The sequence below is a fragment of the Streptomyces sp. NBC_00523 genome (assembly GCF_036346615.1).
GTDB lineage: Bacteria > Actinomycetota > Actinomycetes > Streptomycetales > Streptomycetaceae > Streptomyces.
This window is the reverse complement of sequence record NZ_CP107836.1, coordinates 1197397-2108971: the sequence shown is the minus strand read 5'-3', so window position 1 is coordinate 2108971 and position 911575 is coordinate 1197397. Positions and strand designations below refer to the sequence as shown.

Annotated in this window: 823 protein-coding genes, 9 tRNA genes, 3 rRNA genes, 7 pseudogenes and 3 riboswitches (2 of these 845 running past the window's edge); of the genes and pseudogenes, 534 read left to right on the top strand and 308 right to left on the bottom strand. The window is 72.4% G+C overall.

Annotated features, from left to right (window positions below):
• The 7 genes from OHS17_RS09485 to OHS17_RS09455 form a co-directional block, all read right to left on the bottom strand.
• Window positions 1-364, bottom strand: the start of a protein-coding gene (locus OHS17_RS09485; RefSeq protein ID WP_330315201.1) for a hypothetical protein. It extends 539 nt beyond the left edge of the window; the window shows 364 of its 903 coding nt (coding positions 1-364); the start codon lies at window positions 362-364; its stop codon lies beyond the left edge, outside the window.
• Entirely contained in the window at window positions 315-1283 is a 969-nt protein-coding gene (gene efeU / locus OHS17_RS09480) for an iron uptake transporter permease EfeU (RefSeq protein WP_330311806.1), read from the bottom strand. Before efeU ends, OHS17_RS09485 begins: the two co-directional genes overlap by 50 nt.
• Window positions 1284-1313: 30 nt before the next feature.
• Window positions 1314-2579 (bottom strand): iron uptake transporter deferrochelatase/peroxidase subunit, encoded by a 1266-nt coding sequence (gene efeB / locus OHS17_RS09475; RefSeq protein WP_330311805.1) that lies wholly within the window; start codon window positions 2577-2579, stop codon window positions 1314-1316.
• Window positions 2580-2600: 21 nt separating this feature from the next.
• Window positions 2601-3737: an iron uptake system protein EfeO gene (gene efeO, locus OHS17_RS09470; protein WP_330311804.1), complete on the bottom strand. Its 1137-nt coding sequence runs from the start codon at window positions 3735-3737 to the stop codon at window positions 2601-2603.
• 191 nt (window positions 3738-3928) lie between these two features.
• The gene (locus tag OHS17_RS09465) at window positions 3929-4768 is read right to left on the bottom strand and encodes a heme ABC transporter ATP-binding protein (protein WP_330311803.1); all 840 of its coding nucleotides are present in this window, start codon (window positions 4766-4768) and stop codon (window positions 3929-3931) included.
• A complete protein-coding gene (locus OHS17_RS09460) occupies window positions 4765-5844 on the bottom strand; it encodes a FecCD family ABC transporter permease (protein WP_443066164.1) in 1080 nt (359 codons plus the stop codon). The genes OHS17_RS09465 and OHS17_RS09460 overlap by 4 nt, the downstream gene beginning before the upstream one ends.
• 14 nt (window positions 5845-5858) lie before the next feature.
• On the bottom strand, window positions 5859-6929 hold the full coding sequence (locus OHS17_RS09455) for a heme/hemin ABC transporter substrate-binding protein (protein WP_330311801.1): 1071 nt from the start codon (window positions 6927-6929) through the stop codon (window positions 5859-5861).
• Between the two features lie 146 nt (window positions 6930-7075).
• Here OHS17_RS09455 and OHS17_RS09450 point away from each other — a divergent pair, with 146 nt between their 5' ends.
• The 3 genes from OHS17_RS09450 to OHS17_RS09440 all read left to right on the top strand — a co-directional run bounded on the left by OHS17_RS09450 (window position 7076) and on the right by OHS17_RS09440 (window position 10857).
• Window positions 7076-8488, top strand: coding sequence for an HtaA domain-containing protein (locus tag OHS17_RS09450; RefSeq protein ID WP_330311800.1), 1413 nt, complete (start codon window positions 7076-7078; stop codon window positions 8486-8488).
• Window positions 8489-8554: 66 nt separating this feature from the next.
• The gene (locus OHS17_RS09445) at window positions 8555-10111 is read left to right on the top strand and encodes an HtaA domain-containing protein (protein WP_330311799.1); all 1557 of its coding nucleotides are present in this window, start codon (window positions 8555-8557) and stop codon (window positions 10109-10111) included.
• Between the two features lie 74 nt (window positions 10112-10185).
• A complete protein-coding gene (locus OHS17_RS09440; RefSeq protein ID WP_330311798.1) occupies window positions 10186-10857 on the top strand; it encodes a PhzF family phenazine biosynthesis protein in 672 nt (223 codons plus the stop codon).
• A gap of 7 nt (window positions 10858-10864) precedes the next feature.
• Here OHS17_RS09440 and OHS17_RS09435 read toward each other — a convergent pair whose 3' ends face one another.
• Together OHS17_RS09435 and OHS17_RS09430 are read right to left on the bottom strand one after the other, a co-directional pair.
• Window positions 10865-11527 (bottom strand): biliverdin-producing heme oxygenase, encoded by a 663-nt coding sequence (locus OHS17_RS09435; protein WP_330311797.1) that lies wholly within the window; start codon window positions 11525-11527, stop codon window positions 10865-10867.
• A 198-nt stretch (window positions 11528-11725) separates the two neighbouring features.
• Window positions 11726-12445 (bottom strand): TetR/AcrR family transcriptional regulator, encoded by a 720-nt coding sequence (locus OHS17_RS09430; protein ID WP_330311796.1) that lies wholly within the window; start codon window positions 12443-12445, stop codon window positions 11726-11728.
• 144 nt (window positions 12446-12589) lie between these two features.
• Here OHS17_RS09430 and OHS17_RS09425 point away from each other — a divergent pair, with 144 nt between their 5' ends.
• On the top strand, window positions 12590-13477 hold the full coding sequence (locus tag OHS17_RS09425) for an NAD(P)H-binding protein (RefSeq protein ID WP_330315200.1): 888 nt from the start codon (window positions 12590-12592) through the stop codon (window positions 13475-13477).
• On the opposite strand, the gene map is transcribed toward OHS17_RS09425, so the two are convergent.
• Complete coding sequence (gene map, locus OHS17_RS09420) at window positions 13464-14321, bottom strand: type I methionyl aminopeptidase (protein WP_330311795.1); 858 nt, start codon at window positions 14319-14321, stop codon at window positions 13464-13466. The genes OHS17_RS09425 and map overlap by 14 nt on opposite strands.
• A gap of 58 nt (window positions 14322-14379) precedes the next feature.
• On the opposite strand from map, the gene OHS17_RS09415 reads away from it, so the two are divergent.
• The gene (locus OHS17_RS09415) at window positions 14380-14616 is read left to right on the top strand and encodes a hypothetical protein (protein WP_202541393.1); all 237 of its coding nucleotides are present in this window, start codon (window positions 14380-14382) and stop codon (window positions 14614-14616) included.
• 46 nt (window positions 14617-14662) lie between these two features.
• Here the strand turns inward: OHS17_RS09415 and OHS17_RS09410 are convergent, their stop codons facing one another.
• Complete coding sequence (locus OHS17_RS09410; protein ID WP_330311794.1) at window positions 14663-15973, bottom strand: MFS transporter; 1311 nt, start codon at window positions 15971-15973, stop codon at window positions 14663-14665.
• 102 nt (window positions 15974-16075) lie between these two features.
• Window positions 16076-16681, bottom strand: a complete 606-nt coding sequence (locus OHS17_RS09405; RefSeq protein ID WP_330311793.1) for a hypothetical protein — start codon at window positions 16679-16681, stop codon at window positions 16076-16078.
• 120 nt (window positions 16682-16801) lie between these two features.
• On the opposite strand from OHS17_RS09405, the gene npdG reads away from it, so the two are divergent.
• Together npdG and OHS17_RS09395 are read left to right on the top strand one after the other, a co-directional pair.
• Window positions 16802-17512, top strand: a complete 711-nt coding sequence (gene npdG / locus OHS17_RS09400; protein WP_330311792.1) for an NADPH-dependent F420 reductase — start codon at window positions 16802-16804, stop codon at window positions 17510-17512.
• Between the two features lie 73 nt (window positions 17513-17585).
• Window positions 17586-17768 carry a hypothetical protein gene (locus OHS17_RS09395; protein WP_073863347.1) on the top strand — a complete coding sequence of 61 codons (183 nt, stop codon included), beginning with the start codon at window positions 17586-17588 and terminating at the stop codon, window positions 17766-17768.
• Between the two features lie 15 nt (window positions 17769-17783).
• Here the strand turns inward: OHS17_RS09395 and OHS17_RS09390 are convergent, their stop codons facing one another.
• Together OHS17_RS09390 and OHS17_RS09385 are read right to left on the bottom strand one after the other, a co-directional pair.
• Window positions 17784-18365 (bottom strand): GNAT family N-acetyltransferase, encoded by a 582-nt coding sequence (locus OHS17_RS09390; protein ID WP_330311791.1) that lies wholly within the window; start codon window positions 18363-18365, stop codon window positions 17784-17786.
• 58 nt (window positions 18366-18423) lie between these two features.
• On the bottom strand, window positions 18424-19212 hold the full coding sequence (locus tag OHS17_RS09385) for a site-2 protease family protein (RefSeq protein ID WP_330311790.1): 789 nt from the start codon (window positions 19210-19212) through the stop codon (window positions 18424-18426).
• A gap of 58 nt (window positions 19213-19270) precedes the next feature.
• On the opposite strand from OHS17_RS09385, the gene OHS17_RS09380 reads away from it, so the two are divergent.
• Window positions 19271-19657, top strand: coding sequence for a signal peptidase I (locus OHS17_RS09380; RefSeq protein ID WP_330311789.1), 387 nt, complete (start codon window positions 19271-19273; stop codon window positions 19655-19657).
• Window positions 19658-19773: 116 nt separating this feature from the next.
• Window positions 19774-23097, top strand: coding sequence for a BTAD domain-containing putative transcriptional regulator (locus OHS17_RS09375; RefSeq protein ID WP_330311788.1), 3324 nt, complete (start codon window positions 19774-19776; stop codon window positions 23095-23097).
• A gap of 2 nt (window positions 23098-23099) precedes the next feature.
• On the opposite strand, the gene OHS17_RS09370 is transcribed toward OHS17_RS09375, so the two are convergent.
• The 3 genes from OHS17_RS09370 to panB form a co-directional block, all read right to left on the bottom strand.
• Entirely contained in the window at window positions 23100-23957 is an 858-nt protein-coding gene (locus OHS17_RS09370; protein ID WP_073965440.1) for an ABC transporter permease, read from the bottom strand.
• Window positions 23954-24964 (bottom strand): ATP-binding cassette domain-containing protein, encoded by a 1011-nt coding sequence (locus OHS17_RS09365; RefSeq protein WP_330311787.1) that lies wholly within the window; start codon window positions 24962-24964, stop codon window positions 23954-23956. The genes OHS17_RS09370 and OHS17_RS09365 overlap by 4 nt, the downstream gene beginning before the upstream one ends.
• A gap of 149 nt (window positions 24965-25113) precedes the next feature.
• Window positions 25114-25998: a 3-methyl-2-oxobutanoate hydroxymethyltransferase gene (panB, locus tag OHS17_RS09360; protein WP_018103482.1), complete on the bottom strand. Its 885-nt coding sequence runs from the start codon at window positions 25996-25998 to the stop codon at window positions 25114-25116.
• 180 nt (window positions 25999-26178) lie between these two features.
• Between panB and OHS17_RS09355 the strand changes: the two genes are divergently transcribed.
• The 4 genes from OHS17_RS09355 (at window position 26179) to OHS17_RS09340 (ending at window position 31218) form a co-directional block, all read left to right on the top strand.
• On the top strand, window positions 26179-27783 hold the full coding sequence (locus OHS17_RS09355) for an MFS transporter (RefSeq protein WP_330311786.1): 1605 nt from the start codon (window positions 26179-26181) through the stop codon (window positions 27781-27783).
• 126 nt (window positions 27784-27909) lie between these two features.
• Window positions 27910-28572, top strand: a complete 663-nt coding sequence (locus tag OHS17_RS09350) for a TetR/AcrR family transcriptional regulator (RefSeq protein ID WP_330311785.1) — start codon at window positions 27910-27912, stop codon at window positions 28570-28572.
• A 166-nt stretch (window positions 28573-28738) separates the two neighbouring features.
• Window positions 28739-29767 (top strand): endonuclease/exonuclease/phosphatase family protein, encoded by a 1029-nt coding sequence (locus tag OHS17_RS09345; RefSeq protein ID WP_330311784.1) that lies wholly within the window; start codon window positions 28739-28741, stop codon window positions 29765-29767.
• A 230-nt stretch (window positions 29768-29997) separates the two neighbouring features.
• Entirely contained in the window at window positions 29998-31218 is a 1221-nt protein-coding gene (locus tag OHS17_RS09340; RefSeq protein WP_330311783.1) for an MFS transporter, read from the top strand.
• Between the two features lie 90 nt (window positions 31219-31308).
• On the opposite strand, the gene OHS17_RS09335 is transcribed toward OHS17_RS09340, so the two are convergent.
• Window positions 31309-33063 carry an NAD+ synthase gene (locus OHS17_RS09335; RefSeq protein ID WP_330311782.1) on the bottom strand — a complete coding sequence of 585 codons (1755 nt, stop codon included), beginning with the start codon at window positions 33061-33063 and terminating at the stop codon, window positions 31309-31311.
• A gap of 132 nt (window positions 33064-33195) precedes the next feature.
• Between OHS17_RS09335 and OHS17_RS09330 the strand changes: the two genes are divergently transcribed.
• From OHS17_RS09330 to OHS17_RS09320, 3 genes are all read left to right on the top strand, one after another.
• On the top strand, window positions 33196-33645 hold the full coding sequence (locus OHS17_RS09330) for an ATP-binding protein (RefSeq protein ID WP_330311781.1): 450 nt from the start codon (window positions 33196-33198) through the stop codon (window positions 33643-33645).
• Window positions 33646-33780: 135 nt separating this feature from the next.
• Window positions 33781-34134, top strand: a complete 354-nt coding sequence (locus OHS17_RS09325) for a PRC-barrel domain-containing protein (protein ID WP_330311780.1) — start codon at window positions 33781-33783, stop codon at window positions 34132-34134.
• Between the two features lie 116 nt (window positions 34135-34250).
• Window positions 34251-36149 carry a hypothetical protein gene (locus tag OHS17_RS09320; RefSeq protein WP_330311779.1) on the top strand — a complete coding sequence of 633 codons (1899 nt, stop codon included), beginning with the start codon at window positions 34251-34253 and terminating at the stop codon, window positions 36147-36149.
• Between the two features lie 3 nt (window positions 36150-36152).
• Here the strand turns inward: OHS17_RS09320 and OHS17_RS09315 are convergent, their stop codons facing one another.
• The 3 genes from OHS17_RS09315 to OHS17_RS09305 all read right to left on the bottom strand — a co-directional run bounded on the left by OHS17_RS09315 (window position 36153) and on the right by OHS17_RS09305 (window position 37829).
• Window positions 36153-36629, bottom strand: coding sequence for an ATP-binding protein (locus OHS17_RS09315; protein WP_330311778.1), 477 nt, complete (start codon window positions 36627-36629; stop codon window positions 36153-36155).
• 86 nt (window positions 36630-36715) lie between these two features.
• Window positions 36716-37042 carry an STAS domain-containing protein gene (locus OHS17_RS09310; RefSeq protein ID WP_330311777.1) on the bottom strand — a complete coding sequence of 109 codons (327 nt, stop codon included), beginning with the start codon at window positions 37040-37042 and terminating at the stop codon, window positions 36716-36718.
• Window positions 37043-37142: 100 nt separating this feature from the next.
• A complete protein-coding gene (locus OHS17_RS09305) occupies window positions 37143-37829 on the bottom strand; it encodes a DUF3105 domain-containing protein (RefSeq protein WP_330311776.1) in 687 nt (228 codons plus the stop codon).
• Window positions 37830-38050: 221 nt separating this feature from the next.
• Between OHS17_RS09305 and glnA (OHS17_RS09300) the strand changes: the two genes are divergently transcribed.
• The 3 genes from glnA (OHS17_RS09300) (at window position 38051) to OHS17_RS09290 (ending at window position 41109) form a co-directional block, all read left to right on the top strand.
• Entirely contained in the window at window positions 38051-39412 is a 1362-nt protein-coding gene (glnA, locus tag OHS17_RS09300) for a type I glutamate--ammonia ligase (protein ID WP_018518530.1), read from the top strand.
• Window positions 39413-39504: 92 nt separating this feature from the next.
• On the top strand, window positions 39505-40494 hold the full coding sequence (locus OHS17_RS09295) for a CehA/McbA family metallohydrolase (RefSeq protein WP_330311775.1): 990 nt from the start codon (window positions 39505-39507) through the stop codon (window positions 40492-40494).
• A gap of 75 nt (window positions 40495-40569) precedes the next feature.
• Window positions 40570-41109 carry an AAA family ATPase gene (locus tag OHS17_RS09290; RefSeq protein WP_330311774.1) on the top strand — a complete coding sequence of 180 codons (540 nt, stop codon included), beginning with the start codon at window positions 40570-40572 and terminating at the stop codon, window positions 41107-41109.
• Window positions 41110-41146: 37 nt separating this feature from the next.
• Here OHS17_RS09290 and OHS17_RS09285 read toward each other — a convergent pair whose 3' ends face one another.
• Window positions 41147-41572: a contact-dependent growth inhibition system immunity protein gene (locus OHS17_RS09285; protein ID WP_330311773.1), complete on the bottom strand. Its 426-nt coding sequence runs from the start codon at window positions 41570-41572 to the stop codon at window positions 41147-41149.
• Between the two features lie 111 nt (window positions 41573-41683).
• Between OHS17_RS09285 and OHS17_RS09280 the strand changes: the two genes are divergently transcribed.
• From OHS17_RS09280 to OHS17_RS09255, 6 genes and pseudogenes are all read left to right on the top strand, one after another.
• Window positions 41684-42142: a tetratricopeptide repeat protein gene (locus tag OHS17_RS09280; protein WP_330311772.1), complete on the top strand. Its 459-nt coding sequence runs from the start codon at window positions 41684-41686 to the stop codon at window positions 42140-42142.
• Window positions 42088-42474 carry a hypothetical protein gene (locus tag OHS17_RS09275; RefSeq protein ID WP_383165743.1) on the top strand — a complete coding sequence of 129 codons (387 nt, stop codon included), beginning with the start codon at window positions 42088-42090 and terminating at the stop codon, window positions 42472-42474. The genes OHS17_RS09280 and OHS17_RS09275 overlap by 55 nt, the downstream gene beginning before the upstream one ends.
• Window positions 42475-42487: 13 nt before the next feature.
• Window positions 42488-43218, top strand: a pseudogene (locus OHS17_RS09270) (Type 1 glutamine amidotransferase-like domain-containing protein).
• A gap of 65 nt (window positions 43219-43283) precedes the next feature.
• A complete protein-coding gene (locus OHS17_RS09265) occupies window positions 43284-43520 on the top strand; it encodes a hypothetical protein (protein WP_330311770.1) in 237 nt (78 codons plus the stop codon).
• A gap of 154 nt (window positions 43521-43674) precedes the next feature.
• Entirely contained in the window at window positions 43675-44481 is an 807-nt protein-coding gene (locus OHS17_RS09260; protein WP_330311769.1) for a putative protein N(5)-glutamine methyltransferase, read from the top strand.
• Between the two features lie 47 nt (window positions 44482-44528).
• Window positions 44529-47519: a bifunctional [glutamine synthetase] adenylyltransferase/[glutamine synthetase]-adenylyl-L-tyrosine phosphorylase gene (locus OHS17_RS09255; protein ID WP_330311768.1), complete on the top strand. Its 2991-nt coding sequence runs from the start codon at window positions 44529-44531 to the stop codon at window positions 47517-47519.
• An 8-nt stretch (window positions 47520-47527) separates the two neighbouring features.
• Here OHS17_RS09255 and OHS17_RS09250 read toward each other — a convergent pair whose 3' ends face one another.
• Together OHS17_RS09250 and OHS17_RS09245 are read right to left on the bottom strand one after the other, a co-directional pair.
• Window positions 47528-48433, bottom strand: a complete 906-nt coding sequence (locus tag OHS17_RS09250; protein WP_330315199.1) for a phosphatase PAP2 family protein — start codon at window positions 48431-48433, stop codon at window positions 47528-47530.
• Between the two features lie 162 nt (window positions 48434-48595).
• The gene (locus OHS17_RS09245; protein ID WP_018103504.1) at window positions 48596-49660 is read right to left on the bottom strand and encodes a LacI family DNA-binding transcriptional regulator; all 1065 of its coding nucleotides are present in this window, start codon (window positions 49658-49660) and stop codon (window positions 48596-48598) included.
• 371 nt (window positions 49661-50031) lie between these two features.
• Here OHS17_RS09245 and OHS17_RS09240 point away from each other — a divergent pair, with 371 nt between their 5' ends.
• The 5 genes from OHS17_RS09240 (at window position 50032) to OHS17_RS09220 (ending at window position 56054) form a co-directional block, all read left to right on the top strand.
• The gene (locus tag OHS17_RS09240) at window positions 50032-51306 is read left to right on the top strand and encodes an extracellular solute-binding protein (protein WP_018103505.1); all 1275 of its coding nucleotides are present in this window, start codon (window positions 50032-50034) and stop codon (window positions 51304-51306) included.
• Window positions 51307-51327: 21 nt separating this feature from the next.
• Window positions 51328-52344, top strand: a complete 1017-nt coding sequence (locus tag OHS17_RS09235) for a carbohydrate ABC transporter permease (RefSeq protein WP_330311767.1) — start codon at window positions 51328-51330, stop codon at window positions 52342-52344.
• Window positions 52341-53228 (top strand): sugar ABC transporter permease, encoded by an 888-nt coding sequence (locus OHS17_RS09230; protein WP_161210121.1) that lies wholly within the window; start codon window positions 52341-52343, stop codon window positions 53226-53228. Before OHS17_RS09235 ends, OHS17_RS09230 begins: the two co-directional genes overlap by 4 nt.
• 94 nt (window positions 53229-53322) lie before the next feature.
• Window positions 53323-54999, top strand: coding sequence for a glycoside hydrolase family 13 protein (locus OHS17_RS09225; protein WP_330311766.1), 1677 nt, complete (start codon window positions 53323-53325; stop codon window positions 54997-54999).
• Window positions 54984-56054, top strand: a complete 1071-nt coding sequence (locus OHS17_RS09220; RefSeq protein WP_330311765.1) for a LacI family DNA-binding transcriptional regulator — start codon at window positions 54984-54986, stop codon at window positions 56052-56054. Before OHS17_RS09225 ends, OHS17_RS09220 begins: the two co-directional genes overlap by 16 nt.
• 69 nt (window positions 56055-56123) lie before the next feature.
• Here the strand turns inward: OHS17_RS09220 and OHS17_RS09215 are convergent, their stop codons facing one another.
• Entirely contained in the window at window positions 56124-56951 is an 828-nt protein-coding gene (locus OHS17_RS09215; RefSeq protein WP_443066163.1) for a hypothetical protein, read from the bottom strand.
• Window positions 56952-57518: 567 nt separating this feature from the next.
• Between OHS17_RS09215 and OHS17_RS09210 the strand changes: the two genes are divergently transcribed.
• The 4 genes from OHS17_RS09210 to OHS17_RS09195 all read left to right on the top strand — a co-directional run bounded on the left by OHS17_RS09210 (window position 57519) and on the right by OHS17_RS09195 (window position 67209).
• The gene (locus OHS17_RS09210) at window positions 57519-59234 is read left to right on the top strand and encodes a carbohydrate-binding module family 20 domain-containing protein (RefSeq protein WP_330311763.1); all 1716 of its coding nucleotides are present in this window, start codon (window positions 57519-57521) and stop codon (window positions 59232-59234) included.
• Window positions 59235-59319: 85 nt separating this feature from the next.
• A complete protein-coding gene (pulA, locus tag OHS17_RS09205) occupies window positions 59320-64644 on the top strand; it encodes a pullulanase-type alpha-1,6-glucosidase (RefSeq protein ID WP_330311762.1) in 5325 nt (1774 codons plus the stop codon).
• Between the two features lie 97 nt (window positions 64645-64741).
• The gene (locus OHS17_RS09200; protein ID WP_330311761.1) at window positions 64742-66778 is read left to right on the top strand and encodes an ATP-binding protein; all 2037 of its coding nucleotides are present in this window, start codon (window positions 64742-64744) and stop codon (window positions 66776-66778) included.
• Window positions 66779-66858: 80 nt separating this feature from the next.
• Window positions 66859-67209 carry a 5-carboxymethyl-2-hydroxymuconate Delta-isomerase gene (locus tag OHS17_RS09195; protein WP_330311760.1) on the top strand — a complete coding sequence of 117 codons (351 nt, stop codon included), beginning with the start codon at window positions 66859-66861 and terminating at the stop codon, window positions 67207-67209.
• 4 nt (window positions 67210-67213) lie between these two features.
• Here OHS17_RS09195 and OHS17_RS09190 read toward each other — a convergent pair whose 3' ends face one another.
• The 5 genes from OHS17_RS09190 to OHS17_RS09170 all read right to left on the bottom strand — a co-directional run bounded on the left by OHS17_RS09190 (window position 67214) and on the right by OHS17_RS09170 (window position 72585).
• The gene (locus OHS17_RS09190; RefSeq protein ID WP_330311759.1) at window positions 67214-67936 is read right to left on the bottom strand and encodes a TetR/AcrR family transcriptional regulator; all 723 of its coding nucleotides are present in this window, start codon (window positions 67934-67936) and stop codon (window positions 67214-67216) included.
• Window positions 67937-67970: 34 nt separating this feature from the next.
• On the bottom strand, window positions 67971-69062 hold the full coding sequence (locus tag OHS17_RS09185) for a PDR/VanB family oxidoreductase (RefSeq protein ID WP_330311758.1): 1092 nt from the start codon (window positions 69060-69062) through the stop codon (window positions 67971-67973).
• Window positions 69063-69064: 2 nt separating this feature from the next.
• Window positions 69065-69970, bottom strand: a complete 906-nt coding sequence (locus OHS17_RS09180; protein ID WP_020207441.1) for a metal-dependent hydrolase — start codon at window positions 69968-69970, stop codon at window positions 69065-69067.
• A gap of 79 nt (window positions 69971-70049) precedes the next feature.
• The gene (locus OHS17_RS09175; RefSeq protein ID WP_330311757.1) at window positions 70050-71972 is read right to left on the bottom strand and encodes a hypothetical protein; all 1923 of its coding nucleotides are present in this window, start codon (window positions 71970-71972) and stop codon (window positions 70050-70052) included.
• 67 nt (window positions 71973-72039) lie between these two features.
• On the bottom strand, window positions 72040-72585 hold the full coding sequence (locus OHS17_RS09170; protein WP_330311756.1) for a carboxymuconolactone decarboxylase family protein: 546 nt from the start codon (window positions 72583-72585) through the stop codon (window positions 72040-72042).
• Window positions 72586-72657: 72 nt separating this feature from the next.
• Here OHS17_RS09170 and OHS17_RS09165 point away from each other — a divergent pair, with 72 nt between their 5' ends.
• A complete protein-coding gene (locus tag OHS17_RS09165; RefSeq protein WP_330311755.1) occupies window positions 72658-73161 on the top strand; it encodes a MarR family winged helix-turn-helix transcriptional regulator in 504 nt (167 codons plus the stop codon).
• Between the two features lie 146 nt (window positions 73162-73307).
• Complete coding sequence (locus tag OHS17_RS09160) at window positions 73308-74966, top strand: alpha-L-fucosidase (RefSeq protein ID WP_330311754.1); 1659 nt, start codon at window positions 73308-73310, stop codon at window positions 74964-74966.
• Here the strand turns inward: OHS17_RS09160 and OHS17_RS09155 are convergent.
• Complete coding sequence (locus tag OHS17_RS09155) at window positions 74963-75610, bottom strand: LuxR C-terminal-related transcriptional regulator (protein ID WP_132902110.1); 648 nt, start codon at window positions 75608-75610, stop codon at window positions 74963-74965. The genes OHS17_RS09160 and OHS17_RS09155 overlap by 4 nt on opposite strands.
• On the bottom strand, window positions 75595-76863 hold the full coding sequence (locus OHS17_RS09150) for a sensor histidine kinase (protein WP_330311753.1): 1269 nt from the start codon (window positions 76861-76863) through the stop codon (window positions 75595-75597). Before OHS17_RS09150 ends, OHS17_RS09155 begins: the two co-directional genes overlap by 16 nt.
• Before the next feature lie 239 nt (window positions 76864-77102).
• Here OHS17_RS09150 and OHS17_RS09145 point away from each other — a divergent pair, with 239 nt between their 5' ends.
• Entirely contained in the window at window positions 77103-79235 is a 2133-nt protein-coding gene (locus tag OHS17_RS09145; RefSeq protein ID WP_330311752.1) for an MMPL family transporter, read from the top strand.
• A gap of 73 nt (window positions 79236-79308) precedes the next feature.
• On the opposite strand, the gene OHS17_RS09140 is transcribed toward OHS17_RS09145, so the two are convergent.
• From OHS17_RS09140 to OHS17_RS09125, 4 genes are all read right to left on the bottom strand, one after another.
• Window positions 79309-79899, bottom strand: a complete 591-nt coding sequence (locus OHS17_RS09140; RefSeq protein ID WP_330311751.1) for a winged helix-turn-helix domain-containing protein — start codon at window positions 79897-79899, stop codon at window positions 79309-79311.
• A gap of 311 nt (window positions 79900-80210) precedes the next feature.
• Entirely contained in the window at window positions 80211-81122 is a 912-nt protein-coding gene (locus OHS17_RS09135) for a DUF6891 domain-containing protein (protein ID WP_330311750.1), read from the bottom strand.
• Window positions 81123-81205: 83 nt separating this feature from the next.
• Entirely contained in the window at window positions 81206-82240 is a 1035-nt protein-coding gene (gene glnII / locus OHS17_RS09130) for a glutamine synthetase (RefSeq protein WP_073863302.1), read from the bottom strand.
• 126 nt (window positions 82241-82366) lie between these two features.
• Complete coding sequence (locus OHS17_RS09125) at window positions 82367-82789, bottom strand: hypothetical protein (RefSeq protein WP_330311749.1); 423 nt, start codon at window positions 82787-82789, stop codon at window positions 82367-82369.
• Between the two features lie 120 nt (window positions 82790-82909).
• On the opposite strand from OHS17_RS09125, the gene OHS17_RS09120 reads away from it, so the two are divergent.
• On the top strand, window positions 82910-83713 hold the full coding sequence (locus OHS17_RS09120; RefSeq protein ID WP_330311748.1) for a helix-turn-helix domain-containing protein: 804 nt from the start codon (window positions 82910-82912) through the stop codon (window positions 83711-83713).
• Window positions 83714-83787: 74 nt separating this feature from the next.
• Entirely contained in the window at window positions 83788-84699 is a 912-nt protein-coding gene (locus OHS17_RS09115) for a Gfo/Idh/MocA family protein (RefSeq protein ID WP_018103532.1), read from the top strand.
• 39 nt (window positions 84700-84738) lie between these two features.
• On the opposite strand, the gene OHS17_RS09110 is transcribed toward OHS17_RS09115, so the two are convergent.
• The gene (locus tag OHS17_RS09110) at window positions 84739-85107 is read right to left on the bottom strand and encodes an arsenate reductase family protein (protein WP_330311747.1); all 369 of its coding nucleotides are present in this window, start codon (window positions 85105-85107) and stop codon (window positions 84739-84741) included.
• Window positions 85108-85249: 142 nt separating this feature from the next.
• Between OHS17_RS09110 and OHS17_RS09105 the strand changes: the two genes are divergently transcribed.
• Window positions 85250-85531 carry a hypothetical protein gene (locus OHS17_RS09105; RefSeq protein WP_018103536.1) on the top strand — a complete coding sequence of 94 codons (282 nt, stop codon included), beginning with the start codon at window positions 85250-85252 and terminating at the stop codon, window positions 85529-85531.
• Between the two features lie 47 nt (window positions 85532-85578).
• Here the strand turns inward: OHS17_RS09105 and OHS17_RS09100 are convergent, their stop codons facing one another.
• Together OHS17_RS09100 and OHS17_RS09095 are read right to left on the bottom strand one after the other, a co-directional pair.
• Window positions 85579-86016 (bottom strand): hypothetical protein, encoded by a 438-nt coding sequence (locus OHS17_RS09100; RefSeq protein WP_330311746.1) that lies wholly within the window; start codon window positions 86014-86016, stop codon window positions 85579-85581.
• Between the two features lie 62 nt (window positions 86017-86078).
• A complete protein-coding gene (locus OHS17_RS09095) occupies window positions 86079-86453 on the bottom strand; it encodes a VOC family protein (RefSeq protein WP_330311745.1) in 375 nt (124 codons plus the stop codon).
• A 310-nt stretch (window positions 86454-86763) separates the two neighbouring features.
• On the opposite strand from OHS17_RS09095, the gene OHS17_RS09090 reads away from it, so the two are divergent.
• Window positions 86764-88281, top strand: coding sequence for a SulP family inorganic anion transporter (locus tag OHS17_RS09090; protein ID WP_330311744.1), 1518 nt, complete (start codon window positions 86764-86766; stop codon window positions 88279-88281).
• Window positions 88282-88341: 60 nt separating this feature from the next.
• Window positions 88342-89007 carry a nitroreductase gene (locus tag OHS17_RS09085; protein ID WP_330311743.1) on the top strand — a complete coding sequence of 222 codons (666 nt, stop codon included), beginning with the start codon at window positions 88342-88344 and terminating at the stop codon, window positions 89005-89007.
• 78 nt (window positions 89008-89085) lie between these two features.
• Here OHS17_RS09085 and OHS17_RS09080 read toward each other — a convergent pair whose 3' ends face one another.
• Entirely contained in the window at window positions 89086-89688 is a 603-nt protein-coding gene (locus OHS17_RS09080) for a TetR/AcrR family transcriptional regulator (RefSeq protein WP_330311742.1), read from the bottom strand.
• 139 nt (window positions 89689-89827) lie between these two features.
• Here OHS17_RS09080 and OHS17_RS09075 point away from each other — a divergent pair, with 139 nt between their 5' ends.
• Together OHS17_RS09075 and OHS17_RS09070 are read left to right on the top strand one after the other, a co-directional pair.
• Window positions 89828-90433, top strand: a complete 606-nt coding sequence (locus OHS17_RS09075) for an ArsR/SmtB family transcription factor (protein WP_330311741.1) — start codon at window positions 89828-89830, stop codon at window positions 90431-90433.
• Entirely contained in the window at window positions 90430-91734 is a 1305-nt protein-coding gene (locus OHS17_RS09070; RefSeq protein ID WP_330311740.1) for an MFS transporter, read from the top strand. Before OHS17_RS09075 ends, OHS17_RS09070 begins: the two co-directional genes overlap by 4 nt.
• Window positions 91735-91763: 29 nt before the next feature.
• Here the strand turns inward: OHS17_RS09070 and glnA (OHS17_RS09065) are convergent, their stop codons facing one another.
• The gene (gene glnA / locus OHS17_RS09065; protein WP_330311739.1) at window positions 91764-93173 is read right to left on the bottom strand and encodes a type I glutamate--ammonia ligase; all 1410 of its coding nucleotides are present in this window, start codon (window positions 93171-93173) and stop codon (window positions 91764-91766) included.
• A gap of 297 nt (window positions 93174-93470) precedes the next feature.
• Here glnA (OHS17_RS09065) and OHS17_RS09060 point away from each other — a divergent pair, with 297 nt between their 5' ends.
• Window positions 93471-93938 (top strand): RDD family protein, encoded by a 468-nt coding sequence (locus OHS17_RS09060; RefSeq protein ID WP_330311738.1) that lies wholly within the window; start codon window positions 93471-93473, stop codon window positions 93936-93938.
• A gap of 63 nt (window positions 93939-94001) precedes the next feature.
• Here OHS17_RS09060 and OHS17_RS09055 read toward each other — a convergent pair whose 3' ends face one another.
• From OHS17_RS09055 to lipB, 4 genes are all read right to left on the bottom strand, one after another.
• A complete protein-coding gene (locus OHS17_RS09055; protein ID WP_018103545.1) occupies window positions 94002-94709 on the bottom strand; it encodes a DUF4191 domain-containing protein in 708 nt (235 codons plus the stop codon).
• Between the two features lie 10 nt (window positions 94710-94719).
• Window positions 94720-94935, bottom strand: coding sequence for an SCO2195 family GlnR-regulated protein (locus OHS17_RS09050; protein WP_018103546.1), 216 nt, complete (start codon window positions 94933-94935; stop codon window positions 94720-94722).
• A gap of 240 nt (window positions 94936-95175) precedes the next feature.
• A complete protein-coding gene (gene lipA, locus OHS17_RS09045; protein WP_330315198.1) occupies window positions 95176-96111 on the bottom strand; it encodes a lipoyl synthase in 936 nt (311 codons plus the stop codon).
• 159 nt (window positions 96112-96270) lie between these two features.
• Entirely contained in the window at window positions 96271-97083 is an 813-nt protein-coding gene (gene lipB / locus OHS17_RS09040) for a lipoyl(octanoyl) transferase LipB (protein WP_330311737.1), read from the bottom strand.
• A 260-nt stretch (window positions 97084-97343) separates the two neighbouring features.
• Here lipB and OHS17_RS09035 point away from each other — a divergent pair, with 260 nt between their 5' ends.
• Window positions 97344-98927, top strand: coding sequence for a regulator (locus tag OHS17_RS09035; RefSeq protein WP_330311736.1), 1584 nt, complete (start codon window positions 97344-97346; stop codon window positions 98925-98927).
• 12 nt (window positions 98928-98939) lie between these two features.
• Here OHS17_RS09035 and OHS17_RS09030 read toward each other — a convergent pair whose 3' ends face one another.
• Together OHS17_RS09030 and OHS17_RS09025 are read right to left on the bottom strand one after the other, a co-directional pair.
• A complete protein-coding gene (locus OHS17_RS09030; protein WP_330311735.1) occupies window positions 98940-100283 on the bottom strand; it encodes an NAD(P)/FAD-dependent oxidoreductase in 1344 nt (447 codons plus the stop codon).
• Between the two features lie 182 nt (window positions 100284-100465).
• The gene (locus OHS17_RS09025; protein WP_330311734.1) at window positions 100466-101365 is read right to left on the bottom strand and encodes a TIGR01777 family oxidoreductase; all 900 of its coding nucleotides are present in this window, start codon (window positions 101363-101365) and stop codon (window positions 100466-100468) included.
• A 56-nt stretch (window positions 101366-101421) separates the two neighbouring features.
• Between OHS17_RS09025 and OHS17_RS09020 the strand changes: the two genes are divergently transcribed.
• Window positions 101422-101949, top strand: coding sequence for a GNAT family N-acetyltransferase (locus OHS17_RS09020; protein ID WP_330311733.1), 528 nt, complete (start codon window positions 101422-101424; stop codon window positions 101947-101949).
• Here OHS17_RS09020 and OHS17_RS09015 read toward each other — a convergent pair.
• The 7 genes from OHS17_RS09015 to OHS17_RS08985 all read right to left on the bottom strand — a co-directional run bounded on the left by OHS17_RS09015 (window position 101939) and on the right by OHS17_RS08985 (window position 112303).
• The gene (locus OHS17_RS09015) at window positions 101939-102463 is read right to left on the bottom strand and encodes a DUF4240 domain-containing protein (protein ID WP_330315197.1); all 525 of its coding nucleotides are present in this window, start codon (window positions 102461-102463) and stop codon (window positions 101939-101941) included. The genes OHS17_RS09020 and OHS17_RS09015 overlap by 11 nt on opposite strands.
• 61 nt (window positions 102464-102524) lie before the next feature.
• A complete protein-coding gene (locus tag OHS17_RS09010) occupies window positions 102525-103505 on the bottom strand; it encodes a helix-turn-helix transcriptional regulator (RefSeq protein ID WP_330311732.1) in 981 nt (326 codons plus the stop codon).
• Window positions 103506-103596: 91 nt separating this feature from the next.
• A complete protein-coding gene (gene aceE / locus OHS17_RS09005; RefSeq protein ID WP_330311731.1) occupies window positions 103597-106266 on the bottom strand; it encodes a pyruvate dehydrogenase (acetyl-transferring), homodimeric type in 2670 nt (889 codons plus the stop codon).
• A gap of 255 nt (window positions 106267-106521) precedes the next feature.
• Entirely contained in the window at window positions 106522-107145 is a 624-nt protein-coding gene (locus OHS17_RS09000) for a GntR family transcriptional regulator (protein WP_330311730.1), read from the bottom strand.
• A 131-nt stretch (window positions 107146-107276) separates the two neighbouring features.
• A complete protein-coding gene (gene sucB / locus OHS17_RS08995; RefSeq protein WP_330311729.1) occupies window positions 107277-109043 on the bottom strand; it encodes a 2-oxoglutarate dehydrogenase, E2 component, dihydrolipoamide succinyltransferase in 1767 nt (588 codons plus the stop codon).
• A 61-nt stretch (window positions 109044-109104) separates the two neighbouring features.
• Window positions 109105-110493 carry a dihydrolipoyl dehydrogenase gene (gene lpdA, locus OHS17_RS08990; protein ID WP_330311728.1) on the bottom strand — a complete coding sequence of 463 codons (1389 nt, stop codon included), beginning with the start codon at window positions 110491-110493 and terminating at the stop codon, window positions 109105-109107.
• A 256-nt stretch (window positions 110494-110749) separates the two neighbouring features.
• Complete coding sequence (locus OHS17_RS08985; RefSeq protein ID WP_018103559.1) at window positions 110750-112303, bottom strand: leucyl aminopeptidase; 1554 nt, start codon at window positions 112301-112303, stop codon at window positions 110750-110752.
• Between the two features lie 219 nt (window positions 112304-112522).
• Here OHS17_RS08985 and OHS17_RS08980 point away from each other — a divergent pair, with 219 nt between their 5' ends.
• On the top strand, window positions 112523-113380 hold the full coding sequence (locus OHS17_RS08980; protein ID WP_330311727.1) for an endo alpha-1,4 polygalactosaminidase: 858 nt from the start codon (window positions 112523-112525) through the stop codon (window positions 113378-113380).
• A 9-nt stretch (window positions 113381-113389) separates the two neighbouring features.
• On the opposite strand, the gene OHS17_RS08975 is transcribed toward OHS17_RS08980, so the two are convergent.
• Window positions 113390-114169 carry an adenosylcobinamide-GDP ribazoletransferase gene (locus tag OHS17_RS08975; RefSeq protein ID WP_330311726.1) on the bottom strand — a complete coding sequence of 260 codons (780 nt, stop codon included), beginning with the start codon at window positions 114167-114169 and terminating at the stop codon, window positions 113390-113392.
• An 87-nt stretch (window positions 114170-114256) separates the two neighbouring features.
• Here OHS17_RS08975 and OHS17_RS08970 point away from each other — a divergent pair, with 87 nt between their 5' ends.
• Window positions 114257-115018, top strand: coding sequence for a hypothetical protein (locus tag OHS17_RS08970; protein WP_330311725.1), 762 nt, complete (start codon window positions 114257-114259; stop codon window positions 115016-115018).
• Here OHS17_RS08970 and OHS17_RS08965 read toward each other — a convergent pair.
• The 4 genes from OHS17_RS08965 to OHS17_RS08950 form a co-directional block, all read right to left on the bottom strand.
• Window positions 114961-115686, bottom strand: a complete 726-nt coding sequence (locus OHS17_RS08965) for a hypothetical protein (RefSeq protein ID WP_330311724.1) — start codon at window positions 115684-115686, stop codon at window positions 114961-114963. The genes OHS17_RS08970 and OHS17_RS08965 overlap by 58 nt on opposite strands.
• Window positions 115683-117494, bottom strand: coding sequence for a phosphatidylglycerol lysyltransferase domain-containing protein (locus OHS17_RS08960; protein ID WP_330315196.1), 1812 nt, complete (start codon window positions 117492-117494; stop codon window positions 115683-115685). Before OHS17_RS08960 ends, OHS17_RS08965 begins: the two co-directional genes overlap by 4 nt.
• Window positions 117495-117591: 97 nt before the next feature.
• Window positions 117592-118680: a nicotinate-nucleotide--dimethylbenzimidazole phosphoribosyltransferase gene (locus OHS17_RS08955; protein ID WP_330311723.1), complete on the bottom strand. Its 1089-nt coding sequence runs from the start codon at window positions 118678-118680 to the stop codon at window positions 117592-117594.
• A gap of 127 nt (window positions 118681-118807) precedes the next feature.
• Window positions 118808-120013, bottom strand: coding sequence for a bifunctional adenosylcobinamide kinase/adenosylcobinamide-phosphate guanylyltransferase (locus OHS17_RS08950; protein ID WP_330311722.1), 1206 nt, complete (start codon window positions 120011-120013; stop codon window positions 118808-118810).
• 107 nt (window positions 120014-120120) lie between these two features.
• Here OHS17_RS08950 and OHS17_RS08945 point away from each other — a divergent pair, with 107 nt between their 5' ends.
• Window positions 120121-120333 (top strand): hypothetical protein, encoded by a 213-nt coding sequence (locus tag OHS17_RS08945; protein WP_073863269.1) that lies wholly within the window; start codon window positions 120121-120123, stop codon window positions 120331-120333.
• 64 nt (window positions 120334-120397) lie between these two features.
• Here OHS17_RS08945 and OHS17_RS08940 read toward each other — a convergent pair whose 3' ends face one another.
• From OHS17_RS08940 to OHS17_RS08930, 3 genes are all read right to left on the bottom strand, one after another.
• On the bottom strand, window positions 120398-121489 hold the full coding sequence (locus OHS17_RS08940; protein WP_026171582.1) for a S1C family serine protease: 1092 nt from the start codon (window positions 121487-121489) through the stop codon (window positions 120398-120400).
• Between the two features lie 91 nt (window positions 121490-121580).
• Complete coding sequence (locus tag OHS17_RS08935; protein ID WP_199780884.1) at window positions 121581-122315, bottom strand: class I SAM-dependent methyltransferase; 735 nt, start codon at window positions 122313-122315, stop codon at window positions 121581-121583.
• A gap of 107 nt (window positions 122316-122422) precedes the next feature.
• Window positions 122423-123022, bottom strand: a complete 600-nt coding sequence (locus OHS17_RS08930) for a DUF3043 domain-containing protein (protein WP_020207443.1) — start codon at window positions 123020-123022, stop codon at window positions 122423-122425.
• 273 nt (window positions 123023-123295) lie between these two features.
• Between OHS17_RS08930 and OHS17_RS08925 the strand changes: the two genes are divergently transcribed.
• The 5 genes from OHS17_RS08925 to OHS17_RS08905 all read left to right on the top strand — a co-directional run bounded on the left by OHS17_RS08925 (window position 123296) and on the right by OHS17_RS08905 (window position 129781).
• Entirely contained in the window at window positions 123296-124072 is a 777-nt protein-coding gene (locus OHS17_RS08925; RefSeq protein WP_026171584.1) for a PspA/IM30 family protein, read from the top strand.
• A gap of 9 nt (window positions 124073-124081) precedes the next feature.
• On the top strand, window positions 124082-124360 hold the full coding sequence (gene pspAA, locus OHS17_RS08920) for a PspA-associated protein PspAA (protein ID WP_018103572.1): 279 nt from the start codon (window positions 124082-124084) through the stop codon (window positions 124358-124360).
• 136 nt (window positions 124361-124496) lie between these two features.
• A complete protein-coding gene (locus tag OHS17_RS08915; RefSeq protein WP_330311721.1) occupies window positions 124497-125765 on the top strand; it encodes a sensor histidine kinase in 1269 nt (422 codons plus the stop codon).
• Window positions 125762-126457: a response regulator transcription factor gene (locus OHS17_RS08910; RefSeq protein WP_330311720.1), complete on the top strand. Its 696-nt coding sequence runs from the start codon at window positions 125762-125764 to the stop codon at window positions 126455-126457. The genes OHS17_RS08915 and OHS17_RS08910 overlap by 4 nt, the downstream gene beginning before the upstream one ends.
• A gap of 174 nt (window positions 126458-126631) precedes the next feature.
• Entirely contained in the window at window positions 126632-129781 is a 3150-nt protein-coding gene (locus OHS17_RS08905) for an efflux RND transporter permease subunit (protein WP_330311719.1), read from the top strand.
• 74 nt (window positions 129782-129855) lie between these two features.
• Here OHS17_RS08905 and OHS17_RS08900 read toward each other — a convergent pair whose 3' ends face one another.
• From OHS17_RS08900 to OHS17_RS08890, 3 genes are all read right to left on the bottom strand, one after another.
• Complete coding sequence (locus OHS17_RS08900; protein ID WP_330311718.1) at window positions 129856-134889, bottom strand: tetratricopeptide repeat protein; 5034 nt, start codon at window positions 134887-134889, stop codon at window positions 129856-129858.
• Window positions 134890-135056: 167 nt separating this feature from the next.
• Entirely contained in the window at window positions 135057-135251 is a 195-nt protein-coding gene (locus OHS17_RS08895; RefSeq protein ID WP_330311717.1) for a DUF397 domain-containing protein, read from the bottom strand.
• Window positions 135248-136075 carry a helix-turn-helix domain-containing protein gene (locus OHS17_RS08890; protein ID WP_330311716.1) on the bottom strand — a complete coding sequence of 276 codons (828 nt, stop codon included), beginning with the start codon at window positions 136073-136075 and terminating at the stop codon, window positions 135248-135250. The genes OHS17_RS08895 and OHS17_RS08890 overlap by 4 nt, the downstream gene beginning before the upstream one ends.
• A 150-nt stretch (window positions 136076-136225) precedes the next feature.
• On the opposite strand from OHS17_RS08890, the gene OHS17_RS08885 reads away from it, so the two are divergent.
• Window positions 136226-136594, top strand: coding sequence for a hypothetical protein (locus OHS17_RS08885; RefSeq protein WP_330311715.1), 369 nt, complete (start codon window positions 136226-136228; stop codon window positions 136592-136594).
• On the opposite strand, the gene OHS17_RS08880 is transcribed toward OHS17_RS08885, so the two are convergent.
• The 4 genes from OHS17_RS08880 to nadA form a co-directional block, all read right to left on the bottom strand.
• The gene (locus OHS17_RS08880) at window positions 136524-137219 is read right to left on the bottom strand and encodes a CHAT domain-containing protein (RefSeq protein WP_330311714.1); all 696 of its coding nucleotides are present in this window, start codon (window positions 137217-137219) and stop codon (window positions 136524-136526) included. The two genes, OHS17_RS08885 and OHS17_RS08880, sit on opposite strands and share 71 nt — an antisense overlap.
• Window positions 137216-142222, bottom strand: a complete 5007-nt coding sequence (locus OHS17_RS08875; protein WP_330311713.1) for a tetratricopeptide repeat protein — start codon at window positions 142220-142222, stop codon at window positions 137216-137218. Before OHS17_RS08875 ends, OHS17_RS08880 begins: the two co-directional genes overlap by 4 nt.
• A 2-nt stretch (window positions 142223-142224) precedes the next feature.
• The gene (locus tag OHS17_RS08870; RefSeq protein ID WP_330311712.1) at window positions 142225-143628 is read right to left on the bottom strand and encodes an esterase/lipase family protein; all 1404 of its coding nucleotides are present in this window, start codon (window positions 143626-143628) and stop codon (window positions 142225-142227) included.
• Window positions 143629-143746: 118 nt separating this feature from the next.
• The gene (gene nadA / locus OHS17_RS08865; protein ID WP_330311711.1) at window positions 143747-144943 is read right to left on the bottom strand and encodes a quinolinate synthase NadA; all 1197 of its coding nucleotides are present in this window, start codon (window positions 144941-144943) and stop codon (window positions 143747-143749) included.
• Between the two features lie 234 nt (window positions 144944-145177).
• On the opposite strand from nadA, the gene OHS17_RS08860 reads away from it, so the two are divergent.
• Complete coding sequence (locus OHS17_RS08860) at window positions 145178-145534, top strand: iron-sulfur cluster assembly accessory protein (RefSeq protein ID WP_018103583.1); 357 nt, start codon at window positions 145178-145180, stop codon at window positions 145532-145534.
• 72 nt (window positions 145535-145606) lie between these two features.
• On the opposite strand, the gene OHS17_RS08855 is transcribed toward OHS17_RS08860, so the two are convergent.
• Complete coding sequence (locus OHS17_RS08855) at window positions 145607-147022, bottom strand: hypothetical protein (protein ID WP_330311710.1); 1416 nt, start codon at window positions 147020-147022, stop codon at window positions 145607-145609.
• Between the two features lie 114 nt (window positions 147023-147136).
• Window positions 147137-147331: a hypothetical protein gene (locus OHS17_RS08850; RefSeq protein WP_330311709.1), complete on the bottom strand. Its 195-nt coding sequence runs from the start codon at window positions 147329-147331 to the stop codon at window positions 147137-147139.
• Window positions 147332-147488: 157 nt separating this feature from the next.
• Here OHS17_RS08850 and OHS17_RS08845 point away from each other — a divergent pair, with 157 nt between their 5' ends.
• Window positions 147489-148463 carry a carbohydrate kinase family protein gene (locus tag OHS17_RS08845; protein ID WP_018104383.1) on the top strand — a complete coding sequence of 325 codons (975 nt, stop codon included), beginning with the start codon at window positions 147489-147491 and terminating at the stop codon, window positions 148461-148463.
• A gap of 8 nt (window positions 148464-148471) precedes the next feature.
• On the opposite strand, the gene OHS17_RS08840 is transcribed toward OHS17_RS08845, so the two are convergent.
• Window positions 148472-149854 carry a cysteine desulfurase/sulfurtransferase TusA family protein gene (locus OHS17_RS08840; RefSeq protein ID WP_330311708.1) on the bottom strand — a complete coding sequence of 461 codons (1383 nt, stop codon included), beginning with the start codon at window positions 149852-149854 and terminating at the stop codon, window positions 148472-148474.
• Between the two features lie 260 nt (window positions 149855-150114).
• Here OHS17_RS08840 and ctaC point away from each other — a divergent pair, with 260 nt between their 5' ends.
• The 4 genes from ctaC to OHS17_RS08820 all read left to right on the top strand — a co-directional run bounded on the left by ctaC (window position 150115) and on the right by OHS17_RS08820 (window position 154587).
• Complete coding sequence (ctaC, locus tag OHS17_RS08835) at window positions 150115-151077, top strand: aa3-type cytochrome oxidase subunit II (RefSeq protein ID WP_018104385.1); 963 nt, start codon at window positions 150115-150117, stop codon at window positions 151075-151077.
• A complete protein-coding gene (ctaD, locus tag OHS17_RS08830) occupies window positions 151074-152810 on the top strand; it encodes an aa3-type cytochrome oxidase subunit I (RefSeq protein ID WP_330311707.1) in 1737 nt (578 codons plus the stop codon). The genes ctaC and ctaD overlap by 4 nt, the downstream gene beginning before the upstream one ends.
• On the top strand, window positions 152807-153205 hold the full coding sequence (locus tag OHS17_RS08825; protein ID WP_161211143.1) for a cytochrome c oxidase subunit 4: 399 nt from the start codon (window positions 152807-152809) through the stop codon (window positions 153203-153205). The genes ctaD and OHS17_RS08825 overlap by 4 nt, the downstream gene beginning before the upstream one ends.
• A 125-nt stretch (window positions 153206-153330) precedes the next feature.
• Entirely contained in the window at window positions 153331-154587 is a 1257-nt protein-coding gene (locus OHS17_RS08820; RefSeq protein WP_330311706.1) for a L,D-transpeptidase, read from the top strand.
• Between the two features lie 23 nt (window positions 154588-154610).
• On the opposite strand, the gene OHS17_RS08815 is transcribed toward OHS17_RS08820, so the two are convergent.
• Window positions 154611-155012, bottom strand: coding sequence for a hypothetical protein (locus OHS17_RS08815; protein ID WP_018104389.1), 402 nt, complete (start codon window positions 155010-155012; stop codon window positions 154611-154613).
• 202 nt (window positions 155013-155214) lie between these two features.
• Here OHS17_RS08815 and ctaE point away from each other — a divergent pair, with 202 nt between their 5' ends.
• From ctaE to OHS17_RS08785, 6 genes are all read left to right on the top strand, one after another.
• Window positions 155215-155835 (top strand): aa3-type cytochrome oxidase subunit III, encoded by a 621-nt coding sequence (gene ctaE / locus OHS17_RS08810; RefSeq protein WP_026171689.1) that lies wholly within the window; start codon window positions 155215-155217, stop codon window positions 155833-155835.
• Window positions 155836-155897: 62 nt separating this feature from the next.
• Window positions 155898-156707, top strand: a complete 810-nt coding sequence (gene qcrC, locus OHS17_RS08805; RefSeq protein WP_026171690.1) for a cytochrome bc1 complex diheme cytochrome c subunit — start codon at window positions 155898-155900, stop codon at window positions 156705-156707.
• A complete protein-coding gene (gene qcrA, locus OHS17_RS08800) occupies window positions 156704-157759 on the top strand; it encodes a cytochrome bc1 complex Rieske iron-sulfur subunit (protein WP_330311705.1) in 1056 nt (351 codons plus the stop codon). Before qcrC ends, qcrA begins: the two co-directional genes overlap by 4 nt.
• Window positions 157756-159402, top strand: coding sequence for a cytochrome bc1 complex cytochrome b subunit (gene qcrB / locus OHS17_RS08795; RefSeq protein ID WP_330311704.1), 1647 nt, complete (start codon window positions 157756-157758; stop codon window positions 159400-159402). Before qcrA ends, qcrB begins: the two co-directional genes overlap by 4 nt.
• Window positions 159403-159524: 122 nt before the next feature.
• Window positions 159525-160589 (top strand): anthranilate phosphoribosyltransferase, encoded by a 1065-nt coding sequence (gene trpD, locus OHS17_RS08790; protein WP_330311703.1) that lies wholly within the window; start codon window positions 159525-159527, stop codon window positions 160587-160589.
• Between the two features lie 82 nt (window positions 160590-160671).
• Window positions 160672-160789, top strand: a riboswitch (SAM riboswitch).
• Between the two features lie 174 nt (window positions 160790-160963).
• Window positions 160964-162340, top strand: a complete 1377-nt coding sequence (locus OHS17_RS08785; protein WP_330311702.1) for an aminotransferase class V-fold PLP-dependent enzyme — start codon at window positions 160964-160966, stop codon at window positions 162338-162340.
• A 54-nt stretch (window positions 162341-162394) separates the two neighbouring features.
• Here the strand turns inward: OHS17_RS08785 and OHS17_RS08780 are convergent, their stop codons facing one another.
• Together OHS17_RS08780 and OHS17_RS08775 are read right to left on the bottom strand one after the other, a co-directional pair.
• Window positions 162395-162676 (bottom strand): Lrp/AsnC family transcriptional regulator, encoded by a 282-nt coding sequence (locus OHS17_RS08780; protein WP_018104396.1) that lies wholly within the window; start codon window positions 162674-162676, stop codon window positions 162395-162397.
• Entirely contained in the window at window positions 162673-163419 is a 747-nt protein-coding gene (locus tag OHS17_RS08775) for a rhomboid family intramembrane serine protease (protein WP_330311701.1), read from the bottom strand. Before OHS17_RS08775 ends, OHS17_RS08780 begins: the two co-directional genes overlap by 4 nt.
• 159 nt (window positions 163420-163578) lie before the next feature.
• Between OHS17_RS08775 and OHS17_RS08770 the strand changes: the two genes are divergently transcribed.
• The 5 genes from OHS17_RS08770 (at window position 163579) to OHS17_RS08750 (ending at window position 169071) form a co-directional block, all read left to right on the top strand.
• Window positions 163579-163821: a hypothetical protein gene (locus OHS17_RS08770; protein WP_018104398.1), complete on the top strand. Its 243-nt coding sequence runs from the start codon at window positions 163579-163581 to the stop codon at window positions 163819-163821.
• Between the two features lie 38 nt (window positions 163822-163859).
• Entirely contained in the window at window positions 163860-165221 is a 1362-nt protein-coding gene (locus tag OHS17_RS08765; RefSeq protein ID WP_330315195.1) for an NYN domain-containing protein, read from the top strand.
• Window positions 165222-165506: 285 nt separating this feature from the next.
• Window positions 165507-166532: a C40 family peptidase gene (locus tag OHS17_RS08760; RefSeq protein WP_330311700.1), complete on the top strand. Its 1026-nt coding sequence runs from the start codon at window positions 165507-165509 to the stop codon at window positions 166530-166532.
• 237 nt (window positions 166533-166769) lie between these two features.
• Window positions 166770-167801, top strand: coding sequence for a C40 family peptidase (locus OHS17_RS08755; protein WP_330311699.1), 1032 nt, complete (start codon window positions 166770-166772; stop codon window positions 167799-167801).
• Between the two features lie 40 nt (window positions 167802-167841).
• Window positions 167842-169071, top strand: coding sequence for a hypothetical protein (locus OHS17_RS08750; protein WP_443066126.1), 1230 nt, complete (start codon window positions 167842-167844; stop codon window positions 169069-169071).
• On the opposite strand, the gene OHS17_RS08745 is transcribed toward OHS17_RS08750, so the two are convergent.
• Window positions 169028-170293 (bottom strand): glycosyltransferase family 87 protein, encoded by a 1266-nt coding sequence (locus tag OHS17_RS08745; protein WP_330311697.1) that lies wholly within the window; start codon window positions 170291-170293, stop codon window positions 169028-169030. The genes OHS17_RS08750 and OHS17_RS08745 overlap by 44 nt on opposite strands.
• A 108-nt stretch (window positions 170294-170401) precedes the next feature.
• On the opposite strand from OHS17_RS08745, the gene OHS17_RS08740 reads away from it, so the two are divergent.
• The gene (locus OHS17_RS08740) at window positions 170402-171544 is read left to right on the top strand and encodes a glycosyltransferase family 4 protein (RefSeq protein ID WP_330311696.1); all 1143 of its coding nucleotides are present in this window, start codon (window positions 170402-170404) and stop codon (window positions 171542-171544) included.
• A 57-nt stretch (window positions 171545-171601) separates the two neighbouring features.
• On the opposite strand, the gene OHS17_RS08735 is transcribed toward OHS17_RS08740, so the two are convergent.
• Entirely contained in the window at window positions 171602-173398 is a 1797-nt protein-coding gene (locus OHS17_RS08735) for an AMP-dependent synthetase/ligase (protein ID WP_330311695.1), read from the bottom strand.
• 265 nt (window positions 173399-173663) lie between these two features.
• On the opposite strand from OHS17_RS08735, the gene OHS17_RS08730 reads away from it, so the two are divergent.
• From OHS17_RS08730 to OHS17_RS08705, 6 genes are all read left to right on the top strand, one after another.
• Window positions 173664-174443 (top strand): metallophosphoesterase family protein, encoded by a 780-nt coding sequence (locus OHS17_RS08730; protein WP_330311694.1) that lies wholly within the window; start codon window positions 173664-173666, stop codon window positions 174441-174443.
• Window positions 174444-174542: 99 nt separating this feature from the next.
• Entirely contained in the window at window positions 174543-174992 is a 450-nt protein-coding gene (locus OHS17_RS08725; protein WP_330311693.1) for an SRPBCC family protein, read from the top strand.
• 4 nt (window positions 174993-174996) lie between these two features.
• Window positions 174997-176205, top strand: a complete 1209-nt coding sequence (locus OHS17_RS08720) for an ArsA family ATPase (RefSeq protein WP_330311692.1) — start codon at window positions 174997-174999, stop codon at window positions 176203-176205.
• 84 nt (window positions 176206-176289) lie between these two features.
• Window positions 176290-176748, top strand: a complete 459-nt coding sequence (locus tag OHS17_RS08715) for a DUF5304 domain-containing protein (RefSeq protein ID WP_018104409.1) — start codon at window positions 176290-176292, stop codon at window positions 176746-176748.
• Between the two features lie 74 nt (window positions 176749-176822).
• Window positions 176823-177764 carry an ROK family glucokinase gene (locus OHS17_RS08710; RefSeq protein ID WP_018104410.1) on the top strand — a complete coding sequence of 314 codons (942 nt, stop codon included), beginning with the start codon at window positions 176823-176825 and terminating at the stop codon, window positions 177762-177764.
• 78 nt (window positions 177765-177842) lie between these two features.
• A complete protein-coding gene (locus OHS17_RS08705; protein ID WP_330311691.1) occupies window positions 177843-178601 on the top strand; it encodes an endonuclease/exonuclease/phosphatase family protein in 759 nt (252 codons plus the stop codon).
• A gap of 194 nt (window positions 178602-178795) precedes the next feature.
• On the opposite strand, the gene OHS17_RS08700 is transcribed toward OHS17_RS08705, so the two are convergent.
• Together OHS17_RS08700 and OHS17_RS08695 are read right to left on the bottom strand one after the other, a co-directional pair.
• Entirely contained in the window at window positions 178796-179452 is a 657-nt protein-coding gene (locus OHS17_RS08700; RefSeq protein WP_330311690.1) for a hypothetical protein, read from the bottom strand.
• Window positions 179445-180227 (bottom strand): alpha/beta hydrolase, encoded by a 783-nt coding sequence (locus OHS17_RS08695; protein WP_330315194.1) that lies wholly within the window; start codon window positions 180225-180227, stop codon window positions 179445-179447. The genes OHS17_RS08700 and OHS17_RS08695 overlap by 8 nt, the downstream gene beginning before the upstream one ends.
• 251 nt (window positions 180228-180478) lie before the next feature.
• Between OHS17_RS08695 and OHS17_RS08690 the strand changes: the two genes are divergently transcribed.
• The 4 genes from OHS17_RS08690 to OHS17_RS08675 all read left to right on the top strand — a co-directional run bounded on the left by OHS17_RS08690 (window position 180479) and on the right by OHS17_RS08675 (window position 184250).
• The gene (locus tag OHS17_RS08690; protein WP_018104414.1) at window positions 180479-181204 is read left to right on the top strand and encodes a lysophospholipid acyltransferase family protein; all 726 of its coding nucleotides are present in this window, start codon (window positions 180479-180481) and stop codon (window positions 181202-181204) included.
• Between the two features lie 39 nt (window positions 181205-181243).
• On the top strand, window positions 181244-182476 hold the full coding sequence (macS, locus tag OHS17_RS08685) for a MacS family sensor histidine kinase (protein WP_330311689.1): 1233 nt from the start codon (window positions 181244-181246) through the stop codon (window positions 182474-182476).
• Window positions 182473-183165 carry a response regulator transcription factor gene (locus tag OHS17_RS08680; protein WP_330311688.1) on the top strand — a complete coding sequence of 231 codons (693 nt, stop codon included), beginning with the start codon at window positions 182473-182475 and terminating at the stop codon, window positions 183163-183165. Before macS ends, OHS17_RS08680 begins: the two co-directional genes overlap by 4 nt.
• An 80-nt stretch (window positions 183166-183245) precedes the next feature.
• Entirely contained in the window at window positions 183246-184250 is a 1005-nt protein-coding gene (locus OHS17_RS08675) for a 2-hydroxyacid dehydrogenase (protein ID WP_330311687.1), read from the top strand.
• 24 nt (window positions 184251-184274) lie between these two features.
• On the opposite strand, the gene OHS17_RS08670 is transcribed toward OHS17_RS08675, so the two are convergent.
• From OHS17_RS08670 to OHS17_RS08665, 3 genes are all read right to left on the bottom strand, one after another.
• Window positions 184275-186143: an anthranilate synthase family protein gene (locus OHS17_RS08670; protein WP_330311686.1), complete on the bottom strand. Its 1869-nt coding sequence runs from the start codon at window positions 186141-186143 to the stop codon at window positions 184275-184277.
• Window positions 186144-186240: 97 nt separating this feature from the next.
• Window positions 186241-186297 carry a trp operon leader peptide gene (locus tag OHS17_RS33875; protein WP_073968448.1) on the bottom strand — a complete coding sequence of 19 codons (57 nt, stop codon included), beginning with the start codon at window positions 186295-186297 and terminating at the stop codon, window positions 186241-186243.
• A 93-nt stretch (window positions 186298-186390) separates the two neighbouring features.
• Complete coding sequence (locus OHS17_RS08665; protein ID WP_330311685.1) at window positions 186391-189108, bottom strand: N-acetylmuramoyl-L-alanine amidase; 2718 nt, start codon at window positions 189106-189108, stop codon at window positions 186391-186393.
• Between the two features lie 231 nt (window positions 189109-189339).
• On the opposite strand from OHS17_RS08665, the gene OHS17_RS08660 reads away from it, so the two are divergent.
• Window positions 189340-190686 (top strand): class II 3-deoxy-7-phosphoheptulonate synthase, encoded by a 1347-nt coding sequence (locus tag OHS17_RS08660; RefSeq protein ID WP_330315193.1) that lies wholly within the window; start codon window positions 189340-189342, stop codon window positions 190684-190686.
• 170 nt (window positions 190687-190856) lie between these two features.
• Complete coding sequence (locus tag OHS17_RS08655; protein ID WP_330311684.1) at window positions 190857-191099, top strand: (2Fe-2S)-binding protein; 243 nt, start codon at window positions 190857-190859, stop codon at window positions 191097-191099.
• A gap of 6 nt (window positions 191100-191105) precedes the next feature.
• On the opposite strand, the gene bfr is transcribed toward OHS17_RS08655, so the two are convergent.
• A complete protein-coding gene (gene bfr, locus OHS17_RS08650) occupies window positions 191106-191585 on the bottom strand; it encodes a bacterioferritin (RefSeq protein ID WP_018104422.1) in 480 nt (159 codons plus the stop codon).
• Between the two features lie 154 nt (window positions 191586-191739).
• Here bfr and OHS17_RS08645 point away from each other — a divergent pair, with 154 nt between their 5' ends.
• Window positions 191740-192372, top strand: a complete 633-nt coding sequence (locus tag OHS17_RS08645) for a sulfite oxidase-like oxidoreductase (RefSeq protein WP_073864589.1) — start codon at window positions 191740-191742, stop codon at window positions 192370-192372.
• Window positions 192373-192394: 22 nt separating this feature from the next.
• On the opposite strand, the gene OHS17_RS08640 is transcribed toward OHS17_RS08645, so the two are convergent.
• From OHS17_RS08640 to thiO, 5 genes are all read right to left on the bottom strand, one after another.
• Window positions 192395-193252, bottom strand: coding sequence for a deoxyribonuclease IV (locus tag OHS17_RS08640; RefSeq protein ID WP_330311683.1), 858 nt, complete (start codon window positions 193250-193252; stop codon window positions 192395-192397).
• 8 nt (window positions 193253-193260) lie between these two features.
• Window positions 193261-195180: a Stk1 family PASTA domain-containing Ser/Thr kinase gene (gene pknB / locus OHS17_RS08635; RefSeq protein ID WP_330315192.1), complete on the bottom strand. Its 1920-nt coding sequence runs from the start codon at window positions 195178-195180 to the stop codon at window positions 193261-193263.
• Between the two features lie 88 nt (window positions 195181-195268).
• Complete coding sequence (locus OHS17_RS08630; RefSeq protein WP_161207232.1) at window positions 195269-196063, bottom strand: thiazole synthase; 795 nt, start codon at window positions 196061-196063, stop codon at window positions 195269-195271.
• A 2-nt stretch (window positions 196064-196065) separates the two neighbouring features.
• Window positions 196066-196284 (bottom strand): sulfur carrier protein ThiS, encoded by a 219-nt coding sequence (gene thiS, locus OHS17_RS08625; RefSeq protein WP_018104427.1) that lies wholly within the window; start codon window positions 196282-196284, stop codon window positions 196066-196068.
• Window positions 196281-197456, bottom strand: coding sequence for a glycine oxidase ThiO (thiO, locus tag OHS17_RS08620; RefSeq protein WP_018104428.1), 1176 nt, complete (start codon window positions 197454-197456; stop codon window positions 196281-196283). The genes thiS and thiO overlap by 4 nt, the downstream gene beginning before the upstream one ends.
• Window positions 197454-197566: riboswitch (TPP riboswitch) on the bottom strand. Its footprint overlaps the gene before it by 3 nt.
• Window positions 197567-197662: 96 nt before the next feature.
• Between thiO and OHS17_RS08615 the strand changes: the two genes are divergently transcribed.
• The 5 genes from OHS17_RS08615 (at window position 197663) to OHS17_RS08595 (ending at window position 202055) form a co-directional block, all read left to right on the top strand.
• The gene (locus OHS17_RS08615) at window positions 197663-198895 is read left to right on the top strand and encodes an NAD(P)/FAD-dependent oxidoreductase (RefSeq protein ID WP_330311682.1); all 1233 of its coding nucleotides are present in this window, start codon (window positions 197663-197665) and stop codon (window positions 198893-198895) included.
• Window positions 198896-198959: 64 nt separating this feature from the next.
• On the top strand, window positions 198960-199325 hold the full coding sequence (locus OHS17_RS08610) for an Rv2175c family DNA-binding protein (protein ID WP_018104430.1): 366 nt from the start codon (window positions 198960-198962) through the stop codon (window positions 199323-199325).
• Window positions 199326-199423: 98 nt separating this feature from the next.
• A complete protein-coding gene (thiE, locus tag OHS17_RS08605; protein ID WP_330311681.1) occupies window positions 199424-200077 on the top strand; it encodes a thiamine phosphate synthase in 654 nt (217 codons plus the stop codon).
• 140 nt (window positions 200078-200217) lie between these two features.
• The gene (gene metF, locus OHS17_RS08600) at window positions 200218-201135 is read left to right on the top strand and encodes a methylenetetrahydrofolate reductase [NAD(P)H] (protein ID WP_330311680.1); all 918 of its coding nucleotides are present in this window, start codon (window positions 200218-200220) and stop codon (window positions 201133-201135) included.
• A 50-nt stretch (window positions 201136-201185) separates the two neighbouring features.
• Entirely contained in the window at window positions 201186-202055 is an 870-nt protein-coding gene (locus OHS17_RS08595; RefSeq protein ID WP_330311679.1) for a hypothetical protein, read from the top strand.
• A gap of 13 nt (window positions 202056-202068) precedes the next feature.
• On the opposite strand, the gene OHS17_RS08590 is transcribed toward OHS17_RS08595, so the two are convergent.
• The 5 genes from OHS17_RS08590 to OHS17_RS08570 form a co-directional block, all read right to left on the bottom strand.
• Complete coding sequence (locus OHS17_RS08590; RefSeq protein WP_330311678.1) at window positions 202069-203580, bottom strand: phytoene desaturase family protein; 1512 nt, start codon at window positions 203578-203580, stop codon at window positions 202069-202071.
• A gap of 37 nt (window positions 203581-203617) precedes the next feature.
• Window positions 203618-204247, bottom strand: coding sequence for a DUF4126 domain-containing protein (locus OHS17_RS08585; protein ID WP_330311677.1), 630 nt, complete (start codon window positions 204245-204247; stop codon window positions 203618-203620).
• Between the two features lie 348 nt (window positions 204248-204595).
• The gene (locus tag OHS17_RS08580) at window positions 204596-205207 is read right to left on the bottom strand and encodes a TetR/AcrR family transcriptional regulator (protein ID WP_073864598.1); all 612 of its coding nucleotides are present in this window, start codon (window positions 205205-205207) and stop codon (window positions 204596-204598) included.
• Window positions 205208-205236: 29 nt separating this feature from the next.
• The gene (locus tag OHS17_RS08575; RefSeq protein ID WP_330311676.1) at window positions 205237-207324 is read right to left on the bottom strand and encodes a YhgE/Pip domain-containing protein; all 2088 of its coding nucleotides are present in this window, start codon (window positions 207322-207324) and stop codon (window positions 205237-205239) included.
• A complete protein-coding gene (locus OHS17_RS08570) occupies window positions 207296-208063 on the bottom strand; it encodes an ATP-binding cassette domain-containing protein (RefSeq protein WP_330311675.1) in 768 nt (255 codons plus the stop codon). Before OHS17_RS08570 ends, OHS17_RS08575 begins: the two co-directional genes overlap by 29 nt.
• Before the next feature lie 166 nt (window positions 208064-208229).
• Here OHS17_RS08570 and OHS17_RS08565 point away from each other — a divergent pair, with 166 nt between their 5' ends.
• The 3 genes from OHS17_RS08565 to OHS17_RS08555 all read left to right on the top strand — a co-directional run bounded on the left by OHS17_RS08565 (window position 208230) and on the right by OHS17_RS08555 (window position 210294).
• Window positions 208230-208757 (top strand): SAV_6107 family HEPN domain-containing protein, encoded by a 528-nt coding sequence (locus tag OHS17_RS08565; RefSeq protein ID WP_330311674.1) that lies wholly within the window; start codon window positions 208230-208232, stop codon window positions 208755-208757.
• A 97-nt stretch (window positions 208758-208854) separates the two neighbouring features.
• Window positions 208855-209613: a class I SAM-dependent methyltransferase gene (locus OHS17_RS08560; protein WP_330311673.1), complete on the top strand. Its 759-nt coding sequence runs from the start codon at window positions 208855-208857 to the stop codon at window positions 209611-209613.
• A 282-nt stretch (window positions 209614-209895) separates the two neighbouring features.
• Window positions 209896-210294 carry a DUF3040 domain-containing protein gene (locus tag OHS17_RS08555; RefSeq protein WP_018104441.1) on the top strand — a complete coding sequence of 133 codons (399 nt, stop codon included), beginning with the start codon at window positions 209896-209898 and terminating at the stop codon, window positions 210292-210294.
• 159 nt (window positions 210295-210453) lie between these two features.
• Here OHS17_RS08555 and OHS17_RS08550 read toward each other — a convergent pair whose 3' ends face one another.
• The 4 genes from OHS17_RS08550 to OHS17_RS08535 all read right to left on the bottom strand — a co-directional run bounded on the left by OHS17_RS08550 (window position 210454) and on the right by OHS17_RS08535 (window position 216088).
• The gene (locus OHS17_RS08550; RefSeq protein WP_330311672.1) at window positions 210454-212868 is read right to left on the bottom strand and encodes a transglutaminase TgpA family protein; all 2415 of its coding nucleotides are present in this window, start codon (window positions 212866-212868) and stop codon (window positions 210454-210456) included.
• A gap of 10 nt (window positions 212869-212878) precedes the next feature.
• A complete protein-coding gene (locus OHS17_RS08545) occupies window positions 212879-214249 on the bottom strand; it encodes a DUF58 domain-containing protein (protein WP_330311671.1) in 1371 nt (456 codons plus the stop codon).
• Complete coding sequence (locus OHS17_RS08540; protein WP_330311670.1) at window positions 214249-215298, bottom strand: AAA family ATPase; 1050 nt, start codon at window positions 215296-215298, stop codon at window positions 214249-214251. The genes OHS17_RS08545 and OHS17_RS08540 overlap by 1 nt, the downstream gene beginning before the upstream one ends.
• Window positions 215299-215557: 259 nt before the next feature.
• Window positions 215558-216088 carry a beta-class carbonic anhydrase gene (locus OHS17_RS08535; protein WP_018104445.1) on the bottom strand — a complete coding sequence of 177 codons (531 nt, stop codon included), beginning with the start codon at window positions 216086-216088 and terminating at the stop codon, window positions 215558-215560.
• Between the two features lie 377 nt (window positions 216089-216465).
• On the opposite strand from OHS17_RS08535, the gene rsmH reads away from it, so the two are divergent.
• The 16 genes from rsmH to OHS17_RS08455 all read left to right on the top strand — a co-directional run bounded on the left by rsmH (window position 216466) and on the right by OHS17_RS08455 (window position 234209).
• Window positions 216466-217431, top strand: a complete 966-nt coding sequence (gene rsmH / locus OHS17_RS08530) for a 16S rRNA (cytosine(1402)-N(4))-methyltransferase RsmH (RefSeq protein WP_018104446.1) — start codon at window positions 216466-216468, stop codon at window positions 217429-217431.
• Between the two features lie 94 nt (window positions 217432-217525).
• A complete protein-coding gene (locus OHS17_RS08525; RefSeq protein ID WP_330315191.1) occupies window positions 217526-217999 on the top strand; it encodes an FtsB family cell division protein in 474 nt (157 codons plus the stop codon).
• A 4-nt stretch (window positions 218000-218003) separates the two neighbouring features.
• Window positions 218004-219983, top strand: a complete 1980-nt coding sequence (locus OHS17_RS08520; RefSeq protein WP_330311669.1) for a peptidoglycan D,D-transpeptidase FtsI family protein — start codon at window positions 218004-218006, stop codon at window positions 219981-219983.
• Window positions 219984-220000: 17 nt separating this feature from the next.
• Window positions 220001-221719, top strand: a complete 1719-nt coding sequence (locus tag OHS17_RS08515) for a UDP-N-acetylmuramoyl-L-alanyl-D-glutamate--2,6-diaminopimelate ligase (RefSeq protein ID WP_330311668.1) — start codon at window positions 220001-220003, stop codon at window positions 221717-221719.
• A 4-nt stretch (window positions 221720-221723) separates the two neighbouring features.
• Window positions 221724-223130, top strand: a complete 1407-nt coding sequence (locus OHS17_RS08510) for a UDP-N-acetylmuramoyl-tripeptide--D-alanyl-D-alanine ligase (protein WP_161212482.1) — start codon at window positions 221724-221726, stop codon at window positions 223128-223130.
• Entirely contained in the window at window positions 223127-224197 is a 1071-nt protein-coding gene (gene mraY, locus OHS17_RS08505; RefSeq protein ID WP_018104451.1) for a phospho-N-acetylmuramoyl-pentapeptide-transferase, read from the top strand. The genes OHS17_RS08510 and mraY overlap by 4 nt, the downstream gene beginning before the upstream one ends.
• Window positions 224194-225621 (top strand): UDP-N-acetylmuramoyl-L-alanine--D-glutamate ligase, encoded by a 1428-nt coding sequence (murD, locus tag OHS17_RS08500; RefSeq protein WP_330315190.1) that lies wholly within the window; start codon window positions 224194-224196, stop codon window positions 225619-225621. The genes mraY and murD overlap by 4 nt, the downstream gene beginning before the upstream one ends.
• 49 nt (window positions 225622-225670) lie before the next feature.
• Window positions 225671-227005: a putative lipid II flippase FtsW gene (gene ftsW, locus OHS17_RS08495; RefSeq protein WP_330311667.1), complete on the top strand. Its 1335-nt coding sequence runs from the start codon at window positions 225671-225673 to the stop codon at window positions 227003-227005.
• A 6-nt stretch (window positions 227006-227011) separates the two neighbouring features.
• Window positions 227012-228106, top strand: a complete 1095-nt coding sequence (gene murG / locus OHS17_RS08490) for an undecaprenyldiphospho-muramoylpentapeptide beta-N-acetylglucosaminyltransferase (protein ID WP_018104454.1) — start codon at window positions 227012-227014, stop codon at window positions 228104-228106.
• Window positions 228107-228157: 51 nt separating this feature from the next.
• Window positions 228158-228952, top strand: a complete 795-nt coding sequence (locus tag OHS17_RS08485; protein ID WP_330311666.1) for a cell division protein FtsQ/DivIB — start codon at window positions 228158-228160, stop codon at window positions 228950-228952.
• 276 nt (window positions 228953-229228) lie between these two features.
• Window positions 229229-230452, top strand: coding sequence for a cell division protein FtsZ (gene ftsZ / locus OHS17_RS08480; protein ID WP_018104456.1), 1224 nt, complete (start codon window positions 229229-229231; stop codon window positions 230450-230452).
• A complete protein-coding gene (gene pgeF / locus OHS17_RS08475; protein ID WP_443066125.1) occupies window positions 230449-231207 on the top strand; it encodes a peptidoglycan editing factor PgeF in 759 nt (252 codons plus the stop codon). Before ftsZ ends, pgeF begins: the two co-directional genes overlap by 4 nt.
• 6 nt (window positions 231208-231213) lie before the next feature.
• On the top strand, window positions 231214-231933 hold the full coding sequence (locus tag OHS17_RS08470) for a YggS family pyridoxal phosphate-dependent enzyme (protein WP_161211267.1): 720 nt from the start codon (window positions 231214-231216) through the stop codon (window positions 231931-231933).
• Window positions 231934-232057: 124 nt separating this feature from the next.
• Window positions 232058-232675 carry a cell division protein SepF gene (locus OHS17_RS08465; RefSeq protein WP_018104459.1) on the top strand — a complete coding sequence of 206 codons (618 nt, stop codon included), beginning with the start codon at window positions 232058-232060 and terminating at the stop codon, window positions 232673-232675.
• A 72-nt stretch (window positions 232676-232747) separates the two neighbouring features.
• Window positions 232748-233032, top strand: a complete 285-nt coding sequence (locus tag OHS17_RS08460; RefSeq protein WP_018104460.1) for a YggT family protein — start codon at window positions 232748-232750, stop codon at window positions 233030-233032.
• 49 nt (window positions 233033-233081) lie between these two features.
• Window positions 233082-234209 carry a DivIVA domain-containing protein gene (locus OHS17_RS08455; RefSeq protein WP_018104461.1) on the top strand — a complete coding sequence of 376 codons (1128 nt, stop codon included), beginning with the start codon at window positions 233082-233084 and terminating at the stop codon, window positions 234207-234209.
• 247 nt (window positions 234210-234456) lie between these two features.
• Here the strand turns inward: OHS17_RS08455 and ileS are convergent, their stop codons facing one another.
• Entirely contained in the window at window positions 234457-237600 is a 3144-nt protein-coding gene (gene ileS / locus OHS17_RS08450) for an isoleucine--tRNA ligase (RefSeq protein ID WP_330311664.1), read from the bottom strand.
• Between the two features lie 550 nt (window positions 237601-238150).
• Between ileS and OHS17_RS08445 the strand changes: the two genes are divergently transcribed.
• The 5 genes from OHS17_RS08445 to OHS17_RS08425 all read left to right on the top strand — a co-directional run bounded on the left by OHS17_RS08445 (window position 238151) and on the right by OHS17_RS08425 (window position 242677).
• A complete protein-coding gene (locus OHS17_RS08445) occupies window positions 238151-238792 on the top strand; it encodes a TraR/DksA family transcriptional regulator (protein WP_018104463.1) in 642 nt (213 codons plus the stop codon).
• A gap of 57 nt (window positions 238793-238849) precedes the next feature.
• On the top strand, window positions 238850-239503 hold the full coding sequence (gene lspA / locus OHS17_RS08440) for a signal peptidase II (protein ID WP_330311663.1): 654 nt from the start codon (window positions 238850-238852) through the stop codon (window positions 239501-239503).
• Between the two features lie 63 nt (window positions 239504-239566).
• Entirely contained in the window at window positions 239567-240508 is a 942-nt protein-coding gene (locus tag OHS17_RS08435) for an RluA family pseudouridine synthase (protein WP_161207763.1), read from the top strand.
• Entirely contained in the window at window positions 240505-240981 is a 477-nt protein-coding gene (locus OHS17_RS08430) for a GNAT family N-acetyltransferase (RefSeq protein ID WP_330311662.1), read from the top strand. The genes OHS17_RS08435 and OHS17_RS08430 overlap by 4 nt, the downstream gene beginning before the upstream one ends.
• Before the next feature lie 109 nt (window positions 240982-241090).
• The gene (locus tag OHS17_RS08425; RefSeq protein ID WP_330311661.1) at window positions 241091-242677 is read left to right on the top strand and encodes a Na+/H+ antiporter; all 1587 of its coding nucleotides are present in this window, start codon (window positions 241091-241093) and stop codon (window positions 242675-242677) included.
• Window positions 242678-242679: 2 nt separating this feature from the next.
• On the opposite strand, the gene OHS17_RS08420 is transcribed toward OHS17_RS08425, so the two are convergent.
• Window positions 242680-243810, bottom strand: coding sequence for a mechanosensitive ion channel family protein (locus tag OHS17_RS08420; RefSeq protein WP_330311660.1), 1131 nt, complete (start codon window positions 243808-243810; stop codon window positions 242680-242682).
• A gap of 37 nt (window positions 243811-243847) precedes the next feature.
• Here OHS17_RS08420 and OHS17_RS08415 point away from each other — a divergent pair, with 37 nt between their 5' ends.
• A complete protein-coding gene (locus OHS17_RS08415) occupies window positions 243848-244426 on the top strand; it encodes a dienelactone hydrolase family protein (protein WP_330311659.1) in 579 nt (192 codons plus the stop codon).
• Between the two features lie 51 nt (window positions 244427-244477).
• Here OHS17_RS08415 and OHS17_RS08410 read toward each other — a convergent pair whose 3' ends face one another.
• From OHS17_RS08410 to OHS17_RS08400, 3 genes are read right to left on the bottom strand one after another with little or no spacing between them, the layout of a single operon-like run.
• The gene (locus OHS17_RS08410) at window positions 244478-245302 is read right to left on the bottom strand and encodes a thioredoxin domain-containing protein (protein WP_330311658.1); all 825 of its coding nucleotides are present in this window, start codon (window positions 245300-245302) and stop codon (window positions 244478-244480) included.
• Window positions 245303-245351: 49 nt separating this feature from the next.
• Window positions 245352-246068 carry a hypothetical protein gene (locus OHS17_RS08405; RefSeq protein ID WP_330311657.1) on the bottom strand — a complete coding sequence of 239 codons (717 nt, stop codon included), beginning with the start codon at window positions 246066-246068 and terminating at the stop codon, window positions 245352-245354.
• 58 nt (window positions 246069-246126) lie between these two features.
• The gene (locus OHS17_RS08400) at window positions 246127-247452 is read right to left on the bottom strand and encodes a DUF2252 domain-containing protein (RefSeq protein WP_330311656.1); all 1326 of its coding nucleotides are present in this window, start codon (window positions 247450-247452) and stop codon (window positions 246127-246129) included.
• Window positions 247453-247653: 201 nt separating this feature from the next.
• Between OHS17_RS08400 and dnaE the strand changes: the two genes are divergently transcribed.
• Complete coding sequence (gene dnaE, locus OHS17_RS08395; protein ID WP_330311655.1) at window positions 247654-251190, top strand: DNA polymerase III subunit alpha; 3537 nt, start codon at window positions 247654-247656, stop codon at window positions 251188-251190.
• Between the two features lie 77 nt (window positions 251191-251267).
• On the opposite strand, the gene OHS17_RS08390 is transcribed toward dnaE, so the two are convergent.
• Window positions 251268-251447: a hypothetical protein gene (locus OHS17_RS08390; protein WP_330311654.1), complete on the bottom strand. Its 180-nt coding sequence runs from the start codon at window positions 251445-251447 to the stop codon at window positions 251268-251270.
• Window positions 251448-251669: 222 nt separating this feature from the next.
• Between OHS17_RS08390 and OHS17_RS08385 the strand changes: the two genes are divergently transcribed.
• The 4 genes from OHS17_RS08385 to OHS17_RS08370 all read left to right on the top strand — a co-directional run bounded on the left by OHS17_RS08385 (window position 251670) and on the right by OHS17_RS08370 (window position 255648).
• Window positions 251670-252980, top strand: a complete 1311-nt coding sequence (locus OHS17_RS08385; protein WP_330311653.1) for an NYN domain-containing protein — start codon at window positions 251670-251672, stop codon at window positions 252978-252980.
• A 154-nt stretch (window positions 252981-253134) separates the two neighbouring features.
• Window positions 253135-254109, top strand: coding sequence for an ABC transporter ATP-binding protein (locus OHS17_RS08380; protein WP_330315189.1), 975 nt, complete (start codon window positions 253135-253137; stop codon window positions 254107-254109).
• Window positions 254106-254891, top strand: a complete 786-nt coding sequence (locus tag OHS17_RS08375; protein ID WP_018104477.1) for an ABC transporter permease — start codon at window positions 254106-254108, stop codon at window positions 254889-254891. The genes OHS17_RS08380 and OHS17_RS08375 overlap by 4 nt, the downstream gene beginning before the upstream one ends.
• A 34-nt stretch (window positions 254892-254925) precedes the next feature.
• Complete coding sequence (locus OHS17_RS08370) at window positions 254926-255648, top strand: ABC transporter permease (protein WP_330311652.1); 723 nt, start codon at window positions 254926-254928, stop codon at window positions 255646-255648.
• A gap of 144 nt (window positions 255649-255792) precedes the next feature.
• Here the strand turns inward: OHS17_RS08370 and ybaK are convergent, their stop codons facing one another.
• The 4 genes from ybaK to OHS17_RS08350 form a co-directional block, all read right to left on the bottom strand.
• Window positions 255793-256293: a Cys-tRNA(Pro) deacylase gene (ybaK, locus tag OHS17_RS08365; RefSeq protein WP_330311651.1), complete on the bottom strand. Its 501-nt coding sequence runs from the start codon at window positions 256291-256293 to the stop codon at window positions 255793-255795.
• Between the two features lie 4 nt (window positions 256294-256297).
• The gene (locus OHS17_RS08360; protein ID WP_330311650.1) at window positions 256298-257041 is read right to left on the bottom strand and encodes an LON peptidase substrate-binding domain-containing protein; all 744 of its coding nucleotides are present in this window, start codon (window positions 257039-257041) and stop codon (window positions 256298-256300) included.
• Between the two features lie 5 nt (window positions 257042-257046).
• On the bottom strand, window positions 257047-258087 hold the full coding sequence (locus OHS17_RS08355; RefSeq protein ID WP_330311649.1) for a hypothetical protein: 1041 nt from the start codon (window positions 258085-258087) through the stop codon (window positions 257047-257049).
• A gap of 214 nt (window positions 258088-258301) precedes the next feature.
• Window positions 258302-259903 carry an oxidoreductase gene (locus OHS17_RS08350; protein WP_161212643.1) on the bottom strand — a complete coding sequence of 534 codons (1602 nt, stop codon included), beginning with the start codon at window positions 259901-259903 and terminating at the stop codon, window positions 258302-258304.
• A 146-nt stretch (window positions 259904-260049) separates the two neighbouring features.
• Between OHS17_RS08350 and hisD the strand changes: the two genes are divergently transcribed.
• The 12 genes from hisD (at window position 260050) to OHS17_RS08290 (ending at window position 271996) form a co-directional block, all read left to right on the top strand.
• Window positions 260050-261372, top strand: a complete 1323-nt coding sequence (gene hisD / locus OHS17_RS08345) for a histidinol dehydrogenase (protein ID WP_330311648.1) — start codon at window positions 260050-260052, stop codon at window positions 261370-261372.
• Window positions 261369-262505: a histidinol-phosphate transaminase gene (locus OHS17_RS08340; protein ID WP_330311647.1), complete on the top strand. Its 1137-nt coding sequence runs from the start codon at window positions 261369-261371 to the stop codon at window positions 262503-262505. Before hisD ends, OHS17_RS08340 begins: the two co-directional genes overlap by 4 nt.
• The gene (gene hisB, locus OHS17_RS08335; RefSeq protein ID WP_037786278.1) at window positions 262502-263098 is read left to right on the top strand and encodes an imidazoleglycerol-phosphate dehydratase HisB; all 597 of its coding nucleotides are present in this window, start codon (window positions 262502-262504) and stop codon (window positions 263096-263098) included. Before OHS17_RS08340 ends, hisB begins: the two co-directional genes overlap by 4 nt.
• Complete coding sequence (locus OHS17_RS08330; RefSeq protein ID WP_018104487.1) at window positions 263095-263262, top strand: hypothetical protein; 168 nt, start codon at window positions 263095-263097, stop codon at window positions 263260-263262. The genes hisB and OHS17_RS08330 overlap by 4 nt, the downstream gene beginning before the upstream one ends.
• 17 nt (window positions 263263-263279) lie before the next feature.
• A complete protein-coding gene (hisH, locus tag OHS17_RS08325; RefSeq protein ID WP_330311646.1) occupies window positions 263280-263921 on the top strand; it encodes an imidazole glycerol phosphate synthase subunit HisH in 642 nt (213 codons plus the stop codon).
• On the top strand, window positions 263921-264646 hold the full coding sequence (gene priA / locus OHS17_RS08320; protein WP_073968223.1) for a bifunctional 1-(5-phosphoribosyl)-5-((5-phosphoribosylamino)methylideneamino)imidazole-4-carboxamide isomerase/phosphoribosylanthranilate isomerase PriA: 726 nt from the start codon (window positions 263921-263923) through the stop codon (window positions 264644-264646). Before hisH ends, priA begins: the two co-directional genes overlap by 1 nt.
• Window positions 264643-265047 (top strand): RidA family protein, encoded by a 405-nt coding sequence (locus OHS17_RS08315; protein ID WP_018104490.1) that lies wholly within the window; start codon window positions 264643-264645, stop codon window positions 265045-265047. Before priA ends, OHS17_RS08315 begins: the two co-directional genes overlap by 4 nt.
• Complete coding sequence (gene hisF / locus OHS17_RS08310) at window positions 265044-265799, top strand: imidazole glycerol phosphate synthase subunit HisF (RefSeq protein WP_073968225.1); 756 nt, start codon at window positions 265044-265046, stop codon at window positions 265797-265799. Before OHS17_RS08315 ends, hisF begins: the two co-directional genes overlap by 4 nt.
• A 127-nt stretch (window positions 265800-265926) precedes the next feature.
• A complete protein-coding gene (locus OHS17_RS08305) occupies window positions 265927-268581 on the top strand; it encodes a helix-turn-helix transcriptional regulator (protein WP_383166568.1) in 2655 nt (884 codons plus the stop codon).
• Window positions 268582-268757: 176 nt separating this feature from the next.
• A complete protein-coding gene (locus tag OHS17_RS08300) occupies window positions 268758-270044 on the top strand; it encodes a PucR family transcriptional regulator (RefSeq protein WP_330311644.1) in 1287 nt (428 codons plus the stop codon).
• Window positions 270045-270135: 91 nt separating this feature from the next.
• Window positions 270136-270723: an ArsR/SmtB family transcription factor gene (locus tag OHS17_RS08295; protein ID WP_330311643.1), complete on the top strand. Its 588-nt coding sequence runs from the start codon at window positions 270136-270138 to the stop codon at window positions 270721-270723.
• A gap of 25 nt (window positions 270724-270748) precedes the next feature.
• Window positions 270749-271996, top strand: coding sequence for an MFS transporter (locus OHS17_RS08290; protein ID WP_330311642.1), 1248 nt, complete (start codon window positions 270749-270751; stop codon window positions 271994-271996).
• 31 nt (window positions 271997-272027) lie between these two features.
• Here OHS17_RS08290 and OHS17_RS08285 read toward each other — a convergent pair whose 3' ends face one another.
• Window positions 272028-272660 (bottom strand): TIGR03085 family metal-binding protein, encoded by a 633-nt coding sequence (locus OHS17_RS08285; protein ID WP_018104496.1) that lies wholly within the window; start codon window positions 272658-272660, stop codon window positions 272028-272030.
• A gap of 85 nt (window positions 272661-272745) precedes the next feature.
• Here OHS17_RS08285 and hisI point away from each other — a divergent pair, with 85 nt between their 5' ends.
• The 11 genes from hisI (at window position 272746) to lgt (ending at window position 281583) form a co-directional block, all read left to right on the top strand.
• On the top strand, window positions 272746-273129 hold the full coding sequence (gene hisI, locus OHS17_RS08280) for a phosphoribosyl-AMP cyclohydrolase (RefSeq protein ID WP_328899720.1): 384 nt from the start codon (window positions 272746-272748) through the stop codon (window positions 273127-273129).
• Window positions 273130-273140: 11 nt separating this feature from the next.
• Window positions 273141-274628 carry an anthranilate synthase component I gene (locus tag OHS17_RS08275; RefSeq protein ID WP_161211440.1) on the top strand — a complete coding sequence of 496 codons (1488 nt, stop codon included), beginning with the start codon at window positions 273141-273143 and terminating at the stop codon, window positions 274626-274628.
• A 61-nt stretch (window positions 274629-274689) separates the two neighbouring features.
• On the top strand, window positions 274690-275346 hold the full coding sequence (locus OHS17_RS08270; protein ID WP_330311641.1) for a TIGR02234 family membrane protein: 657 nt from the start codon (window positions 274690-274692) through the stop codon (window positions 275344-275346).
• A 122-nt stretch (window positions 275347-275468) separates the two neighbouring features.
• Window positions 275469-275717: an HGxxPAAW family protein gene (locus OHS17_RS08265; RefSeq protein ID WP_018104500.1), complete on the top strand. Its 249-nt coding sequence runs from the start codon at window positions 275469-275471 to the stop codon at window positions 275715-275717.
• Between the two features lie 77 nt (window positions 275718-275794).
• On the top strand, window positions 275795-276292 hold the full coding sequence (locus tag OHS17_RS08260) for a DUF2752 domain-containing protein (RefSeq protein WP_443066124.1): 498 nt from the start codon (window positions 275795-275797) through the stop codon (window positions 276290-276292).
• Window positions 276293-276416: 124 nt separating this feature from the next.
• Window positions 276417-277226 carry an indole-3-glycerol phosphate synthase TrpC gene (trpC, locus tag OHS17_RS08255; RefSeq protein ID WP_136204577.1) on the top strand — a complete coding sequence of 270 codons (810 nt, stop codon included), beginning with the start codon at window positions 276417-276419 and terminating at the stop codon, window positions 277224-277226.
• A gap of 7 nt (window positions 277227-277233) precedes the next feature.
• Complete coding sequence (gene trpM, locus OHS17_RS33870) at window positions 277234-277401, top strand: tryptophan biosynthesis modulator TrpM (RefSeq protein WP_443053274.1); 168 nt, start codon at window positions 277234-277236, stop codon at window positions 277399-277401.
• Between the two features lie 118 nt (window positions 277402-277519).
• On the top strand, window positions 277520-278806 hold the full coding sequence (gene trpB / locus OHS17_RS08250) for a tryptophan synthase subunit beta (RefSeq protein ID WP_330311640.1): 1287 nt from the start codon (window positions 277520-277522) through the stop codon (window positions 278804-278806).
• On the top strand, window positions 278803-279615 hold the full coding sequence (gene trpA / locus OHS17_RS08245) for a tryptophan synthase subunit alpha (RefSeq protein ID WP_330311639.1): 813 nt from the start codon (window positions 278803-278805) through the stop codon (window positions 279613-279615). The genes trpB and trpA overlap by 4 nt, the downstream gene beginning before the upstream one ends.
• 75 nt (window positions 279616-279690) lie before the next feature.
• The gene (locus OHS17_RS08240; RefSeq protein ID WP_330311638.1) at window positions 279691-280509 is read left to right on the top strand and encodes a thioredoxin domain-containing protein; all 819 of its coding nucleotides are present in this window, start codon (window positions 279691-279693) and stop codon (window positions 280507-280509) included.
• Window positions 280510-280626: 117 nt separating this feature from the next.
• Complete coding sequence (gene lgt / locus OHS17_RS08235; RefSeq protein ID WP_330311637.1) at window positions 280627-281583, top strand: prolipoprotein diacylglyceryl transferase; 957 nt, start codon at window positions 280627-280629, stop codon at window positions 281581-281583.
• Window positions 281584-281738: 155 nt separating this feature from the next.
• On the opposite strand, the gene OHS17_RS08230 is transcribed toward lgt, so the two are convergent.
• From OHS17_RS08230 to OHS17_RS08200, 7 genes are read right to left on the bottom strand one after another with little or no spacing between them, the layout of a single operon-like run.
• Window positions 281739-282551: an HpcH/HpaI aldolase/citrate lyase family protein gene (locus OHS17_RS08230; RefSeq protein WP_330311636.1), complete on the bottom strand. Its 813-nt coding sequence runs from the start codon at window positions 282549-282551 to the stop codon at window positions 281739-281741.
• Window positions 282548-283747, bottom strand: a complete 1200-nt coding sequence (locus OHS17_RS08225) for a CaiB/BaiF CoA transferase family protein (protein WP_330311635.1) — start codon at window positions 283745-283747, stop codon at window positions 282548-282550. The genes OHS17_RS08230 and OHS17_RS08225 overlap by 4 nt, the downstream gene beginning before the upstream one ends.
• On the bottom strand, window positions 283744-284628 hold the full coding sequence (rbsK, locus tag OHS17_RS08220; RefSeq protein WP_330311634.1) for a ribokinase: 885 nt from the start codon (window positions 284626-284628) through the stop codon (window positions 283744-283746). The genes OHS17_RS08225 and rbsK overlap by 4 nt, the downstream gene beginning before the upstream one ends.
• Entirely contained in the window at window positions 284625-286004 is a 1380-nt protein-coding gene (locus OHS17_RS08215) for an ADP-ribosylglycohydrolase family protein (protein WP_330311633.1), read from the bottom strand. The genes rbsK and OHS17_RS08215 overlap by 4 nt, the downstream gene beginning before the upstream one ends.
• The gene (locus OHS17_RS08210; protein ID WP_330311632.1) at window positions 286001-287221 is read right to left on the bottom strand and encodes an ADP-ribosylglycohydrolase family protein; all 1221 of its coding nucleotides are present in this window, start codon (window positions 287219-287221) and stop codon (window positions 286001-286003) included. Before OHS17_RS08210 ends, OHS17_RS08215 begins: the two co-directional genes overlap by 4 nt.
• Window positions 287130-288341 carry an ADP-ribosylglycohydrolase family protein gene (locus OHS17_RS08205; protein ID WP_330311631.1) on the bottom strand — a complete coding sequence of 404 codons (1212 nt, stop codon included), beginning with the start codon at window positions 288339-288341 and terminating at the stop codon, window positions 287130-287132. The genes OHS17_RS08210 and OHS17_RS08205 overlap by 92 nt, the downstream gene beginning before the upstream one ends.
• Window positions 288338-289429, bottom strand: a complete 1092-nt coding sequence (locus OHS17_RS08200; RefSeq protein WP_330311630.1) for an ADP-ribosylglycohydrolase family protein — start codon at window positions 289427-289429, stop codon at window positions 288338-288340. The genes OHS17_RS08205 and OHS17_RS08200 overlap by 4 nt, the downstream gene beginning before the upstream one ends.
• A gap of 281 nt (window positions 289430-289710) precedes the next feature.
• Here OHS17_RS08200 and OHS17_RS08195 point away from each other — a divergent pair, with 281 nt between their 5' ends.
• The 3 genes from OHS17_RS08195 to OHS17_RS08185 all read left to right on the top strand — a co-directional run bounded on the left by OHS17_RS08195 (window position 289711) and on the right by OHS17_RS08185 (window position 296869).
• Complete coding sequence (locus OHS17_RS08195; protein WP_330311629.1) at window positions 289711-290445, top strand: VIT1/CCC1 transporter family protein; 735 nt, start codon at window positions 289711-289713, stop codon at window positions 290443-290445.
• Between the two features lie 411 nt (window positions 290446-290856).
• Window positions 290857-295416, top strand: a complete 4560-nt coding sequence (gene gltB, locus OHS17_RS08190; protein WP_330311628.1) for a glutamate synthase large subunit — start codon at window positions 290857-290859, stop codon at window positions 295414-295416.
• A complete protein-coding gene (locus OHS17_RS08185; protein WP_073968249.1) occupies window positions 295409-296869 on the top strand; it encodes a glutamate synthase subunit beta in 1461 nt (486 codons plus the stop codon). Before gltB ends, OHS17_RS08185 begins: the two co-directional genes overlap by 8 nt.
• Window positions 296870-296978: 109 nt before the next feature.
• Here the strand turns inward: OHS17_RS08185 and OHS17_RS08180 are convergent, their stop codons facing one another.
• Window positions 296979-298199, bottom strand: a complete 1221-nt coding sequence (locus OHS17_RS08180; RefSeq protein WP_330311627.1) for an SLC13 family permease — start codon at window positions 298197-298199, stop codon at window positions 296979-296981.
• A gap of 64 nt (window positions 298200-298263) precedes the next feature.
• Between OHS17_RS08180 and OHS17_RS08175 the strand changes: the two genes are divergently transcribed.
• From OHS17_RS08175 to OHS17_RS08165, 3 genes are all read left to right on the top strand, one after another.
• Window positions 298264-298749 (top strand): pyridoxamine 5'-phosphate oxidase family protein, encoded by a 486-nt coding sequence (locus tag OHS17_RS08175; protein ID WP_018104518.1) that lies wholly within the window; start codon window positions 298264-298266, stop codon window positions 298747-298749.
• Window positions 298750-298955: 206 nt separating this feature from the next.
• Window positions 298956-299159, top strand: coding sequence for a cold-shock protein (locus tag OHS17_RS08170; protein ID WP_018104519.1), 204 nt, complete (start codon window positions 298956-298958; stop codon window positions 299157-299159).
• A gap of 88 nt (window positions 299160-299247) precedes the next feature.
• Window positions 299248-300786 carry a DEAD/DEAH box helicase gene (locus OHS17_RS08165; protein WP_330311626.1) on the top strand — a complete coding sequence of 513 codons (1539 nt, stop codon included), beginning with the start codon at window positions 299248-299250 and terminating at the stop codon, window positions 300784-300786.
• Between the two features lie 121 nt (window positions 300787-300907).
• Here the strand turns inward: OHS17_RS08165 and OHS17_RS08160 are convergent, their stop codons facing one another.
• Together OHS17_RS08160 and OHS17_RS08155 are read right to left on the bottom strand one after the other, a co-directional pair.
• Entirely contained in the window at window positions 300908-301792 is an 885-nt protein-coding gene (locus OHS17_RS08160) for a hypothetical protein (RefSeq protein WP_330311625.1), read from the bottom strand.
• A gap of 70 nt (window positions 301793-301862) precedes the next feature.
• Window positions 301863-303644, bottom strand: a complete 1782-nt coding sequence (locus tag OHS17_RS08155; protein ID WP_330311624.1) for a glycoside hydrolase family 35 protein — start codon at window positions 303642-303644, stop codon at window positions 301863-301865.
• A gap of 124 nt (window positions 303645-303768) precedes the next feature.
• On the opposite strand from OHS17_RS08155, the gene OHS17_RS08150 reads away from it, so the two are divergent.
• Both OHS17_RS08150 and OHS17_RS08145 read left to right on the top strand, forming a co-directional pair.
• A complete protein-coding gene (locus OHS17_RS08150; protein WP_330311623.1) occupies window positions 303769-304647 on the top strand; it encodes a helix-turn-helix domain-containing protein in 879 nt (292 codons plus the stop codon).
• A 19-nt stretch (window positions 304648-304666) separates the two neighbouring features.
• On the top strand, window positions 304667-305005 hold the full coding sequence (locus tag OHS17_RS08145) for a chorismate mutase (protein WP_330311622.1): 339 nt from the start codon (window positions 304667-304669) through the stop codon (window positions 305003-305005).
• Between the two features lie 40 nt (window positions 305006-305045).
• Here OHS17_RS08145 and OHS17_RS08140 read toward each other — a convergent pair whose 3' ends face one another.
• Window positions 305046-306473 (bottom strand): MFS transporter, encoded by a 1428-nt coding sequence (locus OHS17_RS08140; protein WP_330311621.1) that lies wholly within the window; start codon window positions 306471-306473, stop codon window positions 305046-305048.
• Window positions 306474-306817: 344 nt separating this feature from the next.
• Here OHS17_RS08140 and OHS17_RS08135 point away from each other — a divergent pair, with 344 nt between their 5' ends.
• The 11 genes from OHS17_RS08135 (at window position 306818) to OHS17_RS08085 (ending at window position 317085) form a co-directional block, all read left to right on the top strand.
• Window positions 306818-308302 (top strand): aldehyde dehydrogenase, encoded by a 1485-nt coding sequence (locus OHS17_RS08135; RefSeq protein ID WP_330311620.1) that lies wholly within the window; start codon window positions 306818-306820, stop codon window positions 308300-308302.
• A 38-nt stretch (window positions 308303-308340) separates the two neighbouring features.
• The gene (locus OHS17_RS08130) at window positions 308341-309288 is read left to right on the top strand and encodes a VOC family protein (protein WP_330311619.1); all 948 of its coding nucleotides are present in this window, start codon (window positions 308341-308343) and stop codon (window positions 309286-309288) included.
• Window positions 309285-310124, top strand: coding sequence for an aspartate dehydrogenase domain-containing protein (locus OHS17_RS08125; protein ID WP_330311618.1), 840 nt, complete (start codon window positions 309285-309287; stop codon window positions 310122-310124). Before OHS17_RS08130 ends, OHS17_RS08125 begins: the two co-directional genes overlap by 4 nt.
• Window positions 310121-310924, top strand: coding sequence for an alpha/beta fold hydrolase (locus tag OHS17_RS08120; RefSeq protein WP_330311617.1), 804 nt, complete (start codon window positions 310121-310123; stop codon window positions 310922-310924). Before OHS17_RS08125 ends, OHS17_RS08120 begins: the two co-directional genes overlap by 4 nt.
• A 40-nt stretch (window positions 310925-310964) precedes the next feature.
• Window positions 310965-311486, top strand: a complete 522-nt coding sequence (locus OHS17_RS08115) for a cupin domain-containing protein (protein ID WP_018104530.1) — start codon at window positions 310965-310967, stop codon at window positions 311484-311486.
• The gene (locus tag OHS17_RS08110) at window positions 311486-312244 is read left to right on the top strand and encodes an SDR family oxidoreductase (RefSeq protein WP_330311616.1); all 759 of its coding nucleotides are present in this window, start codon (window positions 311486-311488) and stop codon (window positions 312242-312244) included. Before OHS17_RS08115 ends, OHS17_RS08110 begins: the two co-directional genes overlap by 1 nt.
• 89 nt (window positions 312245-312333) lie before the next feature.
• Window positions 312334-313128, top strand: coding sequence for an SDR family oxidoreductase (locus OHS17_RS08105; protein WP_330311615.1), 795 nt, complete (start codon window positions 312334-312336; stop codon window positions 313126-313128).
• A 34-nt stretch (window positions 313129-313162) separates the two neighbouring features.
• Window positions 313163-314839 (top strand): thiamine pyrophosphate-binding protein, encoded by a 1677-nt coding sequence (locus OHS17_RS08100; RefSeq protein ID WP_330311614.1) that lies wholly within the window; start codon window positions 313163-313165, stop codon window positions 314837-314839.
• On the top strand, window positions 314836-315792 hold the full coding sequence (locus OHS17_RS08095; RefSeq protein ID WP_330311613.1) for a PDR/VanB family oxidoreductase: 957 nt from the start codon (window positions 314836-314838) through the stop codon (window positions 315790-315792). The genes OHS17_RS08100 and OHS17_RS08095 overlap by 4 nt, the downstream gene beginning before the upstream one ends.
• Before the next feature lie 20 nt (window positions 315793-315812).
• The gene (locus OHS17_RS08090; protein WP_018104535.1) at window positions 315813-316034 is read left to right on the top strand and encodes a recombinase-like helix-turn-helix domain-containing protein; all 222 of its coding nucleotides are present in this window, start codon (window positions 315813-315815) and stop codon (window positions 316032-316034) included.
• 7 nt (window positions 316035-316041) lie between these two features.
• A complete protein-coding gene (locus OHS17_RS08085; RefSeq protein WP_330311612.1) occupies window positions 316042-317085 on the top strand; it encodes an aromatic ring-hydroxylating dioxygenase subunit alpha in 1044 nt (347 codons plus the stop codon).
• A gap of 86 nt (window positions 317086-317171) precedes the next feature.
• On the opposite strand, the gene OHS17_RS08080 is transcribed toward OHS17_RS08085, so the two are convergent.
• Complete coding sequence (locus OHS17_RS08080; RefSeq protein ID WP_330315187.1) at window positions 317172-317684, bottom strand: MarR family winged helix-turn-helix transcriptional regulator; 513 nt, start codon at window positions 317682-317684, stop codon at window positions 317172-317174.
• A gap of 127 nt (window positions 317685-317811) precedes the next feature.
• Between OHS17_RS08080 and pepN the strand changes: the two genes are divergently transcribed.
• From pepN to OHS17_RS08065, 3 genes are all read left to right on the top strand, one after another.
• The gene (gene pepN / locus OHS17_RS08075; RefSeq protein WP_330311611.1) at window positions 317812-320313 is read left to right on the top strand and encodes an aminopeptidase N; all 2502 of its coding nucleotides are present in this window, start codon (window positions 317812-317814) and stop codon (window positions 320311-320313) included.
• Window positions 320314-320710: 397 nt separating this feature from the next.
• On the top strand, window positions 320711-322114 hold the full coding sequence (locus OHS17_RS08070; RefSeq protein ID WP_330311610.1) for a pyridoxal phosphate-dependent decarboxylase family protein: 1404 nt from the start codon (window positions 320711-320713) through the stop codon (window positions 322112-322114).
• The gene (locus OHS17_RS08065) at window positions 322111-323514 is read left to right on the top strand and encodes a lysine N(6)-hydroxylase/L-ornithine N(5)-oxygenase family protein (protein WP_330311609.1); all 1404 of its coding nucleotides are present in this window, start codon (window positions 322111-322113) and stop codon (window positions 323512-323514) included. Before OHS17_RS08070 ends, OHS17_RS08065 begins: the two co-directional genes overlap by 4 nt.
• 71 nt (window positions 323515-323585) lie before the next feature.
• Here OHS17_RS08065 and OHS17_RS08060 read toward each other — a convergent pair whose 3' ends face one another.
• Complete coding sequence (locus OHS17_RS08060) at window positions 323586-325397, bottom strand: bifunctional metallophosphatase/5'-nucleotidase (RefSeq protein WP_330315186.1); 1812 nt, start codon at window positions 325395-325397, stop codon at window positions 323586-323588.
• Window positions 325398-325589: 192 nt separating this feature from the next.
• Between OHS17_RS08060 and OHS17_RS08055 the strand changes: the two genes are divergently transcribed.
• Complete coding sequence (locus OHS17_RS08055) at window positions 325590-326291, top strand: SIMPL domain-containing protein (RefSeq protein ID WP_330311608.1); 702 nt, start codon at window positions 325590-325592, stop codon at window positions 326289-326291.
• 146 nt (window positions 326292-326437) lie between these two features.
• The gene (gene pyk / locus OHS17_RS08050; protein WP_330311607.1) at window positions 326438-327871 is read left to right on the top strand and encodes a pyruvate kinase; all 1434 of its coding nucleotides are present in this window, start codon (window positions 326438-326440) and stop codon (window positions 327869-327871) included.
• A 7-nt stretch (window positions 327872-327878) separates the two neighbouring features.
• Here the strand turns inward: pyk and OHS17_RS08045 are convergent, their stop codons facing one another.
• On the bottom strand, window positions 327879-328661 hold the full coding sequence (locus OHS17_RS08045) for a transcriptional regulator (protein ID WP_330311606.1): 783 nt from the start codon (window positions 328659-328661) through the stop codon (window positions 327879-327881).
• A gap of 109 nt (window positions 328662-328770) precedes the next feature.
• Window positions 328771-328845 (bottom strand) — tRNA-Leu (locus OHS17_RS08040).
• Between the two features lie 98 nt (window positions 328846-328943).
• Between OHS17_RS08040 and OHS17_RS08035 the strand changes: the two genes are divergently transcribed.
• Window positions 328944-329594: an ANTAR domain-containing response regulator gene (locus OHS17_RS08035; protein WP_018104545.1), complete on the top strand. Its 651-nt coding sequence runs from the start codon at window positions 328944-328946 to the stop codon at window positions 329592-329594.
• Window positions 329595-329659: 65 nt separating this feature from the next.
• Here OHS17_RS08035 and OHS17_RS08030 read toward each other — a convergent pair whose 3' ends face one another.
• From OHS17_RS08030 to OHS17_RS08000, 7 genes are all read right to left on the bottom strand, one after another.
• Window positions 329660-330376 carry an ABC transporter ATP-binding protein gene (locus tag OHS17_RS08030; protein WP_330311605.1) on the bottom strand — a complete coding sequence of 239 codons (717 nt, stop codon included), beginning with the start codon at window positions 330374-330376 and terminating at the stop codon, window positions 329660-329662.
• Window positions 330373-331251, bottom strand: a complete 879-nt coding sequence (locus OHS17_RS08025; protein ID WP_330311604.1) for an ABC transporter ATP-binding protein — start codon at window positions 331249-331251, stop codon at window positions 330373-330375. Before OHS17_RS08025 ends, OHS17_RS08030 begins: the two co-directional genes overlap by 4 nt.
• Before the next feature lie 4 nt (window positions 331252-331255).
• Complete coding sequence (locus OHS17_RS08020) at window positions 331256-333034, bottom strand: branched-chain amino acid ABC transporter permease (protein ID WP_330311603.1); 1779 nt, start codon at window positions 333032-333034, stop codon at window positions 331256-331258.
• Between the two features lie 5 nt (window positions 333035-333039).
• On the bottom strand, window positions 333040-333969 hold the full coding sequence (locus tag OHS17_RS08015; protein ID WP_330311602.1) for a branched-chain amino acid ABC transporter permease: 930 nt from the start codon (window positions 333967-333969) through the stop codon (window positions 333040-333042).
• 96 nt (window positions 333970-334065) lie between these two features.
• A complete protein-coding gene (locus OHS17_RS08010) occupies window positions 334066-335283 on the bottom strand; it encodes a branched-chain amino acid ABC transporter substrate-binding protein (protein WP_330315185.1) in 1218 nt (405 codons plus the stop codon).
• A 648-nt stretch (window positions 335284-335931) separates the two neighbouring features.
• Window positions 335932-336402, bottom strand: coding sequence for a PaaI family thioesterase (locus OHS17_RS08005; RefSeq protein ID WP_018104551.1), 471 nt, complete (start codon window positions 336400-336402; stop codon window positions 335932-335934).
• A 66-nt stretch (window positions 336403-336468) separates the two neighbouring features.
• A complete protein-coding gene (locus OHS17_RS08000) occupies window positions 336469-338742 on the bottom strand; it encodes an FdhF/YdeP family oxidoreductase (protein ID WP_330311601.1) in 2274 nt (757 codons plus the stop codon).
• Between the two features lie 170 nt (window positions 338743-338912).
• Between OHS17_RS08000 and polA the strand changes: the two genes are divergently transcribed.
• Complete coding sequence (gene polA / locus OHS17_RS07995; RefSeq protein ID WP_330311600.1) at window positions 338913-341624, top strand: DNA polymerase I; 2712 nt, start codon at window positions 338913-338915, stop codon at window positions 341622-341624.
• Window positions 341625-341774: 150 nt separating this feature from the next.
• On the opposite strand, the gene OHS17_RS07990 is transcribed toward polA, so the two are convergent.
• Complete coding sequence (locus OHS17_RS07990) at window positions 341775-342647, bottom strand: DUF4184 family protein (RefSeq protein WP_330311599.1); 873 nt, start codon at window positions 342645-342647, stop codon at window positions 341775-341777.
• 223 nt (window positions 342648-342870) lie between these two features.
• Between OHS17_RS07990 and OHS17_RS07985 the strand changes: the two genes are divergently transcribed.
• Window positions 342871-344586 (top strand): lytic transglycosylase domain-containing protein, encoded by a 1716-nt coding sequence (locus tag OHS17_RS07985; RefSeq protein ID WP_330311598.1) that lies wholly within the window; start codon window positions 342871-342873, stop codon window positions 344584-344586.
• Window positions 344587-344631: 45 nt separating this feature from the next.
• Here the strand turns inward: OHS17_RS07985 and hrpB are convergent, their stop codons facing one another.
• Window positions 344632-347136: an ATP-dependent helicase HrpB gene (hrpB, locus tag OHS17_RS07980; protein ID WP_330311597.1), complete on the bottom strand. Its 2505-nt coding sequence runs from the start codon at window positions 347134-347136 to the stop codon at window positions 344632-344634.
• 265 nt (window positions 347137-347401) lie between these two features.
• On the bottom strand, window positions 347402-348214 hold the full coding sequence (locus tag OHS17_RS07975; RefSeq protein WP_330311596.1) for a class I SAM-dependent methyltransferase: 813 nt from the start codon (window positions 348212-348214) through the stop codon (window positions 347402-347404).
• Window positions 348215-348610: 396 nt separating this feature from the next.
• Between OHS17_RS07975 and rpsA the strand changes: the two genes are divergently transcribed.
• The 5 genes from rpsA (at window position 348611) to OHS17_RS07950 (ending at window position 353435) form a co-directional block, all read left to right on the top strand.
• Complete coding sequence (gene rpsA / locus OHS17_RS07970; protein ID WP_018104558.1) at window positions 348611-350122, top strand: 30S ribosomal protein S1; 1512 nt, start codon at window positions 348611-348613, stop codon at window positions 350120-350122.
• Between the two features lie 168 nt (window positions 350123-350290).
• Complete coding sequence (locus OHS17_RS07965) at window positions 350291-351229, top strand: PAC2 family protein (protein WP_330311595.1); 939 nt, start codon at window positions 350291-350293, stop codon at window positions 351227-351229.
• Between the two features lie 77 nt (window positions 351230-351306).
• Entirely contained in the window at window positions 351307-351912 is a 606-nt protein-coding gene (gene coaE, locus OHS17_RS07960; RefSeq protein WP_330311594.1) for a dephospho-CoA kinase, read from the top strand.
• Window positions 351913-351997: 85 nt separating this feature from the next.
• A complete protein-coding gene (locus OHS17_RS07955; RefSeq protein ID WP_018104561.1) occupies window positions 351998-352360 on the top strand; it encodes a tetratricopeptide repeat protein in 363 nt (120 codons plus the stop codon).
• A 121-nt stretch (window positions 352361-352481) separates the two neighbouring features.
• Window positions 352482-353435, top strand: a complete 954-nt coding sequence (locus OHS17_RS07950) for an IS481 family transposase (RefSeq protein ID WP_330311593.1) — start codon at window positions 352482-352484, stop codon at window positions 353433-353435.
• Here the strand turns inward: OHS17_RS07950 and OHS17_RS07945 are convergent.
• Window positions 353432-353722 carry a DUF6343 family protein gene (locus OHS17_RS07945; RefSeq protein ID WP_330311592.1) on the bottom strand — a complete coding sequence of 97 codons (291 nt, stop codon included), beginning with the start codon at window positions 353720-353722 and terminating at the stop codon, window positions 353432-353434. The two genes, OHS17_RS07950 and OHS17_RS07945, sit on opposite strands and share 4 nt — an antisense overlap.
• Window positions 353723-353742: 20 nt before the next feature.
• Here OHS17_RS07945 and OHS17_RS07940 point away from each other — a divergent pair, with 20 nt between their 5' ends.
• Window positions 353743-354912 carry an ADP-ribosylglycohydrolase family protein gene (locus OHS17_RS07940; RefSeq protein WP_443066123.1) on the top strand — a complete coding sequence of 390 codons (1170 nt, stop codon included), beginning with the start codon at window positions 353743-353745 and terminating at the stop codon, window positions 354910-354912.
• 1 nt (window position 354913) lies between these two features.
• Here OHS17_RS07940 and OHS17_RS07935 read toward each other — a convergent pair whose 3' ends face one another.
• From OHS17_RS07935 to OHS17_RS07925, 3 genes are read right to left on the bottom strand one after another with little or no spacing between them, the layout of a single operon-like run.
• Window positions 354914-355993, bottom strand: coding sequence for a tyrosine-protein phosphatase (locus tag OHS17_RS07935; RefSeq protein ID WP_330311590.1), 1080 nt, complete (start codon window positions 355991-355993; stop codon window positions 354914-354916).
• A 38-nt stretch (window positions 355994-356031) separates the two neighbouring features.
• A complete protein-coding gene (locus tag OHS17_RS07930) occupies window positions 356032-358023 on the bottom strand; it encodes a hypothetical protein (RefSeq protein WP_330311589.1) in 1992 nt (663 codons plus the stop codon).
• A 3-nt stretch (window positions 358024-358026) separates the two neighbouring features.
• Window positions 358027-358929 (bottom strand): SGNH/GDSL hydrolase family protein, encoded by a 903-nt coding sequence (locus tag OHS17_RS07925; protein ID WP_330311588.1) that lies wholly within the window; start codon window positions 358927-358929, stop codon window positions 358027-358029.
• 112 nt (window positions 358930-359041) lie between these two features.
• Here OHS17_RS07925 and OHS17_RS07920 point away from each other — a divergent pair, with 112 nt between their 5' ends.
• Complete coding sequence (locus OHS17_RS07920; protein WP_443066122.1) at window positions 359042-360316, top strand: PucR family transcriptional regulator; 1275 nt, start codon at window positions 359042-359044, stop codon at window positions 360314-360316.
• A 40-nt stretch (window positions 360317-360356) separates the two neighbouring features.
• On the top strand, window positions 360357-361046 hold the full coding sequence (locus OHS17_RS07915; RefSeq protein WP_330311587.1) for a class I SAM-dependent methyltransferase: 690 nt from the start codon (window positions 360357-360359) through the stop codon (window positions 361044-361046).
• Between the two features lie 15 nt (window positions 361047-361061).
• On the opposite strand, the gene OHS17_RS07910 is transcribed toward OHS17_RS07915, so the two are convergent.
• Window positions 361062-361409, bottom strand: a complete 348-nt coding sequence (locus OHS17_RS07910; RefSeq protein WP_330311586.1) for a hypothetical protein — start codon at window positions 361407-361409, stop codon at window positions 361062-361064.
• Window positions 361410-361647: 238 nt separating this feature from the next.
• Between OHS17_RS07910 and OHS17_RS07905 the strand changes: the two genes are divergently transcribed.
• The 3 genes from OHS17_RS07905 to OHS17_RS07895 all read left to right on the top strand — a co-directional run bounded on the left by OHS17_RS07905 (window position 361648) and on the right by OHS17_RS07895 (window position 367035).
• The gene (locus OHS17_RS07905) at window positions 361648-362652 is read left to right on the top strand and encodes a slipin family protein (protein WP_330315183.1); all 1005 of its coding nucleotides are present in this window, start codon (window positions 361648-361650) and stop codon (window positions 362650-362652) included.
• A gap of 175 nt (window positions 362653-362827) precedes the next feature.
• Window positions 362828-365707 (top strand): DEAD/DEAH box helicase, encoded by a 2880-nt coding sequence (locus OHS17_RS07900; RefSeq protein ID WP_330311585.1) that lies wholly within the window; start codon window positions 362828-362830, stop codon window positions 365705-365707.
• Window positions 365704-367035: an SWIM zinc finger family protein gene (locus OHS17_RS07895; RefSeq protein ID WP_330311584.1), complete on the top strand. Its 1332-nt coding sequence runs from the start codon at window positions 365704-365706 to the stop codon at window positions 367033-367035. The genes OHS17_RS07900 and OHS17_RS07895 overlap by 4 nt, the downstream gene beginning before the upstream one ends.
• Window positions 367036-367047: 12 nt before the next feature.
• Here OHS17_RS07895 and OHS17_RS07890 read toward each other — a convergent pair whose 3' ends face one another.
• Complete coding sequence (locus OHS17_RS07890) at window positions 367048-367638, bottom strand: TetR/AcrR family transcriptional regulator (protein WP_330311583.1); 591 nt, start codon at window positions 367636-367638, stop codon at window positions 367048-367050.
• Between the two features lie 117 nt (window positions 367639-367755).
• Here OHS17_RS07890 and OHS17_RS07885 point away from each other — a divergent pair, with 117 nt between their 5' ends.
• Window positions 367756-368265: an HXXEE domain-containing protein gene (locus OHS17_RS07885; protein WP_330315182.1), complete on the top strand. Its 510-nt coding sequence runs from the start codon at window positions 367756-367758 to the stop codon at window positions 368263-368265.
• Window positions 368266-368310: 45 nt separating this feature from the next.
• Here the strand turns inward: OHS17_RS07885 and OHS17_RS07880 are convergent, their stop codons facing one another.
• Window positions 368311-368841 carry a DUF3574 domain-containing protein gene (locus OHS17_RS07880; protein WP_330311582.1) on the bottom strand — a complete coding sequence of 177 codons (531 nt, stop codon included), beginning with the start codon at window positions 368839-368841 and terminating at the stop codon, window positions 368311-368313.
• A gap of 204 nt (window positions 368842-369045) precedes the next feature.
• Here OHS17_RS07880 and OHS17_RS07875 point away from each other — a divergent pair, with 204 nt between their 5' ends.
• Window positions 369046-369777: a DUF7873 family protein gene (locus OHS17_RS07875; protein WP_018104576.1), complete on the top strand. Its 732-nt coding sequence runs from the start codon at window positions 369046-369048 to the stop codon at window positions 369775-369777.
• 358 nt (window positions 369778-370135) lie between these two features.
• Here OHS17_RS07875 and OHS17_RS07870 read toward each other — a convergent pair whose 3' ends face one another.
• A complete protein-coding gene (locus OHS17_RS07870) occupies window positions 370136-371347 on the bottom strand; it encodes a pyridoxal phosphate-dependent aminotransferase (RefSeq protein ID WP_330311581.1) in 1212 nt (403 codons plus the stop codon).
• Between the two features lie 85 nt (window positions 371348-371432).
• On the opposite strand from OHS17_RS07870, the gene OHS17_RS07865 reads away from it, so the two are divergent.
• Together OHS17_RS07865 and OHS17_RS07860 are read left to right on the top strand one after the other, a co-directional pair.
• Entirely contained in the window at window positions 371433-372098 is a 666-nt protein-coding gene (locus tag OHS17_RS07865; protein WP_330311580.1) for a winged helix-turn-helix transcriptional regulator, read from the top strand.
• Between the two features lie 107 nt (window positions 372099-372205).
• Window positions 372206-372694, top strand: coding sequence for a cupin domain-containing protein (locus OHS17_RS07860; RefSeq protein WP_330311579.1), 489 nt, complete (start codon window positions 372206-372208; stop codon window positions 372692-372694).
• A gap of 28 nt (window positions 372695-372722) precedes the next feature.
• Here OHS17_RS07860 and OHS17_RS07855 read toward each other — a convergent pair whose 3' ends face one another.
• Window positions 372723-373088: a nuclear transport factor 2 family protein gene (locus OHS17_RS07855; protein ID WP_330311578.1), complete on the bottom strand. Its 366-nt coding sequence runs from the start codon at window positions 373086-373088 to the stop codon at window positions 372723-372725.
• Window positions 373089-373172: 84 nt separating this feature from the next.
• On the opposite strand from OHS17_RS07855, the gene OHS17_RS07850 reads away from it, so the two are divergent.
• Window positions 373173-373811 carry a uridine kinase gene (locus OHS17_RS07850; protein WP_330311577.1) on the top strand — a complete coding sequence of 213 codons (639 nt, stop codon included), beginning with the start codon at window positions 373173-373175 and terminating at the stop codon, window positions 373809-373811.
• A 79-nt stretch (window positions 373812-373890) separates the two neighbouring features.
• Here OHS17_RS07850 and OHS17_RS07845 read toward each other — a convergent pair whose 3' ends face one another.
• Together OHS17_RS07845 and OHS17_RS07840 are read right to left on the bottom strand one after the other, a co-directional pair.
• A complete protein-coding gene (locus OHS17_RS07845) occupies window positions 373891-374793 on the bottom strand; it encodes a carbohydrate kinase family protein (protein WP_330311576.1) in 903 nt (300 codons plus the stop codon).
• Window positions 374790-375731, bottom strand: a complete 942-nt coding sequence (locus tag OHS17_RS07840) for a pseudouridine-5'-phosphate glycosidase (protein WP_330311575.1) — start codon at window positions 375729-375731, stop codon at window positions 374790-374792. Before OHS17_RS07840 ends, OHS17_RS07845 begins: the two co-directional genes overlap by 4 nt.
• A gap of 116 nt (window positions 375732-375847) precedes the next feature.
• On the opposite strand from OHS17_RS07840, the gene OHS17_RS07835 reads away from it, so the two are divergent.
• Window positions 375848-376669 carry a class I SAM-dependent methyltransferase gene (locus OHS17_RS07835; RefSeq protein WP_330311574.1) on the top strand — a complete coding sequence of 274 codons (822 nt, stop codon included), beginning with the start codon at window positions 375848-375850 and terminating at the stop codon, window positions 376667-376669.
• A 9-nt stretch (window positions 376670-376678) separates the two neighbouring features.
• Here the strand turns inward: OHS17_RS07835 and OHS17_RS07830 are convergent, their stop codons facing one another.
• Window positions 376679-377221 (bottom strand): methylated-DNA--[protein]-cysteine S-methyltransferase, encoded by a 543-nt coding sequence (locus OHS17_RS07830; protein ID WP_330311573.1) that lies wholly within the window; start codon window positions 377219-377221, stop codon window positions 376679-376681.
• Between the two features lie 44 nt (window positions 377222-377265).
• Window positions 377266-378204 carry a glycerophosphodiester phosphodiesterase gene (locus OHS17_RS07825; RefSeq protein WP_330311572.1) on the bottom strand — a complete coding sequence of 313 codons (939 nt, stop codon included), beginning with the start codon at window positions 378202-378204 and terminating at the stop codon, window positions 377266-377268.
• A gap of 222 nt (window positions 378205-378426) precedes the next feature.
• Here OHS17_RS07825 and OHS17_RS07820 point away from each other — a divergent pair, with 222 nt between their 5' ends.
• The 5 genes from OHS17_RS07820 (at window position 378427) to OHS17_RS07800 (ending at window position 385548) form a co-directional block, all read left to right on the top strand.
• Window positions 378427-379305: an MHYT domain-containing protein gene (locus tag OHS17_RS07820; RefSeq protein WP_330311571.1), complete on the top strand. Its 879-nt coding sequence runs from the start codon at window positions 378427-378429 to the stop codon at window positions 379303-379305.
• A gap of 39 nt (window positions 379306-379344) precedes the next feature.
• Window positions 379345-381504 carry an excinuclease ABC subunit UvrB gene (gene uvrB, locus OHS17_RS07815; protein WP_330311570.1) on the top strand — a complete coding sequence of 720 codons (2160 nt, stop codon included), beginning with the start codon at window positions 379345-379347 and terminating at the stop codon, window positions 381502-381504.
• A gap of 138 nt (window positions 381505-381642) precedes the next feature.
• Window positions 381643-382221 carry a TerD family protein gene (locus tag OHS17_RS07810; protein ID WP_026171720.1) on the top strand — a complete coding sequence of 193 codons (579 nt, stop codon included), beginning with the start codon at window positions 381643-381645 and terminating at the stop codon, window positions 382219-382221.
• Window positions 382222-382342: 121 nt separating this feature from the next.
• Entirely contained in the window at window positions 382343-384298 is a 1956-nt protein-coding gene (locus tag OHS17_RS07805; RefSeq protein WP_330311569.1) for a TerD family protein, read from the top strand.
• 266 nt (window positions 384299-384564) lie between these two features.
• A complete protein-coding gene (locus tag OHS17_RS07800; RefSeq protein WP_018104592.1) occupies window positions 384565-385548 on the top strand; it encodes a TerC family protein in 984 nt (327 codons plus the stop codon).
• Window positions 385549-385578: 30 nt separating this feature from the next.
• Here the strand turns inward: OHS17_RS07800 and OHS17_RS07795 are convergent, their stop codons facing one another.
• Together OHS17_RS07795 and OHS17_RS07790 are read right to left on the bottom strand one after the other, a co-directional pair.
• Window positions 385579-386235, bottom strand: coding sequence for an MBL fold metallo-hydrolase (locus OHS17_RS07795; RefSeq protein ID WP_018104593.1), 657 nt, complete (start codon window positions 386233-386235; stop codon window positions 385579-385581).
• 10 nt (window positions 386236-386245) lie between these two features.
• Entirely contained in the window at window positions 386246-386935 is a 690-nt protein-coding gene (locus tag OHS17_RS07790) for a maleylpyruvate isomerase family mycothiol-dependent enzyme (RefSeq protein ID WP_330311568.1), read from the bottom strand.
• Window positions 386936-387111: 176 nt separating this feature from the next.
• On the opposite strand from OHS17_RS07790, the gene uvrA reads away from it, so the two are divergent.
• Complete coding sequence (gene uvrA, locus OHS17_RS07785; protein WP_330311567.1) at window positions 387112-390135, top strand: excinuclease ABC subunit UvrA; 3024 nt, start codon at window positions 387112-387114, stop codon at window positions 390133-390135.
• Window positions 390136-390380: 245 nt separating this feature from the next.
• On the top strand, window positions 390381-390809 hold the full coding sequence (locus OHS17_RS07780) for a Rieske (2Fe-2S) protein (RefSeq protein WP_330311566.1): 429 nt from the start codon (window positions 390381-390383) through the stop codon (window positions 390807-390809).
• Window positions 390810-390825: 16 nt separating this feature from the next.
• Here OHS17_RS07780 and OHS17_RS07775 read toward each other — a convergent pair whose 3' ends face one another.
• On the bottom strand, window positions 390826-391752 hold the full coding sequence (locus OHS17_RS07775) for a hypothetical protein (RefSeq protein WP_330311565.1): 927 nt from the start codon (window positions 391750-391752) through the stop codon (window positions 390826-390828).
• 227 nt (window positions 391753-391979) lie between these two features.
• On the opposite strand from OHS17_RS07775, the gene OHS17_RS07770 reads away from it, so the two are divergent.
• The 12 genes from OHS17_RS07770 (at window position 391980) to pgi (ending at window position 404596) form a co-directional block, all read left to right on the top strand.
• Entirely contained in the window at window positions 391980-392636 is a 657-nt protein-coding gene (locus OHS17_RS07770; RefSeq protein WP_330311564.1) for a papain-like cysteine protease family protein, read from the top strand.
• A gap of 4 nt (window positions 392637-392640) precedes the next feature.
• Complete coding sequence (locus tag OHS17_RS07765; protein ID WP_330311563.1) at window positions 392641-393495, top strand: hypothetical protein; 855 nt, start codon at window positions 392641-392643, stop codon at window positions 393493-393495.
• A 119-nt stretch (window positions 393496-393614) separates the two neighbouring features.
• Window positions 393615-395651, top strand: a complete 2037-nt coding sequence (uvrC, locus tag OHS17_RS07760; RefSeq protein ID WP_330311562.1) for an excinuclease ABC subunit UvrC — start codon at window positions 393615-393617, stop codon at window positions 395649-395651.
• Complete coding sequence (gene rapZ / locus OHS17_RS07755) at window positions 395648-396613, top strand: RNase adapter RapZ (protein WP_026171721.1); 966 nt, start codon at window positions 395648-395650, stop codon at window positions 396611-396613. Before uvrC ends, rapZ begins: the two co-directional genes overlap by 4 nt.
• Window positions 396610-397644: a gluconeogenesis factor YvcK family protein gene (locus OHS17_RS07750; protein ID WP_073864694.1), complete on the top strand. Its 1035-nt coding sequence runs from the start codon at window positions 396610-396612 to the stop codon at window positions 397642-397644. Before rapZ ends, OHS17_RS07750 begins: the two co-directional genes overlap by 4 nt.
• The gene (whiA, locus tag OHS17_RS07745) at window positions 397635-398624 is read left to right on the top strand and encodes a DNA-binding protein WhiA (protein WP_018104603.1); all 990 of its coding nucleotides are present in this window, start codon (window positions 397635-397637) and stop codon (window positions 398622-398624) included. Before OHS17_RS07750 ends, whiA begins: the two co-directional genes overlap by 10 nt.
• Window positions 398625-398883: 259 nt before the next feature.
• The gene (gene gap / locus OHS17_RS07740; RefSeq protein WP_018104604.1) at window positions 398884-399894 is read left to right on the top strand and encodes a type I glyceraldehyde-3-phosphate dehydrogenase; all 1011 of its coding nucleotides are present in this window, start codon (window positions 398884-398886) and stop codon (window positions 399892-399894) included.
• Window positions 399895-400005: 111 nt separating this feature from the next.
• Window positions 400006-401217 (top strand): phosphoglycerate kinase, encoded by a 1212-nt coding sequence (locus tag OHS17_RS07735; protein WP_330311561.1) that lies wholly within the window; start codon window positions 400006-400008, stop codon window positions 401215-401217.
• A 6-nt stretch (window positions 401218-401223) separates the two neighbouring features.
• The gene (tpiA, locus tag OHS17_RS07730; protein ID WP_330311560.1) at window positions 401224-402000 is read left to right on the top strand and encodes a triose-phosphate isomerase; all 777 of its coding nucleotides are present in this window, start codon (window positions 401224-401226) and stop codon (window positions 401998-402000) included.
• Between the two features lie 110 nt (window positions 402001-402110).
• Window positions 402111-402347: a preprotein translocase subunit SecG gene (gene secG / locus OHS17_RS07725; RefSeq protein ID WP_161207408.1), complete on the top strand. Its 237-nt coding sequence runs from the start codon at window positions 402111-402113 to the stop codon at window positions 402345-402347.
• A 109-nt stretch (window positions 402348-402456) separates the two neighbouring features.
• Window positions 402457-402792, top strand: a complete 336-nt coding sequence (locus tag OHS17_RS07720) for an RNA polymerase-binding protein RbpA (protein WP_073864697.1) — start codon at window positions 402457-402459, stop codon at window positions 402790-402792.
• A gap of 151 nt (window positions 402793-402943) precedes the next feature.
• Window positions 402944-404596, top strand: coding sequence for a glucose-6-phosphate isomerase (gene pgi, locus OHS17_RS07715; RefSeq protein ID WP_161207409.1), 1653 nt, complete (start codon window positions 402944-402946; stop codon window positions 404594-404596).
• 38 nt (window positions 404597-404634) lie between these two features.
• On the opposite strand, the gene OHS17_RS07710 is transcribed toward pgi, so the two are convergent.
• The 6 genes from OHS17_RS07710 to tkt form a co-directional block, all read right to left on the bottom strand.
• Window positions 404635-404991 carry a VOC family protein gene (locus OHS17_RS07710; RefSeq protein WP_330311559.1) on the bottom strand — a complete coding sequence of 119 codons (357 nt, stop codon included), beginning with the start codon at window positions 404989-404991 and terminating at the stop codon, window positions 404635-404637.
• 86 nt (window positions 404992-405077) lie between these two features.
• Window positions 405078-405863, bottom strand: coding sequence for a 6-phosphogluconolactonase (pgl, locus tag OHS17_RS07705; protein ID WP_018104611.1), 786 nt, complete (start codon window positions 405861-405863; stop codon window positions 405078-405080).
• Window positions 405860-406882, bottom strand: coding sequence for a glucose-6-phosphate dehydrogenase assembly protein OpcA (gene opcA, locus OHS17_RS07700; protein WP_330311558.1), 1023 nt, complete (start codon window positions 406880-406882; stop codon window positions 405860-405862). Before opcA ends, pgl begins: the two co-directional genes overlap by 4 nt.
• On the bottom strand, window positions 406879-408411 hold the full coding sequence (zwf, locus tag OHS17_RS07695; RefSeq protein ID WP_330311557.1) for a glucose-6-phosphate dehydrogenase: 1533 nt from the start codon (window positions 408409-408411) through the stop codon (window positions 406879-406881). The genes opcA and zwf overlap by 4 nt, the downstream gene beginning before the upstream one ends.
• A 5-nt stretch (window positions 408412-408416) precedes the next feature.
• Entirely contained in the window at window positions 408417-409535 is a 1119-nt protein-coding gene (gene tal, locus OHS17_RS07690; protein WP_330311556.1) for a transaldolase, read from the bottom strand.
• A gap of 34 nt (window positions 409536-409569) precedes the next feature.
• Window positions 409570-411657 carry a transketolase gene (tkt, locus tag OHS17_RS07685; RefSeq protein WP_330311555.1) on the bottom strand — a complete coding sequence of 696 codons (2088 nt, stop codon included), beginning with the start codon at window positions 411655-411657 and terminating at the stop codon, window positions 409570-409572.
• 435 nt (window positions 411658-412092) lie between these two features.
• On the opposite strand from tkt, the gene OHS17_RS07680 reads away from it, so the two are divergent.
• Together OHS17_RS07680 and OHS17_RS07675 are read left to right on the top strand one after the other, a co-directional pair.
• The gene (locus tag OHS17_RS07680) at window positions 412093-413046 is read left to right on the top strand and encodes a heme o synthase (protein ID WP_330311554.1); all 954 of its coding nucleotides are present in this window, start codon (window positions 412093-412095) and stop codon (window positions 413044-413046) included.
• A gap of 92 nt (window positions 413047-413138) precedes the next feature.
• Complete coding sequence (locus tag OHS17_RS07675; RefSeq protein ID WP_073864701.1) at window positions 413139-413501, top strand: hypothetical protein; 363 nt, start codon at window positions 413139-413141, stop codon at window positions 413499-413501.
• Between the two features lie 86 nt (window positions 413502-413587).
• On the opposite strand, the gene OHS17_RS07670 is transcribed toward OHS17_RS07675, so the two are convergent.
• From OHS17_RS07670 to OHS17_RS07660, 3 genes are all read right to left on the bottom strand, one after another.
• Window positions 413588-414601 (bottom strand): COX15/CtaA family protein, encoded by a 1014-nt coding sequence (locus tag OHS17_RS07670; RefSeq protein WP_330311553.1) that lies wholly within the window; start codon window positions 414599-414601, stop codon window positions 413588-413590.
• A gap of 99 nt (window positions 414602-414700) precedes the next feature.
• Window positions 414701-415468 carry an ABC transporter permease gene (locus tag OHS17_RS07665; protein ID WP_073864703.1) on the bottom strand — a complete coding sequence of 256 codons (768 nt, stop codon included), beginning with the start codon at window positions 415466-415468 and terminating at the stop codon, window positions 414701-414703.
• Window positions 415465-416397 carry an ABC transporter ATP-binding protein gene (locus OHS17_RS07660; protein WP_330311552.1) on the bottom strand — a complete coding sequence of 311 codons (933 nt, stop codon included), beginning with the start codon at window positions 416395-416397 and terminating at the stop codon, window positions 415465-415467. Before OHS17_RS07660 ends, OHS17_RS07665 begins: the two co-directional genes overlap by 4 nt.
• A gap of 136 nt (window positions 416398-416533) precedes the next feature.
• On the opposite strand from OHS17_RS07660, the gene OHS17_RS07655 reads away from it, so the two are divergent.
• The 9 genes from OHS17_RS07655 to OHS17_RS07615 all read left to right on the top strand — a co-directional run bounded on the left by OHS17_RS07655 (window position 416534) and on the right by OHS17_RS07615 (window position 423549).
• Entirely contained in the window at window positions 416534-417274 is a 741-nt protein-coding gene (locus tag OHS17_RS07655) for a helix-turn-helix transcriptional regulator (protein ID WP_330311551.1), read from the top strand.
• Window positions 417271-418692, top strand: a complete 1422-nt coding sequence (sufB, locus tag OHS17_RS07650) for a Fe-S cluster assembly protein SufB (protein ID WP_018104622.1) — start codon at window positions 417271-417273, stop codon at window positions 418690-418692. Before OHS17_RS07655 ends, sufB begins: the two co-directional genes overlap by 4 nt.
• A 57-nt stretch (window positions 418693-418749) precedes the next feature.
• Window positions 418750-419931 (top strand): Fe-S cluster assembly protein SufD, encoded by a 1182-nt coding sequence (gene sufD / locus OHS17_RS07645; protein WP_330311550.1) that lies wholly within the window; start codon window positions 418750-418752, stop codon window positions 419929-419931.
• Complete coding sequence (locus OHS17_RS07640) at window positions 419931-420248, top strand: bifunctional 3-phenylpropionate/cinnamic acid dioxygenase ferredoxin subunit (protein ID WP_018555702.1); 318 nt, start codon at window positions 419931-419933, stop codon at window positions 420246-420248. The genes sufD and OHS17_RS07640 overlap by 1 nt, the downstream gene beginning before the upstream one ends.
• Window positions 420249-420255: 7 nt before the next feature.
• Complete coding sequence (gene sufC, locus OHS17_RS07635; RefSeq protein ID WP_018104625.1) at window positions 420256-421020, top strand: Fe-S cluster assembly ATPase SufC; 765 nt, start codon at window positions 420256-420258, stop codon at window positions 421018-421020.
• Window positions 421017-422273 carry a cysteine desulfurase gene (locus OHS17_RS07630; RefSeq protein ID WP_330311549.1) on the top strand — a complete coding sequence of 419 codons (1257 nt, stop codon included), beginning with the start codon at window positions 421017-421019 and terminating at the stop codon, window positions 422271-422273. The genes sufC and OHS17_RS07630 overlap by 4 nt, the downstream gene beginning before the upstream one ends.
• Window positions 422274-422294: 21 nt before the next feature.
• Window positions 422295-422750: a Fe-S cluster assembly sulfur transfer protein SufU gene (sufU, locus tag OHS17_RS07625; protein WP_018104627.1), complete on the top strand. Its 456-nt coding sequence runs from the start codon at window positions 422295-422297 to the stop codon at window positions 422748-422750.
• The gene (locus OHS17_RS07620; RefSeq protein ID WP_018104628.1) at window positions 422747-423085 is read left to right on the top strand and encodes a metal-sulfur cluster assembly factor; all 339 of its coding nucleotides are present in this window, start codon (window positions 422747-422749) and stop codon (window positions 423083-423085) included. Before sufU ends, OHS17_RS07620 begins: the two co-directional genes overlap by 4 nt.
• Before the next feature lie 98 nt (window positions 423086-423183).
• Window positions 423184-423549: a VOC family protein gene (locus tag OHS17_RS07615; protein ID WP_330311548.1), complete on the top strand. Its 366-nt coding sequence runs from the start codon at window positions 423184-423186 to the stop codon at window positions 423547-423549.
• Here OHS17_RS07615 and OHS17_RS07610 read toward each other — a convergent pair.
• Complete coding sequence (locus OHS17_RS07610; RefSeq protein ID WP_443053224.1) at window positions 423546-424565, bottom strand: hypothetical protein; 1020 nt, start codon at window positions 424563-424565, stop codon at window positions 423546-423548. The two genes, OHS17_RS07615 and OHS17_RS07610, sit on opposite strands and share 4 nt — an antisense overlap.
• A gap of 123 nt (window positions 424566-424688) precedes the next feature.
• Here OHS17_RS07610 and OHS17_RS07605 point away from each other — a divergent pair, with 123 nt between their 5' ends.
• From OHS17_RS07605 to dapD, 5 genes and pseudogenes are all read left to right on the top strand, one after another.
• On the top strand, window positions 424689-425009 hold the full coding sequence (locus OHS17_RS07605; RefSeq protein WP_018104631.1) for a DMT family transporter: 321 nt from the start codon (window positions 424689-424691) through the stop codon (window positions 425007-425009).
• Window positions 425009-425545, top strand: coding sequence for a TetR/AcrR family transcriptional regulator (locus OHS17_RS07600; RefSeq protein WP_330311546.1), 537 nt, complete (start codon window positions 425009-425011; stop codon window positions 425543-425545). Before OHS17_RS07605 ends, OHS17_RS07600 begins: the two co-directional genes overlap by 1 nt.
• 158 nt (window positions 425546-425703) lie before the next feature.
• Complete coding sequence (locus tag OHS17_RS07595) at window positions 425704-427332, top strand: transposase (protein ID WP_330311545.1); 1629 nt, start codon at window positions 425704-425706, stop codon at window positions 427330-427332.
• Window positions 427332-427808, top strand: a pseudogene (locus OHS17_RS07590) (MFS transporter); the annotation flags it as partial. The gene OHS17_RS07595 and the pseudogene OHS17_RS07590, both read left to right, overlap by 1 nt.
• Before the next feature lie 10 nt (window positions 427809-427818).
• Complete coding sequence (dapD, locus tag OHS17_RS07585; RefSeq protein ID WP_330311544.1) at window positions 427819-428808, top strand: 2,3,4,5-tetrahydropyridine-2,6-dicarboxylate N-succinyltransferase; 990 nt, start codon at window positions 427819-427821, stop codon at window positions 428806-428808.
• Here the strand turns inward: dapD and dapA are convergent.
• Both dapA and OHS17_RS07575 read right to left on the bottom strand, forming a co-directional pair.
• Window positions 428805-429698 carry a 4-hydroxy-tetrahydrodipicolinate synthase gene (gene dapA, locus OHS17_RS07580; RefSeq protein ID WP_330311543.1) on the bottom strand — a complete coding sequence of 298 codons (894 nt, stop codon included), beginning with the start codon at window positions 429696-429698 and terminating at the stop codon, window positions 428805-428807. The two genes, dapD and dapA, sit on opposite strands and share 4 nt — an antisense overlap.
• Window positions 429699-429811: 113 nt before the next feature.
• Window positions 429812-430255, bottom strand: a complete 444-nt coding sequence (locus tag OHS17_RS07575; RefSeq protein WP_330311542.1) for a GNAT family N-acetyltransferase — start codon at window positions 430253-430255, stop codon at window positions 429812-429814.
• A 218-nt stretch (window positions 430256-430473) separates the two neighbouring features.
• Here OHS17_RS07575 and OHS17_RS07570 point away from each other — a divergent pair, with 218 nt between their 5' ends.
• The 3 genes from OHS17_RS07570 (at window position 430474) to OHS17_RS07560 (ending at window position 434064) form a co-directional block, all read left to right on the top strand.
• The gene (locus tag OHS17_RS07570; RefSeq protein ID WP_330311541.1) at window positions 430474-431997 is read left to right on the top strand and encodes a hypothetical protein; all 1524 of its coding nucleotides are present in this window, start codon (window positions 430474-430476) and stop codon (window positions 431995-431997) included.
• 145 nt (window positions 431998-432142) lie between these two features.
• A complete protein-coding gene (locus tag OHS17_RS07565; protein WP_330315181.1) occupies window positions 432143-433621 on the top strand; it encodes an alkaline phosphatase PhoX in 1479 nt (492 codons plus the stop codon).
• Window positions 433622-433833: 212 nt separating this feature from the next.
• Window positions 433834-434064, top strand: coding sequence for a CarD family transcriptional regulator (locus OHS17_RS07560; protein ID WP_018104640.1), 231 nt, complete (start codon window positions 433834-433836; stop codon window positions 434062-434064).
• A gap of 71 nt (window positions 434065-434135) precedes the next feature.
• On the opposite strand, the gene OHS17_RS07555 is transcribed toward OHS17_RS07560, so the two are convergent.
• The 3 genes from OHS17_RS07555 to OHS17_RS07545 form a co-directional block, all read right to left on the bottom strand.
• On the bottom strand, window positions 434136-435329 hold the full coding sequence (locus OHS17_RS07555) for a TerD family protein (protein WP_330311540.1): 1194 nt from the start codon (window positions 435327-435329) through the stop codon (window positions 434136-434138).
• Window positions 435330-435430: 101 nt separating this feature from the next.
• A complete protein-coding gene (locus OHS17_RS07550; RefSeq protein ID WP_330311539.1) occupies window positions 435431-435649 on the bottom strand; it encodes a hypothetical protein in 219 nt (72 codons plus the stop codon).
• A gap of 51 nt (window positions 435650-435700) precedes the next feature.
• Window positions 435701-436516 carry an NAD-dependent epimerase/dehydratase family protein gene (locus OHS17_RS07545; protein ID WP_330311538.1) on the bottom strand — a complete coding sequence of 272 codons (816 nt, stop codon included), beginning with the start codon at window positions 436514-436516 and terminating at the stop codon, window positions 435701-435703.
• Window positions 436517-436713: 197 nt separating this feature from the next.
• On the opposite strand from OHS17_RS07545, the gene OHS17_RS07540 reads away from it, so the two are divergent.
• Window positions 436714-437658 (top strand): 5-dehydro-4-deoxyglucarate dehydratase, encoded by a 945-nt coding sequence (locus OHS17_RS07540; protein WP_330311537.1) that lies wholly within the window; start codon window positions 436714-436716, stop codon window positions 437656-437658.
• On the top strand, window positions 437655-438836 hold the full coding sequence (locus tag OHS17_RS07535) for a hypothetical protein (protein ID WP_330311536.1): 1182 nt from the start codon (window positions 437655-437657) through the stop codon (window positions 438834-438836). The genes OHS17_RS07540 and OHS17_RS07535 overlap by 4 nt, the downstream gene beginning before the upstream one ends.
• On the opposite strand, the gene OHS17_RS07530 is transcribed toward OHS17_RS07535, so the two are convergent.
• Window positions 438822-440036 carry an MFS transporter gene (locus tag OHS17_RS07530; RefSeq protein WP_330315180.1) on the bottom strand — a complete coding sequence of 405 codons (1215 nt, stop codon included), beginning with the start codon at window positions 440034-440036 and terminating at the stop codon, window positions 438822-438824. The genes OHS17_RS07535 and OHS17_RS07530 overlap by 15 nt on opposite strands.
• A gap of 265 nt (window positions 440037-440301) precedes the next feature.
• Here OHS17_RS07530 and OHS17_RS07525 point away from each other — a divergent pair, with 265 nt between their 5' ends.
• The 12 genes from OHS17_RS07525 (at window position 440302) to OHS17_RS07470 (ending at window position 454064) form a co-directional block, all read left to right on the top strand.
• Window positions 440302-440958 carry a GntR family transcriptional regulator gene (locus tag OHS17_RS07525; protein WP_136319019.1) on the top strand — a complete coding sequence of 219 codons (657 nt, stop codon included), beginning with the start codon at window positions 440302-440304 and terminating at the stop codon, window positions 440956-440958.
• Window positions 440959-440987: 29 nt separating this feature from the next.
• Window positions 440988-441890, top strand: a complete 903-nt coding sequence (locus OHS17_RS07520; RefSeq protein WP_164629758.1) for a dihydrodipicolinate synthase family protein — start codon at window positions 440988-440990, stop codon at window positions 441888-441890.
• Window positions 441887-443614, top strand: coding sequence for an L-arabinonate dehydratase (gene araD / locus OHS17_RS07515; protein WP_330311535.1), 1728 nt, complete (start codon window positions 441887-441889; stop codon window positions 443612-443614). Before OHS17_RS07520 ends, araD begins: the two co-directional genes overlap by 4 nt.
• A gap of 158 nt (window positions 443615-443772) precedes the next feature.
• Window positions 443773-444702, top strand: a complete 930-nt coding sequence (locus tag OHS17_RS07510; protein WP_330311534.1) for a carbohydrate ABC transporter permease — start codon at window positions 443773-443775, stop codon at window positions 444700-444702.
• A complete protein-coding gene (locus OHS17_RS07505) occupies window positions 444699-445616 on the top strand; it encodes a carbohydrate ABC transporter permease (RefSeq protein WP_330311533.1) in 918 nt (305 codons plus the stop codon). Before OHS17_RS07510 ends, OHS17_RS07505 begins: the two co-directional genes overlap by 4 nt.
• 5 nt (window positions 445617-445621) lie before the next feature.
• On the top strand, window positions 445622-446800 hold the full coding sequence (locus OHS17_RS07500; protein ID WP_330311532.1) for a Gfo/Idh/MocA family protein: 1179 nt from the start codon (window positions 445622-445624) through the stop codon (window positions 446798-446800).
• Window positions 446797-447624 carry a PmoA family protein gene (locus OHS17_RS07495; protein WP_330311531.1) on the top strand — a complete coding sequence of 276 codons (828 nt, stop codon included), beginning with the start codon at window positions 446797-446799 and terminating at the stop codon, window positions 447622-447624. The genes OHS17_RS07500 and OHS17_RS07495 overlap by 4 nt, the downstream gene beginning before the upstream one ends.
• Entirely contained in the window at window positions 447621-449162 is a 1542-nt protein-coding gene (locus OHS17_RS07490) for a glycoside hydrolase family 43 protein (RefSeq protein WP_330311530.1), read from the top strand. The genes OHS17_RS07495 and OHS17_RS07490 overlap by 4 nt, the downstream gene beginning before the upstream one ends.
• An 82-nt stretch (window positions 449163-449244) precedes the next feature.
• Entirely contained in the window at window positions 449245-450579 is a 1335-nt protein-coding gene (locus OHS17_RS07485; RefSeq protein WP_330311529.1) for an ABC transporter substrate-binding protein, read from the top strand.
• Window positions 450580-450691: 112 nt separating this feature from the next.
• Window positions 450692-451513, top strand: coding sequence for a rhamnogalacturonan acetylesterase (locus OHS17_RS07480; RefSeq protein WP_330311528.1), 822 nt, complete (start codon window positions 450692-450694; stop codon window positions 451511-451513).
• A 62-nt stretch (window positions 451514-451575) separates the two neighbouring features.
• Window positions 451576-452910 (top strand): pectate lyase family protein, encoded by a 1335-nt coding sequence (locus OHS17_RS07475; protein ID WP_330311527.1) that lies wholly within the window; start codon window positions 451576-451578, stop codon window positions 452908-452910.
• A 68-nt stretch (window positions 452911-452978) separates the two neighbouring features.
• Window positions 452979-454064: a pectinesterase family protein gene (locus tag OHS17_RS07470; RefSeq protein ID WP_330311526.1), complete on the top strand. Its 1086-nt coding sequence runs from the start codon at window positions 452979-452981 to the stop codon at window positions 454062-454064.
• A gap of 3 nt (window positions 454065-454067) precedes the next feature.
• Here the strand turns inward: OHS17_RS07470 and OHS17_RS07465 are convergent, their stop codons facing one another.
• The 7 genes from OHS17_RS07465 to OHS17_RS07435 all read right to left on the bottom strand — a co-directional run bounded on the left by OHS17_RS07465 (window position 454068) and on the right by OHS17_RS07435 (window position 460726).
• Window positions 454068-454778, bottom strand: a complete 711-nt coding sequence (locus tag OHS17_RS07465) for a hypothetical protein (RefSeq protein ID WP_330311525.1) — start codon at window positions 454776-454778, stop codon at window positions 454068-454070.
• Complete coding sequence (locus tag OHS17_RS07460) at window positions 454775-455344, bottom strand: SigE family RNA polymerase sigma factor (RefSeq protein ID WP_330311524.1); 570 nt, start codon at window positions 455342-455344, stop codon at window positions 454775-454777. Before OHS17_RS07460 ends, OHS17_RS07465 begins: the two co-directional genes overlap by 4 nt.
• A gap of 97 nt (window positions 455345-455441) precedes the next feature.
• Window positions 455442-456887, bottom strand: a complete 1446-nt coding sequence (locus tag OHS17_RS07455) for a peptidoglycan D,D-transpeptidase FtsI family protein (RefSeq protein WP_330311523.1) — start codon at window positions 456885-456887, stop codon at window positions 455442-455444.
• A gap of 100 nt (window positions 456888-456987) precedes the next feature.
• Entirely contained in the window at window positions 456988-457647 is a 660-nt protein-coding gene (locus tag OHS17_RS07450) for a response regulator transcription factor (protein ID WP_330311522.1), read from the bottom strand.
• Entirely contained in the window at window positions 457644-458906 is a 1263-nt protein-coding gene (locus OHS17_RS07445; RefSeq protein ID WP_330311521.1) for a sensor histidine kinase, read from the bottom strand. Before OHS17_RS07445 ends, OHS17_RS07450 begins: the two co-directional genes overlap by 4 nt.
• Window positions 458903-459868 (bottom strand): hypothetical protein, encoded by a 966-nt coding sequence (locus OHS17_RS07440; protein ID WP_330311520.1) that lies wholly within the window; start codon window positions 459866-459868, stop codon window positions 458903-458905. The genes OHS17_RS07445 and OHS17_RS07440 overlap by 4 nt, the downstream gene beginning before the upstream one ends.
• 87 nt (window positions 459869-459955) lie before the next feature.
• A complete protein-coding gene (locus OHS17_RS07435; protein ID WP_161207045.1) occupies window positions 459956-460726 on the bottom strand; it encodes an IclR family transcriptional regulator in 771 nt (256 codons plus the stop codon).
• Window positions 460727-460893: 167 nt separating this feature from the next.
• On the opposite strand from OHS17_RS07435, the gene OHS17_RS07430 reads away from it, so the two are divergent.
• The 6 genes from OHS17_RS07430 to OHS17_RS07405 all read left to right on the top strand — a co-directional run bounded on the left by OHS17_RS07430 (window position 460894) and on the right by OHS17_RS07405 (window position 466434).
• Window positions 460894-462414 (top strand): aldehyde dehydrogenase (NADP(+)), encoded by a 1521-nt coding sequence (locus OHS17_RS07430; protein ID WP_330311519.1) that lies wholly within the window; start codon window positions 460894-460896, stop codon window positions 462412-462414.
• A complete protein-coding gene (locus tag OHS17_RS07425; protein ID WP_330311518.1) occupies window positions 462411-463016 on the top strand; it encodes a DUF1349 domain-containing protein in 606 nt (201 codons plus the stop codon). Before OHS17_RS07430 ends, OHS17_RS07425 begins: the two co-directional genes overlap by 4 nt.
• Before the next feature lie 114 nt (window positions 463017-463130).
• The gene (locus tag OHS17_RS07420) at window positions 463131-463859 is read left to right on the top strand and encodes a hypothetical protein (RefSeq protein WP_330311517.1); all 729 of its coding nucleotides are present in this window, start codon (window positions 463131-463133) and stop codon (window positions 463857-463859) included.
• A gap of 37 nt (window positions 463860-463896) precedes the next feature.
• Window positions 463897-464385 (top strand): GNAT family N-acetyltransferase, encoded by a 489-nt coding sequence (locus tag OHS17_RS07415; protein ID WP_330311516.1) that lies wholly within the window; start codon window positions 463897-463899, stop codon window positions 464383-464385.
• A 113-nt stretch (window positions 464386-464498) separates the two neighbouring features.
• Entirely contained in the window at window positions 464499-465218 is a 720-nt protein-coding gene (locus tag OHS17_RS07410) for a DsbA family oxidoreductase (protein WP_330311515.1), read from the top strand.
• A 154-nt stretch (window positions 465219-465372) separates the two neighbouring features.
• Window positions 465373-466434, top strand: coding sequence for an aminotransferase class V-fold PLP-dependent enzyme (locus OHS17_RS07405; protein WP_330311514.1), 1062 nt, complete (start codon window positions 465373-465375; stop codon window positions 466432-466434).
• A 22-nt stretch (window positions 466435-466456) separates the two neighbouring features.
• Here OHS17_RS07405 and OHS17_RS07400 read toward each other — a convergent pair.
• The 7 genes and pseudogenes from OHS17_RS07400 to OHS17_RS07370 all read right to left on the bottom strand — a co-directional run.
• A pseudogene (locus OHS17_RS07400) lies at window positions 466457-466717 on the bottom strand (substrate-binding domain-containing protein); the annotation flags it as partial.
• Window positions 466718-466727: 10 nt separating this feature from the next.
• On the bottom strand, window positions 466728-467738 hold the full coding sequence (locus OHS17_RS07395; protein WP_330311513.1) for a VOC family protein: 1011 nt from the start codon (window positions 467736-467738) through the stop codon (window positions 466728-466730).
• A gap of 99 nt (window positions 467739-467837) precedes the next feature.
• Entirely contained in the window at window positions 467838-468731 is an 894-nt protein-coding gene (gene thpD, locus OHS17_RS07390) for an ectoine hydroxylase (protein WP_018104672.1), read from the bottom strand.
• A 5-nt stretch (window positions 468732-468736) separates the two neighbouring features.
• Complete coding sequence (locus OHS17_RS07385; RefSeq protein WP_018104673.1) at window positions 468737-469135, bottom strand: ectoine synthase; 399 nt, start codon at window positions 469133-469135, stop codon at window positions 468737-468739.
• Between the two features lie 51 nt (window positions 469136-469186).
• The gene (gene ectB / locus OHS17_RS07380) at window positions 469187-470449 is read right to left on the bottom strand and encodes a diaminobutyrate--2-oxoglutarate transaminase (protein WP_018104674.1); all 1263 of its coding nucleotides are present in this window, start codon (window positions 470447-470449) and stop codon (window positions 469187-469189) included.
• Window positions 470450-470525: 76 nt separating this feature from the next.
• Window positions 470526-471056, bottom strand: a complete 531-nt coding sequence (ectA, locus tag OHS17_RS07375; protein WP_202534490.1) for a diaminobutyrate acetyltransferase — start codon at window positions 471054-471056, stop codon at window positions 470526-470528.
• A gap of 318 nt (window positions 471057-471374) precedes the next feature.
• Entirely contained in the window at window positions 471375-472481 is a 1107-nt protein-coding gene (locus tag OHS17_RS07370) for a pyridoxal-phosphate-dependent aminotransferase family protein (RefSeq protein WP_330311512.1), read from the bottom strand.
• 133 nt (window positions 472482-472614) lie between these two features.
• Between OHS17_RS07370 and OHS17_RS07365 the strand changes: the two genes are divergently transcribed.
• Both OHS17_RS07365 and OHS17_RS07360 read left to right on the top strand, forming a co-directional pair.
• Window positions 472615-473715, top strand: a complete 1101-nt coding sequence (locus OHS17_RS07365; RefSeq protein WP_330311511.1) for an amidohydrolase family protein — start codon at window positions 472615-472617, stop codon at window positions 473713-473715.
• 324 nt (window positions 473716-474039) lie between these two features.
• Window positions 474040-475167 (top strand): SCO1860 family LAETG-anchored protein, encoded by a 1128-nt coding sequence (locus tag OHS17_RS07360; RefSeq protein WP_330311510.1) that lies wholly within the window; start codon window positions 474040-474042, stop codon window positions 475165-475167.
• A gap of 105 nt (window positions 475168-475272) precedes the next feature.
• Here OHS17_RS07360 and cobC read toward each other — a convergent pair.
• Window positions 475273-476882 (bottom strand): annotated as a pseudogene (cobC, locus tag OHS17_RS07355) (Rv2231c family pyridoxal phosphate-dependent protein CobC).
• Window positions 476883-476888: 6 nt separating this feature from the next.
• Between cobC and OHS17_RS07350 the strand changes: the two are divergent.
• The gene (locus tag OHS17_RS07350) at window positions 476889-477611 is read left to right on the top strand and encodes a ZIP family metal transporter (RefSeq protein ID WP_164634389.1); all 723 of its coding nucleotides are present in this window, start codon (window positions 476889-476891) and stop codon (window positions 477609-477611) included.
• 5 nt (window positions 477612-477616) lie between these two features.
• Here OHS17_RS07350 and OHS17_RS07345 read toward each other — a convergent pair whose 3' ends face one another.
• The 7 genes from OHS17_RS07345 to OHS17_RS07315 all read right to left on the bottom strand — a co-directional run bounded on the left by OHS17_RS07345 (window position 477617) and on the right by OHS17_RS07315 (window position 486143).
• Window positions 477617-479059, bottom strand: coding sequence for a cobyrinate a,c-diamide synthase (locus OHS17_RS07345; RefSeq protein ID WP_330311509.1), 1443 nt, complete (start codon window positions 479057-479059; stop codon window positions 477617-477619).
• Window positions 479053-479652, bottom strand: a complete 600-nt coding sequence (gene cobO, locus OHS17_RS07340; protein WP_330311508.1) for a cob(I)yrinic acid a,c-diamide adenosyltransferase — start codon at window positions 479650-479652, stop codon at window positions 479053-479055. Before cobO ends, OHS17_RS07345 begins: the two co-directional genes overlap by 7 nt.
• Window positions 479652-481673 (bottom strand): putative cobaltochelatase, encoded by a 2022-nt coding sequence (locus OHS17_RS07335; protein WP_330311507.1) that lies wholly within the window; start codon window positions 481671-481673, stop codon window positions 479652-479654. Before OHS17_RS07335 ends, cobO begins: the two co-directional genes overlap by 1 nt.
• A complete protein-coding gene (locus OHS17_RS07330) occupies window positions 481670-483223 on the bottom strand; it encodes a cobyric acid synthase (RefSeq protein ID WP_330311506.1) in 1554 nt (517 codons plus the stop codon). Before OHS17_RS07330 ends, OHS17_RS07335 begins: the two co-directional genes overlap by 4 nt.
• Window positions 483220-484212, bottom strand: a complete 993-nt coding sequence (locus tag OHS17_RS07325; protein ID WP_330311505.1) for a cobalamin biosynthesis protein — start codon at window positions 484210-484212, stop codon at window positions 483220-483222. Before OHS17_RS07325 ends, OHS17_RS07330 begins: the two co-directional genes overlap by 4 nt.
• A gap of 123 nt (window positions 484213-484335) precedes the next feature.
• Window positions 484336-484463: riboswitch (cobalamin riboswitch) on the bottom strand.
• Window positions 484464-484610: 147 nt separating this feature from the next.
• Window positions 484611-484844: a hypothetical protein gene (locus OHS17_RS07320; RefSeq protein ID WP_330311504.1), complete on the bottom strand. Its 234-nt coding sequence runs from the start codon at window positions 484842-484844 to the stop codon at window positions 484611-484613.
• A gap of 33 nt (window positions 484845-484877) precedes the next feature.
• Complete coding sequence (locus OHS17_RS07315; protein WP_330311503.1) at window positions 484878-486143, bottom strand: inorganic phosphate transporter; 1266 nt, start codon at window positions 486141-486143, stop codon at window positions 484878-484880.
• Between the two features lie 132 nt (window positions 486144-486275).
• Between OHS17_RS07315 and OHS17_RS07310 the strand changes: the two genes are divergently transcribed.
• The 3 genes from OHS17_RS07310 (at window position 486276) to OHS17_RS07300 (ending at window position 489612) form a co-directional block, all read left to right on the top strand.
• Entirely contained in the window at window positions 486276-486935 is a 660-nt protein-coding gene (locus tag OHS17_RS07310) for a class II aldolase/adducin family protein (RefSeq protein WP_330311502.1), read from the top strand.
• Window positions 486936-486995: 60 nt separating this feature from the next.
• Window positions 486996-488123 carry an alpha/beta hydrolase gene (locus OHS17_RS07305; protein WP_330311501.1) on the top strand — a complete coding sequence of 376 codons (1128 nt, stop codon included), beginning with the start codon at window positions 486996-486998 and terminating at the stop codon, window positions 488121-488123.
• Window positions 488124-488307: 184 nt separating this feature from the next.
• The gene (locus OHS17_RS07300; RefSeq protein WP_330315179.1) at window positions 488308-489612 is read left to right on the top strand and encodes a hypothetical protein; all 1305 of its coding nucleotides are present in this window, start codon (window positions 488308-488310) and stop codon (window positions 489610-489612) included.
• A gap of 169 nt (window positions 489613-489781) precedes the next feature.
• On the opposite strand, the gene OHS17_RS07295 is transcribed toward OHS17_RS07300, so the two are convergent.
• Both OHS17_RS07295 and ypfJ read right to left on the bottom strand, forming a co-directional pair.
• Window positions 489782-490189 carry a VOC family protein gene (locus tag OHS17_RS07295; RefSeq protein WP_330311500.1) on the bottom strand — a complete coding sequence of 136 codons (408 nt, stop codon included), beginning with the start codon at window positions 490187-490189 and terminating at the stop codon, window positions 489782-489784.
• Window positions 490190-490257: 68 nt separating this feature from the next.
• On the bottom strand, window positions 490258-491145 hold the full coding sequence (ypfJ, locus tag OHS17_RS07290) for a KPN_02809 family neutral zinc metallopeptidase (protein WP_330311499.1): 888 nt from the start codon (window positions 491143-491145) through the stop codon (window positions 490258-490260).
• 245 nt (window positions 491146-491390) lie between these two features.
• Between ypfJ and OHS17_RS07285 the strand changes: the two genes are divergently transcribed.
• The 3 genes from OHS17_RS07285 (at window position 491391) to OHS17_RS07275 (ending at window position 494474) form a co-directional block, all read left to right on the top strand.
• Entirely contained in the window at window positions 491391-492989 is a 1599-nt protein-coding gene (locus OHS17_RS07285; RefSeq protein WP_018104696.1) for an ABC-F family ATP-binding cassette domain-containing protein, read from the top strand.
• A 320-nt stretch (window positions 492990-493309) separates the two neighbouring features.
• Window positions 493310-493531 (top strand): helix-turn-helix domain-containing protein, encoded by a 222-nt coding sequence (locus OHS17_RS07280; RefSeq protein WP_007263382.1) that lies wholly within the window; start codon window positions 493310-493312, stop codon window positions 493529-493531.
• A 151-nt stretch (window positions 493532-493682) separates the two neighbouring features.
• Complete coding sequence (locus OHS17_RS07275) at window positions 493683-494474, top strand: enoyl-CoA hydratase/isomerase family protein (RefSeq protein WP_073864760.1); 792 nt, start codon at window positions 493683-493685, stop codon at window positions 494472-494474.
• A gap of 59 nt (window positions 494475-494533) precedes the next feature.
• Here the strand turns inward: OHS17_RS07275 and OHS17_RS07270 are convergent, their stop codons facing one another.
• Window positions 494534-495232 (bottom strand): hypothetical protein, encoded by a 699-nt coding sequence (locus tag OHS17_RS07270; protein WP_330311498.1) that lies wholly within the window; start codon window positions 495230-495232, stop codon window positions 494534-494536.
• 93 nt (window positions 495233-495325) lie between these two features.
• On the opposite strand from OHS17_RS07270, the gene OHS17_RS07265 reads away from it, so the two are divergent.
• From OHS17_RS07265 to amaP, 5 genes are read left to right on the top strand one after another with little or no spacing between them, the layout of a single operon-like run.
• Complete coding sequence (locus OHS17_RS07265) at window positions 495326-495808, top strand: Asp23/Gls24 family envelope stress response protein (protein ID WP_018104699.1); 483 nt, start codon at window positions 495326-495328, stop codon at window positions 495806-495808.
• Between the two features lie 33 nt (window positions 495809-495841).
• A complete protein-coding gene (locus OHS17_RS07260) occupies window positions 495842-496033 on the top strand; it encodes a hypothetical protein (RefSeq protein ID WP_018104700.1) in 192 nt (63 codons plus the stop codon).
• Complete coding sequence (locus OHS17_RS07255) at window positions 496030-496392, top strand: Asp23/Gls24 family envelope stress response protein (protein ID WP_383168406.1); 363 nt, start codon at window positions 496030-496032, stop codon at window positions 496390-496392. Before OHS17_RS07260 ends, OHS17_RS07255 begins: the two co-directional genes overlap by 4 nt.
• Window positions 496389-497075: a DUF6286 domain-containing protein gene (locus OHS17_RS07250; protein ID WP_330311497.1), complete on the top strand. Its 687-nt coding sequence runs from the start codon at window positions 496389-496391 to the stop codon at window positions 497073-497075. The genes OHS17_RS07255 and OHS17_RS07250 overlap by 4 nt, the downstream gene beginning before the upstream one ends.
• Complete coding sequence (gene amaP, locus OHS17_RS07245) at window positions 497072-497659, top strand: alkaline shock response membrane anchor protein AmaP (RefSeq protein ID WP_018104703.1); 588 nt, start codon at window positions 497072-497074, stop codon at window positions 497657-497659. The genes OHS17_RS07250 and amaP overlap by 4 nt, the downstream gene beginning before the upstream one ends.
• A gap of 229 nt (window positions 497660-497888) precedes the next feature.
• Here the strand turns inward: amaP and OHS17_RS07240 are convergent, their stop codons facing one another.
• From OHS17_RS07240 to OHS17_RS07220, 5 genes are all read right to left on the bottom strand, one after another.
• Window positions 497889-498644 carry an SDR family oxidoreductase gene (locus tag OHS17_RS07240; protein WP_330311496.1) on the bottom strand — a complete coding sequence of 252 codons (756 nt, stop codon included), beginning with the start codon at window positions 498642-498644 and terminating at the stop codon, window positions 497889-497891.
• A gap of 4 nt (window positions 498645-498648) precedes the next feature.
• A complete protein-coding gene (locus OHS17_RS07235; protein WP_330311495.1) occupies window positions 498649-500475 on the bottom strand; it encodes a glycoside hydrolase family 15 protein in 1827 nt (608 codons plus the stop codon).
• A gap of 62 nt (window positions 500476-500537) precedes the next feature.
• Complete coding sequence (locus OHS17_RS07230; RefSeq protein WP_161210313.1) at window positions 500538-501353, bottom strand: SURF1 family cytochrome oxidase biogenesis protein; 816 nt, start codon at window positions 501351-501353, stop codon at window positions 500538-500540.
• Between the two features lie 71 nt (window positions 501354-501424).
• Window positions 501425-501658, bottom strand: a complete 234-nt coding sequence (locus OHS17_RS07225; RefSeq protein ID WP_026171732.1) for a hypothetical protein — start codon at window positions 501656-501658, stop codon at window positions 501425-501427.
• 63 nt (window positions 501659-501721) lie between these two features.
• Window positions 501722-502729 carry a DEDDh family exonuclease gene (locus tag OHS17_RS07220; RefSeq protein ID WP_330311494.1) on the bottom strand — a complete coding sequence of 336 codons (1008 nt, stop codon included), beginning with the start codon at window positions 502727-502729 and terminating at the stop codon, window positions 501722-501724.
• Between the two features lie 81 nt (window positions 502730-502810).
• Here OHS17_RS07220 and OHS17_RS07215 point away from each other — a divergent pair, with 81 nt between their 5' ends.
• Window positions 502811-503524 (top strand): VIT1/CCC1 transporter family protein, encoded by a 714-nt coding sequence (locus OHS17_RS07215; protein WP_330311493.1) that lies wholly within the window; start codon window positions 502811-502813, stop codon window positions 503522-503524.
• Here OHS17_RS07215 and OHS17_RS07210 read toward each other — a convergent pair.
• Complete coding sequence (locus OHS17_RS07210) at window positions 503521-506646, bottom strand: NACHT domain-containing protein (RefSeq protein WP_330311492.1); 3126 nt, start codon at window positions 506644-506646, stop codon at window positions 503521-503523. The two genes, OHS17_RS07215 and OHS17_RS07210, sit on opposite strands and share 4 nt — an antisense overlap.
• 146 nt (window positions 506647-506792) lie before the next feature.
• Between OHS17_RS07210 and OHS17_RS07205 the strand changes: the two genes are divergently transcribed.
• The 3 genes from OHS17_RS07205 to OHS17_RS07195 are packed head-to-tail and all read left to right on the top strand — an operon-like array spanning window position 506793 to window position 509407.
• Window positions 506793-507686, top strand: a complete 894-nt coding sequence (locus tag OHS17_RS07205; protein WP_330311491.1) for a sterol desaturase family protein — start codon at window positions 506793-506795, stop codon at window positions 507684-507686.
• The gene (locus tag OHS17_RS07200) at window positions 507683-508342 is read left to right on the top strand and encodes a lysoplasmalogenase (protein WP_330311490.1); all 660 of its coding nucleotides are present in this window, start codon (window positions 507683-507685) and stop codon (window positions 508340-508342) included. The genes OHS17_RS07205 and OHS17_RS07200 overlap by 4 nt, the downstream gene beginning before the upstream one ends.
• 21 nt (window positions 508343-508363) lie before the next feature.
• On the top strand, window positions 508364-509407 hold the full coding sequence (locus OHS17_RS07195) for a zinc-dependent alcohol dehydrogenase family protein (RefSeq protein ID WP_073864767.1): 1044 nt from the start codon (window positions 508364-508366) through the stop codon (window positions 509405-509407).
• Window positions 509408-509463: 56 nt separating this feature from the next.
• On the opposite strand, the gene OHS17_RS07190 is transcribed toward OHS17_RS07195, so the two are convergent.
• A complete protein-coding gene (locus OHS17_RS07190; protein WP_330311489.1) occupies window positions 509464-511002 on the bottom strand; it encodes a S8 family peptidase in 1539 nt (512 codons plus the stop codon).
• Between the two features lie 290 nt (window positions 511003-511292).
• Between OHS17_RS07190 and OHS17_RS07185 the strand changes: the two genes are divergently transcribed.
• The 3 genes from OHS17_RS07185 to moaA all read left to right on the top strand — a co-directional run bounded on the left by OHS17_RS07185 (window position 511293) and on the right by moaA (window position 514443).
• Window positions 511293-511658 (top strand): DUF485 domain-containing protein, encoded by a 366-nt coding sequence (locus tag OHS17_RS07185; protein ID WP_161208957.1) that lies wholly within the window; start codon window positions 511293-511295, stop codon window positions 511656-511658.
• Window positions 511655-513292, top strand: a complete 1638-nt coding sequence (locus tag OHS17_RS07180; protein WP_164629751.1) for a solute symporter family protein — start codon at window positions 511655-511657, stop codon at window positions 513290-513292. Before OHS17_RS07185 ends, OHS17_RS07180 begins: the two co-directional genes overlap by 4 nt.
• Before the next feature lie 161 nt (window positions 513293-513453).
• Window positions 513454-514443, top strand: a complete 990-nt coding sequence (moaA, locus tag OHS17_RS07175; RefSeq protein ID WP_330311488.1) for a GTP 3',8-cyclase MoaA — start codon at window positions 513454-513456, stop codon at window positions 514441-514443.
• Between the two features lie 10 nt (window positions 514444-514453).
• Here moaA and OHS17_RS07170 read toward each other — a convergent pair whose 3' ends face one another.
• Both OHS17_RS07170 and OHS17_RS07165 read right to left on the bottom strand, forming a co-directional pair.
• Window positions 514454-514693 (bottom strand): hypothetical protein, encoded by a 240-nt coding sequence (locus tag OHS17_RS07170; RefSeq protein WP_018104718.1) that lies wholly within the window; start codon window positions 514691-514693, stop codon window positions 514454-514456.
• A gap of 209 nt (window positions 514694-514902) precedes the next feature.
• Complete coding sequence (locus OHS17_RS07165; RefSeq protein WP_073864772.1) at window positions 514903-515271, bottom strand: DUF3099 domain-containing protein; 369 nt, start codon at window positions 515269-515271, stop codon at window positions 514903-514905.
• 198 nt (window positions 515272-515469) lie between these two features.
• Between OHS17_RS07165 and OHS17_RS07160 the strand changes: the two genes are divergently transcribed.
• Window positions 515470-515745 carry a GlsB/YeaQ/YmgE family stress response membrane protein gene (locus OHS17_RS07160; RefSeq protein ID WP_018104720.1) on the top strand — a complete coding sequence of 92 codons (276 nt, stop codon included), beginning with the start codon at window positions 515470-515472 and terminating at the stop codon, window positions 515743-515745.
• 84 nt (window positions 515746-515829) lie between these two features.
• Here OHS17_RS07160 and tyrS read toward each other — a convergent pair whose 3' ends face one another.
• Genes tyrS through OHS17_RS07145 form a run of 3 tightly spaced genes read right to left on the bottom strand, consistent with a single transcriptional unit; the run spans window position 515830 to window position 520063 of the window.
• Window positions 515830-517098 carry a tyrosine--tRNA ligase gene (tyrS, locus tag OHS17_RS07155; protein WP_330311487.1) on the bottom strand — a complete coding sequence of 423 codons (1269 nt, stop codon included), beginning with the start codon at window positions 517096-517098 and terminating at the stop codon, window positions 515830-515832.
• A 50-nt stretch (window positions 517099-517148) separates the two neighbouring features.
• Window positions 517149-518543 (bottom strand): metallopeptidase TldD-related protein, encoded by a 1395-nt coding sequence (locus OHS17_RS07150; RefSeq protein ID WP_330311486.1) that lies wholly within the window; start codon window positions 518541-518543, stop codon window positions 517149-517151.
• Window positions 518540-520063 (bottom strand): TldD/PmbA family protein, encoded by a 1524-nt coding sequence (locus OHS17_RS07145; protein ID WP_330311485.1) that lies wholly within the window; start codon window positions 520061-520063, stop codon window positions 518540-518542. The genes OHS17_RS07150 and OHS17_RS07145 overlap by 4 nt, the downstream gene beginning before the upstream one ends.
• 222 nt (window positions 520064-520285) lie before the next feature.
• Between OHS17_RS07145 and fabG the strand changes: the two genes are divergently transcribed.
• From fabG to OHS17_RS07130, 3 genes are all read left to right on the top strand, one after another.
• Window positions 520286-521005 carry a 3-oxoacyl-[acyl-carrier-protein] reductase gene (fabG, locus tag OHS17_RS07140; protein ID WP_018104724.1) on the top strand — a complete coding sequence of 240 codons (720 nt, stop codon included), beginning with the start codon at window positions 520286-520288 and terminating at the stop codon, window positions 521003-521005.
• Between the two features lie 5 nt (window positions 521006-521010).
• Complete coding sequence (gene fabI / locus OHS17_RS07135; RefSeq protein WP_330311484.1) at window positions 521011-521778, top strand: enoyl-ACP reductase FabI; 768 nt, start codon at window positions 521011-521013, stop codon at window positions 521776-521778.
• 172 nt (window positions 521779-521950) lie between these two features.
• A complete protein-coding gene (locus OHS17_RS07130; RefSeq protein ID WP_330311483.1) occupies window positions 521951-522331 on the top strand; it encodes a hypothetical protein in 381 nt (126 codons plus the stop codon).
• Here the strand turns inward: OHS17_RS07130 and OHS17_RS07125 are convergent.
• Window positions 522328-523002, bottom strand: coding sequence for a FadR/GntR family transcriptional regulator (locus OHS17_RS07125; RefSeq protein ID WP_018104727.1), 675 nt, complete (start codon window positions 523000-523002; stop codon window positions 522328-522330). The genes OHS17_RS07130 and OHS17_RS07125 overlap by 4 nt on opposite strands.
• Before the next feature lie 100 nt (window positions 523003-523102).
• Here OHS17_RS07125 and OHS17_RS07120 point away from each other — a divergent pair, with 100 nt between their 5' ends.
• The 4 genes from OHS17_RS07120 to OHS17_RS07105 all read left to right on the top strand — a co-directional run bounded on the left by OHS17_RS07120 (window position 523103) and on the right by OHS17_RS07105 (window position 525465).
• Window positions 523103-524392 carry a CynX/NimT family MFS transporter gene (locus OHS17_RS07120; RefSeq protein WP_330311482.1) on the top strand — a complete coding sequence of 430 codons (1290 nt, stop codon included), beginning with the start codon at window positions 523103-523105 and terminating at the stop codon, window positions 524390-524392.
• 26 nt (window positions 524393-524418) lie between these two features.
• Window positions 524419-524529 carry an SGM_5486 family transporter-associated protein gene (locus OHS17_RS07115; RefSeq protein ID WP_330315178.1) on the top strand — a complete coding sequence of 37 codons (111 nt, stop codon included), beginning with the start codon at window positions 524419-524421 and terminating at the stop codon, window positions 524527-524529.
• Window positions 524530-524674: 145 nt separating this feature from the next.
• Window positions 524675-524875 (top strand): hypothetical protein, encoded by a 201-nt coding sequence (locus OHS17_RS07110; protein ID WP_330311481.1) that lies wholly within the window; start codon window positions 524675-524677, stop codon window positions 524873-524875.
• Window positions 524876-524946: 71 nt separating this feature from the next.
• On the top strand, window positions 524947-525465 hold the full coding sequence (locus tag OHS17_RS07105) for a SixA phosphatase family protein (RefSeq protein ID WP_330311480.1): 519 nt from the start codon (window positions 524947-524949) through the stop codon (window positions 525463-525465).
• A 79-nt stretch (window positions 525466-525544) separates the two neighbouring features.
• Here OHS17_RS07105 and serB read toward each other — a convergent pair whose 3' ends face one another.
• A complete protein-coding gene (serB, locus tag OHS17_RS07100; RefSeq protein ID WP_026171734.1) occupies window positions 525545-526801 on the bottom strand; it encodes a phosphoserine phosphatase SerB in 1257 nt (418 codons plus the stop codon).
• Between the two features lie 228 nt (window positions 526802-527029).
• On the opposite strand from serB, the gene OHS17_RS07095 reads away from it, so the two are divergent.
• Entirely contained in the window at window positions 527030-529585 is a 2556-nt protein-coding gene (locus OHS17_RS07095; protein ID WP_330311479.1) for an ABC transporter ATP-binding protein/permease, read from the top strand.
• Window positions 529586-529670: 85 nt separating this feature from the next.
• Here OHS17_RS07095 and OHS17_RS07090 read toward each other — a convergent pair whose 3' ends face one another.
• Complete coding sequence (locus tag OHS17_RS07090; RefSeq protein ID WP_330311478.1) at window positions 529671-530414, bottom strand: transglycosylase SLT domain-containing protein; 744 nt, start codon at window positions 530412-530414, stop codon at window positions 529671-529673.
• Between the two features lie 440 nt (window positions 530415-530854).
• Between OHS17_RS07090 and OHS17_RS07085 the strand changes: the two genes are divergently transcribed.
• On the top strand, window positions 530855-532000 hold the full coding sequence (locus tag OHS17_RS07085; protein WP_330311477.1) for a GAF domain-containing sensor histidine kinase: 1146 nt from the start codon (window positions 530855-530857) through the stop codon (window positions 531998-532000).
• On the top strand, window positions 531993-532637 hold the full coding sequence (locus tag OHS17_RS07080) for a response regulator (protein ID WP_018104736.1): 645 nt from the start codon (window positions 531993-531995) through the stop codon (window positions 532635-532637). The genes OHS17_RS07085 and OHS17_RS07080 overlap by 8 nt, the downstream gene beginning before the upstream one ends.
• Window positions 532638-532765: 128 nt before the next feature.
• Here the strand turns inward: OHS17_RS07080 and OHS17_RS07075 are convergent, their stop codons facing one another.
• Window positions 532766-533545: a hypothetical protein gene (locus OHS17_RS07075; RefSeq protein ID WP_330311476.1), complete on the bottom strand. Its 780-nt coding sequence runs from the start codon at window positions 533543-533545 to the stop codon at window positions 532766-532768.
• A 154-nt stretch (window positions 533546-533699) separates the two neighbouring features.
• Between OHS17_RS07075 and OHS17_RS07070 the strand changes: the two genes are divergently transcribed.
• From OHS17_RS07070 to OHS17_RS07050, 5 genes are all read left to right on the top strand, one after another.
• A complete protein-coding gene (locus OHS17_RS07070) occupies window positions 533700-534497 on the top strand; it encodes an ABC transporter ATP-binding protein (protein ID WP_018104738.1) in 798 nt (265 codons plus the stop codon).
• 51 nt (window positions 534498-534548) lie between these two features.
• Window positions 534549-535376 carry a hypothetical protein gene (locus tag OHS17_RS07065; protein WP_330311475.1) on the top strand — a complete coding sequence of 276 codons (828 nt, stop codon included), beginning with the start codon at window positions 534549-534551 and terminating at the stop codon, window positions 535374-535376.
• 59 nt (window positions 535377-535435) lie between these two features.
• Window positions 535436-535867 (top strand): NfeD family protein, encoded by a 432-nt coding sequence (locus tag OHS17_RS07060; RefSeq protein WP_018104740.1) that lies wholly within the window; start codon window positions 535436-535438, stop codon window positions 535865-535867.
• A gap of 74 nt (window positions 535868-535941) precedes the next feature.
• Complete coding sequence (locus OHS17_RS07055) at window positions 535942-536871, top strand: SPFH domain-containing protein (RefSeq protein WP_018104741.1); 930 nt, start codon at window positions 535942-535944, stop codon at window positions 536869-536871.
• 62 nt (window positions 536872-536933) lie between these two features.
• Window positions 536934-537701: a sulfite exporter TauE/SafE family protein gene (locus tag OHS17_RS07050; RefSeq protein WP_330311474.1), complete on the top strand. Its 768-nt coding sequence runs from the start codon at window positions 536934-536936 to the stop codon at window positions 537699-537701.
• Window positions 537702-537763: 62 nt separating this feature from the next.
• On the opposite strand, the gene OHS17_RS07045 is transcribed toward OHS17_RS07050, so the two are convergent.
• From OHS17_RS07045 to OHS17_RS07035, 3 genes are all read right to left on the bottom strand, one after another.
• Window positions 537764-538270, bottom strand: coding sequence for an HNH endonuclease (locus OHS17_RS07045; RefSeq protein ID WP_330311473.1), 507 nt, complete (start codon window positions 538268-538270; stop codon window positions 537764-537766).
• 149 nt (window positions 538271-538419) lie between these two features.
• On the bottom strand, window positions 538420-538959 hold the full coding sequence (locus OHS17_RS07040) for a YbhB/YbcL family Raf kinase inhibitor-like protein (protein WP_330311472.1): 540 nt from the start codon (window positions 538957-538959) through the stop codon (window positions 538420-538422).
• Window positions 538960-539002: 43 nt separating this feature from the next.
• Window positions 539003-539788 (bottom strand): sporulation protein, encoded by a 786-nt coding sequence (locus OHS17_RS07035; RefSeq protein ID WP_164629738.1) that lies wholly within the window; start codon window positions 539786-539788, stop codon window positions 539003-539005.
• Between the two features lie 73 nt (window positions 539789-539861).
• On the opposite strand from OHS17_RS07035, the gene OHS17_RS07030 reads away from it, so the two are divergent.
• The 6 genes and pseudogenes from OHS17_RS07030 to OHS17_RS07005 all read left to right on the top strand — a co-directional run bounded on the left by OHS17_RS07030 (window position 539862) and on the right by OHS17_RS07005 (window position 548435).
• Window positions 539862-540503, top strand: a complete 642-nt coding sequence (locus OHS17_RS07030; protein WP_330311471.1) for a DNA-3-methyladenine glycosylase — start codon at window positions 539862-539864, stop codon at window positions 540501-540503.
• A 579-nt stretch (window positions 540504-541082) separates the two neighbouring features.
• A 16S ribosomal RNA gene (locus tag OHS17_RS07025) occupies window positions 541083-542608 on the top strand.
• A 304-nt stretch (window positions 542609-542912) separates the two neighbouring features.
• Window positions 542913-546038, top strand: a 23S ribosomal RNA gene (locus OHS17_RS07020).
• Between the two features lie 136 nt (window positions 546039-546174).
• A 5S ribosomal RNA gene (rrf, locus tag OHS17_RS07015) occupies window positions 546175-546291 on the top strand.
• Together the 16S, 23S and 5S rRNA genes form the textbook arrangement of a ribosomal RNA operon.
• A gap of 383 nt (window positions 546292-546674) precedes the next feature.
• A pseudogene (locus tag OHS17_RS07010) lies at window positions 546675-547220 on the top strand (tetratricopeptide repeat protein); the annotation flags it as partial.
• A gap of 522 nt (window positions 547221-547742) precedes the next feature.
• Window positions 547743-548435 carry a tetratricopeptide repeat protein gene (locus tag OHS17_RS07005; RefSeq protein ID WP_199780888.1) on the top strand — a complete coding sequence of 231 codons (693 nt, stop codon included), beginning with the start codon at window positions 547743-547745 and terminating at the stop codon, window positions 548433-548435.
• Between the two features lie 50 nt (window positions 548436-548485).
• Here the strand turns inward: OHS17_RS07005 and OHS17_RS07000 are convergent, their stop codons facing one another.
• On the bottom strand, window positions 548486-549766 hold the full coding sequence (locus OHS17_RS07000) for a DUF1015 domain-containing protein (protein ID WP_330311470.1): 1281 nt from the start codon (window positions 549764-549766) through the stop codon (window positions 548486-548488).
• Window positions 549767-549837: 71 nt separating this feature from the next.
• Here OHS17_RS07000 and OHS17_RS06995 point away from each other — a divergent pair, with 71 nt between their 5' ends.
• From OHS17_RS06995 to OHS17_RS06980, 4 genes are all read left to right on the top strand, one after another.
• Entirely contained in the window at window positions 549838-550866 is a 1029-nt protein-coding gene (locus tag OHS17_RS06995) for an HAD-IIA family hydrolase (RefSeq protein ID WP_330311469.1), read from the top strand.
• 150 nt (window positions 550867-551016) lie between these two features.
• Window positions 551017-551976, top strand: a complete 960-nt coding sequence (locus OHS17_RS06990) for a FecCD family ABC transporter permease (RefSeq protein ID WP_330315177.1) — start codon at window positions 551017-551019, stop codon at window positions 551974-551976.
• A complete protein-coding gene (locus OHS17_RS06985; protein WP_330311468.1) occupies window positions 551973-553046 on the top strand; it encodes a FecCD family ABC transporter permease in 1074 nt (357 codons plus the stop codon). Before OHS17_RS06990 ends, OHS17_RS06985 begins: the two co-directional genes overlap by 4 nt.
• Before the next feature lie 68 nt (window positions 553047-553114).
• Entirely contained in the window at window positions 553115-553948 is an 834-nt protein-coding gene (locus tag OHS17_RS06980; protein ID WP_330311467.1) for an ABC transporter ATP-binding protein, read from the top strand.
• A 71-nt stretch (window positions 553949-554019) separates the two neighbouring features.
• Here OHS17_RS06980 and OHS17_RS06975 read toward each other — a convergent pair whose 3' ends face one another.
• Window positions 554020-554367 carry an SCP2 sterol-binding domain-containing protein gene (locus tag OHS17_RS06975; RefSeq protein ID WP_330315176.1) on the bottom strand — a complete coding sequence of 116 codons (348 nt, stop codon included), beginning with the start codon at window positions 554365-554367 and terminating at the stop codon, window positions 554020-554022.
• Window positions 554368-554421: 54 nt separating this feature from the next.
• Between OHS17_RS06975 and OHS17_RS06970 the strand changes: the two genes are divergently transcribed.
• The 6 genes from OHS17_RS06970 to OHS17_RS06945 all read left to right on the top strand — a co-directional run bounded on the left by OHS17_RS06970 (window position 554422) and on the right by OHS17_RS06945 (window position 560457).
• A complete protein-coding gene (locus tag OHS17_RS06970; protein WP_330315175.1) occupies window positions 554422-554694 on the top strand; it encodes a hypothetical protein in 273 nt (90 codons plus the stop codon).
• Between the two features lie 7 nt (window positions 554695-554701).
• Window positions 554702-555517 carry a TlyA family RNA methyltransferase gene (locus tag OHS17_RS06965; RefSeq protein WP_330311466.1) on the top strand — a complete coding sequence of 272 codons (816 nt, stop codon included), beginning with the start codon at window positions 554702-554704 and terminating at the stop codon, window positions 555515-555517.
• The gene (locus OHS17_RS06960) at window positions 555514-556419 is read left to right on the top strand and encodes an NAD kinase (protein WP_330311465.1); all 906 of its coding nucleotides are present in this window, start codon (window positions 555514-555516) and stop codon (window positions 556417-556419) included. Before OHS17_RS06965 ends, OHS17_RS06960 begins: the two co-directional genes overlap by 4 nt.
• 41 nt (window positions 556420-556460) lie before the next feature.
• A complete protein-coding gene (gene recN, locus OHS17_RS06955; RefSeq protein ID WP_330311464.1) occupies window positions 556461-558206 on the top strand; it encodes a DNA repair protein RecN in 1746 nt (581 codons plus the stop codon).
• Window positions 558207-558413: 207 nt separating this feature from the next.
• Window positions 558414-559487 carry a glycosyltransferase family 4 protein gene (locus OHS17_RS06950; RefSeq protein WP_330311463.1) on the top strand — a complete coding sequence of 358 codons (1074 nt, stop codon included), beginning with the start codon at window positions 558414-558416 and terminating at the stop codon, window positions 559485-559487.
• Window positions 559488-559557: 70 nt separating this feature from the next.
• The gene (locus OHS17_RS06945) at window positions 559558-560457 is read left to right on the top strand and encodes a sulfurtransferase (RefSeq protein WP_330311462.1); all 900 of its coding nucleotides are present in this window, start codon (window positions 559558-559560) and stop codon (window positions 560455-560457) included.
• A gap of 71 nt (window positions 560458-560528) precedes the next feature.
• On the opposite strand, the gene OHS17_RS06940 is transcribed toward OHS17_RS06945, so the two are convergent.
• Window positions 560529-562331, bottom strand: a complete 1803-nt coding sequence (locus OHS17_RS06940; protein WP_026171587.1) for a glycoside hydrolase family 15 protein — start codon at window positions 562329-562331, stop codon at window positions 560529-560531.
• Window positions 562332-562733: 402 nt separating this feature from the next.
• Here OHS17_RS06940 and OHS17_RS06935 point away from each other — a divergent pair, with 402 nt between their 5' ends.
• The 14 genes from OHS17_RS06935 to OHS17_RS06870 all read left to right on the top strand — a co-directional run bounded on the left by OHS17_RS06935 (window position 562734) and on the right by OHS17_RS06870 (window position 577987).
• Window positions 562734-564404, top strand: coding sequence for a CTP synthase (locus OHS17_RS06935; RefSeq protein ID WP_161211022.1), 1671 nt, complete (start codon window positions 562734-562736; stop codon window positions 564402-564404).
• A 90-nt stretch (window positions 564405-564494) separates the two neighbouring features.
• Window positions 564495-565121: an NUDIX hydrolase gene (locus OHS17_RS06930; protein ID WP_330311461.1), complete on the top strand. Its 627-nt coding sequence runs from the start codon at window positions 564495-564497 to the stop codon at window positions 565119-565121.
• 204 nt (window positions 565122-565325) lie between these two features.
• Complete coding sequence (locus tag OHS17_RS06925; protein WP_330311460.1) at window positions 565326-567389, top strand: tetratricopeptide repeat protein; 2064 nt, start codon at window positions 565326-565328, stop codon at window positions 567387-567389.
• Window positions 567390-567531: 142 nt separating this feature from the next.
• Window positions 567532-568647, top strand: coding sequence for an alanine dehydrogenase (gene ald / locus OHS17_RS06920; RefSeq protein ID WP_330315174.1), 1116 nt, complete (start codon window positions 567532-567534; stop codon window positions 568645-568647).
• A 368-nt stretch (window positions 568648-569015) separates the two neighbouring features.
• On the top strand, window positions 569016-570134 hold the full coding sequence (locus OHS17_RS06915) for a ParA family protein (protein ID WP_330311459.1): 1119 nt from the start codon (window positions 569016-569018) through the stop codon (window positions 570132-570134).
• Window positions 570131-570718 (top strand): hypothetical protein, encoded by a 588-nt coding sequence (locus OHS17_RS06910; protein WP_330315173.1) that lies wholly within the window; start codon window positions 570131-570133, stop codon window positions 570716-570718. Before OHS17_RS06915 ends, OHS17_RS06910 begins: the two co-directional genes overlap by 4 nt.
• 94 nt (window positions 570719-570812) lie before the next feature.
• Window positions 570813-571796 (top strand): segregation and condensation protein A, encoded by a 984-nt coding sequence (locus OHS17_RS06905; RefSeq protein ID WP_330311458.1) that lies wholly within the window; start codon window positions 570813-570815, stop codon window positions 571794-571796.
• Window positions 571793-572443, top strand: a complete 651-nt coding sequence (scpB, locus tag OHS17_RS06900; RefSeq protein WP_330311457.1) for an SMC-Scp complex subunit ScpB — start codon at window positions 571793-571795, stop codon at window positions 572441-572443. The genes OHS17_RS06905 and scpB overlap by 4 nt, the downstream gene beginning before the upstream one ends.
• The gene (locus OHS17_RS06895; protein WP_330311456.1) at window positions 572443-573603 is read left to right on the top strand and encodes a pseudouridine synthase; all 1161 of its coding nucleotides are present in this window, start codon (window positions 572443-572445) and stop codon (window positions 573601-573603) included. The genes scpB and OHS17_RS06895 overlap by 1 nt, the downstream gene beginning before the upstream one ends.
• 127 nt (window positions 573604-573730) lie before the next feature.
• Window positions 573731-574381, top strand: a complete 651-nt coding sequence (gene pnuC, locus OHS17_RS06890) for a nicotinamide riboside transporter PnuC (protein WP_330311455.1) — start codon at window positions 573731-573733, stop codon at window positions 574379-574381.
• Window positions 574378-575457, top strand: a complete 1080-nt coding sequence (locus OHS17_RS06885; protein ID WP_330311454.1) for an AAA family ATPase — start codon at window positions 574378-574380, stop codon at window positions 575455-575457. Before pnuC ends, OHS17_RS06885 begins: the two co-directional genes overlap by 4 nt.
• The gene (locus OHS17_RS06880) at window positions 575454-576188 is read left to right on the top strand and encodes an NUDIX hydrolase (protein ID WP_330311453.1); all 735 of its coding nucleotides are present in this window, start codon (window positions 575454-575456) and stop codon (window positions 576186-576188) included. Before OHS17_RS06885 ends, OHS17_RS06880 begins: the two co-directional genes overlap by 4 nt.
• Complete coding sequence (locus OHS17_RS06875; protein ID WP_330311452.1) at window positions 576185-577201, top strand: ADP-ribosylglycohydrolase family protein; 1017 nt, start codon at window positions 576185-576187, stop codon at window positions 577199-577201. The genes OHS17_RS06880 and OHS17_RS06875 overlap by 4 nt, the downstream gene beginning before the upstream one ends.
• 3 nt (window positions 577202-577204) lie before the next feature.
• The gene (locus OHS17_RS06870) at window positions 577205-577987 is read left to right on the top strand and encodes a nucleotidyltransferase domain-containing protein (RefSeq protein WP_330311451.1); all 783 of its coding nucleotides are present in this window, start codon (window positions 577205-577207) and stop codon (window positions 577985-577987) included.
• Here the strand turns inward: OHS17_RS06870 and OHS17_RS06865 are convergent.
• A complete protein-coding gene (locus OHS17_RS06865; protein ID WP_330311450.1) occupies window positions 577976-578677 on the bottom strand; it encodes a nucleotidyltransferase domain-containing protein in 702 nt (233 codons plus the stop codon). The genes OHS17_RS06870 and OHS17_RS06865 overlap by 12 nt on opposite strands.
• 129 nt (window positions 578678-578806) lie before the next feature.
• Here OHS17_RS06865 and aroH point away from each other — a divergent pair, with 129 nt between their 5' ends.
• From aroH to der, 5 genes are all read left to right on the top strand, one after another.
• A complete protein-coding gene (gene aroH / locus OHS17_RS06860) occupies window positions 578807-579169 on the top strand; it encodes a chorismate mutase (protein ID WP_330311449.1) in 363 nt (120 codons plus the stop codon).
• Window positions 579166-580251 carry a prephenate dehydrogenase gene (locus OHS17_RS06855; protein WP_330311448.1) on the top strand — a complete coding sequence of 362 codons (1086 nt, stop codon included), beginning with the start codon at window positions 579166-579168 and terminating at the stop codon, window positions 580249-580251. The genes aroH and OHS17_RS06855 overlap by 4 nt, the downstream gene beginning before the upstream one ends.
• A 124-nt stretch (window positions 580252-580375) precedes the next feature.
• Entirely contained in the window at window positions 580376-581092 is a 717-nt protein-coding gene (gene cmk, locus OHS17_RS06850; RefSeq protein WP_161210296.1) for a (d)CMP kinase, read from the top strand.
• Window positions 581089-581751, top strand: coding sequence for a lysophospholipid acyltransferase family protein (locus OHS17_RS06845; protein ID WP_328899499.1), 663 nt, complete (start codon window positions 581089-581091; stop codon window positions 581749-581751). The genes cmk and OHS17_RS06845 overlap by 4 nt, the downstream gene beginning before the upstream one ends.
• A 64-nt stretch (window positions 581752-581815) precedes the next feature.
• A complete protein-coding gene (gene der / locus OHS17_RS06840; RefSeq protein ID WP_018103619.1) occupies window positions 581816-583285 on the top strand; it encodes a ribosome biogenesis GTPase Der in 1470 nt (489 codons plus the stop codon).
• 72 nt (window positions 583286-583357) lie between these two features.
• On the opposite strand, the gene OHS17_RS06835 is transcribed toward der, so the two are convergent.
• Together OHS17_RS06835 and OHS17_RS06830 are read right to left on the bottom strand one after the other, a co-directional pair.
• Entirely contained in the window at window positions 583358-583681 is a 324-nt protein-coding gene (locus OHS17_RS06835; protein WP_164628072.1) for a hypothetical protein, read from the bottom strand.
• A 152-nt stretch (window positions 583682-583833) separates the two neighbouring features.
• Window positions 583834-584616: a hypothetical protein gene (locus OHS17_RS06830; protein WP_330311447.1), complete on the bottom strand. Its 783-nt coding sequence runs from the start codon at window positions 584614-584616 to the stop codon at window positions 583834-583836.
• Window positions 584617-585238: 622 nt separating this feature from the next.
• Here OHS17_RS06830 and OHS17_RS06825 point away from each other — a divergent pair.
• The gene (locus OHS17_RS06825; protein WP_018103622.1) at window positions 585239-585454 is read left to right on the top strand and encodes an I78 family peptidase inhibitor; all 216 of its coding nucleotides are present in this window, start codon (window positions 585239-585241) and stop codon (window positions 585452-585454) included.
• Between the two features lie 75 nt (window positions 585455-585529).
• Here the strand turns inward: OHS17_RS06825 and OHS17_RS06820 are convergent, their stop codons facing one another.
• A complete protein-coding gene (locus tag OHS17_RS06820) occupies window positions 585530-586543 on the bottom strand; it encodes a phosphatase PAP2 family protein (RefSeq protein ID WP_330311446.1) in 1014 nt (337 codons plus the stop codon).
• 466 nt (window positions 586544-587009) lie between these two features.
• On the opposite strand from OHS17_RS06820, the gene OHS17_RS06815 reads away from it, so the two are divergent.
• On the top strand, window positions 587010-588734 hold the full coding sequence (locus OHS17_RS06815) for an MFS transporter (protein WP_330311445.1): 1725 nt from the start codon (window positions 587010-587012) through the stop codon (window positions 588732-588734).
• Window positions 588735-588774: 40 nt separating this feature from the next.
• Window positions 588775-589986: an acyl-CoA dehydrogenase family protein gene (locus OHS17_RS06810; protein WP_330311444.1), complete on the top strand. Its 1212-nt coding sequence runs from the start codon at window positions 588775-588777 to the stop codon at window positions 589984-589986.
• A gap of 15 nt (window positions 589987-590001) precedes the next feature.
• Here OHS17_RS06810 and OHS17_RS06805 read toward each other — a convergent pair whose 3' ends face one another.
• Window positions 590002-590445 (bottom strand): cell division protein SepF, encoded by a 444-nt coding sequence (locus OHS17_RS06805; RefSeq protein ID WP_073968076.1) that lies wholly within the window; start codon window positions 590443-590445, stop codon window positions 590002-590004.
• Window positions 590446-590750: 305 nt separating this feature from the next.
• Between OHS17_RS06805 and OHS17_RS06800 the strand changes: the two genes are divergently transcribed.
• The 5 genes from OHS17_RS06800 (at window position 590751) to OHS17_RS06780 (ending at window position 596196) form a co-directional block, all read left to right on the top strand.
• On the top strand, window positions 590751-591980 hold the full coding sequence (locus tag OHS17_RS06800; protein ID WP_330311443.1) for a DUF5685 family protein: 1230 nt from the start codon (window positions 590751-590753) through the stop codon (window positions 591978-591980).
• Window positions 591981-592416: 436 nt separating this feature from the next.
• Entirely contained in the window at window positions 592417-593391 is a 975-nt protein-coding gene (locus OHS17_RS06795; RefSeq protein WP_330311442.1) for an LLM class flavin-dependent oxidoreductase, read from the top strand.
• Window positions 593388-594302: an LLM class flavin-dependent oxidoreductase gene (locus OHS17_RS06790; RefSeq protein WP_330311441.1), complete on the top strand. Its 915-nt coding sequence runs from the start codon at window positions 593388-593390 to the stop codon at window positions 594300-594302. The genes OHS17_RS06795 and OHS17_RS06790 overlap by 4 nt, the downstream gene beginning before the upstream one ends.
• A gap of 5 nt (window positions 594303-594307) precedes the next feature.
• Window positions 594308-595108, top strand: a complete 801-nt coding sequence (locus OHS17_RS06785; protein WP_330311440.1) for a DUF1684 domain-containing protein — start codon at window positions 594308-594310, stop codon at window positions 595106-595108.
• A 188-nt stretch (window positions 595109-595296) separates the two neighbouring features.
• Complete coding sequence (locus tag OHS17_RS06780) at window positions 595297-596196, top strand: S1 family peptidase (protein WP_330311439.1); 900 nt, start codon at window positions 595297-595299, stop codon at window positions 596194-596196.
• A 63-nt stretch (window positions 596197-596259) separates the two neighbouring features.
• Here the strand turns inward: OHS17_RS06780 and OHS17_RS06775 are convergent, their stop codons facing one another.
• From OHS17_RS06775 to OHS17_RS06765, 3 genes are all read right to left on the bottom strand, one after another.
• Window positions 596260-596745, bottom strand: a complete 486-nt coding sequence (locus tag OHS17_RS06775) for a phospholipase (RefSeq protein WP_330311438.1) — start codon at window positions 596743-596745, stop codon at window positions 596260-596262.
• Between the two features lie 137 nt (window positions 596746-596882).
• Window positions 596883-597434 (bottom strand): hypothetical protein, encoded by a 552-nt coding sequence (locus tag OHS17_RS06770; protein ID WP_330311437.1) that lies wholly within the window; start codon window positions 597432-597434, stop codon window positions 596883-596885.
• An 11-nt stretch (window positions 597435-597445) separates the two neighbouring features.
• The gene (locus OHS17_RS06765) at window positions 597446-598471 is read right to left on the bottom strand and encodes a DUF3533 domain-containing protein (protein ID WP_330311436.1); all 1026 of its coding nucleotides are present in this window, start codon (window positions 598469-598471) and stop codon (window positions 597446-597448) included.
• Window positions 598472-598600: 129 nt separating this feature from the next.
• On the opposite strand from OHS17_RS06765, the gene OHS17_RS06760 reads away from it, so the two are divergent.
• From OHS17_RS06760 to OHS17_RS06745, 4 genes are all read left to right on the top strand, one after another.
• A complete protein-coding gene (locus tag OHS17_RS06760) occupies window positions 598601-602110 on the top strand; it encodes a DNA polymerase III subunit alpha (RefSeq protein ID WP_330311435.1) in 3510 nt (1169 codons plus the stop codon).
• Complete coding sequence (locus tag OHS17_RS06755) at window positions 602107-603138, top strand: DNA polymerase Y family protein (protein WP_330311434.1); 1032 nt, start codon at window positions 602107-602109, stop codon at window positions 603136-603138. Before OHS17_RS06760 ends, OHS17_RS06755 begins: the two co-directional genes overlap by 4 nt.
• 209 nt (window positions 603139-603347) lie before the next feature.
• Window positions 603348-604241, top strand: a complete 894-nt coding sequence (locus OHS17_RS06750; RefSeq protein ID WP_330311433.1) for an esterase/lipase family protein — start codon at window positions 603348-603350, stop codon at window positions 604239-604241.
• 86 nt (window positions 604242-604327) lie between these two features.
• Complete coding sequence (locus OHS17_RS06745; protein WP_330311432.1) at window positions 604328-605419, top strand: methyltransferase domain-containing protein; 1092 nt, start codon at window positions 604328-604330, stop codon at window positions 605417-605419.
• 17 nt (window positions 605420-605436) lie between these two features.
• Here the strand turns inward: OHS17_RS06745 and OHS17_RS06740 are convergent, their stop codons facing one another.
• Window positions 605437-605934, bottom strand: coding sequence for a DUF402 domain-containing protein (locus tag OHS17_RS06740; protein ID WP_330311431.1), 498 nt, complete (start codon window positions 605932-605934; stop codon window positions 605437-605439).
• Window positions 605915-606835: a GNAT family N-acetyltransferase gene (locus OHS17_RS06735; RefSeq protein WP_330311430.1), complete on the bottom strand. Its 921-nt coding sequence runs from the start codon at window positions 606833-606835 to the stop codon at window positions 605915-605917. Before OHS17_RS06735 ends, OHS17_RS06740 begins: the two co-directional genes overlap by 20 nt.
• Window positions 606836-606904: 69 nt before the next feature.
• Here OHS17_RS06735 and OHS17_RS06730 point away from each other — a divergent pair, with 69 nt between their 5' ends.
• From OHS17_RS06730 to OHS17_RS06715, 4 genes are all read left to right on the top strand, one after another.
• On the top strand, window positions 606905-607279 hold the full coding sequence (locus OHS17_RS06730; RefSeq protein ID WP_330311429.1) for a GntR family transcriptional regulator: 375 nt from the start codon (window positions 606905-606907) through the stop codon (window positions 607277-607279).
• Between the two features lie 144 nt (window positions 607280-607423).
• Entirely contained in the window at window positions 607424-608206 is a 783-nt protein-coding gene (locus OHS17_RS06725) for an SGNH/GDSL hydrolase family protein (RefSeq protein ID WP_330315172.1), read from the top strand.
• A 184-nt stretch (window positions 608207-608390) separates the two neighbouring features.
• Window positions 608391-608654 carry a hypothetical protein gene (locus OHS17_RS06720; RefSeq protein ID WP_026171590.1) on the top strand — a complete coding sequence of 88 codons (264 nt, stop codon included), beginning with the start codon at window positions 608391-608393 and terminating at the stop codon, window positions 608652-608654.
• Window positions 608655-608820: 166 nt separating this feature from the next.
• Window positions 608821-609477, top strand: a complete 657-nt coding sequence (locus tag OHS17_RS06715) for a TetR/AcrR family transcriptional regulator (protein ID WP_330311428.1) — start codon at window positions 608821-608823, stop codon at window positions 609475-609477.
• Here OHS17_RS06715 and OHS17_RS06710 read toward each other — a convergent pair.
• The 3 genes from OHS17_RS06710 to hmgA all read right to left on the bottom strand — a co-directional run bounded on the left by OHS17_RS06710 (window position 609438) and on the right by hmgA (window position 612952).
• Window positions 609438-610727, bottom strand: coding sequence for a type ISP restriction/modification enzyme (locus tag OHS17_RS06710; protein WP_443066121.1), 1290 nt, complete (start codon window positions 610725-610727; stop codon window positions 609438-609440). The two genes, OHS17_RS06715 and OHS17_RS06710, sit on opposite strands and share 40 nt — an antisense overlap.
• Before the next feature lie 66 nt (window positions 610728-610793).
• Complete coding sequence (locus OHS17_RS06705; protein ID WP_330311426.1) at window positions 610794-611594, bottom strand: GntR family transcriptional regulator; 801 nt, start codon at window positions 611592-611594, stop codon at window positions 610794-610796.
• Window positions 611595-611623: 29 nt separating this feature from the next.
• Entirely contained in the window at window positions 611624-612952 is a 1329-nt protein-coding gene (gene hmgA / locus OHS17_RS06700) for a homogentisate 1,2-dioxygenase (protein ID WP_330311425.1), read from the bottom strand.
• A gap of 119 nt (window positions 612953-613071) precedes the next feature.
• Here hmgA and OHS17_RS06695 point away from each other — a divergent pair, with 119 nt between their 5' ends.
• The 7 genes from OHS17_RS06695 to OHS17_RS06665 all read left to right on the top strand — a co-directional run bounded on the left by OHS17_RS06695 (window position 613072) and on the right by OHS17_RS06665 (window position 622119).
• Window positions 613072-615225 carry a right-handed parallel beta-helix repeat-containing protein gene (locus OHS17_RS06695; RefSeq protein WP_330311424.1) on the top strand — a complete coding sequence of 718 codons (2154 nt, stop codon included), beginning with the start codon at window positions 613072-613074 and terminating at the stop codon, window positions 615223-615225.
• Window positions 615222-616034, top strand: a complete 813-nt coding sequence (locus OHS17_RS06690; RefSeq protein WP_330311423.1) for a hypothetical protein — start codon at window positions 615222-615224, stop codon at window positions 616032-616034. Before OHS17_RS06695 ends, OHS17_RS06690 begins: the two co-directional genes overlap by 4 nt.
• Window positions 616031-617341 (top strand): hypothetical protein, encoded by a 1311-nt coding sequence (locus OHS17_RS06685; protein ID WP_330311422.1) that lies wholly within the window; start codon window positions 616031-616033, stop codon window positions 617339-617341. The genes OHS17_RS06690 and OHS17_RS06685 overlap by 4 nt, the downstream gene beginning before the upstream one ends.
• A gap of 40 nt (window positions 617342-617381) precedes the next feature.
• The gene (locus OHS17_RS06680; RefSeq protein ID WP_330311421.1) at window positions 617382-617999 is read left to right on the top strand and encodes a TetR/AcrR family transcriptional regulator; all 618 of its coding nucleotides are present in this window, start codon (window positions 617382-617384) and stop codon (window positions 617997-617999) included.
• A gap of 138 nt (window positions 618000-618137) precedes the next feature.
• Window positions 618138-619496 (top strand): ABC transporter ATP-binding protein, encoded by a 1359-nt coding sequence (locus OHS17_RS06675; RefSeq protein ID WP_330311420.1) that lies wholly within the window; start codon window positions 618138-618140, stop codon window positions 619494-619496.
• 105 nt (window positions 619497-619601) lie between these two features.
• The gene (locus tag OHS17_RS06670; RefSeq protein WP_330311419.1) at window positions 619602-620996 is read left to right on the top strand and encodes an aldehyde dehydrogenase family protein; all 1395 of its coding nucleotides are present in this window, start codon (window positions 619602-619604) and stop codon (window positions 620994-620996) included.
• Window positions 620997-621039: 43 nt separating this feature from the next.
• Window positions 621040-622119 carry a Zn-dependent alcohol dehydrogenase gene (locus OHS17_RS06665; protein WP_330311418.1) on the top strand — a complete coding sequence of 360 codons (1080 nt, stop codon included), beginning with the start codon at window positions 621040-621042 and terminating at the stop codon, window positions 622117-622119.
• A gap of 67 nt (window positions 622120-622186) precedes the next feature.
• Here OHS17_RS06665 and OHS17_RS06660 read toward each other — a convergent pair whose 3' ends face one another.
• Together OHS17_RS06660 and OHS17_RS06655 are read right to left on the bottom strand one after the other, a co-directional pair.
• Window positions 622187-623170 (bottom strand): DMT family transporter, encoded by a 984-nt coding sequence (locus OHS17_RS06660; RefSeq protein ID WP_330311417.1) that lies wholly within the window; start codon window positions 623168-623170, stop codon window positions 622187-622189.
• 44 nt (window positions 623171-623214) lie between these two features.
• Complete coding sequence (locus OHS17_RS06655; RefSeq protein WP_147973191.1) at window positions 623215-623862, bottom strand: TetR/AcrR family transcriptional regulator; 648 nt, start codon at window positions 623860-623862, stop codon at window positions 623215-623217.
• Window positions 623863-623927: 65 nt separating this feature from the next.
• On the opposite strand from OHS17_RS06655, the gene OHS17_RS06650 reads away from it, so the two are divergent.
• From OHS17_RS06650 to OHS17_RS06640, 3 genes are all read left to right on the top strand, one after another.
• Window positions 623928-625079: an acyl-CoA dehydrogenase family protein gene (locus tag OHS17_RS06650; RefSeq protein WP_330311416.1), complete on the top strand. Its 1152-nt coding sequence runs from the start codon at window positions 623928-623930 to the stop codon at window positions 625077-625079.
• A gap of 59 nt (window positions 625080-625138) precedes the next feature.
• Window positions 625139-625429 carry a YiaA/YiaB family inner membrane protein gene (locus tag OHS17_RS06645; protein ID WP_198957074.1) on the top strand — a complete coding sequence of 97 codons (291 nt, stop codon included), beginning with the start codon at window positions 625139-625141 and terminating at the stop codon, window positions 625427-625429.
• A gap of 85 nt (window positions 625430-625514) precedes the next feature.
• Window positions 625515-626138 carry a TetR/AcrR family transcriptional regulator gene (locus OHS17_RS06640; protein WP_164398472.1) on the top strand — a complete coding sequence of 208 codons (624 nt, stop codon included), beginning with the start codon at window positions 625515-625517 and terminating at the stop codon, window positions 626136-626138.
• A gap of 68 nt (window positions 626139-626206) precedes the next feature.
• On the opposite strand, the gene OHS17_RS06635 is transcribed toward OHS17_RS06640, so the two are convergent.
• Window positions 626207-626668 (bottom strand): MaoC family dehydratase, encoded by a 462-nt coding sequence (locus tag OHS17_RS06635; protein ID WP_018103661.1) that lies wholly within the window; start codon window positions 626666-626668, stop codon window positions 626207-626209.
• Between the two features lie 288 nt (window positions 626669-626956).
• Here OHS17_RS06635 and soxR point away from each other — a divergent pair, with 288 nt between their 5' ends.
• Window positions 626957-627466 carry a redox-sensitive transcriptional activator SoxR gene (gene soxR / locus OHS17_RS06630; RefSeq protein ID WP_164629203.1) on the top strand — a complete coding sequence of 170 codons (510 nt, stop codon included), beginning with the start codon at window positions 626957-626959 and terminating at the stop codon, window positions 627464-627466.
• Between the two features lie 47 nt (window positions 627467-627513).
• Here the strand turns inward: soxR and OHS17_RS06625 are convergent, their stop codons facing one another.
• Window positions 627514-628125: a hypothetical protein gene (locus OHS17_RS06625; RefSeq protein ID WP_018103663.1), complete on the bottom strand. Its 612-nt coding sequence runs from the start codon at window positions 628123-628125 to the stop codon at window positions 627514-627516.
• A 229-nt stretch (window positions 628126-628354) separates the two neighbouring features.
• Here OHS17_RS06625 and OHS17_RS06620 point away from each other — a divergent pair, with 229 nt between their 5' ends.
• Window positions 628355-631192, top strand: a complete 2838-nt coding sequence (locus OHS17_RS06620) for a penicillin acylase family protein (protein WP_330311415.1) — start codon at window positions 628355-628357, stop codon at window positions 631190-631192.
• Between the two features lie 42 nt (window positions 631193-631234).
• On the opposite strand, the gene OHS17_RS06615 is transcribed toward OHS17_RS06620, so the two are convergent.
• A complete protein-coding gene (locus OHS17_RS06615) occupies window positions 631235-632521 on the bottom strand; it encodes an exo-beta-N-acetylmuramidase NamZ family protein (protein WP_330311414.1) in 1287 nt (428 codons plus the stop codon).
• Window positions 632522-632722: 201 nt separating this feature from the next.
• On the opposite strand from OHS17_RS06615, the gene OHS17_RS06610 reads away from it, so the two are divergent.
• From OHS17_RS06610 to OHS17_RS06600, 3 genes are read left to right on the top strand one after another with little or no spacing between them, the layout of a single operon-like run.
• Window positions 632723-633487: an SDR family oxidoreductase gene (locus OHS17_RS06610; RefSeq protein ID WP_330311413.1), complete on the top strand. Its 765-nt coding sequence runs from the start codon at window positions 632723-632725 to the stop codon at window positions 633485-633487.
• Window positions 633484-635142 (top strand): AMP-binding protein, encoded by a 1659-nt coding sequence (locus tag OHS17_RS06605; RefSeq protein WP_330311412.1) that lies wholly within the window; start codon window positions 633484-633486, stop codon window positions 635140-635142. Before OHS17_RS06610 ends, OHS17_RS06605 begins: the two co-directional genes overlap by 4 nt.
• Before the next feature lie 39 nt (window positions 635143-635181).
• Window positions 635182-635775, top strand: coding sequence for a TetR/AcrR family transcriptional regulator (locus tag OHS17_RS06600; protein WP_018103668.1), 594 nt, complete (start codon window positions 635182-635184; stop codon window positions 635773-635775).
• Here the strand turns inward: OHS17_RS06600 and OHS17_RS06595 are convergent.
• Window positions 635765-636652 (bottom strand): LysR family transcriptional regulator, encoded by an 888-nt coding sequence (locus tag OHS17_RS06595; RefSeq protein WP_330311411.1) that lies wholly within the window; start codon window positions 636650-636652, stop codon window positions 635765-635767. The genes OHS17_RS06600 and OHS17_RS06595 overlap by 11 nt on opposite strands.
• 93 nt (window positions 636653-636745) lie before the next feature.
• On the opposite strand from OHS17_RS06595, the gene OHS17_RS06590 reads away from it, so the two are divergent.
• Complete coding sequence (locus OHS17_RS06590; protein ID WP_018103670.1) at window positions 636746-636910, top strand: hypothetical protein; 165 nt, start codon at window positions 636746-636748, stop codon at window positions 636908-636910.
• A gap of 4 nt (window positions 636911-636914) precedes the next feature.
• Here OHS17_RS06590 and OHS17_RS06585 read toward each other — a convergent pair whose 3' ends face one another.
• Window positions 636915-638129, bottom strand: coding sequence for an acyl-CoA dehydrogenase family protein (locus OHS17_RS06585; RefSeq protein WP_330311410.1), 1215 nt, complete (start codon window positions 638127-638129; stop codon window positions 636915-636917).
• A gap of 7 nt (window positions 638130-638136) precedes the next feature.
• Window positions 638137-639159: a phosphotransferase family protein gene (locus OHS17_RS06580; RefSeq protein ID WP_161207189.1), complete on the bottom strand. Its 1023-nt coding sequence runs from the start codon at window positions 639157-639159 to the stop codon at window positions 638137-638139.
• A 153-nt stretch (window positions 639160-639312) separates the two neighbouring features.
• On the opposite strand from OHS17_RS06580, the gene OHS17_RS06575 reads away from it, so the two are divergent.
• Both OHS17_RS06575 and OHS17_RS06570 read left to right on the top strand, forming a co-directional pair.
• Window positions 639313-640602 carry a glucarate dehydratase family protein gene (locus OHS17_RS06575; RefSeq protein ID WP_330311409.1) on the top strand — a complete coding sequence of 430 codons (1290 nt, stop codon included), beginning with the start codon at window positions 639313-639315 and terminating at the stop codon, window positions 640600-640602.
• 47 nt (window positions 640603-640649) lie between these two features.
• Entirely contained in the window at window positions 640650-641594 is a 945-nt protein-coding gene (locus tag OHS17_RS06570) for an NADP-dependent oxidoreductase (RefSeq protein ID WP_330311408.1), read from the top strand.
• A gap of 11 nt (window positions 641595-641605) precedes the next feature.
• Here the strand turns inward: OHS17_RS06570 and OHS17_RS06565 are convergent, their stop codons facing one another.
• The 4 genes from OHS17_RS06565 to OHS17_RS06550 form a co-directional block, all read right to left on the bottom strand.
• Entirely contained in the window at window positions 641606-641917 is a 312-nt protein-coding gene (locus tag OHS17_RS06565; protein ID WP_330311407.1) for a DUF202 domain-containing protein, read from the bottom strand.
• The gene (locus tag OHS17_RS06560) at window positions 641914-642309 is read right to left on the bottom strand and encodes a YidH family protein (protein WP_018103676.1); all 396 of its coding nucleotides are present in this window, start codon (window positions 642307-642309) and stop codon (window positions 641914-641916) included. Before OHS17_RS06560 ends, OHS17_RS06565 begins: the two co-directional genes overlap by 4 nt.
• 204 nt (window positions 642310-642513) lie before the next feature.
• Window positions 642514-643032 carry an NUDIX domain-containing protein gene (locus tag OHS17_RS06555; protein ID WP_020207447.1) on the bottom strand — a complete coding sequence of 173 codons (519 nt, stop codon included), beginning with the start codon at window positions 643030-643032 and terminating at the stop codon, window positions 642514-642516.
• A 67-nt stretch (window positions 643033-643099) separates the two neighbouring features.
• Window positions 643100-643990, bottom strand: coding sequence for a DMT family transporter (locus tag OHS17_RS06550; protein WP_330315171.1), 891 nt, complete (start codon window positions 643988-643990; stop codon window positions 643100-643102).
• 182 nt (window positions 643991-644172) lie between these two features.
• Here OHS17_RS06550 and OHS17_RS06545 point away from each other — a divergent pair, with 182 nt between their 5' ends.
• Entirely contained in the window at window positions 644173-645828 is a 1656-nt protein-coding gene (locus OHS17_RS06545) for an FAD-binding dehydrogenase (protein ID WP_330311406.1), read from the top strand.
• Window positions 645829-645915: 87 nt separating this feature from the next.
• Window positions 645916-647157 (top strand): FUSC family protein, encoded by a 1242-nt coding sequence (locus OHS17_RS06540; protein WP_330311405.1) that lies wholly within the window; start codon window positions 645916-645918, stop codon window positions 647155-647157.
• Here the strand turns inward: OHS17_RS06540 and OHS17_RS06535 are convergent.
• A complete protein-coding gene (locus OHS17_RS06535) occupies window positions 647154-647591 on the bottom strand; it encodes an ASCH domain-containing protein (RefSeq protein ID WP_330311404.1) in 438 nt (145 codons plus the stop codon). The genes OHS17_RS06540 and OHS17_RS06535 overlap by 4 nt on opposite strands.
• Before the next feature lie 112 nt (window positions 647592-647703).
• On the opposite strand from OHS17_RS06535, the gene OHS17_RS06530 reads away from it, so the two are divergent.
• Both OHS17_RS06530 and OHS17_RS06525 read left to right on the top strand, forming a co-directional pair.
• Complete coding sequence (locus tag OHS17_RS06530; protein WP_330311403.1) at window positions 647704-648471, top strand: molybdopterin-dependent oxidoreductase; 768 nt, start codon at window positions 647704-647706, stop codon at window positions 648469-648471.
• The gene (locus OHS17_RS06525) at window positions 648413-649096 is read left to right on the top strand and encodes a cytochrome b/b6 domain-containing protein (RefSeq protein WP_330311402.1); all 684 of its coding nucleotides are present in this window, start codon (window positions 648413-648415) and stop codon (window positions 649094-649096) included. The genes OHS17_RS06530 and OHS17_RS06525 overlap by 59 nt, the downstream gene beginning before the upstream one ends.
• Here the strand turns inward: OHS17_RS06525 and OHS17_RS06520 are convergent.
• Both OHS17_RS06520 and OHS17_RS06515 read right to left on the bottom strand, forming a co-directional pair.
• The gene (locus OHS17_RS06520; RefSeq protein WP_161207200.1) at window positions 649082-650479 is read right to left on the bottom strand and encodes a GntP family permease; all 1398 of its coding nucleotides are present in this window, start codon (window positions 650477-650479) and stop codon (window positions 649082-649084) included. The two genes, OHS17_RS06525 and OHS17_RS06520, sit on opposite strands and share 15 nt — an antisense overlap.
• An 11-nt stretch (window positions 650480-650490) precedes the next feature.
• Window positions 650491-651000, bottom strand: coding sequence for a gluconokinase (locus OHS17_RS06515; RefSeq protein ID WP_073968014.1), 510 nt, complete (start codon window positions 650998-651000; stop codon window positions 650491-650493).
• A gap of 142 nt (window positions 651001-651142) precedes the next feature.
• On the opposite strand from OHS17_RS06515, the gene OHS17_RS06510 reads away from it, so the two are divergent.
• The 3 genes from OHS17_RS06510 (at window position 651143) to OHS17_RS06500 (ending at window position 653664) form a co-directional block, all read left to right on the top strand.
• The gene (locus OHS17_RS06510) at window positions 651143-651844 is read left to right on the top strand and encodes a FadR/GntR family transcriptional regulator (RefSeq protein WP_330311401.1); all 702 of its coding nucleotides are present in this window, start codon (window positions 651143-651145) and stop codon (window positions 651842-651844) included.
• 105 nt (window positions 651845-651949) lie between these two features.
• Complete coding sequence (locus OHS17_RS06505; protein WP_330311400.1) at window positions 651950-653035, top strand: S-(hydroxymethyl)mycothiol dehydrogenase; 1086 nt, start codon at window positions 651950-651952, stop codon at window positions 653033-653035.
• On the top strand, window positions 653035-653664 hold the full coding sequence (locus OHS17_RS06500) for an MBL fold metallo-hydrolase (RefSeq protein ID WP_330311399.1): 630 nt from the start codon (window positions 653035-653037) through the stop codon (window positions 653662-653664). Before OHS17_RS06505 ends, OHS17_RS06500 begins: the two co-directional genes overlap by 1 nt.
• 4 nt (window positions 653665-653668) lie before the next feature.
• Here the strand turns inward: OHS17_RS06500 and OHS17_RS06495 are convergent, their stop codons facing one another.
• Entirely contained in the window at window positions 653669-654604 is a 936-nt protein-coding gene (locus tag OHS17_RS06495; RefSeq protein ID WP_330311398.1) for a pseudouridine synthase, read from the bottom strand.
• A 145-nt stretch (window positions 654605-654749) separates the two neighbouring features.
• Here OHS17_RS06495 and OHS17_RS06490 point away from each other — a divergent pair, with 145 nt between their 5' ends.
• Together OHS17_RS06490 and OHS17_RS06485 are read left to right on the top strand one after the other, a co-directional pair.
• Window positions 654750-655337: a flavoprotein gene (locus OHS17_RS06490; RefSeq protein ID WP_330311397.1), complete on the top strand. Its 588-nt coding sequence runs from the start codon at window positions 654750-654752 to the stop codon at window positions 655335-655337.
• Window positions 655334-655768: an NUDIX hydrolase gene (locus OHS17_RS06485; RefSeq protein WP_330311396.1), complete on the top strand. Its 435-nt coding sequence runs from the start codon at window positions 655334-655336 to the stop codon at window positions 655766-655768. The genes OHS17_RS06490 and OHS17_RS06485 overlap by 4 nt, the downstream gene beginning before the upstream one ends.
• A 27-nt stretch (window positions 655769-655795) precedes the next feature.
• Here OHS17_RS06485 and OHS17_RS06480 read toward each other — a convergent pair whose 3' ends face one another.
• The 3 genes from OHS17_RS06480 to OHS17_RS06470 all read right to left on the bottom strand — a co-directional run bounded on the left by OHS17_RS06480 (window position 655796) and on the right by OHS17_RS06470 (window position 661079).
• Entirely contained in the window at window positions 655796-656950 is a 1155-nt protein-coding gene (locus OHS17_RS06480; protein WP_330311395.1) for a hypothetical protein, read from the bottom strand.
• Between the two features lie 29 nt (window positions 656951-656979).
• A complete protein-coding gene (locus tag OHS17_RS06475) occupies window positions 656980-658044 on the bottom strand; it encodes a hypothetical protein (RefSeq protein ID WP_330311394.1) in 1065 nt (354 codons plus the stop codon).
• Between the two features lie 149 nt (window positions 658045-658193).
• On the bottom strand, window positions 658194-661079 hold the full coding sequence (locus OHS17_RS06470) for a glycoside hydrolase family 2 TIM barrel-domain containing protein (protein WP_330311393.1): 2886 nt from the start codon (window positions 661077-661079) through the stop codon (window positions 658194-658196).
• A 262-nt stretch (window positions 661080-661341) separates the two neighbouring features.
• Between OHS17_RS06470 and OHS17_RS06465 the strand changes: the two genes are divergently transcribed.
• The 8 genes from OHS17_RS06465 to OHS17_RS06430 are packed head-to-tail and all read left to right on the top strand — an operon-like array spanning window position 661342 to window position 674508.
• A complete protein-coding gene (locus OHS17_RS06465; protein WP_330311392.1) occupies window positions 661342-663165 on the top strand; it encodes a hypothetical protein in 1824 nt (607 codons plus the stop codon).
• A 28-nt stretch (window positions 663166-663193) separates the two neighbouring features.
• The gene (locus tag OHS17_RS06460) at window positions 663194-664375 is read left to right on the top strand and encodes a hypothetical protein (protein WP_330311391.1); all 1182 of its coding nucleotides are present in this window, start codon (window positions 663194-663196) and stop codon (window positions 664373-664375) included.
• Entirely contained in the window at window positions 664372-667002 is a 2631-nt protein-coding gene (locus tag OHS17_RS06455; protein WP_330311390.1) for a hypothetical protein, read from the top strand. The genes OHS17_RS06460 and OHS17_RS06455 overlap by 4 nt, the downstream gene beginning before the upstream one ends.
• Window positions 666999-668324, top strand: coding sequence for a hypothetical protein (locus OHS17_RS06450; RefSeq protein ID WP_330311389.1), 1326 nt, complete (start codon window positions 666999-667001; stop codon window positions 668322-668324). The genes OHS17_RS06455 and OHS17_RS06450 overlap by 4 nt, the downstream gene beginning before the upstream one ends.
• Entirely contained in the window at window positions 668321-669877 is a 1557-nt protein-coding gene (locus OHS17_RS06445) for a vWA domain-containing protein (RefSeq protein WP_330311388.1), read from the top strand. Before OHS17_RS06450 ends, OHS17_RS06445 begins: the two co-directional genes overlap by 4 nt.
• The gene (locus tag OHS17_RS06440; RefSeq protein ID WP_330311387.1) at window positions 669874-670533 is read left to right on the top strand and encodes a 4Fe-4S single cluster domain-containing protein; all 660 of its coding nucleotides are present in this window, start codon (window positions 669874-669876) and stop codon (window positions 670531-670533) included. The genes OHS17_RS06445 and OHS17_RS06440 overlap by 4 nt, the downstream gene beginning before the upstream one ends.
• Window positions 670523-671911: a hypothetical protein gene (locus tag OHS17_RS06435; RefSeq protein ID WP_330311386.1), complete on the top strand. Its 1389-nt coding sequence runs from the start codon at window positions 670523-670525 to the stop codon at window positions 671909-671911. The genes OHS17_RS06440 and OHS17_RS06435 overlap by 11 nt, the downstream gene beginning before the upstream one ends.
• Window positions 671908-674508, top strand: coding sequence for an AAA family ATPase (locus tag OHS17_RS06430; protein ID WP_330311385.1), 2601 nt, complete (start codon window positions 671908-671910; stop codon window positions 674506-674508). The genes OHS17_RS06435 and OHS17_RS06430 overlap by 4 nt, the downstream gene beginning before the upstream one ends.
• 17 nt (window positions 674509-674525) lie before the next feature.
• On the opposite strand, the gene OHS17_RS06425 is transcribed toward OHS17_RS06430, so the two are convergent.
• On the bottom strand, window positions 674526-675518 hold the full coding sequence (locus OHS17_RS06425) for a hypothetical protein (RefSeq protein WP_330311384.1): 993 nt from the start codon (window positions 675516-675518) through the stop codon (window positions 674526-674528).
• A 120-nt stretch (window positions 675519-675638) separates the two neighbouring features.
• On the opposite strand from OHS17_RS06425, the gene OHS17_RS06420 reads away from it, so the two are divergent.
• On the top strand, window positions 675639-675959 hold the full coding sequence (locus tag OHS17_RS06420; protein WP_018103703.1) for a CU044_2847 family protein: 321 nt from the start codon (window positions 675639-675641) through the stop codon (window positions 675957-675959).
• A 6-nt stretch (window positions 675960-675965) separates the two neighbouring features.
• Window positions 675966-680378, top strand: a complete 4413-nt coding sequence (locus OHS17_RS06415) for a tetratricopeptide repeat protein (RefSeq protein ID WP_330311383.1) — start codon at window positions 675966-675968, stop codon at window positions 680376-680378.
• Between the two features lie 19 nt (window positions 680379-680397).
• On the opposite strand, the gene OHS17_RS06410 is transcribed toward OHS17_RS06415, so the two are convergent.
• Window positions 680398-680485 (bottom strand) — tRNA-Leu (locus OHS17_RS06410).
• Window positions 680486-680643: 158 nt separating this feature from the next.
• On the opposite strand from OHS17_RS06410, the gene OHS17_RS06405 reads away from it, so the two are divergent.
• The 3 genes from OHS17_RS06405 to OHS17_RS06395 all read left to right on the top strand — a co-directional run bounded on the left by OHS17_RS06405 (window position 680644) and on the right by OHS17_RS06395 (window position 683250).
• A complete protein-coding gene (locus OHS17_RS06405) occupies window positions 680644-681978 on the top strand; it encodes a M20/M25/M40 family metallo-hydrolase (protein ID WP_018103705.1) in 1335 nt (444 codons plus the stop codon).
• Window positions 681979-682122: 144 nt separating this feature from the next.
• Window positions 682123-682356: a chaplin ChpH gene (chpH, locus tag OHS17_RS06400; RefSeq protein WP_018103706.1), complete on the top strand. Its 234-nt coding sequence runs from the start codon at window positions 682123-682125 to the stop codon at window positions 682354-682356.
• A 135-nt stretch (window positions 682357-682491) separates the two neighbouring features.
• Window positions 682492-683250, top strand: a complete 759-nt coding sequence (locus OHS17_RS06395) for a chaplin (RefSeq protein WP_330311382.1) — start codon at window positions 682492-682494, stop codon at window positions 683248-683250.
• Window positions 683251-683350: 100 nt separating this feature from the next.
• Here the strand turns inward: OHS17_RS06395 and OHS17_RS06390 are convergent, their stop codons facing one another.
• Window positions 683351-683539, bottom strand: coding sequence for a DUF5703 family protein (locus tag OHS17_RS06390; protein ID WP_018103708.1), 189 nt, complete (start codon window positions 683537-683539; stop codon window positions 683351-683353).
• 47 nt (window positions 683540-683586) lie between these two features.
• On the opposite strand from OHS17_RS06390, the gene OHS17_RS06385 reads away from it, so the two are divergent.
• Window positions 683587-684246, top strand: a complete 660-nt coding sequence (locus tag OHS17_RS06385) for a hypothetical protein (protein ID WP_018103709.1) — start codon at window positions 683587-683589, stop codon at window positions 684244-684246.
• An 85-nt stretch (window positions 684247-684331) separates the two neighbouring features.
• On the opposite strand, the gene OHS17_RS06380 is transcribed toward OHS17_RS06385, so the two are convergent.
• Both OHS17_RS06380 and OHS17_RS06375 read right to left on the bottom strand, forming a co-directional pair.
• Window positions 684332-686557 (bottom strand): helix-hairpin-helix domain-containing protein, encoded by a 2226-nt coding sequence (locus tag OHS17_RS06380; protein WP_330311381.1) that lies wholly within the window; start codon window positions 686555-686557, stop codon window positions 684332-684334.
• A complete protein-coding gene (locus OHS17_RS06375; protein WP_073864461.1) occupies window positions 686554-687537 on the bottom strand; it encodes an aldo/keto reductase in 984 nt (327 codons plus the stop codon). The genes OHS17_RS06380 and OHS17_RS06375 overlap by 4 nt, the downstream gene beginning before the upstream one ends.
• A 106-nt stretch (window positions 687538-687643) precedes the next feature.
• On the opposite strand from OHS17_RS06375, the gene OHS17_RS06370 reads away from it, so the two are divergent.
• Window positions 687644-688693, top strand: coding sequence for an LLM class F420-dependent oxidoreductase (locus tag OHS17_RS06370; protein ID WP_018103712.1), 1050 nt, complete (start codon window positions 687644-687646; stop codon window positions 688691-688693).
• 238 nt (window positions 688694-688931) lie between these two features.
• Window positions 688932-689720 (top strand): ferritin-like domain-containing protein, encoded by a 789-nt coding sequence (locus OHS17_RS06365; RefSeq protein ID WP_161207838.1) that lies wholly within the window; start codon window positions 688932-688934, stop codon window positions 689718-689720.
• A gap of 15 nt (window positions 689721-689735) precedes the next feature.
• Here the strand turns inward: OHS17_RS06365 and corA are convergent, their stop codons facing one another.
• Window positions 689736-690731, bottom strand: a complete 996-nt coding sequence (gene corA, locus OHS17_RS06360) for a magnesium/cobalt transporter CorA (RefSeq protein ID WP_330311380.1) — start codon at window positions 690729-690731, stop codon at window positions 689736-689738.
• A gap of 74 nt (window positions 690732-690805) precedes the next feature.
• Between corA and OHS17_RS06355 the strand changes: the two genes are divergently transcribed.
• From OHS17_RS06355 to OHS17_RS06335, 5 genes are all read left to right on the top strand, one after another.
• Window positions 690806-691504, top strand: coding sequence for a histidine phosphatase family protein (locus OHS17_RS06355; protein ID WP_330311379.1), 699 nt, complete (start codon window positions 690806-690808; stop codon window positions 691502-691504).
• Between the two features lie 93 nt (window positions 691505-691597).
• Entirely contained in the window at window positions 691598-692188 is a 591-nt protein-coding gene (locus tag OHS17_RS06350) for a DUF3090 domain-containing protein (RefSeq protein WP_020207450.1), read from the top strand.
• A complete protein-coding gene (locus OHS17_RS06345; RefSeq protein WP_330311378.1) occupies window positions 692152-692991 on the top strand; it encodes an SCO1664 family protein in 840 nt (279 codons plus the stop codon). The genes OHS17_RS06350 and OHS17_RS06345 overlap by 37 nt, the downstream gene beginning before the upstream one ends.
• A gap of 110 nt (window positions 692992-693101) precedes the next feature.
• A complete protein-coding gene (gene mshC / locus OHS17_RS06340; RefSeq protein ID WP_330311377.1) occupies window positions 693102-694331 on the top strand; it encodes a cysteine--1-D-myo-inosityl 2-amino-2-deoxy-alpha-D-glucopyranoside ligase in 1230 nt (409 codons plus the stop codon).
• Window positions 694332-694453: 122 nt separating this feature from the next.
• A complete protein-coding gene (locus OHS17_RS06335; protein WP_330311376.1) occupies window positions 694454-697504 on the top strand; it encodes an NPCBM/NEW2 domain-containing protein in 3051 nt (1016 codons plus the stop codon).
• Window positions 697505-697564: 60 nt separating this feature from the next.
• Here the strand turns inward: OHS17_RS06335 and OHS17_RS06330 are convergent, their stop codons facing one another.
• On the bottom strand, window positions 697565-698743 hold the full coding sequence (locus OHS17_RS06330) for a PAC2 family protein (protein WP_330311375.1): 1179 nt from the start codon (window positions 698741-698743) through the stop codon (window positions 697565-697567).
• A 232-nt stretch (window positions 698744-698975) separates the two neighbouring features.
• Here OHS17_RS06330 and OHS17_RS06325 point away from each other — a divergent pair, with 232 nt between their 5' ends.
• The 5 genes from OHS17_RS06325 to OHS17_RS06305 all read left to right on the top strand — a co-directional run bounded on the left by OHS17_RS06325 (window position 698976) and on the right by OHS17_RS06305 (window position 704765).
• The gene (locus OHS17_RS06325) at window positions 698976-700313 is read left to right on the top strand and encodes an L-fuconate dehydratase (RefSeq protein ID WP_330311374.1); all 1338 of its coding nucleotides are present in this window, start codon (window positions 698976-698978) and stop codon (window positions 700311-700313) included.
• Window positions 700310-701089, top strand: coding sequence for an SDR family NAD(P)-dependent oxidoreductase (locus OHS17_RS06320; protein ID WP_330311373.1), 780 nt, complete (start codon window positions 700310-700312; stop codon window positions 701087-701089). Before OHS17_RS06325 ends, OHS17_RS06320 begins: the two co-directional genes overlap by 4 nt.
• A 63-nt stretch (window positions 701090-701152) precedes the next feature.
• Window positions 701153-702193 carry a sugar ABC transporter substrate-binding protein gene (locus OHS17_RS06315; RefSeq protein WP_330311372.1) on the top strand — a complete coding sequence of 347 codons (1041 nt, stop codon included), beginning with the start codon at window positions 701153-701155 and terminating at the stop codon, window positions 702191-702193.
• A gap of 2 nt (window positions 702194-702195) precedes the next feature.
• Window positions 702196-703716, top strand: coding sequence for a sugar ABC transporter ATP-binding protein (locus OHS17_RS06310; RefSeq protein WP_330311371.1), 1521 nt, complete (start codon window positions 702196-702198; stop codon window positions 703714-703716).
• The gene (locus OHS17_RS06305; RefSeq protein WP_164630467.1) at window positions 703713-704765 is read left to right on the top strand and encodes an ABC transporter permease; all 1053 of its coding nucleotides are present in this window, start codon (window positions 703713-703715) and stop codon (window positions 704763-704765) included. Before OHS17_RS06310 ends, OHS17_RS06305 begins: the two co-directional genes overlap by 4 nt.
• A gap of 86 nt (window positions 704766-704851) precedes the next feature.
• Here OHS17_RS06305 and OHS17_RS06300 read toward each other — a convergent pair whose 3' ends face one another.
• The 5 genes from OHS17_RS06300 to OHS17_RS06280 form a co-directional block, all read right to left on the bottom strand.
• Complete coding sequence (locus OHS17_RS06300; RefSeq protein ID WP_018103726.1) at window positions 704852-705523, bottom strand: FadR/GntR family transcriptional regulator; 672 nt, start codon at window positions 705521-705523, stop codon at window positions 704852-704854.
• Window positions 705524-705633: 110 nt separating this feature from the next.
• The gene (locus OHS17_RS06295) at window positions 705634-707247 is read right to left on the bottom strand and encodes a glycerol-3-phosphate dehydrogenase/oxidase (protein ID WP_330311370.1); all 1614 of its coding nucleotides are present in this window, start codon (window positions 707245-707247) and stop codon (window positions 705634-705636) included.
• A 5-nt stretch (window positions 707248-707252) separates the two neighbouring features.
• A complete protein-coding gene (gene glpK, locus OHS17_RS06290; protein ID WP_330311369.1) occupies window positions 707253-708794 on the bottom strand; it encodes a glycerol kinase GlpK in 1542 nt (513 codons plus the stop codon).
• A gap of 42 nt (window positions 708795-708836) precedes the next feature.
• Window positions 708837-709628 carry an MIP/aquaporin family protein gene (locus OHS17_RS06285; protein WP_330311368.1) on the bottom strand — a complete coding sequence of 264 codons (792 nt, stop codon included), beginning with the start codon at window positions 709626-709628 and terminating at the stop codon, window positions 708837-708839.
• Window positions 709629-709867: 239 nt separating this feature from the next.
• Entirely contained in the window at window positions 709868-710632 is a 765-nt protein-coding gene (locus tag OHS17_RS06280; RefSeq protein ID WP_330315170.1) for an IclR family transcriptional regulator, read from the bottom strand.
• Window positions 710633-710870: 238 nt separating this feature from the next.
• Between OHS17_RS06280 and metH the strand changes: the two genes are divergently transcribed.
• The 3 genes from metH (at window position 710871) to OHS17_RS06265 (ending at window position 716951) form a co-directional block, all read left to right on the top strand.
• Window positions 710871-714383 carry a methionine synthase gene (metH, locus tag OHS17_RS06275; RefSeq protein WP_330311367.1) on the top strand — a complete coding sequence of 1171 codons (3513 nt, stop codon included), beginning with the start codon at window positions 710871-710873 and terminating at the stop codon, window positions 714381-714383.
• 119 nt (window positions 714384-714502) lie between these two features.
• Window positions 714503-715195, top strand: a complete 693-nt coding sequence (locus tag OHS17_RS06270) for an HAD family hydrolase (protein ID WP_330311366.1) — start codon at window positions 714503-714505, stop codon at window positions 715193-715195.
• 157 nt (window positions 715196-715352) lie between these two features.
• Window positions 715353-716951 carry an ABC transporter substrate-binding protein gene (locus OHS17_RS06265; protein ID WP_330311365.1) on the top strand — a complete coding sequence of 533 codons (1599 nt, stop codon included), beginning with the start codon at window positions 715353-715355 and terminating at the stop codon, window positions 716949-716951.
• Window positions 716952-716973: 22 nt separating this feature from the next.
• Here OHS17_RS06265 and OHS17_RS06260 read toward each other — a convergent pair whose 3' ends face one another.
• Both OHS17_RS06260 and OHS17_RS06255 read right to left on the bottom strand, forming a co-directional pair.
• A complete protein-coding gene (locus OHS17_RS06260; protein ID WP_018103734.1) occupies window positions 716974-717645 on the bottom strand; it encodes a response regulator in 672 nt (223 codons plus the stop codon).
• Window positions 717646-717654: 9 nt separating this feature from the next.
• On the bottom strand, window positions 717655-718500 hold the full coding sequence (locus OHS17_RS06255; RefSeq protein ID WP_330315169.1) for a RecB family exonuclease: 846 nt from the start codon (window positions 718498-718500) through the stop codon (window positions 717655-717657).
• A 183-nt stretch (window positions 718501-718683) separates the two neighbouring features.
• Between OHS17_RS06255 and OHS17_RS06250 the strand changes: the two genes are divergently transcribed.
• From OHS17_RS06250 to OHS17_RS06240, 3 genes are all read left to right on the top strand, one after another.
• Window positions 718684-719934 (top strand): site-2 protease family protein, encoded by a 1251-nt coding sequence (locus tag OHS17_RS06250; protein ID WP_330315168.1) that lies wholly within the window; start codon window positions 718684-718686, stop codon window positions 719932-719934.
• A gap of 72 nt (window positions 719935-720006) precedes the next feature.
• Window positions 720007-720912, top strand: a complete 906-nt coding sequence (locus OHS17_RS06245) for a tRNA (adenine-N1)-methyltransferase (RefSeq protein WP_018103737.1) — start codon at window positions 720007-720009, stop codon at window positions 720910-720912.
• A gap of 199 nt (window positions 720913-721111) precedes the next feature.
• Window positions 721112-721702, top strand: coding sequence for a hypothetical protein (locus OHS17_RS06240; RefSeq protein WP_330311364.1), 591 nt, complete (start codon window positions 721112-721114; stop codon window positions 721700-721702).
• Between the two features lie 35 nt (window positions 721703-721737).
• On the opposite strand, the gene OHS17_RS06235 is transcribed toward OHS17_RS06240, so the two are convergent.
• Window positions 721738-722049: a ferredoxin gene (locus OHS17_RS06235; protein WP_161212208.1), complete on the bottom strand. Its 312-nt coding sequence runs from the start codon at window positions 722047-722049 to the stop codon at window positions 721738-721740.
• Between the two features lie 242 nt (window positions 722050-722291).
• Between OHS17_RS06235 and arc the strand changes: the two genes are divergently transcribed.
• From arc to prcA, 6 genes and pseudogenes are all read left to right on the top strand, one after another.
• Window positions 722292-724058: a proteasome ATPase gene (gene arc / locus OHS17_RS06230; protein ID WP_073864561.1), complete on the top strand. Its 1767-nt coding sequence runs from the start codon at window positions 722292-722294 to the stop codon at window positions 724056-724058.
• Window positions 724059-724299: 241 nt separating this feature from the next.
• Window positions 724300-725811, top strand: coding sequence for a depupylase/deamidase Dop (gene dop / locus OHS17_RS06225; protein ID WP_330311363.1), 1512 nt, complete (start codon window positions 724300-724302; stop codon window positions 725809-725811).
• A 130-nt stretch (window positions 725812-725941) separates the two neighbouring features.
• Window positions 725942-726160, top strand: coding sequence for a ubiquitin-like protein Pup (locus OHS17_RS06220; protein ID WP_018103742.1), 219 nt, complete (start codon window positions 725942-725944; stop codon window positions 726158-726160).
• Window positions 726161-726266: 106 nt separating this feature from the next.
• Window positions 726267-726411, top strand: a pseudogene (locus OHS17_RS33865) (endonuclease VII domain-containing protein); the annotation flags it as partial.
• Window positions 726363-727211, top strand: a complete 849-nt coding sequence (prcB, locus tag OHS17_RS06215; protein WP_330311362.1) for a proteasome subunit beta — start codon at window positions 726363-726365, stop codon at window positions 727209-727211. The pseudogene OHS17_RS33865 and the gene prcB, both read left to right, overlap by 49 nt.
• Window positions 727212-727274: 63 nt before the next feature.
• Window positions 727275-728117: a proteasome subunit alpha gene (prcA, locus tag OHS17_RS06210; protein WP_330311361.1), complete on the top strand. Its 843-nt coding sequence runs from the start codon at window positions 727275-727277 to the stop codon at window positions 728115-728117.
• Window positions 728118-728167: 50 nt separating this feature from the next.
• Here the strand turns inward: prcA and OHS17_RS06205 are convergent, their stop codons facing one another.
• Window positions 728168-729193: a LacI family DNA-binding transcriptional regulator gene (locus tag OHS17_RS06205; RefSeq protein WP_330311360.1), complete on the bottom strand. Its 1026-nt coding sequence runs from the start codon at window positions 729191-729193 to the stop codon at window positions 728168-728170.
• Between the two features lie 131 nt (window positions 729194-729324).
• Between OHS17_RS06205 and OHS17_RS06200 the strand changes: the two genes are divergently transcribed.
• From OHS17_RS06200 to OHS17_RS06145, 12 genes are all read left to right on the top strand, one after another.
• Window positions 729325-730584 (top strand): MFS transporter, encoded by a 1260-nt coding sequence (locus tag OHS17_RS06200; RefSeq protein WP_330311359.1) that lies wholly within the window; start codon window positions 729325-729327, stop codon window positions 730582-730584.
• A gap of 9 nt (window positions 730585-730593) precedes the next feature.
• Window positions 730594-731955, top strand: a complete 1362-nt coding sequence (gene pafA, locus OHS17_RS06195) for a Pup--protein ligase (RefSeq protein ID WP_026171599.1) — start codon at window positions 730594-730596, stop codon at window positions 731953-731955.
• A gap of 142 nt (window positions 731956-732097) precedes the next feature.
• Complete coding sequence (locus OHS17_RS06190; RefSeq protein WP_018103748.1) at window positions 732098-733060, top strand: FKBP-type peptidyl-prolyl cis-trans isomerase; 963 nt, start codon at window positions 732098-732100, stop codon at window positions 733058-733060.
• A 43-nt stretch (window positions 733061-733103) separates the two neighbouring features.
• Entirely contained in the window at window positions 733104-733478 is a 375-nt protein-coding gene (locus OHS17_RS06185; protein WP_330311358.1) for an FKBP-type peptidyl-prolyl cis-trans isomerase, read from the top strand.
• Between the two features lie 149 nt (window positions 733479-733627).
• On the top strand, window positions 733628-734581 hold the full coding sequence (locus OHS17_RS06180) for a helix-turn-helix transcriptional regulator (RefSeq protein ID WP_018103750.1): 954 nt from the start codon (window positions 733628-733630) through the stop codon (window positions 734579-734581).
• 14 nt (window positions 734582-734595) lie between these two features.
• Window positions 734596-735552 (top strand): helix-turn-helix transcriptional regulator, encoded by a 957-nt coding sequence (locus tag OHS17_RS06175; protein ID WP_018103751.1) that lies wholly within the window; start codon window positions 734596-734598, stop codon window positions 735550-735552.
• Between the two features lie 16 nt (window positions 735553-735568).
• A complete protein-coding gene (locus OHS17_RS06170) occupies window positions 735569-735847 on the top strand; it encodes a hypothetical protein (protein ID WP_018103752.1) in 279 nt (92 codons plus the stop codon).
• 14 nt (window positions 735848-735861) lie between these two features.
• Window positions 735862-736059 (top strand): hypothetical protein, encoded by a 198-nt coding sequence (locus tag OHS17_RS06165; protein ID WP_073864441.1) that lies wholly within the window; start codon window positions 735862-735864, stop codon window positions 736057-736059.
• Between the two features lie 219 nt (window positions 736060-736278).
• Complete coding sequence (gene tatA, locus OHS17_RS06160) at window positions 736279-736566, top strand: Sec-independent protein translocase subunit TatA (RefSeq protein WP_026171600.1); 288 nt, start codon at window positions 736279-736281, stop codon at window positions 736564-736566.
• A 51-nt stretch (window positions 736567-736617) separates the two neighbouring features.
• Window positions 736618-737568, top strand: coding sequence for a twin-arginine translocase subunit TatC (gene tatC / locus OHS17_RS06155; RefSeq protein ID WP_330311357.1), 951 nt, complete (start codon window positions 736618-736620; stop codon window positions 737566-737568).
• A 17-nt stretch (window positions 737569-737585) separates the two neighbouring features.
• Window positions 737586-738491: a diacylglycerol kinase gene (locus tag OHS17_RS06150; RefSeq protein WP_330311356.1), complete on the top strand. Its 906-nt coding sequence runs from the start codon at window positions 737586-737588 to the stop codon at window positions 738489-738491.
• 44 nt (window positions 738492-738535) lie between these two features.
• Window positions 738536-741370 (top strand): DEAD/DEAH box helicase, encoded by a 2835-nt coding sequence (locus OHS17_RS06145; protein WP_330311355.1) that lies wholly within the window; start codon window positions 738536-738538, stop codon window positions 741368-741370.
• A 98-nt stretch (window positions 741371-741468) separates the two neighbouring features.
• Here OHS17_RS06145 and OHS17_RS06140 read toward each other — a convergent pair whose 3' ends face one another.
• The 3 genes from OHS17_RS06140 to OHS17_RS06130 all read right to left on the bottom strand — a co-directional run bounded on the left by OHS17_RS06140 (window position 741469) and on the right by OHS17_RS06130 (window position 744407).
• Window positions 741469-741915 carry an SPW repeat protein gene (locus tag OHS17_RS06140; protein ID WP_198957071.1) on the bottom strand — a complete coding sequence of 149 codons (447 nt, stop codon included), beginning with the start codon at window positions 741913-741915 and terminating at the stop codon, window positions 741469-741471.
• Between the two features lie 183 nt (window positions 741916-742098).
• On the bottom strand, window positions 742099-742746 hold the full coding sequence (locus tag OHS17_RS06135) for a fasciclin domain-containing protein (protein WP_330311354.1): 648 nt from the start codon (window positions 742744-742746) through the stop codon (window positions 742099-742101).
• Between the two features lie 110 nt (window positions 742747-742856).
• Window positions 742857-744407 (bottom strand): molybdopterin-dependent oxidoreductase, encoded by a 1551-nt coding sequence (locus OHS17_RS06130; RefSeq protein ID WP_330315167.1) that lies wholly within the window; start codon window positions 744405-744407, stop codon window positions 742857-742859.
• 228 nt (window positions 744408-744635) lie between these two features.
• Between OHS17_RS06130 and OHS17_RS06125 the strand changes: the two genes are divergently transcribed.
• The 5 genes from OHS17_RS06125 to OHS17_RS06105 are packed head-to-tail and all read left to right on the top strand — an operon-like array spanning window position 744636 to window position 750037.
• Entirely contained in the window at window positions 744636-745910 is a 1275-nt protein-coding gene (locus OHS17_RS06125; protein WP_330311353.1) for an NAD(P)/FAD-dependent oxidoreductase, read from the top strand.
• A complete protein-coding gene (locus tag OHS17_RS06120; RefSeq protein ID WP_330311352.1) occupies window positions 745907-746629 on the top strand; it encodes a DUF1365 domain-containing protein in 723 nt (240 codons plus the stop codon). Before OHS17_RS06125 ends, OHS17_RS06120 begins: the two co-directional genes overlap by 4 nt.
• The gene (locus tag OHS17_RS06115; protein ID WP_330311351.1) at window positions 746626-747909 is read left to right on the top strand and encodes a cyclopropane-fatty-acyl-phospholipid synthase family protein; all 1284 of its coding nucleotides are present in this window, start codon (window positions 746626-746628) and stop codon (window positions 747907-747909) included. Before OHS17_RS06120 ends, OHS17_RS06115 begins: the two co-directional genes overlap by 4 nt.
• Entirely contained in the window at window positions 747906-749237 is a 1332-nt protein-coding gene (locus OHS17_RS06110; protein ID WP_330311350.1) for a cyclopropane-fatty-acyl-phospholipid synthase family protein, read from the top strand. Before OHS17_RS06115 ends, OHS17_RS06110 begins: the two co-directional genes overlap by 4 nt.
• On the top strand, window positions 749234-750037 hold the full coding sequence (locus OHS17_RS06105) for a DUF1295 domain-containing protein (RefSeq protein WP_330311349.1): 804 nt from the start codon (window positions 749234-749236) through the stop codon (window positions 750035-750037). Before OHS17_RS06110 ends, OHS17_RS06105 begins: the two co-directional genes overlap by 4 nt.
• A 48-nt stretch (window positions 750038-750085) precedes the next feature.
• Here OHS17_RS06105 and OHS17_RS06100 read toward each other — a convergent pair whose 3' ends face one another.
• Window positions 750086-750847 (bottom strand): anti-sigma factor, encoded by a 762-nt coding sequence (locus OHS17_RS06100; RefSeq protein ID WP_330311348.1) that lies wholly within the window; start codon window positions 750845-750847, stop codon window positions 750086-750088.
• Window positions 750844-751428, bottom strand: a complete 585-nt coding sequence (locus OHS17_RS06095; protein ID WP_026171604.1) for a sigma-70 family RNA polymerase sigma factor — start codon at window positions 751426-751428, stop codon at window positions 750844-750846. Before OHS17_RS06095 ends, OHS17_RS06100 begins: the two co-directional genes overlap by 4 nt.
• Before the next feature lie 219 nt (window positions 751429-751647).
• Between OHS17_RS06095 and OHS17_RS06090 the strand changes: the two genes are divergently transcribed.
• The 3 genes from OHS17_RS06090 to OHS17_RS06080 all read left to right on the top strand — a co-directional run bounded on the left by OHS17_RS06090 (window position 751648) and on the right by OHS17_RS06080 (window position 754265).
• Window positions 751648-752283 carry a PadR family transcriptional regulator gene (locus tag OHS17_RS06090; RefSeq protein ID WP_330311347.1) on the top strand — a complete coding sequence of 212 codons (636 nt, stop codon included), beginning with the start codon at window positions 751648-751650 and terminating at the stop codon, window positions 752281-752283.
• Between the two features lie 195 nt (window positions 752284-752478).
• Window positions 752479-753489, top strand: coding sequence for an ATP-binding cassette domain-containing protein (locus OHS17_RS06085; protein ID WP_330311346.1), 1011 nt, complete (start codon window positions 752479-752481; stop codon window positions 753487-753489).
• Entirely contained in the window at window positions 753486-754265 is a 780-nt protein-coding gene (locus OHS17_RS06080) for an ABC transporter permease (RefSeq protein WP_330311345.1), read from the top strand. Before OHS17_RS06085 ends, OHS17_RS06080 begins: the two co-directional genes overlap by 4 nt.
• A gap of 55 nt (window positions 754266-754320) precedes the next feature.
• Here the strand turns inward: OHS17_RS06080 and OHS17_RS06075 are convergent, their stop codons facing one another.
• Together OHS17_RS06075 and OHS17_RS06070 are read right to left on the bottom strand one after the other, a co-directional pair.
• Window positions 754321-755163 (bottom strand): siderophore-interacting protein, encoded by an 843-nt coding sequence (locus OHS17_RS06075; RefSeq protein ID WP_330311344.1) that lies wholly within the window; start codon window positions 755161-755163, stop codon window positions 754321-754323.
• An 89-nt stretch (window positions 755164-755252) separates the two neighbouring features.
• Complete coding sequence (locus OHS17_RS06070) at window positions 755253-756161, bottom strand: 5'-3' exonuclease (RefSeq protein ID WP_330315166.1); 909 nt, start codon at window positions 756159-756161, stop codon at window positions 755253-755255.
• 320 nt (window positions 756162-756481) lie between these two features.
• On the opposite strand from OHS17_RS06070, the gene OHS17_RS06065 reads away from it, so the two are divergent.
• From OHS17_RS06065 to OHS17_RS06050, 4 genes are all read left to right on the top strand, one after another.
• A complete protein-coding gene (locus tag OHS17_RS06065; RefSeq protein ID WP_330311343.1) occupies window positions 756482-757546 on the top strand; it encodes a quaternary amine ABC transporter ATP-binding protein in 1065 nt (354 codons plus the stop codon).
• Entirely contained in the window at window positions 757539-760172 is a 2634-nt protein-coding gene (locus OHS17_RS06060; protein ID WP_330311342.1) for an ABC transporter permease/substrate binding protein, read from the top strand. Before OHS17_RS06065 ends, OHS17_RS06060 begins: the two co-directional genes overlap by 8 nt.
• A 173-nt stretch (window positions 760173-760345) precedes the next feature.
• Window positions 760346-760891: a helix-turn-helix domain-containing protein gene (locus OHS17_RS06055; RefSeq protein WP_330311341.1), complete on the top strand. Its 546-nt coding sequence runs from the start codon at window positions 760346-760348 to the stop codon at window positions 760889-760891.
• Between the two features lie 8 nt (window positions 760892-760899).
• On the top strand, window positions 760900-761607 hold the full coding sequence (locus tag OHS17_RS06050; protein WP_330311340.1) for a helical backbone metal receptor: 708 nt from the start codon (window positions 760900-760902) through the stop codon (window positions 761605-761607).
• Here the strand turns inward: OHS17_RS06050 and OHS17_RS06045 are convergent.
• The gene (locus tag OHS17_RS06045; RefSeq protein ID WP_330311339.1) at window positions 761546-762694 is read right to left on the bottom strand and encodes a TDT family transporter; all 1149 of its coding nucleotides are present in this window, start codon (window positions 762692-762694) and stop codon (window positions 761546-761548) included. The genes OHS17_RS06050 and OHS17_RS06045 overlap by 62 nt on opposite strands.
• Window positions 762695-762764: 70 nt before the next feature.
• Between OHS17_RS06045 and OHS17_RS06040 the strand changes: the two genes are divergently transcribed.
• From OHS17_RS06040 to OHS17_RS06030, 3 genes are all read left to right on the top strand, one after another.
• Window positions 762765-763703: a LysR family transcriptional regulator gene (locus OHS17_RS06040; protein WP_018103778.1), complete on the top strand. Its 939-nt coding sequence runs from the start codon at window positions 762765-762767 to the stop codon at window positions 763701-763703.
• A gap of 84 nt (window positions 763704-763787) precedes the next feature.
• The gene (locus tag OHS17_RS06035) at window positions 763788-764288 is read left to right on the top strand and encodes a GNAT family N-acetyltransferase (RefSeq protein ID WP_330311338.1); all 501 of its coding nucleotides are present in this window, start codon (window positions 763788-763790) and stop codon (window positions 764286-764288) included.
• On the top strand, window positions 764285-765244 hold the full coding sequence (locus OHS17_RS06030) for an aminoglycoside phosphotransferase family protein (protein ID WP_330311337.1): 960 nt from the start codon (window positions 764285-764287) through the stop codon (window positions 765242-765244). Before OHS17_RS06035 ends, OHS17_RS06030 begins: the two co-directional genes overlap by 4 nt.
• On the opposite strand, the gene OHS17_RS06025 is transcribed toward OHS17_RS06030, so the two are convergent.
• Window positions 765241-765924: a gamma-glutamyl-gamma-aminobutyrate hydrolase family protein gene (locus OHS17_RS06025; RefSeq protein WP_330311336.1), complete on the bottom strand. Its 684-nt coding sequence runs from the start codon at window positions 765922-765924 to the stop codon at window positions 765241-765243. The two genes, OHS17_RS06030 and OHS17_RS06025, sit on opposite strands and share 4 nt — an antisense overlap.
• Window positions 765925-766034: 110 nt before the next feature.
• Here OHS17_RS06025 and OHS17_RS06020 point away from each other — a divergent pair, with 110 nt between their 5' ends.
• The 4 genes from OHS17_RS06020 to OHS17_RS06005 are packed head-to-tail and all read left to right on the top strand — an operon-like array spanning window position 766035 to window position 770607.
• Window positions 766035-767402 carry a glutamine synthetase family protein gene (locus OHS17_RS06020; RefSeq protein ID WP_330311335.1) on the top strand — a complete coding sequence of 456 codons (1368 nt, stop codon included), beginning with the start codon at window positions 766035-766037 and terminating at the stop codon, window positions 767400-767402.
• A 39-nt stretch (window positions 767403-767441) separates the two neighbouring features.
• Entirely contained in the window at window positions 767442-768806 is a 1365-nt protein-coding gene (locus tag OHS17_RS06015) for an aldehyde dehydrogenase family protein (RefSeq protein WP_330311334.1), read from the top strand.
• A gap of 5 nt (window positions 768807-768811) precedes the next feature.
• Window positions 768812-769600, top strand: coding sequence for a 3-oxoacyl-ACP reductase (locus tag OHS17_RS06010; protein WP_330311333.1), 789 nt, complete (start codon window positions 768812-768814; stop codon window positions 769598-769600).
• A gap of 44 nt (window positions 769601-769644) precedes the next feature.
• Entirely contained in the window at window positions 769645-770607 is a 963-nt protein-coding gene (locus OHS17_RS06005) for a DUF2510 domain-containing protein (RefSeq protein ID WP_330311332.1), read from the top strand.
• A 28-nt stretch (window positions 770608-770635) separates the two neighbouring features.
• On the opposite strand, the gene OHS17_RS06000 is transcribed toward OHS17_RS06005, so the two are convergent.
• Window positions 770636-771838 (bottom strand): amino acid deaminase/aldolase, encoded by a 1203-nt coding sequence (locus tag OHS17_RS06000; protein ID WP_330311331.1) that lies wholly within the window; start codon window positions 771836-771838, stop codon window positions 770636-770638.
• A gap of 315 nt (window positions 771839-772153) precedes the next feature.
• On the opposite strand from OHS17_RS06000, the gene OHS17_RS05995 reads away from it, so the two are divergent.
• The 4 genes from OHS17_RS05995 to OHS17_RS05980 all read left to right on the top strand — a co-directional run bounded on the left by OHS17_RS05995 (window position 772154) and on the right by OHS17_RS05980 (window position 775780).
• Window positions 772154-772891 carry a hypothetical protein gene (locus OHS17_RS05995; protein ID WP_330315165.1) on the top strand — a complete coding sequence of 246 codons (738 nt, stop codon included), beginning with the start codon at window positions 772154-772156 and terminating at the stop codon, window positions 772889-772891.
• A 104-nt stretch (window positions 772892-772995) separates the two neighbouring features.
• A complete protein-coding gene (gene mycP, locus OHS17_RS05990) occupies window positions 772996-774225 on the top strand; it encodes a type VII secretion-associated serine protease mycosin (RefSeq protein ID WP_330315164.1) in 1230 nt (409 codons plus the stop codon).
• A gap of 34 nt (window positions 774226-774259) precedes the next feature.
• Entirely contained in the window at window positions 774260-774988 is a 729-nt protein-coding gene (locus OHS17_RS05985) for an SseB family protein (protein WP_330311330.1), read from the top strand.
• Window positions 774989-775072: 84 nt separating this feature from the next.
• The gene (locus OHS17_RS05980) at window positions 775073-775780 is read left to right on the top strand and encodes an MIP family channel protein (RefSeq protein ID WP_161207382.1); all 708 of its coding nucleotides are present in this window, start codon (window positions 775073-775075) and stop codon (window positions 775778-775780) included.
• A gap of 86 nt (window positions 775781-775866) precedes the next feature.
• On the opposite strand, the gene OHS17_RS05975 is transcribed toward OHS17_RS05980, so the two are convergent.
• Window positions 775867-776229 (bottom strand): DUF1844 domain-containing protein, encoded by a 363-nt coding sequence (locus OHS17_RS05975; RefSeq protein ID WP_330311329.1) that lies wholly within the window; start codon window positions 776227-776229, stop codon window positions 775867-775869.
• Window positions 776230-776570: 341 nt separating this feature from the next.
• Here OHS17_RS05975 and infC point away from each other — a divergent pair, with 341 nt between their 5' ends.
• The 9 genes from infC (at window position 776571) to OHS17_RS05930 (ending at window position 786313) form a co-directional block, all read left to right on the top strand.
• On the top strand, window positions 776571-777284 hold the full coding sequence (gene infC, locus OHS17_RS05970; RefSeq protein WP_078498719.1) for a translation initiation factor IF-3: 714 nt from the start codon (window positions 776571-776573) through the stop codon (window positions 777282-777284).
• Between the two features lie 120 nt (window positions 777285-777404).
• Window positions 777405-777599, top strand: coding sequence for a 50S ribosomal protein L35 (gene rpmI, locus OHS17_RS05965; protein ID WP_018103793.1), 195 nt, complete (start codon window positions 777405-777407; stop codon window positions 777597-777599).
• Window positions 777600-777706: 107 nt separating this feature from the next.
• Window positions 777707-778090, top strand: coding sequence for a 50S ribosomal protein L20 (gene rplT, locus OHS17_RS05960; protein WP_018103794.1), 384 nt, complete (start codon window positions 777707-777709; stop codon window positions 778088-778090).
• 113 nt (window positions 778091-778203) lie between these two features.
• Complete coding sequence (locus OHS17_RS05955) at window positions 778204-779046, top strand: TrmH family RNA methyltransferase (RefSeq protein WP_018103795.1); 843 nt, start codon at window positions 778204-778206, stop codon at window positions 779044-779046.
• Between the two features lie 117 nt (window positions 779047-779163).
• The gene (locus tag OHS17_RS05950) at window positions 779164-780276 is read left to right on the top strand and encodes a sensor histidine kinase (RefSeq protein WP_383165914.1); all 1113 of its coding nucleotides are present in this window, start codon (window positions 779164-779166) and stop codon (window positions 780274-780276) included.
• A gap of 155 nt (window positions 780277-780431) precedes the next feature.
• Window positions 780432-781559, top strand: a complete 1128-nt coding sequence (pheS, locus tag OHS17_RS05945) for a phenylalanine--tRNA ligase subunit alpha (RefSeq protein WP_330311327.1) — start codon at window positions 780432-780434, stop codon at window positions 781557-781559.
• Complete coding sequence (gene pheT, locus OHS17_RS05940; protein ID WP_330311326.1) at window positions 781559-784069, top strand: phenylalanine--tRNA ligase subunit beta; 2511 nt, start codon at window positions 781559-781561, stop codon at window positions 784067-784069. Before pheS ends, pheT begins: the two co-directional genes overlap by 1 nt.
• Before the next feature lie 310 nt (window positions 784070-784379).
• Window positions 784380-785732, top strand: coding sequence for a transcriptional regulator (locus OHS17_RS05935; protein WP_330311325.1), 1353 nt, complete (start codon window positions 784380-784382; stop codon window positions 785730-785732).
• 50 nt (window positions 785733-785782) lie between these two features.
• Window positions 785783-786313, top strand: coding sequence for an NUDIX domain-containing protein (locus tag OHS17_RS05930; protein ID WP_330311324.1), 531 nt, complete (start codon window positions 785783-785785; stop codon window positions 786311-786313).
• A 56-nt stretch (window positions 786314-786369) separates the two neighbouring features.
• Here the strand turns inward: OHS17_RS05930 and OHS17_RS05925 are convergent, their stop codons facing one another.
• Window positions 786370-787230 carry a 3-hydroxybutyryl-CoA dehydrogenase gene (locus tag OHS17_RS05925; RefSeq protein ID WP_073967866.1) on the bottom strand — a complete coding sequence of 287 codons (861 nt, stop codon included), beginning with the start codon at window positions 787228-787230 and terminating at the stop codon, window positions 786370-786372.
• Window positions 787231-787438: 208 nt separating this feature from the next.
• Here OHS17_RS05925 and OHS17_RS05920 point away from each other — a divergent pair, with 208 nt between their 5' ends.
• Entirely contained in the window at window positions 787439-788716 is a 1278-nt protein-coding gene (locus OHS17_RS05920) for a glycoside hydrolase family 10 protein (RefSeq protein ID WP_443066120.1), read from the top strand.
• Between the two features lie 3 nt (window positions 788717-788719).
• Here OHS17_RS05920 and OHS17_RS05915 read toward each other — a convergent pair whose 3' ends face one another.
• Together OHS17_RS05915 and OHS17_RS05910 are read right to left on the bottom strand one after the other, a co-directional pair.
• Window positions 788720-788935, bottom strand: a complete 216-nt coding sequence (locus OHS17_RS05915; protein WP_330311322.1) for a DUF1918 domain-containing protein — start codon at window positions 788933-788935, stop codon at window positions 788720-788722.
• A 50-nt stretch (window positions 788936-788985) separates the two neighbouring features.
• The gene (locus tag OHS17_RS05910; protein WP_330311321.1) at window positions 788986-789942 is read right to left on the bottom strand and encodes a DMT family transporter; all 957 of its coding nucleotides are present in this window, start codon (window positions 789940-789942) and stop codon (window positions 788986-788988) included.
• On the opposite strand from OHS17_RS05910, the gene OHS17_RS05905 reads away from it, so the two are divergent.
• Both OHS17_RS05905 and OHS17_RS05900 read left to right on the top strand, forming a co-directional pair.
• Complete coding sequence (locus tag OHS17_RS05905; RefSeq protein WP_330311320.1) at window positions 789941-791410, top strand: aminotransferase-like domain-containing protein; 1470 nt, start codon at window positions 789941-789943, stop codon at window positions 791408-791410. The genes OHS17_RS05910 and OHS17_RS05905 overlap by 2 nt on opposite strands.
• A 54-nt stretch (window positions 791411-791464) precedes the next feature.
• A complete protein-coding gene (locus OHS17_RS05900; protein WP_202542230.1) occupies window positions 791465-792028 on the top strand; it encodes a histidine phosphatase family protein in 564 nt (187 codons plus the stop codon).
• Here OHS17_RS05900 and OHS17_RS05895 read toward each other — a convergent pair.
• The 5 genes and pseudogenes from OHS17_RS05895 to OHS17_RS05875 form a co-directional block, all read right to left on the bottom strand.
• Window positions 791988-794238 (bottom strand): annotated as a pseudogene (locus tag OHS17_RS05895) (MMPL family transporter). The gene OHS17_RS05900 and the pseudogene OHS17_RS05895 overlap by 41 nt on opposite strands.
• A 77-nt stretch (window positions 794239-794315) precedes the next feature.
• Window positions 794316-795071 (bottom strand): Clp protease N-terminal domain-containing protein, encoded by a 756-nt coding sequence (locus OHS17_RS05890; protein ID WP_330311319.1) that lies wholly within the window; start codon window positions 795069-795071, stop codon window positions 794316-794318.
• Window positions 795072-795200: 129 nt separating this feature from the next.
• The gene (locus tag OHS17_RS05885) at window positions 795201-795698 is read right to left on the bottom strand and encodes a peptidylprolyl isomerase (RefSeq protein ID WP_018103809.1); all 498 of its coding nucleotides are present in this window, start codon (window positions 795696-795698) and stop codon (window positions 795201-795203) included.
• Window positions 795695-796258, bottom strand: coding sequence for a DinB family protein (locus tag OHS17_RS05880; RefSeq protein ID WP_330311318.1), 564 nt, complete (start codon window positions 796256-796258; stop codon window positions 795695-795697). The genes OHS17_RS05885 and OHS17_RS05880 overlap by 4 nt, the downstream gene beginning before the upstream one ends.
• Window positions 796259-796297: 39 nt before the next feature.
• Window positions 796298-797104, bottom strand: a complete 807-nt coding sequence (locus OHS17_RS05875) for a LysR family transcriptional regulator substrate-binding protein (RefSeq protein WP_330311317.1) — start codon at window positions 797102-797104, stop codon at window positions 796298-796300.
• Between the two features lie 58 nt (window positions 797105-797162).
• Between OHS17_RS05875 and OHS17_RS05870 the strand changes: the two genes are divergently transcribed.
• Window positions 797163-797567, top strand: a complete 405-nt coding sequence (locus tag OHS17_RS05870) for a DUF5997 family protein (protein ID WP_330311316.1) — start codon at window positions 797163-797165, stop codon at window positions 797565-797567.
• Window positions 797568-797633: 66 nt separating this feature from the next.
• Here OHS17_RS05870 and OHS17_RS05865 read toward each other — a convergent pair whose 3' ends face one another.
• From OHS17_RS05865 to OHS17_RS05850, 4 genes are all read right to left on the bottom strand, one after another.
• The gene (locus OHS17_RS05865) at window positions 797634-799121 is read right to left on the bottom strand and encodes an FG-GAP and VCBS repeat-containing protein (protein WP_330311315.1); all 1488 of its coding nucleotides are present in this window, start codon (window positions 799119-799121) and stop codon (window positions 797634-797636) included.
• 164 nt (window positions 799122-799285) lie between these two features.
• Complete coding sequence (gene gap, locus OHS17_RS05860; RefSeq protein ID WP_330311314.1) at window positions 799286-800284, bottom strand: type I glyceraldehyde-3-phosphate dehydrogenase; 999 nt, start codon at window positions 800282-800284, stop codon at window positions 799286-799288.
• 141 nt (window positions 800285-800425) lie between these two features.
• A complete protein-coding gene (locus tag OHS17_RS05855; RefSeq protein WP_330311313.1) occupies window positions 800426-801394 on the bottom strand; it encodes a GlxA family transcriptional regulator in 969 nt (322 codons plus the stop codon).
• A 31-nt stretch (window positions 801395-801425) separates the two neighbouring features.
• Window positions 801426-801860 (bottom strand): VOC family protein, encoded by a 435-nt coding sequence (locus OHS17_RS05850; RefSeq protein ID WP_330311312.1) that lies wholly within the window; start codon window positions 801858-801860, stop codon window positions 801426-801428.
• A 99-nt stretch (window positions 801861-801959) separates the two neighbouring features.
• On the opposite strand from OHS17_RS05850, the gene argC reads away from it, so the two are divergent.
• From argC to OHS17_RS05825, 5 genes are read left to right on the top strand one after another with little or no spacing between them, the layout of a single operon-like run.
• Window positions 801960-802988: an N-acetyl-gamma-glutamyl-phosphate reductase gene (argC, locus tag OHS17_RS05845; RefSeq protein WP_330311311.1), complete on the top strand. Its 1029-nt coding sequence runs from the start codon at window positions 801960-801962 to the stop codon at window positions 802986-802988.
• Window positions 802985-804139, top strand: a complete 1155-nt coding sequence (gene argJ, locus OHS17_RS05840) for a bifunctional glutamate N-acetyltransferase/amino-acid acetyltransferase ArgJ (protein ID WP_330311310.1) — start codon at window positions 802985-802987, stop codon at window positions 804137-804139. The genes argC and argJ overlap by 4 nt, the downstream gene beginning before the upstream one ends.
• Entirely contained in the window at window positions 804136-805038 is a 903-nt protein-coding gene (gene argB / locus OHS17_RS05835) for an acetylglutamate kinase (RefSeq protein WP_073967851.1), read from the top strand. The genes argJ and argB overlap by 4 nt, the downstream gene beginning before the upstream one ends.
• Window positions 805035-806246, top strand: coding sequence for an acetylornithine transaminase (locus tag OHS17_RS05830; protein ID WP_330311309.1), 1212 nt, complete (start codon window positions 805035-805037; stop codon window positions 806244-806246). Before argB ends, OHS17_RS05830 begins: the two co-directional genes overlap by 4 nt.
• Window positions 806247-806256: 10 nt before the next feature.
• The gene (locus OHS17_RS05825) at window positions 806257-806793 is read left to right on the top strand and encodes an arginine repressor (protein WP_018103822.1); all 537 of its coding nucleotides are present in this window, start codon (window positions 806257-806259) and stop codon (window positions 806791-806793) included.
• 10 nt (window positions 806794-806803) lie between these two features.
• On the opposite strand, the gene OHS17_RS05820 is transcribed toward OHS17_RS05825, so the two are convergent.
• Window positions 806804-807511: a L,D-transpeptidase family protein gene (locus OHS17_RS05820; RefSeq protein ID WP_026171614.1), complete on the bottom strand. Its 708-nt coding sequence runs from the start codon at window positions 807509-807511 to the stop codon at window positions 806804-806806.
• 49 nt (window positions 807512-807560) lie between these two features.
• Window positions 807561-808805 carry a hypothetical protein gene (locus OHS17_RS05815; protein WP_330311308.1) on the bottom strand — a complete coding sequence of 415 codons (1245 nt, stop codon included), beginning with the start codon at window positions 808803-808805 and terminating at the stop codon, window positions 807561-807563.
• A 130-nt stretch (window positions 808806-808935) separates the two neighbouring features.
• On the opposite strand from OHS17_RS05815, the gene argH reads away from it, so the two are divergent.
• From argH to OHS17_RS05795, 4 genes are all read left to right on the top strand, one after another.
• Window positions 808936-810369, top strand: a complete 1434-nt coding sequence (gene argH, locus OHS17_RS05810) for an argininosuccinate lyase (protein WP_330311307.1) — start codon at window positions 808936-808938, stop codon at window positions 810367-810369.
• A gap of 65 nt (window positions 810370-810434) precedes the next feature.
• On the top strand, window positions 810435-811406 hold the full coding sequence (locus OHS17_RS05805) for an aldo/keto reductase (protein WP_330311306.1): 972 nt from the start codon (window positions 810435-810437) through the stop codon (window positions 811404-811406).
• Between the two features lie 66 nt (window positions 811407-811472).
• Window positions 811473-812024, top strand: coding sequence for a TetR/AcrR family transcriptional regulator (locus OHS17_RS05800; RefSeq protein WP_026171615.1), 552 nt, complete (start codon window positions 811473-811475; stop codon window positions 812022-812024).
• Window positions 812021-813565, top strand: a complete 1545-nt coding sequence (locus OHS17_RS05795) for an MFS transporter (RefSeq protein WP_330311305.1) — start codon at window positions 812021-812023, stop codon at window positions 813563-813565. Before OHS17_RS05800 ends, OHS17_RS05795 begins: the two co-directional genes overlap by 4 nt.
• Window positions 813566-813624: 59 nt before the next feature.
• Here OHS17_RS05795 and OHS17_RS05790 read toward each other — a convergent pair whose 3' ends face one another.
• Window positions 813625-814296 (bottom strand): lysophospholipid acyltransferase family protein, encoded by a 672-nt coding sequence (locus tag OHS17_RS05790; RefSeq protein ID WP_026171616.1) that lies wholly within the window; start codon window positions 814294-814296, stop codon window positions 813625-813627.
• Window positions 814297-814530: 234 nt separating this feature from the next.
• Between OHS17_RS05790 and OHS17_RS05785 the strand changes: the two genes are divergently transcribed.
• Both OHS17_RS05785 and OHS17_RS05780 read left to right on the top strand, forming a co-directional pair.
• Complete coding sequence (locus OHS17_RS05785; RefSeq protein ID WP_330311304.1) at window positions 814531-815706, top strand: glycerophosphodiester phosphodiesterase; 1176 nt, start codon at window positions 814531-814533, stop codon at window positions 815704-815706.
• A 204-nt stretch (window positions 815707-815910) separates the two neighbouring features.
• Window positions 815911-816417 (top strand): GNAT family N-acetyltransferase, encoded by a 507-nt coding sequence (locus OHS17_RS05780; protein ID WP_018103831.1) that lies wholly within the window; start codon window positions 815911-815913, stop codon window positions 816415-816417.
• A gap of 25 nt (window positions 816418-816442) precedes the next feature.
• Here OHS17_RS05780 and OHS17_RS05775 read toward each other — a convergent pair whose 3' ends face one another.
• Window positions 816443-816877, bottom strand: coding sequence for a hypothetical protein (locus tag OHS17_RS05775; RefSeq protein ID WP_330311303.1), 435 nt, complete (start codon window positions 816875-816877; stop codon window positions 816443-816445).
• A 2-nt stretch (window positions 816878-816879) separates the two neighbouring features.
• On the bottom strand, window positions 816880-817239 hold the full coding sequence (locus OHS17_RS05770; RefSeq protein ID WP_018103833.1) for a hypothetical protein: 360 nt from the start codon (window positions 817237-817239) through the stop codon (window positions 816880-816882).
• 551 nt (window positions 817240-817790) lie between these two features.
• Between OHS17_RS05770 and OHS17_RS05765 the strand changes: the two genes are divergently transcribed.
• The 8 genes from OHS17_RS05765 (at window position 817791) to OHS17_RS05730 (ending at window position 828503) form a co-directional block, all read left to right on the top strand.
• Window positions 817791-818840 (top strand): methionine ABC transporter ATP-binding protein, encoded by a 1050-nt coding sequence (locus OHS17_RS05765; RefSeq protein WP_330311302.1) that lies wholly within the window; start codon window positions 817791-817793, stop codon window positions 818838-818840.
• Window positions 818837-819505 carry a methionine ABC transporter permease gene (locus OHS17_RS05760; protein WP_330311301.1) on the top strand — a complete coding sequence of 223 codons (669 nt, stop codon included), beginning with the start codon at window positions 818837-818839 and terminating at the stop codon, window positions 819503-819505. The genes OHS17_RS05765 and OHS17_RS05760 overlap by 4 nt, the downstream gene beginning before the upstream one ends.
• Before the next feature lie 74 nt (window positions 819506-819579).
• Window positions 819580-820428: a MetQ/NlpA family ABC transporter substrate-binding protein gene (locus OHS17_RS05755; protein WP_330311300.1), complete on the top strand. Its 849-nt coding sequence runs from the start codon at window positions 819580-819582 to the stop codon at window positions 820426-820428.
• 102 nt (window positions 820429-820530) lie between these two features.
• Complete coding sequence (locus tag OHS17_RS05750) at window positions 820531-821217, top strand: GNAT family N-acetyltransferase (protein WP_330311299.1); 687 nt, start codon at window positions 820531-820533, stop codon at window positions 821215-821217.
• A 108-nt stretch (window positions 821218-821325) separates the two neighbouring features.
• The gene (gene cbiE, locus OHS17_RS05745) at window positions 821326-822564 is read left to right on the top strand and encodes a precorrin-6y C5,15-methyltransferase (decarboxylating) subunit CbiE (protein WP_330311298.1); all 1239 of its coding nucleotides are present in this window, start codon (window positions 821326-821328) and stop codon (window positions 822562-822564) included.
• A gap of 331 nt (window positions 822565-822895) precedes the next feature.
• Window positions 822896-826111 carry a nicotinate-nucleotide--dimethylbenzimidazole phosphoribosyltransferase gene (gene cobT, locus OHS17_RS05740; protein WP_330311297.1) on the top strand — a complete coding sequence of 1072 codons (3216 nt, stop codon included), beginning with the start codon at window positions 822896-822898 and terminating at the stop codon, window positions 826109-826111.
• A gap of 342 nt (window positions 826112-826453) precedes the next feature.
• Complete coding sequence (cobA, locus tag OHS17_RS05735; protein ID WP_330311296.1) at window positions 826454-827692, top strand: uroporphyrinogen-III C-methyltransferase; 1239 nt, start codon at window positions 826454-826456, stop codon at window positions 827690-827692.
• The gene (locus OHS17_RS05730) at window positions 827685-828503 is read left to right on the top strand and encodes a TrmH family RNA methyltransferase (RefSeq protein WP_330311295.1); all 819 of its coding nucleotides are present in this window, start codon (window positions 827685-827687) and stop codon (window positions 828501-828503) included. Before cobA ends, OHS17_RS05730 begins: the two co-directional genes overlap by 8 nt.
• 1 nt (window position 828504) lies before the next feature.
• Here OHS17_RS05730 and OHS17_RS05725 read toward each other — a convergent pair whose 3' ends face one another.
• The gene (locus OHS17_RS05725) at window positions 828505-829788 is read right to left on the bottom strand and encodes a serine/threonine-protein kinase (RefSeq protein ID WP_330311294.1); all 1284 of its coding nucleotides are present in this window, start codon (window positions 829786-829788) and stop codon (window positions 828505-828507) included.
• A 205-nt stretch (window positions 829789-829993) separates the two neighbouring features.
• Here OHS17_RS05725 and OHS17_RS05720 point away from each other — a divergent pair, with 205 nt between their 5' ends.
• The 4 genes from OHS17_RS05720 to OHS17_RS05705 all read left to right on the top strand — a co-directional run bounded on the left by OHS17_RS05720 (window position 829994) and on the right by OHS17_RS05705 (window position 832183).
• Window positions 829994-830254, top strand: a complete 261-nt coding sequence (locus tag OHS17_RS05720; protein WP_161207865.1) for a hypothetical protein — start codon at window positions 829994-829996, stop codon at window positions 830252-830254.
• A gap of 186 nt (window positions 830255-830440) precedes the next feature.
• Window positions 830441-830632, top strand: a complete 192-nt coding sequence (locus OHS17_RS05715) for a hypothetical protein (RefSeq protein WP_026171618.1) — start codon at window positions 830441-830443, stop codon at window positions 830630-830632.
• Between the two features lie 238 nt (window positions 830633-830870).
• Window positions 830871-831836: a phosphotransferase enzyme family protein gene (locus OHS17_RS05710; RefSeq protein WP_330311293.1), complete on the top strand. Its 966-nt coding sequence runs from the start codon at window positions 830871-830873 to the stop codon at window positions 831834-831836.
• Between the two features lie 68 nt (window positions 831837-831904).
• A complete protein-coding gene (locus OHS17_RS05705; protein ID WP_026171619.1) occupies window positions 831905-832183 on the top strand; it encodes a TFIIB-type zinc ribbon-containing protein in 279 nt (92 codons plus the stop codon).
• A 50-nt stretch (window positions 832184-832233) separates the two neighbouring features.
• Here OHS17_RS05705 and OHS17_RS05700 read toward each other — a convergent pair.
• The 5 genes from OHS17_RS05700 to OHS17_RS05680 all read right to left on the bottom strand — a co-directional run bounded on the left by OHS17_RS05700 (window position 832234) and on the right by OHS17_RS05680 (window position 832676).
• Window positions 832234-832305: transfer RNA gene (locus OHS17_RS05700), tRNA-Val, on the bottom strand.
• A 22-nt stretch (window positions 832306-832327) separates the two neighbouring features.
• Window positions 832328-832399 (bottom strand) — tRNA-Val (locus OHS17_RS05695).
• Between the two features lie 20 nt (window positions 832400-832419).
• Window positions 832420-832491: transfer RNA gene (locus OHS17_RS05690), tRNA-Val, on the bottom strand.
• Between the two features lies 1 nt (window position 832492).
• Window positions 832493-832566: transfer RNA gene (locus OHS17_RS05685), tRNA-Cys, on the bottom strand.
• A 37-nt stretch (window positions 832567-832603) separates the two neighbouring features.
• Window positions 832604-832676: transfer RNA gene (locus OHS17_RS05680), tRNA-Gly, on the bottom strand.
• 163 nt (window positions 832677-832839) lie between these two features.
• On the opposite strand from OHS17_RS05680, the gene OHS17_RS05675 reads away from it, so the two are divergent.
• The 3 genes from OHS17_RS05675 to OHS17_RS05665 all read left to right on the top strand — a co-directional run bounded on the left by OHS17_RS05675 (window position 832840) and on the right by OHS17_RS05665 (window position 835596).
• Window positions 832840-833877 (top strand): chorismate-binding protein, encoded by a 1038-nt coding sequence (locus tag OHS17_RS05675; RefSeq protein WP_330315163.1) that lies wholly within the window; start codon window positions 832840-832842, stop codon window positions 833875-833877.
• Window positions 833874-834695, top strand: a complete 822-nt coding sequence (locus tag OHS17_RS05670; RefSeq protein ID WP_330311292.1) for an aminotransferase class IV — start codon at window positions 833874-833876, stop codon at window positions 834693-834695. Before OHS17_RS05675 ends, OHS17_RS05670 begins: the two co-directional genes overlap by 4 nt.
• A 64-nt stretch (window positions 834696-834759) precedes the next feature.
• Entirely contained in the window at window positions 834760-835596 is an 837-nt protein-coding gene (locus OHS17_RS05665; RefSeq protein WP_330311291.1) for a GNAT family N-acetyltransferase, read from the top strand.
• 11 nt (window positions 835597-835607) lie between these two features.
• Here OHS17_RS05665 and OHS17_RS05660 read toward each other — a convergent pair whose 3' ends face one another.
• Window positions 835608-836123 carry a DsbA family protein gene (locus OHS17_RS05660; protein WP_330311290.1) on the bottom strand — a complete coding sequence of 172 codons (516 nt, stop codon included), beginning with the start codon at window positions 836121-836123 and terminating at the stop codon, window positions 835608-835610.
• Between the two features lie 158 nt (window positions 836124-836281).
• Here OHS17_RS05660 and OHS17_RS05655 point away from each other — a divergent pair, with 158 nt between their 5' ends.
• The 3 genes from OHS17_RS05655 (at window position 836282) to OHS17_RS05645 (ending at window position 838256) form a co-directional block, all read left to right on the top strand.
• Window positions 836282-836743 carry a hypothetical protein gene (locus OHS17_RS05655; RefSeq protein ID WP_330311289.1) on the top strand — a complete coding sequence of 154 codons (462 nt, stop codon included), beginning with the start codon at window positions 836282-836284 and terminating at the stop codon, window positions 836741-836743.
• Window positions 836744-836983: 240 nt separating this feature from the next.
• Window positions 836984-837955 (top strand): acetylxylan esterase, encoded by a 972-nt coding sequence (locus tag OHS17_RS05650; RefSeq protein ID WP_330311288.1) that lies wholly within the window; start codon window positions 836984-836986, stop codon window positions 837953-837955.
• Window positions 837956-838100: 145 nt separating this feature from the next.
• Window positions 838101-838256, top strand: coding sequence for a hypothetical protein (locus OHS17_RS05645; protein WP_202542324.1), 156 nt, complete (start codon window positions 838101-838103; stop codon window positions 838254-838256).
• A 4-nt stretch (window positions 838257-838260) separates the two neighbouring features.
• Here OHS17_RS05645 and OHS17_RS05640 read toward each other — a convergent pair whose 3' ends face one another.
• A complete protein-coding gene (locus OHS17_RS05640; protein ID WP_073864370.1) occupies window positions 838261-838836 on the bottom strand; it encodes a CGNR zinc finger domain-containing protein in 576 nt (191 codons plus the stop codon).
• 193 nt (window positions 838837-839029) lie between these two features.
• On the bottom strand, window positions 839030-839443 hold the full coding sequence (locus OHS17_RS05635) for an SsgA family sporulation/cell division regulator (RefSeq protein WP_003959770.1): 414 nt from the start codon (window positions 839441-839443) through the stop codon (window positions 839030-839032).
• Window positions 839444-839633: 190 nt separating this feature from the next.
• On the opposite strand from OHS17_RS05635, the gene OHS17_RS05630 reads away from it, so the two are divergent.
• Together OHS17_RS05630 and OHS17_RS05625 are read left to right on the top strand one after the other, a co-directional pair.
• Entirely contained in the window at window positions 839634-840125 is a 492-nt protein-coding gene (locus OHS17_RS05630) for a TIGR02611 family protein (protein WP_073864368.1), read from the top strand.
• Window positions 840126-840191: 66 nt separating this feature from the next.
• Window positions 840192-840263: transfer RNA gene (locus tag OHS17_RS05625), tRNA-Val, on the top strand.
• A 62-nt stretch (window positions 840264-840325) separates the two neighbouring features.
• On the opposite strand, the gene OHS17_RS05620 is transcribed toward OHS17_RS05625, so the two are convergent.
• Window positions 840326-842833 carry an SCO7613 C-terminal domain-containing membrane protein gene (locus OHS17_RS05620; protein ID WP_330311287.1) on the bottom strand — a complete coding sequence of 836 codons (2508 nt, stop codon included), beginning with the start codon at window positions 842831-842833 and terminating at the stop codon, window positions 840326-840328.
• A 47-nt stretch (window positions 842834-842880) separates the two neighbouring features.
• On the opposite strand from OHS17_RS05620, the gene OHS17_RS05615 reads away from it, so the two are divergent.
• Together OHS17_RS05615 and OHS17_RS05610 are read left to right on the top strand one after the other, a co-directional pair.
• Entirely contained in the window at window positions 842881-843327 is a 447-nt protein-coding gene (locus OHS17_RS05615) for an SRPBCC family protein (protein ID WP_330311286.1), read from the top strand.
• 39 nt (window positions 843328-843366) lie between these two features.
• Window positions 843367-843438, top strand: a tRNA-Val gene (locus OHS17_RS05610).
• A 68-nt stretch (window positions 843439-843506) separates the two neighbouring features.
• On the opposite strand, the gene OHS17_RS05605 is transcribed toward OHS17_RS05610, so the two are convergent.
• Window positions 843507-844232, bottom strand: a complete 726-nt coding sequence (locus OHS17_RS05605) for a 3'-5' exonuclease (RefSeq protein ID WP_330311285.1) — start codon at window positions 844230-844232, stop codon at window positions 843507-843509.
• A gap of 189 nt (window positions 844233-844421) precedes the next feature.
• Here OHS17_RS05605 and OHS17_RS05600 point away from each other — a divergent pair, with 189 nt between their 5' ends.
• The 3 genes from OHS17_RS05600 (at window position 844422) to thrS (ending at window position 848244) form a co-directional block, all read left to right on the top strand.
• Window positions 844422-844988 carry a DUF4365 domain-containing protein gene (locus OHS17_RS05600; protein ID WP_330311284.1) on the top strand — a complete coding sequence of 189 codons (567 nt, stop codon included), beginning with the start codon at window positions 844422-844424 and terminating at the stop codon, window positions 844986-844988.
• Window positions 844988-846175, top strand: a complete 1188-nt coding sequence (locus OHS17_RS05595) for a hypothetical protein (RefSeq protein ID WP_330311283.1) — start codon at window positions 844988-844990, stop codon at window positions 846173-846175. Before OHS17_RS05600 ends, OHS17_RS05595 begins: the two co-directional genes overlap by 1 nt.
• A gap of 92 nt (window positions 846176-846267) precedes the next feature.
• Entirely contained in the window at window positions 846268-848244 is a 1977-nt protein-coding gene (gene thrS / locus OHS17_RS05590) for a threonine--tRNA ligase (RefSeq protein WP_330311282.1), read from the top strand.
• 30 nt (window positions 848245-848274) lie between these two features.
• Here thrS and OHS17_RS05585 read toward each other — a convergent pair whose 3' ends face one another.
• A complete protein-coding gene (locus tag OHS17_RS05585) occupies window positions 848275-848958 on the bottom strand; it encodes a potassium channel family protein (RefSeq protein WP_330311281.1) in 684 nt (227 codons plus the stop codon).
• A gap of 66 nt (window positions 848959-849024) precedes the next feature.
• On the opposite strand from OHS17_RS05585, the gene OHS17_RS05580 reads away from it, so the two are divergent.
• Complete coding sequence (locus OHS17_RS05580; RefSeq protein ID WP_161209369.1) at window positions 849025-849585, top strand: HIT family protein; 561 nt, start codon at window positions 849025-849027, stop codon at window positions 849583-849585.
• A gap of 62 nt (window positions 849586-849647) precedes the next feature.
• On the opposite strand, the gene OHS17_RS05575 is transcribed toward OHS17_RS05580, so the two are convergent.
• Window positions 849648-851318 (bottom strand): hypothetical protein, encoded by a 1671-nt coding sequence (locus OHS17_RS05575; RefSeq protein ID WP_330311280.1) that lies wholly within the window; start codon window positions 851316-851318, stop codon window positions 849648-849650.
• A 155-nt stretch (window positions 851319-851473) separates the two neighbouring features.
• On the bottom strand, window positions 851474-853684 hold the full coding sequence (locus tag OHS17_RS05570) for an elongation factor G-like protein EF-G2 (RefSeq protein ID WP_330311279.1): 2211 nt from the start codon (window positions 853682-853684) through the stop codon (window positions 851474-851476).
• Between the two features lie 387 nt (window positions 853685-854071).
• Between OHS17_RS05570 and pgsA the strand changes: the two genes are divergently transcribed.
• From pgsA to OHS17_RS05495, 15 genes are all read left to right on the top strand, one after another.
• Window positions 854072-854722 carry a phosphatidylinositol phosphate synthase gene (gene pgsA, locus OHS17_RS05565; RefSeq protein WP_161209363.1) on the top strand — a complete coding sequence of 217 codons (651 nt, stop codon included), beginning with the start codon at window positions 854072-854074 and terminating at the stop codon, window positions 854720-854722.
• Window positions 854719-855666 carry a phosphatidylinositol mannoside acyltransferase gene (locus tag OHS17_RS05560; protein WP_161209361.1) on the top strand — a complete coding sequence of 316 codons (948 nt, stop codon included), beginning with the start codon at window positions 854719-854721 and terminating at the stop codon, window positions 855664-855666. Before pgsA ends, OHS17_RS05560 begins: the two co-directional genes overlap by 4 nt.
• Complete coding sequence (locus OHS17_RS05555) at window positions 855663-856823, top strand: glycosyltransferase family 4 protein (protein ID WP_018103868.1); 1161 nt, start codon at window positions 855663-855665, stop codon at window positions 856821-856823. Before OHS17_RS05560 ends, OHS17_RS05555 begins: the two co-directional genes overlap by 4 nt.
• A 37-nt stretch (window positions 856824-856860) precedes the next feature.
• A complete protein-coding gene (locus OHS17_RS05550; RefSeq protein WP_330311278.1) occupies window positions 856861-857409 on the top strand; it encodes a hypothetical protein in 549 nt (182 codons plus the stop codon).
• A gap of 150 nt (window positions 857410-857559) precedes the next feature.
• Complete coding sequence (gene pdxS / locus OHS17_RS05545; RefSeq protein ID WP_018103870.1) at window positions 857560-858480, top strand: pyridoxal 5'-phosphate synthase lyase subunit PdxS; 921 nt, start codon at window positions 857560-857562, stop codon at window positions 858478-858480.
• Window positions 858481-858486: 6 nt separating this feature from the next.
• Window positions 858487-859080 (top strand): pyridoxal 5'-phosphate synthase glutaminase subunit PdxT, encoded by a 594-nt coding sequence (pdxT, locus tag OHS17_RS05540; RefSeq protein WP_018103871.1) that lies wholly within the window; start codon window positions 858487-858489, stop codon window positions 859078-859080.
• A 61-nt stretch (window positions 859081-859141) separates the two neighbouring features.
• Window positions 859142-859894, top strand: a complete 753-nt coding sequence (locus OHS17_RS05535; protein WP_026171624.1) for a YebC/PmpR family DNA-binding transcriptional regulator — start codon at window positions 859142-859144, stop codon at window positions 859892-859894.
• Window positions 859895-860026: 132 nt separating this feature from the next.
• Complete coding sequence (ruvC, locus tag OHS17_RS05530; RefSeq protein WP_330315162.1) at window positions 860027-860596, top strand: crossover junction endodeoxyribonuclease RuvC; 570 nt, start codon at window positions 860027-860029, stop codon at window positions 860594-860596.
• Window positions 860593-861219 (top strand): Holliday junction branch migration protein RuvA, encoded by a 627-nt coding sequence (gene ruvA / locus OHS17_RS05525; RefSeq protein ID WP_330311277.1) that lies wholly within the window; start codon window positions 860593-860595, stop codon window positions 861217-861219. The genes ruvC and ruvA overlap by 4 nt, the downstream gene beginning before the upstream one ends.
• 77 nt (window positions 861220-861296) lie before the next feature.
• Complete coding sequence (gene ruvB, locus OHS17_RS05520; protein WP_073864353.1) at window positions 861297-862370, top strand: Holliday junction branch migration DNA helicase RuvB; 1074 nt, start codon at window positions 861297-861299, stop codon at window positions 862368-862370.
• A gap of 165 nt (window positions 862371-862535) precedes the next feature.
• The gene (gene yajC, locus OHS17_RS05515) at window positions 862536-863003 is read left to right on the top strand and encodes a preprotein translocase subunit YajC (RefSeq protein ID WP_330311276.1); all 468 of its coding nucleotides are present in this window, start codon (window positions 862536-862538) and stop codon (window positions 863001-863003) included.
• A 148-nt stretch (window positions 863004-863151) separates the two neighbouring features.
• A complete protein-coding gene (secD, locus tag OHS17_RS05510; protein WP_161212543.1) occupies window positions 863152-864906 on the top strand; it encodes a protein translocase subunit SecD in 1755 nt (584 codons plus the stop codon).
• Window position 864907: 1 nt separating this feature from the next.
• On the top strand, window positions 864908-866002 hold the full coding sequence (gene secF, locus OHS17_RS05505; RefSeq protein ID WP_018103878.1) for a protein translocase subunit SecF: 1095 nt from the start codon (window positions 864908-864910) through the stop codon (window positions 866000-866002).
• Entirely contained in the window at window positions 866002-866553 is a 552-nt protein-coding gene (locus OHS17_RS05500; RefSeq protein ID WP_073864348.1) for an adenine phosphoribosyltransferase, read from the top strand. Before secF ends, OHS17_RS05500 begins: the two co-directional genes overlap by 1 nt.
• A 150-nt stretch (window positions 866554-866703) precedes the next feature.
• Window positions 866704-869262: a RelA/SpoT family protein gene (locus OHS17_RS05495; protein WP_018103880.1), complete on the top strand. Its 2559-nt coding sequence runs from the start codon at window positions 866704-866706 to the stop codon at window positions 869260-869262.
• A 69-nt stretch (window positions 869263-869331) separates the two neighbouring features.
• Here OHS17_RS05495 and OHS17_RS05490 read toward each other — a convergent pair whose 3' ends face one another.
• Together OHS17_RS05490 and OHS17_RS05485 are read right to left on the bottom strand one after the other, a co-directional pair.
• Entirely contained in the window at window positions 869332-870561 is a 1230-nt protein-coding gene (locus OHS17_RS05490) for a DUF349 domain-containing protein (protein WP_330311275.1), read from the bottom strand.
• A gap of 173 nt (window positions 870562-870734) precedes the next feature.
• On the bottom strand, window positions 870735-871529 hold the full coding sequence (locus OHS17_RS05485) for a peptidylprolyl isomerase (protein ID WP_330311274.1): 795 nt from the start codon (window positions 871527-871529) through the stop codon (window positions 870735-870737).
• Window positions 871530-871678: 149 nt separating this feature from the next.
• Here OHS17_RS05485 and OHS17_RS05480 point away from each other — a divergent pair, with 149 nt between their 5' ends.
• From OHS17_RS05480 to OHS17_RS05465, 4 genes are all read left to right on the top strand, one after another.
• Window positions 871679-872374: an MBL fold metallo-hydrolase gene (locus OHS17_RS05480; protein ID WP_073864344.1), complete on the top strand. Its 696-nt coding sequence runs from the start codon at window positions 871679-871681 to the stop codon at window positions 872372-872374.
• Between the two features lie 11 nt (window positions 872375-872385).
• The gene (hisS, locus tag OHS17_RS05475) at window positions 872386-873648 is read left to right on the top strand and encodes a histidine--tRNA ligase (protein ID WP_330311273.1); all 1263 of its coding nucleotides are present in this window, start codon (window positions 872386-872388) and stop codon (window positions 873646-873648) included.
• A gap of 276 nt (window positions 873649-873924) precedes the next feature.
• Window positions 873925-874560, top strand: coding sequence for a vitamin K epoxide reductase family protein (locus tag OHS17_RS05470; RefSeq protein ID WP_073864340.1), 636 nt, complete (start codon window positions 873925-873927; stop codon window positions 874558-874560).
• Between the two features lie 71 nt (window positions 874561-874631).
• Window positions 874632-876008 carry a replication-associated recombination protein A gene (locus OHS17_RS05465; protein WP_330311272.1) on the top strand — a complete coding sequence of 459 codons (1377 nt, stop codon included), beginning with the start codon at window positions 874632-874634 and terminating at the stop codon, window positions 876006-876008.
• Window positions 876009-876039: 31 nt separating this feature from the next.
• Here the strand turns inward: OHS17_RS05465 and OHS17_RS05460 are convergent, their stop codons facing one another.
• On the bottom strand, window positions 876040-876741 hold the full coding sequence (locus OHS17_RS05460) for a DUF2470 domain-containing protein (protein WP_330311271.1): 702 nt from the start codon (window positions 876739-876741) through the stop codon (window positions 876040-876042).
• A gap of 188 nt (window positions 876742-876929) precedes the next feature.
• On the opposite strand from OHS17_RS05460, the gene rpsD reads away from it, so the two are divergent.
• Window positions 876930-877544 carry a 30S ribosomal protein S4 gene (gene rpsD, locus OHS17_RS05455; RefSeq protein ID WP_018103888.1) on the top strand — a complete coding sequence of 205 codons (615 nt, stop codon included), beginning with the start codon at window positions 876930-876932 and terminating at the stop codon, window positions 877542-877544.
• Here the strand turns inward: rpsD and OHS17_RS05450 are convergent.
• Window positions 877532-879676, bottom strand: coding sequence for an ATP-binding protein (locus OHS17_RS05450; RefSeq protein ID WP_330311270.1), 2145 nt, complete (start codon window positions 879674-879676; stop codon window positions 877532-877534). The genes rpsD and OHS17_RS05450 overlap by 13 nt on opposite strands.
• A gap of 217 nt (window positions 879677-879893) precedes the next feature.
• Here OHS17_RS05450 and OHS17_RS05445 point away from each other — a divergent pair, with 217 nt between their 5' ends.
• From OHS17_RS05445 to nusB, 14 genes are all read left to right on the top strand, one after another.
• Window positions 879894-880334 (top strand): DUF948 domain-containing protein, encoded by a 441-nt coding sequence (locus OHS17_RS05445; RefSeq protein WP_161207126.1) that lies wholly within the window; start codon window positions 879894-879896, stop codon window positions 880332-880334.
• 7 nt (window positions 880335-880341) lie between these two features.
• Window positions 880342-880689: a DUF6167 family protein gene (locus OHS17_RS05440; RefSeq protein ID WP_018103890.1), complete on the top strand. Its 348-nt coding sequence runs from the start codon at window positions 880342-880344 to the stop codon at window positions 880687-880689.
• Window positions 880689-883358 (top strand): alanine--tRNA ligase, encoded by a 2670-nt coding sequence (alaS, locus tag OHS17_RS05435; RefSeq protein ID WP_330311269.1) that lies wholly within the window; start codon window positions 880689-880691, stop codon window positions 883356-883358. Before OHS17_RS05440 ends, alaS begins: the two co-directional genes overlap by 1 nt.
• A gap of 8 nt (window positions 883359-883366) precedes the next feature.
• Entirely contained in the window at window positions 883367-883840 is a 474-nt protein-coding gene (gene ruvX, locus OHS17_RS05430) for a Holliday junction resolvase RuvX (protein WP_330311268.1), read from the top strand.
• Between the two features lie 95 nt (window positions 883841-883935).
• A complete protein-coding gene (gene mltG, locus OHS17_RS05425) occupies window positions 883936-885717 on the top strand; it encodes an endolytic transglycosylase MltG (protein WP_330311267.1) in 1782 nt (593 codons plus the stop codon).
• Complete coding sequence (locus OHS17_RS05420; RefSeq protein ID WP_330311266.1) at window positions 885704-886540, top strand: shikimate dehydrogenase; 837 nt, start codon at window positions 885704-885706, stop codon at window positions 886538-886540. Before mltG ends, OHS17_RS05420 begins: the two co-directional genes overlap by 14 nt.
• 145 nt (window positions 886541-886685) lie before the next feature.
• Entirely contained in the window at window positions 886686-887870 is a 1185-nt protein-coding gene (aroC, locus tag OHS17_RS05415; RefSeq protein WP_330311265.1) for a chorismate synthase, read from the top strand.
• Window positions 887867-888409 carry a shikimate kinase gene (locus OHS17_RS05410; protein ID WP_330311264.1) on the top strand — a complete coding sequence of 181 codons (543 nt, stop codon included), beginning with the start codon at window positions 887867-887869 and terminating at the stop codon, window positions 888407-888409. Before aroC ends, OHS17_RS05410 begins: the two co-directional genes overlap by 4 nt.
• Window positions 888406-889500, top strand: a complete 1095-nt coding sequence (gene aroB / locus OHS17_RS05405) for a 3-dehydroquinate synthase (protein WP_018103897.1) — start codon at window positions 888406-888408, stop codon at window positions 889498-889500. The genes OHS17_RS05410 and aroB overlap by 4 nt, the downstream gene beginning before the upstream one ends.
• Complete coding sequence (gene aroQ, locus OHS17_RS05400) at window positions 889497-889937, top strand: type II 3-dehydroquinate dehydratase (protein ID WP_018524238.1); 441 nt, start codon at window positions 889497-889499, stop codon at window positions 889935-889937. The genes aroB and aroQ overlap by 4 nt, the downstream gene beginning before the upstream one ends.
• Window positions 889938-890062: 125 nt before the next feature.
• Entirely contained in the window at window positions 890063-890917 is an 855-nt protein-coding gene (locus OHS17_RS05395) for a Pro-rich N-terminal domain-containing protein (RefSeq protein ID WP_330311263.1), read from the top strand.
• Window positions 890918-891007: 90 nt separating this feature from the next.
• Complete coding sequence (locus OHS17_RS05390) at window positions 891008-892114, top strand: aminopeptidase P family protein (protein WP_073864332.1); 1107 nt, start codon at window positions 891008-891010, stop codon at window positions 892112-892114.
• 51 nt (window positions 892115-892165) lie between these two features.
• Entirely contained in the window at window positions 892166-892732 is a 567-nt protein-coding gene (gene efp / locus OHS17_RS05385) for an elongation factor P (RefSeq protein ID WP_018103901.1), read from the top strand.
• Between the two features lie 2 nt (window positions 892733-892734).
• Window positions 892735-893166 carry a transcription antitermination factor NusB gene (gene nusB, locus OHS17_RS05380; RefSeq protein ID WP_018103902.1) on the top strand — a complete coding sequence of 144 codons (432 nt, stop codon included), beginning with the start codon at window positions 892735-892737 and terminating at the stop codon, window positions 893164-893166.
• Window positions 893167-893343: 177 nt separating this feature from the next.
• Here the strand turns inward: nusB and bldD are convergent, their stop codons facing one another.
• Window positions 893344-893844 (bottom strand): transcriptional regulator BldD, encoded by a 501-nt coding sequence (bldD, locus tag OHS17_RS05375; RefSeq protein ID WP_018103903.1) that lies wholly within the window; start codon window positions 893842-893844, stop codon window positions 893344-893346.
• Window positions 893845-894065: 221 nt separating this feature from the next.
• Between bldD and pyrR the strand changes: the two genes are divergently transcribed.
• The 14 genes from pyrR to OHS17_RS05305 all read left to right on the top strand — a co-directional run bounded on the left by pyrR (window position 894066) and on the right by OHS17_RS05305 (window position 910647).
• The gene (gene pyrR / locus OHS17_RS05370; protein WP_330311262.1) at window positions 894066-894650 is read left to right on the top strand and encodes a bifunctional pyr operon transcriptional regulator/uracil phosphoribosyltransferase PyrR; all 585 of its coding nucleotides are present in this window, start codon (window positions 894066-894068) and stop codon (window positions 894648-894650) included.
• 86 nt (window positions 894651-894736) lie between these two features.
• Window positions 894737-895720, top strand: a complete 984-nt coding sequence (locus OHS17_RS05365; RefSeq protein WP_330315161.1) for an aspartate carbamoyltransferase catalytic subunit — start codon at window positions 894737-894739, stop codon at window positions 895718-895720.
• 2 nt (window positions 895721-895722) lie between these two features.
• Entirely contained in the window at window positions 895723-897009 is a 1287-nt protein-coding gene (locus OHS17_RS05360) for a dihydroorotase (protein ID WP_161211725.1), read from the top strand.
• Complete coding sequence (locus OHS17_RS05355) at window positions 897006-897581, top strand: PH-like domain-containing protein (RefSeq protein WP_330311261.1); 576 nt, start codon at window positions 897006-897008, stop codon at window positions 897579-897581. Before OHS17_RS05360 ends, OHS17_RS05355 begins: the two co-directional genes overlap by 4 nt.
• Window positions 897578-898717, top strand: a complete 1140-nt coding sequence (carA, locus tag OHS17_RS05350; RefSeq protein ID WP_330311260.1) for a glutamine-hydrolyzing carbamoyl-phosphate synthase small subunit — start codon at window positions 897578-897580, stop codon at window positions 898715-898717. Before OHS17_RS05355 ends, carA begins: the two co-directional genes overlap by 4 nt.
• The gene (gene carB / locus OHS17_RS05345; protein WP_073864329.1) at window positions 898710-902018 is read left to right on the top strand and encodes a carbamoyl-phosphate synthase large subunit; all 3309 of its coding nucleotides are present in this window, start codon (window positions 898710-898712) and stop codon (window positions 902016-902018) included. Before carA ends, carB begins: the two co-directional genes overlap by 8 nt.
• A gap of 55 nt (window positions 902019-902073) precedes the next feature.
• Complete coding sequence (locus OHS17_RS05340) at window positions 902074-903183, top strand: quinone-dependent dihydroorotate dehydrogenase (protein ID WP_330311259.1); 1110 nt, start codon at window positions 902074-902076, stop codon at window positions 903181-903183.
• On the top strand, window positions 903180-904019 hold the full coding sequence (pyrF, locus tag OHS17_RS05335; RefSeq protein WP_330311258.1) for an orotidine-5'-phosphate decarboxylase: 840 nt from the start codon (window positions 903180-903182) through the stop codon (window positions 904017-904019). Before OHS17_RS05340 ends, pyrF begins: the two co-directional genes overlap by 4 nt.
• A 245-nt stretch (window positions 904020-904264) precedes the next feature.
• Window positions 904265-904588 (top strand): integration host factor, encoded by a 324-nt coding sequence (locus OHS17_RS05330; RefSeq protein ID WP_018103912.1) that lies wholly within the window; start codon window positions 904265-904267, stop codon window positions 904586-904588.
• 38 nt (window positions 904589-904626) lie between these two features.
• On the top strand, window positions 904627-905244 hold the full coding sequence (gene gmk, locus OHS17_RS05325) for a guanylate kinase (protein ID WP_026171628.1): 618 nt from the start codon (window positions 904627-904629) through the stop codon (window positions 905242-905244).
• A gap of 82 nt (window positions 905245-905326) precedes the next feature.
• On the top strand, window positions 905327-905599 hold the full coding sequence (gene rpoZ, locus OHS17_RS05320; RefSeq protein ID WP_003970369.1) for a DNA-directed RNA polymerase subunit omega: 273 nt from the start codon (window positions 905327-905329) through the stop codon (window positions 905597-905599).
• 134 nt (window positions 905600-905733) lie between these two features.
• Window positions 905734-906936, top strand: a complete 1203-nt coding sequence (coaBC, locus tag OHS17_RS05315; protein WP_330311257.1) for a bifunctional phosphopantothenoylcysteine decarboxylase/phosphopantothenate--cysteine ligase CoaBC — start codon at window positions 905734-905736, stop codon at window positions 906934-906936.
• 239 nt (window positions 906937-907175) lie between these two features.
• Entirely contained in the window at window positions 907176-908384 is a 1209-nt protein-coding gene (gene metK / locus OHS17_RS05310; RefSeq protein WP_018103916.1) for a methionine adenosyltransferase, read from the top strand.
• A 127-nt stretch (window positions 908385-908511) separates the two neighbouring features.
• The gene (locus OHS17_RS05305; RefSeq protein ID WP_330311256.1) at window positions 908512-910647 is read left to right on the top strand and encodes a primosomal protein N'; all 2136 of its coding nucleotides are present in this window, start codon (window positions 908512-908514) and stop codon (window positions 910645-910647) included.
• 106 nt (window positions 910648-910753) lie between these two features.
• Here the strand turns inward: OHS17_RS05305 and OHS17_RS05300 are convergent, their stop codons facing one another.
• On the bottom strand, window positions 910754-911230 hold the full coding sequence (locus OHS17_RS05300) for a hypothetical protein (RefSeq protein WP_161211039.1): 477 nt from the start codon (window positions 911228-911230) through the stop codon (window positions 910754-910756).
• A 243-nt stretch (window positions 911231-911473) separates the two neighbouring features.
• On the opposite strand from OHS17_RS05300, the gene fmt reads away from it, so the two are divergent.
• A protein-coding gene (gene fmt / locus OHS17_RS05295) for a methionyl-tRNA formyltransferase (RefSeq protein WP_330311255.1) crosses the window boundary here: on the top strand, window positions 911474-911575 show its beginning. 831 nt of this gene lie beyond the right edge of the window; 102 of the gene's 933 nt are visible here — the first part of the coding sequence; its start codon is at window positions 911474-911476; the stop codon falls past the right edge of the window.

Below are 911575 nucleotides of genomic sequence, written 5' to 3'. Positions count from 1 at the left end.
CGGGGCCGGTCCTCGTGAACGCCAGCAGCCAGCGGCTGTTCCTCCCGCCCTCGTCCGTGTCTCGGTTGGAGTCCGTGTCGGCGAGGAACCAGCGCGGCCAGCCCGCCTTCTCGGGGATGACGAAACGGGCGTCGGTCAGCTTCAGCGGCTGGTGCCGGGAGTTGCCGGTGGGCGCTATCCGGTGCCGGGCCTTCAACCCCGCCTGGTTGACGGCGCCGAGCGAGCCCGTCACCACGTCCGCGTCCAGCGCCGGGTCGTACGCCTTGTCGGCGGCGTTGTACGCGGCGGTGAACTCCTTCAGCGCCCGGGCGGCCTCAGCCCTCGTCGCCGCCGGTACGGCTGCCCGCTCCCCGTGCACCGTCACGCACCCGCTCGCCGTCAGGCTCAGCACCGTCGCCACCGCGAGGCCCGTCGCCCGCCGCACCGGCCCCAGACTTCTCATCCGCTGCTTTCCGCGCCTTCTGATCCGTCGCCACTGACCGTCCGAACCCTACCGGGGACAGGAACAGCGCGAGGGTCGGGACCAGATACAGCACCCAGACGGTGAGTTGGAGGACGGTGGGGTCCGGCTGGAAGTTGAACGTGCCCTTCAGCAGCGTCCCGTACCAGCTGTCCGGCGGGATCGTGGCGCTGATGTCGAACGCCCGGTTCTGCAGACCGCCCAGGAACTCCGCCTCCTGGAGGTCGTGCACGCCGTACGCCAGCACACCCGCGGCGACGACCACCAGCATCCCGCCGGTCCAGGTGAAGAACTTCGCCAGGTTGATCTTCAGCGCGCCCCGGTAGAACAGCCACCCCAGCACCACCGCCGTGGCGATGCCGAGCACCGCGCCGATCATCGGATGCCAGCCGTCGTCCGCCGCGTGCACCGCACGCCACACGAACAGCGAGGTCTCCAGGCCCTCCCGGCCGACCGCCAGGAGCGCGGTCGCGACGAGCGCGCCGGTGCCCATGGCGAGCGCGGCGTCCAGCTTGCCGTGCAGCTCCGCCTTGAGGTGGCGGGCGGTCCGCCGCATCCAGAACACCATCCACGTCACCAGGCCCACCGAGACGATGGACAGCGAACCGCCCAGCGCCTCCTGCGCCTTGAACGTCATCTCCTGCGAGCCGAACTCCAGACCGGCGCCGAAGCCCAGGCTGACGACGATCGCGATCGACACACCGATCCAGATCGGCAGCAGCTTGTCGCGGTTGCCGGTCTTCACCAGATACGCGATGAGGATGCAGACGACCAGGCTGGCCTCAAGGCCCTCACGCAGCCCGATCAGGAAGTTGCTGAACACGTCTCGGTTCCCTTTCCGCTTCGAGTCCCGTTACGAGAACAGCGCCCGGCCCCACCAGTCGTCCTTGTCGCGGACGCCCGGCGGGACGGCGAAATGCGCCGAACCCACGTGCTGGATGTACTCGTTGAGTGCGTCGTGTGCCGCCAGGCGCCGTTGCAGAGGAACGAACGCCTTGCGGGTGTCGCGTTGATAGGCCAGGAAGAACAGCCCCGCGTCGAGCCGGCCGAGGCCGTCGGTGCCGTCCGTGAAGGAGTAGCCCCGGCGCAGGATCGTCGCCCCGCCGTTGCTGTCCGGGTGGGCGAGGCGCACATGCGCGGTCGGCAGCATCGCCTTCAGGAACGGCTCGTCGCGCTCCTTGGACCTGCCGACCGGCGCGCCCTCGCCCTTGTCGCGGCCGAAGACGTCCTCCTGCTCCTGGAGCGAGGTGCGGTCCCAGGTCTCGATGTGCATCCGGATGCGCCGGGCCACCAGGTACGAGCCGCCGGTCATCCAGCCGGGCCCGTCCCCCTCCCCGGCCCACACGTGCTTGCCGAGGGCGGCCGTGTCGGTGCCGGAGATGTTCCGGGTGCCGTCCTTGAAGCCGAGCATGTTGCGCGGGGTCTGGGCGTCCGGCGTGGTCGAGGACGTCTTGCCGAAGCCCAGCTGCGACCAGCGGATCGCGGCGCGGCCCATGCCGATCCTGGCGAGGTTGCGGATGGCGTGAACGGCCACCTGCGGGTCGTCCGCGCACGCCTGGACGCACAGGTCGCCGCCGCTGCGGGCCTTGTCGAGGTTGTCACCGGGGAACTTCGGCAGGTCCACCAGCGCCTCGGGCCGCCGCCCTTCGAGACCGAACCGGTTCTTCGCGAACAGCGAGGGCCCGAAGCCGATGGTCAGCGTCAGCCGGGACGGCTTCAGCCCCAGCGCCTCGCCCGTGTCGTCCGGCGGCGCCTCGGGCAGACCCCCGTACGCCCCGTCGCCGACCGCGTGCCCGGCGGTCATCCGCTCGGCCGCCCGGGTCCACTCCTTGAGCAGCGCGACCAGTTCGGCCCGGTCCTTCGTCGTGACGTCGAACGCGGCGAAGTGCAGCCGGTCCTGGACCGCGGTGGCGATCCCGGCCTGGTGCGCGCCGTGGAAGGGCACCGCGGCGCCGCTGTCCGCGGCCGTCGCCGGGTCGTCGTCACCGGAGCGGGCCGCGGCGACGGCCACTCCGGCCGCGGCGGCGCCGAGCGCGAGCCCCGCACCGCCCCAGCCCAGCAGGGCGCGGCGCGACGGGGCGGTGCCGCCGGCGGGTGTCTCGCGGGTCTCGTCGCTCATCCCGAGCCTCTTTCCGGCCGGTTACTTCGTGACCGCGGCGGCCAGCTTGGACAGCGGCTCCGCCAGCGCGTTGACCGCGTCCGACAGCTCCTTGCGGTCCGCCTTGCCGACCTTCTCGTAGGAGGTGAAGTCGTACGAGGAGGGGTCCTCGCGGTACTGCTCAAGCAGTTTGTTCAGCTCGGCGAACCGCTTGTCCAGGGTGGTGGTGAGCGCGGCGTCGTTCTTCGACGCGATCGGCTTCAGGAGGTTGTAGGACTGCTCGGCGCCCTCGACGTTGGCCTTGAAGTCGACCAGGTCGGTGTGGCTGTAGCGCTCCTCCTCACCGGTGACCTTGCCGGTGGCGACCTCGTCGAGGAGTTCCTTGGCGCCGTTGGCCATCGAGGTCGGGGTGATGTCGGCGGTGCCGACGCGCTTCTGCCAGTCGGTCAGGTCCTTGTAGAGGACCGGCGCGAGGGCCTTCTCCTCGGCGCCGAGCTTCTTGTCCTGCCACAGCGCCTTCTCCAGGCGGTGCCAGCCGGTCCACTTCTGGCCGTCCTCGAGGCCGTCCGCCCGCACGTCTACCTTCGGGTCGATGTCGCCGAAGGACTCCGCGACCGGCTCGGTGCGCTCCCAGCCGATACGGGAGTTGGCGTACGCCTTCTTCGCGGCCTCGATGTCCCCGGCGGCGACGGCGTCGGTGAAGACCTTGACCTTCGGCAGGGTCTCGTCGGCCTGCGCCTGCACATAGGTGCGGTACGCGGCGACGGCCGTGTCCATCTCGGGGCTCCGCTTGGCCGCCTTGCCGCCGCTGACCTCGATCTTCTGCCGGATGCCGTGGCCCTTCATGCCGGGCTTGCAGGCGATCTCGTACGAACCGGCCTTGATCTCGGCGGTGATGGTGGCCTTGGTGCCGGGGCCGATGTTCTCGCGCTCGGCGACGATGCGATCGTCCGGGAAGAGGACGTAGACCTCGGTGACCTTGGAGCCCTTGTTCTGCACGGCCAGCTCGATGTGGCCGGCCGGGAGCTCCTTCTTCGAGACCTCGCAGGAGTCGTCCTTGGCGACGACCTGGACGGCTCCGTCGCCCTTGCCGTCGCTCTTCTCGGCGCAGCCCGTGACGGCGGTCAGAGCGGCCGCGGTGGCGGCGGCAGTGACGACGGAGAAACGAACGGCTCGCATGCGGGCTCCACTTGAGAATGAAGAAAGAAGACGGGAAGGGTCGGACAAAGGTGGGTGAGGCGGACCTAACTTAGTCGAGGCTTACCTGTGCGTTACCCGCCCGCGCAGTGATTCAGGTCTCACTGCGCGGGCCCGGAAACGGACGGGTCACGTCCGACCCTTGAACGTACCCCGTACAGGTAATGCACAGGTCAAGAGGCGCGGTCGGGGACCACCAGCGGCACCCCGGTCCGCGGGTGCGGGAACACCTCGACCGGCTGCCGGTAGACCCGGCCCAGCAGCTCGCCGGAGAACACCTCGCCCGGCGGGCCCGCCACCGCGATGCGTCCCTCGTGCAGCACGGCCGCCCGGTCCGCGTAGGCGGCGGCGAGCCCCAGGTCGTGCAGGACGACCACCACCGCGTCCCCGGCGGCGGCCCGCTCCCGGCAGATCCGCAGCACCAGCTCCTGGTGGCGCAGGTCCAGCGCGGCCGTCGGCTCGTCGAGCAGCAGCAACGGGGCCCGCTGCGCCAGGACCCGGGCCAGCGCCACCCGCGCCCGCTCGCCGCCCGACAGCGCGGAGAAGGGGCGCCCGGCGAACCCGGTGACCTCGGTGGCCGCCATCGCCTCCGCGACCGCCGGATCGTCCTCGTCGGCCCGGTCCGTCCCGGCCCAGGGTGCCCGGCCCATCCGGACGACCTCCTCCACCGGGAACGGGAAGGCGAGGGCCGCGGTCTGCGGCAGGACCGCCCGGCGCAGGGCCAGTTCGGGTGCGGACCAGTCGGTGACCGGGCGCCCGTCGATGCGCACGGTCCCGCTCTCGGCGGGCAGGTCGGCGGCGAGCGCGGCGAGCAGCGTGGACTTCCCGGCCCCGTTCGGGCCGACGAGGGCCAGCACCTCGCCCGCGTACGCCGTCAGGTCGATCGAGTCCAGCACTTGCCGGCCGCCGAGCCGGACCCGCAGGGCCGTCACCTCGGCGGACGGTTTCCCGGCGGGCACGGGCACCGGCAGCCGCCGGGTGTGCGGGGCGAACAGGTTCCGGAGGGTCTTCATGCCCAGCCACCCTGCTTGCGACGGGTCCTGCGCAGCAGCCAGAAGAAGAACGGGCTGCCGAAGAGCGCGGTCAGCACCCCGAGCGGCAGCTCCGCCGGGTCCGCGACGGTCCTGGCCGCGAGATCGCCCGCGACCAGCACCAGCGCGCCGCCGAGGGCGCTGCCCGGCACCAGGAAGCGGTGCCCGGGCCCGTTCGCCATGCGCAGCAGGTGCGGGACGAGCAGCCCGACGAACGAGATGATCCCCGCGACCGCCACGGCCGCCGCCGTCAGCAGCGCCACGACCAGCACGAGTACCAGCCGCAGCCGCTCCACGTCCACGCCCAGGTGCCGGGCGGGCCGTTCGCCGAGCGCGAGGAGGTCCAGCTTCCGCGCGTAGAACGGGGCGATCAGCAGCCCCAGCGCCGCGCACGGCAGGACGGCCAGCACTTTGGGCCAGGTCGCCTGGGCCAGCGAGCCGAGCTGCCAGAAGGTGATCTGGGTGATCTGCGCGTTGTCCGCGAAGAAGATGAACAGGCCGATGAGCGCGCCCGCGAAGGCGTTGACCGCGATGCCGGTGAGAATCAGCGTCACCACCTCGGTCCGCCCGCCCGACCGCGACAGCGCGTAGACGAGGAGCACGGTCAGCAGACCGGCGGCGAACGCGCAGACGGTGATCGTCCAGTTGCCGAAGAAGCTCAGTCCGAGCGCGATCGAGGCGACCGCGCCGACCGCCGCACCGGCCGAGATCCCGATGACGCCGGGCTCGGCGAGCGGATTGCCGAACACGCCCTGCATCAGGGCGCCCGCGCAGCCCAGCGATGCGCCGACGAGCAGGGCGAGGACGACCCTCGGCAGCCGTACGTTCCACAGGACGCTCTCGCCGACCCGGTCCAGGGCGTGCCCGCCCAGCCCGATCCGGTGCTGCACGGAGGCCAGCACGTCACCGAGCGGAATGCTGTACGCGCCGAGTCCGGCGGACAGCAGGCAGCCCACGACCAGGGCGGCGACGAGTCCGGCGGTGAGCGTGAAAGCGGTGGAGCGCCGGGCCCGGGGCAGGGCCGCTGGAGCCTCGGGCCCGGCAGCCTTGGTGGGGATCTGGCAGGAGGCGGTCACTGGTCCGCACCGCTCTCCGGGTAGAGCTGCTCGACCAGTTCGCTGAGGACGCGGTCGGTGCGCGGGCCGTAGTTCAGCAGCACCCCGTCGTCGATCGACACGATCCGCCGGTCCATCCCGGCCGGGGTCTCCGCGACGCCCGGGATCTTCACCAGGCCGTCGATCCCGCCGACCGATTCGAGCCCCTTCGTCATGACGAGGATCGCGTCGGGGGCGGCCTTGGCCAGGGCCTCGCTGGTGATGGCGGTGAAGTCCTTCTTCAGCCCGGACGCCTTGCCCGCGTCCACCGCGCCCGCCGCCTCCAGCAGCGAACTCGCCCCGGAGTCCCGGCCGCCCAGCAGATAGACGGACGCGGAGCCGCGCAGATAGAGGAAGGCGACGCGCGGCTTCTCGTTCCCGTCGGCGGGTGCGGGCACCGACTCGCGTACGGCGTCGATCCGGTCCTGCGTCCGCTTCTTCAGCGTCTCCCCGGCCTTCGGCACGCCGAGCGCGGCGGCCACGGTCCCGATCCGGCGGCCCACGTCGGACAGGTCCTTCGCGGGCTCGACCACCACGAGCGGAATCCCGGCGTCGCGGATCTGACCGATCGCCTCCGCCGGGCCGGTCGTGGTGTCCGCGAGGACCACGGTCGGCTTCAACGACAGCACGCTCTCCGCCGAGACGTCGTGGGCCCGGGTCACCACGGGCAGCTTCTCGGCCTGTTCGAAGGTGGCGGTGATGTCACGGGCCACGACCCGCTTGCCGAGCCCGAGCGTGAACACGATCTCGTTCAGGCTGCCGGTGAGCGGCACGATCCGGTCCGCCGAGGTGATGGTGGTCCGCTTGCCGTCCGCGGAGTCCACGGTGACCGGGAGCTCCGGCGCGGCGGTGCCGGTGAGCGGTTCGATCAGGTCCGCGTCCGCCGCCGAGGAGGCCCCGGAGGCGGCGGACTTCGCCGCGGGCGCGTCCGTACCGCCGCAGCCGGCCAGAAGGACGGCCGAGGCGAGCGCGAGGGCGGTCGCCAGGGTGCTGCGCGTACGCCGCCGTGCGCCACGGCCCAGTGGGGCGAAGTCCTGCGGGAAGCGCACGGGGCACCGTCCTGTCGTTCTACGGCTCGTACTAAGGCGAGCAGTTGGTGGTGATCTCTGAGGAATGTGACGGAAGGGGGTACCGGCACAGGATGTTCACACCTTAGGTTAGCCTTACCTTCGTTACTAGCCCTTGGAGGGGTTCCATGCCACCGTTCAGACCTGCCCACGCTCTCGCCGTCGCGCTGCTCGCGGTCCTGCTGGGTGCTCTGCTCCCGGCCACCGCCGCGCAAGCGGCGAGCCGCACGGTGCAGGGCGGACGGCTGGACTGGGGCATCAAGTCCTCGTTCCGGAGCTATGTCACCGGGCCGATCGCCCAGGGGAGTTGGGGGCTGACCGGCGGAGCCGCCACGGTCGGCGGCAGCCAGTTCCGCTTCCACTCCGCGACCGGCTCCTACGACCCGGCGACCGGCGCCTTCAGGGCCGGCTTCTCGGGCGGCGTCCGCTTCACCGGCCACAAGAAGTCCGACGGCTCCTACGAGCTGGACCTCTCCATCAGCCGCCCCACCGTCCGCATCCAGGGCGGCAGCGGCACCCTGTACGCGGACATGACCAGCAAGGAGCGCGGCAGCGGGCGCGTCACCACCGCCGCCCAGGTCCCGCTGGCCACGCTGGGCCTGTCCGGGATCGATATGCGGGGCGGTACCACCCCCGTCGCCCTGACCAACATCCCGGCCACGCTCACCGCGCAGGGCGCCAAGTCCTTCGCCGGCTACTACACGGCCGGCACGCCCCTGGACCCGGTCGGCCTCTCCGTGGACACCAAGGGCCCGGCCGCGCAGCCCTCCAAGTCCCCGGCGTGGCCGGACAAGAGCGCAGAGCCGAAGAAGAAGTCCACGGCGGGCCGCTTCGAGGACGCCGCCGTCGACTGGGGCGTGCGCCGCACCTTCCGCGAGTACGTCACCGGCTCGATCGGCCAGGGCAAGTGGACCCTCGCCGACGGTGCCCAGGACGGCGGCGCGCTCTTCCGCTTCCCGAAGGGCAAGGGCACGTACGACCCCGAGGGGCAGACCCTGACGGCCGCCTTCGCGGGCAGCGTCCGCTTCACCGCGCACGACGGCCTCGACCTCAAGCTGTCCCGGTTCGCGGTCGCCGTGAAGTCCGGCAAGGGCACGCTGAGCGCCGACGTCCTGAGCGACGGCAAGGCCGCGGAGTCCGTCCCGCTCGTCACCTTCGCGGCCAAGGACTTCGCCCCGGAGAAGGGCCTCGCGGTCCTCACCGAGGCCCCCGCCACCCTGACCGCCGACGGCGCGAAGGTCTTCGGTTCGCTCTACAAGGCGGGCACCGCGATGGACCCGGTCTCGCTCGCCGTGGCCACCGACGCGAAGGCCCAACTCCCCGCCCTGCCCGACCTGGGCAGCGACGCGTCCGCCTCGCCCGAGCCGACCGGCAGCCCGGCGGCGAAGACGGCCACCGTCCCCACGGCCGCCGCGAAGGACGACGACTCCCGCACCGGGCTCTACCTGACCCTCGGCGGCGCCGGACTGCTCGCCGCGGCGGCGGTCACCGTGCTGGTGTTCGTACGCCGCAACCGGGCGACGCCGGACGCCTCCTCCTGACCCCCCCGCACCACCCGTCCCCCCATCACCCCGTACACCCTGTTCATCTCTGAGGAGACCCCGACCATGGCAGCCACCCGCCGCCCCATAACCCTCGCCGCAGCCGTCGCCACCGCTGCCACCCTCGGCGCCGCACTCGCCCTCCCGGCCCTCGCCGCCGACCGGACCACGCCGAACGCCGCGGGCGCCGCGCCGACCATCGAGCTGAAGGACGGCACGCTGGACTGGGGCTTCAAGGAGTCCTTCCGCCGGTACATCGGCGGCGCCGGCAAGATCACCGTCAAGGACGGGGCGAAGCAGGCCGAGAACAACGGTGTCTTCACGTTCGTCAACGGCAAGGGCACCTACAACACCGGCACCCACGCCACCGACACCGCGTTCGAGGGCGGCGTCAACTTCTCCGCGCACGGCGGCGTCCTGGACATCACGCTCTCCGACGTCAAGGTCTCCACCGCCGGCACGGGCGGCGCGATCACCGCCGACGTGGCCACCCCGCAGGGCACCCAGAACGACGTCGCCGTCGCGGCCCTCGACCTCTCGGCGGTGAAGCCGGGCCAGGGCACGGGCGGCGCGATGGTCTTCAAGGACATCCCGGCCACGCTGACCAAGGCCGGCTCCGAGGCGTTCAACGGGCAGTACAAGGAGGGCGAGGTGCTGGACCCGGCCACGCTCACTGTCACGGCGGCCGCGGCCCCGACCGAGAAGCCCACCGAGAAGCCGACGGACAAGCCGACCGAGAAGCCCACGGAAAAGCCCACCGAGAAGCCGACCGAGAAGCCCACCACCAAGCCCACCGAGCCGACCGGCAAGCCCAGCCCCACGGCCACCGCCACCGACAAGCCGGCCGCCGAGTCCGGCGACATCGTGGACGGCACCCTGGACTGGGGCGTGCGCGCGTCCTTCCGCTCCTACGTCACCGGCCCCATCGCCAAGGGCAAGGTCGAGACGACGTCCGGCGCCAAGGCCACCGCGGGCGGCTACCGCTTCCCCGACGCCACCGGCACCTACGACGCCGCCGGGCAGAAGCTCAAGGCCACGTTCGGCGGGAAGGTCCGCTTCCTCGGCCACGAGGAGGACGGCGCCTACACCCTCGACCTGTCGCTGTCCCACCTGAAGGTCCAGGTCTCCGGCTCCAAGGGCACGCTCCTCGCCGACGTCTCCTCCAAGGACCGCGCGACCAAGAAGGTGTCCACGTACACCGGTCTGGCCGTCGCCGACCTGAAGCTGCCCGCGGGCAAGCTGGCCGCCAAGGACGGCGTCGTGACCCTCTCCGGCGTCCCGGCGACCCTCACCTCCGACGGCGCCACCAAGGCGTTCGGCGGGATGTACCAGGCGGGCGAGGCGCTCGACGCGCTGACCGTCGCGGTCTCCCTCGACAAGGACGCCACGCTCCCGACCGGCTCCACCACGGGCGGCTCCACGACCGGCGGCTCCACCACCGGCGGCGGCAGCGCAGGCGGTTCGGGCTCCGTCGGCGGCGCCGGTACGGTCGGCGGCTCGGGCGCCCTCGCCTCCACCGGCTCCGACGTGCCCACGGGCTCGCTGCTCGCCGCCTCGGGCCTGATCGTGGCGGCCGGCGCCGGAGCGGTCGTCGTGGCCCGCCGTCGCCGTACCACCGCCTGACCCACCGCACGACACCGCCCGGGTACCGGCCCTCTCGTTGGGGCGGGTGCCCGGGCGGGTGCTTGAATGCGGGCGTGAACGACTACGACGTACCCGCCGGCACCGACATCCTCCGCGTGTTCTGCGGACCGGACGGCCGGCACGGCAACGCCCTCGGTGTCGTACGCGACGGGAGCCGCATCCCCGACCGCGCGGACCGGCAGGAGCTCGCCGGGAAGCTCGGCTTCAGCGAGACCGTGTTCGTGGACGACCCCGAGCGCGGCCGGCTCGACATCTACACCCCGGGGCTGCGGCTGCCGTTCGCCGGGCACCCCGTCGTCGGCGCCGCCTGGCTGCTCGACCTGGAGGTCCTGGAGCTGGAGGTGGGCGACGTGTTCGCCCGCCACGACGGGGAGTTCTGCTGGATCACCGCCCGCCCGGAGTGGGCGCCGCCGCGCACCCTGACGCAGTACGCCTCGGCCGCCGAGGTCGACGCGCTCCCGGCACCGCCGCCCGGCGAGGGCTGGCTCTACGCCTGGGCGTGGGAGGAGGAGGCGGCGGGGCGCGTACGGGCACGGGCCTTTCCGCGCAGGGACGATGGCATCGTGGAGGACGAAGCGACGGGAGCCGCGGCCCTGTTGCTGAGCGCGCACCTCGGGCGCGCGCTCAACATCACACAGGGCCGCGGCTCCCAGATCCTCACGGCTCCCGCGCCGGACGGCACGGTGGAGATCGGCGGCAGGGTGGTCCTGGCCCACCACGGGTGAAGCGGGGTCAGGCGGCGCGGAACTCCTCGCCCAGCTCCCGGAACACGGCGGTGTTCAGCGCGAACGCGCGCTTGCACTCGTCCACGATCCGCCGCTTCTCCAGGTCGTCCGCGTTCACCGCGTCCAGCAGCTCGCGGTAACCCCGCTTGAAGGCGGCCGGGTTGGGGATCTCCTCGAAGACATAGAACCGCACCCCGTCGCCCTTGCGCGCGAAGCCCCAGGTCTTCTCCGCCTTGTCCCGGATGATCTGACCGCCCGACAGGTCTCCCAGGTAGCGCGTGTAGTGGTGCGCGATGTAACCGGCGGGCCAGGTCCGGGCGCACTCGGCGACCCGCTCGGCGTAAGCGGCGGTGGCCGGCAGCGGCGCCAGGCCCTCGCGCCAGCCGGCGCCCCGCAGATGGGCCAGGTCGCGCTCCAGCTCGGCGGTGCGCATCAGCTCGGGCTGTATGAACGGCCCCGCCACGGGGTCCGAGGCGAGCGCCCCGGCGCCCTCCTCCAGCGCGCGGTACACGAACCACAGCTGCTCGGTGTAGCGCGTGTACGCGTCGACGCCGAGGCGCCCGCCGAGCAGGTCGCCCATGAACGTCGAGGTCTCCGCCTCGGTGTGCTGCTCGTGGGACGCGATGCGGATCAGCGTCGAGAAGGGCGGGGCGGTGACGGTTGCGTCCAAGGTGGGCCTCCGGGGCCGAGGGGGACGGGAAGTCCAGACAGAGACGGAAATATCGGCCCGCCGCGACTGTCCGCCGGTGACGGGCCCGATACGCCGATCCTCCTACTTAGGCAAACCTAAGTCAACTCCTTGCCGACGTCTTGTCGGTAACTGTGGGTGCGCCCGGGTGTGCCGTCGGTCCGGTGGCTGCGTGCCCGGTCAGGCGGTCTCGTCGGGTGCGGCCGAGATGCGGTCGAGCAGTTCCGTGAGCAGGGCGCGCTCGCCGGCGGTCAGCGCTTCGGTGCGGGGGAGGAGGGCGTGCAGGGCCACGGCGGCCGCGGCGGGGCCGGGGGCCGGGGAGGCGGGGGCCTCGGTGGTGATCGCCGTGATCACCGCTTCTCGTGCCAGGTGGGACACCGTCATGTCCCGCTGTTCCTCGGGGGTGGCGATGAGGGAGAGGGTGGTGCCGCCGCCCACGGCCTGCACCAGGTGGGTGGCGCGCCTTTCGTCGACCCGCAGGCGGCCGGCCTCGGCGATCCGGTGGATGTGGGTCGCGAGCAGTTCCAGCGCGGCGCGGGACGCGGGCGAGGGGGTGCCGGGGCTGGGCTGGGCGTACATCAGGGTGTACAGCGCCGGGTTGGCGAGGCCGAACTCCGTGTTGAAGTCCCAGCCGGTGCGCAGGTCCTGTACCGGATCGTCGGTGAGCTCCAGGGACGCCTTGCTGCCGACGTGGGCGGCGAAGCCATGGGCGGCCACGGCGTCGAGCAGTCCCTGCTTGTCGCCGAACAGCCGGTAGATCGTGGGTGCCTGGACGCCGGCCGCGGCGCTCACCGCACGCGTCGACACCGCCTCGCGCCCTTCCTTGGCGAGCAGTCGGGTGGCGGCTTCGATGATCCGGCGGCGGTTGCTGTCGGCGGGGGCGAGGTGCTCGGTCTCCATGGTTTCCGATGATAACGGGATGATGTTAGCGGTTTGCGCTATCGTCGATAACGTGCCATCGTTAACGGTGGAAACGATGAGTCGGTGGGCACCTGCCGACGTGCCGTGTCCTTGTCCACAGCCCTGCTCGCTTCGGAGGCTCCCGTGATCGTCATCACCGCTCCCACCGGCCGGATCGGCCGACAGGTTCTCGACACACTGCTCGACAGCGGTGAGAAGGTCCGGGTGGTCGTCCGCGATCCCGCCCGGCTCACTCCGCGGGCGCGCGAGCGCGCCGAGATCGTCCAGGGCTCGCACCGCGAACCAAAGGTGCTGAACGAGGCGTTCGAGGGCGCCGACAGCGTCCTGTGGCTGGTCCCGCCGAACGCGGCCGCCGGCGACATCAGGGAGCACTACCTCGGCTTCACCCGCCCGGCCTGCGAGGCGATCGAAGCCCGTGGCGTCCGCCGCGTCGTCGGGATCAGCAGCCTGGGCCGCGGCTACGGCGCGGACGCGGGACAACTGTCGGCCGCGTTCGCGATGGACGAGATGATCGAGCGCACCGGAGTCGCCTACCGGGCCCTGGCCATGCCGTTCTTCATGGAGAACCTGCTCCATCAGGTGCAGGCGCTGCGGGCACGGGGCGAACTCTCGCTCCCGGTCGCCCCGGACCGGGCGCTGCCGCTCGTCGCCACGCGCGACATCGCCGCCGTGGCCGTCCGCCTGCTGGCCGACGACTCCTGGTCGGGGCAGGACGTCGTCCCGGTGATCGGGCCCGACTCGCTGACCCCGGAGGACATGGCCCGGGTCCTTTCGGAGGTCCTGGAGCGCCCGGTCCGCTTCGAGCGGCCCGACGGCGAGGAGTACAAGGCGACGCTGACGCGGTACGGGATGCACGAAGCCTGGGCGCAGGGCCTGCTCGACATGGCCGCCGCCCAGGACGACGGCATCTACGGGCCCGAGTGGCAGGCCCTGACCGCCCCGGCGCCCACCGGCTTCCGCCAGTGGTGCCGGGAGGTGCTCATACCTGCCGCGGAGGCTACGGCAGCGTGAGGATGTCCGCGCCGGTCTCCGTCACCACGAGCGTGTGCTCGAACTGAGCGGTGCGCTTGCGGTCCTTCGTCACCACGGTCCAGCCGTCGTCCCACATGTCGTAGTCGTGGCTGCCGAGGGTCAGCATCGGCTCGATGGTGAACGTCATGCCGGGCTGCATCACGGTCGTCGCGTGCGGGCTGTCGTAGTGCGGCACGATGAGCCCTGAGTGGAACGAGGTGTTGATCCCGTGTCCGGTGAAGTCCCGGACCACGCCGTACCCGAAGCGCTTCGCGTACGACTCGATGACCCGCCCGATGACGTTGATCTGGCGCCCCGGCCGCACGGCCTTGATCGCCCGCCGCAGCGACTCCTCGGTGCGCTCGACCAGCAGCCGCGACTCCTCGTCCACGTCGCCGCAGAGGTACGTCGCGTTGTTGTCGCCGTGCACCCCGTTGATGTACGCGGTCACGTCGAGGTTCACGATGTCGCCGTCGCGCAGCACGGTGGAGTCCGGGATGCCGTGGCAGATCACCTCGTTGAGCGAGGTGCACAGCGACTTGGGGAAGCCGCGGTAGCCAAGCGTCGACGGGTACGCCCCGTGGTCGCACATGAACTCGTGGGCGACACGGTCGAGTTCGTCCGTCGTGACACCCGGGGCGATGTGCTTGGCGGCCTCCGCCATCGCCTGCGCGGCGATGCGTCCCGCGACGCGCATGCGCTCGATGGTGTCGGTGTCCTGCACCTCCGGCCCTGTGTACGGCGTCGGAGCCGGCTTGCCCACATACTCGGGGCGCCGGATGTTTCCGGGCACGGAACGGACGGGAGTGATCTCCCCTGGTACGAGCAGCGACTGGCCAGACATGCCAGCGAGTCTAACCAGCGTGTCCGGGGCACCATGGCACAGAGGAAAGGAACCGATGATGGCCCTGTTCAAGAAGCGCACGGTCGGCAAGCCTGGCGAGTGGTTCTACTGCCTGGAGCACAAGAAGGTCGAGGAGGGCCCCGAGTGCCCGGCCAAGGACCGCTTCGGCCCGTACGCCTCCCGGCAGGAGGCGCAGCACGCGATGGAGACCGCCCAGGAACGGAACCTGGAGTGGGACACGGACCCGAAGTGGCACGACCGCAAGGGCCCGGACGAGGACGGGACGGCGGGCTGACCGGGGCGCGGGGCCCGCAGCGGTTCTCCGGCGGCCGGCCCCGGCCTCAGGCCGCCGGTTCCACGTCCAGGCCCTCCGCGCGCTGGGCACGCCTGCGCAGCGCGTCCTCGTCCGTCTCCGAGTCGTACGTGAGGAGCTTCGGGAGCGCCGCCGCGAGCAGCGCCACCGAGGCGACGCAGGCCACGCCGCCGGTCCAGATCGCGGGCCGGGTCCCCGTCCACCCCGCCATGCCACCGGCCCGGACCTGGCCGAGCTGCGGCCCGACGCTGTACGAGAGCACCTCGATGCCCGCGAGGCGGCCGCGCAGCTCCTCCGGGATGGTCTGGTTCCAGATGGTCGACCGGCCGAGCCCGCTGAGCATGTCGCCCGCCCCGGCGAACCCGAGGCACACCAGCACCAGCCACACGTTGCCGGACCAGCCCGCCGCCGCGATCGAGAACCCCCAGACGGCGGCACCGCACACGACGAACAGCCCGTGCCGGCGCACCCGTGAGGTCCAGCCGCTGGTCAGGCCGAGCAGCAGCGAACCGACCGAGCCCGCCGCGTACATCAGGCCGAGCGACCAGTCGGCGTCCAGCTCGTCCGCGAGGAACGGGAAGATCGTGTTGGGGAACGCGAAGAACATCGCGGCCATGTCGATCGCGTACGTCCCCAGCAGCACGGGGCGGCTCCAGGCGTACCTGGCCCCCTCCACGATGCCGCGCAGCGACGGCTTCCGCCCCTTGTCGGCGGGCGGCGCGGGGGAGAGCCTGCGGCACATCAGCACCGAGGCGGCGAAGGTGACCACGGTGATGGAGTAGGCGGTGGCGTGTCCGGCGTAGGCCACCACCAGACCGGCCAGCGACGGGCCCATGATCGCCCCGGCCTGCCAGCGCAGCGAGTTCAGCGCGGCGGCCGCCGGGAGCTGGTCGTGCGGCACGATCCGGGCCATCAGCGAGTCGAGCGCGGGCCGCTGGAGCCCGGCGAGCGCGGAGACCCCGCCCGCCACCACGTAGAGCGGCCACAGCATCGGGTCGGGCAGGGCCGCGTTCACCAGCAGGACCACCGCGAGCAGCCCGAGCCCGGCCTCGGTGGCCAGGATGATCTTCCGCCGGTCGGCGGCGTCGGCGAGGGCACCCCCGTACAGCCCGCATATGACGAGCGGCACCAGCTCCACCGCGCCCATCGCGCCGACGGCGAGCGGGGAGCCGGTCAGGTCCTTGATCTGGAGCGGCAGCGCGATGAGCGCCATGGAGCTGCCGAAGAAGGTGACGATGCCCTGCACCCACAGCAACCGGAAGTCGGCCGATGACCGCCAGGGCGAGAGGTCGGGAAGCAGAGCGGCCAGCCTGGCGGCGAGGGAGGTGCGAGAGGTCACGAGGAGACATGGTCTGTCGTGATAAGTGGGGGATGCAAATGGATTACGCGGGGGCGCCGCGCCCGGCCGCGGGCGGCGCCCCGGACCGGCGCGGGCGCGCCGCTACCAGCGCGGCGGCGGGGGAGCCGTCAGCTGGTCGGCCAGCCGGGACAGGCGGTCGCGGAACGTCCGCCGCCCGCCGCGCGGCACCGGCGCCCCGTTCTCCCCGGCGGCGGCGCTGACCAGGTGCTGGACGGTGTCCAGGTCCACGTCGTCGCCGTCCGTCACGGACAGCGCCTCATGGGCGAGCCCGCGCACCTGCGGATCGCCGTTGTCCAGCGAGAGCACCGTCGCCCCGGCCCGCCGGGCGTCGTGCACCCGCTCCAGCAGCCCCTCGCCGGGCCGGTCCGGCGTCACCACGAGCAGCGTCTCGCCGCGCCCGGCCGCCTCGATCCGGCCGAGGCCGACCGCGAGGTGCGCCGGGTCGCCGGGCTCCACGCGGTGGCGCACCAGGGTGGGGCGGAGCTCGGGCAGCCCGGACCAGGTGGACTCGTCCACCAGATGGGCGGCGAGGTGCCAGGGCTCGTACACCTCGGTCCCCACCAGCAGCAGCCCGCCGCCGTGCGGGACCACGGAGGAGCGGAGCGCCCCGGCGAACCGCCGGGCGGCGGCGGGCCACTGGGTCCTGGCGAGCACTTCACGCAGCAGCGCCACACGTACGGCATCCATGGCCCGGCATCCTGCACCATGCGGGGGCCCCGGCACCGGCGAAAGGCCCAAGCACCATCCGTACGGGTGGTGGCCCGGGTCCACGGGCTCCGCCCCGTACCTGGCAGTAGTGTCGGGGCCATGACTACGAATGACAGCGGCAGCGCGCCCAAGCCCCCCGCCAAGGACCCCTGGGACCTGCCGGACGTGTCCGGCCTGACCGTCGGCGTGCTCGGCGGCACCGGACCGCAGGGCCGCGGCCTCGCGTACCGCTTCGCGCGCGCCGGACAGCAGGTGATCATCGGCTCCCGCGCCGCGGACCGCGCGGAGGCGGCGGCCGGGGAGCTGGGGAACGGCGTGCGCGGCGCGGACAACGCGACCTGCGCGCGGGAGAGCGACGTGGTGATCGTGGCGGTGCCGTGGGACGGGCACGCCAAGACGCTGGAGTCGCTGCGCGAGGAGCTGGCCGGGAAGATCGTCGTCGACTGCGTCAACCCGCTCGGCTTCGACAAGAAGGGCGCTTACGCGCTGAAGCCGGAGGAGGGCAGCGCCGCCGAACAGGCCGCCGCCCTGCTGCCGGACTCCCGCGTCACGGCCGCCTTCCACCACCTCTCGGCGGTCCTCCTCCAGGACGAGTCCATCGACGAGATCGACACCGACGTCCTGGTGCTGGGCGAGGCCCGCGCCGACACGGACATCGTCCAGGCCCTGGCCGGCCGCATCGCGGGCATGCGCGGCATCTTCGCGGGCCGCCTGCGCAACGCCCACCAGGTCGAGTCGCTGGTCGCCAACCTCATCTCGGTCAACCGCCGCTACAAGGCCCACGCCGGACTCCGCACGACGGACGTCTGAGGCGGGCCCGGAACGGCCGGGGGCATGGGGGACACTGGACGGGACCGCGCATCACCCCCGACAGGAGCCACCCATGCCCCGCCTCGCCCTCTACGCCCTCGTCGTCTGCGTCCTGGCCCTCGCCGCGGCCGTGACGGCCTTCGTCCAGGGCAGCGTGCTCATCGGCATCGTCTGGGTCCTGCTGGTCGGCCTCTCCTCGAACATGGCCTGGTACTACCTGCGCCGCCGCCGCGCGGAGGCCGCGTCCGCGGAGTAGCCCGGTCCGCCGGGCTCAGCTGTCCCGGATCAGGGCGTGCAGATGCATGTCGTGGCGTCCGTCGTCGTGCACGGCGGCGCTGCGCTTGACGCCCTCCGGGGCGTGGCCGCACCTCGTGGCGACCGCGCAGGAGGCGGCGTTCCGCGTCGAGTGCTCCAGCTCCAGGCGCCAGAAGCCGGCCTCCAGCGCCCAGGCACTGAGCGCCGCGAGCGCGCCGGAGGCCACCCCGGCCCCGCGCGCGGCGGGCAGCACCCAGTAGGCGGCCTCGGCGGTCCCGTCGTCCAGGTCCATGTCGCGCAGGGCGATCCGCCCGAGCGCCGTGCCGCTGTCGTCGGCGACGGCCCAGTGACCGCCCCGCTCCCGCCGCCAGTCCTCCCCGTAGCCGTCGAACCACTCCAGGACCTGATCCTCGGACGCGGGCCGGCGCGTGTGCCAGCGCCGGAGCTCGCCGTCCCGGTAGGCGCCGAAGAACACCGACACGTCGGCGCGCTCCCAAGGCCGCAGCGACAGCCCGCCCGGCGTACGGAGTACCGGTTGCCGCGACCCGGCGAGCGAGCCGGGGACGAGGGCGGGCGGTGTCGACAGGGCGCGGTCCATGGCCCAGGGTCGCCCGCCGACGGGCACCGGCGTCAAGGCCGCCGGAAGCCCGGCCGCCTCATCCGCTCACCGCGCACCGCGGGTCCGCCTCCTGCCAGAAGCGGTAGGCGTCCAGGCCGCAGTCGCTCCACCAGCCTCGTACCCCCAGGCCCCGCAGCAGCGCGTACACCGCGTCGAAGAAGGCCCGGTTCAGCTCGGGCACCCACAGCAGGGCGAAGACCGCGATCAGGCCGAAGGGGGCGAACGGCTCGACCGCGCGACGGGCCGAGCGCGAGAGCCACGGCTCGATGACCCCGTAGCCGTCCAGCCCCGGCACGGGCAGGAAGTTCAGGACGGCGGCCGTCACCTGGAGCAGCGCCAGGAACGCCAGCGCGTTCCGGAAGGCGGGCGGCACCCCGTCCAGGCCGTCCAGCCAGAACGGCGCGGTGCACACCACCGCGAACAGGACGTTGGTCAGCGGCCCGGCCGCCGAGATCAGGCTGTGCCGCCACCGGCCCCGGATCCGGCCCCGCTCGATGAACACCGCACCACCGGGCAGCCCGATCCCGCCCATGATGACGAACAGCACCGGCAGCACGATGCTCAGCAGCGCGTGCGTGTACTTCAGCGGATTCAGCGTCAGATAGCCCTTGGCCCCGATCGAGATGTCCCCGCTGTGCAGCGCGGTCCTCGCGTGCGCGTACTCGTGCAGACACAGCGACACGACCCACGCCCCGGTCACGAACAGGAACGTCGCGAACCCCGGCTGCGCCGCGAAGTCCGTCCACACCCCCCACCCGGCCACGGCCGTCACGGCGGCGATCCCGAGAAAGACCGGACTGATCCGCTGCTGCGCTGCGCTTGCCATGGGACCCGAGCGTAGCCGTCCACGGCCGGCCCGAAAGCCCCTGCTAGCGTCCCCCCACGTGAACGACAACGTATACGTGGGCAACGCCGGCAAGGATGCCGCGCTCGACCGGGGATGGATCCTCGGGCACTTCAAGGACGCGGGCGATCCCCGGCACAGCGAGGACGTCGAGATCAAGTGGGGCGTCCACCCGGTGGGGGACGAGCGGGCGCAGTGGGTGCGCGGCGAGAGCCGGACCGCGCTGCTCGTGCTCATCAGCGGGCGGTTCCGGGTGGAGCTGCCCGGGCGCAGCGTGCTCCTGGAGGAGCAGGGCGACTACGTGGTGTGGGGCGTCGGCGTCGACCACTCCTGGATCGCCGAGGAGGAGTCCGTGGTGCTGACCGTCCGCTGGCCGTCCGTGCCCGGTTACGCGGTCGGGCCGAAGGAGCAGGCCCCCGAGGGCTGACGGCGACACGGCGGAAACGGTTCGCTTCCCGCCCCCGGACCGGAAAGGGTGGGGCCATGACGAGCAGGGGCGGGGCGGCTGTGCGGGCACCGGGGCCGGTCGCGGAGAATGGGCGCGTGCGCTACGGCATCCTCGGTACGACCCAGGCCCTCCGCGACGACGGCACGGCCCTCTCCGTCGGCGGGGCGAGGCTGCGCGCGCTGCTCACCGTGCTCGCGCTGCGGCCCGGCCGCACCGTCCCGGTCGCCGTGCTCGTGGACGAGGTGTGGGACGGCGAACCGCCCGCCGACGCGGCCGGCGCCCTCCAGGCGCTGGTGGGGCGGCTGCGGCGGGCCATCGGGCACGACGCCGTCGCCTCGGCGGAGAGCGGCTACCGGCTGGCCGCCGAACCGGAGGCCGTCGACCTCTTCCGCTTCGAACGGCTCGCGGGCGAAGGCGCGCGGGCCCTCGCGGAGGGCGACCCGGCCCGGGCGGCGGCCCTCCTGAGCGACGCCCTCACCCTCTGGCGGGGCCCCGCCCTCGCCGACCTCCCCGACCGGCACGCCGCCGCCGCGCGCTGGACCGCCCGCCGGCTCGACGCCCGCCGGGACCGGCTCGCCGCGGAGCTGGCGCTCGGCCGGGCCGCCGAGGTGCTGCCGGAGCTGACCGCGCTCTGCGGTGAACACCCCCTGGACGAACCCCTCCAGGCGCTCCGCCTGCGCGCCCTGCGCGACGCCGGGCGCACCGCCCAGGCCCTCGCCGCGTACGACGAGGTCCGCACCCTCCTCGCCGACCGCCTCGGCACCGACCCGGGCCCCGAGCTGACCGCCCTGTACGCAGAGCTGCTGCGGCAGGAGCCCCCGGCCCCCGCGAAGGCCCCCGCCGCCCCCCTGGGCAACCTCCGGGCCCGGCTCACCAGCTTCGTCGGCCGGGAGCGGGAGATGGAGGCCCTGCGCGGCGACCTCTCCCGGGGCCGCCTTGTCACCCTGCTCGGCCCCGGCGGCGCCGGGAAGACCCGGCTCTCGCAGGAGGTCGCGGACACCGTCGACGCCGGTACCTGGCCGGACGGCGTCTGGCTCGCCGAACTGGCCCCCGTGGACGACCCGGAGGCCGTGCCGGAGGCGGTGCTCGCCGCGCTCGGGGCCCGGGAGACCGTGCTGAGCGGGGCCGGCTCCGGGGAGCTGCGGGCCGCCGAACGGGCCTCCGGCGAGGAGCGCGCGGCCGGTGAGTCGCTGGCCCGGCTCACCGAGTACTGCTCCCGCCGCCGCATGCTGCTCCTCCTCGACAACTGCGAGCACGTCATCGAGGCCGCCGCCGCCCTCGCCGATCATCTGCTGGCCCACTGCCCCCGGCTCACCGTCCTCGCGACCAGCCGGGAACCCCTCGGCGTGCCGGGCGAGGCGGTCCGGCCGGTCGATCCGCTGCCGGACCCGACCGCGCTGCGGCTGCTCGCGGAGCGCGGCGCCGCCGCCCGCCCCGGCTTCCGGGTGGACGCGGACGAGGCGACGGCGGCGGCCACCGCCGAGATCTGCCGCCGCCTGGACGGCCTGCCGCTCGCCATCGAGCTCGCCGCGGCCCGGCTGCGGATGCTCACGCCGCAGCAGATCGCGGACCGGCTGGACGACCGCTTCCGCCTGCTGACCAGCGGCAGCCGGACCGTGCTGCCCCGCCAGCAGACGCTGCGCGCGGTCGTGGACTGGTCCTGGGAGCTGCTGGACGACGACGAGCGCGTCGTCCTGCGCCGCCTCTCCGTCTTCGCGGGCGGCTGCACCCTGGAGGCCGCCGAGGCCGTCTGCGCCGACACGGCCGGCCGCTCCGGCGAGGTGGCCCTCCTCCTCGGCTCGCTCGTGGACAAGTCGCTCGTGGTCGCCGCCCCGGCGGACGACGGCCGGATGCGCTACCGGCTCCTTGAGACCGTCGGCGAGTACGCGGCGGAGCGCCTGGAGGAGTCGGGGGAGCGGGACGCGGTCGAGCACCGGCACCTCGTGTTCTACCGCGAGCTGGCCCGTACGACGGACCCGCTGCTGCGCGGCTCCGGACAACTCGCCGCCATCGGCCTCCTGCAACGCGAGTACGAGAACCTGCGCATCGCCCTGCGCCACGCCGTCGCCGCCCGCGACGAGCAGGAGGCGCTGTGCATGGTGCTGTCCCTGTCCTGGTACTGGCAGATCCGCAACCTGCGCGGCGACGCCCTGCACTGGGCCGACGCGGCCGCCGCCCTCGGCCCCGACCCGTTCGCGGAGCCCGTACGGCTCGCGCCCTCCATCCACGAGCGCTGCACGGACGCGCCCCCGCCCATGCGCCAGGAGCTGCTGGAGGAGGCGCGGCGGCAGGTGACCCTGGTCCAGCTGGTCAGCATGGACCACGCGATGGACGAGTGGACGAACGAGGCCAGCATGGCCCGGCTGCGGGCCATCGTCGCGACCTACCGGGCGGGCCAGCCGCAGACCTGCCGCAGCCCCGCCTCGCTCTGGTTCTACGCCGTGATGCTCACCGGCGGCGTCTCCGACCTGCGCCACCTGCTGGACGAAACGGTGCGCGGCGCGCGGGAGTTCGGTTACGAGTGGGAGCTGGCCGCCGCCCTCCAGATGCGGGCCAATGTGCTGGCCAACCGCCCGGACTGGGCCGGTGAGGCCCACCGGGACGCCGATGAGAGCCTGGCGATCTTCAGCCGGCTCGGCGACGACTGGGGGATGGCCGAGGCGCTCTCCTCACGCGGCGAGGCGGGTGAGAAGCAGGGCGCGTACGCGCGGGCCGCCGAGGACTTCCAGGCCGCCATCCGCTCGGCCGAACGACTGGGCGCCCTGGCCCAGGTCTCCGTGCTCCGCATCCGCCACGCCGCCGTGCTCACCGAGCTCGGCCGGGGCGAGGAGGGCGAGGCGCGCATGCGCGAGGTGCTGGCCGACGAACGCCAGACCGGGCACGAGGCCCGCCCGGCGGCCCGGCTGTTCCTGGCGATGTGGCTGGGCCGGTGCGGCCGGACCGCCGAGGCGCGCGAGCAGTTCAGCTGCCTCCAGGAGGAGTTCGCGTCCGAGACCATGGCGGTGTTCGAGGGCTTCGTCCTCGGCGGCCTGGCCTGGCTGGACAACCAGGACGGCGAGTACGCCCGCGCCCTGGAGCAGAGCCGGCGGTCCCTCAAGGGCGTACGGGACCCGCTGACGCAGATGGTCGCGCCGCAGATGGCGGTGATCAATCTGGTCATCGTGGCCTGGGCGCTCGGCGGGCTGGGCGGCGAGGAGCGGGCCCTCGTCGCGGCGCGGCTGCTGGGCGCCGGCCGGGCGCACCTGCCCAAGGGGCACTTCATGAACGCGATGGAACGCGAGAACCTGGCCCGCGCCGAGGATCTGGTCCGCAGCCGCCTCGCGGACGCCGCCTACGAGGCCGCGTACGCCGAGGGCGGCGGCCTCTCCCTGGAGGAGGCCGCCGCCCTCGTGGACGCGGATCCCGAGCCGAACCCGTGACGTCAGGACTTCTTGCGGAACTTGGAGACGGCGAGCGGAGCCACGGCCGCCGTGATGACCACGGCCCAGCCGAGCGTCAGCCAGACCGAGTGGCCGAGTGAGGTGCCCATCATGAGGCCGCGCGCCGCGTCCGCCAGATTCGACAGCGGGTTGTAGTCGGTGAAGGTCTGGAGCCAGCCCGGCATCGTCGTGGGCGGGGCGAAGATCGAGGAACCGAACTGGAGCGGCATCATGACCAGCATCCCCATTCCCTGAACCGCCTGGGACGTCTTCATGGCCAGGCCGAGCAGGATGAAGATCCACATGATCGCGGCGCCGAACGCGGCCGACAGGCCGATCGCCGCGATGAGGCCGAGCACCGACCCGTGGAGCTGCATGCCGAGGGCGAAGCCCATGCCCAGCAGGATGAGCGTGGCGACCATCATCCGGCCGAGCTCGACCACGATCTTGGCGACGAGCACCGAGGAGCGCGCGATCGGCATCGTACGGAAGCGGTCCATGACCCCCTTGCGGAAGTCGTCGTTGACACCGCTGCCGACGGCCATGGCGATGTTCATGCCCATCATCGCCATCAGGCCGGGGATCAGGTAGTTCAGGTACTCCTGCCGGCCGCCGCCCATGCTGCCGCCGACCGAGCCGCCGAAGACGTACACGAACAGCAGCACGAAGATGACGGGCATCAGCAGCGCGTCGAACATCGACTCCGGATCCTTCTTGATCTGGAGCAGGTTGCGCCGGACCAGGGCCCCGATGTGGCGCAGGTTGTTCCGCAGTCCGATGCCGCCCTCGTCGTGGAGCTTGGCGGCCGGTGCGGAGACGGGCGTGTCGGTGGGGGTGGGCGTCAGAGTCGTCGTGCTCATGCAGCGACCTCCTCGGGAATCGTGTCGGTGACGGTGGCCTTGTCGCCGGTGATGGCGAGGAACACCTCGTCCAGGCTGGGCAGCGCGGTGGCGACGTGGGCCAGCGAGAAGCCCCGGGTGCCGAGCAGGCCGATGACGGCGGTGAGCTGCTCGTCGCTGAGGATCGGTACGTAGAGCAGGCCCTCGTCCGGGACGGCCTGCGCGCCCGCGACGCCGTCGAGACCGGTCTCCCGCAGCGCCTGGGCCATCGGGGCCAGCTCGGCCGGGTCCGAGGGGCGGATCTGCAGGGTGCGGCCGCCGACCTTGGCCTTGAGCTCGTTCACCCCGCCGCGGGCGATGATCTTGCCCTTGTCGATGACCGTCAGCTCGTTGGCCAGCTGCTCGGCCTCTTCCATGTACTGGGTGGTGAGGAGCACGGTCGCCCCCTCCGCGACCATGCGCTGCACCTCGTCCCAGACCTCGTTGCGGGTCCGGGGGTCGAGCCCCGTCGTGGGCTCGTCCAAGTAGAGGACGGCCGGGCTGCCGATCATGGAGGCGGCCAGGTCGAGCCGGCGGCGCATCCCGCCGGAGTACTCCATCGCGGCCTTCTTCGCCGCGTCGGTGAGCGAGAAGCGCTCCAGCAGCTCGTCGGCCCGGGCCCGCGCCTTCTTGCGGGGCAGGTCGAGCAGCCGCCCGATCATGTAGAGGTTCTCCCAGCCGGAGAGCTTCTCGTCGACCGAGGCGTACTGCCCGGTGAGGCCGATGGTGCGGCGCAGGGCGCGGGGCTGCTTCACCACGTCGAAGCCGGCGACGACCGCGGTCCCGGCGTCGGGTGTGATGAGCGTGGAGAGGCAGCGTACGAGGGTGGTCTTGCCGGCGCCGTTGGGGCCGAGCACGCCGAGGACGGTGCCCTCGCGCACATCGAGGTCCACGCCGTCCAGGGCCTTGGTCTCGCCGTAGTGCTTGACCAGCCCCCGCACCTCTACGGCGTTCCCGCCGTGCTTGGGGTTCTTGTCGATTCGCGTCATGCCGACTATCAGACCAGCCGCCACCGACAGGCCGCCGACAGCCGGCCGACAGCCCGCTCGGCTCCACCGACAACGGCCGACAGCCCGCCGATGGGGGAAGTCGGCGGGCTGTCGTCGTTACCGGTGGTGGTCGTTTGGGGCTTGGGGCCTCAGTGGAAGGTGTGCTCCGGGGCCGGGAACGTGCCGCCGACGACCTCCTCCGCGTACGCCTTCGCGGCGTCGCCGAGGATCTGCCGCAGGTCGGCGTACTGCTTGGTGAAGCGCGGCACCTTGCCGCCGGTCAGCCCGACCATGTCGGTGTAGACCAGCACCTGCGCGTCGGTCTCCGGACCGGCGCCGATCCCGATGGTCGGGATGTGCAGGGTGCGGGTGACCTCGGCGGCCAGCTCGGCCGGTACGAGCTCCAGGACGACGGCGAACGCGCCCGCGTCCTGCACGGCCTTGGCGTCGCGCAGCATCTGCTGGGCGGCCTCCTCGCCCCGGCCCTGCACCCGGTAGCCCATCGCGTTGACGGACTGCGGGGTCAGGCCGATGTGGGCCATGACCGGGATTCCGGCGTCGACCAGCAGCTTGATCTGCTCGTGGCTGCGCTCGCCGCCCTCCAGCTTGACCGCGCCGACGCCGGACTCCTTGATGAGCCGGGTGGCGTTGCGCAGGGCCTGGACCGGGCTCTCCTGGTACGCCCCGAAGGGGAGGTCCGCGACGATCAGGGCGCGCTTGGTGCCCCGGACGACAGCGGCGGACAGGATGGCGATCTCGTCCATCGTGACGGGCACGGTGGTCTCGTAGCCGAGGTGACAGTTGCCCATGGAGTCGCCGACGAGCATGACCGGGATGCCGGCCTCGTCGAAGACGGACGCGGTCATCGCGTCGTAGGCGGTGAGCATGGGCCACTTCTCGCCGCGCGCGGTGGCGGCGGCGATGTCGTGGACGGTGACCCGGCGGTTGCTCTTGCCCCCGTACAGCGCCTTGCTGCTGTCGGAGGGGGTGCCCGCGGGGTTGGCGGACTGGTTCTGCGCAGCCTGAAGCGACATGGCAGGTGGCTCCTTCGTCATCTCGAGGCGCCCTGACGGCGTCCCCGGACCGCTTCCATGGTGGCATCCCGGAGCCGGTCGCGGGAAGTGGGCCGCGCGGCCGGGCCCTCGGGCTTGTCCTCGGTAAAGAATTTACAATACGAGACGGTCTCGTATCGCAATGCGTTTAGGCTGCTCCTCATGTCCACACCCTCCGGCGCTCCCGCCGTGTCCCAGATACCGGAGGCGGTCCACCGCCGCCGCTGGGCGATTCTCGTGGTCCTGATGTTCAGCCTGCTCATCGTGGTGCTGGACAACTCGATCCTGAACGTCGCCGTCAAGACGATCGCCTCCCCTTCGCCCACGGGCATCGGCGCCACCCAGAGCGAGCTGGAGTGGGCGATCAACTCCTACACGCTCGTCTTCGCCGGCCTGCTCTTCACGGCCGGTCTGCTGGGCGACCGCCTCGGCCGCAAGAAGGTCCTGCTCTTCGGCATCACCCTCTTCGGCATCGGCTCCGCCCTCGCCGCCATGTCCGGCTCGCCCGGCCAGCTCATCACCTGGCGCGCCCTGATGGGCTTCGGCGCCGCCTTCGTCATGCCGGCCACGCTCGCCGTCCTGATGAACGTCTTCGAGCGCGACGAGCAGCCCAAGGCGATCGGCATCTGGGCCGGCAGCGTCGGCCTCGGCATCGCGATCGGCCCGATCACCGGCGGCCTGCTCCTCGAACACTTCTGGTGGGGCTCGATCTTCCTGGTCAACGTCCCCGTGGTGATCATCGCCCTGGTCGCTATGGTCCTGCTGGTGCCGGACTCGAAGGACCCGAAGCCGGGCCGGCTCGACCCGCTCGGCGTGGTGCTCTCCATCATCGGCCTGGTGCTGCTCGTGTACGGCATCATCCGGGGCGGCGAGCTCGCCGACTTCACCGATGTCACCGTCCTCCTCCCGGTCATCGGCGGCCTCGCCGTCCTGGTGGTCTTCGTCCTCCACGAGAAGCGCAGCGCCAGCCCGGCGATCGACGTCTCGTACTTCAAGAAGCCCGCGTTCTCCGCCGCCGTCGCCGCGATCGCGCTGATCTTCTTCGCGCTGATGGGCGTCACCTTCTTCTCCGCCTTCTACATGCAGAGCGTGCGTGGCTACAGCGCCCTCCAGTCCGGGCTGCTGATCCTGCCGCTGGCCGTGGCCCAGATGCTCTTCGCGCCCCGCGCCCGGATCGTCGTCGCCCGCTTCGGCGCCCGCGCCGTCTGCACGGCGGGCATGCTGGCCGTCGCCGTCGGCCTGGCCGCGTTCGCGCTCTTCGACGCCGACACGCCCGTCTGGCTGATGTGCGTCGTCTTCTTCGTCCAGGGCACCGGCATGGCCCACGTCATGCCGCCGGTCACCGTCGCCGTGATGCAGGCCCTGCCGCGCGAGAAGGCCGGCTCGGGATCGGCCGTCAACAACACGTTCCGCCAGGTCGGCGGCGCGCTCGGGATCGCCGTGCTCGGCTCGGTGCTGTCCACCGTCTACCGGGGCGACATCGAGAACCACCTCGGCGCGCTGCCCTCCGGGGCCCGGGACGCGGCGGGGGAGTCCATCGAGGCCACGCTCGCCATCGCGGAGAAGCTGGGCCCCAAGGGCGCCCCGCTGGTCACCGCCGCGCACGACGCCTTCATGAGCGCCATGCACGTCACGGCCCTCGGCTCGGCCGCCGTCGCCCTCGTCGGCACGGTCGTCGTCGCGCTGTGGCTGCCGGGCCGCGAGCCGGCCGCGCCCCAGGCCGTACGCGAGGAGGAGCGCCCCGCTCCGGCGGGCGCCGAGCGATGACGTTCCCGGCGGCGTCCGGTTGAACCTTCCGGGTGAACCGGGCCGTGTCCCGCGGCCCGGTTCACCCATAGGCGCCGGCCCTCTTCCGCGTCGGCGAGAATCGGGGGCGGCGAAAGGTGGTTTCACGTGCAGGCTCAGGCATCGGACGAGCGGTCCGGCGAGGTCCCCGGCCCCCCGGGACCCGGGGACGACTCCGAGCCGCGCCGGGGCCGGCCGCGCAGTGCCGCGGCCGAGGCGGCCATCCTGGACGCCGTCGTGGAGCTGCTGGAGGCCGGTGAACCTCTTGCCGCGCTCTCCATCGAGCGCATCGCCCGCACCGCCGGGGTGGGCAAGGCCACCATCTACCGGCGCTGGGCGGGCAAGGAGGAGCTCTTCGTCGACGTGCTCCGCGCCATCGAGCCCCCGGAACCCGAGGTCTCCGGCACCGGCGGCCTCGGCGACCTCCGCGTCCTGCTGGAGTCCATGCGCAAACGCGGCCTCGCGCAGCGCTCCTCCGTGCTGCTGCACAACGTGTTCGCGCAGATGAAGAGCCACCCCAAGCTCTGGCACGAGTACCAGTGCACCGTGATCGCCCCCCGCCGCCTCGCCATGGTCGCCGCCGTGCGGCGCGCCGTCGAGGCGGGCGAGCTGCGGGACGACACGGACGTGGAGCTGATGGACGACCTCTTCCTGGGCCCCATGCTCGTACGCACCATCCACCGGCCCGACGCGCCGCTGCCCGAGGATCTCGCCGACCGCATCATCGCCCTGGTGATGGAGGGCCTGGCGCCCCGGCGCGGACGGATGTGATCGTTACGTCACAGAGCACCGCGATTCCCCGCTCCTGAGGAACTGCCGGAGCCGCCTTCCACGTCCTCGTGGCAGTACGACCGCCACGGGCGGCATGAAAGGCATCGCGCATCCCCTAGGGTCGGGGGCGCGGCGATGTGTACGGCAAGGCAGTGAGGACAGCGCGATGGTGCAGGCGTACAGGGCGGACACCGGGAACGGCGTGGGACCGCAGCGCTCCGGCTCCCGCTTCCGGGACCTGCGCGACAGACTGGCCCGGACCTTCCGGGACCCCGGGGTCTGGCGGCGTGGAATCGTGCTGGCCTGCTGGGCGGTCCTGCTCACCCTCGTGATGGCCTTCCACTCGCAGATCCCGAACACCATCGGCAACCTGGGCAGCCTCAGCGAGACGTTCCTGCCGTGGTTCGGTGTGCTGATCCCGCTGCTGCTGGTCCTGGGCCTGGTGCGCCGCTCGGCGACCGCCGTGGTGGCGCTGGTGCTGCCCGTCGTGGTCTGGCTCAACATGTTCGGCGGCCTGTTCACGGACAAGTCCGGCGCCGGCGGCGACCTGACCGTCGCCACGCACAACGTCAACGCGGACAACCCCGACCCGGCCGCCACGGCCGACCAGGTCGCGGGCTCCGGCGCGGATGTCGTCGCCCTCCAGGAGCTGCCCGCGGGCAAGGTGGCGGCGTACGAGAAGGCGCTCGAAGGCCGCTTCCGGTACCACTCGGTGCAGGGCACCGTGGGCCTCTGGAGCAAGTACCCGCTGAGCGACACCCGCCCGGTGGACCTCAAGATGGGCTGGGTCCGCGCGATGCGCACCACGGTCGCGACGCCCGAGGGCCCCCTCGCGGTCTACGTGGCGCACCTGCCGTCCGTACGCGTCAAGCTCCACGCCGGCTTCACCGCCAACCAGCGCGACCAGAGCGCCGACGCCCTCGGCAAGGCCATCTCCCGCGAACCGCTCGCCCGCGTCGCCCTGCTCGGCGACCTCAACGGGACGATGAACGACCGCGCGCTCAAGGCGGTCACCTCGCAGATGCGCTCCACGCAGGGCGCGGCGGGCGACGGCTTCGGCTTCAGCTGGCCCGCGAAGTTCCCGATGGCCCGGATCGACCAGATCATGGTCAAGGGCGTCGAGCCGATGTCCTCCTGGACCCTCCCGGCCACCGGCAGCGACCACCTCCCGATCGCCGCCCGCGTCAAACTCTGACGCAACGAGCCGTTTACCGGCTGGTGCCACTTCTCTGCGACACTTTGTTCCGTACGGGAACAAGGTCGCCGGCGACGAGGCCGGTCCGCCGCCGTGCGCCCCGCCGACCGGCGGACCGCGCGGGCGTGCGTACGACCACGTCCCCTCCCGCCCTCTCCGCGTGTCCGCGGGCCCCGACCGGGTCGCGCCGGGCTGCGGCGGGGGCCCCTGAAGCGGAAAGGTCTCTCCTCATGCCCCTGGCCCTGCTCGCGCTGGCCGTGAGCGCCTTCGGCATCGGCACCACCGAGTTCGTGATGATGGGCCTGCTGCCCGACGTCGCGGACGACCTCGGCACCTCCGTCCCCACCGCGGGCTACCTCGTGTCGGCGTACGCGATCGGCGTGGTGATCGGCGCCCCGCTGCTCACCGCCGTCGGCTCCCGCGTCCCGCGCAAGCGGATGCTGCTGCTCCTGATGGCCCTGTTCACCATCGGCAACCTCGCCTCCGCGCTCGCCCCAGGCTTCGGCTGGCTGATCGCGGGCCGCCTGCTGGCCGGTCTGCCGCACGGCGCGTTCTTCGGCGTCGGGGCCGTCGTCGCCTCCCGCCTCGTGCCCGAGGGGCGCCGGGCGCGGGCCGTCGCGACGATGTTCCTCGGCCTGACGGTCGCCAACATCGTCGGCGTGCCGGCCGCCACCCTGCTCGGCCAGCACCTCGGCTGGCGGGCCACCTTCCTGGTCGTCGCGGCCATCGGCGTCTGCGCGATGGCGGCCCTCGCCCGGCTGGTCCCGCAGATCCCCGTCGAGGCCCGGCAGAACGTGCGCCACGAGCTGCGGGCGCTCGGCAACCGACAGGTCCTGCTCGGCCTCCTGACCGCGGTCTTCGGCTTCGCCGGGGTGTTCGCCGTCTACTCCTACCTCTCCGCGATGACCACGAAGGCCATGGGCTTCGGCGAATCCGCCGTGACGCCGGTGCTCGCGCTCTTCGGCATCGGCATGACCCTCGGCGCGCTGGCCGCCGGCCCGCTCACGGACCGGGCCCTGCGCCCGACGCTGTACGGGTCCCTGGGCGCCCTCGCCGTCGTCCTGGCGGTCTTCCCGCTGGCGGCCCAGGTCAAGTGGGCGGCCCTGCTGATGGTGGTGCTGCTGGGCGCGGTGGGCTTCATGACGACCACGCCGCTCCAGATGCTGGTCATGAACAAGGCCAAGGACGCCCCCACCCTTGCCTCCGCCTCCAACCACTCCGCCTTCAACCTGGCCAACGCGGGCGGCGCGTGGCTCGGCGGCACGGCGATCGCGGCGGGCTGGGGCTGGACGTCCCCCGCGCTGGTGGGCGCGGTGCCGGCCCTGGCGGGCCTGGCGATCGCGGTCACGGCGGGCGCGTTGGACCGAGAGGGCGGCGCGTCGAAGGTGGTGGCGAAATCAGCCCGTCCGGCGCTTGAGGACAGGACCCCGGCCGGGACGGGCCGCAACTGACCAGCGGCGACCGGCCAAAAACAAGCCCGTCCGGCGCTTGAGGACAACCTCCAGCCCCGGACGGGCTCACGTATCGGAGAACCGCGGGCTTCAGACCGCCTCGCGCCACCGATTCGTGATCGGCAGCCGCCGGTCCTTCCCGAACCCCTTCGGTGAGATCTTCGTCCCCGGCGGATACTGCCGCCGCTTGTACTCCGCCGTATCCACCATCCGCAGCGTCTTCGCCACCAGCGCCCGGTCGAACCCGGCCGCGACGATCGCTTCGAGCCCCTGGTCCCGGTCCACGTACAGCTCGAGGATGCGGTCGAGCACGTCGTAGTCCGGCAGCGAATCCGTGTCCACCTGCCCCGGTCGCAGCTCCGCGCTCGGCGGCTTCGTGATGGACGCCTCCGGGATCGGCGGGGTCTGCCCGCGCTCCTCGGCGGCCCGGTTGCGCCACTTCGCCAGCCGGAACACCGACGTCTTGTACACGTCCTTGATCGGCCCGTACGCCCCGACGGAGTCCCCGTACAGCGTGGAGTACCCGACGGCCAGCTCCGACTTGTTGCCGGGGGCCAGCACGATCTGGCCCTCCTGGTTGGAGATGGCCATCAGCATCGTGCCGCGCAGCCGCGACTGGAGGTTCTCCTCCGCGAGCCCGGTGAGCCCCAGCGAACCCATGTACGCGTCGAACATCGGCTCGATCGGCACGGTCCGGAAGTTGAGCCCGGTGCGCCGCGCCAGCTCGGCCGCGTCGCCCTTGGAGTGGTCCGAGGAGTACTTGGACGGCATCGACACCCCGTACACCTGCTGCGCACCGAGCGCGTCGCAGGCGATCGCGGCGACGAGCGCCGAGTCGATCCCGCCGGAGAGCCCGATGAGCACGCTGCTGAAGCCGTTCTTCGCGGCATAGGCCCGCAGGCCCACCACGAGGGCCGTGTACAGCTCCTCGTCGTCGTCCAGCCGGTCCGCGTAACCCCCCGCCAGCTCCGCCTCGTACGGCGGCAGCGGCTCCTCGGAGAGGACCACGTGGTCGATCCGCAGCCCATCGGCGACCACGCCGGACGGCGCCTCGGCCGGGGCGGCGGGCAGGTCGAGGTCCAGGATCACGCTGCCCTCGGCGAACTGCGGGGCGCGGGCGATGACCTCGCCCTCCCGGTCGACCACGATCGAGTCGCCGTCGAAGACCAGCTCGTCCTGGCCGCCGATCATCGCGAGGTACGCGGTCGTGCAGCCGGCCTCACGGGCCCGCTTGCGGACCAGTTCCAGCCGGGTGTCGTCCTTGTCCCGCTCGTACGGCGAGGCGTTGACCGACAGCAGCAGCCCGGCCCCGGCGGCGCGCGCGGCCGGGACGCGGCCGCCGTCCTGCCACAGGTCCTCGCAGATCGCGAGGGCGACGTCGACGCCGTGCACCCGTACGACCGGCATCGAGTCGCCCGGCACGAAGTACCGGAACTCGTCGAAGACGCCGTAGTTCGGCAGGTGGTGCTTGGCGAAGTTCAGCGCGATCCCGCCGCGGTGCAGCACCGCGGCGGCGTTGCGCGGGGACCCGGCCGGCTGGCCGTAGCGCTCCGCCGCGAACTCCGAGCGGTCGAGATAGCCGACGAGGACCGGGATCTCCCCGAAGCCCTCCGCGTCGAGGCGGGCGGCGAGCGCGCGCAGCGCGGCACGCGACGCCTCGACGAAGGACGACCGCAGGGCCAGGTCCTCGACGGGGTAGCCGGTCAGCACCATCTCGGGGAACGCCACGAAGTGGGCGCCCTGTTCGGCGGAGTGCCGGGTCCAGTGGACGATCGCCTCGGTGTTGCCGGCGAGGTCGCCGACGGTCGAGTCGATCTGATTCAGTGCGAGGCGTAGTTGAGGCACGCGCCCCACTCTAATCGTCTGACTGACGCGATGCCCTGCCGGGTCGCGCGGCGACACCCGCCCGGGCCGGACGGCCGCCCCCTCCGCACGAGGGTGTGTGAAGGCCGGCCGACCGGGCACGTGAGGGGAGCGATGCATGATGACCTGAGTGCCGCGGAATTCGGAGAAGGCCCGCAAGGCGTGCCGGACGAGTTCGCGATCTCCCTTGTCCCGGAAAGCGCCGCCGCGGCGCGCGACGCGGTCACCGAACTGCTGACGACGCAATTCTGTGCACTGGTCGGTGCGGAAATGACCGCCGATGTCGTCGTCGCCGACGCCCTGCTGGTCACATCGGAACTGGTGACCAATGCCGTGGTGCACGCAGGGGGCGTCACCGGATTTGCGGCCGAACTCACCGGTGACGGCCTCCGGATCACCGTGTCCGATGCGAGCCCCGACCTGCCCGTCGTCGAAGCGGGCCGCGCCGCCGGCTGGGTGAGCGGCGGCTACGGCTGGACCCTGGTGTGCCGGCTCGCCGAGCGGGTGGCGATCGACGTGGGCCCCCGCGGCAAGTCCATCACGGCTCTGGTCACCCTGGCCTGATCGTCGGCCCGGACTTTCTCCCGCCCGGCGTGAAAGAATTCCTGAATTTCCCGGACGGCGATGTGTGGGGGCCGAATCGCCGGGCACGCGATGGGCCGAGAGAGAACGACGGAAATTTTATTGGGAGGGTTTTTCGTGAGTGACAACATGTGGGGTTACGAGCCGACTTCCGGTTACATCGCCGGTGCCGACCTGACCGGATACAAGGTCGAGGCGACGGACGGCAGCATCGGCAAGGTCGACAAGCACTCGGACGAAGTGGGCTCCGCCTACCTGGTCGTCGACACCGGGGTGTGGATCTTCGGCAAGCACGTCCTGCTGCCCGCCGGAACGGTGAGCGGCGTCGACGCCGAGGCGCGGAAGATCTTCGTCGACCTCACCAAGGACCAGATCAAGGACTCCCCGGAGTTCGACAAGGACAAGCACATCGGCGACGCCGACTACCACGAGCAGATCAGCGGCTACTACCGGAGCCACCGGCGCCCGTGACCGGTGCCGCAGCGCGGTGGAAGGGCCCCAGGAGAAGATCCTGGGGCCCTTCGCGCGTGTGGCGCTCACCCGTTCGGTGGGCGTGTCCGTCGGCGGACGGGCTCGTTCTGTGAGGTATGAGCGAGCGAGATGAGCCGGCCCTGCCGCGTGCCGCCGACCGACGGGGACCGACGCCGTCGGCGGACCGCATACCCCTGGACCGGGTCGAAGCGGTGCTCATCGAGCACTATCCGCGGCTGGTACGGCTCGCCTACCTCACCCTCCCGGGTGACCGGGGCCGCCACCGCCGTGTCCTCGACGCGCACCGCATCGTGCAACGAGCGCTGCCGCGCCTGGCCCGCACCGTCCGCGTGGATCCCGAGGCGGACGTCTACGCCTGGCTGCGCACCCGTATCGTCCGCGCGGCACTCTCGGCCGGGACGCTGCGCGGCGTACCGGCCGTCGTCGGTCTCCGCCTCTTCCCGCGCGCCGGCGGGGTGGCCGAACTCGAACTGGACCGCAGCCTGTCGGCGATGACCCCGCCCGCGCGGGCGGCCTACGCCCTGTTCGTCCTGGAGGGGCTGCCCGACGCCGAGGTCGCCCGGATGACCGACGACCCGGAGGCCGTCCGGAGCGCACACGCCCTGCGCGAACGGCTCGGCGCCGACGGAGAACGCGCGCTCACCTCGACCGAGTTCGACCCCTGCGTGGTGCAGACGACCCCGGACGACCTCCTGCGCCGGCGCCGCAACCACCGCCTGACGGCAGCCGCCTGCGGCCTCGCGGCACTCGCCGGATGCGTCGTGCTGACTGCGCAGCTGATGCGCCCCGCCACCACCGCCCTCGCAGACCCGGCGGCCGGGCCCGGGGCCGCCTCCGCCGCGCTCGACCCCCGGCACCTGGTCCGTACCGACCCGGAGAGCTGGGCGGACACCTCCCGCGTCGACCTCACGGCCTGGCCCGCCCGGGGAAGCCTGGCCGGCGACGAGGGGCTGCTCTCCCGGGCCCTGGGGGTGTGGAGCCACCCCGCCCCGTCCGTGCGGCGCTCGGTCGCTCCGGGTGCGACGGACGAAGGACCGGCCCGCTCGCCCCAGCTGCTCTACGCGGGGGAGCTGGAGGGCCGCAGGATCGTCCTGCTCCACGACGGCCGGCGCACCGTCCGCTACACCGAGCCCGTACGGAGCGGCACCGGGGGAGCGACACTGGACATCGCCCGCGCGGACGGCTCCGGCGTCACCGACGCCTCGGCGCTCGTCCTCGTACGCGGGTCCTCCTCGGCGCGCTATCTGCTCGCCCCGTGGATCTCCGAGTCCGGCGTCCGCGATCTGCGCGCACCCGACCGCTTCCCCGAGCCGCTGCGGACCGACGGGGGAGTGACCCCGGCCGTCCCCCTTCCCCCGGACAAGGGCTGCGGTGCCTGGCCCGCCCTGCAGCTCCGCTCGTCGTCCAGGATCGTGGAGAACCACCGCTTCCTGCTCACCGACCTGGGCGGGATGGCCCCCGCGCACCTCACCTACCAGCCTCTGCCGGGGAGCGGGAAGAAGACCCGCGCCGCCGCCCGCCCGGTCGAAGCCACCGGCCGCGACGCCCTGCTGGCGTGGTCCGGGACCTCCTGCACACTGCCGGGACTGGACGCCGGAGTGCGCGCCGTGAACAGCTGGGACTTCGCCGGCCAGCGGCTGCCCGGTGGCGGCGGCGGTACGTGGAGCTGCGTGCGGGCCGACACCTGGCAGGGCCCGGGCCAGGTCGTCCTCGGGATGCGGCCCGATACCGGCCGGCAGCTGCTCCGCGCGGGGGCCGAGCGCAACACCGCGGCCTGCTCCCGCTTCGGACAGCATGTGGTGGCCTCGGTGATCTACCACGACAAGGACGGGAACCGCTACCTGCTCGCCGCCGGATCGCGAGGTGTCACGCGGCTCACCGCGGCGGGGGAGACCGCTGCCGGTACCACCCTCGCCGTGCGGAACCCCACGAGCACCGCCGTGGAGGCCCGTACGCGCACGGGCCAGGTGCTCAGGCCGCCGGGGACCGGCTGAGGGTCACCAGGCGGTGTGACCGTGCGGGCTCCGGTCGGGCGCGTCCTGGAGGGCGACCCCGACGCTCAGCCGCTTGCCGACCGGCTCACGGCGGACCTCGAAGCTCTGGCAGACCATGAGGACCAGCTCCAGGCCGTGGCTGCCGATGCGCGTGGGATCGGAGGGGGAGGCGGTGGGGAACGCGGCGCCGGAATCCCACATGGCGATGTTCAGCGTCTCACCATCGGATTCGAGGTCCAGGAGACAGGGTCCCGGCGCGTACTTGCAGACGTTGGTGGCCAGCTCGCTGACCACCAGCTGGGCGACGTCGACGGCCCGTTCGGACACCTCCCACGCGTGCAGCACCCTGCCCTCGTGGACGAAGTCCCGTACGAATGCCCGGGCGCGGGCGATCTCGGTGGACGTCATCTCGTACGCGGCGCTGCCGCGCACGACCTCCGGCCCGACCCGCCGTCCCGGTGCGACGCCGTTGTGAGCCACGCGCTGTTCCATGCATCCCCCGTCCGGCCGGCTGCCCTTCGCAGCTCTTGGCCCGACTACCCCGGGAGGCCGGTTCCACGCAGCTGTCAGGCCGCCGGGCCGGACCGGGCCGCCTCGACGGTGGCGTACAGGTTGAGGAAGGTGTCGGCACCGACCACCTGGAGGAGGCGCCGGACCGTCGGCGAGGGGGCGGCGATCCTCAGGTCGCCCCGGTCGTGCAGGGTGAACACGAGGCGGAGGAAGGAGGAGTCCGCGAAGGAGATGCCGGCGGCGTCGAGGACGAGCGCGCCGTGCTCGGCGAGCGCGGAATCGGCCCGCTCCTGGAGTGCGGGCAGCGCTTCGATGTCCACGTCCCCGTGCGGGGCGATGACCGGCACGGAGGAGGGCGCGTCGTGGGCGTCTTGGGGCGTCATGGGGAGATCTTCGCAGCCCGCCGGCGCTCCTGGCGGATCGACCCCCGCGAGTGCCACCAGGGCCTGGCCGGCGGCCCGGTCCGGCCGCCGGCGCCCCGGATCACTCCCCGTCGCGGCCGCCCGTGCAGGCAGCGCCCGGCTCAGGGGTCTGCGGCCCCTGCACGTAGTGCGCGAAGAACTGCGCCACGCGCGGGTCGTCCGCCCCGTCCACGGCGACCTGCTTGCCCCAGGCGGTCAGCATGATGGCCCCGGCCTGGTCCTTGTAGGGGCTCATGAGCGAGTACGGCGTCTTGGAGACCCGGTCGGCGAGCTTCGCCACGTCGGCGGCGGGGGCGTCGTCGGTGTACGTCACCCAGACCGAACCGTGCTCCAGGGCGTGCACGGCGTTCATGTCGGGGATGGACTTCTTGTAGACCTCGCCGTCGCAGTTCATCCAGACCGGGTCGTGGTCCCCGCCGACCGGCGGCTTCATGGGGTAGTCGACGGCGTCGGTCACATGGTTGCGGGTGAGCTTCTTCGCGTCCCAGGACTTCTCGCCCTCGATCGGCCCGGTGGCCAGGTTCTCGTCCTTCTCGCCGGCGGAGGGCGTACCGCCCTTCCCGTCGGCGGTCATCGAACTGTCCGAGCCGTCGGAGTCCGACTTGTCGAGGATCGTGTACGAACCGAAGGCGACGAGCCCGGCGACGACGACGGCGCTGAGGCTCACGGCCAGGATCCGGTTGCGCCTGTCCCGCGCGCGGTCGGCGTTGCGCATCTGCTCTATGCGGGCCCTGCGGTCGTAGCTCATGTCGTGTGGTCCTTCTGCGAAGGGGGACGGGGACCGGCCTGAGCGGTGTTGTGGGGCGGTTGCCGCCCGTGCACACCACGGGCGCCGATCGTAGTGGGTGGCCGCGTGCTCCATGTCACGTCGGGTGCGTAATCTGGGGGAAATCCGGGGTCGTGATACTGGAGTCTCTCCCCAGCCCCGGGAGGTGGAGCACGGACCGTCTGAACTGCAAGGATGTGGCTATGGACAAGCAGCAGGAATTCGTCCTCAGGACCCTTGAGGAGCGCGACATCCGGTTCGTACGGCTCTGGTTCACCGATGTCCTCGGATATCTGAAGTCCGTGGCGGTCGCCCCGGCCGAGCTGGAGCAGGCGTTTGACGAGGGCATCGGCTTCGACGGCTCCGCGATCGAGGGCTTCGCGCGCGTATACGAGTCGGACATGATCGCCAAGCCGGACCCCGGGACGTTCCAGATCCTGCCGTGGCGCGCGGAGGCCCCGGGCACGGCCCGGATGTTCTGCGACATCCTCATGCCGGACGGCTCACCGTCCTTCGCGGACCCGCGCTTCGTGCTCAAGCGCATCCTGGCCAAGACCTCGGACCTGGGCTTCACCTTCTACACCCACCCGGAGATCGAGTTCTTCCTCCTGAAGGACAAGCCGGTCGACGGCACCCGGCCCACCCCGGCCGACAGCTCCGGCTACTTCGACCACACCCCGCAGAACGTCGGCATGGACTTCCGCCGCCAGGCGATCACGATGCTCGAATCCATGGGCATCTCGGTCGAGTTCAGCCACCACGAGGGCGCGCCGGGCCAGCAGGAGATCGACCTGCGGTACGCGGACGCGCTGTCGACGGCGGACAACATCATGACGTTCCGCCTGGTCATGAAGCAGGTGGCGCTGGAGCAGGGCGTGCAGGCGACGTTCATGCCGAAGCCGTTCTCGGAGTACCCCGGCTCGGGCATGCACACCCACCTCTCCCTCTTCGAGGGCGACCGCAACGCGTTCTACGAGTCCGGCGCGGAGTACCAGCTGTCGAAGGTCGGCCGCTCCTTCATCGCGGGCCTGCTGCGCCACGCGGCGGAGATCTCCGCCGTCACCAACCAGTGGGTCAACTCCTACAAGCGCATCTGGGGCGGCTCCTCCCGCGCCGCGGGCGCCGGCGGCGAGGCCCCCTCGTACATCTGCTGGGGCCACAACAACCGCTCCGCGCTGATCCGCGTCCCGATGTACAAGCCCGGCAAGACCGGCTCGGCCCGCGTCGAGGTCCGCTCCATCGACTCCGGCGCCAACCCGTACCTGACGTACGCGGTCCTCCTCGCCGCCGGCCTCAAGGGCATCGAAGAGGGCTACGAACTCCCGGCCGGCGCCGACGACGACGTCTGGGCCCTCTCCGACGCGGAACGCCGCGCGATGGGCATCGAACCGCTCCCGCAGAACCTGGGCGAGGCGATCTCCCTGATGGAGAAGAGCGAACTGGTCGCGGAGACCCTGGGCGAGCACGTCTTCGACTTCTTCCTCCGCAACAAGAAGCGGGAGTGGGAGGAGTACCGCAGCGAGGTCACGGCGTTCGAGCTGAAGAACCTGCTGCCGGTGTTGTAGGCGCGGCTGCTTGAACAGCGCAACGCGGGCGGGGCACCTGGCACGGTGCCCCGCCCGCGTGTTGGGCCGCCGATCGTCGGAGGAGGGGGCGCATGCCGAGTTCGGACTTTCCGCCGGTGCGGGCGGTGGGGCGCGGGGCGGCCTGGTACCGGGGGGACTGTCACGTCCACTCGGTCCACTCGGACGGCGAGCTCACCCCGGAGGAGCTGACCGCCAGGGCGCGCGCCATGAGGCTCGACTTCATCGCGACGACGGAGCACAACGCGGCTGCGAAGCCGGGCGCCTGGGGTCATCTGGCCGCCGATGACTTCCTGATCCTGCTGGGCGAGGAGGTCACCACGAAGACCGGGCACTGGCTCGCCCTGGGTCTCGCCCCGGGCGAGGTGGTCGACTGGAACCACCAGGCGGGAGACGGACTGCTGGGCCCGTGCCTGGACCAGGTCCATCGCACAGGGGGCGTGTGCGTGGCCGCCCACCCGCATGCGCCGTACCCGTCGGGCGATTTCATGTTCCCGTTCCCCGGCTTCGACGTGGTGGAGGTCTGGAACGGCCTGTGGACCTCGGACCGCCCCTGGAACGCCGACAACGAGGCGGCCCTGACCGAGTGGGGGCGGACCCTGGCAGCGGACATCCGCACGGGCTCGTGGCGTCCGGCGATGGGCAACAGCGACACCCACTTGGAGGGGCAGATCGGTATCCCTCACACCGTGGTCTTCGCCGAAGAACTGAGCACGGCAGCAGTCCTGACCGGAATCCGCACCGGCCGCAGCTGGATCGCCGAAGCGGCGGACGTGGACGGGTCGTTCACCGCCCACGTCGATGATCGCGTCGCCGGACTGGGAGAGCGCCTCGCCACTCACGGCGGGCAGGTGGAGGTCCGCGCGGCCGTACGAGGTGTGCCGACGGGGATCGTCAGCTTCCACACGGACCGGGGCAAGGTCCACCAAGCGCTGCTGCCCGACGACGGCGCGGGTGCGGTGCGGTGGCACACGACGGCGGAACAGTCGGCGTTCGTCCGCATCGAGGTCCGCCACCCCAACGGACACGTCGCCGCACTCACCAATCCGATCATCCTGGCCTGACGGGGCCCGGACCGCAGACCGGACGTTCACGGCGGCGAGCAGCCGGTCACGCGCGTAGAGGTCTACGATGCCGGGATGCGCGCAGTCATCCGCGGGGGCGCTCAGGCCCTCCTGGTCAACGGCACCGTCGGTGTAGGAAAGACCAGTGTTGCCGAGGCAGTGGGCGACCTTCTTGCCGACGCCGGAGTCTCTCACGCGGTGCTCGACCTCGACTGGCTGAGGAAGTCGTGGCCCGCGCCTCCCGGTGACCGCTTCAACTTCGGCTTGCTGCTGCGGAACGTGCGGAGTATCGCCGGTAACTATCTCGATGCGGGGGCGACCCGCCTGGTACTCGCGGGTGTGGTCGAGCGCCAGGACGAGCGGAAGCAGCTGGCCGATGCCGTAGGTGCTGATCTCACAGTGTGCTGGCTGCAGGCCGAACTCCCCGTCATCCACCAGCGCCTGGCCCAGCGCCACGCCAACGAGCCCGCAGCACTGCGATGGCACCTGGACCGGTCCGCCGAGCTGGACGCCATCCTCAGCCGGGCCGCAGTCGACGACTTCACCGTCGATACCACCACCAGCTCCGTCCACGATGCGGCCGCATCCGTGATCAGAGCGGCCAACTGGCAGTGACCAGGGTGTCCCACGTTTTCTGTTGAGGGGTCTCGTTTCAACGCGGCGACTCGGCCCCGGCGACGAAGCGGGCGATCTCGTCGGCGGCGCCGCGCGGGAGGTCGGCGAGGGCCGCCTCGGGCAGGGCAGAGAGGGCTGCGCGCAGTTGGGCCGCCAGGTCCGGCAGCAGGGTCCAGACCGGCGGCGGCACATTCACGGTGGCGAGCAGCAGGTCGCCCGGGTAGAAGTACGCGTCGAGCAGCGGGTCGTCCACCAGGAGGCGCACGGCGAGCGGGACGACGTACGGCAGCGCCACCTGCTGGGAGACGAGGGTGCGCAGGTCCGCCGCCCCCAGATCGCGCAGCGGTACGCGCCGCAGCGCATGCACCGTCCGCACCAGGCGGGTCGCGTCGGCGGCCGGCTCCGGCCAGCGTGGCAGGTCCAGCTCGTCGAGCGTGCGGTCGAGGTGCAGCAGAAGGCCCATGGGGCTCATTGTCGGTCGCGCCGCATGTGTGCCATCCGGCGCGGCAGCGGGAACCCGGACACCCGTGCGAGCCGTCCTACCGTAGACATCGGTGTGACCGGGAGGACGTGTATGTCGCGAGGTTGGAAGGTCGTTGCGGTTCTGCTGGCCGTCGGGGGTGTTGCCGAGGCGGTACGCAGGCGGCGGAGGGCGGACCGGGTGGGGCGGGCGAACAGGGAGCTCGACGTCCGGGACCGGGTGTTGCGTGAGCAGGATTCCGGGACCCTCGACCTTCGGCACGAAGCCCATCGACTGCGCGAACTGGGCGACGCGGCAGGCGCGTTGGAGGTCCACGGGCGGCTGCTGGCCGCCCGGGCGGAGGCGCTGGGCGGGGATCACCCGGATGTGCTCGTCACGCGCTTCAACCATGCCGGGCATCGATGGGAGGCCGGGGGCAGGGCCGGTGCTCTGATGGCGTACGAACAAGTCCTGGCCGACATGGTGCGGGTGCTGGGGGAGGACGATCCCAGTACGCGATGGACCCGGAACGTGCTGGCCAGCCGGAAGAAGGAAGTGGAGGACACCCCGTGACCACCCTGTGGCGCCCCACGGGCCCCGAAGAGCTTGAGCTGGTGCGCGAGCTGAACTGGCGCGCGTGGCCCCCTCGACTTCCCGAGCAGCCGATCTTCTACCCGGTGATGAACGAGGACTACGCGATCCGGATCGCCCGCGACTGGAACGTCAAGCACAGCGGCGTCGGGTACGTGACCCGCTTCGAGGTCGAGACCGAGTTCCTGAGCAGGTATCCCGTTCAGCAGGCGGGTGGGCGGACCATCCTGGAACTATGGGTCCCGGCCGAGGAGTTGGACGAGTTCAACGCGCACATCGTGGGCGAGATCGAAGTGACCCACGAGTTCCGCTGAGAAGGGGGAAGTTGTGCCGCAGATCGAGCGCGTCGCTCCCCGGCGGCGGATCGCCCTGCTGGGCGGGGGGTTTTCCACCGACGGCGACGGAGTACTCGACGACTGGGTGCTCGGGCAGGTGGAGGGGACGCGGGTGTGCTTCGTGCCCACTGCCAGCGGGGACGCCGATGTGTACGTCGAGCGGTTCCTGAAGGCGTTTCAGGGGCGGGGCGCCTACGAGGCGAGCGTGCTCTCGCTGTTTCAGCGGGAGTTGGACGATCGTGCGCTGCGGGAGTTCCTGCTCGCGCAGGACGTCGTGTACGTCGGCGGCGGCAACACCGCCAATCTGCTCGCCGTCTGGCGGGTGCACGGCGTGGACCGGCTCATGCGGGAGGCGTACGAGCGCGGCGTGCTGTTGTGCGGGATCAGCGCGGGCGCCAACTGCTGGGCCGAGGGCTCGCACACCGACTCGTTCGGCCGCTGACGTATCTCCCCGACGGGCTGGGGCTGTTGCCCGGGTCCGTCTGCCCGCACTACGACAGTGAACCGGGGCGCCGCCCCTCGTATCGGGCTGCCGTCGCGAGCGGGGCGCTGCCCGGTGGGTGGGCCGTGGAGGACGGGGCCGGGGTGTTGTTCGCCGACGGGCGGGTGGACGAGGTCGTGGCGCGTGCGGAAGGGGCGCGGGTGTACCGCGTCGAGGCCGATGGGCGTGGAGGCGTACGGGAACAGGCCCTGGCCTGTCGGCTGCTCGGGGCATCCGCGTAGGCCTGGACCACCCTCCTCGTGTACCCGACAATGGACGGAACCAGGGGGAACGGGGGAGGTACACCATGTTTGCGGTGCTCATCGTGTTCGGGCTGCTCCTGAGCGCCATCGTGTTTCTGATCGTGAAGGTGAACCTGCGGCACCGGCGGCGTACGCACACCTTCGAGGGCCAGGAGATCGAGCGGCACCACAGCGCGGAGATACGCAACATCCGCGCCGCCAACACCTCGGTGGCCGTCCACAACAGCTTCGTCAACGGGGGCAACGACTACCGGCCCAGGCAGGGCCGGAACCTGAGGTAGTCTTTCGCATCCCCGCACGGGGACATGACCAAGGAGGTGGGACCCATTACCGCTGTATCGACCTGGGTGCTCCCCTCCCGCGAACGCGTGGCCGACCGGAATTAAGGGCCTGTCGCGGAGCACCCCTCGGCGTTCCTCCGAAAGGCTCCGCACCATGCCGGTCCCGCTGTCACCGTCCGACCTGTCCTCCCTCGCCGCCGACCTCCGCGCCGCCGGATGCGTCTTCGCCGAGGACGAGGCCGGGCTCATCGCCGCCACCGCCGCCGATCCCGCCGAAGTCGCCGCCATGGCCGCCCGGCGCGCCGCCGGGCACCCCCTGGAACACGTCCTCGGCTGGGCCGAGTTCGCCGGGCTGCGGATTGCTGTCGACCCCGGCGTCTTCGTCCCCCGCCGCCGCACCGAGTTCCTGATCGACCGGGCCGTCGCCCTCGCCCCGGACCCGGCCGTCGTGGTCGACCTGTGCTGCGGCTCCGGCGCGCTCGGCGCAGCGCTCGCCGCCGCACTGGACCGGGTCGAGCTGCACGCCGCCGACGTCGAGCCCGCCGCCGTACGCTGCGCCCGGCGCAACATCGGGGACCGGGGGCGGGTGTACGCGGGCGACCTCTTCGCACCCCTGCCCGGCGCCCTGCGCGGGCGCGTCGACGTACTCCTCGCCAACGTGCCGTACGTACCGACCGGCGACGTCGCCCTCCTCCCCGCCGAGGCCCGCGTCCACGAACCGCTCGTCGCGCTCGACGGCGGCGGCGACGGCCTCGACGTCCTGCGCCGGGTCGCCGCGGAGGCGCCGCGCTGGCTCGCCCCGGGCGGCAGCCTCCTGGTCGAGACGAGCGAACGGCAGGCGGACACCGCCGCGGGGGTCCTGGCGGACAGCGGGCTCGTGACGCGCGTCGACTCCTGCGAGGAGCGGTACGCGACCGTCCTCACCGGGACGCTCCCCGCACGCCGCGCCCGCACCGCCTAAACTCCGAAGGCTGGGAGCTGATCGGGCGGCGAGCGGGAGAGCGCGGGATGACCATGGTGCCGGGGCGCAGGAGCAGTACGTTCACCCGACTGCTGCGGCACGGTTTCACCGACCCGTCCGCCGCCGAGCGGCTGCTCGACCTGCCGGACTTCTCCTCCGTACGCACCGACTCCGTGCTCCTCGACGCGCTCGGGGCCACCGCCGACCCCGACCTCGCGCTGCGCGGCCTCGTCCGGCTGGTCGAGGCGGAGGAGGCGGGGGAGCGGCAGATCCTGCTGGACACCCTCGTCACCGCCAAGCCCCTGCGGGACCGGCTGCTCGGGGTGCTCGGCGCGTCCGAGGCGCTCGGCGACCACCTGGCCCGGCACCCGCGCGACTGGCAGGTGCTCGTCACATACGAGGCCGCCGACCTGCACCCCGGGATCGCCGAGTTCGAGCAGGAGCTCGCCGGGGCGGACGGGCCGGACGCCCTGCGCGTCGGCTACCGGCGCTGCCTGCTGTCCATCGCCGCCCGGGACGTCTGCGGCACCACCGACGTCGCCGAGACCGCCGCCGAGCTGGCCGACCTCGCCACCGCGACCCTGCGCGCCGCCCTCCGTATCGCCTCGGCCGCCGCCCCCGACGACGCCGCGCAGTGCAGGCTCGCGGTCGTCGCGATGGGCAAGTGCGGCGGCCACGAGCTGAACTACGTCTCCGACGTGGACGTCATCTTCGTCGCCGAGCCCGCCGACGGCGCCGAGGAGAGCAAGGCCATGCAGGCCGCGACCCGGCTCGCCGCGCACCTCATGCGGATCTGCTCCGACACCACCGTCGAGGGCACCATCTGGCCCGTCGACGCCAACCTCCGCCCGGAGGGCCGCAACGGCCCCCTCGTCCGGACGCTCTCCTCGCACCTCGCGTACTACCAGCGCTGGGCCAAGACCTGGGAGTTCCAGGCGCTGCTGAAGGCCCGGCCGGTGGCCGGGGACCGGGCGCTCGGCGAGGAGTACGTCGAGGCCGTCTCGCCGCTCGTCTGGCAGGCCGCGGACCGGGAGAACTTCGTCCCCGACGTCCAGAAGATGCGCCGCCGCGTCGTGGACACCATCCCCGCCGACCGCGTCGACCGGGAGCTGAAGCTCGGACCCGGCGGGCTGCGGGACGTCGAGTTCGCCGTACAGCTCCTCCAGCTGGTGCACGGCCGCAGCGACCCGTCCCTGCGCAGCGGATCGACCCTGGAGGCGCTGGGAGCGCTCGCCGAGGGCGGTTACGTGGGACGCGTCGACGCCGTACAGCTGGACGACGCCTACCGCTTCCTGCGCGCCATGGAACACCGCATCCAGCTCTACCGGCTGCGCCGCACCCACCTCGTCCCCGACGAGGAGCCCGACCTGCGGCGCCTCGGCCGCTCGCTGGGACTGCGCACCGACCCCATCGCCGAGCTCAACCAGGCCTGGCGGCGGCACGCGTCCGTGGTGCGGCGGCTGCACGAGAAGCTGTTCTACCGGCCGCTGCTCGACGCCGTCGCCCAGCTCGCGCCCGGCGAGTCCCGGCTCAGCACCAAGGCCGCCACCGCCCGGCTCGTCGCCCTCGGTTACGAGGACCCGGCCGCCGCCCTCCGCCACCTGGAGGCGCTGTCCTCCGGGGTCTCCCGCAAGGCCGCCATCCAGCGCACCCTGCTGCCCGTGCTGCTCGGCTGGTTCGCGGACTCCGCCGACCCGGACGCCGGGCTCCTCGGCTTCCGCAAGGTGTCCGACGCGCTCGGCAAGACCCCCTGGTATCTCCGGCTCCTGCGCGACGAGGGGGCCGCCGCCGAGAACCTCGCCCGGGTCCTGTCGGCCGGGCGGCTCGCCCCGGACCTGCTGCTGCGCGCCCCCGAGGCCGTCTCCATCCTCGGCGACCCGCACGGCCTCGCCCCGCGCAGCCGGGAGCACCTGGAGCAGGAGGTGCTGGCCGCCGTCGGCCGCGCGGACGACGCGGAGACGGCCGTCGCGGTGGTGCGCGGGGTGCGCAGGCGCGAGCTCTTCCGCACGACGGCCGCCGACCTGATCGGCTCGTACGGTACGGAGGAGAGCCCCGCCGAGCCGGACCCCGGGGCCCTCGTGGACCGGGTCGGCAGCGCCGTCACGGACCTGAACGCCGTCACCATCGCGGGTGCGCTGCGGGCCGCCGTCCGCGCGGAGTGGGGGGACACCCTGCCGACCCGGTTCGCCGTCATCGGCATGGGGCGGTTCGGCGGGCACGAGCTGGGATACGGCTCCGACGCGGACGTCCTCTTCGTGCACGAGCCGCGCGCGGGCGTGGACGAGCAGGAGGCGGGGCGGGCGGCGAACCGGGTGGTCGCCGAGATGCGGCGCCTCCTCCAGCTGCCCACCGCGGACCCGCCGCTCCTCATCGACCCGGACCTGCGCCCCGAGGGCAAGAACGGGCCCCTCGTCCGCACCCTGAAGTCGTACGACGCGTACTACCGGCGCTGGTCCCTGGGCTGGGAGAGCCAGGCCCTGCTGCGGGCCGAGCCGATGGCGGGGGACATGGACCTGGGCGCGGAGTTCGTGGCGCTGATCGACCCCCTGCGGTATCCGGCGGACGGGCTCGGCGAGGACGCGGTCCGCGAGATCCGGCGGCTCAAGGCCCGGATGGAGTCGGAGCGGCTGCCGCGCGGGGCGGACCCGACGCTCCACACGAAGCTGGGGCGCGGCGGGCTGAGCGACGTCGAGTGGACGGTCCAGCTGATGCAGATGCGCCACGGCCACGAGGTCCCGGGCCTGCGCACCACCCGCACCCGCGCCGCGCTGGCCGCGGCGCGCGCGGCGGACCTGATCTCCGAGGAGGACGCCCAGACCCTGGACGAGGCGTGGGTCCTGGCGACCCGCGTCCGCAACGCGGTGATGCTCGTACGGGGTCGCCCGGGCGACACGTTCCCCTCGGTCCCGCGCGAGCTCACCGCGGTGGGGCGGTACCTGGGGTATGAGGAGGGGCACGTCGGGGACATGCTGGACGACTACCGTCGGGTGACGCGGCGGGCGCGGGGCGTTGTGGACGAGCGGTTCTACGGTGGCTGAGCCCCGGGTCAGTTGCGGGTGGGGGCCGGCTCCCGGCGTTGCGCCCCAAGCGCGCTGAGGCGAGGGCGGTCCGACTTGCGCGGGATGCACCTCGGTAGCCGGTGCGGCAGCGCCCCGTACCACGCGTACGACACCGCGTAACCGAACGCCAGGCACGCCACGCCCCCCACCGCGTCCAGCCAGAAGTGGTTCGCCGTGGAGACGATCACCATCAGGGTGACCGTGGGGTACAGCAGGCCCAGGATGCGGGCCCAGGGGGCCGAGGCCAGGGCGAAGACGGTGAGGCCGCACCAGAGCGACCAGCCGATGTGCATCGACGGCATCGCCGCGTACTGGTTCGACATGTTCTTGAAGTTGCCCGACGCCATAGAACCCCAGGTCTGGTGGACCAGGACCGTGTCGATGAAGTGGCCGCCGTTCATCAGGCGGGGCGGGGCCAACGGGTACAGGTAGTAGCCGAGGAGCGCGACCGCCGTGGTCGCGAACAGGGCCAGCCTGGCTGCCGCGTAACGGCCCGGATGCCGACGGAACAACCATACGAGCACACTGATCGTGACGATGAAATGCAGCGTCGCGTAGTAGTAGTTCATCGAGACGATGAGCCATGTCACCGAGTTGACCGCGTGGTTGACGGACTGCTCGACCGCGATGCCGAGGAACCGTTCGACCGACCACAGCCAGTCCGCGTTGGCGAGCGCGGCGGCCTTCTGCTCCGGGACCGCGTTGCGCACCAGCGAGTACACCCAGTAACTCATCGCGACGAGCAGGATTTCGAACCAGAGGCGGGGCCGCCGGGGCGACCGTGGGGAACGCAACCGGGACGCGGCGTGAGCGAGGGGTCTGTCGAGCACTCTGCCGAGTCCGTGTGTGCGACCGGACTGCTTCGTGTTCGCCTCGGGAGCCGCCTCGTTCACGATGGGTGACGGGGTGGCCTCCGTGCGGCCTTCCTGTCGTTTCACGCTCAATTCACCCATAGGCACAGAGTCTGCCAGATTTGCCTTCTCTGCCCGATGATCCTCCGGCGGAGCGCGAGTTGCACGTCCGGCGCGGAGCGTCAGGTGTGCGCGACGGGCCGGTTACGCCCCCGCGTGCGATCCTGGGAGAGAGGCGGGGGCCGCGCCGTCCTGGCCGGGGCCCGCCGCGGTCGAACCGCGTACGACCAGTTCCGGCATGAAGACGAACTCGCTGTGCGGGGCGGGCGTGCCGCCGATCTCCTCCAGGAGCGTGCGCACCGCGGCCTGGCCCATCGCCGTGACCGGCTGGCGGATCGTGGTCAGCGGCGGATCGGTGAACGCTATGAGCGGCGAGTCGTCGTAGCCCACCACCGACAGCTCGCGCGGGACCTCGCGGGAGAGCCGCCGGGCGGCCCGGATCGCACCGAGCGCCATCATGTCGCTCGCGCACACCACCGCCGTGCAGCCCCGCTCCATCAGCGCGGAGGCGGCGGCCTGGCCGCCCTCCAGCGTGTAGAGGGAGTGCTGGATCAGCTCCTCGACCTCGTCCGCCGTCAGGTTCAACTGCTCGCGCATCGTGGCGTGGAAGCCCTCGATCTTGCGGAGTACCGGCACGAAGCGCTTCGGGCCCACCGCCAGCCCGATCCGGGTGTGGCCGAGCGACACCAGGTGCGTCACCGCCAGGCGCATCGCGGCCCGGTCGTCCGGCGAGATGAAAGGTGCCTGCACCTTGGGCGAGAAACCGTTCACCAGAACGAAGGGGACACCCTGGGCGCGCAGTTGCTCGTAACGCCCCATGTCGGCGGAGGTGTCGGCGTGCAGCCCGGAGACGAAGATGATCCCGGAGACGCCCCGGTCGACCAGCATCTCGGTCAGCTCGTCCTCGGTGGAGCCGCCCGGGGTCTGGGTCGCGAGGACCGGGGTGTAGCCCTGCCGGGTCAGCGCCTGCCCGATGACCTGCGCGAGCGCCGGGAAGATCGGGTTCTCCAGTTCGGGCGTGATCAGGCCGACGAGCCCCGCGCTGCGCCTGCGCAGCCGTACGGGCCGTTCGTAGCCGAGTACGTCGAGCGCCGCGAGGACGGATTCACGGGTGGCAGCGGCTACCCCGGGCTTGCCGTTCAGTACACGGCTGACCGTCGCTTCGCTGACCCCCGCCTGAGTTGCGATATCGGCAAGCCGTGCGGTCATGGCATTGGACTGTACCGGGAGCGGGTCGGATTGCCCACCATGCGCAGGAATCGGGCGGGACCGGCCGTCCCGGGGCGTCCGGAGCGGCGTCCCGCAGGGTCCGGCGGCAACATCTTGCAAGGTCTTGCGGGCCCGGTTTGCCGGCTGCGGTCAGATCGTCGCACTGCGGAATCGGGGCTGGTGGGCCCGCTGTGGCAGGGCTCGGGGAGTTTCGTCAAGTGGCTTGACGGCAACCTTGAGGACACGCCAATGTAACGATCGCCGGAGCTTGCAGAAATCTTCCGCAAGGTCTTTCGGTCTTCTTTCATCCTTGTTACGTTCACGTCGACCCGGCGCCGCGACGGAGCGGTACGGCAGTTGAAGGAGTTCAGATGCGACGTGGCATAACGGCCACCGCCCTGGTCGCGGCCCTGGCGCTCGCGGCGACCGCCTGCGGCAGCGACGACAAGTCCGACGGCGGTTCCAAGAGCTCGGGCGAGCTCTCCGGCACCGTGACGTGGTGGGACACCTCCACCGCGGGCAGCGAGGACAAGGTCTTCAAGAAGATCGCCGAGGGCTTCGAGAAGCTGCACCCGAAGGTCGACGTCAAGTACGTCAACGTGCCCTTCGGCGATGCGCAGAACAAGTTCAAGAACGCGGCGCAGGCCGGCTCCGGCGCCCCCGACGTGATCCGCTCCGAGGTCGCCTGGACCCCCGAGTTCGCGGACCTCGGCTACCTGGCCCCGCTGGACGGCACCCCCGCCCTCCAGAAGGAGAGCGACTTCCTGAAGCAGGCCGCCGCGTCCACCAAGTACAACGGCAAGACGTACGCGGTGCCGCAGGTGATCGACTCCATGGGCATCTTCTACAACAAGAAGATGTTCAAGGCGGCCGGCGTCGAGGTCCCCACCACCATCGACGAGCTGAAGACCGTCTCCAAGAAGATCAAGGCGAAGACCGGCAAGACCGGCTTCTACCTGCGCGGCGACGACGCCTACTGGTTCCTGTCCTTCCTGTACGGCGAGGGCGGCGACATGGTCAACGCCGCCGACAAGACCGTCACCATCGACGACGCCGCCGGGGTCAAGGCCATGAAGGTCGTCAAGGACCTGGTCGACTCGGGCGCCGCCAAGACGGACGCCACCGACGGCTGGGACAACATGCAGGCGTCGTTCAAGAACGGCGACGTCGCGATGATGATCAACGGCCCCTGGGCCGTCGCCGACACGTACACCGGCAAGGAGTTCCAGGACAAGGCCAACCTGGGCGTCGCCCCGGTCCCGTCCGGCTCCGCCGCGCAGGGCGCCCCGCAGGGCGGGCACAACCTGGCCGTCTACGCCGGTTCCAAGAACCTGGACGCCTCCTACGCCTTCGTTGACTACATGACCTCCGTCAAGACGCAGGCCCAGGTCACCAAGGAGCTGAACCTCCTCCCGACCCGTACCTCCGCCTACGCCGAGGAGCCGGTCGTCAACAACGAGATCGTCGGCTTCTTCAAGCCGGTGGTCGAGAGCGCCGTCGAGCGCCCGTGGATCCCGGAGACCGGCAGCCTCTTCGCGCCGCTCGTCACCGAGTACACCAAGGTCCTCACCGGTCAGACGACCCCGGAGAAGGCGGTCAAGACGACCGGCGACTCCTACCGCAAGCTCCTCAAGGGCTGGAAGTAACTCAGGAAGGCAGGCCGGCTGATGGCTGTCCACACCAGCCAGTCGGTGGTGAAGGCCGCGGGCGACGACGTCGCCCGCGGCCGGAGCCGCGGAACTGGTAACCCCCCGCCGCCGGGACGGATACGGCGGGCCCTGTCGACGCACTGGTACGCCTGGACGATGGTGGCCCCGGTCGTCGTCGTGATCGGCGTGATCATCGGTTACCCCCTGGTCCGCGGCATCTATCTGTCGCTGACCGACGCCAACGAGCGCAACGTCGCGCGGTCCATCGGTGTCAACCACCTGCCCGCCACGTACAAGTTCGTCGGCCTGGACAACTACACCGACGCGCTCACCGGCAACCAGTTCCTCGGCACACTCGGGTGGACCCTGGTGTGGACGGTCTCCTGCGTGTCCATCACCTTCGGCCTCGGCATGGCCCTGGCGAACATCCTCAACCGGAAGATCGCCGGACGTTCCGCCTACCGGATGGCCCTCATCCTGCCCTGGGCCGTCCCCGGTTTCGTCTCCGTCTTCGCCTGGCGCTTCCTCTACAACAACGACCGCGGGCTGCTCAACAAGGTCCTCGCCGGCGGCGGCATCGACGGGATCAACTGGCTGGGCGACCCCACGATCGCCAAGATCTCCGTCATCGTCGTCAACGTGTGGCTGGGCGTGCCGTTCATGATGGTCGCCCTGCTCGGCGGCCTCCAGTCCATCCCCAGCGAGCAGTACGAGGCCGCGGAGATGGACGGCGCCACCGCCTGGCAGCGCTTCCGCCACGTCACGCTGCCCGGACTGCGGCCGGTCTCCACGACCGTCATCCTGCTCTCCACCATCTGGACCTTCAACATGTTCCCGGTGATCTTCCTGCTCACCCGCGGCGGACCCGGCGAAGCCACCCAGATCCTGGTGACCCAGGCGTACAAGTTCTCCTTCGAGGTCAGCCCGCGCGACTTCGCGCAGTCCTCCACCTGGGGCGTGCTGATCCTCGTACTCCTGCTGATCTTCGCCACCATCTACCGGCGGGTCCTGCGCACTCAGGGAGATGACTGGTGACCACCACGACCACCCCCACCGCGCGCCACTCCGCGTCGCGCCCGGTCAAGGTCCGCAAGCGCGGCGAGCGTTCGCCGCTGGCCTCCACGGCCCTGCACCTGACGCTGATCGTCGCGTCCGTGATCGCGGTCTTCCCCGTGCTCTGGGTACTGCTCACCTCGCTGAAGCCGGCCGCGCTCGCGACCACCACGGACTTCTTCAAGGAAACGACGTTCGAGAACTACACGAACCTCATCCAGGACACGAAGTTCCTGACCTGGTTCGGCAACTCGCTGATCGTCGCGGGCCTCACCACGCTCATCGGCGTCATCGTCTCCGCCTCCACCGGCTACGCCGTCAGCCGCTTCCGGTTCCCCGGCAAGCGCGGGCTGATGTGGACGCTGCTGATCACCCAGATGTTCCCGGTCGCCGTCCTCATCGTGCCGATCTACAACATCATGGCCGGCATGGGGCTGCTCAATAAGCCCGCCGGTCTCGTCATCACGTACCTGACCATCTCGGTGCCGTTCTGCGCCTGGATGATGAAGGGCTTCTTCGACACCATCCCGCGCGAGATCGACGAGTCCGGGCAGGTCGACGGACTCACCCCGTTCGGCACCTTCTGGCGGCTCATCCTGCCGCTGGCCAAGCCGGGCCTCGCGGTCACCGCGTTCTACTCCTTCATCACCGCCTGGGGCGAGGTGGCGTACGCCTCCGCCTTCATGGTCGGCGAGGACAACCTCACCCTCGCGGGCGGCCTCCAGCTGTTCGTCAACCAGTACGGCGCCCAGTGGGGCCCGATGACCGCCGCGTCCGTACTGATCGCGATACCCGCGGCCCTGGTGTTCCTGTTCGCCCAGAAGCACCTCGTCACCGGCATGTCCGCCGGAGCCGTCAAGGGCTGAGTACGCCCGTACGACCGCACGCACCAGTCACGGTGGCGCCGGAATCCCGACCCGGTCCCGGCGCCACCCCCCACCCAGACACCCCAGGGACGACATGACCCAGCACCTCGCTGCCCCCTCCACCGGCACGTCCGACGACGCCGCCGGCCACCGCACCGGCTGGTGGCAGGACGCGGTGATCTACCAGGTCTATCCGCGCAGCTTCGCCGACGGCAACGGTGACGGCATGGGCGATCTCGCAGGCGTACGCGGCAGACTCCCGTACCTCAGGGAGCTCGGCGTCGACGCGGTCTGGCTCAGCCCCTTCTACGCGTCCCCGCAGGCCGACGCCGGGTACGACGTCGCCGACTACCGGGCCATCGACCCGATGTTCGGCACCCTGCTGGACGCCGACGCGCTCATCCGCGACGCCCACGACCTGGGCCTGCGGATCATCGTCGACCTGGTGCCCAACCACTCGTCCGACCAGCACGAGTGGTTCAAGCGCGCGCTCACCGAGGGCCCCGGCTCCGCGCTGCGCGACCGCTACCACTTCCGTCCCGGCAAGGGCGCGAACGGCGAACTCCCGCCCAACGACTGGGAGTCCATCTTCGGCGGCCCCGCCTGGACCCGCACGGCCAACCCGGACGGCACCCCCGGCGACTGGTACCTCCACCTCTTCGCGCCCGAGCAGCCCGACTTCAACTGGGAGCACCCGGCCGTCGCCGACGAGTTCCGCTCGATCCTGCGCTTCTGGCTCGACATGGGCGTCGACGGCTTCCGCGTCGACGTCGCGCACGGCCTGGTCAAGGCCGAGGGGCTGCCGGACCTGGGCACCCACGACCAGCTGAAGCTGCTCGGAAACGATGTCATGCCGTTCTTCGACCAGGACGGGGTGCACGAGATCTACCGCAGCTGGCGCACCATCCTGGACGAGTACCCCGGTGACAGGATCGCGGTCGCCGAGGCGTGGACCCCCACCGTCGAGCGCACCGCCAACTACGTGCGCCCCGACGAGATGCACCAGGCGTTCAACTTCCAGTACCTGGCCACCGCCTGGGACGCCGCCGCGCTCCGCGAGGTCATCGACACCTCGCTCGACGCGATGCGGCCCGTCGGCGCCCCCACCACCTGGGTGCTGTCCAACCACGACGTCACCCGGCACGCCACCCGGTTCGCCAACCCCGCGGGCCTCGGCACCCAGATCCGCACCCCCGGCGACCGCGAGCTCGGCCTGCGCCGGGCCCGCGCGGCGAGCCTGCTGATGCTGGCGCTGCCCGGCTCCGCCTACGTCTACCAGGGCGAGGAGCTCGGCCTGCCCGACGTCACCGACCTGCCCGACGAGGCCCGCCAGGACCCGTCGTTCTTCCGGGCCGACGGCCAGGACGGCTTCCGCGACGGCTGCCGCGTCCCGATCCCGTGGACCCGCGAGGGCTCCTCGTACGGCTTCGGCGCGGGCGGCAGCTGGCTCCCGCAGCCCACCGGCTGGGGTGAGCTGAGCGTCGAGGCGCAGACCGGCGCGGCCGGCTCCACCCTGGAGCTGTACCGGGCCGCCATCGCCGCCCGCCGGGCGCACCCCGGGCTGGGCGCGGGCGCCGAGGTGCGCTGGCTGGATGCCCCGGAAGGGCTGCTCGCCTTCGCCCGCCCCGGGTTCGTCTGCACCGTCAACACCACGGGCGCCCCGGTCCGCATCCCCGTACCGGGCACGGTCCTGCTGTCCAGCGCGCCGGTCGAGACCGACGGCGACACGGTCGAGCTGCCCGCCGACACCACGGTGTGGTGGACGGTGTGACGTCCGTCCCCCTGCCGAGGGGCCCCGGCGCGGGCGGTGCGCTCAGGCTGTCGGACATCGCCGGCCAGGCGTCCGTCAGCGAGGCGACCGTCAGCCGGGTGCTCAACGGCAAGCCGGGCGTCGCGGACACCACGCGTCAGCGGGTGCTCGCGGCGCTCGACATCCTGGGCTACGAACGGCCCGTGCGGCTGCGGCAGCGCAGCGCCGGGCTGATCGGTCTGGTCACCCCCGAGCTGACCAACCCGATCTTCCCGGCCTTCGCCCAGTCCGTGGAGCAGGTGCTCGCGGGCCACGGCTACACGCCGGTGCTCTGCACCCAGCTGCCCGGCGGCGCCACCGAGGACGAGCTGGTCGAGCAGCTGGTCGAGCGCGGCGTCGGCGGCATCGTCTTCCTGTCCGGGCTGCACGCCGACACCTCGGCCGACCCGGCGCGCTATGCCGCGCTGACCGAGCGCGGGGTGCCGTTCGTCCTGATCAACGGCTACAACGAGCGGATCAGCGCCCCGTTCGTCTCGCCCGACGACACCGCCGCCGTGCGGATGGCGGTGAGCCATCTCGCCGAACTCGGCCACCGCCGGGTGGGCCTGGCCATAGGGCCGCAGCGCTATGTGCCCTCGCGCCGGAAGCGGGACGGCTTCGTGGACGCCGCGGTCTCGGTGCTCGGCCTGGACCGGGCGGACGCCGAACTCCTGGTCTGCTCCACGCTGTTCAGCGTCGAGGGCGGTCAGGTCGCGGCGGGCGCGCTGCTCGACCGGGGATGCACGGGGATCGTCTGCGGCAGCGACCTGATGGCGCTGGGCGTCGTCCGCGCGGCCCGGGACCGGGGGCTCGACGTGCCGCGCGACGTGTCCGTGGTGGGCTTCGACGACTCGCAGCTCATCGCGTTCACCGACCCGCCGCTGACCACGGTCCGCCAGCCGGTGCAGGCGATGGCGGCGGCCGCGGTGGGCGCGCTGCTCGAAGAGATCGGCGGCAGCCCCGTACAGCGCACGGAGTACGTGTTCCAGCCGGAGCTGGTGGTCCGGGGCTCGACGGCGGCGCTGCGCAGCGCCTGAACGGGCACACGCACGGGAAGGGAGCCGGAGCCGGGTCCGGAGGGGGGACCCGGCCCTCGACGGGCGGGGTCAGTCCTCGCCGTCGCCGTCCTTGAAGAGGCGTACGGTGCCGAGGATCCGGCGGATCGTGGCGTCGGACACCTCGTCCGGGACGCCGTGCGCTCCGACGTAGGTCCACGAGACGAACTTGCCCTCCGCGTTCTTGAAGGCGAACGTCATCGCCTTGCCGTCGGTGTCGCACTTGGCCTTCTTCGGCGACCCGGACGACGTGACCGTGACGAGGCTGCCCTCGACGCCCGACTTCGTACGGAACGACTCGGGCTCACCCACCGTCAGGCGCGAGCGGTCGGGCTGGGTGTAGAGGCCGTAGACCCAGGTCTTCGCGGTGTCCTCGGCGGCCTCGGCCGCGCTCTTGGCGCCCTGCTCGCCGGTGGTGCCGACCGAGGCGAGCGAGTACGTGTCGGGGCTGCCGTCCTTGTCGTCGTCGGACGTGCACCACTTCTCCTTGAGGATCGCCGGGGCCATCATGGCGACCAGCGGTTTCTCCTTGGGGTCGTCGTTCTCCGTCACGTAGCTCACCCAGCTCGCGGACTGGCGCTTCCAGGAGGCGGGCACGTCGAAGCTGATGCCGCGCTTGGCGTTGGCCACCGTGTTCCAGCCGGGGACGAGCGGGTCCGAGCCGCCGCCTCCGGCGCCCCGGTCCGTGCCGCCGCCGCCGCTCGCCGACGCGCTCGCGGTGGGCGTCGGCCGCGGACCGGCCTCGTCGTTCCCGTCGTCGCGGAGGGTCAGGTAACCCACGGCCGCGCAGGCCACGACGACCGCGGCGGACGCGGCCACCACGGCGACCGTGGTCCGGTTGCGGCGGGGGCGGGGCGGTTCCGGGGCGCTCATGCCCATGGTGGGCGCGGCGTGCCAGTCGGGGGTGCCGCGGCCGGGCTGTGCCGGGTGCGAACCGGGCTGCGTGCCGGGCGTGTTGGGCTGATCGGGGTGCGACTGCTCTCCTGGCCACATGGGGCGAGCCTAGCCGCGGGCCGGGTACGGGCCCGGGCCCGGGCCGGGTACGGGCCCGGGGCGGGTCGACACAGGAGAGGCACCGGAGGTCGGCCCGGAGTGGGCCGGCGGGGAGGTGTGACCGCCGGTGCCTCTCGTGTTCCTGACCGGCCCGGCCGCCCGGGCGCGTGGGGCCCGGGGTAACGGGACCCCCGGCCGGCCGGACCGGAGTCGGGAGAAACGTAACAGGGCTGCAATGTCTTGCGTAAGACCTTGCAGGAAGAAATCCGCGGTATTTCGTGGATGTGAGCGGGCGGTGTCCAAAGGGTTGACCGGGACCTGTCGGGCTCGTACGGTCTCGCTGCGGCAAGGTTTGCATTCTTGCAGCAAGAACCTTCAGGAGCCTTGAGGGCAGGGCGCGTTGCCGATGAGGCTGCACCGTCACCCGCATTTCCCCCACAGCAGGAGGAAAACATGGCCAGCAGACCCCTGTCTGCCGCGCTCGCCCTCGTCGCGGGAGCCGCCGCCCTCGTGGTCCCCGCCACGACGGCCGAGGCCTCCGCCCCGGGCACCAAGGACGTCACCGCCGTCCTCTTCGAGTGGAAGTTCGACTCCGTCGCCAAGGCGTGTACGGACACCCTCGGCCCGGCCGGCTACGGCTTCGTCCAGGTCTCGCCGCCCCAGGAACACATCCAGGGCAGCCAGTGGTGGACCTCGTACCAGCCGGTCAGTTACAAGATCGCCGGGCGGCTCGGAGACCGTACGTCCTTCGCCAACATGGTCAGCACCTGCCACAGCGCGGGCGTCAAGGTCGTCGCGGACTCGGTCATCAACCACATGACCAGCGGCTCGGGCACCGGCACCGGCGGCACCTCGTACACCAAGTACAACTACCCGGGGCTGTACTCCTCGGCCGACATGGACGACTGCACCGCGCAGATCAGCAACTACGGCGACCGCGCCAACGTCCAGAACTGCGAGCTGGTCGGGCTCGCCGACCTGGACACCGGCGAGGACTACGTACGCGGCAAGATCGCCGGATACCTCAACGACCTGCTCTCGCTCGGCGTCGACGGATTCCGCATCGACGCGGCCAAGCACATGCCCGCCGGTGACCTCGCCAACATCAAGTCCCGGCTGAGCAACCCGGGCGTCTACTGGAAGCAGGAGGCGATCTACGGGGCCGGCGAGGCCGTCTCGCCCGACGAGTACGCGGGCAACGGCGACGTCCAGGAATTCCGCTACGCCCGCAGTCTCAAGCAGGTCTTCAACAACGAGAACCTCGCCAATCTGAAGAACTTCGGCGAGGGCTGGGGCTTCATGCCCTCCTCGACGGCCGCGGTGTTCGTGGACAACCACGACACCGAGCGGGGCGGCGACACGCTGAACTACAAGGACGGCGCGAACTACACGCTCGCCAGCGTCTTCATGCTGGCCTGGCCCTACGGCTCGCCCGACGTCCACTCCGGCTACGAGTGGTCCGACAAGGACGCCGGTCCGCCCAACGGCGGCACGGTGAACGCCTGCTACAGCGACGGGTGGAAGTGCCAGCACGCCTGGCGCGAGATCTCGTCCATGGTCGGCTTCCGCAACACCGCGCGCGGTGAGGCCGTCACCAACTGGTGGGACAACGGCGGCGACCGGATCGCCTTCGGGCGCGGCTCCAAGGCGTACGTGGCGATCAACCACGAGGGCTCCTCGCTGACGCGCACGTTCCAGACCTCGCTGCCCGCCGGCGACTACTGCGACGTCCAGTCCGGCAAGGGCGTCACGGTCAACGGCTCCGGCCAGTTCACCGCCACCCTCGGCGCCAACACCGCGCTGGCTCTGCACACCGGCGCCCGCACCTGCGGCGGCTCCACCGGCACCACCGACCCGGGTACGGGGACCGGCACCTCCGGCGCCTCCTTCGGCGTCAACGCCACCACCCAGCTGGGCCAGAACATCTACGTCACCGGCAACCAGTCCGCGCTCGGCAACTGGAACACCGGCAGCGCGCTGAAGCTGGACCCGGCGACGTACCCGGTCTGGAAGCTCGACGTGAACATGCCCGCGGGCACCGCGTTCGAGTACAAGTACATCCGCAAGGACGCGAGCGGCAACGTGACCTGGGAGAGCGGTGCCAACCGCACGGCCACGGTGCCGTCCTCCGGCCGGGTCACGCTGACCACCGACGTCTGGCGCGGCTGACCTCCACCCCCCACCGCCGGGCGGGCCGTCCCCCAGCGGCCCGTCCGGCCCCGCACACCCCCGTACCCCTCCGAGGAGAGCCCGAGTGAAACGTCCGTACCCGCGCGTGCCCGCACGCAGAACGGCGACAGCCGTCGTCGCGGCCGCCCTGTGCGCGGCCCTGGTGCCCGCGCTGCCCGCCGCCGCGGCCCGGCCGCCCGCCGCGCCCTCGGACGCCAAGCTGGCCGCCCAGGCCACCCGGCACGACCTGACCCGCGAGCAGTTCTACTTCGTGATGCCCGACCGGTTCGCCAACGGGGACACCCGCAACGACCGCGGCGGGCTGACCGGTTCGCGCCTGGAGACCGGCTACGACCCCACAGACAAGGGGTTCTACCAGGGCGGCGACCTCAAGGGGCTGACCGACCGGCTCGACTACATCAAGGACCTCGGCACCACCGCCATCTGGCTCGCGCCGATCTTCAAGAACCGGCCCGTCCAGGGCACCGGCAAGGACGCCTCGGCCGGCTACCACGGCTACTGGATCACCGACTTCACCCAGGTCGACCCGCACTTCGGCACCAACGCCGACCTGACGAAGCTGATCGACAAGGCCCACCGCAAGGGCATGAAGGTCTTCTTCGACGTCATCACCAACCACACCGCCGACACCGTCGACTATGCCGAGAAGACCTACGGCTACCGGTCCAAGGGCGCCTACCCCTACCTCGACCGCGACGGGCGCCCCTTCGACGACGCCGCCGGCATGGCGAGGACGGACGCCGACTCCTTCCCGTACAAGCCGGTCAGCGGCGGCGGCAAGACGCCGTCCTGGCTCAACGACCCGACGATGTACCACAACCGGGGCGACTCGACGTACGCGGGCGAGTCCACCACGTACGGCGACTTCTCCGGTCTGGACGACCTGTGGACGGAGCGGCCCGAGGTCGTCTCCGGCATGGAGAAGATCTACGAGAAGTGGGTCCGCGACTTCGACATCGACGGGTTCCGGATCGACACCGTCAAGCACGTCGACATGGACTTCTGGACCCAGTGGGCCACCGCGCTCGACGCGTACGCGGCCAAGCACGGGCGCAAGGACTTCTTCATGTTCGGCGAGGTCTACTCCTCGGACACCGCCGTCACCTCGCCGTACGTCACGCAGGGACGGCTGGACGCCACGCTCGACTTCCCGTTCCAGGAGGCGGCCCGCCAGTACGCCTCGCAGGGTGCCCCGGCCTCGAAGCTCGCCGCCGTCCACGGCGACGACTACCGGTACACCACCGACAAGGCCAACGCCTACGAGCAGGTGACCTTCCTCGGCAACCACGACATGGGCCGCATCGGGACCTTCCTCAAGCAGGACAACCCGGAGGCAGGTGACGCGGAGCTGGTGAAGCGCGCGGAGCTCGCCAACGAGCTGATGTTCCTCGGCCGGGGCAACCCCGTCGTTTACTACGGCGACGAGCAGGGCTTCACGGGCGCCGGCGGCGACAAGGACGCCCGCCAGACGATGTTCGCCTCGAAGACCGCCGACTACCTGGACGACGACGAGCTGGGCACGGACCGCACGCACGCCTCCGACGCGTACGACGAGAGCCACCCGCTCTACCGCAACATCGCCGCCCTCTCGAAGCTGACCCGGGACAACCCGGCGCTCCGCGACGGAGTCCAGACCGAGCGGTACGCCGAGGGCCCGGTGTACGCCTTCTCGCGCACCGACGCCAAGCGCGGCACCGAGTACGTCGTCGCCACCAACAACGGCACCTCGGCGAAGACCGTCGAGCTGCCCACCGGATCCGCCCGCATGGACTTCCGTACGCTGTACGGCGGCAAGGGCACGGTCCGCAGCGGCGCCGACCGGAAGGTCACCGTCACCGTCCCGGCCCTGTCGAGCCTCGTGCTCCGCGCGGCCGAGCCCCTCGCGGCCCCCACCGCCAAGCCCTCCGTCACCCTGAAGGCCCCCGCCGCGGGCGCCACCGGCACCGTCGAGCTGACCGCCGACGTGGACGGCGGCTCGCTGAACCGGGTCGTCTTCGCCGCCCAGACCGGCAACGGCAAGTGGACCACCCTCGGCACCGCCGACCACGCCCCGTACAAGGTCACCCAGACGCTGAGCGACAGGACCGCCGCCGGAACACCGCTGCGCTACAAGGCCGTCGTGGTGGACCGCACCGGCCGCACCGCGAGCGCCACCGCCTCCTCCACCGCCGGACAGGCGCCCGCCCCCGCCAAGCCCGTCGCGGTCGAGCGGGACTACGCCGTCGTCCACTACAAGCGCGCCGACGGCGACTACGACGGCTGGCAGGTCAAGTCCGGCGAGACCACGGCCGACTTCGCGGGGCGCGACGCGTACGGCGCGTTCGCGTGGATCAAGGTGCCCGAGGGCGCCGCCACCGTCCCGTACACCGTCGAGAAGTCCGGCACCACCGACGGGCCCGAGCGCACCGTGGACCTCGCCGAGACCGGTGAGGTGTGGATCGCGCAGGGCGAGGACGGCCAGGCCGGCACCGCACCCGACGGGGCCTACCCGGAGCAGGACAAGACCAAGGCCGTCCTGCACTACTACCGCGCCGACGGCGACTACGACGGCTGGGGGCTGCACACCTGGACCGGCGCCAAGGAGCCCACGGACTGGGCCAAGCCGCTCCAGCCCGTGAAGAAGGACGCCTCCGGGCTCACCTTCGAGGTCCCGCTCGCCGACGGGGCCACCTCGCTCAGCTACATCCTGCACCGGGGCGACGAGAAGGACCTCCCCAGCGACCAGTCCCTCGACCTCGCCACGTACGGCCACGAGGTGTGGATGCTCGGCGGCCGGGGCGGCTACCTGCTCCCGCAGGCCGGAGGCGTCCCGACGCCCGACCTCACCAAGGCCGAGGCGCAGTGGATCGACGCCGGCACCGTCGTCTGGAAGGTGAAGGCCACCGAGGCCACCAGCCAGCAGCTCGTGTACGCGGAGAAGGGCGGCATCACCGTCAAGGACGGCGCCCTCAGCGACGAGGGGCAGTGGCTGCGCCTCACCCCGGCCGCGCTCACCGACGCCCAGAAGGCGAAGTACCCGCACCTCAAGGACTACCCCGCCTTCACCGTCGACGCCCGGGACCGCGACCGCGTCCGCGACGCCCTGCGCGGCCAGCTCATCGCCACCCAGCGCGCCGCCAACGGGGCCCTGCTCGCCGCCACCGGGGTGCAGAGCGCCGGAGTCCTCGACGACCTCTACGGAGCGAAGGCGAGCGGGGCCGCGCTCGGCCCGGTCTTCCGCCACGGCACCCCCACCCTCTCGGTGTGGGCGCCCACCGCCCGTACCGTCGCGCTCGAACTCGACGGGAAGACCGTGCCCATGCGGCGCGACGACCGCACCGGCGTCTGGTCCGTCACCGGGAAGAAGAGCTGGACCGGCAAGCCCTACCGGTACGTCGTGAACGTCTGGGCGCCCACCGTCCAGAAGCTCGTCACCAACAAGGTCACCGACCCCTACTCCACCGCCCTCACCACCGACTCCGCCCGCAGCCTCGTCGTGGACCTGGAGGACCGGAAGCTCGCCCCCAAGGGCTGGGACACCCTGCGCAAGCCCGCCGCCGTGCCGCTGCGCGACGCGCAGATCCAGGAGCTCCAGATCCGCGACTTCTCCATCGCGGACCCCACCTCCAAGCACCCCGGCGAGTACCTGGCCTTCACCGACACCCGCTCCGACGGGATGAAGCACCTCAAGCAGCTCGCCGACGCCGGGACCAGCTACGTCCACCTGCTGCCCGCCTTCGACATCGGCACCATCCCCGAGAAGAAGAAGGACCAGCAGAAGCCGGCCTGCGACCTGTCCGTCTACGCCCCCGACTCCGCCGAACAGCAGGCATGCGTGGCGAAGGCCGCCGCGAAGGACGCCTTCAACTGGGGCTACGACCCGCTGCACTACACCGTCCCCGAGGGCAGCTACGCCTCCGACCCCGACGGCACGAAGCGCACGGTCGAGTTCCGGCAGATGGTCCAGGGCATCAACGGCGCCGGTCTGCGGACCGTCATGGACGTCGTCTACAACCACACCGTCGCCTCCGGCCAGGACGACAAGTCCGTCCTCGACCGGATCGTGCCCGGCTACTACCAGCGGCTCCTGGAGGACGGCACCGTCGCCACCTCCACCTGCTGCGCCAACACGGCCCCCGAGAACACCATGATGGGCAAGCTCGTCGTGGACTCGATCGTCACCTGGGCCAAGGAGTACAAGGTCGACGGCTTCCGCTTCGACCTGATGGGCCACCACCCCAAGGCCAACATCCTGGCCGTCCGCAAGGCCCTCGACGCGCTGACCACCGCCAAGGACGGCGTGGACGGCAAGAAGATCATCCTGTACGGGGAGGGCTGGAACTTCGGTGAGATCGCCGACGACGCCCGCTTCGTCCAGGCCACCCAGAAGAACATGGCCGGCACCGGCATCGCCACCTTCTCCGACCGGGCCCGCGACGCCGTACGCGGCGGCTCCCCGTTCGACGAGGACCCCGGCGTCCAGGGCTTCGCCACCGGCCTCTACACCGACCCCAACACCTCCACCGCCAACGGCACGCAGGCCGAGCAGAAGGCCCGCCTGCTGCACTACCAGGACCTGATCAAGGTCGGCCTCACCGGCAACCTCGCCGACTACACCTTCACCGACACCTCCGGGAACACCGTCAAGGGCTCCGGCGTCGACTACAACGGCGCCCCGGCCGGGTACGCCGCCGCCCCCGGCGACGCCCTCGCCTACGCCGACGCCCACGACAACGAGACCCTGTACGACGCGCTCGCGTTCAAGCTCCCGGCGGGCACCCCGGCCGCCGACCGGGCCCGCATGCAGGTCCTGGCCATGGCGACGGCGACCCTCTCGCAGGGCCCCGCCCTCTCCCAGGCCGGCACGGACCTGCTGCGCTCCAAGTCGCTGGACCGCAACTCCTTCGACAGCGGCGACTGGTTCAACGCCCTGCACTGGGACTGCCGGGCCGGCAACGGCTTCGGGCGCGGACTGCCGCCGGCCGCGGACAACGAGGCCAAGTGGTCCTACGCGAAGCCCCTGCTGACCAACGCCACGGTCAACCCGGGCTGCGCGCAGATCAACGGCGCCTCGGCCGCGTACCAGGACCTGCTCACCATCCGCACCACGGAGAAGGACTTCGACCTGGCGAGCGCCGCGCAGGTGCGGTCCCGGCTCGCCTTCCCGCTGTCCGGCAAGGACGAGACCCCCGGCGTGATCACCATGCGCCTCGGCAAGCTCGTCGTCGTCTTCAACGCGGCCCCCGGTACCACCACCCAGAAGGTGACCGCGCTGGCCGGAAAGGACTACGCCCTGCACCCCGTTCAGGCGAAGGGGGCGGATCTTACCGTCAAGAAGTCCTCGTACGAGCGGAGTTCGGGCAGCTTCACCGTTCCGGGACGCACGGTGGCGGTGTTCACCCTGCGCTGACCGCCGCAGGACTACCGTATGGGCAGCCGCCCGGGGGTGTCGCTCCACACACACCCCCGGGCACGCCTTTCCCTCCACCTGTGCAGCGACGGTGACGATGGCCAGCAACCTCCCCGAGGAGACCACCAGCTTTGTCGGACGGACGGCCGAGCTCACCGGGCTCGAACACGCCCTCGCCACCGGCCGGCTGACCACCCTCACCGGCACCGGAGGCGTCGGCAAGACCCGGCTCGCCCTCCGCGCCGCCCGCCGCGCCGCCCCCGGCTACCGCGACGGCGTCCGGTGGGCCGACCTCGCCCCGCTGCACGACGACGAACTCCTCCTCGCCACCGTCTCCGACGCGGTCGGCCTCAGCGACCACACCCTGCGCCCGCCCATCGACGTACTGTGCGAATGGCTCGCCGACAAGCAGCTCCTGCTCGTCCTGGACTCCTGCGAGCACCTGCTCCCCGCCTGCGCCCACCTCCTCGGCGAGATCCTCACCACCTCGCCCGGGCTCACCGTCCTCGCCACCAGCCGCCAGCCCCTGAGCCTGCGGGGCGAACAGCTCGTGGAGGTCGACCCGCTGCCCGTCGACGGCGCCGCCGACGCCCTCACCCTCTTCCGGGAACGCGCCACGGCCGCCGCCCCCGCCACCCCGTTCCGGGAACCGGGCACCGCCGAGGCGGCCGCCGACATCTGCCGCCGCCTCGACGGCATCCCGCTCGCCATCGAGCTCGCCGCCGCCGCGGTCGGCCGGCAGAGCGTCCAGGAGATCGCCCAGCGCCTCGGCTCCCGGCTCGACGTCTTCGCCGACAGCACGCTCCGCCCGGTCCGCCACCGCACCCTGCGCACCACCGTCGGCTGGTCCCACGAGCTGTGCACCCCGCTGGAACGGCTCCTGTGGGCCCGGCTCACCGTGCTGCGCGGCGACTTCGAGGAGGACACCGCCGTCACCGTCTGCGCGGGCGGCCCCCTCACCGAGGACGGCGTCCGCACCGCCCTGCGCGGCCTGGCCGCCAAGTCCGTCGTCAGCCGGGAGGGCACCCGGCACCGCATGCTCGACACCCTGCGCGAGTACGGCCGGATGTGGCTCGTGGAGCTCGGCGAGGAACGGGAGGCCGCCGACCGGCACGCCGCCTGCTTCCTGCGCCTCGCCCGCAACGCCCACGCCGGGTGGACCGGCGACGACCAGATCCTCTGGTACCACCGCATCGCCGACGCGCACGCCGACCTGTGCGCCGCGCTCGACCACCTCCTCGCCCACGACCCGGCCGCCGCCCAGGAGATGGCCGGCCGCATCGGCTTCTTCTGGTGCTGCTGCGGCCACCTCCCGCAGACTCGGGGGTACGCCCAGCGCGCCCTGGACACCGGACCGCCCGACGGCCCCCACCGCACCCGGGTGCTGTGGGTGCTCGGCATCTGCGTCCTGCTCCAGGGCGACTACCCGGCCGCCGAACGCATCGGCCGCGAGTGCGTCCGCGAGGCCGCCGCCGACGGCACCGACGAGGGCATCCTCGCCGCCGCCTATCTGCGCGGCCTCACCCACCTGATGACCGGCGAGCCCGAGAAGGGCCTCCACGAGGCGCGGCGGGTGCTGCGGACCACCGCCTCCGGGACCCGGCTCGAAGCGGCCTACCGGCTGCGCTGCCACCTCATCACCGTCTTCGCCCTCACCGGGCTCGGCCGCCTGGAGGAGGCCGCGTCGGCCGCCGTGGTGCTGCGGGCGGCCTGCGAGGCCCAGGACGAGTGCTGGACCCGGTCCTACGTGGACTATCAACTCGCCCTGATCGCCCTGCTCCAGGGCCGCGCGGCCCCCGCCGCCGCGCACGCGCGGGCCATGCTCGCGGGCAAGCACCGGCTCCGCGACCGCTTCGGCATCGCGCTCGGCCTGGACATCCTGGCCGCCGCCATCGCGGCCCAGGGCGAGGGCGCCAGGGCCGCCCGCGTCTACGGCACCGGACAGGTCTACTGGCGCATGGTCGGCCACCCCCAGCGCGGCACCCCCGAGCTCGGACCCGTCCGCGAGACCTGCGAGCGGCGCGCCCGGGAGGCGGTCGGCGACGCGGCCTACCGGCGTGCCTTCGAACAGGGCCGCGCCGACAGCGCGGAGGCGGGCCTCGCCCTGGCGCTCCACGGGGAACTGCTCACATAGTGAATCGTTGTTGTGCGCCCTCGCCGGTACGGGAAGGCTGGACGGCGTCCGCCCACGCCCCGACCGCCCCGGAGGCCGTCATGCCGCAGATCACCGTCGACTACTCCGCCGAGCTCGGCGACGCCTTCGACCGCCCCGCGTTCGCCCTCGCGCTGCACCCGGTCGTCGCCGAGACCGTCGACACCAAGATCGCCGCCTGCAAGACCCGCTTCCGGCGGGCCGAGGAGACGGTGGTCGCGGACGCGCCGGACGGCGACGCGCTCGTCCACGTGGACATCTCGCTGCTGCCCGGCCGCACCCCGGAGACCAAGGCCCGGCTCACCGAGGCCGTCCTGGAGCTGCTGCGCGCCCACCTCGGCACGGTCACCGGTCCGATGCTGCACCTCTCGGCGGAGGCCCGGGACCTCGACCCGTCGTACCGGAAGGTCTGAGCCGCTACGGCAGCCGCTGCGTGGGCACCGCCGGAACGGCCGGTGCCAGCGCGGAGAGCCGGGTCAGCAGGTCCCCGAACGGCCCGTCCGCCGGTTCCCGCGCCAGCACCCGGAGCACGATGCCCGCCATCTCCTCGTCGTACGCCGCGCTCACGGCGGCCAGCGCGGCGAAGTCGTGCACGAGCTGCAACTCCAGCTCCGCCCGGGGCACCCGGCGCCCGTCCAGCCAGAGCAGCGCCGTCGACTCGGCGAGCGACACCCAGGACCGTACGACCAACTCCAGCCGGGCCGGGGGCTCCCCGACGTCCAGGTGGGCCAGGATCTGCTCGCAGGCGGCTTGGCGCACCCCGTCGATCATGGCGTTCGCCGTGGACGAGCCCACCGCCGGACCGCCCCGCATCAGCGCGGCGAACCCGGGCCCGTGCTCGTCCACGAAGTCGAAGAACCGGCCCATCACCCGCAGCAGCCGGGCGCCCAGCGGCCCTTCGTGCGGCTCCATGAACCGGGCCGCCAGCTCGTCGGCCGCCCGGCGCAACGCCGCCTCGTACAGGCTCTGTTTGCCTGGGAAGTAGTGGTAGACCAGGGGTCGCGAGATCCCGGCCGCCGCCGCGATCTCATCGATCGACACCTCGTCCGGCGCCCGGTGGCTGAACAACTCCAGCGCGACGCCGATCAGCTGCTGCCTGCGCTCCTCGACGCCCATCCTGCGCCGCACCCCGGTCGTCATGCCCCCAGCGTACCGACCGGTGGGTCCGGCCGGATCAGAGGTCCAGCACCAGCCGCTCCCCGCCCCGGCACCGGGAGACGCAGATCAGCATGGAGTCCGCGCGCTCCGCGTCCGTGAGCAGGTCGTCGTGGTGCTCCACCTCGCCCGCCAGGACGCGCTGTTGGCACGTACCGCAGAAGCCCTGCTCGCAGGAGTACGCGACATGCGGCAGTTCGGCGCGCACGGCGGCCAGCACCGACTGGTCCGCCGCGACCGGGACCGTACGCCCCGAGCGGCGCAGCTCCACCTCGAACGGGGCCGCACCGGCCGGGTCCGGACCCGGCGCCGTGAAGCGTTCCAGGTGCAGGGTGCAGCCGGGCGGCAGGGCGGCGGCGACCGCCTCCATCAGGGGCTCCGGGCCGCAGCAGTGGACCGCCGTGCCCTCGGCCGCGTCCGCGAGGGCGGCGGCGAGGTCCGGGTGGCCCGCCTCGTCCTGCGGGACGACCGTGACCCGGTCCCCGTCGGCGCCCAGTTTCTCGACCTCCTCCACGAACGGCATCGTGTCCCGGCTCCGGCCCCCGTACAGCAGCCGCCAGTCGGCGCCCTCGGCGGCCAGCCGGCGCACCATCGGCAGGACCGGGGTGATGCCGATGCCGCCGGCGATCAGGAGGTGGGCGGGGGCGTCGGCGAGCGGGAAGCGGTTGCGCGGGCCGCGCACCTCGACCTCGGCGCCCTCGTGGAGCGCGGTGTGCACCTCGCGGGAGCCGCCGCGCCCGTCCTCGACGAGCCGGGCGGCCACGGTGTACGCGCCGGTGTCGGCGGGGTCCCCGCACAGCGAGTACTGCCGGACGAGACCGGAGGGCAGCACCAGGTCCAGATGGGCGCCGGGCTCCCAGGCGGGCAGGTCCGGCCCCTCCAGGCGGAGTTGGACGACGCCGTCGGCGGGGCTGGTCCGGCCGGTGACCAGCAGCCGCCGTCCGGTGGTCGAACGGCTCGTGTTCCGGCCGGATACGGGCTCGTCCAGCGCGGGCATCGGCCACAGCGGGGACTTCTGGATGCGGCGGCGCATCGCCCGCCGGGCGAGCAGCACGGCTCCGGCCGCCACGGCGACCGTGAGCGGGCGGGGGAGGGGCAGGGAACGCGGCATGGTCAGCGGGCTTCCGTCGTACGGGCCTCGGCCGCGACGGCGGCGGGCGAGCGGGTGAGGTAGTCGACGGCCTGGGCCGTGCTGCCCTCCTGCGAGGGGTGGTACGTACGGCTCAGATAGCGCGGGACGGAGCGCAGGATCGACGGGGTGCTGGGCAGGGTGCCGTGCCGGCCGCTGCGGTAGAACTGCCCGAAGGACGCCTTGCCGTCCAGCAGGCTCGGGTCGTTCTCCATGAAGAACCGGGTGCCGCGCTGCCAGAGGAAGAGCAGCGCGGAGAACGCCGTCGCCCAGGTCCGCACCCGCCGCCGGTAGCCGCCGTCGACGTGCATGAACACGTCGAAGGCGACCGAGCGGTGCTCGACCTCCTCGGCGCCGTGCCAGCGCAGCAGGTCCAGCATGGTCGGGTCGGCCCCGCGCCGGTCCAGCTCGTCGGCGTTGAGTATCCAGTCGCCGAGGAAGGCGGTGTAGTGCTCGATCGCCGCGATCGTCGCCACCCGCTCCTTCAGCCACCAGGTCCGCGCCCGGCCCGGCGGCAGCGTCCGGTCGCCGAGCAGCTTCTCGAAGAGCCAGTCGACCTGCGCGGTGTACGGCGTCGGGTCGAGCCCCAGCTCCTTGAGGTGCGGGAGCACGTCGTCGTGGGCCTGGGAGTGCATCGCCTCCTGGCCGATGAAGCCGATGACGTCCTGGCGCAGCTCCTCGTCGTGGATGTACGGGAGCACCTGGCGGTAGACGTGGATGAACCAGCGCTCCCCGGCGGGCAGCAGGAGGTGGAGCACGTTGATGGTGTGCGTGGTGAACGGATCGCCCGGCACCCAGTGCAAGGGGGTCCGGTCCCAGGCGAAGCTGACCCGGCGGGCCTTGAGGGCGGTCCGCTCCGCCGCGACCGCCGCTGGCTGCGTGTTAGACATGTTGTCAAAATACTGAGCGGTAAGCCCGGGGAACAGGGGCGTGCGCCGAATTCCCGGTTCCGGAAGCCGGGGTGGCCGCTCAGTGCAGCGCGCCCACCCGGCTGCCGTCCTTCAGCCGTCCGTCGAGCCGGGGCCGGACCCCTTCGGCGGCGGGCACCGCGAGCAGCCGCCCCGGGGCGCTCCCCGTCACCCCGCCCGAGGTGGACAGCGAGGCGAACTGCTCGCTGCCCGCCGCCAGGACGTACCACCGCCCGCCCGGCGACTGCCACAGCACGCCCGCCAGCACCCGGGGCGTCCGCGCCCCGCACTCCGGCGCGTCCTCGCCCCGCGCCGCGACCGCGCCCGGCGCCGCCGGACGGGCGGACGGGGCCTGGAACTGCGCGATGACCCGGCTCCCCGCCCCCCGCCAGGTCTCCGCCCGGGTGCACAGCCAGCGCGCCGTGCCCCCGGCCTCGGGCAGCGGCTGCCGGGCGTAGGCCCAGGAGTTGACCGACCGCACCCCGTGCGAGCGGACCTCCCGCAGCAGGCACGCGGTGCGCGCCCAGCTCTCCCGCCCGGCCCGCCCCGTGACGTCGTGCGGGCTGCCCGGGGTGCCGTAGGTCAGCCGGGCCGGGGCGAGCTCGCCCAGATCCGTGACCAGCCGCGCCGAGGAGCCCCCGGCCAGCTCGACCGCCTCCCAGGACCGGCAGCCGGAGCCCGCCGCCGGGTCCGCCAGCGGGCCGGTCACCCCGTCCGGGGAGCGGTCCAGCGGGCGGGGCGCCCGGTCCGGCGCGAGCAGGTCCCGCACCCGGGCCTCCCGCACCCAGGGAGCCGTCAGATACCGCACCCCGTCCCCGGTCCTGGCCACCACCAGCGCGCCCGACGACCCCTCGTCCGCCCCGTCCACCCGGGCGAAGTCGAGGGCGGCGCCCAGCGCGGGGTCGGCGTTGCGCGGCTCGGCGTACCGCACGACGCGCAGCCCGTCGTGGAACAGCACCACCGCGGAGTCCCCGACCTCACCCGCGTACAGCAGTTGCGGAGCGCCCATCGGCGGGCCCGTGGGCGTGCCGGGTGTTGCCGAGGTCCGGACCCCGGCGCCGGGACGGGCCCAGACCGCGAGCGCGCGCCGCAGCAGCCGGGTGTCCTGGGTGCGGTCGCCGCGCGTGGGCCAGGAGGTGAAGTCCGTACGCGCCGAGTGGAGCCAGTACGTCGCGGGCACCCGGCGCAACGCGCCCGGGTCCAGGGCCGCTTCGGCGGCCGGGTTGCGCGCGTACGACGGGGCGGTCAGCCCGCCGTGCCCCCAGCCGCCGCCGGGCAGCCCGAGCAGCGCCCCGCACACCAGGAGCGCGGCGACGGCCGCCAGCGCGGTGCGGGCGCGTCTGCGGCGGCCCGGCAGATCGGGCGGCCGGGCCTGGAGCGAGCAGGGGTCGAACTCCGGGGAGCCCAGGAGCGCGGGGCTCGCCCGCACCCCGTCCGCCTCCGTCAGGGCCGCGTGCGGATCGGCGACCCCGGCGGCGGCCAGCTCCCGCCGGACCTCCCCGTCCGCGAGCCCCTCCAGGCCGCGCAGGACGAACGCGGCCCGGGCGGGGGCGGTGAGCGCCGCCAGCTCCCGTTCCAGGGCGAGTTCACCGGCGCCCCCGGGGCGCGGGAGCAGGCGCAGGCCCCATGCCGACGGCAGGACGGGCGGCAGGGCGGCGCGGCGCGGCCGGAACCGGAGGCGCCGGGTGCGCCCCGCCGCCAGCACCCGGCGCAGCACCTGGCGCCGCACGTAGGTGTACGCGGGGTCGGCGTCGCCGGTGCGGCGGGGGAGGGGGACGGCGGCGGGCCGGGCGCGGTGGGCGGCCTGGAGGGAGCGCTGGGCGAGGGCGTGGGCGGCGAACACCCGACGGGTGCGGCCCGGCGAGGGCGGCAGCAGGAGGTAGCCGATCCGCACCAGCCGCGGGTAGTGCTCGACCAGCGCGGCCTCGGCCTGTTCCGCGTCGGCCGGGGCGAGGGCCTGCGGTAGCTCTGACGGTGGGCGCACATTCAGCTGAACGAGCGAATGGTGCGATGGTCACTCCGGGGCCCCTCCGCCGGGGGACCGGCGGGCGTCAGGCGAACCGGGCCAGCGGGCCGTCGACCGGGGCGCCGGTCATCCGGTTGGCGAAGGTGGACAGGGTGTAGGTGGCGATGCCGAGCGTGACCTCCAGCGCGTTGCGCGCGGTGTAGCCGTGGGCCGTGAACGCCTCGATCGCCGCGTCGTCCACGGCCCCGTTCGCGGCGAGGACGGCCAGGGTGAACCGCCGCAGGGCTTCGAGGCGTTCGTCCGGGAGCGGGATGCCCTCGCGGAGGGCGGCGATGAGGGCGGGCTCGGCGTCCAGAGCGGTGAGGATCCCGGTGTGGATCGCCACGCAGACGTGGCAGTCGTTCCGGGTGGCCATGGTCATGCTCAGGACCTCGCGCGAGAGCCGGTCCAGGGTGGTGGCCTCGAAGAGCGCGTTCAGCCGGAGGAAGCCGCTCAGCACCTCGGGGGAGGTGGCCATGCGGGCGGCGGCGGACGGCAGGAAGCCCTGCTTCTGCGCGATGGCGGTGAGGCCGGACTTGGCGGCGGCGGGGGCCGATTCGAGGGTGTGGTCGGGGAAGGCGGTCGCGGGCATGGTGGGACCTCTCGGCTAAACTCGACAACATGATTGACGAACAAAACGTAAACCAGGTTGTCGAGTTTCGCAATGGCTGAGCGGGTGGGCGGCCGTGGAGAAGTGCGTCCCGGGGAGGTCGGCAGGGGCTTCGAGCTGCCCCTTCTGCTGTTCGCCGGTTTCCGTACGGTCATCGACGCGCTCCACCGCGAGCTCGCCGAGCAGGGACACCCGGACATGCGGCCCGCGTACGGCTACGCGCTCCAGGCCGTGGGCGTGGAGGGTGCGACCGCCAGTGAGATCGGCCGCCGCCTCGGCGTCTCCAAACAGGCCGCGGGCAAGACCGTCGACCGGCTGGAGAGCCTCGGTTACGTGGAGCGCGCCGACGACCCGGCCGACGGGCGCCGCAAGCTGGTCCTGCTGACCGCGCGGGGCATCGACGTGCTCCGGCGGTCCGCCGAGGGCTTTGACCGGCTGCGGGCCGAGTGGGTTCGGACCCTGGGCGCCGAACGGGTCCGCGCCCTGGAGGACGACCTGCGCGCGATGGCCCCGGACGGCGCCTTCCGGCTCGATGTGGCGGCCTGGTTCAACGGCTGAGCGCAGTCCCGGCGACTTGGACTTCTCTCGCCAGACATAGGACGTATGGCGTCCGCGCCCTATCCGTGGGGCCCTCTCTGCGGCAGCATGCACGCGTCGGCACCCGAGAGATCCGACCACTTATGGGTCGTGAAGGAGAGGGAACCATGGCACGACACACCCAGGTGCTCAGCGCGCTCGCACTGGCGGCGGCCGCCGCGCTCATCCCCGTCACCGCCACCGCGCACCAGGCCGCGCCCGGGCCGTCCGCCGCGGCGGGTGCGTGCCGGGGGCCCGTGAAGCCCGCCTCGCAGATGACGGTGGAGGACTGCGACAGCCCCGCGCGGATCATCGAGAAGGCGGCGAACGTCGTCCCCACCGCCGGGCAACTCGCCTGGCAGCAAAGGGAGGTCACCGCCTTCACGCACTTCGGCATGAACACCTTCACCGGCCGCGAGTGGGGCTCGGGCACCGAGGACGAGAAGCTGTTCGCGCCCGACGCCATCGACGCCGACCAGTGGATGCGTGCCTACAAGGCCGCCGGGGCCGAACAGGTCATGCTCACCGTCAAGCACCACGACGGCTTCGTGCTCTACCCCAGCCGCTACACCGACCACTCGGTCGCCCTCAGCCCCGGCAACCCCGATGTCGTCGCCGCCTATGTGAAGGCCGCCCGCAAGGCCGGGCTGAAGGTCGGCTTCTACCTCTCGCCCTCCGACGGCGCCGAACTCCCGCACGCCTGGCACGCCGAGTGGGTCGAGAAGATCCGCGCCAAGGAGGCCGCCGGACAGGCGCTCTCCCTGCCCGAGCGCATGGCCCTGGAGGACGGCGACCGCGCCCCGGCGGGCCAGGGCCGCTTCGGCAACGGCAGCCCCGTCACCGCGCGCACCATCCCCACCCTCGTCCCCGGCGACGACCGCGCCGCCCGTGTGAAGAGCGGCAGGCTGCCCAGCTTCCAGGTGCGGGCCGACGACTACGACGCGTACTACCTCAACCAGCTCTACGAGATCTTCACCCAGTACGGCCCCGTCGAGGAGCTGTGGCTCGACGGCGCCAACCCCTGGTCCGGCTCCGGCATCACGCAGAAGTACGACGTCAAGCAGTGGTTCGACATGGTCAAGGCGCTCTCGCCGGACACCGTCGTCTTCCAGGGCCCCCAGGGCGTGCGCTGGGTCGGCAACGAGAACGGCACCGCCCGCGAGACCGAGTGGAGCGTCACCCCGCACGTCACCGACCCCTGGACCGGGCTCGGCTCGCTGCCCAACGACTCCACCGACCCCGACATCGGCTCCCGCGCCCGGCTCCTCGGACCGGAGATCAACTACCTCCAGTGGTATCCGGCCGAGGCGGACGTCTCCAACCGGCCCGGCTGGTTCTACCACGAGAACGAACAGCCCAAGACGGCCGCGCAGTTGATGGACCTGTACGAGAAGAGCGTCGGCCGCAACGCCTCGCTCCTGCTCAACGTCCCGCCCGCCCCCGACGGCCGCATCGCCGCCGAGGACGTCAGCCGGCTGACCGCCTTCGGTGCCGACGTGCGCCGGATCTACGGCACCGACGTACGGGCGCACGGCCCCGGCCCGTACACCTTCGACCGCGTCGCCGTCCGCGAGGACATCCGGCACGGTCAGCGGGTGGAGAAGTTCGCCGTCGAGGTCAGGGTGAACGGCGCCTGGCAGCGGATCGCCGAGGGCACCACCATCGGCCACGAACGCATCCTGCCGCTGCCCGGGGCCGTCACCGCCACGGCGGTCCGCGTCAAGGTACTGGAGTCCCGCGCGAAGCCGCACCTGGGCGCCACCACCCTGCACCTCACCAGCAGCTAACCCCGGTCCAGATACGCCAGGACGGCCAGAACGCGGCGGTTGTCGTCGTCGGACGGCGGCAGGCTCAGCTTCCCGAAGATGTTCGAGGTGTGCTTGGCCACCGCCCGCTCCGTGATCACCATCTGCGAGGCGATCGCCGCGTTCGACCGACCCTGGGCCATCAGCTCCATGACCTCCCGCTCGCGCGGCGTCAGCCCGCCCATCGGCTTGTCCTGCGAACGCCGCGTCAGCAGCTGCGAGATGACCTGCGGATCCATCGCCGTGCCGCCCGCCGCGACCCGGCGCACCGCGTCGATGAACTGGTCCGCGTCGAACACCCGGTCCTTGAGCAGATACCCGATCCCGCCGTTGCCGTCCGCCAGCAGCTCGCGCGCGTACAACTGCTCGACGTGCTGGGAGAGTACGAGGACGGGCAGCCCGGGCCGCGCCCGCCGGGCCGCCAGCGCGCACTGAAGCCCCTCGTCCGTGTGGGACGGCGGGAGCCGGACGTCGACCACGGCGACGTCCGGCTCCAACTCGGCGAGGGCCTTGGTGAGTTCCGGCCCGGTCTCGACGGCGGCCGCGATCTCGAAGTCGTACGCCTCCAGCATCCGCACCAGGCCGTCGCGCAGCAGGAAGAGATCTTCGGCTAGGACAACTCGCAAGGGATCTCCATGGTCACCATGGTGGGACCGCCCGCGGGGCTGCTGACGGCCATGATGCCGTCGAATGTACCGAGCCGGCGTTCGATACCGCTCAGCCCCGAGCCCGCCCCGACCGAGGCGCCGCCCCTCCCGTTGTCCGTGACCGAGAACCGGAGCGCCCCGTCGCTGTGGCGCAGGTCCACCCAGATCCGGTCGGCCCCCGAGTGCTTCGCCGCGTTCGTCAGCGCCTCGCTGACCGCGAAGTACGCCGCCGACTCCACCGGCGCCTCCGCCCGGCCCGTCAGCTCCACGTCCACGTCGCACGGGACCGGCAGCCGCAGCGCCAGCGCCTTCACCGCGTCCCCGAGCCCCCGCTCGGCCAGCACCGGCGGGTGGATGCCCCGGACCAGGTCGCGCAGCTCCGTCAGCGCCTCGGCCGAGGACTCCCGGGCCATCGCCAGGAGCTGCTTCGCCTGCGCCGGGTCCTTCTCGATCAGCGCCTCCACGGTGCCGAGGTTCATCCCCATCGCGACCAGCCGGGCCTGCGCCCCGTCGTGCAGATCGCGCTCGATGCGCCGGAGCTCGGAGGCGGCCGTGTCCACCGCCTCGTGCCGGGACTCGGTCAACCGGTCGATGCGCAGGGCGAGTTCCTGCTCCTGGGTGGGGGCGAGCACCGACCGGGCCAGCACGAAGTGCGCCCGCAGCAGCCGCTCGCTCACCAGCACCCCGAAGGCGAAGAGCACCACGCCGAGCGCGGCGGCCAGCAGCCCCGTCGCCTGGCTGTCGACCGGGACGAACCCGTACCAGTACCGGTCGTCCGTGAAGACCCGCCACAGGCCCGCCGCCAGCACGAACCCCTCCACCGGGTAGACCATCAGCGCCGCCGCCAGGATCGCCACCGTGTAGCCGGCCGTCATGTCGACCACCAGCCACCGCATGTCCCGCCAGGTCGCCGGGTCCTTCAGCATCAGCGTGGTCCGCTCCACCTGCCCGGTGAACCCGCTCCGCACATCCTTCGGGAACGGCCGGTACGGAACCGGGATGCGCACGTCCGACCAGGTGATCGCCAGCAGCCTCCGCTGGTTGGCGTGCTTGCGGACCGCCTCCAGGATGTACGGCGTGGTCACCAGGCCGATGCCCAGCGGGATCATGACGATGGAGACCAGCGCCAGTACGAACAGCGTGCACGACCCCGCGAGGGCGGCGAACGACACCACCAGCCCGCGCCACGCGGCCAGCAGCGCCGCCCCGATCCGTCCCCGCTTCGCGTCCATCCCGGTCCCTCGTTCCCTCGCCGGGCCCTCTGCCGGCCCCGTGTCGCACACAGTCTGACCCGGCGCACCCCGCACACGTCAGCCGGTTTCCCACCCGGTGGGGGTGTACCCAGCACCACCCCCGCCACCTCGCCCTATGTGCCGCGCGACCGGGTGTTCCACCGGCTGGGGCGCCCGGCCCGGCGTTCCTAGATTCGAGGGGCATCGTCGGACTTCCACCAACAGGGGGCGAACCCGCCATGAGGCGTAACCTCGCGGCACGTATCGGTGTGTGGAGCGCACACCACCGCAAGACGGCCATTCTCGGCTGGCTGCTCTTCGTCGTACTCGCCGCGGGCATCGGCGGCGCCTCGGGCATGGTCGAGATGACCGACGCCGAGAACGGCGCGGGCGACTCGGCCCGCGCCGAGCAGATCCTCTCCGACGCGGGGCTCGGCCACCCGGCCGGCGAACTCGTTATGGTCTCCGCCGCCGGGCCCGACGGCTGGCGCACCGCCGCCCGCGAGCTGACCGCCGCCCTCCGGGACACCGGCGAGGTCACCGGCCTCGCGGACCCGGTCGCCTCCAAGGACCGCAAGGACGCGCTGATCACCTTCGAGATGAAGGGCGACCCGGACACCGCGCCCGACCGGGTGCAGCCGGTACTGGACGCCGTCGCCGGGGTCCAGAAGGGCCACCCCGACGTCACCGTCAGCCAGTTCGGGGACGCCAGCGCCGGCAAGTGGCTCGGCGACCTGCTCGCGGACGACTTCAAGAAGGCCGAGTTCACCGCCGTACCGCTGGCCCTCGGCATTCTGCTGGTCGCCTTCGGCGCCGTCGTCGCCGCCCTGCTGCCCGTCGGGCTCGCGCTCACCGCGTGCATGGCCGCCTTCGGCCTGCTCTCGCTCGCCAGCCACCAGCTGCACCTGTTCCAGACCACGTACTCCGTGATGTTCCTGATGGGCTTCGCCGTCGGCGTCGACTACTGCCTGTTCTACCTGCGCCGCGAGCGCGACGAGCGGGCGGCCGGACGCGACGCCGAGACCGCCCTGCGCATCGCCGCCGCCACCAGCGGCCGGGCCGTGCTGGTCTCCGGGCTCACCGTCATGGTCGCCATGGCCGGGATGTTCCTGTCCGGCCTGATGCTCTTCAAGGGCTTCGCCCTCGCCACCATCACCGTCGTGTGCATCGCCATGCTCGGCTCCGTCACCGTGCTGCCCGCCCTGCTCTCCTGGCTCGGCGACCGCATCGACGCCGGCCGGGTGCCGCTGCTGAACCGGCGCGGAAAGCGGGGGAAGGCGGAGAGCGGCCGCATCGCGGGCCGGGTGCTGCGCCCCGTCCTGAACCACCCGAAGTTCTTCGCCGCCGCCTCCGTCGCCGTCCTGCTGGTGCTCGCCGCGCCCGCGGTCGGCATGAAGACCGAATCCCTGGGCCTGGACAAGCAGTTCGGCTCCGACTCCACGCTGTCCGTCGCCTACCGCCACATCAGCGAGACCTTCCCCGGCGGCCCCGCCCCGGCCCAGGTCGTCGTGGAGGCCGACGACATCACCGCCCCGGCCGTCCGCAAGGCCCTCGCCGGCTTCGACCACGTCACCGTCCACCGGGCGCAGAACATCGCCGAGTTCGAGGTCCCGCTGCCCGGCGGCGAGAAGGACCTCACCGCCCTGCGCGACGACCGCCTGCCCGCCGCCTTCGACTCCAGCGGCGCCCACGCCTACGTCACCGGCGAGGTGGCCGGGTCCGTCGACTTCAACGACCAGCTGAAGCGCGGGATCGCCCCCGTCTTCCTCTTCATCACCGCCGTGACGTTCCTGCTGATGCTGTTCTGCTTCCGCTCGTACGTGATCGCGGTGACGTCCATCATCCTCAATCTGCTCTCCGTGGCCGCCGCGTACGGGGTGATGACCGCGGTCTTCCAGCACGGCTGGGGCGCCGGGCTGATCGGCTCGGAGAGCGTCGGTGCGGTCGAGTCCTGGATGCCGCTGTTCGTCCTCGTCGTCCTGTTCGGGCTCTCGATGGACTACCACGTCTTCGTCGTCTCCCGGATCCGCGAGGCGCACGGCCGGGGGATCGGCAACCGGGCCGCGATCGACGAGGGCGTCCGCCGCACGGCCGGGGCGGTGACCGGCGCGGCCGTGATCATGGTGGCCGTGTTCTCGGTCTTCGCGACCCTGTCCATGCAGGACATGCAGCAGATGGGCGTCGGCCTCGCGGTCGCGGTCCTGCTGGACGCCACGCTCGTACGGATGGTGCTGCTGCCCTCCGTGATGGCGCTGCTCGGCGAGCGCAACTGGCGCACCCCGCGCGGCCTCGGCCGGCTCCCGGGCCTGGACCACGGCGAGCCCGCGGAGGCCCCGGCCGCCCCGGCCCCGGCCGGGTCGGGACTGCGCTGAGCAGGGCGTACGAAGGCGGGCCCCGGCTCCGGTAGCGCTTACCGGAACCGGGGCCCGCCCCTTTGCCCGTGTGTCAGGGCGTGTACTTGTACCCGACCCGGCGCACGGTCTGGATCGAGCGGCGGTGCTCGGCGCCCAGCTTGCGGCGCAGCCGGGCCACATGGACGTCGACGGTGCGGCCGTCGCCGACATGCCCGTAACCCCAGACCGTGGTCACCAGCTGGTCGCGGGTGTGGACGCGGTGGGGGTGAGCCACCAGATGGGCCAGCAGCTCGAATTCCAGGTAGGTGAGGTCCAGCGGGCGCCCGTTGACGGAGGCGGAGCGCTGGACGGAGTCGATGGTCACCGGGCCCGTCGCGGCCGGATCGGCCTCCGCCTTCGGCGCCCCCGGCACCGCGTACTGCGCGGCGGCCGCGGCGAAGGCCGGCTGCTGGTCGGCGGGCACGAGCACCAGGTAGCCGACCATCGGCGGGCGGCCCGGCAGGCTGGGCAGGGTGTGCTGGGGCGCGGGCAGCCAGGTCGCACCCGGCGTCAGGAGCGCCGAGACGTCGGCCTGCTGGACGGTCTCGTCGGGGGCGACGGCGCGCAGCCGGTGTCGGCCCGGGGAGGAGGGAGGGACGGAGGTGGTCGCAGCGGCAGCGGAGAAGGTACGGGTGTTCGCCATGAGGGGTCAGCTCTTTCGCGCGAGGGAGTCGTCGGTGGACGGACTTGCTGCGTGCGCGCGGACCGAAGGCCGGGTGAGGGCGTTAGAGGGCCGGCGCGTTCAGCGCGCGGCAACACACCCGGTCGAAGTCGTGGTGCTGACGGGAGGGCCAGAACGGCTCGAGGTCGCTGCGACCGGTCGAGGTGTGCGGGAAGCTGGCCATGCCCCCATTGAAGCAGAGAACCCGGCCGGGGAGCAGACCTCTCCCACCCGTCGATACGGACCCTTTGCGTTACGTTCCTCACTCCGGGGCAAAGAGGGCCGCGACCGCCCTACCCCACCAGCCGCTTCCGCCAGTCCAGGCCGGTCAGCTCGATCGCCTGGTCCGGGGAACCGTCCCACTCCACCGTCAGCCCGGCCTCGCCCAGCGCGGCCGCCACCTCGCGGCCCACCGCGGCCGTCCTCTCCGGGGAATCCCGGAAGCCGCCGTAGTACAGCGCGAGGCCGTGCCCGGCCGCCGCGCTCTCCGTACCCTGGCCGTGGAAGAAGACGAAGCCCCGGGCGTCCTCGCGCCCGGCCGCCGCGATCTCGCTCATCCCGCACGAGCGGCAGCAGGTGAAATTCTCCCGGGCCGTGATGCCGCCCCAGTCCAGCCGGGCGAACGCCCGCTCCAGCCGGTCCGCGTCCGTCACATCCACCCAGCCCCGCTGCTCCTCGACCCGCTCCAGCCAGAGCCGTTCCACCAACTCCCGCGCCTGGGCCCGGGAGACCGGCCGCACTCCGTCCTTCACCAGGTAGTCCTCGGCCGCCTCGGTGAGCGTCTGGACGGTCCCGTAACCGCCGCGCAGCAGCTCCCGGACCCGGGGCTCCAGCTGCGCCCGGACCTCGTCGGCGAGCTCCGGCACGGGCTCCGGCTCCGGTATCCCGGCGCTCTCCCAGGCGGTGCCCGCGTCCCAGCCGGGCTCCTCACGCGCCCAGCGGGTCATCAGCGCGAGGGCCTGGTCCGGGTGGTCGATGACCGTACGGACATGGCTCGTCGCCGTGCCCGTACGGTGCTCCAACTCGTAGCCCCCGCCCGTCTCGTGCCACACCTGGATGAAGGTGCCGGGGATGTCCGGTATCCGCTGGACGACCAGGAAGTTGTCCCCGCGCCCGCCGATGCGGTGCACGAGGTCCCGGAGCTTCTCGGCGGAAACACGGGTGTGGGTCTGCCGGTTCTCGGTCTCGACCTTGACGCTGAGCATGGGGAAAGCCTGGCACACGGCACTGACAACGAGAGGCGCCCACCGCGGCGTGCGGTGGGCGCCTCTCCGTGCGCGGGGGCGGATCAGACCTGGCCGGCCTTCTCCAGGGCCGAACAGCAGGTGTCCACGATCAGCCGCGTGACCACGTACGGGTCGACGTTGGCGTTCGGGCGGCGGTCCTCGATGTAGCCCTTGCGGTCCTGCTCGACCTGCCACGGGATGCGCACCGAGGCGCCGCGGTCGGAGACGCCGTAGCTGTACTCGTTCCACGGGGCGGTCTCGTGCAGACCGGTCAGGCGGTCGTCGATGCCCGCGCCGTAGTTCTTGACGTGGTCCATCGGCTTCGAGCCCTCGCCCAGCGACTCGCAGGCCGTGATGATCGCGTCGTAGCCCTCGCGCATCGCCTTCGTGGAGAAGTTGGTGTGCGCGCCCGCGCCGTTCCAGTCGCCCTTGACCGGCTTCGGGTCGAGGGTCGCGGAGACGTTGAAGTCCTCGGCGGTGCGGTAGAGCAGCCAGCGGGCGATCCACAGCTGGTCGGAGACCTCCAGCGGGGACAGCGGGCCCACCTGGAACTCCCACTGGCCCGGCATGACCTCGGCGTTGATGCCGGAGATGCCCAGGCCCGCCTTCAGGCAGTTGTCGAGGTGCTTCTCCACGATCTCCCGGCCGAAGATCTCGTCCGAGCCGACGCCGCAGTAGTAGCCGCCCTGCGCGGCCGGGAAGCCGCCCTCGGGGAAGCCGAGCGGCCGGTGGCCGTCGAAGAAGGTGTACTCCTGCTCGATGCCGAAGATCGCCTCCTGCCCGGCGAACTGCTCGGCGACCGGGCGCAGCAGCGCCCGCGTGTTCGACGCGTGCGGGGTCATGTCGATGTCGAAGACCTCGCACAGGACCAGGATGTCGTCGCCGCCGCGGATCGGGTCCGGGCAGCTGAAGACCGGCTTCAGCACCCGGTCCGAGGCGTGGCCCTCGGCCTGGTTGGTGCTCGACCCGTCGAAGCCCCAGATCGGCAGCGAGGCCACGTCGGTCGACGGGCTGCCGGACATGATCTTCGTCTTGGAGCGGAGCTTGGCGGTCGGCTCGGTGCCGTCGATCCAGATGTACTCAGCCTTGAACGTCACGGAAGCCATCCTTTGCGGGTGCTGCGGTCTATGCGCCGCAGCTTCGCAAGCCGCGATTTCCCGACCGTTGCCCTCGTGTGAACCCCGTGTTACCGGGGATTCCCCGGCGCCCCCGGCGTGTCGCGGTCACCCCTCGATGAACTGGTAGTCGCTCACGATGCGGCCGTCGGGGCCCAGCACGAGGACCTCCAGCCCGACCCCGGCCGCCTCGCCCCCGTCCCGGGGCGCCATCTCCCAGTTGAACTTGACGACGTCCCGGATACGGTCGGCGTTGCCGCGCGACCGGAAGACGAAGGTGCCCGGCGCGACGAACTCCTCGTGGGCGCGCGTCACCCGGAAGTCCAGCGCGTCGTACCCGCGCGCCTCCAGCAGGAGACGGTCGAAGCCCAGCCCTTCGGCGACCTCCCGGACCTCCTGGGGAGGCCGCAGTACGTGGATCGCGTCGGCGGCCCACAGCGCGCGGACCGCGGCCCGGCGGCGCTCCGCGTCGGGCTCGTTCCACACGGCGACGTAACGGTCGGTGAGTTCGTGGATGTCGATGTCGGCCATGGCTGATCCCCTGGGGTGCGAAGGTCCGGTGTGCGGCAACGACCTTCCCGCGCCCGGTGACGCGCGGCAATTCCCCGCAGGGAATGGCGGATCAGCAGACGATCGGGATACACAAGGGGGGTGATCGGCGAATCGGCCGGGGGCGGTCTCGCCCCCGCGTTACGTGAGTGGCGCACCCGGCGGCGCGTCAGCCAGCTGGAACTGGCCACGCGCGCCGGAACGACGCAGCGGCACGTCAGCTTCATCGAGAGCGGGCGGTCGAGCCCCGGCCGGTCGATGATCATCCGGCTGGCGGAATCCCTGGAGGTGCCGATCCGCGAGCGCAACGACCTGCTCCTCGCGGCCGGATTCGCACCGGTCTACCCGCAGACCGGCCTGGACGACCCCCGGCTCGCACCGATCCGCACCGCCCTCGAACGCATCCTGCGCGGCCACCTGCCGTATCCGGCGGTCGTCGTGGACCGGCACGGCGACCTCGCCGCCGCCAACACCGCCTTCCACACCCTCACCGCCGGGGTGGCCCCGCACCTGCTCGAACCCCCCGTGAGCGTGCCCCGGGTCCTGCTGCACCCGCAGGGCCTCGCGCCACGCATCGCCAACCTGGACGAGTGGGCGTGGCACATCATCGACCGCGTCCGCGCCGAGAGTACGCGCAACCCGGACGACCGGCTCGCCCGCCTCGGCCACGAACTCACCGGCCTCGCCCCACCGCGTCCGCGCGACGCACCGGACCACCTCGGCTTCGCCGTACCGCTGCGGCTGCGCGCACCCGGTCCGGCCGACGGCAGGGAGCTGACGCTCATCACCACCCTCACCCACTTCGGCACCGCCATCGACGTCACCGTCGCCGAACTGCGCCTGGAGGCGTTCCTGCCGGCCGACCGGGAAACCGCCGACCTGCTGGCCGAACTCCACCGGACCTGAGGCCGCCGATTCCTCCCGGAAACCGGTCGTCCGGGCATTGCCGCCCCGGGGCCGCCACCCGGCACACTGGACCCATGACGACACCCGAGAACCCCCTGCGCATCGGTCTGGCCGGCACCGGACCCTGGGCCCGCAACACCCAGGCACCCGCCCTCGCCGCACACCCCGGCGTCGTGCTCAGCGGTGTGTGGGGCCGCCGGGCCGAGGCCGCCGGTGAGCTGGCCGCCGCGCACGGTGCCCCGGCGTTCTCCGGTGACGCGGGGCTCGACGAGCTGTTCGCCACCAGCGACGCCGTCGCCTTCGCGCTGCCGCCCGACGTGCAGGCCCCGCTGGCCGCCCGCGCCGCCGCGGCCGGCTGCCACCTGATCCTGGACAAGCCGGTCGCCACCACGGTCGCCGGGGCCCGCGAGGTCGCCGAGGCCGCCGAGCAGGCCCGGGTCGCGTCCGTCGTGTTCTGCACGCTCAGGTTCGCCCCGCGCCCCGCCGCCTGGATCGCCGAACAGGCCGCACGCGGCGACTGGTTCACCGCCCGCGCCGAGTGGATCGCCGCGCTCTGGGCCCCCGGCACCGACAGCGACTACGCCGCGTCCCCCTGGCGCCGCGAGCGGGGCGGCCTCTGGGACGTCGGCCCGCACGCCCTCTCGGTCCTGCTCCCGGTCCTGGGCGACGTCACCGAACTGACCGCGGCCCGTGGCCCCGCCGACGCCCACCACCTCGTCCTGCGACACACCTCGGGGGCGTCCAGCACGGTCACCCTGGCCCTCGGCGCGCCGGTGGCCGCCGCCGGGGTGGAGGTCGTCCTCCGGGGCGAGCACGGCGTCGCCGAGCTGCCGCGGTGGGACGGCGCGGTGGACGCCTTCGCGGCGGCGGTCGACGCGCTGATCACCTCGGTCCGCACGGGCGACCCCCACCCCTGCGACGTACGGTTCGGCCTCCGCCTGACGGAGCTCCTGGCGGAGGCGGAGGCCCAGGCCCACGGGGCGTAGGCACCGGGCGGGGGCGCTGGGCGCAGAAGGGCCGAGGTCCTAGGAGGCCCCGCGCCCCAGCGCGTCCCGGACCGCCTCCTCCGTGCGGCCCACGACCGCCGTGCCGTCCTCCGCTGTGATGATCGGGCGCTGGATCAGCTTCGGGTGCTCCGCGAGTGCGGTGATCCAGCGCTCCCGGTCCGCCGCCCCACGCGGCCAGTCCTTCAGGCCCAGCCCCTTCGCGTCCGCCTCCTGGGTCCGCGTGATGTCCCACGGTTCGAGGCCGAGCCGGTCGAGCACCGCCCGGATCTCGTCCGGCGACGGCACGTCCTCCAGGTAACGGCGGACCGTGTAGTCGGCCCCCTCCGCGTCGAGCAGCGACACCGCGCTGCGGCACTTGGAACACGCGGGATTGATCCAGATCTCCATGGGGCCAAAGGTACGCGACGGACCTCGCCGGAAGGGCCGAAAACCCCTCTGGCCAGGGGCGATTGTCAGTGGGGGCCGGTAGAATGGGAGTCAGTTCGTGAGGGTTTCCGAAGAGTTCCGCCACCGTGCCAGGAGGTAGCCCATGGCCGTTGCCGCAGTCACGACCAAGCCGCTCGACAAGCCCCTGCACCAGCCCCTGACCAAGAAGCCGCTCCCCGCCGGCCGCCCCCGCGAGTGGTACGTCTCGCACAACCGCCGCCTGAAGGCGATGCGCCTCGCGATCGCCCTGCTCGACACCGGCGTCTACCTCCCGTCCAGCGCGAACAACGCCCGGATACGCGCGACCGCCGCGCGCCTCGGCATCCACCCGCCGTCCGACCACACCTGCCGCATGGTCCGCGCGCTCATCCGCTACGGCCGCTGACCGACCGACGCAGGGCGGGCCCCGGAATCCTTCCGGTGCCCGCCCTTTCAGTACCCGTCGCAGGTCGCCGTCGCGTACGCACCCGAGGCCGAGTCCGTACGGCGTGTGCCGTCGTCCACGGTCACCGAGCACGACACGTCACCGCCGCCCCGGCCCACGCTCACCACGAACGAGCCGCCGCTCATGAAGCCCTTGGAGTCCAGCTCCCCGGCCCACGGCAGCGACCGCAGCGCCAGCCGCCCGGTCGACAACTCCTCACCCCGCCAGGTGCTGTACGTCAGCACCACGTCGTGGGCGGTCCCCGTCACCTCGTACCGGATGTGCACCTTCCGGGAGCCCTCCGAGTGGAGGACGTCCGACAGCACCGCCATGACCACCCCCGCGGCGAGCGCCAGCAGCACGGCGACCAGCAGCAGCACCCACGGCCACATCCGCCGCCGGGGAGGCGGCGGGACCGGACCGCCGGGCGGAGCCTGCTCACTCATCCCCCCAGCCTCCGCGCTCCGGCCCCGCGGCGCGACCCCTCGGGGTCCGTCCGGCTCCCCTCCTACAGATACGGCTGGGTGATCAGCTCGATCGCGTGCCCGGCCGGGTCCTTGAAATAGACCCCGCGCCCGCCGTGCCCGGTGTTGGTCTCCCCGGGCCGCTTCATCTGCGGATCGGCCCAGTGCTCGACCCCGCCCTCGACCAGCCGCCCGTAGGCCCGGTCGAACAGTTCCTCGTCCACGAGGAACGCGTAGTGCTGCATCTGGATCTCCACCGGCGGCTCCGCGAACTGGAGCAGTACGCCGTCCGCCACCTGGATGTTGACGAACGGCCCCCAGGACGGGGCCTCGTCCAGCTCCAGCAGCTCCCGGAAGAACCGCGCGGACGCATGGCGGTCCACGGCGGCGACGATGGTGTGGTTGAACGAAACGGACATGGTTGACGACCTCGTGATCTCTTCGGCTCGACACAGTGTTTTCGTACGGTGTACGAGCCGGGGGAGGCCCCCGCGCCAGGCATACGGACCCGGCGGGGCACGTCCGGCGGGGGCTCAGCCCACCACCGGATCGCCGTTCCGTGCATGGCGTATCGCCGGTCCGGTGTTCACGGGCACGACCTTACGGGGCGATCGCCGGCCGGGTACAGTTGTTTGTCGCCCGAGGACGTGCGCGTACGCGTGTGCACCTTCCACGCCCGGCCACCGCGGATCCCGGTGGACGCCCCTCCCGACCGACAGGTACGCCTTCTTGTCCTCCGCACCGTCCTCCACCGCGCCCGCGTCCCCGTTCCGCCTGCGCGCCCTCAAGCCCGACTGGATCTCCGACCCCAAGGTGTGGCGTACGGAGGTGCTTGCCGGACTCGTCGTCGCGCTGGCCCTGATCCCCGAGGCCATCTCCTTCTCGATCATCGCCGGGGTGGACCCCGCGATCGGGCTCTTCGCCTCCTTCACGATGGCGGTCACGATCTCCGTCGTCGGCGGCCGCCGCGCGATGATCTCCGCCGCGACGGGCGCGGTCGCCCTGGTGATCGCCCCGGTCAACCGGGAGCACGGCTTCGGCTATCTGGTCGCCACCGTGATCCTGGCGGGCCTCTTCCAGATCCTGCTGGGCGCCCTGGGCGTGGCCAGGCTGATGCGGTTCGTGCCGCGCTCCGTGATGACGGGCTTCGTCAACGCCCTGGCGATCCTGATCTTCATCGCCCAGGTGCCCGAGATGCACGACGTGCCGTGGGCGGTCTACCCGCTGCTCGCCGGGGGCCTGCTGCTGATGGTGTTCTTCCCGAAGGTCACCCGGGTCATCCCGGCGCCCCTGGTCTCCATCGTCGTGCTCACCACGATCACCCTGGCGGCGGGGATCGCGGTCCCGGCCGTCGGCGACAAGGGCGAGCTGCCCTCCTCGCTCCCCGTGCCCGGCCTGCCCGACGTGCCGTTCACCCTGGACACCCTGACCACCATCGCCCCGTACGCCCTGGCGATGGCGCTGGTCGGGCTGATGGAGTCCCTGATGACCGCGCAGCTGGTGGACGACATCACGGACACCCGCTCCGACAAGACCCGCGAATCGGTGGGCCAGGGCATCGCCAACATCGTCACCGGCTTCTTCGGCGGCATGGGCGGCTGCGCCATGATCGGCCAGACGATGATCAACGTCCGCGTCTCCGGGGCCCGCACCCGCCTCTCCACGTTCCTCGCGGGCTCGTTCCTGATGGTCCTCTGCATCGCCTTCGGCCCGGTCGTCTCCGACATCCCGATGGCGGCGCTGGTCGCCGTGATGGTGATGGTCTCCTTCGCCACGTTCGACTGGCACTCCATCGCCCCGAAGACCCTGCGCCGCATGCCGGTGGGGGAGACCGCGGTCATGGTCATCACCGTCGCCATCGTCGTCGCCACGTCCAACCTGGCGATCGGCGTGGTCGTCGGCTCGGTCACCGCGATGGTGATCTTCGCCCGCCGCGTCGCGCACCTGGCCGACGTCACCGCGGTCGTGGACCCGGACGGCAGCCAGGTCGTCTACTCCGTCACCGGCGAGCTCTTCTTCGCCTCCTCCAACGACCTGGTCACCCGCTTCGCGTACGCCACCGACCCCGACAGGATCGTCATCGACCTCACGGCCACCCACATCTGGGACGCCTCCTCGGTCGCGGCGCTGGACGCGATCGAGACGAAGTACGCCCAGCGAGGTAAGACGGTCGAGATCGTGGGCCTCAACCAGCCGAGCGAGGCCCTGCACCGGATGCTGAGCGGCGAGCTGACGGGCGGGCACTAGGCGGTCCTTGACCGCTGAATACGGTGAGGTGGGGCCGGGCGGAGGAGAGGACGCGCAGACGTGGACGTGTACGAGGCCGTGGACAGCCGCAGGGCCGTGCGGGCGTTCAGCGACGAGCCGGTGCCCAAAGAGGTGCTCGTACGCGTGCTGAACGCCGCGACACGGGCTCCGTCCAGCGGGAACCTCCAGCCGTGGCATCTGTACGTCGTGACCGGCGAGCCCCTGGCCGAACTGAAACGGCGCGCGACCGGCAGGGCCCTGGCGGGGGACCCGGGTGACGAGCGGGAGTATCCGATGTACCCCGACGCACTGTCCTCGCCGTATCGGGACCGCTTCTCCGCTGCGGCGGCCCAGCGTTACGAGGCACTGGGGATCGAGCGGGACGACCCCGACCGACCCCGGCGGATCGCCGCCCTGAACGCGGAGGCCTTCGGGGCACCGGTCGTCCTGTTCTGCTACCTCGACCGGACGATGGGGCCCGGACAGTGGGCCGACGCGGGGGTGTACGTGCAGACGATCATGCTGCTGCTCAGGGCGGAGGGGCTGCACAGCTGCCCCCAAGTGATGTGGACCAACTACCGGGAGACCGTCAAGCGCACCGTCGGACCCCCTGACGAGCTCGTGCTTTTCTGCGGCATCTCGGTGGGGTTCGAGAAAGAAGGCGTGCCACGGCTGCGGACCGGGCGGGCGGACATGGCGGAAACGGTGAGCTTCATCGGCGGGTGACCGCCGACGGCCGAGACCGCCAGGAGACTCCCTGGGCCCGGGGGAGCGGCCCCCGGGCCCAGGGCCCCGTCGTCGCGCCTACCCCGCGACCGCCCCGTGCAGGAAGACGTCGACCAGCTCCCGCGAGGTGAGGTCCGGCTCGTCCTCCGTACGCGGCTGAGTGAACAGCAGCCCGAAGAAGAGCGCCGCGACCTGCTCCGGGGGCCTGCGCAGGGCGTCCCGGTCGGGCTCCAGCAACTCCGCCACGGCCGCCCGGATCCGCGCCGACGACTCATTGCGCCCCGCGCCGCGCACCGGTCCGGGGTGCTTGCCGCCACCATGCCCCAGCGACCCGAGGATCGCGCCCATCCTGGCCATGTGCGCCTGAAGCGCCTCGGCCGCCTCCACGAGCCGGTCGGACAGCGGCTGGGTCAGATCGATCGCGTCGAGCTCACGGATGGCGTGCTCGGGGGACAGCGCCTCGGCCACACACGCCTGCATCAGTTCGTCCTTGTCCGCGAAGACCCGGAAGATCGTGCCCTCCCCGATGCCCGCGGCCCGGGCGATCTTCGCGGTTGTGACGGCGGAACCGTACTCGGCGATCAGCGGGATCGCCGTCTGAATGATCATCGCGCGCCGCTGCTCCGGCGACATGGCGGGGGCGCGGCGGCGGGTGGTCGGGTTCTCCTTGGCTTCGGTCATACCTCGACCATACGGAGTGAGCCCTCACTCCGTCAATGAGTGAGGGCTCACTCCGATCTGTTCGCGGGCGTGCGCACTTGCATAGCCTTCTCTGCAGAGGAGGCTATGCAGAGAAGACTCTGCAACCTAGGCTGCTGGCATGCCCGACCAACCGGAACGCACAGCACAGCCCGCCAAGCCCACCCGGCGGCTCGACGCACGCAGTCTGCGGGGACTGGCCCATCCGCTGCGGATGAGCATCTTCGAACTGCTCAGCCTGGACGGCCCGGCCACCGCCACCAGGCTCGCCGAACGACTCGGGGAGAACACCGGGACCATCAGCTGGCACCTGCGCCACCTCGCCGAACACGGCTTCATCGAGGAGGAAGCCGGGCGGGGCACGAAACGCGAGCGCTGGTGGAGAAGGGCCGACGTCTCCAATGAGCTGAACACCGCTGACTTCCGCGACGATCCCGACACCCGGGGCGCGCTCTCGGTCTACCTGCACGAACTGCTTCAGCAGCACTTCAACCGGGTGGTGAACTACATCGGCGAGGACTGGGACGACACATGGCGGAGCGCCGGCACCGTCTCGGACTGGAGTGACCTGCGGATGACCCCGAAACAACTGGAGGCACTCAACGCGGAGCTCATGGCTGTCATCGCCCGCCACACCCCTGCTCCGGACGCCGAGCCCGCCCCGGACGCGCTCCCCGTCGTCGTGCAGCTCCAGTCGTTCCCGCGCAAGGGACGTGGCTCCGCATGAGCTACGGCATACGCGGTGGCCTCCTGCGTCGCCACCGCGATTTCCGCCTGCTGTGGTGCGGTGAGACCGCCGGCAAGTTCGGTTCGTCCGTCACCGGGGTGGCGATGCCACTCGTCGCCGTCTCCACCTTGGACGCCAGTACGTTCGAGGTCGGACTGCTGAGCGCCGCCGCCTGGGCCCCCTGGCTGATCATCGGACTTCCGGTCGGTGTCTGGGTGGACCGGCTGCGCCGCAGGCCGATCATGCTGGCCGCCGCCGCGGTCTCCCTCGTGCTTTTCGCCGCCGTCCCGGTCGCCGCATGGTCCGGACGGCTGAGTATCGGGCTGCTGCTCGCCGTTGCCCTGCTGGCAGGCACGGCAACGGTGTTCTTCCAGACCGCCTACACCGCCTATCTCGCCACCCTTCTGGATCCCGATGACCAGCCCGAGGGCAACGCCAAACTGCACGGCAGCGCATCCGCCGCGCAGATCGCCGGGCTCGGCTCCGGCGGCCTGAGCGCGCAGTTGGCAGGTGCGGTGAACGGGATGTTCGCCAACGCCGCGACGTTCCTCGTCTCCCTCCTGTGCCTCGCAGGCATCCGGCATCGCGAGCCGCGCGTCACCAGGACCGGAAACCGCCCCGCCTCACTGGCCGGTGAAGTCCACGAAGGACTGCGACTGATCGCCCACGACCCCTGGTTTCGCACGTTCACACTCTTCGGAGCCGCCTCCAACCTGGCCCTCATGGGGTACCAGTCGATCCAAGTGGTCTTCCTGGTCCGGAGCGTGGGCCTGGCCCCGGGGGCGGTCGGCGCACTCATCGCGGCGACCAGCGCCGGAGGCGTAGCCGGGGCATTCGCCGCACGCAGGGTCGCCCACCGGATCGGTACCGCCCGCGCGACCCTGCTGTTCGAACTCGGGCTGCCCTCACTCGGTCTGCTCATCCCGTTGACCACCGGCGGAGCCGGGATCCTGCTCTTTGTGACAGGTGGCTTCAGCGTCTCCGCGGGCGTCGTCGCGGGCAACATCATCAAGGCGAGCTTCCAGCAACGCTACTGCCCGCCGGATCTCCTCGGCCGTCTCACCGCGAGCTCGGCATTCCTCAGCTACGGAGCGATCCCCGTCGGAGCACTGCTCGGTGGTCTGCTCGGAACCGCACTCGGCCTCCGCACCGCCATGGCCCTCACGACAGCGGGAATCCCGCTCGCCGCACTGATCCTGCTCTTCTCCCCGGTCCGGCACGCCCGCGACCTGCCGACGTCCCGCCGGACACGGAGCAGTCCGAGCACGGCAGAGAGCCCTGCCGCTCTCCGTGGAGAGTGACAGGGCTCTTGCTCCGGCGCAGCCGCGATTTAGAGGTCGAAGTACAGCTCGAACTCGTGCGGGTGCGGGCGCAGCTGGATCGGAGCGATCTCGTGGGTGCGCTTGTAGTCGATCCACGTCTCGATCAGGTCGGACGTGAAGACGCCGCCGGCCTGGAGGTACTCGTTGTCGGCCTCGAGGGCGTCCAGGACGGCCGGGAGGGACGTCGGGACCTGCTGGACGTTGGCGTGCTCCTCGGGAGCCAGCTCGTACAGGTCCTTGTCGATCGGCTCGGCCGGCTCGATCTTGTTCTTGATGCCGTCCAGGCCGGCCATCAGGAGCGCCGAGAAGGCCAGGTACGGGTTGGACGACGGGTCCGGGGCGCGGAACTCGACGCGCTTGGCCTTCGGGTTGGAGCCCGTGATCGGGATGCGCATCGCGGCGGAGCGGTTGCGCTGCGAGTACACCATGTTGACCGGGGCCTCGAAGCCGGGCACCAGGCGGTGGTAGGAGTTCACCGTCGGGTTGGTGAAGGCCAGCAGCGACGGGGCGTGCTTGAGGATGCCGCCGATGTAGTAGCGCGCCATGTCCGACAGGCCCGCGTAGCCCTGCTCGTCGTAGAACAGCGGGTCGCCGCCGGCCCACAGGGACTGGTGGACGTGCATGCCCGAGCCGTTGTCGCCGAAGATCGGCTTCGGCATGAAGGTCGCGGTCTTACCGTTGCGCCAGGCGACGTTCTTCACGATGTACTTGAAGAGCATCAGGTCGTCGGCCGCGGCGAGCAGCGTGTTGAACTTGTAGTTGATCTCCGCCTGGCCGCCGGTGCCGACCTCGTGGTGCTGGCGCTCGATCTCCAGGCCGCTGTTCTGCAGCTCCAGGGACATCTCGGCGCGCAGGTCCGCGTGGTGGTCGACCGGGGAGACCGGGAAGTAGCCGCCCTTGTAGCGGACCTTGTAACCGCGGTTGTTCTCGACCGCACCGGTGTTCCAGGCGGCGGCCTCGGAGTCGATGTGGTAGAAGCTCTCGTTCGCCGACGTCTGGAAGCGGACGTTGTCGAAGACGTAGAACTCGGCCTCGGGACCGAAGTACGCGGTGTCGGCGAAGCCGGTGGAGGCGAGGTACGCCTCGGCCTTCTTGGCCACGTTCCGCGGGTCACGGCTGTACTGCTCGCCGGTGATCGGGTCGTGGATGAAGAAGTTGATGTTGACGGTCTTGTCGCGGCGGAACGGGTCGACACGGGCGGTCGACAGGTCCGCGCGGAGCGCCATGTCGGACTCGTGGATGGCCTGGAAGCCGCGGATCGACGAGCCGTCGAAGGCAAGCTCGTCGGCCGGGTTGAAGGTCGCCGCCGGCACGGTGACGTGCTGCATCACGCCGGGCAGGTCGCAGAACCGGACATCGATGAACTTGACGTCGTTGTCGGCGATGAACTTCTTCGCGTCGTCGGCGTTCTGGAACATCCAACTCCTCCTACTCCCGGCCCGGGAGGGACGGGGTTGCAGCTCGTTGTGTGACCAGTGCGGTGGCACACGCTGGACCCGACCATAGGCAGACCGGATTTCTCAAGCATGACCCATTTGTTTCGCCGAAGTTAACCGGCGCGGCTGTGAGCAGCCGCCCCACGGGCCCCGTACCGCCCCTTTGGCGTGGCCCTACGGGCCTGGCGGCTGTTTCAAAAGGGCGTCCGAGGAATGGGACGGCCCGTGGGACACCACCCGCGGGGTACTGCGCCCGGCCGGGCGCAGTACCGTGGTCGGGTGGACAATAGGCAAGCAATCGGATCGTGGCTCTCCGGGCCGCGTGCGGCCGCCGAGGACATGGGCGCCGACTTCGGCTACCGGGGCAAGCGGCTCGGCCTCCCCGAGCAGGGCCCCGGGGCCGTCGCCCCGCTCGGCCGGCGCTTCGGGGCCCTCTTCATCGACTGGGCCCTGTGCATGCTGATCGCATACGGGCTGTTCGCTCGCGGTGACCAGCAGGCGACCGGCAACTGGGCGCTCGGTATCTTCCTGGTCATGAGCGTGCTCACGGTCGGCACGATCGGCTGCACCCCCGGCAAGCGCCTCATGGGCACCCGGGTCGTCGCCGAGGAGGGCGGCCGCCTCGGCCTCGTCCGGGTGCTCATCCGCAGCGTCCTGCTCTGCCTGGCGATCCCGGCCCTCGTCTGGGACCGCGACGGCCGCGGCCTCCACGACCGCCTGGCCCGCGCGGTCCAGATCCGCGCCTGAGACGTAGAGAACACGAAGAGGGCGGGCCGCGAACGGCCCGCCCTCTTCACGTTTCCGTACGCGTCAGCGCATCTTGCCGCGCGGCATCCGCATGCCCTTCGGCATGGGGCCCTTCGGCAGCGGCATGTTGCTCATCAGGTCGCCCATCGCGCGGAGCCGGTCGTTGGCGGCCGTCACCTGGGGGCCGGTCAGCACGCGGGGCAGCTTCAGCATCTTGGTGCGCACCTTCTTCAGCGGCACCTGGCCCTCGCCGTTGCCGACGATGATGTCGTGGACGGGGACGTCCACCACGATGCGGGCCATCTTCTTCTTCTCGGCCGCGAGCAGGCTCTTCACCCGGTTCGGGTTGCCCTCGGCGACCAGCACGATGCCCGCCTTGCCGACGGCGCGGTGCACGACGTCCTGGCTGCGGTTCATCGCGACCGCCGGGGTCGTCGTCCAGCCGCGGCCCACGCGGTCCAGGACGGCCGCCGCAGCGCCCGGCTGGCCCTCCATCTGCCCGAAGGCGGCGCGCTCGGCGCGGCGTCCGAAGACGATCGCCATCGCGAGGAGCGCGAGCACGAAGCCCAGGATGCCCAGGTAGATCGGGTGATCGATCAGAAAACCGATCGCGAGGATGACACCGAAGGTGACGATTCCCACACCCGCGACCACAAGACCGATCTTGGAGTCGGTCCGCTTGGTCATCTTGTAGGTCAGAGCGATCTGCTTGAGCCGCCCCGCGTTCTCGGCGCTGTCCGCGCCTTCAGTGGTGTTTGCCTTCCTCGCCATGCAATGAAGTTTACGTGGCCTTCGAACGGCGGGCGGCCACGGCCTCCCGTTCCGGCACGTAGCCGGACGCGGCCCGGTCCTTCGCCCGGCGGCGGTCCTCCAGGACGGCCGTCCAGGCGTTGCGCCGGGCGGTGCGCTGGCCGCTGCTGAGCAGCAGCGACTCCACGGCGCGGAGGGTGTTGGTGACGGTCGGGATGACGTTGGCGCGTACCGGCGCGGCCTGCATCGTGGCAAGTCCCCTCGGAAACGATGTTCGTGTGCTGCGCGGACTGGAGACGGGTGGCGGATCTGTCACCGCACCGCTCGTGTATCCAGGGTCACCGTTCGGTGTTACCAGCGCGTGACCGGTCGGTCAAACACCAATGAAACCTTGATACGGGCCCCGCGCACGCCGACGCGGTCCGTCCGCGCCCCCGGCCTCTCGGGCCTGCGAGGACGGGACGGACCGCGTCGGGCGGGTGACGGATTACGCGGACGGCACCGGGGCCTCGGCCTCGCGCCGGTCCATCGCCTGCTGGAACAGGCGGCCCGCGCGGTACGAGGAGCGGACGAGGGGGCCGGACATGACACCGGAGTACCCGATCGCGTCGGCCTCGTCCTTGAGCTCCACGAACTCGTGGGGCTTCACCCAGCGCTCGACGGGGTGGTGGCGCACCGACGGCCGCAGGTACTGCGTGATCGTGATGAGCTCGCAGCCCGCGTCGTACAGGTCCTGGAGCGCCTCGCTGACCTCTTCGCGGGTCTCGCCCATGCCGAGGATCAGGTTGGACTTGGTGACCAGGCCGGCCTCGCGGGCGCGGGTGATGACCTCCAGGGACCGCTCGTAGCGGAAGCCCGGGCGGATGCGCTTGAAGATGCGCGGCACCGTCTCCACGTTGTGCGCGAGCACCTCGGGGCGCGAGGAGAAGACCTCGGCGAGCTGCTCGGGTTCGGCGTTGAAGTCGGGGATCAGCAGCTCGACCTTGGTGCGGCCGGCCTCCCGGTCCGCCGTCTGCGCGTGGATCTGGCGCACGGTCTCCGCGTACAGCCAGGCGCCGCCGTCCTCCAGGTCGTCGCGGGCGACGCCGGTGATGGTGGCGTAGTTCAGGTCCATCGTGACGACGGACTCGCCGACGCGGCGGGGTTCGTCCCGGTCCAGCGCCTGCGGCTTGCCCGTGTCGATCTGGCAGAAGTCGCAGCGCCGGGTGCACTGGTCACCGCCGATGAGGAACGTGGCCTCGCGGTCCTCCCAGCACTCGAAGATGTTGGGGCAGCCGGCCTCCTGGCACACCGTGTGCAGACCCTCGCTCTTGACGAGTTTCTGCAGCTGGTTGTACTCGGGGCCCATCTTCGCCCGGGTTTTGATCCACTCGGGCTTGCGCTCGATGGGGGTCTGGCTGTTCCGGACCTCAAGGCGCAGCATCTTGCGCCCGTCGGGTGCGACAGACACTCCGGCACTCCCCTTTGCTTTCACTGCATTGGATTCTTCGGCGAACACCAGGGTACGCCCGTAGTTCATTCGGTTGTACGTCCACCCAACCTGGGGCAGGCAGGGCCTATTCCCGGAAGCGCGTTCCGTGGGTCACGCCGTGGCCATGGCGTCGCCGGTGCGCTCGATCGTACGGGGGGCGAGCTCGGCGTTCTCCAGGATGTCCCGGAGGTGCTTCTCGGCGACCGGGAGGACCTCGGCGATGGTGATCTCGCGGCCCAGCTCGTAGCTGAGCGAGGTGACACCGGCGTCCCGGATGCCGCAGGGCACGATGCGGTCGAACCAGGTGTTGTCGGGGTTCACGTTGAACGAGAAGCCGTGCATGGTGACGCCCTTGGCGACGCGGATGCCGATCGCGGCGAGCTTGCGGTCCTCGCGGCGCTGCCCGGCGTTGGACGGGGCGTACTCCGGACCGTTGAGCCGCGGGTCGAACTCCTCGTCCGCCAGCCGCGGGTCGAAGTCGAGCGTGAGGCCGCCGAGGGCGGGGCGCTGCTCGACCGGGTCGCCCAGGACCCAGACGCCGCTGCGGCCCTCGACCCGGCTCGTCTCGACGCCGAACTCGGCGGCGGTGCGGATCAGCGCCTCCTCCAGACGGCGCACATGGGCGACGACGTCCACGGGGCGCGGGAGCTTCTGGATCGGGTAGCCGACGAGCTGGCCGGGACCGTGCCAGGTGATCTTGCCGCCGCGGTCCACGTCGATGACGGGGGTGCCGTCGAGGGGGCGCTCGCTGTCCGCCGTGCGCCTGCCCGCGGTGTAGACGGGCGGGTGTTCCAGGAGCAGGCAGGTGTCCGGGACGGTGTCCTCGAACCGTGCCGCGTGCACCTCGCGCTGCTTCTGCCACGCCTCCTGGTAGTCGACGGCGTCCTCGCCGAATCCCATGCGGACGAACCGGAGCTCACTCACGGCAGCAGCCTCTCTCCTCGCGGTGCCGGGGGCCGGGGGGTGTCCCCGGACCGCGTCACCCTGCACGAATCGCGCCCCAGTCACTGTACGACCGGCCTCTGCGCGTGGGCCCGGCAGGTCTTCCCGTCAGCGCCGCCCACAATCCTCACACGATCGGATGAATGTGGAGCGAAGGGTGCTGAGGCCGCCCCGCAGACAGTTAAATTCGCGCCGTTCGTCAGAGGGCTGCCCGGCCCCGAAGGCAGGAGACCCTAGAGCTGATGTCGGAACGACCTCCGCAGCGCACGCCCAACCGCCGGCTCGCCTCGCTCATCACCGAGGCCGGGTTCTCCAACGCCGGTCTCGCCCGCCGGGTGGACCAGCTCGGCCTCGAACACGGACTCGACCTGCGGTACGACAAGACCTCCGTGACCCGCTGGCTGCGCGGCCAGCAGCCCCGGGGCACCACCCCCGCGCTGATCGCCGAGGTCTTCACCCGGCGCCTCGGCCGCCGCCTCTCCGCGCAGGACCTCGGCCTCGACGCCTGCGCCCCGGTCTACGCGGGCCTGGAGTTCGCCGCCACGCCCGCCGAAGCGGTCGACATCGTCAGCGGGCTCTGGCGCAAGGACTCGGGCAGCCAGACCGAGCTGCGGAAGATCGCGTTCACCCCGGCCGGTCTCGTCGTGCCCAGCCGGGACTGGCTGATCGGCCGGGCCGACGAGTGGGCCGGCCGCCCGGTGCCCGGCGGGGCCGCCAGGGCCGGTGCCGCACGGGCGGCCGGTGCCCAGCTCCCCGCCACCGGGGCCCTGACCGCCGTGCCCGAGCAGGGCGGGCGGCACGGCGTGCGGGGGCCGGTGCCCTCGCGCCCCGGCGGAGTGCCCGCACCGCCCGGCGCCCCGGCCGGGGGCGCGACGGGCAGCCCCGGGGTGCCCCGGCAGCGGCAGACCGAGCGGGGCTCCGGGCTCCGGGTCGGCGAGGGGGACGTCGCCGCGCTGCGCTCGGTGGCCGAGCTCTTCCGTACGCTCGACCACGCCTACGGCGGCGGGCACGCCCGGCAGGCCCTCGTGCGGTACCTGGAGCACGAGACGGAGCCCATGCTGCGCGGCACGTACGGGGAGGCGACCGGCAGGCGGCTCTTCGGGGCGGCCGCCGACCTGACCAGGCTGGCCGGCTGGACCTCGTACGACATCGCGGCGCACGGGCTCGCGCAGCGCTACTTCGTGCAGGCGCTCCGGCTCTCCCAGGCGGCGGGCGACCGGGCCTACGGCAGCTATGTGCTGATCACCATGAGCCGCCAGGCGGTCTATCTCGCCCACGGCCGGGAAGCGGTCCAGCTGGCCCGGGTGGCGCAGCAGGGCATCGGCTCGGCCGCGCCCCACACCGTCATGGCCCTGCTGCACGCGGTGGAGGCGCGCGGGCACGCGGTGCTCGGGGACTCCAAGGCGTGCACGGCCTCGCTCGCCAGGGCGGAACGCGCGCTGGAGGCGGCCCGCCCCGGCGACGAGGTCCCGCACTGGGCGCGCCACTTCGACGAGGCGCAGCTCGCCGACGAGTTCGGGCACTGCCACCGCGACCTCCAGCAGTACCGGTCCGCCGCGCAGTACGCGGAGCGCGCGCTCCAGCTGCGCGCCCCCGCGTACGCCCGGAGCAGGCTGTTCTGCCGGGTGGTGCTGGCGTCCGCCCGGCTCGGGCTCGGCGAGCTGGACCAGGCGTGCCGGCTGGGCGCGGAGGCCGCCCAGCAGGCGGCCGAGATGCGCTCGGCGCGGGCCACGGAGTACGTACGGGACTTCGAACGGCGGCTGGAGCCCTACCGGGACGCCGCAGCCGTGCGCGGCTACCGGGAGCGGGTCGCCGCGCTGGGCTGAGGCGTCCAGGTCTCAGGCCGCCTCGGGGAGCGCGGTGTCCGCGGCGGCCGGGCGGATGCCGAGGTCGTGGAGGATCGAGGCGGCGGCGCGGGCGCCCGAGGACAGGGCGCCCTGGACGGTGCCGGTGTCGCGGTGGTCGCCGCACACGTACAGGCCCGCGAGAAGCCGGACCGGGCGGTGCGGGTCGTGCGGGGCGGGCATCGCGGGGACGGCCTCCGGGTCGTGGTGGGCGGCCAGCAGCTCCCAGTCGTCGGTGGGCACGCCGTAGAGCGCGGCGAGGTGGGCGCGGACCGTGCGGTCCAGGTCGTCGGGCGGGGTGCCGAGGACCGTGGAGCTGATCAGGGTCCGGCCCTCCGGGGCGCGGGCCGGGTCGACCTCGCTCATCACGGCGGTGTGGGACACGGGGCCCGACCGGTCGGCGTCCAGGAGGAGTGAGGCGCCGGTGGGCGGGGGAGCGGGCGCGGTGTGGTGGAGAACCGTCACGGGGTGGAAGGACGGCAGCCGCAGACCCGGCAGCAGCTCGGCGGCGGCGCTCGCCCCGGTGGCCACGAGCAGCGACCGGCAGCCCAGCTCGCCGTGCTCCTTGGTGCGTACGGAGGTGATGTCGGCGGAGGTGACGTGCACCCCGGTGCGTACGGTCCCCGGCGGCAGGGAGGCGGCGAGGAGCGCCGGCAGCGTACCTGCCCCGCCCTCCGGTACACACAGCCGTCCGCTCGCGTACGTCCGCAGGGCGAGGTCGGCGCACCGGCTGGACGTGGTGAGTTCCGGGTCGCTGAGCAGCGCGGTGAGCAGCGGCCGTACGAAGCCGTCGAGCGTACGGGAGGAGAGCCGGCCGGCCAGGGCGTCGAGCGCGGCGCGTTCCGGCCGGGCGAGGAGCCGGGACGGCGGGGTGGCGGCGAGGCGGGCCAGGGCCGCGCCGAGCCGGGCGTGGTCGATCGCACCGCCCATCGCCCCGGTGAGGGCGCCCGCGCGCGGCGGCCGGGGGGCGTGCGCGAGGGCGCGCGCCGCCTTGAGCGCGCCCCGTGCGCTGCGTGCGCCCGGCACGCGGCGGGTCTCGCCGGTCCGGTGGCGGCGGCCCTCGCTGTGCACGAGGACCCCGGGATCGAAGGGGCGCAGGACGAGTCCGTCGAGCCCCGGGGTGGTGCGGAGCTCCGGATACGCGGTGTTGAGCAGCGGGCCGACCCGGTCGAGGCGGAACCCGTCCACCTCGTCGGTGGCCATCCGGCCGCCGACGCCGGGGCCGGCCTCCAGGACGCTGACGCTGACCCCGGCGCTGGTCAGTCGGTGGGCCGCCGACAGGCCGGCGATCCCGGCCCCGATGATGACGACGTCCGCGTGGTGTGCCGTGCTGAGCACGTGCCCTCCCCGGTTCGGCGCAAGTGGTGGGGGGCTCATGCCCTCAACCGCCCACCGGAATGCGTGAGTTCGTCAGGAGGCTAGGAGAGTGGCCCGATCGTGCGCAGTCGCGCGCGGACCGGAGCACCGATGCACGGGGTCGCACGCCCGTCCGAAAAAAACCGGGCTGCCCGGACGGTCCGTCAGCGCAGGGCGGCGCGGATGGCGGCATCGACGGACGGGAAGGCGAACGAGAAGCCGGAGCCCAGCAGCCGCGCGGGCAGCACCCGCTGACTGCCCAGCACATCCCCGGCGAACTCGCCGAGCGCGAGCCGCAGCGCCGGAGCGGGCGCCGTGAAGAGCGTCGGCCGCCGGAGCACCCGGCCCATCGCGGCGGTCACCTCGGCGTTGGTGACGGGCGTCGGGGCGGTCAGGTTCACCGGACCGGACAGCTCCGGCGTGTCCAGGATGTGCCGCAGCGCCGCGATGTGGTCGTGCAGCGCGATGAAGCTCCAGTACTGCCGCCCGTTGCCCATCCGACCGCCCAGCCCCGCCCGGAACAGCGGGAAGAGCCGCCCCCAGGCACCGCCCTCCCGGGCGACCACCAGGCCGGTGCGGGCGTGCACCGTACGCACTCCCGCCTCCTCGGCCGCCGCCGTGGCCTCCTCCCACTCCACGCAGACCGATGGCAGGAACCCGTCCCCGGGCGGCGCCTCCTCGTCCACCGGGCGGTCGCCGGTGTCCCCGTAGAAGCCGATCGCGGAGCCGGACAGCAGCACGGCGGGCGGGGTGTCGAGCGAGGCGACGGCGTCCGCGAGCGCGGCGGTGCCCAGCACCCGGCTGTCCCGGATCTCCTTCTTGTACGCCTCGGTCCAGCGGTGGTCGCCGACGCCCGCCCCGGCGAGATGGACGACCGCGTCGCAGCCCACCAGACCGGCCACGTCCACGTAACCCCGCTTCGGGTCCCACTCCACCTCGTCACCGGCCCGGGCGGCATGGCGCACCAGGCGCACCACCTCGTGCCCGTCGGCCCGCAGCGAGCGCACCAGCGCCGCTCCGATGAGTCCGGTCGATCCGCTGACGGCGATACGGGAGTGCGGCATGGCGTCCATCCTGCCCCACCGGGGCCGCCGTACACGGCCGTGGCACAGTGGCGGCCATGACCGATTCCGCCGCATCCGCCGCGCCCCTCGTCCGCCGTGCCGATCTCGCGGACGAGCCCGCGCTCGGCGAACTGGACCGTGCCACCTGGTCGACGCTGCACGCGGTGCAGCCGCGCCCGCAGCCGCCGTACGCCCCGTTCTTCGACGAGCGGCACACGCCCCGGGACATCCTGGTGGCGGAGGCGGTGAACGAGGCGGGGGAGCGGGCGCCGGCCGGTTACATACGCGTCGTGCCGCCGACCCCGCTGGCCTGCAACGCGCACGTCCGGCAGATCCAGGGCCTCGCCGTGGCCCACTGGGCGCGCGGCCGGGGCGTCGGGCGGGCCCTGATCCGCGCGGCCTGCGCGACGGCACGCGGCGAGGGGGCGAACCGGATCACCCTGCGGGTCCTCGGCCACAACGCGCCCGCCCGCGCGCTGTACGAGGCGGAGGGCTTCACCGTCGAGGGCGTGCTGCCGGGCGAGTTCTTCCTGAACGGGCGGTACGTGGACGACGTGATGATGGGCCGCCCGCTCACCCCGTGACGCCGAACCGCTCCCAGAGCGCGGGCAGCCGGGCCGCCAGGGCCGCGTCGTCGTCCGGGTCCAGCTCGGCGCCCTCCGGCTCGTCGGGCTGCGGGGGGAGGCCGAGGTCGGGCGCGACGACGCCGGTGAGCTGTTCGTACGCCTCGTCGGCCGCGTACCCCAGCTCCTCGCCGTCGCCGTCCAGCTCCTCGTCGAAGGAGTCGAGCAGCTCGGCCAGGGCGTCCGGGTCGTGCACGGCGCCCTCGAAGACCTCCCGGCCCCGGCCGATCAGCCAGCAGCGGAAGTAGTCGAAGGCGTCGTCGCTCGCGCCGCCGAGCAGGACGGCGGCGGCGCCCCACAGGTCCCAGCGGTAGGCCCGGTTGAAGCGGGCCTCGAAGTGCCGGGCGAAGTCCAGCACCGCTTCGGGGTCGAGCAGCACCAGCTTGTCGACCAGCAGATCGGCATGGTCCTCGGGGTCGCCGTCGGCGGCCTCGCGCGTGCTGTCGATCAGCTCCCAGAACTCGGTCTCGTCCATCACGGGTCCAGCATCTGCCCTGAGAGCCGCGGATGCACGCCCAGACATCTGAACGAAGCCGTCAGGGCGCGCCCCCGTAGAGCGCGTGCAGGCGCGCCGCGGCCGTCGCGAACCTCTCCCGCAGGGCGGCCGGCTCCAGCACCTCCAACTCCGGTCCGAGGCCCAGCAGCTGGCCGTAGGCGACGTCCAGGGACTCCACCGGCAGGGTGACCGTGACCCGGCCGTCCGCACCGGGCGGCCCGGCCGCCTCCAGCGCCTCCGTGGCGGCGGCCCGGTCCACGAGGTGCGGCAGCCGGTGCGCGGCCGCCTCCGAGAGCCGCAGCCTCACCTCCGTACGCAGCAGGGAGCGGGCGAACGCGGCGGACCGCTCTTCCCAGAAGGCGGGCAGGTCGAAACCCTCGTCCCTGACGAAAGGGGTGTCCGAAACGGTGGCGGCGGTGAACCGGTCGATGCGGTACACCCGCGTGTCGTCGCCCGCGCGGGCGCAGAGGTACCAGACGCCCGCCTTCAGGACGAGCCCGTACGGGGCCAGCTCCCGTTCGACGTCGGAGTCCCGCCCGGCCCGCCGGTACCGGGCCAGGAGCAGCCGGTCGCGCCACACGGCCTCGGCCACGGCGGGCAGCAGCTCCGGCGTGACGGGCTCCTGGTACCAGCCGGGCGCGTCCAGGTGGAAGCGCCGGCCCGCCCCCGCCGGGGCGTCCCGCAGCGCGGGCGTCAGGGCCGCCGACACCTTCAGCCGGGCGGCCGAGGCGGCGTCCGCGAGCCCCATCTCGCGCAGGGCCGAGGGCAGCCCGGACAGGAACAGCGCCTCCGCCTCGTCGCGGGCGAGACCGGTCAGCCCGGTGCGGTAGCCGCCGACGAGCCGGTAGCCGCCGGCCCGGCCGCGCTCGGCGTACACCGGGACCCCGGCCTCGGAGAGGGCCTGCGCGTCCCGGGTGACGGTCCGCTCGGACACCTCCAGCTCCCGGGACAGCTCGGCGGCGGTCATGCCGGGGCGGGCCTGGAGGAGCAGCACCATTCGGATCAGCCGGGCAGCACGCATGCGGCCATTGTGGCTGGACCGCGGCGCGGCAAAAATCAAGCCCGTCCGGCGATTGAGGACAAAGCCTCAAGCCGGACGGGCCTGATCACGCTCAGAGACCGTAGCGGTCCCGCGCCTCCTTGACGGCCGTCGCCGGCACCTCGCCGCGACGGGCCAGCTGGGCCAGCGTGGCGACCACGACGGACGGGGCGTCGACGCCGAAGTGGCGACGGGCCGCGTCACGCGTGTCGGAGAGACCGAAGCCGTCCGTGCCGAGCGAGGTGTAGTCCTGCTCGACCCACTGGCTGATCTGGTCCGGGACCCCGCGCATCCAGTCGCTGACCGCGACGACCGGGCCCGGAGCGCCCTCCAGCACCTGCGTCACGTACGGCACCCGCTGCTCACCGCGGAGCAGCGCCTCGTCGCACTCCAGCGCCTCGCGGCGCAGCTCGCCCCAGGAGGTCGCGGACCAGACGTCGGCCGTGACACCCCAGTCGGCGGCCAGCAGCTCCTGGGCCTCCAGGGCCCAGTGGATCGCCGTTCCGGAGGCCAGCAGCTGGGCGCGCGGCGCGTCCGCCGCGGCGGGCGTGCCCTCCTTGAAGCGGTACAGGCCCTTGACGATGCCCTCCTCGACGCCTTCCGGCATCGCGGGCTGCGGCTTCGGCTCGTTGTAGACCGTCAGGTAGTAGAAGACGTCCTCGGCGTCGGGGCCGTACATCCGCCGCAGACCGTCCTTGACGATCACCGCGATCTCGTACGCGAACGCCGGGTCGTAGTTGAGCGACGCCGGGTTCGTGGCGGCGATCAGGTGCGAGTGGCCGTCCGCGTGCTGGAGGCCCTCGCCCGTCAGGGTCGTACGGCCGGCGGTGGCGCCGACGATGAAGCCCTTGCCGAGCTGGTCGGCGAGCTGCCAGAACTGGTCGCCCGTCCGCTGCCAGCCGAACATCGAGTAGAAGATGTAGAACGGGATCATCGTCTCGCCGTGCGTCGCGTACGACGTGGCGGCGGCGATGAAGTCGGCCATCGCGCCGGCCTCGGTGATCCCCTCGTTGAGGATCTGGCCGTCCTTGGCCTCCTTGTAGTACATCAGCTGGTCGCGGTCGACCGGCTCGTACGTCTGGCCCAGCGGCGAGTAGATGCCGGCCGAGGGGAACAGCGACTCCATGCCGAAGGTGCGGGCCTCGTCCGGGACGATCGGCACCCAGCGCTTGCCGGTCTGCTTGTCCCGCATCAGGTCCTTGACCAGGCGGACGAAGGCCATGGTGGTGGCCATCTCCTGCTTGCCGGAGCCCTTCTTGAGCGCCGCGAACGCGCGCTCCTCGGGCTGCGGCAGCGCCACCGCGTGCACCCGGCGGGCCGGGGCGGGGCCGCCGAGGGCGGCACGGCGCTCCTGGAGGTAGCGGACCTCGGGGGAGTCGGCGCCCGGGTGGCCGTAGGGCACCAGGCCGTCGGCGAAGGCGCTGTCCGGGATCGGGAGGCCGAGCAGCTCGCGCATGCCCTTGAACTCGTCGATCGACAGCTTCTTCATCTGGTGGTTGGCGTTCTTGGACTCGAAGCCCTTGCCGAGCGTGTAGCCCTTCACCGTCTGGGCGAGGATCACGGTCGGCGCGCCCTTGTGCTCGACGGCCGCGCGGTAGGCCGCGTACACCTTGCGGGCCTCGTGGCCGCCGCGCGAGGTGTAGAAGCACTCGGCGATCTTCGCGTCGGTGAGCAGCTTCGCCAGCTCGGCGAGGGCGGGCTCGGCGCCGAAGAAGTGCTCGCGGATGTACGCGACGTCGCGGGTGGCGTACGTCTGGAACTGCGCGTCCGGGACCTCGCGGAGGCGGCGGACCAGCGCGCCCGTGGTGTCGAGCTGGAACAGCTCGTCCCAGGCGTTGCCCCAGAGCGTCTTGATGACGTTCCAGCCGGCGCCCCGGAAGGCGCCCTCCAGCTCCTGCACGACGCGGAAGTTGGCGCGGACCGGACCGTCGAGGCGCTGCAGGTTGCAGTTGATGACGAAGGTCAGGTTGTCGAGCTGCTCACGGGCCGCGAGGGCGAGGGCCGCGGTCGACTCGGGCTCGTCCATCTCGCCGTCGCCCAGGAAGGCCCAGACGTGCGAGTTCGACGTGTCCTTGATGTTGCGGTTGGCCAGGTAGCGGTTGAAGCGCGCCTGGTAGATCGCCGAGAGCGGGCCGAGGCCCATGGAGACCGTGGGGAACTCCCACAGCCAGGGCAGCCGCCGCGGGTGCGGGTAGGAGGGCAGGCCGTTGCCGCCCGACTCCTGGCGGAAGTTGTCGAGCTGCTGCTCGCTGAGCCGGCCGTCGAGGAAGGCGCGGGCGTAGATGCCGGGGGAGGCGTGGCCCTGCACGTACAGCTGGTCGCCGGAGCCGTCCCCCTCCTTGCCGCGGAAGAAGTGGTTGAAGCCGGTCTCGTACAGCCAGGCCGCCGAGGCGAAGGTGGCGATGTGGCCGCCGACGCCGAAGCGCGCGCCACGGGTGACCATCGCGGCCGCGTTCCAGCGGTTCCACGCGGTGATCTTCGACTCCATCTCCAGGTCGCCGTCGAAGTCGGGCTCCGCGGCGGTCGGGATGGAGTTGACGTAATCGGTCTCCAGCAGCTTGGGCAGCGCGAGACCGGCGCCCTCGGCGTGCTGGAGCGAGCGCCGCATGAGGTACGCGGCACGGTGCGGGCCCGCGGCCTTGGTGACGGCATCCAGGGAGGCCGCCCATTCAGCGGTCTCCTCCGGGTCGCGGTCCGGGAGCTGGTCGAGCTCGCTCGGAAGCTTTCCTACGGGGTCGGTCATGATCGCCGCCTTCCGGTGAGGAGGGGGGTGGAGAAGTCCCTGACTGGCAGGACAGGGCGATGGGGCCGGTGGGCCCGCGGAGTGAACTGTAAGTCGCCGATCGATGATCGATCAAAGGATGAACGGCAAAACTTCTCGATATGAAGAAAGTGGCATGCGGTGCCATGAAATGGGGCACCGAGTGACGGGATTTACCCGTCAAAACGGGCGCCGGCCTGCACGGAAGAGCGGCAGGGGCGACACTTGCGCAGCGCCTCAGGCGCGTGGCGCGCAGCCCAGGACGTGGGCCTTCACCAGGGTCCCGATGTCCGGGTCCTTGCGCAGGAACGCGTCGATGAGGGCCTCGTGCTCCTCCGCGTACGACTTCTGGACCGTGCCCAGCCAGCGGATCGACAGGGCCGTGAACACCTCGATGCCCAGCCCCTCCCAGGTGTGCAGCAGCACCGCGTTCCCCGCCGCCCGCACCATCTCGCGGTGGAAGCCGACCGTGTGCCGGACCTGGGCCTCGCCGTCCGCCAGCCGGTCCGCCTCGTACAGCGCCGCCACGTGCGGGTCCAGCAGCGAGCAGTCCTCGCCGAGCCCGGGGGCCGCCAGCTCGGCCGCGATCTGCTCCAGGCCCGCCCGTACGGGGTAGCTCTCCTCCAGGTCCGCGGCGGTGAGGTTGCGGACCCGGACGCCCTTGTTGGGCGCCGACTCGATCAGCCGCAGCGTCTCCAGCTCCCGCAGCGCCTCGCGCACGGGCGTCTGGCTGACCTCCAGCTCGGTCGCGATGCGCCGCTCCACGATCCGCTCGCCCGGCTTCCAGCGCCCGCTGACGATCCCCTCCACGATGTGCTCGCGGATCTGTTCGCGCAGCGAGTGGACGACGGGCGGGGTCATGACGGGCTCCTTCGGACAGACCGGTACGCCTGCACCGGGCTCGGTGGCCGGGGCGACCGGTGGTGTCTAGACAATACGGCGGCGCCCCCGCCCGGAAGTGTTCCGGACGGGGGCGCCGATCGTGAGGCTGGTTACAGGCCGAGCTCGACCTCGAACTCGCCGGCCTCCAGGATCGCCTTGACCGCGGTCAGGTAGCGGGCGGCGTCCGCGCCGTCCACCAGACGGTGGTCGTAGGAGAGCGACAGGTACGTCATGTCGCGGACACCGATCACGGTGCCCTCCTCGGTCTCGATGACCGCGGGACGCTTCACGGTGGCGCCGATGCCCAGGATGGCTGCCTGGTTCGGCGGCACGATGACGGTGTCGAACAGCGCACCGCGCGAGCCGGTGTTGCTGATGGTGAAGGTGGCACCGGACATGTCGTCCGGGGTCAGGCCGCCACCGCGGGCCTTGCCGGCCAGCTCGGCGGTCTTCTTCGAGATACCGGCGATGTTGAGGTCGCCCGCGCCCTTGATGACCGGGGTCATCAGGCCCTTCTCGGCGTCCACGGCGATGCCGATGTTCTCCGAGTCGAAGTACGTGATGGTGCCTTCGTCCTCGTTGATCCGGGCGTTGATGACCGGGTGGGCCTTCAGCGCCTGGGCGGCGGCCTTCACGTAGAACGGCATCGGGGAGAGCTTGACGCCCTCACGGGCCGCGAAGCCGTCCTTCGCCTTGGCGCGCAGCTTCATCAGCTTGGTGACGTCGACCTCGACGACCGACGTCAGCTGGGCCTGCGAGTGCAGCGCCTTCATCATGTTGTCGCCGATGACCTTGCGCATGCGGGTCATCTTGACGGTCTGGCCGCGCAGCGGGGACGCCTCCAGCTTCGGCGCCTTGGAGGCGGCGGCCGGAGCGGCGGCGGCGGGCGCCGGGGCAGCGGCGGCGGCCTTGGCGGCCTCCGCGGCGGCGACGACGTCCTGCTTGCGGATGCGGCCACCGACGCCGGTGCCCTTGACCGAGCCCAGGTCGACGCCGTTCTCGGCGGCGAGCTTGCGGACCAGCGGCGTGACGTACGCGCCGTCGTCACCGGAGGTCGCGGCCGGGGCGGCGGCCGGAGCCTGCGCCGGGGCGGCCGGGGCCGGGGCGGCGGGCGCCGGGGCCGGAGCGGCCGGAGCCGGCGCCGGGGCGGGCGCGGCGGGGGCCGGAGCGGCCGGAGCCGGCGCGGGGGCCGGGGCCTCCTGGGCCGGGGCGGGCTGAGCCGGGGCCGGGGCCTGGGCCGGAGCGGCACCGGGCGCGCCGATGACGGCGAGCTTGGCGCCGACCTCGGCGGTCTCGTCCTCGCCGACCACGATCTCCAGCAGCACACCGGCGACCGGGGCGGGGATCTCGGTGTCGACCTTGTCCGTGGAGACCTCGAGCAGCGGCTCGTCCTCCGCGACCTCCTCGCCGACCTCCTTCAGCCAGCGGGTGACGGTGCCCTCGGTGACGCTCTCGCCGAGCGCCGGGAGGGTGACGTCGGTGCCGGAGGCACCACCGGCCGGGGCGGCGGCCGGAGCCTCGGCCGCGGGGGCCGGGGCGGCAGGGGCCTCGGCGGCCGGTGCCTCGGCGGGGGCCGCGGCCGGCTCGGCGGCCGGAGCGGACTCGGCGGCCGGAGCGGACTCGGCCGCCGGAGCGCCCGAGCCGTCGTCGATGATGGCCAGCTCGGCGCCGACCTCGACGGTCTCGTCCTCGGCGACCTTGATGGACGACAGGACGCCGGAGGCGGGGGCGGGGATCTCGGTGTCGACCTTGTCGGTCGAGACCTCGAGCAACGGCTCGTCGGCCTCGACGCGCTCGCCCTCGGCCTTCAGCCAGCGGGTGACAGTGCCCTCGGTGACGCTCTCGCCGAGCGCCGGAAGGGTTACGGAAACCGACATGGTTTCAGTTGCTCCTTACGAAAATGCGGAAGTGGTCGGTCGTCGCGCCCGGTCGACTGGATCAGTCGTGGGAGTGCAGGGGCTTGCCGGCCAGGGCCAGGTGGGCCTCGCCGAGCGCCTCGCTCTGGGTCGGGTGGGCGTGGATGAGCTGGGCGACCTCGGCCGGCAGCGCTTCCCAGTTGTAGATCAGCTGGGCTTCGCCGACCTGCTCGCCCATACGGTCACCGACCATGTGGACGCCGACCACGGCACCGTCCTTGACCTGGACGAGCTTGATCTCGCCCGCGGTCTTGAGGATCTTGCTCTTGCCGTTGCCCGCGAGGTTGTACTTCAGCGCGACGACCTTGTCCGCGCCGTAGAGCTCCTTGGCCTTGGCCTCGGTGATGCCGACGGAGGCGACCTCGGGGTGGCAGTACGTGACCCGGGGGACGCCGTCGTAGTCGATCGGGACGGTCTTGAGACCGGCCAGCCGCTCCGCGACGAGGATGCCCTCGGCGAAGCCGACGTGCGCCAGCTGGAGCGTCGGGACCAGGTCGCCCACGGCGGAGATCGTCTCCACGTTGGTGCGCATGTACTCGTCGACCAGGACGTAGCCGCGGTCCATGTTGACCCCGGCCTCCTCGTAACCGAGGCCCTGCGAGACCGGGCCGCGGCCGATCGCGACCAGCAGCACCTCCGCCTCGAAGGTCTTGCCGTCGGCGAGGGTCACGCGGACGCCGTCCTGCGTGTACTCGGCGCTCTGGAAGAACGTGCCGAGGTTGAACTTGATGCCGCGCTTGCGGAAGGCGCGCTCAAGAAGCTTCGAGCTGTTCTCGTCCTCGACCGGGACGAGGTGCTTCAGGCCCTCGATGATCGTCACGTCGGTGCCGAAGGAGGTCCACGCCGAGGCGAACTCGACGCCGATGACGCCGCCGCCCAGCACGATCGCGGACTTCGGGACGCGGTCCAGCTTCAGCGCGTGGTCCGAGGAGATGATGCGGTTGCCGTCGATCTCCAGGCCCGGCAGCGACTTCGGCACGGAGCCGGTCGCCAGGAGCACGTGGCGGCCCTGGATGCGCTGGCCGTTCACGTCCACCGAGGTGGGGGAGGAGAGCCGGCCCTCACCCTCGATGTAGTGCACCTTGCGGGAGGCGACGAGTCCCTGGAGGCCCTTGTACAGGCCGGAGATCACGTCGTCCTTGTACTTGTGGACGGCCGCCATGTCGATGCCCTCGAAGGTGGCCTTGACGCCGAACTGGGCGGACTCGCGGGCCTGGTCCGCGATCTCGCCGGCGTGCAGCAGCGCCTTCGTGGGGATGCAGCCGTTGTGCAGGCAGGTGCCGCCGACCTTGCCCTTCTCGATCAGAGCGACGTCCAGGCCCAGCTGCGCTCCGCGCAGGGCCGCGGCGTACCCGCCGCTGCCACCGCCGAGGATCACTAGGTCGAAAACGGTGCTGGCGTCGTTCGCCACGTCACGTCCTCCATGCATGTGCGCCGTACGCCGGGCCCCGTCCTCGGGGTGCTACCGGCCGGTCGGCTGGTGTGCGGCCGCTTTGTCTTCGGCCCTGTGGTGGGGGCCCTGTCCTGCCGAGAACCCATCTTCGCACTTGTTGACGGTGGGCGGGACGCGGGGCCCGTGTCCGGGACGGTCGATCGTCCGTCCCGGTGGGGAACACCTACGGCCCCGGACGTATGCCCGGGGCCGTACGGGGGGTGCCGCGGCCGGGTCAGCCGAGGTCGCCGGCGGCGGTGCGCTCCGCCAGCTTCACCAGCGTGCGGACGGCCGAGCCGGTGCCGCCCTTGGGCGTGTAGCCGTACGGGGCGCCCTCGTGGAAGGCGGGGCCCGCGATGTCCAGGTGCGCCCAGGCGATGCCCTCGCCCACGAACTCCTTCAGGAACAGGCCGGCCACCAGGCCGCCGCCCATCCGCTCGCCCATGTTGGCGATGTCGGCGGTCGAGGAGTCCATGCCCTTGCGCAGGTCCGCCGGGAGCGGCATCGGCCAGGAGGCCTCGCCGACCTCGTCCGCGATCTCGTGGATCGAGGTACGGAAGGCGTCGTCGTTGGACATGATGCCGAAGGTGCGGTTGCCGAGCGCCAGCACCATCGCGCCGGTCAGGGTCGCCACGTCCACGATCGCGTCCGGGTTCTCCTCCGAGGCGCGGGTCAGCGCGTCGGCCATGACGAGGCGGCCCTCGGCGTCGGTGTTCAGGACCTCGACGGTCTTGCCGCTGTACATGCGCAGGACGTCACCCGGGCGGGTGGCGCTGCCCGACGGCATGTTCTCGGCGAGCGCCAGCCACGCGGTGACGTTGACGCGCAGGCCCAGACGGGCGGCCGAGACGACGGTCGCGAACACGGCGGCGGCGCCGGCCATGTCGCACTTCATCGTCTCGTTGTGACCGGCCGGCTTCAGCGAGATGCCGCCCGAGTCGTAGGTGATGCCCTTGCCGACGAGGGCCAGGGTCTTCTCCGCCTTCGGGTGCGTGTAGGCGAGCTTCACCAGGCGCGGGCCGCGCTCCGCGCCCTGGCCGACGCCCAGGATGCCGCCGTAGCCGCCCTTGACGAGCGCCTTCTCGTCCAGCACCTGCACCTTGATGCCGTGCTCCTTGCCGGCGGCGGTGGCCACGGCGGCGAAGGACTCGGGGTACAGGTCGTTGGGCGGGGTGTTGACCAGGTCGCGGGCGCGGTTGATCTCCTCGGCGAGGGCGATCGCGCGCTCCGCGGCGGCCTTGAACGCCTTGTCGCGGGGCTTGGCACCGAGCACGGCGACCTCGGCCAGCGCCTGCTTGGCGCCGGCGGGCTTCGCGTCCTTGGGGGCCAGCTTGTTCTCACCGGCCTGGTAGGCGGTGAAGGCGTACGCGCCGAGCAGGGCGCCCTCCGCGATGGCCTCGGCGTCCTCGACGGAGCCGACGGGCAGCGCGAAGCCGGCCTTCTTCGAACCGGCCAGCGAGCGGGCGGCGGCACCGGCGGCGCGGCGCAGCGTCTCGGCGTCGTACGAGCCGTCCTTCTCCGGGGCCTTGCCGAGGCCGGCCGCGATGACGACGGGGACCTTCAGGCCCTCGGGGGCGGGGACCTTCGTCAGCTCGCCCTCGGCACCCGAGGCGCCCAGGGTCGCCAGGACGGCGGCGAGCTTGCCGCCGAACGCCTTGTCCACGGCCTCGGCGCCCGGTGCGAGGACCAGGTCCCCAGGCTTGGATCCAGCGCCCTTGGCGACGCCCACGACGAGGGCGTCGGCGCGCAGCGTCGCCGCACCGGCAGTGCTGAGAGTGAGAGCAGTCACGGTGGTGAAATCTCGCTTCCGTTGAGTTCTTTTCGGTCGAGTGGGTGGGCCGACCGTGCCCGGCGCATCGTAGACGCGGCCGCAATGTGCCGGGAATGAGCCTACGCGCGCCTTTGCTGCCCGCTCACGGCGGCGGGCCGTAGGCGGTGCGTACGAGGCGCGCGGCCGTCGTTACGGTGGTGCTCCCGGGAAGATCGTCCCGGCGGACCTGGGGGAACGATGCGCGACCGGACGGCCGCACGGACGAGCGGGGCGCGCGGCGCTCTCGCCGTCACCGCACTGATGCTGCTCACGACGCTGACGGGCTGCTCCTCGGAGCCGGACAGGGCCCCGGCGGGGAAGGAGACCGCCGCCGCGCGGCCCTCGCAGGCGCGCTGGCAGCCGGAGCCCGGCACGGACTGGCAGTGGCAGCTGTCGGGGAAGCTCGACACCTCGGTGGACGCCCCGGTGTACGACATCGACGGCTTCGACCGGACGGCGGCCCAGGTCGCCGAGCTGCACCGCAAGGGCCGCAAGGTCATCTGCTACCTGTCCACCGGCGCCTGGGAGGACTTCCGCCCGGACGCGGCCCGCTTCCCCACCGCCGTCCTCGGCAAGGGCAACGGCTGGAAGGGCGAGCGCTGGCTCGACATCCGGCGCACCGAGGTCCTGGAACCGCTGATGGAGACCCGGATCGCGATGTGCGCGAAGAAGGGCTTCGACGCGGTCGAACCGGACAACATGGACGGCTACCGCAACAAGAGCGGCTTCCCGCTGACCGCCGCCGACCAGCTGCGCTACAACCGCCTGATCGCCCGCGTGGTCCACCGCCACGGCATGTCCGTCGGCCTCAAGAACGACCTCCCGCAGATCCCCGAGCTGGTCGGGGACTTCGACTTCGCGGTCAACGAGCAGTGCGCGCAGTACGAGGAGTGCGAGGAGCTGACCCCGTTCGTGAAGGCGGGCAAGGCGGTCTTCCACGTGGAGTACGAGCTGCCGGCGGCGGAGTTCTGCGCGCAGTCCCGGAAGCTGCGGCTCAGTTCGCTGCGCAAGGAGTACGAGCTGGACGCCGGGCGGGAGACCTGCGCGCGGGGCTGACGGGCCGCCTCAGCCCAGCGCCAGGCCCACCAGCGCCACCGTCGCCGCCGTCTCCGCCAGCGCCCCGAACACGTCCCCGGTCACCCCGCCGAACCGCCGCACGCAGTGGCGCAGCAGCAGCCCGGCCGCCACCGGCGCGGCCACGGCGGCCAGGGCGTACCGCAGCGCCCCGTACCCGCCCAGCAGCGCCCCCGCCCCCGCGCACCCCGCCACCACCACGAGCCCGACCGCCCAGGCACCGGCCGCCGGGACCGTACCGGCGACGGCCGCGCCCAGGCCCTCCGGGCGGGCCGCCGGGACGCCGCGCCGGGAGGCCAGGGTGAGCGCGAGCCGGGCGACGACGGCGGAGGCGACGGCCGCCACCGCGCCCTGCGCCCAGCCCTCCGCGTACAGCCGCTGAAGGGCCGCCACCTGGGCCAGCAGCACGAAGAGCAGGGTGATCACGCCGAACGGGCCGATGTCCGACTGCTTCATGATCCGCAGCGCGTCCTCGGCCGGCTTGCCGCTGCCCAGGCCGTCGGCGGTGTCCGCGAGCCCGTCCAGATGGAGGCCCCGGGTGAGCGCCGCGGGCACGGCGGCCGAGGCGACCGCGGCGAGCAGCGGGCCCGCCCCGCCCCACAGCAGCAGGGCGCCCGGGACCGCCGCGAAAACGCCGACGGCCAGCCCGGCCAGGGGCGCGCACAGCATCCCGGCCCGGGCGGTCTCCCGGTCCCAGCGGGTGACGCGGACGGGGAGCACGGTCAGGGTGCCGAAGGCGAAACGCAGGCCGTGGCTGTTCAGGGAGGTCACGGCGCGCAGGCTAATCGGTGAGGACGGCCGCTAGATTGACCGAATGCCGCATAACGGGGCACAAGCGGACGAGTGGGAGTGCGTGGCATGGGTCACTGGCTCAATCAGAACTTCGTGGAGCCGGGCAAGCTGCCCCTGCTCCTGGCCCTGACCGCCTTCGTGCTGACGTTCGCGATCACCCGGCTCATCACCCGGATGATCCGGGCCGGCAAGGGGCCGTTCCGCAACATCACGCCCGGCGGGGTCCACATCCACCACGTGGTGCCCGGGGTGGTGCTGAGCGTGGTCGGCGGATTCGGTGCGGTGGCGAGCGGGCGGCACGGGGTCACCGCCGGGGTCTGCGCGGTCGTCTTCGGCGTCGGCGCGGGCCTGGTGCTGGACGAGTTCGCTCTGATCCTCTACCTGGACGACGTGTACTGGACCGAGGAGGGGCGCCGGAGCGTGGAGGTCGTCGTGCTCACGGCGGCCCTGGTGCTGCTGGTGCTCGGCGGGTTCTCCCCGCTGGGCGTCAACGACCTGAGCGACGATCAGCAGCAGGGCCGGCTCGGGGCCGTGCTCACTGTCGTCGTCAACTTCTGCTTCGTGCTGATCACCCTCTTCAAGGGCAAGGCGCGGATGGCGGTGGTCGGCACGCTGGTCCCGTTCGTGGCCCTCGTCGGCGCGATCCGGCTGGCCCGGCCGACCTCGCTGTGGGCGCGCCGGTTCTACCGCAACCGGCACCGGGCCCGCTCCCGTGCGGTGCTGCGGGCCTACCACCACGACGTGCGCTGGGTCGGCCCGCGCCGCAGGTTTCAGGACCTGATCGGCGGGGCCCCGGACCGGGCCCCCCTCCCGCCCTCCAAGCCCTGACGGTCCCGCCGTCGCCGTCCGCGCAGCGCCCGGGCCGCGCACAGGGCGAGCGCCGCCGCGATGGCCGCCAGGTGTTCCCGGCCCGCCAGGTTGTCCTTCAGCAGGGCCTCGGCCACCATCGCGACGATCACCACCGCCCCGGTGACCCGCGCCCGGTACGCGCAGCAGACGCAGACCGCCAGTGCGACGACCGCCGCCGAGGGCCCGGTGTCCACGATCCGCGCGTCGGACCCGGGCAGCCCGAGGAAGGCGTCCGGCCCGGCCGCGATGCCGATCCGCGCGTACATCGTCCCGGCCAGGGTCGCCGCGTACGCGATCAGCAGCGTCCGCCACCGGCCGAGGCAGATCTCCGCCGCCCCGAACACCACCAGCATCTGCGCCAGCGCGCCCCACACCGGCAGGTCCAGCGCGGGTACGAACAGCGACAACGGGGTACGCAGCAGGGCCGCCCAGAGCGGATCGTCGGCCCGGACCGCGCCCAGCGCCTGCACCGGGCCGTAGCCCCAGGACCGGTTCTGCACGACCTGGAGCAGCCCGGTCAGGGCCACCGAGGCCAGGGTCAGGGGCACGGCCCGCGGACCGCGGGCGGCGAGCGGTGCCCGTACGGCCGACCAGAGCGGGCCCCACTCCCGGTGGGCCGCCCGGCGCAGGGCGCGTACGGCTCTCATCCACGCGGTCCGGGCGGTACGCCGCGGCCCCGGGCCAGCCGCGAACGGTGCAGCCACTTGGGCAGGCCCGGCGCCTCCAGGAAGCCTTCCGCGCGGCCGGCCGCGACGCCGATGCGCAGCAGGTCCGCGCTCTTCTCGAAGAGCAGGAACCGGGGCTCCCAGATCGGGCGGTACTTCGCGTTGGCCCGGTACAGCGACTCGATCTGCCACCACCGCGAGAAGAAGCTGAGCAGCGACCGCCACATCCGGAGCACCGGACCGGCGCCCAGCCGCGAACCGCGCTCGAAGACCGAGCGGAACATCGCGAAGTTCAGCGACACCTGCGTCACGCCCAGCTTCCCGGCCCGCTGCAGGAGTTCGATCACCATGAACTCCATCAGCCCGTTCTCGGAGTCCCGGTCACGCCGCATCAGGTCCAGCGAGAGGCCGTTCGGGCCCCACGGCACGAAGCTCAGCAGGGCCCGCAGCTCGCCCGGGGCGCCGTCATCGGACGGGGCGTCACGGCACTCCAGCATCACGCACTGCCCGTCGGCCGGGTCGCCGAGCCGGCCCAGCGCCATCGAGAAACCGCGCTCCGTCGCCCCGTCGCGCCAGTCGTCCGCCCGGCGCACCAGCTCGGCCATCTCGGCCTCCGGGATCTCCGCGTGCCGGCGCACCGTCACCGCGTAACCGGCCCGCCGCACCCGGTTGTACGCCTGGCGCACGGTCCGCATCGCGCGGCCCTCCAGGGTGAAGTCGGCCGTCTCCACGATCGCCTCGTCGCCCAGTTCCAGGGCGTCCAGGCCGTGCCGGGCGTAGACCGTGCCGGCCTCCTCGCCCGCGCCCATCACCGCCGGGATCCAGCCGTGTTCGCGGGCCTCGGCCAGCCACGGCTCGATCGCCCCCGGCCAGGCCTCCGGATCGCCGATCGGGTCGCCGGACGCCAGCGACACCCCGCCGACCACCCGGTAGGCGACGGCCGCCTTCCGGGTCGGCGACCACACCGCGCTCTTCTCGCGGCGCAGCGCGAAGTAGCCCAGCGAGTCCCGCTCGCCGTGCTTGTCGAGCAGCGCCCGCAGCGCCTCCTCGTCCTCCGCGGTGATCGGGTCGACGGCCCGGCGGGAGCGGAAGGCGGCCCAGACGACCGCGACCAGCAGCAGCGTGGACAGGATGTTGATGGAGACGTTGACCCAGCCCGGTGCGGTGATCCCGGGGAACCGCGAATCGGACGCGGCGACGGACACCAGCCGCAGCGCCCCGTACGCCCAGCGGTCCAGGAACGTCGAGCGGTACTCGTCGTGCGCGGTGTTGGTGACCGTGACCAGGCCCGCCGCGATCAGCGAGGTGACCAGCAGCCCGCCGGCCGCCACCAGCGCGGCCAGCTTCGGATTGGACCGGTCGCCCTTCGCGTAGAACTCGCGCCTGCCGAGCACCAGCGAAAGCACGAAGCCCGCGGACAGCGTCAGCGAGATCCAGTTCTGCGGATAGCGGCGGACCTCCGGGAAGACGATCAGGGCGGCCGACAGCACCAGCGTCAGCCCGCTGAGCGCCAGGTTGGCGATCCACGCGGCCCGCTTGCGGCGGCGCATCGTCACGGCCAGGAAGAGCGCCACCACCCCCGAGGAGAAGCCCGCCGTGAGCAGATAGGGGGTGAAGTAGTCGTCCGTGTTGTGGCGGCGCAGGTCCTGGCCGAAGGTGACCCAGACCGCGCTGAGGAAGTTGAGGAACGACACCACGCGCAGGTACCAGATGGCGAACGCGGCGCCGCGCCGTGAGCGTGGTGTGCCGGCCCTGCGGACGGTACCCCGCCCGGACTCCTCGACGGTCATACCGACCTCTCCCATGAAAAGCGATCATATGGGGCATCGCGCTGCATGAGGGGGCGCTCCGCGGCCGGTGTCGGCCGGACGCGGAGCGGGGCCGGCGTCAGTCCGTCGGCTCGTCCTTCTCCTCGTCCGCGCCGCCCTCCGCCGGCTCCGGCTCCCGCTCGGGCAGCTCGGCGGCCAGCGCGGCGGCGGCCTGGACGAAGGGAAGGGCGAGCAGTGCCCCGCATCCCTCGCCCACGATGACGCCGTGATCGAGCAGCGGGTTGAGCGCCATCCGGTCGAGGGCCTTCGCCTGCGCCGGCTCCCCGCTCAGCTGGCCCGCCAGCCACCAGTCCGGCGCCCGGAACGCGGCCCGCTGGCCGACCAGCGCCGCCGCCGCGCCGACCACCCCGTCCAGGACCACGGGCAGCCGCCGCACCGCGCACTGGAGCAGGAAGCCGGTCATCGCCGCCAGGTCCGCCCCGCCCACGGTGGCCAGCAGCGCCAGCTGGTCGCCCAGGACCGGCCGGGCCCGGCGCAGCGCGTCACGGATCGTCGCGCACTTGCGCATCCACGCCAGGTCGTCGATCCCCGCGCCACCGCGCCCGGTCACCACGGAGGCGTCCGTGCCGCACAGCGCCGCGATCAGCGTGGCCGCCGCCGTCGTGCCGCCCACACTGAGGTCGCCGAGCACCACCAGATCGGTGCCCGAGTCGGCCTCCTCGTCGGCCACCGCGATCCCGAGCCGCACGGCGGCCTCGGCCTCCTCGGCCGTCAGCGCGTCCTCGACGTCGATGCGGCCGCTGCCGCGCCGCACCCGGGTCCGTACGACGGCCTCGGGCAGCAGTTCCGGGTCGCAGTCGAGTCCGGCGTCCACGATCCGCACCGGCACCGAGAACCGGCGGGCCAGGACCGCCAGCGGGGTCGAACCGTCCAGCGTGGCCCGGACCAGCTCGTGCGCGGTGGAGGCCGCGCGGCCGGACACATCGAGTCCGGCCACCCCGTGGTCACCCGCGAACAGCACCACGCGCGGCTGCTCGATCGTCCGCACCGGCGCGGACTGCTGCGCGATCGACAGCCACTCGCCCAGCTCGTCCAGACGGCCGAGGGCGCCCGGGGGCACGATGAGCCGCTCCCGGCGTTCCTCGGCATCGCGCCGTACGCCCCCGTCGGGGCGCTCGATCAGGTCGGAGAAGTCGTCCAGATTCACGGGGGTCTGCCTCGCGGGTCGATACGGGGAGTGGTCCGGGGAGCCCGGCGGCGGGCTCCCTGCGGAACAGTACCCGTCACGTTTTCCGGGCCCGCCCGGTATGGCCCCGCGCCCGGGCCCCGCCCCCTCAGCCGCGCAGCGGCAGCACCTGGCCCGCCACCACCAGCAGCACCTGCTCGCACTCCCCGGCCACCGCCGCGTTCAGCCGGCCCAGCTCGTCCCGGAAGCGCCGCCCGGCCGCCGTCGCCGGCACCACCCCGGAGCCGGTCTCGTTGGTCACCAGGACCACCGTGCGCCGCGTCCCGCGCACCGCAGCGACCAGCTCCGCCGTCCTGACCCGCAGCGCCCGCTCGCCGCCCTCCGCCCACGCCGCGTCGTCCCAGGCGTCCACCCGGTCCATCGCGTCCGTCAGCCACAGCGACAGGCAGTCGATGAGCAGGGGCGGCCCGTCCGACGACAGCAGCTCCGCGAGCTCACAGGTCTCCTCGGTGCGCCAGGCGGCCGGACGGCGCTCCCGGTGCAGCCCGACCCGGGCCGCCCAGTCCGCGTCCCCGTCCCGGGCGCCGCCCGTCGCCACGTACACGACCTCCGGATACGTCTCCAGGCGCCGTTCCGCCTCGACGGACTTCCCGGAACGGGCGCCGCCGGTGACCAGGGTGCGCCGGGGGACCGCCGGGGCCGGGGCGCGGAAGCCGCCGACCGCCAGCGTCGTACCGTCCGGCACCGCCCGGGCCCCGGCCGCGGCGAGCCGCCGTTCCAGCTCGGGGGCGGGCGGCGCGTCGTGGCCCAGATGGACGGCGATCAGCTCCGTGGCGGGCCCGATCGCCTCGACGGACCGCAGCCGCGCCACGGCGTCGGGCCGCCCGACGACGTCCGCGGCGACCAGGTCGTACGGCTGCGCCACCGGGTCGGTCAGCCCGGCCGGTGCGCCGCCCGGCGGGAGGTACAGCAGCCGGGCGCCCTCCGGCGAGGTCACCTCGTACCCCGTGCCGGGCGCGTCCATCGGCACGGCCCGTACCCGGTGGCCGCTGATCAGCGTCAGCACCCGCCCGTCCGGGACCCGGCCGGCCGGGGGGAGTCCGACGGGCAGCTCGACGGCGGGTCCGTCGTGGGGGTGGGTCAGCAGGACCTGGCGTACGCCGGTGAGCGAGCGGCCGGCGCGGGCGGCGGCGAACACCGCCCCGGGCGTGAGGTCGAGCAGCAGCGCGTCATCGACCAGGAGGGCGGTCGCGGCCCGGCTGCCGGCTCCGCGGGCGAGGGCGCAGGCGGCGCAGGGACAGTCGGGCCGCGGCAGCCCGTCGGGGGCTCCGGTGCCGAGCAGAGTCAGTTCCACGTTCCGATCCTCCCGCGTCGCCGCGCGCGGTGCGCGACGTGGGCCCTCGAAGATCCGCCGCACAAGCTCTAGGCTGCCGACGGGAACGACATACCCGGGAGGCGCACATGGCGTGGACGTGGCGGTTCGAGAAGTCCGACGGTACGGAGACGGAGCCGGCCCTGCGGCCGGAGGAGTTCACGACCCAGGGCGACGCGGAGTCCTGGATCGGTGAGTACTGGAAGGAACTCCTGGACGGCGGGGCGGACCAGGTCACGCTCTTCGACGACGGCACGAAGATCTACGGCCCGATGAGCCTTCAGGCGGACGCGGCGGGCTGACGGCGCGCGGCTGCCGCCGGGCGGGCCCTCGCGGACCCATCCGGCGGCAGCCGTCTCCGTACGCTCAGATCTCGCCGAGGGTGACTTCGGCCGTCTTCTGCGCGCTCCCGCGCGTGTACGTCACCTTCGCCTTCTGGCCCGGCTTGTGACCGGCCAGCGCCTCGGAGAGCGAGGTGATCGTGGTGACCTTCGTGTCGTCCACCTTCACGATGATGTCGCCGGCCCGCAGCCCCGCCTTCTCGGCCGCGCCGCCCTTCTGCACGCTGACGATCGCGACGCCCGCCGGACGGTAGTCGTCGTTGACGACCGTGCGGCCGGTGATGTCGAGCGCAGCCCGGCCCGAGTCGGTGACCTTGCCGTTCTTGATGATCTGGTCGGCGACCGTCCGCACCATCGAGGCCGGGATGGCGAAGCCGATCCCCGGCGCCGCGCTGTCGCCCATCTGGGGGTCGGACGCGGCGAGCGTCGGGATGCCGATGACCTGGCTGTCCAGGTTCACGAGGGCCCCGCCGCTGTTGCCCGGGTTGATCGCCGCCGAGGTCTGCACCATGTTGGCGATGGTCGCCCCGGTGCCGCCGCCCGAGCGGCTCTCGCTCACGGTGCGGCCGAGGGCTGAAACGATGCCCTGGGTGACGCTGCTGGACAGGCCGAGCGGCGAGCCCATCGCCAGCACGATCTGCCCGACCGCGACCTTCTCCGAGTCCCCGAACTTCGCGGGCCGCAGCCCGTCGGGCACGTCGTCCAGCTTGATGACGGCCAGGTCCTGCTGCGGGTAGGCGGCGACCAGCGACGCCTTCATCACCTTCTCGCCAGTGGCCACGGTGACCTTGAACGTCTTCTCGTCGCCGACGACGTGCGCGTTGGTGACGATGTGGCCCTTGGCGTCGTAGACGACACCGGAGCCCAGGCTCTCGGAGGCGTCGATCTGCACGACCGACGGCAGCACGTCGTTGATGGCGGACTGGTACTCGCTCTGCAGATCCCCGTCGGCCTTCGCGGCCGGACCGGGCTGCGCCGAGCCGGACGCCGTCGCGTCCGGCCCCGCGGCGGGAGCGCTCGAACCGGAGCAACCGCTCACCAGCGCGATCGCGCAGACCCCGGCGGACAGAGGCAGCAACAGCCGCCGCGCACGGCGGCGGGAGTGAATGGCATCCATGTCCGGATTATTACTTTTGCCCCCGGGGGTGGCCCGTCGAGCGCATCCAGAGGGGGCCCATCAAGCCCGCCCGGCGATCGAGGGCAGTCCTTCAGCCCCGTACGCCACACAGATGCAGCAGCGCCGCGACCCCGCGATACGGGTCCGTCCGGCCCGCCCGGTCCTCCGCGGCAAGCACCCGCTCCAGCTCCGCCACCGGCGGCAGCTCCTCCTCGTTGCTCACGAGGTCCGTGAAGAGCCGCACCCCGTACCAGGCGTGCAGCGGCGCCGCGATCGAGGCCAGCGTCGCCGTCAGCGCCTCCAGCCGGTCCGCGCGCACGGACAGGCCGAGACGGTTGGTGTACCGGTCGGAGTCGAACGCGGCCAGCGCCCCGGCGAAGTCCCCGGCCATCCCCGGCCGCATCGCCAGCGCGTCCGCGTTCCGCACGAGCAGCGACAGCAGCCCGCCCGGCGCCAGCATCCGGGCCAGGCCCGCCACCATGGCGTCCGGCTCCTGGACGTACATCAGCACACCGTGGCAGAGGACTACGTCGAAGCTGCCGGGCAGGAAGTGGACCCCGGTGTCCTGGCCGTTGCCCTCGATGAGCCGCACCCGCTCGCGGATGCCGGCCGGCTCGCCGCCCAGCGCCTCACGGGCGAGCCGCAGCATCTCCGCGTCGGACTCCAGACCGGTCACGGTGTGCCCGGCCCGGGCCAGCCGCAGCGCCTGCGTGCCCTGGCCCATGCCGACGTCCAGGATGCGCAGCCGCTGCCCGACCGGGAAGCGGGCCGCGATCTGCTCGTCCAGCTGCCGGGCCACCAGCTCCTGGCGCACGGTGTTGCGCAGGCCGGTCAGCCCCTTGGTCCAGGCCGCCGAGGCCCCGGCGAAGCCGGAGACGGCACCGGCCGGCCGGTCGGCGGACACACCGCCGACCGGGCCCGACGGCTCGGTGCTCAGGGCCGCTCTCCGCGCTTGACCTGCGGCTTCGGCAGCCGGAGCCGGCGCATCTGGAGCGTACGCATCAGCCCGTAGGCGACCGCGCCGCGCTTCGGCGTGTCCGGGAACCGCGTGTTCAGCTGCTTGCGCAGGCGGAACGCGAGCCCGATCGAGTCGATCACGATCAGCACGATCACGATCAGCCAGAGCAGCAGCGAGATGTTCTGGATGCCCTGCACCTGGATCACGCTGAGGATCAGGATGACCACGGCGAGCGGCAGGAAGTACTCCGCGATGCAGAAGCGGGAGTCCACGAAGTCGCGGACGAAGCGGCGCACCGGCCCCTTGTCGCGCGCGGGCAGATAGCGCTCGTCACCACTGGCGAGCGCCTCCCGCTGCTTGGCCATGTCCACTCGGCGCGCCTCGCGCTGCCGCTTCGCGGCCTCCTTGCGGTCGAGCGGCGCACCACTGGAGGCACGACGGCGCTGCGTCTGGGCCTCGCTGCGCTTGGGGGTGGGGCGACCCTTGGGGGCCTGCGGGTCGCGGGGCGTCTTGGAGAGGTCCGCCGTCACCTTGTCGGTGGGGGCCTTCTCTTCCTTGGAGCGGCTACGGAACACAAGGCCCAAGGGTACGGGGTCGCTCGCGGATCCCCGCAGGCCGCCCGGGAACGATCCGGCAACGGCCTGCGTCCTTGCCCATGTGAGAGCGCCGCTACGGGCCTCACCTACTCCCTGGGCCGGAGCGCAGCCGGGACACAGTCGTCCTTGGGGAGGAGCCCATCCATGCTCGAACAGTGCGGTAATAGAGACAGGGCCCGTACTGTGGGTTCTGTTGGAGTGCTGGAGCCCAGTTGAGTCAGAAGGGGGCGCGCGAAGCCCATGAGCGGTGTCATGAAGCGTATGGGGATGATCTTCCGCGCGAAGGCAAACAAGGCCCTTGACCGGGCCGAGGATCCGCGCGAGACCCTTGATTACTCGTACCAGAAGCAGCTGGAGCTGCTTCAGAAGGTGCGCCGCGGAGTCGCCGACGTGGCGACCTCGCGCAAGCGGCTGGAGCTGCAGCTGAACCAGCTGCAGGGCCAGTCCTCGAAGCTGGAGGACCAGGGCCGCAAGGCGCTCGCGCTCGGCCGCGAGGACCTGGCCCGCGAGGCGCTGTCGCGCCGCGCCGCCCTCCAGCAGCAGGTCACCGACCTGGAGACGCAGCACACCACGCTGCAGGGCGAGGAGGAGAAGCTCACTCTCGCGGCCCAGCGGCTTCAGGCCAAGGTGGACGCCTTCCGGACGAAGAAGGAGACCATCAAGGCCACCTACACGGCGGCCCAGGCGCAGACCCGGATCGGGGAGGCCTTCTCCGGCATCTCCGAGGAGATGGGCGACGTCGGCCTGGCGATCCAGCGGGCCGAGGACAAGACGCAGCAGCTCCAGGCCCGCGCCGGTGCCATCGACGAGCTGCTGGCCTCCGGCGCCCTGGACGACCCGACCGGCACGGCGAAGGACGACATCGCCGCCGAGCTGGACCGGATCTCCGGTGGTACGGATGTGGAGCTGGAGCTCCAGCGCATGAAGGCCGAGCTGGCCGGCGGCTCCTCCTCGCAGCAGGCGATCGAGGGCGGCCCGCAGGACGCCCAGCAGCAGAACAGCCAGGCGCACAAATTCGACAAGAACTGAGGCGGCGTCATGATCGTACGGATCATGGGGGAAGGCCAGGTCGTCCTGGCCGACAGCCATCTCGCCGAGCTCGACAAGCTCGACGACGCCCTGCTGGCCGAGATGGAGCGCGGTGACGGACCCGGCTTCCGCACCACGCTCCACGCGCTCCTCGCAAGGGTGCGCGAACTCGGCTCACCCTTGCCGGACGACTCCCTGGAGCCGTCCGAGCTGATCCTGCCGTCGCCGGACGCGACCCTCGAAGAGGTACGCGCCATGCTCAGCGACGACGGACTGATCCCCGGCTGACACCGACCGCTCTCCAGCACCCGCACCCCGTGCCCCGCGCCCGCCCGACGGACGCGGGGCACGGGTGCGTCCCGGGGGCGTCCCGCCGGTCGGGGCCGGACCGGGCCGCGAGCGGCACGCCGTAACGTAGCCCGACGTGACCACCCTCGGAACCGGGGTGCTGCGCGTCCGCCACTGGCTGCGTGCCCACCCCCTCGCGCTGGACGGCGCGCTCGCCCTGGGCGTGCTCGTGGCCATGGTCTTCGCCTCGTTCGTGGACCCCGGCGGGCACGACGGGCCCACTTTCGGCGCCCGCACCCCCGCCGCGAGCAGCCTGCTGCTGATGCTGCTCAGCTCGCTGGCCCTGATCCGGCGCCGCCGCGAACCGATGGCCGTGCTCGCCGCCACCGGGGCGCTGACCGTCGTGGAACTGGTCACCGCGGACCCGCCGGCCCCCGTCGTGATGAGCGCCGTCATCGCGCTCTACACCGTCGCCGCCCGCACCGACCGGCCCACCACCTGGCGGGTCGGGCTGCTCACCATGGCCGCGCTCACCGCCGCCGCCATGCTCTTCGGTTCACCGCCCTGGTACAGCCAGGAGAACCTGGGCGTCTTCGCCTGGACCGGGATGGCCGCGGCCGCGGGCGACGCGGTCCGCTCCCGGCGCGCGTTCGTCGGTGCGATCCGGGAGCGCGCCGAACGCGCCGAACGGACCCGCGAGGAGGAGGCCCGCCGCCGGGTCGCCGAGGAACGGCTGCGCATCGCCCGCGACCTGCACGACGTCGTCGCCCACCACATCGCCCTGGTCAACGTGCAGGCCGGGGTCGCAGCGCACGTCATGGACAAGCGCCCCGACCAGGCGAAACAGGCCCTCGCCCACGTCCGCGAGGCGAGCCGGTCCGCGCTCAACGAGCTCCGGGCCACCGTCGGCCTGCTCCGCCAGTCCGGAGACCCGGAGGCGCCCACCGAACCGGCCCCCGGCCTCGCGGTCCTCGGCCAGCTGGTCGCGAGCGTGCGCCAGGCGGGGCTGCCCGTCGAGGTCGCCTGCGCCGCCGAGGGCGAGCCGCCGCTGCCCTCGGCCGTCGACCTGGCCGCGTACCGGGTGATCCAGGAGGCCCTGACCAACGTCCGCAAGCACGCGGGCCCGGGCGCCAAGGCCGAGGTGAGCGTCGTACGGGTCGGGGCCACGGCCGAGGTCATGGTCCTGGACAACGGCCGCGGGAACGCCACCGGCGCCGACTCCGCGTCCGGCGGCGGCCACGGCCTGCTCGGGATGCGCGAACGCGTCACCGCCCTGGGCGGCACCCTCACCGCGGGTCCCCGCTACGGGGGCGGGTTCCGCGTCCATGCGATCCTGCCCGTCGAGGCCCGCGCGCAGGAGCCCGGTCGCCCGGGCGCGGCGGGCCGGACGGGGGAGAACGCATGACACCGGCCATCAAGGTCCTGCTCGCCGACGACCAGGCGCTGCTGCGCAGCGCGTTCCGGGTGCTGGTCGACTCGGAGCCCGACATGCGGGTGGTGGGCGAGGCGGCGGACGGGGCGCAGGCCGTGGAGGTGGCCCGCGCCGAGCGGCCCGACGTGGTGCTGATGGACATCCGGATGCCCGGCACGGACGGACTCACCGCCACCCGCATGATCAGCGCCGACCCGGATCTCGCGGACGTCCGCGTGGTCATGCTCACCACCTTCGAGGTGGACGAGTACGTGGTGCAGTCGCTGCGCGCGGGGGCCTCGGGCTTCCTCGGCAAGGGCGCCGAGCCGGACGAACTCCTCAACGCGATCCGGATCGCCGCGGGGGGCGAGGCGCTGCTCTCGCCGGCCGCGACCAAGGGCCTGATCGCCACGTTCCTCGCGCAGGGCGGCAGCGGGGTGGATGACGGGCCGGGGGCGGCCGCGTACTCGGAGCGGCTGGCGGCCCTCACCACGAGGGAGCGCGAGGTGCTGGTCCTGGTCGCGGGCGGGCTGTCCAACGACGAGATCGCGGAGCGCCTGGTCGTCAGCCCACTGACCGTCAAGACGCATGTGAACCGGGCGATGGCGAAGCTGGGCGCCCGGGACCGCGCACAACTCGTGGTAATTGCGTACGAATCGGGCCTGGTGCGCCCGCGGGTGGAGTGAGGGTGCAGCCGGGGCGTACTCCACCTGCGGTATGCGGGGCGTGAGAAAGCGACCCTGGGGCCGAGGACTTTCGTCCCGGGCATCGGCGATCGTATAGGTGGGCTGGATCTGTCCCCCGGGCACGCCCCGGCATCCCGCCCACCTGCCGCGTAAGCCACAGAAAGAGACCCACCCATGTCCTGGCTGTCCAGATTCAGCCTCGCGCAAAGGGCCCTGATCGGTCTGATCTCGATCGTCGCGCTCGTCTTCGGAGCGATTGCGATCCCGCAGCTCAAGCAGCAGCTGCTGCCCACCATCGAACTGCCGATGGTGTCGGTGCTCGCCCCCTACCAGGGTGCGTCCCCCGATGTGGTCGAGAAGCAGGTCGTCGAACCGCTCGAGAACACCATCAAGGCCGTCGACGGCGTCACCGGCGTCACGTCGACCGCCAGCGAGGGCAACGCCGTCATCATGGCGTCCTTCGACTTCGGGGACGAGGGCACCAAGCAGCTCGTCGCCGACATCCAGCAGGCCGTGAACCGCGCCCGCGTCCAGCTGCCCGAGGACGTCGACCCGCAGGTCATCGCCGGTTCGACGGACGACATCCCGACCGTCGTCCTCGCCGTCACCTCGGACAAGGACCAGCAGGCGCTGGCCGACCAGCTGGACCGCACCGTCGTCCCCGCCCTGGAGGACATCGACGGCGTCGGCCAGGTCTCCGTCGACGGTGTGCGCGACCTCCAGGTCTCCGTCACCCCGGACGACACGAAGCTCGCCGCCGCCGGACTCAACGCCGCCGCGCTCTCCCAGGCCCTCCAGTCGGGCGGCGCGACCGTCCCGGCCGGTGCCTTCTCGGAGTCCGGCAAGAGCCGCACGATCCAGGTCGGCGGCGCCTTCACCTCGCTGAAGCAGATCGAGGACCTGCGGGTCACCGGTCAGAACCCGGCCTCGGGCAAGCCCGGCAAGCCGGTCCGCCTCGGTGACATCGCGACCGTGAAGCAGGAGGCCGCCACCGCGGACTCCATCACCCGCACCAACGGCCGCCCGAGCCTCGCCGTCATGGCGACGATGGACAAGGACGGCAGCGCCGTCGCCATCTCGGACGCCGTCAAGGACAAGCTCCCGGACCTGCGCAAGGACCTCGGCTCCGGCGCCGAGCTGACCGTCGTCTCGGACCAGGGCCCGGCCGTCTCCAAGGCGATCTCCGGCCTGACGACCGAGGGCGCGCTCGGCCTGCTCTTCGCCGTCATCGTGATCCTGGTCTTCCTGGCCTCGCTGCGCTCCACCCTGGTCACCGCGGTCTCCATCCCGCTCTCCGTGGTCCTCGCGCTGATCGTGCTCTGGACCCGTGACCTGTCGCTCAACATGCTGACGCTGGGCGCGCTCACCATCGCGATCGGCCGGGTCGTGGACGACTCGATCGTCGTCCTGGAGAACATCAAGCGCCACCTCGGCTACGGCGAGGAGCGCCAGTCCGCGATCATCACCGCGGTCAAGGAGGTGGCCGGAGCGGTCACCTCGTCCACCCTCACCACCGTCGCCGTCTTCCTGCCGATCGGTCTCGTCGGCGGCATGGTCGGCGAGCTGTTCGGCTCGTTCTCGCTGACCGTCACCGCGGCCCTGCTGGCCTCGCTGCTGGTCTCGCTGACCGTGGTCCCCGTCCTGTCGTACTGGTTCCTGCGCGCCCCCAAGGGCACCGCCGAGGACCCGGACAAGGCGCGCCGCGAGGCCGAGGAGAAGGAGGCGCGCAGCCGCCTCCAGCGGATCTACGTCCCGGTGCTGCGGTTCGCCACCCGGCGCCGTATCACCAGTGTCGTCATCGCCGTCGCCGTCCTCTTCGGCACCTTCGGCATGGCGCCCCTGCTGAAGACCAACTTCTTCGACCAGGGCGAGCAGGAAGTCCTGTCCATCAAGCAGAAGATGGACCCGGGCACCAGCCTCGCGGCCTCCGACGAGGCGGCGAAGAAGGTCGAGAAGCTCCTCGCCGACGACGACGGCGTCAAGGACTACCAGGTCACCGTCGGCTCGTCCGGCTTCATGGCCGCCTTCGGCGGCGGCACCGGCTCCAACCAGGCGTCCTACCAGGTCACCCTGAAGGACTCCGCCGAGTTCGAGGCCACCCAGGACCGCATCGAGAAGGGTCTCGCCAAGCTCGACGGCATCGGCGACACCACCATCAGCGCGGGCGACGGCTTCGGCAGCCAGGACCTGAGCGTCGTGGTGAAGGCCGCCGACGCGGACACCCTGAAGAAGGCGTCCGAGCAGGTCCGCGCCGAGGTCGCCAAGCTCAAGGACGTCACCGACGTCCAGAGCGACCTGGCGCAGAGCGTCCCGCGGATCTCGGTGAAGGCCAACGCGAAGGCCGCCGACGCCGGTTACACCCAGGCCACGCTCGGCGCGGCCGTCGCCGGAGCGGTGCGGGGCACCCCGTCCGGCAAGGCGCTCATGGACGACGCCGAGCGCGACGTCGTCGTGAAGTCGGCCCACCCGGCCACCACCATGCAGGAGCTGAAGGACCTTCCGCTCGGCAAGGTGAAGCTCGGCACCATCGCCGATGTGAAGCTGGTCCCCGGACCGGTCTCGATGACCCGGATCGACGGCCAGCGCGCCGCGACGATCACCGCCCGGCCCACCGGTGACAACACCGGCGCGGTCAGCTCCACGCTCCAGACGAAGATCAAGGCCCTGGACCTCCCGGAGGGCGCCACCGCCACCATCGGCGGTGTCTCCTCGGACCAGGACGACGCCTTCAAGAACCTGGGCCTGGCCATGCTGGCGGCCATCGCGATCGTCTTCATGCTGCTGGTCGCCACCTTCCGGTCGCTGATCCAGCCGCTGATCCTGCTGGTCTCCATCCCCTTCGCCGCCACCGGCGCGATCGGCCTGCTCGTCGCCACCGGCACCCCGATGGGCGTCCCGGCGATGATCGGCATGCTGATGCTGATCGGCATCGTGGTGACCAACGCGATCGTGCTGATCGACCTCATCAACCAGTACCGGGCCCAGGGCCTGGGCGTGGTCGAAGCGGTCGTGGAGGGCGGTCGCCACCGTCTGCGCCCGATCCTGATGACGGCCCTGGCGACGATCTTCGCCCTGCTCCCGATGGCGCTCGGCGTCACCGGCGAGGGCGGCTTCATCTCGCAGCCGCTGGCCGTCGTCGTCATCGGCGGTCTGATCACCTCGACGCTGCTGACGCTCCTCCTGGTGCCGACGCTGTACGCGATGGTGGAGCTCCGCAAGGAACGCCGCCGGAACAAGAAGGCCGCCAAGCGGGCCGCGAAGGCCGGCGTCCCGGCCCCCGCGGAGGCGCAGGAGTCCGGCGAACCGGAGCCGACGCGGGCCTGATTCACCCGGTAACCCACAGGGGTCCGGTCCGCACGCTCGTGCGGACCGGGTCCCCTCGTGTGTACGGGTGGCCGTCAGGCCGCCCCGCTGAGCGCCTTGATCATGCGGAGCCACAGCTCCCCGTACGGCTCGGCGTACCGGACACTGAGGCCCGCGATCTCCCGCAGCAGCCGGGCGCGGATCTCCTCCGGGGCGCGCGGGATCAGGTCGGCCAGCTCCTCCGGTTCGATGCCCTGGACGGCTCCCGAGAGGACCATGCTCACCTGGGCGTGGGCGAAGGAGGACAGCCGGTCGTCGAAGACCTGCCCCTCGATGGCGGCCGCGTGCATCAGGGAGGTGCCGTCACCGGCCTCCAACGCCCGTTCCACGTACGCCTGGAGCGCGTCCCGGTCCTCCACCAGTGCGTAGGCGGCGTCGATCCCCTCCGCACGGGAGACGTCCAGGACGGCGACGTGCGAGAGCGGGGTGTCCGGGGACGGCCGGACCTGGAGGAGGCGGGGGTGGTCCTGGAGGTAGGCCCGCGACTCGGCCCAGGACTCGCAGCCCACCCACTCGGTCAGCTGCCCCGAGAGGATCAGCGGATCGTAGGCGGAGGTCACCCCGTGGTCGAGCACGAACTCACGGAGCGCGGCGTGCTGTTGCGCGGTGGCCGGATCCAGGAGCGCCAGCTCTTCGAGCGCCGTCGCGGCCTCCTCGCCGGCGAGCGCGTCGGTGTACTGGGACCACAGGTCGCGTGACGCGGTCCAGTCGGGCGCGAACATCCAGGTGCCCACGGCTTCCAGCGTGGCGGCCGAGAGCGAGAGCCAGTCGGGCGCGGGGCCGTGGGTCTCCGCCTCCCACGCCTCGCGCACCTCCTCCCGGTCGCCGTGGGCGCGCAGGGCCCGTCGTGCCCGTACGGTCACCAGGTCCGGGCCGTCCTCCGGTTCGAGACCGGCGTCCCGGCCGAGGAACGACGCGAGGGCGCGTACGCCCTCCGAGGGCAGCGGGGCGGGGCAGTCCAGCAGGAAGATGCTCCGCTCGACGCCGACGCGCCGGGCGGTCGACGGGTGGGCTTCGGCGAACTCCGCCGCGCACTCCTCGTGCGCCTCGACCGCCGAGGCGTGGTCGCCGGTACGGGCGAGCGCGCGGGCCAGCTCCCCGAGCCCCTGCACCAGATCGTCCTCGAAGGCGCGCGGGTTCTCCAGGGCCAGGGCGCGGCAGACGGACAGCGCTTCCCGGGCCGTACTCACGGCTCCCTCGAGGTCCCCGTTCATCCCCCGGAGCTTGCCGCAGTTCCGCAGGGCGAGCGCCAGGTCGGCACGGTGCGCTCCGCTGTGCTCGTCCACGAGCCGGCGCAATAGGACGACACTTTCGTCGGCCGCAGCCAGGGCCTCCTTCGGGCTGCCGGTGCTGTTGAGGTTCGCGGCCAGGGCGCCGAGGGCCCTCGCGAGCGGGGAGCGCAGGACGGGTGCGTCGGGGGCGAGTCCACGCAGGAGCGCGATGGCCTCTGTCGCGACGGACAGTCCCTCCTCCGGCTCGCCGGCCGGGTTCAGATGGGCGGCGAGGTTGGCGAGCGAGACGGCCAGCTCCTGCCGGTGGACGGCGGGCTGTACCGCGGCGAGTTCCCGGCGGATCGCGACCGACTCCCGGCCCGCCGCGAGCGCCCCCGACAGATCGCCCAGGACCGCACGGTGATTGGCGACGTTGTTGAGGACCAGCGCGTACTCGGGGAGGAACGCCTCCGGGTCCTCGCCGGCGAGACGCCCGTAGAGCGTGGCCGCCTCCTCGACGTGTGCCAGGGCCTCCGCCGGTTGCCCGTCGGCGGCCAGGTGCATCGCGAGGTTGTTCAGCATCGCGGCCAGCCCAGGGAGGGAGGCCGCCGGCCGGTGCTTGACCAGATCGCGCTGGAGCTGCAGGGCCTGGCGCGCGAGCAGCGCCGCCGACGTGCGGTCCCCGGCGGCGGCGGTCTTGTTGGCCAGGGACGTCACGGCCCGGGCGAGGTCCGGTTGGAAGACCTCCATGTGCTCGTTGGCGAGCCCGGCGAACACCCGCGCGGCCTCCCGGGCGGCCGCGAGCGCGCCCTCGTGGTCCCCGACGGCGGAGAGCCGGTCCGCGAGGTTGTGCAGTGCCGTGGCCAGTTCCTTGCGGAATGCGTCCGGGTGACCCTCGATGAGCTCCCGGCAGATCTCCACGGCCTCCTTCGCGGGGGCCAGCGCCCTCGCGGTGTCGCCCACGTCGGCCCTGTGCACGGACAGATTGGCCAGGTAGCCCGCCAGGGAGGCCCGCAGGGCGGCCGGGTGGCGCTCGGTCACCCTCCGGTTGACCTGGACCGCCTTCTCCGCCTGCGGCAGCGCGTCCGCGTGACGTCCGACGGCCTTGAGGGCGTGGGCCAGGCTCGCCAGGGAGGAGGCGAGGGGGCCCAGATGCTCGTCCGGGCGCGCGGCGGCGAGGTCGGTGAAGATCTCCACCGCCTCCTGCGCGGGGGAGACGGCGGCCCGGCGCTCCCCGAGTGCCATCAGCACCACCGCCAGGCCGTTCAGCGCGGAGGCGAGCTGGGGGCGGAAGACAGCCGGCTCCTTCTCGGACAGCTCCCGGAAGACGACGACGGCGTCCCTGGCGAAGACGAGCGCACCCTCGGGGTCACCGATCTCGTGGACCCGCCTGCCGAGCGTGGCGAGGGCCAGCGCGAGGTCGGCCAGGAGGGATGCGTTGTCCCCCGCCCCGGAGCGGCTCTGCAGGAGCGCGACCGCCTCGCGCGCCGGGAGGAGAGACCCCTCGCGGTCCCCGACGTCGGCGCACCGGTTGGCGACGTTGACCAGGGTGCGCACCAGTTCCGTCGTACGGGACCCGGGGGCGGCCTCCTCCAACGTCCGGAAGAGGTCCACAGCCTCCTGCGCCGCCCGCAACGCCTCGGCCGGGTTCCCGTTCAGCCCCAGCTGCTCCGAGTAGCCGTGCAGCGCATGGCCCAGGACCGGTACCGCGTCCGGCCCGAGCCGCTTGACGAGCTTCCGCAGCGCCTCGATCCCCGGCGCGCCCGCCCGGCCCGCGTGCCGCGCGAGCCTCCGCGCCACGTACGGGTGCACCGCCGCCCAGCCGCCGTCCGCCGCGCGCCGCTCGGCATGCGCGACGAGCGCGGCGAGCACCACCTCCGCGGCCTCGGCCCCGCCCGCCACCGGCCGGGACGCGAGATGCGAGACGAACTCCCGGTGGTACAGCCGGTACACCGCCTGCCCGTGTTCCGCGTCCTCCACGATGTAGCGCCCGTACGCGGACAGCACCCAGTCCACGTCGCTCTCGTCGTACGGCGTCGCCCGGCCGCCCAGCGCCCCGGCGACCTCCTCCCAGACGCCCCCGGCGGGCATCCCGCGCCCCACTGTCCAGGCCAGCGCGGTCAGCAGATCGCGTGCGGCGGACGGGAGTTCGGTGCCGTCCGCCAGGACCCGGACCGGGCCCGCCCGCAGGTCGTCCTCGAACGCGGCCCCGATGGACTCCGGCAGACCGGCCTGCCAGGCGTCGTCCCGGGCGTCCCGCCCCTCCGCCAGCAGCGAGCCGGTCACCAGCCGGGCGAACAGGAACCCACCCCCCACCGCCGTGGCGCGCGCGGCGACCGCCTCGCCCGCCTCCCGCGCCCGGTCCGCCGGGAAGCCGCCCGCCTCGCACCGGCGGGACACATACGCGGCGATGTCCTCCTCGGTGTCCGGCTCCTCCTCCAGGTCCGCGGTGGTGACGGCCGTCCCGATCAGCCGGGCCAGCGCGTCCGGCAGGGTCTCGTCCGGGTGCCCGTCGTCCGCCAGCCGGGCGCGGAACGCCCGCTCCCGCGAGCCCAGCAGCACCGGGACCGCCCGGCTGAGCGGGAAGACCAGCTCCTCGATCATGGCTTGCAGATGCTCGACGGGCACCTCGTCCAGGCCGTCCAGGACCAGCACCGGACGCCGGTCCAGCTCGCGCAGCTCGCCCCGGAAGTCGTCCGGGTTGCGCGGCTCCGGCAGCCCGAGCCGCAGGGCCAGCTCGGCGGCGGCCTGAAGCGGGCTCAGCCCCCGCAGGTGCACCGCCGCGAGCGGGTGCCCGGGTCCGGGGCCGGGGTCGCCCTCACGCAGGCCGCCCTGCGCCTCCGTCTCCGCGCGCCGCTCCGGGTCGGTGAGCGTCGCGATCCGGCCCAGCACCGCCGACTTGCCGCAGCCCGCCGGGCCGGTCACCAGGAAGAGCCCCGCCTCGTCCGCCTCGATCCAGTCGGTGATCCGGCCCAGGACCCGCTTCCGGCCCGTGAAGAACGAGCCCTCCTCGCGGAACCCGACACCCCGGGCCGCGAGCACCAGGTGCTCCACCAGCCGCGCGGGCGCCCCGGGCACATGGCGTGGGTTCGGGAAGACCGCCCGCCCGGTGCCGAGGGCGGCCGGGACCGGCGTCTGCCCCTCGCCGCGCCACCGCTCACCGAGCGCGGCGAGCACGTCCGGGCCGCTTACCCACGCGTTGTGGGCGCTCCACGCCGACCGGTACTCGCTGGTGGCCGGGCCCTCCCTCAGCACCTCGGCCAGCGCGTCGAGCAGCGGCCCGGCCCCGTCCGAGGTCTCGCCGCGCCGACAACTCGTCATGATCCCGAACCACTGCACCCGGCCGGGCGGCGCGGAGGTGGTCTCCCAGCGCCGGAGCGCCTTCTCCAGGCCCCGGCCCACGGCGTCCCCGGCATGGCAGGCGTCGATGAGCACCAGGATCTGGTCGGCGCCGGACGCCACCGCCTCGTTGACCAGCGTCTCGGGCGAGACCCCGTGCCGCAGGGCGCGTGCGTCCCGGGCCACTTGCTCGACGTCAAGGTCCAAGTCGCGCAGCGCCAGCCGGAGTTCGTCGTCCACCAGCACGCCGTGCCCGGACCACACGATGATCGCGGGCTTCCCCGCGCCGGACGCGCTCCAGGCGGTGAGGTCCCGGTCGAAGTCCGCCCAGGAGGGGTTGCCGCCGCCCGCGACACGGGTCGCGATCCCCAGCGCCTCAAGGCGGTTGACGATCCCCTCCATCTGGGCCGTCGCACCGGTCAGCCGCGGAAAGGTCCGCTCGTCGGCGTACGTCTCACACACCACGCACAACGCGGTCCCCACGGCCTCGCCGCCCACCACATCCGCCTCATCCGCCATCGGGCGCTCCGCCTTCCCGCACATACGCCGCTGAAATGGACAGCAGCGTATGCACGGATCGGACGCCGGGGTGCCGGTCCGGACAAACTCGACTCTTTCCGGTCCCCGGGTGATAAGGAAACGGCCCGTCCCACGCGCACGTGTGGGACGGGCCGTTGCGCTGCGCGCTACTTCAGGGACGAGACGAAGTTGCCCCAGGCGGCGGCGTTGACGACGAGCGACGGACCGCTCGGGTTCTTGCTGTCACGTACGGGGATGACGCCGGGGAAGTCGTCGCTGATCTCGACGCATTCGCCCCCGTCGGTGTTGCTGTAGCTGCTGCGACGCCAGCGGGCGGAACTCAGCTCGGGGGAGTGGGTCATGGTCGGTAGCCCTCCATCGCGGTACGGATCAGTTCCGCCGACTCGGCCAGGGAGTGCGAGTTGGCGCGCAGTACGTCGTACCGCCGCCGCCAATTCTTCACCGCTTCCGGGTCCTCGTAGAGGTGACCGGTCTGGATGCTCTCCTCGTACGCCACCGAGGCGCCGTCGGGCAGGGTCAGCAGAGTCAGTGCGCCACCCAGTAGCGAGTGTGGCCCCGCACTGAACGGCATCACCTGAACCTTACTGTCCGGAGTATCCACCCGCTCCAACAGCGAGGCCAGTTGCTGGTGCATGCAGGACCGGCTGCCCACCTGCCGCAGCAGTACGGCCTCGTCGATGATCGCCCACCGGAACGGCGGATTCGCCGAGTGCTGCCGCTCCTGTCGGGACATGCGGGCGGTGACGCGCTCATCGACCATTTCGGCGGTCAGGTGTTCCTGACGACGGAGCAACTCCCGGGCGTACTGCTCGGTCTGGAACAAGCCGGGCAGTGCCTGCGCGCCGTACTGCTCTATGACCTCGGCCCGGGCCTCGAAGTTCATGTACCGCTTGTACTTGTCGGGATGGATGTCCTGCTTGGCGAGTTCGTAGAGGCCCGTGAAGAGCTCATCCGTCCCGAAGGCGATGTCCAGGCAGCTGGGCATGTCCGGCGGGGGCATCAGTTCGGCCGTCTCGATCCGGGCGAGCGTGCTCTTGCTGGAGTTGACGATGTCCGCCAGCTGCACGAGGGAGAGCTTCGCGAGCTCGCGGTGGCGGCGTAGCTCCGAGCCGAAGTAGTGGCGCGTGGAGGCGAAGGGGGAAAGCGGCTGGGGCCTGAACGTCATGGAGCGGGCCTTCCGTGTGTCCCGTGTGGAACGTCGGGACGCAGCGGCCCTGTTGGGGAAACCCGCCACAGCGCGACGATTGCGGCACACACCGTAACCAGCGGGTGCGACCGGGGACCAGAGCGCTCCCCGAACGGAGGCGGAGGCGACATGATGTTCGACGCGCAAGGGAACGCGATGCGGCTGCTCCCCTGGGTCGGCGAGAGCGGGACCCCGTGCTACCTGAGCAGCGACGACCCGGGCGGCCCGATGTCACGGCTGGCCGACGAGGTGGAGACGGACCTGCTCGACTCGGCCCAGTACGTGTTGCGCGAGGCGCGGGCGCTGCTGGCCGAAACGGGCGTGGGCACGCGCGAGTTGAGGTTCACCGGGGTCCGGCTGGCCGAGTCGTTGCAGGACGCCTTGCGGATCGCGGAGAGCCGGGGCTACCGCCTGGCTCCCGCCCTCCTCACGCCTGCGGAGGCCGAGGAAACCACGGCTTGCGCGGCGGCCCCGGGGACCGGTACCAGCGAGGCGTGAGCGGCTTGCCCGGCGGGACGGGTCGGTCGGAGGCCGCGATGAGGAAGTGGGCCTCGGGGAGGTGACCCGGGGCGCTGTGCAGCACGGGGAGGCCGGTGCACCCGATGAGCGCGAGCAGCTTGCAGGCGGTGGCGTGGGCGCTCAGCACGGAGTCGCCTTCGGCGAGGTTGCGATAGAAGACCCGGGCGTACGCACACGCATGCGCGTCGGGGACCTGCCCCTCCCACCCGATGGCGGCCGGGACACGGTCGGCCAACTCTTTGGCCAACGGCTCCGTCCAGCAGGCGTTGAGCACCACGAGTCGCAGCCCGAGCGGGGCGGCGTCGGCGACGCAGTCGCGTAACCCGTCCAGGGCGACGGGCGCCTCGCCGCCGTCGTCGGTGACGAAGCGGGGCCCGCCGTCGGGCGTCCCGCGCCCCGCGAAGTGCAGGACGTGCGGCACGGTGGCCGCCAGGTACTGCACCAGGTCCTCGGCCCGGGCGGCCGGAAGGACATCGAGCCGCAACAGGTGCCCGAACCTGGCGTGCGTGACGCTGCGCTGCACGTCCCGGTGCTCCTCGTGCAGCGCGGGCGCCCGGCCGGCCTCGGGCGAGGCGGCGAGGATCAGGCAGACGGTGGTGGTCACCCGGTGGCGGCGAGTGTCTGGATGATCCGCACCCAGTGCGCGGCGTGCTGGGGTGCGTGGGCCGCGCTGAGGGCGGCGGTTTCGGAGATCAGCCGGTTGCGTACGTCGGGCGAGGCGTCGGCGACGAGGGGGGCGAGGCTGTCGGGGTCGGCCTCGTTGAGGGTGTCCGCGAGGAGCAGCGCGGCCTGGTGGTGGGTGCGGGCGGAGAGCTGGTCGTCGTACACCTCGTCCTCGATGGCGGCCGCGTGACGGAGGGCTTCGGCGTCGCCGCTGGTGAGGGCGTTGTCGATGTACTGCTGGAGGGCGGTGCGGTCGCGTACGAGGGCGTAGGCCGTGGGGATGTCGTGGGCGCGGGCTGCGTGGAGGAGGGCGCCGGGGAGGGAGTCGGGCGGGTCGAGTTCGAGGAGGTCCGGGTGGGCGCGGAGGTACTGCTCGGAGGCGTCCCAGGTGGTGAGGGCCGTCCAGTCGGATAGTTGCTCGCCGAGGATGAGGGGGCGGTAGGCGGCGGGTGCGCCGTCGGTGAGGATTTCCTCGCGGAGGGCTTGGTGGTGGGCTGCGGCCTCGGGGTCGAGGAGCGCGACCTCGGCTAGGGCCACTGCGGCTTCGGGGCTGCTCAGGAGCTCGGTGTGGTCGGTCCAGTGGGCGTATGAGTCGGACCAGGAGTGCGTGGTCATCCAGGCGCCGACTGTGCTCAGCGCCTGGGGGGCGAGCGCTAGCCAGGAGGGGAGGGGTGTGCGGGTCTCGTCGTGCCAGACAGCTGCAAGGTCTTTGCGGTGTTCGGCGCTCTCTTGTACGTACGCGCGGAGGGTCTTCCGAGCGTGGAACGTCACTTGGTCCGGCGCTTCGGTGGTTGGGATGCTCGCCAGTTGAACGAGGTTTTGAAGGCCGGCTGTGGTCGAACACCCCGGCTCACGGATCAAGAACCTGTCCCGTTCGAGCATGAGAGCTCGGCCGACTGCGGGGTGCTTGGCGCTGAGGTCGACGATGACTTGCTCGTACGCCTGGGCTGCGGCTGAAGGGTCTCCGGCGTCAGCGAGGCGGTTGGCGAGGTTGTTGAGGGAGGTGGCGAGGTTGGGGGTGTGTGCGGCGGGGTGCTGTTCGGCGAGGGTGCGGTAGAGGTTGGTGGCTTCGTGTGCGGGTGCGAGTGCGCCTTGGCGGTCTCCGGTGGCGGCGAGACGGATAGCGAGGTTGTTGAGAGAGCCGGCGAGCTCGGGGGTGAAGGCGGCGGGGTGTTGTTCGGCGAGGGTGCGGTAGAGGTTGGTGGCTTCGTGTGTGGGTGCGAGTGCGCCTTGGCGGTCTCCGGTGGCGGCGAGGCGGTTGGCGAGGGTGTTGAGGGACATGGCGAGGTTGGGGGTGTGTGCGGCGGGGTGTTGTTCGGCGAGGGTGCGGTAGAGGTTGGTGGCTTCGTGTGCGGGTGCGAGTGCGCCTTGGCGGTCTCCGGTCTCGGCGAGGCGGTTGGCGAGGTTGTTGAGGGCGCCGGCGAGTTCGGCGGTGTAGGCGGCGGGGTGTTGTTCGGCGAGGGTGCGTCGGATGCGTACGGCTTCGTGTGCGGGTGCGAGTGCGCCTTGGCGGTCTCCGATGGCGGCGAGGCGGTTGGCGAGGTTGTTGAGGGAGGTGGCGAGCTCGGGGGTGAAGGTTGCGGGGTGTTGTTCGGTGAGAGTGCGTCGGATGCGTACGGCTTCGTGTGCGGGTGCGAGTGCGCCTTGGCGGTCTCCGGTCTCGGCTAGACGGATAGCGAGGTTGTTGAGGGACATGGCGAGGTTGGGGGTGTGTGCGGCTGGGTGTTGTTCGGCGAGGGTGCGGTAGAGGTTGGTGGCTTCGCGGACGGATGCGAGTGCGCCTTGGCGGTCCCCGATGGCGGCGAGGCGGTTGGCAAGGGTGTTGAGAGAGGTGGCGTGGTCAGGGGTGAAAGTTGCTGGGTGTTGTTCGGCGAGGGTGCGGTAGAGGTTGGTGGCTTCGTGTGCGGGTGCGAGTGCGCCTTGGCGGTCTCCGGTCTCGGCTAGACGGATAGCGAGGGTGTTGAGGGCGCCGGCGAGGTTCGGGGTGTAGGCGGCTGGGTGTTGTTCGGCGAGGGTGCGGTAGAGGTTGGTGGCTTCGTGTGCGGGTGCGAGTGCGCCTTGGCGGTCTCCGGTTTCGGCTAGACGGATAGCGAGGGTGTTGAGGGACATGGCGAGGTTGGGGGTGTAGGCGGCGGGGTGTTGTTCGGCGAGGGTGCGTCGGATGCGTACGGCTTCGTGTGCGGGTGCGAGTGCGCCTTGGCGGTCTCCGATGGCGGCGAGGTGATTGGCGAGGTTGTTGAGGGCGCCGGCGAGGTTCGGGGTGTAGGCGGCTGGGTGTTGTTCGGCGAGGGTGCGGTAGAGGTTGGTGGCTTTGTGCGCGGGTGCGAGTGCGCCTTGGCGGTCTCCGATGGCGGCGAGGCGAGTGGCGAGGGTGTTGAGGGCGCTGGCGAGGTTCGGGGTGTAGGCGGCGGGGTGTTGTTCGGCGAGGGTGCGTCGGATGCGTACGGCTTCGTGTGCGGGTGCGAGTGCGCCTTGGCGGTCTCCGGTTTCGGCTAGACGGATAGCGAGGTTGTTGAGGGACATGGCGAGGTTGGGGGTGTGTGCGGCTGGGTGTTGTTCGGCGAGGGTGCGGTAGAGGTTGGTGGCTTCGTGTGCGGGTGCGAGTGCGCCTTGGCGGTCTCCGGTCTCGGCTAGACGGGTAGCGAGGTTGTTGAGGGAGCGAGCCAGGCCCGGACGATAGATATTCGGATGGCTGTCGCTGAGGTCCTCGTAGAAGCCAACTGCCTCTCGCGAGTACGGCAAAGCCTCGTGGCGGAGCCCTGCCTTTGCCAGAGCGATGGACAACCCGTACAGGCCTTCAGCCAGATGAGGCAGCCCACATTCTTCATCCCAAGTTGCCAACCCCCGCAGCACCTCAACCCCCGCCCCACCGCACCCCACTGCATGCCGCACCAGCCCTCTTGTCACGTATGGATCCACCCCTGACCAGTCACCGACCTCCCCCTGCTGCCTTATGAGATCCACCAGCGTGCGCAGCACCACCTCACCCGCAACCACCCCACCCGGCCCCTCCCGCCGCCTCAGGTGCGCAACGAACTCCCGGTGATACAGGCGATACACCGCCTGCCCCTCCTCCGCGTCCTCCACGATGTAGCGCCCGAAGGCCGACAGCGCCCAGTCCACGTCGGTCTCGTCGTACTCGACGCCCCCGCCGAGCGCCCCGGCCACCGCCTCCCACACACCGCCCGCAGGCATTCCCTGGCCCACCGTCCAGGCCAGCGCGGTCAGCAGGTCCCAGGCCGCCGAGGGGAGGACAGTGCCGTCGTCCCGTACCCGCGCGGGCACCGTGCGCAGCTCGTTCTCGAACGCGGTGTCGATGGAGTCGGGCAGCTCCGCCAGCAGAGACCCGTCCTCCCCTGAGGCCACCCGCGCCAGGACCGTGCTCGTGACCAGGCGGGCGAAGAGGAAGCCGCCGCCGACATCCGTGGCCCGCTCCGAGATCGCCGTACCGGCCTCTTGGGCCAGGCCCTCCGCGACTCCCGCCGCCTCACACCGGCGCCGCACGTACTCGCCGATGTCTTCCCGCGTATGCGGCTCCTCTTCGAGGTCGACGGCCTCGACACCCGCGCCGATGTGCCGGGACAGCGCCTGCACCAGCGACTCGTTGTCCTCCAGCTTGTTGCGGAACGCCCGCTCCCGCGAACCCAGCAGCACCGGCACCGACCGGCTCAGCGGGAACACCAGCTCCTCGATCATGCTCTGCGTGTGCTCGGCCGGTACCTCGTCCAGGCCGTCCATGACCAGGACCGGCTGCGGCGACAACTCCCGCACCTCCGCCCGGAAATCGTCCGTACTGCGCGGCCGGGGCAACCTCAGGGCATGGGCCAGCCGTTCCGCCGCCTGCAACGGCGTCAGATCACGCAGGTGCACCGCCGCAAGGGTCCGCTCCGCGCGGACGCCCGGGTCCGGGTCACCGTCGCGCAGTGCGCCGCTCGCGACAGCCCGCTCCCGCTGCTCCGCGTCCGCGAGCGTGGCGATACGGCCCAACACGGCGGACTTCCCGCAACCGGCGGGCCCGGTCACCAGGAACAGGCCGGACGTGTCCTCGTCCAGCCACTCCACGATCCGGCCCAGCACCCGCGTACGGCCGGTGAAGAACCAGCCCTCTTCCCGGTGGCCGACCCCGCGTGCGGCCTGCACCAGGTGCTCCACCAGCCGGGCCGGTGCTTCGGGGGAGTGGAGGGGGTTGGGGAAGGCGGGGCGCCACTCGCCGAGGGTGGCGGGGACCGGGGTCTGGCCCTCGCCCTCCCACCGCGTGGCGATGGCGCCCAGCAGGTCCGGCCCGCTGACGAGCGCGTTGTGAGCGCTCCACGCGGACCGGTACTCGTCGCCCGCCGGACCTTCCTTCAGGACCTTCGTCAGGGCGGCCAGCAGCGGCCCGCTGCCGTCCGAGGTCTCGTGACTCTGGCAACTCGCCAGAAAACCCAGCCACTTGGCGTGCCCGGGCGGCGCGGACTCCTCCTCCCAGCGCCCGAGAGCCAGCCCCAGGGCCGGAACCGCGCCGCCCCCCGCGTAACAGGTATCGATGATCACCAGCACGTGTTCGGCACCGGAACCGGCGGCCTCGCTGACCAGGTCGTCGGCGGTGACGCCGTGCCGCGTCACCCGTGCCTTCCACTGGCCGGGGTCGTCGGCCGGCTTCAGGTCCGAGAGCACCAGCCGCGTCTGACCGTCGACCCGCACCCCGTGCCCCGACCAGATGACCAGCGCCGGTTTGGCGTCACCCGTGGCCACCCACCCCTCGGACCACTCCTCGCTCTCCGCCCGAAACGCGGCCGACGACGGATTCCCACCCCCCACCTTCCGCGCCTCGTACCCCAACCCCTCCAGCAGCCCCACGATCTCGTCCATCTGGGCCCCGGCCCCCACGAGCCGGGGAAACCTCCCCCCGTCCGCGTACTCCTCGCACACCACACAAAGCGCCGTCCCCGCCGCACCCGTCATCGTCAGCCCCGCTCCAGAACCAGCACCAACGCGGTCATCACGACATTGGCCGAAACACGCGTCCCGATCCGCACCCGATGCCCGCCCACCGGAAGACCGTTGATCCGGAGGCCGTACACCCCGCCACCCCGGTTCGCCATAGTCCGCATCGGACCGCCCTCCACCCCCGCGAAGACCGCGACCCGATCGTGCCCCGGCACATCCGCAGGAGCCGTAGCCCGGATCTCGTACGCTTCCCCCTCCACCAGAATCTCCGGCGCCTCCACCGAGAGCGGCACATCCTCGTCCTCCGAGCCCCGGTGCACGGGCGGCTCCGGAGTGAGCGAGGCGTAGAGGCTCTGGCGGACCCCCTTGTTGTTCTGGAGGGAGCCGTGCTTCTCCCACGGGGTGTACGCGTGCCGCCCCGCCCCCACCGCGCGGCTGGAGAGATCGGGCACCCGCCCGTCGCCCCCCTCATCCACCCCGTCGATGGTGAGCAGCCCGCGCAGAGCGTCCCCCTCCATCTCGGCCGTCGTCGGCGTCGGCTGCCGCACCCCGCCCACCGGCACGTACTCCACCCCGTACGGCGCCCCCGCCTCCGAGGCCCGCAGATCCGCATGGAACAGGCCCGCGAGGCGCAGCAGCTCCCCGTCCACCCCAGGCAGCCCCGCGACCTCCCGCGCGTACCGCAGCCCCGAGCCCCCGGCCGCCGCCAGGCACGCGTAGTCCGGCGTGAGCTGGTGCAGCGACGGCAGGCTCCGGGCGAACGGCGTGAGGTCGAGGCCGACCGGGCCGATCCCGTAACGCATTCCATTGACCAGGTACAGCAGCGCGTCCAGCGACCCCCGGTACGGTGTCCCCAGCGTGACCACGCGGCGCGTGACCTCCGCGCCCCCGCACTGCTCGACGTAGCTCCGGGTGACCAGGCCGCCCATCGAGTGGCAGAGGAAGACCACCTTCGCGTCCCGCCGGTCGGGCCGGGAGGCGCGCCAGCGGCCCAGCTCCTCGTCCACGCGCTCGGCCAGCCGCTCCGCGTTGTAGCGGCAGGAGAGCCGCCAGTCGTAGGCGAAGGCGACCAGGTTGGCCGGGACGTCGGCCGCCTCGCCCGGCAGGCGGCGCTGGAGGGTGAAGTGGGCTTCCAGCCAGTTCAGCAGGCTGCTGTACCCGTCCACGGGTTTCCACACGCCCGGCAGCGCGTGCACATCGGACATCAGCCCGGTGGGCCGTACGCCGTCACCGGGGTGCTCGTCGCCCAGGCCGGCCGGGAGCGTCAGGCGCTTGACGGACTTCCCGAGGGTGCGGATGCCCCGCACCAGGGCCTTCCCGGAGGCCGCCCAGACCTCGTGCCCGTCCGCGTCCGCGAGCGTGCTGCCGAGGATTCCCGGTACGACGACCACCAGGTCCTCGGCCCTGCTGCGCTGCGCCATATGACTGTCCCCCGTATCCGCGCCGCCGAATGAGGACAGCAGCGTAGATACGGGGGACGGGGTTCCGGGCCGGTCCGGACAAAATCGGCCGCGTCCGGACCTTCCGTGCGAACAGCCGCTACGGCAGCGCCAGCATCCGCTCCAGCGCCAGCTTCGCGTACTTCTCCGTCTCCGGGTCCACGACGATCCGGTTGACCTGCTTGCCCTCGGCGAGGGATTCCAGCGTCCACACCAGGTGCGGCAGGTCGATGCGGTTCATCGTGGAGCAGAAGCAGACCGTCTTGTCGAGGAAGACGATCTCCTTGCCCTCGGGGGCGAAACGGTTCGCCAGGCGGCGGACGAGGTTCAGCTCGGTGCCGATCGCCCACTTCGAACCGGCCGGGGCCGCCTCCAGGGCCTTGATGATGTACTCCGTCGAGCCGACGTAGTCCGCGGCCGCCACGACCTCGTGCTTGCACTCGGGGTGCACCAGCACGTTGACGCCGGGGATGCGCTCGCGCACGTCGTTGACGGACTCGACCGAGAAGCGGCCGTGCACCGAGCAGTGGCCGCGCCACAGGATCATCTTCGCGTTCCGCAGCTCCTCGACGGTCAGACCGCCGTTCGGCTTGTGCGGGTTGTAGAGGACGCAGTCCTCCAGGGACATGCCCATGTCTCGCACGGCGGTGTTGCGGCCGAGGTGCTGGTCCGGCAGGAAGAGCACCTTCTCGCCCTGCTCGAAGGCCCACTCCAGGGCGCGTTCGGCGTTGGACGAGGTGCAGATCGTGCCGCCGTGGCGGCCGGTGAAGGCCTTGATGTCGGCGGACGAGTTCATGTACGAGACGGGCACGACCTGCTCGGCGACACCGGCCTCGGTCAGCACGTCCCAGCACTCGGCGACCTGCTCGGCGGTGGCCATGTCGGCCATCGAGCAGCCCGCCGCCAGGTCCGGCAGCACGACCTTCTGGTCGTCGCTGGTGAGGATGTCCGCCGACTCGGCCATGAAGTGCACACCGCAGAAGACGATGTACTCCGCCTCCGGGCGGGCCGCGGCGTCGCGGGCGAGCTTGAAGGAGTCACCGGTCACGTCGGCGAACTGGATGACCTCGTCGCGCTGGTAGTGGTGACCCAGGACGAAGACCTTCTCGCCCAGCTCCTCCTTGGCCGCGCGGGCGCGGGCCACCAGGTCCGGGTCGGACGGGGAGGGCAGGTCGCCGGGACACTCGACACCGCGCTCGCTCCTGGGGTCGGCGTCGCGGCCCAGCAGGAGCAGGGCGAGCGGCGTCGGCTGGACATCGAGATCCTGGACGGGGTGGGCCGTGGTCACGTCACGCACCCTTTCTTCTGCGGACTTCTCTGTGGAGAAAGCCTTTTCGTCTAATTGACGCTATCTATCATAGCCGCTTCACGTCACTTTGACGATGCCGAAAGTGTCAATGTGACGCATCCGCCCACAGGACGGGTGTGCGAGCATGAAGGGAACAGGCAAGCGCTCGGCCCGGAATGAATCCGCGGCCCCGACGGTTGCAACGTCGGCAAGCAGTCTCCGTACAACCCGGGAGAGAAGCAGATGTCCGTATCGGACGAGACCACCACCGTGAGCGACGGCATCCTCCTGTCCGACGCCGCCGCAGCCAAGGTCAAGGCCCTGCTGGAGCAGGAAGGCCGTGACGACCTGGCACTGCGCGTCGCCGTCCAGCCCGGCGGCTGCTCGGGCCTGCGCTACCAGCTCTTCTTCGACGAGCGCTCCCTCGACGGCGACGTCGTCAAGGACTTCGACGGTGTGAAGGTCGTCACCGACCGCATGAGCGCCCCGTACCTGGGCGGCGCCTCGGTCGACTTCGTCGACACCATCGAGAAGCAGGGCTTCACCATCGACAACCCGAACGCCACGGGTTCCTGCGCCTGCGGCGACTCCTTCAGCTGAGTCGCACCACAGCGTCGAGGCGGCGGCCCCGGGACTTCGGTCCCGGGGCCGCCGCCGTTGCAAGGGGGTGGCTCAGGCGCGCGGCACCAGGGAGCCGGATGCGTCGTCCATGACCTTCCGGCCGTCCAGCGGCCGTTCCAGCGTGACCGTACGGGTCAGCTCCTTCGCGATCATCACGCAGACCTTGCCCGGCTCGGCCTTCTTCTCCTCCACGGTCACCCGGACCGTGTCCCCGTCCTCACGCGCGCTCGCCGTGTACGTGCTGCACACCCCGCCCCAGAACGTCACCGCGAGCGTCCGCCCGTCCGCGCTGTACGACTGGACCGCCCGGGCCTTCGCCGTACCGTCGCCGTCCGGGGACTTGCCCGGCACCGGCTCCCGCTTCAGGTACTCCGGGTCCACCGCCACCTGCGTGACCGTGTCACCGAGGCCACCGGCCGGCTTCACCGAGAAGATCCAGGACGGTACGAGCAGCTGCTCGCCGCCCGCCGTGTGCACCGCCAGGCCGAAGACCGCCTTCTCCACCGTCACCGTCGTCGCGGGCCGCTCCGCGCCGGTCTTCGCCCCGCAGCTGACCCCGTCCGACAGCGGGGCCGGCGAGGCGCACCCGCCGATCTCCCCGGCGGGCGGCTGCGCCGCGTTGAGCCGCTTCAGCGCCTCGGCCGCGCCGATCACCGGATAGGCGTCGCCCTTCTCCAGGGCCTTCAGCTTTCCGGAGCCCCCGGTCACCTGACCGTCCGGGCCCACCTGGATGCCGGTCGCCCAGCCGTACGTGGGCAGCCCGTCCACCACCGGATCGGCGTTGACCACCCGGACCGAGCCCATCAGCTGCTGCGCGTCGAGCGCCGCGTCGTCCTGGCCCGCCGCCTTCAGCACCGGCGCGGCGGCGGCCTTAGCGGCCTTCTCGTCCACGGGCTGCCCGGAGCCGCCGGGGGCCAGGGCGCAGACGGCCCCCTTCTTGCAGTTGTCCGTCCCGCCGGAGCCGTACCGGGTGAAGGTCCAGCTCCCCGGCGCCTGCTTGTTCACCCGCAGCACCGGACCCGAGCCGTCCCCGTCGGAGCCGACCTTCCAGGCGGTGGCCTCGGACTGCGGGGTGCCGGAGAGGCCGAGCGCCTTCGCCAGCCGGGTGACCTCGGCGGCCGTGACCGTGCCCCCGGCGCGCTGGACGGCGGCCTTCTCCGGCGCGTCCGGCAGCTTCCCGGACGCGCGGTAGACCAGCCGCCCGCCGTGCGGATCGGGCTCGCCGGGGGCGATGCCCTCGCGGGACGGGGCGGTCGGCGTACCGGCGTCGTCCAGGGCCAGGGGTGGGGGAGTGGAGCCCCCGCCGGACGCGGTGCTCCGTGTGTCGTCGCCGCCGTCCGCCGCGGTCGCGGCCCAGTACGCTCCGCCGCCACCGGCCAGCAGGACGGCGGCCGCCACCGAGGCCGCGACCAGCGGGGAACGCCGCCGGGTGGTGGTCACGTCGTTGTCGGGTCGCTCGGTGCTCACCGGATCGCTCCTTCGCCTGCATCGCGGTCGTGCGCTTGGCCGGCGCACGGCCCGCCGTGTGGGGCGGACAGGACTGGGACGGATCAGCGAGACACCTGGTTCCCCGGACTCTTCCTAGGGCCGGTCCTCCATCGCGTCGAGCAGCCGGGCGGAGGCGGGCGGCACGGTGACCCCGTGGATCAGGGCGGGGGCGATGCGGGTAGGGGTGGTCCTCGTGGGGGCCACCCAGTGCGGAGCCATCCGTGCGCAGTCTCCGCGCAGCTCGGCCAGACCGGTCTCGGACTCGCGCGGGGCGATGTGATTCGGCATACCGGCACCGTAGGCACCGCGGAGCCTGCGAAGAAAGCCCTACTATCGGGTAGTTTTTCCGCTTCGGGCCCAGCGGGAGCGGGTAGCGTGAACTGTCACGTCACCCCTGGGACGCGGACATCCGTTCCCCTTCGACCTCCGCAGGAGACGTCTCCCCGTGCGTATCGCAGTCACCGGCTCCATCGCCACCGACCACCTCATGACCTTCCCCGGCCGCTTCGCCGACCAGTTGGTCGCCGACCAGCTGCACACGGTCTCGCTCTCCTTCCTGGTCGACAACCTGGACGTACGCCGGGGAGGGGTCGCCGCGAACATCTGCTTCGGCATGGGCCTGCTCGGCACCAAGCCGATCCTGGTCGGCGCGGCCGGCTCCGACTTCGACGAGTACCGCGCCTGGCTCGACCGGCACGGCGTCGACACCAGCGCGGTGCGGATCTCCGAGGTCCTGCACACCGCCCGCTTCGTCTGCACGACGGACGCCGACCACAACCAGATCGGCTCCTTCTACACCGGCGCCATGAGCGAGGCCCGCCTCATCGAGCTCAAGGCCGTCGCCGACCGCGTGGGCGGCCTCGACCTGGTCTCCATCGGCGCCGACGACCCGGAGGGCATGCTCCGCCACACGGAGGAGTGCCGGACCCGCGGCATCCCGTTCGCCGCCGACTTCTCGCAGCAGATCGCCCGCATGGACGGCGACGAGATCCGCATCCTCCTCGACGGCGCCACGTACCTCTTCTCCAACGAGTACGAGAAGGGGCTCATCGAGTCCAAGACCGGCTGGACCGACGAGGAGATCCTCGGCAAGGTCGGCCACCGGGTCACGACGCTCGGCGCCCAGGGCGTGCGCATCGAGCGGGCCGGCGAGGAGCCGATCGAGGTCGGCTGCCCCGAGGAGAACGTCAAGGCCGACCCGACCGGCGTCGGCGACGCCTTCCGCGCCGGATTCCTCTCCGGTCTCGCCTGGGGCGTCGGCCTGGAGCGCGCCGCCCAGGTCGGCTGCATGCTCGCCACGCTCGTCATCGAGACCGTGGGCACCCAGGAGTACACCCTGCACCGCACCCACTTCATGGACCGCTTCACCAAGGCGTACGGCCACGAGGCCGCCGCCGAGGTCCACGCGCACCTCGTCTGAGCAGCCCGTCAGGAGAGCCGGCGGACCACATAGCCCGCGCCCCGGTCCGCCGGCTCCTCGCCCACGTACTCCTGCTCGCGCATCGCGCACCACGCCGGGATGTCCAGCCGGGCCGCCTCGTCGTCGGAGAGCACCGTCACCGTGGCGCCCACCGGCACCCCTCCGATCACCTTTGCGAGTTCGATCACCGGGATCGGGCACCGCTTGCCCAGCGCGTCGACCACCAGCGAGTCGTCCGGGGCGGGGGAGGAGGCCGCGGCCACCGGCGCGTCGAGCTTCTCGCGGACCCCGGCGACCAGGCCCGGCAGCACCTCCAGGAAGCGGTCGACGTCCTCCTCCGCGGTGCCCCGGGGCAGCGAGACGCGGACGTTCCCCTCGGACAGGACGCCCATCGCCTTGAGCACATGGCTCGGCGACAGCGTGCTGCTCGTGCAGGACGAACCGGACGACACGGAGAAACCGGCCCGGTCCAGCTCCCCGAGCAAAGTCTCCCCGTCGACATAGAGACAGGAGAAGGTCACCAGATGAGGCAGCCGCCGCATCGGATCGCCGACCACCTCCACATCGGGCACCAGTGCGGGCACCCGGGCCCTGATCCGGTCCACCAGCGCCCGCAGCCGGGCCCCCTCCGCGTCCGCCTCCGCCCGCACCGCGCGCAGCGACGCGGCCGCCGCGACGATCGCCGGCAGGTTCTCGAACCCCGGCGCGCGCCCCGACTCCCGCTCGTCCACGGGCCCCTGGGGCGCGAACCGCACCCCCTTGCGCACCGCGAGCAGCCCGACCCCGGCCGGCCCGCCCCACTTGTGCGCGCTGCCCGCCAGCAGCGACCAGCCCTCCGGCACCGGGCCCCAGGCCAGCGACTGCGCGGCGTCCACAAGGAGCGGCACCCCGGCCGCCCGGCAGAGCCCGGCCGCCTCGGCCACCGGCTGCTCGGTGCCCACCTCGTGGCTGGCGGACTGGAGGCAGGCGAGCGCGGTGTCCTCGGTGAGCGCCCGCCCGAACGTTTCCGCGTCCACCGCGCCGGTCCGCTCCACCGGGACCTGGTGGACGGTGCCGCCCCGGTCCTCGTGGTCCGCCGCCGCGTGGAGGACCGACGAGTGTTCGACCGCCGACACCACCAGACGGCGTCCGACACGCCGACGTCCGGCGAGCGCGCCGGAAATTCCGGAATACACCGCGCGGGTGCCCGATGAGGTGAAGGTGAGCTCGTCGGGGCGGCACCCGACCCCCTCGGCCGCCGCCTCCCGGGCCGCGTCCAGCAGCAGCCGGGCGCGGCGTCCCTCGCGGTACAGCCGGGCCGGATCGGCCCAGCCCTCGTCCAGCGCGGCAAGCAGCGCCTGGCGGGCGACGGGATGCAGGGGGGCGGCGGACGCCGCGTCGAAGTAAGGCACCCGGTCACGCTAGCCCGCCCCGCCGCCCGCAACCGGCCGTCCCTCCCGGTGGAGGGGGCGTCAGATGGCGGCCGGAGGCGCGAATTCCACCCCTTCGGGGAGTCGGGCGGCGCGTTGGGCACCCTCCCCGCGCGACCCCAAATAGCGTCCAGTAGGGTTTGGTCCGCATAAACATCCAAACCCCTGCCCGTACAGGGCGGCGACCGACCAGCGAGACGGCCGCGCCGACCGTGCGGGCGAGACTCTCGGGAAGGCGCTACGTGAGTCCCAACGGCTCCGACCGCTCGTCGCGGCGCCCGATGCGGCGGAAGCTGCCGCAGGTGCTGACTGCGGGCCTGATCCTGGCGACCGCCACCGGTTGCACGTACAAGGACTTCCCCCGCCTTGGTATGCCCAAGCCGGTAACGGAAGAGGCCCCACGGATCCTTTCCCTCTGGCAGGGCTCGTGGGCGGCAGCGCTCGCCACGGGCGTCCTGGTCTGGGGCCTGATCCTGTGGAGCGTCATCTTCCACCGGCGCAGCCGCACCAAGGTGGAGGTACCTCCGCAGACCCGGTACAACATGCCCATCGAGGCGCTGTACACCGTGGTCCCCCTGATCATCGTCTCGGTGCTGTTCTACTTCACCGCCCGGGACGAGACGAAGCTCCTCACGCTCTCCCCGAAGCCCGCCCACACCATCAACGTGGTCGGCTACCAGTGGAGCTGGGGCTTCAACTACATCGAGAACGTGGACGGCTCCGCCACCACGGGCAACGAGGTCCCCAAGGAGCTCGACGCCATCCCGGACAGGTTCCGCAAGGAATTCCCCAAGGGTGCGGACGGCGTCTACGACGTCGGCATCCCGGGCGACAGGAATCCGGACACCGGTAACCCGGGTCCCACCCTGTGGCTGCCCAAGGGGGAGAAGGTCCGGTTCATCCTGACTTCCCGTGACGTCATCCACTCCTTCTGGGTGGTGCCGTTCCTGATGAAGCAGGACGTCATTCCGGGGCACACCAATGCCTTCGAGGTGACCCCCACCGAGGAGGGCACCTTCCTCGGCAAGTGCGCCGAGCTCTGCGGCGTCGACCACTCCCGCATGCTCTTCAACGTCAAGGTCGTCTCCCCGGCGCAGTACCAGGCGCACCTCAAGGAGCTGGCGAAGAAGGGCCAGACGGGCTACGTGCCGGCCGGCATCGAGCAGACTGACCCGGCCAGGAATGCGGAGACGAACAAACTGTGAGCATCCTCAACGAACCTCAGGGTGCCGCGGCAGCAGACGACTCGTACGAGGACGAGCTGCCGGTCCGGCGCAAGCAGCCGGGAAACGTCGTCATCAAGTGGCTGACCACCACTGACCACAAGACGATCGGCACGATGTACCTGGTCACATCGTTCGCCTTCTTCTGCATCGGCGGCCTGATGGCGCTCTTCATGCGCGCCGAGCTGGCCCGGCCGGGCACGCAGATCATGTCGAACGAGCAGTTCAACCAGGCGTTCACGATGCACGGCACGATCATGCTGCTGATGTTCGCGACGCCCCTGTTCGCCGGCTTCGCGAACTGGATCATGCCGCTGCAGATCGGCGCGCCCGACGTGGCGTTCCCGCGGCTGAACATGTTCGCGTACTGGCTGTACCTCTTCGGCTCGATCCTCGCGGTGGCCGGCTTCCTCACCCCGCAGGGTGCGGCCGACTTCGGCTGGTTCGCCTACTCCCCGCTCTCGGACGCCGTCCGTTCGCCGGGTGTCGGTGCCGACATGTGGATCATGGGTCTGGCCTTCTCCGGGTTCGGCACGATCCTCGGTTCGGTCAACTTCATCACCACGATCATCTGCATGCGCGCGCCCGGCATGACGATGTTCCGCATGCCGATCTTCGTCTGGAACGTCCTGCTGACCGGTGTGCTGGTCCTGCTGGCCTTCCCGGTCCTGGCGGCCGCGCTGTTCGCCCTGGAGGCGGACCGCAAGTTCGGTGCCCATGTGTTCGACGCCTCCAACGGCGGCGCCTTGCTCTGGCAACACCTCTTCTGGTTCTTCGGGCATCCAGAGGTGTACATCATCGCCTTGCCGTTCTTCGGGATCATTTCCGAAGTGATCCCGGTCTTCAGCCGCAAGCCGATGTTCGGTTACATCGGCCTGGTGGCCGCGACGATCTCCATCGCCGGCCTCTCGGTGACCGTGTGGGCGCACCACATGTACGTCACCGGCGGTGTGCTGCTGCCGTTCTTCTCCTTCATGACGTTCCTCATCGCGGTGCCCACCGGGGTGAAGTTCTTCAACTGGATCGGCACGATGTGGAAGGGCTCGCTGTCCTTCGAGACACCGATGCTCTGGGCGATCGGCTTCCTGATCACCTTCACCTTCGGCGGTCTGACCGGCGTCATCCTGGCCTCGCCGCCGATGGACTTCCACGTGTCCGACTCGTACTTCGTGGTCGCGCACTTCCACTACGTCGTCTTCGGCACCGTGGTGTTCGCGATGTTCTCCGGATTCCACTTCTGGTGGCCGAAGTTCACCGGCAAGATGCTGGACGAGCGGCTCGGAAAGATCACCTTCTGGACGCTGTTCGTGGGCTTCCACGGCACGTTCCTGGTGCAGCACTGGCTGGGCGCGGAGGGCATGCCGCGGCGTTACGCGGACTACCTCGCCGCGGACGGCTTCACCGCGCTGAACACCATCTCGACCATCTCGTCGTTCCTGCTCGGCCTGTCGATCCTGCCGTTCTTCTACAACGTCTGGAAGACCGCCAAGTACGGCAAGAAGATCGAGGTGGACGACCCGTGGGGCTACGGCCGTTCGCTGGAGTGGGCGACGTCCTGCCCGCCGCCGCGGCACAACTTCCTCACGCTGCCCCGTATCCGCTCCGAATCCCCGGCGTTCGACCTGCACCACCCGGAGATCACCGCGCTGGAGCAGCTGGACCACGCCTCCGAGGGTGACAAGGCCCTCGCGGGCGGCAAGGAGGCGGGCAAGTGAAGATCCAGGGCAAGATGTTCCTCGGTCTGGCGCTGTTCATCCTCATCATGGCCATCACGTACGGCGTGTGGTCGAAGGAGCCCGTCGGCACCACCGCGCTGCTCCTGGCGTTCGGCCTGAGCGTCATGATCGGCTTCTACCTGGCCTTCACGGCCCGGCGGGTCGACGCGATGGCGCAGGACAACAAGGAGGCCGACGTCGCGGACGAGGCCGGCGAGGTGGGGTTCTTCTCCCCGCACAGCTGGCAGCCGCTCTCGCTGGCGATCGGCGGCGCCTTCGCCTTCATGGGCGTCGTCTTCGGCTGGTGGCTGCTGTTCTTCTCGGCGCCGCTCCTCCTGGTCGGCCTCTTCGGCTGGGTATTCGAGTACTACCGCGGTGAGAACCGCACCCAGTGAGACCGGTCCGCCGGTAGCACACCGCTCCACCTGACGGGGGGCCGACACTTCGACACGAAGTGGCCGGCCCCCCGTTTGCAGTCGTCCCGCGCGCTGAAACGGACGAATGTTCTTAGCGTGAGTCCATGAACCAGATGCCGCGCATCCGTCCCGTAGTGAGCTGCACTCTGCTGGCCGCGACCTTGGTCGCCGGGGCGGCAGCCTGCGGGAGTTCCGATGGTCACCCCCTGTCGTCCCAGCCGTTCGACGCGGCCGACGAGGTCTCCTTCAACACGCCCGACGGCGGCAAGAAGGTGAACCCCGACAAGCCCCTGGAGATCAGGGTCGACGCCGACGACGGCCGGATCACCGACGTCACGGCCGTGGACGCCGCAGGACGCCATCTGGCGGGCGAACTCGACGCCGACGGACACCGGTGGCACTCCACCGCCCCGCTGGCCGCAGGGACCCGTTACACCGTCAAGGTCCGCATGGAGGACGACGACGGGGCTCCCGGCAGCCGCACGATGTCCTTCGACACCGCCAAGGCCACCAAGTTCCTCAAGGTCGCCTTCGGCCCTCAGGCGGGCACCTACGGCGTCGGCCAGCCCCTCGTCGCCACGCTCAGCGCCCCCGTCACGGACAACGCCTCACGTGCCACGGTCGAACGCGGCCTGCGGGTCCGCTCCACGCCCTCGGTCACCGGCTCCTGGTACTGGGTGGACGACAAGACGCTGCACTACCGGCCCAAGGAGTACTGGCCGGCGAAGGCCAGCATCGAAGTCAGCTCCAACCTCACCGGCATAAAGGTCACCAACTCGCTCTACGGGGCGCCCGCGAAGGCGCTGAAGATCACCACGGGGGACCGCATAGAGGCCATCACGGACGCCTCGGAGCACTCCATGACGGTGCTCCGCAACGGCGAAGTGATCAACACCATCCCAGTCACCACGGGCAAACCCGGGTTCGACACGCGCAACGGCGTCAAGGTGGTGCTCGGAAAGGAGCAGTACGTACGTATGCGCGGGGAATCCATCGGGATCGCCGCCGGCTCCTCCGACTCGTACGACCTCGACGTCTACTGGGCCACCCGGGTGACGTGGAGCGGTGAATACGTGCACGCCGCGCCCTGGTCCACCGGCTCGCAGGGGTACGCCAACGTCAGCCACGGCTGCACCGGCATGAGCACCAGCGAGGCCGAGTGGTTCTTCAACACCGTGCGCGAGGGCGACATCGTCAGCGTCGTCGGCAGCGACGGCGAGACGATGACGCCCTTCGACAACGGCTACGGCGACTGGAACCTGTCCTGGGCCAAGTGGCAGAAGGGCAGCGCGCTGAACAACGACACCACCGCACCGAAGGTCGACAAGGTCAGCGCGGCGCGGCTGAGCCCCCAGGTCTGACCGTGGGAACCGTCCGTGGGGGCTCAGGCCCCCACGGACAGCCGCGTACGCAGCAGGGCGGCCAGGGAGTCCGCGAACTCCACCGGCTCCACCGGGAGCGTCACCGCGGCGTCCGCGCGGCTCCAGGTGGCCAGCCAGGCGTCCTGCGGGCGCCCGATGAGGACCAGGACCGGCGGGCAGCGGAAGATCTCGTCCTTGATCTGCCGGCAGACGCCCATGCCGCCCGCCGGAGCGGTCTCGCCGTCCAGCACGCAGACGTCGACGCCCCCGTGCTCCAGGGCGTCCAGAACGGCGGGCAGCGTGGCGCACTCCAGGAACTCCACCGGCGGTACGTCCGCCGCGGGCCTGCGCCCTGCTGCCAGCCTCACCTGCTCACGGGTGTGCGCGTTGTCGCTGTAGACCAGGACCGTGGCGGTCGGCTGCATGGTTCCTCCGTGACATCCGTGTCTTCGGGGCACTCGGGGCCCCCGGGGAACGAGAGCCGTCCGATGCGCGGATCGTACTCCGCCCGACAGCGTGTCAGTACCGGTTCGCACCGGCCTTCCCTGGGCCGTTCGGGCAGGACACACCCCTCTGACACACCGAACGGCACCCCCCGGAGTGAGGGCGGGATAAGCGACCGACATAATGTCGGTCGTGGCGACAGCAACGACAGTAGAAACCGGGCACGCGCACCCGTCGGTCAATCGGCCGAACCTCACCAGCGTCGGAACCATCATCTGGTTGAGCTCCGAGCTGATGTTCTTCGCGGCCCTCTTCGCGATGTACTTCACCCTGCGATCGGTGACCGGACCGGAACACTGGAAGGAAATGGCGTCCGCCCTGAACTTCCCGTTCTCGGCGACGAACACCACGATCCTGGTGCTCTCCTCACTCACCTGCCAGCTCGGCGTCTTCGCCGCGGAGCGGGGCGATGTGAAGAAGCTCCGTGCCTGGTTCGTGATCACTTTCGTGATGGGTTCGATCTTCATCGGAGGCCAGGTCTTCGAGTACACCGAGCTGGTGAAGAAGGACGGCCTCTCGCTGTCCTCCGACCCGTACGGCTCGGTGTTCTACCTGACCACCGGCTTCCACGGTCTGCATGTGACGGGCGGTCTCATCGCCTTCCTGCTCGTTCTGGGCAGGACATACGCGGCCAAGAGGTTCACCCATGAACAGGCGACCGCCGCCATCGTCGTGTCCTATTACTGGCACTTCGTCGATGTCGTGTGGATCGGCCTCTTCGCCACGATCTACATGATCAAGTAACCGGGCCCGAGCCCGAACCACATCCAGCATCGACGCAGAAGATCCTGACACCGGGGTAATCCGTGAAAAAGCTCTCCGCACGACGACGCCATCCGTTGGCGGCGGTCGTCGTACTACTCCTCGCGCTGGCGGCCACCGGGGGGCTGTACGCCGCGTTCGCGCCCGCGAGTAAGGCGCAGGCCGACGACACCGCCCAGTCCCTCGCCATCGACGAGGGCAAGAAGCTGTACTCCGTCGGTTGCGCCAGCTGCCACGGAACCGGCGGTCAGGGCACCTCCGACGGGCCGCAGCTTGTCGGCGTGGGCTCCGCCGCCGTGGACTTCCAGGTCGGTACGGGCCGCATGCCCGCGCAGCAGCCGGGCGCCCAGGTACCGAAGAAGAAGGTCATCTACAGCCAGGCCGAGATCGACCAGCTCGCGGCCTACGTCGCGTCGCTCGGCGCCGGTCCGGTCGTCCCGACCAAGAGCCAGGTCAGCCCTGAGGGTGCGGACATCGCCAAGGGTGGCGACCTGTTCCGTACCAACTGCGCGCAGTGCCACAACTTCACCGGCAAGGGTGGCGCGCTGACGAACGGCAAGTACGCGCCCGACCTGGACGGCGTGGACCCGAAGCACATCTACGAGGCCATGCTGACCGGCCCGCAGAGCATGCCGTCCTTCCCGGACTCGACGATGCCCGAGCAGCAGAAGCGGGACATCATCGCCTACGTCAAGACCGTGAACGGCTCCGAAGCCGAGTCCCCCGGCGGCCTCGCACTCGGTGGCCTGGGTCCGGTCAGCGAGGGCCTGTTCGGCTGGATCTTCGGTCTGGGCGGTCTGATCGCAGTTGCCATTTGGGTCGCGGCCCACACCGCTAAGGCCAAGAAGTCATGAGTAGCCAAGAGATTCCAGAAGAGAACCTGCCCGACGCGCAGGGCACCGCGCACGCCGCGGTGGACAAGGCGCACGACGACCCGTTCGCCGACCCGGGGCTGCCGGCCCACAGGCCGCGCATCCAGGACATCGACGAGCGGGCCGCGAAGCGCTCCGAGCGCACCGTCGCGACCATGTTCCTGTTGTCCATGCTGGCGACGGTGGGCTTCATCGCCTCCTACGTCATCTTCCCGGTCGACAAGATCGTCTTCATCTTCCCGTTCGGTCATGTCAGCGCCCTCAACTTCTCCCTGGGTCTGACCCTGGGTCTGGCGCTCTTCCTGATCGGCGCGGGCGCCGTCCACTGGGCGCGCACCCTGATGTCCGACGTGGAGGTCGCCGACGACCGGCACGCCATCGAGGCGACGCCCGAGGTCAAGGCGAAGGTGCTGTCCGACTTCGCGGACGGCGCCCGGGAGTCCGCGCTCGGCCGTCGCAAGCTGATCCGCAACACCATGTTCGGCGCGCTGGCCCTGGTGCCGCTCTCCGGCGTGGTGCTGCTGCGCGACCTGGGTCCGCTGCCGGAGAAGAAGCTCCGCAAGACCCTGTGGGCCGAGGGCAAGCAGCTCGTCAACATGAACACGATGGAGCCGCTGCGTCCCGAGGACGTGGTCGTCGGTTCGCTGACCTTCGCCATGCCCGAGGGCCTGGAGGAGCACGACGAGGACTTCCAGACCCAGATCGCCAAGGCCGCCCTGATGATCATCCGCATCGAGCCGGACGACATCAAGGACAAGCGCGAGCGCGAGTGGGCGCACGAGGGCATCGTGGCCTTCTCGAAGATCTGCACGCACGTCGGCTGCCCGATCAGCCTGTACGAGCAGCAGACGCACCACGTGCTCTGCCCGTGCCACCAGTCCACCTTCGACCTCTCCGACGGCGCCCGCGTCATCTTCGGTCCGGCCGGCCACGCCCTCCCGCAGCTGCGGATCGGCGTGAACAGCGAGGGCAACCTCCAGGCGCTCGGTGACTTCGAAGAGCCCGTCGGTCCTGCATTCTGGGAGCGCGGATGAGTACTGCGACGAACACACCCGGTGCCTCCGCGCCGGGCAACCGCAAGGCGCCCGCCGGTGAGCGGGTGGCCGACTGGGCCGACGGCCGGCTGGGGATCTACTCCCTCGCCAAGGCCAACATGCGCAAGATCTTCCCGGACCACTGGTCCTTCATGCTCGGTGAGATCTGCCTCTACAGCTTCATCATCATCATCCTCACGGGTGTGTACCTGACGCTGTTCTTCCACCCGAGCATGAACGAGGTCGTCTACCACGGCCCGTACGAGCCCATGCAGGGCATCCGGATGTCGGAGGCGTACGCCTCGACGCTGAACATCAGCTTCGACGTCCGCGGTGGTCTGCTGGTCCGGCAGATCCACCACTGGGCCGCGGTCATCTTCCTGGCCGGCATGTTCGTGCACATGATGCGCGTGTTCTTCACCGGCGCGTACCGCAAGCCGCGCGAGATCAACTGGCTGTTCGGCTTCCTGCTGTTCGTCCTCGGCATGTTCACCGGCTTCACCGGTTACTCGCTGCCGGACGACCTGCTCTCCGGTACGGGTGTCCGCTTCACCCAGGGCGCGATCCTGTCGACGCCGATCGTGGGTACGTACATCTCGATGTTCCTGTTCGGCGGGGAGTTCCCCGGCGGCGACATCATCGCGAGGTTCTACTCGATCCACATCCTGCTGCTGCCGGGCATCATGCTCGGGCTCGTGGTCGGCCACCTGATCCTGGTCTTCTACCACAAGCACACCCAGTTCGCGGGTCCCGGCAAGACGAACAAGAACGTCGTCGGCATGCCCCTGCTGCCGGTGTACATGGCGAAGGCCGGCGGGTTCTTCTTCCTGGTCTTCGGCTTCATCGCGGTCATCGCGGCGATCGCCTCGATCAACCCGATCTGGGCCATCGGCCCGTACCGTCCCGACCAGGTGTCCACGGGCGCCCAGCCGGACTGGTACATGGGCTTCGCCGAGGGCTTCGTCCGTGTGATGCCGGGCTGGGAGATCAACCTCTGGGGCCACACGCTGGTCCTGGGCGTCTTCATCCCGCTCGTCCTGTTCGGTGTGGTGCTCGGTGCGCTGGCCATGTGGCCGTTCATCGAGTCCTGGATCACCGGCGACAAGCGCGAGCACCACATCCTGGACAAGCCGCGCAACGCGCCGACCCGGACGGCCCTCGGTGTCGCCTGGGTGACGATCTACTTCGTCATGCTGATCGGCGGCGGCAACGACATCTGGGCGACGCACTTCAGCCTCTCGCTCAACTCGATCAGCTGGTTCGTCCGTATCGCCTTCTTCGTCGGCCCGGTCATCGCGTTCGTCGCGACCCGGCGGATCTGCCTCGGCCTTCAGCGCCGTGACAAGGAGAAGGTGCTGCACGGCCGCGAGTCCGGGCTCATCAAGCGCCTGCCGCACGGTGAGTTCGTGGAGGTCCACGAGCCGCTGTCGCCGGAGGCCCGGTACGCCCTCACCGCGCACGAGCAGTACCAGCCGCTCGAGATCGGCCCGACGGTCGACGAGAACGGTGTGGAGCGCAAGGTCTCCAGGATCACCAAGGTCCGGGCGCGGCTCAGCAAGAGCCTGTACGGCGAGGACAGCCAGATCGCCAAGCCCACCGCCGAGGAGTACAAGGAGATCACCAGCGGCCACGGCCACCACTGATCACCCGTTCTGATCGCCACGGCGAGAGCCCCGTCCATTCGCTGGACGGGGCTCTTTGCCGTCCCGGGGGCTCGATAGGGTGGAGCCGATCCCTTATCGGCTGTGGACCCCAGGAGCGGACCATGAACGTTGTGACCCCGGACGGCGGCGACAGCGTGGCGGCCTTCTCCTGGCCCGGCGTGCTGACCCCCCTGCTGCGCGGCGAGGACCTGGGCGCCGACGCCACCGCCTGGGCCATGGACCGCATCATGAGCGGCGAGGCGACCGACGTGCAGATCGCCGGATTCGCGGTCGCCCTGCGCGCCAAGGGCGAGACGGTCACCGAGGTCTCCGGCCTGGTCCGCGCGATGTACGAGCACGCCACGACCATCGAGGTGCCCGGCCGCACCGTGGACATCGTCGGCACCGGCGGCGACATGGCGAAGACCGTCAACATCTCCACGATGTCCGCGATCGTCGTGGCCGGCACCGGGGCGAAGGTCGTCAAGCACGGCAGCCGCGCCTCCTCCTCGGCCAGCGGCTCGTCCGACGTGCTCGGCAAGCTCGGCGTCAACCTGGAGCTGGCTCCCCGGCGCGTGGTGGAGGTGGCCGAGGAGGCGGGCATCACCTTCTGCTTCGCGGTGAAGTTCCACCCCGCACTGCGCCACGCGGCCAAGGCGCGTGCGGAGCTGGGCGCGCCGACCACGTTCAACATCCTGGGCCCGCTCACCAACCCGGCCAGGGTGCGCTCCCAGGCGATCGGGGTGGCCGATCTGCGCATGGCCCCCATCGTCGCGGGCGTCCTCGCCGAGCGCGGCAACTCCGCCCTGGTCTTCCGGGGCGACGACGGCCTGGACGAGCTCACCACCACGGCGACCTCGCGGGTCTGGGTGGCCCGGGACGGTGTGGTCCGCGAGGAGAGCTTCGACCCGCGCGACGTGGGCGTCGAGCTGGTCCCGGTGGAGGCGCTGCGCGGCGCCGACGCCTCGTACAACGCGGATGTGGCGCGCCGGCTGCTGGCCGGGGAGACCGGTCCGGTACGGGACGCCGTGCTGCTCAACTCGGCGGCGGCGCTGGTCGCGCTGGATCCGGGCGAGGAGCCGCTCACCGAGCAGATCCGGGCCGGTATGGCGAAGGCCGCCGAGTCGATCGACTCGGGTGCGGCCGGGCGGGCGCTGGAGAGATGGGTCGTCGCCAGCAACGCGTGAGCGCGTCGATGTGCGGCAGGGCGCAGTCCGGATCGCGGACTGCGCCTTGCGCGTTCCCGTAGGTATGGCAAGATGCTGGGCAGGTCATGAGTGACAGCGACTACGGCCCCGGCCCGCTGTCCGGCAACCCTCCGTCCGTGGCGGGGTGCCCCGGGTGAAGACCAGGCCGCAGGCAGCGAGGTCTGCGGCAAGCGCGGACCCCTCGACGTCGCGTGACGTCCACCCGTGGGGTCCTTGGTCCCCAGGGAGCCTCTTGTGAGCAAGCGAATGCGTTAGGGCCCGAGGCCCTTCTCCGCACACCCCTCTTCTTTCACTCCGTGCTGCCGCGTCTGTGCCGGTACGCGGAATTCGCCTGCCTGTTACGGGAGTTCGCCATGTCTGTCTTCACCGCTGCCGCCGACCAGTCGCTTTGTGCCCCGCTGCCGGTTCTGGGCGAGGATGTCCTCGTCCCGCTGGTCACCGGCGGTGAGGTCGGCTACGCGGCGCTGGACTACGCGGCGAGCGCCCCGGCGCTGAAGCGGGTCTGGGACGACGTGGCCGCGTACGCCCCGTACTACGGCAGCGTGCACCGGGGCGCCGGGTACCTCTCGCAGCTCTCCACGGACCTCTTCGAGTCCAGCCGGGCCACCGTGGCGGAGTTCCTGGGCTGCCGCCCCGAGGACCAGGTGGTCTTCACCCGGTCCACCACGGACTCGCTGAACCTGCTGGCCGCCGCGCTGCCCGCCGACTGCCAGGTGTTCGTCTTCGAGACCGAGCACCACGCCTCGCTGCTGCCCTGGCGCGACGCCCGCGTCACCTACCTGAACGCCCCGCGCACCCCCGCCCAGGCCGTCGCCACGCTGGAGGCGGCCCTCGCGGACCGGGAGCCCCACGGCTCCGCGCTGGTCTGCGTCACCGGCGCCTCCAACGTGACCGGCGAGCTGTGGCCCGTACGGGAGCTGGCCGCCGCCGCGCACGCGCACGGTGCCCGGATCGTCCTGGACGCCGCCCAGCTCGCCCCGCACCACCCCGTGGACATCGCCGAGCTGGACGTGGACTGGGTCGCCTTCTCCGGGCACAAGCTGTACGCGCCGTTCGGCTCGGGCGTCCTGGCCGGCCGGGCCGACTGGCTGTGCGACGCCGAGCCGTACCTGGCCGGCGGCGGCGCGTCCCGCACGGTGGCCCGGCGCGCGGACGGCGGGGTGGACGTCGAGTGGCACACCACGGCCGCCCGCCACGAGGCCGGTTCGCCCAACGTCATCGGCGTCTACTCCATCGCCTCCGCCTGCAAGGCGCTCACCGAGGCCGGATTCGACCGGCTGGTCGCCCGCGAGCAGCACCTCGTCCGCGAGGTCCTGGCGGGGCTGGCCGAGGTCCCCGAGGTGAAGGTGCTCTCGCTGTTCGGCGACGACGCGCCGAGGGTCGGCGTGATCTCGTTCGTGGTGGAGGGCTGGAACAGCTCGCACTTCGCCGCCGCGCTCTCCGCCGAGTACGGCATCGGGGTGCGCGACGGCCTCTTCTGCGCCCACCCGCTCGTGCGCACCCTGCTCGGCAGCGACCCGGGCGAGGCGGGGGAGTGCGGCGCGCCGGAGGCGGAGCCGGGCGAGCGGTCCCTGAACGCGATCCGGGTCAGCTTCGGCGCCGGGACCCCGGACGAGCACGTCGAGCGCTTCCTGCGCGCGGTCCGCGAGCTGGTGAGCGACGGGGCGCGCTGGAAGTACCGCACCGAGGACGGCCGTTGCGTGCCGGACCGGGGCGCTGCCCAGGTCTGACGGACCGGTGGGTCTGCCGGGTACGGGATCCGTACCCGGCTTCGGCGTATGCCGTTACGCGTCCAGGCCGATGGAGAACGCGGCCTCCAGGTCGTGCTGCGAGTACGTGCGGAAGGCCACGTGGGTGTCGGTCCCCTCGACGCCCGGGATCTTGCTGATCCGGCCGGGGATGACCTCGGCCAGGTCGTCGTGCTTGGCCACCCGGACCATGGCGATCAGGTCGTAGGTGCCGGTGACCGAGAAGACCTCGCTGACGCTGTCCAGCGCGGCGATGGCCTCGGCGATCTCGGGAATCCGGTCCACGCTGGTTTTGATGAGCACGATCGCGGTGATCACGGCTGTGTTTCTCCCTCGGTGGCCGTGGCTGGAGACTTCACTCTAGGGCCTCCGGTGTCGCGCCTGTAGCGGCCCCAGGCGTACAGGAAGCCGGTCGCGAAGCCGACGACGTGGGCCAGGTACGCCACGCCCGGGCCGCTTCCCGCGCCCTCGGCGGCCAGCCACTGGAGCACGAACCAGAAGATCAGCACCACCCACGCGGGGAAGCGCAGCGGCAGGAACAGCAGGAACGGGAAGACGCTGGTCACCCGGGCCCGGGGGAAGAGGTAGAGGAACGCCCCGAGCACCGCCGAGATCGCCCCCGAGGCGCCGACGAGCGTCTGGTCGGACGTGGCGTGCGCGGCGGCGTACGCGAGCAGCGCCAGATAGCCGCAGCCCAGGTAGAACAGGGCGAACTCGGTGTGCCCCATGCGTTCCTCGGCCATCGCGCCGAACACGTACAGGAACAGCATGTTGCCCAGCAGGTGCAGCCAGCTGCCGTGCACGAACAGCGCGGTGAACGGGGTGAGCAGCGCGTGCGCCGAGCCGTCCCACAGCTCGCTCGGGATCACGCCCCACCGCTCGAAGTAGCCCGCCTGCGCGGCGAGCAGCGCGTCGGCGCCGCCGCGCACCGGGACGAATCCGGAGAGCGGGCTGATCAGGAAGACCGCGCAGCACAGGGCGATGAGGGCGTACGTCACCGGTGGCCCGCCCGAAGTCGCCGCGCGCAGGAGCCTGCCCGCCGCGGCCCGCCGATCGATCATGAACAGAGCATGACGCAAACGGAGCGAACGGGACAGACCGCCTCGCCGTGCCGACGGGAAGCGCCGAGGCCGTAGGGTGACGGGTGGGCATCCGCAGTTCGACGGCGCACCGCGAGATCCTTGTCCGGCAGCTCACGGCTCGACGAAAGAGGACGCACGATGACGACCGTTCCCCAGCCGACCGACACGACCCGCTGGCGCTGCACGCTCTGCGGGAACCTCACGCGCTTCGACGTGACGCGGTCCTCGAAGGTCGTGGAGTACGTGCACCTCGACCTGGCCGGTGAGTCGAGCGTCGAGGAACGCGAGGTGGTCAGTGAGACCATCGAGTCGGTCCGTTGTCGTTGGTGCAACGCGGTGGACCAGATCGAGCTCGTCGACAGGCCGGGTGCCGACTCCTGACGGGGCCGTGCGGAGACAACACAATGGGGTGACGGATGGTGGAGCAGCCCGAGGGCGGCGCCGCGTCGGCCGACGGGGCCGACGACGCCGTGGAGGCGCTCGACCGCCCGCTGCCCGAAGGGGTACGGCGCCGGGTCGTCGCACTGGTCTCCGACGCGTTCGGCGGCCTCACGGTCGCCGAACTGCCCGCCCAGCTGAGGCAGTACGCCCGCTTCACGGCCTCCCGGCGCGCCAAGTTCGCCGGGAACGCCATGGCCGCCGCCGTGGCGAACGACGACCGGTTCCGCCGCCGCATCGCTGACCGGCTCAGGGAGGCGCAGCCGGAGCTGGCGGGCGCGCTGGAGTCCGGCGCGCCGCCTGCCGCCGCCGACCCGGTGGACGTGGCTGCGGCGGCGTACGTGCTGCGCCCGGACGGCTGGGTGAAGCTGGTCGCGGCGGCCGGCGAGGAGGTCCAGCGCGCGGACGCCGAGCGGGCCGGCGAGGAGAGCCGGCGCGAAGTGGCGCGGCTGCGCGAGGAGCTGGCCGAGGCCCGGGCCCACACGAAGAGCGAGACGGAACGGCTCCGCGCCGAACTGGACGCCGCCCGCAAGGAGGCGGACTCCCTCCAGCGCAAACTGCGCAGTGCGGTCAGCGAGGTCAAGCGCGGTGAGGCGGCGCTGCGCAGGTCCAAGGCCGAGACCGAGACCGTACGCGCCGAGGCGGCCGCCCAGGTGTCCGCCGCCGAGAGCGAGACCCGGCGGCTGAGGGCGAGGCTCGGGGAGGCCGAGGCGACCGTCGAGGCGAGTCGCAGGGCGGCCCGGGAGGGGCGCTCGGTCGAGGACATGCGGCTGCGGCTGCTGCTCGACACGGTGCTCGAAGCGGCCGGCGGGCTGCGGCGCGAACTGGCGCTGCCGCCCTCCTCGATCCGCCCGGCGGACAGCGTGGACGCGGTGGAGCCCGGCCGGATGTCGCCCAAGGACATCGCCGCCAGGGCCCTTTCGGAGACCGACCCGGCGCTGCTGGACCAGCTGCTTGCGCTGCCGCAGGCCCATCTGATCGTGGACGGCTACAACGTCACCAAGACGGGTTATCCGCAGATGCCGCTGGAGAAGCAGCGGCTGCGGCTGCTCGGCGGGCTCTCGGTCCTCGCGGCGCGCACGGGTGCGGAGATGACGTGTGTGTTCGACGGGGCGGAGCTGGCCGCCCCGGTGCTTCTCGCGCCACCGCGCGGGGTGCGGGTGCTGTTCAGCAAGCCGGGGGTCACCGCCGACGAGCTGATCCGTCAACTGGCGCGCGCCGAGCCGCCGGGACGCCCCGTGGTGGTGGTCTCCACGGACCGCGAGGTGGCCGACGGAGTGGCGAAGGCGGGGGCCAGGCCCGTTGCGTCCGCCTTGCTCCTGAAGCGGCTTTCGCGGGTTTAGCGTTCCTTGTGGGGAGTTCGCCCGAGATCAGGGAACGGACCGTCAAGTCGCCGCTACACGCCGTGGGGTGTGGGTAAAGAAGTGCTGCGTGTGACGAGATTTTTCCTGTGAGGATTTGAACTGATCACAAGATGGTCACTAGGGTCGGGCCTCGAACCTTCGCGCGGTCGATCACCCATCCGGGGTGGCGGCGAAGGAACCGCCGAGTCCGTGACGTGCACGGAGCCGGGGATCCACTCCCCCACAGATCCGGTAGGCGGCTCGAGGAAGAAGGAGCTCGCCTTCGTGGCGTCCCACCGTCGTCCCAAGCAGCCGAGCCGCACTCGTGTGACCGTGCTCACCGCGACCGCAGCCGCGGCCGTCGCCCTGTCCTCCCAGGCCGCTCACGCCGACCCCAAGCCGACCAAGAACGAGGTCAAGGCGAAGGTCGACAAGCTCTACCACGAGGCCGGAGCCGCCACCGAGCAGTACAACGGGGCCAAGGAGAAGCAGGAGAAGCTCGAGAAGCAGATCGGCGCGATCCAGGACAAGGTGGCCCGCGGCCAGGAGGAGCTCAACCAGCTCCGGTCCGGCCTCGGTTCCCTCGCCGCCGCGCAGTACCGCTCCGGAGGCATCGACCCCTCCGTGCAGCTCTTCCTCTCCTCCGACCCGGACAGCTTCCTGGACCAGGCGTCCGCGCTCGACCAGCTGACGGCCAAGCAGACCGAGTCGCTGTCGAAGGTCCAGGAGAAGCAGCGGGCCCTCGCGCAGCAGCGCAAGGAGGCCCAGGACAAGCTGAGCGACCTCGCCTCCGTCCGCAAGACGCTCGGTGAGAAGAAGAAGAAGCAGCAGGAGAAGCTGGCCGAGGCCCGCCGGCTGCTCAACACCCTCACCGCCGCCGAGCGCGAGAAGCTGCGCCAGGACGAGGCCCGCGCCAGCCGCGCCGCCGGTACCCGGGTCGAGCTCGGCAACGAGGTCCCCGCCTCCGGTCTCGGGAAGGCCGCCCTCAACGCCGCCGCCACCCGCATAGGCAAGCCGTACGTCCCCGCGGCCACCGGCCCCAACTCGTTCGACTGCTCGGGCCTGACCATGTGGGCCTACGCCCAGGCCGGCGTCAACATCACCCGCACCACGTACACCCAGGTCAACCAGGGTCACCGGATCGGCGTCAGCCAGCTGGCCCCCGGCGACCTGGTCTTCTTCAACGGCAACGAGCACGTCGGCCTCTACGCGGGCAACGGCCAGGTCCTGCACGCCCCGTACCCCGGCGCGTACGTCCGCTACGAGTCGATGAGCACCATCGGCAGCATCTACGCCGCCGTGCGCATCTGAACCGCGCCCGAACGGGCGAATTCCCGCGCCCCGTACTGACGCCCGCCCCGCCGGAGACCACAGGTCACCGGCGGGGCGTCACTGTGTGTGGCCCCCGTCGGACCGGCGCGTCTTTGTCCGCTCCGTGATCACCCGGTTACTGTCTGCCTGCTGTCGCGGCTCCCATACGTCGGTCCGCCCGTCCGGGTGGCAGGGGCCGCACGCGTCTGCGTACAGCGGAAGGGAGTGCGGCGACCTGTGGGATCCCATCGCCGTTCCACACAGCCCGGTACCGCTCGCGGTGCCCGGGCCACCGTCCTGACGGCGGCGGCCGCCACCGCGGCCGCGACGCTCGGCGCCGCCCCCGCGCACGCCGAGCCGCACGACACCCCGCAGACCGCCGGGGCCCGCGTCGACCACCTCTACGCCGAGGCGGAGCGCGCCACCGAGCGGTACAACCGGGCCGGCGAGGACGTGACCCGGCTGCGCGGCGAGTTCAGCCGGGCCCAGGACCGGGCCGCCCGGGGCCAGGAACGCATCAACCGCATGCGCGACGACCTGGGCTCCGCGGCCCGGGCGGAGTACCGGGCGGGCGGCATCGATCCCTCGCTGGCCCTGCTGCTCACCTCGGACCCCGACAGCTACCTCGACCGGGCCGCCGCCGTCACCCTGGCCGACACCCACCGGGCCACCGCCCTCGCCGAACTGCGCAGGGCCCAGCGGGCGCTCGCCCAGACCCGGGCCGAGGCCGCCCGCTCGCTGGCCGGGCTGGAGCGCCGCCGGGAGGACGTCAGCCGCCACAAGCGGACCGTCGAACGCAAGCTCGCCCGCGCCAGGCAGCTGCTGAAGGCGCTCCCGGCCTCCCAGCGGGCCGCCCTGGCCCGCGCCTCGCGCGACGGCCGCGACCCGGGCGCCGGGCTCCTGGCCGGGCTCCCCGCGGGCTCCTCCCGCGCCGCCGCGGCCGTCCTGGCCGCCCAGCAGGCGCTCGGCCGGCCCTACGTGTGGGGCGCCAGCGGGCCCTCCGGCTTCGACTGCTCCGGGCTGATGCAGTGGGCCTGGGCCCAGGCGGGCGTGAGCCTGCCCCGGACCTCGCAGGCCCAGCGGTACGCCGGACACATGGTGCCGCTCTCCGAGGCCCGCCCCGGAGACCTCGTCGCCTACCGGGCGGACGCCAGCCACATCGCGATGTACGTCGGGAACGGCCAGGTCATCCACGCCCCGTACCCCGGCGCCCCGGTCCGCTACGACCCCGTCGGGATGATGCCCGTCTCCTCGGTCACCCGGGTCTGAGCCCGGCGACAGCCCGTACGCTCGTCATGTGGTCGAACAGGTGAGCATACGTGGCGGGCGGCGGCGGGCGGCGGGTGCCGTCCTCGCCGCGCTGCTGTGCGCCGCCGGGTGCTCCGCCCCGGCCGACCGGGCGCCCGACGGCACCTCCCGGGGCGTCCGCGCCACCCTGGACCGGCGCGCCGCCGCCGTGCTGCACCACGACCCGGCCGCCTACGCCGCCGCCGTCGACCCGGACGCCACCGCGCTGCGCACCGCCCAGCGCCGGGAGATCGCCCGGCTGGCGGACGTGCCGCTCGGCTCCTGGGCCTACCGGCTGACCCACCTCACCCCGCACGGGGCGGACCGGGTCACCGCCGACGTCACGCTCGGCTACCGGATCGCGGGCTACGACAGCGCCCCCGTCTCCGTCGACCGGGTCGTGGACCTTGCCCGGGACCCGGCGGACGGCCGCTGGTACGTCACCGCGGACCGGGCCGCCGACGGCAGCTCCGGGCAGCTGTGGGAGCAGGGCGACATCGAGGTGGTGCACGGGAAGCACAGCCTGGTCCTGGGCGTCGGCCGCACCCGGGACGAGCTGGACGCCATCGCGGCGACGGCGGACGAGGCGGTGCCCGCGGTCTCCGCCGCCTGGCCGGAGAGGTGGGCGGGGCGCGTGGTGGTGCTGGTGCCGGACAGCGTGACGGAGATGGGCCGGCTGCTCGGGTCGCCCGCCTCGAACTACAAGGGCATAGCGGCCGTGACCACCGGCGAGACCGGCGGCACCGGGAAGGCCCCCGCCGACCGGGTGATCGTCAACCCGGAGGCTTACGCCCTGCTCGGCGGGTTCGGGCAGCGCGTCGTCCTCACCCACGAGACCGCCCATGTGGCCACCCGCAAGCGGACCTCGTCGGCCACCCCGACCTGGCTCTCCGAGGGCTTCGCGGACTGGGCGGCCTACCGGGACCAGGACCGCACCGCCGAGGAGATCGCCCCCGAGCTGGCGGACGCGGTCCGGGCCGGTGACGCACCGGCCGGGCTGCCCGAGGACGAGGACTTCGCCTTCGCCGGGGAGGCGGACCGGCTGGCGCAGGCGTACGAGGGCGGCTGGCTGGCCTGCGAGCTCATCGCGGACCGCTGGGGCGAGGAGAAGCTGTTCGCCTTCTACCGGGCCGTCGGCGCCCACCACGGGCGCGACGGGGCGGTCGAGGACGCCCTGCACGAGGTCCTGGGCACCACCCCGCAGGACTTCACGGCGCGCTGGCGCGTGTATCTGCGCGACCGGCTCGGCTGAGCGCGGGCTCCGCCACCGCCTCCGGGGCTTCCTCGCGGACCGGAGTCCGTACGGTGTCCTGCCACAGCCGCACGGCCGCCAGCACACACGCGGCGACCAGCAGTCCGTTGCGCAGGAACATCAGCGTCAGGCCCTGCGCGTCGCTCGTCACCACATGGACGAAGCCGATCGGAAACTCCAGCTGCGTCACCCCGGTGGCCGCCACCACCAGCACGGCCGGCCACCCCATCCGGCTCTCCCGCAGCACCAGGCACACCGCCGCGAGACCGACCAGCCACAGCATGTACTGCGGGCTGATCACCCGGCTCGTCGTGGTGAACAGCAGCACCGCCGTGAACGCCGCGTCCGCCGGCGTACTCACCCCGAACGTCCGCGCCCGCAGCCGCCACACCAGCAGCCAGCCGAACGCGGCCACGCTCAGCCCCAGCGCCAGCGTGCTCACCAGCGGCACGTGCGGGCCCAGGAACTCCAGCGAGCCGTAGTGCAGCTCCACCCGGCCCTCCCAGCCGAACTGCCGCCACACATGGAAGACCAGCGCCCCCAGCGACTCGACCTCGGTGCCCCGGTCCCGCTGGAAGCCGAGGAACGCCAGCGCGCCCGGCGCCGCCGCCACGCACACCAGGAGCAGCCCGGCCGCCACCGCCGCCGCCGTCCCCCAGGCCAGCCGGGTCGCGCGCCCCCGGGCCGTCCCGGCCAGCAGCAGCGCCGGCCACACCTTCAGCAGCGCCCCGAACGCGGCCAGCGCCCCCAGCACCCGGGGGTGCCGCAGCCCGGCCAGCAGCGCCGCCACGGCCACGGCCGTCACCATCACGTCGTACCGGGCGTACGCGGTCGTGCCGAGCAGCGGGACGCCCGCCACCCACACCCACACCCCGGCCGCCCGGCGGCCCGGGCCGTCGCTCGCGCGCAGCAGCATCCCCAGCACCAGCGCGTCGCACAGGAACGCCAGCACGAAGAAGGCGGTGGCGTAGTCCAGGAACGGCAGCAGGGCGGGGGAGAGGATCGCCAGGGCCGCCACCGGCGGGTACTGCCAGGTGACGTCGGACTGCGGGTAGCTGCCGGAGCGCAGCACCTCGGACCAGCCGTGGTAGATCACCGACACGTCGCTCGTCACGTCGAGCCCGGGCGGGGTGACCACCTTGGTCACCCAGAGCAGCAGCACCGCCCTGGTGAGCGCCCACACCACGAAGGCCGCCGGACGCGTGCCGCTGGAACCCGTCATGACCTGCCCTCACCCGTCCTGTACGCCGTACGAAACAGCCATGATGCCCGTACGGCCTGTGCGCGGGCCATCAGGCACGGCCGCCGGGGCCCGGTACTGTCGGCGGCGATGGACAAGACCTTGATCGTGACCAACGACTTCCCGCCCCGCCCGGGAGGCATCCAGGCCTTCCTGCACAACATGGCGCTGCGGCTCGACCCCGGCCGGGTCGTCGTCTATGCCTCCACCTGGAAGCGCGGGGCCGAGGGCGCGGCCGCCACCGCCGCCTTCGACGCCGAGCAGCCCTTCACCGTCGTCCGCGACCGTACGACGATGCTGCTGCCGACCCCGCGCGTGACCCGGCGCGCCACCGAGCTGCTGCGCGCGCACGGCTGCTCGTCCGTCTGGTTCGGCGCCGCCGCCCCGCTCGGCCTGATGGGCCCGGCGCTGCGCGAGGCGGGCGCCCGGCGGCTCGTCGCCACGACGCACGGCCACGAGGCCGCCTGGGCGCAGCTGCCCGCGTCCCGGCAGCTGCTGCGCCGGATCGGCGAGGGCACCGACACGCTGACCTACCTCGGCGAGTACACCCGTTCCCGGATCGCCGCCGCGCTGAGCCCGGCCGTCGCCGCCCGTATGGTGCAGCTGCCGCCCGGGGTGGACGAGAAGACGTTCCGCCCGGACTCCGGCGGCGACGAGGTGCGGGCCCGGCTCGGGCTCACCGAACGGCCCGTCGTGGTCTGCGTGTCCCGGCTGGTGCCCCGCAAGGGCCAGGACACCCTGATCCTCGCGATGCCCGCGATCCTGGCCGCCCAGCCGGACGCGGTCCTGCTGATCGTGGGCGGCGGGCCCTACGAGGACGACCTGCGCAAGCTCGCCGCGCGCACCGGGGTCGCGGACTCCGTGCGGTTCACCGGCCCGGTGCCCTGGTCCGAGCTGCCCGCCCACTACGGGGCCGGGGACGTCTTCGCGATGCCCTGCCGGACCCGGCGCGGCGGCCTCGACGTGGAGGGCCTGGGCATCGTCTACCTGGAGGCGTCCGCGACCGGGCTGCCGGTGGTGGCCGGCGACTCCGGCGGCGCCCCGGACGCGGTGCTGGACGGCGAGACCGGCTGGGTGGTGCGCGGCGGCGAGCCCGGCGAGGCGGCGGAGCGGATCACCGCGCTGCTGGGCGACGCGGAGCTGCGGCGGCGCATGGGGGAGCGGGGCCGGGCCTGGGTCGAGGAGAAGTGGCGCTGGGACCTGCTCGCGGACCGGCTGCGCGAACTGCTCTGATACGACGACGAGGGGGCCCGCACCGGTGTGGTGCGGGCCCCCTCGTCGTCGTACACCTCACGAGCGGTAGATCGACTCCACCTCGTCCGCGAAGTCCTTCGCCACCACGTTCCGCTTCAGCTTCAGCGAGGGCGTGATGTGGCCCGCCTCCTCGGTGAACTGGGCGCCCAGGATGCGGAACTTGCGGACGGACTCGGCCTTGGAGACCGCCGCGTTGCCGTCGTCCACCGCGCGCTGCACCTCGGCGATCAGCTCCGGGTCGTCGCGCAGCGACAGCGCGGTCGATCCCGCGGGCTTGCCGTGCTCCTCGGCCCAGCGGCCCAGGAACTCCTCGTCCAGCGTCACCAGCGCGCCCACGAAGGGCCGCCCGTCGCCGACCACCATGCACTCCGCCACCAGGGCGTGGCCCCGGATGCGGTCCTCGATGACGGCGGGCGCGACGTTCTTGCCGCCGGCCGTGACGATGATCTCCTTCTTGCGGCCGGTGATCGCGAGGTAGCCGTCCTCGTCCAGCGTGCCGATGTCCCCGGTGTGGAACCAGCCGTCCGCCAGTGCCTCGGCCGTCGCCGCCTCGTTGTTCCAGTAGCCGGAGAACAGGTGCTCGCCGTGGAGCAGCACCTCGCCGTCGTCCGCGATGCGCACCACGGAACCGGGGAGCGGCTGGCCGACCGTGCCGATCTTCTGCCGGTCCCACGGGTTGAAGGCGGTGGCCGCGCAGGACTCGGTCAGGCCGTAGCCCTCCAGGACGGTGAAGCCGATGCCCCGGTAGAAGTGGCCGAGCCGCTCGCCGAGCGGGGCGCCGCCGGAGATCGCGTGCTCGCCGCGCCCGCCGAGCACCGCGCGCAGCTTGCCGTAGACCAGGCGGTCGAAGACCTTGTGCCGGAACTTCAGGCCCATCGAGGGGCCCTGCGGGGTGCCCAGCGCGCGGCTGTACGCGATGGCAGTGTCGGCGGCCCTGTCGAAGATCTTGCCCTTGCCGTCGGCCTGCGCCTTGGCGCGCGCCGCGTTGTAGACCTTCTCGAAGACGCGCGGCACACCGAGGATCAGCGTCGGGCGGAACGCGGCCAGCTCGTCGGTGAGGTTCTTGATGTCCGGGACGCAGCCGAGCTTGATCGGCGCCATCACCGAGGCGACCTCCACCAGCCGTCCGAAGACGTGGGCGGCGGGCAGGAAGAGCAGGACCGAGCACTCGCCGGTACGGAAGAGGGGCTTCAGGCGCTCCACGACGTTGCCACACTCCGCGAAGAAGCTGCGGTGGGTCAGCACACAGCCCTTCGGGCGGCCCGTGGTGCCGGAGGTGTAGACGATGGTGGCCGGGTCGTCGGCGCGGGCGGCCGCGCTGCGCAGGTCCACGGTCTCCTCGGAGACCCCTTCGCCCCCGGCGCGGAGATCGTCGACGGCGCCCTTCTCGATCTGCCAGACGTGGCGCAGCCCGGGGAGCCGGTCGCGCACGGAGGCGACGGCGGCGGCGTGGACGTCGCTCTCGACCAGGACCGCGACGGCCCCCGAGTCACCGAGGATCCACTGCACCTGCTCGGGCGAGCTGGTCTCGTACACCGGCACGGTGACCGCGCCCGCGCTCCAGATCGCGAAGTCCAGCAGCACCCACTCGTAGCGGGTGCGCGACATCAGGGCCACCCGGTCGCCGGGCTCGACGCCCGCCGCGATCAGGCCTTTGGCGGCCGACCGGACCTCGGCCAGGAACTGCGTGGCGGTGACGTCCGTCCAGACGCCCGCCACTTTGCGGCTCATCACCGCGACATCGGGATGCTGAGCGGCATTGCGGCGGATGAGATCCGTCAGGTTGCCGTCCGAGGGGACCTCGTACAGGGCCGGAAGGCTGAACTCGCGCAAGACTGCTGCTCCTCATCGGGCTCCGGTGCCACGGCTCTGTGTGACGCACCGGCGCGGTCCAAGATGGCGGGTGCTCAGTGGGGTGAGCACGACTGGACTGCCCGGACGTTACCCACCAGTACTCGGTTCCGGATAGGGGGTTCCGGCCAGATGTCTTATGCGTCACACATATCGGGACGTCCTTTCGCGCACAGTAGTCCACCCATCCGCACACCAGGAAGTAACCGCAGGTCCGGGGCCTTTGCGCAGGCTCTAGGCTGTTTTCATGCGAGCAGGAGCGAACACCCGCGTCCATGTGGTCAGCGACGTGCACGGCAACACCGAGGCGCTGGCCCGCGCCGGTGACGGTGCCGACGCCCTGATCTGCCTCGGTGACCTGGTCCTCTTCCTCGACTACGCGGACCACTCGCGCGGCATCTTCCCCGACCTCTTCGGCGTCGAGAACGCCGACCGGATCGTCGCCCTGCGCACCGCCCGCCGCTTCGAGGAGGCCCGCGACTTCGGCCGGGGGCTGTGGCAGGGCATGGACCGCAACGCCGCGATCACCGAAGCGGTGCGCCGGCAGTACGCCGAGATGTTCGCCGCGCTGCCCACCCCGACGTACGCCACCTACGGCAACGTCGACATCCCCACCCTGTGGCCCGAGTACGCCGCCCCCGGCACCACCGTCCTGGACGGCGAGCGCGTCGAGATCGGCGGCCGCGTCTTCGGCTTCGTCGGCGGCGGCCTGCGGACGCCGATGCGCACCCCGTACGAGATCGACGACGAGGAGTACGCCGCCAAGATCGAGGCGGTCGGCGAGGTCGACGTGCTCTGCACCCACATCCCGCCCGAGGTGCCCGAGCTGGTCTACGACACCGTGGCGCGCCGCTTCGAGCGCGGCAGCCGGGCCCTGCTCGACGCCATCCGCCGCACCCGCCCCCGCTACTCCCTCTTCGGCCACGTCCACCAGCCGCTGGCCCGCCGGATGCGGATCGGCGCCACCGAGTGCGTGAACGTCGGCCACTTCGCCTCCACCGGCCGGCCCTGGGCACTGGAGTGGTGAACCGCCCCACCCTGGGACGGGCCGCCGGGCGCACGCGATAGCCTTCTGGCGGCAGGCTTCTGCCGACGGACCGGTACACCGCACTGGAGGGCCACAGCGATGGCTGAACACACCAGCTCGAGCATCACGATCGAGGCGGCGCCGGCCGACGTCATGGGTGTGATCGCCGACTTCGAGCGCTACCCGGAGTGGACCGGCGAGGTCAAGGAGGCCGAGGTCCTCGGCACCGACGAGCACGGCCGCGCCGAGAAGGTCCGCCTCGTCCTGGACGCCGGTGCGATCAAGGACGACCACACCCTCGCCTACACCTGGATCGGCGCCTACGAGGTCAGCTGGACCCTGGTCAAGTCCCAGATGCTCCGCGCCATCGACGGCTCCTACGCGCTCGCCCCCCTCGGCGACGGCGACCGCACCGAGGTCACCTACCGGCTGACCGTCGACGTCAAGATCCCCATGCTCGGCATGATCAAGCGCAAGGCGGAGAAGGTCATCATCGACCGCGCCCTCGCCGGCCTGAAGAAGCGCGTCGAGTCCTTCCCGAAGGGCTGAGCGCGTGCGTACGGTCCTGGTCACCGGACCCGGCGGAGCAGGCCGTACGACCGTCGCGGCGGCCACCGCGCTCGCCGCGGCCCGCGACGGCGCCCGCACCCTGCTGATCTCCGCCGACCCGATACCCGGCTTCCCCGACGCCACCGCCCCCACCCCGGTCACCGCCGGGCTGCGGTCCGTCCGGATCGACTCCGCCGCCCACTTCCGCGGCGAACTCCTCGCCCTCCAGGAGCAGTTGTCGTCCGTCCTCGAACTGCTCGGCGGCAACCCGCTGGACGGCGAGGAGCTGACCGAACTCCCCGGCAGCGGCGAACTCGCCCTGCTCCACGCCCTGCGCCGGGCCGCCCACGGCGACTGGTCCGCCGAAGCGTACGACCTCCTCGTGGTGGACCTCCCGCCCCTGCGCGACGCGCTGCGCCTGCTCGCCCTCCCCGAACAGCTGCGCCGCTACCTGCGCCGGCTGCTGCCCCAGGAGCGCCAGGCCGCCCGCGCCCTGCGCCCGATGCTCGCCCAGCTGGCCGGGGTGCCCATGCCCGCCCAGTGGCTGTACGAGGCCGCCGCCCGGCACGACGGCGAACTGGCCCAGGTCCAGGCGCTGATCGAGGACCGGACCACCACCCTCCGGCTCGTCGCCGAGCCCGGCCCGGCCGCCGACGAGGCCCTGCGCACCGCCCGCACCGGCCTCGCCCTGCACGGGCTGCGCGCCGAGGCGCCGGTCGCCAACCGGCTGCTGCCCGGCCACTCCCCGGACCCGTTCTTCGCCGCGCTCGCCGCCCAGCAGGAGAAGTCCCTCGGCCACTGGGCGGACGAGGACGCGGCCCCGGTCCGGATCGCCCACCTCGGCCGCGACCCGCAGGGCCCCGACGACCTCCTGGCCCTGGCCGGTGAGGACGGCGAGGGCAACGCGCTCGCCGTGCCCGGCACCGGCGAGGAGCCCGGCCGGGCCCCGGACCCCTGGTGGACCGAGGAGGCCGGCGGGCCGGACGGCGACGGGATACTCGTCTGGTGCCTGCGGCTCCCCGGCGCCGTCAAGAAGGACCTCCAGCTCGTCCGGCGCGGCGGCGAACTCCTCCTGACCGTCGGCCCGTTCCACCGCATCGTCCCCCTGGAACCCGCCCTGCGCCGCTGCACCGTCTCCGGCGCGGCCCTCACCGACGGCGTGCTCCGGGTCCGCTTCACGCCCGATCCCGCGCTCTGGCCCCGGACGAGCTGAACGGCGTACCGGCGTTCGGGTACCGTCGAAGGTACGTGTCCGGTATGCCGGGCCGCCGGCCACGATGCCCCCCAGGAGTCCGCCATGAGCGAAGCCACCGATCGCCCCGCCGACGACAACGCCTGGGCCGACGCGTGCGCCGAGGACCTCGCCGCCGAGCAGGCCCGCCGCCGCGCCGCCTACGGCCCGCCGCCCGGCTCCGCCGCCGAGGAGCTGCGCAAGCTGATGGACGCGGTGTCCGACAAGCTCGGCTCGTTCCAGGCGCCGCTCCTCGGACTGGCCGCGCAGGGTGCCGTACAGCAGGTCATCCAGCAGGCCAAGGCGGCCGTGGAGCCCGTGATCGAGCGCAATCCGGACGTTTTCGATCACATCGCGGCGGCCGGTAACGAACTGCTCGCCGCCTACCGCTCTGCGGTCCAGGGCCAGGAAGGCCGCTGGACCCGGGGGGCGGGGGACCCCGCGGGCACCGAAAAGAAGGCGGAAGGCCCCGAAGGCCCCCGCGACGAGGGGTCCGGCGCCGGCGAACACATCGACCTCGACTGACCGGCGCCGGAGAGGACGGGGCCCGGCCTCGGGTACGGTTGCCTCAGCGGGGCTCGACCGGAACTGAGGGATTCATGGGACTCACCATCGGCGTCGATATCGGCGGCACGAAGATCGCAGCTGGAGTGGTCGACGAAGAGGGCCACATCCTCTCGACCTTCAAGGTGCCGACCCCGCCGACGGCCGAAGCCATCGTGGACGCCATCGCGGCGGCGGTCTCCGGCGCGAGCGCCGGACACCAGGTCGACGCCGTCGGCATCGGCGCGGCCGGATACGTGGACGACAAGCGGGCCACCGTGCTGTTCGCGCCCAACATCAACTGGCGCCACGAACCGCTCAAGGACAAGGTCGAGCAGCGCGTCGGCCTCCCCGTCGTCGTGGAGAACGACGCCAACGCCGCCGCCTGGGGCGAATACCGCTTCGGCGCCGGCCAGGGCCACGACGACGTCATCTGCATCACGCTCGGCACCGGCCTCGGCGGCGGCATCATCATCGGCAACAAGCTGCGCCGCGGACGCTTCGGCGTGGCCGCCGAGTTCGGCCACATCCGGGTCGTCCCGGACGGTCTGCTCTGCGGCTGCGGCAGCCAGGGCTGCTGGGAGCAGTACGCCTCCGGCCGCGCCCTCGTGCGCTACGCGAAGCAGCGCGCCAACGCCACCCCGGAGAACGCCACGATCCTGCTGGCGCTCGGTGACGGGACGGTCGAGGGCATCGAGGGCAAGCACATCAGCGAGGCGGCCCGCCAGGGCTGCCCGGTGGCCATCGACTCGTTCCGCGAGCTGGCCCGCTGGGCCGGTGCCGGACTCGCCGACCTGGCCTCGCTGTTCGACCCGTCGGCCTTCATCGTCGGCGGCGGCGTCTCGGACGAGGGCGAGCTCGTCCTCGACCCGATCCGCAAGTCGTTCCGGCGCTGGCTGATCGGCGGCGAATGGCGCCCGCACGCGCAGGTGCTCGCCGCCCAACTCGGCGGCAAGGCAGGGCTCGTGGGAGCAGCGGACCTGGCCCGCCAGGGCTGATCCACCCGCGCATCCAAAACGCCGGACGCCCGTCGCGCCCCCTGGGGGAGCGGCGGGCGTCCGCCGTATCGTGAGGGCATGGCCACGATGTCGCTGCCCGATTCGTGCACCGAGCCGGACGGCTCGGCCGTCATCCGCGTGCTCAGTTACAACATCCGCTCGATGCGCGACGACTGCGGCGCCCTCGCCCGGGTCATCCGCGCCTGCGCCCCCGATCTGGTCCTCGTCCAGGAGGCGCCGCGCTTCTTCCGCTGGCGCAAGTACGCCGCCCGGCTCGCCGCCGCCACCGACCTGGTGATCCTGGGCGGGGGCGCCACCGCCGCCGGGCCGCTGCTGCTGTGCTCGCTGCGCGCCACGGTCGAGCGCACCGAGGACGTCCTGCTGCCGCGCACCCCGGGCCAGCACCGGCGGGGCTTCGCCACCGCCGTGGTCCGGTTCGCGGGCGCCCGGGTCGGGGTGGTCAGCTGCCACCTGAGCCTTCAGCGGCAGGAGCGGCTGGCCCAGGTGGAGCGGCTGACGGAGACCGTGGACGCGCTGGGCGCGGCGCACGCCGTCGTCGCCGGCGACCTCAACGACGTACCGAGCGGGCGGGCCTTCCGGCGGCTGGCCGGGCGCTACCAGGACTGCTGGGAGACCGAGCCGCAGGGCGGCGAGTACACCTTCCCGGCGCACGAGCCGCGCCGCCGGATCGACGCCGTCTTCGCGACCGGCGGCATCGAGGTCCTGGGCTGCGGGGTCCCGGACGGGCTGCCCGGGGTGCGCGAGGCCGACCTGAGGGCAGCGACCGACCACCGCCCGGTGCTGGCCGCACTCCGGGTGCCCGCCGACCGGGACTAGGGCCTTTCCTTTGGATCATGCTGGGCTCGCGGGGCGTGGCACGCGTGTCTGCGGCGTTGTCGTCGGTTGCCAACGCTCCGCGTTGTCGCCCTCCTCCGCCTTGCAGCCACACGCACCACGCCCCGCTCCCTGATCCAGCCTGATCCAAAGGAAAGGCCCTAGGGGGTGTCCCGCGAAGATCCGCCGGACAGGCCCTAGACCACCGCGCCCCGGCCCGGGTCGTCGTCGCCGTCCTCGTCGGAGTCCATCCGCGCCACCAGTGTCACGAAACCGCCCAGGAAGCCGCCGACGCAGACCGTCGTCAGCCACCAGGTCATCTCCCAGGACAGCAGCACCGCGAGCAGCATCAGCACCGGCCCGCCGACCACCGCGAGCCAGGCGAACTTCGCCGTGACGTCGGCCTCCGGCAGCGGCGGCGGCTCCGGCGGCACGAAGTGCCCCTCGTCGTCGTCCCCGCCGCCCGGGCCGGGCGCGTCGGGGTCGGCCGGCTCGAAGTCGCGCGGGCCCACGCCCGGCGCGAAGACCACGGAGCCGCCGAGCGGCTTGTCGTCCTCCTGCTTCGGCTTGGGCGGCCGCTTGCCGAGCCCCTTGTCCGAGGCCGGGGCGGTCAGCGGACCGTCGTCCGGCAGCGCCAGGTCCTCGATCGACCGGAAGGGCCGCGCACCCGGCGGGTCCGGCGGCTCCTCCCCGTAACCCTCCACGATGGCCCGCCAGACGGCTTCCTCGTCCAGCGGTCCGTCCGCCGCACCGGCCACCGGGGCCCCGGCGTCGTCGGCGACGGCCGCCCCCTCAGCGGGAAGCGGCTCCCGCTCCTCCTCGCTGCCCGCGCGCTCCGCGTCGTGCTCAGCCACTGGACGTACCCCCCTCCTGATCCTTCTCGCTCGGAGCGAGGCGGCCGATGAACGCAAGACTCTCGTCGAAGATCCGCTTCGCATCATGGTCCAACGTCGCCACGTGGTAGCTCTGTTCCAGCAGGATCTCCCGGACGTCCGTCGAGGAGACGCGGCTCAGGATGCGGGCCGAGTCGGCGGGCGGCACGACATGGTCCTGCGGGCTGTGCAGCAGCAGGAGCGGCTGGGTGACCTGCGGCAGCTCGCCGTCGACCAGCCGGAAGAACCTGCGCACCGAGTGCGCCGCGTGCAGCGGCACCCGGTCGTAGCCCACCTCCGCGACGCCCTCCAGGGCGATGTCGCTGACCAGGCCCTTCGTCGTCGGCACCAGATGGCGGACCACCGGCAGCGCGTGCGCCGCGAGGCCGTGCACCTTGTTGGCCGGATTGACGAGCACCAGACCGCTGACCGCGTCCCCGTGCTTCGCGGCCAGCCGCAGCGCCAGCGCACCGCCCATCGAGAGCCCGAAGACGAACACCCGCTCGCAGCGCTCCAGCAGCCCGCGGAGCTCCCGGTCGACCTCCGCGTACCAGTCCTGCCAGCCGGTCACCTGCATGTCCTGCCAGCGCGTGCCGTGCCCGGGGAGCAGCGGCAGCGAGACCGTGAAGTCCCGCTCGGCCAGATAGTCGGCCCAGGGGCGCAGCGACTGCGGGGAACCGGTGAATCCGTGACAGAGGAGGACGCCGACCTCTCCGCCCTCGTGGCGGAACGGCTCGGCTCCGGGAAGGACCGGCACCGGGGTCTCCAATTCATGAGGCTCGCGGGGGAGCGAGCGGGGAGCGGAAGGGGGGTTCGGAAGGGGGGTTCGGAAGGATGTACGGGATACGCGAGGATTACTTCACCGTACGCGACCGGGCCGACACCGACCAGGGCCGTCACGGCCCGGGCCGCGTATGCCCTTCCGCGCCGGGCGGGAGGAAGGGGGACACGGCGGGTTAAGGTCTGTCGGACAGCACACAGGAGGCATCCGAGTTGATCTACGGCGCTATGAAGTTCTCCATCGGCGGGTCGCTGAAGCTCGCCTTCAGGCCGTGGGTGGAGGGCCTGGAGAACATCCCCGCGCGCGGGCCCGCGATCCTCGCCAGCAACCACCTGTCGTTCTCCGACTCCTTCTTCCTGCCGGCCGTCCTGGACCGGAAGGTGACCTTCATCGCGAAGGCCGAGTACTTCACCGCGCCCGGGGTGAAGGGCAAGCTCACCGCCGCGTTCTTCAAGGGCGTCGGCCAGCTCCCCGTCGACCGCTCCGGCGCGCGCGGCGCCGGTGAGGCGGCGATCCGGGCGGGCATCCAGGTGGTCGAGAGCGGCGGCCTCTTCGGCATCTACCCCGAGGGCACCCGGTCGCCCGACGGCCGCCTCTACCGGGGCAAGCCCGGCGGTCTCGCCCGTGTCGCGCTGGCCACCGGGGCGCCGGTCATCCCCGTCGCGATGATCGACACGGAGAAGATCCAGCCGCCCGGCCAGGTGATCCCCAAGCTGATGCGGCCCGGCATCCGGATCGGCAAGCCGCTCGACTTCAGCCGTTACCACGGCATGGACGGCGACCGCTTCATCCTGCGCTCGGTCACCGACGAGGTGATGTACGAGATCATGAAGCTCTCGGGCCAGGAGTACGTCGACATCTACGCGACCGCCGCCAAGCGGCAGATCGCCGACGAGGCCAAGCGCCGGTCCGAGGCCGCGAAGAAGACGGACGGCGACGGCGACAGCGCCTGAGCGGCGCCGCGGTCCGTCAGGGGGACGGGGGAGAACAGCATGGTCAAACGCGTACGCGTGGTCCGGATGTCGGTGGAGCAGCCGCTGTGGCGCGCACTGACGGCGTACCGCGTGCTGACGATGGTCTACGCGATCCTGCTCGCCGCCTTCGCCCGGCACGACTACGAGCGGCCCTGGATAGCGATCACCTTCCTGTCGCTGATGGGCGTCTGGACGCTCGCCACCCTGCCGAAGACGGGCAGCGCCGCCGCCTGCACCAAGCGCTTCCTGGGCGCGGACCTGGCCATCGCCCTCATCGGGATCGTGGTCACCCCGCTCGCCGACTTCCAGGCGCAGCACGTCGACGGGCCGACCCTGCCGTCCATCTGGACCGCGGGCTCCGTGCTGGCCTTCGCGATCAAGGGCGGCTGGCGCTGGGCGGGCTTCGCCTCCAGCCTGGTCGCCGTCGCCAACCTCATCGAGCGCGGCGAGCCCAGCCGCGACACCCTGCACAACGTGATGCTGGTCTGGGTCGCCTCCATCGCCATCGGTTACGTGGTGGAGGTCGCCCGGGCCAGTGAGCGCACCCTCGCCCGCGCCCTGGAGATCGAGGCCGCCACCCGCGAACGCGAACGCCTCGCCCGGGACATCCACGACGGCGTGCTCCAGGTCCTCGCGATGGTCCAGCGGCGTGGTGCCGCGCTCGGCGGCGAGGCGGCGGAGCTCGGCCGGATGGCCGGGGAGCAGGAGGTCGCCCTGCGCACCCTGGTCTCCAGCGGCCTCGTGCCGCCCACCCGGCTCTCCGAGGACGCCTCCGAGGGCGCCGTCGTCCGGACCGTCGAGACGGACGACGACGAAGCGGGCGCCGGGGACGGCGGCGAGACCGACCTGCGCGCACTGCTCGCCCCGCACGCCGGATCCCGCACCAGCTTCGCGGAGCCCGGCGCCCCGGTCATGCTGCCGTCCGCCGCGGCGGCGGAGCTGGCGGCCGCGGTCGGCGCCGCCCTGGACAATGTCCGGGTGCACGCGGGCGAGGGCGCCCAGGCGTGGATCCTGCTGGAGGACTGGCCGGACGAGGTCATCGTCACGGTCCGGGACGACGGGCCCGGCATCCCCGAGGGACGGCTCGCGCAGGCCGAGGGGGAGGGGCGGCTCGGGGTCGCCCTGTCGATCCGCGGCCGGCTGCGCGATCTGGGCGGTACGGCAGAGCTGATCTCGGTCCCCGGACAGGGCACCGAGGTCGAATTGAAGGTTCCTAAGGTTTCACGGGGGAAGGCGGGGTCGGTCCGATGAGCGCGACACACGAAGAGGCCACCGGGCAGCCGGCGATCAGGGTGATGGTGGTGGACGACCACCCGATGTGGCGCGACGCCGTGGCCCGCGACCTAGCCGAGGCCGGCTTCGACGTGGTGGCCACCGCGGGCGACGGGCCCCAGGCCGTCCGCCGGGCCGGGGCCGTCACCCCGGACGTCCTCGTCCTCGACCTCAATCTGCCCGGCCTGCCCGGGGTGCAGGTCTGCAAGGAGCTCGTCGGCAGCCAGCCCGGGCTGCGGGTCCTCGTGCTCTCTGCCAGCGGCGAGCACGCCGACGTCCTGGAGGCGGTCAAGTCCGGTGCCACCGGCTACCTGATGAAGTCGGCGAGCACCCAGGAGCTGACCGAGGCCGTCCGCCGCACCGCCGCGGGCGACGCGGTCTTCACCCCGGGGCTGGCCGGTCTGGTCCTCGGCGAGTACCGACGGCTGGCCTCGGAGCCCGCCCCGGCCGCGTCCGACGAGCCCAAGGCCCCGGAGCTGACCGACCGGGAGACCGAGGTGCTGCGGCTCGTGGCCAAGGGGCTCTCGTACAAGCAGATCGCGGAACGGCTCGTCATCTCGCACCGGACCGTGCAGAACCACGTCCAGAACACCCTGGGCAAGCTCCAGCTGCACAACCGCGTCGAGCTGGTGCGGTACGCCATAGAGCGCGGGCTCGACGACGCGTAAAGCCTGAGCGGCGCGGCCGGGCGCCCCGCCGTATATTCGCGATGACCGGCCGCGCGCAGCACGCAGACAGGGGAGACGTCGTGGAGATCCTGGCCTTCGGAGTGCAGTCCGACGAGAAGCCGCTGATCGAGAAGGCGTTCGCCGGGAAGCACGAAGTCCGCTGCCTGGACGTCTTCCTGAACCGGGACACCGCCCCCATCGCGGCGGGCTACGAGGTCATCTCCACCAGCGTCAACGCCGACCTGGGCAGCGCGGTCCTGCAGACCCTCGCCGCCGGCGGCACCCAGATGATCGCCCAGCGCTCCACCGGCTTCAACAACATCGACCTGGACGTCGCCGAGCGCCTGGCCCTGCGCGTCGCCCGGGTCTCGTACTACTCGCCGTACTCGGTCGCGGAGTTCGCCTGGACGCTCGCCATGGCGGTCAACCGCCGGGTGATCCGGGCCGCGAGCCGCACCCGCGACTTCGACTTCCGGCTCGACGGGCTCCTCGGCCGCGACATGCACGGCCGCACGGTGGGCGTCATCGGCACCGGCAAGATCGGCGAGGCGTTCACCCGGATCGCCCACGGCTTCGGCATGAAGCTGCTCGGCTGGGACGTCGCCGAGAACCCGGCCTGCGTCGAGCTGGGCATGCGGTACGTCGACAAGGAGCGGCTGCTCGCCGAGTCCGACCTGGTCAGCCTGCACGTGCCGCTGCTCCCGTCGACGCACCACCTCATCGACAAGGACGCCCTCGCCCTGATGAAGGACGACGCGATCCTCGTCAACTCCAGCCGGGGCGGCCTCATCGACACCTCGGCCCTGGTCGGCGAGCTGCGCGTGGGCCGCTTCCTCGGCGTCGGACTGGATGTGTACGAGGCGGAGGCCGGGCTGTTCTTCCTGGACAAGTCCCTGGAGGGCGTGGACGACGACACCCTGGCCCGGCTCGTGACCTTCCCGAACGTCATCGTCACCTCGCACCAGGCGTACTACACCGAGGACGCGGTCGGCCAGATCATCGACGCCACCGTCGAGAACGTCGGCGACTACCTGGCCGGCCGCCACAGCGACAACGTCCTGGTCCCGGCCCGCCCCGGGACCTGAGACCCCGGGGCCCGGGGAACCGCCTCAGCCGCGCACCGGCAGCCCCGCTAGCAGCTCGGACACGATCGCCGCCCCGCGCAGCGTCAGCACCGACTCCGGGTGGAACTGCACCGAGGCGAACCCGGCCCCGCGCAGCGCGTGCAGCTCCCCGGACACCTCGTCCCGGCTCGCCTCGATGCCGTGCGCCGCCAGCTCCGCCGCCCCGGAGTCGTCGCAGCGCGCGGTGAAGCTGTTGTAGAAGCCGACCGTCTCGGGCCGCCCGAACAGGTCGATACGGGTCTGCGCCCCCTGGTACGGCACCGCCTTGCGGACGATCTCCAGGCCCAGTTCGGCCGCGATCAGCTCATGGCCCAGGCACACCCCGAGCAGCCCGTGCCGGTGGTCCCGGACCAGCTCGGCGGCCATCGCGCGCAGCAGCCGCATCTTCGGGTCGGCCGCGTCCGCCGGATTCCCCGGGCCGGGGCCGAGGACCACGGGCCCCTCGTGCGCCCGCACCGCGTCCCGCAGCCCCGGCTCGTCGTAGCGGCGCACGGTGACGTCGAGCCCCGAGGCGCGCAGCAGGTGCCCGAGCATCGCGGTGAACGTGTCCTCGCCGTCCACCACCAGGGCGTGGCCGGTGCGGTCGGCGGCGCGCTCCTGCATCCGCAGCCAGAACGGGGCGAGGCCGTTGCGCCGGGCGTCCAGCGCCTCCCGCACCCGGGGGTCGTCGGCCAGCCGGGGCCGCTCCCGCTCGGCCTCCGGGCGGGCCGGGCGGACGCCGAGGGCGGCGAGGACGCCGGCCGCCTTGGCGTGGGTCTCGGCGACCTCGCTCTCCGGATCGGAGTGGCGGACCAGGGTGGCCCCGACCGGCACCCGCAGCGTGCCGTCCGCGTCGATGTCGGCGGTCCGGATGAGGATCGGCGAGTCCAGGGTCTGGGTGCCGTCGGGCTCCCGGCGCAGCAGGGCCAGCGCGCCCGCGTAGTAGCCGCGCCCGCCGTCCTCGTACCGCTCGATGACGCGGCAGGCGTTCTGCACGGGGGAGCCGGTCACGGTCGCCGCGAACATGGTCTCCTTCAGCACCTCCCGTACGTCCAGCGAGGAGCGTCCGCGCAACTCGTACTCGGTGTGCGCGAGATGGGCCATCTCCTTGAGGCGCGGGCCGATCACCACCCCGCCCATGTCGCCGACGGTGCACATCATCTTCAGCTCCTCGTCGACCACCATGGAGAGCTCCTCGGTCTCCTTGCGGTCGCCGAGGAAGGCGAGCAGGCTCTCGGGGGTGGGCCCCTCGGCGGGATAGCGGTAGGTGCCGCTGATCGGGTTCATCACGACGGTCCCGCCGGACATCCGCACATGCACCTCGGGGCTGGCACCGACGAGCACACGGTCGCCGGTGTGCACGACAAACGTCCAGTACGCACCCCGCTCGCCCGCCAGCAGCCGCCGGAACAGGGCCAGCGCGTCCGCCCGGCCGAAGCCGTCGATCCGGCCCCGGAACGTCCGCCGGATCACGAAGTTCGCGCCCTCGCCCCGGCCGATCTCGTCCTCGATCACCCGCCGCACGGTCCCGGCGTACTCCTCGTCGCTGACATCGAACTCCCCGTCCTCCACGCGGACTTCGTGACGGGGGAGCGCGTCCAGCGCCTCGTCCAGGGGCATCGTGTACGTCTCGTCCGCGACCAGGACCGACAGCGGGGTGCCGTCGTCGCGTACGTCGAAACCGCGCTCCGCGATCTGCCGGAACGGCACGAGCGCCAGGGACGGCAGGTCACCGACGGGGACGTCGGCGAGCCGGTCCGCCTCGTGCACCCGGCCGACCAGCACCTCGACGGTGTCGTGGTCGTGGCCGGGGGTGCGGCGGCGCAGCAGGGCGAACGGCGGGCAGTCGTCGCGCAGGAGTCGGTCGAAGCTCATGGGTCGGTTCCTTCCAGGGAATCAGCTGGGAGGAACGGCCCGTGGACACGGAAAAGGCCGCCCCTCGGGCGGCCTCTGCGTCAGTGTGTACGCGCGATCAGCGGGCCGCCGGATGAGCGGTCCACCACCAGTTACGGGTCGAGTGCGCGAACATGCCCCGTACCCTAGCCCACGCCGGACGGCGGCGGGGCCCTTTCCCACCCGGCCGGGTGGGAAAGGGCCCCGCGCGCACGAGACGTCCGGTCGGCTAGAACAGGGTGTCGTAGATCTGCCAGCCGTCCCCGACCTGCGACTTCGTCGCGAACGGGGCCGTCACCTTGCCGGTGGAGTGGTAGAACCAGAAGTCCCCGGCCGAGTCCACGCCGACCAGGTCGCCCCGGCCGTCACGGTCCAGGTCGCTCGGGCCGAGCAGCAGCTTGTACTTGCCCCAGCCCGAACCGATCTTGACCCGCGCGTCGTACGGCTTGGTGGCCGAGCCGGTGCCCGTGTAGATCCACAGCACCCCGGACTTGTCCCGGGCCACGAAGTCCGCCTTGCCGTCGCCGTTGAGGTCGCCGGTGGAGACGATCTGGTCGTAGATCTGCCAGCCGTACCCGATCTTCGCCTTGGGGGCGAAGGGCTTCTCCGGGGTGCCCGTGCCCTTGTAGAAGTAGATGTCCCCGGCGGCGTTGCGCGCGATCATGTCGGCCTTGCCGTCACCGTCGAGGTCGCGCATGCCGTTGAGGCTGCTGTACTGGTTCCAGCCGCTGCCGACCTTGAGCCGGGCCATGTACGGCTTGTCCGGGTTGCCGCTGCCCCGGTAGTACCAGAGGACACCGTCCTTGTCGCGGGCCACGAAGTCGCCCGTACCGTCGGCGCGCAGCGCGGTCATCGCGGTCAGCGCCGTGTAGCTGCCCCAGTCGTAGCCCGCCTGGTAGCGGCGGTAGTACGGGGAGGAGGCGCTGCCGGTGCCCTGGTACTGCCAGATCCGGCCGGCGCTGTCGCGGCCGATCATGTTGTAGCGGTCGGTCGCGGAGACCGGCGCGACGCTCGTGGAGGTCTGGACGTCGCTCGCCTTCACCCACGCCTGGCGGTGGTTGTAGCGGATCGGCAGGTACGAGGTGGAACCGATGACGTCCGTCTGGGCCGAGCCGAACCAGTCGTCGCCCTTCACCTCTGCGCCGTTCAGCGCGTACCCCTGGCCCGCGGGCAGCGTGTACTTCGTCAGGTAGTCCGGGTTGTCGGTCGGAGCCTCCAGGCCCGCGGCCTCGTAGGCGGCGGTCTCCGGGTAGGCACGCCCGTAGATCCGGACCGTCACCCCGGCCTTCGCCTTCACCACGCGCGGGGCCGCCGCGAGCGGCACGGTGTACTGGCCGCCCGGGTTCTGGAACCACGCCTTCTTGCCGCCGTACCAGATCGCCGTCCAGTCGCCCTTGGTCTCGGCGACGACATAGGTGTCGCCGGCGCGGACCTTGTTCGACCAGTTGGAGCCCTCGCTCCACAGCGCCGAGAAGTACGGGTCGCTGAGCGTGGTCGCGCTGGTGGACGCCGAGGTGTACAGGTAGCCGAAGTTCGCCGGCTGCTTGGTGACCGCCTTGGAACTCGCCGTCAGCTTCGGCTGGTTGGCCGTGGTGAACGGCGGCACCACACGCACCAGCTGCCCCGCCTCGACCGGGCCGCCTGCGCCGCTCGCGCCCGTCGGAGCCCCCATCAGGCCCATGAAGTGGTTCCAGTCCCAGAACGGGCCCGGGTCCCAGTGGGCCTCCGCGAACTTGTCGTTCAGAGCAACGGGCACCGCGTCGTGGCCGATGATGTGCTCACGGTCGATCGGGACGCCGTACTTGTCCGCCAGGAACTTCACCAGGGCGGCGGAGGACTCGTACTGCGGCTCCTGGTACCACTTGCCCTCCTTGATCGCGTAGCCCTCGTGCTCCACGCCGATGGAGTGCATGTTCAGGGTCCAGTTGCCCGCGTGCCACGCCAGGTCCTTGTTCTCGACCATCTGCGTGACCAGGCCGTCCGACGCGCGGATCAGGTAGTTCGCGCTGGCGGCCGAGCTCGGGCTGGTGAGCGTGGCGAGCGAGCTCGCGTAGTCGCCCTCGGTGTCGTGGATCACGATCTGCCGGATGTCGACGCCCTTGTCGGGGCGCGCGGCGGGCGTGTAGCCGCGCTGGCCCGTGCTCGACGTCTTGGCCTGAACGAAGTTGCAGTTCAGACCGGAGGGGCACTCCGGGGTGGGGGTCGAGGAGGTGCTCGCGAAGGACGCGGCCAGCGGCACGTTCGCCGGCTTGACCGGCTGGACCGACGGGTCGGCGGGCAGCGAGACCTGCTGGCCGTCCTGGGTGACCGCGCGCTCGCCCGTACGGATCGAGTCGAAGACGCGCTTCGCGAAGAGGTCGGCCCCCTTCTTGTCCGGGGACTGGCTGAACCGCGCCACCGCCGGATACCACTGCGAGGCGTCGTCCGACAGGGAGCCCTTGGCGTCGCGCTGGTACTCGGCGAGGAGGGCCGCGCCCGCGCGGATGCTGTCCTCGGTGTCGTCGCGTACCGAATCCGTGTCCGTGTCGATCAGGCCGGCCGCCTTGTCCAGCGTGTGCAGGCGGGGGTCGGAAGTGTCGACCGTCTTCTTCGGCAGATCGCGCAGCGCCTTCGCGGCGTCGAAGGTCTTCTCGATCTCCGGACGGCCGGACATGTTCATGTGCGCCAGACGTTCCTTGTCGTCCGGCTGCTCCACGTCACCGGGCGACACACTGGTCAGCCCCATGACGTTGTACCCGCCGCTCGTGCTCGGCTCCCCGTCATGGCTCTCCCAGCGCGTCTGCCGGTACGAGACCGCCATCAGCACGCTCTGGGGCACGTCGAACTCACGGGCCGCGTCCTCGAACTGGGCCTGGAGCACGGCGGACGGCGAGGCAGGCTTGGTGTTCCCCGTGTCCGGGTCCTGCGAGGCCATGGCCAGCGTGCCGATCGTCGCGGTCGCGACCACGGCGGCGCCGGCCCCGATCAGAAGCCGTCTCTTCCTGAGGTCCCTACGGTGATTCCGCTTCAAGTCCCCACCCTCGATATCCACTTGTCCAACGTTGTGCAACGCTGAAAGTCGCGAGGTTAGCAAACCGCCGGAACCGCTCCCGCACCGGCCGTGGCGAGACGTCCGTCTCAGTGACTGGGCAACCGGGAATGACAGCGTGCGCGACCCCGTAATGTGGACGCCGTGACCGTGAACGCCAATACCTCCGTCGCCGGTGGCAACACCTGGCGAGACCTTCCCGCGGCGCAGCAGCCCGAGTACCCCGACTCCGAGGCCCTGCGCGATGTACTCGCGGACCTCGCGTCGTATCCGCCGCTCGTCTTCGCGGGCGAGTGCGACCAGCTGCGTGCCCGTATGGGAGCCGTCGCCAAGGGCGAGGCGTTCCTGTTGCAGGGCGGCGACTGCGCCGAGGCCTTCGACGCCGTGTCGGCCGAGCACATCCGGGCGAAGCTCAAGACGCTGCTCCAGATGAGCGCCGTCCTCACCTACGCGGCCTCCGTGCCCGTCGTCAAGGTCGGCCGGATCGCCGGCCAGTACTCCAAGCCGCGCTCCAAGCCGACCGAGACCCGCGACGGCGTGACCCTGCCGACCTACCGCGGCGACTCCGTCAACGGCTTCGCCTTCACCGAGGCCGACCGCGTCCCCGACCCCGAGCGCCTGAAGCGGATGTACCACGCGTCCGCCTCCACGCTGAACCTCGTGCGCGCCTTCACCACCGGCGGTTACGCCGACCTGCGCCAGGTGCACGCGTGGAACCAGGACTTCGTGAAGTCGTCCCCGTCCGGCCAGCGCTACGAGGCCCTGGCCCGCGAGATCGACAACGCGCTGAACTTCATGAAGGCGTGCGGCACCGACCCCGCCGAGTTCAAGGCCGTCGAGTTCTACGCCTCGCACGAGGCCCTGCTGCTGGACTACGAGACGGCGCTGACCCGCACCGACTCGCGCACCGGCCACCTGTACGACACCTCGGGCCACATGGTGTGGATCGGTGAGCGCACCCGCCAGATGGACGGGGCGCACATCGAGTTCGCCGCCCGGGTCCGCAACCCGATCGGGATCAAGCTCGGCCCGACGACCACCGTGGACGAGGCCCTGGGCTACGTCGAGCGCCTCGACCCGGAGCGCGAGCCCGGCCGGCTGACCTTCATCGTCCGGATGGGCGCCGACAAGGTCCGCGACAAGCTGCCCGAGCTGGTCGAGAAGGTCACCGCCTCCGGTGCCACCGTCGCCTGGGTGACCGACCCGATGCACGGCAACACCTTCGAGGCGGCCTCCGGCCACAAGACGCGCCGCTTCGACGACGTCCTGGACGAGGTCAAGGGCTTCTTCGAGGTGCACAAGGGCCTCGGCACGCACCCCGGCGGCATCCACGTCGAGCTGACCGGCGACGACGTCACCGAGTGCGTCGGCGGCGGCCACGAGATCTTCGTGGACGACCTCCACCAGCGCTACGAGACGGCCTGCGACCCCCGGCTCAACCGCAGCCAGTCGCTCGACCTGGCCTTCCTCGTCGCCGAGATGTACCGCGACCAGTAAGGGCCGCGGCAGGCGGCACCGTACGACTGTGGGGCACGGATCGATGTGATCCGTGCCCCACAGGGCGTTCCGGGGCTTTCACCGCCCGCGCGCGACGGGTAAGGTTAGGTTAGCCTCACCGATCATCGGGGCGGCGCCCACGACCCGTCCCCGCCCGGGAGGTGAACCGCATGTACGTCTGCTCGTGCTTCGGCGTTACGGAGCAGCAGGTCAAGGATCATGCGGCGGCCGGGGCCTGCACGCCCCGCCAGATCGCCTCCGCCTCGAAGGCCGGTACGGACTGCGGCGGCTGCGTCCGCACCATCCAGGCGATGCTCGGCCGGGGCGCCTGCCCGCGCCGCGAGCTCCTGGAGCGGAAGCAGAAGCCCGTCACCGCCACCGCTCCGGTGGAAGGGCTCCCCGAAGCCGCCTGAGCGCGGTCAGCTCTCCGGCTGCTCGATGAGCTGTGCGATGTACAGCGGCTCGCCCAGCTTCTCGACCAGGTCGAGCTGGGTGTCGAGGTAGTCGATGTGGTGCTCCTCGTCCTCGAGGATCGACTCGAAGATGTTCGCCGAGGTGATGTCGCCCTTGTTGCGCATCAGCTCGATCCCGCGCTTGAGGCGGTCGATCGCCTCGACCTCGACCTGCCGGTCGGCCTGGAACATCTCGGTGACCGTCTGGCCGACCCGTACGTGGAACAGCCGCTGGTAGTTCGGCAGACCGTCGAGGAAGAGAATGCGGTCGGTCAGGATCTCCGCGTGCTTCATCTCGTCAAAGGATTCGGCACGCGTGTATTTCGCCAGCTTCGTCCAGCCGAAGTTGTCCTGCATCTTCGCGTGCAGGAAGTACTGGTTGATGGCAGTCAATTCGGCGGTCAGCTGTTCATTCAGGAACTCGATGACCTCGGGGTCGCCCTGCATCGCAGAGGCTCCTTCCAACCGGTGAACTGGGCACGTGGGCGGCATCCTCGCACCGGACCCGCCGGCCGTCCAGTAAGTACATGCTTAGTACGAGTTGCCCGAATTGCCTCTGTCCTGGTCACGACCACCCCCGCCTGTCTGTCACCATGGAGTCATGGGTCAGCCGGAAAGCCGGGAACACCGCGCGTCAGAGCAGTCCGAGCTTCCGCCGGGCCAGCGGCTGCAGCGTGGGTGGCCGGTGACCCACTACGGGCCCGTCCCCAAGTTCAAACCGGAACGCTGGGAATTCCGCGTCTTCGGTGCGACCGCCGACGGTGAGAAGCACTGCTGGAACCACGAGGAATTCTCGGCGCTCCCGTTCTCCTCGGTCGTCGCCGATCTTCACTGCGTCACGAAATTCAGCATGCTGGGTGCCGAGTGGGGCGGTGTGCTCGCGCGCGACGTGGTCGCCCTCGCGCCGCCCGCGCCTCAGGTCACGCATGTGATGGTCTGGGCCGAATACGGCTTCAGCTCCAACCTCCGGCTGGACGACTTCCTCACCGACCGGACCCTGTTCGCCACCCACAAGGGCGGCGAACTGCTCACCGCCGAACACGGCTTCCCGCTCCGGCTCGTCGTCCCCCATCTGTACGCGTGGAAGGGCCCCAAGTGGGTCCGGGGCATCGAGTACATGACCGCCGACCGCCGCGGCTTCTGGGAGGAGCGCGGCTACCACAACATCGGCGACCCCTGGCAGGAGCAGCGTTACTCCTACCAGGAGGAGCCCGGGGACGGCCCCGAACTCTGAACCGGGCGCCGAACCGGCCGCCTCAGCCGCCGTCGCGCAGCGCCTGGAGCCGGGCCACGTCCGCCGCGTGGCCCTCCTTGCCGCCCGGTGTCTCGATGACCAGCGGCACGCCCTCGGTGGCCGGGTGCGTGAACAGCTCGCGGAACGGCTCCTCGCCGATGTGGCCCGAGCCGATGTTCTCGTGCCGGTCCTTGTGGGCGCCGGAGACGTCCTTGGAGTCATTGGCGTGGATGAGCTTCAGCCGGCCCTCGCCGACCGTCTCCACCAGCAGGTCCAGCGTCTCCTTCATCCCGCCGGGCCCGGCCAGGTCGTGCCCGGCCGCGAAGATGTGGCAGGTGTCCAGGCAGACCCCGAGCTTCGGGTGGGCGTCCAGCGCCTCGAAGTACGGGCCGAAGTCCCAGGTCCGCGAGCAGAGCGAGGAACCCTGCCCGGCGGTGGACTCCAGCAGCAGGAACGGGTCGTCGTCGTGCGTCAGCTCGTCCAGCAGCGGCCGCATGTGCGTCCGCACCTGGGCCAGCGCCTCCTCGCGGGGCCGCCCGCCGGTCGCCGACCCCGTGTGCACCACGACGCCCAGCGCCCCGATCTCACGGGCCCGGCGCAGCGAGTGGCGCAGCGACTCCACGGACCGCTCCACCGTCGCCGGGGTGTGCGAGCCGAAGTTGATCAGATACGGGGCGTGCACGTACGCCGGTACGGACTCGGCGGCGCACTGCTCGCGGAACAGGGCGTCCTGCGCCGGATTCCCGGCCGGGGTGGCCCAGCCGCGCGCGTTGGCGACGAAGACCTGGACGGCCTCGGCGCCCATCTCGCGGGCGTAGGGGAGGCCGACCTTGGCGAGGCCGCCGGCCACCGGCACATGGCCGCCGACTGGGTTGCGCATACGGATCTCTACAGTCCCTTGGTCTTGATGGTGATGGTGCTGCCCTCGGGGGCCCGGTCGCCGCCGTCCACGGACTGGCCGGAGACCTTGTCGCTGAAGGAGAGGAAGCCGCGGTCGACCTTGACCTCGAAGCCCGCCGCCTCCAGCTCGTCGCGGGCGTCGTCCACGTTCTTGCCGACCACGTCCGGCACGCCGACCATGCGCGGACCGGAGGAGACCGTCAGCGTCACGGTGTCGCCATCGGCCGCCTCGGCGCCCTCCTCCGGTGACTGGACGGCGATGTCGCCCTCGTCCTCCGGCGAGTGCACCCGGCCGGGCTTCACCTTCACCTTCAGGCCCTCGTCGGCCAGCGTGTCGGTGGCGTCGTCGACGGAGAGCCCGGTGACATCGGGGACGTCGACGGGGCTGCCCTGGGAGACGACGATCGCGACCGCCGAGTCCGGGTGGCGGTCGGTGCCCGCCTCGGGGTCCGTACGCACCACCTCGCCGGCCGCCACGTCTTCGCTGAACTCCTTGGTGACCATGCCCGGGAGCAGGCCCGCCTTCGTCAGCCGCTGCCTGGCGTCGGCGAGCCGGTCGCCCGTGACGTCGGGCACCTGGACGATCTCGGGGCCGCGCGAGACGACGAGCGAGACCGAGCCGTTGCCCCTGATCCGGGCGCCGGACTTGGGGTTGCTGCGGATCACCTTGCCCCGGTCCACGGTGTCGCTGAAGGCCCGCTCCACGCCCTTCAGCTCCAGACCGGCGCCGGAGAGCCGCTCCTTGGCCGTCTTCTCGGTCTGGCCCAGCAGCGAGGGGACCTTCGTGAACTGCCCGGAGTTGATGTACCAGACGCCGCCGCCGACGCCCAGGACGACGAGGACCGCCAGGACCGCCGCGATCAGCCCGCGCCGGGCGCCGCCGAGCGGCCCGGTCCGGCGCGGCCGCTGCGGAGGCGGGGGCGGAGGCATCTCCAGCCGGCTGGTGTGGTGGGCGGTGCCGAGGTCCTGGGGCAGGACCCGGGGGATCACCGTCGTCCGCGCGTCGGAGCCCTCCGGGCCGGGCTCCGGCAGGGCCTGCGGCGGTACGGCGTCGAGCTGCGCGTCCGTGAGGGCGGCGCGCGTCCGGCGGGCCCCGGCGAGCAGTGCCACCGCGTCGAACGGGCGGGCCTCCGGGTCCCGGGCGGTGGCGCTCGCCACCAGCGCGTCCAGCTCGGGCGCGAGACCGGGGACGACGGCGGACGGGGGCGGCACGTCCTCGTGCAGATGCTGGTAGATGACCTGGGCGGGGGACTCCCCGTCACGCGGCTTGGCGCCGGTCAGCATCTCGTACAGCACGACCCCGCAGGCGTACACATCGGCGCGGGTGTCCGCCGTGCCGTGCTCGATCTGCTCCGGGGCCAGGTACGAGACGGTGCCGAGGATCGTCCCGGTGGTGTTCGTGACCGTGTCCACGGCCCGGACCAGGCCGAAGTCGGCGACCTTGACCCGGCCGTCGTCCCCGATCAGCACGTTCTCCGGCTTCATGTCGCGGTGCACGAAGCCCGCCCGGTGCGCCGCGCCGAGGGCGGCGAGGACCGATTCCAGGATGTCCAGCGCGGCCCGGGGCCGGAGCGCGCCGCGCTCGCTCAGCACGTCGCGCAGCGTGCACCCGGCGACGTACTCCATCGCCAGGTAGACGTACTGACCCTGGGCGCCCTGGTCGAAGACCCCGACCACGTTGGGGTGGGCGAGATGCGCCACCGACTTGGCCTCGCGGATGAAGCGCTCGACGAACGAGGCGTCGGTCGCCAGCGCCGGATGCATCACCTTGAGGGCGAGCACCCGGTCGAGCCGCATGTCCATGGCCTGGTAGACCGTGGCCATGCCGCCCACGGCGATGCGGGCATCGACGCGGTAGCGGCCGTCGAGCAGCTGCCCGACGAGGGGGTCCTGGAGGGTCGTATCCACCATGCGAGTCTACGAGCCGCCGCGGACAGGCCCGCCGCGGTGGAGCGAACCCGGGGCAGGACTGAAGCCGAGCCGTGACAGGCGCGTGTCAGAAAGCCGGCCGCTCCGGATCGAGTACCGCCCGTCCGGCCACCGGCGAGGACGCCTCCGCGAAGTGGCGGCGCGGGATGCGCCCGGCCCGGTGGGCGAGCCGCCCGCCCTCCACCGCGTGGCGCATCGCGGCGGCCATCAGCTCCGGCTCCTGGGCCCGGGTCACCGCCGAGGCGAGCATCACAGCCGAGCAGCCCAGCTCCATCGCGAGCGCCGCGTCCGACGCGGTCCCGGCACCGGCGTCCAGGATCACCGGCACCCCGGCCCGCTCGGTGATCAGCTGGAAGTTGTGCGGGTTGCGGATGCCCAGGCCCGAGCCGATGGGGGAGCCGAGCGGCATGACCGCCGCGCACCCCACGTCCTCCAGCTTCCGCGCCAGGACCGGATCGTCGTTGGTGTACGGCAGCACCGTGAATCCGTCGTCCACCAGGATCTCGGCGGCGTCCAGCAGCTCGACCGGGTCGGGCAGCAGCGTCCGCTCGTCGGCCACCACCTCCAGCTTCACCCAGTCCGTGCCCAGCGCCTCACGGGCCAGCCGGGCGGTGAGCACGGCCTCCCCGGCGGTGTAGCAGCCGGCGGTGTTCGGCAGCACCCGGATGGACAGCTTCCGCAGCACGGAGAGCACCGAGCCCTGCACGGTCGGGTCGAGGCGGCGCATCGCGACGGTGGTCAGCTCGGTGCCGGACGCGATCAGCGACCGCTCCAGCACGTCCAGGCTGGGCGCCCCGCCCGTGCCCATGATCAGCCGGGAGGTGAAGTCGGTGCCGCCGAGGGTGAACAGGTCGTCGGACATCGTCAGCCTCCCTGGACCGCGGTCAGGACCTCGACCCGGTCGCCGTCGGCGAGCGCCGCGGCGGGCCACTGGCCGCGCGGCACCACGGTCTCGTTGAGCGCGGCGGCCACCCCGGCCGTCGCGTCGGTCAGCGTCGCGACGAGGACGTCCAGGGTGGTGCCCGGCGCGACGGCGGCCGGGGCGCCGTTCACGGACACGGTGAGCGGGGTGGGCTCGGTCATGCGGGCTGCTCCTGGGGTGCGGGGACCGGGGCGAACCGGCCGGGGGAGAAGGGGCGGGCCGCCTCGGGCAGCTCGCCGTCGGCCAGCAGCGACGCCATGGCGTCCCCGGTGACGGGGGTGAGCAGCACGCCGTTGCGGCCGTGGCCGGTGGCGAGATGGAGGCCGGGCAGCGCGGTGCGGCCGAGCAGCGGGGCGTTGTCGGGGGAGGCGGGGCGCAGACCGGCGCGGGTCTCGGTGAGCGGCAGCTCGGTGATGCCGGGCACCAGCTCGTGGGCGTCGCGCAGCAGCTCGTAGACCCCGCCCGCGGTGACGGTGGTGTCCCAGCCCATCTCCTCGGTGGTGGCGCCGATGACCAGCTCACCGTTCTCGCGCGGTACGAGATAGACCTGGCTGCCCCGGACCACCGCGCGCACGGTGCGCGAGAGGAAGGGGGCGTACGCCGGGGGCACGGTGAGGCGCAGCACCTGACCCTTGACCGGGCGCACCGGCGGCAGCACATGGGCGGGGACCCCGGCGAGCCGCCCGCTGAGGCTGCCTCCGGCGAGCACGACCTGTCCGGCGGCCACCTCCGTGCCGTCGTCGAGCACGGCGCCCACGGCCCGGTCCGCGCGCACGGAGAGGCGGTCGGCGCGGCGGCGGTGGAAGACCACTCCGGCCCGTTCGCAGGCGGTGAGCAGCGCGGCGGCGAGGCGGCGCGGGTCGACCTGGTGGTCGCCGTCCACCCGGAGACCGCCGCGCACGCCCGGGGCGAGCATCGGTTCCAGGCGGCGGCACTCGCGCCCGGTCAGCCACTCCGACTCCAGGCCCGAGCGGCGTTGCAGGTCGTGGAGCTCGCGCAGATGGGCGCGGTCGTCCGCGTCGAGCGCGACGGCCAGGGTGCCGCAGCCGCGGAAGCCGATGTCCTGCCCGCTCGCCTCCTCCAGCTCGGCCGTGAACGACGGATAGCGCCGGGCCGAGGCGAGGTTGAGCCCGAGCAGCATCTCCTCGCCGTAGTGCAGTTCGGTGACGGCGGCCAGCATTCCGGCCGCGACCCGGGCCGCTCCGCCGCCCGGCTCCGGGTCGGCGAGCGCGACGGCCAGACCGCGCCGGGCGGCCCGCCAGGCGGTCACCAGACCGATGATGCCGCCCCCGATGACGAGGACGTCGGACCCTTCGGTGGGATGGGTGCGCATGGGTGTCCAGCCCCTCCCTTCGCCGGCATGACCCGGATCAGGTTCGTACGGTCGGAGGCCGTCCAGCCTCCCTCTCAGCCCGGTGCGTCCGGGCTCCCGCGTGTCTTACGGTGGCCAGCCTAAACCCCGGCCCGCGGACCGGGTAGGGAGGGCCGGGGGAGGGGGCGCCCTTTCCTGATGGCTCGTCAGCTACGTAAGGTGGACAGGTGAGCGAGCAGCAGCGGGCAGAGCGGACGGAACGCCGGGTCGTCGTCGCGGGCGCGGGCATGGCGGGTGTGCAGACCGCCGTCGCCCTGCGGGAACAGGGCTTCACCGGCCCCGTCACGCTGATCGGCGCCGAACCCCACCAGCCCTACGACCGGCCCCCGCTGTCCAAGGCGGTGCTGCTCGGCAAGGCCGAGGAGTCCGCCTTCGACATCGACTTCGAGGGGCTGGACATCGCCCTGCGCCTGGGCTGCGAGGTCACCGGGGTCCGCGCGGGCGACCACGAACTCGACACATCCGAGGGCCCGGTCCCCTACGACGTCCTGGTCCTCGCCACCGGCGCCGAACCCGTCGCCCTGCCCGGCTCCGCCGGAGTCCCCGGCGTCCATCTGCTGCGCACCCTGGACGACGCGGCCCGGCTGCGCCCCGTCCTCGAAGCCGGGCACCCCGTCGTGGTCGTCGGCGCCGGCTGGATCGGCGCCGAGTTCGCCACCGCCGCCCGCGCCGCCGGCTGCGAGGTCACCGTCGTGGAGGCCGCGGACCGCCCCCTGGCCGGCGCCCTGCCCGCCGAGGTCGCCGCCCCCATGGCCGCCTGGTACGAGGAGAGCGGCGCCCGGCTCCTCACCGGCGCCCGGGTCGCCCGCGTCGAGCCCGGCACGGTGGTCCTCGCCGACGGGCGCACCCTCCCGGCGGGCGCGGTCGTCGTCGGTATCGGCGCCCGCCCCGCCACCGGCTGGCTCGCCGGTTCCGGCATCGCGTTCGGGCCCGAGGGCTCGGTGACCGCCGACGCCGCGCTGCGCACCTCGCTCCCCGATGTGTACGCGGTCGGCGACTGCGCCTCCTTCCCCTCGGCCCGCTACGGCACCCGCCTGGTCGTCCACCACTGGGACAACGCCCTCCAGGGGCCCAGGACCGCCGCCGCCCACATCGCGACGGAGGGCGCCGACATCCCGCCGTACGACCCCGTGCCCTACTTCTGGTCCGAGCAGTTCGGCCGGTTCGTGCAGTACGCCGGGCACCACGCGGACGCGGACACCCTGCTGTGGCGCGGCGACCCGGCCGAGCCCGCCTGGTCGGTGTGCTGGCTGCGCGACGACGCCCTGGTCGCGGTGCTCGCGGTGGGCCGCCCGCGCGACCTGGCCCAGGGGCGCCGGCTCATCGAGGCGGGGGCCCGGCTCGACGCGGACCGGGCCGGCGACCCCGCCGTAGCGCTCAAGGCGGCGGCCCTGCCGTAGCGGCGTGGACCTGAAGGGCCGAGTCCGGGTTTCGGCTGTCAGTCCGGGATGGCAGGCTTGTCCCGTGACCGAGATTGACGCAAAGACCGATGCACTCGTCCCCGCCTGGCTCCACCTGCCCGACATCGCGGAAATGCTCGATGTCGAGGTGACGCGTGTGCGGCAGCTGGTCAAGGAGGGCCAGCTCATCGCCGTACGCCGTGGGGAGAACCGGACGCTTCAGGTGCCCGCCGCCTTCATCGACGGCGACAAGGTGGTCAAGGGCCTCTCCGGGACCCTGACGCTCCTGAAGGACGACGGCTACTCCGACGAGGAGATGCTCGAATGGCTCTTCACCCCCGACCCGTCCCTGCCGGGCACGCCCGCGCAGGCACTGAGTGAGAACCGCGGCACGGAGGTGAAGCGCCGCGCCCAGGCGCTCGCCGTCTGACCGACCGGGAAGCGGGCCGCACCGCGCGAGCGGGCGGCCCGCTTCCCTGCGCCGCACCACCGATCCACTATCACCGTCTCCCCGGGGGGAACCGCACCATGTCCACGCCTCGCGCGCAGCTGTCCGACGCCCGGCTCTACCTGTGCACGGACGCGCGCAGGCGCCAGGGCGACCTGGCCGACTTCCTCGACGCGGTCCTCGCCGGCGGGGTGGACATCGTCCAGCTCCGCGACAAGGGCATGGAGGCGGGCGAGGAGCTCGACCGCCTCGCCGTCCTCGCGGACGCCTGCAAGCGGCACGGCAAGCTCCTCGCCGTCAACGACCGGGCGGACGTGGCCCACGCCATCGGCGCCGACGTGCTGCACCTGGGCCAGGGCGACCTGCCGGTACCCGCGGCCCGCGCGATCATCGGCGCCGAGCCGGTCATCGGCCGCTCCACGCACGCCGAGGCGGAGGTCGACGCCGCCGTCGCCGAGCCCGGCGTGGACTACTTCTGCACCGGCCCCTGCTGGCCCACCCCCACCAAGCCCGGCCGCCACGCGCCAGGCCTGGACCTCGTGCGCTACGCCGCCTCGCTCGCCCCGGGCCGCCCCTGGTTCGCCATCGGGGGCATCGACGCGGACAACCTCGACCAGGTGCTGGACGCCGGGGCCCGCCGGATCGTCGTCGTACGGGCCCTGACCGAGGCGTCCGACCCGGGCGCCGCCGCCGCTGAGCTGGCGCGACGGGTCCGCGAGCGCGCCGGAGCCTGACGGCGGACGGCCGTCGCCGGAGGGGCGGCCCGGGGCGGTTCTGGGACGGATCTGTCCGAAGGATGGACAAGAATCAGTCAATTCCGGCAAATGACTCCGGTTCGGTTGGGGGCCCGCCCCGCCCTGGTTAACCTGCCCGTATGGCCCTTGGCACACCTTCCACCAGGACAGATCACGCGCGCACCGTGCGTGAGATGCTCGCGACCGGCGCGACCTCGTACTCGTTCGAATTCTGGGCGCCCAAGACCGAGAAGGGCGAGCGCAATCTCTGGAACGCGCTGCGCCGGGTGGAGGCCGTAGCCCCGAGCTTCGTCTCGGTGACGTACGGAGCCGGCGGTTCCACCCGTGCCGGCACGGTGAAGGCCACCCAGGACATCGCCGCCGAGTCCACGCTCACCCCGGTCGCGCACCTCACCGCGGTCGACCACTCGATCGCCGAACTGCGCAACATGGTCGGCCAGTACGCGGACGCCGGCATCCGGAACATCCTCGCCGTGCGCGGAGACCCGCCGGGCGACCCGATGGGTCCCTGGGTCGAGCACCCGCAGGGCGTGAAGTACGCGGCGGACCTGGTCCGGCTGATCAAGGAGGCCGGCGACTTCTGCGTGGGCGTCGCGGCGTTCCCCGAGCGACACCCGCGCTCCGACGACTGGGACACCGACATCCGCCACTTCGTGGACAAGTGCCGGGCCGGCGCCGACTACGCGATCACGCAGATGTTCTTCGATCCGGAGGCCTATCTCCGGATGCGTGACCGGGTGGTCGCGGCGGGTTGCGAAACCCCGATCATCCCCGAGGTCATGCCGGTCACCAACGTCCGGCAATTGGAGCGATTCTCCCAGCTCAGCGACGCGCAGCTGCCCGACGACCTGAAAGAGCGCATCCTCGCCGCCAAGGACGACCCCGCCGCTGTACGCTCCATTGGCATCGACTTCGCAACGCGGTTCAGCGCGAAGCTGCTCTCCGAGGGCGTGCCCGGACTGCACTTCATCACGCTGAACAACTCGACTGCGACGCTCGAGATCTACGAGAATCTCGGACTGCACAAGCAGTCGTGACCGGCCGTACCCGCCACCAACCGGGGCGGTGGCCGTAGAAGGGGGCGGGCATGGGCTGGACGGTCCTCTACATCGCGTTCGGTGTCGTCGCGCTGTGGCTGCTCGGCGAAGTGCTGTTGCAGTACAAGGCGCGGCTGCGCTGGCGCCTCCTCGCCTTCACCGGCTTCCTCTGCGTGGTGATCGGCGTCCTGATGCCGTCCGTGCCCGTCATCGCCCTCGGCGCGGTCGCCTTCGCCACCGGCCAGACCTACGTCACGCTCTCGTTCCGCAAGGGCTTCTCCACCGGCTGGGCGATCGGGGGCAAGCCCGGCGAGAGCCGCCGCCGGCGCGGTGGGGCCGCACGCAAGCCCACCCTGGAGGTCTCGGACCTGGAGGTGGAGTACGAGGGCGGCGCCCCCGACGTCCCGGACGCCCCGCCGTCCGCCCCTGCCCCCGCCGCGGTCTACGCGACCGAGCCGATGCCCGAGGACACCGGGCAGTACGGGATCTACACCGACCCCACGCCGCCCCGCCCGGCCCAGGAGCCCCAGGCCGCGCAGAGCCACGAGGCGTACGACCCCTACGGCTACCCGGCCCACCAGCCCCAGGGCCAGGACACCTACGCCGGAGCCGGGCAGTACGACTACGGCACCGATCAGCAGAGCTACGCCGCCTACTCCGACCCGTACATCGGCACCACCGCGAGCACCCCGCAGTACGGCACGTACGACGGCTACGGGAACTACGACGGCTACGGCGGCCAGCAGCAGTACGCCGACCCGTACGCGCAGGGCGACGGCTACGGCTCGGAGACCCCGCCGGGCGGCGTCTGGGTGCCGCAGCAGCGCGAGGGCGAGCAGTACCCGCAGCAGCCCGCCGCCCAGCCGGCCCCGTACCCGAACGGCTACGACACCGGCTACAACGACCAGTACCGCTACTGAGACGCCCCCGGGCTCACTGCGAGCCGCGGAAGCCGTCCCCCTCCACCACGGTCCCCGCGACCAGCGCCCCGGACATGCCCGCGTGCGCCAGTCCGCCGCCCGGATGCGACCAGCCGCCGGCCAGCAACAGGCCCGGCAGCCGGGTCCGGTTGGCGGCGTGCAGGTACGCGCCCCCGGCACCGCCCAGCGACGGCGGCGGCACGGCACCGCCCTCGGCCCCCGTGTCCGCGGCGGTCTCGGCGGGCGTCCGCACCTCCGTCCGCAGCACTCGCTCCCGAAGGTCCGGCACCGCCGCGCCCGCCGCCGCGGTCAGCGTCTCCTCGAACCGGGCCCGCAGCGCCTCGTCCGTCCAGTCCACCGGGCCGTGCGGGGCCACCGTCGCCACCAGCGTCACCGCCTCGTGCTCCGCGTCGGGGCGGGTCGACGGATCGTCGGGGCGCAGCACGGTCACCGTCGGGTGCGCGGCGATCCGGCCCCCGAACACCGCCTCGTGCTCGGCCGCACCGTCCGCCGGGTGCACCACGGTCCGGTGCACGGCGTCCGCGGGCCGCCCGCCGCGCAGCGACAGCATCACCACGAACCGGCCGCTGGCCCCCGCCCCGTCCGCACGGGCCGTCACATCCCCGTCGGCCCACAGCTCCTGACCCGGCACCAGGCCGGGCCACGGCCGGGCGCCGAGTACCACGTGGGCGGCCTCCGCGACCGTCCCGTCCGCCAGCTCCACGCCCGCCGCGCGGCCGTCCTTCTCCACGACCCGGGCCACCTCGGCACCGAAGACGAACTCCACCTTCCGGGCCAGGCACCGCTCGTACACCGCCCGGGCCAGCGCGCGCAGGCCGCCGCTCACGTACCAGGTGCCGAACGTCTCCTCCATGTAAGGCAGGAGGGCCGCGCCCGCCGGGGCGCGCGAGGGGTCCAGGCCGTACCCGAGGGCGTATCCGTCCAGGAGGGCCGCCAGCCGGGGGTCCGCCAGCTCCCAGGCGCCGACCTCCGCCACCGTCCCGGCCCGCCGCGCCGGGCGCAGCAGCCGCCGGCGCTCCTCGGCCGGATACGGGTCATGGCCCAGCACCTGCCAGTCGGGGCGCAGGGGCTCCTCCAGGAGCGGCCGCCGCGAGCGGTCCCAGGCGTCCCTGGCCCGGTCGAGGAACGCCCCCCACTTCGCGCCCGCCCCACCGCCGAGCGCGGCGTCCAGGGCGGCGACGGTCCCGGCACGCGAGGCGTTCGGCAGGGACACGGAGGTGCCGTCCGCGAAGAGGTGCCGGCTCGCCGGATCCACCTGGCTCAGCGTGACGCACCGCTCCAGCGGCTCCTTGCCGGTCTTCACGAACAGGTCGCGGTAGACCGCGGGGAGGTGGAGGAGTCCGGGGCCGGTGTCGAACGTGAAGCCCTCGTCGGCGTACTGCCCGAGCGAGCCGCCGTACGTCCGCGACCGCTCGTACACCGTCACCCGGTGGCCTGCCACGGCCAGCCGGGCCGCCGCCGCCATCGCGCCCATCCCGGCGCCGATCACCGCAATTCGTGCCATGCGGCGACCTTAACGGCCGCCGCCGGCACTCCCGCCGTCAGCCCCAGGGAGCGCCGGAAGGGGGGACGACGGGCTGCGGCACCCCGCGTTTCTCCGCGCGGCGCTGCGCCCTGCGGCGCCAGAACCGGCGGATGCGGGAGGCCAGGAAGATCACGAGCGCGAGCCCCACGACCAGGAGCGTTCCGGCGAGGGTGGCGGCGATCCACGGATGGAAGATCGCGAAGGTGACGATCCCCGCGACGCCCAGGTCCTCGGCGGCGCTCAGCGCGATGTTGCTGAAGGGCTCGGGGGAGGTGTTGACCGCCATCCGCGTCCCGGCCTTCACCAGATGGCTCACCAGGGCGGTCGAGCCCCCGATGGCACCGGCCGCGATCTCCGGGAGCGAACCGCTCTCGCCGGCCAGCAGGGCCGCGACCACCGCGCCCGCCACCGGCCTGACGACCGTGTGCACCGCGTCCCACGCGGTGTCGACATAGGGGACCTTGTCGGCGACCACCTCGCAGAGGAAGAGGACCGCGACGACGACGAGCACGTCGGTGCGCTGCAACGAGGCGGGCACCTCGTCACTGACACCGGTCACGCCGAATATGCCGAGCAGGAGGACCACCGCGTACGCGTTGATCCCGCTCGCCCAGCCGCTTGTGAACACCAGAGGGAGTACCGACACGCAGGCGATCGTAGCCAGCGGGTCTTGTCTTCCGGCAGGGCGCGGGAAACCCGGCTCTGAGTACACGTACTCAGTGCGCGGGATGAGTAGCCGTACGGATGGGCCGTGACCTGCCGGAACGGCAGAGTGGGTGTCCACGGAAGGGGCGCCGCCCCGCCACCGCCGGCACGGGGCGGCGGGGCGGGGCGGCACCTCCCTTCCGAACGGGGGTGCGCGGCGGAGGACTTCGGGACCACGGGGGACACGGGGTCACGGGGGACGGTCCTCCGGCAGCACGGAAGGCGCCGGTCGGGCGGGCTCGGGGGACGGGCCACGCGCGACCGGCGCCTTCGTGCGTGCGGTGCTTCCTCAGTGCCCGCTGACGCGGCCGCGCAGCAGCAGGGACAGCGCCGAGTGCACGTCGTCGATCGAGCGCTCCGGCTGGAACGCCTGCCAGTCGAGCGCCGCCACGAGCACCATCCCGACGAGCGCCGCCGCCGTCAGCGGCACGTCGATCTCCTCGCTCAGCTCGCCGTTCGCCACGCCCTCCGCGATGACGCCCTCCACCACGGCGACCGCCTCGCGGCGCACCACCAGCAGCGTGGACTGCCAGGCGCGGTTGGTGCGCCAGAGCTCGGCCACGTACAGCTGGGTGAAGGCCGGGTAGCGGTCGATGAAGACCAGACCGGCCCGGATCATGGCGTCCAGCGCCTCGACCCGGCTGCCGCCGCGGGCGCCGGTCTCCTCGGCCGCCGCGCGCAGCGAGGAGGTGAGCAGACCGACGCCGTGGCGCAGCAGCTCCTCGAAGAGCTCGGTCTTGCTCTTGAAGTTGTAGTAGACCGTGCCCTTGGCGACCCCGGCCCGGTCGGCGATCTCGTCCACCGTGGTCGCCGAGAAGCCCTTCTCGGCGATGAGCGTGACGGCCGCTTCGTAGAGCCTCTGCCGGGTGGCCTGGCGGCGCGTGCTGCTACTGCTTTCCATGGACCTGATTCTCACAGGTCCCGGCACGGTCACAGGCTCAGCTCCGGATGCAGCCGCTCCAGTGTCCACATCTGCTTGCGGCGGGCCGACAGGGCGGTCAGCGCGAGCGCCCCGGCGGTGAAGGCCGCGAGCACGGCGCAGCCCTGCCAGACCGGGCCGAGCCCGCCGCCCGTGATGAGCCGGCGCAGCCCCTCCACGACGTAGCTCATCGGCAGGTACGGGTGGATCGCGTTGAAGAAGCCGGGACTGGTCTGTACGGGGTAGGTGCCGCCGGCCGAGGTCAGCTGGAGCATCAGCAGCGCGAGGACGAGGATGCGCCCCGCCGCGCCGAAGCAGGCGTTCAGCCACTGCACGATCGCCGCGAAGCAGCAGGTGACCAGCGCCAGGAAGCCGAGCGTCCCGCCGGTGTGCGCCATGTCCAGGCCGGGGCCCCAGTGCAGGACGGACATCAGCGCGGCCGTCTGGAGCAGCCCGATCCCGGCCACCGGCAGCCAGCCCGCCAGGGCGATCCGCCAGGCCGGTGCCCCGGCGGCCAGGGCGCGCCTGCTGAGCGGCTGGATCAGCATGTACGCCACCATCGCGCCGACCCAGAGGGAGAGCGGGATGAAGTAGGGCGCGAAGCCGGTGCCGTAGTTCGGGGCGGAGTGCAGCGACTGCGAGGCCAGTCGTACGGGGTCGGCCATGACCTCCGTACGGGCGTCGCGGTCCTTCTTCCCGTAGTCGGGGATCTTGCCGACGCCGTCGCCGAGCCCCTGGGCGAGCGTGGTGGACCCGTCCTTCAGGCGGACCAGGCCCTTGTCGAGGCTGTCGGCGCCCTTCTTGAGCTTGCCGACGCCCGTGTCCAGGTCGGACGAGCCGGTCTTCGCCGTGCCCAGCCCGGTGTGCAGCCGGTCCGCGCCGGTGGCGACCTTGTGCGCGCCGGTGTTCAGCGCGTTGACCTTCTTGACCGCGGCTTCCAGGTCCTCGTCCAGGTGCGGGGAGCGCGCGGCGAGTGCCTTCGCCTGCTTCTCCAGCGTGGTCAGCTGGGTGCGCAGCTTCTTCAGGTCCCCGTTCTGATTCTTGACCAGGGCGTTCACGTCGTCGGCCACGGCGGCGACGTCGTCCGCCGCCGTCACGGCCCGCTTCAGCGGCGGGCAGACGGTGGGGTCGGGGACCGGCTGCTCCTCGCAGCGGGTGCGGTGGATCTCGGTGAGGTCGTCGGCGGCGGTGTGCGCGGCGGTGGCGGCGGTGGGCGCCGCCTTCACGAGCAGGTCCAGATTGTCCCGTACGGTCTTCGAGGTGTCGGCGACCAGCCGGGCGGTGTCGCCGATGGCCTTCCCGTTGTCCTTCAGGAACGGGCGCACGTCGGCGGCGACACCGTTGACCTTGTCGGCGAGGAGCTGGGTGCCGTCGGCGACCTGGCGCGAGCCGGTCTCCAGGTCGCCCGCGCCCTTGTCGAGCTTCACGATCCCGCCGGACAGCTTGCTGCTGCCCTTCTTGGCGTCCTTCAGCCCGTCCGCGAGGTCCTTCGAGCCCTTCTTCGCCTTGCCGGTCCCGTCCCTGAGGTCGGCCGCGCCCTTCGCCGCCTTCGCCGTCTGGTCGTGCAGATCGGAGAAGCTGATGAAGATCCGGTCGAGGAACCCGCGCGAGGCGTTCGCGGACGCGGCCGTGCGGACCTCGGAGAACACCGTCCGGGATATCTGCCCGACGATGTAGTTGTTCGCGTCGTTGGTCCGCACCTGGAGCGCGCCGGTCTCGGGGGAGTCACCGGCGCTGGAGGCGATGCGCGCGCTGAAGTCCGCGGGCATGCGCAGCGAGAGGTAGTACGTGCCGTCCTCGACGCCCCGGTCCGCCTCCTCGGCGCTCACCTCGTGCCAGTCGAAGGTCTTCGATTCGAGGAGCTTGCCGGTGATCTGATCGCCCGCCGTGAGGCGCTTGCCGTCGGCGGTGGCGCCCTTGTCGTCGTTGACCAGGGCGACCGGGATGCGGTCGAGGCGTCCGTACGGGTCCCAGAAGGACCACAGGTACAGGGCGCCGTAGAGCAGGGGGAGCAGCAGGAGCGCGGCGAGGGCGGCGCGCGGCAGCCGCCCCCTGCCGAAGCGCCTCAGCTCAAGCGCGGCCAGTCTCGGCGAACGCATCGGCCGGTTCCTCCTCGTGGGTGCTGGCTTCGGTGGTTTCCGGGGCGGTGCCCGTGCGTACGGTGACGGCGTCCTCGGGGGCTTCGCTGCAGACGGCCAGGACGGTGGTGCCGGCGGCGGCCACGGAGCGCAGCAGCTCCCAGACCTCGGCGCGCTCGGCGTCGGACAGCTTCAGATCGGTGTCGTCCACCGCGAGCAGCCGGGGCCGGCCCATGAGCGCGAGAGCCACGGACAGCCGCAGCGCCTCGGTCCGCTCCAGATCACGTACGGCGGTGCGCTCGGCCTTGGGCAGCGTGGCGGGGTCGAGCCCGGCGGCCTCCAGGGCGGCGTCGATCCGGGCCCGGGCGGCGGCGGCCCGCTCACGGGGGCGGCGCAGCAGGGCGCGCGGGGAGCCGTCGTAGCGGCGCAGGAGCAGGGCCCGCTCGCGCAGGTGCTCGGCGACCGTGAACGCCGGGTCCAGCTCGCTGACCCCGGGCACCGGGCCCAGGGCCGTGACGCGGCGGACGGCGGCGGCCCGGCGCGGCAGGGCGAGGCCGGCGGTCGCGGCCTCGCCCTCGGTGGGGCGCATACGGCCGGTGAGGGCGAGCAGTAGACAGGTACGCCCGGAGCCGGACGGGCCCTCGACGGCGATCAGGGCGCCGGGCTCCGCGCGGAGGCCCACCCCCCGGAAGGCCCAGCCGCGCGGCCCTTCGAGCCCCAGGTCCTCGGCGGTGACGGCCGCCCCGTGCGGACTCTCCACGCACCCCACCCCTCATTTGCACTGACTGGTCAGTCCAAAAAGTAGCCCGAACTCGCGATCGAAGCAAAAGCCCAGGTCAGACGGGTGTCCGGGTCGATTGTCAGTGGGGGCCGTCACGATGGATACAGACGGCCACAGAGCCGTTACCGAGACAGGAGGTTCTGTCATGGCCCACTCGTCCGCAGCCGCCGCCCCGCGACGCCGCGCAGACGGCCCTGCTCCCTCACCGACCGGCCCGGCCCGCGATGTCCACCCCGTCGTCCGGCGCACCACCGCACCGCCCGCCGCCCTCGATCTCCTCACCCAGGCCCGCGCCGGCCTGGACGAGGCAGCTGTCCTCTCCGTGCCCAACGAGCGGTACGCCACCGCCCACCTCGCCGCCCTGCGCACCGCGGCCGCCGTCCTGGCCGCACGGGCCCGCCCCGAGCCCGTGCGGCGGCGCAAAGAACCGATCCGCAGCGCCTGGGAGATCCTTCCGGAGCTGGCCCCCGAGCTCGCCGAGTGGAGCGCCCTCTTCGCCTCCGGTGCCGCCCGGCGGGCCCGTGCCGAGGCGGGCATACCCGGCGCGGCCAGCCGGCGGCAGGCCGACGACCTGCTGCGCGACGCCGCCATGTTCCTGCGCCTCGTGGAACGGCTGCTCGTGCTCCAGCCGGTGCTGCCCCAGCCGCGCGGGGAGCGGCCCGACGCGGGGTGACCGCGTGGACGGCGCCAGGCCATAGGGTGGGCGGTACCTGTTACCTGCGCTGTTCACGCTCCGCCCCCGGGCGGCCCGTGCCGAGGAGTCAACTGCCGTGTCCGACCCGCTGCGCCCCCGTGCCTCCCTCCGTACCGCCGTGGTCTGGGAGGTCCTGAAGGACGCCCTCGACCGCCGGGTCAAGGCGACCGGCCGGGACGCCCTGGACGTGCTGGACACCGGCGGCGGCACGGGCAACTTCGCGGTGCCCGCCGCCCGTCTCGGCCACCGGGTCACCGTGGTCGACCCCAGCCCCAACGCGCTCTTCGCGCTGGAGCGCCGCGCCGCCGAGGCCGGGGTCGCCGACCGGGTGCACGGGGTGCAGGGCGACATCCTCGGCCTGTTCGACGTGGTCGAGCGCGGGGGCTACGACGCGGTGCTCTGCCACGGCGTCCTGGAGTACGTGGACGACCCCGCCGAGGGCGTACGGCACGCGGTGGAGGCCCTCCGTCCGGCCGGGGCGCTCAGCCTGCTGGCCGCCGGGCTCGGCGGCGCCGTCCTGGCCCGCGCGCTGGCCGGCCACTTCAACGAGGCGCGGCACGCGCTGGGCGACCGGGAGGGCCGGTGGGGCGACGGGGACCCGATGCCCCGCCGGTACACGGCCGAGCAGCTGGCCGAGCTGGTCACCGCCGCCGACGTCGAGGTGGGCGCCGTGCACGGGGTCCGGGTCTTCGCCGACCTCGTCCCCGGGGTCCTGGTGGACACCGAGCCGGGCGCGATGGAGGCCCTGCTCCGGCTGGAGGCCGCCGCCGCCGAACTGCCCGCGTTCCACTCCGTGGCCACCCAGCTGCACGTCCTGGGCACCAAGCGGGGCTGAACCCCCCGGGGGGTTACCGGCGGGAGCGCGGCTGATCAGCGACGCAGCGGCAGACGGAGTACGCACCGACCGCCCCGTTCGGCGCTCCGGCCCCGTATGATCGGGGGACACCATCCGGCATGACGGATCGGAGGTTGGGGAATCAACTCAGCAACCGAGCCGTCGTGGCGGCCCGGACTGGCAGTTTGGCAATGAGGGCGGGTTTCACGGGGGCGATTCCCTGCCTATCCTGGAAGGGCCGCATACCGGCCGCCCCCCGCGGCCGACGACGAGGAGGACTCCGTGCCGCTCTCGGAGCACGAGCAGCGAATGCTCGAGCAAATGGAGCGAGCGCTGTACGCCGAAGATCCCAAGTTCGCGACAGCGCTCGAGGGAAGTGGGCTGCGTACGTACACCCGGCGACGGGTCTACCAGGCGATCGCTGGCTTTCTGGTGGGTATCGCGCTCCTCATGGCTGGAATGGTCGCTCAGCAGATCTGGATCAGCGTGGTGGGCTTCCTCGTCATGCTGGGCTGCGCGGTGCTCGCGGTCACGGGATGGCGCAAGGCGCCCAAGCCGGGCGAACAGCAGTCGGTGCGCACCGGTGGTGCGGGTGACCGCAGGCAGTCCCGCCAGCGCCGGTCCGTGATGAACCGGATCGAACAGCGGTGGCAACGCCGCCGCGACGAGCAGGGACAGTAGACACAGAACGCTTCAGCTGAAGGGCGGCCGCGATGTGAGCGGCCGCCCTTTCGCGTGCGCGGGACGTTGCGGCTGCGCGGCGGCCGTTCCGGGCCGGGGTGACCACCGTTCGGCCCGGGGCGGCGGCCCCCCGAAAGACCCGGGCCGCCCGCGACCCCCTCAGCCCTCCTGGCGGGACGGGCGGCGGGTCCAGGCCGGGCGGGGCGGGAGGCGGAAGCGGGCGGAGAGGGATGCCCGGCGCTTCGAGAGGGCCCAGGCCACCCGGACGGACGAGCGGGGGGCGAGGAGCGCGCGGAGGCGGGCCGGGCGGCCGGACGACAGGCCCAGACCGGTCCGTACCGCCTGCGCGTCCTCCGCGAGGCCCGACGCCGGGCGCGGCTCGCGGGCGTAGAGCGCCTGCTCCACCGCTCCCGCGACCCGGTGCACCGCCTCCGCCGCCTCCGTGTCCAGCCGGCCCAGACGCACCAGCCGCTCGGCGGCCCGGCGCGGGGTCAGCGCCTCGTCCGGGGGAATGCCGTGGTCCCACGCCGTGTCGGTGACCTCCCGCCACACGGCCAGCGTCCGCGCGGTCGCGTCGGCAGGGGTGCGGCCGCCCGAGGATCCCAGGCGGCGGGCCCGCGCCCGCAGCCGCCAGAACATCGGCAGCAGGGGCAGCACCAGGACGAGCACCACCGCGGCGGCCACGCCCAGCACGGTCCCCGTCGGCGTCCCCGGGTCCGTCGGCGCGGCCGCACCGGGCGCCGCCGACTGCCCGCACTCGCCCTGCCTGCGCATCTGCGCCGGGCAGCTCTCCGAAGCGGACGGCGTGGCCGCGGCCGGCGCCGAGGCGTCCGCCTCCGGCCGGGCCGGGTCCGCCGTGTCACCGGACGGCGCGTCGGGCAGGGTGTATGCCGGGACGGAGCCCCGCGTCGGCGTCGGCTCGAAACGCGTCCAGCCGATCCCCTCGAAGTACAGCTCGGGCCAGGCGTGCGCGTCGCGCAGACCGACCGAGTACGAACCGTCCGCCTGCGCGCTGCCCGGCGTGAAGCCCACCGCGACCCGGGCCGGGATGCCCAGCGTCCGGGCCATCGCCGCCATCGTGAACGAGAAGTGGACGCAGAAGCCCTGCTTGTCCTTCAGGAAGCGGGCGATCGCCGCGCTGCCCGTACCGGAGTCCACCGAGGTGTCGTACCGGAACCCGCCGTCGGTGGAGAAGTAGTCCTGGAGCTTCACCGCCCGCTCGTAGGAGTTGGCGGCCCCCTCCGTGACCTCGTCGGCCGTCCGCGCGACGACCTTCGGCAGCGAATCGGGCACCTGCGTGTACTCGCGCAGCAGCTCCGGCGGCACCGCGCCCGCGTGGGCGAGCTGGTCGGACGTCGGCTGCACGTCGAGGCTGGTCACCGTGTACTGCGCGCCGCCGGTGGTCTCCCCGTCGTCACCGACGAGGGTGCGCCCCTCCGGTTCGAAGCGCCACCGGCCGCCGACCCGCACCTCGGACGCCGGGTACGGCAGCGGCAGATACGTCTGCTTGTAGGAGGCCGACGCCGAGACGGTCGACCTGATCTCCGCGACCGCGACGGACGAGGAGAGACCGGCCGGGGCCGGCAGCCGCTTCGGCACGTCCTGGAGCCCGCGCGTCGAGGCACGCCACTCGTTCCCGTTGAACTGGTCCAGGGCCAGGATGCGCAGATAGAAGTCGCCCGGGCTGCTCGCGTTGGTGCGGTACGACATGACCTGCCGGTTCTCCGGCTGGTTGAGGTTGTCCTGGAGCGAGACCAGCGGGTTCACCGCGGAGATCGTGCCGCCCCCGCGCCCCTTGCCGCTCCCGCCGCCCGTACCGCCCAGCAGCCCGCCGTCGAGCGCCGGCAGCGCCGCGGGCACCACCAGCGCGATCCCGAGGGCCACCGCACCGATCCGGCGCCCCGTGCGCACCGGCGCGAGCGCCCGGCCGCCGCCCGTGCTGTCGAGCCCGGCGGACGAAGCGCCCCGGGGCCGCGCGGCCCCCGCGAAGACACGGCCCCACTGGGAGAGCCGGTCGCGCCCCTCGGCCAGCAGGAGCAGCAGATAGCCGCAGGCGGCCAGGAGGAACCACAGCCAGCCCGCACTGCCCTCCGCCAGCCCGGCGGCCACCGAGTACAGCGCCAGCAGGGGCAGTCCGGCGGGCGCGGCGCTGCGGAACGTCACCGCCAGCGTGTCCACCAGCAGCCCGACCAGCAGGACGCCGCCCACCAGCATCAGCCGGATGCCCGGGGTCGCCGGTGCCGGGATCGCGTACTGCCCGACGTCGTCCCCGCCGGCCGTCAGCAGGTCCACGAGCTGCCGCACGGCCTGCGGTCCGGGCAGCACGCCCGCCACCGCCTGCTCCCGGGCGAACGCCACGGTCAGCAGCACCACCATGACCAGCGCCTGGGCGGCTGCCGTCAGCAGCCGGGGCAACGGCACCCGGCGGCCCAGCGCCCCCACCCCGCACTGCACGGCCAGCAGGAACGCCGCCTGCACGATCCAGCTCACCGGGTCCACCAGCGGCAGCATCGAACAGGACGCCATCAGCGTCGCCGCGAAGGCGGCCAGCGCCAGCCTGCCCCGACCGCTCATGACCGCCCCCTCATGACCAACTCCCGAATCCCGCCGGACCGGCCGCTCCACCGGACCCGGCCGACGCACTGTGCCGGCCCGCCAGCTGCCACAGCTCGGCCAGCCGCGCGCCCGGCTCCACCGGCACCACCGTCCACCCCGCCTCGCGCAGCAGCCGCAGCCGCCGCTCAGCCGCCTCCCGGGAGGCGGGCGATTCGCCGTTCACCCAGGCGGCGCCGTCCAGGACGAAGGCCACGGCCCCGCCGCTGCGCTGCCGCATCCGGGCGGCCATCCCCGTCTGCTCCTCGTCCAGATCGCCGAGGAAGGCGATCAGCAGTCCCTCGCCGCCCCCGCGCAGCACGTCATGGGCGCGGGAGAGGCCCCCGCCGTCGGAGTGCCCGATCTCCGCGAGGGTGTCCATCATCAGCCCCGCCGCGTCCGCGGTGGCCTGGGTCGCGCCTGCGAAACCGCCCTCGCCCTCGCCCGGCACCGCGTTCCCCGCATCCGTCAGCAGCCGGACCGCGAAGCCGCGCTCCAGCATGTGCACCAGCGCGGACGCCGCCCCGGAGACGGCCCACTCGAACGCGGAGTCCGGCCCCGCCCCCCGGTAAGCGGTCCGGCGGGTGTCCAGCAGAACCGTGCACCGGGCACGCTGCGGCTGCTCCTCGCGGCGCACCATCAGCTCCCCGTAGCGCGCGGTGGAACGCCAGTGGACCCGGCGCAGATCGTCCCCGTAGCGGTATCCGCGCGGGATCACGTCGTCGTCACCGGCCAGCGCCAGGGACCGCTGACGGCCATCGCCGTATCCGGAGGACTCACCGGCCAGCGGCACGGGCGGCAGCGGTTCGGTGCGGGGGACCACGACCAGGGTGTCGTAGGCGCTGAACGAGCGGGTCAGCTCGCACATGCCGAAGGGGTCGCTCAGCCGCAGCTGCAGCGGGCCGAGCGGATAGCGGCCGCGCAGGTCGGACCGGACCCGGTAGGACACCTCGCGGCGCCCGCCCGCCTCCACCCGGTCCAGCACGAACCGGGGCCGCGGCCCGAGCACGTACGGCACCCGGTCCTGGAGCATCAGCAGCCCCGTGGGCAGCCGCGAGACGTTGTCCATGCGCAGGTGCACGCGGGCCTCGGAGCCCGCCGGGACGCGCGAGGGGGAGAGCCTGCGGGTGCCCGTGACCCGGTAGCGGGTCCGGTAGAGCACCGTCACGGACACCAGCGGCAGCACGGCGAGCAGCAGCCCGACCCGCAGCAGGTCGCCCTGGCCCAGCACATAGGCGCAGGCCGCCGCCGCGATCCCGGCCGCGAGGAAGGACCGCCCACGGGTCGTCAGGCCGCCGAGCGCGGCCCGTACCCCGCCCTTGTCGTCGCCGCCGTCCATCGCGACGGGCCCCGACGCGGCCATCACGGACGCCGCGCGCCGGGCTGCTGCCCTCCGCCGTACGCCTGGCCCGCCGGATACGCGGGGGCAGGGGCGCCGGACCCGCCGGAGGCCGTGGGCACCGGGGTCTGCTGAAGGATCTCCAGCACCACCTGCTCCGCGGTGCGGCGGTTGAGCTGGGCCTGCGCGGTGGGCAGCAGCCGGTGGGCGAGCACCGCGACGGCCAGGGCCTGCACGTCGTCCGGCAGGCAGTAGTCCCGGCCGGCCAGCGCGGCGGACGCCTTGGCGGCGCGCAGCAGGTGCAGCGTGGCGCGCGGCGAGGCGCCGAGCCGGAGGTCGGGGTGGCCGCGGGTGGCCGCGACGAGCTGGACCGCGTATCTGCGGACGGCCTCGGCGACGTGGACCGCGCGGACCGTCTCGATCAGCTTCACGATGTCGTGCGCGTGCGCCACGGGCTGGAGGTCGTCGAGCGGCGAGAGGCCGCCGTGCACGTCGAGCATCCGGAGCTCGGCCTCCGCGCTGGGATAGCCGATCGACACCCGGGCCATGAACCGGTCGCGCTGGGCCTCGGGCAGCGGATACGTGCCCTCCATCTCCACCGGGTTCTGCGTCGCCACGACCATGAAGGGGTCGGGCAGCTCGTAGCTGTGCCCGTCGATGGTGACCTGGCGCTCCTCCATCGACTCCAGGAGCGCGGACTGGGTCTTCGGGGAGGCGCGGTTGATCTCGTCGCCGATCACGACCTGCGCGAAGATCGCCCCGGGCTTGAACTCGAAGTCCCGGCGCTGCTGGTCGTAGATGGACACACCGGTGATGTCCGAGGGCAGCAGGTCGGGCGTGAACTGGATGCGCCGCACCGAGCAGTCGACGGACCGGGCCAGCGCCTTGGCCAGCATGGTCTTGCCCACGCCCGGGACGTCCTCGATCAGGAGGTGCCCCTCCGCGAGCAGCACGGTCAGCGAGAGCCGCACGACCTCGGGCTTGCCCTCGATCACGGCCTCCATCGACCTGCGCACCCGATCCACGGTGGTGGTCAGATCTGTGAGGCTCGCTCGATCGTCATAGGTCGTCACCCCGGCCCTCCTCGGCCCCGCCCCACGCTCACCAGGAGCAGGGGATTCCCCAGTCAACGGGCCGGCGCCCTCGTGCGGCCCGGCCCACCCCGAATTGCGGACACCGCGCCGGACGGGGTCCGGCGGGGTGTCTCCCACGCATTCTTGTTGCCGTTACCGCTTCGTGTCACTCGCCTGTGGACAACCGGGGGCGATATGTCGGATTGGGTGAGGATTTCGTCACTGGAAGGTGGTGATCCGGGACCACCAGGACCTTCGGTCAGGAGGCGGGCAGGACCTCGCGCAGCTTGCCGGTGGTCACGTCGAAGACGAAACCGCGCACGTCGTCGGTGTGCTTGAGGAACGGCGAGGTGCGGGCCCGCTGCATCGACTGCCGCACGTCCTGGTCGGCGTCGGTGTACGCCTCGACGGCCCAGGACGGCCGCTGGCCGACCTCGTGCTCCAGCTCCTGGCGGAAGTCCTCCGTGATCGACTCCATGCCGCAGCCCGTGTGGTGGATCAGGACGATGCTGCGGGTGCCCAGCGCCCGCTGACTGATCGCCAGCGACCGGATGACGTCGTCGGTGACCACGCCGCCCGCGTTCCGGATGGTGTGGCAGTCGCCCAGCGAGAGGCCGAGGGCCTTGTGCAGGTCGAGACGGGCGTCCATGCAGGCGACCACGGCGACCTGGAGCACCGGCTTGGCGTCCATGCCGGGGTCCTTGAAGTCTGCTGCGTAACGGCCGTTCGCCTCGACCAGGCGGTCGGTGACGGTGGGGCTGGAGGCGGGGGAGTGCGCGGAAGTCGACATGGTCAAGACGTTAGCCCTCACCACCCGTCCCCGGGCGAGAGGGAAGCGGACAAAAAACGTCAACGGTGCTTGTTGTGAGGTACTCCACAAGCCCGCCTCCGGCCACCCGTGCGGGTGAACGCGCGACGGCCGACGCGCTGTCGGGTTGATTGATCGGGAATCGATCGAGTGGCAGGGTGGACTAAAGTGACGGGAAGTTACCGACACCCTGCACATTTCGAACTTTTACCCGTGTGCGCGGCGTACGTACGGCCCGGCCCTCTCCCGCTCGCCGGTCGGCTGACGCCCCTTCCCCGGCGCCGGCGGACCTCCCCTTCGCGAGCGGGCGGGGACCAGGCCGTACGTCCCGCCACCGGGAGCTGAGCCTGAGAGGGCGCATGAGCCAGACCCGACACGTCCCGGTGATGCTCCAGCGATGCCTGGACCTGTTGGCACCGGCTCTGGAGGCCCCGGGCCCGCAGCCCCCCGTGGTCGTCGACTGCACCCTCGGCCTCGGCGGCCACAGCGAGGCGCTGCTCTCCGCCTTTCCCACCGCCCGGCTGATCGCCCTCGACCGGGACAAGGAGGCCCTGCGCCTCTCCGGCGAACGGCTCGCCCCCTACGGCGACCGCGCGACCCTGGTGCACGCCGTCTACGACGAACTGCCCGAGGTGCTCGACCGGCTCGGCATCCCCAAGGTGCAGGGCATCCTGTTCGACCTCGGCGTCTCCTCGATGCAGCTGGACGAGTCCGACCGGGGCTTCGCCTACGCCCGCGACGCACCGCTCGACATGCGCATGGACCAGACGACCGGTGTGAGCGCCGCCGAGGTCCTCAACACCTACCCACCGGGCGAACTGGTGCGCATCCTGCGCGCGTACGGCGAGGAGAAGCAGGCCAAGCGCATCGTCTCCGCCGTTGTGCGCGAGCGCGAGAAGGAGCCCTTCACCAACAGCGCCCGGCTGGTCGAACTCATCCGCGAGGCCCTGCCGCAGGCCGCCATGCGCACCGGGGGCAACCCCGCCAAGCGCACCTTCCAGGCCCTGCGCATCGAGGTCAACGGGGAGCTCACCGTCCTGGAGCGGGCCATCCCGGCCGCCGTCGCCGCCCTCGCCGTCGGCGGGCGCATCGCGGTCCTCTCGTACCAGTCCCTGGAGGACCGGCTCGTGAAGCAGGTCCTCGCGGCGGGCGCCGCCAACACCGCCCCGCCCGGCCTGCCCGTCGTCCCCGAGCGCTACCAGCCCCGGCTGAAGCTCCTCACCCGGGGCGCCGAACTCCCCACCGAGGAGGAGGTCGCCGAGAACCGCCGCGCCGCCCCCGCCCGGCTGCGCGGCGCCCAGCGCATCCGCGAGGACGAGCGGTGAGCCGGCGGACGGCCGCGCGCGCCGGGGACGGAGCGGCGCGGTGAGCAAACCGGCCGGGCAGCGACAAGGACGCGTCGCACGGCTCACCCGGCTGATGCCCGCCGGGCCGAGCACCGCGGCCCGGACCCCGTTCGTCCTGCTGGTCGTGGTGCTCCTCGGGGGCGGCCTGATCACGCTGCTGCTGCTCAACTCCGCGCTCAACGAGGGCTCTTTCGAGCTGAGCGAGCTGAAGAAGCGGACCACCGAACTCACCGACGAGCAGCAGGCCCTCCAGCGCGACGTCGACGCCTCCTTCGAGCCCGACGCCCTGGCCCGCCGCGCCCGGGAGCTGGGCATGGTCCCCGGCGGCAGCCCCGCCTTCCTCGACCCCGACGGCAAGGTCCGGGGCGTCCCGTCCAAGGCCGCTCCGGCCCCGGTCGTCGCGCCCCCGCCGAGCACGCCGACCCCCACACCGACGCCCACGCCCACCCCCACCGCTACGGCCGCCGTCACCCCGGCGCCCGGGCCCACCGGGTCCACGCCCTCCGGCACACCGGCAGCCCAGCCCTCCACGAGCCCCGGCAGGTGACGCAGTGCCCCCCAAGGAACCGCCGCGCCGCCGGGTACCCGGCCCCGCGCGTCCCCGTAACGCCTCCGCGGCGTCCGGCCGCCCCCGGCCCCGGCCCCAGCAGCGCCGGCGGCCCCCGTCCGCCGCTCAGCGGGCCCGCTCCCGGCGGCCGCTGCGGCTGGGCAGCCCGCGCCCCCGGCTGCGGCTGGTCAGCCTCGCCCTGACGCTCGTCATGATCGCGTTCGTCGTCCGGCTCCTCCAGGTCCAGGCCGTCGACGCGCACGCGTACGCCGCGAAGGCCGAGACGAACCGCTACCTGAGCTACACGGTCGCCGCGGAACGCGGGGAGATCACCGACCGCAGCGGCATCGCGCTGGCCACCAGCGTGGACGCGTACGACATCACGGCCGACCCCAAGATGTTCACGCCGGCCGACAGCAAGGCCCCCGACGCCCCCCAGCAGGCCGCCGCCCTGCTCGCGCCGATCCTCGGCGTCGACGCCGACGGGCTGGTCAAGAAGCTCTCCAAGCCCAAGAGCCGGTACGCGGTCCTCGCGCGCAGGCAGACCCCGCAGGTCTGGAAGCAGATCAAGGACCTCAAGTCCGTCTTCGCCGAGAAGGCCGCCAAGGACAAGGCGGCCGGCGGGCCCGGTGCCAACGTGCTGGCGGGCGTCTTCCAGGAGGGCACCACCAAGCGGGTCTACCCCAACGGCACCCTGGCCGCCGGGATACTGGGTTACGTCAACGCCGAGGGCAAGGGCGCCGGCGGGCTCGAATCCCAGCTCGACAAGGAGCTCGCGGGCGAGGACGGCACCATCAAGTACGCCCAGTCCGGCGGCCGCAGGGTGCCCACGGCAGGCACCAAGGAGGTCCCCGCGGTCCCCGGCTCCGACATCGAGCTGACCATCGACCGCGACATCCAGTGGGCGGCCCAGAAGGCCATCTCCGAACAGGTCACGAAGTCCAAGGCCGACCGCGGTTACGTCATCGTGCAGAACACCCGCACCGGCGAGGTCCTCGCCATGGCCAACTCCCCGGGCTTCGACCCCAACGACCTCTCCCAGGCCGACGCCGCCTCGCTCGGCAACGCGGCCCTCCAGGACGTCTACGAGCCCGGCTCCACCAGCAAGGTGATGTCCATGGCCGCCGTCCTCGAAGAAGGCGCCGCCACGCCCCTCACGCACGTCACGGTCCCCAACCGGCTGCACCGGGGCGACCGCCTCTTCAAGGACGACGTCGACCACGCCACCTGGCAGCTGACGCTCAACGGCGTGCTCGCCAAGTCCAGCAACATCGGCACCATCATGGCCACCGGCCAGCTCGGCAAGACGCAACCGCAGGCGAACAAGGTGCTGTACTCCTATCTGAGGAAATTCGGCATCGGATCGCCCACCGGGCTCGGCTACCCCGGCGAGACGCCCGGCCTCCTCGCCAAGCCGCAGGACTGGTCCACCTCGCAGCAGTACACGATCCCGTTCGGCCAGGGCCTCTCCCTCAACGCCATGCAGGCCGCCTCGATCTACTCGACCATCGCCAACGGAGGCGTACGGATCCAGCCGACGCTCGTACGCGGCACCAAGGGCCCGGACGGCCGCTTCAACCCGGCCGAGGCGCCCGAACAGACGCGCGTGGTCAGCGAGAAGACCGCGAAGACGCTCGCCACCATGCTCGAATCGGTGGTCGCCGACCAGGAGGGCACCGGCACCAAGGCCCAGATCCCCGGCTACCGGGTCGCGGGCAAGACCGGCACCGCCAACCGCGTCGACCCGGTGCGCGGCGGCTACCACGGCTACACCGCCTCCTTCGCCGGTTTCGCGCCGGCCGACGACCCCCAGGTCACCGTCTACTGCGCGATCCAGAACCCCACCAAGGGCAGCCACTTCGGCGGCCAGACCTGCGGGCCCATCTACAAGCAGGTCATGGAATTCGCCCTCAAGACCCTCCAGACACCCCCGTCCGGCCACGCGCCGGCCAAGCTGCCGGTGTTCTTCGGAACCGGCGAGTGAACGCGCGGAGACCACCAGTGACAACCATCACGCCCGACCCCGGGAACCGGAACGAGAACGTCCGGTCCGCCGGCCCCTCACTTCGCGAGAGGCCCGGTGAGCCCGGTACGCTCACCGCCGTGCCCCACGCCGAACAGCCCCGAACGACCCAGAAGGACGCGCCTGTGAACTACCCGGGAGCGCCTCGCCCGGACCGCCTGCGGCCCACCTCCCTGGTCACGCTGGCAGAGCGGCTGGGACTTGAACCGCCGGGCACCGGCGACATCACCGGCATCACCCACGACTCCCGCGCGGTGCGCCCCGGAGACCTGTACGCGGCCCTGCCGGGCGCCCGTCTGCACGGCGCCGACTTCGCCACCCAGGCGGCCGGTCTCGGCGCCGCGGCCATCCTCACCGACCCCTCCGGCGCCGACCGCGCCCGGGCCACCGGTGTGCCGGTCCTGGTCACCGAGAACCCGCGCGGCCGGATGGGCGAACTCGCCGCCGAGATCTACGGCCACCCCGGCACCGGCCTCCTCCAGGTCGGCATCACCGGCACCTCCGGCAAGACCACCACCGCCTACCTGGTCGAGGGCGGCTTCCGCGGCGCCGGACGCACCTCCGGGCTCATCGGCACGGTGGAGATGCGGATCGGCGACGAGCGCATCAAATCCGAGCGCACCACGCCCGAAGCCACCGATCTCCAGGCCCTGTTCGCCGTCATGCGCGAACGCGGCGCCGACGCCGTCACCATGGAGGTCTCCAGCCACGCGCTGGTCCTCGGCCGGGTCGACGGCTGCGTCTTCGACGTCGCCGTCTTCAACAACCTCAGCCCGGAGCACATGGAGTTCCACTCCGGCATGGAGGACTACTTCCAGGCCAAGGCCCAGCTGTTCACCCCGCGCCGCAGCAGGCAGGGCGTCGTCAACTACGACGACGAGTACGGCCGCAGGCTCGTCACCGAGGCGACGGTGCCCGTCACGACCTTCTCCGCCGAGGGCCACCCGGACGCCGACTGGCGCGCCGAGGACGTCGTCGTCGGCCAGCTCGGGTCCACCTTCACCGCCGTCGGGCCGAACGGCGAGCGGGCCACCGCCAAGGCCCCGCTGCCCGGCCCGTTCAACGTCGCCAACACGCTGGCCGCGATCGTCGCCCTCGCCGTCGCCGGCATCGACCCGCAGACCGCGGCGGACGGCATCGCGACCGTGCCCGGGGTGCCCGGCCGGCTGGAGCGGATCGACGCCGGACAGCCCTACCTCGCCCTGGTCGACTACGCGCACAAGACCGACGCCGTCGAGTCCGTGCTGCGGTCCCTGCGCAAGGTCACCAAGGGCCGGCTGCACATCGTCCTCGGCTGCGGCGGAGACCGCGACACCACCAAGCGCGGCCCGATGGGCGCGGCGGCGGCCCGGCTCGCCGACACCGCCGTGCTGACCTCCGACAACCCCCGTTCCGAGGACCCCCTCGGCATCCTCGCGGCCATGCTCGCGGGCGCCGCCGAGGTGCCCGTCCACGAGCGCGGCGACGTCCTGGTCGACGCCGACCGCGCCGCGGCCGTCGCCGCCGCGGTGGCCCGGGCCGAGCCCGGCGACACCGTGCTCGTCGCCGGCAAGGGCCACGAGCAGGGCCAGGACGTCCACGGCGTCGTCCGCCCCTTCGACGACCGGGTCGTCCTGCGCGAGGCCATCGAGCGCTCCCTGGGGCACGAAGGCGCCGGACCCCGTGCCTCCCACCACGAGAACAACAGTCAGGGATGACCAAGTGATCGCCCTTTCCCTCGCCGAGATCGCCGAAATCGTCGGCGGGCAGACGCACGACATACCGGACCGGTCGGCAACCGTCAGCGGGCCCGTCGTCATCGACTCCCGCAAGGTGACCCCCGGCAGCCTCTTCGTCGCCTTCGCCGGCGAACGGGCCGACGGCCACGACTACGCCGAGCGCGCCGTCGCGGCGGGCGCGGCCCTCGTCCTGGCCACCCGCCCCGTCGGCGTTCCCGCGATCGTCGTGGACGACGTCGTGGCCGCCCTCGGCGCGCTCTCCCGCGCCGTCGTCGGCCGCCTCGGCGCCACCGTCGTCGCCCTCACCGGCTCCGCGGGCAAGACCTCCACCAAGGACCTCATCGCGCAACTCCTGGAGCGCAAGGGGCCCACCGTCTACCCGGAGGGCAACCTCAACAACGAGATCGGCCTGCCGCTCACCGCGCTGCGCGCCACCGACGAGACCAAGCACCTGGTCCTCGAAATGGGCGCCCGCTACATCGGGGACATCCGCTACCTCACCGGACTCGTCCCGCCGCGCATCGGCCTGGTGCTCAACGTCGGCAGCGCGCACATCGGCGAGTTCGGCGGCAAGGAGCAGATCGCCCAGGCCAAGGGCGAGATGGTCGAGTCGCTCCCCGAGGACGGCATCGCCGTGCTCAACGCCGACGACCCTCTCGTACGCGCCATGTCCTCCCGTACCAAGGCCCGCGTCGTCCTCTTCGGCGAGGGCGCGGATGCGGACGTACGGGGCGAAGACGTCCACCTCACCGACGACGGACGCCCCGCGTTCCGCCTCCGAACACCCACCGGGTGCAGCGAGGTGACCATGCGCCTGTACGGTGAGCACCACGTGTCGAACGCGCTCGCCGCGGCCGCCGTCGCCCATGAGCTGGGCCTGTCCGCAGACGAGATCGCCGAAGGGCTCTCCGAGGCGGGCACCCTCTCCCGCTGGCGCATGGAGGTCACCGAGCGTCCGGACGGCGTGACGTTCGTCAATGACGCCTACAACGCCAACCCCGAATCCATGAAGGCAGCGCTCCGCGCGCTGGCCGCCATGGGGAAGGGGCGTCGTACGTGGGCGGTGCTCGGCCTGATGGCCGAGCTCGGCGACGCCTCGCTCGCCGAGCACGACGCGGTCGGACGGCTCGCCGTCCGGCTCAACGTCAGCAAGCTCGTCGCGGTCGGGGGCAGAGAAGCCTCCTGGCTGCAACTGGGCGCATACAACGAGGGTTCGTGGGGTGAGGAGTCGGTGCACGTGTCCGACGCACAGGCTGCCGTCGACCTGTTGCGCAGGGAACTGCGCCCGGGAGACGTGGTGCTGGTGAAGGCGTCCCGGTCGGTCGGCCTTGAGCAGGTCGTCACAGCACTGCTGGAGAACGCGACCGAGGGCGAGGTCGCGGGCCGATGAGGCAGATCCTCTTCGCGGGAGCCATCGGGCTCTTCCTGACCCTGGTCGGCACGCCGCTGCTGATCAAGCTCCTGGCCCGCAAGGGATACGGGCAGTTCATCCGCGACGACGGCCCGCGTACCCACGGGTCCAAGAAGGGCACGCCCACGATGGGCGGCATCGCCTTCATCCTGGCGACGCTCATCGCGTACTTCCTGGCGAAGGTGATCACCGGCGAGGAGATGCGCTTCTCCGGTGTGCTGGTCCTCTTCCTGATGGCCGGCATGGGACTCGTCGGCTTCCTCGACGACTACATCAAGATCGTCAAGCAGCGCTCGCTCGGTCTGCGGGCCAAGGCGAAGATGGCCGGCCAGCTGATAGTCGGGATCGCCTTCGCGGTGCTCTCGCTCCAGTTCGCCGACGCCCGCGGCAACACCCCGGCCTCCACGAAGCTCTCCTTCGTGGAGGACTTCGGCTGGTCGATCGGCCCGGTGCTGTTCGTCGTCTGGGCGCTGTTCATGATTCTCGCCATGTCCAACGGCGTGAACCTGACGGACGGTCTGGACGGCCTGGCCACCGGCGCGTCGGTGATGGTCTTCGGCGCGTACACCTTCATCGGGCTCTGGCAGTTCCAGGAGTCCTGCGCCAACGCCACCACCCTCACGAACCCGAGCGCCTGTTTCGAAGTGCGTGATCCACTCGACCTCGCGGTCGTGGCCTCCGCGCTGATGGGCTCCTGCTTCGGCTTCCTGTGGTGGAACACCTCCCCGGCCAAGATCTTCATGGGGGACACCGGTTCGCTCGCCCTCGGCGGCGCGCTCGCCGGCCTGGCGATCTGCTCCCGCACCGAATTCCTGATGGCCATCCTCGGCGGCCTCTTCGTGATGATCACGATGTCCGTCGTCATCCAGGTCGGCTCGTTCAAGATGACCCGCAAGCGCGTCTTCCGCATGGCCCCGCTCCAGCACCACTTCGAACTCAAGGGGTGGTCCGAAGTCCTTGTCGTGGTCCGCTTCTGGATCATCCAGGGCATGTGCGTGATCGTCGGACTCGGCCTCTTCTACGCAGGATGGGCAGCCAAGAAGTGAGCAACGTGGACTGGCAGGGCAAGCACGTCACGGTCGCCGGGCTCGGGGTCTCCGGGATCCCGGCGGCCCGGGTCCTGCACGGCCTCGGCGCCGTCGTCACCGTCGTCAACGACGGCGACGACGAGCGCTCCCGCGCCCAGGCCGCCGAGCTGGAGGCGCAGGGTGTCGCCGTGCGCCTGGGCGACGGCGACACCCTGCCCGAGTCCACCGAGCTGATCGTCACCGCCCCCGGCTGGAAGCCCGGCAAGCCGCTGTTCGCCGCGGCCGCCGAGGCGGGCGTCCCGGTCTGGGGCGACGTCGAACTCGCCTGGCGGCTGCGCGGTCAGGACGGCCGGGAGCCGGCCCCCTGGCTCGCGGTCACCGGCACCAACGGCAAGACCACGACTGTACGGATGCTCGCCTCCATCCTGGAGGCCGCCGGGCTGCGCACCGCCGCCGTCGGCAACATCGGCGTCTCCCTGCTGGACGCCGTCCTCGGCGAGGAGACGTACGACGTGCTCGCCGTCGAACTCTCCAGCTACCAGCTGCACTGGGCGCCCTCGCTGCGCGCCCACTCGGCCGCCGTGCTCAACCTGGCCCCCGACCACCTCGACTGGCACGGCTCCATGGAGGCGTACGCCGCCGACAAGGGCCGGATCTACGAGGGCAACCGCGTCGCCTGCGTCTACAACGCGGCCGACCCGGCCACCGAGGACCTGGTGCGCGAGGCGGACGTCGAGGAGGGCTGCCGCGCCATCGGCTTCACCCTCGGTACGCCGGGGCCCTCGCAGCTCGGCGTGGTGGACGGCATCCTGGTCGACCGGGCGTTCGTGCAGAACCGCCAGAAGCAGGCCCAGGAGCTGGCCGAGGTCGGCGACGTCAACCCGCCGGCCCCGCACAACATCGCCAACGCGCTGGCCGCCGCGGCGCTGGCCCGCGCCTTCGGCGTCGAACCCGCCGCCGTCCGCGACGGGCTGCGGAACTTCCGCCCCGACCCGCACCGCATCGAGCACGTCGCGGACGTGGCCGGGGTCGCGTACGTGGACGACTCCAAGGCCACCAACACGCACGCCGCCGAAGCCTCGCTCGCCGCCTACGACTCCCTCGTCTGGATCGCCGGCGGCCTGGCCAAGGGCGCCACCTTCGACGAGCTGGTGACCGGCTGCGCCAAGCGGCTGCGGGGCGTCGTGCTCATCGGCGCCGACCGCGCCCTGATCCGCGAAGCCCTCGCGCGACACGCCCCCGAGGTACCCGTGGTCGACCTCGACCGGACCGACACTGGGGCGATGTCCGAGGCGGTCCGCGAGGCCGCGCGGCTCGCCCGGCCGGGAGACACCGTACTGATGGCCCCGGCCTGCGCCTCCATGGACATGTTCGTCAACTACAACAAGCGGGGCGAGGCATTCGCGGACGCCGTCCGCGCACGCGCCGCCGAGAGCGTCTGACGGGCCCGGCCGCCGCGCCCCGGGCACGAGCAGTGGAGGGGACAGGGACATGCCGGCCGAAGAGAGCGTGCGGGTCAGGCCCGCGGCCAAGGCCCGGCGGCCCGCGGCGGTGCGGGCCCGGAGCACCGGCGGCCCCCGCAGCCCGCGCGGCGGCGGGGTGCGGCGGCTGTACGAGCGGGCCCGGCGGGCCTGGGACCGGCCGCTGACGGCGTACTACGTGATCCTGGGCGCCGGACTGCTGATCACCGTGCTCGGCCTGGTGATGGTCTACTCCGCCTCGATGATCAAGGCGCTGGAGCTCGGCAAGCCCGGCACCTACTTCTTCCGCAAGCAGTTCCTGGCCGCCGTGATCGGGGCCGGGCTGATGGCGGCCGCCGCCCGGATGCCGGTGAAGCTGCACCGCGCGCTGTCCTACCCGCTGCTCATGGGCGCCGTCTTCCTGATGGTCCTGGTCCAGGTGCCGGGGATAGGGATGTCGGTCAACGGCAACCGCAACTGGCTCTATCTGGGCGGGCCCTTCCAGCTCCAGCCCAGCGAGTTCGGCAAGCTGGCGCTCGTGCTGTGGGGGGCCGACCTGCTCGCCCGCAAACAGGACAAGCGGCTGCTGACCCAGTGGAAGCACATGCTGGTGCCGCTGGTGCCGGTCGCCTTCATGCTGCTCGGGCTCATCATGCTCGGCGGCGACATGGGCACTGCGATCATTCTCACGGCCATTCTGTTCGGCCTGCTCTGGCTGGCCGGGGCACCCACCCGGCTGTTCGCCGGAGTGCTCGCCACCGCCGGGCTCATCGGATTCCTGCTGATCAAGACCAGCCCCAACCGCATGTCCAGGCTGGACTGCATGGGGGCCAGCGAGCCGGGGCCGGGAGGCTCCTGCTGGCAGGCCGTGCACGGCATCTATGCTCTGGCATCGGGCGGATGGTTCGGTTCCGGTCTCGGTGCGAGTGTGGAAAAATGGGGCCAACTTCCCGAACCGCACACCGACTTCATCTTCGCCATCACCGGGGAGGAACTGGGGCTGGCGGGGACGCTGTCGGTGCTCGCCCTCTTCGCGGCTCTAGGCTATGCGGGTATCCGCGTGGCCGGACGCACGGAGGACCCCTTCGTGAGGTACGCAGCGGGAGGTGTGACCACCTGGATCACGGCGCAGGCTGTGATCAACATCGGTGCGGTGCTCGGCCTGCTGCCGATCGCCGGTGTCCCGCTCCCGTTGTTCTCCTACGGGGGGTCGGCCCTGCTGCCGACCATGTTCGCCGTCGGGCTGCTGATCGCGTTCGCGCGGGACGAGCCCGCCGCGAAGGCGGCCCTGGCCGTGCGGAGGCCCGGGGTGAGATGGAAGACGATGAGACGGCGCGTCAAGAAGCGGCCGTCCGGAGAGCGGTGAAATTCGGTGCATGTCGTACTCGCCGGCGGGGGGACCGCCGGCCACATCGAGCCCGCGCTTGCCCTCGCGGACGCCCTGCGCAGGCAGGACCCGAGCGTGGGGATCACCGCTCTCGGCACGGAGCGCGGACTCGAGACCAGACTCGTACCCGAGCGGGGGTACGAACTGGCGCTGATCCCGGCCGTACCGCTGCCGCGCAAGCCCACCCCCGAACTCATCACCGTCCCGGGCCGGCTGCGCGGCACCATCAAGGCCGCCGAGCAGATCCTGGAACGCACCAGGGCCGACTGCGTGGTCGGCTTCGGCGGTTACGTGGCCCTGCCGGGCTATCTCGCCGCCAAGCGCGCGGGCGTCCCGATCGTGGTCCACGAGGCCAACGCCCGCCCCGGTCTGGCCAACAAGATCGGCTCGCGGTACGCGCACGGCGTCGCCGTCTCCACGCCCGACAGCAAGCTGCGCGGCGCCCGCTACATCGGCATCCCGCTCCGCCGCACCATCGCCACGCTCGACCGGGCCCGCGTCCGCCCCGAGGCGCGCGCGGCGTTCGGCCTCGACCCCAACCTGCCGACCCTGCTGGTCTCCGGCGGCTCGCAGGGCGCCCGCCACCTCAACGAGGTGGTGCAGCGCGTCGCTCCGCTGCTCCAGCGCTCCGGCATCCAGATCCTGCACGTGGTCGGGCCGAAGAACGAATTGCCGCGCGTGGACAACATGCCCGGGATGCCCCCCTACATCCCGGTACCGTACGTGGACCGGATGGATCTCGCGTACGCCGCGGCCGACATGATGCTCTGCCGCGCGGGCGCGATGACCGTCGCCGAACTCTCCGCCGTCGGACTGCCCGCCGCCTACGTCCCGTTGCCCATCGGCAACGGCGAACAGCGGCTCAACGCCCAGCCGGTGGTCAACGCCGGCGGCGGCCTGCTGGTGGACGACGCCGCGCTCACCCCCGAGTGGGTGCAGGGCAACGTCCTCCCGGTGCTGTCCGATCCGCACCGGTTGTATGAAATGTCCCGGGCCGCCGCCGAGTTCGGCCGCCGGGACGCCGACGATCTGCTGGTCGGCATGGTGTACGAGGCGATCGCCGCACGCCGTAACGCGTGAGGCCGACGGGTCCGGGGGCGGTGGCCCCCGGACCCGGCATAAGGAGCGAGCGTGGCCGGACCGACGACCGCCCAGCGCGGTGCAGGGAAGCAGGAGGACGCCCCGGACCGGCCGCCGCGGCCACGCCCCGAGGGGCGCCGCGTCTCCCGGCGCCGGCTGCTGCTCCTGATCGCCGGAGCCGTGCTGCTGCTCGGCTCCGGCGCCGTCTGGGCGCTGTACGGCTCCTCCTGGCTGCGGGTCGAACAGGTCAGGATCACCGGAGTCGGGGTGCTGACACCGGCCGAGGTGGAGCGCGCCGCGGCGGTGCCGATGGACGCCCCGCTCGTCTCCGTCGACACCGGCGCCATCGAGAAGAGGTTGCGCCAGAAGTTGCCTCGTATCGACAAGGTGGATGTCGTTCGGTCATGGCCGCACGGGATCGGACTTAAGGTGACCGAACGAAAGCCGGTCCTGTTGGTGAAAAAGGGCGGAAAGTTCATCGAAGTGGACGACGAGGGCGTCCGCTTCGCGACGGTGGACAAGTCGCCCGGGCGCGTGCCTCTGCTGGAAGTGGCCACAGGCCGTTCCGCGAGCCTGCGCCGCTTCGGCGGTGACCGGCTGGTGCGGGAAGCGGTCCGGGTCGCGGGTGACCTTCCGGACGGCATCGCCGAGGACACCCGGGTCGTCCGGGTCGACTCGTACGACGCCATCTCCCTGGAACTCAGCGGGGATCGCACGGTGATGTGGGGAAGCGGCGGAGCGGGCGCGGTGAAGGCGAAAGTCCTCACCGCTCTCATGAAGGCCGCCCCCAAAGCGGGACACTTCGACGTGAGTGCCCCCACCGCCCCTGCGGTGTCGGGTGGTTGACGCACATTTGGCCTGGCCAGCACCCTGGTTGGTCAGCGCTACGGGTGATCACATAGGGTGAAAAGAAAAACGGGAGGTTCGGCGTGTTCGTTGAACGTGCGCCACTTGTCGACTTAGTGTCCTGTTCGGAAGAGTCCATGAAGCAGACACACTGGTAACCCTAAACTTGAACGTTAGGGTTTGGGTCGGCGTTCGGACCGTCCCAATCGGCATCCGTCGTCGCGGCGGGATCACCGCGAAGCGACGACACGTAACTCGAGGCGAGAGGCCTTCGACGTGGCAGCACCGCAGAACTACCTCGCAGTCATCAAGGTCATCGGTGTCGGCGGCGGTGGTGTCAATGCCATCAACCGAATGATCGAGGTCGGTCTCAAGGGCGTCGAGTTCATCGCGATCAACACGGATGCGCAAGCCCTGTTGATGAGCGACGCCGACGTCAAGCTCGACGTCGGCCGCGAACTCACCCGCGGCCTCGGCGCCGGGGCGAACCCGGCCGTCGGTCGTAAGGCGGCAGAGGACCACCGTGAGGAGATCGAGGAGGTCCTCAAGGGGGCCGACATGGTCTTCGTCACCGCAGGCGAAGGCGGCGGCACCGGCACCGGTGGCGCCCCCGTGGTCGCCAACATCGCGCGCTCGCTCGGCGCCCTGACGATCGGTGTGGTCACCCGCCCGTTCACCTTCGAGGGCCGGCGTCGCGCCAATCAGGCGGAGGACGGCATCGCCGAGCTCCGCGAAGAGGTCGACACCCTCATCGTCATTCCCAACGACCGGCTGCTGTCCATCTCGGACCGCCAGGTCAGCGTGCTCGACGCGTTCAAGTCGGCGGACCAGGTCCTGCTCTCGGGCGTCCAGGGCATCACCGACCTCATCACCACGCCGGGCCTGATCAACCTCGACTTCGCCGACGTCAAGTCGGTCATGTCCGAGGCCGGTTCCGCCCTCATGGGCATCGGCTCCGCCCGCGGCGACGACCGCGCGGTGGCCGCCGCGGAGATGGCGATCTCCTCGCCGCTCCTGGAGGCGTCCATCGACGGCGCCCGCGGTGTCCTGCTCTCCATCTCCGGCGGCAGCGACCTCGGTCTCTTCGAGATCAACGAGGCCGCCCAGCTGGTGAGCGAGGCGGCCCACCCGGAGGCGAACATCATCTTCGGCGCGGTCATCGACGACGCCCTCGGCGACGAGGTGCGGGTCACCGTGATCGCGGCGGGCTTCGACGGCGGACAGCCGCCGGCCCGGCGGGAGAACGTCCTCGGTGCGAACAGCGCCAAGCGCGAGGAGCCGGCCCCGACGCCGGTCCGTTCCGCGCCCGAGCCGGTGCGCCAGTCCGGCGGGCTCGGTTCGGTGCCGCCGCGCGAGGAGCAGCCGGCGCAGGCCGAGCCGGTCCCGGTGTCGGGTGAGACCCACCTTCCGCCGGTCGTCTCGCCGCCGCATGTCCCGCCGGCCCGTCCCTACTCGGACTCCCAGGCCGAAGAGCTGGACGTACCGGACTTCTTGAAGTGATAGATCCGCATGACGCAGTGGACCCGACGGTCTCTGTCTTTTCGCGGGGCGGCGCTCATTTCTCCTTCACCGACAGGTGGGGCGGAGTGAGCGCCGCCCCGTACGCGGAGCTCAATCTCGGCGGCGCGGTCGGTGACGACCCCGCCGCCGTTCTCGCCAACCGCGAGCGGGCCGCGCGCGCCCGGGGGCTCGATCCGGCGCGGGTCGTCTGGATGAACCAGGTCCACGGCCGGGACGTGGCCGTGGTCGAAGGACCCTGGGGCGAAGCGGCGGAGATTCCCGCCGTGGACGCGGTGGTCACCGCGCGGCGCGGACTCGCGCTCGCCGTGCTGACCGCCGACTGCACGCCCGTCCTGCTCGCCGACCCGGAGGCCGGTGTCGTCGCCGCGGCGCACGCCGGGCGGCCGGGGCTGGTCGCCGGGGTCGTGCCGGCCGCGGTCGAGGCCATGGTCCGGCTGGGCGCGGAGGTCTCCCGGATCACCGCCCGGACCGGGCCGGCCGTCTGCGGGCGGTGCTACGAGGTGCCGGCGGTGATGCGGGACGAGGTCGCCGCGAGCGTGCCGGGCACCTGGTCCGAAACCAGCTGGGGCACCCCCGCGGTGGACGTCACCGGCGGGGTGCACGCCCAGCTCGCGGAGCTCGGCGTCACCGACCGGCAGGCGTCGCCCTTCTGCACCCTGGAATCGGGCGACCACTTCTCGTACCGACGCGACCGCACCACCGGGCGGCTCGCCGGATATGTCTGGCTGGACTGATAGGGCATGACGGAACGCAAGGAACAACTCGCAGCGAATCTGGCGCGGGTGGAGGAACGGATCGCCTCGGCCTGCGTCGCGGCCGGTCGCAAGCGGGAGGAGGTGACCCTGATCGTGGTCACCAAGACCTACCCCGCGAGCGATGTGCGGATTCTGCACGGACTCGGTGTGCGTCAGGTCGCGGAGAACCGCGACCAGGACGCCGCCCCCAAGGCTGCGGAATGCGCAGATCTGTCTCTCTCCTGGCACTTTGTCGGTCAGTTGCAGACCAACAAGGTCCGTTCCGTGGCCGGTTATGCCGATGTCGTGCAGTCCGTGGACCGTACGAAGCTCGTCACCGCCCTCTCGGCGGCGGCCGGGCGCCGCGAGCGCGAACTCGGCTGTCTCCTCCAGGTCGCGCTCGACGCGGAGAGCGGCGAGCGGGGGGCCCGCGGGGGCGTCGCGCCCGACGGGATCGAGGAGTTGGCGGACGCGGTCGCCGCCGCGCCCGGGCTCCGGCTGGACGGACTGATGACCGTCGCGCCGCTCGCCGGGCCCTTCGCCGGGCGGCAACGGGCCGCGTTCGACCGGCTGATGGAATTCTCATCCCGGCTGCGCGGGAACCATCCGGCTGCGAACATGGTCTCTGCAGGGATGAGTGCGGACCTCGAGGATGCGATCGCGGCCGGAGCGACACATGTGCGCGTCGGTACTGCGGTACTCGGAGTCCGACCCGGGCTCGGGTAACGTCGCCAAGAAGTCGGACCACAGCAGAAAATATGGTCATTACCGCCCAGGGCGGGCAGGCCGGAGTGGATCGCGGGCACTTGGTGACAGATGCCGATCCACCACAGAGCGGAGGACTCAGAGCATGGCCGGCGCGATGCGCAAGATGGCGGTCTACCTCGGCCTCGTGGAGGACGATGGGTACGACGGCCCGGGGTTCGACCCCGACGACGAATTCGAACCCGAGCCGGAGCCCGAGCGCGACCGGCGCCGGCACCAGCCCGCGCATCAGGTGGAGCGGGACCGGGAGCGCGACGAACCGGTCCGCGCGGTCCAGCCGCCGGCGCAGCGGGAGCCGGTCCAGATCCCTGCGGAGCGTGAGCGACCCGCCCGGATCGCACCCGTGGCATCCATCACACCTGAACGTCCGAACATGGAGAAGAACGCACCGGTGATCATGCCCAAGGTCGTGTCCGAGCGCGAGCCCTACCGGATCACGACGCTGCACCCCAGGACGTACAACGAGGCCCGTACCATCGGGGAACACTTCCGTGAGGGCACTCCGGTGATCATGAATCTCACGGAGATGGACGATACGGACGCAAAGCGACTTGTCGACTTTGCCGCGGGACTGGTCTTCGGTCTCCATGGCAGCATTGAGCGAGTGACACAGAAGGTGTTCCTGTTGTCGCCTGCTAACGTCGATGTCACGGCGGAGGACAAGGCCCGCATCGCAGAGGGCGGATTCTTCAACCAGAGCTGAGAACACGACACCGGGAACAACCCGGCCGAGAGGCCGGTGCTACGAGAGCCAGGGGAGAGGGAAGCGCGAGAGATGGGCGTCGCACAAAGTGTTGTCTACATCGCGTTGATGTGTTTCCTCATCGTGCTGATCTTCCGGCTCGTCATGGACTACGTCTTCCAGTTCGCACGTTCATGGCAGCCGGGCAAGCCGATGGTGGTCGTCCTGGAGACGACCTACACGGTCACCGATCCACCGCTCAAGCTCCTGCGGCGGTTCATCCCGCCGCTGCGTCTCGGGGGCGTGGCACTCGACCTGTCCTTCTTCGTTCTGATGATCATCGTTTCCATCCTGATCAGCATCGTGGTCAGGCTGTGAGCGATACGGTCTTGCCGACTGCCGACGACTACGTAGAGGTGAAGAAGAGATGCCGCTGACTCCCGAGGATGTGCGGAACAAGCAGTTCACGACGGTCCGCCTCCGAGAGGGCTACGACGAGGACGAGGTCGATGCCTTCCTCGACGAGGTCGAGTCGGAGCTGACCCGCCTGCTCCGTGAGAACGAGGACCTGCGTGCCAAGCTGGCCGCCGCCACGCGTGCCGCCGCGCAGAACCAGCAGCAGGGCATGCGTAAGCCGCCTGAGCAGCAGGACCGGCCGGGTGCCCCGGTGCCCGCCGCCATATCGGGCCCGCCGGTCCAGCAGCAGCCCCCGCAGATGGGTCCCCCCCAGCTGCCCGGTGGTGCTCCTCAGCTGCCCGCCGGTCCCAGCGGTCACGGCCCCCAGGGCCCGCACGGCCCCGGTCCGCAGGGCCCCCACGGCCCCGGCCCGATGCAGGGTGGCCCCATGGGCGGCCCGATGGGCGGTCCCATGGGCGGTCACAACCCGCAGCAGCAGATGCAGCAGATGCAGCCCCCGCCGCAGATGCAGCAGCAGGGCCCCGGTGGCGACAGCGCCGCCCGTGTCCTGTCCCTGGCCCAGCAGACCGCCGACCAGGCGATCGCGGAGGCCCGTTCCGAGGCCAACAAGATCGTCGGCGAGGCGCGCAGCCGCGCCGAGGGCCTGGAGCGGGACGCCCGCGCCAAGGCGGACGCGCTGGAGCGGGACGCGCAGGAGAAGCACCGCGTGGCCATGGGCTCGCTGGAGTCCGCCCGCGCGACGCTGGAGCGCAAGGTCGAGGACCTGCGGGGCTTCGAGCGCGAGTACCGGACGCGTCTGAAGTCCTACCTGGAGAGCCAGCTGCGTCAGCTGGAGACCCAGGCGGACGACTCGCTGGCTCCGCCGCGCACCCCGGCCGCCGCGTCGCTGCCGCCGTCGCCCTCGCTGGCTCCGGCCGGTGCGGGTGCCATGGGGCACACGATGGGCGGCAACCACGGCGGACAGCCGATGGGTGGCGGAAACCCGTCCATGGGCGGTGCCCCGTCGTACGGCGGTCAGCAGCAGATGTCGCCGGCGATGACGCAGCCGATGGCGCCGGTGCGGCCGCAGGCGCCGCAGCCGATGCAGCAGGCGCCGTCGCCGATGCGTGGGTTTCTGATCGACGAGGACGACAACTGAGCGGGGCGCGCTCGTTGAGCGCGTAGCCGTCGGCAGGCTGAGGGCCGGGCCCCGGGGTTTCCCCGGGGCCCGGCCCTTTTGCGTACCCGGTCCGCTGCACGGGGCTTGTTCCCCCCGCCCCTTCCCGGAACTGGGGCTCCGCCCCAGACCCCGCGCCTCAAACGCCGGCGAGGCTGAAGAGGGGCGGGTAGGGGAACAGGAAAGGGCCCGGCCGGAACGGTCTCCGGCCGGGCCCCTCCGGTTACGGCTACGCCTTGCGGAGGTGGAACGTGAGGGACAGGCCCTCGTCCTCGAAGGGGGGGCCGTACGTGGTGTCCGGGGCGGACTCCGCGTAGTCCAGGGCCAGGACCTCGTCCGCGATCAGGGTCGCGTGCTCGGTGAGGGCCTCCGTCGTCGCGGGGGACGTGGAGGTCCAGCGGACGGCGATGCGGTCCGCGACGTCCAGGCCGCTGTTCTTGCGGGCCTCCTGGATCAGGCGGATCGCGTCACGGGCCAGGCCCGCGCGCCGCAGCTCCGGGGTGATCTCCAGGTCCAGGGCGACCGTCGCGCCCGAGTCCGAGGCGACGGACCAGCCCTCGCGCGGGGTCTCCGTGATGATCACCTCGTCCGGCGAGAGGGTGACCGTCTCGCCGTCCACCTCCACCGACGCCGTGCCCTCGCGCAGGGCGAGCGACAGGGCCGCCGCGTCCGCGTTCGCGACCGCCTTGGCCACCGCCTGGACGCCCTTGCCGAAGCGCTTGCCGAGCGCCCGGAAGTTCGCCTTGGCCGTGGTGTCGACCAGCGAGCCGCCCACCTCGGAGAGGGAGGCGAGCGAGGAGACGTTCAGCTCCTCCGTGATCTGGGCGCGCAGCTCCGCGGACAGGGCCTCGAAGCCCGAGGCCGCGACCAGCGCCCGGGACAGCGGCTGGCGGGTCTTGACGCCCGACTCCGCCCGCGTGGCCCGGCCCAGCTCGACCAGACGCCGTACCAGCGCCATCTGCACCGAGAGCGCGGGGTCGGTCGCCGCCGGGTCCGCCTTCGGCCAGGACGACAGGTGGACCGACTCCGGCGCGTCCGGGGTGACCGGCACGACCAGGTCCTGCCAGACCCGCTCGGTGATGAACGGGGTCAGCGGGGCCATCAGCCGCGTGACGGTCTCCACCACCTCGTGCAGCGTGCGCAGCGCCGCCTTGTCGCCCTGCCAGAAGCGGCGCCGGGAGCGGCGCACGTACCAGTTGGACAGGTCGTCCACGAACGCGGACAGCAGCTTTCCGGCCCGCTGCGTGTCGTAGCCCTCCAGCGCCTGCGTGACCTGGTCGACCAGCGTGTTCAGCTCGCCGAGCAGCCAGCGGTCCAGGACGGTCCGCTCGGCGGGCGCCGGGTCCGCGGCCGAGGGCGCCCAGCTCGACGTACGGGCGTACAGGGCCTGGAAGGCCACCGTGTTCCAGTACGTGAGGAGCGTCTTGCGGACGACCTCCTGGATCGTGCCGTGGCCCACGCGCCGGGCCGCCCAGGGGGAGCCGCCCGCCGCCATGAACCAGCGCACCGCGTCCGCGCCGTGCTGGTCCATGAGCGGGATGGGCTGGAGGATGTTGCCCAGGTGCTTGGACATCTTCCGGCCGTCCTCGGCGAGGATGTGGCCCAGGCAGACGACGTTCTCGTACGACGACTTGTCGAAGACGAGCGTGCCGACGGCCATCAGCGTGTAGAACCAGCCGCGGGTCTGGTCGATGGCCTCCGAGATGAACTGCGCCGGGTAGCGGCTCTCGAAGATCTCCTTGTTCTTGTACGGGTAGCCCCACTGCGCGAACGGCATCGAGCCCGAGTCGTACCAGGCGTCGATGACCTCCGGGACGCGGCGCGCCTCCAGGCCGCAGCCCTCGTGCGTACAGGCGAAGGTGACGTCGTCGATGAACGGGCGGTGCGGGTCCAGGCCGGAGAGGTCCGTGCCGGACAGCTCGCCCAGTTCGGCGCGTGAGCCGACACAGGTGAGGTGGCCCTCCTCGCAGCGCCAGATCGGCAGCGGGGTGCCCCAGTAGCGGTTGCGGGACAGCGCCCAGTCGACGTTGTTGGTCAGCCAGTCGCCGAAGCGGCCGTGCTTGACGGAGTCCGGGAACCAGTTGGTCTTCTCGTTCTCCTGGAGCAGCCGCTCCTTGACCGCCGTGGTGCGGATGTACCAGGACGGCTGCGCGTAGTACAGCAGCGCGGTGTGGCAGCGCCAGCAGTGCGGGTAGCTGTGCTCGTACGGGACGTGGCGGAAGAGCAGGCCGCGGTCCTTGAGGTCCTCGGTCAGCGCCTCGTCGGCCTTCTTGAAGAAGACCCCGCCGACCAGCGGCAGATCCTCCTCGAAGGTGCCGTCGGGGCGGACCGGGTTGACCACCGGCAGGCCGTACGCCTTGCAGACCAGGAGGTCGTCGGCGCCGAAGGCGGGGGACTGGTGGACCAGACCCGTACCGTCCTCGGTCGTCACGTACTCGGCGTTGACGACGTAGTGCGCGGGCGCCGGGAAGTCGAGCAGGGCGAACGGGCGCTCGTACGTCCAGCGCTCCATCTCGCGGCCGGTGAACGACTGGCCGGTGAGCTCCCAGCCCTCGCCGAGCGCCTTCTCCACCAGCGGCTGCGCGACGACGAGCTTCTCCTCGCCGTTCGTCGCGACGACGTAGGTGACGTCCGGGTGCGCGGCGACGGCGGTGTTGGAGACCAGGGTCCACGGGGTCGTCGTCCAGACCAGGAGCGCGGCCTCGCCGGCCAGCGGTCCGGAGGTGAGCGGGAAGCGCACGAAGACGGAGGGGTCGACCACCGTCTCGTAGCCCTGCGCCAGCTCGTGATCGGACAGGCCGGTGCCGCAGCGCGGGCACCAGGGGGCGACGCGGTGGTCCTGGACCAGCAGGCCCTTGTTGAAGATCTCCTTCAACGACCACCACACGGACTCGACGTACTCGGGGTCCATCGTGCGGTACGCGTCGTCCAGGTCGACCCAGTAGCCCATGCGGGTCGTGAGCTCGGCGAAGGCGTCGGTGTGCCGGGTCACGGACTCGCGGCACTTGGCGTTGAACTCGGCGATGCCGTACGCCTCGATGTCCTTCTTGCCGTTGAAGCCCAGCTCCTTCTCGACCGCCAGCTCGACGGGCAGGCCGTGGCAGTCCCAGCCGGCCTTGCGGCCGACGTGGTAGCCCTGCATGGTCCGGAAACGGGGGAAGACGTCCTTGAAGACGCGGGCCTCGATGTGGTGGGCGCCGGGCATGCCGTTGGCGGTCGGCGGGCCCTCGTAGAACACCCACTCCGGGCGGCCCTCGGACTGGTCGAGGCTCTTGTTGAAGACCTTGTTCTCGCGCCAGAAGTCGAGCACGGCGTGCTCGAGGGCGGGCAGGTCGACCTGGGCGGGTACCTGGCGGTACTGCGGCGATGTCATGTGCGGGCTTCCTCCGGCGGACGTCTTCCACTTCCGTCGGAGGGACGAGAACCGAGCCGGTCCCCGCGGTACCACCCTCCTTGGCCCCGGGCGTGCGCCCCGGGCCCCCTCATTGGGGTGCGATGCCGGTTCTACTGGCCCCTCGGGGCGTTCCTCCGGCGGCTCCGGGGTGATCTTCACGACGCGCTCGCCCCCGGGCTCCCACCGTCCCCGGGTCGCTGCTGGCTGCGTACGACGCTACTCGTCCCATCCACGCCTCTCGCTGAGGCCAGTGTACGGGCCCCGGGGCACGCCGTCCGACCGGTTTACGGAGGGGCCGGGGGTGACCCGAATGGCCATACGGGGCGTCCGCGGCCGGAGCGCGGCCCGGCGCGGGACGGAAAGCCGGATTACCCGGTGGGGAGCTGGGCACAACGGAGGCAGACACACGGTGATCCGGACACGGGGAGGCGGGATGCGGCGGCGTGCCCCGTTGCCGCGGGGCGTGGGTCGACTTATCGTCCCAGCACGACTGGCGAGCAAGATCACAGTGTGTGAAGGGGCCGCGGCCATGGTGGAGAAGAAGGCGCCCGGCAAGAAGACCTCCGCCAAGAAGGCGGCGGCCCGGAAGACCGCGGCGAAGAAGACCACGCCGAAGAAGACCGGGGCCACCGCGGCCTCGGCGACCACGGGGGCGGCCGAGGCCGCCGATCAGACGGGAGCCCACACGGTGGTAGCCAAGAAGAGCGCGGCCGGTACCCGGACCGCGGGCGAGGACACGGCACCCGTGCCGCCCGCCCGGGGCGCCACGGCGCCGGGAGAGCTGGCCGTACGGCCGGGCGAGGACCCCTGGACCCCGGAGGAGGTCGCCTCCGCGCGGGACGGGCTGACCGGCGAGGCCACCCGGCTCCGCAACGAGCTGGAGGCATCCGGTCTCGCGCTGGCCGGGCTGATGCGGGACTCCGGCGACGGGGCGGGCGACGACGAGGCCGACACCGGCACCAAGAACATCACCCGCGAGCACGAGATGCAGCTCGCCGCCAACGCCCAGGAGATGCTGGACCAGACCGAGCGCGCCCTGGCCCGCCTGGAGGCCGGCACGTACGGGCTCTGCGAGGTCTGCGGCAAGCCGATCGGCAAGGCGCGGATGCAGGCGTTCCCCCGGGCCACGCTGTGTGTCGAGGACAAGCAGAAGCAGGAGCGACGAGGCTGATTCGCACGGGCGTGCCGTACCCTCGTCCTCAGTCGGGAACTAGGTTGAGGGACTCACGTGGCAGAGGCGGAGCGCATCATCGGTACGCCGGACATCACCGGGGCTGAGGGAAGCGGAGAGACCGGGCCGGAAAGCTCGGCCGCTTCCCCGGACCAGGGCGCGCCGGAGGCCCCGGACACCGGGGCCACCGCGGCGGACGCGGACGTCGACCGCTCGCCGGCCACCCGGCGGCGCCGGGTCATCCTGCTGTTCTGCGTCGCCGTCGTCGCGTACCTGCTGGACCTCGGCAGCAAGATGCTCGTCGTGGCGAAGCTGGAGCACCAGGAGCCGGTCGAGCTCCTCGGCGACTGGCTCAAGCTGGACGCCCTGCGCAACTCGGGGGCCGCGTTCGGCTTCGGCGAGGCGTTCACGATCATCTTCACGATCATCGCGGCGACCGTCATCGTGGTGATCGCGCGGCTGGCCCGCAAGCTGTACAGCCTGCCGTGGGCCATCGCGCTCGGCCTGCTGCTCGGCGGCGCCCTGGGGAACCTCACCGACCGCATCTTCCGCGCGCCGGGCGTCTTCGAGGGCGCGGTGGTGGACTTCATCGCCCCCGCCCACTTCGCCGTCTTCAACCTGGCCGACTCCGCGATCGTCTGCGGCGGCATCCTGATCGTGTTCCTCTCCTTCCGGGGCCTGGACCCCGACGGCACCGTGCACAAGGACTAGGCCTTTCCCAGGGCCTTTCGGACCGCGGGACGAGGACCGGCGGGGGCAAGGCATACTCGACTGGTGAGTACGCAACCCGAGGTCCGCACCCTGCCCGTCCCCGATGGTCTGGAGGGCGAGCGCGTCGACGCCGCCATCTCCCGGATGTTCGGCTTCTCCCGCACCAAGGCCGCCGACCTGGCCGCCGCAGGAAAGGTGCAGGTGGACGGCTCGGTGGTCGGGAAGTCCGAGCGGGTGCACGGCGGTGCCTGGCTCGAAGTGGAGATGCCGCAGGCGCCCGCGCCCGTACAGATCGTCGCCGAGCCCGTCGAGGGCATGGAGATCGTCCACGACGACGACGACATCGTGGTGATCGTCAAGCCGGTCGGCGTCGCCGCCCACCCCAGCCCCGGCTGGACCGGCACCACCGTCATCGGCGGCCTCGCCGCAGCCGGGTACCGGATCTCGACCTCCGGCGCCGCCGAGCGCCAGGGCATCGTGCACCGCCTCGACGTCGGCACCTCCGGGCTGATGGTCGTCGCCAAGTCCGAGCGCGCCTACACCCTGCTGAAGGCGCAGTTCCGCGACCGGGTCGTGGAGAAGAAGTACAACGCGCTGGTCCAGGGCCACCCGGACCCGATGAGCGGCACCATCGACGCCCCCATCGGCCGCCACCCGAACCACGACTACAAGTGGGCGGTCGTCGCGGACGGCAAGGCCTCGGTGACCCACTACGACCTCATCGAGGCGTACCGGGCCGCCAGCCTCCTCGACATCAAGCTGGAGACCGGGCGCACCCACCAGATCCGGGTGCACATGGCCGCCCACCGCCACCCCTGCGTCGGCGACCTCACCTACGGCGCCGACCCCACCATGGCCAAGCGCCTCGGCCTGACCCGGCAGTGGCTGCACGCGGTGAAGCTGGGCTTCGAGCACCCCGCCGACGGGAGCTGGGTCGAGTTCACCAGCACTTACCCCGACGACCTCCAGCAGGCGCTGGACCGCATCGCGGAGGAGAGCCAGTGACGGCCGGGCCCCTCGCGTACACCACCAGGCCCGTCGCCGACGAGCAGGACCGCGCCGCGTGCTTCCAGGTCCGCAAGGAGGTCTTCGTCGGTGAGCAGAACGTGCCGGAGGAGATCGAGTACGACGCCCACGACGCGGACGCGTTGCACGTCATAGCCGTCGCCGCCGACGGGACCGCGCTCGGGACCGGGCGGCTGCTGCACGGCCCCGCCGCCGCCCCGCACACCGGCGGGGACCCGGCCGTCGGCTCGCTCGGCCGGCTCGCGGTGAGCAAGGAGGCCCGGGGCCTCGGCGTCGGCGCCGCGCTCGTGCGGGCCATCGAGGACGCGGCCCGGAGCCAGGGCCTCACCGCGGTCGACCTGCACGCCCAGACGCACGCCCTGCGCTTCTACGAGCGCCTCGGCTACGAGCCGTACGGCCCCGAGTTCATGGACGCGGGCATCCCGCACCGGGCCATGCGCCGGACGATCTGACGCCCCGCCGCACCCCCTGACCTCGGCGGGCGGGGGGCGCATGGCAGGGTGAGGGGCATCGGCCGGGCGTGGGACCGGGCCCCGGCCGGAGCGCTTCGGAAGGCACCCCGTGGACCAGATGTCACTGCTGCTCCTGCTCCTGCTCGGTGCCGTGGTCACGGTCCCGCTGGGGGACCGGCTGAAGCTGCCGGCGCCGGTGCTGATGACGCTCTTCGGCGTCGTGCTGGCCTTCCTCAGCTTCGTGCCGAACGTGGACATCCCGCCGGAGATCATCCTCCCCGCGCTGCTGCCGCCGCTGCTCTACGCCTCGGTGCAGCGCACGTCCTGGCGGCAGTTCGCCGCGAACAAGCGGCCCATCTTCCTGCTGGCCGTCGCCCTGGTCTTCCTCACGACCGCCGCCGTCGCTGCGGTGGCCCACTCGATCGTGCCCGGCCTGCCGCTCGCCGCCGCCGTCGCCCTCGGCGCGCTCGTCGCCCCGCCCGACCCGGTCGCCGCCACCGCCGTCGCCGGGTCCGTCGGGCTGCCCCGGCGGCTCATCTCCATCCTGGAGGGCGAGGGGCTGTTCAACGACGTCACCGCGATCGTGCTGTACCACGTGGCCATCGCGGCGGCCGTCAGCGGGACCTTCTCGTGGCCCGAGGCGTTCGGGCTGCTCGTGCTGTCCGCGGTGGTCGCCGTGGCAGTGGGCGTCGCGCTCGGCTGGCTCACCATCAAGCTGATGGGGCTGCTCGGCGACGCCACCCTCCAGGTCGGCCTGACCCTGCTGGTGCCGTTCGTCAGCTACGTGCTCGCCGAGGAGCTGATGGGCTCCGGGGTGCTCGCCGTCCTGATGACCGCGATCTTCCTCGCCGAGCACACCGCGGACGCCGACGACGTCCTCGGCCGGCTCACCGGACGCACCTTCTGGGAGATCGTGGACACCCTGGTCACCGGGATCGCCTTCGGGCTCATCGGCCTCGAACTGCACAACGTGTTCGGCACCGCGAACGGCCGCGAGCTGGAGATGGCCGGCTGGGGCCTCGCGGTCGTCGCGGTCGTCGTCGGCGTACGGCTCCTCTATCTGCTCCCGGCCACCTGGCTCGCCAAGCGGCTGCACACCCGGCGGGACGTCAGCGAGGAGATCCCCACCAGCTGGCGGGAGACCGTGATCATGTGGTGGGCCGGGATGCGCGGGGTGGCCTCCGTCGCGCTGGCCCTCGCGATCCCGCTGGAGACGGACGACGGCAAGCCGTTCCCCGGCCGCGACGAGATCGTCTTCATCGCGTTCTCCGTGATCATGGTGACCCTGGTCTTCCAGGGGCTGACGCTGCCCTGGCTGGTGCGGAAGCTCGGGGTGCGCGCGGACACGGACGCCGAGGCGGCCCTGGAGAAGGACCTCGCGATCCGGGCGGCCAAGGCGGCCCGGCAGCGGCTCAGGGAGATCGAGGAGACCGAGGACTTCCCCGAGGAGGTCACGGAGCGGCTGCACCGGCTCGCGTACGACGTGGGGGCGCGGATCAGCCCCGAGATGGTGGACGACGAACGGCGCGACGCCTACGCCAAGCGCGTCGAACGGTTCCAGGCGGTCAGCCGGATCCAGCGCGAGATGATGTCGGCCGCCCGCCACGCCGTGCTCTCCGCGCGCAGCGAACCCGGCTCCGACCCGGAGGTCGTGGACCGGGTCCTGCGGCAGCTGGACGTCCGCAGCCTGCGCTGAGCTCAGCCCCGGCCGGTGCGCGGGGTCCGGTTCCAGCTGCTCGGCTTCTCGTCCTTGCCGTTCCCGTTCACCGACGGCCAGGCGTCGCCGGGCGGGAGCGCCGCGGGGGCCGTCGCGACCCGCGGCAGCGCGTACGGGTGGTGGTCGCGCAGCCAGCCGATCAGCTGCTCCCGGACCGCGCAGCGCGCCGTCCAGATGTCGTCCGCGTCCTTCGCCGTGACCACCGCCCGCACCTGGATCGTCGTCGGGGTGGTGTCCGTGACCGCCAGGGACCAGTTCCGGCCGTCCCAGGCGGCGCACTCGCCGAGGATGTCCCGCAGCTTGTCGCGCATCGCCTCGATCGGCGCCGAGTGGTCGAGGTGGAAGAAGACCGAGCCGGTCATCTGCGCCCCGCCGCGCGACCAGTTCTCGAACGGCTTGCCCGTGAAGTACGAGACCGGCATCGTGATCCGCCGCTCGTCCCACGTCCGCACCGCGAGGAAGGTCAGCGTGATCTCCTCGATCGTGCCCCACTCTCCGTCCACCACCACGGTGTCGCCGATGCGGACCATGTCGCCGAACGCGATCTGAAGGCCCGCGAAGAGGTTGCCCAGCGTGGACTGGGCGGCGACACCGGCGACGATGCCGAGGAGACCGGCCGACGCCAGCATCGAGGTCCCCACCGCCTGCATCTCGGGGAACGTCAGCAGCATCGCCGCGACCGCCAGGGTCGTCGCCACGGCGATGACCACGCGCTGGATCAGCGTCACCTGCGTCCGCACCCGCCGCACCCGCGCGGGGTCCCGGTTGTGGGCCGCCGCGTAGCGCGCGTACACCGAGTCCACGACCGCGATGGCGATCCGCACCACCAGCCAGGCCGACGCGCCGATCAGTACCAGCGTCAGCAGCCGGCCGATGCCCACCCGGTGGTCCTGGACCGGGCCGAGGCCGGTCCTCGCGTACGTACCTCGCAGCAGCGCCGCGCACATGACCAGCTGGAACGGGATGCGGCAGCGCCGCAGCAGGCCCCACAGCGGGGTCTCGTGGTGCCGGGCGTCGGCGCGCCTCAGCAGGAAGTCGAACAGCCAGCCCGCCGCCAGGGTGATCACCACCGAGCCGCCGAGGACGATCAGCGGCCGCAGAACATTCTCCATGCTGTCGCTCTCCATCCCTTCGAACGCAACTGGCACCATGGGCGTCATGAACATCATGCTTTTCCACTCGATGTACGGTCTGCGCCCCGCCGTGCACGCCGCAGCCGACCGGCTGCGCGCCGCGGGGCACGAGGTGCGCGTGCCCGATCTGTTCGACGGGCACACCTTTGATTCGGTGGAGGAAGCGGAGGCGTTCCGGGAGGAAACCGGCAAGGAGGAGCTGCTGAAGCGGGCCGTGCTCGCCGCCGCGCCCTACTCCGACCAGGGCCTCGTCTACGCCGGTTTCTCGCTCGGCGCCTCGGTCGCCCAGACCCTGGCGCTCGGCGACGAGAAGGCGCGCGGGCTGCTGCTCCTGCACGGCACCTCGGACATCGCCGAGAACGCCTCGGTGGACGAGCTGCCGGTACAGCTGCACGTCGCCGACCCCGACCCGTACGAGACGTCGGACTGGCTGAACTCCTGGTACCTGGACATGCAGCGGACCGGGGCGGACGTGGAGGTCTACCGCTACCCGGGCGCCGGGCACCTGTTCACCGACCCGGAGCTGCCGGACTTCGACCGGGAGGCGGCGGAGCTGGCCTGGAAGGTCGCGATCGGGTTCCTCGCCACGCTGTGACGCGCGAAGGGCTCCGCGCGGTGGCCGTGCGGAGCCCTTCGAGGGGGCGGGTCAGCCCTTCAGCGCGGCGGTGAGCGCCGTCGTGTACTCGTCGACGGTCATCGGCGCGTTCTTGCCGTCGTTGCCGGTCACCTTCTTGTCGTCCATGACGAGGGTCGGCGTGCCCTGGAAGTCGTACTTCTTGCCGTCCTCGTCGAACTTCTTGCTCAGCGTCAGGGCCCACTTGTCGAAGGTCCCGTCCTTGACGGCCTTCTGGAACGCGGAGTTCCCCTTCAGCGCGTCCACGGTGTCGGCGACCTTGATCAGGTACGAGTCGTCCTTGAACTTGTCGTCCTGCTCCTCGGGGTGGTACTTCGCCGAGTAGAGCGCGCTCTTGTATTCGAGGAACGCCTCGGGGCTCACGTCGAGCGCGGCGCCCAGCGCGCTCAGCGCGTTCCGGGAGCCCTCTCCGGGGATGTTGGTGTCGAGGAAGGTCGCTCCGACGAACTGGACCTTGTACTTGCCGTCGTCCATGTCCTTCTTCATGGTCGCGCCGACGGTCTGTTCGAGCTGGGCGCAGATCGGGCAGCGCGGGTCCTCGTACACCTTGAGGGTCTTCTTCGCGGTGTCCTTGCCGACGACGACGGTGGTGCCGTCCTTGCCGGAGGTGTTCTTGGGCGCGACGAGCTTGGCGTCCTTGGCCGCTTCCCAGTAGGCGGGCTCGTTGAGCTTCTTCACGCCGTAGGCGACGCCGCCCGCGACGGCGAGGACGGCGACGACCGAGACGCCGACGATGACCTGCCGGCGGGCCTTGTCCTTCTTCGCCTGGCGCTCGCGCTCCGCGCGCAGCCGCTCGCGGGCGGCGGACTTGTTGGCCTGGCTGTTGCGCTTGCTCATGGTGGTGTTCTCCGTGGATGTGGGTCGTACGGTCCGGGGCTCGCGTTGCTCAGAGGGCACAGGCCCCGAGCGGCGGACCCCTCCGTCCCACGGAGTGCACGCGGAGGCGGGCGCGGCCCGGCAGCAGCGGCCCGGAGGCGGCGGCGCGGACCCGGGCACGCGGCGGGCGGCCCGCCGCGCGCACCACGGCCACCGCGGTCAGCAGCGGCCGGAACGCCAGCAGCGCGCCCGCCCGGAGCAGCCCGGCGAGCGCCAGCTCCCCGCGGTGCAGCCAGGCGGCGGCGAGCAGCCCGACCGTGACATGGGCGGCCAGCAGCAGCCAGGGGACCAGCGGGCCGGGGGAGGCGAGCAGTGCGGCGGCGCCCTGGCCGCCCGCGGTCACCGAGGCGAGCGGGGTGCCCACGTCGCCGAGCTGGGCCGTGCCGGGGCCGAGGTCGCCGCCGCACAGGACGTCGACGCCCACCGAGCGCAGGGGGCCCGCTATCGGGCCGCCCGCCGCCCCGTAGCAGAGGTGCTGCCCGGTGGTGAAGAAGGTGTCGGCGGCCAGCTCCAGGGGGACCAGGAGTCCGGCGATGGCCCCGAAGCCGCGCTGGCGGCCGGCCAGGGCGTAGGCCGCCGCGAAGACGGCCCCGGCCAGCACGGCGACGGGGACCAGGGGCAGCGCGACCTGGGAGAGCAGGACGTGGGACGCGGCGGAGAGCGTCACTACGAGCGCTGTGAAAAGCGCCGCGCGTGCCGCTCTGAGCTGCGTCCCGGATATGTCCATCGCCCAGGAGTGTCGCATGCGAACCTGTAAGCGACCCCTAAAGGTTCCGTTTCGCCGGCTACAGCCCCGGGATGCGCCCGTTGCGGAAGAGGTCCACGAAGATCTGGTGGTCCGCGCGGGCCCGGGCGCCGTAACTGTGGGCGAAGTCCACGAGGAGGTCCCCGAAGCCCTCCTCGTCGGCCGCGACGGCGGCGTCGATCGCCCGCTCCGTGGAAAACGGCACCAGCGAGTGGCCGCTCTCGTCGTCCGCCGCCGAGTGCATCGTGGCCGTGGCCCGGCCGAGGTCGGCGACGAGCGCCGCGATCTCGTCGGGCTCGTCGATGTCGGACCAGTCCAGGTCCACCGCGTACGGCGACACCTCGGCGACGAGCTGGCCGGCGCCGTCGAGCTCGGTCCAGCCGAGCCACGGGTCGGCGTGGGCCTGGAGGGCGCGCTGCGAGATCACCGTGCGGTGGCCCTCGTGCTGGAAGTAGCCGCGGACCGCCGCGTCCGTGATGTGCCGGGAGACGGCCGGGGTCTGCGCCTGCTTGAGGTAGATCACGACATCGTTCTCCAGGGCGTCGCTGTTGCCCTCCAGGAGGATGTTGTACGAGGGCAGGCCCGCCGAACCGATGCCGATGCCGCGCCGGCCCACGACGTCCTTGACCCGGTACGAGTCGGGCCGGGTCAGGCTCGACTCCGGCAGCGTCTCCAGATAGCCGTCGAACGCCGCGAGCACCTTGTACCGCGTGGCCGCGTCCAGGTCGATCGCGCCGCCGCCCTCGGCGAACCGGCGCTCGAAGTCGCGGATCTCGGTCATCGAGTCCAGCAGCGAGAAACGGGTCAGCGAGCGGGCGGTGCGCAGCGCGCCGAGCAGCGGCCCCTCGGCGGTGTCCAGGGTGAAGGGGGGCACCTCCTCATCCTTGGCGCCCGTGGCCAGGGCGCGGATGCGCTCGCGGTAGGCCGCCGCGTAGACCCGTACCAGCTCGGTGATCTGCTCGTCGCCCAGCGCCTTCGCGTACCCCAGCAGGGCGACGGAGGCGGCGAAGCGCTTGAGGTCCCAGGTGAAGGGGCCCACGTACGCCTCGTCGAAGTCGTTCACGTTGAAGACGAGGCGGCCGTTGGCGTCCATGTAGGTGCCGAAGTTCTCCGCGTGCAGGTCGCCGTGGATCCAGACCCGGCCGGTGCGCTCGTCCAGATACGGGCCGCCGTGCCGCTCGCGCTCCAGGTCGCTGTAGAACAGGCAGGCCGTGCCCCGGTAGAACGCGAAGGCGGAGCCCGCCATCTTGCGGAACTTGACCCGGAACGCGGCCGGATCGGCCGCCAGGAGCTCCCTGAAGGCGGCGTCGAAGACCTCGAGAATCTGCTCCCCGCGCCGCTCCGCGCCGGTCTGCGTGTCCGACATCTGTGACTGCCTCCTGGTGCCTGACCTGGCTGATGACGTGCATGACAAAAGGGACGGGTGGTCCCGCCCTTCCAACGCGCGACCGTATCGCGGAGTGCCCGTCGCCGCGCTCCTCGGAGACGTAGACTTCCACGCTGTCCCCCCAGACATCCCGAGACGTCACCCGTCCCGTCATCCACATTTCCCCGGAGGCACAGCGCCGTGACCAAGCCGCCCTTCACGCACCTTCACGTCCACACCCAGTACTCGCTGCTGGACGGTGCCGCGCGGCTCAAGGACATGTTCAACGCGTGCAACGAGATGGGCATGTCCCATATCGCGATGACCGACCACGGCAACCTGCACGGGGCGTACGACTTCTTCCACTCGGCGCAGAAGGCGGGTGTGACGCCGATCATCGGGATCGAGGCGTACGTCGCGCCCGAGTCGCGCAAGCACAAGCGGAAGATCCAGTGGGGGCAGCCGCACCAGAAGCGCGACGACGTCTCCGGTTCGGGTGGTTACACCCACAAGACGATCTGGGCGGCCAACAGCACCGGTCTGCACAACCTCTTCAAGCTGTCGTCCGACGCCTACGCCGAGGGCTGGCTCCAGAAGTGGCCGCGTATGGACAAGGAGACCATCGCCCAGTGGTCCGAGGGCCTGATCGCGTCCACCGGCTGCCCCTCCGGCGAGGTCCAGACGCGGCTGCGGCTCGGCCAGTTCGACGAGGCGGTCAAGGCGGCCTCCGACTACAAGGACATCTTCGGCGAGGGGCGCTACTTCCTGGAGCTGATGGACCACGGCATCGAGATCGAGCGCCGGGTCCGCGACGGGCTGCTGGAGATCGGCAAGAAGCTCGGCATTCCGCCGCTCGTGACGAACGACTCGCACTACACGTACGCCTCCGAGGCGACCGCGCACGACGCCCTGCTCTGCATCCAGACCGGCAAGAACCTCTCCGACCCGGACCGCTTCCGCTTCGACGGCACCGGCTACTACCTGAAGACCACGGACGAGATGTACGGGGTCGACTCCTCCGACGCCTGGCAGGAGGGATGCGCGAACACCCTCCTGGTCGCCGAGCAGATCGACACCACCGGGATGTTCGAGAAGCGCGACCTGATGCCGAAGTTCGAGATCCCCGAGGGCTACACGGAGATCACCTGGTTCCAGGAGGAGGTCCGGGTCGGGATGAACCGCCGTTTCCCGAACGGCGTCCCCGAGGACCGGCAGCGGCAGGTCGAGTACGAGATGGACATCATCATCCAGATGGGGTTCCCGGGGTACTTCCTGGTCGTCGCCGACTTCATCATGTGGGCCAAGAACAACGGCATCGCGGTCGGCCCCGGCCGAGGCTCCGCGGCCGGCTCGATCGTCTCGTACGCGATGGGCATCACCGACCTCGACCCGATCGAGCACGGGCTGATCTTCGAGCGGTTCCTCAACCCCGAGCGCGTCTCCATGCCCGACGTCGACATCGACTTCGACGAGCGCAGGCGCGTCGAGGTCATCCGGTACGTGACCGAGAAGTACGGCGCCGACAAGGTCGCCATGATCGGCACCTACGGCAAGATCAAGGCCAAGAACGCGATCAAGGACTCCGCCCGCGTCCTCGGCTACCCGTACGCCATGGGCGACCGCCTCACCAAGGCCATGCCCGCCGACGTCCTCGGCAAGGGCATCGACCTCAACGGCATCACCGACCCCAGCCACCCGCGCTACAGCGAGGCCGGCGAGATCCGGGGGATGTACGAGAACGAGCCGGACGTCAAGAAGGTCATCGACACCGCCAAGGGCGTCGAGGGCCTGGTCCGGCAGATGGGCGTGCACGCCGCCGGCGTCATCATGTCCAGCGAGCCGATCGTGGACCACGCCCCGGTCTGGGTGCGGCACACCGACGGCGTCACCATCACGCAGTGGGACTACCCGCAGTGCGAGTCGCTCGGCCTCCTCAAGATGGACTTCCTGGGGCTGCGCAACCTGACGATCATGGACGACGCCATCAAGATGGTGAAGTCCAACAAGGGCATCGACCTGGAGATGCTCGCCCTCCCGCTGGACGACCCCAAGACGTACGAGCTGCTGTGCCGCGGTGACACGCTCGGCGTGTTCCAGTTCGACGGCGGGCCGATGCGCTCGCTGCTGCGCCAGATGCAGCCCGACAACTTCGAGGACATTTCCGCCGTCTCGGCCCTCTACCGGCCGGGCCCGATGGGCATGAACTCGCACACGAACTACGCCGAGCGCAAGAACGGCCGCCAGGAGATCACCCCGATCCACCCTGAGCTGGAGGAGCCGCTCAAGGAGGTCCTGGGCCTCACCTACGGCCTGATCGTGTACCAGGAGCAGGTGCAGAAGGCCGCGCAGATCGTCGCCGGCTACTCGCTCGGCGAGGCCGACATCCTGCGCCGCGTGATGGGCAAGAAGAAGCCCGAGGAGCTGGCGAAGAACTTCGTCCTCTTCGAGGCCGGCGCCAAGAAGAAGGGCTTCTCGGACGCGGCGATCAAGGCGCTCTGGGACGTCCTGGTCCCGTTCGCCGGGTACGCGTTCAACAAGGCGCACTCCTCCGCGTACGGGCTCGTCACCTACTGGACCGCGTACCTCAAGGCGAACTACCCCGCCGAGTACATGGCGGCCCTGCTGACCTCGGTCAAGGACGACAAGGACAAGTCCGCGGTCTACCTGAACGAGTGCCGGCGCATGGGCATCAAGGTGCTCCCGCCGAACGTCAACGAGTCGGAGTCCAACTTCGCCGCCCAGGGCGACGACGTGATCCTCTTCGGGCTCACGGCCGTCCGCAACGTCGGCCAGAACGTCGTGGACTCGATCATCCGGTGCCGCAAGACGAAGGGGAAGTACAGCACCTTCCCCGACTTCCTGGACAAGGTCGAGGCGGTCGTCTGCAACAAGCGGACCGTGGAATCGCTCATCAAGGCGGGCGCCTTCGACGAGATGGGCCACACCCGCAAGGGCCTCGTCGCCCACCACGAGCCCATGATCGACAACGTGGTGCAGGTCAAGCGCAAGGAGGCCGAGGGGCAGTTCGACCTCTTCGGCGGCGGCGAGGAGGACAGCGACGAGCCGGGCTTCGGGCTCGACGTGGAGTTCTCCGACGTCGAGTGGGAGAAGTCCTATCTGCTGGCCCAGGAGCGCGAGATGCTCGGGCTCTACGTCTCCGACCACCCGCTCTTCGGTCTGGAGCACGTGCTGTCGGACAAGTCGGACGCGTCGATCTCGCAGCTCACCGGCGGTGAGCACGCCGACGGCGCGATCGTCACGGTGGGCGGCATCATCTCCGGCCTCCAGCGCAAGATGACCAAGCAGGGCAACGCCTGGGCCATCGCCACCGTGGAGGACCTGGCCGGCTCCATCGAGTGCATGTTCTTCCCCGCCACCTACCAGCTGGTCTCCACGCAGCTGGTCGAGGACACCGTCGTCTTCGTCAAGGGGCGCCTCGACAAGCGCGAGGACGTGCCGCGCCTGGTCGCCATGGAGATGCAGGTCCCCGACATCTCCAACGCCGGGACCAACGCGCCCGTCGTCCTGACCATCCCGACGGTCCGGGTCACCCCGCCCATGGTCAGCCGGCTCGGTGAGGTGCTGAACAGCCACCGGGGCGACACCGAGGTACGCATCCGGCTCCAGGGTCCCCGCAAGACCACGGTGCTCCGGCTCGACCGGCACCGGGTGAAGCCGGACCCGGCGCTCTTCGGCGACCTGAAGGTGCTGCTCGGTCCGTCCTGCCTGGCGGGCTGATCGCCGGTACGCGTACGAGAGGGGCGGCTCCGCTTGCGCGGGGTCGCCCCTCTCGGTGTGCCTTACCGGGAGTCCGGTCAGTTGTGGCCGAAGCGCCGCTGATGCTTGCGTGCAACATCGGCAGGGCTGCCCTGCGCCTGCGACTGCATCGAGCTCTGGGCCTCGGTGGCCGTCGAGCGCGACTGCTCGGAAGCGCGCTCCGCCTGCGAAGCGCGATCCTGCTGGCTGCCCTGCTTGCGGTTCTTGTTCTTGGCCATGGTGTTCCTCCTATAAGGACTCTCGGGGCCAGGACCACCGTCAGATTCACATAATCGGATAAACATCGCATGTCGGATCATTACCGTGCGTAGTGGCGGGGTATGATGCGCGCTTTTCGCGATCCGCCACGCCGATGATCGAGTTCCGGCCGTTAACCCCGGCGTGGTCGGGCAGACTCGAAGGAACCCTGAGAAAACCCGATCCCGATTGCCTGGAAGAGGGTGGAACGCGTGGACCGTTGCGTCGTCCTGGTGGACGCCGGCTACTTGCTGGGCGCAGCCGCGAGTCTGCTGGCAGGAGAGCCCGCCCGGTCCCGCATCACCGTCGACCACGCGGCCCTCATCCAGCAGCTGCGCGAGCGCGCCGAGGCCGACACCGCGCAGCCGCTGCTGCGGATCTACTGGTTCGACGGCGCCCCCGACCGCGTCCCGCAGCCCGAGCACCGCAGGCTGCGCGTGATGCCCCGGGTCACCGTCCGGCTCGGAGCCCTCACCCGCAGTGACGGACGCTGGGCGCAGAAGGGCGTCGACGCCGCGATGCACGCCGAGCTGACCGAGCTCGCCCGCAACCGCGCCTGCTCCGACGTGGTCCTGGTGACCGGCGACGGCGACCTGCTCCCCGGTCTGATGTCCGCCAAGGAGCACGGCGTCGCCGTCCACCTCTGGGCCGTCCAGGCCGCCGACGGCGACTACAACCAGTCCGAGGACCTGGTCGCCGAGGCCGACGAGCGCCGCGTCCTGGACCGCGCCTGGATCACCCAGGCCGTCCGGGCCAAGGAGACCGGCGGCCTCTGCGCCCCGCCGCCCGTCCCGCGCCCCGAGATCGCCGCGATCCTCTCCGCCCCGCTGCCCGAATCGGCCCTCGCCGCCTCCGCCGAGCGCGCGTCGCGGGCCGCCGCGCAGGCGGAGACGGCTCGCGACGACGAGGAGGCGGCGCCCCGGCCCGGTGAGGCCCCCGCCCCGCCCGCGCACGGCCCCGGCACCAAGGGCGTGCCCACCCCGAAGGACCTGGCCGGCACCCTGCGCGGGCCCGCCGGACCGGCCGAGCGGCAGCCCGCCCCGCAGCCCGCGGCGACCCTGCGCTGGTCGTCGGACCGGGGCTGGGTGGAGCGCGGCGGTCCGCTGGGCGAGCCCCCGGAGACCGCGTCCCTGCCGACGCTCGCCCAGCTGACCAGCGCCGAACAGCGCTGGGCCGACCGCGAGGAGGACATCACCACGGTCGGCGGCGACCCCTTCGAGGTGGGCCAGGTCTTCGCCCGGCGCTGGATGGAACGGCTCCCGGAGACCGGCCATCTGCAGAAGCTCTCCGCCCTCTACCCGCGTATCCCGCACCGCATCGACGGCGAACTCCTGCGGTACGCGGCCCGCTTCGGCCTCCTCGCCCACAAGGACGATCAGATCGACGAGCACGACCGGTACGCGATCCGGGCGGGCTTCTGGCGCGAGATCGACGTACGGACCGCCGCCGACCACGCCCCGGCGGCCGAGCGGGCCGCGGAGAAGGCCGGGAAATCCGGGCCCGCCGGAGACTGAGTCCACATTCGCGCGAGGGCCGCTCAACCCGGCCGCCGTCCGTGGCGTTGATGTCCGATCGGTGCGGCCCCGGGCGTAATGCCGGTCCCCGGACCCCGTACCCTCGTACCTCGTGAGTACGGGGACAGTGCAGGCGCCGACGGCGAGCGGCACCGTGTGCGCGGTGCGCGATCTGGTGAAGACCTACCCCCCGGCCCGGGGCCGCCGCGGCACGCCCGCGACCCCCGAAGTGCGCGCCACCGACGGCATCAGCCTCGACGTCCGGCGGGGGGAGATCTTCGGACTGCTCGGGCCCAACGGAGCCGGCAAGTCCACCCTCGTACGCCAGCTCACCGGGCTGATGCGGCCCGACTCCGGCAGCGTCGACATCCTCGGCCACGACCTCGTGCGCCACCCCGAGCGGGCCTCCCGGCTGATCGGCTACCTCGGGCAGGAGTCCACCGCCCTGGACGAGCTGACCGTCGGCCTCGCCGCCGAGACCACCGGGCGGCTGCGCGGGCTCCCGGTGCGCGAGGCCCGGGCCGAGCGCGACGCCGTCCTGGACGAGCTCGGGCTCACCGACCTCGCGGGCCGGCCGCTGAAGAAGCTCTCCGGCGGCCAGCGGCGCCTCGCCTGCTTCGCCGCCGCGCTCGTCGGGGAGCGCCCCGTGCTCGTCCTGGACGAGCCCACGACCGGCATGGACCCGGTGGCCCGGCGCGCCGTCTGGGCCGCCGTCGACCGGCGGCGCGCGGAGCGCGGCGCCACGGTCCTGCTCGTCACCCACAACGTCATCGAGGCCGAGACCGTCCTCGACCGGGTCGCCGTCATCGAACGCGGCAAGGTCATCGCCTGCGACACCCCCGCCGGGCTCAAGGAGCGCGTCGCCGGGGAGGTCCGGGTCGAGCTGGTGTGGCGCGACCGCGCCCCCCTGGAGGTCCCCGAGGTCGCGGCCCTGCGCGCGCGTGCGCAGGAGTCCGGGCGGCGCTGGGCGCTGCGGCTCGCGCCCGACGAGGCGCGGGCGGCGGTCGCCGCGGTGACCGGGGGAGCGGCCTTCGCGGCGCTGGACGACTTCAGCCTGGCGACGCCGAGCCTGGAGGACGTCTACCTCGCGCTCGGCGGCGGCGCGACCAAGGGACTGGTGAAGGCATGAGCGGAATCGGTGCGGTGGCCGGGGCGGCCGCGACGCTCGCCCCCCGGGCCCGGCTGTTCCCCTCCCTCGCGGCCGTCTACCGCGCCCAGCTCTCCCGGGCCCGGGTGGCCCGCATCCCGCTGCTCTTCGTGGCGACCTTCCAGTCCATCGGCATCATGATCCTCATGCGCGGGGTGGTGGACGGCGGCTCCGAGGCGCGGGCCGTCGTCGCCGGGTCCAGCGTCCTGGTCGTCGCCTTCGTCGCGCTGAACCTCCTCGCCCAGTACTTCGGGCAGCTGCGGGCGGGCGGCGGGCTCGACCACTACGCCACGCTGCCCGTGCCGCCCGCCGCCGTCGTGCTCGGCGCGGCGGGGGCGTACGCCTCCTTCACCGTGCCCGGGACCGTCGTCACCGCGGTGACCGGCAGCGTGCTGTTCGGGCTGCCGATGGCGCATCTGTGGGTGCTCGTGGCCGTCGTGCCGCTCTCCGGCGCGGCGCTCTCGGGCCTCGGCGCCGCGCTGGGGCTCCTCGCGCCGCGCCAGGAACTCGCCACGCTCCTCGGACAGCTCGGCATGTCCGCCGCGCTGCTGCTGGGCGTCCTGCCGGCCGACCGGCTGCCGGAGCCGGTGGGCTGGGCGCGCGATCTGCTGCCGTCCACGTACGGGGTCGAGGCGCTGGCCCGGTCCTTCGGCGCCCATCCCGACTGGGCGGTCGTCGCGCTCGACCTCGCGGTCTGCGCCGTCGTCGGGGTCGTCTCGCTCGCCGTCGCCACCTGGGCGTACCGCAGGGCGGCGGTCCGGTGAGGCGCGGCTCACGGGCGCCTGGCACGATGGCACGGTGACCGCACCTCTGACGCCGCCGAACCGGCCCTCGTCCGACGACCACCACGACTGGCAGAAGCCGGGTCCGGGGGGTGAGCCGGGTGGTCCCGCCGCTGTGTACGGCTCCCACCTGGCGCCCTCGCCGGGGGTGGACCGGGAGGAGCTGCGGGCGGATCTGCGGCGGGCGGGGATCGTCGCCGCCGTGGTGACCGTCGCCGGAGTCCTGATGGGGCTGCTCTGGCTGTGGCTGGCGCCCCGGGTGCCGCTGATTTCCGACAACACCGCGGTCTTCCTCAACGACAGCGAGGGCGAGGAGGCGATCGGCGCCGACGGCACGTTCGCGCTGCTCGGGCTGGCGTTCGGGGCGGTTTCGGCGGGGCTCGTGTTCTTGTTCCACCGGCGCGGCGGTATCTGGCTGACGGTGGGTCTCGCGGTGGGCAGCGTCCTCGGGTCGCTGCTGGCGTGGCAGCTCGGGACGCGGCTGGGGCCGACGTCCGATGTGGTCGCGCACGCGCGTGAGGTCGGCAAGGGGGTCGTGTTCGACGCGCCTCTGGAGATGCACGCGCATGGGGTGCTGCTGGCTTGGGGGCTGGCGGCGATGGTGGTGCATCTGGGATTGACCGCGGCTTGGGGGCCGCGGGAGTTCGAGGGGGAGTGGGCGTCTTACGGGGGGTGGGGGCCGGGGGCGCCTTCGGCGCCGTCGTCCGGGGTGCCGTCTTCCGGGTCCGACGGGGCGTAGGGCCGCTGCGCGGGGCTTTCCCCTACCCGCCCCTTCCCGAAACCGGGGCTCTGCCCCGGACCCCGCGCCTCAAGCGCCGGCGGGGCTGGAGGTTCGGCTCTGCCCCGGACCCCGCGCCTCACACGCCGGCGGGGCTGGAGGGCGTCAGCCCCGGCCGATGTCCGCGAACACCGCGCCCGTCAGGGCTGCCAGGTCCTCCGGGGACAGTTCCACCTCCAGGCCGCGGCGGCCCGCCGAGACGCAGATCGTGGGGTGGGTGCGGGAGGACGCGTCCAGGACCGTGGGGAGGCGTTTGCGCTGGCCCAGGGGGGAGATGCCGCCCCGGACGTAGCCCGTGGTGCGTTCCGCCGCGGCCGGGTCCGCCATCGTGGCGCGTTTGCCGCCGGCCGCCGCGGCCAGGGCCTTCAGGTCCAGGGAGCCGGCGACCGGGACGACGGCGACCGTCAGGCGGCCGTCCACGTCGGCGATCAGGGTCTTGAAGACGCGGTCGGGGGAGACGCCCAGGGCCTCGGCCGCCTCCTCGCCGTAGGAGGGCGACGCCGGGTCGTGCTCGTACGCGTGCACGGTGAACTCCGTGCCCGCCGCCGTCAGGGCGACCGTGGCGGGGGTGCCGCCGGACGGGGACTTCTTCTGCTTCTTGGCCATGGCCTCAGTTGGGGTGCGTCGGGGCGACGGTCAGGTCCACCGCCGGGAGGGAGGGCAGGTGCCGGATCACCGCCGTCTCCGCGCGCAGGATCCGCAGCTCCTCGCGGAGCCGGGTCGCGGTGTCCGGGGCCTGGAGGAGCCGCTGCTTGGCGGGGACGTCCAGGACCACCGTGGAGGCGACCAGGTACGAGACGACCGACGGGTCGTCCGGCAGCTCCGCGCCCGTGGTGAGGGAGCGTTCGCTCGCGCCCGCCAGGCGCTTCTGGTAGCCGCGGAAGGCCCGCAGGACGCCCTCGGCGAGCGGGCCCGCCTCGTCGCCCGGGTCCTCCTCCAGCTCCTCCAGCTCGGCCGTGAGGAAGGGTCCGCTCGCGTCCACGGACAGGAGCCGGACCCGGGTGGTGCCGGTGGCCAGGACCTCGAAGCTGCCGTCCGCGCGCTCCCGGACGGTCGCGGCGTCGGCGACGCAGCCCACCCGGTGCAGCGACTGGAGGGGATCGGGTCCGAAGCCGTCGGCCGGGCCGCGTTCGACGGGCTTGCGGACCGCCTCCGGCATGCCGAGACCCGTGACGGCGGTCTCCCGGCCGTCGCGGATGGCGACCACGGCGAACCGGCGCGGTTCGTCCTCATCGATGGTCAGGAGCGACCGCATCATGGCGCGATATCGCTCCTCGAAGACGTTGAGGGGCAGCACGAGGCCGGGGAACAGCACCGCGTTCAGCGGGAACAGGGGCAGGCGAGCGGTGGTCACAGCGGTCAAGCGTAATGGCCGCGCGCCCGCCCTCGCCCGGAGCCTTGCCTCAGCGGGGTCGCGGAGGCCACCCGGAGCCGTGCGCCGTCCCGCGCGTCCAGGAACCGGCCCAGCGGATCGCCGGACACCGAAGCCCACGGGAACGAGGACGCGTGCGGGCCGATCCGGCCGAACTGCTCCAGCGCCTCGGCCCACCGGCCCCGTACCACCAGGACGTACGCGAGCAGATTGCGGACCTCGGCCGGCCACGGGTCGCCCGGGGCGAAGGTGGCCGACAGCGAGATCGCCAGGTCCGCCGCCGCGTCGATCCGCTCCACCTGCACCGAGGTCGACCGGGTGTCCCACGGCCCTTCGGTGAGCATCGCGAACGCGGCCCGCAGCGGCAGTGCCTGGACCAGGGAGCTGGGCACCGAGTCCTCGGCGGCCCGCTCGGCGAAGTCGAAGCACTCGCGGTGCGAGCCGTACCAGGCGGCCGAGAGGTACTGGAGGGCGGCGACATGGCAGCCGTAGTGGTGCGTGGAGCGCTGGAGGGCCTCCCCCCACAGCGCCTCGAACGTGGTGTGCGTGGCCTGCGTGCCCCGGGCGTGGTCCAGCGCCAGGCGCCAGGGCACCGGGTCGCGCGGATCACCGGCGGCGGCCGCCGTGATCAGCGGCCCCACCTCGCGCAGCTGCTCCGCGCGCGCCGGAGACTCCCAGGCGCGGTCGACCGAGAGCTGAGCCTTGACGAGCAGCGCGTCCGGATCGTGCGGCGAGGCGGCCAGCCAGTCCGCGAGCCAGCCGTCCCGGTTGCGGGCGAACGCGACGAGTCGTCTCAGATAGCGGTCCCGGCTCTCCCACTCGGCCGCGTCCCGGGTGGTCGCCAGGAGCTTCGCGGCCGGTTCGTACTCCCCGGCCGCGGCGGCCACCAGCGCGGGGGACAGCCGTTCGTCGGGGGCGTCGAGCAGCACGGCGTGGTCCGTGGGCAGCCCGGTGGAGAGCGCCGGGGTGTGCCGGATCACGCGCGCGGTTCGGAGCAGAGCGCGGAGGAAAGGCATGGTGCAGACCATTCAAAAGCGCTGGTGGAGACGGGCGCCAGGGGGTGTGCTGTGAAGCATTTGTGCCGAGCGGATGGGTTGCCCGGTCATCGGTCAAGGAGCGGTAAAGGAATTCCGGGATTCTGGCTGATTCTCGTCGGTGGTGGGCAGAAGGTCCGTGGTCTGCCCGGGGCCCGTGCGGCCCGCCGTCACCGGGGAAGGGGGCCCGCGCTCCGGCGTCCGGCGGTCAGCCCCGGCGCAGCAGCCGGGAGGCGCCCGCCGCGACGGTGGTGGCCAGGATCCAACCCAGCAGGATCAGCGCCGCCGCCATCCACTGCCAGCCGCCCTCCATCCGCCAGTAGCCGTCCTGGCCGAGATCGATCACCGGGATGAGCAGATCCAGCGCGTACAGCGCCGCGTTCCACTGCGGATGCTCCGCGCCCTTGATCGAGGCCGGGTCGTACCGCGAGAACGCCAGCGTGCCCGCCGCCCACAGCACCGCCATCCACACCGCGGCCCGCCCCGGCCGGTATCCGTACGCCACCGTCCAGTCCTGGAGGTAGCCCCACAGCTTCCCGGCCGGCGGCAGGGTCTCGCGGCGGCGGCGCTGCTTGGCGAGCAGCACCTCCCGGGCGTCCGCGTCCTCCCCGCAGCTCCGGAGCACCGCCGCCAGCCGCTCGTACGGCTCCGGCACGTACTCCGGGGTCGCCGCCGCCACCCACTCCAGGCGCCGGGACAGCGGGAAGTGTCCGTACGGGACGAGGTTCTCGTACACGAAGCCGCCCATCGCGAGCCCGCCCGGGCCCGGCCAGCTGGACGACACGTCGATCAGCGTGACGACCTTCGCGCCGTTGAGCACCACCCGGCCGCGCACCGGCCGCTCAGGGTTGAACCGGAGCTCCGGAGTGACCGTCCGGCGCAGCGACAGCTCCTCGTGCGCGTCCAGCACGAACACCGCCTTGTGCAGGTCCACCGCGTCCCCGAACCTGCCGTCGTCCAGCCGCACCCCGCCCCGGCAGCGGAACACCTGCGAGCGGGTGCCGTGCGCCGGGGTCGGCGAGGTCGCGATGCCGTACGGGGGAGTGGTGCCCTGGTTCCCCGTGTCGACGCTGACCCACGCCTCGCTCATGTACAGCGTCCGCTCGACGCTGAGCTGCGGGGCGTTCAGCGCGCGGCGGCCCCGGCCCGCGCGCAGCCGGCTGCCGCGCAGGCTCAGCGAACCGCCCACCTTCGCCCCGCGCAGACTCAGCTCGCCCAGCATGTCGGCCATCTCGGCCTGGAGGTCCTGGGCGACCGCGAGACCGTCCCCGAGCAGCGCCCGCCCCTGCCGGTCCGGGCCGACCTCGATCTGGTTGACCAGCAGGTCCGTGCCGATCTGGGCGTCCGTGAGCCGGATCCCGCGCTCCACCCGGCAGCGCGGCAGATGCAGATCGCCCTCGGTGCGCAGCCGGGCCGCGTCGATCCGGGGCACCGCGCACCCCACCAGCCGCAGGGTCGTGAAGTGGCACTCCGGGAACGCCACCTCCTCGTCGAACCGGCAGCCGGTCAGCTCCACGTACGGATCGACGCGCCCGCCCGCCAGGTCCAGCTTCCCCGTGATCCGTACGCCCCAGAGCTTCAGCGCCGTCACCCGGCCCGGCCGGGCCGGCGGTCCGCTCAGCAGCAGCCGGGCGACGACCCGGGCCGCCACACTGCGCTCGGGGCCCCACTCGTGCGGGGCGAACGGATCGTCGCGGGCCCGGTCGCGGGACCGGAGGTCGTAGGTCGTGCCGTTCCGGAAGGACTGCCACATGCCCAGCTCCGCCGCGCTGAGGCCGTCCGGGAGATCATCGTCGTGCCGCTCCGTCACCGGTGCCCCTTTCGTTCGGAGGCGTGATCCCGTTATTCCCTCTGAGTGACGGAATGAACGCACATAGTCAGCCGTCACAGCACCGGCATGTATCAGCCAGTGATACGGCCGTCCGGCAGCGCGTGGCGGTCTGCGAGAATTGCGGTGTGATCTCTCGAATCGATCTGCGCGGCGATGCCCTCCCCGAGGGTGGCGCCCTGCGCGACCTGCTGCCCCGTGCCGAGTTCGACGTGGAAGCCGCCCTGGAGACGGTGCGGCCCATCTGCGAGGACGTACGCCATCGTGGCTCGGCGGCAGTGATCGACTGGGGGGAGAAGTTCGACGGCGTCCGGCTGGAATCGGTCCGGGTGCCCGCCGCCGCCCTCGCCCGGGCCCTGGAAGAGCTGGACCCGGCCGTCCGCGCCGCCCTCGACGAGTCCATCCGCCGCGCCCGCCTCGTCCACCGCGCCCAGCGCCGCACCACGCACACCACCCAGGTCGTCCCCGGCGGCACGGTCACCGAGAAGTGGGTGCCCGTCGACCGCGTCGGGCTCTACGTGCCGGGCGGCCGCGCGGTCTACCCGTCCTCCGTCGTGATGAACGTCGTCCCGGCCCAGGAGGCGGGCGTCCCCGGCCTCGCCGTCGCCTCGCCGCCCCAGCGCGAATTCGGCGGACTCCCGCACCCGACGATCCTGGCCGCCTGCGCCCTCCTCGGCGTGGACGAGGTCTACGCGGCGGGCGGCGCCCAGGCCGTCGCGATGTTCGCGTACGGCACCGAGGACTGCCGCCCCGTCGACCTGGTCACCGGCCCCGGCAACATCTACGTCGCCGCCGCCAAGCGCCTCCTCAAGGGCCGTATCGGCATCGACGCCGAAGCCGGACCCACCGAGATCGCGATCCTCGCCGATGCCACCGCCGACCCGGTGCACGTCGCCGCCGACCTGATCAGCCAGGCCGAGCACGACCCGATGGCCGCCGCCGTCCTCGTCACCGACTCCGAGGAGCTGGCCACCGCCACCGAGGCCGAGCTGGTCACCCAGGTCGCCGCGACCAAGCACGTCGAGGAGCGTATCGAGCCCGCCCTCGCCGGCCGGCAGTCCGCGATCGTCCTCGTCAACGACCCGGAGGACGGCCTCACCGTCGTCAACGCGTACGCCGCCGAGCACCTGGAGATCCAGACCGCCGGTGCCGCCGCCCTCGCCGACCGCGTCCGCAACGCCGGGGCGGTCTTCGTCGGACCCTGGTCGCCCGTCTCGCTCGGCGACTACTGCGCGGGCTCCAACCACGTGCTGCCCACCGGCGGCTGCGCCTGCCACTCCTCGGGCCTGTCCGTGCAGTCCTTCCTGCGCGGCATCCACATCGTCGACTACACGCGCGACGCGCTCGCCGAGGTCACCCACCACGTGGTGACCCTCGCCGAGGCGGAGGACCTCCCCGCCCACGGCGCCGCGCTCAAGGCCAGGTTCGGGTGGAAGGTTCCCCAGCAGTGACGAACAGCAACGCGGGCGGCCCCACGGCCAACCCCTGGGACGCCCTGCCCCTCCGCGACGAACTGCGCGGCCAGTCCCCGTACGGCGCGCCCCAGCTCGACGTCCCCGTACGTCTCAACACCAACGAGAACCCCTACCCGCTGCCCGAGGCCCTGGTCGACCGCATCGCCGAACGGGTCCGCGAGGCCGCCCGCGACCTCAACCGCTACCCCGACCGGGACGCCGTCGAGCTGCGCACCGAGCTCGCCCGCTACCTCACCCGCACCGCCGGGCACCGCGTCGGGACCGCCAACGTCTGGGCCGCCAACGGCTCCAACGAGGTCCTCCAGCAGCTGCTCCAGACCTTCGGCGGGCCCGGCCGGACCGCGATCGGCTTCGAGCCCTCGTACTCGATGCACGCCCTCATCTCGCGCGGCACCGGCACCGCCTGGATCTCCGGTCCGCGCAACGAGGACTTCACCATCGACGTCGACGCCGCCCGCGCCGCCATCGCGGAGCGCCGCCCCGACGTCGTCTTCATCACCTCGCCCAACAACCCCACCGGCACCGCCGTCGACGCCGACACCGTCCTCGCGCTGTACGAGGCCGCGCAGGCCGCCAAGCCGTCGATGGTCGTCGTGGACGAGGCGTACGGCGAATTCAGCCACCACCCCTCGCTGCTCCCGCTGATCGAGGGGCGCCGCCACCTGGTGCTCTCGCGCACCATGTCGAAGGCGTTCGGCGCCGCCGGGCTCCGCCTCGGCTACCTGGCCGCCGACCCCGCCGTGGTCGACGCGGTGCAGCTGGTCCGGCTGCCGTACCACCTGTCCTCCGTCACCCAGGCCACCGCGCTCGCCGCCCTGGAGCACACCGATACGCTCCTCGGGTACGTCGCGCAGCTCAAGAGCGAGCGCGACCGGATCGTCACCGAACTGCGCGGCCTCGGCTTCGACGTCACCGAATCGGACGCCAACTTCGTCCAGTTCGGCCGCTTCGCCGACAGCCACACCGCCTGGCGGCAGATCCTCGACCGGGGCGTCCTGGTCCGGGACAACGGCGTACCGGGATGGCTGCGGGTCTCCGCGGGGACCCCGGCAGAGAACGACGCGTTCCTCGACGCGGTTCGCGAAATGAAGAAGGAGCACGACGCATGAGCCCCCGCGTAGGCCGCGTGGAACGCACCACCAAGGAAACGTCCGTGCTGGTCGAGATCAACCTCGACGGCACCGGCAAGGTCGATGTCGCGACCGGCGTCGGCTTCTACGACCACATGCTCGACCAGCTCGGCCGGCACGGTCTGTTCGACCTCACCGTCAAGACCGACGGCGACCTGCACATCGACTCGCACCACACCATCGAGGACACCGCCCTCGCGCTCGGCGCCGCCTTCAAGCAGGCGCTCGGCGACAAGGTCGGCATCTACCGCTTCGGCAACTGCACCGTCCCGCTGGACGAGTCGCTCGCCCAGGTCACCGTGGACCTCTCCGGCCGCCCCTACCTGGTGCACACCGAGCCCGAGAACATGGCGCCGATGATCGGCGCGTACGACACGACGATGACCCGGCACATCCTGGAGTCGTTCGTCGCCCAGGCGCAGATCGCCCTGCACGTCCACGTCCCGTACGGGCGCAACGCGCACCACATCGTGGAGTGCCAGTTCAAGGCGCTCGCGCGCGCCCTGCGCTACGCCAGCGAGCACGACCCGCGCGCGGCCGGCATCCTCCCGTCCACGAAGGGCGCCCTGTGACCGGCCTCAACACCATCCTGATCCTGGTCGGCCTGTTCCTGGCCGGCGGGGTCTACTCCTTCTCCAAGCAGGGGATGCCCAAGGGCGTCATCGTCCTGCTCTCCATCGCATCGCTGATGTGCCTGGTGGCGGGCGTCCTGCGCATTCAAGGTCTCTGGGACTAGGAAGCGACGAGCGACACGTGGATACGAAGAAGAAGGTCGTCGTCTTCGACTACGGCTTCGGCAACGTCCGTTCCGCCGAGCGCGCCCTCGCCCACGTCGGCGCGGACGTCGAGATCACCCGCGACTTCGACGCCGCGATGAACGCGGACGGGCTGCTCGTGCCCGGCGTCGGCGCGTTCTCGGCGTGCATGGAGGGCCTGAAGAAGGCCCGCGGCGAGTGGGTCATCGGCCGCAGGCTGGCCGGCGGACGCCCCGTCATGGGCATCTGCGTCGGCATGCAGATCCTGTTCGAGCGCGGCATCGAGCACGGTGTGGAGACCGAGGGCCTGGACGAGTGGCCCGGCACGGTCGGCCCGCTCAAGGCCGACGTCGTCCCGCACATGGGCTGGAACACCGTCGAAGCCCCCGAGGGCTCCCAGCTGTTCGCCGGGCTCGATGCCGATGCCCGGTACTACTTCGTGCACTCGTACGCGGCGCACGACTGGGACCTCGAAGTCACCAACCCGAAGATCCGTGCCCCCAGGGTCACCTGGGCCACGCACGGCGAACGGTTCGTGGCGGCCGTGGAGAACGGCGCGCTGTGGGCCACCCAGTTCCACCCCGAGAAGTCCGGCGATGCCGGCGCCCAGCTGCTGACCAACTGGATCGAGACGCTGTAATGCCGAAGCTTGAACTGCTCCCCGCCGTAGACGTCCGCGACGGCCAGGCGGTCCGCCTGGTGCACGGCGAGTCCGGCTCCGAGACCTCCTACGGCTCCCCGCTGGAGGCCGCACTCGCCTGGCAGCGCGCCGGCGCCGAGTGGCTGCACCTGGTCGACCTGGACGCCGCCTTCGGCACCGGGGACAACCGCGACCTCATCGCCGAGGTCGCCGGGGCCATGGACATCAAGGTCGAGCTGTCCGGCGGCATCCGCGACGACGCCTCGCTCGCCGCCGCCCTCGCCACCGGCTGCCGCCGCGTCAACCTCGGCACCGCCGCCCTGGAGACCCCGGAATGGGTCGCCAAGGTCATCGCCGAGCACGGCGACAAGATCGCCGTCGGCCTCGACGTGCGCGGCACCACGCTGCGCGGCCGGGGCTGGACCCGCGACGGCGGCGACCTCTACGAGACGCTGGCCCGCCTCGACTCCGAGGGCTGCGCCCGCTACGTCGTCACCGACATCGCCAAGGACGGCACGCTCCAGGGCCCCAACCTGGAGCTCCTGAAGAACGTCTGCGCCGCCACCGACAAGCCCGTCGTCGCCTCCGGCGGCGTCTCCTCGCTGGACGACCTGCGCGCCATCGCCTCGCTGGTCCCGGCGGGCGTCGAGGGCGCGATCGTCGGCAAGGCCCTGTACGCGAAGGCGTTCACCCTCGAAGAGGCGCTGGAGGCGGTCTCCGTATGACCGATTCCGCATCCGTGCGCCGCGTCTCCTCCGGCGCCCCCTGGGAGGAGAAGTTCGGCTACTCCCGCGCCGTCGAACTGCCGAACGGCCTGGTGCTCGTCTCCGGCTGCACGTCGGTGGTCGGCGGCGAGATCGCCGGGGGCGGCCCGTACGAGCAGACGGTCACGGCTTTCAACGTTGCTCTCGACGCGCTGAAGGAGCTGGGCCTCGGCCGCGAGGACGTCGTCCGCACCCGGATGTACGTCATGCACGCCCGGGACACCGACGAGGTCGGCCGCGCCCACAAGGAGCTGTTCGACGCCGTGCGCCCCGCCGCCACCATGGTCGTGGTCTCCGGCTTCGTGGACCCGGGCCTGGTGGTCGAGGTCGAGGTCGAGGCCTACCGGGCGGGTGCGCGATGAGCCTCGCGGTACGTGTCATCCCCTGCCTCGACGTGGACAACGGCCGGGTCGTCAAGGGCGTCAACTTCCAGAACCTGCGGGACGCGGGCGACCCCGTCGAGATGGCGAAGCTGTACGACGCCGAGGGCGCCGACGAGCTGACCTTCCTGGACATCACCGCGTCCAGCGGTGACCGGGAGACCACCTACGACGTGGTGCGCCGCACCGCCGAGCAGGTCTTCATCCCGCTCACGGTGGGCGGCGGCGTCCGCACCCCGGACGACGTCGACAAGCTGCTGCGGGCCGGAGCGGACAAGGTGGGCGTCAACACGGCGGCCATCGCCCGGCCGGAGCTGATCCGGGAGATCGCCGAGCGCTTCGGCCGCCAGGTCCTGGTGCTCTCGGTGGACGCCCGGCGCACCCCCGAGGGCACGTTCGAGGTCACCACGCACGGCGGCCGCCGGGGCACCGGCATCGACGCCGTCGAGTGGGCCCACCGGGCGGCGGAGCTCGGCGCCGGTGAGATCCTGCTCAACTCGATGGACGCCGACGGGACGAAGGACGGCTACGACACCGAGATGATCGCCGCCGTCCGCAAGCACGTCCGCGTCCCCGTCATCGCCTCCGGCGGCGCCGGACGGCTCGCGGACTTCGCGCCGGCCATCGACGCCGGGGCCGACGCGGTCCTGGCCGCGTCCGTCTTCCACTTCGGGGACCTGCGCATCTCCGAGGTCAAGGGCGCGCTGGCGGAGGCCGGGCACCCGGTGCGCTGACCGGCCGGTTGTGCGCGTGCACAGACATGGGGCGTCCTCCCCTGGGAGGGCGCCCCACCGTCGTACGCGGCCCTTTCCGGCCCCGGTGCGCGCGCCTAGCGTGCCGGGCGTGACTCCCCCCACGACCGTGCACAGTCCGCTCCGGCTGTACGGCCGCAGCGGTGAAATCGCCGCCCTGGACGCCCTGCTGACGCGCCTGCACCACGGCGACGGCGGGGCGCTGGTCCTCACCGCCCCGCCCGGTTCGGGCCGCACGGCGCTCCTCGCCCACGCCGCCGCGACGCACCAGGACCGGGGCGCCGGGCCCGTCCTCCACGTCGTCGCCGCCCCCGGCGAACGGTGGGTGCCGTACAGCGGGCTGCACGCCCTGCTGGGCACCCCCGGCCCCGTACCGCCCGACATCCTCCTCGCCCGGCTCCGGCGGACCGGCGGCGGGCGGCCGCTCCTCGTGTGTGTGGACGACGCCCACCTCTGGGACCCCGGCTCCCGTGCCGCCCTCGCCCTCGCCGCCCGCCGGACCGGTCCCGGCACCCCGGTCGCCGTGCTGATCGCCGCCGGGGACGGGGCCGGGTTCGCCGGGCTGCCCGCCCTCCGCCCCGGCCCCCTGGACGACGAGGCGGCCGCTGCGCTGCTGGACCGGCTCACCGGGGCGGACCGGGCCGATCCGGTCGTGCGGGGCGAGCTGCTCCGGGAGGCGGCCGGGAACCCCGGGCTGCTCACCGGTCTCACCGCCCGCCTCACCCCGGCCCAGCTCGCCGGGCGGACCCCGCTGCCCCACCCGCTGCCCGGCGGCGAGGAGGTCCTGGCCGCCCACGCCGACCGCGTCGGCCACCTCCCCGCCGCCACCCGGACCCTGCTCCTCATCGCGGCCGCCGCCCACGCGCACGAGCCCGAGGGCGCGGGGGCGGACCTCGCCCTCGTACGCCGCGCCGCCGCCTCGGCCGCCGTCCCGCACACCCCGGGCCGGACGACCGGCGTGCTCCGACCGGCCGGTGACCGCGTCCACTTCGGCGAGCCCCTGATGCGCCGCGCCCTTCTGCACCGGGCGCCCCCGGACCGCCGCCGCGCGGTGCACGCCCTGCTCGCCGGACTGCTCGCGCCCGGGTACGCCGCCCTGATCCAGCGGGCCTGCGCGTCCCCCGGCCCCGACGCCCCGCTCGCCGCCGCGCTGGAGGCGGCCGCCGCCCCGCCCCGCCCGCCCGCCGACCGCGCGACCGCCCTGGCCCACGCGGCCGCGCTGACCCCGGACGAGGCGGACAGGGCCTGCCGGTTCGCGGCGGCGGCCGAGCAGTACCGGCTCGCGGGGGAGCCGGGGCGGGCCCGCGCCCTGCTGGCACGGGCGGCCGCCGCGCCCGGCCACGGCCCCGCCCACCGCACACACGGCCTGCTCGCCCTCGCCGACGGGCCCGTCCCCGACGCCCACGAGGCCCTGCTCACCGCCGCAGCGATGCTCGCCCCGCACGATCCCGGAGGCGCCCGGGACGCCCTGCTCGGGGCCGCCGAGGCCGCCTGGGCGGCGGGCGACGCCCTCGGGTACCTGGACGCGCTGACCCGTATCCCCGCGGACGGCGCCGACCGGGACCTGGTCCCCTACCGGGACGGGATGTGCGCCGTGCTGCGCGGCCGGATCGGCGCGGGGCACCTGCTGCTGCGCCGCTGTCTCGACTCCGGCGCCCGCGACCCGGCGGCGCTGTTACGGGCCGGGGCGGCCGGTCTGGTGCTCGGCGACCTCGACGCCGCCTGCCGGGCCGGGGCCCGCGCCCTCGCCGCCGTACCCGCGAGCGGTGCCGACGCCCTGCTGCCGCAGGCTCTGGAACACCTGGCCTACGCGGAGCTGCGCGCCGGCCGGCACGCCCGGGCCCGGGCCCACGCGCTGGACGGCCTGCGCGCGGCACGCCGTACCGGGCGGCCCAACACCGCCGCCCATCTGCACGCCGTACTCGCTCTCGCCGCCTCGGTGGAGAGCGGGGCGCGGGAGTGCGCGGCGCACGCCGGAGCCGCGCTCGCGGGCGCCGCGCCGCACGGGCTCGTCCAGGCGGAGACCCTGGCCACCTGGGCACTGGCCCGGGTCGATCTGGCGGCCGGGCGCCCGGCGGAGGCGGCGGCGCGGCTCGACCCGCTGGTCCGGCGCGGCCACTTCGCCACCCGGATGCTCGCCGTGCCCTGTTACGTCGAGGCGTCCGTGCTGGCCGGGCGGGCGGTGGTCCGGGGCGGGGGAGCGGACCCTGTGGCCGAGGCGGTCGCGGAGTTCGCCGTGTGGGCGACGCGCACCACGGACCCCCAGGTCCCCGCCCAGCTCGCCCGCTGCCGGGCCCTGCTGGCACCGGAGAGCGAGGCCGCCGGGCGGTACGGGGAGGCCCTGGCCCATCACGACCGGGCCGGCGGCGACTTCGAACAGGCCAGGACTCGGCTGCTGTTCGGGTCCTGGCTGCGCAGGCGCCGCCGTACCCGCGAGGCCCGCGAGCCGTTGCGGGACGCCCTCGTCGGGTTCGAGCGGTGCGGGGCTCCGGCCTGGGCGGCCCGGGCGAGCGGCGAACTCCGGGCGGCCGGTGCTGCGGTGGATCCCCGGGGGTGTGCCGGGGCGGCCGCGCCGCTGGCCGGGCTCACCCCGCAACAGGCCCGGATCGCCCGGTGCGTGGCCGAGGGGGCCACCAACCGGGAGGTCGCGCGGCGGCTCTCGGTGAGCACCCGGACCGTCGACCACCACCTGCGCAACGTATTCGCCGCACTGGGCGTGCGCTCGCGGACGGAGCTGGCCGGGCTGCTGGGGAACGGGGGCTGAGAACACCGGAGTTGCGGGACCGTGATGAGAAGGAGGCCGCACACCTCTAGGTACCGACTGGGCGGTATGTCATTCTGCGGGCGTCAGGATCATTCGCTGCGCCCGCGGCCCTGCCCTGGGCGGGGCGTGCCGGAGCCGGCGTGCACCGAGCCGGCCGAATCCCGGTGGAGGCCGCCATGCCACAGGTCGTACGTCCACGGGTCGGGGTGCCGCACGCGCCGCCGCCCCTCGCACCGCCCCCGCGCCGCTTCCGGTCACTGGCCGACCGCGAGGCCGTCGCCGTCCTGCACCGGGCCGCCCGGGTCCTGGTCGCGGCCCTCCCGGAGCTGACGGACCGGATGGTGGAGGCGCTGCGGGAGCGGGAGCCCGGCTACCGCGCGGCGATCGAGGCCGACCCGGCGGAGATCTGGCAGGAGGTGCACCAGTCGCTGCGGCACAACGTCGGTTCGCTCATCCGGCCCCGCGAGTTCCGGGAGGCCGCGCACCGCACCTCGCGGCGGATCGGCGAGGTCCGGGCCGAGCAGGGGGTGCCGCTGGACGCGGTCCTGCACGCGTTCCGGATGGGCGGGGCGATGGTCTGGCAGGACCTGGTGGACGAGACCGCCCGCCGCCACCCCGAGGACGTCCGGCTGCTGGTCCACGTCGCCGCGGACGTCTGGAACTTCGTTGACGAGCACTGCGGGCTCGTCGCCGACGCCTACCGCGGGGCGGAGCGCCGCCTCGCCTGGCGCCGGGAGAACCGGCACCGCCTGATGACCGCCGCGCTGCTCGACGGTACCGCCCGGGTCGCCGATCTCCCGGACACGGCGGCGGCCCTCGGCCTGCCGGAGGACGGCCGGTACGCGGTGCTCGCGCTCCGCGCCGCCCGCCGCTCCCACGGCGCGGCGCACCCGCCCCTGGAGCTGCCCGCCGGTCCGGACGCCGTGTGGCACGCGGGGGTCGAGGCGGAGTACGCCGTGCTGTCGCTGGGCCGGGCCGACGGCACGGACCCGGCGGACGCCCTCGCCGCGCTGGCCGCCGGTCTGCGCGTGCCGCCCGGGGCCCGGGCCGGCATCGGCTCGGTGGTGGACGGTCTCGCGGCGGTCGGGGACGCCCGGCGCCTCGCGGACACGGCGCTGCGGGCCTGCCCGGCGGACGGCGGGACCGTCCTGCTCGACGCGCACCTGCCCGCCGCCCTGGTCGTCTCGTCCCCGGTGCTCGGCGCGGCCCTCGCCGACCGGGTGCTCGGCCCGCTGGACCGGCTGGACGCGGCGGACCGGGACGTGCTCATCGACACGCTCACCGCGTGGTTCGACGCGGACGGCTCGGCGCCCCGGGCGGGCGCCCGCCTCTACTGCCACCGCAACACCGTCCTCAACCGCCTCCGCCGCTTCGAACAGCTCACCGGCCGCTGCCTGACCCGGCCCTCGGACGCCACGGAGGTCTCCCTGGCGCTCGCGGCCCGCCGCCTGCTGACGGGCTGAGGGCCGGGGAGCGCGGGACCGGACCAGACGTGCAGCGTTTCTTTCGCAATAAATATTGCGCAAGTTTTCTTTTCTATCTACGCTCCTCGGCATGGCACGCGAAGAATCACGCCGGGTCTCCGACCTCGGCACCCTCAAGGCGTTCGGGCACCCCCTGCGGATGAAGCTCTACCGGGCCCTCTACATCGCCCGGCAGGCCACCGCGTCACAGCTCGCCGAGCAGGTGGACGAGGCGGTCTCGCTCGTCAGCTACCACCTGCGCAAGCTCGCCGACCACGGGCTGATCGAGGAGGCGGACCGGCAGGGCAGGGACGGCCGCGAGCGCTGGTGGCAGCCCGCGTCGGAGGGGCTGACCTTCCACGACGAGGACTTCAGCGACGCGCCCGAGAAGGCCGCGACGCACTCCGCCGTTACCCGGCTGTCCTTCGACCAGCACGTCGAGATGTACCGCCGCCACCTCGACGCGAACCGCACCTGGCCCGCCGAGTGGCGCCGCGCCTCCTTCAGCTCCGAATACCTCGCCCGGCTGACCGCCGACGAGCTCGCCGCGCTGTCCTCCGAGATGAACGACCTCATCAAGCGCTACGAGCAGCGGGGCCGCGCCCGCGAGGAGGCCGGCGACGGCGAGAACCGCGAGAACGTCGCGCTCCACGTGTACGGCTTCCCGTTCCGCACCTGACCCGGACCCCCGAGAGGACGAGACCGTGACCGCCACCCTGCCCGCCCCCGCCGAGGCCCCCGCCCGCCCGGCCCACCGCGACGGCAACATCCTGCGCTGGCTCGGCGCGTACACCGCGTCCATGATCGGCGACAGCGTCTACTACATGGCGCTCGCCTGGGCCGCCGCCCGCACCGGCAGCGCCACGCAGACCGGCCTGGTGCTCGCCGCCGGCTCCATACCCCGGGCGGTGCTCCTGCTCGGCGGGGGAGTGCTCGCCGACCGGCTCGGCCCGCGCCGCGTGGTCGTCGCCAGCGACACCGCCCGCTGCCTGGTGATCCTCGGCCTCGCCGGAGCCCTGCTGCTCACCTCGCCCACGGTGTGGATGCTGATCGCCGTCGCGCTCGTCTTCGGCGCCGTCGACGCCCTCTTCCTGCCCGCCGTCGGCGCCCTGCCGCCCCGGATCACCGCCGCGTCCCAGCTCGCCCGCGTCCAGGGCATGCGCGGTCTCGCCACCCGGACCGCCAATGTCGTCGGCGCCCCGCTCGGCGGCGTCGCCGTCGCCCTCGGCGGCCCGGTCCTCGCCTTCGCCGCGGCCGGGATCCTCTTCGCCGTGTCGCTCCCGCTCCTGCTGGCCGTACGGATGGCCCCGCTGCCCGCGTCCGAGGCCGCCGCCCCCACCGGCAGCGCCTGGCACGAACTGGCCGACGGGCTCCGCCACATTCGCCGCCACCCGGTCCTCGGGCCCCTGATGCTCGTCGTCGCCGTCAGCGAACTCGGCTTCGTCGGCCCCCTCAACCTCGGCCTCATCCTGCTCAGCGACGAACGCGGCTGGGGCGCCTCCGGCATGGGCTGGGTCGTCGCCGCCTTCGGCACAGGCGCGGGCGCCTCCGCCCTCCTCCTCGCCGTACGCGGCCGCGTCCCCAGGGCCGGACTGGTCATGTGCCTGACCGTCCTGGTCGGGGCCCTCGCCATCGCGGCCCTGGCGTACGTGCCCTCCCTGCCGCTCGCCGCGGCCGTCGCGGTCCTCGTCGGACTCTTCGCCGGGCTCGGCGGCTCGCTGTGCGGCGCGCTCACGCAGACCGTCACCGAACCGGCCTACCTGGGCCGTGTCACCTCGGTCTCCACGCTCTTCACGCACGCCCTCGCGCCGCTCAGCTACCCCGTCACCGGCGCCGCCGTCGCCCTCTGGGGCACCGGCCCGGTCTTCGTCGCCAGCGCGGCCCTGTGCGCGACCGGTGTCGTCACCGGCCTCCTCATCGCCCCGCTCCGCCGGGCGGAACTCCCGGGCTGACCGGGCCCGCCCCAGCCCTCGCGCGTACGGGCTACATGCCCAGCTTCGCCGTCGTCACCCGGCCGATCGCCTCCGGCTCGCCCTCCAGCTCCACCCGCGCCGCGTCCTGCCGCCCGAACGCGAACAGCAGCAGCTCGCCCGGCTCACCGGTCACCGTCACCACCGGCGTCCCCCGGTGCGCCACCGCGGTCTGCCCGTCCGGGCGGCGTAGCACCAGGCCCACTGGCGCCTTCCGGCCCAGCATCCGCGCCGCCTTCTCCGTACGCGCCCACAGCACGTCCGCGAAGACCGGGTCCAGCTCACGCGGCGTCCAGTCGGGCTGCGCCCGGCGTACGTCCTCCGCGTGGATGTAGAACTCCACCGTGTTCGCCGCCTCGTCCAGCTGCTTCAGGCCGAACGGGGACATCCGGGGCGGGCCGGTCCGGATGAGCTGGATCAGCTCCTCGTACGGCTTCTCGGTGAACTCGGCCATGACCCGGTCCCGGCGGCCCTTCAGCGGCCCGATGAGCGTCCCGGCCGCCGCGTCCGGCCGCCGCTCCCGCACCACCACATGGGCCGCGAGATCACGGGCCGTCCAGCCGTGGCACAGGGTCGGGGCCTGCGGGCCCGCCGCCTCCAACAGGTCGGCGAGCAGAAGACGTTCGCGCTTCGCATGGGTCGACATGCCCGCCAGCGTACGACCGCCGTCCCCCGTCCGCCCAGTGGACGCCCGCCCGGACACCCCGCGCCACCACGGCACAATGGGCCCCATGAGCAGCACGCCCCCGCCCGGCACCCCCCGGACCGCCAGCGACCTCGACCCCGCCATCGCCGCCCGCCTCAAGCGCGGCGCCGACGGACTGGTCCCGGCCGTCGCCCAGCAGTACGACACCGGCGAGGTGCTGATGCTGGGCTGGATGGACGACGAGGCGCTGCACCGCACCCTCACCACCGGCCGCTGCACCTACTGGTCCCGCAGCCGCCAGGAGTACTGGGTCAAGGGCGACACCTCGGGCCACATCCAGCTGGTCAAGTCCGTCGCCCTGGACTGCGACGCCGACACCGTCCTCGTCAAGGTCGACCAGACCGGCGCCGCCTGCCACACCGGCGACCGCACCTGCTTCGACGCCGACACGCTGTTCCTCGGGCAGTAGGGTCAGCCGCCATGGACCTCGACACCTTCCGCAAGCTGGCCGTCGACCGGCGCGTCATCCCCGTCACCCGCCGCCTCCTCGCGGACGGCGACACCCCCGTCGGGCTCTACCGCAAGCTCGCGGGCGAGCGCACCGGCACCTTCCTGCTGGAATCCGCGGAGAACGGCCGCACCTGGTCGCGCTACTCGTTCATCGGCGTACGCAGCGCCGCCACGCTCACCACCCGCGACGGCGAGGCCCACTGGCTCGGCACCCCGCCGGTCGGCGTCCCCGTCGACGGCGACCCGCTGCACGCCCTGCGCGCCACCATCGAGGCCCTGCACACCCCGCACGACCGGGAGTCCGGCCTCCCGCCCTTCACCGGCGGCATGGTCGGCTACCTCGGCTACGACATCGTGCGCCGCCTGGAGAAGATCGGCGAGAGCGGCGGCGACGACCTCAAGCTCCCCGAGCTGACCATGCTGCTCACCTCCGACCTCGCGGTCCTCGACCACTGGGACGGCAGCGTCCTGCTCATCGCCAACGCCATCAACCACAACGACCTGGCCACCGGCGTGGACGAGGCGCACGCCGACGCGGTCGCCCGGCTCGACGCGATGGAGCGCGACCTGCGCCGCCCCGTCGAGAACGCCCCCGCCGCCCTGCCGCCCTCCGAGCTGCCCCCGTACACCGCGCTCTGGGGCGGCCAGGCGTACCAGGACGCCGTCGAGGACGTGAAGGAGCGCATCCGCGCCGGGGAAGCCTTCCAGGTGGTGCCCTCCCAGCGCTTCGAGACCCCGTGCACCGCGAGCGCCCTCGACGTCTACCGGGTGCTGCGCGCCACCAACCCCTCGCCGTACATGTACCTCTTCCGGTTCGACGGCTTCGACGTCGCCGGGTCCAGCCCCGAGGCCCTGGTCAAGGTCGAGGACGGCCGGGCCATGGTCCACCCCATCGCCGGAACCCGGCACCGCGGCGCCACCCCGCAGGAGGACCAGGCCCTCGCCGACGAACTCCTCGCCGACCCCAAGGAACGCGCCGAGCACCTGATGCTCGTGGACCTCGGCCGCAACGACCTCGGCCGGGTCTGCGAGCCGGGCAGCGTCGAGGTGGTCGACTTCATGTCCATCGAGCGCTACTCGCACGTGATGCACATCGTCTCCACCGTCACCGGCAAGGTCGCCGAGGGGCGCACCGCCTTCGACGTGCTGACCGCCTGCTTCCCCGCCGGCACCCTCTCCGGCGCCCCCAAGCCCCGCGCCCTCCAGATCATCGAGGAGCTGGAACCCACCCGCCGGGGCCTGTACGGGGGCTGCGTCGGCTACCTCGACTTCGCCGGGGACTCCGACACCGCCATCGCCATCCGCACCGCCCTGCTCCGCGACGGCACCGCGTACGTCCAGGCGGGCGCGGGCGTCGTCGCCGACTCCGACCCGGTCGCCGAGGACACCGAGTGCCGCAACAAGGCGGCGGCCGTCCTGCGCGCCGTCCACACCGCCAACCGCCTCGGCGGCGCCTGAGCCGTACGCCGGTGCCTCCCGGCCAGGGGCGCGGTGGGGCGTTCCGGGCCGGTGAGGGATAGTGGAGTACGTGAGTGCCGTCCCCGTACCCCAGCCCCGTACCGAAGCCGCCGCCGCGCCCGACAGTGCGGGGAGCCGCCGCACCCTGGCGGCCGGCCTGCTCCTCGGGGCGGCCGGCGCGACCGTCGTCCTGCTCGCCTCCGGGCAGACCTGGGCCGAGGGCAAGGCCGCCGTCGGTGGCGGCAGCCTGCCGCTGAGCGCCGACGGGCAGGACGTCACCGGGCTCCCCGCCGCCCTCGCGATCGTCGGCCTGGCCGCCCTCGTCGCCGTCTTCGCCGTACGTGGCGGCGGCCGGCGCGTGGTCGCCGGACTCCTCGCGCTCAGCGGACTCGGCGCCGCGCTCAGCGCCTTCATCGGCGCGTCCGACAGCGGGGCACTGGACGAGAAGGCCGCCCGGACCAGCGGTGACGCCGCCGCCGGCATCACGGCCCTCAGCCACACCGCCTGGCCGTACGTCACGGCGGCCGGCGGCCTGCTGATCCTGCTCGCCGGGCTGCTCGCCCTGCGCTACGGCAGCCGCTGGCCCACGATGTCCGGGCGCTACGAGCGCGACGGCACCCCCCGCCCCCGCAAGGCCCCCCGCCCGCTCGACCCCGACCGGCCCGAGGATCTGTGGAAGGCCCTGGACCGCGGCGAGGACCCGACGCGCGAGGCATGACCCCCCAGCTCACGTCCTACCCCCACGTACGGGACAATGACGGTGAGCTGGCACAGCGGCACGGGCCGTGGGCACAGCGACCCGAGCGATTCCAACAGCGCAACACCAACGAGGAGCAACTCATGGCGGGCAGCAGCCACGGACACACCCCGGCCGCCTGGACCGGTGTCATCATCGCCTTCATCGGCTTCTGCGTCGCGGGCGTCTTCATGGTCGCGGCCAACCCGGTCGGCTTCTGGGCCGGCATGGGCGTCGTCCTGCTCGGTGGTGTCGTCGGCCTCGCGATGAAGGCCGCGGGCCTCGGCATGCCGAAGGAGTCGGCCGAGCTGAGCGCCGCCCGCGCCCGCGCCGGACAGGCGCAGACCTCCTGACCCCCGCACCACGTACGCCGGAAAGGCGCGGCCCGGACCGGGCTGCGCCTTTCCGCGTCAGCGGCGACAATCACCGGGTGGACGCAACGCCAACGCCAAAGCCCGCCCCGGCTCCCGGGCCGCCGCCGCCCTTCGCCCCCGTGCGGGCCCCCCTCTTCCCCACGGCCCCCGCCGGCGCCTCGCGGCTGCGGCGGACCGCCGTCCCGGTGGGCGTGCTCGCCGCCGTCGTCGGCGCCTTCGGATACGTCGCCACCGTCGACCCGAACCAGCCCGGCCACTACCCCGTCTGCCCGCTGCTGCGGTTCACCGGCATCTACTGCCCCGGCTGCGGTGGTCTCCGCAGCGCCCACGCCTTCGCCCACGGCGACCTGGCCGCCGCCTTCGGCGCCAACGCGCTCGCCGTCGTCGGCTACGGGATCTTCGCCGTGCTGTGGGCCGTATGGCTGCTCCGCGAGGCCCGTGGAAAGCCCCTGCGGATCACGCTGCGGCCGGTGCACTGGTGGGCGATCGGTGCCGTACTGCTGCTCTTCACCGTCATCCGGAACCTCCCCTTCGGCTCCGCGCTCGCCCCGTGAAGTCCCAGGTAGTGGGACAGCCGCCGGGTGGATGCGGGCGCAGCGCCCTCCTGCGGATAACATCGGAGTGGCTGATCCTGTGGCCTGTTACGTTTTTTCACCGTTCCGGAAGGGGGCCGCTCGCGTGAGTGTGCTCGACGAGATCATCGACGGCGTACGCGCCGACCTCGCGGAGCGGCAGGCGCGCGTCAGCCTCGACGAGCTCAAGGAACGCGCCGCCCGTGCCCCCCGCGCCAAGGACGGCGTCGCCGCCCTGCGCGGCGAGGGCGTGACCGTCATCTGCGAGGTCAAGCGCTCCAGCCCCTCCAAGGGCGCGCTGGCCGCCATCGCCGACCCGGCCGCGCTCGCCGCGGACTACGAGGCCGGCGGGGCCTCCGTCATCTCGGTCCTCACCGAGGAGCGCCGCTTCGGCGGCTCGCTCGCCGACCTGGAGGCCGTCCGCGCCAAGGTCGACATCCCGATCCTCCGCAAGGACTTCATCGTCACCTCGTACCAGCTGTGGGAGGCGCGCGCGTACGGCGCGGACCTCGTGCTGCTGATCGTCGCCGCCCTCGAACAGGAGGCCCTGGTCTCCCTGATCGAGCGTGCCGAGTCCATCGGCCTCACGCCGCTGGTCGAGGCGCACGACGAGGAGGAGGCCGAGCGCGCGGTCGAGGCCGGCGCCCGGATCATCGGCGTCAACGCGCGCAACCTCAAGGACCTCAAGGTCGACCGCTCCACCTTCGAGCGCGTCGCCCCCGAGATCCCGGACCACATCGTCAAGGTCGCCGAGTCCGGCGTCCGCGGCCCGCACGACCTGATCGCCTACGCCAACGCCGGCGCGGACGCGGTGCTGGTCGGCGAGTCCCTGGTGACCGGCCGCGACCCGCGGACCGCCGTCGCCGACCTCGTCGCCGCCGGCGCCCACCCCGCCCTGCGCCACGGACGGGGCTGACCAGGCCGTGTCGTCCCTTCCGCATCCCGCTCCGGTGCGCTGCGCGCTGCCCTCGTGGCACCGCGGCTGCCGGGCGCCCGCGCGCCGGGTGCGCGGCCGGCGGGTGCGGTACGTGATCGGCGCCGAGCCCGGTCAGGTCAACGGCATGCGATGGCGCACGGGACGCGCGCCGTAGAGCGAGCCCGGCCGCATTCCCGCGTGCCCGAAACCGCCCCGGTCCCGGACCGGGGCGGCGCTCCGCTCACGGCGCAGACGGTGCAACCACCCCTGTGACGACGAGGAGCACGTCCCGCATGTCTTCCGACTTCTTCATCCCGGACCCGGAGGGTCTGATCCCCAGCGCCGAGGGCTACTTCGGCGCGTACGGCGGAAAGTTCATCCCGGAGGCGCTGGTCGCCGCCGTGGACGAGGTCGCCGTCGAGTACGAGAAGGCCAAGGCCGACCCCGCGTTCGCCGCCGAGCTCGGCGAGCTGATGGTCCACTACACCGGTCGGCCCAGCGCCCTCACCGAGGTGCCCCGCTTCGCCGAGCACGCCGGGGGCGCCCGCGTCTTCCTCAAGCGCGAGGACCTCAACCACACCGGATCGCACAAGATCAACAACGTGCTGGGGCAGGCCCTGCTGACCCGGCGCATGGGCAAGACCCGCGTCATCGCGGAGACCGGCGCCGGTCAGCACGGCGTCGCCACCGCGACCGCCTGCGCCCTCTTCGGCCTCGACTGCACCATCTACATGGGCGAGATCGACACCCAGCGCCAGGCGCTGAACGTGGCGCGCATGCGGATCCTCGGCGCCGAGGTCATCGCCGTGAAGTCCGGCTCCCGCACCCTCAAGGACGCCATCAACGAGGCGTTCCGCGACTGGGTCGCCAACGTGGACCGCACCCACTACCTCTTCGGTACGGTCGCGGGCCCGCACCCCTTCCCGGCGATGGTCCGCGACTTCCACCGCGTCATCGGCGTGGAGGCCAGACGGCAGATCCTGGAGCAGGCCGGCCGGCTGCCGGACGCCGCCGTGGCCTGCGTCGGCGGCGGCTCCAACGCCATCGGCCTCTTCCACGCCTTCGTGCCCGACGCGGACGTCCGCCTCATCGGCTGCGAGCCCGCCGGACACGGTGTGGAGACCGGCGAGCACGCGGCGACCCTGACCGCGGGCGAGCCCGGCATCCTGCACGGCTCGCGCAGCTACGTCCTCCAGGACGACGAGGGCCAGATCACCGAGCCGTACTCCATCTCGGCCGGTCTGGACTACCCGGGCATCGGCCCCGAGCACGCCTACCTCAAGGACGTGGGCCGGGGCGAGTACCGCGCCGTCACCGACGACGCGGCCATGCAGGCGCTGCGCCTGCTCTCCCGCACCGAGGGCATCATCCCGGCCATCGAGAGCGCGCACGCGCTGGCCGGGGCGCTGGAGGTCGGCAAGGAGCTGGGCAAGGACGGGCTGATCCTGATCAACCTCTCCGGGCGCGGCGACAAGGACATGGACACGGCGGCCCGCTACTTCGGGCTGTACGACACCGACGCGGCCGTCGAGGCCGACGCCGGCAGCCGGACCGCGGAGATCGAGGGGGACGCGCAGTGAGCGGCAACATCGAACTGCTGAACAGCACGCTCGCCGCCACGCGGGCCGAGGACCGGGCCGCGCTCATCGCGTACCTGCCGGCCGGGTTCCCGACCGTCGACGGCGGCATCGAGGCCATCAAGGCCGCCGTGGCGGGCGGCGCCGACGTCATCGAGGTGGGGCTGCCGCACAGCGACCCGGTCCTCGACGGCCCGGTCATCCAGACCGCCGACGACATCGCGCTGCGCGGCGGCGTGCGGATCGCCGACGTGATGCGCACGGTGCGCGAGGCCCACGAGGCCACCGGGGCGCCGATCCTGGTCATGACGTACTGGAACCCGATCGACCGGTACGGCGTCGAGCGGTTCACCGCCGAGCTGGCCGAGGCGGGCGGGGCCGGGTGCATCCTGCCCGACCTGCCGGTCCAGGAGTCCGCGCTGTGGCGCGAGCACGCGGAGCGGCACGGCCTGGCCACCGTCTTCGTCGTCGCGCCCAGCAGCAAGGACGAGCGGATCGCCACCATCACCGACGCGGGCTCCGGCTTCGTCTACGCCGCGTCCCTGATGGGCGTCACCGGCACCCGTGCCTCGGTCGGCGCGCAGGCGCAGGACCTGGTCCGGCGGACCCGGGCCACCACCGGGATGCCGGTCTGCGTCGGCCTCGGCGTGTCCGACGCCGCCCAGGCCGCGGAGGTCGCCGGCTTCGCCGACGGCGTCATCGTCGGCACGGCGTTCGTCAAGTGCATGCTGGACGCCCCCGACGAGGCGGCCGGCCTCGCGGGCGTCCGTTCACTGGCGGCCGATCTTGCCGAAGGTGTTCGAAAGCGCTGACACCTGGGGTAACCCGAACGGGTGGACCTCGGTCCGGGGAGGCACGCGAGTGCCTCCCCGGGTCGTTTGCGCGGTGTGAGCGAGAAGAACGAACAGGGTAAGAGGGCCGCGCGAGACCGGCTGATCCAGCAGCGCGAGCAGGCGAAGGCGCGCGACCGCCGGCGCCGCACGCTGATCGTGTCCACGGCCGTGGTGGGGGTCCTGGGCCTGGCCGCCGTCGTCGGCGTGATCGCGGCGAACACCGACGGCAAGAGCGACAAGTCCAAGGCGTCCGGACCCGCCGTCGCCCCGTCCGGGGCGACCGGCAAGGACGCCCTGGCCATCCGGGTCGGCGCGGACGACGCCCCGTCCACCCTCACCATCTGGGAGGACTTCCGCTGCCCGGTCTGCGCCCAGTTCGAGAACGCGTTCCGCGACACGATCCATGAGATGGAGCGCGACGGCCAGATCAAGGTCGACTACCACCTCGCCACGATCATCGACGGCAACATGGGCGGCAGCGGCTCCCTCAAGGCGGCCAACGCGGCCGCCTGCGCGCAGGACGCCGGCAAGTTCTCCGCGTACCACGACGTGCTGTACAGCAACCAGCCGGCGGAGACCGACGACGCCTTCGGCGACAACGACAAGCTGATCGAGCTCGCCAAGAAGGTCCCCGGTCTCGACACGCCCGGCTTCCGCGGCTGCGTCGAGGACGGCAAGCACGACGCGTGGGTGCAGAAGTCCAACAAGGCCTTCAGCGACGGCGGCTTCCAAGGCACTCCGACGGCCCTGCTCAACGGGGAGTCGATCTTCCCGAAGAAGGGCGACGAGGCGATCACCGTGGCCAACCTGAAGAAGTGGGTCGCCGAGGCCAACAAGGGCAAGAAACCGGCCACCCCCACGGCCACGCCGTAGGGCCCGGAGGCCGGCTCCGACGGGGCCGGCCGGGGGAATCGATGGCCCGCTCGTTACCCAGACGTTGCCGGGCGGGTTGTCCTCCCTCCCGTCCGGCAGGGTAGCGTCGACGCTGCCATGAACCTTGCCTACATTCCCAGCCCGTCGACCGGCGTGATCGATCTCGGACCGATCCCGCTCCGCGGCTACGCGTTCTGCATCATCATCGGTGTCTTCGTCGCCGTCTGGTTCGGCAACAAGCGCTGGATCGCCCGAGGAGGCACCGCCGGCACCGTTGCCGACATCGCCGTCTGGGCCGTGCCGTTCGGGCTCGTCGGTGGCCGGCTCTACCACGTCATCACCGACTACCAGCTGTACTTCAGCGAGGGTGAGGACTGGGTCGACGCCTTCAAGATCTGGCAGGGCGGCCTCGGTATCTGGGGTGCGATCGCGCTGGGCGCGGTCGGTGCCTGGATCGGCTGCCGCCGCCGCGGGATCCCGCTGCCCGCCTGGGCCGACGCCCTCGCCCCCGGCATCGTCCTCGCCCAGGCGTGCGGCCGCTGGGGCAACTGGTTCAACCAGGAGCTGTACGGCCGGGAGACCCACGTCCCGTGGGCGCTGAAGATCAGCGACGGGCCGAACCGGGTGGCCGGCACCTACCACCCGACCTTCCTGTACGAGTCGCTGTGGTGCGTCGGCGTCGCGCTCCTGGTGGTCTGGGCCGACCGCCGCTTCAAGATGGGCCACGGCCGGGTGTTCGCGCTGTACGTCGCGGCGTACTGCGCCGGGCGCGCGTGGATCGAGTACATGCGGGTGGACGAGGCGCACCACATCCTGGGCCTGCGGCTCAACGTGTGGACCGCGCTGATCGTGTTCGTGCTCGCGGTGACGTACATCGTGATCTCGGCGAAGCTCCGCCCGGGCCGCGAGGAGATCGTCGAGCCGGGGGCGCCGGAGGCGCCGGAATCCTCGGACAAGGCGGACGAGGCCGAGTCGGACGAGCCGGAGGCCGCGGAGGCGGAGGCCGACGCGAAGCCGGAGGCCGATGCGGATGCGCCGAAGGCGGACGGTACGGCGGAGGCCGCGAAGGGCTGACGCCGCGCTAGCTGAGTAAGGGGCCGCCGAGGTTTTGGGCGGCCCCTTCGCCGTCGTGGGGTGTCCTCAACCGCCGGACGGGCTTGATGTGGCGGTGCGGGGGTAATCCAGCCCGTCCAGCGATTGAGGACACAGCGGCCAGGTGGGGCGCCAGGTCACCGATTTCGTTCGGCGAGCGAGAGTGTCCGTTGCGCCTGCGCAACCACGGCCGCGTCGACGAAGCGGCCGTCCGGGAGGGCCTGGGCGCCTGCCTGGTCGCGGGCCGCCTCCACGATTTGCCAGGCCGCCTCGACCTCCTGCGGTGTGGGGCGGAAGGCGCGTTCGATCACCGGGAGCTGGCGGGGGTGGATCGCCGCCCGGCCCAGGAAGCCCAGGGCCCGGCCGTGGGCGCAGGAGGTCGAGAGGCCGTCCAGGTCCCGGACGTCCGCGAACACCGACTGCGTGGGCGGCGCCAGGCCCGCCGCCCGGGCGGCGACCACCACCCGGCTGCGCGACCAGTCGAGCCCCGCGTCCTCCCGTACGCCCAGATCCGCGCGGAGGTCCGCCTCGCCCAGGGCGATGGCCTGGACCTGGGGGTGGGCGGCGGCCACCGAGTACGCGTGCTCGATGCCGAGCGCCGACTCCAGGAGCGGGCACAGGGCCACCCCGGGGGCCCGCGCCGCGATGTGGTGCACGGACGCGGCGTGGGTGATCTTCGGCAGCCGCAGCCCGCCGAGCCCCGGCAGCCCGGCGAGCGCCAGCACGTCCGCCTCGTCGTTGACCCGCACATGCACGGGCGGCGCCGCGCCGGACGGCGGGTCCGACAGCAGCTCCACCGTCGCCGCGCGGGCGTACTCCCTGCGGTCGGGGGCGACCGCGTCCTCCAGGTCCACGATCACCACGTCCGCGCCCGAGGCGGCCGCCTTGCGCACGACGTCCGGCCGGTCCCCGGGCACGTACAGCAGGGTGAGGGGGGCCGCCGCGCTCACAGCACCCGCTCCGCCCGCAGCGCCGAGATCTCGGGCCCGGTCAGCCCCAGCTCGGTCAGGATCTCCTCGGTGTCGGCCCCGTGCGGGCGGCCCGTCCAGCGGATCGCGCCCGGGGTCCGGGACAGCCGGAAGAGGACGTTCTGCATCCGCAGCGGGCCCAGCTCCGGGTCGTCCACCTCGGTGACCGTGTCCAGCGCCCGGTACTGCGGGTCCTCCATGACGTCCCGTACGTCGTGGATGGGCGCGATGGCGGCCTCCGCCTTCTCGAACGCGGACAGCGCCTCCTCCCGGCTGTGCCGGGCGATCCAGTGGCCCACGGCCTCGTCCAGCTCGTCGCTGTGCTCGGCGCGGGTGGCGCCCGAGGCGAACCACGGCTCCTCGATCAGGTCCGCCCGCCCGACCAGCCGCATCACCCGCTCCGCGACGGACTGCGCGGAGGTGGAGACGGCCACCCACTCCCCGTCCGAGGTGCGGTACGTGTTGCGCGGCGCGTTGTTGCGCGAGCGGTTCCCGGTGCGCGGCTGTACGTAACCGAGCTGGTCGTACCAGAGCGGCTGCGGGCCGAGCACGGTCAGGATCGGCTCGATGATCGCCATGTCGACCACCTGCCCCTCGCCGGTCCGGTCGCGCCCGGCGAGGGCGGCCATCACCGCGTACGCCGTGGCGAGCGCGGCGATCGAGTCGGCCAGGCCGAACGGCGGCAGGGTCGGCGGCCCGTCCGGCTCCCCGGTGATCGCCGCGAAGCCGCTCATCGCCTCGGCGAGCGTCCCGAAGCCGGGCCGGTGGGCGTACGGGCCGAACTGGCCGAAGCCCGTGACGCGCACCAGCACGAGCCGGGGGTTGACCGCGTGCAGCTCGTCGGGCCCGAGCCCCCAGCGTTCCAGCGTGCCCGGCCGGAAGTTCTCGATGATCACGTCGGTGTCCGCCGCGAGCCGCAGCAGCAGATCGCGGCCCTCCGGGGCGGACAGGTCGAGCGTCAGGTTGCGCTTGTTGCGGCCGAGGAGCTTCCACCACAGGCCCACGCCGTCCTTCGCGGGCCCGTGGCCCCGGGAGGGGTCGGGGCGGACCGGATGCTCGACCTTGATCACCTCGGCGCCGAAGTCGCCCAGCATGGTCGCGCAGAGGGGGCCCGCGAAGAGCGTGGCGAGATCGACCACCCGTAGTCCGGTGAGCGGCGGCGCCGCGGGGGCGCTCACGCGCCGTCGATTTCGCTGCGGTACGGCATGGAGACCGAGGCGCCCGGCTTCTGTACGCAGAGCGCGGCGGCGGCCGAGGCCCAGGCGACGGCCTGCGGGACCGGGCGGCCCTCGCCGAGCGCCACGGCCAGGGTGCCGACGAAGGTGTCCCCGGCGCCGGTGGTGTCGACGGCGGTCACGTCCGGGGCCGGGAAGTGGATGGTGCGGCTGCCCCGGGCCGCGTACAGGCTGCCCTTCGAGCCGAGCGTGATGAGCACCGCCGGGACCTGGCCGAGCAGGATCTCCGCCGCCGCGTGCGGGTCGTCGTAGCCGGAGAGTTCCGCCGCCTCGTGCTCGTTGGGGACCAGCAGGTCGATGTGGTCGAGGAGCTCGGAGGGCAGCTCCTGGACGGGGGAGGGGGTGAGCACGGTCCGTACGCCCTGGGCGTGACCGGCGCGGGCGCCCTCGATCACGGCGGACATCGGCAGCTCCAGCTGGAGCAGCAGCAGGTCCGCCTCGGCGATGGCGGCCACCTCGCCCGGGCCGAGCGCGGTCATGGTGCCGTTGGCGCCGGGGATGACCACGATCGCGTTGGAGCCCTTGGCGTCGACCACGATGTGGGCGGTGCCGCTGGGGCCCTCGGCGGTGTGCAGCAGGTCGGTGTCGACGCCGGAGTGCTCCAGGTTCTCCCGCATCCGTACGCCGTACTCGTCGTCGCCGACCGCGCCGATCATCAGCACGTCACCGCCCGCGCGGGCGGCGGCGACCGCCTGGTTGGCGCCCTTGCCGCCGGGGATCGTGCGGAACTCCCGCCCGGTGACGGTCCGGCCGCGTTCCGGGGCCCGGTCGACGTAGGCCACAAGATCCATATTGGTGCTGCCGAGCACCGCGATTCTGGTCATGGGCGGAGTGCCTCCTCGTGGGTGAGCCGATGGGTCAGTGCGGCCAGGGTGTCGAAGCCGGTCCCGTCGAAACCGGGGACGGACGTGGCGAGCCGGTTCTTCAGCGGGGTGGTCCACCGGTCGGGCAGCGCGTCCGGCCGCCCGGCGAGCAGTCCGGCGAGCGAACCGGCGGTCGCGCCGTTGGAGTCGGTGTCCCAGCCGCCGGACACCGCCTTGCAGACGGAACCCGTGAAGTCGCCGTCGGCGTGGGTGAGGGCAGCGGCCAGCAGGGCCGCGTTGGGCAGCACATGCACCCAGTGATACCTGCCGTACGCCGCGTGCAGCCGGTCCACGACCGTATCGAAGTCCCGTTCCCCGCGGGCGGCTTCGATGCCGTCCCGTACCGCCGCCGCGAACCGCGAGCGCGGCGGCACCACGCGCAGCCCGGTGGCCAGGCAGCCGTGCACATCGGTCTCGCCGCCGGCCGCCTCGGCCAGCGCCGCCGCCGTGAACATCGCGCCGTAGACGCCGTTCCCGGTGTGGGTGAGGACCGCGTCGCGGTACGCCTGTTCCGCCGCGCCCGCCGGGTCGCCGGGCCGGGTCCAGCCGTGCACGTCGGCCCGGATCTGCGCGCCGATCCACTCCCGGAACGGGTTGCGGTGCCGGGCGGTGTCCGGGGGCTCGATGCCGTCGAGCAGATTGCGGTACGCGACTCGCTCGGCGGTGAACGTACGCCCCGCCGGGAGCTCGTCCAGCCACAGCCGGGCCAGGTCCGCCGTGGTGAACGCGGCGCCGTGCCGCTGGAGCAGCAGAAGGGTGAGCAACGGGTGGTTGAGGTCGTCGTCCTCGGGCATCCCGTCGATGTTCTCGGCGAGCGAGGTGGCCGCGGAGCGCCGGTTCCACGGGTAGGTGGCGGCCAGCGGGGCGGGCAGGCCGCGGGCGGTGAACCAGGTGTCCAGCGGCCAGTTGCCGGTGGCCCGGGCCAGGGCGCGGATGCCTTCCAGCGGCAGCTTCTCGACCGGCTTGCCCAGCAGACAGCCGGCGGCGCGGCCCAGCCAGGCGGCGTGCAGCCGCTCCGGGCCGGCCGGCCGCACCTCCCGGGCGTGCGGCCACTGCGGGCAGGCGGCCCGGATCGCGTCCAGGCCGTCCGGCTCGTCACCGGCCAGCGGGGACTCCAGCAGGGCGAGTTCGTCCAGCAGCCGTTCGGCGACCGCGCGCAGCCCGGGCGGGGCGCCCGGGTCGGACGCGCCCGCGCGCTCCGGGGCGGGGGAGCCGCCGGCCTCGTACCACCGGCGGGCGAGGGCGCGCGCGTCGCGGCCGTCCTCGGCGGCCTGCCGCAGCTCGTGGCCCACCAGGTCCTCCGGCTGCACCCAGGTCACCCGCACCGCCGTGGTCACGGGGTGCCCGCCAGCGTCGCGAAGGCGGCCTCGTGGGCGCGGCGGCGGGCGGTGTCCCGGGCGAACACCTCGCGGGCCACCTCGGCCAGGGTCCGGGCCGGGGCGCGCAGATCGAGGCGGCTGGCCTCCGCGACCGTCGCGGCCCAGTCGGCGGGGACGGCCCGCTCGCCGTGCAGGGCGCCCGCGAGCGCGCCGCTCATGGTGGCGATCGAGTCGCAGTCGCGGCCGTAGTTGACCGAGCCGAGGACCGCCTGCCGGTAGTCCCCGTCGGCGGCGAGCAGCATGCCGAGGGCGACCGGCAGCTCCTCGATCGCGTGCAGCCGGGACGGGCGGCGGGCGCCGAGCGACGGGGCGCGGTAGTCCGGGCCGACGGTGTCGAAGGGGGCGACGGCCGCGCGCAGCGGGACGAGCGCCGACTCGACGTCCCGGTGGCGGGAGGCCGCCTCGCAGACGGCCTCGATCGCGGCGCGGGTGCCGTCCTTGGCGAGCGCCAGGCACGCCTCCACGACCGTGGCGGGCGTCGCCCCGGGCGCGCAGGCGGCGGCGACCCCGGCCGCGAAGACCCCGGCCGCCTCCCTGCCGTAACTCGACTGGTGGGCGCCCGCGACGTCGATCGCCTCGGCGTACGCCGCCTGCGGATGGGCGGCGTTCACCAGGCCGACCGGCGCCATGTACATCGCCGCACCGCAGTTGACGATGTTTCCGGAGCCCGCCTCGCGCGGGTCGACGTGCCCGTAGTGCAGCCGGGCGACGATCCACTTCTCCGCGAGGAAGACCCGCTGGAGCGGCAGCGCCTCGGCCTCCAGCTCCGGGATCCAGCGCGGTTCGCCGATCATCTCCGGGACGAGGTGGTCGGCGACCGCGTACGCGTCGAGATGGCCGCGCACCTTCCCGTACACCCGGACCAGCGCGTGCGTCATCAAGGTGTCGTCGGTGACGTGCCCGTCGCCCTTGTGGTACGGGGCGATCGGGCGGGCGGTCCGCCAGTCGTCGCCGTCCCAGGGGCCGACGATCCCGGTGATCCTGCCGCCGTGCCGGGCCGTGATCTGCTCCGGGGAGCGGCCCTCGACCGGGCCGCCCAGCGCGTCGCCGACGGCTGCGCCGACGAGGGCTCCGGCGATCCGGTCATCGAGCGTGGGCGCCCCGGGGGTCGCGGGCGTCGTGGCTGTCGTGGGGGAGGGGGACGTCGTGGGCGCCAGGGGCACGGTGGATGTCATGTCCGAATTGTCCACCCGTGGGGGCCGGTTCCGTGGCTGCCAGCAGCCCGGCGAGTTCCACCAGATCCGTGCCCGCGAACCGGGGGAGCGCGCAGCCGGCCAGCGTCCGGCAGGTCTCCCGCCAGCCGTCGGGCACGGAGCCGATGGTGCCCAGCGCCCCGGTCAGCGCCCCGGCCAGGGCGGGCGCGGAGTCCGCGACCCGGGACAGGCAGGCCGCCGCGGGCACGGCCTGCGCGATGTCGCCCCGGGACGCGGTGGCCAGGGCGAGGGCGACCGGTACGGTCTCGGCGGCGGCGATCCCGTAGCTGTAGACGTGGTCCACGATCTGGTGCTCCAGGACCGGGACGAGCGCGAACGCCCCGGCCCGCTCCCCGGCGAACTCCCGGGCGATCCGGACCGCGTGGGCCGCGTTGCGGGCGATCTCGGTGCCGTCCGGGAGCTGGGCCAGCGCCGCGTCGACCGCCGTGTCCACGTCCGCCCCGCCCAGCGCCTCGGCGCTCGCGGCGGCCATCGCCCGCGCCCCGTGCACCCCGTCGCCGTCCTGCGTGAAGCGCGCGTCGAACTCCGCGAGCTCCGCCGCCGCGTGCGGGTCGCCCGGGTGGACGACCGCCAGCACGGCCGCCCGTACGCACGCCGCGTCGTCGAAGTAGTGCGGGTTGTCGTGCCCGGTGGCGGGCGGCCGCAGCCCGGCGGCGAGGTTCCCGAGCCCGGCCCGTACCGAGATCCGGGCGCGCAGCGGCAGCACCGCCGCCTCCACCTCGGTCGCGCGCGCCGCGGCGGCGGCGACCTCGGCGGCGAGCGCGTTCCAGGCCCCGGAGACGGCGGCGCGCACCCGCCCCGGTCCGGGGGCGGCCAGCACGGTCGCCGCCGCGAACGCCGCCCACTCGGCGTCGTCGGACGGGCCGAGCCGCAGCGGCTCGGGCGGCTGGTTGAGGGCGATGGGCACGGGGAGGGTGGTCGTCGCGTTCTGCTCGGCGAAGGCGTCCAGCTCCCGGGTCAGCCGCCGGGTCCACTCCGGCATCCGGGCCGCCCGGTGCCGGGCCGCGGGCCATCCGGCGGCGTCCCCGGCGGCCAGCCCGACGAGCAGCCCCTCGATGCGGGCGCGCCGCGTGCCGCTCATCGCCGCACCGCGCCTTCGCCACCGGGTCCGCCGTCCGCCGCGCCCGGCGCCAGCAGGTCCGCGATGTCCACCACGTGGTACCCCCGCATCGACGGCAGGCAGCTGCCGCGCACCGGGCCGATCGCGTCCGCCCAGAGGCGCGGAATCGCCGACGCGCCGTGCAGGGCGCCGCAGAGGGCGCCCGCCACCGCGGCCGTCGTGTCGGCGTCGCGGCCCATGTTGACGGCCATCAGCACCGCCGTACGGAAGTCGCCGCGCGCCGCCGCGAACGCGCCGAAGGCCAGGCCGACCGCCTCGGGGGCCAGGTCCGTCCAGGGGTAGCCGCCGACCACCACGGCGGAGCGGACCGCGCGTTCGCCGGTGAGGCGGTCGGGGTACGGGCGCTGCGCCGCCGTCACCGCGCGGCGCAGGGAGCGGGCCGTCCAGGAGTCCATGGGGACGACCGAGAGCGCGGCGGCGATCACCGAGGTGACCGAGGCGCAGGTCATCGCGGCGGCCACCCCGGCGGCCACCGCCTGGCCGCCGTAGATGCCCTCGCCCTCGTGGCTGACCCGGCCGTCGACCGCGACCAGCCGGGCCGCCTCGGCGGGGCGCCCGGCCGCGAAGACGCCGAAGGGCGCGGCGCGCATCGCCAGGCCGTCGCTCCAGGCGTGCCGGTGCTGGGCGGAGATCGGCGCGGCCAGGCCCCGGCGCAGGTTCTCCAGGGTGCCGCGCTCGCTGAAGCCGGCGCCCCGGAACGGCCCCTCGTCCAGGTCGGCGATCCACAGCCGCCAGGCCCGCTCGACATCGGTGACGGTGAGCTCCGAGCCGTGCCGGGCCAGCAGCAGCCCGGAGAAGATCGCGTACTCCGTGTCGTCGGTGCCCGCCGGGTCGTCGCTGACGAAGCCCTCGATCCGGCCCCAGCGGCGGCGGATCTCGGAGGGCCGCATGTTCTCCGCCGGGGCGCCGAGCGCGTCGCCGACCGCGAGACCGAGCAGCGTGCCCCTGGCCCGGTCGACGGGTCCGCCCGGTTCCGGATCCTCCGTAAGCCGTGCCGTCCGTGTGCCGCCCGCCCGCGGCGCCGTCGGATTTCCTGCGACCGTCTCCATCGCGTCGACCCTTCGCTCGTACCGAGCCAGTACTCGTGCCTGTGGGATCCGTTCCACGCCGAGCCCGGACGAAGGCCGGTTACGCACACAAAAGGGCCACTCGGATGACGCCTTCCGGACAGCAAGGCAAGCCGTACCTATCCGGTTACGCAGGGTGGTAAGTACGGCCTGCCTTGCTGGCGGGAGCGATTTTTCGTGCGTACTTTCGATGGTGTCGAGCGGGGGCGGGCGGGCAGGAGGTCCGTCTCCGGAACACCCGGACCAGGGGAGAGGGATAAGTCGTGGCCATCATCGAGACCGAAGCCGTACTGCACGAGGCGCACCGGGACAACCACACCCACCGTGACGTCAACGGCGGCTGGCTGCGCCCGGCGGTCTTCGGTGCGATGGACGGCCTCGTCTCCAACCTGGCCCTGATGACCGGCGTCGCCGGCGGCGACGTCTCGCACCGCACCATCGTGATCACCGGTCTCGCCGGACTGGCCGCCGGCGCCTTCTCCATGGCGGCCGGCGAGTACACCTCCGTGGCGTCCCAGCGCGAGCTGGTCGAGGCCGAGCTGGACGTCGAGCGGCGCGAGCTGCGCAAGCACCCCGTGGACGAGGAGCGGGAGCTCGCCGCGCTCTACGCGTCCCGGGGCGTCGAGCCCGCGCTCGCCCGCGAGGTCGCCCGCCAGCTCTCGCGCGACCCGGAGCAGGCCCTCGAAATACACGCCCGCGAGGAGCTGGGCATCGACCCGGGCGACCTGCCGTCGCCCCTGGTGGCCGCCTTCTCCTCGTTCGGCGCCTTCGCGCTGGGCGCCCTGCTGCCCGTGCTGCCGTTCCTGTTGGGGGCCGGTGCGCTGTGGCCGGCCGTGCTGCTGGCACTCGCCGGGCTGTTCGGCTGCGGCGCGGTGGTGGCCCGGGTGACCGCGCGCAGCTGGTGGTTCAGCGGACTGCGCCAGCTGGTGCTGGGCGGCGCGGCCGCCGCGATCACGTACGGCCTGGGCGCCCTGTTCGGCGTCGCCGTGGGCGGCTGACCCCACCTGCTTCGTACGTGTGACGGGCCGGTTCACGCAATCGGCCCGTCACACGTACGCCACGCGTGTGACGTACGTCTTGGCCCGCGCCTCTGGGCGCGACCGCGCCGCGCACCGTAAAATGAGTCTCTATGCAGGGCTGCACATAAGTAGCCACTACCCGGCGGTTTCGTTTTCCCCGCCACCGGGCATGAGCCGTAGACACCGCAGGCAACGACGCCTGCTCTCCGCGTCTCCCGGGCGCCGATCCTCCGACAGCGACCCACTCCACCGTCGTCGACGGTGTCCGCATGTTGGAATGGTTCATCCGCTTTTTGAGAAGCGCCCCATCATGTAATCTGCACGAAATTTCGCAGAGGGCCAACGTCGTCCCTCGGCACTGCATATGCCACGACGACGACGGGAGAGCCGATGCGCACCGACGCCTGGTCGCCCATGGACGGTCGCCCCGCCCCCCAGGGGATGTACGACCCCCGCAACGAGCACGACGCCTGTGGCGTGGGGTTCGTAGCCACTCTGACCGGTGTGCCCGGCCACGAGATGGTCGAGCAGGCTCTGACCGTGCTCCGCAACCTCGAACACCGCGGTGCCACCGGATCGGAGCCCGACTCCGGTGACGGCGCCGGCATCCTGCTCCAGGTCCCGGACACGTTCCTGCGCGCCGAGGTCCCCTTCGCGCTCCCCGAGGCCGGTGGCTACGCCGTCGGCATCGCCTTCCTGCCCGCCGACGACTCCACCGGTGCCGTCCGCGAGCTGGAGAAGATCGCCGGCGAGGAGGGCCTGACGGTCCTCGGCTGGCGCGAGGTCCCGGTCACCCCGGACATCCTCGGCAACGGCGCCCGCGCCACCATGCCCGAGTTCCGCCAGCTCTTCGTGTCGGACGGCGAGAGCACCGGCATCGCCCTGGACCGCAAGGCGTTCCTGCTGCGCAAGCGCGCCGAGCGCGAGGCCGGGGTCTACTTCCCGTCGCTCTCCGCCCGCACCATCGTCTACAAGGGCATGCTCACCACCGGTCAGCTGGAGCCCTTCTTCCCGGACCTCTCCGACCCCCGGTTCGCCACCGCGGTCGCGCTGGTCCACTCGCGCTTCTCGACCAACACCTTCCCGAGCTGGCCGCTCGCCCACCCGTACCGCTTCGTCGCGCACAACGGCGAGATCAACACGGTCAAGGGCAACCGCAACTGGATGAAGGCCCGCGAGTCCCAGCTCGCGTCCGGCCTCTTCGGCGACGCGCCGCTCGACCGGATCTTCCCCGTCTGTACGCCGGACGCCTCCGACTCCGCGTCCTTCGACGAGGTCCTGGAGCTGCTCCACCTCGGCGGCCGCTCGCTGCCGCACTCGGTGCTGATGATGGTCCCCGAGGCGTGGGAGAACCACGACTCGATGGACCCGGCACGCCGCGCGTTCTACCAGTACCACTCCGCGATGATGGAGCCCTGGGACGGCCCGGCCTGCGTCACCTTCACCGACGGCGTCCAGGTCGGCGCGGTCCTCGACCGCAACGGTCTGCGCCCCGGCCGCTACTGGGTCACCGACGACGGCCTCGTCGTGCTGTCCTCCGAGGTCGGCGTCCTGGACATCGACCCGGCCAAGGTCGTCCGCAAGGGCCGCCTGCAGCCCGGCCGCATGTTCCTCGTGGACACCGCCGAGCACCGCATCATCGAGGACGACGAGATCAAGGCGTCCCTCGCCGCCGAGCACCCCTACCAGGAGTGGCTGGAGAGCGGCGAGATCGAGCTGGAGGACCTCCCCGAGCGGGAGCACATCGTCCACACGCACGCCTCCGTCACCCGCCGCCAGCAGACCTTCGGGTACACCGAGGAGGAGCTGCGCGTCATCCTCGCCCCGATGGCCCGCACCGGCGGCGAGCCCCTGGGCTCCATGGGCACCGACTCGCCGATCGCCGCGCTCTCGGCCCGCCCCCGGCTGCTGTTCGACTACTTCACCCAGCTGTTCGCGCAGGTCACCAACCCGCCGCTGGACGCCATCCGCGAGGAGCTCGTCACCTCGCTGCGCTCCGTGCTCGGCCCCTCGGGCAACCTCCTGGAGCCGGGCGCCGCGTCCTGCCGCAGCGTCGCGCTGCCCTTCCCGGTGATCGACAACGACGAGCTGGCCAAGCTCATACACATCAACGCCGACGGCGACATGCCGGGCATGAAGGCCGCCACGCTCTCCGGCCTCTACCGGGTGCACGGCGGCGGCGACGCGCTGGCCGCCCGGATCGAGGAGATCTGCAACGAGGTCGACGCCGCCATCGAGGACGGCGCCCGCCTGATCGTCCTCTCCGACCGGCACTCCGACGCCGAGCACGCGCCGATCCCGTCGCTGCTGCTCACCTCCGCCGTCCACCACCACCTCATCCGCACCAAGCAGCGCACCCAGGTGGGCCTGCTGGTCGAGGCCGGGGACGTCCGCGAGGTCCACCACGTCGCGCTGCTGATCGGTTACGGCGCCGCCGCGGTCAACCCGTACCTGGCCATGGAGTCCGTCGAGGACCTGGTCCGGGCCGGCACCTTCATCGAGGGCATCGAGGCCGAGGACGCCATCCGCAACCTGATCTACGCGCTGGGCAAGGGCGTCCTGAAGGTGATGTCCAAGATGGGCATCTCCACGGTCGCCTCCTACCGCGGCGCCCAGGTCTTCGAGGCGGTCGGCCTCGACCAGTCCTTCGTGGACCGCTACTTCAACGGCACCGCCACCAAGATCGGCGGCGCCGGTCTCGACGTCGTCGCCAAGGAGGTCGCCGCCCGGCACACCAAGGGCTACCCCGCCTCCGGAATCTCCGCCTCGCACCGCGCGCTGGAGATCGGCGGCGAGTACCAGTGGCGCCGCGAGGGCGAGCCTCACCTGTTCGACCCGGAGACGGTCTTCCGCCTCCAGCACGCCACCCGCAACCGCAGGTACGACATCTTCAAGAAGTACACGGACCGGGTGAACGAGCAGTCCGAGCGGCTGATGACGCTCCGCGGCCTGTTCGGCTTCACCTCGGACCGCCCCTCGATCGACATCGAGGAGGTCGAGCCCGTCTCGGAGATCGTCAAGCGCTTCTCCACCGGCGCCATGTCCTACGGCTCCATCTCGCGCGAGGCCCACGAGACCCTCGCCATCGCGATGAACCAGCTGGGCGGCAAGTCCAACACCGGTGAGGGCGGCGAGGACGCCGACCGGCTCTACGACCCGGCCCGCCGCTCGTCCATCAAGCAGGTCGCCTCCGGCCGCTTCGGTGTCACCAGCGAGTACCTGGTCAACGCGGACGACATCCAGATCAAGATGGCCCAGGGCGCCAAGCCCGGCGAGGGCGGCCAGCTGCCCGGCCACAAGGTCTACCCGTGGGTCGCCAAGACCCGGCACTCCACCCCGGGCGTCGGCCTGATCTCCCCGCCGCCGCACCACGACATCTACTCCATCGAGGACCTGGCTCAGCTGATCCACGACCTCAAGAACGCCAACCCGCAGGCCCGCATCCACGTGAAGCTGGTCTCCGAGGTCGGCGTCGGCACCGTCGCGGCGGGCGTCTCCAAGGCGCACGCGGACGTGGTCCTCATCTCCGGCCACGACGGCGGCACGGGCGCGTCCCCGCTCACCAGCCTCAAGCACGCGGGCGGCCCCTGGGAGCTCGGCCTCGCCGAGACCCAGCAGACCCTGCTGCTCAACGGCCTGCGCGACCGCATCGTCGTGCAGACCGACGGCCAGCTCAAGACCGGCCGCGACGTCGTCATCGCCGCGCTGCTCGGCGCCGAGGAGTTCGGTTTCGCGACCGCGCCGCTCGTCGTCTCCGGCTGCGTCATGATGCGCGTCTGCCACCTCGACACCTGCCCCGTCGGCATCGCCACCCAGAACCCGGTGCTGCGCGACCGCTTCTCCGGCAAGGCCGAGTACGTCGTCAACTTCTTCGAGTTCATCGCGCAGGAGGTCCGCGAGCTCCTCGCCGAGCTCGGCTTCCGCACGATCGAGGAGGCCGTCGGCCACGCCGAGCTGCTGGACACCGACCGGGCCGTCACGCACTGGAAGGCGCAGGGCCTGGACCTCGCCCCGCTGTTCTACGTCCCCGAGCTGCCCGAAGGCGCGGTCCGGTACCGGAGCACCGAGCAGGACCACGCCCTCGACAAGGCCCTCGACAACGAGCTGATCAAGCTCGCCGCCGACGCCCTCAAGGCCGACAGCCCCGAGGCCGCCCAGCCGGTCCGCGCGCAGATCGCGATCCGGAACATCAACCGGACCGTCGGCACGATGCTCGGCCACGAGGTCACGAAGAAGTTCGGCGGTGCGGGCCTGCCCCAGGACACCATCGACATCACCTTCACCGGCTCCGCGGGCCAGTCCTTCGGCGCCTTCCTGCCCAGCGGTGTCACCCTGCGCCTGGAGGGCGACGCCAACGACTACGTCGGCAAGGGCCTGTCCGGCGGCCGCGTCGTCGTCCGCCCCGACCGCGGCGCCGACCACCTCGCCGAGTACTCCACGATCGCGGGCAACACCATCGCCTACGGCGCGACCGGCGGCGAACTGTTCCTCCGCGGCCGCACCGGTGAGCGCTTCTGCGTCCGCAACTCCGGCGCCACCGTCGTCTCCGAGGGCGTGGGCGACCACGGCTGCGAGTACATGACCGGCGGCCACGCCGTGGTGCTCGGCGAGACCGGGCGCAACTTCGCGGCCGGCATGTCCGGCGGTGTCGCGTACGTCATCGACCTCAACCGCGACAACGTCAACGCCGGCAACCTCGGCGCGGTCGAGGAGCTGACCGACACCGACAAGCAGTGGCTGCACGACGTCGTGCGCCGCCACCAGGAGGAGACCGGCTCCACCGTCGCCGGGAAGCTCCTCGCCGAGTGGGACACCGCGGTGGCCCGCTTCAGCAAGATCATCCCGTCCACCTACAAGGCAGTGCTCGCCGCCAAGGACGCCGCTGAGCTCGCCGGTCTCTCCGAGCAGGAGACCACCGAGAAGATGATGGAGGCGGCGACCAATGGCTGACCCCAAGGGCTTCCTGACCACCGGCCGCGAGGTCGCGCAGACCCGCCCCGCCGGCGAGCGCGTCAAGGACTGGAACGAGGTCTACGTTCCGGGCTCGCTGCTCCCGATCATCAGCAAGCAGGCCGGCCGCTGCATGGACTGCGGCATCCCGTTCTGCCACAACGGCTGCCCGCTCGGAAACCTCATCCCCGAGTGGAACGACTACGCCTACCGCGAGGACTGGGCCGCCGCCTCCGAGCGGCTGCACGCCACGAACAACTTCCCGGAGTTCACCGGGCGGCTGTGCCCGGCTCCCTGCGAGTCGGCGTGCGTGCTCGGCATCAACCAGCCGGCCGTCACCATCAAGAACGTCGAGGTCTCGATCATCGACAAGGCGTGGGGCAACGGTGACGTGACCCCGCAGCCGCCGGAGCGCCTGTCCGGCAAGACCGTCGCCGTCATCGGCTCCGGTCCGGCCGGCCTCGCCGCCGCCCAGCAGCTCACCCGGGCCGGTCACACGGTCGCCGTCTACGAGCGCGCGGACCGCATCGGGGGCCTCCTCCGGTACGGCATCCCCGAGTTCAAGATGGAGAAGTCGCACATCAACCGCCGCATCGAGCAGATGCGCGCGGAGGGCACCAAGTTCCGCACCGAGACCGAGATCGGCCGCGACATCGACGCCGCGAAGCTGCGCCGCCGCTACGACGCCGTGGTCATCGCCGCCGGTGCCACCGTCTCGCGCGACCTGCCCGTCCCGGGCCGGGAGCTGAACGGCGTGCACTACGCGATGGAGTACCTGCCGCTCGCCAACAAGGTGCAGGAGGGCGACCTGACGGTCTCCCCGATCACCGCCGAGGGCAAGCACGTCGTCGTCATCGGCGGCGGCGACACCGGCGCCGACTGCGTCGGCACCGCGCACCGCCAGGGCGCCCTGTCCGTCACCCAGCTGGAGATCATGCCCCGGCCGGGCGAGGAGCGGAACGCCAACCAGCCCTGGCCGACCTTCCCCATGCTCTACAAGGTCACCTCCGCGCACGAGGAGGGCGGCGAGCGGGTCTACTCCGTCTCGACCACCCACTTCGAGGGCGACGAGGACGGCAACGTCCAGGCCCTCCACCTGGTCGAGGTGGAGTTCAAGGACGGTAAGCTGGAGCAGAAGCCCGGCACCGAGCGGGTCATCCCCGCGCAGCTGGTCACGCTCGCGATGGGCTTCACCGGCACCGACCAGGCCAACGGTCTGGTCCAGCAGTTCGGTCTGGAGCTCGACGAGCGCGGCAACATCGCCCGCGACCAGGACTACGCGACCAACGTCGACGGCGTCTTCGTCGCCGGGGACGCGGGCCGCGGCCAGTCCCTCATCGTGTGGGCCATCGCCGAGGGCCGCTCCGCGGCACGCGGCGTGGACCGCTTCCTGACCGGAGCCAGCGCCCTGCCGGCCCCGATCCGCCCGACGGACCGTGCCCTCACGGTCTGATACGGCACACAGACGTCCCGCACAACGGCGTGCGGAACTGAACGCGGCGCCTGCCCGTCCCCGACCGGACGAATCGGCAGGCGCCGTGGCGCATTCGGAGGCAGGTGACTCAGGCGGTCAGCGCCAGCGCGCAGGTCGCCGCCGCCGTCGCCGTCACCGCGAGGACCAGGCCGGTCAGCGCGAAGCGCCGTACCCCGATCCGCGTCCCCTGGAACCGGCACCGCTCGAACCACAGCAGCGTCGCCAGCGACCCCCACGGGGTGACCAGCGGGCCCGCGTTGACCCCGATCAGCAGGGCCAGCAGCTGATGGTGGTTGTCCGCCGGGACGACCGCCTCGCCCGCCACGTACGCCGGAAGGTTGTTCAGTACGTTGGCGAGCCCCGCGCCCACCCCGGCGGTGCGGAGCATGCCCGCGAGGCCGTCGTCCGAGCCGAGCGCCCGCACCAGCAGCTCGTGCAGCCCGTGCGCGTTGACGGTCTCCACCACCAGGAACATCCCCGGCACCAGGACCAGCAGCCGCCACGGGATCAGTGAGAGCCGCAGCTCCTCGCGCCGCCGCACCGCGTACGCCACCACCACGACGACCATCGCCACCAGCGAGGCCGACCAGAGCGGCACGTCCACCACCAGGATCGCCAGCAGGAACCCGGCACACGCCACCGAGCAGACCCCCAGCAGCACCCGGTCCTCGGGCGAGGGCACCGGCGGCGGGGTGTACGTGTCGGCGCCCCGCCGCCCCCGGCGCCAGTAGAAGACCCACAGGCACAGCGCCGTCATCCCGATCGCGGCCAGCTGCGGCAGCCACATCACGGCGGCCAGACCGGCCGGGGACAGCGCCACCCGGTCCGCCGCCAGCAGATTGGTCAGATTCGACACGGGGAGCAGCAGACTCGCCGTATTGGCCAGCCAGACCGTGGTCATCGCCAGCGGCACCGCCGCGATGCCCACCCGCCCGGCCAGCGCCAGCATCACCGGGGTGAGCAGCACGGCCGTCGTGTCGAGGTTCAGGGTGATCGTGGTCAGCGAGGCGAAGGCCACGCACAGCCCGAACAGCAGCGGATACCGCCCCCGCCCGGCCCGCGCCACCCACGCCGCGACCACGTCGAAGACCTGCGCCCGGCCCGCCAGCTCCGCCAGCACGATCACCGTCGCCAGGAACGCCAGCAGCGGCCCGATGCGCCGCAGCTGGTCCTGCGCGGGCCCGGACGGCAGCAGCCCGGTCGCCGCGAAGACCACTCCGAGCAGGAGCAGCCCGCCGGCCAGCCAGTCCAGGGGATGCAGCCGCCGCACCAGGGCACGCGAGCGCTCCGTGAAGTGATCATTCCGCATGCGCTCATCGTGTCAGACGGAATACCTGACAGAGGATGACGGGATTCTCCGGTTCCATGGGTCCATGACCACCAGCACCTGGACCGACTTCCGTACCGCCGAGCCCGACTTCGCCGACACCGTGCGACGGCGGTTCGCGCCGTACAAGCACCATGTCCTCGCCACCCTCCGCAAGGACGGGTCGCCCCGGCTCACCGGCCTGGAGGTGGACTTCTGGGAGGACGAGCCGCACCTCGGCATGATGCCGAACTCCCGCAAGGCCCTCGACCTGCGCCGCGACCCCCGCTTCTGCGTGCACGCCAACCCCGGGCCCGACGCCGAGATGGCGGACGGGGACGTCCGGATCTCCGGGCGCGCCGTCGAGGTGACCGACCCCGCCGTCCTCGCCCGCTTCATCGGGGAGCGCACCCCGCCCGAGCCCTTCCACCTGTTCCGCGTCGAGCCCACCGAGGTGGTGCGGGTGGGCCTGGAGGGCGGCGACACGCTCGTCATCAGCACCTGGCGTCCCGGCCGCCCGCTGCGCACGATCCGACGGGGCAACGACGACTGACCGACCCTCCTCCCGACATCCGGCGGCGGCTCGTGCTACGGTGGTCGTGTTGCAGTTTTGGTACCCATGAACTTTATGTGCGCCTGACGGGAATGCTTCGTCAGGCGCTTTATTGTTTTCCGGCTTTCTCCGGATGGGGCTCAATGCGGCGACTTGGAATTCGTAAAGTGCGAATTTCCGGCACTGCACCTCCTTAGGAGATCGACATGGCTACTGGAACCGTGAAGTGGTTCAACTCTGAAAAGGGCTTCGGCTTCATCGAGCAGGACGGCGGCGGCGCCGACGTCTTCGCCCACTACTCGAACATCAACGCCCAGGGCTTCCGTGAGCTCGTCGAGGGCCAGAAGGTCAGCTTCGACGTCACGCAGGGCCAGAAGGGCCCGCAGGCGGAGAACATCGTCCCGGCCTAATTTTCGCCGGACGCGTACCTCGCAGCCGGGGCCCGCACCGTCAAGGTGCGGGCCCCGGCTCGTGCTGTCCCAGGAGGACAATCCCGATATGACCCGCTCCGAACGCCAGGACCGTCCCGCTCGCAACCGCCCGTCCAGGGCGCGCGGCACGGACCGGGCACAGGCAACCGCACAGGGTTCCGGCAAGGGAACCGGAAAGGCGTCGCCCCGTCGCAGGGCCACGCCGCCGCAGGGCGAATTCGCGCTGCCCGAGACCATCACCCCCGCACTGCCCGCCGTCGAGGCGTTCGCCGAGCTGGACATGCCCGCAGCCCTGCTGAAGACCCTTGCCGCGCAGGGCGTGACCGAGCCGTTCCCGATCCAGGGCGCCACGCTGCCCAACTCGCTGGCCGGCCGTGACATCCTCGGCCGGGGCCGCACCGGCTCCGGCAAGACCCTCGCCTTCGGGCTCGCGCTGCTGGCCCGCACCGCCGGCCGCCGCGCCGAGCCGAAGGCACCGCTGGCCCTCGTCCTCGTCCCGACCCGCGAGCTCGCCCAGCAGGTCACCGACGCGCTGACCCCGTACGCCACCTCGGTCAACCTGCGCCTGGCCACCGTCGTCGGCGGCATGTCGATCACCCGGCAGTCCGCCACGCTGCGGCGCGGCGCCGAGGTGCTCGTGGCGACCCCGGGCCGGCTCAAGGACCTCATCGAGCGCGGCGACTGCCGCCTGGACCAGGTCGCGATCACGGTCCTGGACGAGGCCGACCAGATGGCCGACATGGGCTTCATGCCCCAGGTCACCGCCCTGCTCAAGCAGGTCGAGGCGGGCGGTCAGCGGATGCTGTTCTCCGCGACCCTGGACAAGAACATCGACCGCCTGGTCAAGATGTTCCTGACCGACCCCGTCGTGCACTCGGTCGACCCGTCCGCCGGTGCGGTCACCACCATGGAGCACCACGTCCTCCATGTCCTGGACGAGACCGACAAGAAGGCCGTCGCGACACGGATCGCCGCCCGCGAGGGCCGCGTGATCATGTTCGTGGACACCAAGCGCGCGGCGGACCGTTTCGCCAAGCGGCTTCTCGCCAGTGGGGTACGCGCTGCCGCGCTGCACGGCGGGCGCTCGCAGCCGCAGCGCAACCGGACCCTGGACCAGTTCAAGAACGGCCAGGTCACGGCCCTCGTCGCGACGAACGTGGCGGCCCGCGGCATCCACGTGGACGACCTCGACCTCGTCGTCAACGTGGACCCGCCCACCGACCACAAGGACTACCTCCACCGGGGCGGCCGCACCGCCCGGGCCGGGGAGTCCGGCAGCGTCGTCACCCTCGTCCTGCCCGACGAGAAGCGCGACATGACCCGTCTGATGCGCGACGCGGGCATCGACCCGCGCACCACGCGCATCCGCTCCAGCGACGAGGAGCTGACCCGCATCACGGGGGCCCGCGAACCGTCCGGAGTCGCGGTGGTCATAGAGGTCCCGCAGCCCACGCAGCCGAAGCCGCGCACCCGGCCGGCAGGTACGGGCACTCGCTCGGGCAGCCGCGGCCGGGGCCGAGGGGCCGGCGCGTCCCGCGGCGCCGGTGCGTCCAGGGGCACCGGCGCCTCCAGGGGCACCGCGCAGCGCAGCCGCCGCGCCGCGTAACACCCCGGGGGCGCTGCCCCCGGACCCCCGCTCCTCAATCGCCGGAGGGGCTTGATTTTGGCGCGCGCGATGACCAGTCACGCCGGAGGGGCTTGATGTGGCCCCTCCGGCGATTGACCGGTCACGTCGTGCAGTCCAGCACCGCGCGGCACAGCGCGCACCGCACCCGTACCCGCCCCCGTACCTGGACCCGGTTGCGCTGATGGCAGACGGGGCACGGGAACGCCACCCGCAATCCGTCCGCCGCCGTTTCGAAGGCGTACGACCCGCCGGGGCCCCCGGACCCGGTCCGCCGGTCCAGTGCGTAGCGCCGCCGCCCCGCCCACCCCGCCGCCGTCAGCGGCGGGCGCGCCGCATCGCGCAGCGCCCGGGCCCGCCCCTCCGTGTACGCGGTGTACGCCTGCGGACTGGTGAACCAGGGCGAGGGGTCCTCGCCGAACACCTGCGCCCGCTCGGCCAGCACGTACCCGAACTCCTCCGGGGTCAGGTACCCCAGCTTCTGGCTGGACGTCGCGTCCTCGCGGAACGCGTCGAGGAGCAGCCACCCCGCCCCCAGGTAGGCCGCCGCCGTGTCGGTCAGGATCTCGTTGTCGCGGGTGCCGGGGAACTCCAGGCCCAGCCGGTGCAGCAGCACATGCGCGACCTCGTGCGACAGCGCCGCTCCGATGTCCCGGCGATGGGTGCGGAAGCGGTCGTTCAGCTCCACGAAGTACTCCGGCCCCGCCGCGAGTTCGACGCTGCCCGCGTGCTCCATCGACCGGAACGCCACGATCACCCGGGCATCCGGCAGCCGGTAGTGGTGCACCATCGCCCGCGCCACCCGCTGCGCGCCCAGGTGCAGATCGTCCACGTCGGCGAACGCGGCGTCGACCGGGGCGAGGCTCGTCGCGAACCGCCGGACGCCGTCGGCCGACAGCCTGCGGTACAGCGCGGTGATCGCCGAGCGGACCGTCTCCAGATGCGGGAATCCGTGCTCGACCGGGCTGCGGCGGGGGCTGTCCGGCACGTCCGTACCCCCGCTCGTCGCCAGGCCCGACTCCTCACCAATGTAGACCGGGAAGAGCGCCCCGGGGTTGTCAGCCGCCGGTCCGGACCGGCAGCCCCGGACCCAGCCGGACGAACGGCGCGCCCGCGCCCTCCGTCTCCAGCACCCACACCTCGTTGACCCCGTCCCGCAGCACAGGACCCGGCACGTACAGCGTGTGCTGCGGGCCCTCCGACCAGTACCGGCCCAGGCAGAATCCGTTCACCCAGACGAACCCCCGCGTCCAGCCCGGGAGTTCGAGCCCCGCGTGGTCCGCCCCGGCCGCCGGCTCGAACGTGCCCCGGTACAGGCCCGTCCCGCCCTCCCCGTCGACCGGCGCGAACGGCACACCCGCGACCGCGCCCGGCTCCTCGAACGCGTCAAGGCGCAGCGCCCGGGCCCGCACCCCGTGCAGATACTGGCGCTCGTGCAGCACGCCCCCGGTGATGCCCTTCGGCTCGCCCAGGCGCGGCCCGTAATTGACCCGGCCCAGCGACTCCACCCACAGCTCCACCTCGGCGGGCCCGGCCACCGGCTCCTCCAGGGTGGCGGCCCCCTCGCTCAGGACGCCCCGGCGCACCCCGTCCACGTACACCACCGCACGGTCCCGCAGTCCGGAGACGCCCAGCGGGTACGGGCGGCGCGGCCCCGGCACGGCGACCCGGTAGCGGACCAGGCCGCGGTCCACCCCCAGCTCCTCGAACGTCGGCGGCACCCCGGACTCCGCCGCCTCCTCGTCGCCCAGCGCCTCCAGCACCGTGTGCAGCGGCGCCCACTCGGTCAGCTCCGCCCGGACCGGGACGGCGAGCCCGGCCGGCTCCGGCGGCAGCGGGGGCAGCGGCCCGTCCGCGTAGGCGGCGAGGACCTTCCGGAACAGCCGGAACTTTTCCGTGGCCCGGCCGTACTCGTCCACCGGCGCGTCGTAGTCGTACGACGTCACCGTCGGCAGCAGCTCCTGGTCCTGGAGCGGGCCGGAACGGTTCGCGCCCGCCCACCCCGCGAAGTTCGTGCCGCCGTGCGCCATGTAGACGTTCACCGACGCCCCGCACTCCAGGACCTCCGCCAGCGCACCGGCCGCCTGCGCCGGATCGCGTACCACCGGCGGCGCGCCCCAGTGCTCGAACCAGCCGCACCAGAACTCCATGCACATCAGCGGACCCGACGCCTGGTGGCGGCGCAGCACCCGGAACGCCTCACGGGCGCCCGAACCGAAGTTGGCGGTGGCGAGCAGCCCGGGCACCGAGCCGCCGGTGAGCATGTGGTCCTCCGGCCCGTCCGAGGTGAACAGCGGCACGCCCACCCCGTACGCGCGCAGCAGCTCCGCCACCCGGCGCAGATACACGCCGTCCGTGCCGTAACTCCCGTACTCGTTCTCCGCCTGCACCATGATCACCGGGCCGCCGCGGTCGATCTCCCGCTCGGCGACCTGCGGCAGCAGCTCCGCGAACCAGGACCGGACCGCGTCGAGATACCCCTCGTCCCGGGTCCGCACCCGGCGGCCGAACCGCCCGGTCACCCACGCGGGCAGACCGCCGTTCTCCCACTCCGCGCAGATGTACGGGCCCGGGCGCACGATCGCCCACAGACCGGCCCGGTGCGCCGCGTCCAGGAAGCGGCCCAGCGCCCCGGTGTCCCGGAAGCGGCCGGGCCGGGGCTCGTGGAGATTCCACGGGACGTACGTCTCCACGCAGTTCAGGCCCATCGCGCGCAGCATCGCGAGCCGGTGGTCCCACTGGCCCTCGTGCACCCGGAAGTAGTGCAGGGCCCCGGACAGCAGCCGTACGGGCTTCCCGTCGATCCGGAAGCCGTCGTCCCCGACGGTGAAGTCAGCCATGGTGCCCGTTCTCCTGATGCGCGGAATGTCTCGGTCCAGCCTCAGCCCTGGCGTGCGGCCGGTCCATGGACAAAGATCTTGGCTGTTTGGACGCGAGTTGCCCGGACCGGGCGAGAGGGAGCCCATGTACCACACCTGGATGCGCTTCTTCACGCCCAGCCCGCTCCACCACCGCCTCGGCCTCGTCTGCCTCGGCGTCGGCCTCCAGCACGGCACCCTGCCGACCGTCGGACCGCGCACCCTGGACCACCATGTGGCCGTGGTCGTGCACGCGGGCAGCGGCTGGTTCGCCGGGCCGGACGGGCGGCGGGTCCCGGTCACCGCGCCCAGCCTCATCTGGCTGACCCCGGGCACCCCGCACCACTACGGCGCCGACCCCGGGACCGGCTGGGACGAGAGCTTCGTGGACTTCACCGGGCCCGCCACCGCCACGTACACCGAGCTCGGCTACATCGAGCCCGACCGCCCCCTGGTCCCCCTCGCCGACACCGCCGCCCCGCGCGCCGCGATCGGCCGGATGGTCCGGGCGGCCCGGCGCGGCAACCCGCTCCTGGAGGTCGAGACGGGGGCCGCCGTGCACGAACTCCTCGTCGCCCTGCGCCGGGCCCGCGCCGACGTCGGCCCCGACGGCGACCCGGTGCTCCAGGCGCTCGCCCGGGACGCCTTCCAGCCGCTGTCCGTCGCCGAGCACGCCGCCCGGCACGGGATGACCTCCGCCGAGCTGCGGACGGCGGTGCGCCGGGGCGCGGGATGCAGCCCGAAGGACTACCTCCTGACCATCCGGCTCGGGCGCGCGAAGGAGCTCCTGGCCACGAGCGACCTGCCGGTCGCGGCCGTCGCCCGCCGCGTCGGCTACGACGATCCGGCCTACTTCTCCCGGCTCTTCGCGCGGCGCGTGGGCATCGCCCCGGTCCGCTTCCGCGAACAGCAGGGGCGTACGGTGCCGGGCGGCTGGAGCGACCGCGTCCCGGACCCCGAACACCCGCCGACGATCACCTCGTAGCCCCGTAAGCTCGCTGCCCATGACCACGAACGACATCGACGCCTCCGTACGCGTCGAACTCGACCGGCTGCGCCAGAGCATCGACAACATCGACGCCGCCGTCGTCCACATGCTGGCCGAACGCTTCAAGTGCACCCAGCAGGTTGGCCACCTCAAGGCCGCCCACCAGCTCCCCCCGGCCGATCCAGCCCGTGAGGCCCGCCAGATCACCCGTCTCCGCGAGCTCGCGGAGAGCGCCCACCTCGACCCGGCCTTCGCGGAGAAGCTGCTCAACTTCATCGTCGCGGAGGTCATCCGCCACCACGAACGCATCGCGGAGGAGTCCGCGAACGGCACGGAGGCGGCCGGGGGGCGCTAGCCTCCCCGGTCGCCTCCGCGCCCGTTCCCGTGCCCGCCGGTCAGGGCGAGATCTCCTCCAGGGGCCGGTTCGCCGTCTCCTCCGCCAGGGTGCCGGCGACCACCGCGCCGAGCACCGCCACCGCGGCGAGCATCACGAAGACCGCGACCACGCTGTCGTTCGCCGCGTAGACGACGCCGACCAGGATCGGGCCGAGGATCACGCCCAGGCGGTTGACCGCGCCGCCGACGCTGCATCCGAGCGCCCGCATCCGGGTCGGGTACAGCTCCGGCGTGTACAGGTACAGGCAGATGTTGGAGCCGAAGAAGCCGACCGCCGACAGCGAGGTCCAGATCAGCACCTGGACGGGAGAGCCGGCGCCGAGCGCGGCCAGGGTGAGCAGCAGGGCGGCCGAGGCGCCGAGGCAGATCGCGAAGATCTTGCGGCGGCCCAGGACGTCCACGGTGAGCGCGACGATCAGGCAGCCGAGCAGTCCGGCGACCGAGGTCACCGTGGAGTAGAGGAGGGCGTCGGAGAGGCCGAGGCCGTACTCGTCCTTGTAGATGCTCGGCAGCCAGGACGTCACGCCGTAGTTCACGAAGTAGCCGGTGAACCAGATCGCGCCGACGACCAGGGTGCGGCGCCGGTAGCGGCCGGTGAACAGGCCGCGCAGGCCGGTCGCGGCCCGTTCCGCTGCGGTGGCCGCGGCGGATGCCTTCTCCGGAGCCCGCACCGCGCCCGGTGCCGGAAGGGGCTGCCCCGTCGCGGCCGCCACCTTCGCCTCGATCCCGGCCATCACCGCTTCCGCCTCCGCGAGCCGGCCCCGGTCCGCGAGCCAGCGCGGGGACTCCGGGACGCGGCGCTGCACGAGGAAGGCCAGCAGGCCGGGGACGGCGGCGACCACGAACATCGTGCGCCAGCCCGCGGCCGGGACGACCCAGGCCGCGACCAGCGCGCCCACGGTGAGCCCGGCCGGGAAGACCAGCTCGTACAACAGGACGAAGCGGCCCCGCTTGAAGCTGCGGGTGATCTCGCTGATGAACGCCGCCGCCACCGGCACCTCCCCGCCGATCGCCAGCCCCTGCACGAACCGGAGCGCCAGGAACGGGGTGAGCGAGGTGCAGGCGGTGAGGGCCAGGCTCACCAGGCCCGATACGGCGATGCAGTACGCGATGACCTTCACCCGGCCGTAGCGGTCGGCCAGCCGCCCCGAGAGCAGGGCGCCGACGAGCATGCCGACCGAGCCGACGGTCAGGACGGCCGTGGCGTCGCCGGTGCTCAGCTGCCACTCGTCCCGGAGTTCGGGCAGGGCGTAGGCGATCAGCAGCTGGTCGAACGCCTCGAAGAAGGTGACCACACCCACGATCAGGCGGACGGTGACGTGCCAGCGGGACGGCGGCAGCCGCTCGAACCGGGCCGCGATGGCGGTGCGGGTGGTACCGGCGGGCGAGGGGCCCGGCGCGGCGTCCTGTGAGATGTCGGTGCTCATCCAGGGTTCCTCCTGCTCCGCGGGGGCCCGGAGCGGTTGGGGGAGCCAGGTGTACGTGTTCGCAGAGGATGCGGTGGACCGAGCGTACGGGTGGGGGAGCGGCACGCGGTGCCCGTGAGGCGGTGACATCGCCCACGAACCTCTGTAAGCACCTAGCTTCTTAGGGCTTAAGTTCTACCGGTCCGGGGGCGGCGGCCGTCAAGGGCTGGGGAGCAAAAGACTTTTTGCCCGGGCTTTTTGTCTAGGGGGGCTTGCGGCCATTTATTTAAGTGCTTAGCTTTTAAGCCCTGAGGTACCGGCTTCGGCCGGACCGGGAACCGATCACGACCGCAGGAGGCCAACCGATGCTTGCCGACGAGGTGTTGGTCGCAGGACAGTGGCGCCAGGGCCGGGGCGCCCCCATCGAGACCACCGACCCGGCCACCGGCCAGGTCATCGCCACCGTGCACGCCGCGTCCCTCGAAGACGTCGAGGAGGCCGCCGCCGCAGCCACCCGGGCCGCCCACGACCCCGCCTGGCGCGAGCTGCCCGCCCACCTCCGCGCCCGGCTGCTGCACCGCGTCGCCGACCTGGTCGAGCAGGACGCCGACCGGCTCTCCGCCCTCCAGACCGCCGACACCGGCAAGTGCCGCACCGAGACCCGGGCCCTCGTCCTCAGCGCCGCCGGCACCTTCCGCTACACCGCCGCCGCCCTGGAGACCGCCGAGGACGCGCTCACCCCGGCCCGCGGCCCGTACGTCACGATGAGCGTCCACGAACCGCTCGGCGTCGTCGGCGCGATCACCCCCTGGAACTCGCCGATCGCCAGCGACGCCCAGAAGCTCGCCCCCGCCCTCGCCGCCGGCAACGCCGTCCTCCTCAAGCCCGCCGAGTGGACCCCGCTCGTCGCCCTCGCGCTCGGCCGCCTGGTCCACCGGGCCCTCACCGAGGCCGGACTGCCGACCGCCCTGCTCTCCGTCCTGCCGGGCCGCGGCAGCGTCATCGGCGACGCCATCGTCCGCCACCCCGCCGTCGCCAAGGTCACCTTCACCGGCGGTACGGAGACCGGCCGCACCCTCGCCCACGCCGCCGCCGACAAGCTGATGCCGGTCTCCCTCGAACTCGGCGGCAAGTCCCCGACGATCGTGCTGGAGGACGCCGACCTCGAACAGGCCCTCGCCGGCGTCATGTACGGGATCTTCTCCTCCAGCGGCCAGAGCTGCATCGCCGGCTCCCGCCTCTTCGTGCACCGCTCCCGCTACGAGGAGTTCCTCGGCGAACTCGTCGCCCGTACGGAGAAACTGCGCGTCGGCCCCGGCACCGACCCGGACACCCAGGTCGCCCCGCTGGTCCACCACCGCCACCGCGACAGCGTCGCCGCCTACGTCGACCTGGCCCGCGCGGAGGGCGCCACCGTCCGCTGCGGGGGAGCGGCCCCCGAGGGCGAGCGCTACCGGGACGGCGCCTACTACCTGCCCACCGTCCTGGACGGCCTGCCGAACACGGCCCGGGTCTGCCGCGAGGAGATCTTCGGACCGGTCCTGGTCGCCCTGCCCTTCGAGGACGAGGACGACCTCGTCGCCCAGGCCAACGACAGCGTCTACGGGCTGGCCTGCGGCATCTGGACCCGCGACCACGCCCGCGCCTGGCGCCTCGCCCGCCGCATCGACGCGGGCACCGTCTGGATCAACACGTACAAGCAGTTCAGCATCTCCACCCCGTTCGGCGGGCTGAAGGACAGCGGCATCGGCACCGAGAAGGGCCGCGACCTCATCCGCGGCTACCAACGGCAGAAGTCCCTCTACTGGGCCACCGACACCACCCCGCTGCCCTGGGCCGCCGCCCACTGACACCGCACGCGCCCCACCCAACCGAGCGGGAGGACACCATGCCCCACGACCACCCCCACGACCGGCCGATCGCCCGGCTCCGCGCCCTGCGCTCCGTCGAACTCCACACGCCCGCCCTCACCGAGTCCGCCGACTTCTACGCCGAGGTCTGGGGCCTGGAACCCGTCGAACGCGACACCGACGCCACCTGGCTGCGCGGCACCGGCGAGGAACACCACGTCCTGCACCTCACCCGCGCCGAGCGCAACGGCCTCGGCCGCATCAGCTTCGCCGTCGCCACCCCCGCCGAGATCGACGAGGCCGCCCGCCGCCTCCTCGCCCGCGGCATCGTCCCCGCCGCCGGACCCGGCCCGCTCGACCAGGTCGGCGGCGGCTACGGACTCCGCTTCACCGACCCCGAGGGCCGGCTGATCGAACTCAGCGCCCAGACCCACGCGGTCACCCCGCGCGGCCGGGACGGCGCCGTCCCCGTCGGCGTCACCCACACCGTCCTCAACACCACGGACATCGACGCCGCCGTCGCCTTCTACACCTCCGTGCTCGGACTCCGCGTCTCCGACTGGTCCGAGCACCAGATGGCCTTCCTGCGCTGCAACGCCGACCACCACTGCATCGCTTTCAACCAGGCCGAGTGGGCCTCCCTCAACCACGTCGCCTACGAGATGCCGTCCGTCGACCACTTCATGCGCGGCCTAGGCCGGCTCCGCCACCACGGCATCACCCCCCAGTGGGGCCCCGGCCGGCACGGCCCCGGCAACAACACCTTCTCCTACTTCACCGACCCGGCCGGACTCGTCTGCGAATACACCTCCGAGGTCGCCCAGATCGTGGAGGACGCCTGGATCGCCAAGGTCTGGCGCCGCACCCCCGACCTCTCCGACCTCTGGGGCACCGCCGGACCCCCGTCCCCCGCCATCCGCCGCCACATGGCAGGCACCCCCGACCCCGGCCCCCTCGCCACCACACCGGCAGAGGTGACCGCATGACCGCCGTCCTCACCCCCCGCCCGGACACCCCCGCCCGCCCCGGCCCCACCGTGCGCCGCGTCGGCCTCGTCGGCTGGGGCGCCATCGGACGCGTCGTCGGCACCGCCCTCGCCGAGGGCCGGATCCCCGGCGCCGAACTCACCTGCGTCATCGACAACCGGCCCCTCGTGGACGCCCCCGCACCCCAGCTGTCCTTCGAGGACGCCCTCGCCGTCTGCGACCTCGTGGTCGAGGCCGCCGGCCAGGCCGTCGTACGGGAATGGGCCGAGCGCGTCCTCACCAGCGGCGCCGACCTCCTCATCGCCTCCACCGGCGCCCTGGTCGACCCCGAGCTCACCGCCCGGCTGCGCGCCGCCGGACCCGGCCGCGTCTACTTCACCGGGGGCGCCGTCGGCGGGCTCGACCTCCTCCAGGCCGTGCGCGGACTCGGCCCCCTCACCTCCGTCACCCTCACCACCACCAAGCTCCCCGCCACCCTCCACCAGCCCTGGATGGACGAGGAGCTGACGGACCGGCTGCGCACCACCACCGAACCCGTCGAGGTGATGCGCGGCACCGCCCGCGACGTCCCGGTGAAGTTCCCCAAGTCGACCAACGTCGCCGCCTCGGTCGCCCTCGCCACCGGCGACCCGGACCTGGTCGAGGTCGTCGTCGTCGCGGACCCGGCCGCCACCCTCACCCGGCACGTCATCGAGGCGGCGGGCCCGCACGGCAGCTACCGCTTCGAGGTCGCCCACCGGCCCGACGCCGCCAACCCCGCCACCAGCCAGGTCGTCCCGCACGCCGTGCTCCGCAGCCTCGGCGCCGTCGTCGGACGGGCGGGGCAGATCCTGTGACCGCCCCGACGCTCACCGCCGGGGCCGTCCACACCCGCGAGGCCGGCGACCCCGACGCCCCGCTCCTGCTCTGCCTCCACGGCATCGGCTCCTCCTCCGCCGCCTTCACCCCCCAGCTCGACGGCCTCGCCGACCAGGTACGGGTCGTCGCCTGGGACGCCCCCGGCTACGCGGACTCCGCCGACCCGGACCACGCCCCCGGCCTCGACGGCTACGCCGACACCGCCGCCGCCCTCATCCGCGAACGCGGCGGCCCCGCCCACGTCCTCGGCGTCTCCTGGGGCGGCGTCATCGCCCTGCGCCTCGCCACCCGCCACCCCGACCTCGTCGCCTCCCTGATCGTCGCCGACTCCAGCCGGGGGTCCGGCACCGACCCGGACAAGGCGAAGGCCATGCGCGGGCGCGCCGGACAGCTCGCCGCCCAGGGGCCCGAGGCGTTCGCCGCCGCCCGGGGGCCCCGGCTCGTCTCGGACGGCGCGTCCCCCGACCTCGTCGCCCGCGTCGTCGCCACCATGGCCGGCTCCGTTCGCAGCCCCGGCTACGGCTACGCCGCCGAGGCCATGGCGGACGCCGACCTCACCGACGACCTGCCCGCCATCACCGCCCCGGCCCTCGTGCTCTGCGGTGAACAGGACACGGTCACCGGCACCGACGAGTCCCAGGCCATCGCCGGGGGCCTGGCGAAATCCGTCTACGTCACCCTCTCCGGCGCCGGACACCTCGCCAACCAGGAACGCCCCGAGGCGTTCAACGCCTGGGTCCGCGCCCACCTCCACGTCGTCGCCCGCGTACCCGCGTAACGACGCACCCCCACCCACCCCGACACACGAGGAGCACCCCGTGCCCATCGACAAGACCCCGTACGAGAACAACGGCGACCTCGCGAAGTTCACCGACTCCCTCATCGCCACCAAGGACTCCCGCGAACCCGACTGGAACACCCTCTCCTTCCAGGAGAAGGCCGGCGCCCAGTACCGCCGCGCCCAGATCCGGTACGTCGGCTCCGGCGCCACCGGCAACCACGAGGGCGACAACCGCATCCTGCCCTCGGGCGGCTTCACCCTCTCCAACATGCTGCTCCCGCCGGGCGCCGAGGGCCCCGAGCACACCCACCACGACGTGGAGGAGGCGTTCTTCGTCCTGGAGGGGCAGGTCAGGGTCGGCATCCACCGGGGCGCCGACGAGACCGAATACCGCACCCTCGGCTACCGGGACATGATCGTCGTCCCCGCCGGAGTGGCCCGCTCCCTGAAGAACGAGGGCGACACCGACGCCCTGTTCTGCGTCATCATCGGCACGCAGAAGCCGCAGGTGCCGACCTACCCCGAGCACTCGCCGATGCACGGCGTCACCCGCGACTGATGGCCGCCGACGACACCCCCCGCACGGTCGTCGTCACCGGCGCCGGCCGCGGCCTCGGACTGGCCGCGGCCCGCCGGCTCGGCGGCGACGGACACCGCGTCGTCATCGCCGAACTGGACGAGGCCACCGGCCGGCAGGCGGCCGGGACCCTGCGCGCCGACGGCATCACCGCGGACTACCACCCGCTCGACGTCGCCGACCCGGACTCCGTCGCCGCCCTCGCCGACACCCTCGCCCGCGACGGCAGCCGGCTGTACGGGCTGGTCAACAACGCCGGACTGGCCAACGCGGTGGGCGGCAAGCCGTTCCACGAGATCGACGTCGAGGCGTGGGACCGCATCATGACGGTCAACGCGCGCGGGCCGTGGCTCGTCGCCCGCGCCCTCCTCCCGCTCATGCGGGACCACGGCGCCGGACGCATCGTCAACCTCGCCTCGGACGCCGCGCTCTACGGATCACCCCGGCTCGCCCACTACATCGCGTCCAAAGGCGCCGTGATCTCCCTGACCCGGGCGATGGCCCGCGAGACCGGCGACCACGGCATCACCGTCAACGCGGTGGCGCCCGGCCTCACGGAGGGGGAGTCCGCCGTGGACATCCCCGCCGAACGCCACGAGCTGTACCGGCTGAACCGGGCGATCTCCCGCCCCCAGCAACCGTCCGACCTGGTCGGCCTCATCGCCTTCCTCATCGGCGAGGAATCCGGCTACATCACCGGTCAGACGTTCGCCGTGAACGGCGGCTTCACGATGCAGTAGCCCTGCGGACAGCCGCGCCCATCTCAAGCCCGTCCGGCGATTGAGGACACCGCCCCACCGCCCGCACCACCCGCAAGGAGCCCGCACCCATGGACCTCCAGCTGAAAGGCCACCGCCTCCTCGTCACCGGCGGCAGCTCCGGCGTCGGACTCGCCACCGTCCGCGCGCTCCTCGCGGAGGGCGCCCGCGTCGCCACCTGCGGCCGCCGCCCCGACACCCTCGCCGCCGCCCTCGACGGCCTCGCCGGACCCGACACGCTGTACCACGCCCCCTGCGACGTCACCGACGAGGCCGCCGTACGCGCCTTCACCGACGCCGCCGCCGACCACCTCGGCGGACTCGACGGCCTCGTCAACAACGCCGGCGCCTCCCGGATGAAACCCTTCGCCGAGACCACCGCCGCCGACTGGCGCGAGGAACTGGAGCTCAAGTTCTTCGGCGTCCTCAACCCGCTGAACGCCGCCCTGCCCCACCTCCGCGCCTCCGGCGCCGCCCGCGGCGCCTCCGTCGTCAACATCAACGCGGTCCTCGCCAAACAGCCCGAGACCCGGCTGATGACCACCAGCGCCGCCCGCGCCGGCATCCTCAACCTCTCCACCTCGCTGTCCAAGGAACTGGCCCCCGACGGCATCCGCGTCAACTCCGTCTGCCTCGGCCTCATCGACACCGGGCAGTGGGAACGCCGGTACGCCGCCTCCGGCTCCCCGCTGGACTACCCCGCCTGGCAGGCGGAACTCGCCGCCGACCGCGGCATCGCCCTCGGCCGCCTCGGCAACGCCGACGAAGTCGCGTACGCCGTCACCACCCTCCTCTCACCCCGCGCCTCGTACATCACCGGCACCACCGTCGACGTCTGCGGCGGCGTCAACCGCGCCGTCGCGTAACCCCATCCGCCACCCCTCACCAGGAGCACCCGACATGACCCGACCCAACGGCGGCGACCTGCTCGTCGAGACGCTACGAGGACTGGGCGTCGACACGGTGTTCGGCATCGTCAGCGTGCACAACCTGCCGCTCGTCGAAGCCGTCGACCGCGACCTGCGCTTCGTCCCGGTCCGCCACGAGGCCGCCGCGGTCAACGCCGCCGACGGCTACGCCCGCGCCACCGGCCGGCTCGGCTGCGCCCTCACCAGCACCGGTACGGGGGCGGGCAACGCGGCCGGTTCCCTCATCGAGTCCCTCAGCTCCGGCACCCCCGTCCTCCATGTCACCGGGCAGATCGACAGCGCGTACCTCGGCTCCGGGCGCGGCTTCATCCACGAGACCAAGGACCAGCTCGGCATGCTCCGCGCGGTCTCCGCGCACGCCGTCACCGTCACCGACGCCGAGAGCGCCGGGGACCTCCTGCGCGAGGCCGCCGCCCGCGCCCTGACCGCCCCGCACGGCCCGGTCAGCGTCGAGTGGCCCATCGACCTCCAGTTCGCCCCCCAGCGGCTCACCGGCACCCCCGTCCCCGTCCCCGCGCCCGCCGCCCCCGCCCTGCCCGACGCGGCGCTCCTGGACGAGGCGGCCGCCCTGCTGTCCGCCGCCCGCCGCCCCCTCCTCTGGGCCGGCGGCGGCGCCAACACCGCCCGCCCCGAGGTCGCGGCCCTCCTCGACGCCCTGAACGCCGGGCTCGTCACCTCCAACTCCGGGCGCGGCGCGGTCCCCGAGTCCGACGAGCGGGTCCTCGGCAACTACGCCACCGCCCCGGCCGGCCGCGCCCTGCTCGCCGAAGCCGACGTGCTGCTCACCATCGGCACCCACTTCCGCTCCAACGAGACCGCCGACTACGCCCTCGAACTCCCCGCCACGCACCTCCAGATCGACCTGGACCCGGCCGCCCTGGCCCGCGTCTACCCGGCGACCGTCGCCCTCCACGGCGACGCCTCCGCCGTACTCGCCGCCCTCCTCGGCCGCGTCACCAGCGGCAGTACGGAGAAGAGCTGGCCCGGCCGCGTACGCGAGGCCCGTACCGCCGCCCGTGCCGCGCAGCGCCACGCCATCGGCCCGCAGGCCGCGATCAACGACGCGATACGCGACGCCTGCCCGCCCGGGTCCGTCATCGCCCGGGACGTCACCATCCCGTCCTCCACCTGGGGAAACCGGCTCCTGGAGATCACCGACCCGGCCACCAACGTCTTCCCGCGCGGCGGCGGCATCGGCCAGGGGCTCGCCATGGGCATCGGCGCCGCCCTCGGCCGCCCCGGCACCCCCACCGTCGTCATCGCCGGCGACGGCGGCCTCGCCGTCCACCTCGGCGAACTCCTCACCCTCGCCCAGGAGAAGCCCGACCTCACCCTCCTCGTCTTCAACGACGGCGGCTACGGCGTCCTGCGCAACATGCAGGACAACCACTTCCCCCGCCGCTCCGGCGTCGACCTCGCCACCCCCGACTTCGCCCTCCTCGCCGCCGCCACCGGCCTCCCGTACGCCCGGATCGCCGCCGAGGCCGACGCCGGACCCGTCATCAAGGAAGCCACCACGACCCCGGGTCCCACCCTCGTGGAGATCGACCTCACCGCACTCGGCCCGATGAACACCCCGTTCACCCCGCCCGTCAAACTTCCCGCCGCCGCCACCGACACCCCCGCAGAAGGAGGCAACCCGTCATGACACCCGCCGAGGAGCCCCGGCTCGACCTGCTCGTCCACCGCATGACGTGGGAGGCCGACGGAGTCCTGAGCATCGAACTCACCCACCCCGACGGCAAGCCCCTCCCCGCCTGGCGGCCCGGCGCCCACATCGACGTCCACACCGGCGGTCACGTCCGCCAGTACTCGCTGTGCTCCGACCCCGGCGACACCACCCGCTGGCGCATCGGCGTCCTGCGCGAACCCGCGTCCCGCGGCGGCTCCGCCCACATCCACAGCGAACTCCGCCCCGGCCGGACCGTCCACGTCCAGGGCCCCCGCAACCACTTCGCGCTCGACCCCGACGCCCCCGGCTACCTCTTCGTCGCCGGCGGCATCGGCATCACCCCGCTCCTGGCCATGGCCCGCGAGGCCACCCGCACCCGCACCCCCTGGCGGCTCGTCCACGGCGGCCGCACCCGCGCCTCCATGGCCTTCACCGCCGAACTCACCGCGCTCGCCGGACAGCCTGGTGGCAGCGTCGAGTTCATCCCCCAGGACGAACAGGGCCACCCCGACCTGGACACCCTGCTCGACGGCCTCGCACCCGGCACCCAGGTCTACTGCTGCGGCCCCGAACCCCTGCTCGCCGCCGTCGAGGAACGCTGCCCCGACGCCCGTACCGAACGCTTCGCCGCACCCGCCGCCGCACCCCGCGACGGCGAGGACACCGGCTTCGACCTCGTCTGCTCCCGCACCGGCCGCACCGTCGAGGTCGCCCCCGGCACCTCCGCCCTCGCCGCCCTGGAGAACGCCGGGATCCCCGTCGCCTCCTCCTGCCGCGACGGCATCTGCGGCACCTGCGAGACCAAGGTCCTCGAAGGCACCCCCGACCACCGTGACTTCCTCCTCAGCGAGGGCGAACGCGCGGCCGGCGCCTCGATGATGCTCTGCGTCTCCCGCTCCCGCACCCCCCGCCTCGTACTCGACCTCTGACCCGCCCGAAGGGAGCCGACATGACCGGCCCGCAGTACCTCGACCCGCACCAGGCCCGCACCGCCGAGCCCACCCCGTACGAGAAGAAGCTCGCCGCCGTGATCGAGGAGGTCTTCGGCGGCGGGGCCCACGACCTGCCCGGACTCGTCGCCGGACTCAACGCCCGCGACCTGCCCGCCCCCGACGGCAGCCCCTGGACCGAGGACACCTTCCGCGCCGAGATGCGCCGACTGGGAGCGTGAGACAGCCATGACCACCGCCACCACCCGCCCCTCCGAGGTCGCCCGCCCCGGCGACCGCACCGCCGACCGCCTCTTCGCCACCGGCATCCGCAACCAGTGGTACGCCGTCTGCCCCTCGGACTTCGTGCCCGCGGGCGGCATGAAACGGCTCACCCTCCTCGGCGAGGAATGGCTCCTCTTCCGCCGCGCCGACGGCACCCTCCACATGCTGGAGGACCGCTGCCCCCACCGCGGCGCCCGCCTCTCCCTCGGCAAACACCTCGGCGACCGCATCGCCTGCTGGTACCACGGCGTCCAGGTCGACGGCACCGGCACCGTCGCCGCCGTCCCCGGCCTCCCCGGCTGCAACCTGGAGGGCAAGCAGCTCGTCGCCGCCCCCCACCTCATCGAGACCGGCGGCGCGGTCCTCGCCTACTTCGGCGACCACGCCCACGCCGAACCCGTCCCGCTCACCCTGCCCGAACCCCTCACCGACCCCGGCACCTCGGCGTTCCTCTGCTACGCCGAGTGGAACGTCAACTGGCGCTACGCCGTGGAGAACCTGCTCGACCCCATGCACGGCTCGTTCCTCCACCGCGACTCGCACAGCATGGCCGAGGGCCAGACCACCGCCCGCTTCCGCATCCGCGAGACCGAACGCGGCTTCTTCTTCGAGAAGACCGACCAGAGCGGGGTCAACTTCGACTGGGTCGAGCTCTGCCGCACCGGCGTCGACTGGGTCGACCTCACCATCCCCTACCCGCCGACCGCGGGCCCCGGCGGACCCTTCGGCATCGTCGGCATGGCCACCCCCATCGACGAGGACCGCTGCGCCGTCTTCTTCTGGCGCTACCGCAAGGTCACCGACTGGCAGCGCGACACCTGGCGCTTCCTCTACAAGACGCTCCTGGAGGACCGCCACTGGGAGGTCCTCGAACAGGACCGCGTCATGCTGGAGGACCTGCGCGCCGACGCCGACCAGGCGGAGAACCTCTACCAGCACGACCTGGGCGTGGTCCGCGTCCGCCGCATGTACCGCACGGAGGCGGAGTCTCAGGCGGCGACGGCCTGAACAACGTCCTCAATCGCCGGCCACCCCAAGCCCGTCCGGCGATTGAGGACATCCCCGCACCGGGATCCCGGTGCCCCGCGGAGCCCCTACTCCCCGCCCTCCGCGGAAAGCACCGACCGCTCCAGCTTCCCCAGCAACCGCGCAAGCTCCACGCACTCCGCCTCCGACAGCCCCGCCAGCATCCGCCGCTCGTTCTCCAGATGCTCCGAGAACAGCGCGTCGATCAGCGACAACCCCTCGTCCGTCAGCCGCGAGTGCACCACCCGCCGGTCCTGCGGATCACGCTCCCGCCGGATCAGCCCGTCCTTCTCCAGCCGGTCTATCCGCAGCGTCACGCCCGCCGAGCTGATCAGCCCCGAATCCGCCAGCTCACCCGCCGTGCGCCGGAACGGCGCCCCCGCCCTGCGCAACGCCGTCAGCACGTCGAACCCGGCCATCGACAGACCCCTGCGCTCCACGGGCCGCGAGATCGCCGTGCTGTACCGCAGGAACGCCCGGTGCAGCCGGCCGAAGACCTCCAGCGGAGCCGTGTCCAGCTCCGGCCGCTCCCGCCGCCAGTCCGCCACGATCGACGCCACCGCGTCCGCCCGCTCCGCCATCCCGGCCACACCTCCGTGCAGGTACACCATGGGCTAAGAATCTTAGCCCTCAAATGACCCCGGGCGGCCGTCCGCCCCCAGCGGAACCCGCCTGCGCGCCGCCCGGGCGATACGGCAGCATGTCCCCATGTCCGTACTGACGCGCGATGAAGCGCAGGCCCGAGCCCAGATCCTCGACGTACAGCGATACACGATCGAACTCGATCTCACCGCGGGGGAGGAGACCTTCGACTCCCGTGCCGTGATCGAGTTCACCGCCCGCGCGGCCGGTGACACCTTCATCGAGCTCAAGCCCGCCACCCTGCGCTCCATCAGCCTCGACGGACAGCCGCTGGACCCCGCGGACCTCACCGGGAACCGGTACCCCCTCACCGGCCTCACCGAAGGACCGCACGAGATCCGCGTCGACGCCGCCATGCGCTACTCCCGCACCGGCGAGGGCATGCACCGCTTCACCGACCCCAGCGACAACGAGACATACGTCTACACCCAGCTCTTCATGGAGGACGTCCAGCGCGTCTTCGCCGCCTTCGACCAGCCCGACCTCAAGGCGGTCTTCGCCCTCACCGTCACCGCCCCCGAAGGCTGGACCGTCCTCGGCAACGGCGTCACCGAGCACACCGGAGACGGCCGCTGGACCATCGCCCCCACCCCGCCGCTCTCCACCTACCTCGTCGCCGTCGCCGCCGGCCCCTGGCACTCCGTGACCACCGAGCACGCCGGACTGTCCTTCGGTATCCACTGCCGCCGCTCCCTCGCCCCCCACCTCGACGCCGACGCCGAGGAGATCCTCGACATCACCCGGGCCTGCTTCGACCGGTTCCAGGAGAAGTTCACCGAGCCGTACCCCTTCGACTCGTACGACCAGGCGTTCGTCCCCGAGTTCAACGCCGGCGCCATGGAGAACCCCGGACTCGTCACCTTCCGCGACGAGTTCATCTACCGCTCCGCCGTCACCGACACCGAACGCCAGACCCGCGGCATGGTCATCGCCCACGAGATGGCCCACATGTGGTTCGGCGACCTCGTCACCCTCGCCTGGTGGGACGACATCTGGCTCAACGAGTCCTTCGCCGAGTACATGGGCTACCAGACCCTCGCCGAAGCCACCCGGTTCACCGACACCTGGGTCGACTTCGGCGTCGCCCGCAAGGGCTGGGGATACGACGCCGACCAGCGCCCCTCCACCCACCCCGTCGCCCCCGACCCGGCCGACGTCCCCGACACCGCCTCCGCGCTCCTCAACTTCGACGGCATCTCCTACGCCAAGGGCGCCTCCGCCCTGCGCCAGCTCGTCGCCTGGCTCGGCGAGAAGGACTTCCTCGCGGGCATCAACACCCACTTCGCCCGCCACAAGTTCGGCAACGCCACCCTCGCCGACTTCATCGACAACCTCGCCTCGGCCACCGACCGGGACGTCCACGCCTGGGCCGAACAATGGCTCCGTACCACCGGCGTCGACACCCTCGCCGCGCACACCACCGAAGCCGACACCACCTGGTCGCTCACCGTCGGCCACCGGGGCACCCGCCCCCACCGCATCAGCGTCGGCGTCTACGACCACAGCCTCGACACCCAGCACGGGCCCACCCCGCTCGTCCTGCGCGAACGCTTCGAGACCGGCATCCCCGAGGAAGCCCCCGTCACCCGCCCCGGCCGCCGCCCCGCCCTCGTCGTCCCCAACGACGAAGACCTCACCTACGCCAAGATCCGGCTCGACCCGCACTCCTGGAACACCGTCCTGGACAGCCTCTCCGGCATCCCCGACGCCCTCACCCGCGCCGTCGTCTGGAACGCCGCCCGCGACATGGTCCGCGACGGCGACCTCGCCCCCAGCACCTACCTCGAAGCCGCCCGCGCCCACCTCCCGTACGAGACCGACCTCGCCCTCCTCCAAGGCGTCCTGGCCTTCGCGGACACCCAGGTCGCCGGCCGCTACACCGCCCCCGAGGACCGGCCCGCCGCCCTCGCCACGATCACCTCCCTCTGCCGCGACCTCATCCGCCGCACCGAGGACGGCACCCACCCCGGACTGCGCCTCACCGCCGTCCGCCACCTCATCGACGCCGCCACCCAGCCCGACGCCATCCAGGGCTGGCTCGCCGACGACACCGTCCCCGGCGGGCCCGAACTCGACCCCGAACTGCGCTGGCGCATCCTCACCCGCCTCGCCGTCCTCGGCGCCACCGACGCCGCCGCCATCGACGCCGCCCTCGAGGACGACCCCAGCGCCACCGGCCAGGAAGGCGCCGCCCGCTGCCGCGCCGCCCTCCCCACCCCCGAGGCCAAGGCCGCCGCCTGGGACGCGATGTTCCACGACGACACCCTCTCCAACTACCTCTTCACGGCCACCGCCCAGGGCTTCTGGCAACCCGAACAGACCGACCTCGTACGGGCATACGTGCCCCGCTTCTACCCCGAGGCCGCCCAGCTCGCCGCCCGCCGGGGCGCCGCCATCGCCGAAGCCGCCGGGCGCTACGCCTTCCCCGCCCACGCCGTCGACGCCGACAGCCTCCGCACCGGCGAGGAGGCCCTGGCCGACCCCGCCCTCATCCCGGCCCTCCGCCGGAAGCTCATCGACCAGATCGACGACCTGCGCCGCGCCCTGAACGTACGCAACGCCCACTGACCCCACCCGCACCACCCGTGCCCGGCCCGCCCCTCACCCCGAGGAGCGCGCCGGGCACGGCCATACCACCCCGGCCCCCGACACCGCGCCCCGATCCCCACCGCACCACCCTTTCGAGTTCAGATCACCCGGTCCCCGGCCGCGCCCCCCGAAACCCGGACAAGCTGGCACGCACACCTATGGCCGTGTCCGGAAAGTCCCGCCTGGCCCGCGACGCCTGGCACGCACTCTCGCCGCACCGGCCGAAATCCCAAGTACGTCCAGTACGAGGGATGTCGGCCGGCACGCCGAGAGCACGCACCAGACGCCGCAGGCCACGCCCTCCGGGCGTACGACGGGACTTTCCGGACACGACCATGCCCGCCCCGTCCCCGCGCGCCCGAAGGACCCCCCACCCATGCCCGTACCGCCCCTCGCCGGGTCCACCACCGGACCCGACGCCCTGCGCCCCCTCCTCGACACCGTCCTCACCGCCCTCACCGAAGGCGCCCGACGCCGCGACGGCCCCCTCCCCGCAGGCGGACCCGACACCGTCACCCCCCGCACCCGCACCGCCCTCACCCCCCTCATCCCGGACCAGGGCACCGGCGCCCACGACGCCCTCGCCACCCTCGTCCAAGCCCTCACCGAAGGCGCCGCCGACCCCGCCGACCCCCTCTGCGCCGCCCACCTCCACACCCCGCCCCTCGCCCTCGCGGCCGCCGCCGACCTCGCCGCCTCCGCCCTCAACCCCTCCATGGACTCCTGGGACCAGGCCCCCGCCGCCTCCACCCTCGAAGCCGACACCACCGCCGCACTCGCCGCCGAGGTCTACCCCGGCCACCCCGCACCCGACGCCCTCATCACCACCGGCGGCACCGAGGCCAACCAACTCGGCCTCCTCCTCGCCCGCGAACGCCACGGCCCCGTCCAGACCCTCACCGGCACCAACGCCCACCACAGCTTCACCCGCGCCGCCTGGCTCCTCGGCCTCCCCGAACCCCTCACCGTGCCCGCCCCCACCGGCACCATCGACCTCCACGCCCTCCACGACACCCTCGCCCGCAACCACGGACAGGGCCCCCTCCTCGTCACCGCCACCGCCGGCACCACCGACACCGGCCAGATCGACCCCCTCACCGACATCGCCGACCTCTGCGCCCACCACGGCGCCGAACTCCACATCGACGCGGCCTACGGCGGACCCCTCCTCTTCAGCCCCACCCACCGCCCCCTCCTCGACGGCCTCGACCGCGCCGACAGCGTCACCCTCGACCTCCACAAACTCGGCTGGCAGCCCGCCTCAGCCGGCATCCTCGCCGTCCCCGACCGCCACCACCTCCACGCCCTCCACCACCAAGCCCCCTACCTCAACGCCGACGACGACACCGAAGCCGGCCTCCCCGACCTCCTCGGCCGCTCCCTGCGCACCACCCGCCGCCCCGACGTCCTCAAGATCGCCGTCACCCTCCGCGCCCTCGGCCGCACCGGACTCGCCGACCTCATCGACCGCACCTGCGCCGCCGCCCACACCCTCGCCGACCTCATCACCACCACCCCCGGCCTCGAACTCCACCACCGCCCCACCATCAGCACCGTCCTCTTCCGCCCCACCGACGCCGCCGACCACACCGTCGCCACCGTCCGCCGCACCCTCCTCACCCGCGGCCACGCCGTACTCGGCCGCACCCACACCCACGGCCGCCTCTGGTTCAAAGCCACCCTCCTCAACCCCCACACCACCCCCGACGACCTCCAACGCCTCCTCGCCCTCGTCACCCACCTCACCGCCGAACTCAAGGAAGGCAGCACCCTCCGATGACCGCCGCCCCGGCCACCCCCGACCCCCTCCGCACCCACGACCTCGTCGGCATCGGCATCGGCCCCTTCAACCTCTCCCTCGCCGCCCTCGCCCACGGCCTCCCCACCCCCCTCACCACCGCCTTCTACGAACAGCGCCCCGCCTTCCACTGGCACCCCGGACTCCTCATCGAAGGCGCCACCCTCCAAGTCCCCTTCCTCGCCGACCTCGTCACCCTCGCCGACCCCACCAGCCCCTGGAGCTTCCTCAACTACCAACGCACCCAGGACCGCCTCTACCCCTTCTACTTCGCCGAGCGCTTCCACATCCACCGCGCCGAATACGACGCCTACTGCCGCTGGGTCAGCACACAACTCCCCGGCCTCCACTTCGGCCACCAGGTCGACGCCATCCGCTGGGACCCCCAGAACGCCCGCTTCGACGTCGACCACACCCAACTCGACGCCCACGGCGAAGCCGAATCACTCGGCCGCACCCACACCCGCCACATCGCCCTCGGCATCGGCACCGAACCCCACATCCCCGAACCCCTCAAACCCCTCACCGACACCGGCAACGCCCCCGTCATCCACTCCGCCGACTACCTCCACCACCGCGACCGCCTCCTCCAGGCCCGCCACATCACCGTCATCGGCTCGGGACAGTCCGGCGCCGAGATCTTCCTCGACCTCCTCCGCGCCCGCCCCACCGGCAGCGAAGGCCTCCACTGGCTCGCCCGCACCCCCGCCTTCGCACCCATGGAGTACTCGAAACTCGGCCTCGAACACTTCACCCCCGACTACACCCGCTACTTCCACGCCCTCCCCGAAACCGTCCGCGACACCCTCGTCCCCCAGCAATGGCAACTCCACAAAGGCATCGACCACGACACCATCGCCGCCATCCACGACGAGCTCTACCGCCGCACCCTCCACGGCGGCTGGCCCGACGCCACCCTCACCCCCGGCGTCAGCGTCCGCACCGCCGGACGCGTCGCCAACACCCGCGTCGAACTCCACCTCGAACACACCCAGCAATCCACCCGCACCCGCCTCACCACCGACGCCGTCGTCCTCGCCACCGGCTACCGCGAACGCCCCCTCGACACCCTCCTCCACCACCTCGCCCCCCACCTCCGCCGCGACACCGCCGGCCGCCCCCGCGTCGACGCCCACCACCGCCTCGACCTCGGCCCCGCCGTCACCGGCCACATCTACGTACAGAACGCCGAACGCCACACCCACGGCGTCGGCGCCCCCGACCTCGGCCTCGCCGCCTGGCGCAGCGCCACCATCCTCAACGACCTCACCGGCACCACCCCGTACCCCCTCCCCAAGCGCACCGCCTTCACCACCTTCGGCCTCACCCAGCCCGCCATCCCCACCCAGCAACCCACCCTCGTCCCCCTTGCCCACCCCTGACAAAAAAGGGCGGCCGCCCCACCTCCCCGAAAAAAGGGGAGGCGGAACGACCGCCCTCGCCGAACCCGCGCCTAGAACACCGGCACCCCGTCCCGCGTCAGCTTCCAGTCCACCGAAGCGAACTTCGCCGGATCCACCGAACCCTTCGCCTGCACCCAGGCGATGATCGTGTTCCGGATCTCCTCCGAGTTCGCCCACAGCTGCCTCGCCGCCGGAACATGCGGGAAATTGCCCCCACCGCTCGCCCGGTAGTTGTTCACCGCCAGCACGAACTGCGCCTTCGGATCGATCGGCTTCCCCTCGAACGACAGACCCGTGATCCGCGAACCCACCGGCTTCGCGATATCGATCTCATACGTCAGACCCGACACCGCGTCGTAGTTGTAGTCCGGCGTGCTGTCCGCATTCGTCAGCTTCTCCGGATCCACCGGAGCACCCGCCGCCGTCTGCACGTAGTACTTCGCCGAGAACTCCAGGTACTCCAGAATCTGCGCACCCGTCACCAGACGCGCCTCCAGCGTGTTCTCGAACGGATACAGACCCGCCGCGTCCTTGATGGTCACGTTCCCGGCCGGAATCCGCGCCGTACGCGAGAAGCACGACGCCTGCGACAGCACCGGAAGCTCCGCGTACTCACCACCCGCCAGCGCCGCCTTCACCGTCTCCGCCTGCACGACGTTGATCAGATCGATGATCGGCTCGTCCTTCCACGCCGCCTCCGCCGTGGTCATCTCCGACGCCGCCGTACCGATCACCTGATTGACGTACGCCACCACCTTCTTGTGCTCGTCCGCCAGCAGCCGCGTGATCTTCCGGTCCTCCGCCGCCGTGTTCGAGTTCAGCACCCGCGAACCGGCCTTCTCCACCACCCAGCGGCCCTTCTCCCACACCACCTCGAAGTCGAACAGCGTCAGCCGCTGCCCCCACTTCAACGGCTCCGAGAGCACGACCTTCTTCCCGGTCTCCTTGTTCTCCACGAAGTACTCGGGAATCTCCAGATGCGCGTGACCCACCAGAATCGCGTCGATCCCCGGCACCTGCTCCGCCACCAGACCCGCCGCGTTCTCCACATACGGAATCTGGTCCCCGTACGACGACGTCCCGCTGTTCCCCGAATGCGCCGACACGATCACCACATCCGCGCCCATCGAACGCAGCCGCGGCACATACTTAGCCGCCTGCTCCTCCAGACCCGGGAACACCATCTTCCCGCTCACGTTCGCCTTGTCCCAGATCGCGATCCCCGGGTTCGTCAGCCCCAGAACCGCCACCTTCACATCACGCCCGTGCGGCGTCCGCAGCTTCTTGATCACATACGGCGCGAACGCCGGCCGCAGCGTCTTCGCGTCCAGCGCGTTCGCCCCGAGCAGCGGAAAGTCACACTGCTCCTCGAACTTCCGCAGCACCGGAATCCCGTAGTTGAACTCGTGGTTCCCCAGCGCCGCCGCGTCATAGCCGATCGCGTTCATCGCCTGCGCCATCGGATGCACCGGACCACGCTTCGCCGTGATCGGGTCGATCTTCGCGTAGTAGTACGAGAGCTGCGTGCCCTGGATCGTGTCACCCGCGTCGATCATCAGGGTGTTGTGACGGCCCTTCTCACGACGCACCTGCTCCACCAGCGTCGAGATCTTCGCCAGACCGACGTCGTTGTGGTCCTTGTCATCGAACTCGGCATCCGTGAAGTAGTCCCAGTTGAAGACGTTCCCGTGCAGATCCGTCGTCCCCATCACGGTGAACGAGTACCGCTTCTGCGGACGCCCGTGACCATGACCGTGCCCGCGCCCGTGCGCCTGGGCGGGCGACGCGCCGCCGCCCACCACCACCGCACCCGCGCCGGCCGCGGCCGATGTCCCCAGGAACGTCCTTCGGTTCAGCGGCATCTCGTCTCCCACATTTCGGTTCACTTGGTGCGAAGTTCTGTCGTACGCCGTCCAACAACGCGCGTAGATAATCACCCACGCACCACCTCCGGCAACACCCCCGGCAGGTTTCCGTTCCATGACCACACATCGACAGGACGGCGTCCACCCGCGAACACCCCGACTGTCACACCCGGATGCCACAGTGGACCCATGACCGAGCCCGCGCAGCCCTTCGGCACCCCCGACCAGCCCCGCATCGCCGTCCGAGGCGAAGCCCGCCTCGAAGTCGACCCCGAGATCGCCCGCCTCTCCCTCACCGTCACCGCCCGCGGCAAGGACCGCCGCGCCGCTCTCGAAGACCTCACCCGGCGCAACGCCACCGTCCTCGAACTCGCCCGCACCTACGGCGACGCCATCGAGAAGATCGAGACCGGCGCGCTCTCCATCCACCCCGAACTCGTTCAGCGCGGCCGCGACGAGAAGATCCGCGCCTACCACGGACGCGTCTACATCACCGCCGTCCTCAACGACTTCACCGCACTCGGCGAATTCATCACCCGCGTCGGCGACCTGGAAATGACCCAGGTCAACGGGCCCTGGTGGGCCCTGCGCCCCACCTCGCCCGCGCACGGCGAGGCCCGCCGCCAGGCCGTCCGCGAAGCCGTCCAGCGCGCCCGCGAGTACGCCGGAGCGCTCGGCGCGGAGCTCGCCGCCCTGGTCGAACTCGCCGACATAGGCGCGGAGAACGCCGCCCCGCCGGTCGCGTTCGCCAGGACCGGCGGCTACGGCGCCCCGCCCCAGGCGCCCGGCGCCGCCGCCGGAGGCCCGCCCGCCATCGACCTCGAACCGCAGCGGCAGACCGTGTACGCGCAGGTGAACGCCCGCTTCACCATGACCCCGCCGAAACTCTGAATCGCCGTCCACGGGGACACCGGCGCGTGCTCATCCGAGCACGCCGCCGCACAATTCAACACTTGTCAATAACCCTTCATGCAAAGGTGGTTGGACAGTCATACAGAGCCAATTACCTACCCATAGGTAAGGTCTAGGCTCGAACCATGCGCCGAGCCAAAATCGTTTGCACCCTGGGACCCGCAACCGACTCATACGACCAGATCAAGGCCCTGGTAGAGGCGGGAATGGACGTCGCCCGCCTCAACCTCAGCCACGGCAGTTACGCCGAACACGAAGAGCGGTATCACCGCGTGCGCAAAGCGTCCGACGAGGCGCACCGCAGCGTCGGCGTCCTCGCCGACCTTCAAGGCCCGAAGATCCGCCTGGGACGCTTCCGCGAAGGACCCGTACTCCTTGAACGCGGCGACGACTTCACCATCACCGTCGAACCGATGGAGGGCGACCGCAACGGCTGCGGCACGACCTACGACGGCCTCGCCGCGGACGTCACCCCCGGTGAGCGCATCCTGATCGACGACGGCCGCGTCACCCTGGAGGTCATCGAGGTCGACGGCCCCCGCGTCCGCACCACCGTGGTCGAGGGCGGCATGGTCTCCGACCACAAGGGCCTCAACCTCCCCGGTGTCGCCGTCTCCGTCCCCGCGCTCTCCGAGAAGGACATCGAGGACCTGCGCTGGGCCATCCGCACGGGCGCCGACATCATCGCCCTCTCCTTCGTCCGCAGCGGCCGCGACATCGAGGACGTCCACCGTGTCATGGACGAGGAGGGCCGCCGCCTCCCCGTCATCGCCAAGGTCGAGAAGCCGCAGGCCGTCGAGAACATCGAGGACATCGTCGCCGCGTTCGACGGCATCATGGTCGCCCGCGGCGACCTGGGCGTCGAGATGCCGCTGGAGCAGGTGCCGATCGTCCAGAAGCGCGCGATCAAGCTCGCCAAGCGGAACGCGAAGCCGGTCATCGTGGCGACGCAGATGCTCGACTCGATGATCGACAACTCCCGGCCCACCCGCGCCGAGGCGTCCGACGTCGCGAACGCGATCATCGACGGCACGGACGCGGTGATGCTCTCCGGCGAGACCAGCGTCGGCAAGTACGCGATCGAGACGGTCCGCACGATGGCCCGCATCGTGGAGGCGGCCGAGGAGGACATCCTCGCGAAGGGGCTCCCGCCGCTGACGGAACGCAACAAGCCCCGCACCCAGGGCGGCGCGGTGGCCCGCGCGGCGGCGGAGATGGGCGACTTCCTCGGCGCGAAGTTCCTGGTGGCCTTCACGCAGAGCGGCGACACGGTGAAGCGGTTGTCGCGTTACCGCTCCCCGATCCCGCTTCTGGCCTTCACCCCGGACCCGGCGACGCGTTCGCAGCTCAACCTGACCTGGGGCGTCGAAACGTTCCTGGGCCCGCACGTGGACTCCACGGACGCGATGGTCGCCCAGGTCGACGAGGAGCTCCTGAAGATCGGCCGCTGCCAGAAGGGCGACGTCGTGGTCATCACGGCCGGCTCCCCGCCGGGTGTCGCGGGCTCCACGAATCTGGTGCGCGTGCACCACATCGGCGAGGACGACAGCCCGAAGTAGGGGCGGCTCAGTATTTCGGCCCGACGTGAGCGTCCATGAGAGCGACGGACGCCCGTCGGGCGACGGAGATGTTGAACGGCTCGCTGCGCCGGGCGAGCGTGGTCCACTCGACGCCTACGGCGGTGAGTGTGTCGCTGAAGAGCTTGCGGATGTCGTCCGACTTGTTGCTGAAGAAATAGCGCGGGTACTCGTAGCGCTTTCGCTCGCCTCCGACGAGGCGGGTGGCCCAGTTGGTGATGCGGCAGCCGTCGGAGTGGATGAGGCCGCGGATGAACTCCCAGGGGTGTGCATCCACGATCTTCTGCTGCCACTGGGCCAGAGCGATGGTGCGGTCATGCTTCTTGCCGGGACCATGCTGCGGGAACAGGCAGGGCCAGTGCCTGCTGTAGCTGGTCACTGCGACGCACCCCTGCTTCTGCGCGAGATACACGGAGCCGGACGGATGGATGGCCGCGACAGCATGGCGGCATTCTTCGATGAGACCCGGCCATGCATCGGCGCAGGCAATGCGCAAGTAGTAGCCGCGTCCCCGTGGGTGCGCGCTGATACAGCCGTCGCCCAAGTACAGGCCCAGCAGATACGCGTAGTTGGCAGGGTCATCGAGTGGCAACGGCAGAGGCGCACAGCGGGGGCATTCGGTGTGCCCCAGGATGCGAGGCAGCGACTCGATGCGTGTGAGCCAGGAGCGTATCGCTGCCCGCGAAATACCGGTCTGCTTGCTCACAGCGTTCTGGCTGAGGCCCTGATCGAGGAGCGAAAGCGCGTGCTTACGTGTTTCCAGGTCGTACACATGGACGAGCCTGGTCGGAGCGCAATGCTCTGAGGGAGAAACGACGGTGCAATCACACGATGGTGTGCATCAGTGGCGTTTCCCTGCGGCCTTGGAATCGAAGGAAAAGTGCCCCGGGTCGGATTCGAACCGACACTGTATGGGTTTTGAATCCATCGCCTGCTGCCAATTGGGCTACCGGGGCTGACAGAATCGAAGGTTTCCTCCGACCCGCTGCGCGACCACCATACCGCAGCTGGGTAGGCTCAAGGGAGCTGTACCTGCCCTGGACCAAGGAGCCCCGTGACCACCCCCGAGTCGCCCCAGCCCGTCGCCGATGACGACAAGTCGCACGTTCCGCCGCTGACGACCCGTGTCGTCATCGCCGAGGACGAGGCGCTCATCCGCCTCGACCTCAAGGAGATGCTCGAAGAGGAGGGGTACTCCGTCGTCGGGGAGGCCGGGGACGGGCAGCAGGCCGTGGAGCTGGCGCGGGAGCACAAGCCGGACCTGGTCATCCTCGACGTGAAGATGCCCGTGCTCGACGGGATCTCCGCCGCCGAGAAGATCGCCGAGGAGTCCATCGCCCCGGTCCTCATGCTCACCGCGTTCTCGCAGCGCGACCTCGTGGAGCGGGCCCGGGACGCCGGGGCGATGGCGTACCTCGTGAAGCCGTTCAGCAAGAGCGACGTCGTCCCGGCGATCGAGATGGCCGTCTCGCGGTTCTCCGAGCTGAAGGCCCTGGAGAACGAGGTCGCCGACCTCGCCCAGCGGCTGGAGACGCGGAAGCTGGTGGACCGGGCGAAGAGCATTCTCCAGACGGACTACGGGCTCTCCGAGCCGGAGGCGTTCCGGTGGATCCAGAAGACGTCCATGGACCGCCGGCTGTCGATGCAGCAGCTCGCCGAGGCCCTGATCGAGGACGCCGAGGAGAAGAAGAAGGCCGCCGAGTAGGCCCCGTAGAACAGGAGAAAGGCCCGCGCCACGGAGGCGCGGGCCTTTCTCGTACGCGTAGGGGCTCAGTCCTCGCCCAGGTACGCCTTGCGGACGGACTCGTCGTGGAGGAGGTCCGCTCCGGTGCCGGAGAGGACGATCTTGCCGATCTCCATGACGTGGCCCTGGTCCGCGAGCGACAGCGCGGCCTGGGCGTTCTGCTCGACCAGAAGGATCGTCGTGCCGGAGGCGCGGAGTTCGACGATGGTCTCCATGATCTTCTGCATCATGATCGGGGAGAGCCCCATGGAGGGCTCGTCGAGCATGAGCAGCTTGGGCTGGGACATCATGGCCCTGCCCATGGCGAGCATCTGCTGCTCGCCGCCGGAGAGCGTTCCGGCGGCCTGCTTCCGGCGTTCCCCGAGGATGGGGAAGAGCTCGTAGGCGCGCTGGACGTCCTTCTCGATGCCCGCCTTGTCGTTGCGGAGGTACGCGCCGAGCAGCAGGTTCTCCGTGATCGTCAGCCGGGGGAAGATGTGGCGGCCCTCGGGGGAGTGGGCGAGGCCCAGGGAGACGATCTTGTGCGCGGGGACGTTGGTGAGCGGCTGGCCCTCGAAGAGTATGCGGCCGCTGAGCGGTTTGAGCAGCCCGGAGAGGGTGCGCAGGGTGGTGGTCTTGCCGGCGCCGTTGGTGCCGATGAGGGTGACCACCTGGCCGGTCTCGACGGTGAACGAGATGCCCTTGACGGCTTCGATTTTGCCGTAGGCGACGCGGAGGTCCTCGACCTCCAGCAGTGCGGTCATCGGTTGTCCTCCTCTTCCGTGCTCGTGGTGGTGGCGCTCGCCTCGGCCTTTTCGACTTCGGCGACCTCGTCGGCGCCGGGGGCGCCTTCGAAGGGGGTGCCGAGGTAGGCGGCGATGACGCGTTCGTCGCTCTGGACCTCGGACGCGGTGCCCTCGACCAGTTTCTCGCCCTGGACGAGGCAGGCGACGCGGTCGCAGAGGTTGAAGATGAAGCGCATGTCGTGCTCGATGACGAGGACGGCGATGCCCTGGTCCCGGATCGCGAAGATGAGCTCTTCGGTGACGCGGGTCTCCTGCGGGTTCATGCCGGCGGTGGGCTCGTCCAGGAGGAGGAGTCCGGGGTCGCTGGCGAGGGCGCGGGCGATTTCCAGCTTGCGCTGGTCTCCGTAGGGGAGGTTGCGCGCGAGGTGGTCGGCCTTGTCCTGGAGGCCGATGAACTCCAGGAGTTCCATGGCGCGTTCGCGGCTGGCGGCCTCGGCCCTGCTGAAGCCGGGAAGGCGCAGGAGGGCGGACCAGAGCCCTTCCTTGGTCCGGGTGTGGCGTCCGACGAGGACGTTCTCCAGGACGGTCATGTTGGCGAAGAGCCGGATGTTCTGGAAGGTGCGGGCGATGCCGGCCTTGGTGACGAGGTGGGGCTTGGGCGGCAGGACGGTGCCCTTGTAGCTGACCTTGCCCTCGGTGGGGACGTAGAGGCCGGTGAGGCAGTTGAAGAAGGTGGTCTTGCCGGCGCCGTTGGGGCCGATGAGGCCGACGATCTCGCCCGCGTTGACCTGGAGGTCCACGTCGCGGACGGCGGTGAGGCCGCCGAAGCGCATGGTGACCCCGCTGGCGTCCAGGACGGTCGTCCCGGTGGCGGTCTGTGTGGTGGTGGTCATGGTGTTACGCCCCCGCCTTGGCGATGCCGGCGTCCGTTTCGTCGGACTTCCGGGGTGTGGGCACGTCGAGCTGGTCGTTCTCGTGGAATTCGAGCTGCTTCCTGCGGTCGGCGACCAGGCCTTCGGGCCGGAAGCGCATCAGGAGGACGAGCGCGATTCCGAAGAGGAGGAGCTGGTAGTCCTGCATGAACTGGAGCTTGGCCGGGATGAGGTAGAGCAGCGCGGCGCCGACGAAGGGTCCGCTGAGGGTTCCCATGCCGCCGAGGATGACGGCGGCGAGGAGGAACGCGGAGTTCGGCGGTACGGAGCCGGCGAACTGGTACTGCTCGGGCGTCACGGTGTAGTTGACGTGTGCCTGTACGGTGCCGGCGAGGCCGGCGAGCGTGGCGCCGAGGGCGAAGGCGAGCAGCTTGAGCCGGAAGGCGTTGATGCCCATGGCGGTGGCGGCGGTCTCGTCCTCGCGGATGGCGACCCAGGCGCGGCCGATGCGGGATTCGCCGGAGCGGCGGAAGACCAGGACGACGACCGCGGTGATGATGAGCATCAGCAGGTAGTAGTTGGCGGGCCTGCTGAGGGTGAAGGGTCCGACGTCGTGGCTGAGGGCGAAGTCGATCCCGAAGAGGTTGAGGTCCGGGATGCTGGGGATGCCCTGGGAGCCGTTGGTGAGGTCGGGGCCGCTGTTGCCGTTGAGGTTGTTGACGGTGACGCGGAAGATCTCACCGAAGCCGAGGGTGACGATGGCGAGGTAGTCGCCGCGCAGCCGCAGGGTGGGGGCGCCGATGAGGACGCCGAAGATCATCGAGACGACCGCTCCGGTGAGGACGGCGGCCCAGAAGGGGAACTTGACGCCGATCGCGGAGAGAGGTGCGCCGGAGACGAGGGCGGCGGTGTAGGCGCCGACGCCGAGGAAGGCGACGTAGCCGAGGTCGAGGAGGCCGGCGAGGCCGACGACGACGTTGAGGCCGAGTGCGACGGTGGCGAAGATGAGGATGTTGACACCGATGAGGGTGTATTCCGCCGCGTCCTGGGTGAAGGGGAAGCAGAGGGCTGCCACAAGGGCGGCTGTCAGGGTGACGTTGCGGTGCTTGGTGGTCAGCGCGGTGAGCCGGGCGATGAGGCCGGCCCGGGTGAGTGCGGTGAACGCGAAGCCCGCGGTGATGAGGAAGCCGATGAACTGTTCGGAGTCCTCGCTGGGGATGTCGATCCCGTAGGTGAAGAGGTACAGCGCGAGTCCGAAGGCGACCGCGATGATGATGATCTCGGCCCAGGCCGGGAGGGCCTTGGCGCGGGGCGCCGACGGGGCGGTGAGGCTGTGGCGGAAGCGCTGCCAGGCGTTCGGCGCGGGGCCGTCGGTGGGGAGCGGGACGTCGTGGGGGAGGGCGAGGGAGGCGATGACGGCGACGAGTGCGCCGATGCCGCTGACCCAGGCTCCCGGTTCGAGGTTGACGACGCCGCCGAGCTCGTAGGAGATCGCGCCCATGGCGTAGCCGGTGGTGCCGAGGGTGGCGAGGGCCAGCAGGCGGACGGGGCTGTTGGTGCCGGCGGGGGTGAGCCAGCGCAGTCCGGGGATGCCGTAGCCGGTGAGGGCGAAGAGCAGGGTGAGGATCGCGCCGGTGAGGGTGAGGACCTGGAGGCCGCCGGGATAGCCGGTGACGGTGAGGTCGCCGGGGAATTCGGAGGTCCAGGTCCAGGGGAGGAGGGTGCCGGCGAGGGCGGCCGCGGCGCCGGCGAGGGTGGCGATGCGGGCGGCGGGCGTGGGGAGCGGGAGCAGTGCGGTGGTCATCCGTATCACGCCCTGTCCGCGACGCGTTCGCCGAGCAGGCCTTGTGGCCGCAGCAGCAGGACGACGATGAGGAGGACGAAGGCCCACACGTCCTTCCAGGCACCGCCGCCGAAGAGGTCCATGCCGGGGACGTCGCTCATGTAGCCGGTGGCGAGGGCTTCGGCGACGCCGAGGACGACGCCGCCGAGCATGGCGCCGTAGATGTTGCCGATGCCGCCGAGGACGGCTGCGGTGAAGGCCTTGAGGCCCATGATGAAGCCCATGCGGAAGCCGATCTGGCCGTTCTTGAGCCCGTAGGCGACGGCGGCGACGGCGGCGAACGCGGCACCGATGGCGAAGGCCATGACGATGATGCGGTCGGTGTTGATGCCCATGAGCTTGGCGGTGTCGGGGTCCTGCGAGGTGGCCTGCATGCCGCGGCCGGCCCGGGTCTTGGAGACGAAGAGGCCGAGGGCGATCATGCAGACGGGGGCGGAGATGAGGACGAAGAGGTCACCGCGCTGGACGTGGGCGCCGAAGATGTCGAAGGCGTCGCCCTTGAACTGCGGGAAGGGGTGGTCCTTGGTGGCGTCGGGGTACCACTTCCAGATGGCCTGCTGGAGTGCCAGGGAGAGCCCGATCGCGGTGATCAGCGGGGCGAGCCGGGGGGCGTTGCGCAGGGGCCGGTACGCGAAGCGTTCGGCGGCGACGCTGATGGCGACGGAGCATATGACGCCGCCGATGATCATGAGGGGGACGATAGCGAGGAGGTTGGAGCCGGCCGGCATCCAGAGGTACACGGTGAGAGCTCCGAAGCCTCCGATCATGAAGATCTCGCCGTGGGCGAAGTTGATGAGCTGGATGATTCCGTAGACCATCGTGTAGCCGATCGCGATGAGTCCGTACATCGCGCCGAGGATGAGTCCATTGGCCAGCTGTTGCGGCAGTTCGTGCACCGCAGGGCCTCCGTGGAGTGGTTCGGATATGGCACCGCGCGGGAGTGCTCGTAGCGCTCCCGCGCGGTCTGGGGTCGGTCGGGGCGTGCCCGGGAGTTACGGCTTGTAGGCCTCGCTGAGCTTGGAGACCCACTTGCCGCCGTCGACCTGGTAGGCGGTCATCATGGTGTTGGTGGTGTCGCCGAACTCGTCGAAGGAGACCGGGCCGGTGACGCCGTCGAACTTGACCTTGCTCATGGCGTCGAGCACCTTGGCGCGGGCGTCGTCGGGGAGCTTGCCGTCGTTCTCGGAGACGGCGATCTTGACGGCCTCGATGACGGCCCAGGTGGCGTCGTAGGTGCCGCCCCCGTAGGCCTCGTAGGCGTCCTTGTAGCCGGCGGTCTTGTAGTCGGCGATGAACTGCTTGGCGGAGTCGAGCTCCTCGACGGGCTTGCCGACGGAGGTCGCGATGTCGCCCTGGGCCTTCTTGTTGAGCTTGATGAAGTCGGCGCTGTACATGCCGTCGCCGCCCATGAGGGGGATCTGGACGCTGTCCTTGAGCTGCTGGCTCAGGGGCGCGCCGGCGGGGTACTCACCGCCGTAGTAGACGGCCTTGGCGCCGGACTTCTTGACCTTGGCCACGACGGCGTTGAAGTCGCGGTCGTCGGGGTTGACGTGGTCGGAGCCGACGATCTTGCCACCGAGGTCGGTGAAGGTGGCCTTGAAGGACGCGGCGAGGCCGGCGCCGTAGGTCTTCTGGTCGTCGATGAGGTAGACCTGCTTGATCTTCGCGTCGTTGTACAGGTACTTCGCGGCGAAGGCGCCCTGGATCTGGTCCGTGGTGGCGGTGCGGAAGAAGGTCTTGAAGGGGCGCTTCTTGTCGCCGCTCTTCCAGTTGTTGCCCTGGGTCAGCTCGGTGCCGGTGTTGGCCGGGGAGACCTGGGTGAGGCTGGCGTCGTTGAGCGGCTTCTGCATGGACTGCGAGACGCTGGAGTTCAGGGGGCCGACGACGCCGAGGACGTCCTTGTTGTCGATGAACTTCTGGGCGTTCTGTCCGCCGACGGAGGGCTGGGCCTGGTCGTCGAGGGGCTGCACCTTGAAGGTGACTCCGGGGACGAGCTTCTTCTTGTTCGCGATGCTGACGGCGAGGTCGGCGGAGTTCTTGATGCCGAGGCCGAGGGCGGAGAGGTCACCGGTGAGCGGTGCGTCGACGCCGATGACGACGGTCGTGTTGCCGCTGCCGCTGTTGCCGTCGCTCTTGTTGTCGTCGTCGCGCGACCCGCAGGCGGTGAGCGTCAGTGCACCGGTGGTGAGCACTGTGGTGAGGATGAGCAAAGAACGGTGTCGCACGAAAGGTCCTTTCCCTGGCGCGGCCTCCTCGCTTGAGGTGCCGTGTCGTTCGCCGGGCCGTACTGGGTTGGTACAGGGCCGTGCTTGCAGACGCGCCCGGCGGCGCGGTGACTGGCCGTGACTCTAAGGGCAGTGGTGGGGGTCGGGAGGGGTGCCGGCCAAGGATGTGACTGTCTTGTTATGCCCTTGAGCAAGGCTTGAGGTGGCTGGGCGGACATGTACGGCTTTTTACCGGACCGTGAAGTGACCGCAATGTGAGAACGCGCAGCTCTGCTAAGGGGCTTGAGGTGATCTTGCTGCTGTCGCCCGGCGGGGGCCCGGTGCGGGGGTGCGGGGGCATGCCGGAGGGCCCGGTGGCGTCGGGGCCGGGCTGATCGCGTCGCGGCGGGGCGCGCCACCTCGGGCGTTGGTTACGCTGCGTTACGGTGGCGGGGGTGCGGCGACGCGGTGTGGTGGTGGGGGCGGGTGAGGTGTGGGCAGCTGAGTGGGCCATGGAACGGAGCGCCGGGTCAAGGGGGTTGACGCCGCGCGCCGCTCAATTTCCTTGATCATGGCGGTGGTTGTGCCCGGATATGCCGCTGCCCGGCCGTTTTGGGTCACGGCCGGGCAGGGGTGGTGAGGCGTGGCGCGGGGTCAGGACGCTTCGGGTGCGGGGGCCTCGCGCAGCAGGCAGGTGAGGCGGGCGGTGCAGACCCGCTTGCCCTGCTCGTCGGTGATGGCGATCTCGTACGTGGCGGTGGTGCGTCCCCGGTGCACGGGGGTGGCGGTGCCGGTGACCAGGCCGCTTCGTACCCCTCGGTGATGGGTGCAGTTCAGGTCGACGCCCACGGCGAACTTGGACGGGCCGCCGTGCAGCATCGATCCGACGGAGCCCAGGGTCTCGGCGAGGACGGCGGAGGCGCCGCCGTGCAGGAGTCCGTAGGGCTGGGTGTTGCCCTCGACCGGCATGGTGCCGACGACGCGCTCGGCGGAGGCTTCGAGGATGCGGACGCCCATGCGCTCGCCGAGGTGGCCGGCGGAGAAGAGGGCGGGCAGGTCGACGCCGAGCGCGGCGTACTCGTCGATGATCTCCTGGGGGAACGTGGGTGTGGTGTGCTCGCCCATGGGTCCGCCTTTCGTCTCGGTGCGGTGCTCGTATGCGTCGTTCTTATCAGACGCCTGAGCGAGCGCTTAGCCCACCGGCTCGAAGCGCACCACGACGGACTTGGAGGCGGGGGTGTTGCTGGTGTCGGCGGTGGAGTCGAGGGGGACCAGCACATTGGTCTCCGGGTAGTACGCGGCGGCGCAGCCCCGGGCGGTGGGGTAGTGGACGACGCGGAAGCCGGGGGCGCGGCGCTCCACACCGTCCTTCCACTCGCTGACGAGGTCGGTGTAGGACCCGTCGGGCAGCCCGAGGGCTTCCGCGTCCTCGGGGTGTACGAGGACGACGCGGCGGCCGCCCTTGATGCCCCGGTAGCGGTCGTCGAGACCGTAGATCGTGGTGTTGTACTGGTCGTGGGAGCGCAGGGTCTGGAGCAGCAGCCGGCCCTCGGGCAGCTCGGGGAACTCGACCGGTGCGGCGGTGAAGTTGGCCTTTCCTGTGGCGGTGGGGAAGCGGCGGGAGTCGCGGGGGCCGTGCGGGAGGGTGAAGCCGCCGGGGTGGGCGATGCGGGCGTTGAAGTTCTCGAAGCCGGGGACGACCCGGGAGATGCGGTCCCGGATCGTCGCGTAGTCCTTCTCGAACTCCTCCCAGGGGGTGGCGGATTCGGGGCCGAGGACGGCGCGGGCGAGGCGGGCGACGATGGCGGGTTCGGAGAGCAGGTGCGGGCTCGCGGGGGTGAGGTTGCCGCGCGAGGCGTGGACCTTGCTCATGGAGTCCTCGACGGTGACGAACTGCTTGCCGCCCGCCTGGACGTCCTTGTCGGTACGGCCGAGGGTGGGAAGGATCAGCGCGTGGGCGCCGGTGACGGCGTGGGAGCGGTTGAGCTTGGTGGAGACGTGGACGGTGAGGCGCGCGTTGCGCATGGCGGCCTCGGTGACGTCGGTGTCGGGGGTGGCGGCGACGAAGTTCCCGCCCATCGCGAAGAAGACCTTGGCCTCGCCGTCGCGCAGGGCGCGGATCGCGCGGACCACGTCGTAGCCGTGGTGGCGCGGTGAGGTGATCCCGAACTCCTTGTCGAGGGCGTCGAGGAAGGCGGGCGCGGGCCGTTCGAAGATGCCCATGGTGCGGTCGCCCTGGACGTTGGAGTGGCCGCGCACGGGGCAGACCCCGGCGCCGGGGCGGCCGATGTTGCCGCGCAGCAGGAGGAAGTTGACGACCTCGCGGATGGTCGGCACGGAGTGCTTGTGCTGGGTGAGGCCCATGGCCCAGCAGACGACGGTGCGCTCCGATTCCAGGACCATCGCGAGGGCCTGTTCGACGGCGGCGCGGTCGAGTCCGGTCGCGGCGAGCGTCGCGTCCCAGTCCGCCTGGGCCGCGGCGGCGGCGAACTCCTCGTAGCCGTGGGTGTGTTCGGTGACGAACGTCCGGTCGACGGCGCCCTCGGTCTCCAGGATCAGTTTGTTCAGGAGGCGGAAGAGGGCCTGGTCGCCGCCGATCCGGATCTGGAGGAAGAGGTCGTTGAGCGGGGTGCCCTTGAGCATGCCCTGCGGGGTCTGCGGGTTCTTGAAGCGTTCGAGGCCGGCCTCGGGCAGCGGGTTCACCGAGATGATCTTCGCGCCGGCCGCCTTGGCCTGCTCCAGGGCGGAGAGCATCCGGGGGTGGTTGGTGCCGGGGTTCTGCCCGGCGATGATGATCAGGTCGGCGTGGTGCAGGTCCTCCAGGGACACCGAGCCCTTGCCGACGCCGATCGTCTCGGTGAGCGCGGAGCCCGAGGACTCGTGGCACATGTTGGAGCAGTCCGGCAGGTTGTTGGTGCCGAACTCGCGGGCGAAGAGCTGAAGGAGGAACGCGGCCTCGTTGCTGGTGCGCCCGGAGGTGTAGAAGACGGCCTCGTCGGGGGAGGCGAGGGCGCCCAGCTCCTCGGCCATGATGTCGAAGGCCCGCTCCCAGGTGATGGCCTCGTAGCGGTCGGCGCCCTCGGGGAGGTAGACGGGCTGGGTGATGCGGCCCTGCTGGCCGAGCCAGTAGCCGCTGCGCCCGGCGAGGTCGGAGACGGGGTGCTCGGCGAAGAAGTCCGGGGTGACCCGGCGGAGCGTGGCCTCCTCGGCGACGGCCTTGACGCCGTTCTCGCAGAACTCGGCGGTGTGCCGCTTGTCGCCCTCGGGCCAGGCGCAGCCGGGGCAGTCGAAGCCGTCCTTCTGGTTGACCTTGAGGAGGGTCTGCGCGGTGCGGCGCAGGCCCATCTGCTGCTGGGCGACGCGCAGGCTCTGGGCGACGGCGGGCAGCCCGGCGGCGGAGTGCTGGGCCGGTCCGACCCGGGGGGCGTCCTGGACGGGGTCTCCTGCGGGTGGCTTGCTGGCCATGGTGCTCCCCTTCGAGCCGGCTGCGGGCCCCCGGGAGGTGTCCCGCGGGTCCGCCGTGTGTGTTTCCTTCTCCCTGTCGATCCTGGCACGCGTTCCGGGCCGGGTGCCCGGTGAGGCGTCGCGGGCGGTGGCCGGTCCGGATTGTCAGTGGTCCGTGGCAGGATCGGGGTGTGGCTGAGACGGCATCGAAGAAGACGGCAGACAACCGACCGCGCCTGCTCCTCATGGACGGGCACTCCCTGGCGTACCGGGCGTTCTTTGCGCTGCCCGCGGAGAATTTCACGACGGCGGCGGGCCAGCCGACGAACGCGGTGTACGGCTTCATGTCGATGCTCGCGAACACGCTGCGTGACGAGGCGCCGACGCACTTCGCCGTGGCGTTCGACGTGTCCCGCAAGACCTGGCGGGCGCAGGAGTTCCCCGAGTACAAGGCGAACCGGTCGAAGACCCCCGACGAGTTCAAGGGCCAGGTCGAGCTGATCGGCGAGCTGCTGGACGCGATGCACGCGGACCGGTTCGCGGTGGACGGCTTCGAGGCGGACGACGTCATCGCGACGCTCGCGACGCAGGCCGAGGCGGCCGGCTTCGAGGTCCTGATCGTCACGGGCGACCGCGACTCGTTCCAGCTGATCACGGACAACGTGACCGTGCTGTACCCCACCAAGGGCGTCTCCGAGCTGACCCGGTTCACCCCGGAGAAGGTCGTGGAGAAGTACGGCCTCACCCCCCGGCAGTATCCGGACTTCGCGGCGCTGCGCGGTGACCCGTCGGACAACCTTCCGAGCATCCCCAAGGTCGGCGAGAAGACCGCCGCGAAGTGGATCAACCAGTTCGGCTCGTTCGACGAGCTGATCGCGCGGGCCGACGAGGTCAAGGGCGTCGCCGGGCAGAACCTCCGCGACCACCTGGACGCGGTGAAGCTGAACCGCGTGCTGACCGAGATGGTCCGGGACGTGGAGCTGCCGAAGACCCCGGAGGGGCTGGAGCGCGCCCCGTACGACCGCACGGCGGTCACCGGCATCCTCGACATACTGGAGATCCGCAACCCGAGCCTGCGTGAGCGGCTGCTCGCCGTGGACCCGGGCGCGGCGGAGGCCGAGCCGCCCGCGCCCGCCGCCGGGATCGAGCTGGACGGGACCGTGCTCGGTACCGGCGAGGTCGGCCCCTGGCTGGCGGAGCACGGCGCGCAGCCGCTGGGTGTCATGACGGTCGACACCTGGTCGCTCGGGGTGGGCACGGTCACCGAGATCGCGCTCGCCGCCGCCGACGGCTCGGCCGCCTGGCTGGACCCGGCGCAGCTGGACGAGGCCGACGAGCAGGCGTTCGCCGCCTGGGTCGCGGACCCGGTCCGGCCCAAGGTCATGCACAACGCGAAGAGCGCGATGCGGGTCTTCCCGGAGCACGGCTGGCACCTCGACGGCGTCACGATGGACACCGCGCTCGCCGCGTATCTGGTGAAGCCCGGCCGCCGTTCGTTCGCGCTGGACGCGCTGGCCGTGGAGTACCTGGGCCGCGAGCTGGCCCCGGCCGCCGCGGCCGACGGCCAGCTGGCGTTCGGCGCCGACGACCGGGCGGAGGCCGACGCCCTGATGGCGCAGGCCCGCGCGGTCCTGGATCTCGGTGACGCGTTCACTGAGCGGCTGAAGGAGGTCGGCGCGGCCGAGCTGCTGCACGACATGGAGCTCCCGACGTCGATCCTGCTCGCCCGCCTGGAGCGGCACGGCATCGCGGCGGACCGGGCCCATCTGGAGGGCATGGAGCAGCAGTTCGCCGGGGCCGTCCAGCAGGCGGTGAAGGAGGCGCACGCGTCGGTGGGCCGGGAGTTCAACCTCGGTTCGCCCAAGCAGCTCCAGGAGGTCCTGTTCGGCGAGCTGGGCCTGCCGAAGACCAAGAGGACCAAGACCGGTTACACGACGGACGCGGACGCGCTGGCCTGGCTGGCCGGCCAGACCGAGCACGAGCTGCCGGTCCTCATGCTCCGCCACCGCGAGCAGGCGAAGCTCCGGGTCACGGTTGAGGGCCTGGTGAAGACGATCGCGGCGGACGGTCGCATCCACACCACGTTCAACCAGACGGTGGCCGCGACCGGCCGCCTCTCCTCCACCGACCCGAATCTGCAGAACATCCCCGTCCGCACGGACGAGGGCCGGGCGATCCGCCGGGGCTTCGTCGTCGGTGAGGGCTTCGAGACGCTGATGACGGCCGACTACAGCCAGATCGAACTGCGCGTGATGGCCCACCTCTCCGAGGACGCGGGCCTGATCGAGGCGTTCACCTCCGGCGAGGACCTGCACACCACGGTCGCCTCGCAGGTCTTCGGTGTCGGGAAGTCCGCGGTCGACCCGGAGATGCGGCGCAAGATCAAGGCCATGAGCTACGGCCTGGCGTACGGGCTGTCCGCCTTCGGCCTCTCCCAGCAGCTGAACATCGAGGCGGGCGAGGCCAGGGTCCTGATGGACACCTACTTCGAGCGGTTCGGCGGGGTGCGGGACTATCTGCGCCGCGTCGTGGAGGAGGCCCGGGCGACCGGATACACGGAGACGGTCTTCGGTCGCCGCCGCTACCTCCCCGACCTGAACAGCGACAACCGCCAGCGCCGCGAGACCGCCGAGCGGATGGCGCTCAACGCCCCGATCCAGGGCACCGCCGCCGACATCGTCAAGGTCGCCATGCTCCACGTCGACCGGGCGCTGACCGAGGCGGAGCTGAAGTCCCGGATGCTGCTCCAGGTGCACGACGAAATCGTGCTGGAGATCGCCGCGGGCGAGCGGGAGCAGGTCGAGCGCATCCTGCGCCACGAGATGTCCACGGCGGTGCAGCTGCGCGCCCCGCTGGACGTGTCGGTCGGCGTCGGCGGCGACTGGGAGTCAGCGGCCCACTGACCGCGGGTGGCCGGGGTCCGCGGGCGCCCCGGCCGGCTCCGCCTCCCGCCGCGCCGGTGCTAGGGCCTTTCGTTTGGATCAGGCCGGGCTCGCGGCGCCTGGCACGCGCATCTGCCGCGTTGTCGTCAATCACCAACGCTCCGCGTTGCCTCAATCCTCCGCCTTGCAGCTGCACGCACCAGGCCCCGCTCCCTGATCCGGCCTGATCCAAACGAAAGGCCCTGGCCACACCGCCGCCGCGTACAGCACGAGCCCCGCCGCGAGACCGGCGCCCGCGCCGAAGCAGGCCGTCGGGATGATGTCCAGCGGCGTATCGATGTGCCCGTAGTACGCGTACCAGCGGGCGCACCGGTGGGCGGTGCCCAGCACGGCGCACAACCCGATCGAGGCGAGCGCCCAGCCTCGGACCCGCGCGGTCAGCACCGGCACCGAGGCGGGCACCGGCCGGTCCCCGGTCCGCCGCAGCCCCGACACCGTGAACCAGGCGAGCAGCAGCAGGGCCGGGGCGGACGTGCCGTACTGGACGAGCGTGAAGACGGGGTATCCGGCCACGCTGCCGTCGAGCCCGGGCACCAGCCGTACGCCCCACCGGTCGTGATGGGTGAAGGCGTCCCACACGACATGGGTGGCGGACCCGATCACCGCCGACACCACGAACCACGTGGCGTCCCGTGCCCCAAGTCCCCACCGTCCGGGGCCCGTCGGCGCCCCTCCGCCCCGCAGCCAGGTGTGCACCCGCCCCCGCCACCGCTCCGGCAGCAGCGCCACCAGCGGGTCGCGCAGCAGCAGCCACAGGCCGAGCGCCAGCGCGGTGATCAGGACGTCCACCGTGACGACACCCCACACCGCGTGGGTGACCTCGCCGAACTCCATCGCGCCCGGAATCACCGAGTCCGCGAAGTACGTCAGGTCGGGGGCGAACGACCCGGCGACCAGGGCGGAGGCGAGCAGCGCACCACGGCCCGTGCCGTCGCGCCGTATCCCCGGGAGCACGGCGGCGGCATGGCTGAGAGTGAAGGGCATGCGGGCAGTATGCGTGACCCGGCGGGGCAGTCCCGGGGTGGCCCGGCGGGCAGGAAGATCCGTCACGGGAATGTCCGCACGTGGACAACTTGTGTTCAGGAAGGTGAGAAAGCGGTAAGAACCGCCACGCCCGCTGTGTGCGCGCCGGAGGAGTTGCCGTAGGGTCGCCTGAGTCCAGGCGCAGGGGAGCGCCGACAGCGACGAGGGGGAGGGCCCACACACCATGGCAGCGCAATTCGGTCGCCGACTGTACAGAGGAGCGGCCACCACCGCCGTGGCTGCCGTGGCCGTGGCGGCGCTCTCCGCCTCGCAGGCCCCCGGGGCCCCGTCGCCGGTCGTCGCGGCGGACGGCGACCAGCCGGCCGCCGGCTCCTCGACCCCCGCGGACCAGGGCGGCGGCGTCTCCGGCGACTCGCCGTACTACACGGACCTGCCGCCGCTGAACACCCCGGACAAGCCGGGCAGTTCGGCCGACCTGCCGGTGACCGGCCCCGCCGAGTCCGGCATACCCGCCTCCGTCCTGGCGGCGTACAAGAAGGCCGAGCGGACCGTCGGGGGCACGGACGCGGCCTGCCGGCTGCCGTGGCAGTTGCTCGCCGCGATCGGCAAGGTCGAGTCCGGGCAGGCCCGGGGCGGCCGGGTCGACGCGCAGGGCACCACGCTCTCCCCGATCCTCGGCCCCGCCCTCGACGGCAACGGCTTCGCCCTGATCAAGGACACCGACAACGGTGCCTACGACGGGGACCGGACGCACGACCGGGCGGTCGGCCCGATGCAGTTCATCCCGTCCACCTGGGCGACCTGGGGCCAGGACGGCAACGGCGACGGCCGCAAGGACCCCAACAACGTCTACGACGCCGCGCTCGCCGCCGGCCGCTACCTCTGCGCCGGCGACCGCGACCTGTCGACCGCCGCCGACCTGGACCGGGCGGTCCTGAGCTACAACCACTCCGACGTGTACCTGCGTACGGTGCGCTCCTGGTTCACGTACTACAACCGCGGCACGCACGAGGTCCCCGACGGCAGCGGCGTCCTCCCGACCGGCCCCACCAGCCGGAACCCCGGACCCAGCCGCCCGGGCGGCGGCCCGTCGAGCACCCCGTCCCCGACGCCCTCGCCGTCCGAGACGCCAAAGCCGGGCACGTCCACCAAGCCCACGAAGCCCGCCGAGCCGTCGGACCCCGGCCCCGAGCCCTCGAAGCCGAAGCCCCCGACGCACACCCCGACCCCGGCGCCCACCCCGTCCCAGAAGGTGACGGCGCTTCAGAACGACGGCACGGGCACGCTGACCGCCACCGCCGGCGAGAAGTTCGACGGCACGGTGAAGGTGCGGGCGCACGACGCCCTCGGCAAGCCGGTCGCCAAGGCGCAGGTGACCTTCACCGTCGTCGGTGACACCGACGCCGCGTTCGACGGCGGCTTCAAGGCGGTCACCCTCGACACCGGGGCCGACGGCAAGGCGTCCTCGCCGGTGCTCCGCGCGGGCGAGAAGACCGGCGAGTTCACCGTGCGGGCCACCGTGAAGGGCACCTCGGTCGCCACCACCTTCAAGGCGACCGTCACCGCCCGCCAGGCCGACGCCATCGCCAGGACCGGCACCACCGAGCTGACCGCCGTCGCCGGTGCGACCTTCGACGACATCACCGTCGCCGCCACCTACAAGGGCAAGGCCGCGGGCAAGGTCGCCGTCACCGCCACCATGATCACCGACGGCGACGACCCGGCCGTCAACGACAAGGGCCCGTACTGCACGGACGACGACGGCAACCCCGTCCGCACCATCGAGCTCACCACGGCCGCCGACGGCAGTCTGAAGCTCCCGAAGTTCTACGCGGACGGACCGGCCGGCACGTACAAGCTGCGCCTCACCACCGAGGGCGGCGCCACGGTCACCATCGACCTGACCGTCGAGCAGCGCACGGCCACCGCCGCCTCCTGACACCACGCCGCAGCCCCTCCGCCCGGCGGAGGGGCTGCGGCGTGCTCACTCCCGCTTCAGCCGCGCCTTCGTGAAGCGGGTCGCCTCCATCGTCGTCGGGTCCTCCGGCCACGGGTGCTTCGGATAGCGGCCGCGCAGTTCCGCCCGGACCGCCTTGTAGCCGTCGCGCCAGAACGACGCCAGGTCCGCCGTCACCGCCGCCGGCCGCCCGGCGGGGGAGAGCAGGTGCACCAGGACCGGAACGCCCGCCACCTCCGGGGTCTCCTGGAGCCCGAACAGCTCCTGGAGCTTCACCGCGAGCACCGGCTGCTCCCCGCCGTACTCCACCCGGATCCGCGAACCGCTGGGCACCTCGATCCGCTCCGGTGCCAGCGTGTCCAGCCGGACCGCCTCGCCCGTCGCCCACGGCAGCAGCCTCCGCAGCGCCTGCCCCGCGTCGACCGTGGCCAGGTCCGAGCGCCGCCGCGCCCGGGACAGCTCGGGCTCCAGCCAGGCCCCCGGGTCCGAGAGCAGCGCCCCGTCCGACACGTCCGGCCACGGCTCGCCCAGCACCCGGTGCAGGAAGGCCAGCCGCTCCCGCAGCTGCCCCGCGTCCCGGCTCCACCGCAGCAGCCCCGGGCCCTCGCGTCGCAGCCCCTCGACCAGGGCCTCGCGGACCAGTCCCGGATCGGGCTGCTTCAGCGGGCGCGCGGCCAGCTCGACCGCCCCCAGCCGCTCCACCCGGCGGGCCACCACGTCCCGGCCGTCCCAGCGGACTTCCTCGCCCGCGCACCGCAGCGGCCCCGCCGCCAGGAGCGCGGTGTCCTCGTCGATGACGGCCGCCAGGCGCACCCGGGCCGACGCCGCGTGCGCCGGCCGGTCCGCGACCGCCACGGCCAGCCAGGGCGCCCCGCGCAGCCCGGAGCCCTCGCCCGGCTCCGCGCCCGTGCCCGACGCCATCAGGAACGCCCCGCCGCCCCGCGCCCGCGCCACCCGCTCCGGGAACGCCAGGGCGGCGACCAGCCCCACCGCCGCGTCGTCCGCGACGCTCCGGCCGGAACCGCCGTCGCCCTTCAGCGCGGACGACAGGCGCCGCACCTCCTGGCGCCAGCGCCCCGCGTAGGCGTCCTGGCCCCGGCGCGCGGTGCGCAGCACGGCCGCCAGGTCGTCCCCGTACGCGCGCGGCGGTTCCTCGCTCAGCAGCGCCACCACCTCGGCGGCCCGGCGCCCGCCCACCTCGGCCGCCCCGTCCAGCAGCGCCCGGGCCAGCCGGGGGTGCAGTCCGAGCCGGGACATCCGCACGCCCCGCTCGGTGACCCGGCCGTCCGGACCCACCGCGCCGACCGCGCCGAGGACCTCGCGCGCTGCGGTCATCGCGCCCTCCGGCGGGGCGTCGAGCAGCGCGAGCCCGGACGCGTCCGGATCACCCCAGCAGGCCGCCTGGAGGGCGAACGCCGTCAGATCGGCCACCCTGATCTCCGGCGAGGGGAACCGGGCGAGCCGGCCGTCCTCCGCCCGGTCCCAGCAGCGGTACACCGTCCCCGGCGCCTCGCGCCCCGCCCGGCCCGCGCGCTGCCGGCCCGCCGCCTGCGACGCCCGTACGGTGGCCAGCGCGCTCAGCCCCCGGGCGTGATCGGTGCGCGGTTCCCGGGCGAGCCCCGAATCGACCACCGTCCGCACCCCGGGGACCGTCAGCGACGACTCCGCCACCGAGGTCGCCAGGACCACCCGGCGCCCTTCCGAGGACCCGGCCAGCACCGCGTCCTGCACGGCCGCCGGGGCCCGCCCGTGCACCTGGAGCACCTCGGCCGCCACGCCCGTCAGTTGCCCGGCCACCCGGCCGATCTCGCCGACGCCGGGCAGGAAGCACAGCACGTCGCCGTCCCGCTCGGCGAGCGCCCGCCGCACCACGGAGGCGACATGGCTCAGCAGCGCCGGGTCGACCCGCATCCCGTGCGGCGGCCGTACCGGCACCGACGGCGGGGCCCACACCACGTCCACCGGGTGCGACACGCCCTGCGCCTCGACCACCGGGGCGTCCCCGAGCAGCCGTGCCCAGCCCTCCGCGTCCGTCGTCGCGGACGCCGCCACCAGGCGCAGGTCCGGGCGGAGCGCGGCGCGCACGTCCAGCAGGAACGCGGCCACCGTGTCCGCGTCCAGATGGCGCTCGTGGCACTCGTCGATGATCACCGCGTCCACCCCGGCCAGCTCCTGGTCGCGCTGCAACCGCTGGAGCAGCACACCGGTGGTGACGACCTCCACCACGGTGTCCGGGCCCACCACCCGCTCGCCGCGCACGGTGAACCCGACACGTTCCCCGGTCCGCTCGCCCAGCAGCCACGCCATGCGCCGGGCCGCCGCGCGGGCGGCGATCCGGCGCGGCTCGGCGACGACAACCCGGCGCACCTGGCCCTCGCCGGTCAGCCCCGCCAGGGCGAGCGGGACGAGGGTGGTCTTGCCGGTGCCGGGGGGTGCGCACAGCACCGCGGTCCCGTGGTCGTCGAGCGCCTGCCGGAGGGCGGGGACGGCGGTGCGGACGGGCAGCCGGTCGAGGGCGTCGGTGCGGATCACGCCCCCAGTCTCGTACGGAGGGCGCCCGCGCCCCGAACCGGCCTGATCCAGAGGAAAGGCCCTAGGGGGTGTCTTGTCGATCAGGGTCGGATCAGGCTGCGGCGTCTGGTGCGGTGCATCGCAAGGCGCCGGAGCGTCTCGGCTGGGGTCTCCCCTGCTCGAACGGAGTTGAGAGCTCGGGGAAGGAGCTATTGGGGCGTTTCGGCAACGCCGCGAGGTGCCGTGCCAGGCGTCGCGGACCCGGCCATGATCGGCAAGACACCCCCTAGTCCCGTACGCAGACGAAGATCGCGGTCCCCGGGATCAGGTTGCCGCGCAGCGGGGACCAGCCGCCCCACTCCTGGTCGTTCCAGGAGGGCCACTCCGGCTCGACCAGGTCCACCAGCCGGAAGCCGCCCGCGACCACGTCCCGGATCCGGTCGCCCAGCGTGCGGTGGTGCTCGACGTACACCGCGTTGCCCTGCTCGTCCTGCTCGACGTAGGGCGTGCGGTCGAAGTAGGAGGCGGCCACCGAAAGGCCCTCGGGGCCCGGCTCGTCCGGGAAGGCCCAGCGGACGGGGTGCGTCACGGAGAACACCCAGCGGCCGCCGGGGCGCAGCACCCGGCGGACCTCGCGGAAGACCTGGACCGGGTCGGCGACGAAGGGCACCGCGCCGTAGGCGGAGCAGGCGAGGTCGAAGGAGGCGTCGCGGAACGGCAGCCGCCCGGCGTCCGCCTCGACCAGCGGGACGTCCTCGCCGATGCGCAGGGCGTGCTGGAGCTGGCGGTGGGAGAGATCCAGGGCGACGGGGCGGGCGCCCTGCGCGGCCAGCCAGCGGGAGCACTGCGCCGCGCCGGCGCCGATCTCCAGGACGTCGAGCCCCTTCAACGCGGTGGCGGGGCCCAGCAGCCCGGCCGTCTCCTCGTCCAGGCCCTCGGGGCCCCAGACGAAGCGGTCGTCGCCGAGGAAGGCGCCGTGGTCGCTCTGGTACTCGTCGGCGTTCCGGTTCCACCAGCTCCGGCTGGCCCGGCTGCTCTCGGCGGTCCCGGCGGTGCGGCGGGTCGCCTCGGGTTCGGCGGCGTACATCTCTTGGCTCATCGTGTCCGTCGTTGTAGTTTGCCTTCACCCCGTCGTACGCGGTACGTACCAAGGGGGCCTGCGCAGCGCTGAACCGGTGTGTCCCGACGCTGCCGGACACGATCTGGCCTCGGTGAACCCGAGTTGTGCCGGATATGGGGCTTTGTGCCCGTGGTGTCCGCCTTCGCGCATTGACCGTGCCCTGCTGCCCCCGTATGCTACAAGTTGCGCTGCGAGCCTGCGCTCCTCAGACCTAGCAGGCCGCGCTCGCATCTGTTGCTAGTCCCCTCGGTTCACGAGGCGCCTTCCGGTCACGGAATTGGCGCTTCCCGGGCTGTCCGGCTTAGGCAGAGGCGATACGGGCTTTCGGCGTAGCAGTACCTACGACTCACTGTCCGTACCGGAGCCCTTTCCCACATGACGAGCAGCACCGAGACCACCGCCACCACTCCGCAGGTTGCGGTCAACGACATCGGCGACGCGGACGCGTTCCTCGCGGCGATCGACGAGACGATCAAGTACTTCAACGACGGCGACATCGTTGACGGTGTCATCGTCAAGGTTGACCGGGACGAGGTTCTCCTCGACATCGGTTACAAGACCGAAGGTGTCATCCCGAGCCGCGAGCTCTCGATCAAGCACGACGTCGACCCGAACGAGGTCGTCAAGGTCGGTGACGAGATCGAGGCCCTGGTTCTCCAGAAGGAGGACAAGGAAGGCCGCCTGATCCTCTCGAAGAAGCGCGCTCAGTACGAGCGTGCCTGGGGCACCATCGAGAAGATCAAGGAAGAGGACGGCATCGTCACCGGTACCGTCATCGAGGTCGTCAAGGGTGGTCTCATCCTCGACATCGGCCTCCGTGGCTTCCTCCCGGCGTCGCTCGTCGAGATGCGTCGTGTCCGCGACCTCCAGCCGTACGTGGGCAAGGAGCTCGAGGCCAAGATCATCGAGCTGGACAAGAACCGCAACAACGTGGTCCTGTCCCGCCGTGCCTGGCTCGAGCAGACCCAGTCCGAGGTCCGCCAGACGTTCCTCACGACCCTCCAGAAGGGTCAGGTCCGCTCCGGCGTCGTCTCCTCGATCGTCAACTTCGGTGCCTTCGTGGACCTGGGCGGCGTCGACGGTCTGGTGCACGTCTCCGAGCTGTCCTGGAAGCACATCGACCACCCCTCCGAGGTTGTCGAGGTCGGCCAGGAGGTCACCGTCGAGGTCCTCGACGTCGACATGGACCGCGAGCGCGTCTCGCTGTCGCTCAAGGCGACGCAGGAAGACCCGTGGCAGCAGTTCGCCCGTACGCACCAGATCGGGCAGGTCGTCCCCGGTAAGGTCACCAAGCTCGTTCCGTTCGGTGCGTTCGTCCGCGTGGACGAGGGCATCGAGGGCCTGGTCCACATCTCCGAGCTGGCCGAGCGCCACGTGGAGATCCCGGAGCAGGTCGTCCAGGTCAACGACGAGATCTTCGTCAAGGTCATCGACATCGACCTCGAGCGCCGTCGCATCAGCCTCTCGCTGAAGCAGGCCAACGAGGCGTTCGGCGGCGACCCGGCCTCGGTCGAGTTCGACCCGACCCTGTACGGCATGGCCGCGTCCTACGACGACCAGGGCAACTACATCTACCCCGAGGGCTTCGACCCCGAGACCAACGACTGGCTCGAGGGCTTCGAGGCTCAGCGCGAGGTCTGGGAGACCCAGTACGCCGAGGCGCAGCAGCGCTTCGAGCAGCACCAGGCCCAGGTCATCAAGTCCCGCGAGGCCGACGAGGCCGCTGCCGCCGAGGGCGCTGCCGCCCCCGCCGGCAACGCCCCGGCCGCCTCGGGCGGCAGTGGCGGCGGCTCCTACTCCTCGGAGTCCGCGGACAACTCCGGCGCCCTGGCGTCGGACGAGGCCCTCGCCGCGCTCCGCGAGAAGCTGGCGGGTGGCCAGAGCTGACGCTCTGTCCCTCCGGCCGGTCATCGGCTGCGGTAGGTAAGTGACCGTGAGGCCCGCTCCCTTCGGGGAGCGGGCCTCGCGTGTTTCCGGAGTGAAAGAGCGCGTACGGGGAATGACCGGGGTACCCCGGGGCGTTCTTCTCCAGGAACACAAGGAGGAGCGGTAACCGTGCCTGATCCGCAGAGTTTGTACGAATGGGAGCCGAAGGGCCTGGCTGTGGTCGACATGGCGCTCGCCCAGGAGTCGGCCGGCCTGGTCATGCTCTACCACTTCGAGGGCTACATCGACGCGGGTGAGACCGGCGAGCAGATCGTGGACGGCCTGCTCGAATCGCTGCCGCACCAGGTCGTGGCCCGCTTCGACCACGACCGCCTGATCGACTACCGCGCCCGGCGTCCGCTGCTGACGTTCAAGCGCGACCGCTGGGCGGCGTACGAGACGCCCGCCCTGGAGGTCCGCGTCGTCCAGGACGCCACGGGCGCGCCGTTCCTGCTGCTGTCCGGACCCGAACCCGACGTGGAGTGGGAGAGGTTCGCCGCCGCCGTCGAGGAGGTGGTCGAGCGCCTGGGTGTCCGCCTCGCGGTCAACTTCCACGGCATCCCGATGGGCGTCCCGCACACCCGCCCCGTCGGCATCACCCCGCACGGCAACCGCACCGACCTCACGCCCGGCCACCGCAGCCCCTTCGAGGAGGCGCAGGTCCCCGGCTCCGCCGAGGCGCTGGTCGAGTACCGGCTGATGGAGGCGGGCCACGACGTGCTCGGCGTCGCCGCCCACGTCCCGCACTACGTCGCCCGCTCCGCCTACCCGGACGCCGCGCTCACCGCGCTGGAGGCGATCACGGCCGCGACCGGCCTGGTCCTGCCGTCCGTCGCGCACTCCCTGCGCACCGAGGCGCACCGCACCCAGACGGAGATCGACCGCCAGATCGGCCAGGGCGACGAGGAACTGGTCTCGCTGGTCGAGGGCCTTGAGCACCAGTACGACGCGGTCGCGGGCGCGGAGACCCGGGGCAACCTGGTCGCCGAACCGGCGGACCTGCCGTCGGCCGACGAGATCGGCCTCGAATTCGAGAAGTTCCTCGCCGAGCGCGAGGGCGACGTCTGAGCGCCGCCCCGTTTTCGTGCCCGCTGCCCGTGGCCCCGCCTGTGGGGGCCACGGGCAGCGGGCATTAGGCTCCGGGCATGCTGAGAGTGGGCCTGACCGGGGGCATCGGAGCCGGTAAGAGCGAAGTGTCACGGCTGCTCGTCGGGCACGGGGCCGTCCTGATCGACTCGGACCGCATCGCCCGTGAGGTGGTCGAGCCGGGCACCCCCGGACTCGCCGCCGTGGCCGAGGAGTTCGGCCCCGGCGTCCTGGCCCCGGACGGCACTCTGGACCGGCCCGCGCTCGGTGCGATCGTCTTCGCCGACCCGGACCGCCTCGCCGCGCTCAACGCGATCGTCCACCCCCTGGTCCGCGACCGCTCCGCCGAACTGGAGAAGGCCGCCGGACCGGACTCCGTGGTCGTCCACGACGTCCCCCTCCTCACCGAGAACGGCCTCGCCCCCCTCTACGACCTGGTCATCGTGGTCGACGCCGCCCCGGAGACCCAGCTCGACCGGCTCGTCCGGCTGCGCGGCATGACCGAGGCGGACGCCCGCGCCCGGATGGCCGCCCAGGCCACCCGCGAACAGCGGCGCGCCGTCGCCGACCTGGTCATCGACAACGACGGACCGGTGGAGGAGCTGGTGGCCCGGGTCCGCGAGGTCTGGGCGGAGCTGAGCCGCCGGGCGGCGGCGAAGGGCTGAGCCGGGGCCGCGCCAAGGGGTCGTACCGGAATACCCGCAGCCGCCCCCGTGTTCACCCCGGGACGGACCAGGGAAGGATGCCACCGTGCCCGAGAGGACCCCGGAAACCGACGTCATCGACTTCCGTGCGGCCGAGCAGCTGCTCGCCGCGCGCGATCCCCGGGGCGCCGTGCGGCTGCTCGACTCGGTGATCGCCGCCCACCCCGAGAACACCGCCGCCCGGCTGCTGCGCGCCCGCGCCTTCTTCGCGGCGGCCCAGCTGCGCCCCGCCGAGCTGGAATTCGAGCTGGTGCTGGAGCGCGAACCCGACAACGCCTTCGCGCACTTCGCCCTCGCCCGCACCTTCGAGCGCTCCGGCCACCCCGAGCGCGCCACCCGCCACTTCCGGCTGGCGGCCGCGCTCGACCCGAAGCCGGAGTACCTGCGCGCGGCCCGCTTCGACAGCTAGGTGTTCTGTCCTGGGAGGTTGTGGACGGGTGAGCCAGGTCTCGGCTGAGGGATCTTGAAGCAGGTGAGGGCCTTCCGGTTCGGTGTGGATTGCGATGTCAACACCTGACCGAAAGGCCCTCGTGCCCCACCGTAATGCACCCCTGACCGAGACTGGACGCCTGCGCCTGGCCCGCTGTGTGGTCGAGGAGGGCTGGCCGCTGCGCCGAGCCGCCGAACGCTTCCAGGTCTCACCAACCACAGCCCAGCGCTGGGCCGGCCGCTACCGGCACCTCGGTGAAGCGGGCATGACCGACCGCTCCTCGCGTCCTCGTCACAGTCCCGGGCGGACCCCGACCCGCACCGAGCGGCGCATCATCAAAGTTCGTGTCCTACGGCGCTGGGGCCCGGCCCGCATCGCCCACCACCTGCGACTGGTGCCCTCGACCGTGCACCGGGTCCTCACCCGGTTCGGGCTCGCCCGTCTAACCCATCTGGACCGTGCGACCGGCCGGAACATACGCCGCTACGAACGCGAGAAGCCCGGCGAACTGGTGCACGTGGACATCAAGAAGCTCGGCAACATCCCCGACGGCGGCGGCCACAAGGTGCTGGGCCGCCAGGCCGGCCGCAAGACCCGCAAGAGCGCCGGCTACAGCTACATCCACACCGCCGTCGACGACCACTCCCGCCTCGCCTACAGCGAGATCCACACCAACGAGAAGAAGGAGACCGCCACCGCCTTCTGGCAGCGGGCCCACGCCTACTTCACCAGCGCAGGCATCACCGTCGAACGCGTCCTGACCGACAACGGCTCCTGCTACAAGTCCCACACCTGGCGCGACACCCTGGCAGCGGCCGGGATCACCCACAAGCGAACCCGCCCCTACCGGCCGCAGACCAACGGCAAGGTCGAACGCCTCAACCGCACCCTGCTCGACGAGTGGGCCTACGCCCGCCCCTACCAATCAGAGCAGGAACGACGCGACGCGTTCCCCGGCTGGCTGCACACCTACAATCACCACCGCGGACACACCGCGCTCGCAGGCAAGCCACCCGCCAGCCGCGTCCCCAACCTCACAGGGCAATACAGCTAGGGCGTGCCCGGAGGAGGGCCCTTGCCGCGTGGGCCGTGGTCGGGGTCGTACGGCGGGATCGAGCGGCCCGGCTGGTAGTACGCGCCCTGACGCATCCGGTGCACGACCACGCACAGGTCCACCAGGACCAGGACGAGCAGCACCCCGCAGACGGCGGCCCAGCCGGTGCGGCCGTTCACGGCGAAGGCCGTCACCCCGAAGACGGCCCAGGCCAGGCCCCATAGACTCAGCCAGAGCCGCATCCGCAGCGGACTGCGGGCGGTCGTCGGTTCATTCCCGGTACGCATGGCATCGCCTCCCTACCAGCATGGACCCACGGCCGGACAGGTGCGGCGCGAGAGGGCGGGGGCCGACGGTGACCGGTACGACGACAGGGGCGGACCTCCCGGTGCGCCGGGCCAGGGTGCGCGGATGTCTGCTGGGCGGGGCGATCGGGGACGCCCTGGGCAACCCGGTCGAGTTCCTGTCGCTCGCGGGCATCCGGCGCGCGCACGGCGAGCGTGGCGTACGCGGCATGACTCCGGACGACGAAGGGGTCGTCGGCCGGATCACGGACGACACCCAGATGACGCTGTTCACCGCCGAGGGGCTGATCCGGGCGCACTCCCGCGCCATGGCCAAGGGCATCGGCGGCGCCGAGACGGGCATCGTCAGGAACGCGTACCGGCGCTGGCTGGACACGCAGAACCACCCGGCGCCGCCCGCCGCCCCGGCCGAGCATCCCGTCCGCAACGGATGGCTCCGGCAGCAGCCCTGGCTGTACGCCCGGCGCGCCCCCGGGAACGCCTGCCTGACCGGCCTCGCCGCCGGCCACATCCCGGACCCGAGGGGCCCGATCGGCGAGCCCGGCCCGGTCAACACCGGCTCCAAGGGCTGCGGCACCGTCATGCGGTCCGCGCCCTTCGGCCTGACCGGCGAGGACCCGGCCACCGGCTTCGCGCTCGCAGCCCGGTGCGCGCAGATCACCCACGGCCATCCCACCGGCGCCTACGCGGCCGGGGCGCTCGCGGCGATCGTCGGATACCTCCTGGAGGGCGACTCGTTGCCCGGTGCCGTGCTGCGGGCCATGGACCTGCTCGCCCGGCACCGGGGCCACGAGGAGACCACCGCCGCCCTGCGCGCGGCCGTCGATCTGTCGGCGGCGAACGGGCCGAGCGCCGAGAAGGTGGAGTCCCTGGGGCAGGGCTGGGTGGCGGAAGAGGCGCTGGCCATCGCGGTGTACTGCGCGCTCGTCCTGCCGGAGCCCGGCCAGGTCGCCGAGGCCCTGCTGCTGTCCGTCAACCACTCCGGCGACAGCGACTCCACCGGCGCGGTCTGCGGCAACCTGCTGGGCGCCCACCACGGCGACACCCGCCTCCCTCCGCACTGGCTGGTGCTGACGGAGGGACGCGGGGTGATCGCCGAGGTGGCCGACGACCTGTGCCTGGAGTTCGCGCACGCCGTCGAGTGGCCGCAGGACCGCTACCCGGGCTGCTGAGTCAGTCGGTGAGCAGCTTCGCCCGCAGCGCCGCCACGGTCGCCGCGTCGAGCTTCAGCCCCTCGCGTACGTACGTGTCGAAGTCGCCGTAGATCTGGTCCACCTCGGCGTACGCGGCGCGCAGCCAGCTCAGCTCCACGGCCTTCGGGTCGCCGGTGTACTGGTTGCTGGCCAGGAAGTCCGCCTCGACCGTGGCCCGGGGGACACCGAGCAGGGTGAGCAGGACGGCCGTGCCCCAGCCGGTGCGGTCCTTGCCCGCGCTGCAGTGGAAGACCGTGGCGCCGGAGGTGTTCGAGGCGACGGCCGTGACGAGGTCGTGGAAGGCGTGGTCCGCGCCCACGAAGTTGACCATGAACGGGTAGCCGATGGACTGGCCGAGGTCCGAGGAGCCGGAGAAGAGCCCGGCGGCGATGGCCTCCGCCAGGGTCATCAGGGCCGAGTCGTGGAAGCGGATGCCGTGCGCGAGCGAGACGACGTCCGCGACCTGGTAGCGCACCCCGGCGGGCAGCCGGTCCGGGTCGTCGTGGCGCTCCTGGGCATTGCGCAGGTCCACGTCGAGCGTGAGTTTCTGGGAGACGAGCCGCTGCTGGTCGGCGTCGGTGAGACCGCTCAGCTTGTTGGAGCGGTAGACCAGGCCCGGGCGCACCCAGTGCCCGTCCGTGGTGCGGTAGCCGCCGATGTCCCGGAAGTTGCGGGCGGAGGCCAGGCCGAGTGAGCGGTCGGCGACGACGAGCGGGCTGCCGTTGTCCGGGACCAGCCGGAAGTACCAGCGCCCGGCCTCCGGGAGTGTGCCCGGGGCGACGGTCAGCGAGCCGGTGCCGGGGGCCGTGCCGAGCGCGGTGCCGGTGGTGGCGTCGGGCGAGGTGACGGCGGTGACGGTCACCGATCCGGCGGGCGATGCCCAGGACAGGGTGTGGCCGCCGTCGGCGGTGCGGGTGGCGGTGGCCGCCGTGAACGGGACGGCGGACTGCGCGACGGCCGAAGCGGTCGCGGGCGGCGCGGCGAGGGCGGCCGGGGCCATGACCGTACCGGTGAGGAGGGCGGTGGCGAGGACGGCTCCGGCGATGCGGTGCGTACGCATGGTGCTCCTTGTCGTGACCCTGCGGGGCAGGGGAGGCGTCAGGAGGTCGGGGTGGCGGTGCACGGGGTGGTGCCGCAGACATTGATGACCCGGCCGGTGGTCAGGAAGGTGGCTTTCTGCTGACGTGCGGCGGGCGAGTTGCGGGGATCTTCGTGCGGGTCGTGCCCGTACGCCGGTCCGGCGGGCGGGGTGTTGGTCACCGGGGGCGTGGGCGTACCGCTGTCCCAGACGGTCATCGCCGATCCCCGGTACGGGAGTTGGCGCGGGGCGATGCGCCGGATGCCCCAGTACGGGACGGTGTCGGGGCTGCGGCCCCCGGCGAGCGCGGGGGTGAGCAGCCGGGCGCCGAGGGTGCGCGCCTCCACGTCGGCCGCCGCGTTCGCGACCTGGTGGTCGCCGTACGCGATATGCATGAGGACCTGGTGACGGTCGGTGAGGTGGGTGGCGTACGCGTCGGTCTCGCCCCGGTCCCAGACCATCTGGAAGAGCTGGAGGACCAGTTGCTGGTGCAGCTTGTCCGGGTAGGCGGCGTCCAGGACCTGCTGGAAGGGGGCGAAGTCGGCGCTGCGGTTGAGGAGCAGGCCGTAGTTCATGCCGGTGACGCCGAGCACCCCGCGCCGGATGTCGGTGGAGGCGGCGACGAGCGCGCCGCCGAGGATGCCGCCCTGGCTGTTCCCGTCGTACGCGAGTCCGTGCCGGGTGTCCACGAGCGGACGCCCGTCGGCCGTGCGGAACGCCGGGTCGGTGGTCAGGCCCCGGGCGTGGATCAGGGCGCGGCCGAGGAACAGGGCGTTCAGCATGCCCTGTTCGCTGCGCTCGGGGACGGCCGGGAAGAGGCTCGGGTCGGCGAGCGCGGCCAGCACGACGGGGATGTCGTCCTTGGCCATGCCGCTCCAGTCCGTCGCGCAGAACGTGAAGTCGTGCTCGGCGGCCATGTCCTTGACGTTGCCCGCGCCGACCTCGTTGCGTGAGCCGAGCAGCCCGTGCCCGTACAGCGAGGGGTGCGAGGGGCTGCGGAACGCGGCGCGCGGGATCTCGCAGCGGAACGCGGCGGTCTGGGTGCTGCCCGGAAGCGCGCGCGGGGTGCCGTTCCGGTCGCGGTTCAGCACCGAGCCGGGCGGCCCGCCGGGCGCGTCCAGATAGCCCGGGACGGTGATATCGCCGGTGACCTCACGGGCGATCCGGGCGTCCTGCTCCTCGGTGAAGTCGGTGACCCCGGTGACCGTGAAGGCGGGCGAGCGGTCGCCGAGCCTGCGGAACGCGTCGTCGCGGAGGGTGAACAGGTCGCCGGTGAGGCTGCGCGTCGAGGCGACCGTGAAGTCCCAGGCGAGGTGGAGCCCCTGGGAGGAGACGCCCGCCCGGCGCAGCGCGGACAGCGCGGGCCGCAGCCGGTCCTGGCGGGCGCGCAGCGGATCGTGGGCGGTCAGCCGCTTCCCGGCGACGGCGGCGAAGGGGGCGGCGGCCGGAATCGTACGGCCCGACCCGTCCTTGAGGTGGCGCAGCGCCACGGCGTAGTGGTGGCCGTCCTCGAAATTGCGGGCCGGGTGGATCAGCAGGGCCCGGCGCGCGGGGTCGGTGGCGTTGCTGTCCGGCTCGGCCCAGTACGGCCACCGCTCACCGGTGGTGGTGTCCAGCAGGACGACGGGCGCGTTCCGGTCCAGGGAGCGGCCGATGTCGGTGAGCGGGGCCGCGCCGGTCCGGGCCAGGTCGAGCCCCGGGACCTGGGCGATCAGCGTGGAGCCGGGGGAGAAGCCGTCGGACCGGTTCCAGGCGGCCGGGTCGACGGCCTGCCCGGTCGCGGGCCGGGGCAGCGCCGAGGCGTCGAAGGCCACCCGGCGGCCCGTGTCGGTGCGCGGGTCCGGCCGGGTGTACCAGTCGTTGGGGAACGGCAGCAGGCACTCGGCGGGTGCCAGCGGGTCGCAGCTCCGCGCCGGGGAGGGGTCCGCCGGGGCCGCGTGGGCGGGCGGGGCGAGGAGCGCGGCCGTGCCGAGCGCGAGCGCGAGCAGTCCGTCGAGCATCCGCTGCCGCACGGCTCAGCTCCCCTGGAGGTGGGCGCCGATGATGCGCGCGTAGGCGGCCTCGCCCCGCTGGTTCGGGTGCAGCGGGGCGGCCGACGCGGTCGGTACGTATCCCTCGACCCACTTGTCGGACGGGGCCTGGCAGGCGTCGTGGCCCTTGCTCGGCGTGGCGACGTCGATGTACTCGGCGCCGTGCGCGGCGCTCTGCTCGGCGATCACCGCGTTCATCCGGTTGACGCTGCCCTGGAGGAAGTCCGCGTCGACCGGCAGCACCGGCTGCAGCGGCCAGCAGCCGCCCGGCTTGATGTAGAGCCCGTAGCCCGTCACGAGGACCCTGGCCTGCGGCGAGCGCTGGTGGATTCCGTCCAGTACGGCTCCGAGGCGCGGCGCGAAGGCGTCGATCCGCTGCGCCACCTGGTCGACCCCGCCCTCGGTCAGCTTGTCCTTGCACGGGGTCGCGGTCGGGTCGAGCTGCATGCAGTCCTGCGCGATGCCGACGAGACCGGCGTCGTTGCCGCCGATGGTGAGGGTCACCAGATCGGTGTCGGCGCGCAGCGCGTCGAACTGGGGCGCCGCCGAGCCCATCGGCACGTCGAGCAGCGACAGCGACTGCTTCTCCGTCATGTGCTTGGACTGGGCCCCGCTGCAGGTGACGTCGCGCAGCGAGGCGCCGATGCTCGCCGCCAGCTCGTGCGCGTAGTTGTGGGTGGAACGGCCGCAGGCCAGCGGTCCGGTGATGCCCGGGATGAGCGGCCCGGAGGCCATCGAGTCGCCGAGGGCCACGTACTGCACGGGGGCGTCGGCGCTCGCCGCCCAGGCGCCGGAGGCGGTGGTGCCGACGGCCAGGGAGGCCAGGGCGGCGGCGGTGGCGGCTCCTCTGACCGTACGACAGAACGTCTTGTTCCGGGACGAGTTCATGACGACCTCCGGTGCGCTATGAGTGGGGGCATGGCGGGTGTCGCCGGTCATCATGCAGACTCGAACGCCGTCGTTTAACTGGTGGGTAACGCAGACTTAGCCGGGGGCTTTTGTGACGCGTGACAATGAACGGGCCGACAGGCAGCGGCCGTTGGCCATCGCCGGACGCCCCGTGGCGGTACGACTGCGGGCCCGCGTCCCCGCCCTGACCACCCGGGTGGTCGCCCGTCTTCTCAGTGACCTCCCGGTCTACGCGGAGCTGCCGCACGAGGAGATCGCGGGCGACATCGCGGACATCGTCCAGCACAATCTGCGGCTCTTCGCGGACGTCCTCGAACACCGCAGGGCCGCCACCGACGGCGAACTCGCCCAGCAGCGCGACTCGGCGGCCCAGCGTGCCGAGGAGGGCGTGCCGCTGGACGCCATCCTCACCGCCTACCAGGTCGGCGTCGCGATGTGCTGGGAGGAGACCGCGCAGGACGCCGGGCCCGGGGACCTGCCCGCCGTCCTGGAGATCATGGACCGCATCCTCGTCCTCCAGCAGCAGCTGACCTCCGCGGTGAGCGGTGCCTATCTGGAGGCCCGGCAGATCCTGGACAGCCAGGAGCACGGCGGCCGGCACGCGCTGATGGCCGCGCTGCTGACCGGTGAGGACCTGGACGGCTTCACCCGCCGCACCGGCCTGCGCCCGGCCGCCCGCTATCTGACGATGACGCTCGCACTGGCCCCGCACCCGGACGAGACGGGGGCGGGACCGGCGCGGGGGGCGGGGACCGGCTCCGGGGCGGGCGCGGGCGTGGCCGCCCGGCGGAAGATACGGCGCATCCGGACGACCCTCGACCGGTTCGCCGGGACGCCCGCGCTGACCGCCCTGGACGCGTCCGGCGGGACCGTGCTGCTGCCCGTCGCGGAGCCGCCGCGGTGGGACGGGCCCGGCGGGCTGTGCGACCTGATCGCCGAGGCGACCCGGGCGGCGGGGGTCCCCGTCACGGCCGCCGCCGAGACCGCCACGCCGGGCGGGGTGCCCGCGGCGGTGGCCCGGAACGGGGAGATCGTGGACCTGGTGGCCCGGACCGGCCGGGCCCCCGGCCTCTACCGGCTGGCCGACGTGCTCCTGGAGTACCAGCTGAGCAGGCCCAGCGAGGCGCTGCGCGGGCTCGCGGGGCTGCTGAGCCCGCTGGACGCCAAGCCGGAGCTGCTGCACACGCTGGAGACGTACCTCGGACACGGCCTCGACCGCCGGGCCGCGGCGGCGGCGCTGCACGTCCACCCCAACACCGTCGACTACCGCATCCGCCGCATCGACCGCCTCACCGGCCTCTCCCCGGCCCGGCCCGCAGACCTCCAGCACCTGAGCGCCGCCCTGGTCGCGCGCCGCTCCGTGTGAGGAGCGGGAACGAGTGCCCCCGTGCGGTCGTTCGGTGGGTATGAGCGGACAACTGGTGCGTGAGGGTTACTCAGGGACCGGGCCGGGCGCGATCACCCCGGACGGCTGCGCGGTCGAGCTGTACACCCGGCTGCCCGTGCGCGACGAACCGGACGTGATCGAGGCGGCCGTCCCCGCCGGTGCGCACATTCTGGAACTGGGCTGCGGGGTGGGCCGGGTGACGCATCCGCTGATCGAGCGCGGCTTCCGGATAACGGCGGTGGACGAGTCCCCGCAGATGCTGGAGCGGGTGCGCGGCGCGCGGACGGTGTGCTCCCCGATCGAGTCCCTGGACCTCGGCGAGGAGACCTTCGACGTCGTCATGCTCGGCTCGTTCCTCGTCCACGCGGGCGACCCCGGGGTGCGCGACGGGCTGCTGCGGACCTGCCGCCGTTACGTACGCGACGGGGGCGTGGTGCTCCTCCAGCGCGAGGGGGCGGACTACCACGTCCCGCGCGAGCGCACCGACCCCGGCGGTCACACCGTGCGCATCGTCTCCTCGGAGCCGGTCGGCGACGGGGTGCGCTCGGTGCGCGCGGAGTACGAGTTCCCCGACGCCCGGTGGACGCAGACCTTCCGGTCCCGGCCGCTGACGAAGGAGGAGTTCGAAGGGCACCTGGAAGCGGCCGGGCTGAAGGTGGACCGCTGTCTCACGGACGACGGCATCTGGGTGCGGGCCGTGCCCGTGTAGCGGCCGCCCGGGCGGTCAGTGGATGGTGCTGAAGCTGCGCCAGGGGCGCGCGTTCGGCGCGTTGACGTCCGAGAACGTCGTGGCGACGTACGTCGTGCCCTTGCCGGTGCAGTTGGGCGTCCGGTACAGCACGATGTCGACCAGCGTCTCGTTGGCCACCGCCTTCGCACCGGCCGGGGCGAGCCGGTGGCAGCCCTTGACCGAGGGGCTGTTCACCTCGACCACGGCGTCCCGCTCGGTGGTGTAGATGACCGGGCCGACCGCGGTCCGGCCGAGGCCCGAGCAGCCTGCGACGGTGAGGGTCAGGAACACGGCCTGGGCGGCGATGCCGAGCCGGCGGCGTCGGCGGTCGATCACGGGCATGGGCGGATCCTCGTCTGTCTCGTCACCACGCACACCGCGGGTGTACGTGCCGGTGCCGCTCACCCTGCCCGCTTCCCCGGGCCCCGGCATCCGGGAAGCGGCCGGGCGGGGGAGCGCGACCGCACCCGGCGTACCCGCGGACGCTCGACCCTGAGCAGAACCGGGCATACCGTGGTAATAGCGCACGAATGAGGTGCGAGGTCGAGAGCCGGGGATGTCCGGCTGGCAGGGGGCCGTCATGGTCCAGGACCTCTTGATCGCGGTGGTCGCGGCAGCGGCGGTGGGCGCCCTGTACCTGGCAGCGGCCGCCAGGGTCGTCAGGCAGTACGAACGGGGCGTGGTCCTCAGACTGGGCCGGCTCCGCGACGAGGTGCGTTCGCCGGGCTTCACGATGGTGCTGCCGGGCGTCGACCGGCTGCGCAAGGTCAACATGCAGATCGTGACCATGCCCGTGCCGGCCCAGGACGGGATCACCCGGGACAACGTCACGGTCCGGGTGGACGCCGTCATCTACTTCAAGGTCGTCGACCCGGCGAGCGCGGTCGTGGAGGTCGAGGACTACCGTTTCGCGGTCTCGCAGATGGCGCAGACGTCCCTGCGTTCCATCATCGGCAAGAGCGATCTGGACGACCTCCTGTCCAACCGGGAGAAGCTGAACCAGGGCCTGGAGCTGATGATCGACAGCCCCGCGGTCGGCTGGGGCGTCCAGATCGACCGGGTCGAGATCAAGGACGTCTCGCTGCCGGAGACCATGAAACGCTCCATGGCCCGCCAGGCCGAGGCCGACCGTGAGCGGCGCGCCCGGGTCATCAACGCGGACGCGGAACTCCAGGCGTCCAAGAAGCTGGCCGAGGCGGCGTCGGAGATGTCCACCCAGCCCGCCGCGCTCCAGCTGCGACTGCTCCAGACCGTGGTGGCCGTGGCGGCAGAGAAGAACTCCACCCTGGTGCTGCCGTTCCCGGTGGAGCTCCTGCGGTTCCTGGAACGGGCCCAGCAGGGGGCGCCGGGGGCGCCCGCTCCCGAGGCCGCGCAGACGCCGGACGCCGGTACGCGGGTGGGGCCGGCGGACTCCGGTACGTCTGCTCCGAACGGGGTGCGGCCCTCGGACTCCGGTGCGTCCGCCGCGGACGGGACGCGGTCCTCGGACTCCGGTGCGTCCGCCCCGGACGGGACGCGGCCCTCGGACCCCGGTACGCCGGACCCGCGTCCGGCCGTCTCCTCGCAGCCGTACGCCCACCACTGACCGCTCCGCGCGGTCGCTGCCCGGCCGCCGCCCGACCCGTACGAGCTGCGGGGACGGCGGCGGCCGGGCCTCGCCGGAGCCCGTTGTCAGAGCCCCCGCCTAGACTCGCGGAGCAGTGGGATCAGTCCGGGCCGTCCGTGCTGACCAGGGACGAAGCGCGTGAGGGGAGGGACCGATGGGCACCGCACCGTCGCCGCAGGACGCGGACGACAATCGTCTGCTGCGCTGCGCCGCCGTCTTCCTGCCCGGTACGCCGCCGCGCCGGGGCCGCGTCGCCTTCTGGGACCCGTTCGACGCCCCGCTCCCCGGGACCGAAGGCGCCCGGAGCGAGGAGATCACGGTCGTCCGGCCGTACGGCGCCGGGGGCGAGGTCCGCCCGCAGGCCGTGCCCGCGCTCCTGCTCACCGTCGCCGACGCCCTGCCCCTGCTCGCCCGCGCCCGCCACCTGCGCTCCGCCCACCCGGCCACCCGCGCCTGGGGCGCCGCCGCCCTGCACGCGCTGCACCTGGTGGCCGGCGGCCGCATGCTCCCCGGGCTGACGGCCGACGACCACGACGCCTGGCGGGCGGGCCCGCGCGACGCCGGGGACGTCGCCCACCTGCGCGCGGTGGCCGCCGCCCTGCCCTGGGAGGGATACGCCGTCCCGCTGCCCGGCCCGATCCCGCCCCGGCTGCCCGACCCCGAGGCGCTGATCGGCGCCTTCCTCGACGCCGTCGCCGACACGCTGCCCCGGACGCCCGCCGCGGCGTTCGCCGTGGGTGCCCCCTTCGCGGCGGCCGAGCCCCAGCATCTGCCCGGCGCCCGTGACTGGGCCGTCGAGGTCGCCTCGGGCCTGGACGCCGGGGTCCGGGTCTCGCTCCGCCTGGACCTGTCCGCGTACGAACTCTTCGACACGACCGGCCCCAACGATGCGACCGGCCCCGACGAGACAGGGGGCACCCCCGAGCGGCACGCCGCCGCCGCGATCACCCAGGTGCACAGCCTCGCCGACCCCACCTACGTGGTCGACGCCGCCGCCCTGTGGGCCGGTGAGGCGGGCGAGCCGTTCGGGCCCCGGGCCCGTGTCGACACCGCGCTCGCCCTGCGCCGCGCGGCCCGCGTCTGGGCCCCGCTCGAACGGCTGCTGGACCAGCCGGTCCCCGATGTGCTGGCCCTGGGCGAGGACGAGCTGTACGAGCTGCTGGGCGACGCCGGGAGCCGCCTCGCCGCCGCCGGAGTGAGCGTCCACTGGCCCAGGGAGCTGGCCCGCACCCTCACCGCCGCGGCCGTGGTCAGGCCCGCGCCCGGCACGGCCACGGACGGCACCGCGTTCTTCGACGCCGAACAGCTCTTCGCGTTCGACTGGCAGCTCTCGCTCGGCGACGAGCGGCTCACCGAGGCCGAGATGGACGTGCTCGCCGAGGCCCACCGCCCCGTGGTGCGGCTGCGGGACCAGTGGGTCGTCGTGGACCCCGCGCTCGTCCGCAAGGCCCGCAAGCGGGAGCTGGGCCTGCTCGACCCGGTGGACGCCCTGGCCGTCGCCCTGACCGGCAGCGCCGAGGTGGACGGCGAGCAGGTCGAGGCGGTGCCCGCCGGGGCGCTCGCGGAGCTGCGCACCCGCCTCCTCACCGACGACGCCCCGCTCGCCCCGCCGCCCGGACTCCACGCCACGCTCCGGGACTACCAGCTGCGCGGGCTCGCCTGGCTGGACCGGATGACCTCCCTCGGCCTCGGCGGCTGCCTCGCCGACGACATGGGCCTCGGCAAGACGATCACCCTGATCGCCCTCCACCTCCACCGCGCCCACCCCGCGCCCACACTGGTCATCTGCCCCGCCTCCCTGCTGGGCAACTGGCACCGCGAGATCAACCGCTTCGCCCCCGGCGTTCCCGTGCGCAGGTTCCACGGCACCGGCCGCAGCCTCACCGGGGCGGACCGGGGCTTCGTCCTCACCACGTACGGCACGATGCGCTCCAGCGCCGCCGAGCTGGCCGCCCACGGCTGGGGCCTGGTCGTCGCCGACGAGGCGCAGCACGTCAAGAACCCCCACTCGTCCACCGCCAAGGCCCTGCGCACCATCCCGTCCCCGGCGCGCGTCGCCCTCACCGGCACCCCGGTGGAGAACAACCTCTCCGAGCTGTGGGCGCTGCTCGACTGGACCACGCCCGGACTGCTCGGCCCGCTCAAGGCGTTCCGGGCCCGCCACGCCCGGATCGTGGAGAACACCGGCACGGCGGCGGGACTCGGCAACGACGAGGCGGTGGAGCGGCTGTCCCGGCTCGTGCGGCCGTTCCTGCTGCGCCGCAAGAAGTCCGACCCCGGGATCGCGCCCGAGCTGCCGCCCAAGACGGAGACCGACCACCCCGTCTTCCTCACCCGCGAGCAGGCCACGCTGTACGAGGCCACGGTGCGCGAGACCATGGCGTACATCGAGGCGTCCGAGGGCATCGCCCGGCGCGGCCTGATCATGAAGCTGCTGGCCTCGCTCAAGCAGATCTGCAACCACCCCGCGCAGTATCTGAAGGAGGACGCCGCCCGGCTCACCGGACGCTCCGGAAAGCTCGCCCTCCTGGACGAACTGCTCGACACGATCCTCGCCGAGGACGGCTCCGTGCTCGTCTTCACCCAGTACGTGACGATGGCCCGGCTGCTGTCCGCCCATCTGACCGCCCGCGCGATCCCCTCCCAGCTCCTCCACGGCGGTACGCCGGTGCCCGAGCGGGAACGGATGGTGGACCGCTTCCAGTCCGGCGAGGTCCCGGTCTTCCTGCTCTCCCTCAAGGCGGCGGGCACCGGGCTCAACCTCACCCGGGCCGCCCATGTCATCCACTACGACCGCTGGTGGAACCCGGCGGTCGAGGAGCAGGCCACGGACCGGGCCTACCGCATCGGCCAGACCCAGCCCGTCCAGGTGCACCGGCTGATCGCCGAGGGCACGGTGGAGGACCGGATCGGCGAGATGCTGCTCGCCAAGCGGGCCCTTGCCGACGCCGTCCTCGGCAGCGGCGAGAGCGCGCTCACCGAGCTGAGCGACCGCGACCTGGCCGACCTCGTCTCCCTCCGGAGGCCGTCATGAGCCCCGCCCCCCGCCGCACCGGCGCCCCCCGCCCCACCACCGGACCGCTCGCCGCCCGCCCCGGCGCCCGCTCCCGCCCCGGGCCCGACGACCTGCGGCGCACCTTCGAGGCCGTCCCGGCGCGCACGTCCGGGGAGGGCGAGCCGTTCGCGGAAAGCTGGTGGGGCCGGGCCTGGGTGGCGGCCCTCGAATCCCTGTCGATGGACGGCCCGCGCCTCGCCCGGGGGCGGGACTACGCGGACGGCGGCCACGTCGCCGCGATCACCGTCACCCCGGGGCACGTCGTCGCGTACGTGCACGGCAGCCGCCCCCGCCCGTACCGCGCGGAGCTGCGGCTGCGCACCTTCCCCGACCCCGACTGGGACACCCTGCTCGACGCGGTCGCCGCCCGCCCCGGCCACCTCGCCGCGCTCCTCGCCAAGGAGATGCCGCACTCCCTGGCCGACACGGCGACCGACGCCGGGATGACCCTGCTGCCCGCCCCGGGCGACCTCGACCCCGCCTGCACCTGCCCCGACCGGGGCCGGCCCTGCAAGCACGTCGCCGCCCTCAGCTACCAGATGGCCCTCCTGCTGGACACCGACCCGTTCGTCCTGCTCCTGCTGCGCGGCCGGGGCGAGCGCGAGCTGCTCGACGAGCTGGCCCGGCGCAACGCCGCGCACTCCGCCCGGGAGCGGCCCCCCGCCCCCGACACCCCGTCCGTCCCCGCCGAAGAGGCGGTGGCCGGCCGCTTCCTGCCCCCGCTGCCCGCGCCCTTCCCCGTCGACCCGCACCCGGGCCGCCCGCCCGCCTACCCGGTCCTCCCCGGCGCCCGGGACCCGCTCGCCCTGGACCAGCTCGCCACCGACGCGGCGGCCCGCGCCCACGCCCTGCTGACCACCGGCCACGACCCGCTCGCCGGGCTCACCACCTGGCAGGACGCCGTCCGCCTCGCCGCCGCCGGACCCACCGCCGGGCTCACCGCGACGACCCGCGCCCTCTACCGGGAGCTGGCCTCCGCCACCGGCCGCAACATCACGGACCTGGCCCGCGCCGTGGCCGCCTGGCGGCAGGGCGAGGCCGAGGGACTGGCGGTCCTGGAAACCCCGTGGGACCCCCCGGCCGGCCCGTTCGACCGCGCCCGCCCGGCCCTCGCCGCCGCCGGCTTCCCCCGCTTCCAGCCCTGGCGCAACCACCTCACGCACCCCGGCGGCGCTCTCCAGCTCCGCTTCGGCCGCGACGGCCGCTGGTACGGCTACGAGTCGGACCCGGGCCAGGACGAGTGGTGGCCGCGCGCCGCCCCCGACCACGACCCGGTCGGCGCGCTCCTGGAGCTGACCGGCGGCTGAGGGGCCCGCTGCTCAGCCGCCGTACCCGGGCGGCAGCACCGCGTCGACCACGGCGGCGGCGAACCCGGCCGGTACGGGCTCGTTCCTGAGCGCCGCCCGCACCCACACGGCCCCGGCGATCAGGTCGAGCAGCAGCTTCGTGTCGGCCCCCGGAGGCAGCTCCCCGCGTGCGGCGGCCCGGGCGAACACCGGCTGCTCGCGCGCGAACCGGTCCGCGAAGAAGTCCCGGGCGAGCGCGGCGAGCTCGTCGTCGGCCAGCCCCGTACCCGAGGCCAGGGCCCGCACGACCGCCCGCGTCCGTACGCCGGTGACCAGGGCGGCCACCTGCTCGGTGAGCGCGATCAGGTCCCCGCGCAGCGAACCGGTGTCGGGGACGTCGATGTCCAGCACCCGGGCCCGGAGCAGCGCCGCCCGCAGCAGCGCCGCCTTCGACGGCCACCAGCGGTAGATCGTCGTCTTGTTGACCCCCGCCTCCTGGGCGACGGCCTCGATCGTGAGCCCCGCGTACCCGCGCTCGGCGAGCAGCCGCAGCGTGGCGTCGAAGATCGCCTCGGCGGCGCGGGGGCCCTTCTCGGGGCGGGGGTGCGGGGAAGGGGCGGACATGGCGGCTCCGGAGAAAAGTGCAACGCAACGTTGCGTTGCATTATAGGCTGCGGCCGACCGTCGGCACACAACACGCAGGGGGATGCCATGAAGCACCGCGACAGGGTTTCCGGAGCGGTGACCTGGGGGCTGCTGGCCGCCTGGGCGGCCAACGACCTGGAGGAGATCGCCACTATGGCGGGCTGGCTCCGGACCGCGCGGCCCAGGCTCAGGAAGCGGCTGCCGTGGGTGCCCGACCGGGCGTGGGACCGGGCGGACCTCTCGCAGCGCGAGGTGAACACGGCCATCGGCCTGATGGGTGTGCTCATCGCGGCGGCCGCCGCCGACGGGGCGCGCACGGGCGGCCGCAGCCCCTTCTTCCGTACCGTCCTGGCCGGATTCGGGCTCCATGGTGTGGTGCACCTCGCGCAGTCGGCGGCGTACGGCGGCTACACCCCGGGCGTGGCCACCTCGCCGACCGTCGTCATCCCGTACTCGCTCTGGGCGCGGCGCCGGTTGCGGGCGGCGGGCATCCCGGTCGGCGGAGGCCGCGAGGCGGCGGCCGGACTGGCGCTCCTCCCGGCCGCCGTGGCGGGCGCGCACGCGGCGGCCCGGGTGCTGGCCCGGCCCCGTACGCCCGGCGCGTGAAAACGCCTGGGCCGGACCTCACGAGCCGCACCTCACGAGCCGGACTCAGAAATCGGCCGTCAGCCGCTCCTCCAGCCGCCCCACCGATTCCTGGGCGTACTCCTTCTCGTACGCGTCGCGGATGCGCTCGATCTGACGGCCGCGCAGCCGGGCCTCGGAGGCCGGGTAGAGCAGGGTCAGCTCGTAGCTGCGCTCGCGCTCGATGACGCCGCGGGAGTCGCGCCACTGACCCCGGCCGTCCTGGATGGTCAGCCCGTTCGGGAAGCGCGGGGTGACCTCCTCGTCGATGAAGGCGAGGAACTGCCGGTCGGTCACCACCGGCCCGCCGTCCGGGCGTTCGGTGCCGAAGAGCAGCCGGGTCTCGATGTAGTCCTTCCCCCGCACGGCCCCCGCCACCGCCGGGCGTGGTTCCGGAGAGGCGCCCGAGCCGAGCGTCGCGTACGCGACGGGCGTGCCCACCGCCAGGACGGCGAGCCCCGCCGTGGCGGCGACGAGCGCGGTCCGGCGGCGCGGACGGCGGCTGTCGGGGGAGTCGGCCGGCTCGCTCGCGGCGGCGGTGCGGGACAGGAGAGGCATGGCGGAGCCCTTCGATCCGGATACGGGAGAGGCGCGGAAGCGCGGGCCTCACTGTCGCAAGCGGGCCCCGGCCGAGGGCGGCGGAAGCGGGGCGTCATCGGGAATCCACCCGATCGGGCGGGCGTGCACCGGCGCGCGCAGGGGCACCGGCCGTACCCAAAAACCTTTGGCCCAGGCATCGTTGGCGCTGCTAACTTCCTGGACGTGGCGAAACTCAATCAGATCATCGCAGTGGAGAAGGGCGTCAAGTCCAAGGCACACCAGGACCTGACGGCGGCGCATCACGGCCTCCAGAAGGTCGGACTCCTGGCCGGGATCTCCCGGACCTACCAGCCGAAGGACGAGGAGGGCGAGCAGCTGCCGCCCGAGTCGACGCCGGTGCAGGTCAAGGCCGAGGACGTGCTGCGGGAGACCGCGAAGACGCTCACCCGCCTCTTCGACGTGACCGCCACGAAGGACTGGGCGAACTGCACGGCCCGCGCCGACGTCACGGTCGACGGCCGCGTCCTGGTGAGTGACGTACCGGTGTCCTACCTGCTCTTCCTGGAGAAGCAGCTCATCGACGTCAACACCTTCGTCCGCAAGCTGCCGGTGCTCGACGCCTCCGAGGCGTGGGCCCAGGACCCGTCGACCGACGCGTGGAAGACCGAGCCGGTCCGCACCCTGCGCACGAAGAAGGTGCCCCGCAACCACGTGAAGGCGGAGGCCACCGAGAAGCACCCGGCGCAGGTCGAGGTGTACTACGAGGACGTGCCGATCGGCTACTGGACGACCGTGAAGTTCTCCGGGGCGCTGCCCGCGCGCCGGGTCAACGAACTGCTCGACCGGGTCGAGAAGCTGCAGCAGGCCGTCAAGTTCGCCCGCGAGGAGGCCAACGGCGCGGACGTCACGGACCAGAGGGTGGGTGACGCCGTCTTCGGTTACCTCTTCGGGTGACCGACCATGGATTCCCCGGCGGCCGTCGAAGCCGTCGGGGTGCGCGAGGAGCGCAAAGCTGAAACTGAAGTTTGTCGTGACGAAGCGGGCTCCGGTGGAGACCGTGATCAATCTCAGACTCTCGCTCCAGGCTCAGCATGCGCCGCCTATCGCCGGATCAAACGGGCCCGTGCCCGTGGGCGTCGAGATGCCGGTTCGACTCCGGCCCGTGGAGCTTCGGTCCGCGGTCGTCTAAAGGCAGGACGCGACGACATAAAACTGATACGGGACCTTAAACGTGCCGGCGTGCCATGCAGGCGGCATCACAGGGCTCGGGGGCCGGCTACGCCCCCGGGCCCGCTCCTCATTCGGCGCGGACTCACTGCCGGTACCCCGCCAGGAACCGCCCGATCCGGCTGATCGCGGCGTCCAGGTCGTCCGCGTGCGGCAGGGTCAGGATGCGGAAGTGGTCGGGGCGCGGGTAGTTGAAGCCGGTGCCCTGGACGACCTGGATCTTCTCGCGCAGCAGCAGGTCGAGCACGAACTTCTCGTCGTCCGCGATCGGGTGCACCTTCGGGTCGATGCGCGGGAAGGCGTACAGCGCGCCCTTCGGCTTCACGCAGGACACGCCCGGGATCTCGTTCAGCTTCTGCCAGGCCCGGTCGCGCTGCTCGTACAGCCTGCCCCCGGGCACCACCAGGTCCCGGATCGACTGCCGGCCGCCGAGCGCGGCCTGAATGGCGTACTGGGCGGGGGCGTTGGGGCACAGCCGCATCGAGGCCAGCATCGTCAGCCCCTCCAGATAGCTGCGGGCGTGCTGCTTCGGGCCCGACACCACCATCCAGCCGGAGCGGAACCCGGCCACCCGGTACGTCTTCGAGAGCCCGCTGAAGGTGAGGCAGACCAGGTCCGGGGCGAGCACCGCCACGCTGTGGTGCTCGGCGTCGTCGTAGAGGATCTGGTCGTAGATCTCGTCGGCGAACACCATCAGGCCGTGCCTGCGGGCCAGGTCGAGGACGGCCTCAAGGACCTCGCGCGGATAGACGGCGCCGGTCGGGTTGTTGGGGTTGATGATCACGACGGCCCGGGTGCGGTCGGTGATCTTCGAGGCCATGTCGGCGACGTCCGGGTTCCAGTCGGACGCCTCGTCGCAGGTGTAGTGCACGGCCTTTCCGCCGGCCAGCGTCGTGACCGCGGTCCACAGCGGGTAGTCCGGGGACGGGATCAGCACCTCGTCGCCGTCCTCCAGGAGCCCCTGCACGGCCATCGAGATGAGCTCGGAGACGCCGTTGCCGAGGAAGACGTCGTCCACGCCGACCTCGGTGAGGCCCATCGCCTGGTAGCGCTGGACCACGGCGCGCCGGGCGGACAGGACGCCGCGCGAATCCGTGTAGCCGTGGGCCTGCGGGAGCATCCGGATCATGTCCTGGACGATCTCCTCCGGCGCCTCGAAGCCGAAGAGGGCCGGGTTGCCCGTGTTGAGCCGGAGCACGCTGTGGCCCGCCTCCTCCAGGGCGTTGGCGTGCTCGATGACGGGGCCCCGGATCTCGTAGCAGACCTCGTTGAGCTTGCTGGACTGGCGGAATTCCATGCGGTGCCTCCCCGACCCGATTGCGATACTTGGTTTTACCAAGCTCGGGCTTGGAAAGTCCAACAACATGTCTAGACTGCGTCGCATGCCACGTCAGCCACAGCCAGCGACCCGCCCGGCCCGCCGCCGGAGTTACGACCAGTTCTGCGCCGGCGCCCGCGCCCTGGACGCGGTCGGCGACCGGTGGACCTTGCTGATCGTCCGTGAACTGCTGGCCGGTCCGCGCCGCTACACCGATCTCCACGCCGACCTGCCGGGCGTCAGCACGGACGTCCTGGCCTCCCGGCTCAAGGACATGGAGCAGGGCGGCCTCGTCACCCGCCGCAAGCTCCCGCCCCCGGCCGCCGCCACGGTGTACGAGCTCACCGCTCGCGGCCACGGACTGCTGCCGGTCCTCGCCGCGCTCGCCGAGTGGGGCGCCCCCGCGCTGGCCGAACGGCGCCCCACGGACGCGGTCCGGGCGCACTGGTTCGCGCTCCCGCTGCTGAGCGCCCTGAAGGGGGCGGTCACGGGCGTGCTCGATGTCCGGCTGGACGAGGGCGAGTTCCACATCCGTACGGGCGAGGTGGCGGCCGGTGAGCCGGTGTACGGGGACGGGCCCGCCGACGGCGCCGACGCGCGCATCGTCCTCGACGCGGAGCTGTGCCTCGCGCTCGGGCGCGGCGAGCCGACGTTCGCGGAGGCGGTCGGGGACGGCCGGATTCAGGTGTACGGGGACGGTGCGCTGGCCGAGGAGCTGCGCGGCGCCTGACGGCCGGCCGGGCTGGGCCGGATGCCGATGGCGTGATTCCAGCGGTCCTCTTCCGGGTAGCGTCCGGGCATTTGAGATGTCCGTGACACCCGAGACAGGAGAGAGCCATGGGGAACGGCGTACAGCGGGTGCGGCAGAACCGGCTGGGCAGGGCGTTCGTCGTCGCGGGGTGTGTGGCGGCGCTCGCGTTCGTGCCGACGGCGGCCGGGGCCACGCCCGGCAGCGGGGTGACCGCGACCGTCGTGGCCAAGGGCACCTCGGCGGGCAAGCTGAAGGTGAAGGCGCCGAAGGGCCGCTCGGACGTCACCTTCCGCACGATCACCATCGAGCCGGGCGGCTCCACCGGCTGGCACACCCACAGCGGTCAGCTGATCGCCGTCGTCAAGTCCGGCACGCTGACCCGCACCCTGGACGACTGCTCGGTCGAGGTGTCCCCGGCCGGCACCTCGTTCATCGAGCCGTCGGGGAAGAAGCACCGCCACATCGGCCGCAATCTGGGCACCGAGCCGGTGGTCCTCTGGGTGACGTATCTGCTGCCCGAGGGCAGCGAACTCTCCGACGACGCCGACGCGGTGGACTGCGGGCCGGGGAAGTGACACCCCCTGGGGACACCGCCCGCCGAAGTCAGCGGGCGAGTGTCTCCCCGTACGCGCCGAGCCCGGCGATCACCAGCCCGTCGCGGAGGGTCAGCACCTCGTAGACCCGGCCGCCGATCTGGTTGCGGTAGTCGATCACCAGCGTGTCGACGCTCGCCCGGACGTCCATCACCTCGAACTCCAGGTCCGGGATGAGTTCGAGCCCGCGCTTCCAGTACGCCCGCAGGGCGTCCTTGCCGCGCACGGTCCCGGAGGGGTCACCGGTGAACCGGGCGATCATCGGGGAGCTGAAGGTCACGTCCTTGTGATAGTGCGTCAGGATGCGTTCCAGGTCGTGGGAGTTCCAGTCGTCCTGCCAGCGCGCTGCGAACTCACGGGCGTATTCAAGATCCATGGCCACGACCGTAATCCTCGCGGCGGATTCCGGCGGAGGTATTCCGGCATCCGGCCACCGGGCGGGACGCGCGATGATGGACCGGTGCGATTCGAAGCGATCACCCGGGACCGGCTGACGGACGCGCTCGCCGCGCACGCCGACGCGCTGGAACCGGCCGACGGCGGGCCCTGGCTGAAGATCGCCGTCGACGGTGCCCCGGCCGCCCGCCCCGCCGACCTGGCCGAATCCGTCGCCGAGGCGCTGCGCCTCCGGGGCCGCGCCGTGCTCCCCGTCCCCACCGCCGGATTCCTGCGGCCCGCGAGCCTGCGGTACGAGTACGGGAAACAGGACCCGGACTCGTACTTCGGCAGCTGGTTCGACACCGGCGCCCTGTGGCGCGAGGTGTTCGGCCCCCTGGAACCGGGCGGCAGCGGACGGGTGCTGCCCGACCTGTGGGACCCGGCGACGGACCGGGCCACCCGCAGCCCGTACCAGCGGCTGCCGGAGGGCGGGGTGCTGATCCTGCACGGCCCGCTGCTGCTCGGGCACTGGTTCCCCTTCGACCTCGCCGTCCACCTGCGCCTCTCGGCGGGTGCGCTGCGGCGGCGCACGGCGGAGGACGAGCGGTGGACCCTGCCCGCCTTCGAGCGGTACGAGGACGAGGTGGCGCCCGCCGACAGCGCGGACGCGGTGGTGCGCGCGGATGATCCGGGGCATCTGGCGTGGACGGGGTTGCGGTGAGTGTGCGGTCCGGGGCGCGGGGGCGGGGCGCGTGAGCTTCGCGTTCGGGGCCAGGTGAGGAGCGCGGGTTCGAGTCACGCTACTCACCCGGCAACGGCGGCCGCCCGCCCACCGTCGCGACGGCCTCCGCCCCCGCCCGGCACCCCGCCGCAGCCGCCGCCGCGTCGTCCGCGCCCGCCAGCCGCGCCGCGAGGAAGCCGCCGGTGAACGCGTCGCCCGCCCCGGTCGAGTCCACGGCCCGGCCGGCCGGGGACGCCGGGACCCGGCCGGTCACCGTGCCCCCGGCGGCGAGCAGCGCCCCGCCCTCGCCGAGCGTCACGACGACCCGGCGGTCGGGCATGCTCAACTTGGCGGCCGCGTCCGCCGGTTCCGGCAGGCCGGTGAGCAGCCGGGCCTCGTCCTCGTTGGGCAGCAGCAGGTCCGCCCGCTCGGTCAGGGCGAGGAACCGGTCGACGCCGAGACCGGCCAGGAAGCCCGCCGACGCGGGGTCCACGCTCACCGGAACCTTCCGCCGTACGGCCTCCCGCAGGGCGAGCAGGGCCGTCACCCGGCTCGTGTCGGCGAACAGCAGATAGCCCGACAGGTGGAGGTGGGCGACCCCGTCGAGCAGCGCGGGCGACCAGTCGTCGGGGGAGAGCCGCAGCACCGCGCCGCTGTCGGTGAGGAAGGTGCGCTCGGCGGCGGCGTCCACCAGGGCCACGACGGTCGCGGTCGGCGCCTCCTCGTCCACCGCGAGCAGCCCGCGCACCCCCGCCCGCCGCAGCAGACCGCGGTGCCAGTCCGCCGAGTCGGCGCCCACCCGGGCCAGCAGCCGCACGTCCCGGCAGCCCGCGCGCGCCGCCCAGCAGGCCACGTTGGCCCCCGCGCCGCCCGCCCGGGTCCGGATCACGGCGGCCGTGTCCGTGCCGTGGGCCAGCGCCGAGCCGTGCCGGGCCACCACATCGGTGACCACGTCCCCGACGACGAGGAGGCCGCCGCTCACCGCGCCGTCCAGGCCGTCGCGATACGGGCGGCGAGCGCCACATTGCCCCGGACCGCGGCGAGATTGGCCTCCAGCGAGGCGCCCCCGGTGTGCCGCACCAGCCGGTCCAGCAGGAACGGCGTGACCGCCTGCCCCGTGACCCCTTGCTCCCGGCAGGCCACCAGCGCCTCGGCGAGCACCCGGTCGTGCAGAGCGGGGTCCAGCTGCTCGTCCTCCGGTACGGGGTTGGCCACGATCAGCGCCGCCTCGGGGCCGCCCAGCGCGTCCTGGGCGCGCATCACCTCGGCGACCTCCCCGGGCGAGGTCACTGTCCAGTCGACCGGCTCGCCCGAACTGCTCAGGTAGAACCCGGGGAACGTGTCCGTGCCGTAGCCGAGCACCCCGACGCCCAGCGTTTCGAGGCGTTGCAGCGTGGCGGGCACGTCCAGGATCGACTTCACGCCCGCGCAGACCACGGTGATCCCCGTGCGCCCCAGCAGCCGCAGGTCCGCCGACTCGTCCTGCGTCTCGGTCCAGCCCCGGTGCACCCCGCCCAGCCCGCCGGTCGCGAAGACCCGCAGCCCGGCCCGGGCCGCCAGGAAGGCGGTCGCCGACACGGTCGTCGCCCCGCTCGCCCCGGCCGCCAGCGCCGGGGCGAGGTCGCGGTGGCCCAGCTTCCGCATCCCCGGGTCCTCGGCCACCCGTTCCAGCTCGGCCTTGTCCAGCCCGACCCTGGCCCGTCCGTCCAGCACCGCCACCGTCGCGGGCACGGCCCCGGCGGACCGCACCAGCCCCTCCAGCTCCCCGGCGACCCGCAGATTGCGGGGGCGGGGCAGGCCGTGGGCGATGATCGTCGACTCCAGGGCGACGACCGGCCGGTGCGCGGCGAGGGCGGCCCGCACCTCGGCGGAGAGGACCGGCGCGTAGGGGGCGGCGTCGAGGGGCGCGTTGAGTGACATGTCCACATCCCTGTCGCGGGTGGGCGGGACTCAAACGTGGCAGGGCCCGCCCCGGCCCGGCGGGTGGCGCGAAACCGCCCGTCGGTGGCCGCACACGAGGGCGCTAGGGTCGCCCCATGCCCTCCGAGACCGGTCAACCCGCCTCCTCCGTACGTGACTTCTACGACGACCTCGCCTCCGACTACGACCTCATGTACGCCGACTGGCAGGCGAGCATCGAGCGCCAGGCCGCCGCGCTGGCGGGCCTGATCACCACCGCGCTCGGCGCCGACACCCCGTACGACGTGCTGGACTGCGCCTGCGGCATCGGCACCCAGGCGCTCGGCCTCGCCGCGCTCGGACACCGGGTCACCGGGAGCGACCTGAGCCCCGGCGCCGCTGCCCGCGCCGCGAAGGAGGCGGCCGCGCGCGGCCTGGACCTGCGCACCACGGCCGCCGACATGACGCGGCTGCCCTTCGGCGACCGCTCCTTCGACGTCGTCGTGTGCGCCGACAACTCGCTGCCGCACCTGCTCACCCCGGAAGCGGTGCAGGCGGCGCTCGGCGAGATGCGCAGGGTGCTCCGCCCCGGCGGCGTACTCCTGGTCTCCACCCGGCCCTACGACCGGCTGCGCCGCGAGCGGCCCGCGTCCACACCACCGCAGGTCAGGGAGGAGACCGGCGGCCGGGTCGTCACCTTCCAGCTGTGGCGCTGGCGCCCGGACGGCGAGCGCTACGACCTGGAGCACTTCCAGCTGCACCCCGCGGCGGAGGGGCACGAGGGCTGGGACGTGCGCACGCGCCGCACCTCGTACTGGGCGCTCGGGCAGGACCAGCTCACCGGATTCGCCCGGCGGGCCGGTCTCACGGAGCCCGCCTGGCACGAGCCGGAGGCCACGGGCTTCTTCCAGCCGGTGCTGGTCGCGCACCGGCCGGACGCGGACCCTGACCCCGCCTGACGGCACCGCTCAGAACAGCGGCTCCGGCAGCACCCCTTCCAGCGCCAGCAGCTGCCGCTTGGTCTCCAGACCGCCGCCGAACCCGCCAATCCCGCCGTCGCTCTCCACCACCCTGTGGCACGGCACCACCACAGGAAGAGGATTGGACCCCATCGCCGCGCCCACCGCCTGGGCCGCGCCCGGCTGTCCGACCCGCTCGGCCAGCTCCCCGTAACCGGCGACCGTCCCGTACGGCACGCCCCGCGCCAGCTCCTGGAGCACCTGGCGGTTGAAGCCGGCGGTCAGCGACCAGTCCAGGCCGAGCGAGAACTCCCGCAGCGTCCCCGCGAAGTACGCCTCGAACTGGCGCACCGGCTCGGCCAGCCGGGCGGAGCCGGGGGCCTCGGCCGGCTCCGCGCCGAGCCGGCCGCGCAGCCGGTCCAGCGCCCTGTCCCGTATCTCCGGGCGGGCGTGGAAGACGACGCTCACCAGCCCCGTCTCCGTCGCGGCCAGCATCAACGGACCGATGCCGCTCTCGACCACGGCCCACTCGACGACCCCGTTGCTGTCCATGCCACCACCGTACGGCGGCCCACTGACAACGGGGCCCGGCGGACTCAGCCCCGCGTCGCCGCGCGCACCACGTCGGGGGTGTTCGTGATGATCCCGTCCACCCCCATGGACTCGACCCGGCGGGCGGCGGCCGCGTCGTTCACCGTCCAGGAGTTCACCTGGAGCGCCTTGCCGTGCGGGCCCTTCAGGGCGTGCACCGCCGTCACATAGCTGCCCGACAGGCCCGTGTACGAGGGGTTGATCTGGTCGGCGAACGCCGCGTACGCGGGCAGCTCGGAGACGGCCGGGGCGCCGAGGAAACCGGTGACCAGGTCCGGGCGCAGGGAGTGCACCGTACGCAGGCTGTCGGCCCCGAAGCTCTGGATCACCAGGCGGCTGCGGACGTGGCTCGTGTCCAGCCAGCCCTCCTCACCCAGCACCCGGAGGGTCGCCCGCTCGATCCCCGGGTAGCTCTCCGGGCTCTTGATCTCCAGCAGGAGGTTCTGCCCGTTGTGGCCGATCCGCTTCAGATACTGGTGGAGGGTCGGCACCCGGGTCCCGGCGTACGCGGGCCCGAACCAGCTGCCCGCGTCCAGCCGGGAGATCTCGGCGGCCGTGAAGTCCTTGACCGCCCAGGGCGCACGCTCCGGGAACACCTCCTCGGCGTTCGTCGTCCGCTTGAGATCGGTGTCGTGGATGACGACCACCACCCCGTCCCTGGTCAGCTGGACGTCGTTCTCCACCCAGTCGAAGCCCAGCGCGTCGGCCTTGTCCACGGACCTGAGCGTGTTCTCGGGGGCGTAGGCCGAGGCGCCCCGGTGGGCGTAGACGCGCGGGTGGTCCGCCGCGGCGTCGGAGGCCCGGCGGACCGGGGCGACCTGTTGGACCGGGTGCCGGGGCAGCGGGATCTCCGCGACCGGGGTGCCCGGATTCGGCATCAGCAACGTGCCGGCGCCCATGACGGCAGCGGCGGCGACGGAGGCGGTAGCGGTGCCTGCGTGCACGTGGACTCCTTGCGTCAGAGTTGCGGACGGCCCGAGCGTCCCAGCCGTCCCCGAACACGGGACAGGCGCAGGATGGCCACTGTGTGAAGGGACCGCGTCACCCGCTGTCGGCCCGGTCGATAAGATGCGGCACTTCTGTTGTGTCTGCCGGGCCCCGCGCCCGGACGACAGGGCCCTGGGATCGTCCCGACCCGGGCTTGCTGCTGCGAAGGGCGTACAAGGATGCAGGGCACGATCGACGGCTTCAGCTACGGAGCGGTGACCCCTGCGGCGGCGTTCCTGATGGCGTGCCTCGGCGCGGCGCTGGGCCTGCGCTGCACCACGCGGTCACTGCGTACCGAGCGTTCCTTCCGGGCCGGCTGGCTGGCTCTCGGGGCGACCTCCATAGGTTCGGGCATCTGGACCATGCACTTCATCGCGATGACGGGCTTCTCCGTCGAAGAGGTGCCGATCGGCTACGACAAACCGATCACCTTCGCCAGCCTCGCCGTGGCGATCGTGATGGTCGGCATCGGGATCTTCCTGGTCGGGTACCGGGGCGCCACCCGCATGGCCCTGGTGACGGGAGGCACGATCACCGGGCTCGGTGTGGCCTCCATGCATTACCTCGGCATGGCGGGAATGCGTCTTGATGGGCAGTTCGAGTACGACACGGTGACCGTGGGCCTCTCCGTGGTCATCGCCGTCGTCGCCTCGACCGCCGCGCTGTGGGCCGCCGTCTCCATCCACGGCTTCCTGCCCAGCCTCGGCGCGAGCGTCGTGATGGGCGTCGCCGTGAGCGGCATGCACTACACCGGCATGGCCGCGCTCCGGGTCCATCTGCACCCCGCCGCTTCGACCGCCGCCCACGCCTCCGGCGACAGCGCGGGCTCGCTGCTGGTGCCCATGCTGCTCGGCCCCGCCTGCTTCCTGCTGCTGGCCGCCGTCGTGGTCATGTTCGACCCGCTGGTGGTCATGGGCACGCCCGACTGGGACGACCCGCGCGCCGCCCGGGCCCCCGGCATCCCGGCCCAGCGCCAGGTCCCGCGCTTCGGCACCCACGCCGACCCGGCCTCCTTCCACTCCCGCCCGCGCGACGCCGTGGGGCCCGCGGACTGGTGAACCGGGCCGGTTGTCAGTGGCGGGTCGTACGGTGGTTGCATGCGGCCAGTCTCGAAGATCGAACGTACGGTGGCGCCTTTCGAGGTCATCAGTCCCTATCAGCCCAGCGGCGACCAGCCCACGGCCATCGCCGAGCTGGAGAAGCGCGTCCGCGCAGGTGAGAAGGACGTCGTGCTCCTCGGCGCGACCGGCACCGGTAAATCCGCGACCACCGCGTGGATGATCGAGAAGCTCCAGCGCCCGACGCTGGTGATGGCGCCGAACAAGACGCTCGCCGCCCAGCTGGCCAACGAGTTCCGCGAGCTCCTGCCCAACAACGCCGTCGAGTACTTCGTCTCGTACTACGACTACTACCAGCCCGAGGCGTACGTCCCGCAGTCGGACACCTACATCGAGAAGGACTCCTCGATCAACGAGGAGGTCGAGCGGCTGCGCCACTCCGCGACCAACTCGCTGCTCACCCGGCGCGACGTCGTCGTGGTCGCCTCCGTCTCCTGCATCTACGGCCTCGGTACGCCGCAGGAGTACGTGGACCGCATGGTCCAGCTCAAGGTGGGCGACGAGGTCGACCGCGACCAGCTGCTGCGCCGCTTCGTGGAGATCCAGTACACGCGCAACGACCTGGCCTTCACCCGGGGCACCTTCCGGGTGCGCGGCGACACCATCGAGATCTTCCCGGTCTACGAGGAGCTCGCCGTCCGCATCGAGATGTTCGGCGACGAGATCGAGGCGCTGTCCACGCTGCACCCGCTGACCGGCGAGGTCATCAGCGAGGACCAGTCCCTCCACGTCTTCCCCGCCACCCACTACGTGGCGGGTCCCGAGCGCATGGAGAAGGCCGTCAGCGGCATCGAGCGGGAGCTGGAGGAGCGCCTGGCCGAGCTGGAGAAGCAGGGCAAGATGCTGGAGGCCCAGCGGCTCCGCATGCGTACGACGTACGACATCGAGATGCTCCGCCAGATCGGCACCTGCTCCGGTGTCGAGAACTACTCGATGCACTTCGACGGCCGTTCCCCCGGCACCGCCCCCAACACCCTCCTCGACTACTTCCCGGAGGACTTCCTCCTGGTGCTGGACGAGTCGCACGTCACGGTCCCGCAGATCGGCGCCATGTACGAGGGCGACGCCTCCCGCAAGCGGACCCTGGTCGACCACGGCTTCCGGCTGCCGTCCGCCCTGGACAACCGCCCGCTGAAGTGGGAGGAATTCCTCCAGCGGATCAACCAGACGGTCTACCTCTCCGCCACCCCGGGCAACTACGAGATGTCCCGCGGCGACGGCTTCGTGGAGCAGATCATCCGTCCGACCGGCCTGGTCGACCCCGAGGTCGTCGTCAAGCCCACCGAGGGCCAGATCGACGACCTGGTGCACGAGATCCGGACGCGCGCCGAGCGCGACGAACGGGTCCTGGTCACCACGCTCACCAAGAAGATGGCGGAGGACCTGACCGACTACTTCCTGGAGCTCGGCATCCAGGTCCGCTACCTCCACAGCGACGTCGACACGCTGCGCCGCATCGAGCTGCTGCGCGAGCTGCGCTCCGGCGAGTACGACGTCCTGGTCGGGATCAACCTCCTGCGCGAGGGCCTGGACCTGCCCGAGGTGTCCCTCGTGGCCATCCTCGACGCCGACAAGCAGGGCTTCCTGCGGTCGGGCACCTCGCTGATCCAGACCATCGGCCGCGCGGCGCGCAACGTCTCGGGCCAGGTCCATATGTACGCGGACAAGGTCACCCCGGCCATGGCGCAGGCCATCGACGAGACCAACCGCCGCCGCGAGAAGCAGATCGCGTACAACACCGAGCGCGGCATCGACCCGCAGCCGCTGCGCAAGAAGATCAACGACATCGTCGCCACCATCGCCCGCGAGGAGATCGACACCGAGCAGCTGCTCGGCACCGGCTACCGCCAGGGCAAGGAGGGCAAGGCACCGGTGCCCGCCCTCGGCAAGCACGCCGTCCCCGGCGACGGCAAGGCGGCGACGGCCGGGAAGTCCGCGAAGGCCGGCAAGGCGGGCAAGGCCGCCGCGGCGGTCACCGACCGCCCGGCGACCGAACTGGCCGGGATCATCGAGGAGATGACGGACCGGATGCGCGCCGCCGCGGCCGACCTCCAGTTCGAGGTCGCCGCCCGGCTGCGCGACGAGGTGGGCGAGCTGAAGAAGGAGCTCCGCCAGATGCGCGAGGCCGGTCTGGCCTGACCGGCCGGGGCGCTTCGGACGGCATGTTGCAGGACCGACACAAAACGGCCCAGGCCCTCCGCGCGGGTGACACCACTGCGTAGGGTGCTGGGAAACCGCACAAGGACGGTTGCGGGGAATGCGGAGAGGGGACAGCGCGTGACGGTCAATATGACCAAGGGTCAGGCCATCAGCCTGCAGAAGAGCGACGGGGGGACCCTGACCGCGGTACGGATGGGGCTCGGCTGGCAGGCGGCACCGCGCCGCGGTCTGTTCGGCTCGCGCACCCGGGAGATCGACCTGGACGCCTCGGCCGTCCTGTTCGCCGACAAGCAGCCGGTCGACGTCGTATTCTTCCGGCACCTCACCAGCGACGACGGCTCGGTGCGCCACACCGGGGACAACCTCGTGGGCGGCGCCGGTTCCGGCGGCGACGACGAGGCGATCCTCGTGGACCTCCAGCGGGTGCCGGTCCACATCGACCAGATCGTCTTCACGGTGAACTCCTTCACCGGCCAGACGTTCCAGGAGGTGCAGAACGCCTTCTGCCGCATCGTGGACGAGACCAACGGCCAGGAGCTCGCCCGCTACACGCTGGACGGCGGCGGGCAGTACACCGCGCAGATCATGGCGAAGGTGCACCGGGCGGGCAACGCCTGGAAGATGACCGCCATCGGCACCCCGGCCAACGGCCGCACCTTCCAGGACCTCATGCCGGCGATCCTGCCGCACCTGTAGGACGGCACACCGGACCACGAGGTCCGCATCGCGGTACGCGCAGCTCCCGGCGGCATCGGCCACCGGGAGCTGCCCGCATACTTCACCAACACCAGCGGTAATACGTCGAGGGGACAGGGCAATGACGGCCGAGCTGGTCCGGGGGCAGAACCACACCTTGCCCCAGACCCGTCTGGAGATCCGGATATCGGCCGGGGCGCCCGTCGTCGCCGGTGCCACGCTCGGTGACGAGCAGGGCAGGGTGGCCGGCGTCGAGTGGATCGCCCACCCCGGATCGCCGCAGTTGCACGGCCTCGAAGTCTCCCGGCAGGCCGCCGCCGACCACCGCCTCGCCGTCGACCTGGACGCCCTGCCCGAAGGGGTCCACCGGGTCACGGTGCTGCTGGCCCTCCCGCTCGGCGCCGGCGGACCGACCCGGTTCGGCGCCGTCGCCTCGCCCTTCGTCGCGGTCACCGGCCTCGACGGCGCCGAGATCGCCACCTTCACGCTGACCGGCCTCGACAGCGAGTCCGCGGTCGCCGCCCTGGAGCTGTACCGCCGCCAGGGCGCCTGGAAGGTCCGCGCGGTCGGCCAGGGATACGCGGGCGGCCTCGCGGCCATGCTCGCCGACCAGGGCGTGGACCGAGCCGCCGAGCTGGCCGGGACCATTCAGGACGCGGTCGCCCGGGGCCTCGCCCGCTCGGTGGCCCCGCCGCCGCCCCGCACCCCGGAGGGCGACCGGGTCAGGCACGCGCCCACCCCGGCCCCCGCCCCGGGCAACGGGCAGCCGCCCGTCCCGCCGCCCGCGCCCGCCACGCCTCAGCCGGCCGCACCCGCGCAGCCCGAGCCGCTGGCGGAGCCGGCCGCCCCGGGCGGCCCGGTCAACTACGCGCACCCGCGCCGCCAGTCCACCGCGCCCCCGCCGCCGCCCCCGGCCGCGCCGCCCGCGCAGCCGGGGCAGCCCGCCCAGCCCGTCGCCGGGGACGCCACCGGCTGGTCCATGGACGAGCGCCTGTACAACCAGGTGTGGGGCATGTTCGAGGACCTGGCCCGCGCCGTCGCCGCCTACCGCAGCGCCGTCGACTTCGCCGAGTCCCGGATGGACCAGGAGCTGGAGCGCACCCTGTCCGACCCGCGCAGCCGCATCGGGGGCGCGGGGGACCGGGCCCGCGAGGAGGCGCGCGCCAAGCGCGACGAGCTGACCTCCCGCGCCCGCGAGTCCCTGGACCGCGACCTCGCCCAGCTCGACGCCGAGTCCGCCGTCGTGGAGCCCGCGCTCCCCGCCCCGTACGCGGGCTGGGACAACCCCGTCTGGCACGGCTACCGGGTGCCGATGGAGATCCCCATGGCGCTGCGCATCGGCGACCTCCACCTCCCGGAGCGCGCCGACCTGCGCATCCCGCTCCTCGTCCGGCTGCCGCTGGAGCGGGGCATGTGGATCGACAGCGGGCGCACCGCCTCCGAGGCCGCCGCGCTGACCGGCCCGGACCAGCTGCGCAGGCTCGCGATGGAGACCGCCGTGCTGCACGCGGCCCGGCTGCTGGCGGTCTACCCGCCGAACGAGTTCACGGTCCACGTCATCGACCCGGCCGGATCGGCCGCCGGGGCGCTCGCCCCGCTGGTCCGCTCCGGGGTGCTGCCCTCGCCGCCCGCCGCCGGGGCGCAGGGCGTCTCCTCGGTCCTCACCCACCTCACCCGGCGGGTGGACCTGGTGCAGATGGCGATCCGGGCCGGTGCCGCCGACTCGCTGCCGCCGGACCTGGACCCGGCCGAGCAGCTGCTGATCGTCAACGACTTCCCGCACGGCTTCGACGACCGGGCGGTGACCCAGCTGCGCTACCTCGCCGACGAGGGGCCGTCCGTGGGCGTCCACCTGATGATGGTCGCGGACCGGGAGGAGGCGTCCGAGTACGGCCCGATCCTGGACCCGCTGTGGCGCTCGCTGCTGCGGGTCACCCCGGTCGCCGACGACCATCTGGCCGACCCCTGGGTCGGTCACGCGTGGACGTACGAGCCGCCCAGGACACCGCCGGGGAGCGCGGTCCTGGACCAGGTGCTGGAGCGGGTGGCGCATGCCCGCCGCACCGGGCACCGCTGAGCCGCAGAGTCCCGTAAAGGCTTTGGTAAACCGCACCTGACCTGCTCTTTTGGAGATTCTTTAGGCTTCTCTTTACCTTTCTTTGGTATTTCCTGTACCGTTCATGGAGCGGAGGGGAGTACTCCCATACGCGGCGTTCCCGTCAGTACGGACTGTGACCGGTCCCGGGGCGCCGGCCCAGGCGCGCAGCCCGTGCGCCCGGGTGGAAGAGACCTCCGGCAGCGACGACGCTGATCAGTAGCCCGTAGCGAACTGCCGGAGGCGCAGTGGACGTTTCATGGACCCTCTGGGCGCTGACCATCTTTGGTCTGTGCGCCCTCATCGCCGTCGACTTCTTCATCGGGCGCAAGCCCCATGACGTGTCGACCAAGGAAGCCGGGATCTGGACGATCGTCTGGATCGTGCTGGCCGCCCTCTTCGGCCTCGGGCTGCTCGTCTTCGGCGAGACCCAGGCATCGGGCGAGTTCTTCGCCGGGTACATCACCGAGAAGTCGCTCAGCGTCGACAACCTCTTCGTCTTCGTGCTGATCATGGCGAAGTTCTCGGTGCCCTCCCACCTCCAGCAGCGGGTGCTGCTGATCGGTGTGCTGATCGCACTGGTGCTGCGCGCGATCTTCATCGCGGCCGGCGCCGCGGTCATCGCCAACTTCTCGTGGATCTTCTACATCTTCGGCGCGTTCCTGATCTACACCGCCTGGAAGCTCATCCAGGAGGCGCGGGCGGACGACGAGGACGAGGAGTTCGAGGAGAACCGCCTCCTGAAGAGCATCGAGCGCCGCTTCGGTGTCGCCGACCGGTACCACGGCACCAAGCTCTTCATCCGCAACAACGGCAAGCGCGTCATGACCCCGCTGATGGTCGTCATGCTCGCCATCGGCACCACCGACGTGCTGTTCGCGCTGGACTCCATCCCCGCGATCTTCGGCCTCACCCAGGACCCGTACATCGTCTTCACCGCCAACGCCTTCGCCCTGATGGGCCTGCGCCAGCTGTACTTCCTGATCGGCGGTCTGCTGGAGAAGCTGGTCCACCTCAGCTACGGGCTGTCGGTGATCCTCGGCTTCATCGGGATCAAGCTGGTGCTGCACGCCCTGCACGAGTCGGGGGTGCACGTCCCCGAGATCTCCATCCCGGTCTCGCTCGGCGTGATCTGCGGGGTGCTGATCATCACCACGATCACCAGCCTCATGGCCAACAAGAAGAAGGCCGAGGCCGAGGCCCGCGAGGCGAAGACCGGGGACCGCGTCTAGCCGCAGCGGTACGGGACGGACGGTCCCGCCTCACCAGCCCCGGGCGCGCCACTCGGGCAGGTGGGGCCGTTCGTCCCCCAGCGTGGTGTCGCGCCCGTGGCCCGGGTAGACCCAGGTCTCGTCCGGCAGCGGCGCGAAGAGCTTGGTCTCCACGTCGTGCAGCAGGCTCGCGAACGCCTCGGGGTCCTTGTGCGTGTTGCCGACGCCGCCGGGGAAGAGGCAGTCCCCGGTGAACAGGTGCGGCGCCCCGTGCGGGTCGTCGTACAGGAGCGAGATCGACCCCGGGGTGTGCCCGGTGAGATGGCGGGCGGTGAGCGCCACCTCGCCCACCCGGATCGTGTCGCCGTCCTCGACCAGGACCTCCGTCGGCACCTCGATGCCCTCGGCGTCGAACCGCCCCGCGAAGGTGCGCGCCCCGGTCGCGGCGACGACCTCGGCCAGGGCCCGCCAGTGGTCGCGGTGCCGGTGGGTGGTGACGACGGAGAGGATCGAGTCGTCACCGATCAGCCGCAGCAGCGTCCCGGCCTCGTCGGCCGCGTCGATCAGCAGCTGCTCGCCGGTGGCCCGGCAGCGCAGCAGATAGGCGTTGTTGTCCATCGGGCCGACGGCGACCTTCGAGATCATCAGATCCGTCAGCTCGTGCACATCGGCGGGCCCGCCGACCCTCACCGCTCCGCTGTACGTCATGTTCCTCAGCCTATAGCGGGGGCAGCGCCGGAAGCGTGCCGCCTTCGACCGTGAGCGACGAGCCGTCGCGCCGACCGCTGAGCCACCCCAGCAGCTCGGGCGCCGTGCCCCGGACGGCGACGGGCCCGCCCTCCGCGCCGCCGCCGGTCGTCCACACCCGCCCGGTGTCGTCGACGACTGCCGTCGACACGACCTCGGGGTGCCTGCCGAACCGCTCGGCCAGGAAGTCGATCTCCCGCGCGGTGAACTCCTCCGGCAGGTCCTCCAGCTCGTAGCCCACGCCCAGGTCGACGTGGTGCAGCTCCACCTCGCCGCGGCGCCGGAAGGGCACGCGCGCGGCCGAGTCCGTCAAACCGTTGCGCAGGGTCACCGTGCGCGACCAGTCCGCGGGCTCGGCCGCCGCCTCCACGAAACGGGCCGCGCTCGCCGTCAGGTCGGCGAGCTGCTGCTCCTGGGGCCGGGAGGCGTCCCGCTCGATGTCGCGGTCCCGGGTTTCGCTGTCTGCGTACATCGGCAGGCCGCGGAGAACATTTGCGAGCGCGTCGGCGTTACGGGAGAGGTGCGCGATGACATGACCGCGGCTCCAGCCCGGCAGGCGTGACGGCTCGGACAGCGCCGCGTCGTCCAGTTTTCCGGTGGCTCCGAGCAGCCGATCCGTCGCTTCCCGGAGTGCTGCCAGGTCGTGCGCATGATCAGTCATGGGGCCGAGCCTAGCTGCGGCCACTCGTTCGGGTGAAGGAGTTCTCAGCCGTCCGCAATTCGAATGTGCGTGCTATACGCTCGAAGTCGAAAGCTTCGTACACCGCTGTGGCGCCCCCCATACCCTGGGCCGGGGGCTCAGTTCCCCCAACTCTCTCCAGAAAGGTGCGGACCGGCGTGGCCGACCGTCTCATCGTCCGTGGCGCTCGCGAGCACAACCTCAAGAACGTCTCGCTCGACCTTCCCCGCGACTCCCTCATCGTCTTCACCGGGCTCTCCGGGTCGGGCAAGTCGTCGCTCGCGTTCGACACGATCTTCGCCGAGGGCCAGCGGCGCTACGTGGAGTCGCTCTCCTCGTACGCCCGGCAGTTCCTCGGCCAGATGGACAAGCCGGACGTCGACTTCATCGAGGGCCTGTCGCCCGCCGTCTCCATCGACCAGAAGTCGACCTCGCGCAACCCGCGCTCGACGGTCGGCACCATCACCGAGGTCTACGACTACCTCCGGCTGCTCTTCGCCCGGATCGGCAAGCCGCACTGCCCCGAGTGCCACCGCCCGATCTCGCGCCAGTCGCCGCAGGCCATCGTGGACAAGGTCCTCGGCCTGCCCGAGGGCAGCCGCTTCCAGGTGCTCTCGCCGCTGGTGCGCGAGCGCAAGGGCGAGTTCGTGGACCTGTTCTCGGACCTCCAGACCAAGGGCTACAGCCGCGCCCGGGTGGACGGCGCCACGATCCAGCTCTCCGAGCCGCCCACGCTCAAGAAGCAGGAGAAGCACACCATCGAGGTCGTCATCGACCGCCTCACCGTGAAGGACAGCGCCAAGCGCCGGCTGACGGACTCCGTCGAGACCGCGCTCGGCCTTTCCGGCGGCATGGTCGTACTCGACTTCGTGGACCTCCCCGAGGACGACCCCGAGCGCGAGCGGATGTACTCGGAGCACCTCTACTGCCCGTACGACGACCTCTCCTTCGAGGAGCTGGAGCCGCGCTCCTTCTCCTTCAACTCCCCGTTCGGCGCCTGCCCCGACTGCACCGGCATCGGTACGCGGATGGAGGTCGACCCAGAGCTGATCGTCCCGGACGAGGAGAAGTCCCTGGACGAGGGCGCCATCCACCCCTGGTCCCACGGCCACACCAAGGAGTACTTCGGCCGCCAGATCAACGCCCTGGCCGAAGCCCTCGGCTTCCGTACGGACATCCCCTGGGCCGGGCTGCCGCAGCGCGCCAAGAAGGCCCTGCTGCACGGCCACAAGATCCAGACCGAGGTCCGCTACCGCAACCGGTACGGGCGCGAGCGCGCCTACACCACCCCGTCCTTCGAGGGCGCCGTCCAGTTCGTCAAGCGGCGGCACTCCGAGGCCGAGAGCGATTCCAGCCGGGAGCGCTTCGAGGGGTACATGCGCGAGGTCCCGTGCCCGACCTGTGAGGGCACCCGGCTCAAGCCGATCGTCCTCGCGGTCACGGTGATGGAGAAGTCCATCGCCGAGGTCTCCGCGATGTCGATCAGCGAGTGCGCCGAATTCCTCGGCCGCCTCAAGCTGAACGCGCGCGACAAGAAGATCGCCGAGCGGGTCCTCAAGGAGGTCAACGAGCGGCTGAAGTTCCTGGTCGACGTCGGCCTGGACTACCTCTCGCTGAACCGCGCCGCGGGCACCCTGTCCGGCGGCGAGGCCCAGCGCATCCGGCTCGCCACGCAGATCGGCTCCGGCCTCGTCGGCGTGCTCTACGTGCTGGACGAGCCCTCCATCGGACTGCACCAGCGCGACAACCACCGGCTGATCGAGACCCTGGTCCGCCTCCGGGACATGGGCAACACGCTCATCGTCGTGGAGCACGACGAGGACACCATCAAGGTCGCCGACTGGGTGGTCGACATCGGCCCCGGCGCCGGTGAGCACGGCGGCAAGGTCGTCCACTCCGGCTCGCTCAAGGAGCTGCTGGCCAACGACAAGTCGGTCACCGGGCAGTATCTGACCGGCAAGCGGTCGATCCCCGTCCCCGACGTGCGGCGTCCCGTGGACCCCTCGCGGCTGCTCACGGTGCACGGCGCCCGGGAGAACAACCTCCGGGACATCGACGTCTCCTTCCCGCTCGGCGTGCTGACCGCCGTCACCGGGGTCTCCGGCTCCGGCAAGTCGACGCTGGTCAACGACATCCTCTACACCCACCTGGCCCGCGAGCTGAACGGCGCCAAGTCGGTGCCCGGCCGGCACACCCGGGTCGACGGGGACGACCTGGTCGACAAGGTGGTGCACGTCGACCAGTCGCCCATCGGCCGTACGCCCCGGTCCAACCCGGCCACGTACACCGGCGTCTTCGACCACGTCCGCAAGCTGTTCGCGGAGACGATGGAGGCCAAGGTCCGCGGTTATCTGCCGGGCCGGTTCTCCTTCAACGTCAAGGGCGGCCGCTGCGAGAACTGCTCCGGCGACGGCACGATCAAGATCGAGATGAACTTCCTGCCCGACGTGTACGTCCCGTGCGAGGTCTGCCACGGTGCGCGCTACAACCGGGAGACCCTGGAGGTCCACTACAAGGGCAAGTCCATCGCCGAGGTGCTGGACATGCCGATCGAGGAGGGCCTGGAGTTCTTCGAGGCCGTCCCCACGATCGCCCGTCATCTGCGCACGCTGAACGAGGTCGGCCTCGGCTATGTGCGGCTCGGCCAGTCCGCGCCGACGCTCTCCGGCGGTGAGGCCCAGCGGGTCAAGCTCGCCAGCGAGCTCCAGAAGCGCTCCACCGGCCGCACGGTCTACGTCCTGGACGAGCCGACCACCGGTCTGCACTTCGAGGACATCTCCAAGCTGATCAAGGTGCTCTCCGGCCTGGTCGACAAGGGGAACTCGGTGATCGTCATCGAGCACAACCTCGACGTCATCAAGACCGCCGACTGGGTCGTGGACATGGGCCCCGAGGGCGGCAGCGGCGGCGGCCTGGTCATCGCCGAGGGCACCCCGGAATACGTGGCGGGCGCCCCCGCCAGCCACACCGGGAAGTTCCTCCAGGACATCCTGGACGCCGACCGGGTCAGCGAGGCCGCTGTTCCGGCCGCGCGTAAGCCGGCCGGGAAGAAGGCCGCGAAGTCCGCCCCGGCCGCGAGGAAGACGGCGACGGCCAAGACGGCGACGAAGGCGGCCGCGACGAAGAAGACGACCGCCAAGAAAACGGCCGCCAAGAAGACGGCCCGCGCCCGCAAGGGCTGACACCGGACACCCGGTGCGAGGCGGCGGCCCCTGCCGACGGGGGGCCGCCGCCTCGCCGCGTTCCCGGCTCTCCCAGCGCGCCGGCCGCCGCCTCGCCGCGCTCCCGGCCCCGGCGAGCCACGACAGGCCCCCGCGCGGAGGCGCCCGTCTCCGCCGGTATCGTCGGTTACGTCACCGATGCCGCGGCCGCCCCGGGCAGCCCCGGCACGGTTTCCCGATCTGACCGCCCGACCCGTGGAGACCGCATGTCCGGCCAGCCCGCCGCCCGCCGCACCGTGCTGAAGGGCGCCGCTCTCGCCGGCGTCGCCGGGCTGGGCGCCGCCGCCTGCTCGACCGACTCGAAGCTCGGCCACGCCGAGACGCCGACCCCCACCGCCCCCGTCGAGCTCGGCGCGCCCGACGAGGTCCCCGTCGGCGAGTCCAAGCTCTACCGCGAGCAGCGCGTCGTCGTGACCTGCCCGGCCAAGGGGGAGTTCAAGGCGTTCAGTGCCCAGTGCACCCACGCCGGCTGCCTGCTGGACAAGGTCGAGAAGAACGAGGGCCACTGCCCCTGCCACGGCAGCCGCTTCGACACCACGACCGGCAAGGCCATCCACGGCCCCGCGACCGTGCCGCTGCCCGCCGTCCCGGTCCGCGTCGAGGGCGGAAGGCTGATCGCGGGCCCCGACGCCTGACCCGGCAGCCCCCCGTTTACTCCCAGTCCCAGTCGATCCCGACCAGCCCCGGCCGCACCCCCTGCTCCACCAGATGCACGGTCCGGTGCCGGCCGGTCAGCGTGAGCTCCGCCCGCGCGCCCCGGGGCGCGCCCGCCGACGCCTGGGCGAAGCTCCGGCACCGTACCGGCAGCGCCTCCTCGGCGAACCCGACCTGGAGCACGTACTGCCCGCCGCCGAAGGTGAAGCCGCGCATGTACTCGCCGCACGGCCCGCCCGTGCCGTCCTCGAAGCCGTAGCCGAAGAGGTACGTGTCGCCCGCCCGCAGCCGGGTGTCGAACAGCAGCTCGGCGATCAGCACCCCGGTCTCCCGGTCCCAGCGGACCCGGCCCGTCCGGCAGTTCTCCCGGGCGCGCACCTCGACCCGCGCCGGATCGCAGCCCGGATCCCCCACGTACACCGCGAGATAGCGGTCGATGCCGTCCCGGTGGGCGCGCACCACGTGCTGCGAGGCCCGCTGCTGCATCTGGCGCCCCGGCCCGATCCGTACCCGTTCCTGGTGGCCCACCGTGTGCAGCCCGCCGTCCGCGGGTGACTCCATGTCCGCGAGCAGCCGCTCCACGGCCCCGGACGTCTCCACCAGCGAGCGGTACGTGCGCGCGGGCGGGCGCTCGGTGTCCGGACGGGGCTCCTCGGTGTCCAGGAGTCCGAGCAGCGAGTTCGGCGGCAGGGCGAGGACCTCCTCCAGGGCCTTCACGGCGCGCAGCGACTCCGGACGCTGCGGGCGGCGGGCGCCCTGCTGCCAGTAACTCAGGCTGGTCACACCGAGCTTGATCCCCCGGTGCGCGAGATGGTGCCGGACCCGCTGGAGCGGCAGGCCGCGCACCGACAGCGCGGTGCGCAGGGCCAGGTGGAACGGGCCGGTGTGCAGCACCTGCGCCAGTTCGGCCTCGGTGTGCCGCATGGGTCCTCCTGGTGAACGTTCACGCCGGCCGGGCACGGGGCCGCGCCGACGGATGCCGGTCCGCAGGTGGCCGGGGGCGCGCGTTCACACCTCGGCCCCGGACGTTCACACCGCGGTGTTCACCCGCATTCAAGCGTGTTGACCCGTCCCCGACAACGGTTGATGCTCCTCCACAGCGTCCGGACGCGCTCCTCGGAACCCCCACCCCCCGCCCCGGGAGGAACGTCATGCGCCACCCAGCAACCAGGCCGGCCCGGCTGTCGGTGACAGCCGTACTGGCCGCCCTGCTGCTCGCCGTCCCCACGGCGACCGCCACCGCCGCCGACCAGCCCCGCATCGCCGCCGCCACCGCAACCGCCACCGCCCAGGTCCGGACCGCGTCCGCCCCGACGGCCGCCCTCGCCGCCACCAAGCGGCTCAACATCACGATGCAGGCCCAGCAGAAGACCAACTGGTGCTGGGCCGCGTCCGGCAACACCATCGCCACCTGGTACGGCCGCAACTACAGCCAGAACGAGTTCTGCAACGCCGCCTTCAACCGCGCCCAGGGCTACGACTGCCCCAACTCGCAGGCGGCCCTCGACAACGTGCAGAACGCCCTGTACTGGGCGGGCATCAGCCCCGGTTCGTACGTCAGCGGCTGGCTGCGCTACTCCACCGTGCAGACCGAGATAGCCGCCGGACGCCCGGTCGAGACCCGCATCCAGTGGTCGTCGGGCGGCGGCCACATGCACGTCCTGTACGGCTACGACGACGCCAACAGCCTCGTCTACTGGGGCGACCCCTGGCCCTCCAGCAACCGCTACAACTGGGCCTCGCACTCCTGGTACGTGAACAACAGCGAGTTCTCCTGGACCCACTCGCTCTACCGGATCGGGGCGTGACGCCATGACCACCACCCGTCACGGGAGCGTCCGCCGCCCCCTCGCCGCCGCCCTGGCCGCCGCCGGTGTCCTCGCCGGCACGGCCCTCCTCACCGCCGCCCCGCAGGCGGCCGCCGCCGACGGCCCCCAGGCCGGTCCCGCCGCCCTGGCCGCGGCCCACGAGGCGGCCACCGACGCCACCACCCTGAACACCCTGTCCCGGTTCTTCGCCCGCGAGGGCGCCGTCACCGAGAAGGCCGCCGCACCCCGCATCCAGGGCGAGGCCGTGCCCGTGCGCACCCTGTCCGCCGGATTCGTCGCGGGCGAGCCGGGCGCTCCCGTCGCCTCCCTCGACTACCTGGCCAGCACCGCCGTCTCCTCGGACGGGCAGAAGGCGTCGCTCTGGACGCTGCCGGAACCCGGCAAGGACGGCGCGATGCGGGTGGTGAACATCGCCACCGGCGACGACGAGGCCCGCTACACCGCGGCCGGCGCCCGCAAGCTGCCCGGCGGCATCGTCTTCCACGAGCCCCAGATCGACGCCTGGTACGCGCAGAAGGGCGACCGGGTCCTCCCGCTCGACCAGGACGCCGTCCGGGCGGTCGGCAAGCAGGGGACGACGCTCTCCGCCTACCGCACCCGGGTCCACGCCGCCTACGCGGACAAGCTCCCCGGGTCCGCGTACGCCCGCAAGGGCGAGGCGGGCGGCTACGGGCCCGAGGCGAAGAAGGGGTCCGGCCCCGCCATCGCCGCCTCCACCACCGGGACCGCGACCGCCCTGACCGCGGGCTCCATGGCGGCCGCCGGAGGCGCCGTCGCCGTACTCGCCCTGTGCGGCGTCACCGCCCTGCGCCTGAGGAGCCGCCGCCGGACCGGATGACCGGGCCCCGCGGCCCCCACGACCCCGCGCTCCGGGGCAGGTGCTCCCCACCCCTGCCCCGGAGCGCGGCGCCATCCGCGCACCCCGCGCTGTCACTGCCCGCAAGTAGGGTGGGGAGCATGGCAGACCCCTCCAGCTACCGCCCCAAGCCGGGACAGATCCCCGACTCCCCGGGGGTCTACAAATTCCGCGACGAACACCGCCGGGTGATCTACGTCGGGAAGGCCAAGAGCCTGCGCCAGCGCCTGGCCAACTACTTCCAGGACCTCTCCGGCCTCCACCCGCGCACGCGCACGATGGTGACCACGGCCGCCTCCGTGGAGTGGACGGTCGTCGCCACCGAGGTCGAGGCGCTTCAGCTGGAGTACTCCTGGATCAAGGAGTTCGACCCCCGGTTCAACGTCAAGTACCGCGACGACAAGAGCTATCCCTACCTGGCGGTCACGCTCAACGAGGAGTTCCCCCGCGTCCAGGTGATGCGCGGCGCCAAGAAGAAGGGCGTGCGCTACTTCGGTCCGTACGGGCACGCCTGGGCGATCCGCGAGACGGTCGACCTGATGCTCCGCGTCTTCCCCGTCCGCACCTGCTCCGCCGGTGTCTTCAAGAACGCCGCGCGGACCGGCCGCCCCTGCCTCCTCGGCTACATCGGCAAGTGCTCGGCCCCCTGCGTCGGCCGCGTCACCCCCGAGGAGCACCGCGAACTGGCGGACGACTTCTGCGACTTCATGGCCGGCCGCACCGGCACGTACATCCGCCGCCTGGAGAAGGACATGATGGCGGCCGCCGAGGAGATGGAGTACGAGCGGGCCGCGCGGCTGCGCGACGACGTCGAGGCGCTGAAGCGCGCGATGGAGAAGAGCGCCGTCGTCCTCGCCGACGCCACCGACGCCGACCTCATCGCGGTCGCCGAGGACGAGCTGGAGGCCGCCGTCCAGATCTTCCACGTGCGCGGCGGCCGGGTCCGCGGCCAGCGCGGCTGGGTCACCGACAAGGTGGAGAACGTCGACACCTCCGGCCTCGTGGAGCACGCCCTCCAGCAGCTGTACGGGGAGGAGAGCGGCGACGCCGTCCCCAAGGAGGTCCTGGTCCCGGCGCTGCCCGCGGACCCCGCGGCGGTCTCCCAGTGGCTCGCGGACCGGCGCGGCTCCCTGGTCAGCCTGCGCATCCCGCAGCGCGGCGACAAGAAGGACCTGATGGTCACCGTCCAGCGCAACGCCCAGCAGGCGCTCGGACTGCACAAGACCAAGCGCGCCTCCGACCTCACCACCCGCTCCCGGGCCCTGGAGGAGATCGCCGGAGCCCTGGACCTGGACACCGCCCCGCTGCGCATCGAGTGCTTCGACATCTCGCACCTCCAGGGCGACGACGTCGTCGCGTCCATGGTGGTCTTCGAGGACGGTCTCGCCCGCAAGGGGGAGTACCGCCGCTTCCAGATCAAGGGCTTCGAGGGCCAGGACGACGTCCGCTCGATGCACGAGGTGATCAGCCGCCGCTTCCGCCGCTACCTCCAGGAGAAGGAGCGCACGGGGGAGTGGGAGGAGACCCCGGCGCCCACCGGCCCCGTCCCGGCGGTCCCGGGCGAGGGCGACGGAGACCCCCGGGCCGCCGACGAGTCCCGCGAGGACGACGGCCGCCCCAAGCGGTTCGCGTACCCGCCGCAGCTCCTCGTCGTGGACGGCGGGCAGCCGCAGGTCGCCGCCGCCAAGCGGGCCCTGGACGAGCTCGGCATCGACGACATCGCGGTCTGCGGCCTCGCCAAGCGCCTCGAAGAGGTCTGGCTGCCCGATGACGACGACCCGGTGGTCCTGCCCCGCTCCAGCGAGGGCCTGTATCTCCTCCAGCGCGTCCGCGACGAGGCGCACCGCTTCGCCATCACCTACCAGCGCGCCAAGCGGGCCAAGCGCATCCGCGCCAGCCCGCTGGACGCCGTCCCCGGCCTCGGAGACACCCGGAAACAGGCCCTGATCAAGCATTTCGGCTCCGTCAAGAAGCTGCGGCAGGCGACAATCGAAGAGATCTGCGAGGTTCCCGGGATAGGCCGCAGGACAGCGGAGTCCGTGGCCGTCGCCCTCGCGGCGGCCGCCCCGGCCGCACCCGCCGTGAACACGGCCACAGGAGAGATCATGGAAGAGGACGACGGGGGCAGCACGACATGACCGAGCACGAACATGAACACGGGCACGACCGCACGGACCGAGCAGACGGAGCAGCACACGTGAGTACGGGCACCCCGACCGAGACGGGCGACGCCGCGACGGCCATCCCGGAGCTGGTGATCATCTCCGGCATGTCCGGCGCCGGGCGCAGCACAGCGGCCAAGTGTCTGGAGGACCTCGGCTGGTTCGTCGTGGACAACCTGCCGCCCGCGCTGATCCCCACCATGGTGGAGCTCGGCGCCCGCTCCCAGGGCAACGTGGCCCGGATCGCCGTCGTGGTCGACGTGCGGGGCCGCCGCTTCTTCGACAACCTGCGCGAATCCCTCGCCGACCTGGACGCCAAGGGCGTCACCCGCCGGGTGGTCTTCCTGGAGTCCTCCGACGACGCGCTGGTCCGCCGCTTCGAGTCGGTCCGCCGCCCCCACCCGCTCCAGGGCGACGGCCGCATCGTGGACGGCATCGCCGCCGAGCGCGACCTGCTGCGCGAGCTGCGCGGCGACGCCGACCTGGTGATCGACACCTCCAGCCTCAACGTCCACGAGCTGCGCGCCAAGATGGACGCCCAGTTCGCCGGCGACGAGGAGCCGGAGCTGCGCGCCACGGTGATGTCCTTCGGCTTCAAGTACGGCCTGCCGGTCGACGCCGACCTGGTGGTCGACTGCCGCTTCCTGCCGAACCCGCACTGGGTCCCGGAGCTGCGCCCCTTCACCGGGCTGAACGAGGAGGTGTCGGCGTACGTCTTCGACCAGCCCGGCGCCAAGGAGTTCCTCAACCAGTACACCGAACTGCTCCAGCTCGTCGCCGCGGGCTACCGCCGCGAGGGCAAGCGCTATGTGACCATCGCGGTGGGCTGCACGGGCGGCAAGCACCGCTCGGTGGCGATGTCCGAGAAGCTGGCGGCCCGGCTCGCCACGGAGGGGATCGAGACCGTGCTCGTACACAGGGACATGGGGCGCGAGTGACCAGTCGCAATCTGCGCCTGCGCCGACTGCGGGGTGCGGCGCCCGCGCTCTCCGTGCGCAAGCGCGGCGCCCAGCCCAAGGTCGTCGCCCTCGGCGGCGGCATGGGCCTGTCGGCCTCCCTCACCGCGCTGCGCCGGATCACCGGCGATCTGACCGCCGTGGTCACCGTCGCCGACGACGGCGGCTCCAGCGGGCGGCTGCGCGAGGAGCTGGGCGTCCTGCCCCCCGGCGACCTGCGCAAGGCGCTGGCCGCCCTGTGCGGCGACGACGAGTGGGGCCAGACCTGGGCCCAGGTCATCCAGCACCGCTTCCAGTCCAAGGGCGACCTGCACGAGCACGCGGTCGGCAATCTGCTGATCGTGGCCCTCTGGGAGCAGCTGGGCGACCACGTCCAGGCCCTGGACCTGGTCGGCAAGCTGCTCGGCGCGCACGGCCGGGTGCTGCCCATGTCCGCCGTGCCGCTGGAGCTCCAGGCCCTCGTCAAGGGCCACGACCCGGACCGCCCGGAGGACGTGGACACCGTGCGCGGACAGGCCACCGTGGCCCTCACCCCGGGCGAGGTGCAGTCCGTGCACCTGGTCCCGGCCGACCCGCCGGCCGTGCCCGAGGCGGTCGCCGCGGTCCGGGACGCGGACTGGGTGGTCCTCGGTCCGGGCTCCTGGTTCTCCTCGGTCATCCCGCACCTGCTCGTCCCCGAACTGCTGGACGCGCTGATCGAGACGAAGGCCCGGAAGGTCCTTTCGTTGAATCTCGCACCGCAGCCCGGTGAAACAGATGGCTTCTCACCGCAGCGTCATTTGGAGGTTTTGGGACGACACGCCCCTAAACTCGCCCTGGACGTGGTGCTGGCCGACGAGGCCGCCGTGCCCGACCGCGATTCCCTCGCCGACGCAGCCAAACGGCTCGGTGCCGCGGTCGAGCTGGCGCCCGTGGCCTCACCCGACGGCGTTCCGATCCATGATCCGGAGCTGTTGGCCGCCGCGTACGACCGTATTTTTCGGATGCATGGAAGGATCGGCCCATGGCGATGACGCCGGCGGTGAAGGACGAAGTCTCCCGGCTTCCCGTGACCCGGACCTGCTGCAGGAAGGCAGAGGTCTCGGCGATTCTCCGGTTCGCGGGCGGGCTCCACCTGGTGAGCGGCCGGATCGTGATCGAGGCGGAGCTGGACACCGCGATGGCGGCGCGCCGGCTCAAGCGGGACATCCTGGAGATCTTCGGGCACAGCTCGGAGCTCATCGTGATGGCCCCCGGCGGGCTGCGGCGCGGCTCGCGCTACGTCGTACGGGTGGTGGCGGGCGGCGATCAGCTGGCGCGCCAGACAGGCCTGGTCGACGGCCGGGGCCGCCCCATCCGCGGCCTCCCCCCGCAGGTGGTCTCGGGGGCCACCTGCGACGCCGAGGCCGCCTGGCGCGGGGCGTTCCTGGCGCACGGCTCGCTCACCGAGCCCGGCCGCTCCTCCTCGCTGGAGGTCACCTGCCCCGGCCCGGAGGCCGCGCTCGCCCTGGTCGGCGCCGCCCGCCGGCTCTCCATCGCGGCCAAGGCCCGCGAGGTGCGCGGCGTGGACCGGGTCGTCGTCCGCGACGGCGACGCGATCGGCGCTCTGCTCACCCGGCTCGGCGCCCATGAGTCGGTGCTGGCCTGGGAGGAGCGCCGGATGCGCCGCGAGGTCCGGGCCACCGCGAACCGCCTCGCCAACTTCGACGACGCTAACCTGCGCCGCTCCGCCCGGGCCGCGGTCGCCGCGGGCGCCCGGGTCGGCCGCGCCCTGGAGATCCTGGGCGAGGAGGTCCCGGAGCACCTGGCGGCCGCCGGGCGGCTGCGCATGGAGCACAAGCAGGCGTCGCTGGAGGAGCTGGGCGCCCTCGCCGACCCGCCGCTGACCAAGGACGCGGTCGCGGGCCGCATCCGCCGGCTCCTCGCGATGGCCGACAAGCGGGCCCAGGACCTGGGCATCCCCGGCACGGAATCCACTCTCAGCGAAGAGCTGGCCGACGGTCTGGTCGGCTGAGCCGTACCGGCGGTACGCGCCCCGCGAGGGGAACGGCCCGCCGGCTCGCGGCCGTTGACGCTGCGTAATTGCCGCAGAGGGGGCCGTACGGCACCCGGAGGCCCGTATTCCTACTGGGGAGTACGGGCTTCCCGCGTTCTTACGGCACCGCTCGATGTCACCCCGGCGGCTCCGGAGAGGTAGGGTCGGAGGCGGTCGGGGACATCCCATACAACTCGCCGGCGTCGAAAACCGGCGTACCTAACGAGGAGATCGGTTCGTGACGATCCGCGTAGGCATCAACGGCTTTGGCCGCATCGGTCGTAACTACTTCCGCGCGCTGCTGGAGCAGGGTGCGGACATCGAGATCGTGGCTGTCAACGACCTGGGTGACACCGCGACCACGGCCCACCTGCTGAAGTACGACACCATCCTGGGTCGTCTCAAGGCAGAGGTCAGCCACACCGCCGACACCATCACCGTCGACGGCCACACCATCAAGGTGCTCTCGGAGCGCAACCCGGCCGACATCCCCTGGGGTGAGCTGGGCGTCGACATCGTCATCGAGTCGACCGGCATCTTCACCAAGAAGGCCGACGCCGCGAAGCACATCGCCGGTGGCGCGAAGAAGGTCCTCATCTCGGCTCCGGCCAAGGACGAGGACATCACCATCGTGATGGGCGTCAACCAGGACAAGTACGACGCGGCCAACCACCACGTCATCTCCAACGCGTCCTGCACGACCAACTGTGTCGCCCCGATGGCCAAGGTTCTGGACGAGAACTTCGGCATCGTCAAGGGCCTCATGACGACGGTCCACGCGTACACCAACGACCAGCGCATCCTGGACTTCCCGCACTCGGACCTGCGCCGCGCCCGCGCCGCCGCCGAGAACATCATCCCGACCACGACGGGTGCCGCCAAGGCGACCGCCCTGGTCCTGCCGCAGCTCAAGGGCAAGCTCGACGGCATCGCGATGCGCGTCCCGGTCCCGACCGGCTCGGCCACCGACCTGGTCGTGACCCTCCAGCGCGAGGTCACCAAGGACGAGGTCAACGCCGCGTTCAAGAAGGCCGCCGACGACGGCGACCTCAAGGGCATCCTGTACTACACCGAGGACCCGATCGTGTCCTCGGACATCGTCAGCGACCCGGCGTCCTGCACCTTCGACTCCTCCCTGACGATGGTCCAGGAGGGCAACACGGTGAAGATCCTCGGCTGGTACGACAACGAGTGGGGCTACTCCAACCGTCTCGTGGACCTCACCGTCTTCGTCGGCGGCCAGCTCTGAGCACCGCCGCACCGGCAGGCATCTCGATGTGAGCACGGGGCTCGAACAGCGCGACGCTGCGCTGTTCGAGCCCCCTCGCATGCTCACTCGTCCTCCAAGGAGTCCAGACAGATGAAGACGATCGACGCACTTCTCGCCGAAGGGGTCGCCGGCAAGCGGGTATTCGTCCGCGCCGACCTCAACGTGCCGCTGAGCGGCACCACCATCACCGACGACGGCCGCATCCGCGCCGTCACCCCGACCGTCCGCAAGCTGGCCGAGGCCGGCGCCCGGGTCGTCGTCGCCTCGCACCTGGGCCGCCCCAAGGGTGCCCCGGACCCGGCGTTCTCGCTGGCCCCCGCCGCCACCCGGCTCGGCGAACTGCTCGGCGCCGACGTCGCGTTCGCGACCGACACGGTCGGCGAGTCCGCCCGCGCCACCGTCGCCGCGCTGACCGACGGCCAGGTCGCGGTCATCGAGAACCTCCGCTTCAACCCCGGCGAGACCTCCAAGGACGACGCCGAGCGCGGCGCCTTCGCGGACCAGCTCGCCGAGCTGGCGGACCTGTACGTGGGCGACGGCTTCGGCGCCGTGCACCGCAAGCACGCCTCGGTCTTCGACCTCCCGGCCCGCCTCCCGCACGCGGCCGGCGACCTCATCGCCACCGAGGTCGGCGTCCTGAAGAAGCTCACCGACGACGTGCAGCGGCCCTACGCGGTGGTCCTCGGCGGCGCCAAGGTCTCCGACAAGCTCGGCGTCATCGACCACCTCCTTGAGCGCGCCGACCGCATCCTCATCGGGGGCGGCATGGCGTACACCTTCCTCAAGGCCCAGGGCCACGAGGTCGGCAGCTCGCTGCTCCAGGAGGACCAGATCCCGGCGGTCCAGGAGTACCTGCGGCGCGCCGAGGCGAAGGGCGTGGAGTTCGTACTCCCCGTCGACGTCGTCGTCGCGCCCGCCTTCCCGGACCTGAAGACCAAGGCCCCGACCCACCCGGAGACCGTCGCCGCCGACGCCATGCCGGCCGGGCAGATGGGCCTGGACAACGGTCCGGAGACCAACAAGCTCTACGCATCGAAGCTCGCCGACGCGGCCACCGTCTTCTGGAACGGCCCGATGGGCGTCTTCGAGCACCCCGACTTCGCCGAGGGCACCCGGGCCGTCGCCCAGGCCCTCGTCGACTCCTCGGGCTTCAGCGTGGTCGGCGGTGGCGACTCCGCCGCCGCGGTCCGCATCCTGGGCTTCGACGAGAACGCGTTCGGACACATCTCGACCGGTGGCGGCGCCAGCCTCGAATACCTCGAGGGCAAGACGCTTCCCGGCCTCGCCGCTCTGGAGGACTGACCTTTCATGACCACTCGCACCCCGCTGATGGCGGGCAACTGGAAGATGAACCTCAACCACCTCGAGGCCATCGCCCACGTCCAGAAGCTCGCCTTCGCCCTGGCCGACAAGGACTACGACGCCGTAGAGGTCGCCGTCCTGCCGCCCTTCACCGACCTGCGCTCCGTGCAGACGCTGGTCGACGGCGACAAGCTGAAGATCAAGTACGGCGCCCAGGACATCTCGGCGCAGGACTCCGGCGCGTACACCGGTGAGATCTCCGGCCCCATGCTCGCCAAGCTGAAGTGCACCTTCGTCGCCGTCGGCCACAGCGAGCGCCGCCAGTACCACGCCGAGACCGACGAGGTCTGCAACGCCAAGGTGAAGGCCGCGTACAAGCACGGCCTGACCCCGATCCTCTGCGTCGGCGAGGGCCTGGACGTCCGCAAGGCCGGCGACCAGGTCGCGTACACCCTCGCGCAGCTCGAAGGCGCCCTGAAGGACATCCCGGCCGAGCAGGCCGAGTCCATCGTGATCGCCTACGAGCCGGTCTGGGCCATCGGCACCGGCGAGGTCGCCACCCCGGAGGACGCGCAGGAGGTCTGCGGTGCGATCCGTGTCCGCCTCGCCGAGTTGTACTCGCAGGAGCTGGCCGACGCGGTCCGCATCCAGTACGGCGGCTCGGTGAAGTCCGGCAACGTGGCCGCGATCATGGCCCAGCCCGACGTCGACGGCGCCCTGATCGGCGGCGCGGCGCTCGACGCGGACGAGTTCGTCAAGATCGTCCGCTTCCGCGACCAGTGAGTATGCGGTAGCGCGGATCCGTCGTACCCTTGCGGGGGCCGGGGAGGGCGACCTCCCGGCCCCCGTAGTTCGCACTAGCAGTCGGTATTTCCGGAAAGTAGGGACCAGCCGTGATTCTGGGGTTCGAGATCGCCCTGATCGTCTTCAGCCTGCTGCTGATGCTGCTGGTGCTCATGCACAAGGGCAAGGGCGGCGGTCTCTCCGACATGTTCGGTGGCGGCATGCAGTCCTCCGTCGGCGGCTCCTCGGTCGCCGAGCGCAACCTCGACCGCATCACCGTCGTGGTCGGTCTGGGCTGGTTCGCGTGCATCGTGGTGCTTGGTCTGCTCATCAAGCTGGACAGCTGACCCGTCGTGCGTGTTTCCCGGTGACGGTGTAACTCCTTTCACTGGACGCGCGTTGGGCCTTACGTAGACTGGGGCATCTTCGAGCACCATCACGCAGGGAGTTACGACCGTGGCAAGTGGCAACGCGATCCGGGGAAGCCGGGTCGGGGCGGGGCCGATGGGGGAGGCCGAGCGCGGCGAGTCCGCGCCACGGCTCCGCATCTCCTTCTGGTGCTCGAACGGGCACGAGACGCAGCCCAGCTTCGCCCATGACGCGCAGGTACCGGACACCTGGGACTGCCCGCGGTGCGGTTTCCCGGCCGGCCAGGACCCGGAGAGCCCGCCCGACCCGCCGCGCACCGAACCGTACAAGACGCACCTCGCGTACGTACGCGAGCGCCGCAGCGACGCGGACGGCGAGGCCATCCTCGCCGAGGCCCTGGCGAAGCTCCGCGGCGAGATCTGAAGACGTTCACCGGCCGGACACCCTCTGGGTGCCCGGCCGGAATGCTTCCGTCGCGCCGCAGCCTGCCGCCGTCACGTCCGGCCGCCTGATCAATTAGGTTGGAGGGGCAGCGGGGAACTGCGGTGACGAGAGAAGTGGGCTGATGTCCGGGATGAACGCAACTAGCCGTACCAGGCTCAACCAGACGCCGGAATGGGCGGCGCTGGGGAAGCACCGTGAGCAGCTCGGGCCGACCGGTCTGCGCGAGTTGTTCGCGGACGACCCGGAGCGCGGCACCGGGTACACCCTGCGGGTCGGCGACCTGCACCTCGACTACTCCAAGCACCTCGTCACCGACGAGACGCTGACCCTCCTGCGCGAACTCGCCGCGGCCACCGACGTGTTCGGGCTGCGGGACGCCATGTTCCGCGGCGACAAGATCAACACCACCGAGGACCGGGCGGTCCTGCACACCGCGCTGCGAGCCCCGCGCGAGGCCGTCGTCGAGGTCGACGGCGAGAACGTGGTGCCGGCGGTGCACGCGGTGCTCGACAAGATGGCGGCGTTCTCCGACCGGATCAGGTCGGGGGAGTGGACCGGTCACACCGGCAAGCCCATCAAGAACATCGTCAACATCGGCATCGGCGGCTCGGACCTGGGCCCCGCCATGGCGTACGAGGTGCTGCGCTCCTTCACGGACCGCTCGCTCACCTTCCGCTTCGTCTCCAACGTGGACGGCGCCGACCTGCACGAGGCCGTCCGCGACCTCGACCCGGCCGAGACGCTGTTCATCATCGCCTCGAAGACCTTCACCACCATCGAGACGATCACCAACGCCACCTCCGCCCGCAACTGGCTGCTCACCGGCCTGAGGGCCGGTCAGGACGCCGTCGCCAAGCACTTCGTGGCGCTGTCGACCAACGCGGAGAAGGTCGCGGACTTCGGCATCGACACGGCCAACATGTTCGAGTTCTGGGACTGGGTCGGCGGCCGCTACTCGTACGACTCCGCCATCGGCCTCTCGCTGATGATCGCCATCGGCCCGGACCGGTTCCGCGAGATGCTCGACGGCTTCCACCTCGTGGACGAGCACTTCCGCACCGCCCCGGCCGAGGAGAACGCCCCGCTGCTGCTCGGCCTGCTGGGCGTCTGGTACGGCGCGTTCTTCGACGCCCAGTCGCACGCGGTGCTGCCCTACAGCCACTACCTGTCGAAGTTCACCGCGTACCTCCAGCAGCTGGACATGGAGTCCAACGGCAAGTCCGTGGACCGCGACGGCAACCCCGTCGACTGGCAGACCGGACCGGTCGTCTGGGGCACCCCCGGCACCAACGGCCAGCACGCCTACTACCAGCTGATCCACCAGGGTACGAAGGTGATCCCGGCCGACTTCATCGGCTTCGCGCAGCCGGTCGAGGACCTGCTGCCCGGGCTCGTCGCCCAGCACGACCTGCTGATGGCCAACTTCTTCGCCCAGACCCAGGCCCTCGCCTTCGGCAAGACGCCCGACGAGGTCCGCGCCGAGGGCGTCCCCGAGGAGCTGGTGGCGCACAAGACGTTCCGGGGCAACCACCCCACGACGACGATCCTCGCCGACCGGCTCACCCCGTCCGTGCTCGGCCAGCTGATCGCCCTGTACGAGCACAAGGTCTTCGTCCAGGGAGCCATCTGGAACATCGACTCCTTCGACCAGTGGGGCGTCGAGCTCGGCAAGGTCCTCGCCAAGAAGATCGAGCCCGTCCTGACCGAGGGCAAGGGCGGCGAGCAGCTGGACAGCTCGACCGCCGCGCTCGTCTCGACGTACCGCGAGCTGCGCGGGCGCTGAGTCCCGCCCGAGGGGCCCCGCCGGACCGGTGGGGCCCCTCAGCCGTGCGTCGTGTCGATGACGCAGAAGCGATTGCCCTCAGGGTCCGCCAGCACCACGAAGTCCGGGTCCTCCGGATACAGCTCCCAGTCGGTCTCGGCCGCGCCCAGCGCGAGCAGCCGGGCCACCTCGGCGTCCTGCTCCTCCGTGTACAGGTCCAGGTGGACCCGGGGCACCTCCTGCACCGGGGAGTCGCTGCGGCCCAGCGAGAGCCCGACGCCCGGGCCCTCGGCGGGGACCAGGACCACCCAGTCGTCCGTGGCCGGTTCCCGCTCCACGTAGCCCAGGGCCGCCTTCCAGAAGGCCGCCGCCCGCGCCACGTCCGACGCGCCCATCACCACGGTTCCGATACGCATGGGGCCGAGCCTTTCACGTACCGCCCCGGAAACGCGCCGGCCCGGTCCGCCCAGAAGGGCGGACCGGGCCTGGGCAACCCCGCCGGTCAGGCGGAGGCCGGCGGATACAGGGCGCGGGGGAGGCGGGAGGCCGCCGCCGCGTCCAGCAGCCACAGCGTGCGGGCGCGGCCGTACGCACCGGCCGCCGGCGCCTGGATCTCACCGGCCCCGGACAGGGCGATGGCGACCGCCTCCGCCTTGTCCTCGCCCGCCGCCAGCAGCCACACCTCGCGCGCCGCCCGGATGGCGGGCAGCGTCAGCGAGACCCGGACCGGCGGCGGCTTGGGCGCACCGTGCACACCGACAACGGTGCGCTCGGTCTCCCGCACCCCGGGCAGTTCCGGGAAGAGCGAGGCGACGTGCGTGTCCGGGCCGACGCCCAGCATCAGCACGTCGAACTCCGGCACCGGGCCGTGGTCCTGCGGCGCCGAGGCCGCCGCCAGCTCGGCCGCGTACCCCGCGGCCGCGGCGTCGGCGTCCGGGCCGTAGGGGCCGTCCGACGCGGGCATCACGTGCACCCGCGAGGGGTCCAGGGGCACGGCGTCCAGCAGGGCCTCGCGGGCCTGCGTGACATTGCGCTCCGGGTCGCCCTCCGGCAGGAACCGCTCGTCGCCCCACCACAGGTCGAGCCGCGACCAGTCGACCGCGTCCCGGGCGGGCGCGGCGGCGAGCGCGGCCAGCAGGCCGTTGCCGTTGCGCCCGCCGGTGAGCACCACCGAGGCGTCGCCGCGCGCGGCCTGGGCGTCCACGATCTTCGTGATCAGCCGGGCCGCGGCGGCCTGCGCCATCAGCTCCTTGTCGCGGTGCACGACGAGCTGCGGGACTCCGGTCACTTCGCCGCCGCCTTCTTCGCCGGGGCGGCCTTCTTCGCGGCGGGGGCCTTGTCGGAGGCCGGGGAGGGGGCCTTGGCGGACTCGCCCGGACCCGCCTTCTCCAGCCGGTCCACGCCGAACTTCACGGTCGACTCGTAGATGTTGTCCGGGTCGAGCCGCCGCAGCTCCTCCGCGAGGAGCTCCGCCGTCTCGCGGCGCTTGAGCGCCACCGCGCGGTCCGGCTGGCCCGCCATGCACAGCGTGGCGAGCGAGCCGTCGGCCCGGTCCAGGACGATGTCGCCGTTCTTGGTGACCATTCGGACGGCCGTCAGACCCGGGCCGCCGGACGTGGTGCGCTCCACCGGCACGCCGAGCCGGTCCGCGAGCCACATGGCAAGGAGCTCGCAGCTCGGGTTGTCCGACTCGCCCTCGACCGTGGCCGAGACGACCTCCGCCGGCTGCTGGTCGAGCGCGGCGGCCAGCATCGAACGCCACGGCGTGATGCGCGTCCACGCCAGGTCCGTGTCACCGGGCCGGTACGTGTCGGCGCGCACCCCCAGCTCGTCGAGCGGGTGCTCGGCCGAGTAGGTGTCGGTGATCCGGCGCTGGGCCAGGGCGCCGAGCGCGTCCTTCGCCGGGTCGGCGGGGGAGTCCTGCGGCCACCACAGCACCACCGGGGCGTCCGGCAGCAGCAGCGGCAGGACGACCGACTGGGCGTGGTTGGCCAGCTCGCCGTGGAGCCGGAGCACCACGGTCTCGCCGGAGCCCGAGTCGGAACCGACCCGGATCTCGGCGTCGAGCCGCGCGTCGCGGCGGGTGCGCGGCGAACGGCTGAGCCGCTTGATGACCGCGATGATCCGCGAAGGGTGCTCCCGCGAGGAGTCGCTGGCCGCCTTCAGCGCGTCGTAGGCGTTCTCCTCGTCGGTGACGATGACGAGGGTGAGGACCATCCCGATCGCCGGGGCGCCGACCGCGCGCCGGGCCGAGATGAGCGCCTGGTTGATCTTGCTGGACGTGGTTTCCGTGAGATCGATCTTCATGGCCGGCGCCAGCTCCGTCCGTCGCGTGCGAGCATCTCGTCCGCCTCGGCCGGACCCCAGGTGCCGGCCGGGTACTGGGCGGGCTTGCCGTGCTTGTCCCAGTACTCCTCGATCGGGTCGAGGATGTTCCAGGAGAGCTCGACCTCCTGGTGGCGCGGGAAGAGGTTGGCGTCGCCGAGCAGGACATCGAGGATGAGCCGCTCGTACGCCTCCGGGCTGGACTCCGTGAAGGACTCGCCGTACGCGAAGTCCATCGTGACGTCCCGGACCTCCATCGAGGTGCCGGGCACCTTGGAGCCGAACCGCACCGTGACGCCCTCGTCCGGCTGCACCCGGATGACCAGGGCGTTGCCGCCCAGCTCCTCGGTGGCGCCGGACTCGAACGGCAGGTACGGGGCGCGCTTGAAGACGACCGCGATCTCCGTGACCCGGCGGCCGAGCCGCTTGCCGGTGCGCAGGTAGAAGGGGACGCCCGCCCAGCGGCGGTTGTTGATCGTCAGCTTGATCGCGGCGAAGGTGTCGGTCTTCGACTTGGGGTCGATGCCGTCCTCCTCCAGATAGCCGACGGCCTCCTCGCCGCCCTGCCAGGCGTGCGTGTACTGGCCGCGCACGGTGTGCTTGCCCAGGTCGTCGGGCAGCTCCACCGCCGTGAGCACCTTGAGCTTCTCGGCGACCAGGGCCTTCGGGTGGAAGGAGCCGGGCTCCTCCATCGCGGTCAGCGCGAGCAGCTGGAGCAGGTGGTTCTGGATGACGTCGCGGGCGGCGCCGATGCCGTCGTAGTAGCCGGCCCGGCCGCCGATCCCGATGTCCTCGGCCATCGTGATCTGCACGTGGTCGACGTAACTGCGGTTCCAGATCGGCTCGAACATCGTGTTGGCGAAGCGGAGCGCCAGGATGTTCTGGACGGTCTCCTTGCCGAGGTAGTGGTCGATCCGGAAGACCTCGTTCGGCGGGAAGACGTCGTGCACGATCTGGTTGAGCTCCTGCGCGCTCTTCAGGTCGTGGCCGAACGGCTTCTCGATGACGGCGCGGCGCCAGCTGCCTTCCTTCTGGTCGGCCAGCCCGTGCTTCTTGAGCTGCTGGACGACCTTGGGGAAGAACTTCGGCGGGACGGACAGGTAGAAGGCGAAGTTGCCGCCCGTGCCCTGCGCCTTGTCCAGCTCCTCGATCGTGGCCCTGAGGGTCTCGAAGGCCACGTCGTCGTCGAAGTCGCCCTGCACGAAGCGCATGCCCTGGCTGAGCTGCTGCCAGACCTCTTCGCGGAAGGGCGTACGGGAATGCTCCTTGACCGCGTCGTGGACGACCTGGGCGAAGTCCTCGTCCTCCCAGTCGCGGCGCGCGAAACCGATGAGTGAGAAGCCCGGCGGCAACAGGCCGCGGTTGGCCAGGTCGTAGACGGCGGGCATCAGCTTTTTACGGGACAAATCGCCCGTGACGCCAAAGATGACCAGGCCCGACGGCCCCGCGATGCGCGGGAGCCGTCGGTCCTGGGCGTCACGGAGCGGGTTGGCTCCGGGAACACCAGACAAAGTGGTCAGCCCTTCGAGGGGGCGAGGCGCTGAAGCTCCGCCTCGGTCGACTTGAGCAGGTCGTTCCAGGACGTCTCGAACTTCTCGACGCCCTCGTCCTCCAGCAGCTGCACGACGTCGTCGTAGTCGACGCCGAGCTTCTTGATCGCGTCGAGGTCGGCGCGAGCCTGGTCGTACGCACCGGTGACGGTGTCGCCGGTCACCTCGCCGTGGTCCGCCACCGCGTCCAGAGTCGCCTCCGGCATGGTGTTGACCGTGTTCGGCGCGACGAGGTCCACCACGTACAGGGTGTCCTTGAGGGCCGGGTCCTTCACGCCGGTCGAGGCCCACAGCGGACGCTGCTTGTTGGCGTGCGCCTTGTCCAGGGCGGCCCAGCGCTCACCGGCGAAGACCTCCTCGTACGCCTCGTAGGCGAGCCGGGCGTTGGCCAGGGCGGACTTGCCCTTCGCGGCCTTCGCCTCGTCGCCGCCGATGGCGTCCAGGCGCTTGTCGATCTCGGTGTCCACGCGGGACACGAAGAAGGACGCCACCGAGTGGATCTTGGAGAGGTCCAGGCCCGCGGCCTTCGCCTTCTCCAGGCCCGCCAGGTAGGCGTCCATGACCGCGCGGTAGCGCTCCAGCGAGAAGATCAGCGTGACGTTGACGCTGATGCCCCGGCCGATCGTCTCGGTGATCGCGGGCAGGCCCGCCTTGGTCGCCGGGATCTTGATCAGCGTGTTCGGGCGGTCCACCAGCCAGGCCAGCTGCTTGGCCTCGGCGACCGTGGCCACCGTGTCGTGCGCCAGGCGCGGGTCGACCTCGATGGAGACCCGGCCGTCCTGGCCGTCCGTCGCGTCGAAGACCGGGCGCAGGATGTCGGCCGCGTCCCGGACGTCCGCGGTGGTGATCATGCGGATCGCCTCCTCGACGGTCACCTTGCGGGCCGCGAGGTCGGTGAGCTGCTGGTCGTAACCGTCGCCCTGCGAGATGGCCTTCTGGAAGATCGACGGGTTGGTCGTGACCCCCACGACGTGGCTCTGGTCGATCAGCTCGGCGAGGTTGCCCGAGGTGATCCGCTTGCGCGAGAGGTCGTCGAGCCAGATCGCCACGCCCTCGTCGGAGAGGCGCTTGAGTGCGTCTGTCATGAGAAATGCATCTCCTACTAGTCGTATACCGGCGTCAGCGCGTGGCGGCGGCGAGGGATTCCCGGGCGGCGGCGGCGACGTTCTCGCCGGTGAAGCCGAACTCCCGGAAGAGGACCTTCGCGTCCGCCGAAGCGCCGAAGTGCTCCAGCGAGACGATCCGGCCGGCGTCTCCCACGTACCGGTACCAGGTAAGGGCGATGCCCGCCTCGACGGCCACGCGCGCCTTGACCGACGGGGGCAGGACGGAGTCCTTGTAACCCTGTTCCTGCTCCTCGAACCACTCGACACACGGCATCGAGACCACACGGGTCGGAATTCCGGCCGCCTGGAGCTCCTCGCGCGCCTCGACGGCGAGCTGGACCTCGGAGCCCGTACCGATCAGCACGACCTGGGGCGTGCCGCCCTCGGCCTCGAAGAGCACGTAGCCGCCCTTGGCCGCGTCCTCGTTCGCCTCGTACGTCGGCACGCCCTGGCGGGTCAGCGCCAGGCCGTGCGGGGCGCCCTCGCCGAACACCTTGGTGTAGCGGCGCAGGATCTCGCGCCAGGCGATGGCGGTCTCGTTGGCGTCGGCCGGGCGCACGACGTTGAGGCCCGGGATGGCGCGCAGCGAGGCCAGGTGCTCGACCGGCTGGTGGGTCGGGCCGTCCTCGCCGAGGCCGATCGAGTCGTGCGTCCACACGTAGGTCACCGGCAGGTGCATCAGCGCGGACAGGCGCACGGCGTTGCGCATGTAGTCGGAGAACACCAGGAAGGTGCCGCCGTAGATGCGGGTGTTGCCGTGCAGCGCGATGCCGTTCATCGCGGCGGCCATGGCGTGCTCGCGGATGCCGAAGTGGATCGTCCGGCCGTACGGGTCGGCCTCCGGCAGCGGGTTGCCCGCGGGGAGGAACGACGACGTCTTGTCGATCGTGGTGTTGTTCGAGCCGGCCAGGTCGGCGGAGCCGCCCCACAGCTCGGGGATGATCCCGCCGAGCGCCTGGAGCACCTTGCCGGAGGCGGCGCGGGTGGCGACACCCTTGCCCGTCTCGAAGACCGGCAGGCTGTCCTCCCAGCCCTTGGGCAGCTCGCCCGCGGCGATGCGGTCGAAGTCGGCGGCGCGCTCGGGGTTGGCGGCGCGCCAGGCGTCGAAGCCCTTCTCCCACTCGGCCTTCGCCTCGCGGCCCCGGTCCAGGGCGCGGCGGGTGTGCGCGATGACCTCGTCGGCGACCTCGAAGGACTTCTCCGGGTCGAAGCCGAGCACCTTCTTGGTCGCGGCGACCTCGTCGTCGCCGAGCGCCGAGCCGTGCGACGCCTCGGTGTTCTGGGCGTGCGGGGCGGGCCAGGCGATGATCGAGCGGGCCGCGATGAACGACGGGCGCCCGGTCTCGGCCTTGGCGGCCAGCAGCGCGTTGTAGAGGCCCTCGGGGTCCAGGTCGCCGTTGGGCAGCTGGTCGACGCGCTGGACGTGCCAGCCGTACGCCTCGTAGCGCTTGACGGTGTCCTCGGAGACCGCGGTCTCCGTGTCGCCCTCGATGGAGATGTGGTTGTCGTCCCACAGCAGGACCAGGTTGCCCAGCTTCTGGTGGCCGGCCAGCGAGGACGCCTCGGCCGAGATGCCCTCCTGGAGGCAGCCGTCACCGGCGACGACCCACACCATGTGGTCGAACGGGGAGGTGCCGGGGGCCGCCTCCGGGTCGAACAGACCGCGCTCGTAGCGGGCGGCCATGGCCATGCCCACGGCGTTGGCGACGCCCTGGCCCAGCGGGCCGGTCGTCGTCTCGACGCCGGTGGTGTGGCCGTACTCCGGGTGGCCCGGGGTCTTGGAGCCCCAGGTGCGGAACGACTCCAGGTCCGCCAGCTCCAGGCCGTAGCCGGCCAGGTAGAGCTGGATGTACAGGGTCAGGCTGCTGTGGCCCGCAGAGAGCACGAACCGGTCGCGGCCGGTCCAGTCCGCGTCCGCCGGGTCGTGCCGCATCACCTTCTGGAAGATGGTGTACGCGGCGGGAGCCAGGCTCATCGCCGTGCCCGGGTGGCCGTTTCCGACTTTCTGTACGGCGTCCGCGGCGAGGACGCGGACGGTGTCCACGGCCCGCTGGTCCAATTCGGTCCACTGGAGGTCTGTGGTGGTCGGCTTGGTGCTCACCCTGAGTCAGGGCTCCTCTCCAACTGTTGTAGACCGGTGACTTCGACCGCACCGGATGCTGTCGAGCCTACCCCCGTCCGTACCCGTGTTTTCCGGCTCCTACCAGGGTGCGGGCGGCCCGTGGAATCCGCCTCCCGTATGAGCGGAAGGGCTCACCGATGGGCTTCTCCGATGAGCGCGGAGACCCACTCCTGGGCGCTCCGAAGAGCGGCCCCGGGCGCGGTTGCGGAGGGCCCGGAAACGGGTCGCGCGACCTCTGCGACACCAGTGCGTCACTCGTGCGTACGAGACGGCCTCCGGCGGCCGTCCGCGCCACATCAACACGACCCCACCCCCGCGAAGGGCGGCCTGTCCCCAACGTCTACAGTGGTCGGGTTCGCGCAAGTCTTCACCGGGCCCTTACGCCCGGAGCTTGCTGGGATTTCTCTGTCAGGGGTGTGCGTGACGGCCGTCGAGTCCCGACCCGCAGGGGTCGCCTTGACTCCGAGCCCAGGGGGCCAACGCCCATTCGGGGCCCGTGTCAAGGCATTCGTGGCACTGACCAAGCCTCGGATCATCGAGCTGTTGCTGATCACCACTGTTCCGGTGATGTTCCTGGCCGCTCAGGGTGTACCCGACCTGTGGCTCGTGCTCACTACCACCATCGGCGGCTATCTGTCCGCCGGCGGTGCCAATGCACTGAACATGTACATCGACCGCGACATCGACGCGCTGATGGACCGTACGTCGCAGCGCCCGCTGGTCACCGGCATGGTGAGCCCGCGCGAGTGCCTGGCCTTCGGCATCACCCTCGCGGTGGTCTCGACGGTCTGGTTCGGTCTGCTGGTCAACTGGCTGTCCGCGGCGCTGTCGCTGGGCGCCCTGCTCTTCTACGTCGTGATCTACACGATGCTGCTGAAGCGCCGCACCTCGCAGAACATCGTCTGGGGCGGCATCGCGGGCTGCATGCCGGTCCTCATCGGCTGGTCCGCCGTGACGAACGAGATGTCCTGGGCCGCGGTGATCCTCTTCGCCGTCATCTTCTTCTGGACGCCGCCGCACTACTGGCCGCTGTCGATGAAGGTGAAGGACGACTACGCCCGCGTCGGTGTCCCCATGCTCCCGGTCATCGCGTCCAACCGGGTGGTCGCCCGCCAGATCGTGGCCTACAGCTGGGTGATGGTCGCCGTCTCGCTGCTGCTCACCCCGCTGGGCTACACCGGCTGGTTCTACACGGCCGTGGCGCTGCTGACCGGCGGCTTCTGGCTCTGGGAGGCGCACGGGCTGCTCAGCCGGGCCAAGGCCGGGGTGACGGGCGCGAAGCTCAAGGAGATGCGGCTGTTCCACTGGTCGATCACCTATGTGTCGCTGCTCTTCGTGGCCGTGGCGGTGGATCCCTTCCTCCGGTAGAACCCCTGCTCCGTCCGACGGGCGGGGAGCGTGGCCGATGCCACGCTCCCCGCCCGTCGCCGGTTGATCTACCCGCCGGTAGCATCCTGTCCATGGCAGAGACGGCAGAGGCTGAGACCCAGCAGGTGGACGGCAGGCGGGCGGCGCGCGCGGAGCGCAGGGCGGCCCGGCTGGCCAAGCAGATCGGCGCCTTCGCGAAGGCGCACGGCGGTGCCGAGGGGCAGGTCGCCTACCTCGGGCAGATGGGCGCCCGCATCGTCCTGGTGGGCGAGGACGGCGAGTGGGGCGATCTGGTCGCCCCCTCGTACGAGATCGCCGAGAGCGCCGCGCAGCGGTCCGGGATCACGCTCCACGAGTCCTTCGACGGCGAGTTCGCGGCGAAGGTCCGCACGGGCCCGTACGAGTGGACCCGGATGGCCGGGATCCAGGTCGGCGGCCCGTCCAACGCGGCCTGAGACCGGAGGAAACGGACCGGGGCTCCCGCTCCGACGGCGTACAGCCGTGGAGCGGGAGCCCCGGTCCGTTCGGGTGTGCCCCGGCGTCAGCCGGCCGAGGCGGGCTCCGCCTGCTCGGCCGCCGGTGCCGGCAGCTGCGCGACGGCCACCGGCCGCTCCCGCAGCGACAGCATGACGCGTACGACCCCGATCCACACCAGGCACGAGCCGAACATGTGCACGCCGACCAGGATCTCCGGCGTATCGGTGAAGTACTGCACATAGCCGATGACGCCCTGCGCCATGAGGATCAGGAACAGCTCCCGGGTGCGGTGCAGCGGCCCGACGGGCGCGTCCACGGCCTTCAGGACGAACCAGAGCGCGACGGTCAGCGCCACCACGACCCAGGCGAGGTCCGCGTGCAGCTGGGCGACCATCTTCCAGTCGATGGGGATGCGGTGGACGTCGCTGGAGTCGCCCGCGTGCCGTCCGGCGCCCGTGACCACCGTGCCCACGGCGATCAGGAGCCCCGCCGCGACGGCCAGCAGCCAGGCCAGCTGGGCGACCGCCTTGCCGACCAGCGGGCGCGGCGCCTCGTCGCCCTCACGGATCCGCTGCCAGGTCGTCAGGGCGACCGTGAGCAGCGCGGTGGAGAGCAGGAAGTGCGCCGCGACGGTGTACGGGTTCAGCCCGACGAGCACGACGATGCCGCCGAGCACCGCGTTGCCCATCACGATCCAGAACTGGACCCAGCTGAGCCGGGTGACACTGCGCCGCCAGGGCTTCGCGGACCGGGCCGCGATGATCGCCCAGCCGACGGCCGCGCACAGGACGTACGTGAGCATCCGGTTGCCGAACTCGATGGCGCCGTGGAAGCCCATCGCGCTCGTCGCCGTCAGGCTCTCGTCGGTGCACTTGGGCCAGGTCGGGCAGCCGAGGCCGGAGCCGGTCAGCCGGACGGCGCCGCCGGTCACGACGATGACGACGGCCATCACGATCGCGGACAGGGCCGCGCGGCGCACCGTCCGGGGCTCGGGCGTCCAGCGCTCGGCGATGTAGAGCAGCGGATTGCGCAGGGCTTGAGCGACTTCGGCTCGGGTCAGCTTGGGCACGCGCACCATGGTAGGGCGCCGCTTGTGCAAGCTTTCACGAGGGGGACGAGTTACGCGTAACGGCGACGGAGCGCGGTTGAGGGCTCACTCCCAGACGCGTCCGCCGGCTCACTCCCAGCGGAAGAAACGGGCCGCCGCGCCGAGCCCCAGCACCGTCCAGACCGCGAGGATGCCCAGGTCGCCCCACGGCATCCCGGCGCCGTGCTGGAGGACGTCCCGCAGCCCGTCCGAGAGGGCCGCGATCGGCAGCAGGCCCAGCACCGACTGCACGGCGTCCGGGAACTTCTCCAGCGGCACGATCACCCCGCCGCCCACCAGGAGCAGCAGGAAGACCAGGTTGGCCGCGGCGAGCGTCGCCTCCGCCTTCAGCGTCCCGGCCATCAGCAGCCCGAGCCCCGAGAAGGCGGCGGTCCCCAGCACCAGGAGCAGCAGCACCGCGAGGGGGTTGCCGTGCGGCGACCAGCCCAGCGCGAAGGCGATCACCGTCAGCAGGACCACCTGAAGGACCTCGGTGACCAGCACGGACAGGGTCTTCGCGGTCATCAGCGCCCAGCGGGGCAGCGGTGAGGCGCCGAGCCGCTTGAGCACCCCGTAGCGCCGCTCGAAGCCGGTGGCGATGGCCTGGCCGGTGAAGGCGGTCGACATCACGGCCAGCGCCAGCACGCCGGGCGTCAGGAAGTCGACCGGCTCGCCCGTGCCGGTGTCCACGATGTCCACGGAGCTGAACAGCACGAGGAGCAGCGTCGGGATGACCACGGTCAGCAGCAGCTGCTCGCCGTTGCGCAGCAGCATCCGCGTCTCCAGCGCGGTCTGCGCGGCGATCATGCGCGGCAGCGGGGCGGCGCCGGGCCGGGGGGTGTACGTACCGGCGCTCATGCGCGCAACTCCTTGCCGGTCAGTTCGAGGAAGACGTCCTCCAGGGTGTGGCGCTCGACGGAGATGCCGGAGGGCATCACGCCGTGCTGCGCGCACCAGGAGGTGACGGTGGCCAGCAGCTGCGGGTCGATGTCGCCCGTGATGCGGTACGTGCCGGAGCTCAGCTCGTCCGCCCCGGTGCCGTCGGGCAGCGCCTTGAGCAGCGAACCGAGGTCGAGCCCGGGGCGCCCGGTGAAGCGCAGGGTGTTCTCGGCGCCGCCCCGGCACAGGGCCTCGGGGGAGCCCTGGGCGACGATCCGGCCGGCGTCGATGACGGCGACCTCGTCGGCCAGCTCCTCGGCCTCGTCCATGAAGTGGGTGGTGAGCACCACGCTCATCCCGTCGGCGCGCAGCTCCCGGACGAGGTCCCAGGTGGAGCGGCGGGCCTGCGGGTCGAGGCCCGCGGTGGGCTCGTCCAGGAAGACCAGCTCGGGCCGGCCGACGACCGCCATGGCGAGGGCGAGCCGCTGCTGCTGGCCGCCGGAGAGCCTGCGGTAGGTGGTCCGGCCGCAGGAGCCGAGGCCGAGGCGTTCGATCAGGGCGTCGACGTCGAGCGGGTGGGCGTGCAGCTTGGCCATGTGGCGGAGCATCTCGTCGGCGCGGGCGCCGGAGTAGATCCCGCCCGACTGGAGCATCACGCCGATCCGGGGGCGCAGCCGCGCGGCGTCGGCGACGGGGTCGAGTCCGAGGACCCGGACGGTCCCGCCGTCGGGGCGGCGGTAGCCCTCGCAGGTCTCGATGGTGGTGGTCTTGCCGGCGCCGTTGGGGCCGAGCACGGCGGTGACGGCGCCGGCCGGGATCTCCAGGTCGAGGCCGTCCACCGCGGTCTTGTCGCCGTACCGCTTCACCAGGCCGCTGATCCGGACGGCCGGGCGGGGCTCGCTGTTCATGGCAGACGAGTCTAGGCAGCGGCCCGGAGAGGTACGGCTCCGGGGCTTGATTAGGTAACCCTAAGTGATGGAGAGCACCGTTGATCGTTTCGGACCGTGGTTGTCACGGCCGGAGGAATTACGCAACAATGGCGTTGTGAAATACACGGGCGAGGCTCCTCAGGAGGAACTCGCGACCGGTGAGCGCTCGACGCGCAACCGCGTCGCGCGGTCCATCCTGGACCACGGCCCGTCCACCGTCGCGGAGCTGGCGAAGCGGCTGGGGCTCACCCAGGCCGCCGTGCGCCGCCATCTCGACGCGCTCGCCTGCGACGGCGTGGTCGAGGCCCGCGAGCAGCGGGTGTACGGGGCGCGGACCCGGGGCCGTCCGGCCAAGGTCTTCGCCCTCACCGACTGCGGCCGGGACGCCTTCGACCAGTCCTACGACACGCTCGCCGCGGACGCCCTGCGCTGGATCGCCGAGACCGCGGGCGACGAAGCGGTCATGGCGTTCGCCCGGGCCAGGACCGCCGAGCAGTCGGCGGCCTACCGCGCGGCGATCGAGGCCGCGGATCCCGAAGCCCGTACGGAGGCGCTGGCCAAGGCGCTGTCCGCCGACGGGTACGCTGCTACGGCGCGCAGCGCGCCGGGCCCGCAGCAGGGTGAGCAGCTGTGCCAGCACCACTGCCCGGTCGCGCACGTCGCCGAGCAGTACCCGCAGCTGTGCGAGGCGGAGACGGAGATCTTCTCCAGCCTCCTGGGGACCCATGTGCAGCGTCTGGCCACCATCGCCCACGGCGACGGGGTGTGCACGACGTACATTCCGCGCAGCGGACACCCCACCCCACAGACCACCGATTCAGCATCTGCAAGCACGGCCGGGAGGAACCCCGCATGACGCTCCCCACGGAGACTGCCCACCCTGAGCTCGAGGGTCTGGGCACGTACGAATTCGGCTGGGCCGACTCCGACGCGGCAGGCGCGGCGGCCAAGCGCGGCCTCTCCGAGGCCGTCGTCCGCGACATCTCGGAGAAGAAGAACGAGCCCGAGTGGATGCTGAAGCTGCGGCTCAAGGGCCTCAAGCTCTTCGGCAAGAAGCCGATGCCGAACTGGGGCTCGGACCTGTCGGGCATCGACTTCGACAACATCAAGTACTTCGTCCGCTCGACGGAGAAGCAGGCGGCCTCCTGGGACGACCTGCCCGAGGACATCAAGAACACGTACGACAAGCTCGGCATCCCCGAGGCGGAGAAGCAGCGCCTCGTCGCCGGTGTCGCCGCGCAGTACGAGTCCGAGGTCGTCTACCACCAGATTCGCGAGGACCTGGAGGAGCAGGGCGTCATCTTCGTCGACACCGACACCGCGCTGAAGGAGCACGAGGAGCTCTTCAAGGAGTACTTCGGCACCGTCATCCCGGTCGGCGACAACAAGTTCGCGTCGCTGAACACGGCCGTGTGGTCCGGCGGCTCCTTCATCTACGTGCCCAAGGGCGTCCACGTGGACATCCCGCTCCAGGCCTACTTCCGTATCAACACGGAGAACATGGGTCAGTTCGAGCGCACGCTGATCATCGTGGACGAGGACGCCTACGTCCACTACGTCGAGGGCTGCACGGCCCCGATCTACTCCTCCGACTCGCTGCACTCCGCGGTGGTCGAGATCATCGTGAAGAAGGGCGGCCGCTGCCGCTACACGACGATCCAGAACTGGTCGAACAACGTCTACAACCTGGTCACCAAGCGCGCCGTGGCCTACGAGGGCGCGACCATGGAGTGGGTCGACGGCAACATCGGCTCCAAGGTCACCATGAAGTACCCGGCCGTCTACCTGATGGGCGAGCACGCCAAGGGCGAGACCCTGTCCATCGCCTTCGCGGGCGAGGGCCAGCACCAGGACGCCGGCGCCAAGATGGTCCACATGGCCCCGAACACCTCGTCCAACATCGTCTCCAAGTCGGTGGCGCGAGGCGGCGGCCGCACCTCCTACCGCGGTCTGATCGAGATCGGCGAGGGCGCGCCGGGCGCGAAGTCCAACGTGCTGTGCGACGCGCTGCTCGTGGACACGATCTCCCGGTCCGACACCTACCCGTACGTCGACGTCCGCGAGGACGACGTGTCGATGGGCCACGAGGCGACCGTCTCCAAGGTCTCCGAGGACCAGCTCTTCTACCTGATGAGCCGCGGCATGACCGAGTTCGAGGCCATGGCGATGATCGTGCGCGGCTTCGTCGAGCCGATCGCCAAGGAGCTCCCGATGGAGTACGCCCTGGAGCTCAACCGGCTGATCGAGCTGCAGATGGAGGGTTCGGTCGGCTAGTACGCCGCCGAACACGTCCTGAAGTTCTTGACTGAGAAAGCGAGCACTACGACAGCCATGGCTGAGGCTCAGAACATCCCCGCGGGGTCCACCACCGCCGGTTCCATCGCGGTGGCCGCGGAGTCGACCGTCGCCACGCGCATGAGCGCGCCCCCGTCCTTCGACGTCGCGGACTTCCCGGTCCCGCACGGCCGCGAGGAGGAGTGGCGGTTCACCCCGCTGGAGCGGCTGCGCGGCCTGCACGACGGCACCGCCGCCGCGACCGGCAGCGGTGTGAAGGTCGCCATCGAGGCCCCCGAGGGCGTCGTGGTCGAGACCGTCGGCCGCGACGACGCCCGGCTGGGCAGGGCCGGCAAGCCGGTCGACCGGGTGGCCGCGCAGGCGTACTCGTCCTTCGAGCAGGCCCACGTCGTCACGGTCCCCAAGGAGGCCGTGCTGACCGAGCCGATCCGGATCGCCGTGCACGGCGAGGGCGGTGTCGCCTACGGCCACCAGGTCGTGGAGCTGGGCGCTTTCGCCGAGGCCGTCGTCGTCATCGACCACACCGGTGACGCGGTGCTCGCCGCCAACGTCGACTACGTCCTGGGCGACGGCGCCAAGCTGACCGTCGTCTCCGTGCAGGACTGGGACGAGCGCGCGGTCCACGTCGGCCAGCACAACGCGCTGGTCGGCCGGGACGCCTCCTTCAAGTCCGTCGTCGTCACCTTCGGCGGCGACGTGGTCCGGCTGCACCCCCGGATCGCGTACGCGGGCACCGGCGGGGAGGCCGAGCTGTTCGGCCTGTACTTCACCGACAAGGGCCAGCATCAGGAGCACCGCCTCCTGGTCGACCACAACACCCCGCACTGCAAGTCCAACGTGGCCTACAAGGGCGCGCTCCAGGGCGACGAGGCGCACGCGGTGTGGATCGGCGACGTGCTCATCCAGGCCGCCGCCGAGGGCACCGACACCTACGAGATGAACCGCAACCTGGTCCTCACGGACGGCGCGCGGGTCGACTCCGTGCCGAACCTGGAGATCGAGACCGGCGAGATCGTCGGCGCCGGCCACGCCTCCGCGACCGGCCGCTTCGACGACGAGCAGCTGTTCTACCTCCAGTCCCGCGGCATTCCGGCCGAGGAGGCCCGCCGCCTCGTCGTGCGCGGCTTCTTCGCCGAGCTGGTCCAGCAGATCGGTCTGCCGGACGTCGAGGCCCGGCTGCTCGACAAGATCGAGGCCGAGCTGGAGGCGTCGGTCTGATGGCCTTCGTCAAAGCCTGTGCGCTGAGCGAGCTGGAGGACGACACCCCCAAACGGGTGGAGCTCGACGGCACGCCGGTCTCCGTCGTCCGCACCGAGGGCGAGGTGTTCGCGATCAACGACATCTGCTCGCACGCGAACGTCTCGCTGTCCGAGGGCGAGGTCGAGGACTGTTCGATCGAGTGCTGGCTGCACGGATCGAGCTTCGACCTGCGCACCGGCAAGCCGTCCGGCCTTCCCGCGACGCGCCCCGTCCCCGTATACCCCGTCAAGATCGAAGGGGACGATGTGCTCGTCTCCGTCACCCAGGAGTCCTGAGTCACCCATGGCAACGCTTGAAATCCGCGACCTGCACGTTTCCGTCGAGGCCGACAACGCCACGAAGGAGATCCTCAAGGGCGTCGACCTGACCGTGAAGCAGGGCGAGACCCACGCCATCATGGGCCCCAACGGGTCCGGCAAGTCCACCCTCGCGTACTCCCTCGCAGGCCACCCCAAGTACACGATCACCAGCGGCACGGTGACCCTGGACGGCGAGGACGTCCTGGAGATGTCCGTGGACGAGCGGGCCCGCGCCGGCCTGTTCCTCGCCATGCAGTACCCGGTCGAGATCCCCGGTGTCTCGGTCTCCAACTTCCTGCGTACCTCCGCCACCGCCGTCCGCGGCGAGGCGCCCAAGCTGCGTACCTGGGTGAAGGAGGTCAAGGAGACGATGGCCGGCCTCCAGATGGACCCGTCCTTCGCCGAGCGCAACGTCAACGAGGGCTTCTCCGGCGGTGAGAAGAAGCGCCACGAGATCCTTCAGCTGGAGCTCCTCAAGCCGAAGGTCGCCATCCTGGACGAGACCGACTCCGGTCTGGACGTCGACGCCCTGCGCATCGTCTCCGAGGGCGTCAACCGGGTCCGCGAGACCGGCGAGGTCGGCACCCTGCTGATCACGCACTACACCCGGATCCTCCGGTACATCAAGCCCGACTTCGTGCACGTGTTCGCCAACGGCCGGATCGCCGAGTCCGGCGGCGCCGAGCTGGCCGACAAGCTGGAGAACGAGGGCTACGAGGCCTACGTGAAGGGTGGCGCTGCCGCGTGACATATCTGCCGGGCCTCCTCGACACCGAGGCGATCCGCAAGGACTTCCCCCTCCTGGACCGCACGGTCCACGACGGCAAGAAGATCGTGTACCTGGACAGCGCGGCGACCTCGCAGAAGCCGCGCCAGGTCCTCGACGCCCTCAACGAGTACTACGAGCGCCACAACGCCAATGTGCACCGGGGCGTGTACACGATCGCGGAGGAGGCCACGGCGCTGTACGAGGGCGCCCGTGACAAGGTCGCCGCCTTCATCAACGCGCCCAGTCGCGACGAGGTCATCTTCACGAAGAACGCCTCGGAGTCGCTGAACCTCGTGGCCAACATGCTCGGCTGGGCCGACGAGCCCTACCGGGTCGACCACGAGACCGAGATCGTCACCACGGAGATGGAGCACCACTCCAACATCGTTCCCTGGCAGCTGCTCTCGCAGCGCACGGGCGCGAAGCTGAAGTGGTTCGGCATCACCGACGACGGCCGGCTCGACCTGTCCAACATCGACGAGATCATCACCGAGAAGACGAAGATCGTCTCCTTCACGCTGGTCTCGAACATCATGGGCACGCACAACCCGGTCGAGCAGATCGTCCGCCGCGCCCAGGAGGTCGGTGCGCTCGTCTGCGTCGACGCCTCCCAGGCGGCCCCGCACATGGTGCTCGACGTGCAGGCGCTCCAGGCCGACTTCGTGGCCTTCACCGGTCACAAGATGGTCGGCCCGACCGGCATCGGCGTCCTCTGGGGACGGCAGGAACTCCTGGAGGACCTGCCGCCGTTCCTGGGTGGCGGCGAGATGATCGAGACCGTGTCGATGCACTCCTCGACCTACGCGCCCGCGCCGCACAAGTTCGAGGCCGGTACGCCCCCGATCGCCCAGGCCGTCGGCCTCGGCGCGGCCGTGGACTACCTCTCCTCGATCGGCATGGAGAACATCCACCGCCATGAGCAGGCCATCACCGCCTACGCGGTGAAGCGGCTCCTGGAGGTGCCGGACCTCAGGATCATCGGCCCGGCCACCGCGGAGGACCGCGGCGCGACGATCTCCTTCACGCTCGGCGACATCCATCCGCACGACGTGGGGCAGGTGCTGGACGAACAGGGCATCGCGGTCCGGGTCGGCCACCACTGCGCCCGCCCGGTCTGCCTGCGGTACGGAATTCCTGCGACGACGCGAGCGTCGTTCTATCTGTACTCCACGCCCGCCGAGGTCGACGCCCTGGTGGACGGCCTGGAACACGTCCGGAATTTTTTCGCCTAGACGCGGCTGGGGATTGAACTCGTGAAGCTGGATTCCATGTACCAGGAAGTGATCCTGGACCACTACAAGCACCCGCACGGGCGCGGTCTGCGGGACGGCGACGCCGAGGTGCACCACGTCAATCCGACGTGTGGTGACGAGATCACGCTGCGGGTGCGGTACGACGGCGAGACCCTCGCCGACGTGAGCTACGAGGGCCAGGGCTGCTCCATCAGCCAGGCCAGCGCCTCCGTGCTGAACGAGCTGCTGGTGGGCAAGGAACTGGGCGAGGCGCAGAAGATCCAGGCCGCGTTCCTGGAACTGATGCAGTCGAAGGGGCAGCTGGAGCCCGACGACGCGATGGAAGAGGTGCTGGAGGACGCGGTCGCGTTCGCCGGTGTCTCCAAGTACCCGGCCCGGGTGAAATGCGCGCTGCTGAGCTGGATGGCGTGGAAGGACGCGACGGCGCAGGCGCTGTCCGAAGGGAAGACCGCATGAGCGACAACGAGACCGTGACGACCAAGCCGGCCTCCGAGGAGGAGGTCCGCGAAGCGCTGTACGACGTGGTCGACCCCGAGCTGGGCATCGACGTCGTCAACCTGGGGCTGATCTACGGCATCCACATCGATGACGCCAACATCGCCACCCTCGACATGACCCTGACGTCCGCGGCCTGTCCGCTGACCGATGTCATCGAGGACCAGGCGAAGTCCGCGACGGACGGCATCGTCAACGAGCTCCGGATCAACTGGGTCTGGATGCCGCCGTGGGGCCCCGACAAGATCACGGACGACGGCCGCGAGCAGCTGCGCGCGCTGGGCTTCAACGTCTGAGCCTCCGCGTACACCCGTACGCGCGACAACGGCCCCGGCAACCCGCCGGGGCCGTTTCGGCGTTGTGGGCGCGGGGGCCGCGGGGCAGACTGGCGCCCATGGCCCTTCGCTTCCATCAGCTCGCCGTCGACGCCCACGACCTGCCCGCCCAGGCGCGCTTCTGGTGTGCCGCCCTGGACTGGCGGGTGATCTACGAGGACGGGAACGAGATCGTCATCGGCGCCGACGAGACCGCGCTGCCCGGCATCTGCTTCCTGCCCGTGCCCGAGGACAAGGCGGTCAAGAACCGGCTGCACATCGACCTCTCGCCGGACGACCAGGCCGCCGAGGTCGAGCGGCTCACCGGGCTCGGCGCCCGGCGCATCGAGGTCGGCCAGCCGTCGGACGTGACGTGGGTGGTGCTGGCCGATCCCGAGGGCAACGAGTTCTGCGTACTGCGCCCGAAGAAGACGCTGACCGACTAGGGCGCGTACGGCGGTGGTACGGAGGCGGCCTCGGCGAGGACCGGGGCCAGGTTCTCGGTGCGGATGCGCCGGTCCACGTACAGCAGTCCCGTGATCAGCGGCGGGAACACGGCGACGACCAGCTGGCCCACGAGCTGGCCGAGCACCGCGAGGACCAGGTAGCCGCCCAGGGCGGTGATGATCGCGGCCGGGTGCGTGTTCTCGTCCACGGCGGTGGAGCCCATCGCGCCGGTGAACATGCCGAGGAAGTTGAACGGCAGCTGGATGATGTAGCTCACCGCGGAGGAGATGATGCCCGCGAGGAGCATCATGCCGAAGATCCGCCACCAGTCGCCGCGCACCAGCAGGGCCGAGCGGCGGAGCGAGGCCATGGGGCCCTGGTTCTCGAAGACGGCGGCCGCGGGGGCGAGCGCCAGCCGCACCCAGAGCCAGAGGACCAGCGGGACGAAGGCGAGGAAGCAGACCGCGCCCACGACGATCAGCGTCACCGCGGCCCCGCCGCCGTCCGTGGCGACCGCGGCGATGATGCCCGCGGTGAGCGCGCCCACCGCCAGCACCATCGGCACCATCGTGATCAGCCCGGTCAGCAGCAGCGTGCCGATCACCGCGGGCGTGCGCGCCCAGGCCCGCCGCCAGACCGCGGAGAACGTCGTCGGCCGGCCCAGCACCGCGTCCTGGAGGACCGCCGGCACCGCCGCGTAGACCACGGCCGAGGCGATCACCATCGAGAGGAACCCGAGCAGCACGACCACGCCGAACGCGACGATCACCGGGACCACGTCCTGCGAGGCGGCGGCCTCGCCCTCGTCCAGGTCGAACAGCCGGTCCAGATGGTCCGAGACCGCCCCGTACGCGACGGCGACCGCCACACCCAGTACGACCAGCGCCCCGCCGTACAGCGCCGCGCCCACCGCGAAGAGCTGCTTGGCGTAGCGGCCCAGCGTCGAGAACGCGCCGTTGAATATGTCCCCGAGCTTCAACGGCCCCAGGGGTATGACCCCCGGCTTCGGCGGCATCCAGCCACCGCCACCCCAGCCGCCCCACCCTGCGTCCTGCGCCACTGCCGCTCCCCGCCCATCTGTTCGATCATGTGCTGAACGGACCACGGTAGCGGCAAGGCGTTGCGTACACTCGTACACATGGGATACGGACTGCTCGCCGCGGCCATCGCGGCGGAGGTGGCGGGGACGACCGCCATGAAGTACAGCGAGGGATTCACCCGGCTCTGGCCCTCCCTGATCACCGTCGCCGGTTATCTGCTGGCCTTCTCCCTGCTCGCCCAGACCCTCAAGACCCTGTCCGTCGGCACCGCCTACGCGATCTGGGCGGGCGTCGGCACCGCGGCCGTGGCCCTCATCGGGATGTTCTTCCTGGGGGAGTCCGCCACTCCGCTCAAGGCCCTCGGCGTCCTGCTGGTCATCGCCGGTGTGGTGGTGCTCAATCTGGGCGGCGCGCACTGATGGCCCGGCGGTACGACCCCGAGCGGCGCGACCGGATCATCGACGCGGCGATCCGGGTGGCCGGTGAGCGGGGCATCGCCGGGCTGAGCCACCGCTCCGTCGCCGCCGCGGCCGATGTGCCGCTGGGCTCGACCACGTACCACTTCGCCTCGCTGGACGAACTGCTGATCGCCGCCCTGCGCCGGACCAACGAGAACTTCGCCGCCGTCCTGCGCGAGAGCGCCGCCCTCGCCGACCCGGAAGCGGACCTCGCCACCGAACTCGCCCGGCTGCTCGGGGAGTTCTTCGCGGGCGGGCGCGGCCACGCCGAGCTGGAGTACGAGCTGTATCTCGCCGCCGTACGCAGGCCCGCGCTGCGCCCGGTCGCCGCCGAGTGGACCGACGGCGTGACCGCCCTGCTCCGCCCGCGCACCGACCCGGCCACCGCCCGCGCCCTGGTCGCCCTGATGGACGGCATCTGCATCCAGGTGCTGCTCACGGGCGGCGCCTACGACGAGGCGTACGCCCGCGAGATGCTGGGCCGGGTCGCGGGCTGAGGGAGGCCGTCAGCGGCTGTCCGCGCCCTCCACCGCCGCAGGGCGGCCCGCGAGCGAGGGTGGGAATGCGGGTTCTGGGATCGAATGGGTGACCTTCGGGGTGGTTGCTCGTTGTGCCGGGTGATGCGTTGAACCGGATATGGGGCGGGGTGTGGTGGGTGGGCGATATACGGGAGTTGGCGACGCCGTTCGTGGCGCCCGGGCCCTCCGGTGTGGCGGTGCGGGGCCGACTGAAGTGCCTCACCCCCGAGGACGAGCGGGTGTTGCGGGCCGTCGGCGATTGCCAGGGTGGGCTGGCGTCGCGTGATCTGAAGGCGCGGTGTGCGGTCGGCCTGGATCACAGTGCTGAGTCGTGGGCTTCGCGTAAGCGTGGGTTGACGGGGGTGTCGTCTTCGCGGATTGCTGGGGCGATCACGAAGGCGTCGCATGATCAGTGGGCGCTGGCCCGGCGGTGCCTGGCCGCGCATATCCGTTCGCTGGAGGCCGGGATCAGGACGTTGCGGCACCGGTTGTCGCTCCCGGTCGGGGCCAAGGGGACGAAGCGTGCGGCGGGTGGTTACCGGTCCAGGGGTGAGTGGTTTCACAAGTCCCGCCGTCTCAAGGCCTTGGAGGACCGGCTTGCGGCTGCTGTCGCGGACTGGCGGTCGGGGCGGGTGCGGGTGGTGCGTGGCGGGAAGCGCCTGTTGAACACCCGCCATCATCTGGCCGAGGCTGGGCTGAGCGAGGAGGAGTGGCGGGGGCGGTGGGAGGCGGCGCGGTGGTTCCTGGCGGCGGACGGCGAGTCCGGGAAGCGGTACGGCAACGAGACCATCCGCGTCACCCCGGACGGCCAGGTCAGCATCAAGCTGCCCGCCCCGCTCGCTCACCTCGCCAACAGCGCTCATGGCCGCTACACCCTCACCCACGCGGTCGGGTTCGCGCACCGGGGCGTGGAGTGGGCCGACCGCGTCGAAGGCAACCGTGCCGTTGCCTACCGCATCCATTACGACGCCGGGCGGGGGCGTTGGTACCTGACGGCGTCTTGGCAGAAGCCAGTTGTGCAGACCGTCCCGTTGGATGCGGCGAGGGGCGGGGGTGTGATCGGGGTGGACACCAACGCCGACCACTTCGCCGCCTACCGCCTTGACACGCACGGCAACCCGGTCGGCGAACCCCACCGCTTCGGCTACGGCCTGTCAGGAACGGCCGCGCATCGTGACGCGCAGGTCCGCCACGCTCTCACCCGTCTCCTGCACTGGGCGAGGCAGACGGGTGTCACCGCGATCGCCATCGAGGACCTGGACTTCGGGGCGGAGAAGACGCGGGAGAAGCACGGCCGGAGGAAGCGTTTCCGGCAGCTGATCTCCGGTATGCCCACCGGCAAGCTCAAGGCCCGTCTGGTTTCCATGGCCGCCGCATACGGTCTCGCGATCATCGCGGTCGATCCGGCCTATACCTCGATGTGGGGTGGTCAGCACTGGCAGAAGCCGCTGACCACCTCCCGCCGGAAGATGTCCCGTCACGATGCCGCCGGTATCGCGATCGGGCGACGCGCCCTCGGACACCCGATCCGGCGTCGGACGACACCGCCCCGTGCGCACCAGAGCGATGCGCACGGGCATCGGACCGTCCAGGCCGCACCAGGTGCCCCAGGGCGTGAGGGACCCCGCCCCCGCATTCCCGGACCACGGACACGATCCGTGCCACCGGGCGCGGCGAGAACGCGGGCGACCAGGACACCCAAAACCGTTCGGGATGTCCGCAGTGCCAGGATGTGGGTCCAAGACCCACTCCTGGTCACTGAATAGGAACGGTGATCCTCTGCCTGGAACTGCCCGCCGCCCACGCCCTGCGCGCCCGCGCCCCGCTGGGCATCATCGGCGCCGGACTGCTGCTGGTCGCGGCCGGGTACGCGCTGCTGATCCCGGGCGCCGGGGCCGGATTCGCCGTCCTGATGATGGTCTCCCTCACCCTCGGCGAGATCCTGCACAAGACCCCCGCCACGGGGTACGTCGCCGACCAGGCGCCCGCCCACGCGCAGGGCCGCTTCCAGAGCCTGTACGCGGGCGCCTCGATCAGCGGCCAGGTGCTGGCCCCGCCGCTGGGCGGCGCCCTGTACGCCATCGCGCCCGCGCTGCTCTGGCCCGCCTGCGCGGTCCTCGCCTGCCTGGCGGGGTGCGCGGTCCTGGCGGCCCGGCGGCTGCCCGGGTCTCCCGCGCCGGTCCCGGCGGTGCGTCGCCCGGACGCTGAGACCGGTTCGCCCGTGCGGCCCCGGTCCGGTTAGGTTTCTGGTCATGACCGACACGACTTCCACCCGTACCACCGGCGCCGTCGCCGCCGGCCTCGCCACCATCGCCGGCGACGGTGCCGTCCTCGACACCTGGTTCCCCGCCCCCGAGCTGACCGCCGAGCCCGGCCCGGCCGGAACCGAGCGGCTCAGCCCCGACCAGGCCGTCAACCTGCTCGGCGAGGGCGCCGCCAAGGCCATCGGCGTCGACGCCCGCCGCGGGGTCGAGGTCGTCGCCGTGCGCACGGTCATCGCCTCCCTGGACGACAAGCCGCTCGACGCCCACGACGTCTACCTGCGCCTGCACCTGCTCTCGCACCGCCTGGTCCAGCCGCACGGGCAGAACCTGGACGGCATCTTCGGCCACCTCGCCAACGTCGCCTGGACCTCGCTCGGCCCGGTCGCCGTGGACGACCTGGAGAAGGTGCGGCTCAACGCCCGCGCCGAGGGTCTGTACCTCCAGGTCACCTCCGTCGACAAGTTCCCGCGCATGACGGACTACGTGGCGCCGAAGGGCGTGCGGATCGCCGACGCCGACCGGGTGCGCCTCGGCGCGCACCTCGCCTCCGGCACGACCGTGATGCACGAGGGCTTCGTCAACTTCAACGCCGGCACGCTCGGCACGTCCATGGTCGAGGGCCGCATCTCCGCCGGTGTCGTCATCGGTGACGGCTCGGACATCGGCGGCGGCGCCTCCACGATGGGCACGCTCTCCGGCGGCGGCAAGGAGCGCATCGTGATCGGCGAGCGCTGCCTGGTCGGCGCGGAGGCCGGGGTCGGCATCGCGCTCGGCGACGAGTGCGTCGTCGAGGCCGGTCTGTACGTCACCGCCGGCACCCGGGTCACCCTGCCGGACGGCCAGGTGGTCAAGGCCCGCGAGCTCTCCGGCGCCTCGAACATCCTCTTCCGCCGCAACTCGGTCACCGGAGCCGTCGAGGCCCGCCCGAACAACGCGGTCTGGGACGGCCTCAACGACGTCCTGCACAGCAACGACTAAGCGGCCACGAGGAGTTCCTCGTACGCCGCACGCAGCCCGTCGGACGCCTCGCGCCCGGCGGGCTGCAGCGGTTCGCGGACCGGGCCCGCCGCCAGCAGCGCCTTCGCGGTCACCGTGCCGGGCAGGCCGGACGCCATCATCAGCGCGGTCAGCGGGGCCAGCCGCGCGTTCAGCCGGGCGGCCCCGTCGGTGTCCCCGGCGTCGAACGCGTCCAGTACCGCCCGCATCCGGCCCGGAACCACGTTGGCGACCGTGCTGACGTACCCGGCACCGCCCACCGCGTACAGTGGCAGATTCAGCTCCTCGCAGCCCGAGTAGTAGGCGAGCCCGCCGGCCGCGATCACCCGGGTCGCCGTCAGCAGGTCCTGCGAGCAGTCCTTCACGGCCACGATGCGCGGGTGCTCCGCGAGCCTCAGCATCGTCTCCGGCTCGATGCGGGTGCCGGTGCGGCCGGGGATGTCGTACAGCATCACCGGCAGGCCCGCCGTGTCCGCGATGCGCCGGAAGTGTGCCTCCACGGCCGCCTGCGGGGGCCTGCTGTAGTACGGGGTCACCACCAGGAGCCCGTCCGCGCCCGCCCGTTCCGCCTGGTGCGCCAGCTCGATGGTGTGCCGGGTGTCCGCGGTGCCGACGCCCGCCACCAGCGGCACGTCCGGGCCGACCGCGTCGCGCACCGCGCGCAGCAGGTCCTCCTTCTCCGCGTCGGAGGTGGTGGGGGACTCGCCGGTCGTGCCGCTGAGCACCAGCCCGTCGCAGCCGCCCGCGACCAGCGCCGCGGCGTGCGCGGCGGCGGTCTCCCGGTCGAGGGCGCCGTCGGCGGTGAACGGGGTGATCATGGCGCAGAGGGTGCGGCCGAAAGGGCGCGGGCGGACAGCGGCGGAAGGCGTCATTCCAGCAGTGTCGGCCCGGCTGACCGTGAAGGTCCACTTAGATCTTCTGTGGGTGAAGGTGAAGCAATGCTCAATCATCGCTGGGGGCCGGGTCTCCCGGGCCTCCCGGGCGATCAGAGGAAGAGTTTGAAGCCCTCGTGGCTCGCGGTGAACCCCAGCGAGGTGTAGAAGCGGTGCGCGCCCGTCCGGCTCCGGTCGCTGGTGAGCTGCACCAGCGCGCAGCCGCGCAGCCGGGCCCGCTCGACCGCCGGCTCCATCAGCCGCCGCCCCGGACCGCCGCCCCGGCGGTCCGCCCTGACCCGCACGGCCTCGATCAGCGCCCGCTCCGCACCGCCCTTGCCGAGCCCCGGGATGTAGGTGGCCTGAAGGCAGCCCACCACCGTTCCGTCCGCCTCCAGCACCAGGATCTCGTTGCGCGCGTCGGCCGCGATGTCGGCGAACGCCTTCTCGTGCGCCTCGCCCACCACGACCGACGCGGGGTCCGTCACCGCGTTCTCGTCGGCGAGCAGGGCGAGGACGGCGGGCAGGTCGGGGCGGGTGGCGGTACGCAGATGCACGCCCCGGATTCTGACACGGGCGCCCCGGCGCGGAGCCGGGTGGTCCGGGGCGCCGTGACCCATGCCCGCATTCCGGTCGGCGCGCGGCGAATTGCGTTTAGGCTTGGGGCGTGTTCCGGAAACGCGGCCCCCTGCCGGGCGGCGCGGAACACGTTCTGAGCCCCGGTCCCGTATCCGGCCCGGCGACCGAACCCCGTACGTTCCGAGGAGACCCCCTGATGTCCGCAGAGCGCCCGACCCTGCCGCCGGTCCGGCTGCACACCGAGGCCGAGCTGGCACGGGACGCGCTGGCCGCGCCGCTGCTCGCCCGTGCCGCCCGGCTCGCCCGCTGGGCCGGCCCGGACACCAGGGTCGGCGCCGGCGGCGAACTGGTCGACGCGCAGCTGCCCGCCGCCGCCGAACTCCTCGGCCTCACCCCGGACGAGGACGGCGCGGCCGAGGCCAGCGAGGCGTGGCGGCTCGCCGTGGACACCGGTCTGGTCGACATCGAGGACCCCGCCGCTGAGACGGGCGACCCGGACGACGCCTTCGGCGCGGAGGACGGCTTCGGCGAGGACGACGAGACCGGGGCCGGGGACGAGGAGCCGGCCGGGACCGTCACGCCCGGCGAGAACCTGGCGCTGCTGACCGGGGGTTCACCCGCGGACGTGCTCGCGATCTGGCTCGACGGACTGGAGGCCGCGTACGCCGATGCCACGGCGCCCGCCTTCGACGACTTCGCGGACCTCATCGGCGAGGACGGCTCGGTCGACTTCGACGCGCTCGACTGGGACCCGGAGACCGAGACGGAGTTCCTGGACGGCGTCCTCGGCAACCTCTACCTGCTCACCGTCGGCGAGGGGGCGGACGGGGCGCCCGTGCCGCTGCCCGCGCTCGCCGCTTCGATGATCGTCCCCGACGACATGGGCGAGCCCACCGACGACGTCCTGGAGCAGGTCTCGGACGCGATGATGCGGCTGGACGACCAGTTCCGGGTCCTCGAACCCATCGGCATCGTCGAGTACCAGCCGGTGGACGAGGCGCTGCTGGTCGAGGAGGGCGAGGACGCGCTGTCCCCGGGCGACGAGGAGGACGTCACCCGCTACGGCATGGTCCGGCTGACCCCGCTCGGCCTCTACGGCATCCGCGCCCGGATGCTGGACGCCGGGGTGGACGCCCCGGCGATCGGCGACCTCGCGGACAAGGGCGCCGACGCGCTCCTCGGCGGCGTCGCCCACTACCCGGAGGCCGCGGCCCGCGCTGAGATCCAGCTGTGGCTCACCCGCCGGGGCCAGGACGGCGCCGCCGCCGAACTCCTGGACGCCGCTCGGGGCACGGACGAGCTGGGTCCGCTGCGCCGGCTGCACTGCCAGCAGGCGCTCGCCCTGGTCGGCGCCGAGGCGGAGCCCGCCGTGCGCGCGGTGCTGGGCGACCCGGAGCTGGGCGGCCTGGCCCGGGTCTGGCTCGCCGAGCGTGGCGCGGAGGGCGTTCCGGCGCCCTCGGAGGAGATGATCTTCTGGCTCGCCATCGACACGATCGCCGCCCAGCTGGAGGCCGCCGGCGACCTGGAGGAGCTCCAGGGCCTGGTCGAGGGGCTGTCCGGCCAGCACAGCGGCTTCTTCGAGGAGGCATGGCGCGTCGACCACCCGGCCACGGCGGACGTCCTGGAGGCGATGGGGCGGCTGCACAGCGACAAGAAGCAGGCCAAGGACGCCCGCAAGGCCGCGTTCAAGGCGCGCTCGCGCGGCGGTTCGGCCGACTGAGCGGGCGTACCGCGGCGGGATGAGGGGCGGCCGAAGTTCACCGAACGGGTCGCCCCGAAGTCGTCAGCGGTTCAACTGGTGTTGGGGAACGGGCGGAACGGTGAGGGCCGTCAACAGCACGCCCCCGCAGCACCAGGAGTACGTGATGGCCTTCACGCGCAGGGAATTCACCGCACAGTCCGCCCTCACCGGCGCCGGCATCGCCCTGACCGGAACCGTCGCCGCGCTGGCCACCGCGCCCGGCGCCCTCGCCGCCGGAGGCCCGACGCACGGCCACGGCCACGACGACCACGGTCACGGGCACGACGGTCACGGCCACGGTCATGACCACGGCCCCGGGTACGGCCCGCTGCGCTCCGACCCGAAGGGCATACTCGCGCTGCCCGCCGGATTCTCGTACCGGATCATCACGCACTGCGGGGTCACCAAGCTGGACAGCGGGGAGTACACCCCCTCCAACCACGACGGCACGGCCGCCTTCGAGGGCCCGCGCGGGGTGACCCTCCTGGTCAACAACCACGAGCTGGCCGGCACCCGGGAGGGTTGGGAGCACCCCGTGCCCCTCACCGACGGCCTGGTCTACGACCCGGTCGCGGCCGGCGGCTGCACCGTCGTGGAGACCCGCCGCGACGGCCGCACCGCCGAGTGGGTCGGCATCGCCGGCACCTCGACCAACTGCGCGGGCGGTGCCACCCCGTGGAACACCTGGCTCACCTGCGAGGAGACCGAGGACAAGGCCGGCAAGAACGGCCTCCTGAAGGACCACGGCTACGTCTTCGAGGTCGACCCGTACGACCGGCGCGCCAACCGCTCGCCGCGCCCGATCAAGGCGTTCGGCCGGTACGCGCACGAGGCGGTCGTCATCGACCCCAAGCAGGGCCACGCCTACCTCACCGAGGACGCCTCGGGCCCGAACGGCCTGCTCTACCGCTGGGTGCCGCCGCACGGCTTCCGGCACGGCCGGGGCAAGCTGCGCACCCTCGCCGACGACGCGGGCGTGCTCCAGGCGTTCAAGTGCTTCGACAAGTCCGGCAAGTTCGTGGACGACCTCTCGCGGGCCACGAAGACCGGCACCGTGTACGGCGTGGACTGGGTGGACGTGCCGGACCGCGACGCCAAGTCCGTCTCGGTGCGCAAGCAGTTCGCGGACGGCACGGTCACCCGCGCCCGCAAGCTGGAAGGCATGTGGTGGGCCGACGGCGGCGCGTACATCGTGTCCTCCTTCGCCCGTGACGAGAGCCCCGTCCAGCACGACGGCCAGGTCTGGTTCTACGACCCGAAGCGCCGCACGCTGACCCTGAAGGTGCTTCTCGGCGTCAACCCGGAGCCGTCGAAGGACGGCGCGTTCGACGGCCCGGACAACATCACCGTCTCGCCGTACGGCGGCCTGGTCATCGCCGAGGACGGCGAGGGTGTCCAGCACCTCTTCGGGGCCACCGACAGCGGCCGTACGTACCCGATCGCGCGCAACGAGCTGAACATCGGCAGCGAGGCGGAGCCGGAGTACAGCGAGTTCACCGGGGTCACGTTCTCGCCGGACGGGCGGACGCTCTTCGCCAACATCCAGACCCCGGGGATCATGGTCGCGATCACCGGTCCGTGGAAGCGGCAGCCCAACCGCTAGAGCCTGTCCGGTGGGCCAGGGCCGGATAGGGCGCGGCGTCTGGTGCGCTGCATCGCAAGGCGCCGGGATGTCCTGATCGCGGAGCGATCAGGACATTTCGGTAACGCGGCGAGGTGCCGTGCCAGGCGTCGCGACCCCGGCCGTGGTCCGCCGGACAGGCTCTTAGCTGCGGGGCATGGCGTAGGGGGCCCCGGGGGCGCATACTCGACTTAATGAAACAGTCAGCCGGCTCCCGCCGCCACCTGCCGTCCAGTCCCTTCAACCGCCCGGCCCAGGCGGCCCCACCGGTCGAGTTGTTCGACGTGGGTGACCGGGTCTCGCACGACCAGTTCGGTCTCGGGCGCGTCCTCGCCGTCGAGGGCGACAACGATGCGGTGCTCATCGACTTCGCGGGCCGCCAGGGCCGCATCATGAGCCCGTACTCCAAGCTCACCAAGCTCTGAGGCCGTCACAGGGGCCGTCCGCCAGCCGCGCGGACGGCCCCTGAGTCATGCCCGGGGCCCCTGTGGGGCTCCTACAGCGCCTGGGCGGCCGGCTTGACCATGCCCCGGACGGTCCGCGACTTCACGAAGTCGCCGATGGCGGTCATCTCCCACTCGCCGGAGAACTGCTTGATCAGCTTGGCCATCATCACGCCGGTCTGCGGCTCGGCCCCGGTCAGGTCGAAGCGGACCAGCTCCTCGTCGGTGGCGGCGTCCACCAGGCGGCAGTACGCCTTGGCGACCTCGGTGAACTTCTGGCCCGTGAACGAGTTGACCGTGAACACCAGGCCCGTCGCCTCCGCCGGGATCCGGCCCAGGTCCACGACGATCACCTCGTCGTCCCCCTCGCCCTCACCGGTGAGATTGTCCCCGGAGTGCTTGATCGCGCCGTTCAGGATGGACAGCTTGCCGAAGTAGCAGCTGTCCAGGTGGTTGCGCTGGGGTCCGTACGCGATGACCGACGCGTCCAGGTCGATGTCCTTGCCCCGGTAGGCGGGCTCCCAGCCGAGGCCCATCTTGACCTGGGAGAGCAGCGGGCGCCCCGCCTTGACCAGCGAGACCGTCTCGTTCTTCCGGAGGCTGACCCGGCCCTTGTCCAGGTTGATCCGCCCGGGCACGGCCGGCGCGGGGGCCGCGGGGGCGGCCGGGGGTGCGGGGGTGGCGACCGGTGCCGGGGCGGCGACCGGCGGCGGGGGAGCGGGGGCGGTGACCGCCGGGGCGGCGGGCTCCTCGACCGTGACACCGAAGTCCGTGGCGATGCCCGCCAGGCCGTTCGCGTAGCCCTGGCCGACCGCGCGGACCTTCCAGGCGCCGCCCCGCCGGTAGACCTCCATGATCACGAGCGCGGTCTCGGTGCCCAGCCGGGGCGGGGTGAAGGACGCGAGCACCGTGCCGTCGTCCGCGTTGCGCACGGTGGCGGTCGGTTCGACGCCCTGGAAGGTCCGGCCGGCCTCGTCCGGGCTCGCCGTGACGACGATCTTCTCGATGCCTGCGGGCACCGAGGCGGTGTCCACCACGACGGCGTCCGGCGCGCTGCCGCCGCCGGAGCGGTAGCTGACGCCGGGGCCCGTGGGCTGGTTGTAGAAGATGAAGTCGTCGTCGGAGCGCACCTTGCCGTCGGCGGTGAGCAGCAGGCCCGAGACGTCGAGCCGCACGGGCGCGGCCACGTCCACCGCCACGCGGACGGCGTTCAGCGGGAGGTTCGAGCCGGGTGTCATAGCGGTCATGTCCGGATGAACGAACGACCCGGCTTTGCCGTTCCCTTACCTTCCGGCAGCTTCGCCCGGACGGCGGAAGCCTCCGTTCCGCGCCGGGGTGCCGTCTTCCGTCAGCGGTTGCGCGGGTGGTTGCGCGCGGTGCGCTCGTTGCCGTGCTTGTACGCCCCCGTCCAGCGGGCCATCACCAGCTGGGGGTCGCCCGCCGTCACCTCCGCGAGGAACTTCTCCGCCCGGCCGCCGCGCAGGGTGCCCGCCGGGCGGCCGTGGTGGGTGACGGTGACGCTCGCGTCGCCGTGCTGCTCGTACCGGAATCCCGAGGGTCTCGCCATGACCGCATCATGCCGCGCCGACGCGGTCCGGGCGACGGCATTTCCGCGGCCTCAGTGCGGCCAGACCGGCGGGTTCGTGCAGAAGTGGCCGCCGAGGTGGGCGTGGTCCGGGTTGGCCGGGTCCAGCTCGCCCTGTTCCGCGATGAGCTTCGCCGCGTACGGCTCCGAGTCGTCCTGCGGCTCGTAGCCCAGCGCGCGGGCCGAGGTGAGGTCCCACCACAGCCGGGTGTTGGCCGAGGAGCCGTGGACGACGGTGTGCCCGACGCCCTCGGCGGTGAGCGCGGCGTCGAAGAGCCGGGCGCCGTCGGCCGGGCTCATCCACACCGACAGCATCCGTACGGACGTCGGCTCCGGGAAGCAGGAGCCGATGCGGATGGAGACCGTCTCCAGGCCGTGCAGGTCCCAGTACAGCTGGGCGAGGTCCTCGCCGAACGACTTGGAGAGGCCGTAGAAGGTGTCGGGGCGGCGCGGGGTCCCGATCGGGATCAGCGGGTCGCCGGGGAGCGGGCGCGGGGTGAAGCCCACCGCGTGGTTGGACGAGGCGAACACGACGCGCGGGACACCGGCCTCGCGCGCGGCCTCGTACAGGTTGTACGTGCCCTCGATGTTCGCCCTGAGGATCTTGTCGAAGGAGGCTTCCAGGGAGATGCCCGCGAGGTGGATGATCGCGTCGACCCCGGTCACGGCCGCGCGCAGCGCCTCCCGGTCCCCGAGGTCGGCGGTGATCGCGTCCGGCTCGCCCTCGATCGGCACCATGTCGAACAGGCGCAGCGTGTAGCCGTGGGCGGGCAGCAGCTCGCGCATCAGCGTGCCGAGGCCGCCGGCGGCGCCGGTGAGCAGGACGGTGCGGGGCTTTTCGGCGGGCATGCGGGGTCTCCTCTTGGATCAGGTTCACATGCGTGGACAAGGTATGCGGGGGCTCGGGGAGCGTCAAGGGAACCCGTGGAGGGTTGGTCCGGACCGGGGCGTCGTCGCCTTGACCCCGGAGCCCCGCCGGGCCTAGCTTAGGCATCGTTCATAAATATGGACACCAATCAGAGATGCGCACGCCTCAGGAGGCGCCCGTGAGCTCAGACCCGCTTGCCGCCCGGCTCACCGCCGTTGCCGGGCCGCTCTTCTTCCCCGTCACCGCGTACGACGCGACCGGCTCCGTCGACCTGGACGTCTTCCGGGCGCACGTCCGCCAAGGCATCGACGCGGGCGCGGCGGCCGTCTTCGCGTGCTGCGGCACCGGGGAGTTCCACGCCCTGACCCCGGAGGAGTTCCGGAGCGTCGTCGCCGCCGCGGTGGAGGAGACCGCCGGACAGGTGCCGGTCGTCGCGGGCGCCGGGTACGGCACCGCGCTGGCGGTCCAGTTCGCCCGGCTCGCCGAGGAGGCGGGTGCGGACGGGCTGCTCGCCATGCCCCCGTACCTGGTCCACGCGGACCAGGAAGGACTGCTGGCCCACTACACCGCGCTGGCCGGGGCGACCGGCCTGGAGACCATCGTCTACCAGCGCGACAACGCCGTCTTCACCCCCGAGACCGTGCTGGCCCTGGCGCAGACCCCGGGCATCATCGGCCTGAAGGACGGCTACGGCGACCTGGACCTCATGCAGCGCATCGTGAGCGCGGTGCGCACCGGGCTGCCCGGGCAGGACTTCCTCTACTTCAACGGGCTGCCCACCGCCGAGCTCACCGGCCTCGCCTACCGGGGCATCGGCGTCACGCTGTACTCCTCGGCCGTCTTCGCCTTCGCCCCGGACCTCGCGCTCGCCTTCTACCGCGCCCTGGAATCCGGCGACGACGCCCTGGTCAACGCGCTGCTCGACTCCTTCTACCGGCCGCTCGTCGAGCTCCGGGCCCAGGGCCGCGGCTACGCCGTCTCGCTGGTCAAGGCGGGCGTCCGGATGCACGGTCTGGACGTCGGGCCGGTACGCAGTCCGCTCACCGAGCCGTCCGCCGCCCACATCAAGGAGCTGACGGAGATCATCGCCGCCGGGCGCGCGCTGCTGGAGGAGCGCGGATGAGGACGTCCGCCTTCCTCTACCCCTGGGACGTCGTCGGCGACCCGGACGCCCCCGCCCGCATCGCGGACCTCGGCGTCCAGCAGGTGACCCTCGCCGCCGCCTACCACTCGACCCGGGCGCTGACCCCCCGCCACCCGGGCCACCGCATCGTCACGGCCGAGTACGCGGCGGCCCTGTACCCGCCGGACGAGCACCGCTGGGCGGGACGGGATCTCCGCCCGTACCGGCAGGCGTGGACCGCGTCGGACGACCCCTTCGCGGAGGCTGCCGAGGCGCTGGCCGGGGCCGGTCTCGACGTGCACAGCTGGGTGGTCCTCGCGCACAGCTCACGCCTGGGCACGGACCATCCGGACACCTCGGTGGTCAACGCCTACGGGGACCGCTACCCGTGGGCGCCCTGCATCGCGCGCCCGGAGGTCCGCGCCTACCTGGTGGACCTGGCGGCGGAGGCGGCGGTACGCGACGGGGCGCGGGGCACCGAGCTGGAGTCGTGCGGCTGGTACGGCTTCGCCCATCTCCACGCCCACGACAAGGTGGCCGGCGTAGGGCTCGGCGACGCGGCGCAGTACCTGATGTCGCTCTGCTTCTGCGCCGTCTGCCGGGCCGGTTACGCCGGACAGGGCCTCGACCCCGAGGAGCTGGGCGCGGCCGTGCGCCGCGCGCTGGCACCCGTCTGGTCCGGGTCCGGCTCACCGGACGCGGGCTGGGACGCGGTCGGGAAGCTGCTCGGCGCCGACCTCGCGGAGGCGACGCTGCGGTGGCGCACCGAGGTGGCCCGGAGCCTCCAGGAAGCGGTGACCGGCGCGGTGCGGGCGGTCGCGGCGCCCGGGTTCCAGGTGCTGCTGCACGCCGACCCCGCCCCGTACCGCTGCGGGGCCAACGTGGGCGTCGACGCCGGGCACATCCTGTCCGTGGCGGACGGCGTGGTCCTGCCGTGCACCGGGGCGGACGCGGTGCGGGAGGCGGTGCTCGGGCCGTTCGCGGGCCGGGGGAGCGACGCGGTCGTCGCCGCCAACCTCACCGTGGTGCGCGGCATGGGCGGCAGCCCGGACACGCTGGAACGGGATGCCGCGCACGCCGCCTCGCTCGGCGCGAACCAACTCCGCCTCTACCACGCGGGCCTGGCATCGGACCCGGACCTGGCAGTGGTGGCGGGGGCGCTGTCACGCCTCGGCTGAGACCGGCGGGCCGCCCGGAACCACCCGTTCCCGGCGGCCCGCGGCCAGCAGCAGCCCCGCCGTCAGGACCGCCCCCGCGCCCACCAGCGGCAGCAGCACCGTGACGTCCACCCGCGCCACCAGCCCCGCGCCGATGCCCAGCGCCACCGCGTTCGGCGACATGATCAGGGTGTCGGCGGTCGCGGCCGTGCGGCCCAGGACCGCGTCCGGGGTCTCCCGCTGCACCGCCGTCAGCGCGGCGATCAGCACGCACGGCAGGCCCACCCCGATGAGCGCGCACGCGGTGAGCGCCATCGCGTCGGACGGCACGGCCCGCAGCGCCACCGCGACCCCGAACACCGCGATCCCGGCCGCCCCGAACACCCGCCCCGGCAGCCGGCGCATCAGCGCGCCCGCGAACAGCCCGACCGTGACGGATCCGAGCCCCTGGGCGACCGACAGCACCCCGGCGTACGCGGGGGAGTGGCCGAGGGTGCCGTCCACGACGGCGTACAGCGTCGCCCCGTTGAGCCCGGCGCACAGCATCGTGGCGGAGGCGGCGAGGACCAGGGGGCGCAGCACCGGCGACCCCCACAGCTGCCGCAGCCCGGCCGTCCAGCCACCCGGCCCCATACGGGCGGGCCGGGCCGTCCGGCGTACCCGCAGCAGCGCGTAGAGACCGGCCGCCAGGGCGAAGGAGACCGCGTCCAGGAGCGCCACCGCGCCGCCCCCGAAGCGGGCGTAGAGCCCGGCGCCGGTCAGCGGGGCGACCAGCTTCATGCCCTCGTTCGCCATCATCCGCAGCCCGTTGAAGTCGCCGAGCAGCGCGGCCGGAACCGCCCCCGCCACCACGGCCGACTCCGCCGAGTCCATCAGCACCGAGAGGCACCCGTACAGCAGCAGCACCGTGAACAGCAGCCAGACGCGCCCCTCCGCGCCCAGGAGCGCGAGCGCCGCCATCAGGGCCGCCAGGACGACGTTCGTGCCCACCAGGAGCGGCTTGCGCGGCAGCCGGTCCGCCACCGCCCCGAGCGGCGGGCCGAACAGGACCGGCAGCCAGACCGCGAACAGGGCGAGCGCCGCCAGGGAGTCCGATCCCGTCAGCGACTTGACCCAGATCCCGGCCGCCAGTCGCATCGCCGAACTGCCGAATCCCGAGACCACGACCGCCGCGAGGAACACCCCCGCCGTCCGGTTCCGTAGCACCCGACCCACCGCCATCACACCCACCGCACCCTTCCGACCTGCGCGTTCTTCCTGCGGTCAGGCTGGCGGCTGAGGCCCCGGCGCGGCATCGGGCAGATGCCCTACCCCCGGGAACTCCGGCGCGGCGCACCGGAATCCGTGTACGGCACATGTCCCCGTCCCGTGAACTTCTTTCGTCAGAAGCGTTGACGAAACATTTGCGGCGGCCCTAGCTTCATCGCGTCGTACTCCGTACGTCATATATGAGACGCGATACGCGAGATGTGAGAGCCCTTCACCCATGACCTTTGCGCCCACCCCGATTCCGTCCCGCACCCAGTACGTGCTGGAGGCGATCAAGCACGCGATCCTCACGGCACAACTGAGGCCGGGGCAGGCGCTCGTGGAGACCGAGCTCGCCGCGCAGTTCGGGGTCTCCAAGACCCCCGTCCGCGAGGCGCTGAAGACCCTCGCCGGCACCGGACTCGTCGTCATGAGCCAGTACAAGGGCGCCACCGTCCGGCTGGTCGACGCGGCCATGGCCCGCGAGGTCTACGACGTACGGCTGCTGCTCGAACCGGAGGCGCTGCGCCGCTCGATCACCCGCAAGGCGTCGCTCGACGCGGCGCAGGAGGCCCTGGAGCGGGCGGACTCGGCGGGCGACAAGGCCGACCGCTCGCTCGCCAACCGGGACTTCCACCGGGCGCTCTATCTGCCCTGCGGCAACCCGCTGCTCGCCCGGATGCTGGACGAGGTCCGCGACCAGGCGGCGCTGGTCTCCACGGTCGCCTGGTCGGCGATCCCGTCCTGGGAGCGGGAGGCGGCCGAGCACCGGGAGATCCTGCGGCTCGCGCTCGCCGACGACGCGGACGCGGCGGCCGGGGCCCTGCACGACCACATCGCGTCGTTCGTCCGCCGCGCCTTCCCCGACGACGAGGACGGGGGCGACGCGGCGTGACCCCGCACACCGAAGAAAGGCCAGTCCGCATGGACCTCACCCCGCTGAAGGCGGCCCTCGCAGATGTCGTGGCGATCCCGGTGACCCCGTTCGCCGGGGACGGATCCATCGACACGACGGCGCACCGCGCCCTGCTGCGGAGACTGCTCGACGGCGGCGTGCGCATCGTCACCCCGAACGGCAACACCGGGGAGTTCTACGCGCTCACCCCCGAGGAGCGGCGCACCGTCACCGAGCTGACCGTCGAGGAGGCCGGCGGCCGCGCCACGGTCCTGGTCGGCGTCGGACACGACGTGCCGACCGCCGTCGCCGCCGCCGAGCACGCCCGGGACGCCGGGGCCGAGATGGTGATGGTCCACCAGCCCGTCCACCCGTACGTCTCGCAGGACGGCTGGATCGACTACCACCGGGCCATCGCGGAGGCCGTGCCCGGGCTCGGGGTCGTCCCGTACATCCGCAACCCGCACCTGGACGGCGCCTGCCTGGCCGTCCTCGCCGACAGCTGCCCCAACGTCATCGGCGTCAAGTACGCGGTGCCGGACGCGGCCCGCTTCGCCGCCTTCGCCCGCGACGCCGGTCTTGACCGCTTCGTCTGGGTCGCCGGGCTCGCCGAGCTGTACGCCCCGGCCTACTTCTCGGCGGGCGCCACCGGCTTCACCTCCGGGCTCGTCAACGTGGCGCCCGGCGTCTCGCTGGCCATGCTGGAGGCGCTGCGGGCCGGCGACCATCCGGCCGCCATGAAGGTCTGGGAGCAGATCCGCCGCTTCGAGGAGCTGCGCGCCGACCGGCAGTCCGCCAACAACGTCACCGTCGTCAAGGAGGCCCTGGCCGCGCTCGGGCTGTGCGACCGCGCGGTGCGCCCGCCCAGCCGGGTGCTGCCCGAGGCCCAGCGCGCCGAGGTCGCCGACCAGATCGCCGGGTGGTCCATATGACCGCCCGCATCGCCCCCGAGGAACTGCGCAGCCACCAGTGGTACGGCACCGACGGGCTCCGCTCCTTCAGCCACCGCGCCCGCACCCGCCAGCTCGGCTACCTCCCCGAGGAGCACCTCGGCAAGCCGGTCGTGGCCATCCTCAACACCTGGTCGGACATCAACCCCTGCCACGTACACCTGCGCGACCGGGCGCAGGCCGTGAAGCGCGGGGTCTGGCAGGCGGGCGGCTTCCCGCTGGAGTTCCCGGTCTCCACGCTCTCGGAGACCTTCCAGAAGCCGACCCCGATGCTCTACCGGAACATGCTGGCGATGGAGACCGAGGAGCTGCTGCGCTCCTACCCGGTCGACGGGGCGGTGCTGCTCGGCGGCTGCGACAAGTCCACCCCGGCCCTGCTGATGGGCGCCGCGTCCGTGGACCTGCCGGCCGTCTTCGTGCCGGCCGGGCCGATGCTGCCGGGGCACTGGCGCAACGAGGTCCTGGGCTCCGGCACCGACATGTGGAAGTACTGGGACGACAAGCGCGCCGGGCTCATCGGCGACTGCGAGATGGGCGAGCTGGAGAACGGCCTCGCCCGCTCGCCCGGCCACTGCATGACCATGGGCACCGCCTCCACCCTCACCGCCGCCGCCGAGGCGCTCGGCGTCACCGTCCCCGGTGCCTCCTCGATCCCCGCCGTCGACTCCGGCCACGACCGGATGGCCGCCGCCTCCGGCCTCCGGATCGTCGAACTGGTGTGGCAGCAGCGGAAGCTGTCGCAGATCCTCACGGCCGAGGCGTACGAGGACGCCGTGGCGACCGTCCTCGCGCTCGGCGGGTCCACCAACGCCGTCATCCACCTCATCGCGATGGCCGGACGCTCCGGGATCAAGCTCACCCTGGACGACTTCGACCGCATCGCCCGCACCGTCCCGGTCCTCGCCAACCTGCGCCCCGGCGGCAAATACCTGATGGAGGACTTCCACTTCGCCGGCGGGCTCCCCGGCTTCCTGGCCCGGCTCACCGACGTACTGCATCTGGACCGGCCCACGGTCGCGCACGACACCCTGCGCGCCCAGCTCGACGGGGCGCTCGTGCACAACGACGACGTCATACGGAAGCGCTCCAACCCGCTCGCGGACGAGGGCGGCGTGGCGGTGCTGCGCGGCAACCTCTGCCCGGACGGCGCCGTCATCAAGCACATCGCCGCCGAACCGCACCTGCTGCGCCACACCGGGCCCGCGGTCGTCTTCGACGACTACCAGGAGATGCAGCGCACCATCAACGACCCGGCGCTCGCGCTCAGCCCCGACCATGTGCTCGTGCTGCGCAACGCCGGGCCCAAGGGCGGTCCGGGGATGCCCGAGTACGGCATGCTGCCCATCCCCGACTACCTGCTCAAGCAGGGGGTACGGGACATGGTCCGGCTCTCCGACGCCCGGATGAGCGGCACCAGTTACGGCGCTTGCGTGCTGCACATCGCGCCCGAGTCGTACGTCGGCGGGCCGCTCGCCCTCGTCCGCACCGGTGACCTCGTCACCCTGGACGTCGAGGCGCGGCTGCTGAACCTCGACGTGTCCGACGAGGAACTGGCGCGCCGCCGCGCCGAGTGGACCCCGCCGCCCGTCCGCTACGAGCGCGGCTACCAGGCGCTCTACCAGGACCAGATCACCCAGGCCGACACCGGCTGCGACTTCGCCTTCCTGGCCCGGCCGGGAGAAGTGCCCGACCCGTACGCCGGCTGAAAGGCACCTCAGGAATTCCGGCGCCCCCTTGTTCGGCATACCGAACACCATGCGGGAAGCGCTTGCGTACTACACGCACCACCGGCTCCGCCGCGTACCACCGCACGCAGGAACACCGCACGACCCGCACCCCCGTACAGAGAGAACGGAGACGTGTCATGGCCCAAGCCTCCGCCGCGGCCACACCGCCCAAGGTGCCCCGGCGCCGCTCCGCGAGCCCCCGCCGGCTGCCGTATCTGCTGATCGCCCCCGCGGGGCTGCTGATGCTCGGCTTCATCGCCTACCCGGTGATCAGCGTCTTCTACTACAGCCTGCAGAACTACAACGTCACCAAACCCTGGCGGAACGGCTTCGCCGGCCTCGACAACTTCACCCGCATCTTCACCGAGGACGACCAGTTCTGGACGACCCTCGGCTTCAGCGCCCAGTGGGTCTTCGTGCAGGTCGCGCTCCAGCTCACGCTGGGGCTCGCGCTGGCCCTGATCGTCAACCAGACCTTCATCGGCCGGGGCATCTCCCGCGCCATGGTCTTCTCGCCGTGGGCCGTCTCCGGGGTGCTGACCAGCACCATCTGGATCCTGCTCTACAACTCCTCGACCGGCTTCAGCCGCTACCTCGCGGACGCCGGGATCGGCGACTACGGCACCTCGGTGCTCTCCGACACCGGCACCGTCTTCTGGGCCGCGACCGTCGCCGAACTCTGGCGCGGCGTACCCTTCTTCGCCATCCTCATCCTCGCCGACCTCCAGTCCGTCTCCAAGGAGCTGTACGAGGCGGCCGCCGTGGACGGCGCCGGACGGCTGCGGCAGTTCTTCCACATCACCCTGCCCCACCTGCGCGACGCGATCATCCTGTCCACGCTGCTGCGCGGGGTCTGGGAGTTCAACAACGTCGACCTGCTCTACACCCTCACCGGCGGCGGACCGGCCGGCGAGACCACCACGCTGCCGCTCTACGTCGCCAACACCGGCATCGAGGGCCACGACTTCGGCTACGCCTCCGCGCTCACCACCGTCGCCTTCGTGATCCTCCTCTTCTGCTCGATCGTCTATCTGCGCCTGAGCAAGTTCGGAGGCGACCACAAGTGACTGCCGCACTCGCCGAGAAGAACGGCACCCGTGCCGCACGGCCGGCCGCCCCCGAGGGCCCGCCGCCCGCCGCGCCCCGCCGCGGGTCAGGACGCGAACGCGCCTTCGACGACGTACCGCGCTGGCAGATCTACGTACCGCTGGGCCTCTACCTGGTCTTCACGCTCGTCCCGTTCTACTGGATGTTCCTCTTCGCCGTACGGCCCGCGGGCTCCACCTCGCTGGTGCCGTGGCCGATGACCGGGGAGCACTTCTCCAAGGTCTGGAACGAGCGCAGCTTCGCCGTCTTCTTCCAGAACAGCATGATCGTCGGCGTCTGCACCCTGGTCGCCACGACCCTCGTCGCCCTGGCCGGCGGCTACGCCCTCGCCCGGTTCGACTTCAGGATCAAGAACGGCTTCATGCTGGCGCTGCTCTGCTCGCAGTTCATCCCCGGCGCGCTGATGCTCGTCCCGCTCTTCGAGATCTTCAAGAACCTCCAGATGATCAACTCCCTGGGGAGCGTGGTCATCGCCGAGACGGTCTTCCAGCTGCCGCTCTCCATCATCCTGATCAGCGGATTCATCAAGAACGTGCCCCCTTCGCTGGAGGAGGCCGCCTGGGTGGACGGCTGCTCGCGCTTCCGGGCCTTCTGCGCGGTCGTGCTGCCGCTGCTGCGCCCCGGGCTCATCGCCGTCGGCTCGTTCGCCTTCGTGCACAGCTGGAACCACTTCCTGTTCGCGCTGATGTTCCTCAGCGAGCAGGACAAGCAGACGATCCCGGTCGGCCTGAACACCCTCATCGGCGCGGACAGCGTCGACCTGGGCGCGCTCGCCGCGGGCGGGGTGATCGCCGCGGTGCCCGTGGTGATCGTCTTCGCCTTCATCCAGAAGTGGCTGATCACCGGCTTCAGCGCCGGCGCCGTGAAGGGGTGACGGACATGACCTCGCTGCCCCCCGCCGCCACGCCCGTCCCGATCGTCCTCGCGGGCGCCCGGGGCCACGGCCGCTGGCACCTCGCCAACATCCGCCGCCTCCAGCACCAGGGCCTCGTCCGCCTCGCCGGCGTCTGCGAGCTCACCCCGCTCGACGGCACCGAGCTGGCCGCCTTCGCGGACGAACCCCCCGAGCAGTCTGCCGACTTCGGCGCCCTCCTGGACTCCACCGGGGCCCGGGCCGCGGTCGTCTGCACCCCCATCCAGACCCACACCGCGCTCGCCCTGACCGCCGCCGGGCGCGGCGTGCACCTCCTCCTGGAGAAGCCGCCCGCCGCCACCCGCGCCGACTTCGACCGCATCCGCGACGGGGTGCGCGACGCGGGCACCGCCTGCCAGGTGGGCTTCCAGTCCTTCGGCTCGCACGCCGTCCCCGCCATCCGGGAACTCGTCGCCACCGGAGCCATCGGCACCGTCCGGGGGTACGCGGCGGCGGGCGCCTGGGTCCGCGACGACGCCTACTACCGGCGGGCGCCCTGGGCCGGGCGGCGCCGCATCGGGGACACCGAGGTGGTCGACGGCGTCCTTACCAACCCCCTCGCCCACGCCGTCGCCACGGCCCTCGAACTCGCCGGGACCACTGCCGAGGACGTCACCGCCATCGACACCGAGCTCTTCCGGGCCCACGACATCGAGGCCGACGACACCTCCTGCGTCCGCGTCACCACCGCGTCCGGGCCGCCCGTCACCGCCGCCGTCACCCTCTGCGCGGAGCAGGCGGGGGAGCCGTACGTCGTCGTCCACGGCGACCGCGGCCGCATCACCTTCTGGTACAAGCAGGACCGCGTCCTCGTCCAGCGCGCGGGCCACGGCCCCGTGGAGACCGTGCACGGGCGCACCGACCTCCTGGAGAACTTGGTCGCCCACCTGACCGAGGGCGCCCCGCTCCTCGTACCGCCGGAGCGCACCGGCGCCTTCATGGAGGTCGTGGAGGCGGTACGGACCGCGCCCGAACCACGCCCCCTGCCGTCCGACGCCTGGCACACCGCCCCCGTGCCCGGCACCGGGGCCACCCGCCGGGTGGTGCGCGGCATCGACGCCCTGGTCGCGTCCGGCGCCGAAACCCTCGCCCTCTTCTCCGAACTCGGCGCCCCCTGGGCCCGCAGCGAGGTGACCTCCTCATGACGAACACCGCCCTGCTCAGCTGCGCGGGCCGCCCCGTCGGCCGCTACACCTACCTTCCCGCCGACGCGGGCCGCCCCTACCTCCACCCGGTCACCACCCTCGCGGGCATCCCCGTCACCGAGGAGCGCCCCGCCGACCACATCCACCACCTGGGTGCCTCCGTCGCCGTCCCGGACGTCTCCGGGCACAACTTCTGGGGCGGGCGCACCTTCGTCCGGGGCCAGGGGCCCACCGTGCTCGACAACCACGGCACCCAGCGCCACCTGGGCTGGAAGCTGTGCGACCCGGACGGCTTCGTGGAGGAGCTCGGCTGGGAGGCCGCGGGCCGCGAACTGCTGCGCGAGCACCGCACGGTGGCCGCCGCCGCGCTCTCGGACACCGCCTGGACGCTCGACCTCTCGTTCTCGCTCACCAACCCCGGCCCCGACGACCTGTCGATCGGCAGCCCCGCCACCAACGGCCGCCCCGGCGCCGGATACGGCGGCTTCTTCTGGCGCGCCCCCAAGGAGACGTCCCCGCCCGCCGTGTTCGGCCCGACGGCGGACGGCGAGGAGGCGGTGCACGGGCGGCCCGCCGACTGGGTCGCGCTCTGCGGCGAGCGCTGGTCGCTGGTCTTCGCCGGGGCGACCGAGGAGACCCGCCGCGACCCGTGGTTCGTGCGCACCGCCGAATACCCGGGCGTCGGCTCCTCCCTCGCCGCCGCCGAACGGCTGCCCGTCCCCGCAGGGGCCACGGTCGTACGCCGCGTGGTCACCGTCGTCGCGGACGGCCGCCTCGACCGCGCGGGCGCCGCCGCCCTCGTCCGCCGGGCGGTGACCGCGTGAGCCCCCGGCCCCCCTGGACCGCCGACCTCGGCGACGGCACCTACCGCAACCCGGTCCTCAACGCCGACTGGTCCGACCCGGACGTGATCCGCGTCGGCGACGACTTCTACCTCACCGCCTCCAGCTTCGGCCGCGCCCCCGGGCTGCCGCTGCTCCACTCCCGCGACCTCGTCAACTGGACGCTGACCGGGCACGCCCTGGACCGCCTGGAGCCAGCCGCCGAATGCGCGGTGCCCCGCCACGACTGCGGGGTGTGGGCGCCCTCGCTGCGGCACCACGCCGGACGGTTCTGGATCTTCTGGGGCGACCCCGACCACGGCATCCAGCAGATCAGCGCCGAGGACGTCCGGGGCCCGTGGACCGCGCCCCACCTGGTCAAGGCCGGGCGCGGGCTGATCGACCCGTGCCCGCTGTGGGACGAGGAGACCGGCGAGGCGTACCTCGTGCACGCCTGGGCCAAGTCCCGCTCCGGGATCAAGAACCGGCTCACCGGACACCGGATGAGCCCCGACGGGCGGGAACTCCTGGACGAGGGCAAGACCCTGATCGATGCCGACACGCTGCCCGGCTGGTTCACCCTGGAGGGCCCCAAACTGCACCGCCGCAACGGTGAGTTCTGGATCCTGGCCCCGGCGGGCGGGGTCGCGACGGGCTGGCAGGGGGCGTTCCGCTCGCGCGACTTCTTCGGTCCCTACGAGGAGCGCGTCGTCCTCGCCCAGGGCCGGACCGGCGTCAACGGCCCGCACCAGGGCGCCTGGGTGGACACCCCGGCCGGTGAGGACTGGTTCCTGCACTTCCAGGAGCGCGGGGCGTACGGCCGCGTGACGCACCTCCAGCCGATGCGCTGGGACGGTGACGGCTGGCCGGTCATCGGCGACGCCGGCGAACCCGTCGCCACGCACCGCAAGCCCGCCCTGCCCGCCCAGCCCGTCGAGGCCCCGGCCTGCGACGACGGCTTCCCGGGCGGCCGCCACGGCAGGCAGTGGCAGTGGACGGCGAACCCGCGCCCCGGCTGGACCGTCGAGCACGCCGGGGACGGGCTGCGGCTGAGCTGCGTACCCGCCCAGGACGCGCACGACCTGCGGCTCCTGCCCCACGTACTGGTCCAGCGGCTGCCCGCCGAGACGTTCACCGCCGAGGTCGGACTCGCCCTCGACAGCGAGGTGCCCGGGGCGAAGGCGGGGTTCGCCGTGCTCGGCGACGCGTTCAGCTGGATCGGGCTCGAACGGCAGGCGGACGGCGGGGTGCTGCTGGTGCACCGGTTCGCCGAGGCGACCGCCACCGCCGAGCGCGACGCCGGGCACGCCGGGCCGGCGCCCTCGGGCACGGCGCGGCTGCGGATCGAGGTGGCGGCGGGGGCCCGGTGCCGCTTCCTGGCCGACACCGGGGACGGGGCCGGGTTCCGGCCCTCCGGACAGGTCTTCGCCGCCACCCCGTGGCGCTGGGTCGGCGCGCTGCTCGGGCTGTTCGCCACCGCGCCGCCCGGGACGGGCCCGACCGGGACCGCCCGCTTCACCGGCTTCCACGTAACCGCGTAACCGGACCACCGTCCGGCGCACCACCCCCCATGCACGCGCACGAACCGAGAGACCCGAGAGAACCGAGAGAGAAGAGCCGATCATGAACATCTCGAAGACGCAGCGGGGGCGCGCCGCGGCCGCCGTCTCGCTCGCGGCGGTGCTCGCCCTGACGGCGACCGCGTGCGGCGACGACGGCAGCGGCAGCGGCGACGAGGGCAGCGGCAAGGGCGAGATCACCTTCTGGGACAACAACGGCGGTCCGCGCACCGCCGTCTGGAAGGAGATCATCCAGGACTTCGAGAAGAAGTACCCGGACATCAAGGTGAAGTACGTGCCGATCCCGATCGCCGACGTGCAGTCCAAGTACGACACGGCCATCGCGGGCGGCGGGGTGCCGGACGTCGGCGGCGTCGGCACCGCCTACCTGGCCAACATGGTCTCGCAGGAGGCCCTGGAACCGCTGGGCGACCGGATCAAGGACTCCTCGCTCAACGGCAAGCTCGTCGAGGGCATGGTCGAGAGCGTCAAGGACGCGGCCGGGCGGGACGACGAGATGTACACCGTGCCGACCTCCGCCAACAACGGCGCGCTCTGGTACCGCACCGACCTCTTCAAGGCGGCCGGGCTCGAAGCGCCCACCACCTGGGCCAAGTTCTACGAGGCGGCCGGGAAGCTGACCGACTCCAAGAACAACAAGTTCGGCTACACCATCCGCGGCGGCGCCGGCTCCATCGCCCAGGCCGTCGACGCGGCGTACGGGCAGTCCGGGATCACCGAGTTCTGGAACGGCGACAAGACCACCCTCAACGACCCCAAGAACGTGGCGGCGCTGGAGAAGTACGTCGCCCTCTACAAGAAGGCGACCCCGTCCGCCGACGTCAACAACGACTTCACCAAGATGGTCGCCCAGTTCGACACCGGCACCATCGGCATGCTGAGCCACAACCTCGGCTCCTACCAGGACCACCTGAAGGCCCTCGGCAAGGACAAGTTCGCCGGGATACCCAACCCGGTCGGCGACGGCGGCACCCGCGTCCAGGTCTCCAACCCGGTCGACGGCCTCGGCCTGTTCAAGGCGAGCAAGAACAAGACGGCCGCGTGGAAGTTCATCGAGTTCGCCGCCTCGCACGAGGCGAACAGCAAGTGGAACGAGTCCGCGGGCGCCATCCCGGCCAACACCGAGGCCGCCAAGGACCCGTGGATCAGCGAGGCCGCGCCCACCGAGCTGGCCGCGAAGGCCCTCACCGACGGCTCCACCAAGATCGTGCAGCTGCCGTACTACCTGCCCGACTGGAACAACATCAGCAAGGCCGACAACGAGCCGGAGTTCCAGAAGCTGCTGCTCGGCAAGGTCACGGCCAAGGCGTTCCTGGACAAGATGGCCGACGAGCTGAACGCGGCCCAGAAGGAGTGGAAGGAGCGGAGCAAGGGCTGATCCGGCCCCCCGCAGCGGGGCCGGGCGCGGGACCGTCGTGCGGACGGCCCCGCCCCCCCCGCCGCCCCTGCCCTCCTGCGTACCCACCCACGAGAGAGGCAGCACCACCACCGTGTCACTCACCCGCAGACAGACCGCGGCCGCCCTCGCCGCACTGCCCCTGGCGCTCGCCGCCACTCCCGCCGCGGCGCACGGCGCCCGCCCCCGTACCCGCACCGTGCACCTCGCGGGCGACTCGACGGCCGCGCAGAAGTACGCCGACGCCGCACCCGAGACGGGCTGGGGCATGGCCCTGCCGTTCTTCCTCGGGCCCGGGCTCACCGTGGCCAACCACGCCATGAACGGCCGCAGTTCCCGGAGCTTCATCGACGAAGGGCTGCTCGCCGCGCTGCTGCCGGACGTCCGCCCGGACGACCTCCTGCTGATCCAGTTCGGGCACAACGACGAGAAGACGGACGACCCGGCGCGCGGCACCGACCCGTACACGACCTACCAGGACTGCCTGCGCCGGTACATCGCCGAGGCACGCGCCCGGCGCGCCCGGCCCGTGCTGCTCACCCCGGTCGAGCGGCGCAGGTTCGCCGAGGACGGCACCGCCAGGCCGACGCACGGCGACTACCCGGCCGCGATGCGCGCCCTGGCCGCCGAGGAGCGGGTCCCGCTGCTCGACCTCCAGGCCCGCACCCTCGCCCGCTGGCAGGAGCTCGGCCCCGACGGCACCGAGGCGTACTTCAACTGGCTGGAGCCCGGCGAGTCCCCCAACTACCCCGACGGGCGGCAGGACAACACCCACTTCCGGCCCGCCGGTGCGATCGAGGTCGCCCGGATGACGGCCCGCGCCCTGCTCGACGCGCGGGTGCTCGCCCCGCGTGAACTGCGCCGGCTCGGCGCACGCGTACCCGAGACGTGGATCAGCTGGCCGCCGGCCGCCTGACGCCCGCGCCACCCCCCGCCCTTCCCCTTCCACAGGTCCCGCACCAGAACCGAGGATTTGTCATGTCCACACGCAGAAATCGTGCCCGTGTCATCGCCGTCGCGATGGGCTGCGCCTCGCTGGCCCTCGCCCTGAGCATCCCCGCGCAGGCGTCCCCGCAGCCCCGCGGCGCCAAGGGGGCCGAGCGCGCCGTCCTGGCCAAGGGCGACGGCTGGGCCTCCGCCGAGGGCTCCACCACCGGCGGCGCCGCCGCGACGCCCGACCACGTCTACACGGTGCACAACCGCTCCGAACTCATCGCCGCCTTCGAGGACGCGGGCGACGCGCCGAAGATCGTCCGGATCGCCGGGACCGTCCACGGCAACGCCGACGCCGAGGGCAACCCGATCGACTGCGAGGCGTACCAGACCGACGGCTACACCCTGGACAAGTACCTCGCCGCCTACGACCCCGGCACCTGGGGCCGCGAGGAGGTTCCGTCCGGGCCGATGGAGGACGCCCGGCTCGCCTCCGCCAAGCTCCAGAAGGCCGCCGTCAACGTCTATGTGCCGTCCAACACCACGCTGATCGGCACCGGCCGGGACGCCACGGTCATCGGCGCCTCGATCCAGATCCAGAACGTCTCCAACGTCATCGTCCGCAACATCAGCTTCGAGGACACCTACGACTGCTTCCCGCAGTGGGACCCGACCGACGGCGACACCGGCCACTGGAACTCCGAGTACGACAACCTCGTCGTCTACGGCTCCGACCACGTCTGGGTCGACCACAACACCTTCAGCGACGGCGACCGCCCCGACGCCGACCAGCCCCGCTACTTCAACGAGCTGTACCAGCAGCACGACGGGCTCTTCGACATCGTCAAGGGCGCCGACCTGGTCACCGCCTCCTGGAACGTCCTCAAGGACCACGACAAGACCATGCTCCTCGGCAACAGCGACGGCGCCGGGGCCACCGACCGGGGCAAGCTCCGCGTCACCCTGCACCACAACCTGTTCAAGGACGTCAACGAGCGCGCGCCCCGCGTCCGCTTCGGTCAGGTCGACTCGTACAACAACCACTTCGTCGCCACGAAGGGCAGCGTTTACGGCTACTCGTACGGGATCGGCGCGGAGTCGCACCTGGTCGCCGAGCACAACGCGTTCACGCTGAGCGGTGAGTTCGACCGGGCGAAGATCCTCAAGAAGTGGTCCGAGTCCTCGCTCACGGCCGCCGACAACTGGGTCAACGGCCGCCGCACGGACCTGATCGCCGTCCACAACGCGGGCGTCCCCGAGGAGCAGCTGACCACGGGCGCCGGCTGGACCCCGACCCTGCGCAACCGGGTCGACCACCCGCTGCTCGTGCCGCTCGTCGTGGGCCTCGGCGCGGGCGCGGGCCGGCTGCCCGGCGCCTGACCAGCCGCCCCTTCCTCCGCCGGCGCCCGCGCGGCGCCGGCGGAGGCCGCCCCCGCAAAGGAGCACCCATGCCCACCCGACGCACCGCCCTGGCCCTCTTCGCCTCCTCCGCCCTCGCGCTCGGCACCGCCCCGCCCGCCGTCGCGCACGGCCGCCCCTTCGGCCGCCACGGCTCGCCCGCCCGCCGCCCCGACCGCGCCACCCTGTACGTCGACGCGCGCGGCCGCGGCGACCACACCACCGTCCAGGCCGCCGTGGACGCCGCCACCGGTACCGGGCGCACCCTGGTCATCGCCCCCGGCACCTACCGGGAGACCGTCGACATCCCCGCCGACCGGACCGGCCTCACCCTCATCGGCGCGAGCGGCGACCCGCGCGACACGGTGATCGTGTACGACAACGCCAACGGCACCCCGCGCCCCGACAGTTCGGGCACCTACGGCACCAGCGGGTCCGCCACGGTCACCGCCCGGCCCGCCGGACTCACCGCCCGCGACCTCACCTTCGCCAACGACTGGCTGCGCGCCGACCACCCGGACTACACCGGCACCCAGGCCGTCGCCCTCAAGGTGACCGGCGACCGCTCGGCGTTTTACGGCTGCCGCTTCCTCGGCCACCAGGACACGCTGTACGCGGACTCGGCGTCGCTCACCGACTTCGCCCGGCAGTACTACCGCGACTGCTACGTGGAAGGGGACGTCGACTTCGTCTTCGGGCGGGCCTCCGCGGTCCTGGACCGCTGCCACTTCCGCACCCTGGCCCGCACCGACCTGCCCGGACCGCCCCACGGCTTCGTCTTCGCGCCGAGCACCGCCGGGGCCGATCCGCACGGCTTCCTGGTCCTGCGCTCCCGGGTCACCAGCACCGCCCCCGACGGGTACTTCAAGCTGGCCCGCCCCTGGGTGCCGTCCTCGGACCTCACCGCGCACCCCATGCTGACGGTGCGCGAGAGCCACCTCGGCGCGGGCATCGACACGGACGAGCCGTACGGCACCATGTCGGCCGGCTTCCCGTGGCAGGAGCAGCGGTTCGCGGAGTACCGCAACACGGGCCCGGGCGCGCGCGTCACCGTCCCGGCCAACCGCCCGCAGCTCACGGCGTCCGAGGCGCGGGAGCACACCCCGGCCGCGTGGTTCGGCGACTGGAGGCCGTAGAGGTCACTGCGCCCGCCCGAAGCGGTCGCCCACTGCCGCCTTCCCGCCCGAGGCGCGGACCGCGTGGGCGGTCACGTAGTCGCCGGTGGCGTCCCGGTCGCCCTCCGCGTGGTTGTACTGCCCGGCGAAGGTGTGCGTCCCGACCGGGACGGTCCGGCCGGGACGCAGCGTCCACCGGTAGACCAGATAGCCGCCGCTCTCGTCCACCGAGACGGTGAAGTCCGGCTCGGGCAGGGAGCGCCAGGAGCCGGTGCTGTTCACCCCGCCGGTCTCGGCGACCCGCAGCTCCACGGTGAGCGCGGACAGCGGCTCGGTGGTCCGCAGGGTGACGTTGCTCTGCGCCCAGTACGGGTTGCTGTTCGGGTCCACCACGCCGCCGGTCCACAGCGGACCGTCCTCCGGCGGCAGCCCGGCGGGGGAGTCCGGGGCCTTCGCGGCGGCGGACGGCGCCGAGGCCACCTGCCCGCCGCGCGCCCGGGCGTCGTCGTCCGCCGAGGTGACCGCGAACGCTCCGGCCGCCAGCACCCCGCAGACCGCCGCCGTCGCCCCGGCCACCCGCAGCCACGGGCGGACCGCGCGCGGCGGGCGCACGGACCGGGGTGACGGACCGTCGCCCGCCATCCCGCGCTCGATCCGGGCCAGCATCCGGGCCCGGTCGGGGCGGTGGGCCTCGGCGGCCTCCCGCAGCCGCCCGGACAGCTCCTCGTCGTTCAACGCTCTCCTCCGCTGCGCTGCGCCGCGACGGCCACCCGGACCCGCGCGGCGGGCGTCTCGGGTCCCAGCAGCCGTTGGAGTTCCGCCACGGCGCGCGAGGTCTGGCTCTTCACCGTACCCACCGAGATCCCCAGCACCAGCGAGGTGTCCCGCTCGGAGAGGTCGAAGGCGTGCCGCAGCACCACACAGGCCCGCTTGCGGAACGGCAGCCTGCGCAGCGCCTCCCGCACGTCCACCACCGCCGGCACATCGGGCCCCTCGGCCGCCCCGTCGTCCCCGCCGCCGCGCGGCGCCCAGAACAGCGCGATCCGGCGGCGCTCGCGGACCGCGCTGCGGATGCGCGTCCTGGCCAGGTTGGCGACGACGCCCCGCGCGTACGCCACCGGGTGCCCGGCCTCGCGGACCCGGTCCCAGCGGTGCCAGAGCGCGAGCAGGGCGTCCGCCGCGAGATCGTCGGCGGCATCCGCCTCGCCGGTCAGCAGATGGGCGAGGCGGGCCAGTTCCGCGTAATGGGCCTCGAAGAACGCATGGAACTCGGCGGCGGCATCATCGACTGCTGTGCCCACGGCAACCCCGTCCCCCTGCGCTCGCACGCCCGGCCCGTCCGGATACGCCCCCGCCGGGGCGTGAGCGTACCGCAAGCGCTTCGACAGCAGGAGGGGACTACCGCCGCAACGCCGCCTCCATCATTTTCTTGGCGACCGGCGCCGCCAGCCCGTTGCCGCTGACCTCCGACGCGGTCGAACCGGAGTCCTCCACGATCACGGCCACCGCGACCTCCTGGCCGCCGGACTTCGCGTACGAGGTGAACCAGGCGTACGGGGTGTTGCTGTTGTCCACGCCGTTCTCGGCGGTGCCCGTCTTGCCGCCGACCTCGGCCCCGGCGATCCGGGCGTTGGTGCCGGTGCCCTTCTCCACCACGGTCACCATGGCGCTGCGCAGCTGTTTCGCGGTGTCCTCGGAGACGATCCGCTCCGTGTCGCCGTCCGCGAAGTCCTCCAGCGTGCCGCCGTCCCCGTCGGTCACCTTCGACACCATGTGCGGGGCGGCCAGCTCACCGCCGTTGGCCAGGGCGGCGGAGACCATCGCCATCTGGAGCGGGGTCGCGGTCACCTCGAACTGGCCGATGCCCGACAGCGCCGTCTGCGGCTTGTCCATGTCCTCCGGATACACGCTCTTGGACGCCCGGACCGGCACGTCCAGCTTCTCCTCGTTGAAGCCGAACTTCTCCGCCATCGCCCGCACCTTGTCCTGGCCCAGGTCGGCGGCGACCTTGCCGAAGACGTTGTTGCACGAGTACTGGAGGGCGACCCGCAGCGAGGCGTCCTCGCAGGGGGCGGACGCGCTCTCGTTCCGCAGCGGGGTGCTGGTGCCCGGCAGGGTGTACGGGACGGGGCTCTTCGTCGGCACGTCCACCGAGTCGTACAGCCCGTTCTCCAGCGCCGCCGCCGCCACGACCAGCTTGAACGTCGAGCCGGGCGCGAGCGGCTGCCGCAGCGCCCGGTTGACCAGCGGCTTGTCCTTGTCGGCGAGCAGCTTCGACCAGGTGTCGCCGTCGTTCGTGCCGCTGATGTCCGACGGGTCGTACGACGGGGAGGACACCATGCCCAGGATCTGCCCGCTCCTCGGGTCGATCGCCACGGCCGCGCCCTTGTCGTCGCCGAGCGCGTCGCTCGCCGCCTTCTGCACGTCCGGGTCGATCGTCGTGACCACGTCACCGGGTGCGGACCGCTTCCCCGTCAGCGCGCCCAGCGGGCTCTTCAGCCGGTCGTCGGTGCCGTCCAGCACATGGCTGTAGATCCCTTCGAGCTGCGTCGAGCCGTACGCCTGCGAGCTGTAGCCGGTCACGGACGAGTAGAGGCCGCCCTGCTTGTAGGTGCGCTTGTACGCGAGATCGCTGCCCTCCGTCCGTTTCGAGCCCGTGACCGGCGAACCGGCCACGATGATGTCGCCCAGCGGCTGCGCGTACTGCGCGATGATCTTCCGCCGGTTGTGGTCGTCGTCTGCGAGCGCCTTGGCCTGGTACGACTGCACCCAGGTCGCCCGCCCGAGGAGGGCGAGGACCAGCAGCAGACAGAAGACCGAGGCGCGCCTTATCGTCTTGTTCATCCCGCTCGGTGGACGAGTGGGACCGGGCGGGTCGTTCCCGGTTGTGCCACTTCTCACCGATTCCTCATACGGTGACCACGGCGTGCACGGCCGTACGGGCTCAGCCCGGCGTGATGAACCCCGACTCGTACGCCGTGATGACCGCCTGGGTACGGTCCCGGGCCCCGGTCTTCGCGAGGACCGCCGCCACATGCGTCTTGGCCGTCGCCGCGCCCACCGCCAGCCGGTCCGCGATCTCCGCGTTCGTCAGCCCCGCCGCGATCAGCCGCAGCACCTGGGCCTCCCGCTCGGTGAGCCGCGCGGCCCACGGCGGGGCGGGGGCCGGTGCGGGCGTCCCGTACGCGGCGGCGAGCTGCCGCACGGCGGACGGGAAGAGCAGCGAGTCGCCGCACGCCACCAGCCGGACCGCCTGCACCAGCTCCTCGGCCGCCGCCCGCTTCAGCAGGAAACCCGCCGCCCCGGCGCGCAGCGCCTCGTACACGTAGGCGTCGTGCTCGAAGGTGGTGACGACCAGGACGCGCGGGGCCGGGTCCAGCGTGGCGAGGATCTGCTCGGTGGCCCGGATGCCGTCCGTCTCGGGCATCCGCACATCCATCAGCACCACGTCGGGCCGCAGCGCCCGCACCACGGAGACCGCCTCGGCGCCGGTGGCCGCCTCGCCGACGACCTCCAGGCCGTCCTCGGCGTCCAGGATGGCCCGCAGCGCGGTGCGCACCATGCGTTCGTCGTCGGCGAGGACGATCCGGACCGGCCTGCTCATCGGGGCTCCTTCGCGGGGGCGTGCAGGGGCAGGCGGGCGGCCAGCCGCCACACGCCGTCGTCGCGCGGCCCGGCCTCGGTGGCGCCGCCGAGCAGCAGGGCGCGCTCCTTGACGCCGGTCAGGCCGCGTCCGCCGCCGGGGCGGGCGACCGGGGGCCGGGGCGGGAGCGCGCTGTCCAGGACGAGCGTCAGCTCGCGGGGGCCGACGCCCACGCGCAGCCGGACCGGCGAGCCGGGGACGCCGTGCCGCAGTGCGTTGCTCAGGCCCTCCTGCACGATCCGGTACGCCTCGGCCGAGACGGGTCCGGGCACCGCGCCCGGGTCGCCGTCGGCCTCGTAGCGCACGGGCACCCCGCACCGGGCGAGCAGCCCGCCGAGCGCGTCGAGCCCGGGGCCCGCGAGCGCGTCGGACCCGTCGCCGTCCTGCCGCAACAGGCCGAGGACCGCGTCGAGTTCGCCGACCGTGCGCCGCGTGGTCTCCTCGATCGCGGCGAGCGCCTCCCGGACGAACCCGGGGTCGCTGTCCAGGACCCGGCGGGCGGCCCCCGCCTGGAGGGTGACGGCGCTCAGCGCGTGGCCCACCGAGTCGTGCAGCTCCCGGGCGAGCCGGTTGCGCACGGCCAGTTCGGCGGCCCGGCGCTCGGCGGCGGCCAGCCGGTCGTCCGGGGTGGGGCCGAGCAGCACGGGCGCCCGGTTCGCGAGCAGCGCCCCGGCCGCCGCCGCGCACCCGGCCAGCGCGACGAGCATGGCCGCCCCGGCCGGGGGCGCGACGGCCAGGACCCAGGTGTGGTCCAGGGCCGGGCGGGCGTCCAGGGCTGATTCGCGCAGGGCCGGGACGAACGGCAGCGCCGCCACGCAGACCGCGAACGGGACGAGTGCCAGTGTCATCCCGCTGATGATCCCGCCGAGCCCCACGTGCAGCGTGAACCAGGCGGCCGAGCGCGCCCGCGCCTGGCGGGAGGCGGCGGGCCCGTCCGCGAGCGGCCGGTCCGGGGCGAGCCCGCACAGGGCGCGGGCAGCGGCCACCGAGAGCGGCCGGGCGGTGGGGAGCAGCGCGGTGACGGCGGCCATTGGCAGGGCAACGCCGAAGGCGGCGAGCTGGGCGGGGAGCGAGGTGAAGGGGTTGACGCCGGGCGCGTACAAGCCGACGGCCACCGTGCCGACCAGGAAGTACGGCATCAGCAGGGCGCCGCCGATGATCAGATGCAGCCACCGCAGCCGGGCACGGCGGCCCGCCAGCCGGGCTATCAGCGGGGTCATGCCGGGGCGCCTCGCGTCCCGGCCGCGCGTTCCGCGAGGAAGTACGCGCCGAGGGTCACCACCAGCGTTCCGACCAGCATCTGCACAGCGTAGGTGAGCACCATGCCGGGCGTGGCCGTTTCCGCGCCCTCCCCGGCCGAGCCCAGCGCGGCCAGGCAGAGCCAGCCGCCCCAGCAGGCCGTCGCCCCGGACCCGCCCCACGCCAGCGCGAGCGGCACCCGCAGCGGCAGTGCGGACCGGCGGAAGGCCAGCAGCAGGACCCCGGCCACGGCCACCGCGATCCACAGCACGTACACCGCCTCCAGCACGTGGAAGCCGCTGTCCCGCCCGGCCACCCGGTCCGGGGTGAGGCCGGCCGTCGAGCCCGCCGCCCAGAGCAGATGCGCGGTGCCGGGCGCCAGGGCGAGCAGCGACGCGGCGACGGCGGCGGCCCGCAGGGCGGGGGTGGTCGGGCTCGCGGGCAGCTCGCCCAGGGTGCCCCGCCACAGGTGGCCCCAGCGGTCACGGGCGTACAGCACGAACAGCGCGCCCAGCGACAGGCCCTGGAGGATGAAGCCGCCGTAGACGACGCCGAACACCCACTCGCGCAGGAACGGCCGGCCCGCGGCCTCCGCGCCGCCGGTGTCGCCGCCCAGCGCCCGGGCCAGCAGCTGCGCCGGGTAGCCGGTCATGATCGGCAGCAGCAGCCCGGTCGCCGTCCACATCGGTAGCGCCGGCAGCCACGCGGGCACCCGCAGCCCCCAGGGCCGGGTGAGCAGCAGGGCCAGGACCACCACCACGCCGTCCATCAGCACCGAACCGCCGTTGGCGACGGCCATCCGGGCGCGGTGGTCCAGCAGCTCACTGCCGTCCGGGATCCCGACGCGGCTGCCCGCCACCCAGGCGATCTTGAGCGTGATGTAGGGCAGGCAGGAGACGATGGCGACGGTACGCAGCGCGGTGCGGGCGGAGACGGTTGTCATGGCCCCCACGCTGCCGGGCGGCACACCCCCGCACGTCCTGCCCGATGACGATCCGCCTCCGCCGCGCGGGGGAGGCGGACCGGGGGCTCAGAGCCTGCGGGTGGCGAGCGTCAGTCGGTCGCGCGCGTCGAACAGCGCGTCCTTGACCGTCTGTTCGTGCGCGGGCGTGAGCCTGGCGACCGGCACCGAGCAGCTGATGGCGTCCCGGGCCGGGGTGCGGTACGGGACGGCGACGCCGAAGCAGCGCAGACCCAGGGTGTTCTCCTCGCGGTCCACCGCGTACCCCTGCTCACGGATCTGGTGCAGCTCCTCGATGAGCTTCTCCCGGTCCGTCAGGGTGTGTTCGGTGAGCGCGGGCAGCGTCTCGGGCAGCATCTTGCGGACCTGCTCGTCGCTGTAGGTGGCGAGCAGCGCCTTGCCGAGCGAGGTGGAGTGCGCGGGCAGCCGGCGGCCGACGCGGGTGAAGGGGCGCAGATAGTGCTGGGACTGGCGGGTGGCGAGGTAGACCACGTTGGTGCCGTCGAGCCGGGCCAGGTGGATGGTCTCCGTGGTGTCGTCGGAGAGCCGGTCGAGCGTGGGCCGGGCCGCGGCGACGACCTCGTCGCCGTCGATGTACGAGGTGCCGACCAGCAGGGCCCGTACGCCGATCCCGTACCGCGTCCCCGTCGCGTCGGTCTCCACCCAGCCCAGCTCCACCAGGGTGCGCAGCAGCATGTAGAGGCTGGACTTCGGGTAGCCGACGGCCTCCTGGACCGCGGCGAGCGAGTGCATGCCGGGCCGTCCCGCGAAGTACTCCAGCAGTTCGACCGTCCGTACCGCGGACTTGACCTGCGCCCCACCCGACTCGGGAACCGACATCGCCCTGCCCCTTTCACCCCGCCGACGAAACCCTGCGACTTCTTGCCAACACCGAACGCCCGGAAATAGAGTCGCTTCACATTCACGTTCAGGAACGCTGTTCAGAATACCGAACAGCTTATACCGGACGACTTCTGATGTGCGGCAGTGGAGCGGAAGGAAACACGGTGGCAGCAGCACCAGTCTGGAGCGTCGACCCCCGCACCGGGAACCCGCGCGAGCAGGTTGCGGTGGAGGCCACAGCGGAGGAGGTCGACCGCGCGGTCCGCGCCGCCCACGCGGTACGCGGCTCCCTCGCCGACCGCACCATGCGCGCCGCGTTCCTGCGCACGGCCGCCGAACTGCTCACCGAGGCCGGGGACCACGTCATCGAGGCCGCCGACGCCGAGACGGCCCTCGGCCCGGCCCGGTTGACCGGCGAACTCGCGCGCACCGCGGCCCAGTTGCGGGCCTTCGCGGAGGTCGTGGACGAGGGCGCCTTCCTCGACATCCACATCGACCACGCGGACGCCACCCGCACCCCGCCCTGGCCCGACCTGCGCCGCTACAAGATCCCGCTCGGCGTCGTCGCGGTCTACGCGGCCAGCAACTTCCCGCTCGCCTTCTCCGTCCCCGGCGGCGACACCGCCAGCGCCCTCGCGGCCGGCTGCCCCGTCGTCGTCAAGGCCCACCCGGACCACCCGGCGACCTCCGAGCTCTGCGCCTCGGTCCTGCGCCGGGCCGCCGCGCGCACCGGGCTGCCCGAGGACGTCGTCACCCTCGTCCACGGCTTCGAGGCGGGCGTCGCCCTCGTCCGGCACCCGCTCGTCGCCGCCGCCGGATTCACCGGCTCGGTGCGCGGCGGGCGCGCCCTGTTCGACGCGGCCGCCGCCCGCCCCGCGCCCATCCCCTTCCACGGCGAGCTGGGCTCCCTCAACCCCGTCGTCGTCACCGGGGCCGCCGCCGCCGAGCGCGGCGAGGAGATCGGCGCGGGCCTGGCCGGCTCGATGACCATGGGCGCCGGACAGTTCTGCACCAAGCCCGGATTCGTCCTGGTCCCCGAGGGTGCGGGCGGCGACCGCCTCCTCAAGGCGCTCACCGAGGCCGTCAGCGACACCGAGGCCGGGGTCCTCCTCGACCACCGCATGCGCGACGCCTTCCTCGCCGGGGTCACCGAGCGCGCCGCGCTCCCCGGGGTCGAGGCGCCCGTCACCCCCGGCGCGGGCGGCGAGCACACCGTCGCGGCCGGCTTCCTGACCGTCCCGGCCCGTGAGCTCACCGCCGAGGGCCCGCACGACGCGCTCCTGGAGGAGTGCTTCGGCCCCGTCACCGTCGTCGCCCGCTACACCTCCGAGGACGAGATCACCGCCGTCCTGTCCCGCCTCCCGGGCAACCTCACCGCCACCCTCCACATCGCCACCGAGGAGGCCGGGGGCGCCGCGGCGGACCTCCTCGCCGCCCTCACCCCGCTCGCCGGGCGGGTCCTCGTCAACGGCTGGCCGACCGGCGTCGCCGTCGCGCCCGCCCAGCACCACGGCGGCCCCTACCCGGCCACCACCTCCACCTCCACCTCGGTCGGCGCCACCGCCATCGAGCGCTGGCTGCGCCCGGTCAGCTACCAGACCACCCCCGAAGCGCTCCTCCCGCCGGAGCTGCGCGAGGACAACCCGCTGGGCCTGCCCCGCCGCGTGGACGGACGACCCGCATGAACCTCCCCGAACTCCCCTTCGCGCTCCGGCCGTACGGCCCCGAGGGCGGCTGGACGTACGAGAACGGCACGCTCACCGGCCGCGCCGGCGCCCGCCAGGACCGCTTCGTCCCGCCGGGCGGCGACGGCCTGGAACCGGCGAGCGACGCGCCCCGGCTCCTCGGCGCCGCCCCGGCGGGCGACTTCCAGCTCGTCGCCCGGGTGAAGGTGGGCTTCGCCGCCGCCTTCGACGCGGGCGTGCTCTACCTCCACACCGGCGACCGGGAGTGGGCCAAGCTCTGCCTGGAGCTGTCCCCGGAGCGCCCGACCATCTGCACGGTGGTCACCCGGGGCCACTCGGACGACGTCAACTCCTCCGTCGTGGACGGCGACACCCACTGGCTGCGCCTGAGCCGTACGGGACACGCCTTCGCCTTCCACGCCTCGGCCGACGGCGAGAAGTGGACCTTCGTCCGCGTCTTCACCCTGGGCACCCCGGAGCAGGCGGCCACCGCGTCCGTCGGCTTCCTCGCCCAGTCACCCACGGGCGAGGGCTGCGAGGTGACCTTCGACCGGATCGCCTTCCGGGAGGAGGGCCTGGCGGACCTCCGCGACGGCAGCTGACGGACCCGGCACGCGGCGGGCGGCACGCGCGGTAATTCCCTGCCGCCCGCCGCCCGTCCGTGAGAGCCTGCCCGACGGTCCGGGAGCCGGGCCGGAAACGGGGCGGAGAGCGTCATGGGTGTGCATCTGATCGGTGGTGGCTGGGACGAGGAGGCCGCGCCGCTCGTCCACGGCCCCTTCCTCGCCGAGGCCGGGGACGAGGGCCTCGTGGGCTGCCTGCTCGTCGACGAGGGCGACGGCCACGAGCAGTTCGCCCGCTGGGCCACCGCGCTGCGCCGGGTCGCACCGGGCGTCCGGCCGGTCCCCCTCCTGGTCCCGGAGGGCGGCGTGTTCGACCCAGGGGCGCTGGCCGGCCTTGACGGACTGCTGGTCGGCGGTGGACTGACGCCTGCCTATCAGGCCGCCCTCGGTCCCGCGCGCGAGGCCGTGGCCCGGGCCGTCGCGGAGCGCGGACTGCCGTACGCGGGCTTCTCCGCCGGCGCCGTCGTCGCCGCGGATCACGCGCTCGTCGGGGGATGGCTGGACCGGGGCGTCCCGGTCTGCCCGGACGACGCGGCGGAGGACCTGGAGGAGATCGAGGTCCGCACCGGCCTGGGACTCGTCCCGTACACCGTCGACGTGCACGCCTCCGCCTGGGGGACGCTCGGCCGGCTCGTCGCGGCGGTGGCCCGGGGCGACGCGGAACGCGGCTTCGCCCTGGACGAGAACACCACGCTGTCCGTCGCGCCCGACGGCCGGGCGACGGTGGCCGGGACGGGGCAGGTGCGCCTCGTCCGGCGCGCGGACGAGCCCGGGGCCGTCGTCGTGCGGGCGCTGCGGGCGGGGGAGCGGTTCGGCCTCTGACCGGAACCGGAGCCCCGGCCCGTACGTCCTCCCCACCATGATCCGTACAGCGACGCAGGACGACCTGGACGCGATAGTCACCCTGCACACCGAGGCCAGGGCCACCTACTACAGCGGGCATCTCGCCGAGGAGGAGTACGCCGGTCCGGCCGAGGTCGGCCGGAGCCGGGAGGGCTGGGCCCGCGCGGTGGACCGGGAGGACGCCACCGTGCTCGTCGCCGAGGAGGACGGCGCGCTCGTCGGCATCGCCGCCCATTCCGTGCGCGACGGCTGGACGTACCTCACCCAGCTCCACGTCTCCCCGGCCCACTGGCGCGAGGGCGTCGGCAGCGCCCTGCACCTCGCGTGCGTCGCCGACTGGCAGCGGCGCGGTGTGACGCGGGCCCGGCTGGAGGTCTTCGAGCCCAACAAGCGCGCCCAGGCGTTCTACTCGGCCTGCGGCTGGGTCGCCGACCCGGAGACGCCCCGGCACGGCGACCATCTGGTGCTGCGCCTCGCGGTGCGGGAAGCGCCGGGTAGAGGCTGAGCACACCGGGTGCGGGCCCGGGAATGGCCCGGGCCCGCCATGCGTTGGGCGGGGAGCGGAGGGTGCCTCCGCCCCTGCCGCAGTCATCGATGAGTCCGGAGAGAAGAAGAGTCATGCGCGTCGAGATCTGGAGCGACATCGCCTGCCCCTGGTGCTATGTCGGAAAGGCCCGCTTCGAGAAGGGCCTCGCGGGCTTCGCCCACCGCGACGACGTCGAGGTGGTCCACCGCTCCTTCGAGCTCGACCCCGGCCGTGCCAAGGCGGACACCGAGCTGGTCACCGACATGCTGGCGCGGAAGTACGGGCGCACCCCCGACGAGGTCCGCTCGATGGAGGCCAACGTCGCCGCCAACGCCCGGGCCGAAGGGCTCGGCTACCTCACCGAGGGCCGCGACCACGGCAGCACGTTCGACATCCACCGCCTGCTGCACCTGGCCAAGGCCCGCGGCCGCCAGGAGGAGCTGCTGACCCTCGCCTACCGGGCCAACTTCGCCGAGGAGCGGTCCGTCTTCGACGACGCGGTCCTGCTGGACCTGGCCGTCGAGGCGGGGCTCGACGCCGAGGAGGCGCGCGCGGTGCTCGCCGACCCGAAGGCGTACGCCGACGAGGTGCGCGCCGACGAGCAGGAGGCGGCCGAGCTGGGCGCCAACGCGGTGCCGTTCTTCGTGTTCGACCGGCGCTACGGCATCTCCGGCGGCCAGCCCGCCGAGGTCTTCGCCCAGGCGCTGGAGCAGGCGTGGAAGGACCGCCCGGTGACCGCCGCCGCCGACGCGGCGGCCTGTGACGCCGAGGGGGCCTGCGAGGTCCCCGGAGCGGCGGCCCGGAACGCCTGACCCGTCGCGCGGGCCGTTCCCGGCGGCCCGCGCACCGGTCCGCTGGCCCGGCCCACGAGCCCGGCCCGCGCACCCGGACGCATAAGCATCGCTTGGGGTCGGCCGTGAATTTTTGTCAATTGACCCCAGGTCGGCGAAGGTTCACGCTGAACGCATGACGATCTCTCCGCTCAGCCGTGCCGTCGCCGCCGAGTTCGCGCCCGAGACCACCTACCTCAACACCTCCACCTGCGGGCTGCTGCCCCGTCGCACCGTCGACGCGGTGAAGACCCTCGCCGAGGAGGGCGCCTCCGGCCGCCGCAACGGTTCGGGGGACTTCGAGGCGGTGGACCGCGCCCGGGACGGCTTCGCGCGCCTCGTCGGCGTCGGGGCCGACCGGGTCGCCGTCGGCAGCTCGGTCGTCGCCCACGTCGGGCTGATCGCGGCCTCGCTGCCCCCGGGGTCCGAAGTGCTCGCCCCCGAGGGCGAGTTCAGCTCCGTCGTCAGCCCGTTCGCCATCCGCGGCGACCTCGACATGCGCTACGTGCCGCTGGACGGGCTGGCCGAGGCCGTGCGCCCGTCCACCGCGCTCGTCGCCTTCTCCTCGGTGCAGTCGGCGGACGGCCGCCGCGCCGGCCTGGACGCGGTCCGGGCCGCCGCGGCCGCCCACGGTGCCCGCACCCTGCTGGACGCCACCCAGTCCGCGGGCTGGCTGCCGCTCGACGCGGGGGCCTTCGACTACACGGTCACCGGCGGCTTCAAGTACCTGCTCTGCCCGCGCGGTACGTCGTTCCTCACCGTCACCGAGGAGGCGCAGGAGGCCGTGCGGCCGGTCGACGTGGGCATGGCCGCCTCCGAGGACCCGTGGGGCAGCGTCTACGGACCGGTCACCAAGCTCGCCGCCGACGCCCACCGCTACGACGAGCCGCCCGTCTACCTCGCGTACCACGGCGCCGAGCACTCCCTCGCCCTGCTCCACGAGATCGGCGTCGACGCCCTGCACGACCACGCCCTCGCGCTCGCCGACCGCTTCCGCGCCGGAGTGACGGCCCTCGGGCACGAGCCCGTCGAGGCGGACACCGTCGTCGTCGCGGTGCCCGGGCTCGGCGACCGGGCACCGGAGCTCCAGCGGGCCGGGGTGCTGGTCGCAGGGCGGGCGGGCAACCTGCGCGCGTCCTTCCACCTCTACAACACCGAGGCGGACGTGGACCGCGCCCTTCAGGTGCTCGCCGGCTGACGGGCCCGCGCCGCGCACCCGGTCACGCCGAGTCGCGGCGGACCAGCCCGGTCGGCAGTATCACCGCGGCCGGGTCCTCCCCGCCGATCTGCGCCAGCAGCACCCGTACCATCTCGGCGCTGATCCGGCCCCACGGCCGGCGGATCGTCGTCAGCGCCGGGCGGGAGGCGAGCGCGGCGGGGGAGTCGTCGAAACCGCCCACCGCGACGTCGTGCGGCACGCTGCGCCCGACCTTCTCCAGGGCCGCGAGCACGCCCTGCGCCATCAGGTCCGAGGCGACGAAGCCGGAGGGGTCACGCCAGGGGCGCGCTCCGCCACTTCCACGAGGTGACGCGCTCGCGGCCGGGCAGCTCGCCGCGGCCGGTGGACCAGAGCAGCACGGCCCACCGGTCCTTGTCCTCCGGGGCGTCGGGGAAGAGCCGGGCCAGCGCCCGGTCGCACAGTCCGGCGGGCGGCTCCCAGGAGACGCCCAGGCCCGACGCGATGTCATGGGCGTGCACCAGGGTCTCCACGACGCCCATGGCCGCGAAGCCCTCCGGGTCGGAGACCCCGTACCCGTGGTACGAGCGGGTGGCCGGGGACGCCGTACGGACCATGGCGGCCAGCAGCGCGCCGCTCGCCTCCACGGTCTGGAGCAGCCCGGCCACCCCCGCCTCCGGGTCGGTGAAGACCGCGTTCCACGGGCCGCCCTCGCGCCGGGGGGCCCAGTGGTACGGCACCTCGGTCTCCACCGACGGCGTACGCGGGCCCAGTTGGACGGCGTACGCGAACAGGTCGTCGCTCAGGTGCTCCGCGGTCTCCCAGCAGTCCCACGTCAGCGTCCCGGCCGGGACGCGCCAGTCGGCGGCCGGGGCGGCGGCGAGCGTGTCGACCGTCAGGCGGACCGCCTCGGTCACGTCGTCCGCGGTGACCGGCAGCCGCGTACCGGTGAGCGCGGCCCGTTCGGCCGTGCCGCACTCCACGCAGAACTCGTTGCCCTCCGGGTCGGCGAGGGTCGCCCAGCCCCGTCCGTTCGGCTTGCGGTGGTCGGCGACCAGGGTGGCGCCGAGGGCCAGCAGCCGTTCGACCTCCTCGTCCCGGGTGCGGTCCGCGGGCTTGATGTCCAGGTGCACGCGGTTCTTGGTCTGCTTCCTGTCGGGCACGGTGACGAAGAGGATTGCGGCGCCCGGCGCTTCGACCAGGGCCTCGGGGTCGCCGGGATGGTCCTCGTCGGAGAGCGGCGCGCCGAGCACGGCCGACCAGAAGGTGCCCAGGGCGTAGGCGTCGGCGCAGTCGATGGTGATGTGCTGTACGTGGGATGTCATGCGCTCACTGTTCCCGCCGGTCCCGCCCCGGTCCACCGAGATATGCCGGAGGGGGTGGCACGGGAATCCGTGCCACCCCCTCCAAGGCCCTGCCGGGACCTACTTCACCGGGGTGAAGTCGCGCGCCCCGATGAACTCCGGGCGGCGGACCGGCGCCGCGAACGGCTCCTGCGCGGTGTTCTCCACGCTGTTGAACACGATGAACACGTTGCTGCGCGGGTACGGCGTGATGTTGTCGCCCGAGCCGTGCATCGCGTTGCAGTCGAACCAGGTCGCCGAACCGGCCTTGCCCGTGAAGAGCCTGATGCCGTGTCGGTCGGCCATCTTCGTCAGCGCCTCGTCGGACGGGGTGCCGGCGTCCTGCATCTGGAGCGACTTCTTGTAGTTGTCCTTCGGCGTCTCACCCGCGCAGCCGAGGAACGACTTGTGCGAGCCGGGCATGATCATCAGCCCGCCGTTGGTGTCGTAGTTCTCGGTCAGCGCGATCGACACGGACACCGTCCGCATGTTCGGCAGACCGTCCTCCGCGTGCCAGGTCTCGAAGTCCGAGTGCCAGTAGAACCCCGAAGCCCCGAACCCGGGCTTGACGTTGATCCGCGACTGGTGGACGTAGACGTCCGAACCGAGGATCTGGCGGGCCCGGCCCACCACCCGTTCGTCGGCGACCAGCCGGGCGAAGACCTCGCTGATCCGGTGGACCTCGAAGACCGACCGCACGGACTGCGACTTCGGTTCGATGATGGAGCGCTCGTCGGCGCGGACGGCCGGGTCGGCGATCAGCCGTTCCAGCTCGGCGTGGTAGCCGGCCACCTCGTCCGGGGTGATCAGCTGCTCGACGGGCAGGAAGCCGTCGTGCTCGTAGCCCTGGAGCTCCTTGGCGCTGATCGGACCCGGTGCGCCCGGCGCGGACCAGATGACCGGGTCCTGGCGGGGAGTGGTCATCTCGGCGGCGCCGCGCGAGGGGTACAGGTCGGTGCGTACGTCGGTGGTCATGGGGTTCAGCCCTCCTCGGTCAGCAGTGGATAGACACCGTTCTCGTCGTGCTCCTCCCGTCCGGTGACCGGCGGGTTGAAGACGCAGACACAGCGGAAATCGGTCTTGGGCCGCATCGTGTGGCGCTCGTGGCCGTTGAGCAGGTACATCGTCCCCGGCGTGATCCAGTGCTTCTCACCGGTCTCGTCGTCGGTCAGCTCGGCCTCGCCCTCGACGCACAGGACCGCCTCGATGTGGTTCGCGTACCACATCGACGTCTCGGTACCCGCGTACATGATGGTTTCGTGGAGCGAGAAGCCGACCTTCTCCTCGGCGAGCACGATGCGCTTGCTCTCCCAGGTCCCGGAGGCGGCCTTGATGTGCCGGTCGGTGTTCTCGACGTCGGCGAACGATCGGACGATCACGGTGGTTCGATGCCTTTCTCTGTACGGAGGTGAGGTGTGCGGTCCGGACCGTCAGGCGGTCTCGCGGACGGCACGGGCCAGCGTGCGCAGGCCCTCGTCCAGCTCCTCGGGTGTGATGGTGAGCGGCGGCAGCAGCTTCACGACCTCGCTCTGCGGGCCGGAGGTCTCCAGGAGCAGCCCCAGCTGGAACGCGCGGGCGCAGACCGCGGAGGCGCGCGCCGGGTCGTCGAACTCCAGGCCCCAGACCAGGCCGCGGCCCCGGAACCGGGCGCTGTCGTGCTCGCCGCAGATGGCCAGCATCGTCTGCTCGATCTGCTCGCCCCGGGCCAGCGTCTGCTTCTCCATCTGGCCGTCCGCCCAGTAGGCGTCCAGCGCGGCGGCGGCGGTGACGAACGCGGGGTTGTTGCCGCGGAAGGTGCCGTTGTGCTCGCCCGGCTCCCAGACGTCCAGCTCCGGCTTGAACAGGCAGAGCGACATGGGCAGTCCGTAGCCGCTGATGGACTTCGACAGCGTCACGATGTCCGGCGTGATGCCGGCCTCCTCGAAGGAGAAGAAGCCGCCGGTACGGCCGCAGCCCATCTGGATGTCGTCGACGATCAGCAGCATGTCCTGGCGGTGGCACAGGTCCTGGAGCGCGCGCAGCCACTCGGCGCGGGCCACGTTGATGCCGCCCTCGCCCTGGACCGTCTCCACGATCACGGCGGCCGGGTGGTTGAGCCCGGAGCCCTGGTCCTCCAGGAGCCGCTCGAACCAGAGGAAGTCGGGGACCTGGCCGTCGAAGTAGTTGTCGAACGGCATCGGCGTGCCGTGCACCAGCGGGATGCCGGCACCGGCCCGCTTGAACGCGTTGCCGGTCACGGCGAGCGAGCCGAGCGACATGCCGTGGAAGGCGTTGGTGAACGAGACGACGGACTCGCGTCCCTTGACCTTGCGGGCGAGCTTCAGCGCCGCCTCGACGGCGTTGGTGCCCGTCGGGCCGGGGAACATCACCTTGTACGGCAGGTCGCGGGGGCGCAGCACGACGTTCTGGAAGGTGTCCAGGAAGGCGCGTTTGGCGGTGGTCGCCATGTCGAGGCCGTGCGTGATGCCGTCGCGTTCGATGTAGTCGATCAGCGCGCGCTTGAGCACGGGGTTGTTGTGGCCGTAGTTGAGCGAGCCCGCGCCGGCGAAGAAGTCCAGGTACGAGTGGCCGTCCTCGTCGGTCAGCCGGGCGCCTTGGGCGCGGTCGAACACGGCGGGCCAGCCGCGGCAGTAGCTCCGGACCTCGGACTCCAGGGTCTCGAAGACACTGAGGGCGGGCGGGGTGATGGTCACAGCGGGTCTCCTGCGGGGCGTGAGGTGGTGTGACGGGCGGCGTTGAAGGATGCTGCGGAGGATGGGAGTGCGGCGCTCAGGCGTGGAACGGGCCGATGCGGTACAGCACTTCCGGCAGATGGGTGCCTTCGGGGAACAGTCCGCCGTCGAAGAGCACCTCGCGCTCCAGGGCCACGTCGTGGCGCTGTGCGTAGGAGGTGAAGAGGCGGTCCGACGCGGTGTTGTCCGGGGTGACGGTCGTCTCGACCGAGGCCAGGCCCTGTTCGGCGGCGACCCGGGCGGTCAGGGAGTCCAGCAGCTTCGCCGCCAGGCCCGTACCGCGGTGGCCGTGGTCGACGGCCACCTGCCAGACGACGAGCGTCTCGGGACGGTCCGGCCTGATGTATCCCGTCACGAAGGCGACCGGGGCGCCGGTCTCGTCACGGGCGACCACGGAGGTCGCCGCGAAGTCACGACACCACAGCAGGTAGCTGTACGAGGAGTTGAGGTCCAGGACCTCGGAGTCGCGGGCGATGCGCCAGATCGCGGCCCCGTCCTCCACTCGCGGCGTGTCGATCGTAAGGAATTCGCTTCGGGCACTTGCAAAATCTGCTGGTGCGGCGGTCATGGCATTTGAATTTACCTAGCAAGTTTTTAAATTGCATCGAGGCAAAGGGTTGGGTGGGGCGGGCATCTGTGTTATCAGGCGGGTGCGCGCACCAGCGCGAGCCGTGCTCGTTTTCTATCGTTATGTCCGGTATTTTTCGGGCAAATCTCCGACTGTGTGGAGTCGGTCACAAGCCCATAACTCTCTCCACACACAACCGAAATGAGGCTCGGAAACGGCTTGATAACTGAGGCGTTTAGCCCGGGGAGAAGCGGGCATAAGAATGCGGGGAGCTGCTCTGACTCAGGCAGCTCCCCGCATTGTTTATCGAATGCGCTTTTATGCGCTGGGCCAGGTTTCCGAAACGGCCTTCCGGGCAGCCTCCAGATCGACCTGCCGGCCGGCCTCGGCCAGCGCCGACCCCAGAGCCGCGAGCGAGGAGAGCACCGCGCCCCGCGTCGCATCCACCCCGTAGTGATTGACCCGGATCATCTCCTTGGCCAGCGCACCCCCGCCCGCGATCAGCGGCAGCGAGGGCTCACCCGCGAGCGCCCGCGCGACCAGCTCGGACGCGTCCACGCCCTCCGGCGTGCGCAGCGTCGTCGCCACCGGCGCCGCGTCCCGGGCCTCGTGGACGTACGGGGTCAGGCCGCCGCCCAGCGCCACCGCACCGGCCCGGGTGGCCGCCGCGGCCGCCGCGTGACGGGCCATCACCGCGTCCAGCCCCTCCGCCTCGATCCGCTCCACGCACGCTTCCAGGGCCAGCATCTCCAGCTGGGCCGGGGCGTGCAGCAGCGCCTTGCGGCCGCCGTCGATCCAGCGCTCCTTCCAGTCGAGGAGCGACAGGTAGGACCGGCGCGGCGCCTGCGGGTTGGCGGCGATCCGCTCCCAGGCCCGCGCGCTCACCGACACCGCCGAGACCCCGGCGGGCCCGCCCATCGCCTTCTGCGCCCCGATCACGCACAGGTCCACGCCCCAGGCGTCCGGCAGCAGCGGCTCGGCGCCCACCGAGGCGACCGCGTCCAGCATGAACAGCGCGCCGTGCGCCCGCACCACCTCGCCGATCTCCGCGACCGGGTTGGTGTTCCCGGTCGCCGCCTCGGCATGGACCAGCGAGACGAAGTCGATCTCCGGGTGCGCGGCCAGCGCCTCGGCGACCTGGTCCGCGGTGACGGCCGTGTGGAACGGCACCTCCAGGTCGACGACCTCGGCCCCGCAGTCGCGCAGCCAGTTCCCGAAGGTCTGCCCGTACGGTCCGGTCACCACGTTCAGCGCCGTCGAGCCGGGCCGGGCGCCGCCCCGGATGCAGCCCTCCAGCGGCAGCAGCGCCTCGCCCTGCATGATGACGACGTCCTGCTCGGTGGCCAGCAGACCGGCCACCCGCCGCTCGATCGCCGCGAAGTGCGCGGCGGTCAGCGGAGCGAGGTCGAGGAAGGGGTGCGTCACGGCGGTGCTCTCTTCGGTTTCGGTCGGCGGGCTCCGGCCTGCTGACCGGGCGCCTCCGAGCGTACCCAGCACCGTCCGGACGGGCCGGGACAGGGCATGTCGTACGCGGTGGGCCCCTCGTACAGTGCTGTGCATGAGTGATCACGAGGCATCGCGGGTGCTGCATGTGAAGGGGCGGGTGCTCGTCGGACCCGAGGAGGTCAGGGACGAGCTCTGGGCGGTCGGCGGCCGGGTCACCTACGAGCGGCCGCCCGGCGCGGACGACGCCGTCACCGTCACCGGCTGGGCCCTGCCCGGTCTGGTCGACGCCCACTGCCACGTCGGACTCGACCACCACGGTGCCGTGGACGCGGCGACCAGCGAGAAGCAGGCCCTGGACGACCGGGAGGCCGGGGCGCTGCTCCTGCGGGACGCGGGCTCGCCCGCCGACACCCGCTGGATCGACGACCGCGAGGACCTGCCGAAGATCATCCGGGCCGGCCGCCACATCGCCCGGCCCCGCCGCTACACCCGCAACTACGCCTGGGAGATCGAGCCGGACGAGCTCGTCGCCTACGTCGCCCAGGAGGCGCGCCGGGGCGACGGCTGGGTGAAGCTCGTCGGCGACTGGATCGACCGCGAGGTGGGCGACCTGACGGCGCTCTGGCCGCGCGAGGCCGTGGAGGCGGCCATCGCGGAGGCGCACCGGCTGGGCGCCCGCGTCACCGCGCACTGCTTCGCGGAGGACTCGCTGCGCGACCTGGTCGAGGCCGGGATCGACTGCGTCGAGCACGCCACGGGCCTCACCGAGGACACCATCCCGCTCTTCGCGGAGCGCGGCGTGGCGATCGTGCCGACCCTGGTCAACATCGCCACCTTCCCCTCGCTCGCGCAGAGCGGCGAGACGAAGTTCCCGCGCTGGTCCGCCCATATGCGGCGACTGCACGAACGCCGTTACGACACCGTGCGCGCCGCCTACGACGCCGGGGTGCCGGTCTTCGTCGGCACCGACGCGGGCGGGGTCCTCGCGCACGGCCTGGTGGCCGACGAGGTCGCGGAGCTCGTCAAGGCGGGCATCCCGCCGCTGGCGGCGCTGTCCGCGACGACCTGGGGGGCGAGGTCCTGGCTCGGCAGGCCCGGACTGGAGGAGGGGGCACCGGCCGACCTCGTGGTGTACGACGAGGATCCGCGGACGGACGTGCGGGTGCTGGCCGGGCCGCGCCGGGTCGTCCTGAACGGGCGCGTGATCGGCTGACGCACCGCGTTGACCGGCAGTGACCCGGGGGCGGTCCGCTCGTTGAACCTTTTCCGTGTACGCGGCACAGTCCTCGTGCGGGCCGCCCTCACGCGGTCCGAAACGCCCCGGCGCTCAGTGAAACGGGTGAACCCGAGGAACGCACGTGCCGGAATATTCGAATACAGGCACGGAAACCCCCCTTTGGAGTGAACTGGCGTCAGGTGTCCGCCAGTTCACCCTCTGTGCGTAAAGATTCACGGAGTCGAGGCCACCGGTGCCCGCGATGTCCCCCATTGGACGGCGCACCGGTGGCTCCATGTCTCCTGTGGGGGTTCCACCATCTTGAACAGCAACACCTTCCGCCTCGCCGCACTGGCGGTCGCCGCAGCTCCCGTCGCCGCCCTGGTCGCGGTCCCGGCCCACGCCGCCCCCGCGACCACCACGTCCGGCGGCGACGGGAAGGCGAGCGCGGTCGTGCTCCGTACCGCACTCGACGTCTCCCTCCTCAACAAGACGGTCGATGTGCCGTTGAAGGTCACGCTCAACGAGGTGCAGGCGCCGCGCAGCGCCGAGCAGACCGCGCTCAGCGTGCGGCTCGACGGGGTGGACCGCGGAAAGCCGTTCAGCGTTCTCAAGGCCGATGTGGCCACCGCGAAGGCCACCGCCGACCAGCACCGCGCCGCCGGCTACAGCAATCTCGCCAACGCCCGGGTGAGCCTCCCCGGGCTCACGATGTTCCCGCTGCTCAAGGTGGAGAAGGTCACCTCGAAGGCGGTCTGCGAGGCGGGCAGCCGGCCGGTCGCCGAGGCCAATGTGCTCGGGTCCGTGTCGGTGCTCGGAAAGCGCGTCACGCTCACGGCGGGCGGTACCACGCGGGTCGCGGTGCCGCAGGTCGGCGAGGTGACGCTCGACCTGTCGAAGACGCGGACCACCTCGCGCACGGCCGCCGCTGTGGCACTCCAGCTCAAGGTGTCGATCAACCCGGGCAACCTGAACGTCGCGGACGTCAAGGGCGAGGTCACGCTCGCGGAGGCCACCTGCGAAACCCCGAAGGGCCACGGCGGCCACACGGGCGGCGGCGGCAACGGGGGCGGCCACAACGGCGGCGGTGACAACGGGGGCAACGAGAACGGCGGGAACGAGAACGGCGGCGGCGACAACGGCGGGAACGAGAACGGCGGCGCGACCGGGGGCGGTTCGACGGACGGCGGCTCGGGTGACGGCGGCGCGACCGACGGCGGCTCCGGGAACGGCGGTTCCACGGGCGGCGGCGACAAGGCCGGCTCCACCGGGGGCGGCGGCGACGTGAAGACCCAGACGGGTACGGACCAGGCCCCGGCCGCCACGGACGGGGACCTGGCCGAGACGGGCAGCAGCTCCAGCACCCCGTACATCGCGGGCGGCGCGGCGCTGCTGCTGGCGGCCGGGGCGGGCGCCATGGTCCTGACCCGCCGCCGCGCCCGAGGCTGACGGCCCGAGGGGAGGAACCCCGGGGGAGGGGAGGGCGAGCGGTGCTCCGAGGGGGGAGCACCGCTCACCTGGTGGAGCACCGCCCACCACCCGGAGCGCCCTTCGCTACCGCCCCGCCACCGTCAGCGCCTGGAGCGCCAGGTCCAGCGCCTGGAGGAAGCGGTTGGTCGTCGTCCGGTCGCGCACCGCCAGCCGCAGCCAGCCGTCCCCGAGCCCAGGAAACGTATCTCCTCGCCGCGCCGCGAACCCCAGCATCCGCAGCCGCTCCCTTATCTCGGCGGCCCCGTCGAGGCGGATCAGCACGAACGGCCCCTCGGCCGGCTCGACCACCCGGACCTCCGAGAACTCCCGCAGTCCGGCGACCAGATGCGCCCGGTCCACCACGATCCGGTCCGCCGCACCGGCGGCCTCCGCCAGCGCGCGCGGCTCCATGCACGCCTCCGCCGCCGCCAGCGCGGGCGACGACACCGGCCACAGCGGCTGGGCGTCCGCCAGGGTGCGGATCGTCTCCGGCTCGGCCGCCACGTAACCGATGCGCAGCCCGGCGAGCCCCCAGGTCTTGGTGAGGCTGCGCAGGACGACGAGCCCGGGGATGTCCGTACGCCCGATCAGGGCCTCGCGCTCGCCCGGCACCGCGTCCATGAACGCCTCGTCCACCACCAGGGTCCGGCCGGGACGCGCGAGGCGTTCGAGGACGGCGGCGGGATGGAGGACGGACGTCGGGTTGGTCGGATTGCCGACGACCACCAGATCCGCGTCGTCGGGCACGTCCGCGGGGTCGAGCCGGAAGTCGTCCCCGGCCCGCAGCAGCACCCGCCCCACCTCGTGCCCGGCCGCGCGCAGCGCCGCCTCGGGCTCGGTGAACTGAGGGTGCACCACGTACGGCCGCCGGGCGGGCAGCGCACGGGCGATGAGGACGAAGGCCTCCGCCGCGCCCGCCGTCAACAGGACGCGTTCGGGGGGAAGTCCGTGGCGCGCGGCAACGGCCTCGCGGGCCTCGCGGCCGTCCGGGTACGCGGCGAGCGCGCCCAGGGAGCAGGCTATGCGCTCCTTCAGCCAGGCCGGTGGGGTACCGGCGCGTACGTTGACGGCGAGATCGGTCAGATCCCGGCCCCGTCCGCGTACTTCCGCGTCTCCGTGGTGACGCAGATCGTGGGTGCCCGCGCCTGTCGCGTCGGGACTCTCAGTGGGAGTGTGCATGACCGCCGTGGTGGGGGTGTGGTGGGGGGTGTGCGCCGTGGCCTGGGTGGACTCCGGCAGGATGACTATGCGCCCCGCACCCTGTTTCACGCAACGGTCCCGACCGGCCGGCGCGCGACCGCGCAGGTGGCCCTCGACGGGCCCCCGTCGCGGGGCCGTGACTTCCTTTTGGGCACGAGGAGTTGACCGCCGCCGGCGAGCGCGGCGGCCTCGGCCACCGAGGGGGTGCCGAGGGCGGCGAACGCCGCGCCGGAGGGGTGCGGGACGGGGACCAGGGCGAGCACGTCCGCCGGGTACGCGCGGAGCGGAACCCCGAGCCGCGCGGCGGCGTCGAGCAGCCCCGGCTCCCGGGCCTTCGCCGTGACGGTGACCAGCTCGGCGAGCCCTGTGAGCCCCGCCTCCCGCAGCACCTCCAGGACCAGCCCGGTGACCTCGTCGGCACAGACGCCCCGGGAGGCGCCGACGCCGACGACGAGCGCGCCGAGATGCGCGGAGCGGGGTGCATCGGCTAGCAAGAGGCCATGGCGGTGTTCGTCGCGCTCGGCGCGTTCCTGATGACCCTGGCGGGCGGCTGGGTCGCCCAGCGCGTCAGCGACCGCCGCCACCTGGTCCTCGGTCTGGCCGGTGGGCTGATGCTCGGCGTGGTCGGCCTGGACCTGCTGCCCGAGGCGGTGGAGGCGGCGGGCGGCCTGGTCTTCGGCGTCCCGGCGGCGCTGCTGCTGTTCGTCGGCGGCTTCCTCGTCGCCCACCTCGTGGAGCGGCTGCTCGCGGTGCGCCAGGCGGCCCACGGGGCGGCCGAGGAGCGGGTCCCGCAGGTGGGGCTGACGGCGGCGTCCGCGATGGTCGGCCACAGCCTGATGGACGGGGTGGCGCTCGGCGCGGCCTTCCAGGTCGGCGGCGGCATGGGGGCGGCCGTCGCGCTCGCCGTGATCACGCACGACTTCGCGGACGGGTTCAACACGTACACGATCACCAGCCTGTACGGGAACGCCCGCCGCAAGGCCCTCACGATGCTCTTCGCGGACGCGGCGGCGCCCGTCGTCGGGGCCGCGACGACGCTGCTGTTCACCCTGCCGGAGGAACTGCTCGGCTGCTATCTCGGCTTCTTCGGCGGCGCGCTGCTCTACCTCGCCGCCGCCGAGATCCTGCCCGAGGCCCACCACGACCACCCGGCGCGGTCCACGCTGCTGTGCACGGTGGCCGGAGTGTGCTTCATCTGGCTGGTGGTGGGCCTCGCCCAGTGACCCCGTCACCCCCGGCACCGCTCCACGAACCGCGCGGCCGTCCCGGGCGACGCGGCCCAGTGGGTGTGCAGATAGCTCGCGTGCACGTTGCCCCGGACGAACCCCTCGACGCGCCGCTCGGGCCGGTGCATGCCCCAGGCGGGTTCGTCGCCCGCCCCCGGCTCGATGACGGTCCGGTGGAACTCGTGCCCACGCATCCGCGCCCCGGCGGGCGCCAGCACGTTGTCGGTGAGCGCCACGGCGTCCCGGTACCCGAGCGTCAGCCGCTTCGTCATCCGCGCCTCGGCGTCGAGCACCCCGCACATCGGCAGCCCGTCCAACGACCGCGCCAGATACAACAACCCGGCACACTCGGCGGCCACCGGAGCCCCGGAGAGCGCCAACTCCGCGACGGCCTTCCGCAAGGCCTCATTGGCCGACAACTCGGGGGCGTACACCTCGGGAAACCCACCCCCGATGACGACGCCCCGGGTCCCGAGCGGCAGAGCCTCGTCCCGCAGCGGATCAAAGGAAACGACGTCAGCCCCGGCAGCGGCAAGCAACTCGGTGTTCTCGGCATACGAGAACGTAAAGGCGGCTCCACCGGCAACAGCAACAACAGGCTTGACACCCGCCAAATCAAGCCCCTCCGGCACTTGAGGAGCGGGGTCCGGGGCAGAGCCCCGGTTACGGGAAGGGGCGGGCAGGGGAACAGAACCGCCGAAGGCGCCCCCCACCGCCTCCCCCGCAGACCACCCCGCCCCAGGCACCCCAGGCGCCGACCGAGCCAACGCCAACAACCCCTCCAGGTCGCACCCCGCAGCCACCTGCCCCGCCATGGCCGCGACAGCGGCCACCGCATCGGACCGCCGCTCCGCCACCGGCACCAACCCCAGATGCCGCGACGGCACGGAAACCCCCTCCGCCCGCCGCAGGGCACCGAGCACCGGCACCCCCGACTCCTCCAACGCCTCCCGCAACAGCGCCTCGTGCCGGTCGGACCCCACCTTGTTCAGGATCACCCCGCCGGTCCGCACCTCCGCGTCCCAGGACGCGAAGCCGTGCACCAGCGCCGCCACCGACCGCGACTGCGAGGACGCGTCCACGACGAGCACCACCGGCGCCCGCAGCAGCTTCGCCACATGCGCGGTGGACGCCAGCTCACCGAGGCCCGAAGCCCCGTCGTACAGCCCCATCACGCCCTCGACCACGGCCAGCCCGCACCCCCGCGCCCCGTGCGCGAACAGCGGCGCGATCAGCTCGGGCCCGCACATGTAGGCGTCGAGGTTGCGCCCGGGCCGCCCGGTCGCGAGCGTGTGGAAGCCGGGGTCGATGTAGTCGGGGCCCACCTTGTGCCCGGACACGGCGAGCCCCCGCGCGGCGAACGCCGCCATCAGCCCCGTCGCGACGGTGGTCTTGCCGCTCCCGGACGAGGGCGCGGCGATGACCAGGCGTGGCACATTCACCACTCGATGCCCCTCTGGCCCTTCTGCCCGGCGTCCATCGGGTGCTTGACCTTCGACATGTCCGTCACCAGGTCCGCCGCGTCCAGCAGCGCCGCGGGTGCGTTGCGGCCGGTGATCACCACGTGCTGCGTACCGGGGCGGTCGCGCAGGACGGAGACGACCTCGCCGGTGTCGATCCACCCCCAGTGCAGCGGATAGGCGAACTCGTCCAGCACGTACAGCCGGTACGTCTCGGCGGCCAGGTCGCGCTTGACCTGCTCCCAGCCTTCCCGGGCCTTCGCCTCGTTGTCCGTCTGGTCGTCGCGCTGGACCCAGGACCAGCCCTCGCCCATCTTGTGCCAGGCGACGGACCCGCCCTCGCCGCTCGCGCCGAGGACCTTCAGCGCGTTCTCCTCGCCGACCTTCCACTTCGCCGACTTGACGAACTGGAAGACCCCGATGGGCCACCCCTGGTTCCAGGCGCGCAGCGCGAGCCCGAAGGCCGCCGTCGACTTCCCCTTGCCGATGCCGGTGTGCACCATCAGCAGCGGCCGGTTGCGCCGCTGCCGGGTGGTGAGTCCGTCGTCCGGCACGCTCTCCGGCTGTCCCTGCGGCATTACGCGACCCTCCTGTCGGTGTGCCCGGAGCCCGTGCCCCGGACGTCCTTGACCAGCCCGGCGATCGATTCGGCGCGCAGCTCGTCCAGCGTGACGGCGGTGCCGCCCAGGTCGGCGGCGAGGTTCGCCGCGAGCCCCAGCCGTACCGGCCCCGTCTCGCAGTCCACGACGACCGACGCGATGCCCTCGGCCGCGTGCAGCCGGGCGGCCCGCGCGGCCAGCGCCACCGGGTCCGGCCCGCCGGTCGCCCGCCCGTCCGTCACCACGACCAGCAGGGGCCGCCGGGACGGGTCGCGCAGCCGCTCCACCCGCAGCACGTCATGGGCCTTGAGCAGCCCGGCGGCCACCGGGGTGCGCCCGCCCGTCGGCAGCGACTCGAGGCGGGCCGCCGCCGCGTCCACCGACGAGGTCGGCGGCAGCGCCAGCTCCGCGTCCCGGCCCCGGAAGGTGACCAGGCCGACCTTGTCGCGCCGCTGGTAGGCGTCCATCAGCAGGGACAGCACCGCGCCCTTCACGGCGCCCATGCGCTGCCGGGCGGCCATCGACCCGGAGGCGTCCACGACGAACAGCACGAGATTCCCCTCGCGCCCCTCCCGCGTCGCCTGCCGCAGATCGTCCCGCCGCACCACGAGCCCCCGCCCGGACCGGCCCCGCGCCCGCTGGTGCGGGGCGGCGGCCTGCACGGTCGCCGCCAGATGCAGCTTGGTCAGCGCACCCTCGGGCCGCCGCGCACCGGTCGTCCGCCCGTGCTCGGTGCGCGCCCGGGACCGCCGCCCCGCAGCGCCCTCGCCGAGACCGGGCACGCTGAGCATCTTCGTACGGAACGGCTCACCGGCCCGTACGGGCTGCTGCTCCCCACCCTGCCCGGGCACCGGGGCGCCGGGCGTGTCGTCCGCCCCGTCGGCGGGGGAGGGCGGCGTGTCGGGCCCGTCCCCCTGCGGCGGCAGCCCGCCGCCCCCTCCGCCGCCACCGCCGTCACCGGGCCCGTCCGGCTCCGGCTCGTCGTCCTCGCCGCCGTTCTGCTCCAGCGTGTCGTCCAGCTTGTCCTCGTCGAGGCCCGGCGCGTCGAAGGGGTTCCGCCGCCTCCGGTGGGGGAGCGCGAGCAGCGCCGCCTGCCGGACGTCCTCGGCCTCCACGTCGGTGCGCCCCGCCCACGCGGCCAGCGCGGTCGCGGTCCTGGCCATGACGATGTCCGCGCGCATCCCGTCGACCTCGAAGGCCGCGCAGGTCGCCGCGATCTGCCGCAACGCCCGGTCGCCGAGCACCACTTCGGGCAGCAGCGCCCGCGCGGCCGCGATCCGGTCCCGCAACTCCGCTTCCTCGGAGGCCCAGCGCGCCGCGAAGCCCGCCGGATCGTCCTCGTAGGCGAGCCGCCGCCGCACGACCTCCACCCGCTGGTCCGTCTCCCGGGACGCCGCGACCTCGACGGTCAGCCCGAACCGGTCGAGCAACTGCGGCCGCAGCTCGCCCTCTTCCGGGTTCATCGTCCCGACGAGCAGGAACCGCGCCGCATGCCGTACGGAGACGCCCTCGCGCTCCACGTACGAGGCACCCATGGCCGCCGCGTCGAGCAGCAGGTCCACCAGATGGTCGTGGAGCAGGTTGACCTCGTCCACGTACAGGATTCCGCGGTGCGCGTCCGCGAGCAGGCCGGGTTCGAAGGCCTTCACGCCCTCCGCGAGGGCCCGTTCGATGTCGAGCGCCCCGACGAGCCGGTCCTCGGACGCGCCGACCGGCAGCTCCACGGTCCGCGCCGCCCGCGACACGCCGGAGGTGTCCTCGTGCGGGCCGTCCGGGCACGCCGGGTCGGGCGCGGCGGGGTCGCACGAGAACCGGCACCCCGGCACGACGGCGACCTCCGGCATCAGCGCGGCCAGCGCGCGCACGGCGGTCGACTTGGCGGTGCCCTTCTCGCCGCGGACCAGGACCCCGCCCACGGCCGGGCTGACCGCGTTGAGCAGCAGCCCGAGCCGCAGGTCGTCCTGGCCGACGATGGCGGTGAAGGGGTAGGGCGTACTCACAGGGCCTCCTTGACGGGCATGGCGGGCGCTCCGGGCGGAATGAACGGCAGACCGGACGGCGCGCCCGACTCGATGAGCCGCCACAGCGCGTCGGTGTCCGCGTGTTCCTCGATCAGGTCGCCGAGGCGGTCGAGCTGTTCCTCGCGCAGCGCGGCGAAGCAGGTGTCGGGCGCGGGCACGAAGCGGCGGCCGGTGAGCCGGGCGACCTCGGCCAGGAACCGGCGGCGGAAGGCGTCGCTCTCCAGCGAGCCGTGCCAGTGCGTGCCCCAGACTGCACCGGACCGGCAGCCGTCCAGCGGGGTGCCCCGGCCGTCCGTCAGGAACGGCTCGCCGCCGCGCACATCGGCGACGCCGTGATGGATCTCGTACCCCTCGACGGGCGCACCGAGCGCCTCGCCGACCGGCCGGGCGAGCGTCTTCTCGCGGTCGAAGCGGACCCGCACGGGCAGCAGGCCGAGCGCGTCGACCTGTCCGGCGCGCGACTCGACCTCGTCCTCGATGTGCTCGCCGAGGATCTGGTAGCCGCCGCAGATCCCGAGCACCGGCCGGCCCTCGGCGGCGCGCCGCCGCAACGCCTCGGCGAGCCCGCGCTCGCGCAGCCAGGCCAGCGCCTTCACCGTGCCCCGGGTGCCGGGCACGATGACGAGGTCGGCGTCGGCCAGCTCCTCCGGCCGGTCCACGAACCGCACGACGACGCCCGGTTCGGCGGCCAGCGCGTCCACATCGGTGAAGTTCGACATCAGCGGGATCGCGCACACGGCGACGCGCAGGACGTCCTCGCCGTGCGGCGGGGCGACCGTCGACTCGCGTACGGTGCCGCGCAGCGACACCCGCAGCCCGTCCTCCTCGTCGATGCCGAGCCCGTGCGCGAAGGGCAGCACCCCGTACGTGGGACGGCCCGTCAGATTCCGCAGCATGTCGAGCCCCGGCTCAAGCAGCGAGACGTCGCCCCGGAACTTGTTGACCAGATACCCCGCGATGAGGTCCTGGTCCTCCGGCGCGAGCAGCGCGGTCGTGCCGAAGAACGAGGCGAAGACCCCGCCCCGGTCGATGTCCCCGACCACCACAACCGGGAAGCGCGCGGCGCGGGCGATGCCCATGTTCACGATGTCCGTGCGGCGCAGGTTGATCTCGGCGGGCGAGCCCGCGCCTTCGCAGATCACCGCGTCGTACGTGCTCCGCAGCTGCTCCAGGCAGTCCGTGACGGTGGACAGCAGCTGCTCCTGCCGCCCGCCGTGGTAGCCGCGGGCGCTCATCTCGCCGACCGGCCGCCCCATCAGGACGACCTGGCTGGAGCGGTCGCCGCCGGGCTTGAGCAGCACCGGGTTCATCAGTGCGGTCGGCTCGACGCGGGCGGCCTGGGCCTGCATCGCCTGGGCCCGGCCGATCTCGGCGCCCTCGCGGGTGACGAAGGAGTTCAGCGACATGTTCTGCGCCTTGAACGGGGCGACCTTCACGCCCCGGCGCACCAGCCAGCGGCAGATGCCCGCCGTGACGACGCTCTTGCCCGCGTCCGATGTGGTCCCGGCGACCAGCAGTCCGCCGCTCATATCGCTCTCCGTCCAGCAGTACGGGATCCGTGGGGTGTCCGGGCCCGGCGCGCGAGGGCCCCCGCGCCCAGCCGGGCGGCCACGGTGACGCCGAGGGCGAGCACGCCCACCCGGCGCGAGAGCCGCACCGCGCGCTCGATGTCCCCGGTCTCCACCGCCCGCCCGGCCTCCCCGTTGAGCACGGGCCGGTGTTCGACCCGGCCGCCGTAGGCGAGGGTCCCGCCCAGCCGTACGCCGAGCGCCCCGGCGAACGAGGCCTCCACCGGCCCCGCGTTGGGGCTCGGGTGCTGCGCGGCGTCCGCCCGCCAGGCCCGTACCGCCTCCCGGGGGCGGCCGCCGGAGGCCACGGCGAGCAGGGCGGTGAGCCGGGCGCCGGGCCAGCCCGCGAGGTCGTCCAGCCGGGCCGAGGCCCAGCCGTACCGCAGGTGGCGGGGCGACTTGTGGCCGACCATCGCGTCGAGCGTGTTGGCGGCGCGGAAGCCGACGAGCCCGGGGACCCCGGCGAGGGCGCCCCAGACGAGGGCGCCGACCACGGCGTCCGAGGTGTTCTCGGCGACGGACTCCACGACGGCGCGCGCGATCCCGGGGCCGTCCAGCGCCTGCGGGTCGCGCCCGCACAGGTGCGGCAGCCGCTCCCGGGCCAGCTCGACGTCCCCCGCGGCGAGCGCCCCGCCGATGGCCCGGGCCTCGCGCCCCAGCGACGTACCGCCGACGACGGACCAGGTGGCGGCAGCGGTCAGGGCCACGGACGCGGCGGGGTGGCGGCGCAGGGCGCGGGCGGCGAGCGCGGCGCTCCCGGCGGCGCCCCCGGCGCAGATCAGGGTGTGCAGGGCGCCCCGGCCGCGGTGGTCGCGCCAGAGCCGGTCCTCGACGGCCGCGGCGGCCCGCCCGAAGGCGGCGACCGGGTGGCCCCTGCGGGGGTCACCGAGCAGCAGGTCGCCGATCAGGCCGGCGGTGGCGCCGTACGCGTAGATGCGATCGGCACGCACGGTTCAGCCGGCCGTACCGGAGTCCGCCGACAGAGGCTGTGGGGAGAGGGGCGCACGGCAGCCGGGCATGGCGATATGTCCTCACTCAGGGTCCGCGCCCTGGTTCGACGTGACGGCGACAGGAGTCTCCTGGCTTCCGGATCGGCGGATTCCCCCGGTCTTCCAGCCCGCTCGCGCGGACCGTGACGTGCGGTGGGGGACCGCTCCCCGGTGACAGTGGCGGGACCGCGCCGGATTCGCACCGGCTTCCTCTGCTGTCGCCGTAATGGCTCCGGCAGTCCACCACGCCCCGCGAACGCCCGTCAACTCGCCGTTGACCTGCGACGGCGGGGTGTGGGCGGACGCACATCGGGCCGGACGCGCACGAGGTGCGTCCGGCCCGAGGGAGGGGTGTCGCGTCAGGCGACGATGAGATGGATGCCGTACGCGACCGCCGCCGCGCACAGCCCGAAGCAGACGTACGCCCCGGCGCGCGCCAGCAGCAGCGAGCCTCCCGCCGGACCGCCTTGCGCGGCCGGTTCCGGCTGCTTGGAGAGGCCGACGATGCCGAGCGTGAAGAGGCCCACCAGGGCGACGGTGGTGACGAGGGAGACGCCGAAGACGGTGCCCAGAGCTGCCCAGTCGATGTTCATACGGGGTGTCCTTTACCGGAGTACCGGGGTCTGTCAGACCGTGGCGGGTCGGGCCGGATCGGCGGCGACGGGAGCGGCGGGCGCCGGAATGGTGGCGGCGAGGTCGTGCGCCACGGTGGGCGGCGGGCTCACGGCCGCGATGGCCTGGGTGACGACACCGGCGGGCTCGGCCGGAGCCGTGTCCTCGGTGCCCGGTGCGACATCGCCGTGGCCGACGGGCTTGCGGCGCGAGAGCACCCAGATCGCCCCGGAACCGGCGACCAGGAGGGCCGCGACGACCACGACGCCCCAGGTGCCCTGCTTCGTCAGGAACTCGGCACCCGCACCGACCAGACCGGCGGCCGGCAGGGTCAGGCCCCAGGCGACGAACATCCGGGTGGCGGTGGACCAGCGGACCACACCCCCGGCACGGCCGAGGCCCGCGCCCATCACGGCCCCGGAGCAGGACTGCGTGGTGGAGAGGGAGAAGCCGAGGTGCGAGGAGGCCAGGATGACGGTGGCCGCGCTGGTCTGGGCGGCGAAGCCCTGCGGGGGCTTCAGCTCGGTCAGGCCGCTGCCCATGGTGCGGATGATGCGCCAGCCGCCGAGGTACGTGCCGAGCGCGATGGCCAGACCGGCGCTGACGATGACCCAGACCGGCGGGTTGGAGCCGGGGGAGAGGACGCCGCCGGTGACCAGGGCGAGGGTGATGATGCCCATCGTTTTCTGCGCGTCGTTGGTGCCGTGGGCGAGCGAGACGAGCCCGGCCGAGGCGATCTGCCCCGCCCGGTAGCCCTTGGCGGTCGCCTTCTCCTGGGCGTCGTTACGGATCTTGCCGCCGATCCGGTACGTGAGCCGGGTGGCCAGGAGCGCGGCCACACCGGCCACGATCGGGGCGGCGACGGCGGGCAGCAGCACCTTGGTGACGATGGTGCCGCCGTTGACCGACGACCAGCCGGCGGACATCACCGCGGCGCCGATGAGGCCGCCGAACAGTGCGTGGGAGGAGCTGGACGGGAGCCCGACCAGCCAGGTCAGAAGATTCCACAGGATGGCGCCGACGAGCGCCGCGAAGATGACCTCGGTTCTGAGGCCGTCCTCGTTGACGATCCCGCCGGAGATCGTCTTGGCGACCTCCACGGACAGGAACGCGCCGACCAGATTGAGAACGGCGGACATCGCGACCGCCGTCTTGGGTTTGAGTGCGCCGGTCGAGATGGTCGTGGCCATCGCGTTGGCGGTGTCGTGGAAACCGTTCGTGAAATCGAACACTAGAGCTGTCACGATCACTATCGCGAGCAGCAGCGTGATGTGTTCCATTTACCCAGGCAATCGTTCGACGTCATTGGCACGTGGAACGTAGGCAACTTGAGTGAACAGAAGATGAACTGAGCAGGGCGTTGCGGTGACCCCCTGGGCGGCGGCCGGACGGGGCCCGGAAAGGATCTTCGGATGAGTGACGGACGGCACGACGAGATGGCCCGTGGATGGGAGGCGGTCGTCGCCGCGGCGCGCCGCACGGCGGCCGAGGGGCTGGTCGTCGGAACCTCCGGAAACGTCTCGCTGCGGGTCGGCGACACGGTGCTGGTCACACCCAGCGGAGTGCCGTACGACCGGCTGCGCCCCGAGGACCTGACCGGCGTCGATCCGGAAGGCAACCAGACCTTCGGAACACTGGCCCCGACCAGCGAACTTCCCCTCCACCTCGCCGTCTACCGGAACACCGACGCGAAGGCCGTTGTGCACACCCACGCGGTCCACGCCACCGCCGTCTCCACCCTCGTCACCGAGGTCCCCTCCGTCCACTACGCCGCCGCGATGCTCGGCGGCACGGTCCGCGTCGCCCCCTACGCCCGGTACGGCACCCCCGAACTCGCCGCGAACATGCTCACCGCCCTCCGCGACCGCACCGGCTGCCTGCTCGCCAACCACGGCACCGCCACCTACGGCGCCACCCTCGACGAGGCGTACGACCGCACCGCCCAGCTCGAATGGCTCTGCCGCGTCTGGCTCACCGCGAGCGCCGTACCCGGCCGCACCCCGGCCCTGCTGTCGGAGGACCAGCTCGGCGAGGTCCTGGAGGCCCTGAAGGGATACGGGCAACAAGGCTGAGGCGGCACCGGACGGCCCTGCCCGCTGGCATCGAGGCGCCCGGACCCCGACACTGAGGGTGTGCGCCCGGTTACCGCGACGGCAGCGGCCGTCACCACACTCATCGGCGCCGGCGCGGCAGCGGTCGCGGCCGGCCGGTTCGCCGGCGACGTCGCCCTCAAGACGCCGCCCGGCCGACCGCTCCCCGCCGACCGCGAACTCACCGTCCACGCGACGGCCGCCGGGCAGGTCACCCTGACCCGGTCCCTCACCTCGCTGCGCCCCGGCACGTACGGGCTGACCGGCAAGGACGTCCACGCCGTCGTCGGCCCCGTGATCGACCGGGCCCACCAGGCCGCCGACACCGTCGTGCGCCGGCTGGAACGCGTCGACCACGGCATCCTCGCCCCCGGCGACAAGGTCCGCCTCACGCCCCAGGTGTACAGCGGCGACCCCGGCAGCGCGCTCGGTCTGGCCTTCCGCGAGGTGCGGATCCCCGGCGAGCTCGGCGAACTGCCCGCCTGGTACGTCCCGGCGCCCCGCCCCACCTGGGTCATCACCGTCCACGGCATCGGTGCGACCCGCGAGCACCCGCTGAACCTCGTCGGCTTCCTGCACGGCCAACAGCTGCCCGTGCTCGACCTCGCCTACCGGGGCGACCCGGGCGCCCCCCGCTCCCCGGACGGGCTCGGCCACCTCGGCGAGTCCGAGTGGCGTGACCTGGACGCCGCGATCCGCTTCGCCGTCCGCAACGGCGCCGAGCAGGTCATCCTGTACGGCTGGTCCACCGGCGCGTCCATGGCGCTGCACGCCTGCGTGGGCTCCGCGCTCCGCGACCGGATCTCCGGCCTCGTCCTCGACTCGCCCGTGCTCGACTGGACCGACACCCTGCGCGGCCTGGCCGCCGCACGCGGGGTGCCCGCCGCGCTGCTGCCGCTGGCCGTGCGCGCCGCCCAGGGCCAGACCGGACTGCACGGCACGGGGCTCCTGGAGACTTCGCTGCCGGCGACCCTGCACGTCCCGACGCTGATCTTCCACGGCCCCGACGACACTCTGGCGCCCTGGGTGCACTCCCGCCGGCTTGCCGCGACGCGCCCCGACACGGTCTCCCTGCACACCGTGGACCGCGCTCCGCATGCGGCGATGTGGAATGCCGACCCGGCCCGCTACGAGGAGACCCTGCGCCGCTTCCTCACGCCCCTGATGTGAGGTGATGCGCCGGTTCGGCCGATTGGTCCCGGCCGGTGCGGGGGCCCGTCAACGCCGGTGACCCGGGTTCCGTTTGGGCTTTCGGGCCGTCAGGGGCAAGACTGCTCCCGTGACGTCCCGTACCCCGCGCGACTCCAGGCTGCGTCTTGTCCGCCCGCGACCCCTCACCACCGCCCGAAGGGCCGTGACCACCCGGCGCACCAGGCCCGCGCCGCGCCCGCCCGAGGGCACCCCGCCCCGGGCGGAGCTGGCCCGCCAGGCCCGGACGGTCCTCGCCGACGCCGTACGGATCGCCCGCTGGGCGGCCGACGGGGCGGGCCCCGGCACCCCACCGCCGGCCGCACTCGAACACGCCGCCGCCGCGCTGGACATCTCCCCGGAGCGGGTGCGCTCCGGCTGGGACCGCGCCCGGCTCGCCGGACTGGTCGAACTCCACGGCGACACCGCACGCCCCGGCTGGCGGCTGCGCGCCTGGGACCGGGACGACTCCGCGGTGCTGCGCGGCTGGGTGGCGCTCTTCGACGCCTGGTCGCTCGTCCACCCCGCGCCCCGGGGCGTCGAGTCCACCGCGGTCGCCGAGGCCGTCGAGGCCGTGCCGCAGGTCCTCTCGCTGCTTCAGCTCTCGGCCGGCCCGGTCACCGTGCCCGCCCTCCTCGACCTCCTCGGCCAGCGCGTCGCGGAACTCCACGAGGAGCGCTGCGAGGTGCCGTACGGCTCCGAGCCGCTGCCCGCCCCCGCCGAACCGGCGCCCACCGCCCACCCCCCGGCCCTCGTCGCCCGTCTGCTCGACTGGGCCCTGGAGGGCCTGGCCGATGTCGGGGCGCTCACCCTCGGCGCGGACCAGGCCACGCTGACGCCGCTCGGCAACTGGGCGGTCTGGGTCAAGCTGGAACAGATCTGCGTCGCCGCGCAGAGCCCCGCCGGCAACATCGAGCAGGCCGCCGCCGACATGCTCCTCGGCTGCGCCCGCCTCACCCCCGGCCCCGCCCGCGCCGAATACCGCGCCTGGCTGGCCGCCCGCCCCGTCGGCAGCGCCGTCGCCGAACTGCTCGACGTCGCCCGGGGCGAGGACGCGTTGCTGCGCGGCCTTGCCTTCGAGGCCCTGCGCGTCGTGGGAGCCCCCGCGGAGCCCGAGGTCCGGGCCGTCCTGACCGACCCGCCCCTGCGCCCGTACGCGCTGCTCTGGCTCGCCGAGTACGACGGCGCGGACCCCGAGGACGCTCAGGAGGTCCTCAGCCGCGAGGAGGCAACGTGGCTCTGGGTCGACACGGCGGCGGCCGTCGCCGACCACGGTGAGACGGGCCTCCTGGTCCGCCACCTCGACTCGGCGGTCCAGGGCACGGTCCCGGCCCTCCTGGACGAGGTCCGCGCCGTCGGCCACCCCCGCACGGTCCAGGTCCTGGTGGCCCTGGCCGCGGCCCACCCGGACCCGGCCCTGGCCAAGGCGGTCCGCAAGGCGGCCTTCCAGGTCCACACGGGCGGCTCGTGATTCGGGGGCGCTGCCCCCGTACCCCCGCTCCTCAATCGCCGGAGGGGCTTGATTTTGCCGCGCGGCCACTTCCAGCCCCGCCGGCGATTGAGGCGCGGGGTCCGGGGAGGCGCCCCGGTTTCGGGAAGGGGCGGGTAGCGGACAGGGCCCGCCGCAGGCGCCCCCCGCCTCAGCCCGCCGCCCCCGGCGCATACGTGCCGAAGCTCCACACGTTGCCCTCCCCGTCCCGCGCCATGTAATCCCGCGACCCGTACGACTGATCCGTGGGCGGCATCAAGATCTCCACTCCATGCTCAACCGCCCGCGCATAGTGCGCATCCACGTCCGCCACCACCACATACACCCCCGCAGGCCCCGCCCCCGCCATCGCCCGGGCGAAAACCCCCTCCCGCCCCCGCGACCCCAGCATCACCCTGCCGTTCCCGCACGACAGCTCCGCATGCGTCACGGACCCGTCGTCCCCCTCGTACACCGCCTCCGCGACGAACCCCAGCCCCTCCGTCAGCAGCCGGATCGCGCCCTTCGCGTCGTCGTAGAGGAGCGTCGGGTACACCGTCGCCACACCCGTCTCCGCCATCGCGCTCAGCTCCTTCGTACGGCTTGTGTGATCCACGTCTCAGTCTCGCACCGCCCGCCGACAACGTCTCAGCGGAACGTGTCGCAGTCGCCCATGTCCCCGCTCCGGAACCCCGTGGTGAACCACTCCTGCCGCTGCGCCGCGGACCCGTGCGTCCAGGACTCGGGCGTGACCCGGCCCTGGAACCGCTCCTGGATCCGGTCGTCCCCGACCGACGCCGCCGCGTCCAGGCCGTCCCGGATGTCCGCCCGGGTGAGCTCGGTGATCAGCGGCCGCCCGGTCGACTCGTCGGGCGTGGTCGTCGCGTGGTGCGCCCAGACCCCCGCGTAGCAGTCCGCCTGGAGCTCCACCCGGACCGCGTTGCTGTTCTCGCCGGTCCGCCCGTCCTGGGCCCGGCCCAGCGTCCCCATCTGGTTCTGCACGTGGTGTCCGTACTCGTGGGCGACGACGTACGCCTGCGCGAACGGCCCGCCGCTCGACCCGAACTTCGTCCGCAGCTCGTCGAAGAACCCCAGGTCGAGGTAGACCTGCCGGTCGCCGGGGCAGTAGAACGGGCCCACGGCCGAGGTCGCGGAGCCGCAGGCCGTACCGACCCGGTCGGTGAACAGGACGGTCCGCGCCGTCGCGTACCGCGCGTCGCGCCGGGTGAACTCCTGGCCCCAGTAGTCCTGCACGCTGTTGACCACCGCGACGATCCGGCAGTCGTCCTTCGTGTTGGCGTCCCGCCCGGTCCGGCAGTCCCGCGCCACCTGCCCCACCGAGGACGCGGTCGCCGACGGCGAGTCGCCCGACGAGAGCCCGAGCTGGTCGGGGCCCACCCCGAAGAGCAGCCCCAGGATCAGCGCGATCACCCCGGCGATGCCCCCGCCCACGGTGGCCCGGCCGCCCGGGATGCGGCTGCCGCGTACGTCCCTGACCTCCGACGTGTCCAGACCGGCGTCGTCGTCGAACTGCATCGCATACCCTCCGCCACGGATCACGGTCCCTTCGCCGAGTATCCGGGCATACGCCCTGTAATGCCCTGTTCACGTCCTGCGCCCGGGCGGGCGCACCCGTGGGGGAGCACGCGGAAAAGTCGGTGGACACCGCCAGTAGACTGGTTTCCATGGCAGTTCTCCTTGTGCGTGTGCGTGAGTAGCGGCGTCGATCCGTCACCACCCGTCGTTCCTCCGCCCTTCCTTCCGCCCTGGAGTACCTCCCCGTGATCACCGCCTCCGGCATCGAGCTGCGCGCCGGCGCCCGTCTGCTCATCGAATCCGCCAGCTTCCGCATCGCCAAGGGCGACCGCATCGGCCTCGTCGGCCGCAACGGAGCGGGCAAGACCACCCTCACCAAGTGCCTCGCCGGCGAGGGCGTCCCCGCCGCGGGCACCATCACCCGCTCCGGTGAGGTGGGCTACCTCCCGCAGGACCCCCGCACCGGCGACCTCGACGTCCTGGCCAGGGACCGGGTCCTGTCCGCCCGCGGCCTGGACGAGATCCTGCGCAAGATGCGGGAGAACGAGGACCGGATGGCGAACGGCAAGGGCGCCACCCGCGAGAAGGCGATGAAGAAGTACGAGCGCCTGGAGACGGAGTTCCTCACCAAGGGCGGTTACGCCGCCGAGGCCGAGGCCGCCACCATCGCCGCCGCGCTCAGCCTGCCCGACCGGGTGCTCGGCCAGCCGCTGCACACCCTCTCCGGCGGTCAGCGCCGCCGCGTCGAGCTGGCCCGCATCCTCTTCTCGGACGCCGACACGCTGCTCCTGGACGAGCCGACCAACCACCTCGACGCGGACTCGATCGTCTGGCTGCGCGACTACCTCAAGACCTACCGCGGCGGCTTCGTCGTGATCTCCCACGACGTCGAGCTGGTCGAGACGGTCGTCAACAAGGTCTTCTACCTCGACGCCAACCGCTCCCAGATCGACGTCTACAACATGGGCTGGAAGCTCTACCAGCAGCAGCGCGAGGCCGACGAGAAGCGCCGCAAGCGCGAGCGCCAGAACGCCGAGAAGAAGGCCGCCGCCCTCAACGCGCAGGCGGACAAGATGCGCGCCAAGGCGACCAAGACGGTCGCCGCGCAGAACATGGCCAAGCGCGCCGACCGGCTGCTGTCCGGCCTGGACGAGGTCCGGGTCGCCGACAAGGTCGCCAAGCTGCGCTTCCCCGACCCCTCGCCCTGCGGCAAGACGCCCCTGATGGCGGAAGGGCTCTCCAAGTCCTACGGCTCGCTGGAGATCTTCACCGACGTCGACCTGGCCATCGACAAGGGCTCCCGCGTCGTCATCCTCGGCCTCAACGGCGCCGGCAAGACCACGCTGCTGCGGCTCCTCGGCGGCGCCGAGCAGCCCGACACCGGCCAGGTCGTGGAGGGCCACGGCCTCAAGCTCGGCTACTACGCCCAGGAGCACGAGACCCTGGACCCGGACCGCACGGTCCTGGAGAACATGCGCTCCGCCGCCCCCGACCTGGACCTCGTCGACGTCCGCAAGACGCTCGGCTCGTTCCTGTTCTCCGGGGACGACGTGGACAAGCCGGCCGGGGTGCTCTCCGGCGGCGAGAAGACCCGGCTGGCCCTGGCGACCCTGGTCGTCTCCTCCGCCAACGTGCTCCTGCTGGACGAGCCCACCAACAACCTGGACCCGGCCAGCCGCGAGGAGATCCTCGGCGCGCTGCGCACGTACAAGGGCGCCGTCGTCCTCGTCACGCACGACGAGGGCGCCGTCGAGGCCCTTCAGCCGGAGCGGATCATCCTGCTTCCGGACGGCATCGAGGACCTGTGGGGTGCGGACTACCGGGACCTGGTCGCCCTGGCCTGATCCCCCCGGACTGGATCATTCGGCCTACCCGAGATCCGTCATCTGTGTGAGTACGTCTCATACCTCGGCGCGGCGCCCGGCAGATAGCTGCCGGGCGCACCCATTTCCGCCCCCCTGTCCTTGCGTGCCCTGACCTGGACGTTCCTTCCCGGACGCCCGCACGACACCCCGTACGACCTGTTGGAATGAGGCATTCCGGTCGCACCGGCGCACTCCCGGGGCGCGAATCCGGTCGCAGAGACCTTGCCGAATGGGTGGCCAGGAAGCGCCCGAGGGGTGATCATGAGAGTCCAGAGCGCACTTCCCATGAGGAGGCACGGGTGGCCGAGACTCTGAAGAAGGGCAGCCGGGTAACCGGCGCCGCGCGCGACAAGCTCGCGGCAGACCTGAAGAAGAAGTACGACTCCGGTGCGAGCATCCGGGCGCTGGCCGAGGAAACGGGCCGCTCCTACGGATTCGTCCACCGGATGCTCAGCGAATCCGGCGTGACGCTCCGCGGACGCGGCGGCGCCACACGAGGCAAGAAGGCCGCTGCGGCCTGACGGCCGGCAGCGGATCGGGGTACGTCGACGGACGGCCCCGGGAGTTCCCTGGTCCGGGTGCGCCCACCCGGTCGGCCGCAGGGCCGATCCGGTGGTTACTGTTCAGTCACTTAGCTTGATGTGCTGACTGCACCCGAACCGGAGGACCCGTATGACCTCGCTCGACTCCGTGCTCGACCAGGACGGCGTCCGACTCACCGTCGACGACGCGGTTGCCACGGTGACCCTCACCAACCCGGCGAAGCGCAACGCCCAGTCTCCCGCTCTGTGGCGGGCGTTGACCGAGGCCGGACGGGCCCTGCCCGGGAGTGTGCGGGTCGTCGTGCTGCGCGCCGAAGGCGTGTCGTTCTCCGCCGGGCTCGACCGCCAGGCGTTCACCCCCGAGGGGTTCGACGGTGAGCCGTCGTTCCTCGACATGGGGCGCGGCCCGGAGGCCGAGCTCGACGCGCTGATCGCCGAGTACCAGGAGGCGTTCACCTGGTGGCGCCGCAACGACATCGTGTCGATCGCGGCCGTCCAGGGCCACGCCATCGGCGCGGGCTTCCAGCTCGCCCTCGCCTGTGACCTGCGCATCGTCGCCGAGGACGTCCAGTTCGCCATGCGCGAGACCAGCCTCGGCCTGGTGCCCGACCTCACCGGAACGCACCCCTTGGTGCACCTCGTCGGGTACGCCCGCGCGCTGGAGATCTGCGCCACCGGCCGCTACGTCCACGCCGAGGAGGCGGAGCGCACCGGCCTGGCCAACCTCGTCGTGCCCGCCGCCGACCTCGAAGGCGCCGCGCGCGACCTGGCGGGTGCCCTGCTGGCCGCCCCGCGCGACGCCGTCATCGAGACCAAGGCGCTGCTGGGCGGAGCCCTCTCGCGCACGTACGAGGAGCAGCGCGCCGCCGAACGGGCCGCGCAGGGCCGCCGCCTCCGCGACCTGGCGAGCGCCCTCGGCTGACGCACGGGCGGGTCGGCCGGGGCCGTGACGCCCCCGCCGGCCCGTACCCGTACCGCGGCTCAGTCCTCCGCGACCGCCGTGACCAGCACCGCGACCGGGGGCCGCCCCTCGGCCGCCTCCGTCACCGCCTCGCGCACGGCGAGGGCCACGTCCAGCGCGCGGTGACCGCTCTCCGTCGCCAGCTCGACGCGCACATGGTCCTCGCCCGTCCGCACCGCCGGACCGAGCACGCCGGTCAGCGCCGCCACCCCGGCCACCGAGGCGGCGGCCCGCCCCGCGGCGTTCTCCGCGTCCACCGGGCGCACCTCCACCGGCTCCGGCTCCACCCGTTCGGGTGAGCCGTCGAGCAGTCCCGTCACCCGCAGGTCCACCTCGGAGACCACCAGGCCCAGCCGGCGCGCGGCGGCCGACAGAAGGGCCGCGCGCAACGCGTCGGCGGCTGCGGGCAGGGGCCGGTCGGCCGTCGCGGTCATCGTCGCCTCGATTCGTAGGGGACCCGGCGGCAGCGCGCTCGGGGGCGGGGGCACCTGTGCGGCGGGAGCCGAGTCCGGGTCGGCCACGGCGATCCGCAGCTCACCGAGAACCGGACCGGGCCCGGGGCCCGCCACGGCCCGGCGCAGCACCGCGACCGCGGCCCGCTCCGCGATCCAGGTGCCGTCCGCCGGACCGCCCAGAGGGAGCAGCCGCCCCAGCGAGAGCCGTTGCCGTACCGCAGCCGTCCACGCGTGGGCCCTGTGCGGGCCGTCAGCCGTCGTCATGGCCACCAGACTGCCGTATCCACAGCGCGAGTCGGGGCAAGCGCCCTTAATGTGGGCGAAGTAGTCACATCTGCCCCGAAGGGAAGAGCGGCGATGACCGAGACCCCACAGCGGAACCGGCCCGAGAACCCCGACAGCAACGCCTCGGGCGGCAGCAGCCTGACCAAGCGCGGCGGAGGCGATCCCGGCACCCGCGGCCGTACGACCATCGCGGACGGCGTGGTCGAGAAGATCGCCGGAATGGCGGCACGCGACGTCGTCGGGGTGCACGCGATGGGCAGCGGCCTGTCCCGCACGTTCGGTGCGGTCCGCGACCGGGTCCCCGGCGGCTCCAAGTCCGTCACCCGGGGCGTCAAGGCCGAGGTCGGCGAGACCCAGACCGCGCTGGACCTGGAGATCGTCGTGGACTACGGCGTGTCGATCGCCGACGTCGCCCGCGATGTACGGGAGAACGTCGTCGCGGCCGTCGAGCGCATGACGGGCCTGGAAGTGGTCGAGGTCAACATCGCCGTCAGCGACGTGAAGCTGCCCGATGAGGACGACGATGACGACGAGTCAGAGTCCCGCGTCCAGTAGTCCCGGCGTCCCCGAGCGGTTGAGGAGCACACGATGAGCATGGCTGTGGCCGGTCTGCTGGCCGGCATGGCGCTCGGTTTCGCCGGATACTTCGGCGGGTTCGGAGCCTTTGTGCTGGTGGCCGCCCTCGGAGCGGTCGGCTTCGTCGCCGGCCGCTTCGTCGACGGCGACCTGGAACCCGGCGACTTCTTCCGCAGTCGCGAGCGCGGCGACCGACGGCGGTGACGGCGGTGTCGGGGGCGAGCGGCCCGGTCCCGGCCGGGGAACGGGGAGAGACGCGGATCGCCGACCGGGTGGTCGCGAAGATCGCCGCGCAGGCGGCCAAGGAGGCGGTCGACACGACCCCGAAGGAGGCGGCGTCGCCCCGTGCCACGGTCACCGTGCACCGCGACACCGCCCGCGTACGGGTGAGTCTGGAGCTGGGATATCCCACGGACATCGGCCACCAGTGCGGTGCCGTGCGTCGGCGGGTCGCCGAGCGGGTAAAGGCGTTGGCGGGGATGGAGGTGCCCGAAGTGGCCGTCCAGGTCGAACGCCTGCATCCCACCGGAGCGAGCCTGGCGGCACAGGGGAGGATTCGATGACCGAGCCCCACGACCCGGACGACGGCACGCGGCGACCGCCCGAGGTCGGGGCGGTGGAACACGGCAGTGTCCTCGCACTCGACCAGTCGGCCTCCTCCGCGGCCTACGACCCCGCGCCCGGCAAGGAACGGCCCGACGGTCACGCGGGGCGCTTCTGGGCCGCCCGCCGCATCCCCGCCGGCATCACCGCCGCGGTGATCCTCGGCGCGAGCGGCCTGCTCCTCTACGACGTGGCAGCGGTCCGTGCCGGACACCCCGCGATGCAGTGGCGCCGCACCCTGGCGGACGAGCTCGCGACCCGGCGGCTGGACGACGTCTGGGTGCTGACCGGCGCGTCCGTCGCGGCCGCCCTCGGGCTCTGGCTGCTGCTCCTCGCGCTCACGCCCGGGCTGCGCGAACTGCTGCCGATGCGCCGCGAACACACCGACGTGCGCGCCGGGCTCGACCGGACGGCGGCGGCCATGGTGCTGCGCGACCGGGCCGTCGAGGTGGCCGGCGTCCAGTCGGTCCGGGTCCGCATGGGCCGGAGCAAGGTGGGAGTGCGTGCCGTCTCGCACTTCCGGGAACTGGACGACGTACGGGCCGACCTGGACACCGTGCTCTCCACAGGCATCCGGGAACTGGGACTCGCCAGGCAGCCGAGCCTGTCGGTCCATGTCCGCCGGCCGGCGAAGAAGGGGTGAACGGCGTGCTCAGGACCGTCAACCGGGTACTGCTGGGGCTGGCCGGGCTGGTGCTGATCTGTGTGGGCGGCGGGGTGCTCGCCGCGGCGGCGGGCCTCTCCGTGCCGTCCTGGTGGCCCTGGTACGGCAAGAACGACGTCCTGCTCAGCGAGGCCGACCGGGACCGCTGGCGCGGCGAGGGCTGGTGGTGGCCGACCGTGATCGCGGTCCTCGCCGTCCTCGTGGTTCTCGCCCTGTGGTGGCTGCTGGCCCAGCTCCGCCGCTCCCGCCTCAACGAGGTGCTGGTGGACAGCGGGGACGGCGAGGGCGCCCTGCTGCGCGGCCGCGCCCTGGAAGGGGTGCTCGCCGGGGAGGCGGGCGCCCTGGACGGCGTCGCCCGCGCCCAGGTCACCCTGACCGGCAAGCGCTCCACCCCGGCCGCCCGCGTCCGGCTGCTGATGGAGCCGCACGCCGCGCCCGACGAGGCGCTGGGGAGGCTGAGCGGCGAGGCGCTGGCCCACGCGCGGGACTCCGCCGGGCTGGCCCGGCTGCCCGCCGAGGTCCGGCTCAAGGCCGTCAAGCACCGGGCCGCGCGGGTGAGCTGACGGGCGGTGCGGTGGCGCGGACCCCGCGCCACCGCCGTATCACCGCACGCCCCTAGGACGTGTCCGCGAAGTCCCGTCTGGCCCGCGACGCCTGGCACGCACTCTCGCCGCACCGGCCGAAATCCCTAGTACGTCCAGTACGGGGGATTGCGGCCGGCACGCCGAGAGCACGCACCATGCGCCGCGGGCCACGCCCTTCGGGCGTACGACGGGACTTCGCGGACACGCCCTAGAAGCCATGCCGGTAGCCGCCGTCGACCGGCACCATGATGCCCGTCAGGTACGAGGCGGCGGGGGACAGCAGGAACGCGGCCGTGCGGCCGAACTCCTCCGGGGTGCCGTAGCGGCGCAGCGGGATGTTCGCCTCGTTGGCGGTGCGCGAGGCCTCCGCGTCGCCCGACAGCGCGTCCAGCTCCCGCACCCGGTCCGTGTCGATCCGGGCCGGCAGCAGACCCACGACCCGGATGCCGCGCGGTCCGAGCTCGTCGGCCATCGACTTCGCGACACCGGCCAGGCCGGGGCGCAGCCCGTTGGAGACGGTCAGCCCGGGAATCGGCTCGTGGACGGAACCGGAGAGCACGAAGCCGATGACCCCGCCCTCGCCGAGCGCCGCGGCGGCCGCCCTGGCCAGCCGTACCGCACCCAGGAAGACGGACTCGAAGGCCCTCTGCCACTGCTCGTCGGTGTTGTCCGCGATCCCGCCCGGCGGCGGGCCGCCGACGCTGATGAGGATGCCGTCGAGCCGGCCCAGGCCCTCCCGGGCGGCCTCCACCAGACGTTCGGCCGCCGCCGGGTCGGCGTTGTCGGAGGCGAGGCCGACGGCGTCCGGGCCCAGTTCGGCGGCGGCCTGCTGGGCGCGCCGCTCGTCCCGGCCGGTGATGATCACCTTCGCGCCGTCCGCCACCAGGGCGCGCGCGGTGGCGTGGCCGAGCCCGCGCGTCGCTCCGGTGACGATGTACACACGGTCCTTCAGTCCAAGATCCATGGCCCTATCCTGCCGTGCCGCCCCCGGCGTCGTCCTCGGCGGCCCGTGCTTCGGCGGGCTGCGCCTCGGCGAGCGCGACCGCCGTGCCGACCAGGCCGATGTGGCTGAACGCCTGCGGGAAGTTGCCGAGCTGGCGCCCCGCCGCCGTGTCGTACTCCTCGGCGAGCAGGCCCACGTCGTTGCGCAGGGCGAGCAGCTGCTCGAAGAGCTCGGTGGCCTCCTCGGGTCGCCCGGTCATCCGCAAGGCGTCCGCCAGCCAGAACGAGCAGGCCAGGAAGGCGCCCTCGCCGCCCGGCAGGCCGTCGATCGAGCCGCCGTCCGTGCTGTAGCGGCGCACCAGACCGTCGCTGCCCAGCTCCTCGCGCACCGCGTCGACCGTGCCGATCACCCGCGGGTCGTCCGGCGGCAGGAAGCCGGTGCGGGCGATCAGGAGCGTCGCGGCGTCCAGCTCCCGGGAGCCGTACGACTGGGTGAAGGTGTTGCGCACCGGGTCGTAGCCCTTCTCGCACACCTCCCGGTGCACGGCGTCCCGCATCGCCCGCCAGCGGTCGGCGTCCCCGGCCAGCGAGGGGTCGTCCTCCAGGCTGCGCACCGCCCGGTCGGCCGCGACCCAGGCCATCACCTTGGAGTGCACGAAGTGGCGCCGCTGCCCGCGGATCTCCCACAGCCCTTCGTCCGGCTCGCGCCAGGTGGACTCCAGGAACCCGAGCAGGCTGAGCTGGAGGCTCCAGGCGTGCGGCTTGTCGTCCAGGCCCGCGTCCCGGGCCAGCCGGAGCGAGTCGATGACCTCCCCGTAGACGTCCAGCTGGCGCTGGCGCACCGCCGCGTTGCCGATCCGGACCGGGGCGGAGTTCTCGTATCCGCGCAGCCACGGCAGCTCGGACTCGGGGAGTCTGCGCTCGCCGGCCAGCCCGTACATGATCTGGAGGTCGGCCGGGTCCCCGGCGACCGCGCGCAGCAGCCAGTCCCGCCAGGCGGCGGCCTCCTCCAGATAGCCGGCCGAGACCAGCGCGCCGAGGGTGAGCGTGGAGTCCCGCAGCCAGCAGAAGCGGTAGTCCCAGTTCCGTACGCCGCCGATCTCCTCCGGGAGCGAGGTGGTCGGGGCCGCCACGATGCCGCCGGTCGGGCCGAAGGTGAGCGCCTTGAGGGTGATCAGCGAGCGGATCACGGCGTCCCGGTACGGGCCCTCGTACTTGCAGCGGGCGGACCACTCGGCCCAGTCGGTCAGGGAGTTCTCCAGCGCCTCGTAGGGGTCGACGAGCTTGGGCCGGGGCGAGTGCGAGGGGTGCCAGGTCAGCACGAAGGCCACCTTCTCGCCCTCGGACACGGTGAAGGACGAACAGGTGGAGAACTGCTGGCCCCATGTCTTGACCGGCGGTTCGCTGCGCAGCCAGGCGGAGTCCGGCCCGGCGACCGCGACCCGGTGGCCGTCCGAGCGGCGCATCCAGGGCACGATGGACCCGAAGTCGAAGCGCAGCCGGATCACGGACGCCATCTCGACGGTGCCGCTGACCCCCTCGACGATCCGCATCACGTCCGGCTCCCTGTCGCGCTGCGGCATGAAGTCGATGACCTTGACGGTGCCGGTGCGTGTCTCCCAGTACGTTTCCAGGACCAGGGAGTCGCCCGCGTAGCCACGTCGGGTGCAGGTGTCCGCGCCCTTGGGGGCGATCCGCCAGTGGCCGTTGTCCTCGTCGCCGAGCAGGGCGGCGAAGCAGGCGCCCGAGTCGAAGCGGGGCAGGCACAACCAGTCGACAGAACCGTTTTTGCCGACCAGGGCCGCGGTCTGGAGATCGCCGATGAGGGCGTAGTCCTCGATGCGTGGGGTCACGTTCAGGCGTCTTCCCGAACGGGGCCTCCGTTAAGCAGACTGCGTGCCAGGAGAGGCGGGAGTCACCCCTGGGCCGGCTCGGGCTCCGGTTCCGGTGTCGCGTCCTCGGCGGCCGCGGCGGCCGCCTCCGCGGCGGCGACCCGGTCGCGCTTCTCACGCCGGGCCAGGACCACGAAGCCCACCGGGACCCCGGCGGCGAACAGCCACCACTGCACGGCGTACGCCATGTGCGGGCCGATGGAGCTGTCGTCGGGGGCCTCGATCGGTTCCGGCGAGCCGTTCTTCGGCGCCGGGGCGGTGAGCTCGATGTAGCCGCCGAGCACCGGGCGGTCCAGCAGCCGGGCCTGCTGGGCGCTGCTGATCAGCATCACCTGACGGTCCGGAAGGTCCGAGATGTCCTTGATGCCGCTCGCGCCGGTCGTCTCGTCGGCCTTGAGGCGCCCGGTGACGGTCACCTCGCCCTTCGGGGCGGCCGGTACGTCGGGGAAGGCGTGCTGGTCGTCGGCGGAGGGGACCCAGCCCCGGTTGATCAGGACCGTGCCGCCGCCCTTGAGGTCGAACGGGACCAGCACGTGGACGCCGATGGAGCCGTCGGTGGCGGTCCTGCGGCGGACGACCACCTCGTGCTTCTCGTCGAAGGTCCCGGTGGCCGTCACGGTGCGCCAGTAGTCCGCGCGCGGAACGGTGTGGCCGGGGGAGGTGAGTGCGGACACGGCGACCGGGTCCGCCTTCAGATTGCGCGAGATCAGGGCGTTCTGCGCGACCTTGTGCTCGTGCCGGTGCAGCTGCCAGAAACCCAGCTCGATCATCGTGGGGATGAGGACGAGCGAGAGGAGGGCGAGGATCAGCCACTGCCGGGTCATCAGGAAGCGGTACACCCCACGACGGTACAACCGGCCGCGGGGTGCCTCGCGCACGGGGTGGCCGAAGGGGTGGCCGCCCCGCGTCCTCAGACGCGGTCCACGATGCCCACCTTCCCCTCCGCGCGGGCGCAGTGCCCGCCGCAGAACCAGTGTCCGTCGACCTCGACGCCCTGGCCGATGACCTGGACCCGGCAGTGCTCGCAGATGGGCGCCATGCGGTGGATGGCGCAGGCGAAGCAGTCGAAGACGTGCACCGCGCCCTGCGCGTGCACCTCGAAGGACATCCCGTAATCGTTTCCGCAGACCTCACAACGTGCCATGCGCCACAGGGTGGGACCCGGACGCGGCAGTGGGCGGTCGGCGGGCGGCGAGTCGCTCCCGGTTCACTCCGATGACGGCGTGGGCGCCGGCACCTTCGCGACGGCCGGGGCGACATCGCGCAGGAGATGGGTGAAGGCGCTCTCGTCCAGGACCGGGGTGCCGTAGGCCTTCGCCTTCACCGTCTTCGACGTCGCCGAGTCCGGGTCGTTGGTGACGAGCAGGCTGGTCAGCCGGGAGACGCTGGTTGCCACGTGCAGCCCCGCCTCCACCGCGCGGTCCTCCAGCAGTTCGCGGTCGACCGAGGTGTCCCCGGAGAACGCCACCCGCATGCCCTGCTTGAGCGGTTTGTCCTTCTCGTACCGTCCCGGGTTCGGATACGGGCACGCCGGACGCTTCCGCGAGGCGCGCCAGGTGCCGTGTCCCCCGTACGAGGAGGAGGACCCGGACCGCGGGGCCACCGGCGACTGCGACCACTCGGTCAGCGGCCGGCACTCCAGGAGCGGCAGCCGCACCCCGTCCCGCGCCGCCGCGTGCAGGCTCGGGCGGAACGCCTCCGCCAGCACCCGCGCGTCGTCCAGCGCGTGGTGCGCGTGCTGCTGGACCACGCCGAAGTGCTCCGCGAGGGACGCCAGCTTGTGGTTGGCCAGCGGCAGCCGGAGCTCCTTGGCCAGCGCGATGGTGCACAGCCGCTGCCGCACCGGCGCGGTGACCGAGGCGCGCGCGTACTCCCGCGCCAGCATCGACCAGTCGAACGCGGCGTTGTGCGCGACGAGCACCCGGTCCGCCAGCCGTTCGGACAGCTCGGCGGCGATCTCGGGGAAGAGCGGGGCCCCTTCCAGCACGTCGCTCGTCAGCCCGTGGATCCAGACCGGACCCGGGTCGCGCTCCGGATTGACCAGCGTGTACCAGTGGTCCTCGACGTCGCCCCGCGCGTCCAGGCGGTAGACCGCGGCGGACACTATCCGGTCGTCCCGGGCGAGCCCGGTGGTCTCCACGTCGACGACCGCGTACCCCTGCGGGTAGGCGGCCGGCCAGGGCGCTGCGGTCTGCGGGTCGTCGAGCATGGTCACAGAGAATACGGGCCGTGTCGGACAGTCCCCTATTCGGTGCGGGTGCGTGCCCGGTGGCGCCGCGGGTGAGACCATCCCGGGATGACGCGAGCGCCTGAGCACGACGAACCTCACGGTGCCGGGCTGGGCGCCCGGCTCAACTGGCTGCGGGCCGCCGTGCTCGGGGCGAACGACGGCGTGGTGTCCACCGCCGGACTCGTCGTCGGTGTCGCCGGGGCCACCGACGACCGGGGTGCCCTGCTGACGGCCGGGCTGGCCGGGCTGCTCGCCGGGTCCCTGTCGATGGCGGCCGGCGAATACGTCTCGGTGTCCACCCAGCGCGACTCGGAGAAGGCCGCGCTGGCCACCGAGAAGCGGGAGCTCCAGGAGACCCCGGAGGCGGAACTCGCCGAGCTGACCGGGTTGTTGGAGGGCAAGGGGCTGAGCCGCGAGGTCGCCCATGAGGCGGCCGTCCAGCTCACCGAGCGGGACGCGCTGCGCGCCCACGCGGAGGTCGAGCTCGGCATCGACCCGGACGACCTGACGAACCCCTGGCACGCGGCGGGCGCCAGCTTCCTCGCGTTCACCGTGGGCGCGCTCCTGCCGTTGCTCGCGATCGTGCTGCCCCCGGCCACCGCCCGGGTCCCGGTGACCGTGCTCTCCGTCCTCGCGGTGCTGGCCGTGACGGGCTGGTGGAGCGCCCGCCTGGGCGAGGCGGCCCCGGGCCGTGCGGTGCTGCGGAACATGGGCGGGGGAGCGGTGGCCATGGCGGTGACGTACGCGGCGGGGCATTTGCTGGGGGCGGCGGGGGTTTAGGGGTTGCTCTGCCGTCTGATGCGCCCGGGAGGAAAATGCTCCTCCCCGATGGCGGGGGTGCCGGAGCCGAGGGTGATAGTGAGTCCGTCGAGGCCGGCCAGGGGGGTGAGGTCGTAGGGCCCGGCGTCGCCGAGGTCCTTCCGCGTCGCGTAGAGACGGAGTCTGGTCAATCCGCCCAGCTGGGCCAGCGGCCCCAGTCCCCGGGACAACCGGCAGCGGTGGAGCTGGAGCGCAGTCAGGCGGGTGGCACCACCCAGCGCGTTGAGGTCGAGCTCGTCCATGTCATCGAGGATGAGACTGCGGAGCCTCGGAAGCGTCGTGAAAGCGGACACGCTGAGGAGTTGGAGCCGGCTGTTCATGCGCAGGTACTCCAACTCGGTCCACTGCTCGATCCCCTCCAGGCTCATGTCACTCGCCTGCGCGCCCATGGTCAGCGAGGTGAGCCGGCGGCTCAGCGGGAGTTCGCCGATGCTGTCGACGGGGAAGCGGTGTCCCAGAAACACGCTGGATACCTCTGTGAAGGCTTCCAGTTGCTCCCCCGGCAGGTCGGGGTGCAGCCCTGTCAACGAGAGCCAGGTCAGCGGGAGAGCATGCAGAGGGCTGAGGTCGCGGACTTCGGGGCACTTGCTGAGCCCCACCTTGGTGAGTGAATCCATCGAAGCCAGCGGGGTGAGGTCGGTCAGCTCCTTGTTGTCGTAGACGTAGAGGCTCGTCATGTTGCTGCGGGTGGCCAGCGGGGACAGCCCCGGGTGGGGTCCTTGGAGCCGGATCGCACGTGCGTCGGGGATATGGCTGAGGGTCGTCAGCTGCTCTGGGGCGAATGCGGAGAGGTAGGGGCCGCGCCCGCTCCACGACCGCGCCGCCAGAATTTCCCGCGCGTACGTGAGGGTGTCGAAGGCGCCCCATGCCTCGCACAGCTGGATGCCGACCGAGTGCCCACCGGCGCCGCGATACCGCCTGATGACCTCGTAAGCCGCATCTCCGCCCACCAGCCCCGCAGTCATCACCACGAACCCCGCCGCGCGATCGCCCTCCACCTCCCCCGGCCCCGGCAGCAGCTCCAGCACCAGCTCCCCCACCGCCGCCAGCGCCTCCGCCTCCTCGCGGCTGCGGGGCGGCAGCAGCGCCTCCGTGCGGTCGCGGATGTCGGCCCGCAACGCGGGCCCCAGCTCCGGGGCGTGCTCCGCGCTCGCCGCAGCCAGCAGGACCAGGCGGTGACGGTGCCGGGGCGCCCGGTCCGCGCGCCGCAGCAACTGCCGCAGCAGCCGCTCCCGTTCGTCCGGGCGGGCGTGGCCCACCGCCATTTGGATCACGTCGTGCCACTGGTCGTCGTGCGCGTTCTTGACCAGGACGCCCAGGTCGCGGGCCTCCACCGCGGCTTTGGCGCCCAGGTAGTCCTGGAAGGTGCGGTGCACGAACCCGACCGCCCCGGGCGCGGGTTCGCGGAGCAGGCCGCTCCTGATGAGGAGGTGCGAGAACACGTCCTCCGGGGTCGCCCGGATCTGCGACATCGCCGTCAGCCACTCGGTCACCAGATCGAGGGCCTCGCCCCGGTCCGCCTCCGCCAGGCCGTTGCGGATCAGCCAGTACGCCAGCCGTTGCAGCAGCGCGGTCTGCTCCTCACGGGTCAGGTCGACGCCCTCGACCCCGGTGATCTCGCGCTCCGTGTCGCGGCGCACGAGGAGCATGTCCAGCGCGGCGTCGTACAGCTCCTTCCGGGCCCTCGGCAGCTGCATGCGCCGATCGCGGTTGAGCGCGCACAGCAGGGCGCACATCAGCGGGTTGGTGGCCAGCCTGCCCAGATCGCGCCGGGTGACCACGGCGTGCCGCAGCGCCTCCTCGTACGTGTCGAGCCGGTCGCGCTCCTCGTCGGACGCGCACTCCAGGCGGGCGGCCCGGTGCCAGTGCTCGATGAAGGAGCGGATGTCCTTCCCCCGCATCGGCAGCAGCGAGTGCGCCTCGAAGCCGGAGCCGGACAGCCAGCTCTCCGGGACCGCTGAGGGCCGTGTCGTCACCACGTACCGGGAGCGGGGATACGCGGTGATGAGGTCCTTCAGCCACCGCTCCGTGCGCTGCCGCAGCCGTGCCGGGACCTCGTCCACCCCGTCCACCAGGACGAGGCCGCGCCCCTCCGACAGCAGCCGGTCCGCCCAGCCCGCGGGCGCCGAGCCGTGCAGCGGGACGCCCGCCGCGCGCAGGAAGTCCTCCGGGCCCGGCAGCCGGTCGTCCGAGGTGAACGCGCGCAGGCGCAGGACGAACGGGACGCAGCGGTTCCAGTCCGCCAGCTCGCCGCCGAAGGACTGCCGGGCGGCGTTCACCGCGAGCCACTGCACCAGGGTGCTCTTGCCGGACCCGGCCGGCCCCCGCAGCAGCAGCCGCTCGCTCCCCGCGAGGCACTGCTCCACCTTGACCGTCACCCGCTCCGGACCCCCGGCCTCCCACCATTCCGGCACGCTGTCCTGGGAGCTCACCGCCAGGCTGATGTAGGCCGTCTCCAGCGGCCAGTCCCCGGCCGAGCGGCCCAGCGTCAGCCCGAATAGCTCCATCCGGCTGTGTGCCTGCGCGATGAAGCGCGCGTAACGCCCCTCGAAGTCCAGGGCGGCGGCGTCCGGCGCCGGGCCGAGCCGCCCGCGTACGTGATCCACCGCCTCCCGCAGGCTCTCCGTGGCGCGGGTCTGCTCCACCGCCGCACGCGCCATGAACGACGGCTCGGCGGTCAGCTGCTCCACCAGATGCGCGCAGCACAGGGCCAGCAGCTCCCCGTACAAGCCCCTCGCCCGCTCCGAGAGCCCCGGATCCGGCGCCGGGAGCGCCGCCGCGAGCCGTTCCGGATCGAGGCCCGCGGCGAACAGCCGGTCCGCCGTCACCGCGTCCCCGGCCGCGAAGGCGTCCCGTACCGCGTCCACGGCGGCCAGGCGCTCGTGCCCGGGCACATCGGCGTACGACTCCGCCAGCCGCCCGCCCAGCACCTTCGCCAGCCGGTCCGGCTTCGCGGGGCGGGGGAGCGGGCGGACCGGGTCGGGGACGAGGCCGGCGCCGGGCTTCGGCGCCAGCAGTGACCTGGTCACCGTGCCGATCACCGTCGTCGCCAGCCTCAGCAACGCAACTTCCAGTCCCTGCACGGTAGTTCCTCCACCAAGTCACGCCGGTTGAGCGATCGTACGTCGCCTCCCTGTCGGAAGGTGCCAAAGAGTGCTGACAGCCGGTCTCACATACTTGTTGGTAACAACATCTGGTCCCCGGCCGACCCCGGCCCTACCGTGCAGGCATGCCGACGAACCTGCCCGATGTAGTGCTCTGGTCCATACCGGCCTTCGTCCTGCTCACCGTCCTGGAGATGGCGCTGCACCACTTCCATCCCGACGAGGACGCCGCCGGGTACGAGGCGAAGGACGCCGCCACCAGCATCACCATGGGGCTGGGCAGCCTGGTCTTCGACCTGATGTGGAAAGTGCCCATCGTCGCCCTCTACACCGCGGTGTACGAGCTGACGCCGCTGCGCGTCCCGGTCCTGTGGTGGACGGTCCTGCTGATGCTGCTCGCGCAGGACTTCTTCTACTACTGGTCCCACCGCGGCCACCACGTCATCCGCATCCTGTGGGCCTGCCACGTGGTGCACCACTCCAGCGAGAAGTTCAACCTCTCCACCGCGCTGCGCCAGCCCTGGACCTCGCTGACGTCCTGGCCGTTCTATCTGCCGCTGATCGCGTGCGGGGTGCACCCGGCGGCGCTCGCATTCTGCTCGTCGGCCAACCTCGTCTACCAGTTCTGGGTGCACACCGAGCGGATCGGCAAGCTGCCACGGCCCTTCGAGTACGTGCTCAACACGCCCTCCCACCACCGGGTGCACCACGCCTCGCAGGGCGGCTACCTCGACCGCAACTTCGGCGGCATCCTCATCGTGTGGGACCGCTGGTTCGGCTCGTTCGCCCAGGAGACCGTGCGGCCGGTCTACGGGCTCACCAAGAACATCCACACGTACAACCCGCTGCGCGTCGCCACCCACGAGTACGCCGCCATCGCCCGCGACGTCCGCGCCGCGAGCGGCTGGGGCGAGCGGGCCGGGCGGATCTTCCGCGGCCCGGGCTGGCAGCCGGCCGCGGCCCGTACCGCCCCGGCCGCCGCCCCCGTCGCCGCGCCCGCCCCCGAGGGCACCGCATGAACGAGCGCTTCGCCCGGCCCCTGCTCATCGCCTTCCTCGTCGCGTGCGCCGTCGACCTCGTCGGCGTACTCACCGGCCCCGACTGGCTCCACCTCGGCGCCAAGCCGCTCCTGATGCCGCTGCTCGCCGGATACGCCCTCGCCCGGCGCGGGCCCAGGCTGCTGATCGCGGCGCTGCTGTGCGGCTGGGCGGGCGACGTGTTCCTGCTGATCGACTCCGACCTGGCGTTCCTCGTCGGGATGGCCGGGTTCGCGGCCGGGCACGTCTGCTATCTGGTGCTGTTCGGGCGGGCGCGCGGGGCGCTGATCCCGGCGCTCGTGTACGCCGTCGTGCTCACCGCGTTCCTCGTCCTGATCTGGGACGGGCTGCCGGCCGGGCTGCGGATCCCGATGGCCGGCTACAGCCTGCTGCTGACCGCCATGGCGTACCGCTCCGGCGTCCTCGGCCGGTACGCGGCGACCGGCGGCGCCCTCTTCCTGCTCTCCGACGCCCTCATCGCCACCGGCATCGCGGACTGGCCCCAGCTCCCGGCCCCCGGCTTCTGGGTGATGCTCACCTATGTCGCCGCGCAGCTCCTGCTCACCCTGGGTGCGCTCGCCCCGGCCCGGCGGGAAGCCGGCTCGGGGGCGTACCGTGAAAGGAGTATCAGCATCTGAGATCAGCAAGGACCCCCACGCATGCGCGCCACCGTTATCCACGCCCCCCACGACATACGCGTCGAGGAGGTGCCCGACCCGGTGATCCAGCAGCCCACCGATGTGGTGCTGAGGGTCCTGCGGGCCTGCATCTGCGGCAGCGACCTGTGGGCCTACCGGGGTGAGTCCGCCCGGCAGCCGGGCCAGCGCATCGGCCACGAGTTCCTCGGGATCGTCGAGGAGGCCGGGTCCGAGGTGCGCGGGTTCTCCGCCGGTGACCTGGTCGTCGCCCCGTTCGTCTGGTCCGACGGCACCTGCGCGTACTGCGCCGAGGGCCTGACCACCTCCTGCCCGCAGGGCGGCTTCTGGGGCTCGGTGGGCTCCGACGGCGGGCAGGGCGAGGCCGTCCGCGTCCCGCACGCCGACGGCACCCTCGTCGCCCTCCCGGCCGCCGCGGCCTCCGACGACCGGCTGCTCACCGGCCTGCTGGCCCTCTCCGACGTGCTCGGCACCGGCCACCACGCGGCGGTCGGCGCGGGCGTACGGGCCGGCTCGACCGTCGCCGTCGTCGGGGACGGGGCCGTCGGGCTGTGCGGAGTGATGGCCGCCAAGCGGCTCGGCGCCGAGCGGATCATCGCGCTCGGCCGGCACACGGCGCGCACGGACATCGCCCGGGACTTCGGCGCCACGGACGTCGTCGCCGAGCGCGGCGACGCGGCGGTCGCGGCGGTACGGGAGCTGCTCGGCGGCGAGGGCGCGCACTGCGTGATCGAGGCCGTGGGCACCGAGCAGTCGATGCGCACCGCCGTCGGCATCGCCCGGGACGGCGGGGCGATCGGCTACGTCGGCGTCCCGCACGGCAGCGGCACCGGGCTCGACCTCGGCGACATGTTCAACCGGAACATCGCGCTGCGCGGCGGCGTCGCCCCCGTGCGCACGTACATCCCGGAGCTGCTGCCCGACGTGCTGGACGGCACCATCGACCCCTCGCCCGTCTTCGACCTGTCCGTCGGGCTCGAAGACGTACCGGCCGGCTACAAGGCGATGGACGGGCGCACGGCGCTCAAGGTCCTCATCACGCCGTAACCACCCGTGATCCGGCGGTCCGGGGGCCATGACGCAGCGACCCCCGGACCCCGGGCTCACCAGCGCACGGCATCCAGCGCGTCGACCACACCGGCCCCGTAGAAGCCGTTGCGGTTCTTGCCGCCCTCGCAGACCGCGTCGGCCGTGCCGTCACCGTCGATGTCGTACGGCTCGTCGCACGCCTTCGCGTCCGCCTCCAGCGTCAGCAGCGCCTTGACCGCGGCGGGCGGGGCGTACGGGTGCTTCGACTTGATCAGGGCCACGACGCCGGCGACGTGCGGGGACGCCATCGACGTACCGGCCTTGTAGCCGTACTTGCCGCCCGGCAGCGTCGAGAGGATGAGGCCGCTCGTCGCCGGGGGCTCGGGGGTCTGGTAGATGGTCGAGTCCCCGCCGGGCGCGGCCACGTCGATGACCCCGTTCCCGTAGTTCGAGTACGACGCCTTCAGGCCCTTCGCGCCCGTCGCCGAGACCGTGACGACACCCGGGAGCATCGTCGGGATGTCCAGGCACTGGCGCGGGTCGACGGTCCGGCCGCCCGGGGTGGAGTCGTTCGGGCTGCCCGTGTCCTCGATGGAGTCCGCCGCCAGGTCCTCGGCGGAGTTCCCGGCGGCCGCGACGTTGACCGCGCCCTTCAGCTCGGCGTACCGGGTGGCCCGGTACACGGCCTCGACCAGGGCTCCCTGGTCCGGGTCGTTCTTGCAGTTGTACATCCACGGGTCGGTGTAATAGCTGTTGTTGGTGACGTCCACCCCGTGCTCGGCCGCCCAGACGAAGCCGCAGACGACGGCCTCGGTGTAGAAGAAGCCGTCCGGGTTGCCGACCTTGATGCCGGAGACCTTCACGCCCGGGGCCACGCCCGTCACGCCGATGCCGTTCTTCGCCGCCGCGATGGTGCCGGCGACATGGGTGCCGTGGTCGCTCTCACCGGTCTTCGGGCGCCAGGCGCCGTCCGTGGTGTCCGGGGCGCCCGACACGCAGTTCGCGGAGGCCGCGCGGTCGAAGTTGGGCGCCAGGTCCGGGTGGGTGTCGTCCACGCCGGTGTCGATGACCGCGACGGTCACCCGGGAGCTGCCCAGCGACTTCTGGTGGGCCTTGTCCGCCTTGATGGCCGGCAGGTCCCACTGCAGGGGCTCCATCGGGTCCTGGTCCGCCGTCGCCCTGGCCGCCGCGGCCTTCTCCTGCGCGGCCGTCAGGGGCTGCTCGACGCCGATGTCCTTGGTGGCCTGGGGCACGATCGGGTTGGTGCGCGTGGCGCCCGCCGACTGGACGCCCCTGACCTTGCGGACGGTCTTCGCGAAGTCCGGGTTCTTCGAGTGGACGACGATGACCCCGATCCGGTCGTAGGCGATCACCACCGTGCCGCCGGCCCGTTCTATCGCCTTGCGCACCTGCTTGACGGTGCCCGGACCGCCCTGGGTGTTGACCACGTACGACAGTTCCGGTCCGTCCGCCGGCACCGCCGCCGCGGGGGCACCGTGCCCCGCCGGGGCGGCGGAGGCGACCCCCGCCGGCAGGAAGCCGAGCGAGGCGGTGAGGGCCAATCCGACGGGCAGCGTCAGTGCGCGCGTCCGTCCGGATACCAGATGAGCCATGGGGTCTCCACTTCATCCGTGTCAGCCGACCGGACACGGGGCGTGTCCAGTCGCGTACATGACCAGTGAAGCTAGCGCTGATCATCCCGGCACATCAATCGATTCGCGCGAACACGTACACATCGGAGCACCCGAAGGGGTGACGGGGAGAAGCCGCGAACCGAAGTGAACCGCTTCGCCGCGCGTTGCGTGCCGTTGTCAGGGGAAGCGCACCACCACCCCCCCCGAACACGAGGTCCCCAGTGCAACCGAACGTCCCCACCACCGCACCCGCGTCGCGAGGAGAATCCGTGGCTACCGATGCACCGCCGCCCGAGGGCAGTACGGAGAAGAGCCCTGCCCAGCCCACGACCGAGGCGTTCCTCGCGGAGCAGGACAGCGCGGAGTTCGGCGAACTGCGCCGCTCCTACCGCTCGTTCGCCTTCCCGCTGACCATCGCCTTCGTCCTCTGGTACCTGCTGTACGTGCTGCTCTCCAACTACGCGGGCGGCTTCATGGGCACCAAGGTGTTCAGCAACATCAACGTGGCCTTCGTCTTCGGCCTCGCCCAGTTCCTCACCACCTTCCTCATCGCCTGGTTCTACTCGCGGCACGCCAACGCGAAGCTGGACCCGAAGGCCGAGGCCATCAAGGACCGCATGGAGGCCGACGCATGAGCGCCGCGTACCACTCCCAGCACGCCGTCACCCTCGCCGCGTCCGCCACCGAACACCGGCCGCTGATCATCACCCTGTTCGCGGTCTTCGTCGCCGCCACCCTGGGCATCACCGTCTGGGCCGGCCGCCAGACCCGCAGCGCCTCCGACTTCTACGCGGGCGGGCGGCAGTTCACCGCCTTCCAGAACGGACTCGCGGTCTCCGGCGACTACATGTCCGCCGCGTCCTTCCTCGGTATCGCCGGCGCCATCGCCCTCTTCGGCTACGACGGCTTCCTCTACTCCATCGGCTTCCTCGTCGCCTGGCTGGTGGCGCTCCTGCTCGTCGCCGAACCCCTGCGCAACTCGGGCCGTTACACCATGGGCGACGTCCTCGCCTACCGGATGCGCCAGCGCCCGGTGCGCACCGCGGCGGGCGTCTCCACCATCGTCGTGTCGATCTTCTACCTGCTGGCACAGATGGCGGGAGCGGGCGTTCTGGTCTCGCTGCTCCTCGGCATCACCAGCGACGCAGGAAAGATCCTCATCGTTGCGCTGGTCGGCGTACTGATGATCGTCTACGTCACCATCGGCGGCATGAAGGGCACCACCTGGGTGCAGATGGTCAAGGCCGTGCTGCTCATCGCCGGCGCCATCCTGATGACCCTCATGGTGCTGTGGAAGTTCGACTTCAACGTCTCCGACCTGCTGGGCACCGCCGCCGAGAAGAGCGGCCACGGCTCCGCGTTCCTGGAGCCCGGCCTGAAGTACGGCGCCACCGGCACCTCGAAGCTCGACTTCCTCTCCCTCGGCATCGCCCTCGTCCTGGGCACCGCCGGCCTGCCGCACATCCTGATCCGCTTCTACACGGTGCCGACCGCCAAGGCCGCCCGTAAGTCCGTCAACTGGGCCATCGGCATCATCGGCGCGTTCTACCTGATGACGATCGCCCTCGGATTCGGCGCCGCCGCGCTCATCGGCCCGGACGAGATCAAGGCGAAGAACCCGGCGGGCAACGCGGCCGCCCCGCAGCTCGCCGAATACCTCGGCGGGGTCGGCACCACGGGCGGCGCCGTCCTGCTCGCCGTCATCTCCGCCGTCGCCTTCGCCACCATCCTCGCCGTCGTCGCCGGACTGACCCTCGCCTCCTCCTCGTCCTTCGCCCACGACATCTACGCCAACGTCATCCGCAAGGGGAAGGCCACCGAGAAGGAGGAGATGAAGGCCGCCCGCTGGGCCACCGTCTTCATCGGCGCCGCCGCGATCGTCCTGGGCGCCTTCGCCCGCGACATGAACGTCGCCGGGCTCGTCGCCCTCGCCTTCGCCGTCGCCGCCTCCGCCAACCTGCCGACGCTCCTCTACAGCCTCTTCTGGAAGCGCTTCACCACCCAGGGCGCGCTGTGGTCGATCTACGGCGGCCTGGCCTCCTCCGTGATCCTCGTGCTCTTCTCGCCGGTCGTCTCCGGCAACGACAAGACCTCGATGTTCAAGGGCGTCGACTTCGCCTGGTTCCCGCTGGAGAACCCCGGCCTGATCTCCATCCCGCTCGGCTTCCTGCTCGGCTGGATCGGCTCGCTCCTGTCCAAGGAGGAGCCGGACAAGGGCAAGTACGCCGAGCTGGAGGTCAAGTCCCTCACCGGCATCGGAGCCCACTGACCACGCCCTGGTCAGGCCCGTACGAGGCCGCGTCGTAGGGTCCTACGACGCGGCCTCGCCGCACCTCGTGCCAAACGGGCCCCTCCGCCTCCGCCGCTCTCGCGTAGGCTCGAAAGAGTCAGCTACCGCGACCGGGAAGTCACCGGGGGAGGGGGCCCACCATGCTCATCGACACCTACGGACGGGTCGCCACCGACCTGCGCGTCTCGCTCACCGACCGGTGCAACCTGCGCTGCACGTACTGCATGCCCGAGGAGGGTCTGCAGTGGCTGGGCAAGCCCGACCTGCTCACCGACGACGAGATCGTCCGGTTGGTCCGCATCGCCGTCACCACGCTCGGGGTCACCGAGGTCCGCTTCACCGGCGGCGAACCGCTGCTGCGCCCCGGCCTCGTCTCCATCGTCCAGCGCTGCGCCGAGCTGGACCCCCGCCCGAGGATGTCCCTCACCACCAACGGCATCGGGCTGAAGCGGACCGCCGCCGCCCTGAAGGACGCCGGTCTCGACCGGGTCAACGTCTCGCTCGACACCCTGCGGCCCGAGGTGTTCAAGACCCTCACCCGCCGCGACCGCCACCACGACGTGCTGGCCGGTCTGGAGGCCGCCCACGAGGCCGGGCTCACCCCCGTCAAGGTCAACACCGTCCTGATGCCGGGGCTCAACGACGACGAGGCCCCCGACCTGCTCGCCTGGGCCGTCGAGCACGGCTACGAGCTCCGCTTCATCGAGCAGATGCCGCTGGACGCCCAGCACGGCTGGAAGCGCGACGGCATGATCACCGCGGGCGACATCCTCGACTCGCTGCGCACCCGCTTCGACCTCACCTCCGAGGACGACGGCGAGCGCGGCTCCGCCCCCGCCGAGCGCTGGACCGTCGACGGCGGACCGCACCGGGTCGGCGTCATCGCCTCCGTCACCCGCCCCTTCTGCCGGGCCTGCGACCGCACCCGGCTCACCGCCGACGGGCAGGTCCGCACCTGCCTGTTCGCCCGCGAGGAGACCGATCTGCGCGCGGCGCTGCGGTCGGACGCGCCCGACGAGGAGATCGTCCGCATCTGGAAGCAGGCGATGTGGGGCAAGAAGGCGGGGTCCGGCCTCGACGACCCGAGCTTCCTCCAGCCCGACCGCCCCATGTCCGCGATCGGCGGCTGACCCCGCCCGCTCACGGGGCCGCGGGCCGCGACTCCCACTCCGCCAGCGTCACCACGTCCTTGAGGAACCCCCGCACCCCGAGGAACGAGGACAGGTGCTCCCGGTGCTCCTCACAGGCCAGCCACGTCTTGCGGCGCTCCGGCGTGTGCAGCTTCGGGTTGTTCCACGCCAGCACCCAGACGGCATCGGCCCGGCAGCCCTTGGCCGAACAGACGGGGGCGGGATTCTCGGCGGATTCGGGGGAGTTCACGGACTCAACCCTAGAACGCGTCCCCCGAGGCGAGAAAAACGGGGGAAAAGGCGACGCCGGGCAGCCACGGGGGGAGCTGCCCGGCGTCGGTCCGTCGCTCCGACGGGGGATGCGGAGCGCCTACAAAGTATGTCACGCACACCCTGCCGCGGTGCACCGGAACTTCATGATTGATCTGAGCTTTTCTTGAGCTTGGGCCCGTCCTGGGATCAGTCGTGCTCCGGCCCATCCGGTGACCGGAAACCGCGTCCGGACTGCGGTGAGGGCACGGCCGTACCGGCGTCGAGCGCCGGGTACGACTGGGGCGGCAGGACGAACGTGGACGGCAGCGCGGGGCTCGTCTCGCGGCCCGCGTTGGCGATGACGACGGCCACGTACGGCAGCAGCACCCCGAGGCCGAGCGCCACGAACGCGATGTGCCGCTCCACGTTCCACAGGAGCGCGGCGGCCACCACCGACACGGTGCGCACGGACATCGAGATCACATAGCGGCGCTGTCTGCCGCGCACGTCGTCGGCGAGCCCCTGCCGGGCACCCGTGATCCGGAAGACCTCCGCACCACCCTGTTTGCGCACCACGTCCCCACCAACCTTCCCCGGACCCGGACCGGCCGCTCCTACGCTACGCCCGGCCCGCACCGCGTACGAGACCGGGGCACGCCATTTGCGTACATACCGGCGCTCGTCCGCACGGACCCGCCCGACGTGCGGCGGGACGCCCCAGCACCGAGACTGGGCGGGACATGCGCGACACGGCGTCGCACAAGGAGGCAGCACATGGGCTGGTTGTGGGCAATCATCGTGGGCCTGGTGCTCGGACTGATCGCCAAGGCGATCCTGCCGGGCAAGCAGCAGATCCCCCTCTGGCTGACGGTCATCTGCGGCATGATCGGCAGCATCCTCGGAAATGCTGTCGCCACGTGGATCGGCGTCAACGACACCAAGGGCATCGACTGGACGCGCCATGTGCTCCAGCTCATCGGCGCGGTGGTGATCGTCGGTGTCGGCGACATGCTGTACGCCTCGCTGCGGGGCAACAGACAGCGCACCTGAATCCCCTCCGGGACTCCCGGAACGGACGAAGCGGCCGGACACGCGTGACGTGTCCGGCCGCTTCTCCGTCGGTACGGGTACGGCTCAGCCGGCCGTGACCTCGATTGCCGCCAGGTTCTTCTTGCCCCGGCGCAGCACCAGCCAGCGCCCGTGCAGCAGCTCCTCGCGGGCCGGGGCGGCCTCGCCGTCGACGGCCTTCACGTTGTTCACGTACGCGCCGCCCTCCTTGACCGTGCGCCGCGCCCCCGACTTGCTCGGCGCCAGACCGGCCTCCACCAGCAGGTCCACCAGCGGGCCCAGCTCGGTGACCCGGGCGTGCGGCACCTCGGACAGGGCGGCGCCCAGCGTCGCCTCGTCCAGCTCGCCGAGGTCGCCCTGGCCGAACAGGGCCTTCGACGCGGCGACGACCGCCGCGCACTGGTCCGCCCCGTGCACGAGCGTCGTCAGCTCCTCGGCCAGCGCGCGCTGCGCCGTCCGGGCCTGCGGGCGCTCCTCCGTGACCTTCTCCAGCTCCTCGAGCTCGGCCGGGGTCCGGAAGCTGAGGATGCGCATGTAGCGCGAGATGTCCCGGTCGTCCACGTTCAGCCAGAACTGGTAGAACGCGTACGGCGTCGTCATCCCGGCGTCGAGCCAGACGGCCCCGCCCTCGGACTTGCCGAACTTGGTGCCGTCCGCCTTCGTCATCAGCGGCGTCGCCAGCGCGTGCACCTCGGCGCCCGGCTCCAGGCGGTGGATCAGGTCCAGGCCGGCCGTGAGGTTGCCCCACTGGTCGCTGCCGCCCTGCTGGAGGGTGCAGCCGTAGCGGCGGTACAGCTCCAGGAAGTCCATGCTCTGGAGCAGTTGGTAGCTGAACTCGGTGTAGCTGATGCCCTCGTCGGACTCCAGCCGGCGGGCGATGGACTCCTTGGTCAGCATCTTGTTGACCCGGAAGTGCTTGCCGATGTCCCGCAGGAACTCGATCGCGGACATGCCCGCGGTCCAGTCCAGGTTGTTCACCATGACCGCGGCGTTCTCGCCCTCGAAGGACAGGAACGGCTCGATCTGCGCCCGCAGCCGGGCCACCCACTGGGCGACGGTCTCCGGGTCGTTCAGCGTGCGCTCGGCGGTCGGCCGGGGGTCACCGATCTGGCCGGTGGCCCCGCCCACCAGGGCGAGCGGCCGCAGCCCGGCCTGCTGGAGCCGGCGCATGGTGAGCACCTGCACCAGGTGGCCGACGTGCAGGCTGGCCGCGGTCGGGTCGTAGCCGCAATAGAACGTGACGGGACCGTCCGCGAGAGCCTTGCGCAATGCGTCCTCGTCGGTGGACTGGGCGAACAGCCCGCGCCACTTCAGCTCGTCGACGATGTCCGTCACGGTTCCTGTGCTCCTTACGGCAGTGAGTTGTACGGGTCAGTCTAGGCCGGTCACACGCCCCGGCTGACCGAGCTCATGTTGAAGTCCGGGATGCGCAGCGCGGGCATCGCGGCCCGGGTGAACCAGTCGCCCCACTCGCGCGGCAGCGTCTTCTCGGTGCGGCCCGCCTCGGTGGCGCGGGACAGCAGGTCGACCGGGGACTCGTTGAACCGGAAGTTGTTCACCTCGCCCACCACCTCGCCGTCCTCCACCAGATAGACCCCGTCCCGGGTCAGCCCGGTCAGCAGCAGCGTGGCCGGGTCCACCTCGCGGATGTACCAGAGGCAGGTCAGCAGCAGCGCCCGGCCGGTCGTCGCGGCGACCATCTCCTCCAGCGACCGTTCGCCCCCGCCCTCCAGGAGGAGGTTGTCGATCGCCGGGGCGAGCGGCTGCTTCGTCAGCGCCGCGGTGTGCCGGGTCGTCGTCAGCCGCTCCAGGCGGCCGTCGGCGACCCAGTCCGTCCGGGCCAGCGGCAGCCCGTTGTCGAAGACCGAGCCGCCGTCCCCGGAGGAGTGGGCGATGACGAAGGGCGCCGACTCCAGGCCCGGCGCGTGCGGGTCGCTGCGCAGGGTCAGCGGCAGCGGGGACAGCGTCTCGCCGAGCCGGGTACCGCCGCCCGGCTTGGAGAACACCGTCCGGCCCTCCGTCGCGTCCCGCGCCGTGGACGACCAGAGCTGGTAGATCAGCAGGTCGGCGACCGCGGTCGGCGGCAGCAGCGTCTCGTACCGCCCGGCGGGCAGCTCGATCCGGCGCTCCGCCCAGCCGAGCCGCCGCGCCAGCTCCGCGTCCATCTCGGCCGGGTCGACGTCCTTGAAGTCCCGCGTGGAGCGGCCCGCCCAGGCGGAACGGGTGCGGTCGGGCGACTTCGCGTTCAGCTCCAGCGTGCCGTTCGGCTGGTCGTGGCGCAGCCGCAGCCCCGTGGAGGTGCCCAGGTAGGTGGAGGTCATCTGGTGGTGGGCGAAGCCGTACAGCTCGCGCCCCCCGGCCCGGGCCCGGGCGAAGGCGTCCCCGAGGGCCGGCGCGAACGCGGCGAACACCTCGGAGTCCGTCTCGGCGGGCGCGTCCGTGAAGTCGGACGACGCGGGCACCCCGGTGACCAGCGGCTGGGCGTCCTCGGCCGGTCCCGCGGAGCGCGCGGCGGCCTCGGCGGCCCGGACCAGCTGCTCCAGGTCGTCCGTGGTGACGGCGGCCCGGGACACCACTCCGGAGGCGGTGCCCTCGGCGCCGTCGACCGTGGCGACGACGGTCAGGGTCCGGCCCCGGGTGACTCCGTTGGTGGTCAGCGCGTTGCCGGCCCAGCGGAGATTGGCCGACGACTCCTCGTCCGCGATGACCACACAGCCGTCGGCGGTGGACAGGTCGAGCGCCCGCTCGACGATCTCGTACGGCTTGCTGACGCGGCTCATCGCCCGGCCTCCTGCGTCGTGTTCAGAATGTTCACGCCCCGGAACAGGGCCGACGGGCAGCCGTGCGAGACCGCCGCGACCTGGCCCGGCTGGGCCTTGCCGCAGTTGAAGGCGCCGCCCAGTACGTACGTCTGCGGGCCGCCGACCTTCTCCATCGAGCCCCAGAAGTCCGTCGTCGTCGCCTGGTACGCGACATCGCGCAGCTGTCCGGCCAGCCTGCCGTTCTCGATCCGGAAGAACCGCTGCCCGGTGAACTGGAAGTTGTACCGCTGCATGTCGATGGACCACGACCGGTCGCCGACCACGTAGATCCCGCGCTCAACCCCGCCGATCAGGTCCTCCGTGGAGAGCCCGCCCGGATCCGGCCGCAACGACACGTTCGCCATGCGCTGTACGGGGACGTGGCCGGGGGAGTCCGCGTAGGCGCACCCGTTGGACCGGCCCAGGCCCGTCAGCTTCGCGATGCGGCGGTCCGTCTGGTAGCCCACCAGCGTCCCGTCCTTCACCAGGTCCCAGGACTGCGCCTCGACGCCCTCGTCGTCGTAGCCGATCGTCGCGAGCCCGTGCTCGGCGGTGCGGTCGCCCGTCACATTCATCACGGGCGAGCCGTACGCCAGCTTCCCCAGCTGGTCGAACGTGGCGAACGACGTTCCCGCGTAGGCCGCCTCGTAGCCCAGCGCCCGGTCCAGCTCCGTGGCGTGGCCGATCGACTCGTGGATCGTCAGCCACAGGTTGGACGGGTCCACGACCAGGTCGTACGTCCCCGCCTCCACGCTCGGCGCCCGCATCTTCTCGGCCAGCAGCCCGGGGATGCGCTCCAGCTCACCGGCCCAGTCCCAGCCGGTCCCGGTCAGGTACTCCCAGCCGCGCCCCACCGGCGGCGCGATGGTGCGCATCGAGTCGAACTCGCCGGTCGCCGAGTCCACCGCCACGGCCGTGAACTCCGGGTGCAACCGGACCCGCTGCTGCGTGGTGACCGTGCCCGCCGTGTCCGCGTAGAACTTGTTCTCGTGCACGGCCATCAGCGAGGCGTCCACATGCGCGACGCCCTCGGCCGCCAGCAGCCGCGCGCTCCACTCGGCGAGCAGCCCGGCCTTCTCCCCGGCCGGTACGTCGAAGGGGTCGACCTCGTACGCCGACACCCAGGTCCGTTCCCCGTGCGAGGGCTCGTCCGCCAGCTCCACCCTCTCGTCGGAACCCGCCACCGCGATCACCTTCGCCGACAGCTTCGCCATCGCGACGGCCTGCGAGGCGACCCGCGCCGCCGCGTCCATCGTCAGATCGACGCCCGAGGCGAACCCCCAGGCCCCGCCGTGCACGACGCGGACCGCGTAACCGAGGTCGGTGGTGTCGGAGCCCCCGGCGGGCCGGGCGTCCCGCAGCCGCCAGGTGGCACTGCGCACCCGCTCGAACCGGAAGTCGGCGTGCGCCGCCCCGAGCGCCCGCGCCCGGGCGAGCGCCGCGTCGGCGAGAGCCCGTAGCGGAAGCGCCAGGAACGACTGATCTACCTCATGGGGCACGGGCGGCCTCTCCTTCGCGGTCACATACCCTCGGATCGTTTACGAGGCAGTGAAGCACGGCCCACGTCCCGTCACGGACGATTTCCCCGGGCCGGCCCGGACCTCGGACTGTAGGAACCCGACAGTGCCCGGCCAAAGGCGCTGTCAGGGGCCGATTCTCCGCCGCGCGGACGGTACCGATAGGTTTCCGAGGTACCAGACCGCTAACGAAAGGGTGATCCGTTGAGCCGCTCGGTTCTCGTCACCGGAGGAAACCGGGGCATCGGCCTCGCCATCGCCCGCGCTTTCGCCGACAACGGCGACAAGGTCGCGATCACCTATCGTTCCGGCGAGCCGCCCGCCGAGCTCACCGAAGCCGGTGTTCTCGCGGTCCGTTGCGACATCACGGACCCCGAGCAGGTGGAGCAGGGCTACAAGGAGATCGAGGAGAAGCACGGCAACGTGGAGGTGCTGGTCGCCAACGCCGGTATCACCAAGGACCAGTTGCTGATGCGTATGTCCGAGGAGGACTTCACGTCCGTCCTCGACACCAACCTCACCGGCACCTTCCGTGTCGTCAAGCGCGCCAACCGCGGCATGCTGCGCGCCAAGAAGGGCCGCGTCGTCCTGATCTCCTCGGTCGTCGGCCTCCTCGGCTCGGCCGGCCAGGCCAACTACGCCGCCTCCAAGGCCGGTCTGGTCGGATTCGCCCGGTCCCTGGCGCGCGAGCTCGGCTCGCGGAACATCACTTTCAACGTCGTCGCGCCCGGCTTCGTGGACACCGACATGACGCAGGTGCTCACCGAGGAGCAGCGCAAGGGCATCGTGGCCCAGGTGCCGCTCGCGCGTTACGCGCAGCCCGAGGAGATCGCCGCCGCGGTGCGCTTCCTCGCCTCCGACGACGCGTCGTACATCACTGGAGCCGTCATCCCCGTTGACGGCGGATTGGGCATGGGTCACTGATCACCATGAGCGGAATTCTCGACGGCAAGCGCATCCTCATCACGGGTGTGCTGATGGAGTCGTCCATCGCGTTCCACGCCGCCAAGGTGGCGCAGGAGCAGGGCGCGGAGGTCATCCTGACCGCGTTCCCGCGGCCCACCCTGACCGAGCGCATCGCCAAGAAGCTCCCCAAGCCCGCCAAGGTCATCGAGCTGGACGTGACCAACCAGGAGCACCTGGACCGCCTCGCCGGCCTGGTCCGCGACGAGCTGGGCTCGCTGGACGGCGTCGTGCACTCCATCGGCTTCGCGCCGCAGGACGCGCTCGGCGGCAACTTCCTCAACACCCCGTTCGAGTCGGTCTCCACGGCGATGCACGTCTCGGCGTTCTCGCTGAAGTCGCTCGCCATGGCGTGCAAGCCGCTGATGAGCGAGGGCGGCTCGATCGTCGGCCTCACCTTCGACGCGCAGTTCGCCTGGCCGCAGTACGACTGGATGGGCCCGGCCAAGGCCGCCCTGGAGGCCACCTCCCGCTACCTGGCCCGCGACCTGGGCCCGGACGGCATCCGCTGCAACCTGATCTCGGCCGGACCGATCGGCTCCATGGCCGCCAAGTCCATCCCGGGCTTCGGTGAGCTCGCCGACGTGTGGAACACCCGCGCGCCGCTGGCCTGGGACATGAAGGACCCGGAGCCGGCCGGCCGCGGCATCGTCGCGCTGCTCTCGGACTTCTTCCCGCGGACCACCGGCGAGATCATCCACGTCGACAGCGGCGTGCACATGATGGGCGCCTGACCTCCCGGTCCCGTACGTTCCGACCGCGCACCGCCCCCGGAGTCCCCGGAGGCGGTGCGCGGCCGTTTCCGCTGTGCGTACGCCCTTGCCGCGCTCAGGTCGAAAAGCCGGACGATCCACCGCAGAATGTGGAGGAACCGGACTTCCGGCCAGGTGTGGGGAGGAGATCGCTGTGCGACGCGCACCTCACCGAACCCGTTCCCTGCTGGCCTCCGGCGCGGTCGTCGCCGCGCTGCTCGTCCCGGCCGGCCTGTACGCCGCCGGGCACGTCGGAGCCGCCGGTGCGGCCGCGCCGCCCGCGCCCAGCCCCGAGCCCGCCGGCTCCGAATGCCGTACGTCCGTCGAGGGCTCCCGGGTCGTCGCCTACTGCCACAACCCGTACCCCTCGGCCGACCGCGTCCAGCTGCACACCGAGTGCGCCCGCTGGTGGGACGTGGACGCGGACTCCAAGCCGGTGACGGTCGGACCGGGGCGCACGGTGCGCCTCGCCGACCGCTGCTGGAAGGAAGTCGCCTCCGCCTGGGTCACCCACAGTGCGGCGCCCAGGGCCTAGACCCGGTCAGCCAGGCAGGTCAGCGCGTGGCTCGCGGCCTCCGTCGCCGCCGTCTCCGCGTCGCCCGCCCGGATCGCCTCGACCAGGCGGCTGTGGTCCATGTGGTTCTCCGGCCGCAGTTCCTGGCCGACGTCGCCGCGCAGGTAGTCCCGCAGCAGGTCGCCCAGGTCCGCGTAGAGCCCCGTCAGCACGTCGTTGTGGGAAGCGGCCACCACGGCCAGGTGCAGCGTCGCGTCGGCGGCCACGAACGCCTCGGCGTCCCCGGCGGCCCAGGTCTCCTCGCGCCGCCGCATCAGCGCGTCCAGCTGCTTCAGGTCCCGGTCGGTGCGCCGGACCGCCGCCAGGCGCGCCGCCGAGGACTCCAGGGTCGACCGGAGCTCCGCGATGTGCCGCGGGTCCGCCGAGGCGAACCGGCGGTGCATCACCCCGGCCAGCTCGCTGGTGGCGACCACATAGGTGCCCGAGCCCTGCCGGATGTCCAGCAGCCCGTTGTGCGCGAGCGCCCGGACCGCCTCACGGACCGTGTTGCGGGCCACCCCCAGCTGCTCGACCAGCTCGGGTTCGGTCGGGATGCGGGAACCCACCGGCCACTCGCCCGTGGTGATCTGGTTCCTCAGCTGGGCAATCACCTGGTCGGCGAGAGCCGAACGCCTCGGGGACGTCAGCGCCATGGTGCTCCTCGGTCGCAACTGCTCATGGGCCCGATCTTCTCAGGGCCCGGTGGGCGGACGGAATGGACAATCAATCATCCCATGATTCTATGATGGCCCCATGCGTGACGAAGAGACGACTCCCCAGACCGCGACCGGGACCCTGAACCCCGGCGCCCCGGCAGCCACCCGCGCCGACGCCCCCGCCCCGCGGACCGGCCCCTCGCCGTGGACGCTGCGCCTGGTCGCCATCGGGCTCGTCCTCACCGCGCTCAACCTCCGCCCCGCCATCACCAGCCTCGGCGCCCTCCTCGAAGAGGTCCGGGACGGGCTGCACATGAGCGGCAGCGTCGCCGGGGTCCTCACCTCCGTACCCCCGCTCTGCTTCGCGGTCTTCGGTGTCATGGCGCCACGCCTCGCCCGCCGCTTCGGCCCCGGTGCGGTGGTCTGCGCGGGCATGGTCGCCATCACGGCGGGCCTGGTGATCCGGCCCCTGATCGGCGGCACCGCGGGCTTCCTGGCCGCCAGCGCCCTGGCCCTCATGGGCATCGCTGTCAGCAACGTCCTGATGCCGGTGATCGTCAAGCGCTGGTTCCCCGACCGCGTCGGCTCCATGACCGGGCTCTACTCCATGGCCCTGGCCCTCGGCACCTCGCTCGCCGCCGCCGTGACCGTGCCCCTGACCGACGCGCTGGGCGGCAGCTGGAAGGCCGGACTCGGCATCTGGGCCGTGCTGGCCGCCGCCGCGATCCTGCCCTGGATCCCGCTGCTGCGGGCCCGGGCCACCGCCCACGAGCCCGTCCCGGCCGCCGCGCGGCCCGAGGCCCCGGAGCTCCGGATCACCCGCAGCCGGACCGCCTGGGCTCTCGCCTGCTTCTTCGGCCTCCAGGCCACCGCCGCGTACATCACCATGGGCTGGATGCCCCAGATCTTCCGGGACGCCGGGGTCTCCGCCGGCACCGCGGGCGTCCTGCTCGCGGTCACCATGGCCATGGGTGTCCCGCTCGCCTTCGTGATCCCGCGCGTCGCCGCCCGGATGCGCGCCCAGGGCCCGATCGTCGTCTTCCTCGGCGCCTGCGGCCTCACCGGCTACGCGGGCCTCTACCTGGCCCCCTCCGGTGGAGCCTGGGCCTGGGCGCTGCTCCTGGGCATCTCGAACTGCGCGTTCCCGCTCGCCCTCACGATGATCGGGATGCGGGCCCGCAGCGGCGCCGGAGTGGTCCGGCTGTCCGCGTTCGCCCAGTCCACCGGCTACCTGATCTCGATCCCCGGACCGCTCCTGGTCGGCGTGCTCTACCAGCACAGCGGCGGCTGGGGCGTGCCGATCGCGCTGATGGCCGCCCTGATGGTGCCGCAGATGGTCGTGGGCGTCCTGGCCGGGCGTGACCGGACGATCGAGGACGAATCCTGAGATGCGAGACTGGGGCCATGTCACCTGTGCTCGATCCGAATCCCCAGAACGGTCAGAAGAAGCTGCTCCTCGTCCTCGGGGCCATGCTGCTGATCACGGTCGTCGTCGGCGTCATCGCCTCCCTCGCGTCCCCGTGACGCACCGCCCCGGCAGGGGTGGGGCTAGCACCCCTATCCCCTAGGGGGCCAGGGTCAGGGTGAAGTGGGTGGGTCACCGGATGGGAGCGGCGCCCCCGTCTCCGTAGGTTCTGAGTATCAGAACCGACCACCCACGGAGGCGGACATGCCGGCCCGTACGCACACCACCCGTCCGGAGCCGAGCGGCGTCGACGTACGGCTGCCGTGGTGGGCCGTCGCGCTGCCCGCCGTGGCCTTCGCCGCGCTCCTGCTGCTGATCGCCGGACCGGGCCAGGCGCAGGCCGCCACCGGTGAATCGGCGACCGGCCAGCTGCTGCGGCACCTCGTGGAGCTGGTGACCCGCTGACCTCCGGCCCCGGGGCACGAAGCCTCCAACACCCTGCGCCAGCTGGCGCGTTTCATGCGAAGCTGAGGTGTATGAGCGCCGATACATCTCGCAGGATCGTCCTTCTCAGGCATGCCAAGGCGGAATGGTCGCAGGAGTCCGACCACGAGCGGCCGCTGGCCGAGCGTGGCCGCATGGAGGCCCCCATGGTGGGCCGCAGGCTCGCCGATTCCGGGATCGTCTTCGACCTGGCCCTCTGCTCGACCGCCGTCAGAACGCGTGAGACGTGGAAACTGGCCGTGCACGAGATGCCCGAGCGCCCCAGGACCGTGTACGAGGAGCGGCTCTACGAGGCATCGCTCGGCGAGCTGATCGCCCTGGTCAACGAGACCCCGGACGACGTCGCCGACCTGCTGGTCATCGGCCACAACCCCGGCATGCACGCGCTCGCCGACGCCCTCTCCGGCAGCGGCGAGGGCGACGCGCTCGCCCGGATGGGGGGCGGCGGCTTCCCGACCGCCGCCTTCGCCGTGGTCGGGTTCACCGGCCCCTGGAAGAGCGTCGAGCACGGCGTCGGCCGGCTCGCCGAGTACTGGACCCCCAACGACTGACCCGCCGCCCGTACGCGAAGGGCCCCGGCACACACCGCGAGGTGCGCGCCGGGGCCCTTCCCGTAGCAGCGGGCGGAAGCTACTCCACGAGGCCGTCGGCTGCCTCGACCTCCTCGCGGGAGACGCCGAGCAGATAGAGCACGGTGTCCAGGAACGGCACGTTCACCGCCGTGTGCGCGGCCTCGCGGACCACCGGCTTCGCGTTGAACGCGACCCCGAGCCCCGCCGTGTTCAGCATGTCCAGGTCATTGGCCCCGTCACCGATCGCCACCGTCTGCGCCAGCGGCACCCCCGCCTCGGCGGCGAAGCTCCGCAGCAGCCGGGCCTTGCCCGCCCGGTCCACGATGTCCCCGGTCACCCGGCCCGTGAGCTTGCCGTCCACGACCTCCAGCGTGTTGGCGGAGGCGAAGTCGAGCCCCAGGCGCTCCTTCAGATCGTCGGTCACCTGCGTGAAACCGCCCGAGACCACGCCCACTTGGTAGCCGAGCCGCTTCAGCGTACGGATCAGCGTCCGGGCCCCCGGCGTCAGCCGGACCTCGGCGCGGACCTTCTCCACCACGGACACGTCGAGCCCCGCGAGCAGCGCCACCCGGGCGTGCAGCGACTGCTCGAAGTCCAGCTCGCCGCGCATCGCCCGCTCGGTCACCTCGGCGACCTCGGCCTCGCAGCCCGCGTGCGCCGCGAACAGCTCGATGACCTCGTCCTGGATCAGCGTCGAGTCGACGTCCATCACGACGAGCCGCTGCGCCCGGCGGCTCAGCCCCGCCGAGACGACCGCCACGTCCACGCCGATGCCCGCGGCCTCCGGCGCCAGCGCGGAGCGCAGCTCCTCGGTCCCCGTACCGGACACCGCGAACTCGACCGCCGTGACGGGGTACTTCGCCAGCCGGAAGATGCGGTCGATGTTCCCGCCGGTCGAGGTGATCCGGGCCGCTATGGCCGCCGTGGACTCCGCGGTCAGCGGGTGCCCCAGCACCGTGACGTGGGAACGGCCGACGCCGCGCGGCCGGTTGTCGCCGGTGCCGGAGATGATCTCGGCCTGGAGCTTCAGCGACTCCGCCCAGCTGTGCACGGTGGCCCGCAGCTCGCCCTCGGTGGTCCCGCCCGCGGTGGGCGCGGTGACCAGCGCGCACAGGACGATGCGGCCCCGGGTCACGACCTGCTCGATGTCGACCACGTCGACCGAGTAGGCGGCGAGGGTGTCGAAGAGGCCCGCGGTGATCCCGGGGCGGTCCTTCCCGAAGATCTTCACCAGCAGGGTCGGCACGTCCGGACCCTGCCGGGACGCGGCGGGCTCGGGAGACAGGGCGGGCTCAGGAGGCCGGGATACGCTCATGGTGCACCCACCGTATCGGTCCCCGAGCGCGCGCAGGCAGCCCGTCCCGAGTGCCGGACACCCCGGGCACCCGCACCCGGTCCGTCCCCTTTCGCCTGGCCGCGCAGGTCTCGGTGAGGTCACCCTCGGCCGCCCGGCTTTCGTATCCGGGACTGATCCTGGAATAGTTCCCCACGATGTTCAGCATCCCTAGACTCCCTGCGACGGGGGTAACACGGGGGACAACTAGTGGGGCGCGGAGTGCCGGAACTCGTACTGGAATTGAATGGCAGGGCCTGGACGCTCGATCCGTCCAGGACATACACCCTGGGGCGCGATCCGCAGGGGGACATGGCGATCGATGACGCCAGAGTGTCGTGGCGGCACGCCACGATCAGCTGGAACGGGCGCAGTTGGTTCATCGAGGACCACGGCAGCACCAACGGCACGTACGTGCACGGGCAGCGGATCCACCAGATGGAGATCGCGGCCGGCTCCACCGTGAACCTGGGCAACGCCACCGACGGACCCCGGCTGAGCCTGAGCGCCGCGGGCGTCTACAGCGGCCGGGCCGCCGGTCCCGCGCAGCCGCAGCAGACCCCGCCGCACCAGCCCCAGCAGGGCGGACCTGGCTGGCAGCAGCCGGCGCCCCAGCAGCAGGCACCTCAGCAGCCCGTCCCGCCGCAGCAGCAGGGCTGGCAGCAGCCCCAGCAGCCGCACGTGCCGCAGCAGGGCGGGGCCCCGGGCCCGCCCGGACCCGGCACCGGTCCGGCGGGAGCGGCGCCGGTCTACGGGGACCGCAGCCCGACCACGTTCCACCAGCTGGCCCTCGGCCGGGTGATGCGGATCGGCCGTGCGCTGGAGAACGACCTGGTCGTCTCGGACCTCCAGGTCTCCCGCAACCACGCCGAGTTCCACGCGACGCCCGACGGCCGCTTCGAGATCCGCGACCTCGGCTCGCACAACGGCACGTACGTCAACGGCCAGCCGCTCTCCAAGTCCGGCTCGGCGCTCATCGGCCCGAACGATACCGTCGGCGTCGGTCACTCGACGTTCCGGCTCGTCGGGGACCGGCTGGAAGAGTTCGTCGACACCGGTGAGGTCTCCTTCGCGGCCCGCCACCTCACGGTCACGGTCGACGGCGGCAAGCAGATCCTCAAGGACGTCTCGTTCGGCGTCCCGGAGAAGTCGCTCATCGGCGTCATCGGCCCGTCCGGCTCCGGCAAGTCCACCCTGCTCAAGGCGCTCACCGGCTACCGGCCCGCCAACCAGGGCGATGTCCTCTACGACAACCGGAACCTCTACAAGCAGTTCGCCGAGCTCCGCCAGCGCATCGGTCTGGTCCCGCAGGACGACATCCTGCACAAGGAACTGACCGTCACCCGCGCCCTGAAGTACGCGGCCAAGCTCCGCTTCCCCGCGGACACCACCGAGGCCGAGCGCCAGGCCCGGATACACGAGGTCCTGACCGAGCTCAAGCTCGACATCCACAAGGACAAGAAGGTCACCTCGCTCTCCGGCGGCCAGCGCAAGCGCGTCTCGGTGGCGCTGGAGCTGCTCACCAAGCCGTCGCTGATCTTCCTGGACGAGCCGACCTCCGGCCTCGACCCGGGCATGGACCGCGACGTGATGCAGCTGCTGCGCGGACTGGCCGACGACGGCCGTACCGTCCTGGTCGTCACGCACTCGGTGGCCGAGCTGGCCATCTGCGACAAGCTCCTGGTGATGGCGCCGGGCGGTGCCGTGGCGTACTTCGGCCCGCCGGACGAGGCGCTGAACTTCTTCGGCTACACCACCTGGGCCGACGTCTTCTCGGCGTTCGAGAACTACCGCGACTACGACTGGTCGGGCCGCTGGCGCGGTTCGCAGCACTACCAGATGTACGCCGCCGACATCGACGCCGCCGCCGTGCAGTCCGTGCACATGCCGCCGCCGCAGCAGATGCGCCCGCCGAAGCCGCAGGGCTGGGGCACGCAGCTGTGGACGCTGATGCGCCGCTACCTCTCGGTGATCGGCTCCGACAAGGGCTTCATGGGTCTGATGGTGATCCTGCCCGCGGTGCTCGGCATCGTCAGCGTGGTCATCCCCGCGGACTTCGGTCTCGCCCCGCCGAAGCCGCCGTCCCGGTTCAACGGCGACGCCGGAACGATCATGCTGATCCTGGTGATCGGCATGACGTTCTCCGCGGCGGCCAACTCCGTACGAGAACTGATCAAGGAACGGGTCATCTACGAACGGGAACGGGCCACCGGCCTCTCCCGCTCGGCCTACCTGATGTCCAAGGTGATCGTGCTCGGCGTGATCACGGCCATCCAGGGCGTCATCATCTGCGGCATCGGCTTCGCCACCCGCGATCTGCCCGAAGAGGGCCTGATCATGCCGCCGGCCGTCGAGCTCTGCGTGACGATCATCGCGCTCGGCTTCACCTCGATGATGTTCGGCCTGGTGATCTCCTCGCTGGTGAAGACCTCCGAGAAGACCATGCCGCTGCTGGTCATGTTCGCGATCGTCCAGGTCGTCTTCACCGGCATCCTGTTCCAGGTGTACGGCTCGCCCGGCCTGGAGCAGTTCGCCTGGCTGATGCCGTCCCGCTGGGCCATCGCGGGCGCGGGCTCCACACTCGACCTCGCGCATCTGATGCCGCCGTGGGACCAGAAGAACCCCACGGACCTGGACCCGCTCTGGGAGCACTCGGTGAGCCAGTGGGGGATCAACATCTCGGTGCTGCTGTTCCTCGGCGTCATCTGCGGCTTCGCGGTCGCGCGGCTGCTGCGCCGCCACGAGCCCGAGGTCATGCGCAAGTAACCGGCCCGGACACGCGCCGAAGGGCGGCACCCACGCGGGGTGCCGCCCTTCGGCGTCTGTCGTCGGCGGTACGGATCGCTGCGGATCAGTACGCGCTGTTGACGTTGTCGATCGAGCCGTACTTGTCGGCGGCGTAGTTGGCCGACGCGGTGATGTTGGCGACCGGGTCGTACTGCGTGTGCGGGGTGCCGGACACGTGGTAGTAGTCGAAGGTCGGCTTGATGATCTGGAGCAGACCGATCGACGGAACGCCGTTCTGGGCGTTGATGTCCCAGTCGTTGATCGCGTTCGGGTTACCGCTGGACTCGCGGATGATGTTGCGGTGCAGGCCCTCGTACGTGCCCGGGATGCCCTTCTTGTGCATGATGTCGAGGGACTCCCGGATCCAGCCGTCCAGGTTGTTGCCGTACAGGTGCGTACGGGCGGAGGAGCGGCTGGAGCGCGACTCGGACTTGTGGGACTTGGCCTTGGAGTGCGCCTTGGCCTTCGCCTTCTTCTTCAGCTCGACCTTCTTCTCGGCCTTCTTGGCCTTGGCCTTCACCGCGGCGGCCTTCTTGGCCTTGGCGGCGTCGGAGGCCTTGACCAGCTTCTCGGCGGTCGAGTGCTGCTGAATGACGCTGTCCTGGATCGCGCGGGCCTGCTTGGAGCTCGCGGAGTCGAAGATGACCGGGGAGGCGGAGAGAGCCTGCGGTTCGGTCTCGGCCTCGGCGTGACCGGGCACCAGGGACAAGGAGAGTGCAGCGGCGGCGACGGCGGAGACGCCGGCGGCGGAGAGCTTCTGGGTCTTGTTCAGGTTACGGAGACGGCCGGTGAAGCGGGACGCGGACATACAGGCTTACCTCTTCGAATTCGGGGGGTCCTCACGGAGGACGAAGACGGGAGCGACTGCGCATCTCCGTCGGGGACGAGCTCAATTCTTAGCGGCGGCAAAATGCCGTGGCAAAGGTGTGACGTACGAAGCCGGGTAGTGGAATGGTGGGCGGTTTGCCGGGTTCGCTCCCAGGTCATCACCGTCCAAATCGCCCTTTTCGGTCCACTAGGCAGCTTCGTAAGTGACGTGGGCCCTATGCCCGGCCTCACATCAGGCGAGTAACAGCATCACCTTGTGTTGCTGAAGCAATTCGGAATGCGACGTTCCGGAGGGGGTTCGGGCAGTCGTTTCCGCCCCCGCGCACGGCGTACCGGCCGCAGGTCCTAGTCCTTCCGCCCCGGTCCCCGGCCGCCTCCGGTCCGATACGGGGCGCACAGGCCGCCGGTACGGTGAGGCGCATGAGCCACCGACCGCCCTCCGGCCTCGCCGCCGTCAGTGCCGCGCTGCTCGCCATGAGCCGCCACCTGGAGGTGCGGGACGTCCTGAAGACGATCGTCGCCTCGGCCCGCGAACTCCTGGACGCCGAATACGCCGCACTCGGGGTCCCCGACGACGACGGCGGCTTCGCCCAGTTCGTCGTGGACGGCGTCAGCGACGAACAGTGGAAGGCCATCGGCCCGCTGCCCCGGCAGCACGGCATCCTCGCCGCGATGCTCCACGGCGCGAAGACCGAGCGCCTCGCCGACGTCCGCAAGGACCCCCGCTTCGGGGGCTGGCCCAGCGCCCACCCCGACATGTCCGACTTTCTCGGCCTGCCCATCCGGGACGGCGACGAGACCATCGGCGCCCTCTTCCTCGCCAACAAGAGGTGCCCCAAGCCCGAGGGCGTCTGCGGCTTCAACGCCGAGGACGAGGAACTGCTCTCGATCCTCGCCCAGCACGCGGCCATCGCCCTGACGAACGCCCGCCTCTACGAACGCAGCCGCGAGCTCACCATCGCCGAGGAGCGCTCCCGCCTCGCCCACGAGCTGCACGACGCGGTCAGCCAGAAGCTCTTCTCGCTGCGGCTCACCGCCCAGGCCGCCGCCGCCCTGGTCGACCGCGACCCGGCCCGCGCCAAGGGCGAGCTCCAGCAGGTCGCCGCCCTCGCCGCCGAGGCCGTGGACGAACTGCGCGCCGCCGTCGTGGAGCTCCGCCCGGCCGCCCTGGATGAGGACGGCCTCGTCGCCACCCTCCGCACCCAGGTCCAGGTCCTCGACCGGGCCCACACCGCCCGGGTCACCTTCACCGCCACCGGCGTCCGGGCCCTGCCCGCCGCCCAGGAGGAAGCGCTGCTCCGGGTCACCCAGGAGGCCCTGCACAACGCCCTGCGCCACGCCGACGCGGCCCACGTCGACGTCACCCTCGCCCGCCACGACGGTGCCACGCTGCTGCGGATCACCGACGACGGCCGGGGCTTCGAACCCGCCGCCACCCGCCGGGCCGGGCGCCACCTGGGCCTGGTCTCCATGCGGGACCGGGCGAGCGGCGTCGGCGGCCGCCTCACCGTTGAATCCGCGCCCGGCAAGGGCACCACGATCGAGATGGAGACCCCCGGTGGCTGACAGGATCATCAGGGTGCTGCTCGTCGACGACCACCAGGTCGTCCGCCGCGGCCTGCGCACGTTCCTGGAGATCCAGGACGACATCGAGGTCGTCGGCGAGGCGGCCGACGGCGCCGAGGGCGTGGCCAGGACGGAGGAGCTGCGGCCCGACGTCGTACTGATGGACATCAAGATGCCCGGCACCGACGGCATCGAGGCGCTGCGCCGCCTCCGCGAGCTGGAGAACCCGGCCAAGGTGCTGATCGTCACCAGCTTCACCGAGCAGCGCACGGTCGTCCCCGCCCTGCGCGCGGGCGCCTCCGGCTACGTATACAAGGACGTCGACCCGGACGCCCTGGCCGGCGCCATCCGCTCCGTGCACGCCGGGCACGTCCTGCTCCAGCCCGAGGTGGCCGGGGCGCTGCTCGCCCAGGACGAGCCGGGCGCGGGCACCGGCCGGGGGAGCACCCTCACCGAACGCGAGCGGGAAGTGCTCGGCCTGATCGCCGACGGCCGGTCCAACCGCGAGATCGCGCGGGCCCTGGTCCTCTCCGAGAAGACGGTCAAGACCCACGTCTCGAACATCCTCATGAAGCTCGACCTGGCCGACCGCACCCAGGCGGCACTCTGGGCGGTCCGCCACGGAGCGGCGGGCTGAGGGGAGCCGGGCCGGCCCCGGCCACCACGACCGCGGGCCGGGCCCGGCCCGCAGGGCCCGGGGCCCCAGCCGCCACCCCCGCGGCCCCGGCCCGCACGCGCTCCCGCCGACCCGGGGCGCTCGCGCCCCTACCGCGCGCGCTCCTCCACATACGCGTTGTACGCCGCCACCTGCGCCCGCCGGGCCACCCGTTCCACCGGCCGCAGCGCCTCGCCCCGTGCCGCCATCTCCGACGCGCTCACCGCGCCGCCGTGCCCGTTCTCGTACGCCACCGAGATCAGCAGCCCGACCCGCTGGGCCAGCTCAAGGACACGCACCGCCCGCGGTGGATAGCCCGGGGCCAGCACCTCGCGCCCCCGCTCCGCCCGCGCCCGGTACGCGTCCACCGCCGCCTCGGCCACCGGCCCCGAACCGGCCACGTCCAGCCGGGTCAGCAGCGCCGTCGCGTCCCGCAGCGCCTCGGCCAGCTCCCGTTCCGCCTCGCCCAGCGAGGGCACGTCGGCCGGCGGAGCCTCCCGTACCGCCAGGCAGTGCCACACCACGTCCACGTGCACATCGCCGGCCGGGCCCGCCTCGCGCACCTCGGGCACCAGCCCGTACGGGGCGCCGTGGGTCACCACGGCCTCCTCCGCCTCCAGGGCCCGGGCGTTGAAATCGGCCGGACCGCTCAGCCCCAGCGGATGCCCCGGCACCGGCAGCGCGACCCGGAAGCCGCTCACCCCCAGCGCCCGCAGCCGCCCCAGGGCGAACGTCAGCCCGACCGGACCGGCCTCACCCGGCAGCCCCTCGACGCGGTGCACCGCGTCCTCCCCGACGATGGCGAGCGCCGCGTCGTCCGGGGACACGAGCCCCGCCAGCAACGCGTTCCCCCAGGCGGCCAGCAGCCCTGAACGTGGTTCCGAAAGCATGCGGACAGCCTAGGGGGTGTCTTGCGGGGCACGGCCGGGTCCGCGACGGCGGGCCCAGCGCCGCCGGTACTCACGCGGTGGCGTAGGTTTTCCCTGGGAGCTGTGCCCACAGGCACGCGACGATCTCGACACTGCATGGGGAGACAACGCGCTCATGAGCGATGTACTGGAGCTGGTGGACGTATCCGTGGTCCGCGACGGACGCGCTCTGGTGGACGACGTCTCCTGGTCGGTCAAGGAGGGTGAGCGCTGGGTCATCCTCGGCCCCAACGGCGCCGGCAAGACCACCCTGCTCAACATCGCGTCCAGCTACCTCTTCCCTACCAAGGGCACCGTCAGCGTCCTCGGCGAGCGCCTCGGCGGCGTCGGTACCGACGTCTTCGACCTGCGCCCCCGCATCGGCATCGCGGGCGTCGCCCTGGCCGAGAAGCTGCCCCGCCGCCAGACGGTCCTCCAGACGGTGCTCACCGCCGCCTACGGCATGACCGCCACCTGGAACGAGAACTACGACAAGGTGGACGAGGACCGCGCCCGCGCCTTCCTCGACCGGCTCGGCATGACCGAGTACCTCGACCGCAAGTTCGGCACCCTCTCCGAGGGCGAGCGCAAGCGCACCCTGATCGCCCGCGCCATGATGACCGACCCCGAACTGCTCCTCCTGGACGAGCCCGCCGCCGGTCTCGACCTCGGCGGCCGCGAGGACCTGGTCCGCCGCCTCGGCCGGCTGGCCCGCGACCCGTACGCGCCCTCCATGATCATGGTGACCCACCACGTCGAGGAGATCGCCCCCGGCTTCACCCACGTCCTCATGATCCGCCAGGGCAAGGTGCTCGCCGCCGGCCCCATGGAGACCGAGCTCACCTCCCGCAACCTCTCCCTCTGCTTCGGCCTGCCCCTCGTGGTCGAGCACCAGGGCGAGCGCTACACCGCCCGCGGACTGCCGCTCGGCTAGAGCGGCGCCGAGTACATCAGAGGTTGACGGCTCGTACGCCTGGGGTGGGGTATGGAACAGCAGCAGTACGTGGCGCGTTGCTCGGAGCTCTTCGCGGTGGGTGGCCACGCGGCCGTGAGGAAGGCCGCGGAAGCGGGGCTCGACGAGTGCGGACCCGATCCGGCTCTCTACCGCTGGCTCGGACAGGCGCACGCCGCGGAAGACGACGACGACCACGACCGTGAGGCCGAGACGGCCTATCGCAAGGGCCTCGCCCTGGCGGAGGACGACCTCGGGCTCATGGTGTCGTATCTGGAGCTGTGCCTCCGCTCGGACAGCTTCGACTTCCCGGGACGGGCGCGCCGTGCGGCGGTTCTGCGGGAAAGAATCGAGGAGCTGGCCCCGCCCGGGTCACCCGAGCGCGAACGGGTCGACGACGCGACGGGCTGGGCCGGCCGCGGGTATTGGGACGACCTGTACATGGCCGCCGCTCGCGGGCAGGCCGAGCAGACGGCTGTGGCGGAGCAGAGCGTGCTCGTCACCGACGCGCTGCGGCGGGCCGCCCGGGGCGAGTCCGCCGGGGACACCGGCGAAGACCTGCGGGCAGCCGAAACCGCCGCGGCGGTCGAGCTGCTCCAGGGCGCCCGGAACGCCCCCCTGCGCCTGCTCCTCGCGCACCGGGTCGCCGCGTACGTGTTGACGTTCGCGGCGTCGTTCGGCCTGAACAAGGCACTGGTGCTGAGCGGGGTGCTGGACTTCAGCCTGTGGGGCTGGCTGCTCTGGGTTCCCGTGCTCCTGGCCGAGGCCAAGCTCCGCGAGGCCAGGAACCTGGGACGGGAGCGCGTGATCGCCCGCATCCAGGCGCGTCACGACGAAACGCCCCTCAAGTCCGCCCCGTAGCAGGCGTCCTGCCCGGTCGCGCCCTGTCCTTGGGGTGCGCGCGGTCCTACGATGGTCACGTGGACATCGACGCGTGGGTGTGGTGGCTGATCGGCGCGGTGGGACTGGGCATTCCGCTCGTCCTGACCGCGATGCCCGAGTTCGGCATGTTCGCCGTGGGGGCCGTCGCCGCCGCGGTCGTCGCGGCCCTCGGCGGCGGAATCGTCGCCCAGGTCCTGGTCTTCGTCATCGTCTCGGTGGCGCTGACGGCCGTGGTGCGCGTGATCGCCGGGCGGCAGCGCGCGGACCGGGCACCCGTGCACGCCACCGGCATCGATGCCCTGAAGGGCCGTCAGGCCGTCGTCCTGGAACGGGTGGACGGCGAGGGCGGCCGCATCAAGCTGGCAGGCGAGGTCTGGTCGGCGCGCGCCCTCGAACCAGGATTCAGCTACGACCCCGGCCAACAGGTCGACGTCGTGGACATCGACGGGGCGACGGCCGTCGTCATGTGACCGAACTGCCCCCACACCCAGGCGCGTTCTGTCAGACTCGATGACGATCATCAACCGAAGGGCACGAGGAAACGATGCAACCGATCATCATCGTCCTGATCATTCTGGTGGTGCTCGTCTTCATCGCCCTGATCAAGACGATCCAGGTCATCCCGCAGGCCAGCGCCGCCATCGTGGAACGCTTCGGCCGGTACACCCGCACGCTCAACGCGGGCCTGAACATCGTCGTCCCGTTCATCGACTCGATCCGCAACCGGATCGACCTGCGCGAGCAGGTCGTGCCCTTCCCGCCGCAGCCCGTCATCACCCAGGACAACCTGGTCGTCAACATCGACACCGTCATCTACTACCAGGTGACCGACGCCCGGGCGGCGACGTACGAGGTCGCCAGCTACATCCAGGCCATCGAGCAGCTCACCGTCACCACCCTCCGCAACATCATCGGCGGCATGGACCTGGAGCGGACCCTCACCTCCCGCGAGGAGATCAACGCGGCCCTGCGCGGCGTCCTGGACGAGGCCACCGGCAAGTGGGGCATCCGAGTCAACCGCGTGGAACTCAAGGCGATCGAGCCGCCCACCTCCATCCAGGACTCGATGGAGAAGCAGATGCGCGCCGACCGCGACAAGCGCGCCGCCATCCTCCAGGCCGAGGGCACCCGGCAGTCCGCGATCCTCACCGCCGAGGGCGAGAAGCAGTCCGCGATCCTGCGCGCCGAAGGTGAGGCCAAGGCCGCCGCCCTGCGCGCGGAGGGCGAGGCCCAGGCCATCCGTACGGTCTTCGAGTCCATCCACGCAGGCGACCCGGACCAGAAGCTGCTCTCGTACCAGTACCTCCAGATGCTGCCGAAGATCGCCGAGGGCGACGCCAACAAGCTCTGGATCGTGCCCAGCGAGATCGGCGACGCCCTCAAGGGCCTCAGCGGCGCCTTCGGCAACCTCGGCTCCGGCGCACCCGGCTTCAACACCGGCAAGGAACGGCGCGAGGAACCCCCGGTCGACTGACGTGTACACCCCCCGTGCATGATGCGGTGCAGCAAGCACCGATCACGCACGGGGGATACGCCATGTCCATCTGGGAGATGCTCGCCGTCTTCGCCGCGGGGGTCAGCGCCGGCACGATCAACACGATCGTCGGCTCCGGCACGCTCATCACCTTCCCCGTCCTGCTCGCCACCGGCCTGCCCCCGGTCACCGCCACCGTCTCCAACGCGCTCGGCCTGATCCCCGGCTCCATCAGCGGCGCGATCGGCTACCGCAAGGAGCTCGAGGGACAGCGCTCCCGCGTCCTCAAGCTCACCGTGGGCGCCCTCATCGGCGGCCTCACCGGCGCCACCCTGCTCCTGGCCCTGCCCTCGACGGCCTTCGAGACCATCGTCCCGGTCCTGGTCGCCCTGGCCCTGGTCCTGGTCATCCTGCAACCGCGCATCAGCAAGGCCGTCCAGGACCGGCGCGCTCGCACCGGGGCACCCGCCCACCCCGACGGCGGCCCGCTGCTCTACATCGGCCTGACCCTCGCCAGCGTCTACGGCGGCTACTTCACGGCCGCCCAGGGGATCATCTACCTCTCCCTCATGGGCATGCTGGTGGACGACACCATCCAGCGCCTCAACGCCGTCAAGAACGTCCTCGCGGCCGTCGTCAACAGCATCGCCGCGCTGTTCTTCCTCTTCGTCGCCGACTTCGACTGGACCGCCGTCGTCCTGATCGCGGTGGGCTCCGCCATCGGCGGCCAGATCGGCGCCAAGGTCGGCCGCCGCCTCAGCCCCGCCCTGCTGCGCGCCCTCATCGTCACCGTCGGCACGGTCGCCATCGTCCAGCTGCTGCTGCGCTGAACGACCGAGGCCCGCCTCCCCCGGGGAGACGGGCCTCGCTCACCTCACCGGACGTACGGCGGCTACGCCGCGCTCCGCGCCAGCCACTCCGGCAGTGCCGAGCGGTCGCCCGCCCCCAGGGACAGGAGCATCGCCTCCGCGGGGGAGGGCACGAAGGGCTTGCGCAGCAGCGGCATCCCCGCCTGCTCCGGCGTACGGTCCGCCTTGCGGTGGTTGTCCTCCGCGCAGGAGGCCACCGTATTGAGCCAGGCGTCCTGCCCGCCCTGGGCCCTCGGCACCACGTGATCGACGGTGCTCGCCCGCTTCCCGCAGTACGCGCACCGGTGCTGGTCCCGGACCAGGACGCCCCTTCTGGACCACGGCGCCTGTCTTCGGAACGGCACCCGTACGTACCGGCAGAGCCTGATCACCCGGGGCACCGGGATGTCCACATCGGCGCCGCGCATCCGGAGGCCGGGGTGGGACTGCTCGACAACGGCCTTGTCCTGAAGAATCAGCACCACCGCACGGTTGAGCGTCACCGTCGACAGCGGCTCGAAGCTCGCATTCAGTACCAGCGTGTCCCGCATCCCGCCCACCTCCCGTGTGCCGGCCGCCCCCTGGCAGGCCCGGATCAACTCTGGCCCCGGCACGCCGTGATGGACAACGCATTAAAAAATGCCCTGCCCTGATCTCTCCAAGACCAGGGCAGGGCAAACGGATGCGGATGTTTTGGTGTTCAGTCGTTGTCGGCGGGCTCCGCGTATTCGGCGACCAGCTGGGCCCGGCCCAGGGTGTGGAACCGCAGGTTGAACCCGACGACCGCCGGTGAGGCGTCGCTGTCGGGGCCCAGCTTCTCGGTGTCCACCGCGTACACGGTGAACACGTAGCGGTGGTTCTCCCCGGCCGGCGGGGCGGCCCCGCCGAAGTCCTGGGTCCCGTAGTCGTTGCGCGCGTGCACGGCACCGGCGGGCAGCCCCTCGGACTTCGCGCCGCCCGCACCGGCCGGCAGCTCCGTGACGGACGCGGGGATGTCGAAGAGCACCCAGTGCCAGAACCCGCTGCCCGTGGGCGCGTCGGGGTCGAAGCACGTCACGGCGAAGCTCTTCGTCTCCGCCGGGAAGCCCTCCCAGCGCAGGTGCGGCGAGGTGTTCCCCGCCGCGTACACCTGTGCGTCGGAGAGCACGGCCCCCGGGGCGATGTCCTCGCTCACCACGGTGAACGAGGGAACCTCCGGATGGAAGTCGTGCGGCAGCGGCGCCCTCTTCGGCTCGGTCACGTCAGCACCTCTCGGTCGGCTCTGTCGGATGACTCCTCCGACCCTAGAGCCAGTTGCGCGAACCGCCGACCTGCGCCAGCCACTGGTTCAGATATGCCGCCCAGTCGGTCTCGTGGAAGTTGTGCAGACCGACCTTGAAGGCGCGGTACGAGTCGCTGCCCTCGCTGAACAGACCCGCCTTCTTGTCCATCTCCAGGATGACGTCCATCTCGCGGTCGTCCGCGACGAACGACAGCTCCACCTGGTTCAGCCCCCGGTACTGCTGCGGCGGGTGGAACTCGATCTCCTGGTAGAACGGCAGCCGCTGCCGCGTACCGCGGATGTGGCCGCGCTCCATGTCGGCGCTGCGGAAGCTGAAGCCCAGCTGGCCGAAGGCGTCGAGGATGGCCTCCTGGGCCGGCAGCGGGTGCACGTTGATCGGGTCGAGGTCGCCGGAGTCCAGCGCCCGCGCGATCTCCAGCTCGGTCGTCACCCCGATGTTCATGCCGTGCAGGTGCTGGCCGGCGAACATGGTGATCGGCGTCTCCCAGGGGATCTCGAGGCCGAACGGCACCACGTGCACCGCGCCCGCCTGGACCTGGAAGGCGCCGCCGACGCGCAGCTTGGTGAACTCGACGTCCTGCTTGTACTCCTGGTCGTCCTGGCCCTCGACCTCGACCCGGGCCTGCAGGCCCACGGAGAGCCCCTCGATCTGCTGGTCGACGGAGCCGCCCTGGATACGCACCTCGCCCTGGACGACGCCGCCGGGGACGACGTTGACCTCGCTCAGCTCGGTCTCCACCGAGGCGCCACCGGCACCCATGCTCGCGAGCAGCCGCTTGAAGCCCATGTTTTCTCCTCCTAGGTCCTGACCCCTACATACGCGCGACGACCGTAGTCGGTTCCCAGTAACCTCGAACCTCATGATCGATGGCCCGGACCGTACGCCGCTGACGCGGGATTTCTTCGACCGCCCCGTACTGGAGGTGGCGCCCGACCTCCTCGGCCGCACCCTGGTCCGCAGCACCCCGGAGGGTCCGATCGCCCTGCGCCTCACGGAGGTGGAGGCGTACGCCGGCGAGATCGACCCGGGTTCGCACGCCTTCCGGGGCCGGACCCGGCGGAACGACGCGATGTACGGCCCGCCGGGCCACGCGTACGTCTACTTCACGTACGGCATGTGGCACTGCATGAACCTGGTGTGCGGCCCCGAGGGCCGGGCCAGCGGGGTGCTGCTGCGGGCCGGCGAGATCCTGGAGGGCGCCGAGCTGACGCGTAAACGTCGAGTTTCGGCCCGTAATGACAAGGAACTGGCCAAAGGCCCGGCCCGCCTCGCGACCGCCCTGGACATCGGCCGCGCGCTGGACGGCACCGACGCCATCGCCCACGAGGGCGCCGAGCTCTCCGTGCTCCACGGCACCCCGCCCGCTCGTGACCAGGTGCGGAACGGACCGCGGACCGGGGTGGGCGGGGACGGGGCGGTGCACCCCTGGCGGTTCTGGATCGACGGCGACCCCACGGTGAGCCCGTACCGGGCCCATGTGCCCCGCCGCAGGTCAACTTGACTCGCCCGGATGGGCCCCCTAATGTTGTCCGAGTCGCTTGACACGGGTACAGCTGTTGGTTCGGTCCATCGGATCGTGAGCCACGCAGACCCGGAGCGGCCAACCACTACCTACGATTCACCCCAGAGGGTGCGAGTTTCGGCATGCCGGAATTCGGTCCCACTGACTCGATTATGAGTAAACGGGAGAAGCCGCTAAAGTAGTGGACACGCCGAAAGGGAAACGCGAAAGCGAGGAACTGGAAAGCGAAAATCGCTTGACCCGCTTCGACCGGGAATCGGACACGAAAGAGTCTGATAGAGTCGGAAACGCAAGACCGAAGGGAAGCGCCCGGAGGAAAGCCCGCAGGGGTGAGTACAAAGGAAGCGTCCGTTCCTTGAGAACTCAACAGCGTGCCAAAAGTCAACGCCAGATATGTTGATACCCCGGCCTGCTTCGGCAGGTTGGTGGTTCCTTTGAAAGTCCTGCCGAGTCATTGACTGGGTAGGCAAAACACAGCGAGGACGCAGTGGACGACGGGTCATATTCCGACCCTGTTCGTTCCGCTCTCGTGATGTGTCTCCCGATTACGGGAAAACATTCACGGAGAGTTTGATCCTGGCTCAGGACGAACGCTGGCGGCGTGCTTAACACATGCAAGTCGAACGATGAAGCCCTTCGGGGTGGATTAGTGGCGAACGGGTGAGTAACACGTGGGCAATCTGCCCTTCACTCTGGGACAAGCCCTGGAAACGGGGTCTAATACCGGATAATACTTTCTTCCTCCTGGGAGAAGGTTGAAAGCTCCGGCGGTGAAGGATGAGCCCGCGGCCTATCAGCTAGTTGGTGGGGTAATGGCCTACCAAGGCGACGACGGGTAGCCGGCCTGAGAGGGCGACCGGCCACACTGGGACTGAGACACGGCCCAGACTCCTACGGGAGGCAGCAGTGGGGAATATTGCACAATGGGCGAAAGCCTGATGCAGCGACGCCGCGTGAGGGATGACGGCCTTCGGGTTGTAAACCTCTTTCAGCAGGGAAGAAGCGAAAGTGACGGTACCTGCAGAAGAAGCGCCGGCTAACTACGTGCCAGCAGCCGCGGTAATACGTAGGGCGCAAGCGTTGTCCGGAATTATTGGGCGTAAAGAGCTCGTAGGCGGCTTGTCACGTCGGTTGTGAAAGCCCGGGGCTTAACCCCGGGTCTGCAGTCGATACGGGCAGGCTAGAGTGTGGTAGGGGAGATCGGAATTCCTGGTGTAGCGGTGAAATGCGCAGATATCAGGAGGAACACCGGTGGCGAAGGCGGATCTCTGGGCCATTACTGACGCTGAGGAGCGAAAGCGTGGGGAGCGAACAGGATTAGATACCCTGGTAGTCCACGCCGTAAACGTTGGGAACTAGGTGTTGGCGACATTCCACGTCGTCGGTGCCGCAGCTAACGCATTAAGTTCCCCGCCTGGGGAGTACGGCCGCAAGGCTAAAACTCAAAGGAATTGACGGGGGCCCGCACAAGCAGCGGAGCATGTGGCTTAATTCGACGCAACGCGAAGAACCTTACCAAGGCTTGACATACACCGGAAAGCATCAGAGATGGTGCCCCCCTTGTGGTCGGTGTACAGGTGGTGCATGGCTGTCGTCAGCTCGTGTCGTGAGATGTTGGGTTAAGTCCCGCAACGAGCGCAACCCTTGTTCTGTGTTGCCAGCATGCCCTTCGGGGTGATGGGGACTCACAGGAGACTGCCGGGGTCAACTCGGAGGAAGGTGGGGACGACGTCAAGTCATCATGCCCCTTATGTCTTGGGCTGCACACGTGCTACAATGGCCGGTACAATGAGCTGCGATGCCGCGAGGCGGAGCGAATCTCAAAAAGCCGGTCTCAGTTCGGATTGGGGTCTGCAACTCGACCCCATGAAGTCGGAGTTGCTAGTAATCGCAGATCAGCATTGCTGCGGTGAATACGTTCCCGGGCCTTGTACACACCGCCCGTCACGTCACGAAAGTCGGTAACACCCGAAGCCGGTGGCCCAACCCCTTGTGGGAGGGAGCTGTCGAAGGTGGGACTGGCGATTGGGACGAAGTCGTAACAAGGTAGCCGTACCGGAAGGTGCGGCTGGATCACCTCCTTTCTAAGGAGCATCTAGACCCTGTCAAAGGGGTCCAGAGCCACTACGTCGGCAAATGTTCGACGGTGGTCAGCTCATGGGTGGAACGTTGACTACTCGGCACGGCAAGTTGTTTGTCACTAGTACTGCTTCGGCGTGGAACGTGTAGGAACAACTGGTCGGGTCGGGCACGCTGTTGGGTATCTGAAGGTACGGGCTCGTTTGAGTCTGTCCTTCGGTTGCCGGCCCCAGTGAACTCGCCCGTGAGGGTGGGGTGGTGGGTGGCTGGTCGTTGTTTGAGAACTGCACAGTGGACGCGAGCATCTGTGGCCAAGTTTTTAAGGGCGCACGGTGGATGCCTTGGCACCAGGAACCGATGAAGGACGTGGGAGGCCACGATAGGCCCCGGGGAGCTGTCAACCGAGCTTTGATCCGGGGGTGTCCGAATGGGGAAACCCGGCAGTCGTCATGGGCTGTCACCCGCTGCTGAACACATAGGCAGTGTGGAGGGAACGAGGGGAAGTGAAACATCTCAGTACCCTCAGGAAGAGAAAACAACCGTGATTCCGGGAGTAGTGGCGAGCGAAACTGGATGAGGCCAAACCGTATGCGTGTGATACCCGGCAGGGGTTGCGCATGCGGGGTTGTGGGATCTCTCTTTCATAGTCTGCCGGCTGTGAGACGAGTCAGAAACCGTTGGTGTAGGCGAAGGACATGCGAAAGGTCCGGCGTAGAGGGTAAGACCCCCGTAGCTGAAACATCAACGGCTCGTTTGAGAGACACCCAAGTAGCACGGGGCCCGAGAAATCCCGTGTGAATCTGGCGGGACCACCCGTTAAGCCTAAATATTCCCTGGTGACCGATAGCGGATAGTACCGTGAGGGAATGGTGAAAAGTACCGCGGGAGCGGAGTGAAATAGTACCTGAAACCGTGTGCCTACAAGCCGTGGGAGCGTCGCGCATCGAGCTTGCTCGGTGCGTCGTGACTGCGTGCCTTTTGAAGAATGAGCCTGCGAGTTAGCGGTGTGTAGCGAGGTTAACCCGTGTGGGGAAGCCGTAGCGAAAGCGAGTCCGAATAGGGCGTTTGAGTTGCACGCTCTAGACCCGAAGCGGAGTGATCTAGCCATGGGCAGGTTGAAGCGGAGGTAAGACTTCGTGGAGGACCGAACCCACCAGGGTTGAAAACCTGGGGGATGACCTGTGGTTAGGGGTGAAAGGCCAATCAAACTCCGTGATAGCTGGTTCTCCCCGAAATGCATTTAGGTGCAGCGTCGTGTGTTTCTTGCCGGAGGTAGAGCACTGGATAGGCGATGGGCCCTACCGGGTTACTGACCTTAGCCAAACTCCGAATGCCGGTAAGTGAGAGCGCGGCAGTGAGACTGTGGGGGATAAGCTCCATGGTCGAGAGGGAAACAGCCCAGAGCATCGACTAAGGCCCCTAAGCGTACGCTAAGTGGGAAAGGATGTGGAGTCGCAGAGACAACCAGGAGGTTGGCTTAGAAGCAGCCACCCTTGAAAGAGTGCGTAATAGCTCACTGGTCAAGTGATTCCGCGCCGACAATGTAGCGGGGCTCAAGCGTACCGCCGAAGTCGTGTCATTCCAGCATGAAGGGCTAACGCCTGTTGGGATGGGTAGGGGAGCGTCGTGTGCCGGGTGAAGCAGCCGCGGAAGCGAGTTGTGGACGGTTCACGAGTGAGAATGCAGGCATGAGTAGCGATACACACGTGAGAAACGTGTGCGCCGATTGACTAAGGGTTCCTGGGTCAAGCTGATCTGCCCAGGGTAAGTCGGGACCTAAGGCGAGGCCGACAGGCGTAGTCGATGGACAACCGGTTGATATTCCGGTACCCGCTTTGAAACGCCCAGTACTGAATCAGGCGATGCTAAGTCCGTGAAGCCGGCCCGATCTCTTCGGAGTTGAGGGTAGTGGTGGAGCCGACGAACCAGACTTGTAGTAGGTAAGCGATGGGGTGACGCAGGAAGGTAGTCCAGCCCGGGCGGTGGTTGTCCCGGGGTAAGGGTGTAGGACGCACGGTAGGCAAATCCGTCGTGCATATAAGTCTGAGACCTGATGCCGAGCCGATTGTGGTGAAGTGGATGATCCTATGCTGTCGAGAAAAGCCTCTAGCGAGTTTCATGGCGGCCCGTACCCTAAACCGACTCAGGTGGTCAGGTAGAGAATACCGAGGCGTTCGGGTGAACTATGGTTAAGGAACTCGGCAAAATGCCCCCGTAACTTCGGGAGAAGGGGGGCCATCACTGGTGATCCGATTTACTCGGTGAGCTGGGGGTGGCCGCAGAGACCAGCGAGAAGCGACTGTTTACTAAAAACACAGGTCCGTGCGAAGCCGTAAGGCGATGTATACGGACTGACGCCTGCCCGGTGCTGGAACGTTAAGGGGACCGGTTAGCTGCTCTTCGGGGTGGCGAAGCTGAGAACTTAAGCGCCAGTAAACGGCGGTGGTAACTATAACCATCCTAAGGTAGCGAAATTCCTTGTCGGGTAAGTTCCGACCTGCACGAATGGCGTAACGACTTCTCGACTGTCTCAACCATAGGCCCGGTGAAATTGCACTACGAGTAAAGATGCTCGTTTCGCGCAGCAGGACGGAAAGACCCCGGGACCTTTACTATAGTTTGATATTGGTGTTCGGTTCGGCTTGTGTAGGATAGGTGGGAGACTTTGAAGCGGCCACGCCAGTGGTTGTGGAGTCGTCGTTGAAATACCACTCTGGTCGTGCTGGATGTCTAACCTGGGTCCGTGATCCGGATCAGGGACAGTGTCTGATGGGTAGTTTAACTGGGGCGGTTGCCTCCTAAAGAGTAACGGAGGCGCCCAAAGGTTCCCTCAGCCTGGTTGGCAATCAGGTGTTGAGTGTAAGTGCACAAGGGAGCTTGACTGTGAGACCGACGGGTCGAGCAGGGACGAAAGTCGGGACTAGTGATCCGGCAGTGGCTTGTGGAAGCGCTGTCGCTCAACGGATAAAAGGTACCCCGGGGATAACAGGCTGATCTTCCCCAAGAGTCCATATCGACGGGATGGTTTGGCACCTCGATGTCGGCTCGTCGCATCCTGGGGCTGGAGTCGGTCCCAAGGGTTGGGCTGTTCGCCCATTAAAGCGGTACGCGAGCTGGGTTTAGAACGTCGTGAGACAGTTCGGTCCCTATCCGCTGTGCGCGTAGGAATATTGAGAAGGGCTGTCCCTAGTACGAGAGGACCGGGACGGACGAACCTCTGGTGTGCCAGTTGTTCTGCCAAGGGCATGGCTGGTTGGCTACGTTCGGAAAGGATAACCGCTGAAAGCATCTAAGCGGGAAGCCTGCTTCGAGATGAGTATTCCCACCCTCTTGAAGGGTTAAGGCTCCCAGTAGACGACTGGGTTGATAGGCCAGATGTGGAAGCCCGGTAACGGGTGGAGCTGACTGGTACTAATAGGCCGAGGGCTTGTCCTCAGTTGCTCGCGTCCACTGTGTTGTTCCCAGGCCACGAACAGTCGTGCTGGTTGAACAGCGTCATTCATTAAATTGAAAAGTGTGCTTGTTCGCTAAGTGCCGATACTCCGCCTTGTGGGGGAGTGGCCGATAGTGTTTCGGTGGTCATTGCGTTAGGGAAACGCCCGGTTACATTCCGAACCCGGAAGCTAAGCCTTTCAGCGCCGATGGTACTGCAGGGGGGACCCTGTGGGAGAGTAGGACGCCGCCGAACAATTTTTGAAGGACCCTTGGTCCCAGCGTTCAGCGCTGGGACCAAGGGTCCTTTTTTGTTTTGCCCGAAGCGCGTCGGGTGTCCGGCTGCGCAAGAATGTCTGTAGTACCCCGATGACAGGAGCTCCACCCATGTCCACCAACTCTCCCGACGATCGTTCGGAGCGCGAGCCGCGTCGCCGGGACGGCGGTGACCGGGGCGGCTTCGGCGGCGGTCGCGACGACCGCTCGCGCGCTCCGCGCCGGGACGACCGCCCCTCCGGGGGCGGCTTCCGACGCGACGACCGTGACCGCGACCGGGATCGTGGACCGCGCCGTGACGACCGTCCCTCCGGCGGTGGGTTCCGCCGTGACGACCGGGGCGGTTCCACTGGTGGTGGGTTCCGTCGTGATGACCGTGGCGGCGGCTACGACAACCGCGGCGGCGGGTTCCGCCGTGACGACCGTGCCCCGCGTCGTGATGACGACCGGGGTGGCCGGCCGGGTGGTTTCGACCGCCGTGACGATCGTCGTGACGACCGTCGTGATGACCGGCCTCGTGGCCCCCGTCGGGACGACGACAGCCGTGGCGGCGGCTTCCGCCGCGATGACCGCCCGTCCGGTGGCGGCTTCCGTCGTGACGACCGTGCCCCCCGCCGTGAAGACGACCGTGGCGGCTTCCGCCGCGACGACCGGGGTGGCAACTCCGGTGGTGGGTTCCGCCGTGACGACCGTGACAACCGCGGTGGTGGCTTCCGCCGCGATGACCGTGCCCCGCGTCGTGATGACGACCGTGGTGGCCGGCCGGGTGGTTTCGACCGCCGCGATGACCGCCGGGACGACCGTCGTGATGACCGGCCTCGTGGCCCCCGTCGGGACGACGACAACCGTGGCGGCGGCTTCCGCCGTGACGACCGCCCGTCCGGTGGTGGCTTCCGTCGCGACGACCGCGGTGGCGGCTACGACAACCGCGGCGGCGGGTTCCGCCGCGATGACCGGGACCGGGACCGCGACCGCGCCCCCCGCCGTGACGACGACCGTGGCGGCTTCCGCCGCGATGACCGCGACCGGGACCGCGACCGCGGCCCCCGCCGTGACGACGACCGCAGTGGCCGCCCCGGCGGCTACGACCGGCGCGATGACCGGCGTGACGACCGTCGCGACGACCGCCCCCGCGGCCCCCGTCGTGACGACAGCCGTCCGGCCGGTGGCGGGTTCCGCCGCGATGACCGGGACCGGGACCGCGACCGTGGCCCCCGCCGCGACGACAACCGGGGCGGCGGCTACCGCGGCCAGCGGGACGACCGTCGCGACGACCGGGGCGGCTACCGCGGCCGCGACGACCGGGGCGGCCGCCAGGGCGGTTACGAGCGCCGGGACGACCGCGACCGTGACCGCGAGCCCATCAAGCGGCTGCCCATCCCGGACGACGTCACCGGTCACGAGATCGACCAGGACGTCCGCCAGGAGCTGCTGAGCCTGCCCAAGACGCTGGCCGAGGACGTCGCGCGGAACCTGGTCATGGTGGCCCGGCTCATCGACGAGGACCCCGAGGAGGCGTACGCGTACGCGCGCATCGCCCTCCGGCTCGCCTCGCGCGTCGCCGCCGTCCGTGAGGCCGCCGGGTTCGCCGCCTACGCGACCCAGAAGTACGCGGAGGCCCTGGCGGAGTTCCGGGCGGCCCGGCGGATGACCGGGTCCGTAGAGCTGTGGCCGGTCATGGCCGACTGCGAGCGCGGTCTCGGGCGGCCCGAAAAGGCCATGGCGATGGCCGGTGAGCCCGAGGTGCAGAAGCTGGACAAGGCCGGCCAGGTCGAGATGCGTCTCGTGGCCGCCGGCGCCCGGCGGGACATGGGGCAGCTCGACGCCGCCATCGTCACGCTCCAGAGCCCCGAGCTCGCCTCGAACGCCGTCCACCCGTGGACCCCGCGCCTGCGCTACGCGTACGCCGACGCGCTGCTCGAAGCGGGCCGCGAGGACGAGGCGCGCGAGTGGTTCGGCAAGGCGCTGGAGGCCGACAAGGACGGCGCCACCGACGCGTCCGACCGCCTCGCCGAGCTGGACGGCGTCGAGTTCGTGGACGCCCTGGACGACGACGAGGCCGAGCCCGTCGCCGCCGACGCGGACCGGGACGACGCCGACGAGGACGGCGAGTCCCAGGCGTAACGCATGAGAAGAGGGCGGCACCCGGCCACGGGTGCCGCCCTCTTGCGCGTTCAGCCCAGGTTCAGGCTGCGCAGGACCAGGCCCGTCGCCGGCTTCGGGCCGAAGGACGTCGACTTGCGGGGCATGGTGACACCCTGGCGGGCCAGGTCCCGGACGAGCTCCTCGCGTACCGGATGCATCAGCACCGCCGTCGAACCGTTTCGCTCGGCCTGCTCCACCGCAGCGGCGGTGTCGTGGATGTACGCGATGTGCGCCGGGTCGTCCGGGATGCGCCACACCCGGTCGAGCAGCGCCGAGTGCAGGACCGTCGCGTCCAGGGTGCGCCAGCCGGCCGGGCGGTCCGCCGGGACCGTGCGGGCCAGCAGCGCCCCGTCCGGGCGGTCGACCAGATGGAAGCCCCCGTCGCCCGCGAGCAGGAAGGCGTTGCCCTCGGCGGCCGCCCCGGCCAGGGCCTCCATCGCGTCCGGAAGCGGCCCCGCCACCTCCCGTATCCGGAACAGGCCGGTCAGCGCGGCCAGCGCGTCCGCGACCGGCAGTCCGTGCAGCAGGCGGTGGATGGCGCGGACCCGGAGCGGGTAGCGGGCGGTGTCCACCAGCAGCACGAGGCCGTAGTCCCAGGGGCCCGGGTCCGTGTGCTCCCGCCGGAGCCTGAGATAGGTGGCCCAGCGGTGGTGGCCGTCCGCGATGAGCGCCTGGTGCCGGGCCAGGTCCGCCTGGATCTCCGCGCGTTCGGCGGGATCGGTGACCGCCCACAGCCGGTGGCAGAAGCCGTCCTCCGTGGTCGTGCGGAACAGCGGCTCGCGCGCGACGGTCCGCTCGACCACCGCGGTCGCCCCCGTCGCCGAGTCCTCGTCGCCCCGGTACGTCAGCAGCAGCGGTTCCAGATGGGCGGCGGTGGCCCGCATCAGGTCGGCCCGGTCCTCGACCACATGCGCCATGACGTCCTCGTGCGGAAGCACCACGCCCTCGGACGGCTCCGACAGGGCGAGGGCGCCGATGACGCCCCGTTGCAGGATCTCGTCGTCGCGCTGCTCGTACACGTACAGGGCGGGCTCGGGGTCCGGGGCGAGGACGCCCTCCGCGAGCCAGTCGTTCAGGGTGGCGGCGGCCCGGGCGTTGCGGGCGGCGACCGTGCCGGCCTGCGGCAGGATCAGCCGGACGATGTTGTGCGGGTCCGCCGACTCCAGGTGGTGCAGCCCGTCGGGCCGTACGACCACGTCGTACGGGGGAGAGGTCACCGCGGCGAGGCTGCCGACCCGCTCGGGGACGTACCGCAGGCCGCGGAACGGAAGCAGACGCAGTCCCTGGTCCGTCGTGCCTCGTGTGTTCATCCACGCATCGTATGTGGGCTGTACGGATGCGCGATGATCGGGGGAGAAGCAGTCGAAGAGGAGCGCGGAACATGAGCGGGACGAGCAGGACCAGGCCGAGCGGCAGCAGCACCGCGCTGAGTGAGGCGTACGACACGGCGCTGCTCGACCTCGACGGTGTCGTGTACGCGGGCGGGCAGGCGATCGACCACGCCGTCGAGGCGCTCGGCACCGCCCGCGACGGCGGGATGCACCTGGCGTACGTCACCAACAACGCGCTGCGCACCCCGGCCGCCGTGGCCGAACACCTCACCGAGCTGGGCGTCCCGGCCGAGCCCGCCGACGTGATCACCTCGGCGCAGGCGGTGGCCCGGCTGATGGCCGACCAGCTGCCCGCCGGGGCCCGGGTCCTGGTCATCGGCGGCGAGGGACTGCGCGTCGCGATGCGGGAACGCGGCCTCGAACCCGTCGAGTCGGCCGACGACGACCCGGTCGCGGTGGTCCAGGGATACGGCGGCCCGGACCTGGCGTGGGGCCGGTTCGCCGAGGCCTCGTACGCGATCAACCGCGGGCTGCCGTGGTTCGCGTCCAACACCGACCTGACGATCCCGGGCGCGCGCGGGATCGCGCCGGGCAACGGGGCGGCCGTCGAGGTCGTCCGGATCGCCACCGGCGCCGAGCCGCAGGTCGCCGGGAAGCCGCTTCCGCCGATGCACCGCGAGACCGTGCTGCGCACCGGCGCCGAACGGCCGCTGGTGGTCGGCGACCGGCTCGACACCGACATCGAGGGGGCGTTCAACGGCGGCGTCGACTCGCTGCTCGTGCTCACCGGGGTGACCGACGCGGCCCAGCTGGTGACCGCGGTCCCCGAGCACCGGCCGACGTACATCGACGCGGACCTGCGCGGGCTGCTCACCGGACAGCCCGAGGTGACGGAGGACGGCGGGGGATTCCGCTGCGGCGGCTGGACGGCCTCCGCCGGGGGCGGCGCGCTCGTGCTGGAGGGCGACGGCGAGGCGCTCGACGGGCTGCGGGCGCTGTGCGCGGCGGCCTGGTCGCACGCCGGGGACGGGGCCTGTGACCTGGACGCGGACAAGGCCATGGCCCGGCTAGGGCTGTGAGGACGAGCTCGGGGTCCCGGAGGCTGGGTAGGCTAACCTAACCGGGTGTTGGTTGAAAGCCCCCCGGATTCCAGTTCCGGCCCGATAGCCGCGCCGGACAAGGCCGCCGCTCCCCGCAGACGTCATGCGGCGAGAGCGGCGGGGCTCCTGGTGGCCGTGGCCGTCCTCGTCCTCGTGTGCCTCGCGTCCATCGGGATCGGCGCCAAGGCGCTGCCGCTCTCCGACGTGTGGCACGGCCTGTTCCACTACGCGGGCAGCGGCGACGACGTCCTCGTACGGCAGGTCCGGGTCCCCCGCACGGTGCTGGGGCTCCTCGTGGGCGCCGCGCTCGGGCTCGCCGGGGCGGTCATGCAGGCGCTGACCCGCAACCCGCTGGCCGAGCCGGGCATCCTCGGTGTCAACGCGGGGGCCTCGGCCTCCGTCGTCTCCGCCATCAGCTTCTTCGGCGTGACCTCGCTGACCGGCTATGTGTGGTTCGCCTTCGCGGGCGCCGCGATCGTGTCGGTGGCCGTGTACTTCCTCGGCGGAAGCCGCTCCTCCACGCCGGTGCGGCTCGCGCTCGCCGGGACGGCCGTCACCGCCGCGCTGTACGGATACGTCAACGCCGTACAGCTGCTGGACTCGGCGGCGCTGGACCGGCTGCGGTTCTGGACGGTCGGCTCGCTGGCCTCCGCGAACACGGAGACCGTCGGCAAGGTGTGGCCGTTCATCGCGGCGGGCGTCCTGCTGACCGTGTTCATCGCGCGCCCGCTCAACGCCCTGGAGATGGGCGACGACACGGCCAGGTCGCTGGGCGCGAACCTGACCCGGACCCGGGTGCTCGCGATGCTCGCGGTGACGCTGCTCTGCGGGGCGGCGACCGCCGCGTGCGGGCCGATCGTCTTCATCGGGCTGATGATCCCGCACCTGGTGCGCACCCTCACCGGTCCCGACCTGCGGTGGATCCTGCCGTACGCGGCGGTGCTCTCCCCGGTGCTGCTGCTCGGCGCGGACGTGGTCGGCCGGGTCATCGCCCGCCCCTCGGAGCTCCAGGTCGGCATCGTCACCGCGCTCATCGGCGGGCCCGTCTTCATCTACCTCGTACGACGCAAGAGGATGTCCCAGCTGTGAAGGCCACGACCACGAAGGGGACGGCGCGCGCCGTCCGTCCGGTACGGGCCGTGCGGACGGCCGGCGGTTACTCGTTCCGGATGAACGTGCGGGCGGCCCTGGTCGTCCTGCTCCTGGCCCTCGTGGCGGCGGGCGCCGCGGTCGTCCTCATCGGCAGCGGCGACTTCTCGATGACGCCCGGGGAGGTCCTGACCACGCTCTTCGGCCACGGCACCTTCCAGCAGGAGTTCATCGTCACCGACCTGCGGCTGCCCCGGGTGCTCGTCGGACTCCTCGTCGGCGGGGCGCTCGGTGCCGGGGGCGCCGTCTTCCAGACCATCTCCCGCAACCCGCTCGGCAGCCCCGACGTGCTCGGCTTCGGGCAGGGCGCCACGGTCGGCGCCCTCACCGTGATCGTCCTCTTCCAGGGCGACGCGAAGGAGGTCGCGGCCGGGGCGGTCGTCGGCGGCCTGCTGACCGGTCTCGCCGTCTACCTGCTGGCGTGGAAGCGCGGCGTGCACGGCTTCCGGCTGGTCCTGGTGGGGATCGGGGCGGCGGCCATGCTGACCGCCGCGACGCAGTACCTGATCACCAAGGCGAACCTGGTCGACGCGACGCGCGCCGTCGTCTGGATGACCGGCTCGCTCGACGGGCGCGACTGGGCGCAGGTCTGGCCGCTGCTGGTCGTCTGCGCCGTGCTGCTCCCGCTGGTGTACGGGCATGGGCCGGCCCTGCGCGTCATGGAGATGGGCGACGACGCGGCGTACGCGCTCGGGGTACGGGTGGAACGCACCCGCCTCCTCCTCATGGGCGCCGCCGTGCTGCTCGTCGCCGTCGCCACGGCCGCCGCCGGGCCGATCGCCTTCGTCTCGCTGAGCGCCCCGCAGCTGGCGCGCCGGCTGACCCGGTCCACCGGACCGAACCTGGTGGCCGCGACCTTCATGGGGGCGGCGCTCCTGCTCGGCGCCGACTGGATCGCGCTCGACGCGTTCGGCGACCGCCAGCTGCCGGTGGGTGTGGTCACCGGGGTGCTAGGCGGCTGCTATCTCGTGTGGCTGCTGGTGACCGAGCGCAAGGCGGGGCGCATATGAGACCCCGTACCGCCGCCGCCCCTCTTCAACCGTCCGACAGCCGACCGTCCGACCCCCGGAGTACGACCATGCAGCGCCTCACCGCGGACTCGGTGACCCTCGGCTACGACCAGCGGGTCATCGCGGAGAACCTTTCGGTCGAGATACCCGACCAGTCGTTCACCGTGATCGTCGGCCCCAACGCCTGCGGCAAGTCGACGCTGCTGCGGGCGCTCTCCCGGATGCTGAAGCCGAGCCGGGGCCAGGTGCTCCTCGACGGCCAGTCGATCCACGGGCTGCCCGCGAAGAAGGTCGCCAAGACGCTGGGCCTGCTGCCGCAGTCCTCCATCGCGCCCGAGGGCATCACGGTCGCGGACCTCGTGGCGCGGGGGCGGTACCCGCACCAGGGGCTGCTGCGGCAGTGGTCGCCGGAGGACGAGCGGGTCGTCCAGGAGTCGATGGAGGCGACGGGCGTCGGCGAGCTGGCCGATCGCTATGTCGACGAATTGTCCGGCGGTCAGCGTCAGCGGGTCTGGATCGCGATGGTCCTCGCCCAGCAGACGCCGCTGCTGCTCCTGGACGAGCCGACGACGTACCTCGACATCCAGCACCAGATCGATGTGCTGGACCTGTGCGCCGAGCTGCACGAGACGCAGGGCCGGACGCTGGTGGCCGTCCTGCACGACCTGAACCACGCGGCGCGGTACGCCACGCATCTGATCGCGATGCGCGGTGGGGAGATCGTCGCGGAGGGGGCGCCGGGGGAGATCGTCACCGCGGAGCTGGTGGAGCGGGTGTTCGGGCTGCGGTGTCAGGTGATTCCGGATCCGGAGACGGGGACGCCGCTTGTCGTACCTGCTGCGCGTGCGCGCGGGGCGCGCGGGGCCTTCGAAAAGACGTCCTCAAGCGTCGGACGGGCTTGATTTTGGCCGGTGTGGGCTCGCCTGCTCAGCTCAAAGACGTCCTCAATCGCCGGACTGGCTTGAGTGTGCCGCTAGAGCAGTGATTTGAGTTTGAGCAGGTCCCTGAAGCCCGCCTCCAGGCGGACTCGGCCGGAGACCCACGCCTTCGCGAAGTTCAGGTCGCCGTCGACCATGGCGACCAGGTCGTCGCCGGTCATCGCGAGGCGGATCTCGGCCTTTTCGCGGGGTGGGCCCTCCAGCGTGTCCAGGACCCGGATGCGGCCGCCGGAGAGGCGGCCGGTGAACGTGATGTCCAGGTCCCGGATGTGGCAGCTCAGCGAGCGGTCCAGGTCGGCGGCGCGGCGCACGTCGCCGTCGGCCCCCGCGAGGTTGTCGGAAAGTCTGTCGAGTGCGCTGCGGCACTCCGCCATGGTCGCCATCATGATCGACGTTACCCCAGCGCTTCGCGGTAGCGTTTCCGCATGAGCGACCCGATGCCCGAGCCCGAGACGGACGCCCCGCCGGAGCCCGCCGAGCCCGCGGGGCCGGCGCCCCTCGGTGTCGTACGGACGCCCACCGGCAGCGCCGAGGTGGACGGTCTCCTTGAGCGGCTGGCCGACGCCGACCACCTCGCGGCGGACGGACACACCGAGGTGTACGAGGATGTACACCGGGGCCTGCGCGACGCGCTGAGCGCGCTGGACGCCGGGCCCGCCCCCGCACCGGGACCTCCCGTACCGGTGCCCCCGTACAACCACAGGAGCTGAACCGAACGTGGCAGGAGTCGCCCGTCGCCGTCTCGATGCCGAGCTGGTACGCCGCAAACTGGCCCGGTCGCGCGAGCACGCCGGACAGCTGATCGCGGCGGGCCGGGTGACCGTCGGCGGCAACACCGCGACCAAATCGGCCACCCAGGTCGAGACCAGCGCCGCCCTCGTGGTCACCAAGGACGACAGCGACCCCGACTACGTCTCGCGCGGCGGCCACAAGCTGGCCGGCGCTCTCGCCGCCTTCGTCCCGCTCGGCCTTGAGGTCGAGGGCCGCCGGGCGCTGGACGCGGGCGCCTCGACCGGCGGGTTCACCGATGTGCTGCTGCGCGCGGGCGCCGCGCAGGTCGTCGCCGTGGACGTCGGCTACGGGCAGCTCGCCTGGTCGCTCCAGTCCGACGGGCGCGTCGTCGTCAAGGACCGCACCAACGTCCGGGAACTGACCCTGGAGGCCATCGACGGCGAGCCGGTCGACCTGGTGGTCGGCGACCTGTCGTTCATCCCGCTCGGGCTCGTGATGCCGGCCCTGTTCCGCTGCACGGCCCCCGGCGCCGACCTGGTGCTCATGGTCAAGCCGCAGTTCGAGGTCGGCAAGGAACGGCTCGGCAGCGGCGGGGTGGTGCGCAGCCCCGAACTGCGCGCCGAGGCGGTACGGGAGGTGGCGCGCCGGGCGTGGGCGCTGGGCCTGGGGGTGCGGGGCGTGACCGCGAGCCCGCTGCCGGGGCCCTCGGGGAACGTCGAGTACTTTCTGTGGCTGCGGGCCGGAGCACCGGAACTGGATCCCGCTGATGTCGACCGTGCAGTGGCGGAGGGGCCCCGTTGACGACGTATGAGGCACGAACAGTCTTCCTTCTCGCGCACACCGGCCGCCCGGCCGCGATCCGCAGCGCGGAACTCGTCGTGCAGGGGCTGCTGCGCAACGGCCTGGGGGTGCGGGTCCTCGCCACCGAGGCGGCCGACCTGCCGCTGCCCCCGTCCGTCGAGACCGTCACCGATGCGACGCCCGAGGTGCTCAACGGCTGCGAGCTGCTGATCGTCCTCGGCGGCGACGGGACGCTGCTGCGCGGCGCCGAACTCTCCCGCGCCTCCGGCGTGCCCATGCTCGGCGTCAACCTCGGCCGGGTCGGCTTCCTCGCCGAGGCCGAGCGCGACGACCTCGACCAGGTGGTCGACCGGGTCGTCACCCGGGCGTACACGGTCGAGGAGCGCATGACGATCGACGTCCTGGTGCACAGCAACGGGGACGTCGTCCACACCGACTGGGCGCTCAACGAGGCGGCCGTGCAGAAGGTGTCGCCCGAGCGGATGCTCGAAGTCGTCCTGGAGATCGACGGCCGCCCGGTGACCGGGTTCGGCTGCGACGGCATCGTGTGCGCGACGCCCACCGGCTCGACCGCGTACGCCTTCTCGGCCGGCGGGCCCGTCGTGTGGCCGGAGGTCGAGGCGCTGCTGATGGTCCCGATCAGCGCCCACGCCCTGTTCGCCAAGCCGCTCGTGACCTCGCCCACGTCGGTGCTCGCCGTCGAGGTCCAGCCGCACACCCCGCACGGGGTGCTGTGGTGCGACGGGCGCAGGACCGTCGAGCTGCCCTCCGGGGCACGGGTCGAGGTGCGGCGCGGTGCCGTGCCCGTCCGGCTGGCCCGGCTGCACCGGGCGTCGTTCACGGACCGCCTCGTCGCCAAGTTCGCGCTGCCCGTCTCGGGGTGGCGGGGCGCGCCCCACTGACCCCACCCGTGTGCACGCGGGCGGGGAAACCTCGTATGGTCATGTGCGTGTTGGAGGAGATGCGGATACGGTCGCTCGGGGTCATCGACGACGCGGTGGTGGAGCTGTCACCCGGTTTCACCGCGGTGACGGGTGAGACCGGCGCCGGCAAGACCATGGTCGTCACCAGCCTGGGGCTGCTGCTCGGCGGGCGCGCCGACCCCGCCCTGGTGCGGATCGGCGCCAAGGCCGCGGTCGTCGAGGGCCGGATCACGGTGGCCGACGGCGACGCGGTGGCGCTGCGCGCCGAGGAGGCCGGGGCCGAGATCGAGGACGGGGCGCTGCTCATCAGCCGCACCGTCTCCGCCGAAGGGCGCTCCCGGGCGCACCTCGGCGGCAGATCCGTGCCCGTGGGCGTGCTGTCCGAGCTGGCCGACGAACTCGTCGCCGTGCACGGCCAGACCGACCAGCAGGGCCTGCTCAAACCCGCCCGGCAGCGCCAGGCCCTCGACCGGTACGCGGGCGACGGCGTCGCCGTGCCGCTCGCCAAGTACGCGGCGGCCCACCGGCGGCTGCGGGACGTCGCGGCGGAGCTGGACGAGCTGACGACGCGCGCCCGCGAACGCGCCCAGGAGGCCGACCTCCTGCGCTTCGGCCTTAACGAGATCGCCGCCGTCGAACCCCTGCCCGGGGAGGACACCGAGCTGGCCGCCGAGGCCCAGCGGCTCGGCCACGCCGACGCGCTCGCCTCCGCCGCCGCCCTCGCGCACACCGCGCTGGCCGGCAACCCGGAGGACCCGGAGGCCCTGGACGCCACGACCGTGGTGGCCGCCGCCCGGCAGGCCCTCGACGGGGTGCGCTCGCACGACCCGGCGCTCGCCTCGCTCGCGGACCGGGTCGGCGAGATCTTCATCCTGCTCGCGGACGTCTCCGGCGAACTGTCCGGTTACGCGGACCAGCTCGACGCCGACCCGCTGCGGCTCGCCGCCGTCGAGGAGCGGCGCGCCGCGCTCACCGCCCTCACCCGCAAGTACGGCGAGGACATCACTGCCGTACTCGCCTGGGCGCAGGAGGGCGCGGACCGGCTCACCGAGCTGGAGGGCGACGACGACCGGATCGGGGAGCTGACCGCCGAGCGGGACGCCCTGCGCGCCGAACTCTCCGGCCTCGGGCAGGCGTTGACCGACGCCCGGACGGCCGCCGCCGCGTCCTTCGCGGAGGCGGTGACCGAGGAGCTGGCGTCCCTGGCCATGCCGCACGCCCGGGTGTCCTTCGACATCCGGCAGACCGACGCGGCGGACGAGGCGTCCGGCATCGAGATCGGCGGCCGCAACGTGGCCTACGGCCCGTCCGGCGCCGACGAGGTCGAACTGCTCCTCGCCCCGCACCCCGGCGCCCAGCCCCGGCCCATCGCCAAGGGCGCCTCGGGCGGTGAGCTGTCCCGGGTGATGCTCGCGGTCGAGGTGGTCTTCGCGGGCTCCGACCCCGTGCCCACGTACCTCTTCGACGAGGTCGACGCGGGCGTCGGTGGCAAGGCGGCCGTCGAGGTCGGGCGGCGGCTCGCGAAGCTGGCGAAGTCCGCCCAGGTCGTCGTCGTCACGCACCTGCCGCAGGTGGCCGCGTTCGCGGATCGGCAGCTGCTGGTCGAGAAGACCGTGGATGGCTCGGTGACCAGCAGCGGGGTCACCGTCCTGGAGGGCGAGGACCGGGTGCGGGAGCTGTCCCGGATGCTCGCGGGCCAGGAGGACTCCGAGACGGCCCGCGCCCACGCCGAGGAACTGCTCGCCACGGCCCGCGCCGACGGATAGCCGTGACGGCCGGGGCGCGTCCGCGCGCCCCGGCCGTACGGGTGTCGTGGTGCCGTACAGACTTTCACCCGTGCGGGTGGTGTCGGCCGTCCGATTTGTCGTGGTGAGCCCCGGAGTTACGGTTCCGTCGTGCCGGAACGTGCGTACGGACTGGCATCCTTGGCGGTGTTCGTACCCCCGACTCGGGAGCCCCGGGAGCACATCGACGTGTCACAGCTGCGCACGGTCCAGGTAGTCGGCGGCGGCAGTGCCGGCAGCAGCACGCACGCCGGTTCGCTGGCCGCCGGGCTGGTCGCCCGGGGCGTGCGGGTCACCGTCTGCGCGCCGGCCGCGCTGGACCGCATCCACGACTTCGCCGCCACCGGCGCCCACTTCGCGCCGGTGCCCCGGCGCAGCGACCCGGCGGCCGTCGCGGCCCTGCGCGCCGCCTGCGCCGACGCGGACGTCGTCCACGCGCACGGACTGCACGCCGCCGTACGGGCCGCCCTGGCGATCGGCCGCCGGCCCGTCCCCCTGGTCGTCACCTGGCACACCCGGTCCCACGCCGAAGGGGCCCGCCGCCGGCTGCTGCACCTCCTGGAGCGAAGGGCCGTGCGCGCGGCGGCCGTCGTGCTCGCCACCTCGTCCGACCTGGTCGACCGGGCGCGCGCCCGGGGCGCCCGCGACGCCCGGCTCGCGCCCGTCGCCGCCCCCAGGACGCCGCGCCCGGCCGGGCCGCCCGCCGCCAAGGTCCGCGCCGAACTGGGCGCGGTGGAGCGCCCGTTGATCGTCGCGCTCGGCACGCTCGTCCCGCACCACGGCTACGACACCCTGCTCGACGCGGCGGCCGTTTGGCGCCTGCTCGACCCCGTACCGCTGGTGGCCGTCGTCGGCGAGGGGCGGGAACGGGCGGCCCTGCGGCGGCGGATCACGGCCGAGGGCCTGCCCGTCGAACTGCTCGGCGACCGGTCCGACGCCGCCGCCGTCCTGGCCGCCGCCGACGTCGCCGTCCTGCCCAGCCGCTGGGAGTCCCGCTCGACCTCCGCCCAGCAGGCGCTGCGGGCCGGGGTGCCCCTGGTCGCCACGGCGGTCGGCGGCACGCCCGAACTCGTGGGGGACGCCGCCGTCCTCGTGCCGTACGCGAACGGCGAGGCGCTGGCCGCCGAGGTGGCCCGGCTGCTCGGGGACCCCGCCGAGCGGGACCGGCTGGCCGCCGAGGGCCTGCGGCAGGCGGCGAGTTGGCCGACCGAGGACGACACGGTGGCCCAGGTGCTCGCGGTCTACGACGAACTGGCCCGCTGAGGGGTCCGTTGACAGCCTTCCGACCGGCTGCGATCTTGGAAAATTCGGACCGGGCAGCTGGGGAGGACGTATGGACGAGGGCACGCAGGCGTACGGGGACGAGAGCGCGTTGCCCGGCCCCCTCGTCTCCGTGGACTGGCTCGCCGCGCGCCTCGGCGCCCCCGGGCTGCGGGTCTTCGACGCGTCGGTCGGCGCGCACCGGGGGAGCGGGACGCGGATTCCGGGGGCCGGGGTCTTCGACATCGACGGCGCGCTCTCCGACCACACGGCGCCGGTGCCCCACACCATGCCGGACGCCGCCCGGTTCACCGAGGAGATGCGGGCGCTCGGCCTGAACGACACGGACACCGTGATCGTGTACGACGCGGCCGGGATCTACTCCAGCGCCCGGGCCCGGTGGATGCTCCGGACCATGGGCTTCGACCGGGCCGCCGTCCTCGACGGGGGCCTGCCCGCCTGGACCGCCGCCGGGCTGCCCGCCACCGAGGGCGCGCCCGAACCGGCCGCCGGGCGCGGGGACTTCACGGCCCGGCCCCGGCCCGGGCTCCTCGTCGGCGCCGGCGAGGTGGCGGAGGCGCTGGCCGACCCGGAGGCGGTGGTGCTCGACGCCAGGACCCGGGGGCGGTTCGAGGGCACGGAGGCCGAGCCGCGGGCCGGGCTGCGCGGCGGCCATATGCCGGGGGCCGTCAGCCTGCCGTTCGGACGGCTCCAGGACGAGGGTCGGATGCGGGCGCCCGACGAGCTGCGCGCCGCGTTCGCCGGGGCGGCCGGTGACCGCGAGCGGCTGTTCTTCAGCTGCGGGTCCGGGGTGACCGCCTGCGTCCTCGCGCTGGGGGCCGAGCTGGCCGGATACCGGGACCTGACCGTGTACGACGGATCGTGGAGCGAGTGGGGCCTGCCCCAGGCGGACCCGGCGGACCCGGTGCACTCGGCGGACCCGCTGGACCGGCCCGTCGTGACCGGCCCGTAGGACGCGCTGATACGGCTCCGCCCGGCTGCCGGAGTCCGGCAGCCGGGCGGAGAGGTCGCGGACCGGGTCCGTCAGCCCACGTACGCCCCGCTCGCCGTCAGGCGCAGGGCCGTGTCGATCAGCGGCACGTGGCTGAACGCCTGCGGGAAGTTGCCCACCTGGCGCTGGAGCCGGGCGTCCCACTCCTCGGCCAGCAGGCCCAGGTCGTTGCGGAGGGACAGCAGCCGCTCGAACAGCCGCCGCGCCTCGTCCACCCGGCCGATCATCGCGAGGTCGTCCGCCAGCCAGAACGAGCAGGCCAGGAACGCGCCCTCGTCGCCCTCCAGGCCGTCCACGCCCGCGTCGTCGCCCGCGGTCGGGTAGCGCAGGACGAAGCCGTCCTCCGTGGACAGCTCCCGCTGGATCGCCTCGATGGTGCCGATGACCCGCTTGTCGTCGGGCGGCAGGAAGCCCATCTGCGGGATCAGCAGGAGGGAGGCGTCCAGCTCCTTCGACCCGTACGACTGGGTGAAGGTGTTGCGCTCGGGGTCGTAGCCCCGCTCGCAGACGTCGCGGTGGATCTCGTCGCGCAGCTCGTGCAGCCGCTCGACCGGGCCCTCCGCGTCGCCGGACTCGATGAGCTTGATGGTCCGGTCGACCGCGACCCAGGCCATCACCTTGGAGTGCACGAAGTGGCGGCGCGGCCCGCGCACCTCCCAGATGCCCTCGTCCGGCTCGTTCCAGTGCTTCTCCAGGTACTCGATCAGCTTGAGCTGGAGCCCGGTGGCGTAGTCGTTGCGGGCCAGGCCCGTCATGTGCGCCAGGTGCAGCGCCTCGGTGACCTCGCCGTACACGTCCAGCTGGAGCTGGCCCGCGGCGCCGTTGCCGACGCGGACCGGGGCGGAGCCCTCGTAGCCCGGCAGCCACTCCAGCTCCGCCTCGCCCAGCTCCCGCTCGCCCGCGATCCCGTACATGATCTGCAGGTTCTCCGGGTCGCCGGCCACCGCGCGCAGCAGCCACTCGCGCCAGGCGCGGGCCTCCTCGCGGTAGCCGGTGCGCAGCAGCGAGGAGAGGGTGATCGCGGCGTCGCGCAGCCAGGTGTAGCGGTAGTCCCAGTTCCGGGAGCCGCCGATGTCCTCGGGCAGCGAGGTGGTCGGCGCGGCGACGATGCCGCCGGTCGGGGCGTACGTCAGGGCCTTCAGCGTGATCAGCGAGCGGACCACGGCCTCGCGGTAGGGGCCGTGGTACGTGCACTGCTCGACCCACTCGCGCCAGAAGTCCGCGGTCGCCTCCAGCGAGCCGTCCGGGTCCGGGAGCGCGGGCGGCTCGTGGTGCGAGGGCTGCCAGCTGATGGTGAACGCGATCCGGTCACCGGGGGAGACGGTGAAGTCGGAGTACGTCGTCAGGTTCTCGCCGTAGGTGTCGACGGGCGTGTCCAGCCACACCGAGTCCGGGCCCGCGACGGCGACCGTACGTGAGTCCACCTTGTGCACCCAGGGGGTGACGCGGCCGTAGCTGAACCGCATGCGCAGCTCCGAGCGCATCGGCACCCGGCCGCTGACGCCCTCCACGATCCGGATCAGCTGAGGTGCGCCGTCACGCGGCGGCATGAAGTCGGTCACTCTGACCGTGCCGCGCGGCGTGTCCCACTCCGATTCGAGGATGAGGGAGTCCCCGCGGTAGCGGCGGCGGTCGGCGGCGGGCGGCTCCGCGCCCTCGGGGCGGGCCGGCCCCAGTCGCCAGAAGCCGTGTTCCTCGGTGCCCAGAAGGCCCGCGAAAATGGCGTGTGAATCGAAGCGGGGGAGGCAAAGCCAGTCGGCTGTGCCGTCCCGGCAGACCAGGGCAGCGGTCTGCATGTCTCCGATAAGTGCGTAATCCTCGATGCGCCCGGCCACGTGCATCTCCAGTCGAACGGCCATGTCGCCCCGTGGGGCGCTTACTGCGGGTCAAGAGGTTGTCGCAAGGGGTTGTAGTGGGGGGACCTGCGAACTTCCGGCCTCGCCCGAGCGAGTGTCCGAGCAGGATACGACGCAGCCGGGTGATCCGCGCGACCCTCTTGCCAACCGGAGTGGTCCGATCTAGTGGGGTGCGAGTGGCATATGCGGCTTGCGCCGCGCTTGTGGGCCGGTGGCCGGAAGCAGTCTCCCCCTGTCGCTGATACCCTGGTAGCCCGTGGACCGGTGGTCGTCGGCGAGAGCAGACGAGGCCCCCGAACCGCAGCGACGGCATCTCCGGAATCTCCGGACGGCAAGCCGGTACGCACCTCAAGATCGCGACCACGGGAGCCCCCTTTGGCTATGCAGCCCACATCCACGACGACCAAGCACATCTTCGTCACCGGGGGTGTCGCCTCTTCCCTCGGCAAGGGTCTGACTGCCTCCAGCCTCGGTGCCCTGCTCAAGGCGCGCGGCCTCCGGGTCACCATGCAGAAGCTCGACCCGTACCTGAACGTCGACCCCGGCACGATGAACCCGTTCCAGCACGGCGAGGTCTTCGTGACCAACGACGGTGCGGAGACGGACCTCGACATCGGCCACTACGAGCGCTTCCTCGACGTCGACCTCGACGGCTCGGCCAACGTCACCACCGGCCAGGTCTACTCGCAGGTCATCGCCAAGGAGCGGCGCGGCGAGTACCTGGGCGACACCGTGCAGGTCATCCCGCACATCACCAACGAGATCAAGCACCGCATCCGGCGCATGGCCACCGACGACGTCGACGTGGTCATCACCGAGGTCGGCGGCACCGTCGGTGACATCGAGTCACTGCCGTTCCTGGAGACCGTGCGCCAGGTCCGCCACGAGGTCGGCCGGGACAACGTCTTCGTCGTGCACATCTCGCTGCTGCCCTACATCGGCCCCTCCGGCGAGCTGAAGACCAAGCCCACCCAGCACTCCGTGGCCGCCCTGCGGAACATCGGTATCCAGCCGGACGCGATCGTGCTGCGCGCCGACCGCGACGTGCCGACCGCCATCAAGCGCAAGATCTCGCTGATGTGCGACGTGGACGAGGCCGCCGTGGTCGCCTGCGTGGACGCCAAGTCGATCTACGACATCCCCAAGGTGCTGCACACCGAGGGCCTGGACGCCTACGTCGTGCGCAAGCTCGACCTGCCGTTCCGCGACGTCGACTGGACCACCTGGGACGACCTGCTGGACCGTGTCCACAACCCCGACCACGAGGTCACCGTCGCCCTGGTCGGCAAGTACATCGACCTGCCCGACGCCTACCTCTCGGTCACCGAGGCCATCCGGGCCGGCGGCTTCGCCAACAAGGCCCGGGTCAAGGTCGAGTGGGTCGCCTCCGACGACTGCAAGACCCCGGCCGGTGCGCAGAAGGCCCTCGCCGGCATCGACGCGATCTGCATCCCCGGCGGCTTCGGCGAGCGCGGCGTGGTCGGCAAGGTCGGCGCGATCCAGTACGCCCGCGAGAACAAGGTGCCGCTGCTCGGCCTCTGCCTGGGCCTTCAGTGCATCGTGATCGAGGCGGCCCGCAACCTCGCCGAGATCCCCGACGCCAACTCCACCGAGTTCGACGCCGCGACCTCGCACCCGGTCATCTCGACCATGGAGGAGCAGCTCGCGTACGTCGAGGGCGCCGGTGACCTGGGCGGCACCATGCGGCTCGGCCTGTACCCGGCGAAGCTCGCCGAGGGGTCGCTGGTCCGCGAGGCCTACGACGACCAGCCGTACGTGGAGGAGCGCCACCGCCACCGCTACGAGGTCAACAACGCCTACCGCGCCGAGCTGGAGAAGAAGGCCGGCCTGGTCTTCTCGGGCACCTCGCCGGACAACAAGCTGGTCGAGTACGTCGAGTACCCGCGCGAGGTCCACCCGTACCTCGTCGCCACCCAGGCGCACCCGGAGCTGCGCTCCCGGCCGACCCGCCCGCACCCGCTCTTCGCCGGTCTGGTGAAGGCGGCCGTCGCCCGCAAGACGGGCGCCGCCGCAGGCGAGCAGGGCAAGTAGGCGGTACCTCCGCAGGCGTTACGGTTGACCGGGGCGCGCGTCCGAACAGGGACGCGGGCCCCGGTCACCGTTTTTCGTGGGAGGACGCAGATGGGTTTCCAGGACACGCCCGAGGAATGGCGCGTCACCGAGAGCGCGACCCCGTTCCGGGGGAAGAAGACCAGCGTCCGCTCCGACGACGTCGAGATGCCCGACGGTACGGTCGCGCACCGCGACTACCAGGTGCACCCCGGCTCGGTCGCCGTGCTCGCGCTGGACGACGAGGGCCGCGTCCTGGTCCTGCGCCAGTACCGCCACCCCGTCCGCCACAAGCTGTGGGAGATCCCCGCCGGGCTGCTCGACGTGCCCGGCGAGAACCCGCTGCACGCCGCGCAGCGCGAGCTGTACGAGGAGGCGTACGTCAAGGCCGAGGACTGGCGGGTGCTCGCCGACATCTACACCTCGCCCGGCGGCTCCGACGAGGCCGTACGCGTCTTCCTCGCCCGGGACGTCTCCGAGGCGGAGGGCGAGCGCTTCGAGGTCTCCGAGGAGGAGGCCGACATGGAGCTGGCCCGGGTGCCGCTCCAGGACCTCGTGCGCCAGGTGCTCGCCGGTGAGCTGCACAACAGCTGCCTGGTCGTGGGCGTGCTCGCGCTCACGGCGGCCCTCGCGGGCGACGGCGTCGACGCGCTGCGCCCCGCCGACGCACCCTGGCCGGCCCGCCCCTTCGAGGCCTGACGGATCGTCTGAAACCGTGCCCGGCGGACGATGAGGCCCCTCGTACGGTCACTCCCGCGCACCCCCCGATCGTAAAAAATGCTGATCCGATCGGGGGATGCCCGGGTCGCGCTCCCCCCGCTCCGGCCATCCGCCTGAACTACGCTTCGAATGCCCTGACCGGAGTCCCGCAGGGCGACGCGTCAGCGAAGTGGAGCGTGGCCCGTGACGGATCAGGCGGTGGACACCAGCGGCCCGGCCGAGGCAGCGGGGACCGAGGAGCCGCCCGCGCCGGAACCGGCCCGATTCTTCGGCCGCGAACGCGAGTTGAAGGAACTGCGCGACGACATCGAGCGCGCCGGACTCGACACCATGGCGGGCCGCCGCAGCGCCCGCGCCCGGGTCCTCCTGATCGCCGGACGACCCGGCTCCGGCCGCACCGCGCTCGCCTCCGAACTCGCCCGCCGGCTCCTCGAAACCGGCGACTACCCCGACGGGGTGCTCCGCGTCCGGCTCGCCGAGACCGGGGGCGGCCCCGTCCCCCCGGAGCGCGCCGCCCGCGACCTCCTCGGCGGGCTCGGCCTGACCGGGCCGCCCGGCGCCGACGCCGACGAGCTGAGCGAAATGGTCCGCGAGGCCCTGGCCGTCCGCCGGGTCCTGCTCCTCCTGGACGACGCCGCGGACGCCGAACAGGTCGACCCGCTCCTCCCCGACAACCCGGACTGCCTCGTCGTCGCCACCTCCGAGGGCCCGCTCACCGGCATCCCCGGCGTCCGGCCCTGCACCATCGGCGGCCTGGACACGGGCTCCGCCGTCCAGCTCCTCGGCCGCGCCACCGGCCAGGTCAGGATCACCGTCGACCCGCTGACCGCCCAGACCGTGGCCGAGGAGTGCGGCGGGCAGCCGGCCGCCCTGGTCCTCATCGGCGGCTGGCTCGCCGCCCGCCCGACCGCCTCCGTGGCCGACGCCGGACGGCGGCTGCGCGCGCTGCCGGACGACCCCGAACTGCCCGCCGGGACGCGCCCGCTGACCCGCGCCTTCCGCCTCGTCCACGACTCGCTCCCGGCCACCCCCGCCCGGATACTGCGACTGCTCTCCCTCGCCCCCGGCGGTCTCGCCGACGCCCACACCGCCTCCGCGCTGGCCGGGTGCTCCGTCTCGGCGGCCCGGACCACCCTGGACGACTTCGTGACCCTCGGCCTGCTGCGCCGCGAGGGCACGGACGAACCGCAGTACGAGGTGCCGGGATGCCTCGCCGGGCTGCTGCGGGCGCTCCTGGAGGACCGGGACCGCCCCGCCGAGATCCAGCTCGCCCGGGCCAGGATGCTGGAGCGCACCGTGCGCCTCCTCCAGTCCTGCCGCGCCGTCACGGACCCCGAGGGCTCGCCGTCCCGCCGCAAGCTGGCCGGCCTCCCGCGCACCCTGCGCTTCCCGGACCCGGAGACCGCCGCCGCCTGGCTGCGCGCCCGCAGGCCCGCCCTGCTCGCCTCCGCCCGGATCGCCGTCGAGGACGGGGATCTCGACACGCTGGCCCGCCGCCTGGTCGCCGCGCTGGTGCGGGCGCTCGCCGCGCACGAGGGCACCGACGCCGCCGCCCCCGACCTGTACGCCCTGCACGGCCTCGTGCTGGCCGTCGCCGAGCGCCGCGACCTGCCCCGCGAGCGGGCGGCGGCCCTGCTCAACCTGGCCGACCTGGACGCCGGGACCGGCCGCACCCGCGAGGCGCTGGCCCGCTACCGGGACGCGCTGGACGCCGGGCGGGCCGCGAAGGACCCGTACGCCACCGGGCGGGCCATGGAGTCGGTGGGCGGCGCCTACGCGGAGCTGGGCGACTACCACCGGGCCTCCGACTGGTACGGACGGGCGCTCGCCCAGCGCCTCACCCAGAGCGAGCCCGCCGAGGCGGCGCGCCTGTACGGGCGCCTCGGCACCGTCCACACCTACGCCGGGCGGTACGGCGAGGCGCTGCGGAACTGGCGCGCCGCCGCGGCGGGCCACCGCAGGCTGGGCGACCTCACGGCCCAGGCGCGGGCGCTCAGCGAGATGGCCCGCGTCCAGGAGTACGCGGGCCGCCCGCAGGAGTCGCTGCGCACCTGCCGGGAGGCGGTGGAGTGGGCGCGGCGGGCCAAGGACGTACGGCTGCAGGCGGCGCTGGAGCTGCGGCTCGCGGACACCCTGGACCGGCTCGGTGACCCCGCGGCGGCGGGGCTGCACAGGGGCGCGGCCGACAGATTGCTGGGCGAAGCGGGTGTGGCCTGCGAAACCGATAGTGCTTCCTCGGAAGAATAAAGCTTTGCAAGGCTAGACAGCGGGAAGCCCTTCATTAGACTGGCTGTACCGCGGCCCTTCGCGGTGCCTTCACATGTGATGCATCTACCCTTTTTGCATTGCTGTGCCCGGATTATCCTCTGAGCCAAGGACCGTGATCGACATGAAGGTCGGCATCCCCCGCGAAGTGAAGAACAACGAGTTCCGCGTGGCGATCACGCCTGCCGGTGTGCATGAGCTCGTCCGCCACGGCCACCAGGTCGTCGTCGAGCGGAACGCCGGAGCGGGCTCCTCCATCACGGACGAGGAGTACGTCGCGGCCGGTGCGGAGATCCTGCCCACCGCCGACGAGGTCTGGGCCGCCGCCGACCTGCTGCTCAAGGTCAAGGAGCCGGTCGCCGAGGAGTACCACCGCCTCCGCAAGGGCCAGACCCTCTTCACCTACCTGCACCTCGCGGCCTCCCGCGCGTGCACGGACGCACTCCTGGAGTCGGGCACCACCGCCATCGCGTACGAGACCGTCGAGACGGCCAACCGCGCGCTGCCGCTGCTCGCCCCGATGTCCGAGGTCGCGGGCCGGCTGGCCCCGCAGGTCGGCGCGTACCACCTGATGCGCTCGGCCGGCGGCCGCGGCGTGCTGCCGGGCGGTGTCCCCGGTACGGCGGCCGGCCGTGCCGTCGTCATCGGCGGCGGCGTCTCCGGCTGGAACGCCACCCAGATCGCCGTGGGCCTCGGCTTCCACGTCACGCTGCTCGACAAGGACATCAACAAGCTCCGCGAGGCGGACAAGGTCTTCGGCACCCAGGTGCAGACCGTCGTCTCCAACGCCTTCGAGCTGGAGAAGGCCGTGGTCGAGGCCGACCTCGTCGTCGGTGCCGTGCTGATCCCCGGCGCCAAGGCCCCGAAGCTGGTCACCAACGAGCTCGTCGCCAAGATGAAGCCCGGAAGTGTACTTGTCGACATTGCAATTGATCAGGGCGGCTGCTTCGAGGACTCGCACCCCACGACGCACGCCGAGCCGACCTTCCAGGTCCACGACTCGGTCTTCTACTGCGTCGCGAACATGCCCGGCGCGGTGCCCAACACCTCGACGTACGCCCTCACCAACGCGACGCTGCCCTACATCGTGGAGCTCGCCAACCGGGGCTGGGTGGAGGCGCTGCGTCGGGACGCCGCGCTCGCCAAGGGCCTCAACACCCATGACGGGCAGGTCGTTTACCGCGAGGTGGCCGAGGCGCACGGCCTCGACCATGTCGACCTGAACACGCTCATCGGCTGACCCGGGTCAACCGCTTCGTCAACTCCGTGCGCCCGGCCGGACCTTGCCGTCAAGGTCCGGCCGGACGCATGCCGGGGCCGCGCGCGCCCCCGAGCAACTCGTCTCGAACGTAACCCTTTAACCGTTTCGTACACTCGGGAAAAGTGTGTACCGAGGGTTGCGCGCCCTTGACAGCGGGGCGTTCGATTGCCGACACAACGGGCCGGGTCCGGCGGATTGTGTTGCTGCGGACAGGGGACACGCCATAGAGTCGCCAATCGTCGGCATGGTGCCACGCTGACCTATCGATAAGTTTCCTGGTCACGTCCAAGGAGGTAAGACGACTTGTGAATGAGTCGACAATTACTCCCGGGGGTGTTCAACCAGGGATGCCTGCACGGGGCCAGAGCCCGAACGGGCTGGAGGCTGTCGGCTCCGTCGCTGTCCGCACCTTCTCCACCCTCCAGCACATGACGACAGCCCCCCAGATGATGGACGGCCTACACGTGAACGCCATGGCCGGCAACGAGAGTGGCCGGGACACCGCCCCCCTCGCCGACTTCGCCGAGACGCCCCAGGCGCATTTCTACGACCCCGACGCCGAGTACGAGCCCGACCCGGAGTACGCGGCCACGCTCGCGCCGGACGCCGCCCGGCAGCGCCGTGAGCGGATCGGCCCGACCGGCCGCCCCCTGCCCTACTTCCCGATCCCGGGCCCGCTGACCGACCACGGCCCCGCGAAGATCATCGCGATGTGCAACCAGAAGGGCGGCGTCGGCAAGACCACGTCGACCATCAACCTGGGTGCCGCGCTCGCCGAGTACGGACGGCGCGTCCTGCTGGTCGACTTCGACCCGCAGGGTGCCCTCTCGGTCGGCCTCGGGGTCAACCCGATGGAGCTCGACCTCACCGTCTACAACCTGCTCATGGAGCGGGGCATGGCGGCCGACGAGGTCCTGCTGAAGACCGCGGTCCCCAACATGGACCTGCTCCCCAGCAACATCGACCTCTCCGCCGCCGAGGTGCAGCTCGTCAGCGAGGTGGCCCGCGAGTCGACGCTCCAGCGCGCCCTGAAGCCGCTGATGGCCGACTACGACTACATCGTGATCGACTGTCAGCCCTCGCTCGGCCTGCTCACGGTGAACGCGCTGACCGCCGCGCACAAGGTGATAGTCCCGCTCGAGTGCGAGTTCTTCGCGCTGCGCGGGGTGGCGCTGCTCACCGAGACGATCGAGAAGGTCCAGGAGCGGCTCAACCCGGAGCTGGAGCTCGACGGCATCCTCGCCACCATGTACGACTCCCGTACGGTGCACAGCCGCGAGGTCCTGGCACGGGTGGTCGAGGCGTTCGACGACCACGTCTACCACACGGTCATCGGGCGCACGGTCCGCTTCCCGGAGACCACGGTCGCCGGTGAGCCCATCACCACGTACGCCTCCAACTCGGTCGGTGCCGCCGCCTATCGCCAGCTCGCCAGGGAGGTGCTCGCCCGGTGTCACGCCGAGTGAGTCTGCCCGGGGCCGACGAACTGTTCCGTACGACCGGGGGGATGGGGCTCCAGTCCTCGTCGCCCGCGGAGCGGAGGCGCAAGGCGAACGGCGAGGCCCGGGTCCCGGCTCCGTCCGGTGAGAACGAACCCGGGGCCGAGGCGCCGGGGGAGACCGCCCCGGAATCCGGTGCCGCGCCCGCCCGCCCGGAGCACGCGGCGGCCGCCGCCGACGCGGGCGACTCGCGCAGCCGGTCCGCCGAGGGCGACCGGGTCGCCGTCGCCGCCCAGGCCGGCCGCCGCCCGCAGCAGCCCGCCGAGCCCGCCCCGGCGGCGCCCGTCGTGCAGCAGCAGCGCAGGCGCGGCGGCGGACGCGGTGCGAACCGGCGGCCCAGCGGCCGCGAGCGCCACGACGAGAAGATCACGGTCTACGTCTCCGCCGAGGAGCTGATGGACCTGGAGCACGCCCGCCTCGTCCTGCGCGGCGAGCACGGCCTCGCGGTGGACCGGGGCCGGATCGTCCGCGAGGCGGTCGCCGTCGTCCTGGCGGACCTGGAATCGCGCGGCGACGCGAGCATCCTCGTACGACGGCTGCGCGGCCGCTGACCGGTACGGCGCCGGTAGCCTGCCCGGAAGGCATGCCCCTTCCGTACGGGCCGCCGCCCGCCGCCGTATCCCGTCCCGCGCACCCTGGATCTCCATGCCGACACCCGACGAGCCCGCCCGCACCGCCCGCCGCCCCCTGGGGCGCGGGCCGGGGGCGGGGGACGTGCCCGTGGAGGCCCCGGCCGAGGCCCCGGCCCCGGCCGAGGCGCCCGCGCCGGAGGAGGAGGTCCCCGAAGCGGCGCCCGCCCCCGACGACGGCCGGTTCAAAGTCCGGCTGGCGAACTTCGAGGGCCCCTTCGACCTGCTCCTCCAGCTCATCTCCAAGCACAAGCTGGACGTGACCGAGGTCGCCCTGTCCAAGGTCACCGACGAGTTCATGGCCCACATCCGGGCGATGGGCCCCGACTGGGACCTGGACCAGACGACCGAGTTCCTGGTGGTCGCCGCGACCCTCCTCGACCTGAAGGCCGCCCGGCTGCTCCCCGCCGCCGAGGTGGAGGACGAGGCGGACCTCGCGCTCCTGGAGGCCAGGGACCTGCTCTTCGCGCGGCTCCTCCAGTACCGCGCGTACAAGCGCGTCGCCGACATCTTCAGCGGCCGGCTCGAATCGGAGGCCCGCCGCTTCCCCCGTACCGTCGGCCTCGAACCGCACCACGCCGCACTGCTGCCGGACGTCGTCATCAGCATCGGGGCCGAGGGCTTCGCCCGGCTGGCCGTGAAGGCGATGCAGCCGAAGCCCGCGCCGCAGGTGTACGTCGACCACATCCACGCCCCCCTGGTCAGCGTCCGGGAACAGGCGGGCATCGTGGTCGCCCGGGTCCGCGAGGCCGGCGAGATGAGCTTCCGGGCGCTGACCGAGGACGCCCCGGACACCCTCACCGTCGTCGCCCGCTTCCTCGCCCTGCTGGAGCTGTACCGGGAGAAGGCCGTCGCCCTGGACCAGGAGGTGGCGCTCGGCGAGCTGATGGTGCGCTGGGCCGGTGAGGCGGGGGCCGAGCCCGTCGTGACGGACGAATTCGACCAGGAGGCCCCGGACGCCCCGGACGGCCCCGAGACCCCGGAGGACGAGACGCCATGAGCGACGAGCACCACCCCGACGGCTCCGCGGTCGCGGAGCTCGACCTCAAGCCCGCCCTGGAGGCCGTCCTGATGGTCGTGGACGAGCCCGCCACCGAGGAACACCTGGCCAAGGTCCTCGAGCGCCCCCGGCGGGCCGTGGCCGCCGCGCTGCGGGAGCTGGCCGACGAGTACACCGCGCAGCGGCGCGGCTTCGACCTCCGGCTCGTCGCGGGCGGCTGGCGGTTCTACACCCGGCCCGCGTACGCGGCGGCGGTCGAGGGCTTCGTCCTGGACGGCCAGCACGCCCGGCTGACCCAGGCGGCCCTGGAGACCCTGGCGGTCGTCGCGTACCGGCAGCCGGTGAGCCGGTCGCGGGTCTCGGCGGTGCGCGGGGTGAACTGTGACGGGGTCATGCGGACCCTGCTCCAGAGGGGTCTGGTCGAGGAGGCGGGCACGGAACCCGAAACAGGTGCGATCCTGTACAGGACGACGAACTACTTTCTGGAGCGGATGGGCCTGCGTGGCCTGGATGAGCTCCCGGAGCTCGCGCCCTTCCTCCCCGAGGCGGACGCGATCGAGGCCGAGACGCCAGAGGGTGTGCCGTCGTTCGATCCGGACGCACCGGACACCCCGGAAACTCACGCAGACGACAAGACGGACTTTTGATGCGAAGCAGTGGCAGGAACAGCGGTAGCGGCGGCGGCAGGAGCGGCGGCAGCTCCGGGGGCCGGAGCGGCAGGAACAACAGCGGCACCGGCCGGAACAGCAACCCGAACGCGCGGACCCCCCGCTCGGAGCGCGAGGACCGCCGGAACGAGGAGCGCCCCCGCAAGCCCAGGCCCGAGGAGCGCCGCTACGACACGGGCACCGACAGGCCCGGCGCCGACGGCGTCCGCAAGGGGCGCGGCGCGGCGGCCCGGGGCGGCGCCAAGGGCGGCCCGAAGAGCCCGCAGGGCGGCGGCGCGAAGGGCGGCGCCCGGCGCGGCCCGTACGGCGCCCCGGCGCGCCCGCGCGAGCTCGACGCCAAGATCGAGCAGCGCAACCGCGACCGGTACGCGAACAAGCCCGAGATCAAGACCCCGAAGACGCACCCGGGCGCCGAGCAGGAGGGCGAGCGGCTGCAGAAGGTCCTGGCCCGTGCCGGCATGGGCTCGCGCCGCGCCTGCGAGGAGCTGATCGACCAGAGCCGGGTCGAGGTGAACGGCGAGATCGTCGTCGAGCAGGGCATGCGCGTCGACGTGCACAAGGACGAGATCAAGGTCGACGGGCTGACCGTCGCCACCCAGTCCTACCTGTTCTTCGCGCTGAACAAGCCGGCCGGGGTCGTCGCCTCCATGGAGGACCCGGACGGGCGCCAGTGCCTCGGGGACTACGTCACCAACCGTGAGACGCGGCTCTTCCACGTCGGCCGGCTGGACACCGAGACCGAGGGCATCATCATGCTCACCAACCACGGCGAGCTGGCCCACCGTCTCACCCACCCCAAGTACGGCGTGAAGAAGACGTACCTGGCGGCCATCCAGGGCCCCCTCCCGCGCGACCTGGGCAAGCGGCTCAAGGACGGCATCCAGCTGGAGGACGGCTACGCCCGCGCCGACCACTTCCGCGTCGTGGAGAACACCGGCAAGAACTACCTGGTCGAGGTCACCCTGCACGAGGGCCGCAAGCACATCGTGCGCCGCATGCTGGCCGAGGCGGGCTTCCCCGTCGACCGGCTGGTGCGCACCGGCTTCGGCCCGATCGCGCTCGGCGACCAGAAGTCGGGCTGGCTGCGCCGGCTCACCAACACCGAGGTGGGCATGCTCATGCGCGAGGTCGGCCTGTAGCCCGTCCCCCGCAGCGCTCGAAGGCCCGCGGCCGGTTCCCCGGAATTTTCCGGAGAGGAACCGGCCGCGGGCCTTTCGCATGCCCGGCCGAGCCTTTATAGTCACAGTGACTATTAAGGAGGCGGGCGTGAGTCTCGCGGACATACTCGATCCCCTGCAGCAGCCCCTGGTGACGGTCCTGGACACCCCGGTCAGCTGGACCGAGGTGCTGGGCTTCGGCAGCGGTGCGCTGTGCGTCTGGCTCGTGGCCCGCCAGCACCTCGCCAACTGGCCGATCGGCATCGCCAACAACCTCTTCTTCATCCTGCTGTTCGCCCAGTCCGGCCTGTACGCCGACGCCGGACTCCAGATCGTCTTCATCGCCCTCGCCGCGTACGGCTGGTGGACCTGGACCCACGGGGGTGGACCAGGGACGGACCTGCCGGTGCGGCGCACCACGCGCACCGAGTGGGCCTGGCTGCTCGTGGCGGGGGCGGTGGGGACCGGGGCGCTGACCGTCCTGCTCGACAGGGCGACCGACTCGACCGTGCCGTTCTGGGACGCGCTGACGACCGCGCTCTCGCTCGCGGCGACCTACGGGCAGTGCCGCAAGCTGGTCGAGTCCTGGTGGCTGTGGATCGCCGCCGACCTCGTGTACATCCCGCTGTACGCGTACAAGGAGCTGTACCTGACCTCGCTGCTGTACGGGGGCTTCCTGACGCTGTGCCTGACCGGCCTGCGCAACTGGCGCCGCGACCTCACGGCGGCCGACCCGCAACTCTCGAAGGCCCTCGCATGAAGCGCTACCCGCACGGACTCGTGCTCGGCAAGTTCTACCCGCCGCACGCCGGCCACCACCACCTCGTCCGCACCGCCGCCGCCCGCTGCGAACGGCTCACCGTCCTGGTCTGCGCCGCCTCGGTGGAGTCCGTCCCGCTCGCCGACCGGGTCGACTGGATGCGGCAGGCGCATCCCGACGTGACGGTGGTCGGCGCCGTGGACGACACCCGCATGGACCTCCACGACCCGGCGATCTGGGACGCCCACATGGCCGTCTTCACGGCCGCCGTGCCCGAGCGGGTGGACGCCGTCTTCACCTCGGAGTCGTACGGGGACGAGCTGGCCCGCCGCTTCGGCGCCGAGTCCGTCTGCGTCGACCCCGACCGCACCGCGTACCCCGTCTCCGGCACCGCCGTCCGAGCGGACCCGGCCGGCTGCTGGGGCTTCCTCGAAGCGCCGGTGCGGGCGGCGCTCGCCCGCCGCGTCGTCGTCCTCGGCGCGGAGTCCACCGGCACCACCACGCTGGCCCGCGCGCTCGCCGCCCACTACCGGCAGCGCGGCGGGATCTGGGCGCACACGGGGTACGTGGCCGAGTACGGGCGCGAGTTCAGCGAACGGAAACTGGCCGAGCTGCGCGAGCGGTGGCCCCGGGCCCAGTGGGAGGACGTCACCCTCGCCACCCACGACTTCCCGCACATCGCCGAGGTCCAGAACGCCCGCGAGGAGGAGGCCGCCCGCACCGGCTCCCCGGTGCTCTTCTGCGACACGGACTCCTTCGCGACGACCGTCTGGCACGAGCGGTACGTGGGCGGGCGCAACCCGCTGGTCGAGCGCGTCGCGGACCGGGCCCGCCACCACCTGTGGCTGCTCACGGACCACGAGGGCGTCGCCTTCGAGGACGACGGGCTGCGCGACGGCGAGGAGCTGCGGCCCTGGATGACCGACCGTTTCCGGGCCGAGCTCACCCGTACCGGCCGGACCTTCATCGAGGTGACCGGCAGCCGTGAGGCGCGCCTCACCCGCGCGGTCGAGGCCGTCGACGCGCTGCTCGCCGAGGGCTGGGACTTCGCCGCGCCCCTCCCGGAGCACCGATGAGCGCCACCGCCCCCGAGGGCTACGACCCGAGCGCCTTCGAGCCGTTCGCGGTCACCGTGGACCTGGCGGTCTTCACGGTCCGCGCGTCCCGGCTGCACGTCCTGCTCGTCGAACGCGGCGCGGAACCGTACAAGGGCCACTGGGCGCTCCCCGGCGGCTTCCTGCTGCCCCGCGAGTCCGCGGGGGCCGCCGCCCGCCGCGAACTGGCCGAGGAGACCGGGCTGAGCGACGACACGGTCTCCGGGCTCCACCTGGAGCAGCTGCGCACCTACAGCGACCCGGACCGCGATCCTCGGATGCGCGTCGTCTCCGTCGCCCACACCGCCCTCGTCCCGGACCTTCCCGAACCGCGCGGCGGCGGTGACGCGGCGGGCGCGCGCTGGTGGGACGCGGCCCGGACGGGCCCGCTCGCCTTCGACCACGACCGCATCCTCGCGGACGCCCGCGACCGGGTCGGCGCCAAGCTGGAGTACACCTGTCTGGCCACCGCGTTCTGCCCGCCGCACTTCACCCTGGGCGAGCTGCAACAGGTCTACGAAACGGTCTGGGGCGTCGAGCTCGACCGCCCCAACTTCCGCCGCAAGGTCCTCGCCACTCCGGGCTTCGTACAGCCCGCGGAGGGCGCCCCGCGCCGCACCGGCGGCCGCGGCAAACCCGCCGCCCTCTACCGGGCGGGCGACGCCACCGCACTCCACCCCCCGCTCCTGCGACCGGAAGGACGCCCAGCATGACGACGACCCGTACGAAGAAGGCCGCGACCGGAGCGCTGACCGGGCTCGCGCTCGGCGACGCGCTGGGCTTCCCCACCGAGTTCAACGACGTGCCGTCGATCCTCGCCAAGTGCGGGCCCTGGCGGGAGATGGAGCTGCCGAAGCCCGCCTTCGTCACCGACGACACCCAGATGACCCTGGCGCTGGGCCGGGGCCTGCGCACCGCCATGGGCCGGGGCCTGCTCACCGGGCTGCGGCTGGCCCGCCCGGTGCGCGAGGAGTACGTCGACTGGTACCACTCGCCCGACAACAACCGCGCCCCCGGCCGCACCTGCCTGGAAGCCTGCCACCTGCTCGACGGCGACCGCCCCTGGCAGGAGGCGAGCCGGACCGGCTCCAAGGGCTGCGGCGCCAACATGCGCGTCGCGCCCATCGGCCTCGCGCCCGGACTCACCGACGAACAGCGCTCCGGCGCCGCCCAGCTCCAGTCGGCCCTCACCCACGGCCACCCGACCGCGCTCGCCGCCTCCGACCTGACGGCCCGGGCGGTGCACCTGCTCGCCCGGGGGACCGAACCGCTCGGCCTGATCGGCCAGTTGCGCTCGTACGCGTACGAGAACCGCGAGCGCTACCTCGACCGGTGGCTCGGCGACCTCTGGCGCCACACGCACGACGCCTCGCCCGAGGCCTACATCAGCCGGGGCTGGGACGAGTGCCTGGCCGCGCTGGAGACCGTCCAGGACGCCCTGCGCGCCCCCTCGCCGGAGACCGACCCCTGCGAGCGCACGGGAGACGGCTGGATCGCCGAGCACGCCCTCGCCACCGCCCTGCACTGCTTCCTGCTCTTCCCGGACGAACCCGTCACCGCCCTGCGCCGCGCCGCCTGCACCCGCGGCGACTCGGACTCCATCGCCTGCCTGACCGGCGCACTGGCCGGCGCCCACCTGGGCCCGGACGCCTGGCCCGCCGCATGGGTGGAGCGCATCGAGTACCGGGACGAACTGCTGGAGCTCGGGGCGCTCTGGGACGATTGAGCCATGCCCTCGTACACCACGCTCCTCCAGGAGGCCGGTCTACCGGTCACCGATCTCGGCCCGGTCCTCGCCGGCGAACGTCACCCGCTGCTGTTCGCCACGGTCTCCGGGGCGCACCTGTACGGCTTCCCGTCCCGGGATTCGGACGTGGACATGCGCGGGGTGCATCTGCTGCCCGCGGAGGACCTCGTGGGGCTGCGGGAGCCCGAGGAGACCCGTTCGCGGATGTGGGACCGGGACGGGGTGGAGATGGACCTCGTCACGCACGACCTGCGCAAGTTCGTCCGGCTGATGCTGAAGCCGAACGGCTATGTGCTGGAACAGCTGCTCTCGCCGCTGGTCGTGCACACCACCCCGCTGCACGCCGAACTGGTGGCCCTCGCCCCGCAGGTCCTCACCCGCAATCACGCCCACCACTACCGGGGGTTCGCCAACACACAGTGGCGGCTCTTCGAGCGCACCGGTGAGCTCAAGCCACTGCTGTACACCTTCCGGGCGCTGCTCACCGGTATCCACCTGGTGCGCAGTGGTGAGGTGCTGGCCCACCTGCCGACGCTCCTCGCGCGGGTGGACGCTCCCGGCTACCTGCCCGGCCTCATCGCGGCCAAGGCGGAGGCCGAGCACGGGGGAGCGGACGGCGTGGACGCGGCGGCGGTGGGCCGGGACGTCGCGGTGCTCCACGGGGTGCTCGACGCGGCGCAGGAGGCGTCGGAGCTTCCGGACGGAGCGGGCGGCTTCGACGCGCTCCACGACCTCGTGGTGCGGGCCCGGCTCTCAGAGCGCTGAGGCCGCCGCCGACGCCCGGCGCGTGCGGACGAGGAAGTCCTCGATGCGCGCACGGTCCGGCTCGTCGGGCAGTGGGGAGGTGGCGGCCGCCTCGTCGTTCTCGGCGGCGAGGAGGGTCATGCGGCGTACGACCTCCGGCCAGGGGACCTCGCCGCGCTTGACCGCGAGGAGGGCTTCGCGGGCGTCGCCCACCTCGATCGTCAGTTCGCCGGTGCGCAGCAGGTCCCGGCAGCTCGCCAGCAGCCGCAGCAGGTGCATGGCGTGCTTCCAGCGCGGGGCGCCGTGGACGCGGACGTCCGCCTCCAGCTTGCGGCGCTGGGCCAGGGCATAGCGTACGAACGAGTCGTGCGCCCGGCGGGAGAGGAAGGCGCCGCGCAGGGCGAGCAGCTCCCGGCCGGTGTCGTCCACGTGATCGACCAGCGGCGAGTGCAGGCACTCCAGCACGTTCGGATTGGCCCGCAGGGCCAGCTCGCAGAAGCGTTCCAGCTCCCAGGAGAACTGCTCGTCCGCCGGGCCCTCGATGTGCGTGGGCGGCTTCTCGAAGCGCCAGAACAGCGGGGTCGGTGCCAGGAACACGCCCCGCCGGTCGGTGTCGCTGGTCTCGGTGGCGAGACCGAAGGCGCGCGAGCCCATCACACAGGAGTACACCGTGTGGCGGCGCACCAGGGCCTCGTCGGTCGGCGTGATCATGCCGGGAGGCTACGCGAGGACCGGGCGCGGGCGCGTCTCATAAAAAGGGCGGGCGGGCACGGGACCCCGGCGCCCCTCTAGGCTGATCGCATACGCGGAAAGCGGTACGGAACGAGCGAGGAGCACGACGTGGCGGTACGAGCGGTCCGGGGCGCCGTCCAGCTGGACCGGGACGAGACCGGGCACCTGCACGAGCAGGTCGGCGCCCTGCTCACCGCCGTGCTGGAGCGCAACGAACTCGTCGCGGACGACCTGATCAGCATCTGGTTCACGGCCACGCCCGACCTGCACAGCGACTTCCCGGCCGCCGCCGCGCGCTCCATCGGGATCACCGACGTACCGCTGATCTGCGCCCAGGAACTGGACATCGAGGGGGCCATGCCCCGGGTGGTCCGGGTCCTGGCGCACGTCGAGACCTATCTGTCCAAGGCCGAGATCAACCACGTCTACCTCGGCGCCACCGCCGCCCTGCGCAAGGACATCGCCCAGTGAGAACCGCCGTCGTCATCGGTACCGGCCTCGTCGGGACCTCCGCGGCCCTCGCCCTCGCGGGCCGGGGCGTCACCGTCCACCTGGTCGACCACGACCCCGAGTCGGCCAGGACCGCCGCCGCGCTCGGCGCCGGTACGGACGAGCCGCCCGAGGGCCGCGTCGACCTGGCGGTCGTGGCCGTGCCGCCCGCCCACACCGCGACCGTGCTCGCCGCCGCCATGCGCGACGGGGTGGCCCGGGGCTACCTCGACGTCGCCAGCGTCAAGGGCGGCCCGCGCCGCGAGCTGGAGGCGCTGGGGGCCGACCTCACCCCGTACATCGGCTCGCACCCCATGGCCGGCAAGGAGCGGTCCGGTCCGCTCGCCGCGACCGCCGACCTCTTCGAGGGGCGGCCCTGGGTGCTCACCCCGACCCGGGACACCGACACCGAGGTGCTGAACCTCGCCCTGGAGCTGGTCGCGCTGTGCCGGGCCGTCCCGGTCGTCATGGACGCCGACGCCCACGACCGGGCCGTCGCGCTCGTCTCGCACACCCCGCAGCTGATCTCCTCGATGGTCGCGGCGCGGCTCGAGGACGCCGACGAGAGCGCGGTGCGGCTGTGCGGGCAGGGGATCAGGGACGTGACCCGGATCGCGGCTTCGGACCCGCGCATGTGGGTCGAGATCCTGTCCGCCAACCCCGGTCCCGTCGCCGACGTCCTCGCGGGCGTCGCCGCCGACCTGGAGGAGACGGTCACCGCGCTGCGCGGGCTCCAGTCCGCCGACGAGGAGAAGCGCCGCGCGGGCACCGAGGGCATCCGTGACGTCCTGAGCCGGGGCAACGCCGGCCGCGTCCGGGTGCCCGGCAAGCACGGCGCCGCCCCGGCCTCGTACGAGACGGTCGCCGTCCTGATCAGCGACCGCCCCGGCGAGCTGGCCGCGATCTTCGCCGACGCGGGCCGGTCCGGGGTCAACATCGAGGACGTGCGCATCGAGCACGCCAGCGGCCAGCAGGCCGGTCTCGTCCAGCTCATGGTCGAACCGAGCGCCGCGCCCGTCCTGGCGGCGGCCCTCCGCGACCGGGGCTGGTCGATCCGTCAGTAGGACCATGGGACACTGGCCGGTCGCACGCTTGTCCACAGGGGTGACCGGACCCCTCCCCGCACTCGGTAACCTTGTGCGGGGCGGGTTCACGCGTCCCGCCCAGCCCGCCCCGAGCACCAGGAAGGTGTCCACCACCGTGGAAACCGTAAGCGCCGCCGTCCGGACCGCCCCGGCCGCAGTGATCGTCGCCATCGACGGCCCCTCCGGCACCGGCAAGTCCAGCACCTCCAAGGCCGTCGCCGCCCAGCTCGGCCTCAGCTACCTGGACACCGGGGCCCAGTACCGCGCCATCACCTGGTGGATGCTGAACAACGGCATCGACGTGCACGACGCCGCGCAGGTCGCGACCGCCGCCGCCAAGCCCGTCATCGTCTCCGGCACCGACCCCGCCGCCCCGACGATCACCGTCGACGGCGAGGACGCCTCCGGCCCGATCCGCACCCAGGAGGTCACCTCCAAGGTCAGCGCCGTGAGCGCCGTCCCCGAGGTGCGCACCCTGATCACCGAGCTCCAGCGCACCATCGCCGCCGAGGCGGCGAAGGGCATCGTGGTCGAGGGCCGCGACATCGGCACCACCGTGCTGCCCGACGCCGACATCAAGATCTTCCTCACCGCGTCGCCGGAGGCCCGTGCCGCCCGCCGCAGCGGCGAGGTCAAGGGCGCCGATCTCGCCGCCACCAAGGAAGCGCTGATCAAGCGGGACGCCGCGGACTCCGGCCGCAAGACCTCCCCGCTCGCCAAGGCCGCCGACGCGGTCGAGGTGGACACCACCGAGCTGACGCTCCAGCAGGTCATCGAGTGCGTCGTCACCCTCGTCGGGGAGAAGCGGGCCGCGAAGTGACCGACGCCACGAGCGCGCCCTCGCCGCGTGGTGCGGCGGTCGGGCGCGGCATCGGGATCGGGCTGATGTACGGGCTCTTCAGGCCCCGCGTCCTCGGTGCCTGGCGGGTCCCGGCCGCCGGACCCGTCATACTCGCGGTGAACCACTCGCACAACATCGACGGGCCGATGCTGATGGGCACCGCGCCCAGGCCCGTCCACTTCCTGATCAAGAAAGAGGCGTTCGTCGGCCCCCTGGACCCGTTCCTGCGCGGAATCGGGCAGCTGGAGGTGGACCGTACGACCGCCGACCGCACCGCCATCACCCGCGCGCTCGGCGTGCTGGAGGACGGCGGGGTGCTCGGGATCTTCCCCGAGGGCACCCGGGGCGAAGGAGACTTCGCCTCGCTGCGCGCCGGGCTCGCGTACTTCGCGGTGCGCAGCGGGGCGCCGATCGTCCCCGTGGCCGTCCTGGGAAGCACCGAGCGCCGCGGCCGGTTGATATCGGCACTGCCGCCGCTGCGCAGCCGCGTGGACGTCGTCTTCGGGGACGCTTTCGAAGCGGGCGACGGCAGCGGCAGGCGTACGCGCAAGGCGCTGGACGAGGCCACGCTGCGCATCCAGGCCCGGCTGACCGGCCACCTGGAGCACGCCGGGCGCCTCACCGGGCGCACCGGGTAAGACTTGAGTAGTGGACCGCGCGCTGCGTGGTCCATCGATGATGATGCAAAGAGGAACGGACTTCATGAACGACCAGATTCACTCCGGCGGCTCGGACCACGAGCACGGAGAGCTTGGCGATGCCGAGTACGCGGAGTTCATGGAGCTCGCCGCGCAGGAAGGGTTCGACCCCGAAGAGGTCGAGGGCGCGCTGGACGAGGCCGGTCACGGACCGCTCCCCGTCCTCGCCGTCGTCGGCCGGCCCAACGTCGGCAAGTCGACCCTGGTGAACCGGATCATCGGCCGCCGCGAGGCCGTCGTCCAGGACAAGCCGGGCGTCACCCGCGACCGCGTCACCTACGAGGCCGAGTGGGCGGGCCGCCGCTTCAAGGTCGTGGACACCGGCGGCTGGGAGCAGGACGTCCTCGGCCTGGACGCCTCCGTCGCCGCCCAGGCGGAGTACGCGATCGAGACGGCCGACGCGGTCGTCTTCGTCGTGGACTCCACCGTCGGCGCCACCGACACCGACGAGGCCGTCGTCAAGCTGCTGCGCCGGGCCGGCAAGCCCGTCGTGCTCTGCGCCAACAAGGTCGACGGGCAGAGCGGCGAGGCGGACGCCACCTCGCTGTGGTCGCTCGGCCTCGGCGAACCGCACCCCGTCTCCTCGCTGCACGGCCGCGGCACCGGCGACATGCTGGACGCCGTCCTGGAGGCCCTGCCCGAGGCCCCGCCGCAGTCCTTCGGCACGGCCGTCGGCGGCCCCCGCCGCATCGCGCTCATCGGCCGCCCGAACGTCGGCAAGTCCTCGCTCCTGAACAAGGTGGCCAACGAGGACCGCGTCGTCGTCAACGAGCTGGCGGGCACCACCCGTGACCCGGTGGACGAGCTCATCCAGCTGGGCGGCGTCACCTGGAAGTTCATCGACACGGCCGGCATCCGCCGCCGCGTCCACCTCCAGGAGGGCGCGGACTACTACGCCTCGCTGCGCACCGCGGCCGCCCTGGAGAAGGCCGAGGTCGCGGTCATCCTGATCGACTCCAGCGAGTCGATCAGCGTCCAGGACCAGCGCATCGTGACCATGGCCGTGGAGGCGGGCCGCGCCGTCGTGCTCGCCTTCAACAAGTGGGACACGCTGGACGAGGAGCGCCGCTACTACCTGGAGCGCGAGATCGAGACCGAGCTCGCGCAGGTCGCCTGGGCCCCCCGGGTCAACGTCTCGGCCCGCACCGGCCGCCACATGGAGAAGCTGGTCCCGGCGATCGAGACCGCGCTCGACGGCTGGGAGACCCGCGTCCCGACGGGCCGGCTCAACGCCTTCCTGGGCGAGATCGTCGCCGCCCACCCGCACCCGGTCCGGGGCGGCAAGCAGCCCCGCATCCTGTTCGGCACCCAGGCGGGTACCAAGCCGCCGCGCTTCGTCCTCTTCGCCTCCGGTTTCCTGGAGCACGGCTACCGGCGCTTCGTGGAGCGCCGCCTGCGCGAGGAGTTCGGCTTCGAGGGCACCCCGATCCACATCTCGGTCCGGGTCCGCGAGAAGCGCGGCCGCAAGAAGTAACCCGCGAGGCGGTACGCGACAGCCCCGGAGCGCTCGGTCACCGAGCGGTCCGGGGCTGTCGCGTACGGGAGGTCAGGCGTCCCGTGAGCCGGGCGGCAGCGCCGCGGGCCGGGTGCGCCCCGCATGGCGGCCCACCCGCTGCCAGCCGCCGAGGCTCCCGGAGCGGGTGCCCGTGCCGGACCGGTCGCCCGTCGCCGTGCCGCCGGGGGAGGAGTGGCCCGAGTGGCCGCGCAGCGGGGCGCGCGAGCCGAAGAGGCCGAGGGCCTGGAGGCCCAGACTCTCCTCGCCGGTCCGATCACCCGGCAACGCCCGGAACGAGCGGCGGTACTCGGAGTACAGCGCGTCGTAGATCGGGGTGTGGGACGGGCCGCCCGAGGGGTCCTGCGCGGGACGCATCGCGGGGATCGGGCTCGGACGCTGGTGGGAGGGGTCGTATGAGTGCACGTAGGTGCCAACGACCTCGTGGGCCGTCGGATGCGGGCCCGCCGGGGAAACACCCGTCGGACAGACAACTGTTCGCCGCCGGGGCTCCGGATGCGCGGTCACGGTCAGGTCCCGGCCAGCGGCATGGCGGCGGCGACCAGCAGCCCGGCGGCCGCGGCCTTCTCCAGCGCGTCGCGCAGCAGGTCCTCGCGGGGCTGCTGGCCGATGGAGCCCGCCGGGGCGGCGTAGACCAGCACGGTCTGCGACTTGTTGGCGGCGGTCCGCCAGCCCTCGGTGACCTGGAGCGGCGCGTGCGCCTGCCACCAGGCGACCGGGGTGCCGCCCCCCGTGCCCGGCTGGAGCACGGCGTGCAGCTGGCCCATGGCGAGCAGGATCGACCAGCCGTGCAGCACCTCCGGCACCTGCTCCATGCGGTGGACCGGCTGGAAGCCCTGTTCGAGGAGGAGCTGGAGGAACTGGTCGCCGTCCCGGCCGTCCGTCCCGGGGCGGGCGATCGCGCCGGTCGGCTCGACCACCAGGGCCGGGTGCAGCTCGTCGTCGATCAGGACGAGGCCGCTGGTGATGCCGAGGACGGCCTGCTCGGGGACGACCCGCTCCGGCTCCCCCTGCCCGCCGCCGGTGATGCTGCGGACGGCGCCCTGAAGCTGCTCCTCGGCGACCTGGACGACCTGCGAGGGGATGCAGCTGGCGTGAGCGAAGGCGAGCACGGCGGTCTCGTCGCCGACGAACAGCACCGTGCTGGTGCGCTCCTGCTCGGAGTCGCCGGGGGTGCGGCAGGAGGTGCAGTCGTAACTGCCCGGGGCGTTGTCGCCGACGAGCAGCCGGTCGGCTTCGGCGTCGCCGATCTCGGCGCGTACGTCCTCGCTGACGTCGAGCATGCGCGGCACGGGTGGCTCCTCGAACTCGGTACGTGCGCCGGGGGGTTCCCGGCTCAGAGATGACAACGGGCGAGCCGCGGCCGGGGTCACGCGGGAAGCCGTACGGAATCGGGCCCGGGCGCGCCGGGAGGGTGGGGGATCAACCGACAAAGGAGGAGAAAACAGCCCGCGCTGGCAGGTGTGGAGGGGCGGGCGCGGGGTAGACGCGCGAAGCGGGCGGTACCCCCGCCGCGTGCCGGAATGCGCGGAACCGGGTTGTCCGCTATACGGTCCCGTGGCCCCGGGCGGGTCCGTCCGATGGTATGCCTGTCGGTCCCGGGGATAAGGGTGCGATAAGGGAGGGCGAATTACCGGCGAGGCCCGTCCTCGTGGAACGTTTTCCCTCGGAGAATTCGGCCTCGCCCCCGGGTGGAAATCCGCGTCGTTTTCCCGCCCTTCCGATGATCGTCCACCGGCCTGTGCGATTACTGTGCGTCCGGTTGTGAATCGCACGTTCGGGTGAAGGGGGTCGTGGCGAACACGTGTCGGGATCCTGTGACACAAGTGTGACCGGTGAGCGACATGAGGATGCCGTGTGCCCGCGCGCGGCCCCCGCTACCGCCCCCGCACCCGGGCGCCTACGGTGAGAGGCATGGCACCCATACCGACCCCTCCCGCCCAGCCCGACGACGCCACCGGCGCGTATGTGGGGCTCTCCGCAGAGACCGCCGAGCAGCGGGCCCGGGAGCACGGCTGGTCCACCGTACGGGCCCTGCCGCCGGGCACGGTCATCACCATGGAGTTCCAGGTGGGCCGGATCAACTTCGAGGTCGACGGCGGCGTCGTCAGGCGCTGCTGGACCGGCTGAGCCGCCCGGACTCCCGGCATACGCGTGAGGGGCCCCGACCGGACATGGTCGGGGCCCCTCACGCGTATGCCGGGATCAGCCGCCGGCGACCGGCCGGGCCGGAGCCGTGCCCCCGCGCGGCGCGCGGTCGGCGTGCGGCGGGCGCCGGCTGCCGGCCGGCGTCACCGGGGACCGCTCCGAGCGCACCGCGTGGGCCGTGGCCGGCGCGGGATGGGGGCGGGGGCGGCCGTTGACGGCCGGCGGACGGCCTGCCTGGCCGCGTGCCGGACCCTGCGCCGCCGGCTCCTCCGCGGGCGGCTGTGCGGCCGGTACGGGCGCCGGGGCGTCGGTGGCGGGCACCGGGGCCGCGGGACGGCTGCCGGGGGCGCCCAGCCGGGCACGGGCGGCGAAGATCCAGTTCTCGGCGCGGGTGATCAGCGGCTCCACCCAGGGCAGGCCGAGCAGGATCAGCAGGCCCGCCGCCCAGCCGAGGAGCACGTCGCTCAGCCAGTGCGTACCGAGGTAGACCGTCGTCAGTCCGACGCCGAGCGAGACGATCGCGGACATGGCCGACAGATAGCGCCTGGCCCGCGGGGTGGCGGCCAGGTAGGCGAGGATTCCCCAGGTCACGACGGCGTTGGCGGTGTGGCCGGAGGGAAATATATCGCCGCCGGCGAAGAGCTCGGCCGATCCGATCCTGGTCGCGTAGTGCGGGCCGAGCCGGCCGAGGCCGATCTTGACCGCGCCCACCGTCAGGTTGAGCAGCAGCAGCGAGGCGCCGAGCGTCAGCAGCGGACGCAGGGTGTGCTGCCGCCAGGAGCGCCAGCCGAGCCAGCAGGCGACCATGACCGCGGTGGGCCCGCGCTGACCGAGGACCACGTAGTAGTCGAGGGCGGCGTGGATTTCGGGCCACTGCTGGTAGGGCCGGAAGAGCATGACCTTCCAGTCCAGAGCCACCAGCCAGGACGACATGAGCACGGCAACGACGATGGCCAGATAGAACGCCAACGTCCCGCCGAAGAGAGCGATGCGGTGACGGCTCATCCGCGGTGTCTCTATCTTCGGCGGTTCCGGCTCCCGGTCCAGCCGGGCGAAGAAGTCGGTACGCACCCAATCGACGTTACAGCGAGTGAGTGGGCGCGCCTGTCGATCCGGGCGCTTTGTGATGACGATGTGATGTGGAGTATGTCTCAGCCCCCGGGTTTTCCCAGGGAGTCTGAATAACTCTCCTATTCTTTTCGGCCTGTTATGCGATTCCTGTTCGACAAGTAATCCGCTGGCGCTTGCGAAGAATTCCGGGGATCCCGAAGTGTGTTTATCCACGGTGCGGCGAAACGGAACGGAGGGTGTCAGTCCGGTTACCGTACGGCTTCGGGCGGAGGGCGTACGGCCCCCGCCGGGCGGTGCGCGCAGTGGCGTACGCCACACTCCGCCGGGTTGGACGGTATGAGATGGACCACGTGTGGCCCGGCCGAACTCGCGTACGCTGACGGATCACTCGCCCGTCGATGCCGGGCCCGGACACCGCGTCCCGTGGGCCCGCCGAGAGCGAGGGGACCATCTGGGAGGTAAATGCATGACCGGCACGCCCACCGCCCGAATCCGCCTGCGCGCAGCCGCCGACGGTGCCAACCGCTGGGTCGTCCTGGTCGTCCTCTGCCTCAGCCTGCTGCTCGTCGCGCTCGACGCGACCGTGCTGCACGTGGCCGTCCCCGCCGTCACCGAGGACCTGCGGCCCAGCGCCGCCGGTCTGCTGTGGATCGTGGACGCCTACCCGCTCGTCTGCGCCTCGCTGCTGATCCTCTTCGGCACCCTCGGCGACCGGGTCGGACGCCGCCGCGTCCTCCTGCTCGGTTACGCCCTCTTCGGCGTCGCCTCGGCCCTTGCCGCGCTGGCCGACAGCGCGGGCGTGCTCATCGCGGCGCGGGCGCTGCTCGGCGTCGGCGGGGCGATGATCATGCCCGCCACGCTCTCGATCCTGCGCCAGGTCTTCCCCGACCGGCGCGAACGGGCCGTGGCGATCGGCGTCTGGTCCGCCGTGGCCGCCGTCGGCGCCGCCACCGGGCCCGTCATCGGCGGCTTCCTGGTCGAGCACTACTGGTGGGGCTCGGTCTTCCTGATCAACATCCCGCTGATGGCCCTGATCCTCCCGGTCGGCCGACTGCTGCTCCCCGAGTCCCGGGGCAACGACGACGGACCCTGGGACGTGCTCGGCGCGCTGATGGCCGCCGCCGGGGTGCTCGGCGTGGTCCTCGGAGTGAAGCGGGCAGGCACCGGCGAGGGCCTGGCCGACCTCGCGACCCTGGTGCCGCTGCTGCTCGGGGCCGCCCTGCTCGCCGCCTTCGTGCGCCGCCAGAAACGGCGTACCCACCCGCTGATCGACATCGGCATGTTCACCCGGCCCGCCTTCTCGACCGCCGTCGGCTGCATCGTCCTGGCCATGCTCGCCCTGGTCGGCCTGGAGCTCGTCGCCGTCCAGTACCTCCAGCTCGTCCTGGGCCTCAGCCCCCTGGAGACCGGCCTCCGGCTGCTGCCGCTCACCTTCGCCGCGATGGCCGCGGGCGCCACCGGCTCCCACACCCTGCGCCGGTTCGGGCCGCGCCGGATGGTCGGCTGGGGCTTCGTCCTGACGGCTGCCTCGGTGCTGACCCTGACCGTGATGGGCCGCGACGACCGGCCCGTTCTGCTGGCCGTCGCCTTCGTGGCCCTCGGCTTCGGCCTCCAGTCCACGCTGTTCGGCGCGTACGAGTCGATGCTCAGCGAGGCCCCCGCCGACCGGGCGGGCGGGGCGGCCGCGATCGGGGAGACCTCCTACCAGCTGGGCGCCGGGATGGGGATAGCGCTCCTCGGCAGCGTGATGAACGCCGCCTATACGCCCGGCCTCGCGGGGCTGCACGCCGACGGCGTCCCCGCCTCCGCGGCCGCCGGGGCCGGCCACTCGCTCGGCGAGGCGTACCAGGAGGCCGCGGCGCTGGGCGGGCCGCTGGGTGCCGTCCTGCGCACCACGGCCCGGGACGCCTTCATCGACGGGCTGCATGTGACGCTGCTGGTCAGCGCGGGGCTCCTGCTCCTCGGGGCGCTCGCCGCGCTGCGGCTGCCCCGGGTGATGGAGTGCGCCCCGAAGCTCTGCGAGCCCCGGGAGCCGGCGGAGAAGCTCGGCGACACACCGCCGCGCGAGGCCGCGGACCGGCTCGACGCACCGCCCCGGGTGCCCGCGCGGCGCCGCGCGGGCGGGGCGGGCCCCGGACACCCTGGACGTCCGGCACACCGGGTCGTAACGTCGGCCCGGCACCGTAACTAACGCTGCTAGTTTTCGAGCACCCCGCCGGAGGCACACCCTCATGTCCACCGCCCCCACCTCGAAGCTCCCGCCCTTCGACCCCCGCGACCCGATCAGCGTCGACGACCTGCTGAGCCCCGAGGACCTCGCGATCCGCGACACCGTCCGCACCTGGGCCGCCGACCGCGTCCTGCCGCACATCGCCGAGTGGTACGAGAACGGCGAGCTGCCCGGCATCCGTGAGCTGGCCCGCGAGCTGGGCGCCCTCGGAGCGCTCGGCATGTCGCTCCAGGGCTACGGCTGCGCCGGGGCGACGGCCGTCCAGTACGGACTGGCCTGCCTGGAGCTGGAGGCGGCCGACTCCGGCATCCGCTCGCTCGTCTCCGTACAGGGCTCCCTCGCCATGTACGCGATCCACCGCTACGGCTCCGAGGAGCAGAAGCAGCGGTGGCTGCCGGGCATGGCGGCGGGCGAGACCATCGGCTGCTTCGGCCTCACCGAGCCCGACCACGGATCGGACCCGGCCGCCATGCGCACGTACGCCAAGCGCGACGGCGAGGACTGGGTGCTCAGCGGCCGCAAGATGTGGATCACCAACGGCTCGGTCGCCGGGGTCGCGGTCGTCTGGGCGCAGACCGACGAGGGGACGGCCGGCACCGGCATCCGGGGCTTCGTCGTCCCGACCGACGCGCCGGGCTTCTCCGCGCCCGAGATCCGGCACAAGTGGTCGCTGCGCGCCTCGGTCACCAGCGAACTGATCCTGGACGAGGTGCGGCTGCCCGCCGACGCCGTCCTGCCCGGGGTCACCGGACTGCGCGGCCCGCTCAGCTGTCTGAGCCACGCCCGCTACGGCATCGTCTGGGGCGCCATGGGCGCGGCCCGGTCCAGCTTCGAGGCGGCCGTCGACTACGCGCGCACCCGGGAGCAGTTCGGGAAGCCGATCGGCGGCTTCCAGCTCACCCAGGCCAAGCTGGCCGACATGGCCGTCGAGCTGCACAAGGGCATCCTGCTCGCCCACCACCTCGGGCGGCGGATGGACGCGGGGCGGCTGCGCCCCGAGCAGGTCAGTTTCGGAAAGCTGAACAACGTGCGGGAGGCCATCGAGATCTGCCGCACCTCGCGCACGATCCTCGGCGCCAACGGGATCTCGCTGGAGTACCCGGTGATGCGGCACGCGACCAATCTGGAGTCGGTCCTCACCTACGAGGGGACCGTGGAGATGCACCAGCTGGTCCTGGGGAAGGCGCTCACCGGCCTGGACGCGTTCCGATGAGCGCCCGCAGGGCGGTCAGCTCTGGTTGAAGAAGCCGTCGGCCGGCCGGCCGACGGCTTCGCCGTTCATCACCTGGGTGTCGGCGGGGGTCAGCAGGAAGACACGGGTGGCGACGCGGTCGATCGACCCGCGCAGTCCGAAGATCAGGCCCGCGGCGAAGTCCACCACGCGCTTGGCGTCGGCGGAGTCCATGGACGTGAGGTTCATGATCACCGGGACGCCGTCCCGGAAGAGCTCGCCGATGGCGCGGGCGTCCCGGAAGCTGTCCGGGGTCACGGTGGCGATCCGGCGGCCCGTCTCCTCGGCGGTCTCGGAGGCCACCCGCACCCGGGGATCGGTCACCCACGCCTGACCGGTACCGGTCCGTGCACCCTCGGCGTACTCGTCGTCGTCGTAGTACCGCTCGTCGTTGTCCTCTACGAGGCCCAGCCAGGCACTCGCCTTGCGCACCGATCCCATGGACGCCTCCTCTCACCGCGGTTCCTTGGTGTTCCGCATCTCTTTCGTATCCCTATGGTCGTCCATGATGCGGATCGTGCGCCAAGGGGATAGGCGGCGCGCAGGGCATTCGTGACGGTACTGGTGCAGAGGATGTGGCGATTCGTCAGGCTTCGTACGGGTAAGGGGGCCTGAAGAAAGAAAATATGAAGTCCGGGCCGTACGGGTGACATGGGGGACGTACGGGTGAACGGGCCGCTCGATACGATGCCGTCGCATCCGCGCCCGAGCGCGGCACACACGCGAACGAATACCGGGGGACGGCCGTGTTCGGAATAGTCAGGCCCTGTACGCATCGCCTCTCCGAGAGGCTCAAGACCGAGTGGATGGCCCACCTCTGCGGGCTCTGTCTGGCGCTCCGCTCCGACCACGGGCAGTTCGCCCGGGTCGTCACCAACTACGACGGCCTGATCGTCTCAGTCCTGACGGAGGCTCAGACCGAACGCACCCCCGGACAGCGCCGCACGGCCGGGCCCTGCCCGCTGCGCTCCATGCGCACCGCGCCCGTCGCGCGCGGCGAGGGCGCCCGGCTGGCCGCCGCCGTCTCGCTGGTGCTCGCCTCGGCCAAGGTGCGGGACCACGTCGCCGACCGGGACGGCCTGTTGGCCCGGCGCCCGGTCGCCGCGGCGGCCCGCCGGGTCGCGGCGAGCTGGGACCGGGCCGGGGCGCGCACCGGCGCGCAGCTCGGCTTCGACACCGCCGTCCTGGTCGACGCCGTCGACCGGCAGGCCGGCATCGAACTCCTCGCCGGACCCGGCACCCCGCTGCTGACGGTCACCGAGCCCACCGAGACCGCCACCGCCGCGGCCTTCGCGCACACCGCCGTCCTCGCGGGCAGGCCGGAGAACGCCGAGCCGCTCGCCGAGGCCGGACGCCTCTTCGGGCGCCTCGCGCACCTGCTGGACGCCGTGGAGGACCAGGAGGCCGACGCCGCGGCGGGTGCCTGGAACCCGCTCACCGCGACCGGCACCTCGCGCGCCGAGGCCCGGCGGCTGGCCGACGACGCGCTGAAGGGCGTACGGCTGGCGCTGGCGGACGCGGAGTTCACCGACGGCCGCCTCGTCCATGTGCTGCTGACCCACGAGCTGCGGCGCTCGGTGGACCGGGCCTTCGCCACGGACGTCTGCTCCCACCGGTCCGGCGGGCTGCTGACCGTATCCGGCGAACCGTCAGGAACGGGGCCCGCGGGCTCCTTCGGGCCGCCGCCGGGCAATCCGTACGCGCCCACGGGACCGGGCGGACCCTCCGGGCCCCGGCCGCCCGAGCCGCCGCGCGACCGGCGCGGGCTCGTCGTGGGCTGCCTGGTGTGGGCCGGGCTCGCCTGCACCTGCCAGATGTGCTGCGGCACCTTCGAGGACCCCTGGTCGCGTCAGCGGCGTGAGGGGCTGTGCAGCCAGTGCGACTGCGGGGACTGCTGTGACGGCTGCGACGCGTGCAGCAACTGCTGCGACTGTTGCAGCTGCTGTGACGGCTGTGACTGCGGGTGCGACTGCTGAGGCGGTGTCACCTGTACGTCGTCACCCCTGCGTCCCGCTCCGCGGCATGGCGGAGCGGGACGGAGTGAGGGGAGGGTGTGCTGCTGTGCCGGACGTGCGAGGGCGCGCCTGGACAAGGGTGGGACAGGCGCGGGGAGCAGGGCGTCGGCTCAACAGGAACAGGACCACACGCGACCGAAGTCGATGTGGGAGCGCTTGACCAGCCACTGCTGCGATTGCATGGCCCCAGTGGAACAGCCGTCCGATGACCCGTCAACTGCCTTGAGACGTACTGCTCACAGTGTGGACAGGCTTGACAGTCCGCCCCCGGCACCGCTTGTCTCGGGGGAGGACCGGGCTGAGGGGCCCGTCCGCCCTGCTCCACGCTGCTGCGATTCCGCGTTTCCGCGCCGAGGGCGCGCCCCGTGTCCGATCACCGTATCCACGGAGCCTCCCCATGCCCGCGCGCCCATCCGCGTCCCGTCCCGTCCTGCGCCCCCTCCACCTGGCCGCCGAGATCGGCGGCCCGCCCCGGTACGACGCCGCCCACCACACCGCCCTCGCCCGGCTCGCGGAGGGCGGCGCGCTCGACTTCGTCACCCTCGGCGACTCCTTCGCCCGGCCGGGGCCCGACGCGCTCGCCGTCCTCGCCCGGGTGGCCCCCGCCACCCGCCGCATCGGCCTCGTGCCGACGGTCACCGCCACCCACACCGAGCCGTCCCGCCTGGCGTCCGCCGTGGCGACCCTGGACTGGGTCAGCCGGGGCCGGGCGGGCTGGCGGGTCGGCGTGTCCGCGACGGAGGCCGAGGCCCGGCTGTTCGGCCGCCGCCCCGCCGCGTCCGCCGACGCGCTGTGGGGCGGGGCCGGGGAGTGCGTGGAGGACTGCGCCCGGCACTGGGACCACTGGGAACCGCCCCAGGGCCACCCCGTCGTCGTCATCGACGGCACGCCCGAACCGGCCAGGGCCGCCGCCGCGCGCCACGCCGACGTCGTCCTCGTCCGGGCCGCCACCCCCGAGCGGACCGCCGCGATCCGCGACGACGTGCGCCGCCGCGCCGCCGCGCACGGCCGGGACCCCGACGCGCTGCGGGTGTTCGCCGCGCTCACCGTCGACCTCGGCGACGCCGAGACGGCACCGGAACCGGGGCTGGCCGACGAGCCGCCACCGGCCGACCGGGGGACCTACTACCGGGGCGGCCCGGTCGACCTGGCCGAGCTGATCACCCGGTGGTACCGGTCCGGCGCGGTCGACGGCTTCCACCTCACCCCGATCACCCCCGGGCGCGACCTCGAACGGATCGTCAACGGCACGGTGGCCCTGCTCCAGCACCGCAGCCTGTTCCGGACCTTCTACCCGGGCGGCACCCTGCGCGAGCACCTGGGCCTGGCCCGGCCCGCCCGCCGCCGCGCCGAGGCCGGAGCGCGCGTATGACGACCGCGCCGCCCCGGCGGATGCACCTCGCCGCGTCCGCCCCCGGCGCCGGGGAGCGGGCCGGGTTCGCCTCGTACGAACGGCTCGCGCGCACGGCGGAGCGGGGCCTGTTCGACTTCCTCCTCGTCGCCGGGGACGCGGCCGACGGGCCCGACGCGCTCACCGTGCTGGCCGCCCTCGCCGCCGGCACCGACCGGCTCGGCCTGGCCGCCGACGCCGCCTTCGGGGAGCCCTGCGAGCTGGCCCGCCGCCTCGCCACCCTCGACCACCTCAGCGACGGCCGGGCCGCCTGGCACGCCCACGCCCCGGCCGGCGGGCACCCGCGCGCCGCAGAGTGCGTCGCCGCCGCCCGCGCGCTCTGGGACTCCTGGACGCCCGACGGCGCCCCGCGCCCCGTCGCCCATCGAGGGCGGTACTTCGCGGTGGAGGGAGAGTTCACCGTGGAGCGCTGTCCGCAGGGGCATCCCGTCACCGTCCTGGCGGGCGACTCGCCCCAGGACCGGGAACTCGCCGCGTCCGCCGCCGACGTCGTCGTCCTCCCGCACACCACGTTCGACGCGGCCCGCGCCCGCTACGCGGAGGTGAAGGGGCGGCTCGCGGCCCACGGCCGGGCGCACGACGAGCTGAAGGTCATGCTCCGCGTCGCCCTCGTGCTCGACGACGCCGACGGCACCGGTGCGCAGGCCCCCCTCACCGGCAGCCCGGCCGCCGTCGCCGCGCTGCTCACCGCGTACGTGGCCGAGGGCGCCGCCGACGGCTTCGTCCTCGACCCGTACGCCCACGGCGGGCTCGACGGCTTCGTGGACCGGGTCGTCCCGCTCCTCCAGGACCGGGGGGCGTTCCGGCGTACGTACACCGGCTCGACGCTGCGGTCGCAGCTCGGGATCGCCGCACCCGTATGGAAGGGTTGACCACCATGAGCACGCACGCACAGCAGCAGGCAGCGCGGGACTGGGAGCGCTGGCACGAGGAGCGGACCGCCACGGTCTCGGCGCCGTACGGTCCGCTCTCCCTCACCGGGACCCACTGGCTCGCGGACTACCCGGAGGGGCGAATTCCGGCCGTCCCGGGCCGGTGGCGCGAGGAGGACGGCGCACCGGTGCTCGACGCCGCCCCGGAGGACGGGCTGACCGTCGACGGGAAGCCCTTCGCCGGGGAGGTCCGGCTGGGTGCGGATCAGGGGCCGATCGACGCCTCCCGGGTCGCGCACAAGGGACGCAGGCTCGTCGTGCTCAGCCGCGAGGGCCTGTGGGCGGTCCGCGTCTTCGACCCCGGATCGCCCGCGCGGCGCGCGTTCCGGGCGATCGAGGCGACCCCGTACGCGCCGCGCTGGGCGGTGCCGGGCACCTTCCGCCCGTACGCGGACGCGCGCACCGTCCGGGTCGAGAACGCCGACGGTGTCGCCCGCGGGCTCGGGCTCGCCGGGGAGATCGCCTTCGAGCTGGACGGGGCCGGGCACACGCTCCAGGTCGCCGTCGAGCCGGACGGGTCGCTCTGGGCCGTCTTCGCCGACGCGACCAGCGGGAACAGCAGTTACCGCTTCCGGTTCCTGCGGCCCGCCGCACCGGACGCCGACGGCGCGGTGACCGTCGACTTCAACCGGGCGCTGCTGCCGCCGTGCGCCTTCGCGGACCACTTCATCTGCCCCTTCCCGCCGCCGGGCAACACCCTTCCGGTGGCCGTGGAGGCGGGGGAGCGGCAGCGGGCCGACGACTGAGGGGCTGCCACGAGCTCAGGCCAAAAGGCACCCTTGCGCGAGAAGTTGACGCCTTGAATACTCCCGAGCAGCGCTTGTCAGGGGCACGGCATATCCGGAATGCGGACGGATGGCCGTGTGCCTGACTGCGCCTCACGGGTCCGACCACCCCACAGGCGGACCCCCGATTCCCCTCGGGAGGAATGACAGTGAGGATCAAGCGCACCACCCCCCTCAGCGGTACCGCCAGACGCACTCGGGCCCTCGCCATCGCGGCGGGCCTGGTGGCCGTAGGCGCTCTGGCTGCCCCCACCGCCCAGGCGAACTCCAGCGGAACGTACAGCGCCAACCAGCTCGCCGCCGCCAGTGACGCCGTCCTCGGCGCCGACATCGCTGGCACGGCGTGGAGCGTCGACCAGAAGACCGGGAAGGTCGTCGTCACGGTCGACAGCACGGTCTCCGCGGCGGAGATCAAGCAGATCAAGGACTCCGCGGGCGGCAACGCGGGCGCCCTGCGCATCGAGCACACCCCGGGCAAGTTCAACAAGCTGCTCGCCGGAGGTGACGCGATCTACGCCCCCGGCTGGCGCTGTTCCCTCGGGTTCAACGTCCACAGCGGCAGCACGTACTACTTCCTGACCGCCGGGCACTGCACCGACGGCAACCCGCCCTGGTACACCAACTCCTCGAACAGCACCTACATAGGCCCGACGGTCGGCTCCAGCTTCCCGGGCAACGACTACGGAATCGTGCGCTACGACAACACCTCGCTCGCCCACCCGGGCAAGGTCGGCAGCGTCACCATCACCGGCGCGGCCAACGCCACGGTCGGCATGTCGGTGACCCGCCGGGGCTCCACGACCGGCATCCACAGCGGCACCGTCACCGGGCTCAACGCCACGGTCAACTACGGCAACGGTGATGTCGTCTACGGCATGATCAAGACCAATGTGTGCGCCGAGGGCGGCGACTCGGGCGGTCCGCTCTACTCCGGTTCCAAGGCCGTCGGCCTGACCTCCGGCGGCAGCGGCAACTGCAGCTCCGGCGGTACGACGTTCTTCCAGCCGGTCACCGAGGCGCTGAGCGCGTACGGCGTCACGCTGAACTGACGCCCGGTCCCGTACGGACACATGGCCCCCGGTCCCGCCGGGGGCCATGTGCGTGGGCGCCGGTCAGCCTCTGCCCGCGCCCGCCCCGGCCGGTGCCACGCCGAAGATGTCCACCGCGTGGTAGTACGTCCACGCCGTGGCGTCGCACGAGGTCCGCTTGGCCCCGGAGTAGGCGGCGCACACGCGCTTGAGGTCCGCGTAGAGGGCGTTGTCGAGCCGGGCCTTGTTGGCGGAGAACGTCCCGGCGGCCTTGTAGTTGCGGTACCCGAAGTCGTGGCGGGCGCAGGCCGTCTGGAACGGGAAGCCGAAGGGGTTGTCGGGCGAGCTGCTGCAGTAGTCCGTCGACCAGTCGAAGCCGTACGCGGACCAGGCGCCCTTGTTGTTGCGGGCGGAGTTCCACGCGTTGTAGCTGGCGGCGCTCGTCTGCGTCCAGGAACTGAGGACCTGGGGTTTGTCCGCGGGGGCCGCCGAGGCGGACGCGACGGGCAGCAGGGCGAGCGGGAGCGACAGCCCGAGGGCGGCGAGCAGGGTGGCGACGCGACGGCGCATGGACAACCTCCGTGGGGAGAGGGGCGGTTGGACCGGCCTTGCGGGTGTGCGAGGTCGCTCCAGAATGCCGCCATGCACCTGCCACGCCTAGGGGCGTGCGGGGGCTCTTCGGTGTCGTGCGCCGTGTGGGGTGCGCGTCAGCGGGCGTGCCGCTGCCCGAGCAGGCGGGCCTGTTCCTTCTTCAGTTCGGTGAAGCCCTTGCGCGCGTACGCGGCTATCTCCCGGCTGGGGAACGACACCACCGAGAGGTGCTGTTCGTGGTTGCCCCGCGACCACCGGGCGGCCGTGATCTCGTAACCCGAGACATGGGCGCACAGCTGGAGCAGGAGGGGCGGCATCACCGGCTCGTTCAGGAGGTCGGCGTGGGTGAGGACGAGATCGCGCATGGCCCGGATGTTCGGGAGGAAGACGGTCGTGACCCACAGCCGCCACTCGGCGAGCTCTTCCTCGGTGGGCGGCGTCTCGTGGTCGAAGGGGGATCTGCCGTCGGGGCGGGCGTTGCGCTCCACGAACGCGGCGAAGATGCGGCTGTTGGCCTCGGTGAGGGCGAACAGGGGGCCGTAGAAGTCGCCGAGCTGGCGGTTCACCCGGGTGAGGCGTTCCTGGCGCTGCGAGAGGCGCAGTCCGTTGAGATAGGTGAGCGCATAGCCGGCGAACGCGAGCCCGACGGTGACGGCCAGTGTGATCATGGCCGCCGATGCTAGCCGGGGGACGCCTCCGTCGTCGCCGGTCGGTCCGGGGCCCTGCGCATCGCCGTCAGCAGGGTGCCCGCCGTGCCCGCCACCGCCCACGCGGACAGGACCAGGAGGGGGCCAGTCACCGCGTTGCCGTGGAAGTACGCGATCGAGCGGGCCGTCCAGGTCGAGGCGCCCGGGGGCAGGGCGGGGCCGATCGCGCGCCAGAAGTCCGGGAGCATCGGGAGCGGGAAGGCGCCGCCCGCGCTCGGGTTGCCCGCGATGACCACGATCAGGACGGCCAGGCCGATGCCGACGATGCCGGTGAGCCCCTCCAGGGCGAGGGTGATCATGCCGACCGCGAAGACGGTCAGCGCGCCCAGGCCCGCCAGCCCCCAGAAGCTGCCCGGCAGGGCGCCGAGGGCCGGGCCGATGATGAGCGCGCCGCCGATGCCGCCCGCGATCGCGTACAGCGCCATGACCCCGGTCCGGATCAGCGCGCGCTGCCGGTTGGCGGGGCGGGTGCCCGCGCTGATCGCCAGGATCGAGGCGCACAGATAGCCGCCGACGCACCAGCCCACCGCCAGATAGAACGCGGACAGCCCGTCGAAGTCCTGGCGCGAGGCCGGGGCCACGTCGACGGCGCGCACGGTGCGCCGCTGGGCCGCCTCCGCCTCCTTGGCGATCTTCGTGAGCGAGGTGGCCAGGACGGTGCCCCCGCCGGAGGCGACCAGCACGGTGTCCCGGGTGCCCCGGGGGTCCACGATCAGGGCGCCGTCGATTTTCCGGTCGAGGATCTGCCGGCGGGCGGTGGCCTCGTCGGAGACCGTACGCGGGTCGAGCGGGCCGCCCGGGAGGCCGTCCAGCTGGGCGACGAGCCGGGCGGACGCCTGGTGGGGCGCGACGACGCCGAAGGGGACGTCCGTCGGCTTCGGGTGGTGCAGCGCCCCGATGTAGGACGCGATGAACAGCAGCTGAAGAGCCAGCACCCCGATGACGAGCAGAGCGGCCCGGGGGGTGACGGCGTTCCGCACCTCGTCGGCGAAAGTCATGCCCCCACGCTCCGGGCTACCCCTCGCGCGCGCAGTCGGGGCGCGGCCGAACGGCGGAAGGGGAGGGGGCCGTGACCGGGGGAGACCGGGCGGGCGCCGAGTATCGTACGAGTGTTCGAAACTTGGTTTATGGTGGAGAGCGAGGGGGTGGCCAGCGCGTACGAATCGGTTCAGGAGGTGCAGGTGCCCGGGTTCACGCATCTGCATACCGCCTCCGGGTTCTCCCTGCGGTACGGGGCCTCGCACCCGGAGCGGCTGGCGGAGCGCGCCGCCGAGCGCGGCCTGGACGCCCTCGCGCTGACCGATCGCGACACCCTGGCCGGAGCGGTCCGGTTCGCCCGGGCCTGCGAGCGGGAAGGGGTGCGCCCGCTGTTCGGGGTGGACCTCGCGGTGGGGCCGGGGGCGGGGGAGGCGCCCGCCCGGCGCCCCCGCACCCCTGCCCGGGGAGGTGTCTTTGTCGATGAATCGGCACCCCGGGTCACCTTCCTCGCCCGAGACGGCGCCCTGGGCTGGGCCGAGCTGTGCCGTCTGGTCACCGCCGCCCACGCCGCCGTCCCCGAGGGCGGGCGGCCCCTGCTCGGCCGGCCCGCGCTGCCCGCCGAAGGGCTCACCGTGCTGCTCGGCCCCGCCTCCGACGTGGGCCGGGCCCTGTCCGCGGGCCGCCCCGACCTGGCCGCCGCCCTCCTCGCCCCCTGGCGCGAGCTGTACGGCGACGGCCTGCGCCTCGAAGCCGTCCACCACGGGCGGACCGGCACCGGGCCCGGTTCGCTGCGGCTCGCCGCCCGTACCGTCGGCCTCGCCGCCGAGCAGGGCGTACGGGCCGTGCTGACCAACGCCGTCCGGTACGCCGACCCGGGGCAGGGCCCGGTCGCCGACGTGCTCGACGCCGCCCGCCGCCTCGTCCCCGTCGACCCGCGCCGCGCCCCGCTCGACAGCGGTGAGCGCTGGCTCAAGGACGCCCGCGCGATGACGGAGACCGCCGAGCGGATCACCTCGGCCGCCGGGCTCGGCGCCGGTGCCGGGGCGCGGCTCCTCGCGGAGACCCGGGACACCGCCGAGGCGTGCGTGGTGGACCCCGGGGGCGACATCGGCCTCGGTTCCGTCCACTTCCCCGAACCCGGCCTCGTCGGCGCGGACCGGCGCACCGCCCAGCGGGTGCTGGCCTCCCGCGCCGCCGCCGGGATGGTGCTGCGCGGCTACGACCGCAGGCCCGGGTACTGGGACCGGATGCACCACGAGCTGGACATCATCGCCCACCACGGCTTCGCCTCGTACTTCCTGACGGTCGCCCAGGTGGTGGACGACGTACGCGCGATGAAGGTGCGGGTGGCCGCCCGGGGCTCCGGGGCCGGTTCGCTGGTCAACCACCTCCTCGGCATCGCCCACGCCGACCCGGTCGAGCACGGGCTGCTGATGGAGCGCTTCCTGTCCAGGCGCCGCTTCGTGCTGCCCGACATCGACATCGACGTGGAGTCGGCCCGCCGCCTCGACGTCTACCGCGCGATCATCGACCGCTTCGGCGCCGAGCGGGTCGCCACCGTCGCCATGCCCGAGACCTACCGGGTGCGTCACGCCATCCGCGACGTCGGCGCCGCGCTCTCCATGAACCCGGCCGAGACCGACCGGCTCGCCAAGGCCTTCCCGCACATCCGGGCCCGCGACGCCCGCGCGGCCATGGAGGAGCTGCCCGAGCTGCGCGAGGTCGCCAGGACCAGGGAGACGTACGGGAGGCTGTGGGAGCTGGTGGAGGCGCTGGACGCACTGCCGCGCGGCGTCGCCATGCACCCGTGCGGGGTCCTCCTCTCGAACGCCTCGCTGCTGCGCCGTACCCCCGTCGTGCCCACCAGCGGCGAGGGCTTCCCGATGTCCCAGTTCGACAAGGAGGACGTGGAGCACCTGGGGCTGCTCAAGCTGGACGTGCTGGGCGTACGGATGCAGTCGGCGATGGCGCACGCGGTCGCCGAGGTGAAGCGGGCCTCGGGGCGCGAGGTGGACCTGGACGCCGTGGAGCCGGGCGACCCGCGCACGTACCAGCTGATCAGGACGGCCGAGACGCTGGGCTGCTTCCAGATCGAGTCGCCGGGCCAGCGGGACCTGGTCGGCAGGCTCCAGCCGGAGAACTTCCACGATCTGGTGGTCGACATCTCGCTGTTCCGGCCGGGCCCGGTCTCCGCCGACATGGTCCGCCCGTTCATCGAGGCCCGGCACGGCCGGGCGCCGGTCCGCTATCCGCACCCCGACCTGGAGGGCGCGCTGAGCGAGACGTACGGCGTGGTGGTCTTCCACGAGCAGATCATCCAGATGGTCGACATCATGACCGGCTGCGGCCGCGACGAGGCCGACCGGGTCAGGCGCGGGCTCTCCCACCCCGAGTCCCAGCCCCTGATCAGGGTCTGGTTCGCCCAGCACGCGGCGGCGCGCAAGTACGACGCGGAGGTCATCGCCCGCGCCTGGGAGATCATCGAGGCGTTCGGCAGCTACGGCTTCTGCAAGGCGCACGCGGTGGCCTTCGCCGTACCCACGTACCAGTCGGCCTGGCTGAAGGCGCACCACCCGGCGGCCTTCTACGCCGGGCTGCTCACCCACGACCCCGGGATGTACCCGAAGCGGCTGCTGCTCGCCGACGCCCGGCGGCGCGGGGTGCCCGTGCTGCCGTTGGACGTGAACCGGTCGGCGGCCGCCCATCGAATCGAACTGGTGTCTGATGAGGGGGAGGGGAGGGAGCGCTGGGGGCTGCGGCTCGCGCTCTCCGACGTGCACGGGATCAGCGAGGCCGAGGCCGCCCGGATCGAGGACGGCCAGCCCTACAGCTCACTGCTGGACTTCTGGCAGCGGGCCCGCCCGGGAAGGCCGGCCGCCGAACGGCTCGCCCAGGTCGGCGCGTTGGACGCGTTCGGGGCCAACCGGCGCGATCTGCTGCTCCATCTGTCCGAACTGCACCGCGCCCAGCGCGGCGCGGGCTCCGGCGCGCAGCTCCCGCTCGGCGGCGGCCACCGCACCGCGTCCGTCGGCCTGCCCGACCTCAACGAGGCGGAACGGCTCAGCGCCGAACTGGGCGTGCTGAGCATGGACGTCTCGCGCCATCTGATGACCGATCACCACGCCTTTCTCGAGGAGCTCGGCGCGGTCTCGGCCAAGCGGCTGCGCGAGGCGCGGCACGGGGAGACCGTGCTGGTCGCGGGCGCCAAGGCAGCGACCCAGACCCCGCCCATCCGCTCCGGCCGCCGGGTCGTCTTCACCACCCTGGACGACGGTACGGGCCTGGTCGACCTGGCCTTCTTCGACGACAGCCACGCCGCCTGCGCGCACACCGTCTTCCACTCCTGGCTGCTGCTGGTGCGCGGGGTGGTGCAGCGGCGCGGGGCACGCAGCCTGAGCGTGGTCGGCGCGGCCGCCTGGAACCTGGCGGAGCTGGCCGAGCTGCGGCGCACCGGCGGACTCGACGCGGTCGCGGAGCGGCTGGCGCAGGTGCCGGAGCCGGAGGCCGGGGAGGACCCGGAGCCGGCCGGTGACGACGGGCGGCGCATCCGGATGCCCACCGGTTACGAGATGAACCCCTGGGCGGACCTCAAGCCGCCCGGCGAGGGGCTGCCCACCGGACGGAAGCTGTGGCACCAGAGCCCGGGGAGCGCGGGATGACCGGGGCGGCCGAAGACTCCGAGGCGACTGGTGCCTCCGGGGCCGACGTCCTCTGCCTGCGGTTCCGGCGGGTCGGCGGCGGGTCCCCGGACGCCGCCGGGTACGCGGGGCTGCTCGCCCTGCTCGGCTCGTTCACCCCGGTCGTGGAGGCGGCGCCGCCCGACGGGGCGCTCGCCGATGTGCGTGGCGCGCTGCGCTACTTCGGGCGGGACGTGCAGGGCCTGGCCTCGGTGATCCGGGTCCGCGCGCTGGCCCTGCACGGGGTGGACTGCGCGATCGGGGCCGCCCCGAACCCGATGCTGGCCCGGATGGCGCTGCGGCAGGCCGCGCCCGGGACGACCTTCGTGGTGCCCGCCGACGGGGTGGCCGCCTTCCTCGCGGACCGGCCCGCCGCCGCGCTGGACGGCGTCGGGGCGGCGACGGCCCGGACGCTGTGCGGATACGGGCTCGACTCCGTCGGCCGGATCGCGGCGGCCCCGCTCGGCACCCTGCAACGGATCACCGGGGCGCGGACCGGGCGCGACCTGTGGGAGCGGGCGCACGGCGTCGACCGCACCGCCGTCCGGCCGAACGCCGCCGCCCGCTCGGTCGCCGCCGAGCGCACCTTCCCGCGCGACGAGCTGGACCCGGAACGGCAGCGGCGCGCGCTCATGTCGCTCACCGAGGAGCTGGGGGCGCGGATGCGCGGCGAGGGGCAGGTGTGCCGCGCGCTCGCGGTCTCCGTGCGCTACGCCGACCGCACCGGCTACTCGACGCTGACCCGGAGCCGTACCCTCCGCGAACCCACCGCGCACTCCGCGGAGCTCACCGCGCTCGCGTACCGCATCCACGAATCGTTCGGCCTGCAACGGGCCCGGGTGCGGGGGATCGGGCTGCGCGCGGAGGGGCTGGGCGAGGCCGAACGGGCTGCGCGGCAGCTGAGCTTCGACCCGGTGGACGAGCGGGCCCGGCGGATCGAGGCGGTCGCGGACCGGCTGCGCGAGCGGTTCGGCCCCCGGGCCGTGATGCCGGGGCGGCTGGCGGCCTGAGCGGTGCGCGCGGGGCCGCGCGGGCCCCGGACGGCTCGCGTAACCCGTCGGCCGGCGGCCCCGTGGACTTTTTACCGACGCGTAACTTCCCACTGAACCCTACTCATGCGTAATTTGGCATGAGCACGCAGAACGTCAGCAGAACTTGTGGTCCGGGCCGCAGGGTGCACAGACATCGCAACTCCCTTGAGCCGCAAGGAGACCCCACGATGCTGCCCTGGACCCGTGCGCCGCGCTCCCCACGCGCCCGCCGGACACTCGCCGCCCTGCTCCTCGCCGTCGCGGCGGTCGCCACCCCCACGGCGACCGCGGCGGCCGCCCCCGCCGCCGCGACGGCCACCACCTCGCGCGGCTGGAACGACTACTTCTGCAAGCCCTCCGCCGCCCACCCCCGCCCCGTCGTCCTGGTCCACGGGACCTTCGGGAACTCCGTCGACAACTGGCTCGTCCTCGCCCCCTACCTGGTCAACCGGGGCTACTGCGTCTACTCGCTGGACTACGGGCAACTGCCCGGGGTGCCGGTCTTCAACGGCCTCGGCCCGATCGACAAGTCGGCAGGCCAGCTCGCCGCGTTCGTGGACAAGGTGCTCGCCTCCACCGGCGCCGCCAAGGCGGACATCGTGGGCCACTCGCAGGGCGGCATGATGCCGAACTACTACCTGAAGTTCCTCGGCGGGGCGGCCAAGGTGAACGCCATGATCGGGCTCGCGCCCGACAACCACGGCACCACGCTGCTCGGCCTGACCAAGCTCCTGCCGTACTTTCCTGGCGTCGGCGACCTGCTCAACGCCGGTACGCCCGGACTCGCCGACCAGGTGGCCGGATCGCCCTTCATCAAGAAGCTCAACTCCCTGCCGGACACCGTGCCCGGGGTCCACTACACCGTCATCGCGACCCGCTACGACGAGGTCGTGACCCCGTACCGGACCCAGTTCCTGGACGGGCCGGACGTGCGCAACGTCCTGCTCCAGGACCTGTGCCCGGTCGACCTCTCCGAGCACGTGGCCATCGGGACCATCGACCGGGTCGCCTACCACGAGGTGGCGAACGCCCTGGACCCGTCGCACGCCGGCCCGACCAACTGCGCCTCCGCCATCGGCTAGACACCGTTCCCGTGACGCCCTGCCCCGGCGAGGTCCCACCTCGCCGGGGCAGGGGCATTGTCAGTGGCGGCTGGCACGATCGGATCATGACGACGACCGACTGGGATTCCCTCGCCGACACCTTCGACCAGGAGGCCGACCACGGGCTGCTCGACCCGGTGGTCCGCGCCGCCTGGGCGCGGCGGATGGAGAGCTGGCTGCCCGCCGGACCGTCCGACGTGCTCGACCTCGGCTGCGGTACGGGGAGCCTGGCGCTGCTCGCGGCCGGGCAGGGCCACCGGCTCACCGGCGTGGACCGTTCGCCGCGCATGGTGGAGCGGGCCCGCGCCAAGCTGGCCGGCACGGACGCCGAGGTGCTGGTGGGGGACGCGGCCCGGCCGCCCGTGGGCGACCGCGGGTTCGACGTGATCCTCGCCCGGCACGTGGTGTGGACGCTGCCCGACCCGGCGGCCGCCCTGCGCCACTGGGCGGGGCTGCTGCGCCCCGGCGGCAGGCTGGTCCTGGTGGAGGGCGTGTGGAACGGAACGGGAATCCCCGCCGAACGCCTCACCGCGCTGCTCGCCCCGCTCACCGAGCGCGTCCACCACGAACGGCTCTCCGGCGACCGCGACCTGTGGGGCAAGGACGTGGACGACGAGCGGTACGCGCTGGTCGCCCCCGTGCGCGGGACGCGCCGCCACACCGAGGTGGTCGACGTGCACCTGATCCTCCGCCGCGGCTCCGAGGTCCTGCTCGCCCGCCGGTCCGGCACGGGATACGCGGACGGCCTGCTGCACGCCCCGTCCGGCCATGTGGAGGACGGCGAGGACGTGCGCGCCGCGATGATCCGGGAGGCGGCCGAGGAGATCGGCCTCGATCTGGACCCGGCGGAGCCGCGCGTGGCGCTGGTCATGCAGCACCGGGGACCGGGCGGCAGCCCCCGCACGGGCTGGTTCTTCGAGGCGGCGTACGACCCCGCGCGGCCCCCGTACAACCGCGAGCCCGACAAGTGCTCCGAGCTGGCCTGGTATCCGCTCGACGCCCTCCCCGACGACATGGTCGCCTACTGCCGCGCGGGCCTCGAAGGCTACCGGGCGGGGGAGCGCTTCCTGATCCACTGGCACGAGGACGGCGACCCGATCGCATACGAACCGGAGGGCGAGCGACGGGCGGTGGTGCTGCCGGTGAGCGAGGGGTGAGCGCGGGCTCCGGGCGCTCAGGGCAGCAGCGGGGCCAGACCTTCCTGCGAGCGGGCGAGCCGTTCCAGCTCGTCCAGCGCCGCCGACGCGGCCTTCGCCGCCTCCGGGTCGCGTCCGGCCAGACCGCTCGCGGAGAACTCGTCCTCGTCCAGGCGCAGGACCTCCGAGCGGTCGGCCGACACCCACAGGTCGAGGTCCAGGTCCTCCACGACCAGCTCGCCGTCCCGGAGCACGGCCGGGCGGGTCACATCGCAGTACCAGCCCTTGAGTTCGCCCGCGCCGGTGCGGACCTCCTTCACCGCGAACCAGGCGTCCCGCCAGTAGTGCTCGGTGAAGACGTCGCCCGGTTCGAAGCGGACGAAGCCGAAGTCCCGGACCCCGGGGGCGGCCCAGGGGGCCCGGACGGTCACCCGGGTGCCGTCGTCGGCGACCAGGGCCGCCGGATACCTGATCTTGGTCTTCCCGGCCTTGACCAGGACGACGGTCAGACCGGCGTCAGCCGAGCCTGCGGGCATGGCGTACCTCCGTGGCGCAGATGGCGTAGCCGAACCAGCGGTTGATCGCCAGCATCGGTCCGTTCCCGGCGTCGTTGCCGGTGTAGGCGTCGGTGTACCCGGCGGCGCGCGCCCGGTGCAGCGAGTCGTTCTTCGCGAGCTTGGCGAGGCCGCGGCCCCGGTGCGCCCGCCGGGTGCCCGTCATCGCCGAGCCGTAGCGGCTCACCCCGTCGGTCCGGGCGGCGCTGAAGGCGGCCACCTCGCCGTCGGCCAGGACGACCGAGGTGAGGTGGTGGTCGAGACCGGGGTCGTTCCAGGTCCCGGCGAGCCAGTCCTCGTAGGAGTCCAGCCGGGCCGGCGTGTCGCTGGGCTCGTCCGCCGTGGCCTCGGCGTCCGCCTCGAAGAGCGGGCGGGGGTCACCGGCGAAGTCGGCGCCCGTCCGCAGCTCGACCCCGGCGGGCAGCTCCTGACAGGGCGGCAGCGAGCCGTTCGCCAGGTCCAGATGGAGGAAGTGGGCCGGCCGGCTCGGCGCGTAGCCGTGCTTCGCGGCGAACGCCCGGTTGCCGGGCGTGTCCAGGACCCAGGTGTGGACCGAGCCCGCCCCGGCCGACGCCAGATACTCCTCGGCGGTCCGCAGCAGCAGCGTGCCCGCGCCCCGGCCGGTCCGCTCCGGGTGGGTGTACGGATTGCAGAACCCCTGCCCCGGCTCCGGGCTCTCATGGGCCAGGCCCACCTGCGCCGTCCCGATGATCTCGCCGTCCTCCTCGGCGACCAGCATCCGGTAACGCCGCGCCGCCGGGGCCCCGGTGAGCTCGGCCGCGGCCTGCTCCGGCGTGGTGATCATGTACGGGAGGGCGGCGCGCCGCACCCGCACCCACCCCTCGGCGTCGTCGGGCCGGAAGTCGCGTACGAGGACAGTCATGCGCCGGACGCTAGCCGCGCCCCGGACCCGTCCGCCTCCCATTTTCCGCCGGTGGGGGACAATCGGCCCGTGACCCTGAAGATCGCCGTGGACCCGGACTCCGGCACCGCCCCGTACGAGCAACTGCGCACCCAGATCTCCGAACAGGCCCGCTCCGGCGTGCTGCCGGTCGGCTACCGGCTCCCGACGGTACGCGGCTTCGCCGAGGAGCTGGGCCTCGCCGCCAACACGGTCGCCAAGGCGTACCGGGCGCTGGAGGCGGACGGCGTCATCGAGACCCGCGGCCGCAACGGCACGTTCGTCGCCGCCGCCGGGGACACCGCCGACCGCAACGCCGCCGCCGCGGCCCGTACGTACGCGGAACAGGCCCGCCGCCTCGGCCTCTCCCACGCCCGCGCCCTGGAGCTCGCCGAGGACGCGGTGCGCGCGGTCTTCTCCGACTGACAGGCCGTCACGGTGCCTTCGGTAAAAGCTCACCCGTTTGACTTGGCATGAACACTTCCGGAATGGCCGTCCGCGCTGCTACCACTGAGTAGGCAGAGATCCTGCCGGTCGCTCAAGGGAGATTCCGTGAAACTGTCCAGACTTGTGGCATTCTCGTCCTCGCTCCTGCTCGGCGCCGTCATCGCCCTGACCGGGGCGGCCACCGCGAACGCCGCACCGTCCGTCGACTACGTCGCCCTCGGGGACTCGTACTCCTCGGGTGTCGGCTCCGGGAGCTACATCAGCTCCAGCGGCGACTGCAAGCGCAGCACCCTCGCGTACCCCTCCCTCTGGGCCTCCGCCCACTCGCCCGCCTCCTTCTCCTTCACGGCCTGCTCCGGGGCGCGTACGGGCGATGTGCTCGCCAGTCAGCTCGGGCCGCTGAACTCCTCGACCGACCTCGTCTCGATCTCCATCGGCGGCAACGACGCGGGCTTCTCCGACGTCATGACGACCTGTGTCCTCCAGTCGGAGTCCACCTGCCTCAACCGCATCGCCACCGCCCGCAGCTACGTGGACACCACGCTGCCCGGCAAGCTGAACTCGGTGTACGACGCGATCAAGGCCAAGGCCCCCTCCGCCCATGTCGTCGTCCTCGGCTACCCGCGCTTCTACAAGATCGGCGGCAGCTGCGTCGTCGGGCTGAGCGACAAGGTGCGCACCGCCATCAACGGCGCCGCCGACTACCTCAACGCGGCCACCGCCAAGCGCGCCGCCGACCACGGCTTCAGCTTCGGCGACGTCACCAGCGCCTTCACCGGGCACGAGATCTGCTCCGGAAGCGCCTGGCTGCACAGCCTCAACTGGCTGAACATCGGCGAGTCGTACCACCCCTTCGCCGCCGGGCAGTCCGGCGGCTACCTGCCGGTCCTGAACGCGCTCGACTAGGGTGATGGCGCGCCCCGCGAGGGGCGCGCCCGTCAACTCGCCCCGGAACCGGGCGGATTCGCCGACGCCTCGTCAACCTCCGTATGTGTGTGCGCAATCCCGCTCCCGGGATACACGAGTGTCGGTGGCAGGCGATAGGGTTAACCTGCCCGGGCCGAGTGCCCTCGTACGGGTGGGGAGTGACATGGAACAGATAACGGTGCGCAGCAGGGCGCGTGTGCCTGCCATTACATGCGGGAGCAGCGCGACGAGCTCGCGCCTCGACCGCCATCTCGCGGTGCTGGGCGGTCCCGTCGTGCCGCAGCGCGAGGCGGCGGAGGCGACGCTGCTGATGCGCGAGCTCACCTCGCGCGACGCCGGACACACCCGGCGCAGCAGAAGCGCACGGGTGTCGCTCTTCGCGCCACTGCGCCGGCTGCGGCGCTCGCTCTTCGGCAGCCGCCACTGACCCGACCGCGGTCCCGATCCACGCAGCGCGCTGCTGCCCGCTCTTCCGTCATCCCCGGAGCCGGCAGTGGCGCGTCGCCATGTCCGCACCCGGTCACACACGGTGTCCGGCAGGCCCGCATGGGTGCCGAGGTAATTCGGTGCCGAACTACTTCTACACTGTGCCCATGCCCGAGAAGCGAGCCGCGCGTCTGCACCCCGACGAGCGGAGGGCGCAATTGGTGACGATTGGCGTGGACATGCTCGCCGATTGTTCCCTGGACGAGCTCTCCACCGATGCCGTGGCCCGGCGGGCCGGTATATCGCGCGGCCTGCTCTTCCACTATTTCGACTCCAAGCGCGACTTCTACCGCTCCGTGGTGCGCCGGGAATGCGACGCGTTCGCCGCCGCCACCGCGCCGGACGCCTCGCTGGACCCGGTCGCCTGGATGCGCGCGTTCATCGCCGGTTTCGTCGCCTACGTGACCGGGCGCCGCAAGGTCTACCGCGCCCTCGTCCGGGGCGCCGCCGGCAGCCACCCCGCCGCCGGGGACATCGTGGAGGCCACCCGCGCCACCCTCGCCCACCGGGTCGTGGAGGGGCAGCGCCGGCTCGGGATGGCGCCGTCGCCCCGGCTGACCCTGGCCGCCCGCTCCTGGCTCGCCTTCGCCGAGGAGGCGGCCACCGGCTGGCCGCTGGACGAGCCGGACGCCCTGGACGAGCTCCGCGCCTTCCTGGAGACGGGCTTCGTCCGCCTCCTGGGCGACCTCGGCCGCCCGGCCGCCCTGGGCGTGCGGGGCACCGCTCACAGCAGCGCGAACTGCCCGTCCGGCCCCTCCTCCTGATGGTCCAGGACCGAGGCGGGCCGCCGTGCCGCCTCCCCGACCGGCAGCACCCCCGCCTCCCGCAGCTCGTCCTCCCCGCTCCCCGGGCCCGCCGCCAGCGCCCCGGCCAGCGCCTCCTGACGGGGCCGCAGCTCGGCGAGGAGCGCGAGGAGCGTGACCAGCTCCAGCAGCTCCGAGGTCCACTCCTGCGGCCAGGCGCGCGGCCGGACCGCGTCGAGCCCCGCCGCCCCCGCCCCCGGCACCCCGCACACCGCCGCCCGGCGCTCGAACCACAGATCGAGGACGCGCACCCCGCTCACCCGGAAGTCCCAGGCACCGGCGGGCACCGGCGAGACGCGGCCGGTGCCCAGCACGAGCACCCGCTCCTCGGCCTCGTACGCCAGGGACACCGGGACCGGCGGGACGGCCGCCCGCACATAGGGGCGCTGCCCGCCCGGCAGCCGGGGGCGCTCCGCCCCGCGCGCCCCGCGCAGCTGGAGCCGCAGCAGCTCACGGCCCAGCCCGACCCCCTCCGCCCAGCGCGCGGCGTCCGCCGGGAGCGGGACCACGCAGCCGGCCGGTGAGGGGCGGGCCGCCGCCAGGATCCAGGCGAGCACCGACTCGGCGGTGACCGTGTCCCCGTACCGGGCGCGCAGTACGGGGAGCAGGCCGGGGGCGAGGTTGGGTTCGAGGCCGCCGGGGCGGCGGTACAGCGGGCGGACCCGGCCGGGGCGGCCGGCGGGGGAGTGGCCGTCGGGCAGCAGCGTCGTCACCGACACGGCGGGGCCCGGATCGTGGGGCACACGGCCGTGCTCGACCAGGAAGAGCTGGTGGTCGTCGGCTACCCGCCACAGCTCGGGCCTGGCCACGTCGATCAGGCGGTGGTCGGGCAGCAGCCACTGTTCGTCGTACGGCCCGTGCAGGATCCGCACCGGCTCCGGACAGGGGCCCGACTCGCGGGCGAAGCGGCCGGTGGCGCCGGACCGGCCGGGCAGGGCGGCCACGGCGCTCTGCTGCGTACGGGCGCGGGTCGGGGCGAACAGCCGCTCGCGCTCCTCGCCCGACGCCCGCACGAGGCGGTCCCAGCGGGCCCGCAGGGACGCGGCGTCCGGGGCCGTCACCCAGGCGCGCCCGGTGCGCAGCGGGCGGACCGACCAGGGCATGAGGTCGTCCAGGAGGGGGCCGCGCGGGCCCTCGCCGGACCCGGCCGCTGCCGGTGCTGCCACCGTGTCGTCCTCCCCGCCTGCCGCGCCCGCCGCCTTCCCCGGCATCGTAACGGCGGCGACGGGGGCGGCGTCAGGGCGTCTTCCGGCGCGGGATCAGCGCGCTTCCACCCGTCAGTGCGCTTCCACCGTCACCGAGAACGAGAACCGGTCGCCCCGGTAGTGGATCCGGGCCACGTCGACCACCCGGCCGGCCTCGTCGTACGTGATGCCCGTGTAGTACAGGATCGGGCTCAGCAGCGGGACGCCCAGCAGTTCCGCGGTGGCCGGGTCGGCGAGGCGGGCCTCGACCGTGTCGGTGATCCGGGAGATCGGGACGCCGACCCGGTCGCGCAGCACCTTGGTCATCGGCCACCGGTCCAGATCCGCCGGGTCGAGGCCCGCCGCGACCTCCGGGTGCACCCAGTTCTGCGCCCAGTTGGTCGGCTCGCCGGTCGTCCCGTCGCACCGCAGCCGGCGGTAGCCGACGACCTCCGCGCAGCCCGGGAAGTGCTCGGCCACGTCGCCCGGGACCGGGACCGGGCCGTGGCCGAGCAGGGTGGAGCGCTCGCCCGACTGCTGGGCCACGATCGCGTCGATCGAGCCGAGCAGCCGGACCGGGGAGCCCCGGCGGGCGTGCGGCTCGATGAACGTGCCGCGCCGCCGGTGCCGGCTGATCAGGCCCTCCGCCTCCAGCTCCTTGAGCGCCTGGCGCATGGTGAGGACGCTGACCCCGTAGTGCGCCGCGAGCTGCTCCTCGGTGGGGAGCCGCAGCGTGGCGTCAGGGGTGCGGCCCAGTATGGACGCCCGCAGCGACTGCGAGACCTGGTACCACAGCGGCAGCTTGCGGTTCAGGACCAGCGAGTCGGGCGCGAAGGCGGTGCCCCGGGGCGCGGGGCTGTTCGCGGCGGGCTGCGGCACCTGATCCTCCTGCATGCGTTGTCGCCGGGCCCCGGGAGGGCGCGTTACGGCCTGAAGTTGCGGCTCAGACCCTGCCATACGTCGTCGTAGCCCTGCTGAAGGTGGTCCGCCGTCGTGGCCTGCGCGGTCGCGGTGACCGGCCAGCGGGTCTCGAACATGAAGGCGAGGCCGTCGTCGATCTTCTGCGGCTTCAGCTCCGCCGCGCTCGCCCTGTCGAAGGTCTCCCGGTCCGGGCCGTGCGCGGACATCATGTTGTGCAGCGAGCCGCCGCCGGGCACGAAGCCGCCCTTTCCGGCCGTCTTCGCGTCGTACGCGCCCTCGATCAGGCCCATGTACTCGCTCATCACGTTGCGGTGGAAGTACGGCGGACGGAAGGTGTCCTCGCCGACCAGCCAGCGCGGCGCGAACACCACGAAGTCCACGCCCGCCAGGCCCGGCGTGTCCGAGGGCGAGGTCAGCACCGTGAAGATCGACGGGTCCGGGTGGTCGTAGCTGATCGAGCCGATGACGTTGAACCGGTGCAGGTCGTAGACGTACGGGCTGTGGTTGCCGTGCCAGGCGACGACGTCGAGCGGGGAGTGGTCGTAGGTCGCCGTCCAGAGGTTGCCGCAGTACTTGTTGATCACCTCGACCGGGCGCTCCACGTCCTCGTACGCGGCGACCGGGGCGAGGAAGTCCCGTGCGTTGGCCAGGCCGTTGGCGCCGATCGGGCCCAGGTCCGGGAGCGTGAACGGGCGGCCGTAGTTCTCGCAGACGTAACCCCGGGCGGTCTCGTCCAGCAGTTCGACCCGGAAGCGGACGCCGCGCGGGATCAGGGCGACATGGCCGGGCTCGGCGCGCAGCAGGCCCAGTTCGGTGCGCAGCAGCAGCCCGCCGTGCTGGGGGACGATCAGCAGCTCGCCGTCGCTGTCGCTGAACACCCGGTCCGTCATCGCCGCGTTGGCGCTGTACAGGTGCACGGCCATGCCGGTGCGCTGCGCCGCGTCGCCGTTGCCGCCGAGGGTCCACAGGCCCGCCACGAAGTCCGTCCCGGGCGCGGGCTCGGGGAGCGGGTCCCAGCGCAGCCGGTTCGGGTCCGGCACGGTCTCGGTGAACGGGGCGGTGCGCAGCGCGCCGTTGTCCGCGCGGACGAACGGGGGATGGGCCGCCGAGGGGCGGATGCGGTACAGCCAGCTGCGGTGGTTGTGGGCGCGGGGCTCGGTGAACGCGGACCCGCTCAGCTGCTCCGCGTACAGCCCCAGCGGGGCGCGCTGCGGCGAGTTGCGCCCGTGCGGGAGCGCTCCCGGCACCGCCTCCGAGCTGTGCTGATTCCCGAAACCGGTGGAGTACGCAAGCCCCTCCGCCGTCTTCCTCGCCTGCTCGATGCCGCCCATGTGCGCTCCCGTCCGAAGGAATCCTATGCACAACCGTAGGAATGGAAGCGTGGCGCGTCAACGGCATTCGTCGTGCAGAAGGGGTTCAAAAAGCTGAACAATGCTCTACTCTCCCGCACATGTCGTGGACACGAAGACTTTTGGCGGTTCTGGCGGTGCTCGCCGCCGCACTGCTCGCGGCCCCCGCCGCCCAGGCGCACGAGGAACGGCCGGTCACCCTGCCCGACGGCACCGGCAGCGTCCCCGTGTACCGCACCGGCGAGCCCGACCTCCTGGTCTGCAAGACCGACCGGGCCGACTTCGAGCGCCGTATCTCCGGCTTCCCCGAAGCCCTGAAGGCGCGCAACCTCACGCTCTTCGAGCGGTGCCGCACCTCCGGCTACCGCCACCTCCAGCAGGCGGTCGACGCCGTCGACGGGCCCGGGAAGACCATCGCGATCCTGCCCGGCCTGTACGAGGAGGAGCCCTCGCTCCCCGCGCCGAAGGGGGAGTGCGCGCGCCTCAAGGCCCCCGACTCCAAGCTGGGCTACCAGATCCTCAGCTACGAGCAGCAGGCCCAGTGCCCGCACAACCAGAACCTGGTGGCGATCCTCGGCAAGAAGGACCTCCAGATCGAGGGCACCGGCGCGGCCCGCACGGACGTCGTCATCGACGCCAAGTACCGCAAGCTGAACGCGATCCGCTCGGACAAGTCCGACGGGATCTACTTCAGGAACTTCACCGCCCAGCGCACCACCTTCAACTCGCTCTACGTCCTCGCCCAGGACGGCTTCGTCATCGACGACGTACTCACCCGCTGGAACGACGAGTACGGCTTCCTGACCTTCTCCAGCGACCACGGCCTGTACAAGAACTGCGAGTCCTACGGCAACGGTGACTCCGGCATCTACCCCGGCAGCGCCTCCGACATCAACGACGGCTACGGCTACGACGTCCCGCGCTACTCGATCGAGATCACCGGCTGCCGCAGCCACCACAGCATGGTCGGCTACTCCGGCACCGCGGGCGACTCCGTCTACGTGCACGACAACGAGTTCGACCACAACATGGGCGGCGCCTCGATGGACAGCGCCTTCCCCGGCCACCCCGGACTCCCCCAGAACCACGCCCGCTTCGAACGCAACCTGATCCACGACAACAACGCCGACTACTACCGCCACGTCGCCGACGGCACCTGCGCCAAGCCGCCGGCCGAGCGGGGTTACGAGGACGGCGTCGTCTGCCCGCAGATCTCCATGCCCCCGGGCACCGGCATCATCACCGCGGGCGGCAACTGGAACCGCTACGAGGACAACTGGATCTACGGCCAGAACCGCGCCGCGTTCTTCCTGAGCGCCGTCCCCGCCTTCATCCGCGGCGAGAACGCCCTCGGCAAGCAGACCGACACCTCGCACCACAACCGGTACGCGGACAACCACCTCGGCAAGGACAAGAACGGCAGGTCCCGCCCCAACGCCACCGACGTCTGGTGGGACGGCCAGGGCGACGGCAACTGCTGGCAGTCGGACACCGGCGCCTCGACCCCGCGCTCCCTGCCCAGCTGCGGCGCGAAGCGGGGCGACGTCTCCGGCTCCACCGACCGGCTCCTCGGCGAACCGGTCAAGCTCGCCCAACTGCTGGTCTGCGCCGACTACGACGTACGCGCCCGGCGGCTCCCGGCCGGCTGCGACTGGTACGGGGCACGCGGCATCGCCCGCATCGAGGTCCAGGCCGCCCTGGGCATCGCCGCGGTCCTCGTGCTCGTCGGCGGGGTGCTCTGGTGGCGGCGGCTCCGGACCAGTCGGCTCGCCACGGTCGCGTCCGCCCTCGGCGTCATCGGCCTCGGCCTCGACGTGGCCGGGTCCACCATGGGTCTCGCCGCCACCTACGTCCCCGCCCTCGCGCTGCTGCTCACCGGGCTCTGGTGGACCGGCATCGGGCTGGCGCTGCGCCCGGCGCGCCCGGTGTTCGGCTGGGTGACCGTGGTCCTGGGCGCGCTGACGCTGCTCGACGCGCTGGACAAGGGCGTGTTCATGATCCCGTGGATCCCGCTCAGCCCGGCCTGGGTACGGGGGCTGCTCGGCCTGGTCTGGGTCGTCTGGGCCGTCGTGGCCGCCGCCCGGCACGGGGAGCGGGGGCGCGCGGAGCGCGCCGAAGGCGGGGACGGGGGCGGGGACGCCGAGGGCGCCGACGCGCCGGAGCCCGTGTCCGCCGCCCCCTCCGCGTCCGCCTCCTCCGCGCCCGCCCCCGCTGCGAAGCCCGACGCCCCCGCTTCGGAAGGCGACCCCGCATGACCCGCGCCCGCGCCGCCGCCCGCCCCGCCCTCGCCCTGCTCACCGCCGTCGTCCTCGTCCTCGGCGCGGGCGCCTGCGGGGGCAGGGCCACCACCCACCACAAGCCCGGCACCAGCCACGCCGAGGACACCGGCAGCAACGGGCGCCTCCTGAAGGCCGACGACGGCGACGGCCACCGGCTCCGCCAGGTCGACGCCGACGGCGCCCCCGAGGTGGACCTCGCCGTCCGGCCCGACTCGGAGGACGGCTGGAACGTCCACCTCACCGTGCGCCACTTCCGCTTCACCCCGGACAGCGTGGGCGGCGGCGCGCTCGCCGGACGCGGTCACGCCCGGCTCTTCCTGGACGGCCACCCGCTCGCCCGGGTCTACGGCGCCTGGTTCCACCTCCCCGCATCGCTGCTCCGCTCGGCCGGGGGCGGCACCCACCTCACCGCGGGGCTCTACGCCGACGACCACACCGCCTGGGCCGTCGGCTCCACCCCGGTCCGGGCCGCCGCCACGCTGGGCGACGCCTCCGCGAGCCCCGCCTCCCCGAGCCCCGACGACACCACCACCGTCGACATCGCGATCAAGGACGGCAAGGTGAGCCCCGCGCCCGGCCGCACCGAGACCAAGAAGGGCCGCACCGTGCGCCTGCGGGTCCGCAGCGACCGGGACGACGTCCTGCACGTCCACGGCTACGACAAGGAGGCGAAGCTCCCCGCCGGACGGACCGTCACGATCACCTTCACCGCCGACAGGACCGGGCTCTTCGAGGTCGAGACCCATGAGTCGGACCTCCTGCTGACCCAGCTCGTCGTCCGGTGACGGGCACCTCCGCTCCCGGTGCCGTGCGCGTCCTCGCCCACGGCATCGGGGCCCAGCACGACCTGCCCCTCTCGCCGTTCTACGCGTTCGCCGGGGCCTTCGCCGCGCTCTTCGTCTCGTTCCTCGCGCTCGGCCTGCTCTGGTCGGACTCGCGGTTCAGGGGCGACGCGGCGGGCCGCCCGCTCCCGGCCGCCGTCCAGCGCCTGGCCGACGCCCGCGCCACCCGGCTCACCGCCCGCGCGCTCGGCCTGGCCGCCGCGCTCGCCGTCGTGCTGTGGCTGCTCCTCGGCCCCGCCGACCCGGACCGCAACCCGGCACCCGGCGCGGTCTACGTCCTCCTGTGGGTCGGGCTCGTCCCCGCCTCGCTGCTCCTCGGGCCCGTCTGGCGGGCGCTCAACCCCCTGCGCACCCTGCACCTCCTCGCCTGCCGGGCGCTCCGCCGCGACCCGGACACCGGCCGCGCCCTCCCCGTAAGCCTCGGCATGTGGCCCGCCGCGGCCGGGCTCCTCGCCTTCACCTGGCTGGAACTCGTCGCCCCCGACCCCGCCTCGCCCACCGCCCTGCTGGTGTTCCTCGGCGTCTACGCGGCCGTCCACCTCACCGGTGCGGCGGTCTACGGCGCCCCCTGGTTCGACCACGCCGACGCCTTCGAGGTCTACTCCGCCCTCCTCGGCAGGCTCTCCCCGTTCGGCCGCCGCCCCGCCGACGGCCGCCTCGTCGTCCGCTCCCCGTTCAACGGGCTCGACGGCACGCCCCGGCTCCCCGGACTCGTCGCCACCGTCTGCGTGATGCTCGGCTCCACCGCGTACGACGGCTTCTCCGACGCGCCGCGCTGGATCACCACCGTGCAGACCTCGGAGCTGGGCCGTACCACCACCGCCACCCTGGGGCTGCTCGGCGCCGTCGCCCTCGTCGCCACCCTGTACGGGCTCTGCGCCGGGGCCACCCGGCTCGTCTGCGGAACCCTGCCCCACCCGCTCACCGCATTCGCCCACTCACTGGTGCCGATCGCCCTCGGCTACCTCGTCGCGCACTACTTCACGCTCTTCGCCACCGAGGGCCCGCACACCGTGCGCCTGGCGTTCGGCGCCGACCGGCCCCCCGTGCCCGAACCGCCCCTCGGGCCGGGCGGTGTAGCGACCCTCCAGGTCTTCGCCATCGTCACCGGCCACGTCCTCGGGGTCATCGCCGCCCACGACAGGTCCGTGCGGCTCATGCCACCCCGGCGCGCCGTCATCGGCCAACTCCCGCTGCTCGTCCTGATGATCGCGTACACCGTGGGCGGGCTCGCCCTGCTCATCGCCTGAGCCCAGGCTCCCGCCACCGCCGCAGGAGGTGCACGGCATCATGGAAAGCGTGCCCGACACGAACAACCTCCGCCGCGCCCCGGTCCAGCAGCGCAGCGCCGAACGCCTCGCCCGGATCCTCGACGCCTGCGCCGGACTCCTGGACGAGATCGGCTACGAGCAGCTGTCCACCCGGGCCGTGGCCCAGCGGGCCGGGGTGCCCATCGGCTCCGTCTACCGCTTCTTCTCCAACAAGCGGGCCCTGGCCGACGCGCTGGCCCACCGCAACCTGGACAGCTACGCCGAGCGCATCACCGCCCGGCTGACCGCCATCGAGACCGCCGACTGGCGCGGCGCGATCGACGCCGTGCTGGACGAGTACCTGGCGATGAAGCGCACCGTCCCCGGCTTCGCCCTGGTCGACTTCGGCGCCCCCGCGCCCGACGAGGACCCGGCCGACGACGCCAACCAGCGCGTCGCGTCCCGGCTCACCGGACTCCTCGCCGGACAGCTCGGCCGGGAGGCCGACGCGGACCTGCTGCGCGCCATCCTGGTCTGCGTGGAGGCAGCCGACGCCCTGCTCAAACTCGCCTTCCGCAGCGACCCGTCGGGCGACGAAGCGCTCGTCGCCGAGACCCGCGAACTCATCCACGCCTACCTGGCCCGGAGGCTCGACTGAGCCCCGTGCGGCTGTGAATGCGGCCGGGGCATACCCAACTTTGCGCGAGTCATTCCCTCACCGGGCGCGGTGGGCTAATTTCGGGCCACTGCTGCCGCTCCCCACCGCTCCATCACGAACCCTCCCGGGCGGAACCACATGACTCGCGCCATCACCCTGCACAACGTCAGCAAGGCATACGGACGGTCCCCGCGCGCCGTCGACCGTCTCTCCCTCTCCATCGACCCGGGCGAGTTCGTCGTCCTGCTGGGCCCCTCCGGCTGCGGCAAGTCGACCGTGCTCCGCATGATCGCCGGCCTGGAGGACACCAGCGAGGGCGAGATCCTCCTCGACGGCGAACCGGCCAACCACCTCACCCCGCGCGAGCGCGGAATGGCCATGGTCTTCCAGAACTTCGCGCTGTACCCGACCATGACCAACCGGGCCAACATCGGCTTCCCGCTGAAGCTGGAGAACCCGCGCGCCGACCACAACGAGCGCATCGAGAACACGGCCAGGATGCTCGGGATCGAGCGCGTCCTGGACCGGCTGCCCGGCCAGCTCTCCGGCGGCGAGCGCCAGCGGGTCGCCATGGGGCGGGCCATCTCGCGCCAGCCCTCCGCCTTCCTCATGGACGAGCCGCTGTCCAACCTGGACGCCAAGCTCCGCAACCACCTGCGCGCCGAGATCGCCCAGCTCACCAAGGAACTCGGCGTCACCACCGTCTACGTGACCCACGACCAGGCCGAGGCCATGTCCCTGGGCCACCGGGTCGCCGTCATGCGCGGCGGGGTCCTCCAGCAGGTCAGCCCGCCGCGCGAGGTGTACGCCCTGCCGGAGAACGTGTTCGTCGCCGCCTTCATCGGGACGCCCCGGATCAACCTCCTCCAGGCCGTGGTGCACGCGCCCCTGGAGGGCCGGATGTCCATCGACCTGGGCCGCCAGCGCCTCCCGCTGCCCGAACCGCTCAGCCCCGACCACCAGCTCCTGCGCATCCAGCAGGGCCGACCGATCATCGTCGGCCTGCGCTCGGAGGCCGTCCGGATCGCCCCGCCCAGCCACGCCCGCCCGGGCGAGGTCGCGCTCAGCGGCATCGTGGAGCACGTCGAATACCAGGGCCACGAGGCGCTGGTCCACCTCAACACCGGCTCCCGGCCCGCCGTGGTCCCCGAGCTGGAATCGGCCCGCACCGACCGGGGACCCGTGCGCAGGCGGCGCGGCGGCCAGGGCGGTACGGGGATGCTGGACCGGATCAGGGAGCGCGCCGGCTCCTACATCGGCGGGAACGTCGCCGTCCTGGACGCGCCGGAGGCCGACGACCTGCCGCCGGGCATGCACAGCCCGGACCGCCCCGCCGTCACCGCCAGCGACCTGGTGGTGCGGACCGGCCCCGACATGATGCTGCGCACCGGCGGCCAGGTGCCCCTCCTGGTCGACCTCGCGCACCTGTACGTCTTCGACCACCAGGGCCGCCGCATCTGCCCGCTGCCGAAGGACGTGCCGGGCCTGGACATGTAGACGGGGGAGCCCGGCCGTGACGGGGGTCTCTGGCGCCTGAAAACTAACAGCGCTAGTTTGGGCTCCGGACGATCCCGTCCGTCACCGTGCCCGGGAGGAACAGCGATGAAGGCCCACGACGGTATGTACATCGGCGGCGCCTGGCGGCCCGCCACGGGAACGGACACGATCGCGGTCGTGAACCCGGCGGACGAGCAGGTCATCGGCCACGTCCCGGCCGGTACCGCCGAGGACGTGGACGCCGCGGTACGCGCCGCCCGCGCCGCCTTCCCCGGCTGGGCCGCCACCCCGCCCACCGAGCGCGCCGCCCGCATCGCCGCGCTCCGCGACGTGCTGGGCGTCCGCGCGGCGGAGATCGCCGAAACGGTCACCGCCGAGCTGGGCGCCCCGCCCGCGCTCGCCGTCTCCGTGCACGCGGGCCTCCCGGTCCTGGTCGCCGGGACCTACGCCGAGCTCGCCGCCGCGTACTCCTTCGAGGAGCGGCACGGCAACTCCACGGTGTACCTGGAGCCCGTCGGCGTCGTCGGCGCGATCACCCCCTGGAACTACCCGCTGCACCAGATCGTCGCCAAGGTCGCCCCCGCGCTGGCCGCCGGCTGCACGGTCGTCCTCAAGCCCGCCGAGGACACCCCGCTCACCGCCCAGCTCTTCGCCGAGGCGGTCGCCGAGGCCGGGCTGCCCGCGGGCGTGTTCAACCTGGTCACCGGCCTCGGCCCGGTCGCCGGACAGGCCCTCGCCGCGCACGAGGACGTCGACCTGGTCTCCTTCACCGGGTCCACCGCGGTCGGCCGGCAGATCGGCGCCACGGCCGGCGCCGCCGTCAAGCGCGTCGCGCTGGAACTGGGCGGCAAGTCCGCCAACGTGATCCTGCCCGGCGCGGACCTCGCCAAGGCGGTCAACGTGGGCGTCGCCAACGTGATGTCCAACTCCGGGCAGACGTGCAGCGCCTGGACCCGGATGCTGGTGGACGCCGAGCGGTACGAGGAGGCCGTGGCGCTCGCGGCGGCCGCCGTCGCCAAGTACGTGCCCGGGGACCGCGTCGGCCCGCTCGTCAACGCCAAGCAGCAGGCCCGGGTGCGCGGTTACATCGAGAAGGGTGTCGAGGAGGGCGCCCGCCTCGTCGCCGGCGGCCCCGAGGCCCCGCTGCCCACCGGCTACTACGTCAGCCCCACGGTCTTCGCCGACGTCACCCCGGAGATGACGATCGCCCAGGAGGAGATCTTCGGCCCGGTCGTCTCGATCCTGAAGTACGAGGACGAGGACGACGCGCTCCGCATCGCCAACGGCACGGTCTACGGGCTCGCGGGCGCGGTCTGGGCCGCCGACGACGAGACGGCCGTGGCCTTCGCCCGCCGGATGGACACCGGTCAGGTCGACATCAACGGCGGCCGCTTCAACCCGCTCGCGCCCTTCGGCGGCTACAAGCAGTCCGGCGTCGGCCGCGAACTCGGCGCGCACGGTCTCGCCGAATACCTCCAGACCAAGTCCCTCCAGTTCTGAGCCCTGTACCACCCACCCTCAGCGATCAGCAAGGAGCCAGTCCGTGGTCCGCGCCGCCGTACTGCCCGCCGTCGGAGCTCCGCTGGAGATCACCGACATCGTCCTGCCGGACCCCGGCCCCGGCCGGGTACGCGTCCGCCTCGCGGCCGCCGGGGTCTGCCACTCCGACCTCTCGCTGTCCAACGGCACCATGCGGGTGCCCGTACCCGCCGTCCTCGGCCACGAGGGCGCCGGCACCGTCGTCGCGGTCGGCGAGGGCGTCACGCATGTCGCCCCGGGCGACGGCGTCGTCCTCAACTGGGCGCCCTCCTGCGGCAGCTGCCACCACTGCGGCATCGGGGAGGTGTGGCTCTGCGCGAACGCCCTCGCCGGCGCGGCCGACCTGCACGCCCGCACCGCCGACGGCACCGACCTGCACCCCGGGCTCAACGTCGCCGCCTTCGCCGAGGAGACCGTCGTCGCCGGGAACTGCGTGCTGCCCGCCCCGGACGGCATCCCGCTCACCGACGCGGCCCTCCTGGGCTGCGCCGTGCTCACCGGCTACGGCGCGGTCCACCACAGCGCGCGGGTCCGCGCGGGGGAGTCCGTCGTGGTGTTCGGCATCGGCGGCGTCGGGCTCGCCGTGCTCCAGTCCGCCCGGATCGCGGGCGCCTCGCAGGTCATCGCGGTCGACGTCTCCCCGGAGAAGGAGGAGCTGGCCCGCCGGGCGGGCGCCACGGACTTCGTCATCGCCTCGGAGACCACGCCCCGGGACATCCGGAAGCTCACCGGGGGCCAGGGCGCGGACGTGGCCGTGGAGTGCGTGGGCCGGGCGGCCACCATCCGGAGCGCCTGGGAGTCCACCCGCAGGGGCGGCCGCACCACGGTCGTCGGCATCGGCGGCAAGGACCAGCAGGTCACCTTCAACGCCCTGGAGATCTTCCACTGGGGCCGCACCCTGACCGGCTGCGTCTACGGCGACAGCGACCCGGCCCGCGACCTGCCGGTGCTGGCGGACCACATCCGGGCGGGCCGCTTCGACCTCTCCATGATGGTCACCGAACGCATCGGCCTGGACGGCATCCCGGCCGCCTTCGACAACATGATCGCGGGCAAGGGCGGCCGGGCGCTGGTGGTCTTCTAGGGCCAGGCGGTCCTCCGGCGCGGAGGCCGGTGGTGAGCAGCCGGGCGGGCTTCGCCGGCCCGGCTGCTCAGCTCCGGTCCGCTGCCGGGTCCTCCGCGTCGTGGCGGGGGCCTTCCACCGCCGGGGCCGGGTCGCCAGGCGTCGGACCAGTGCGCGGACGCATCCGGGAGACCCCCACCCCGGCCAGGCACAGCAGGCCGCCGCCGACGGTGAGCGGGGCGGGCACCTCGTCCAGCAGCAGCCACGACATCAGCACCACGAGCGCCGGGACCGCGTAGGTGGTGGCGCCCATCCGCCCGGCGGTGGTGCGGGCGAGGGCGTACGCCCAGGTGGTGAAGGCCAGCGCGGTCGGGAAGAGCCCGAGGTAGACCATGTTGAGCGTCGCGGACAGCGGCGCGTCGGCGGCGTCCGAGACCAGCGCCCCGGAGAACGGCAGACACGCCACCGTCCCGGCCAGGCAGCCGAACGTGGTGATCTGGAGCGCTGATCCGTGCCGCAGCGCCGGCTTCTGGCCGACCACCCCGCCCGCGTACGCCACCGCCGCCAGCAGGCACAGCAGCACGCCCAGGACCGACGAACCCCCGTGTCCCGACATGGAGAGCCCCACCACCGCCGCGCCCGCGAAGGACACCGCCATGCCCAGCACCAGCCGGCGCGGCAGCCCCTCGCCGAGCAGCCGGGCACCGAGCAGCGCGATCAGCAGGGGCCCGATGTTCACGACCATCGCGGCGGTCCCCGCGTCGACCTGCTGCTCGCCCCAGTTCAGCACCACCATGTACAGGCCGAACCACAGCAGCCCGGACCGGACGATCCCCGGCCAGGCGGCCCGGGACGGCAGCCCCTCGCGGCGTACGAGCAGCAGCGTGCCCAGCGCCAGGGAGCCGGCCAGCAGCCGGCCGAGGGCCAGCGCGCCGGGGGAGTAGGCGTCGCCCGCGCTGCGGATGGAGACGAAGGCGGAGGCCCAGAGGACCACGGTGGTGGAGGCGGCGGCCGCGGCCCGCCAGTCACGGGGGGCCGGGGGCGCGGCGGCGGGGGAGGGGAGCGTCGTCATGGACCTGACCGTACGGCCGGGAAGGTTCGGCGCCCACCGAAGGGTCACCGCTCGGACCGGGGCGGGACGTACTGCAGCGCGAGCCCGTCCACCAGGGCCCGCAGCCCGGTCTCGAACGCGCCCTCGTCCACCTGCTGCCGCCGCTCGGCCAGCAGGTGCGCCTGGCCCAGGTGCGGGTAGTCGGCGGGGTCGTACGCGGTCTCGTCGTCCACGAAGCCCCGGGCGAAGGAGCCGAGCGCCGAGCCGGTGATGAAGTAGCGCATCAGCGCCCCGATGTACGTGGCCTGGGCGGGCGGCCACCCCGCGCGCACCATGGCCCCGAACACGGCGTCCGCGACCCGCAGACCGGCCGGGCGGCGCCCGGGCCCCTGCGCGAGCACCGGGACGATGTGCGGATGCGCGGCGAGCGCGGCCCGGTAGGAGACCGCCCAGTCGTGCAGGGCGGCCCGCCAGTCCCGGGGGTCGGACTCCTCGAACATCGACAGGTCGACCTGTGCCGAGACGGCGTCCGCGACCGCGTCCAGGATCTCGTCCTTGTTGCGGAAGTGGTTGTACAGCGAGGGCCCGCTGACCCCCAGCTCGGCCGCCAGGCGGCGGGTCGAGACCGCGTCCAGCCCTTCGGCGTCCACGAGGGCGCTCGCCTTCTCGACGATGCGTTCTCTGCTCAGGAGGGGCTTGCGCGGGCGGGCCATGCGGCACATAGTAGGCCCTGCCAGATGAAAACTAGCAGTGCTAATTAAGGCGGAGGGTGCGGCCGATGAACCTGGAGCTGAGCGAGGAGCAGGAGGCCGTCCGGCGGCTCGCCGAGGACTTCGTCGCCCGCGAGGTCACCCCGTACGCGGCCGAGTGGGACCGGGCCGAGAACGTCGACAAGTCGATCGTGAAGAAGCTCGGCGCCCTCGGCTTCCTCGGCCTGACCGTCCCCGAGGAGTACGGCGGCTCGGGCGGCGACCACCTCGCGTACTGCCTGGTGACCGAGGAGCTGGGCCGGGGCGACTCCTCGGTGCGCGGGATCGTCTCGGTCTCCCTCGGCCTGGTCGCCAAGACCGTCGCCGCCTGGGGCGACGAGGAGCAGAAGCGCGCATGGCTGCCCCGGCTCACCTCGGGCGACGCGGTCGGCTGCTTCGGGCTCACCGAGCCCGGCACCGGCTCGGACGCGGGCAGCCTGGCGACCCGGGCCGTGCGGGACGGCGGCGACTACGTGATCAACGGCAGCAAGATGTTCATCACCAACGGCACCTGGGCCGACGTGGTGCTGCTCTTCGCCCGTACCAACGACACCCCCGGCCACAGGGGCGTCTCCGCCTTCCTGGTCCCCGCCGACGCCCCGGGCCTCACCCGCCGCACCATCCACGGCAAGCTCGGCCTGCGCGGCCAGGCCACCGCCGAACTGGTCCTGGAGGACGTCCGGGTGCCCGCGAGCGCCCTGCTGGGCCCCGAGGGCAAGGGCTTCTCGATCGCGATGTCCGCCCTGGCCAAGGGCCGGATGTCGGTGGCCGCCGGCTGCGTCGGCATCGCCCAGGCCGCCCTGGACGCGGCCGTCGGATACGCCGGTGAACGCGAGCAGTTCGGCAGGCCCATCGCGGGCTACCAGCTCGTCCAGGAACTCATCAGCGACATCTCCGTGGACGTCGAGGCGGCGCGCCTGCTCACCTGGCGGGTCGCCGACCTCGTCGACCGGGGCCAGGACTTCGCCACCGCCGCGTCCCGGGCCAAGCTGTTCGCCTCCGAGGCCGCCGTGCGGGCCGCCAACAACGCGCTCCAGGTCTTCGGCGGCTACGGCTACATCGATGAGTACCCGGTCGGCAAGCTGCTCCGGGACGCCCGCGTGATGACGCTCTACGAGGGCACCAGTCAGATCCAGAAGCTGATCATCGGCCGCGCCCTGACCGGAGTTTCCGCGTTCTGAGTATCTTCTGAGTATCCGAACGGATGTGGCGTGCGTCATACCGCCGGATGCTGGGCGCCATGAGTGAGACGACACCGGTCAAACAGCAGACCACCGGCGCCTACTTCGGGCAGGCCGTCGCGTCCTTCGGGATCGCGATGGCCGCGGTGACCCTCGGAATCTACTTCCTCGACGCCGACGCCTGGGTGCGCGCTTTCCTCGCCATCGGGGTCCTCTACCTGGTCACGTCCTGCTTCACGCTGGCCAAGGTCATCCGTGACCGGCAGGAGGCGGGCCAGCTGGTCAGCCGGGTCGACCAGGCCCGGCTGGAGAAGATCCTCGCCGAGCACGACCCCTTCCAGAAGCTCTGACGCCCACCCGCTCAACGTCTCCCTAAGCGCTTGCTCAGGATCGGGGTATGGTGTGCGTCCTGCTGACTGAGAGGGGCGAGCGACGATGAGCACGGCGCAGGAGACCGACGCCGAGGACCCGCCGTGGGCCGAGGTGACGCCCGAGGCCGCCCGGCGGCTCCTCGTCGCGGCCGTCGACGCCTTCGCCGAGCGCGGGTACCACGCGACCACCACCCGGGACATCGCGGGCCGCGCCGGAATGAGCCCCGCCGCGCTCTACATCCACTACAAGACGAAGGAAGAGCTGCTCCACCGGATCAGCCGGATCGGCCACGACCGTGCCCTGGCCGTGCTGGAGGCCGCCGCGGACAGTGACGGCACGGCCGCCGAACGGCTCGCCACCGCCGTACGCTCCTTCGTCCGCTGGCACGCCGAGCGGCACACCACCGCCCGCGTCGTCCAGTACGAGCTGGACGCGCTCGGCGAGGAGCACCGCACTGAGATCATCGCGCTGCGCCGCAGGACCGACGCGGTGGTGCGCCGGATCATCGGCGAGGGCGTCGCCTCCGGCGAGTTCGACGTACCGGACGTGCCGGGCACCACGCTCGCGGTGCTGTCGCTCTGCATCGACGTGGCGCGCTGGTTCAACGCGCAGGGCAGCCGGACCCCCGACGAGGTCGCCGAGCTGTACGCGGGCCTGGTGCTGCGGATGGTCGCCGCCGGGCGCTGAGCACGGCCGAACGCCCCCGGTCCCGCGCGAGGGACCGGGGGCGTTCGCGTACGCACGCGGGCGCGGGCTCAGAAGTAGTAGCGCGACACCGACTCGGCGACGCAGGCCGGCTTGTCGCCGTCCTCGCGCTCGACCGTCACGACGGCGGTGATCTGCACGCCGCCGCCCGCCTCCTCGACGCTCTTCAGGACGGCCGTCGCGCGCACCCGGGAGCCGACGGGCACGGGGGAGGGGAAGCGGACCTTGTTGGTGCCGTAGTTGATGCCCATCTTCGCGCCCTCGACCGCCATGACCTGCGGGACGAGCACCGGCAGCAGCGACAGCGTCAGATAGCCGTGCGCGATGGTCTTCCCGAACGGGCCGGCCGCCGCCTTCTCCGGGTCCACGTGGATCCACTGGTGGTCGCCGGTGGCGTCGGCGAACAGATCGATCCGCTTCTGGTCGACCTCCAGCCAGTCGCTGTACCCCAGCTGCTCGCCCACGCCGTCCCGCAGCTCCTGCGCGGACTCGAAGATCCTCGGCTCAGCCATGTCCCTGCTCCTGCCCTTCACGCTCCACTGATCGTCCACGCTTTTTCAGACCGACCGGCGAGTGGAGGGCGGCGTCGCGGGGCTGGGCACGCGCATCTGCGGCGTTGTCGTCAATCACCAACGCTCCGCGTTGCCTCAATCCTCCGCCTTGCAGCTGCACGCACCCAGCCCCGCTCCTTTACCCGCCCTCCACTCGCCGGTCGGTCTAAGCGCTTGCTCAGCATCGTGCGCGGGTGCGTTCCTGTCAACGACGGACCGGCCGGGCACCGGCCACGTAGGGTTCGACGGGTGCCCCAGATCCCGCAGACACTTCACGAACTCACCGTCGGCCAGCTCTCCGCGCGCAGCGGCGCCGCCGTGTCGGCCCTGCACTTCTACGAGGCCAAGGGCCTGATCAGCAGCCGTCGCACCAGCGGCAACCAGCGTCGCTACAGCAGGGACGCCCTGCGCCGGGTCGCCTTCGTCCGCGCGGCCCAGCGGGTGGGCATCCCGCTGGCCACCATCCGCGAGGCGCTGGCCGAGCTCCCCGAGGAGCGCACCCCGAACCGCGACGACTGGGCGCGGCTCTCGCACGCCTGGCGCTCCGAGCTGGACGACCGGATCAAGCAGCTGGGCCGGCTCCGCGACCACCTCACCGACTGCATCGGCTGCGGCTGCCTCTCGCTGGAGACCTGTGTCCTGTCCAACCCGGACGACATCAACGGCGAGAAGATCAGCGGCTCGCGCCTGATGCCGGAGCGCAAGGCGGACCGTGCACCGGCCGCCCGTGCGGCGGAGAGTGCCGAGGGCTGCTGCTGACCGGATGCGTGCCGGGCGGCCCCGCTGCGGGCCGCCCGTATCCCGTCTCAGGCCACCGTCGCCAGCTCGCCCGCCCGGTCGCGGCGGGCCCGTGCCAGGGCCGCCGGGGTGAGCACGGGCTGCGGCACCACGATCCCGCACCCCGTGCAGACCGGGCCCGACCACGGCTCGGTGTCCAGGTCGTGCCGCCAGGTGATCCCGGTCTTGCCGCACACCGGGCAGCCGGCCCCGGGCTCCGCCTCCAGGGCCGAGATCAGCCGGGCCAGCACCTCGGCGAGCGGGGCCGAGGGATGGACCGCCGGGTCGTCGCAGCGCGCGACGCCGTTGCCGCCCCAGGTGCGCCGGTGCCAGTCGTCGAAGGCGCCGGGCCGGCGCAGCCCCCGGTGCTTCTCCCGCCTGCGGCGCTCCGCGAACCCCGCCTCGTAACCGAGCCAGACCGTGCGGGCCCGCTCCAGCTCGTCCAGTGCCCGCACCAGTCGCACCGGGTCCGGGGCCCGGTCCTCGGGGGCTATGCCGTGCCGTGCGCACAGATGGTCCCAGGTCGCCCGGTGCCCGTAGGGGGCGAAGCGTTCCAGGCACTTGCGCAGCGAATACCGCCGCAGTGCCAGGTCGCTTCTCGGGTCGCGGACCTGTCTCGCCAGACTCCGGAAACCGGCCATTGAGCCGCCACCTCCGTCGCTCGTACTCCGTCGCCCGTACTTCGGCGTCAGGGGATGGACGTACGCCTGCCCGGATCGGCTCCATCCAAAGGCCGAAGCGTCCGAAAGATGAGACGCCGCACAGAATCCGGCGGCATGTGGCGATTCGGAAAAGGTGACCGATGTTCATCTTACCGACCGGTCGTACCGCCAGTAACCTGCCGCGCATCGGCCTCTCGGAGGAGTACGCATGCCCCCACGCACCCGTATGACCCGCACCGGTACCACCAGAGCCGCCGCCCTCGCCGCGGCTCTCGCCCTCAGTACGTCCCTGCTCGCCGCCGCTCCCCACGCGGGCGCCGCCGAGGCGGATCCCGTCCCCGACTACTGCCAGGGGCAGTGCGACGACATCCTGCCGCCCGGCGCGAACGGCAACGCCACCCTCGTCGAGATCCTGGGCAACAAGGCGTTCGGCACCCACCCCGCGCACAGCGACGACCAGCTCGACCGCTACAACGGGCTGGTCGCGGGGCACACCGGGCTCACCGACCAGAAGCTCACCGACTTCTTCAACGACGCCTCGTTCGGCGTCCCGAAGGACCAGGTCGAGTCCGTCACCTCGCCGCGCGACGACGTCACCATCACCCGCGACAAGTCCTCCGGCGTCCCGCACATCAAGGGCACCACGCGCTACGGCACCGAGTTCGGCGCCGGGTTCGCGGCCGGGCAGGACCGGCTGTGGCTGATGGACCTCTTCCGGCACATCGGGCGCGGCGAGCTGACCTCGTTCGCCGGCGGGGCCCTCGCCAACCAGGGCCTGGAGCAGCAGTTCTGGCCGCAGGCCCCGTACACCGAGGCCGATCTGGAGGCCCAGGTCGAATACATCAGGACCCATGAGGGGGCCAGGGGCGAACAGGCCATGGCGGACGCGCAGGCGTACGTCGACGGCATCAACGCCTACCGCAAGAAGTCGAAGGACGGCCGCTACTTCCCCGGCGAGTACGTCCTGACCGGCAAGATCGACGCCATCACCAACATCGGCGAGATCCAGCCGTTCAAGCTCACCGACCTGATCTCCATCGCCTCGGTCGTCGGCGGCCAGTTCGGCGGCGGGGGCGGCGGCGAGGTGCAGGCGGCGCTGTCGCTGCTCTCCGCGCAGCAGAAGTACGGGGTCGCCGAGGGCACGAAAGTCTGGGAGTCGTTCCGCCAGCGCAACGACCCCGAGGCCGTGCTCACCATCCACGACGGCACCTCCTTCCCGTACGCCGACAAGCCCGAGAACGCCGTCGGCACGGCCCTCCCGGACCGGGGTTCCGTCACCACCGAACCGCTGATCTACGACCGCACCGGTTCGGCCGGCACCGGAGTGAAGGCCCCCGTCAAGGCGCCCTCCGCGCTCAAGAAGGCGCAGGGCATCTTCGACAACGGCGTCATCCCCGAGGGCTCACTGCCCGGGTCCGGCTCCGGCGCCCAGAAGCGCGGGATGTCCAACGCCCTGCTGGTGTCCGGCAAGAGCACCGCGAGCGGGCACCCGGTCGCCGTGTTCGGGCCCCAGACCGGCTACTTCGCGCCGCAGCTGATGATGCTCCAGGAGCTCCAGGGCCCGGGCATCAGCGCGCGCGGCGTCTCCTTCGCGGGTGTCGGGATGTACATCCAGATGGGCCGGGGCCAGGACTACGCCTGGAGCGCCACCTCGGCGGGCCAGGACATCACCGACACGTACGCGATCGACCTCTGCGAGCCCGACGGCTCCACGCCCACCAAGGACTCCACGCACTACCTCTACCGGGGCACCTGCACCGCGATGGAGAAGATGGAGAAGTCCAACTCCTGGAAGCCGACCGTCGCGGACTCCACCGCCAAGGGCTCGTACCGCATGCAGGTGTGGCGAACCAACTACGGCATCGTCACCCACCGCGCCACCGTGGGCGGCAAGCCCGTCGCGTACACCACGCTGCGCTCGACGTACCGCCACGAGGCCGACTCGATCATCGGCTTCCAGATGCTCAACGACCCGGCGTACGTCACCGACGCGGCCTCCTTCCAGCAGGCGGCGAGCAGCATCGACTACGCCTTCAACTGGTTCTACGCCGACTCCCGCACCGCCGCCTACTACAACAGCGGCATGAACCCGGTGCGCGCGCGCGGCGTCGACCCGGCGCTCCCCATCCGCGCCGAGAAGGCGTACGAGTGGCAGGGCTACGACCCGGCCGCCAACACCGCCTCGTACACCGCCTTCGCCGAGCACCCGCACTCCAGCGGCCAGGACTACTACATCTCCTGGAACAACAAGCAGGCCGAGGGGTACGCCGCTTCGGGCTTCGGGCTCAGCGCGGTGCACCGCGGCGACCTGCTGGACGACCGGGTCTCGAAGCTCGTCGCCGAGGGCGGCGTGACCCGCGCCTCGCTCACCCGGGCCATGGCGGACGCGGCCCTCACCGACCTGCGCGGCGAACAGCTGCTGCCCGAGCTGCTGAAGGTCGTCCGCTCCCAGCCGGTCACCGACCCGGACCTGAACGCGGTGGTCCAGCAGCTGGACTCCTGGCGGGCGTCGGGCGCCCAGCGCAAGGAGACGAGCCCCGGCTCGCACACGTACGGGCACGCCGACGCGGTCCGGATCATGGACGCCTGGTGGCCGCGGCTGATCGAGGCGGAGTTCCGGCCCGGTCTCGGTGACGACCTGTACGGGGCGCTCACCGCGAACCTCGCCACCGACGAGTCCCCGGCCGCCAGCCACGGGCCGAGCGGGGCGCACAGCGGCTCGGCCTTCCAGTACGGCTGGTGGGGCTTCGCCGACAAGGACCTGCGCCAGGTGCTCGGGCAGGAGGTCAAGGGCCCGCTGGCCAAGCCGTACTGCGGCAACGGCGACCTGAGCGCCTGCCGTACGGCGCTGCTCGCCTCGCTCAAGGAGGCGGCGGCGGTGCCGGCGGCCGAGGTCTACCCGGCCGACGACAACTGCAAGGCCGGCGAGCAGTGGTGCACGGACTCGATCATCCACCGCGCGCTGGGCGGCATCGCCCAGAAGGCCATCCACTGGCAGAACCGCCCGACGTACCAGCAGGTGGTGGAGTTCCCGAGCCACCGTTGAGACCGCGGCCGGGCGGGTCCTCGCGGGCCCGCCCGGCCCACCTCACCGGTACTGCAAGTACCGCTTGCGGACGGCCCGGAACTTCGCGAGGTCCGCAGCCCACGCGCCGACGACCTCGTCCAGGTCCGCCCCCGCGTCGATCATCGTGCGCACCCGCGTGTTGCCGGTCAGCTTGTCGATCCAGTTGTCCGACCGCCACGCGAACCCGCTCCACGTCCGCTTCGCGGTGATCAGCAGCGCGATCCCCGTACGCACCGGGTCGAAGACCTCGCGGTCCAGGACGTGCAGCTGCACGCCGCCCACCGTGACGCCCTGGAACTTCGAGAACGTCGGCGCGAAGTACGCCTCGCGGAACGCCACCCCGGGCAGCTCCAGCGCGTTGGCCGCGTCCGCCCACGTGTGGTCGATGCCCTCCGCGCCCAGCAGCTCGAACGGGCGGGTCGTGCCGCGCCCCTCGGAGAGGTTCGTCCCCTCGAAGAGGCACGTGCCGGAGTAGACGAGCGCCGTGTCGGGCGTCGGCATGTTGGGGCTCGGCGGCACCCACGGCAGCCCCGACGCGTCGAAGAAGTCGGAGCGCGACCACCCCGTCATCTTCACGGTCTCCAGCTCGGCCGGGCGGTCCTTCAGGAACTCCCCGTTGAACAGCAGCGCCAGCTCGGTCACGGTCATCCCGTGCGCCTGCGAGATCTCCCGCCGCCCCACGAACGTGCCGAACGCCGGGTCGAGCACCGGCCCGAGCGCCGCCCGCCCCGACACCGGGTTCGGCCGGTCCAGCACGACGAACCTCTTGCCCGCGAGTGCGGCCGCCTCCATGCAGTCGTACAGCGTCCAGATGTACGTGTAGAAGCGGGCGCCCGCGTCCTGGATGTCGAAGACGATCGTGTCCACGCCGGACGCCGTGAAGATGTCGGCGAGGGCCTGACCGCTCTTCAGATACGTGTCGTAGACCGGAAGACCGGTCGCCGGGTCGTCGTAGCGCCCCTCGGAGCCGCCCGCCTGCGCGGTGCCCCGGAAGCCGTGCTCGGGGCCGAAGACGGCGGTGAGGTTCACCCGGCTGTCCGGGTGCATCACGTCCACGATGTGCCGGACGTCGGACGTGATCCCGGTCGGGTTGGTGACGACGCCGACGCGCTGCCCCTTCAGCAGGGCGTAGCCGTCCGCCGCCAGCCGGTCGAAGCCGGTACGGACCCGCTGCCCGCCCCCGTGGCCGTTCCCGTGGCCCTTGCCGTGCGACGCACCGGCGGCCGCGGGGCCGGCCGACGCGGCCGTGGCCGCGAGGGCTCCCATCGCACCGCCGGCGCTGAGCAAACCACGCCTGGACAGGCTCATTCGGCTACCTCCAAGATCGCGACGAGTGTCATGGCCACGCACGCTAGCGCGCCGAGCGGCCCGGGGGAACGTGTCGGACGAGGCCGCCGCGCCGGGAGTGGCCGATGGGGCGCCGCCAGCCCTTCCCGCACGCCACCCCTTCCCACACGACATACCGACTGGTTAGTCTGCCGGTGCAGTCGGCTGAGAGGTGCGAGAGCGATGAGTACGGTGCAGGGCGCTGGCGTAGTGGTCACCGGGGCCGGAGGCGGCATCGGCGCCGCCCTCGCCCGCAGATTCGCCGCCGAGGGCGCACGGGTCGTCGTCAACGACCTCGACGCGTCCCGGATCGAGGCGCTCGCCGACGAGATCGGCGCCACCGCCGTCGCCGGGGACGCCTCCCGGATCGTGGACACCGCCCGGGACGCCCTGGACGGCACCATCGACGTGTACTGCGCCAACGCGGGCCTCGCCTCGCCCGGCGACCCGATGGCCGACGAGGAGGTCTGGGCCGCGGCCTGGGACGTCAACGTGATGGCCCATGTCCGGGCGGCCCGCGCGCTGCTTCCGGACTGGCTGGAACGCGGCAGCGGCCGGTTCGTCTCCACCGCCTCCGCCGCCGGGCTGCTCACCATGATCGGCGCCGCCCCGTACAGCGTCACCAAGCACGGCGCGGTCGCCTTCGCGGAGTGGCTGTCGCTGACCTACCGGCACCGGGGCGTGAAGGTCCACGCGATCTGCCCGCAGGGCGTGCGTACGGACATGCTCACCGCCGCCGGATCGGCCGGCGAGCTCGTCCTCGCCCCCGGCGCCATCGAGCCCGAGGCCGTCGCGGACGCCCTGTTCGACGCCATGGCGAACGACCGCTTCCTGGTCCTGCCGCACCCCGAGGTCGGCCGCTACTACGAAGCCAGGGCCGCCGACACCGATCGCTGGATCCGCGGCATGAACCGCCTTCAGCGCACCTGGGAGGAGACCGGAGCATGACCGAGTCCATCTACGCGGCGAAGCCCTGGCTCCCGCTGCTCAGCGAGGCCCAGCGGGCCCCCGTCCACCCCGCCGAGACCCTGGTGCACGCCTTCCGCGCGTCCGTGGACCGCGCCCCGGACCACCCGGCGCTCGCCTACTTCGACGGACGCCTCACCTACCGCGAGACGGACGAGCTCTCCGACTCCGTGGCCGGCCACCTCGCCGCCCGGGGCCTGGAGCGCGGCGACCGGGTCGCGATCATGCTCCAGAACTCCCCGCAGTTCGTTCTCGCGCTCCTCGGCGCCTGGAAGGCCGGGGCCACCGTCGTCCCGCTCAACCCGATGTACAAGTCCGCCGAGGTCGGCCACGTCCTCAAGGACGCCCAGGTCACCGTCCTGATCTGCTCGGACCGGGCCTGGGAGGCGTATCTCCGGGACACCGCAGCGGCCGCGCCCGGCGTCCGGATCGCGCTCACCGCCTGCGAGCTGGACCTCCAGACGCAGAACGACGAGCGGGTCCTCAACTTCGAGCGGCTGCCGGTCGCCGGGGACGCCGACGACCTGGTCGCCGTCGCCCGCCAGGGCCTCCCCGCGCCCGCCGGACGGGAGCTCACCGCTTCCGACACCGCGCTGATCAGCTACACCTCCGGGACCAGCGGCACCCCCAAGGGCGCGCTGAACTCCCACGGCAACATCATGGTCAACGCCGAACGCCAGCGCACCGGCCACCCCGTCCCCGGGGGCGCCGCCTACTTCGCGCTGGCCCCGCTCTTCCACATCACCGGCATGGTCTGCCAGCTGGCCGCCTGCCTCACCAACGCGGGCACCCTCGTCCTCGCCTACCGTTTCCACCCCGGGGTCGTCCTCGACGCCTTCGCCGAGCACCGCCCCGCGTACACCGTCGGGCCCTCCACCGCCTTCATGGCGCTGGCCGCCACGCCCGGCGTGACGCCCGGGCACTTCGCGTCCTTCCAGGTCATCTCCTCCGGCGGCGCGCCGCTGCCGCCCGCGCTCGTGGAGCAGTTCCGGGCGGGCCTCGGCCCGTACATACGCAACGGCTACGGCCTCACCGAGTGCACCGCCCCCTGCGCCTCCGTGCCCCCGGAGCGCGAGGCGCCCGTCGACCCGGGCTCCGGCACCCTCTCGGTCGGCGTGCCGGGCCCCGACACCGTCGTCCGCATCCTGGACGAGAACGGCGCGGAGGTGCCCTTCGGGGAGCAGGGCGAGATCGCGGTGCGCGGCCCGCAGGTCGTCTCCGGCTACTGGGGACTGCCCGAGGCCACCGCGGCCGCCTTCCCCGACGGCGAGCTGCGCACCGGCGACATCGGCTTCATGGACCGCGAGGGCTGGCTCTACGTGGTCGACCGCAAGAAGGACATGATCAACGCCTCCGGCTTCAAGGTGTGGCCCCGCGAGGTGGAGGACGTCCTCTACACGCACCCGGCCGTCCGCGAGGCCGCCGTCGTCGGCATGCCCGACGCCTACCGGGGCGAGACCGTCCGGGCCTACGTCAGCCTGCGCCCCGGCGCGTCGGTGGAGCCGGACGAGCTGGGCGCGTACTGCAAGGAACGGCTCGCCGCCTACAAGTACCCGCGCGAGGTCGAGATCCTGGCCGAGCTGCCCAAGACGGCAAGTGGGAAGATCCTCAGGCGGGAACTGCGTTCAGCCCGCTAGCACAGACCTACGCGTACGTACGGAAGGAAGGCGGCGGCTATGGCCAAGGAGACGGACGGGAGCGGCACCCCCGTCCCCCAGCGACTGCTGGCCGCCGCCACCCGGCTCTTCGCCGAGCAGGGCTACGACCGCACCTCGGTGCAGGAGATCGTGGAGGCGGCCGGAGTCACCAAGGGGGCGCTGTACCACTACTTCGGCTCCAAGGAGGACCTGCTCCAGGAGGTGTACGCCCGGGTGCTGCGCCTCCAGCAGGAGCGGCTCGACGCCTTCGCGAACGCCGAGGCGCCCATCGAGCAGCGGCTGCGCGACGCGGCGGCCGACGTGGTCGTCACCACCATCGAGAACCTGGACGACGCCTCGATCTTCTTCCGCTCCATGCATCACCTGAGCCCGGAGAAGAACAAGCAGGTACGGGGCGAGCGGCGGCGCTACCACGAGCGCTTCCGCGCCCTGGTCGAGGAGGGCCAGCGCAGCGGCGTCTTCTCCACCGCCACCCCGGCGGACCTCATCGTGGACTACCACTTCGGCTCGGTCCACCATCTGTCGACCTGGTACCGCCCGGACGGCCCCCTCACCCCGCAGGAGGTCGCCGACCACCTGGCCGACCTGCTGCTCCGGGCGCTCAGACCGTAACGGGCTCCCGGCCGCACAGGCGGTCGAGCAGCGCCTCCGCCGCCGGGTTGCGCGGCCGGGGCGCCCGGCCCACCAGCAGCACGGTCCGGCCCGGCTCCGGCTGCCGGATGGTCACGCACGGCAGCCCCGCGTCCTCGCCGATCCGGCGCGGCACGATCGCCACCCCGATGCCCGCCCGGACGAGGTCGACCAGCAGCCGGATCTGCGTGACGTCACAGGTGATCCGGCGCTCCAGACCGCAGTGCGCGGCCAGCCTGCGCACCGCCGTCTCCAGGCCCGTGCCCGCCCGGAAGTCCACGAACGGCTCGTCGGCGAGGTCCTTGATCAGGGTGCGCCCCGCCGTCGCCAGCGGGTGCCCGGGCGCGGTGATCAGCACCAGGTCCTCGTGCCAGGTGGCGAACGCGGTGACGCCCTCCGGCAGCTCCGCGGTGTCCGGCGCCAGATAGGCCAGGTCCAGCTCCCCGGCGCGCACCGCCGCCACCAGCTCCGGTGTCGTCGCCTCGCGCAGTGAGATCTGCACCCCGGGCCACAGCCGGTGGAACGCGGCCAGTTCGGCGGCCAGGTCGACGCAGGTCAGCGTCTGGATCGTGCCGACCCGGACCCGCCCGGTGGCCAGCCCCGACACGGCCGCCACCGCGTCCCGGGCGGCGTCCGTCCCCGCGAGCACCGTCCGCGCGGCGGGGAGCAGCGCCCGGCCCGCCTCGGTGAGGACCACCCGGCGGCCGGTGCGGTCGAAGAGCTCGGCGCCCAGCTCCCGTTCCAGGTTGCGCACGGACGTGCTCAGCGCCGACTGCACGATCAGCTCGGCGCGGGCGGCGGCGGTGAAGCTGCCGTGCGTGATCACCGCCATGAAGTGGCGGAGCTGGCGAATCTCCATCCGCCCACGCTAGCGGCCCCCATCTACGTTATCGATGGGTGGCAGCGAATCCATCTGTTGGACCACCTCCCGGACCGGGGCCAAGCTGGATTCATGGCGCACATCCAGAGCACCACCCGCATCCCCGCCCTGTGGACCGTGGCCTACGGCCGCCGCCGCTCCCTCCCGGTCAGGCTGCTGGCCCGCACCCTGCTGCGGGTGCGGGCCTTCGCCCGCGAACTGGCCCTGGCCGACCACGTACCGTACGGGGGTTATTGACGCGCTACAGGTACTTCTTGATCTCCCGCCGGGCCAGCGAGCGCTGGTGCACCTCGTCCGGGCCGTCCGCGAGGCGGAGCGTGCGGGCCGAGGCCCACAGCTCGGCGAGCGGGAAGTCCTGGCTCACCCCGCCCGCGCCGTGCAGCTGCACCGCCTGGTCGAGGATGGCGACCACCGCGCGCGGGGTGGCGATCTTGATGGACTGGATCTCCGTGTGCGCGCCCCGGTTGCCGACGGTGTCCATCAGCCAGGCCGTCTTCAGCACCAGCAGCCGCAGCTGCTCGACGGTGACCCGGGCGTCCGCGATCCAGTTCTGCACGACACCCTGCTGGGCCAGCGGCTTGCCGAAGGCCGTACGCGAGACCGCGCGCCGGCACATCAGCTCGATGGCCCGCTCCGCCATGCCGATGAGCCGCATGCAGTGGTGGATGCGCCCCGGACCCAGCCGGGCCTGGGCGATGGCGAAGCCGCCGCCCTCCTCGCCGATCAGGTTCGACGCCGGAACGCGCACGTCCTCGAAGACGACCTCCGCGTGGCCGCCGTGCCAGTGGTCCTCGTAGCCGTACACCCGCATGGCGCGCTTCACCGTCAGACCGGGGGTGTCCCGGGGCACCAGGATCTGCGACTGCTGGCGGCGGATGTCCGCGCCGTCCGGATCCGTCTTGCCCATCACGATGAAGATCTCGCAGTCCGGGTTCATCGCCCCGGAGATGTACCACTTGCGGCCGTTGATGACGTAGTCGCCGCCGTCACGGGTGATCCGGGTCTCGATGTTGGTCGCGTCCGAGGAGGCGACCTCCGGCTCCGTCATGGCGAAGGCCGACCGGATCTCCCCGGCCAGCAGCGGTTCCAGCCACCGCTTCTTCTGCTCGTCCGTGCCGAACTCGGCCAGCACCTCCATGTTCCCGGTGTCCGGCGCCGCGCAGTTCGTCGCGGTGGGCGCCAGACGCGGCGAGCGGCCGGTGATCTCCGCCAGCGGCGCGTACTGGAGGTTGCTCAGCCCCGCCCCGTGCTCCGTGCCCGGCAGGAAGAGGTTCCACAGGCCCTGCCTGCGGGCCTCCGCCTTCAGCTCCTCCACGATGCGCGGGGTCTGCCACGGCGAGTCCAGCTCCGCGCGCTGCTCGTCCGCGATCCGCTCGGCCGGGTGGACGTGCTCGTCCATGAAGGCGAGGAGCCGGGTGCGCAGCTCCTCGGTACGGGCGTCGAATGCGAAGTCCATGGGGGGTTCAGCCTTCCTGGAGGGTGGTGAGGCCGTGCTCGATGAAGACGGGGACGAGATCGCCGATGCGGTCGAAGCCGCCGCCGACCGTCTGGCCCAGCGTGTAGCGGTAGTGGATGCCCTCCAGGATCACGGCGAGCTTGAACCAGGCGAAGGCCGTGTACCAGGAGATGGCGGAGGTGTCGCGGCCGGACCGGGCCGCGTAGCGCTCGATCAGCTCGGCGGGGGACGGATGGCCGGGCGCGCCGCTGGTCGTGGAGACCGGCGACTCCGGCAGCCCCAGGTCGGAGCTGTACATGACGAGCAGCCCGAGGTCGGTGAGCGGGTCGCCGAGCGTGGACATCTCCCAGTCGAGGACGGCCTTGATCTCGTCGTCGGCGCCGATCAGCGCGTTGTCCAGGCGGTAGTCGCCGTGCACCACGGTGGGCGCGGGGGAGACGGGCAGCGCGCGGCCGAGCGCCGCGTGCAGCTCCTCGATGCCGGGCAGCTCGCGGTTGCGGGAGGCGGCCAGCTGCTTGCCCCAGCGGCGCAGCTGCCGGTCCAGGAAGCCCTCCGGCCGCCCGAAGTCGCCGAGCCCGACCGCCCCGGGGTCCACGGCGTGCAGCTCGACCAGCGTGTCGACCAGGGCGAGGACCGCCGCGCGGGTGCGCTCCGGGCCGAGCGGGGCCAGCTGCTCCGCCGTGCGGTACGGGGTGCCCTCCACGTACTCCATGACGTAGAACGGCGCGCCGATGACCGCGTCGTCCTCGCAGAGCAGCAGCGGTTCGGGGACCGGGACCGCCGTCGGGTGCAGGGCGCTGATCACCCGGTGCTCGCGCTTCATGTCGTGCGCGGTGGCCAGGACGTGCCCCAGCGGAGGCCTGCGGACGACCCAGCGGCCGGTTCCGTCGGTGACCAGGTACGTCAGATTCGACCGGCCGCCCTCCACGACGCGGGCGTCGAGCGGTCCGCTCACCAGTCCCGGGCGCTCGCGGTCCAGGTGTCCGCGCAGCCGGTCGAGATCGAGACCTGGCGGATGGACGTGGCTCATCGTGCGTACCTCCGGGGTGGGCGAACGGTCGCTCTCATGATGCCGACCAGTCGGTATGTCGTCCAGTGCGCCCCCGGAACCGGATGCGGAGTCTCCGGTCCCAGTACCGCCCCGCCCCTGGCGTTCGATCGCATCCCTGAATAGAGTTCATGTATGGATACCGCGCTGCTCATCGAGGACGTCCGGCTGACCCCGATCCTCATCGCCGACCCGCCCCTGCTCAACACCCAGGGCGTCCACCAGCCGTACACGCCCCGGCTCGTCGTGGAGGTCGTCACCCGGGGCGGGGTCACCGGGATCGGGGAGACCTACGGCGACGGCAAGTACCTGGAGCTCGCGCGGCCCCTGGCCGCCGCCCTGCCCGGACGGCCGGTCAGCGATGTGAACGGGCTGTTCGCCCTGGCCGACGAGGTGTGCGGCGATTCACGGGCGGCCGACGAGCGGGTCGACGCGGGCGGGCTGCGCGGCGTCCAGACCGCGGACAAGCTGCGGCTCTCCGTGGTCTCCGGGTTCGAGGTGGCCTGCCTGGACGCGCTCGGCAAGGCCACCGGGCTCCCGGTGCACGCGCTGCTCGGCGGCAAGGTCCGCGACCGGGTCGAGTACAGCGCGTACCTCTTCTACCGCTGGGCGGAGCACCCGGACGGCGGGGAGCGCGACGACTGGGGCGCGGCGCTCGACCCGGCCGGGGTCGTCGCCCAGGCCCGCCGGTTCGCCCAGGACCACGGCTTCTCCTCCTTCAAGCTCAAGGGCGGCGTCTTCCCGCCCGACGAGGAGATCGCCGCCGTCCGCGCGCTCGCCGAGGCGTTCCCCGGGCAGCCGCTGCGCCTGGACCCGAACGGCGCCTGGTCCGTGGAGACCTCGCTGTACGTCGCCGAGCGGCTGAAGGACGTCCTCGAATACCTGGAGGACCCGGCGAGCGGCACGGACGCGATGGCCGCCGTCTCGGCCGCCACCGGGGTGCCGCTGGCCACCAACATGTGCGTCACGACGCTCGCCGAGGTCCCCGAGGCGTTCGCCCGGGACGCCGTCCAGGTCGTCCTGTCCGACCACCACTACTGGGGCGGGCTGCACCGCACCCGCGAACTCGCCGCGATCTGCCGCCTGCACGGCGTCGGGCTCTCCATGCACTCCAACACCCACCTGGGGATCAGCCTCGCCGCGATGACGCACGTCGCGGCCACCGTCCCCAACCTGGACTACGCCTGCGACAGCCACTACCCCTGGCAGACCGAGGACGTCATCACCGCCCGCCACGTCTTCGAGGACGGCCGCCTCACCGTCTCCGACGCCCCCGGGCTCGGCGTCGAACTCGACCGGGACCGGCTCGCCGCGCTGCACCGCCGCTGGCTGGACGACGACGGCACGATGCGCGAGCGCGACGACGCCGCCGCGATGCGCAAGGCCGAGCCGGACTGGCGCACCCCCTCGATCCCCCGCTGGTGACACCCGGCTGAGTTGCGGGCGCCGCGGCCCGCCCTGAGGGTCGGAGCATGAAGGCGATCAGCTACAGCAGATTCGGCGACGAGGACGTCCTCGAGTACGGTGAGCGGCCCGACCCGAAGGTGGGCCCCGACACCGTCCTGGTCAAGGTCCGGGCCGCCGCGGTGAACCCCGTCGACCGGGCGACCCGGGAAGGCAAGCTCGACTCCGTCCTGGACACGGTCTTCCCGGTGATCCCCGGCTGGGACGTCTCGGGGGTCGTCGTCCAGCCCGGCGTCGCCGTGGACGAGTTCGCGGTGGGCGACGAGGTCATCGGCTATGTGCGCGAGGACTTCCTCAGCCGGGGGACCTTCGCCGAGTACGTGGCGGCGCCCGTGCGCACCCTCGCGCGCAAGCCCCTGCGGCTGAGCTTCGAGGAGGCGGCGGGCCTGCCCCTGGCCGGGCTCACCGCCTACCAGGTGCTCCACCGCACCCTGCGCGTCCAGGAGGGCGACACCGTCCTCGTCCACGCGGCGGCGGGCGGCGTCGGCTCACTCGCCGTCCAGCTCGCCCGGCACGCCGGATGCCGCGTCATCGGCACCGCGAGCGAACGCAACCACGACCACCTGCGCACGCTCGGCGCGGAGCCCGTGGCGTACGGGGACGGGCTGGCGGACCGGCTGCGGGAGCTGGCCCCCGAGGGCATCGACGCGGCCTTCGACACGGTGGGCGGGGACGCCCTGCGCGCCTCCGCCGACACGCTGGCCCCGGACGGACGCCTCGCCTCCATCGTGGATCCCGAGGTCTTCTCGTACGGCGGCCGGTACGCGTTCGTCCGGCCCGACGCCGCCGACCTGGCGCACCTCGCGGAACTGGCCGAGCAGGGCATCGTCACGGTCCACGTCGACCGGGTCTTCCCGCTGGCCGAGACGGCGGCCGCCCAGCGGCTCAACGCGGAGGGCCGGACCCGGGGCAAGATCGTCGTCACCGTGGACTGGGACGCGCCCGAGGGCTGAGCGGGGCGCCCTCAGAACAGCATCACCGCCGCGAACACCGCCAGCGCCACGGTGCACGCGGCGGCCGTGAGCGCGCCCGCCGCCTCCATCGGCCGCGGCCGGGCGCCGCCCATGGACTGCACCCGGCGGTTCGCGACCCACAGGAACCCCAGCCAGGCGAGGGCGCTGAGCGAGAGCGCGATGACCCCTGTGTCCGTCGCCCCGCCGTGCAGCGTCTGCCGCACGGCCAGCACCGCGGCCACCGTGCACGACAGGGTCGTACGCCGCCACGCCAGCCGGGTCCGCTCCGGCTGGAGCCCCGGGTCGCGCTCCTCCGCGGTCACCGGCCCTCCCAGCCGAAGAGGACCACCACCACCATCGCCACCGCCACCACGGCGACCGCGATGCTCAGCAGCGTCGGGAACCGCGAGACGGGCAGGTCCTCGCCGCGCCGCATCGCCCGCTCGCACCGCACCCAGTGGTTGACCGCCCGCAGCGCGCACAGCACACCCGCCGCGAGCAGCGCGAGCGCCAGCCCCGTACGCACCGCCCGGGACAGCTCCGGCAGGAACTGGTCGACCGCGAAGCCCCCGCCGATCAGGGCCAGCGCCGTCCGGATCCAGGCGAGGAAGGTCCGCTCGTTGGCGAGCGAGAAGCGGTAGTCCGGGGTCTCGCCCTCGGACCGGACGCGCTCCGGCGCGAACCACAGCCGCAGGCTCTGTACGAATTCGTTCACGGGTGGACCCTAGACCGCCCGGCACATGGTGGGCGGCGTCGCGGGGCTGGGCACGCGCATCTGCGGCGTTGTCGTCAATCACCAACGCTCCGCGTTGCCTCAATCCTCCGCCTTGCAGCTGCACGCACCCAGCCCCGCTCCTTCATCCGCCCACCATGTGCCGGACGGTCATATCCGCCGCTTTCCCGTTCGCTTCCGACCGGCTCAGGCGGCTTCCCGGAACGCCCGCAGCCGCCGGTAGCAGTCCAGCCCGTCCGGCACCCACAGCCAGTCGCCGATCCGCCGCTCCAGCTCCGCGTCGTCCAGGAAGGTGTGCCAGGCGACCTCCTCCACCTGCGGGTTCACCGGCAGCTCGCACCTGACCTGGTAGACCGCCGACCACCAGGTGTGGTGGCCGCCCTCGTCCTCGTACAGGAAGGTGAACAGCGGTTCCGGGCGCGGGAGCCCCGAGACGCCCAGCTCCTCCTCGGCCTCCCTGAGCGCGGCCTCGTCGTAGCTCTCGCCCGCGCCGACCACCCCGCCGACGAACATGTCGTAGTGCGAGGGGAACACCAGCTTGGTCGCGGTCCTGCGGTGCACGAAGATCCGGCCCTCGGCGTCCCGCGCCTCGATGAAGACGCACCGGTGGCGCAGCCCCCGGGCGGTCGCCTCGCCGCGCGGGGCCTGCCCCACGACCACGTCGTTCTCGTCGACGATGTCCAGGATCTCGTCAGAAGGATTCATGCCGCCATCCAACAGCAGGCCCGCCGCCCGGCAGTAGGCCCCCGCCGGGCCCGGCACCGCCCCGCGCTCAGTGCTGCTGGAGGCTGTGCGTACCGCGCCGCACCGGGCCCTCCGGCATCGCCGGATGCAGCCCCAGCAGCACGATGCCCGTCACGATCGCCGCCAGCCCCGCGGCCTGCCAGGCCAGCGCGCCCGCGTCCGTCCGCACCTGGTCGCCCAGGAACCCGATCCCGCAGGCGATCCCGGCCAGCGGCTGGGCGGCCGTCAGCGCGGGCAGCGACATCCGCAGCGGCCCCGTCTCGAAGGCGCTCTGCACCAGCAGCAGGCCCGTCACCCCGAGCACGAGCACCACGTACGGCTGCCAGGACGTCAGCAGGCCCGACCAGCCGCCCTCCGAGAAGCGCTCGCCGCTCACCCGGGTCAGCGCGTCCTGCAAGCCGTAGAGCAGTCCGGCCGCCACCGCGAGCAGCGCCGGGGACGACCGCGACCTGCGGCGCTTGGCGACCGCGGTCAGCAGCAGGGCGAGCCCGGCCACCACCCCGACGACCAGCCAGTGCCGCAGCGGGCTCGACACCGCCTCGCCGCCCTTCGGCTCGCCCGCCACCAGGAACGCGGCGACCCCGAGGGCCAGCAGCCAGAGCCCGGCCCAGCCCTGGCGGCCGAGGCGCTGGCCGGTGCGGTGCCGGGACAGGGCCATCGCGAAGAGCAGGTTCGTCGCCAGCAGCGGCTCCACGACGGAGACCTCGCCCTTGCCGAGCGCCAGCGCCCCCAGCACCATGCCGCACACCATGAGCCCGATGCCCGCCAGCCAGCTGCGCACCTTCATCAGGTCGAGCAGCAGCCGGAACGTCAGATAGTCGCGCTTGGGCGCGTGCGCGGCGGCGGCCTGCTGGAACACGAAGCCGAAGCCCAGGCAGCAGGCGGCCGTCACGGCGAGCACGAGGACCAGCACCGACACGCTTGTCCACCCCACGTCAGGCCGGAGGAGGGTGATGTGTTCCGACGATAACCGCCCGCCCCGGCCGGTGCGGCGACGGCGCGGCCGACCGGGGCGGACGACCGGGCGGTTGACGCGGGGACGGGCGGTGCCCAAGATCTGACGCACGAGTAACTTCGCGAGCCCCGACAAGGATGGAAACCATGGCGTACGACGCTGATGTGATCGTGATCGGGGCGGGGCTCGCCGGGCTCGTGGCCACCGCGGAGCTGGTGGACGCGGGGCGCTCGGTCCTCGTGCTCGACCAGGAGCCCGAGCAGTCGCTCGGCGGCCAGGCGCACTGGTCCTTCGGCGGCCTCTTCCTCGTGGACTCGCCCGAACAGCGCCGGATGCGCATCAAGGACAGCCAGGAACTGGCCCTCCAGGACTGGCTGGGCACGGCCGGCTTCGACCGCGAGGAGGACCACTGGCCGCGCAAGTGGGCCGAGGCGTACGTCGACTTCGCGGCCGGTGAGAAGCGCTCCTGGCTGCACGCCCAGGGCATGCGGTTCTTCCCCGTCGTCGGCTGGGCCGAGCGCGGCGGCTACGACGCGAACGGCCACGGCAACTCCGTACCCCGCTTCCACATCACCTGGGGCACCGGACCCGGCGTCGTCGCCCCCTTCGAACGCCGGGTCCGCGAAGGCGTCGCCAAGGGCCTGGTCACCTTCCGCTTCCGCCACCGGGTCACCGGCCTCGCCCGCACCGGGGGCGCCGTCGACACCGTGACCGGCGAGATACTGGAGCCGAGCGCCGCGCCGCGCGGGACCGCGAGCAGCCGGGAGACCGCGGGCACCTTCGAGCTCAGGGCCCAGGCGGTGATCGTCACCTCCGGCGGCATCGGCGGCAACCACGACCTCGTACGCGCCCAGTGGCCCGAACGACTCGGCACCCCACCGGCCAAGCTGCTCTCCGGCGTCCCCGCGCACGTCGACGGGCTGATGCTCGGCGTCGCCGAGAAGGCGGGCGCCCACCACATCAACCGGGACCGGATGTGGCACTACACCGAGGGCATCGAGAACTGGAACCCCATCTGGGACAAGCACGCCATCCGCATCCTGCCCGGCCCGTCCTCGCTCTGGCTGGACGCCACCGGCAAGCGGCTGCCCGTCCCGCTCTTCCCCGGCTTCGACACGCTGGGCACCCTCGAACACATCATGCGCACCGGCCACGACTACACCTGGTTCGTGCTCGACCAGAAGATCATCGGCAAGGAGTTCGCGCTCTCCGGCTCCGAACAGAACCCCGACCTGACCGGCAAGTCCGTCCGCGGCGTGATCGGCCGCGCCCGCGCCGACGTCCCGGCCCCCGTGAAGGCGTTCATGGACAACGGGGCGGACTTCGTCGTGGAGAAGGACCTCGGCGCCCTCGTGCGCGGCATGAACGCGCTCACCGGGGACGGGCTCATCGACGAGGACGCGCTGCGCCGCGAGATCACCGCCCGCGACCGGGAGATCGCCAACCCCTTCACCAAGGACCTCCAGATCACCGCGATCCGGGGCGCCCGCAGCTACCTCGGCGACAAGCTGATCCGCACGGCGGCGCCCCACCGCATCCTCGACCCGAAGGCCGGGCCGCTCATCGCCGTACGGCTGAACATCCTGACCCGCAAGTCCCTCGGCGGCCTCCAGACCGACCTGTCCTCGCGCGTCCTGACCGGGGACGGCACCCCGCTGCCCGGGGTGTACGCGGCGGGGGAGGCGGCCGGCTTCGGCGGCGGCGGGGTGCACGGCTACCGCTCGCTGGAGGGCACCTTCCTGGGCGGCTGCATCTTCTCCGGCCGCGCGGCGGGCCGGGCGGCGGCGCAGGCGGTCGGCTGAGGGCTTTGCCGCCCCGGGCGCGTCCGTCCGGTGGGGTTCCGGGGGCGGAACCGTGGGGAGGCGGTCCTATCCGGGCATGGGAAGAAGATGCCAGGAGTAGCCGAACCCGTCATCAACCTCGTCCGGCGCACTACGGAGCCCGTGGCGGCGCAGACCCTGCGCTCCACGGGCGCCGCGGTCATCGCCTATGCCGTGGCGACCGCGACGCTGACCGAGCCCGCACCCCTGACCGCACCGCTGACCGCGCTGCTCGTCGTGCAGGTCACCCTCTACGCCACCGTCAACATGTCGGTGAAGCGTGTGGTGGCCGTCGTCGTCGGCGTCCTCATCGCGAGCGGCTTCAGCTCCCTGGTCGGGCTGTCCTGGTGGAGCCTGGGGCTGACCATCTTCACGGCGCTGATCATCGGCAGACTGGTCCGGGTGGACGAGTTCGTCCCCGAGGTGGCGATCAGCGCGATGCTCGTCCTCGGGGTCACCTCGGGGAGCGCGCGGTCCAGCATGGCCTGGGAGCGCGTGTTCGAGACGCTGATCGGCGCCGGAGTCGGCCTGCTGTTCAACCTGCTGTTCGCCCCGCCCGTCTGGGTGCAGACCGCGGGCGCCTCCATCGACGGACTGGCCCGCGAGATGGGGCAGATGTTCCGTGATCTGGGCAGCGACCTCGCCCGCCCGGTCACCGTCCCGGAGGCGGCCGAGCGGCTGCACCGGGCCCGGCGGCTCGACCACGACATCGTGGAGGTGGACGCCTCGCTGCGGCAGGCCGAGGAAAGCCTCATGTACAACCCGAGGGTGCGGCAGGGGCTGCTGCACCGGGTGGTGCTGCGGACCGGTCTGGACACGCTGGAGATCTGCGCCGTCGTCGTCCGGGTGCTGTCCAGGACCCTGACCGACCTCGCCAAGGACCGGGGCGACGCACCGCAGTTCCCGCCCGAGGTCGCCACCCACATGACGGAGCTGTTCGAGCAGATGGCTGGGGCCATCGAGAGCTTCTCGCTGCTCATCACGACCCCGGTCGCCGCCAGCGCCGAGGAGGCCGAGGACCGGCTCACCGACGCGCTCGACACCAGCCGCAGGACCCGCGACCTGGTGGCGGACATGCTGCTGGCCGCCGTCCAGGAGCACCCCCGGAAGTGGCAGCTGCACGGGGCGCTGCTCGCCGAGGTGGACCGGATCCTGGACGAGCTCGACATCGAGAAGCGCGCCGAGCGCCTGGGCCAGGAACTCGACCGCCGCTCGGCCGTGCTGCACGAACGCCATCCCCGGCTGCTCGCGTTCCGCCGCCGTCTGGGCCTGGTGGAGGGCGCGGACCGGGAGGAGCGGAAGGAGGCCTAGGTCGCGTCCGGCTCGATGCGCTCGACCACCCGGAACCGCTCGGCGACGATCATCGTCCGGTCGTCCACCGTGAACTCCGGGTCGCCGAGCGCGTCGCGCATCTCCTCGCTGTGCCAGAACCGCTCGTGGCCCGCCCGCCACTCGGCGACCGAGGCATAGCCCTCGCCCTCGTCCAGCGCGTGCTGGAGGTCCACGTCCGCCAGCGGCAGCACCCGGACCTCGGTCACTTCGAGTACGGCGATCTCCCGGCCGTCCGAGTCGATGAGGGCGGACCGCTCGCCGACCGGCGGCAGCTCCTCCTGCTCGATCTCGTACTCCACGAGCAGTCCGGAGGTCGACACCTTCCGCCCGTCCAGGACCGCGGCGACCAGCTGGTCGCGCAGCGGGCCCGGGAAGGCGAGCAGGAAGGGCTTGAGCGCTTCACGGTTCGGCATGGGCGTCAGTCTGGCACCCGGCCCCGGACCGGCGCGCGGCAAAATCTGACGGGACGGTGACGGCCCGCCGCCGCCCCTGGCGTCCGGGCGCCCCGGGTGCTCGAATCGTCGGGTGAACAGTTCCCCACCCGACGACGGCCCACCCGACGACGGCCCACCCGACGACGGCCCGGACGGCGTCGGCGCCCCCGTCGGGCGCCGCGTGGTCCTGGCCATGCTGGGCCTCGGCGCCGCCGGACTGGTCGCCGCGCCGGTGCTGCAACGGACCCTGGAATCGGGCCTGGGCGCGGTCGCGGGCAAGGACCCCACGGGGCTCACCGGACTGCTGCCCAACGGCGGCGGCTTCCGCTACTACTCCGTGGCCTCCTCCGTACCGGCCAGGGGCGCCGCCGACTACCGGCTCAGGATCGACGGGCTGGTCGACCGCCCGGCCACGTACACGCTCGACGCCCTGCGTGGCATGGAGCAGACCCGGACCGTCCGGGACGTCCAGTGCGTCACCGGCTGGCGGGTGCCGCAGACCGCCTTCGAGGGCGTGCGGCTCTCCGCCCTGCTCGACGCGGCCGGGGTGCGGCCTGGGGCGAAGGCCGTCCGTTTCACCTGCTTCGACGGGACCTACAGCGAGAGCCTGACCCTCGCCCAGGCCCGCCGCGCCGACGTGCTCGTGGCGCTGCGGATGAACGACGCGCCGGTGTCCCACGCGCACGGCGGGCCGGTACGGCTCTACGTGGCCCCGATGTACTTCTACAAGTCGGCGAAATGGCTCTCCGGGATCACCGTCACGGACTCCGTACGCCCCGGTTACTGGGAGAAGCTCGGTTATGACGTCGACGCCTGGGTCGGCCGGTCCAACGGCCGCGAGGACGCCCCCACCGTCTGAACCGGCCGGGCGGGTCCACCGGTTCGCCCGCCCGGTGCGCCTGGTGCACCGGGCCACCGCCGCGCTGACGCTGCTGTGTGTGGCCTCGGCCGCCTGCCTGTACGTGCCGCAGCTCGCCGAACTCGTCGGGCGCCGCCACCTGGTGGTGACCGTGCACGAGTGGTCCGGTCTGCTCATCCCCGTACCGCTGCTCGCGGGTCTCGCGGCGCGGCCGTTGCGGGCGGACCTGCGGCGGCTCAACCGGTTCGGGCCGCACGACCGGACCTGGCTGCGGGCGGCCCTGCGGCGCGACCGGCGGCCCGGTGCGCGCCCGGCCGGGAAGTTCAACGCAGGGCAGAAGCTGTACGCGGCGTGGATCGCCGGGGCGGTGCTGGTGATGGCCGGGACCGGGCTCCTGATGTGGTTCACCGGGTTCGCCCCGCTGGTGTGGCGCACCGCCGCGACCTTCGTCCACGACTGGCTGGCCCTCGCGGCCGGGCTCGTGCTGGCCGGCCACATCGCCAAGGCGTACGCCGACCCGGAGGCACGCCGCGGCATGCGCTCCGGGTCGGTGGGCCGGGAGTGGGCCCGCCGCGAGCACCCGCTGTGGGCGCCCGGGGCGGAGGACCGGCTAGAGGACCAGTGACAGCAGCAGGATGAACACCAGCGAGACCACGGAGATGATCGTCTCCATCACCGACCAGGTCTTCACCGTCTGGCCCACGTCCATGCCGAAGTACTCCTTCACCAGCCAGAAACCGGCGTCGTTGACATGGCTGAAGAAGAGCGATCCCGCGCCGACGGCGAGGACCAGCAGGGCCGCGTGCGAGGTCGACATGTCGGCCGCGAGCGGGGCGACCAGACCGGCCGCCGAGATCGTCGCCACGGTCGCCGAGCCGGTCGCCAGCCGGATCGCGACCGCGATCAGCCAGCCGAGCAGCAGCGCGGGGATCGACCAGTCCTCGGAGAAGTCCAGGATCATCTGGCCCACGCCCGCGTCGATCAGCGTCTGCTTGAAGCCGCCGCCCGCGCCCACGATGAGCAGCACCCCGGCGATCGGGGCGAGCGACTTCTCCACGGTGGTGGAGAGCCGCGCCCTGGTGAAGCCGGCCGCCCGGCCCAGCGTGAACATGCCGACGATCACGGCCGCGAGCAGCGCGATCAGCGGCGAGCCGATTACGTCCGTGACCTTCTGGAGCCCCTGCTCCGGGTCGTCCACCACGATGTCCACGAGCGCCTTGATCAGCATCAGCACGACGGGCAGCAGGATCGTGGCGAGGGTGGCGCCGAAGCCGGGGCGGCGCTCCAGGTCCTCGGAGGGGCGCTGCGGGATCATCTTCTCCGGCGCCTTGATGTCCACCCAGCGGGCGGCGTAACGCGAGAAGACCGGTCCGGCCAGGATCACCGTCGGGATCGCGACGACCACGCCGAGGGCCAGCGTGACGCCGAGGTTGGCGTCCAGCGCGTCGATCGCGACGAGCGGGCCGGGGTGCGGCGGGATGAGGCCGTGCATCACGGACAGGCCGGCCAGGGCCGGGATGCCGATGCGCATCAGGGAGTAGTTGCCGCGCTTGGCGACGAGCAGCACGACCGGGATCAGCAGGACGATCCCGACCTCGAAGAACAGCGGCAGGCCGATGATCGAGGCGATGAGGACCATCGCCCACGGCATGGCACGCTTGCTCGTCCGCGCCAGGATCGTGTCCACGATCTGGTCGGCGCCGCCGGAGTCCGCGAGCAGCTTGCCCAGGATCGCGCCGAGCGCGATCAGGACGCCGACGCCCGCGACGGTGGAGCCGAGGCCCGCGGTGAAGCTCGCTATCGTCTTCGCCGGCGCGGCACCGGCGAAGGAGCCGAGCGCCAGCGAGCCGATGGTGAGCGCGAGGAACGCGTGCATCTTGAACTTGGTGATGAGCAGGACGATGACGGCGATGCCCGCCAGGACGGCGATGCCCAACTGCGCGTTGCCGGCCGAGGTGATCGGTTCGACGGCGTCCGCTGCCAGCGTCTCGACGCTGAGACTGGTCACGGTGGTGGTCCTTAGCTGTCGAGCCGCCGCAACGCGGCGACGGCTCGCTGGGTGATTTCTTCGGGGGTGCCGGAGACGTCCACGGAGACGCCGGCCTCGTCGTCCTCCAGCGGCTGGAGGGTGGCGAACTGGGAGTCGAGGAGCGCGGTCGGCATGAAGTGGCCCTTGCGGCCCGCCATCCGCTCCTCGATCAGGGACCGGTCACCGGTCAGGTGGAGGAAGACCGCGCCCGGGGCCTCGGCGCGCAGCCGGTCCCGGTAGGCGCGCTTGAGCGCGGAGCTGCTGACGACCCCGCCGAGCCCCGCCCGGCCGTGCGCCCACTGCCCGATCGCGTCGAGCCAGGGCCACCGGTCCGCGTCGTCCAGCGGGGTGCCGGCCGACATCTTGGCGATGTTCGCCGGGGGATGGAAGTCGTCGCCCTCGGCGTACGGAACGCCCAGTGCGTCGGCGAGCAGGGGGCCGATCGTGGTCTTGCCGGTCCCTGCCACGCCCATCACCACGACGACGTGGGGGGTGCTCATAGCGGTGCCTCGCTGTCTCTGCGATGTCTTCCTCGACATCGGTCCGTCGCGCCACTGAAACCTATACGTACGACTTATTCAAGAGGGTGTGACATAAACGTCGTACTTAATGCCGCCGAGGGCGGCCCCGTACCCTGGATCCATGACCACACCTGCCCAGGGGCTCCACACGCATGTCCTGGACACCCTGGGCCTGGAGATCGCCGCCGGGGAGCACCCGCCCGGCCAGGTGCTGCGCACCGACGAGCTGGCCCAGCGCTTCGACGTCTCGCGCACGGTGGTCCGCGAGGTGATCCGGGTCCTGGAGTCCATGCACCTGGTCGAGTCCCGCCGCCGCGTCGGCGTGACCGTACGGCCCACCGAGGCGTGGAACGTGTACGACCCCCAGGTCATCCGGTGGCGGCTGGCAGGCGCGGACCGCCCCCGCCAGCTGCGCTCCCTCACCGTCCTGCGGTCAGCGATCGAGCCGGTCGCCGCCTCGCTCGCCGCCCGCCACGCCACCCCGGAGCAGTGTGCCGAGCTGACCCAGCGCGCCCTCGGCATGGTCGCCACCTCGCGCGGCCAGCAGCTGGAGGGCTACCTCGAACACGACATCGCCTTCCACCGCATCGTCCTCAACGCCTCCGGCAACGAGATGTTCGCGCGCCTGGGCGACGTGGTCGCCGAGGTCCTGGCGGGCCGCACGCACCACCAGGTGATGTTCGAGGACCCCGATCCGGCGGCGGTCACCCTCCACGTACGCCTCGCCGAGGCCGTACGCGCGGGCGACGCCGACGAGGCCGAGCGGCTGACGAAGGAGATCGCTGTCGGCGCCCTGCACGAGCTGGACGTCCTCGCGCCCTGAGTCCGGCGGACACCCCGCACGGCGTACCGTGGCCCGTGATCGATCCCGGCCGAAAACCGGGAGCACCGGTCTCAGTGAAGAGTCGGGAAAAGGGAGTCCACGGGAATGCCGCAGCACGTACAAGGGGTCATCGCGCCGGGGAAGAACGAACCGGTCCGCGTCGAGACGATCGTCATTCCGGACCCCGGCCCCGGTGAGGCCGTGGTCAAGATCCAGGCGTGCGGCGTCTGCCACACCGACCTGCACTACAAGCAGGGCGGCATCAACGACGAGTTCCCCTTCCTCCTCGGCCACGAGGCCGCGGGCGTCGTGGAGTCCGTCGGCGAGGGCGTCACGGACGTCGCCCCGGGCGACTTCGTGATCCTCAACTGGCGTGCGGTGTGCGGCCAGTGCCGCGCCTGTCTGCGCGGGCGCCCCTGGTACTGCTTCGACACGCACAACGCGAAGCAGAAGATGACCCTCCTCGACGGCACCGAGCTCTCGCCCGCCCTGGGCATCGGCGCCTTCGCCGAGAAGACCCTCGTCGCCTCCGGCCAGTGCACCAAGGTGGACCCGGAGGTCGCCCCCGAGGTGGCCGGGCTCCTCGGCTGCGGTGTCATGGCAGGCATCGGCGCCGCCATCAACACCGGCCAGGTCGGCCGCGGCGACTCGGTGGCCGTCATCGGCTGCGGTGGTGTCGGTGACGCCGCGATCGCGGGCGCCCGGCTGGCCGGCGCGGCGAAGATCATTGCCGTCGACATCGACGACCGCAAGCTGGAGACGGCGAAGTCGATGGGTGCCACGCACACCGTCAACTCCCGCTCCACCGACCCCGTCGAGGCCATCCGCGAGCTGACCGGCGGCAACGGCGCCGACGTCGTCATCGAGGCCGTCGGCCGCCCGGAGACGTACAAGCAGGCGTTCTACGCCCGCGACCTCGCCGGCACCGTCGTCCTCGTCGGCGTCCCCACGCCCGAGATGCAGCTCGAACTCCCGCTGCTCGACGTCTTCGGCCGCGGCGGCTCGCTCAAGTCCTCCTGGTACGGGGACTGCCTGCCGTCCCGCGACTTCCCGATGCTGATCGACCTCCACCAGCAGGGCCGCCTGGACCTCGCCGCGTTCGTCACGGAGACCATCGGCCTCGGCGACATCGAGCAGGCGTTCGGCCGGATGCACGACGGCGACGTGCTGCGCTCGGTGGTGGTGTTCTGATGACCGCCCGCATCGACCACCTCGTCACCTCCGGCACCTTCGCCCTCGACGGCGGCGAGTGGGACGTCGACAACAACGTCTGGATCGTCGGCGACGACTCCGAGGCCGTCGTCATCGACGCCGCGCACGACGCCGCCGCCATCGAGGACGCCCTCGGCGGCCGCACGCTGCGCGCCATCATCTGCACCCACGCGCACAACGACCACATCGACGCCGCCCCGGCCCTCGCCGACGCCACCGGCGCACCGGTCCTGCTCCACCCGGACGACCTGCCGCTGTGGAAGCAGACCCACCCGGACCGGGCCCCCGACGGCGAACTGACCGACGGCCAGGAGATCACCGTCGCCGGGACCACGCTGACCGTCCTGCACACCCCGGGCCACGCCCCCGGCGCGGTCTGCCTGTACGCCCCCGGGCTGGCCACGGTCTTCACCGGTGACACGCTCTTCCAGGGCGGCCCCGGCGCCACCGGCCGGTCCTTCTCGTCGTTCCCGGTGATCGTGGACTCCATCCGGGACCGGCTGCTCACCCTGGACCCGGCGACCGAGGTACGCACCGGCCACGGCGACTCCACCACCATCGGCGCGGAGGCCCCGCACCTGGACGAGTGGATCGCGAGGGGCCACTGAGGCTCTACTGATCCGGCCACGCGGAGAGCCGCAGCCCGCTCTCGAAGCGGCGCGGCTCTCCCGTGACCGGGTCGGTGAACTCCAGCACCCTGGCGAGCAGTTGCAGGGGGTGCGAGAAGTCACCGGGCGCCGCGTCCGGCTCGGTCACCGGGTACACCGGATCGCCGACCAGCGGCAGGCCCAGGCTGTTCATGTGCACCCGCAGCTGGTGCGTGCGCCCGGTCGCGGGCAGCAGCCGGTACCGGCCGAGCCCGCCCCGGTGTTCCAGCAGCTCGATCCGGCTCTCGCTGTTCGGCTCGCCCGGCTCCTCGCGCGCGGCGAGCACCCCGCGCTCCTTCACGATGCGGCTGCGCACCGTACGCGGCAGGCCGAGCCCGGGATCGTACGGGGCCACCGCCTCGTACTCCTTGCGCACCAGCCGGTCCCGGAACAGCGTCTGGTACGCCCCGCGCTCCCCGGGCCGCACCACGAACAGCACCAGCCCCGCCGTCAGCCGGTCCAGCCGGTGCGCGGGCTGGAGCTGCGGCAGATCCAGCTCGCGGCGCAGCCGGGCCACCGCCGTCTCCGTGATGTGCCGGCCCCGCGGCATCGTCGCCAGGAAGTGCGGCTTGTCCGCGACGACCAGATGCGCGTCGCGGTACACCACACCCACCGGGAACGGCACGGGCACCTCCGGTGCGAAGTCGCGGTGGAACCAGAGGTAGAGCCCCGTCGCGTAAGGCTCGTCGCCGGTGACCGGGCCCTCCGCCGAGACGAACCGCCCGTCCGCGAGGAGCGCCACCACCCGGTCCGCACCGATGGCCCCGGCGAACCGGTCGAGGAGATGATCCCCGACCGTCGCCCACCGTCCGTCCGGGTCGGCCGGAAGCCGCACCCGGACCGGGTCGACACCGTCACGCTGGGGAAGCGGCGCCGACGGCGGCTTCGCCCGCCCCCTCACCGGGGACCCCGGCCCGGCACCGAAAAGCTGATGGTTCTCATGGTGCCGGGCATCCTTTCACGGAGGCCGGGGCCCTGGCCGCCCGCGACCGACGACGTACGCTGCCCGCACCCCACCGCCCGAGCCGACGACTGGGAGCCCAAGCGTGACGAGACCGCCCTTCCTGTACGTCGTGGTCTGCGCCGCAGGCATCGCGGGCGACGCCCACAAGCTGATCACCGCCGCACAGGACAAGGGCTGGGGCGTCGGGGTCGTAGCCACACCCCAAGGGCTCGGCTTCCTGGACACGGAAGCGGTCGAGGCCCAGACCGGCTACCCGATCCGCTCGGCCTGGCGCAGTACCGGCGGCCCGCGTCCGCTGCCACCGGCCGACGCGATCGCCGTCGCGCCCGCCACCTTCAACACGATCAACAAATGGACGGCCGGCATCGCCGACACCCTGGCCCACGGCATCCTGTGCGAGGCATACGGGCTGGGCATCCCGACCGCCGTCCTCCCGTACGTGAACACGGCCATGGCCGCCCACCCGGCGTACGGTCGGAGCCTGGACCAGCTCCGGGAGATGGGCGTTCTCATCGGGTCGTACGAGCCCCACCGGCCGAAAACGGGCGGCGGGGCGGACCGCTTCCGGTGGGAGGAGGCGCTGGAGCTGTTGGAGGACAAGGTGAACGATCCTCCCGGAGGGTGGTCGCCCTTCCGGCCGGCCGGAGCGCAAGGAGACGAACCGAAATGATCGAACGAGTCCGTGCCGTCCTCGTCACCCCCGACCACACGATGCTGGTCATCCGCCGCACCAGGCCTGGGCGCCCCGTGTACTGGGTCCTGCCCGGTGGTGGCGTCGAGCCCACCGATGAGTCTCGCGAGGCCGCCCTCCACCGGGAGATCCACGAGGAGATCGCGGGGAAGGCCGACATCGTCCGCCTGCTCCACACGATGGAGTCCGACGACGAGCGTCAGCTCTTCTACCTCGCCCGCATCGCGACCTGGTCCTTCGACGACCGCACCGGTCCCGAGTTCAGCGCCGAGGGCCGCGGTGAGTACGCGCTGGAGGAGATCCCGCTGACCCTGGAGGGCCTCGACGGCATCGACCTCAAGCCCGAGGACATCGTCCACGTTCTACGAGGAGTCATCAGGGCCGACTCCGAGGTGAGTCGGCCCCGATGACGTCGCTACGTGTTGCCGGCTCGGCGTTCAGGACGTCGGGAACGTGAGCTTCTGCGGGCCGCAGCCGATTCGGTCGGCCTCCGCTGCCGCGTAGGCCGGGAGCAGGTCGCGGGTGAACGTGAAGTGGCTGCCGGGGCCCGCCGGGCGTAGTTGCTCCAGTACGAACATCACCTGGCCCGTCTGGCAGACCGCCCGGAACACCGCGCGGTTCCCGCCCACCTTCCCGTAACCCCGGGTCCCCTGGACGGATGCGCCGGAGTGCAGGGCGGCCGAGCCGTAGATCTCGGCCAGCACCGGGTCGGTCACCGTGGTCAGCCGGACGGTCTTCTGGTCCACGCCGGTCCCCGCCTCGCAGATCTGGGCCGGGCCGCCCTCGCCGCTGACGCGGGTCTCCCGCAGGTCCTTCCGGTACGCCGCCGGCAGGTTGAGGCCCTTGATCCCGCAGAACCCGGACATCCGGGTGGTGTCCCACCGGACGGGCGGGTGCAGATCGCGTGGTTCGCGGTACGTGCCGGAGCAGCCGAAGTCCTCGATGACGCCGTTGGCCGCGTCGATCAGAGCCCCGGTCAGGGCCGCGCGGTCCCGCAGGGTGTACTCGGAGGACACCTCGAAGTCCGCCCGGCCCATGCCGATGTCCACCACCGTGGGCCCGGTGAATTCGTCGCGCCCGGTGCACGCCTGCGGCAGCGCGATCCAGGCGCGCGAGGACGAGGTCATGCCGGGCAGGCCCTCGCCGAGCGGCACCATGCCCGAGGACAGGAACTCGCTCGGCCAGTCCTGGGAGTCGGTGCCCCGCAGCCCGTCCAGCCGGCGCACGTTCACCGTCACCTGGCGGCGGGCCCGGTCGCCCTCGTAGCTCGTGATGCGGCACTGCCCGTACGCACCGTCGTCGCCCATCGGGTCGTTGTGCAGCGACTGCTCCTCGACCTCGGTCCGGCGGTCCCCGAACAGGGAGTCCATCGCACCGGAACCCAGCGAGTCCCAGCACGGGGAGGGGCTGAGCAGCGGAAGCGTGTCCGTGCGCCAGGCGACCGTGCCCGCGCCCAGCAGGACCCCGGCCAGCGCGGCGGCGGCCGCGGCGCGCACGGTACGGCTGCGCAGCAGACGGCGGACGAGCGGGGGCCGGGGGGCCTCGGGGGTCTCGGGGACCGCCGGTCCGGCCGCGGCTTCCGTGTCCGTCACCGGGTTCTCCTCAACGGGGTTCTGCTCGCTCACGCGTCCTCACCGCTTCCGCATCCGATGCGCGTCCCCACGGACTCCACGAACCGCTCGAACACCCGCTGGTCGGAGGGGCGGCCCCGGTTCTGGAGACCGGTCTCCACATGCCCGTAGAACACGGTCTTCCGCCCGTCGCAGCTGCGGCGTACCAGCCCCTGCTTCGCACCCTCCGGCAGGCCCTCGAACAGGTCCGCCAGACGGCTTCCGTTCGCCATCACGTACTGCGCGGACGGCTCGTCGGGCATCCGCGCGGTCTTCCACACCACCGAGCAGGTCTGCAGCCGGTCGGTGACCGCGCCCACCTGCTGTTCGTAACGGGAGCCGTCGCCGTAGTCGAAGGTCATCCCCGGTATCCGGCAGAGCGGGGAGGAGGCGGACTCCTCGTCCTCGGCCACCGTCACCATCGGGGAGCTGCTGCGCAGAGGGTGTGCGGGTGCACATCCGGACTTGTCCATCGCGGTGCCGGCGGCGTCCAGCAGCATCCGCAGGACGTCCGCACGGGTGCCGATCGTGAACGGCATGGCGACCTTGCCGAGATGGCCGTCGCCCGTGCTCGCGCCGCGGATCGTCACCACGGTCGGCCCGCCGTCCCGGTCGCAGGCCGACGGCAGCACCAGCATGCCCCGGTCCCCGGCGACCAGCCCGTCGAGCCCGTCCGGCAGCGGCGAGGCCGAGCCGTGGAAGTTCCGGGCCAGCCAGTCCCGGTGCTCCTTCACCTCCGCGGGTACGGGACCGAACTCCAGGGTCACCGAATCCTTGAAGGTCAGCGGCTCGTCGGAGTCGTCGTCCTCGACCTCGGAGGCGACGGTCACCGTGCACGTGCCGTGCGGGCCGTCCGCCGAGGACGTGGCGGACTCGGTGGCGCGGCGCTCGGAGCCGGACTTCAGCAGCGCCTTGTCGCCCAGGAAGGACGGCCCGCTGTTCTGCTCCCACGCGCCCCAGCAGTAACTGTCCCGGAACGGCCCGCTGTCCGTCGCCCACAGCGTGGTGCCCGTCGCCAGCACCGCCCCGGCCACCACCGCGGCGATGACCGAGGCCCGTCGCCTCCCGATGCCCATCACATTCCCCCTTGTGAAGCAGTAAAGATCGCGCAAAGTGCCGATGCTACGACGTCACCGCTCGCCCCGGGGAAGGGGGGCACGGGCCCAACTCGGCACAGAACGGACCCGGTTGCCGATTCCGTACGGCACCGGGCCCGCCCGGAGCCTCAGCCGAGCGCCGAGAACACGAAGGAGAACTCCGCCGGTGCCGCGTCCAGCCGGTACGCGGGCGGCACGCCCGGCCCGCACGACCCCGAACCGATGCCTTGCACCGCGTGGTCCAGGCCCACCTGGACCCGGTCCCCGGCCACCAGATCCGTCAGGTGCTCCGCCGCGTCCAGCTCCTCGCCCGTCCAGCGCCGCGCCGTGAACGAGAACGGCACCCCGCCCTCCGCGCGCAGCCCGCCGCCCGCCCCGGCCAGCTCCACCCAGCGCACCCCGGCCCGCGCCCCGTTCTCCTGCGGCCGGACGTACGGGGTCTGGAGCTCGTCCACGCCCCTGGCCCACTGCCCCAGCATCGCGGCCGCGCGGGTGTCCGGATACGCCTCGCCCGGACCGCCGCCGAACCACCGCACCGCGTCGTACGCGGAGGGCAGCGCGAACCGCACGCCGAGCCGGGGCAGCGGCACCCGCCAGTCGCCCTCCGGCGCCACCGACACCGTCAGCCCGAGCCGGTCCCCGGCGGCCGTCCACCGGTACACGGTCCGCAGCCCCAGGTCCCGGCCCGCCGGAGCCACCCGGGTGCGCACGGTCAGCGCGTCCGCGCCCGCCTCCACCGCGTCCAGGCGGTGGCGCATCCGGTGCAGCCCCTGCTCCCGCCACCGCAGCCCGTACCGCTCGTCCGGCTGCCACGCGGCCCCGTTGTCGTTGTCGGTGGGCGCCCGCCACACATCGAGGCGCAGCCCCTCCACCGGGACGTCCCCGACGCGCAGGAGCGCCCCGGTCGCCGCGTCGAAGGTGCCGGGGCCGAGCGAGACCGTCGAGCCGGAGAGGCGCGGGCGCCCCCCGGTGGCCGGGGGAGGGGCGGCCGGGGTGCCCGTCTCGCTCTGGCCCCAGGCGACCAGGTGGCCGCGCCCGGCCCAGTCCGTCGCCTCGGCGAGGACCGCCCGCAGCGTCCACAGCCCGTCGCCGGGCGGGGCGTCCGCCGTCACCTCGGCCGAGGCGCCCGGGGCGAGCGGGGGCACGGCGAGGGTGCCCGAGGCGACGAGGACGCCGTCCGCCTCGTGCGACCAGCGGAACTCCAGGTGGTCCAGGCCCGTGAAGTCGTAGCCGTTGGTGACCGTGAACGAACCGGGCGCGGTGCCCGGGGCGATGCGCACCGGCTCGACGACCTTCTTGTACTCGGCGAGGCCCGGGGACGGGGTGCGGTCCGGGAAGAGCAGCCCGTCGCACACGAAGTTCCCGTCGTGCAGCTCCTCCCCGAAGTCGCCCCCGTACGCGAAGCCCAGCTCCGGATGGGCGAGGCCGTGGTCGATCCACTCCCAGACGAAGCCGCCCTGGCAGCGCTCGTACCGCTCGAACAGCCGCTGGTACTCGCTCAGTCCGCCCGGTCCGTTGCCCATCGCGTGCGCGTACTCGCACAGCACGAACGGCATCGCGCGCCGCCGCGCGTCCAGCTCCGGGTCCTTCAGCGGCTCCTCGGCGCGCCGTCCGATGAGCTCCACCTCGGCGTGCGAGGCGTACATCCGCGAGTACAGGTCGACGTCCGCGCACGACGGGTCGCCCTCGTAGTGCAGCGGGCGGTCCGGGTCGCGCTCCCGCGTCCACCGGGCCATCGCGCCCAGACCGGCGCCCGTGCCGCACTCGTTGCCGAGCGACCAGACGATCACCGAGGGGTGGTTCTTGTCCCGCTCGACCATCCGGGCCGCCCGGTCGAGCAGCGCGGGCGTCCAGCGCGGATCGTCCACCGGGTTGTTCCGCCAGTCCACCTCCGCGAACCCGTGGGTCTCCAGGTCGCACTCGTCGATCACCCAGAGGCCCAGCTCGTCGCAGAGGTCCAGGAAGGCGGGGTGCGGCGGGTAGTGGCTGGTGCGTACGGCGTTGACGTTGTGCCGTTTCATCAGGACCAGATCGCGCCGCATGGTCTCCGCGTCGACCGTCCGGCCCGTCTCCGGGTGGAACTCGTGCCGGTTCACGCCCCGGAACAGCAGCCGCCGGCCGTTGACCCGGAGGACGCCGTCCTCCACCGCGACCGTACGGAAGCCGATGCGCAGCGGGACGCGCTCGCCGGGCGTCACCAGCTCTCCGTCGTACAGCCGGGGCGTCTCGGCGGTCCACGGCTCGACCGGCAGCGTCGTGGCCTCGCCCGTCGCGAGGTCCAGCCCGAGCCCGGGCACCAGGACCCGCCCCTCCGCACCCGCGCACTCCACCCGCAGGGTCCCCGAGCCGGTGCGGTGGTCGTAACCGGCGTGCACGAAGAAGTCGCCTGGCGCCCCCGCCGGGCGGTGCAGCAGCGTCACGTCCCGGAAGATCCCGGGCAGCCACCACTGGTCCTGGTCCTCCAGATAGCTTCCGGACGACCAGGCGTGCACCCGTACCGCGAGGACGTTGGCACCCGGCCGCAGCAGCTCGCCCACGGCGAACTCGTGCGGCAGTCGCGAACCCTTGAAGTCGCCCAGCTCCACCCCGTTCAGCCACACCCGGGCGGCCGACTCCACCCCGTCGAACCGCAGCACGCTCCCGCCACCGTCCGGCCAGTCGCCGGGCAGCTCGAAGACCCGCAGATGGTCGCCGGTCGGATTCTCCGACGGCACCCTCGGCGGATCGACCGGGAAGGGATAGACGACATTGGTGTACGCGGGTGCCCCGCCCGCCCCCTGGAGCACCCAGTGCCCCGGAACGGCGACCGCCGCCCAGCCCGAGGCGTCGAAATCCGGCCGTACGAACGAGGTGTCCTCGCCGTCCGCGCGCGGCGAGAGGCGGAACGCCCAGCGGCCGTTCAGCGACAGCCGCCGGGCGTCGGACTCCGCGTACCAGGCACGCGGCGGCAGACAGCCCGTGCCGGGGGACGGATTCTCGTACCAGGTGAGCGAGTCGGTGTCGGTGCGGCTCATGCGTCTCCTCGGTCGGCGGAACCTTCAGCGATGGTCGGCGGGACCTTCCGCGATCACGCTAATGAGCGAAGAACCGGTTCACCACGGGGCGTTCGGCGAGATGATCCGGTTCATCCTTCCGAACCCTGACGGGCGCGCCCGCCGTTGTGTCACCATGACGCCCCGGAGCCGAGCGCTTGTGGTCGGTGACCATGCGCGGAGGTGAGCGACGGGCTACGAGGGGAGCCGGGGTGTGGCGAGGGGAACCGGTGCGGTGTGTCCCGTGTGCGCGACACCGGACACGGGCGGCCGGGAGTGCGAAGGCTGCTCCTGGCGCATGTGGGACGACCCGGTCCTCGGCGCCCTGACCGACGAGGACACCGAGACCGCCCGGACCGCCCTGCACACCGCCCAGCACGCCTGGGACTTACGGGCCGCGACGCTCTCGCAGGGCGACGCGGAAGGCGTACGGCGGCTGGCGCCGCTGCTCAGGGCCGGACCCGCGGACGCCGCGCCGCCGCCCTTGCCCCGGGGCTCCTTACCGCCGCACGACTCCGCCCGCTGGCAGCAGATCCTCACCGACCTGGTCGCCGGACGCATTCCCGACGTGGTGTTCGCCGAATTCACACCCGACGGCCTGCACGTCATCCGGGCCGCGGCCGACCGCAGCGGCATACCCCGCCAGGCCGACGCCGGGAGCACCGACTGGGCCGCGCTGCTGCCGCTGCTGGACGGCGACGCCGCACCGCGCCGCTTCCGGCTCGCCGGGGGCATCGGCACCCAGGAGCCCCTGGACCGCGCGGAGTTCGACGCGGCCGTCACCGGGTGGCTGCGCGCCCACCCCGCGCTGACCCGGGCCCGCACGCTCGTGATCCTCGGCCGCCGCAGCGGCTGGGTCCTCCTCGACCGGGCCGCCGGACTGCTGCGGTCCGTGCACCGGGCGAGCGCCGAGATCGGCCCCGGGCCCGGCGAAGCCGCCACCACCACCGGCACCGCCGACGCCGTGCGCGCGGCGCTGCGGACGGCACCGCTGGCCGTCGACCACTCCCTGCTCCTCGCCCGCGTGGACCGCCGCACCGGCGAGGTGCACGCCCACACCCAGGTCCTCTTCCCGGCCGGCTCACGGCTGCGGCGCGGCGAGACCGCCACCGCCGAGATCACCGTCTACGGCGGACTCGCCTCCCGCGCCCCGGTGCTGCTGCCCGTCCTCGCCGGGACCCCGGGGGCCGACGGCAGCGGCGCGGTCACCCTCTCGGCGCGGCGGACCGACCTCGCCGCCTTCGCACCGCAGCGCCTCGCGTTCGTCCTGCACGGCCCGGGCGAGGTCACCCCGCACGAGGGCGCCCACGCCGAGGGCCGGGGCGAACTGCCCGACATCCCCGCCCTGGTGGGCAGCCTGCCCCGGCGCGTCATCCACCCGCCCGCCCTCGACGTGTTCCTCACCGTCGACATGAGCGGCGCCGACGCGGGCGAGACCGGCGAACGGCTCGGCTTCGTCCGGGACGTCATCGCCACCCTGGCCCGCCGGCACGGACCCGGTCTGCGCGTCGGCGTCGTCGGCCACTACGACCACGCGGTCCACGAGAACCGCTACGGCCCCCGCCCCGTGCTCCTGCTGCGCGTCCCGGCCGGGCCCGCCCGGGCCGCCCTCGCCGCGCTGACCGGCTGGCGGCCCGCGCGGCGCGAACAGGACACCGCCTCCTCGCTGGAGGACGCCCTGAAGGAAGTGGGCCGGCTCGTCCGGGCCCGGCCCCGCACCGCGCGCGCCCCGGACACCCAGCGTGTCCTGCTCGTCGTCGGCCGCCGCCCGCCCGGACTGCCCGAACAGCACGAGGTGGTGCCCGCCTGCCCCCTCGGCGCCGACTGGCGCGCCGAACTCGACGCCCTGCGCGCCCGGGACGTGCGCGTCCTCGCCCGCGCGGACCCGGACACCGGCCCGAAGGGCCCCGTACACCACTACACGGCGTCCGCGTGGGACGCGCTCGGAGCCGGGGGCTCCTTCCGCCCCGGCTCCGACACGGCCGACGACGTCGCCGACACCCTCGCCCCTCCCTGGCGGTGGGACGGCCTGCCCTGCCCGCTGGCCCTCGCGACCCCGCTGCTGTGACCGACCGCTCCGGTACGAGGAGAGACACATGACCGATCCGTACTACGACCCCAACGAGCCCCCCGAGGACGCCGTCGGGCCCTCCGAGCCGCCGGGTCACACCGCCTCGTCCTCCGACCCCGACGCCACCACCGCCCCCTGGGGCAGCCTGCCGCCGCAGCCCGACCCCACCGCCGCGTACGGGCCGGAGCCCTCCTCGTACCCCTCGGCCGACGGGCATCTCGACCCCCTGCCGATCCCGGTCGCCCCCACCGGCGTGGAGAACCCGGCGGCCGACCGCGTCCGCATCGGGCTGTGGGGGGCGCCCCGCTCCGGCAAGACGACCTACCTCGCCTCGATGGCCATCGCGGCGATGCAGCAGCAGCGCCACAGCCGCTCCAACTGGGTCATCGGCGGAATGAACCCCGAGTCCATCGAATTCCTCAACGACGGCGTCACCCAGCTGGCGATCCAGCGCCGGTTCCCGGACGCGACCGTGGGCCTCCAGCCGCTGTCCTGGTCCTTCCAGGGCGACGAGCCGACGGCGGGGCCGTTCCGGAGGAACAAGGAGACCGGTTTCATCCTGGAGGTCCAGGACGTCACCGGTGAGGCGTTCCGGGGCGACGAGGCCAACGCCCTGCGGCCCAGGGTCCTCGACCAGCTGGCCCGCTCCCAGGGGCTGATCTACCTCTTCGACCCGCTGCTCGACAGCCAGCGGGCCGGGGAAGGGCTCAACTTCCTCTACTCGATGCTCACCGAGCTCAACGCCCGGGTCCGGGACGCCGGGAAGCTCCACCGCAACCGGCTGCCCCACCATGTGTCGGTCTGCATCACCAAGTTCGACAACCCCGAGGTGTTCCGCCCGGCGGTGGAGGCGGGCTGGGTGACGCAGAGCCAGGAGGGCAACCGGCTGCCGCGCGTCCCCGACGACCAGGCGGCCCGCTTCTTCCAGTGGATGTGCGACGACGTACGCGGCGCCAGCGCCCGCCTGGTGCGCGACGGACTGGCCAACTTCTTCCACCCGACGCGCATCTCGTACTACGCGACCTCCGCCATCGGCTTCCGGCTCAACCCGCAGAACGTCTTCGACTACCGCAACTACCTGAACGTCGAGGTCGTGGAGGGCGTCCGCCGCATCTGCACCTCGCCCGTGCCCATCAACGTGCTGGAACCGCTGATCGACCTCGAAAAGCGCATCCGGTCCGGCGGCTCGAAGCTGTGGCAGCGGTGAGCGAGAGCCCGGGCGCGGTCCCGCTGCCCGCCGACTGGGCCGTGCTGGGCAAGCGGGCGGGCCGTTCCATGGGATACGAGGTGCTGGACGGCAGCCTCCCCAAGGACCGGGCCCAGCGCTACCTGTGGACCGCCACCACCGGCACCCCGGACGGCCGCGACCCGGACGGCGAACTGCCCTGGCGGGTCTTCCTCTCCACCGCCGACGGCGAGGACCGGCCGGTCTGCGCCGTGGTCGACACCACCTGGGACGGCTCCAAGGACGGCACCGGCACGGCCAGTTACACCTGGCGGCTGCTGCTCACCGAATGGCGGCCGGCCGCCCGGGCCGGGGTGACCTGGACCTCCCTCGACCGGGCCGCCGCCCGCACCGAGACCCCGCCCGGTGCCGAGGCCGTCCTGCACGCCGAGCGCACCCCCGCCTCCGAACTCGCCGACACCATCGACCGGCTGGGCTTCGACTGGGCCGCCGGAGCGGCCGCCCTCCTCCTCGACGGCCGGCACCTCGTCATCACCGCCCCGCGCGGCGGCACCCTCCCCGGCATCGACGAACGGGTCCGGGTCCTCGACGCCGTCTGCGCGCTGCTGCCGTACGGCTGCCGGACCTGGCTCAGCGGCGCCACCTGGGCCGGGAAGACCGAGCACGCCCTGCGGCTGGTGTTCGCCGGGTCCGCGCGCAGCGGGCAGCTGGAGATCCCGCTCGCCACCGGCCGGGCCCCGTCCCCCGGCGGCGACATCGCCCGCACCTACCTGGCCGAGCTCTCCCGGGTCCGCGCCAAGCGGGAGTCCACCGCCGACGTCGTCGCCCACCTGCTCGCCGCCACCGCCCCCGTCCCGCTGCGCGAGGGCGCCGACGCCGTCCGCGTCCTGCGTGAACTGGACCTCCTCGACTCCGTCCTGGAAGCCGTCCGGCAGGGCAGGGGCCAGACCGAGGAGATCGGGCGGCTGCTCGCCCTGCACACCCTGGACACCGTGGACGAGCGAGGGCAGCGGGAGCTGGTCTCCTTCCTCGCCCGCACCGCCGTGCGCCCCGACGACGGCGCCGCCTCCGCGCTCCTCGCCCGCCACTGGACCCCGCGGGTCCCGGACCTGCTCGCCGCGGACGTCCTCGCCCAGCCGGCGTCCAAGGAGACCTTCGCGCTGGCCAGGAAGTACCTGAGCCTGACGCACGCCCTGGAAGGGGCCGGCCGCACCGGCGCGTTCGGCCGCCTCCTCACCGCGCTGGCGACCGCCCCCGGCTACGACCCCGTCTGGGCCGGACAGCTCGCCTACATGGCGGAACGGGAGTACGGCTACCACACCGACGCCACCGACCGGGTCCTGCTGGCCTCACCGGAGGCCGGACTCGCCTGGGTGCGCGGCCTGTTCACCAACCACGCCCGCGACATGCGGCCCCTGGAACGGCTGCTGGCTCCCGCGGCCGCCTCCGGCGCGGGCCCGGTCCCCGGCTGGCTGCGCTTCGCCGGTGCGCTCACCGGCCGTCACGCGGCCGCCACCGAGGCCGACGCCACCGCGTTCGTCGGGGACAACGAGGAAGCCTGGCGCATCGCCCTGGAGACCGCCCGCGACCACGTGCAGCCGGGCGTCATCAGCCCGCTGTGGCCCGTCCTGCGCGACGTCGTGCGGGGCGGCAGGCGGGCCGAACTCCTCACGCTGCTCGACGATCTGGCCCGCCCCGGAGACCCCGGGCTCCCACCGGACGCCGCCGCCGACGCGGACCTGCTGTGGCTCACCGGCCGGGCGGCGGACCCCGGATCGCGCCCGGCGGCCGCGCTGCCCCGGCTGCGCGGCCTCACCGACGGGCCCCCCGCCCTGGACCGGTACGCCGACACGCTCGTGGCCCGCACCGACGGCGACCCCGCCCTGCGGGACGACGCGATCGCGGCGCTCCTCGGGGACCGGCCGGACCCGGTGCACGGCTGGCCCGTCCTCACCCGGTGGATGAGACAGCGGCCCAGCATCGAGACCACCGTGGGCGAGGGCCTGTCCCGGCGGCTGATGGCCGCGGACTACGCCCACTGGCTCGATCTCGACCTCCCCGCCGACCTGGTCGAGGGCCTGGAACGCTCCGGGCTCGGCTGGCTCCGGGCTGTCCGGCGGCTGCGGCTGGCCGTCAACGCCCGGGCGGAGCTGGACGAACTGGCCAGGATCATCATCAGCGGCTGCCCGCACCGCTCGGTCACCGGCCGCCTCCTGGACGAGGTCGCCGCACTCGTCGGCGAGCACGGCTCCGCGTTCGGCTACGCGCTCACCACGGAACTCGACCGGCAGCAGCCCGGCATCGGCCTCGCCGTGTACGAGGGACTGGGCCGGGACGCCCGGTACGGCGAGCTGTGCGCCCGGCTCGTCCGCTACAGCAACCACGAGGAGGTCCGCCACCGCCGGATCATCGGCGCCCTCAGCACCCCCGCGCACACCGTCCCGCCCGCGGGCCCGTACCAGCACCGCCCCTACCCGCCCGCCGCCCCGCCGTCCGGCCCCCAGCCGCAGACCCCCGCCCCCGGCGGCCCCCGGGGCACCCCGCCCCCGAGGCCCGACGGCCACCCCGCCTACCCGCCCGCCTCCGCGTACCAGGAGGAGCGCCCGTCCCGGTGGGGCTTCCGGTTCAAGAAACGGGGGGACGGATGACGGCGCTCGCGATCGACGCCGGATCGCGGTACGTGCGCCTCGCCCGCGTCGCACCCGGCGGCGGCCCCGAGCCGGTCGGCCTGCCGGGCGCGGTGCCCGGCGAGGGCCTGCCCGTGCCCGAAGCGGCGCGCGGCGACCGGGCCGCCGCCCTGCGCACCGCGTACGACGCCTACCTCCGGCACCACGACGCCCCGGCCCGGCTGCTCGTCGTCGTCCCGCAGCACGACCGGGCCGGCCACGCGCGCCGCGCCGCCGACGCCCTCACCACCCCGCCCGCCCGGGGACCGGCCCCCGACGTGCGCACCCTCACCACCCCGCACGCGGTGCTCGCCCTGCTCCGGCACACCGGCCCCCTCGCGCCCGGCCGGTACGCGGTGTGCGACCTCGGCGCGGCCGCCGCCGAGGTGTCCGTGTGCGTCGTGACACCCGGCGCGGTGGCCGTCGCCGCCGCCTCCCGGCACGCCCCCGACGACGGCTACGGCGACGGCTTCGACGCGGCCCTCCTCACCCGGTCCGGGCTCACCCCCGACGACGACACCCGCAGCGCCCTGGCCGCCGTCCGGGCCGAGCCGGGCGCCGCCCGTCGCCTCGCCCTCGTCCTGGACCGGGCCACCCGCGACCCCGCCCGCTTCGAGACCACCGCCGTCCACCACGTCGAGGGCCGCCCCGTCACCGCGGGCACGGTCCGCGCCGCGCTGCCGCTGCTCACCGACGGCCTCGACCGGACGCTCGCCGAGGCGCTGGGCGGCCCCGGCCGGACCGCCCCGCTCGCCCTGTCCGGCGGCGTCGCCCGCTTCGGCCCCCTCCGCCCCCATCTGGACGCCGCGGGGCTGCCGCTCACCGCGCTCCCCGACGGCACCGACCCGGCCCACGCGGCCGTCCTCGGCGCCGCGCTCGTCGCCGCGGGGCGGGTCGACCCGGCCGACCGCTACCCGTACGAGCTGTGGATCGGCGCCCATCGCACCGAGGCCGGGCGCCCCGCGGACCGGGAGCTGCTGATCAGCGCCGCCGGAACGCTGGAACCCGGCGGACCGCCCGTCTACGCCGAGGACGGCGGGCGGCGCGTCGGCGTCCGCACCGCGCCCGGCCGCCCGGTGCGGGTCCGGGTGACCGACCCCGCGAGCGGCGCGGGCACACCCCTCGGCCCCCTCACCCTGCCCGGCGGCGGCGAGACGGACCGCTTCCACGTGGGAGTCCGGCTCGCCGTCGACGGGACGGCGGCCCTGGTCCTGCACCCCCTCGGCGCCGGACCGCCCGGAGCGTTCCCGCTGGGCACCCTGCCGGCCGACATCGGCACCGACACCAAGGAAGTGGGCCCGTGAACCACACCGCCCCCGCGCGGTCGCTCCGGCGCTGCGCCGCGCTGCTCACCGCCGCGCTCCTCGCCGCGCTCCCGGCCGCCCCCGCACAGGCCGCGCCCGCCGCCCCGGACCCCACCCGCGCCGAGATATACCGGGCGCTCCAACTCGAACAGGAACCCGCCGACTACGCGATCCTCGTGGACACCTCCGGCTCCATGACCCAGGAGGGCCGGTACGACACCGTCCGCGCGACGCTGCGCCCCTTCCTGGACGGGCTCACCCCCGAGGACCACGTCGCGCTGTTCACGTTCGACTCCCGCACCGAGGCGCGGTACGTGGGTCCGGCCGGCGACACCTCGAAGATCATCGCCGCGCTCCCGGCCACCCCCACCAAGGACGGCGACACCGACATCGGCGCCGCACTGGACGCCGCCCTGAAGGAGGTGGCCCGCGACGACGCGTCCCCGGTCGCCTCGGTCGTCCTGCTCACCGACGGCGAGCACCGCCCCGCCGCCCACTCCCGCTACCCCAAGGCGTCCGGCCCCGCCTGGGACGCGCTCACCAAGCGGGCCAAGGCGGTCGCCGGACGCACCGAACTCGCCGGATACGCCATCCCCCTCGGCGGCGGCGCGACCGGCGCGGGCCTCCTCGCGAACGTCGTCCCCGACACCACCGTCCTGCGCCCCGACGGCATCCAGGACCTCGGCGCCTACCTCGCCCGGGCCGGCGACCGCACCCGGGCCCGCAAGGCCGCGCGGCTCCTCGCCCCCGACATCGGCAAGGGCGTCACCGCCACCTGGCAGGACGACGACGCGCCCGACCTCGGCGACGGCTCCGCCACCAAGAAGCTCACCCTGCGCTCGGCCACCGCCCACGTCCCCCTCACCGTCACCGGGCTGCGCGCCACCGTCACCGGCCCGGACCTGACCGTCGGCGGACTGCCCGGCCGGCTCGCCCTGGAACCGGGCGAGTCGAAGACGTTCACCCTCCGGCTGCACGGCCGGCTCTCCGGCGGCGCCCTGCCCTACCGCCGCACCGAGAACGCCACGGCCACCCTCCACCTGGCGGGCAGAGTCACCTCCAGCTGGCAGCGGCCCCTCGCCCCCGACATCCAGCTCCGGACCCCGGCGGCGATACGCGTCCAGCGGACGGACCTGCCACTGCGGGCCGACGTGGGCTCCGCCGTCTTCCTGCCCGCCCTGGCCGCCGGGCTCCTCGTCCTCGTCCTCGCCGGATGGCTGATCTGGCGGCGGGTCAACCGGCCCCCGCTGCGGGGCGTGCTCCTGCTGGCCACCCCCTTCGGCGGCCCGCTGCCCGAACGCATCGAACTGCGCGGCCGCCGGATGGCGCTGCGCCCCGCGTCGGCCGGCGGCCGGGGCACCGTGCACGGCAGGCGCAGGTCCACCCGCGAGGGCCCCCGCACCGACCTGCGCATCCGGTTCTCGCCGGACGGCACCGCAGCCCGCGAGAGCGGCGCGGTCTGCGCACCCGGCGCCGAAGTCGTCGTCAGCGGGGTCTCCTTCACCTACCTGGACGGGCCCGGCCACGCCCCCGCCCCCGGATGGCCCGGATGACCGGCACCGCCCTCAACGTGGCCGCCACCCGCGTCGGCACCGAGGCGCTCGGACCCGGCGTGCGCTCCGCGCTCTGGGTCCAGGGCTGCCCGTTCAGCTGCGCCGGCTGCATGGCCCCCGACTGGATCCCCTTCCGGCCCGCCCGGCAGGCCGCACCGGCGGAGCTGGCCCGGGAGCTGCTGGCCGACGCCCGGGTGACCGGACTGACCTTCTCCGGCGGCGAACCGATGGCCCAGGCGGCCGGCCTCGCCGAAGTGGCCCGGCTGGCCCGGGAGATCCGCGACCTGACGCTGATCTGCTTCACCGGCCACCGGCTCGAACGGCTCCGCGCCCGGCCCCCGGGACCCGGCGTCGCCGCGCTCCTGGCGGAAGTGGACGTCCTGGTCGACGGCGTGTACGTGGCCGCCCTGGACGACGGACGCGGGCTGCGCGGCAGCACCAACCAGCGCGTCCACCACCTCACGGGACGCCTCGCGGACACGGGGTACGACTTCGAGCACCGCACCCGGTCCGCCGAGATCGCCGTCAACGGCCCGGAGGCGCTGCTCATCGGCGTACCGCCGCCCGGCCTGCTGGACGCCTTCGACCTCGCGGTCGACGCGGTCCGCACCCGTACCACGACCCCCGTGAGAGGACAGGAACACGATGAGCGGTAGGAAGCGCATCCAGGTCGACGAGTCCGAGTGGTACCGCATCCAGCGCAAGGCCCAGCAGCTCAAGGACGTCCAGCGCAACATCCCCGACCTCATCGAGGAGGTCCGCCGCAGGACCGGCGAGGACCTGGAACGGGTCTTCTCACAGGTCGAGGAGCGCCAGCAGCGGCACGACGCGGTCGTCCAGGGCCTCAGCGAGCAGACCCGCCGCCTTGAGGCCGACACCGCGCGCCGGCTCCGCGAGCAGGCCGCCGAGGTGCGCGGGGCGCTCGCCGCGTCCGCCGGGCAGATCCGCGAGGAGACCCGGCAGCGCCTCGCCGACCAGCAGGAACGGACCCGCCGCGCCCTCGCGGACGAACGCGCCGAACGCCGGGCCGAGACCGCCCGGCTGGCCCGGGAGATCGGCGCGCACACCGAGGACCGGGCCCGCGCGGACCGCACGGCACGCAGCTGGCTCGCCGACGCCCGCGCCCTGGCCGCCGACCTCACCGAGGCCGGGCTCCACGAGCGCTACGCACCGGGCGAGCTGGACCGCCTCACCGGCCGGCTCGCCACCGCCGAACAGAACGCCGCCGAGGGCAGGTTCGACGCCGCCCTGGCCCTCGTCCAGGAGATCTGCCACTCCCTGAGCGAGCTGCGCGCCGACACCGAACAGCGCGAACTGGAGCGCTGCACCGCCCAGATGGCCGCCATCGACGCCCTGGCCACCGTCTCCGGCGCGATCGAGGGCAGCCGGGTACAGCCCGTCACCGGACCCGACGGCGCCGTCCTGCCCGACTACACCGTGGACGTGGCCTACTGGTCCGAAGGTGACTGGGACCGGCTGCGCACCGAGGCGGCCGAGACCCTGGCCCGTGCCCGCGACGACGCCACGGGCACCGACGAACTCCTCGGCCTGCGCGACCGCGAGGCGCCCCGGCTGGAGGACGAGCTCGGCGACACCGTGGGACGCGCGACCATGCGCCACCTCGCCTCGCAGCTCCGGGTCAACCTGGCCGACACCGTGGCCCACAGCCTGAGCGAGCTCGCCTTCTACGACTTCGTGGACGGCGAGTACGAGAACGCCGACCCCCGGGGCTCGTACTACGCCAAGCTGCGCCACGAGAACGGCAACGAGATCGTCCTCGACATCTCGCAGGCCGCCCCCGACTCCGGCGAACAGGTCGTCCGGGTCCTCTCCTACGACTACGACACCACCTCAGAGGACCAGCTCCGCGACCGCGCCGAGGCCGTCCGCCGGGCCCTCGCCGAGGACGGCCGGGCCGCCCCGGCCGCCCCCGAGGCCGAACCCGGCAGCCCCGACCGGAGCTTCCTGGACATCGAGGGCCACCGGCAGCGCGGGGAGCAGGCCCGGCGGAGGGGGACGGGGAGCGGCGCATGACCCGGCTGAACAAGCCGCCCCACCCCGCAGGCGCCCCGGTCGTGGAACGCCTCGACCCGGCGGCCCTGCGCGGCGGTGAACCGTTCACCCTTCTCTACGGGCCCGGCGCGGGCGACGTCTTCGTGGACACCGCCCACCAGGTCTGCCGCCTGGAGGAGGCGCTGTGGCGGCTGCTGCGCGCCGAGGGCTACGAGCGCATCGTCTTCAGCTCCACCGACCACCCCGTGTACTTCCGGGACACCGCATCCCGCGACCTGTCCCGCCCCGGCGGCCGCGCCCCCGGCCCCCGCACCGGCGGCGGCACCGGACGCCCCGTCATGCGTACGCCGGGCATGCGCGGCCCGATGGGCAACCTCCGGGTCACCGGCGCCGCGCCCCGCGAGAACAGCGCGCCGCTGCCCGCGCCCGGCCCCGCGCCGAGCCCCGCGCCCGGCGTCAGCGACCCGTTCGCCGTGATGACCCTGAAGGGCTACCTGACGCAGCGCCGGCACCGTACGGCCGTCGTCTTCGCGCACGCCGAGGCCAGCCTGCTCCACTACCGCGCCCAGCGCGAACTGGCCGGGGCCATGGACGCCTGGACCGACGACCACGGCAACGGCAACCTCTGGCTGATGGTCTTCCGCCAGTCCGGACTGGACGAGGTGGCCCGGTTCGTGGAGTCCTGCCACGCCTACCCGGTCCTGGAAGCCCTGACCCGGCGGCAGGCCGCCACCCCCGGCCGCCCCGGCACCGCCAGGATCGGCCACCCGCCCGCCGCCGAGGTCGGACGGCTCATCCACGCCGTACGGCTGCGCACCGGGCTGCGCATCGGGGACTGGCGGGCACTCGACTCCGTCGTCAAGGCGATGGGCAGCCACCCCCGCACCGCGCGCGCCTGGCAGGTGTGGCTGGAACAGCTGGCCGGGACCCCGGGCGCCGTCCTCGGCCCGGCGGCCGTGCGCGACGCCTTCCCCGGCGCCACACCGGGCGACCCCCGCAGCCCCTGGGACCGGCTGGCGGCCATGCCGGGGCTGGACGTCGTGCGGGACCGCTTCGAGCAGCTGCGGGCCGAGGTCGAGACGGCGGAGGCGCTGCGCGCGGGCGGCCGGGCCGGTGTCTTCGAACCGCCCTCCCTGCACCTCGCGTTCACCGGCAACCCGGGCACCGGCAAGACCACGGTGGCCCGGCTCGTCGGCGAGATCTACCGCGATCTCGGACTGCTTGAGCGGGGCCATCTGGTCGAGGCCAAGATGAGCGACCTGGTCTCCGGATACATCGGCCAGACGGCCGGGCTCACTGACGCCACCATCGACCGGGCCCTGGACGGGGTGCTGTTCATCGACGAGGCGTACGGACTGAGCGATCAGCGCGACGGATTCGGCCAGGAGGCCATCCAGACGCTCCTGACTCGCATGGAGAACGACCGGGGCCGCCTCGTCCTGGTCGTCGCCGGGTACCCCGACAAGATGACCGAGTTCCTGGACGCCAACCCCGGCCTGCGGAGCCGGGTCGCCGAGGACAACATCCTGCGCTTCCCCGACTACGAGCCGCCCGCCCTGCACGCCATCGCCCTCGGCCGGCTCCGCGAGCGCGGGGCCCGGCCCGCCCCCGAGACGGAGTCCCGGCTCCTGCGGATCGTCACCGAGATGCACCGCACCCGCGACGAGTCCTTCGGCAACGCCCGCGAGATGCGCACCCTCGCCGACGCCGTCTTCACTCGCTGGTCCCACCGGGTCCGCAGCCGGGTGGACGAACCCGTCGTCCCCGACGACCTGCCCGAGCGCTACCGGGACTACCTGGAACGCCCCGCGCCCGACCCCGCGCGGCTTCTCGCCGGGCTCGACGCGTACGTGGGCCTCGGCCCGGTCCGCGAGGTGCTGACCGGCCTCGCCCACCGGCAGCGGCTGCGCCAGGCGCACGGCACCGGCGAGCTGACACCCCCGCACCTGGTCTTCACCGGGCCGCCCGGGACCGGGAAGACCTCCGTCGCCCGGCTCGTCGGCACCCTCTTCCGCGACCTGGGCCTGCTGCGCAAGGGACACGTGGTGCAGGCAAGCCGGGCGACCCTGGTCGGCGCCTACCTCGGCGAGACCGCCCGGCTGGTCCGCCAAGCCGTGCAGGACGCCCTGGACGGGGTGCTGTTCATCGACGAGGCGTACAGCCTGGCCCACGACGTGCGCGGCGGCTACGGGCAGGAGGCGATCGACACCCTGGTCCTGGAGATGGAGCAGTGGCGCGGCCGCCTCACCGTGATCGTCGCCGGCTACCCCCGCGAGATGGACACCTTCCTCAACGCCAACTCCGGCCTGCCGTCCCGCTTCACCGAGTACGTCCCCTTCCCGCACTACGGTCCGGACGACCTCCTGGAGATCCTGAGCCGGATGGCCGAGGGCCAGGGCTACACCCTGCACCCCGAGGTCCCCCGCCACGCGGGGGAGTGGCTGGCCGCGACCCGCCGCGCCGACCCGTCCGGCTTCGGCAACGCCCGTACGGTCCGCAAACTCCTCGAACTCATGGAATCCCGCCTGGCCGCCCGCTTCGCCCGGGCTGGAGAGGGGGCCGAGCCCGGGTCCTTCAGCCAGTTCCTGCCGGAGGACGTACCGGCTCCGCCGCTCTGATCCGGGTGCACCGCCCGCTACGGAGTGCGGTGCACCACCGACTTCCCGCCCCGGTCCCGCGCGTCCCGTTCCGCCAGTACGCGCCCCAGCGCCTCGTCCGCCGCGCCCAGCCGCCGCTCCATCTCCTCCGTCGCCGCCGCCACCTCGGCCAGCGCCACCCGGTGCTCCGGCGCCACCACGCCCTCCGGTGCGCCCACGGGCGCCGCCAGCGCCCCCGCCAGATCGCGGTCCACCGCCGCGTACCGCCGCAGCGAGGCGACCCGGTCGCCCTGCGCCTCGCGGATGTGTTCGAGCCGGGCCTGCCGCTCCGCCAGGTCCGCCGCCGCGTCGCCGTGCACCCGCTCCTCCTCGGCCAGCGCGCGCTGCGCCTCCTCGGCCCGCTCCAGGACCTCCCGGGTGCGCGGGGCCAGCGCCGCGAGCCGGTCCTCCGAGAGCCGGACCAGTGCGTCGCTGCTGGTCCGCAGCGTCCCCTCGACCCCCGCGTCCCGGCCGCGCAACGCGGCCAGCCGCTCCGCGATGACCTCCTGCTGCTCCTGGAGCGCGTCCAGGGCGAGCACCAGCCGCTCCAGCCTCCGCAGCTCGTCCACCTGGCGGCGCAGCGCCTCGTGCTCGGCGAGCCGGTCCCGCAGCGCCTCCTCGGCGGCCGCCAGCTTCTCCAGCGCGGCGTGCGCGAGATCGGTCCGCTCGCGCTCCTCCCGGACCCGTTCGCGTACGGCGGCGAGCCGGCGCATCAGCTCCTCCGTACCGCCGCCGAACGCCTCGCCCGGCATCGCCGCCGCGAGCAGCCCCGGCAGCGCCCCGGCCAGTGCCCCGGACTCCATGAGCGCGTCCTCCAGCGCGAACAGCGCCTCCAGAGCCGGGGTGCCGCTCTGCCCGCCGTCGACCCGGCCCAGCGCCGCCCCCGCCCACCGGAACGCCAGGCCGAGGACCCGCAGCGCCACCTCCGCCTCCGGGCCGTCCGACCCGGCACCCGACAGCGCGGCGGTGATCTCCTCCGTGGCCTCGTACACGACCCTCTCCGTCCCCCGGGTGCACATCCGCACCATCATCACATCACTCGAAACGCCCGCGCGGGGTCCGTCCCGGCCGATACGATCGACGCACAACCCACTTGAACGCAGGGGGACTTCATGCCGGAAGTCGTGTCCTTCGAAGGGCCGGACGGCGCCTCGCTCCAGGTCGAGGTGCCGGACGACGCCCCCGGACTCGAACGCATCTCGCGCGACTCCGGCGAGGTCGTGCGCGCCGGGCGGCGGCTGGAGGACGCGCTCGCCCAGACCCGCCCCGCCCTCCGCTCCGTGATGGAGTCCGTGCGGGCGCTCGGCCCCGACGCGTACGAGATCGAGTTCGGGATGAAGTTCAACGCCGAGTCCGGCGTGGTGATCGCCAAGACCGCGATCGAGGGGCACTTCGCGGTCAAGGTCTCCTGGAACCGCCCCCAGGCGGACTGACCTCCGGTGCCGCCGGACTGGGAACGCCCGCCCTGGCTGGTCAGCGTACGCAGGACCGAGCACGGCGACCCGGTGGGCGCCGGATTCCTCGTCACCCCGCGCCACATCGTGACCTGCGCCCACGTCGTGGGCCCCGGCCGGGCTCCGGAGCCGCCCGCCCGGCCCGTCTTCGTACGGTTCCAGCACGCCGCCCCGCACGACCCGCTGCCCGCGACGGTCGTCCCCGGCGGCTGGCACCCGGACACCGGCGACGGCACGGGTGACGTCGCCGTCCTCGAACTCGCCGCGCCCGCACCGCCCGAGGCCGTGCCCGCCCCGCTCCGCACCACCGATCCCGGCACCTGGGACCACCGCTTCCGCGCCTACGGCTACCCCGAGGAGCACAAGCGCCGGGGCGTCCCGGTCCGCGGCGAGATCATCGGCCACGCGGGCAGCGAGTGGATCCAGGTGGAGGCGGGCCCGCACACCGGCTGGGGCCTGGAGAAGGGGTTCTCGGGCGGCCCCGTCTGGGACGTCGACCGGCAGGGCGTCGTCGGCATGCTCGTCGCCCGTGACTCGGTGACCTCCGTCGACCGGCGCACCGCCTACGCGATCAAGGCGGAGGCCCTGGCCCGCTACTGGCCCGGACTCGGCCCCCTCGTCCGCGACATGACGACGACCGAGGTACGCGACCGCCTCGAGGCCCTGCTCTGGACCCCGCTCACCGAGGACGGCGGCATCCCGAGGGTGGCCGAGGTGGACCCGTACGACATCGGCGTTTGCCGCTCCAAGTACAGCGACCCGGACCGGGGCGGCTCCGCCCGCGCCCCCTACGTCCGCCGCAGCCCCCAGGACGACCGGCTCGCCGGACTCCTCACCGACCGCCGGTTCGTGCTCCTCGCCGGGCGCTCCAAGGCGGGCAAGTCCCGCACCCTGTACGAGGCGCTGGTCCGGGCCATGCCGGACGCCCGGCTCGTCGTGCCGCGCCCCGGCGACCCGGCCCGGCGGACGCTGGACGACCTCAGTCGGCTCAGCCTGCCCACCGGATCCGACCCGGTGGTGCTCTGGCTCGACGACCTGCACCGCTACCTCCACCCCGGCGGCCTCGACCTCCAGATCCTGGACCGGCTGGCCCGCAGGCGGCCCGCCGTGACGATCGTGGCGACCATCCCCGCCAAGCAGCGGGCCGCGCTGACCGCCATGGAGAGCGACGTCGGCCGCATCGCCCGCACCGTCATCGACAAGGCGAGCACCGTCGAACTGCCCACCCTGCTGGGCCCCCAGGACGCCGAGGCGGCGCGGGAGATGTACCCGGGCGAGGACTTCGCGGCCCGGGGCATCGGCGAACTCATGGTCGCGGCCCCCAGCCTGGAACGGCGGTTCGCCGACGGCGCCGAGAGCTGCCCGGCCGGCTGGGCCCTGGCCCGGGCCGCCGCCGACTGGATGCGCATGGGCGTCACCGGCCCGGTCCCGGACGACGTCCTGCGCGAGCTCTTCGCCGGTTACCTGGCCGAGCACCACCCCGCGCTCGACGCCGACGACGCCGCCTACCGCACCGCCCTGGCCTGGGCCCGCGAACCGGTCGCCGGCACGATCGCGCTCGTCCACCGCGCCCCCGGACCCGGCGGCTACACCGGCACCCCGTACCTGTCGGAGTACCTGGACAGCCGCGACGACGACCCGTCCGCCCCGGTCCCGTGGTTCGCCTGGAAGTACCTCGCCGACCGCCGCCCCGCCGCCGCACTCCTCCCCAGCGCCTACACCGCCCTCGTCCGGGGCGAGCCAGGGATCGCCGAACGGCTCCTGGAACGCATCGCGGACGGCACCGACGACCGCGACAGCGCCGCCTGGGCCGCCCTCATGCTCGGCGAGATGCACCTCTACCTCGCCGACTTCGACGCGGCCGCCCGGCTCCTGGAACGCGCCGCCGAATCCGCCGTGGACAGCGTCGTCCCGCTCGCCCAGGCCGTCCTGGCCGAACTGCTCATGATGTACGGGGACCGCGACCGCTCACGCCGGCTCCTGGAGAGCGCCGTCGCCGCCCGCGACCCCCAGCTCTCGCAGGTCGCCCAGGTCGGCCTGGCCACCCTGCTCTTCGCGGACGGCGAGGAGGAACGCGCCGAACGCATCCTGGAGGCGATCGTCGCGGCCGGCGACACCGAGGCCGCCCCGCTCGCCCAGGCCCGCCTGGTCAGCGTCCTCAGCGGCGCCGACGGCGACGCCGCCGGAGCGCGTACGGGACAGCGCCCCGGCAGCGGCCAGGGCAAGGGCACCATGCGCGCCGGTGGCACCCCGGCCGGGCGCACAGAACCCGTCGAGCAGCCCTGGTCGCTCTCCCGCGCGGTCGGCGAGTCCATGGCGGGCCAGGTCGCCTCGGTCGCCCAGGCCAGCCTCGGCTCCCTGCTGGCCGGCCAGGGCGACGTCGACCGCGCCGAGGAACTGCTGCGCTCCGCCCTGGCCGGCGGACGCGTCCACGCCGTGCCCCTGGCGCAGGTGGGCCTCGGCGAGCTGCTGATCGTCCGGGGCCGCAACGAGGAGGCGGAGGAGGTCCTGCGCGCCCTCATCGGCTCGGGCAACCCGCTCCTCATCCCGTACGCCAAGATCCTGCTCGCCGTCTCCCTGCGCCCGCGCGGGCTCATCGACCAGGGCATGGACCTGCTCCGCGAGGCCGCCGCCTCCGGCCACCCGGCCCAGGGCCCGCGCGCGCTCTGCGGCCTCGCCGAGTGGTACGCGAACGACGGCGACCTGACCGCCGCCGAGGAGTTCTTCGGGCGGGCCATCGCCACCGGCCACCCGGAGTGGGGCGGCATGGCCCGCGTCGAGCTGGCCCTGATGCTGGCCGGCAGCGGCGAGGACCTGGACCGGCCCGCCGCGCTGCTGGACACCGTCATCGAGGCCCGGCACCCCGGCCTCTCCCCGCTCGCCGCCGCCGCGCTCGGCGACCTCCTCGTCCGGGACGGCCGCATCGAGGACGCCGAGCGGGCGTACGGCCTCGCGGTCGCCTCCGGACACCGCGACTGGGCCCAGGTCGTCCGCATCGAACTCGCCCTGCTCCAGGCGGCCCGGGGCGACAGCGAAGGCACAGAGGCGGCCGCGGACCTCTTCACCGCGGTCATCGACTCCGGCCACCCCCACCAGGGGCCCCGCGCCGCCGACCTCCTCGGCGACCTCCTGGTGCGCGAGGGCCGCTTCGAGGACGCCGAGCACTCCTACCGCGCCGCCATCGACTCCGGCCACCCCCAGTGGTCGCTGATCGCCCGCATGGACCTGGCCGTCCTGCTCGCCGACCACGGCGACTTCGAGGAGGCCGAACGCCTGCTCCTGGTGGTCGCCGCCTCGGACGACCCGGGCGCCGAGGCCTGGGCGCGCGGCGTCCTCGGCGTCGTCCACCTCGGCAACGAGCGCCCGGAGGAGGGTCGAGAGCAGCTGCGGGCCGCCGCCGACGCCGACGTGGGGGCCGCCTCACAGTTCGCCCGCTTCCACCTCGCCAAGTGCCTGGCCGCCGACGGCGAGGACGAGGCCGCCGAGGCCCTGGTCCGCACGGTGGTCGACGGCGAACCCTCCCAGGTCACCGAGGTCGCCCGGGCCTGGCTCGCGGTCCGGCTGCTGCACCGCGACCCGGACGCCGCGCAGGCGCTCCTGGTGCGGGTGGAGGACTCCGGCGACGCGGAGGCCATCGTCGCCGGCTACCTCGGCGCCGGCGAATACCTGCTGGAGACCGGCGAGGTCCAGACGGCCGGCGAACTGCTCGAAGCGGCCCTGGAGCTGGCCGGCCCGGACTCCGCACCCCGGATCGGCGCCCTGCTCGGCACCGTACGGCGCTCGGTCAACGACCTGGACCGGGCCCGCGCACTCCTGACGGACGCCCTGGCCGCGGGCGACCCGGAGACCGAACCGCTCGCCCGTCGCTACCTCGGCAGCACCCTCTTCCGCCTGGGCCTGCTCCCCGAGGCGGAGGAGGTCCTGCTGCCGCTGGCCCGCTCCGACGACACCGAGCACCGCCCCCAGGCCCTGCTGCTGCTCGGCCGCGTCCTGGCGGCGGACAACCGCCCGGAGGAGGCGTACCCCTGGCTGGAAGCGGCCATCGAGTGCGCCGACGGCGACGCCGACACGGAGACCGGCGCCCGCCAGACGTACGCGGAACTGCTCCTCAGCGCGGGACAACGGGAGCGCGCCATGGAGATCTACCACCCCCTGGTGACGCTGGAGGAGGAGACGGTCATGGACGGCACCGCACCCCCGCCCCCCGACCGCCCGACGCTCACCCTGCCCGCCCCCACCCCTCCCGCACCCGCCCCGCACCCGCTTCCACCGGCGCTCCTGGCGCTGCTGGGCGATGTGGCGGACGCGGAGGGCGCCCACGAGGAGGCCGCGTTCTGGTACGGCCTGGCCGGCCGCGACGGAGAGGTCCGCACAACGACACAGGCCCACGATTCCTGAGGAATCGTGGGCCTGTGGCTGGTGTCCGAGGGGGGACTTGAACCCCCACGCCCGATAAAGGGCACTAGCACCTCAAGCTAGCGCGTCTGCCATTCCGCCACCCGGACAAGGTGTCTGTCTCGCGGGCCTGGCCCGTCTCGACGTGGAAAACCATAGCAAACATTGGAGGGTGCTCGATCACGCCCGGTTCCGTGGGGGCCTTGGGTGCGCGGGCCCGGCGATGGAGGATGGGAGGGAGCACCACAGCGACAGGGAAGGAACCAGCGTGAGCGAGAGCAATGCGGCCCGGAGCGGCTCGGGCGAGACCGCCGAGAACGAGGTCGTGGACCTCTGTCGTGACCTGATCCGGATCGACACCAGCAACTACGGCGACCACTCCGGGCCCGGCGAGCGGGCGGCCGCCGAGTACGTGGCCGAGAAGCTGGCCGAGGTCGGGCTCGAACCGAAGATCTTCGAGTCCCACAAGGGCCGCGCGTCGACCGTGGCGCGGATCGAGGGCGAGGACCCGTCCCGCCCGGCCCTGCTGATCCACGGCCACACCGACGTCGTCCCGGCCAACGCGCACGACTGGACGCACCACCCCTTCTCCGGGGAGATCGCGGACGGCTGCGTGTGGGGCCGGGGCGCGGTCGACATGAAGGACATGGACGCGATGACGCTGGCGGTGGTGCGCGAGCGCATGCGCAGCGGCCGCAAGCCCCCGCGCGACATCGTGCTCGCCTTCCTCGCGGACGAGGAGGCGGGCGGCACGTACGGCGCCCGCTACCTCGTGGACAAGCACCCCGACCTGTTCGAGGGCGTCAACGAGGCGATCGGCGAGGTCGGCGGCTTCTCGTTCACCGTCAACGAGAACCTGCGGCTGTACCTCGTGGAGACGGCGCAGAAGGGCATGCACTGGATGCGCCTGACCGTGGACGGCACGGCGGGCCACGGCTCCATGACCAACGACGACAACGCGATCACCGAGCTCTGCGAGGCGGTCGGCCGGCTCGGCCGGCACACCTGGCCGGTCCGGGTGACCAAGACCGTGCGGTCCTTCCTGGACGAGCTGTCGGACGCGCTCGGCACCCCGCTGGACCCGGAGGACATGGAGGCCACCCTCGCCAAGCTGGGGGGCATCGCCAAGATGGTCGGCGCCACCCTGCGCAACTCCGCCGCGCCCACCATGCTCGGCGCCGGCTACAAGGTCAACGTGATCCCCGGACAGGCCACCGCCCACGTCGACGGCCGCTTCCTGCCGGGGTACGAGCAGGAGTTCCTGGCCGACCTCGACCGCATCCTCGGCCCGCGCGTCCGGCGCGAGGACGTGCACGGAGACAAGGCGCTGGAGACCGACTTCGACGGCGCCCTCGTGGACGCCATGCAGACGGCGCTCAAGGCCGAGGACCCGATCGCCCGGGCCGTGCCGTACATGCTCTCCGGCGGCACGGACGCCAAGTCCTTCGACGACCTGGGCATCCGCTGCTTCGGCTTCGCCCCGCTGAAGCTCCCGCCGGAGCTCGACTTCGCGGGCATGTTCCACGGCGTGGACGAGCGCGTTCCGGTCGAGGGGCTGAAGTTCGGCGCCCGCGTTCTGGACCGGTTCATCGACCACAGCTGACCCGCGAGGGCGTAAATCGCCAGAATGTACGCCTCTCACCGGTACGAGTGAATGGGGCGTTTGCCTCGTAGCCCCGTTACTTCCTCCTCGTTACAGGGGGTGCGGTCCGCGGCTGGGACCGCGCTTTGGCAACTAGGAGGAATCATGATCAAGAAGATTGCCGCCGCCGCGGCTGTCACCAGTGGCCTCGTGCTCGCCGGCGCCGGCATGGCCGTCGCCGACTCGGGTGCCCAGGGTGCTGCCATCGGCAGCCCCGGCGTCATCTCGGGCAACGTCATCCAGGTTCCCGTCCACGTTCCCGTGAACGTGTGCGGCAACACGATCAACGTGATCGGGCTGCTGAACCCGGCCTTCGGCAACGTCTGCGTCAACGACTGACGTTGCGCGTCAACCCGTAAGGGTTTGAGCCCGCTCGGCCCCGGACCGCACTCCACGCGCTCCGGGGCCGTCGGGTCCTTTGCCTCCGCACGGTAGTCCGGGGGTACTCCGGAAGGTAGAAGGCAGGAAACACCTATGCGACAGGTCACGCGAAAAGGCCTGATCACCATGGCGGCCGCGGGTGGCGTTCTCGCCCTCGGCGGCGGCTACGCGCACGCCGACGCGGGAGCGGCCGGCGGCGCTTCGAATTCCCCGGGGGTGGTTTCAGGGAATTCGGTGCAGATTCCGGTCAGCGTGCCGGTGAACGTCTGCGGAAACTCCGTGGACGTCGTCGGGCTGCTCAACCCGACGTTCGGCAACACCTGCCGCAACGGCTCGGGCGGCGCGTCCGCCGGGCAGCACGACTCCGCGTCGGGCACGTCCGGCAACCACGCCGGGAACCGGGCCGTCGAGCGCGGCCAGGGGGCGAAGGGGGGAACCGGCAAGCACCGGGCCTCCGGTGACAACGGGGGCGGGGCAACCGCGGAGGGGTACACGCACGGATCACCCGGTCTGCTCTCGGGCAACCAGATCCAGGCGCCCATCGACATTCCCGTGAACGTCTGCGGCAACAGCATCGACGTCGTCGGCCTGCTGAACCCCGCGTTCGGCAACGAGTGCGAGAACGAGAGCACGCCGCCGGTCGACGTTCCGGAACCCCCGGTCCGCCACGTCACCCCGCCGACTCCCGAGCCGCACGTCCCGAACGTGCCGGAGCCGCAGACCGTGCCGGAGGCGCCGCAGCTCGCCCACACCGGAGCGGGCGGGCTCGACCTGCTCATTCCGGCGAGCGCGGGCATGCTGCTGGCCGGCGCGGGCACGGTGCTCTACCGCCGCGCGAAGGCCGCCGCCTGACGGCAGCGCCGCACCGGCGAGCACGCAGAGAAGGAAACGGGCCCCGCGATCGCGGGGCCCGTTTCGCGTGCTCGGACGTTCTGCGGCCGGTCCTTCCGGCTCACCATGTGGCCCGTAGCTGACGGATGATCCGGCGGCGCAGCCGCACGCGGCGGCTGCCGTCCCGGCGCAGCGTCAGACGGTCCAGCTCCCAGTGCCCGTACTCGGCATGGTCGGTCAACAGGCGGGCCGTGTCCTTCCGGGACACCCCGCGTGGCACGTACACATCGACAAATTCGTATTCCGGCATCGAATCCATTGTGCGGGCAAGGCCCCGGTACGGATAGCGTCTGCCCCATGTCTGATGCTGCGCAGCCCACCGCTGCCGAGGTACGCGCCGCCGCCGATGCGGTCAAAGCCGCGATCGACCACCACCTCGCGGCGGTCGAACGCCGGTCGGGGGACGATGATCCCGCTGTCTACGACGCGTTCAACGCACTGGCCGCCGCCGCCGAGGTCTACGACGAACTCCTCTACGACCGCCACGACGAGGTCACCCCGTTCGAGATCCCGGGGGAGCAGGACGCCCTGCCGCCCTACAACGGACCCGACGAGCCGCACGCCCTCAGCGTGCTGATCCGCCGCGACTACGCGGTGGTGGAACCCCAGCGGCTGCTGGCCCAGGCCCAGCGCCTCGCCGACGCCGACCCGGACGAGCGGGAGGACGCCGGGGCGGCGGTCGTCGGCACCAGCGTGCACGCGGCCCTCGGGGTGCTCTTCGGGGAGTACGAGGCGGACGAGATCGCCTCCCGGCACACGGAGTTCGGCCTGGAGGAGGGCGACTCCACGCTCTGGGTCGCGGCGGCGGACGAACTCCCCGAACCGGGGGAGTGGCTGGCCGCCCCGTTCGACGACGCCGACCCCGAGCTGGTGGTCTGCCGCTTCGACGTCAGCGCGGTCTTCGACGACGACGACCTCGACGACGAGGCGGAGGGCCCGGGGCACCCCGCCGGCTGACCAGCAGGACCGGAACCCCGCCAGGAACGACCGGAGGGCCCCCGCGGACGCGCCAGGCGTACGCGGGGGCCCTCCGGGCCGTTCTTCACCGCTCCACGGGCTCCTGGGCCCCCTGGGATGCCTCCAGCAGGGCCCGCAGGCGCGTGCTGCGCTCCTGGGCGGGCACCTCGGCCACCGCGCGCGGCAGGGCCTGGTCCACGCCATGCACCACGGAGAGGTGGCGCTCGCCCCGGCCGAACGCGGTGTAGACCCACGGCCGGCTCAGCCCGCGCGCCGCGTCGCCCGGCAGCACCACGACGGCCGCCGGCCACCGCATCCCGGCCGCCTGATGGGCACTGAGCGCCCACGCGTGGCGCACGGAGTCCGCCACCCGGTCCTGCGGTACGACGACGGGGGTCCCCGCACAGTCCAGGTGCAGCCCCTCCGCGTCGGCCGAGACGACCACGCCGGGCACCGTCCGCCCCGGCGCCGGGACATGGGCGACCCGGTCGCCCGGGTCGAACCCGCCGAAGCGGCCGGGGCCCGGGTTGAGCCGCTGCTTCAGGGCCTCGTTCAGCACCCGGGTGCCCGCGGCGCCGCCGTGGCCCACCGTGATGACCTGGGTGTCCTCGGACGGCACCCCGAGGGCGCGCGGCACCGAGTCGGCGACGAGCTGCACCGTGCGGTGGACCGCCTCGCCCGCGTCCCGGACCGGGACGATGACGACCTCCTTGCCCGGCGCCTCCACATGATTCAGCTCACCGATGCCGATGCCCGAGACCAGCTCGCCGACCGGGCCCGGGTCCGGGGTGCGGGAGGAGACGCGGGGGCAGGCGCGGGCGGCCAGCACATCGGCGAACACCTGCCCGGCGCCCGCCGAGCCGAGCACACCCGGGTCGCCGCTGAGGACCAGGCGGACGCCGTCGCCCAGGGACTCCACCAGCATCGCGCCGGTCTCCACGTCCAGCTGGGGCGCGTCCAGCACGACGAGCAGGTCGAGCGCGAGCGCCCCCTCCTCGTCCCGCCCCGGCCCCTCGGCGCCCGACAGCAGCCCGGCGAGGGTGACGGCCGCCTCCGGGTCGCCGGTGTCCTGGGCGAGCCGTCGGCGGCCGTCCACGCTGTGCGCGGCGCCCAGGGCGCGCAGGCCGAGCCCCCGGGCGGCGGCGATCAGGGCGGCCGGCTCGGCCCGGGCCGCCTCGCCGCCCGTGTGCGCGACGAGGCCGTGGGCGGCGGCCGCGCGGATCAGCTCGGCGGCCGACGGGGAGGGCGCGGCGGCCGCCGCCTCCGACCAGTCCGCCTCCTTGTCGCCCCCGTTGACCAGCCGGGCCAGTCCGTCGGCCAGGCTCTCCTCCGCCAGCGCGTACCGGTCGAGGCCGAGGAGCACGGGGCCCGGCGCGCCGGCCTCGGCCGCCTCCTCGTCGCCCTGCTCCTGGTCCTCCTGCTCCTCCGGGCCGTCCTGGAAGACCAGCACGACGCCCTCCGCGACGGCGTGCTGCACGGCCGCCTCGGGGTCGCTCACGCCCCGGCCGGCCAGCGCCTCGCGCACCCGGTCCGCGTCCAGCGCGGTGTGGCCCCGGAGCGCGGCCTGCTCCAGGACCCAGCCGGTCAGGGCGGCGGTGCGGCGCTCGTCGTCGGGCCCGCAGGCGGCGCCGAGCAGCGCCCGGGCGAAGCCGTCCGCCTGCTCGGGCCCGACGCCGGGCAGGGCCAGCAGCTGCCAGGGGTCCTCGCGCAGGAGCTCGGCCGCCCGGTCGCCGAGCAGCGCGGCGGCGGGCCCGCCCAGCGCGGCGGGGGCCCCTCCGGCGGACAGCACGGCCGCCACGGAGGCGACGCTCTCGGGCGAGGCGGCCCGGGGTGCGGGGGCCTGTTCCCGTACCGGGGCCGGGGCGGGGGCCGTCGTCCGGCGGGCGGGCGTCGGTGCGGGCGAGTCGTAGAACGCCGTGGCGGGCTTCTGCCCGCCCTCCACGGCCCGGACGGCCGCCAGCAGATCGGCGGCGGTTCCGCTCAGCTTCCCCCCGGCGTCGATGGGCCCGTCCTTCTCGGCCTTCCGCTTCTCGATCCGCTCCCGCAGCTCCCGCTGAGCGGCGATCTCGGCCTCGGCCTCGGAAAGCGCGGGGGCGCCTTCGGCGCCGGACTCCGGACCGGGGCCCCCGTCCGGCGCCTCGCCCGCTACGGCGCCTCCGTCGGCCGACGGCTCAGCCCTCTCGCCGGGCTCAGCGCGCGGCCCGTCGTGCGAGTCGTCGTGGTCCGGCGCCTCGCTCGCCGCGTCGGCGGCAGCCGTGTCGTCATCGGTGGCCGGGGAGCCGGGGGATTCGCCCCGGGGTAGCGCGGTCACAGCGTGCTCCAGTCCTGGTCGGGATAGCGGTGCACGGGCGCCGACACATCGTCCAGCGCCTGGCAGATCTCGTCAGGAAGACTAAGCGTCTCCACTGACAACGCCTCCGTCAGCTGCTGCGCGTTGCGCGCGCCGACGATCGGGGCCGCGACGCCGGGCCGGTCCCGGACCCAGGCCAGCGCGACCTGCGCCGGCGTGGTGGCCAGCCCGTCGGCGGCGGTCGACACCGCGTCCACGATCCGGCCCGCCGCCTCGTCCAGATACGGTTCCACGAAGGGGGCCAGCAGCTCGGACGCGCCGCGCGAGTCGGACGGGGTCCCCGTGCGGTACTTGCCCGTCAGCACGCCCCGGCCCAGTGGCGAGGAGGGCAGCAGGCCGACGCCGAGGTCGAGCGCGGCGGGCAGCACCTCGCGCTCCACGCCGCGCTGGAGCAGCGAGTACTCCATCTGCGTCGCCGCCAGCCGGGTCCGCGCCCCGGGCGCGGCGAGCTGCCAGGTGGCCGCCTTCGCGAGCTGCCAGCCGCAGAAACCGGACACCCCGGCATAGCGGGCGCGCCCGGAGGACACCGCGAGGTCCAGCGCCTGGAGCGTTTCCTCCAGCGGGGTGTCCGGGTCGAACGCGTGGAGCTGCCACAGGTCCACGTAATCCGTGCCGAGGCGGCTCAGTGAGGCGTCGAGGGCCGCCAGCAGGTGTCCGCGCGAGGCGTCGACCCTGCGGTACGGGTCGGCGACGCTGCCCGCCTTGGTCGCGATGACCAGGTCGCGCCTGGGCACCAGGCCGTCCACGAGCCGCCCGAGCAGATACTCGGCCTCGCCGCCGCCGTACACGTCGGCCGTGTCGACCAGCGTGCCGCCCGCCTCCCAGAACACCTTCAGCTGCTCGGCAGCGTCGTGCTCGTCGGTGTCCCGGCCCCAGGTGAGGGTGCCGAGCCCGATCCTGGACACACGAAGGCCGGTGCGGCCCAGATGCCTCTGCTCCATGGGCGCTGAGATTACAACCGGCGTGGGGCGGCCCCCTGCCGGATCAACTTCCCGCGCGCTAGAGTCCGGAACTCAGGGACGTTACTGATCGGTAAGGGGTTCGGCTATGCGGCTCGGCATCAATCTCGGCTACTGGGGCGCGGGGATGGACGGCGACAACCTCGCCGTCGCACAGGAGGCCGACCGGCTCGGCTACGACGTCTGCTGGGCGGCCGAGGCGTACGGCTCCGACGCGCCGACCGTGCTGGCCTGGGTGGCCGCGCAGACGGAGTCCATCGACGTCGGCTCGGCCATCCTCCAGATCCCGGCGCGCCAGCCCGCGATGGCGGCCATGACGGCGGCCACGCTCGACTCCCTGTCCGGTGGCCGGTTCCGGCTCGGCCTCGGCGTGTCGGGCCCGCAGGTCTCGGAGGGCTGGTACGGCGTCAAGTTCGACAAGCCGCTGGCCCGCACCCGGGAGTACGTGGACATCGTCCGCAAGGCGATGACCCGCGAGCGCCTTTCGTACGAGGGGGAGCACTGGACGCTCCCGCTGCCGGACGGCCCGGGCAAGCCGCTCAAGCTGACCGTGCACCCGCAGCGCGAGCACATCCCGCTCTACATCGCCGCGATCGGCCCGAAGAACCTGGAGCAGACCGGCGAGATCGCCGACGGCGCCCTGCTGATCTTCCCCTCGGCCGAGCACCTGGAGGAGACCGCGATCAGCCACCTGCGGGCCGGCCGGGAGAAGGCCGGGAAGACGATGGAGGGCTTCGACGTCTGCCCGACCGTCCCGCTCGCCGTCGGTGACGACATCCCCGGCCTCGCGGACATGTTCCGCCCCTACACCGCGCTGTACGTCGGCGGCATGGGCAGCGCCAAGCAGAACTTCTACAACCGGCTCGCGCAGCGCATGGGGTACGAGAAGGAGGCCGCCGAGATCCAGGAGAAGTACCTCTCCGGCGACAAGAGCGGCGCGGCGGCCGCCGTACCGCACCAGCTGATCGACCAGACCACGCTGCTCGGCTCCGTGGACCGGATCGCCGAGCGCATGCAGGCGTACGCGGAAGTGGGGGTCACGACCCTGACCCTGGCCCCGGCCGGCTTCACGCTCGACGAGCGGATCGCCGCGCTCCGGGCCGGCACGGACGCGCTGGAGCGGGCCGGGCTCGCGTAACGGGAAGAGGCTCTGCGGCCGTGGTGGGGGCTCGGGGGGTCCTCCCCGCCACGGCCGTCACGGGGAACAACGCGGGCGGCCCGGCGGGGTTACGGGTGCACGCAAAAACGGTTCGCCGTCGGCGCCGGAGCCGCCCCGTGACGCCACCCGTCCGGCCCAGCCGCCGCCCGCTCCTGTTGCCCGCCCCGGCCCGGCGCATTTGACTGGCGCTCGGCGACGCGGCACGGAGGTGGCAGTGATGCTCTCGGCAAAGAACCTGTTCGAGGAGATCCTCGACAACGACGACTCGTTCCGGCTGTTCTGCTCCATCGCGGCCAGCGGCGAGTCCCAGGGCGGCTGGGAGAACGGCCGGATCGCGGCCCTCGTCCCCGCGAGCCAGCGCCCGCTGGCCCCCAAGATCGCCCGGCACGGCGCCGACGAGGACAAGCACGGCCGGATCTTCAACGCGCTGCTCAAGAAGCGCGGCCTGGCCCCCGGGCCCGTCCCCCCGGACACCGACTACACGATGCTCCTGGAGCGCCACGGCATCGGACTCGCGCACGAGCAGCTGGGCCGCGACGAGCCGCTGACCGAGCGCGACATCATCACGTACCTGGCCCACAGCCGGGTCACCGAGCAGCGCGCGTCCGAGCAGATGCGGCTGCTGAACAAGCACTTCGCGGACCACCCCGAGCTCGGCCGCGCGGTCCGGATGATCTCCCACGACGAGGACAACCACCTCGCGTACTGCCACGAGGAACTGCTGCGCTTCGCGCGGGCCGGGCACGGCCGCACGATCCAGCACATCCTGCGCGAGTGCGCCCTCGCCGAGATCCGGGTCTACCGCGACGTCAGCCTCGCCGTCATGGACCACATGGGCCGGGTGCTCGGCTGGTCCCGCGCGAAGGCCGCCGTGCTCGCCGCGGGCATCCACGCCGTGTACGCGTACGAACGCCTCGGCGGCTGGCGGCGCATGGTCAGCCTGGCCCCGCCCGCCCGGCGCGACGCCCTCGGCGGACCCGCGACGCCCGCGCCCGAGTACGCCTGACGGACGGCCGGGGCGTCAGAGCCAGCCGCGCCGCTTGAACTGGCGGTAAAGGCCCACGACCGCCCCCGCCATCAGCAGCAGCACCACCGGGTAGGACCCGACCCACCGCAGCTCCGGCATGTGCTCGAAGTTCATCCCGTAGATCCCCGCGACCATCGTCGGCACCGCGGCCATCGCCGCCCAGGCGGAGATCTTGCGCATGTCGTCGTTCTGCCGCACCCCCATCTGCGCGAGATGCGCGGACAGGATGTCGGACAGCAGCCGGTCCAGACCCTCCACCTGCTCGTTGGCCCGGGTCAGGTGGTCCTGGACGTCCCGGAAGAACGGCTGCGCGTGCTCCTGGACGAACGGCACCCCGGCGCCCGCCAGCCGAGCCATCGGCGCGCTCAGCGGGACCGTCGCCCGGCGGAACTCCAGCACCTGGCGCTTGAAGGTGTAGATGCGGGCCGCGGTGTTCTTGGAGTCGTCCGTACCGCTCGGCGCGAAGACCTGCGTCTCCAGCTCCTCCAGGTCGACCTGGAGCTCGCCCGCCACGTCTATGTAGTGGTCCACGATCGCGTCGCTCACCGCGTACAGGACCGCCGTCGGCCCGTGCTTCAGCACCTCGGGGTCGGCCTCCAGGCGCCGGCGTACGGCCGCCAGCGGCGCGCCCTCGCCGTGCCGGACGGTCACGACGAACGAGTCGCCCATGAACACCATCAGCTCGTGCGTGGTGACCGTGTCGCTGTCGTGGTCGTACAGCACCGGTTTGATCACCGCGAACAGCGAGTCGTCGTACACCTCCAGCTTGGGCCGCTGGTGGGCGGAGAGGGCGTCCTCCACGGCCAGCGGGTGCAGCCCGAACTCGTGGCTGACGAGGTCGAACTCCTTCTCCGTCGGCTCGTGCAGGCCGATCCAGAGGAACGCGTCGCCGGACTCCCGCGCCCGGGCGAGCGCGTCGGAGAAGTCGGCGGGGCCCTCGGTCCGGCGTCCGTCGCGGTAAATGGCGCAGTCGACAATCACGGCGCGCATTCTTCCCTGCCTGCGGACCGGTATGCACCTTTGGCCCCGTCAGGAAACCGGGTCGCGCCCGTACGCTGGACCGCATGCCCACCCTGATCCTCGTACGCCACGGACGCTCGACCGCCAACACGGCCGGGGTGCTCGCGGGCCGGACCCCCGGCGTCGCCCTGGACGAACGCGGCGCCGCGCAGGCCGCCGCGCTCCCCGGCCGGCTGGCCGCGCTGCCGCTCGCCGCCGCCGTCAGCAGCCCCCTGCAACGCTGCCGGGAGACCCTGGAACCCCTGCTGGCCGCCCGCCCGGACCTGCCGCTGCACGTCGAGGACCGGATCAGCGAGTGCGACTACGGCGACTGGTCGGGCCGCAAGCTCGCCGAGCTCACCGACGAACCGCTGATGACCGTGGTCCAGCAGCACCCCTCCGCCGCCGCCTTCCCCGGCGGCGAGTCGATGCGGGCGATGCAGGCCCGCGCCGTCGACGCCGTACGGGAGTGGAACGCCCGGATCGAGTCGGAGCACGGCGAGAACGCCGCGTACGTCATGTGCTCGCACGGCGACATCATCAAGTCCCTCGTCGCCGACGCGCTCGGCATGCATCTGGACCTCTTCCAGCGCGTCCACGCCGACCCGTGCTCGGTCACCGCGATCCGCTACACGAGGCTCCGCCCCTATCTGCTGCGCCTCGGCGACACGGGCGACCTCGCCGGACTCGCGCCCCGCGACCCGGGCCCGGACGCCGCTGCCGGCGGGGACGCGGCGGTAGGGGGCGGCGCTGGGGCGCCGTGATCGCCGCGCGCAGTAGGGTGGACGCGCCGTAGAACGCTTTCCGAGGCTCCGGCCCACCCCCATCTGCCCGTCGACTCTCAAGGGAGACAGGACGTGTCCCGTCAGGTGTTCCTCTACGACCCCCCGGACCGCTTCGTGGCCGGCACGGTCGGGCTGCCTGGACGCCGTACGTTCTTCCTGCAGGCATCCTCAGGCGGACGTGTCACCAGCGTGGCCCTGGAGAAGACCCAGGTCGCCGCGCTCGCCGAGCGCGTGGACGAACTGCTGGACGAGGTCGTCCGCCGCACCGGCGGGAACTCCCCGGTGCCGGCCGTCGCCCCGATGGACGTCACGGACACCGCGCCGCTCGACGTCCCCGTCGAGGAGGAGTTCCGCGTCGGCACCATGGCGCTCGCCTGGGACGGCGAGGAGCAGCGCATGATCGTGGAGGCGCAGGCCCTGGTCGAGCTGGACGCCGACTCCGTCGAGGACCTGGCCGAGGCCGAGGAGCGGCTGCTCCAGGACGAGGAGAACGGCCCGCCGATGCTCCGCGTCCGGCTCTCCGGCGCCCAGGCCCGTGCCTTCGCCAAGCGGGCCCTGGACGTGGTGAACGCCGGCCGGCCGCCCTGCCCGCTGTGCAGCCTGCCGCTCGACCCGGAAGGACACGTATGCCCGCGCCAGAACGGATACCGCCGGGGCGCCTGACCGACGCGGAGCACGTCGCCCTGCTGGCCGAGGGCACGCTGACCGTCCTCGGGCAGGTCCGCGGCGCGTCCAACGCGGTGCTGTACTGCTCCGTCGCCCACGAGGGCGCGGAGGCGTACTGCGTGTACAAGCCCGTGGCCGGCGAGCAGCCGCTCTGGGACTTCCCCGACGGCACCCTCGCCCAGCGCGAGGTGGCCGCCTACGAGGTCTCCGAGGCCATGGGCTGGGGGCTGGTCCCGCCGACCGTGCTGCGGGACGGGCCGTACGGCCAGGGCATGTGCCAGCTCTGGATCGAGGCCGAGGAGCCGGGCGAGGACGAGCCGGGGCTGCTCGCGCTGGTCGAGGACGAGGAGCCCGGCGAGGGCTGGAAGGCCGTCGCGTTCGCGGAGGTGGGGGAGGGGAAGACCGCCCTGCTGGTGCACGCGGACGACCCCCGGCTGCGGCGGCTCGCCGTCCTGGACGCCGTCATCAACAACGGCGACCGCAAGGGCGGCCACCTGCTGCCCGCGCCCGGCGGCCGGCTCTACGGCATCGACCACGGGGTGACCTTCAACGCCGACGACAAGCTGCGCACCCTGCTCTGGGGCTGGGCGGGCGAGCCTCTGACCCCCGAGGCCGTCGAGGTCCTGGACCGGCTGGCGGCCGCCCTGGAGCCCGGGGCCCCGCTGGTCACCCGGCTGGCCGAACTCATCACGGCGGCCGAGACCGAGGCCCTGCGGGCCCGGGTGGCGGGGCTGCGGGAGACCGGGCTGCACCGGGAGCCCAGCGGTGAATGGCCCGCCATCCCCTGGCCGCCCGTCTGACGGCCGGTCCGCCCCGATGCACGCCGGGCGCGGCGGCGCAAGAGTGCCTCTTCGGTCAGGATCACCCCTCCGGTTCGTATCCGGAAGCCGCATCCGGTTACGCTCGTGGCATGCATGCCTGGCCCGCTTCTGAGGTCCCCGCCCTGCCCGGCAAGGGCCGCGACCTTCGGATCCACGACACCGCGACCGGCGGACGGATCACCCTTGACCCCGGTCCCGTCGCCCGCATCTACGTCTGCGGCATCACGCCGTACGACGCGACCCACATGGGTCATGCGGCGACCTACAACGCGTTCGACCTCGTGCAGCGCGTGTGGCTCGACACCAAGCGGCAGGTTCACTACGTCCAGAACGTGACGGACGTGGACGACCCGCTGCTGGAGCGGGCCGTGCGCGACGGACAGGACTGGACCGAGCTCGCGGAGCGCGAGACGGCCCTGTTCCGCGAGGACATGACCGCGCTCCGGATGCTCCCGCCGCGGGACTACATCGGAGCCGTCGAGGCGATACCCGGCATCGTGCCGCTCGTGGAACGGCTCCGTGACGCGGGCGCCGCCTACGAGCTCGACGGCGACATCTACTTCTCCGTGGACACCGACCCGCACTTCGGCCAGGTGTCGAACCTCGACGCCGAGGCCATGCGCCTGCTCTCCGCCGAACGCGGCGGCGACCCGGAGCGCCCCGGCAAGAAGAACCCGCTCGACCCCATGCTCTGGATGGCCGCCCGCGAGGGCGAGCCCAGCTGGGACGGCGGCTCCCTCGGCGCCGGCCGCCCCGGCTGGCACATCGAGTGCGTGGCCATCGCCCTCGACCACCTCGGCATGGGCTTCGACGTCCAGGGCGGCGGCTCCGACCTCGCCTTCCCGCACCACGAGATGGGCGCCTCGCACGCCCAGGTGCTCACCGGCGAGCACCCCTTCGCCCAGGCGTACGTGCACGCCGGGATGGTCGCCCTGGACGGCGAGAAGATGTCCAAGTCCAAGGGCAACCTCGTCTTCGTCTCCGCGCTCCGCCGCGACGGTGTGGACCCGGCCGCGATCCGCCTGGCCCTGCTCGCCCACCACTACCGCTCCGACTGGGAGTGGACCGACCAGGTGCTCGCCGACGCGGTGGCCCGGCTCGGCCGCTGGCGTGCCGCCGTCTCCCGCCCCGACGGGCTGTCCGCCGACGCCCTGGTCGAGGAGGTCCGCGCGGCCCTCGCCGACGACCTGGACGCCCCGGCCGCGCTGGCCGCGGTCGACCGCTGGGCCGAGCGGCAGACCGCCGAGGGCGGCACGGACGAGGGCGCGCCCGGCCTCGTCTCCCGCACCGTGGACGCGCTCCTCGGCGTGGCCCTGTAGGTCTTTTTCGTAACTCTCCGTCGTAGCAGCCGACTTCACCGGCCCCGGACTTCTTCATGAAGTTCGGGGCCGGTTCCGTTTTGTCCATGGTCAAATGCTCGGTGCTGCGCTAAAAGCGCTCTATGCAATCATCAACGCGCATCAGATCGGCGGTAGTTGCAGCGCTGCTGGGACTCCTCGCCGTACTCACCGGACCGGGTGCCGCCCGCGCCGACGACACGGCGGAGCCCGCCGGCACGACGGTCGGCGATCTCACCGGCTTCCAGGCCGACGGGGCCGTGTACCGCCTGACGGCGGGGGACGCGACGGCCCGGGTCAGCTTCGTCTCCGAGGAGACCTTCCGCATCGAACTCGCCCCCGACGGCACCTTCGAGGACCCGGCCGGCGACGCCATCGTGCTCCCGCAGGGCACCCCGCCCCGCACCCGCTGGAAGGAGCGCGGCGACCGCTATGAGCTGTCCACCCGGAGCGTCACCCTCCGTGTCTACAAGTCGCCTTTGAGGTTCGCCCTGTACCGGGCCGACGGAAGCCAGGTATGGTCCGAGGCGAAGGGACTGAGCTGGGACGCCGAGCAGACCACCCAGACCCTGGCGCGCGGCGCGAACGAGCAGTTCTACGGCGCCGGGATGCAGAACGGCCGGGGCAACACCTCGCACCGGGACAAGACCGTCGAGGTGGGCGTCGACTACAACTGGGACGACGGCGGCCACCCCAACTCGGTGCCGTTCTACCTCTCCTCGGCCGGCTACGGCGTCTTCCGCAACACCTTCGCGCCGGGCACCTACGCCTTCAACGACCCGGTGACCACCAGCGAGAAGGAGCGGCGCTTCGACGCGTACTACTTCGCCGGTGACAGCGCCAAGGACGTCATCGGCCAGTACACGCAGCTCACCGGCAAGCCGTTCCTGCCGCCCGTCTACGGCATGGAGATCGGCGACGCCGACTGCTATCTGCACAACGCCAACCGGGGCGAGCGCCACACCCTGGACGCGCTGAAGGTCGCCGACGGCTACCTCGACAACGACATGCCCAACGGCTGGATGCTCGTCAACGACGGCTACGGCTGCGGTTACGAGAATCTCGCCGAGACCGCGAAGGGCCTCCAGGACCGGGGCATGCAGGCCGGGCTCTGGACCGAGGACGGCATCGACAAGCTCGGCGACCAGGTCAAGGCCGGGCAGCGCGTGGCCAAGCTGGACGTCGCCTGGGTCGGCGACGGCTACAAGTTCGCGCTCGACGGCTGCAAGGACGCGTACAAGGGCATCGAGGCCAACAGCGACGCGCGCGGCTTCACGTACGCCCCCGAGAGCTGGGCCGGTGCGCAGCGCTGCGGGGTCCAGTGGTCCGGCGACCAGTACGGCACCTGGGACTACATCCGCTGGCAGATCCCGACCTACGCGGGCGCCACGATGTCCGGCCTCGCCTACACCACGGGCGACGTCGACGGCATCTTCGGCGGCAGCGCCAAGACGTACACCCGTGACCTCCAGTGGAAGATGTTCCTGGGGACCACGATGACCATGGACGGCTGGGCGGCCAGCGACAAGCAGCCGTTCCGCTACGGCGAGCCGTACACCTCCATCAACCGCGACTACCTCAAGCTCAAGGAGTCGCTGCTGCCCTACCAGTACTCCTACGCCCACGAGGCGACCAAGACCGGTGTCGGCATGGTCCGCCCGCTGGTCCTGGAGTACCCGGACGACCCGAAGGCCGCGACCGACGCCGCGAAGTACGAGTTCATGTCGGGCGAGGACTTCCTCGTCGCGCCGGTCTACGAGGACAGCACCGAGCGCGACGGCATCTACCTGCCGAAGGGCACCTGGACCGACTACTGGACCGGGCGCACCTACCAGGGTCCCGTCACCCTCGACGACTACAGCGCCCCGCTGGACACCCTGCCGCTGTTCGTGAAGGCCGGGGCGAGCGTGCCGATGTGGCCGGGCATCCGCTCGTACACCGACCGCACCGCCTCCTCCCCGCTCGCCTGGGACATCTACCCGCAGGGCCGCTCCTCGTTCACGCTGTACGAGGACGACGGCGTGACCCGTGAGCACCGCGACGGCGCGTACGCCACGCAGACCGCCGACGTCCGCGCACCCTCCCGGGGCTCCGGCGACGTGACCGTGGACATCGGCGCGAGCAAGGGGACATTCGAGGGCAAGCAGAGCAGCCGCCCGTACGAGTTCACCGTGCACACCGGCTCCGAGCCGAGCGCGGTACAGCTCAAGGGCAAGCTGCCCCGCCTCAGCTCGGCCGCCGCGTACGCGAAGGCGAAGCAGGGCTGGTTCTACGACCGGGACGACCGGGGCGGTGTGGTGAAGATCAAGACCGCGCCGCTGCCCACGGACCGGAAGTTCTCCGTGCGGCTCAAGCACACCAGCGCGGTCGGCGGCCGGAACACCACCGCCACGGCCGCCGTCACCGCCCCGCGCGGCCAGGAGACCGGCGCGGGAGCCCCGGGCACCGTCGCCGTCGACGTGACGGCGGGCCGGGCGGACGTCACGGACGCGTCCGTCACGCTCGACGTCCCCGAGGGCTGGCAGGCCGCCCCCGCCGCGCCCGTGAAGCGGATACCGGCGGGCACCACCCGCCGCGTCGAGGTCCGGGTCACCCCGGCGAAGGACGCGAAGGCGGGGGAGGCGCGGCTGACCGCCCTCGCCCGCTACCGGTCGGCGGGCGAGTCCCGCACCGCCACCGAGCGGCTCGCGGTCTCCGTCATGCCCGCCCCGCCCACCGGCGAGACCTGGGCGAGCGACATGGAGTGGCTGACCGCGGTCAACGGCTACGGACCCGCCGAACGCGACCGCAGCAACGGCGAGTCGGGCGCGGCCGACGGTCACCCGATCACGCTGGCCGGGAAGACGTACGAGAAGGGGATCGGCACCCACGCCGACTCCGACATCGAGGTCTACCTCGGCGGCCAGTGCTCGCGGTTCACCGCGGACGCGGGCATCGACGACGAGATCAACGGGTACGGCGAGGTCGCGTTCTCCGTGGAGGCCGACGGCAAGGTGCTGTGGACCTCGCCGAAGGTGACCGGGGCGTCCGAGACCGTACCGGTCGATGTGGCGCTCGACGGGGCGCGGCACGTACGCCTGAAGGTCACCGACACGAACGGGTCCAAGACCGGTGACCACGGCGACTGGGGCGCGGCGCGCTTCGTCTGCTCCTGAATGACGGTCACCTGGCGGAGGAGCCGGGCGGGTTCGCACCCGCCCGGCTCCGTGCCGCGCTCAGTCCTGCGCGTGGGGGCCTTCGGTCCCGTCACCGTCCGCCGGGCCGCTGTCCGGGCCGTCGCTGTCCGGCTCGTCGTCGGGCGCCCCGGCCGGGCCGCCGTCCGCGTCCGTGGCCCGGTCGCCGGTGCCGCCGGCCGGTGGTCGGCCGGTCGCCGGACGGCCGGGACCCTCCGATGGGGCCGGACCGCCCGGACGGCCGGGACCCTCCGATGGGGCCGGACCGCCCGGCTGGCCGGGCCCCGGCTTCGGCGGCCTCGTCCGGCCGCTCGACGTGTCCCGGAGGTACGTCGCGTCGCCGCTCTCCGTGGCATGGCCGCCGGGCGGCGGTGCGGAGCCCGGTTCGCGGCGCCGGAGATAGCGCTCGAACTCGCGGGCGATCGCCTCGCCGCTCGCCTCGGGCAGCTCGGCGGTGTCCCGGGCCTCCTCGAGGGTCTGCACGTACTCGGCCACCTCGCTGTCCTCGGCGGCCAGTTGGTCGACGCCGACCTGCCAGGCGCGCGCGTCCTCCGGCAGCTCGCCGAGCGGGATGCGCAGCCCGATCAGGTCCTCGAGGCGGTTCAGCAGGGCCAGCGTCGCCTTGGGGTTGGGCGGCTGCGACACATAGTGCGGCACCGCCGCCCACAGGCTCACCGCGGGCACCCCGGCATGCGTGCACGCCTCCTGGAGGATGCCGACGATGCCGGTCGGACCCTCGTACCTGGTCTCCTCCAGGTCCATGGTGCGGGCCAGGTCCGGATCGGACGTCACCCCGCTGACCGGGACCGGGCGGGTGTGCGGGGTGTCGCCCAGCAGCGCACCGAGCACCACGACCATCTCGACGCCCAGTTCGTGCGCGAAGCCCAGCAGCTCGTTGCAGAACGAGCGCCAGCGCATCGACGGTTCGATGCCCCGGACCAGGACGAGATCGCGGGGCTTGTCCCCGCCGACGCGGACCACGGAGAGCCGGGTCGTCGGCCAGGTGATCTTGCGTACCCCGTTGTCCAGCCACACCGTCGGGCGGTTGACCTGGAAGTCGTAGTAGTCCTCGGCGTCCAGCGCCGCGAACACCTCGCCCTTCCACTCCCGGTCCAGATGCGCGACCGCGGTGGAGGCGGCGTCACCGGCGTCGTTCCACCCCTCGAACGCGGCCACCATGACCGGGTCGATCAGCTCGGGCACGCCCTCGAGCTCGATCACCCCAGCCTCCTTCCGAAGTTCCCTTGTGTACGGACCAACCTTACGGCCTGCGGCCTCCCGGACCGCAGCCCCCGTGCACGGCCGGGTGCTCGTCTGGTACAGCAGCGTACTGCCGATACATCCGAGCTGTCGGCGGAAAATTCGCACCTCTCTCTGGACTTGCGCCCTCGGAGGCGGCTATACATCGGATGACCGGAACAGAGGTCCGATGTTATTTCCCCTGGGGGCGCGCATGAGTCAGACCGTCACGGATTTCGAGGTCCACGACATCCGTTTTCCGACCTCGGAACAACTGGACGGCTCGGACGCCATGAACCCCGACCCCGACTACTCGGCCGCCTACGTCGTCCTGCGGACCGACGCCGCCGGTGTGGACGGCGAGCCCGTCGAGGGCCATGGCTTCTGCTTCACCATCGGCCGGGGCAACGAGGTCATGGCCGCCGCGATCGAGGCCCTGCGCCCCTATCTGACCGGGCGCCCCGTACCCCGTACGGCCGAGGCCCTCGGCGCCCTGTACCGGGACCTCACGCACGACTCCCAGCTCCGCTGGCTGGGCCCCGAGAAGGGCGTGATGCACATGGCGGCCGGTGCGGTGGTCAACGCCGCCTGGGACCTGGCGGCCAAGCTGGCGGGCAGACCCGTCTGGCGGTTCCTGGCCGGGATGACCCCGGAGGAGCTGGTCTCCCTGGTGGACTTCCGCTACCTCACCGACGCCCTCACCCCCGACGAGGCGCTGGCCATCCTGCGCGCCGCCGAACCGGGGCGCGCCGAACGCGCCACCCGGCTGCAAGCCGAGGGCTACCCCGCGTACACCACCTCGCCCGGATGGCTCGGCTACTCCGACGACAAGCTGGTCCGGCTCGCCAAGCAGGCCGTCGCCGACGGCTTCACCCAGATCAAGCTCAAGGTCGGCGGCCGGGTCGAGGACGACGTCCGCCGCATGGCGCTCGCCCGCGAGGCCGTCGGACCCGGCGTCCGGATCGCCGTCGACGCCAACCAGCGCTGGGACGTCGCCGACGCCGTCGCCTGGATGACCGCGCTCGCCCCGTACGACCCGCACTGGATCGAGGAGCCCACCAGCCCCGACGACGTGCTCGGCCACGCCGCCGTCCGCGCCGGACAGCCGGTCAAGGTCGCCACCGGCGAACACGTCGCCAACCGGGTCGTGTTCAAGCAGCTCCTCCAGGCCGGGGCCGTCGACTTCGTCCAGATCGACGCCGCACGCGTCGCCGGGGTCAACGAGAACCTGGCGATCCTGCTGCTCGCCGCCAAGTACGGCATCCCGGTCTGCCCGCACGCGGGCGGCGTCGGCCTCTGCGAACTCGTCCAGCACCTCTCGATGTTCGACTACGTCGCCGTCTCCGGCACCTGCGAGGACCGGGTGATCGAGTACGTCGACCACCTCCACGAGCACTTCACCGACCCGGTCGCCATCGTGAACGGCCGCTACACCGCCCCGGCGTCCCCCGGCTTCTCGGCCAGGATGCGCCCCGAGTCCATCGCCGCACACCGCTACCCGCAGGGCCCCGTCTGGCAGGCCCGGCGCCACGAGAAGGAGGAGAGCCGATGACCGGCACACGCGACTTCGAGGGGATGAACGCCCTGGTGACCGGCGGCGCCTCCGGCATCGGGGCCGCCGTCACCATCCTGCTCCTGGAACGCGGCGCCCAGGTCGCCGTCCTCGACCGGGACACCTCCGGCGCACCCCGGGGCGCCCTCGCCGTCGAGGCCGACGTCACCGACGACGCCGCCGTGCGCGCCGGGGTGGACCGGGCCGCCGCCGAGCTCGGCTCCCTGCACACCCTCGTGTCCAACGCGGGCATCGGCGCCATCGGCACCGTCGCGGACAACGACGACGCCGAGTGGGCCCGGGTCCTCGACATCAACGTCCTCGGCATGGTCCGCGCCGCCCGGCACGCCCTGCCGCACCTGCGCCGCGCGGCCGCCGAGCGCCCCGGAGCCGTATCCATCACGCACACCTGCTCCATCGCCGCGACCGCCGGGCTGCCCCAGCGCGCCCTGTACAGCGCGAGCAAGGGCGCCGTCCTCGCGCTCACCCTCGCCATGGCCGCCGACCACGTCCGCGAGGGCATCCGCGTCAACTGCGTCAACCCGGGCACCGCCGACACCCCGTGGATCGGCCGGCTGCTCGACCGGGCGGACGACCCGGCCGCCGAACGCGCCGCGCTGAACGCCCGGCAGCCGCTGGGCCGGCTGGTCTCCGCCGACGAGGTGGCCGCCGCGATCGGCTACCTCGCGAGCCCCGCCGCGACCTCCGTGACGGGCACCGCCCTGGCCGTCGACGGCGGGATGCAGGGCCTGCGCCTGCGCCCCGCCGGCAGCTGAACCCGCACCCCCGCCAACGCCCACCGGGTCCGAGCCGCGACCCCACACAGGAACGGGACACCAATGAGAGTGCGTACGACGAGTGCGGCAGCCTGTGCCGTACTGCTGGCCGTCACCGCCCTCGCGGGCTGCAACCGCGAGTCGTCGGACGACGGGGCGGGCGGCGGCAAGGTCGGCATCGACCTGCCGCGCAGCGACAGCGACTTCTGGAACTCCTACCAGAACTACATCAAGAAGGGTGTCAAGGACGGCGAGGTCTCCGCGCTGCCGCTGACCAACTCGCAGAACGACATCGGCAAGCTCGTCGCCAACGTCCAGACCTTCACCGACCAGGGCGCCAAGGCCGTCGTGATGGCCCCGCAGGACACCGGCGCGATAGCCGAGTCGCTCAACACGCTCAACGAGAAGAAGATCCCCGTCGTCAGCGTCGACACCCGCCCCGACAAGGGCGACATCTACATGGTGGTGCGCGCCGACAACAAGGCGTACGGCACCAACGCCTGCAAGTACCTCGGCGAGCAGCTGAAGGGCAAGGGCAAGGTCGTCGAGTTCCAGGGCGACCTGTCCTCCATCAACGGCCGCGACCGCTCCGAGGCGTTCAAGGCGTGCATGGACAAGGACTACCCGGGCATCAAGGTCTTCGAGCTGGCCACCGACTGGAAGGGCGACGTCGCCTCCGCGAAGCTCCAGTCCACGCTGGCCGCCCACCCCGACATCAACGGCATCTACATGCAGGCCGGCGGCGTCTTCCTGCAGCCGACCCTGGCGCTCCTGGAACAGAAGAAGCTGCTCAAGCCCGCCGGTGCGGACGGCCACATCACCATCATCTCCAACGACGGCATCCCCGAGGAGTTCGACGCCATCCGGGCCGGGAAGATCGACGCCACCATCTCCCAGCCCGCCGACCTGTACGCGAAGTACGCGCTGTACTACGCGAGGGCGGCCCTCGACGGCAAGACCTTCAAGGAGGGCCCCACGGACCACGACTCCACGATCATCAAGATCCCCAACGGTTACGAGGACCAGCTCCCCGCGCCCCTGGTGACCAAGGAGAACGTGGACGACCCGAAGCTGTGGGCCAACCAGCTGGAGAAGAAGAGCTAGCCATGGACGCTCAGGCACCACCACCCGCCGTGCAGGCGGAAGGCGTCGTCAAGCGCTTCGGGCCGACCGTGGCGCTCGACGGGGTGAAGCTGACCGTGCGGCCCGGCGAGTCCCACGCGCTCGTCGGCCGCAACGGCGCCGGCAAATCGACCCTGGTCGGCGTCCTCACCGGCCTCCACAAGGCGGACGCGGGAACCGTCACCTTCGGCGGCGAGCCCGCCCCCGCCTTCGGGGACACCACGGCCTGGCAGTCCAGGGTCGCCTGCGTCTACCAGAAGTCCATGGTCGTCCCCGACCTCACCGTCGCCGAGAACCTGTTCCTCAACCGGTTCGAGGAGAACGCCCGCTGGATCAGCTGGGGCAGGCTCCGCAAGCGGGCGGAACGGCTGCTCGCCGCGTACGGCGTGGAGGTCGACCCGAACACCCGGGCGCGCGATCTCGCGGTCGAGCAGCGGCAGTTCGTGGAGATCGCCCGCGCCCTGTCCTTCGGCGCCCGGCTCATCGTCCTGGACGAGCCGACCGCCCAGCTCGACGCCCGGGGCATCGCGCGGCTCTTCGACAAGCTCCGCGAACTCCAGTCCCAGGGCGTGGCGTTCCTCTTCATCTCGCACCACCTCCAGGAGGTGTACGAGCTGTGCACCGCGGTCACCGTCTACCGCGACGCCCGCCACGTCCTCACCGCCCCCGTCGCCGAGGTCGCCAAGGAGGACCTGGTCGCCGCGATGACCGGCGAGCAGGCGGCCGGGGCCACCGCCTGGCACGCGGCCGGTGACGCGGCGCCCGACGCGACCGCCGAACCCGTGCTGACCACCGAACAGCTGAGCCTCCCCGGCCGGTTCGAGCCCCTGGACCTCCAGGTGCGCCCCGGTGAGGTGCTGGGCCTCGCCGGGGCGGCGGCCAGCGGCAACACCGCCGTCGGCGAGGTGCTGGCCGGGATGCGCAAGGCGGGCGGCGGCACGGTCCGGGTGCGGGGCAGGGCCGTACGGGCGGGCAGCGTGCCGGACGCGCTGGCCGCCGGGATCGGCTACATCCCGGAGGACCGGCACGACCAGGGACTCGTCCTGGAGCGCAGCGTCGCGGAGAACGCCACGCTGACGGTCGCCGACCAACTCGGCCCCTGGGGGACTGTCCTGCCCTCCCGTACCCGGCAGTTCGCCCGGTCCATGATCGCCTCGCTGGACATCAAGACCCAGGGCCCCGAACAGCCCGTCTCCGGGCTCTCCGGCGGGAACCAGCAGAAGGTCGTCGTCGCCCGCGCGCTGGCCCGTGACCCCAGCGTGCTCGTGGCGGTCCGGCCCACGGCGGGCGTGGACGTCAAGTCCAAGGACTCCCTGCTCGGAGTCGTACGCCGGGTCGCCGACGCGGGCAACGCGGCCGTCGTCGTCTCGGACGAGCTGGACGATCTGCGGGTCTGCGACCGGGTCCTCGCCCTCTTCCATGGGCGGGTCGTCGCAACGTTCGACAGCGGGTGGACCGACGGGGAACTCGTCGCCGCCATGGAAGGTGTGGGGGAGAGGGAATGACCGGCACGGTACGGCCGTCCACGGCCGACGACTTCGACACGGAGCTGAAGGGCTCCCCGGGCGGGGACACCCCGCTGAGCAGGCTCAAGCTGATCCGGTGGAGCGACTTCTCGCTGGTGCCGGTGATCCTGGTGCTGATGCTGATCGGCTTCATCGTCTCGCCGGTCTTCCTCACCTCCGACAACCTGATCAGCGTCGTCCAGCAGTCCTCCGAGCTGAGCCTGCTCGTCCTCGGCCAGGCGCTGATCCTCATCTGCGGCCGAATGGACCTCTCGCTGGAGTCCACGATCGGCATCGCGCCGGTCGTCGCCATGTGGCTGGTGCTGCCCACCGACGGTGGCCGCTTCGCCGGCCTCGGGCTGCTCCCCGCCTGGTCCGCGATCCCGCTCTGCCTGCTGGTCGGCCTGGCGATCGGCGCCGTCAACGGCTTCCTGATGCTGAAGCTCCGGGTCAACGGCTTCATCGCCACGCTCGGCATGCTCACGATGTTGCGCGGCCTCCACATCGGCATCACCGAGGGCAAGTCCATCACCGATGTGCCGGAGTCCTTCCGCTACCTCGGCAAGAGCGAGTGGTTCGGGGTCCCGGCCGCCGTCTGGATCTGCCTGGTCCTCTTCGCGGCCGGTGGCGCCGCGCTCGCCTGGCTGCGCCACGGACGCGCGCTGTACGCGATCGGCGGCAACCCGGAAGCGGCCCGCGCGGCCGGCATCCGCGTCGACCGCGTCACCTGGATCGTCCTCGCTATCGGCGGCCTGCTCGCCGCCTTCGCCGGCATCCTCTACACCGGTCACTACGGGGCGGTCGCCGCCACCCAGGGCGACGGCTGGATCTTCCAGGTGTTCGCCGCCGCGGTGATCGGCGGCATCAGCCTCAAGGGCGGCCGCGGCACGCTGTTCGGCGCCCTCACCGGCGTACTGACGCTCCAACTGGTCGTCAACGTCATGACCCTGGGCGGCGTCCCGGCCCTCTGGAACCAGTTCCTGAACGGCGCGATCATCATCGTGGCCCTGGTCATCTCCCGCTTCGCAAGCGGCGAGAAGCAGGACTGAACTTCGCGGCCCTCAAACGCCGGGCGGGCAAAAATCAGCCCCTCCGGCGTTTGAGGAGCAGGGTCCGGGGCAGAGCCCCGAATCGGTCACAAGGTGGACCGCAACCACTGCTCCACGCTGGCCACATGCACCGTCGCCCAAGCCCGCGCAGCTTCCGCGTCCCCATCCCGCAACGCCGCCAGAATCGCCCGATGCTCATGCAGCGTCCGGCTCACCGCGTCCTCCTGCGTCAGCCCGCGCCACACCCGCGCCCGCGTCGTCGGCCCCGAGAGCCCGTCCAGCAGCGAGCAGAGCACCGAGTTGCCCGACGCCTGGACGATGCCCCGGTGGAAGTCCAGGTCACAGGCGACCAGCTCCTCCACCGACGGATGCTCGCCCAGCGCGTCGAGCTGCGCGCTCAGCGCGTCCAGCTGCTCCGCGCCGATCCGGCTCGCCGCCATCGCCGTCGCGGCGGGCTCCAGGATCCGGCGCACCGCCAGGAACTCCAGCACGGTGTCGTCCCGGTGGAAGTCCACGACGAAGCTCAGCGCTTCGAGCAGCAGCTGCGGGTCCAGGCTCGTCACATACGTGCCGTCGCCCTGGCGGACGTCGAGAATGCGGATCAGCGACAGGGCGCGCACCGCCTCCCGCAGCGAGTTGCGGGAAAGCCCCAGCTCCGAGGCGAGTTCGCTCTCCTTGGGGAGACGATCGCCGGGCCGTAGCGCACCCGAGACGATCATTCCCTTGATCTTCTCGATGGCCTCGTCGGTGACAGCCATGGGCGACCTCCAGACATCCGATGTATCGCCCTATTATGCGGCCACGAAGAAGGCCGGTACGACCGGCGGACCGACTCACGGTCCGCCGGGCCGCACCGGCCCGTCCTCGCTCAGCCGCGCCGCTCGCCGAGCACCTTCTCCACACCGGCCCGGACCTCGTCCGTCGCCAGGCCCCGGATCGTCAGCGTGGTCCGCCGCCGCAGTACGTCGTCCGCGGTCTCGGCCCACTCGTGGTCCCGGGCGTAGGCCACCTGCGCCCAGACCTCCGGCGCGTCCGGGTGGATCCGCTCGGCCAGCGCCGGGTTCTCGTTGGCCAGCCGGGCGATGTCGAACGCGAGCGAACCGTAGTGCGTGGCCAGGTGCCGCGCGGTGTCGGCGGCCATCCGGGGTCCGGGCGTCCCGCCGTCGATCAGCAACCGGTGCGCCACCGCGTTCGGGTTGGCGATCCCGGGCAGCGGCAGCTTCCTGGGCAGCCGGGACATCGGCTCCATGTCCTCCGCCAGCGGGTGCCCGGGCAGCGCGGCCAGCTTGTTCATGACCGTACGGCCGATGTGGCGGAAGGTCGTCCACTTGCCGCCGGCCACCGACAGCATCCCGCCCCGGCCCTCCGTGACGACCGTCTCGCGCTTGGCCTTCGAGGTGTCGCCGGGCCCGCCGGGCAGCACCCGGAGACCGGCGAAGGAGTACGTGATCAGGTCCCGGGAGAGCTGCTGGTCCCGTACCGAGAACGCGGCCTCGTCCAGGATCTGCGCGGTGTCCTTCTCGGTCACCGCGACATCCGCCGGGTCGCCCTCGTACTCCTCGTCCGTCGTGCCGAGGAGCAGCATGTCCTCCCACGGCAGCGCGAACGTGATGCGGTACTTGTCGATCGGTGTGGCCAGCGCGGCCTTCCACGGCCGGGTCCGCTTCAGCACCAGGTGGGCGCCCTTGGACAGGCGTATGGAAGGCGCCGCGTTCGGGTCCTCCATCTTCCGCAGGTGGTCCACCCACGGCCCGGTCGCGTTCAGCACCAGCCGGGCGGTCACGCCGAACTCCGTACCGTCCATGGAGTCCCGCAGCTCCGCGCCCGTCACCCGGCCCCGGGTGAACCGCAGCCCGGTCACCGCGGCGTGGTTCAGCACCACCGCGCCCGCGTCGACGGCCGCGCGGACCGTCATCAGCGCCATCCGCGCGTCGTTCATCTGGTCGTCGCCGTAGACCGCGACGGCCTTGAGGTTCTCCGTACGCAGCTCCGGCACGTCGCGCGCCGCCCGGGACGGGCTGATCACATGGCCGACGCCGTCGCCGAAGGCGGAGAGCGCCGAGTACGCGAACACGCCCGCGCCGAGCTTCGCCGCGCCGTGCGGCCCGCCCTTGTACACCGGCAGGTAGAAGGTGAGCGGGTTGGCCAGATGCGGGGCGACCTGGCGGGAGACCGCACGGCGCTCGAAGTGGTTCTCCGCCACCAGCTTCACCGCACCGGTCTGCAGGTAGCGCAGACCGCCGTGCAGCAGCTTGGAGGAGGCGGAGGAGGTGGCGCCGGCGAAGTCACCGGCGTCCACCAGGGCCACCCGCAGTCCGGACTGCGCGGCGTGCCAGGCGGTGGAGATGCCCAGGATGCCGCCGCCGATCACCAGGAGGTCGTACGTCGCCTTGGAGAGCTGCTCCCGGGTCTCGGCACGGCTCGGGAGGGAGCCGGAGGCCGGATGCGTCCCGAGTGCGGGGACGCTCTGCAGGGTGGTCATGTTCTCTACTCCTCGTCGTCCAGCCAGCCCATGGTGCGTTCCACGGCCTTGAGCCAGCTCTTGTACTCGCGGGCGCGGGTGTCCGCGTCCATGCGGGGGGTCCACTCGGCGGCCCGGCGCCAGTTGGCGCGCAGCGCGTCCGTGTCCGGCCAGAAGCCGACGGCCAGGCCGGCGGCGTAGGCGGCGCCGAGGCAGGTGGTCTCGGCGACCATCGGCCGCACCACGGGCGCGTCCAGGAAGTCGGCGAGCGTCTGCATCAGCAGGTTGTTGGAGGTCATGCCGCCGTCGACCTTGAGCGCGGTCAGCTCGACGCCGGAGTCCTTGGTCATGGCGTCGCTGATCTCACGCGTCTGCCAGGCGGTGGCCTCGAGCACGGCGCGGGCGATGTGCGCCTTGGTGACGTACCGGGTGAGACCGGCGATGACACCGCGGGCGTCGGGGCGCCAGTACGGGGCGAACAGGCCGGAGAACGCGGGCACGAAGTACGCGCCGCCGTTGTCCTCCACCGAGGAGGCCAGGGTCTCGATCTCGGCGGCGGACTGGATCAGCCCCATCTGGTCGCGCATCCACTGCACCAGCGAACCGGTGACGGCGATCGACCCCTCCAGGGCGTACACCGCCTTCTGGTCGCCGATCCGGTAGCCGACCGTCGTCAGCAGCCCGTTGTACGAGTTGACGGGCGTGTCACCGGTGTTGATCAGCATGAAGGTGCCGGTGCCGTACGTGGACTTGGCCTCGCCCTCGGAGAAGCAGGTCTGGCCGAACAGCGCCGCCTGCTGGTCGCCCAGCGCGGAGGCCACCGGCACGCCGTCGAGCACGCCGCCCTTGGTGGTGCCGTAGACCTCCGAGGAGGACCGGATCTCGGGCAGCACGGCCATGGGCACGCCGATGGAGGAACAGATCTTCTCGTCCCACTGCATGGTGTGCAGGTTCATCAGGAGCGTCCGCGAGGCGTTGGTGACGTCGGTGACGTGGACGCCGCCGTCGGTGCCGCCGGTCAGGTTCCAGATGACCCAGGAGTCCATGGTGCCGAAGAGGATGTCGCCGCGCTCGGCCCGCTCGCGCAGCCCCTCGACGTTGTCGAGCAGCCAGCGCGCCTTGGGCCCGGCGAAGTACGAGGAGAGCGGCAGCCCGGTCTCGCGGCGGAAGCGGTCCGCGCCGACGTTGCGCCCGAGCTCCTTGCAGAGCGCGTCCGTACGGGTGTCCTGCCAGACGATCGCGTTGTGGACGGGCTCACCGGTGTGCTTGTCCCACAGCAGGGTGGTCTCGCGCTGGTTGGTGATGCCGATCGCCTTCACGTCGGCGGCGGTGATGCCCGCCTTGGAGATCGCCCCGGCGACGACTTCCTGGACGTTCTCCCAGATCTCGGCCGCGTTGTGTTCGACCCAGCCCGGCTTGGGAAAGATCTGCTCGTGCTCCTTCTGGTCGACGGAGACGATCCGCCCGTCCTTGTCGAAGACGATGCAGCGGCTGGAGGTCGTGCCTTGGTCGATGGCCGCGATGAACGGCCCTGCGCCGTGGCTGCCGGTGGTGTGTGCGTCGGTCACGGTGTGCTCCCGGAGGTCTGTGCGGTGTGGTGTGAGGGCGGATCAGGCGAACGCGAGGTTGTAGAGGCCGCCCGCGAGTGCGCCGCCGATCAGTGGGCCGACGATCGGGACCCATGCGTAGCCCCAGTCGGAGCCGCCCTTGTTCGGCAGCGGAAGCAGCGCGTGCACGATACGCGGACCGAGGTCGCGGACCGGGTTGATCGCGTAGCCCGTCGGCCCGCCGAGCGACAGGCCGATGCCGACGACGACCAGGGCGGTGATCAGCGCGCCCAGCGTGCCGAGCCCGTTGCCGTCGTCGTTGAGGCCCTGGGTGAGGATGGCGAGGACCAGCACGACCGTGGCGATGACCTCGGTGAGGACGTTCTGCACGGCGTTGCGGATCTCGGGGCCCGTCGAGAAGACACCGAGGACCGGTCCCGCCTTGGGGGCGGCGGCCTGGTCGACCATGCCCTCCTCACCCGAATGGGCGCGCAGGATCTCCGGATCGGTCAGGTGCGCCCGGAACTGCCCGTAGTAGGTCAGCCAGACCAGCACCGCGCCGATCATCGCGCCGAAGAGTTCGGAGGCCAGGTAGAGCGGTACGTCGCTCCACTTGGTACCGCCCTCGATGGCCAGGCCGATGGTGACGGCGGGGTTGAGATGCGCCCCCGACACGCCGCCGGCGAGATACGCGCCGGTCAGTACCGCGAAGCCCCACCCGAAGGTGATGGCGACCCAGCCGGCGTTCTGCGCCTTCGAATGCTTGAGCGTGACGGCGGCACAGACACCGCCGCCGAGCAGGATGAGTACGGCGGTACCGATGGTCTCGCCGATGAAGATGTCGGAGCTGGACACCCGCGACTCCTTTGTCCTTCGTCCAGGAAGCCGAACCCCGGGTCCCTCCGGTGGTCCGCGCCCTCGTGTGAGGGCTTGGCCGGCCCTAGGCACCGTCACACCCTAACGCGAATATCCGTTAAGTGTTCGACAATGCCGACCGATGAACGGCAGTGTTTCTCCCGGGTGAAGGCAGCGTCAAGAGGGATGTGACGTACGAATCGATCGTTACGGGAAAGCCGGCCGGGTACCCGGGCGGCTCAGAAGCGACGGGCGCCCAGGTCCCGCGAGACCGCGCGGGCGCAGTCACGGACCGCCGCGACCAGCTCCGGGCGCAGCTCGCCGTCCTTGCGGACGCGCTCCACCGCACCCGTGACGGCTATGGCCCCCACCGGCATCCGGCGCCGGTCGTGGATCGGCGCGGCCACCGCGGCCACGCCCTCCCAGGTCTCCTCCACGTCGGAGCCCCAGCCCCGGGCCCGTACGACGTCGAGCACCGCTTCGAACTCCTCGGCGTCGGTCACCGTCCGGGGCGTGAACGGCTGCCGCTCGGCCTCCATGGCCTCGGTGTGCGCCACCGGGTCGTACGCGGACAGCACCTTGCCCAGGGCCGTGGAGTGCAGCGGCTGCATGGCGCCCACCTCCAGGACCTGGCGGCTGTCGTCGGGCCGGAAGACGTGGTGGACGATGAGGACGCCCTGCTGGTGCAGTACGCCCAGATGGACGCTCTCGCCGCTGGACCGGGCCAGGTCGTCCGTCCAGACCAGGGCCCGGGCCCGTAGCTCGTGCACGTCGAGATAGCTGTTGCCCAGGCGCAGCAGCTCCGCGCCCAGCTGATAGCGGCCCGAGGCGGCGTCCTGTTCCACGAAGCCCTCGTGCTGGAGGGTGCGCAGGATGCCGTGTGCGGTGCCCTTGGCCAGGCCCAGTGAGGACGCGATGTCGGACAGCCCCAGCCGCCGCTCCCCGCCTGCCAGCAGACGCAGCATCGCGGCCGCCCGCTCCAGCGACTGGATGTTCTTGGCCATCGCGCCGTACTCCTCCACCTTGTTCGACAATGCTGAACACTATCGGCCGATGCCGACCCGTGCTCGACCGCGGGGGAATTCCGCAGCACCCCGTGACACCGGAACCCCCCGTCATCAGGATGCCGTCCGGCTCGTGGGACAGAGTGACGGCCCTGGTCGCGGCCCGGCTACCCTGGCCGGGTGCGCCTTCCGCCGAAGACGCAAAGCCGACAGCCGTCGCATCCCAGGGAGTACATCCATGGCCTCGTCGCCGACCCCTTCCGCCGACAGCCGGAACCGATCCGCAGCCCTCCGTGAGGCACTCGCCACCCGCGTGGTGGTGGCCGACGGCGCGATGGGCACCATGCTCCAGGCCCAGGACCCCACGCTCGCGGACTTCGAGAACCTCGAAGGCTGCAACGAGATCCTGAACCTGACCCGGCCGGACATCGTGCGTTCCGTGCACGAGGCGTACTTCGCCGTGGGCGTGGACTGTGTCGAGACGAACACCTTCGGTGCCAACACGGCGGCGCTCGGCGAGTACGACATTCCCGAGCGGGTCCACGAATTGTCCGAGTCCGGCGCGCGCATCGCCCGCGAGGTCGCCGACGAGTACACCGCGTCCACCGGCGAGCAGCGCTGGGTCCTCGGCTCGATGGGTCCCGGCACCAAGCTGCCCACCCTCGGCCACATCGCGTACGCCACCGTCCGCGACGGCTTCCAGGCGAACGCCGAGGGGCTGATCGCGGGTGGCGCCGACGCGCTGATCGTGGAGACGACGCAGGACCTCCTGCAGACCAAGGCCGCCGTCCTCGGCGCCCGCCGCGCCCTGGACGCCCTGGGCAGCGACCTCCCGCTGCTGTGCTCCCTGGCCTTCGAGACGACCGGCACCATGCTCCTGGGCTCCGAGATCGGCGCGGCCCTGACCGCCCTGGAACCCCTCGGCATCGACATGATCGGCCTGAACTGCTCGACCGGTCCGGCCGAGATGAGCGAGCACCTGCGCTACCTCACCCGGCACTCCCGCATCCCGCTGCTCTGCATGCCCAACGCCGGACTGCCGGTCCTCACCAAGGACGGCGCGCACTTCCCGCTGGACGCCGAGGGTCTGGCCGACGCGCAGGAGACGTTCGTCCAGGAGTACGGCCTCTCGCTGGTCGGCGGCTGCTGCGGTACGACCCCGGAGCACCTGCGCCAGGTGGTCGAGCGCGTACGGGGCACGGTCCCGGGCGCCCGGGACCCGCGCCCGGAGCCGGGTGCCGCCTCGCTCTACCAGACCATCCCGTTCCGTCAGGACACGGCGTACCTGGCGATCGGTGAGCGGACGAACGCCAACGGGTCGAAGAAGTTCCGGGAGGCCATGCTCGAAGGCCGCTGGGACGACTGCGTGGAGATGGCCCGGGACCAGATCCGTGAGGGCGCGCACATGCTCGACCTGTGCGTGGACTACGTGGGCCGCGACGGCGTCACCGACATGGACGAGCTGGCCGGCCGGTTCGCGACCGCCTCCACGCTGCCGATCGTGCTGGACTCCACGGAGCTGCCCGTGCTCCGGGCGGGCCTGGAGAAGCTGGGCGGCCGCGCGGTCCTCAACTCGGTCAACTACGAGGACGGCGACGGCCCCGAGTCCCGCTTCGTCAAGGTCACGCAGCTGGCCGCGGAGCACGGCGCCGCGCTGATCGCGCTGACGATCGACGAGGAGGGCCAGGCCCGCACCGCCGAGCACAAGGTCGCCATCGCCGAACGGCTCATCGCGGACCTGACCGGCAACTGGGGCATCCACGAGTCGGACATCCTCATCGACACCCTGACCTTCACCATCTGCACGGGGCAGGAGGAGTCCCGCAAGGACGGCATCGCCACCATCGAAGCCATCCGGGAGCTGAAGAAGCGCCACCCGGACGTGCAGACCACGCTCGGCCTCTCCAACATCTCCTTCGGCCTCAACCCGGCCGCCCGTGTCGTGCTGAACTCGGTCTTCCTGGACGAGTGCGTGAAGGCGGGCCTGGATTCGGCGATCGTGCACGCGTCGAAGATCCTGCCGATCGCCCGCCTGGAGGAGGAGCAGGTCAAGGTCGCCCTCGACCTGATCTACGACCGGCGCGCCGAGGGCTATGACCCCCTGCAGAAGCTCATGGAGCTGTTCGAGGGCGTCAACATGAAGTCGATGAAGGAGGGGAAGGCCGAGGAGCTGGCCGCCCTGCCGCTGGACGAGCGCCTTCAGCGCCGCATCATCGACGGGGAGAAGAACGGCCTGGAGGACGACCTCTCCGAGGCGCTGAAGGACACCCCGGCGCTCGACATCGTCAACAACACCCTCCTGGAGGGTATGAAGGTCGTCGGCGAGCTCTTCGGCTCCGGCCAGATGCAGCTGCCGTTCGTCCTCCAGTCCGCCGAGGTCATGAAGAGCGCGGTCGCCTACCTCGAACCGCACATGGAGAAGTCGGACGCCGAGGGCAAGGGCACCATCGTGCTGGCCACCGTCCGGGGCGACGTCCACGACATCGGCAAGAACCTGGTCGACATCATCCTGTCCAACAACGGGTTCAACGTCGTCAACATCGGCATCAAGCAGCCCGTCTCCGCGATCCTGGAGGCTGCCGAGGAGCACAAGGCCGACGTCATCGGGATGTCCGGCCTCCTCGTGAAGTCCACGGTGATCATGAAGGAGAACCTGGAGGAGCTGAACCAGCGCAAGCTGGCCGCCGACTACCCGGTCATCCTCGGCGGCGCCGCCCTCACCCGCGCCTACGTCGAGCAGGACCTCCACGAGATCTACGAGGGCGAGGTGCGCTACGCACGCGACGCCTTCGAGGGCCTGCGCCTCATGGACGCGCTCATCGCCGTCAAGCGGGGGGTCCCCGGCGCCACCCTGCCCGAGCTGAAGCAGCGCCGCGTCCCCAAGCGCGACACCCCGGTCCTGGAGGTGAACGAGCCGGAGGAGGGCGTGCGCTCCGACGTCTCCGTCACCAACCCGGTCCCCACCCCGCCGTTCTGGGGCAGCCGCGTCGTCAAGGGCATCCAGCTCAAGGAGTACGCCTCCTGGCTGGACGAAGGCGCCCTGTTCAAGGGGCAGTGGGGCCTCAAGCAGGCCAGGGCCGGGGACGGCCCCACCTACGAGGAGCTCGCCGAGAGCGAGGGACGCCCCAGGCTGCGCGGCCTCCTGGACCGCCTCCAGACGGACAACCTGCTCGAAGCGGCCGTCGTCTACGGCTACTACCCCTGCGTCTCCAAGGGCGACGACCTCATCCTGCTCCACGAGGACGGCTCCGAACGCACCCGCTTCACCTTCCCCCGCCAGCGCCGCGGCCGCCGCCTGTGCCTCGCGGACTTCTTCCGCCCCGAGGAATCCGGCGAGACGGACGTCATCGGCCTCCAGGTCGTCACCGTCGGCTCCAGGATCGGCACCGAGACCGCCAAGCTCTTCGAGGCCAACGCCTACCGCGACTACCTGGAACTGCACGGCCTCTCCGTCCAGCTCGCCGAGGCCCTCGCCGAGTACTGGCACGCCCGGGTCCGCTCGGAGCTCGGCTTCGCGGGCGAGGACCCGGCGGAGGTCGAGGACATGTTCGCCCTGAAGTACCGGGGCGCGCGCTTCTCGCTCGGTTACGGCGCCTGCCCGGACCTGGAGGACCGCGCCAAGATCGCGGACCTGCTCCAGCCGGAGCGGATCGGCGTCCACCTCTCCGAGGAGTTCCAGCTCCACCCCGAGCAGTCGACCGACGCGATCGTCATCCACCACCCGGAGGCGAAGTACTTCAACGCGCGGTAAGACTCCGTTCGACGCGTCGTAGCCGATCACGTCGTACACTGGTCGGTCCAGCGCAGGCCGGTCGCCCATCCTCCGGGACGGGTGGCCGGCCTTCTCGTCCCTCATGGAAGGTGTGCCGGATGACCAGTACGGTTCCCGCGTCCCTGACCCGCACGGCGGAGGGCGCTGCCCTCCAGGCCGTCTTTCTCGACATGGACGGCACCCTGGTCGACACCGAGGGCTTCTGGTGGGACGTCGAGGTCGAGGTCTTCGCCGGCCTCGGCCACCGGTTGGACGAGGCATGGCGCGACGTGGTCGTCGGCGGGCCCATGTCCCGCAGCACCGGATACCTCATCGAGGCGACCGGCGCGGACATCACCCTCGAAGAGGCCGCCGTACTGCTCAACGACCGGTTCGAGAAGCGCATCGGCAACGGGGTGCCGCTGATGCCCGGCGCCGCCCGCCTCCTCGCCGAACTGCGCCGCCACGAGATTCCCACCGCCCTCGTCTCCGCCTCGCACCGCCGCATCATCGACCGGGTCCTGGACTCCGTGGGCCACCACCACTTCGCGCTCACCGTCGCCGGCGACGAGGTCACCCGCACCAAGCCGCACCCCGAGCCCTACCTCACCGCCGCGCGCGGCTTCGGCGCCGACCCCCGGCTGTGCGCCGTCATCGAGGACACCGCGACCGGGGTGGCCGCCGCCGAGGCCGCCGGCTGCCGGGTGGTCGCCGTGCCCTCGGTCTCCCCGATCGCGCCCGCCGAGGGCCGGGTGGTCGTGGGTTCGCTGGAAGAAGTGAATCTCACATTCCTCCGGAATCTCATCAACTGAATGCGCAGATGCGGGCACCGAGAGTATTCCTGTGAATAAAGAGAAAAGCTCTCGCGGTGGCCGTGCGAAAGAATTCCGCGCACGACCCCCGTCCCATATTGCGGAACGGGCCCGCTAATGTATTTCTCCCTGAACCGATGAGGGAGAACGGCCAACCATGAAACGCAAGACCCTGGTGCTGCCGGCCGTCGCGGGCATCCTGGCGCCCGTGCTCGCCGGCTGCGGTACGGCGGGCGGCACAGGGAGCGGGAGCGGCGCCGTCGTCGTCGGCACCACGGACCGGATCGCCGCGTCCGCCGAAGCGCCCGCCCCGCTCGACCCGGCCGTCGGCTACGAGGCGGGCGTCTGGAACGTCCTGCGGCAGACCGTGCAGACCCTCATGGCCACCCCGCGCGGCGGCGGCCCCCCGGTCCCCGAAGCGGCCGAGAGCTGCGGTTTCACCGACCGCGAGAGCGAGAGCTACCGCTGCCGGCTGCGCGACGGGCTCACCTTCGCCGACGGCACCCCCGTCACCGCCGACGACGTCAAGTACTCCCTCGACCGGGTGCGGCGCATCAAGTCCGCGAACGGGCCCGCCGCCCTTCTCGACAACATCGACACCGTCGAGACCGCCGGCACCCGTGGGGTCGTCTTCCACCTCAAGACGCCCGACGCCACCTTCCCGTACAAGCTCGCCACCCCGCCCGCCGGAATCGTCCCGCGCGATCAGTACCCCGCGAATTCCGCCCGCAGCGGATTCCAGGTGGACGGCTCGGGGCCGTACACCATGAAACCGGAAGTGAAATCCGGGCGGGTTGTGAAAATCTCCTTCACCAGGAATCCCCATTACCGGGGGAGTTACGAGGTGCGGAGCGGGTCCGTCGAACTCGACCTCTTTCCCGACGCCACCGCCATGGGCAAGGCGTTCGACGCCGAGAAGATCGACATGATGGCCCGCACCCTCTCCACCGGGCAGGCCCAGCGCATGCTGGACAAGCCCGAGGACGGGGTCCGGCTCACCGAGATGCCCGGGCTCTCCATCAGCTACCTCGGCTTCGACACCGAGGAACCCGCCCTCCGGAACAAGGCCGTCCGCCAGGCCGTCGCCCAGGTGGTCGACCGGGGCAGGATCGCGAGCGAGGTCTACGGCACGACCGTCGAACCGCTGTACTCGCTCATCCCGAGCGGGATCACCGCCCACGACAACGCGTTCTACAGCACCTACGGCGAACCCAGCGCCGCCAAGGCCGCCGACCTCCTCAAGAAGGCCGGGATCCGCACCCCGGTGCGCTTCACCCTGCACTACACCGACGACCACTACGGCCGGGACACCGCCACCGAGTTCCGGGCGCTGAGGAAGCAGCTCAACGACACCGGGCTCTTCGAAGTCACCGTCGAGGGCACCCCGTGGAGCCGCTACCGCCCCGCCGAACTCCGCGGCGACTACGCCGCCTACGGCATGGGCTGGTTCCCCGACTTCCCGGACCCCGACAACTACACGGCGCCCTTCCTCGGCCCGGACAACTTCCTCGGCTCGCCCTACACCTCCACCGAGGCCCGCGAACTCATCGCGCACTCCCGCCGCCAGGCCGACCGGGGTGCCGCCGCGCCCGCCTTCGAACGGCTCCAGGACATCGTCGCCCGGGACGTGCCGGTCCTGCCGCTCTGGCAGGGCAAGCAGTACGTCGCCTCCCGCGACGGCCTGAGCGGCGTCGAATGGGCGGTCGACTCGAGCGCCGACCTCCACCTCTGGGAACTGGGACGCGGCACGGACTAGAGCCGGCCCCCGCGCCCCGGTGTCACTGCGCGCCGGGGCGCACCAGGCCGCTCTCGTACGCGTACACCGCGGCCTGGACCCGGTCGCGCAGGCCCAGCTTCGTCAGCACATGGCCCACATGGGTCTTCACCGTCGTCTCGCTGACGAACAGGTCGGCGGCGATCTCAGCGTTCGACAGGCCGCGCGCCACCAGCTTCAGCACCTCGACCTCGCGATCCGTCAGCGTGTGCAGCGTGTCCGGCACGGGCTCCTCGCCCGACGGCAGATGGTCCGCGTACTTGTCGAGCAGCCGGCGCGTCACGCTCGGGGCGAGCATCGCCTCGCCGCCCGCCACCACCCGGATCGCCTGCACCAGCTCATCGGCCGGCGCGTCCTTCAGCAGGAAGCCGCTCGCCCCCGCCCGCAGCGCCTCCACCACGTACTCGTCCAGGTCGAATGTGGTCAGCACCAGCACCTTCGCCGGACCGTCCCGGCCCGGACCGGTGATCTGCCGGGTCGCCTCGACCCCGTCCATCCGCGGCATCCGGATGTCCATCAGCACCACATCGGGCTGGAGCGCGCGCACCTGGTCGAGAGCCTGGAGACCGTCACCGGCCTCACCCACCACCGCCAGATCGCCCTCGGCCTCCAGAATCATCCGGAAGCCCGTGCGCAGCAGCGGTTGGTCATCGACCAGAAGGACGCGGATAGCCACCAGATCTCCTCAATGCCCGTCGTGGGCCACAGGCCGGCCGGCCTCGGCCCGGACCGGCTCCATTCTGCCCTGGTCATCCTCCGCCGGACCGGCCGGGCGGATCGTCAGCGGATAGACCGGGGGAGTCCCGCCGAATTCCGGACAGAGCGCCTGGTGGTCGCACCAGCCGCACAACTTCGTCGGACGCGGCCGCCACTCGCCCGTCCGCGTCGCCAGCGAGATCGCCTCCCACAGCGCCAGCAGCTTGCGCTCCACCCGCTCCAGGTCCGCCACCACCGGGTCGTACGTCAGCACGTCACCGCTGCCCAGATAGACCAGCTGGAGCCGGCGCGGCACCACACCCTTCAGCCGCCAGATCACCAGGGCGTAGAACTTCATCTGGAACAGCGCGCCCTCCGCGTACTCCGGACGCGGCGCCTTCCCCGTCTTGTAGTCCACGATCCGGACGTCGCCCGTCGGCGCCACGTCGATCCGGTCGATCACCCCGCGCAGCCGCAGCCCCGACTCCAGCTCCGTCTCCACGAACAGCTCGCGCTCCGCCGGCTCCAGACGCGTCGGGTCCTCCAGCGAGAACCAGCGCTCCACCAGCCGCTCCGCCTGGGCCAGCCACCCCGCAAGCCGCTCGCCCCCCGGATCCTCCGCGAAGAGCTCGCCCAGCTCCGGCTTCGACTCCAGCAGCCGGTCCCACTGCCCCGGGATCAGCGCCGTCGCCCGGCCGGGCGTGCGCTCCACCGCCGGATTGTCGAACAGCCGCTCAAGCACCGCATGGACCAGCGTCCCGCGGGTAGCCGCTTCGCTGGGCTTCTGCGGCAGCTTGTCGATGACGCGGAAGCGGTACAGCAAGGGGCACTGCATGAAATCGCTCGCCCGCGACGGGGAGAGCGAGGAAGGCGGCTGCGGCACCGGCTGGGACGGCGGCGGAACGGAGGTCATGCGAAGACCCTACGACCCGCCACTGACACCAACCGGCATACCATCGACCACAGACCCTCGAACACCGCATCATCGTGCCGAATGGCACCGAACCGAAGGGACCTCGTGGACGAGAGCGGCGACGGCCGGCGACCGCAGCCCGGCCCGGCGGCCCCCGGCCCCGGAGACGGCCCCGGCAAGGACGCGCCCCCGCGCCGGGACGAGCCCGGAGGCGGCATCCTCATGGGCCGCCCCTTCGGCGTACCCGTCTACGTCGCCCCCAGCTGGTTCCTGGTGGCGGCCCTGATCACCTGGGTCTTCGGCGGCCAGCTCGACCGGGTGCTGCCCGACCTCGGCGCCGTCCGCTACCTCGTCGCGCTCTTCTTCGCGATCGCCTTCTACGCCTCCGTCCTCGTCCACGAACTCGCCCACACGGTCGCCGCCCTGCGCTACAAGCTCCCCGTCCGGCGTATCCAGCTCCAGTTCTTCGGCGGCGTCTCGGAGATCGAGAAGGAGTCCGAGACCCCCGGCCGCGAATTCGTCCTGGCCTTCGTCGGCCCGCTGCTCTCGCTCGTCCTGGGCGGGCTCTTCTACGTGCCCCTGCGCTTCGTGGAACGCGGCACCGTCCCGGCCGTCCTGCTCGGCGGGCTGATGATCTCCAACCTCATCGTCGCCGCCTTCAACCTGCTGCCCGGCCTCCCGCTCGACGGCGGCCGCATGCTCAGGGCCGTCGTCTGGAAGATCACCGGCAAGCCGATGAGCGGCACCGTCGCCGCCGCCTGGGTCGGCCGGGCGCTCGCCGTCGGCACCCTCGTCGGCCTCCCGCTCCTCACCCGCAGCGGCTCCCTGGGCAACGACGCCGGCGAGATCAGCGGCATGGACACCGTCACCGACGCCCTGCTCGCCGCGATCCTCGCCGCCATCATCTGGACCGGCGCCGGCAACAGCCTGCGCATGGCCCGGCTCCGCGAGCATTTGCCCGGCCTGCGCGCCCGCAGCCTCACCCGCCGCGCCGTCCCCGTCGAGGCCGCCACCCCGCTCTCCGAGGCCCTGCGCCGGGCCAACGAGGCCGGCGCCCGCGCCCTCGTCGTCGTGGACGGTACCGGCGAGCCCAAGGCCCTCGTCCGGGAGACGTCCATCGTCGCCGTCCCCGAGCACCGCCGCCCCTGGGTCGCCGTCAGCGGCCTCGCCCAGGACCTCACCGACGGCATGAAGGTTCCCGCCGAACTCGCGGGCGAAGCCCTCCTGGACCGCCTCAAGGCCACCCCCGCCACCGAGTACCTCGTGGTGGAGGAGACCGGCGAGATCTACGGCGTCCTCTCCACGGCCGACGTCGAGCGCGCCTTCGTCGCCGCGATGGCCCGCCCCGCCGCCTGACGCCCACCCGCATCCCCGTACATCCGTACGGGCGGCGGTCGGCGGCCCACGAAACACCGGTACGCTGGTCACATGTCTGAACCGACCGGTGCCGCCCGCCGACGCGGGCCCTTCAAGGTCGGGGACCAGGTCCAGCTCACCGATCCCAAGGGACGCCACCACACCTTCACGCTCGAAGCCGGAAAGAACTTCCACACCCACAAGGGTTCTTTCCCGCACGACGAGCTGATCGGTGCCCCCGAGGGCAGTGTGGTCCGTACCACGGGAAACGTCGCCTACCTCGCGCTGCGCCCCCTGCTCCCCGACTACGTCCTGTCCATGCCCCGCGGCGCCGCCGTGGTCTACCCGAAGGACGCGGGCCAGATCCTCGCCTTCGGCGACATCTTCCCCGGCGCACGCGTCGTGGAAGCGGGCGTCGGCTCGGGCGCGCTCTCCACCTTCCTGCTCCGCGCCATCGGCGAACAGGGCATGCTGCACTCGTACGAGCGCCGCGAGGACTTCGCCGAGATCGCCCAGCAGAACGTCGAGCGCTACTTCGGCAGCCCGCACCCCGCCTGGCAGCTCACGGTCGGCGACCTCCAGGACAACCTCACGGACACCGACGTGGACCGCGTCGTGCTGGACATGCTGGCTCCCTGGGAGTGCCTGGACGTCGTCTCCAAGGCGCTCGTCCCCGGCGGCATCCTCTGCGCGTACGTCGCCACCACCACCCAGCTCTCCCGGACGGTGGAGTCCATCCGTGAGATCGGCTGCTTCGCCGAGCCGCAGCCCTGGGAGTCGATGATCCGCAACTGGCACGTGGAGGGCCTGGCCGTGCGCCCGGACCACCGCATGATCGGGCACACCGGCTTCCTCGTCACCGCCCGCCGGCTCGCCGACGGCGTCGAGGCCCCGGCCCGTCGCCGCCGCCCCTCCAAGGGCGCCTACGGCGAGGACTACGACGGCCCGGGCGGCCGGAGCGCTCCCTCCCGCGACTGACCCCGCGGCAACGCACCGGCGCCGCCGCCGAGTTCCCGGACCGACCCGGGGACCCGGCGGCGGCGCCTTCTCCGTATGCGGCGCGTCATCCCGGCGCACCCCACCGTTCCGCTGCCGTGTGAGGTGTGGCACGATGCTGGCCACCCCCGTACCGCCGACGCCGACGGCCGCACCACAGGAACCACAGGAGACAGCCCGCGTGCAGACCTCCGCGCTCCCGGACCTCGCGCACACCGATACCAGGCCCATGCACTGGCTCGCCACCGCGGCGGCCATGGCCGCGGTCATCGCGGCGGCCGGTCTGCTCCAGCCCCACAGCAGCGCCTCGGCCTCCACCCGGCACCGCACGACGGCCCAGCAGCAGCACGAGGAAGCGGCCGTCGCCCCGGATCCGGCCAAGGCGGCCTTCCCCCTGGACTGCGGCAACGTCGGCAACACCGTCGCCAAGCAGGCCCCCGGCGACCTCGACGGCGACGGCAGGCCCGAGACCGTCGCGGTGGTCCACTGCGCGGCCGGATCGGGCACCCCGCCCAGCGGCGTCTACGTCCTCACACAGGCGAGCGGGGCCGCACCCAGGATCGTCGCGACCCTGGTGGACCCCGCCCAGCAGCTGACCATCGGCGACTTCACGGTCCGCGACGGCGTCATCTCCGCCACGCTCCTCGGCTACTCCTCCTCGTCGGTGCCCTCGTGCTGCCCCGACCAGCAGGAGAAGGTCACCTGGAAGTGGCAGAACGGCGCCTTCACGCGGAACAGCGATACGGCGGGGAGCACCGGCGCCGGCGTCTGAGCCCGGCCCGGCACCGCCTCCCGGCACCCGGACGGTCAGGCGGCCTCGGGCCCGTAGACCTCGACCCTGTCCGAAACGCGACGCACATGAATGCAGTCGCCCGGACACTCCTTGGCCGAATCCACGACGTCCTGGAGCAGCGGCAGCGGCACCGGCGTGGTCGCGCCCTTGTCCTGCAGCAGCTCGTCGTCGTCGCTCTTCACGTACGCCAGACCGTCGATGTCCAGCTCGAACACCTCGGGCGCGTACTGCACGCAGATGCCGTCCCCCGTGCACAGGTCCTGGTCGATCCAGACCTCCAGGTCCTGCGTCTCGCCACCGGTGGGAGAGTCCTGCCGCACGGTCATGTCGCCTGCCGTTTCCTGCGTAGCCGGACCGGGAAAGAGCCAGCCCTGACGGGTGTTGAACGCTTTGACGATACAACCGGCCGCTTTCCGATGTTGAACGGTGGGTATCCACCTGGCACGGGGGAGAGCGCAAGGGTGAAGATCGGACACACCTCACAGTCTTTGTGATCTAGGGGTTTCAATCACCACCCACGCAGGTAGGGTCAGGAAGCGTCCAGCTCCCCTTGGAGGAGGTGAGGACCGTGGCAGCCCACGACGACGACATCAACCGCGGCATCCGGCCCGGGCGGGGGTCCGACGACCCAGCCGGCCAGGTCGCCTATCTCGAGCAGGAAATCGCCGTCCTGCGACGTAAGCTCGCCGACTCTCCGCGTCATACGAGGATTCTCGAAGAGCGGATCGTCGAACTGCAGACCAACCTCGCAGGCGTGTCCGCCCAGAACGAGCGGCTCGCCGGCACTCTCCGCGAGGCCCGCGACCAGATCGTGGCCCTCAAGGAGGAAGTCGACCGGCTCGCACAGCCGCCGGCCGGCTTCGGGGTTTTCCTGCAGGCGAACGAGGACGGCACCTGCGACATCTTCACCGGGGGCCGCAAGCTCCGGGTGAACGTCAGCCCCAGCGTCGAACTCGAAGACCTCAGGCGCGGCCAGGAGGTCATGCTCAACGAAGCGCTCAATGTGGTCGACGCCATGGAATTCGAGCGTGCCGGGGACATCGTCACCCTCAAGGAGATCCTTGAGGACGGCGAACGCGCCCTGGTGATCGGGCACACCGACGAGGAAAGGGTGGTGAGGCTCGCCGAGCCGCTGCTGGACATCACCATCCGCCCCGGCGACGCCCTGCTGCTCGAACCCCGTTCCGGCTACGTCTACGAAGTCGTGCCCAAGAGCGAGGTCGAAGAACTCGTCCTCGAAGAAGTGCCCGACATCGACTACGACAAGATCGGCGGCCTGGGCGACCAGATCGAGCTGATCCGCGACGCGGTCGAGCTTCCCTATCTCCATCCCGACCTCTTCAAGGAGCACGAGCTCCGCCCGCCGAAGGGCATCCTGCTCTACGGTCCGCCCGGCTGCGGCAAGACGCTCATCGCCAAGGCCGTCGCCAACTCCCTGGCGAAGAAGGTCGCCGAAGTCACCGGACAGCCCGCCGGCAAGAGCTACTTCCTCAACATCAAGGGCCCGGAACTCCTCAACAAGTACGTCGGCGAGACCGAGCGGCACATCCGCCTGGTCTTCCAGCGTGCCCGCGAGAAGGCGAGCGAGGGTACCCCCGTCATCGTCTTCTTCGACGAGATGGAGTCGCTCTTCCGCACCCGTGGATCGGGCGTCAGCTCGGACGTGGAGAACACCATCGTCCCGCAGCTGCTCGCCGAGATCGACGGCGTGGAGGGCCTGGAGAACGTCATCGTCATCGGCGCCTCCAACCGCGAGGACATGATCGACCCGGCGATCCTGCGGCCGGGACGGCTCGACGTCAAGATCAAGATCGAGCGCCCCGACGCGGAGGCCGCGAAGGACATCTTCGCGAAGTACCTCACGCCTTCGCTGCCGCTGCACGCGGACGACCTGGCCGAGCACACCGGCTCGAAGGAAGCCGCGGCGCACGCCATGATCCAGTCGGTCGTCGAGCGGATGTACACCGAGTCCGAGGAGAACCGCTTCCTCGAGGTCACGTACGCCAACGGCGACAAGGAAGTCCTGTACTTCAAGGACTTCAACTCCGGCGCGATGATCCAGAACATCGTGGACCGGGCCAAGAAGATGGCCATCAAGGCCTTCCTCGACCACGGCCAGAAGGGCCTTCGCGTCTCCCACCTCCTCCAGGCATGCGTGGACGAGTTCAAGGAGAACGAGGACCTGCCGAACACCACCAACCCGGACGACTGGGCCCGTATCTCCGGCAAGAAGGGCGAGCGGATCGTCTTCATCCGCACGCTCGTCACCGGAAAGCAGGGCGCCGACACCGGCCGCTCCATCGACACGGTGGCCAACACCGGTCAGTACCTGTAGAAGGCGTACCGGCTGCGGATGCCCGGCCGGGCATCCGCAGCCGGTTGCTTTCCGGCCAGCCGCGGGCGACACCGCGGCAATGACGACGCAATTGATCTCCCCACCGGCACGCGGGCGTTCTAGGCTCAGGCGTACCGCCCGTTCGCGCAGCGCGGGACGGGCAGACCGCGCACGCACCGAACAAGCAGCGGTACTTGAGCGCCGCCCCCGGAAGGGAGCGCCGCCGGGCAAGGAGGGCCGCATGACCGTACGGCGAGTAATGGGCATCGAGACGGAGTACGGGATCTCCGTCCCCGGACACCCCAACGCCAATGCCATGCTCACCTCGTCCCAGATCGTCAACGCCTACGCGGCGGCGATGCACCGGGCGCGCCGCGCCCGCTGGGACTTCGAGGAGGAGAATCCGCTGCGGGACGCGCGAGGCTTCGACCTCGCCCGCGAGACCGCCGACTCCAGCCAGCTCACGGACGAGGACATCGGCCTGGCCAATGTCATCCTCACCAACGGGGCCCGGCTCTACGTCGACCACGCGCACCCCGAGTACAGCTCCCCGGAGATCACCAATCCCAGGGACGCGGTCCTGTGGGACAAGGCCGGCGAGCGGATCATGGCCGAGGCGGCCGAGCGCGCGGCGCAGCTCCCGGGCGCCCAGCCGATTCACCTCTACAAGAACAACACCGACAACAAGGGCGCCTCCTACGGGACGCACGAGAACTACCTGATGAAGCGGGAGACCCCGTTCTCGGACATCGTGCGCCACCTGACGCCGTTCTTCGTCTCGCGGCAGGTGGTCACCGGCGCCGGACGGGTCGGGATCGGCCAGGACGGCGGTGAGCACGGCTTCCAGCTCAGCCAGCGCGCCGACTACTTCGAGGTCGAGGTCGGCCTGGAGACCACGCTCAAGCGCCCCATCATCAACACCCGCGACGAGCCGCACTCGGACGCCGAGAAGTACCGCCGGCTCCATGTGATCATCGGCGACGCGAACCTCTCCGAGATCTCGACGTATCTGAAGCTCGGCACCACCTCGCTCGTCCTGTCCATGATCGAGGACGGCTTCATCAACGTCGACCTGGCCGTCGACCAGCCGGTGCGCACCCTGCACCAGGTCTCCCACGACCCCGGGCTCCAGCAGCTGATCACGCTGCGCAGCGGCCGGACACTCACCGCGGTGCAGCTCCAGATGGAGTACTTCGAACTGGGCCGCAAATACGTCGAGGAACGGTACGGGGCGGACGCCGACGAGCAGACCAAGGACGTCCTGAGCCGGTGGGAGGACACCCTGAACCGGCTGGAGAACGACCCGATGAGCCTGGCCGGCGAGCTGGACTGGGTGGCGAAGCGGCAGCTCATGGAGGGCTACCGGCGCCGCGACGGCCTGGACTGGGACGCCGCCCGGCTGCATCTGGTGGACCTGCAGTACGCGGACGTACGGCAGGACAAGGGGCTGTACAACCGCCTGGTGGCCCGCGGCCGGATGAAACGGCTCCTGGACGAGCGCGAGGTCGAGGAGGCCCGTACGGCGCCGCCCGAGGACACCAGGGCGTACTTCCGGGGCCGCTGCCTCGAACAGTACGCGGACGACGTGGCCGCGGCCTCCTGGGATTCGGTGATCTTCGACCTGCCGGGCCAGGACTCCCTCCAGCGGGTGCCCACGATGGAGCCGCTGCGGGGCACCCGGGAGCACGTGAAGTCGCTCCTGGACCGCTGCCGCACGGCGCAGGAGCTGGTCGACGTCCTCTCGGGCCGCTGAAAGCGCCTGAAAGGGCTCCCGGCTGGGAATCATTCCGATGACCTCCGGACGTTGAGACAAGTACCGGGCCAATGTCGGACCCCATGGGTAGGGTCTGATCAAGTGCTTCGAACCGAGCGGGGTGAGCTAGATGGCGACCAAGGACACCGGCGGCGGACAGCAGAAGGCGACGCGCTCCACGGAGGAGGTCGAGGAGCAGGCGCAGGACGCGCAGGCTTCCGAGGACCTCAAGGAACGCCAGGAGAAGCTGAGCGACGACGTGGACGACGTCCTGGACGAGATCGACGACGTACTCGAGTCCAATGCCGAGGACTTCGTCAGGTCATTCGTACAAAAGGGCGGCGAGTAACCGGCCCCGCGCCGGAGGCCGGCGGCGGGTGTGCGGCACGGGCGGACCGCCCGTGCCGCACACCGCGGGCACGGTCCGCGCCCCCCGTCCGATTGCCTGCGTCTTCTATGTGGATCACTGCCGCGGGGCGGGTAGGGTCCGGGACGTAACGAGCTTCAACTGCAATGCGGCGCAGGGTCATCGCATACCTGGAGGGAAACGCGTGGAAGCCAACACTCGTAGCACCGGGCGTCTGCCGGCTGCCTTCCTGACGCCGGGATCGTCCTCCTTCATGGACTTCCTGTCCGACCAGGCGCCGGAGATGCTGCCGGGCAACCGTCAGACACCGCCCCTGAAGGGAGCCGTCGAGGCGCCGCACGGCACGACGATCGTGTCCGCGGCCTTCCCCGGCGGTGTCGTCCTGGCCGGTGACCGGCGGGCGACCATGGGCAACATGATCGCGCAGCGCGACATCGAGAAGGTCTTCCCGGCCGACGAGTACTCGGCGGTGGGCATCGCCGGTACGGCGGGTCTCGCCGTGGAGATGGTCAAGCTCTTCCAGCTGGAGCTGGAGCACTTCGAGAAGGTGGAGGGCGCCCAGCTCTCCCTGGAGGGCAAGGCCAACCGGCTCTCCACGATGATCCGGAGCAACCTGGCGATGGCCATGCAGGGCCTCGCCGTCGTCCCGCTCTTCGCCGGTTACGACATCGACCGCGAGCGCGGACGCATCTTCAGCTACGACGTCACCGGGGGGCGCTCCGAGGAGCACGTCGGCTACGCGTCCACCGGTTCCGGTTCGATCTTCGCCCGGGGCTCGATGAAGAAGCTCTACCGCGAGGACCTCACGGAGGAGGAGACGCTCACGCTGGTCGTGCAGGCGCTGTACGACGCGGCGGACGACGACTCGGCGACGGGCGGCCCGGATGTGGGCCGGCGTATCTATCCGATCGTCACCGTCATCACGGAAGAGGGCTTCCGGAAGCTGACCGACGCGGAATCCGCCGGGATCGCCCGCTCGATTCTGGAACGCCGCCTGGAACAGCCCGACGGCCCGCGCGCCGCGCTGCTCTGAGCACGCGTTCGTTTCCAGCCTTCTTCGATGCTCCCGCCACTGACAGAAAGGGACGGATAGCCGGTGTCGACGCCGTTCTATGTCTCACCTCAGCAGGCCATGGCCGACCGGGCGGAATACGCCCGGAAGGGTATCGCCCGCGGTCGCAGCCTGGTTGTGCTGCAGTACGCCGACGGAATTGTGTTCGTCGGCGAGAACCCGTCCCGTGCGCTGCACAAGTTCAGCGAGATCTACGACCGGATCGGTTTCGCCGCCGCCGGCAAGTACAACGAGTACGAGAACCTCCGTATCGGCGGAGTCCGTTATGCCGATCTGCGCGGTTACACCTATGACCGCGACGATGTGACGGCCCGTGGACTGGCGAACGTCTACGCGCAGACGCTCGGCACCATTTTCTCCAGCGCGGCCGAGAAGCCGTACGAGGTGGAGCTGGTGGTGGCCGAGGTGGGCGCCGAGCCCGAGGGCGACCAGATCTACCGGCTGCCGCACGACGGCTCCATCGTGGACGAGCACGGCTCGGTCGCGGTGGGCGGCAACGCGGAGCAGATCAGCACCTTCCTGGACCAGCGCCACCGCGACGGGATGTCCCTCGCCGAGGCCCTGAAGCTGGCGGTGCAGGCGCTGTCCCGCGAGGCCAACGGCAACGAGCGGGAGATCCCCGCCGACCGCCTTGAGGTCGCGGTCCTGGACCGTACGCGGCCGCAGCAGCGCAAGTTCAAGCGGATCGTCGGCCGGCAGCTGGCCCGGCTCCTCGAAGCGGAGGCTGCCGCTTCGACTCCGACCGATGCCCCGTCCGACGCGGAGGACGGCGAGTCCACGGACAGCCCGACGGCCACGACGGACCCGAAGGGCGCCACGGACCCGAAGAGCACCGACACGACGGATTCCGGCGGCGACGTGGAGTAACGCCCCCGCCCCGCCGAGCCTCGGCCCGCTCCACGCGGACCGGGGCTCCGTCATGCCAGCGGTGGGGCGGTGGAGCCTCGGGCCACCAGCCGCACCGGCAGGCTGCCCGGCTCGGCGGCCCGCCCGTCCAGGACCGCCAGCAGGGCGGCCATCCCGCGCTCGCCGACCTGCACGGCGGGCAGCCGGACCGTGGTCAGCTCCGGCTCCACCGCCGTGGCCAGGGCCAGGTCGTCGAAGCCGGTGACCGAGACGTCGTCCGGCACCCGCAGCCCGAACCGCCGGGCCGCCTTGCACGCGCCCGCCGCCAGGATGTCGTCGTCGCAGACGATCGCGGTGGGCCGGGGCCCGGGCAGCCCGAGCGCGCGTTCCGCGGCGTCCCGCCCCGCCCGCACGTCCAGCGCGGCGGTCACCGTGCGGACCTCGGTGCCCGGGGTCCGGCGCAGCTCCTCGCGCAGGGCGTCCGCCCGGCAGGCGAAGGTCCAGGTGTCGACGGCCGAGGCGAGGTGGAGGAAGTGCCGGTGGCCCAGGGCGAGCAGATGGCGGGCCACCTGGCGCATCCCGTCGGCGATGTCCAGGTTGACCCGGGCGGCGGGCCCGGGCGCCGAGGGGTCGCTGTCCAGCATCACGAGGGGGACGTCCGCGCCGTGCAGGGCATCGAGCGCGTCGGCGGCCATGGAGGAGGCGATGACCCCGTCCAGCGCGGCCCGGGCCGACGGGAACGGGTCGCGGGCCGGGCCGGTGCCGTCGGGGGAGGGGTAGAGGACGACCCCGAAGCCGTGCTCGGCGGCGACCGCGGCGGCCCCGGTGTACACCCGGGCGAAGAACTCGTTGGTGAGGGCCGGGACGACCAGGAGCGCCGTCCGGGTGCGGCCCAGGCGCAGATTGCGGGCGGCGAGATTCGGCCGGTAGCCCAGGCCGCGGGCGGCCTCGCGGACCCGGCCGGCGGTGGCCTCGGAGACCCGGCCCCGCCATTTGTCGCCGAGCACCAGCGAGACCGTGGCCTGGGAGACGCCGGCGGCCCGGGCCACGTCACGGCTGGTGGGCCGGGGCGGGCCGGGGGGTGCGGGGCTGGTCACGCGGGCCTCCGGGCCGTTCGGTTCAGGCCCGTGAGGTGGACCTGCGGACGGGCTCATGGTACGTATGAACCCGGAAGTTATACGTAAAACCTCGCAGGCCCGCACAGGCACCCGAGGGAGAGGGGCGGGACATGGCCGCGGGATATCTGGACATCCTCCGGGCGCGGCACGCCGCCAGGCTGTTGACGGGCACCCTGGTGGGACGGCTGCCGAACGGCACGGCGAGCATCGCAATCGTGCTGTTCGTCCGGGCCGAGGGCGGCAGCTACAGCATCGCGGGCGCGCTCGCGGCGGTGTACGGGCTGGCCACGGCGGTCGGGCAGCCGCTGCTCGGCCGGGCGGTGGACCTGTACGGGCAGCCGCGCGTCCAGCTGCCCGCCGCCGTCGTCTCCGCGCTCGGCATGGCCGTCCTCGCCGTGGCCGGGACCGGCTCGCTCGCCCTCGCCTACGCGGCGGTGGCGGTGGCCGGTCTCTTCACGCCCCCGCTGGAGGGCGGCCTGCGGGCGCTGTGGCCGAGCGTGCTGGGCGGTGAGGAGCGGGTGCACCGGGCCTACGCCATGGACGCCGTCGCGCAGGAGATCATGTTCACCGCGGGGCCCCTGCTCGTGACGCTCCTGGTCGCCCTCTGGTCGCCTGCCACGGCGCTGCTGGTCATCAACGCGATCGGGGTGCTCGGCGCGCTCTCGGTCGTGCTCTCGGAGCCCTCGCGGGCCTGGCGCTCCGCCCCGCGCGAGGCGCACTGGCTGGGCGCGCTGCGCTCGCCCGGGCTCCTGGCGCTGCTCGGCTCGTTCTTCTTCGTGGGCCTGGCGCTGGGCTCGATCACGGTGGCCGCGATGGCGTACGCGGACGACCGGGGCCGGGAATCGGTGTACGGCTGGCTGATGGCCGCGCTAGGCCTCGGCGCCCTGCTCGGCGGGGTGGTGTACGGGGCGCGGCAGTGGGCGGGGGCGCCGGAGCGGCGGCTGCGGGTCATCGTGGCGCTGCTCGCGGTGGGCTATCTGCCGCTGGTGCTGACGCCCGGCCCGGTCGCGATGACCGTGCTGGCGGCCGTCTCCGGGGTGTTCCTCGCCCCGGCCGTCGCGTGCTCGTTCATCGTGGTCGACCGGCACGCGCCCCGGGGGACGGTGACGGAGGCGTTCTCGTGGCTCGTGACGACCTTCGGGGTGGGCGCGGCCGTGGGGACGGCGGTGGCCGGTCCGGCCGTCGAGCTGGGCGGGACGGCGTGGAGCTTCGCGGTCGCGGGGGCCGGTGGAGTGGCGGCGCTGCTCGTTCTCCTGGCCACCGGATCGGTACTCGCGGCTCCCGCCCGTACCGCCGTAGCGGTGCACGGGTCGGAAAATGATCGAAACGGTGCCGTCGAACCCGGTTTCAGCTCGGGCCATCAGGCGTAATGTTCAGTCATGGACCGCCGCATTTTCGGGCTGGAGAACGAGTACGGCGTCACGTGCACGTTCAGGGGACAGCGCCGACTGTCTCCTGATGAAGTGGCGCGCTACCTCTTCCGCCGTGTTGTGTCATGGGGCCGCAGCAGCAATGTCTTTCTGCGGAACGGCGCCCGCCTCTACCTCGACGTGGGATCGCATCCGGAATATGCAACCCCCGAATGCGACAACCTGACCGAACTGGTCACCCACGACAAGGCCGGCGAGCGCATTCTCGAGGGCCTGCTCGTCGACGCCGAACGCCGCCTGCACGAGGAGGGAATCGCCGGCGACGTCTATCTCTTCAAGAACAACACCGACTCCGCGGGAAACTCCTACGGCTGCCACGAGAACTACCTCGTGGCCCGGCACGGGGAATTCTCCCGCCTCGCGGACATCCTCATTCCCTTCCTCGTCACCAGGCAGCTGATCTGCGGCGCCGGCAAGGTGCTCCAGACCCCCCGGGGCGCGGTCTACTGCGTCAGCCAGCGTGCCGAGCACATCTGGGAGGGCGTCAGCTCCGCGACGACGCGCTCCCGCCCGATCATCAACACCCGCGACGAGCCGCACGCGGACGCGGAGCGCTACCGCCGCCTCCACGTCATCGTCGGGGACTCCAACATGTCCGAGACGACCATGCTGCTCAAGGTCGGCGCGACCGATCTGGTGCTCCGCATGATCGAGGCGGGCACGGTGATGCGTGACCTGACCCTGGAGAACCCGATCCGGGCGATCCGCGAGGTCAGCCACGACACCACCGGGCAGCGCAAGGTCCGCCTCGCCAGTGGCCGGGAGGCGTCGGCCATAGAGGTGCAGCGCGAGTACTACGAGAAGGCCGTGGACTTCGTGGACCGCCGCGGCATCCGCACCGGCAACGTCGAGCGCGTCCTCGAACTCTGGGGCCGCACGCTCGACGCGATCGAGGCCGAGGACCTCGACCGGATCGACACCGAGATCGACTGGGTCATGAAGTACAAGCTCATCGAGCGGTACCGGGCCAAGCACAACATGACCATGTCGAATCCGCGGGTCGCGCAGATAGACCTCGCCTACCACGACATCCACCGCCGGCGGGGGCTGTACTACCTGCTGGAGCGCAAGGGGCAGGCCGCCCGCATCTGCAACGACCTGAAGATCTTCGAGGGCAAGTCGGTGCCCCCGCAGACGACCAGGGCGCGGCTGCGCGGGGACTTCATCCGGCGGGCCCAGGAGCAGCGGCGGGACTTCACCGTCGACTGGGTGCACCTCAAGCTCAACGACCAGGCGCAGCGCACGGTGCTGTGCAAGGACCCGTTCCGGTCGGTGGACGACCGGGTGGAGAAGCTGATCGCGGGTATGTGAGGCGCAGGATACGCTCCGGCGTCGGCGCGACTCGGGCCCCGTACGTTCCTCGTACGGGGCCCTTCGCACGGCCTAGAGTGGCGGGGTCCCCGGACCCCCGGGGCGTGTCCCCCACATATGCCGTCTGAGATCTGAGGAACCAGTGCGCCGACTTGCCGGCCTTCTCGTCGTCCCCCTGCTGCTGTTGTCGTCAGCGGCCTGCGGCAGCGACGACGACAAGGGCTCCGACTCCGCTTCCGCCTCCGCGTCCGCCCCCTCCAAGGGCGGCTTCCCCGCCATCACCGCGGGCGAGAAGTTCGGCGAGAAGCCCACCCTGGCCAAGGGCACGGGTACGCCGCCCAAGGAGCTGAAGACCAAGGTCATCAGCGAGGGCGACGGCGCGAAGCTGAAGAACGGCGACGTCACCCAGGTCAACTACCTCGGCCAGGCGTACGACTCCACCAAGCCGTTCGACAACAGCTTCGACCGCAAGCAGCCGTTCGACCTGACGCTCGGCGCAGGCATGGTCATCCAGGGCTGGGAGAAGGGCCTGGTCGGCCAGAAGGTCGGCAGCAGGGTTCAGCTGGTCATCCCGCCGGACCTCGGTTACGGGGCCCAGGGCCAGGGCGACATCAAGCCGAACGCCACGCTGGTCTTCGTCGTGGACATCCTGAAGGCGAAGCAGATCCCGGCCTCGGCCAAGGGCACCGCCGTCGCCCAGGACAACATGGACCTGCCGAAGGTGGGCACCAACACCGACGGCAAGGCGCCGAGCCTGACCATCCCGAGCAAGGTCACCCCGCCGAAGAAGCTGGTCTCCAACTACGTGCTGGAGTCCAAGGGCGACGTGGTCAAGGAGACCGACTCGGTCGTCGTGAACTACGTGGCCAAGCTCTGGAAGGACGGCAAGGAGTTCGACAACACGTACACCACGGGCAAGACGCAGACCTTCCCGCTGGCGCAGGTCACCCTCAAGGGTCTGAAGGACGGCCTGGTCGGCAAGAAGATCGGCAGCCGGGTGCTGCTGGTCGTGCCGCCGGACCAGGGCCTCGGTGACAAGGAGCAGTCGGGCGTGCCCGCCAACTCCACGCTGGTCTTCGCCGTGGACCTCCTGGCGAAGATGTAAGACTGTCCCGGTTGCCCAGTTCATCTGTAAGAGGAGCAAGTCAGTGAGCATCGAGAAGCCCGAGATCGACTTCCCGGGTGGCGAGCCGCCGGCCGACCTGGAGATCAAGGACATCTGGGAGGGCGAGGGCGCCGAGGCCAAGGCCGGCCAGACGGTCTCCGTCCACTACGTGGGTGTCGCCTTCTCCACCGGCGAGGAGTTCGACGCCTCCTGGAACCGCGGCACTCCGCTGCAGTTCCAGCTCGGTGCCGGCCAGGTCATCGCGGGCTGGGACAAGGGCGTGCAGGGCATGAAGGTCGGCGGCCGTCGCCAGCTGACCATCCCCGCGCACCTCGCCTACGGTGACCGCGGCGCCGGCGGCGGCGCGATCGCCCCGGGCGAGACGCTGATCTTCGTCTGCGACCTGGTCGCCGTCTGATCCGCGCATAGCAGCACCAGGGCCCGCACCGCGAGGTGCGGGCCCTGGTGCCGTGGTGGGCAACGCTTGCCCACCACAGCACCGGCTTTTGTCCGGACACCCCGGGGCGGTACGGTCGAGCGTCGTAGAGCACGAGGGAAAGGGCGCCGATGGCGATTGCCAAGGCCGAGCGGCTGATGAATCTGGCGCTGTGTCTGCTGGGGACCCGGCGCCCGCTCAGCAAGCGCGAGCTGCGCGGCTCCATCGAGGCGTACCTCGAAGCGGCCTCCGACGACGCCTTCAACCGGATGTTCGAGCGCGACAAGGACGACCTGCGCGAGCTCGGCCTGGTCATCGAGACCGTGGAGAACCTGGACGGCGACACCGGCTACCTCGCCCGCCGCGACAGCAACCGGCTGCCGCCCATCACGCTGGACGCCGAGGAGGCCGCCGCGCTCGGCCTGGCCGCCAAGGTCTGGCAGCAGGCCCGCCTCGCCGGCGCGGCCAGCGGGGCGCTGCAGAAGCTGCGCGCGGCCGGGATGCCCGAGACCGAGGACGCGTACGAGGTGCACAGCGCCCTCGAACCCCGCATCCCCGTCCACGAGGCCGCGTTCGAACCCCTGATGCTGGCCTGCCGCGACCGCCGCCCGGTCACCTTCGACTACCGCAAGGCCAACGCCGCCCAGCCCGAGCAGCGCCAGGTCGAGCCGTGGACCCTGGAATGCTGGCGCGGCCACTGGTACCTCGCCGGCTGGGACCGCGAGCGCGGCGCCGAGCGCGTCTTCCGGCTCTCCCGGATCACCGGCAAGGTGCGCTCCCGGGCCGGCGCCTTCACCGCCGAGGTGCCCGACGTGGTCACCGTCCGCGAGACCGTGGAGAGCTGGGCCGGGGAGACGGCCACCCGGACCGCCCTGATCCGGCTCCGCACCGACTCCGGCTACCCGCTGCGCGCCCGCGCCCTGTCGGTCCGGGAACTCGGGAACGGGTGGGACGAGTTGGAGATCCCGTACGGACACGGGCTGGACGCCTGGCTCGTGGAGTTCGGGCCCGACGTCGTCGTCACCGGACCCGAGGACCTGCGGGCCGACGTGGTGGACCGGCTGCGCGCCGTGGCCAAGGACTGAGGGGACCGACTTCCATGGCCACGAACGCCATCGACCAGACGCGCCGGATGCTCTCCCTGGTGACGTACCTGCGCGAGCGCCCCGGCGCCCACGTCCAGGACGTCGCCCGGGCCTTCGGGATCACCGAGGACGAGCTGATCTCCGACCTGGACGTGCTGCCCATGTGCGGGACCAGCTTCCGGGGCGGCGACCTGCTCGACATCGACACTGACGGCGACCGCATCTGGTGGCACAACGCGGACGACGTCGCCGAACCGCTGCGGCTCGCCGCCGACGAGGCGACGGCCCTGCTGGTCGCCGCCCGCGCCGTGGCGACCCTGCCCGGGCTGCGCGAGAGCGACCGGCAGGCGCTGCTGCGGGCCACCGCCAAGCTGGAGACCGCCGCCGGAGAGGTGGGCGCCGCCAGCTCCCGGCTCTCGGTCACCTTCGAGTCCGAGGGCGGCGTCTTCGCCGAGGTGGACCGGGCGATCTCGGAGCGGCGCCGGCTCTGGCTGCGCTACTACTCGCCCGCCCGCGACGAGCTCACCGAGCGCGAGGTGGACCCGATCCGGCTCTTCGCCGTCGGGCACACCTATATGGAGGCGTGGTGCCGCTCCTCCGAGGACCGGCGCACCTTCCGCCTCGACCGGGTCGCCGAGATCCGGCTCCTCGACGAGCCCGCCGCCCCGCCCGAGCTGGAGCTGCGGGACCTGTCCGAGGGGCTCGTCCAGCCGGCCGCCGAGGACCCGGAGGTCGTGATCGAGGTCGGCCCCGGCGGGCGCTGGGTCGCCGAGTACTACCCGCACGACCGGGCGGAGGAACGGCCCGACGGCGGTCTGCGGATCACCCTGCGCACCCCGGACCCGGCCTCGCTGCGCCGGCTCGCGCTGCGGCTCGGCCGGGAGGGGCGCATCGTCTCGCCCCCGGAGCTGGCCGGAAGCGCGCGGAGTGCGGCGCGGGCGGCGCTCGCCGCGTACGACGGCACGGCCTGAGGGGGCGGCCGCACCCATGGGCCACCTGTCCGCGCTGCCGGGCCGCGCCGCCGTACCCACCGTGGCGGTGCCGGAGTCGGCGCGCTTCAAGGCCGCCTGCCCGGACTGCCGTGCGCGGTTCGAGCTGGCGGCGGCGGAGTTCCGGCTGGTGATCGGCGCGACCAGCCGCACCACGTTCTACTCCTTCACCTGCCCCGACTGCGCCGCGTGCGTCCGTAAGCCGGCGGGGGAGCGGATAGTGGAGCTCCTGACCGACGGCGGCGTCCGCACGCTGCGCCTGCACACCGGCTCCTGAAAGGCTCCTCGCGCATGTTCTGGCCCATGCTCGCCATCGCCCTGGGATTCCTAGGAATCGCCGTGCTCGGCACGCTGGCCATCAGGGTGTTCACCGAGGCCCAGCGCCTCGGCCACCAGGTGACCCGCACCACGGAACGCATCAACCGCGCCGCCGACGACCTGGAACGCGCGGCCGAACGGCTCGCCGCGACGGGGAAGGCCAGGCCCTAGAGGGCCCGTGGACGCGGCCTCCTGTTTCGGAGGCCCGGGAGGTACGCTGCTGCAGGACGGCCCAGGCAGGGAGGTGCGGGCCGCTATCGAAAGTATGCACGGGCATTGCCTCGCGTTTACTCCCGCGGGTTACGATCGCTGCCGGCGAATGGTCGGATGTGTATCCGCCACTCAAGGGCAGCGAGCCCACCTCCAGCCGCCTCAGCTAGAAGGAAGCACATCATGGGCAATCTGAAGCCTCTCGAGATCGTACTGATCATCGCTGTCATCCTGCTGTTGTTCGGCGCCAAGAAGCTTCCCGACATGGCCCGTTCGCTCGGCAAGTCGGCCCGCATCCTCAAGAGCGAGGCCAAGGCCATGAAGAAGGACGACGAGCCGACGGCCCCCGCCACCACGGACGCCCCCGCCGACGCCCCGCAGGCCGCCGCCCGTACGATCCAGGCCGCGCCCGGCGACGTCACGAGCTCCCGTCCGGTGAGCGAAGCGAAGCCCACCACCCAGAGCTGACCGCGCTGACGGATTCTTCCGCCGGCCGCCGCACGAGACGAGGGAAGTGGGTTGCTCAAGTCTGCCCGCAAGCAGGAGAAGGACAGCGAGGGGCGGATGCCTCTCGCTGATCACCTGCGAGAGTTGCGTAACCGACTGCTGATCGCGGTTGTGGCGATCCTCGTGATCACCGCGATCACGGCCTTCTTCTACCAGGACCTGATCACCTTCCTGATCAAGCCCATCCTGGAGTCGGTCGGCTGCGCCCATGGCGAGGCGAGGCAGCTCAACGGCAAGCCGTGTGCCGAGATGACGGTGAACGGAATCGTCGCCCCGTTCTCCATCGCCCTCAAGGTCTCCCTCATGGCAGGGGTGGTGATCTCCTCCCCGGTCTGGCTGTACCAGTTGTGGGCGTTCCTCGCGCCCGGCCTGCACAAGCACGAGAAGCGGTACGCGCTCTCCTTCGTGGGCGTCGGTGCGCCGCTCTTCCTGGCGGGCGCGAGCCTCGCCTACCTGCTGATGCCGCAGACCGCGTCGGTGCTGCAGGAATTCACCCCCGACGACACGAAGCCCCTGCTGCCGGTCGACGAGTACCTCGACTTCATCACGCGCATGGTGGTCGTGTTCGGCCTCGCCTTCGAGCTGCCGCTGCTGCTCGTCCTGCTGAACTTCACCGGGATTCTCACGGCCAAGCGACTCGCCTCCTGGTGGCGCTGGATGGTCATGGGCATCACGATCTTCGCCGCCGTGGCGACCCCGACCGGGGACCCGCTCACGATGATCACGCTGGCCGCGCCCATCGTGCTGCTCTACTACCTCGCCCTCGGCGTCTGCATGGCCAACGACCGGCGCCGGAAGCGGAACAACCCGGACGCCGACCTCGATGACGACGAGGCGTCGGATCTGGACCTCACCCCCGAGGACATCGGCGACATGGAGCAGGTGTCGGCGTCCCCGACGGTGCCCGGCCAGTCCGACGGCGGACGGTCCTCCGCGCGCGACGGTTACGACGACATCACCTGACCTTGTAGGGTCCCCGGGTGACCAGCGAGATCACCCTCTTCGTCAATCCCACCGCGGGACGCGGCCGGGGCGCGCGAGCCGCGCAGCCGGCCGCTTCCGCGTTGCGGGCGGCCGGCTTCTCCGTACGCACGATCCTCGGCGAGGACGCCGGTGACGCGCTGCGCCGGGCCCGGAACGCGGTCGCGGAGGGGACCGGCGCGCTCATAGCCGTCGGCGGGGACGGGCTCATGTCGCTGGCGCTCCAGGCGGTCGCCGGGACGCTCACCCCGCTCGGCGTGGTGGCGGTGGGGACCGGTAACGACTTCGCGCGCGCCCTGGACCTGCCGATACGCGACCCGGAGGCGGCGGGACGGCTCGCCGCCGACGCGCTCAAGGGCCGGGCGCCGGTGCGCGAGACCGACCTCGGCCGGGCCGGGGAGCGCTGGTTCGGCTCCGTGCTCGCCTCCGGCTTCGACTCCCGGGTCAACGACCGGGGCAACCGGATGCGCTGGGGCGGCCGCTTCAAGTACGACCTGGCGATCCTCGCCGAGCTGGCCGCCTTCAAGCCGGTCACGTACCGCATGACCCTCGACGGGGGGCCGCCCCGGGAGCTCCGGGCGACGCTCGTCGCGGTGGGCAACGGCACCTCGTACGGCGGCGGCATGCGGATGTGCGCCGACGCGGACATGGGCGACGGGCTCTTCGACATCACGGTGGTCGGCGAGTGCAGCCGTACGACCCTGCTCAAGGTCTTCCCCCGGGTGTACAAGGGAACGCACCTCAGCCACCCCGTCGTCACCGTGCACCGGGCCTCGTCGGTCACCCTCGAAGCCGTCGGCGTCACCGCCTACGCGGACGGCGAACCGCTCGGCGCGCTCCCGCTGACCGCCACCTGCGTGCCGAAGGCGGTACGGGTTCTCGGAGCCCGGACCATGGGCGATTAAAGATCGCGTCACTGTCAGAGGTGGCGGGTAGGCTCGACAGCAAGATGACAGACGACCTCTCACCAGCTGAGCGCTACCAGGCTTCCCGGCTCCGGGCGGCCGAGCAGGCGACCGCTCTCGGGCCGTTCCGCGAGATGTACGACTTCGATCTCGACCCGTACCAGATCGAGGCGTGCAAGGCGCTGGAGGCCGGGAAGGGCGTGCTCGTCGCCGCCCCCACCGGCTCGGGCAAGACGATCGTCGGCGAATTCGCCGTGCACCTCGCCCTGGAGCAGGGCCGCAAGTGCTTCTACACCACCCCGATCAAGGCCCTGTCGAACCAGAAGTTCGCCGACCTGGTCCGGCGCTACGGCTCCGACAAGGTCGGCCTGCTCACCGGTGACAACAGCGTCAACGCGGACGCCCCGGTCGTCGTCATGACCACCGAGGTCCTGCGGAACATGCTGTACGCGGGCTCCCAGGCGCTGAACGGCCTCGGACACGTGGTCATGGACGAGGTCCACTACCTCTCCGACCGCTTCCGGGGCGCCGTCTGGGAAGAGGTGATCATCCACCTCCCCGAGTCGGTCACCCTGGTCTCCCTCTCGGCGACCGTGTCCAACGCGGAGGAGTTCGGCGACTGGCTGGACACCGTGCGCGGCGACACCGAGGTGATCGTCTCCGAGCAGCGGCCCGTCCCGCTGTGGCAGCACGTGCTGGCCGGGCGACGGATGTACGACCTCTTCGAGGAGGAGACCGACCACGGAGGCCGCGGCACCGGCCGCCGCGAGGTCAACCCCGACCTCGTCCGCCTCGCCCGTATGGAGAACCAGCGCGGGTACAACCCGCGCGAGCGCCGACGCGGCAAGATGGTCCGCGAGGCCGACCGCGAGCGCGAGCGGCGTCAGCGCAGCCGGATCTGGACGCCCTCGCGCCCCGAGGTCATCGACCGGCTGGACGCCGAGGGGCTGCTCCCCGCGATCACGTTCATCTTCAGCCGGGCCGCCTGCGAGGCCGCCGTCCAGCAGTGCCTGCACGCCGGGCTCCGGCTCAACGACGAGGACAAGCGCCGCCTCGTGCGGGAGATCGTGGAGGAGCGGACGGCGTCCATCCCGTCCGAGGACCTGCACGTCCTGGGCTACTACGAGTGGCTGGAGGGCCTGGAGCGGGGCATCGCCGCGCACCACGCCGGGATGCTCCCGAGGTTCAAGGAGATCGTCGAGGAGCTGTTCGTCCGGGGCCTCGTCAAGGCGGTCTTCGCGACGGAGACGCTGGCGCTCGGCATCAACATGCCCGCCCGCTCGGTGGTCCTGGAGAAGCTCGTCAAGTGGAACGGCGAGCAGCACGCCGACATCACCCCCGGCGAGTACACCCAGCTCACCGGCCGGGCCGGGCGGCGCGGGATCGACGTCGAGGGCCACGCCGTGGTGCTCTGGCAGCGCGGCATGGACCCGGGCGCCCTCGCCGGACTCGCCGGCACCCGCACGTATCCGCTGCGCTCCAGCTTCCGCCCCTCGTACAACATGGCCGTGAATCTGGTCCACCAGTTCGGGCGGCACCGCTCGCGCGAGCTCCTGGAGACCTCCTTCGCGCAGTTCCAGGCGGACCGGTCGGTGGTCGGGATCTCCCGCCAGGTCCAGCGCAACGAGGAGGGCCTGGAGGGCTACCGCGAGGGGATGACCTGCCATCTCGGTGACTTCGAGGAGTACGCGCGGCTGCGCCGCGACCTCAAGGACCGGGAGACGGAGCTGGCCAAGCAGGGCGCCTCGCAGCGGCGGGCCGCCGCCGCTGCGTCCCTGGAGAAGCTGAAGCCCGGCGATGTCATCCATGTGCCGACCGGCAAGTTCGCCGGCCTCGCGCTCGTCCTCGACCCCGGGCTCGCGGCCGGGCGTACCAACGGGCACGGGCACCGCGGCATGGAGTACCACGACGGGCCCCGCCCGCTGGTGCTGACCGCCGAGCGGCAGGTGAAGCGGCTCGCCTCGATCGACTTCCCGGTGCCGGTGGAGGCCGTGGAGCGGATGCGGGTGCCGAAGTCGTTCAACCCGCGCTCGCCGCAGTCGCGCCGGGACCTGGCCTCCGCGCTGCGGACCAAGGCCGGGCACATCGTCCCGGACCGGCACCGCAAGGGGCGTGCCCCCGCCGCCGACGACCGCGAGATCGCGCGTCTGCGGGCCGAGCTGCGCGCCCACCCCTGCCACGGGTGCGACGAGCGCGAGGACCACGCCCGCTGGGCCGAGCGCTACCACCGGCTCCAGCGCGACACCCGGCAGCTGGAGCGCCGCATCGAGGGGCGCACCAACACCATCGCCCGCACCTTCGACCGGATCGTCGCCCTGCTCACCGAGCTCGACTACCTGCGCGGCAGCGAGGTCACCGAGCACGGGAAGCGGCTGGCCCGGCTCTACGGCGAGCTGGACCTGCTGGCGAGCGAGTGCCTTCGGGCAGGCGTCTGGGAGGGGCTGAACGCGGCGGAGCTCGCGGCGTGCGTCTCCGCCCTGGTGTACGAGGCGCGGCAGGCCGACGACGCGGTGGCGCCGAAGCTGCCGTCGGGGCCCGCGAAGACCGCGCTGGGCGAGATGGTCCGCATCTGGGGGCGGCTCGACTCCCTGGAGGAGGACTTCAAGATCAACCAGGCGGAGGGGGTCGGCCAGCGCGAGCCCGATCTCGGCTTCGCCTGGGCGGTGTACATGTGGGCGTCCGGCCGCTCGCTGGACGAGGTGCTGCGCGAGGCGGACATGCCGGCGGGCGACTTCGTGCGCTGGTGCAAGCAGGTCATCGATGTGCTGGGCCAGGTGGCCGCCGCCGCGCCGCGGGAGAACAGCACGGTGGCCCGGAGCGCCCGCAAGGCGGTCGAAGAGGTGCTGCGGGGCGTGGTGGCGTACAGCTCGCTGGGCTGAGACCCGCGGCCACGGGCCGGGACACGCGGAAGCCGGCCGGATCCCTTCGGGGCCGGCCGGCTTTCGTACGGGGTTTCCTTCCCCCGGGGGAGGACCGGCTAGGACCGGCCGCCTCGGCTCATTTTCATCGACGCGCCCGCGCAGACCAGTCCGAGCAGGGCGGTCAGTCCGCCGATGATGACGTTGTTGAGGATGACGCCGGTGTCCGGGCTGCTGCCCACCACCCAGGGCGAGATGATCATCCACGCACCCATGGCGCAGATGGCCCAGCTCAGGCCGTACATCCGCTGCGGCATCGCCGTGAACCCGAGGCCGAGCACGGCGATCGCGATGCCCATGACCAGGTTGTGCGTCACCAGGGCGGACTGCGAGGTGGTGAAGTGCAGCACCCACGGAGAGACGGCGCAGTAGAGACCGACCAGGAAGACCGGTGCGTCCACCAGCGCCACGTCGCGGCCGCCCATCACACGGGCGTAGCGGTCGCTCATTTCCGATACATCGGGGTGTCCGGCCATGTCGTGGCCGACGTGCGAGACGTTTGACATGAGTTTCGTCCCCTTCGGATCATGCGGACCCGGTCACCGCCACACGCGGGAAGTGGCCCGCACTGTCCATTCTGCTCTTATCCGTCGCTTATGTGTAGGTTCAAGTCGACTGGATTCCGCAGGATCCGCACCGGCCCGCCCGGGGCCCCGCGGTGGGCCGGTGGCCCACCGCGGGGGGTGTGATCAGGCGGCGGGCGGCATCAGGACCGTGTCCACGATGTAGACCGTGGCGTTGGCCGTGGGGACGTTGCCGCAGACGACCTTCGACGAGTCGTTCACGGTGTACGTCATGTCCGAGCCCGAGGTCGTCAGCTCGCCCTTCTCCAGGGTCTCGAAGGAGCCCTTCTCCAGCTGCGCCGGCGTCAGCTTCTGGCCCACCACGTGGTACGTGAGGACCTTGGTGAGCGCGGCCTTGTCGGCGAGGAGCTTGTCGAGGTCGGCCTTCGGGACCTTGGCGAAGGCGTCGTTGGTCGGGGCGAACACCGTGATGTTCTGGGCGTTGTTCAGGGTGTCGACCAGGCCGGCCTTCTTGACCGCGGTGACCAGGGTGGACAGGGCCGGGTTGTGCGAGGCGGCCGTGGCCACCGGGTCCTTCGCCATGCCGTTGAAGGAGCCCGCGCCGCTCTTCGGGACCGAGGCGCAGGCCGGGCCGAAGGGCTTGTCCGGGTCCATGGACTTCTCGGCGGACGGCGAGGCGGGGGCCTTCGCGGAGCTGGCGCTCGATCCGGACGCGCTGTCCTTGGAGTCGCTGGAGCAGGCCGTAAGGGCCAGCGGCAGGATCGCCGCCGCGGTGAGGGCGAGGGCGGCGCGGCGGGCGTGGATGACCTTCATGGTGTTCTCCTGTTGGGTAACCGGTTGATTGCGTACGGTAGTTGACTGGGGGTGCGCGAAGCCCGGGCGGACCTGCGCACGGCGTGGGGGAGGCGGCGGGCCCGCGGGGATCAGGTCACGTCGACCACCACCGAGTGCCGGCCCGTCGCCCCGTCCGGCACGGTGCCGGCGCGCCGGGCGGTCTGGACGGCGCCGGTCCCGTCGGTCGCACGGACCTCCAGGGTGTGGTTGCCCGGGGTGGCCTGCCATTCCCACACCCACTGGCGCCAGATGTCCCGGCCCGCCCCGGCGGCGAGCCGCGCCGGGTGCCAGGGGCCGCCGTCCACCCGGACCTCGACCCGGGTGATCCCGCGGTGCTGGGCCCAGGCCACCCCGGCGACCGCCACCGTGCCCGCCTTCGGGGACGCGAAGGGGCGCGGGGTGTCGATGCGGGCCTGGGTCTTGATGGGCGCCCGCCGGGACCAGGACCGCTTCACCCAGTACGCGTCGTACGCGTCGAAGGTGGTCAGCTCGATGTCCTTGATCCACTTGCAGGCCGACACGTATCCGTACAGGCCGGGGACGACCATCCGGACCGGGAAGCCGTGCTCGAAGGGCAGCGGCTCCCCGTTCATGCCGAAGGCGAGCAGGGCGTCGCGGCCGTCCATGACGTCCTCGACCGGGGTGCCGATCGTCATGCCGTCCACCGAACGCGCCACGAGCTGGTCGGCCCGGCCGCCCTCGGACGGGGGCCGCACCCCCGCCTCGCGCAGCAGGTCGGCCAGACGGACGCCGAGCCACCGGGCGTTGCCGACGTACGGCCCGCCCACCTCGTTCGAGACACAGGTCAGCGTGATGTTGCGCTCCACGGCCCGACGGCGCACCAGGTCCTCGAAGCCGAGCGTCACCGGACGGGTCACGCCCTTGCCGTGGATCCGCAGCCGCCACGCCCCGGCGTCCACCCTCGGCACGACCAGGGCCGTGTCGACGCGGTAGAAGTCCTTGTTGGGCGTGACGAACGGGCTCAGCCCCCGGACGTCCAGCTCCGCACCGGCCGGTACGGCGGGGGCGGGCGAGGCAGGCGCGGGGAGCTTCAGATCGCGCCGGGACGCCTCCGCCCCGGCCTGCACGGCCGAGGTGAGCCGCCGCCCCAGCAGCCCGGCCCCGGCCGAGACCACCGCAACGGCGCTCGCCGCGAGGACGAACCCGCGCCGGTCGAATCCGGTCGCGGCCCCTTCCCCCGAGGAGGGGGCCGCGGCCGGGGACAGCCGTCCGGCCAGGAAGTACAGCACCCCCGCGGCCAGCACGGCACCCACCACGGAGGGCAGGGCGTCGGAGACCCGGCCCTCGGGCCGGCCGATCGCCGCCACCGCCCCGACCGCGCCGAAGACCAGCACGGCCGCCGACCCGGCGATCCGGTGGCGGAGCGTCAGCAGCCCGACCGCCACGGCGAACAGCGCCAGGACCGCCAGGATGCCGAGCTCCAGGACCAGCTTGTCGTTGGTCCCGAAGTTCCGTACGGCGAAGTCCTTCAGCGCCGGGGGAGTGCGGTCGATCACCGCACCGCCCACCGCCGTGACCGGACCCGCCTCGGGACGCACCAGCGCCGCCACCAGCTCGGCGACCGCCAGGGCGCAGAACCCGGCGATGACTCCGCCGAGCGCGGCGCAGGCCGCACGCACCCAGCGGGACCGCCGGGGCACGACGGCCCCGCTCTCCGGATCGTTCCGATCTTCACTCACGACGGGAATTCGGTGCCGGACTGCGAGCGGATTGGTCTGTCACCCGATCGGATGAACGACGGGTTCCGCCAATCCGCCGGGCGACCCGCAACGAATCACTTCCAAAGAGGCATCCGCCGCGCCTCCGCCTCCGGGGGAGGGCGTCGGAGCCGGTCCGGAAGGAGCGCAATGAGCGACAGGCGGCGACGCACGGCCGTCGTGGGCAGCGGGGTGGCGGGGCTCACGGCCGCGCACATCCTGCGAAGGGCCCATGACGTGACGCTGTTCGAGGCGGACGACCGGGTGGGCGGCCACGCGCACACCCACGACCTGCCCGGGGCCGACGGCCGCGTCCACCACGTCGACTCCGGCTTCATCGTGCACAACCGGCGCACCTACCCCCACCTGCTCCGGCTCTTCGCCGAACTCGGCGTGCCCACCCAGGAGTCCGAGATGAGCATGTCCGTCCGGTGCGAGGGATGCGGCCTGGAATACGCGGGGGCACGCGGCCCGGCCGGTCTCCTCGCCCGGCCGGCGTCCTTCCGCGATCCCGCGTATCCCCGGATGCTCGCCGCCGTCCCCCGCTTCCACCGGCTGGCCCGGCGGCTGCTGCGGGACGGCGGACCGGACGCGGAGACGCTGACCCTGGGCGAGTTCGCCGCGCGCGGCCGCTTCTCGCCGTACTTCACCGCGCACTTCCTGACGCCCGTGGTGGCGGCGGTCTGGTCCTGCGACCCGGTGACCGCGATGCGCTACCCCGCGCGCTACCTGTTCCGCTTCCTGGACCACCACGGCATGCTCGCGATCGGCGGCTCCCCGGTCTGGCGGACCGTCACCGGGGGCTCGCGCGCGTACGTGGAGCGCGTGACCAAGCAGCTCTCCACCGTCCGCACCGCCACCCCGGTCCGCAGCGTCCGGCGGCGCGCCGACGGCGTCGGGATCACCACGGACGACGGCACCACCGAGCCCTTCGACCACGTCGTCGTCGCCACCCACCCCGACCAGGCCCTCCGCCTCCTCGCCGACCCCACCGACGACGAGACCCGCACCCTGGGCGCCTTCCGCTACTCCCGCAACGCGACCCTGCTGCACACCGACACCCGGCTGCTGCCCACGGCGCCCGGCGCCCGCGCCTCCTGGAACTACCTGATGCCGGACTGCGCCGCCGACGCCTCCCACGTCACCGTCAGCTACGACATGAACCGGCTCCAGCGGCTCGACGCCCCCGAGACCTACGTCGTCACGCTGAACGGCGCCGACCGGGTCGCCCCCGGCCTCGTCCGGGCCCGCATGCTCTACGAACACCCCGTCTACACCCCGGAGTCCGTGGGCGCCCAGGCCCGGCTGCCCGCCCTGTCCGGGCCGGTCACCGCCTACGCGGGCGCCTACCACGGCTGGGGATTCCACGAGGACGGCTGCCGCTCCGGCGCCGAGGCCGCGGCCGCGCTGGGGGTGGACTGGTGAACGCCCTCTACCCGTGCACGATCACCCACATACGGACCGCGCCCACCCGGTACGGCTTCCAGCACCGCACCTACCTGTGGCTGACCGACCCGGACGGGCCCCCGCCGCTCCCGCGCGCCCTGCGCTTCCTCGCCCGCTTCGACGCCCGCGACCACTTCGGCGGCACCGCCCCGACCATCCGGGCCGGGCTCGCCCGCTTCCTGGCCGCGCGCGGCGTCGACCTCGCCGACGGCACCGTCCTCATGCTGACCCAGGCCCGGGTCCTCGGCTACGTCTTCAACCCGCTCACCGTGTACTGGTGCCGGCGCGCCGACGGCACCCCGCTGTGCACGGTCGCCGAGGTGCACAACACGTACGGCGAACGCCACTGCTACCTGCTGCGCCCCGACGACCGGGGGCGGTCGGTCACCAGCAAGGAGTTCTACGTATCGCCGTTCTTCGGCACCGACGGCGCGTACTGGATGCGGCTGCCCGAACCGGGCCCGCAGCTGCGGCTGACGGTCCACCTGGAACGCTCCGGCACCCGCCCGTTCACCGCGACCGTCCGGGGCGAGCGACGCCCGGCGACCGCCCGCGTCCTGCTCGGCCTGGCCATGCGCCACCCCTGGTCCACGGCCGTCGCATCGGCCGCCATCCGCCTGCACGGCATACGCCTCTACCTGCGCGGGCTGCCCGTCCGGCCCCGCCCCGACCACCGCACCCAGGAGGGCATGCGATGACCGCCTCCACGTTCCGTACCCCGTCCGTGCCCGCCCCCGCCGCGCGCGTGGGCATCGACCCGGCACGCTGGCCGGACGTCGTGGCCCTGCCCCGTGCCTCCCGGCTCCGGACGGCCGTCGCCGAGCGGATCGTCCGCCGCGCCCTGGCCCGGCTGCCGCTGCGGGTGCGCCTCGGCGGACGGGAGGACATCGGGCTCGGCGGACCGCTGATGGACGTCCACGACCCGGACGCCTTCTTCCGCAGGATCGGCGCGGCCGGGCTCATCGGCTTCGGCGAGTCGTACATGGCACGGGAGTGGGACGCGCCCGACCCCGTCGGCGTCCTGACGGTCCTGGCCGGGCAGGTCGCCACCCTGGTCCCGCAGCCCCTGCAACGGCTGCGCGGACTGTGGGCGCGCCGCCACCCCGAGGCGCAGACCGGCACCCGCGAAGGGGCCCGGACGAACATCAGCCACCACTACGACCTGTCCAACGACCTGTTCGCGCTCTTCCTGGACGAGACGCTCAGCTATTCGTCGGCGCTGTTCCGCGGCTTCCCCGCCGAACCGGCCCTGCTCCCCGACGCGCAGCACCGCAAGATCGACCGGCTGCTTGACCTGGCCGCCGTCGGCCCCGGCACCCGGCTCCTGGAGATCGGCACCGGCTGGGGCGAACTCGCGCTCCGTGCCGCCGCGCGCGGCGCCCACGTCGTCTCCGTCACCCTCTCCCGGGAACAGCGCGATCTGGCCCTGCGGCGGATCGCGGCGGCGGGTCACGCGGACCGGGTCGACGTCCGGCTGTGCGACTACCGGGAGATCGAGGGGACGTACGACGCGATCGTCAGCGTCGAGATGATCGAGGCGGTGGGCGCGGAGTTCTGGCCCGCCTACTTCCGCACCCTGGACCGGCTGCTCGCCCCCGGGGGCCGGATCGCGCTCCAGGCCATCACCATGCCCGACGACCGCATGAGGGCCGGCCGGTCCACCTTCACCTGGATCCAGAAGTACATCTTCCCGGGCGGCCAGCTCCCGTCCACCGAGGCCATCGACCGGGTCACGGCCGCCCACACCGGACTGCGCGTGGAGCGCTCCGACGGCTTCGGCACGCACTACGCCGAAACGCTCAGGCTGTGGCGCGACCGCTTCACCGCGGAGGCGGAGGCCGTCGACGCCCTGGGCTTCGACGCGACCTTCCGCCGCATGTGGACCCTCTACCTCGCCTACTCCGAAGCGGGCTTCCGCTCCGGCTACCTCGATGTGCGGCAGCTGCTGCTGACCCGTCAGGAACAGGAAACGGCATGACACTCACCGACAAGCGCCCCGCCCACGGGGCCGCCCAGCGCATCGAGCCCCTGGCCGAGCAGTTCCTCGGCGGCCGGCTCCCGGTCAGGGTGCGCATGTGGGACGGCAGCGAGACCGGCGCCGCCGACGGCCCCCTGATCCACGTACGGACCCGCCGCGCCCTGCGCCGCCTCCTGTGGGAACCGGGCGAACTCGGCCTCGCGGAGGCGTACATCACCGGGGACATCGACATCGAGGGCGACCTCGCCGAGGGCCTGCGGGCCGTGCACCGCGCCGTACGCGAACGCGGACTCGCCGCACCCCGGCCGCGCCTCGCCGACCGGCTGCGCGCCGCCGGCACCGCCGTGCGCCTGGGTGCGGCCGGGCCCCGGCCGCCCGTGCCCGCCGCCCGGGCCACCGGACTCGACGGCGCCCTGCACAGCAAGGCCCGCGACCGGGCCGCGATCAGCCACCACTACGACCTCTCCAACGCCTTCTACGCCCTCCTCCTGGACGAGACGATGGCGTACTCCTGCGGCTACTGGACCAGCGACGACCCGGCCTACGGGTCCGCCGACGCGCAGCGCGACAAGCTGGAGCTGATCTGCGGCAAGCTCGGGCTGCGCCCCGGTGCGCGGCTGCTGGACATCGGCTGCGGCTGGGGCTCGCTGACGCTGTACGCGGCCGAGCGGCACGGCGTCCGCGTCACCGCCGTCACCCTCGCCGCCGAACAGGCCGCCCATGTGCGCCGACAGGTCTCCGAACGCGGCCTGGACGACCTGGTCGAGGTGCGCTGCCGCGACTACCGCGACATCGCGGACGCCCCCGACCACGAGGGCGGCTACGACGCGGTGTCCACCATCGAGATGGGCGAGCACGTCGGGGACGCCCAGTACCCGGCCTTCGCCGCGACCCTGCACGGCATGGTCCGCCCGCGCGGCCGGGTGCTCGTCCAGCAGATGTCGCGCGGGCGGGATGCGCCGGGCGGCGGCGCGTTCATCGAGGCGTACATCGCGCCCGACATGCACATGCGACCGCTGGGCGAGACCGTCGCGCTGCTGGAGGGCGCCGGTCTGGAGGTGCGCGACGTCCACGGGCTGCGGGAGCACTACGTCCGGACCGTCGACGCCTGGCGCCGGACCCTGGAGGAGAACGAGGCGCGCTTCACGGACCTGGTCGGCGAGGAGACCGTACGGGTGTGGCGGCTGTACCTGGCCGGTGGCGCCCTCGCCTTCGCGGAGCGGCGGATGGGCGTGGACCAGATCCTCGCCGTACGGCCCGCTGGTGACGGGGGGTCGGGGATGCCGGCCACCCGCGAGGCGTTGCGCACCGTCGGGGACGCGTCATGAGCGGCTTCGCCTGGGAGGCGTTCGCGCGGGGCCTCGCGCCCTGCGCGGGCGCCGCGCTGGTCGTCCTGCTCGTCGCGTTCGCCGCCGGGGTCCGCAAGGGCATGCACCGGGGCGTGGACGTCGCCTGGGGTCTCGGCTTCGCCGCCGTCGCCCTCGTCTCGTACGGCCTGTCGGCGGGGGAGGGGGACGCCACGCGCCGCCTCCTCGTCACGGCGCTCACCACGGTCTGGGGGGTGCGCCTGGCGTGGCACATCGCCCGGCGCGGACGCGGTCACGGCGAGGACCCGCGCTACGCGAAGATGCTCGCGAAGGCGCCCGGCAACCCGGACCTCTACGCCCTGCGGAAGGTGTACCTCCTCCAGGGCGCCCTGGTCTGGCTGATCTCGCTCCCTGTGCAGGCGGGCGGCTACCTCACCGGGCCGGTGAACGCCCTCGCCTGGGCCGGGGCCGCGCTCTGGGCGCTCGGCATGTTCTTCGAGGCGGTGGGCGACCACCAGCTCGCCCGGTTCAAGGCCGACCCCGGCAACCGGGGGAGGATCATGGACCGGGGGCTCTGGTCCTGGACCCGGCACCCCAACTACTTCGGGGACTTCTGCGTCTGGTGGGGCCTGTTCCTGATCGTCTGCCAGGCCCCGGCCGCCGCGGCCGCCACGCTGGTCGCGCCCGCCCTGATGACGTATCTGCTCATCGGCGGCAGCGGCAAGGCCCTCCTGGAACGGCACATGGCCGACCGCCCCGGCTTCGCCGCGTATGCCGCGCGCACCAGCGGCTTCTTCCCGCGCCCGCCGCGCCGTGGCTGAACGCACGCGCGGACCGTGCGCCCGGGGGACCGTCCCCGGGCGCACGCCTCACGCGGGGAACTCCATCAGTGCCACCGGGTCCGAGGTCGGCCGCGCCGAACCGCCCGCCGGTTCCACGGTGATGCCCATGCCCGTGGCCCCGTCCACCGGCCCGTCGAGCAGCGTCGTGTACGTGGTCGAGGACGGGCCCGACGCGCGCAGCAGGCCCGCCGAACGCATCGTGCCGCCGTCGTCGAACCACAGCTGGTAGACCTTGCCGCTGGGCGCCTCGGCCAGCCCCGTGGCCAGGAACACCGCCCGGTCCTCGCTGCGGGAGACCACCACCGTGCCCTGCGCCCCGTCGTCCAGCGTGCCGGACGAGGTCTTCGCGTCGGGCGCGGCGAGGACCCGGGCCACCTGCTCGGCCCGGAGCCCGGCCGCGTCCGCCCGCTGCCGGGCGTCCCGGGCCTCCTGGTGCTGCCAGACGGCGATCCCGCCGAAGCCCACCGCCGCGGCGAGGCACGCGGCCAGGGCGAACCGGGACCACCGGGCCGCCCCGCCCCGCCGGTCCGGCGAGCGCCCGCGGCGGGGGAGGGCGGGCGGCTCCTGGCGTACGGTCGTGATCTCCCGGAGCACCCGCTCCCGCAGCTCGCGGGGGGCGGGCGCGGCGACGGCGAGACCGAGGCGGGTCGCGGTCTCGGAGAGCTCGCGCACCTCGGTGGAGCAGGCTTCGCAGTCGCCCAGGTGCCGTTCGAAGTCCCGGCGTTCGGTGTCCGGCAGGGCGTGCAGGGCGTAGGCGCCCGTCAGTGTGTGGAGTCCGGCGTCGGTCATGAGGTCACCCCGAGGCAGTCGCGCATCCGGATCAGCCCGTCGCGCAGTCGAGTCTTGATCGTGCCGAGCGGTACCGCGAGCAGTTCGGCCACCTCGCGATAGGTCAGCCCCCGGTAGTACGCCAGGGTGACGGACTCCCGCTGGATCTCGGACAGCGTCCGCATGCAGCGGCGCACCTGCTCGCGTTCCAGCCGGGTCTCGACCTGTTCGGTGACCTCGTCGAAGGCGGGCGTGCGGTCGAGCAGGGCGGCCTTGTGCTCGCGGGCGGCCGACGCCTGCGCGGAGCGGACCCGGTCGACGGCGCGGCGGTGGGCGAGGGTCAGCACCCAGTTCATGGCGCTGCCCCGGGCGGCCTGGAAGCGGGACGCGGTGCGCCACACCTCCACCAGGACCTCCTGGGCGACCTCCTCCGACTGGGCGGGATCGCGCAGCACATTGCGGACGAGCCCGAGCACCGGGCCGCTCACCGCGTCGTAGACCTGGGCGAACGCGTCCTGGTCGCCCCGGGCGACCTGCCCCATCAACTCCTGGAGATCGGGCCCCGCCGAGGCCATTCCGCTGATGTACACGGCTTCTTTCACGCGGGGTTCCCTTCGGTGGTCATCGCTCTCCGGGGGTGATTCGGAGCCGGTGCCCTGGCGGATTGGCCGGAATCCGGGGATCCTTCCACGACTTCCCGGCGGTCCGCTCAGAAACGACTCCGAGAATCGCGATACATCGCGGTTGACCCGTCGTCGGAAATCGAGCTATGTTCGGCTACGAGTATTCGTGAACGAGGAAGTCTGCGGAGGTGGGCGGCGGTGGCCAAGCGGCGCAAGCTCGGCAATCCGCTGGCGCTCACGGTGATGGTGCTGCTCGCCGAGCGGTCCATGCATCCGTACGACATCGCCCAGACCCTCCGCAGGCGCGGCAAGCAGCACAGCGTGAAGATCAACTTCGGTTCGCTGTACACCGTCGTCCAGAACCTCGAGAAGCACGGCTACGTCGAGGTGACGGGCGTACAGCGCCAGGGCAACCGCCCGGAACGCACGCTGTACGGCCTCACCGAGGCCGGGCGCGCCGAGATGCTGCACTGGCTGTCCGACCTGATCGCCGTGCCGGCCGAGGAGTACCCGGTCTTCGACACGGCGCTGGCCCTGCTCCCCGCGCTGCCCCCGGAGGAGGTGGGGGAACTCCTCGCGGACCGCGAGCAGGCGCAGACCGTGCGGGCTGCCGCGCTGCGCGGGGTCCTCGCCCAGCTCGGGGGCTCGCTGCCCCGCGTCTTCGTCGTGGAGACGGAGTACCAGCTCCACATGCTGGAGGCGGAGCTGGAGTGGATCGCCACGTTCCGCCAGGAGATCGGCGAGGCCACCATCAGCGGCATCGAGGAGTGGAGGTCGTTCCACGAGACCGGCGAGGTCCCGCAGGACTGGCAGGACCTCGACGACCTGGAGTAAAGACGAAAAAAAGACCCCGGCGGGACTGTTGCAGCAGTCCGCGCCGGGGTCTTGAACCCCAATGCCGGACCACCGTGGAGGCGGCCCGGGCGATCGAGGTGCGGCACACCCAGGATAGCCCGGCACTTCTCAGGCGGACCGGCCCGACGGCGTCCGGGCAACCGGACGCCCGGCCGACCACAGGAGAGCTCCGTCATGAGCACCCGTGCGCCCGCTGTCGAGGCGCGACAACTCGTCAAGACCTATCCGGGAGGGGTCACCGCACTGCGCGGCATGGACCTCACCGTCACCGCCGGCACCGTCTTCGGGCTCCTCGGGCCCAACGGCGCCGGGAAGTCCACCACCGTCAAGATCCTCACCACCCTCGCCCGCCCCGACTCCGGGACCGCGTCCGTCGCCGGGCACGACGTCCTCGCCCACCCGGACCGGGTGCGCCGCGCGATCGGTGTCGTCGCCCAGAAGTCCGGCGCCGACCCGGTCGCCACCGGCCGCGAGAACCTGCTCCTCCAGGGCCGGCTGTACGGGATGCGCGGGGCCGCCGTGCAGCGCCGCGCCGATGAGCTGCTGGCGCGGTTCGCCCTCGCGGACGCCGGGAAGCGCCTGGTCAAGGGGTACTCGGGCGGCATGCTGCGCCGCCTGGACGTGGCGCTCGGGCTGATGCACCGCCCCGAGGTGCTGTTCCTGGACGAGCCGACGACCGGGCTCGACCCGGAGGCCCGGACGGCGATGTGGGACGAGATAGCCCGGCTGGCCGGTGACGAGGGCCTGACCATCGTCCTCACCACGCACTACCTGGAGGAGGCGGACCGGCTCGCGGAACGCATCGCGATCGTGGACCGCGGCCGGATCGTGGTCGAGGGCACCCCCGACGAGCTCAAGGGCGAGCTGCGCGGCGACGCCGTCCATGTGGAGCTGCGCGCGGACGCCGGTCCCGAGGCCGTCACCGCGCTCGCCGGGCTGCCCGGGGTGCACGAGGCGGTGGCCGAGGGGCGCCGGGTCAGCGTCCGGGCCGAGGACGGCGCAGCCGCCGTACCGGTGCTGCTGGCCGCCCTCGAACGGGCCGGGGCCACCGTCGCGACGGCCACCGTCGCCCGGCCCTCGCTGGACGACGTCTATCTGCGGTACGCCGGACGCCGCTTCCAGGACGCGGAGTCGGAGGACGCGGCGACCGCCCCCGAGCCGGCCCTCGCGGGAGGTGCCCGATGAGCAGTCAGGTCCTTTCTGACACCTGGTACATGACGCAACGCCAGCTGATGGCGATCCTCCGGCAGCCCGTCTTCCTGGCGATGGCCCTGATCCAGCCGGTGATCTGGCTCTTCCTCTTCGGCAACCTGTTCCGGAAGGTGGTGGAACTCGGCGGCTTCGGCACCACCTCGTACCTGGACTACCTGGTCCCCGGCATCGTCGTGATGAGCGCCCTCGGGTCGAGCATGTGGGCCGGGATGGGCACCCTGGAGGAGATCGAGCGCGGCACGCTCAACCGCTTCCTGACCACGCCGGTCAGCCGGAACGCCCTGATGAACGCCAACGTCGTGCAGAACGGCATCGCCAACACCGTCCAGTCCGTGGTCATCCTGCTGCTCGGCTGGGCGGCCGGGGCCGGCTACCCGGGCGGGGCTGCCGGCCTGCTGATCCTGGTCGCCGCCTCGGTGCTGCTCGGCACCGTCTTCGGAGCGCTCTCGAACGCCGTGGGCATGATCGTGCGGGAGCGGGAGTCGATCATCGGCATCAACACCTTCCTGCTGATGCCGCTCACCTTCCTGTCCACGTCCTTCATGGCGCCCAGTCAGATGCCCGGCTGGATGCGGGACGTCGCGGCCTTCAACCCGGTCAACTGGGCCATGGTGGCGGGACGTTCCGCGCTGGGCGCCGACCCCGACTGGCAGCTGGTCGGCACCCGTTGCGGCGGGCTGCTGCTGCTCGCCGTGGCCGCCGTGGCGTTGTCGACCCGCACGTTCCGCTCGTACCAGAAGTCCGTCTGACGGAACAGCTGTGCCCCGGTCCACCGGACCGGGGCACAGCTTCGCCTACGAGAGGTCAGGCCGCGCTCTCCTGCTCGCGCTCGACCTGCTCGTTCCACTCGCGCTTGACGGAGCGCCAGGCCTCGTCGTCGTGGCCGAGGCGCCAGTAGCCGGAGATCGACAGCTGGGAGGCCGGGATCTCGCGCTCCAGGCGCAGGTGGCGGCGGATCTCCTTGACGAAGCCCGCCTCGCCGTGCACGAAGGCCTGGACCCGGCCGGACGGGAACTCCAGTCCCGTCACCGCCTCGGTGAGCGCCGCGCCGACGGGCCGTCCGGCCCGGTGCAGCCAGGTGACCTCCACGCCGTCCGGCGTGGCGATCTTCTGCTCCTCCGCCGCGTCCGCCACCTCGACGTACGCGTGCACCACCGCACCCGCCGGCATCTGCTCCAGCGCGGCGGCGACGGCCGGCAGCGCGCTCTCGTCGCCCACCAGCAGGTGCCAGTCCGCCGAGGCGTCGGGGGCGTAACCGCCGCCGGGGCCCAGGAACGTCACCTGGTCGCCCGGCTTCGCGCCCGCCGCCCAGGGCCCGGCGAGGCCCTCGTCGCCGTGCACCACGAAGTCGATCGCCAGCTCCCGGGCGGCCGGGTCCCAGGAACGCACCGTGTAGGTACGGGTGGTGGGCCACAGCTCGCGGGGGTACTCCTCGCGGATGCGGGCCATGTCGAAGGGGTGGGTGTAGTCCGCGCTCTCGGGGGCGAAGCACAGTTTGACGTAATGGTCGGTGAAGCCCGCGAGCGCGAACTCGGCGAGACCGTCGCCGCCGAGCACCACCCGGGTCATGTGCGGGGTGATCTGCTCGGTGCGCAGCACGTGCGCCCCCTGAGCCTTCGGTGCCCGCCGCTCCGGTCGTTCTGCCACGAGGTCAGCTCCCTGCTGCCGGAATTGGAAAACCGCCAACCGATGCCCCCGATGCCGACATCGGCCTTAGGGTTACCTAACTTAACACCTCAGGTTCGCAGAGCGGAGTGGAGGCGCCCGAGGGCCCCGCCCAGCCCCCACCGGGCCGCGAGCGCGTCGAGCGCGGCCGGATCGCGCGGCGCGGCGGGCAGCGCCGGGTCGAAGTCCGGCAGCGGTACGTCACCGGCGACCCGCACCACCTTCGGCGCGACGGCCACATAGGCGCGGGCCTCGTCCAGCCGCTTGCGCTGGGAGCGTGTCAGCTTGGCCGCCGGATCGTCCACCGCCGCCATGATCCCGGCCAGGTCGCCGAAGGCGTCCAGCAGCTTCGCCGCCGTCTTCTCGCCGATCCCGGGCACGCCCGGCAGCCCGTCGCTCGGGTCGCCGCGCAGCAGCGCCAGGTCCACGTACCCGGCGCCGTCCACCCCGTACTTCTCGCGCAGCCACGCCTCGTCCGTCAGCTGGAGGGTGCCGACCCCCTTCAGCGGGTAGAGCACCCGCACCCCGCGGGCGTCGTCCACCAGTTGGTACAGGTCCCGGTCGCCGGTGACGATGTCGACCGGGCCGGCCGCCCGCCCGGTCAGCGTGCCGATCACGTCGTCCGCCTCGTACCCCTCGGCGCCGACCCGGGCGATGCCCAGCGCGTCCAGCACGTCCGCGATGACCGGGACCTGCGGGGCCAGGGTGTCCGGCGTCTCCTCCTCGTCGGGCACGCCCGCTCCGGTCTCGACGGCCACCCGGTGCGCCTTGTACGTAGGGATGAGGTCCACCCGCCACTGCGGCCGCCAGTCCGCGTCCCAGCAGGCGACGAGGTCGTCCGGCCGGTGGTCCTGCACCAGGCGGCCGATGAAGTCCAGCAGCCCGCGTACGGCGTTGACCGGGGTGCCGTCCGGTGCGCGCACCGAGTCGGGCACGCCGAAGTAGGCGCGGAAGTAGAGGGAGGCGGTGTCGAGGAGCATCAGGCGTCGCGTCACACGCCGATGATGCCGCACGGCACCGACAGTGGCCGCCGCGGACGCGGTTCCCGGAAAACCAGGCTGTTTCATGTGATCCAGGTCACTCTTGTGTTTGCTCCGGATAAGCCGGGGCAGGCGCGCCATCGGAGCGGACCACGTCGCGTTTTCAACCAGTGCACGTGCCATGCGGACGGAATCCGTGCCGCTCCACGGTCTGCCGGCGGGGGTGGCAGACCGTTCTCGGTTCAACGCGTGAGGTGTATGTGTCCAGGCTGCAAGCCGAGCACTTGTACAAAGTGTTCGGCAGACGACCCGATCAAGCCGTGCAGAAGCTGAAGAGCGGCACCGGCCGCGACGCGCTGCGCGCCGACGGAACCACCGCAGCGGTGATCGACGCGTCGTTCACCGTCGAACCGGGCCAGATCTTCGTCGTGATGGGTCTGTCCGGCTCGGGCAAGTCCACCCTGCTGCGGATGCTCAACGGCCTGCTGGAGCCCACCTCCGGCCAGGTCCTCTTCGACGGCCAGGACCTGACCGCCCTGAGCCCCGCCGAGCTCCGCCGCGTCCGCTCCACCAAGATCAGCATGGTGTTCCAGCACTTCGCGCTCTTCCCCCACCGGAGCGTCCTGGAGAACGCCGCGTACGGCCTGGAGGTGCAGGGCGTCCCGCGCGACGAGCGCAATCGCCGCGCCACCGAGGCCCTGGAGCTGACCGGCCTGGCGGGCTGGGAGAAGTCCTGGCCCGACGAGCTGTCCGGCGGCATGCAGCAGCGCGTGGGCCTCGCCCGCGCGCTCGCCACCGACGCCGACCTGCTCCTGATGGACGAGTCCTTCAGCGCGCTCGACCCGCTGATCCGCCGCGACATGCAGGACCAGCTCCTGGAGCTGCAGAAGCGGCTGAAGAAGACCATCGTCTTCATCACCCACGACCTCAACGAGGCCATGCGCCTCGGCGACCGCATAGCCGTGATGCGCGACGGCGAGATAGTCCAGCTCGGCACCGCCGAGGACATCCTCGTCACCCCGGCCAACGACTACGTCGCCTCCTTCACCCAGGACGTGGACCGTGCCCGGGTGCTGACCGCCGGCGCGATCATGGCCGAGACGGACACCGTCATCGGCACGCTCTGCGACCAGGGCAAGGAGATCCGGACCACCGACGACGTGCTGAAGGCCACCCCGGCCACCGTCACCGAGGCCACGCCGATCATCGAGCTGTTCACGCCCTGCTCGCAGAGCCGGGTCGCGGTCGCCGTGACCGACGACAAGGGCAAGCTCCTCGGCGTCGTGCCCCGCGAGCGGCTGCTGGCCGTGCTCGGCGAGCCGATGACCCCCGCCCAGGCTTCTCAGGACGCCGCGACCACGCTGAAGAAGGTGGCCGGTGTTTAGGCTCCATCTCGGCGACTGGGTCGACTCCGCGGTCGACTGGCTCCAGACCCACCTCTCCTGGCTCTTCGACTTCATCAGCTCCGTCGTGAGCGGCATGTTCGACGGCATCGCCGCCGTGCTCTCCGCTCCCGCGCCCCTGCTCTTCGCGGGCATCGTCGCCGTCATCGCCTGGTGGCTGCGCGGCCTGCTCGCCGGTGTCCTCGCGTTCGTCGGCTTCGCCCTCATCGACTCGGTCGAGCTGTGGGACGAGGCGATGGACACGCTCACGCTGGTGCTCGTCGCGACGATCGTGACGCTGGTGCTGGCCGTGCCGCTCGGCATCTGGGCCTCCCGCTCCAAGACGGTGAGCGCGGTGACCCGGCCGGTCCTGGACTTCATGCAGACCATGCCCGCCATGGTCTACCTGATCCCCGGCGTGATCTTCTTCGGTGTCGGTGTCGTTCCCGGCATCATCGCCACCATCATCTTCGCGCTGCCCCCGGGCGTCCGGATGACCGAACTCGGCATCCGCCAGGTCGACGGCGAGCTCGTCGAGGCGGCCGAGGCCTTCGGCACCACCTCCCGCAACACCCTGCTGCGGGTCCAGCTGCCGCTGGCGCTGCCCACGATCATGGCGGGCATCAACCAGGTCATCATGCTGGGCCTGTCCATGGTGGTCATCGCCGGCATGGTCGGCGGCGGCGGCCTCGGCGGCTCCGTCTACCGGGCCATCGGCAACGTCGACGTCGGCCTCGGCTTCGAGGCCGGTGTCTCCATCGTCATCCTGGCCATGTACCTGGACCGGATGACCAGCGCCCTGGGCCGCGAGGTCTCCCCGCTCGCCCGCCGCGCGCTCGCCAAGGCGCAGTCGATGGCCGGCGGCCTGAAGATCTGGCACCACCGCCCGCAGCCCGTCGTCGCCGTCGCGGGCGTCGTCGCCCTGGCGCTCGTCGCCGGCGGCATGGGGATCTTCGGCTCCTCGGACGACGACTCCGCCACCGCCTCGGACACGACGAAGATCGGTGCCGGCAAGAAGATCAGCATGGGTTACATCCCGTGGGACGAGGGCATCGCCTCCACCTTCCTGTGGAAGGAGCTGCTGGAGCAGCGCGGCTTCGAGGTCGACGTCAAGCAGTACGAGGCCGGCGCGCTGTACACCGGCATGGCGAGCGGCCAGATCGACTTCGAGACCGACTCCTGGCTGCCGGTCACCCACGCCTCGTACTGGAAGAAGTACAAGGACCGCCTGGAGGACATGGGCTCCTGGTACGGCCCCACCTCGCTGGAGCTGGCCGTTCCCAGCTACGTCAAGGACGTGAAGTCCCTGGCCGACCTCAAGGGCAAGGCCTCGCAGTTCAAGGGCCGGGTCGTCGGCATCGAGCCCAGCGCCGGTGAGATGGGCCTGCTCAAGGACAAGATCCTGCCGGGCTACGGCCTGGACAAGGAGTACAAGGTCGTCGACGGCTCCACGCCGTCCATGCTGGCCGAGTTGAAGCGCGCGTACGCCAAGAAGGAACCGATCGTCGTCCCGCTGTGGTCGCCGCACTGGGCGTACAACCAGTTCGAGCTGACCAAGCTCAAGGACCCCAAGAACCTCTGGGGCAAGGGCGACGGCATCCACACCCTGACCCGCAAGGGCTTCACCGGGGACAACCCCGAGGTCGCCCAGTGGCTCAAGGACTTCAAGATGAGCGAGGACCAGCTCACCAGCCTTGAGGCCCAGATCCAGAAGAGCGGCTCCGGCAAGGAGCAGGAGGCCGTCCGCACCTGGCTGAAGGCCAACCCGGACGTCGCCGCCAAGTGGACCCCGGTGAAGAAGTCCGCCCCGGCCAAGGGCGCGAACGGCAAGGACGAGCGCGACCGCCCGGTCGAGATGGCCTGGTTCCCCTGGGAGGAGGACATCGCCGCCACGTACCTGTGGAAGGCCGTCCTGGAGGAGCGCGGCTACAAGATCAACCTCAAGCAGTTCGAGGTCGGTCCGATGTACACCGCGATGTCGCGGGGCCAGATCGACGTGCAGTTCGACGGCTGGCTCCCGTTCACCCAGAAGAACTACTGGTCCAAGTACGGCTCCAAGCTGACGGACGTCGGCTCCTGGTACGGCCCGACCTCCATCGAGGTCGCGGTGCCCGACTACGTCAAGGACGTGAAGTCCCTGGCCGACCTCAAGGGCAAGGGCTCGAAGTTCAAGGGCCGGATCGTCGGCATCGAGCCCGGCACCGCCACGATGGAGAACCTGAAGAAGAACGTGCTTCCGGCCTACGGCCTGGACGACGAGTACAAGGTGGTCGACTCCTCGACCCCCGGCATGCTCGCCGAGCTGAAGCGCGCGTACGCCAAGAAGGAGCCCATCGCCGTCCTGCTGTGGACCCCGCACTGGGCGTACAGCGAGTACGGGATGACCAAGCTGCAGGACCCGAAGAAGGCGTTCGGTGAGGGCGACCGGCTGCACACCATCGCCTCCAAGGAGTTCCCGGAGAACTACCCGCAGCTGACGAAGTGGTTCAAGGACTTCAAGCTGAGCGAGAAGCAGCTCGCCGGTCTGGAGAACCAGATCCAGAAGCTCGGTACAGGGCACGAAGAGGAAGCCGTGAAGGCCTGGATGGAGAAGAACCCGGGCATCGCGGACAAGATGGCCCCCCAGTAGGAGCCGTCACCGGCCCCGACCAGGGCCGCAGCCCGTGAAGGGGTGGGTCGCGCCGTCCGCGCGACCCACCCCTTCCGGCGTTCCGGAGTGCTCACTTTCCGGGCCGTCCTCGCCTAACGGTGTGCGCGAAGGGCCCACAACCGGAAGGATGGCGTTTCGGGAGGGAGCCGGACATGGACGAGAAGGAAACACTCCGGGTGGGCGCTGCCGTCCGCCGACAGCGCAGATCCCTGGGACTCACCCTGGCCGCGGTTGCCTCGCGCAGCGGCCTTTCCGTGCCGTTCCTCAGCCAGATCGAGAACGAGCGCGCCAGACCCAGCGCCCGGTCGCTCGACCGGGTCGCCGAGGCGCTGGAGACCACCACGGCCCGGCTGCACGCCGCCGCGGACTCCGCACGCGCGGTCGACGTCGTGCGCGCCGCCCAGGAGGACGGGGTGCACCGGGTGGTCCGCGGACGCCACCAGCTCAGCGCCCTGGAATTCACCGGGGAACTCGACCTCGGGCGCGAGTTCCAGCACCGCAACGACGAGCTCCTGTACGTCGCCGAGGGCGCCGCCGAAGTGGAGGCCGAGGGGCGGGCCTACCGGCTGGTCCAGGGCGACACGCTCTTCCTGTCCGGCGGGGTGCGCCACCGCTGGCGGGCCACCCTCCCCGGCACCCGGCTGCTGTGCGTCGCGGTTGCCGAACACATCGACGCCACGTCCGACCCCAGGCGCTGAGGGCCGCCGTGCGCGTCGTCTCCCTGGTCCCCTCCCTCACCGAGGCCGTCGCCGGGACGGCCCCCGGGCTGCTCGTCGGCGTCACCGACTGGTGCACCCACCCGGCCGGACTCGCCGCCGTCCGCGTCGGCGGCACCAAGAACCCCGACGTGGACGCGATCCTGGCCCTGCGCCCCGACCTGGTGGTGGCCAACGAGGAGGAGAACCGGGCCCCCGACCTCGCCGCCCTGGAGGACGCCGGCGCGGACGTCCTCGTCACCACCGTCCGCACCCTGGACGACGCCTTCGGCGAACTGGACCGGCTGCTGACCGGAGCCTGCGGGCTGCCCCGTCCGTGCTGGCTTGACGAGGCCGAGGCCGCCTGGGCGTCCCTCCCGCCGCCCGGTCCGCCGCGCCGCGCGATCGTCCCGGTGTGGCGCAGGCCGTGGATGGTGCTGGGTCGCGACACCTTCGCCGGTGACCTGCTGGCCCGGCTCGGCGTGGCCAACGTGTACGCGGACCACGCCGAGCGCTACCCGCGCGTCCCGCTCGACGAGCTCAACGCGGCCGGCGCCGAGCTGGTGGTCCTGCCCGACGAGCCCTACCGCTTCACCCGGGATGACGGGCCGGAGGCCTTCCCGGGCCTGCCCGCCGCCCTGGTCGACGGGCGGTACCTCACCTGGTACGGGCCGTCGCTGGTACGGGCCCCCGAGGCGCTGCGAGCAGCACTCCGCTGAGCAGCCCGCGCACCGTGCGTACGCCCGCCACCGCCCACGCCGACACCAGCAGCACGTACAGCGCGACGGCCAGCCAGGTGAACGCGGTCAGTCCGGTGTGCCGGGCCAGGCCCGCCGCGCCCGTCACACAGGTGCCGACGGGGAAGGTGAAGCCCCACCAGGTCATCGAGAACGTCATCCCACCCCGGACCGCCCGCGCCACCAGTGCCACGGCCAGGGCCAGCCACATCAGGGCGAAGCCCATCACCGGCACCCCGTACAGCACCGCGAAGGCCCGCAGCGCCGAGGCGTACGGGCTTCCGATCGCACCCGGCGCCACATCGGCCAGCGCGTTGACCGCGGTGGTCGACTGGCCCAGCGGGCCGAGCACCAGGAACAGGGTGGGCGTCAGGGCGAGCGGCAGCGGGCCCCCGTGCACCAGCCGTCCGAAGACCAGCGGGAGCATGACCAGCGTCGCCAGCAGGCTCAGCCCGAACATCGCGTAGCAGCCCAGCAGCAGCGCCTCGCGCCCCTGGCCCGGGGGCAGCTCCGCCACGAGCAGCGGGCCGAGCGCGGCCGACACCATCGGCGCCACCACCGGCAGCAGCCACACGGGGGACGCGGTGCCCGGCTCCGGCCGGTGGCGCGTGATCATGAGGTACGGGACCGCCACGGCCGCCACCAGGCCGGTCACCGTGCCCGCCGTGTACAGGACCACGTCCAGCGCGAGCGCCGCCGGGTGCCCGATGAGGTCCTTGCCCACGGTCATTCCGGAGCCGCCGACGGCCAGCAGCGCCATCGACAGGCAGCCGTAGAACGGCGCGACGGCCTGGTCCGCGAGATGGGCGCGCGCCTGGTCGCGGTGGGCCGCCCAGTGCCCGGCGCGGGCGGCCAGCACGGCGGCGAGCAGCAGCGCCGAGAACAGCCAGACCACCGTGCAGGCGCCGCGCAGCCCCGGCACGTGCACCGGCAGCGCCGCACCCGCGCTCGCGACGATCGCGGTGCCCATCACCGTGGCGTACCAGTTGGGCCCGAAGTGCCGCAGCGCGGGCCGCCGGAAGATACCGGAGTACGGGGGAGAGGTGCGGGTCCGCAGATAGATGGCCATGCCACGATCTTCTGCGGCGCCGGAGAACCCCACCAGGGAGCACCGCTCTATGAGGTCATAAGGTGGACTTATGTCCAGCGAACCGCCCGCCCCCCTGTCCCACCGGGTGCCCGACCTGGGCGCACTGGAACTGCTCCTCGCCGTCGCCCGGCACGGCAGCCTCGGCCGGGCCGCCCGGGACGTCGGCATCACCCAGCCCGCCGCCAGCAGCCGGGTCCGCTCGATGGAACGGCAGCTCGGCCTCGCCCTCCTCGACCGCTCGCCCCGGGGCTCCCGGCTCACCGACGCGGGTGCCCTGGTCACCGACTGGGCGCGCCGGGTCGTGGAGGCCGCCGAGGCGTTCGACGCGGGCGCCCAGGCGCTGCGCGACCGCCGCGACTCCCGGCTGCGGGTCGCCGCCTCCATGACCATCGCCGAATACCTGCTCCCCGGCTGGCTCATCGCCCTGCGCGCCGAACGCCCCGGCACCGCCGTCTCGCTGCTCGCAGGGAACTCCGCGGTGGTCGCCGAGCGGCTGCTGAGCGGCGAGGCGGACCTGGGCTTCGTGGAGGGGCTGTCCGTCCCGGCCGGGCTCGACGGCACGGTCATCGCGCACGACCGCCTCGTCGTCGTGGTCGCCCCCGCCCACCCGTGGGCCCGCCGCCGCACCCCGCTGACCCCGGGCGAACTGGCCGCGACCCCGTTGATCCTGCGCGAGCACGGCTCCGGCACCCGCCAGGTCCTGGACGCCGCGCTCGCCGTCCACGGCCCGCTGGCCCCGCCGCTCCTGGAACTCTCCTCGACCACCGCGGTCAAGGGCGCGGCGGAGAGCGGCGCCGGTCCCTGCGTCCTGAGCGAGCTCGCGCTCGGCGAGGAGCTGTCCGCCCGCCGCCTGGTCAAGGTCCCGATCGCCGGGGCCCGGCTGCGCCGCCAGCTGCGCGCGGTCTGGCCCTCGGGCCACCGCCCGACGGGCCCGGCCCGCGATCTGCTCTCGCTGACCCGGTCGGAACCCTCCGGGGGGACGGTCTAGGCGGAGCCCGTGGAAAACCGCGCGACGCGCCGGGCCGGACACGACACCCTTGCGGGGCACGGCACTTCAGCGAAAGGACGAACCATGGGCACTTCGCCGCACCTCAGGCGGGCCGGCGCGGACGACGCCGCTGAACTCACCCGGCTGCGCCTGATCATGCTCGCCTCCCTCGGCGACGTTCCGGAGGCGGGCTGGACACGGGAGTGCGAGGCGGCCTTCCGCGAGCGGCTGAGCACCGACCCGCAGTTCGTCGCCTATGTGATCGACGGCGGGGACCGGCTGCTGTCCAGCGCGGTGGGCCAGTACACGCGGTCGCTGCCCCGGCCCGGCCGCCCCTCGTACGTCGGGCACATCGCGTCGGTCGCCACCGATCCCGCCCACCGGCGGCAGGGCCACGCCCGCCGGGCCTTCGAGGCCGTCCACGACCACCTCGTCGCGGCCGGCTGCTTCCGCATCAATCTGACCACCACCCCCGAGGGCGAGGGCCTCTACCGGGCGCTGGGCTACGCGGACCCCGGCGGCCCCACGCCCCTGAGCTGGTTCGCCGCCCCCACGCCCGGCACCACGGGGAAGTCGGACCGATGACCTCCACCGCACCGCCCGCGCAGGGCGTCCGCCATCCCTGGTCCGGACTGCCCGCCACCGTACGGGCGGCCGTCGAGGACATCCTCGGCGCGCCGGTCACCGAGGCCCGCACCCAGAACGGCGGCTTCTCGCCCGGCGTCGCCGCCCGGGTCCGCCTCGCGAACGGCGGCCGGGCCTTCGTCAAGGCGGTGAGCGCCGAGGTGAACGCGGACAGCCCCGACATGCACCGCGCCGAGGCCCGCGTCACGGCCTCGCTGCCCGCGCACGCCCCGGTGCCCCGGCTGCTCGGCTCGTACGACGACGGCACCTGCGTCGCCCTCGTGCTGGAGGACATCGAAGGCCGCCAGCCGCGGGTGCCCTGGGACCGCGCCGAGCTGGACCGGGTCCTGGCGGCGGTGGGGGACCTCTCCCGGGCCCTCACCCCGGCCCCGGCCGACGTGGCGTCGGCCGACTGGGGCAAGTCCTCGATGTTCGACGGCTGGCGCACCCTGCACGCCGCCGGCGGCGACGCCCGCCTCCACCCCTGGGCCGCCGGCCACCTCGCCCTCCTCGCGGAGCTGGAGTCCGGCTGGGCCGAGGCCGTCGCCGGGGACACCCTCGCCCACAGCGACCTGCGCGCCGACAACATCCTGCTCACCGGGGACCGGACGGTCTTCGTGGACTGGCCGCACGCGGTGCGCGCCGCGCCCTGGTTCGACCTGCTGGTGATGCTCCCGTGCGTGGCGGCCCAGGGCTACGCCTCCGGAACGGACCGCCCCGACCCCGAGGCCCTGTTCACCGCCCACCCGCTCGGCCGGGACGCGGACCCCGCCGCCGTCACCGCCGTACTCGCCGCCGTCGCCGGGTACTTCGCGGAGCACACGCTGCGCCCCGACCCGCCGGGCCTGCCGACGCTCCGGGCCTTCCAGGCGGCCCAGGGCGCCGCCGCCCTGACCTGGCTCCGGCAGAGGCTCTAGCTTCGTACGGCCTCCACCAGACCCCGCACCACGCGGAAGTCCTCGCCCATCTCCGGATGCCACTGGACCCCCAGGACCCAGTGGTCTCCGGGAAGTTCGACCGCCTCCACGGTGCCGTCCGCCGCGTGCGCCGACGCCACCAGGCCGGTGCCGATCCGGTCCACGGCCTGGTGGTGGTACGTGGGCACGGCGCACACCTCCGGCGCCAGCGCCGCGTAGCGGGTGCCCGGGACCGGCGTCACCGGGTGCGCACCGAACACGCCCACCGGCCCGCCGTGGCCGTCCAGATGCTGGGTCAGGGTGCCCCCGCACACCACGTTCAGCAGCTGCATCCCCCGGCACACCCCGAGCAACGGCGTCCCCGTCTCCAGCGCCGCGCCGATCAGCGCCGCTTCCCAGGAGTCCCGCTCCGGCGCCGGCGGCCCGGTACGCGGATCGCGCCCGGCCCCGTACCGCGCCGGGTCCACATCGGGGCCGCCCGCCACCACCACCGCGTCCAGCCGGGCCACGGTCTCCGCCGCGAGCTCCGGCGCGTCCGGCGGCAGCAGCACGGCCAGGCCGCCCGCCTCCCGCACCATCCGTGCGTACCCGGCGGGCAGCAGCGCCGCCGGCAGATCCCATACGCCCCAGCGCGCCGAAGCCACCAGATAGGTGCTGATCCCGACCAGCGGACGGTTCACCGGTGCCCTCCCTCGTACGGCGCGCGGAACACCCCGGCACCGTACCCACAACAACCCACCTGCCCATAGATTTGTACGCGCCAGCCGGCCCGCGAGGAGAGGACCCGTCCGTGTCCGACCGCACCGCCCCGCTCGCCCTCTCAGACCTGCGCCGCCTCGTGCACAGCGGCGAGATCGACACCGTCGTCCTGGCCTTCCCCGACATGCAGGGGCGGCTCCAGGGCAAACGCTTCGCCGCCCCCTTCTTCCTCGACGAGGTCGTCCGCCACGGGACCGAGGGCTGCGCCTACCTCCTCGCCGTGGACACCGACATGAACACCGTCGACGGCTACGCCATGTCCTCCTGGGACAACGGCTACGGCGACTTCGCCCTGCGCCCCGACCTCGACACGCTGCGCCGGGTGCCGTGGCACGAGGGCACCGCGCTGGTCCTCGCCGACCTCTCCTGGGCCGACGGCACGCCCGTCACCGCCGCGCCCCGGCAGATCCTGCGCCGCCAGCTCGCCCGCCTCGCCGAGCACGGCTACACGGCCCACGTCGGCACCGAGCTGGAGTTCATCGTCTTCAAGGACACCTACGAACAGGCGTGGGACCGGGGCTACCGCGACCTGACCCCCGTCAACCAGTACAACGTCGACTACTCCGTCCTCGGGACCGGCCGCGTCGAGCCCCTGCTGCGCCGCATCCGCAACGAGATGGCGGGCGCGGGCCTCGCCGTCGAGTCCGCCAAGGGCGAGTGCAACCCGGGCCAGCACGAGATCGTGTTCCGCTACGACGAGGCCCTGGTCACCTGCGACCAGCACGCCGTCTACAAGACCGGAGCCAAGGAGATCGCCGCCCAGGAGGGCATGGCGCTGACCTTCATGGCCAAGTTCAACGAGCGCGAGGGCAACTCCTGCCACATCCACCTCTCGCTGCGCTCCACCACCGACCCCGGACGCTCCGTCATGGCCGGTGCCGACGGGGAGATGTCCCCCGTGATGCGGCACTTCCTGGCCGGCCAGCTCGCCGCCCTGCGCGACCTCTCCCTCCTCTTCGCGCCGAACATCAACTCGTACAAGCGGCTGCGCCCCGGCTCCTTCGCCCCGACCGCCGTCGCCTGGGGCCACGACAACCGCACCTGCGCGCTCCGGGTCGTCGGCCACGGCGCCTCGCTGCGCTTCGAGAACCGGCTCCCCGGCGGTGACGTCAACCCGTATCTGGCCGTCGCCGGACTCGTCGCCGCAGGGCTGTACGGCATCGAGCACAAGCTCGAACTCCCCGACCCCTGCGAGGGCAACGCCTACACCGCCGCGTACGACCACGTCCCGGCCACCCTGCGCGAGGCCGCCGCGCTCTGGGAGGAGAGCGGGATCGCCCGCGAGGCGTTCGGCGAGGACGTCGTTGCGCACTACCGCACCATGGCCCGCGTCGAACTCGACGCCTTCGACGCGGCCGTGACCGACTGGGAACTGCGCCGCTCCTTCGAACGCCTGTGACCACGACGCCCGCGAGGCCACGACTGCTGTGAGGACCACGTGATCCACGAGCACCACGTCCTGAACCCGGCGACCGAAGAGGTCGTCGCCACCGTCCCCGCCACCCCCGCCCCGGCCGTCCACACCGCCGTCGCCCGCGCCACCACCGCCCAGCGCACCTGGGCCGCGCTCGCCCCCGCCGACCGGGCCCGGCTGCTGCGCCGGTTCGCCGCGGCCGTCGACGCCCGCACCGAGGAGCTGGCCCGGCTGGAGGTCCGGGAGGCAGGCCACACCCTCGGCAACGCCCGCTGGGAGGCCGGCAACGTCCGCGACCTGCTCGACTACGCGGCCGGGGGAGTGGAACGCCTCAACGGCCGGCAGATCCCCGTCCCCGGCGGCATCGACCTCACGATCCTCGAACCCCTGGGCGTCGTCGGCGTCATCGCCCCCTGGAACTTCCCGATGCCCATCGCCGCCTGGGGTACCGCCCCCGCCCTCGCCGCCGGCAACGCGGTGATCCTGAAACCCGCCGAGACCACCCCGCTCACCGCCCTCCGCCTCGCGGAGATCGCCCTGGAGGCGGGTCTGCCCGAACACCTCTTCCAGGTCCTGCCCGGCGCGGGGGACGAGGCGGGCAACGCCCTGGTCGAACACCCGGGCGTCGCCAAGATCGTGTTCACCGGCTCCACCCGCACCGGCAAGCGGATCATGGCCAAGTGCGCGGACCGCCTCAAGCGGGTCACCCTCGAACTCGGCGGCAAGAGCCCCAGCATCGTCTTCGCCGACGCGGACATCGAGGCCGCCGCGGCCGCCGCCCCCGACTCCTTCCTGGACAACGCCGGCCAGGACTGCTGCGCCCGCACCCGCATCCTCGTCCAGCGCTCCGCGTACGACCGCTTCCTGGAACACCTCGCCCCGGCCGTCGCCGCGTACACCGTCGGCGACCCCGCCGACGAGAAGACCCGGATGGGCCCGCTCATCTCCCGTACCCAGCTCGAACGCGTACGCGGTTACGTCCCCGAGGGCGCCACCGCGATCCGGGGGAGTGCGCCCGAGGGGCCCGGCTTCTGGTTCCCGCCGACCGTCCTCACCGGCGTCCCGGCGGACGCGCCCGTCGCCACCGAGGAGGTGTTCGGGCCCGTCGCCGTCGTGCTGCCCTTCGAGGACGAGGCGGACGCCGTGCGGCTCGCCAACGCCACCGACTACGGGCTCGCCGGCTCGCTCTGGACCCGTGACGTGGGGCGCGCCCTGCGGGTGTCCCGGGCCGTCCGGGCGGGCAACCTCTCCGTCAACTCGCACTCGGCGGTGCGCTACTGGACCCCCTTCGGCGGGTTCAAGCAGTCCGGCATCGGGCGCGAGCTGGGGCCCGACGCCCTCACCGCCTTCACCGAGACCAAGAACGTCTTCCTGAGCACGGAGGTCTGAAACGCATGACCACGGACCACGGGAACATCTGCCGCCGCCTCGTCGGCCGCACCGCCGTCATCACCGGCGCCGGCAGCGGCATCGGCCTGGCCACCGCCCACCGGCTCGCCTCCGAAGGGGCGCACGTCGTCTGCGGCGACATCGACGCGAAGGCCGGCGAGGCGGCGGCCGAAGCGGTCGGCGGCACCTTCGTACGCGTCGACGTGACCGACCCCGGACAGGTCGCCGAGCTGTTCCGCACCGCCGACGACACCTACGGCTCCGTCGACATCGCGTTCAACAACGCGGGCATCTCCCCGCCCGAGGACGACTCCATCCTCACCACGGATCTGGAGGCGTGGAAACGCGTCCAGGACGTCAACCTCACCTCCGTCTACCTCTGCTGCAAGGCCGCCCTGCCCTACATGCGCCGCCAGGGCCGCGGCTCCATCATCAACACCGCCTCCTTCGTGGCCCGGATGGGCGCGGCCACCTCGCAGATCTCGTACACCGCCTCCAAGGGCGGGGTGCTGGCGATGACCCGCGAACTCGGCGTCCAGTTCGCCCGCGAGGGCATCCGCGTCAACGCGCTCTGCCCGGGACCGGTCAACACCCCGCTGCTCCAGGAGCTGTTCGCCAAGGACCCGGAGCGGGCGGCCCGCCGGCTGGTGCACATCCCGCTCGGCCGGTTCGCCGAGGCCACCGAGATCGCCGCCGCCGTCGCGTTCCTGGCGAGCGACGACGCCTCGTTCGTCAACGCCACCGACTTCCTGGTGGACGGCGGCATCTCGGGCGCCTACGTGACCCCGCTGTAGACCTCTCCTCCTGGAGCTGTGGACCTCTCTCCTAGAGTGGAGCGATGAGCTACCCGACGCCGCCCGGCTGGTACCCGGACACCGCAGCGCCCGGCACCGAGCGCTGGTGGGACGGGACGGCGTGGACCGCCCACACCCGGGCACCCGCCGCGCCCGCCCCGGCGCCGATGCCGATGCAGTTCCAGGCCCCGGTCCAGGCCCCGGTCCCGGCTCCGGCTCCGCAGGGCGGCGGCAGCGGCCGGGCCGTCGCGCTCGTGGTGGCCGGGGCGGTCGTCGTCGGCGCCGTCGTGACCGGGGCCGTGCTCCTCACCCGGAACGACGACCCGGGGACCCCGGCCGCCCACGCCTCGCAGTCGCCCACCCGGACCGGCAGCGACGGGGTGCCCGGCGACGACGACCCCTCACCGGACGGCACCCCCGCGCACGAGGACGCGAATGTGCTCACCGACCAGCTCAACGGCATCACGCTGCCCATCCCGGACGGCTGGGAGCGGCCGGAGCGGACCGCCGACCAGGCGCTCACGATGCGCACCAAGGACTCGTACGAGTGCCCCGGCGCGTCCTCCTCGTACTGCTACCACGGCACCGTCACCACCCGGACCCCCGGCGGCACCGACGCCACCACGCCCGAAGCCCTCGCCAAGGAGGACATCGCCGACGCCGCCGACCGCGCCTACGAGGAGGACATCGTCGGGCGGCGCATCCACGGCGGCATCACCGCGCACCGGCAGACCGCCGCGGGCGAGGTCACCGTCGCCGGCCGCACCGGCTACTTCATCCGCTGGAAGGTCACCACCGCCAAGGGCCCCGGCGGCTACGTGGAGTCGCTCGCCTTCCCGTCACCCGCCGGCAGCGAGTCGCCCGTCATCGTGCGGTTCGCCTTCGACGCCGGTCCCGACGGACCGTCACCGGCCCTCATGGACACCGTCACGAAGGGCATCCGCCCCATCGGCGCGAAGGCGACGGACGGCGGCGTCGGCAGCGCGGTCGAGCACCCGGGCGGCTGAGGAGACGTACGGCTGAGGAAACGTACGGCTAGAGGAACGTAAGGCCTTCGCCCCGGTACGTGGGAACCGTCGCCGTCACCCGGTCGCCCTCGATCAGGTGCAGCGCGTCGAACCGCTCGCACAGCTCACCGGCCTTCGCGTGCCGGAACCACACCTTGTCACCGATCAGCAGATCGTCGGCCGGGGCGCCGAGCAGCGGGGTCTGCACCTCGCCCGGGCCCTCCTGCGGGTCGTAGCGCAGCCCCTCCGGGAGATACGGGACCGGCAGCCGGTCCGCCCCGGCCGCGCCCGACGCCGGATAGCCGCCCCCGAGCACCGTCACCACGCCCACGCCCGGCCGCCGCACCACGGGCTGCGCGAACAGGGCCGCCGGGCGGGCCGTGAACGAGGTGTAGTTGTCGAACAGGCGCGGCACGTACAGCCCGGAACCGGCGGCGATCTCCGTCACCGCGTCCTCCGCCGCCGTGTGCTGCACGCTGCCCGTGCCGCCGCCGTTCACGAACTCCAGGTCCGGCGCCACCGCCCGGACCGCCCGCACCACCTCGGCCCGCCGGGCCGCCAGCTCCTTGCGGGCCGTGGCCTGCATCAGCCGGATCGCCCGGGACCGCAGCGGACGCCCCGTCACCGAGTCCCCGACGCCCGCGATGTGCCCCTCGTACGCCATCAGCCCGACCAGCCGGAAACCGGGGCGCCGGACCACGGACCTGGCCAGGTCGGCCAGCTGGGCGGGGGAGCGCAGCGGCGAGCGCAGGGCCCCGATCCGGACCCGGCCGCCGAGCATCCGCAGCGAGGTGTCCAGCTCCAGGCAGACCCGGATCTCCTGGGTGCCGCCCGCCCGCGCCGCGTCGATCAGGTCCAGCTGGGCGTGGTCGTCCACCATCACCGTCACGGCGGCGGCGAGCTTCGGATCGGCGGCCAGCTCCGCGTAGGCCGGGCGGTCGGCGGAGGGGTACGCCAGCAGCACGTCGTCGAAGCCGGCCCGGGCCAGCCACAGCGACTCCGCGAGCGTGAACGACATGATCCCGGCGAACCCGGGCCGGGCCAGCACCCGTTCCAGCAGGGCCCGGCAGCGTACCGACTTGCTCGCCACCCGGACCGGCTTGCCCGCCGCCCGGCGGACGAGATCGTCCGCGTTGGCGTCGAACGCCTCCAGATCCACGACGGCTACGGGAGCGTCGAGATGGGCGGTGGCCCGGTCGTAACGGGCCCGGTCAGTGGCTCGGGCAGTCATGGCCGCAGCTTGCCAGACGGTTCTACCGCTGGGTAGGGGGAAGATCCGTGCAGATCCGCCGGTGCGCGGACCGCCCGCTCCCACCCGGGTCTCCGCAGCCCGTAGAGTGACGCCCACGCGGCGCACGGGGTCCCGCCCACGCGGGCGGAGGGACGCGCGGTACGGAACGGACCAGGGGGGCGGATGAGCACCGAAGCACGGCGTGCCCCCGTCCCACCCCGCCCCACCGCACCACCGCCTCACGAGCCCGCGCCGCCCGCCCCGTCCCCCGCCGACTGGCCGCCCCCCGAGGCCCCCGCGCGCCCCCGCCGGACCCTGGCCGCCGGTGTCTGCGGCGTCCTCGGGCTCGGGCTGATCGCCGGGGCCGCCGCCGGCAGCTGGCTCACCGGCGGCTCCGACGACGACCCCGCCGCCCGCAGTGCCTACACCGTGGGCCGGGAAGCCTGGCACAGCATCCCCGTGGACACGCTCTTCCCCCGCACCCTGAAGGGCGACGGCACCGGACCCGGCGGCGCCGACCGGGTCTGGACCCGGCTCGCCGTCGCCCCCGAGGGCGGCTGCGCCGACGCGCTCGACCCGCTGCTCGCCAAGACCCTGCGCACGGTCGGCTGCGCCCGCGTCCTGCGCGCCACGTACACCGACGCGACCGCCAGCAGCGTCACCACCGTCGGGCTCGCCTTCACCGAGGCCGACACCGGCGCGATGCGGGCCCTCGGTGCCCGGTTCGCCGACCAGCACCTCGACCGCCGCACCGACCTGCTGCCCCGTACCTACCCCGTGAAGGACAGCCCGGCCGCCTCCTTCGGCGCCCGGCAGCGCGCCAGCTGGTCCGTCCACGTCCTGACCGAGATCCCGGTCGTCGCCTTCGCCGTGACCGGGTTCGCCGACGGACGCGCGAGCACCCCGCCCCAGCCCGCCGACCGGGCCATGGCCGACGGTGCCACGACCCCCGCCGCCCAGGCCGGACTCGGCCACGAGGCCAAGGGCCTGGCCGACGGCGTCGAACGCGCGCTGCGCACCCACGTGGCCGACCTGACGGAGCAGCCACGATGAAACACGCCCCAGGGCCTGTCCGGCGGATCTTCGCGGGCTCGCGACGCCTGGCACGCACTCTCGCCGCACGCCCGGATCACCCAAGTACGTCCAGTACGAGGGTGATGCGGGCGTACGCCGAGAGCACGCACCAGACGCCGCGGGCTGATCCACGAAGATCCGCCGGACAGGCCCTGGGCGTCCTCTGCGCGGCCACCGCCCTCGCCCTGCTCCCCGCGACCCCCGCCGCGGCCGACACCATCCGGGCCCAGCAATGGGGCCTGGCCGCGATGCACACCGACCGGGCCTGGGAGACCACGCGCGGCAAGGGCGTCACCGTCGCCGTCGTCGACACCGGGGTCGACGGCAGCCTGCCCGACCTCGCGGGCCAGGTCCTGCCAGGCAAGGACCTCATCGGCTTCGGCGCCGGGCGCGGCGACAAGGCATGGGCCAGGCACGGCACCGCCATGGCCGGGATCATCGCGGGCCGGGGCCACGGCAGCGGCCGCGCCGACGGCGTCCTCGGCATCGCGCCCGAGGCCAGGATCCTCCCGGTCCGCGTCATCCTCGAAGCGAGCGACCCGGACCGCGCCGAGGCCCGCAGGACCCGGGGCACCGCGCTGGCCGACGGCATCCGCTGGGCCGCCGACCACGGCGCCGACGTCATCAACCTCTCCCTCGGCGACGACAGCGAGTCCGCCCACCCCGAGCCCGGCGAGGACGCCGCCGTCCAGTACGCGCTGAAGAAGGGCGCCGTCGTCGTCGCCTCGGCCGGCAACGGAGGCGAGAAGGGCGACCACATCTCGTACCCCGCCGCCTACCCCGGGGTCATCGCCGCCGCGGCCGTGGACCGGTACGGCACCCACGCCTCGTTCTCCACCCGCCGCTGGTACGCCACTGTGAGCGCCCCCGGCGACGACATCGTCGTACCGGCGCCCGACCACAAGTACTACGTGGAGTGGGGCACGTCCGCCGCTGCCGCGTTCGTCTCCGGCGCGGTGGCCCTCGTGAAGTCCGCGCACCCCGGGCTCACCCCCGCGCAGATCCGGACGCTGCTCACCGACACCGCGCGCGACGCCCCCGCCGACGGCCGCGACGACGCGCGCGGCTACGGGATCGTCGACCCGGCGGCGGCCATCGAGGCGGGCGGCGCCCTGCGCTCCGCCGATGCGCGCGGCGACTCCGCCCCGGCCGGCTACCGCAAGCGGTACTTCGGCGCCGGACCCACGCCCGAACCCGAGGACGACGGACCGGCCGGGTGGCTCGCCCCGGCCGCCGGGGGCTTCGGCGTGCTCCTGCTGGCGGCGGGCGTGCTGCTGTGGCGGGGCCGCTCCCCGTTCACCCGGAACCGCTGACCGGGCCCCTGCGGCCAGGCACTACGCTCGCCCTGTGGCGCAGAAGAACATCCCGGACCCCGGTTTCTCCGACGACGACGGCACCGCCGACCCCGCTCTGGCCTCGGCGCTCGCCGCCTGGGCCGAGGACCGCGGCGCCGTCGCGCCGGTCCTCGAAGCGTTGAAGAGCGCCCGGCTGCTCGTCCCCGTTGTGGCCGTCCTCGGCGAGGTGGAAGAAGACGAGAACGGGCTGCGGCGCGAGAAGACGAGCGACATGGCGGTGCCCACCCTCCAGGCCGGCGACCGCCGCGCCCTGCCCGCCTTCACCTCCACCGCGTCCCTGGCCCGGTGGGACCCGCAGGCCCGCCCCGTCGCCGTACCCCTGCACCAGGCGCTCCAGGCCGCCGCGCACGAGAAGGCCGACACGGTGGTGCTCGACCTCGCCGGGCCGGTGGCCTTCGAACTGACCGGGGCCGCCCTGCGCGCCCTCGCCGAGGGCCGTACCAGCGCGGACCCGCTGGACGACCCCGCGGTCACCGCCGCCGTCCGCGCCGCGGTCGCCGCCGAGCCCGCCGTGCTCCGCGCCCACCTCGGCCCCGGCAGCGCCGACGGCACCCTCGCCCTGGTCCTCGCCCCCGACGCCGACCCGGCCCAGGCGGCGGGCCGGGTCGCCCGCGCCCTGGCGGCCGACGAGGTGCTGCGGGCCCGGCTGGTCCGGGGCCTGGACCTCGCGCTGCTCCCGGCCGGGGCGAACGCACCGGGTGAGCCCCTGTTCACACGCTGAATCACCCGCCCAGCTCAACGCGCGCGAAGCCGCGCGCAGCCGGAGAATTGCGAAGAAAAGGAACGATCTTCGCGAGGTGGTTGTATGCAGACGCGGACAGCCGTGTCGGAGTTCCTCGGCACCCTGCTGCTGGTTTTCTTCGCCGTGGGAGCGGCGGTGCTGTGCGTCGACTACATCGGAACTCTGGGCATCGCCCTGGCCTTCGGTTTCGTGCTCCTCGCACTCGCCTACGCCCTCGGCCCGATCTCCGGCTGCCACATCAACCCGGCGGTCACCCTCGGCATGCTGATGGCCCGGCGGATCGACGTGCGCACGGCCGTGACGTACTGGATCGCGCAGTTCCTCGGCGGCATCGCCGGTGCGGCGCTGCTGTTCCTGCTGGCCAAGCAGGTGCCGGGGCTGAAGACGAGCGGCAAGTTCGGCAGCAACGGATACGGCAGTCGCTCGGACGTGCACATCAACCTCGGCGGCGCCTTCCTGGCCGAGGTGGTGCTGACCTTCCTGCTGGTGTTCGTGGTCCTCGCGGTGACCCACAAGGTGGCGGTCGTGGGCTTCGACGGACTGCCGATCGGTATCTCCCTCGCCGTGATCCACCTGGTCGGCATCCCGCTCACCGGCACCTCGGTCAACCCGGCCCGGAGCCTCGGCCCGGCCCTGTTCGCGGGAGGCGCGGCCCTCTCCCAGCTGTGGCTGTTCATCGTGGCCCCACTGGTCGGCGGCATCCTCGCGGCGCTCGCCCACCGGCTGACCCACCCCTCCATGCGCGGCGGCGAGACGACCGCGGAGGTCTGACCCGCGCCCGCGAAGCGAAGAGCCCCCGCCGGGAGGACCGGCGGGGGCTCGTTCTCGTACGGGAAAAGGGGCGGTGGGCGGACGGCTCAGCCGAAGACCGCGCCGGTGTACTTCTCGCCCGGGCCCTTGCCCGGCTCGTCCGGGACGAGCGACGCCTCGCGGAAGGCCAACTGGAGGGACTTCAGGCCGTCGCGCAGCGGGGCGGCGTGGAAGGAGCTGATCTCGGTGGTGCTCGCGTCCAGCAGGCCGGCCAGGGCGTGGATCAGCTTGCGGGCCTCGTCCAGGTCCTTGTGCGCCTCGCCGTCCTCGGTCAGGCCGAGCTTCACGGCGGCGGCGCTCATCAGGTTGACGGCGACCGTCACGATCACCTCGACGGCGGGCACCTCCGCGATGTCGCGGGTCATCTCGTCGAAGCCGGGGGAATCACTGCTGGGGGTCGCGTCACTCATGCGCCTTACGATAGGCCCACGGCGACGGCCCCTGTTCTGCGGGAGTCGATGAGACCCGTGGTTCGCGCACCCCTCGGCGAGCTGCTAACCTTGTGTAACGACCGGCCGGACAGCTATGTGCCCGGCCCACAAGTGGAGGCTCCGTTCTCCCACCTGACCGCCCTCAGGGCGGCGGGTCACCGGTCAGGCGGTCCCCATCGTTCCGTACGGACGATGGAACCGCCCGATGCGCCCCGCGGTTCACCGTGGCGGTGTTCCGGTTTTCCAGGAGCCCCGCCTGTGTCCCGTCCGGGGCATTTTTGTTGCTCCGATGCGGTTGGTCTGTCTGAAACAGACGTTACGTGGCTGTCCGCCAGGCGGTCGCGTGGTGCTACCGAGGAGGATCCATCAGCGCCGAGCCCCGCATCAACGACCGGATTCGCGTGCCCGAGGTGCGACTTGTCGGTCCCAGTGGCGAGCAGGTCGGGATTGTGCCGCTTGCCAAGGCCCTGGAACTCGCACAGGAGTACGACCTCGACCTGGTCGAGGTGGCGGCAACCGCCCGTCCGCCCGTGTGCAAGCTCATGGACTACGGGAAGTTCAAGTACGAGTCGGCCATGAAGGCCCGTGAGGCGCGCAAGAACCAGGCGCACACGGTCATCAAGGAGATGAAGCTCCGGCCGAAGATCGACCCGCACGACTATGACACCAAGAAGGGTCACGTCGTCCGGTTCCTCAAGCAGGGCGACAAGGTCAAGATCACGATCATGTTCCGCGGTCGTGAGCAGTCCCGCCCCGAGCTGGGCTTCCGACTGCTCCAGCGGCTTGCTTCGGACGTGGAGGAACTCGGCTTCATCGAGTCCAACCCGAAGCAGGACGGCCGGAACATGATCATGGTTCTGGGCCCGCACAAGAAGAAGACCGAAGCCATGGCCGAGGCCCGCGAGGCCCAGGCCGCCCGCAAGGCGGAGCGCCAGGGGAACAACACCCCCGACGCCGCGCCCGCGGAGACGGCCCCCGAGGCTCCTGCCGAGGCGGCGCCCGAGGCCGAGGCCGAGACACCTTCCGAGGCGTGACCGCGGGGGGTGCCATCCAGGCACCCCCGGGTCCCCCCGGAACCCCCATCAAGATCTGACGCCCCTGCAGTCCGGTGCTCGCACCGAGAGGGGCGCCACTGACGAGGAGAGAACGGCGCGATGCCGAAGAACAAGACGCACAGCGGTGCCAGCAAGCGTTTCAAGATCACCGGCTCCGGCAAGGTGCTGCGCGAGCGGGCCGGCAAGCGCCACCTGCTCGAGCACAAGTCGTCCAAGAAGACGCGTTCGCTGACCGGCACGGTCGTCGCGGCTCCGGCCGACGCCAAGAAGGTCAAGAAGCTTCTCGGCAAGTGAGGCCGTCGTCCCCGGTGAGTCCGGGGACGCGCCCTCGATCCGACCGGGACCAATTCGTTTCCGGGCCGTGTGAGTACGACCACGGCCCCGCTACAAGGAGTTAACAAGTGGCACGCGTCAAGCGGGCAGTCAACGCCCACAAGAAGCGCCGGGCGATCCTCGAGCAGGCCAGCGGTTACCGCGGTCAGCGTTCGCGCCTGTACCGCAAGGCCAAGGAGCAGGTCACCCACTCCCTGGTCTACAACTACAACGACCGCAAGAAGCGCAAGGGCGACTTCCGTCAGCTCTGGATCCAGCGCATCAACGCGGCTGCCCGCCAGAACGGCATGACGTACAACCGCCTCATCCAGGGTCTGAAGGCCGCCAACATCGAGGTGGACCGCAAGATCCTGGCCGAGCTCGCGGTCAACGACGCCAACGCGTTCGCCGCCCTCGTCGAGGTCGCCCAGAAGGCCCTCCCGAGCGACGTCAACGCCCCGAAGGCCGCCTGACCCAGGGCGCACTTCTCGGTTTTGAGCCGGACCCGCAGGCGCTCGCCGTCTGCGGGTCCGGTGCGTTGTACCCCCAGGACCTTTTCGTACCGCAGAGAGGCTCGCCGCCGATCATGGGCATCCCCGAACTGATCTCCCCGCGTTCGCCGCGCGTCGCCGCCGCCCGGCGGCTGGCCCGGCGCAACTTCCGCGGCAAGGAGCGCAGGTTCATCGCCGAGGGGCCGCAGGCCGTGCGCGAGGCCGCCGAGCACCGGGGCGACGACGGCGAACCGACCCTGGTCGAGCTCTTCGCCACCGTCGAGGCCGCCGACCGCTACGCCGCCATCATCGACGCCGCCCACGCGGCCGGCGCCCGCGTCCACCTCGCCGGCGCCGACGTCCTGGCCGACGTCTCCCAGACCGTCACCCCGCAGGGCCTCATCGGGGTCTGCCGCTTCCTCGACTCGCCCTTCGACGCGATCCTCGCGGCCCGGCCCCGCCTTGTCGCCGTCCTGGCCCACGTCCGCGACCCCGGCAACGCCGGCACGGTGCTGCGCTGCGCCGACGCGGCGGGCGCCGACGCGGTCGTCCTGACCGACGCCTCGGTGGACCTGTACAACCCCAAGTCGGTGCGCGCCTCGGTCGGTTCGCTCTTCCACCTGCCGGTCGCCGTGGGCGTCCCCGTCGAACAGGCCGTACGCGGGCTGCGCGAGGCGGGCGTCCGCATCCTGGCCGCCGACGGAGCGGGCGCGGACGACCTGGACGACGAACTGGACGCCGGCACGATGGGCGGGCCCACCGCCTGGGTCTTCGGCAACGAGGCGTGGGGCCTGCCGGAGGAGACCCGGGCCCTGGCCGACGCCGTGGTGCGGGTGCCGATCCACGGCAAGGCGGAGAGCCTGAACCTCGCCACCGCGGCCGCCGTCTGCCTGTACGCCTCCGCGCGCGCCCAGCGCCCCCGCCGCACCACCGGCTGACCCCGGCGGGCGCCCCCACTTCGACGGAGAGCCGCCACAGGGTGTCGCTCCGTCACCGACGACTAGTAGGGTGACGCACTCGGGGGCCCACTGCACCGGTCGAGAGTGGGGTACGGAATGGCTGTCGGCATGAGCGGACCGCGCGCGGCACGGGCGGGCGTCGCGGACGCGGCGGGCTGCCTCGGGCTGGACCCGGACGACCTGCCCGACGGGCTCGTGGTCGCGGACGCGGCCGGCCGGATCATCTGCTTCAACGCCGCCGCCGTCCGCATCACCGCCGTGCCGGAGAGCGCCGCCCTCGGTCGCCCGGTCGAGCAGGTGCTGCCGCTGGAGGACCTCAAGGGCCGCCGCTGGTGGGAGCTGACCGACCCCTACGGCGGCCTCGCCACCCGGACCGGCCAGCCCGAGCGCAACCTCCTGCTGCCCGGCGGGCGCGAGGTCCTGGTCTCCGCCCGCTACGTGCGCGAGACCCCCGCCGGACCGGTTCGCCGCCTGGTCGTCAGCCTGCGCGGCACGGAGGCCCGCCGCCGCACCGAGCGCAGCAACGCCGAGCTCATCGCGACCGTCGCCCACGAACTGCGCTCGCCGCTCACCTCGGTCAAGGGCTTCACGGCGACGCTCCTGGCCAAGTGGGAGCGGTTCACCGACGACCAGAAGCGCCTGATGCTGGAGACGGTGTACGCGGACGCCAACCGGGTCACCCGCCTCATCACCGAGCTCCTGGACATCTCCCGGATCGACTCCGGCCGCCTGGAACTCCGCCGCCAGCCCGTCGACCTGTCCGCCGCCGTCGAGCGCCACGTCCAGGCGCACACCGCGGCCGGCCAGGACCCCGGCCGCTTCCTCGTCCGCACCCTCCAGCCGCTGCCCGCGGTGTGGGCCGACCCGGACAAGATCGACCAGGTGCTCGGCAACCTGCTGGAAAACGCGGTGCGGCACGGTGAGGGAACTGTCACCATCGACGTGGCACCCGCACCGGCGAAGAGCGACGAGAGGGGAGCGGCCGTCACCGTGAGCGACGAAGGTCCCGGCATCCCCGAGGAGTCCATGAGCCGCGTCTTCACCCGCTTCTGGCGGGGCAGCAAGCGCGGCGGCACGGGCCTGGGCCTCTACATCGTCAAGGGCATCGTCGAGGCCCACGGCGGCACCATCACGGTCGGCCGCGGCCCCGGAGGCGGCGCGGAGTTCCGATTTATGCTGCCCGTGAGCACGCCGGCCTACCTCGCGTAAGGCCCCGAGCGGCCCACGGGCGCCCCACCCGCCCCGCGACCCTTAGACTCGACCCTTGGCACCTTTGCGTCCTCCGGTCTTCGAGCGAGGTCACGGGGGTCCGGGAGTATCCCCCGGCAAGCGCAGCACTCAGCCAATCGGAAGTACGGGAAGAGATGTCGGCACCGAACAAGTCGTACGACCCAGTCGAGGTCGAGGCACTGAAACCGGAAGAGATCGAGCGCATCCGGGACGAGGCGCTCGCCGCCTTCGCCGCCGCGGGTGACCTCGACGCGCTCGCCCAGGCGAAGACCGCGCACACGGGCGGCACCTCGCCCCTGTCGCTCGCCAACCGCGAGATCGGCGCACTGCCCCCGCAGGCCAAGGCCGAGGCCGGCAAGCGCGTCGGCCAGGCCCGTGCCGCCGTGGGCCGCGCCCTCGCGGCCCGCCAGACGGAGCTGGAGGCCGAGCGTGACGCCCGCGTGCTGGTCGAGGAGGCGGTGGACGTCACCCTGCCCTACGACCGCACCCCGGCCGGCGCCCGCCACCCGCTGACGACCTTCATGGAGCGCGTCGCCGACGTCTTCGTGGCCATGGGCTACGAGATCGCCGAGGGCCCCGAGGCCGAGGCCGAGTGGTTCAACTTCGACGCCCTCAACTTCGTGCCCGACCACCCGGCCCGGCAGATGCAGGACACCTTCTTCGTCCAGGGCGCCGACGGCGCGAAGAACGACGAGTCCGGTGTCGTGCTGCGTACGCACACCTCCCCGGTCCAGGCCCGCACCCTGCTCGACCGCGAGCCCCCGGTCTACGTCGTCTGCCCCGGCCGCGTCTACCGCACCGACGAGCTCGACGCCACGCACACCCCGGTCTTCCACCAGATCGAGCTGCTCGCCGTGGACGAGGGCCTGACCATGGCCGACCTGAAGGGCACCCTCGACCACATGGTCCAGGCGCTCTTCGGCCCGGACATGAAGACCCGGCTGCGGCCGAACTTCTTCCCGTTCACCGAGCCGTCCGCCGAGATGGACATGGTCTGCTACGTCTGCCGCGGCGCGTCCGTCGGCAACCCGGACCGCCCCTGCCGCACCTGCGGCAGCGAGGGCTGGATCGAGCTCGGCGGCTGCGGCATGGTCAACCCCAAGGTGCTCACCGCCTGCGGCGTCGACCCCCAGAAGTACAGCGGATTCGCCTTCGGGTTCGGCATCGAACGGATGCTGATGTTCCGCCACAACGTCGAAGACATGCGAGACATGGTCGAAGGTGACGTCCGGTTCACCCGGCCCTTCGGGATGGAGATCTGATGCGCGTCCCGCTTTCCTGGCTGCGGGAATACGTCGACCTGCCGGCCACCGAGACCGGCCGTGACGTGCAGGCCAAGCTGGTCGCCGTCGGCCTGGAGGTCGAGACGGTCGAGCAGACCGGCGCCGGCCTCACCGGCCCGCTGGTCGTCGGACAGGTGCTGACCATCGAGGAGCTGGAGGGCTTCAAGAAGCCGATCCGCTTCTGCACGGTCGACGTCGGCACCGCCAACGGCACCGGCGCGCCGCAGGAGATCGTCTGCGGCGCCCGTAACTTCGCCGTCGGCGACAAGGTCGTCGTGGTCCTGCCCGGCGCCGTGCTCCCCGGCGACTTCGCGATCGCCGCCCGCAAGACGTACGGCAAGACCTCGCACGGCATGATCTGCTCCACCGACGAGCTCGGCATGGGCGACGACGGCACCCACGGCATCATCGTGCTCCCGCCCGAGTACGAGGTGGGCACCGACGCGATCGAGCTCCTGGAGCTCCGCGACGAGGTCCTGGACATCGCCGTCACGCCCGACCGCGGCTACTGCCTGTCCCTGCGCGGCGTCGCCCGCGAGACCGCCATCGCCTACGGCCTGCCGCTGCGCGACCCGGCGCTCCTGGACGTGCCCGCGCCCAACGCGTACGGCTACCCGGTCAAGGTCTCCGACCCGATCGGCTGCTCCCGCTTCACCGCGCGCACCGTCACCGGACTCCAGCCCGAGGCCCGCACCCCGATCTGGATGCAGCGCCGGCTGCAGAAGGCGGGCATGCGGCCGATCTCGCTCGCCGTCGACGTCACCAACTACGTGATGCTCGAACTCGGCCAGCCGCTGCACGCCTACGACCGGTCCCGCATCGACGGCCCGATCGGGGTCCGCCGTGCCGAGCAGGGCGAGAAGCTCACCACGCTCGACGGCGCGGTCCGCGTCCTGGACTCCGGCGACCTCGTCATCACCGACAACCGCGGCCCCATCGGCCTCGCGGGCGTCATGGGCGGTGCCGACACGGAGATCGCCGACGCGGCCGAGGGCGCGCACACCGCCGAGGTCGTCATCGAGGCCGCGCACTTCGACGCGATCTCGATCGCCCGCACCGCGCGCCGCCACAAGCTGCCCTCCGAGGCGTCCAAGCGCTTCGAGCGCGGCGTCGACCCGCAGGCCGCCGCCGCTGCCGCGCAGCGCACCGTCGACCTGCTGGTCCTCCTCGCCGGCGGCACCGCCGAGGCGGGCGTCACCGAGGTAACCGCCCCGTCCGCGCCCCGCACCATCACGATGCCGGCCGACCACCCCGACAAGGTCGCCGGTGTCGCGTACGGCCGCGAGACCGTCGTCCGCCGCCTCCAGGAGGTCGGCTGCGACGTCTACGGGCAGGACGAGCTCCTGGTCACCACGCCGTCCTGGCGCCCCGACCTCACCGAGCCGAACGACCTGGCCGAAGAGGTCATCCGCCTGGAGGGCTACGAGAACCTGCCCTCCACGCTCCCGACGCCGCCCTCCGGCCGCGGCCTCACCGACCGCCAGCGGCTGCACCGCCGCGTCGGCCGGGCCCTCGCGGGCGCGGGCTACGTCGAGGCGCTGAACTACCCGTTCATCGGCGAGGCGGTCCTCGACCAGCTCGGCCTGGAGGCGGACGACGCCCGCCGCCGCACCGTCCAGCTCGTCAACCCGCTCTCCGACGAGGAGCCCTCGCTGCGCACCACGCTGCTGCCGGGTCTCCTCGGCGCACTGCGGCGCAACGACGGCCGCGGCAGCCACGACCTCGCGCTCTTCGAGACCGGCCTCGTCTTCCTGCCCACCGGCGAGGAGACCAAGCCCGTCCGGCTGCCCGTCGACCGTCGCCCCTCCGACGCGGACATCGCCGCGCTGAACGTCGCGCTCCCGCGTCAGCCGCGCCGCGCCGCCGTCGTCCTCGCGGGCGCCCGCGAGCAGGCCGGCTGGTGGGGCAAGGGCCGCCCGGCCGACTGGGCGGACTCCGTCGAGGCCGCGCGTACCATCGCCCGCGAGGCCGGGGTTGAGGTCATCGTCCGCGCCGACCGGCACGCCCCCTGGCACCCGGGCCGCTGCGCCGCGCTGTACGTGACCGTGGCCGGCGAGGAGACCCTGTTCGGACACGCGGGCGAGCTGCACCCGCGCGTCGTCAAGGAGCTCCACCTGCCCGAGCGCACCTGCGCCATGGAGGTCGACCTCGACGTCCTGGAGCAGGCCGTCGACGGTGTCCTGCGGGCCCCCCGGATCTCCGCCTTCCCGGTGGCGACCCAGGACGTCGCGCTGGTCGTCGGCCAGGACGTCCCCGCCGCCGACGTGGAGCGCGCGCTCCAGGAAGGTGCGGGCGAACTCCTGGAGTCGCTGCGGCTGTTCGACGTCTTCACGGGCGAGCAGATCGGCGAGGGCAACAAGTCCCTGGCGTACGCGCTGCGCTTCCGCGCCGCCGACCGCACCCTGACGGTCGACGAGGCGAGCGCCGCCCGTGACGCGGCGGTGGCCCTGGCCGCCGAGCGTACGGGCGCGGTGCTGCGCGGGGCGTAGGACCACCCCGCTGTACGAAGGAGGGGCGCATCCGGCCACCGGATGCGCCCCTCCTGTGTGCTCGCCGTCCGTCCCCGCCGTGGAGTGTCGGGCAGGCCGGCGGGGTGGACTGCGCGGATGCGGGCCGCCCTGCTGTACGAGGGGGAGCAGACGGCCCGTTCGCGCCCTGCGAGGGGAATCATTCAAGCGAGCCCGGGGCCGCCGCGGCAGCGTGCGCGGCGGGACGGTTCGGGCATTCCGTTCACACCCCGTGTGAATCGTGCTCCACTGGGGCGACACGTCCAGGCGTGCCGAACCACCGGAGGGGGACATGGGGCCCAAGGAGCCCAACACCGCGCTGGAGGCCCTGATCGAGGAGGCGGGCGTCTCCCGGGCCGGACTGGCCGCCCATGTGAACCGGGCCGGCCGTGCGCGCGGTCTCGGACTGCGTTACGAACACACCGCCGTCGCCCGCTGGCTGAAGGGCCAGCGCCCGCGCGGCCAGGTGCCCGACCTGATCTGCGAGGTGCTGGGAAACCGCCTGCGCCGGGCCGTTTCGCTGGACGACATCGGCATGGCGGCCCCCGACGCGGGCCACCCGCCCGTCCAGGGCTCGTCGCTCACCGGCTTCGTGGAACGGGCCACCGCGGTGTGGCGCTGCGACGCCCAGCAGCGCCCGCACGTCGTCGCCGCCCCGGCCGTGACCGGGACCGGTGCCGTGATGCCCGTCTGGGAGTGGGAGAACCCGCCGGAGGACGCCGATGTGTCGCGGGCCGGGCCGTCCAGGGTCGGCGCGCCCGACCTGGCAACGCTGCGGGCCGCCCGTGGCCACTACGAACTGATGTACCGGAAGGCGGGCGGGATCGCGACGCGGGCGCGTGTCGTCGGCTTCCTCAACGCCGGGGCCGCCCCGCTGCTGCGCGGCGGCTACAGCGACGCGACGGGCCGTCAGCTGCACCGCGCGACGGGCGCGTTGGTGGCCGTCGCGGGCATCTGCGCCTACGACTCCGACGCGCACGGCCTCGCCCAGCGCTACTTCCACCAGGCGCTGCGGCTGGCCAAGGCGAGCGGGGACCGGGCGCTCGGCGGCTATGTGATCGCGCTGCTGGTCAACCAGTCGCTGTTCCTCGCCGAGTTCCGCCAGTCCGTGGCCTTCGCCGAGGCGGCCCTGCGCGCGGCCGGCCGCGAGATCACGCCCGCGCTCGCCGCCGACCTGCACGCGATGCAGGCCAAGGCGTACGCGAGGCTCGGCGACCGGGCGAACGCGCTGGCGTGCATCGGCCGCGCCGAGTCCGAGGCCGCCCGCATCCGGCCGGGCCGGGAGCCGGACGAGACGGGCTATGTGCAGCCGGGTCTGGTCGATGTGCAGGTGGCGGAGGCGCTGCTGAGCCTCGGGGACCTGCCGGCGGCCCGGGAGCACGCGGTGGCCGCGGTCCGGACCCCCGCCCACGACCGGGGCCGGGTCCACCGCCTCGCCATGCTCACCACGGTCGAGCTCCGCCGGGGCGAGGCGGACCGGGCCGCTGCCACGGCGGTCGAGATGGCGGACCGGGCCCGGGGCATGGAGTCGCAGCGCCTGCGCGACCGGCTGCGGGCGGTCCGCGCGGACCTGGCCGCCAGCGGGAGCGCCGACGCGGAACAGGCCGCCGAACGCGTGGAGGGGGCACTGCGCGTACCGCTGTGAGCCGAAGTCTGCTGCGATACCGCCACCAACGATCGAAAGGTGGCAGAACCGTGCAATGGACGAACCTGAACGAACAACCCGTGTACGAGAACCCATGGTTCCGGGTCAACCTGGCCGAGGTAGAACTTCCCGACGGCGCCCGGCTCGACCACTTCGTGATCCGGCTGCGCCCCGTCGCGGCGGCCACCGTCGTCAACGCGGCGAACGAGGTGCTGCTGCTCTGGCGCCACCGCTTCATCACCGACAGTTGGGGCTGGGAGCTGGCGGCGGGCGTGGTCGAGAACGGCGAGTCCCTGCCGGAGGCGGCCGCCCGCGAAATGGAGGAGGAGACCGGCTGGCGCCCCGGCCCGCTCCACCCCCTCCTGACCGTGGAACCGTCCAACGGCCTCACCGACGCCCGGCACCACTTCTACTGGTCCGAGGAAGCGCACTGGACGGGCGATCCGCACGACGCCTTCGAGTCCTCCCGCCGCGAGTGGGTCCCCCTCAAGCTGGTCCCGGACCTGATATCCACCGGCGAGATCCCGGCAGCGGGCATGGCGGCGGCCCTGCTGATGCTGCACCACTTACGACAGGGCTGAGCCCCGTTCCGTACGTGCGAGGGCGCCCCGGCCCCCGCACGTACGGGCCGAAGGCATCACGCGTACGGGTAGAACCCCGACCCCGACTTCCGCCCCAGGCGGCCCGCGTCGACCATGCGCTGGAGGAGCGGGGGAGCGGCGTACAGGGGCTCCTTGTACTCCGCGTACATGGAGTCGGCGACCGAGGCGACCGTGTCCAGGCCGATGAGGTCCGCGAGCTTGAGCGGGCCCATCGGGTGGGCGCAGCCCATCTCCATGCCGTTGTCGATGTCCTCGCGGCTGGCGATGCCCGACTCGAACATCCGGATCGCCGAGAGGAGGTACGGAATCAGCAGGGCGTTGACGACGAAGCCGGAACGGTCCTGGGCGCGGATCGGGTGCTTGCCCAGTATGTCCTGGACCACGGCCTCCGAGCGCTTGATCGTCTCGTCCGACGTGGTCAGCGCGGGGATCAGCTCCACGAGCCGCTGCACCGGCGCCGGGTTGAAGAAGTGGATGCCGATGACCTGGTCCGGGCGGGAGGTCGCGACGGCCAGCTTCACCAGCGGGATCGAGGAGGTGTTGGAGGCGAGGATCGCGTCCGGGCGGGTCACGACCTGGTCGAGCACCTGGAAGATCTCGGTCTTGACCTGCTCGTTCTCCACGACGGCCTCGATGACGAGGTCGCGGTCGGCGAACTCGCCCAGGTCTGTGGTGAAGCTGAGCCGGGCCAGGGTCTCGTCGCGCTCCTCCGCCGTGATCTTGCCGCGCTCGGCGGCCTTCGACAGGGAGTTGTGGAGCCGGGTCCGGCCGATCTCCAGCGCCTCGCCGGTCGTCTCGGCCACCTTGACGTCGAGGCCGCTGCGCGCGCACACCTCCGCGATGCCGGCGCCCATCTGGCCGCAGCCCACCACTCCGACGCGTGCAATGTCGGCCATAGAGTCCGTCACCTCGTGCCTTTCGCTGTTCCCGTTCGGCGGCTTCCGTCTGGTTCCGGGCTCCACCACGACTCCCCGACGTTACTCCGCGCCTTACCAGGGATCGCAGGCCGGGGCGTGCATGCTCGGCTCTGAACACCCCCTGTGCCCGGATTGCGAGGATACGGCGGGGCTTCGACGTGTACGGAGAGAGAGCGGGTGCGACGCGATGCGAGGTATGGCCCGGAGAGGGTTCGTGACGGGGGCGGCCGGGGCGGTCGCCGGGGTGGTGGGAGCGGCGGCGGTGGCCGGTGACGCGGTCGCGGGGCCCGGGCGGGCGCGGGCCCTGCCCGGTCCGGCCGCCGGACGCGATGTGGTGCGGCGCGAGCTGCGCGGCGTGTGGGTGGCGACCGTCGCCAACACGGACTGGCCGTCGAAGCCGGGCCTGTCCGCCGCCGCGCAGCGGGACGAGCTGACCGCCCTCCTCGACCGGGCGGTGGCGCGGAAGCTGAACGCGGTGATCCTCCAGGTCCGCCCGACCGCCGACGCGCTGTGGCCCTCGGCGTACGAGCCGTGGGCCGAGTGTCTGACCGGGACGCAGGGCAAGGATCCCGGCTGGGACCCGCTGGGCACCGCCGTGCGGGAGGCGCACGACCGGGGCCTGGAGCTGCACGCCTGGTTCAATCCGTACCGGGTCGCCAACCACACCGATCCGTCCCGGCTGACCGCCTCCCACCCCGCGCGCCGCAATCCCGGCTGGGTGCTCCCGTACGGCGGCAAGCTCTACTACAACCCGGGCCTGCCCGAGGTCCGCGCCTTCGTCCAGGACGCGATGCTCGACGCGGTCCGCCGCTACGACGTCGACGCCGTGCACTGGGACGACTACTTCTACCCGTACCCGGTGGCCGGCCAGAGCTTCGCGGACGGCGACGCCTACGAGAAGTACGGCGCCGGCTTCCCGGACCGGGCCGCCTGGCGCCGCGACAACACGGACCGGCTGGTGCGCGAGATGTCCGAGCGCGTCAAGGCGCTGAAGCCCGGCGTCCGCTTCGGGGTCAGCCCGTTCGGCGTCTGGCGCAACGCGGACACGGACCCGGCGGGCTCGCGGACGAGGGCGGGGGTGCAGACGTACGACGATCTGTACGCGGACACGCGCGGCTGGATCAAGAAGGGCTGGCTGGACTACGTCGTCCCGCAGCTGTACTGGCACATCGGCAACGCCGCCGCCGACTACGCGGAGCTCGTGCCGTGGTGGTCCGACACGGTGCGCGGGACAGGCGTCGACCTGTTCATCGGCGAGGCCCTGTACAAATGCGGCGACCCGGCCCAGCCGGCCGCCTGGCAGGACCCGGCGGAGCTGTCCCGCCACATCGACCTCGCCGCCCGGCACGACCAAGTCCGCGGCCACGCGTACTTCTCGGCGAAGAGCGTGGCGGCGGACCGGATCGGCGCGATGGACCGGGTGGTCGCCGACCACTACCGGTCCCGCGCGAGGCCGCCGCGTTGAGATCTACGTGATGTCCGCGTCCCGGCCCGCCGTGCAGCCCGTGTGCTCGACGACGGTGTCGGGGCCCGGTGCGAGCAGATGTTCGTGTCCGTCCTCGAAGCGGACGCGGAACGGGGGAGTGCCCCGGTCCCCGAGCACTTCCACGATCTCCGCGACCCGGTCGTGCTGCCCCACGGTCCTGCCGTGCGTCAGCAGCCGATCGCCCTTGTGTGCCTCCATTGGGAGTGACCTCCTCGCGGGTGGCGTGCGGTGCCGTGCTGCTGACCAGTCTAGGACCGGGTCCGCGTCGCGCGCTGGGTGAGCGCGATGCAGACCAGGACCGCGACGGCCGCCGCCGGGGCCGCCGCCGCGACCTCCTCGTCCAGCAGGAAGAACGACCAGAACAGCGTCAGCAGCGGCTGGGCGAGCTGGAGCTGGCTGGCCCGGGCGACCCCGATCTCGGCCATGCCCCGGTACCAGACGTACAGCCCGAGGAACGTGGAGCCGGCCGCCACCCAGACCAGACCGACGACCCCGTGCACGCCGAGCCGCACCGGCTCGTACGCCAGCGCGACGGCGGCGCCCGCGAGGTTGAGCGGCAGGGTGAGGATCAGCGCCCAGCCGGTCACCTGCCAGCCCGGCATCACCTTCGCCAGCCTGCCGCCCTCCGTGTATCCGGCCGCGCACACCAGCAGCGCGCCGAACAGAAAGAGGTCCCCGGCCGACAGCGCCCCGCCGCTCTGCGCGACGGTGAAGGCGATCACCACGGCCGCCCCGGCCACCGCCGCCGCCCAGAAGGCGCGGGGCGGGCGCGCCCCGGTCCGCAGCGAGGAGAAGATCGCCGTGGTCAGCGGGAGCAGCCCCACGACCACCGCGGCGTGCGAGGTCGTGGACGTCCGCAGCGCCAGCGTCGTCAGCAGCGGGAAGCCGACCACCACCCCGCCGGCCACGACGGCGAGCCCCGCCCAGTGCTCCCGGGCCGGCACCCGCACCCGGGCCGCGAGGAGGAAACCGCCGGACAGCACCGCCGCGAGCAGGCTGCGCAGCGCGACCAGGGACCAGGGGCCGAAGCTCTCCAGGCCCCAGGCGGTGGAGGGAAAGGTCAGCGAGAACGTCACCACGCCCAGCAGCGCGAGCAGCGTGCCCCGGCGGGCCGGGACGGAAGCCGGAGCGGACGGGCGCGGGAGACTGCTGGAGGGTGCGACCGCTATCGTGTTGGGCGCAGTAGCGCTACTCTCTGCTCTCATGCATGAGCGTAGCAGCGTGGCGGAACTCGTCACAGCCCTGCGGTCTGAGCTGGACCGCTACTCACCGGGTGAGAAGCTGCCGTCCAGCCGGGCCCTGGTCGAGCGCTTCCGGGCCAGTCCCGTGACCGTGTCGCGGGCCGTGGCCCAGCTCGCCGCCGAAGGGCTGGTCGTCACCCGCCCCGGTTCCGGCGCCTACCGGGCCCAGTCCTCCGCCCGTCCGGCGCCCCCGGCCGGTGACACCTCCTGGCAGGAGGTCTCGCTCAGCGGTGACGGCTCCCCGGAGGCGGTGCCCCGCAGCGTCGACGCGTCCGGCCTCCTGGTCAGCCTCGTCCCCCCGCCCACCGGGGTCATCGAGCTCAACGGCGGCTATCTGCACGCCTCGCTCCAGCCCGAACGGGCCCTGGCCGCCGCCCTGGCCCGGGCCGGCCGCCGCCCGGGCGCGTGGAGCCGCCCGCCGGTCGACGGGCTCACCGAGCTGCGCGCCTGGTTCGCCCGCGACATCGGGCCCTCGCTCGGCGCCGCCGATGTGCTGATCACCGCGGGCGGGCAGAGCGCCCTGGCCACCGCGCTGCGCGCCCTCGCCCCGCCGGGCGCGCCGGTGCTGGTCGAGTCGCCCACGTACCCCGGCATGCTGGCGGCGGCCCGCGCGGCCGGGCTGCGGCCGGTGCCGGTCCCGGTGGACTCCGAGGGCGTCCGGCCCGACCTGCTCGCCGCCGCCTTCCGGGCGACCGGGGCCCGCGTCTTCGTCTGCCAGCCGCTGTTCCAGAACCCGACGGGCACCGTGCTCTCACCGGCCCGGCGCCCCGAGGTCGTCCGGATCGCCCGGGAGGCGGGGGCCTTCGTCATCGAGGACGACTTCGCCCGTCTCCTCGCGCACGACGACGCGGGCCCGCTCCCGGCGCCGCTCGCCGCCGACGACCCCGACGGCGTCGTCGTCCACTCCCGCTCGCTCACCAAGGCCGCCTCGCCCAGCCTGCGGGTGGGCGCGCTCGCCGCCCGGGGCCCGGCCCTGGAACGGCTGCGCTCCATCCAGGTCGTGGACAGCTTCTTCGTGCCCCGGCCGCTCCAGGAGGCCGCGCTCGAACTGGTCGGCTCGCCCGCCTGGGCCCGCCACCTGCGCGCCGTGTCCGCCGAGCTGGGCGCCCGCCGTACGGCGATGACGGCGGCGCTGCGGACGGCCCTGCCGGGCCTCGGCCTCCCGCACATCCCGTCCGGCGGCGGCTACCTCTGGCTGACCCTGCCCGGCTCCGAGGCGGGCACGGACGAGTCCGCGATGGTTCAGGAGGCCCTGCGCGCGGGCGTGGCCGTCGCCCCGGGGCGCCCGTACTTCTCCGCCGAACCCCCGGCCCCGCACATCCGCCTGAGCTTCGCCTCGGTCGCCGGGCCGCCGGAGATCGCGGAGGGCGTCCGCCGGCTGCGTACGGCCTGGGAGGGCACGCCCGCCGCCCTGATTCCTACTCGGGCGTAGGAGTGCCCGAACGACCTCTTGACCCGCGTCGCGATCCGCCCCACGATCGCGGCCATGAGTGTTCGGGTCACGCTCCTCGCCGCGGCGCGCGGTTCCGCCCTGCTCGGCGAGCGTTTCGACGACGACCGGCCGCTCGACGAGGCCGGCTGGTACGCGGTGCAGTTCGCCGCGCCGGCCCTGGCGCCGCTGGGCTCCGCCGAGCTGCGCTACTGCTCGCCGACCCCGCGCAGCCGCGCGACCGGTGAGGCGCTGGGCTTCCACCCGCTGGTGCAGCCCGCCCTGCGCGACTGCGACATGGGGCGCTGGCGGGGCCGTACGCTCGCCGAGGTCACCGCCCGGGAACCGGCGGCCGTGGACGCCTGGCTGGCGGACCCGCGCTCCGCGCCGCACGGCGGTGAGCCGCTGCTCGCGTTCATCTCGCGGATAGGCGGCTGGCTGGACACCCGCCCCGCCTGTGACGGCGCGATCGTCGCCGTCGCCGAACCCGCCGTGGTCCGGGCCGCCCTCGTCTACGCGCTGAAGGCCCCGCCGTCCACGTACTGGAACGTCGATGTCGGCCCGCTCTCCACCGTCACCCTCACCGGCCGCTCGCGCCGCTGGAGCCTGCGCCTGGAGTAGGCGAAGACCCGTCGGAGCCCTCCGTGTCGATGTGCGGCAGCACCCGGTCCAGCCACCTCGGCGACCGCCACGCCGCCCGCCCCAGCAGCGTCATCACGGCCGGGACGAGCAGCAGCCGTACGACCGTGGCGTCGATCAGCACGCTGACCGCGAGGCCCAGGCCCAGCATCTTGACCACGATGTCGTCGCTGAGGATGAACGCCGCGAAGACGCTCACCATGATCAGCGCGGCGCAGGTGATCACCCGGGCCGTGATCTCCAGGCCGTGCGCCACCGCGTCCCGGCTGTCCCGGGTGCGCAGCCACGCCTCGTGCACCCGGGAGATCAGGAACACCTCGTAGTCCATGCTCAGCCCGAAGACGATGGCGAACATCATCATCGGGACGTAGCTCTCGATCGGTACGGTCCCCGACACGCCCAGCGAGGGTCCACCCCAGCCCCACTGGAAGACCGCCACCACCACCCCGTACGAGGCGGCGATCGAGAGGAGGTTGAGGACGGCGGCCTTCAGCGCGACCAGCACACCCCCGGAAGACGATCAGGATGATGAGGAAGGCGAGGCCCACCACGACGGCGATGATCCCGGGCAGCCGGGCCGCGATGATGGCGAGGAAGTCCTCCTGGGCGGCGGTCGTCCCGGTCACATAGCCCGAGGCGGCCGTGCCCGACACACCCTCCGGCAGCGCGTCGTCCTTGAGCCGCTTGAACAGGTCCGTCGTCCCCGCGTCCTGCGGGGCGTCCTTCGGGACCGCGGTCCCGACGAGCAGCGCGTCGTCGCTCGTCGGCTGGAGCGCGCTGACGCTCGCCGCGCCCGGCACGTCCGTGAGCGCCTTCTTCAGGTTCGACGCGAGTGCCGAACGGTCCGCGTCCGGCACCGAGCGCTGGTCGACCACCAGGGTGAGCGGCCCGTTCGCGCCGGGCCCGAAGGCGGAGGAGACCAGGTCGAACGCGCGCCGGTCCGTGAAGCTCGTCGGATCCGCCCCGTCGTCGATGTGCCCGAGCCGGATCGAGAACAGCGGGATCGCCAGGACGCCGACCACGACCGCCCCGGCGACCAGGAACCACCACGGCCGACGCTCGACCCGGCGCGCGTAGCGGTGCCAGCCGCCCTGCTGCGTCACGCCCGCCCCGGCCCCGCCCTCGGCGACCGGCGGCCGGACCCGGAAGCGGTCGATCCGCCGGCCGACGAGCCCCAGCAGGGCGGGCACCAGCGTGAGCGCGCCGAGGACCGCGGTGACGACGGTGACCGCGGCGGCGGCCCCGAGCTTGCCGATGAACGTCACGCGCGAGACGTAGAGACCGGCGAGCGCGACGACGACGGTGCAGCCGGAGACCAGCACGGCGCGCCCGCTGGTGGCCACCGCCCGCCCGGCGGCCCGCACGGGATCGTCGCCGTCCATGACGAGCTGGCGGTGGCGGGTGATCAGGAAGAGCGCGTAGTCGATGCCGACGCCGAGCCCGATCATGGTGGCGAGCGTGGGCGAGACACTGGCGAAGGTGGTCAGCGCGGCCAGCAGCCCCAGACAGCTCACGCCCACGATCACCGCGATCAGCGCGGTGATCAGCGGCATGCCCGCGGCGATGACACTGCCGAAGCCGATCAGCAGGACGACCACCGCGACCGCGAAGCCGATGGCCTCGCTGGTGAAGTCCTTGGTTTCGGGCCGGGCGAGCTCGCCGAGCGGACCGCCGTACTCCACCTGCACGCCGGCGCTGCGCAGCGGCTTCACCGCCGTGTCGACCTGGTCGAGGTAGGAGTCGTCCAGCGAGGTCGGGTTCACGTCGAACCGGACAGTGATGTACGCGGTCTTCCCGTCCTTCGACAGCGCGGCGGACGAGGCGGAGGACGACGAGGGCAGCGGGTTCTGGGCGGACAGGACGTGCGGCAGCTTCTCCAGGTTCCCGACCACCTGACCGACCTGGTCGCTCACGTCCGTCAGCGGTTTCTGCGCGTCGTGCAGGACCACCTGCGCGCCGGTGCCGCCCGCGGCCGGGTCGTGCGCCCGCAGCAGGTCGGCACCGGTGCTGGACTGCGTACCGGACAGGTCGAAGTCGTCGGAGTACGTGCCTCCGAAGGCGCTCTGGAGCACGTGCAGCCCGCCGAGCGCCAGCAGCCACAGGACGAGGACCACCACACAGTGGCGGGCGCACCACTCACCGAGCCTGAGGAGCCGCCCGCGCCGCCCTGCCCCTGCCTCATACGTACTCACGCCGAGAACGTAGAGGCCGGGCGCGGGGCGGCCGGTGCGACACGTTCAGCCGACGGCGCGGTTCCACCGCACGGAGGTCACTCCGCCCGGCCGGGCGCCTGCTTTCCCGCCGTGAGGATCGACAGCGCCGCGGCGATGGCCTGCTCGGCGGCCGCCTTGTCGATGCCGAGGCCGCTGAGCACGCCGGAGCCGTCCTCGTGCTCCAGCAGGGCGAGCAGGATGTGCTCGGTGCCGATGTAGTTGTGGCCCATCCGCAGGGCTTCGCGGAAGGTCAGCTCCAGCGCCTTGCGCGCGTCACCGTTGTACGGGATCAGCTCGGGGATCTCGCCCTCGGTGGCCGCCGGGAGCGCGGCGGTGGCCGCCTGCCGGACGGTGTCCAGGACCACGCCCTGCGCCTTGATGAACGCCGCCGCCAGGCCCTCGGGCTCGCTGAGCAGGCCGAGGACGAGGTGTTCGGTGCCGATCTCGGCGTTGCCGGCCGCCCGGGCCTCGTTCTGGGCCGCCATCACCACGTTCTTGGCGCGCTGCGTGAAGCGGCCGAAGCCCTGGCTCGGGTCGAGGGCGGCGCCCTCGCCGGGGTCCTTGGCGACGAAGCGCTTCTGGGCGGCCTGCCGGGTCACGCCCATGCTCTTGCCGATGTCGGTCCAGGAGGCGCCGGAGCGGCGCGCCTGGTCCACGAAGTGGCCGATCAGGTGGTCGGCGACGTCGCCGAGGTGGTCGGCGGCGATGACGGCGTCCTGAAGCTGGTCCAGGGCGTCGGAGTGCACCTTCTTGATGGCCGCGATCAGGTCGTCCAGGCGGACGGGCTGCGACGGCACTACGGGATTCGTCATGTGTCAACCGTAAGTTGACAGTCGTGGAGTGTCAACCGATGGTTGACAGTGAACGTGCTTCCGAATGCGGAAACGCGCCGCCCGACGGGAAACGTCGGACGGCGCGTTCGGTCAGCCGGGGATCCGGGATCAGAGGATGCCGGAGTCCGCGATGGTGACCTTCGCCTGGGTGCGGCCGCTCTGCGAGCCGAGGCCCTCGATGCGCTTGACCAGGACCATGCTGTCCTCGTCGGCGACCTCGCCGAAGACGACGTGCTTGCCGTCCAGCCAGGACGTCACGATCGTGGTGATGAAGAACTGCGAACCGTTCGAGTTCGGACCGGCGTTGGCCATCGACAGCAGGCCCGGCTTGGTGTGCTTCAGCTCGAAGTTCTCGTCGGGGAACTTGTTGCCGTAGATGCTCTTGCCGCCGGTGCCGTCGCCGCGCGTGAAGTCGCCGCCCTGGAGCATGAACTCCGGGATGACCCGGTGGAAGGAGGAGCCCTTGTAACCGAAGCCGTTCTGGCCGGTCGCCAGCTGGCGGAAGTTCTCGGCGGTCTTGGGAACGATGTCGTCGAACAGATTGAAGACGATCCGCCCGGCGGGCTCGTCGTTGATGGTGATGTCGAAGAAAACCTGGCTCGTCATGGATCCCATCCTGACATCTCCCCGGAGCGACCCGGAAACCCGGCCCGCCAGATACCGGTGCTCCCGTCGATCCGCTCCCGGAGCAGATCGGCGTGACCGCTGTGGCGGGCGTACTCGCCGATCATGTGGTGATAGATCCAGCGGAGCTTCACCTCGCCGCCCATGAAGGGCGCCGAGTCCTCCAGTGAGCGCTCGGCGCAGGCCGCGCGGGACACGGCGATCTCCTCCCGCCAGACCGCCAGGGCATCGGCGAAGGAGGCGTCCGCGGAAAGGCCGAATCCTCCGCTGTGGACCCCCGGACCGGCCGGCGGGTCGTACAGCGACGGCACGTCCTCACCGGTCAGGACCCGCCGGAACCAGTTCCGCTCGACCTCCGCGAGGTGCTGGACGAGCCCCATCGGCGTCAGCGACGACGGCGGTACGGAGGCGCTGCGCGCCTGCTCGTCGGTCAGGTCCTCGCACTTCTGGGCCACGGTGGCCCGGTAGAAGTCGAGCCAGCTCTCCAGGCCGGTGCGCTCGTCGGCGTCGAGGGGCGGCATCGGGCGTTCGGTGTGCGTCATGCTCCCCGATGCTGCCAGGCGGGTCCGACAACGGCCCGGCTACGGCCTCCGGCGGGGCTTCCCGCGCTTCGCGGCGGCGCCGCGCGCGCCCTTGGCCGCCTTGGAGCCGCCGGAGCCTCCCGCGCCGCCCCGGGAGCCCTTACCCGCCCCCGTAGCGGAAGCGCGCTTCGCCTTGTCCTTTGCCTTGTCCTTTGCCTTGTCCTTGGCCTTCGGCTGAGCGGCGGGCGCCGCCCCCGCCCGGCCGCGCGAGCTGTTCACCGTACGGCCGCGGACGATGCCGATGAAGTCCTCCACCTGGTCGGTGGTCTTCTCCTGCGGCCAGGACAGCGCGACGCGCGACTCCGGCGCGTCCGTCACCGTCCGGTACGTCAGGTCCTTGCGGTGGTGCAGCCGGGCCAGCGACTGGGGGACCACGAGGACCCCGATCCCCGCCGCGACCAGCTCGACGGCGTCCCCCGTGGTCGCCGGCCGCTCCAGCGCCGGACGGCCGGGCAGTTGCTCCCAGGGCAGGGCGTCGTCCATCGGGTGGAGCACGATCTCGTCGGCCAGCTCCGCGACGGACACCTCGTCCACCGCCGCGATCAGGTGGTCCTTGGGGACCACGACGACCGTGGTCTCCGTGTACAGCGGGATCGCGCTGAGGTCCGTGCCCTCCACCGGCAGCCGGAGGAACGCCGCGTCGGCGCCACCGGCGCGCAGCAGCTCCTGGGCGCCGAGCGCGGGGGCCTGGACGAGGTGCAGCGGGATGTCCGGCAGGCGCTCGTTCCAGATCCGCACCCATTTGGCGGGAGTCACTCCGGGGACGTACGCCAGCCGGAACGAGGGGGTTGCTTCGGGGCCTGTCACCCCGCCAGGTTACCGGCCGTGGTCGAGGGCGCCGCACGCGCTGGATACCCTTGACCCCATGAAGTCCCACCAGACCACCCAGACGATGAAGCCCGCGACCGCGGCGAAGAAGCTGGGTGTGTACCTCGACGCCACCCCCGCCGAATTCCAGGAGGGTGTCGTCTCGCGCGCCGAGCTGGCGGCCCTCCAGGCCGATCCGCCCGAGTGGCTGCGCGACCTGCGGAACAACGGCCCGCACCCCCGCCCGGTCGTCGCGTCCAAGCTGGGCGTCTCCATCTCGGGCCTGGCCCGCGGCGGGGTCACCGAGGCGCTGACCACCGAACAGATCGACGCCCTGAAGCAGGACAACCCCGAGTGGCTGCAGAAGGAGCGCGCCACCCAGGCGGACGTCCGCAAGGAGAACATCCGCATCAAGGAGCGGAACGCCGAGCGCGAGGCGAAGGATCGCGACGAGCGCGACTGACGCCCTGAACGACACTGTGAGGGGCCCGTCCCGCATCCGCGGAACGGGCCCCTCACGGCGTGCTCGTCAGTTGTAGAGACCGAACCCGTTGTCGCCACCCAGGTTCAGGCCGAACCGGGCCTGCTTCGCCAGGATGCCCAGGTCCACCGGGTTGAAGGCGAGGGCGCCGGTCGTCGTCAGCCCCGTCGGGGTGCCGCGCAGCGACCACACCGCACCGCCGTCCGCGATCGCCTCCAGGTCCTCGTCCGGCGCACCGGCCGTCAGCTCAGCCCTGCCGTCCCCGGTGACGTCCAGCAGCCGCACCGAGGCGCCGAAGTGGTCGCCCTTCTCCGCCACCCCGGGCATGCCCGCCGTGTCCTGGTGGAACGACTTGGAGCCGGTGCCGCTCAGGCCGCCGGGCCCGCCCTTCAGCAGGACCACCGCGCCCGCGCCCGCCTTGGACTCCAGGGCCTCGAACGGCACGCCCACCGCGAGGTCGTCGTAGCCGTCGCCGGTGACGTCGCCCGCGCTGAGCCGGGCGCCGAACTGGTCGCCCTTCTCGCTCACGCCCGGGACGCCCGCGGTGTCCTGGGTGATCACCTTGGTCCGGGTGGTGCTCGGACCGGACGCGGAGCCGTAGTAGATCTTGACGGTGCCCGGGTCCGTGGGGAAGTCCTCGTAGATGCCGTTCGGCACCACGCGGACGGCGAGGTCGTCCTTGCCGTCCTTGTCGAAGTCGCCGACCGTCGGGGACGTGCCGGAGGGCAGCCGGGTGGAGGTGGTCGACAGGCCCTGGGGGGTGCCCAGCCACAGGCTCCCGCCCTCGGCGTGCTCCTCGTAGCTGAAGAAGGTGCACAGGTCGTCGATGCCGTCGCCGTTGAAGTCGCCCACGGCCGGGTCGGACATGAAGTTGTCCGACGTGAACATGGTCACCCGCTGCTCGCGGACCGGCTTCCCGGCCCGGCTGAAGGGCCCGTACAGCACGCTCCGCTGTTCGAGGTCCCCGTCGCCCCAGCCGTGCGCGAGCATCAGGTCCGTGTCGCCGTCGCCGTTGAAGTCGCCGGCGATGACGTTGTTCCCCATGTCGCCGGTCTCGGGCCCGGGGATGCGTACCGCGCCCTCGCCCGTGATGCCGCCGGTGCGGCCCCACAGCACGATGACCGAACCCCGGTTGGTGGGCAGGGCCTCGTACGTGTACACCGCCAGGTCCGTCAGCCCGTCGTGGTCGAGGTCGGCGGGGACCAGCCGGAGGCCGAACAGATTGCCCTCACCGGGTTCGCCCGGTACCCCCGAAGTGCTCTGGTCGATGGTCATCGTGCGGGCGGCGCTCAGACCCTGCGCCGAACCGTAGGCGATGGTGAGGTATCCGGAGTAGGGCTGCCCGTTCACCGCCGCTTGCGTCGTGCCGACGACGACGTCCTGGTACCCGTCCCCGTTGAAGTCCTCGCGGACGGTGGTGCCTGCCGTTCCCCCGGCCGTGCCCGCGTGCGCGCCCCCCGGCGCTGCGACGGCCACGCCGCCGGTCAGCGCCGTGGCGGCACACACGGCCACGGTCAGCATGGTGCGAATGCCCACAAAATTCTCCTTGGTCGCGTACGTGGAGCCAATGGCGTACGAGGTGTGAGGGCTCGCATAGGAGACACGTACGACGCGGAGAAGGTTGCACGGCGAACGGAAGGTGAACTCGGCGCGGGGGCAGGGGAGTCGGGGGCGGTCCGTGGCCGCCCCCGCACCCGTTCCTAGCGGCCGGCCAGCAGGGTGAGCGTGTCGATCACCCGGTTGGAGAAGCCCCACTCGTTGTCGTACCAGGCGGACACCTTGATGTGGCGTCCGTCGACCCGGGTCAGCTCCGAGTCGAAGATGGACGACGCCGGGTTGCCGGTGATGTCGGCCGAGACGAGCGGGTCCTCGGAGTATTCGAGTACGCCCGCGAGCGGGCCCTCGGCGGCCGTCCGGTACGCGTCGAGCACCTGATCGCGCGTCACGTCCCGTGCCACGGTGGTGTTCAGCTCCACGATCGAGCCGACCGGGACCGGTACCCGGATGGAGTCGCCCGACAGCTTGCCGTCCAGCCCGGGCAGCACGAGCCCGATCGCCTTCGCGGCGCCGGTCGTGGTCGGCACGATGTTGACACCGGCGGCGCGGGCGCGGCGGGCGTCGCGGTGCGGGCCGTCCTGGAGGTTCTGCTCCTGGGTGTAGGCGTGCACGGTCGTCATGAAGCCGTGCTCGATGCCGGCGAGGTCGTCCAGGACCTTGGCCAGCGGCGCGAGCGCGTTGGTGGTGCAGGAGGCGTTCGACACGACCGTGTGCAGCTCGGGGTCGTACGCCTCGCTGTTGACGCCGTACGCGAGCGTCACGTCCGCCCCGTCCGACGGCGCGGCGACCAGCACCCGCTTCGCTCCGGCGTCGAGGTGGGCGCGGGCGGCCTTCGCCGAGGTGAAGCGGCCGGTGGCCTCCACGGCGATGTCGACGCCCAGCTCCGCCCAGGGCAGCCGCGCGGGCTCCCGCTCGGCGAGCACCTTGATGCGGCGGCCGTCCACGACGAGGGTGTCCCCGTCCACGGTCACCGGGCGGCCGAGGCGGCCCGCGGTGGTGTCGAACGCCAGCAGCCGGGCGAGGGTGGCGGGCTCCGAGAGGTCGTTGACGGCGACCAGGTCGAGGTCGCTGTCGCGTTCGAGCAGCGCGCGCAGCACGTTGCGTCCGATGCGGCCGAATCCGTTGATGGCGATGCGAGTCACGTGAGATGTCCCTTCTCTCTTCGCCCTCCACGATCGCGCTCGCCGCGCGCCCCGGACAGCGGCGGGATCGCCACGGTCCGCAAGGATCCCGCCAGCGGGGCGTGGCAGCGGCCCACCCCTTCTGCTCGCCCCTATTTACCCCTATTCACCCCGGGTGAAGGTACGCCGGTACTCGCTCGGGGTGGTGCCCAGGATGCGCTGGAAGTGCAGGCGCAGATTCGCGCCGGTCCCGAGCCCCACATCGGCGGCGATCTGCTCGACGGCCCGCTCCGAGCGTTCGAGGAGTTCGCGGGCCATGTCGATACGGGCCCGCATCACCCACTGCATCGGCGTGTACCCGGTGTCCTCCGCGAACCGCCGCGAGAACGTGCGGGGCGACACCGCCGCGTGCCGGGCCAGCGCGTCGAGCGTGAGGGGTTCGCCGAGCCGGTGCAGCGCCCACTCCCGGGTGGCCGCGAACCGCTCGCCCAGCGGCTCCGGGACGCTGCGCGGCACGTACTGCGCCTGCCCGCCGCTGCGGTACGGGGCCGCGACGAGCCGCCGGGCCGCGTGGTTGGACGCGGCGATGCCCAGGTCGCCGCGCAGGACGTGCAGGCACAGGTCGATCCCGGACGCGGCGCCCGCCGAGGTGAGGACGCTGCCCTCGTCCACGAACAGCACGTTCTCGTCCACCCGGACCAGTGGGTACTTCGCGGCGAGCGCCCGTGTGTAGTGCCAGTGCGTGGTGGCCCGGCGGCCGTCGAGCAGCCCGGTCGCGGCGAGCGCGAACGCCCCGGTCGAGATGGCGGCGAGCCGGGCCCCCCGCTCGTGCGCGGCGACCAGCGCCTCGATCACGGCCCGGGGCGGATCCTCCCGGTCCGGCTGCCGGTACCCCGGTACGAAGACGATGTCCGCCCAGGCCAGCGCTTCGAGCCCGTGCGTCACGTGGTAGGCCAGCCCGTCACCCCCGGTCACCGGCCCCGGGGCCGCCCCGCACACCCGTACCTCGTACGGCATGCTCGCCCGGGTCGTGAACACCTGGGCCGGGATGCCCACGTCGAGCGGCTTCGCCCCGTCGAGCACGAGGACGGCGACGCGGTGCAGACGGGGCGCGGGGGAGGGGACGGGCATGGGCGCGAGCGTACGTGCCGCGCCGCCCGGATCAGTCGAGGCAGAACTCGTTGCCCTCGACGTCCTGCATGTTGAGGCAGGACTCGTTCTCCTCGTCGGCCAGCAGCAGCTTCCCGCGCACCGCGCCGAGCGGGAGGAGCCGCGCGCATTCGGCCTCCAGCACGGCAAGCCGCTCCTCGCCCTTGAGCCCGACGCCCACCCGGACATCGAGGTGCAGCCGGTTCTTGGCGACCTTGCCCTCGGGAACCTTCTGGAAGTACATGCGCGGACCGGCCCCGGTGGGGTCGGAGGCCGCGAACCACGTGTTCCGCTCCTCGGCCGGCAGCGAGGCGTTGTACGCGTCCCAGGACTCGAACCCCTCCGGCGGCTCCGGCGCGACATAGCCCAGCACCTCGCACCAGAAACGCCCCACCCGCTCGGGGTCCGCACAGTCGAAGGTCACCTGGAAATGCTTGATCGTTGCCATCGGGCCACCCTAGAGGCCGCATCCGGTGCCACTCCAGGGAAATTCTTTGCATAAAAGTGCATCACTGCGTATAGTCATGCCATCAATGAGGAGGCTTTCATGGCGGTACGCGCAGCAGTGGCAGGAGCGAGCGGATACGCGGGCGGGGAACTGCTCCGTCTGCTGCTCGCCCACCCCGAGGTGGAGATCGGCGCACTCACCGCCAACTCCAACGCGGGCCAGCCCCTCGGCGCGCTCCAACCGCACCTGCGCCCCCTCGCCGGCCGCATCCTCCAGCCCACCACCGCCGACGTGCTCGCCGGGCACGACGTCGTCTTCCTGGCCCTGCCGCACGGCCAGTCCGCCGCCGTGGCCGAACAGCTCGGCGACGACGTCCTGGTGGTGGACATGGGCGCCGACTTCCGCCTCCGGGACGCCGGTGACTGGGAGAAATTCTACGGCTCGCCGCACGCCGGCACCTGGCCCTACGGCCTGCCCGAACTGCCCGGCGGCCGCGCCGCCCTCGCCGGCACTAAGCGGATCGCGGTGCCGGGGTGCTACCCGACCGCCGTGTCGCTCGCGCTCTACCCGGCGTACGCGGCCCAGCTCGCCGAGCCCGAGGCCGTGATCGTCGCCGCGTCCGGGACCTCCGGCGCCGGGAAGGCGGCCAAGCCGCACCTGCTCGGCTCCGAGGTGATGGGCAGCATGTCCCCGTACGGCGTCGGCGGCGTCCACCGCCACACGCCGGAGATGATCCAGAACCTCAGCGCCGCCGCGGGCGAGCCGGTCACCGTCTCGTTCACGCCGACCCTCGCGCCCATGCCCCGCGGCATCCTCGCCACGTGCAGCGCGAAGGCGAAGCCCGGGACGAGCGCCGAGAGCGTACGCGCCGCCTACGAGAAGGCGTACGCGGACGAGCCGTTCGTGGACCTGCTGCCCGAGGGGCAGTGGCCCGCCACCGCCGCCGTGTACGGCTCCAACGCGGTGCAGGTCCAGGTCGCGTACGACGAGGCGGCCGGGCGGATCATCGTGATCAGCGCCATCGACAACCTCGCCAAGGGCACCGCGGGCGGGGCCCTGCAGTCCATGAACATCGCCCTCGGACTGCCCGAGGACACAGGTCTTTCCACGATCGGAGTCGCACCGTGAGCGTCACGGCAGCACAGGGATTCTTGGCGGCGGGCATCGCCGCCGGAATCAAGGAGAACGGCAACCCGGACCTGGCCCTCGTGGTCAACAACGGTCCGAGCCGCGCCGCCGCGGGCGTCTTCACCTCCAACCGCGTCAAGGCCGCGCCGGTCCTCTGGTCGGAGCAGGTCGTCAAGGGCGGCGAGGTCTCCGCCGTCGTCCTCAACTCCGGTGGCGCCAACGCCTGTACGGGCCCGCAGGGCTTCCAGGACACCCACGCCACCGCCGAGAAGGCCGCCGAGGTCCTTCAGGGCCACAGCGCGGGCGAGATCGCCGTCGCCTCCACCGGGCTCATCGGCCTCCTACTCCCCATGGACAAGCTGCTCCCGGGCATCGAGAAGGCCGCGGCGGCGCTCAGCGAGCACGGCGGCGAGAAGGCCGCCATCGCCATCAAGACCACCGACACCGTGCACAAGACCGCCGTCGCGGGCGGCGAGGGCTGGACCGTCGGCGGCATGGCCAAGGGCGCGGGCATGCTGGCCCCGGGCCTGGCCACCATGCTCGTCGTGCTCACCACCGACGCCGACGTGGACGCCGCCGGTCTGGACGCCGCCCTGCGCGACGCGACCCGCACCACCTTCGACCGGGTCGACTCCGACGGCTGCATGTCCACCAACGACACCGTGCTGCTCCTGGCCTCCGGCGCCAGCGGGATCGCCCCGGAGCAGAAGGAGTTCGCCGAGGCCGTCCGGACCGTCTGCGACGACCTGGCCCGGCAGCTCATCGGGGACGCCGAGGGCGCCTCCAAGGACATCCGGATCGAGGTCGTGAACGCCGCGACCGAGGACGACGCCGTCGAGGTGGGCCGCTCCATCGCCCGCAACAACCTCCTCAAGTGCGCCATCCACGGCGAGGACCCCAACTGGGGCCGGGTGCTCTCCGCCATCGGCACCACCAAGGCCGCCTTCGAGCCGGACGCGCTCAACGTCGCCATCAACGATGTCTGGGTCTGCCGGAACGGCTCGGTCGGCGAGGACCGCGACCTGGTCGACATGCGCTACCGCGAGGTCCGGATCACCGCCGACCTCGCCGCGGGCACCGAGTCCGCCGTCATCTGGGCCAACGACCTCACCGCGGACTACGTCCACGAGAACAGCGCGTACAGCTCATGACGACGGCGCGGAAGCACACCGCACTCCCGAAGGCGCAGATCCTCATCGAGGCCCTGCCCTGGCTGACCCGGCACAACGGCAAGACCGTCGTCATCAAGTTCGGCGGCAACGCCATGATCGACGAGGAGCTGAAGGCGGCCTTCGCCCAGGACGTCGTCTTCCTGCGCCACGCAGGCCTCAAGCCCGTCGTCGTGCACGGCGGCGGCCCCCAGATCAGCGCCCAGCTCGACAAGCAGGGCCTGGTCAGCGAGTTCAAGGCGGGCCTGCGCGTCACCACGCCCGAGGCGATGGACGTCGTCCGCATGGTGCTCGCCGGACAGGTCCAGCGCGAACTGGTCGGCCTGCTCAACCAGCACGGGCCGCTCGCCGTCGGCATGACCGGCGAGGACGCCCACACGATCACCGCCATACAGCACCGGCCCACCATCGACGGCGAGCTCGTCGACATCGGCCGGGTCGGCGAGATCACCGCCATCGACACCGGCGCCATCCAGGCCCTGCTGGACGACGGCCGCATCCCGGTCATCTCCTCCATCGCCCGGTCCGCCGACGACAACCACGTCTACAACGTCAACGCCGACACCGCGGCCGCCGCACTCGCCGCCGCGCTGAACGCCGAGACGCTGATGGTCCTCACCGACGTCGAGGGCCTGTACGAGGACTGGCCCAACAGCGACGACGTGATCAGCCGGCTCACCGCCACCGAGCTGGAGAAGCTGCTGCCCGAGCTGTCCAGCGGCATGGTGCCGAAGATGCAGGGCTGCCTGCACGCCGTACGCAACGGGGTGGAGACCGCCCGCGTCATCGACGGCCGGGTCCAGCACTCGATCCTGCTGGAAATCTTCACCGACGAGGGAATCGGCACGATGGTCGTGCCCGACGCACAGGGGGAGTCATGAGCAACGCCGAGCTTGCGCAGCGCTGGCAGCACGCACTGATGGACAACTACGGCACCCCGAAGCTGTCCCTCGTGCGCGGCGAGGGCGCCCGCGTCTGGGACGCGGACGGCACCGAGTACCTCGACTTCGTCGGCGGCATCGCGGTCAACGCCCTGGGCCACGGCCACCCCGCCGTCGTGGAGGCGGTCACCGCCCAGATCTCCACCCTCGGGCACGTGTCCAACCTGTACATCGCCGAACCGCCCGTCGCGCTTGCCGAACGGCTCCTCTCGCTGTTCGGCCGCACCGGCAAGGTCTACTTCTGCAACTCGGGTGCCGAGGCCAACGAGGCCGCGTTCAAGATCGGCCGGCTGACCGGGCGCACCCACATGGTCGCCACCGACGGCGGCTTCCACGGCCGGACCATGGGCGCGCTCGCGCTCACCGGCCAGCCCAAGAAGCGCGAGGCCTTCACCCCGCTCCCCGGCGACGTCACCCATGTGCCGTACGGGGACGTGGAGGCGCTGCGGTCCGCCGTCACCACCGACACCGCGCTCCTGATCATCGAGCCCGTCCAGGGCGAGAACGGCGTCGTCGTCCCGGCCAAGGGCTATCTGGAGGCCGCCCGGGAGATCACCCGGGCCACCGGCACCCTGCTCGTCCTGGACGAGGTCCAGACCGGCATCGGCCGGTGCGGTACGTGGTTCGAGCACCAGGCCCACCAGGGCGTCGAGCCCGACGTCGTCACCCTCGCCAAGGGGCTCGGCGGCGGACTCCCGATCGGCGCCGCGGTCGCCTTCGGCGCGGCGGCCGACCTCCTCGCACCCGGCCAGCACGGCACGACGTTCGGCGGCAACCCGGTCGCCTGCGCCGCCGGTCTCGCGGTCCTGGACACGCTGGCCGCCGACGGCGCCCTCGATCAGGTGAAGCGGCTCGGCGAGCGCATCCGGGAGGGCGTGGAGGGGCTGGGGCACCCCCTGGTCTCCCATGTCCGTGGCTCCGGGCTGCTGCTGGGTATCGTGCTCACCGAGCCCCTCGCGCCCCAGGCGCAGCAGGCGGCTCAGGGTGCCGGTCTCCTGGTGAACGCGCCCGCGCCCGACGTCCTGCGGCTGATGCCGCCGCTGACGATCGGCGACGCGGAGGTGGACGCGTTCCTCCGGGCGCTGCCGGGTGCCCTCGACGCGGCATACGGGGACGGACGATCCGGCGAGAAGCGCTCCGGAGAATGAGGCGACGACGATGACCGAGGCGCAGGAATCCGAGTTCGGCGGGCCTTCGGTGCCGCAGACCCGCACGGCCCGCCACCGCCGGATCGTGGACATCCTCAACCGGCAGCCGGTGCGCTCGCAGAGCCAGCTGGCCAAGCTCCTCAGCGACGACGGGCTGAGCGTCACTCAGGCGACGCTCTCCCGGGACCTGGACGAGCTGGGCGCGGTGAAGATCCGCAACACCGGCGGCGAGCTGATCTACGCGGTGCCGAGCGAGGGCGGTTTCCGTACCCCGCAGGCGCCGCTGGGCGGCTCCGCCAAGGAGGAGCGGATGCGGCGGCTCTCCGCCGAGCTGCTGATCTCGGCGGAGGCCTCGGCCAACCTGGTGGTGCTGCGTACGCCGCCGGGCGCCGCGCAGTTCCTCGCCTCGGCCATCGACCAGGCCGAACTGCACGACATCCTCGGCACCATCGCGGGCGACGACACGCTCATGCTGATCAGCCGCGACCCGGCCGGCGGGCAGGCGCTCGCCGACCATCTGCTGCGGCTCGCGCAGAACGAGCGCTAGTGCGGGGACGTCAGTAGTTGGTGATCGCGGTCGCGCCCGCGACGGTGCCGATCGCGATGTGCGGGCTGCGGGCCGGGTCGGCCCAGGCCAGGATGCGGTCCATCGCGTCCGCCGGTACGGAGACGCAACCGGCGGTCGCGCCGGACCCGTTGACGTGCAGGAAGATCCCGGCGCCCCGGCCGCGTACCGGCTTGTCGTAGTTGAAGCCGATGACGAGCGCGCGGGCGTACTGCGTGGGGTACGCGGTGATCTGCTCGGACTCCGAGGCCCGGCAGTCCGAGGGCAGCGGCTCGACCCAGCGGTTGTAGGCGGCGGCCTCGTTGTCCTCGCACCACCAGGACTTGGTGGTGGCCTGCCGGTACGAGAAGCGCGTCCCGGCAGGGGCGGCCTTGACCCCGAAGGCGTACGGCAGGTCGTAGAGACCGGTCGGCGTCGTGTACGTGCTCTGCTGACGGGTGCTGCCCTCGGTGAGCCCCTTCGAGCCGAACCGGGCGGCGGCGGTCCCGGCGGCGACCCACTTCCCGTCGCGCAGGTCCCACCAAGTGAGGGTGCCGACGGTGGACGAGGTGGAGTCCGCCATGGCGGTGATCAGCTGGGTGCCGCCGCCCGTGTCGGCGAGCCGGGTCGGCAGCGGGGCGGTGGCCAGCGGCGGCCGCCCGGCCCCGACGACGGTGCCGAGAGCCAGCAGAACGGCGGCGGTTGTCACAAGTCTTCGCATGCCACGGACTTTAGGCCGCTGATCGTTCGGCCGCCCCCGAAATGACTCGTCAGCCGACGTAGGGACGGCCGGCCGCCCGCAGCAGCCGCTGCGCCCCCACCCGCACCGCCCGGCGCGCTTCCGGGGTGTCGCGCTCGCGCAGCCACTCCACGGGGAACTCGGCCGCGTGGGGGAGCAGGGCCCGGGTCGCCGCCCGGACGACGGCGGATGACGGGTCGTCCAGCAACGGCGTCAGCCCCTCCCGCCGCACCGCGTCCAGCGCCCGCAGCCCGTTCACCGCCTGGGCGCGCACGGCCGGGTCCGGGTGGCGGACCAGGGCCCACAGTGTGCCCGCGTCCTCCTTCAGGTCGCCGCACTCGCCGAGCCCGGCGGCGGCGCCCGGCGCGACGGCCTCGCCGGTGCACAGCGCCCGGTACAGCGGCAGCGGGTCGGTCCCGCCCTGGCGCACCACGTACCGGGCGCAGGCCCGCACCACGCCCGAACGGTCCGTCAGATGGGCCCGCGCCTCCTCGTACCGTCCGGCACGCCGCAGCGCGGTGACTCCGGCGGCCCGGACGCGGCCCGAGCGGCCGGTCAGCAGGATGCCGAGGACGCCGTCGTCGTGCCCCGTCCCGCGCACCGCGGCGACGGCCGCCTCCGCGCACAGGTCCTGGAGGACGGCGTCCCCCGAGCGCGCGGCGATGCGGGCCAGCCGGAGCGGCGGCAGCAGTCCGCGCTCGACGGCGATGCGATGGGCGAACCGGCGCGTCGCCCGGTCGGCGCTTTCCAGCAGTGGGTGCAGGGCCTCGGCGGGGCCCTCGCGCAGCGCCCGGCCCAGCTGCTCCGCCGCGAACCCGCCCCGCTCGCGCCGGTCCAGGAGCAGGATCAGCTCCGCCTGCGCGACGAGCCCGGCGGGCGGTGCCTCGGCGAGCAGGGCCCGGGCCCGCTCACGTACCGGAGCCGCCCAGTCCGTGCAGCGCACGACGAGGAGGGGGAGCAGGTCCGGATAGCGGGACACGCGGTCGAGCGCGGCCTCCCGGATGTGGCCGTTGGGGTGGCAGAGGCCGAGTGCGGTCCCGGATTCCGCCGCAGCCGCCCGCTCCCGGGTGCGCCGGAAGGACGGCAGCAGGGCGTTCCAGCCCTCGCGCGGCGACGGCCCGCCGCGTGAGAAGTACATGGGAAGGGTGTCCGGCGTCAGCCGCCGCACCGCCAGGTCGAGCGCAAGCCAGTGCTCCGCCGCGTCCCGCCCGCCGAGCGCCTCGCGCAGCGGCACGCCGTTGGCCAGCTTCCACGCCGTCGTCCAGGCTTCGTCCATGATCCCCCCAGGTGTTCCGGAGACCGACCGTACCGGCGGCCTCGCAGCCCCGGCACTCGCTTTGACAAACCATGCAGAGCTCTGCATAGTTATGCCTATTACTGATCGTGGCACTTCCGAGGAGCGCGTAGTGAGCAACGGCAACGGCAACGGCGACGTACGTCTCTGGGGCGCCCGCTTCGCCGACGGACCGGCCGAGGCGCTGGCCCGGCTGTCCGCGTCCGTCCACTTCGACTGGCGCCTCGCGCCGTACGACATCGCCGGCTCCCGTGCCCACGCCCGCGTCCTCCACAAGGCCGGTCTGCTCACCGAGGACGAGCTGAACCGGATGATCGCCGGGCTCGACCAGCTCGAAGCGGACGTGGCCGACGGCTCCTTCACCGGCACCATCGCCGACGAGGACGTGCACACCGCCCTGGAGCGCGGCCTGCTGGAGCGGCTGGGCCCCGACCTCGGCGGCAAGCTCCGCGCCGGCCGGTCCCGCAACGACCAGATCGCCACGCTCTTCCGGATGTACCTGCGCGACCACGCCCGCATCATCGGCTCCCTGGTCGCCGACCTCCAGGACGCCCTGGTCGGCCTCGCCGAGGCGCACCCGGACGTCGCCATGCCCGGCCGTACGCACCTCCAGCACGCCCAGCCGGTGCTCTTCGCCCACCACGTCCTGGCCCATGTGCAGTCCCTGTCCCGGGACGCGGAGCGGCTGCGGCAGTGGGATGAGCGGACCGCCGTCTCGCCGTACGGCTCCGGCGCGCTGGCCGGGTCCTCGCTGGGCCTCGACCCGGAGGCGGTCGCGGCCGACCTCGGCTTCGAGCGGGGCTCGGTGGGCAACTCGATCGACGGCACGGCGTCCCGGGACTTCGTCGCCGAGTTCGCGTTCGTCACCGCGATGATCGGCGTCAACCTCTCCCGGATCGCCGAGGAGGTCATCATCTGGAACACGAAGGAGTTCTCCTTCGTCACCCTGCACGACGCCTTCTCGACCGGCTCCTCGATCATGCCGCAGAAGAAGAACCCGGACATCGCCGAGCTCGCCCGGGGCAAGTCGGGCCGGCTCATCGGCAACCTCACGGGCCTGATGGCCACGCTGAAGGCCCTGCCGCTCGCGTACAACCGCGACCTCCAGGAGGACAAGGAGCCGGTCTTCGACTCCTGCGACCAGCTGGAGGTCCTGCTCCCCGCCTTCACCGGCATGATGGCGACGCTCACCGTCAACCGGGAGCGCATGGAGGAGCTGGCCCCGGCCGGTTTCTCGCTCGCCACCGACATCGCGGAGTGGCTGGTCAAGAAGGGCGTGCCGTTCCGCGTCGCCCACGAGGTGGCCGGCGAGTGCGTCAAGGAGTGCGAGCACCACGGCATCGAGCTGGACGAGCTGACGGACGAGCAGTTCGCGAAGATCTCCGAGCACCTGACCCCGGAGGTCCGCACCGTCCTCAACGTGGCCGGCGCCCTCGCCTCCCGCAGCGGGCGTGGCGGCACCGCCCCCTCGGCCGTCGCCACCCAGCTGGCCGAGGTCAAGGCCGACCTCGCCGTGCAGCACGCCTGGGCGGACGCGCGTAAGTAGCCGGAGAGGCATCGCGGGCTACGTTGAAGGGTAGGCGCGTCCTGCCCGACGACGAGGAGCCCGCGATGCCGTTCGCCCGACTGTCCGAAGCGACCACCCCCACCGCCCACATCGGGCTCGGCCTGGCCGCCGTCGGCCGGCCCGGCTACATCAACCTCCACCGCGACCGCGACCTGCCCGGGGAGCGCTCGCCCGACGCCCTGCGCGCCCGTACGCACGAACTCCTCGACGCCGCCTACGCGCAGGGTGTCCGCTACTTCGACGCCGCCCGCTCCTACGGGCGCGCCGAGGAGTTCCTGGCCGGCTGGCTGGCCGCGCACCCCGAGGCGGACGACGTGGTCGTCGGCAGCAAATGGGGCTACACCTACACCGCCGACTGGGGCCTCGACGCGGAGACGCACGAGGTCAAGGACCACAGCCTCGCCGCGTTCGAACGCCAGCGCGCCGAGACCGCCGCCCTGCTCGGCGACCGGCTCGACCTCTACCAGATCCACTCGGTGACCCCGGACAGCCCGGCGCTCGCCGACAAGGAGCTGCACGCCCGCCTCGCCGAACTGGCCGCGCAGGGCGTCAGCGTCGGCATCTCCACCAGCGGCCCCGCGCAGGCCGAGGCGATCCTCGCCGCCCTCGCCGTCACCGTCGACGGCGCGCCCCTCTTCCGTACGGTCCAGGCCACCTACAACGCGCTGGAGACCTCGGCGGGACCCGCGCTCGCCGAGGCGCACGCCGCCGGGCTCACCGTCATCGTCAAGGAGGGCATGGCCAACGGCAGGCTCGCGGGGGAGCAGGCGCCCGCCGTCGTGCGGGAGATCGCGGACGAGGAGGGGCTCGGGAGCGACGCGGTCGCCCTGGCCCTGGTGCTCCACCAGCCGTGGGCCGGCGTCGTGCTCTCCGGCGCGGCCACCGTCGCCCAGCTCTCCGGCAATCTCCACGCGGCCGTCCCCGTCCTCGACGAGGAACGGCGGACCAGGCTGGAGGCCCTGGTCGAGGAGCCGGAGGCGTACTGGCGGCACCGCGCCTCGCTGCCCTGGAGCTGACCGACGGAATGGGACGCCACTCACCCGAATGAGACGTTGATGTCTCATTCGGGTTAGTGTTGTCCCATGACTCTTGATCGTGAGCAGGTGCTGCGCAGTGCCGCCGCCCTGCTGACCCGTAAATCCACCGCGACCATGGACGAGGTCGCCAAGGCGGCCGGGATCGGGCGCGCCACCCTGCACCGGCACTTCGCCGGGCGGGACGCCCTGGTCAGGGCGCTGGAGGAGCTGGGCATCCAGGAGTTCGAGGCCGCGCTCGACGCCGCCGCGATGGACGAGGGCACGAGCGAGGAGGCGCTGCGCCGGTTCGTCGTCGCCGTCGAGCCGGGCGCCGGACTGCTCTCGTTCCTCGTGACGGAGAACCAGCTCTGGGAGGACGGCGACCAGAACGCCGGCTGGGACCGGCTGGACGCCCGTGTCGCCGCCTTCTTCCGGCGCGGCCAGGAGCGCGGCGAATTCCGCATCGACCTGACCCCGGCCTGGCTGACCGAGGCGCTGTACGGGCTCATCGGCAGCGGGGCGTGGGCCGTTCAGGCGGGCCGGGTGGCCGCCCGGGACTTCCCGTACATGATCGCCGAGTTGCTGCTCGGCGGCGCACGCCGGAGCGTGGAGCAATGAGCAGCGTCGAAGAGCACCCGGAGCCCCCCGTCGATCCGTACCGCCCCGGACGGTGGATCGCGCTGGCCGTCCTCGTCCTCGCCGTGCTGCTCGTGGCCGTCGACGCGACCGTGCTCGGCCTGGCGACCCCCTTCCTCAGCGAGGACCTGGAGCCGACCGGCACCCAGCTGCTCTGGATCGGCGACGTCTACTCCTTCGTGATCGCCGGGCTCCTGGTCTCCATGGGCAGCCTCGGCGACCGCATCGGCCGCAAGAAGCTGCTGCTCTGCGGCGCCACCGCCTTCGGCGCGGTCTCGGTGCTCAACGCCTACGCGCACACGCCCGAGATGATGATCTTGGCGCGGGCGCTGCTCGGCGTCGCGGGCGCCACCCTGATGCCGTCCACCCTCGCGCTGATCCGCAACCTCTTCCACGACCCCCGCGAGCGCAGCCTCGCCATCGGCATCTGGGGCGCGATGGCCTCGGCCGGCGCCGCCGTCGGCCCCGTTGTCGGCGGATTCCTCCTCGAACACTTCTGGTGGGGCTCGGTCTTCCTGATCAACCTGCCCGTCATGGCGGTGCTCGTGGTGGTCGGCATCAAGATGATCCCCGAGTCCAAGAACCCGGCGCCCGGGCCGTGGGACCTGCCGAGCGTGGGCCTCTCGCTGGTCGGCATGATCGGCGTCGTCTACGCCATCAAGGAGATGGCCGCGCACGGCGTGGGCTGGACCCCCGCCCTGGTGGGCGTCGCAGGGCTGCTGGCGCTGATCTGGTTCGTACGCCGTCAGTTCCGGCTCCCCGCCCCGCTGCTGGACATGCGGCTCTTCCATCACCGGGGCTTCTCCGGCGCGGTCCTCGCCGACCTGCTGACCATCCTCGGCCTGTCCGGGATCGTCTTCTTCCTCTCCCAGTTCCTCCAGCTGGTCCAGGGCCGCGGACCCCTGGAGGCCGGGCTCGCCGAACTGCCCGCCGCCATCGGCGCCGTCACCGCGGGCCTGCTGGCGGGCACGGTCGCCCGGCGGTTCACCGTACGGACCGTGGTGGCCGGCGGGCTCGGCGCGATCGGCCTGGCGCTGGCCGCGGTCGCCGCCGTCCACCGCGACACGGCCTACCCGCTGATCGGGGCGCTGCTCCTGATCGTCGGCGTGGGCGCGGGCTTCGCGTTCACCGTGACGTCGGACGTCATCCTGTCCAGCGTCCCCAAGGAGCACGCGGGCTCCGCCTCCGCGGTCTCCGAGACGGCGTACGAGCTCGGCGCGGCGCTCGGCATCGCGCTGCTCGGCTCCATCGTGACCGGCGCCTACAAGAGCTTCCAGGCCCCGCCCGGCACCCCGCCCGCCGTCTCCGACGCCGCGCACGAATCGCTGGGCGGCGCCGTGGAGTCCTCGCACCTGCTGCCGCCGCACGAGGCCGCCGAGATGGTCACCGCGGCCCAGGACGCGTTCGTGGACGGGCTGCACCTCGCCTCCGTCGTCGGCGCCGTCGTCCTCGTGGCGACGGCGGCCGTCGCCTGGTTCCTGCTGCGCGGCCAGGAACTGGAGGAGGGCATCGTGCACGACTGACACACGTGTGAGGGCCCGCCCCCGGACCGGGGGCGGGCCCTCACACGTGTGTCAGCGGATCAGGCGGCCTTCGCCTTGGTCGCGTACATGTCCACGTACTCCTGGCCGGACAGCCGCATCACCTCGGCCATCACGGAGTCGGTCACCGCGCGCAGCACGTAGCGGTCGCGGTCCATGCCCTCGTAGCGCGAGAACTCCATCGGCTCACCGAAGCGCACCGTCACCTTGCCCGGACGGGGCAGACCGGAGCCGCCCGGCTGGAGCTTGTCCGTGCCGATCATCGCGAACGGCACCACCGGCGCGCCCGTCATCAGCGTCAGCCGCGCGATGCCCGTACGGCCCCGGTACAGGCGGCCGTCGGGGGAGCGGGTGCCCTCGGGGTAGATCGCGAACGCCTTGCCCTCTTCGAGGATCCGGCGCCCCGTCATCAGCGCCGCGACACCGCCGCGCCCGCCGTCCCGGTCCACCGGGATCATGCCGACGCCCGTGAAGAACCAGGCCATCAGGCGGCCCTTGAGCCCCTTGCCCGTCACGTACTCGTCCTTGCCGATGAAGTAGACCGGACGGTCGCAGCAGATCGGCATGATCATCGAGTCGATGAACGTCAGGTGGTTGCCCGCCAGGATCACCGGCCCGCTGCCCGGAATGTTCTCGATGCCCTCCATCCGGGGACGGAACATCAGGCGCAGGATCGGTCCGAGCACTGCCTTGATGAGTGCGAGACGGGACAACGCTTCCTCCGGTGTAGTGGCCGGGCCGGCCGGGGCGACGGATTGTAAAGGTCCATGCAGGTGAGGACGATACTCGCGGGTACCGGCCGATCGCACATCGGGTTCACACACCGGATACGCCGTGTTGACATGTGTTCGCGCCATGTTCGTCCAGGTGCCGCCCTCAGGACCGTACCCCTGCCTACGCTCGATCCTCGCTCGACAGGTGCCGTACATCACATGCGAGGAGCATTCATGACAGAGCGTGCGCAGGCCGCGCCGGGACGCCGGACCGTCATCGGAGCGGGGGCGGCCGTCCTCGGAACCGCCGCCCTGGGCGTCACCACAACGGCGCAGGCGGCCGACCGCAACGGCGGACACGGGGGCCACGGCGGCCACCGCCTCGACCTGCCGGTCCCCACGGTCATCGGCCACCGGGGCACCAGCGGCTACCGCCCCGAACACACGCTGGGCTCCTACCAGCTCGCCCTGGACATGGGCGCGCACATCATCGAGCAGGACCTCGTCCCCACCCGCGACGGCCACCTCGTCTGCCGCCACGAGAACGACATCACCGCCACCACCGACGTCTCCGCGCACCCCGAGTTCGCGAACCGCAGGACCACCAAGAGCGTCGACGGCGTCTCCCTCACCGGCTGGTTCACCGAGGACTTCACCCTCGCCGAGCTCAAGACGCTCCGCGCCAAGGAGCGCATCCCGGCCAATCGCCAGAAGAACACGCTGTACGACGGCCGCTGGGAGATCCCCACCTTCGAGGAGGTCCTGCGCTGGGCCGACCGCGAGGGCCGCCGCCGCGGCAAGCCCGTCTGGCTGTACGTCGAGACCAAGCACCCCACCTACTTCCGGGGCCTCGGGCTCGGCCTGGAGGAGCCGCTGGCCAAGCTGCTGCGCCGGTACGGACGCCACCGCGCCCAGTCCCCGGTGATCCTCCAGTCGTTCGAGCCCGGCAGCGTCCAGCGCCTGGCGCGGCTCGTGGCGACCCCGCGCATCGTCCTGCTCTCCGGCACGGGCACCAAACCCTGGGACTTCGAGGTGTCCGGCGACCCGCGCACCACGGACGACCTGGTGAAGCCGGGCGGCCTGAAGTGGATGGCCTCCTTCGCGCAGGGCATCGGCCCCACCCTGGACCTGATCATCCCCAAGGACGCCGCCGGCCGGCTCACCGAGCCCACCGCCCTGGTGCGCGACGCCCACGCGCAGGGCCTCGTCCTCCACCCGTACACGATGCGCAACGAGAACACCTTCCTGCCCGCCGACTTCCGGCGCGGCAGCGACCCCAACGCGTACGGGGACGCGTTCGGCGCGTTCGCCGCGTACTTCGCGACCGGGATCGACGGCATCTTCTCCGACAACCCGGACACCGCCCTGCTCGCGGCGGCGGACTTCACGGCGAAGAAGGCGACGAGGTAACGCGGCGGGCCCGACTCCCCGTCAGCCCCCCGCTTCCGTCACATCGCAGGGGAGTTGGCTATGTCACAGGGGAGTTTGGGCCCCATCCGTTCCCGATGCCTTGGATGTCTGCGCAGAATGCTCGCGGCGGAGGTTGTCGCTCCTGAACCGTGGGAAAGGAGCGGGAGACAACCGGCGGATCAGGTGAGCGGGAGGCATGCGCACATGGGCATGAGCGTGACCATCTCGGCGGCGGACGTGCGGGACGCCGAAGAGATTCTGAAGCTGCAGTACCTCTGTTTCCAGAGCGAGGCGGAGCTGTACGGCAATTACCGCATCGACCCGCTCGTCCAGACCCTCGACTCGGTGCGCGCCGAGATCGCGGAGAACCTGGTCTACGTGGCACGCCTCGGCGACGAGGTCGTCGGCTCGGTGCGGGGCTCGACCGACGAGGAGGGCACCGGCCAGATCGGCAGGCTCTGCGTCCACCCCCGCCTGCGGGGCCACGGCCTCGGCGCCCGGCTGCTGCGCGCGGCGGAGTCCGGCCTCGCCGACGAGCGCGCCGCCACCCGCTTCCGGCTGCACACCGGCCACCGCAGCGAGGGCAATCTGAGGCTCTATCAGCGCGCGGGCTACGCCGCCGTGGGCAACGCCCCGGGCAACGACGGGGTCATGATGATCCTGCTGGAGAAGGAGGCCCCGGCGCCCGCCGCGTACGTGGCCAGTGCCTAGCCGTACACGCGCCGCGCGCGGGCCCTCACGCGGTCCGGGCGCGGCGCAGCCACATCATCCCGGTCACCGGCAGGATCACCGGGATGAACAGGTAGTCCCGGCCGCAGTACGACCACACGGTCGCGTCGGCGAACGCGGACGGCTCCACCAGCGTCCACGTCCCCACGATCAGCACCCCGGCCAGCTCGGCGGCGCAGCACACCAGCGCCGTCCGGCGCGCCCGCTCGCCGCCGCGCACCAGCGAGTACGTGATGAAGCCGTAGACGAGCGCGGCGACCGCGGACAGCACGTAGGCGAGGGGCGCGCGGCCGAAGTCCAGGATCATCTGGACGATCGAACGGGACGCCGCCGCCACGGTGAACACGCCGTAGAACCAGACGAGGACCCGGCCGGGACCGGTGCCGAGGTCGAAGGGCGGCTTCTCGCCGGCCGTCGCCTGCGTGGTGTCGGTGTCGGTCACGGTCAGCTTCCCCAGATGTCGTAGAGCCGTACTTCGAGGACGGCCAGGACGACCGCGCCCGCCGCCACCGTCACCGAGCCCCAGCGGGTCCGCTCGCTCAGCGACAGGAACCCCGCCGCCGGTACGGCGAGGAACGCCCCGGCGAGGTACGCGATGAAGATGGTCATGCCCTGCTCGGGCCGCTCGCCGCGGGCCAGCTGCACGATCCCCGTCACCAGCTGCGCCAGGGCCAGCAGCGAGACGACGGCCATGCCGATGAAGTGCCAGTCCTTGGTGGGCTGGTCCCGGTAGGCGGCGTATCCGCACCAGGCGGCGAGGGCGAGGGCGGCCACGGCGACCGCGACCGTCAGGGCGTCGAGCATGAGCCGAGGGTATTACGGCGCGCCGGGCCCGCCGCCCTCGCCCCCGGTTCGCCGGGGATCGTGGCCTTGACCACAGGGTGCGCTGCTTCCGGGCGCCGGGGGAGTGGCATGGGAGGGGGCGCTATGAGCGCATCACCGCAGGTCAGAGCGGTGTGGCTGGAAAGCGCCGGCCGATACGAGACTGTCGCAGCGACCCATCCACGGCTGTCCGCTATCCGGACAGCCGGTCCGGCGGCGAACTCACGTCTGTTTTACTTGTGCCCATGACCACGACGAGCAGCCGCATCCTTGCGACCGAGGCGATCACGACGCCCGGTGCTCGTTGTATGGGTCGAATGCGCGCCTTCTGAGGGCCCACGACCGAGCCTCGCGCCCCGAAGCGAGATCCTTCCCGGCCGCCCGTACGGGCCCCGGCCCGCGGTGACCGCCGCGCCCGGACGCCCCGGGAATCCGCTCGGAACGTCCGATCGAAATCGTCCGGATCACCCCCGGACGCATGCCCCGTGCCCGGCGGACACCGCGCCGCGCACTCGACAGTGACGGAAACCCCTGTGATCACCACGACGGGCCTCACGAAGGTCTACCGTTCGCGCGACCGCGAGGTCACCGCCCTGGACGGCGTCGACCTGCACGTACGCGAGGGCGAGGTGTACGGCGTCATCGGCCGCAGCGGCGCCGGCAAGTCGTCCCTCATCCGCTGCGTCAACCTCCTGGAACGCCCCACCTCCGGCACCGTGACCGTGGCCGGCCAGGACCTCACCGCCCTCGCGGGCCGGGGCCGCCGGGCCGGCAAGGAGCTGCGCGAGGCACGCAGCCGCATCGGCATGGTCTTCCAGCACTTCAACCTGCTGGCCTCCCGCACCGTGCAGCGCAACGTCGAACTCCCCCTGGAGATCCTCGGCGTCACCGGCCGCGAACGCTCCCGCAAGGCCCTCGAACTCCTCGACCTGGTCGGCCTCGCCGACAAGGCCAAGTCCTACCCGGGCCAGCTCTCCGGCGGGCAGAAGCAGCGCGTCGGCATCGCCCGCGCCCTCGCCGGCGACCCCAAGGTGCTCCTGTCCGACGAGGCGACCTCCGCCCTGGACCCCGAGACCACCCGCTCCATCCTCCAGCTCCTGCGCGACCTCAACCAGCAGCTCGGGCTCACCGTCCTGCTCATCACGCACGAGATGGACGTCGTCAAGACCATCTGCGACTCCGCCGCGCTGATGCGGGGAGGCCGGGTGGTCGAGTCCGGCACCGTCGGTGAACTGCTCGCCACCCCCGGCTCCGAGCTGGCCCACGAGCTGTTCCCCGTCGGCGGCACCGCTTCCGCGCCCGACCGCACCGTCGTGGACGTCACCTTCCACGGCGAGGCCGCCGCCCGCCCGGTGATCTCGCAGCTCTCCCGTACGTACAACATCGACATCTCGATCCTCGGCGCCGCCATGGACACCGTCGGCGGCCGGCAGATCGGCCGCATGCGCATCGAACTGCCCGGCCGGTTCGAGGAGAACGTCGTCCCGATCGGCTTCCTCCGCGAACAGGGCCTCCAGGCCGAGATCGTGGACGACGCCCCCGTGTCCGTACCCGCACCGCTCACCAAGGAGGTGGCGAAGTGACCTGGTCCGAAATGCAGCCGCTGCTGACGCAGGGCACCTTCGACACCCTCTACATGGTGCTCTGGTCCGCCCTCGTCACCGTCCTGGTCGGACTGCCCCTCGGCGTCCTTCTCGTCCTCACCGACAAGGGCGGACTGCTCCAGAACACCCCGGTGAACAAGGTCGTCGGCGTGATCGTGAACATCGGCCGCTCGCTGCCGTTCATCATCCTGCTGATCGCCCTGATCCCGTTCACCACCTGGGTCGTCGGCACCTTCATCGGCCCCACCGCGATGATCGTGCCGCTCGCCGTCGGCGCCATCCCGTTCTTCGCCCGGCTGGTCGAGACGGCGGTGCGCGAGGTCGACCACGGGCTCGTGGAGGCCGTCCAGTCGATGGGCGGCTCCATCCCGACGATCGTCCGCAAGGTGCTGCTCCCGCAGGCCCTGCCGTCCCTGGTCTCCGGGATCACCACCACCGTCATCGTGCTCATCGGCTACTCCGCGATGGCCGGCGCGGTCGGCGGCGAAGGGCTCGGCTCCAAGGCCGTCACCTACGGATTCCAGCGCTTCGACAACCGCTTCATGCTGATCACGGTCGCGCTGCTGATCGTCATCGTGACCCTCGTCCAGCTGATCGGCGACCTCGCCGGCCGCCTGCTGGCCCGCCGGGGCCGCACCTCCTGAGACCTCCTCTCCCCACCAAGCCCGCACTCCTTGTCCGGGCGCTCCACCATCACCACCTGAAAGAGGCACTTTTCGTGCGTACCAGCATCAAGATCACCGCCGCCGCGGCGGCCACCACCGCCCTCGCCCTCGGCCTCACCGCCTGCGGCACGGACTCCGACCCGTCCGCCAAGAGCGGCGACACCTCCAAGGCGCTCGTCGTCGCCGCGTCCCCGACGCCGCACGCCGACATCCTCGGCTTCGTCAAGAAGAACCTCGCCGAGAAGGCCGGGCTCAAGCTGGAGGTCAAGGAGTTCACGGACTACGTCCTGCCGAACACCGCCACCGAGACCGGCCAGGTCGACGCCAACTTCTTCCAGCACCAGCCCTACCTGGACGACTTCAACCAGAAGAACAACACGCACCTGGTCTCCGTCGGCACCGTCCACCTCGAACCCCTCGGCCTCTACTCCAAGAAGGTCAAGAGCCTCGACGCCATCAAGGCCGGCCAGACCATCGCCGTCCCCAACGACACCACCAACGAGGGCCGCGCGCTCCAGCTGCTCGCCGAGAACAACCTCATCACCCTCAAGTCCGGTGTCGGCACCAGCGCCAAGCTGAGCGACATCACCGACAAGAAGGGCCTGGAGTTCAAGGAGCTGGAGGCCGCCACGGTCCCGCGCGCCCTCAACGACGTGGACGCCGCCGTCATCAACGGCAACTACGCCATCGAGGCCAAGCTCAAGCCCGCCAAGGACGCCCTCGTCCTGGAGAAGGCCGACGGCAACCCGTACGCCAACATCATCGCGGTGAAGAAGGGCAACGAGAAGGACCCCCGCGTCCAGAAGCTCGTGAAGCTCCTCCACTCCGACGAGGTCAAGAAGTTCATCGAGGACACCTACCAGGGCTCGGTCGTCCCGGCCTTCGGTGACGCCAAGTCCTGACCCGTAAGCGGCACTTGCCCCAGGAGCCCCGCACACCCCGCCCGGGGGGTGCGGGGCTCCGCCGTACCCACCCGGCCATGCACGCGCCCCCCGCGATGCTGCATGCTGTGCATTTACACGGTCTTCGGCATGGAGCTGCGCATGACTTCCACCTTCCCGGACATCTCCATCAGCACGGACCGGCTGGTGATGCGCCCATTCGACATGGCGGACCTCCCCGCGTACATCGAGATGATGAACGACGAACTGGTCACCGCCTGGACCGACGCCCCCCACCCCTACACCCAGGTCGACGCCGAACGCTGGGTGCGCAGAATCGCTCCGGCACACCGCACCAAGGGCGACGGGATCGCCCTGGCCGTCACCGAGTTCCTCACCCAGCGCCTCGTCGGCTCCGTACGGCTCCACAACACCGACTGGCGCACCCTGTCCACCGAGGCCGACTACATCACCGCACCCTGGGCCCGCGGCGAGGGCTACGCCACCGAGTCCGTGCTCGCCGTCGCCCAGTGGCTCTTCCGCGACCAGGGCTTCGAGCGCATCGAACTGCGCACCGCAGCCGACAACACCGCCTCCCAGCAGGTCGCCCAGAAACTCGGCTGCATCAGCGAGGGCGTCCTGCGCAACGCCCGCATAGCGCGTACCCGGACCGAGAACGGCACGGACGGCGGGTGGACCGACATCCGCACCGACCTCATCGTCTGGGGCCTGCTCCCCGAAGACCTCGAAGGCGTCGCCGAACAGCTCGCCGACGCCGGCGGCTACGGCACCTACAACGACTGGAACTGACCGGCACCGGGGCCCCGGCGCCCCGTGGGAGGCGACCCGGTAACCTCACCCTGCCTGCTCCCGGGCAACCCGCCCCGCCTGCGACGACTCCAGGAGAATGACACCAAGATGGCCGACCGGGTCACAGTGATCGGCTGGGACGGTTCGCCGCTGACCAGAGCGGCCACCGCAGCGCTCTCGGCCGCGACCCTGGTCGCCGGAGCCGCCCACCACCTCGCGCTGCCCGAAGTCCCCCGGAGCGCCGAACGCATCCGCCTCGGCTCCGTCGACCTCGCCGCCCGCCGCATCGCGGGCCACCGCGGCAGCGCCGTCGTCCTCGCCGACGGCGACCCCGGCTTCTTCGGCGTCGTCCGCACCCTGCGCGCCCCGCAGCACGGCCTGGAGGTCGAGGTCGTCCCGGCAGTCTCCTCCGTCGCCACCGCCTTCGCCCGCGCCGGCATGCCCTGGGAGGACGCCCAGACGGTCGTCGCCCACCCCCGCACCCTGCGCCGCGCCGTGAACGTCTGCCGCGCCCACCACAAGGTCGCCGTCCTCACCTCGCCCGGCGCCGGACCCGCCGAACTGGCCCTGCTCCTCGAAGGCGTCCACCGCACGTTCGTCATCTGCGAGGAGCTGGGCACCGACCGCGAACAGGTCACCGTCGTCACCTCGGACACCGCCGCCGACCACGTCTGGCGCGACCCCAACGTCGTCATCGTCATCGGCGGCGGCCCCGAACAGCAGGCCGAGGGCGCCTGGATCGCCGGCCGCCACCCCGCCTACCCGCAGGGCGTACGGGGATGGGCCCTGCCCGCCGGCGCCTACCCGGACCCCGGCGCCCGCCCGGCGGGGGAGAGCGGCGAGGGCGAGGGCCCTGTCCTGCGCGCCGCCCAGCTCGCCCACCTCGGCCCCCGCACCGGCGACCTCGTCTGGGACATCGGCTCCGGCGGCGGCGCGCTGGCCGTCGAGGCGGCCCGCTTCGGCGCGGCGGTCCTCGCCGTGGACAGCGACCCCGACGCCTGCGCCCGCACCGCGGCCGCCGCCCGCGCCTTCGGCGTCCAGCTCCAGGTGGTCGAGGGCCGCGCCCCGCACGTACTGGAACGGCTGCCCGAACCCGATGTCGTACGCATCGGAGGCGGCGGTGTCCCCGTCGCCACCGCCGTAGCGGACCGCCGCCCGGAGCGGATCGTCACGCACGCCTCCACCCGCGACGAGGCCGAGGCACTGGGTGCCGCACTGGCCGGAAACGGCTACACGGTCGACTGCTCGCTCCTCCAGTCCGTCGAACTCGACACGACCGCCTGGTCGGAGCGCGAACGCACGGTCGTCTTTCTGCTTTCCGCACTTCGTTCGGACCTTGCCCCCTGACCCGTCGGCAAGTGGTGCGAGGTAGGCTGGCCGATCGTCGCACCGCTCCCGGACGTTCGTCGCTTCGTTCGTCAATGTCCGGAAAAGGGGACCGTTTTGGTCCCCGTTGTGGTACGGCAGAACCCTGGGACGCGCAACGTGGCGCAGTCCACAGCGGGCCGTGGCGAAATGAGCTGCCGCGGCGGCGAACGACCGCGAGAATGCAGGATGTCCGCGACCGATTCGTGCCGCGCGGCGCGCCCGCTCGTTCCACCGGACGAGCACCGCGTGCCGTGTCCGGGCGTCCCGGGCGAAGGGCCGAAGGAGCACTGACGATGGGCGAGGGGAACGCATGAGTGACACCGGCCGGATCCCGGGCGAGGGACTGCCGGAGAACGCGGGCACGGTGGAGCAGACGGGCGTCCCCGCGCCTGACTCCTACACCTACCTCGAACCCTCCGCGCACACCCCCGAGGACGACGACCTCCTCCTGATGCCGAGTGCCCAGGGCGCCTGGGGCGAACCCCAGCCGACGGCACAGGCGGCGGACCCCTACGCGGACCCCGCCGCGCAGGGCGCGTACCAGCCGCTCTTCCACCCCCAGCCCGCCGACCCGGCGCACGCCCAGGGCCCCGTCCAGCTCCAGGAGCAGGCCCCCGCGTACGCGATGCACCAGGCCGCCGCCGCGCCGCTGCCCGAGACCGGGCCCGGCGCGCACGAGTCCGGAGGCCGCGACTCCGGCTCCGTCGACCTCGGCGCCGTCCGCACCCCCGCCCCCGCCGCGCAGCCCCCCGCGCGCCGCCCGCTGCACCGCGGACCGGCCTCGCCCGAGCCGTCCTACGGCGGTACGTCGGGGGCCGGTGTGGTCCGCTCCCTCGCCGACCGCGGTCCGGCCGGGGTACCCCCCGCCCGCCACGCGGGCCCGGCCACGGCCGAACCCGAGTACTTCGACCCGCAGCCCGCGGACCAGCCCCTCCCGGGCCCCCAGCTGGGCGAGATCCCGCCGCAGACCGCCCACCAGTGGACGGCCCCGGCGGCGCCGGAGCAGGCCGAGCCCGGGGCGCCGGTGGCGCCGGAGGAGCCAGTCGCGGAGCCCGCGCCCGTGGCCCCGGCGGCCGAGGTGCCGGTGCCCGCACCGGAACCGGCCCCCGAGGTGCAGGAGCCCGTGGCACCGGTCGCCGAGCAGCCGGTGGCGGAGCCCGAGCCGGTGGCCGTGGCCGTCGCCGTGGAGGAGCCCGCCCAGGTCGTGGCGCCGGAGCCCGTCGCCGTGGTGGAGTCCGAGCCGGTCCCGGTCGTCGAGGCCGCCCCGGCACCGGTCGCGGAGCCCGTAGCGGCCGCCGAGCCGGTGGCGGAGCCCGTGCAGGCAGCCGAGCCGCAGCCCGTTCCGGCCGTGGAGCCGGAGCCGGTGGCCGTCGCGGAGCCCGTACAGGCCCCTGAGCCGCAGCCCGTTCCGGCGCCCGAGCCGCAGCCGGAGCCCGTCGCCGTGGCGGAGTCCGTGGCGGCCCCCGAGCCGCAGCCCGTACCGGCCGCCGAGCCGGAGCCCGTAGCGGTGGCTGAACCCGCACCGGCCCCCGAGCCGCAGCCCGTCGCGGTGGAGGAGCCCGCCCCGGCCCCCGAGGCCGCAGCCGAGCCCGCCCCGGCCCCCGAGCCGGAAGCCGCCCCCGTTCCCGAGCCGGAGGCCATCGCTCCGGTCGCCGGACAGCCGATACAGCCCGAGGCCCCCGCCGCCGCACCCGAGCCGGAGGCCGAGGCCGGTCCCGAGGTCATCGAGACCCCGGACCTGAGCGACGAGGCGGAGCCCGTACCGGCGGAGGCCCCCGAGGCGGCGCCCGCCACGCCCGCCGCGCCCGGCTACGACGACGCCGAGCGCGAGGCCGTCCTGCGCGTGATGCGGGAGCGCCGGGACATCCGCAACGGCTTCCGCAGCGACCCCATCCCGCACGAGGTCCTGCTGCGCGTCCTGGAGGCCGCGCACACGGCGCCCAGCGTGGGCCACTCGCAGCCCTGGGACTTCGTGGTCATCCGCTCCGCCGAGACGCGCCGCTCGATGCACGAGCTGGCGCAGCAGCAGCGGGAGGCGTACGCCAAGTCGCTGCCGAAGGCGCGGGCGAAGCAGTTCAAGGAACTGAAGATCGAGGCCATCCTCGACACCCCGGTGAACATCGTCGTGACCGCAGACCCGACGCGGGGCGGCCGCCACACGCTCGGCCGGCACACACAGCCGCAGATGGCCCCGTACTCGTCGGCGCTCGCCGTGGAGAACCTGTGGCTGGCGGCACGCGCCGAGGGCCTGGGCGTGGGCTGGGTGAGCTTCTTCGACGAGCGCGAGATGGTGCGCGCGCTGGGCCTGCCGGAGCACCTGGAGATCGTGGCGTACCTCTGCGTGGGGTACGTGGACGAGTTCCCCGAGGACCCGGAGCTGATGCAGGCGGGCTGGTCGAAGCGGCGCCCGCTGTCCTGGGTCGTCCACGAGGAGACGTACGGCCGCCGCGCCCTGCCCGGCGAGGCGCCGCACGATCTGCTGCAGGAGACGATCTCCAACATCCGCCCGCTGGACGCCAAGGCGCTCGGCGAGGCGTGGGAACGCCAGAAGCGGATGACGAAGCCGGCCGGTGCGCTCGGCATGCTGGAGATCATCTCGGCGCAGCTGGCCGGGCTCTCCCGGATGTGCCCGCCGCCGATCCCGGAGCCCGCCGCCGTCGCGGTGTTCGCGGGCGACCACGGGGTGCACGCGCAGGGCGTCACGGCGTGGCCCCAGGAGGTCACCGGCCAGATGATCGCCAACATGCTCGGCGGCGGCGCGGTGTGCAACGCGTTCGCGGCGCAGGTGGGCGCCGAGGTGTGCGTGGTCGACGTGGGCGCGGTCGCGGAACTGCCCCCGATGCCGGGCCTGCTGCCCCGGAAGGTACGGGCGGGCACGGCGGACTTCACCACCGGACCGGCGCTCACCCGCGAGGAGGTCCACGCGGCGATCGAGGTCGGCATCGAGACCGCCCGCGACCTGGTGGCGGCGGGCAACAAGGGCCTGCTGACCGGTGAGATGGGCATCGCGAACACGACGGCGTCGGCCGCCCTGATCTGCGTGTACACCGGCATGGACCCGGCCGAGGTGACGGGCCGGGGCACCGGCATCAACGACGAGATGCACGCCCGCAAGATCGACGTGGTGCGGCGCGCCCTGGAACTCCACCAGCCGGACCCGGCGGACCCGATCGGCGTCCTGGCGGCCGTCGGCGGCCTGGAGCACGCCGCGATGGCCGGCTTCCTGCTCGGCGGCGCGTCGCTCCGTACGCCGGTGATCCTGGACGGCGTCAGCGCGGGCGCGGCGGCCCTGGTGGCCCGCGCGATCGCCCCGGAGGCCTTGGCCGCCTGCATCGCCGGCCACCGGAGCGCGGAGCCGGGCCACGTCGCCGCCCTCAACAAGCTGGGCCTGCGCCCGCTGGTCGACCTGGACCTCCGCCTCGGTGAGGGCACGGGTGCGTTGCTGGCGCTGCCGATCGTGCAGAGCGCCGCGCGTGCGATGCACGAGGTGGCGACGTTCGACTCGGCGGGCGTGACGGAGAAGTAGCGCGGCGCGTTGCGGGGGCGCTGCCCCCGTACCCCCACTCCTCAATCGCCGGAGGGGCTTGATTTTGGCCGCACGGTCACTTCCAGCCTCGCCGGCGTTTGAGGCGCGGGGTCCGGGGCGGAGCCCCGAAAGCCCAGCCCCTCCGGCGCTTGAGGAGCGGGGGCCCGGGGCAGCGCCCCGGTTTCGGGAAGGGGCGGGGAGGGGACAAGGCCCGCCGCAGGCGCCCCGCCCACCGCACACCGTGGCCCCCGGGCCACCCCGTATCGTGAACACCACCCACCACGCCGCTCCACCGCCGCAGCGGCCCGCGCTTCCGCCCCGCCCCGAGGAGCCCGCACCACCATGGCCGAGCACGCCGATCGCCCCGCCTACCCCGTCGGACTGCGCCTCAACGGGCGCCGCGTAGTCGTCGTCGGCGGCGGCCAGGTGGCGCAGCGCCGCCTCCCCGCCCTCATCGCGGCCGGCGCCGACATCGTCCTCGTGTCGCCGTCCGCCACCCCCTCCGTCGAGGCGATGGCGGACGCCGGCGAGATCCGCTGGGAGCGCCGCGGGTACGTCGACGGCGACCTCACCGACACCTGGTACGCGCTCATCGCGACCGACGACGACGCCGCCAACGAGGCCGCCTCCGCCGAGGCGGAACGCACCCGCACCTGGTGCGTCCGCAGCGACGACGCCGAAGCGGCCACCGCCTGGACGCCCGCCACCGGCCGCAGCGAGGGCGTCACCGTCGCCGTGCTCACCGCCGGCGCCCACGGCCGCGACCCGCGCCACTCCGCCGCCGTCCGCGACGCGATCGTGGAGGGCCTGCGCGACGGCAGCATCGCCGCCCCGCACCACCGCACCCGGACCGCCGGCGTCGCCCTGGTCGGCGGCGGCCCCGGCGACCCGGACCTCATCACCGTCCGGGGCCGCCGCCTCCTCGCCGAGGCGGACGTCGTCATCGCCGACCGCCTCGGCCCCCGCGACCTGCTGGACGAGCTCCCGCCGCACGTCGAGGTCATCGACGCCGCGAAGATCCCGTACGGCCGCTACATGGCCCAGGAGGCCATCAACAACGCGCTGATCGAGCACGCCAAGGCCGGCAAGGCGGTCGTCCGGCTCAAGGGCGGCGACCCGTTCGTCTTCGGCCGGGGCATGGAGGAGGCGCAGGCGCTCGCCGCCGAGGGCATCCCGTGCACCGTCGTGCCCGGCATCTCCAGCTCCATCTCGGTCCCCGGCGCGGCCGGCATCCCCGTCACCCACCGGGGCGTCGCCCACGAGTTCACCGTGGTCAGCGGGCACGTCGCCCCCGACGACGAGCGCTCCCTGGTCGACTGGGCCGCCCTCGCCCGGCTGCGCGGCACCCTGGTGCTCCTGATGGCCGTCGACAAGATCGGCGCCATCGCCCGTACGCTCGTGGAGCACGGCCGCTCGCCCGAGACCCCGGTGGCCCTCGTCCAGGAGGGCACCACAGCCGCCCAGCGCCGCGTGGACGCGACCCTCGCCACGGTGGCCGAGCGGGTGGCCGCCGAGGACGTCCGCCCGCCCGCCGTCATCGTGATCGGCGCGGTCGTGGAGATCGGCGCGGACCGTGGCTGAACCCCTCACCATCGACACACCCGACGACCCCCGCCTCAGCGACTACGTCAGCCTCACCGACGTGGAGCTCCGGCGCAGGAAGGAGCCCGCGGAGGGCCTCTTCATCGCCGAGGGCGAGAAGGTCATCCGCCGCGCCCTGCAGGCCGGGTACGAGATGCGCTCCATGCTGCTCTCGGCGAAGTGGGTCGACCGGATGCGGGACGTCATCGAGGAGAGCGACGCCCCCGTCCACACGGTCGCCCCGGACCTCGCCGAACGCGTCACCGGCTACCACGTGCACCGGGGCGCCCTCGCCTCCATGCAGCGCAAGGCCCTTCCGGCCGCCGCCGAACTCCTCCGCACGGCCCGCCGCGTGGCCGTCATGGAGGCGGTCAACGACCATACGAACATCGGCGCGATCTTCCGCAGCGCCGCCGCCCTCGGGATGGACGCCGTCCTGCTCTCCCCGGACTGCGCCGACCCGCTCTACCGGCGCTCCGTCAAGGTGTCGATGGGCGCGGTCTTCTCCGTACCGTACGCCCGCCTCGACACCTGGCCGCAGGGTCTTGAGACCGTACGCGAGGCCGGGTTCACGGTGCTCGCGCTGACGCCCGCCGAGAAGGCCGTCAGCATCGAGGAGGCGGCACCGCACCGGATGGACCGGGTCGCCCTGATGCTCGGTGCCGAGGGCGACGGCCTCTCCGCCCGGGCCCTCGCCGCCGCCGACCGGTGGGTGCGCATCCCGATGGCCCACGGCGTGGACTCGCTGAACGTCGGCGCGGCGGCCGCGGTCGCCTTCTACGCGGTGGCCACCGGCCGTCCGGAGAGCTGAACTACGGCCTGACCTGGCCCTGGCTCTGGCCGTGGCCGAGGTCCACGCCCAGCCCCCGGGCCGGGCCCTGGCAGCCCTGCGCCGCCGCGATCCCCAGCGCCACCAGCAGCGTCACCACCACGAAGACGACGAGCCGCTGCCGCAGCAGCTTCGGGTTGGCCGGGCGCCGCCCCGTCGAGGTGGTCCGGGTCCCGGGCCGGGTGCCCGGCCTGCCGTTCGTCCCGTTGGTGCCCTGCGGACGCCTGGCCGGACGCGCCGTCCCGCGCGGCGGCTGCTGCACCGGCCGGCCACTGCCGGTGCGGGCGGAACGCGCCGCCGACGGCCGGTTCTGCGGGCGCGATCCCGGCGCCGGACCGGCCGCCCGGCGGGTCTGCTGCTCGGTGTACGGGCCGTCCAGCCGGCCGGTCGGGCGGTCCGCCTCCTGGGCCGAACGCTGGACCGGCGGCCGGCTCTCGTGCAGCCCCTGCGCCTCGCGCGCCGCGATCTCCTTGAGCCGCATCGAGAGCTGGAGCGTGCTCGGCCGCTCCTCCGGGTCCTTCGCGAGACAGGCGCTCACCAGCGGTGCCAGCGCGTCGTGCACATCGAAGAGCTGGGGCTCCTCGTGCACCACGCGATACAGCATCACCTCGGAACTGCCGTGCCCGAAGGGCGAGTCGGCCATCGCCGCGTACGCCAGCGTCGCCCCGAGCGAGAACACGTCCGTCGCGGGCGTCACCGCCGCGCCGCGCACCTGCTCGGGCGCGAGGAAGCCGGGCGAGCCCACCGCCGTACCGACGTGTGTCAGCGTGGACGCGCCCGTCGACCAGGCGATGCCGAAGTCGATGATCCGGGGGCCCTTGGGGGAGAGGAGGATGTTCGACGGCTTCAGGTCCCGGTGGACCACCCCGGCCTCGTGCACCGCGACCAGGCCCTCGGAGAGCGCCGCCCCGATCGAGGCCACCTCGGCGGCCGACAGCGGGCCCTCCTCGGCCACCTTGTCGTGCAGCGAAGGCCCCGGAACGTACTGCGTGGCGAACCAGGGGCGGTCCGCCTCCAGATCGGCGGCGACCAGCCGGGCCGTACAGCCGCCGCGGATCCGCCGGGCGGCGGACACCTCGCGCGCGAACCGCGAACGGAACTCCTGATCCTCCGCCAGGTCCGGGCGGATCACCTTCAGCGCGACGCGCTGGCCCCGCCGGTCCGAACCCAGGTAGACGACGCCCATCCCGCCGGCCCCGAGCCGCCGGTGCAGCCTGAACGAGCCGACGACACGCGGGTCCTCGCGCCGGAGCCGCATCATCGCCATGTCTGCCCATCCCCGCTGCCTGGTACGCCTGACGAGGCACAGCTTACGTACCCGCCGCCCGGGGTGCTCAGAGGCCGCGCCCTCCGGGGAGATTCGATTGTCAGTGGCGGGTGGGAGACTTGAGGAGTGGTCAGGGAGCCGCGGATCCAGGCGCCCCGGCCCGTGCGAGATCTCAAAGGTCCGTCGCAGAAGGGGGATTGGATCAATGAAGGGCGATCGAGTCGAGATAGTCGTGGACGCCGGGGACAGCACCCGGACCTACGAGGTGGTGGCCTCCCGGGCAGGCCGCAGGGTGGAGACCGCGGTCCGCCGGGGCGTGGTCGAAGTGAGTGAAGTCACCCGGAACGGGTCCGTGGTGCGCACGGCCCGCTTCATGGCGACCAGGGTCCTCGCCCTGGTCGAACAACCGGTCCCCAGGGAGGACAGCTCCGAGCGTCCCCTCCGGGAAGACCCCAACCCCGCGTAGCCCGGTCTCCACCCAGGGGAGTACGCCGACCGAGCGCGGCTCATCCTCCGGGAGGCCCGGGACTCGGTACGCGGGCATGACGCCGCCCGCTCCCCGGATCCCTAATGTTGAGTCCAAGCGGCGGGCGTCGCACTCGTCCCCCGAGGTCAAGCGCCCGTCGCCCCACATCAGGTCAGGAGAGGAACCATGGCTGACACGGCAGCACGGACGGTGGTCCGCACGCGGTCCCGCGGCTCGTCCGCCGCGTCCGGCCGCCGCCACCCGCTGGTGGCGACCGCCATGGTCCTTCCCCTGGCGGCCCTGCTGGTCGTCGTCTTCGGCGGCTGGGAAGCAGTGGTCACACAGGCGTCGTCCGTGGGCGTGATGCTGGGGCGCTGAGCGGCGCCCCGGGTCCGGAAGAGCGGTCCGGACCGGGACATCCGGCCAACAACCCCGTGGGGACGGGGGTGCGGCGGACGGCAGCGTTTGTCCGGTCAGCTGGGGAGCTGACCGGACATCGCGCTGTCCGGGGGCGGAACCCTCCGGCCGCCACGGCCCGGAGCCACGGCACCGCGCCTCCGCGTACGCTCTGCCGGGGCGTGACCTCCACAGCCCGTCGGCGCCACCGGGGGAGACCGTGACCACCGCACTCGTACGCGCACTGGGGGATCTCGCCCACGGGGCGGTCCACCCGGCCGGCTGCGGTCCCCGCGCCTGCCCGCCCCCGTCCGTGCTCGCCGAACGCGAGGACGGGATCGTCGTCCGCAGCGGCCCCGTCGTCGCCAAGGCGCACGCCGCCGACACGGATACGGCCGCTCTGGCCGGGCGGCTGCGCCTGGCGGCCGCACCGGGGCAGGACGGCATCCTGCTGGCGCCCCTGCCCGTGGCACCCGGCGTCCCCTTCACCGAACTGGACGGCCGCCCCGTCACGCTCTGGCCCCACGGCGAGCCCGTCGACCCCGGCGACCCGGACGCGGCGCCCTGGGAGGAGGCCGGGGCGCTCCTGGCCCGGCTGCACCGCACCGCAGTCCCGGGTCCGCTCCCCGCCATGCGCGGGCCCGCGAAGGCCGCGCTCGCCGTCGCCCGGATGCGCACCGCCCGCCCCGGCGACCCGGCCGTCGCGCCCGTGCTCGCCGCCTGGCGCGGGCTGCCGGGCTGGGCGCGGGGCGGGGCGGCGCCCCCGGCCGGCCGGGAAACGTACCTCTGCCACGGAGACCTCCACCTGGGCCAGCTCGTACGCCACCCCGCCCCGCACGGCCCCTGGCTGCTCATCGACGTGGACGACGCGGGCCTCGGCGACCCCGCCTGGGACCTCGCGCGCCCCGCCGCCTGGTACGCGGCCGGACTGCTCCCGCCGGACGTCTGGCTCCGCCTCCTGGACGCCTACCGGGCGGGCGGCGGCCCCGCCGTACCGGCCGACGGCGACCCCTGGCCCGCCCTCGACGTGCCGGCCCGCGCGCTGACCGTGCAGACCGCCGCGCTCGCCTGGGCCAAGTCGTCGGCGGAGGGCCGGGCTCCGGATGAGGTGGAACAGGTGATGATCGACGCCTGTGCCCGAATTGCCTCGCTCCCGCCCGAGTTGGGGGCGGCACCCACGTCGTAGGGTGAACCGACCGTCGGCGGGCACGCATTCCGGCGACGGCGAACCGACGGCGAGGAGTGAGCCCGAACATGCAGTGTCCCAAGTGCCACGCACAGATGCACACGTACAACCGCAACGGCATTCAGATCGAGCAGTGCAGCGGCTGCCGGGGGATATTCCTGGACTACGGCGAGCTGGAGACGCTGACCCGCATCGAGTCCCAGTGGACGCAGCAGGCCCCGCCGCCGGCCGCCCCGCCGCAGGCCTACCCCTCCGCCCCCGCGCCCGCCTGGGGCGCCCCGCACCACGGCGGCCACCACGGTCACTACCGGCAGAAGAGCTTCGGCCGGATGCTCTTCTCCTCCTGACCGAACACGACGAAGCCCCGGTCGCCGAGACGACCGGGGCTTCGTGACAGTGCGCGATACTGGGATTGAACCAGTGACCTCTTCCGTGTCAGGGAAGCGCTCTCCCGCTGAGCTAATCGCGCAGGTGAACCTGCGTGTACTGCGTGCGCGATACTGGGATTGAACCAGTGACCTCTTCCGTGTCAGGGAAGCGCTCTCCCGCTGAGCTAATCGCGCGGGTGATCCTTGCGGATCAGTGGACGATACTGGGATTGAACCAGTGACCTCTTCCGTGTCAGGGAAGCGCTCTCCCGCTGAGCTAATCGTCCGTGGAGGTGGAGACGGGATTTGAACCCGTGTAGACGGCTTTGCAGGCCGTTGCCTCGCCTCTCGGCCACTCCACCAGGGGTGGGAGACCGGTGAAGATCCCCACCTTCTGCGAGCGGACGACCAGGTTCGAACTGGCGACCTCAACCTTGGCAAGGTTGCGCTCTACCAACTGAGCTACGTCCGCTTGTCTTTCCCGGTCCGCTTGCGCGTCTCGGCGACGTGTTGAACTCTAGCGGATTCCCGGGCCAGTACAAAAACGCGTTTGTGCAGCGTGCTGAGGTGCGCTCGCCCCGGCGCGGGTCACCGTGCGCCGTCCTACACTCACGGACGTGCACGACCTCGCTCCCATGGCTCGCTTCGGCGGCCTCGTCGCCTCCGGTCTGCGGGATGTGACCAGTGATCCCGCCGCCCTCGACTCGTCCGGCTTCTGGGCCGTCTGCGCGGGCTTCGAAGGTTCCCTGACCTGCGCCCGCTTCGACACCGTACGCCCCGCTCCCGTGCCCGCCCCGGCCCCCGGCGCCTGGCGCGGCCCGGGCACCGGGCACTGGACGTCCTCGCTCGACCGGGAGGCCTACACCGAAGGCGTACGGCGCATCCGCGCGTACATCGCGACCGGCGAGGTCTACCAGGCCAACCTCTGCCGGGTGCTGACCGCACCGCTGCCCGGGCCGGGCCCGGCCGACGTGGACGCCCTCACCGCACTGCTGGCGCGCGGCAACCCCGCCCCGTACGCAGGAACGATTCGGCTCCCCGCGCACGGCGTCGAGATCGCCACCGCGTCCCCCGAGCTCTTCCTGCGCAGGGACGGCCGCACGATCGAGTCCGGCCCCATCAAGGGCACCGGGCGCACCGAGGCGGACCTGCTGGAGAAGGACCACGCCGAGAACGTGATGATCGTGGACCTGGTCCGCAACGACCTGGGCCGGGTCTGCGCCACCGGCTCGGTCACCGTCCCCGACCTCTGCGCCGTCGAGAAGCACCCGGGCCTCGTCCACCTCGTCTCCACCGTGCGCGGCCGCCTCGCCGAGGGCGCCGGCTGGCCGGAGATCCTCGCCGCGGCCTTCCCGCCCGGCTCGGTCACCGGCGCCCCCAAGTCCAGCGCGCTGCGGATCATCCGCGCACTGGAGACCGCTCCGCGCGGCCCGTACTGCGGCGGCATCGGCTGGGTGGACGCCGACCGCGGGACCGCCTCGCTCGCCGTCGGCATCAGGACCTTCTGGACCGACCGCACCGGAGCCGCCCCCCTCCTGCGCTTCGGCACCGGGGCCGGGATCACCTGGGGCTCCGATCCGGAACGCGAATGGGACGAGACCGAACTCAAGGCGTCCAGGCTGCTCGCTGTAGCGTCGGGCGCATACGAAGCAACCGGAAGGACCGCACCATGAGGATCTGGGTCAACGGCGAGCTGCGCCCCGCCGACGACGCCCGGGTGTCCGTGCTCGACCACGGCCTCACCGTCGGCGACGGCGTCTTCGAGACGCTCCGGGTCTCCCACGGCCGCCCCTTCGCCCTCACCCGCCACCTCGACCGCCTGGCCCTTTCCGCCCAGGGGCTCGGCCTGCCCGCCCCCGACCCGGACGAGGTGCGCCGCGCCTGCACCGCCGTCGTGGAGGCCAACCCGGTCGGGCTCGGACGGCTCCGGATCACGTACACCGGCGGCATCTCGCCCCTCGGCTCCGACCGGGGCGACGCGGGTCCCGGCCTCGTCGTCGCACTCGGCGAGGTGAGCCGGCGCCCCGACACCACGGCCGTCGTCACCGTGCCCTGGACCCGCAATGAGCGCTCGGCGCTCACCGGCCTCAAGACCACCTCGTACGCGGAGAACGTCGTCGCCCTCGCCCGTGCCCACGAGCAGGGCGCGTCCGAGGCGCTGTTCGCCAACACCGTCGGCCGGCTCTGCGAGGGCACCGGGTCCAACGTCTTCGTCGTCCTGGACGGGCAGCTGCACACCCCGCCCGTCGCCTCCGGCTGCCTGGCCGGCATCACCCGGGCGCTCACCGTGGAGTGGACCGGCGCGCAGGAGACCGACCTGCCGTTCGACGTCCTGGACCGGGCCGACGAGGTCTTCCTGACCTCCACCCTCCGGGACGTGCAGGCCGTCCACCGGATCGACGGCCGGGAGCTGCCGGGCGCACCGGGACCGGTCACCGCCAAGGCGATGCGGATCTTCGAGGAGCGCGCGGCCGACGACCTCGACCCGTGACGGCAACGGCCCGTCCGCGCAAATACGGGTGACGGGCCCGCGCGCAGGGGATAGAAACCACCTGATGACGACGACACTGCGGCCGGCCGGGCCGATCCAGTCAGGCGCCGACGGCGCACAGCGGCGCGCGTACGACGTGTGCGACAACGGGCGCCCCGTCGGCTCCGTCGCGCTCGCCGTCGAGCCGGGCGCGGGCGGAGCGACGGGCCTGATCAGAGCCCTGCGGATCGACGAGGCCGTCCGCAGGCGCGGCCGGGGCACCATCGCCGCCCTGGCCTCCGAGGAGATCCTGCGCGGCTGGGGCTGCACCCAGGTGTGTACGGAGGTGGCCGCCGGGGACGCCGCGGGGCAGCGGCTGGCCGCCGCCCTCGGCTACACCGAGCGCAGCCGCAACATGGTCAAGACGCTGCCCGAGGAGCCCCCGGTCCTCCCGGACGGGCTCACCGCCCACCCGATGACGCCCGAGGAGTTCGCCGTCTGGGAGCGCGACGCCGTCGCCGCGTACACGGAGAACCTGGTGAGCCGGGGCGTCCCGCGCGAGGCGGCCCCGGCCGCGGCCCGTGCCTCCCACGCCCGCCACCTCCCGGACGGCCTCGCCACCGAGGGGGTACGGCTGGATTACCTGCGCCGCGAGGGCGAGACCGTCGGCCATGTCTGGGAGGCGCCGTTCGAGATGCATCCCGGGATGCGCATCGGCTACGTGTTCGACGTGGAGGTGGCGGAGCCGTACCGGGGGCGCGGCTACGGGCGGGCCCTGATGCTCCAGGCCGAGCGGATCGCGCTGGCGGCGGGCGAGACGCGGATCGGGCTGCACGTCGTCACGGCCAACACCCCGGCCCTGCGGCTGTACGAATCGCTCGGTTACGAGCCGACCCAGTACAACCTGGCCAAACCGCTGTAGATCCTGCCCCCTCAGCCCTGTCCGGCCAGGAGCCGGTCGGCGATCTCCTCGATCCGCGCGCGCAGCCCGTCCTGGCTCCTGCCGCCGTCCAGGCGCTCCCCGCCGATCACGTACGTCGGTGTGCCGGTGACCCCGATGGCCTTGCCCTCGGCCTGGTCCGCGTCCACGATCAGCATGTGCCGGCCGTCGATGAGCGCGGTGTCGAACTCCTCCGCGTCCAGCCCCAGCTCCCCGGCCACCTCGACCAGCAGCTTCTCGCCCCGCGCCCCGAGGTCACCCGTGCGCGCGAGCACCGCCTCGATGTACGGCCAGCCGCTGCCCTGGACCACGGCCTCCTCGGCGGCCTGCGCGGCGGCGTAGGCGTGCTTGTGCTTCTCCAGGGGGAAGTGCCGCAGCCGGATGTCCAGCCGGTCGCCGTACCGGGCCCGCAGGGCGTGCACATCGGTCAGGGCGTGGTGGCAGTCGGGGCACTGGAGCTCGCACCAGACGTCGAGGACGACCGGTGCGGCGGGGGTGGAATCGCTCATGGGGCCAGTCTCGCAGGGTGCACGGCGGGGCGGCCGCCCGGCACCTGGGGAGGAGCCCGGCCCCTGAGATCTCCCTGATACGGGCCCGGGGCATGGCCGCCCGGCCGGTGCCCGGTGCAGGATGGAAGGGACGTATCCCCCTGCGCCAGGAGGCACCGATGCTTGCCGAGACCATTTGTTCCGCGGTGTCCGCGGCGGGCCTGGGCATCGCGGCCGTCACCGCGTACCGCAAGCGGTTCCTCACCGCGACGAGAATCGCCGCCTACTCGCTGGTGCCGGTCGGCCTGGTGCTGACGGGCGTCGTGAAGTGGGTGTCGGACATCGCCTTCAAGCCGAGCGTCTGGCTGGGCTTCGGCCTGCTGGGCGTGGCCTGGCTGCTCTTCATGCTCACGCGCGCGGTCGAACGCCGGGGCGGCGGCAGCCGCAAGGAGCGCCGGGCCGCAGCCCGGGCCGCCCGGGGCGAGGCCGTGGAGCCGGGCGCCTCGGCCCCTTCGCTCGGCGCGGGCTCCTCCCCGGCGGCCACGCGTCCGCGCGGCAAGCAGGGCAAGCAGTCCGCCTCCTCCGGCACCGGCGAGGACTTCAGCGACATCGAGGCCATCCTGAAGAAGCACGGCATCTGATACCGGGAGCCGTCCGGACCCACGGGCCCCGCCGCAGCACGCGGTGGGGCCCGCCCCGTCTCACCAGGTGAATCGTTTCGCCCGGGCCTCCCGGGATTCCTTGACCCTGCCCGGCGGCGCCGCATAGCGTCCCGCTGGGCCGCGAACGTATGCGTTCAAGGCCCCATGTCACCGGGGGCGGGACGCGTGGACCTGTGCGGCGGACGCCGCCCCCTTCCGCGTGCCCGAAACGGAGAAGTCATGGCCCTGTTCGACCTGCCCCTGGACCAGCTGCGCGGCTACCGGCCCGACCCCGACGAGCCGGAGGACTTCGACGCCTTCTGGCAGCTCACCCTGGACGAGGCCGCCGCCCACCCGCTGGACGCCGAGTTCGCGCCCTACGACGGCGCGCTGGCCGCCGTCGACTCGTACGACGTGTCGTTCGCGGGCTGGGGCGGGCACCGGATACGCGCCTGGCTGAACGTCCCCGCGGGTGCCGAGGGCCCCCTGCCGACCGTCGTGCACTACCTCGGTTACAGCGGCGGGCGCGGGCTGCCCCACGACCACCTGGTGTGGCCCTCGGCCGGCTGGGCCGCGCTGATCGTGGACACCCGCGGCCAGGGCGCGGTCAACCACCACTCGGCGGGCGCCACGCCGGACCCGTACGGCGCCGCCAACCCGCAGGCGCCCGGCTTCATGACCAACGGCGTCCTCGACCCGGAGACGTACTACTACCGCCGGGTCTTCACCGACGCGGTGCGGGCCGTCGAGGTGGCCCGCAGCCACCCGGCCGTCGATCCCGCCCGCATCGTCGTCAACGGCGCCAGCCAGGGCGGCGGCATCTCCCAGGCCGTGGCGGCCCTCAGCCCGCACGTGAAGGCCGCCTTCGTGGACGTGCCGTTCCTGACGCACTTCCGGCGGGCCGTCGAGATCACCGACGAGGACCCGTACCAGGAGATCGTCCGCTTCCTCGCCACCCGGCACGGCGCGGACGCCCAGGTGTTCCGCACCCTGTCGTACTTCGACGGCGTCAGCTTCGCCGCCCGCGCGAGCGTGCCCGCCCTCTACTCGGTCGCCCTGATGGACGCGATCTGCCCGCCCTCCACCGTCTTCGCCGCCTACAACCGCTGGGCCGGGCCCAAGGAGATCGAGATCTACCCCTGGAACGGCCACGAGGGCGGCACCGGCGTCCAGCGCCAGGTCCAGCTGCGGAAGCTGCGCGAGCTGAGCTGAGCCGCAGGGGGAGCGGGGGTTAGGAAATGTGCTGGGCGCTCGCACGCCGGAGCGATTAACGAGGCCCCCATGACGAGTGAACTCCCGTCGTGAAGAGGCATGTTGGTACGAAGCACCCCCGGGACTGCGTCATGATCGTCCCGAAATGGTGGACACCTCTCGGGGCGACGCCCCCGCACCCCCTGGCGAAGAGCCGCGCGGCTGCCTCTTCGCGCTTTCCCAGCCCCCTCTGATGATCTTCCTCACGGTCATCGGCAGCCTGCTGCTGATGGCCGCGTTGCACGATCTCTTCCTGCTGTGAGCCGTCAGCCGGCCGCTTCCCGGCGGCGCGCCCGGTACGCGGCGACGTGCAGGCGGTTACCGCAGGTGCGGCTGGAGCAGTAGCGGCGGGAGCGGTTGCGCGAGAGGTCCACGAAGGCGTTCCGGCAGTCCGGCGCCTCGCACCGCCGCAGCCGCTCCGTCTCGCCCGCCACGATGATGAAGGCGAGGGCCATGCCGCAGTCGGCCGCCAGGTGGTCGGCGATCGAGGCGTCCGGCGAGAAGTAGTGCACATGCCAGTCGTAGCCGTCGTGGGCGGTGAGCTGCGGCGTGGTGCCCGCGGCGGCCACCAGGGCGTTCACCAGCCCGGCGGCGGTGCGCGCGTCCCCGGCGGCGAAGACCTCGGCGAACCGGGCGCGCACGTCGTGCACGGCCTTCAGGTCCTGCTGGTCGAGCTCGCCGATCCCGCTCACGCGGTGGCGTACGGCGAACGCGTGGAGTGCCGTGACGTCGGCGAGCCCGTCGGCCGGTGCCCCGCCCCCTTCCGGCTCGCTCTCCGGCGCGGTGTTCACCAGATCGACCACTAGGTCGAGGGCGATCCGGGTGTCGTGGGGGATCAGCACGCTTTCGCTCCCTGGCCTCCGGCGTGCGGGCGCCCGCCGATGCCGGACGACTCTACTGGCTCGGGCCGGACGCGGACCGGCGCCGGTCACCGCGGTGGATCCGCGGTCACCGGCGCCGGTGTCAGCCGTATGAGGTTGTCCGCGCGACGCCGTCTCCCCGAGTCGGACGGCGTCGTGCAGCTCTCGGCCTGGCTCAGCTCTCGGCCAGGATGTGTGAGAGCTCCGTATCGAGGTCGAAGTGACGGTGTTCGGTGCCCGGTGGAACCGCGGCGTCGGTCCGCTTCAGGAACGACTCCAGGGCCCGTGCCGGGGCCTCGAGCAGTGCTTCGCCCTCTGGGGAGCTCAGCGCGATGCAGACGACGCCCTGGCCGTGACTACGGGATGGCCAGACACGTACGTCTCCGGTGCCGGTGGGCCGGTGCAGCCCCTCGGCAAGGAGGTCGCGGGCGAAAACCCACTCGACCGTCTCCTCCGCTCCGGTGTGGAAGGTGGCGTGCACGGCATACGGATCGGCCGTGTCATACCGCAGGCCCGCGGGTACAGGCAGTGAGGACTCGCTCGACACAACGAGGCGCAGGTGCAGCTCGCAGCTGACCGTGGTGTTCATAAGCGCCAGGGCCTTTCGCTCAGTGTGCGCTCGGGGATTCGCACGTCGGCGAAATCGACATGCCACCTACGGTGGCGTTGTAAACCCCTCTGACCGTTTTGAGATGCTTCGGGTAGCTCGTACAGCGGTGTGTAACTTTGCGTCATGCGGCCATTCAAGTGAACGGAAGCCGGTCCGGTAGGTTGGATCCATGAATGCGGAGAGTGACGAGCGGGACGGTGCCGCCGCGGCGAAGACACCGGCTCCCGCCGCGGGGGAAGCGCCCCGCGACGCGACGGGGGACGTCATACCGGGAGTGACCAAGGAGGACCCGTCGCTCGGCTCCAGAGCGCCGGGCTTCATCAAGGCGTCCCGGGCCCTGCACATCAGCTGGCAGGTCGGCGTCTTCGTCGTCGGCCTCGCCGTCGTCGTGGCCGGCATCATCATGCTGCCGCTGCCGGGCCCCGGCTGGCTGGTGATCTTCGGCGGCATGGCGATCTGGGCCACCGAGTTCGTCTGGGCCCAGCTGGTGCTGCGCTGGACCCGGCGCAAGGTCACCGAGGCCGCCCAGCGGGCGCTCGACCCCAAGGTCCGGCGGCGCAACATCATCCTCACGGTGATCGGACTCGTGATCATCGCCGTGCTCGTCGGGATCTACGTGTGGAAGTTCGGGATCGTCATGCCCTGGAAGATCCACGAGTGACCCCCGGGCGGTCCCGGGGATGGTCGGGGGACGCCGCTGACATGGGGTAATGTTTGCGGTGCGCCCGGGCGATTAGCTCAGTGGGAGAGCGCTTCGTTCACACCGAAGAGGTCACTGGTTCGAACCCAGTATCGCCCACCCCGGACCGATGGCCCGGAAGCTCCAAGAGCTTCCGGGCCATCGGCGTTCCCGCCCTCACCTCACCGCATCCGCCCCAGCGCCTCCTTCAGCCGCCGGGCGTCCCGCAGCCGCTTCTCGTACGTCGCCCCCACGACCAGCAGCAGCACCCCGGCCAGCGCCGGCGCCACCCACCGCGGCAGCGCCCCCGCCACCTGCACCACGTACGGCGCCAGCTCGTGCAGCGCGTCCAGCGCCAGCACCGCGCCGCCCAGCACCAGCAGCGCCTGGAGCCGCAGCCGCGCCCCCGCCAGCGTGACCCCCAGGGCCGCCACGCCCAGCAGCAGCGGGCGCGTCCAGTGCGGGTCCGTCCAGGCCGCGCCCAGCGACGGCACCAGCGTCACCGCGAGCCCCGCCCCGTACGCCGCCCACGACGAGGCCGACGGATCGCGGCGACGGCGCAGGACCCCGACCACCAGCGCCGGCACGGTCACCGGCAGGGTGTACGCCTCCGGGGCCGACACCCCCGACACCGCGAGCCGCACCCACGCCGCCAGCACGAACAGCCCCGTCGCCAGGTACCCCGCGAGCGGCCGCCGCTCCGGGCGCAGCGCCGTCCCCGCCGCGAGCACCCCGCACAGCGCCAGCACCAGCGCCAGGAACCGCGCGTCGTCCACCGCCATGGCGACCGCCACCACACCCGCCGCCGCACCGGTCACCTCGACCGGCACCGCCACCGGGTGACCCCTCAGCCGCGCCCCCACCAGCACCGTCGCCGTCGGCACCGCCAGCAGGGGTACCGCCGCCTCGTACACCGCGAGGCCCAGCGAGGACCCCAGCGCGGCCACCGGCACCACGGCGCACGCCACCGCCGCACAGGCCGCCGCCGACACCACCGGCGGCGCGACGCCCTCCTGCCGGTCCAGGGCCACCGCGAGCGCCACGAACACCACCATCAGCAGACCGAACGCCGTGTACGTCGCCGCCTCCGTCGCCAGCGCCAGCAGACCCGCGCCCACCGCACCGGCCACCCCGACCGCACCGGCCGTCACCGCCAGGGCCCGCGCCCCGGCCCGCAGCCCGGCCACCGCCAGGCCGAACGCCGCCATGGCCAGGACCAGCTGCCCCGCCTGGGCCGCCGCGAAGGACAGGTCCAGCGCGGCCGGCAGCACCATCAGCCCCGCCCAGCCCAGCGCCACCCCGGCCGCCCCCGCCGCACCCCGCCACGCGGGCCCGGGCACCAGCAACGGCCCGGCCCACCGGAGCAGACCGTCCCACCGGCGGAACGCGGCGCCCAGCGCCACGGCCACCAGCAGCAGCACCACCGGCGCGGACGCCATCGCGTCCCACGGCAGGTCCGTCGCACCCACCGCGCCCCGGGCCCCGCCGCGCGGCGCCCCGGACCACACCGCGCCCAGCCGCGTCACCGGACCCGCCGCGACCACCGTCACCGGCACCAGCGACACCAGCACCGCACCCGCCACCACGGCCGCCGACGCCCACGCGAGCCCCCGCGCCGCCGCGACGCCCAGCGGAGCGCGTACGGAGAACAGCACCGCCCCGGCGCACAGCAGGTACGCCAGGACCCGCCAGCCGTCCGGCACCCCGGCCGCCGGTACCCCGCCCACGGCCGCCACGGCCACGAGACCGGCCACCAGCCCGCCGGCCGTCGCGAACGCCACCGGAGCCCGGCGCGCCCCCGCCAGGGCGAGCGCCGCACCGGCCAGCAGCAGCGCCCCCGGCACCACCGCACCGGCGGGCCCGGCCGCCGTCAGCGACTCCACGAGCGCCACCAGCAACCCCGCCCCGCCCGTCGCGCACAGGGCGACGCACGCCACGACCCGTACCGACGCCCGTCCGACGGCCAGCGCCACCACGCCGTCCAGCGCGGCCGTCACCAGCAGTGCCCCCGAGAACCACAGCGGCCCGCCGTCCGCCGCCCACACCCACAGCACCAGCGGCAGCTGCGCCGAGACGACCGCCAGCGGCAGCGGCAGCCGCAGCCGGCCCAGGAGCAGCCCGTAGGCCGTCCACAGCAGCGCGAGCACCGCCGCCGCCGTCCCCGTGTACGCCGCACCGCCCGCGTCCGGCAGCGCCACCGCGTACACCGCGTACGCGTCGAGCACCATCAGCACCGACGCCACCGCCACCAGCGCCTCCGCCGTCGCGGCCAGACCCCGGCGCAGCAGCGTCGCCGGAGCGGCCAGCGCCCCGGCCGTCACCGCGGTCAGCACCGCGCTGCGCCCGCCGATGCCCAGGTCGCCCCAGCTGACCAGGGTGAACGCGAGGGCGGCGACCGCGAGGAGCAGCCCGCCGAGGACCAGCAGCACGTTCTGCACACTGCGCTTCGAGGCCGGACGCGCCGGGCCGAACCCGCCGGGGCCCCAGGGCGCGACAGAGCCCTGAGGCGGCCCCCAGGGGGCGGGTCCGGTGGCTGCGAGTGCCCGCAGCAGCCAGGCGCGGCGGGTCAGCAGCTGGGCCCGGCGGGCGTCCAGCCGGGCCAGTTCACGATCGAGGAGCGCCAATTCCTCGGCGGGCGGCGGCACATGTTCCATGAAGGCGAGTGTGCTGCGCGCCACGCGGCCGAACATGCGTCCAGGTACTCAGATGCCCGTCTGAGTACGCGCATCCTGGGGAAATGAACTGGAACCACTACCGATTCGTCAGCGTATGGGAGTTCCGGGCGCCGCCCGAGGCCGTGTACGCCGCGCTCGAACGCGTCCAGGACTATCCCCGGTGGTGGCCGCAGGTCCGCGAGGTCACCCGGTCCGGCAGCGAGTCCGGCACCACCCGGATCCGCTCCCTCCTCCCGTACGACCTCGTCACGACCGTGCGCGAACGGCGCCACGACCCGGCGCACGGCGTCCTCGAAGCCGCGCTCGGCGGCGATCTCGACGGCTGGGTCCGCTGGACGGTCGCGCCCCGCGGCTCCGGCACCCGGGTCGTCTACGAGCAGGAGGTGGAGGTGCGCCGGAGGCTGCTGCGGGTCCTCGCGGTGCCCTGCCGGCCGGTGTTCCGCGCCAACCACGCTCTGATGATGCGGGCCGGGCGGCGCGGACTCGCGGCCCGGCTGGAAGCGGTTTGAACCCCGGCCGTCCGGCCCTGTATGGTTCAACCCGTTCCCGGGCGATTAGCTCAGTGGGAGAGCGCTTCGTTCACACCGAAGAGGTCACTGGTTCGAACCCAGTATCGCCCACCCCGGAGAAGCCGGTCCGTCAGCACCACCGACGGACCGGCTTCCGCATGTCCGGCCGCTGCTTCGCCTCACGCGGCCGTGCGCAGCTCCGGGCGCAGCGGCCAGGCCGGGTCCACCGTCTCCGGCGTCCCGCTCCGCGCGAACCACGCCTGGAGCCCCCGCGCCTGGGCGGCGTGCCACACCGCCTGGAGCGTGTGCAGCTCCGCCGGGGTCAGCCGTTCGAGCCGGGCCGAGAAGCGGCGCCCCACCGCCCGGACCAGCTCCAGCGAGGCGGCGGCGTCCGCCGCCGCGTCGTGCGCCCCGTCCAGCAGCACGCCGTACAGCTCGCAGAGATCCGTCAGCGTGCGACGGCCCTTGCGGTAGCGGTCCAGGTGCTTGTCCAGCACCCGGGGGTCCAGCACGCACAGCGGCGACCGCTCCAGGTACGCGCCCAGCGACGACGCCCGGTGCCGCTTCAACTCCCGGTCCAGCAGCGTCAGATCGAACGGCGCGTTCATCACGACGAGCGGCCGCCCCGCCGCGCACTGCTCGGCCAGCGCCCGCGCCATCTCCTCGACCGCCGGCGCCGGCCAGCGGCCGTTGCGCTGGAGGTGGTCGTCGGTCAGCCCGTGTATCTCCGTCGCCCCCGGGGGGACCGGCACCCCCGGATTCACCAGCCAGCGGGTGACGCGCACCGGCCCGTCCGACCGGTCCTGTACCACCAGGGCGGCCGAGACGATCCGGTCCTCCTCGACGTCCACACCCGTCGTCTCCGTGTCGAAAGCGGCCAGCGGCCCTTCGTACCAATGAGTCATCCCCGAACTCCTCGCGCACGCACGGCAGATGGCGGGATTCCTCTGCCCGGTTCGGTGATACCCGCACCCTTTGCCTGATACGCCGTTTGCGCACGGTCCCGTGCGGTGACAACACAAGTACCGGCAGCGGAAGTTGACCGCCCGGTACCCCTCATCCCCATTGGTACGGCCCGGAAGGCTTACGGAGCCATGGCGCTCGCGCAGCCCGAACCGAGCGGGCTGCTGCCCCAGCGGACCGCACCGCTGCGCGGCGGACTCGCCACCACCGCCTGCATGGAGACCCTCCAGGTGGGCTACCTCCACGCCGTCGCCGCGGCGGCGGGCTGCTCGCTGTCGCAGCCCTTCCCCGACAACGGCATCGACTGGCACGTGAGCCACGGTTCCCCCGGTCACCTCGTGGACGACGAGGTGACCATCAAGGTCCAGCTGAAGTGCACCTACCAGATACCGGCCCGGCCGCCCGGCCCGACCTTCGCCTTCACGCTGGACAACGCCCACCTGGTGAAGCTCGCCCGGACGCCCGTGTCCGTGCACAAGATCCTGGTCGTGATGCTCGTGCCGCGCAGCCAGGACGACTGGCTGCGGGCCGGCCCGGACAGCCTCGACCTGCGGCACTGCTGTTACTGGACCAATCTGGCCGGACACCCCGTGACCGGCCGCCACCGGACCACCGTGCGGCTCATGACCTCGCGCGTCTTCAACGACCGGGCGCTCTGCGAGATCATGACCCGCGTCGGGGCGGGAGGGAGACCCTGATGCACGAGTCCGTACGCGTCCACGGCGAGGCCGCCCCAGCCACCTGGGGCCTGCCCGACCCGGCCCGCGTCGACCCCGCCGATCTCGGCGCCCTGCTCGCCCGGCACGGCTGGCGGCGCCGCGGCACCGACGGCGGCCCCTACAGCCGCTGGACCCCGCCCGGCGGCACCACCAGCCTCCTCGTGCCCCGCACCAGGACCTTCCCCGACAGCGAGGACCTGCTCGCCGAGGCCCTGACCGCGCTCGCCCGCAGCGCCGCCCCCTCCGCCCGCGAGATCCTGGTCGCTCTCGCCGTCCCCAGCGACGAGATCCGCTGGCACCGCGAGGTCCCCGAACCCGCCGCCGGGGCCGCCGACTGGCTCGGCGCGGAGCAGCTGCACGGCGCCGCCCGCCAGATCCTGCTGGCCGGCGCGCTCGCCGTCCGGGGCACCGCCGGCTACCACGGTGCCCGCCGCCGCAGCCGCGCCCTGGCCGCCCTCGGCCCCGTGCTCACCGGCCCCGGACCCGGCGGCCGTTCCCTCACCGCGTTCGTCCCGGTCGTCCCGGGCCGCCCCGTCGCCGTCCGGCTCCACCACGCCCTGCACGCCACCCGCGAGGCGGTGGACTACCAACGGGCCACTGGCGGCATGGAAGCCTTCGACAACGCCGTCGCGGCGGGCGTCAGCCGGGAGCTCACCGAGGCGGTCGTCGCCCTCGTCCGGGGCTCGGAGGGCGCCGCCATCGCGCTGGACTGGGCGCCCGCCGCCGGAACCCCCGCCGGCTGCCCCGCCCGCCCCGAACCCGTCGAGTTCTCCCCGGGCGATCTGCCCGCCCTGCGCCGGGCCGGGGCGCGCTACCTCCGCGACGAGCCCGCCGTCGCCGTACGGATCACCGGGGCCGTCGTCCGGCTGCGGCGGTCCGGGCCGCGCGGGGCCGGGATCGTACGACTGCGGGTGCTGGCCGGGGCCGAGGTGCCGCACGTCCGGATCGAGCTGGACGAGGAGGCGTACCGGATCGCGGGCCAGGCCCACCTGGTCGGGCTGCCGGTCCGGGTGGAGGGCCGGCTGGAGAGCCGGGGCGGCTTCCGGCGGCTGACCGGGGCCTCGCAGGTCGTCCCCGTCCAGGTGGACGACGAGGAACGGGACCGGCTGATGAAGTCGCTCCAGGAGAACGTGGACTTCTTCGAGGAGGCGTGCACGGGGGAGTAGGGCCTTTCGCAATGGGGGCCCTCGGCTCGGTACGATTCCTATGGCGTACGCAATACGACTGCGGGCGCATCCCCCTGAGTCAGGAGAGACCGGTGTCAGACGTCCGTGTGACCATCCAACGCGATTCCGAGCGGGAAGAGCGCGTGGTGACGACGGGCACTACGGCTGCCGAGCTCTTCCCCGGTGAGCGCACCATCGTCGCGGCCCGCGTCGGCGGCGAGCTGAAGGACCTCGCGTACGAGCTCAAGGACGGCGAGACCGTCGAGCCCGTCGAGATCTCCTCCGAGGACGGCCTCAACATCCTGCGCCACTCCACCGCGCACGTCATGGCCCAGGCCGTGCAGGAGCTGCACCCCGAGGCCAAGCTCGGCATCGGCCCGCCGGTCAAGGACGGCTTCTACTACGACTTCGACGTCGAGAAGCCGTTCACGCCCGAGGACCTCAAGGCCATCGAGAAGAAGATGCAGGAGATCCAGAAGCGGGGCCAGAAGTTCTCCCGCCGGGTCGTGACGGACGAGGCCGCCCGCGAGGAGCTGGCCGACGAGCCTTACAAGCTGGAGCTCATCGGCATCAAGGGCTCCGCCTCCTCGGACGACGGTGCGGACGTCGAGGTGGGCGGCGGCGAGCTGACCATCTACGACAACCTCGACCCGAAGACCGGCGACCTGTGCTGGAAGGACCTCTGCCGGGGTCCGCACCTGCCGACCACTCGGTTCATCCCGGCGTTCAAGCTGATGCGGAACGCCGCCGCGTACTGGCGGGGCAGCGAGAAGAACCCGATGCTCCAGCGCATCTACGGCACCGCCTGGCCGACCAAGGACGAGCTGAAGGCGCACCTGGAGTTCCTGGAGGAGGCCGCCAAGCGCGACCACCGCAAGCTCGGCAACGAGCTGGACCTCTTCTCCTTCCCCGACGAGATCGGCCCCGGCCTCGCCGTCTTCCACCCCAAGGGCGGCGTCATCCGCCGGGCCATGGAGGACTACTCGCGCCGCCGCCACGAGGAGGAGGGCTACGAGTTCGTCTACTCGCCGCACGCCACCAAGGGCAAGCTCTTCGAGAAGTCCGGCCACCTGGATTGGTACGCCGACGGCATGTACCCGCCCATGCAGCTCGACGACGGGGTGGACTACTACCTCAAGCCGATGAACTGCCCGATGCACAACCTGATCTTCGACGCGCGCGGTCGTTCGTACCGTGAACTCCCCCTGCGACTCTTCGAGTTCGGCACCGTGTACCGGTACGAGAAGTCGGGCGTCGTGCACGGCCTGACCCGCTCGCGCGGCTTCACGCAGGACGACGCGCACATCTACTGCACCCGTGAGCAGATGGCCGAGGAGCTGGACCGGACGCTCACCTTCGTCCTGAACCTGCTCCGCGACTACGGGCTCACCGACTTCTACCTGGAGCTGTCCACCAAGGACCCGGAGAAGTTCGTCGGGTCGGACGACGCCTGGGAAGAGGCCACCGAGACCCTGCGCCAGGTCGCCGAGAAGCAGGGCCTGCCCCTGGTCCCGGACCCGGGCGGGGCCGCGTTCTACGGCCCGAAGATCTCGGTGCAGTGCAAGGACGCCATCGGCCGGACCTGGCAGATGTCGACCATCCAGCTCGACTTCAACCTGCCGGAGCGGTTCGACCTGGAGTACACGGGTCCGGACGGCTCCAAGCAGCGCCCGGTCATGATCCACCGTGCCCTGTTCGGTTCCATCGAGCGCTTCTTCGCGGTGCTCCTGGAGCACTACGCGGGCGCGTTCCCGGTGTGGCTGGCCCCGGTCCAGGCGGTCGGCATCCCGATCGGCGACGCCCACATCCCGTACCTCCAGGAGTTCGCGGCCAAGGCCCGCAAGCAGGGGCTCCGGGTGGACGTGGACGCCTCCTCGGACCGCATGCAGAAGAAGATCCGGAACCAGCAGAAGGCCAAGGTTCCGTTCATGATCATCGCGGGTGATGAGGACATGGCCAACGGTGCCGTCTCCTTCCGCTACCGCGACGGTTCGCAGGAGAACGGGATCCCGGTGGACGAGGCCATCGCCAAGATCGCCGAGGTCGTCGAGGACCGCGTCCAGGTCTGATCCGAGCCGTTCCAGGAGCCCCCGGCCGAGCTACCCGCTCGCCGGGGGCTCCTTCTCGTCCTCCCGCCGGAACACCTGGATCAGCCACGACGAGAACGAGCCCGTCACCGCCCCCAGCAGCCCCAGGCCGCACGCCATCAGGCCCGCCGCGATGATCCGGCCCCCCGCCGTCACCGGCACGGCATCCCCGTAACCCACCGTCGTCAGCGTCTCGCACGCCCACCAGACCGCGTCCCCGAACGTGCGGATCGAGGCGCCCGGGGCGTCGTGCTCCCAGTGGTACACGCTGAGGGCCGCCGAGAGGCCCAGCAGGACGGCGGTCATTCCGGCGTACGAGATCACCCGCGCGTACAGGCCGAGGCGCGGGCGGTCCCGCTTCTCCTGGACCGCCGTGTAGACCTTCACCATGCGCAGCGGGCGCAGCAGCGGCAGGACCAGGACCAGGGTGTCGAGCCAGTGGACGCGGACGAAGCGGAGGCCCGGGCCGAGGCCGCTGAGCCGCACGCGCACCGCGTAGTCGAGGACGAAGAGCAGCCAGGTCGCGCCGACGAGGGCGAGGGAGATGTCGTGCCAGGGCTGCGCGTCGTGCGGGGTGAGGACGCGGAACGCGTAGCCGGCGAGGAAGACCAGGGAGGCGGCGAGGAGCGGGACCTCGGTGCGCCGCTCCCAGCGGGTGAGAGCGGGAGGGGGCCGGTCGGGGGTGCGCGCGCTCATCGGCCCAGCATCGCGGGGCGTGTACGGGATCAGCCCCGGCGACACGCTCCGCACAGGTGAAGCAATATGCTGGCCGGCATGACGAGTGAGCCGGAGCAGCAGATCGGAGTGGGGACGCCCGACGCGTTCCAGCGCCTGTGGACGCCCCACCGGATGGCGTACATCCAGGGGGAGAACAAGCCGACCGGCCCGGAGGCGGGGGACGGCTGTCCGTTCTGCGGGATTCCGGAGAAGTCGGACGAGGACGGGCTCGTCGTCGCGCGCGGTGCGAAGGTGTACGCCGTGCTGAATCTTTACCCGTACAACGGGGGCCACCTGATGGTGGTGCCGTACCGGCACGTCGCGGACTACACGGAGCTGGACGGTCCGGAGACGGCGGAGCTGGCCGATTTCACGAAGCGGGCGATGCGTGCGCTGCGGGCGGCTTCGGGTGCGCACGGGTTCAACATCGGGATGAACCAGGGTGCGGTGGCGGGGGCGGGGATCGCCGCGCATCTGCATCAGCACCTGGTGCCCCGGTGGGGCGGGGACGCGAACTTCATGCCGGTGGTGGGGCACACCCGGGTGCTGCCGCAGCTGCTGGCGGACACGCGGAAGATGCTGGCGGACGCCTGGCCGGCCGCCTGACTCGTCGCTCGTGCGGGGCGCTCCGGACTTCTTCCGGGGCGCCCCGTTCGCGTACGCGGGGGTTACGCGTCGTAGAGGTCGGCCTTGCCGGGGCTGGGCTGCTGGACGAGGCCGCTGAGGACCGACGAGCGGCTGTTGAAGCGCTCGGTGTCCACGCCGTGCTCCTCCAGGACCTTGATGGCGGCGTTGTGCACGACGCGCAGGACGGGGGTGGCGGCGCGCATGGCGTCGTCGGCCATGAAGCGGTGGCGCCAGGGCTTCTCGGCCCAGGCGTGGCGGAGGCCGAAGGGCTCGGGCAGGGCGATCTTGCCGCCGAGGTAGTCGAGGAGCGGCGGATACCAGGTGAAGGGGGCGCGCAGGGCGAGGCGGGTGACCTCGTGGGCGTCGACCAGGGCGAGGGTGATGTCGCGGGTCTCCCAGAACCGGACGGTCTTGTTGACGGTCCGGGTCTTCGCGGCCGGCTTGGAGGTGAAGAGGGAGTGGACGGGGCCGAGGGCGTGTCCGGTGACCTCGATGCGCAGGGTCTCGTAGAGGACGGTGACGGTGATCATCATGGTGATCACGAGCTGGCCGTCCCAGAGGGTGAACTGCACGCCTAGGTAGTGCCGGTTGCCGCCGCCGAACTGCTGGTGGTTGCAGATCCGCTGTATCTCGTGGGGCTTGATCTGGTAGGTGGCGACGTCCTCGCCCTGGGGGCGGGTGACGGCGTCGGCGTTCTCCCCGATGGGGGTGACGATCCAGTGGTTGACGGAGGGGGTGGGGAATCCGCCGGTGTTCAGCGGGCCGCGTTCCAGCAGTTTGAGCTGGTCGTGGATGACGCGGATGACGTCCCAGCTGCGGAACTGGTGGATCTCCTTGCCGGGCTCCTTGGGGACGAGGTCCTCGGCGAGCTGCCAGCTGCCCCAGCGGGTGCCCATGCCGAGGATGCCCTTGGGGCCGGCGTAGAAGACGGAGTTGGACTGCTGTTCGGCGGAGAGCTTCTCCAGGCCCTGGCGCAGGGCCTCGCGGGCGGTCTCGCTGGGGTTCTTCGGGACGGACTCCGGGATCTTGGCGGTGACGCCGCCGCCGGAGAGCAGGCCCTCCCAGCGGGAGCGCATGTCCCGGGCGGAGCGTTCGGCGATCCGTTTGGCGATGTACCAGCCGATGACCGGGGCGACGAGCATGGCGCGCAGGTAGAGGGCGAGGAGTCCGGTCAGGGGCAGCCGGATCATCAGGACGACGACGCCGATGCCGACGAGGGGCAGCAGGCTGTTGCCGAGGGTGGTGAGGAGCCGGTCCTTGGTCTTGGCGAAGCCGTCGCGGAGCCGGAAGGCGATGACCCACAGCAGCATGCCCGGCAGGAACAGGAAGCCGAACAGCACGGTGACGGCGGTGAGCCGGGTGTCGCGCTGCTTGCGGAGGCTGTTGGCGGAGAGGCAGTGTTCGACCACGGTCTGCGGGTCGGTGCCGAAGGACTGGATGAGGTCCTTGCGGGCGCCGCCGAGCATGCGCTCCTGCACGGCGCGGGCGAACGCCTCGCCGAGGTTGGGCTTGAAGTAGTCGGACTTGAGGAAGCCGGAACGGCCCGCTTTCACCTCGGACTTGTGCCACTCGCTGTTGGCTTTGAGGATCTCCTCCACCGGGCTGTCGCGGTACGCGGCGGAGGCGAGGGCGTTGGTCGCCACCGCCGCGCCTGCCGACCCCTGGAGCGGAATCTGCGCTCCGGGTGAGAAATCGAATCCGTTGCTGGCCACTGTCGCCCCCACTCGCCACCGAGGAACCGCTCCTGCGGCTGTTTCCCAACTGCCGTGCCCGGCACACTTTCTGAGCTGGGGTCTCAGCGTATCGTCCGGATACGTCCGCCGTCCGGCCCTGTGGACAACGTGCGGGGGGAGTGGCCCGTTCCGCGTCACCCCGGGGAGGCGTGGACGCGGTCGGCGAGCTGTGGGGGCATGGGTTCGTGGCGGGCGTACGCGCGGTCGAAGCGGCCGGTGCCGTGGGTGAGGGCGCGCAGGTCCACCGCGTACCGGCCGATTTCCAGTTCGGGGACGTCGGCGCGGACGAGGGTGCGTCCGGAGCCGGACTGCTCGGTGCCGGTGACCCGGCCCCGGCGGCCCGAGAGGTCGCTCATGACCGGGCCCACGTAGTCGTCGGGCACCAGGACGCTGACCTCGGCGACGGGTTCCAGGAACCGGACGTGCGCCTCGGCGGCGGCCTCGCGCAGGGCCAGGGCGCCGGCGGTCTGGAAGGCGGCGTCCGACGAGTCCACGGAGTGGGCCTTGCCGTCGCGCAGGACGACCCGGATGTCGACCAGGGGGTGTCCGGCGGCGACGCCCCGGGCGGCCTGGGCGCGGACGCCCTTCTCGACGGAGGCGATGAACGGGCGGGGGACGGAGCCGCCGACGACCCGGTCCACGAATTCGACGCCGGAGCCGGCGGGCAGGGGTTCGACGGCGATCTCGCAGACCGCGTACTGGCCGTGGCCGCCGGACTGCTTGACGTGGCGGCCGCGTCCGGTGGCCGGTCCGGCGAAGGTCTCACGGAGGGCGACGCGGTGCGGGACGGCGTCGACCTGGACGCCGTAGTGGTCGCGCAGCCGGTCCAGGGCGACGTCCAGGTGGGCCTCGCCCAGGCACCACAGGACGAGCTGTCCGGTGTCCGGGTTCTGTTCGAGGCGCATGGCCGGGTCCTCGGCGACGAGGCGGGCCAGGCTGTGCGAGAGCTTGTCCTCGTCGGCCTTGCTGTGGGCCTGGACGGCGAGCGGGAGCAGGGGGTCGGGGGTGGTCCAGGGTGCGAGGAGGAGCGGGTGGCCGGTGCCGGAGAGGGTGTCGCCGGTCTCGGCGGTCTCCAGCCGGGCGACGCAGGCCAGATCACCGGCGATGCACGCGTCGAGGGGCCGCTGTTGCTTCCCGAAGGGCGAGGTGAGGGCGCCGACGCGGGTGCGTGCCTCGTGGTCGGGCCGGTCCTCGTGTGCGGGGGAGTCGAGGCCGTGGCCGTGGACGTGCACGGTGTCGTCGGGGCGCAGGGTGCCGGAGAAGACGCGGACGAGGGAGAGCCGGCCGACGTAGGGGTCGGAGGACGTCTTGACGACCTCGGCGACCAGGGGGCCCTCGGGGTCGCCGTCGAGGGCGGGGAGCGGGGAGCCGTCCGGGGCGGTGACGGCGGGCAGCGGGTGTTCGAAGGGGGTCGGGAAGCCGCCGGTGATCAGGTCGAGGAGTTCGACGGTGCCGATGCCCTGGCGGGCGCCCTCTGCGGCGGGGGCGGCGGCGAGGGCGGGGTGGAAGGAGCCGCGGGCCACGGCGCGTTCGAGGTCGGTGATCAGGGTGCCGGTGTCGATGGCCTCGCCGCCGAGGTAGCGGTCCATCAGGGTCTCGTCCTCGCTCTCCGCGATGATGCCCTCGATGAGGCGGGCGCGGGCCTCGGCCAGGGGTGCCCGCTCGTCGCCGGACGGGGGGTGTTCGGCGCGCTCGCCCGAGGAGTAGTCGAAGACGCGCTCGGTGAGCAGGCCGGTGAGGCCGGTGAGCGGGGCGTGCCCGTCGGCGGCCTCGGGGCCGAGCACGGGCAGGTAGAGGGGGAGTACGGCGTCGGGGTCGTCGCCGCCGAAGAGCTCCCCGCAGATCCGGGTCATCGCGTCGAACGGGGTGCGGGCGGTGTCGATGTGGGTGACCACGAGAGCGCGGGGCATGGCGACGGCGGCGCACTCCTCCCACAGCGCCCGGGTGGTCGCGGCGACGGCCTCGGGGTCCTGGGCGGCCGAGACGACGAAGAGGGCCGCGTCCGCCGCCCGCAGCCCGGCCCTGACCTCCCCGACGAAGTCGGCGTACCCGGGGGTGTCCAGCAGGTTGATCCGGTGCCCGTCCCAGTCCACGGGGACCAGGGAGAGCTGGACGGACCGGTTCTGGCGGTGCTCGATCTCCGCGTGGTCGGAGACGGTCGTGCCGTCCTCGACCCGGCCCGCCCGGCCGAGGGCGCCCGCGGTCTGCGCGAGCGCCTCGACCAGTGTGGTCTTGCCGGAGCCGCTGTGGCCGACCAGTGCCACGTTGCGCAGGGCGCGGGGGTGGTGGCCGGCCGCCGGTGTCCCTCCGGCGGCTCCGGTGCGTGTGTGTGCCTTGTCGCCCATGATCATGCCTCCCGTCGGTGGCGCACGGGCACGCGCTCAGGGCCGACGCGGCGGCAGCGGCGACGCCCGCGGTATTCCGAGCTTGGCACTGCCTCGGCACCGCGTCCATAGCTCGCGCCCGCACCGGCCGGGGTGCCCGGACGGTGGACGCCGCGGAGCGTGACTACGATGGGCGCGGAGGGTGCTGAAGGCCCTGGCCGGGCTCGCGGCGCCCGGCACGCACGTCTGCGGCGTTGCCGAAACGCCTTCATGGCTCCGCCATGGAGACGCTCCGGCGCCTTGCAGCCGCACGCACCGGCCACCGCTCCCTGATCCGGCCAGGGCCTTCAGCACCCTCCAGCCGGTGGCCGACGGGGTCACACGGCCCAGCTACCCCTCGGGAAGGCCATGCTGAACAAGTACGCGCGTGCCTTTTTCACGCGTGTCCTCACGCCGTTCGCCGCACTGCTCCTCCGTCTCGGTGTGAGCCCGGACGCGGTCACCCTGATCGGGACGGCCGGGGTGATGGCCGGTGCGCTGGTCTTCTTCCCGATGGGGGAGTTCTTCTGGGGCACGATCGTCATCACGATCTTCGTGTTCTCGGACCTCGTCGACGGGAACATGGCCCGCCAGGCGGGCATCTCCAGCCGGTGGGGCGCGTTCCTGGACTCCACGCTCGACCGGGTCGCCGACGGTGCGATCTTCGGCGGCTTCGCCCTCTGGTACGCGGGCAGCGGCGACGACAACGTCCTGTGCGCGGTGGCGATCTTCTGCCTGGCGAGCGGCCAGGTGGTCTCGTACACGAAGGCGCGCGGTGAGGCGATCGGGCTGCCGGTGGCGGTCAACGGGCTCGTGGAGCGTGCCGAGCGCCTGGTGATCTCGCTGGTGGCGGCCGGTTTCGCGGGTCTGCACAAGTTCGGGGTGCCGGGCATCCAGGTGCTGCTGCCGATCGCGCTGTGGATCGTCGCCGTCGGCAGCCTCGTGACGCTGGTCCAGCGGGTCGTCACCGTGCGCCGCGAGTCCGCCGAGGCGGACGCGGCGGACGCGGCCGGGGAGTGAGCGTGGCCGGCGCCGACGCGCGGCCCGGCGCGAAGGAGCGGCTGAGCGACGCGCTGTACGGGCTGGGCTGGTCGGCGGTCAAGACGCTGCCCGAACCGGCCGCCCGGGCCCTTTTCCGTACCCTCGCCGACCAGGTGTGGAAGCGGCGCGGCAAGAGTGTGCTCCGGCTGGAGGCGAACCTCAAGCGGGTCGTGCCGGACGCCGACCCGGCCCGGCTGGCCGCCCTGTCGCGGGCCGGCATGCGTTCGTACATGCGCTACTGGATGGAGTCGTTCCGGCTGCCCACCTGGAGCCCGGAGCGGATCAAGGCGTCGATCGACGTCACGGACGCGCACCGGCTGACGGACGGGCTGGACTCGGGGCGCGGGGTGATCCTGGCCCTGCCGCACCTGGGGAACTGGGACCTGGCCGGGGCGTGGGTGACCACGGACCTGAAGGTGCCGTTCACCACGGTCGCCGAGCGGCTGAAGCCGGAATCGCTGTACGACCGGTTCGTCGCCTACCGCGAGGGCCTGGGCATGGAGGTGCTGCCGCACACCGGCGGTGCCGCGTTCGGGACGCTGGCCCGGCGGCTGCGGTCGGGCGGTCTGGTCTGCCTGGTCGCCGACCGCGATCTGTCCTCGTCGGGCATCGAGGTGTCGTTCTTCGGCGATACGGCCCGGATGCCGGCCGGGCCCGCGCTGCTCGCCCAGCAGACCGGGGCGCTGCTGCTGCCGGTGACGCTCTCGTACGACGACACGCCGGTGATGAAGGCGCGCATCCATCCGCCGGTCGAGGTGCCGGAGTCAGGTGACCGGGCCGGGAAGACGTCTGTGATGACGCAGGCCCTGGCCGACGCGTTCGCCGTGGGCATCGCCGAGCACCCGGAGGACTGGCACATGCTGCAACGGCTCTGGATCGCCGACCTCGAACCCCGTGCGGACCGGAGCGGAGACCCGACGTGAAGATCGGCATCGTCTGCCCGTACTCCTGGGACGTTCCCGGCGGAGTGCAGTTCCACATCCGCGACCTGGCCGAGCATCTGATCCGGCTCGGCCACGAGGTGTCCGTGCTGGCCCCGGCCGACGACGAGACGCCGCTGCCGCCGTACGTGGTCTCCGCGGGCCGGGCCGTGCCGGTGCCGTACAACGGCTCGGTGGCCCGGCTGAACTTCGGCTTCCTGTCGGCGGCGCGGGTGCGGCGCTGGCTGCACGAGGGCACGTTCGACGTCATCCACATCCACGAGCCGACCTCGCCGTCGCTGGGGCTGCTGACCTGCTGGGCGGCGCAGGGGCCGATCGTCGCCACGTTCCACACGTCCAACCCGCGCTCCCGGGCGATGATCGCCGCGTACGCGATCCTGCAGGCGGCGCTGGAGAAGATCAGCGCGCGGATCGCGGTCAGCGAGTACGCCCGCCGAACCCTGGTCGAGCACCTGGGCGGGGACGCCGTGGTCATCCCGAACGGCGTGGACGTCGACTTCTTCGCGCGGGCCGAGCCCCGGCCCGAGTGGCAGGGCGGCACGATCGGCTTCATCGGCCGCATCGACGAACCCCGCAAGGGCCTGCCCGTCCTGATGCGCGCGTTGCCCGCGATCCTGGCCGCCCGCCCGGACACCAGGCTGCTGGTGGCGGGCCGGGGCGACGAGGAGGAGGCCGTCGCCTCGCTGCCGAAGGAGATGCGCTCGCGTGTGGAGTTCCTGGGCATGGTGAGCGACGAGGACAAGGCGCGGCTGCTGCGCAGCGTCGACCTGTACGTGGCGCCCAACACCGGGGGCGAGAGCTTCGGGATCATCCTGGTCGAGGCCATGTCGGCGGGCGCGCCGGTCCTCGCCAGCGATCTGGACGCCTTCGCGCAGGTCCTGGACCAGGGCGCGGCGGGCGAGCTGTTCGCCAACGAGAACGCGGACGCGCTGGCCGAGGCGGCGATCCGGCTGCTGGGCGACCCGGAGCGGCGCGCCGGGCTGCGCGAGCGGGGGAGCGCCCATGTCCGGCGCTTCGACTGGTCGACGGTCGGGGCGGACATCCTCGCGGTGTACGAGACGGTGACGGACGGCGCCGCCTCGGTGGCGGCCGACGAACGCACCGGGCTGCGCGCCCGGTTCGGGCTGGCCCGGGAGTAGCCGGGGCGGGGCCCGTTCCCCGGTAGCCTTGCCGCCCGTGACCGTAACCCTCATCATCTGGGCCGTCGTGGTGCTCGTCGCGATCGGCCTGTACCTCAGCTGGACCGCCGGCCGCCTCGACCGGCTGCACACCCGCATCGACGCGGCCCGGGCCGCCCTCGACGCGCAACTGCTGCGCCGGGCCTCGGTCACCCAGGAGCTCGCCACCTCCGGCGTCCTCGACCCGGCCGCGTCGATCGTGCTGTACGAGGCCGCGCACGCCGCGCGGCAGTCGCCCGAGGACCACCGCGAGGTCGCCGAGAGCGAGCTGAGCACCGCCCTGCGCGCCGTGTTCGGCGAGAGCGCGCAGGTGGAGGCGGTACGGGAGATCCCCGGGGGCCAGGACGCGGCGTCCGAGCTGGCGGCCGCGGTGCGGCGGGTGCCGATGGCGCGCCGCTTCCACAACGACGCGGTCCGGGCGGCGCGGGCGCTGCGCCGCCATCGCACGGTGCGGTGGTTCCGGCTGGCCGGGCACGCGCCGTTCCCGCTGGCCTTCGAGATGGACGACGAGCCGCCGGTGGCCCTCGCGGACCGGCCGGGCAGCTGACGGACAGTGCCCTGTCCCCGTACGCGGGGGCGTAGGCGAAAACGATCCACCGGCCTCCTATTGGCCCTTGCTGTGGACTGGTGCGGGGGAGTTTGCTCGGGACTGCGTCATTCGGCGCGTCCGCATCCGCTCCCCCCAGTGAGGTCATCCGTGTCCACGCTTCCCAGCACCCCGCAGTCCGCCGACGCCCCCGCCACCGGCACCGCCCGCGTCAAGCGCGGCATGGCCGAGCAGCTCAAGGGCGGCGTGATCATGGACGTCGTCAACGCCGAGCAGGCGAAGATCGCCGAGGACGCGGGCGCCGTGGCGGTCATGGCGCTGGAGCGGGTGCCGGCCGACATCCGCAAGGACGGCGGCGTGGCCCGGATGTCGGACCCGAACATGATCGAGGAGATCATCGAGTCGGTGTCCATCCCGGTGATGGCCAAGTCCCGCATCGGCCACTTCGTGGAGGCGCAGGTCCTCCAGTCCCTCGGCGTCGACTACATCGACGAGTCCGAGGTCCTGACCCCGGCCGACGAGGTCAACCACAGCGACAAGTTCGCCTTCACCACCCCCTTCGTCTGCGGCGCCACCAACCTGGGCGAGGCGCTGCGCCGTATCGCCGAGGGCGCGGCCATGATCCGCTCGAAGGGCGAGGCGGGCACCGGCAACGTCGTCGAGGCCGTCCGCCACCTGCGCCAGATCAAGAACGAGATCGCCCGGCTCCGCGGCTACGACAACAACGAGCTGTACGCGGCCGCCAAGGACCTGCGCGCCCCCTACGAGCTGGTCAAGGAGGTCGCGGAGCTGGGCAAGCTGCCCGTCGTGCTGTTCTCCGCGGGCGGCGTCGCCACCCCGGCCGACGCGGCGCTGATGCGCCAGCTCGGTGCCGAGGGCGTCTTCGTCGGCTCCGGGATCTTCAAGTCCGGCGACCCGGCCAAGCGCGCCGCCGCCATCGTGAAGGCCACCACCTTCTACGACGACCCGAAGATCATCGCGGACGCCTCCCGGAACCTGGGCGAGGCCATGGTCGGCATCAACTGCGACACGCTGCCCGAGGCCGAGCGCTACGCCAACCGCGGCTGGTAGTCACCGATGAACGACACCCCTGTGATCGGAGTCCTGGCCCTCCAGGGCGACGTACGGGAACACCTGATCGCCCTGGCCTCGGCGGACGCCCTGGCCAGGCCGGTCCGGCGTCCCGAGGAGCTGGCCGAGGTGGACGGCCTGGTCCTGCCCGGCGGCGAGTCCACCACCATGTCCAAGCTGGCCGCCCTCTTCGGCATGCTGGACCCCCTGCGCGAGCGCATCGCGGCCGGGATGCCGGTCTACGGCACCTGCGCCGGGATGATCCTGCTCGCCGACAAGATCCTCGATCCCCGGTCCGGCCAGGAGACGCTGGGCGGCATCGACATGATCGTGCGCCGTAACGCTTTCGGGCGGCAGAACGAGTCCTTCGAGGCGGCCGTCGAGGTCGCCGGGATCGACGGCGGTCCGGTCGAGGGCGTCTTCATCCGGGCCCCCTGGGTCGAGTCGGTGGGCGCCGGGGCGAAGGTGATCGCGGAGCACGGCGGGCACATCGTGGCCGTACGCCAGAACAACGCCCTCGCCACCTCGTTCCACCCGGAACTGACCGGGGATCACCGACTCCACGCGTACTTCACCGAGATGGTGCGCGCGGCCGGGTGACTCGATCCCGGTAGGATCTCTCGGGTTCGTACGGAATTTGGTGACGCGAAGGAGAAGGCAGATGTCCGGCCACTCTAAATGGGCTACGACGAAGCACAAGAAGGCCGTGATTGACGCCAAGCGCGGCAAGCTCTTCGCGAAGCTGATCAAGAACATCGAGGTCGCGGCCCGCACCGGCGGTGTGGACCCCGAGGGCAACCCGACCCTCGTGGACGCGATCCAGAAGGCGAAGAAGAGTTCGGTCCCGAACAAGAACATCGACTCCGCGGTCAAGCGCGGTGGCGGTCTCGAAGCGGGCGGCGTCGACTACCAGACGATCATGTACGAGGGTTACGGCCCCAACGGCGTCGCGGTGCTCATCGAGTGCCTCACCGACAACCGCAACCGTGCCGCGTCCGACGTACGGGTCGCCATGACCCGCAACGGCGGTTCGATGGCCGACCCGGGTTCCGTCTCGTACCTCTTCAACCGCAAGGGCGTCGTCATCGTCCCCAAGGGCGAGCTGACCGAGGACGACGTGCTCGGTGCCGTTCTCGAGGCGGGCGCCGAGGAGGTCAACGACCTCGGCGACTCCTTCGAGGTCGTCAGCGAGGCCACCGACATGGTCGCGGTCCGCACCGCGCTCCAGGAGGCGGGCATCGACTACGACTCGGCCGAGGCCAACTTCCTGCCCACCATGCAGGTCGACCTGGACGAAGAGGGCGCGCGCAAGATCTTCAAGCTGATCGACGCGCTGGAGGACAGCGACGACGTGCAGAACGTCTTCGCCAACTTCGACGTGAGCGACGAGGTCATGGCGAAGGTCGACGCCTGAGCCGCGTCTGACACAGCTGTTGCGGACGGGCCGGCGGGGGACACACCCCCGCCGGCCCGCCGCATTGTCGGTGCCGACCGATAGCCTGCTGAAACACTGGAACAGTTGACCGATCGGCAGGGAGGGGCGACCGTGCGCGTGCTCGGCGTGGACCCGGGACTGACCCGGTGCGGGGTCGGCGTGGTCGAGGGCGTCGCGGGCCGCCCGCTCACCATGCTCGGCGTGGGCGTCGTGCGCACCTCCCCCGACGCGGAGCTCGGCCACCGCCTGGTCGCCGTCGAGCGCGGCATCGAGGAATGGCTCGACGAGCACCGCCCCGACTGCGTCGCCGTGGAGCGGGTCTTCGCCCAGCACAACGTGCGTACGGTGATGGGCACCGCCCAGGCCAGCGCGGTCGCCATGCTCTGCGCGGCCCGGCGCGGCCTCCCCGTCGCCCTGCACACGCCCAGCGAGGTCAAGGCCGCCGTCTCCGGCAGCGGGCGCGCCGACAAGGCACAGGTGGGAGCCATGGTGACCCGGCTCCTGCGGCTGGACGCCCCGCCCAGGCCGGCCGACGCCGCGGACGCCCTGGCGCTCGCCATCTGCCACATCTGGCGCGCCCCCGCCCTCAACCGCCTCCAGCAGGCGCACGCGGCGGCCGCCGCCCGCACCCCGCGCGTCCCGCGCACCGCAGCCGTACCCGTCCGGAAGGTCCCCCGATGATCGCCTTCGTCACCGGCCCCGTCGCCGCGCTCGCCCCGACCACGGCCGTCATCGAGGTCGGCGGCATCGGCATGGCCGTCCAGTGCGCCCCGAACACCCTGGCCGCCCTGCGCATCGGCCAGGAGGCCAGGCTCGCCACCTCACTCGTCGTCCGCGAGGACTCGCTGACCCTCTACGGCTTCGCCGACGACGACGAGCGGCAGGTCTTCGAGCTCCTCCAGACCGCCAGCGGCGTCGGCCCCCGGCTCGCCCAGGCCATGCTGGCCACGCACACCCCGGACGCCCTGCGGCTCGCCGTGGCCACCGGCGACGAGAAGGCGCTCACCGCCGTCTCCGGCATCGGCAAGAAGGGCGCCCAGAAGCTCCTGCTGGAACTGAAGGACCGACTCGGCGAACCGATCGGCGCCCACGCCCCCGGCCAGGGCATCGGCAGCGCCGTCTCCGCCTCCTGGCGCGACCAGCTCCAGGCCGCCCTGATCGGCCTCGGCTACGCCACCCGCGAGGCCGACGAGGCGGTCGCCGCCGTCGCGCCCCAGGCCGAGGAAGCCCTCGCCGCCGGAGGCCAGGCGCCCGTGCCACAGCTGCTGCGCGCCGCCCTGCAGACCCTCAACCGGGCGCGCTGAGCGGCACGGGCCCCCCTTCTCCGCCCGGCCGGCCACCCCCGGCCCGGGCACCGATACATCCGAGGCGGACAGACGAGATGAACTGGGACGACACCGGAGCCGGCATGGACGACCGGCTCGACGAGCGGCTGGTCGACGCCGGCGCGGACGGCGACGACACCGCGGTCGAGGCCGCGCTGCGCCCCAAGGACCTGGACGAGTTCGTCGGCCAGGAAAAGGTCCGCGAACAGCTCGACCTGGTCCTCAAGGCCGCCCGCGCCCGCGGCGCCACCGCCGACCACGTCCTGCTCTCCGGCGCGCCCGGCCTCGGCAAGACCACCCTCTCCATGATCATCGCGGCGGAGATGAACGCCCCGATCCGCATCACCTCCGGCCCCGCCATCCAGCACGCCGGCGACCTCGCGGCGATCCTCTCCTCGCTCCAGGAGGGCGAGGTGCTGTTCCTGGACGAGATCCACCGCATGTCCCGGCCCGCCGAGGAGATGCTGTACATGGCCATGGAGGACTTCCGGGTCGACGTCATCGTCGGCAAGGGCCCCGGCGCCACCGCGATCCCGCTGGAGCTGCCCCCCTTCACGCTGGTCGGCGCCACCACCCGGGCCGGGCTGCTGCCGCCCCCGCTGCGCGACCGCTTCGGCTTCACCGGGCACATGGAGTTCTACGCCCCCGCCGAGCTGGAACGGGTGATCCACCGGTCCGCCCGCCTGCTCGACGTCGAGCTGGACGCCGAGGGCGCCGCCGAGATCGCCGGGCGCTCCCGGGGCACGCCCCGTATCGCGAACCGGCTGCTGCGCCGCGTGCGGGACTACGCCCAGGTCAAGGCCGACGGCCGGATCGACCGGGAGATCGCGTCGGCGGCCCTCGGGGTGTACGAGGTCGACGCCCGGGGTCTGGACCGGCTGGACCGGGCGGTGCTCGGGGCGCTGCTCAAGCTGTTCGGCGGGGGTCCGGTGGGCCTGTCCACGCTCGCGGTCGCCGTGGGGGAGGAGCGCGAGACCGTCGAGGAGGTCGCCGAGCCCTTCCTCGTACGGGAAGGACTGCTGGCCAGGACGCCGCGCGGACGGGTCGCCACCCCGGCCGCCTGGGCCCACCTGGGAATGGTCCCGCCGCAGCACGGCGTAACGGGACAACAGGGCCTGTTCGGGGCGTGATGCGTCACAGGTTGACCGGAAGCGGAACCACGGTGCCATGCTGGGCGTTGTTCCATCGATGCGGACTCGCTTAGACTCCGCCGATGCCGCCCGTAACGGGTCGGTGTATCCACCCCCGTAGACCAGGCCGTTCTCCAGTGCGGTCGTGCGAAGGAAACTCGTCCCGTGAATGTGTCCCTTCTCCTCCCCTTCATCGTGCTCATCGGGGCCATGTTCCTGATGACGCGGTCCGCCAAGAAGAAGCAGGCCGCGGCCGCTGCCATGCGCAACGAGATGCAGCCCGGCACCGGCGTCCGCACGATCGGGGGCATGTACGCCACCGTCAAGGAGCTGCACGACGACACGGTCCTCCTTGAGGTCGCTCCCGGCGTCCACGCCGTGTACGCGAAGAACGCGATCGGCGCCGTCCTCGACGACGCGGAGTACAACCGCATCGTCCACGGCGACGACCCGGAGCTCGACGTCGACGCCGCGGTCGTGCCCGACGACGCCTCCTCGCTGACCGAGGCCGACGACGCCAAGACCGACCTGGTCAAGAAGACCGACTCGGACGACGACGTCGAGGCCGACGCCGAAGCCGCGGACGACAAGAAGTCCGAGGGCAAGACCGACGGCGAGGCCGACGCGAAGTAGCACACCGCGACCCGGGGATGCCGTGAGAGCCCACAGGCGTCCGGCCCCCGGTGCGTGCGTGCCTTCGCGGGGGCGGGTCCCCACTTAACTTCGTGGCCGCTTGGGCGCATACCCGGCGCGGGGCGGTTGGACAGGGAGAAACAACAAGGTGGCAGCACCGAAGAAGGGCCGAGGCGCGGCCGGCGGTCAGGGGAACCCAGTGCGTTCCCTGGCGCTGATCCTGATCGCCATGGTCGCCCTCACGGGCGGGATGTTCCTGGCCCACCAGCCGACGCCGCGACTCGGCATCGACCTGGCGGGCGGCACCTCCATCACGCTGGAGGCCAAGGCCGAGCCGGGCCAGGAAAAGGCGATCAACAAGACCAACATGGACACCGCGGTCGACATCATGAACCGCCGTGTCAACGGTCTCGGGGTCAGCGAGGCCGAGGTCCAGACCCAGGGCAACAGCAACATCATCGTCAACATCCCCAAGGGCACGAACTCCGCCCAGGCCAGGGAGCAGGTCGGCACCACCGCCAAGCTGTACTTCCGGCCGGTGCTGACCGTCGCCGAGGGCACGCCCACCCCGGACCCCAGCGCCTCGCCCTCCGGCAAGGCCAGCAGCTCGCCCTCGCCGAAGGCGTCCGCCTCCGAGAAGGCGACGGACGGCGACAAGGCCGCCAGCCCCTCGGACAAGCCGTCCGCGTCCGCCACCACCCAGGGCCGCGCGGTCACCGGCGCCCTGAAGGCCGACTCCTCGCCGTCGCCGAAGGCCAGCGCCACGCCGAAGGCCAGTGAGTCCGCGTCCGCCGAGGACCAGGCCGCCGCCGCCAAGCTCCAGGAGCAGTTCGCCTCGCTCGACTGCTCCAGCAAGGCGTCCCGCTCCAAGGCCGCCCTGGGCAGCAAGGCCGGCGACACCGTCGTGGCCTGCAGCCAGGAAGGCGACGCCAAGTACGTGCTCGGCCCGGCCGAGGTCTCCGGCACCGAGGTCAAGACCGCCAAGGCCGCCTTCGACCAGCAGCGCGGCATGTGGATCGTCCAGATGGAGTTCAGCGGCAAGGGCTCCAAGCAGTTCCAGACGATCACCAAGAAGCTCTCCACGCAGCAGCAGCCGCAGAACCAGTTCGCCATCGCGCTGGACGGCGAGGTCGTCTCCGCCCCCCGCGTCAGCGAGCAGCTGAGCGGCAGCGCCGAGATCTCCGGCAGCTTCAACCAGGAGTCCGCCGAGGCCCTGGCCAACCAGCTCTCCTACGGTGCGCTCCCGCTCTCCTTCAAGGAGCAGAGCGTCACCACCGTCACCGCAGCGCTCGGCGGCGAGCAGCTGAAGGCCGGTCTCATCGCCGGCGCCATCGGCCTCGCCCTCGTGGTCATCTACCTGGTGGCCTACTACCGCGGTCTGGCGTTCATCGCCCTGCTCAGCCTCCTGGTCTCCGGCATCCTCAGCTACACGATCATGTCGCTGCTCGGCCCGGCCATCGGCTTCGCGCTGAACCTGCCGGCCGTCTGCGGTGCCATCGTGGCCATCGGTATCACCGCCGACTCGTTCATCGTGTACTTCGAACGCGTACGGGACGAGATCCGCGAGGGCCGTACGCTGCGCCCCGCCGTGGAACGCGGCTGGCCGCGCGCCCGGCGCACCATCCTGGTCTCCGACTTCGTGTCGTTCCTCGCCGCCGCCGTGCTCTTCGTGGTCACCGTCGGCAAGGTCCAGGGCTTCGCGTTCACGCTGGGTCTCACCACCCTGCTCGACGTCGTCGTGGTCTTCTTCTTTACCAAGCCGCTCATGACGATCATGGCCCGCAAGAAGTTCTTCGCCAGCGGCCACCCGTGGTCCGGTCTGGACCCGAAGCGCCTCGGTGCGAAGCCGCCGCTGCGCCGCTCCCGTCGTGTCAACGCCCCCACCGAACCGAAGGAGGCGTGAGATGTCGCGACTCGGGAATCTCGGCGCCCGTCTCTACCGAGGCGAGGTCGGCTACGACTTCATCGGCAAGCGCAAGATCTGGTACGGCGTCTCCGTCCTGATCACCATCACGGCCATCCTCGGCCTGGTGGTCAGCGGCCTGAACATGGGCATCGAGTTCAAGGGCGGTGCCGTCTTCACCACCCCGAAGACGAGCGTGTCCGTCTCCGAGGCGGAGGACCTGGCGTCCGACGCCTCCGGCCACCAGGCCATCGTCCAGAAGCTCGGCAACGGCGGTCTGCGCATCCAGATCACCGAGGTCGACACCGCGAAGTCCGACCAGATCCAGGACAAGCTCGCCAAGGACCTCGATGTCCCGCGCGAGAAGATCGCGGCCGACCTCGTCGGTCCCAGCTGGGGCGAGCAGATCGCCAACAAGGCGTGGACCGGCCTCGGCGTCTTCATGATCCTGGTCGTGATCTACCTGGCCATCGCCTTCGAGTGGCGGATGGCCGTCGCGGCCCTGGTCGCGCTGATCCACGACATCACCATCACGGTGGGTGTCTACGCCCTCGTCGGCTTCGAGGTCACCCCGGGCACCGTGATCGGTCTGCTGACCATCCTCGGTTACTCCCTCTACGACACGGTCGTCGTCTTCGACAGCCTCAAGGAGGGCACGAAGGGGATCACCAAGCAGACCCGGTGGACGTACAGCGACGTCGCCAACCGCTCCATCAACAGCACGCTGGTCCGCTCGATCAACACCACCGTCGTCGCCCTGCTGCCGGTCGCCGGCCTGCTGTTCATCGGCGGCGGCGTCCTCGGCGCCGGCATGCTGAACGACATCTCGCTCGCCCTCTTCGTCGGCCTCGCGGCCGGTGCGTACTCCTCGATCTTCATCGCCACCCCGCTGGTCGCCGACCTCAAGGAACGCGAGCCGCAGATGAAGGCCCTGAAGAAGCGGGTCCTCGCCAAGCGCGCGGCCGCCGCCGCCAAGGGTGAGACCGAGGAGGACGAACGAGGCGAGGGCGACTACGAGGACGCCGCCCCCGCGGGTGCCGTCGTCGGACAGCGCCAGCAGCCGAGGGGCCACGGCCGGACCCCGGGGAAGCGCTGATGACCAGCACCACCGAGAGCACCAGGGAGCTGCTGCTCAGCCGCATCCGTGACGTGGCGGACTACCCGAAGCCGGGCGTGATGTTCAAGGACATCACCCCGCTGCTCGCGGACCCGGTCGCCTTCACGGCGCTCACCGACGCCCTCGCGGAGCTGTGCCTGCGGCACGGCGCCACGAAGATCGTCGGCCTGGAGGCCCGCGGCTTCATCCTGGCCGCGCCCGTCGCGGTCCGGGCCGGCCTCGGCTTCGTACCGGTCCGCAAGGCCGGGAAGCTGCCGGGCGCCACGCTCAGCCAGGCGTACGAGCTGGAGTACGGCACCGCCGAGATCGAGATCCACGCGGAGGACCTGTCCGCCGACGACCGGATCATGGTCATCGACGACGTGCTCGCCACCGGCGGCACCGCCGACGCGTCCCTGGAGCTCATCCGCCGGGCCGGCGCCCAGGTCGCCGGGGTCGCCGTCCTCATGGAGCTCGGCTTCCTGGCCGGCCGGGCCCGCCTGGCCGACAGCCTGCGCGGGGCCCCGCTGGAGGCCCTGATCACGGTCTGAGGAGCTGCCGCACCGACGCCGACGGGCACCCGGGAACAACCGGGTGCCCGTCGGCGTTGTCAGGGCTCTCACGGTCCCCGGGGGAGGACGGGCCGCCGGGTCGTTACGATGGCCCTTCCGGGTGTGTCCGGATCCGCACGAGGAGCGCTCTTGCCAGACGAGGCCCAGCCAGTCGCCGCCCCGCAGCCCGACAAGCCCGGGGGCGCCTCCGCCACGCCCGCGAAGCAGCAGCCCGCGGAGAAGCCGAAGCCTCCGGCGCCCCAGCCCGGCACGGGCCCGGCGCCCGCCGAGGCCAACGGCCCCGCGCCCGCTTCCCCCGCCCAGCCGGCCGCACCCGCCCCGACCGCGCCCAAGCCCCCCGCGAAGCCCGCCGCCGGGTCCACCTCGCCCACCGGCCCGGCCTCCCGCTCCGGCGGCTCCTCCAACCGCGTCCGGGCCCGCCTCGCCCGGCTCGGCGTCCAGCGCTCCAGCCCGTACAACCCGGTCCTCGAACCGCTGCTGCGGATCGTCCGCGGCAACGACGCCAAGACCGAGACCGCCACGCTGCGCCAGATCGAGCGGGCCTACCAGGTCGCCGAGCGCTGGCACCGCGGCCAGAAGCGCAAGAGCGGCGACCCGTACATCACGCACCCGCTCGCCGTCACCACGATCCTCGCCGAGCTGGGTATGGATCCGGCCACTCTGATGGCCGGGCTGCTGCACGACACGGTCGAGGACACCGAATACGGCCTGGACACCCTGCGCCGCGACTTCGGCGACCAGGTCGCCCTGCTGGTCGACGGCGTCACCAAGCTGGACAAGGTCAAGTTCGGCGAGGCCGCCCAGGCCGAGACCGTGCGCAAGATGGTCGTCGCCATGGCCAAGGACCCGCGCGTCCTGGTCATCAAGCTCGCCGACCGGCTGCACAACATGCGCACCATGCGGTATCTCAAGCGGGAGAAGCAGGAGAAGAAGGCCCGCGAGACGCTGGAGATCTACGCCCCGCTCGCCCACCGCCTGGGCATGAACACCATCAAGTGGGAGCTGGAGGACCTCGCCTTCGCGATCCTCTACCCCAAGATGTACGACGAGATCGTGCGGTTGGTCGCCGAGCGCGCGCCCAAGCGCGACGAATACCTCGCCATCGTCACCGACGAGGTCCAGGCCGACCTGCGCGCCGCCCGCATCAAGGCCACCGTCACCGGACGGCCGAAGCACTACTACAGCGTCTACCAGAAGATGATCGTGCGGGGCCGCGACTTCGCCGAGATCTACGACCTGGTGGGCATCCGCGTCCTCGTGGACACCGTCCGCGACTGCTACGCGGCGCTCGGCACCGTGCACGCGCGATGGAATCCGGTCCCCGGCCGGTTCAAGGACTACATCGCGATGCCCAAGTTCAACATGTACCAGTCGCTGCACACCACGGTGATCGGTCCCAGCGGCAAGCCCGTCGAGCTCCAGATCCGTACGTTCGACATGCACCGCCGCGCCGAGTACGGCATCGCCGCGCACTGGAAGTACAAGCAGGAGGCCGTCGCGGGCGCCTCCAAGGTCCGCACCGACGTCCCCAAGAACACCGGGCGCGGCCAGGACACCGTCAACGACATGGCGTGGCTCCGTCAGCTCCTGGACTGGCAGAAGGAGACCGAGGACCCCAGCGAGTTCCTGGAGTCCCTGCGCTTCGACCTCTCGCGCAACGAGGTCTTCGTCTTCACGCCCAAGGGCGACGTCATAGCGCTGCCCGCCGGGGCCACCCCGGTTGACTTTGCGTACGCCGTCCACACGGAGGTCGGCCACCGCACGATAGGAGCACGGGTCAACGGCCGGCTCGTGCCGCTGGAGTCCACGCTCGACAACGGCGACCTGGTCGAGGTCTTCACCTCGAAGGCGGCCGGCGCCGGGCCCTCCCGCGACTGGCTGGGCTTCGTCAAGTCGCCCCGGGCCCGCAACAAGATCCGCGCCTGGTTCTCCAAGGAGCGCCGCGACGAGGCGATCGAGCAGGGCAAGGACGCCATCGCGCGGGCCATGCGCAAGCAGAACCTGCCGATCCAGCGCATCCTGACCGGCGACTCGCTGGTGACCCTGGCGCACGAGATGCGCTACCCGGACATCTCGTCCCTGTACGCCGCGATCGGCGAGGGCCATGTGGCCGCCGCGGGCGTCGTGCAGAAGCTGGTCCAGGCCCTCGGCGGCGAGGACGCGGCCAACGAGGACCTGGAGGAGAGCACCCCGCCCTCCCGCAGCCGCACCAAGCGCCGCTCCAACGCCGACCCCGGGGTCGTCGTCAAGGGCGTGGACGACGTGTGGGTCAAGCTCGCGCGCTGTTGTACACCCGTGCCCGGCGACCCCATCATCGGCTTCGTCACCCGGGGCAGCGGCGTCTCCGTGCACCGCGCGGACTGCGTGAACGTCGACTCGCTCTCCCAGCAGCCCGAACGGATCCTGGAGGTCGAGTGGGCGCCCACCCAGTCCTCGGTCTTCCTGGTCGCCATCCAGGTCGAGGCCCTGGACCGTTCCCGGCTCCTGTCGGACGTCACCCGGGTCCTCTCGGACCAGCACGTCAACATCCTGTCCGCCGCCGTCCAGACGTCCCGGGACCGGGTGGCCACCTCGCGCTTCACCTTCGAGATGGGCGACCCGAAGCACCTCGGCCACGTCCTGAAGGCGGTACGCGGCGTGGAGGGCGTCTACGACGTCTACCGGGTGACCTCGGCCCGCCGCCCGTAGCACGCGTACACGAGAGGGGCCCTTCCGCACTGCGCGGAAGGGCCCCTCTCCTGTACTACGGAAGCCGGATCAGCCGCCGAACTCCTCCAGGCCCTTGAGCGCCTGGTCGAGCAGGGCCTGCCGGCCCTCCAGCTCACGGGCCAGCTTGTCCGCACGGGCGTTGTTGCCCGAGGCGCGGGCCGCGTCGATCTGGCCGCGCAGCTTGTCCACGGCCGCCTGGAGCTGACCGGTCAGACCCGCGGCGCGGGCCCGCGCCTCCGGGTTCGTCCGGCGCCACTCGGCCTCCTCGGCCTCCTGGAGCGTCCGCTCCACCGCCTGCATCCGCCCCTCGACCTTCGGACGGGCGTCACGCGGTACGTGGCCGATGGCCTCCCAGCGCTCGTTGATGCCCCGGAACGCGGCCCTGGCCGCCTTCAGGTCCCGCACCGGCACCAGCTTCTCGGCCTCGTCGGCGAGCTCCTCCTTCAGCTTGAGGTTCTCGCCCTGCTCCGCGTCGCGCTCCGCGAAGACCTCGCCACGGGCGGCGAAGAAGACGTCCTGAGCACCGCGGAAACGGTTCCACAGCTCGTCCTCGGCCTCGCGCTGGGCGCGGCCCGCCGCCTTCCACTGGGTCATCAGGTCGCGGTAGCGGGCGGCCGTGGCCCCCCAGTCCGTGGACCCGGAGAGCGCCTCGGCCTCCGCGACCAGCTTCTCCTTGACCTTGCGGGCCTCCTCGCGCTGGGCGTCCAGCGAGGCGAAGTGGGCCTTGCGGCGCTTGGAGAACGCCGAGCGGGCGTGCGAGAAGCGGTGCCACAGCTCGTCGTCGGACTTGCGGTCGAGCCTGGGCAGGCCCTTCCACGTGTCCACGAGGGCGCGCAGCCGCTCGCCCGCGGAGCGCCACTGCTCGCTCTGCGCCAGCTCCTCGGCCTCGGCGACCAGGGCCTCCTTGGCGTGCTTCGCCTCGTCGGCCTGCTTCGCCTTCTGGGCCTTGCGCTCCTCGCGACGCGAGTCGACCGTCGCGACGAGCGCGTCCAGCCGCTTGCGCAGCGCGTCCAGGTCGCCGACGGCGTGGTGCTCGTCGACCTGGGTGCGCAGGTGCTCGATGGCGGTCGTCGCGTCCTTCGCGGACAGATCGGTGGTCTTCACCCGCCGTTCGAGGAGGCCGATCTCGACCACAATGCCCTCGTACTTGCGCTCGAAGTAGGCCAGGGCCTCCGCCGGTGAACCGGCCTGCCACGATCCGACAACCTGCTCGCCGTCGGCTGTACGCACGTACACGGTGCCCGTCTCATCGACTCGGCCCCACGGGTCGCTGCTCACAGCGCCTCCTCCACCTGATGCCCGCGAGGGGATCACCCCCCTGGCATCGTCCACAGTTTCCTGGGGCGGGCACCGCCCGCCCTGCACGACGCCAATCTAGGCGACGGGCCGCCCGGCTGTCCGCACTCAGCACGGCCGGATTTATTCGCCGCCCGCCGGGCCCGCCCCCTCCATCACTTCTTGTCGACGGTCAGCTTCGAGATGTTCACGGCCTTCTTCGGCGCCCCGTCGGGGCCGCCGCCGTCCACTCCGGCCTTGCCGACGGCCTCCACGGCCTTCAGCGACTTCGCGTCCATCGTGCCGAACGGCGTGTACGTGGGCGGCAGCTTGCTGTCCTTGTAGACCAGGAAGAACTGGCTGCCACCGGTGTGCGCCTGACCGGTATTGGCCATCGCCACCGTGCCCGCCGGGTACGTCACCGAGCCGTCCGCGCCCGCCTTGCCCAGCGCGGTCAGGTTCTCGTCGGGGATCGTGTAGCCCGGACCGCCGGTGCCGTCGCCCTTGGGGTCGCCGCACTGGAGGACGTAGATGTTCTCCGTGGTCAGCCGGTGGCACTTGGTGCCGTCGAAGAACTTCTTGTCGGCCAGCGACTTGAAGGAGTTCGTCGTGTGCGGGGTCTTCGACGCGTCCATGGTGAACGCGATGTCGCCCTGGCTCGTCTTGAGCGACATCGTGTACGAGGCCTTCTTGTCGATCTTCATCGCGGGCTCGGGCTTCGCCTCCTCCGTGGGGGAGGGCGACGCCTCGGCCGACGGGCTCTGGCTCGCCGCCGCGTCCGTCTTGTCCTTGTCGTCGTTCCCGCTGGTGGCGAGGTACGTCGCGCCGCCGATGACCGCCACCACGGCGACCGCCGAGGTGATGGCGAGCGTCAGCCGCCTCGTACGCCGCCGGGCGTCCTCCCGGCGTCGCTGCTGCCGCTCGTACTTCTCCCGGGCGAGCTGCCGCCGCCGCTGATCGCTGGTGACCACCGGGTGTTCTCCTTGTACGTCGTGTGTTCGAGCCTGGGTCGCCCCGTACCGTATATGGGTTAGCTGTGGAATGAGGAGCGCCGGTAGGCTCTGAACTGCTGTGACCTCGCGGTCGCTCTTCCGCGTAGGACAACCATTTAAGGACGATCGTGCTGATTGCCGGGTTCCCCGCCGGGGCCTGGGGGACCAACTGTTACCTGGTCGCCCCCGCCGCGGGTGAGGAGTGCGTGATCATCGACCCGGGCCACCAGGCCGCCGCCGGAGTCGAGGAAACGCTGAGGAAGCATCGGCTCAAGCCCGTCGCCGTCGTCCTCACACACGGCCACATCGACCACGTCGCCTCGGTCGTCCCGGTGTGCGGCGCGCACGATGTCCCCGCCTGGATCCACCCCCGGGACCGCTACATGATGAGCGACCCGGAGAAGGCCCTCGGCCGCTCCATCGGGATGCCGCTCATGGGCGAACTGACGGTGGGGGAGCCGGACGACGTCCAGGAGCTGACCGACGGCGCCCGGCTGAGCCTCGCGGGCATGGAGTTCGGCGTCGCGCACGCGCCCGGCCATACCAAGGGGTCGGTGACGTTCAGGATGCCCGAGACCCCGGAGGTCCCGCCGGTCCTCTTCTCGGGCGACCTGCTCTTCGCCGGCTCCGTCGGACGCACCGACCTTCCCGGCGGCGACCACGCCGAGCTCCTCGAGTCGCTGGCCCGTGTGTGCCTGCCGCTCGACGACTCGACCGTGGTGCTGTCCGGCCACGGCCCCCAGACGACCATCGGCCGCGAGCGCGCCACCAACCCGTTTCTGACGGGGATGACCGGTGCGGACGCGCCCCGACGAGGAATGTGACGAGAGCGATCGTGAGCACCTTCAAGGCCCCCAAGGGCACGTACGACCTGACCCCGCCGGACTCCGCGAAGTACCTGGCGGTGCGCGAGGCGATCGCCGCCCCGCTGAAGAACTCCGGCTACGGCTACATCGAGACCCCCGGCTTCGAGGACGTGGCCCTCTTCTCGCGCGGCGTCGGTGAGTCCACCGACATCGTGACCAAGGAGATGTACACCCTCACCACCAAGGGCGGCTCCGAGCTCGCCCTGCGCCCCGAGGGCACCGCTTCGGTGCTCCGCGCGGCCCTGGAGGCCAACCTCCACAAGCTGGGCAACCTGCCGGTCAAGCTCTGGTACTCCGGCTCGTACTACCGCTACGAGCGCCCGCAGAAGGGCCGCTACCGCCACTTCTCGCAGGTCGGGGCGGAGGCCATCGGCGCCGAGGACCCGGCGCTCGACGCCGAGCTGATCATCCTGGCCGACCAGGCGTACCGCGCGCTGGGCCTGCGCGAGTTCCGGATCCTGCTGAACTCGCTGGGCGACAAGGAGTGCCGCCCCGTCTACCGGGACGCGCTCCAGGGCTTCCTGCGCGAACTCGACCTGGACGAGGAGACCCGCCGGCGCATCGAGATCAACCCGCTGCGCGTCCTGGACGACAAGCGCCCCGAGGTCCAGAAGCAGCTGACCGGCGCCCCGGTGCTGCGCGACTTCCTCTGCGACGCGTGCAAGGCGTACCACGAGCAGGTCCGCGACCTGCTCAACGAGGCCGGGGTGATCTACGAGGACGACGAGAAGCTGGTCCGCGGCCTCGACTACTACACGCGCACCACCTTCGAGTTCGTCCACGACGGTCTCGGCTCGCAGTCCGCGGTGGGCGGCGGCGGCCGCTACGACGGGCTCTCCGAGATGATCGGCGGCCCGGCGCTCCCGTCGGTCGGCTGGGCGCTCGGTGTGGACCGCACGGTCCTCGCCCTGGAGGCCGAGGGCATCGAGCTGGACCTGCCCTCCGCCACCAGCGTCTTCGCGGTCCCGCTCGGCGAGGAGGCGCGCCGGGTCCTGTTCGGCGTCGTCACCCGGCTGCGCCGGGAGGGCGTGGCCGCGGACTTCGCGTTCGGCGGCCGGGGGCTGAAGGGCGCGATGAAGAGCGCCAACCGCTCGGGCGCCCGGTTCACGATCGTGGCCGGCGAGCGCGACCTGGCCGAGGGCCACGTCCAGCTCAAGGACATGGAGTCCGGCGAGCAGACGCCGGTCCCCGTCTCCGACGTGGTCGAGACGGTCCGCGCGCGCCTCGCCTGAGACGTGCGGGGGGCGGGCGGTGCGCCCGCCCCCTCGCGTCAACGCGGTGAGCGCGGATTCATCCCGCACGGTGATTCCGTCCGTGCGGGATGTGACGCCGGGGTGAGCGGCGTGCGGGGTGTGAGGACCCTCGTCGCGGCTGTGGGGCCCGGGATCCGCTCCGGGACGGGACCGCTCGCGTGCGTACGTCTTTATGTGCATCGAACGGAAGAGCGGCCCGGCCGTGCGGCACAATGACCCTGCCCCAGCAGGCTACTCAGTGACGGAAACGGCGATATGACGACTGCAGCGGTTGACCATCCCTCCTCCGACCAGGACGAGAGGGGCGGGAAGCGGACCATCGGCGGCAGCCGCGCGCTGGCCATCCTGCTGATGATCACGGGCGCCGCCGGAACGCTCGCCGCATGGGTCATCACGCTCGACAAGCTCAAGATGATGGAGGACCCCTCCTTCGTCCCCGGGTGCAGCCTCAACCCCGTGGTCGCCTGCGGCAACATCATGAAGAGCGAGCAGGCGTCCGCCTTCGGCTTCCCCAACCCCTGGCTCGGCATGGTCACCTACCCGGTGATCATCGCCATCGGCCTGGCCATCCTCGCCGGAGCCCGCTTCCGCCCCTGGTACTGGCTCGGCATGAACGCGGGCACGCTGTTCGGCGTCGGCTTCTGCACCTGGCTCCAGTACCAGTCGCTGTACAACATCAACTCGCTGTGCCTGTGGTGCTGCCTGGCCTGGGTCGCCACCATCCTGATGTTCTGCTACGTCACCACGCACAACATCCGGCACCGGATCATCCCCGCGCCCTCCTGGCTGCGCAACGGCCTCACCGAGTTCCACTGGGTGCCCCCGGTGCTGTGGATCGGCATCATCGGCATGCTGATCCTGACCCGCTGGTGGGACTTCTGGACCAGCTGACCCGCGCCGTACCGCCGGGCCGGACGACCGGCCCGGAGGCGTTGTCAGTGCGGTGACATAGGCTTCGAGACGTGGAGCCCGACCTCTTTACCGCCGCTGCCGAAGACCGCCAGGAGAAGGATCCGTCCAGCAGCCCGCTGGCCGTCCGGATGCGTCCCCGTACGCTGGACGAGGTCGTCGGCCAGCAGCATCTGCTCAAGCCGGGCTCGCCCCTGCGCCGTCTGGTCGGCGAGAGCGGCGGCGGACCGGCCGGCCCCTCGTCGGTCATCCTCTGGGGCCCGCCCGGGACCGGCAAGACCACCCTCGCGTACGTGGTCAGCAAGGCGACGAACAAGCGGTTCGTGGAGCTCTCCGCGATCACCGCCGGCGTCAAGGAAGTCCGCGCCGTGATCGAGGGCGCCCGCCGCGCCACCGGGGGGTACGGCAAGGAGACCGTCCTCTTCCTGGACGAGATCCACCGCTTCTCCAAGGCGCAGCAGGACTCCCTGCTCCCCGCCGTCGAGAACCGCTGGGTCACCCTGATCGCCGCGACCACGGAGAACCCGTACTTCTCCGTCATCTCCCCGCTCCTCTCGCGCTCGCTGCTGCTGACGCTGGAGCCCCTGACCGACGACGACCTGCGCGGCCTGCTGCGCCGCGCCCTCACCGACGAACGCGGACTCGGCGGAGCGGTGGGCCTGGCGGAGGACGCCGAGGAGCATTTGCTGCGCATCGCCGGGGGCGACGCCCGCCGCGCGCTGACCGCCCTGGAGGCCGCCGCCGGGGCCGCGCTGTCCAAGCAGGAGGAGGAGATCACGCTCCTCACCCTGGAGGAGACCGTCGACCGCGCGGCCGTGAAGTACGACCGGGACGGGGACCAGCACTACGACGTGGCCAGCGCCCTGATCAAGTCGATCCGGGGCTCCGACGTCGACGCGGCCCTGCACTACCTGGCCCGCATGATCGAGGCGGGGGAGGACCCGCGGTTCATCGCCCGGCGGCTGATGATCTCGGCCAGCGAGGACATCGGCCTCGCCGACCCCACGGCGCTGCCCACCGCGGTCGCGGCCGCCCAGGCGGTGGCCCTGATCGGCTTCCCCGAGGCGGCGCTCACCCTCAGCCACGCCACCATCGCGCTGGCCCTCGCCCCCAAGTCCAACGCGGCGACGCTGGCGATCTCCGCCGCCCGCGAGGACATCCGCAAGGGGCTGGCCGGCCCGGTCCCGGCCCATCTGCGCGACGGCCACTACAAGGGCGCGGCCAAGCTGGGCCACGCCCAGGGCTACGTCTACCCGCACGACGTCCCCGGCGGCATCGCCGCCCAGCAGTACGCGCCGGACGCGGTGAGCGACAAGCAGTACTACCGCCCGACCCGCTACGGCGCCGAGGCGCGGTACGCGGACGTGGTGGACCGGGTCAGGGAGCGGCTGGGCCGGACGGACGGCGAGGACGGGACGGGTACGGCCTGAGTCCGTGCCCGGCGGGCGTCCGACGCGCTCCTCAGTGAGCGGCGGCCGCGAAGAGCGTGTGCATGGCGTGGCTGAGTTCCACCACGTCCCGCACCGGCTCGGGGAACTCGAAGCGGGCGTCGAAGCAGCCGCCCTCCTGCTCGCAGAAGCGCACCCGCAGCCCGAACCGGTCCAGCACCAGCGGCACCACGGCCGGCCGGTGCTCGGGGCAGGAGCACACGGCCCGCTCGCCGAGCAGCTCGCACAGCGACGCCAGCTCCTCCGTGTGCGAGGAGTAGAGGTGCTGGAGCAGCTCCGCCTCGTGGAGGGCGAGCGGGTCGGGGGCGGCGTCGCGGAAGCTCTCGGCCTCGACATCCTCCACGCCCCACAGGTCGTCGATGTGCGCCTTGTCCGTCTCCAGGCGGAGCATCATCCGGCCGGGGCCCGCCATTCCGGGGACGGCGGTCAGCCAGCCGCTGACCCGGGCGCGGCCCCGGATCCGGTGGGGTACCGAGACCGGAGCGACGTCCGTGACCTCCAGCACGGCCGGCAGCTCGTCGTCCTGGGCGTGCGTCGCGGCCCGTACGGCCGGGGAGTCCGCGGGGAATTCCAGGAACAGATCGCCGTCCGGGCCCACGCCCCGGGACAGCGGCATGAGCTGGTCCGAGCCCGCGGCTTCGAGCCCGGGAACGAGCAGTACCGCGGAGCAGGTACTCTGTACGAGAGTTCGTGTGCGCTCGGCTGCTGACGGCATCCGTGTGATTTCAAGCCCGCTGGGACGCGGCTGACCACGATCTGATCGGTCCTCCGTCATCTCGACGCCATCAAGCGCGTCGATGCTGTCTGTGCTGTCCGTGACGTGTGTGGTGTTCCCAGGGCGAGACATGCGATCTCCTTGAGTAAGGTGAGCCTAACCTAACCTACAACGGAGGTCTGGAGAACGTGCCTAATCAGTCGCGTCCCAAGGTCAAGAAGAGCCGCGCGCTCGGCATCGCGCTGACGCCGAAGGCGGTCAAGTACTTCGAGGCCCGCCCCTACCCGCCGGGCGAGCACGGCCGCGGCCGCAAGCAGAACTCGGACTACAAGGTCCGTCTGCTCGAGAAGCAGCGTCTGCGTGCGCAGTACGACATCAGCGAGCGCCAGATGGCGCGTGCCTACGACCGCGCCAAGAAGGCCGAGGGCAAGACGGGCGAGGCGCTGGTCGTCGAGCTCGAGCGCCGCCTCGACGCGCTGGTCCTGCGTTCCGGTATCGCCAAGACGATCTACCAGGCGCGCCAGATGGTCGTCCACGGCCACATCGAGGTCAACGGTGGCAAGGTCGACAAGCCGTCGTTCCGCGTCCGTCCGGACGACATCGTCATGGTCCGTGAGCGCAGCCGCGACAAGCACCCCTTCCAGGTTGCTCGCGAGGGCGGTTACGACACCGACGGTGAGACCCCGCGCTACCTGCAGGTGAACCTGAAGGCCCTGGCCTTCCGCCTTGACCGGGACCCGAACCGCAAGGAAATCCCCGTGATCTGCGACGAGCAGCTCGTCGTCGAGTACTACGCCCGCTGATCCAGGCGTAGCCGCTCTTCACCGGCGCTCAGGCCCGCCCCTTCCCGGTCCCCGGGGAGGCGGCGGGCTTTCGCGTTCTCCCGTGCCAGCAGCGCCCGGGCGACCGCCACGTCCGGCACCAGCTCACCGCCCGCGCCGAGCGCCGCCGCGTACCGCGCCCCGCCCAGCTCCCGCAGCGCCAGCTCCTCGCAGCGGGCCCTCGGCGCCCCGTAGTACGCCGAGCCGAACAGCGGCAGCCCCACCGACGGCCAGATCCGGTCGGCGGCCCCCTGGAGCAGCGCCGCCTCGGCCGCGTCCCCCTCGGTGACCGTGACCAGGGCCAGCAGTTCGAGGACCAGGACCGTGCCGAGCAGGTCGTGGAAGCCGTGGCTGATGGCGAGCGATTCGAGGAGCAGCCCCCGGGCCCGCTCCGGGTCGCCCCGCTCCAGGGCGGCGTAGGCCAGGACGTACAGCGCGTAGCTCAGGGCCCACCGCTCGCCGTGGTCCTCGCAGATGTCCCGGACCTCCTCGCAGATCGCGACGGCCCGCTCCGCGTCCCCCAGGAAGCCGGTGGCCATGGCCAGTTCGACCTGGGCCATCAGGACGTTGCTGTTCAGCTCGCCCAGCTCCCGGTAGCGGGCGAGCGCGTCGTCCAGGAGACCCCGGGCGCGCTCCATGTCGTCGGTGACCAGGGCCAGGCATCCGGTGCGGTGCACGGCGTACGCGGCGGCGGTGGCGTCACCCGCCGCCGCGGCCTCCTCCCGGCACTCCGTCAGCGCGGAGATCGCCCCCACCGGGTCCCCCTGGAGGACGGCCACGTAGCCCAGCACCCACAGGGCCTTCAGCCGCGAGGCGTCGTACGGGGTCTCCTCCTCCAGTACGTGCTCCAGCCAGTGCCGGCCCTCCGAGAGGCGCCCGCAGCCGACCCACAGGAACCACAGCGTGCCCGCCAGGTACTGCGCCAGATGCGCTTCCTGCGGGCTCTCCAGCGAGCACTCCATGGCCCGGCGCAGATTCGGCAGCTCGCTCTCGGCCCGGGCCGCCACCTCCGCCTGCCGGGGGCTGAACCAGTCCAGCTCGCACCAGGTCGCGAGCCCCAGGAACCAGTCGCGGTGACGGCGGCGCAGCCGGTCGGTGTCCCCGGTGGCGGCCAGCCACTCGGCCCCGTACTCGCGCACGGTGTCCAGCATCCGGTAGCGGGTCCCGGCGGGGGAGTCCTCGCGCAGCACCACGGACTGGGCCAGCAGCCCGGACAGCACGTCGAGCACCGAATCGGCGGGCAGGTCGGGTCCGCTGCAGATGTACTCGACGGCCTCCAGGTCGAACTGCCCGGCGAAGACCGAGAGCCGGGCCCACAGCAGCCGCTGCGGCGGCGCGCACAGCTCATGGCTCCAGCCGATGGCCGTCCGCAGCGTCTGGTGCCGCTCCAGCGCGCCCCGGCTGCCCCCGGTCAGCAGCCGGAAGCGGTCGTCCAGCCGCTGCAGCACCTGCTCGGTCGACAGGGCCCGCAGCCGCCCCGCCGCCAGCTCCAGGGCCAGCGGGATCCCGTCGAGCCGGCGGCACAGCTCCCGGGCGTGGGCGCGGCCGTGCTCGGTCAGCCGGAAGTCGGGGCGCACCCCGGCGGCCCGCTCGGCGAACAGCCGGAGCGCGTCCTCGTCGGTCATGGTCGCGAGCGGGTGGACGGCCTCGCCCGCCAGCTCCAGCGGCAGCCGGCCCGCCGCCAGGACCCGCAGCCGCGGGGCGCGGCGCAGCAGCTCCCGTACCAGCGCGGCGCACTCGTCCACCAGGTGCTCGAAGCCGTCGATCACCAGCAGGAGGCCGCGGTCGGCGCAGTGCTCCACGATCGCCGCGCGGGGCGGCCGGGCGGTGTGGTCGGTGAGCCCCAGCGCCTCGGCCACGGCGTGTTCCAGCAGACCGGCGTCGTGGACGGCGGACAACTCCACCAGCCACACCCCGTCGCAGTACCGTTTCTCCAAAAGCGCCGCGGCTCTGGTGACCAGGCGGGTCTTGCCGACCCCGCCCACCCCGGTCACGGTCACGAGCCGGGACTCGTCGAGGGAGCGGGCGAGAGCGGCCAGTTCGCTCTCCCGGCCCACGAAGTCGTTCAGCTCGGCGGGCAGATTGCCCGGGTGCGGATTCTGAGGGCGTCGCATGAGACACGCAGAGTACTGGCTTGAAAGCGCTCCGTACAATCTCGTCCCGCTCATCCCCGCCGCACGCCCGGTCGATACGGTGCGGGGCGTGAGCCCCGGCGCGATAGGCTCGGGGGAAGGCGACCGGCCGCCGTGACGGCCCTCGCCGCAGAGCAGGAGAACAAGACAGAGACTGACGACAAGCCAGAGAGCGCGGTGCACTGTGTCCGGTGGTGAGGTGGCCGGGATCATCGTGGCCGTCTTCTGGGCGATCCTGGTTTCGTTCCTCGCCGTCGTGCTGGTGAGGCTCGCCCAGACGCTCAGGGCGACCACCAGACTCGTGGCGGACGTGACCGAACAGGCCGTCCCCCTGCTCGCGGACGCCTCCGCGACCGTACGCTCCGCGCAGACCCAGCTCGACAAGGTCGACGCCATCGCGACGGACGTGCAGGAAGTCACCTCCAACGCCTCCGCGCTCTCCACCACGGTCGCCTCCACCTTCGGCGGGCCGCTGGTCAAGGTCGCCGCGTTCGGCTACGGGGTCCGGCAGGCCATCGGCCGCCGGTCCGCCCCCGAACCGGAGGCGCGGTCCCGGCGCTCGGTGATCGTCGGCCGGACCGTCCCGTCCGCGCGCGGCAGGAAGCGCGGCGGCCGAAATTCCCGCGGATCTAAGGACTGACGCAGCGATGTTCCGCCGTACGTTCTGGTTCACCGCCGGCGCAGCCGCCGGGGTATGGGCCACCACCAAGGTCAACCGGAAGATCAAGCAGCTGACCCCCGAAAGCCTCGCGGCGCAGGCCGCCGACAAGGCGATCGTGGCCGGTCACAAGCTCAAGGACTTCGCGCTGGACGTCCGCGAGGGCATGGTCAGGCGCGAGGCCGAACTCGGCGAGGCGCTGGGCCTCGAAGCGGCGGACCCCCGCGAACTGCCCCCGGCGCGCCGCCCGGCCATCGAGGCGGCCGACGCGGACCCGGCCCCCGCCACCTACCGCAAGCTTCCCTACCACTCGTACAACCGGAATGAGGACCACTGATGGAGTCGGCAGAAATTCGTCGCCGCTGGCTGAGCTTCTACGAGGAGCGCGGTCACACCGTTGTCCCTTCGGCGTCGCTCATCGCGGACGACCCGACTCTGCTGCTGGTCCCCGCCGGCATGGTGCCCTTCAAGCCCTACTTCCTCGGTGAGGTCAAGCCGCCCGCGCCGCGCGTCACCAGCGTGCAGAAGTGCGTGCGTACGCCGGACATCGAGGAGGTCGGCAAGACCACCCGGCACGGCACCTTCTTCCAGATGTGCGGCAACTTCTCGTTCGGCGACTACTTCAAGGAAGGCGCCATCGAGTACGCCTGGGAGCTGCTGACCAGCTCCGTGGCGGACGGCGGCTTCGGGCTCGACCCCGAGCGCCTGTGGATCACCGTCTACCTGGACGACGACGAGGCCGAGGCCATCTGGCGCGACAGGATCGGTGTCCCGGCCGAGCGCATCCAGCGCCTGGGCAAGAAGGACAACTTCTGGTCCATGGGCGTCCCCGGCCCCTGCGGCCCGTGCTCCGAGATCAACTACGACCGCGGTCCGGAGTTCGGCGTCGAGGGCGGCCCGGCCGTCAACGACGAGCGGTACGTGGAGATCTGGAACCTGGTCTTCATGCAGTACGAGCGCGGCGCCGGCGAGGGCAAGGACGACTTCCCGATCCTCGGCGACCTGCCCTCCAAGAACATCGACACCGGTCTCGGCCTCGAACGCCTCGCGATGATCCTGCAGGGCGTGCAGAACATGTACGAGACCGACACCCTGCGCGTCGTCATGGACCGCGCCACCGAGCTGACCGGGGTGCGCTACGGCGCCGCCGAGGGTACCGACGTCTCGCTGCGCGTGGTCGCCGACCACATCCGCACCTCCGTCATGCTCATCGGCGACGGCGTCACCCCCGGCAACGAGGGCCGCGGCTATGTGCTGCGCCGCATCATGCGCCGCGCCATCCGCAACATGCGCCTGATGGGCGCCACCGGCTCGGTCGTCCGCGAGCTGGTCGACGTCGTGGTCAACACGATGGGGCAGCAGTACCCGGAGCTGATCACCGACCGCAAGCGCATCGAGACCGTCGCGCTCGCGGAGGAGGCCGCCTTCCTCAAGGCCCTCAAGGGCGGCACCAACATCCTGGAGACCGCCGTCACCGAGACCAAGGCCGCCGGTGGGAAGGTCCTCGCCGGCGACAAGGCGTTCCTGCTCCACGACACCTGGGGCTTCCCGATCGACCTCACCCTGGAGATGGCCGCCGAGCAGGGGCTCTCCGTGGACGAGGACGGGTTCCGCCGCCTCATGCAGGAGCAGCGCGCCAAGGCCAAGGCCGACGCCAAGGCCAAGAAGACCGGCCACGCAGACCTCTCCGCCTACCGCGAGGTCGCCGACAACTCCGGCGTCACCGAGTTCACCGGCTACACCATGACCGAGGGCGAGTCGACGATCGTCGGCCTCCTCGTGGACGGTGTCCCGTCGCCCGCCGCCACCGAGGGCGACGAGGTCGAGGTCGTCCTCGACCGCACCCCGTTCTACGCCGAGGGTGGCGGCCAGCTCGCCGACCAGGGCCGCATCCGGCTCGACAGCGGCGCCGTGATCGTCGTCCGCGACGTCCAGCAGCCGGTCCCGGGCGTCTCCGTGCACAAGGGCTCCGTCCAGGTCGGCGAGGTCACGGTCGGCGCGTCCGCGTACGCGAGCATCGACTCCACCCGCCGCCGTGCCATCGCCCGCGCCCACAGCGCTACGCATCTCACGCACCAGGCGCTGCGCGACGCGCTCGGCCCGACGGCGGCCCAGGCCGGTTCGGAGAACTCCCCGGGCCGCTTCCGCTTCGACTTCGGTTCGCCCGCCGCCGTTCCCGGCACGGTCCTCACCGACGTCGAGCAGAAGATCAACGAGGTCCTGGCCCGCGAGCTCGATGTGCAGGCCGAGGTCATGTCGATCGACGAGGCGAAGAAGCAGGGCGCCATCGCGGAGTTCGGCGAGAAGTACGGCGAGCGGGTCCGGGTCGTCACCATCGGGGACTTCTCCAAGGAGCTCTGCGGCGGTACGCACGTCCACAACACCGCCCAGCTCGGCCTGGTCAAGCTGCTCGGCGAGTCCTCCATCGGGTCCGGCGTGCGCCGCATCGAGGCCCTGGTCGGCGTCGACGCGTACAACTTCCTGGCCAAGGAGCACACGGTCGTCGCCCAGCTCCAGGAGCTGGTCAAGGGCCGCTCCGAGGAGCTCCCGGAGAAGATTGCGGGCATGCTCGGCAAGCTGAAGGACGCCGAGAAGGAGATCGAGAAGTTCCGCGCGGAGAAGGTCCTCGCGGCCGCCGCCGGTCTCGTGGACTCCGCGAAGGACGTCCGGGGCGTCGCCCTGGTCACCGGCCAGGTGCCGGACGGCACCTCCGCCGACGACCTGCGCAAGCTCGTCCTCGACGTGCGCGGCCGCATCCAGGGCGGCCGCCCGGCCGTCGTCGCGCTGTTCACCACGGCCAACGGGCGCCCGCTGACCGTCATCGCGACCAACGAGGCGGCCCGCGAGCGCGGCCTCAAGGCCGGCGACCTCGTCCGTACCGCCGCCAAGACCCTCGGCGGCGGGGGCGGCGGCAAGCCGGACGTCGCGCAGGGCGGCGGCCAGAACCCGGAGGCGATCGGCGACGCCGTCGCCGCCGTCGAACGCCTCGTCACCGAGACGGCGTGAGGCCGGGCATGACGGAGATGCGCCGCGGTCGCCGACTGGCGATCGACGTCGGGGACGCCCGGATCGGGGTCGCCTCGTGCGACCCCGACGGGATCCTCGCGACGCCGGTGGAGACCGTGCCGGGACGCGATGTCCCGGCCGCCCACCGGCGGCTGGGACAGATCGTCGCGGAGTACGAACCGATCGAGGTCGTCGTCGGGCTGCCGCGCTCCCTGGGCGGCGGCGAGGGCCCTGCTGCCGTCAAGGTCCGCGCCTTCGCGGATGTGCTCGCCCGAGCGGTCGCACCCATTCCGGTGCGCCTGCTGGACGAGAGGATGACCACAGTGACGGCCAGCCAGGGACTGCGCGCCTCGGGCGTGAAGTCCAAAAAGGGCCGATCCGTCATCGACCAGGCTGCCGCTGTGGTGATCCTTCAGAACGCTCTGGAGTCCGAGCGCGCTTCGGGCCGTCCGCCGGGCGAAGCCGTCGAAGTGGTGGTCTGATCGCAATACGGTAACGTTCCGCGCGATGCGGCGGTGTTCGAACAAACACCGCACAGCAAAGAGACGGAACATCGTCTCGCGGCTCAAGGGGATCGATGACTGAGTATGGCCGGGGCCCCGGCTCCGAACCGTGGCATCCCGAGGACCCCTTGTACGGGGACCAGGGGTGGGGCGGCCAGCAGCCTGCCCACGGCCAGGCCCAGTACGACGGCCAGAACCAGTACGACGGCACGAACCAGTACGGCGCCCAGCAGCAGTACCCGCAGGGCCAGTACGACCCTTACCAGCAGCAGCCGCAGGACCCGTACGGCGGGCAGTACCAGCAGCAGGACCCGTACGCGCAGCAGCCGCAGCAGCATCAGCAGGACCCGTACGCCCAGCAGCAGTACCAGCAGCAGGCGTACGGGAACCAGCACCCGCAGGACCCGTACGGGCAGCAGCCCCAGCAGCCGCAGCCCGGCTACGACACCGGCTGGGACACGGGCCAGCAGGCGGTGCCGCCGTACGAGGGGCAGCCCGTCGCCACGTACGGCTACGGCGAGACGAACGACTACTACGGCACCCCTGACGCCTACCCGCCGCCGCAGCCCCCCGGCCGCCGCGAGGCCGCTCCCGCCGAGGCGCCCGAGGCGGCCCCGGACTGGGACCCGGAGGAGCCGCCGGAGGAGACCCACCCCTTCTTCACGGGCGTGGACGAGAAGGACGACCGCAAGAAGCCCCGGGACGACGACTACGACGACGAGGACGACGACCGCGACAGCGGCGGGGGCGGTGAGCGCCGGGGCAAGAGCAAGAAGAAGAAGGGCCGCAGCGGCTGCGCGTGCCTGGTCATCTCCCTGGTCCTGGTCGCCGGCGTCGGCGGCGCGGGCTACTTCGGCTACTCGTTCTACCAGGACCGCTTCGGCCCCGCCCCGGACTACTCGGGCAGCGGCTCCGGCTCGGTCGAGGTGGAGATCCCGAAGGGTGCGTACGGGTACGACATCGGCAACATCCTGAAGAAGGCCGGCGTCGTGAAGAGCGTCGACGCCTTCGTCTCGGCCCAGAACGAGAACCCGAAGGGCAAGGGGATCCAGGCCGGGGTCTACCTCCTCCATTCGCAGATGTCGGCGTCCGAGGCCGTGAAGATGATGGTGGATCCGAAGAGCCAGAATCTCCTGGTCATTCCTGAGGGCTCCCGGAATGCCGCCGTGTACGCGATGATCGATACGAAACTGGGCCTCAAGAAGGGCACCACCGAGGACGTAGCGAAGTCCAAGAAGTCCGATCTGGGTCTGCCCGGCTGGGCGAGCCGGAACAAAGACCTCAAGGACCCGTTGGAGGGGTTCCTCTACCCGGCCGCGTATCCGGTCACGAAGGGAACCAAGCCGGAAGCCGTCCTGAAGAGCATGGTCTCGCGCTCCAATGAGGAGTACGAGAAGCTCGACCTCGCAGGAGCGGCCAAGAAGTACAGGCTGGATGGACCGTGGCAGGTGCTCACCGTGGCCAGCCTGGTCCAGGCCGAGGGCCTCACTCACGACGACTTCCGCAAAATGGCCGAAGTCGTCTACAACCGCCTGAAGCCCGATAACACGGCCACGAACCGCAAGCTCGAATTCGACTCCGCATTCAACTACCTCACCAAGCAGAGCAAGATCAAGATCAAGCTCTCGGAGATCCGCAGTAATCCGGACCCGTACAACACCTATTACCATGCTGGTCTTCCTCCGGGGCCCATCAGTAACCCCGGAGACGAGGCTCTGCGTGCCACGCTGAGTCCCACGAGCAGCGGTTGGATGTTCTTCATCTCGCTCGACGGCAAGAAGACCGAATTCACGAAGACGGCCGCAGAGCATGCGAAACTCACAGCTAAGTTCAATGAAATCCATGGCATCGACTGACGTCCATCACCGCGCCGCCGTCCTCGGCTCGCCCATCGCCCACTCGCTCTCCCCGGTCCTGCACCGGGCCGCGTACGCCGAACTCGGCCTCGACCACTGGTCGTACGGCCGGTTCGAGGTGGACGAGCAGACGCTGCCCGGGTTCATCGAAGGGCTGGACGGGAGCTGGGCCGGGCTCTCGCTCACCATGCCGCTCAAGCGCGCGGTCATCCCGCTGCTCGACGGCATCACCGACACCGCCGCCTCCGTCGAGGCCGTGAACACCGTGGTATTCGGCGAGGACGGCCGCCGCACCGGCGACAACACCGACATCCCCGGCATGGTCGCCGCCCTGCGCGAACGCGGCGTCGAGAAGGTGGAGTCCGCCGCGATCCTCGGCGCAGGGGCCACGGCCTCCTCCGCGCTGGCCGCCCTGTCCGGGATCTGCGCCGGACCCGTCACCGCGTACGTCCGCAGCGCGGCCCGCGCCGATGAGATGCGCGGCTGGGGCGAACGGCTCGGCGTCGACGTCCGCATCGCCGACTGGGCCGAGGCCGACCGGGCGCTGGCCGCGCCCCTCGTCATCGCGACCACCCCCGCGGGCGCGGCCGACGTGCTGGCCGGGGCCGTACCGGAGCGGCCCGGCACGCTCTTCGACGTGCTGTACGAGCCGTGGCCGACCCGGCTCGCCTCCGCCTGGGCGGAGAGCGGCGGCGCAGTCGTCGGAGGTCTCGACCTCCTCGTGCACCAGGCGGTCCTCCAGGTCGAGCAGATGACGGGCCGCTCGCCCGCCCCGCTCGCCGCCATGCGCAAGGCCGGGGAAGAGGCGCTGGCCGCCCGCTGACGCCCGCCCGGCCCCGGCCGCGCCGTCCGTCTGCTGGACCGGCGGCGGGGCCGGGGCCCCGGTCGTGGGAGGATCGGAGGCGGCGGGCCAGGGCCGCGCACCCGGTCGCGCCGCTGGATTTCAGGCGCGAGCATGAGGAGCACCGTTGAGCAGGTTGCGCTGGCTGACCGCGGGGGAGTCGCACGGCCCCGCACTGGTGGCGACGCTGGAGGGCCTTCCCGCCGGCGTCCCGGTCACCACGGAGATGGTGGCGGACGCGCTCGCCCGACGACGGCTCGGTTACGGCCGCGGTGCGCGGATGAAGTTCGAGCGGGACGAGGTCACCTTCCTCGGCGGTGTCCGGCACGGCCTCACCATGGGCTCCCCGGTCGCCGTGATGGTCGGCAACACCGAGTGGCCCAAGTGGGAGCAGGTCATGTCGGCCGACCCGGTCGACCCCCAGGTGCTGGCCGAGCAGGCCCGTAACGCCCCGCTCACCCGGCCCCGCCCCGGCCACGCCGACCTCGCCGGCATGCAGAAGTACGGCTTCGACGAGGCCCGGCCGGTCCTGGAGCGCGCCAGTGCCCGGGAGACCGCGGCCCGGGTCGCCCTCGGTGCCGTCGCCCGGTCCTACCTCAAGGAGACCGCGGGCATCGAGATCGTCAGCCACGTCGTGGAGCTGGCCGCCGCCAAGGCGCCGTACGGGGTCTACCCGGTCCCCTCCGACGTGGAGCGGCTCGACGCCGACCCGGTGCGCTGCCTCGACGCCGACGCGAGCAAGGCGATGGTCGCCGAGATCGACCAGGCCCACAAGGACGGCGACACCCTCGGCGGCGTGGTCGAGGTGCTGGCGTACGGCGTGCCCGTCGGACTCGGCTCGCACGTGCACTGGGACCGGCGGCTCGACGCCCGCCTCGCCGGGGCGCTCATGGGCATCCAGGCCATCAAGGGCGTCGAGGTCGGCGACGGCTTCGACCTCGCCCGGGTGCCCGGGTCCAAGGCGCACGACGAGATCCTGGTGACCGAGGACGGCATCAAGCGCGCCTCCGGCCGGGCCGGGGGCACCGAGGGCGGCCTCACCACCGGCGAGCTGCTGCGCGTCCGCGCCGCGATGAAGCCGATCGCCACCGTGCCGCGCGCCCTGGCCACCGTCGACGTGGTGACCGGTGAGCCCGCCAAGGCCCACCACCAGCGCTCCGACGTCTGCGCCGTCCCGGCCGCCGGCATCGTCGCGGAGGCGATGGTCGCCCTGGTCCTGGCCGACGCCGTCGCGGAGAAGTTCGGCGGCGACAGCGTCACCGAGACCCGTCGCAACGTGACGTCGTACCTCGACCACCTCCAGATCCGGTGAGCGGTCCCCTGGTCGTCCTCGTCGGACCCATGGGCGTCGGCAAGTCCACGGTCGGCGAACTGCTCGCCGGCCGGCTGGGCACCGGCTACCGGGACACCGACGCGGACGTCGTCGCGACCGCGGGCAAGCCCATCGCGGAGATCTTCTACGACGAGGGCGAGGACCACTTCCGGGCGCTGGAGCGGGAGGCCGTCCGCGCCGCCGTCGCCGAGCACACCGGCGTCCTCTCGCTCGGCGGCGGGGCCGTCCTGGACGAGTCGACCCGCGCGCTGCTCGCCGGCCACCCGGTCGTCTACCTCTCGATGGACGTGGACGAGGCGGTCAAGCGGGTCGGGCTCAACACCGCCCGCCCGCTGCTCGCGGTCAACCCGCGCCGGCAGTGGCGCGAGCTGATGGAGGCCCGCCGCCACCTCTACACCGAGGTCGCCCGCACGGTCGTCGCCACCGACGAGCGCACACCCGAAGAGGTCGCCCAGGCGGTCCTCGACGCACTGGAGCTGCCGGACGGGGCCCCGTCCGGCCGGGAGAACACACCATGACCCAGCAGGCACCCATCCGCGTCCGCATCGCCGGCAGCGCGGGCACCGACGCGTACGAGGTACTGATCGGCCGGCAGCTCCTCGGCGAGCTGCCCGGGCTCATCGGTGAGCGGGCCAAGCGCGTCGCGGTCCTCCACCCCGAGGCGCTCGCCGAGACCGGCGAGGCGGTCCGCCAGGACCTCGCCGGCCAGGGCTACGAGGCCATCGCGATCCAGCTGCCCAACGCCGAGGAGGCCAAGACCGTCGAGGTCGCCGCCTACTGCTGGAAGGCGCTCGGCCAGACCGGCTTCACCCGCACCGACGTCATCGTCGGCGTCGGCGGCGGCGCCACCACCGACGTGGCGGGCTTCGTCGCCGCCTCCTGGCTGCGCGGGGTGCGCTGGATCGCCGTACCGACGACCGTGCTCGGCATGGTCGACGCGGCCGTCGGCGGCAAGACCGGAATCAACACCGCCGAGGGCAAGAACCTCGTCGGCGCCTTCCACCCGCCGGCCGGGGTCCTCTGCGACCTGGCCGCCCTGGACTCGCTGCCCGTCCACGACTACGTCTCGGGCATGGCCGAGATCATCAAGGCGGGCTTCATCGCCGACCCGGTGATCCTCGACCTGATCGAGGAGGACCCGCAGGCCGCCCGTACGCCCGCCGGACCGCACACCGCCGAGCTCATCGAGCGCTCGATCCGGGTCAAGGCCGACGTCGTCTCCAGCGACCTCAAGGAGTCTGGTCTCCGCGAGATCCTGAACTACGGCCACACCCTGGGCCACGCGATCGAGAAGAACGAGCGCTACAAGTGGCGCCATGGTGCCGCCGTCTCGGTCGGCATGGTCTTCGCCGCCGAACTGGGCCGGCTGGCCGGCCGCCTGGACGACGCCACCGCCGACCGGCACCGCGCGATCCTCGAATCCGTCGGGCTGCCGCTCACCTACCGGGGCGACCAGTGGCCCAAGCTCCTCGAGAACATGAAGGTCGACAAGAAGTCGCGCGGCGACCTGCTGCGCTTCATCGTCCTGGACGGCCTCGGCAAGCCCGCCGTCCTGGAGGGCCCCGACCCGGCCGTCCTGCTCGCCGCCTACGGGGAGGTCGCGGCATGACCCGCCGGGTCCTTGTGCTCAACGGCCCCAACCTCGGCCGGCTCGGCTCCCGCGAGCCCGACGTCTACGGCTCCACGTCGTACGCCGGGCTCGTGGAGGCGTGCCGCACCCTCGGCAAGGAACTCGGCTTCGACGCCGACGTGCGCGAGACCAACGACGAGGGCGAGCTGATCCGCTGGCTCCACGAGGCCGCCGACGGATCGATTCCGGTCGTCATCAACCCGGGCGCCTTCACGCACTACTCGTACGGGATGCGGGACGCGGCCGCCCAGCGCACCGCCCCGCTGATCGAGGTTCACATCTCGAACCCGTACGCACGGGAGGAATTCCGCCACACCTCGGTGATCGCCCCGGTCGCCACCGGGACCGTGGCCGGATTCGGCATCGGCTCCTACCGCCTCGCCCTGCGCGCCCTGGCGGACGAACTCACCGACTGAACAGGCGCGTTTCCGGGCACTGGGCACCTCAGACCCTCCCCGGCCGTTGTCCGTGTGGCGGCCGGGGAAGGTACGGTTGCCGTTGCACCAGCGCCAGTTGCCTGTACGAGACGGAGTTGCACCGGATGCAGCACGCAGTGGGGGCCCCGCTGCCTCCGCCCCAGGGTCCCGGAAACGGCCCCGTCGGCTGGCCGCACCAGGCCCAGCACCCCGGCCCGCCGCACCAGCCCCCGGCCGGTCCGCCCGCCGGGCACCCCGGCCCGCCGCCCGCGGTCCCGCCCGCGCCGCAGGGCCACGGCTGGAACGGGCCGGCGCCGCAGCAGGCCCCGGCCCCGGTCTCCCGCGAGACCACCGGGCACATCCAGCTGCCGGCCGGCAGACCCGTACCGCTTCCGGCGCCGCCCGCCGAGCCCGGCACGGGCAACGCCACGCTCGCGGTGCTCCTGATCGGCCCGGCGGGCGCCGGGAAGACCACCGTGGCCCGGCTCTGGGCGGCCCGCCGCCGGGTGCCCACCGCCCACGTCAGCCTGGACGACGTCCGGGAGTGGGTCTGCTCCGGCTTCGCGGACCCGCAGGCCGGGTGGAACGACCAGTCGGAGGCCCAGTACCGGCTGGCCCGTCGCACCTGCGGCTTCGCCGCCCGCAACTTCCTGGCCAACGGGATCTCCTGCATCCTGGACGACGCCGTCTTCCCGGACCGGCCGGTCGTCGGCCTCGGCGGCTGGAAGCGGCACGTCGGACCCGGACTCCTGCCCGTCGTGCTGCTGCCCGGCCTGGAGATCGTCCTGGAGCGCAACGCGGAGCGCAGCGGCAACCGCCGCCTCTCGGACGAGGAGGTCGCCCGCATCCACGGCCGGATGGCCGGCTGGTACGGCTCCGGGCTGCCGATCATCGACAACTCGACGTACGACGTGGAGACCACCGCCCGGGTCCTGGACGACATACTCGCCCGGTCCCTGGCCAGCCCCCCTTCCTGGTAGCCGGCGGCGCCCGGCCCGCCCACGGCCGCCCGACCCCCGGTCGGATGCGCCCGCCGGGCGGGCCCGGCGCCGCGCTCGTACGCTCGACGCATGTCAGAGGTGTACGCCGTCCGACGCGGGCTGCTCCGCGACCGGTGCGCCGCAGTCGGATCCGCGGCCGCCCTGGTCTCCCGCCCCGCCAACGTCCGCTACCTGGCCGGGGGAGCGCCCCCGGGCGCCGTCCTGCTGCTCGGCCCCGGCGAGGACGTCCTGCTCTGCCCCCGTCCACCGACCGGTGACCCGGCCGACGGGCGCACCGACGAGCACGTGCGGGTCGATTCGCTGCCGGTGGCGGGCGGGGACCCCGTGGTCGCCGCCGCCGACCTGGCCGCGGCGGCCGGCGCGGAGTCGCTGGCGGTCGAGGAGCACGACCTGACGGTCGCCCGGCACCGGGCCATGGCCTCGGTCGCCCCGAAGCTGCGGCTGGCCGATCTGGGCGCGACGGTCGAGCAGCTGCGCATCGTCAAGGACGAGGAGGAGATCGGCTGCCTGCGGATCGCGGCCGAGATCACCGACCAGGCCCTCGGCGAACTCCTCGAATCGATCCTCGTCGGCCGCACCGAACGGCACCTGGCGCTGGAGCTGGAACGCCGGCTGGTCGACCACGGCGCCGACGGCCCCGCCTTCGCGACCTCCGTCGCCACCGGACCCAACTCCGGCCGGGGCCGCCACCGGCCCTCGGACCGGCGGGTCGAGGAGGGAGATTTTCTCTCCGTCTGCCTGGGCGCCAACTACCGCGGCTACCGCTGCGAGGTCGGCCGGACCTTCGTCATCGGAACGGCTCCCGCCGACTGGCAGATCGAGCTGTACGAGCTGGTTTTCGCCGCTCAGCGGGCCGGCCGCGAGGCCCTGCTGCCCGGCGCCGAGTACCGCGACGTGGACCGGGCCGCCCGCCATCTCCTGGACTCCGCGGGCCACGGCGAGGGCCTGGCGCCCTTCACGGGCCACGGGGTGGGGCTCGAAATCGATGAGGACCCGCAGCTGGCACCCGCCGCCATGGGTAAACTGGACGCTTGTGTGCCGGTCACCGTCGAACCGGGGGTCCACCTCCCGGGCCGGGGCGGGGTCCGGATCGATGACACGCTCGTCGTGCGCCCCGAGGCGGACGGCGGACCCGAGCTACTCACCATTACGACCAAGGAGCTGCTCGCGCTCTAGCGCGCGTCCCTCGGTCGTTCCACCAGCTTCAGCCCAGGAGATTCCGCAACCGTGGCTTCCACGAACGACCTCAAGAACGGCATGGTGCTCAAGCTCGACGGGGGCCAGCTCTGGTCCGTAGTCGAGTTCCAGCACGTCAAGCCCGGCAAGGGCCCGGCCTTCGTGCGCACCAAGCTCAAGAACGTGCTCTCCGGCAAGGTCGTCGACAAGACCTTCAACGCAGGCATCAAGGTCGAGACGGCCACCGTCGACCGGCGCGACATGCAGTTCTCGTACATGGACGGCGACTACTTCGTCTTCATGGACATGGACACGTACGACCAGCTGATGGTCGACCGCAAGGCCGTCGGTGACACCGCCAACTTCCTGATCGAGGGCTTCACCGCCTCCGTCGCCCAGCACGACGGCGAGGTGCTGTACGTCGAGCTGCCGGCCGCCGTCGAGCTGAAGATCCAGCACACGGACCCGGGCGTCCAGGGCGACCGCTCCACCGGCGGCACCAAGCCGGCCACCCTGGAGACGGGTTACGAGATCGGCGTCCCGCTGTTCATCACCACGGGTGAGACGATCAAGGTCGACACCCGCTCGGGCGAGTACATCAGCCGGGTGAACAAGTAGTCGTGGCTGCTCGTAACACGGCGCGCAAGCGCGCCTTCCAGATCCTCTTCGAGGCCGACCAGCGCGACGAGTCCGTGCTGACGGTCCTCGCGGACTGGGTACGGCACTCGCGGTCCGACACCCGCCAGCCGCCGGTCACCGAGTACACGATGGAGCTCGTGGAGGGGTACGCGCAGTACGCGGACCGCATCGACGACCTCATCGTCACCTACGCCGTGGACTGGGAGCTCGACCGCATGCCGGTCGCCGACCGGAACATCCTGCGACTCGGTGCCTACGAGCTGATCTGGGTCGACGGGACCCCGGACGCGGTGGTCATCGACGAGGCGGTGCAGATCGCCAAGGAGTTCTCCACCGACGACTCCCCGTCCTTCGTGAACGGCCTGCTGGCCCGTTTCAAGGACCTCAAGCCGAACCTCCGCCGGGAGCAGTGACCCGGCGGCGTTCCGCCGCCGAAGGGCCCATGGCTGAAGCCGTGGGCCCTTCGGCATGCCCGGGCGCGGCTCCCGGGTGTACGGCGCAGGGTGTACCGCGTACAAGAAAAGCCGGGCCCGGCGGGGCACCCGTTCGGGGCCCCGCCGAACCCGGCGGCACGTTTCTCCGGGGGCCGCTCAGCCCTCGTCGTGGGCGACGGCGCGGCGCGCGTCCGCGTCGAGCACGCCCCAGCTGATCAGCTGCTCGGTCAGCACCGAGGGCGACTGGTCGTAGATCACGGCCAGCGTGCGCAGGTCGTCCTGGCGGATCGACAGCACCTTGCCGTTGTAGTCGCCGCGCTGGCTCTGGATCGTCGCCGCGTAACGCTGGAGCGGACCGGCCTTCTCCGGCGGCACGTGCGCCAGGCGCTCCAGCTGGAGGACCAGCTTCGGCGGCGGCTCGGCGGCACCGCCGGGCGTCGTGCCCGGCAGGAGCTCCTGGACCGGGACGCCGTAGAAGTCCGCCAGCTCGGCAAGGCGCTGCACGGTCACGGCACGGTCGCCGCGCTCGTACGAGCCGACCACGACGGCCTTCCAGCGGCCCTGGGACTTCTCCTCCACGCCGTGGAGGGAGAGGCCCTGCTGGGTGCGGATGGCACGGAGCTTGGCCCCGAGCTGTTTTGCGTATTCGCTGGACATAAGGCTCCCCGGACGCTGGAACGTACGCGGCTGGGCCGCGTGGCTGGTAACTCACTGTGAGGTTACGCAGCGTTACTTGGTCGCGTCAAGCTGAGATGGTCCGTACCGGCTTTCCCCGGGGGTGGGGACGAGCTCCGGTACGGGCCCTGGTAACGTGGATGACGCAATTTCGACGTCCTTTAAGGTCCGTCCCGTGAGGCGGAGAAGGAGGTCCGTTTCTTATGGACGCACAGTACGACGCCACCGGCAATGCGGCACGCCCCGTTCTGGAGGCTCCTGACATCGCCCGGGTCCTGACCCGCATCGCCCACGAGATCGTCGAGCGCGCCAAGGGCGCCGACGACGTGGTGCTCCTCGGCATCCCGACCCGCGGGGTCTTCCTCGCCGGCCGGCTCGCCGCCAAGCTCGAAGAGATCACCGGCCGCACGATCCCGGTCGGCTCCCTCGACATCACCATGTACCGCGACGACCTGAGGCTGCGCCCCGCGCGCGCCCTGGCCCGCACCGAGATCCCCGGCGAGGGCATCGAGGGCCGCCTGGTCGTCCTCGTGGACGACGTCCTCTTCTCCGGCCGCACGATCCGCGCCGCCCTCGACGCGCTCGGCGACATCGGCCGGCCCCGCGCGGTGCAGCTCGCGGTCCTCGTGGACCGCGGCCACCGCGAACTGCCGATCCGCGCCGACTACGTCGGCAAGAACCTCCCCACGTCGCTGCGGGAGACGGTCAAGGTCCAGCTCTCCGAGGAGGACGGCCGCGACGCCGTGCTGCTCGGGGTCGAGCAGGCCGCCCCCGCGGTCGAGCGCTAGCTCTCCTTCCGTACGGCCCGCCCGCCGTGCGGCGGCTTCCGCGCGCCCGCATGCCTGAAACCTCCAGCCACCCGGAGAACACCCAGATGAAGCGTCACCTCATCTCGGCCGCCGACCTCACCCGCGACGACGCCGTCCTGATCCTCGACACCGCCGAGGAGATGGCCAGGGTCGCGGACCGGCCGATCAAGAAGCTCCCGACCCTGCGCGGCCGGACCGTCGTCAACCTCTTCTTCGAGGACTCGACGCGTACCCGCATCTCCTTCGAGGCGGCCGCCAAGCGGCTCTCCGCCGACGTCATCAACTTCTCCGCGAAGGGCTCGTCCGTCTCCAAGGGCGAATCCCTCAAGGACACCGCCCTGACCCTGGAGGCGATGGGCGCCGACGCCGTCGTCATCCGCCACGGCGCCTCCGGAGCCCCGTACCGGCTGGCCACCTCCGGCTGGATCGACGGCGCCGTCGTCAACGCGGGCGACGGCACCCACGAGCACCCCACCCAGGCCCTCCTGGACGCCTTCACGATGCGTCGCAGGCTCGTCGGCCCCGACGCCGGGCTCGGCAAGGACCTCGACGGCCGCCGCATCACCATCGTCGGCGACATCCTGCACAGCCGGGTCGCCCGCTCCAACGTGCACCTGCTGACCACGCTCGGCGCCCACGTCACCCTCGTCGCCCCGCCCACCCTGGTCCCGGTCGGCGTCGAGCAGTGGCCCTGCGACGTCAGCTACAGCCTGGACGAGGTGCTGCACCGGTCCGACGCTGTGATGATGCTCCGTGTGCAGCGCGAGCGGATGAACGCCGCCTACTTCCCGACCGAGCGCGAGTACTCGCGCCGCTACGGCCTCGACGGCGAGCGGATGGCGAGGATGCCCGAGCACGCCGTCGTCATGCACCCCGGGCCCATGGTCCGCGGCATGGAGATCACCGCCGAGGTCGCCGACTCCGACCGCTGCACGGTCGTGGAGCAGGTCGCCAACGGCGTCTCCATCCGCATGGCCGTGCTCTACCTGCTGCTCGGCGGCTACGAGTCAGCCGCCCCCACCGCCGCCCGTACCGAGGAGACCAAGTAACCATGAGCAAGATCCTTATCCGCGGTGCGAAGGTACTCGGCGGCGACCCGCAGGACGTCCTCATCGACGGCGAGACCATCGCCGCCGTCGGCACCGGCCTCGACGCCGGCGACGCCACCGTGATCGAGGCGGCGGGCCAGGTCCTGCTCCCCGGCCTGGTCGACCTCCACACCCATCTGCGCGAGCCCGGCCGCGAGGACTCCGAGACCGTCCTCACCGGCACCAAGGCCGCCGCGGCCGGTGGCTTCACCGCCGTCCACGCCATGGCCAACACCTTCCCGGTCGCCGACACCGCCGGCGTGGTCGAGCAGGTCTGGCGCCTCGGCAAGGAGTCCGGCTACTGCGACGTCCAGCCCGTCGGGGCCGTCACCGTCGGCCTGGAGGGCAAGCAGCTCGCCGAGCTCGGCGCCATGCACGACTCCGCCGCCGGGGTGAAGGTCTTCTCCGACGACGGCAAGTGTGTGGACGACGCGGTCATCATGCGCCGCGCCCTGGAGTACGTGAAGGCGTTCGACGGCGTCGTCGCCCAGCACGCCCAGGAGCCCCGACTCACCGAGGGCGCCCAGATGAACGAGGGCGTCGTCTCGGCCGAGCTGGGCCTCGGCGGCTGGCCCGCCGTCGCCGAGGAGTCGATCATCGCCCGCGACGTGCTGCTCGCCGCGCACGTCGGCTCCCGGGTCCACATCTGCCACCTGTCGACCGCGGGCTCCGTGGAGATCGTGCGCTGGGCCAAGTCCAAGGGCTGGAACGTCACCGCCGAGGTCACCCCGCACCACCTGCTCCTCACCGACGAGCTCGTCCGGAGCTACAACCCGGTCTACAAGGTGAACCCGCCGCTGCGCACCGAGGCCGACGTCATGGCGCTGCGCGAGGCGCTGGCCGACGGCACGATCGACTGCGTCGCCACCGACCACGCCCCGCACCCGCACGAGGACAAGGACTGCGAGTGGGCCGCGGCCGCCATGGGCATGGTGGGCCTGGAGACCGCGCTCTCCGTCGTCCAGCAGACGATGGTCGAGACCGGGCTCCTCGACTGGGCCGGCGTCGCCGACCGCATGTCGGCCCGTCCCGCCGCCATCGGACGGCTCGACGGACACGGCCGCCCCGTCTCGGCCGGTGAGCCTGCCAACCTCACGCTGGTCGATCCGGCATACCGTGGAGAGGTGGACCCCGCAGGCTTCGCCTCCCGCAGCCGCAACACCCCGTACGAGGGGCGCGAGCTGCCGGGCCGAGTGACCCACACCTTCCTGCGGGGCCGTGCCACGGTCGTCGACGGGAAGCTCGCGTGACAACACAGACCCTGTACCAACTCGCCGCCGAGCAGAAGTCGGCGGAAGTCACCGACTGGTCCGCCCGGATCAGCTGGGTGATCGGACTCCTCGTCCTCGTCGCGTTCGTCTACTGGCTGATGCGCCAGGGCTGGAAGTGGCGCGGTAACCTCCAGTCCGACCTGCCCGCCCCGGCCACCGCGCCCGAGGGCTTCGCGGACGGCGAGAAGCTGCTCACCCTCTCCGGCCGCTACCACGCGTCGACCACGGCCGGGCAGTGGCTCGACCGGATCGTCGCCCACGGCCTCGGCACCCGCAGCCGCGTCGAGCTCACCCTCACCGCCGAGGGGCTCGACGTCGTACGGCCCGGCGCCGCAAACTTCTTCGTCCCGGCCGCCGACCTGCGCGGCGCCCGCACCGAAAAGGCACTGGCGGGCAAGGTCCTGCCCGAGGGCGGACTCCTCGTCATCACCTGGGCGCTCGGCGACCGGCTGATCGACTCCGGGTTCCGCTCCGACCACTCGGCCGAACACCCCGCCTGGGTCGACGCCGTCAACCACCTCACCAGCACTACGGAAGGCATCGCACGATGACGACCTCCACCCGGGGAGCCCAGGTTCCCGCCGTACTCGTCCTGGAGGACGGCCGCATCTTCCGCGGCCGCGCCTACGGGGCTGTGGGGGAGACCTTCGGCGAGGCGGTCTTCTCCACCGGCATGACCGGCTACCAGGAGACGCTGACCGACCCCTCGTACCACCGCCAGGTCGTCGTGATGACCGCCCCGCACGTCGGCAACACCGGCGTCAACGACGAGGACCCCGAGTCGAAGCGGATCTGGGTCTCCGGCTACGTCGTCCGCGACCCCGCCCGCACCCCCTCCAACTGGCGCTCCCGCCGCACCCTCGACGAGGAGCTGGCGAACCAGGGCGTCGTCGGCATCAGCGGCATCGACACCCGCGCCCTCACCCGCCACCTGCGCGAGCGCGGCGCCATGCGCGTCGGCATCTTCTCCGGCGCCGCGGTCGCCGACGAGGCGGCGATGCTGGCCCGCGTCCAGGAGGCCCCCGAGATGAAGGGCGCCGACCTGTCCGCGGAGGTCGCCACCAAGGAGGCGTACGTCGTCCCCGCGATCGGCACCAAGAAGTTCACGGTCGCCGCGGTCGACCTCGGCATCAAGGGCATGACCCCGCACCGGATGGCCGAGCGCGGCATCGAGGTCCACGTGCTGCCCGCCACCGCCACCCTGGAGGAGGTCTACGCGGTCGCCCCGGACGGCGTCTTCTTCTCCAACGGCCCCGGCGACCCGTCCACCGCCGACCACCCCGTCGCGCTGATGCAGGGCGTCCTGGAGCGGCAGACCCCGCTCTTCGGCATCTGCTTCGGCAACCAGATCCTGGGCCGCGCGCTCGGCTTCGGCACGTACAAGCTGAAGTACGGCCACCGCGGCATCAACCAGCCCGTGCAGGACCGCTCGACCGGCAAGGTCGAGGTCACCGCGCACAACCACGGCTTCGCCGTCGACGCCCCCCTCGACAAGGTCTCCGACACCGCCTACGGGCGCGCCGAGGTCTCCCACGTATGCCTGAACGACCAGGTGGTCGAGGGCCTTCAGCTGCTCGACCGGCCGGCCTTCAGCGTCCAGTACCACCCCGAGGCGGCCGCCGGCCCGCACGACGCCGCGTACCTCTTCGACCGCTTCGTTTCCCTGATGGAGGGCCAGCGTGCCTAAGCGCTCCGATATCCAGTCCGTCCTGGTCATCGGCTCCGGCCCGATCGTCATCGGGCAGGCCGCCGAGTTCGACTACTCCGGCACCCAGGCGTGCCGCGTGCTCAAGGCCGAGGGCCTGCGCGTCATCCTGGTCAACTCCAACCCCGCGACGATCATGACCGACCCGGAGATCGCCGACGCCACGTACGTCGAGCCGATCACCCCGGAGTTCGTCGAGAAGATCATCGCGAAGGAGCGCCCCGACGCGCTGCTTCCCACCCTGGGCGGCCAGACCGCGCTGAACACCGCGATCTCCATGCACGAGAACGGGGTCCTGGAGAAGTACGGCGTCGAGCTCATCGGTGCCAACGTCGAGGCCATCAACAAGGGCGAGGACCGCGACCTCTTCAAGGGCGTCGTGGAGGCCGTCAAGGCGAAGATCGGCTACGGCGAGTCCGCCCGCTCGGTCATCTGCCACTCCATGGACGACGTCCTCGCCGGCGTCGACACGCTCGGCGGCTACCCCGTCGTCGTCCGCCCCTCCTTCACCATGGGCGGCGCCGGCTCCGGCTTCGCCCACGACGAGGAGGAGCTGCGCCGCATCGCGGGCCAGGGCCTCACGCTCTCCCCGACCACCGAGGTGCTGCTCGAAGAGTCCATCCTCGGCTGGAAGGAGTACGAGCTGGAGCTGATGCGCGACCGCAACGACAACGTCGTGGTCGTCTGCTCCATCGAGAACTTCGACCCGATGGGCGTCCACACCGGCGACTCGATCACCGTCGCCCCGGCGATGACCCTCACCGACCGCGAGTACCAGCGGCTGCGCGACATCGGCATCGCGATCATCCGCGAGGTCGGCGTCGACACCGGCGGCTGCAACATCCAGTTCGCGATCGACCCCACCGACGGCCGCGTCATCGTCATCGAGATGAACCCGCGCGTCTCCCGCTCCTCGGCGCTCGCCTCCAAGGCCACCGGCTTTCCGATCGCCAAGATCGCCGCCAAGCTGGCCGTCGGCTACACGCTGGACGAGATCCCGAACGACATCACCGAGAAGACCCCGGCCTCCTTCGAGCCGACCCTCGACTACGTCGTCGTGAAGGCCCCGCGCTTCGCCTTCGAGAAGTTCCCCTCCGCCGACTCCACCCTCACCACCACCATGAAGTCGGTGGGCGAGGCCATGGCGATCGGCCGGAACTTCACCGAGGCGCTCCAGAAGGCCCTGCGCTCCCTGGAGAAGAAGGGCTCGCAGTTCACCTTCACCGGCGACCCCGGCGACAAGGCCGAGCTGCTGGCCGAGGCGGTCCGCCCGACCGACGGCCGCATCAACGCCGTCATGCAGGCGATCCGGGCCGGCGCCACCCAGGAGGAGGTCTTCGACGCCACGAAGATCGACCCCTGGTTCGTGGACCAGCTCTTCCTGATCAAGGAGATCGCCGACGAGCTGGCCGCCGCCGACAAGCTCGTCCCCGAGCTGCTGGCCGAGGCCAAGCGGCACGGCTTCTCCGACGTCCAGATCGCCGAGATCCGCGACCTGCGCGAGGACGTCGTCCGCGAGGTCCGCCACGCGCTCGGCATCCGCCCGGTCTACAAGACGGTCGACACCTGCGCCGCCGAGTTCGCCGCGAAGACCCCGTACTTCTACTCCTCGTACGACGAGGAGACCGAGGTCGCGTCCCGCACCAAGCCCGCGGTGATCATCCTGGGCTCCGGCCCCAACCGCATCGGCCAGGGCATCGAGTTCGACTACTCCTGCGTCCACGCCTCCTTCGCGCTCAGCGACGCCGGCTACGAGACCGTGATGGTCAACTGCAACCCGGAGACGGTCTCCACCGACTACGACACCTCCGACCGCCTGTACTTCGAGCCGCTGACGCTGGAAGACGTGCTGGAGATCGTGCACGCCGAGTCCCTGGCGGGCCCGATCGCGGGCGTCGTCGTCCAGCTCGGCGGCCAGACCCCGCTGGGCCTGTCGCAGGCGCTCAAGGACAACGGCGTGCCCGTCGTCGGCACCTCCCCGGAGGCGATCCACGCCGCCGAGGACCGCGGCGCCTTCGGCCGCGTCCTGGCCGAGGCCGGCCTGCCCGCCCCCAAGCACGGCACCGCGACGACCTTCGCCGAGGCCAAGGCGATCGCCGACGAGATCGGCTACCCCGTCCTCGTACGCCCGTCGTACGTGCTCGGCGGGCGCGGCATGGAGATCGTGTACGACGAGGCCCGGCTCTCCGCGTACATCTCCGAGTCCACCGAGATCAGCCCCACCCGGCCGGTCCTGGTCGACCGCTTCCTCGACGACGCCATCGAGATCGACGTCGACGCCCTCTACGACGGCACCGAGCTCTACCTCGGCGGCGTCATGGAGCACATCGAGGAGGCCGGCATCCACTCCGGCGACTCCGCCTGCGCGCTGCCCCCGATCACCCTCGGCGGCCACGACGTCAAGCGGCTGCGCGCCTCCACGGAGGCCATCGCCAAGGGCGTCGGCGTCCGCGGCCTGATCAACATCCAGTTCGCGCTCTCCGGCGACATCCTCTACGTCCTGGAGGCCAACCCGCGCGCCTCCCGGACCGTGCCCTTCACCTCGAAGGCGACCGCGGTCCCGCTCGCCAAGGCCGCCGCCCGGATCTCGCTGGGCGCGACCGTCGCCGAACTGCGCGAGGAGGGCCTGCTGCCGAAGACCGGCGACGGCGGCACGCTGCCGCTGGACGCGCCGATCTCCGTCAAGGAGGCCGTCATGCCGTGGTCGCGCTTCCGCGACATCCACGGCCGCGGCGTCGACACCATCCTCGGCCCGGAGATGCGCTCCACCGGCGAGGTCATGGGCATCGACTCGGTCTTCGGCACCGCGTACGCCAAGTCGCAGGCCGGCGCCTACGGGCCGCTGCCCACCAAGGGCCGCGCCTTCATCTCGGTCGCCAACCGCGACAAGCGCTCGATGATCTTCCCGGCCCGCGAGCTGGTCGCCCACGGCTTCGAGCTGCTGGCCACCTCCGGCACCGCCGAGGTCCTCAAGCGCAACGGCATCAACGCCACGGTCGTGCGCAAGCAGTCCGAGGGCGCCGGTCCGAACGGCGAGCCGACCATCGTCCAGCTGATCCACGAGGGCGGTGTCGACCTCATCGTCAACACTCCGTACGGGACCGGCGGCCGGCTCGACGGCTACGAGATCCGCACCGCGGCAGTCTCCCGCTCCGTGCCCTGCCTGACCACGGTCCAGGCGCTCGCCGCGGCCGTCCAGGGCATCGACGCCCTCAACGGCGGAGACGTCGGCGTCCGTTCCCTCCAGGAACACGCGGAACATCTGACCGCGGCCCGCGACTAGGAAGCCCACAGGGGGACACCGGAAACGGTGTCCCCCTCTTCATGAGGACACCGTGATGTACAAGTTCTTCTTCCAGCTGGTCTTCAAGCGCATGGACCCGGAGCGCGCCCACTACCTGGCCTTCCGCTGGATCCGCCTGGCCGCCCGCGTCCCCGTGCTGCGCACCTTCCTGGCCGCCGCCCTCGCCCCCCGGTACAAGGAGCTGCGCACCGAGGCCCTGGGCCTGCGGATGCACGGTCCCTTCGGGCTCGCCGCCGGCTTCGACAAGAACGCCGTCGCGATCGACGGCATGGCGATGCTCGGCTTCGACCACGTCGAGATCGGCACCGTCACCGGCGAGCCGCAGCCCGGCAACCCCAAGCAGCGGCTGTTCCGCCTGGTCGCGGACCGCGCGCTCATCAACCGCATGGGCTTCAACAACGAGGGCTCGGCCGCCGTCGCCGACCGCCTGGCCGCGCGCAACCCGGTCTTCCGCACCACCGTCGGCGTCAACATCGGCAAGACCAAGGTCGTCCCCGAGGCCGACGCCGCCGCCGACTACGTGAAGTCCACCGAGCGCCTGGCCGCCCACGCCGACTACCTCGTCGTCAACGTCTCCTCGCCCAACACCCCCGGCCTGCGCAACCTCCAGGCCACCGAGTCGCTGCGCCCGCTGCTCACCGCCGTGCGCGAGGCGGCCGACCGCACCGTCACCCACCGCCGCGTCCCGCTGCTCGTCAAGATCGCCCCGGACCTCGCGGACGAGGACGTCGACGCGGTCGCCGACCTGGCCGTCGAGCTGGGCCTGGACGGCATTATCGCCACCAACACCACCATCGCCCGCGAGGGCCTGGGCCTGAAGTCCCCGGCGTCCTTGGTGAAGGAGACCGGCGGCCTGTCCGGCGCCCCCCTCAAGGAACGCTCCCTGGAGGTCCTGAGCCGCCTGTACAGCCGCGTCGGCGACCGCATCACCCTGGTGGGCGTCGGAGGCGTCGAGAACGCCGAGGACGCCTGGCAGCGCATCCTGGCCGGGGCCACCCTCGTCCAGGGCTACAGCGCCTTCATCTACGAGGGCCCGTTCTACGCCCGCGCGATCCACAAGGGCCTGGCCGCGCGCCTGGCCGCCTCCCCGTACGCCACGCTCGCCGACGCCGTCGGCGCGGAATCCCGGAAGGCAGCGAAATGACCCTGGAACCCTTCGGCGCCCGACTGCGCCACGCCATGGACACCCGTGGCCCGCTCTGTGTCGGCATCGACCCGCACGCCTCCCTGCTCAGCGCCTGGGGGCTCCCCGACGACGTGGCGGGACTGGAGCGCTTCACCCGTACGGTCGTCGAGGCGCTGGCCGACCGGGTCGCCGTCCTCAAGCCGCAGTCCGCGTTCTTCGAGCGGTTCGGCTCACGCGGCATCGCCGTCCTGGAGAAGGCCGTCGAGGAGGCGCGCGCGGCCGGCGCCCTGGTCCTGATGGACGCCAAGCGCGGCGACATCGGCTCCACCATGGGCGCCTACGCGGCGACCTACCTGGACAAGGACTCGCCGCTGTTCTCGGACGCGGTCACCGTCTCGCCCTATCTCGGCTTCGGCTCGCTGCGGCCCGCGCTCGACGCGGCGGCGGTCTCCGGCGCCGGTGTCTTCGTCCTCGCGCTGACCTCCAACCCGGAGGGCGCCGAGGTGCAGCGCGCCACCGCCGCCGACGGCCGTCCGCTGGCCCAGCTGATGCTCGACCACATGGCCGCCGAGAACGCGGGCGCCGCCCCGCTCGGCTCGGTCGGCGCGGTCGTCGGCGCCACGCTGGGCGACGCGGGCGTGGACCTCGCGATCAACGGGCCGCTGCTCGCCCCGGGCATCGGCGCGCAGGGGGCGACCCCGGCCGATCTGCCGGGCGTCTTCGGCGACGCGGTCCGCAATGTGGTGCCCAGCGTGAGCCGGGGCGTGCTGCGCCACGGCCCGGACGTCGCGGGGCTGCGCGAGGCCGCCGGACGGTTCGCGGACGAGGTCCGCGCGGCCGTCTCGGACCGCTGACCCTGCCACGTAACCGTGTGTTGACGGAATCCTGACGAAAAAACTCGGTGGTTATGCCTGAAAAGTCCTGGTCGGCAGAGGCTGACCAGGACTTTTCGTCTGTTCTCGCTGACTCCGGCGGCCTTGGCCGCTAGTCTCCGTCGAGAGCCGACGCGCACGGGGTGTTCGCGGCTCAGCAGGTGAGGGGCGATCCCGCTGCCTCACCGGTCCGTATCCGACAGATCGACATCCGAGGTGACGTAGGCGTGGCTCTTCCGCCCCTTACCCCTGAACAGCGCGCAGCCGCGCTCGAAAAGGCCGCCGCGGCTCGCCGGGAGCGGGCCGAGGTCAAGAATCGACTCAAGCACTCCGGCGCCTCCCTCCACGAGGTCATCAAGTCGGGGCAGGAGAACGACGTCATCGGCAAGATGAAGGTCTCCGCCCTGCTGGAGTCCCTGCCCGGTGTGGGCAAGGTCCGTGCCAAGCAGATCATGGAGCGGCTCGGCATCTCCGAGAGCCGTCGTGTGCGGGGTCTTGGCTCCAACCAGATCGCATCCCTGGAGCGCGAGTTCGGCGGCACCGCCGCCTGACGTTCTCAGGCACCCCTGAGAACCTGGATAATCGCTCCATGGCTGCAACATCCCGGGGGACGTCCCCCGTACCCCCGGACGTACGTCCGCGGCTGACCGTGCTCTCCGGCCCCTCGGGGGTCGGCAAGAGCACGGTCGTCGCGCATATGCGCAAGGTCCACCCCGAGGTGTGGCTCTCGGTGTCGGCGACGACCCGCAAGCCCCGCCCCGGCGAACGCAACGGCGTCCACTACTTCTTCGTGGACGACGAGGAGTTCGACAAGCTGATCGCCAACGGTGAGCTGCTGGAGTGGGCCGAGTTCGCCGGCAACCGCTACGGCACGCCGCGCCGCGCCGTGCAGGAGCGGCTGGAGGCCGGGGAGCCGGTGCTCCTGGAGATCGACCTCCAGGGCGCCCGGCTGGTCCGCCAGTCCATGGCCGACGCCCAGCTGGTCTTCCTCGCCCCGCCGAGCTGGGAGGAGCTGGTCCGCCGGCTCACCGGCCGGGGGACCGAGGCGCCCGAGGTCATCGAACGCCGGCTCGGCGCCGCCAAGGTGGAACTGGCCGCCGAAGCGGAGTTCGATACGACGCTCGTCAACACCTCCGTCGAGGACGTGGCACGTGAGCTGCTAGCCTTGATGCTGGAGGCTTCCGGCCACCGCGCCGCCGGCGAGTGAAACACCGGCAGCGGGGGCCCGGCACCAAAGCCCCTGACTGTCAAAGAATTCTTTGATCTTCATCCCCTTCGGAAGGCAGAGCGTGTCCTCTTCCATCACCACGCCCGAGGGCATCATCAACCCGCCGATTGATGAGCTCCTCGAAGCAACCGACTCGAAGTACAGCCTCGTGATCTACGCCGCCAAGCGCGCGCGCCAGATCAACGCGTACTACTCGCAGCTCGGTGAGGGCCTCCTCGAGTACGTCGGTCCGCTCGTCGACACCCACGTGCACGAGAAGCCGCTCTCGATCGCGCTCCGCGAGATCAACGCGGGCCTGCTCACGTCCGAGGCCATCGAGGGCCCCGCGCAGTAAGCAGCGAGGACGCACCTTCACCCCGGGCCCGGCGGATCATCCGCCGGGCCCGAGGTGTGTTCCGGGCCGACCGTCCGGTGCGGGTACCCGTGAGGCAGCATGGAGGCGTACGCAACCGAGTGCGGGGAGACGCAGTGGACAAGCCGAAGGTCGTTCTGGGGGTCAGCGGCGGCATCGCCGCGTACAAGGCGTGCGAGCTGCTGCGCCGGCTGACCGAGTCCGGCCACGACGTACGGGTCGTCCCCACTGCGTCCGCCCTCCACTTCGTCGGCGCCGCCACCTGGTCGGCGCTCTCCGGGCACCCCGTCTCCACCGAGGTCTGGAACGACGTCCACGAGGTGCCGCACGTCCGGATCGGGCAGCACGCCGACCTCGTCGTCGTCGCCCCCGCCACCGCCGACATGCTGGCCAAGGCCGCCCACGGCCTCGCCGACGACCTGCTCACCAACACCCTGCTCACCGCCCGCTGTCCGGTCGTCTTCGCCCCGGCGATGCACACCGAGATGTGGGAGCACCCGGCCACCCAGGAGAACGTCGCGACGCTGCGCCGCCGGGGCGCCGTCGTCATCGAGCCCGCCGTCGGCCGCCTCACCGGCGTCGACACCGGCAAGGGCCGGCTGCCCGACCCGGGCGAGATCTACGAGGTCTGCCGCCGGGTCCTCGCCCGGGGCACGGCCGCCCCCGACCTCGCGGGCCGGCATGTGGTGGTCAGCGCCGGCGGTACGAGGGAGCCCCTCGACCCGGTCCGCTACCTCGGCAACCGCTCCTCCGGCAAGCAGGGCTACGCGCTCGCCCGCACCGCCGTCGCGCGCGGCGCCCGGGTCACCCTGGTCGAGGCCAACACCGGGCTGCCCGACCCGTCCGGCGCCGACATCGTCCGCGCCGGAACCGCGACACAGCTGCGCGAGGCCGTGCTGAAGGCGGCCCGGGACGCCGACGTCGTGGTCATGGCGGCCGCCGTCGCCGACTTCCGGCCCGCCGAGTACGCCACCGGCAAGATCAAGAAGAAGGACGGTCAGGAGCCCGCCCCGATCGCGCTCGTCCGCAACCCGGACATCCTCGCCGAGGTCTCCGCCGAGCGCGCCACGCCCGGGCAGATCGTCGTCGGGTTCGCCGCCGAGACCGACGACGTCCTGGCCAACGGCCGCCAGAAGCTCCGCCGCAAGGGCTGCGACCTGCTGGTGGTCAACGAGGTCGGGGAGCGCAAGACCTTCGGCTCCGAGGAGAACGAGGCCGTGGTGCTCGCCGCCGACGGCACCGAGACCCCCGTCCCGTACGGGCCCAAGGAGGCCCTGGCCGACACGGTGTGGGACCTCGTCGCGGCGCGCCTCGGATGAATTTCCGGTGACACGCCGGGGCCGGGAGCACCCCCGCGACACGGTCCCGGACCTTGCGGCAGCTGGCTTCCGGGGCCTTCCGGCCCTGGTGGGACACGTCACAGGACGGCCAAAGGGCGAGACACGTTGTCCGCCGGCCGGAGCCGACCGATAAACTGCTCCCTGGACCGTGCCGGGCGCAGCTCCCGGACCGTCCGGCCAATGATCAGCCAGCAGCCGCTGCAACCCCAGGGAGCGATGTGTCCCGCCGTCTCTTCACCTCGGAGTCCGTGACCGAGGGCCACCCCGACAAGATCGCCGACCAGATCAGCGACACCATTCTCGACGCGCTCCTGCGCGAGGACCCGTCCTCCCGCGTCGCCGTCGAGACCCTGATCACCACCGGTCTCGTGCACGTCGCGGGTGAGGTCACGACCAAGGCGTACGCCGATATTCCGACGCTGGTCCGCAACAAGGTCCTGGAGATCGGCTACGACTCCTCGAAGAAGGGCTTCGACGGCGCCTCCTGCGGCGTCTCGGTGTCCATCGGGGCCCAGTCCCCGGACATCGCCCAGGGCGTCGACACCGCTTATGAGAAGCGGGTCGAGGGCGACGAGGACGAGCTCGACAAGCAGGGCGCCGGCGACCAGGGCCTGATGTTCGGCTACGCCTGCGACGAGACCCCCGAGCTCATGCCGCTGCCGATCTTCCTCGCGCACCGGCTCTCCCGCCGGCTGTCCGAGGTCCGCAAGAACGGGACCATCCCCTACCTGCGCCCCGACGGCAAGACCCAGGTCACCATCGAGTACGACGGCGACAAGGCCGTCCGCCTCGACACGGTCGTCGTCTCCTCGCAGCACGCCAGCGACATCGACCTCGACTCGCTGCTCGCGCCCGACATCCGCGAGTTCGTGGTCGAGCACGTGCTGAACCAGCTCATCGAGGACGGCATCAAGCTCGACACCGAGGGCTACCGCCTGCTGGTCAACCCGACCGGGCGCTTCGAGATCGGCGGCCCGATGGGCGACGCCGGTCTCACCGGCCGCAAGATCATCATCGACACCTACGGGGGCATGGCCCGGCACGGCGGCGGCGCCTTCTCCGGCAAGGACCCGTCGAAGGTGGACCGCTCTGCCGCCTACGCCATGCGCTGGGTCGCCAAGAACGTCGTCGCCGCCGGCCTCGCCGCCCGCTGCGAGGTCCAGGTCGCGTACGCGATCGGCAAGGCCGAGCCGGTGGGCCTCTTCGTGGAGACCTTCGGGACCGCCGCGATCGAGACCGAGAAGATCGAGCACGCCATCGGCGAGGTCTTCGACCTCCGCCCGGCCGCGATCATCCGCGACCTCGACCTGCTGCGCCCGATCTACGCCCAGACCGCCGCGTACGGCCACTTCGGCCGCGAGCTGCCCGACTTCACCTGGGAGCGCACGGACCGGGTGGACGCGCTGCGCGCCGCCGCCGGTCTGTAAGCACCGCAACGCCGGTCATCCGCCGGAGCCCGGACGCCGTCACGGTGTCCGGGCTCCGGCGTTTCACGGCGGAGGGGTACGGGGACGGGCGGCGCCGTTGTCCGAGGCGTCTGGTAGGGATGGAGCTGTGAGCAGCGAGAACGAGCGGTCCGACGAGGCGGGGGCGCCGGAACAGCTTGCGCTGATCCGGGAGGCGGTCCGCCGGGCCGACGTGCCGCGCGCCAAGCCGCGCACCTGGCGCGGTGCCGCCCTCGCCAAGGAGCTGCCCGTCGCCCGCGTCCTCGTCAACAAGGGCGCGCTCCATCTCGACCAGTACTTCGACTACGCCGTCCCCGAGGAGCTGGACGCCGACGCGCAGCCCGGGGTGCGCGTCCGGGTCCGCTTCGGCGCCGGGGGCCGCAATGTGCGCGGCGGGCGGCGCGAGGGCGGCGGGCTCGTGGACGGCTTCCTCATCGAGCGGCTGGCCGCGTCCGACTACAACGGGGCACTCGCCGCGCTCGCCTCCGTCGTCTCGCCCGAGCCGGTCCTCGGCCCCGGCCTCCTCGCCCTCGCCCGCGCCGTCGCCGACCGGTACGCGGGCAGCCTCGCCGACGTCCTCCAGCTCGCCGTCCCCCCGCGCAACGCGCAGGCCGAGGCGAAGCCGTCGCCCGCGCCCCTGCCCGCCCCCGCGCCTCCCGCCCCCGGGAGCTGGGAGCGGTACGCGCAGGGGCCCGCGTTCCTCTCCGCGCTGGCCGGCGGGGGCGCCCCCCGGGCCGTGTGGACCGCGCTGCCCGGACCGCACTGGCCCGCCGAGATCGCCACGGCCGTCGCCGCGACCCTGTCCTCCGGGCGCGGCGCCCTCGTCGTCGTCCCCGACGGGCGGACCGCCGCCCGGGTCGACGCCGCGCTCACCGCCCTGCTCGGCGAGGGGCGGCACGCGCTGCTCACCGCCGGTTCCGGGCCCGGGAAGCGGTACCGGGAATGGCTCGCCGTGCGACGCGGCTCCGTCCGGGCGGTGGTGGGGACCAGGGCGGCGATGTTCGCGCCCGTCGCCGACCTCGGGCTCGTCGTCGTCTGGGACGACGGTGACTCCAGCCACAGCGACGACCGCGCCCCCTTCCCGCATGTCCGCGAGGTCCTGGAGCTGCGGGCCACGCACGGCCGGTGCGCCTTTCTGCTCGGCTCCGTCAGCTGCACGGTGGAGGCCGCGCAGCTCGTGGAGAGCGGGTGGGCGCTGCCGCTGCGTGCCGACCGGGAGCAGGTGCGGGTGGCGGCGCCCGTCATCCGCACCGTGGGCGACGGCGAGCTCGCGCGGGACGGGGCCGCCCGGGCCGCCCGGCTGCCCAGCCTCGCCTGGCAGACCGTCCGGGACGGGCTGCGCACCGGTCCGGTGCTGGTCCAGGTGCCCCGGCGGGGTTACGCCCCCCGGCTCGCCTGCGAGCGCTGCCGGGAGCCCGCCCGGTGCCGGCAGTGCGCGGGGCCGCTGGAGGCGCCGGACCAGCAGGACCTGAACTGCGCGTGGTGCGGGCGGGCCGAGACGTCCTGGCACTGCGTGGCCTGCGGGGGGCGGCGGTTGCGCGCCCAGATCGTGGGGGCCCGGCGCACGGCGGAGGAGCTGGGCCGGGCGTTCCCGGCGGTGCCGGTACGGACGTCCGGGCGCGACCATGTCCTCGACTCGGTGCCGGACCAGCCCGCGCTGGTCGTCAGCACGCCGGGCGCCGAGCCGGTCGCCGAGGGGGGCGGGTACGCGGCGGCGCTCCTGCTCGACGGCTGGGCGATGGTCGGCCGGCCCGACCTGCGCGCCGGTGAGGAGGCGCTGCGCCGGTGGACGTCCGCCGCCGCGCTGGTACGGGGGCGGCCGGAGGGCGGCACGGTGGTGGTCGTCGCCGAGCCGACGCTGCGGCCCGTGCAGGCGCTGGTCCGCTGGGACCCGGTCGGGCACGCCCGGCGGGAGCTGGCGGAGCGGGCCGAGCTGGGCTTTCCGCCGGTGTCCCGGATGGCGTCGGTGACGGGGGAGCCGGAGGCGCTGGCCGCGTTCTTCGCGGGGGCGCGGTTGCCCGGGGACGCGGAGGTGCTGGGGCCCGTGCCGGTGCCGGCCGCGGAGCCGGGGCGGCCCCGGCGGGCGTTCGAGGCGCCGGCGGGGGAGGTCTGGGAGCGGGCGCTGGTGCGGGTGCCGCCCGGGAGTGGGGCGGCGTTGGCTGCGGCGTTGCGCGCTGCGCGCGTGGCGCGCGGTGGGGGTGGGGGGGCGGTGCGGGTGCGGGTGGATCCGGTGGACATCGGCTGAGGTGTTTGTCCTCAAGCGCCGGAAGGGCTTGATTCTGCGGGCGGGCTTGGTGCGTGAACGGGCCGCCCCTCGCGTGTGCGACGGGGCGGCCCGGCTCAGCCCCGGGTCAACCGTTGCGGGGGCCCGGGAAGGGGTTGGGGCGGTCTGTGGGGGGTTGGGGGGCTCGGGCTGCGGGGACCGTGGGGCCGCGTTGGGGGATGACCTCCGCGGACTCGGGTGCCGTGGGCTGCGGGGTCGTGCGCCGTGAGCCGTAACGGCGGTGGACGGCCTGCTTGGTGACCCCGAGCGCGGAGCCCACCGCGTCCCAGGAGAAGCCCAGCGAGCGGTCGAAGTCCACGGCCGCCGTGACCAGCGTCTCGACGCTGTCCCGCAGTTCCTGGGCCAGTCTGACCGTCGGGGCCGGGGCCCTGCCGTAGACGACGAAGCCTGCGGACGGGCCGGAGCGGCGCGGACGGTAGACGTTGCCCAGCTGTGCGGTGAGCGTGCGCAGTGCGTCCACCTGCCGCCGGACCCGCTCGATGTCCCGCACCAGCAGGTGCAGGCTGGCCCGCGCTTGGGCGTCGTGGGTTGCGTGGTCGGCCATGAAGAAGCCTCTCGAACCGGCGTTGAAAGGGATCGGGCCGCACCAGGGCGGCTCGCTTCGGTCAATCTCTCTTGACCAACGCCGCACCGGGGGATCTGGTCACGCTCGGGGGGCGTATGCGCACCTGCGAGGGGCGCGCGACTGTGCGTACGCCCCCCGGCCCGCCGCCCCATAGACTTGTGCGTTGCTCGTCACCGTAACGTTTCGGCCTGAGAGTCCGGCCTGAGAGGCAGTCAGCCACCCATGAAGCTCGTCTTCGCAGGCACCCCCGAGGTAGCCGTTCCCGCACTCGACGCCCTGATCGCCTCCGGCCGGCACGAGGTGGCCGCCGTCGTGACCCGGCCC

What these genes read in the sequence shown, in the direction of transcription:
- efeB (WP_330311805.1), bottom strand. Translation starts at nt 2,579, where the DNA reads ATGAGCGACGAGACCCGCGAGACACCCGCCGGCGGCACCGCCCCGTCG.
- efeO (WP_330311804.1), bottom strand. Translation starts at nt 3,737, where the DNA reads ATGCGAGCCGTTCGTTTCTCCGTCGTCACTGCCGCCGCCACCGCGGCC.
- OHS17_RS09465 (WP_330311803.1), bottom strand. Translation starts at nt 4,768, where the DNA reads ATGAAGACCCTCCGGAACCTGTTCGCCCCGCACACCCGGCGGCTGCCG.
- OHS17_RS09450 (WP_330311800.1), top strand. Translation starts at nt 7,076, where the DNA reads ATGCCACCGTTCAGACCTGCCCACGCTCTCGCCGTCGCGCTGCTCGCG.
- OHS17_RS09445 (WP_330311799.1), top strand. Translation starts at nt 8,555, where the DNA reads ATGGCAGCCACCCGCCGCCCCATAACCCTCGCCGCAGCCGTCGCCACC.
- OHS17_RS09430 (WP_330311796.1), bottom strand. Translation starts at nt 12,445, where the DNA reads ATGGAGACCGAGCACCTCGCCCCCGCCGACAGCAACCGCCGCCGGATC.
- map (WP_330311795.1), bottom strand. Translation starts at nt 14,321, where the DNA reads ATGTCTGGCCAGTCGCTGCTCGTACCAGGGGAGATCACTCCCGTCCGT.
- OHS17_RS09415 (WP_202541393.1), top strand. Translation starts at nt 14,380, where the DNA reads ATGGCCCTGTTCAAGAAGCGCACGGTCGGCAAGCCTGGCGAGTGGTTC.
- OHS17_RS09405 (WP_330311793.1), bottom strand. Translation starts at nt 16,681, where the DNA reads ATGGATGCCGTACGTGTGGCGCTGCTGCGTGAAGTGCTCGCCAGGACC.
- npdG (WP_330311792.1), top strand. Translation starts at nt 16,802, where the DNA reads ATGACTACGAATGACAGCGGCAGCGCGCCCAAGCCCCCCGCCAAGGAC.
- OHS17_RS09395 (WP_073863347.1), top strand. Translation starts at nt 17,586, where the DNA reads ATGCCCCGCCTCGCCCTCTACGCCCTCGTCGTCTGCGTCCTGGCCCTC.
- OHS17_RS09390 (WP_330311791.1), bottom strand. Translation starts at nt 18,365, where the DNA reads ATGGACCGCGCCCTGTCGACACCGCCCGCCCTCGTCCCCGGCTCGCTC.
- OHS17_RS09385 (WP_330311790.1), bottom strand. Translation starts at nt 19,212, where the DNA reads ATGGCAAGCGCAGCGCAGCAGCGGATCAGTCCGGTCTTTCTCGGGATC.
- OHS17_RS09370 (WP_073965440.1), bottom strand. Translation starts at nt 23,957, where the DNA reads ATGAGCACGACGACTCTGACGCCCACCCCCACCGACACGCCCGTCTCC.
- OHS17_RS09365 (WP_330311787.1), bottom strand. Translation starts at nt 24,964, where the DNA reads ATGACGCGAATCGACAAGAACCCCAAGCACGGCGGGAACGCCGTAGAG.
- panB (WP_018103482.1), bottom strand. Translation starts at nt 25,998, where the DNA reads ATGTCGCTTCAGGCTGCGCAGAACCAGTCCGCCAACCCCGCGGGCACC.
- OHS17_RS09355 (WP_330311786.1), top strand. Translation starts at nt 26,179, where the DNA reads ATGTCCACACCCTCCGGCGCTCCCGCCGTGTCCCAGATACCGGAGGCG.
- OHS17_RS09345 (WP_330311784.1), top strand. Translation starts at nt 28,739, where the DNA reads ATGGTGCAGGCGTACAGGGCGGACACCGGGAACGGCGTGGGACCGCAG.
- OHS17_RS09340 (WP_330311783.1), top strand. Translation starts at nt 29,998, where the DNA reads ATGCCCCTGGCCCTGCTCGCGCTGGCCGTGAGCGCCTTCGGCATCGGC.
- OHS17_RS09330 (WP_330311781.1), top strand. Translation starts at nt 33,196, where the DNA reads ATGCATGATGACCTGAGTGCCGCGGAATTCGGAGAAGGCCCGCAAGGC.
- OHS17_RS09320 (WP_330311779.1), top strand. Translation starts at nt 34,251, where the DNA reads ATGAGCGAGCGAGATGAGCCGGCCCTGCCGCGTGCCGCCGACCGACGG.
- OHS17_RS09310 (WP_330311777.1), bottom strand. Translation starts at nt 37,042, where the DNA reads ATGACGCCCCAAGACGCCCACGACGCGCCCTCCTCCGTGCCGGTCATC.
- OHS17_RS09305 (WP_330311776.1), bottom strand. Translation starts at nt 37,829, where the DNA reads ATGAGCTACGACCGCAGGGCCCGCATAGAGCAGATGCGCAACGCCGAC.
- glnA (WP_018518530.1), top strand. Translation starts at nt 38,051, where the DNA reads ATGGACAAGCAGCAGGAATTCGTCCTCAGGACCCTTGAGGAGCGCGAC.
- OHS17_RS09295 (WP_330311775.1), top strand. Translation starts at nt 39,505, where the DNA reads ATGCCGAGTTCGGACTTTCCGCCGGTGCGGGCGGTGGGGCGCGGGGCG.
- OHS17_RS09290 (WP_330311774.1), top strand. Translation starts at nt 40,570, where the DNA reads ATGCGCGCAGTCATCCGCGGGGGCGCTCAGGCCCTCCTGGTCAACGGC.
- OHS17_RS09285 (WP_330311773.1), bottom strand. Translation starts at nt 41,572, where the DNA reads ATGGGCCTTCTGCTGCACCTCGACCGCACGCTCGACGAGCTGGACCTG.
- OHS17_RS09280 (WP_330311772.1), top strand. Translation starts at nt 41,684, where the DNA reads ATGTCGCGAGGTTGGAAGGTCGTTGCGGTTCTGCTGGCCGTCGGGGGT.
- OHS17_RS09275 (WP_383165743.1), top strand. Translation starts at nt 42,088, where the DNA reads ATGGACCCGGAACGTGCTGGCCAGCCGGAAGAAGGAAGTGGAGGACAC.
- OHS17_RS09265 (WP_330311770.1), top strand. Translation starts at nt 43,284, where the DNA reads ATGTTTGCGGTGCTCATCGTGTTCGGGCTGCTCCTGAGCGCCATCGTG.
- OHS17_RS09260 (WP_330311769.1), top strand. Translation starts at nt 43,675, where the DNA reads ATGCCGGTCCCGCTGTCACCGTCCGACCTGTCCTCCCTCGCCGCCGAC.
- OHS17_RS09255 (WP_330311768.1), top strand. Translation starts at nt 44,529, where the DNA reads ATGACCATGGTGCCGGGGCGCAGGAGCAGTACGTTCACCCGACTGCTG.
- OHS17_RS09245 (WP_018103504.1), bottom strand. Translation starts at nt 49,660, where the DNA reads ATGACCGCACGGCTTGCCGATATCGCAACTCAGGCGGGGGTCAGCGAA.
- OHS17_RS09240 (WP_018103505.1), top strand. Translation starts at nt 50,032, where the DNA reads ATGCGACGTGGCATAACGGCCACCGCCCTGGTCGCGGCCCTGGCGCTC.
- OHS17_RS09235 (WP_330311767.1), top strand. Translation starts at nt 51,328, where the DNA reads ATGGCTGTCCACACCAGCCAGTCGGTGGTGAAGGCCGCGGGCGACGAC.
- OHS17_RS09225 (WP_330311766.1), top strand. Translation starts at nt 53,323, where the DNA reads ATGACCCAGCACCTCGCTGCCCCCTCCACCGGCACGTCCGACGACGCC.
- OHS17_RS09215 (WP_443066163.1), bottom strand. Translation starts at nt 56,951, where the DNA reads ATGGGCATGAGCGCCCCGGAACCGCCCCGCCCCCGCCGCAACCGGACC.
- OHS17_RS09210 (WP_330311763.1), top strand. Translation starts at nt 57,519, where the DNA reads ATGGCCAGCAGACCCCTGTCTGCCGCGCTCGCCCTCGTCGCGGGAGCC.
- OHS17_RS09200 (WP_330311761.1), top strand. Translation starts at nt 64,742, where the DNA reads ATGGCCAGCAACCTCCCCGAGGAGACCACCAGCTTTGTCGGACGGACG.
- OHS17_RS09195 (WP_330311760.1), top strand. Translation starts at nt 66,859, where the DNA reads ATGCCGCAGATCACCGTCGACTACTCCGCCGAGCTCGGCGACGCCTTC.
- OHS17_RS09190 (WP_330311759.1), bottom strand. Translation starts at nt 67,936, where the DNA reads ATGACGACCGGGGTGCGGCGCAGGATGGGCGTCGAGGAGCGCAGGCAG.
- OHS17_RS09185 (WP_330311758.1), bottom strand. Translation starts at nt 69,062, where the DNA reads ATGCCGCGTTCCCTGCCCCTCCCCCGCCCGCTCACGGTCGCCGTGGCG.
- OHS17_RS09180 (WP_020207441.1), bottom strand. Translation starts at nt 69,970, where the DNA reads ATGTCTAACACGCAGCCAGCGGCGGTCGCGGCGGAGCGGACCGCCCTC.
- OHS17_RS09170 (WP_330311756.1), bottom strand. Translation starts at nt 72,585, where the DNA reads ATGCCCGCGACCGCCTTCCCCGACCACACCCTCGAATCGGCCCCCGCC.
- OHS17_RS09165 (WP_330311755.1), top strand. Translation starts at nt 72,658, where the DNA reads ATGGCTGAGCGGGTGGGCGGCCGTGGAGAAGTGCGTCCCGGGGAGGTC.
- OHS17_RS09160 (WP_330311754.1), top strand. Translation starts at nt 73,308, where the DNA reads ATGGCACGACACACCCAGGTGCTCAGCGCGCTCGCACTGGCGGCGGCC.
- OHS17_RS09150 (WP_330311753.1), bottom strand. Translation starts at nt 76,863, where the DNA reads ATGGACGCGAAGCGGGGACGGATCGGGGCGGCGCTGCTGGCCGCGTGG.
- OHS17_RS09145 (WP_330311752.1), top strand. Translation starts at nt 77,103, where the DNA reads ATGAGGCGTAACCTCGCGGCACGTATCGGTGTGTGGAGCGCACACCAC.
- OHS17_RS09140 (WP_330311751.1), bottom strand. Translation starts at nt 79,899, where the DNA reads ATGGCGAACACCCGTACCTTCTCCGCTGCCGCTGCGACCACCTCCGTC.
- OHS17_RS09135 (WP_330311750.1), bottom strand. Translation starts at nt 81,122, where the DNA reads ATGCTCAGCGTCAAGGTCGAGACCGAGAACCGGCAGACCCACACCCGT.
- OHS17_RS09125 (WP_330311749.1), bottom strand. Translation starts at nt 82,789, where the DNA reads ATGGCCGACATCGACATCCACGAACTCACCGACCGTTACGTCGCCGTG.
- OHS17_RS09115 (WP_018103532.1), top strand. Translation starts at nt 83,788, where the DNA reads ATGACGACACCCGAGAACCCCCTGCGCATCGGTCTGGCCGGCACCGGA.
- OHS17_RS09110 (WP_330311747.1), bottom strand. Translation starts at nt 85,107, where the DNA reads ATGGAGATCTGGATCAATCCCGCGTGTTCCAAGTGCCGCAGCGCGGTG.
- OHS17_RS09105 (WP_018103536.1), top strand. Translation starts at nt 85,250, where the DNA reads ATGGCCGTTGCCGCAGTCACGACCAAGCCGCTCGACAAGCCCCTGCAC.
- OHS17_RS09100 (WP_330311746.1), bottom strand. Translation starts at nt 86,016, where the DNA reads ATGAGTGAGCAGGCTCCGCCCGGCGGTCCGGTCCCGCCGCCTCCCCGG.
- OHS17_RS09095 (WP_330311745.1), bottom strand. Translation starts at nt 86,453, where the DNA reads ATGTCCGTTTCGTTCAACCACACCATCGTCGCCGCCGTGGACCGCCAT.
- OHS17_RS09080 (WP_330311742.1), bottom strand. Translation starts at nt 89,688, where the DNA reads ATGACCGAAGCCAAGGAGAACCCGACCACCCGCCGCCGCGCCCCCGCC.
- OHS17_RS09075 (WP_330311741.1), top strand. Translation starts at nt 89,828, where the DNA reads ATGCCCGACCAACCGGAACGCACAGCACAGCCCGCCAAGCCCACCCGG.
- OHS17_RS09070 (WP_330311740.1), top strand. Translation starts at nt 90,430, where the DNA reads ATGAGCTACGGCATACGCGGTGGCCTCCTGCGTCGCCACCGCGATTTC.
- glnA (WP_330311739.1), bottom strand. Translation starts at nt 93,173, where the DNA reads ATGTTCCAGAACGCCGACGACGCGAAGAAGTTCATCGCCGACAACGAC.
- OHS17_RS09055 (WP_018103545.1), bottom strand. Translation starts at nt 94,709, where the DNA reads ATGGCGAGGAAGGCAAACACCACTGAAGGCGCGGACAGCGCCGAGAAC.
- OHS17_RS09050 (WP_018103546.1), bottom strand. Translation starts at nt 94,935, where the DNA reads ATGCAGGCCGCGCCGGTACGCGCCAACGTCATCCCGACCGTCACCAAC.
- lipA (WP_330315198.1), bottom strand. Translation starts at nt 96,111, where the DNA reads ATGCTGCGCCTTGAGGTCCGGAACAGCCAGACCCCCATCGAGCGCAAG.
- OHS17_RS09035 (WP_330311736.1), top strand. Translation starts at nt 97,344, where the DNA reads ATGTCGGAACGACCTCCGCAGCGCACGCCCAACCGCCGGCTCGCCTCG.
- OHS17_RS09025 (WP_330311734.1), bottom strand. Translation starts at nt 101,365, where the DNA reads ATGCCGCACTCCCGTATCGCCGTCAGCGGATCGACCGGACTCATCGGA.
- OHS17_RS09020 (WP_330311733.1), top strand. Translation starts at nt 101,422, where the DNA reads ATGACCGATTCCGCCGCATCCGCCGCGCCCCTCGTCCGCCGTGCCGAT.
- OHS17_RS09015 (WP_330315197.1), bottom strand. Translation starts at nt 102,463, where the DNA reads ATGGACGAGACCGAGTTCTGGGAGCTGATCGACAGCACGCGCGAGGCC.
- OHS17_RS09010 (WP_330311732.1), bottom strand. Translation starts at nt 103,505, where the DNA reads ATGCGTGCTGCCCGGCTGATCCGAATGGTGCTGCTCCTCCAGGCCCGC.
- aceE (WP_330311731.1), bottom strand. Translation starts at nt 106,266, where the DNA reads ATGACCGACCCCGTAGGAAAGCTTCCGAGCGAGCTCGACCAGCTCCCG.
- OHS17_RS09000 (WP_330311730.1), bottom strand. Translation starts at nt 107,145, where the DNA reads ATGACCCCGCCCGTCGTCCACTCGCTGCGCGAACAGATCCGCGAGCAC.
- sucB (WP_330311729.1), bottom strand. Translation starts at nt 109,043, where the DNA reads ATGTCGGTTTCCGTAACCCTTCCGGCGCTCGGCGAGAGCGTCACCGAG.
- OHS17_RS08980 (WP_330311727.1), top strand. Translation starts at nt 112,523, where the DNA reads ATGCGCGACCGGACGGCCGCACGGACGAGCGGGGCGCGCGGCGCTCTC.
- OHS17_RS08970 (WP_330311725.1), top strand. Translation starts at nt 114,257, where the DNA reads ATGGGTCACTGGCTCAATCAGAACTTCGTGGAGCCGGGCAAGCTGCCC.
- OHS17_RS08965 (WP_330311724.1), bottom strand. Translation starts at nt 115,686, where the DNA reads ATGAGAGCCGTACGCGCCCTGCGCCGGGCGGCCCACCGGGAGTGGGGC.
- OHS17_RS08960 (WP_330315196.1), bottom strand. Translation starts at nt 117,494, where the DNA reads ATGACCGTCGAGGAGTCCGGGCGGGGTACCGTCCGCAGGGCCGGCACA.
- OHS17_RS08945 (WP_073863269.1), top strand. Translation starts at nt 120,121, where the DNA reads ATGGCGTGGACGTGGCGGTTCGAGAAGTCCGACGGTACGGAGACGGAG.
- OHS17_RS08940 (WP_026171582.1), bottom strand. Translation starts at nt 121,489, where the DNA reads ATGGATGCCATTCACTCCCGCCGCCGTGCGCGGCGGCTGTTGCTGCCT.
- OHS17_RS08925 (WP_026171584.1), top strand. Translation starts at nt 123,296, where the DNA reads ATGAAGCGTATGGGGATGATCTTCCGCGCGAAGGCAAACAAGGCCCTT.
- pspAA (WP_018103572.1), top strand. Translation starts at nt 124,082, where the DNA reads ATGATCGTACGGATCATGGGGGAAGGCCAGGTCGTCCTGGCCGACAGC.
- OHS17_RS08910 (WP_330311720.1), top strand. Translation starts at nt 125,762, where the DNA reads ATGACACCGGCCATCAAGGTCCTGCTCGCCGACGACCAGGCGCTGCTG.
- OHS17_RS08905 (WP_330311719.1), top strand. Translation starts at nt 126,632, where the DNA reads ATGTCCTGGCTGTCCAGATTCAGCCTCGCGCAAAGGGCCCTGATCGGT.
- OHS17_RS08900 (WP_330311718.1), bottom strand. Translation starts at nt 134,889, where the DNA reads ATGGCGGATGAGGCGGATGTGGTGGGCGGCGAGGCCGTGGGGACCGCG.
- OHS17_RS08895 (WP_330311717.1), bottom strand. Translation starts at nt 135,251, where the DNA reads ATGACCCACTCCCCCGAGCTGAGTTCCGCCCGCTGGCGTCGCAGCAGC.
- OHS17_RS08890 (WP_330311716.1), bottom strand. Translation starts at nt 136,075, where the DNA reads ATGACGTTCAGGCCCCAGCCGCTTTCCCCCTTCGCCTCCACGCGCCAC.
- OHS17_RS08885 (WP_330311715.1), top strand. Translation starts at nt 136,226, where the DNA reads ATGATGTTCGACGCGCAAGGGAACGCGATGCGGCTGCTCCCCTGGGTC.
- OHS17_RS08875 (WP_330311713.1), bottom strand. Translation starts at nt 142,222, where the DNA reads ATGACGGGTGCGGCGGGGACGGCGCTTTGTGTGGTGTGCGAGGAGTAC.
- OHS17_RS08870 (WP_330311712.1), bottom strand. Translation starts at nt 143,628, where the DNA reads ATGGCGCAGCGCAGCAGGGCCGAGGACCTGGTGGTCGTCGTACCGGGA.
- OHS17_RS08860 (WP_018103583.1), top strand. Translation starts at nt 145,178, where the DNA reads ATGTCCGTATCGGACGAGACCACCACCGTGAGCGACGGCATCCTCCTG.
- OHS17_RS08850 (WP_330311709.1), bottom strand. Translation starts at nt 147,331, where the DNA reads ATGCCGAATCACATCGCCCCGCGCGAGTCCGAGACCGGTCTGGCCGAG.
- OHS17_RS08820 (WP_330311706.1), top strand. Translation starts at nt 153,331, where the DNA reads ATGAACCAGATGCCGCGCATCCGTCCCGTAGTGAGCTGCACTCTGCTG.
- OHS17_RS08815 (WP_018104389.1), bottom strand. Translation starts at nt 155,012, where the DNA reads ATGCAGCCGACCGCCACGGTCCTGGTCTACAGCGACAACGCGCACACC.
- ctaE (WP_026171689.1), top strand. Translation starts at nt 155,215, where the DNA reads ATGTCGGTCGTGGCGACAGCAACGACAGTAGAAACCGGGCACGCGCAC.
- qcrA (WP_330311705.1), top strand. Translation starts at nt 156,704, where the DNA reads ATGAGTAGCCAAGAGATTCCAGAAGAGAACCTGCCCGACGCGCAGGGC.
- qcrB (WP_330311704.1), top strand. Translation starts at nt 157,756, where the DNA reads ATGAGTACTGCGACGAACACACCCGGTGCCTCCGCGCCGGGCAACCGC.
- trpD (WP_330311703.1), top strand. Translation starts at nt 159,525, where the DNA reads ATGAACGTTGTGACCCCGGACGGCGGCGACAGCGTGGCGGCCTTCTCC.
- OHS17_RS08785 (WP_330311702.1), top strand. Translation starts at nt 160,964, where the DNA reads ATGTCTGTCTTCACCGCTGCCGCCGACCAGTCGCTTTGTGCCCCGCTG.
- OHS17_RS08775 (WP_330311701.1), bottom strand. Translation starts at nt 163,419, where the DNA reads ATGATCGATCGGCGGGCCGCGGCGGGCAGGCTCCTGCGCGCGGCGACT.
- OHS17_RS08770 (WP_018104398.1), top strand. Translation starts at nt 163,579, where the DNA reads ATGACGACCGTTCCCCAGCCGACCGACACGACCCGCTGGCGCTGCACG.
- OHS17_RS08745 (WP_330311697.1), bottom strand. Translation starts at nt 170,293, where the DNA reads ATGACGGGTTCCAGCGGCACGCGTCCGGCGGCCTTCGTGGTGTGGGCG.
- OHS17_RS08740 (WP_330311696.1), top strand. Translation starts at nt 170,402, where the DNA reads ATGGACAAGACCTTGATCGTGACCAACGACTTCCCGCCCCGCCCGGGA.
- OHS17_RS08730 (WP_330311694.1), top strand. Translation starts at nt 173,664, where the DNA reads ATGCGAGCAGGAGCGAACACCCGCGTCCATGTGGTCAGCGACGTGCAC.
- OHS17_RS08725 (WP_330311693.1), top strand. Translation starts at nt 174,543, where the DNA reads ATGGCTGAACACACCAGCTCGAGCATCACGATCGAGGCGGCGCCGGCC.
- OHS17_RS08715 (WP_018104409.1), top strand. Translation starts at nt 176,290, where the DNA reads ATGAGCGAAGCCACCGATCGCCCCGCCGACGACAACGCCTGGGCCGAC.
- OHS17_RS08710 (WP_018104410.1), top strand. Translation starts at nt 176,823, where the DNA reads ATGGGACTCACCATCGGCGTCGATATCGGCGGCACGAAGATCGCAGCT.
- OHS17_RS08705 (WP_330311691.1), top strand. Translation starts at nt 177,843, where the DNA reads ATGGCCACGATGTCGCTGCCCGATTCGTGCACCGAGCCGGACGGCTCG.
- OHS17_RS08690 (WP_018104414.1), top strand. Translation starts at nt 180,479, where the DNA reads ATGAAGTTCTCCATCGGCGGGTCGCTGAAGCTCGCCTTCAGGCCGTGG.
- macS (WP_330311689.1), top strand. Translation starts at nt 181,244, where the DNA reads ATGGTCAAACGCGTACGCGTGGTCCGGATGTCGGTGGAGCAGCCGCTG.
- OHS17_RS08680 (WP_330311688.1), top strand. Translation starts at nt 182,473, where the DNA reads ATGAGCGCGACACACGAAGAGGCCACCGGGCAGCCGGCGATCAGGGTG.
- OHS17_RS08670 (WP_330311686.1), bottom strand. Translation starts at nt 186,143, where the DNA reads ATGAGCTTCGACCGACTCCTGCGCGACGACTGCCCGCCGTTCGCCCTG.
- OHS17_RS08655 (WP_330311684.1), top strand. Translation starts at nt 190,857, where the DNA reads ATGTACGTCTGCTCGTGCTTCGGCGTTACGGAGCAGCAGGTCAAGGAT.
- bfr (WP_018104422.1), bottom strand. Translation starts at nt 191,585, where the DNA reads ATGCAGGGCGACCCCGAGGTCATCGAGTTCCTGAATGAACAGCTGACC.
- OHS17_RS08645 (WP_073864589.1), top strand. Translation starts at nt 191,740, where the DNA reads ATGGGTCAGCCGGAAAGCCGGGAACACCGCGCGTCAGAGCAGTCCGAG.
- OHS17_RS08640 (WP_330311683.1), bottom strand. Translation starts at nt 193,252, where the DNA reads ATGCGCAACCCAGTCGGCGGCCATGTGCCGGTGGCCGGCGGCCTCGCC.
- OHS17_RS08630 (WP_161207232.1), bottom strand. Translation starts at nt 196,063, where the DNA reads ATGTCCGACGACCTGTTCACCCTCGGCGGCACCGACTTCACCTCCCGG.
- thiS (WP_018104427.1), bottom strand. Translation starts at nt 196,284, where the DNA reads ATGACCGAGCCCACCCCGCTCACCGTGTCCGTGAACGGCGCCCCGGCC.
- thiO (WP_018104428.1), bottom strand. Translation starts at nt 197,456, where the DNA reads ATGCGCACCCATCCCACCGAAGGGTCCGACGTCCTCGTCATCGGGGGC.
- thiE (WP_330311681.1), top strand. Translation starts at nt 199,424, where the DNA reads ATGTCCACGCCTCGCGCGCAGCTGTCCGACGCCCGGCTCTACCTGTGC.
- metF (WP_330311680.1), top strand. Translation starts at nt 200,218, where the DNA reads ATGGCCCTTGGCACACCTTCCACCAGGACAGATCACGCGCGCACCGTG.
- OHS17_RS08595 (WP_330311679.1), top strand. Translation starts at nt 201,186, where the DNA reads ATGGGCTGGACGGTCCTCTACATCGCGTTCGGTGTCGTCGCGCTGTGG.
- OHS17_RS08590 (WP_330311678.1), bottom strand. Translation starts at nt 203,580, where the DNA reads ATGGCACGAATTGCGGTGATCGGCGCCGGGATGGGCGCGATGGCGGCG.
- OHS17_RS08580 (WP_073864598.1), bottom strand. Translation starts at nt 205,207, where the DNA reads ATGGAAAGCAGTAGCAGCACGCGCCGCCAGGCCACCCGGCAGAGGCTC.
- OHS17_RS08575 (WP_330311676.1), bottom strand. Translation starts at nt 207,324, where the DNA reads ATGCGTTCGCCGAGACTGGCCGCGCTTGAGCTGAGGCGCTTCGGCAGG.
- OHS17_RS08565 (WP_330311674.1), top strand. Translation starts at nt 208,230, where the DNA reads ATGGCCCACTCGTCCGCAGCCGCCGCCCCGCGACGCCGCGCAGACGGC.
- OHS17_RS08550 (WP_330311672.1), bottom strand. Translation starts at nt 212,868, where the DNA reads ATGAGCGGTCGGGGCAGGCTGGCGCTGGCCGCCTTCGCGGCGACGCTG.
- OHS17_RS08545 (WP_330311671.1), bottom strand. Translation starts at nt 214,249, where the DNA reads ATGGCCGCGTCGGGGCCCGTCGCGATGGACGGCGGCGACGACAAGGGC.
- OHS17_RS08535 (WP_018104445.1), bottom strand. Translation starts at nt 216,088, where the DNA reads ATGTCGACTTCCGCGCACTCCCCCGCCTCCAGCCCCACCGTCACCGAC.
- rsmH (WP_018104446.1), top strand. Translation starts at nt 216,466, where the DNA reads ATGAGCCAGACCCGACACGTCCCGGTGATGCTCCAGCGATGCCTGGAC.
- OHS17_RS08525 (WP_330315191.1), top strand. Translation starts at nt 217,526, where the DNA reads ATGCCCGCCGGGCCGAGCACCGCGGCCCGGACCCCGTTCGTCCTGCTG.
- mraY (WP_018104451.1), top strand. Translation starts at nt 223,127, where the DNA reads ATGAGGCAGATCCTCTTCGCGGGAGCCATCGGGCTCTTCCTGACCCTG.
- ftsW (WP_330311667.1), top strand. Translation starts at nt 225,671, where the DNA reads ATGCCGGCCGAAGAGAGCGTGCGGGTCAGGCCCGCGGCCAAGGCCCGG.
- OHS17_RS08470 (WP_161211267.1), top strand. Translation starts at nt 231,214, where the DNA reads ATGACGGAACGCAAGGAACAACTCGCAGCGAATCTGGCGCGGGTGGAG.
- OHS17_RS08465 (WP_018104459.1), top strand. Translation starts at nt 232,058, where the DNA reads ATGGCCGGCGCGATGCGCAAGATGGCGGTCTACCTCGGCCTCGTGGAG.
- OHS17_RS08460 (WP_018104460.1), top strand. Translation starts at nt 232,748, where the DNA reads ATGGGCGTCGCACAAAGTGTTGTCTACATCGCGTTGATGTGTTTCCTC.
- OHS17_RS08455 (WP_018104461.1), top strand. Translation starts at nt 233,082, where the DNA reads ATGCCGCTGACTCCCGAGGATGTGCGGAACAAGCAGTTCACGACGGTC.
- ileS (WP_330311664.1), bottom strand. Translation starts at nt 237,600, where the DNA reads ATGACATCGCCGCAGTACCGCCAGGTACCCGCCCAGGTCGACCTGCCC.
- OHS17_RS08445 (WP_018104463.1), top strand. Translation starts at nt 238,151, where the DNA reads ATGGTGGAGAAGAAGGCGCCCGGCAAGAAGACCTCCGCCAAGAAGGCG.
- OHS17_RS08420 (WP_330311660.1), bottom strand. Translation starts at nt 243,810, where the DNA reads ATGGAGAATGTTCTGCGGCCGCTGATCGTCCTCGGCGGCTCGGTGGTG.
- OHS17_RS08415 (WP_330311659.1), top strand. Translation starts at nt 243,848, where the DNA reads ATGGGCGTCATGAACATCATGCTTTTCCACTCGATGTACGGTCTGCGC.
- OHS17_RS08410 (WP_330311658.1), bottom strand. Translation starts at nt 245,302, where the DNA reads ATGAGCAAGCGCAACAGCCAGGCCAACAAGTCCGCCGCCCGCGAGCGG.
- OHS17_RS08405 (WP_330311657.1), bottom strand. Translation starts at nt 246,068, where the DNA reads ATGGACATATCCGGGACGCAGCTCAGAGCGGCACGCGCGGCGCTTTTC.
- OHS17_RS08400 (WP_330311656.1), bottom strand. Translation starts at nt 247,452, where the DNA reads ATGTCGGACACGCAGACCGGCGCGGAGCGGCGCGGGGAGCAGATTCTC.
- OHS17_RS08390 (WP_330311654.1), bottom strand. Translation starts at nt 251,447, where the DNA reads ATGGCCAAGAACAAGAACCGCAAGCAGGGCAGCCAGCAGGATCGCGCT.
- OHS17_RS08375 (WP_018104477.1), top strand. Translation starts at nt 254,106, where the DNA reads ATGAGCGGAATCGGTGCGGTGGCCGGGGCGGCCGCGACGCTCGCCCCC.
- ybaK (WP_330311651.1), bottom strand. Translation starts at nt 256,293, where the DNA reads ATGGCCAAGAAGCAGAAGAAGTCCCCGTCCGGCGGCACCCCCGCCACG.
- OHS17_RS08355 (WP_330311649.1), bottom strand. Translation starts at nt 258,087, where the DNA reads ATGGTCTGCACCATGCCTTTCCTCCGCGCTCTGCTCCGAACCGCGCGC.
- hisB (WP_037786278.1), top strand. Translation starts at nt 262,502, where the DNA reads ATGAGCCCCCGCGTAGGCCGCGTGGAACGCACCACCAAGGAAACGTCC.
- priA (WP_073968223.1), top strand. Translation starts at nt 263,921, where the DNA reads ATGCCGAAGCTTGAACTGCTCCCCGCCGTAGACGTCCGCGACGGCCAG.
- OHS17_RS08315 (WP_018104490.1), top strand. Translation starts at nt 264,643, where the DNA reads ATGACCGATTCCGCATCCGTGCGCCGCGTCTCCTCCGGCGCCCCCTGG.
- hisF (WP_073968225.1), top strand. Translation starts at nt 265,044, where the DNA reads ATGAGCCTCGCGGTACGTGTCATCCCCTGCCTCGACGTGGACAACGGC.
- OHS17_RS08300 (WP_330311644.1), top strand. Translation starts at nt 268,758, where the DNA reads ATGCCACAGGTCGTACGTCCACGGGTCGGGGTGCCGCACGCGCCGCCG.
- OHS17_RS08295 (WP_330311643.1), top strand. Translation starts at nt 270,136, where the DNA reads ATGGCACGCGAAGAATCACGCCGGGTCTCCGACCTCGGCACCCTCAAG.
- OHS17_RS08285 (WP_018104496.1), bottom strand. Translation starts at nt 272,660, where the DNA reads ATGTCGACCCATGCGAAGCGCGAACGTCTTCTGCTCGCCGACCTGTTG.
- hisI (WP_328899720.1), top strand. Translation starts at nt 272,746, where the DNA reads ATGAGCAGCACGCCCCCGCCCGGCACCCCCCGGACCGCCAGCGACCTC.
- OHS17_RS08275 (WP_161211440.1), top strand. Translation starts at nt 273,141, where the DNA reads ATGGACCTCGACACCTTCCGCAAGCTGGCCGTCGACCGGCGCGTCATC.
- OHS17_RS08265 (WP_018104500.1), top strand. Translation starts at nt 275,469, where the DNA reads ATGGCGGGCAGCAGCCACGGACACACCCCGGCCGCCTGGACCGGTGTC.
- trpB (WP_330311640.1), top strand. Translation starts at nt 277,520, where the DNA reads ATGTCTTCCGACTTCTTCATCCCGGACCCGGAGGGTCTGATCCCCAGC.
- lgt (WP_330311637.1), top strand. Translation starts at nt 280,627, where the DNA reads ATGAACCTTGCCTACATTCCCAGCCCGTCGACCGGCGTGATCGATCTC.
- rbsK (WP_330311634.1), bottom strand. Translation starts at nt 284,628, where the DNA reads ATGACCAGAATCGCGGTGCTCGGCAGCACCAATATGGATCTTGTGGCC.
- OHS17_RS08210 (WP_330311632.1), bottom strand. Translation starts at nt 287,221, where the DNA reads ATGACATCCACCGTGCCCCTGGCGCCCACGACGTCCCCCTCCCCCACG.
- OHS17_RS08205 (WP_330311631.1), bottom strand. Translation starts at nt 288,341, where the DNA reads ATGAGCGGCACGCGGCGCGCCCGCATCGAGGGGCTGCTCGTCGGGCTG.
- OHS17_RS08200 (WP_330311630.1), bottom strand. Translation starts at nt 289,429, where the DNA reads ATGGAGACGGTCGCAGGAAATCCGACGGCGCCGCGGGCGGGCGGCACA.
- gltB (WP_330311628.1), top strand. Translation starts at nt 290,857, where the DNA reads ATGCGCACCGACGCCTGGTCGCCCATGGACGGTCGCCCCGCCCCCCAG.
- OHS17_RS08185 (WP_073968249.1), top strand. Translation starts at nt 295,409, where the DNA reads ATGGCTGACCCCAAGGGCTTCCTGACCACCGGCCGCGAGGTCGCGCAG.
- OHS17_RS08180 (WP_330311627.1), bottom strand. Translation starts at nt 298,199, where the DNA reads ATGCGGAATGATCACTTCACGGAGCGCTCGCGTGCCCTGGTGCGGCGG.
- OHS17_RS08175 (WP_018104518.1), top strand. Translation starts at nt 298,264, where the DNA reads ATGACCACCAGCACCTGGACCGACTTCCGTACCGCCGAGCCCGACTTC.
- OHS17_RS08170 (WP_018104519.1), top strand. Translation starts at nt 298,956, where the DNA reads ATGGCTACTGGAACCGTGAAGTGGTTCAACTCTGAAAAGGGCTTCGGC.
- OHS17_RS08165 (WP_330311626.1), top strand. Translation starts at nt 299,248, where the DNA reads ATGACCCGCTCCGAACGCCAGGACCGTCCCGCTCGCAACCGCCCGTCC.
- OHS17_RS08155 (WP_330311624.1), bottom strand. Translation starts at nt 303,644, where the DNA reads ATGGCTGACTTCACCGTCGGGGACGACGGCTTCCGGATCGACGGGAAG.
- OHS17_RS08150 (WP_330311623.1), top strand. Translation starts at nt 303,769, where the DNA reads ATGTACCACACCTGGATGCGCTTCTTCACGCCCAGCCCGCTCCACCAC.
- OHS17_RS08145 (WP_330311622.1), top strand. Translation starts at nt 304,667, where the DNA reads ATGACCACGAACGACATCGACGCCTCCGTACGCGTCGAACTCGACCGG.
- OHS17_RS08140 (WP_330311621.1), bottom strand. Translation starts at nt 306,473, where the DNA reads ATGAGCACCGACATCTCACAGGACGCCGCGCCGGGCCCCTCGCCCGCC.
- OHS17_RS08135 (WP_330311620.1), top strand. Translation starts at nt 306,818, where the DNA reads ATGCTTGCCGACGAGGTGTTGGTCGCAGGACAGTGGCGCCAGGGCCGG.
- OHS17_RS08130 (WP_330311619.1), top strand. Translation starts at nt 308,341, where the DNA reads ATGCCCCACGACCACCCCCACGACCGGCCGATCGCCCGGCTCCGCGCC.
- OHS17_RS08125 (WP_330311618.1), top strand. Translation starts at nt 309,285, where the DNA reads ATGACCGCCGTCCTCACCCCCCGCCCGGACACCCCCGCCCGCCCCGGC.
- OHS17_RS08110 (WP_330311616.1), top strand. Translation starts at nt 311,486, where the DNA reads ATGGCCGCCGACGACACCCCCCGCACGGTCGTCGTCACCGGCGCCGGC.
- OHS17_RS08105 (WP_330311615.1), top strand. Translation starts at nt 312,334, where the DNA reads ATGGACCTCCAGCTGAAAGGCCACCGCCTCCTCGTCACCGGCGGCAGC.
- OHS17_RS08100 (WP_330311614.1), top strand. Translation starts at nt 313,163, where the DNA reads ATGACCCGACCCAACGGCGGCGACCTGCTCGTCGAGACGCTACGAGGA.
- OHS17_RS08095 (WP_330311613.1), top strand. Translation starts at nt 314,836, where the DNA reads ATGACACCCGCCGAGGAGCCCCGGCTCGACCTGCTCGTCCACCGCATG.
- OHS17_RS08090 (WP_018104535.1), top strand. Translation starts at nt 315,813, where the DNA reads ATGACCGGCCCGCAGTACCTCGACCCGCACCAGGCCCGCACCGCCGAG.
- OHS17_RS08085 (WP_330311612.1), top strand. Translation starts at nt 316,042, where the DNA reads ATGACCACCGCCACCACCCGCCCCTCCGAGGTCGCCCGCCCCGGCGAC.
- OHS17_RS08080 (WP_330315187.1), bottom strand. Translation starts at nt 317,684, where the DNA reads ATGGCGGAGCGGGCGGACGCGGTGGCGTCGATCGTGGCGGACTGGCGG.
- pepN (WP_330311611.1), top strand. Translation starts at nt 317,812, where the DNA reads ATGTCCGTACTGACGCGCGATGAAGCGCAGGCCCGAGCCCAGATCCTC.
- OHS17_RS08070 (WP_330311610.1), top strand. Translation starts at nt 320,711, where the DNA reads ATGCCCGTACCGCCCCTCGCCGGGTCCACCACCGGACCCGACGCCCTG.
- OHS17_RS08065 (WP_330311609.1), top strand. Translation starts at nt 322,111, where the DNA reads ATGACCGCCGCCCCGGCCACCCCCGACCCCCTCCGCACCCACGACCTC.
- OHS17_RS08060 (WP_330315186.1), bottom strand. Translation starts at nt 325,397, where the DNA reads ATGCCGCTGAACCGAAGGACGTTCCTGGGGACATCGGCCGCGGCCGGC.
- OHS17_RS08055 (WP_330311608.1), top strand. Translation starts at nt 325,590, where the DNA reads ATGACCGAGCCCGCGCAGCCCTTCGGCACCCCCGACCAGCCCCGCATC.
- pyk (WP_330311607.1), top strand. Translation starts at nt 326,438, where the DNA reads ATGCGCCGAGCCAAAATCGTTTGCACCCTGGGACCCGCAACCGACTCA.
- OHS17_RS08030 (WP_330311605.1), bottom strand. Translation starts at nt 330,376, where the DNA reads ATGACCGCACTGCTGGAGGTCGAGGACCTCCGCGTCGCCTACGGCAAA.
- OHS17_RS08025 (WP_330311604.1), bottom strand. Translation starts at nt 331,251, where the DNA reads ATGACCACCACCACACAGACCGCCACCGGGACGACCGTCCTGGACGCC.
- OHS17_RS08020 (WP_330311603.1), bottom strand. Translation starts at nt 333,034, where the DNA reads ATGACCACCGCACTGCTCCCGCTCCCCACGCCCGCCGCCCGCATCGCC.
- OHS17_RS08005 (WP_018104551.1), bottom strand. Translation starts at nt 336,402, where the DNA reads ATGGGCGAGCACACCACACCCACGTTCCCCCAGGAGATCATCGACGAG.
- OHS17_RS08000 (WP_330311601.1), bottom strand. Translation starts at nt 338,742, where the DNA reads ATGGCCAGCAAGCCACCCGCAGGAGACCCCGTCCAGGACGCCCCCCGG.
- OHS17_RS07990 (WP_330311599.1), bottom strand. Translation starts at nt 342,647, where the DNA reads ATGCCCTTCACTCTCAGCCATGCCGCCGCCGTGCTCCCGGGGATACGG.
- OHS17_RS07985 (WP_330311598.1), top strand. Translation starts at nt 342,871, where the DNA reads ATGGCAGCGCAATTCGGTCGCCGACTGTACAGAGGAGCGGCCACCACC.
- OHS17_RS07975 (WP_330311596.1), bottom strand. Translation starts at nt 348,214, where the DNA reads ATGAGCCAAGAGATGTACGCCGCCGAACCCGAGGCGACCCGCCGCACC.
- rpsA (WP_018104558.1), top strand. Translation starts at nt 348,611, where the DNA reads ATGACGAGCAGCACCGAGACCACCGCCACCACTCCGCAGGTTGCGGTC.
- coaE (WP_330311594.1), top strand. Translation starts at nt 351,307, where the DNA reads ATGCTGAGAGTGGGCCTGACCGGGGGCATCGGAGCCGGTAAGAGCGAA.
- OHS17_RS07945 (WP_330311592.1), bottom strand. Translation starts at nt 353,722, where the DNA reads ATGCGTACCGGGAATGAACCGACGACCGCCCGCAGTCCGCTGCGGATG.
- OHS17_RS07940 (WP_443066123.1), top strand. Translation starts at nt 353,743, where the DNA reads ATGGACCCACGGCCGGACAGGTGCGGCGCGAGAGGGCGGGGGCCGACG.
- OHS17_RS07935 (WP_330311590.1), bottom strand. Translation starts at nt 355,993, where the DNA reads ATGCGTACGCACCGCATCGCCGGAGCCGTCCTCGCCACCGCCCTCCTC.
- OHS17_RS07925 (WP_330311588.1), bottom strand. Translation starts at nt 358,929, where the DNA reads ATGAACTCGTCCCGGAACAAGACGTTCTGTCGTACGGTCAGAGGAGCC.
- OHS17_RS07915 (WP_330311587.1), top strand. Translation starts at nt 360,357, where the DNA reads ATGAGCGGACAACTGGTGCGTGAGGGTTACTCAGGGACCGGGCCGGGC.
- OHS17_RS07910 (WP_330311586.1), bottom strand. Translation starts at nt 361,409, where the DNA reads ATGCCCGTGATCGACCGCCGACGCCGCCGGCTCGGCATCGCCGCCCAG.
- OHS17_RS07905 (WP_330315183.1), top strand. Translation starts at nt 361,648, where the DNA reads ATGGTCCAGGACCTCTTGATCGCGGTGGTCGCGGCAGCGGCGGTGGGC.
- OHS17_RS07900 (WP_330311585.1), top strand. Translation starts at nt 362,828, where the DNA reads ATGGGCACCGCACCGTCGCCGCAGGACGCGGACGACAATCGTCTGCTG.
- OHS17_RS07895 (WP_330311584.1), top strand. Translation starts at nt 365,704, where the DNA reads ATGAGCCCCGCCCCCCGCCGCACCGGCGCCCCCCGCCCCACCACCGGA.
- OHS17_RS07890 (WP_330311583.1), bottom strand. Translation starts at nt 367,638, where the DNA reads ATGTCCGCCCCTTCCCCGCACCCCCGCCCCGAGAAGGGCCCCCGCGCC.
- OHS17_RS07880 (WP_330311582.1), bottom strand. Translation starts at nt 368,841, where the DNA reads ATGCCTCTCCTGTCCCGCACCGCCGCCGCGAGCGAGCCGGCCGACTCC.
- OHS17_RS07870 (WP_330311581.1), bottom strand. Translation starts at nt 371,347, where the DNA reads ATGGAATTCCGCCAGTCCAGCAAGCTCAACGAGGTCTGCTACGAGATC.
- OHS17_RS07865 (WP_330311580.1), top strand. Translation starts at nt 371,433, where the DNA reads ATGCCACGTCAGCCACAGCCAGCGACCCGCCCGGCCCGCCGCCGGAGT.
- OHS17_RS07860 (WP_330311579.1), top strand. Translation starts at nt 372,206, where the DNA reads ATGGGGAACGGCGTACAGCGGGTGCGGCAGAACCGGCTGGGCAGGGCG.
- OHS17_RS07855 (WP_330311578.1), bottom strand. Translation starts at nt 373,088, where the DNA reads ATGGATCTTGAATACGCCCGTGAGTTCGCAGCGCGCTGGCAGGACGAC.
- OHS17_RS07840 (WP_330311575.1), bottom strand. Translation starts at nt 375,731, where the DNA reads ATGTCACTCAACGCGCCCCTCGACGCCGCCCCCTACGCGCCGGTCCTC.
- OHS17_RS07835 (WP_330311574.1), top strand. Translation starts at nt 375,848, where the DNA reads ATGCCCTCCGAGACCGGTCAACCCGCCTCCTCCGTACGTGACTTCTAC.
- OHS17_RS07830 (WP_330311573.1), bottom strand. Translation starts at nt 377,221, where the DNA reads ATGGACAGCAACGGGGTCGTCGAGTGGGCCGTGGTCGAGAGCGGCATC.
- OHS17_RS07820 (WP_330311571.1), top strand. Translation starts at nt 378,427, where the DNA reads ATGCAGGGCACGATCGACGGCTTCAGCTACGGAGCGGTGACCCCTGCG.
- uvrB (WP_330311570.1), top strand. Translation starts at nt 379,345, where the DNA reads ATGCGGCCAGTCTCGAAGATCGAACGTACGGTGGCGCCTTTCGAGGTC.
- OHS17_RS07805 (WP_330311569.1), top strand. Translation starts at nt 382,343, where the DNA reads ATGACGGCCGAGCTGGTCCGGGGGCAGAACCACACCTTGCCCCAGACC.
- OHS17_RS07795 (WP_018104593.1), bottom strand. Translation starts at nt 386,235, where the DNA reads ATGACGTACAGCGGAGCGGTGAGGGTCGGCGGGCCCGCCGATGTGCAC.
- OHS17_RS07790 (WP_330311568.1), bottom strand. Translation starts at nt 386,935, where the DNA reads ATGACTGATCATGCGCACGACCTGGCAGCACTCCGGGAAGCGACGGAT.
- OHS17_RS07780 (WP_330311566.1), top strand. Translation starts at nt 390,381, where the DNA reads ATGTCCGGCCAGCCCGCCGCCCGCCGCACCGTGCTGAAGGGCGCCGCT.
- OHS17_RS07775 (WP_330311565.1), bottom strand. Translation starts at nt 391,752, where the DNA reads ATGCGGCACACCGAGGCCGAACTGGCGCAGGTGCTGCACACCGGCCCG.
- OHS17_RS07770 (WP_330311564.1), top strand. Translation starts at nt 391,980, where the DNA reads ATGCGCCACCCAGCAACCAGGCCGGCCCGGCTGTCGGTGACAGCCGTA.
- OHS17_RS07765 (WP_330311563.1), top strand. Translation starts at nt 392,641, where the DNA reads ATGACCACCACCCGTCACGGGAGCGTCCGCCGCCCCCTCGCCGCCGCC.
- uvrC (WP_330311562.1), top strand. Translation starts at nt 393,615, where the DNA reads ATGGCAGACCCCTCCAGCTACCGCCCCAAGCCGGGACAGATCCCCGAC.
- rapZ (WP_026171721.1), top strand. Translation starts at nt 395,648, where the DNA reads ATGACCGAGCACGAACATGAACACGGGCACGACCGCACGGACCGAGCA.
- whiA (WP_018104603.1), top strand. Translation starts at nt 397,635, where the DNA reads ATGGCGATGACGCCGGCGGTGAAGGACGAAGTCTCCCGGCTTCCCGTG.
- OHS17_RS07735 (WP_330311561.1), top strand. Translation starts at nt 400,006, where the DNA reads ATGAAGACGATCGACGCACTTCTCGCCGAAGGGGTCGCCGGCAAGCGG.
- tpiA (WP_330311560.1), top strand. Translation starts at nt 401,224, where the DNA reads ATGACCACTCGCACCCCGCTGATGGCGGGCAACTGGAAGATGAACCTC.
- pgi (WP_161207409.1), top strand. Translation starts at nt 402,944, where the DNA reads ATGAACGCAACTAGCCGTACCAGGCTCAACCAGACGCCGGAATGGGCG.
- OHS17_RS07710 (WP_330311559.1), bottom strand. Translation starts at nt 404,991, where the DNA reads ATGCGTATCGGAACCGTGGTGATGGGCGCGTCGGACGTGGCGCGGGCG.
- opcA (WP_330311558.1), bottom strand. Translation starts at nt 406,882, where the DNA reads ATGAAGATCGATCTCACGGAAACCACGTCCAGCAAGATCAACCAGGCG.
- tal (WP_330311556.1), bottom strand. Translation starts at nt 409,535, where the DNA reads ATGACAGACGCACTCAAGCGCCTCTCCGACGAGGGCGTGGCGATCTGG.
- OHS17_RS07675 (WP_073864701.1), top strand. Translation starts at nt 413,139, where the DNA reads ATGGCAGAGACGGCAGAGGCTGAGACCCAGCAGGTGGACGGCAGGCGG.
- OHS17_RS07670 (WP_330311553.1), bottom strand. Translation starts at nt 414,601, where the DNA reads ATGGTGCGCGTGCCCAAGCTGACCCGAGCCGAAGTCGCTCAAGCCCTG.
- OHS17_RS07665 (WP_073864703.1), bottom strand. Translation starts at nt 415,468, where the DNA reads ATGAGCGCCGGTACGTACACCCCCCGGCCCGGCGCCGCCCCGCTGCCG.
- OHS17_RS07660 (WP_330311552.1), bottom strand. Translation starts at nt 416,397, where the DNA reads ATGAACAGCGAGCCCCGCCCGGCCGTCCGGATCAGCGGCCTGGTGAAG.
- sufB (WP_018104622.1), top strand. Translation starts at nt 417,271, where the DNA reads ATGACGCTCCCCACGGAGACTGCCCACCCTGAGCTCGAGGGTCTGGGC.
- sufD (WP_330311550.1), top strand. Translation starts at nt 418,750, where the DNA reads ATGGCTGAGGCTCAGAACATCCCCGCGGGGTCCACCACCGCCGGTTCC.
- OHS17_RS07640 (WP_018555702.1), top strand. Translation starts at nt 419,931, where the DNA reads ATGGCCTTCGTCAAAGCCTGTGCGCTGAGCGAGCTGGAGGACGACACC.
- sufC (WP_018104625.1), top strand. Translation starts at nt 420,256, where the DNA reads ATGGCAACGCTTGAAATCCGCGACCTGCACGTTTCCGTCGAGGCCGAC.
- OHS17_RS07620 (WP_018104628.1), top strand. Translation starts at nt 422,747, where the DNA reads ATGAGCGACAACGAGACCGTGACGACCAAGCCGGCCTCCGAGGAGGAG.
- OHS17_RS07615 (WP_330311548.1), top strand. Translation starts at nt 423,184, where the DNA reads ATGGCCCTTCGCTTCCATCAGCTCGCCGTCGACGCCCACGACCTGCCC.
- OHS17_RS07610 (WP_443053224.1), bottom strand. Translation starts at nt 424,565, where the DNA reads ATGCCGCCGAAGCCGGGGGTCATACCCCTGGGGCCGTTGAAGCTCGGG.
- OHS17_RS07605 (WP_018104631.1), top strand. Translation starts at nt 424,689, where the DNA reads ATGGGATACGGACTGCTCGCCGCGGCCATCGCGGCGGAGGTGGCGGGG.
- OHS17_RS07600 (WP_330311546.1), top strand. Translation starts at nt 425,009, where the DNA reads ATGGCCCGGCGGTACGACCCCGAGCGGCGCGACCGGATCATCGACGCG.
- dapD (WP_330311544.1), top strand. Translation starts at nt 427,819, where the DNA reads ATGACCGACACGACTTCCACCCGTACCACCGGCGCCGTCGCCGCCGGC.
- dapA (WP_330311543.1), bottom strand. Translation starts at nt 429,698, where the DNA reads ATGACGCCTTCCGCCGCTGTCCGCCCGCGCCCTTTCGGCCGCACCCTC.
- OHS17_RS07570 (WP_330311541.1), top strand. Translation starts at nt 430,474, where the DNA reads ATGTCCGCAGAGCGCCCGACCCTGCCGCCGGTCCGGCTGCACACCGAG.
- OHS17_RS07565 (WP_330315181.1), top strand. Translation starts at nt 432,143, where the DNA reads ATGGCCTTCACGCGCAGGGAATTCACCGCACAGTCCGCCCTCACCGGC.
- OHS17_RS07560 (WP_018104640.1), top strand. Translation starts at nt 433,834, where the DNA reads ATGAAACAGTCAGCCGGCTCCCGCCGCCACCTGCCGTCCAGTCCCTTC.
- OHS17_RS07555 (WP_330311540.1), bottom strand. Translation starts at nt 435,329, where the DNA reads ATGACCGCTATGACACCCGGCTCGAACCTCCCGCTGAACGCCGTCCGC.
- OHS17_RS07550 (WP_330311539.1), bottom strand. Translation starts at nt 435,649, where the DNA reads ATGGCGAGACCCTCGGGATTCCGGTACGAGCAGCACGGCGACGCGAGC.
- OHS17_RS07545 (WP_330311538.1), bottom strand. Translation starts at nt 436,516, where the DNA reads ATGCCCGCCGAAAAGCCCCGCACCGTCCTGCTCACCGGCGCCGCCGGC.
- OHS17_RS07535 (WP_330311536.1), top strand. Translation starts at nt 437,655, where the DNA reads ATGAGGACGTCCGCCTTCCTCTACCCCTGGGACGTCGTCGGCGACCCG.
- OHS17_RS07530 (WP_330315180.1), bottom strand. Translation starts at nt 440,036, where the DNA reads ATGGCGGTGGGTCGGGTGCTACGGAACCGGACGGCGGGGGTGTTCCTC.
- OHS17_RS07525 (WP_136319019.1), top strand. Translation starts at nt 440,302, where the DNA reads ATGACCTTTGCGCCCACCCCGATTCCGTCCCGCACCCAGTACGTGCTG.
- OHS17_RS07520 (WP_164629758.1), top strand. Translation starts at nt 440,988, where the DNA reads ATGGACCTCACCCCGCTGAAGGCGGCCCTCGCAGATGTCGTGGCGATC.
- araD (WP_330311535.1), top strand. Translation starts at nt 441,887, where the DNA reads ATGACCGCCCGCATCGCCCCCGAGGAACTGCGCAGCCACCAGTGGTAC.
- OHS17_RS07510 (WP_330311534.1), top strand. Translation starts at nt 443,773, where the DNA reads ATGGCCCAAGCCTCCGCCGCGGCCACACCGCCCAAGGTGCCCCGGCGC.
- OHS17_RS07500 (WP_330311532.1), top strand. Translation starts at nt 445,622, where the DNA reads ATGACCTCGCTGCCCCCCGCCGCCACGCCCGTCCCGATCGTCCTCGCG.
- OHS17_RS07495 (WP_330311531.1), top strand. Translation starts at nt 446,797, where the DNA reads ATGACGAACACCGCCCTGCTCAGCTGCGCGGGCCGCCCCGTCGGCCGC.
- OHS17_RS07485 (WP_330311529.1), top strand. Translation starts at nt 449,245, where the DNA reads ATGAACATCTCGAAGACGCAGCGGGGGCGCGCCGCGGCCGCCGTCTCG.
- OHS17_RS07475 (WP_330311527.1), top strand. Translation starts at nt 451,576, where the DNA reads ATGTCCACACGCAGAAATCGTGCCCGTGTCATCGCCGTCGCGATGGGC.
- OHS17_RS07470 (WP_330311526.1), top strand. Translation starts at nt 452,979, where the DNA reads ATGCCCACCCGACGCACCGCCCTGGCCCTCTTCGCCTCCTCCGCCCTC.
- OHS17_RS07455 (WP_330311523.1), bottom strand. Translation starts at nt 456,887, where the DNA reads ATGAACAAGACGATAAGGCGCGCCTCGGTCTTCTGTCTGCTGCTGGTC.
- OHS17_RS07450 (WP_330311522.1), bottom strand. Translation starts at nt 457,647, where the DNA reads ATGAGCAGGCCGGTCCGGATCGTCCTCGCCGACGACGAACGCATGGTG.
- OHS17_RS07445 (WP_330311521.1), bottom strand. Translation starts at nt 458,906, where the DNA reads ATGACCCCGCTGATAGCCCGGCTGGCGGGCCGCCGTGCCCGGCTGCGG.
- OHS17_RS07440 (WP_330311520.1), bottom strand. Translation starts at nt 459,868, where the DNA reads ATGACAACCGTCTCCGCCCGCACCGCGCTGCGTACCGTCGCCATCGTC.
- OHS17_RS07435 (WP_161207045.1), bottom strand. Translation starts at nt 460,726, where the DNA reads ATGTCGGTTCCCGAGTCGGGTGGGGCGCAGGTCAAGTCCGCGGTACGG.
- OHS17_RS07425 (WP_330311518.1), top strand. Translation starts at nt 462,411, where the DNA reads ATGAACCTCCCCGAACTCCCCTTCGCGCTCCGGCCGTACGGCCCCGAG.
- OHS17_RS07420 (WP_330311517.1), top strand. Translation starts at nt 463,131, where the DNA reads ATGGGTGTGCATCTGATCGGTGGTGGCTGGGACGAGGAGGCCGCGCCG.
- OHS17_RS07415 (WP_330311516.1), top strand. Translation starts at nt 463,897, where the DNA reads ATGATCCGTACAGCGACGCAGGACGACCTGGACGCGATAGTCACCCTG.
- OHS17_RS07410 (WP_330311515.1), top strand. Translation starts at nt 464,499, where the DNA reads ATGCGCGTCGAGATCTGGAGCGACATCGCCTGCCCCTGGTGCTATGTC.
- OHS17_RS07405 (WP_330311514.1), top strand. Translation starts at nt 465,373, where the DNA reads ATGACGATCTCTCCGCTCAGCCGTGCCGTCGCCGCCGAGTTCGCGCCC.
- OHS17_RS07395 (WP_330311513.1), bottom strand. Translation starts at nt 467,738, where the DNA reads ATGACATCCCACGTACAGCACATCACCATCGACTGCGCCGACGCCTAC.
- thpD (WP_018104672.1), bottom strand. Translation starts at nt 468,731, where the DNA reads ATGACCACCGACGTACGCACCGACCTGTACCCCTCGCGCGGCGCCGCC.
- ectA (WP_202534490.1), bottom strand. Translation starts at nt 471,056, where the DNA reads ATGACCGCCGCACCAGCAGATTTTGCAAGTGCCCGAAGCGAATTCCTT.
- OHS17_RS07365 (WP_330311511.1), top strand. Translation starts at nt 472,615, where the DNA reads ATGAGTGATCACGAGGCATCGCGGGTGCTGCATGTGAAGGGGCGGGTG.
- OHS17_RS07350 (WP_164634389.1), top strand. Translation starts at nt 476,889, where the DNA reads ATGGCGGTGTTCGTCGCGCTCGGCGCGTTCCTGATGACCCTGGCGGGC.
- cobO (WP_330311508.1), bottom strand. Translation starts at nt 479,652, where the DNA reads ATGCCGCAGGGACAGCCGGAGAGCGTGCCGGACGACGGACTCACCACC.
- OHS17_RS07330 (WP_330311506.1), bottom strand. Translation starts at nt 483,223, where the DNA reads ATGAGCGGCGGACTGCTGGTCGCCGGGACCACATCGGACGCGGGCAAG.
- OHS17_RS07320 (WP_330311504.1), bottom strand. Translation starts at nt 484,844, where the DNA reads ATGAACATCGACTGGGCAGCTCTGGGCACCGTCTTCGGCGTCTCCCTC.
- OHS17_RS07315 (WP_330311503.1), bottom strand. Translation starts at nt 486,143, where the DNA reads ATGGAACACATCACGCTGCTGCTCGCGATAGTGATCGTGACAGCTCTA.
- OHS17_RS07310 (WP_330311502.1), top strand. Translation starts at nt 486,276, where the DNA reads ATGAGTGACGGACGGCACGACGAGATGGCCCGTGGATGGGAGGCGGTC.
- OHS17_RS07295 (WP_330311500.1), bottom strand. Translation starts at nt 490,189, where the DNA reads ATGGCGGAGACGGGTGTGGCGACGGTGTACCCGACGCTCCTCTACGAC.
- ypfJ (WP_330311499.1), bottom strand. Translation starts at nt 491,145, where the DNA reads ATGCAGTTCGACGACGACGCCGGTCTGGACACGTCGGAGGTCAGGGAC.
- OHS17_RS07275 (WP_073864760.1), top strand. Translation starts at nt 493,683, where the DNA reads ATGACCTCGCTCGACTCCGTGCTCGACCAGGACGGCGTCCGACTCACC.
- OHS17_RS07270 (WP_330311498.1), bottom strand. Translation starts at nt 495,232, where the DNA reads ATGACGACGGCTGACGGCCCGCACAGGGCCCACGCGTGGACGGCTGCG.
- OHS17_RS07265 (WP_018104699.1), top strand. Translation starts at nt 495,326, where the DNA reads ATGACCGAGACCCCACAGCGGAACCGGCCCGAGAACCCCGACAGCAAC.
- OHS17_RS07260 (WP_018104700.1), top strand. Translation starts at nt 495,842, where the DNA reads ATGAGCATGGCTGTGGCCGGTCTGCTGGCCGGCATGGCGCTCGGTTTC.
- OHS17_RS07250 (WP_330311497.1), top strand. Translation starts at nt 496,389, where the DNA reads ATGACCGAGCCCCACGACCCGGACGACGGCACGCGGCGACCGCCCGAG.
- OHS17_RS07240 (WP_330311496.1), bottom strand. Translation starts at nt 498,644, where the DNA reads ATGGATCTTGGACTGAAGGACCGTGTGTACATCGTCACCGGAGCGACG.
- OHS17_RS07225 (WP_026171732.1), bottom strand. Translation starts at nt 501,658, where the DNA reads ATGGCACGTTGTGAGGTCTGCGGAAACGATTACGGGATGTCCTTCGAG.
- OHS17_RS07215 (WP_330311493.1), top strand. Translation starts at nt 502,811, where the DNA reads ATGACGCGAGCGCCTGAGCACGACGAACCTCACGGTGCCGGGCTGGGC.
- OHS17_RS07205 (WP_330311491.1), top strand. Translation starts at nt 506,793, where the DNA reads ATGCCGACGAACCTGCCCGATGTAGTGCTCTGGTCCATACCGGCCTTC.
- OHS17_RS07200 (WP_330311490.1), top strand. Translation starts at nt 507,683, where the DNA reads ATGAACGAGCGCTTCGCCCGGCCCCTGCTCATCGCCTTCCTCGTCGCG.
- OHS17_RS07195 (WP_073864767.1), top strand. Translation starts at nt 508,364, where the DNA reads ATGCGCGCCACCGTTATCCACGCCCCCCACGACATACGCGTCGAGGAG.
- OHS17_RS07190 (WP_330311489.1), bottom strand. Translation starts at nt 511,002, where the DNA reads ATGGCTCATCTGGTATCCGGACGGACGCGCGCACTGACGCTGCCCGTC.
- OHS17_RS07180 (WP_164629751.1), top strand. Translation starts at nt 511,655, where the DNA reads ATGAGCGCCGCGTACCACTCCCAGCACGCCGTCACCCTCGCCGCGTCC.
- moaA (WP_330311488.1), top strand. Translation starts at nt 513,454, where the DNA reads ATGCTCATCGACACCTACGGACGGGTCGCCACCGACCTGCGCGTCTCG.
- OHS17_RS07160 (WP_018104720.1), top strand. Translation starts at nt 515,470, where the DNA reads ATGGGCTGGTTGTGGGCAATCATCGTGGGCCTGGTGCTCGGACTGATC.
- OHS17_RS07150 (WP_330311486.1), bottom strand. Translation starts at nt 518,543, where the DNA reads ATGAGCCGCGTCAGCAAGCCGTACGAGATCGTCGAGCGGGCGCTCGAC.
- fabI (WP_330311484.1), top strand. Translation starts at nt 521,011, where the DNA reads ATGAGCGGAATTCTCGACGGCAAGCGCATCCTCATCACGGGTGTGCTG.
- OHS17_RS07125 (WP_018104727.1), bottom strand. Translation starts at nt 523,002, where the DNA reads ATGGCGCTGACGTCCCCGAGGCGTTCGGCTCTCGCCGACCAGGTGATT.
- OHS17_RS07120 (WP_330311482.1), top strand. Translation starts at nt 523,103, where the DNA reads ATGCGTGACGAAGAGACGACTCCCCAGACCGCGACCGGGACCCTGAAC.
- OHS17_RS07110 (WP_330311481.1), top strand. Translation starts at nt 524,675, where the DNA reads ATGCCGGCCCGTACGCACACCACCCGTCCGGAGCCGAGCGGCGTCGAC.
- OHS17_RS07105 (WP_330311480.1), top strand. Translation starts at nt 524,947, where the DNA reads ATGAGCGCCGATACATCTCGCAGGATCGTCCTTCTCAGGCATGCCAAG.
- serB (WP_026171734.1), bottom strand. Translation starts at nt 526,801, where the DNA reads ATGAGCGTATCCCGGCCTCCTGAGCCCGCCCTGTCTCCCGAGCCCGCC.
- OHS17_RS07090 (WP_330311478.1), bottom strand. Translation starts at nt 530,414, where the DNA reads ATGTCCGCGTCCCGCTTCACCGGCCGTCTCCGTAACCTGAACAAGACC.
- OHS17_RS07085 (WP_330311477.1), top strand. Translation starts at nt 530,855, where the DNA reads ATGAGCCACCGACCGCCCTCCGGCCTCGCCGCCGTCAGTGCCGCGCTG.
- OHS17_RS07075 (WP_330311476.1), bottom strand. Translation starts at nt 533,545, where the DNA reads ATGCTTTCGGAACCACGTTCAGGGCTGCTGGCCGCCTGGGGGAACGCG.
- OHS17_RS07070 (WP_018104738.1), top strand. Translation starts at nt 533,700, where the DNA reads ATGAGCGATGTACTGGAGCTGGTGGACGTATCCGTGGTCCGCGACGGA.
- OHS17_RS07065 (WP_330311475.1), top strand. Translation starts at nt 534,549, where the DNA reads ATGGAACAGCAGCAGTACGTGGCGCGTTGCTCGGAGCTCTTCGCGGTG.
- OHS17_RS07055 (WP_018104741.1), top strand. Translation starts at nt 535,942, where the DNA reads ATGCAACCGATCATCATCGTCCTGATCATTCTGGTGGTGCTCGTCTTC.
- OHS17_RS07050 (WP_330311474.1), top strand. Translation starts at nt 536,934, where the DNA reads ATGTCCATCTGGGAGATGCTCGCCGTCTTCGCCGCGGGGGTCAGCGCC.
- OHS17_RS07045 (WP_330311473.1), bottom strand. Translation starts at nt 538,270, where the DNA reads ATGCGGGACACGCTGGTACTGAATGCGAGCTTCGAGCCGCTGTCGACG.
- OHS17_RS07035 (WP_164629738.1), bottom strand. Translation starts at nt 539,788, where the DNA reads ATGGGCTTCAAGCGGCTGCTCGCGAGCATGGGTGCCGGTGGCGCCTCG.
- OHS17_RS07030 (WP_330311471.1), top strand. Translation starts at nt 539,862, where the DNA reads ATGATCGATGGCCCGGACCGTACGCCGCTGACGCGGGATTTCTTCGAC.
- OHS17_RS07000 (WP_330311470.1), bottom strand. Translation starts at nt 549,766, where the DNA reads ATGAACACACGAGGCACGACGGACCAGGGACTGCGTCTGCTTCCGTTC.
- OHS17_RS06995 (WP_330311469.1), top strand. Translation starts at nt 549,838, where the DNA reads ATGAGCGGGACGAGCAGGACCAGGCCGAGCGGCAGCAGCACCGCGCTG.
- OHS17_RS06980 (WP_330311467.1), top strand. Translation starts at nt 553,115, where the DNA reads ATGCAGCGCCTCACCGCGGACTCGGTGACCCTCGGCTACGACCAGCGG.
- OHS17_RS06975 (WP_330315176.1), bottom strand. Translation starts at nt 554,367, where the DNA reads ATGGCGACCATGGCGGAGTGCCGCAGCGCACTCGACAGACTTTCCGAC.
- OHS17_RS06970 (WP_330315175.1), top strand. Translation starts at nt 554,422, where the DNA reads ATGCCCGAGCCCGAGACGGACGCCCCGCCGGAGCCCGCCGAGCCCGCG.
- recN (WP_330311464.1), top strand. Translation starts at nt 556,461, where the DNA reads ATGTGCGTGTTGGAGGAGATGCGGATACGGTCGCTCGGGGTCATCGAC.
- OHS17_RS06945 (WP_330311462.1), top strand. Translation starts at nt 559,558, where the DNA reads ATGGACGAGGGCACGCAGGCGTACGGGGACGAGAGCGCGTTGCCCGGC.
- OHS17_RS06935 (WP_161211022.1), top strand. Translation starts at nt 562,734, where the DNA reads ATGCAGCCCACATCCACGACGACCAAGCACATCTTCGTCACCGGGGGT.
- OHS17_RS06930 (WP_330311461.1), top strand. Translation starts at nt 564,495, where the DNA reads ATGGGTTTCCAGGACACGCCCGAGGAATGGCGCGTCACCGAGAGCGCG.
- ald (WP_330315174.1), top strand. Translation starts at nt 567,532, where the DNA reads ATGAAGGTCGGCATCCCCCGCGAAGTGAAGAACAACGAGTTCCGCGTG.
- OHS17_RS06915 (WP_330311459.1), top strand. Translation starts at nt 569,016, where the DNA reads ATGCCTGCACGGGGCCAGAGCCCGAACGGGCTGGAGGCTGTCGGCTCC.
- OHS17_RS06905 (WP_330311458.1), top strand. Translation starts at nt 570,813, where the DNA reads ATGCCGACACCCGACGAGCCCGCCCGCACCGCCCGCCGCCCCCTGGGG.
- scpB (WP_330311457.1), top strand. Translation starts at nt 571,793, where the DNA reads ATGAGCGACGAGCACCACCCCGACGGCTCCGCGGTCGCGGAGCTCGAC.
- OHS17_RS06895 (WP_330311456.1), top strand. Translation starts at nt 572,443, where the DNA reads ATGCGAAGCAGTGGCAGGAACAGCGGTAGCGGCGGCGGCAGGAGCGGC.
- OHS17_RS06885 (WP_330311454.1), top strand. Translation starts at nt 574,378, where the DNA reads ATGAAGCGCTACCCGCACGGACTCGTGCTCGGCAAGTTCTACCCGCCG.
- OHS17_RS06880 (WP_330311453.1), top strand. Translation starts at nt 575,454, where the DNA reads ATGAGCGCCACCGCCCCCGAGGGCTACGACCCGAGCGCCTTCGAGCCG.
- OHS17_RS06875 (WP_330311452.1), top strand. Translation starts at nt 576,185, where the DNA reads ATGACGACGACCCGTACGAAGAAGGCCGCGACCGGAGCGCTGACCGGG.
- OHS17_RS06870 (WP_330311451.1), top strand. Translation starts at nt 577,205, where the DNA reads ATGCCCTCGTACACCACGCTCCTCCAGGAGGCCGGTCTACCGGTCACC.
- OHS17_RS06865 (WP_330311450.1), bottom strand. Translation starts at nt 578,677, where the DNA reads ATGATCACGCCGACCGACGAGGCCCTGGTGCGCCGCCACACGGTGTAC.
- der (WP_018103619.1), top strand. Translation starts at nt 581,816, where the DNA reads ATGAACGACCAGATTCACTCCGGCGGCTCGGACCACGAGCACGGAGAG.
- OHS17_RS06835 (WP_164628072.1), bottom strand. Translation starts at nt 583,681, where the DNA reads ATGCGTCCCGCGCAGGACCCCTCGGGCGGCCCGTCCCACACCCCGATC.
- OHS17_RS06825 (WP_018103622.1), top strand. Translation starts at nt 585,239, where the DNA reads ATGGCACCCATACCGACCCCTCCCGCCCAGCCCGACGACGCCACCGGC.
- OHS17_RS06815 (WP_330311445.1), top strand. Translation starts at nt 587,010, where the DNA reads ATGACCGGCACGCCCACCGCCCGAATCCGCCTGCGCGCAGCCGCCGAC.
- OHS17_RS06810 (WP_330311444.1), top strand. Translation starts at nt 588,775, where the DNA reads ATGTCCACCGCCCCCACCTCGAAGCTCCCGCCCTTCGACCCCCGCGAC.
- OHS17_RS06805 (WP_073968076.1), bottom strand. Translation starts at nt 590,445, where the DNA reads ATGGGATCGGTGCGCAAGGCGAGTGCCTGGCTGGGCCTCGTAGAGGAC.
- OHS17_RS06795 (WP_330311442.1), top strand. Translation starts at nt 592,417, where the DNA reads ATGCCCGCGCGCCCATCCGCGTCCCGTCCCGTCCTGCGCCCCCTCCAC.
- OHS17_RS06790 (WP_330311441.1), top strand. Translation starts at nt 593,388, where the DNA reads ATGACGACCGCGCCGCCCCGGCGGATGCACCTCGCCGCGTCCGCCCCC.
- OHS17_RS06785 (WP_330311440.1), top strand. Translation starts at nt 594,308, where the DNA reads ATGAGCACGCACGCACAGCAGCAGGCAGCGCGGGACTGGGAGCGCTGG.
- OHS17_RS06775 (WP_330311438.1), bottom strand. Translation starts at nt 596,745, where the DNA reads ATGCGCCGTCGCGTCGCCACCCTGCTCGCCGCCCTCGGGCTGTCGCTC.
- OHS17_RS06770 (WP_330311437.1), bottom strand. Translation starts at nt 597,434, where the DNA reads ATGATCACACTGGCCGTCACCGTCGGGCTCGCGTTCGCCGGCTATGCG.
- OHS17_RS06765 (WP_330311436.1), bottom strand. Translation starts at nt 598,471, where the DNA reads ATGACTTTCGCCGACGAGGTGCGGAACGCCGTCACCCCCCGGGCCGCT.
- OHS17_RS06760 (WP_330311435.1), top strand. Translation starts at nt 598,601, where the DNA reads ATGGTGGAGAGCGAGGGGGTGGCCAGCGCGTACGAATCGGTTCAGGAG.
- OHS17_RS06755 (WP_330311434.1), top strand. Translation starts at nt 602,107, where the DNA reads ATGACCGGGGCGGCCGAAGACTCCGAGGCGACTGGTGCCTCCGGGGCC.
- OHS17_RS06750 (WP_330311433.1), top strand. Translation starts at nt 603,348, where the DNA reads ATGCTGCCCTGGACCCGTGCGCCGCGCTCCCCACGCGCCCGCCGGACA.
- OHS17_RS06745 (WP_330311432.1), top strand. Translation starts at nt 604,328, where the DNA reads ATGACGACGACCGACTGGGATTCCCTCGCCGACACCTTCGACCAGGAG.
- OHS17_RS06740 (WP_330311431.1), bottom strand. Translation starts at nt 605,934, where the DNA reads ATGCCCGCAGGCTCGGCTGACGCCGGTCTGACCGTCGTCCTGGTCAAG.
- OHS17_RS06735 (WP_330311430.1), bottom strand. Translation starts at nt 606,835, where the DNA reads ATGACTGTCCTCGTACGCGACTTCCGGCCCGACGACGCCGAGGGGTGG.
- OHS17_RS06720 (WP_026171590.1), top strand. Translation starts at nt 608,391, where the DNA reads ATGGAACAGATAACGGTGCGCAGCAGGGCGCGTGTGCCTGCCATTACA.
- OHS17_RS06715 (WP_330311428.1), top strand. Translation starts at nt 608,821, where the DNA reads ATGCCCGAGAAGCGAGCCGCGCGTCTGCACCCCGACGAGCGGAGGGCG.
- OHS17_RS06710 (WP_443066121.1), bottom strand. Translation starts at nt 610,727, where the DNA reads ATGCCGGGGAAGGCGGCGGGCGCGGCAGGCGGGGAGGACGACACGGTG.
- OHS17_RS06705 (WP_330311426.1), bottom strand. Translation starts at nt 611,594, where the DNA reads ATGCAGGAGGATCAGGTGCCGCAGCCCGCCGCGAACAGCCCCGCGCCC.
- hmgA (WP_330311425.1), bottom strand. Translation starts at nt 612,952, where the DNA reads ATGGGCGGCATCGAGCAGGCGAGGAAGACGGCGGAGGGGCTTGCGTAC.
- OHS17_RS06695 (WP_330311424.1), top strand. Translation starts at nt 613,072, where the DNA reads ATGTCGTGGACACGAAGACTTTTGGCGGTTCTGGCGGTGCTCGCCGCC.
- OHS17_RS06690 (WP_330311423.1), top strand. Translation starts at nt 615,222, where the DNA reads ATGACCCGCGCCCGCGCCGCCGCCCGCCCCGCCCTCGCCCTGCTCACC.
- OHS17_RS06680 (WP_330311421.1), top strand. Translation starts at nt 617,382, where the DNA reads ATGGAAAGCGTGCCCGACACGAACAACCTCCGCCGCGCCCCGGTCCAG.
- OHS17_RS06675 (WP_330311420.1), top strand. Translation starts at nt 618,138, where the DNA reads ATGACTCGCGCCATCACCCTGCACAACGTCAGCAAGGCATACGGACGG.
- OHS17_RS06670 (WP_330311419.1), top strand. Translation starts at nt 619,602, where the DNA reads ATGAAGGCCCACGACGGTATGTACATCGGCGGCGCCTGGCGGCCCGCC.
- OHS17_RS06660 (WP_330311417.1), bottom strand. Translation starts at nt 623,170, where the DNA reads ATGACGACGCTCCCCTCCCCCGCCGCCGCGCCCCCGGCCCCCCGTGAC.
- OHS17_RS06655 (WP_147973191.1), bottom strand. Translation starts at nt 623,862, where the DNA reads ATGGCCCGCCCGCGCAAGCCCCTCCTGAGCAGAGAACGCATCGTCGAG.
- OHS17_RS06650 (WP_330311416.1), top strand. Translation starts at nt 623,928, where the DNA reads ATGAACCTGGAGCTGAGCGAGGAGCAGGAGGCCGTCCGGCGGCTCGCC.
- OHS17_RS06645 (WP_198957074.1), top strand. Translation starts at nt 625,139, where the DNA reads ATGAGTGAGACGACACCGGTCAAACAGCAGACCACCGGCGCCTACTTC.
- OHS17_RS06640 (WP_164398472.1), top strand. Translation starts at nt 625,515, where the DNA reads ATGAGCACGGCGCAGGAGACCGACGCCGAGGACCCGCCGTGGGCCGAG.
- OHS17_RS06635 (WP_018103661.1), bottom strand. Translation starts at nt 626,668, where the DNA reads ATGGCTGAGCCGAGGATCTTCGAGTCCGCGCAGGAGCTGCGGGACGGC.
- OHS17_RS06625 (WP_018103663.1), bottom strand. Translation starts at nt 628,125, where the DNA reads ATGGCCGGTTTCCGGAGTCTGGCGAGACAGGTCCGCGACCCGAGAAGC.
- OHS17_RS06620 (WP_330311415.1), top strand. Translation starts at nt 628,355, where the DNA reads ATGCCCCCACGCACCCGTATGACCCGCACCGGTACCACCAGAGCCGCC.
- OHS17_RS06615 (WP_330311414.1), bottom strand. Translation starts at nt 632,521, where the DNA reads ATGAGCCTGTCCAGGCGTGGTTTGCTCAGCGCCGGCGGTGCGATGGGA.
- OHS17_RS06610 (WP_330311413.1), top strand. Translation starts at nt 632,723, where the DNA reads ATGAGTACGGTGCAGGGCGCTGGCGTAGTGGTCACCGGGGCCGGAGGC.
- OHS17_RS06605 (WP_330311412.1), top strand. Translation starts at nt 633,484, where the DNA reads ATGACCGAGTCCATCTACGCGGCGAAGCCCTGGCTCCCGCTGCTCAGC.
- OHS17_RS06600 (WP_018103668.1), top strand. Translation starts at nt 635,182, where the DNA reads ATGGCCAAGGAGACGGACGGGAGCGGCACCCCCGTCCCCCAGCGACTG.
- OHS17_RS06595 (WP_330311411.1), bottom strand. Translation starts at nt 636,652, where the DNA reads ATGGAGATTCGCCAGCTCCGCCACTTCATGGCGGTGATCACGCACGGC.
- OHS17_RS06590 (WP_018103670.1), top strand. Translation starts at nt 636,746, where the DNA reads ATGGCGCACATCCAGAGCACCACCCGCATCCCCGCCCTGTGGACCGTG.
- OHS17_RS06585 (WP_330311410.1), bottom strand. Translation starts at nt 638,129, where the DNA reads ATGGACTTCGCATTCGACGCCCGTACCGAGGAGCTGCGCACCCGGCTC.
- OHS17_RS06580 (WP_161207189.1), bottom strand. Translation starts at nt 639,159, where the DNA reads ATGAGCCACGTCCATCCGCCAGGTCTCGATCTCGACCGGCTGCGCGGA.
- OHS17_RS06575 (WP_330311409.1), top strand. Translation starts at nt 639,313, where the DNA reads ATGGATACCGCGCTGCTCATCGAGGACGTCCGGCTGACCCCGATCCTC.
- OHS17_RS06570 (WP_330311408.1), top strand. Translation starts at nt 640,650, where the DNA reads ATGAAGGCGATCAGCTACAGCAGATTCGGCGACGAGGACGTCCTCGAG.
- OHS17_RS06555 (WP_020207447.1), bottom strand. Translation starts at nt 643,032, where the DNA reads ATGAATCCTTCTGACGAGATCCTGGACATCGTCGACGAGAACGACGTG.
- OHS17_RS06545 (WP_330311406.1), top strand. Translation starts at nt 644,173, where the DNA reads ATGGCGTACGACGCTGATGTGATCGTGATCGGGGCGGGGCTCGCCGGG.
- OHS17_RS06540 (WP_330311405.1), top strand. Translation starts at nt 645,916, where the DNA reads ATGCCAGGAGTAGCCGAACCCGTCATCAACCTCGTCCGGCGCACTACG.
- OHS17_RS06535 (WP_330311404.1), bottom strand. Translation starts at nt 647,591, where the DNA reads ATGCCGAACCGTGAAGCGCTCAAGCCCTTCCTGCTCGCCTTCCCGGGC.
- OHS17_RS06525 (WP_330311402.1), top strand. Translation starts at nt 648,413, where the DNA reads ATGACGTCGACGCCTGGGTCGGCCGGTCCAACGGCCGCGAGGACGCCC.
- OHS17_RS06515 (WP_073968014.1), bottom strand. Translation starts at nt 651,000, where the DNA reads ATGAGCACCCCCCACGTCGTCGTGGTGATGGGCGTGGCAGGGACCGGC.
- OHS17_RS06510 (WP_330311401.1), top strand. Translation starts at nt 651,143, where the DNA reads ATGACCACACCTGCCCAGGGGCTCCACACGCATGTCCTGGACACCCTG.
- OHS17_RS06505 (WP_330311400.1), top strand. Translation starts at nt 651,950, where the DNA reads ATGCCGCAGCACGTACAAGGGGTCATCGCGCCGGGGAAGAACGAACCG.
- OHS17_RS06500 (WP_330311399.1), top strand. Translation starts at nt 653,035, where the DNA reads ATGACCGCCCGCATCGACCACCTCGTCACCTCCGGCACCTTCGCCCTC.
- OHS17_RS06485 (WP_330311396.1), top strand. Translation starts at nt 655,334, where the DNA reads ATGATCGAACGAGTCCGTGCCGTCCTCGTCACCCCCGACCACACGATG.
- OHS17_RS06475 (WP_330311394.1), bottom strand. Translation starts at nt 658,044, where the DNA reads ATGGGCATCGGGAGGCGACGGGCCTCGGTCATCGCCGCGGTGGTGGCC.
- OHS17_RS06470 (WP_330311393.1), bottom strand. Translation starts at nt 661,079, where the DNA reads ATGAGCCGCACCGACACCGACTCGCTCACCTGGTACGAGAATCCGTCC.
- OHS17_RS06460 (WP_330311391.1), top strand. Translation starts at nt 663,194, where the DNA reads ATGACCGATCCGTACTACGACCCCAACGAGCCCCCCGAGGACGCCGTC.
- OHS17_RS06450 (WP_330311389.1), top strand. Translation starts at nt 666,999, where the DNA reads ATGACGGCGCTCGCGATCGACGCCGGATCGCGGTACGTGCGCCTCGCC.
- OHS17_RS06440 (WP_330311387.1), top strand. Translation starts at nt 669,874, where the DNA reads ATGACCGGCACCGCCCTCAACGTGGCCGCCACCCGCGTCGGCACCGAG.
- OHS17_RS06435 (WP_330311386.1), top strand. Translation starts at nt 670,523, where the DNA reads ATGAGCGGTAGGAAGCGCATCCAGGTCGACGAGTCCGAGTGGTACCGC.
- OHS17_RS06430 (WP_330311385.1), top strand. Translation starts at nt 671,908, where the DNA reads ATGACCCGGCTGAACAAGCCGCCCCACCCCGCAGGCGCCCCGGTCGTG.
- OHS17_RS06420 (WP_018103703.1), top strand. Translation starts at nt 675,639, where the DNA reads ATGCCGGAAGTCGTGTCCTTCGAAGGGCCGGACGGCGCCTCGCTCCAG.
- chpH (WP_018103706.1), top strand. Translation starts at nt 682,123, where the DNA reads ATGATCAAGAAGATTGCCGCCGCCGCGGCTGTCACCAGTGGCCTCGTG.
- OHS17_RS06395 (WP_330311382.1), top strand. Translation starts at nt 682,492, where the DNA reads ATGCGACAGGTCACGCGAAAAGGCCTGATCACCATGGCGGCCGCGGGT.
- OHS17_RS06390 (WP_018103708.1), bottom strand. Translation starts at nt 683,539, where the DNA reads ATGCCGGAATACGAATTTGTCGATGTGTACGTGCCACGCGGGGTGTCC.
- OHS17_RS06385 (WP_018103709.1), top strand. Translation starts at nt 683,587, where the DNA reads ATGTCTGATGCTGCGCAGCCCACCGCTGCCGAGGTACGCGCCGCCGCC.
- OHS17_RS06375 (WP_073864461.1), bottom strand. Translation starts at nt 687,537, where the DNA reads ATGGAGCAGAGGCATCTGGGCCGCACCGGCCTTCGTGTGTCCAGGATC.
- OHS17_RS06370 (WP_018103712.1), top strand. Translation starts at nt 687,644, where the DNA reads ATGCGGCTCGGCATCAATCTCGGCTACTGGGGCGCGGGGATGGACGGC.
- OHS17_RS06365 (WP_161207838.1), top strand. Translation starts at nt 688,932, where the DNA reads ATGCTCTCGGCAAAGAACCTGTTCGAGGAGATCCTCGACAACGACGAC.
- corA (WP_330311380.1), bottom strand. Translation starts at nt 690,731, where the DNA reads ATGCGCGCCGTGATTGTCGACTGCGCCATTTACCGCGACGGACGCCGG.
- OHS17_RS06355 (WP_330311379.1), top strand. Translation starts at nt 690,806, where the DNA reads ATGCCCACCCTGATCCTCGTACGCCACGGACGCTCGACCGCCAACACG.
- OHS17_RS06345 (WP_330311378.1), top strand. Translation starts at nt 692,152, where the DNA reads ATGCCCGCGCCAGAACGGATACCGCCGGGGCGCCTGACCGACGCGGAG.
- mshC (WP_330311377.1), top strand. Translation starts at nt 693,102, where the DNA reads ATGCATGCCTGGCCCGCTTCTGAGGTCCCCGCCCTGCCCGGCAAGGGC.
- OHS17_RS06335 (WP_330311376.1), top strand. Translation starts at nt 694,454, where the DNA reads ATGCAATCATCAACGCGCATCAGATCGGCGGTAGTTGCAGCGCTGCTG.
- OHS17_RS06325 (WP_330311374.1), top strand. Translation starts at nt 698,976, where the DNA reads ATGAGTCAGACCGTCACGGATTTCGAGGTCCACGACATCCGTTTTCCG.
- OHS17_RS06320 (WP_330311373.1), top strand. Translation starts at nt 700,310, where the DNA reads ATGACCGGCACACGCGACTTCGAGGGGATGAACGCCCTGGTGACCGGC.
- OHS17_RS06315 (WP_330311372.1), top strand. Translation starts at nt 701,153, where the DNA reads ATGAGAGTGCGTACGACGAGTGCGGCAGCCTGTGCCGTACTGCTGGCC.
- OHS17_RS06310 (WP_330311371.1), top strand. Translation starts at nt 702,196, where the DNA reads ATGGACGCTCAGGCACCACCACCCGCCGTGCAGGCGGAAGGCGTCGTC.
- OHS17_RS06305 (WP_164630467.1), top strand. Translation starts at nt 703,713, where the DNA reads ATGACCGGCACGGTACGGCCGTCCACGGCCGACGACTTCGACACGGAG.
- OHS17_RS06300 (WP_018103726.1), bottom strand. Translation starts at nt 705,523, where the DNA reads ATGGCTGTCACCGACGAGGCCATCGAGAAGATCAAGGGAATGATCGTC.
- OHS17_RS06295 (WP_330311370.1), bottom strand. Translation starts at nt 707,247, where the DNA reads ATGACCACCCTGCAGAGCGTCCCCGCACTCGGGACGCATCCGGCCTCC.
- OHS17_RS06280 (WP_330315170.1), bottom strand. Translation starts at nt 710,632, where the DNA reads ATGGCCAAGAACATCCAGTCGCTGGAGCGGGCGGCCGCGATGCTGCGT.
- metH (WP_330311367.1), top strand. Translation starts at nt 710,871, where the DNA reads ATGGCCTCGTCGCCGACCCCTTCCGCCGACAGCCGGAACCGATCCGCA.
- OHS17_RS06270 (WP_330311366.1), top strand. Translation starts at nt 714,503, where the DNA reads ATGACCAGTACGGTTCCCGCGTCCCTGACCCGCACGGCGGAGGGCGCT.
- OHS17_RS06265 (WP_330311365.1), top strand. Translation starts at nt 715,353, where the DNA reads ATGAAACGCAAGACCCTGGTGCTGCCGGCCGTCGCGGGCATCCTGGCG.
- OHS17_RS06255 (WP_330315169.1), bottom strand. Translation starts at nt 718,500, where the DNA reads ATGCAGTGCCCCTTGCTGTACCGCTTCCGCGTCATCGACAAGCTGCCG.
- OHS17_RS06245 (WP_018103737.1), top strand. Translation starts at nt 720,007, where the DNA reads ATGTCTGAACCGACCGGTGCCGCCCGCCGACGCGGGCCCTTCAAGGTC.
- OHS17_RS06235 (WP_161212208.1), bottom strand. Translation starts at nt 722,049, where the DNA reads ATGACCGTGCGGCAGGACTCTCCCACCGGTGGCGAGACGCAGGACCTG.
- dop (WP_330311363.1), top strand. Translation starts at nt 724,300, where the DNA reads ATGACCGTACGGCGAGTAATGGGCATCGAGACGGAGTACGGGATCTCC.
- OHS17_RS06220 (WP_018103742.1), top strand. Translation starts at nt 725,942, where the DNA reads ATGGCGACCAAGGACACCGGCGGCGGACAGCAGAAGGCGACGCGCTCC.
- OHS17_RS06200 (WP_330311359.1), top strand. Translation starts at nt 729,325, where the DNA reads ATGGCCGCGGGATATCTGGACATCCTCCGGGCGCGGCACGCCGCCAGG.
- pafA (WP_026171599.1), top strand. Translation starts at nt 730,594, where the DNA reads ATGGACCGCCGCATTTTCGGGCTGGAGAACGAGTACGGCGTCACGTGC.
- OHS17_RS06180 (WP_018103750.1), top strand. Translation starts at nt 733,628, where the DNA reads ATGGCGATTGCCAAGGCCGAGCGGCTGATGAATCTGGCGCTGTGTCTG.
- OHS17_RS06175 (WP_018103751.1), top strand. Translation starts at nt 734,596, where the DNA reads ATGGCCACGAACGCCATCGACCAGACGCGCCGGATGCTCTCCCTGGTG.
- OHS17_RS06170 (WP_018103752.1), top strand. Translation starts at nt 735,569, where the DNA reads ATGGGCCACCTGTCCGCGCTGCCGGGCCGCGCCGCCGTACCCACCGTG.
- OHS17_RS06165 (WP_073864441.1), top strand. Translation starts at nt 735,862, where the DNA reads ATGTTCTGGCCCATGCTCGCCATCGCCCTGGGATTCCTAGGAATCGCC.
- OHS17_RS06145 (WP_330311355.1), top strand. Translation starts at nt 738,536, where the DNA reads ATGACAGACGACCTCTCACCAGCTGAGCGCTACCAGGCTTCCCGGCTC.
- OHS17_RS06140 (WP_198957071.1), bottom strand. Translation starts at nt 741,915, where the DNA reads ATGTCAAACGTCTCGCACGTCGGCCACGACATGGCCGGACACCCCGAT.
- OHS17_RS06135 (WP_330311354.1), bottom strand. Translation starts at nt 742,746, where the DNA reads ATGAAGGTCATCCACGCCCGCCGCGCCGCCCTCGCCCTCACCGCGGCG.
- OHS17_RS06125 (WP_330311353.1), top strand. Translation starts at nt 744,636, where the DNA reads ATGAGCGACAGGCGGCGACGCACGGCCGTCGTGGGCAGCGGGGTGGCG.
- OHS17_RS06115 (WP_330311351.1), top strand. Translation starts at nt 746,626, where the DNA reads ATGACCGCCTCCACGTTCCGTACCCCGTCCGTGCCCGCCCCCGCCGCG.
- OHS17_RS06110 (WP_330311350.1), top strand. Translation starts at nt 747,906, where the DNA reads ATGACACTCACCGACAAGCGCCCCGCCCACGGGGCCGCCCAGCGCATC.
- OHS17_RS06105 (WP_330311349.1), top strand. Translation starts at nt 749,234, where the DNA reads ATGAGCGGCTTCGCCTGGGAGGCGTTCGCGCGGGGCCTCGCGCCCTGC.
- OHS17_RS06100 (WP_330311348.1), bottom strand. Translation starts at nt 750,847, where the DNA reads ATGACCGACGCCGGACTCCACACACTGACGGGCGCCTACGCCCTGCAC.
- OHS17_RS06085 (WP_330311346.1), top strand. Translation starts at nt 752,479, where the DNA reads ATGAGCACCCGTGCGCCCGCTGTCGAGGCGCGACAACTCGTCAAGACC.
- OHS17_RS06080 (WP_330311345.1), top strand. Translation starts at nt 753,486, where the DNA reads ATGAGCAGTCAGGTCCTTTCTGACACCTGGTACATGACGCAACGCCAG.
- OHS17_RS06070 (WP_330315166.1), bottom strand. Translation starts at nt 756,161, where the DNA reads ATGCTCCTCGACACCGCCTCCCTCTACTTCCGCGCCTACTTCGGCGTG.
- OHS17_RS06055 (WP_330311341.1), top strand. Translation starts at nt 760,346, where the DNA reads ATGGACGAGAAGGAAACACTCCGGGTGGGCGCTGCCGTCCGCCGACAG.
- OHS17_RS06045 (WP_330311339.1), bottom strand. Translation starts at nt 762,694, where the DNA reads ATGGCCATCTATCTGCGGACCCGCACCTCTCCCCCGTACTCCGGTATC.
- OHS17_RS06040 (WP_018103778.1), top strand. Translation starts at nt 762,765, where the DNA reads ATGTCCAGCGAACCGCCCGCCCCCCTGTCCCACCGGGTGCCCGACCTG.
- OHS17_RS06035 (WP_330311338.1), top strand. Translation starts at nt 763,788, where the DNA reads ATGGGCACTTCGCCGCACCTCAGGCGGGCCGGCGCGGACGACGCCGCT.
- OHS17_RS06030 (WP_330311337.1), top strand. Translation starts at nt 764,285, where the DNA reads ATGACCTCCACCGCACCGCCCGCGCAGGGCGTCCGCCATCCCTGGTCC.
- OHS17_RS06010 (WP_330311333.1), top strand. Translation starts at nt 768,812, where the DNA reads ATGACCACGGACCACGGGAACATCTGCCGCCGCCTCGTCGGCCGCACC.
- OHS17_RS06005 (WP_330311332.1), top strand. Translation starts at nt 769,645, where the DNA reads ATGAGCTACCCGACGCCGCCCGGCTGGTACCCGGACACCGCAGCGCCC.
- OHS17_RS06000 (WP_330311331.1), bottom strand. Translation starts at nt 771,838, where the DNA reads ATGACTGCCCGAGCCACTGACCGGGCCCGTTACGACCGGGCCACCGCC.
- mycP (WP_330315164.1), top strand. Translation starts at nt 772,996, where the DNA reads ATGCGGGCGTACGCCGAGAGCACGCACCAGACGCCGCGGGCTGATCCA.
- OHS17_RS05980 (WP_161207382.1), top strand. Translation starts at nt 775,073, where the DNA reads ATGCAGACGCGGACAGCCGTGTCGGAGTTCCTCGGCACCCTGCTGCTG.
- OHS17_RS05975 (WP_330311329.1), bottom strand. Translation starts at nt 776,229, where the DNA reads ATGAGTGACGCGACCCCCAGCAGTGATTCCCCCGGCTTCGACGAGATG.
- rpmI (WP_018103793.1), top strand. Translation starts at nt 777,405, where the DNA reads ATGCCGAAGAACAAGACGCACAGCGGTGCCAGCAAGCGTTTCAAGATC.
- OHS17_RS05955 (WP_018103795.1), top strand. Translation starts at nt 778,204, where the DNA reads ATGGGCATCCCCGAACTGATCTCCCCGCGTTCGCCGCGCGTCGCCGCC.
- OHS17_RS05950 (WP_383165914.1), top strand. Translation starts at nt 779,164, where the DNA reads ATGGCTGTCGGCATGAGCGGACCGCGCGCGGCACGGGCGGGCGTCGCG.
- pheS (WP_330311327.1), top strand. Translation starts at nt 780,432, where the DNA reads ATGTCGGCACCGAACAAGTCGTACGACCCAGTCGAGGTCGAGGCACTG.
- pheT (WP_330311326.1), top strand. Translation starts at nt 781,559, where the DNA reads ATGCGCGTCCCGCTTTCCTGGCTGCGGGAATACGTCGACCTGCCGGCC.
- OHS17_RS05935 (WP_330311325.1), top strand. Translation starts at nt 784,380, where the DNA reads ATGGGGCCCAAGGAGCCCAACACCGCGCTGGAGGCCCTGATCGAGGAG.
- OHS17_RS05925 (WP_073967866.1), bottom strand. Translation starts at nt 787,230, where the DNA reads ATGGCCGACATTGCACGCGTCGGAGTGGTGGGCTGCGGCCAGATGGGC.
- OHS17_RS05920 (WP_443066120.1), top strand. Translation starts at nt 787,439, where the DNA reads ATGCGAGGTATGGCCCGGAGAGGGTTCGTGACGGGGGCGGCCGGGGCG.
- OHS17_RS05915 (WP_330311322.1), bottom strand. Translation starts at nt 788,935, where the DNA reads ATGGAGGCACACAAGGGCGATCGGCTGCTGACGCACGGCAGGACCGTG.
- OHS17_RS05905 (WP_330311320.1), top strand. Translation starts at nt 789,941, where the DNA reads ATGCATGAGCGTAGCAGCGTGGCGGAACTCGTCACAGCCCTGCGGTCT.
- OHS17_RS05910 (WP_330311321.1), bottom strand. Translation starts at nt 789,942, where the DNA reads ATGAGAGCAGAGAGTAGCGCTACTGCGCCCAACACGATAGCGGTCGCA.
- OHS17_RS05900 (WP_202542230.1), top strand. Translation starts at nt 791,465, where the DNA reads ATGAGTGTTCGGGTCACGCTCCTCGCCGCGGCGCGCGGTTCCGCCCTG.
- OHS17_RS05890 (WP_330311319.1), bottom strand. Translation starts at nt 795,071, where the DNA reads ATGACGAATCCCGTAGTGCCGTCGCAGCCCGTCCGCCTGGACGACCTG.
- OHS17_RS05885 (WP_018103809.1), bottom strand. Translation starts at nt 795,698, where the DNA reads ATGACGAGCCAGGTTTTCTTCGACATCACCATCAACGACGAGCCCGCC.
- OHS17_RS05880 (WP_330311318.1), bottom strand. Translation starts at nt 796,258, where the DNA reads ATGACGCACACCGAACGCCCGATGCCGCCCCTCGACGCCGACGAGCGC.
- OHS17_RS05870 (WP_330311316.1), top strand. Translation starts at nt 797,163, where the DNA reads ATGAAGTCCCACCAGACCACCCAGACGATGAAGCCCGCGACCGCGGCG.
- OHS17_RS05855 (WP_330311313.1), bottom strand. Translation starts at nt 801,394, where the DNA reads ATGCCCGTCCCCTCCCCCGCGCCCCGTCTGCACCGCGTCGCCGTCCTC.
- OHS17_RS05850 (WP_330311312.1), bottom strand. Translation starts at nt 801,860, where the DNA reads ATGGCAACGATCAAGCATTTCCAGGTGACCTTCGACTGTGCGGACCCC.
- argC (WP_330311311.1), top strand. Translation starts at nt 801,960, where the DNA reads ATGGCGGTACGCGCAGCAGTGGCAGGAGCGAGCGGATACGCGGGCGGG.
- argB (WP_073967851.1), top strand. Translation starts at nt 804,136, where the DNA reads ATGACGACGGCGCGGAAGCACACCGCACTCCCGAAGGCGCAGATCCTC.
- OHS17_RS05830 (WP_330311309.1), top strand. Translation starts at nt 805,035, where the DNA reads ATGAGCAACGCCGAGCTTGCGCAGCGCTGGCAGCACGCACTGATGGAC.
- OHS17_RS05825 (WP_018103822.1), top strand. Translation starts at nt 806,257, where the DNA reads ATGACCGAGGCGCAGGAATCCGAGTTCGGCGGGCCTTCGGTGCCGCAG.
- OHS17_RS05820 (WP_026171614.1), bottom strand. Translation starts at nt 807,511, where the DNA reads ATGCGAAGACTTGTGACAACCGCCGCCGTTCTGCTGGCTCTCGGCACC.
- OHS17_RS05815 (WP_330311308.1), bottom strand. Translation starts at nt 808,805, where the DNA reads ATGGACGAAGCCTGGACGACGGCGTGGAAGCTGGCCAACGGCGTGCCG.
- OHS17_RS05805 (WP_330311306.1), top strand. Translation starts at nt 810,435, where the DNA reads ATGCCGTTCGCCCGACTGTCCGAAGCGACCACCCCCACCGCCCACATC.
- OHS17_RS05800 (WP_026171615.1), top strand. Translation starts at nt 811,473, where the DNA reads ATGACTCTTGATCGTGAGCAGGTGCTGCGCAGTGCCGCCGCCCTGCTG.
- OHS17_RS05795 (WP_330311305.1), top strand. Translation starts at nt 812,021, where the DNA reads ATGAGCAGCGTCGAAGAGCACCCGGAGCCCCCCGTCGATCCGTACCGC.
- OHS17_RS05785 (WP_330311304.1), top strand. Translation starts at nt 814,531, where the DNA reads ATGACAGAGCGTGCGCAGGCCGCGCCGGGACGCCGGACCGTCATCGGA.
- OHS17_RS05780 (WP_018103831.1), top strand. Translation starts at nt 815,911, where the DNA reads ATGGGCATGAGCGTGACCATCTCGGCGGCGGACGTGCGGGACGCCGAA.
- OHS17_RS05770 (WP_018103833.1), bottom strand. Translation starts at nt 817,239, where the DNA reads ATGCTCGACGCCCTGACGGTCGCGGTCGCCGTGGCCGCCCTCGCCCTC.
- OHS17_RS05750 (WP_330311299.1), top strand. Translation starts at nt 820,531, where the DNA reads ATGCTGTGCATTTACACGGTCTTCGGCATGGAGCTGCGCATGACTTCC.
- cbiE (WP_330311298.1), top strand. Translation starts at nt 821,326, where the DNA reads ATGGCCGACCGGGTCACAGTGATCGGCTGGGACGGTTCGCCGCTGACC.
- cobT (WP_330311297.1), top strand. Translation starts at nt 822,896, where the DNA reads ATGAGTGACACCGGCCGGATCCCGGGCGAGGGACTGCCGGAGAACGCG.
- cobA (WP_330311296.1), top strand. Translation starts at nt 826,454, where the DNA reads ATGGCCGAGCACGCCGATCGCCCCGCCTACCCCGTCGGACTGCGCCTC.
- OHS17_RS05725 (WP_330311294.1), bottom strand. Translation starts at nt 829,788, where the DNA reads ATGGCGATGATGCGGCTCCGGCGCGAGGACCCGCGTGTCGTCGGCTCG.
- OHS17_RS05720 (WP_161207865.1), top strand. Translation starts at nt 829,994, where the DNA reads ATGAAGGGCGATCGAGTCGAGATAGTCGTGGACGCCGGGGACAGCACC.
- OHS17_RS05715 (WP_026171618.1), top strand. Translation starts at nt 830,441, where the DNA reads ATGGCTGACACGGCAGCACGGACGGTGGTCCGCACGCGGTCCCGCGGC.
- OHS17_RS05705 (WP_026171619.1), top strand. Translation starts at nt 831,905, where the DNA reads ATGCAGTGTCCCAAGTGCCACGCACAGATGCACACGTACAACCGCAAC.
- OHS17_RS05675 (WP_330315163.1), top strand. Translation starts at nt 832,840, where the DNA reads ATGGCTCGCTTCGGCGGCCTCGTCGCCTCCGGTCTGCGGGATGTGACC.
- OHS17_RS05670 (WP_330311292.1), top strand. Translation starts at nt 833,874, where the DNA reads ATGAGGATCTGGGTCAACGGCGAGCTGCGCCCCGCCGACGACGCCCGG.
- OHS17_RS05665 (WP_330311291.1), top strand. Translation starts at nt 834,760, where the DNA reads ATGACGACGACACTGCGGCCGGCCGGGCCGATCCAGTCAGGCGCCGAC.
- OHS17_RS05660 (WP_330311290.1), bottom strand. Translation starts at nt 836,123, where the DNA reads ATGAGCGATTCCACCCCCGCCGCACCGGTCGTCCTCGACGTCTGGTGC.
- OHS17_RS05655 (WP_330311289.1), top strand. Translation starts at nt 836,282, where the DNA reads ATGCTTGCCGAGACCATTTGTTCCGCGGTGTCCGCGGCGGGCCTGGGC.
- OHS17_RS05650 (WP_330311288.1), top strand. Translation starts at nt 836,984, where the DNA reads ATGGCCCTGTTCGACCTGCCCCTGGACCAGCTGCGCGGCTACCGGCCC.
- OHS17_RS05645 (WP_202542324.1), top strand. Translation starts at nt 838,101, where the DNA reads ATGGTGGACACCTCTCGGGGCGACGCCCCCGCACCCCCTGGCGAAGAG.
- OHS17_RS05635 (WP_003959770.1), bottom strand. Translation starts at nt 839,443, where the DNA reads ATGAACACCACGGTCAGCTGCGAGCTGCACCTGCGCCTCGTTGTGTCG.
- OHS17_RS05630 (WP_073864368.1), top strand. Translation starts at nt 839,634, where the DNA reads ATGAATGCGGAGAGTGACGAGCGGGACGGTGCCGCCGCGGCGAAGACA.
- OHS17_RS05620 (WP_330311287.1), bottom strand. Translation starts at nt 842,833, where the DNA reads ATGTTCGGCCGCGTGGCGCGCAGCACACTCGCCTTCATGGAACATGTG.
- OHS17_RS05615 (WP_330311286.1), top strand. Translation starts at nt 842,881, where the DNA reads ATGAACTGGAACCACTACCGATTCGTCAGCGTATGGGAGTTCCGGGCG.
- OHS17_RS05605 (WP_330311285.1), bottom strand. Translation starts at nt 844,232, where the DNA reads ATGACTCATTGGTACGAAGGGCCGCTGGCCGCTTTCGACACGGAGACG.
- OHS17_RS05600 (WP_330311284.1), top strand. Translation starts at nt 844,422, where the DNA reads ATGGCGCTCGCGCAGCCCGAACCGAGCGGGCTGCTGCCCCAGCGGACC.
- OHS17_RS05595 (WP_330311283.1), top strand. Translation starts at nt 844,988, where the DNA reads ATGCACGAGTCCGTACGCGTCCACGGCGAGGCCGCCCCAGCCACCTGG.
- OHS17_RS05585 (WP_330311281.1), bottom strand. Translation starts at nt 848,958, where the DNA reads ATGAGCGCGCGCACCCCCGACCGGCCCCCTCCCGCTCTCACCCGCTGG.
- OHS17_RS05580 (WP_161209369.1), top strand. Translation starts at nt 849,025, where the DNA reads ATGCTGGCCGGCATGACGAGTGAGCCGGAGCAGCAGATCGGAGTGGGG.
- OHS17_RS05570 (WP_330311279.1), bottom strand. Translation starts at nt 853,684, where the DNA reads ATGGGCGACAAGGCACACACACGCACCGGAGCCGCCGGAGGGACACCG.
- pgsA (WP_161209363.1), top strand. Translation starts at nt 854,072, where the DNA reads ATGCTGAACAAGTACGCGCGTGCCTTTTTCACGCGTGTCCTCACGCCG.
- pdxT (WP_018103871.1), top strand. Translation starts at nt 858,487, where the DNA reads ATGAACGACACCCCTGTGATCGGAGTCCTGGCCCTCCAGGGCGACGTA.
- OHS17_RS05535 (WP_026171624.1), top strand. Translation starts at nt 859,142, where the DNA reads ATGTCCGGCCACTCTAAATGGGCTACGACGAAGCACAAGAAGGCCGTG.
- ruvA (WP_330311277.1), top strand. Translation starts at nt 860,593, where the DNA reads ATGATCGCCTTCGTCACCGGCCCCGTCGCCGCGCTCGCCCCGACCACG.
- ruvB (WP_073864353.1), top strand. Translation starts at nt 861,297, where the DNA reads ATGAACTGGGACGACACCGGAGCCGGCATGGACGACCGGCTCGACGAG.
- secF (WP_018103878.1), top strand. Translation starts at nt 864,908, where the DNA reads ATGTCGCGACTCGGGAATCTCGGCGCCCGTCTCTACCGAGGCGAGGTC.
- OHS17_RS05500 (WP_073864348.1), top strand. Translation starts at nt 866,002, where the DNA reads ATGACCAGCACCACCGAGAGCACCAGGGAGCTGCTGCTCAGCCGCATC.
- OHS17_RS05470 (WP_073864340.1), top strand. Translation starts at nt 873,925, where the DNA reads ATGACGACTGCAGCGGTTGACCATCCCTCCTCCGACCAGGACGAGAGG.
- OHS17_RS05460 (WP_330311271.1), bottom strand. Translation starts at nt 876,741, where the DNA reads ATGCCGTCAGCAGCCGAGCGCACACGAACTCTCGTACAGAGTACCTGC.
- OHS17_RS05450 (WP_330311270.1), bottom strand. Translation starts at nt 879,676, where the DNA reads ATGCGACGCCCTCAGAATCCGCACCCGGGCAATCTGCCCGCCGAGCTG.
- OHS17_RS05440 (WP_018103890.1), top strand. Translation starts at nt 880,342, where the DNA reads ATGTTCCGCCGTACGTTCTGGTTCACCGCCGGCGCAGCCGCCGGGGTA.
- alaS (WP_330311269.1), top strand. Translation starts at nt 880,689, where the DNA reads ATGGAGTCGGCAGAAATTCGTCGCCGCTGGCTGAGCTTCTACGAGGAG.
- ruvX (WP_330311268.1), top strand. Translation starts at nt 883,367, where the DNA reads ATGACGGAGATGCGCCGCGGTCGCCGACTGGCGATCGACGTCGGGGAC.
- mltG (WP_330311267.1), top strand. Translation starts at nt 883,936, where the DNA reads ATGACTGAGTATGGCCGGGGCCCCGGCTCCGAACCGTGGCATCCCGAG.
- OHS17_RS05420 (WP_330311266.1), top strand. Translation starts at nt 885,704, where the DNA reads ATGGCATCGACTGACGTCCATCACCGCGCCGCCGTCCTCGGCTCGCCC.
- aroB (WP_018103897.1), top strand. Translation starts at nt 888,406, where the DNA reads ATGACCCAGCAGGCACCCATCCGCGTCCGCATCGCCGGCAGCGCGGGC.
- aroQ (WP_018524238.1), top strand. Translation starts at nt 889,497, where the DNA reads ATGACCCGCCGGGTCCTTGTGCTCAACGGCCCCAACCTCGGCCGGCTC.
- OHS17_RS05395 (WP_330311263.1), top strand. Translation starts at nt 890,063, where the DNA reads ATGCAGCACGCAGTGGGGGCCCCGCTGCCTCCGCCCCAGGGTCCCGGA.
- OHS17_RS05390 (WP_073864332.1), top strand. Translation starts at nt 891,008, where the DNA reads ATGTCAGAGGTGTACGCCGTCCGACGCGGGCTGCTCCGCGACCGGTGC.
- bldD (WP_018103903.1), bottom strand. Translation starts at nt 893,844, where the DNA reads ATGTCCAGCGAATACGCAAAACAGCTCGGGGCCAAGCTCCGTGCCATC.
- pyrR (WP_330311262.1), top strand. Translation starts at nt 894,066, where the DNA reads ATGGACGCACAGTACGACGCCACCGGCAATGCGGCACGCCCCGTTCTG.
- OHS17_RS05365 (WP_330315161.1), top strand. Translation starts at nt 894,737, where the DNA reads ATGAAGCGTCACCTCATCTCGGCCGCCGACCTCACCCGCGACGACGCC.
- OHS17_RS05360 (WP_161211725.1), top strand. Translation starts at nt 895,723, where the DNA reads ATGAGCAAGATCCTTATCCGCGGTGCGAAGGTACTCGGCGGCGACCCG.
- carA (WP_330311260.1), top strand. Translation starts at nt 897,578, where the DNA reads ATGACGACCTCCACCCGGGGAGCCCAGGTTCCCGCCGTACTCGTCCTG.
- OHS17_RS05340 (WP_330311259.1), top strand. Translation starts at nt 902,074, where the DNA reads ATGTACAAGTTCTTCTTCCAGCTGGTCTTCAAGCGCATGGACCCGGAG.
- pyrF (WP_330311258.1), top strand. Translation starts at nt 903,180, where the DNA reads ATGACCCTGGAACCCTTCGGCGCCCGACTGCGCCACGCCATGGACACC.
- gmk (WP_026171628.1), top strand. Translation starts at nt 904,627, where the DNA reads ATGGCTGCAACATCCCGGGGGACGTCCCCCGTACCCCCGGACGTACGT.
- OHS17_RS05300 (WP_161211039.1), bottom strand. Translation starts at nt 911,230, where the DNA reads ATGGCCGACCACGCAACCCACGACGCCCAAGCGCGGGCCAGCCTGCAC.